The sequence below is a fragment of the Kribbella polygonati genome (assembly GCF_050320105.1).
Taxonomy (GTDB): domain Bacteria; phylum Actinomycetota; class Actinomycetes; order Propionibacteriales; family Kribbellaceae; genus Kribbella.
Map to the genome: position 1 here is coordinate 7147996 of NZ_CP190129.1, position 897628 is coordinate 8045623.

897 protein-coding genes, 7 tRNA genes, 3 rRNA genes and 6 pseudogenes (2 of these 913 running past the window's edge) are annotated in these 897628 nt (G+C 69.3%); 538 read left to right on the plus strand and 375 right to left on the minus strand.

Going from position 1 to position 897628, the window contains the following annotated elements; all coding sequences use genetic code 11:
- From ACQHIV_RS34145 to ACQHIV_RS34155, 3 genes are all read left to right on the plus strand, one after another.
- On the plus strand, window positions 1-190 hold the end of the coding sequence (locus ACQHIV_RS34145) for a kinetoplast-associated-like protein (protein ID WP_427888290.1). Its footprint begins 2090 nt before the window's first position; only the last 190 of its 2280 coding nucleotides appear in the window; the start codon falls outside the window, past its left edge; it ends in the stop codon at window positions 188-190.
- Between the two features lie 72 nt (window positions 191-262).
- Window positions 263-1213, plus strand: a complete 951-nt coding sequence (locus ACQHIV_RS34150) for a DivIVA domain-containing protein (RefSeq protein ID WP_427888292.1) — start codon at window positions 263-265, stop codon at window positions 1211-1213.
- A 53-nt stretch (window positions 1214-1266) separates the two neighbouring features.
- Window positions 1267-2016, plus strand: a complete 750-nt coding sequence (locus tag ACQHIV_RS34155) for a GNAT family N-acetyltransferase (protein ID WP_427888294.1) — start codon at window positions 1267-1269, stop codon at window positions 2014-2016.
- Here the strand turns inward: ACQHIV_RS34155 and ACQHIV_RS34160 are convergent.
- The gene (locus ACQHIV_RS34160; RefSeq protein ID WP_427888296.1) at window positions 1998-2888 is read right to left on the minus strand and encodes an A/G-specific adenine glycosylase; all 891 of its coding nucleotides are present in this window, start codon (window positions 2886-2888) and stop codon (window positions 1998-2000) included. The genes ACQHIV_RS34155 and ACQHIV_RS34160 overlap by 19 nt on opposite strands.
- 24 nt (window positions 2889-2912) lie before the next feature.
- Between ACQHIV_RS34160 and ACQHIV_RS34165 the strand changes: the two genes are divergently transcribed.
- Complete coding sequence (locus ACQHIV_RS34165) at window positions 2913-3581, plus strand: hypothetical protein (RefSeq protein WP_427888298.1); 669 nt, start codon at window positions 2913-2915, stop codon at window positions 3579-3581.
- Here ACQHIV_RS34165 and ACQHIV_RS34170 read toward each other — a convergent pair whose 3' ends face one another.
- The 11 genes from ACQHIV_RS34170 to ACQHIV_RS34220 form a co-directional block, all read right to left on the minus strand.
- On the minus strand, window positions 3582-5087 hold the full coding sequence (locus ACQHIV_RS34170) for a DHA2 family efflux MFS transporter permease subunit (protein ID WP_427888300.1): 1506 nt from the start codon (window positions 5085-5087) through the stop codon (window positions 3582-3584). It lies immediately after the preceding gene.
- Entirely contained in the window at window positions 5063-5635 is a 573-nt protein-coding gene (locus tag ACQHIV_RS34175) for a PadR family transcriptional regulator (protein WP_427888302.1), read from the minus strand. Before ACQHIV_RS34175 ends, ACQHIV_RS34170 begins: the two co-directional genes overlap by 25 nt.
- 107 nt (window positions 5636-5742) lie before the next feature.
- A complete protein-coding gene (disA, locus tag ACQHIV_RS34180; RefSeq protein ID WP_427888304.1) occupies window positions 5743-6837 on the minus strand; it encodes a DNA integrity scanning diadenylate cyclase DisA in 1095 nt (364 codons plus the stop codon).
- 169 nt (window positions 6838-7006) lie between these two features.
- Window positions 7007-7948: a beta-ketoacyl-ACP synthase III gene (locus ACQHIV_RS34185; RefSeq protein ID WP_427888306.1), complete on the minus strand. Its 942-nt coding sequence runs from the start codon at window positions 7946-7948 to the stop codon at window positions 7007-7009.
- A 109-nt stretch (window positions 7949-8057) separates the two neighbouring features.
- Complete coding sequence (radA, locus tag ACQHIV_RS34190; RefSeq protein ID WP_427888308.1) at window positions 8058-9458, minus strand: DNA repair protein RadA; 1401 nt, start codon at window positions 9456-9458, stop codon at window positions 8058-8060.
- Between the two features lie 10 nt (window positions 9459-9468).
- Window positions 9469-10740 (minus strand): hypothetical protein, encoded by a 1272-nt coding sequence (locus ACQHIV_RS34195; RefSeq protein ID WP_427888310.1) that lies wholly within the window; start codon window positions 10738-10740, stop codon window positions 9469-9471.
- Window positions 10737-12509 carry an ABC transporter permease subunit gene (locus ACQHIV_RS34200; RefSeq protein WP_427888311.1) on the minus strand — a complete coding sequence of 591 codons (1773 nt, stop codon included), beginning with the start codon at window positions 12507-12509 and terminating at the stop codon, window positions 10737-10739. Before ACQHIV_RS34200 ends, ACQHIV_RS34195 begins: the two co-directional genes overlap by 4 nt.
- Window positions 12509-13759: an extracellular solute-binding protein gene (locus ACQHIV_RS34205; protein ID WP_427888312.1), complete on the minus strand. Its 1251-nt coding sequence runs from the start codon at window positions 13757-13759 to the stop codon at window positions 12509-12511. The genes ACQHIV_RS34200 and ACQHIV_RS34205 overlap by 1 nt, the downstream gene beginning before the upstream one ends.
- The gene (locus ACQHIV_RS34210; RefSeq protein ID WP_427888313.1) at window positions 13749-14300 is read right to left on the minus strand and encodes a hypothetical protein; all 552 of its coding nucleotides are present in this window, start codon (window positions 14298-14300) and stop codon (window positions 13749-13751) included. The genes ACQHIV_RS34205 and ACQHIV_RS34210 overlap by 11 nt, the downstream gene beginning before the upstream one ends.
- A 90-nt stretch (window positions 14301-14390) precedes the next feature.
- Window positions 14391-15086 carry a class I SAM-dependent methyltransferase gene (locus ACQHIV_RS34215; protein ID WP_427888314.1) on the minus strand — a complete coding sequence of 232 codons (696 nt, stop codon included), beginning with the start codon at window positions 15084-15086 and terminating at the stop codon, window positions 14391-14393.
- A 3-nt stretch (window positions 15087-15089) separates the two neighbouring features.
- Window positions 15090-16289: an MFS transporter gene (locus tag ACQHIV_RS34220; RefSeq protein ID WP_427888315.1), complete on the minus strand. Its 1200-nt coding sequence runs from the start codon at window positions 16287-16289 to the stop codon at window positions 15090-15092.
- Between the two features lie 81 nt (window positions 16290-16370).
- Between ACQHIV_RS34220 and ACQHIV_RS34225 the strand changes: the two genes are divergently transcribed.
- Both ACQHIV_RS34225 and ACQHIV_RS34230 read left to right on the plus strand, forming a co-directional pair.
- Complete coding sequence (locus ACQHIV_RS34225) at window positions 16371-17798, plus strand: beta-N-acetylhexosaminidase (protein ID WP_427888316.1); 1428 nt, start codon at window positions 16371-16373, stop codon at window positions 17796-17798.
- Window positions 17799-17899: 101 nt separating this feature from the next.
- Complete coding sequence (locus ACQHIV_RS34230) at window positions 17900-19345, plus strand: WS/DGAT/MGAT family O-acyltransferase (protein ID WP_427888317.1); 1446 nt, start codon at window positions 17900-17902, stop codon at window positions 19343-19345.
- Here the strand turns inward: ACQHIV_RS34230 and ACQHIV_RS34235 are convergent.
- Window positions 19342-19974 (minus strand): VOC family protein, encoded by a 633-nt coding sequence (locus tag ACQHIV_RS34235; protein ID WP_427888318.1) that lies wholly within the window; start codon window positions 19972-19974, stop codon window positions 19342-19344. The genes ACQHIV_RS34230 and ACQHIV_RS34235 overlap by 4 nt on opposite strands.
- A gap of 55 nt (window positions 19975-20029) precedes the next feature.
- Complete coding sequence (locus ACQHIV_RS34240; protein WP_427888320.1) at window positions 20030-20770, minus strand: hypothetical protein; 741 nt, start codon at window positions 20768-20770, stop codon at window positions 20030-20032.
- 62 nt (window positions 20771-20832) lie between these two features.
- On the opposite strand from ACQHIV_RS34240, the gene ACQHIV_RS34245 reads away from it, so the two are divergent.
- From ACQHIV_RS34245 to ACQHIV_RS34270, 6 genes are read left to right on the plus strand one after another with little or no spacing between them, the layout of a single operon-like run.
- Complete coding sequence (locus ACQHIV_RS34245) at window positions 20833-21765, plus strand: Ppx/GppA family phosphatase (protein WP_427888322.1); 933 nt, start codon at window positions 20833-20835, stop codon at window positions 21763-21765.
- Complete coding sequence (locus tag ACQHIV_RS34250; protein ID WP_427888324.1) at window positions 21762-22610, plus strand: sugar phosphate isomerase/epimerase family protein; 849 nt, start codon at window positions 21762-21764, stop codon at window positions 22608-22610. Before ACQHIV_RS34245 ends, ACQHIV_RS34250 begins: the two co-directional genes overlap by 4 nt.
- The gene (locus ACQHIV_RS34255) at window positions 22607-23197 is read left to right on the plus strand and encodes a TetR family transcriptional regulator (RefSeq protein ID WP_427888325.1); all 591 of its coding nucleotides are present in this window, start codon (window positions 22607-22609) and stop codon (window positions 23195-23197) included. Before ACQHIV_RS34250 ends, ACQHIV_RS34255 begins: the two co-directional genes overlap by 4 nt.
- Complete coding sequence (locus ACQHIV_RS34260) at window positions 23197-23766, plus strand: HD domain-containing protein (protein WP_427888327.1); 570 nt, start codon at window positions 23197-23199, stop codon at window positions 23764-23766. The genes ACQHIV_RS34255 and ACQHIV_RS34260 overlap by 1 nt, the downstream gene beginning before the upstream one ends.
- Before the next feature lie 39 nt (window positions 23767-23805).
- The gene (locus ACQHIV_RS34265; RefSeq protein ID WP_427888328.1) at window positions 23806-24528 is read left to right on the plus strand and encodes an ABC transporter ATP-binding protein; all 723 of its coding nucleotides are present in this window, start codon (window positions 23806-23808) and stop codon (window positions 24526-24528) included.
- Entirely contained in the window at window positions 24525-25262 is a 738-nt protein-coding gene (locus ACQHIV_RS34270; protein ID WP_380195218.1) for an ABC transporter permease, read from the plus strand. The genes ACQHIV_RS34265 and ACQHIV_RS34270 overlap by 4 nt, the downstream gene beginning before the upstream one ends.
- A 10-nt stretch (window positions 25263-25272) precedes the next feature.
- Here ACQHIV_RS34270 and ACQHIV_RS34275 read toward each other — a convergent pair whose 3' ends face one another.
- From ACQHIV_RS34275 to ACQHIV_RS34290, 4 genes are all read right to left on the minus strand, one after another.
- Window positions 25273-26316, minus strand: a complete 1044-nt coding sequence (locus ACQHIV_RS34275; RefSeq protein WP_427888331.1) for a hypothetical protein — start codon at window positions 26314-26316, stop codon at window positions 25273-25275.
- A gap of 11 nt (window positions 26317-26327) precedes the next feature.
- Window positions 26328-26834 carry a SigE family RNA polymerase sigma factor gene (locus tag ACQHIV_RS34280; protein WP_427888332.1) on the minus strand — a complete coding sequence of 169 codons (507 nt, stop codon included), beginning with the start codon at window positions 26832-26834 and terminating at the stop codon, window positions 26328-26330.
- A gap of 69 nt (window positions 26835-26903) precedes the next feature.
- Window positions 26904-27200, minus strand: a complete 297-nt coding sequence (locus ACQHIV_RS34285; protein ID WP_427888334.1) for a hypothetical protein — start codon at window positions 27198-27200, stop codon at window positions 26904-26906.
- A 359-nt stretch (window positions 27201-27559) separates the two neighbouring features.
- The gene (locus tag ACQHIV_RS34290; protein WP_427888335.1) at window positions 27560-28594 is read right to left on the minus strand and encodes a DUF695 domain-containing protein; all 1035 of its coding nucleotides are present in this window, start codon (window positions 28592-28594) and stop codon (window positions 27560-27562) included.
- Between the two features lie 161 nt (window positions 28595-28755).
- Between ACQHIV_RS34290 and ACQHIV_RS34295 the strand changes: the two genes are divergently transcribed.
- The 3 genes from ACQHIV_RS34295 to ACQHIV_RS34305 all read left to right on the plus strand — a co-directional run bounded on the left by ACQHIV_RS34295 (window position 28756) and on the right by ACQHIV_RS34305 (window position 31165).
- A complete protein-coding gene (locus ACQHIV_RS34295) occupies window positions 28756-29685 on the plus strand; it encodes a proline dehydrogenase family protein (RefSeq protein ID WP_427888337.1) in 930 nt (309 codons plus the stop codon).
- A gap of 28 nt (window positions 29686-29713) precedes the next feature.
- Window positions 29714-30517, plus strand: a complete 804-nt coding sequence (gene proC, locus ACQHIV_RS34300; protein WP_427888339.1) for a pyrroline-5-carboxylate reductase — start codon at window positions 29714-29716, stop codon at window positions 30515-30517.
- A 72-nt stretch (window positions 30518-30589) separates the two neighbouring features.
- Entirely contained in the window at window positions 30590-31165 is a 576-nt protein-coding gene (locus tag ACQHIV_RS34305) for a hypothetical protein (protein WP_427888341.1), read from the plus strand.
- On the opposite strand, the gene ACQHIV_RS34310 is transcribed toward ACQHIV_RS34305, so the two are convergent.
- A complete protein-coding gene (locus ACQHIV_RS34310; RefSeq protein ID WP_427888343.1) occupies window positions 31158-31583 on the minus strand; it encodes a PPOX class F420-dependent oxidoreductase in 426 nt (141 codons plus the stop codon). The two genes, ACQHIV_RS34305 and ACQHIV_RS34310, sit on opposite strands and share 8 nt — an antisense overlap.
- A 50-nt stretch (window positions 31584-31633) precedes the next feature.
- Here ACQHIV_RS34310 and ACQHIV_RS34315 point away from each other — a divergent pair, with 50 nt between their 5' ends.
- Window positions 31634-31990, plus strand: coding sequence for a winged helix-turn-helix transcriptional regulator (locus ACQHIV_RS34315; protein WP_427888345.1), 357 nt, complete (start codon window positions 31634-31636; stop codon window positions 31988-31990).
- Between the two features lie 4 nt (window positions 31991-31994).
- Window positions 31995-32897: a TIGR03560 family F420-dependent LLM class oxidoreductase gene (locus ACQHIV_RS34320; RefSeq protein WP_427888347.1), complete on the plus strand. Its 903-nt coding sequence runs from the start codon at window positions 31995-31997 to the stop codon at window positions 32895-32897.
- Here ACQHIV_RS34320 and ACQHIV_RS34325 read toward each other — a convergent pair.
- The 5 genes from ACQHIV_RS34325 to ACQHIV_RS34345 all read right to left on the minus strand — a co-directional run bounded on the left by ACQHIV_RS34325 (window position 32883) and on the right by ACQHIV_RS34345 (window position 37436).
- Entirely contained in the window at window positions 32883-33629 is a 747-nt protein-coding gene (locus ACQHIV_RS34325) for an endonuclease/exonuclease/phosphatase family protein (protein ID WP_427888349.1), read from the minus strand. The two genes, ACQHIV_RS34320 and ACQHIV_RS34325, sit on opposite strands and share 15 nt — an antisense overlap.
- Entirely contained in the window at window positions 33626-34594 is a 969-nt protein-coding gene (trpS, locus tag ACQHIV_RS34330; RefSeq protein ID WP_427888351.1) for a tryptophan--tRNA ligase, read from the minus strand. Before trpS ends, ACQHIV_RS34325 begins: the two co-directional genes overlap by 4 nt.
- Window positions 34595-34745: 151 nt before the next feature.
- Window positions 34746-35504: a hypothetical protein gene (locus tag ACQHIV_RS34335; RefSeq protein ID WP_427888353.1), complete on the minus strand. Its 759-nt coding sequence runs from the start codon at window positions 35502-35504 to the stop codon at window positions 34746-34748.
- Window positions 35505-35724: 220 nt separating this feature from the next.
- Window positions 35725-36819 carry a GDSL-type esterase/lipase family protein gene (locus ACQHIV_RS34340; protein ID WP_427888354.1) on the minus strand — a complete coding sequence of 365 codons (1095 nt, stop codon included), beginning with the start codon at window positions 36817-36819 and terminating at the stop codon, window positions 35725-35727.
- 59 nt (window positions 36820-36878) lie between these two features.
- Window positions 36879-37436 carry a TetR family transcriptional regulator gene (locus tag ACQHIV_RS34345; protein ID WP_427888356.1) on the minus strand — a complete coding sequence of 186 codons (558 nt, stop codon included), beginning with the start codon at window positions 37434-37436 and terminating at the stop codon, window positions 36879-36881.
- A gap of 76 nt (window positions 37437-37512) precedes the next feature.
- On the opposite strand from ACQHIV_RS34345, the gene ACQHIV_RS34350 reads away from it, so the two are divergent.
- From ACQHIV_RS34350 to ACQHIV_RS34360, 3 genes are all read left to right on the plus strand, one after another.
- A complete protein-coding gene (locus ACQHIV_RS34350) occupies window positions 37513-37824 on the plus strand; it encodes a hypothetical protein (RefSeq protein ID WP_427888358.1) in 312 nt (103 codons plus the stop codon).
- A gap of 17 nt (window positions 37825-37841) precedes the next feature.
- On the plus strand, window positions 37842-39017 hold the full coding sequence (locus tag ACQHIV_RS34355) for an acetoin utilization protein AcuC (RefSeq protein WP_427888360.1): 1176 nt from the start codon (window positions 37842-37844) through the stop codon (window positions 39015-39017).
- Between the two features lie 164 nt (window positions 39018-39181).
- The gene (locus ACQHIV_RS34360; RefSeq protein ID WP_012923942.1) at window positions 39182-39397 is read left to right on the plus strand and encodes a helix-turn-helix domain-containing protein; all 216 of its coding nucleotides are present in this window, start codon (window positions 39182-39184) and stop codon (window positions 39395-39397) included.
- Window positions 39398-39451: 54 nt separating this feature from the next.
- Here the strand turns inward: ACQHIV_RS34360 and ACQHIV_RS34365 are convergent, their stop codons facing one another.
- Window positions 39452-40312, minus strand: coding sequence for an alpha/beta fold hydrolase (locus ACQHIV_RS34365; protein WP_427888363.1), 861 nt, complete (start codon window positions 40310-40312; stop codon window positions 39452-39454).
- A 54-nt stretch (window positions 40313-40366) separates the two neighbouring features.
- On the opposite strand from ACQHIV_RS34365, the gene ACQHIV_RS34370 reads away from it, so the two are divergent.
- Window positions 40367-42235 (plus strand): AfsR/SARP family transcriptional regulator, encoded by a 1869-nt coding sequence (locus ACQHIV_RS34370; protein ID WP_427888365.1) that lies wholly within the window; start codon window positions 40367-40369, stop codon window positions 42233-42235.
- Here the strand turns inward: ACQHIV_RS34370 and ACQHIV_RS34375 are convergent.
- Window positions 42232-42447, minus strand: a complete 216-nt coding sequence (locus ACQHIV_RS34375; protein WP_427888367.1) for a hypothetical protein — start codon at window positions 42445-42447, stop codon at window positions 42232-42234. The genes ACQHIV_RS34370 and ACQHIV_RS34375 overlap by 4 nt on opposite strands.
- A gap of 104 nt (window positions 42448-42551) precedes the next feature.
- Here ACQHIV_RS34375 and ACQHIV_RS34380 point away from each other — a divergent pair, with 104 nt between their 5' ends.
- A complete protein-coding gene (locus tag ACQHIV_RS34380; protein ID WP_427888369.1) occupies window positions 42552-42716 on the plus strand; it encodes a hypothetical protein in 165 nt (54 codons plus the stop codon).
- Here ACQHIV_RS34380 and ACQHIV_RS34385 read toward each other — a convergent pair.
- Window positions 42713-43372, minus strand: coding sequence for a class I SAM-dependent methyltransferase (locus ACQHIV_RS34385; RefSeq protein WP_427888370.1), 660 nt, complete (start codon window positions 43370-43372; stop codon window positions 42713-42715). The genes ACQHIV_RS34380 and ACQHIV_RS34385 overlap by 4 nt on opposite strands.
- A 110-nt stretch (window positions 43373-43482) precedes the next feature.
- Between ACQHIV_RS34385 and ACQHIV_RS34390 the strand changes: the two genes are divergently transcribed.
- The 3 genes from ACQHIV_RS34390 to ACQHIV_RS34400 are packed head-to-tail and all read left to right on the plus strand — an operon-like array spanning window position 43483 to window position 45725.
- Entirely contained in the window at window positions 43483-43584 is a 102-nt protein-coding gene (locus ACQHIV_RS34390; RefSeq protein WP_008356322.1) for a 30S ribosomal protein bS22, read from the plus strand.
- Between the two features lie 37 nt (window positions 43585-43621).
- Window positions 43622-44629, plus strand: coding sequence for an NAD-dependent epimerase/dehydratase family protein (locus ACQHIV_RS34395; RefSeq protein WP_427888373.1), 1008 nt, complete (start codon window positions 43622-43624; stop codon window positions 44627-44629).
- The gene (locus tag ACQHIV_RS34400; RefSeq protein ID WP_427888374.1) at window positions 44622-45725 is read left to right on the plus strand and encodes a lysophospholipid acyltransferase family protein; all 1104 of its coding nucleotides are present in this window, start codon (window positions 44622-44624) and stop codon (window positions 45723-45725) included. Before ACQHIV_RS34395 ends, ACQHIV_RS34400 begins: the two co-directional genes overlap by 8 nt.
- Before the next feature lie 1053 nt (window positions 45726-46778).
- On the opposite strand, the gene ACQHIV_RS34405 is transcribed toward ACQHIV_RS34400, so the two are convergent.
- Entirely contained in the window at window positions 46779-47906 is a 1128-nt protein-coding gene (locus tag ACQHIV_RS34405) for a DUF5667 domain-containing protein (protein ID WP_427888376.1), read from the minus strand.
- A 205-nt stretch (window positions 47907-48111) separates the two neighbouring features.
- Entirely contained in the window at window positions 48112-48654 is a 543-nt protein-coding gene (locus ACQHIV_RS34410) for a sigma-70 family RNA polymerase sigma factor (protein ID WP_130384882.1), read from the minus strand.
- A gap of 394 nt (window positions 48655-49048) precedes the next feature.
- On the opposite strand from ACQHIV_RS34410, the gene ACQHIV_RS34415 reads away from it, so the two are divergent.
- The 7 genes from ACQHIV_RS34415 to hemB all read left to right on the plus strand — a co-directional run bounded on the left by ACQHIV_RS34415 (window position 49049) and on the right by hemB (window position 56461).
- Entirely contained in the window at window positions 49049-50491 is a 1443-nt protein-coding gene (locus ACQHIV_RS34415) for a class I adenylate-forming enzyme family protein (protein ID WP_427888378.1), read from the plus strand.
- A complete protein-coding gene (locus tag ACQHIV_RS34420; RefSeq protein WP_427888379.1) occupies window positions 50488-50724 on the plus strand; it encodes a glutaredoxin family protein in 237 nt (78 codons plus the stop codon). The genes ACQHIV_RS34415 and ACQHIV_RS34420 overlap by 4 nt, the downstream gene beginning before the upstream one ends.
- A 100-nt stretch (window positions 50725-50824) precedes the next feature.
- Window positions 50825-51580 (plus strand): redox-sensing transcriptional repressor Rex, encoded by a 756-nt coding sequence (locus ACQHIV_RS34425; RefSeq protein ID WP_427888381.1) that lies wholly within the window; start codon window positions 50825-50827, stop codon window positions 51578-51580.
- A complete protein-coding gene (locus ACQHIV_RS34430; protein WP_427888382.1) occupies window positions 51577-52848 on the plus strand; it encodes a glutamyl-tRNA reductase in 1272 nt (423 codons plus the stop codon). Before ACQHIV_RS34425 ends, ACQHIV_RS34430 begins: the two co-directional genes overlap by 4 nt.
- A complete protein-coding gene (hemC, locus tag ACQHIV_RS34435) occupies window positions 52845-53738 on the plus strand; it encodes a hydroxymethylbilane synthase (protein ID WP_427888384.1) in 894 nt (297 codons plus the stop codon). The genes ACQHIV_RS34430 and hemC overlap by 4 nt, the downstream gene beginning before the upstream one ends.
- Window positions 53735-55471, plus strand: a complete 1737-nt coding sequence (locus ACQHIV_RS34440) for a uroporphyrinogen-III synthase (protein WP_427888386.1) — start codon at window positions 53735-53737, stop codon at window positions 55469-55471. Before hemC ends, ACQHIV_RS34440 begins: the two co-directional genes overlap by 4 nt.
- Before the next feature lie 6 nt (window positions 55472-55477).
- Window positions 55478-56461, plus strand: a complete 984-nt coding sequence (gene hemB / locus ACQHIV_RS34445; RefSeq protein WP_427888388.1) for a porphobilinogen synthase — start codon at window positions 55478-55480, stop codon at window positions 56459-56461.
- On the opposite strand, the gene ACQHIV_RS34450 is transcribed toward hemB, so the two are convergent.
- From ACQHIV_RS34450 to ACQHIV_RS34470, 5 genes are read right to left on the minus strand one after another with little or no spacing between them, the layout of a single operon-like run.
- The gene (locus tag ACQHIV_RS34450; protein WP_427888391.1) at window positions 56458-57282 is read right to left on the minus strand and encodes a carbohydrate ABC transporter permease; all 825 of its coding nucleotides are present in this window, start codon (window positions 57280-57282) and stop codon (window positions 56458-56460) included. The two genes, hemB and ACQHIV_RS34450, sit on opposite strands and share 4 nt — an antisense overlap.
- Window positions 57272-58210: a carbohydrate ABC transporter permease gene (locus tag ACQHIV_RS34455; RefSeq protein ID WP_427888393.1), complete on the minus strand. Its 939-nt coding sequence runs from the start codon at window positions 58208-58210 to the stop codon at window positions 57272-57274. The genes ACQHIV_RS34450 and ACQHIV_RS34455 overlap by 11 nt, the downstream gene beginning before the upstream one ends.
- Window positions 58207-59457, minus strand: a complete 1251-nt coding sequence (locus tag ACQHIV_RS34460; RefSeq protein ID WP_427888395.1) for an ABC transporter substrate-binding protein — start codon at window positions 59455-59457, stop codon at window positions 58207-58209. Before ACQHIV_RS34460 ends, ACQHIV_RS34455 begins: the two co-directional genes overlap by 4 nt.
- Before the next feature lie 13 nt (window positions 59458-59470).
- Window positions 59471-61066, minus strand: coding sequence for an FAD-dependent oxidoreductase (locus ACQHIV_RS34465; protein WP_427888397.1), 1596 nt, complete (start codon window positions 61064-61066; stop codon window positions 59471-59473).
- Window positions 61067-62092, minus strand: a complete 1026-nt coding sequence (locus ACQHIV_RS34470) for a LacI family DNA-binding transcriptional regulator (RefSeq protein ID WP_427888399.1) — start codon at window positions 62090-62092, stop codon at window positions 61067-61069. It abuts the gene before it with no gap.
- 172 nt (window positions 62093-62264) lie between these two features.
- Here ACQHIV_RS34470 and ACQHIV_RS34475 point away from each other — a divergent pair, with 172 nt between their 5' ends.
- On the plus strand, window positions 62265-64109 hold the full coding sequence (locus tag ACQHIV_RS34475; RefSeq protein ID WP_427888401.1) for a hypothetical protein: 1845 nt from the start codon (window positions 62265-62267) through the stop codon (window positions 64107-64109).
- Here the strand turns inward: ACQHIV_RS34475 and ACQHIV_RS34480 are convergent.
- Window positions 64106-65755: a hypothetical protein gene (locus ACQHIV_RS34480; RefSeq protein ID WP_427888403.1), complete on the minus strand. Its 1650-nt coding sequence runs from the start codon at window positions 65753-65755 to the stop codon at window positions 64106-64108. The two genes, ACQHIV_RS34475 and ACQHIV_RS34480, sit on opposite strands and share 4 nt — an antisense overlap.
- Window positions 65756-65894: 139 nt before the next feature.
- Between ACQHIV_RS34480 and ACQHIV_RS34485 the strand changes: the two genes are divergently transcribed.
- From ACQHIV_RS34485 to ACQHIV_RS34500, 4 genes are read left to right on the plus strand one after another with little or no spacing between them, the layout of a single operon-like run.
- Window positions 65895-66818 (plus strand): carbohydrate ABC transporter permease, encoded by a 924-nt coding sequence (locus ACQHIV_RS34485; RefSeq protein ID WP_427888405.1) that lies wholly within the window; start codon window positions 65895-65897, stop codon window positions 66816-66818.
- A complete protein-coding gene (locus ACQHIV_RS34490; RefSeq protein WP_427888407.1) occupies window positions 66808-67692 on the plus strand; it encodes a carbohydrate ABC transporter permease in 885 nt (294 codons plus the stop codon). The genes ACQHIV_RS34485 and ACQHIV_RS34490 overlap by 11 nt, the downstream gene beginning before the upstream one ends.
- Window positions 67693-67711: 19 nt before the next feature.
- A complete protein-coding gene (locus ACQHIV_RS34495) occupies window positions 67712-69013 on the plus strand; it encodes an ABC transporter substrate-binding protein (protein WP_427888408.1) in 1302 nt (433 codons plus the stop codon).
- Between the two features lie 40 nt (window positions 69014-69053).
- Complete coding sequence (locus ACQHIV_RS34500; RefSeq protein ID WP_427888409.1) at window positions 69054-70127, plus strand: Gfo/Idh/MocA family protein; 1074 nt, start codon at window positions 69054-69056, stop codon at window positions 70125-70127.
- Here the strand turns inward: ACQHIV_RS34500 and ACQHIV_RS34505 are convergent.
- Window positions 70116-71513 (minus strand): sensor histidine kinase, encoded by a 1398-nt coding sequence (locus ACQHIV_RS34505; RefSeq protein WP_427888411.1) that lies wholly within the window; start codon window positions 71511-71513, stop codon window positions 70116-70118. The genes ACQHIV_RS34500 and ACQHIV_RS34505 overlap by 12 nt on opposite strands.
- Before the next feature lie 24 nt (window positions 71514-71537).
- Window positions 71538-72467, minus strand: coding sequence for a phosphotransferase enzyme family protein (locus tag ACQHIV_RS34510; RefSeq protein ID WP_427888413.1), 930 nt, complete (start codon window positions 72465-72467; stop codon window positions 71538-71540).
- Window positions 72468-72660: 193 nt separating this feature from the next.
- On the opposite strand from ACQHIV_RS34510, the gene ACQHIV_RS34515 reads away from it, so the two are divergent.
- Window positions 72661-74052, plus strand: a complete 1392-nt coding sequence (locus ACQHIV_RS34515) for a hypothetical protein (RefSeq protein WP_427888415.1) — start codon at window positions 72661-72663, stop codon at window positions 74050-74052.
- Here ACQHIV_RS34515 and ACQHIV_RS34520 read toward each other — a convergent pair whose 3' ends face one another.
- Genes ACQHIV_RS34520 through ACQHIV_RS34530 form a run of 3 tightly spaced genes read right to left on the minus strand, consistent with a single transcriptional unit; the run spans window position 74053 to window position 77101 of the window.
- On the minus strand, window positions 74053-75261 hold the full coding sequence (locus ACQHIV_RS34520) for a cytochrome P450 (protein WP_427888417.1): 1209 nt from the start codon (window positions 75259-75261) through the stop codon (window positions 74053-74055).
- Between the two features lie 54 nt (window positions 75262-75315).
- Window positions 75316-75837, minus strand: a complete 522-nt coding sequence (locus ACQHIV_RS34525; protein WP_427888419.1) for a GrpB family protein — start codon at window positions 75835-75837, stop codon at window positions 75316-75318.
- Between the two features lie 19 nt (window positions 75838-75856).
- A complete protein-coding gene (locus ACQHIV_RS34530; RefSeq protein ID WP_427888421.1) occupies window positions 75857-77101 on the minus strand; it encodes an aldose epimerase family protein in 1245 nt (414 codons plus the stop codon).
- Window positions 77102-77278: 177 nt separating this feature from the next.
- On the opposite strand from ACQHIV_RS34530, the gene ACQHIV_RS34535 reads away from it, so the two are divergent.
- From ACQHIV_RS34535 to ACQHIV_RS34545, 3 genes are all read left to right on the plus strand, one after another.
- Window positions 77279-77878, plus strand: coding sequence for a cysteine hydrolase family protein (locus ACQHIV_RS34535; protein ID WP_427888423.1), 600 nt, complete (start codon window positions 77279-77281; stop codon window positions 77876-77878).
- 4 nt (window positions 77879-77882) lie between these two features.
- Window positions 77883-78800: a GlxA family transcriptional regulator gene (locus ACQHIV_RS34540; protein WP_427888425.1), complete on the plus strand. Its 918-nt coding sequence runs from the start codon at window positions 77883-77885 to the stop codon at window positions 78798-78800.
- Between the two features lie 69 nt (window positions 78801-78869).
- On the plus strand, window positions 78870-79529 hold the full coding sequence (locus ACQHIV_RS34545; RefSeq protein WP_427888427.1) for a hypothetical protein: 660 nt from the start codon (window positions 78870-78872) through the stop codon (window positions 79527-79529).
- Here the strand turns inward: ACQHIV_RS34545 and ACQHIV_RS34550 are convergent.
- Window positions 79519-80154 (minus strand): hypothetical protein, encoded by a 636-nt coding sequence (locus ACQHIV_RS34550; RefSeq protein ID WP_427888429.1) that lies wholly within the window; start codon window positions 80152-80154, stop codon window positions 79519-79521. The genes ACQHIV_RS34545 and ACQHIV_RS34550 overlap by 11 nt on opposite strands.
- 182 nt (window positions 80155-80336) lie before the next feature.
- Between ACQHIV_RS34550 and ACQHIV_RS34555 the strand changes: the two genes are divergently transcribed.
- The 3 genes from ACQHIV_RS34555 to ACQHIV_RS34565 all read left to right on the plus strand — a co-directional run bounded on the left by ACQHIV_RS34555 (window position 80337) and on the right by ACQHIV_RS34565 (window position 86946).
- Window positions 80337-82166: a S8 family serine peptidase gene (locus ACQHIV_RS34555; protein ID WP_427888431.1), complete on the plus strand. Its 1830-nt coding sequence runs from the start codon at window positions 80337-80339 to the stop codon at window positions 82164-82166.
- Between the two features lie 82 nt (window positions 82167-82248).
- The gene (locus tag ACQHIV_RS34560; protein WP_427888433.1) at window positions 82249-83211 is read left to right on the plus strand and encodes an LLM class F420-dependent oxidoreductase; all 963 of its coding nucleotides are present in this window, start codon (window positions 82249-82251) and stop codon (window positions 83209-83211) included.
- Window positions 83212-83340: 129 nt separating this feature from the next.
- Window positions 83341-86946 carry a S8 family peptidase gene (locus tag ACQHIV_RS34565; protein ID WP_427888435.1) on the plus strand — a complete coding sequence of 1202 codons (3606 nt, stop codon included), beginning with the start codon at window positions 83341-83343 and terminating at the stop codon, window positions 86944-86946.
- Window positions 86947-87058: 112 nt separating this feature from the next.
- Here the strand turns inward: ACQHIV_RS34565 and ACQHIV_RS34570 are convergent, their stop codons facing one another.
- Window positions 87059-88432, minus strand: a complete 1374-nt coding sequence (locus ACQHIV_RS34570; protein ID WP_427888437.1) for a lytic transglycosylase domain-containing protein — start codon at window positions 88430-88432, stop codon at window positions 87059-87061.
- Between the two features lie 259 nt (window positions 88433-88691).
- Here ACQHIV_RS34570 and hemL point away from each other — a divergent pair, with 259 nt between their 5' ends.
- From hemL to ACQHIV_RS34615, 9 genes are all read left to right on the plus strand, one after another.
- Window positions 88692-90014 carry a glutamate-1-semialdehyde 2,1-aminomutase gene (gene hemL, locus ACQHIV_RS34575; protein WP_427888439.1) on the plus strand — a complete coding sequence of 441 codons (1323 nt, stop codon included), beginning with the start codon at window positions 88692-88694 and terminating at the stop codon, window positions 90012-90014.
- Between the two features lie 37 nt (window positions 90015-90051).
- Complete coding sequence (locus ACQHIV_RS34580; RefSeq protein ID WP_427896624.1) at window positions 90052-90675, plus strand: histidine phosphatase family protein; 624 nt, start codon at window positions 90052-90054, stop codon at window positions 90673-90675.
- Window positions 90675-91235, plus strand: a complete 561-nt coding sequence (locus ACQHIV_RS34585; protein ID WP_427888441.1) for a TlpA family protein disulfide reductase — start codon at window positions 90675-90677, stop codon at window positions 91233-91235. The genes ACQHIV_RS34580 and ACQHIV_RS34585 overlap by 1 nt, the downstream gene beginning before the upstream one ends.
- Before the next feature lie 3 nt (window positions 91236-91238).
- A complete protein-coding gene (locus ACQHIV_RS34590; protein ID WP_427888443.1) occupies window positions 91239-91982 on the plus strand; it encodes a cytochrome c biogenesis CcdA family protein in 744 nt (247 codons plus the stop codon).
- Between the two features lies 1 nt (window position 91983).
- Complete coding sequence (gene resB, locus ACQHIV_RS34595; protein ID WP_427888445.1) at window positions 91984-93582, plus strand: cytochrome c biogenesis protein ResB; 1599 nt, start codon at window positions 91984-91986, stop codon at window positions 93580-93582.
- Window positions 93579-94694: a c-type cytochrome biogenesis protein CcsB gene (gene ccsB, locus ACQHIV_RS34600; RefSeq protein WP_427888447.1), complete on the plus strand. Its 1116-nt coding sequence runs from the start codon at window positions 93579-93581 to the stop codon at window positions 94692-94694. Before resB ends, ccsB begins: the two co-directional genes overlap by 4 nt.
- A gap of 1 nt (window position 94695) precedes the next feature.
- Window positions 94696-94947, plus strand: a complete 252-nt coding sequence (locus ACQHIV_RS34605; RefSeq protein ID WP_427888449.1) for a DUF4229 domain-containing protein — start codon at window positions 94696-94698, stop codon at window positions 94945-94947.
- A 179-nt stretch (window positions 94948-95126) separates the two neighbouring features.
- Window positions 95127-95723, plus strand: coding sequence for a TetR-like C-terminal domain-containing protein (locus ACQHIV_RS34610; protein WP_427888451.1), 597 nt, complete (start codon window positions 95127-95129; stop codon window positions 95721-95723).
- Window positions 95724-95780: 57 nt separating this feature from the next.
- Window positions 95781-97343 (plus strand): MFS transporter, encoded by a 1563-nt coding sequence (locus ACQHIV_RS34615; RefSeq protein ID WP_427888452.1) that lies wholly within the window; start codon window positions 95781-95783, stop codon window positions 97341-97343.
- A 57-nt stretch (window positions 97344-97400) separates the two neighbouring features.
- On the opposite strand, the gene ACQHIV_RS34620 is transcribed toward ACQHIV_RS34615, so the two are convergent.
- From ACQHIV_RS34620 to ACQHIV_RS34630, 3 genes are read right to left on the minus strand one after another with little or no spacing between them, the layout of a single operon-like run.
- The gene (locus ACQHIV_RS34620; RefSeq protein WP_427888453.1) at window positions 97401-97877 is read right to left on the minus strand and encodes a GNAT family N-acetyltransferase; all 477 of its coding nucleotides are present in this window, start codon (window positions 97875-97877) and stop codon (window positions 97401-97403) included.
- Window positions 97878-97915: 38 nt separating this feature from the next.
- Window positions 97916-98935 (minus strand): M48 family metallopeptidase, encoded by a 1020-nt coding sequence (locus tag ACQHIV_RS34625; RefSeq protein ID WP_427888454.1) that lies wholly within the window; start codon window positions 98933-98935, stop codon window positions 97916-97918.
- Between the two features lie 19 nt (window positions 98936-98954).
- On the minus strand, window positions 98955-99269 hold the full coding sequence (locus ACQHIV_RS34630) for a hypothetical protein (RefSeq protein ID WP_427888455.1): 315 nt from the start codon (window positions 99267-99269) through the stop codon (window positions 98955-98957).
- 81 nt (window positions 99270-99350) lie between these two features.
- On the opposite strand from ACQHIV_RS34630, the gene ACQHIV_RS34635 reads away from it, so the two are divergent.
- Complete coding sequence (locus tag ACQHIV_RS34635) at window positions 99351-100469, plus strand: PLP-dependent cysteine synthase family protein (RefSeq protein ID WP_427888456.1); 1119 nt, start codon at window positions 99351-99353, stop codon at window positions 100467-100469.
- A gap of 139 nt (window positions 100470-100608) precedes the next feature.
- Here ACQHIV_RS34635 and ACQHIV_RS34640 read toward each other — a convergent pair whose 3' ends face one another.
- Entirely contained in the window at window positions 100609-101592 is a 984-nt protein-coding gene (locus ACQHIV_RS34640; RefSeq protein ID WP_427888457.1) for a zinc-binding dehydrogenase, read from the minus strand.
- Between the two features lie 104 nt (window positions 101593-101696).
- Between ACQHIV_RS34640 and ACQHIV_RS34645 the strand changes: the two genes are divergently transcribed.
- Window positions 101697-102275: a TetR/AcrR family transcriptional regulator gene (locus ACQHIV_RS34645; RefSeq protein ID WP_427888458.1), complete on the plus strand. Its 579-nt coding sequence runs from the start codon at window positions 101697-101699 to the stop codon at window positions 102273-102275.
- Window positions 102272-102712, plus strand: coding sequence for an AAA family ATPase (locus tag ACQHIV_RS34650; protein WP_427888459.1), 441 nt, complete (start codon window positions 102272-102274; stop codon window positions 102710-102712). Before ACQHIV_RS34645 ends, ACQHIV_RS34650 begins: the two co-directional genes overlap by 4 nt.
- Here ACQHIV_RS34650 and ACQHIV_RS34655 read toward each other — a convergent pair.
- Both ACQHIV_RS34655 and ACQHIV_RS34660 read right to left on the minus strand, forming a co-directional pair.
- Window positions 102709-103461, minus strand: a complete 753-nt coding sequence (locus ACQHIV_RS34655) for a hypothetical protein (protein ID WP_427888460.1) — start codon at window positions 103459-103461, stop codon at window positions 102709-102711. The two genes, ACQHIV_RS34650 and ACQHIV_RS34655, sit on opposite strands and share 4 nt — an antisense overlap.
- Window positions 103462-103463: 2 nt before the next feature.
- A complete protein-coding gene (locus ACQHIV_RS34660) occupies window positions 103464-104336 on the minus strand; it encodes a 1,4-dihydroxy-2-naphthoate polyprenyltransferase (RefSeq protein ID WP_427888461.1) in 873 nt (290 codons plus the stop codon).
- Window positions 104337-104424: 88 nt separating this feature from the next.
- Here ACQHIV_RS34660 and menE point away from each other — a divergent pair, with 88 nt between their 5' ends.
- The 3 genes from menE to menD are packed head-to-tail and all read left to right on the plus strand — an operon-like array spanning window position 104425 to window position 108076.
- Window positions 104425-105516 carry an o-succinylbenzoate--CoA ligase gene (gene menE / locus ACQHIV_RS34665; protein WP_427888462.1) on the plus strand — a complete coding sequence of 364 codons (1092 nt, stop codon included), beginning with the start codon at window positions 104425-104427 and terminating at the stop codon, window positions 105514-105516.
- Window positions 105513-106439, plus strand: coding sequence for an o-succinylbenzoate synthase (locus ACQHIV_RS34670; protein ID WP_427888463.1), 927 nt, complete (start codon window positions 105513-105515; stop codon window positions 106437-106439). Before menE ends, ACQHIV_RS34670 begins: the two co-directional genes overlap by 4 nt.
- A complete protein-coding gene (gene menD / locus ACQHIV_RS34675) occupies window positions 106436-108076 on the plus strand; it encodes a 2-succinyl-5-enolpyruvyl-6-hydroxy-3-cyclohexene-1-carboxylic-acid synthase (protein ID WP_427888464.1) in 1641 nt (546 codons plus the stop codon). The genes ACQHIV_RS34670 and menD overlap by 4 nt, the downstream gene beginning before the upstream one ends.
- Here menD and mptB read toward each other — a convergent pair.
- Genes mptB through ACQHIV_RS34695 form a run of 4 tightly spaced genes read right to left on the minus strand, consistent with a single transcriptional unit; the run spans window position 108063 to window position 111925 of the window.
- Window positions 108063-109466: a polyprenol phosphomannose-dependent alpha 1,6 mannosyltransferase MptB gene (gene mptB / locus ACQHIV_RS34680; protein ID WP_427888465.1), complete on the minus strand. Its 1404-nt coding sequence runs from the start codon at window positions 109464-109466 to the stop codon at window positions 108063-108065. The genes menD and mptB overlap by 14 nt on opposite strands.
- 40 nt (window positions 109467-109506) lie before the next feature.
- On the minus strand, window positions 109507-110271 hold the full coding sequence (locus ACQHIV_RS34685; protein ID WP_427888466.1) for an ABC transporter permease: 765 nt from the start codon (window positions 110269-110271) through the stop codon (window positions 109507-109509).
- Entirely contained in the window at window positions 110268-111248 is a 981-nt protein-coding gene (locus tag ACQHIV_RS34690; RefSeq protein ID WP_427888467.1) for an ATP-binding cassette domain-containing protein, read from the minus strand. Before ACQHIV_RS34690 ends, ACQHIV_RS34685 begins: the two co-directional genes overlap by 4 nt.
- A gap of 32 nt (window positions 111249-111280) precedes the next feature.
- Window positions 111281-111925 (minus strand): PadR family transcriptional regulator, encoded by a 645-nt coding sequence (locus ACQHIV_RS34695; RefSeq protein WP_427888469.1) that lies wholly within the window; start codon window positions 111923-111925, stop codon window positions 111281-111283.
- A gap of 56 nt (window positions 111926-111981) precedes the next feature.
- On the opposite strand from ACQHIV_RS34695, the gene ACQHIV_RS34700 reads away from it, so the two are divergent.
- Both ACQHIV_RS34700 and ACQHIV_RS34705 read left to right on the plus strand, forming a co-directional pair.
- Entirely contained in the window at window positions 111982-112815 is an 834-nt protein-coding gene (locus ACQHIV_RS34700; RefSeq protein WP_427888470.1) for a GNAT family N-acetyltransferase, read from the plus strand.
- Complete coding sequence (locus ACQHIV_RS34705) at window positions 112812-113648, plus strand: GNAT family N-acetyltransferase (protein WP_427888471.1); 837 nt, start codon at window positions 112812-112814, stop codon at window positions 113646-113648. Before ACQHIV_RS34700 ends, ACQHIV_RS34705 begins: the two co-directional genes overlap by 4 nt.
- Here the strand turns inward: ACQHIV_RS34705 and ACQHIV_RS34710 are convergent.
- Entirely contained in the window at window positions 113641-114258 is a 618-nt protein-coding gene (locus ACQHIV_RS34710) for an MBL fold metallo-hydrolase (protein WP_427888472.1), read from the minus strand. The two genes, ACQHIV_RS34705 and ACQHIV_RS34710, sit on opposite strands and share 8 nt — an antisense overlap.
- Window positions 114255-115538 carry an isochorismate synthase gene (locus ACQHIV_RS34715; RefSeq protein WP_427888473.1) on the minus strand — a complete coding sequence of 428 codons (1284 nt, stop codon included), beginning with the start codon at window positions 115536-115538 and terminating at the stop codon, window positions 114255-114257. The genes ACQHIV_RS34710 and ACQHIV_RS34715 overlap by 4 nt, the downstream gene beginning before the upstream one ends.
- A gap of 59 nt (window positions 115539-115597) precedes the next feature.
- On the opposite strand from ACQHIV_RS34715, the gene ACQHIV_RS34720 reads away from it, so the two are divergent.
- The 17 genes from ACQHIV_RS34720 to ACQHIV_RS34800 all read left to right on the plus strand — a co-directional run bounded on the left by ACQHIV_RS34720 (window position 115598) and on the right by ACQHIV_RS34800 (window position 134209).
- Window positions 115598-116296, plus strand: coding sequence for a demethylmenaquinone methyltransferase (locus ACQHIV_RS34720; protein ID WP_427888474.1), 699 nt, complete (start codon window positions 115598-115600; stop codon window positions 116294-116296).
- A gap of 153 nt (window positions 116297-116449) precedes the next feature.
- On the plus strand, window positions 116450-117763 hold the full coding sequence (locus tag ACQHIV_RS34725; protein ID WP_427896626.1) for a geranylgeranyl reductase family protein: 1314 nt from the start codon (window positions 116450-116452) through the stop codon (window positions 117761-117763).
- Window positions 117764-117865: 102 nt separating this feature from the next.
- Window positions 117866-118225, plus strand: a complete 360-nt coding sequence (locus tag ACQHIV_RS34730; RefSeq protein ID WP_380195354.1) for an NADH-quinone oxidoreductase subunit A — start codon at window positions 117866-117868, stop codon at window positions 118223-118225.
- Window position 118226: 1 nt separating this feature from the next.
- Window positions 118227-118781 (plus strand): NuoB/complex I 20 kDa subunit family protein, encoded by a 555-nt coding sequence (locus ACQHIV_RS34735; RefSeq protein WP_131286677.1) that lies wholly within the window; start codon window positions 118227-118229, stop codon window positions 118779-118781.
- Entirely contained in the window at window positions 118778-119464 is a 687-nt protein-coding gene (locus ACQHIV_RS34740; protein WP_427888475.1) for an NADH-quinone oxidoreductase subunit C, read from the plus strand. The genes ACQHIV_RS34735 and ACQHIV_RS34740 overlap by 4 nt, the downstream gene beginning before the upstream one ends.
- Window positions 119464-120801 carry an NADH-quinone oxidoreductase subunit D gene (locus ACQHIV_RS34745; RefSeq protein ID WP_427888476.1) on the plus strand — a complete coding sequence of 446 codons (1338 nt, stop codon included), beginning with the start codon at window positions 119464-119466 and terminating at the stop codon, window positions 120799-120801. The genes ACQHIV_RS34740 and ACQHIV_RS34745 overlap by 1 nt, the downstream gene beginning before the upstream one ends.
- Complete coding sequence (nuoE, locus tag ACQHIV_RS34750) at window positions 120802-121521, plus strand: NADH-quinone oxidoreductase subunit NuoE (RefSeq protein ID WP_427888478.1); 720 nt, start codon at window positions 120802-120804, stop codon at window positions 121519-121521.
- Window positions 121522-121523: 2 nt separating this feature from the next.
- Window positions 121524-122831, plus strand: coding sequence for an NADH-quinone oxidoreductase subunit NuoF (nuoF, locus tag ACQHIV_RS34755; protein ID WP_427888480.1), 1308 nt, complete (start codon window positions 121524-121526; stop codon window positions 122829-122831).
- Complete coding sequence (locus ACQHIV_RS34760; RefSeq protein ID WP_427888482.1) at window positions 122828-125266, plus strand: NADH-quinone oxidoreductase subunit G; 2439 nt, start codon at window positions 122828-122830, stop codon at window positions 125264-125266. The genes nuoF and ACQHIV_RS34760 overlap by 4 nt, the downstream gene beginning before the upstream one ends.
- Window positions 125263-126567, plus strand: a complete 1305-nt coding sequence (nuoH, locus tag ACQHIV_RS34765; RefSeq protein ID WP_427888484.1) for an NADH-quinone oxidoreductase subunit NuoH — start codon at window positions 125263-125265, stop codon at window positions 126565-126567. Before ACQHIV_RS34760 ends, nuoH begins: the two co-directional genes overlap by 4 nt.
- A complete protein-coding gene (gene nuoI / locus ACQHIV_RS34770) occupies window positions 126560-127108 on the plus strand; it encodes an NADH-quinone oxidoreductase subunit NuoI (RefSeq protein ID WP_427888486.1) in 549 nt (182 codons plus the stop codon). Before nuoH ends, nuoI begins: the two co-directional genes overlap by 8 nt.
- Complete coding sequence (locus tag ACQHIV_RS34775; protein ID WP_427888488.1) at window positions 127105-127908, plus strand: NADH-quinone oxidoreductase subunit J; 804 nt, start codon at window positions 127105-127107, stop codon at window positions 127906-127908. Before nuoI ends, ACQHIV_RS34775 begins: the two co-directional genes overlap by 4 nt.
- The gene (gene nuoK / locus ACQHIV_RS34780) at window positions 127905-128204 is read left to right on the plus strand and encodes an NADH-quinone oxidoreductase subunit NuoK (protein ID WP_130441814.1); all 300 of its coding nucleotides are present in this window, start codon (window positions 127905-127907) and stop codon (window positions 128202-128204) included. The genes ACQHIV_RS34775 and nuoK (ACQHIV_RS34780) overlap by 4 nt, the downstream gene beginning before the upstream one ends.
- An 11-nt stretch (window positions 128205-128215) precedes the next feature.
- Complete coding sequence (nuoL, locus tag ACQHIV_RS34785; RefSeq protein WP_427888490.1) at window positions 128216-130084, plus strand: NADH-quinone oxidoreductase subunit L; 1869 nt, start codon at window positions 128216-128218, stop codon at window positions 130082-130084.
- Complete coding sequence (locus ACQHIV_RS34790; protein WP_427888492.1) at window positions 130081-131604, plus strand: NADH-quinone oxidoreductase subunit M; 1524 nt, start codon at window positions 130081-130083, stop codon at window positions 131602-131604. The genes nuoL and ACQHIV_RS34790 overlap by 4 nt, the downstream gene beginning before the upstream one ends.
- A gap of 5 nt (window positions 131605-131609) precedes the next feature.
- On the plus strand, window positions 131610-133190 hold the full coding sequence (gene nuoN / locus ACQHIV_RS34795; protein ID WP_427896628.1) for an NADH-quinone oxidoreductase subunit NuoN: 1581 nt from the start codon (window positions 131610-131612) through the stop codon (window positions 133188-133190).
- Window positions 133187-134209 carry a polyprenyl synthetase family protein gene (locus ACQHIV_RS34800; protein WP_427888494.1) on the plus strand — a complete coding sequence of 341 codons (1023 nt, stop codon included), beginning with the start codon at window positions 133187-133189 and terminating at the stop codon, window positions 134207-134209. The genes nuoN and ACQHIV_RS34800 overlap by 4 nt, the downstream gene beginning before the upstream one ends.
- Before the next feature lie 214 nt (window positions 134210-134423).
- Here the strand turns inward: ACQHIV_RS34800 and tgmC are convergent, their stop codons facing one another.
- The 5 genes from tgmC to ACQHIV_RS34825 form a co-directional block, all read right to left on the minus strand.
- The gene (gene tgmC / locus ACQHIV_RS34805; RefSeq protein WP_427888496.1) at window positions 134424-135644 is read right to left on the minus strand and encodes an ATP-grasp peptide maturase system methyltransferase; all 1221 of its coding nucleotides are present in this window, start codon (window positions 135642-135644) and stop codon (window positions 134424-134426) included.
- Window positions 135641-136606, minus strand: a complete 966-nt coding sequence (tgmB, locus tag ACQHIV_RS34810; protein ID WP_427888498.1) for an ATP-grasp ribosomal peptide maturase — start codon at window positions 136604-136606, stop codon at window positions 135641-135643. Before tgmB ends, tgmC begins: the two co-directional genes overlap by 4 nt.
- Window positions 136606-136917: a putative ATP-grasp-modified RiPP gene (gene tgmA, locus ACQHIV_RS34815; RefSeq protein WP_427888500.1), complete on the minus strand. Its 312-nt coding sequence runs from the start codon at window positions 136915-136917 to the stop codon at window positions 136606-136608. The genes tgmB and tgmA overlap by 1 nt, the downstream gene beginning before the upstream one ends.
- Before the next feature lie 193 nt (window positions 136918-137110).
- Window positions 137111-137416: a hypothetical protein gene (locus ACQHIV_RS34820; protein WP_427888502.1), complete on the minus strand. Its 306-nt coding sequence runs from the start codon at window positions 137414-137416 to the stop codon at window positions 137111-137113.
- On the minus strand, window positions 137413-137670 hold the full coding sequence (locus tag ACQHIV_RS34825; protein ID WP_427888503.1) for a hypothetical protein: 258 nt from the start codon (window positions 137668-137670) through the stop codon (window positions 137413-137415). Before ACQHIV_RS34825 ends, ACQHIV_RS34820 begins: the two co-directional genes overlap by 4 nt.
- A 170-nt stretch (window positions 137671-137840) precedes the next feature.
- Here ACQHIV_RS34825 and ACQHIV_RS34830 point away from each other — a divergent pair, with 170 nt between their 5' ends.
- From ACQHIV_RS34830 to ACQHIV_RS34860, 7 genes are all read left to right on the plus strand, one after another.
- Entirely contained in the window at window positions 137841-138608 is a 768-nt protein-coding gene (locus ACQHIV_RS34830; RefSeq protein ID WP_427888505.1) for a GntR family transcriptional regulator, read from the plus strand.
- An 8-nt stretch (window positions 138609-138616) separates the two neighbouring features.
- A complete protein-coding gene (locus ACQHIV_RS34835) occupies window positions 138617-139453 on the plus strand; it encodes a hypothetical protein (protein WP_427888506.1) in 837 nt (278 codons plus the stop codon).
- Window positions 139450-139902, plus strand: a complete 453-nt coding sequence (locus ACQHIV_RS34840) for an NUDIX hydrolase (RefSeq protein WP_427888508.1) — start codon at window positions 139450-139452, stop codon at window positions 139900-139902. The genes ACQHIV_RS34835 and ACQHIV_RS34840 overlap by 4 nt, the downstream gene beginning before the upstream one ends.
- 162 nt (window positions 139903-140064) lie before the next feature.
- Window positions 140065-141252 carry a PucR family transcriptional regulator gene (locus ACQHIV_RS34845; RefSeq protein WP_427888510.1) on the plus strand — a complete coding sequence of 396 codons (1188 nt, stop codon included), beginning with the start codon at window positions 140065-140067 and terminating at the stop codon, window positions 141250-141252.
- Window positions 141253-141431: 179 nt separating this feature from the next.
- Window positions 141432-143714, plus strand: coding sequence for a molybdopterin cofactor-binding domain-containing protein (locus ACQHIV_RS34850; RefSeq protein WP_427888511.1), 2283 nt, complete (start codon window positions 141432-141434; stop codon window positions 143712-143714).
- A gap of 7 nt (window positions 143715-143721) precedes the next feature.
- Complete coding sequence (locus ACQHIV_RS34855) at window positions 143722-144204, plus strand: (2Fe-2S)-binding protein (protein WP_427888512.1); 483 nt, start codon at window positions 143722-143724, stop codon at window positions 144202-144204.
- Entirely contained in the window at window positions 144197-145372 is a 1176-nt protein-coding gene (locus ACQHIV_RS34860) for an XdhC family protein (RefSeq protein WP_427888513.1), read from the plus strand. Before ACQHIV_RS34855 ends, ACQHIV_RS34860 begins: the two co-directional genes overlap by 8 nt.
- Here ACQHIV_RS34860 and ACQHIV_RS34865 read toward each other — a convergent pair.
- The 3 genes from ACQHIV_RS34865 to rarD all read right to left on the minus strand — a co-directional run bounded on the left by ACQHIV_RS34865 (window position 145350) and on the right by rarD (window position 149840).
- Complete coding sequence (locus tag ACQHIV_RS34865) at window positions 145350-146597, minus strand: cytochrome b (protein WP_427888515.1); 1248 nt, start codon at window positions 146595-146597, stop codon at window positions 145350-145352. The two genes, ACQHIV_RS34860 and ACQHIV_RS34865, sit on opposite strands and share 23 nt — an antisense overlap.
- A gap of 135 nt (window positions 146598-146732) precedes the next feature.
- Window positions 146733-148799 (minus strand): hypothetical protein, encoded by a 2067-nt coding sequence (locus tag ACQHIV_RS34870; protein WP_427888517.1) that lies wholly within the window; start codon window positions 148797-148799, stop codon window positions 146733-146735.
- A 123-nt stretch (window positions 148800-148922) separates the two neighbouring features.
- Complete coding sequence (gene rarD, locus ACQHIV_RS34875) at window positions 148923-149840, minus strand: EamA family transporter RarD (RefSeq protein ID WP_427888518.1); 918 nt, start codon at window positions 149838-149840, stop codon at window positions 148923-148925.
- Between the two features lie 109 nt (window positions 149841-149949).
- Between rarD and ACQHIV_RS34880 the strand changes: the two genes are divergently transcribed.
- On the plus strand, window positions 149950-150702 hold the full coding sequence (locus ACQHIV_RS34880) for a sugar phosphate isomerase/epimerase family protein (protein WP_427888520.1): 753 nt from the start codon (window positions 149950-149952) through the stop codon (window positions 150700-150702).
- On the opposite strand, the gene ACQHIV_RS34885 is transcribed toward ACQHIV_RS34880, so the two are convergent.
- The 4 genes from ACQHIV_RS34885 to ACQHIV_RS34900 all read right to left on the minus strand — a co-directional run bounded on the left by ACQHIV_RS34885 (window position 150699) and on the right by ACQHIV_RS34900 (window position 155255).
- A complete protein-coding gene (locus tag ACQHIV_RS34885) occupies window positions 150699-152087 on the minus strand; it encodes a hypothetical protein (RefSeq protein ID WP_427888521.1) in 1389 nt (462 codons plus the stop codon). The two genes, ACQHIV_RS34880 and ACQHIV_RS34885, sit on opposite strands and share 4 nt — an antisense overlap.
- The gene (locus tag ACQHIV_RS34890; RefSeq protein WP_427888523.1) at window positions 152084-152587 is read right to left on the minus strand and encodes a SigE family RNA polymerase sigma factor; all 504 of its coding nucleotides are present in this window, start codon (window positions 152585-152587) and stop codon (window positions 152084-152086) included. The genes ACQHIV_RS34885 and ACQHIV_RS34890 overlap by 4 nt, the downstream gene beginning before the upstream one ends.
- Window positions 152588-152716: 129 nt before the next feature.
- A complete protein-coding gene (locus ACQHIV_RS34895) occupies window positions 152717-154603 on the minus strand; it encodes an HAD family hydrolase (RefSeq protein WP_427888524.1) in 1887 nt (628 codons plus the stop codon).
- A 1-nt stretch (window position 154604) separates the two neighbouring features.
- The gene (locus tag ACQHIV_RS34900) at window positions 154605-155255 is read right to left on the minus strand and encodes a hypothetical protein (RefSeq protein WP_427888526.1); all 651 of its coding nucleotides are present in this window, start codon (window positions 155253-155255) and stop codon (window positions 154605-154607) included.
- A 173-nt stretch (window positions 155256-155428) separates the two neighbouring features.
- Here ACQHIV_RS34900 and ACQHIV_RS34905 point away from each other — a divergent pair, with 173 nt between their 5' ends.
- Complete coding sequence (locus ACQHIV_RS34905) at window positions 155429-156175, plus strand: D-Ala-D-Ala carboxypeptidase family metallohydrolase (protein WP_427888528.1); 747 nt, start codon at window positions 155429-155431, stop codon at window positions 156173-156175.
- On the opposite strand, the gene ACQHIV_RS34910 is transcribed toward ACQHIV_RS34905, so the two are convergent.
- From ACQHIV_RS34910 to ACQHIV_RS34920, 3 genes are read right to left on the minus strand one after another with little or no spacing between them, the layout of a single operon-like run.
- Window positions 156172-157419, minus strand: coding sequence for a DUF445 domain-containing protein (locus ACQHIV_RS34910; RefSeq protein ID WP_427888530.1), 1248 nt, complete (start codon window positions 157417-157419; stop codon window positions 156172-156174). The two genes, ACQHIV_RS34905 and ACQHIV_RS34910, sit on opposite strands and share 4 nt — an antisense overlap.
- 35 nt (window positions 157420-157454) lie before the next feature.
- Complete coding sequence (locus ACQHIV_RS34915) at window positions 157455-158660, minus strand: MFS transporter (RefSeq protein ID WP_427888531.1); 1206 nt, start codon at window positions 158658-158660, stop codon at window positions 157455-157457.
- Window positions 158638-159636: a hypothetical protein gene (locus ACQHIV_RS34920; protein ID WP_427888533.1), complete on the minus strand. Its 999-nt coding sequence runs from the start codon at window positions 159634-159636 to the stop codon at window positions 158638-158640. Before ACQHIV_RS34920 ends, ACQHIV_RS34915 begins: the two co-directional genes overlap by 23 nt.
- A 118-nt stretch (window positions 159637-159754) precedes the next feature.
- Between ACQHIV_RS34920 and ACQHIV_RS34925 the strand changes: the two genes are divergently transcribed.
- Both ACQHIV_RS34925 and ACQHIV_RS34930 read left to right on the plus strand, forming a co-directional pair.
- A complete protein-coding gene (locus tag ACQHIV_RS34925; protein ID WP_427888535.1) occupies window positions 159755-160918 on the plus strand; it encodes an alpha-hydroxy-acid oxidizing protein in 1164 nt (387 codons plus the stop codon).
- Between the two features lie 103 nt (window positions 160919-161021).
- Window positions 161022-161666 (plus strand): HAD family hydrolase, encoded by a 645-nt coding sequence (locus ACQHIV_RS34930; RefSeq protein ID WP_427888537.1) that lies wholly within the window; start codon window positions 161022-161024, stop codon window positions 161664-161666.
- Between the two features lie 43 nt (window positions 161667-161709).
- On the opposite strand, the gene ACQHIV_RS34935 is transcribed toward ACQHIV_RS34930, so the two are convergent.
- Both ACQHIV_RS34935 and ACQHIV_RS34940 read right to left on the minus strand, forming a co-directional pair.
- A complete protein-coding gene (locus ACQHIV_RS34935) occupies window positions 161710-162789 on the minus strand; it encodes a 2-oxoacid:ferredoxin oxidoreductase subunit beta (protein ID WP_427888539.1) in 1080 nt (359 codons plus the stop codon).
- Window positions 162786-164753, minus strand: a complete 1968-nt coding sequence (locus ACQHIV_RS34940; protein WP_427888540.1) for a 2-oxoacid:acceptor oxidoreductase subunit alpha — start codon at window positions 164751-164753, stop codon at window positions 162786-162788. Before ACQHIV_RS34940 ends, ACQHIV_RS34935 begins: the two co-directional genes overlap by 4 nt.
- Before the next feature lie 258 nt (window positions 164754-165011).
- Here ACQHIV_RS34940 and ACQHIV_RS34945 point away from each other — a divergent pair, with 258 nt between their 5' ends.
- Complete coding sequence (locus ACQHIV_RS34945; protein WP_427888542.1) at window positions 165012-165767, plus strand: hypothetical protein; 756 nt, start codon at window positions 165012-165014, stop codon at window positions 165765-165767.
- A 10-nt stretch (window positions 165768-165777) separates the two neighbouring features.
- On the plus strand, window positions 165778-166134 hold the full coding sequence (locus tag ACQHIV_RS34950) for an NADH-quinone oxidoreductase subunit A (protein WP_141855095.1): 357 nt from the start codon (window positions 165778-165780) through the stop codon (window positions 166132-166134).
- Between the two features lie 300 nt (window positions 166135-166434).
- Here ACQHIV_RS34950 and ACQHIV_RS34955 read toward each other — a convergent pair whose 3' ends face one another.
- On the minus strand, window positions 166435-167340 hold the full coding sequence (locus ACQHIV_RS34955) for an ornithine cyclodeaminase family protein (RefSeq protein ID WP_427888544.1): 906 nt from the start codon (window positions 167338-167340) through the stop codon (window positions 166435-166437).
- 46 nt (window positions 167341-167386) lie between these two features.
- Between ACQHIV_RS34955 and ACQHIV_RS34960 the strand changes: the two genes are divergently transcribed.
- Window positions 167387-168736, plus strand: coding sequence for a serine hydrolase domain-containing protein (locus tag ACQHIV_RS34960; protein ID WP_427888546.1), 1350 nt, complete (start codon window positions 167387-167389; stop codon window positions 168734-168736).
- A gap of 169 nt (window positions 168737-168905) precedes the next feature.
- Window positions 168906-169115, plus strand: a complete 210-nt coding sequence (locus ACQHIV_RS34965; protein ID WP_427888547.1) for a hypothetical protein — start codon at window positions 168906-168908, stop codon at window positions 169113-169115.
- Between the two features lie 204 nt (window positions 169116-169319).
- On the opposite strand, the gene ACQHIV_RS34970 is transcribed toward ACQHIV_RS34965, so the two are convergent.
- From ACQHIV_RS34970 to ACQHIV_RS34995, 6 genes are all read right to left on the minus strand, one after another.
- Window positions 169320-172241 carry a helix-turn-helix transcriptional regulator gene (locus ACQHIV_RS34970; protein WP_427888549.1) on the minus strand — a complete coding sequence of 974 codons (2922 nt, stop codon included), beginning with the start codon at window positions 172239-172241 and terminating at the stop codon, window positions 169320-169322.
- 325 nt (window positions 172242-172566) lie between these two features.
- On the minus strand, window positions 172567-172698 hold the full coding sequence (locus ACQHIV_RS34975; RefSeq protein ID WP_427888551.1) for a hypothetical protein: 132 nt from the start codon (window positions 172696-172698) through the stop codon (window positions 172567-172569).
- 215 nt (window positions 172699-172913) lie between these two features.
- On the minus strand, window positions 172914-173069 hold the full coding sequence (locus ACQHIV_RS34980) for a hypothetical protein (protein ID WP_427888553.1): 156 nt from the start codon (window positions 173067-173069) through the stop codon (window positions 172914-172916).
- Window positions 173070-173334: 265 nt separating this feature from the next.
- Window positions 173335-174036 (minus strand): GntR family transcriptional regulator, encoded by a 702-nt coding sequence (locus ACQHIV_RS34985; protein ID WP_427888555.1) that lies wholly within the window; start codon window positions 174034-174036, stop codon window positions 173335-173337.
- The gene (locus ACQHIV_RS34990; RefSeq protein WP_427888557.1) at window positions 174033-174545 is read right to left on the minus strand and encodes a cysteine hydrolase family protein; all 513 of its coding nucleotides are present in this window, start codon (window positions 174543-174545) and stop codon (window positions 174033-174035) included. The genes ACQHIV_RS34985 and ACQHIV_RS34990 overlap by 4 nt, the downstream gene beginning before the upstream one ends.
- Before the next feature lie 4 nt (window positions 174546-174549).
- A complete protein-coding gene (locus tag ACQHIV_RS34995; RefSeq protein WP_427888558.1) occupies window positions 174550-176001 on the minus strand; it encodes a purine-cytosine permease family protein in 1452 nt (483 codons plus the stop codon).
- 81 nt (window positions 176002-176082) lie between these two features.
- Here ACQHIV_RS34995 and ACQHIV_RS35000 point away from each other — a divergent pair, with 81 nt between their 5' ends.
- The 4 genes from ACQHIV_RS35000 to ACQHIV_RS35015 are packed head-to-tail and all read left to right on the plus strand — an operon-like array spanning window position 176083 to window position 179573.
- Window positions 176083-176931 (plus strand): alpha/beta fold hydrolase, encoded by an 849-nt coding sequence (locus ACQHIV_RS35000; protein WP_427888560.1) that lies wholly within the window; start codon window positions 176083-176085, stop codon window positions 176929-176931.
- A gap of 4 nt (window positions 176932-176935) precedes the next feature.
- Complete coding sequence (locus ACQHIV_RS35005; RefSeq protein WP_380195431.1) at window positions 176936-177493, plus strand: NADH-quinone oxidoreductase subunit B; 558 nt, start codon at window positions 176936-176938, stop codon at window positions 177491-177493.
- Window positions 177490-178638 (plus strand): NADH-quinone oxidoreductase subunit C, encoded by a 1149-nt coding sequence (locus tag ACQHIV_RS35010; RefSeq protein ID WP_427888563.1) that lies wholly within the window; start codon window positions 177490-177492, stop codon window positions 178636-178638. The genes ACQHIV_RS35005 and ACQHIV_RS35010 overlap by 4 nt, the downstream gene beginning before the upstream one ends.
- Window positions 178639-178649: 11 nt before the next feature.
- On the plus strand, window positions 178650-179573 hold the full coding sequence (locus ACQHIV_RS35015) for a GNAT family N-acetyltransferase (RefSeq protein ID WP_427888565.1): 924 nt from the start codon (window positions 178650-178652) through the stop codon (window positions 179571-179573).
- On the opposite strand, the gene ACQHIV_RS35020 is transcribed toward ACQHIV_RS35015, so the two are convergent.
- The 3 genes from ACQHIV_RS35020 to ACQHIV_RS35030 are packed head-to-tail and all read right to left on the minus strand — an operon-like array spanning window position 179558 to window position 181399.
- Entirely contained in the window at window positions 179558-179989 is a 432-nt protein-coding gene (locus ACQHIV_RS35020; protein WP_427888567.1) for a PIN domain nuclease, read from the minus strand. The genes ACQHIV_RS35015 and ACQHIV_RS35020 overlap by 16 nt on opposite strands.
- Window positions 179986-180207, minus strand: a complete 222-nt coding sequence (locus ACQHIV_RS35025) for a FitA-like ribbon-helix-helix domain-containing protein (protein WP_427888569.1) — start codon at window positions 180205-180207, stop codon at window positions 179986-179988. Before ACQHIV_RS35025 ends, ACQHIV_RS35020 begins: the two co-directional genes overlap by 4 nt.
- 31 nt (window positions 180208-180238) lie before the next feature.
- Window positions 180239-181399 carry an NAD(P)H-binding protein gene (locus tag ACQHIV_RS35030; RefSeq protein WP_427888571.1) on the minus strand — a complete coding sequence of 387 codons (1161 nt, stop codon included), beginning with the start codon at window positions 181397-181399 and terminating at the stop codon, window positions 180239-180241.
- A gap of 62 nt (window positions 181400-181461) precedes the next feature.
- On the opposite strand from ACQHIV_RS35030, the gene ACQHIV_RS35035 reads away from it, so the two are divergent.
- On the plus strand, window positions 181462-182409 hold the full coding sequence (locus tag ACQHIV_RS35035; RefSeq protein ID WP_427888573.1) for a complex I subunit 1/NuoH family protein: 948 nt from the start codon (window positions 181462-181464) through the stop codon (window positions 182407-182409).
- Window positions 182410-182514: 105 nt separating this feature from the next.
- On the opposite strand, the gene ACQHIV_RS35040 is transcribed toward ACQHIV_RS35035, so the two are convergent.
- The 4 genes from ACQHIV_RS35040 to ACQHIV_RS35055 form a co-directional block, all read right to left on the minus strand.
- On the minus strand, window positions 182515-183756 hold the full coding sequence (locus ACQHIV_RS35040; RefSeq protein ID WP_427888575.1) for an ABC transporter permease: 1242 nt from the start codon (window positions 183754-183756) through the stop codon (window positions 182515-182517).
- A gap of 353 nt (window positions 183757-184109) precedes the next feature.
- Entirely contained in the window at window positions 184110-184775 is a 666-nt protein-coding gene (locus tag ACQHIV_RS35045) for an ABC transporter ATP-binding protein (RefSeq protein WP_427888577.1), read from the minus strand.
- Window positions 184772-185851 (minus strand): peptidoglycan-binding protein, encoded by a 1080-nt coding sequence (locus tag ACQHIV_RS35050; protein ID WP_427888579.1) that lies wholly within the window; start codon window positions 185849-185851, stop codon window positions 184772-184774. Before ACQHIV_RS35050 ends, ACQHIV_RS35045 begins: the two co-directional genes overlap by 4 nt.
- Window positions 185824-186330, minus strand: a complete 507-nt coding sequence (locus tag ACQHIV_RS35055) for a hypothetical protein (RefSeq protein WP_427888580.1) — start codon at window positions 186328-186330, stop codon at window positions 185824-185826. Before ACQHIV_RS35055 ends, ACQHIV_RS35050 begins: the two co-directional genes overlap by 28 nt.
- Window positions 186331-186436: 106 nt before the next feature.
- On the opposite strand from ACQHIV_RS35055, the gene ACQHIV_RS35060 reads away from it, so the two are divergent.
- The 11 genes and pseudogenes from ACQHIV_RS35060 (at window position 186437) to ACQHIV_RS35110 (ending at window position 196622) form a co-directional block, all read left to right on the plus strand.
- Window positions 186437-187093: a response regulator transcription factor gene (locus ACQHIV_RS35060; protein ID WP_427888582.1), complete on the plus strand. Its 657-nt coding sequence runs from the start codon at window positions 186437-186439 to the stop codon at window positions 187091-187093.
- 128 nt (window positions 187094-187221) lie between these two features.
- Window positions 187222-188379: a sensor histidine kinase gene (locus tag ACQHIV_RS35065; RefSeq protein WP_427888584.1), complete on the plus strand. Its 1158-nt coding sequence runs from the start codon at window positions 187222-187224 to the stop codon at window positions 188377-188379.
- A 34-nt stretch (window positions 188380-188413) separates the two neighbouring features.
- Window positions 188414-188755 carry a YciI family protein gene (locus ACQHIV_RS35070; protein WP_427888586.1) on the plus strand — a complete coding sequence of 114 codons (342 nt, stop codon included), beginning with the start codon at window positions 188414-188416 and terminating at the stop codon, window positions 188753-188755.
- On the plus strand, window positions 188752-189951 hold the full coding sequence (locus ACQHIV_RS35075) for an RNA polymerase sigma factor (RefSeq protein WP_427888587.1): 1200 nt from the start codon (window positions 188752-188754) through the stop codon (window positions 189949-189951). The genes ACQHIV_RS35070 and ACQHIV_RS35075 overlap by 4 nt, the downstream gene beginning before the upstream one ends.
- A 163-nt stretch (window positions 189952-190114) precedes the next feature.
- Window positions 190115-190330, plus strand: a pseudogene (locus ACQHIV_RS35080) (4Fe-4S binding protein); the annotation flags it as partial.
- A 146-nt stretch (window positions 190331-190476) separates the two neighbouring features.
- Window positions 190477-190971 (plus strand): NADH-quinone oxidoreductase subunit J family protein, encoded by a 495-nt coding sequence (locus ACQHIV_RS35085; RefSeq protein WP_427888589.1) that lies wholly within the window; start codon window positions 190477-190479, stop codon window positions 190969-190971.
- Between the two features lies 1 nt (window position 190972).
- On the plus strand, window positions 190973-191281 hold the full coding sequence (nuoK, locus tag ACQHIV_RS35090) for an NADH-quinone oxidoreductase subunit NuoK (RefSeq protein WP_427888591.1): 309 nt from the start codon (window positions 190973-190975) through the stop codon (window positions 191279-191281).
- Window positions 191278-193044: an NADH-quinone oxidoreductase subunit L gene (locus tag ACQHIV_RS35095; RefSeq protein WP_427888593.1), complete on the plus strand. Its 1767-nt coding sequence runs from the start codon at window positions 191278-191280 to the stop codon at window positions 193042-193044. The genes nuoK (ACQHIV_RS35090) and ACQHIV_RS35095 overlap by 4 nt, the downstream gene beginning before the upstream one ends.
- Window positions 193041-194597: a complex I subunit 4 family protein gene (locus tag ACQHIV_RS35100; protein WP_427888595.1), complete on the plus strand. Its 1557-nt coding sequence runs from the start codon at window positions 193041-193043 to the stop codon at window positions 194595-194597. The genes ACQHIV_RS35095 and ACQHIV_RS35100 overlap by 4 nt, the downstream gene beginning before the upstream one ends.
- Window positions 194594-196045, plus strand: coding sequence for an NADH-quinone oxidoreductase subunit N (locus tag ACQHIV_RS35105; protein WP_427888598.1), 1452 nt, complete (start codon window positions 194594-194596; stop codon window positions 196043-196045). Before ACQHIV_RS35100 ends, ACQHIV_RS35105 begins: the two co-directional genes overlap by 4 nt.
- Before the next feature lie 226 nt (window positions 196046-196271).
- Window positions 196272-196622, plus strand: coding sequence for a hypothetical protein (locus ACQHIV_RS35110; RefSeq protein WP_427888600.1), 351 nt, complete (start codon window positions 196272-196274; stop codon window positions 196620-196622).
- Here ACQHIV_RS35110 and ACQHIV_RS35115 read toward each other — a convergent pair.
- A complete protein-coding gene (locus ACQHIV_RS35115) occupies window positions 196609-197460 on the minus strand; it encodes an arylamine N-acetyltransferase family protein (protein WP_427888601.1) in 852 nt (283 codons plus the stop codon). The two genes, ACQHIV_RS35110 and ACQHIV_RS35115, sit on opposite strands and share 14 nt — an antisense overlap.
- 19 nt (window positions 197461-197479) lie before the next feature.
- Here ACQHIV_RS35115 and ACQHIV_RS35120 point away from each other — a divergent pair, with 19 nt between their 5' ends.
- On the plus strand, window positions 197480-197998 hold the full coding sequence (locus ACQHIV_RS35120) for an N-acetyltransferase family protein (protein ID WP_427888602.1): 519 nt from the start codon (window positions 197480-197482) through the stop codon (window positions 197996-197998).
- 18 nt (window positions 197999-198016) lie between these two features.
- Window positions 198017-199030 carry a lactonase family protein gene (locus tag ACQHIV_RS35125; protein ID WP_427888604.1) on the plus strand — a complete coding sequence of 338 codons (1014 nt, stop codon included), beginning with the start codon at window positions 198017-198019 and terminating at the stop codon, window positions 199028-199030.
- On the opposite strand, the gene ACQHIV_RS35130 is transcribed toward ACQHIV_RS35125, so the two are convergent.
- Together ACQHIV_RS35130 and ACQHIV_RS35135 are read right to left on the minus strand one after the other, a co-directional pair.
- Entirely contained in the window at window positions 199027-199323 is a 297-nt protein-coding gene (locus ACQHIV_RS35130) for a hypothetical protein (RefSeq protein ID WP_380195468.1), read from the minus strand. The genes ACQHIV_RS35125 and ACQHIV_RS35130 overlap by 4 nt on opposite strands.
- Window positions 199320-200186, minus strand: coding sequence for a phytanoyl-CoA dioxygenase family protein (locus ACQHIV_RS35135; RefSeq protein ID WP_427888605.1), 867 nt, complete (start codon window positions 200184-200186; stop codon window positions 199320-199322). The genes ACQHIV_RS35130 and ACQHIV_RS35135 overlap by 4 nt, the downstream gene beginning before the upstream one ends.
- 102 nt (window positions 200187-200288) lie before the next feature.
- Between ACQHIV_RS35135 and ACQHIV_RS35140 the strand changes: the two genes are divergently transcribed.
- Window positions 200289-201068 carry a helix-turn-helix domain-containing protein gene (locus ACQHIV_RS35140; RefSeq protein WP_427888607.1) on the plus strand — a complete coding sequence of 260 codons (780 nt, stop codon included), beginning with the start codon at window positions 200289-200291 and terminating at the stop codon, window positions 201066-201068.
- Window positions 201069-201079: 11 nt separating this feature from the next.
- The gene (locus tag ACQHIV_RS35145; protein ID WP_427888608.1) at window positions 201080-201811 is read left to right on the plus strand and encodes a hypothetical protein; all 732 of its coding nucleotides are present in this window, start codon (window positions 201080-201082) and stop codon (window positions 201809-201811) included.
- On the opposite strand, the gene ACQHIV_RS35150 is transcribed toward ACQHIV_RS35145, so the two are convergent.
- Genes ACQHIV_RS35150 through ACQHIV_RS35160 form a run of 3 tightly spaced genes read right to left on the minus strand, consistent with a single transcriptional unit; the run spans window position 201775 to window position 203895 of the window.
- Window positions 201775-202416, minus strand: coding sequence for a hypothetical protein (locus ACQHIV_RS35150; protein WP_427888610.1), 642 nt, complete (start codon window positions 202414-202416; stop codon window positions 201775-201777). The two genes, ACQHIV_RS35145 and ACQHIV_RS35150, sit on opposite strands and share 37 nt — an antisense overlap.
- The gene (locus tag ACQHIV_RS35155; RefSeq protein ID WP_427888612.1) at window positions 202417-203346 is read right to left on the minus strand and encodes a phosphotransferase enzyme family protein; all 930 of its coding nucleotides are present in this window, start codon (window positions 203344-203346) and stop codon (window positions 202417-202419) included.
- A 57-nt stretch (window positions 203347-203403) separates the two neighbouring features.
- Entirely contained in the window at window positions 203404-203895 is a 492-nt protein-coding gene (locus ACQHIV_RS35160; RefSeq protein WP_427888613.1) for a YajQ family cyclic di-GMP-binding protein, read from the minus strand.
- Between the two features lie 85 nt (window positions 203896-203980).
- Here ACQHIV_RS35160 and ACQHIV_RS35165 point away from each other — a divergent pair.
- Window positions 203981-204063: transfer RNA gene (locus ACQHIV_RS35165), tRNA-Tyr, on the plus strand.
- A gap of 125 nt (window positions 204064-204188) precedes the next feature.
- On the opposite strand, the gene ACQHIV_RS35170 is transcribed toward ACQHIV_RS35165, so the two are convergent.
- The 14 genes from ACQHIV_RS35170 to ACQHIV_RS35235 all read right to left on the minus strand — a co-directional run bounded on the left by ACQHIV_RS35170 (window position 204189) and on the right by ACQHIV_RS35235 (window position 215225).
- On the minus strand, window positions 204189-205616 hold the full coding sequence (locus ACQHIV_RS35170) for a tyrosine-type recombinase/integrase (protein ID WP_427888614.1): 1428 nt from the start codon (window positions 205614-205616) through the stop codon (window positions 204189-204191).
- Window positions 205613-205813 carry a helix-turn-helix transcriptional regulator gene (locus tag ACQHIV_RS35175; protein ID WP_427888616.1) on the minus strand — a complete coding sequence of 67 codons (201 nt, stop codon included), beginning with the start codon at window positions 205811-205813 and terminating at the stop codon, window positions 205613-205615. The genes ACQHIV_RS35170 and ACQHIV_RS35175 overlap by 4 nt, the downstream gene beginning before the upstream one ends.
- Before the next feature lie 60 nt (window positions 205814-205873).
- Window positions 205874-207367, minus strand: coding sequence for a YfjI family protein (locus tag ACQHIV_RS35180; RefSeq protein WP_427888618.1), 1494 nt, complete (start codon window positions 207365-207367; stop codon window positions 205874-205876).
- Window positions 207368-207528: 161 nt separating this feature from the next.
- Window positions 207529-208020, minus strand: coding sequence for a DUF2742 domain-containing protein (locus tag ACQHIV_RS35185; RefSeq protein ID WP_427888620.1), 492 nt, complete (start codon window positions 208018-208020; stop codon window positions 207529-207531).
- 190 nt (window positions 208021-208210) lie between these two features.
- Window positions 208211-208498, minus strand: a complete 288-nt coding sequence (locus ACQHIV_RS35190; RefSeq protein WP_427888622.1) for a hypothetical protein — start codon at window positions 208496-208498, stop codon at window positions 208211-208213.
- Window positions 208495-208857 carry a hypothetical protein gene (locus ACQHIV_RS35195; RefSeq protein WP_427888624.1) on the minus strand — a complete coding sequence of 121 codons (363 nt, stop codon included), beginning with the start codon at window positions 208855-208857 and terminating at the stop codon, window positions 208495-208497. The genes ACQHIV_RS35190 and ACQHIV_RS35195 overlap by 4 nt, the downstream gene beginning before the upstream one ends.
- Window positions 208854-209063 carry a hypothetical protein gene (locus ACQHIV_RS35200; protein ID WP_427888626.1) on the minus strand — a complete coding sequence of 70 codons (210 nt, stop codon included), beginning with the start codon at window positions 209061-209063 and terminating at the stop codon, window positions 208854-208856. Before ACQHIV_RS35200 ends, ACQHIV_RS35195 begins: the two co-directional genes overlap by 4 nt.
- A gap of 34 nt (window positions 209064-209097) precedes the next feature.
- Entirely contained in the window at window positions 209098-209451 is a 354-nt protein-coding gene (locus tag ACQHIV_RS35205) for a hypothetical protein (protein WP_427888627.1), read from the minus strand.
- A gap of 259 nt (window positions 209452-209710) precedes the next feature.
- Window positions 209711-212026: a cell division protein FtsK gene (locus ACQHIV_RS35210; protein WP_427888628.1), complete on the minus strand. Its 2316-nt coding sequence runs from the start codon at window positions 212024-212026 to the stop codon at window positions 209711-209713.
- Window positions 212023-212211 (minus strand): hypothetical protein, encoded by a 189-nt coding sequence (locus ACQHIV_RS35215; RefSeq protein WP_427888630.1) that lies wholly within the window; start codon window positions 212209-212211, stop codon window positions 212023-212025. The genes ACQHIV_RS35210 and ACQHIV_RS35215 overlap by 4 nt, the downstream gene beginning before the upstream one ends.
- A complete protein-coding gene (locus ACQHIV_RS35220) occupies window positions 212208-213797 on the minus strand; it encodes a DNA cytosine methyltransferase (protein ID WP_427888632.1) in 1590 nt (529 codons plus the stop codon). Before ACQHIV_RS35220 ends, ACQHIV_RS35215 begins: the two co-directional genes overlap by 4 nt.
- Window positions 213797-214756 (minus strand): hypothetical protein, encoded by a 960-nt coding sequence (locus ACQHIV_RS35225; RefSeq protein WP_427888634.1) that lies wholly within the window; start codon window positions 214754-214756, stop codon window positions 213797-213799. The genes ACQHIV_RS35220 and ACQHIV_RS35225 overlap by 1 nt, the downstream gene beginning before the upstream one ends.
- Window positions 214753-214980: a hypothetical protein gene (locus ACQHIV_RS35230; RefSeq protein ID WP_427888636.1), complete on the minus strand. Its 228-nt coding sequence runs from the start codon at window positions 214978-214980 to the stop codon at window positions 214753-214755. The genes ACQHIV_RS35225 and ACQHIV_RS35230 overlap by 4 nt, the downstream gene beginning before the upstream one ends.
- Window positions 214977-215225 carry a DUF6284 family protein gene (locus ACQHIV_RS35235; protein WP_427888637.1) on the minus strand — a complete coding sequence of 83 codons (249 nt, stop codon included), beginning with the start codon at window positions 215223-215225 and terminating at the stop codon, window positions 214977-214979. Before ACQHIV_RS35235 ends, ACQHIV_RS35230 begins: the two co-directional genes overlap by 4 nt.
- A gap of 159 nt (window positions 215226-215384) precedes the next feature.
- Here ACQHIV_RS35235 and ACQHIV_RS35240 point away from each other — a divergent pair, with 159 nt between their 5' ends.
- From ACQHIV_RS35240 to ACQHIV_RS35275, 8 genes are all read left to right on the plus strand, one after another.
- Window positions 215385-215621, plus strand: coding sequence for a hypothetical protein (locus ACQHIV_RS35240; protein ID WP_427888639.1), 237 nt, complete (start codon window positions 215385-215387; stop codon window positions 215619-215621).
- Between the two features lie 138 nt (window positions 215622-215759).
- On the plus strand, window positions 215760-216953 hold the full coding sequence (locus ACQHIV_RS35245) for a helix-turn-helix domain-containing protein (RefSeq protein WP_427896630.1): 1194 nt from the start codon (window positions 215760-215762) through the stop codon (window positions 216951-216953).
- Window positions 216950-217477, plus strand: coding sequence for a flavoprotein (locus ACQHIV_RS35250; RefSeq protein WP_427888640.1), 528 nt, complete (start codon window positions 216950-216952; stop codon window positions 217475-217477). Before ACQHIV_RS35245 ends, ACQHIV_RS35250 begins: the two co-directional genes overlap by 4 nt.
- A gap of 85 nt (window positions 217478-217562) precedes the next feature.
- Window positions 217563-219530 carry an ATP-binding protein gene (locus ACQHIV_RS35255; RefSeq protein WP_427888642.1) on the plus strand — a complete coding sequence of 656 codons (1968 nt, stop codon included), beginning with the start codon at window positions 217563-217565 and terminating at the stop codon, window positions 219528-219530.
- A 1539-nt stretch (window positions 219531-221069) separates the two neighbouring features.
- The gene (locus ACQHIV_RS35260; protein ID WP_427888643.1) at window positions 221070-221321 is read left to right on the plus strand and encodes a hypothetical protein; all 252 of its coding nucleotides are present in this window, start codon (window positions 221070-221072) and stop codon (window positions 221319-221321) included.
- A gap of 462 nt (window positions 221322-221783) precedes the next feature.
- Window positions 221784-222092 (plus strand): HNH endonuclease, encoded by a 309-nt coding sequence (locus ACQHIV_RS35265; protein ID WP_427888645.1) that lies wholly within the window; start codon window positions 221784-221786, stop codon window positions 222090-222092.
- A 493-nt stretch (window positions 222093-222585) separates the two neighbouring features.
- Window positions 222586-224601, plus strand: coding sequence for a hypothetical protein (locus ACQHIV_RS35270; protein ID WP_427888647.1), 2016 nt, complete (start codon window positions 222586-222588; stop codon window positions 224599-224601).
- Between the two features lie 284 nt (window positions 224602-224885).
- Complete coding sequence (locus ACQHIV_RS35275; protein WP_427888648.1) at window positions 224886-225326, plus strand: WhiB family transcriptional regulator; 441 nt, start codon at window positions 224886-224888, stop codon at window positions 225324-225326.
- A gap of 313 nt (window positions 225327-225639) precedes the next feature.
- Here ACQHIV_RS35275 and ACQHIV_RS35280 read toward each other — a convergent pair whose 3' ends face one another.
- Together ACQHIV_RS35280 and ACQHIV_RS35285 are read right to left on the minus strand one after the other, a co-directional pair.
- Window positions 225640-226311, minus strand: a complete 672-nt coding sequence (locus tag ACQHIV_RS35280) for a response regulator transcription factor (RefSeq protein WP_427888650.1) — start codon at window positions 226309-226311, stop codon at window positions 225640-225642.
- Window positions 226308-228344: an ATP-binding protein gene (locus ACQHIV_RS35285; protein WP_427888652.1), complete on the minus strand. Its 2037-nt coding sequence runs from the start codon at window positions 228342-228344 to the stop codon at window positions 226308-226310. The genes ACQHIV_RS35280 and ACQHIV_RS35285 overlap by 4 nt, the downstream gene beginning before the upstream one ends.
- 184 nt (window positions 228345-228528) lie before the next feature.
- On the opposite strand from ACQHIV_RS35285, the gene ACQHIV_RS35290 reads away from it, so the two are divergent.
- From ACQHIV_RS35290 to ACQHIV_RS35305, 4 genes are all read left to right on the plus strand, one after another.
- Window positions 228529-229230: a DUF4386 family protein gene (locus ACQHIV_RS35290; RefSeq protein WP_427888653.1), complete on the plus strand. Its 702-nt coding sequence runs from the start codon at window positions 228529-228531 to the stop codon at window positions 229228-229230.
- Window positions 229231-229292: 62 nt separating this feature from the next.
- Window positions 229293-230243: a cytochrome c oxidase assembly protein gene (locus ACQHIV_RS35295; RefSeq protein WP_427888655.1), complete on the plus strand. Its 951-nt coding sequence runs from the start codon at window positions 229293-229295 to the stop codon at window positions 230241-230243.
- A 189-nt stretch (window positions 230244-230432) separates the two neighbouring features.
- Entirely contained in the window at window positions 230433-233825 is a 3393-nt protein-coding gene (locus ACQHIV_RS35300) for a phosphodiester glycosidase family protein (protein ID WP_427888657.1), read from the plus strand.
- A gap of 68 nt (window positions 233826-233893) precedes the next feature.
- Window positions 233894-236071, plus strand: a complete 2178-nt coding sequence (locus ACQHIV_RS35305; protein ID WP_427888658.1) for a PQQ-binding-like beta-propeller repeat protein — start codon at window positions 233894-233896, stop codon at window positions 236069-236071.
- On the opposite strand, the gene ACQHIV_RS35310 is transcribed toward ACQHIV_RS35305, so the two are convergent.
- Entirely contained in the window at window positions 236037-236726 is a 690-nt protein-coding gene (locus tag ACQHIV_RS35310) for an endonuclease/exonuclease/phosphatase family protein (protein WP_427888660.1), read from the minus strand. The two genes, ACQHIV_RS35305 and ACQHIV_RS35310, sit on opposite strands and share 35 nt — an antisense overlap.
- Before the next feature lie 101 nt (window positions 236727-236827).
- On the opposite strand from ACQHIV_RS35310, the gene ACQHIV_RS35315 reads away from it, so the two are divergent.
- From ACQHIV_RS35315 to rrf, 8 genes are all read left to right on the plus strand, one after another.
- Window positions 236828-237910 (plus strand): hypothetical protein, encoded by a 1083-nt coding sequence (locus ACQHIV_RS35315; RefSeq protein ID WP_427888662.1) that lies wholly within the window; start codon window positions 236828-236830, stop codon window positions 237908-237910.
- Window positions 237907-238422: a YciI family protein gene (locus ACQHIV_RS35320; protein WP_427888664.1), complete on the plus strand. Its 516-nt coding sequence runs from the start codon at window positions 237907-237909 to the stop codon at window positions 238420-238422. Before ACQHIV_RS35315 ends, ACQHIV_RS35320 begins: the two co-directional genes overlap by 4 nt.
- A gap of 42 nt (window positions 238423-238464) precedes the next feature.
- Entirely contained in the window at window positions 238465-240084 is a 1620-nt protein-coding gene (locus ACQHIV_RS35325) for a purple acid phosphatase family protein (protein ID WP_427888666.1), read from the plus strand.
- 87 nt (window positions 240085-240171) lie between these two features.
- Entirely contained in the window at window positions 240172-240375 is a 204-nt protein-coding gene (locus ACQHIV_RS35330; protein WP_427888668.1) for a KTSC domain-containing protein, read from the plus strand.
- A 21-nt stretch (window positions 240376-240396) separates the two neighbouring features.
- Complete coding sequence (locus tag ACQHIV_RS35335; protein WP_427888670.1) at window positions 240397-241716, plus strand: serine hydrolase domain-containing protein; 1320 nt, start codon at window positions 240397-240399, stop codon at window positions 241714-241716.
- 784 nt (window positions 241717-242500) lie between these two features.
- A 16S ribosomal RNA gene (locus tag ACQHIV_RS35340) occupies window positions 242501-244025 on the plus strand.
- Between the two features lie 461 nt (window positions 244026-244486).
- Window positions 244487-247602, plus strand: a 23S ribosomal RNA gene (locus tag ACQHIV_RS35345).
- Between the two features lie 121 nt (window positions 247603-247723).
- Window positions 247724-247841 (plus strand): 5S ribosomal RNA (rrf, locus tag ACQHIV_RS35350).
- The 16S, 23S and 5S rRNA genes sit together here, the layout of an rRNA operon.
- 10 nt (window positions 247842-247851) lie before the next feature.
- Here rrf and ACQHIV_RS35355 read toward each other — a convergent pair.
- Together ACQHIV_RS35355 and ACQHIV_RS35360 are read right to left on the minus strand one after the other, a co-directional pair.
- Entirely contained in the window at window positions 247852-248547 is a 696-nt protein-coding gene (locus ACQHIV_RS35355; RefSeq protein WP_427888672.1) for an alpha/beta fold hydrolase, read from the minus strand.
- A complete protein-coding gene (locus tag ACQHIV_RS35360) occupies window positions 248544-248966 on the minus strand; it encodes a MarR family winged helix-turn-helix transcriptional regulator (RefSeq protein WP_427888674.1) in 423 nt (140 codons plus the stop codon). Before ACQHIV_RS35360 ends, ACQHIV_RS35355 begins: the two co-directional genes overlap by 4 nt.
- 92 nt (window positions 248967-249058) lie before the next feature.
- Between ACQHIV_RS35360 and ACQHIV_RS35365 the strand changes: the two genes are divergently transcribed.
- Window positions 249059-249949: an LLM class flavin-dependent oxidoreductase gene (locus ACQHIV_RS35365; RefSeq protein WP_427888675.1), complete on the plus strand. Its 891-nt coding sequence runs from the start codon at window positions 249059-249061 to the stop codon at window positions 249947-249949.
- 9 nt (window positions 249950-249958) lie between these two features.
- Here ACQHIV_RS35365 and ACQHIV_RS35370 read toward each other — a convergent pair whose 3' ends face one another.
- From ACQHIV_RS35370 to ACQHIV_RS35380, 3 genes are read right to left on the minus strand one after another with little or no spacing between them, the layout of a single operon-like run.
- Window positions 249959-250762 (minus strand): aldo/keto reductase, encoded by an 804-nt coding sequence (locus tag ACQHIV_RS35370; RefSeq protein ID WP_427888677.1) that lies wholly within the window; start codon window positions 250760-250762, stop codon window positions 249959-249961.
- Complete coding sequence (locus ACQHIV_RS35375; RefSeq protein WP_427888679.1) at window positions 250759-251439, minus strand: RraA family protein; 681 nt, start codon at window positions 251437-251439, stop codon at window positions 250759-250761. Before ACQHIV_RS35375 ends, ACQHIV_RS35370 begins: the two co-directional genes overlap by 4 nt.
- Before the next feature lie 25 nt (window positions 251440-251464).
- Window positions 251465-252004, minus strand: a complete 540-nt coding sequence (locus tag ACQHIV_RS35380; RefSeq protein ID WP_427888681.1) for an AAA family ATPase — start codon at window positions 252002-252004, stop codon at window positions 251465-251467.
- A gap of 84 nt (window positions 252005-252088) precedes the next feature.
- Between ACQHIV_RS35380 and ACQHIV_RS35385 the strand changes: the two genes are divergently transcribed.
- Window positions 252089-253537: a helix-turn-helix domain-containing protein gene (locus ACQHIV_RS35385; RefSeq protein ID WP_427888683.1), complete on the plus strand. Its 1449-nt coding sequence runs from the start codon at window positions 252089-252091 to the stop codon at window positions 253535-253537.
- Here ACQHIV_RS35385 and ACQHIV_RS35390 read toward each other — a convergent pair.
- Window positions 253499-254221, minus strand: coding sequence for an isocitrate lyase/PEP mutase family protein (locus ACQHIV_RS35390; protein WP_427888685.1), 723 nt, complete (start codon window positions 254219-254221; stop codon window positions 253499-253501). The genes ACQHIV_RS35385 and ACQHIV_RS35390 overlap by 39 nt on opposite strands.
- On the minus strand, window positions 254218-254514 hold the full coding sequence (locus ACQHIV_RS35395; protein WP_427888687.1) for a putative quinol monooxygenase: 297 nt from the start codon (window positions 254512-254514) through the stop codon (window positions 254218-254220). The genes ACQHIV_RS35390 and ACQHIV_RS35395 overlap by 4 nt, the downstream gene beginning before the upstream one ends.
- Before the next feature lie 161 nt (window positions 254515-254675).
- Between ACQHIV_RS35395 and ACQHIV_RS35400 the strand changes: the two genes are divergently transcribed.
- Window positions 254676-255470 (plus strand): class I SAM-dependent methyltransferase, encoded by a 795-nt coding sequence (locus ACQHIV_RS35400; protein WP_427888689.1) that lies wholly within the window; start codon window positions 254676-254678, stop codon window positions 255468-255470.
- Here ACQHIV_RS35400 and ACQHIV_RS35405 read toward each other — a convergent pair.
- Window positions 255453-256253, minus strand: a complete 801-nt coding sequence (locus tag ACQHIV_RS35405; protein WP_427888690.1) for a TrmH family RNA methyltransferase — start codon at window positions 256251-256253, stop codon at window positions 255453-255455. The two genes, ACQHIV_RS35400 and ACQHIV_RS35405, sit on opposite strands and share 18 nt — an antisense overlap.
- A 30-nt stretch (window positions 256254-256283) precedes the next feature.
- Window positions 256284-257525 (minus strand): hypothetical protein, encoded by a 1242-nt coding sequence (locus tag ACQHIV_RS35410; protein WP_427888692.1) that lies wholly within the window; start codon window positions 257523-257525, stop codon window positions 256284-256286.
- Window positions 257526-257660: 135 nt separating this feature from the next.
- Between ACQHIV_RS35410 and ACQHIV_RS35415 the strand changes: the two genes are divergently transcribed.
- The gene (locus tag ACQHIV_RS35415) at window positions 257661-259493 is read left to right on the plus strand and encodes a glycoside hydrolase family 127 protein (RefSeq protein ID WP_427888694.1); all 1833 of its coding nucleotides are present in this window, start codon (window positions 257661-257663) and stop codon (window positions 259491-259493) included.
- Window positions 259494-259497: 4 nt separating this feature from the next.
- Here the strand turns inward: ACQHIV_RS35415 and ACQHIV_RS35420 are convergent, their stop codons facing one another.
- Window positions 259498-260694, minus strand: coding sequence for a TerC family protein (locus ACQHIV_RS35420; protein ID WP_427888696.1), 1197 nt, complete (start codon window positions 260692-260694; stop codon window positions 259498-259500).
- A 101-nt stretch (window positions 260695-260795) separates the two neighbouring features.
- On the opposite strand from ACQHIV_RS35420, the gene ACQHIV_RS35425 reads away from it, so the two are divergent.
- Together ACQHIV_RS35425 and ACQHIV_RS35430 are read left to right on the plus strand one after the other, a co-directional pair.
- Window positions 260796-261404, plus strand: a complete 609-nt coding sequence (locus ACQHIV_RS35425) for a TetR/AcrR family transcriptional regulator (RefSeq protein WP_427888698.1) — start codon at window positions 260796-260798, stop codon at window positions 261402-261404.
- Between the two features lie 66 nt (window positions 261405-261470).
- Window positions 261471-262985: an FAD-dependent monooxygenase gene (locus ACQHIV_RS35430; protein WP_427888700.1), complete on the plus strand. Its 1515-nt coding sequence runs from the start codon at window positions 261471-261473 to the stop codon at window positions 262983-262985.
- Here the strand turns inward: ACQHIV_RS35430 and ACQHIV_RS35435 are convergent.
- Window positions 262952-263515, minus strand: a complete 564-nt coding sequence (locus ACQHIV_RS35435) for a helix-turn-helix domain-containing protein (protein ID WP_427888702.1) — start codon at window positions 263513-263515, stop codon at window positions 262952-262954. The two genes, ACQHIV_RS35430 and ACQHIV_RS35435, sit on opposite strands and share 34 nt — an antisense overlap.
- A 38-nt stretch (window positions 263516-263553) precedes the next feature.
- On the opposite strand from ACQHIV_RS35435, the gene ACQHIV_RS35440 reads away from it, so the two are divergent.
- Complete coding sequence (locus ACQHIV_RS35440; RefSeq protein ID WP_427888704.1) at window positions 263554-264075, plus strand: N-acetyltransferase family protein; 522 nt, start codon at window positions 263554-263556, stop codon at window positions 264073-264075.
- A gap of 2 nt (window positions 264076-264077) precedes the next feature.
- Here ACQHIV_RS35440 and ACQHIV_RS35445 read toward each other — a convergent pair whose 3' ends face one another.
- The gene (locus ACQHIV_RS35445) at window positions 264078-264683 is read right to left on the minus strand and encodes a M15 family metallopeptidase (protein ID WP_427888706.1); all 606 of its coding nucleotides are present in this window, start codon (window positions 264681-264683) and stop codon (window positions 264078-264080) included.
- Window positions 264684-264770: 87 nt separating this feature from the next.
- Between ACQHIV_RS35445 and ACQHIV_RS35450 the strand changes: the two genes are divergently transcribed.
- Genes ACQHIV_RS35450 through ACQHIV_RS35460 form a run of 3 tightly spaced genes read left to right on the plus strand, consistent with a single transcriptional unit; the run spans window position 264771 to window position 267070 of the window.
- Window positions 264771-265433: a response regulator transcription factor gene (locus ACQHIV_RS35450; RefSeq protein ID WP_427888708.1), complete on the plus strand. Its 663-nt coding sequence runs from the start codon at window positions 264771-264773 to the stop codon at window positions 265431-265433.
- A complete protein-coding gene (locus ACQHIV_RS35455; RefSeq protein WP_427888710.1) occupies window positions 265430-266518 on the plus strand; it encodes a sensor histidine kinase in 1089 nt (362 codons plus the stop codon). Before ACQHIV_RS35450 ends, ACQHIV_RS35455 begins: the two co-directional genes overlap by 4 nt.
- A 42-nt stretch (window positions 266519-266560) precedes the next feature.
- Window positions 266561-267070: an N-acetyltransferase family protein gene (locus tag ACQHIV_RS35460; protein WP_427888712.1), complete on the plus strand. Its 510-nt coding sequence runs from the start codon at window positions 266561-266563 to the stop codon at window positions 267068-267070.
- Here ACQHIV_RS35460 and ACQHIV_RS35465 read toward each other — a convergent pair.
- Together ACQHIV_RS35465 and ACQHIV_RS35470 are read right to left on the minus strand one after the other, a co-directional pair.
- Window positions 267067-267759, minus strand: a complete 693-nt coding sequence (locus tag ACQHIV_RS35465) for a hypothetical protein (RefSeq protein WP_427888714.1) — start codon at window positions 267757-267759, stop codon at window positions 267067-267069. The genes ACQHIV_RS35460 and ACQHIV_RS35465 overlap by 4 nt on opposite strands.
- A gap of 40 nt (window positions 267760-267799) precedes the next feature.
- Window positions 267800-268702 (minus strand): M23 family metallopeptidase, encoded by a 903-nt coding sequence (locus tag ACQHIV_RS35470; RefSeq protein WP_427888716.1) that lies wholly within the window; start codon window positions 268700-268702, stop codon window positions 267800-267802.
- A gap of 409 nt (window positions 268703-269111) precedes the next feature.
- On the opposite strand from ACQHIV_RS35470, the gene ACQHIV_RS35475 reads away from it, so the two are divergent.
- The 12 genes from ACQHIV_RS35475 (at window position 269112) to ACQHIV_RS35530 (ending at window position 281026) form a co-directional block, all read left to right on the plus strand.
- Window positions 269112-269186 (plus strand): putative leader peptide, encoded by a 75-nt coding sequence (locus ACQHIV_RS35475; protein WP_420488556.1) that lies wholly within the window; start codon window positions 269112-269114, stop codon window positions 269184-269186.
- A 75-nt stretch (window positions 269187-269261) separates the two neighbouring features.
- The gene (locus tag ACQHIV_RS35480; protein ID WP_427888718.1) at window positions 269262-270149 is read left to right on the plus strand and encodes an amino acid ABC transporter permease; all 888 of its coding nucleotides are present in this window, start codon (window positions 269262-269264) and stop codon (window positions 270147-270149) included.
- A complete protein-coding gene (locus ACQHIV_RS35485; protein ID WP_427888720.1) occupies window positions 270146-270898 on the plus strand; it encodes an amino acid ABC transporter ATP-binding protein in 753 nt (250 codons plus the stop codon). The genes ACQHIV_RS35480 and ACQHIV_RS35485 overlap by 4 nt, the downstream gene beginning before the upstream one ends.
- Entirely contained in the window at window positions 270898-271836 is a 939-nt protein-coding gene (locus ACQHIV_RS35490; protein WP_427888721.1) for an ABC transporter substrate-binding protein, read from the plus strand. The genes ACQHIV_RS35485 and ACQHIV_RS35490 overlap by 1 nt, the downstream gene beginning before the upstream one ends.
- A 9-nt stretch (window positions 271837-271845) precedes the next feature.
- Entirely contained in the window at window positions 271846-272790 is a 945-nt protein-coding gene (locus ACQHIV_RS35495; RefSeq protein ID WP_427888722.1) for an ABC transporter substrate-binding protein, read from the plus strand.
- 9 nt (window positions 272791-272799) lie between these two features.
- A complete protein-coding gene (gene ssuE / locus ACQHIV_RS35500) occupies window positions 272800-273855 on the plus strand; it encodes an NADPH-dependent FMN reductase (protein ID WP_427888723.1) in 1056 nt (351 codons plus the stop codon).
- The gene (locus ACQHIV_RS35505) at window positions 273852-274931 is read left to right on the plus strand and encodes an LLM class flavin-dependent oxidoreductase (RefSeq protein ID WP_427888724.1); all 1080 of its coding nucleotides are present in this window, start codon (window positions 273852-273854) and stop codon (window positions 274929-274931) included. The genes ssuE and ACQHIV_RS35505 overlap by 4 nt, the downstream gene beginning before the upstream one ends.
- On the plus strand, window positions 274928-276244 hold the full coding sequence (locus tag ACQHIV_RS35510) for an NtaA/DmoA family FMN-dependent monooxygenase (RefSeq protein ID WP_427888725.1): 1317 nt from the start codon (window positions 274928-274930) through the stop codon (window positions 276242-276244). The genes ACQHIV_RS35505 and ACQHIV_RS35510 overlap by 4 nt, the downstream gene beginning before the upstream one ends.
- Window positions 276245-276255: 11 nt before the next feature.
- Window positions 276256-278124: an FAD/NAD(P)-binding protein gene (locus tag ACQHIV_RS35515; RefSeq protein WP_427888726.1), complete on the plus strand. Its 1869-nt coding sequence runs from the start codon at window positions 276256-276258 to the stop codon at window positions 278122-278124.
- Complete coding sequence (locus ACQHIV_RS35520; RefSeq protein ID WP_427888727.1) at window positions 278114-279214, plus strand: LLM class flavin-dependent oxidoreductase; 1101 nt, start codon at window positions 278114-278116, stop codon at window positions 279212-279214. The genes ACQHIV_RS35515 and ACQHIV_RS35520 overlap by 11 nt, the downstream gene beginning before the upstream one ends.
- Entirely contained in the window at window positions 279211-279960 is a 750-nt protein-coding gene (locus ACQHIV_RS35525) for a DUF1684 domain-containing protein (protein WP_427888728.1), read from the plus strand. The genes ACQHIV_RS35520 and ACQHIV_RS35525 overlap by 4 nt, the downstream gene beginning before the upstream one ends.
- A 22-nt stretch (window positions 279961-279982) precedes the next feature.
- Window positions 279983-281026, plus strand: coding sequence for an LLM class flavin-dependent oxidoreductase (locus ACQHIV_RS35530; protein WP_427888729.1), 1044 nt, complete (start codon window positions 279983-279985; stop codon window positions 281024-281026).
- Here ACQHIV_RS35530 and ACQHIV_RS35535 read toward each other — a convergent pair.
- Window positions 281023-281655 carry a DUF899 family protein gene (locus ACQHIV_RS35535; RefSeq protein ID WP_427888730.1) on the minus strand — a complete coding sequence of 211 codons (633 nt, stop codon included), beginning with the start codon at window positions 281653-281655 and terminating at the stop codon, window positions 281023-281025. The genes ACQHIV_RS35530 and ACQHIV_RS35535 overlap by 4 nt on opposite strands.
- A gap of 190 nt (window positions 281656-281845) precedes the next feature.
- On the opposite strand from ACQHIV_RS35535, the gene ACQHIV_RS35540 reads away from it, so the two are divergent.
- The 3 genes from ACQHIV_RS35540 to rpmG all read left to right on the plus strand — a co-directional run bounded on the left by ACQHIV_RS35540 (window position 281846) and on the right by rpmG (window position 282267).
- Window positions 281846-281918 (plus strand) — tRNA-Thr (locus ACQHIV_RS35540).
- Window positions 281919-281962: 44 nt separating this feature from the next.
- A tRNA-Met gene (locus ACQHIV_RS35545) sits at window positions 281963-282036 on the plus strand.
- 63 nt (window positions 282037-282099) lie between these two features.
- The gene (gene rpmG / locus ACQHIV_RS35550; protein ID WP_344191538.1) at window positions 282100-282267 is read left to right on the plus strand and encodes a 50S ribosomal protein L33; all 168 of its coding nucleotides are present in this window, start codon (window positions 282100-282102) and stop codon (window positions 282265-282267) included.
- 51 nt (window positions 282268-282318) lie between these two features.
- On the opposite strand, the gene ACQHIV_RS35555 is transcribed toward rpmG, so the two are convergent.
- A complete protein-coding gene (locus tag ACQHIV_RS35555) occupies window positions 282319-283065 on the minus strand; it encodes a hypothetical protein (RefSeq protein WP_427888731.1) in 747 nt (248 codons plus the stop codon).
- A gap of 81 nt (window positions 283066-283146) precedes the next feature.
- On the opposite strand from ACQHIV_RS35555, the gene ACQHIV_RS35560 reads away from it, so the two are divergent.
- From ACQHIV_RS35560 to ACQHIV_RS35600, 9 genes are all read left to right on the plus strand, one after another.
- A complete protein-coding gene (locus tag ACQHIV_RS35560) occupies window positions 283147-283569 on the plus strand; it encodes an FAS1-like dehydratase domain-containing protein (RefSeq protein WP_427888732.1) in 423 nt (140 codons plus the stop codon).
- On the plus strand, window positions 283566-283970 hold the full coding sequence (locus ACQHIV_RS35565) for a MaoC family dehydratase (RefSeq protein ID WP_427888733.1): 405 nt from the start codon (window positions 283566-283568) through the stop codon (window positions 283968-283970). The genes ACQHIV_RS35560 and ACQHIV_RS35565 overlap by 4 nt, the downstream gene beginning before the upstream one ends.
- Complete coding sequence (locus tag ACQHIV_RS35570) at window positions 283967-284992, plus strand: UDP-N-acetylmuramate dehydrogenase (protein WP_427888734.1); 1026 nt, start codon at window positions 283967-283969, stop codon at window positions 284990-284992. Before ACQHIV_RS35565 ends, ACQHIV_RS35570 begins: the two co-directional genes overlap by 4 nt.
- A gap of 129 nt (window positions 284993-285121) precedes the next feature.
- On the plus strand, window positions 285122-286381 hold the full coding sequence (locus tag ACQHIV_RS35575; RefSeq protein WP_427888735.1) for an ABC transporter substrate-binding protein: 1260 nt from the start codon (window positions 285122-285124) through the stop codon (window positions 286379-286381).
- Window positions 286381-287313: a carbohydrate ABC transporter permease gene (locus tag ACQHIV_RS35580; RefSeq protein WP_427888736.1), complete on the plus strand. Its 933-nt coding sequence runs from the start codon at window positions 286381-286383 to the stop codon at window positions 287311-287313. Before ACQHIV_RS35575 ends, ACQHIV_RS35580 begins: the two co-directional genes overlap by 1 nt.
- Entirely contained in the window at window positions 287306-288121 is an 816-nt protein-coding gene (locus tag ACQHIV_RS35585) for a carbohydrate ABC transporter permease (RefSeq protein WP_427888737.1), read from the plus strand. The genes ACQHIV_RS35580 and ACQHIV_RS35585 overlap by 8 nt, the downstream gene beginning before the upstream one ends.
- Window positions 288118-289491 (plus strand): hypothetical protein, encoded by a 1374-nt coding sequence (locus tag ACQHIV_RS35590; RefSeq protein WP_427888738.1) that lies wholly within the window; start codon window positions 288118-288120, stop codon window positions 289489-289491. Before ACQHIV_RS35585 ends, ACQHIV_RS35590 begins: the two co-directional genes overlap by 4 nt.
- Before the next feature lie 10 nt (window positions 289492-289501).
- Complete coding sequence (locus tag ACQHIV_RS35595; protein WP_427888739.1) at window positions 289502-290422, plus strand: MurR/RpiR family transcriptional regulator; 921 nt, start codon at window positions 289502-289504, stop codon at window positions 290420-290422.
- 11 nt (window positions 290423-290433) lie between these two features.
- Window positions 290434-292644, plus strand: a complete 2211-nt coding sequence (locus tag ACQHIV_RS35600) for an FAD-dependent oxidoreductase (RefSeq protein WP_427888740.1) — start codon at window positions 290434-290436, stop codon at window positions 292642-292644.
- Here ACQHIV_RS35600 and ACQHIV_RS35605 read toward each other — a convergent pair.
- The 3 genes from ACQHIV_RS35605 to ACQHIV_RS35615 are packed head-to-tail and all read right to left on the minus strand — an operon-like array spanning window position 292641 to window position 295293.
- On the minus strand, window positions 292641-293291 hold the full coding sequence (locus ACQHIV_RS35605) for a hypothetical protein (RefSeq protein WP_427888741.1): 651 nt from the start codon (window positions 293289-293291) through the stop codon (window positions 292641-292643). The genes ACQHIV_RS35600 and ACQHIV_RS35605 overlap by 4 nt on opposite strands.
- The gene (locus ACQHIV_RS35610) at window positions 293288-293941 is read right to left on the minus strand and encodes a 2'-5' RNA ligase family protein (RefSeq protein WP_427888742.1); all 654 of its coding nucleotides are present in this window, start codon (window positions 293939-293941) and stop codon (window positions 293288-293290) included. The genes ACQHIV_RS35605 and ACQHIV_RS35610 overlap by 4 nt, the downstream gene beginning before the upstream one ends.
- Window positions 293938-295293, minus strand: coding sequence for a hypothetical protein (locus ACQHIV_RS35615; protein ID WP_427888743.1), 1356 nt, complete (start codon window positions 295291-295293; stop codon window positions 293938-293940). The genes ACQHIV_RS35610 and ACQHIV_RS35615 overlap by 4 nt, the downstream gene beginning before the upstream one ends.
- Before the next feature lie 265 nt (window positions 295294-295558).
- On the opposite strand from ACQHIV_RS35615, the gene ACQHIV_RS35620 reads away from it, so the two are divergent.
- The gene (locus ACQHIV_RS35620; RefSeq protein WP_427888744.1) at window positions 295559-296068 is read left to right on the plus strand and encodes a hypothetical protein; all 510 of its coding nucleotides are present in this window, start codon (window positions 295559-295561) and stop codon (window positions 296066-296068) included.
- Here the strand turns inward: ACQHIV_RS35620 and ACQHIV_RS35625 are convergent.
- From ACQHIV_RS35625 to ACQHIV_RS35640, 4 genes are all read right to left on the minus strand, one after another.
- Window positions 296065-297435 (minus strand): TrpB-like pyridoxal phosphate-dependent enzyme, encoded by a 1371-nt coding sequence (locus ACQHIV_RS35625; protein ID WP_427888745.1) that lies wholly within the window; start codon window positions 297433-297435, stop codon window positions 296065-296067. The two genes, ACQHIV_RS35620 and ACQHIV_RS35625, sit on opposite strands and share 4 nt — an antisense overlap.
- 63 nt (window positions 297436-297498) lie before the next feature.
- Window positions 297499-298101: a histidine phosphatase family protein gene (locus ACQHIV_RS35630; RefSeq protein ID WP_427888746.1), complete on the minus strand. Its 603-nt coding sequence runs from the start codon at window positions 298099-298101 to the stop codon at window positions 297499-297501.
- Window positions 298068-299102 (minus strand): adenosine deaminase, encoded by a 1035-nt coding sequence (locus ACQHIV_RS35635; RefSeq protein WP_427888747.1) that lies wholly within the window; start codon window positions 299100-299102, stop codon window positions 298068-298070. The genes ACQHIV_RS35630 and ACQHIV_RS35635 overlap by 34 nt, the downstream gene beginning before the upstream one ends.
- Before the next feature lie 147 nt (window positions 299103-299249).
- Window positions 299250-300443 (minus strand): pyridoxal phosphate-dependent aminotransferase, encoded by a 1194-nt coding sequence (locus ACQHIV_RS35640; protein ID WP_427888748.1) that lies wholly within the window; start codon window positions 300441-300443, stop codon window positions 299250-299252.
- Window positions 300444-300810: 367 nt separating this feature from the next.
- On the opposite strand from ACQHIV_RS35640, the gene ACQHIV_RS35645 reads away from it, so the two are divergent.
- The 5 genes from ACQHIV_RS35645 to rplA all read left to right on the plus strand — a co-directional run bounded on the left by ACQHIV_RS35645 (window position 300811) and on the right by rplA (window position 303673).
- A tRNA-Trp gene (locus ACQHIV_RS35645) sits at window positions 300811-300883 on the plus strand.
- A 55-nt stretch (window positions 300884-300938) separates the two neighbouring features.
- The gene (gene secE, locus ACQHIV_RS35650; RefSeq protein WP_344191576.1) at window positions 300939-301181 is read left to right on the plus strand and encodes a preprotein translocase subunit SecE; all 243 of its coding nucleotides are present in this window, start codon (window positions 300939-300941) and stop codon (window positions 301179-301181) included.
- Between the two features lie 202 nt (window positions 301182-301383).
- The gene (gene nusG / locus ACQHIV_RS35655; RefSeq protein ID WP_427896632.1) at window positions 301384-302430 is read left to right on the plus strand and encodes a transcription termination/antitermination protein NusG; all 1047 of its coding nucleotides are present in this window, start codon (window positions 301384-301386) and stop codon (window positions 302428-302430) included.
- A 12-nt stretch (window positions 302431-302442) separates the two neighbouring features.
- Complete coding sequence (gene rplK, locus ACQHIV_RS35660) at window positions 302443-302874, plus strand: 50S ribosomal protein L11 (protein WP_427888749.1); 432 nt, start codon at window positions 302443-302445, stop codon at window positions 302872-302874.
- A gap of 76 nt (window positions 302875-302950) precedes the next feature.
- Entirely contained in the window at window positions 302951-303673 is a 723-nt protein-coding gene (rplA, locus tag ACQHIV_RS35665; protein ID WP_427888750.1) for a 50S ribosomal protein L1, read from the plus strand.
- Window positions 303674-303854: 181 nt separating this feature from the next.
- Here rplA and ACQHIV_RS35670 read toward each other — a convergent pair whose 3' ends face one another.
- On the minus strand, window positions 303855-304892 hold the full coding sequence (locus ACQHIV_RS35670; protein WP_427888751.1) for an alpha-hydroxy acid oxidase: 1038 nt from the start codon (window positions 304890-304892) through the stop codon (window positions 303855-303857).
- Window positions 304893-305105: 213 nt separating this feature from the next.
- On the opposite strand from ACQHIV_RS35670, the gene ACQHIV_RS35675 reads away from it, so the two are divergent.
- A complete protein-coding gene (locus ACQHIV_RS35675) occupies window positions 305106-306227 on the plus strand; it encodes a hypothetical protein (protein ID WP_427888752.1) in 1122 nt (373 codons plus the stop codon).
- Here ACQHIV_RS35675 and ACQHIV_RS35680 read toward each other — a convergent pair.
- A complete protein-coding gene (locus ACQHIV_RS35680; protein WP_427888753.1) occupies window positions 306217-306729 on the minus strand; it encodes a hypothetical protein in 513 nt (170 codons plus the stop codon). The genes ACQHIV_RS35675 and ACQHIV_RS35680 overlap by 11 nt on opposite strands.
- A 166-nt stretch (window positions 306730-306895) precedes the next feature.
- On the opposite strand from ACQHIV_RS35680, the gene ACQHIV_RS35685 reads away from it, so the two are divergent.
- From ACQHIV_RS35685 to ACQHIV_RS35695, 3 genes are read left to right on the plus strand one after another with little or no spacing between them, the layout of a single operon-like run.
- Complete coding sequence (locus ACQHIV_RS35685; protein ID WP_427888754.1) at window positions 306896-308173, plus strand: sensor histidine kinase; 1278 nt, start codon at window positions 306896-306898, stop codon at window positions 308171-308173.
- A gap of 13 nt (window positions 308174-308186) precedes the next feature.
- Complete coding sequence (locus ACQHIV_RS35690) at window positions 308187-308834, plus strand: response regulator (protein WP_427896634.1); 648 nt, start codon at window positions 308187-308189, stop codon at window positions 308832-308834.
- Window positions 308831-309523, plus strand: a complete 693-nt coding sequence (locus ACQHIV_RS35695) for a DUF4097 family beta strand repeat-containing protein (RefSeq protein ID WP_427888755.1) — start codon at window positions 308831-308833, stop codon at window positions 309521-309523. Before ACQHIV_RS35690 ends, ACQHIV_RS35695 begins: the two co-directional genes overlap by 4 nt.
- Here ACQHIV_RS35695 and ACQHIV_RS35700 read toward each other — a convergent pair.
- The 3 genes from ACQHIV_RS35700 to ACQHIV_RS35710 are packed head-to-tail and all read right to left on the minus strand — an operon-like array spanning window position 309510 to window position 313046.
- Window positions 309510-310148, minus strand: coding sequence for a bifunctional 4-hydroxy-2-oxoglutarate aldolase/2-dehydro-3-deoxy-phosphogluconate aldolase (locus tag ACQHIV_RS35700; RefSeq protein ID WP_427888756.1), 639 nt, complete (start codon window positions 310146-310148; stop codon window positions 309510-309512). The two genes, ACQHIV_RS35695 and ACQHIV_RS35700, sit on opposite strands and share 14 nt — an antisense overlap.
- Before the next feature lie 14 nt (window positions 310149-310162).
- Window positions 310163-311743, minus strand: coding sequence for an N-acyl-D-amino-acid deacylase family protein (locus tag ACQHIV_RS35705; RefSeq protein ID WP_427888757.1), 1581 nt, complete (start codon window positions 311741-311743; stop codon window positions 310163-310165).
- Between the two features lies 1 nt (window position 311744).
- On the minus strand, window positions 311745-313046 hold the full coding sequence (locus tag ACQHIV_RS35710; RefSeq protein ID WP_427888758.1) for an amino acid deaminase: 1302 nt from the start codon (window positions 313044-313046) through the stop codon (window positions 311745-311747).
- Between the two features lie 132 nt (window positions 313047-313178).
- Here ACQHIV_RS35710 and ACQHIV_RS35715 point away from each other — a divergent pair, with 132 nt between their 5' ends.
- From ACQHIV_RS35715 to ACQHIV_RS35970, 52 genes and pseudogenes are all read left to right on the plus strand, one after another.
- Window positions 313179-314141, plus strand: coding sequence for a sugar kinase (locus tag ACQHIV_RS35715; RefSeq protein WP_427888759.1), 963 nt, complete (start codon window positions 313179-313181; stop codon window positions 314139-314141).
- Window positions 314138-314872, plus strand: coding sequence for an IclR family transcriptional regulator (locus tag ACQHIV_RS35720; RefSeq protein WP_427888760.1), 735 nt, complete (start codon window positions 314138-314140; stop codon window positions 314870-314872). Before ACQHIV_RS35715 ends, ACQHIV_RS35720 begins: the two co-directional genes overlap by 4 nt.
- Before the next feature lie 8 nt (window positions 314873-314880).
- Complete coding sequence (locus ACQHIV_RS35725; protein ID WP_427888761.1) at window positions 314881-315285, plus strand: RidA family protein; 405 nt, start codon at window positions 314881-314883, stop codon at window positions 315283-315285.
- Window positions 315286-315364: 79 nt separating this feature from the next.
- Window positions 315365-316174 carry an IclR family transcriptional regulator gene (locus ACQHIV_RS35730; RefSeq protein WP_427888762.1) on the plus strand — a complete coding sequence of 270 codons (810 nt, stop codon included), beginning with the start codon at window positions 315365-315367 and terminating at the stop codon, window positions 316172-316174.
- Window positions 316174-317349 carry an MFS transporter gene (locus ACQHIV_RS35735; RefSeq protein ID WP_427888763.1) on the plus strand — a complete coding sequence of 392 codons (1176 nt, stop codon included), beginning with the start codon at window positions 316174-316176 and terminating at the stop codon, window positions 317347-317349. The genes ACQHIV_RS35730 and ACQHIV_RS35735 overlap by 1 nt, the downstream gene beginning before the upstream one ends.
- 205 nt (window positions 317350-317554) lie before the next feature.
- Window positions 317555-318163 (plus strand): 50S ribosomal protein L10, encoded by a 609-nt coding sequence (gene rplJ / locus ACQHIV_RS35740; RefSeq protein ID WP_427888764.1) that lies wholly within the window; start codon window positions 317555-317557, stop codon window positions 318161-318163.
- A gap of 63 nt (window positions 318164-318226) precedes the next feature.
- Window positions 318227-318616 carry a 50S ribosomal protein L7/L12 gene (gene rplL / locus ACQHIV_RS35745; RefSeq protein WP_131465657.1) on the plus strand — a complete coding sequence of 130 codons (390 nt, stop codon included), beginning with the start codon at window positions 318227-318229 and terminating at the stop codon, window positions 318614-318616.
- A 201-nt stretch (window positions 318617-318817) separates the two neighbouring features.
- Entirely contained in the window at window positions 318818-319765 is a 948-nt protein-coding gene (locus ACQHIV_RS35750; RefSeq protein WP_344191614.1) for an ABC transporter ATP-binding protein, read from the plus strand.
- On the plus strand, window positions 319762-320535 hold the full coding sequence (locus tag ACQHIV_RS35755) for an MlaE family ABC transporter permease (protein ID WP_380197810.1): 774 nt from the start codon (window positions 319762-319764) through the stop codon (window positions 320533-320535). Before ACQHIV_RS35750 ends, ACQHIV_RS35755 begins: the two co-directional genes overlap by 4 nt.
- A 1-nt stretch (window position 320536) precedes the next feature.
- On the plus strand, window positions 320537-321364 hold the full coding sequence (locus ACQHIV_RS35760) for an MlaE family ABC transporter permease (protein WP_427888765.1): 828 nt from the start codon (window positions 320537-320539) through the stop codon (window positions 321362-321364).
- Window positions 321361-322689 carry an MCE family protein gene (locus ACQHIV_RS35765; RefSeq protein ID WP_427888766.1) on the plus strand — a complete coding sequence of 443 codons (1329 nt, stop codon included), beginning with the start codon at window positions 321361-321363 and terminating at the stop codon, window positions 322687-322689. The genes ACQHIV_RS35760 and ACQHIV_RS35765 overlap by 4 nt, the downstream gene beginning before the upstream one ends.
- Window positions 322686-323717 (plus strand): MCE family protein, encoded by a 1032-nt coding sequence (locus ACQHIV_RS35770; RefSeq protein WP_427888767.1) that lies wholly within the window; start codon window positions 322686-322688, stop codon window positions 323715-323717. Before ACQHIV_RS35765 ends, ACQHIV_RS35770 begins: the two co-directional genes overlap by 4 nt.
- Window positions 323714-324727, plus strand: coding sequence for an MCE family protein (locus ACQHIV_RS35775; RefSeq protein WP_427888768.1), 1014 nt, complete (start codon window positions 323714-323716; stop codon window positions 324725-324727). Before ACQHIV_RS35770 ends, ACQHIV_RS35775 begins: the two co-directional genes overlap by 4 nt.
- Window positions 324727-325914: an MCE family protein gene (locus ACQHIV_RS35780; protein WP_427888769.1), complete on the plus strand. Its 1188-nt coding sequence runs from the start codon at window positions 324727-324729 to the stop codon at window positions 325912-325914. Before ACQHIV_RS35775 ends, ACQHIV_RS35780 begins: the two co-directional genes overlap by 1 nt.
- The gene (locus ACQHIV_RS35785) at window positions 325911-327134 is read left to right on the plus strand and encodes an MCE family protein (RefSeq protein WP_427888770.1); all 1224 of its coding nucleotides are present in this window, start codon (window positions 325911-325913) and stop codon (window positions 327132-327134) included. The genes ACQHIV_RS35780 and ACQHIV_RS35785 overlap by 4 nt, the downstream gene beginning before the upstream one ends.
- Window positions 327131-328420: an MCE family protein gene (locus ACQHIV_RS35790; RefSeq protein ID WP_427888771.1), complete on the plus strand. Its 1290-nt coding sequence runs from the start codon at window positions 327131-327133 to the stop codon at window positions 328418-328420. Before ACQHIV_RS35785 ends, ACQHIV_RS35790 begins: the two co-directional genes overlap by 4 nt.
- Window positions 328417-328908, plus strand: coding sequence for a hypothetical protein (locus tag ACQHIV_RS35795; protein ID WP_380197827.1), 492 nt, complete (start codon window positions 328417-328419; stop codon window positions 328906-328908). Before ACQHIV_RS35790 ends, ACQHIV_RS35795 begins: the two co-directional genes overlap by 4 nt.
- On the plus strand, window positions 328908-329552 hold the full coding sequence (locus ACQHIV_RS35800; protein WP_427888772.1) for a hypothetical protein: 645 nt from the start codon (window positions 328908-328910) through the stop codon (window positions 329550-329552). Before ACQHIV_RS35795 ends, ACQHIV_RS35800 begins: the two co-directional genes overlap by 1 nt.
- Window positions 329553-329813: 261 nt before the next feature.
- Window positions 329814-333296: a DNA-directed RNA polymerase subunit beta gene (gene rpoB / locus ACQHIV_RS35805; RefSeq protein WP_427888773.1), complete on the plus strand. Its 3483-nt coding sequence runs from the start codon at window positions 329814-329816 to the stop codon at window positions 333294-333296.
- Between the two features lie 68 nt (window positions 333297-333364).
- Window positions 333365-337225 carry a DNA-directed RNA polymerase subunit beta' gene (locus ACQHIV_RS35810; RefSeq protein WP_427888774.1) on the plus strand — a complete coding sequence of 1287 codons (3861 nt, stop codon included), beginning with the start codon at window positions 333365-333367 and terminating at the stop codon, window positions 337223-337225.
- Between the two features lie 132 nt (window positions 337226-337357).
- A complete protein-coding gene (locus tag ACQHIV_RS35815; RefSeq protein WP_427888775.1) occupies window positions 337358-338620 on the plus strand; it encodes a nuclear transport factor 2 family protein in 1263 nt (420 codons plus the stop codon).
- A complete protein-coding gene (locus ACQHIV_RS35820) occupies window positions 338613-339203 on the plus strand; it encodes a maleylpyruvate isomerase N-terminal domain-containing protein (protein WP_427888776.1) in 591 nt (196 codons plus the stop codon). The genes ACQHIV_RS35815 and ACQHIV_RS35820 overlap by 8 nt, the downstream gene beginning before the upstream one ends.
- Before the next feature lie 278 nt (window positions 339204-339481).
- Entirely contained in the window at window positions 339482-339856 is a 375-nt protein-coding gene (gene rpsL, locus ACQHIV_RS35825) for a 30S ribosomal protein S12 (RefSeq protein ID WP_130384649.1), read from the plus strand.
- Entirely contained in the window at window positions 339856-340326 is a 471-nt protein-coding gene (rpsG, locus tag ACQHIV_RS35830; protein ID WP_131286359.1) for a 30S ribosomal protein S7, read from the plus strand. Before rpsL ends, rpsG begins: the two co-directional genes overlap by 1 nt.
- Before the next feature lie 71 nt (window positions 340327-340397).
- On the plus strand, window positions 340398-342509 hold the full coding sequence (fusA, locus tag ACQHIV_RS35835; protein ID WP_427888777.1) for an elongation factor G: 2112 nt from the start codon (window positions 340398-340400) through the stop codon (window positions 342507-342509).
- A 74-nt stretch (window positions 342510-342583) separates the two neighbouring features.
- A complete protein-coding gene (tuf, locus tag ACQHIV_RS35840; RefSeq protein WP_427888778.1) occupies window positions 342584-343777 on the plus strand; it encodes an elongation factor Tu in 1194 nt (397 codons plus the stop codon).
- A gap of 359 nt (window positions 343778-344136) precedes the next feature.
- Window positions 344137-344445 (plus strand): 30S ribosomal protein S10, encoded by a 309-nt coding sequence (gene rpsJ, locus ACQHIV_RS35845; protein WP_012923688.1) that lies wholly within the window; start codon window positions 344137-344139, stop codon window positions 344443-344445.
- 17 nt (window positions 344446-344462) lie between these two features.
- Window positions 344463-345119 carry a 50S ribosomal protein L3 gene (rplC, locus tag ACQHIV_RS35850; RefSeq protein WP_427888779.1) on the plus strand — a complete coding sequence of 219 codons (657 nt, stop codon included), beginning with the start codon at window positions 344463-344465 and terminating at the stop codon, window positions 345117-345119.
- Window positions 345116-345808, plus strand: a complete 693-nt coding sequence (rplD, locus tag ACQHIV_RS35855; protein WP_427888780.1) for a 50S ribosomal protein L4 — start codon at window positions 345116-345118, stop codon at window positions 345806-345808. Before rplC ends, rplD begins: the two co-directional genes overlap by 4 nt.
- Window positions 345805-346110 carry a 50S ribosomal protein L23 gene (gene rplW, locus ACQHIV_RS35860; protein WP_184840563.1) on the plus strand — a complete coding sequence of 102 codons (306 nt, stop codon included), beginning with the start codon at window positions 345805-345807 and terminating at the stop codon, window positions 346108-346110. The genes rplD and rplW overlap by 4 nt, the downstream gene beginning before the upstream one ends.
- Window positions 346110-346943 (plus strand): 50S ribosomal protein L2, encoded by an 834-nt coding sequence (gene rplB / locus ACQHIV_RS35865; protein ID WP_209692840.1) that lies wholly within the window; start codon window positions 346110-346112, stop codon window positions 346941-346943. Before rplW ends, rplB begins: the two co-directional genes overlap by 1 nt.
- A gap of 15 nt (window positions 346944-346958) precedes the next feature.
- On the plus strand, window positions 346959-347240 hold the full coding sequence (rpsS, locus tag ACQHIV_RS35870) for a 30S ribosomal protein S19 (protein WP_427888781.1): 282 nt from the start codon (window positions 346959-346961) through the stop codon (window positions 347238-347240).
- 54 nt (window positions 347241-347294) lie between these two features.
- Window positions 347295-347753, plus strand: a pseudogene (gene rplV, locus ACQHIV_RS35875) (50S ribosomal protein L22); the annotation flags it as partial.
- Window positions 347754-347901: 148 nt separating this feature from the next.
- Window positions 347902-348771: a 30S ribosomal protein S3 gene (gene rpsC / locus ACQHIV_RS35880; RefSeq protein WP_427888782.1), complete on the plus strand. Its 870-nt coding sequence runs from the start codon at window positions 347902-347904 to the stop codon at window positions 348769-348771.
- A gap of 3 nt (window positions 348772-348774) precedes the next feature.
- Entirely contained in the window at window positions 348775-349194 is a 420-nt protein-coding gene (rplP, locus tag ACQHIV_RS35885; RefSeq protein WP_427888783.1) for a 50S ribosomal protein L16, read from the plus strand.
- Entirely contained in the window at window positions 349194-349472 is a 279-nt protein-coding gene (rpmC, locus tag ACQHIV_RS35890; protein ID WP_325037743.1) for a 50S ribosomal protein L29, read from the plus strand. Before rplP ends, rpmC begins: the two co-directional genes overlap by 1 nt.
- Window positions 349469-349765, plus strand: a complete 297-nt coding sequence (gene rpsQ / locus ACQHIV_RS35895) for a 30S ribosomal protein S17 (RefSeq protein WP_427888784.1) — start codon at window positions 349469-349471, stop codon at window positions 349763-349765. The genes rpmC and rpsQ overlap by 4 nt, the downstream gene beginning before the upstream one ends.
- A 97-nt stretch (window positions 349766-349862) precedes the next feature.
- A complete protein-coding gene (gene rplN / locus ACQHIV_RS35900) occupies window positions 349863-350231 on the plus strand; it encodes a 50S ribosomal protein L14 (protein ID WP_012923677.1) in 369 nt (122 codons plus the stop codon).
- Window position 350232: 1 nt separating this feature from the next.
- Window positions 350233-350622, plus strand: a complete 390-nt coding sequence (gene rplX / locus ACQHIV_RS35905; protein ID WP_380197854.1) for a 50S ribosomal protein L24 — start codon at window positions 350233-350235, stop codon at window positions 350620-350622.
- Window positions 350622-351194 (plus strand): 50S ribosomal protein L5, encoded by a 573-nt coding sequence (gene rplE, locus ACQHIV_RS35910; RefSeq protein WP_427888785.1) that lies wholly within the window; start codon window positions 350622-350624, stop codon window positions 351192-351194. Before rplX ends, rplE begins: the two co-directional genes overlap by 1 nt.
- Window position 351195: 1 nt before the next feature.
- Window positions 351196-351381 carry a type Z 30S ribosomal protein S14 gene (locus ACQHIV_RS35915; protein ID WP_012923674.1) on the plus strand — a complete coding sequence of 62 codons (186 nt, stop codon included), beginning with the start codon at window positions 351196-351198 and terminating at the stop codon, window positions 351379-351381.
- A 94-nt stretch (window positions 351382-351475) separates the two neighbouring features.
- A complete protein-coding gene (rpsH, locus tag ACQHIV_RS35920) occupies window positions 351476-351883 on the plus strand; it encodes a 30S ribosomal protein S8 (protein ID WP_141854799.1) in 408 nt (135 codons plus the stop codon).
- Between the two features lie 27 nt (window positions 351884-351910).
- Window positions 351911-352453, plus strand: a complete 543-nt coding sequence (gene rplF, locus ACQHIV_RS35925; protein WP_427888786.1) for a 50S ribosomal protein L6 — start codon at window positions 351911-351913, stop codon at window positions 352451-352453.
- Window positions 352454-352455: 2 nt separating this feature from the next.
- Window positions 352456-352839, plus strand: a complete 384-nt coding sequence (gene rplR, locus ACQHIV_RS35930; RefSeq protein ID WP_344191669.1) for a 50S ribosomal protein L18 — start codon at window positions 352456-352458, stop codon at window positions 352837-352839.
- Between the two features lie 30 nt (window positions 352840-352869).
- Window positions 352870-353469, plus strand: a complete 600-nt coding sequence (gene rpsE / locus ACQHIV_RS35935; RefSeq protein WP_141854793.1) for a 30S ribosomal protein S5 — start codon at window positions 352870-352872, stop codon at window positions 353467-353469.
- Window positions 353469-353651, plus strand: a complete 183-nt coding sequence (rpmD, locus tag ACQHIV_RS35940; RefSeq protein ID WP_141854791.1) for a 50S ribosomal protein L30 — start codon at window positions 353469-353471, stop codon at window positions 353649-353651. The genes rpsE and rpmD overlap by 1 nt, the downstream gene beginning before the upstream one ends.
- 1 nt (window position 353652) lies before the next feature.
- Window positions 353653-354093 (plus strand): 50S ribosomal protein L15, encoded by a 441-nt coding sequence (gene rplO, locus ACQHIV_RS35945; RefSeq protein ID WP_130441472.1) that lies wholly within the window; start codon window positions 353653-353655, stop codon window positions 354091-354093.
- A gap of 135 nt (window positions 354094-354228) precedes the next feature.
- Complete coding sequence (gene secY / locus ACQHIV_RS35950) at window positions 354229-355530, plus strand: preprotein translocase subunit SecY (RefSeq protein WP_427888787.1); 1302 nt, start codon at window positions 354229-354231, stop codon at window positions 355528-355530.
- Complete coding sequence (locus ACQHIV_RS35955) at window positions 355530-356102, plus strand: adenylate kinase (protein WP_427888788.1); 573 nt, start codon at window positions 355530-355532, stop codon at window positions 356100-356102. Before secY ends, ACQHIV_RS35955 begins: the two co-directional genes overlap by 1 nt.
- 9 nt (window positions 356103-356111) lie before the next feature.
- Window positions 356112-356945 carry a type I methionyl aminopeptidase gene (gene map, locus ACQHIV_RS35960; RefSeq protein ID WP_427888789.1) on the plus strand — a complete coding sequence of 278 codons (834 nt, stop codon included), beginning with the start codon at window positions 356112-356114 and terminating at the stop codon, window positions 356943-356945.
- Between the two features lie 64 nt (window positions 356946-357009).
- The gene (locus ACQHIV_RS35965; protein ID WP_427888790.1) at window positions 357010-357459 is read left to right on the plus strand and encodes a DUF1707 SHOCT-like domain-containing protein; all 450 of its coding nucleotides are present in this window, start codon (window positions 357010-357012) and stop codon (window positions 357457-357459) included.
- Between the two features lie 47 nt (window positions 357460-357506).
- Window positions 357507-358268, plus strand: coding sequence for a hypothetical protein (locus tag ACQHIV_RS35970; RefSeq protein WP_427888791.1), 762 nt, complete (start codon window positions 357507-357509; stop codon window positions 358266-358268).
- Here ACQHIV_RS35970 and ACQHIV_RS35975 read toward each other — a convergent pair.
- On the minus strand, window positions 358252-359148 hold the full coding sequence (locus tag ACQHIV_RS35975) for an NAD(P)-dependent oxidoreductase (protein WP_427888792.1): 897 nt from the start codon (window positions 359146-359148) through the stop codon (window positions 358252-358254). The two genes, ACQHIV_RS35970 and ACQHIV_RS35975, sit on opposite strands and share 17 nt — an antisense overlap.
- A 76-nt stretch (window positions 359149-359224) precedes the next feature.
- On the opposite strand from ACQHIV_RS35975, the gene ACQHIV_RS35980 reads away from it, so the two are divergent.
- From ACQHIV_RS35980 to ACQHIV_RS36035, 12 genes are all read left to right on the plus strand, one after another.
- A complete protein-coding gene (locus ACQHIV_RS35980; protein WP_427888793.1) occupies window positions 359225-359548 on the plus strand; it encodes a winged helix-turn-helix transcriptional regulator in 324 nt (107 codons plus the stop codon).
- A gap of 92 nt (window positions 359549-359640) precedes the next feature.
- Window positions 359641-359862 (plus strand): translation initiation factor IF-1, encoded by a 222-nt coding sequence (gene infA / locus ACQHIV_RS35985; protein WP_012923661.1) that lies wholly within the window; start codon window positions 359641-359643, stop codon window positions 359860-359862.
- 32 nt (window positions 359863-359894) lie between these two features.
- Entirely contained in the window at window positions 359895-360008 is a 114-nt protein-coding gene (gene rpmJ / locus ACQHIV_RS35990) for a 50S ribosomal protein L36 (RefSeq protein WP_008361054.1), read from the plus strand.
- Between the two features lie 174 nt (window positions 360009-360182).
- The gene (gene rpsM, locus ACQHIV_RS35995) at window positions 360183-360554 is read left to right on the plus strand and encodes a 30S ribosomal protein S13 (protein ID WP_141854777.1); all 372 of its coding nucleotides are present in this window, start codon (window positions 360183-360185) and stop codon (window positions 360552-360554) included.
- A gap of 35 nt (window positions 360555-360589) precedes the next feature.
- Complete coding sequence (gene rpsK, locus ACQHIV_RS36000; RefSeq protein ID WP_131286332.1) at window positions 360590-360997, plus strand: 30S ribosomal protein S11; 408 nt, start codon at window positions 360590-360592, stop codon at window positions 360995-360997.
- Between the two features lie 25 nt (window positions 360998-361022).
- A complete protein-coding gene (gene rpsD / locus ACQHIV_RS36005) occupies window positions 361023-361631 on the plus strand; it encodes a 30S ribosomal protein S4 (protein WP_344191691.1) in 609 nt (202 codons plus the stop codon).
- 100 nt (window positions 361632-361731) lie between these two features.
- Window positions 361732-362757, plus strand: a complete 1026-nt coding sequence (locus ACQHIV_RS36010) for a DNA-directed RNA polymerase subunit alpha (RefSeq protein ID WP_427888794.1) — start codon at window positions 361732-361734, stop codon at window positions 362755-362757.
- Between the two features lie 68 nt (window positions 362758-362825).
- Window positions 362826-363524 (plus strand): 50S ribosomal protein L17, encoded by a 699-nt coding sequence (rplQ, locus tag ACQHIV_RS36015; protein ID WP_427888795.1) that lies wholly within the window; start codon window positions 362826-362828, stop codon window positions 363522-363524.
- Window positions 363525-363584: 60 nt separating this feature from the next.
- Window positions 363585-364397, plus strand: coding sequence for a tRNA pseudouridine(38-40) synthase TruA (gene truA, locus ACQHIV_RS36020; RefSeq protein WP_427888796.1), 813 nt, complete (start codon window positions 363585-363587; stop codon window positions 364395-364397).
- A complete protein-coding gene (locus ACQHIV_RS36025) occupies window positions 364390-364998 on the plus strand; it encodes a class I SAM-dependent methyltransferase (RefSeq protein ID WP_427888797.1) in 609 nt (202 codons plus the stop codon). The genes truA and ACQHIV_RS36025 overlap by 8 nt, the downstream gene beginning before the upstream one ends.
- 16 nt (window positions 364999-365014) lie before the next feature.
- Entirely contained in the window at window positions 365015-365548 is a 534-nt protein-coding gene (locus tag ACQHIV_RS36030; protein WP_427888798.1) for a SigE family RNA polymerase sigma factor, read from the plus strand.
- On the plus strand, window positions 365541-366293 hold the full coding sequence (locus tag ACQHIV_RS36035; protein WP_427888799.1) for a hypothetical protein: 753 nt from the start codon (window positions 365541-365543) through the stop codon (window positions 366291-366293). The genes ACQHIV_RS36030 and ACQHIV_RS36035 overlap by 8 nt, the downstream gene beginning before the upstream one ends.
- On the opposite strand, the gene ACQHIV_RS36040 is transcribed toward ACQHIV_RS36035, so the two are convergent.
- The gene (locus tag ACQHIV_RS36040; RefSeq protein WP_427888800.1) at window positions 366294-366485 is read right to left on the minus strand and encodes a hypothetical protein; all 192 of its coding nucleotides are present in this window, start codon (window positions 366483-366485) and stop codon (window positions 366294-366296) included.
- A 103-nt stretch (window positions 366486-366588) separates the two neighbouring features.
- On the opposite strand from ACQHIV_RS36040, the gene ACQHIV_RS36045 reads away from it, so the two are divergent.
- Window positions 366589-368271: an ABC-F family ATP-binding cassette domain-containing protein gene (locus ACQHIV_RS36045; protein WP_427888801.1), complete on the plus strand. Its 1683-nt coding sequence runs from the start codon at window positions 366589-366591 to the stop codon at window positions 368269-368271.
- Window positions 368272-368278: 7 nt separating this feature from the next.
- On the opposite strand, the gene ACQHIV_RS36050 is transcribed toward ACQHIV_RS36045, so the two are convergent.
- Together ACQHIV_RS36050 and ACQHIV_RS36055 are read right to left on the minus strand one after the other, a co-directional pair.
- The gene (locus ACQHIV_RS36050) at window positions 368279-369286 is read right to left on the minus strand and encodes a hypothetical protein (RefSeq protein ID WP_427888802.1); all 1008 of its coding nucleotides are present in this window, start codon (window positions 369284-369286) and stop codon (window positions 368279-368281) included.
- Entirely contained in the window at window positions 369283-369831 is a 549-nt protein-coding gene (locus ACQHIV_RS36055) for a TetR/AcrR family transcriptional regulator (RefSeq protein ID WP_427888803.1), read from the minus strand. The genes ACQHIV_RS36050 and ACQHIV_RS36055 overlap by 4 nt, the downstream gene beginning before the upstream one ends.
- Before the next feature lie 122 nt (window positions 369832-369953).
- On the opposite strand from ACQHIV_RS36055, the gene ACQHIV_RS36060 reads away from it, so the two are divergent.
- The 3 genes from ACQHIV_RS36060 to ACQHIV_RS36070 all read left to right on the plus strand — a co-directional run bounded on the left by ACQHIV_RS36060 (window position 369954) and on the right by ACQHIV_RS36070 (window position 372209).
- Complete coding sequence (locus ACQHIV_RS36060) at window positions 369954-370409, plus strand: nuclear transport factor 2 family protein (protein ID WP_427888804.1); 456 nt, start codon at window positions 369954-369956, stop codon at window positions 370407-370409.
- 766 nt (window positions 370410-371175) lie between these two features.
- Window positions 371176-371673: a SigE family RNA polymerase sigma factor gene (locus ACQHIV_RS36065; RefSeq protein ID WP_427888805.1), complete on the plus strand. Its 498-nt coding sequence runs from the start codon at window positions 371176-371178 to the stop codon at window positions 371671-371673.
- Window positions 371670-372209 (plus strand): hypothetical protein, encoded by a 540-nt coding sequence (locus ACQHIV_RS36070; RefSeq protein WP_427888806.1) that lies wholly within the window; start codon window positions 371670-371672, stop codon window positions 372207-372209. Before ACQHIV_RS36065 ends, ACQHIV_RS36070 begins: the two co-directional genes overlap by 4 nt.
- A gap of 65 nt (window positions 372210-372274) precedes the next feature.
- Here ACQHIV_RS36070 and ACQHIV_RS36075 read toward each other — a convergent pair whose 3' ends face one another.
- Complete coding sequence (locus tag ACQHIV_RS36075; RefSeq protein WP_380197907.1) at window positions 372275-373561, minus strand: citrate synthase; 1287 nt, start codon at window positions 373559-373561, stop codon at window positions 372275-372277.
- Window positions 373562-373850: 289 nt separating this feature from the next.
- Between ACQHIV_RS36075 and rplM the strand changes: the two genes are divergently transcribed.
- The 3 genes from rplM to glmM are packed head-to-tail and all read left to right on the plus strand — an operon-like array spanning window position 373851 to window position 376205.
- Window positions 373851-374294: a 50S ribosomal protein L13 gene (rplM, locus tag ACQHIV_RS36080; protein ID WP_131286311.1), complete on the plus strand. Its 444-nt coding sequence runs from the start codon at window positions 373851-373853 to the stop codon at window positions 374292-374294.
- A gap of 35 nt (window positions 374295-374329) precedes the next feature.
- Window positions 374330-374851, plus strand: a complete 522-nt coding sequence (gene rpsI, locus ACQHIV_RS36085; protein WP_141854750.1) for a 30S ribosomal protein S9 — start codon at window positions 374330-374332, stop codon at window positions 374849-374851.
- Between the two features lie 7 nt (window positions 374852-374858).
- Entirely contained in the window at window positions 374859-376205 is a 1347-nt protein-coding gene (glmM, locus tag ACQHIV_RS36090) for a phosphoglucosamine mutase (RefSeq protein ID WP_427888807.1), read from the plus strand.
- Window positions 376206-376239: 34 nt separating this feature from the next.
- On the opposite strand, the gene ACQHIV_RS36095 is transcribed toward glmM, so the two are convergent.
- The 10 genes from ACQHIV_RS36095 to ACQHIV_RS36140 form a co-directional block, all read right to left on the minus strand.
- On the minus strand, window positions 376240-377154 hold the full coding sequence (locus tag ACQHIV_RS36095; protein WP_427888808.1) for a helix-turn-helix domain-containing protein: 915 nt from the start codon (window positions 377152-377154) through the stop codon (window positions 376240-376242).
- Complete coding sequence (locus ACQHIV_RS36100; protein ID WP_427888809.1) at window positions 377105-377644, minus strand: DUF6879 family protein; 540 nt, start codon at window positions 377642-377644, stop codon at window positions 377105-377107. Before ACQHIV_RS36100 ends, ACQHIV_RS36095 begins: the two co-directional genes overlap by 50 nt.
- A complete protein-coding gene (locus ACQHIV_RS36105; RefSeq protein WP_427888810.1) occupies window positions 377641-377799 on the minus strand; it encodes a hypothetical protein in 159 nt (52 codons plus the stop codon). Before ACQHIV_RS36105 ends, ACQHIV_RS36100 begins: the two co-directional genes overlap by 4 nt.
- A 202-nt stretch (window positions 377800-378001) precedes the next feature.
- The gene (locus ACQHIV_RS36110; RefSeq protein ID WP_427888811.1) at window positions 378002-378472 is read right to left on the minus strand and encodes a hypothetical protein; all 471 of its coding nucleotides are present in this window, start codon (window positions 378470-378472) and stop codon (window positions 378002-378004) included.
- A gap of 96 nt (window positions 378473-378568) precedes the next feature.
- Window positions 378569-379369: an ABC transporter ATP-binding protein gene (locus ACQHIV_RS36115; RefSeq protein WP_427888812.1), complete on the minus strand. Its 801-nt coding sequence runs from the start codon at window positions 379367-379369 to the stop codon at window positions 378569-378571.
- Window positions 379366-380205, minus strand: a complete 840-nt coding sequence (locus tag ACQHIV_RS36120) for an ABC transporter ATP-binding protein (RefSeq protein WP_427888813.1) — start codon at window positions 380203-380205, stop codon at window positions 379366-379368. Before ACQHIV_RS36120 ends, ACQHIV_RS36115 begins: the two co-directional genes overlap by 4 nt.
- Window positions 380202-381134: an ABC transporter permease gene (locus ACQHIV_RS36125; protein ID WP_427888814.1), complete on the minus strand. Its 933-nt coding sequence runs from the start codon at window positions 381132-381134 to the stop codon at window positions 380202-380204. The genes ACQHIV_RS36120 and ACQHIV_RS36125 overlap by 4 nt, the downstream gene beginning before the upstream one ends.
- A 9-nt stretch (window positions 381135-381143) precedes the next feature.
- Window positions 381144-382133, minus strand: coding sequence for an ABC transporter permease (locus ACQHIV_RS36130; protein WP_427888815.1), 990 nt, complete (start codon window positions 382131-382133; stop codon window positions 381144-381146).
- Window positions 382133-383785, minus strand: a complete 1653-nt coding sequence (locus ACQHIV_RS36135) for an ABC transporter substrate-binding protein (RefSeq protein ID WP_427888816.1) — start codon at window positions 383783-383785, stop codon at window positions 382133-382135. The genes ACQHIV_RS36130 and ACQHIV_RS36135 overlap by 1 nt, the downstream gene beginning before the upstream one ends.
- A 200-nt stretch (window positions 383786-383985) precedes the next feature.
- A complete protein-coding gene (locus ACQHIV_RS36140) occupies window positions 383986-385209 on the minus strand; it encodes an ROK family transcriptional regulator (RefSeq protein WP_427888817.1) in 1224 nt (407 codons plus the stop codon).
- Window positions 385210-385266: 57 nt separating this feature from the next.
- Here ACQHIV_RS36140 and ACQHIV_RS36145 point away from each other — a divergent pair, with 57 nt between their 5' ends.
- Window positions 385267-386127, plus strand: a complete 861-nt coding sequence (locus tag ACQHIV_RS36145; RefSeq protein WP_427888818.1) for a LacI family DNA-binding transcriptional regulator — start codon at window positions 385267-385269, stop codon at window positions 386125-386127.
- Between the two features lie 180 nt (window positions 386128-386307).
- Here the strand turns inward: ACQHIV_RS36145 and ACQHIV_RS36150 are convergent, their stop codons facing one another.
- Genes ACQHIV_RS36150 through ACQHIV_RS36170 form a run of 5 tightly spaced genes read right to left on the minus strand, consistent with a single transcriptional unit; the run spans window position 386308 to window position 391155 of the window.
- Window positions 386308-387384: a Gfo/Idh/MocA family protein gene (locus ACQHIV_RS36150; protein WP_427888819.1), complete on the minus strand. Its 1077-nt coding sequence runs from the start codon at window positions 387382-387384 to the stop codon at window positions 386308-386310.
- A complete protein-coding gene (locus ACQHIV_RS36155) occupies window positions 387377-388144 on the minus strand; it encodes a ThuA domain-containing protein (protein WP_427888820.1) in 768 nt (255 codons plus the stop codon). The genes ACQHIV_RS36150 and ACQHIV_RS36155 overlap by 8 nt, the downstream gene beginning before the upstream one ends.
- Before the next feature lie 15 nt (window positions 388145-388159).
- On the minus strand, window positions 388160-388960 hold the full coding sequence (locus ACQHIV_RS36160) for a carbohydrate ABC transporter permease (protein WP_427888821.1): 801 nt from the start codon (window positions 388958-388960) through the stop codon (window positions 388160-388162).
- Between the two features lie 10 nt (window positions 388961-388970).
- Entirely contained in the window at window positions 388971-389909 is a 939-nt protein-coding gene (locus ACQHIV_RS36165; RefSeq protein WP_427888822.1) for a carbohydrate ABC transporter permease, read from the minus strand.
- Window positions 389910-389925: 16 nt separating this feature from the next.
- Complete coding sequence (locus tag ACQHIV_RS36170; protein WP_427888823.1) at window positions 389926-391155, minus strand: ABC transporter substrate-binding protein; 1230 nt, start codon at window positions 391153-391155, stop codon at window positions 389926-389928.
- Between the two features lie 149 nt (window positions 391156-391304).
- Here ACQHIV_RS36170 and ACQHIV_RS36175 point away from each other — a divergent pair, with 149 nt between their 5' ends.
- Window positions 391305-392369 (plus strand): LacI family DNA-binding transcriptional regulator, encoded by a 1065-nt coding sequence (locus tag ACQHIV_RS36175; protein ID WP_427888824.1) that lies wholly within the window; start codon window positions 391305-391307, stop codon window positions 392367-392369.
- Here the strand turns inward: ACQHIV_RS36175 and ACQHIV_RS36180 are convergent.
- Complete coding sequence (locus ACQHIV_RS36180) at window positions 392293-393387, minus strand: LysR substrate-binding domain-containing protein (RefSeq protein WP_427888825.1); 1095 nt, start codon at window positions 393385-393387, stop codon at window positions 392293-392295. The genes ACQHIV_RS36175 and ACQHIV_RS36180 overlap by 77 nt on opposite strands.
- Before the next feature lie 206 nt (window positions 393388-393593).
- Between ACQHIV_RS36180 and ACQHIV_RS36185 the strand changes: the two genes are divergently transcribed.
- A complete protein-coding gene (locus tag ACQHIV_RS36185; protein WP_427888826.1) occupies window positions 393594-395039 on the plus strand; it encodes a ketol-acid reductoisomerase in 1446 nt (481 codons plus the stop codon).
- A 10-nt stretch (window positions 395040-395049) separates the two neighbouring features.
- The gene (locus ACQHIV_RS36190; protein ID WP_427888827.1) at window positions 395050-396222 is read left to right on the plus strand and encodes a low temperature requirement protein A; all 1173 of its coding nucleotides are present in this window, start codon (window positions 395050-395052) and stop codon (window positions 396220-396222) included.
- Here the strand turns inward: ACQHIV_RS36190 and murQ are convergent.
- The 6 genes from murQ to ACQHIV_RS36220 all read right to left on the minus strand — a co-directional run bounded on the left by murQ (window position 396205) and on the right by ACQHIV_RS36220 (window position 404240).
- Window positions 396205-397089 (minus strand): N-acetylmuramic acid 6-phosphate etherase, encoded by an 885-nt coding sequence (gene murQ, locus ACQHIV_RS36195; protein ID WP_427888828.1) that lies wholly within the window; start codon window positions 397087-397089, stop codon window positions 396205-396207. The two genes, ACQHIV_RS36190 and murQ, sit on opposite strands and share 18 nt — an antisense overlap.
- Window positions 397090-397148: 59 nt before the next feature.
- The gene (locus tag ACQHIV_RS36200) at window positions 397149-398036 is read right to left on the minus strand and encodes a MurR/RpiR family transcriptional regulator (protein WP_344191770.1); all 888 of its coding nucleotides are present in this window, start codon (window positions 398034-398036) and stop codon (window positions 397149-397151) included.
- Window positions 398037-398072: 36 nt separating this feature from the next.
- Window positions 398073-399797, minus strand: coding sequence for a serine hydrolase (locus tag ACQHIV_RS36205; RefSeq protein WP_427888829.1), 1725 nt, complete (start codon window positions 399795-399797; stop codon window positions 398073-398075).
- Window positions 399794-401068 (minus strand): exo-beta-N-acetylmuramidase NamZ family protein, encoded by a 1275-nt coding sequence (locus ACQHIV_RS36210; protein ID WP_427888830.1) that lies wholly within the window; start codon window positions 401066-401068, stop codon window positions 399794-399796. Before ACQHIV_RS36210 ends, ACQHIV_RS36205 begins: the two co-directional genes overlap by 4 nt.
- 11 nt (window positions 401069-401079) lie before the next feature.
- Entirely contained in the window at window positions 401080-403635 is a 2556-nt protein-coding gene (locus ACQHIV_RS36215) for a glycoside hydrolase family 3 N-terminal domain-containing protein (RefSeq protein WP_427888831.1), read from the minus strand.
- A 110-nt stretch (window positions 403636-403745) separates the two neighbouring features.
- Window positions 403746-404240 (minus strand): 4'-phosphopantetheinyl transferase family protein, encoded by a 495-nt coding sequence (locus tag ACQHIV_RS36220; RefSeq protein WP_427888832.1) that lies wholly within the window; start codon window positions 404238-404240, stop codon window positions 403746-403748.
- 104 nt (window positions 404241-404344) lie between these two features.
- On the opposite strand from ACQHIV_RS36220, the gene ACQHIV_RS36225 reads away from it, so the two are divergent.
- Complete coding sequence (locus ACQHIV_RS36225; RefSeq protein WP_427888833.1) at window positions 404345-405499, plus strand: MFS transporter; 1155 nt, start codon at window positions 404345-404347, stop codon at window positions 405497-405499.
- Here ACQHIV_RS36225 and coaA read toward each other — a convergent pair.
- Window positions 405480-406433, minus strand: a complete 954-nt coding sequence (coaA, locus tag ACQHIV_RS36230; RefSeq protein WP_427888834.1) for a type I pantothenate kinase — start codon at window positions 406431-406433, stop codon at window positions 405480-405482. The two genes, ACQHIV_RS36225 and coaA, sit on opposite strands and share 20 nt — an antisense overlap.
- A 131-nt stretch (window positions 406434-406564) precedes the next feature.
- Here coaA and ACQHIV_RS36235 point away from each other — a divergent pair, with 131 nt between their 5' ends.
- The 4 genes from ACQHIV_RS36235 to ACQHIV_RS36250 are packed head-to-tail and all read left to right on the plus strand — an operon-like array spanning window position 406565 to window position 411239.
- A complete protein-coding gene (locus tag ACQHIV_RS36235; protein WP_427888835.1) occupies window positions 406565-408400 on the plus strand; it encodes an alpha-glucuronidase in 1836 nt (611 codons plus the stop codon).
- 31 nt (window positions 408401-408431) lie between these two features.
- Window positions 408432-409442 carry a LacI family DNA-binding transcriptional regulator gene (locus ACQHIV_RS36240; RefSeq protein WP_427888836.1) on the plus strand — a complete coding sequence of 337 codons (1011 nt, stop codon included), beginning with the start codon at window positions 408432-408434 and terminating at the stop codon, window positions 409440-409442.
- Window positions 409443-409446: 4 nt separating this feature from the next.
- Window positions 409447-409797, plus strand: coding sequence for a holo-ACP synthase (locus tag ACQHIV_RS36245; RefSeq protein WP_427888837.1), 351 nt, complete (start codon window positions 409447-409449; stop codon window positions 409795-409797).
- Between the two features lie 23 nt (window positions 409798-409820).
- Window positions 409821-411239: an NAD(P)H-hydrate dehydratase gene (locus ACQHIV_RS36250; RefSeq protein ID WP_427888838.1), complete on the plus strand. Its 1419-nt coding sequence runs from the start codon at window positions 409821-409823 to the stop codon at window positions 411237-411239.
- Between the two features lie 15 nt (window positions 411240-411254).
- Here the strand turns inward: ACQHIV_RS36250 and ACQHIV_RS36255 are convergent, their stop codons facing one another.
- Both ACQHIV_RS36255 and ACQHIV_RS36260 read right to left on the minus strand, forming a co-directional pair.
- Window positions 411255-411731: a hypothetical protein gene (locus ACQHIV_RS36255; RefSeq protein WP_427888839.1), complete on the minus strand. Its 477-nt coding sequence runs from the start codon at window positions 411729-411731 to the stop codon at window positions 411255-411257.
- A gap of 5 nt (window positions 411732-411736) precedes the next feature.
- Window positions 411737-412498, minus strand: a complete 762-nt coding sequence (locus ACQHIV_RS36260) for an META domain-containing protein (RefSeq protein WP_427888840.1) — start codon at window positions 412496-412498, stop codon at window positions 411737-411739.
- 165 nt (window positions 412499-412663) lie between these two features.
- Here ACQHIV_RS36260 and ACQHIV_RS36265 point away from each other — a divergent pair, with 165 nt between their 5' ends.
- The 10 genes from ACQHIV_RS36265 to ACQHIV_RS36310 are packed head-to-tail and all read left to right on the plus strand — an operon-like array spanning window position 412664 to window position 421179.
- Window positions 412664-413842, plus strand: a complete 1179-nt coding sequence (locus ACQHIV_RS36265; RefSeq protein WP_427888841.1) for a GH12 family glycosyl hydrolase domain-containing protein — start codon at window positions 412664-412666, stop codon at window positions 413840-413842.
- A 30-nt stretch (window positions 413843-413872) separates the two neighbouring features.
- Window positions 413873-414514, plus strand: a complete 642-nt coding sequence (locus ACQHIV_RS36270) for an HAD family hydrolase (RefSeq protein WP_427888842.1) — start codon at window positions 413873-413875, stop codon at window positions 414512-414514.
- A gap of 15 nt (window positions 414515-414529) precedes the next feature.
- On the plus strand, window positions 414530-415675 hold the full coding sequence (gene alr / locus ACQHIV_RS36275; RefSeq protein ID WP_427888843.1) for an alanine racemase: 1146 nt from the start codon (window positions 414530-414532) through the stop codon (window positions 415673-415675).
- 6 nt (window positions 415676-415681) lie between these two features.
- On the plus strand, window positions 415682-416836 hold the full coding sequence (locus tag ACQHIV_RS36280) for an alpha/beta fold hydrolase (RefSeq protein ID WP_427888844.1): 1155 nt from the start codon (window positions 415682-415684) through the stop codon (window positions 416834-416836).
- A 20-nt stretch (window positions 416837-416856) separates the two neighbouring features.
- Complete coding sequence (gene tsaE, locus ACQHIV_RS36285) at window positions 416857-417783, plus strand: tRNA (adenosine(37)-N6)-threonylcarbamoyltransferase complex ATPase subunit type 1 TsaE (protein ID WP_427888845.1); 927 nt, start codon at window positions 416857-416859, stop codon at window positions 417781-417783.
- A 1-nt stretch (window position 417784) separates the two neighbouring features.
- Window positions 417785-418534: a tRNA (adenosine(37)-N6)-threonylcarbamoyltransferase complex dimerization subunit type 1 TsaB gene (gene tsaB / locus ACQHIV_RS36290; RefSeq protein WP_427888846.1), complete on the plus strand. Its 750-nt coding sequence runs from the start codon at window positions 417785-417787 to the stop codon at window positions 418532-418534.
- On the plus strand, window positions 418531-418980 hold the full coding sequence (locus tag ACQHIV_RS36295; protein WP_427888847.1) for a GNAT family N-acetyltransferase: 450 nt from the start codon (window positions 418531-418533) through the stop codon (window positions 418978-418980). The genes tsaB and ACQHIV_RS36295 overlap by 4 nt, the downstream gene beginning before the upstream one ends.
- A complete protein-coding gene (gene tsaD / locus ACQHIV_RS36300; RefSeq protein ID WP_427888848.1) occupies window positions 418977-420026 on the plus strand; it encodes a tRNA (adenosine(37)-N6)-threonylcarbamoyltransferase complex transferase subunit TsaD in 1050 nt (349 codons plus the stop codon). The genes ACQHIV_RS36295 and tsaD overlap by 4 nt, the downstream gene beginning before the upstream one ends.
- Complete coding sequence (locus ACQHIV_RS36305; RefSeq protein ID WP_427888849.1) at window positions 420023-420469, plus strand: GNAT family N-acetyltransferase; 447 nt, start codon at window positions 420023-420025, stop codon at window positions 420467-420469. The genes tsaD and ACQHIV_RS36305 overlap by 4 nt, the downstream gene beginning before the upstream one ends.
- Window positions 420466-421179 carry an alpha/beta hydrolase gene (locus ACQHIV_RS36310; RefSeq protein ID WP_427888850.1) on the plus strand — a complete coding sequence of 238 codons (714 nt, stop codon included), beginning with the start codon at window positions 420466-420468 and terminating at the stop codon, window positions 421177-421179. Before ACQHIV_RS36305 ends, ACQHIV_RS36310 begins: the two co-directional genes overlap by 4 nt.
- Window positions 421180-421402: 223 nt before the next feature.
- On the opposite strand, the gene ACQHIV_RS36315 is transcribed toward ACQHIV_RS36310, so the two are convergent.
- A complete protein-coding gene (locus ACQHIV_RS36315) occupies window positions 421403-422572 on the minus strand; it encodes a class I SAM-dependent methyltransferase (RefSeq protein ID WP_427888851.1) in 1170 nt (389 codons plus the stop codon).
- A gap of 10 nt (window positions 422573-422582) precedes the next feature.
- Window positions 422583-423137, minus strand: coding sequence for a peptidoglycan-binding domain-containing protein (locus ACQHIV_RS36320; protein WP_427888852.1), 555 nt, complete (start codon window positions 423135-423137; stop codon window positions 422583-422585).
- 214 nt (window positions 423138-423351) lie between these two features.
- Here ACQHIV_RS36320 and groES point away from each other — a divergent pair, with 214 nt between their 5' ends.
- The 12 genes from groES to ACQHIV_RS36380 all read left to right on the plus strand — a co-directional run bounded on the left by groES (window position 423352) and on the right by ACQHIV_RS36380 (window position 434682).
- Window positions 423352-423648 (plus strand): co-chaperone GroES, encoded by a 297-nt coding sequence (gene groES / locus ACQHIV_RS36325; protein WP_130384566.1) that lies wholly within the window; start codon window positions 423352-423354, stop codon window positions 423646-423648.
- 117 nt (window positions 423649-423765) lie between these two features.
- A complete protein-coding gene (gene groL / locus ACQHIV_RS36330; protein WP_427888853.1) occupies window positions 423766-425385 on the plus strand; it encodes a chaperonin GroEL in 1620 nt (539 codons plus the stop codon).
- A 243-nt stretch (window positions 425386-425628) separates the two neighbouring features.
- Window positions 425629-426084, plus strand: coding sequence for an N-acetyltransferase family protein (locus ACQHIV_RS36335; protein ID WP_427888854.1), 456 nt, complete (start codon window positions 425629-425631; stop codon window positions 426082-426084).
- Between the two features lie 37 nt (window positions 426085-426121).
- Complete coding sequence (locus ACQHIV_RS36340; protein WP_427888855.1) at window positions 426122-426724, plus strand: RNA polymerase sigma factor; 603 nt, start codon at window positions 426122-426124, stop codon at window positions 426722-426724.
- A complete protein-coding gene (locus ACQHIV_RS36345) occupies window positions 426721-427767 on the plus strand; it encodes a CU044_5270 family protein (protein WP_427888856.1) in 1047 nt (348 codons plus the stop codon). Before ACQHIV_RS36340 ends, ACQHIV_RS36345 begins: the two co-directional genes overlap by 4 nt.
- A gap of 129 nt (window positions 427768-427896) precedes the next feature.
- On the plus strand, window positions 427897-428520 hold the full coding sequence (gene shbA / locus ACQHIV_RS36350; protein ID WP_427888857.1) for an RNA polymerase sigma factor ShbA: 624 nt from the start codon (window positions 427897-427899) through the stop codon (window positions 428518-428520).
- Window positions 428513-430189: a hypothetical protein gene (locus ACQHIV_RS36355; protein ID WP_427888858.1), complete on the plus strand. Its 1677-nt coding sequence runs from the start codon at window positions 428513-428515 to the stop codon at window positions 430187-430189. Before shbA ends, ACQHIV_RS36355 begins: the two co-directional genes overlap by 8 nt.
- A gap of 136 nt (window positions 430190-430325) precedes the next feature.
- Window positions 430326-431840: an IMP dehydrogenase gene (gene guaB, locus ACQHIV_RS36360; protein ID WP_427888859.1), complete on the plus strand. Its 1515-nt coding sequence runs from the start codon at window positions 430326-430328 to the stop codon at window positions 431838-431840.
- A gap of 24 nt (window positions 431841-431864) precedes the next feature.
- Complete coding sequence (locus ACQHIV_RS36365) at window positions 431865-432971, plus strand: GuaB3 family IMP dehydrogenase-related protein (protein ID WP_380198022.1); 1107 nt, start codon at window positions 431865-431867, stop codon at window positions 432969-432971.
- Window positions 432968-433684 (plus strand): acyl-CoA thioester hydrolase/BAAT C-terminal domain-containing protein, encoded by a 717-nt coding sequence (locus tag ACQHIV_RS36370; protein ID WP_427888860.1) that lies wholly within the window; start codon window positions 432968-432970, stop codon window positions 433682-433684. The genes ACQHIV_RS36365 and ACQHIV_RS36370 overlap by 4 nt, the downstream gene beginning before the upstream one ends.
- A gap of 74 nt (window positions 433685-433758) precedes the next feature.
- Entirely contained in the window at window positions 433759-434205 is a 447-nt protein-coding gene (locus tag ACQHIV_RS36375) for a hypothetical protein (protein WP_427888861.1), read from the plus strand.
- 69 nt (window positions 434206-434274) lie between these two features.
- Window positions 434275-434682 carry a hypothetical protein gene (locus tag ACQHIV_RS36380; RefSeq protein ID WP_427888862.1) on the plus strand — a complete coding sequence of 136 codons (408 nt, stop codon included), beginning with the start codon at window positions 434275-434277 and terminating at the stop codon, window positions 434680-434682.
- Here ACQHIV_RS36380 and ACQHIV_RS36385 read toward each other — a convergent pair.
- Complete coding sequence (locus ACQHIV_RS36385; protein WP_427888863.1) at window positions 434679-435569, minus strand: TIGR03086 family metal-binding protein; 891 nt, start codon at window positions 435567-435569, stop codon at window positions 434679-434681. The genes ACQHIV_RS36380 and ACQHIV_RS36385 overlap by 4 nt on opposite strands.
- 45 nt (window positions 435570-435614) lie before the next feature.
- Window positions 435615-437063, minus strand: coding sequence for a hypothetical protein (locus ACQHIV_RS36390; protein WP_427888864.1), 1449 nt, complete (start codon window positions 437061-437063; stop codon window positions 435615-435617).
- Between the two features lie 92 nt (window positions 437064-437155).
- On the opposite strand from ACQHIV_RS36390, the gene ACQHIV_RS36395 reads away from it, so the two are divergent.
- From ACQHIV_RS36395 to bioB, 3 genes are all read left to right on the plus strand, one after another.
- Window positions 437156-438748 carry a succinic semialdehyde dehydrogenase gene (locus ACQHIV_RS36395; RefSeq protein WP_427888865.1) on the plus strand — a complete coding sequence of 531 codons (1593 nt, stop codon included), beginning with the start codon at window positions 437156-437158 and terminating at the stop codon, window positions 438746-438748.
- Window positions 438745-440448, plus strand: a complete 1704-nt coding sequence (locus ACQHIV_RS36400) for a GMC oxidoreductase (protein ID WP_427888866.1) — start codon at window positions 438745-438747, stop codon at window positions 440446-440448. The genes ACQHIV_RS36395 and ACQHIV_RS36400 overlap by 4 nt, the downstream gene beginning before the upstream one ends.
- Window positions 440449-440954: 506 nt before the next feature.
- Window positions 440955-441947 carry a biotin synthase BioB gene (gene bioB / locus ACQHIV_RS36405; protein ID WP_427888867.1) on the plus strand — a complete coding sequence of 331 codons (993 nt, stop codon included), beginning with the start codon at window positions 440955-440957 and terminating at the stop codon, window positions 441945-441947.
- A gap of 164 nt (window positions 441948-442111) precedes the next feature.
- On the opposite strand, the gene ACQHIV_RS36410 is transcribed toward bioB, so the two are convergent.
- The gene (locus tag ACQHIV_RS36410) at window positions 442112-443560 is read right to left on the minus strand and encodes a S8 family serine peptidase (protein WP_427888868.1); all 1449 of its coding nucleotides are present in this window, start codon (window positions 443558-443560) and stop codon (window positions 442112-442114) included.
- Window positions 443561-443706: 146 nt separating this feature from the next.
- Between ACQHIV_RS36410 and ACQHIV_RS36415 the strand changes: the two genes are divergently transcribed.
- Window positions 443707-444978: a tRNA (adenosine(37)-N6)-dimethylallyltransferase gene (locus ACQHIV_RS36415; protein ID WP_427888869.1), complete on the plus strand. Its 1272-nt coding sequence runs from the start codon at window positions 443707-443709 to the stop codon at window positions 444976-444978.
- A 62-nt stretch (window positions 444979-445040) separates the two neighbouring features.
- Here the strand turns inward: ACQHIV_RS36415 and ACQHIV_RS36420 are convergent, their stop codons facing one another.
- Complete coding sequence (locus ACQHIV_RS36420) at window positions 445041-445256, minus strand: hypothetical protein (protein WP_427888870.1); 216 nt, start codon at window positions 445254-445256, stop codon at window positions 445041-445043.
- Window positions 445257-445503: 247 nt separating this feature from the next.
- Between ACQHIV_RS36420 and ACQHIV_RS36425 the strand changes: the two genes are divergently transcribed.
- From ACQHIV_RS36425 to ACQHIV_RS36465, 9 genes are all read left to right on the plus strand, one after another.
- Window positions 445504-445890 (plus strand): hypothetical protein, encoded by a 387-nt coding sequence (locus tag ACQHIV_RS36425; protein ID WP_427888871.1) that lies wholly within the window; start codon window positions 445504-445506, stop codon window positions 445888-445890.
- Window positions 445887-446828 carry a zeta toxin family protein gene (locus ACQHIV_RS36430; protein ID WP_427888872.1) on the plus strand — a complete coding sequence of 314 codons (942 nt, stop codon included), beginning with the start codon at window positions 445887-445889 and terminating at the stop codon, window positions 446826-446828. The genes ACQHIV_RS36425 and ACQHIV_RS36430 overlap by 4 nt, the downstream gene beginning before the upstream one ends.
- A 129-nt stretch (window positions 446829-446957) precedes the next feature.
- Complete coding sequence (locus tag ACQHIV_RS36435) at window positions 446958-448229, plus strand: adenosylmethionine--8-amino-7-oxononanoate transaminase (RefSeq protein WP_427896636.1); 1272 nt, start codon at window positions 446958-446960, stop codon at window positions 448227-448229.
- Window positions 448229-449350, plus strand: coding sequence for an 8-amino-7-oxononanoate synthase (locus tag ACQHIV_RS36440; RefSeq protein ID WP_427888873.1), 1122 nt, complete (start codon window positions 448229-448231; stop codon window positions 449348-449350). The genes ACQHIV_RS36435 and ACQHIV_RS36440 overlap by 1 nt, the downstream gene beginning before the upstream one ends.
- On the plus strand, window positions 449347-450003 hold the full coding sequence (gene bioD, locus ACQHIV_RS36445) for a dethiobiotin synthase (protein ID WP_427888874.1): 657 nt from the start codon (window positions 449347-449349) through the stop codon (window positions 450001-450003). The genes ACQHIV_RS36440 and bioD overlap by 4 nt, the downstream gene beginning before the upstream one ends.
- Window positions 450000-451070 (plus strand): hypothetical protein, encoded by a 1071-nt coding sequence (locus ACQHIV_RS36450; RefSeq protein WP_427888875.1) that lies wholly within the window; start codon window positions 450000-450002, stop codon window positions 451068-451070. Before bioD ends, ACQHIV_RS36450 begins: the two co-directional genes overlap by 4 nt.
- Before the next feature lie 11 nt (window positions 451071-451081).
- Window positions 451082-451279 carry a hypothetical protein gene (locus ACQHIV_RS36455; protein ID WP_427888876.1) on the plus strand — a complete coding sequence of 66 codons (198 nt, stop codon included), beginning with the start codon at window positions 451082-451084 and terminating at the stop codon, window positions 451277-451279.
- A 9-nt stretch (window positions 451280-451288) separates the two neighbouring features.
- Window positions 451289-452839, plus strand: coding sequence for a glutamine-hydrolyzing GMP synthase (gene guaA / locus ACQHIV_RS36460; protein WP_427888877.1), 1551 nt, complete (start codon window positions 451289-451291; stop codon window positions 452837-452839).
- A gap of 88 nt (window positions 452840-452927) precedes the next feature.
- The gene (locus ACQHIV_RS36465; protein ID WP_427888878.1) at window positions 452928-453911 is read left to right on the plus strand and encodes an ArsR/SmtB family transcription factor; all 984 of its coding nucleotides are present in this window, start codon (window positions 452928-452930) and stop codon (window positions 453909-453911) included.
- Here the strand turns inward: ACQHIV_RS36465 and ACQHIV_RS36470 are convergent.
- Window positions 453897-454673, minus strand: a complete 777-nt coding sequence (locus tag ACQHIV_RS36470; protein WP_427888879.1) for a TetR/AcrR family transcriptional regulator — start codon at window positions 454671-454673, stop codon at window positions 453897-453899. The genes ACQHIV_RS36465 and ACQHIV_RS36470 overlap by 15 nt on opposite strands.
- Before the next feature lie 72 nt (window positions 454674-454745).
- On the opposite strand from ACQHIV_RS36470, the gene ACQHIV_RS36475 reads away from it, so the two are divergent.
- The 3 genes from ACQHIV_RS36475 to ACQHIV_RS36485 are packed head-to-tail and all read left to right on the plus strand — an operon-like array spanning window position 454746 to window position 457210.
- Window positions 454746-455579: an SDR family oxidoreductase gene (locus ACQHIV_RS36475; protein WP_427888880.1), complete on the plus strand. Its 834-nt coding sequence runs from the start codon at window positions 454746-454748 to the stop codon at window positions 455577-455579.
- A gap of 17 nt (window positions 455580-455596) precedes the next feature.
- On the plus strand, window positions 455597-456160 hold the full coding sequence (locus ACQHIV_RS36480; protein ID WP_427888881.1) for a DinB family protein: 564 nt from the start codon (window positions 455597-455599) through the stop codon (window positions 456158-456160).
- 33 nt (window positions 456161-456193) lie between these two features.
- Window positions 456194-457210, plus strand: coding sequence for an Rv2578c family radical SAM protein (locus ACQHIV_RS36485; RefSeq protein ID WP_427888882.1), 1017 nt, complete (start codon window positions 456194-456196; stop codon window positions 457208-457210).
- Window positions 457211-457218: 8 nt separating this feature from the next.
- Here ACQHIV_RS36485 and ACQHIV_RS36490 read toward each other — a convergent pair whose 3' ends face one another.
- The 3 genes from ACQHIV_RS36490 to map (ACQHIV_RS36500) form a co-directional block, all read right to left on the minus strand.
- The gene (locus ACQHIV_RS36490; RefSeq protein ID WP_427888883.1) at window positions 457219-458457 is read right to left on the minus strand and encodes a type II toxin-antitoxin system HipA family toxin; all 1239 of its coding nucleotides are present in this window, start codon (window positions 458455-458457) and stop codon (window positions 457219-457221) included.
- Window positions 458454-458756 (minus strand): helix-turn-helix domain-containing protein, encoded by a 303-nt coding sequence (locus tag ACQHIV_RS36495; protein ID WP_427888884.1) that lies wholly within the window; start codon window positions 458754-458756, stop codon window positions 458454-458456. The genes ACQHIV_RS36490 and ACQHIV_RS36495 overlap by 4 nt, the downstream gene beginning before the upstream one ends.
- Window positions 458757-458878: 122 nt before the next feature.
- On the minus strand, window positions 458879-459646 hold the full coding sequence (map, locus tag ACQHIV_RS36500; RefSeq protein WP_427888885.1) for a type I methionyl aminopeptidase: 768 nt from the start codon (window positions 459644-459646) through the stop codon (window positions 458879-458881).
- Window positions 459647-459747: 101 nt separating this feature from the next.
- Between map (ACQHIV_RS36500) and ACQHIV_RS36505 the strand changes: the two genes are divergently transcribed.
- A complete protein-coding gene (locus ACQHIV_RS36505) occupies window positions 459748-460878 on the plus strand; it encodes a CapA family protein (protein ID WP_427888886.1) in 1131 nt (376 codons plus the stop codon).
- Window positions 460879-460939: 61 nt separating this feature from the next.
- Window positions 460940-461482, plus strand: a complete 543-nt coding sequence (locus tag ACQHIV_RS36510; protein ID WP_427888887.1) for an rRNA adenine N-6-methyltransferase family protein — start codon at window positions 460940-460942, stop codon at window positions 461480-461482.
- A 430-nt stretch (window positions 461483-461912) separates the two neighbouring features.
- On the opposite strand, the gene ACQHIV_RS36515 is transcribed toward ACQHIV_RS36510, so the two are convergent.
- Window positions 461913-463649, minus strand: coding sequence for an ABC transporter ATP-binding protein (locus ACQHIV_RS36515; protein WP_427888888.1), 1737 nt, complete (start codon window positions 463647-463649; stop codon window positions 461913-461915).
- On the minus strand, window positions 463646-465367 hold the full coding sequence (locus ACQHIV_RS36520) for an ABC transporter ATP-binding protein (protein ID WP_427888889.1): 1722 nt from the start codon (window positions 465365-465367) through the stop codon (window positions 463646-463648). Before ACQHIV_RS36520 ends, ACQHIV_RS36515 begins: the two co-directional genes overlap by 4 nt.
- Before the next feature lie 87 nt (window positions 465368-465454).
- Between ACQHIV_RS36520 and ACQHIV_RS36525 the strand changes: the two genes are divergently transcribed.
- Entirely contained in the window at window positions 465455-466057 is a 603-nt protein-coding gene (locus ACQHIV_RS36525) for a lysoplasmalogenase (RefSeq protein ID WP_427888890.1), read from the plus strand.
- Between the two features lie 63 nt (window positions 466058-466120).
- On the plus strand, window positions 466121-467086 hold the full coding sequence (locus ACQHIV_RS36530; RefSeq protein WP_427888891.1) for a glycerophosphodiester phosphodiesterase: 966 nt from the start codon (window positions 466121-466123) through the stop codon (window positions 467084-467086).
- Window positions 467087-467154: 68 nt separating this feature from the next.
- On the opposite strand, the gene ACQHIV_RS36535 is transcribed toward ACQHIV_RS36530, so the two are convergent.
- Window positions 467155-467490, minus strand: a complete 336-nt coding sequence (locus ACQHIV_RS36535) for a PspC domain-containing protein (RefSeq protein WP_427888892.1) — start codon at window positions 467488-467490, stop codon at window positions 467155-467157.
- Between the two features lie 131 nt (window positions 467491-467621).
- Between ACQHIV_RS36535 and ACQHIV_RS36540 the strand changes: the two genes are divergently transcribed.
- The 4 genes from ACQHIV_RS36540 to groL (ACQHIV_RS36555) all read left to right on the plus strand — a co-directional run bounded on the left by ACQHIV_RS36540 (window position 467622) and on the right by groL (ACQHIV_RS36555) (window position 471147).
- Window positions 467622-468113, plus strand: a complete 492-nt coding sequence (locus ACQHIV_RS36540; protein ID WP_427888893.1) for a SigE family RNA polymerase sigma factor — start codon at window positions 467622-467624, stop codon at window positions 468111-468113.
- The gene (locus ACQHIV_RS36545) at window positions 468110-468940 is read left to right on the plus strand and encodes a PASTA domain-containing protein (protein WP_427888894.1); all 831 of its coding nucleotides are present in this window, start codon (window positions 468110-468112) and stop codon (window positions 468938-468940) included. The genes ACQHIV_RS36540 and ACQHIV_RS36545 overlap by 4 nt, the downstream gene beginning before the upstream one ends.
- Before the next feature lie 36 nt (window positions 468941-468976).
- Window positions 468977-469303, plus strand: a complete 327-nt coding sequence (locus ACQHIV_RS36550; RefSeq protein WP_427888895.1) for an MmcQ/YjbR family DNA-binding protein — start codon at window positions 468977-468979, stop codon at window positions 469301-469303.
- 218 nt (window positions 469304-469521) lie between these two features.
- The gene (groL, locus tag ACQHIV_RS36555) at window positions 469522-471147 is read left to right on the plus strand and encodes a chaperonin GroEL (protein ID WP_131465901.1); all 1626 of its coding nucleotides are present in this window, start codon (window positions 469522-469524) and stop codon (window positions 471145-471147) included.
- A 155-nt stretch (window positions 471148-471302) separates the two neighbouring features.
- On the opposite strand, the gene ACQHIV_RS36560 is transcribed toward groL (ACQHIV_RS36555), so the two are convergent.
- Window positions 471303-472253: a glycoside hydrolase family 6 protein gene (locus ACQHIV_RS36560; RefSeq protein ID WP_427888896.1), complete on the minus strand. Its 951-nt coding sequence runs from the start codon at window positions 472251-472253 to the stop codon at window positions 471303-471305.
- Window positions 472254-472298: 45 nt separating this feature from the next.
- Window positions 472299-472691, minus strand: a complete 393-nt coding sequence (locus ACQHIV_RS36565) for a ribonuclease domain-containing protein (protein WP_427888897.1) — start codon at window positions 472689-472691, stop codon at window positions 472299-472301.
- A 211-nt stretch (window positions 472692-472902) separates the two neighbouring features.
- Between ACQHIV_RS36565 and ACQHIV_RS36570 the strand changes: the two genes are divergently transcribed.
- Complete coding sequence (locus ACQHIV_RS36570) at window positions 472903-473832, plus strand: GNAT family N-acetyltransferase (protein ID WP_427888898.1); 930 nt, start codon at window positions 472903-472905, stop codon at window positions 473830-473832.
- A 74-nt stretch (window positions 473833-473906) separates the two neighbouring features.
- On the plus strand, window positions 473907-474362 hold the full coding sequence (locus ACQHIV_RS36575; protein WP_427888899.1) for a hypothetical protein: 456 nt from the start codon (window positions 473907-473909) through the stop codon (window positions 474360-474362).
- Here the strand turns inward: ACQHIV_RS36575 and ACQHIV_RS36580 are convergent.
- The 12 genes from ACQHIV_RS36580 to ACQHIV_RS36635 form a co-directional block, all read right to left on the minus strand.
- The gene (locus tag ACQHIV_RS36580; protein WP_427888900.1) at window positions 474359-474847 is read right to left on the minus strand and encodes an FHA domain-containing protein; all 489 of its coding nucleotides are present in this window, start codon (window positions 474845-474847) and stop codon (window positions 474359-474361) included. The genes ACQHIV_RS36575 and ACQHIV_RS36580 overlap by 4 nt on opposite strands.
- A gap of 218 nt (window positions 474848-475065) precedes the next feature.
- Window positions 475066-476343, minus strand: coding sequence for a VWA domain-containing protein (locus ACQHIV_RS36585; RefSeq protein WP_427888901.1), 1278 nt, complete (start codon window positions 476341-476343; stop codon window positions 475066-475068).
- Between the two features lie 14 nt (window positions 476344-476357).
- Window positions 476358-477434 (minus strand): protein phosphatase 2C domain-containing protein, encoded by a 1077-nt coding sequence (locus ACQHIV_RS36590; protein ID WP_427888902.1) that lies wholly within the window; start codon window positions 477432-477434, stop codon window positions 476358-476360.
- On the minus strand, window positions 477419-479758 hold the full coding sequence (locus tag ACQHIV_RS36595) for a tetratricopeptide repeat protein (protein ID WP_427888903.1): 2340 nt from the start codon (window positions 479756-479758) through the stop codon (window positions 477419-477421). Before ACQHIV_RS36595 ends, ACQHIV_RS36590 begins: the two co-directional genes overlap by 16 nt.
- Window positions 479755-480870, minus strand: coding sequence for a hypothetical protein (locus ACQHIV_RS36600; protein WP_427888904.1), 1116 nt, complete (start codon window positions 480868-480870; stop codon window positions 479755-479757). The genes ACQHIV_RS36595 and ACQHIV_RS36600 overlap by 4 nt, the downstream gene beginning before the upstream one ends.
- A complete protein-coding gene (locus ACQHIV_RS36605) occupies window positions 480867-481865 on the minus strand; it encodes a glutamate ABC transporter substrate-binding protein (RefSeq protein WP_427888905.1) in 999 nt (332 codons plus the stop codon). The genes ACQHIV_RS36600 and ACQHIV_RS36605 overlap by 4 nt, the downstream gene beginning before the upstream one ends.
- Entirely contained in the window at window positions 481862-483190 is a 1329-nt protein-coding gene (locus ACQHIV_RS36610; RefSeq protein WP_427888906.1) for a hypothetical protein, read from the minus strand. The genes ACQHIV_RS36605 and ACQHIV_RS36610 overlap by 4 nt, the downstream gene beginning before the upstream one ends.
- Window positions 483187-484515, minus strand: a complete 1329-nt coding sequence (locus tag ACQHIV_RS36615) for an AAA family ATPase (RefSeq protein WP_427888907.1) — start codon at window positions 484513-484515, stop codon at window positions 483187-483189. Before ACQHIV_RS36615 ends, ACQHIV_RS36610 begins: the two co-directional genes overlap by 4 nt.
- Window positions 484512-485090, minus strand: a complete 579-nt coding sequence (locus tag ACQHIV_RS36620; protein WP_380198105.1) for a hypothetical protein — start codon at window positions 485088-485090, stop codon at window positions 484512-484514. The genes ACQHIV_RS36615 and ACQHIV_RS36620 overlap by 4 nt, the downstream gene beginning before the upstream one ends.
- Window positions 485091-485114: 24 nt before the next feature.
- Window positions 485115-486368, minus strand: coding sequence for a toxic anion resistance protein (locus tag ACQHIV_RS36625; protein ID WP_427888908.1), 1254 nt, complete (start codon window positions 486366-486368; stop codon window positions 485115-485117).
- Between the two features lie 97 nt (window positions 486369-486465).
- Window positions 486466-486921 carry a dihydrofolate reductase gene (locus tag ACQHIV_RS36630; protein WP_427888909.1) on the minus strand — a complete coding sequence of 152 codons (456 nt, stop codon included), beginning with the start codon at window positions 486919-486921 and terminating at the stop codon, window positions 486466-486468.
- Window positions 486918-487709, minus strand: coding sequence for a thymidylate synthase (locus tag ACQHIV_RS36635; protein WP_427888910.1), 792 nt, complete (start codon window positions 487707-487709; stop codon window positions 486918-486920). The genes ACQHIV_RS36630 and ACQHIV_RS36635 overlap by 4 nt, the downstream gene beginning before the upstream one ends.
- A gap of 33 nt (window positions 487710-487742) precedes the next feature.
- On the opposite strand from ACQHIV_RS36635, the gene ACQHIV_RS36640 reads away from it, so the two are divergent.
- A complete protein-coding gene (locus tag ACQHIV_RS36640; RefSeq protein WP_427888911.1) occupies window positions 487743-488411 on the plus strand; it encodes an aminoacyl-tRNA hydrolase in 669 nt (222 codons plus the stop codon).
- On the opposite strand, the gene ACQHIV_RS36645 is transcribed toward ACQHIV_RS36640, so the two are convergent.
- From ACQHIV_RS36645 to ACQHIV_RS36690, 10 genes are all read right to left on the minus strand, one after another.
- Window positions 488396-488980 (minus strand): dihydrofolate reductase family protein, encoded by a 585-nt coding sequence (locus tag ACQHIV_RS36645; RefSeq protein ID WP_427888912.1) that lies wholly within the window; start codon window positions 488978-488980, stop codon window positions 488396-488398. The two genes, ACQHIV_RS36640 and ACQHIV_RS36645, sit on opposite strands and share 16 nt — an antisense overlap.
- A 2-nt stretch (window positions 488981-488982) precedes the next feature.
- Window positions 488983-489582, minus strand: coding sequence for a dihydrofolate reductase family protein (locus ACQHIV_RS36650; RefSeq protein WP_427888913.1), 600 nt, complete (start codon window positions 489580-489582; stop codon window positions 488983-488985).
- A gap of 2 nt (window positions 489583-489584) precedes the next feature.
- The gene (locus ACQHIV_RS36655) at window positions 489585-490055 is read right to left on the minus strand and encodes an SRPBCC domain-containing protein (protein WP_427888914.1); all 471 of its coding nucleotides are present in this window, start codon (window positions 490053-490055) and stop codon (window positions 489585-489587) included.
- Window positions 490052-490381, minus strand: a complete 330-nt coding sequence (locus ACQHIV_RS36660; RefSeq protein ID WP_427888915.1) for an ArsR/SmtB family transcription factor — start codon at window positions 490379-490381, stop codon at window positions 490052-490054. The genes ACQHIV_RS36655 and ACQHIV_RS36660 overlap by 4 nt, the downstream gene beginning before the upstream one ends.
- Before the next feature lie 73 nt (window positions 490382-490454).
- The gene (locus tag ACQHIV_RS36665) at window positions 490455-491975 is read right to left on the minus strand and encodes a multicopper oxidase domain-containing protein (RefSeq protein ID WP_427888916.1); all 1521 of its coding nucleotides are present in this window, start codon (window positions 491973-491975) and stop codon (window positions 490455-490457) included.
- On the minus strand, window positions 491972-492406 hold the full coding sequence (locus ACQHIV_RS36670) for a hypothetical protein (RefSeq protein ID WP_427888917.1): 435 nt from the start codon (window positions 492404-492406) through the stop codon (window positions 491972-491974). The genes ACQHIV_RS36665 and ACQHIV_RS36670 overlap by 4 nt, the downstream gene beginning before the upstream one ends.
- Complete coding sequence (locus tag ACQHIV_RS36675) at window positions 492403-492759, minus strand: hypothetical protein (RefSeq protein WP_427888918.1); 357 nt, start codon at window positions 492757-492759, stop codon at window positions 492403-492405. The genes ACQHIV_RS36670 and ACQHIV_RS36675 overlap by 4 nt, the downstream gene beginning before the upstream one ends.
- Window positions 492760-492816: 57 nt before the next feature.
- On the minus strand, window positions 492817-493161 hold the full coding sequence (locus ACQHIV_RS36680; protein ID WP_427888919.1) for a hypothetical protein: 345 nt from the start codon (window positions 493159-493161) through the stop codon (window positions 492817-492819).
- Between the two features lie 47 nt (window positions 493162-493208).
- Window positions 493209-493409 carry a hypothetical protein gene (locus tag ACQHIV_RS36685; RefSeq protein ID WP_427888920.1) on the minus strand — a complete coding sequence of 67 codons (201 nt, stop codon included), beginning with the start codon at window positions 493407-493409 and terminating at the stop codon, window positions 493209-493211.
- 73 nt (window positions 493410-493482) lie between these two features.
- Window positions 493483-494520: a LacI family DNA-binding transcriptional regulator gene (locus ACQHIV_RS36690; RefSeq protein ID WP_427888921.1), complete on the minus strand. Its 1038-nt coding sequence runs from the start codon at window positions 494518-494520 to the stop codon at window positions 493483-493485.
- Window positions 494521-494620: 100 nt separating this feature from the next.
- On the opposite strand from ACQHIV_RS36690, the gene ACQHIV_RS36695 reads away from it, so the two are divergent.
- Together ACQHIV_RS36695 and ACQHIV_RS36700 are read left to right on the plus strand one after the other, a co-directional pair.
- On the plus strand, window positions 494621-495325 hold the full coding sequence (locus tag ACQHIV_RS36695) for a copper homeostasis protein CutC (protein WP_427888922.1): 705 nt from the start codon (window positions 494621-494623) through the stop codon (window positions 495323-495325).
- Window positions 495322-495588, plus strand: a complete 267-nt coding sequence (locus tag ACQHIV_RS36700; RefSeq protein ID WP_427888923.1) for a DUF4031 domain-containing protein — start codon at window positions 495322-495324, stop codon at window positions 495586-495588. The genes ACQHIV_RS36695 and ACQHIV_RS36700 overlap by 4 nt, the downstream gene beginning before the upstream one ends.
- Window positions 495589-495601: 13 nt before the next feature.
- Here ACQHIV_RS36700 and tuf (ACQHIV_RS36705) read toward each other — a convergent pair whose 3' ends face one another.
- From tuf (ACQHIV_RS36705) to ACQHIV_RS36720, 4 genes are all read right to left on the minus strand, one after another.
- Entirely contained in the window at window positions 495602-496789 is a 1188-nt protein-coding gene (gene tuf, locus ACQHIV_RS36705; RefSeq protein ID WP_427888924.1) for an elongation factor Tu, read from the minus strand.
- A 286-nt stretch (window positions 496790-497075) separates the two neighbouring features.
- Window positions 497076-499451 carry a hypothetical protein gene (locus ACQHIV_RS36710; protein WP_427888925.1) on the minus strand — a complete coding sequence of 792 codons (2376 nt, stop codon included), beginning with the start codon at window positions 499449-499451 and terminating at the stop codon, window positions 497076-497078.
- A 172-nt stretch (window positions 499452-499623) separates the two neighbouring features.
- The gene (locus ACQHIV_RS36715) at window positions 499624-501873 is read right to left on the minus strand and encodes a PQQ-binding-like beta-propeller repeat protein (RefSeq protein ID WP_427888926.1); all 2250 of its coding nucleotides are present in this window, start codon (window positions 501871-501873) and stop codon (window positions 499624-499626) included.
- Between the two features lie 67 nt (window positions 501874-501940).
- Window positions 501941-502252, minus strand: coding sequence for an ArsR/SmtB family transcription factor (locus ACQHIV_RS36720; protein ID WP_380198142.1), 312 nt, complete (start codon window positions 502250-502252; stop codon window positions 501941-501943).
- 88 nt (window positions 502253-502340) lie between these two features.
- Here ACQHIV_RS36720 and ACQHIV_RS36725 point away from each other — a divergent pair, with 88 nt between their 5' ends.
- Window positions 502341-503531, plus strand: a complete 1191-nt coding sequence (locus tag ACQHIV_RS36725; protein ID WP_427888927.1) for an MFS transporter — start codon at window positions 502341-502343, stop codon at window positions 503529-503531.
- Here the strand turns inward: ACQHIV_RS36725 and ACQHIV_RS36730 are convergent.
- From ACQHIV_RS36730 to ACQHIV_RS36745, 4 genes are all read right to left on the minus strand, one after another.
- Window positions 503520-505526, minus strand: coding sequence for a HelD family protein (locus ACQHIV_RS36730; protein WP_427888928.1), 2007 nt, complete (start codon window positions 505524-505526; stop codon window positions 503520-503522). The two genes, ACQHIV_RS36725 and ACQHIV_RS36730, sit on opposite strands and share 12 nt — an antisense overlap.
- 70 nt (window positions 505527-505596) lie before the next feature.
- On the minus strand, window positions 505597-506484 hold the full coding sequence (locus tag ACQHIV_RS36735; RefSeq protein WP_427888929.1) for a carbohydrate ABC transporter permease: 888 nt from the start codon (window positions 506482-506484) through the stop codon (window positions 505597-505599).
- On the minus strand, window positions 506481-507425 hold the full coding sequence (locus tag ACQHIV_RS36740) for an ABC transporter permease subunit (protein ID WP_427888930.1): 945 nt from the start codon (window positions 507423-507425) through the stop codon (window positions 506481-506483). The genes ACQHIV_RS36735 and ACQHIV_RS36740 overlap by 4 nt, the downstream gene beginning before the upstream one ends.
- Window positions 507425-509047: an extracellular solute-binding protein gene (locus ACQHIV_RS36745; protein WP_427888931.1), complete on the minus strand. Its 1623-nt coding sequence runs from the start codon at window positions 509045-509047 to the stop codon at window positions 507425-507427. Before ACQHIV_RS36745 ends, ACQHIV_RS36740 begins: the two co-directional genes overlap by 1 nt.
- Window positions 509048-509094: 47 nt before the next feature.
- Here ACQHIV_RS36745 and ACQHIV_RS36750 point away from each other — a divergent pair, with 47 nt between their 5' ends.
- The 4 genes from ACQHIV_RS36750 to ACQHIV_RS36765 all read left to right on the plus strand — a co-directional run bounded on the left by ACQHIV_RS36750 (window position 509095) and on the right by ACQHIV_RS36765 (window position 512848).
- On the plus strand, window positions 509095-510138 hold the full coding sequence (locus tag ACQHIV_RS36750) for a sialidase family protein (protein WP_427888932.1): 1044 nt from the start codon (window positions 509095-509097) through the stop codon (window positions 510136-510138).
- Between the two features lie 15 nt (window positions 510139-510153).
- Complete coding sequence (locus ACQHIV_RS36755) at window positions 510154-511089, plus strand: dihydrodipicolinate synthase family protein (protein ID WP_427888933.1); 936 nt, start codon at window positions 510154-510156, stop codon at window positions 511087-511089.
- Window positions 511090-511120: 31 nt separating this feature from the next.
- Window positions 511121-511831: a FadR/GntR family transcriptional regulator gene (locus ACQHIV_RS36760; RefSeq protein WP_427888934.1), complete on the plus strand. Its 711-nt coding sequence runs from the start codon at window positions 511121-511123 to the stop codon at window positions 511829-511831.
- Window positions 511832-511987: 156 nt separating this feature from the next.
- Window positions 511988-512848, plus strand: coding sequence for a type IV toxin-antitoxin system AbiEi family antitoxin domain-containing protein (locus ACQHIV_RS36765; protein WP_427888935.1), 861 nt, complete (start codon window positions 511988-511990; stop codon window positions 512846-512848).
- A gap of 104 nt (window positions 512849-512952) precedes the next feature.
- On the opposite strand, the gene ACQHIV_RS36770 is transcribed toward ACQHIV_RS36765, so the two are convergent.
- From ACQHIV_RS36770 to ACQHIV_RS36785, 4 genes are read right to left on the minus strand one after another with little or no spacing between them, the layout of a single operon-like run.
- Window positions 512953-514605: a DNA repair helicase XPB gene (locus ACQHIV_RS36770; RefSeq protein ID WP_427888936.1), complete on the minus strand. Its 1653-nt coding sequence runs from the start codon at window positions 514603-514605 to the stop codon at window positions 512953-512955.
- A gap of 59 nt (window positions 514606-514664) precedes the next feature.
- The gene (locus tag ACQHIV_RS36775; protein ID WP_427888937.1) at window positions 514665-516947 is read right to left on the minus strand and encodes a helicase-associated domain-containing protein; all 2283 of its coding nucleotides are present in this window, start codon (window positions 516945-516947) and stop codon (window positions 514665-514667) included.
- Window positions 516944-517474, minus strand: a complete 531-nt coding sequence (locus ACQHIV_RS36780; RefSeq protein ID WP_427888938.1) for a kinase — start codon at window positions 517472-517474, stop codon at window positions 516944-516946. The genes ACQHIV_RS36775 and ACQHIV_RS36780 overlap by 4 nt, the downstream gene beginning before the upstream one ends.
- Window positions 517471-518253, minus strand: a complete 783-nt coding sequence (locus ACQHIV_RS36785; RefSeq protein WP_427888939.1) for a GNAT family N-acetyltransferase — start codon at window positions 518251-518253, stop codon at window positions 517471-517473. The genes ACQHIV_RS36780 and ACQHIV_RS36785 overlap by 4 nt, the downstream gene beginning before the upstream one ends.
- A 102-nt stretch (window positions 518254-518355) precedes the next feature.
- Here ACQHIV_RS36785 and ACQHIV_RS36790 point away from each other — a divergent pair, with 102 nt between their 5' ends.
- Window positions 518356-519123 (plus strand): alpha/beta fold hydrolase, encoded by a 768-nt coding sequence (locus ACQHIV_RS36790; protein WP_427888940.1) that lies wholly within the window; start codon window positions 518356-518358, stop codon window positions 519121-519123.
- Here the strand turns inward: ACQHIV_RS36790 and ACQHIV_RS36795 are convergent.
- Window positions 519113-519475: a DUF427 domain-containing protein gene (locus ACQHIV_RS36795; protein ID WP_427888941.1), complete on the minus strand. Its 363-nt coding sequence runs from the start codon at window positions 519473-519475 to the stop codon at window positions 519113-519115. The two genes, ACQHIV_RS36790 and ACQHIV_RS36795, sit on opposite strands and share 11 nt — an antisense overlap.
- A gap of 42 nt (window positions 519476-519517) precedes the next feature.
- Window positions 519518-520567: a hypothetical protein gene (locus tag ACQHIV_RS36800; RefSeq protein WP_427888942.1), complete on the minus strand. Its 1050-nt coding sequence runs from the start codon at window positions 520565-520567 to the stop codon at window positions 519518-519520.
- A gap of 75 nt (window positions 520568-520642) precedes the next feature.
- Here ACQHIV_RS36800 and ACQHIV_RS36805 point away from each other — a divergent pair, with 75 nt between their 5' ends.
- Complete coding sequence (locus tag ACQHIV_RS36805; protein WP_427888943.1) at window positions 520643-521206, plus strand: TetR/AcrR family transcriptional regulator; 564 nt, start codon at window positions 520643-520645, stop codon at window positions 521204-521206.
- On the opposite strand, the gene ACQHIV_RS36810 is transcribed toward ACQHIV_RS36805, so the two are convergent.
- Genes ACQHIV_RS36810 through ACQHIV_RS36835 form a run of 6 tightly spaced genes read right to left on the minus strand, consistent with a single transcriptional unit; the run spans window position 521180 to window position 526433 of the window.
- Complete coding sequence (locus ACQHIV_RS36810) at window positions 521180-521947, minus strand: metallophosphoesterase (RefSeq protein WP_427888944.1); 768 nt, start codon at window positions 521945-521947, stop codon at window positions 521180-521182. The genes ACQHIV_RS36805 and ACQHIV_RS36810 overlap by 27 nt on opposite strands.
- A 19-nt stretch (window positions 521948-521966) precedes the next feature.
- A complete protein-coding gene (locus ACQHIV_RS36815) occupies window positions 521967-523202 on the minus strand; it encodes an Nramp family divalent metal transporter (RefSeq protein ID WP_427888945.1) in 1236 nt (411 codons plus the stop codon).
- 60 nt (window positions 523203-523262) lie between these two features.
- Window positions 523263-523871, minus strand: coding sequence for an SIMPL domain-containing protein (locus tag ACQHIV_RS36820; RefSeq protein WP_427888946.1), 609 nt, complete (start codon window positions 523869-523871; stop codon window positions 523263-523265).
- Between the two features lie 33 nt (window positions 523872-523904).
- Window positions 523905-524282, minus strand: coding sequence for a HEPN domain-containing protein (locus ACQHIV_RS36825; protein WP_427888947.1), 378 nt, complete (start codon window positions 524280-524282; stop codon window positions 523905-523907).
- On the minus strand, window positions 524282-524947 hold the full coding sequence (locus ACQHIV_RS36830; protein WP_427888948.1) for a nucleotidyltransferase family protein: 666 nt from the start codon (window positions 524945-524947) through the stop codon (window positions 524282-524284). Before ACQHIV_RS36830 ends, ACQHIV_RS36825 begins: the two co-directional genes overlap by 1 nt.
- Window positions 524948-524969: 22 nt before the next feature.
- On the minus strand, window positions 524970-526433 hold the full coding sequence (locus ACQHIV_RS36835) for a restriction endonuclease (RefSeq protein ID WP_427888949.1): 1464 nt from the start codon (window positions 526431-526433) through the stop codon (window positions 524970-524972).
- Window positions 526434-526587: 154 nt separating this feature from the next.
- On the opposite strand from ACQHIV_RS36835, the gene ACQHIV_RS36840 reads away from it, so the two are divergent.
- Window positions 526588-528210 (plus strand): AMP-binding protein, encoded by a 1623-nt coding sequence (locus tag ACQHIV_RS36840; RefSeq protein ID WP_427888950.1) that lies wholly within the window; start codon window positions 526588-526590, stop codon window positions 528208-528210.
- Here the strand turns inward: ACQHIV_RS36840 and ACQHIV_RS36845 are convergent.
- Complete coding sequence (locus ACQHIV_RS36845) at window positions 528146-529312, minus strand: MFS transporter (RefSeq protein WP_427888951.1); 1167 nt, start codon at window positions 529310-529312, stop codon at window positions 528146-528148. The two genes, ACQHIV_RS36840 and ACQHIV_RS36845, sit on opposite strands and share 65 nt — an antisense overlap.
- A gap of 50 nt (window positions 529313-529362) precedes the next feature.
- On the opposite strand from ACQHIV_RS36845, the gene ACQHIV_RS36850 reads away from it, so the two are divergent.
- From ACQHIV_RS36850 to ACQHIV_RS36895, 10 genes and pseudogenes are all read left to right on the plus strand, one after another.
- Window positions 529363-529788, plus strand: a complete 426-nt coding sequence (locus tag ACQHIV_RS36850; RefSeq protein WP_427888952.1) for a winged helix-turn-helix transcriptional regulator — start codon at window positions 529363-529365, stop codon at window positions 529786-529788.
- 131 nt (window positions 529789-529919) lie between these two features.
- Window positions 529920-531176, plus strand: a complete 1257-nt coding sequence (locus tag ACQHIV_RS36855; RefSeq protein ID WP_427888953.1) for an MSMEG_0569 family flavin-dependent oxidoreductase — start codon at window positions 529920-529922, stop codon at window positions 531174-531176.
- A 1-nt stretch (window position 531177) separates the two neighbouring features.
- Window positions 531178-531996: an amidohydrolase family protein gene (locus tag ACQHIV_RS36860; RefSeq protein ID WP_427888954.1), complete on the plus strand. Its 819-nt coding sequence runs from the start codon at window positions 531178-531180 to the stop codon at window positions 531994-531996.
- Between the two features lie 17 nt (window positions 531997-532013).
- On the plus strand, window positions 532014-532535 hold the full coding sequence (locus ACQHIV_RS36865) for an MSMEG_0572/Sll0783 family nitrogen starvation response protein (RefSeq protein WP_360379116.1): 522 nt from the start codon (window positions 532014-532016) through the stop codon (window positions 532533-532535).
- 11 nt (window positions 532536-532546) lie between these two features.
- Complete coding sequence (locus ACQHIV_RS36870) at window positions 532547-533617, plus strand: MSMEG_0568 family radical SAM protein (RefSeq protein WP_427888955.1); 1071 nt, start codon at window positions 532547-532549, stop codon at window positions 533615-533617.
- A gap of 44 nt (window positions 533618-533661) precedes the next feature.
- A pseudogene (locus ACQHIV_RS36875) lies at window positions 533662-534072 on the plus strand (GNAT family N-acetyltransferase); the annotation flags it as partial.
- 24 nt (window positions 534073-534096) lie between these two features.
- Entirely contained in the window at window positions 534097-535017 is a 921-nt protein-coding gene (locus ACQHIV_RS36880; protein WP_427896638.1) for an MSMEG_0567/sll0787 family protein, read from the plus strand.
- Window positions 535014-535841, plus strand: coding sequence for a carbon-nitrogen hydrolase family protein (locus ACQHIV_RS36885; RefSeq protein ID WP_427888956.1), 828 nt, complete (start codon window positions 535014-535016; stop codon window positions 535839-535841). Before ACQHIV_RS36880 ends, ACQHIV_RS36885 begins: the two co-directional genes overlap by 4 nt.
- Complete coding sequence (locus ACQHIV_RS36890) at window positions 535832-536650, plus strand: carbon-nitrogen hydrolase family protein (protein ID WP_427888957.1); 819 nt, start codon at window positions 535832-535834, stop codon at window positions 536648-536650. Before ACQHIV_RS36885 ends, ACQHIV_RS36890 begins: the two co-directional genes overlap by 10 nt.
- Window positions 536650-537711, plus strand: a complete 1062-nt coding sequence (locus tag ACQHIV_RS36895; RefSeq protein ID WP_427888958.1) for an MSMEG_0565 family glycosyltransferase — start codon at window positions 536650-536652, stop codon at window positions 537709-537711. Before ACQHIV_RS36890 ends, ACQHIV_RS36895 begins: the two co-directional genes overlap by 1 nt.
- Here ACQHIV_RS36895 and ACQHIV_RS36900 read toward each other — a convergent pair.
- Window positions 537704-538585, minus strand: a complete 882-nt coding sequence (locus tag ACQHIV_RS36900; protein ID WP_427888959.1) for a LysR family transcriptional regulator — start codon at window positions 538583-538585, stop codon at window positions 537704-537706. The genes ACQHIV_RS36895 and ACQHIV_RS36900 overlap by 8 nt on opposite strands.
- Window positions 538586-538722: 137 nt before the next feature.
- Here ACQHIV_RS36900 and ACQHIV_RS36905 point away from each other — a divergent pair, with 137 nt between their 5' ends.
- Window positions 538723-539823, plus strand: coding sequence for an MFS transporter (locus ACQHIV_RS36905; protein ID WP_427888960.1), 1101 nt, complete (start codon window positions 538723-538725; stop codon window positions 539821-539823).
- Between the two features lie 7 nt (window positions 539824-539830).
- Complete coding sequence (locus ACQHIV_RS36910) at window positions 539831-540487, plus strand: hypothetical protein (RefSeq protein WP_427888961.1); 657 nt, start codon at window positions 539831-539833, stop codon at window positions 540485-540487.
- Here the strand turns inward: ACQHIV_RS36910 and ACQHIV_RS36915 are convergent.
- From ACQHIV_RS36915 to ACQHIV_RS36925, 3 genes are read right to left on the minus strand one after another with little or no spacing between them, the layout of a single operon-like run.
- The gene (locus ACQHIV_RS36915; RefSeq protein ID WP_427888962.1) at window positions 540458-541411 is read right to left on the minus strand and encodes a R2-like ligand-binding oxidase; all 954 of its coding nucleotides are present in this window, start codon (window positions 541409-541411) and stop codon (window positions 540458-540460) included. The genes ACQHIV_RS36910 and ACQHIV_RS36915 overlap by 30 nt on opposite strands.
- Complete coding sequence (locus ACQHIV_RS36920) at window positions 541408-542001, minus strand: TetR family transcriptional regulator (RefSeq protein ID WP_427888963.1); 594 nt, start codon at window positions 541999-542001, stop codon at window positions 541408-541410. Before ACQHIV_RS36920 ends, ACQHIV_RS36915 begins: the two co-directional genes overlap by 4 nt.
- Window positions 542002-542056: 55 nt before the next feature.
- A complete protein-coding gene (locus tag ACQHIV_RS36925) occupies window positions 542057-542986 on the minus strand; it encodes a TauD/TfdA dioxygenase family protein (protein WP_427888964.1) in 930 nt (309 codons plus the stop codon).
- A gap of 111 nt (window positions 542987-543097) precedes the next feature.
- Here ACQHIV_RS36925 and larE point away from each other — a divergent pair, with 111 nt between their 5' ends.
- Both larE and ACQHIV_RS36935 read left to right on the plus strand, forming a co-directional pair.
- Window positions 543098-544573 carry an ATP-dependent sacrificial sulfur transferase LarE gene (larE, locus tag ACQHIV_RS36930; protein WP_427888965.1) on the plus strand — a complete coding sequence of 492 codons (1476 nt, stop codon included), beginning with the start codon at window positions 543098-543100 and terminating at the stop codon, window positions 544571-544573.
- A gap of 106 nt (window positions 544574-544679) precedes the next feature.
- Window positions 544680-545063, plus strand: a complete 384-nt coding sequence (locus tag ACQHIV_RS36935) for a cold-shock protein (protein WP_427888966.1) — start codon at window positions 544680-544682, stop codon at window positions 545061-545063.
- A 2-nt stretch (window positions 545064-545065) separates the two neighbouring features.
- On the opposite strand, the gene ACQHIV_RS36940 is transcribed toward ACQHIV_RS36935, so the two are convergent.
- On the minus strand, window positions 545066-545794 hold the full coding sequence (locus tag ACQHIV_RS36940; RefSeq protein WP_427888967.1) for a TetR/AcrR family transcriptional regulator: 729 nt from the start codon (window positions 545792-545794) through the stop codon (window positions 545066-545068).
- A gap of 100 nt (window positions 545795-545894) precedes the next feature.
- Between ACQHIV_RS36940 and ACQHIV_RS36945 the strand changes: the two genes are divergently transcribed.
- Window positions 545895-547424, plus strand: a complete 1530-nt coding sequence (locus tag ACQHIV_RS36945; protein ID WP_427888968.1) for an MFS transporter — start codon at window positions 545895-545897, stop codon at window positions 547422-547424.
- Between the two features lie 6 nt (window positions 547425-547430).
- Here ACQHIV_RS36945 and ACQHIV_RS36950 read toward each other — a convergent pair whose 3' ends face one another.
- Complete coding sequence (locus tag ACQHIV_RS36950; RefSeq protein WP_427888969.1) at window positions 547431-549302, minus strand: MFS transporter; 1872 nt, start codon at window positions 549300-549302, stop codon at window positions 547431-547433.
- A gap of 107 nt (window positions 549303-549409) precedes the next feature.
- Between ACQHIV_RS36950 and ACQHIV_RS36955 the strand changes: the two genes are divergently transcribed.
- A complete protein-coding gene (locus ACQHIV_RS36955) occupies window positions 549410-550192 on the plus strand; it encodes a DUF3027 domain-containing protein (RefSeq protein ID WP_427888970.1) in 783 nt (260 codons plus the stop codon).
- Window positions 550193-550195: 3 nt separating this feature from the next.
- Here the strand turns inward: ACQHIV_RS36955 and ACQHIV_RS36960 are convergent, their stop codons facing one another.
- Complete coding sequence (locus ACQHIV_RS36960; protein WP_427888971.1) at window positions 550196-550504, minus strand: DUF2530 domain-containing protein; 309 nt, start codon at window positions 550502-550504, stop codon at window positions 550196-550198.
- A gap of 73 nt (window positions 550505-550577) precedes the next feature.
- Between ACQHIV_RS36960 and ACQHIV_RS36965 the strand changes: the two genes are divergently transcribed.
- Together ACQHIV_RS36965 and ACQHIV_RS36970 are read left to right on the plus strand one after the other, a co-directional pair.
- Window positions 550578-552050: an NCS2 family permease gene (locus ACQHIV_RS36965; protein ID WP_427888972.1), complete on the plus strand. Its 1473-nt coding sequence runs from the start codon at window positions 550578-550580 to the stop codon at window positions 552048-552050.
- A 5-nt stretch (window positions 552051-552055) separates the two neighbouring features.
- Window positions 552056-554131: a prolyl oligopeptidase family serine peptidase gene (locus ACQHIV_RS36970; RefSeq protein ID WP_427888973.1), complete on the plus strand. Its 2076-nt coding sequence runs from the start codon at window positions 552056-552058 to the stop codon at window positions 554129-554131.
- Here ACQHIV_RS36970 and ACQHIV_RS36975 read toward each other — a convergent pair.
- Complete coding sequence (locus ACQHIV_RS36975; protein ID WP_427888974.1) at window positions 554058-555155, minus strand: hypothetical protein; 1098 nt, start codon at window positions 555153-555155, stop codon at window positions 554058-554060. The genes ACQHIV_RS36970 and ACQHIV_RS36975 overlap by 74 nt on opposite strands.
- A gap of 81 nt (window positions 555156-555236) precedes the next feature.
- On the opposite strand from ACQHIV_RS36975, the gene ACQHIV_RS36980 reads away from it, so the two are divergent.
- Window positions 555237-555686: a MarR family winged helix-turn-helix transcriptional regulator gene (locus ACQHIV_RS36980; RefSeq protein WP_427888975.1), complete on the plus strand. Its 450-nt coding sequence runs from the start codon at window positions 555237-555239 to the stop codon at window positions 555684-555686.
- On the plus strand, window positions 555683-556996 hold the full coding sequence (locus ACQHIV_RS36985; protein WP_427888976.1) for an MFS transporter: 1314 nt from the start codon (window positions 555683-555685) through the stop codon (window positions 556994-556996). Before ACQHIV_RS36980 ends, ACQHIV_RS36985 begins: the two co-directional genes overlap by 4 nt.
- Here ACQHIV_RS36985 and ACQHIV_RS36990 read toward each other — a convergent pair.
- Complete coding sequence (locus tag ACQHIV_RS36990) at window positions 556993-557694, minus strand: DUF4429 domain-containing protein (RefSeq protein WP_427888977.1); 702 nt, start codon at window positions 557692-557694, stop codon at window positions 556993-556995. The genes ACQHIV_RS36985 and ACQHIV_RS36990 overlap by 4 nt on opposite strands.
- Window positions 557695-557748: 54 nt before the next feature.
- On the opposite strand from ACQHIV_RS36990, the gene ACQHIV_RS36995 reads away from it, so the two are divergent.
- On the plus strand, window positions 557749-559146 hold the full coding sequence (locus ACQHIV_RS36995; protein WP_427888978.1) for a mycothione reductase: 1398 nt from the start codon (window positions 557749-557751) through the stop codon (window positions 559144-559146).
- Here the strand turns inward: ACQHIV_RS36995 and ACQHIV_RS37000 are convergent.
- Window positions 559143-559886 carry an AraC family transcriptional regulator gene (locus ACQHIV_RS37000; protein WP_427888979.1) on the minus strand — a complete coding sequence of 248 codons (744 nt, stop codon included), beginning with the start codon at window positions 559884-559886 and terminating at the stop codon, window positions 559143-559145. The two genes, ACQHIV_RS36995 and ACQHIV_RS37000, sit on opposite strands and share 4 nt — an antisense overlap.
- A 64-nt stretch (window positions 559887-559950) precedes the next feature.
- On the opposite strand from ACQHIV_RS37000, the gene ACQHIV_RS37005 reads away from it, so the two are divergent.
- On the plus strand, window positions 559951-560532 hold the full coding sequence (locus tag ACQHIV_RS37005; protein WP_427888980.1) for a TIGR03086 family metal-binding protein: 582 nt from the start codon (window positions 559951-559953) through the stop codon (window positions 560530-560532).
- Here ACQHIV_RS37005 and ACQHIV_RS37010 read toward each other — a convergent pair.
- Window positions 560515-561951, minus strand: a complete 1437-nt coding sequence (locus ACQHIV_RS37010) for an LLM class flavin-dependent oxidoreductase (protein ID WP_427888981.1) — start codon at window positions 561949-561951, stop codon at window positions 560515-560517. The two genes, ACQHIV_RS37005 and ACQHIV_RS37010, sit on opposite strands and share 18 nt — an antisense overlap.
- A 34-nt stretch (window positions 561952-561985) precedes the next feature.
- Here ACQHIV_RS37010 and thpR point away from each other — a divergent pair, with 34 nt between their 5' ends.
- Genes thpR through efeB (ACQHIV_RS37030) form a run of 4 tightly spaced genes read left to right on the plus strand, consistent with a single transcriptional unit; the run spans window position 561986 to window position 565979 of the window.
- On the plus strand, window positions 561986-562549 hold the full coding sequence (gene thpR / locus ACQHIV_RS37015) for an RNA 2',3'-cyclic phosphodiesterase (RefSeq protein WP_427888982.1): 564 nt from the start codon (window positions 561986-561988) through the stop codon (window positions 562547-562549).
- Window positions 562550-562594: 45 nt separating this feature from the next.
- Entirely contained in the window at window positions 562595-563443 is an 849-nt protein-coding gene (gene efeU, locus ACQHIV_RS37020; protein ID WP_427888983.1) for an iron uptake transporter permease EfeU, read from the plus strand.
- Between the two features lie 14 nt (window positions 563444-563457).
- Window positions 563458-564597: an iron uptake system protein EfeO gene (gene efeO, locus ACQHIV_RS37025; protein WP_427888984.1), complete on the plus strand. Its 1140-nt coding sequence runs from the start codon at window positions 563458-563460 to the stop codon at window positions 564595-564597.
- Window positions 564594-565979 carry an iron uptake transporter deferrochelatase/peroxidase subunit gene (gene efeB, locus ACQHIV_RS37030; RefSeq protein WP_427888985.1) on the plus strand — a complete coding sequence of 462 codons (1386 nt, stop codon included), beginning with the start codon at window positions 564594-564596 and terminating at the stop codon, window positions 565977-565979. Before efeO ends, efeB (ACQHIV_RS37030) begins: the two co-directional genes overlap by 4 nt.
- Here efeB (ACQHIV_RS37030) and ACQHIV_RS37035 read toward each other — a convergent pair.
- The 4 genes from ACQHIV_RS37035 to ACQHIV_RS37050 form a co-directional block, all read right to left on the minus strand.
- The gene (locus ACQHIV_RS37035) at window positions 565972-566811 is read right to left on the minus strand and encodes a carbohydrate ABC transporter permease (RefSeq protein ID WP_380198257.1); all 840 of its coding nucleotides are present in this window, start codon (window positions 566809-566811) and stop codon (window positions 565972-565974) included. The two genes, efeB (ACQHIV_RS37030) and ACQHIV_RS37035, sit on opposite strands and share 8 nt — an antisense overlap.
- Entirely contained in the window at window positions 566804-567769 is a 966-nt protein-coding gene (locus ACQHIV_RS37040; RefSeq protein WP_427888986.1) for a carbohydrate ABC transporter permease, read from the minus strand. Before ACQHIV_RS37040 ends, ACQHIV_RS37035 begins: the two co-directional genes overlap by 8 nt.
- 2 nt (window positions 567770-567771) lie before the next feature.
- The gene (locus ACQHIV_RS37045) at window positions 567772-569085 is read right to left on the minus strand and encodes an ABC transporter substrate-binding protein (RefSeq protein ID WP_427888987.1); all 1314 of its coding nucleotides are present in this window, start codon (window positions 569083-569085) and stop codon (window positions 567772-567774) included.
- 116 nt (window positions 569086-569201) lie between these two features.
- Complete coding sequence (locus ACQHIV_RS37050; RefSeq protein WP_427888988.1) at window positions 569202-570293, minus strand: LacI family DNA-binding transcriptional regulator; 1092 nt, start codon at window positions 570291-570293, stop codon at window positions 569202-569204.
- A 107-nt stretch (window positions 570294-570400) separates the two neighbouring features.
- Between ACQHIV_RS37050 and ACQHIV_RS37055 the strand changes: the two genes are divergently transcribed.
- The 3 genes from ACQHIV_RS37055 to ACQHIV_RS37065 all read left to right on the plus strand — a co-directional run bounded on the left by ACQHIV_RS37055 (window position 570401) and on the right by ACQHIV_RS37065 (window position 574435).
- Window positions 570401-571948 (plus strand): acyltransferase, encoded by a 1548-nt coding sequence (locus tag ACQHIV_RS37055; protein WP_427888989.1) that lies wholly within the window; start codon window positions 570401-570403, stop codon window positions 571946-571948.
- Window positions 571949-571962: 14 nt separating this feature from the next.
- The gene (locus tag ACQHIV_RS37060; RefSeq protein WP_427888990.1) at window positions 571963-573228 is read left to right on the plus strand and encodes an FAD-binding oxidoreductase; all 1266 of its coding nucleotides are present in this window, start codon (window positions 571963-571965) and stop codon (window positions 573226-573228) included.
- 100 nt (window positions 573229-573328) lie between these two features.
- Window positions 573329-574435 (plus strand): hypothetical protein, encoded by a 1107-nt coding sequence (locus ACQHIV_RS37065; RefSeq protein ID WP_427888991.1) that lies wholly within the window; start codon window positions 573329-573331, stop codon window positions 574433-574435.
- Here ACQHIV_RS37065 and ACQHIV_RS37070 read toward each other — a convergent pair.
- On the minus strand, window positions 574365-575633 hold the full coding sequence (locus ACQHIV_RS37070; RefSeq protein ID WP_427888992.1) for an MFS transporter: 1269 nt from the start codon (window positions 575631-575633) through the stop codon (window positions 574365-574367). The two genes, ACQHIV_RS37065 and ACQHIV_RS37070, sit on opposite strands and share 71 nt — an antisense overlap.
- Window positions 575634-575644: 11 nt before the next feature.
- Window positions 575645-576232 (minus strand): helix-turn-helix domain-containing protein, encoded by a 588-nt coding sequence (locus ACQHIV_RS37075; protein WP_427888993.1) that lies wholly within the window; start codon window positions 576230-576232, stop codon window positions 575645-575647.
- Between the two features lie 165 nt (window positions 576233-576397).
- Here ACQHIV_RS37075 and ACQHIV_RS37080 point away from each other — a divergent pair, with 165 nt between their 5' ends.
- Window positions 576398-576775, plus strand: coding sequence for a hypothetical protein (locus ACQHIV_RS37080; RefSeq protein ID WP_427888994.1), 378 nt, complete (start codon window positions 576398-576400; stop codon window positions 576773-576775).
- 2320 nt (window positions 576776-579095) lie between these two features.
- Here the strand turns inward: ACQHIV_RS37080 and ACQHIV_RS37085 are convergent.
- Entirely contained in the window at window positions 579096-581573 is a 2478-nt protein-coding gene (locus ACQHIV_RS37085) for a DUF222 domain-containing protein (protein WP_427888995.1), read from the minus strand.
- Between the two features lie 341 nt (window positions 581574-581914).
- Here ACQHIV_RS37085 and ACQHIV_RS37090 point away from each other — a divergent pair, with 341 nt between their 5' ends.
- Together ACQHIV_RS37090 and ACQHIV_RS37095 are read left to right on the plus strand one after the other, a co-directional pair.
- Window positions 581915-583150: a class I SAM-dependent methyltransferase gene (locus tag ACQHIV_RS37090; RefSeq protein ID WP_427888996.1), complete on the plus strand. Its 1236-nt coding sequence runs from the start codon at window positions 581915-581917 to the stop codon at window positions 583148-583150.
- On the plus strand, window positions 583147-584250 hold the full coding sequence (locus ACQHIV_RS37095) for a hypothetical protein (protein WP_427888997.1): 1104 nt from the start codon (window positions 583147-583149) through the stop codon (window positions 584248-584250). Before ACQHIV_RS37090 ends, ACQHIV_RS37095 begins: the two co-directional genes overlap by 4 nt.
- 50 nt (window positions 584251-584300) lie before the next feature.
- On the opposite strand, the gene serC is transcribed toward ACQHIV_RS37095, so the two are convergent.
- Together serC and ACQHIV_RS37105 are read right to left on the minus strand one after the other, a co-directional pair.
- Window positions 584301-585425 (minus strand): phosphoserine transaminase, encoded by a 1125-nt coding sequence (gene serC / locus ACQHIV_RS37100; RefSeq protein WP_427888998.1) that lies wholly within the window; start codon window positions 585423-585425, stop codon window positions 584301-584303.
- 97 nt (window positions 585426-585522) lie between these two features.
- On the minus strand, window positions 585523-586371 hold the full coding sequence (locus tag ACQHIV_RS37105) for a phytanoyl-CoA dioxygenase family protein (RefSeq protein ID WP_427888999.1): 849 nt from the start codon (window positions 586369-586371) through the stop codon (window positions 585523-585525).
- A gap of 92 nt (window positions 586372-586463) precedes the next feature.
- On the opposite strand from ACQHIV_RS37105, the gene ACQHIV_RS37110 reads away from it, so the two are divergent.
- Window positions 586464-587216, plus strand: coding sequence for a helix-turn-helix domain-containing protein (locus ACQHIV_RS37110; RefSeq protein ID WP_427889000.1), 753 nt, complete (start codon window positions 586464-586466; stop codon window positions 587214-587216).
- On the opposite strand, the gene ACQHIV_RS37115 is transcribed toward ACQHIV_RS37110, so the two are convergent.
- Window positions 587213-588325: a citrate synthase 2 gene (locus tag ACQHIV_RS37115; RefSeq protein ID WP_427889001.1), complete on the minus strand. Its 1113-nt coding sequence runs from the start codon at window positions 588323-588325 to the stop codon at window positions 587213-587215. The genes ACQHIV_RS37110 and ACQHIV_RS37115 overlap by 4 nt on opposite strands.
- 160 nt (window positions 588326-588485) lie before the next feature.
- Between ACQHIV_RS37115 and ACQHIV_RS37120 the strand changes: the two genes are divergently transcribed.
- Both ACQHIV_RS37120 and pdxH read left to right on the plus strand, forming a co-directional pair.
- Window positions 588486-589034 (plus strand): hypothetical protein, encoded by a 549-nt coding sequence (locus ACQHIV_RS37120; RefSeq protein WP_427889002.1) that lies wholly within the window; start codon window positions 588486-588488, stop codon window positions 589032-589034.
- Between the two features lie 9 nt (window positions 589035-589043).
- Entirely contained in the window at window positions 589044-589682 is a 639-nt protein-coding gene (gene pdxH / locus ACQHIV_RS37125; protein ID WP_427889003.1) for a pyridoxamine 5'-phosphate oxidase, read from the plus strand.
- Here pdxH and ACQHIV_RS37130 read toward each other — a convergent pair.
- On the minus strand, window positions 589634-591805 hold the full coding sequence (locus ACQHIV_RS37130; RefSeq protein ID WP_427889004.1) for an MMPL family transporter: 2172 nt from the start codon (window positions 591803-591805) through the stop codon (window positions 589634-589636). The two genes, pdxH and ACQHIV_RS37130, sit on opposite strands and share 49 nt — an antisense overlap.
- A 113-nt stretch (window positions 591806-591918) precedes the next feature.
- Between ACQHIV_RS37130 and ACQHIV_RS37135 the strand changes: the two genes are divergently transcribed.
- Window positions 591919-592620, plus strand: coding sequence for a TetR/AcrR family transcriptional regulator (locus tag ACQHIV_RS37135; RefSeq protein WP_427889005.1), 702 nt, complete (start codon window positions 591919-591921; stop codon window positions 592618-592620).
- 211 nt (window positions 592621-592831) lie between these two features.
- Here ACQHIV_RS37135 and ACQHIV_RS37140 read toward each other — a convergent pair whose 3' ends face one another.
- Window positions 592832-593575, minus strand: a complete 744-nt coding sequence (locus ACQHIV_RS37140) for a hypothetical protein (protein WP_427889006.1) — start codon at window positions 593573-593575, stop codon at window positions 592832-592834.
- A gap of 199 nt (window positions 593576-593774) precedes the next feature.
- Here ACQHIV_RS37140 and ACQHIV_RS37145 point away from each other — a divergent pair, with 199 nt between their 5' ends.
- The 5 genes from ACQHIV_RS37145 to ACQHIV_RS37165 all read left to right on the plus strand — a co-directional run bounded on the left by ACQHIV_RS37145 (window position 593775) and on the right by ACQHIV_RS37165 (window position 598296).
- Window positions 593775-594392 carry a TetR/AcrR family transcriptional regulator gene (locus tag ACQHIV_RS37145; protein ID WP_427889007.1) on the plus strand — a complete coding sequence of 206 codons (618 nt, stop codon included), beginning with the start codon at window positions 593775-593777 and terminating at the stop codon, window positions 594390-594392.
- Window positions 594393-594470: 78 nt separating this feature from the next.
- The gene (locus tag ACQHIV_RS37150; RefSeq protein WP_427889008.1) at window positions 594471-595421 is read left to right on the plus strand and encodes an ROK family protein; all 951 of its coding nucleotides are present in this window, start codon (window positions 594471-594473) and stop codon (window positions 595419-595421) included.
- Window positions 595418-596548 carry an N-acetylglucosamine-6-phosphate deacetylase gene (gene nagA, locus ACQHIV_RS37155; RefSeq protein ID WP_427889009.1) on the plus strand — a complete coding sequence of 377 codons (1131 nt, stop codon included), beginning with the start codon at window positions 595418-595420 and terminating at the stop codon, window positions 596546-596548. Before ACQHIV_RS37150 ends, nagA begins: the two co-directional genes overlap by 4 nt.
- Complete coding sequence (locus ACQHIV_RS37160) at window positions 596536-597450, plus strand: 1-phosphofructokinase family hexose kinase (RefSeq protein ID WP_427889010.1); 915 nt, start codon at window positions 596536-596538, stop codon at window positions 597448-597450. Before nagA ends, ACQHIV_RS37160 begins: the two co-directional genes overlap by 13 nt.
- A 9-nt stretch (window positions 597451-597459) precedes the next feature.
- On the plus strand, window positions 597460-598296 hold the full coding sequence (locus tag ACQHIV_RS37165; RefSeq protein ID WP_427889011.1) for a class II fructose-bisphosphate aldolase: 837 nt from the start codon (window positions 597460-597462) through the stop codon (window positions 598294-598296).
- Here ACQHIV_RS37165 and ACQHIV_RS37170 read toward each other — a convergent pair.
- A complete protein-coding gene (locus tag ACQHIV_RS37170) occupies window positions 598293-598577 on the minus strand; it encodes a hypothetical protein (protein ID WP_427889012.1) in 285 nt (94 codons plus the stop codon). The two genes, ACQHIV_RS37165 and ACQHIV_RS37170, sit on opposite strands and share 4 nt — an antisense overlap.
- Window positions 598578-598622: 45 nt before the next feature.
- On the opposite strand from ACQHIV_RS37170, the gene ACQHIV_RS37175 reads away from it, so the two are divergent.
- The 3 genes from ACQHIV_RS37175 (at window position 598623) to ACQHIV_RS37185 (ending at window position 601011) form a co-directional block, all read left to right on the plus strand.
- Complete coding sequence (locus tag ACQHIV_RS37175; protein ID WP_427889013.1) at window positions 598623-599168, plus strand: TetR/AcrR family transcriptional regulator; 546 nt, start codon at window positions 598623-598625, stop codon at window positions 599166-599168.
- Window positions 599169-599243: 75 nt separating this feature from the next.
- The gene (locus ACQHIV_RS37180) at window positions 599244-599768 is read left to right on the plus strand and encodes a hypothetical protein (RefSeq protein WP_427889014.1); all 525 of its coding nucleotides are present in this window, start codon (window positions 599244-599246) and stop codon (window positions 599766-599768) included.
- Between the two features lies 1 nt (window position 599769).
- Window positions 599770-601011, plus strand: a complete 1242-nt coding sequence (locus ACQHIV_RS37185) for an APC family permease (protein WP_427889015.1) — start codon at window positions 599770-599772, stop codon at window positions 601009-601011.
- On the opposite strand, the gene ACQHIV_RS37190 is transcribed toward ACQHIV_RS37185, so the two are convergent.
- The 5 genes and pseudogenes from ACQHIV_RS37190 to ACQHIV_RS37210 form a co-directional block, all read right to left on the minus strand.
- Complete coding sequence (locus tag ACQHIV_RS37190) at window positions 600977-602032, minus strand: ABC transporter permease (RefSeq protein WP_427889016.1); 1056 nt, start codon at window positions 602030-602032, stop codon at window positions 600977-600979. The two genes, ACQHIV_RS37185 and ACQHIV_RS37190, sit on opposite strands and share 35 nt — an antisense overlap.
- Complete coding sequence (locus tag ACQHIV_RS37195) at window positions 602029-602904, minus strand: ABC transporter ATP-binding protein (RefSeq protein WP_427889017.1); 876 nt, start codon at window positions 602902-602904, stop codon at window positions 602029-602031. Before ACQHIV_RS37195 ends, ACQHIV_RS37190 begins: the two co-directional genes overlap by 4 nt.
- Window positions 602901-603293: a GntR family transcriptional regulator gene (locus ACQHIV_RS37200; protein WP_427889018.1), complete on the minus strand. Its 393-nt coding sequence runs from the start codon at window positions 603291-603293 to the stop codon at window positions 602901-602903. The genes ACQHIV_RS37195 and ACQHIV_RS37200 overlap by 4 nt, the downstream gene beginning before the upstream one ends.
- 58 nt (window positions 603294-603351) lie before the next feature.
- Entirely contained in the window at window positions 603352-603990 is a 639-nt protein-coding gene (locus ACQHIV_RS37205; protein ID WP_427889019.1) for a cryptochrome/photolyase family protein, read from the minus strand.
- A 94-nt stretch (window positions 603991-604084) separates the two neighbouring features.
- Window positions 604085-604558: pseudogene (locus ACQHIV_RS37210) on the minus strand (deoxyribodipyrimidine photo-lyase); the annotation flags it as partial.
- Between ACQHIV_RS37210 and ACQHIV_RS37215 the strand changes: the two are divergent.
- The 10 genes from ACQHIV_RS37215 (at window position 604445) to ACQHIV_RS37260 (ending at window position 612076) form a co-directional block, all read left to right on the plus strand.
- On the plus strand, window positions 604445-605158 hold the full coding sequence (locus ACQHIV_RS37215; protein ID WP_427896640.1) for a metal-dependent transcriptional regulator: 714 nt from the start codon (window positions 604445-604447) through the stop codon (window positions 605156-605158). The pseudogene ACQHIV_RS37210 and the gene ACQHIV_RS37215 sit on opposite strands and share 114 nt — an antisense overlap.
- Window positions 605159-605229: 71 nt before the next feature.
- Window positions 605230-606006, plus strand: coding sequence for a class I SAM-dependent methyltransferase (locus ACQHIV_RS37220; RefSeq protein WP_427889020.1), 777 nt, complete (start codon window positions 605230-605232; stop codon window positions 606004-606006).
- Window positions 606007-606034: 28 nt separating this feature from the next.
- Complete coding sequence (gene pabB / locus ACQHIV_RS37225; protein WP_427889021.1) at window positions 606035-607384, plus strand: aminodeoxychorismate synthase component I; 1350 nt, start codon at window positions 606035-606037, stop codon at window positions 607382-607384.
- Window positions 607377-608075, plus strand: a complete 699-nt coding sequence (locus ACQHIV_RS37230) for an aminotransferase class IV (protein ID WP_427889022.1) — start codon at window positions 607377-607379, stop codon at window positions 608073-608075. The genes pabB and ACQHIV_RS37230 overlap by 8 nt, the downstream gene beginning before the upstream one ends.
- 84 nt (window positions 608076-608159) lie before the next feature.
- Complete coding sequence (locus tag ACQHIV_RS37235) at window positions 608160-609059, plus strand: SPFH domain-containing protein (protein ID WP_427889023.1); 900 nt, start codon at window positions 608160-608162, stop codon at window positions 609057-609059.
- A gap of 9 nt (window positions 609060-609068) precedes the next feature.
- The gene (locus ACQHIV_RS37240) at window positions 609069-609278 is read left to right on the plus strand and encodes a hypothetical protein (protein ID WP_380200945.1); all 210 of its coding nucleotides are present in this window, start codon (window positions 609069-609071) and stop codon (window positions 609276-609278) included.
- Complete coding sequence (locus tag ACQHIV_RS37245) at window positions 609271-610023, plus strand: GOLPH3/VPS74 family protein (protein ID WP_427889024.1); 753 nt, start codon at window positions 609271-609273, stop codon at window positions 610021-610023. Before ACQHIV_RS37240 ends, ACQHIV_RS37245 begins: the two co-directional genes overlap by 8 nt.
- 54 nt (window positions 610024-610077) lie before the next feature.
- Window positions 610078-610431 carry a GntR family transcriptional regulator gene (locus ACQHIV_RS37250; protein WP_427889025.1) on the plus strand — a complete coding sequence of 118 codons (354 nt, stop codon included), beginning with the start codon at window positions 610078-610080 and terminating at the stop codon, window positions 610429-610431.
- Window positions 610431-611327 carry an ATP-binding cassette domain-containing protein gene (locus tag ACQHIV_RS37255; RefSeq protein ID WP_427889026.1) on the plus strand — a complete coding sequence of 299 codons (897 nt, stop codon included), beginning with the start codon at window positions 610431-610433 and terminating at the stop codon, window positions 611325-611327. Before ACQHIV_RS37250 ends, ACQHIV_RS37255 begins: the two co-directional genes overlap by 1 nt.
- Complete coding sequence (locus ACQHIV_RS37260; RefSeq protein ID WP_427889027.1) at window positions 611324-612076, plus strand: hypothetical protein; 753 nt, start codon at window positions 611324-611326, stop codon at window positions 612074-612076. The genes ACQHIV_RS37255 and ACQHIV_RS37260 overlap by 4 nt, the downstream gene beginning before the upstream one ends.
- Before the next feature lie 326 nt (window positions 612077-612402).
- On the opposite strand, the gene ACQHIV_RS37265 is transcribed toward ACQHIV_RS37260, so the two are convergent.
- The 4 genes from ACQHIV_RS37265 to ACQHIV_RS37280 form a co-directional block, all read right to left on the minus strand.
- A complete protein-coding gene (locus ACQHIV_RS37265) occupies window positions 612403-615144 on the minus strand; it encodes a glycogen debranching protein (RefSeq protein ID WP_427889028.1) in 2742 nt (913 codons plus the stop codon).
- 39 nt (window positions 615145-615183) lie between these two features.
- Window positions 615184-616182, minus strand: coding sequence for a LacI family DNA-binding transcriptional regulator (locus ACQHIV_RS37270; RefSeq protein ID WP_427889029.1), 999 nt, complete (start codon window positions 616180-616182; stop codon window positions 615184-615186).
- A 71-nt stretch (window positions 616183-616253) separates the two neighbouring features.
- The gene (locus ACQHIV_RS37275; RefSeq protein WP_427889030.1) at window positions 616254-617027 is read right to left on the minus strand and encodes an LLM class flavin-dependent oxidoreductase; all 774 of its coding nucleotides are present in this window, start codon (window positions 617025-617027) and stop codon (window positions 616254-616256) included.
- A gap of 131 nt (window positions 617028-617158) precedes the next feature.
- Window positions 617159-617899, minus strand: coding sequence for an SDR family NAD(P)-dependent oxidoreductase (locus tag ACQHIV_RS37280; protein WP_427889031.1), 741 nt, complete (start codon window positions 617897-617899; stop codon window positions 617159-617161).
- A gap of 110 nt (window positions 617900-618009) precedes the next feature.
- Here ACQHIV_RS37280 and ACQHIV_RS37285 point away from each other — a divergent pair, with 110 nt between their 5' ends.
- The 4 genes from ACQHIV_RS37285 to ACQHIV_RS37300 are packed head-to-tail and all read left to right on the plus strand — an operon-like array spanning window position 618010 to window position 621104.
- The gene (locus ACQHIV_RS37285; protein WP_427889032.1) at window positions 618010-619482 is read left to right on the plus strand and encodes an AlkA N-terminal domain-containing protein; all 1473 of its coding nucleotides are present in this window, start codon (window positions 618010-618012) and stop codon (window positions 619480-619482) included.
- Between the two features lies 1 nt (window position 619483).
- Window positions 619484-620038, plus strand: a complete 555-nt coding sequence (locus ACQHIV_RS37290) for a GNAT family N-acetyltransferase (protein ID WP_427889033.1) — start codon at window positions 619484-619486, stop codon at window positions 620036-620038.
- Window positions 620035-620526 (plus strand): methylated-DNA--[protein]-cysteine S-methyltransferase, encoded by a 492-nt coding sequence (locus ACQHIV_RS37295; RefSeq protein ID WP_427889034.1) that lies wholly within the window; start codon window positions 620035-620037, stop codon window positions 620524-620526. The genes ACQHIV_RS37290 and ACQHIV_RS37295 overlap by 4 nt, the downstream gene beginning before the upstream one ends.
- Before the next feature lie 26 nt (window positions 620527-620552).
- On the plus strand, window positions 620553-621104 hold the full coding sequence (locus tag ACQHIV_RS37300) for a YdeI/OmpD-associated family protein (RefSeq protein ID WP_427889035.1): 552 nt from the start codon (window positions 620553-620555) through the stop codon (window positions 621102-621104).
- A gap of 144 nt (window positions 621105-621248) precedes the next feature.
- Here ACQHIV_RS37300 and ACQHIV_RS37305 read toward each other — a convergent pair whose 3' ends face one another.
- Both ACQHIV_RS37305 and ACQHIV_RS37310 read right to left on the minus strand, forming a co-directional pair.
- Entirely contained in the window at window positions 621249-622466 is a 1218-nt protein-coding gene (locus ACQHIV_RS37305; protein ID WP_427889036.1) for a cation:proton antiporter, read from the minus strand.
- Window positions 622467-622468: 2 nt separating this feature from the next.
- Window positions 622469-622972 carry a cation:proton antiporter regulatory subunit gene (locus ACQHIV_RS37310; RefSeq protein ID WP_427889037.1) on the minus strand — a complete coding sequence of 168 codons (504 nt, stop codon included), beginning with the start codon at window positions 622970-622972 and terminating at the stop codon, window positions 622469-622471.
- Window positions 622973-623096: 124 nt separating this feature from the next.
- Between ACQHIV_RS37310 and ACQHIV_RS37315 the strand changes: the two genes are divergently transcribed.
- From ACQHIV_RS37315 to ACQHIV_RS37325, 3 genes are all read left to right on the plus strand, one after another.
- Window positions 623097-623639 carry a PadR family transcriptional regulator gene (locus ACQHIV_RS37315; protein WP_427889038.1) on the plus strand — a complete coding sequence of 181 codons (543 nt, stop codon included), beginning with the start codon at window positions 623097-623099 and terminating at the stop codon, window positions 623637-623639.
- Window positions 623636-625642 (plus strand): FAD-dependent oxidoreductase, encoded by a 2007-nt coding sequence (locus tag ACQHIV_RS37320; protein ID WP_427889039.1) that lies wholly within the window; start codon window positions 623636-623638, stop codon window positions 625640-625642. Before ACQHIV_RS37315 ends, ACQHIV_RS37320 begins: the two co-directional genes overlap by 4 nt.
- A gap of 297 nt (window positions 625643-625939) precedes the next feature.
- Window positions 625940-627172: an FAD-dependent monooxygenase gene (locus ACQHIV_RS37325; RefSeq protein ID WP_427889040.1), complete on the plus strand. Its 1233-nt coding sequence runs from the start codon at window positions 625940-625942 to the stop codon at window positions 627170-627172.
- Here ACQHIV_RS37325 and ACQHIV_RS37330 read toward each other — a convergent pair.
- The gene (locus ACQHIV_RS37330) at window positions 627122-627712 is read right to left on the minus strand and encodes a TIGR03086 family metal-binding protein (RefSeq protein ID WP_427889041.1); all 591 of its coding nucleotides are present in this window, start codon (window positions 627710-627712) and stop codon (window positions 627122-627124) included. The two genes, ACQHIV_RS37325 and ACQHIV_RS37330, sit on opposite strands and share 51 nt — an antisense overlap.
- 69 nt (window positions 627713-627781) lie before the next feature.
- Window positions 627782-628360, minus strand: coding sequence for an HhH-GPD-type base excision DNA repair protein (locus ACQHIV_RS37335; protein WP_380200985.1), 579 nt, complete (start codon window positions 628358-628360; stop codon window positions 627782-627784).
- Between the two features lie 79 nt (window positions 628361-628439).
- Between ACQHIV_RS37335 and ACQHIV_RS37340 the strand changes: the two genes are divergently transcribed.
- Genes ACQHIV_RS37340 through ACQHIV_RS37350 form a run of 3 tightly spaced genes read left to right on the plus strand, consistent with a single transcriptional unit; the run spans window position 628440 to window position 630481 of the window.
- Window positions 628440-629333, plus strand: coding sequence for a GntR family transcriptional regulator (locus ACQHIV_RS37340; RefSeq protein ID WP_427889042.1), 894 nt, complete (start codon window positions 628440-628442; stop codon window positions 629331-629333).
- A gap of 51 nt (window positions 629334-629384) precedes the next feature.
- Complete coding sequence (locus ACQHIV_RS37345) at window positions 629385-629522, plus strand: hypothetical protein (RefSeq protein ID WP_427889043.1); 138 nt, start codon at window positions 629385-629387, stop codon at window positions 629520-629522.
- A gap of 59 nt (window positions 629523-629581) precedes the next feature.
- Window positions 629582-630481, plus strand: a complete 900-nt coding sequence (locus ACQHIV_RS37350) for a hypothetical protein (RefSeq protein WP_427889044.1) — start codon at window positions 629582-629584, stop codon at window positions 630479-630481.
- On the opposite strand, the gene ACQHIV_RS37355 is transcribed toward ACQHIV_RS37350, so the two are convergent.
- Window positions 630470-631411 carry an NAD-dependent epimerase/dehydratase family protein gene (locus ACQHIV_RS37355; protein ID WP_427889045.1) on the minus strand — a complete coding sequence of 314 codons (942 nt, stop codon included), beginning with the start codon at window positions 631409-631411 and terminating at the stop codon, window positions 630470-630472. The two genes, ACQHIV_RS37350 and ACQHIV_RS37355, sit on opposite strands and share 12 nt — an antisense overlap.
- A 183-nt stretch (window positions 631412-631594) precedes the next feature.
- On the opposite strand from ACQHIV_RS37355, the gene ACQHIV_RS37360 reads away from it, so the two are divergent.
- The 4 genes from ACQHIV_RS37360 (at window position 631595) to ACQHIV_RS37375 (ending at window position 635218) form a co-directional block, all read left to right on the plus strand.
- On the plus strand, window positions 631595-633067 hold the full coding sequence (locus ACQHIV_RS37360; RefSeq protein WP_427889046.1) for an LCP family protein: 1473 nt from the start codon (window positions 631595-631597) through the stop codon (window positions 633065-633067).
- A gap of 92 nt (window positions 633068-633159) precedes the next feature.
- Window positions 633160-633537: a YciI family protein gene (locus ACQHIV_RS37365; RefSeq protein ID WP_427889047.1), complete on the plus strand. Its 378-nt coding sequence runs from the start codon at window positions 633160-633162 to the stop codon at window positions 633535-633537.
- 35 nt (window positions 633538-633572) lie between these two features.
- Entirely contained in the window at window positions 633573-634385 is an 813-nt protein-coding gene (locus ACQHIV_RS37370) for an alpha/beta fold hydrolase (protein WP_427889048.1), read from the plus strand.
- A gap of 206 nt (window positions 634386-634591) precedes the next feature.
- Window positions 634592-635218, plus strand: a complete 627-nt coding sequence (locus ACQHIV_RS37375; RefSeq protein ID WP_344235548.1) for a superoxide dismutase — start codon at window positions 634592-634594, stop codon at window positions 635216-635218.
- Window positions 635219-635274: 56 nt separating this feature from the next.
- Here ACQHIV_RS37375 and ACQHIV_RS37380 read toward each other — a convergent pair whose 3' ends face one another.
- From ACQHIV_RS37380 to ACQHIV_RS37395, 4 genes are all read right to left on the minus strand, one after another.
- On the minus strand, window positions 635275-636057 hold the full coding sequence (locus tag ACQHIV_RS37380; protein ID WP_427889049.1) for an alpha/beta fold hydrolase: 783 nt from the start codon (window positions 636055-636057) through the stop codon (window positions 635275-635277).
- A gap of 83 nt (window positions 636058-636140) precedes the next feature.
- Window positions 636141-637397: an RNA polymerase sigma factor gene (locus ACQHIV_RS37385; protein WP_427889050.1), complete on the minus strand. Its 1257-nt coding sequence runs from the start codon at window positions 637395-637397 to the stop codon at window positions 636141-636143.
- Window positions 637394-638917 carry a N,N-dimethylformamidase beta subunit family domain-containing protein gene (locus tag ACQHIV_RS37390; RefSeq protein WP_427889051.1) on the minus strand — a complete coding sequence of 508 codons (1524 nt, stop codon included), beginning with the start codon at window positions 638915-638917 and terminating at the stop codon, window positions 637394-637396. The genes ACQHIV_RS37385 and ACQHIV_RS37390 overlap by 4 nt, the downstream gene beginning before the upstream one ends.
- A 126-nt stretch (window positions 638918-639043) precedes the next feature.
- The gene (locus ACQHIV_RS37395) at window positions 639044-639937 is read right to left on the minus strand and encodes a TIGR03564 family F420-dependent LLM class oxidoreductase (RefSeq protein ID WP_427889052.1); all 894 of its coding nucleotides are present in this window, start codon (window positions 639935-639937) and stop codon (window positions 639044-639046) included.
- Between the two features lie 86 nt (window positions 639938-640023).
- Between ACQHIV_RS37395 and ACQHIV_RS37400 the strand changes: the two genes are divergently transcribed.
- Both ACQHIV_RS37400 and ACQHIV_RS37405 read left to right on the plus strand, forming a co-directional pair.
- Window positions 640024-640560: a TetR/AcrR family transcriptional regulator gene (locus tag ACQHIV_RS37400; protein ID WP_427889053.1), complete on the plus strand. Its 537-nt coding sequence runs from the start codon at window positions 640024-640026 to the stop codon at window positions 640558-640560.
- Between the two features lie 31 nt (window positions 640561-640591).
- Window positions 640592-643603: a glycine--tRNA ligase gene (locus tag ACQHIV_RS37405; RefSeq protein ID WP_427889054.1), complete on the plus strand. Its 3012-nt coding sequence runs from the start codon at window positions 640592-640594 to the stop codon at window positions 643601-643603.
- A 4-nt stretch (window positions 643604-643607) separates the two neighbouring features.
- On the opposite strand, the gene ACQHIV_RS37410 is transcribed toward ACQHIV_RS37405, so the two are convergent.
- Both ACQHIV_RS37410 and ACQHIV_RS37415 read right to left on the minus strand, forming a co-directional pair.
- Entirely contained in the window at window positions 643608-644606 is a 999-nt protein-coding gene (locus tag ACQHIV_RS37410; protein ID WP_427889055.1) for a GDSL-type esterase/lipase family protein, read from the minus strand.
- Entirely contained in the window at window positions 644603-645298 is a 696-nt protein-coding gene (locus ACQHIV_RS37415; protein WP_427889056.1) for a GntR family transcriptional regulator, read from the minus strand. The genes ACQHIV_RS37410 and ACQHIV_RS37415 overlap by 4 nt, the downstream gene beginning before the upstream one ends.
- Window positions 645299-645406: 108 nt before the next feature.
- Between ACQHIV_RS37415 and ACQHIV_RS37420 the strand changes: the two genes are divergently transcribed.
- From ACQHIV_RS37420 to ACQHIV_RS37435, 4 genes are all read left to right on the plus strand, one after another.
- Window positions 645407-646447, plus strand: a complete 1041-nt coding sequence (locus ACQHIV_RS37420) for an isocitrate/isopropylmalate dehydrogenase family protein (RefSeq protein ID WP_427889057.1) — start codon at window positions 645407-645409, stop codon at window positions 646445-646447.
- Window positions 646444-648894, plus strand: a complete 2451-nt coding sequence (gene acnA / locus ACQHIV_RS37425; RefSeq protein ID WP_427889058.1) for an aconitate hydratase AcnA — start codon at window positions 646444-646446, stop codon at window positions 648892-648894. The genes ACQHIV_RS37420 and acnA overlap by 4 nt, the downstream gene beginning before the upstream one ends.
- The gene (locus ACQHIV_RS37430) at window positions 648891-650663 is read left to right on the plus strand and encodes an aldehyde dehydrogenase family protein (protein WP_427889059.1); all 1773 of its coding nucleotides are present in this window, start codon (window positions 648891-648893) and stop codon (window positions 650661-650663) included. The genes acnA and ACQHIV_RS37430 overlap by 4 nt, the downstream gene beginning before the upstream one ends.
- Window positions 650664-650733: 70 nt before the next feature.
- A complete protein-coding gene (locus ACQHIV_RS37435) occupies window positions 650734-652533 on the plus strand; it encodes an FAD-binding protein (RefSeq protein WP_427889060.1) in 1800 nt (599 codons plus the stop codon).
- Here ACQHIV_RS37435 and ACQHIV_RS37440 read toward each other — a convergent pair.
- The gene (locus ACQHIV_RS37440) at window positions 652530-653453 is read right to left on the minus strand and encodes a MurR/RpiR family transcriptional regulator (RefSeq protein ID WP_427889061.1); all 924 of its coding nucleotides are present in this window, start codon (window positions 653451-653453) and stop codon (window positions 652530-652532) included. The genes ACQHIV_RS37435 and ACQHIV_RS37440 overlap by 4 nt on opposite strands.
- Before the next feature lie 120 nt (window positions 653454-653573).
- Here ACQHIV_RS37440 and ACQHIV_RS37445 point away from each other — a divergent pair, with 120 nt between their 5' ends.
- The 12 genes from ACQHIV_RS37445 to ACQHIV_RS37500 all read left to right on the plus strand — a co-directional run bounded on the left by ACQHIV_RS37445 (window position 653574) and on the right by ACQHIV_RS37500 (window position 667532).
- Entirely contained in the window at window positions 653574-654749 is a 1176-nt protein-coding gene (locus ACQHIV_RS37445; protein WP_427889062.1) for a C45 family autoproteolytic acyltransferase/hydolase, read from the plus strand.
- 37 nt (window positions 654750-654786) lie between these two features.
- A complete protein-coding gene (locus ACQHIV_RS37450) occupies window positions 654787-655821 on the plus strand; it encodes an ABC transporter substrate-binding protein (protein WP_427889063.1) in 1035 nt (344 codons plus the stop codon).
- 7 nt (window positions 655822-655828) lie between these two features.
- The gene (locus tag ACQHIV_RS37455) at window positions 655829-656881 is read left to right on the plus strand and encodes a FecCD family ABC transporter permease (protein WP_427889064.1); all 1053 of its coding nucleotides are present in this window, start codon (window positions 655829-655831) and stop codon (window positions 656879-656881) included.
- On the plus strand, window positions 656878-657900 hold the full coding sequence (locus ACQHIV_RS37460; RefSeq protein ID WP_427889065.1) for a FecCD family ABC transporter permease: 1023 nt from the start codon (window positions 656878-656880) through the stop codon (window positions 657898-657900). The genes ACQHIV_RS37455 and ACQHIV_RS37460 overlap by 4 nt, the downstream gene beginning before the upstream one ends.
- Before the next feature lie 8 nt (window positions 657901-657908).
- Entirely contained in the window at window positions 657909-658715 is an 807-nt protein-coding gene (locus ACQHIV_RS37465; RefSeq protein WP_427889066.1) for an ABC transporter ATP-binding protein, read from the plus strand.
- 15 nt (window positions 658716-658730) lie between these two features.
- Window positions 658731-659705, plus strand: coding sequence for a threonine/serine dehydratase (locus tag ACQHIV_RS37470; protein ID WP_427889067.1), 975 nt, complete (start codon window positions 658731-658733; stop codon window positions 659703-659705).
- Between the two features lie 26 nt (window positions 659706-659731).
- Window positions 659732-661192, plus strand: coding sequence for a TldD/PmbA family protein (locus ACQHIV_RS37475; RefSeq protein WP_427889068.1), 1461 nt, complete (start codon window positions 659732-659734; stop codon window positions 661190-661192).
- The gene (locus tag ACQHIV_RS37480; RefSeq protein ID WP_427889069.1) at window positions 661189-662514 is read left to right on the plus strand and encodes a metallopeptidase TldD-related protein; all 1326 of its coding nucleotides are present in this window, start codon (window positions 661189-661191) and stop codon (window positions 662512-662514) included. The genes ACQHIV_RS37475 and ACQHIV_RS37480 overlap by 4 nt, the downstream gene beginning before the upstream one ends.
- Before the next feature lie 20 nt (window positions 662515-662534).
- Window positions 662535-663443, plus strand: a complete 909-nt coding sequence (locus ACQHIV_RS37485; protein ID WP_427889070.1) for a ribonuclease Z — start codon at window positions 662535-662537, stop codon at window positions 663441-663443.
- Between the two features lie 111 nt (window positions 663444-663554).
- A complete protein-coding gene (locus tag ACQHIV_RS37490) occupies window positions 663555-664679 on the plus strand; it encodes an EfeM/EfeO family lipoprotein (protein ID WP_427889071.1) in 1125 nt (374 codons plus the stop codon).
- Window positions 664676-665869 carry an iron uptake transporter deferrochelatase/peroxidase subunit gene (gene efeB / locus ACQHIV_RS37495; RefSeq protein ID WP_427889072.1) on the plus strand — a complete coding sequence of 398 codons (1194 nt, stop codon included), beginning with the start codon at window positions 664676-664678 and terminating at the stop codon, window positions 665867-665869. Before ACQHIV_RS37490 ends, efeB (ACQHIV_RS37495) begins: the two co-directional genes overlap by 4 nt.
- Window positions 665870-665903: 34 nt before the next feature.
- Complete coding sequence (locus ACQHIV_RS37500; RefSeq protein WP_427889073.1) at window positions 665904-667532, plus strand: phospholipase C; 1629 nt, start codon at window positions 665904-665906, stop codon at window positions 667530-667532.
- Here the strand turns inward: ACQHIV_RS37500 and ACQHIV_RS37505 are convergent.
- Complete coding sequence (locus ACQHIV_RS37505) at window positions 667529-668350, minus strand: alpha/beta fold hydrolase (RefSeq protein ID WP_427889074.1); 822 nt, start codon at window positions 668348-668350, stop codon at window positions 667529-667531. The genes ACQHIV_RS37500 and ACQHIV_RS37505 overlap by 4 nt on opposite strands.
- A 16-nt stretch (window positions 668351-668366) precedes the next feature.
- On the minus strand, window positions 668367-669311 hold the full coding sequence (locus tag ACQHIV_RS37510; RefSeq protein WP_427889075.1) for a helix-turn-helix transcriptional regulator: 945 nt from the start codon (window positions 669309-669311) through the stop codon (window positions 668367-668369).
- Between the two features lie 62 nt (window positions 669312-669373).
- Between ACQHIV_RS37510 and ACQHIV_RS37515 the strand changes: the two genes are divergently transcribed.
- Entirely contained in the window at window positions 669374-670519 is a 1146-nt protein-coding gene (locus ACQHIV_RS37515; RefSeq protein WP_427889076.1) for an epoxide hydrolase family protein, read from the plus strand.
- On the opposite strand, the gene ACQHIV_RS37520 is transcribed toward ACQHIV_RS37515, so the two are convergent.
- Entirely contained in the window at window positions 670512-671342 is an 831-nt protein-coding gene (locus ACQHIV_RS37520; RefSeq protein ID WP_427889077.1) for an oxidoreductase, read from the minus strand. The two genes, ACQHIV_RS37515 and ACQHIV_RS37520, sit on opposite strands and share 8 nt — an antisense overlap.
- 97 nt (window positions 671343-671439) lie before the next feature.
- On the opposite strand from ACQHIV_RS37520, the gene ACQHIV_RS37525 reads away from it, so the two are divergent.
- The gene (locus tag ACQHIV_RS37525; RefSeq protein ID WP_427889078.1) at window positions 671440-671994 is read left to right on the plus strand and encodes a TetR/AcrR family transcriptional regulator; all 555 of its coding nucleotides are present in this window, start codon (window positions 671440-671442) and stop codon (window positions 671992-671994) included.
- A gap of 81 nt (window positions 671995-672075) precedes the next feature.
- Entirely contained in the window at window positions 672076-673572 is a 1497-nt protein-coding gene (locus ACQHIV_RS37530) for a S1C family serine protease (protein WP_427889079.1), read from the plus strand.
- Between the two features lie 176 nt (window positions 673573-673748).
- On the opposite strand, the gene ACQHIV_RS37535 is transcribed toward ACQHIV_RS37530, so the two are convergent.
- Window positions 673749-674735, minus strand: coding sequence for an NAD-dependent epimerase/dehydratase family protein (locus ACQHIV_RS37535; RefSeq protein WP_427889080.1), 987 nt, complete (start codon window positions 674733-674735; stop codon window positions 673749-673751).
- 133 nt (window positions 674736-674868) lie between these two features.
- Here ACQHIV_RS37535 and ACQHIV_RS37540 point away from each other — a divergent pair, with 133 nt between their 5' ends.
- The 3 genes from ACQHIV_RS37540 to metH all read left to right on the plus strand — a co-directional run bounded on the left by ACQHIV_RS37540 (window position 674869) and on the right by metH (window position 680580).
- The gene (locus ACQHIV_RS37540) at window positions 674869-676266 is read left to right on the plus strand and encodes an MFS transporter (RefSeq protein WP_427889081.1); all 1398 of its coding nucleotides are present in this window, start codon (window positions 674869-674871) and stop codon (window positions 676264-676266) included.
- Entirely contained in the window at window positions 676263-676796 is a 534-nt protein-coding gene (locus ACQHIV_RS37545; RefSeq protein WP_427889082.1) for a TetR family transcriptional regulator, read from the plus strand. The genes ACQHIV_RS37540 and ACQHIV_RS37545 overlap by 4 nt, the downstream gene beginning before the upstream one ends.
- Before the next feature lie 169 nt (window positions 676797-676965).
- Window positions 676966-680580 carry a methionine synthase gene (gene metH / locus ACQHIV_RS37550; protein ID WP_427889083.1) on the plus strand — a complete coding sequence of 1205 codons (3615 nt, stop codon included), beginning with the start codon at window positions 676966-676968 and terminating at the stop codon, window positions 680578-680580.
- On the opposite strand, the gene ACQHIV_RS37555 is transcribed toward metH, so the two are convergent.
- Window positions 680465-681436: a hypothetical protein gene (locus ACQHIV_RS37555; RefSeq protein ID WP_427889084.1), complete on the minus strand. Its 972-nt coding sequence runs from the start codon at window positions 681434-681436 to the stop codon at window positions 680465-680467. The two genes, metH and ACQHIV_RS37555, sit on opposite strands and share 116 nt — an antisense overlap.
- A 71-nt stretch (window positions 681437-681507) precedes the next feature.
- On the opposite strand from ACQHIV_RS37555, the gene ACQHIV_RS37560 reads away from it, so the two are divergent.
- Together ACQHIV_RS37560 and ACQHIV_RS37565 are read left to right on the plus strand one after the other, a co-directional pair.
- Window positions 681508-681978 carry a GNAT family N-acetyltransferase gene (locus ACQHIV_RS37560; RefSeq protein ID WP_427889085.1) on the plus strand — a complete coding sequence of 157 codons (471 nt, stop codon included), beginning with the start codon at window positions 681508-681510 and terminating at the stop codon, window positions 681976-681978.
- Between the two features lie 89 nt (window positions 681979-682067).
- Window positions 682068-682919: an HAD family acid phosphatase gene (locus tag ACQHIV_RS37565; protein ID WP_427889086.1), complete on the plus strand. Its 852-nt coding sequence runs from the start codon at window positions 682068-682070 to the stop codon at window positions 682917-682919.
- On the opposite strand, the gene ACQHIV_RS37570 is transcribed toward ACQHIV_RS37565, so the two are convergent.
- A complete protein-coding gene (locus ACQHIV_RS37570; RefSeq protein WP_427889087.1) occupies window positions 682907-683578 on the minus strand; it encodes a TetR family transcriptional regulator in 672 nt (223 codons plus the stop codon). The genes ACQHIV_RS37565 and ACQHIV_RS37570 overlap by 13 nt on opposite strands.
- Window positions 683579-683676: 98 nt before the next feature.
- On the opposite strand from ACQHIV_RS37570, the gene ACQHIV_RS37575 reads away from it, so the two are divergent.
- Entirely contained in the window at window positions 683677-684612 is a 936-nt protein-coding gene (locus ACQHIV_RS37575; protein WP_427889088.1) for an SDR family oxidoreductase, read from the plus strand.
- Window positions 684609-685370, plus strand: coding sequence for a class I SAM-dependent methyltransferase (locus ACQHIV_RS37580; protein WP_427889089.1), 762 nt, complete (start codon window positions 684609-684611; stop codon window positions 685368-685370). The genes ACQHIV_RS37575 and ACQHIV_RS37580 overlap by 4 nt, the downstream gene beginning before the upstream one ends.
- Before the next feature lie 29 nt (window positions 685371-685399).
- Here the strand turns inward: ACQHIV_RS37580 and ACQHIV_RS37585 are convergent.
- Window positions 685400-685663 (minus strand): annotated as a pseudogene (locus tag ACQHIV_RS37585) (GNAT family N-acetyltransferase); the annotation flags it as partial.
- A gap of 71 nt (window positions 685664-685734) precedes the next feature.
- On the opposite strand from ACQHIV_RS37585, the gene ACQHIV_RS37590 reads away from it, so the two are divergent.
- Window positions 685735-686028, plus strand: coding sequence for a YciI family protein (locus tag ACQHIV_RS37590; RefSeq protein ID WP_427889090.1), 294 nt, complete (start codon window positions 685735-685737; stop codon window positions 686026-686028).
- On the opposite strand, the gene ACQHIV_RS37595 is transcribed toward ACQHIV_RS37590, so the two are convergent.
- Window positions 686025-686561 carry a dihydrofolate reductase family protein gene (locus ACQHIV_RS37595; protein WP_427889091.1) on the minus strand — a complete coding sequence of 179 codons (537 nt, stop codon included), beginning with the start codon at window positions 686559-686561 and terminating at the stop codon, window positions 686025-686027. The two genes, ACQHIV_RS37590 and ACQHIV_RS37595, sit on opposite strands and share 4 nt — an antisense overlap.
- A gap of 97 nt (window positions 686562-686658) precedes the next feature.
- Between ACQHIV_RS37595 and ACQHIV_RS37600 the strand changes: the two genes are divergently transcribed.
- The gene (locus ACQHIV_RS37600) at window positions 686659-687552 is read left to right on the plus strand and encodes a DUF3800 domain-containing protein (protein ID WP_427889092.1); all 894 of its coding nucleotides are present in this window, start codon (window positions 686659-686661) and stop codon (window positions 687550-687552) included.
- Here ACQHIV_RS37600 and ACQHIV_RS37605 read toward each other — a convergent pair.
- Window positions 687504-688271, minus strand: coding sequence for an SDR family oxidoreductase (locus tag ACQHIV_RS37605; RefSeq protein WP_427889093.1), 768 nt, complete (start codon window positions 688269-688271; stop codon window positions 687504-687506). The genes ACQHIV_RS37600 and ACQHIV_RS37605 overlap by 49 nt on opposite strands.
- Before the next feature lie 156 nt (window positions 688272-688427).
- On the opposite strand from ACQHIV_RS37605, the gene ACQHIV_RS37610 reads away from it, so the two are divergent.
- The 3 genes from ACQHIV_RS37610 (at window position 688428) to ACQHIV_RS37620 (ending at window position 690596) form a co-directional block, all read left to right on the plus strand.
- The gene (locus ACQHIV_RS37610) at window positions 688428-688805 is read left to right on the plus strand and encodes a YciI family protein (protein ID WP_427889094.1); all 378 of its coding nucleotides are present in this window, start codon (window positions 688428-688430) and stop codon (window positions 688803-688805) included.
- A gap of 124 nt (window positions 688806-688929) precedes the next feature.
- Window positions 688930-689511: an adenylate kinase gene (locus tag ACQHIV_RS37615; RefSeq protein ID WP_427889095.1), complete on the plus strand. Its 582-nt coding sequence runs from the start codon at window positions 688930-688932 to the stop codon at window positions 689509-689511.
- 35 nt (window positions 689512-689546) lie between these two features.
- Window positions 689547-690596: a lipoyl protein ligase domain-containing protein gene (locus ACQHIV_RS37620; RefSeq protein WP_427889096.1), complete on the plus strand. Its 1050-nt coding sequence runs from the start codon at window positions 689547-689549 to the stop codon at window positions 690594-690596.
- Here the strand turns inward: ACQHIV_RS37620 and ACQHIV_RS37625 are convergent.
- From ACQHIV_RS37625 to ACQHIV_RS37655, 7 genes are all read right to left on the minus strand, one after another.
- Window positions 690580-691401, minus strand: a complete 822-nt coding sequence (locus ACQHIV_RS37625; protein WP_427889097.1) for a PhzF family phenazine biosynthesis protein — start codon at window positions 691399-691401, stop codon at window positions 690580-690582. The genes ACQHIV_RS37620 and ACQHIV_RS37625 overlap by 17 nt on opposite strands.
- A gap of 12 nt (window positions 691402-691413) precedes the next feature.
- The gene (locus ACQHIV_RS37630; protein ID WP_427889098.1) at window positions 691414-691773 is read right to left on the minus strand and encodes a hypothetical protein; all 360 of its coding nucleotides are present in this window, start codon (window positions 691771-691773) and stop codon (window positions 691414-691416) included.
- A 33-nt stretch (window positions 691774-691806) separates the two neighbouring features.
- Window positions 691807-692505, minus strand: coding sequence for a DUF1707 SHOCT-like domain-containing protein (locus ACQHIV_RS37635; RefSeq protein ID WP_427889099.1), 699 nt, complete (start codon window positions 692503-692505; stop codon window positions 691807-691809).
- Complete coding sequence (locus tag ACQHIV_RS37640; RefSeq protein WP_427889100.1) at window positions 692502-693224, minus strand: PadR family transcriptional regulator; 723 nt, start codon at window positions 693222-693224, stop codon at window positions 692502-692504. The genes ACQHIV_RS37635 and ACQHIV_RS37640 overlap by 4 nt, the downstream gene beginning before the upstream one ends.
- 77 nt (window positions 693225-693301) lie before the next feature.
- Complete coding sequence (locus ACQHIV_RS37645; RefSeq protein ID WP_427889101.1) at window positions 693302-694006, minus strand: LmeA family phospholipid-binding protein; 705 nt, start codon at window positions 694004-694006, stop codon at window positions 693302-693304.
- Window positions 693996-694904 carry an NAD-dependent epimerase/dehydratase family protein gene (locus ACQHIV_RS37650; RefSeq protein WP_427889102.1) on the minus strand — a complete coding sequence of 303 codons (909 nt, stop codon included), beginning with the start codon at window positions 694902-694904 and terminating at the stop codon, window positions 693996-693998. The genes ACQHIV_RS37645 and ACQHIV_RS37650 overlap by 11 nt, the downstream gene beginning before the upstream one ends.
- Window positions 694905-695001: 97 nt before the next feature.
- A complete protein-coding gene (locus ACQHIV_RS37655; RefSeq protein ID WP_427889103.1) occupies window positions 695002-696093 on the minus strand; it encodes an AAA family ATPase in 1092 nt (363 codons plus the stop codon).
- Between the two features lie 57 nt (window positions 696094-696150).
- On the opposite strand from ACQHIV_RS37655, the gene ACQHIV_RS37660 reads away from it, so the two are divergent.
- The 3 genes from ACQHIV_RS37660 (at window position 696151) to ACQHIV_RS37670 (ending at window position 698226) form a co-directional block, all read left to right on the plus strand.
- Entirely contained in the window at window positions 696151-696909 is a 759-nt protein-coding gene (locus ACQHIV_RS37660) for an SDR family oxidoreductase (RefSeq protein ID WP_427889104.1), read from the plus strand.
- Between the two features lie 27 nt (window positions 696910-696936).
- The gene (locus ACQHIV_RS37665; protein ID WP_427889105.1) at window positions 696937-697743 is read left to right on the plus strand and encodes a MerR family transcriptional regulator; all 807 of its coding nucleotides are present in this window, start codon (window positions 696937-696939) and stop codon (window positions 697741-697743) included.
- A 195-nt stretch (window positions 697744-697938) separates the two neighbouring features.
- Window positions 697939-698226 carry a hypothetical protein gene (locus ACQHIV_RS37670; RefSeq protein WP_427889106.1) on the plus strand — a complete coding sequence of 96 codons (288 nt, stop codon included), beginning with the start codon at window positions 697939-697941 and terminating at the stop codon, window positions 698224-698226.
- A 118-nt stretch (window positions 698227-698344) separates the two neighbouring features.
- Here ACQHIV_RS37670 and ACQHIV_RS37675 read toward each other — a convergent pair whose 3' ends face one another.
- The 15 genes from ACQHIV_RS37675 to ACQHIV_RS37745 form a co-directional block, all read right to left on the minus strand.
- The gene (locus ACQHIV_RS37675; protein WP_427896642.1) at window positions 698345-698905 is read right to left on the minus strand and encodes a lytic transglycosylase domain-containing protein; all 561 of its coding nucleotides are present in this window, start codon (window positions 698903-698905) and stop codon (window positions 698345-698347) included.
- A gap of 154 nt (window positions 698906-699059) precedes the next feature.
- Window positions 699060-699899, minus strand: a complete 840-nt coding sequence (locus ACQHIV_RS37680) for a phosphate ABC transporter ATP-binding protein (protein WP_427889107.1) — start codon at window positions 699897-699899, stop codon at window positions 699060-699062.
- A gap of 8 nt (window positions 699900-699907) precedes the next feature.
- Window positions 699908-700231 carry a hypothetical protein gene (locus tag ACQHIV_RS37685; RefSeq protein ID WP_427889108.1) on the minus strand — a complete coding sequence of 108 codons (324 nt, stop codon included), beginning with the start codon at window positions 700229-700231 and terminating at the stop codon, window positions 699908-699910.
- A 26-nt stretch (window positions 700232-700257) separates the two neighbouring features.
- Window positions 700258-700767, minus strand: coding sequence for a sortase (locus ACQHIV_RS37690; protein ID WP_427889109.1), 510 nt, complete (start codon window positions 700765-700767; stop codon window positions 700258-700260).
- Window positions 700764-701912 (minus strand): WxL protein peptidoglycan domain-containing protein, encoded by a 1149-nt coding sequence (locus ACQHIV_RS37695; protein ID WP_427889110.1) that lies wholly within the window; start codon window positions 701910-701912, stop codon window positions 700764-700766. The genes ACQHIV_RS37690 and ACQHIV_RS37695 overlap by 4 nt, the downstream gene beginning before the upstream one ends.
- Window positions 701913-702013: 101 nt before the next feature.
- A complete protein-coding gene (locus ACQHIV_RS37700; RefSeq protein ID WP_427889111.1) occupies window positions 702014-703003 on the minus strand; it encodes a hypothetical protein in 990 nt (329 codons plus the stop codon).
- A gap of 26 nt (window positions 703004-703029) precedes the next feature.
- Window positions 703030-704148: a hypothetical protein gene (locus ACQHIV_RS37705; protein WP_427889112.1), complete on the minus strand. Its 1119-nt coding sequence runs from the start codon at window positions 704146-704148 to the stop codon at window positions 703030-703032.
- Between the two features lie 154 nt (window positions 704149-704302).
- The gene (locus ACQHIV_RS37710; RefSeq protein ID WP_427889113.1) at window positions 704303-706864 is read right to left on the minus strand and encodes a hypothetical protein; all 2562 of its coding nucleotides are present in this window, start codon (window positions 706862-706864) and stop codon (window positions 704303-704305) included.
- Window positions 706861-708585: a phosphate ABC transporter substrate-binding protein PstS gene (locus ACQHIV_RS37715; RefSeq protein WP_427889114.1), complete on the minus strand. Its 1725-nt coding sequence runs from the start codon at window positions 708583-708585 to the stop codon at window positions 706861-706863. The genes ACQHIV_RS37710 and ACQHIV_RS37715 overlap by 4 nt, the downstream gene beginning before the upstream one ends.
- A 7-nt stretch (window positions 708586-708592) precedes the next feature.
- Window positions 708593-709627, minus strand: a complete 1035-nt coding sequence (gene pstA, locus ACQHIV_RS37720; RefSeq protein ID WP_427889115.1) for a phosphate ABC transporter permease PstA — start codon at window positions 709625-709627, stop codon at window positions 708593-708595.
- Window positions 709627-710610 carry a phosphate ABC transporter permease subunit PstC gene (pstC, locus tag ACQHIV_RS37725; protein WP_427889116.1) on the minus strand — a complete coding sequence of 328 codons (984 nt, stop codon included), beginning with the start codon at window positions 710608-710610 and terminating at the stop codon, window positions 709627-709629. Before pstC ends, pstA begins: the two co-directional genes overlap by 1 nt.
- Window positions 710607-711029: a hypothetical protein gene (locus ACQHIV_RS37730; RefSeq protein ID WP_427889117.1), complete on the minus strand. Its 423-nt coding sequence runs from the start codon at window positions 711027-711029 to the stop codon at window positions 710607-710609. The genes pstC and ACQHIV_RS37730 overlap by 4 nt, the downstream gene beginning before the upstream one ends.
- A 426-nt stretch (window positions 711030-711455) precedes the next feature.
- Window positions 711456-712346: a hydroxymethylglutaryl-CoA lyase gene (locus ACQHIV_RS37735; protein ID WP_427889118.1), complete on the minus strand. Its 891-nt coding sequence runs from the start codon at window positions 712344-712346 to the stop codon at window positions 711456-711458.
- Window positions 712343-713617, minus strand: a complete 1275-nt coding sequence (locus ACQHIV_RS37740) for a hydroxymethylglutaryl-CoA reductase, degradative (RefSeq protein ID WP_427889119.1) — start codon at window positions 713615-713617, stop codon at window positions 712343-712345. Before ACQHIV_RS37740 ends, ACQHIV_RS37735 begins: the two co-directional genes overlap by 4 nt.
- 96 nt (window positions 713618-713713) lie before the next feature.
- Entirely contained in the window at window positions 713714-715540 is a 1827-nt protein-coding gene (locus ACQHIV_RS37745; protein ID WP_427889120.1) for a helix-turn-helix domain-containing protein, read from the minus strand.
- Between the two features lie 126 nt (window positions 715541-715666).
- Here ACQHIV_RS37745 and ACQHIV_RS37750 point away from each other — a divergent pair, with 126 nt between their 5' ends.
- The 4 genes from ACQHIV_RS37750 to ACQHIV_RS37765 are packed head-to-tail and all read left to right on the plus strand — an operon-like array spanning window position 715667 to window position 721859.
- Window positions 715667-717706, plus strand: a complete 2040-nt coding sequence (locus ACQHIV_RS37750; protein ID WP_427889121.1) for a hydantoinase/oxoprolinase family protein — start codon at window positions 715667-715669, stop codon at window positions 717704-717706.
- Window positions 717707-717724: 18 nt separating this feature from the next.
- Window positions 717725-719845 (plus strand): hydantoinase B/oxoprolinase family protein, encoded by a 2121-nt coding sequence (locus tag ACQHIV_RS37755; RefSeq protein WP_427889122.1) that lies wholly within the window; start codon window positions 717725-717727, stop codon window positions 719843-719845.
- Entirely contained in the window at window positions 719838-721070 is a 1233-nt protein-coding gene (locus tag ACQHIV_RS37760; protein ID WP_427889123.1) for a CaiB/BaiF CoA transferase family protein, read from the plus strand. The genes ACQHIV_RS37755 and ACQHIV_RS37760 overlap by 8 nt, the downstream gene beginning before the upstream one ends.
- Window positions 721071-721859 carry an enoyl-CoA hydratase/isomerase family protein gene (locus ACQHIV_RS37765; protein WP_427889124.1) on the plus strand — a complete coding sequence of 263 codons (789 nt, stop codon included), beginning with the start codon at window positions 721071-721073 and terminating at the stop codon, window positions 721857-721859.
- 330 nt (window positions 721860-722189) lie between these two features.
- Here ACQHIV_RS37765 and ACQHIV_RS37770 read toward each other — a convergent pair whose 3' ends face one another.
- Window positions 722190-723392, minus strand: a complete 1203-nt coding sequence (locus tag ACQHIV_RS37770) for an epoxide hydrolase family protein (protein WP_427889125.1) — start codon at window positions 723390-723392, stop codon at window positions 722190-722192.
- Between the two features lie 80 nt (window positions 723393-723472).
- On the opposite strand from ACQHIV_RS37770, the gene ACQHIV_RS37775 reads away from it, so the two are divergent.
- Window positions 723473-724069, plus strand: a complete 597-nt coding sequence (locus tag ACQHIV_RS37775) for a TetR/AcrR family transcriptional regulator (protein WP_427889126.1) — start codon at window positions 723473-723475, stop codon at window positions 724067-724069.
- Here ACQHIV_RS37775 and ACQHIV_RS37780 read toward each other — a convergent pair.
- The gene (locus tag ACQHIV_RS37780; protein WP_427889127.1) at window positions 724066-724302 is read right to left on the minus strand and encodes a hypothetical protein; all 237 of its coding nucleotides are present in this window, start codon (window positions 724300-724302) and stop codon (window positions 724066-724068) included. The two genes, ACQHIV_RS37775 and ACQHIV_RS37780, sit on opposite strands and share 4 nt — an antisense overlap.
- Window positions 724303-724955: 653 nt before the next feature.
- Here ACQHIV_RS37780 and ACQHIV_RS37785 point away from each other — a divergent pair.
- The 4 genes from ACQHIV_RS37785 to ACQHIV_RS37800 are packed head-to-tail and all read left to right on the plus strand — an operon-like array spanning window position 724956 to window position 727217.
- A complete protein-coding gene (locus tag ACQHIV_RS37785; RefSeq protein WP_427889128.1) occupies window positions 724956-725618 on the plus strand; it encodes a hypothetical protein in 663 nt (220 codons plus the stop codon).
- 46 nt (window positions 725619-725664) lie between these two features.
- Window positions 725665-726276 (plus strand): RNA polymerase sigma factor, encoded by a 612-nt coding sequence (locus tag ACQHIV_RS37790; protein WP_427889129.1) that lies wholly within the window; start codon window positions 725665-725667, stop codon window positions 726274-726276.
- Window positions 726273-726980, plus strand: a complete 708-nt coding sequence (locus ACQHIV_RS37795; RefSeq protein WP_427889130.1) for a hypothetical protein — start codon at window positions 726273-726275, stop codon at window positions 726978-726980. The genes ACQHIV_RS37790 and ACQHIV_RS37795 overlap by 4 nt, the downstream gene beginning before the upstream one ends.
- Window positions 726981-726995: 15 nt before the next feature.
- Window positions 726996-727217 carry a hypothetical protein gene (locus ACQHIV_RS37800; protein ID WP_427889131.1) on the plus strand — a complete coding sequence of 74 codons (222 nt, stop codon included), beginning with the start codon at window positions 726996-726998 and terminating at the stop codon, window positions 727215-727217.
- Window positions 727218-727244: 27 nt separating this feature from the next.
- Here the strand turns inward: ACQHIV_RS37800 and ACQHIV_RS37805 are convergent, their stop codons facing one another.
- Window positions 727245-728246 carry an ArsR/SmtB family transcription factor gene (locus ACQHIV_RS37805; protein WP_427889132.1) on the minus strand — a complete coding sequence of 334 codons (1002 nt, stop codon included), beginning with the start codon at window positions 728244-728246 and terminating at the stop codon, window positions 727245-727247.
- A gap of 405 nt (window positions 728247-728651) precedes the next feature.
- On the opposite strand from ACQHIV_RS37805, the gene ACQHIV_RS37810 reads away from it, so the two are divergent.
- From ACQHIV_RS37810 to ACQHIV_RS37820, 3 genes are all read left to right on the plus strand, one after another.
- Complete coding sequence (locus ACQHIV_RS37810) at window positions 728652-729398, plus strand: hypothetical protein (protein ID WP_427889133.1); 747 nt, start codon at window positions 728652-728654, stop codon at window positions 729396-729398.
- Window positions 729399-729573: 175 nt separating this feature from the next.
- Complete coding sequence (locus tag ACQHIV_RS37815; RefSeq protein ID WP_427889134.1) at window positions 729574-731127, plus strand: hypothetical protein; 1554 nt, start codon at window positions 729574-729576, stop codon at window positions 731125-731127.
- Window positions 731124-731558 carry a hypothetical protein gene (locus tag ACQHIV_RS37820; protein ID WP_427889135.1) on the plus strand — a complete coding sequence of 145 codons (435 nt, stop codon included), beginning with the start codon at window positions 731124-731126 and terminating at the stop codon, window positions 731556-731558. The genes ACQHIV_RS37815 and ACQHIV_RS37820 overlap by 4 nt, the downstream gene beginning before the upstream one ends.
- A gap of 129 nt (window positions 731559-731687) precedes the next feature.
- Here the strand turns inward: ACQHIV_RS37820 and ACQHIV_RS37825 are convergent, their stop codons facing one another.
- Both ACQHIV_RS37825 and sigJ read right to left on the minus strand, forming a co-directional pair.
- Window positions 731688-732659, minus strand: a complete 972-nt coding sequence (locus tag ACQHIV_RS37825; RefSeq protein ID WP_427889136.1) for a GNAT family N-acetyltransferase — start codon at window positions 732657-732659, stop codon at window positions 731688-731690.
- Window positions 732649-733518: an RNA polymerase sigma factor SigJ gene (gene sigJ, locus ACQHIV_RS37830; protein ID WP_427889137.1), complete on the minus strand. Its 870-nt coding sequence runs from the start codon at window positions 733516-733518 to the stop codon at window positions 732649-732651. Before sigJ ends, ACQHIV_RS37825 begins: the two co-directional genes overlap by 11 nt.
- Window positions 733519-733638: 120 nt before the next feature.
- Here sigJ and ACQHIV_RS37835 point away from each other — a divergent pair, with 120 nt between their 5' ends.
- Window positions 733639-734037 (plus strand): nuclear transport factor 2 family protein, encoded by a 399-nt coding sequence (locus tag ACQHIV_RS37835; protein ID WP_427889138.1) that lies wholly within the window; start codon window positions 733639-733641, stop codon window positions 734035-734037.
- Window positions 734038-734093: 56 nt separating this feature from the next.
- Here ACQHIV_RS37835 and ACQHIV_RS37840 read toward each other — a convergent pair whose 3' ends face one another.
- Together ACQHIV_RS37840 and ACQHIV_RS37845 are read right to left on the minus strand one after the other, a co-directional pair.
- Entirely contained in the window at window positions 734094-734771 is a 678-nt protein-coding gene (locus ACQHIV_RS37840) for a hypothetical protein (RefSeq protein WP_427889139.1), read from the minus strand.
- 254 nt (window positions 734772-735025) lie between these two features.
- A complete protein-coding gene (locus tag ACQHIV_RS37845; RefSeq protein WP_427889140.1) occupies window positions 735026-736345 on the minus strand; it encodes an ABC transporter ATP-binding protein in 1320 nt (439 codons plus the stop codon).
- Between the two features lie 225 nt (window positions 736346-736570).
- On the opposite strand from ACQHIV_RS37845, the gene ACQHIV_RS37850 reads away from it, so the two are divergent.
- Complete coding sequence (locus ACQHIV_RS37850) at window positions 736571-737179, plus strand: FMN-binding negative transcriptional regulator (protein ID WP_427889141.1); 609 nt, start codon at window positions 736571-736573, stop codon at window positions 737177-737179.
- Here ACQHIV_RS37850 and ACQHIV_RS37855 read toward each other — a convergent pair.
- Window positions 737172-738746: an amidohydrolase gene (locus tag ACQHIV_RS37855; protein WP_427889142.1), complete on the minus strand. Its 1575-nt coding sequence runs from the start codon at window positions 738744-738746 to the stop codon at window positions 737172-737174. The genes ACQHIV_RS37850 and ACQHIV_RS37855 overlap by 8 nt on opposite strands.
- Window positions 738747-738878: 132 nt before the next feature.
- Here ACQHIV_RS37855 and ACQHIV_RS37860 point away from each other — a divergent pair, with 132 nt between their 5' ends.
- The 4 genes from ACQHIV_RS37860 (at window position 738879) to ACQHIV_RS37875 (ending at window position 742880) form a co-directional block, all read left to right on the plus strand.
- Complete coding sequence (locus ACQHIV_RS37860; protein WP_427889143.1) at window positions 738879-739946, plus strand: ABC transporter substrate-binding protein; 1068 nt, start codon at window positions 738879-738881, stop codon at window positions 739944-739946.
- Complete coding sequence (locus ACQHIV_RS37865; RefSeq protein ID WP_427889144.1) at window positions 739906-740955, plus strand: FecCD family ABC transporter permease; 1050 nt, start codon at window positions 739906-739908, stop codon at window positions 740953-740955. Before ACQHIV_RS37860 ends, ACQHIV_RS37865 begins: the two co-directional genes overlap by 41 nt.
- A 90-nt stretch (window positions 740956-741045) precedes the next feature.
- Window positions 741046-742041, plus strand: coding sequence for a FecCD family ABC transporter permease (locus tag ACQHIV_RS37870; protein WP_427889145.1), 996 nt, complete (start codon window positions 741046-741048; stop codon window positions 742039-742041).
- 5 nt (window positions 742042-742046) lie between these two features.
- Window positions 742047-742880, plus strand: coding sequence for an ABC transporter ATP-binding protein (locus tag ACQHIV_RS37875; RefSeq protein ID WP_427889146.1), 834 nt, complete (start codon window positions 742047-742049; stop codon window positions 742878-742880).
- On the opposite strand, the gene ACQHIV_RS37880 is transcribed toward ACQHIV_RS37875, so the two are convergent.
- Both ACQHIV_RS37880 and ACQHIV_RS37885 read right to left on the minus strand, forming a co-directional pair.
- Entirely contained in the window at window positions 742877-744232 is a 1356-nt protein-coding gene (locus tag ACQHIV_RS37880) for a TldD/PmbA family protein (protein ID WP_427889147.1), read from the minus strand. The two genes, ACQHIV_RS37875 and ACQHIV_RS37880, sit on opposite strands and share 4 nt — an antisense overlap.
- Window positions 744229-745680: a TldD/PmbA family protein gene (locus tag ACQHIV_RS37885; RefSeq protein ID WP_427889148.1), complete on the minus strand. Its 1452-nt coding sequence runs from the start codon at window positions 745678-745680 to the stop codon at window positions 744229-744231. The genes ACQHIV_RS37880 and ACQHIV_RS37885 overlap by 4 nt, the downstream gene beginning before the upstream one ends.
- A 33-nt stretch (window positions 745681-745713) precedes the next feature.
- Here ACQHIV_RS37885 and ACQHIV_RS37890 point away from each other — a divergent pair, with 33 nt between their 5' ends.
- From ACQHIV_RS37890 to ACQHIV_RS37915, 6 genes are all read left to right on the plus strand, one after another.
- Window positions 745714-747414, plus strand: a complete 1701-nt coding sequence (locus ACQHIV_RS37890; protein ID WP_427889149.1) for an amidohydrolase — start codon at window positions 745714-745716, stop codon at window positions 747412-747414.
- Window positions 747411-748820, plus strand: coding sequence for an amidohydrolase family protein (locus ACQHIV_RS37895; RefSeq protein WP_427889150.1), 1410 nt, complete (start codon window positions 747411-747413; stop codon window positions 748818-748820). The genes ACQHIV_RS37890 and ACQHIV_RS37895 overlap by 4 nt, the downstream gene beginning before the upstream one ends.
- Window positions 748817-750085, plus strand: a complete 1269-nt coding sequence (locus ACQHIV_RS37900; RefSeq protein ID WP_427889151.1) for a serine hydrolase domain-containing protein — start codon at window positions 748817-748819, stop codon at window positions 750083-750085. Before ACQHIV_RS37895 ends, ACQHIV_RS37900 begins: the two co-directional genes overlap by 4 nt.
- Window positions 750082-751149 carry an alanine racemase gene (locus ACQHIV_RS37905; RefSeq protein WP_427889152.1) on the plus strand — a complete coding sequence of 356 codons (1068 nt, stop codon included), beginning with the start codon at window positions 750082-750084 and terminating at the stop codon, window positions 751147-751149. Before ACQHIV_RS37900 ends, ACQHIV_RS37905 begins: the two co-directional genes overlap by 4 nt.
- A 608-nt stretch (window positions 751150-751757) precedes the next feature.
- Window positions 751758-751928 (plus strand): hypothetical protein, encoded by a 171-nt coding sequence (locus ACQHIV_RS37910; RefSeq protein ID WP_427889153.1) that lies wholly within the window; start codon window positions 751758-751760, stop codon window positions 751926-751928.
- Window positions 751929-752021: 93 nt separating this feature from the next.
- Window positions 752022-752165 carry a hypothetical protein gene (locus tag ACQHIV_RS37915; protein ID WP_427889154.1) on the plus strand — a complete coding sequence of 48 codons (144 nt, stop codon included), beginning with the start codon at window positions 752022-752024 and terminating at the stop codon, window positions 752163-752165.
- Between the two features lie 85 nt (window positions 752166-752250).
- On the opposite strand, the gene ACQHIV_RS37920 is transcribed toward ACQHIV_RS37915, so the two are convergent.
- From ACQHIV_RS37920 to ACQHIV_RS37930, 3 genes are all read right to left on the minus strand, one after another.
- Window positions 752251-753960, minus strand: a complete 1710-nt coding sequence (locus ACQHIV_RS37920) for a hypothetical protein (protein WP_427889155.1) — start codon at window positions 753958-753960, stop codon at window positions 752251-752253.
- Window positions 753957-754178, minus strand: coding sequence for a hypothetical protein (locus ACQHIV_RS37925; RefSeq protein ID WP_427889156.1), 222 nt, complete (start codon window positions 754176-754178; stop codon window positions 753957-753959). The genes ACQHIV_RS37920 and ACQHIV_RS37925 overlap by 4 nt, the downstream gene beginning before the upstream one ends.
- Window positions 754179-754274: 96 nt before the next feature.
- Window positions 754275-754709: a MarR family winged helix-turn-helix transcriptional regulator gene (locus tag ACQHIV_RS37930; protein WP_427889157.1), complete on the minus strand. Its 435-nt coding sequence runs from the start codon at window positions 754707-754709 to the stop codon at window positions 754275-754277.
- A gap of 68 nt (window positions 754710-754777) precedes the next feature.
- Between ACQHIV_RS37930 and ACQHIV_RS37935 the strand changes: the two genes are divergently transcribed.
- The gene (locus tag ACQHIV_RS37935) at window positions 754778-755197 is read left to right on the plus strand and encodes a hypothetical protein (RefSeq protein WP_427889158.1); all 420 of its coding nucleotides are present in this window, start codon (window positions 754778-754780) and stop codon (window positions 755195-755197) included.
- Window positions 755194-756003 (plus strand): SDR family NAD(P)-dependent oxidoreductase, encoded by an 810-nt coding sequence (locus ACQHIV_RS37940; protein ID WP_427889159.1) that lies wholly within the window; start codon window positions 755194-755196, stop codon window positions 756001-756003. Before ACQHIV_RS37935 ends, ACQHIV_RS37940 begins: the two co-directional genes overlap by 4 nt.
- Here ACQHIV_RS37940 and ACQHIV_RS37945 read toward each other — a convergent pair.
- Window positions 755992-756975 carry an ornithine cyclodeaminase family protein gene (locus tag ACQHIV_RS37945; RefSeq protein WP_427889160.1) on the minus strand — a complete coding sequence of 328 codons (984 nt, stop codon included), beginning with the start codon at window positions 756973-756975 and terminating at the stop codon, window positions 755992-755994. The two genes, ACQHIV_RS37940 and ACQHIV_RS37945, sit on opposite strands and share 12 nt — an antisense overlap.
- A 127-nt stretch (window positions 756976-757102) precedes the next feature.
- On the opposite strand from ACQHIV_RS37945, the gene ACQHIV_RS37950 reads away from it, so the two are divergent.
- On the plus strand, window positions 757103-757807 hold the full coding sequence (locus ACQHIV_RS37950; RefSeq protein ID WP_427889161.1) for a helix-turn-helix transcriptional regulator: 705 nt from the start codon (window positions 757103-757105) through the stop codon (window positions 757805-757807).
- On the opposite strand, the gene ACQHIV_RS37955 is transcribed toward ACQHIV_RS37950, so the two are convergent.
- On the minus strand, window positions 757767-758429 hold the full coding sequence (locus tag ACQHIV_RS37955; RefSeq protein ID WP_427889162.1) for a TetR/AcrR family transcriptional regulator: 663 nt from the start codon (window positions 758427-758429) through the stop codon (window positions 757767-757769). The two genes, ACQHIV_RS37950 and ACQHIV_RS37955, sit on opposite strands and share 41 nt — an antisense overlap.
- Before the next feature lie 42 nt (window positions 758430-758471).
- Here ACQHIV_RS37955 and ACQHIV_RS37960 point away from each other — a divergent pair, with 42 nt between their 5' ends.
- Window positions 758472-759830, plus strand: coding sequence for an aspartate aminotransferase family protein (locus ACQHIV_RS37960; RefSeq protein WP_427889163.1), 1359 nt, complete (start codon window positions 758472-758474; stop codon window positions 759828-759830).
- The gene (locus ACQHIV_RS37965) at window positions 759830-761251 is read left to right on the plus strand and encodes a gamma-aminobutyraldehyde dehydrogenase (protein WP_427889164.1); all 1422 of its coding nucleotides are present in this window, start codon (window positions 759830-759832) and stop codon (window positions 761249-761251) included. The genes ACQHIV_RS37960 and ACQHIV_RS37965 overlap by 1 nt, the downstream gene beginning before the upstream one ends.
- Before the next feature lie 15 nt (window positions 761252-761266).
- Here the strand turns inward: ACQHIV_RS37965 and ACQHIV_RS37970 are convergent, their stop codons facing one another.
- Complete coding sequence (locus ACQHIV_RS37970) at window positions 761267-761893, minus strand: TetR/AcrR family transcriptional regulator (RefSeq protein ID WP_427889165.1); 627 nt, start codon at window positions 761891-761893, stop codon at window positions 761267-761269.
- Window positions 761894-761971: 78 nt separating this feature from the next.
- On the opposite strand from ACQHIV_RS37970, the gene ACQHIV_RS37975 reads away from it, so the two are divergent.
- The 5 genes from ACQHIV_RS37975 to ACQHIV_RS37995 all read left to right on the plus strand — a co-directional run bounded on the left by ACQHIV_RS37975 (window position 761972) and on the right by ACQHIV_RS37995 (window position 769472).
- On the plus strand, window positions 761972-764617 hold the full coding sequence (locus ACQHIV_RS37975) for an alpha-L-rhamnosidase N-terminal domain-containing protein (RefSeq protein WP_427889166.1): 2646 nt from the start codon (window positions 761972-761974) through the stop codon (window positions 764615-764617).
- A 12-nt stretch (window positions 764618-764629) separates the two neighbouring features.
- The gene (locus ACQHIV_RS37980; RefSeq protein ID WP_427889167.1) at window positions 764630-765889 is read left to right on the plus strand and encodes a DUF3089 domain-containing protein; all 1260 of its coding nucleotides are present in this window, start codon (window positions 764630-764632) and stop codon (window positions 765887-765889) included.
- Window positions 765886-767115 carry an MFS transporter gene (locus ACQHIV_RS37985; protein WP_427889168.1) on the plus strand — a complete coding sequence of 410 codons (1230 nt, stop codon included), beginning with the start codon at window positions 765886-765888 and terminating at the stop codon, window positions 767113-767115. Before ACQHIV_RS37980 ends, ACQHIV_RS37985 begins: the two co-directional genes overlap by 4 nt.
- Before the next feature lie 126 nt (window positions 767116-767241).
- A complete protein-coding gene (locus ACQHIV_RS37990) occupies window positions 767242-768822 on the plus strand; it encodes a flavin monoamine oxidase family protein (protein WP_427889169.1) in 1581 nt (526 codons plus the stop codon).
- Complete coding sequence (locus ACQHIV_RS37995) at window positions 768819-769472, plus strand: Rid family hydrolase (RefSeq protein ID WP_427889170.1); 654 nt, start codon at window positions 768819-768821, stop codon at window positions 769470-769472. Before ACQHIV_RS37990 ends, ACQHIV_RS37995 begins: the two co-directional genes overlap by 4 nt.
- Here ACQHIV_RS37995 and ACQHIV_RS38000 read toward each other — a convergent pair.
- From ACQHIV_RS38000 to ACQHIV_RS38015, 4 genes are all read right to left on the minus strand, one after another.
- Entirely contained in the window at window positions 769369-769827 is a 459-nt protein-coding gene (locus ACQHIV_RS38000) for an SDR family NAD(P)-dependent oxidoreductase (protein WP_427896644.1), read from the minus strand. The genes ACQHIV_RS37995 and ACQHIV_RS38000 overlap by 104 nt on opposite strands.
- 215 nt (window positions 769828-770042) lie before the next feature.
- Window positions 770043-770921, minus strand: a complete 879-nt coding sequence (locus ACQHIV_RS38005) for an aminoglycoside phosphotransferase family protein (RefSeq protein WP_427896646.1) — start codon at window positions 770919-770921, stop codon at window positions 770043-770045.
- Entirely contained in the window at window positions 770819-771142 is a 324-nt protein-coding gene (locus ACQHIV_RS38010; protein WP_427896678.1) for a hypothetical protein, read from the minus strand. The genes ACQHIV_RS38005 and ACQHIV_RS38010 overlap by 103 nt, the downstream gene beginning before the upstream one ends.
- Entirely contained in the window at window positions 771139-771312 is a 174-nt protein-coding gene (locus ACQHIV_RS38015) for a hypothetical protein (RefSeq protein WP_427889171.1), read from the minus strand. The genes ACQHIV_RS38010 and ACQHIV_RS38015 overlap by 4 nt, the downstream gene beginning before the upstream one ends.
- Before the next feature lie 145 nt (window positions 771313-771457).
- Here ACQHIV_RS38015 and ACQHIV_RS38020 point away from each other — a divergent pair, with 145 nt between their 5' ends.
- The 8 genes from ACQHIV_RS38020 to ACQHIV_RS38055 are packed head-to-tail and all read left to right on the plus strand — an operon-like array spanning window position 771458 to window position 779643.
- Complete coding sequence (locus ACQHIV_RS38020; RefSeq protein ID WP_427889172.1) at window positions 771458-772156, plus strand: GAF and ANTAR domain-containing protein; 699 nt, start codon at window positions 771458-771460, stop codon at window positions 772154-772156.
- 6 nt (window positions 772157-772162) lie between these two features.
- Entirely contained in the window at window positions 772163-772531 is a 369-nt protein-coding gene (locus tag ACQHIV_RS38025; protein WP_427889173.1) for an ArsR/SmtB family transcription factor, read from the plus strand.
- Window positions 772528-773007 carry an NADH-quinone oxidoreductase subunit B family protein gene (locus ACQHIV_RS38030; protein WP_427889174.1) on the plus strand — a complete coding sequence of 160 codons (480 nt, stop codon included), beginning with the start codon at window positions 772528-772530 and terminating at the stop codon, window positions 773005-773007. The genes ACQHIV_RS38025 and ACQHIV_RS38030 overlap by 4 nt, the downstream gene beginning before the upstream one ends.
- Window positions 773004-775043, plus strand: coding sequence for a proton-conducting transporter membrane subunit (locus ACQHIV_RS38035; protein WP_427889175.1), 2040 nt, complete (start codon window positions 773004-773006; stop codon window positions 775041-775043). The genes ACQHIV_RS38030 and ACQHIV_RS38035 overlap by 4 nt, the downstream gene beginning before the upstream one ends.
- A complete protein-coding gene (locus ACQHIV_RS38040) occupies window positions 775040-775969 on the plus strand; it encodes a respiratory chain complex I subunit 1 family protein (protein ID WP_427889176.1) in 930 nt (309 codons plus the stop codon). Before ACQHIV_RS38035 ends, ACQHIV_RS38040 begins: the two co-directional genes overlap by 4 nt.
- Window positions 775970-775971: 2 nt before the next feature.
- Window positions 775972-776619 (plus strand): hypothetical protein, encoded by a 648-nt coding sequence (locus ACQHIV_RS38045; protein WP_427889177.1) that lies wholly within the window; start codon window positions 775972-775974, stop codon window positions 776617-776619.
- Between the two features lie 13 nt (window positions 776620-776632).
- A complete protein-coding gene (locus ACQHIV_RS38050; protein ID WP_427889178.1) occupies window positions 776633-778129 on the plus strand; it encodes a proton-conducting transporter membrane subunit in 1497 nt (498 codons plus the stop codon).
- Window positions 778126-779643, plus strand: coding sequence for an NADH-quinone oxidoreductase subunit C (locus tag ACQHIV_RS38055; protein WP_427889179.1), 1518 nt, complete (start codon window positions 778126-778128; stop codon window positions 779641-779643). Before ACQHIV_RS38050 ends, ACQHIV_RS38055 begins: the two co-directional genes overlap by 4 nt.
- A 41-nt stretch (window positions 779644-779684) precedes the next feature.
- On the opposite strand, the gene ACQHIV_RS38060 is transcribed toward ACQHIV_RS38055, so the two are convergent.
- From ACQHIV_RS38060 to ACQHIV_RS38070, 3 genes are all read right to left on the minus strand, one after another.
- A complete protein-coding gene (locus ACQHIV_RS38060; protein ID WP_427889180.1) occupies window positions 779685-780080 on the minus strand; it encodes a hypothetical protein in 396 nt (131 codons plus the stop codon).
- A 146-nt stretch (window positions 780081-780226) separates the two neighbouring features.
- On the minus strand, window positions 780227-780814 hold the full coding sequence (locus tag ACQHIV_RS38065) for a hypothetical protein (RefSeq protein WP_427889181.1): 588 nt from the start codon (window positions 780812-780814) through the stop codon (window positions 780227-780229).
- A gap of 134 nt (window positions 780815-780948) precedes the next feature.
- Window positions 780949-781770, minus strand: a complete 822-nt coding sequence (locus ACQHIV_RS38070; RefSeq protein WP_427889182.1) for an SAM-dependent methyltransferase — start codon at window positions 781768-781770, stop codon at window positions 780949-780951.
- Between the two features lie 217 nt (window positions 781771-781987).
- Here ACQHIV_RS38070 and ACQHIV_RS38075 point away from each other — a divergent pair, with 217 nt between their 5' ends.
- Both ACQHIV_RS38075 and ACQHIV_RS38080 read left to right on the plus strand, forming a co-directional pair.
- Entirely contained in the window at window positions 781988-782179 is a 192-nt protein-coding gene (locus tag ACQHIV_RS38075) for a hypothetical protein (RefSeq protein ID WP_427889183.1), read from the plus strand.
- A gap of 520 nt (window positions 782180-782699) precedes the next feature.
- Window positions 782700-784373 carry a SulP family inorganic anion transporter gene (locus ACQHIV_RS38080; RefSeq protein WP_427889184.1) on the plus strand — a complete coding sequence of 558 codons (1674 nt, stop codon included), beginning with the start codon at window positions 782700-782702 and terminating at the stop codon, window positions 784371-784373.
- Window positions 784374-784601: 228 nt separating this feature from the next.
- On the opposite strand, the gene ACQHIV_RS38085 is transcribed toward ACQHIV_RS38080, so the two are convergent.
- Window positions 784602-784814 carry a hypothetical protein gene (locus tag ACQHIV_RS38085; RefSeq protein WP_427889185.1) on the minus strand — a complete coding sequence of 71 codons (213 nt, stop codon included), beginning with the start codon at window positions 784812-784814 and terminating at the stop codon, window positions 784602-784604.
- A gap of 103 nt (window positions 784815-784917) precedes the next feature.
- Between ACQHIV_RS38085 and ACQHIV_RS38090 the strand changes: the two genes are divergently transcribed.
- The 6 genes from ACQHIV_RS38090 to ACQHIV_RS38115 all read left to right on the plus strand — a co-directional run bounded on the left by ACQHIV_RS38090 (window position 784918) and on the right by ACQHIV_RS38115 (window position 788786).
- Complete coding sequence (locus ACQHIV_RS38090; RefSeq protein WP_427889186.1) at window positions 784918-785349, plus strand: hypothetical protein; 432 nt, start codon at window positions 784918-784920, stop codon at window positions 785347-785349.
- Window positions 785342-785833 carry a hypothetical protein gene (locus ACQHIV_RS38095; RefSeq protein ID WP_427889187.1) on the plus strand — a complete coding sequence of 164 codons (492 nt, stop codon included), beginning with the start codon at window positions 785342-785344 and terminating at the stop codon, window positions 785831-785833. The genes ACQHIV_RS38090 and ACQHIV_RS38095 overlap by 8 nt, the downstream gene beginning before the upstream one ends.
- Window positions 785830-786978 carry an MAB_1171c family putative transporter gene (locus ACQHIV_RS38100; RefSeq protein ID WP_427889188.1) on the plus strand — a complete coding sequence of 383 codons (1149 nt, stop codon included), beginning with the start codon at window positions 785830-785832 and terminating at the stop codon, window positions 786976-786978. The genes ACQHIV_RS38095 and ACQHIV_RS38100 overlap by 4 nt, the downstream gene beginning before the upstream one ends.
- A gap of 183 nt (window positions 786979-787161) precedes the next feature.
- The gene (locus ACQHIV_RS38105; protein ID WP_427889189.1) at window positions 787162-787803 is read left to right on the plus strand and encodes a hypothetical protein; all 642 of its coding nucleotides are present in this window, start codon (window positions 787162-787164) and stop codon (window positions 787801-787803) included.
- Between the two features lie 6 nt (window positions 787804-787809).
- Window positions 787810-788229 (plus strand): hypothetical protein, encoded by a 420-nt coding sequence (locus ACQHIV_RS38110; RefSeq protein WP_427889190.1) that lies wholly within the window; start codon window positions 787810-787812, stop codon window positions 788227-788229.
- A complete protein-coding gene (locus ACQHIV_RS38115) occupies window positions 788226-788786 on the plus strand; it encodes a hypothetical protein (RefSeq protein WP_427889191.1) in 561 nt (186 codons plus the stop codon). The genes ACQHIV_RS38110 and ACQHIV_RS38115 overlap by 4 nt, the downstream gene beginning before the upstream one ends.
- Here the strand turns inward: ACQHIV_RS38115 and ACQHIV_RS38120 are convergent.
- The 3 genes from ACQHIV_RS38120 to ACQHIV_RS38130 all read right to left on the minus strand — a co-directional run bounded on the left by ACQHIV_RS38120 (window position 788700) and on the right by ACQHIV_RS38130 (window position 792585).
- Window positions 788700-789689, minus strand: coding sequence for a WxL protein peptidoglycan domain-containing protein (locus ACQHIV_RS38120; protein WP_427889192.1), 990 nt, complete (start codon window positions 789687-789689; stop codon window positions 788700-788702). The two genes, ACQHIV_RS38115 and ACQHIV_RS38120, sit on opposite strands and share 87 nt — an antisense overlap.
- A 57-nt stretch (window positions 789690-789746) precedes the next feature.
- The gene (locus tag ACQHIV_RS38125; protein ID WP_427889193.1) at window positions 789747-791294 is read right to left on the minus strand and encodes a fibronectin type III domain-containing protein; all 1548 of its coding nucleotides are present in this window, start codon (window positions 791292-791294) and stop codon (window positions 789747-789749) included.
- Between the two features lie 100 nt (window positions 791295-791394).
- On the minus strand, window positions 791395-792585 hold the full coding sequence (locus ACQHIV_RS38130; RefSeq protein ID WP_427889194.1) for a HupE/UreJ family protein: 1191 nt from the start codon (window positions 792583-792585) through the stop codon (window positions 791395-791397).
- Window positions 792586-792697: 112 nt separating this feature from the next.
- Here ACQHIV_RS38130 and ACQHIV_RS38135 point away from each other — a divergent pair, with 112 nt between their 5' ends.
- Window positions 792698-793363: a hypothetical protein gene (locus tag ACQHIV_RS38135; protein ID WP_427889195.1), complete on the plus strand. Its 666-nt coding sequence runs from the start codon at window positions 792698-792700 to the stop codon at window positions 793361-793363.
- A 519-nt stretch (window positions 793364-793882) separates the two neighbouring features.
- On the opposite strand, the gene ACQHIV_RS38140 is transcribed toward ACQHIV_RS38135, so the two are convergent.
- The 7 genes from ACQHIV_RS38140 to ACQHIV_RS38170 form a co-directional block, all read right to left on the minus strand.
- A tRNA-Arg gene (locus ACQHIV_RS38140) sits at window positions 793883-793955 on the minus strand.
- 33 nt (window positions 793956-793988) lie between these two features.
- A complete protein-coding gene (locus ACQHIV_RS38145) occupies window positions 793989-795278 on the minus strand; it encodes a hypothetical protein (RefSeq protein ID WP_427889196.1) in 1290 nt (429 codons plus the stop codon).
- Window positions 795279-795370: 92 nt separating this feature from the next.
- Entirely contained in the window at window positions 795371-795967 is a 597-nt protein-coding gene (locus ACQHIV_RS38150; RefSeq protein WP_427889197.1) for an META domain-containing protein, read from the minus strand.
- A complete protein-coding gene (locus tag ACQHIV_RS38155) occupies window positions 795964-796458 on the minus strand; it encodes a SigE family RNA polymerase sigma factor (protein WP_427889198.1) in 495 nt (164 codons plus the stop codon). The genes ACQHIV_RS38150 and ACQHIV_RS38155 overlap by 4 nt, the downstream gene beginning before the upstream one ends.
- 92 nt (window positions 796459-796550) lie before the next feature.
- Entirely contained in the window at window positions 796551-797837 is a 1287-nt protein-coding gene (locus tag ACQHIV_RS38160; protein WP_427889199.1) for an alpha/beta hydrolase, read from the minus strand.
- A gap of 13 nt (window positions 797838-797850) precedes the next feature.
- Window positions 797851-798108 carry a hypothetical protein gene (locus ACQHIV_RS38165; RefSeq protein ID WP_427889200.1) on the minus strand — a complete coding sequence of 86 codons (258 nt, stop codon included), beginning with the start codon at window positions 798106-798108 and terminating at the stop codon, window positions 797851-797853.
- A gap of 127 nt (window positions 798109-798235) precedes the next feature.
- Entirely contained in the window at window positions 798236-798835 is a 600-nt protein-coding gene (locus tag ACQHIV_RS38170) for a hypothetical protein (protein WP_427889201.1), read from the minus strand.
- A gap of 196 nt (window positions 798836-799031) precedes the next feature.
- Here ACQHIV_RS38170 and ACQHIV_RS38175 point away from each other — a divergent pair, with 196 nt between their 5' ends.
- The 4 genes from ACQHIV_RS38175 to ACQHIV_RS38190 are packed head-to-tail and all read left to right on the plus strand — an operon-like array spanning window position 799032 to window position 801115.
- Entirely contained in the window at window positions 799032-799799 is a 768-nt protein-coding gene (locus ACQHIV_RS38175) for a hypothetical protein (RefSeq protein ID WP_427889202.1), read from the plus strand.
- A 17-nt stretch (window positions 799800-799816) separates the two neighbouring features.
- Window positions 799817-799957: a hypothetical protein gene (locus ACQHIV_RS38180; RefSeq protein ID WP_427889203.1), complete on the plus strand. Its 141-nt coding sequence runs from the start codon at window positions 799817-799819 to the stop codon at window positions 799955-799957.
- A complete protein-coding gene (locus ACQHIV_RS38185; RefSeq protein ID WP_427889204.1) occupies window positions 799954-800598 on the plus strand; it encodes an alpha/beta fold hydrolase in 645 nt (214 codons plus the stop codon). The genes ACQHIV_RS38180 and ACQHIV_RS38185 overlap by 4 nt, the downstream gene beginning before the upstream one ends.
- Window positions 800599-800608: 10 nt before the next feature.
- Window positions 800609-801115 (plus strand): GNAT family N-acetyltransferase, encoded by a 507-nt coding sequence (locus ACQHIV_RS38190; RefSeq protein WP_427889205.1) that lies wholly within the window; start codon window positions 800609-800611, stop codon window positions 801113-801115.
- Window positions 801116-801146: 31 nt separating this feature from the next.
- On the opposite strand, the gene mscL is transcribed toward ACQHIV_RS38190, so the two are convergent.
- The 4 genes from mscL to ACQHIV_RS38210 form a co-directional block, all read right to left on the minus strand.
- Window positions 801147-801548, minus strand: coding sequence for a large conductance mechanosensitive channel protein MscL (gene mscL / locus ACQHIV_RS38195; RefSeq protein WP_427889206.1), 402 nt, complete (start codon window positions 801546-801548; stop codon window positions 801147-801149).
- Between the two features lie 117 nt (window positions 801549-801665).
- Entirely contained in the window at window positions 801666-802283 is a 618-nt protein-coding gene (locus ACQHIV_RS38200) for an SAF domain-containing protein (RefSeq protein ID WP_427889207.1), read from the minus strand.
- A gap of 57 nt (window positions 802284-802340) precedes the next feature.
- Window positions 802341-802694, minus strand: coding sequence for an FmdB family zinc ribbon protein (locus tag ACQHIV_RS38205; protein WP_427889208.1), 354 nt, complete (start codon window positions 802692-802694; stop codon window positions 802341-802343).
- Window positions 802695-802771: 77 nt separating this feature from the next.
- Window positions 802772-803233 (minus strand): DUF1203 domain-containing protein, encoded by a 462-nt coding sequence (locus tag ACQHIV_RS38210; protein ID WP_427889209.1) that lies wholly within the window; start codon window positions 803231-803233, stop codon window positions 802772-802774.
- Window positions 803234-803311: 78 nt separating this feature from the next.
- Between ACQHIV_RS38210 and ACQHIV_RS38215 the strand changes: the two genes are divergently transcribed.
- The gene (locus ACQHIV_RS38215) at window positions 803312-805852 is read left to right on the plus strand and encodes a penicillin acylase family protein (protein WP_427889210.1); all 2541 of its coding nucleotides are present in this window, start codon (window positions 803312-803314) and stop codon (window positions 805850-805852) included.
- Window positions 805853-805855: 3 nt separating this feature from the next.
- Here ACQHIV_RS38215 and ACQHIV_RS38220 read toward each other — a convergent pair.
- Both ACQHIV_RS38220 and ACQHIV_RS38225 read right to left on the minus strand, forming a co-directional pair.
- A pseudogene (locus tag ACQHIV_RS38220) lies at window positions 805856-806735 on the minus strand (serine hydrolase domain-containing protein).
- 51 nt (window positions 806736-806786) lie between these two features.
- Window positions 806787-807353: a 5-formyltetrahydrofolate cyclo-ligase gene (locus ACQHIV_RS38225; protein WP_427889211.1), complete on the minus strand. Its 567-nt coding sequence runs from the start codon at window positions 807351-807353 to the stop codon at window positions 806787-806789.
- A gap of 65 nt (window positions 807354-807418) precedes the next feature.
- Between ACQHIV_RS38225 and ACQHIV_RS38230 the strand changes: the two genes are divergently transcribed.
- From ACQHIV_RS38230 to ACQHIV_RS38265, 8 genes are all read left to right on the plus strand, one after another.
- Window positions 807419-808804: a UTP--glucose-1-phosphate uridylyltransferase gene (locus ACQHIV_RS38230; RefSeq protein WP_427889212.1), complete on the plus strand. Its 1386-nt coding sequence runs from the start codon at window positions 807419-807421 to the stop codon at window positions 808802-808804.
- Window positions 808801-809286, plus strand: a complete 486-nt coding sequence (locus tag ACQHIV_RS38235) for an N-acetyltransferase family protein (RefSeq protein ID WP_427889213.1) — start codon at window positions 808801-808803, stop codon at window positions 809284-809286. Before ACQHIV_RS38230 ends, ACQHIV_RS38235 begins: the two co-directional genes overlap by 4 nt.
- Window positions 809287-809343: 57 nt before the next feature.
- The gene (gene glp / locus ACQHIV_RS38240; protein ID WP_427889214.1) at window positions 809344-810561 is read left to right on the plus strand and encodes a gephyrin-like molybdotransferase Glp; all 1218 of its coding nucleotides are present in this window, start codon (window positions 809344-809346) and stop codon (window positions 810559-810561) included.
- 22 nt (window positions 810562-810583) lie between these two features.
- On the plus strand, window positions 810584-811102 hold the full coding sequence (moaC, locus tag ACQHIV_RS38245) for a cyclic pyranopterin monophosphate synthase MoaC (RefSeq protein WP_427889215.1): 519 nt from the start codon (window positions 810584-810586) through the stop codon (window positions 811100-811102).
- On the plus strand, window positions 811099-811587 hold the full coding sequence (locus ACQHIV_RS38250; protein WP_427889216.1) for a MogA/MoaB family molybdenum cofactor biosynthesis protein: 489 nt from the start codon (window positions 811099-811101) through the stop codon (window positions 811585-811587). The genes moaC and ACQHIV_RS38250 overlap by 4 nt, the downstream gene beginning before the upstream one ends.
- Window positions 811587-812204, plus strand: coding sequence for a GNAT family N-acetyltransferase (locus ACQHIV_RS38255; RefSeq protein WP_380201125.1), 618 nt, complete (start codon window positions 811587-811589; stop codon window positions 812202-812204). Before ACQHIV_RS38250 ends, ACQHIV_RS38255 begins: the two co-directional genes overlap by 1 nt.
- Before the next feature lie 97 nt (window positions 812205-812301).
- Window positions 812302-813099, plus strand: a complete 798-nt coding sequence (gene sepX / locus ACQHIV_RS38260) for a divisome protein SepX/GlpR (RefSeq protein ID WP_427889217.1) — start codon at window positions 812302-812304, stop codon at window positions 813097-813099.
- A gap of 73 nt (window positions 813100-813172) precedes the next feature.
- Window positions 813173-813245, plus strand: a tRNA-Ala gene (locus tag ACQHIV_RS38265).
- Window positions 813246-813725: 480 nt separating this feature from the next.
- Here the strand turns inward: ACQHIV_RS38265 and ACQHIV_RS38270 are convergent.
- From ACQHIV_RS38270 to ACQHIV_RS38280, 3 genes are all read right to left on the minus strand, one after another.
- The gene (locus tag ACQHIV_RS38270) at window positions 813726-814856 is read right to left on the minus strand and encodes an alkaline phosphatase family protein (RefSeq protein ID WP_427889218.1); all 1131 of its coding nucleotides are present in this window, start codon (window positions 814854-814856) and stop codon (window positions 813726-813728) included.
- A gap of 14 nt (window positions 814857-814870) precedes the next feature.
- Window positions 814871-816418, minus strand: a complete 1548-nt coding sequence (locus ACQHIV_RS38275) for a S53 family peptidase (protein WP_427889219.1) — start codon at window positions 816416-816418, stop codon at window positions 814871-814873.
- 73 nt (window positions 816419-816491) lie between these two features.
- Entirely contained in the window at window positions 816492-817064 is a 573-nt protein-coding gene (locus ACQHIV_RS38280) for a TetR/AcrR family transcriptional regulator (RefSeq protein ID WP_427889220.1), read from the minus strand.
- An 81-nt stretch (window positions 817065-817145) separates the two neighbouring features.
- On the opposite strand from ACQHIV_RS38280, the gene ACQHIV_RS38285 reads away from it, so the two are divergent.
- The 5 genes from ACQHIV_RS38285 to ACQHIV_RS38305 all read left to right on the plus strand — a co-directional run bounded on the left by ACQHIV_RS38285 (window position 817146) and on the right by ACQHIV_RS38305 (window position 823583).
- Window positions 817146-818027 carry an SDR family oxidoreductase gene (locus ACQHIV_RS38285; RefSeq protein ID WP_427889221.1) on the plus strand — a complete coding sequence of 294 codons (882 nt, stop codon included), beginning with the start codon at window positions 817146-817148 and terminating at the stop codon, window positions 818025-818027.
- A 70-nt stretch (window positions 818028-818097) separates the two neighbouring features.
- Complete coding sequence (locus ACQHIV_RS38290; protein WP_427889222.1) at window positions 818098-818523, plus strand: Fur family transcriptional regulator; 426 nt, start codon at window positions 818098-818100, stop codon at window positions 818521-818523.
- Window positions 818524-818559: 36 nt separating this feature from the next.
- Window positions 818560-820737: a catalase/peroxidase HPI gene (katG, locus tag ACQHIV_RS38295; RefSeq protein ID WP_427889223.1), complete on the plus strand. Its 2178-nt coding sequence runs from the start codon at window positions 818560-818562 to the stop codon at window positions 820735-820737.
- Window positions 820738-820848: 111 nt separating this feature from the next.
- On the plus strand, window positions 820849-822288 hold the full coding sequence (locus ACQHIV_RS38300) for a GuaB1 family IMP dehydrogenase-related protein (RefSeq protein ID WP_427889224.1): 1440 nt from the start codon (window positions 820849-820851) through the stop codon (window positions 822286-822288).
- 311 nt (window positions 822289-822599) lie between these two features.
- On the plus strand, window positions 822600-823583 hold the full coding sequence (locus ACQHIV_RS38305) for a helix-turn-helix transcriptional regulator (protein WP_427889225.1): 984 nt from the start codon (window positions 822600-822602) through the stop codon (window positions 823581-823583).
- Here the strand turns inward: ACQHIV_RS38305 and proS are convergent.
- Window positions 823580-824989: a proline--tRNA ligase gene (proS, locus tag ACQHIV_RS38310; protein ID WP_427889226.1), complete on the minus strand. Its 1410-nt coding sequence runs from the start codon at window positions 824987-824989 to the stop codon at window positions 823580-823582. The genes ACQHIV_RS38305 and proS overlap by 4 nt on opposite strands.
- Window positions 824990-825137: 148 nt before the next feature.
- On the opposite strand from proS, the gene ACQHIV_RS38315 reads away from it, so the two are divergent.
- The gene (locus tag ACQHIV_RS38315; protein WP_427889227.1) at window positions 825138-826133 is read left to right on the plus strand and encodes a metallophosphoesterase; all 996 of its coding nucleotides are present in this window, start codon (window positions 825138-825140) and stop codon (window positions 826131-826133) included.
- 42 nt (window positions 826134-826175) lie between these two features.
- On the opposite strand, the gene ACQHIV_RS38320 is transcribed toward ACQHIV_RS38315, so the two are convergent.
- From ACQHIV_RS38320 to ACQHIV_RS38340, 5 genes are all read right to left on the minus strand, one after another.
- Window positions 826176-828392 carry an NADP-dependent isocitrate dehydrogenase gene (locus ACQHIV_RS38320; RefSeq protein ID WP_427889228.1) on the minus strand — a complete coding sequence of 739 codons (2217 nt, stop codon included), beginning with the start codon at window positions 828390-828392 and terminating at the stop codon, window positions 826176-826178.
- A gap of 85 nt (window positions 828393-828477) precedes the next feature.
- Entirely contained in the window at window positions 828478-829140 is a 663-nt protein-coding gene (locus ACQHIV_RS38325; protein ID WP_427889229.1) for a pentapeptide repeat-containing protein, read from the minus strand.
- A gap of 20 nt (window positions 829141-829160) precedes the next feature.
- Entirely contained in the window at window positions 829161-830000 is an 840-nt protein-coding gene (locus ACQHIV_RS38330; protein WP_427889230.1) for an ROK family protein, read from the minus strand.
- A gap of 20 nt (window positions 830001-830020) precedes the next feature.
- On the minus strand, window positions 830021-830791 hold the full coding sequence (locus ACQHIV_RS38335) for a hypothetical protein (RefSeq protein WP_427889231.1): 771 nt from the start codon (window positions 830789-830791) through the stop codon (window positions 830021-830023).
- Window positions 830788-831312 (minus strand): SigE family RNA polymerase sigma factor, encoded by a 525-nt coding sequence (locus ACQHIV_RS38340; protein ID WP_427889232.1) that lies wholly within the window; start codon window positions 831310-831312, stop codon window positions 830788-830790. Before ACQHIV_RS38340 ends, ACQHIV_RS38335 begins: the two co-directional genes overlap by 4 nt.
- 119 nt (window positions 831313-831431) lie before the next feature.
- Here ACQHIV_RS38340 and ACQHIV_RS38345 point away from each other — a divergent pair, with 119 nt between their 5' ends.
- The 14 genes from ACQHIV_RS38345 to ACQHIV_RS38410 all read left to right on the plus strand — a co-directional run bounded on the left by ACQHIV_RS38345 (window position 831432) and on the right by ACQHIV_RS38410 (window position 844178).
- Window positions 831432-831950, plus strand: coding sequence for a hypothetical protein (locus ACQHIV_RS38345; RefSeq protein ID WP_427889233.1), 519 nt, complete (start codon window positions 831432-831434; stop codon window positions 831948-831950).
- A 46-nt stretch (window positions 831951-831996) separates the two neighbouring features.
- The gene (locus tag ACQHIV_RS38350) at window positions 831997-832680 is read left to right on the plus strand and encodes a YcnI family protein (protein ID WP_427889234.1); all 684 of its coding nucleotides are present in this window, start codon (window positions 831997-831999) and stop codon (window positions 832678-832680) included.
- 2 nt (window positions 832681-832682) lie between these two features.
- Complete coding sequence (locus ACQHIV_RS38355; protein WP_427889235.1) at window positions 832683-833195, plus strand: copper resistance CopC family protein; 513 nt, start codon at window positions 832683-832685, stop codon at window positions 833193-833195.
- Entirely contained in the window at window positions 833192-834178 is a 987-nt protein-coding gene (locus tag ACQHIV_RS38360; protein ID WP_427889236.1) for a copper resistance D family protein, read from the plus strand. Before ACQHIV_RS38355 ends, ACQHIV_RS38360 begins: the two co-directional genes overlap by 4 nt.
- A gap of 30 nt (window positions 834179-834208) precedes the next feature.
- A complete protein-coding gene (locus tag ACQHIV_RS38365; protein ID WP_427889237.1) occupies window positions 834209-834679 on the plus strand; it encodes a MarR family winged helix-turn-helix transcriptional regulator in 471 nt (156 codons plus the stop codon).
- A 211-nt stretch (window positions 834680-834890) separates the two neighbouring features.
- Window positions 834891-836411, plus strand: a complete 1521-nt coding sequence (locus ACQHIV_RS38370) for an ABC transporter substrate-binding protein (protein WP_427889238.1) — start codon at window positions 834891-834893, stop codon at window positions 836409-836411.
- Window positions 836412-837347, plus strand: coding sequence for an ABC transporter permease (locus tag ACQHIV_RS38375; protein WP_427889239.1), 936 nt, complete (start codon window positions 836412-836414; stop codon window positions 837345-837347).
- 209 nt (window positions 837348-837556) lie between these two features.
- Window positions 837557-838291, plus strand: coding sequence for an ABC transporter permease (locus tag ACQHIV_RS38380; protein ID WP_427889240.1), 735 nt, complete (start codon window positions 837557-837559; stop codon window positions 838289-838291).
- On the plus strand, window positions 838288-839784 hold the full coding sequence (locus ACQHIV_RS38385) for an ABC transporter ATP-binding protein (RefSeq protein ID WP_427889241.1): 1497 nt from the start codon (window positions 838288-838290) through the stop codon (window positions 839782-839784). Before ACQHIV_RS38380 ends, ACQHIV_RS38385 begins: the two co-directional genes overlap by 4 nt.
- Window positions 839781-840824, plus strand: coding sequence for a pyridoxal-phosphate dependent enzyme (locus tag ACQHIV_RS38390; RefSeq protein WP_427889242.1), 1044 nt, complete (start codon window positions 839781-839783; stop codon window positions 840822-840824). The genes ACQHIV_RS38385 and ACQHIV_RS38390 overlap by 4 nt, the downstream gene beginning before the upstream one ends.
- A 32-nt stretch (window positions 840825-840856) precedes the next feature.
- Window positions 840857-841654: a Rossmann-like domain-containing protein gene (locus ACQHIV_RS38395; protein ID WP_427889243.1), complete on the plus strand. Its 798-nt coding sequence runs from the start codon at window positions 840857-840859 to the stop codon at window positions 841652-841654.
- The gene (locus ACQHIV_RS38400; RefSeq protein WP_427889244.1) at window positions 841651-842844 is read left to right on the plus strand and encodes an MFS transporter; all 1194 of its coding nucleotides are present in this window, start codon (window positions 841651-841653) and stop codon (window positions 842842-842844) included. The genes ACQHIV_RS38395 and ACQHIV_RS38400 overlap by 4 nt, the downstream gene beginning before the upstream one ends.
- 125 nt (window positions 842845-842969) lie before the next feature.
- Window positions 842970-843650 carry a DUF1707 SHOCT-like domain-containing protein gene (locus tag ACQHIV_RS38405; protein WP_427889245.1) on the plus strand — a complete coding sequence of 227 codons (681 nt, stop codon included), beginning with the start codon at window positions 842970-842972 and terminating at the stop codon, window positions 843648-843650.
- 78 nt (window positions 843651-843728) lie between these two features.
- Window positions 843729-844178, plus strand: a complete 450-nt coding sequence (locus tag ACQHIV_RS38410) for a hypothetical protein (protein ID WP_427889246.1) — start codon at window positions 843729-843731, stop codon at window positions 844176-844178.
- Here the strand turns inward: ACQHIV_RS38410 and ACQHIV_RS38415 are convergent.
- Window positions 844162-845712, minus strand: a complete 1551-nt coding sequence (locus tag ACQHIV_RS38415; protein ID WP_427896648.1) for a dolichyl-phosphate-mannose--protein mannosyltransferase — start codon at window positions 845710-845712, stop codon at window positions 844162-844164. The two genes, ACQHIV_RS38410 and ACQHIV_RS38415, sit on opposite strands and share 17 nt — an antisense overlap.
- Window positions 845713-845907: 195 nt before the next feature.
- On the opposite strand from ACQHIV_RS38415, the gene rsmI reads away from it, so the two are divergent.
- The 3 genes from rsmI (at window position 845908) to ACQHIV_RS38430 (ending at window position 849325) form a co-directional block, all read left to right on the plus strand.
- Window positions 845908-846747, plus strand: coding sequence for a 16S rRNA (cytidine(1402)-2'-O)-methyltransferase (rsmI, locus tag ACQHIV_RS38420; protein ID WP_427889247.1), 840 nt, complete (start codon window positions 845908-845910; stop codon window positions 846745-846747).
- Between the two features lie 22 nt (window positions 846748-846769).
- Window positions 846770-848335, plus strand: a complete 1566-nt coding sequence (gene metG / locus ACQHIV_RS38425) for a methionine--tRNA ligase (protein WP_427889248.1) — start codon at window positions 846770-846772, stop codon at window positions 848333-848335.
- Window positions 848336-848413: 78 nt separating this feature from the next.
- Complete coding sequence (locus ACQHIV_RS38430; RefSeq protein WP_427889249.1) at window positions 848414-849325, plus strand: NADP-dependent oxidoreductase; 912 nt, start codon at window positions 848414-848416, stop codon at window positions 849323-849325.
- Window positions 849326-849432: 107 nt separating this feature from the next.
- On the opposite strand, the gene ACQHIV_RS38435 is transcribed toward ACQHIV_RS38430, so the two are convergent.
- Genes ACQHIV_RS38435 through ACQHIV_RS38455 form a run of 5 tightly spaced genes read right to left on the minus strand, consistent with a single transcriptional unit; the run spans window position 849433 to window position 854640 of the window.
- The gene (locus tag ACQHIV_RS38435; RefSeq protein ID WP_427889250.1) at window positions 849433-850344 is read right to left on the minus strand and encodes a phytanoyl-CoA dioxygenase family protein; all 912 of its coding nucleotides are present in this window, start codon (window positions 850342-850344) and stop codon (window positions 849433-849435) included.
- Window positions 850341-851612 carry an ABC transporter substrate-binding protein gene (locus tag ACQHIV_RS38440; RefSeq protein ID WP_427889251.1) on the minus strand — a complete coding sequence of 424 codons (1272 nt, stop codon included), beginning with the start codon at window positions 851610-851612 and terminating at the stop codon, window positions 850341-850343. The genes ACQHIV_RS38435 and ACQHIV_RS38440 overlap by 4 nt, the downstream gene beginning before the upstream one ends.
- 13 nt (window positions 851613-851625) lie before the next feature.
- Window positions 851626-852435, minus strand: a complete 810-nt coding sequence (locus ACQHIV_RS38445; protein ID WP_427889252.1) for a carbohydrate ABC transporter permease — start codon at window positions 852433-852435, stop codon at window positions 851626-851628.
- Window positions 852432-853331, minus strand: coding sequence for a carbohydrate ABC transporter permease (locus ACQHIV_RS38450; RefSeq protein ID WP_427889253.1), 900 nt, complete (start codon window positions 853329-853331; stop codon window positions 852432-852434). The genes ACQHIV_RS38445 and ACQHIV_RS38450 overlap by 4 nt, the downstream gene beginning before the upstream one ends.
- Window positions 853324-854640, minus strand: a complete 1317-nt coding sequence (locus ACQHIV_RS38455; RefSeq protein WP_427889254.1) for a glycoside hydrolase family 36 protein — start codon at window positions 854638-854640, stop codon at window positions 853324-853326. Before ACQHIV_RS38455 ends, ACQHIV_RS38450 begins: the two co-directional genes overlap by 8 nt.
- A gap of 77 nt (window positions 854641-854717) precedes the next feature.
- Between ACQHIV_RS38455 and ACQHIV_RS38460 the strand changes: the two genes are divergently transcribed.
- Window positions 854718-855635 (plus strand): helix-turn-helix domain-containing protein, encoded by a 918-nt coding sequence (locus ACQHIV_RS38460; protein WP_427889255.1) that lies wholly within the window; start codon window positions 854718-854720, stop codon window positions 855633-855635.
- Here ACQHIV_RS38460 and ACQHIV_RS38465 read toward each other — a convergent pair.
- Window positions 855607-855939 (minus strand): discoidin domain-containing protein, encoded by a 333-nt coding sequence (locus ACQHIV_RS38465; protein WP_427889256.1) that lies wholly within the window; start codon window positions 855937-855939, stop codon window positions 855607-855609. The two genes, ACQHIV_RS38460 and ACQHIV_RS38465, sit on opposite strands and share 29 nt — an antisense overlap.
- Window positions 855940-855996: 57 nt before the next feature.
- Between ACQHIV_RS38465 and ACQHIV_RS38470 the strand changes: the two genes are divergently transcribed.
- The 11 genes from ACQHIV_RS38470 (at window position 855997) to ACQHIV_RS38520 (ending at window position 866087) form a co-directional block, all read left to right on the plus strand.
- Complete coding sequence (locus ACQHIV_RS38470; protein WP_427889257.1) at window positions 855997-856410, plus strand: SRPBCC domain-containing protein; 414 nt, start codon at window positions 855997-855999, stop codon at window positions 856408-856410.
- Between the two features lie 10 nt (window positions 856411-856420).
- Window positions 856421-857332, plus strand: coding sequence for a TatD family hydrolase (locus ACQHIV_RS38475; RefSeq protein ID WP_427889258.1), 912 nt, complete (start codon window positions 856421-856423; stop codon window positions 857330-857332).
- 24 nt (window positions 857333-857356) lie between these two features.
- The gene (locus tag ACQHIV_RS38480) at window positions 857357-857785 is read left to right on the plus strand and encodes a hypothetical protein (protein WP_427889259.1); all 429 of its coding nucleotides are present in this window, start codon (window positions 857357-857359) and stop codon (window positions 857783-857785) included.
- A 41-nt stretch (window positions 857786-857826) separates the two neighbouring features.
- Window positions 857827-858876 (plus strand): hypothetical protein, encoded by a 1050-nt coding sequence (locus tag ACQHIV_RS38485; protein ID WP_427889260.1) that lies wholly within the window; start codon window positions 857827-857829, stop codon window positions 858874-858876.
- Window positions 858877-858932: 56 nt separating this feature from the next.
- A complete protein-coding gene (locus ACQHIV_RS38490) occupies window positions 858933-859823 on the plus strand; it encodes a hypothetical protein (protein WP_427889261.1) in 891 nt (296 codons plus the stop codon).
- 111 nt (window positions 859824-859934) lie between these two features.
- Entirely contained in the window at window positions 859935-860243 is a 309-nt protein-coding gene (locus ACQHIV_RS38495) for a hypothetical protein (protein WP_427889262.1), read from the plus strand.
- Between the two features lie 21 nt (window positions 860244-860264).
- A complete protein-coding gene (locus tag ACQHIV_RS38500; RefSeq protein WP_427889263.1) occupies window positions 860265-860879 on the plus strand; it encodes a nitroreductase family protein in 615 nt (204 codons plus the stop codon).
- Window positions 860880-861096: 217 nt separating this feature from the next.
- The gene (locus ACQHIV_RS38505) at window positions 861097-862227 is read left to right on the plus strand and encodes a transglycosylase family protein (RefSeq protein ID WP_427889264.1); all 1131 of its coding nucleotides are present in this window, start codon (window positions 861097-861099) and stop codon (window positions 862225-862227) included.
- 18 nt (window positions 862228-862245) lie between these two features.
- Window positions 862246-863121, plus strand: coding sequence for a 16S rRNA (adenine(1518)-N(6)/adenine(1519)-N(6))-dimethyltransferase RsmA (gene rsmA / locus ACQHIV_RS38510; protein ID WP_427889265.1), 876 nt, complete (start codon window positions 862246-862248; stop codon window positions 863119-863121).
- Window positions 863122-863131: 10 nt separating this feature from the next.
- On the plus strand, window positions 863132-864064 hold the full coding sequence (locus tag ACQHIV_RS38515; protein ID WP_427889266.1) for a 4-(cytidine 5'-diphospho)-2-C-methyl-D-erythritol kinase: 933 nt from the start codon (window positions 863132-863134) through the stop codon (window positions 864062-864064).
- A gap of 148 nt (window positions 864065-864212) precedes the next feature.
- A complete protein-coding gene (locus ACQHIV_RS38520; protein ID WP_427889267.1) occupies window positions 864213-866087 on the plus strand; it encodes a GTP-binding protein in 1875 nt (624 codons plus the stop codon).
- Here ACQHIV_RS38520 and ACQHIV_RS38525 read toward each other — a convergent pair.
- Window positions 866071-866919 (minus strand): fructosamine kinase family protein, encoded by an 849-nt coding sequence (locus ACQHIV_RS38525; protein ID WP_427889268.1) that lies wholly within the window; start codon window positions 866917-866919, stop codon window positions 866071-866073. The two genes, ACQHIV_RS38520 and ACQHIV_RS38525, sit on opposite strands and share 17 nt — an antisense overlap.
- Window positions 866920-866968: 49 nt before the next feature.
- Here ACQHIV_RS38525 and ACQHIV_RS38530 point away from each other — a divergent pair, with 49 nt between their 5' ends.
- A complete protein-coding gene (locus tag ACQHIV_RS38530; protein WP_427889269.1) occupies window positions 866969-868789 on the plus strand; it encodes an ABC-F family ATP-binding cassette domain-containing protein in 1821 nt (606 codons plus the stop codon).
- 350 nt (window positions 868790-869139) lie between these two features.
- Here ACQHIV_RS38530 and ACQHIV_RS38535 read toward each other — a convergent pair whose 3' ends face one another.
- Entirely contained in the window at window positions 869140-869625 is a 486-nt protein-coding gene (locus ACQHIV_RS38535) for a MarR family winged helix-turn-helix transcriptional regulator (RefSeq protein WP_380201248.1), read from the minus strand.
- A gap of 97 nt (window positions 869626-869722) precedes the next feature.
- Here ACQHIV_RS38535 and ACQHIV_RS38540 point away from each other — a divergent pair, with 97 nt between their 5' ends.
- Both ACQHIV_RS38540 and ACQHIV_RS38545 read left to right on the plus strand, forming a co-directional pair.
- Window positions 869723-870502 carry a methyltransferase domain-containing protein gene (locus ACQHIV_RS38540; RefSeq protein WP_427889270.1) on the plus strand — a complete coding sequence of 260 codons (780 nt, stop codon included), beginning with the start codon at window positions 869723-869725 and terminating at the stop codon, window positions 870500-870502.
- Window positions 870503-870506: 4 nt separating this feature from the next.
- Complete coding sequence (locus ACQHIV_RS38545) at window positions 870507-870854, plus strand: VOC family protein (protein ID WP_427889271.1); 348 nt, start codon at window positions 870507-870509, stop codon at window positions 870852-870854.
- Between the two features lie 39 nt (window positions 870855-870893).
- Here ACQHIV_RS38545 and ACQHIV_RS38550 read toward each other — a convergent pair whose 3' ends face one another.
- From ACQHIV_RS38550 to ACQHIV_RS38575, 6 genes are all read right to left on the minus strand, one after another.
- A complete protein-coding gene (locus tag ACQHIV_RS38550; protein ID WP_427889272.1) occupies window positions 870894-873356 on the minus strand; it encodes an ABC transporter permease in 2463 nt (820 codons plus the stop codon).
- A gap of 1 nt (window position 873357) precedes the next feature.
- On the minus strand, window positions 873358-874137 hold the full coding sequence (locus tag ACQHIV_RS38555; protein WP_380201256.1) for an ABC transporter ATP-binding protein: 780 nt from the start codon (window positions 874135-874137) through the stop codon (window positions 873358-873360).
- Between the two features lie 98 nt (window positions 874138-874235).
- Entirely contained in the window at window positions 874236-874904 is a 669-nt protein-coding gene (locus ACQHIV_RS38560; protein WP_427889273.1) for a response regulator transcription factor, read from the minus strand.
- Window positions 874905-876083, minus strand: coding sequence for a sensor histidine kinase (locus tag ACQHIV_RS38565; protein WP_427889274.1), 1179 nt, complete (start codon window positions 876081-876083; stop codon window positions 874905-874907). It abuts the gene before it with no gap.
- 71 nt (window positions 876084-876154) lie between these two features.
- Complete coding sequence (locus ACQHIV_RS38570) at window positions 876155-876796, minus strand: TetR/AcrR family transcriptional regulator (RefSeq protein WP_325036431.1); 642 nt, start codon at window positions 876794-876796, stop codon at window positions 876155-876157.
- Window positions 876797-876855: 59 nt separating this feature from the next.
- Window positions 876856-877851 carry an acyl-CoA desaturase gene (locus ACQHIV_RS38575; protein ID WP_427889275.1) on the minus strand — a complete coding sequence of 332 codons (996 nt, stop codon included), beginning with the start codon at window positions 877849-877851 and terminating at the stop codon, window positions 876856-876858.
- 124 nt (window positions 877852-877975) lie between these two features.
- Here ACQHIV_RS38575 and ACQHIV_RS38580 point away from each other — a divergent pair.
- Window positions 877976-878047 (plus strand) — tRNA-Gln (locus tag ACQHIV_RS38580).
- Between the two features lie 56 nt (window positions 878048-878103).
- Here the strand turns inward: ACQHIV_RS38580 and ACQHIV_RS38585 are convergent.
- Window positions 878104-878637, minus strand: a complete 534-nt coding sequence (locus ACQHIV_RS38585) for a phosphotransferase (protein WP_427889276.1) — start codon at window positions 878635-878637, stop codon at window positions 878104-878106.
- A 93-nt stretch (window positions 878638-878730) separates the two neighbouring features.
- Between ACQHIV_RS38585 and ACQHIV_RS38590 the strand changes: the two genes are divergently transcribed.
- From ACQHIV_RS38590 to ACQHIV_RS38605, 4 genes are read left to right on the plus strand one after another with little or no spacing between them, the layout of a single operon-like run.
- Window positions 878731-879249, plus strand: coding sequence for an RNA polymerase sigma factor (locus ACQHIV_RS38590; RefSeq protein WP_427889277.1), 519 nt, complete (start codon window positions 878731-878733; stop codon window positions 879247-879249).
- Window positions 879242-880402, plus strand: a complete 1161-nt coding sequence (locus ACQHIV_RS38595) for a hypothetical protein (RefSeq protein WP_427889278.1) — start codon at window positions 879242-879244, stop codon at window positions 880400-880402. The genes ACQHIV_RS38590 and ACQHIV_RS38595 overlap by 8 nt, the downstream gene beginning before the upstream one ends.
- 11 nt (window positions 880403-880413) lie before the next feature.
- Window positions 880414-881052, plus strand: coding sequence for a 2'-5' RNA ligase family protein (locus ACQHIV_RS38600; RefSeq protein WP_427889279.1), 639 nt, complete (start codon window positions 880414-880416; stop codon window positions 881050-881052).
- 18 nt (window positions 881053-881070) lie between these two features.
- A complete protein-coding gene (locus tag ACQHIV_RS38605) occupies window positions 881071-881595 on the plus strand; it encodes a hypothetical protein (protein WP_427889280.1) in 525 nt (174 codons plus the stop codon).
- A 298-nt stretch (window positions 881596-881893) separates the two neighbouring features.
- Here ACQHIV_RS38605 and ACQHIV_RS38610 read toward each other — a convergent pair whose 3' ends face one another.
- Together ACQHIV_RS38610 and ACQHIV_RS38615 are read right to left on the minus strand one after the other, a co-directional pair.
- Window positions 881894-882199 (minus strand): hypothetical protein, encoded by a 306-nt coding sequence (locus tag ACQHIV_RS38610; protein ID WP_427889281.1) that lies wholly within the window; start codon window positions 882197-882199, stop codon window positions 881894-881896.
- Entirely contained in the window at window positions 882200-882643 is a 444-nt protein-coding gene (locus ACQHIV_RS38615; RefSeq protein WP_427889282.1) for a GNAT family N-acetyltransferase, read from the minus strand.
- Window positions 882644-882713: 70 nt separating this feature from the next.
- Between ACQHIV_RS38615 and ACQHIV_RS38620 the strand changes: the two genes are divergently transcribed.
- Together ACQHIV_RS38620 and ACQHIV_RS38625 are read left to right on the plus strand one after the other, a co-directional pair.
- Entirely contained in the window at window positions 882714-883250 is a 537-nt protein-coding gene (locus ACQHIV_RS38620; RefSeq protein WP_427889283.1) for a GNAT family N-acetyltransferase, read from the plus strand.
- Window positions 883247-883732, plus strand: coding sequence for a GNAT family N-acetyltransferase (locus ACQHIV_RS38625; RefSeq protein ID WP_427889284.1), 486 nt, complete (start codon window positions 883247-883249; stop codon window positions 883730-883732). Before ACQHIV_RS38620 ends, ACQHIV_RS38625 begins: the two co-directional genes overlap by 4 nt.
- On the opposite strand, the gene ACQHIV_RS38630 is transcribed toward ACQHIV_RS38625, so the two are convergent.
- The 4 genes from ACQHIV_RS38630 to ACQHIV_RS38645 form a co-directional block, all read right to left on the minus strand.
- On the minus strand, window positions 883694-884134 hold the full coding sequence (locus ACQHIV_RS38630) for an NUDIX hydrolase (RefSeq protein WP_427889285.1): 441 nt from the start codon (window positions 884132-884134) through the stop codon (window positions 883694-883696). The genes ACQHIV_RS38625 and ACQHIV_RS38630 overlap by 39 nt on opposite strands.
- Window positions 884135-885169, minus strand: coding sequence for a threonine ammonia-lyase (locus ACQHIV_RS38635; protein WP_427889286.1), 1035 nt, complete (start codon window positions 885167-885169; stop codon window positions 884135-884137). It lies immediately after the preceding gene.
- A gap of 53 nt (window positions 885170-885222) precedes the next feature.
- A complete protein-coding gene (locus ACQHIV_RS38640; protein ID WP_427889287.1) occupies window positions 885223-885579 on the minus strand; it encodes a hypothetical protein in 357 nt (118 codons plus the stop codon).
- 178 nt (window positions 885580-885757) lie between these two features.
- Window positions 885758-886549 carry an alpha/beta fold hydrolase gene (locus tag ACQHIV_RS38645; RefSeq protein ID WP_427889288.1) on the minus strand — a complete coding sequence of 264 codons (792 nt, stop codon included), beginning with the start codon at window positions 886547-886549 and terminating at the stop codon, window positions 885758-885760.
- Window positions 886550-886590: 41 nt separating this feature from the next.
- On the opposite strand from ACQHIV_RS38645, the gene ACQHIV_RS38650 reads away from it, so the two are divergent.
- Complete coding sequence (locus ACQHIV_RS38650; protein ID WP_427889289.1) at window positions 886591-887484, plus strand: phosphotransferase family protein; 894 nt, start codon at window positions 886591-886593, stop codon at window positions 887482-887484.
- On the opposite strand, the gene ACQHIV_RS38655 is transcribed toward ACQHIV_RS38650, so the two are convergent.
- On the minus strand, window positions 887474-887800 hold the full coding sequence (locus ACQHIV_RS38655) for a VOC family protein (RefSeq protein ID WP_427889290.1): 327 nt from the start codon (window positions 887798-887800) through the stop codon (window positions 887474-887476). The two genes, ACQHIV_RS38650 and ACQHIV_RS38655, sit on opposite strands and share 11 nt — an antisense overlap.
- A gap of 92 nt (window positions 887801-887892) precedes the next feature.
- Between ACQHIV_RS38655 and ACQHIV_RS38660 the strand changes: the two genes are divergently transcribed.
- The 3 genes from ACQHIV_RS38660 to ACQHIV_RS38670 all read left to right on the plus strand — a co-directional run bounded on the left by ACQHIV_RS38660 (window position 887893) and on the right by ACQHIV_RS38670 (window position 891552).
- Window positions 887893-888948, plus strand: a complete 1056-nt coding sequence (locus tag ACQHIV_RS38660; RefSeq protein ID WP_427889291.1) for a hypothetical protein — start codon at window positions 887893-887895, stop codon at window positions 888946-888948.
- 145 nt (window positions 888949-889093) lie between these two features.
- Window positions 889094-890545, plus strand: coding sequence for a bifunctional UDP-N-acetylglucosamine diphosphorylase/glucosamine-1-phosphate N-acetyltransferase GlmU (gene glmU, locus ACQHIV_RS38665; RefSeq protein WP_427889292.1), 1452 nt, complete (start codon window positions 889094-889096; stop codon window positions 890543-890545).
- A gap of 26 nt (window positions 890546-890571) precedes the next feature.
- Window positions 890572-891552: a ribose-phosphate diphosphokinase gene (locus ACQHIV_RS38670; RefSeq protein WP_427889293.1), complete on the plus strand. Its 981-nt coding sequence runs from the start codon at window positions 890572-890574 to the stop codon at window positions 891550-891552.
- 51 nt (window positions 891553-891603) lie between these two features.
- Here the strand turns inward: ACQHIV_RS38670 and ACQHIV_RS38675 are convergent, their stop codons facing one another.
- The gene (locus ACQHIV_RS38675; protein ID WP_427889294.1) at window positions 891604-892089 is read right to left on the minus strand and encodes a hypothetical protein; all 486 of its coding nucleotides are present in this window, start codon (window positions 892087-892089) and stop codon (window positions 891604-891606) included.
- A gap of 132 nt (window positions 892090-892221) precedes the next feature.
- Between ACQHIV_RS38675 and ACQHIV_RS38680 the strand changes: the two genes are divergently transcribed.
- Entirely contained in the window at window positions 892222-892983 is a 762-nt protein-coding gene (locus ACQHIV_RS38680) for an NAD(P)-binding domain-containing protein (RefSeq protein ID WP_427889295.1), read from the plus strand.
- Here the strand turns inward: ACQHIV_RS38680 and ACQHIV_RS38685 are convergent.
- A complete protein-coding gene (locus ACQHIV_RS38685; protein WP_427889296.1) occupies window positions 892976-893593 on the minus strand; it encodes a hypothetical protein in 618 nt (205 codons plus the stop codon). The genes ACQHIV_RS38680 and ACQHIV_RS38685 overlap by 8 nt on opposite strands.
- Window positions 893593-894267 carry a hypothetical protein gene (locus ACQHIV_RS38690; RefSeq protein WP_427889297.1) on the minus strand — a complete coding sequence of 225 codons (675 nt, stop codon included), beginning with the start codon at window positions 894265-894267 and terminating at the stop codon, window positions 893593-893595. Before ACQHIV_RS38690 ends, ACQHIV_RS38685 begins: the two co-directional genes overlap by 1 nt.
- Window positions 894268-894554: 287 nt before the next feature.
- Between ACQHIV_RS38690 and ACQHIV_RS38695 the strand changes: the two genes are divergently transcribed.
- The 3 genes in view from ACQHIV_RS38695 to mfd are tightly spaced (at most 49 nt apart) and all read left to right on the plus strand, a layout consistent with a single transcriptional unit that may run on beyond the window.
- A complete protein-coding gene (locus ACQHIV_RS38695; RefSeq protein ID WP_427889298.1) occupies window positions 894555-895178 on the plus strand; it encodes a 50S ribosomal protein L25/general stress protein Ctc in 624 nt (207 codons plus the stop codon).
- 49 nt (window positions 895179-895227) lie between these two features.
- On the plus strand, window positions 895228-895803 hold the full coding sequence (gene pth, locus ACQHIV_RS38700) for an aminoacyl-tRNA hydrolase (protein ID WP_427889299.1): 576 nt from the start codon (window positions 895228-895230) through the stop codon (window positions 895801-895803).
- 13 nt (window positions 895804-895816) lie between these two features.
- Window positions 895817-897628, plus strand: partial view of a transcription-repair coupling factor gene (gene mfd / locus ACQHIV_RS38705; RefSeq protein ID WP_427889300.1) — the start only. Its footprint extends 1818 nt past the window's final position; the window shows 1812 of its 3630 coding nt (coding positions 1-1812); its start codon is at window positions 895817-895819; its stop codon lies beyond the right edge, outside the window.

An 897628-nucleotide genomic window follows, 5' to 3' on the forward strand; every position in this document is an offset into this window, starting at 1 on the left:
CCTGCGTGCGCAGGCCCGCAAACTTCTCGCCGACGCCGAGGCGAGGGTCGCGGCGCTGAACCAGCGCCGTGATGAGATCACCAAGGAGCTCACCCAGCTTTCGGGTGTGATCGAGGCACTCGCTGTACCGGGGTTCCGCCCAGGTGGTGGAATGTCCTCCAGTGAGGGTTCCACGGGGGAATCAGGATGAGGACGTGACAGTCAGATCCTTGTCAGTGACAATGTGTGATCCACCCACCCATCGAAGTGAGCATCGGAAAACATGAGCAGTGAAAGCCCAACCCCGTTCCGTACCGTTCTGCGTGGCTACGAGCCTGCCCAGGTGGACCAGCACATCCGTGAGCTGACCACCTCCCTGACCGCGTTGCAGCAGCAGTCCGAGCAGCTGCAGCGGCACGTTCAGGAGCTGCAGTCCCGCACGGACGCTGCGGAGGCGGCTGTTATCTCCGCCCAGGAGGACTCGAAGGACCGCGCGCCGACGTTCACCGAGTTCGGTGAGCGGGTGGCGAAGATCCTGTCGCTGGCCGACGACGAGGCCCGTGACCTGGTGACCCGCGCCCGCACCGACGCGGAGGCGATCGTCGCCGACGGCGAGGCGCACGCGAAGAAGGTCCGCAAGGAAGCCGAGCAGTACTCGCTGGACTGGAAGAGCGAGGTCGACGCCGAGGCCGCCCGGATCCTCGAGGAGGCCCGGACCCAGGCCGACGACATGCGTGACGAGGCCGAGCGCGACGCCACCGCGCGGCGCAGCGAGGCGCAGGCGCTGTACGAGCAGGAGCGGGCCAAGTCCGCGCAGGCCGCGGCCGCCTTCGAGACCACCCTGGCCGAGCGCCGGGGCAAGGTCGAGCAGGAGTTCGCTGCCCGTACCGCGCTGGCCGAGCAGCAGCTGGCCGCCGTCACCGACCGCGCTGCTCAGGTGCAGCGTGAGGCCGACCGGTCCCGGTCCGAGGCCGAGCGGTTGTCCCAGCAGCAGCTGGCCGACGCGAACCGGCAGGCCCAGGAGATCGTCGCCGCCGCGAAGGACAAGTCCGAGCGGATCCGTGCCGAGTCCGAGCGCGAGCTCGCGGCCGCGACGCAGCGCCGGGACAGCATCAACGCGCAGCTGACCAACGTCCGCCAGATGCTGGCGACGCTGTCCGGCCAGCCCGCGATGCCGCTCGACCTGCTGGCCGACGACGAGGCGGACGCCACCACCGGCAGCAAGAAGAACTGAAACACCAACCCCGTGAGAAGCCGGCTCGACCCCTCGAGCCGGCTTCTTGGGTGATGGACGTCTACGAGGCCGCCGACACGAACGTCGCCGCGGCCTTCAGCCTTTTCGGCCGGTACGGCGCCGGTGCGACGCTCGACGGACGCCCAGGACTGCTGCTGGTCGCGGCGGCGTCCGAGTACGCCGGTGCCTTCCACAACGCGGCGTTGAGAACCGACCCGGCAGCGGATCCCCACCGGGTTGTCGAGGACATGCTGTCCTTCGGGCGGGCGCAGCGCCGGGACATGGTGCTGTGGGCATCGACCCATCGGGACCGGGATCTCGCTGACGCGGCTGAGGCGCGGGGGCTGCAGGTTCGGTCGACCGCGGTGGGGATGGCGCTGCGTTCGGCGCCGGCGCTTGAGGTGCCCGGTGAGGTTGAGTTGGTTGCCGGTGATGTCGCCGGGTTTGCGGCGGTGCATCGGGAGGTTGTTGCCGAGGTTGGTGCCGTTCCGCAGTTCGCGAGTGCCGACGTGTTGCGTGCGACGTCGACGGTGGTCGCTTATGTGGACGGTACGGCGGTGGCGTGTGCGATGGGTGCGCGCAGTGGGCGTACGGCGGGGGTCTACTGGGTTGCGACTCGTCCTGGGCTGCGGCGGCGGGGGTACGGGCGGCTGGTGACGGCTGCGGTGGCGCGCGCCGGGTTCGAGGACGGGGCCGAGGTCGTCGTGCTGCAGGCGACGGCGATGGGGGTGCCGGTCTACGAGCGGCTCGGGTTCGAGAGGTTCACGGAGTATCGGCGGTTCGGTCAGGCCGGGAGCCGGTAGTGGGCGTTGGGGAGGGGCTCGACGAGGCCGTCGGCGACCAGGCCGTCGAGGGCGCGTTCGCGTTGGGGGGCGTGCGGCCAGGCGGCGTCGAGGGTCGGTTTGGGCACGGGCGTCGACGCGGCGCGGAGTACGGCGAGGAGGCGGCCGCGCGCCTGGCGGTCGGTGCCTTCGTAGGTTTGGCCGCGGCGGGGCGGGCCGTCGTACGGCGGGCTGCCGGCCAGGATCCAGGCGCACTGCGACCGGATCGGGCAGTCCGTGCAGTTCGGCGTACGGGCGGTGCAGATCAGGGCGCCGAGCTCCATCGACGCGACGGCCCACTTGGCGGCGGTCGGTTCGTCGGCGGGGAGGGCGCTGACGGCGAGGCGCTGGTCGGCGGCGGTGGGGGAGACGGTCGGTTGCGCGACACCCGTCAGCGAGCGGGCGAGGACGCGCCGTACGTTCGTGTCGACGACCGCGTGCCGCCGGCCGAAGGCGAACGACGCGATCGCGGCCGCCGTGTACGTCCCGACCCCGGGAAGCGCGAGCAGTGCCTCGTGGTCGTCGGGTACGGCGCCACCGTGATGCTCCACGATCGCCTGAGCCGCCGCGTGCAGCCGTAGGGCGCGCCTGGGGTACCCGAGCCGGTCCCAGGCCCGCACAGCCTCACCAGGAGCCTCTGCGGCCAGGTCTGCCGGTGCAGGCCACCGCTCCAGCCAGCGTTGGTACGCCGGGAGCACCCGGTTGACCGGTGTCTGCTGCAGCATGAACTCGCTGACCATCACCGCCCACGCCCCGGCCCCGGGTTCCCGCCACGGCAGCACCCGCTTGTTGGCGTCGTACCACCGCAACACCGGGTCATGGAGGGCTAACGGCGAGCCTGAGTGGTCCAGCACAGTGCCGATATTAGAGTGCGCTTCATGAGCAGTCTGCTCCGTCCGGTCGGGCACCTGCCCGCGAGCGTGTACTGGTTCCGGCGGGGACTCGTGCTCGCGGTCGTTGTGGTGCTGATCATCTTGATCTCGAATCTGTTCGGCGGCGGCGGTGACGCCCGGAACGCGGCCGCGTCGGACCCGCAGCCGAACCCGACGACCGCGCCGCCGGCCTCGGCCCCCAGCACGACGCCGACGGCAACCAAGAAGCCGACCTCGACTCCGACCAAGACGCACACGCCGACGCCGACGCCGACCAGGACGACCCCGCCCACGGACCTCCCGTGCAAGGGGACGGACCTGAACGTCGCCGCCCTCCCGGCGAACCGGAAGATCGTCTCCGGCTCGATGCTGAACTTCGTCGTCCAGCTGACCCCGGCCGGCGACGGCTGCAAGGCGACCACCGACAACCTCACGATCACCGTGACGTCCGGCACCGACCTGATCTGGAGCACCTCGCAGTGCGAGAAGGCGATCCAGAACGCCACCCTCGTCGTTGCCAAGGGCAAGCAGTCCGCGGTGACCGTGCCGTGGGACGGACACCGGTCCAGGCCTGGCTGTCTTCCGGGTCAACCGGTGGCCAAGCCTGGCACCTATGTCGTCAAGGCCGAGTACGACGGCCGCCTGTCGGGCGCCCAGGCCTTCCAGGTCGTCTGATCAGCCGGCTTCGGCGGCGGCGGTCTCCGGCTTCTTCTGCAGGTGGCTCGGCGCCGTGAACAGCAGCGCCGCGACCAGCCCGATCAGCAGCACCAGCGCGGGCAGTACGAGCGACTGCGCCATCGAGTCGCTGAACCCCTGCCGCACCACCGCCGGCAGCTTCCCGCTGGAGAAGCCTTCCGCGGACGCGCCACCGCTCATCCCGGGCAGGTTGTGCGCCAGCCGCGACTCCATCAGTACGGCGATGCTCGCGCTGCCCAGCACCGCGCCGACCTGCCGCGTCGTGTTGTAGACGCCGGCGCCCGCACCCGCCTGGTGCATCGGGAGGTTCCGGGTGGCCGTCGTACCGAGTGGCGCCCACATGAAGCCGTTCGCGACCCCGAGCAGCGCGATCGGCAGCAGCAGGTGCCAGATCGGTACGTCGGGTTCGATCACCTGGCTCATCCAGAACATCGACACCGCGCAGCACGCCAGCCCGAACCCGGCGATGAACCGCGGCGGCGTCCGGTCCACCAGCCGGCCGACGAACGGCGCCAGCGCCCCCGAGATGACCGCCATCGGGACCAGCAGCAGCGCCGACCGGGTCGGCGACAGTCCACGGACGGCCTGTGCCCAGAGCATCAGCGGGAACGCCATCGCGGTGATCGCGAACCCGACGGTGGTGATCGCGACGTTCGCGAGCGAGAAGTTCCGGTCCTTGAACAACCCGAGCGGCAGCAGCGGCTCGCCCTTGTTCCGGGACTGCCAGATCACGAAGCCCGCGAGGACGACGACACCGGCGATGATCAGGCCCCACACCGAGATCGGGCCGGTGATCGTGCCCCAGTTGTACTTCTGCCCCTCCTGGATCCCGAACACCAGCAGGAACAGCCCGGCCGCGCTCAGCACCACGCCGACCAGGTCGAACTTGTGCTCGTGGGTCGGCAGGTCCGGCACCAGCCGCAGCGCGAGGAAGAAGCCGACCACGCCGACCGGCGCGTTGATGAAGAAGATCCACTGCCAGCCGAGCCCGTCGACCAGTACGCCGCCGAGGATCGGGCCGACCAGCGTCGCCACGCCGGCGGTCGCGCCCCACAGGCTCATCGCCCGGCCGCGCTGGTTCGGCGGGAAGATCCGGGTGATGACGGCCATTGTCTGCGGCGTCATCATCGAGGCGCCGAGGCCCTGGAACACCCGGGCCACGATCAGCAGCTCGATCGTGTTCGTCAGGCCGCACCACACCGACGCGAGCGTGAACAGCGCGAGCCCGGTCAGGTACAGCTTCTTCGGGCCGATCCGGTCGCCGAGGCGCCCGGTGATCAGCAGCGGTACGGCGTACGCGAGCAGGTACGCGCTGGTCACCCAGACGACCGTGCCGACGTCCGACCCGAGGTCCTCGAGGATCGCCGGGGTGGCGACCGAGACGATGGTCGAGTCGACCAGGATCATGAAGAAGCCGAGCACCAGCGCCCACAACGCCGGCCACGGCCGGATCTCCGGCCTCACTGTGTCTTGCGGGGCAGCCATTCCAGTTCCTTGCTCTCGATACGTTCGATGGTGTCGGCGAGCCACCCGCGCTCGGCCGCGATCTGGCCCCGGACGTAGTCCGCGGCCATCCAGTACCGCTCGGGTACGCCGGACGCCCGCGCGAGGCCGATGGCCTCGTCGACGTCGGCCAGCCAGCTGTCCAGGTCGTCGACCCGGCGGCGGAGCCGCAGTACCGCGTCGTCGGCCTCGAGGTTGTGTGCCTCGCTCAGGACGACGGGGAACAGCGGGTACTCGTAGACGAAGTTCTCCAGCCCGCTCTCCACCCGGCGGGTCAGCGCGTCGTTCCCTTCCGCGGTGATCTCGTACGTCGTGCGCTCCGGGCGGTTGCCGGCACGGTCGGTGCCGATCGCGCGGACGTACTGCTGGCCGGCCAGCCGCTCGACCGTGTGGTAGAGCGAGCCGGGCCGGGTCTTCACGATCCGGTTGTTGTGGCGGCTGAGCAGCAGTTGGTACATCTCGTACGCGTGCATCGGCCGCTCGTTCAGCAACGCCAGCACCGAGATCGCCAGCGGGGTGAGCTCAGCCATGATCCTCCAGACGGAATGTTCCATGTGGAGTATTCGCCTGCTCAGGAGGAAATGCAAGACGCCTCCGGTTCTTTGACGAACCGGAGGCGCCCTGTGACTCTCAGTGCTTAGACGTAGCGTTCCAGGATGCTGGACTCGGCCAGCCGGGACAGGCCCTCGCGGACCGTGCGGGCCCGGTTCTCGCCGACGCCCTCGACCGTCTGCAGGTCGTCGATGCTTGCCGCGAGCAACTTCTGCAGGTGGCCGAAGTGGTCGATCAGCCGGTCGATCACGGCGCCCGGCAGTCGCGGCACCTTGGCCAGCAGCCGGTACCCGCGCGGGGTGACGGCCGCGTCCAGCTGCTCGGCGCCGCCGATCTGCAGCGCGCGGGCGACCTGGCCGATGTCCAGCAGGTCGGTCGCGCTGACCGCGTCCAGCTCGAGCAGTACGTCGTCGGCGGTCTTGGCGCGCTTCCCGGTGGCCGGCGGGAGGTAGTCGCGGACGACCAGTTCGCGTTCGCCGGCGACACCCGCGACGAGCTCGTTCAGCTGCAGGGTGAGGAGCCGGCCGTCGGTGCCGAGCTCGACGACGTACCCGTCGATCTCGGTGGCGATCCGGCGGACCATCTCCAGCCGCTGCGCGACCGCCGCGACGTCGCGGACCGTGACCAGGTCCTCGATCTCCAGCGCGGACAGCGTGCCGGACACCTCGTCCAGCCGGAGCTTGTAGCGCTCCAGCGTGGCGAGCGCCTGGTTCGCCCGGGACAGGATCGCGCCGGAGTCCTCGAGCACGTAACGCTGGTCGTCGACGTACAGCGCGATGATGTGCATCGACTGCGACACCGAGATCACCGGGAAGCCGGTCTGCCGGTGCACGCGGTCGGCGGTGCGGTGCCGGGTGCCGGTCTCCTGGGTCGCGATCGCCGGGTCCGGCATCAGGTGCACGGCCGCCCGGATCAGCCGGGTGGCATCCCGGTCGAGGACGATCGCGCCGTCCATCTTGCTGAGCTCCCGCAGTCCGGTCGCGGTGAACTCGACGTCGATCTCGAAGCCGCCGGTGGAGATCGCGTCCACGGCCTTGTCGTGACCGAGCACGATCAGGGCGCCGGTCCGGCCCCGCAGAATTCGTTCCAGGCCTTCGCGCAGTTCGGTACCGGGAGCCACTGCCGCGAGCGTCGCGCGCAGCCGGGCGCCGGTGCTGTTCTTGTCCGTGTTCGCCGCCACGGAACCTGAGTCTATGCGGTTCGGCGCACGCAGTTGTGCGGATATCCGCCGCCTCGCCGCGAACCGCGGTCGCGGTCGCGCCTCCGCGGGCGGATGCGCGTGCACCCGCCCGTGCATTCGGACTGTGCAGTACTCGATTCCGGCGTACGGCGGTACGACGGTTGCGGCGTCAGGGGCAGCGGATGACCTGGCCGGCGTACGACAGGCCGCCGCCGAATCCGAACAGCAGCACCGGCGCGCCGGACGGGATCTCGCGCTTCTCGACCAGCTTCGACAGCGCGATCGGGATGCTCGCGGCCGAGGTGTTGCCGGACTCCACGACGTCCTTGGCGACCACCGCGTTGGTGGCGCCGAGGCGCTTCGCGAGCGGCTCGATGATCCGCAGGTTGGCCTGGTGCAGGACGACGCCGCCGAGCTCCTCGGGCTTCAGGCCGGCCTTCTCGCAGACCTGCTGGGCGATCTTCGGCAGCTGCGTGGTGGCCCAGCGGAAGACGCTCAGACCCTCCTGCTGGAACGGGCCTTCGCGGCCCTCGATCCGGACCGCATCGGACATCTCCGGCACCGAGCCCCACACCACCGGGCCGACACCGGCCTGGTCGTCGTCGGCGACCAGAACGGCCGCGCCGGCGCCGTCGCCGATCAGCACGCAGGTGGTGCGGTCGGTCCAGTCCGTCCAGTCGCTGAGCTTCTCGACGCCGATCACGACCGCCTTCGTCGCGGCACCGGCGCGGATCGCCTGGTCGGCGGTCGCCAGCGCGTACGCGAACCCGGAGCAGGCGGTGTTCAGGTCGATGGCGGCCGGGTTGCCGAGGCCGAGCCGGGCGGCGACCCGGGCCGCGATGTTCGGCGACCGGTCGATCGCGGTGCAGGTGGCGACGATCACGTAGTCGATCTCGGTGACGTCCAGGCCGGCGTTCGCGATCGCCTTGTCGGCGGCCCGCCAGGCCATCTCGTCGACGGACTCGTCCGGGGCGGCGATCCGGCGTTCGCGGATCCCGACCCGGCTCTGGATCCACTCGTCGTTGGTCTCGACCATGGTGGCGAGCTCGGCGTTGGTGAGCACCCGCTCGGGCTGGTAGTGGCCGAGCGCGACAACTCTGGATCCGGTCATCTACCTGCTCCTGCGGGTTCGTCGGGCCTGGGGGCGAACCCAGAGTACGTTCCCGGCCCGGGTGCTGTTGATCCCCTGTCTCACACCTGTGGCAGGGAACACAGGCCTGCTAGGCCAACCCGGCGGCGCTCAGCGCCGAGCGCAGGTCGGGGGCGGCGAAGGTGCGGAGGCCGTACTTCTTCTGGATGTCCATTGGCTTCGCCTCGCGGCTGCGGTTCGGGACGTCGGCCGGGATGATCGCCTTGGTGAACCCGAGCCGGGCCGCCTCCGCGAGCCGTTTCTCCAGGCCGCCGACCCGGCGCACCTCACCGGCCAGCCCGACCTCGCCGATCGCGATCAGGCCGGGATGGATCGGCTTGTCCATCACCGACGACGCGACCGCGATCGCCACCGACAGGTCCGCGACCGGCTCGGTGATCTTCACCCCGCCGACGGTCGCGACATACACCTCCTGGTCGGTCAGCTTCAGCCCGGCCCGGTTGCCCAGCACGGCGAGCACCATCGCGACCCGGGACGACTCCAGCCCGGACGTCGTCCGCCGGGGTTGCGGCGCGGCCGACGGGCCGACCAGCGCCTGGACTTCGGCCAGCAACGGCCGGCGGCCCTCCATCATCACGGTCACGCACGTCCCCGCGACCGGCTCGGCGTGCTCGGAGACGAACAGCCCGGTCGGGTCGGTGACCTCGACGATGCCGGTGTCGACCATGTCGAAGCAGCCGACCTCGTCGGACGGGCCGAACCGGTTCTTGGTCGCGCGCACCATCCGGAACCCGGAGTGCCGGTCGCCGTCGAACGCCAGCACGACGTCCACCAGGTGCTCGAGCATCCGCGGCCCGGCGATCGCGCCGTCCTTGGTGACGTGCCCGACCAGGACCACCGCGATGTGCCGCTCCTTGGCCAGCCGGACCAGCGCGCCGGTCACCTCGCGGACCTGGGTCACGCCGCCGGGCGCACCGTCGACCTCGGGATGCGCCATCGTCTGCACGGAGTCGATCACCAGGAACGTCGGCTCGACCGCGTCGACCTGGCCGACGACCGCGCCCAGGTCGGTCTCGGCGGCCAGATACAGGTCGTCGACGAGCGCGTCGGTCCGTCCGGCGCGCAGCCGCACCTGGGCGGCCGACTCCTCGCCGGACACGTACAGCGTCCGCTCGCCGCCGCGGGCGGACTGCGCCGCGACCTCGAGCAGCAGCGTGGACTTGCCGACGCCGGGCTCGCCGGCGAGCAGGATCACCGCGCCCGGCACCACCCCGCCGCCGAGCACCCGGTCCAGCTCGCCGATCCCGGTCGGCCGGGACTCGGCCTCGATCGCGGACACCTTGGCGATCGGCATCGCCGGCGAGGACACCGGCCCGGCGGTGATCCGGGCGGCCTTCGGCGCACCCACCTCGGCGACCGTGCCCCACGCCTGGCACTCGCCGCACCGCCCGATCCAGCGCGCCGACGTCCACCCGCACTCCGAGCACGCGTACGCCGATTTGCCCTTCGCCTGAGTCGCCGCCTTCGCCATGGACCCCAACCTATTTGAGGCCGCCGACAAAACGCCTGAAGGCACGTTTCAGCCAGGTCCCGGCCTTGCGGTGCGGCGGGTCGTCGTCGACCTCCGGTACGTCGGCGATCCGCTGCGCCGCGTCGAGGTACCGGGTGAGGATCTCGCTCTCAGAGGTCCGCAGCTCGCGGCTCTGTTCGAGCAGCAGCAGGGCGGTCTCGCGGTTGCCGGCGGCGACCTCCGCGGAGCCCAGGTGCTGCAGGCAGCGGGCGTGGCCTTCGCGTTCGTCGATCTCGGCGTACAGGTCGGCGGCATGTTCCCAGCGGCTCACTGCCTCGTGCCGGTTGCGTTGCATCCAGGCGGCGACACCGATGAGCTCCAGGGCATGGGCTTCCCCGCTGACGTCGCCTGCCGCTGTCGCGTGGGCGTGTGCGGGCCGGAGGTGTTCGAGAGCGCCTTCGCTGTCGTACTGGTACAGGTGTACGACGGCCAGGTTGATGGAGATCGCTACGTCAGCAGCCAGGTCCGGGCCGGGCCGACGGAGCCGGGCCTCGTCCAGACGGTCCCGTGCGTTCAGTACGGCCTCGTCGCGGTCGTTGCCGGCCGGTGCTCGATCCGCGATGGCCAGGTTCACCAGGGCTCGCTCCACCTGCCGCCGTGTCTTCAACGCGAACGCCGTACGGCCGTTGGTGCCGATGTTGTCCGAGACGCTCAGCCGCGCGTTGGCCGTGTCCAGATCACCCAGCATGCGGTACGCCGTTGCCGCGCGGGCTGCTGCGAGTTCGGAGAGGCTCCGGTGGCCGGCCGCTTCGGCTGCCGCGGTCAGCAGCTCGCTGAGCTGGAGCAGCGCCTCCGGGTGCGGACGGCGTACGTACCAGGCCTCCAGTGCGTCGCAGATGCGGGCAAAGTCGTCGATGGCGTCGTTGTGCGGGGTCTCGGCTGCCAGCAGCTGCCAGAGGCGGTCCTCGTTCAGCGTGAACCACTCGGCCGCGGCCATGCCGCCGGCGTTGGAGCCGAGCGCGACCATCCACTGCTCTGCTTCCTCGGCTGCCGTGTGGAGGTCGCTCGTCCCCTGTTGCCGTCGCCTGCGTACCCGCTTTGCCCGGGCACGCAGCCGGATGATGATGGCGACCACGAGCAGGAGGGTGACGGAGCCCCCGACCCACGGCACGATGCCGCCCTGGGTGAAGCTCTGGCCGAGCAGTTGCGATGTGAGGTCGGTAAGTAGCGGAGATGCGACCGCGCCGATGGTCAGTAGCACCACTTGGGTCCGCGACGGCTCTTCTTGCTCCTCGTCGCTCATGGCCGGCTCCCTGTGGTGAGCCCACGCACCACGGTGCGCCAGAAGGACAGCAACAGCACCACGGGTACGACGGACGCGACAACAGCCGCGGCTGCGACGGGCCCGCTCGACGTGGAGAACTGCCGAGCCTCACCCCACAACACCAACGAGAGCGGCGTCGTACCCGGCCCACTGATCAAGAACCCAACGATGAAGTCGTTCCACACCAGGGCGAACTCCAACACCGCAACAGCGATCAGTGCTGGTCGATACGTCCGCTGCACGGTCGCAAGTACTGCGCTTTGCCGCACCGGTCCCTGCAGCACCTCCGACACCACAGCAGGCGGCGCCGACGCGAAGGCCGACCGCAACAGCAGTACTGCGAACGGCAGGCCGGCCGCCGCGTGTACCAATGCCAGCGCAACCCGTGATCCAGCGAGCCCGGTCGCGTCGATCGCGTCGCGCAAGGGGGCGGCGTACATCTGCACAGGCGTCACCGCGAGTACGACGAACACGCCCATCGCGATCCGCCCGAGCCGCGGCGGCAGACCGCCCCACGCGACCAAGTACGCCGTAGGCACTGCAATCACCAGCAGTACGGCGGTTGCGGCCGTGGCTATGACCAGTGTGGACAGCAACGCCCGGAACAACCCGACGTTGGCCGCATCCGCGAACGACGAGAACCCAAGACCCGACGGAGACCACCAGCCACGCAGGCCCGCCTGCCGTGGCGAGTGGAGCGCCGTTGCGACGAGCACTACCGCCGGAAACACCCACACCAGCGCCACAGCCGACCCGATGAACCAGCCGAGCCGCCGTACCACCCGCCGTGGCCGAGGCTTCCGCAACGCGGGCTCCTGCGGTACGACGGACACCGGCATCGCCCAACGCCGACGCCGCAGCCCCCGTAGGCCGATCAGCCCGACAGCCGCGACGATCGCGAACAGCACGACACCCAACGCCGCCGTACGGCCGGAGTCCACGTTGGACGTGGACGCCCGCCACCAGTTCAGCCCCAGTACGTCGGCAGACCGCTGCATGGACCCCGGTACGACGATCAGCACCAGGTCGAACACCCGTACGGCGGCAATGACCAGCGTCAGCGTGACCACACCCGTGATCGGGCGCAGCAGCGGGATCTCCAACGCCCACAGGCGTTTCCAGCCGCGTACGCCCTCGGCCGCGAGTGTCCGCGACATGTCGTCGGGGATGGCGTCCAGCCCGGCGCGGAACAGCGACACGACGTACCCGAGCCACGTCCAGCCGAACGCGGACATCAGAACGATCCAGAACAGACCAGGACCAAGCCACACCGGGCTGGAGCCGAACAGGCGGGTCGTGACCGCCGTGATCGTGCCGCGTTCCGGTGTCGGGTCGAAGATCATCCGGAAGGTCGCACCGGACACCAGCACCGAGACCGCGAACGGAATGACCAGCGCGGGCTGCAGCAACGTCGTCACCGCGGGCAGCCGATAACTCAACAGCGCAAGGGAAAACCCAACGGCCACCGTGCCGAAGGCGATCAGCACCCACAACAGGCTGTTGACCACAGCATGCAATGCGCCCGGGTCGCCGATCACCGCGAAGTTCCCGAGCCCGAAGTGGTTGTTCGTGACGAACGCCTTCACGACGGTGACGCCGATCGGCACCAGCAGTACGCAGCTGAGCAGCAAGGCCGGCAAGCCGAGCAGGAACGGTCCGGCCGGTCGCCGCGGCTTGCCCTGCACCGGGCGCCCGGTGATCTCGCGGCCGACCACCTCGAGCGACAGGCCGTTCGTGTGCAGCCCCATCAGCTCGCCTCCGCCTTCCGCATCGTGCGCAGCGCCGCGTCGACCGCGTCCGGTACGGCGTCGACGCCCTCGCCGACCGCGATCAGGAAGTCCGTCAGCACCCGCCACAGGCCGTTGATGCCGCCGAGCGCACCGAGCAGGTCGGACAGGTCGAACTGCAGCTGCTCGCCCGGCATCGTGAGCTGCTCCGCGAGCCGGGTGAGCTCGGGGGAGTACCCGGTGGTGCGTCCGTCGACCAGGAAGCCGCCCTCGGCGATCCACGGATCCACCGCCTTGGGATCGGTCAGCCGCCGGACCAGGTCGCGCGAGTCGTCCGAGCTCGGTGCCGTCAGCACCATCACGTCACCGCCCACGACCACCGGCGCGGCAGCCCCCGCGGACATCCGCGGGAACGTGAAGAGGTCGATGTCGCCCGGATCCGCCGCGAACGAGCGGACCACCGGCTCCGCGAAGTCGGACGCGAGCACCATCGCGGCCCGGCGATGCCCGAACACCTCCACCAGCGCGTCCGGGAACTGCTGGACCAGCGACTGCTTCACCCCGCCGGCCAGCGCACCGGGCGCCGACCACATCGTGCCCAGCAGCCGCAGCGCGGCCCCGAACTGCGGCTGCTGTGACGGGCGCGGGTGCTCCGCCATCGCAAGACCGACGTACACCGAAGGCGCTATGCCCAGCAGGATGTTCTCCAGGAAGTCCGTGAGCACCCAGCCGTCTCCCGCGCCCAGGGCCAACGGTGTGACGCCTGCTTTCGTCAGGGTCCGGTTCAGCTCCAGCCACTCCGACCATTGCTGCGGTGGTTGTACGCCGACCTGCTGGAACACCGACGGGCGGTACCAGACCGCGGACTTGTGCGCTGTTTTGAACGGAACGCCGTACGTCTGCCCTCTCTGCACCAGGAGGTCCCGCCAGAGCCTCGTCTGGCCGTGTGGGGCGAGGTCGTCGGGCATCGGCGCCAGCTCCTGCCAGTGCTCCCGTACGAGGCCGGGCTGCGGCAGCATCACTACGTCCGGCCTCCTGGCCGCGGGAGCGTCGAAAGCAGTGGAGATGTCGTCGCCGAGCGGTACGACCTCTACGGGGTAGCTCAGCGAGCCAAGGCCGCTCAGCACCTTGTGGAACGCGCGTAGCTCCTCACCACTCCAGCTGACAGCCACCCGGACCGCACGGCGCAGTCCTAGCACGTCGCTTGAGCACCCGGTCAGCAAGAGCGTCGTTGCGGCGGCTCCGAGGAACGCCCTGCGGCTACTCGGCATCGTCAAATCCAGCAGTACGGGTCGTGCTGGTCGTGATGAGCAGCAGGGCGACCGAGGCAAGGTCAGGATTGGGCCGGATCGACAGGAGCGAGCCCCAGGTCGGCAGGCCGTTCGCGTCCTCCAAAACGATCACCCGCGGGTAGGCGCCGAGTGCCCGGGCCACACCGGTCAGTCTGCGGCGCCCTGGCGTGATCTCGTGCGGGTAGCGGTCCAGTACATCCTCGAGCCCACAGCCGAAAGCCTGCACCCGGCTCTGCTCGCGGGCAGCCTGCTTGGTGATCGAGTGCGTCGTCAGATGCCCGTGTACGACGTTGCCGAGCACGGTGAGGTGGGGGAGCAGTCCGCCCTCGGCCGGCACCAGCCGGACCGCGCCACCGGCCAGGACGATCGCGTTGGGCGGTGGATCGTCCAGCCCGGTCAGGAGGTCCGCCAGCCTGCGACGGTCGGCCGCATGGGGCACCACCACCGCACGCTGCTCACCTACGTCGATCCGGAGTCGCTCCGGCAACCCCGGCACGCGTTCGAGCAGCAGTCCGTCCATCTGTGCCCGGCGCCTCCCAAGACTGCCCCGTCGAATCGGTTCGTCAACCCTATGGGGAGTGAGGGCCCGTCGCAGGCCACAGGGTGTCGCTCAGTAACCGCGGCTCCACAGGTTGATCGCGTAGTCGACCTCGACACCGGTGTGTGAGGCCAGGATCCGGCGGGCGTCCTTGGGGGTGAACTCGATCTTCACCACCGCCTCCAGGTCGGCTCTGCTCTCGAACCGCCAGCCCATGTCCAGCCGGGTCCGGTGCCAGCCGCGGTCCGCCCAGAACCGTTCGACGACCGGCGCCTTGATCATCGGGTACGACGTACTGAACCACCGCCCGAACGTCGACCGGCTGCCGTCGTTGTCGATCACGAACGCGGTCCCGCCGCGGCGCATCACCCGGTCCAGCTCGGTCAGCCCGGGCTCGCACCCCGGCCCGAAGAAGTACGCCCAGCGCGCGTGCATCACGTCCACCGACGCGTCCGGCACCGGCAACCGCTGCGCCGAACCCTGCCGTACGTCGACGTTCGCCAACGCCTGGGTACGCCGCCGGGCCGCCTCCGCGAGGCCACCGTGCGGCTCGACGCCGATGACGTGGGAAGCCGTCCGCGCGAACATCGGCAGGTAGAACCCGGTACCACAGCCGATGTCGAGCACGTTCCCGCCGGCCCAGTCCCGGATCGCGCGCATCGCCGGCTCGATCACGCCGTTCGGGTCGACCGCCCGGTTCTCGATCTCGTACACCTTCGGGTGCTGCCAGATGTTCGGGCTCGGGATCCCGCCTTCCGCGATGCTCACCCGTCAGACCCTAGCCATCGCCTGCTTGGTCGTAGCGGCCAGCAGTGCCGCCGGGACGAGCAGGATGCCGCAGAAGACCGCCAGCCAGTGGAAGCCGAGGTGAGCCAGCACCGGCCCGGCAGCTGTGCCCGAAAGGGAAGCCAGGATGCCCATTGTGAGATCGGAGAGGCCCTGTGCCGACGTACGGATCTCGTCCGGGACCGACCGGGACAGCAAGGTGGAGCCCGCGACCAGGCAGGCCGACCAGCCGAGGCCTAGCGTGAACAACGCGAGCCCGGTGAGCGCGTGCGCGTTGTCGGGAGCAACGGCGGCCAGTGTCATCGCGACAGCCAGGATGCCGAGGCCGATGCCGATCGTGGGGGTGCGGCCGAGCCGGTCCGCGAGCCAGCCGGTCACCGGGGACAGCGCGTACATGCCGGCCACGTGGCCGCTGATGACGAAGCCGACGATGGTCAGCGAAGCACCGTGGTGCCGCAGGTGGACCGAGGTCATCGACATCACCCCGACCATCACGGCGTGCGCCGTGGCGATCGCCAGCAGGCCCAGCCGTGCGTGCGGGATGCTCACGACCTGGCGGAACGTCTCTGCCAGCGGCTGGCGCTCCACCTTGCCAGGACGCACCTGGCTGCGCATGCCTGTCCAGACGGTGAGCGCACTGAGCCCGAAGGCGACCACGGAGAACACGTAGGGACCGGCCAGCGCCAAGATGCCCAGCTTGCTGCCGACCGAGCCGCCGACGCCGGTCAGGTTCGGGCCGATGATCACGCCGATCGTGGTGGCCCACACGACCAGCCCGAGCGAACGGGCGATCTTGCTGGGCTCGGCGTTGTCGGTGGCGGCGTACCGCGACTGGAGGTTCGAGGCCGAGCCGCTGCCGAACAGGCAACCCGCGGCCAGAAGCAGGGCGAGGGAGCCCAGTTGCGCCGCGACGATGGTCAGCGCGGCACCCACGAATGCGATCAGATAGCCGAGGGTCAGCGAGACCCTACGACCGTGGGATCTGGCCAGGCCCGCGAGGGGAACGGCGAGGACGGCGGCGCCCAGGGTGGTGGAGGTGGCTACCAGGCCTGCCAGTGACGTGGAGCCGGAGACGTTCTCGGCGAGCAGCGCGGCGACCGCGAACCCGCTGGCTGTCGCGACGCCGCCGAGGGCGTTGCTGGCCACCAGAACCCGGAGAGTTGTCCGCTGCCGCTCGCTCGTCACGAGCGAACCCTCTCATGAACCTGACAGGGAAGCCGCTTATAGGATTGTCCTGACGTAACTCGACCCCGTTGGAGAGTCCCGATGCCAGAGATCGCGATCGTTCCCGCACCGCGTGAGCTCACTGTCCACGAAGGCCGGTGGTTCACCGCCGATCCGATCGGGGAGGCCGTCCGGGACGTGGTCGAGAACCTCGGCGAGACCGAGTACCGCATCGAGGTGACCGTTGACGGTGCCCGGTTGACGGCCGGTTCCGAGGAGGCGCTGCGGCACGCGGAGACGACGTACGCGCAGCTGGTCGAGGCGGCCGAGCCGGCCGCGGACGGGCAGGTCGCCGTACCGCTCGTGCACGTCGCGGACGCGCCGCGGTTCGGGTGGCGGGGGATGATGCTGGACGTCGCGCGGCACTTCATGCCGAAGGAGTTCGTGCTCAAGGTCATCGACGTCCTCGCCCTGCACCGGCTGAACGTGCTGCACTTCCACCTCACCGACGACCAGGGCTGGCGGGTCGAGATCGCGGCGTACCCGAAGCTCACCGAGGTCGGCGCGTGGCGCGAGCACACGATGGTCGGGAAGATGTCGCACGGCCAGACCGAGTTCGAGTACGACGGCACCCGGCACGGCGGGTTCTACACCAAGGACGAGCTCCGCGAGATCGTCGCGTACGCCGCGGAGCGGGGCATCACGGTCGTCCCCGAGATCGACCTGCCGGGGCACATGCAGGCGGCGATCACGGCGTACCCGGAGCTCGGGAACCACCCGGACCGGCAGCTGAGCGTTCGGCCGTACTGGGGGATCAGCGAGGACGTGCTGAACGTGAACGACGCGACGGTCGAGTTCGTGAAGACCGTGCTGCGGGAGGTGCTGGAGATCTTCCCGTCGCCGTACGTGCACCTCGGCGGTGACGAGTGCCCGTCGGTGCAGTGGGCCTCGTCCGAGGAGGCTGGGAAGAGGCAGGCTGACCTCGGGCTGGACGAGCCCGGGCAGTTGCAGGGGTGGTTCACCGCGCAGGTCGCGGAGGTGCTGGCCGAGCAGGGGCGGCGGCTCGTCGGCTGGGACGAGATGGTCGAGACCGACTGCCCGAAGGACGCGGTCATCATGGCGTGGCGCAGCGCCGAGCGCGGCGAGGTGGCGGCCAAGGCGGGGCACGAGGTCGTGATGGCGCCGTGCGAGTCGGTGTACTTCGACTACTACCAGGGCGACCCGGCGACCGAGCCGCTGGCGATCGGCGGCGACATCCCGCTGCGGAAGGTCTACGACTTCGAGGTGATCCCGGCGGGGCTGTCGGCGCAGGAGCAGGCGCTGATCGTGGGGACCCAGTGCCAGATCTGGACCGAGTACATGGAGGGCCCGGAGCAGGTCGGGTACATGCTGCTACCCCGGCTGTCCGCCTTCGCCGAGCGCGCCTGGGGCTCGCCGAGAACGTCGTACGACGAGTTCCTGGATCGGCTGCGGCCGCACCTGAAGCGGATCGAGAAGCTCGGCGTGAACTACCGCCCACTGGATAGCTGAGGGGATAACAAAATCTCCGTTAGCCCTGTTAGAAGGGGTAGACGACCCGGCCGGGCCTGGCAAAGGATAGGAGGCCGGGTCGGGAGCGGAGGCGCGCGCACATGACCGCTGTAGGGCCGCTGGATGCCATGTTCCTGGGCGGGGAGTCGCGGGAGCAGCCGATGCATGTCGGCGGGCTGATGTTGTTCGAGCTGCCCGAGGGTGCCGGGCGGGATCATGTGTTCCCGGAGAGTTCGCGGGACTTCGTGTCGCGGCTGTACCACGAGTTGGTGGCGGCGCCGGAGGTCAACCCGCTGTTCGCCCGACGGGTGCGGAACCGGGCGGTGGATCTCGGGTACTGGTCGTGGGAACAGGACGACGAGATCGACCTCGAGTACCACGTCCGGCTGTCCGCACTGCCGCGCCCGGGGCGCTTCCGCGAACTGTTCGAACTCACCAGCCGCCTCCACGGCACCCTCCTCGACCGCCATCGCCCACTGTGGGAGATTCACCTGATCGAGGGCGTCGAGGGCCGGCGCTTCGCCGTCTACAGCAAGATCCACCACTCGATGATCGACGGCGTCACAGCCCTCCGCCTGATGCAGCAAACCCTCACCACCGACCCCACCCAAACCCACATGCCCGCCACCTACGCCCTACCGAGCGAGACGACCGACGGCGCCGAAGCGGGGGTGGGCGGGGCGCCTGGGCCGGCGGAGTTGTTGGCGGCTGTTGGGCGGATCCCGGGGCGGGCCTTGGGGTCGGCGGTGCAGGGGGTTGGTGGGGCTGGGCGGTTGCTGGCGGATCTTGCCGGGTTGCCGGTGGCGGGGTTGCAGAGCATGGTGCATTCGACGATGCCGTTCCAGGCGCCGCGGACCGTGTTCAACCAGGGGGTGACCGGAGCGCGGCGGTTTGCGGCGCAGTCTTGGCCGTTGGAGCGGTTGGAGAAGGTACGGGCGATCACCGGGGCGACGCTCAACGACGTACTGCTCGCGATGTGTGCAGGTGCCCTGCGCAACTATCTGCTCGACCTGAACGCGCTCCCGGACAAGGCGCTGACCGCGATGGTCCCGGTCAACCTCCGGACGAAGGACAGCGGCCCCGGCGGCGGCAACTCGCTCGCCACGCTGATCGCCGACCTGGCCACCGACCTGGCCGACCCGGAGCAGCGGATCCGCCGGATCATGGCGTCGACCGCGCAGGCGAAGCGCGTGCTGTCCGGTCTCACCCCGCTGCAGAACCTGATCGTCGGCGCGCTCGGCTTCGCGGTCGCCGGCCCCGGCGCGGTCCTCCCGGGCGTCGCCGGCCGTACGACGCCGCCGTACAACATCGTCATCTCGAACGTCCCCGGCCCGACGGAGAGCCCGCTGTACTGGAACGGCTCCCGCCTGCTCGGCCTCTACCCGGCGAGCATCGTGATGAACGGCCAGGCGCTGAACATCAGCGTCACCAGCTACGCCCACCAACTCCACTTCGGCCTGATCGGCTGCCGCCGCACGGTCCCGCACCTGCAACGCATGCTCACCCACCTCGAAACCTCACTGGCCGAGCTGGAGAACATCCACTAGATCCGGACGACCCCGTTGGGCGTCTGGAAGATCGCGGCCACCAGACCGGGTTGGCCGTTCGGGCCGACCCAGCCGACGTCGAGGTCGTCGAGGAGGTGGTCGGCCGGGTGGCCGATCCAGTCGGTGACGCGGCCGGGGTCGCCGGCGATCTCCAGGCCGGTCAGCTTGACGTCCTTGCCGCCGATCGACGGGTGCTCGCCGAGGTCGTCCCAGTGGATGAAGAACGGCAGCTGCGGGTCCGCGATCAGCCCCTTGACGCCGATCTGCCGCCAGGTGAGGTTCACCCCGTCGGGCCGGTGCCGGTTGCCGGGCACCGCCTGCCGGCCGAGCCGCTGCTCCATCGCCGCCATGTCGGTGACCTCGACGACCCAGCCGAGCCAGCCGCCGCCGAGCTCCTTGCGGGCCCGGACCGCCTGACCGAACGGCGCCTTGTCCGACGCCGGGTGGTCGAGCACGTCGACTACCTCGATGTACCGGTCGTTCTCCAGCGGGAGGATGTGGTTCACGGTCCCGAACCGCGGGTGCACCCCGCCGTCCACGAACTCGGCACCGAGCAGCCCCGAGAGCCGCTCGATCGTGGCCGCGCAACCGTCCGGCCCGCACGCGTACGACAGATGATCCAGACGCATGTCAGTCATTGTTGCGTCCCGCACCGACAGTTCGTCGCCCAGGGTGTGTCGCGACCTACTTCGACGCGGGATGCGGGAGCAGCGGACGGGCCGCCGACAGGTGCTGCCGGCACAGCTCGGCGAGTACGTCGTACGCCTTGTCGCCCATCAGCGTCTGCAGCTCGACCTTGCTGGACTCGAACACCGGCTCGACCGCGATGTGCGCCTCGGTGTTCCCGGTGCAGTACCAGTCCAGGTCGTGCCCGCCGGGGCCCCAGCCGCGCCGGTCGTACTCCCCGATCCCGACCTCGGTGTACGTCGTACCGTCCGGCCGCTCGACCTCGCGGAACGTCCGCCGGATCGGCAGCTGCCAGCACACGTCGGGCTTGGTCTCGACGAAGTGCACGCCGCGCTTCAGCGCCAGCCCGTGCAGCGCGCAGCCGGCGCCGCCTTCGAAGCCCGGGCGGTTCAGGAAGATGCAGGCACCGTCCCAGACCCGGGTCTTCCGGTCGCCCTCGTCGTCGGTCTCGACCCAGCCGTTGGCGCGACCCTCCTTGCGGAACTGCCAGTCGTCCTTGCCGAGCTCCTTGACGTACTTCTTCACCCGCTTCTCGTCGTCCGCGTCGGAGAAGTGCGCGCCGAGCGTGCAGCAGCCGTCGTTGGGACGGCCCTTGTAGATCCCCTGGCAGCCGCCACCGAAGATGCAGGACCAGTTGGACGTCAGCCAGGTCAGGTCGCAACGGAAGACCTGGTCGGGGTCGTCGGGGTCGATGAACTCGACCCAGGCGCGGGGGAAGTCGAGAGAAACCTCAGGCACCTGGAAAGCCTACGCGCAACCGGGAACACACCGGTACTCCGGTTGTCCAGTAGCGTGAGGGTATGCGGCTCGGCGTACTCGACGTGGGATCAAACACCGTCCATCTGCTCGTGGTGGACGCGCATCGTGGTGCCGCGCCGTTGCCGGCGTACTCGCACAAGACCGAGCTCCGGCTGGCCGAGCACCTCGACGAGGACGGCAAGATCGACGGCTCCGGCGCCGACGGGCTGATCGCGTTCACCAAGGAGGCCGTGGAGCTGGCCGAGGACAAGGGCTGCGAGTCGGTGCTCGCGTTCGCCACCTCCGCGCTCCGCGAGGCGCCGAACGGCGAGAAGGTGCTGGAGCGCGTCCGCACCGAGACCGGCGTGGACCTGGAGGTGCTCAGCGGCGAGGACGAGGCCCGGCTGACGTTCCTCGCCGTACGCCGGTGGTTCGGCTGGTCCTCGGGTCGCCTCGCGGTCTTCGACATCGGAGGCGGCTCGCTGGAGATCGCCGCCGGGTCGGACGAGCAGCCGACCGTGGCGGAGTCGGTCCAGCTCGGTGCCGGGCGGCTGACCCGGGAAGGGCTGACCGCGGACCCGCCGGACAAGGACGAGGTACGGGCGTTGCGCCGCCGGATCCGGATGGAGCTGGCCGCCGTGGCCGGTCCGGTACTGCGGGCCGGCCGGCCGCAGCGCTCCGTCGCCACCAGCAAGACGTTCCGCTCGCTCGCCCGGATCACCGGCGCGGCACCGTCCGCTGACGGGCCGTACGTCCCGCGCACGCTGAACCGCGACGAGCTGAACGAGTGGATCCCGAAGCTGACCACGATGACCGCCGCCGAGCGGGCCGCGCTGCCCGGTGTCTCGGCCGGCCGCGCGTCCCAGCTGACCGCCGGCGCACTGGTCGCCGACGCCGTGATGGACCTCTTCGACCTGCCCGCGCTGGAGGTCTGCCCGTGGGCGCTGCGCGAGGGCGTCATCCTGTCCCGGCTCGACCAGCTGCAACCCCGATGAGCTCTCGTCCGGCCGCGAAGATCGGTCTGTCCACCGCCTCCGTCTACCCCGAGTCCACCGCCAGCGGTTTCGAGCTGGCCGCCCGGCTCGGGTACGACGGGGTCGAGGTGATGATCGGGATCGACCCGCTGAGCACCCAGATCGACGCGATCCAGCGGCTGATCGACTACCACCAGTTGCCGGTGCTGGCGATCCACGCACCGACGCTGCTGATCATGCAGCGGGTCTGGGGGACCGACCCGTGGAGCAAGCTCGAGCGCAGCGCGGAGGCGGCGAAGGAGCTTGGCGCGGACGTGGTCGTCGTACACCCGCCGTTCCGCTGGCAGCGTGACTACGCGCGCGGGTTCGTCGAGGGGATCGCCCGGCTGGAGGCGGAGACCGGCGTGACGCTGGCGGTGGAGAACATGTACCCGTGGCGCGCGCCCGGGCGGGACCTGCAGGCGTACGCGCCGAGCTGGGACCCGACCGAGCAGACGTACGCGCACACCACGCTCGACCTGTCGCACGCGTCCACCGCCGAGCAGGACTGTGTCGAGCTGGCCGCGACGATGGGCAGGAGCCTCACGCACGTCCACCTCACCGACGGCACCGGCTCCGCGAAGGACGAGCACCTGGTCCCCGGCCGCGGTACGCAGCGCGCCGCCGACCTGCTCACCGAGCTGGCCAAGCAGGACTTCGGCGGGCACATCATCATCGAGATCAACACCCGGCGCGCGACCAGCCGCTCCGAGCGCGAGGTCGACCTGGTCGAGTCTCTAGAGTTCACGCGCCGGCACTTCGTCAAGACCCGGCGGACGCCGTTCGCGGTCACCTCGGACGGTGAGATCTCGGAGCTCACTCCGTGACAGCTTCCCGCCGTACGCCGGGACGCCGCCCAGGGGGACCCGACACCCGGGGGGAGATCCTCGACGCCGCCCGCGAATCCTTTGCGGACAAGGGGTTCGCGGCCACCTCGATGCGCGCCGTCGCCCGGCAGGCCGGGGTGGACGCGGCGCTCGTGCACCACTACTTCGACAGCAAGGACGAGCTGTTCGTCGAGGCGATGGCGATCCCGGTCGACCCGCGGGTGATCGCGGCCCGGATCCTCGACGGGCCGCCCGAACAGATGGGCCGGCGGATCGCGACCGCGTTCCTCGGCGTCTGGGAGACACCGGACGGGCAGCAGCGGATGCAGGCGCTGTTCGGGAGCATCGCGAGCAGCGACCAGGTGGCCCGGATGATGCGCGAGGGCATCGGGCAGATGATCATCCAGCCGGTGTCGCAGTCGCTCGACGTACCCGATGCCGCGCTCCGGGTCGGCCTGGTCGGCAGTCAGCTGATCGGCGCCGCGATCATGCGGTACGTCGTCCGGCTGGAGCCGGTCGCGTCGGTGGACCTGGAGACGTTGGTCGACCGGCTGGCGCCGGTCCTGCAGCAGCACCTGACCGGCTGATGGAGATCCCGCGCGACGCCGAGATCCGTGCGTTGCATCGCGCGTACGCGCCGAACCGGGAGGCGTTCGAGGTGGTGTGGGAGCACTGCCGGCTGGTGTGCTCGGTGGCGTCGCAGTTCTTCGCCGGCCTGGACGTCGACACCGATCTGGTCCGGGCGGGCGCGTTGCTGCACGACGTCGGGGTGTACCGGTTGGACTCGTCGGCGTACGTCCGGCACGGCGTACTCGGGCATGAGCTGCTCGACTCGCTCGGGTTCCCGGTAGAGATCTGCCGGTTCTGCTCGTGCCATACGGGCGTCGGGATCACCCGGGACGACGTCGTACGGCAGGGGTTGCCGATCCCGGTCGCGGACTACCTGCCGCGGACGCCGGAGGAGGAGTTGGTGATGTACGCGGACAAGTTCCACAGCAAGCGGACGCCGCCGGTGTTCCTCTCGGGGAATACGTATACATCCGAGGTCGCGCGGTTCGGGGCGGCGAAGGTGCGGCGGTTCGGCGAGTTGCGGGAGCGGTACGGCGACCCGTCGCTGGACGCGTTGAGCGAAGCGACGGGCTACGCGGTCATCTGACCCTTGCACGGGTGCGGCGGCGCGCGCTAAATTCATCATATGATGAAAAACTCGGTGAGCTGCCGCGACGTGGTCGTGGTGCGCGGCGAGCAGGAGGTCTTGCACGGGATCGGCTTCGATCTCCGGACCGGGACGGTGACCGGCCTGCTCGGGCCGTCCGGTTGCGGGAAGACCACGCTGATCCGCGCGATCGTCGGCCTGCAGGCGCAGGTCACCGGCGAGGTCACGGTGCTCGGGCTGCCGGCCGGTGCGCCGAAGCTGCGCGGCCGGGTCGGGTACGTGACCCAGGAGCCCAGCGTGTACGGCGACCTGACCGTCACCGAGAACCTGCGCTTCTTCGCCGCGGTGCTCGGTGTGCCGGTGCCGGACGTGGCGCGGGTGATCGAGACCGTCGACCTCGGGTCGCATGCCGACGTACGCGTCGATCGGCTGTCCGGCGGGCAGCGCTCGCGGGTGTCGCTGGCGGTCGCGCTGCTCGGCAGCCCCGAGCTGCTGGTGTTGGACGAACCAACGGTCGGGCTGGATCCGGTGCTGCGGCGGGATCTCTGGCAGCTGTTCCACCGGCTGGCCGACGACGGGGCGGCGCTACTGGTGTCCAGTCACGTGATGGACGAGGCCTCGCGGTGCGACCGGTTGTTGCTGATGCGCGAGGGCGAACTGCTCGCCGACGAGACGCCCGACGCGTTGCTCACCGCGGCCGGTACGACCGACATCGAGCAGGCGTTCCTGACGTTGATCGAGGAGAAGGAGGCGGCCCGATGACTCCGCGAGTGACGCTGGCCGTCGCCGCCCGGGTGCTCACCCAGCTGCGACGGGACCCGCGGACGGTGGCGCTGCTGATCGCGCTGCCGACCGTGTTCGTCACCCTGATGTGGTGGATGTTCCACGACAATCCGGTGGTGTTCGACCAGATCGGCGGACCGCTGCTGGCGATCTTCCCGTCGATCGTGATGTTCGTCGTCACCGCGGTGACCACGTTGCGCGAACGGTCCGGCGGGACGCTGTCGCGGTTGTTCACGATGCCGATGGCGAAGCTGGACTTCCTGCTGGGCTATGCGCTCGCGTTCGCGCTGGTCGCCGTCGTACAGGCGGTCGTGCTGGTCTCTATCGCCTTGTATCTCTTGGGTTTGAACATCCAGGGCGCCGCCTGGCAGTTGGGCGTCGTCGGCGTCCTGGACGGCGTCCTCGGCGCCGCGCTCGGGCTGTTGTCCAGCGCGTTCGCGGCCACCGAGTTCCAGGCCGTGCAGATGATGCCGGCGATCATGATCCCGCAGATCCTGCTCTGCGGCCTGTTCGTCCCGCGCGACCAGCTGCCGTCGGTCCTGCACGCCCTCAGCGACGTACTCCCCTTGTCCTACGCGGTCGACGCCGTCCTGGGAGTTGCCAAGGGCAACGGCTTCACCACGTCCACCGGCACCGACACCCTGGTTGTCCTCGCCTTCATCCTCGGCGCACTGGCCCTGGGCGCTGCCACCCTCAAACGCCGCACCGCCTAGGAGGCAGCGATTATTGGAAGACCTTGACGATCTTTCCGTTGGCGTCGTAGGCGGCGACCCGGGGGTTGGGCTTCTTGAGGTCGTAGGTTGACGAGGTCAGCCAGGTGAACGCGAACCAGCCGCCGCGGCTGACCGGGACCTGGTAGACCGGGCCGGTGCCGATGCGCAGGCGGACCGTGGTTGCCGCCTTCGAGGCGACGCGGCCCCAGCCGGTCATGTTCCAGCTGTGGCAGGTTCCGGCGACGCATTCGCCGCCACCGCCGCCGGCGACGTACATGTCGGTCCGGCCGGACCTGACCTCCGGGTCGAGCGTCGGGTCGTTGCTGTCGAGGTTGGTCAGGGTGGCGAAAGAGGTGGAACCGGCCGGGTCGCCGAGTGGCGACTTCCGGGAGGTCAGTTCGCAGTCGACGACCTTACGGCCGCTGGGGGAGATCGCGACCAGGGCGGCCGACCCGAGCGCCTTCGACTGGTCCGAGGCCACCACCTGCCAGTTGGTCAGGTCGACCCAGGCGATCACGGAGCAGTTCCGGAGCTTGTCCGCCGCCGATTGCGGGAGGAGATCCTTCGCGGCCGCGGCGACCAGTTCCGCCGACGGCTTGTCGCCGCCGGGGATGATGCAGTAGCTGCCGTTGGTGACCCGTGTGCCGTTCTTGAGGTCGTACATCTGAGCATGCCCGGACCGTGCCGTACCGGTGCCACGGAGCTTCTGCGTGACGCCCGGGGTGCGCAGGTTGCAGCGGCGTTCCGCCTCCTCGTGGGTGATCCGCTGATCCGCGGCCGCTTCGCCCCGCGGAACGCCCGGGACCGGGCCGAAGTCGGAGTTCTGCGGCGCTGCGACGGCCGGCTGTTTGTTCGCGGTGGCCAGGTTCGGCAGCAGGCTCGCGGCGACCGCAACCACCGCGACACCGGCGACCGCACCGCCGAGGCCGAGGAGCTTCCGGCGGCGCCGGCCGCGCCGGCCGCGGGCCAGCAACGCGGCGGTGTCGAAGTCGTCCATCGGCTCCGACCCGGCGATCCGCTGGAGCTCGGCGCTGATCTCTCGTACGTCGTCCATCTCGTTCTCCTTCACAGTGACTGGCTCGCCCGCCGCTGGTCGATGGTTCGCCGGAGAGTGTCGAGACCGCGTGCCGCCTGGCTCTTCACGGTGCCGGTCGAACAGCCGAGGATTTCCGCGGTCTGCTCGACGGACAGGTCTTCGTAGTACCGCAGGACCACGCACGCGCGTTGCCGCGGGCCCAGGGAACGCAGGGCTTCCAGTACTTCGTCCCGTTCGGCGTGGCCGGCGGTGAAGTCGTCGGGCTCGGCGCGGTCCGGCAGGTCGGCGATCGCCACTTCCCGCCGCCACGGCCGGCGGCCGCCGTCGTACGCCGCGTTGACCACGACGCGACGCGCGTACGCGAACGGATTACCTACCCGCCGTACCTTCGGCCACGCCAGGTACAGCTTGTACAACGCGTCCTGGACGATGTCGTCGGCCCGGTGGCGATCCCCCACCACCAGAAACGCGGTCCGCCGCAACGCCGTCGAGGTCTCCTCGACGAACTCGGCGAACTCCCGGTCCCGCTCCACCATCCGCGCCTCCACTCCCCATCTCCACCCCAAGACGGAAAGTCCCACGCACCAGGTTGCACCGCGGAAGGGTTACGGCCGTGTCCGGTACAACCCGTACGAAGCGCCGCCGGTGATCGCGACGCCGATCAGGCCCAGCCACACGGCCCGTTCGCGGCCGCCGGGCTTGTTCTTCATCTCGTCGTACGACTCGGTGTAGGTGCCGGTGCTGCCGTGCACGACGCACAGGTCGCCCTGGCTCATCGGCCGGTGGTTGCAGGTCGGCGTCGCGTTCGGATCCGGCGGCGCGATCAGGAAGTAGATCCCCATCCCGATCCCCAGCACCCCGAGCGCCAGCCCGAACCAGATGAACTCCCGCAGAGTCTTCACCGACCACCCGTCTGTAGTTGCCTCACCCCGAGCTGGGGAACAGTACCTCGCCGGCAGCGGTAGGCGAACTTGCGACAGCTCGCGGGGGCTGGAGACATTGCATTGCTTGTCGCGAGTCCCCACGGCTTGTTCTCGGGTCATCACGAGCAGGCCGGCAGTCAGCGGTGCTGCTTTGCCGGTCGGGGGAGTCGAGCGTTCGCGGTGGCCCGGTGGTACGTGTCGGTCACAGGCGGCGGCAGCCGCAAGAATGAGCGGCGCCAGCCGCGCGCAACCGGGTGGGCGGGAGCGGCGCGTAGCACGGCGACGAAGGGGTCGCGCGTAGCACCGCGTGGGGGATGACCTTCTCCACTACACCAGCCTCAGCCGGCGAGGTGGGCGACGTTTTCCCAGGCGGGGTCGGGGGTGGTGGTGAGGGTGACTTTGCCGTGGGGCCAGCCGGTGGTGGCGGCTTGGAGTTGGGCGTCGGCGGGGGTGGTGCCGTCGACGTAGTAGTGCAGGATGCGGACGCCGGCGGAGGTTTCGTGGGCGAGGAGGTTGCCGGAGCCGCCGAGGCGGTCGGTGAGGTGGTCCTCGAACGCGCGCAGTTCGTCCAGCATCTCGGACTCGGGCAGGCCGTCCTCGCGTACGACGGGGTACCGGATCGACACCGCGACGTGCGTGTCGAGGTGCGGCCGCCGGATCGAGCGCAGCGGGTACTCCGCGGTCGCGATCACCCGCTGCCCGTCCCGGGTCCCCTCGAGCATCTTCCAGGCGGGGCTGCCGTCGTCCAGCGTGTGCTCGGCCGCGAACCCGGCCACGGCCGGCAGCAGTTGCATCACCGGTACGGCGTCCACCGGGGCGTCGGCCAACGGGTCGATCGCGCCGACCCAGGTCTCCACCATCTCCTCGCCCAGCACCAGGTCCAGGATCAGAAACGTCACCCGCCGCTGCGTGTCCACCGACAGCGACGCGAACGCCGGGTGGTGGACGCCGACGTGGACGGACGCCGAGTCCGGCTCGATCGACACCAGCGACTCGTCGATCGCGACCGGCGGCAGTCCCTCGAACTGGATCGTCACCGCGGGACCGGGCCGGCGCAGGTCGGCGTACTCCCAGACGCGGTCCGACGGCGGGGCCGCGCGCAGCCAGCGGCGGGCGACCGCGCGCTGGGCGGGGTTGCCCGCGGCGGTCACGATCAGGACGTGCTCGGCGTGCAGCCCGGGCCCGAGCTCCCATTCCAGGTCGGGGTGGATCCGGCCGATCCGGTCGGTCAGGTCGGCGTTCGCCGCGGTCGGCTCGCGCCGGGCGACGGCGTCCGCGACCAGTCCGGCGCCGGCCGTCGTCCACCAGGACCAGAACGCGCCGATCGGGTCGGCCTCCACGGCGTTCCGGCGGCGACGCTTGAAGATGGGCATGACCGCATCCTCTAACAGCCAGGGGTGCGACCATCGAACCAGTCACCGTGCTGGTGTGGTCCCGGACACACCAGCGCCGGACGATTCCGCAAAGCCTGGTTCAGGCGCGTAACCTGCATTCACCACTGGCAAATGGGTGGGTTGATGAGGAGGAACACGTAGTGCTTCGGCGAGTCCTGCTGGGCATGTCCCGCAGCCCCCAGATCAAGAAGGCCGTGTCGTCGCTGCCGGTGTCCAGCGGCATCGTCGCGCGGTTCGTCGCCGGTGAGACCGCTCCGGAGGCCGTGCTGGCCACCGAGAAGCTGGTCAGCAACGGCCTCCGCGTCACCCTCGACCACCTCGGTGAGGACGTCACCGACCTGGCCGCCGCGACCGCGACCGCCGACGCGTACCTCGACCTGCTGAAGAAGCTGGCCGCGGCCGGCCTGACCGCGAACGCCGAGGTCTCGGTGAAGCTGTCCGCGGTCGGCCAGGCGCTCCCCGGCGACGGCGAGAAGATCGCGCTGGAGAACGCCCGCACGATCTGCCTCGCGGCCCGCAACGCCGGTACGACGGTCACCCTCGACATGGAGGACCACACCACCACCGACTCCACGCTGGGCATCCTCCGCGAGCTGCGCCAGGACTTCCCGGAGACCGGCGCGGTCCTGCAGGCGTACCTGCGGCGTACCGAGGGCGACTGCCGCGACCTCGCGCACTCGGGCTCCCGGGTCCGGTTGTGCAAGGGCGCGTACAAGGAGCCGGAATCGGTCGCGTACCAGGACAAGCGCCAGGTCGACAAGGCGTACGTCCGCGCGATGAAGGTGCTGATGAACGGCGAGGGCTACCCGATGATCGCCTCGCACGACCCGCGGCTGATCTCGATCGCGGGCGCGCTGGCCGATCGCGCCGGCCGCAAGCCGGGCAGCTTCGAGTACCAGATGCTGTACGGCATCCGTCCCGAGGAGCAGCTCCGGCTGGCCGGCCTCGGGCACACCATGCGGATCTACATCCCGTACGGCGAGGACTGGTACGGCTACCTGGTCCGCCGGCTGGCCGAGCGCCCCGCGAACCTGCAGTTCTTCGCCCGCTCCTTGATCAGCAAGAAGTAGCCCGCGCGCCGACGGCTAACCTGTGGGCATGAGTGCACAGGTGGCCGTCCTCGGGGCCGGCGTGATGGGGGAGACGTTGCTGTCCGGGCTGATTCGGGCCGGTCGGCGACCGGAGGACCTCCTGATCACCGAGCGCCGCCCGGAGCGTGCCGCCGAGCTGCGGGAGCGGTACGGCGTCGACGTGGTCTCGAACCTGGAGGCGGCGAAGCGGGCGGACACGCTGGTCCTGGTGGTGAAGCCGCAGGACATGCCGGACCTGCTCGCGGAGATCGCCCCGGCGGTCGAGCCGACGCAGACGATCGTGTCGCTGGCGGCCGGTATCAGCACGGGTTTCGTCGAGTCGCGGCTGCCCGAGGGCGTCGCCGTCGTACGGGTCATGCCGAACACGCCTGCCCTGGTGGACGAGGGGATGGCGGCGATCTCCCGGGGCGCGCACTGCGACGAGAGCCACCTCGAGCTGGCCGAGAGCCTGCTCGCGGCGACCGGCCGGGTGGTGCGGGTGCCGGAGAAGCAGCAGGACGCGGTGACCGCGATCTCCGGTTCCGGTCCGGCGTACATCTTCTTCGTGGTCGAGTCGATGATCGAGGCCGGCGTGCACATGGGGCTGCCGCGCAACACCGCGACCGAACTCGTCGTCCAGACGGTGGTCGGGTCCGCGAAGCTGCTGCGCGAGACCGGTGAGCATCCGACCGTACTGCGGGAGCGCGTGACGTCACCCGGTGGTACGACGGCCGCCGCGGTGCGGGAGCTCGAGGACCACAAGGTTCGTGCGGCGTTCCTTTCCGCGATCGAGGCGGCCCGGAACCGCTCTCGGGATCTTGCTGCCGAGTAACACCTGTCCCTCAGGTGGCGTTAAGGTATCCGCGCCGAGGTTTGCTGCCGTGTTCGAGGGATGAGTCCGCCCATGGGTAATGGTTCGGTCGAGCCGGTCACCGCGCCTGCACAGGTTCAGCAGGAGCGTGAGGTTCCGCCGCTGCCGTGGCGTGTGCCGCTGGACCCGGCGCCCTGGTGGGCCTGGGCCCTGTTCCTGCTGCCGTTCGTCGCCGTGCCGGCGTTGAACTCGTGGTTGTGGATGGGTGCCCGCGACATGCTCGCGGTCGGCCTGCTGACGATCATCGGCGCGTCGGTGGTGCGGGTCGCCGGCGGCGTCGTGCTGTACCGGGTCGAGCTGTTCCCGACGGGCCTGAAGGCGCGGACCAGCATGCTGATCCGCAGCCTAGCCTGGCAGGACGTCGGCAAGATCGAGATCGGCGAGGACAGCGTCGTACTCACCCGCGGCCCCGACGAGCACGAGATCAACGGCATCCCGGCCGACCGCACCGCCGAGGTCGCCGCGGTGATGGAGGTACTGCGGGAGCGGTCCCTCACCACCCCGGTCCGCCGGCACCGCCCGCGCCCCGGCATCGGCACTGCCCTGGTGCTGCTCTACGTCGTGCTCTCGATCGGCGCCTTCATGCTCCGCTGGCACCTGGTCATCTGACCACCCAGGGTCCTTCGCCCAGCACCTGATCGACACCAACGCGTACGACGGTGGCGCCGGCGGCCACGTCGTCGTTCCAGAACGGGAACTCGTCGCGGTCGAGGTACTTCTTGCTCAGCCGGTCCATCAACTCCTTGTACCGCAGCGGATCCCGCTCGAGTTTCGCCGTACCCCGCACGACGAGGTACTGCGTGAGCCCGCGCGGGCTGATCCGGTCGTCCTGCACGACCAGGGTGATCCGCGGGTCGCGGCGCAGGTTCCGGGTCTTGCGGTGCTTCTCCTCGACGCCGATCAGCAGGTCGTCGCCGTCCCGCCCGACCCACACCAACGCGGCCTGCGGCGACCCGTTCGGGTCGATCGTGATCATGGTGACGTCCTTCGGCTCGTCGAAGAGGCGGTAGGCGCTTTCGGGAATCATGCAACAGACGCTAGACACCGCCGTGGGAACCTGTGGGTACCCTGACCGCTGTGCACGGAGCAGAACCTGGCGACGTCTTCCTGGCCGACTGTCCGGCCCGCCTCGCGGTCGAGGTGATCGCCGACAAGTGGGCCGTGGTGGTGCTGTGGGGCCTGAACGACCACGCCCGCCGGCATTCCGAGCTGGTCGAGCTGATCGGCGGCATCTCGAAGAAGGTGCTCACGCAGACGCTCCGCCGGCTGCAGACGAACGGGCTCGTCGACCGGACCGATCACGGCGGAGTGCCGCCGCGGGTCGAGTACGAGCTGACGCCGCTCGGCCGCACGCTGATGGGTCCGGTGCGGATGCTCACGGAGTGGGCGGAAGAGAACGGGGACGCCGTACTCGCTGCGCAAGAGGCAGGATGAGCGCATGGACTTCTCTTTGTGGCCTGCGGCATCACGGACCTGGCAGAGCGTGCTCGACGGCGCGGAGTACGCCGAGCGGACCGGCTGGCACGGGGTGTGGGTTGCCGACCATTTCCTGCAGAACGGGGACGACCTGAGCGTCCCGGTCAACGAGTGTCTTGCACTGATCGCCGGGATCGTCGCGCGCACCGAGCGGGTGCGGGTCGGGTCGATGGTGCTGGGGAACACGTACCGGCATCCGGCCGTGGTGGCGAACGCGGCGGCGACCATCGACCAGATGTCGGGCGGGCGGTTCGTGCTCGGGATCGGGGCGGGGTGGCAGGTGAACGAGCACGAGGCGTACGGGATCGAGCTGCCGGCGATCGGGCCGCGGCTCAAGCGGTTCGAGGAAGCGTGTCAGGTGATCACCGGGTTGCTGACCCGGGAGCGGACGACGTTCGACGGCAAGTACTACCAGCTGCACGATGCCCCCTGCGAACCCAAGCCCTCCCGGCTGCCCGTCCTCATCGGTGCTTCGGGTGAAAAGGTTGCCCTGGGCATCGTTGCTCGGTATGCGGACGAGTGGAACCACTGGGGGCGGCCGGAGCTGGCGGCTCAGAAGGCTGTGGTGTTTGCCCAGCACTGTGAGCGAGTGGGGCGGGATCCGCAGAGCGTGCGGCGGTCGGCGCAGACGTTCCTGGAGGTTGTCGTACCGGGGGATGCCGAGGCTGCCGAGCGGAAGGAGCGGTTCGAGAGTCGGGGGATGCACGTGATCATGGGGTCGGCGCAGGAGGTGCTCGACGAGGTGGCGCGGTACCCGGAGGCGGGGATCGACGAGTTGCTGGTGCCGGATGCGTTCCTGGGGGAGGGGAACCGGCGGTTCGACGCGTTGGAGCTGCTGCGCGAAGAGGTGCTAGCGAAGATCTAGGGTCGCGACGACCGGCCAGTGGTCGCTCGGGAGGCGGCCCTCGGGGCGGACGTGCGAGACGGTCGCGTCGGTCACGGAGAACCCCGGGGTGACGAGGATGTGGTCGATCCGGTCGCCGTCCTCGGCGCCGGTGAAGTCGTGCCAGCTGCCGCCGGCCTCGGGCGGGACCGCGAGCGCCAGGCCGGAGGCGGCCAGCGCCTTCAACGGCGGTGAGTCCGGGGTCGCGTTCAGGTCGCCCATCACGATCCAGGGCAGCGATCCGGTGATCCAGCGGGCGATCAGCCGGGACGACTGCAGTTGCGCGACCTCGCCCGCGTGGTCGTAGTGCGTGTTGACGACGCCGACCGTCGTACCGTTGCGGTGCCGCAGCCAGACCAGGGTGGCGATCCGGGTCAGGTCGGCGTCCCACCCGATCGAGCCCGGCGTCCCCGGGTCGTCGGACAGCCAGCGGGTCTCGTACCGCTCGATCCGCCAGTCGCCGGGCCGGACCAGGACGGGGGAGTGCTCACCGGCACTCATCCCGTCGTCCCGTCCGGCGCCGACGATCTCGTACTTCGGGAACCGCCAGCGCAGGTACTCGAGCTGGTCGGGCAGCACCTCCTGCAGCCCGACCACGTCGGCGTCCAGCTGTTCGATCGCCGCCACCGCCGCCTTCCGCCGGACCGGCCAGGCGTTGTCGCCGTCCGGCGCGGACGAGTTGCGGAGGTTGAACGAAGCGGCGCGGATCTTCATGGAGCAGATCCTGCCAAACCCATCGCCCGGGTCGCAGCCTGGAGCCGCGGCGTGCTCGCCTCGAGCGCCCGGTCGCGGCCCTGTGCGAGCAGGTGGTCGATCGCGCCTGGGTCGGTCGCCAACCGCGCGTACTCCTTCTGCAGCGGCTCGATCACCGCCAGTACGGCGTCCGCGACGTCCTGCTTCAGCGCGCCGTACGACGTGTACGCCGCGGCCAGCTCGACCGGGTCGCCCGCGGTACAGGCGGCCAGGATCTCCAGCAGGTTGGTGACGCCGGGCTTGGCCTGCTCGTCGTGCCGGACAACGTTCTCGGAGTCGGTGACGGCGCGCATGATCTGCCGGCGGATCACGTCCGGCGGGTCCAGCAGCCGGATCGTGCCGACCGCGTCGTCCGCGTCCGACTTGCTCATCTTCGCGGTCGGGTTCTGCAGGTCCTTGACCCGCGTCGCCAGCGCCGCCTTGTTCAGCCGCGGCACGACGAACGTCTCGCCGTACTCGCGGTTGAACCGGATCGCCACGTCCCGGGCCAGTTCGACGTGCTGGTCCTGGTCACCGCCGACCGGTACCCGCTCCGCGCCGTACAGCAGGATGTCCGCGGCCATCAGGCACGGGTACGTGAACAGCGAGGCCCGCGTCATCGGGCGGCCCTTGCCCTTCTCCTTGTACTGGATCATCCGGGACAGCTCGCCGACGTACGACGTGCACTCGAGCAGGTACGCGAGCTGCGCGTGCGTGGGGACGTCGGACTGCACGAACACCGTGCCCTCCGGGACGCCGGCCGCGAGCATCAGCGTCGCGAACTCGCGGGTGAGCGTGGCGAGTCTTCGGGGATCGTGCTTGGTCGTCATCGCGTGCAGGTTCGCGACGAAGTAGAAGCCGTCCGGGTCGGTGAACCGGCGCAGCGCGCCGAGGTGGTTGCCGAGCGTGAGCCGGCCGGACGGGGTGATGCCGGAAAGCGAGGTCATGATCTTTCTCCTTCGGTTTCTGGAGCCTCACCGAAAGAGGGCAAACAAAAAGGCCGCCTCGGTGAGGCGGCCGTGGTGGCTGCGTGCGAACACGCGCTGGGATGGACCGCCCTAGGCGGCCCACCACAGCTGCAAGTTCGTGTTCACGGCATCAGCTTAACAGCGACTGGACGATCAGCTCGTTGCGGGCGTCCTGGCCCAGCGGCACCGACGGGTGGACGCCGTCGCGCAGGTAGTTCGCCAGCCGGTACGGCTTCACCCAGAGCCACTCGGCCCAGCGGATGATCCGCAGGTTCGGGTACTTCTGCTGGGCGTCGTACAGCTGCATGTTCAGCCACGAGCTGTTCCGCTGGTCGGCCAGCTGGACCGGGGCGGTGACGGAGCGGCGGACGACCTGGAGGTTCACCCAGAACAGGGTCCGGTTCTGGCCGACGATGCCGATCGCACGGTCGACCTGGGCGCGGAACTTCGGCGGGTCGAAGATGTCGTTCGAGCCGCTGGCCATCAGCACCCGGCGCGGCAGCCCGTACGCCGACGCGGCCGCCTGCAGCGCGTCGACCGCGCCCGAGCTCGGCCGGCTGGACCAGTTGTTGACGGCGAGCTGGGTGCCGTTGCGGTTCAGCAGCCGGACCGCCAGCGCCTTGCCGTCCTGCACGGAGATGCTGTCGCCGAACATGAAGACGCCGTTGGTCTGCCGGGTCTTCTCGAACTGCGCGGCCGTGGAGATGGCGCGGGTGGAGTTGGTCCACGACCCCGCGACGCCGGAGCCGTACGGCCCGGTGGACACGGAGGTGGTGGCGGCGAACTCGGCGGCTTCCGGCGCGGCGGCCGCGGTCTGGGTCGAGGCGGCGACCGTCGCGGCGGCCGCGGCTGCGCCCACCGTGAAGATCTGCCGACGGTTGGGTTTCATTTGCCTCACGGAAGAACCTTGGGCCCCTCTGGGGTGTACTCGCAAGTCCGGATCTCACTGTCCGCAGTCGGACCGCCGCGGATTCGACGTACATTTTCCGGTTTCTCTGCAGGGAAGTGCAAAACCTGTAACGCTTTGCAGTCCGCCGCCGATGAATCGACTGTTGGACCACTGACGGTCGGCGCGGCCAGGGAGGGGTGTCGCGCCGCCCGTCCGTTTGTCAGGCCGTCGGTACCGGACTGACGTCGATGGCATCCAGTTCGGTGTAGCAGTCGCCCTTGGTGAACTTCACCGTGTTCCACCGCGCGTTCAGCGGCAGGTCGACCGCCGACTCCCCGAGCAGGTCCCAGCTGTACGACGGGTAGCTGACCGTTGCCGGCGGACCGCCGTTCGCCGAGACGTGATGGCTACAGACGGCACCCATCCCGTTGGCGCCCCGGGCCCGGATCCGGTACGTCCCGGCGCTGCCGACCTGGAACCGGAAGGTCACCGAGCTGTCCGGGTAGTCGATGTACCCGATCTTCGCGCCACCCGAGGCCGAGGCGATCGACACCTTCCGGGCGTTCGTGATCGTCGCGTTCGCGGTCTGCTCCGCCTCGAACCGGGTGATCGGTACGCCGGTCAGCGCGCCGTACCAGCGGATCGCGGCCTTCGACGCGGCGCCGTAGTTCGGGTGCCACATGTCGACGAAGTCGTACGGCTGGAACAGGCCGGAGTTCGCGTCGACGTAGTGCACGTGCGCGCCGGCCGCGGCGACGATGCCCGGGATCGTGGAGTTGAACGCGGCGACCCGGGCGTAGTGGTTCGGGTCGGCGAGTTGCGGGAGGTTCGCGACGAACAGCTGGACGTCGGGGAGAGTGCTGGTGACGGTGGCGATCAGCGTGGCCAACTTGCCGGGCGCGGCGCCCGCGGAGGCGTCGTCGTACATGTCGTTGGTGCCGATCTGCAGCGTGATCACGTCCGGCCGGTAGGTTGTCAGCCAGCCGGTGACGTTGTCCTGGATCTGGCCGATCGTCCAGCCGCCGTGGCCTTCGTGGTCCCGGTCGCCGAGGACGCCGGCCGGGCCGCTGGTCACCGACCCGACGAAGTCCACCGGGCGCCCGTCGGCGCGGAGCAGCTGCCACAGATCGGCCCGGTACGCCGCTCCGACGGCATCGCCGCCCGCGGTGTTGGAGTCGCCGAGCGGCATGATCCTGGTCGGTGTCGCACGGTTGATCGGTACCGCCGGTTCGTCGGCGGTCGGTGCCGGGCCGAGGGTGAAGGCCAGGGCACCGAGACTGGCAAGGGCAGGCAGAGCACGAACGATCCCACGCATGGGCGTCTCCTTCGGGGCGGATGGCCCCGATCATCAGCACCCGTGGGCGGCGCGGCAATCTATTCGATCGGCCTGGAACCCGTGACCAGCTGGTCGATCAGCGGGCCGGCGATCGCCATCAGCCGCTCCGGCGGTACGTCGAGGCCGTCGAGTTCCACCAGGTGCCGGGAGACGACCAGGCCGAGGGTGAGCGCGCCGATCACGCCGGACCGGACCAGTGCGTCGTCGCCGGGGAGCTGCTCGGCGATCTGCCGCTGGTGCGCGGTCATCGCCTTGCGGACCTCGCCGGCCGCCTCCGGGTGGCTGAACATCGCGCGTAACGCGGCCAGCGCCGCCACCGGCTCCGCCGCCAGCTTCTCCGCCAGCGCCGCGGCCAGCTGCGCCGCGATCTCGTCCGGCGTGCCCTCGATCGCGCCGTCGGCCGGGATCGCCGCGGCCTGCGCGAACAGTTGCTCCTTCGAACCGAAGTACCGCATCACCAGGCCGGGATCGCTGCCGGCCCGGGCGGCGATCATCCGGACCGTGGTGCGGTCGAACCCGTGTTCGCCGAACAGCTCCCGGGCCGCGGTGAGAATCCGGTCCTCGGTCTGCCGGCGCGCCGCCACCCTGGTGTTCACGAACTTCAGTCTACGCATGTTGACTCATCGGTGTTACGCTTTCAGTCAACAACCGTAGACTGAAAGGGGATGGGCGATGGTTCAGGCGATCGTGCTGGCCTTCCTGGCCGGGCTGATGGGACTCAACGGGGTCCCGCACTTCGTCACCGGCATCACCGGCCGCGAGTTCCCGAACCTGACCGGCAACTCCGCCACCAACAACGCCGTCGGCGGCCTCGCGGCGTTCGCGATCGCTGCCGTCCTGCTCACCTTCGCCCACGTCTCGACCCATCCGTGGGCCGCGCTCGTCGCCGGCGCGTTCGGCGCCGTCCTGATGACCGTCTTCCACGCCCGCCGGGGCGCCTACTGGATGAGCCGCCGCTTCGGCAGACCACTTCCGGATGTCTGACGGTTAAGGTCAGGTGCATGAGTGGTGAGGCGTTGCTGGTGTTCGACGACGGGTTGACGGCGTACGACTTCGGCCGTGGGCACCCGATGAGTCCGATCCGGGTCGAGCTGACGATCAAGCTCGCCCGGGAGTTCGGCGTCCTCGATCAGCTCAAGATCGTCCCCGCGCCGACCGCGGACGACGCGTTGCTCGAGACCGTGCACACCGCGGAGTACGTCGCCGCCGTGAAGCACGCCGGCGAGCACCCGGACGACGCCGACCCGGAGCACGGACTCGGTACGTCGGACACCTACTGCTTCCCGCGGATGCACGAGGTCTCCGCGCAGATCGCCGGCGCGTCCGTCGAGGCGGCCCGCGCGGTCTGGGAGGGCGACGTACTGCACGCCGCGAACATCGCCGGCGGCCTGCACCACGCGATGCCCAACCTGGCCAGCGGATTCTGCGTGTACAACGACCCGGCGATCGCGATCCAGTGGCTGCTCGACCACGGCGCCGAGCGGGTCGCGTACGTCGACGTGGACGTGCACCACGGGGACGGCGTACAGACGGTGTTCTACAACGATCCGCGCGTACTCACGGTCAGCCTGCACGAGTCGCCCACCACGCTCTTCCCGGGGACGGGGAGCGCCGGCGAGACGGGCGGGCCGGACGCGGAAGGTACGGCGGTCAACGTCGCGCTGCCGCCCGGGACGGGGGACGCGGGCTGGTTGCGCGCGTTCCACGCCGTCGTACCGGATGTGGTGAAGGCGTTCCGGCCGCAGGTGCTCGTCACGCAGCACGGGTGCGACTCGCACGCCGAGGATCCGCTGGCGCATCTGACGAAGACCGTCGACGGGCAGCGAGCGGCGTACCTGGCTCTGCACGAGCTGGCGCATGAGCTGACCGGCGGGAAGTGGATCGCGACCGGTGGCGGCGGGTACGCGATCATCGACGTGGTGCCGCGGGCGTGGACGCACCTGCTCGCGATCGTGGCGGGGAATCCGATCGACCCCGCGACGCCGGTGCCGGAGGCGTGGCGCGAGGAGGTGCAGCTCCGGTTCGGCCGGGTGGCCCCGCCGCGGATGACCGACGGGCGGGACCCGTCGTACGCCGACTGGTCCACGGGGTACAACCCGGATACGTGGCTCGACCGGGCGATCAAGGCGACCCGCGATGCGAGCTTCCCGTTACTCGGCATTGATCCTTCCTATTAGTTCCCCGCCCCTCCGCTTCGCTCCGGGGCGGGAGGGGTTGGAGTGAGTCACAGGAGTCCCCCTCTTTCCCATTCGTACCAACAGCCACTACGCTCGTTGCATGCACGGACGGAGGTGCCGGAGGGGAAGCCGGCGCACGATCCGTGCTGGAAGTGCGGTGCGCAATGGCATCAAAGAAATCCGGTGGTGAGCAGCCGCTCGCCGAGGTGAAGTTCCTGACCGTGGCGGAGGTCGCCACGGCCATGCGCGTGTCCAAGATGACCGTGTACCGACTGGTGCACTCCGGTGAGCTGCCCGCGGTGCGGGTGGGTCGTTCGTTCCGGGTCTCCGAGGATGCCGTGCACGACTACCTCAAGGGCGCCTTCTTCCAGGCCGGATAACAACGAACCGAAGGGGCCGGATCCACGGATCCGGCCCCTTCGTCATGCGCCCGGCTAGCGGTTGAGGAGGGTGCGGAGGGCGGTGGCCACTTCCTCGGGGGACTCCTCGGCCATGAAGTGGCCGGCGGTGGTGGTTTGGTGGTGGAGGTCGGTGGCCCAGGTCTTCCAGCGGGCGGCGGCGTCGAAGCCGAGCGCCGTGCCCCAGTCCTGCTGGATCACCGTCACCGGCATCCGGAGTTTGTTGCCCGCGGCAAGATCCTGCTCGTCGTGCTGTACGTCGACGGTCGCCGAAGCCCGGTAGTCCGCGACGATCGACGGTACGGCGTTCCGCGACGCCTCCAGGTACTCCGCCCGTACCTCGGCCGGGATCGCCCGCGGATCGTTCGCCCACGCGTCCAGGAAGTACCCGAAGAACTCGTCCGCCGACGCCGCGATCATCCGCTCCGGCAGCCCGGGCGGCTGGGCCATCAGGTACAGGTGGAACCCGACCGCCGCACTCGCCCCGTGCATCACGTCCCACATGTCGAGCGTCGGCAGGACGTCGAGACTCATCAGGTGTGTGACCGCGTCCGGATGGTCCAGCCCCGCCCGGAACGCCACCAGCGCACCCCGGTCGTGCCCGACGAGCGCGAACCGCGAATGCCCCAGCGCCGCCGCCACCGCGACCACGTCCGCGGCCATCTCCCGCTTCGAGTACCCGTCCGCCGGCTTGTCGCTCTCGCCGTACCCGCGCAGATCCGGGCAGATCACCGTGTGGTCCGCCGCCAGGTCCCGCGCGACCTGCCGCCACATCAGATGCGTCTGCGGAAACCCGTGCAGCAACACCACCGGCGTACCCGATCCGCCGACCGCGGCGTTCAGTTCGACTCCGTCGACGCCGGGCAGCCGGTGGTACTCAAAACCTTCGATCTTCATGCCCTCCAGCATCGCGCCACCCGATGAGCATTCGATGAGCGCTACCGTGGGCGGGTGGAGTTCGGGGTGCTCGGTCCGGTGACGGCGTGGGACCGGGAGCCGGTCGAGCTGAAAGGCCCGCGGCACCGGGCCGTGCTCGCCCGGCTGATCGTCGCCCGCGGCCGGGTCGTGCCGGCGAACGTACTGGTCGACGACCTGTGGACCGACCCGCCGGACGGCGCGCTCAGTGCGCTGCGGACGTTCGTGGCAGCGCTGCGGCGGGCGATCGAGCCGGACCGCAGGCCACGTGAGCCCGCTCGGCTGCTGGTCACCGAAGGCCCGGGGTACGCGCTGCGTACCGACGCCGTCGACGCCTGGAAGTTCGAGGCGTCCGTCAAGGCCACCGCGCTGCCGGAGCTCTTGGCGGGGCTGCGGTTGTGGCGCGGTCCGGCGTACGCCGAGTTCGCCGACGAGCCGTGGGCGCTGGCCGAGCGTGCCCGCCTGACCGAGCTCCGGCTGCAGGCGGTCGAACGGGTCGCGGCCACCCGGCTGGAGCTGGGCCATGCGGCCGAGGCGATACCGGACCTCGACGCACATGTCACCGAGCACCCGTGGCGCGAGGACGCGTGGCGGCTGCTCGCGCTGGCGCTCTACCGGAGCGATCGGCAGGGCGACGCGCTCGCCGTACTGCGGCGTGCCCGAGACATGCTGGTGGGACAGCTCGGACTGGACCCCGGCCCGGCGCTGACCCGGCTGGAGTACGACATCCTGAACCAGGCAACCCACCTCGCGCCGGTGGGTGAGGTGTCGGCGGGGGTCGCGCCGGTAGGTGACGTGGGGGCGGTGGCGGGTGCGGCGGGTGACGTGTGGGAGGAGACGGCGGCGGCGTACGACCGGGCTGTTGGTGGCCGGCGGGCGCGGATCGAGTCGACGGTCGGCCTGCTCCGCAATCTCGCGGTGACCGGGGGCGGCGGACTCGAGGCGGCCCGCCGGCACCGGCTCGCCGCGGTCGAGGCCGCGGCGGAACTCGCCGACCCCGACCTCACCGCGCGCATCATCGGCGCGTACGACGTACCCGCGATCTGGACCCGCTCGGACGACGAGGCGCAGGCCGCCGCGATCGTGACGGCCGCGGAACGCGTACTCCCGACGCAGGATCACCCGAGCATCCGGGCGCGGCTGCTGGCCACGATCGCCCTCGAATCGCGGGGATCCACCAAAGCCCGTCCGCGTGAGGCCGCACTCGAGGCCGAGCAGTTGGCGCGTGGTCTCGACGATCCCGCGCTGCTGGCGTTCGCGTTGAACGGGGTGTTCATGCAGACCTGCTACCGCCCCGGTCTCGCAGCTGAGCGGGACGCGATCGGCGCGGAGCTCGTCACGTTGTCGCAGCGCCACAACCTCTTTACCTATGAGGTTCTCGGCCATCTGATCCGCCTGCAGTCGGCCTGCGCGCGGGCCGACCACACCGCCGCCGACGACCACGCCGCAGCCGCCGACGCCCTCGCCGTACGGCACGAACTCCCCCTCGTCGAGGTCTTCACCCGCTGGTACGACGCTCTCCGCGCCGACACCCCCGAGGCGTACCGCGCGGCGGCCACCCTCCTGCCCGCAGCAGGCATGCCCGGCCTCACCGACGGCCTACTCCCGCTGGCCCTGGCCACCCACGCCATCCGCCACAACCAACCGATCGCCCCGGCCGACTACGGCCCCCACACCCCGTGGATCTACGCCGCGAAGGCCCCGAGCCGCGGCGGCGGAGCGCTGGTGCCGCCGCCCGGGCTGTTGCTCGAGGTGCACTGGGCATTGACCGCGCATGCGGCGCGGCAGGTCGGTGATGACGAGCTGTTGGCTGCGGCCCGGCAGGCGTTGGAGCCGGCAGCCGGCGAACACGCGGCAGGCAGCGGTCTACTCACGCTCGGCCCGGTCGCCGGCTACCTGAACTAGAGGTCTTCGGGCGACCCGGTCTCCGACTTGCGGTCCGCCTGCAGCCGCAGCTCGTGGTACGACCGGTGGGCCGTCCCTCGGTACGCGTCCTCGTACGCCGCGAGCGCGCCGGCCACCCCGGAGCCTCGCCCGGTGCGCCGCGCCCACGCGGCGAACGAGGTCAGCCCTGCCAGCACCACGATCAGACTCGCCAGGAACACGACGTACGCCATGACGTCCACGCTACCTCGCACTCCCAGCCCGCTCCCAGGAATCTTCCAGGGCCGTCGCAGTCCGGGCGCCCAGGATGGAATCACCAACCTGAAGGAGGCTCCCGATGCCGATCCGAATCGTCAGAACCGTTGCCGTAGGCACCATCGCGACCCTGGGCCTGGCCGCCGTCGCCTTCACCCCCGCCGCCTACGCGAGCACCACCAAGCAGACCGCCACTCCCCACCTGGCCGTCCTCACCGACCCGGTCACCACCCGCAAGGGGACCTAGGGCTTCCGCGCCCGCAATGCCAGCGCGTGGGGGATGTCCTGCCCGGCGGGCTCTTCGAAGTACTCGACCCTCAAGCCCGACCTGATGACGGCGTTCAGGTAATCGGCCAGCGTCAGATGCGACATCCCGATCCGCCGGCGGATCCCGTCCTCTGCCCACCACGGCAGGTCCGTGTGCCAGCCCGTCTGGCGGTACGTCGGATGCACCGTCCGCCGGCCGTCCTCCTCGTAGACGACATGCGGCCCGTTGAAGCAGGGATGTACGCCGTACGTCACAAACACCCCGCCCGGCCGCAGCACCCGCGCCGCCTCCCGGAGCACGGCACCGAAGTCGTCCACGTCGGTGGAGATCCACATCGTGATCGCCGTGTCGAACGACGCGTCCGCGAACGGCAGCGCGGCCGCGTCGCCGTGCAGCAGCGACCCGTCCGTCCGCAATCGGGCACGCCCGAGCTGATCGATCGAGAAGTCCAGCCCGACGACGGAACGCCCGCTCGCGCGGATGCTGTCGAAGTTCCGCCCGGTGCCGCAGCCGATGTCCAGACACGGTCCTGAACCAGGGCCGAGGAGCTCCAGCAAACCGGGCTGATGCGGCGGTGCGTCGGCCACGAAACGTTCGTCGTACCACTCGGCCAAACCGTCGTACCGTGCCCGCATCGAGCCTCCCCAGGTAAGGTGCCAGTCTAGTAGAGGAGCCTGCTTTAGGTCGGGGAAGCGACCTACGGGTAAGCTTTGCCGACGTTCTCTTTGAGTTTGGATGGTCAGACGTGGGTTCCGTTATCAAGAAGCGCCGTAAGCGTATGGCGAAGAAGAAGCACCGCAAGCTGCTGAAGAAGACGCGGGTGCAGCGCCGCAAGCTCGGCAAGTAAGCAGTTCTGCCGCGCCCGGTCCGGCTGGGGGTAGCTCGTGGCACACGTGGTGATGGTGACCGGCGTCTCGAGGGACGCCGGTGCTCGCTGTGCCCGGAGACTGGCCGAGGACCCGTCGATCGGCACCGTGATCGGTGTCGACGTGGTCCCGCCGCGCGCGGAGCTCGGTCGGGTCCGGTTCGTCCGGGCCGACATCCGCAACCCGGTGATCGCCAAGGTGATCGCCGCGGAGGACGTGGACACGGTCGTCCACACCGGCGTCGTGGCCACCCCCGGCAGCGCCGGTGGCCGGTCGTCGATGAAGGAGATCAACGTCATCGGCACCATGCAGCTGCTCGCCGCGTGCCAGAAGGCGCCCGGCGTCGCGAAGCTGGTGGTGAAGTCGTCGACCACGGTGTACGGCGCGGGTCCGCGGGATCCGGCCATGTTCACCGAGGAGATGGCGCCGCGGGCGATCCATCACCACGGGCTGAGCAAGGACGCGGTCGAGGTCGAGGGGTACGTGCGGGGTTTCGCCCGGCGCCGCCCCGACGTCTGCGTCTCCACGCTGCGGATGGCGAACTGGATCGGTCCCAAGACCGACTCCCCGATCACCCGGTACTTCGGGCTGCCCGTCGTACCGACGGTGTTCGGGTACGACGCGCGCCTGCAGTTCCTGCACGAGGACGACGGGGTCGAGGCGATCCGGCATGCCACCGTGCACGAGCTGCCGGGGACGTTCAACCTGGCCGGTGACGGCGTACTGTCGCTGTCCCAGGCGATCCGCCGGCTCGGGCGGCCGACGTTGCGGTTGCCGTCGTTCACCGCTTCGAGTACGGCGGCTGTCGTCCGGCGGGCGCGACTGGCGGACTTCTCGCCGGATCAGATCACGTTCCTGACGTACGGGCGGGGTGTGGACACGACGCGGATGCGCAGCGACTTCGGGTTCGAGCCGGCGTACACGACCGCGGCGGCGTTCGACGACTTCCGCCGGTCGCTCGGCACCGGCGCGATGACCCGCGCCTCCGGCCTCCTGAACGCCGGCCTGGGAGCCCTCCGTGGCTGACGCCGACATCATCCCCATCGGCACCGCCGGCCACCCCGGCCGCGGCACCCCCCGCCGAACCACCCCCTCCGCCGCCGCCCGCGCGCTCGCGGGCGAGCAGGCGCGCCCGAAGAAGAACAACCGGAAGCCGTCCAAGACCCAGGAGACGGCTGCGGAGACGGAAGAGCCGGCCGTCGAGTCGCAGGCGTACACCGAGGAGCGACCCACAGAGCCCGGGCTGGACTTCGGGCGGCTCGAGAGCGGGGTGCGGGAGCTGTTCGGGGCCGATGGGGAGCGGCGGGTTGCGGAGTGGCTGGCGTTTTTGCGGCGGCGGGTGACGGGGGAGTACGAGCTCGACGAGTTCGGGTACGACGCGGACCTGACCGACCAGGTGCTGTTGCCGATGTTGCGGCCGATGGTGGAGAAGTGGTTCCGGGTCGAGGTGCGCGGGATCGAGAACATCCCGGCCGACGGCAGCGCGCTGATCGTCGCGAACCACTCCGGCACGATGCCGCTCGACGGCCTCGTCAGCCAGGTCGTCGTCGCGGACCACACCGGCCGCCCGCTGCGTACGCTCGCCGCGGACCTGGTGTTCCAGACGCCGTTCGTCGGTGAACTGTCCCGCAAGGGCGGCGCCACGCTGGCGAACAACGACGACGCCGAGCGCCTGCTCCGCCAGGGCAACCTGGTCGGCGTCTGGCCGGAGGGCTTCAAGGGCCTCGGCAAACCGTTCGCCGAGCGGTACAAGCTGCAGCGGTTCGGCCGCGGCGGGTTCGTCAGCGCCGCGATGCGGACCGGCGTACCGATCGTGCCGTGCTCGATCGTCGGCGCCGAGGAGATCTACCCGCTGGTCGGCAACATCGCCTCGCTGGCCCGCCTGCTGGGCGTCCCGTACATCCCGGTGACCCCGTTCTTCCCGCTGCTCGGCCCGCTCGGCCTGATCCCGCTACCGTCCAAGTGGCTGATCGAGTTCGGCGAACCGATCCGCACCGACGAGTTCCCCGACGGCGCCGCCGACGACCCGATGCTGGTCTTCAACGTCACCGACCAGGTCCGCGAAACCATCCAGCAAACCCTCTACACCCTCCTAATGCAACGCCGCAGCGTCTTCTTCTAACCCCACCCCGCGCAGACCCGTCCAACCGCGCACCCGCCCCACCCGAGCCCCGGCTGACCGCGCCTGTCCGCTCGGCCCGGCACCCGCCGCCCCCGCGCCCGCCCCCCCGCGTGGCTGCCCGACCCGTACCCGTCCCACCTGCGCCCGCCCCACCTGCGCCCGCCCGGCTCGCGCCTGTCCGCTCGGCCCGGGACCTGCCGCGCCCGCGCCCGCCCACCCCCGCGTGCCTGCGCGACCCGTGCCCGTCCTACCTGCACCCCCAGTTGCACCCCCACCTGCGGCCCCACCTGCGGCCCCGGCCCCCACCTGCGCCTGCCCGGCTCGCGCCTGTCCGCTCGTCCGGCACCCGCCGCGCCCGCCACCCCCGCGTGCCTGCGCGACCGACCCGTACCCGTCCTACTTCCCGTCCCACCTGCGCCCGCCCGGCTCGCGCCCGTCCTCTCGGCCCGGTACCCGCCGGGACCCGCCCTACGCGCGCCGGCGCATGCCGCGCCGGCCCCACCCCTGCGCCGGCCTATCCACGCATGCCCGCCCAACCCGCGCCTGCCCCACGCGGGACCGCGTTACCCGCGGACCTCGCGCCCCCGGCTCCACCTCGCGAGGGGATATCCGCTCGCGTTGCCGGTTCTCAGCTTTTGTAACCAGAGGAGAACCGGCAACACCAACGGATATCCCCTCGCGTGGGAGGAAGCCGTGCGGGAGGTCGGAGCGGCGGTGCGGGTGGGGCGCCGGTGTGGGTGGGCGGTGGTGAGGTGAGGCCGTGATGCCTGCGGGTGGGGCGGTGGTGAGGGCGGTGGTGAGGGCGGTGCCGGTGGTGCGTGTGGCGGGCCGTGGTGTGGGTGGAGCGGTGGAGCGGTGGAGCGGTGGTGTGGTGGGGCGGATGGAGGTGAGGCGGTGGTGAGGTGGCGCCGGTGACGCGTGTGGGTGGGGCGGTGGTGTGGGTGGGGCGGTGGTGTGGGTGGGGCGGTGGTGTGGTGGTGAGGTACGGCGGGGGTGTGGGTGGGGACGACGCAGCCCCCGGCTTGTGGTGCGGGCCGGGGGCTGCGGGGTGGGTTACTTCCAGGGTGGGAGCAGGGTTTGGATCAGGCCTGGAAGGTTGATCAGTGGTGTGGTCGGGAACGGCCATGGCCACGACGGTGTGGCCGGGGTCAGGGGGGAAGGCAGCACCGTGGGCGTCGCAATCGGCGAGTTTGACGGCGACGGTTTGGGTGGAGTCTTCAGGACGGTCGGCGGGGGAGCGGTGGACTCCTCGACGATCGTCGTGTTCGGCACCTTGGTCGGCGTGGTGCCTGGCTGCTGCGAGGTCGAGTCCACCGGGGTCGGGATCGTCGACGATGCCTTCGGGTTGGTCGACGAGGCCTTGACCGGGTCGCTCGGCTCGTTCACGCCGGGGGTGGTGCGGTTCGGATGGTTGGTGTTCGAACCGGTGCTGGGTGCTCCGGCGGCCGGCAGCGGCGCATCGCACTTCGGGCACGCGGCCGTGGTGAGCTGTGCCAGCTGCTCGATCGTGGCGAGCGCCTCGACACCGGACTTCAACGACTCCGGCGGGAGGTTCGGCGTCGCGCCCACCAAAGCCTGGCGGGCGCCGGTGATGAACGACGTGATCGCGCTGATCGAGCTCTTGTCGCTGTTCTGCTGGTACGACGCGAGCAGCCGGGACACGCCCTTGCGGGCCTGCGCCGAGAAGTCGTCCAGGGTCGCGTTGATGGTGCCCGCCGAACCGCCGTTGTCGGTCAGCTCACGGACTTCGGACAGCCGGGTCATCGCATGCTCGAGATCGCGCCGGCCGCGGGAGTCGTCGCCGACGCCCACGTTGGTCGCCACGTTCTCGATACTGCGCTTCATCCCGTACAAGGTGTCGCCGGGCATCGCCTGCTGGGCGGCGGCGGCAGAACCGATGCCACCTCCCAGCAGCACCAGCGCGGCAGTCGAGGCCACCAACCGGAGCTTCCGGCCCTGGCGGCGGCGGATATCTGTCACGGACGCGCCAACGTCCTCGCTACCCGGCGGGTCGTCCGAGTCGTCTGGTGCGGTGTGCACCGTCAGTTGAGTCGCAGTGGTCGCCGCCCGCGCCGCCGCCTGCTCCATCAGGCGGTGCCGCAGCTCGGCACTGAACTCGGGTCGCGGTGCAACTGCGCCGGCGGTCCTCAGCCGTCCGACCAGTTCCACAGCTTCCAGCAACTCTGGATCGTCGCCCAGTCGCGCGGAGTGACGGGGCCCGTGATCGACGGCGTGCGCGAATGCCTCCGCGCGCGCTCGAGCCCTGTGTAGGTCACTCATGAGTTCTCGTTCTCCTCAATGGCCAGTCGGGGTCACCGACAGGTCCTCATCAGGCAAACGAGGTAACTCCCTGACGGGTTACGAAAGACGTTCGTTGTCATCCGCCTCATCTCAAGTCCTTGGGGATAACCTTCGCCAGGTGCCGGACGGCCCGCAGCTGGAGTTGCTTGACGGCGCCTTCGGACTTCTCCAGCGCCTTGGCCGTCTCGGCGATCGACAGGCCGGCGAAGAACCGCATCGTCAAGCAGTCGCGTTGCTCGTCGGGCAGGCCGGCGACCGCGTCCCGGAGTACCTCCGCGGTGGCCGCGGCCAGTACGTCGATCTCCGGGCCCTCGGTCTGCCGGTCGTGGGTCTCGATCTCGTCGGTGACCACTTCGAGCCGGACCCGGCCGGACTTGTAGTGGTCGGTGATCAGGTTCCGGGCGATCGTCACCAGCCAGGCGCCGAAGTCCCGGCCCTGCCAGCGGAACGAGTCGAGCGCGCGCAGCGCCCGGACGAACGTCTCGCTGGTCAGGTCCTCGGCGAGTGCCGATGACGACACCCGGGCGTAGATGTAGCGATAGACGGTGAGCGAGTACTCGTCGTACAGCTCACCGAAGGCACCGACGTCCCCGGCCTGGGCGCGATCGACGAGCTCTGCCCGTCGCATCCCGTCCGGACTTGGTTCCGGCGTGGTCAAGTTGTCTCCCCGTTCGACTGACACGTCGTTCGACACATCCGCGAATGGCCTCAGTGACTGCTTCAGCACAGAGCGTTACCGCACAGGCACGTGCTGTCAACAGGCTGGGGCGTGCCGCCTTCCGTCCGGTCCGATGGTCACGAATGCGCCAGCGGACTGCGTCCGCTGTGTACGGAGCAGCCTGCTGTCGGGGAGTTGGTACATCGCGCATGAGGATCCCCGCGCGGACGGGTTTCTGCAGTGTGAGGTTCTGAAGAAGCTCGGCCGCGAAGTCACCTGTATATCGGTGGTCACGCTCCGCTGCAACCGTTCTGGCCAAGCTGGTTGCTCCCGGCCCGGATCCCGGGCGTGACAGACTCGCCTGGTGAACGTGAATTTCGCGGACATCCTTCGTGACACAGCGCAACGTCATGGCGGGCGTCCCGCGCTGGTCGACGGGGATCGGCGGCTGACCTGGAGCGAGCTCGACCAGGCCGTCGACCGGACCGCGCAGGGGCTCGCCGCGGCCGGCCTGGTGCCGGGGTACCGGGTGCTGCTCCTGGTTGCCAACAGCATCGAGTTCGTCACGTCCTACCTGGGCGTTCTTCGCGCCGGACTGGTCGCAGTACCGCTCAACACCGGCCTCACCAAGCCCGAGCTGGCGACCGTCGCGGAGCACTCCGGGGCGCGCCTGGCGATCGTCGACGCGGTCCTCGCGGACCGGGTCGAGGGGGTCCGGACGGTGGCCCCCGACGAGCTCCAGGGTGACGCTCCGTTACCGCCGCCGATCGATCCCGAGTCGCTCGCGGTGCTGCTCTACACCTCCGGAACCAGTGGAGATCCGCGGGCCGCGATGCTCACCCATCGGGCACTTTCGGCGAATGTGCACAACCTCACGCAGCTCGGTGAGGACCGGATGGGCCCCGAGGACGTGGTGCTCGGGGTGCTGCCGATGTTCCACGCGTTCGGCCTGAACGCGGTCCTCGGCTGGGCGGTCGCCACCGGCGCCGCGCTGATCGTCCAACGCCGCTTCGACCCCGAGCAGACCCTCGAGCTGATCGGCCGGTACGGCGTGACCCGGCTGCCGCTCGCCCCGCCGGCCCTGCACGCGCTGCTCTCCCGCCCGGACCTCCGTACCGGGCTGAAGACCGTCAAGGTCGTACTGACCGGGGCGTCCACGCTCGAGCGCGGGCTGGCGGACCGGTTCGAACAGGCCGCCGGCCTGCACGTCCACCAGGGCTACGGGCTGACCGAGGCGTCGCCGGGCGTCACCACGACGCTCGGCGAGGCCGCCCCGAAGCCGGGCTCGGTCGGCCGCCCGCTGCCGAACGTCGAGGTCCGGATCGCCGACGAGCAGGGCGAGGACGTCGAGGGCGACGACCCGGGCGAGATCCTGATCCGCGGCGGCAACCTGTTCTCCGGCTACTGGCCGGACGGCGACGGCGGCCCGGACGCGGACGGCTGGTACCGCACCGGTGACGTCGGGTTCCTGGACGCCGACGGCGACCTGTTCCTGGTCGACCGGCTGCGCGAGCTGATCATCGTGTCCGGCTTCAACGTCTTCCCGAGCGAGGTCGAGGACGTCCTGGTCGGTGCCCCGGGCGTCCGCGAGGCCGCGGTGATCGGCGTACCGTCCGAAGAGACCGGCGAGGCGGTGAAGGCGTTCGTGGTGCCGTTGCCGGACGCATCGGTCGACCTCGCAACGGTTCGCGAGTACGCCGAGGCCCGGCTGGCCCGGTTCAAGTGCCCGGTCGAGATCGAGGTGGTGGACCAGTTGCCGCACTCGGTCACCGGCAAGGTCGCGAAGGGACGGTTGCGGGACCGATGAGCAGGGTTGTGATGTACGGGAAGCCCGGCTGTCATCTGTGCGACGACGCCCGGGAGATCATCCGGGCGGTCTGTGCCGAGGCGGGCGTGGAGTGGTCCGAGGTCGACATCACGCAGGACGACCGGTTGTTCACGCAGTACGGCGAACAGATCCCGGTCACGTTCGTGGACGGCAAGCAGCACGACTTCTGGCGGGTCGACCCCGCCCGACTGCGAAAAGCGCTGATGAGGTAGGGGTCACTTTCGCCGATTTTGTTCTCACGTTCACAAGCTCCTAGAGTAAGAGAGCCGCCGGCCGTCAGACCGCGGTGAACCAACCGCTCCCAGGAGAATTGTGACGCGTGCCAGCAGCCGTCGCCCCGGCCCGCCGACGAGAACCGAACGCGGCATCCCCGAGGCGACTGTCGCGCGCTTGCCGGTCTACCTGCGGGCTCTGACCGCGCTCTCCGACGGTGGGATCGCCACCGCGTCGAGCGAGGACCTGGCGACCGCCGCGGGCGTGAACTCGGCCAAGCTCCGCAAGGACCTCTCCTACCTGGGCTCGTACGGCACCCGCGGCGTCGGGTACGACGTCGAGTACCTGCGCTACCAGATCGCCCGCGAGATCGGCGTCACCCAGGACTGGGCCGTGGTCATCGTCGGGATCGGAAACCTGGGCCACGCGCTGGCGAACTACTCCGGCTTCGGTACCCGCGGCTTCCGGATCGTCGCGCTGCTGGACGCCGACCCGACCCTGATCGGCGAGCGGATCGGCGACATGGAGGTCCGCGACTTCGCCGAGCTCGAGGACATCGTGAAGGCCGACCGGGTCTCGATCGGCGTCATCACCACCCCGGCCGGCCCGGCGCAGGAGGTGTGCGACCGGCTGGTCGCCGCCGGCGTCACCAGCATCCTGAACTTCGCGCCCGTGGTGCTGTCCGTGCCCGACGGCGTCGACATCCGCAAGGTGGACCTCTCGATCGAGTTGCAGATCCTGGCGTACCACGAACAACGAAAGTCCGGAGAGGCGGCGCTCCCCCAGGTGCCCGAACTACCAGCGCTGAACGGTCTGACGGATCTCCCGAGTGTGGGCGGGGGTGTCGGGGCATGAGCTACCTGGTCGTCGGCATCAGTCACCGGTCCGCCGCCATCGACGTGCTGGAGCGGGTCGCGCTGGACGCGGACGCCGCGACCAAGCTCGGCCTCGCGGTCCGGAACTCGGCCGCCGTCGCGGAGTCCGCGGTGGTTGCCACCTGCAACCGCACCGAGGTCTACGCGACCGTCGACCGGTTCCACGCCGGCATGGACGAGGTCACCGCGATCCTGTCCGACATCACCGGCGTACCGCTGCTGGACCTCGCCGAGCACCTGTACGTGCACTTCGAGGAGGGCGCGGTCGCGCACCTGTTCCAGGTCGCCGTCGGGCTCGACTCGATGATCGTCGGCGAGAGCCAGATCCTCGGCCAGCTGAAGGAGACGCTGCGCGCCGGGCAGGACAACGAGACGATCGCCACCGACCTGAACGCGCTGTTCCAGCACGCGCTGCGGGTCGGCAAGCGGGCCCGTACCGAGACCGGGATCGACTCGGCCGGCCGTTCGGTGGTCTCGGCTGGGCTGGAGGCCGTCGGCGGGACCGAGGGCCGCCGGGCGCTGATCGTCGGCGCCGGCTCGATGGCCTCGCTGGCCGCGCAGACCCTGATGAACAACGGCGCGCAGAGCGTGACCGTTGCCAACCGCAACTACGACCGGGCGGTCGCGCTGACCGATCGGATCGGCGGTACGGCGATCAAGCTCGCCGACGTACCGGAAGCCCTGAAGGACGCCGACCTGCTGGTGTCCTGCACCGGCGCCCGCGGCGTGGTGATCACCGAGGAGATGATCCGGAACGCCGGCCACCCGCTCGGTGTCCTGGACGTGGCGCTGCCGCGGGACGTCGCGCCGGAAGCGGCCCGGATCCCCGGCGTCACGCTGATCACGCTGGCCGACCTGGTCGGTACGGCGGGCGGCAGCGAGGCCGACATCGACGAGGTACGCCGGATCGTCGGCGAGGAGACCGGGGCGTTCGAGGCCACCCGGCGGGCCGCGTCGGTGGCGCCGACCGTGGTCGCGCTGCGGGCGATGGCGAGCTCGCTCGTCGACCAGGAGCTGGCCCGGCTGGAGCGCCGGCTGCCGGACCTGGACGAGCACGAGCGGCACGAGGTCGAGCGGACCATCCACCGGGTCGTCGACAAGGTGCTGCACAACCCGACGGTCCGGGTGAAGGAGCTCGGCGGCGATCCGGGCGGACCGACGTACGCCGACGCGCTCCGGCAACTGTTCGCACTCGACCAGGCGGCCGTCGACGCGGTCACCACCCCGAAGGGCGGTGAGCAGGCATGATCCGCCCGATTCGGCTTGGAACCCGCCGCTCCCAGCTGGCCACCGCGCAGGCGACCCTGGTCGCGGACGCGCTCCGGAACCTCGGCCACGAGGTCGAGCTGATCCCGATCTCCACCACCGGCGACGCGGACAAGGTGTCGCCGGTCGAGCAGATCGGCGGCACCGGCATCTACGTCAGCGCGCTCCGGGACGCGCTGCTGGCCGGCGACATCGACATCGCCGTGCACTCGCTCAAGGATCTGCCGACCGCGCCGGTCGACGGACTGGTGATCGGCGCGATCCCGGTCCGCGAGGACCCGCGCGACGTGCTCGTCGCCCGGGACGGGCTGACGCTCGGCGAGCTGCCGCGCGGCGCGGTGATCGGTACCGGGGCGCCGCGAAGGTCGGCGCAGCTCGACGCGCTCGGCCTCGGCATCGAGTGCACCGGGGTCCGCGGCAACGTGGACACCCGGATCGGCCTGGTCGCCGACGGCAAGGTCGACGCGGTCGTGCTGGCCCGGGCCGGGCTGGCCCGGCTGGGGCGGCTCGACGAGGCGACGGAGACGCTGGACCCGATCCAGATGCTCCCCTCGCCGGGACAGGGCGCGCTGGCGGTCGAGTGCCGCTCGGACGACACCGCCGTACTGGCCGCGCTGGCACCGCTGGAGGACGCGGCCACCCGCGCCTCGGTGACCGCGGAACGGCAACTGCTGGCCACCCTCGAGGCAGGGTGCACGGCGCCGGTCGGGGCACTGGCCGAGGTGGTCGAGGGCGAGGACGGCCCGGAGCTGTGGCTGCGCGGCGCGCTCGGCCAGGAGGACGGCGTACGGCGGCTGTCCGCGAACGGGCCGGTGGACGACCCGGTGGCGCTCGGCAGGGCGCTGGCGAACGAGTTGCTGGAGCGGACATGACAGCGGCACAGGGCACGAGCACGGCCCACAAGAAGGCCCAGAAGACGGCCCACAGGACGAGCACGAATACGACGAGGGCGAAGGCAGACGTGAGCGCGAAGACAGCCGCCACCGCGGCACCGCAGAAGGCCGCGACCAGTACCGTCAAGCAGACCAAACCGCTCGGCCATGTCACGTTCGTCGGGGTCGGGCCTGGTGACCCGGCGCTCCTGACGCTGGCCGGGCGGGACGTGCTCGCGGGCGCCGACGCGGTGGTTGTCGAAGGCCCCGAACACGACGCGTTCCTGAGCTACTGCAAGGCCGGCGTCGAGGTCGTGGACGGCTCCGGCGCTGAGGGCAGCCGGGCGCTCCGGGTGGCCGCCCGCGCACGGCTCGTGGTGAAGACCGCCAAGACCGCGGCGAACGTGGTGCGGCTGCTCAGCGGCGACCCGTTCACCTTCTCCAGCGGCGCCGAGGAGGCCGCCGCCTGCAAGAAGGCCGGCATCGCGTTCAACGTGGTCCCGGGTGTCAGCGAGCTGAGCGCGGTCCCGACGTACGCCGGGATCCCGCTGACGATGAAGGGCGACCGCGAGGTCACCGTCGTCGACCTCGCCGAGAACAAGCTCGACCTGACCCGCCTGCAGCCGAAGCAGACGCTCGTCCTGCTGAACGCCGTGGAGACGTTGAAGGAGACCGTCGCCGCGCTGGTCGAGGGCGGTTTCGACGCCGCCACCCCGGTCGCCGTGACGGTCGGCGGTACGACGACCTCGCAGACCAGCGTGGTCGGCACGCTGGAGACGATCGTCACCGACCTGCGGACGTCCAAGGTCACCGGCGAGGCCGTGATCGTGGTCGGCGCGGTGGTCGAGCAGCGCGAGGCGCTGTCCTGGTTCGAGACCAAGCCGCTGTTCGGCTGGCGGATCCTGGTCCCGCGGACCAAGGACCAGGCCGGCCCGCTGATGGACCGGCTGCGCCGGTACGGCGCGATGCCGGAAGAGGTGCCGACGATCTCCGTCGAGCCGCCGCGGAACCCGCAGCAGATGGACAAGGCGATCCGTGGGCTGGTCGAGGGCCGCTACGAATGGGTCGCGTTCACCTCGGTCAACGCGGTGAAGGCGGTCCGGGAGAAGTTCGACGAGTACGGGCTGGACGCGCGGGCGTTCTCCGGGCTGAAGATCGCCGCGGTCGGCGACAAGACCGCCGAGGCGATCGGTGCCTGGGGCATCCGCCCGGACCTGGTGCCGTCCGGTGAGCAGTCCGCGGCCGGGCTGGTCGAGGACTGGCCGCCGTACGATGAGCTGCTGGACCCGATCAACCGGGTCTTCCTGCCGCGCGCGGACATCGCCACCGAGACCCTGGTCGCGGGCCTGACCGATCTCGGCTGGGAGGTCGACGACGTGACGGCGTACCGGACCGTCCGGGCCGCCCCGCCGCCGGCGCCGACCCGCGAGGCGATCAAGTCCGGCAAGTTCGACGCGGTGGTGTTCACCTCGTCGTCCACGGTCCGGAACCTGGTCGGCATCGCGGGCAAGCCGCACGCGTCCACGGTGATCGCGGTGATCGGCCCGGCGACGCTGAAGACCGCCGAGGAGCACGGCCTGCGCGTCGACGCGATGGCCGAGTCGCCGTCCGTCGAGGAGCTGGCCGACGCCCTGGCCCGGTTCGGTGCGGACCGCCGTGACACCATGGTGGAGGCCGGTGAGCCGGTCACCCGTCCGTCCGAACGTCGCCCGGGTTCACGTCGTAAGAGCTGAGGCATTGTGTCTGGATTCCCGGAGGTCAGGCCGCGGCGGCTTCGGTCGTCGGCGGCGGTGCGTCGACTGGTCGCGGAGACCAGCATCGAACCCCGGCAGCTGATCCTGCCGATGTTCGTCCGGGAGGACGCGCGCGAGCCGATCCCGATCCGGTCGATGCCGGGCGTCGTCCAGCACACCCGGGACACCGCGCGGAAGGCGGTCGCGGAGGCGGCTCAGCTGGGGCTGGGCGGTGTGATGCTGTTCGGCGTACCGACTTCGAAGGATCCGGTCGGGTCCGGCGCGCTGGACCCTGACGGCATCCTCAACGTGGCGATCGCGGACGCGGTGTCCGAGGTCGGCAACGCGCTGCTGGTGATGTCGGACCTCTGCCTGGACGAGTTCACCTCCCACGGGCACTGCGGCGTGCTCGACTCCGAGGGCCGCGTCGACAACGACGCGACGCTGAAGATCTACGCCGAGATGGGCGTCGCGCAGGCGTCCGCCGGCGCGCACGTCGTCGGCCCGTCCGGGATGATGGACGGCCAGGTCGGCGTCGTACGGAAGGCCCTCGATGCGGCCGGCTTCGTCGACACCGTGATCCTCGCATACGCCGTGAAGTACGCGTCGGCGTTCTTCGGCCCGTTCCGCGAGGCCGTCGACTCGTCGCTGACCGGGGACCGCAAGACGTACCAGCAGGACAACGCCAACTCCCGCGACGCCATCCGCGAGGTCGACCTCGACATCGCCGAAGGCGCCGACCTCGTGATGGTGAAGCCCGCCCTGGCGTACCTCGACATCATCCGCCAGGTCCGCGACCACGTGAACGTCCCGGTCGCGGCGTACAACATCTCCGGCGAGTACGCGATGGTCGAGGCCGCCGCCGCCAACGGCTGGATCAACCGCGAAGCAGCCATCCTCGAAACCCTCACCGCCATCCGCCGAGCCGGCGCCGACACCATCCTCACCTACTGGGCAACAGAAGCCGCCGCCCACCTCCTCAACCGCTAGCCCTTCAGCCCCGTTTGGGCTAGGCCTTCGACGAAGTGGCGTTGGGCGAGGACGAAGATGATGAGGACGGGGAGGGCGGAGAGGGTTGCGGCGGCGAGTTGGGTGTTCCACATGGGGCCGCCGTAGGCGTCTACGTACTGGGTGAGGGCTTGGGGGATGGTGAACTTCTGTTTGGAGGAGAGGAAGACGATCGGTTCCAGGTAGAGGTTCCAGCTGTGCAGGAACGTGAAGATGGCTACCGCGCCGATCGCCGGCCGCGCCAACGGTAGGCAGATGCGGTAGAAGAGGCCGAAGCGGCCGAGGCCGTCGACGCGGCCGGCTTCCTCGAGTTCGGCGGGGAGCGTGATGAAGAACTGGCGCATGATGAACGTCGCCAGCACGCTGGGGGCGCCGAGCATCGGGATCAGGATGAGCGGCCAGTGCGTGTCCACCAGGCCGAACGCGTCGAACATCTTGTACAGCGGGATGATCGTCACCTCGTTCGGCACCAGCAGGCCGGTGAGGACGATCAGGAAGACGACTCCGGAGCCGCGGAACTTCACTCGCGCGAACGCGTAGCCCGCGAGTGACGAGACCGCCAGCGTGCCCAGAGTCACCACCAGCGCGATGTAGAGGCTGTTCACATACTGCCGCCCGAACGGCTGCAGCGCGAACACCTGCTTGTACGCATCCAGCGTCGGCGACCCGGGCAGCAGCGACGGCGGGAACGCGAAGATCTCCGACACCGGCTTGAGTGACGTCGTCGCCATCCACCAGATCGGGAACACGAACGGCACACAACACACCAGCAGTACGCCGTACACCAGCAGCTTAAGCCTCATGAAACACCCACTTCTTCCGCATCTGCCACTGGATCACCGTCAGCACCAGCACGATCAGGAACAGCACCAGCGACAGCGTCGCGCCGTACCCGAAGTGGTGGAACTGGAACGCCTGCTGATACAGGTAGTAGACAAGGACCGTCGTCGACGTCCCCGGACCACCCTGCGTCAGTACGGCGATCTGCGCGAACACCTGCAGCGACCCGACGATCGTCAGGATCATCGTCAGCAGGATCGTTGGACTGATCAACGGTACGGTCACCCGCCGGAACCGCGCCCACGCCGACGCCCCGTCGATCCGGGCCGCCTCGTACAGCTCCGCGGGCACGCCCTGCAGCGCGGCCAGGAACAGCACCATGTTCAACCCGACGTTCTTGAACAGCTGTACGACGATCACCGACACCATCGCCGTACCGCCGGAGCGCAGCCAGTTCGGGCCGTTGATGCCGAAGACGTGCAGGAACGCGTTCACGCCGCCGTTGTCCTGCAGGAGAAACCCCCACACGATCGTCCACGCGACAAGCGTGACCACGACCGGCGAGAAGAACAGCGTCCGGAACACCACGGTCCCGCGCAGCTTCTGGTTCAGCAGTACGGCGAGGAACAACGCGAGGCTGAGGTTCAGCACCACCAGCCCGACCGAGAACAAGCCTGTTGCCCGCAGCACCGGCCCGAGGCGCTGGTCGTCCGCGAGCGCCTGATAGTTGTCACCACCAACGAACTCGAACGTGCCACCCAGCACGTTCCACTCGTGCAGGCTGTACCAGACCACCAGGCCGAGCGGTACCAGTACGAACGTGACGATGCCGGCCAGTTGCGGCGCGACCATCAGCCAGCCGGCCACGGTGTCCCGCCGCCGCATCGTCCAGTACGGCGCCCGCGCGGCCGGGGCGTCCGACCGTGCGGGCTTCTCCAGCGTCAGGGTCATTTCGCCAGCAGAGGGTTGATCTTCGAGCAGACGTCGGACAGTACCGTCTTGACGTCCGCGTCCGGCTTCCACAACGGGTCGAGGGCGGCGCGGACCGTCTGCTGCAGCTCGGCGTACCCGGTGTGGCTGGGCTTGATCGTGCCGTTTTCGATGCCCTTGACAACAACACTGTCGAGTTGGGCCGGCTTGAGCAGCGGGTTCGCCTTCGCCAGGGTGGCGGCGTTCAGCTCGGACTTGCGCGGCGGCGGGAAGTACTCCGCCAGCTTGGCCGAGTTCTGCGCGTTGCTGAAGTACGTCAGGAACTGCTTCGCCGCGTCCGCGTGCTTGCCGCGCTTGAACACGCCGATCCCGGCCTGCCCGACGACCGAGTAGTCACCGGCCGGTCCCTTCGGCAGCGGCACCAGATCCCAATGGAACTTGGCCTTCTCGAGCAACGCCGCCCGGCTGATCTGGGTCAGCACCATCGACGAGTCGCCGGCGAAGAAGTCCTTCGTGACACCCGGCCCCGGCATCCCCTTGTCGGTGAAGATCAGTTTGTGGACGAACGTCATCGCGTCCACCATCTGCGGCTGGTCGAACTGGCAGCTCTTGCCGTCCTCGCTCCACGGCCGCGCGCCCCACCCGGACCAGATCGCGTTCAGCGTGTCCCAGCCCTTGTAGTCGAAGTCACCGACCACCAGGCCGCCCTTGCCGGTCTTGGCCTGTACGGCGGCAGCGGTCTTCGCGGCCTCGTCCCAGGTCCACGTCCCGGACGCGATCTGCTGCGCGGGCGACGGCCGCCCCGCCGCCTTCACCAGGTCGGTGTTGACGAAGACACCCAGCGGCGAGGTGGACAACGGGTACGCGTACAGTTTGCCGTCCTTCTCCCAGTTGGCCGTCGTACTCGGCACCAGGTCCGCGTCCTTGTCGATCGGCTCGAGCGCGCCGGAGCTGACGAAGTCCGGGGCGTTGGTCTCGAAGATCCAGGCCAGGTCCGGGACGTTGCCGCCGCCGATCTGGGTGGTGAGCGTGGTCGTGTAGCTGTCGAACGGGATCGACTCGAAGGTGATCTTGCCGATCTCCGGGTGGTCCTTCTTGTAGTCCGCGGCGATCTGGTCGAACAGCGCGAGGTGCTTGGCGTTCGCGCTCCAGATCGTCATCCGCAGGTCGATCGGCCCACTGGCACTCGCGCCGGACCCGGAGCCGCCGCCGCATCCGGCGGCAGCCAGCAGGGCGGCCGCGGACAACGCCGCTGTCAGTCTCTTCATCAGGGGACCTCCATCAGTAGCCGGACACGTCCGGCCAGGCGAGTTCGATGCCCTGGGCAACCAGCAGGTCCTGGAACTCGCCGAGCAGGGCAGGGGTGGCGTGGACCGCGCGTGGACTCACACCGCGGTCCAGGCAGAAGCCGGCGAGCAGGCCCGCGGCCTCGCCGATGTTCCACTCGACCGGGTGCAACCGGTAGCAGCCGTTGGTGATGTGCGTGGTGCCGAGGTTCTTGCTCGCGGGCAGCAGGTTCTGCACCCGCTCCGGGACCAGCGCCCCGAGCGGGATCCGGAACGGGCTGCTCGCCACGTCGATGTAGTTGTCGCCGCCGGTCGACGGGTGCAGGTCGATCCGGTACATGCCGATGCCGACGCTGTCGCCGTACGGCACCGCCCCGCGGTCACCGCGGACCGCGACCGACAGGTCCTGCTCGACGATCGTGTACGCCGCCTTGATCCGCCGCGACTCCCGGATGTACGGCGCCTGCGCGAGCCCGTCGGCCGATCCGACCAGGTCGCCGCGCAGCCGCAGGCCGCGGAACCCGGTGCCGCCGTCGGGCCGGGGCGCCTCGGTCTGCAGCCAGTAGAACACCGCCTGGGACAGCTCCTTGGCACCCGCGAGGTGCTTCGCCGCGTCCGGTACGTCGATCACCGGGCCTTCGAAGTAGTCGATCATCGGCCAGTTCACCAGGCAGATGTCGCTCTCGTACGCCCCTGGGACGAAGTGCCGGCGGGCGGCGATCCGGCGGAACGTCCACAGGTTCGTGTCGCCGCCGCCGCGCCGCTGGTCCGCGACCACGGCCAGCGGGTCGTCGTCGGGGTTGGGGGTGAAGGACCGTTGTGAGCTCTCCAGGGTCCGCGGGTTCGGCGCGGTCCAGGACAGCAGGCGGTCGCCCCAGAAGGCCGGCTGGTAGTTCCGCCAGAACGCGTAGTTCGCTGGTTTGTCGCCGACCTGGTCGCCGTCCACGTGGTCGACCGCGAAGCAGTACGACACCGCCTGCATGTTCAACGGCTGCGCCTCCGCCGGCGCGCTCGGCTCCCCGGTCTCGCGCTGCGCCTCGAACCCGGTGACGTACTCCGTCCCCGTCAGCGGCAGCAGTTCGCCGGTCTCGGTCGCGTCCAGGATGTACGGCGCCGTGAGCGTCAGCCGCTCGTCGGTGTCCCGGTGCTGCACGGTGACCGCGGTGACCCGGTCGCCGTCGGTGTCCGCGGCCACCGGCCGGTACGGCTGCAGCACCTGCAACCGGCGACTGGCGCGGTACGGCGCGAGCATCTCCTCCAGCACGGCGACCGCGACGCGCGGTTCGTGGCAGAGCTTCGACACGTACCCGGCGCCGGGGTTGAGGTGCGGGTCCGCCCGGGACGCGACGGTCAGCGGGTAGTGCCGGCGGTAGTACTCGCGGATCCCGTCGCGCAGCGCGCGGTACGACGCGGTGATGCCGAACTGCTCGACCCAGGAGTGCTCGTCCGGTGGGACGGCCTGGCTGGTCAGCTGACCGCCGAGCCAGTCGAACTCCTCGGTCAGGATCACCGAGCGACCGGTCCGGAGCGCGGCCAGGGCCGCGGCGACCCCGCCGAGCCCACCGCCGACCACGAGAACATCTGTCTGCATCTAGGCACCTTTGCTGGGCGTGAGCGTGATTCCGTCGGTCAGGTCGCAGGGCAGGAGCAGTTGCTGCTCGTCGGCGGTCCCGCTGAGGATCGCTTCGAGCAGCTCGACCGCACGCAGCCCCATCGCCCGCCGCGGAACGTGGAAACCGGAGAAGTCCAGGTCGCTGGCCGCGGGCCGGGTGGCATCGCCGAGCGTGACCACGGACAGGTCCCCGGGGACGTCGACGCCGCGCTCGGCGGCGGCGGCGTACAGCGCGATCGCGTCGGCGCGGTCCTCGACGAAGACCGCGGTGATCTTGCGTTCGCGCAGGTCGTCGAGGACCTCGCCGGGGGAGCGGTCGGTCGTCGGTACGTGCGGTGCGCGGGCACCGGCGGCCTCCCGGAAGCCGCGCATCCGGTCCGCGGACGACTCCGCGCCGGCGCCGAGTCCGGCGTACGCGATCCGGCGGTGGCCGAGCGCGCGGGCCTGCTCGACGACGGTGCGGGTGGCGCTGGTGTAGTCGGCGCCGACGTACGGCACCGGGCCGCCGGCGTCGTCGCGGCGGCCGACCGAGACGAACGGGTACTCCTCGGCGATCAGCCGGGCCAGCTCCTCCCTCGGGATCTCGCGACCGAGCAGCAGGCAGCCGTCCGCGATCCGGAGCCGGTTGTTCTCGTGGAAGATCCGCCGCCGGCCCTCGGCGACCGGCGCGCTGGTGAACAGCAGCAGGTCCCAGCCGAGCCGCTCGGCGCAGTCCTCGATGCCGGCCAGGAACGGGTGGTAGAAGTCGCCGCTCGCGCTCGGGAACACCGATTCGTACGTGAACACGCCGAGGATCTGGTTGCGCTGCTGCGTCATCCGGCGGGCCAGCGGATCGGCCTGGTAGCCGGTCTCGCGGATCACCTTGAGCACCCGGTCCCGGGTCTCGGCGGGGATCCGCGCGGTGGCGTCGCTGCGGTTGTTCAGCACCAGCGACACCGTCGTCTGACTGACCTTGGCCAGCCGCGCGATGTCGCGCTGGGTGAGCCGGGTCGCCTTGTCTGCCATTCGCCGATCCTTCGCGGTAATACGGATTGCCGGGAACCGTAGAACAGCCCGCCGACGCCCGTCAAGAGGTCGATTCCATTGCTAATCCGAATTATCACTGCGCAAGGTCTTGACCCGCCACCGTGACCCGCAGAAAACTCGCGGCAGTCCGATCGCAGCGAGGAGATCCGCTATGTCTCTGAAACGTCGCACCGTCCTGCTCGGTGCTGTTGCCGCCTCTACGATGACGTCGATGTCGCTACCCGCCCGCGCCGCCGGACTCCCGCCGCTGGCCCCGTTGCCGGCCGGGGCGCCGGACCGGCGGTTGTTCGCGCCGGGGGAGCAGCGGTTCGCGCCGTACCTGGTGATCCTGGCGCCGATGGTGAACGACATCGTCGACACGGATCCGTACGGGTTCATGGGCGGCGGTTGGTGGCGGACGCCGGCCCAGCCGTACAACTCGCGCGTCCAGGAACACGTCTTCACGCTGAGCTGGTTCCACGCGAACAAGCGCGCCTGGAACCCGTACTACCGGGACAACGCGCTGCTCGGCCGGCTCGACGCCGCGTTGCAGCACTACCTCGGGCTGCAGAACCCGGACGGGTCCTGGCCCGAGTACCACCCGGGCGAACAAGGAAAGGCATCCAGCGGTTTCGGGATCGGCTATCTGGCGAAGACGCTCGCCAACCTGCGGCAGGCGAACGCGCTGCCGAGCCGCCAGGCACAGCTGGAAGTTGCCTTGCGCAAGGGAGTCGACTGGTACCTCGACCCCGGGAACGCCGTCGTCTGGGACGACCCGTTCGAGTACACCAACCAGGCGACCGCCGGGGTGGCGGGTTCGGCGCTGACGCTGAAGCTGCTGCCCGACCACGACCGGTCGCTGAAGCTGCAGGAGCGGATCCGGTTCATCGCCAAGTGGGCACAGAGCCCGGCCGGGTTCTTCTACGACCCGCGCGGGATGGACATCAACTACAACTTCGAGGTGATGCTGCCGGAGATGGCCGAGCTGTACCTGCTCACCCGGAACCCGCAGCTCGCGACCATGGCGCGGCGGTTCGCCGACTGGTTCGGGTACAACCTGCTCCGGGAGCCCGACGGCTCCGGCTGGCTGACGTACTACGCCGTGTCGGACCGGACCGCGGCGGCCTCCTACGACGACGTGATCCCCGACCCGGACCGGACCATCCTCGGCTCGCACTTCGTCCCGGTCGCGCCGGACCTCGGCGCGTTCTTCACCTCCCGCGAGGACCAGACCGCGTCCCGGCAGGCGTGGGCCGCGGACCCGGCGCCGGTGCCCGCGCTCGCGAAGCAGGACACCTCGCCGCGGATCATCGCGCACGCGCCGTACGGCGAGACGATGCCGAGCCGCGCCGCGAAACAGGCCGCGATCGCGCGCCTCCCGTACCTGCGCGGCGACCACTTCACCGAACGCCGGCACGACGACTACGGCAACCAGGACTACCTCTACGTACGCCGTCCCGGCCTGTACCTCGGCGCGTTCTTCGGGGACCGGCAGGGGAGTGGCGTCAAGGCCGGCACCGGATTCCTCTGGCACCCGGTCGCGGGCACGGTGATCCACGCGCAGCAGACGGCGACCGGCGCCTGGGGCACGGTCATCGGCGGAAAGACCGATGCCGAGAGCAACCTTGTCGCAGCGTACCCGTCGAAGGACCTGGTCCGCTACCACACGCCCGACGGCTCGGTGGCGACCGAGCTGCTGGTCGGACCGAACTCGGTCAGCCGCCGGGTGACGGCGACCGGTGCGGCGACCGAGCAGATCCCGCTGGTCCTGCAGCCCGGCGACGAGGTCGCGTTCTCCGACGGGACCGCCGTCCCCTACAACCAGACCCGGACCGCGACGGCAGACGGCCTGGTGATCCGCCGCGGCAAGGCCACGATCACGATCACCTGGTCGGCCCGCCGTACGGCGACCATCAGCGCGTCGACCCGGACGTACCTCCGCGACGCCCGCCGCCGGATCCACGTCCTCCGGATCCCGCACGACGGAACGCTGGAAACCGTCGTACGAACGTCCTAGCCGGCTCGCAACCTCAGTACCTGGCTGCCCGGCGTGCGGCCGGTCAGGTACACGCGCAGGCCGTCCGGCGTGAGGCTTCCGCCCAGATAGGTGTACAGCTCGCCCGGGTCCATCGCGACCCGGGCGGGCCCGTTCCCCGGCCCGAACTCGATCCGGTCGCCGCCGACCGTGTAGCTGCCGGTCCCCGACACCAGCTGGTAGTTGCCATCAGCATCCAGTTCGGAAACCCCGGAAAGCGTGCCACCCGGCCGGAAACACAGCTCGATCGCGTACGCCGTCTCCTCGCCGTCGAAGCCGAACGCGAGGTCGAACCCGTCCGCCACCTCCTCGACCCGGACGCTGGTCCGCAGCGACCGGTAGCTCCGCGGCCGGTGCTCGAAGTCCATCGACGAGTAGAACCGCCCCTCCGGCGTGAGCGCGTACTGCCCGCTCGTCCGGTGCTCGGGCGGCAGCGGCAAGTGGTACGGCGCCCGTACCTCCTGCTGGAGCTTGAACGTGCACGGCCCGGTGCGATGCAGACCGTCCGCGCGGAAGTGACCGGTGCCGAAGAACTGCGGGGACAGTCGCACGGAGTCGAGGATCGCCGCGCCCTGGCGGAACTTGAAGAACGTCGGGTTCGTGGACAGCCCCGACGCGATCACCGGGATCCGGTGGAAGTCCGTGCCGCCGAAGACCGTCGCCGTCCGCACGCCCCGCCGTACCCGGGCCGACGCCTGCGACGGGAAGTGCTGGACGAAGTCGTTGGGTACCGGCGCCAACGCCGGCAGGTCCGCGGCCAGCGACGGCTGCTCGAGGACCTCGGCCAAGAAGTCGCCGAGCTCGCCGCCCCCGCGCGCCTCGATGCCCTTGGCGACGGCCGCGAACCGTCCGTCGCCGGTGTGCAGCGCGAGCTCGCGGAACTGGGTCAGGTACCACCAGACCTCACGGACGCCCTTCTGGTCCTGGCGGCGGGACGCGGTCGTGTCCACCTCGCCGTTCGGCTCGAGCAGGTAGAGCGTGAGTTCGAGGTTGCGGCGTACGTACTCCACCAGTTCCGGCTTGTCGTACAGGCGTGCGATCGTCAGCAGTGACGGATTCGTCACCTCGGCGGCGTACGTCGAACTCCGCTCGCTGTAGATCCCGTCCGAGGTTGCGTCGACGCCCTCGGCCAGCCACTCGTCGATCCGCGCGGCGTACCGCGAGTCCGGGAACAGGTGGTTCGCCCGCGCCAGCGCCGCGCAGACCTCCCACCGGTGGTTCGGCGTGTGCACGCCGCCCGTCGCGAGCGCCGGCGCTGCCTTCCGAACGATCTCCGACAACGTCCTCCGGAACGGCGAGTCCGCGTCAAGCAGGCTGTGTACCAGGCACACGTCCTGGAGAACGAATGCGGTGTCCGGCGGCGAGTGCAGGTTGCCGACGTCGTACAGCCCGTCCTCGTGCTGCCGCACCGCGAGCTGCTCCACCAGCCTGCCGATCGGCCCGAGCAGGAGCGGGTCCCGGTAGTACGCCGACCGGTCGCAGCCATACCCGGACACCAGTCGGCGCGCCTTCCGGGCGACCGTCCTGGGGTTGTCGCCCGGGTCCTCGTAGCTCGCCAGTACGAGCGGGATCTGCGCCTCGTTGGCCGTCGTCAGCAGCGTCAGGAAGTCCTCGTCCACAGCCGTCACCCCATCACAGTCAAGCGCCGGAAGCGACCGGATCCGGACAGCCCGGCGAGCCTGCGAACCCTTGCATAAACCGGTTTCTCGTACTAGTTTCACCGGCCAAAGCAAACGCTTTCCGATTGCTCCCGGAGGTAACGACGCGATGAGTGCGCTGGGTGAACTCGGCAGCCTCCGGGGGAAGAAACTCGCAGGTCAGAAGAAGGACAACCTGGCCGGGTACCTGTTCCTGGCCCCCTGGTTGCTCGGGCTGTTCCTGATCACGATCGGCCCGATGCTGGCCTCGCTGTACCTGTCCTTCACCGACTACAACCTGATCCAGGCGCCGAAGTGGATCGGGCTGGAGAACTTCACCCGGATGCTGTCCGACCAGCGGCTGCACAACTCGCTGAAGGTGACGTTCACCTACGTGTTCGTGTCGGTCCCGCTGCAGCTGATGATCGCGCTGCTGCTGGCCGTCGTGCTGGACCGGGGCGTGCGCGGGATGGCGTTTTATCGATCCATCTTCTACCTCCCGTCGCTGCTCGGCTCGAGCGTCGCGATCGCGATCCTCTGGCGCCAGGTGTTCGGCACCACCGGCCTGCTGAACCAGCTGCTGGACCTGTTCGGAATCCACGGGAAAGGCTGGATCTCCGACCCGAGTACGGCGCTCGGCACGCTGGTCGTGCTGAACGTCTGGACGTTCGGCTCGCCGATGGTGATCTTCCTGGCCGGACTCAGACAGATCCCCTCGATGTACTACGAGGCCGCCGCGGTGGACGGCGCCGGGACGCTGCGCCGGTTCGTCAGCATCACGCTGCCGCTGCTGACGCCGATCGTGTTCTTCAACCTGGTGCTGCAGATCATCCACGCGTTCCAGTCGTTCACCCAGGCGTTCGTCGTCTCCGGGGGCAGCGGCGGGCCGTCGGACTCGACGATGTTCTTCACGCTGTACCTCTACGACCGGGGCTTCGGGAACTTCGACATGGGCTACGCCTCCGCGATGGCGTGGTTCCTGCTCGTGATCATCGGGGTCTTCACCGCCGCGAACTTCTTCGCCTCGAAGTACTGGGTGTTCTATGACGACTGAGACGCTGTCCCGTACCGTCGCCACCCGCCGGACCGCGGGCATCACCTGGGCCCGGATCCGGCCGCTGGTGATCCACGTGCTGCTGGCCGGCTCGGCGCTGGTGATGCTCTACCCGGTGATCTGGATGGTGGTCAGCTCGCTGCGGCCGGGCAACGAGATCTTCCGCGACCCCGGGATCCTGATCAAGGACCTGCGGATCGAGAACTACCGGGTCGGCTGGAACGCGCTGACCGAGCCGTTCACCCGGTACCTGCTGAACTCCGCGCTGGTCGTGCTCGGCTCGATCCTCGGCAACCTGGTGTCCTGCTCGATGGCGGCGTACGCGTTCGCCCGGCTGGAGTTCACCGCGAAGAAGCTCTGGTTCGGGATCATGCTGCTCAGCATCATGCTGCCGATCCACGTGGTGATCGTGCCGCAGTACATCCTGTTCTCGAAGCTGGGCTGGATCAACACGGTGCTGCCGCTGATCGTGCCGAAGCTGCTCGCCACCGACGCGTTCTTCGTCTTCCTGATGGTGCAGTTCATCCGCGGCATCCCGCGCGAGCTGGACGAGGCCGCCCGGATCGACGGCTGCGGCAAGGCGTCGATCTTCCTCCGGATCATCCTGCCCCTGATGGTGCCGGCGCTGGCCACCACGACGATCTTCACGTTCATCTGGACCTGGAACGACTTCTTCAGCCAGCTGATCTACCTGACCGACCCGCACATGTACACCGTGCCGATCGCGCTCCGGTCGTTCGTCGACTCGACCTCCAGTTCGTCCTGGGGATCGATGTTCGCGATGTCGGTGGTGTCGCTGGTGCCGGTTTTCCTCGCCTTCCTGCTCGGCCAGCGGTTCCTGATCAAGGGCATCGCGACCACCGGCATCAAGTAACCCCTGAAAGGTGCATCACATGAGGCACATCCCCCGGGCCCTGACGGCCCTGGCGCTGGCCGGCACGCTGCTGGCGGCCAGTGCCTGCGGCGGCGACTCCGGCGGCGGCTCGTCGTCGGCGGACGGCGGCAAGGTCACGCTCCGATTCACCTGGTGGGGGTCGGACACCCGGACCAAGCTCACCCAGCAGGTGATCGACGCGTACCAGAAGGACCATCCGAACGTCACGATCAAGGGCGAGTTCGGCGACTGGTCCGGCTACTGGGACAAGCTCGCCACCACGGTCGCGGCGAACGACGCGCCGGACATCATCCAGATGGACGAGAAGTACCTGCGCGAGTACGCCGACCGCGGCGCGCTGCTCGACCTGAAGAAGGCGCAGGGCCTGGACACCGGCAAGTTCGAGCCGGACACACTCGGCGCCGGCGAGTTCGACGGCGGGCTGTACGGGCTGAACGCCGGCATCAACTCGTTCGCGGTGGTGGTCAACCCGGCCGCGTTCAAGACCGCCGGCGTACCGGTCCCGGACGACAAGACCTGGACCTGGGACGACTACGCGAAGACCGCCGCGGAGATCACCGCCAAGACCGGCGGCAAGATCACCGGGTCCGGGACGCTCGGCGGCAACGAGGCCGGCCTGAACCTGTGGGCGCGGCAGCACGGCGAGTCGCTGTGGACCAAGGACGGCAAGCTCGGCGTCTCGCCGGAGCAGACCACCGACTTCTTCAAGTACATCCTGAAGCTCCGCGACGACAAGGCGATCCCGTCCGCCGAGGCCGTCTCGCAGGACATGAACGCGTCCCTGGACCAGTCCGCGTTCGCGACCGGGAAGCTCGCGATGACGTTCATCTGGAGCAACCAGCTGGTGGCGTACAGCAAGGCGGCCGGGCAGGAGCTGAAGCTGCTGCGGATCCCGAGCGCCGACGGCAAGTCCGCCGACAACGGCTCGTACTACAAGGGCTCGATGTTCTGGTCGATCTCGTCGCGGTCCAAGCACCAGAAGGAGGCCGCGGAGTTCGTCAACTACCTGGCGAACAGCGCGGCGGCCGGGAACGTGCTGCTGGCCGAGCGGGGCGTGCCGCCGAACACCGAGATCCGTACCGAGGTGACGCCGAAGCTGCAGCCGGCCGACGCCGCGACCGCGAAGTTCATCCAGGACATCAAGGCCGACCTCGGCGACCCGTCGCCGGCACCGCCGGTGGGCGGCGGTCAGGTGGAGAAGATCATCCAGCGGTACACGACCGAGGTACTGTTCGGGCGGCAGGCGCCGGACGCGGCCGCCAAGGCATTCCTGGACGAGGTCAAGGGTGGGCTCAAATAGTGTTGCTGATCGCAACTGATTACCGATGACGGTGGCCCGCGTGGCCGTGGTGGGAATCCACGGCCACGGAGCCTCCCATGTCCGTAACGTCACCCGGCTGCCGGGCGCCGAGCTGGTCGCCGTGGCCGACCCGCAGGGCGGTGGCGACCTGCCGGACGGCGTCCAGGTGTACGCCGGACTCGACGAGCTGCTGGCCGCCACCGAGGTCGACGTCGTGGTGATCTGTACGCCGATCCAGACGCACGTCCCGCTGGCGGAGCTGGCGATGCGGGCGGGTGCCGACGTACTGCTGGAGAAGCCGCCGACGGCGTCGCTGGAGGAGTTCGAGCAGCTCACCGCGGTGGTCGAGGAGACCGGGCGGGCGCTGCAGGTCGGCTTCCAGGCGCAGGCCTCGGAGGCGACGCTGAAGCTGGCTCGGATGATCGCCGACGGAGACTTCGGCGAGCTCCGCGGGATCAGCGCGACCGGCAAGTGGGTCCGCACGGCCCGCTACTTCCAGCGCGCCCGCTGGTCCGGCCGCCGCCGGCTGGACGGGATCGACGTGGTCGACGGCGCGGTGACCAACCCGCTCGCGCACGCGACCGCCGCCGCGCTGCTGCTCGACGGGTCGACCGGCGTCGACGACATCGGTTCGATCGAGACCGAGCTGTACCGGGCGAACCCGATCGAGTCCGACGACACCTCGTCGGTCCGGATCACGACCAGCCGCGGTACGCCGATCCTGATCGCGGTCACGCTCTGCGCCACCGAACACCTCGAGGCGTCGGTGATCGTCCACGGATCGAAGCGGCGCGCGGTACTCACGTACCAGGCCGACCTGATCGACGGTACGAAGTACGGCCGCGCGGACCTGCTGGAGAACCTGCTCGCCCATCGGGCGGATCCCGCCGTACCGCTCTACGTCCCGCTGCACGCGACCGGCGGCTTCACCCGGGTCGTCGAGGCGGTCCGGACGGCACCGGACCCGGCCGTGATCCCGCCCGAACTCGTCCAGTGGGAGGGCGAAGGCCTCGACCGCCGCCCGATCCTGAAGGACGTCGAAAAGTGGATCGACCGCGCCTCCGACGAACTCTCCCTGTTCTCCGAGATCGGGGCTCCCTGGTCACGCCGGTAGGGCGAGGCTGAACGTCGTACTGCCCGGCCTGGACGCGAGCGTCAAGGTGCCGGCATGGGCGTGGGTGATGGACTCCGCGAGGGAGAGGCCGAGGCCGGTGCCGCCGGTGGAACGGGTGCGGGCGGTGTCGGCGCGGGTGAAGCGCTGGAAGACGTTCGGGAGCAGGTCGGCGGGGATGCCGGGGCCGTCGTCGTGCACCGTGAGTACGGCGGTGTGGTCGAGCCGCCGGACCGCCACGGTGACCGTCGTACCGGCGGGCGTGTGCCGTCTGGCGTTCGTGAGCAGGTTGGTGACGACCTGGTGCAGACGTTGCTCGTCGCCGATCACCGTTACCGGCTCCACCGGTACGGCGAGGTCCCAATGGTGGCTTGGGGCAACTATCTCGGCGTCGGCGACCGAGTCCCGGGCCAGCCGGGACAGGTCGACCGGCCGCCGGTCCAGCGGCCGGCCCGCGTCCAGCCGGGCGAGCAGCAGCAGGTCCTCGACCAGCGACGCCATCCGCGTGGTCTCGACCATCACCTTGCCCATCGCGTGCGTGTACAGCTCCGGATCCCGCTGGCGCAGGCTCAGCTGGGCGTAGCCGTGAATCGTGGTGAGCGGCGTCCGCAGCTCGTGCGACGCGTCCGCGACGAACTGCCGGACCTGCTGCTCACTGCGATGCCGGGCGTCGAGCGCCCCCTCCATGTGCCCGAGCAACGTGTTCAGCGCGACCGCGACCTGACCGACCTCGGTCCGCTCGTCGGTGAGCTGGTCCGGCACCCGCGCGGTGACCCCGATCTCGCCGGTGTCCAACGGTAGCGCGGCCACCTCCCGCGCGGTCTGCGCGACCTGGCGCAGCGGCCGGAGTTGGCACCGTACGACGAAGATCGCGACACCGCCGGCGGCGACCACGCCGATGCCGCCGAACAGCGCCTCCCAGCCGATCAGGCTGGTGACGGTGTTCTGGATGTCCTTCGTGGGCAGGCCCGCGATGACGGTGATCGAGCCGACGGCCGACGCGCGGACGCGGTACGTGCCGAGCTCCGGGACGTCGACCGTACTGTTCTGGTCGGTCGCGGACCGGTCGAGGACGTTGACCGCCTCGTCCGACAGCGCGGTGAGCTGCCCGTCCGCGGTGATGACGGTGCCGACGGCCGTGGACGACTGCACGTAGACGGTCACGGTGCCCGCGTCCTGCCCGTGCGGGGCGTCCGGCGGCGGTCCGCCGTTCCGCAGGGCGCCGGCGGCGCGGCCCTGGGCGGCGTTCACCTTGCCGTCGAGCTGGTTGGTCAGGTACGAGCTGATCGCGGCGGTCGTCAGTGCGCCGATCGCGAGACTCACCACCGCCACCAGCACCACCATCGCCGCCGCGACCCGGACACTCAACGATCGCGCCGCAACCCTCATGCGTTCAGCATGAACAGCCAGCCCTCAGGTGTGCTCCACGTTTCCTGGCAGCTTCCTGTGAAGTGCGCGCAGACCGTCGTACTCCGCGGCCGCCCAGCCCTCGCCGCGCGACTCGGTGCCGCGGTAGCGCGGCTTGTCGACGACGTGGAACCGCAGGTTGAGGATCCGCCCGACGATCTGCAGGGACGGGATCGCGGCCTCGTCCTCGGCGGTGAGTTCGCGGCGCGTGCGGTACCCGGCCTTGAACGCCGCCCAGTGCGGCGTCGTCGCGACGCCGCAGAAATCGGCCGCCACCGGGCCGGTCGCCGCGAGGTCGAAATCCAGCAACAGAAGTCCCTGTGGCGTCAACAAGACATTGTCCATCGAGACGTCGCCGTGGCAGGTTCCTGCCTTTGAGTACTGCGCGAGGTTGTTCCGTACTCCGGCCGCCAGGGTCCGGAGCAGGTTTTCCTCCGTGTCGTCGACGGCGAGGATTTGTTCGAGCGCTTGCTCGACATCTTCCGCGGGCGGCCGGAAGTACGGCGACGTGTAGTTCTCCGCGGCCTCGTGAAATGCCGCCACCTGCCGGCCGAACGCGTCGTACAGCTCGTCGGTGAAGGGCGGTTTCGGCGTACTGCCTTCGACGTACCCGAGCAGGGTGAACGGGCGGCGGCCTTCAGGTGACTCCAGCAGGCCGACCGTGTCGCCGTCGAGCAGCTCGACGACGCGCGGAGTGCGCAGCCCGGCCGCTGCCAGATGTGCCGAAAGCCCTGTCTCCCAACGGATCTCGTCCGCCGTACGCCGGCCGTACTGGTAGAGCTTGAGCATGTAGCGCGCGTCGTCCGTGGCGAGCTCGTACACGTCGTTGACCAGTGTCCGACGCAGTTCGCAGTGCACGAACGTGAGGCCGTACCGCGGACCGAGGTCGGCGGCCAGTGCGGACGGGTCGGGCAGCGAGCGGAAGGTCCGGATCATCACCCGAGCCTAGAGGGCCCGCGAATTCGCAGGTTAGAACCCGGACAAGACCGGGGATGGTTCGAGACGTTTCCGGATTCGCCTCCCCTTTCGGGGCCGGAAACCGGTAGCCTCTTGCAGCGCGCTATGGGGGCCGCCGTACCACCCAACCGACGAACTGCCGGAGAGCCCAAACCGGTCAGGAGTGCACGTCTTGCAGGAGAACACCAGCAGCACCAGTACTGGCGAACTGGTCAACGTACCCCTCACCGGTGCGGACAAAGTCGCCTACGCTTTCTACGCGACCGCGGCTGCCGCGGCGCTGGTCGGCCAGGTCTGGGCCGGCGTGACCCACATCCCCTGGCCGAGCGACGGCTTCTCGCCGTTGCTCAAGATCATCCTCGTCACGCCCGCGGTCGCGGTGCTCGAGCTCGGCGGTGTCGCCACCGCGGCGCTCGCCGACCTGCGCCGGCGCAAGGGCGAGCAGGCGTACGCGTACCGCGCGATGTCGTTCTTCGCGGCACTGGTCGCGGTCGTGTTCAACGTGGTCGGGCACTGGCGCCCGGAGGAGCGGTTCCTCGCCTTCGGCTTCGGCGGCCTGTCCGCGTTCGCGTACGTGCTCTGGCTGATCCACAGCTCGGCCCGGCGCCGCGACGCACTGCGCCGTGCCGGGCAGATGCGCGACACCGGCCCGGTGTACGGCGTCGTCCAGTGGGCCCGCGAGCCGCGGGTCACCTGGCTGGCGCGGTCGCTGGCGATCGAGCACGGCTACACGTTGTACGAAAGCCTGCGGGCGGCGCACCACCAGATCCGGAACCGGAGCCGTCGCGAGGCGATCGCCGGGACCGTCGCGGAGTACATCCGGTCCGAGCATCAGGACGAGCGGCTGGCGAAGATCGCCGAGACGACGTACGACCCGGACCGGCTGGCCGGGATGCTCGAGGAGCGGATCAACTACGAGGTCATCACCAGCAAGCTGACCAAGGCGATCTCGCCGCCGCCGGAGCCCGAGGAGCGGCCCGCCGTACCGGCCGCGGTCTGGGTGCTCGAAGGTGGTCAGCCGCGTCGTGCGGACAGCACCGGCGTCGGCCTGCGGGACGACGACGCCTGGACCGGTGAGCTGATGGCGATCGTCGACCCGGACCCGGCCGACAGCGGGAACGTGTCCGAGGCGGTCGTCGTCGAGGACGAGAGCGAACCGCAGCACGTGGTGAACGGTACGGCGAGCAGCCTGAAGCCGTTCGCCCCGCAGCCGAAGGCCGAACCCCTGGTGGAGAAGCCCAAGCCCCCGTCCCCCTTCGCCGGCCCGACCGACCCGCAGCCGCCGGCACTGATCACCACCCCGAAGGTCGAGCCGGTCCTGCCGGACCCGGCGCCTGTCGTCGTGCCGGCCGAGCCGGCCGCGGAGGACGAGAAGCCGGAGCCGACCGTCCTGGAGAAGAAGCGGATGCGCGCGTTCGCGTTGCTGTCCGACTGGTCGCCCGCGCGCGGTGAACTCACCGCGAAGAAGATCGCCGATGCGATCGCCTGCAGCGAGCCGATGGCGAGCAGGTACATCGAGCAATACGAAGCCGAGCACGGGGCTGTGTTCGCGTCGCAGAACTGATCACCGAGCTGCCGGTGGACCGCCCAGGTTCACCGGCAGTTCTGCGAGGCCGCTCACCAGCACGCGACGCCACTCGAGCTCTTCGGCCGGCTTCGCGAGGCTCATTCCCGGGAACCGCCGCACCAGCGCCAGCAGCGACTCCTGCAGCTCGATCCGCGCCAGTTGCGCCCCCAGGCAGAAGTGCGGCCCGAAGCCGAACGACAGGTGCTTGTTGTCCGCGCGATCCAGCCGCAGCTCGTCGGGTGCGTCGTACGCGCGCGGATCCCGGTTCGCCGAGTTCAGCGCGGCCATCACACCCTCACCGGCCTTGATCCGTACGCCGTGCAGCTCGACGTCCTCCAGCGCCACCCGCAGCTGACCGACCTCGCTGAACCGGTTGAACCGCAGCAACTCCTCGATCGCGGCCGGGACCAGGCTCTCGTCCGCCACCAGCCGCGCCCAGTTCTCCGGCCAGCGCAACAGGGTCGCGACGCAACTCGAGATCTGGTTCGCCGACGTCTCGTGCCCCGCGACCAGCAGGTTGACGCCGAAGGCAATCAGTTCTTCCTGGCTGAGCCGGTCGCCCTCCTCGCGGGCACGCACCAACTCGTCCAGCAGGTCCTCGGCCGGTCCGTCGGTGTTCGCGAGCTTCTTCGTGACGAGGTCCTCGATGTAGGCCGTCAGGTTGGTCATCGCGTCCTCGACCAGGTCCTTCTCCGCCATCTTCATGCTGTACCCGAGCTCGGTCCACTCCCGGAACCGCGCGCGGTCGGCGTACGGTACGCCGAGCAGCTGGCAGATCACCTGGATCGGCAGCGGCAGCGCGACCAGTTGCCGGAGGTCCGCGCCGTCGCCGGCCCGCGCGACGTCCTCCGCGAGCTGGGCGGACAGCTCCGCGACCCACGGCCGGGTGCGCTCGATCTTCCGGTGCGCAAACGTTGGTACGACCAACCGTCGGAGCCGGGTGTGCTCCGGCGGGTCGGTGGTGGTCAGGCTGTTCGGCATCGGCTTGGCCAGCGCGACCCGCGGCGCCCCCTGCCGCACCACCGCCGCCCGCGAGAACCTCGGGTCGGCCAGCACCAGCTTCACGTCGTCGTACCGAGTCACCAGCCAAACCTCGGCGCCGGCCAGCGTACGCACCCGGGCCACCGGCCGCCCTTCCCGCAACTCCGCGAACGTCGGCGACGGCTCGAACCGAAACGCATCCTCGAACGGAATCTGCAGCACCATGGCTCGACCCTACGAAAGTTAGGCAACCCTTGCCTGCGCCTCCGGCGCGTCGGCCTAGCTTTCCCAGACCGGTACCGAGGGGAGGCCGCGGCGGGTGCGGGCCTCGTCGGTCAACTGCTGCACGAGGTCCGTCTTCGCGACGGTGTAGTCGAAGCCGCGCAGACCGCTGGCGGCCAGCTCGCGTTTGAGAGCGGCGTACCGTTCCACGGCTGACGGGGTCTCGCGCAGGTAGTCGCGGAGGATCCGCTGGTTGAGCGTGTCCCAGACCTCCGCCGGGAAGACGTGCAGATTGTGGGTGAGTACGTCGTCCACCACGCGCGTGTACGTACGCCGGCCCGGCGGGCCGTCCGGGTGGTACTCGAAGCCGAGCGGGCTCAGGTCCTTCCCGGCGACCTCGTCCAGGCTGACGGAGCGTGCCGCGATGTCGATGACGGGCTTCGCGAGCAGTCCCGGCACCGCCGTACTGCCGATGTGTTCGATCTCGGTGACGCTCGCGCCGAGGAGCGGGCGCAGGCGGTCGGCCATGGCGGTGAACAGGCCGGGCCAGCGCTCGTCGTACTCCGTGAGGACGGTCATGAGGCTGGCCCGGACCCGGTTACTTCGTACCGAAGGTGTAGATGGTGGTGGATTTGTAGGTCTCGCCGGGGCGGAGGGTGGTGGATGGGAAGTTGGGGTGGTTCGGGGAGTCGGGGAAGTGCTGGGTCTCGAAGGCGAACGCGTCGCCCTGGCGGTAGGCCTTCTTGCCGATGCCGAGGAACGTGCCGTCGAGGAAGTTGCCGCTGTAGAACTGCACGCCGGGCTGGTCGGTGTGGACCTCGAGGGTGCGGCCGTGCTCGGGCTCCCAGAACCGGCCGGCGAGGCGCAGGCCGTCCTTGCCGGGCTGGCCGCCGAGCACGAAGTTGTGGTCGTAGCCGCGGCCGAACACCAGTTGCTGGTGGTCGCCGCGGAGCCGGGCGCCGATCGCGGTCGGCCGGCCGAAGTCGAACGGCGTACCGGCGACCGGGGCGATCTCGCCGGTCGGGATCAGGGTCGCGTCGACCGGGGTGTACTTCGGCGCGTTCAGTTCGAGGACGTGGTCGTAGATCGTGCCGTTGCCCTCGCCGAGCAGGTTGAAGTAGCAGTGGTTGGTGAGGTTCACGATCGTCGGCTTGCCGGCGACCGTCGCGTGGTAGTCGATCCGCAGGTTGTCGTCGGTGTCGAGCGTGTACGTGACGGTGCTGGTGAGCTCACCGGGAAAGCCCATCTCGCCGTCCGGGCTGACGTAGGTGAATGCGACGCCGACGGACGAGTCGTCCTGGACGACCTTTGCCTTCCAGACCTTCTTGTCGAAGCCGATGGTGCCGCCGTGCAGCGCGTTCTCGCCGTTGTTGACCGGGATCTGGTACGACGTCCCGTCGAGGGTGAACCTGCCCTTGGCGATCCGGTTGCCGTACCGGCCGATGGTGGCGCCGAAGTACGGACTGAGCTTCGCGTAGTCCGGCAGGTTGTCGAAGCCGAGGCTGATGTTCTCGGTCCGGCCGCGGCGGTCCGGGGTCTCGATCCGCTGCAGGGTCGCGCCCCAGGTCAGCATCGAGATCGTCACGCGGCCGTTGGTGAACGTGTACACGTCCACACCCTGGCCGTCCGGGGTGGTGCCGAACGGGTCCTTGCGGATCTCGAGCTTGCCGTGGTGTGCGCCCATACCGTGCAACTTATCCGGCGTACCAGTGCCCGGACTGGCTTGGGTGGCGGTTCGGGTGGCCGCTTCCGCGGTGCTGCTGAGAGCGCCCGCGGCGGCGGCACCGAGGCCCAGGGCGCCGGCGGTCCGGAGGACCTGGCGGCGGGGCAGGTGATCGGGCATCGCAATCCCCTCAATCGTTGTAGAAACTGACCTCGGCACGATAAGTCGGCGTTGGATTGTTTGGAACAGTTCGTAACGGTTCGAATTCGTCCGATCTCTCCGCCGTGACCAGATCCGTCCGCCACTCGCCCCGATAGAGCCTTCAGCCGCACGCCGTTCCGCGCGCATCCTGGTGGCATGAGCCGAACCGCACTGATCGTGATCGACGTCCAGGAATCGTTCCGGGTCCGCCCGAACTGGCAGCTGGTGAACCACCCCGACATCGCCGACCGGGTGCAACGCCTGGTGGATGCGGCCCGCGCCCGCGACGAGCTGGTGGTGTGGGTGCTGCACACCGAGCCCGGCACCGGCGGCGCGTTCGACCCGGCTGAGGGACACGTCCGCCTGATCGACGGACTCGAGCCGTTGCCGGGCGAGCCGATGATCCGGAAAACGTCGCACAACGCCTTCACCACAACGAATCTGCAGCAGTTGCTGACCCAGGAAGGTGTTTCCGAAATCGTGGTCTGCGGGATCCGGACCGAGCAGTGCTGTGAGACCACCGCCCGGGTCGGCTCGGACCTCGGGTACGACGTCGTGTTCGTCGCCGAGGCGACCGCGACGATGGCGCTCGCGCACTGGTCGATCCGCGAGCAGGCGTCGGTCGAGGAGATCCTCGCCGACCCGCGGACGCTGACCGCGGACCAGGTCACCAAGCGCACCGAGTACGCCCTGGCCGGCCGGTTCGCCACCGTCCGGACCCTCGACGAGCTCACCGGCGTACCCGTGGCATCCTGACCGGATGCGCCCTACCCGCGTGGTCTTCGTACTGGTGCCGCGACTCCACTTACTGGATCTGGCCGGCCCGGCGCAGGTGTTCACGACCGCGAACGACTTCGGCTACTCGTACAACGTGTCGTACGTGGCGGAGTCCGACGAGGTCGCGACCGCGCAGGGGGTGCCGTTGCGGGCGCGGTCCGAGTGGCCGGAGCTCGACGCCCGCGACCTGATCGTCGTACCCGGGTGGCGGTCGCCGCGGCTGTCGCCGGAGCCGCCGATCGGGCCGGAGTTCCGGCGCCGGCTGCGGGCGCACCACGCGGCCGGCGGATCGGTCGCGAGCGTCTGCTCGGGCGCCGACGCGCTCGGCTGGGCCGGGCTGCTCGACGGGCGCCGGTTCACCACCCACCACGACCTGACCGACGAGCTGGCCGCCCGGTACCCGCGGGCCACCATCGTCCGGGACGTGCTGTACGTCGAGGACGATCGCGTGATCACGTCTGCCGGCATCGCCAGCGGCATCGACCTCGCGCTGCACCTGGTCGCCGTCGGCCGCGGCGCCGAGGCGGCCGCCCGGGTGGCGCGGGAGATGGTCGTGTACGCGCGGCGGAACGGCGACGATCCGCAGGAGTCCGCGATGCTCCGGCACCGCGACCACCTGAACGACCTCGCGCACCGCGTCCAGGACGTCATCGACGCGCGGTACGCCGACCGGCTCCCGCTCGCCGAGCTGGCCGGCGACTTCGGCGTCAGCGAACGCACGCTGACCCGGATCTTCACCACCGCGACCGGGCTCACGCCGCTGCGCTACCAGCAGCTGCTGCGGGTCGAGCGCGCCGAGCATCTGATCGGCCACGGCAGCACGGTCGAGTCGGCGGCCCGGTCGGTCGGGTTCGAGGACCCGCGGATGCTCCGCCGGTTACGGTCCCGTACCTCTGTCTAGACCGGAACAACTTTTCCTTCGGAGCGGTCGTCTACCAGGGACAGCCGATCGAAACGAGGGGGACGAACCATGAAGGTTGCTCGGGGCATCCGTCGAGGAGTGGTGGCGACCGGTGCGGCGACCGCGACGCTGGCGGTGGGGCTGAGCATGCTGGCAGCGCCGGGCGCCGGTGCGGCGCCGGCGACCGGGACGGCGCTCAGCCGCTCGCAGCTGCTGACCGTCGGGCAGGTGAAGCAGGCGGACGCGCGCCGCGACTGGATCCGGCAGGTTGACAGGGGAATCCTGCCGCGGACCTACTGCGGACCGGCGTCGACCGAGGGCAAGCACGTCGCGGCGCGGATGGCGCGCGGGTTCACCGACGAGCTGGACGCGTACGGCGCGCAGTACGTGAGCCGGTACGGGAGCACGGCGAGCGCGCGGGCGGCGTACAACTCGGTGATCGCGACGCTGAAGACCTGCACGTACAGCAAGCCGGCGCCGACGCACGCGCGGAAGATCACCGAGAACCGGGTGGTGAAGCGGGCTTCCGGTGACCTCACCCAGGTGATCCGCTGGTACGACTACCCGAAGCCGAACGACCCGGGCAGCGAGGCGGGTGGCTTCCCGTACGCCGTCACGCTGAAGGGGCGGACGGTGTCGGTGCTGGCCTTCGGCGAGATGGGGCCCGGCGTGCCCGCGCCGAACTTCGACAAGCTGGCCCGCGCGGCGGCGGCGAAGATCACCCGCTGACGCACTCGACCAGCCGCATGTGCGGCCGGTGCCCGGTGGTGAGCTCGGCGCGGACCAGTTCGGGGTTGCTGATGGCAACAGTCCCGTACGGCGTCGCGCGCCTGCTCGCCACCCAGTCGATCAGCTCGCCGGGGCGGGCGATGTCGCCGGTGAAGTGCAGCAGGTTGAGGTACCAGATGTCGCGCCGCGCGGTCTCGTACCAGGCGTCTGCCCCGAGCTCGGTGGTCAGCCGATCGCTGAAGGTGTCGGCGGCGGGGTCGAGGGGCTCGGCACACGCCATGACAGTCCCTGGGGTGAGGGTGAGGCCGGTGACCCGAAAGGTCGCCGGCCAGCCGGCTGGCTCGCCGGAGGGGCGGGTGTCGCCCCCGCCATGGCGACTGGTTGCCCGGGTGAGGGCGGACCGGTACCGGGCAGCGGTCGGGTCGTTGGTGGGGATGTGTTCGCGGCGGGGTTCGAGGGCGCGGACGGTGAGGTGGGCGGAACCCAGTTGCCCGGTCTGCCAGTGGTCCGGGCCTGCGAGGGCGGCCGCCTCCTGGGTGAGTACGTCGAGTGATCGCGCGAGCGCCGTACCGGGATCAGGTCGCAGCACGACCGACAGCGGCCAGCGGCCGCCCTCGCGGGGCACGGACTCGCGGTGGTGGGTCCCGGCGGCGATCCGTGGGGCCGCGAGGGTGAACAGCTGGTCGAACTTCGTGGTCGCGATGATGAAGCCTCCTTCGGAGAGGTACGACGCAAGGACTGGACAGCTGGTTGGTGGGTAGATGACTGTGGGTCGCGACCGCTCAGGAGGGGGAGAGGACTCACCGAATGAAGCTCCGCTACGTGTTCAGCAGCATCATGTTGATGGTTCCGTTGGCGATGGTTGCCCCGGCGACCGCCGCACCACAGCCCGCCGCACCGCAGGCCCAGGCACCCGACTCGGCCGCCGCCAAGGTGCCGTCGATGCTCCGGGACGCCGCCAAGGCCGCCGCGGCCAAGAAGGCCGGGGTCGCCGCGCGCTCGATGGGTGTCGAGAGCAACGGCCGGATCGGCGTCCAGGTGTACGCCGCCGCGCCGATCACTGCCGCGCAGCAGGCCCAGTTGACCGCGCTCGGCGTCTCCGTCGAGAAGAACGCGGCCGATTTCAAGAGCAAGATCGCGCTGCCGACCACCGGCCTGGTCTCGGCGTCCGTCCCGTACGACAAGCTCGACGCCGTCGCCGCGCTCGACTGGGTCAGCGCCCTGCGCCCGGCCCTGCGTCCCGCGGTCGACGTCGGCCCGGTCACCGCCGAGGGCGTCCAGTTGCACCAGGCCGACAAGGCCCAGGCCCGCGGCCTGACCGGCCGCGGCCAGAAGATCGGCGTGATCTCCGGCGACGCCGACCACGTCGCGCAGGCGATCGCCGCGGGTGAGCTGCCGCCGGACACACAGATCCTGCAGAGTGCGTCGTACAACAACGACGAGGGCACCGCGATGATGGAGATCATCCACGACCTCGCGCCGGACGCGAAGCTGGCGTTCGCGAGCACGCTCGACACCAATGCCGACTACTTCCAGGCGTTCCACGTCCTGGCGAACGCGGGCGTCACGATGATCGCGGAGGACATCGCGCTCGACGACGAACCGGTGTTCCAGCAGGGGCTGGGCGCCGCGACCGCCGAGGCGCTCGCCAAGCACGGCATCTGGGTCAGCTCGTCGTCCGGCAACCTCGGCAACCGGCACGCCCCGCGGGTCACCGCGGTCGGTACCGGCCAAGGCCCCGACGGCGTCACCGGTCCGTACACGGGCTGCCCGAAGGACCCGGACAACGTGGTGAAGCTGCGCGGCGACGACACGACGTACGACCTGAACCTGCTGCCCGGCGCGGGGGTCATGCCGACCCTGCAGTGGAGCGAGCCGCGGGCGATCTACCCGACCGCCGGCCAGGGCGGGTTCACCGACCTGAACCTGTACGTGATGGACAGCACTGGGACGAAGTGCCTCGCGTCGAGCACGAACGTCCAGGCGAACGGCGTCGGCGACACCATCGAGCAGCTCCAGTACTTCAACACCACGTCCGCGGCGCAGCCGGTGAAGCTGGTGGTGAGCGTCGCCGGTACGTCGACCGCGCGGAAGGCGCCGATCCTCGACCTGCGCTGGCGGGCCCTGTCGGCCGGTGTCCAGACGCTCGACCCGACCGACGCGGCCGGGTCGCTGAACCCGGACTCGAACTACACGATCTTCGCCACCAGCGCGGGGGCCGTGAACGCGAGCGTGTCGACCGACCCGAAGACGTCGCCGGTGGAGCCGTACAGCGCCGCCGGTCCGGTGCAGCTCGTCACCACGACCCGCTGCCCGGGCAACCGCCCGGGTCCGTGCACGGGCATCCCGGGCGCCAGCGCGCTGAGCTTCCCGGCGCCGAACTGGGTGGCCGGCGATGGTGAGTCGGTCAGCGGCGCGGGCGGTTTCGGCTCCGGCAGCTGCCCGACGACGACTGAAGGTGCCTGCCGCTTCTTCGGTACGTCGGCGTCCGCGCCGACCGCCGCGGGTGTCGCCGCCCTGACCCGGCAGCAGTTCGGCGGCCGGCTCGCCCCGGTGGCGCTGAACGCGCTGCTCGCGGCGAACGCCGTACACCGTGGTGAACCGGGCTCGGGAGCCGGGGTGCTGAACGCGAATTAAGAAGTCGTAGTGGTCCGATTGAGAACGAATTCAGTACTCGTATTCATGGACCGCTGCCGCCATCCCCGGAAAGGATGGCGGCATGACTACACGTTTCGGGGTATTCGTACCGCAGGGCTGGAAGATGGATCTGGCGGAGATCGCGGATCCGATCGAGCAGTGGGAGGCGATGACCGCGGTCGCGAAGCGGGCCGACGAGCAGTCCTGGGACTCGATCTGGCTGTTCGACCACTTCCACACCGTGCCGGAGCCGAGTGACAACACCACGTTCGAGTGCTGGAGCGCGACCGCCGCGCTGGCCCGCGACACCAAGCGGGTGAACATCGGCCAGATGGTCGGCTGCAACGGGTACCGCAACCCGGCGCTGTACGCGAAGATCGCGTCCACCGTGGACGTCGCCAGCCACGGCCGGCTGTACGCCGGGATCGGCGCGGGCTGGTACGAGCACGAGTGGAAGGCGTACGGCTACGAGTGGACCGACATCCCGACCCGGATGGCGGCGTTCCGCGAGGCGACCGAGATCATCTACAAGATGTGGACCGAGGACAAGCCGGTCTACAACGGCAAGCACTACTCGATCGACGCCCCGATCAACGAGCCGAAGGGCGTCCGCAAGCCGCACCCGAGCTTCTGGATCGGCGGCGGCGGCCCGAAGGTCACGCTGAGGCTGGTCGCGCAGTACGCCGACGCCGCGAACATCGGCGGCGGCAACCCGGAGACCTTCAAGGAGAAGGCGGACATCCTCCGCGGCCACTGCCAGAAGGTCGGCCGGGACTACGAGGAGATCATCAAGTCGACGAACTTCAACATCTTCCCGATCGACAAGGGTGACGACCCGCAGCAGGCGACCGCGAAGGCGCTCGGGCCGATGAACCGGGAGAAGTTCGACCGGGACAACCTGATCGCCACCGAGGACGAGATCGCGGACAAGGTCGAGGCGGTCCTGGAGGCCGGCGCCGACTACGTGATCTTCTACGTCCCCGGCGTCGCCTACGACCTGGATCTGCTGGAGCGCGCCGAGCGGATCGCGAAGCGCTTCGCCTGACCGGTACCGGTCATGGCGGATGTAGGTCAGAACTAACGGTAGACCGGAACTGACGGCAACTGTCAGGGTGCCTGACGATGGCCTCGCGTGGGTCGGGTCATCGGGAGGTGTCCGCCTATGTTTTCCCGAATGTTCCGGACCGCGACGGGTCTGCTGGCCGCGGCGGTCGTCGGCTCCCTGCTGTCGCCGACCGCCGCGCAGGCCGGCGCCGCACCGGGCGTCGTCCGACCGACGCCCGGTGCGACCAGCAAGCGCATCACGCTGGTCACCGGCGACGTCGCCGAGCTGACCACGAACTCGGCCGGCCAGGTCTCGGCCCGGCTGCTCGACGACGAGCCGTACTACTTCGGCACGTTCGACGGCGAGGTCACGCTGATCCCCGCCGAGGCGTACCCGCTGCTGTCCGCGGGCCGCCTCGACAAGCGCCTGTTCAACTTGACCGAGCTGGCCGCGCAGGGGTACGACGACGCGAGCAGCGACAAGCTCCCGCTCCTCGTCACCGGCTCGGCCGGCACGTTGCGCAGTACGGCGGCCACGGTCCGCCGTACCCTTCCCAGCGTCGGGAGCACCGCGGTCTCCGTGCAGAAGTCCGACGCGAAGGCGTTCTGGGACGGCGTCAGCGGTCCGGCCACGTTCAAGTCGAGCGAGCTCAGCAAGATCTGGCTGGACGGCCGTACGCACGCCACCGACGAACAGTCGATGCCGCAGATCGGCGCGCCGACGGCCTGGAAGCAGGGGTACGACGGCCACGGCGTGAAGGTCGCCGTACTGGACACCGGGTACGACGCCGGTCACCCCGACCTCGCCAAGCAGGTCGTCGCGTCGGAGAGCTTCGTCCCGGACGAGGCGGTGCAGGACCTGCACGGCCACGGCACGCACACCGCGTCGATCGTCGCCGGCCTCGGTACGGTGTCCGACGGCAAGCGGAAGGGCGTCGCGCCCGGCGCCGAGCTGCTGATCGGCAAGGTGCTCGACAACGGCGGCGGCGGGTACGACTCCGAGGCGATCGCCGGCATGGAGTGGGCCGTCCAGCAGGGGGCCAAGGTGATCAGCATGAGCCTCGGTGGGCTGCCGTCGGACGGCACCGACCCGATGAGCGAGGCGGTCGACCGGCTGGCCAAGTCCAGCGGCGCACTGTTCGTGATCGCGGCCGGCAACTCCGGCGCCGAGCAGACCGTCGGCTCGCCGGGCGCGGCGTCCGAGGCGCTGACCGTCGGCGCCGTCGACCAGAACGACAAGCTGGCGAACTTCTCCAGCCGCGGCCCGCGCCTCGGCGACGGCGCGCTCAAGCCCGAGGTCACCGCTCCGGGCGTCGAGATCGCCGCCGCCCGGGCGGCCGGTACCGAGCAGGGCCACGTGCTCGGCCAGTACTACACCGCGATGAGCGGTACGTCGATGGCGACGCCGCACGTCGCCGGTGCCGCCGCGATCCTCGCGCAACGGCACCCGGACTGGACCGGCCCGCAGCTGAAGGCCGCGCTCGCGTCCACCGCCGTACCGTCCGCGGGGGCCCGCACCGACCAGCAGGGCCTGGGCCGGATCGACATCCCGAACGCGCTCGACCCGAATGTGCTGCCGGACACCGCGAACCTGTTCTTCGGCGACCTGTCCTGGACCGGCCCGGCCGCCCCCGCGCCGGTCGACCGTACGGTTGCCTACCGCAACAACTCGAACCACCCGGTGACCCTGACGCTGTCCGTCGGCGCGCAGTCCCCGGCCGGCGTACCTGCTGGGCTCACCGTGAGCCCGACCCGGTTGACGATCCCGGCCGGCGGTACGGCGTCCGCGACCGTCACGCTCGACCTGTCGAAGACCCAGGCCGGCAACTACGCCGGCGTACTGACCGCCAAGGCGGGCGGTACGGCGTACCGGACCGGGCTCGGGTTCGCGGCCGGTGGGCGGCTGAACCAGGTGACCGTGAGGGCGATCGGCCGCGACGGGCAGCCCGCCACCACGAAGGCGGGCGCGAGCGGTGTCCAGCTGTGGAACCAGGACACCGGTGACGTCACCGCGATCGCGTTCGACCAGACCGGCAGCCGGACCCTCGACGTACCGACCGGGCGCTACAGCGTGATGGCGTACGCGGTCGGCGGCGACGAGGCCAACTGGGCGAACTCGCTGACGCTGCTCGGCGACCCGGACGCGTGGATCGACGGCGACCGGACGTTCACGTTCGACGCCCGGACCGCGCACAAGGTGACGATCAAGACGCCGAAGCCCGCCGACGCACAGAGCATCGGCGTCGCCTGGCACCGCAAGGTCGGCGACCGGGACGCGGTGTCCGGATGGGCGTTCAACGGCAAGATCGCGAACGGCGTCTACGTCCAGGACTTCGGAAAGGTTGCCAACGGCACCTTCCAGGTCGTGCAGCGCTGGGACCTGGCGCAGCCGCAGCTGACCGTGAAACTGCCGGACGGCAGCACGCTGCCGACGCCGGGACCCGGCTCCTCGAGGACCGTGTACGTCGGGAACGAGACGCTCCCGCTCTACAACGCCGGTGACGGCACAGCGGCCGAGCTGACCGGGGCGAGCGGCAAGATCGCGCTGATCCGGTGGGGCGGGTTCAACAAGACGACCGCGCAAGTACAGGCCGCGAAGGCCGCCGGAGCCAAGGTCGTCTTCCTCTACAACGAGGCGCCCGGCTACTGGTCTACCGGCACCGAACAAGGCATCCCCGTCTACACACTGAACTCGAACCAAGGAAAGCTCCTGTTGAACGGCCCGGCCTCGCTGCAGCTGAGCGGCGTCCGCGACAGCACCTACCGGTACGACGTGGCGCTCGGCCCGTCGGTCGTGAAGGGCGGCCTGACGTACGACGTCGCCAAGATGAACCCGGCCGCGGTGACGACCGACTTCCAGCAGAACGACGCGTTCTGGCTGCACAGCGACAAGCGGGTCGCGCACCTTCCGGGGATCGCGACAGGGCTGACGGCGTCCCGGTCGATCGCGGCCGCGGTACGGCGGACCGACTACCTGGTCAGCGACGTGAAGGGTGTGACGTGGGACGAGCAGACGTCCGCGGGGGAGTGGAACGAGACCGGGTTCGAGTCGACGATCCCGCGCTCGTACAAGCCGGGTGAGAAGGTCACGCGCGGCTGGTGGGAGCCGCTGACGCGTCCCGCCGTACCGGGGCTGTCCGACGCGCCGGGTGACGTGGCGCAGGGGTGGCCGCCGGCGCGGTTCGAGAACGCGTTGCGGATCGCGATCCCGCAGTACGTCAGTGGGGACCGGAGTGTGTTCGGCTGGGGCGATCGCGGCGACGTGACGGCGATGACGCTGAGCAGCGACGGGGTCCAGTTGGGCAGCAAGAACTGGTCGGTCGCGCAGTTCGCGGTCCCGGCGAAGGCGGCCTGGTACGACCTGACCCTCGACCAGCGGCGCGGTCCGAACAGCTGGGCGAAGACCTCGACGTCGACGCACACGCAGTGGCACTTCCTGTCGGCACCGGCGAAGAACACCGCCGCCCTGCCGCTGGTGCAGGTCGACTACAAGCACACGAACGGGACGCTGGAGCTCACCCCGAGCTACCAGCCGGGTGTGCGCGGGATCGGCCTGTTCCGCACGACGGCGGAGATCTCCTTCGACGGGAAGACCTGGCAGAAGCTCCCGCTGGCCGGTTTCGGAACCTTCCGGACAGCCGCTCCCGCCGGTTCCTACCCGAGCCTCCGGGTGACGGCCACGGATCTGATCGGGAACAGCATCACGCAGACGATCGACCGCGCCTGGGTGAGCTGAACGTTAAAAAGGCGACGCCACGAAGCTGGGGGGAGATGCTCCGTGGCGTCGCCAGGGGCGCGCCAAGGGAGGGGTGGGGGCTGGCGCGCCGGTCTTCGGTTGGATGGGAGGGTCAGCTCCCGAGGACGCCTCCGCCGAGGACGCCCAGCAGGCCGAGCAGCGAGAGCAGGTTACGGATCACCTGGTCCACGGCCTTGGTGCCGCCGGTCTGGTAGGCGGTCACGCACTTCTGCAGCTGATCCTGGGTCGGCTTGGTGATCGTCACCTTCGCCATCTGGGTCTGGCAGTACGTGGTGGCCGTCTGCAGCTCCTGCAGCGTGCTTCCGACGGTACCGACGATCAGGCCGGCCGCCGTCTTCAGGGTCGCGAGCCCGGCCGCCGGCGGTGTGGTCTTCGTCGGCGTCGTGGGCCGGGCGGTCGGCTTGGTCGGGTCGGGCGTCGGGATCACCGGCGGCGGGGTCGACGTCGGCCGGTCGGTGGGCCGGTCCGTCGGCCGCTCGGTCGTCGGCGGCGGGGTCGACGGGTCGGTCGGCCGGGTGCCGCCGCGCTCGTCGGTGATGATCGGCGTCGGGGTCGGCAGGTCGATCGCCTTCGGCAGGTCCTTGTCCGACGGCGGGTCGATCGTCTGGTCGCCGATCTGGTCGCCGGCCTTCAGGTCCCCGTCACCCGTCGTACCGTTGCCGACCGCCATCCAGCTGCCGCCCGCGTAGGCCTTGGCGATGCTGATCACCAGGTCCGCGTACTGCTGCGAGTGGTTGTAGCGCAGCACCGCCGCGTTCAGGTCGCTCGGGTTGGACAGGTCGGCCTTGCCGGAGCACAGGTACACCGCGGTCGACATCGCCGCGTCGTTGATGTCCTGCGGGTCCTTGACGCCGTCCCCGTCGCCGTCCACTCCCACGGCTCGCCAGGTGCCGGGGATGAACTGCATCGGACCGACCGCGCGGTCGTAGACGCTGTCGCCGTCGAGTACGCCGCCGTCGGTGTCGAGGATCTTCGCCGTACCGCCGGCGCCGTCGAGGCGCGGTCCGTAGATCCCGGGAACGGCCTTGCCCGCGACGGTCAGGTGGTTGCCGCCGAACCGGCCGTGGTTGGACTCGACCCGGCCGATCGCGGCCACCAGCGTCCACGGCAGGTGACAGCCGGGGTCCGCCTGCGCCAGCACCTGCTGGGCGCGCGAGTAGGCCTTCAGTGCGGCGTTCGGAATGCCGTTGCCGGACAGTCCGGAGACCACCTGGTTCGGCTGCTCGCCGGGGTCGACTCCCGGCCCGACGGTGCCCGGCACCGGAACGTTCGCCGGCTGCGCGATCGGCAGCTTCGGCACGACGACCCGGGTGTTCCCGGACAGTCCGCTCTCCAGCGACGCGGTGGCGATCGCCGGATTGTCCGTGGCACTGACGGTGAACGCGCTCGCGAACAACGCCACCGGGATCAGCGGCGCCACCTGACGCCAGCCGCTACCCGTGGCGCGGCGCTTGCCCTTCGCCATCGATGAATCCCCTCCGTGACTCAACGACTCGTCCGGCCCCACGCCGCGGACGGTCTTTGTGTCAATGTCGGTTGCCCGTCGTAATAGGTCTAACGTCCGCCCCGTTGCGTGGGTTACGCGCCGGACCCAGACCGTGTACGTGCGGTCACCGGGTACCCATACTGGCGCGTAACAAAGCCTGTGTGAACCCCTTGGGAACGATCGGGGCCGGAAATCTGCCCTGCCCCTGGTGATCGGCCCGCGTGACCGCGGGGGGAGAATGGCCGGCGTGCCCGATCACACAGAACAGTCCGCCAAGCTCTTCGACAGGGCCTCCACTGTCACCCCGGGCGGGGTCAACTCTCCGGTCCGGGCGTTCCGCGCCGTCGGTGGCGTCCCGCGTTTCATGGCCTCCGGTGACGGATGTCACATGACCGATGTCGACGGCAACCGCTACCTCGACCTGGTCAGTTCCTGGGGTCCGCTGCTGCTCGGCCACGCGCACCCCGAGGTGATCGCCGCCGTCCAGGCCGCGGTCGGCCGCGGTACGTCGTACGGGACGCCGACCGAGACCGAGGTGCTGCTCGGCGAGGAGATCGTCGCGCGGACGCCGGTGGACAAGGTCCGGCTGGTGTCCTCCGGGACCGAGGCGACGATGTCCGCGCTGCGGCTGGCCCGCGGGTTCACCGGCCGCGCCAAGATCGTGAAGTTCGCCGGCTGCTACCACGGCCACGTGGACGCGCTGCTCGCGCAGGCCGGTTCCGGCGTACTGACGCTGGGCATCCCGGGGACGCCGGGCGTCACCGAGGCGACCACGGCGGACACGATCGTGCTGCCGTACAACGACCAGCCGGCCGTCACCGCGGCGTTCGCGGAGTACGGCGACCAGATCGCGGCCGTGATCACCGAGGCGGCGGCCGGCAACATGGGCGTCGTACCGCCGCGGGACAACTTCAACGGCTTCCTCGCCGACATCTGCCACCGGAACGGGGCGCTGTTCATCTCCGACGAGGTGATGACCGGGTTCCGGATCACCAGGTCCGGCTGGTACGGCGTGGACGGCGTCCGGCCGGACCTGATGACGTTCGGCAAGGTGATGGGCGGCGGCTTCCCGGCCGCGGCGTTCGGCGGCCGCGCCGACGTGATGGGGCACCTGGCGCCCGAGGGCTCGGTCTACCAGGCGGGCACGCTGTCCGGGAACCCGATCGCGACCACCGCCGGCCTGACCACGCTCCGGCTGGCCACCGACGAGGTGTACGCGAAGCTCGACGAGACCTCGCTCACCATCCAGCGGCTGGTGTCGACCGCGCTGGACAAGGAAGGTGTGCCGCACGTCATCTCCGCGGCCGGGAACCTCTTCAGCGTCTTCTTCGTGGAGTCCTCGGAGGGACCTGCCGAGATCCGGGACTTCGCCGGGGCCGACGCCCAGGTGCTGCCCCGGTTCACGGCGTTCTTCCATGCCATGCTGGACGCCGGGGTCTACCTGCCGCCGAGCGCGTTCGAGGCCTGGTTCGTGAGCGCGGCGATCGACGACGACGCGCTCGCGGAGCTCGAGTCCGCCCTGGCACCTGCGGCCCGCGCGGCGGCCGCAGTACGGAACTGAAGGGACAGCGGTGACCGAAACGACGGTCGTGCACCTGATGCGTCACGGCGAGGTGTACAACCCCACCGGTGTGCTGTACGGACGGATCCCCGGATACCACCTGTCCGAGCTCGGCCGGCAGATGGCCGAGCGGGTCGCCGAGCACGTCACGGGCCGCGACATCGTGCACCTGGTCTGCTCGCCGCTGGAGCGCGCGCAGGAGACGATGGAGCCGATCGCCAAGGTGTTCGGGATCACCCCGGACATCGACGAGCGGGTGATCGAGGCCGCGAACCTGTTCGAGGGCAAGAAGTTCGGCGTCGGTGACGGCGCGCTGAAGAACCCGAGCGCCTGGTGGCTGCTGCGGAACCCGTTCAAGCCGTCCTGGGGCGAGCCGTACACGCAGCTCGTCCGGCGGATGCGGGACGCGGTCGAGACCGCCCGGGAGAAGGCCGCCGGGCACGAGGCGCTGATCGTCTCGCACCAGCTGCCGATCTGGATCGTGCGGTCGGCGGTCGAGGGCCGGCGGATGTTCCACGACCCGCGCAAACGCCAGTGCAGCCTCGCGAGCCTGACGTCGTTCACGTTCCACGGCGACCAGATCGTCTCGGTCGGGTACTCCGAGCCGGCGAAGGACCTGCTGCCGGTGAAGAACCCGAAGAAGTTCGTCGGAGGCGCGTGATGCGACGCGCAGGGTTGGTGATCGCCGGACTGCTCCTGATCACCGGCTGCAGCTCCGGCCAGCAGGCAGCCCAGAACCGCCAGGGCCAGGCAGGTTTCGTGAGCGGCAACGGCAACGTGTCGATGTTCGCGGCCGCCGACCGCAAGGTCGCGCCGGAACTGACCGGCAAGACCCTGGACGGCAAGACCTGGACCCTGTCCGACCATCGCGGTCAAGTGGTGGTGCTCAACGTGTGGGGCTCCTGGTGCCCGCCCTGCCGGAAGGAAGCACCTGACCTGGTCGCAGCTTCCAAGGAGCTGGGGCCATCGGTGCAGTTCGTCGGGTTGAACACTCGTGACCTCGATCCGGCACCGGCCAAGAAGTTCGTCCAGGAGTTCGGCGTTCCGTACCCGAACGTCTACGACCCGAACGGCCGGGCGTTGCTGCGGTTCCGCGGCCAGATCTCGCCGGCCGCGATCCCGACCACGCTGGTGATCGACAAGACCGGCAAGGTCGCCGGCAGGGTCGTCGGTGAAGTGACGAAGCAAACCCTTCTGGGAATGGTGAAAGACGCAGGCTGACTGATGGGACAGTGGTTCGCCTCGTCGATGACGGGCTCGATGCTGGTCGCGCTGCCGATCGCGGTGCTGGCCGGAGCGATCTCGTTCTTCTCGCCGTGCGTCGTACCGCTGCTGCCTGGCTATCTGTCGTACGTCACCGGCCTGTCCGCCGCGGAGCTCGGCTCCGAGAAGCGCGGCCGGATGCTCGCCGGTACGGCGTTGTTCGTGGCCGGGTTCTCCGCCGTGTTCATCCTCACCGGGGTGCTGTTCGGCAAGGCCGGTGACCTGCTGATCGACCACCAGACCGCGATCACCCGGGTGCTCGGCGGGCTCACCGTCGTCCTCGGCGTGGTGTTCCTCGGCGGGTTCGGGTTCCTGCAGCGCGACGTCCGCGTGCACCGGGTGCCGGCGGTCGGGATCGCGGCCGCGCCGCTGCTCGGCGTACTGTTCGGATTCGGCTGGACGCCGTGTATCGGTCCGACACTCGGGACCGTGATGACGCTGGCCACCACCCAGGGCAGCACCGGGCGCGGCGCGGTACTCGCGCTGGTGTTCAGCCTCGGGCTCGGGATCCCGTTCATCGTGGCGGCGCTGGCGTTCCGGCGGATGCTGGCCGCGGTGGCCTGGGTCCGCAAGCACCAGCTGCTGGTGATCCGGATCGGCGGCGTACTGATGATCGCGGTGGGACTGCTGCTGCTGACGGGAGTGTGGGACTCGATGACCGCGGACCTTCGGCAGTGGGTCGCCAACTTCGGATCGGCGGTCTGACGTGACTGGTGTCGATCAGGGGGTCAAGGACTCCATCACCGCACCGACCGGCAACTCCGGCAACGAGCCGCCGCCCGCGCTCGGCCTGGTCGGCTGGCTGCGCTGGACCTGGCGGCAGCTGACGTCGATGAAGACCGCGCTGGTGCTGCTGTTCCTGCTGGCGCTCGGCGCGGTGCCCGGGTCGCTGATCCCGCAGACCCCGATCGACCCGATCAAGGTGTCGGACTTCCTCGCGGCCCACAAGACGCTCGGCCCGCTGTACGACAAGCTCGGGCTCTTCGACGTCTACAAGTCCGCCTGGTTCTCGGCGATCTACCTGCTGCTGTTCATCTCGCTGATCGGCTGCGTCGTACCGCGGCTGTCCGTGTACTTCAAGGCGTTGCGGTCCCGGCCGCCGAAGCCGCCGCGGAACCTGAACCGGCTGCCCGGCTACCAGAGCTTCGAGGTCGACGACGCCGGTGACGTGCTGGCGCAGGCGACCCGCGAGCTGAAGCGCCGCCGGTTCCGCGTCCAGTCGTACGACGGGGCCGTCGGGGCGGAGCGCGGATACCTGCGCGAGGCCGGCAACCTGCTCTTCCACTTCTCGCTGATCCTGGCGCTGATCGGCGTCGCCTGGGGCTCGCTGTTCGGGTACCGCGGCACCGTGCTCGTTGTCGTCGGCAACGGTTTCTCCAACTCGGTGGCGCAGTACGACGACTTCACCCCCGGCCGCGCGTTCAGCGGCGACGACGACCTGCCGCCGTTCTCGCTGACCGTCAAGGACTTCCAGGTGAAGTTCCAGCAGGACGGTCCGCAGAAGGGTGCGGCGCGCGAGTTCAAGGCGCAGCTGTCGTACCAGGAGACACCGGACGCGGCCGAGAAGTCGTACCTGCTCGAGGTGAACCACCCGCTGAAGCTGGACGGCAGCAGCGTCTACCTGATCGGCCACGGGTACGCGCCGCGGGTGACGGTCCGCGACGGCCAGGGCAACGTGGCGTTCTCCGGGCCGGCGCCGTTCCTGCCGCAGGACGGCAACTTCTCGTCGTTCGGCGTGGTCAAGGCGCCGGACGCGCGGCCGCTGACCCTCGGGTTCGAGGGGTTCTTCCTGCCGACCGCGGTGATCGGGCCGAACGGCCCGGTGTCGGTCTTCCCCGACTCGCTGAACCCGCAGCTGGTGATGACCGGGTACTACGGCCGTCCGCAGCCGGAGACCGGGAAACCCGAGTCCGTGTACCAGCTGGACAAGTCGAAGCTCACGCAGTTCACCAAGGACGGCGACAAGTGGCGCTTCCAGCTCGCGCCCGGTCAGAGCGTCGCGCTGCCCGACAAGGCCGGGTCGATCACGTTCGACGGGTACAGCCGCTGGGTGAAGCTGCAGGTCAGCCACACGCCCGGGACCGGGCTGGCGCTGGCCGGCGTACTGCTGGCGATCCTCGGGCTGATGGGCTCGCTGTTCGTGCATCCCCGCCGTACCTGGGTGCGGGTCCGCGAGCAGGACGGGCGTACGGTGGTCGAAGTCGCCGGTCTGGACCGCGGCCCCGAGCGGGGGCTCGGTGAGGAGATCCAGGCCGTCACCAACCGATTGAAGCCCGCCAGCTCGAGCAACCAGGAGCAGCCATGAGCCCGGAGACCTACGCACACGTCTCCAACCTGCTGATCCCCACCGCCACGGTGATCTACACCCTCGCGATGGTCTCCCACGCCATGGAATGGGCCCTCGGCCGCACCGCCGTCGCCCGCAAGGCGACGCCCGCGGAGCAGGAACAGGCCGCCGCCGGCAAGCAGTCACAGGTCCTGGTCGGCGCCGCAGGTGCCGCCGTCTCGAGCACCACCCCCGCCAGCACCTCCGCCGCCTCGAGCACTTCCGCTGACTCCGGCACCGTCGGCGCGCGGAGCGCGACTTCCGCCTCCGGGGCGGGCAGCTCCACCGGCGGGCCGGGCTCCGGCGCCGGAGGCGCCGGTTCGACCGAGCGGTTGGATGCGGCCAGCCGGATTGGGTTGTTGCTGACCTGGATGGGGTTCGTGTTCCACCTGGGTGGGGTGGTGACCCGCGGGCTGGCGGCCGGGCGGGTGCCGTGGGGGAACATGTACGAGTTCTCCATCACCGCCTCCCTCGCGGTGGCGATCGTCTACCTGATCTTCGTCCAGCGCTACAAGCTGCAGTGGCTCGGCCTCGGCGTGACCCTCGTGGTCGCCAGCGTCCTCGGCCTCGCCACGCTCGCGCTCTACACCCCGGCCGGCCCGCTCGTCCCGGCCCTGCACTCGTACTGGCTGGTCCTGCACGTGTCCGCGGCCGCGACCTCCGGCGGCGGCTTCACCGTCGGCGGGCTGATCTCGGTCCTGTACCTGCTGAAGTCCCGCGCCGAACGCCGCGTCCTCGAAGGCGGCACGATGTCCGCGGCGCTGCGCCGCCTCCCGAGCGCCGAGTCGATGGACGGTACGGCGTACAAGGTGCTGGCGTTCTCGTTCCCGCTGTGGACCTTCGCGGTGCTGGTGGCCGGCCCGATCTGGGCGGAGTACGCCTGGGGCCGCTACTGGGGCTGGGACCCCAAGGAGGTCTGGTCGCTGGTGACCTGGGTGGTGTACGCCGCCTACCTGCACGCCCGCGCGACCGCCGGCTGGCGTGGCCGCCGGGCCGCGACGATCGCGATCGTCGGCTGGTTCGTGTTCCTCTTCAACTTCGTCGGTGTGAACCTCCTGGTCTCCGGCCTGCACTCGTACGCCGGGGTGTGACATGAAGGAGTTCGGTATCTACACCGGCCTGCGGACCGGGCTGTTCGCGGTCTGCCTCGGGGTCATGTGGCTCGTACTGCACAGCTGGCTGTCGATCTGGCCGATCGCGCTGCTCGCGCTGGTGATGTCCGCGATCCTGTCGATCTTCGTGCTCCGGGCCGCCCGGGACCGGCTGGCCGGCAAGATCGACACCCGCGCCGCGAAGATCTCCTCCCGCCTCGAGCAGGCCCGCTCCGCCGAGGACGACGACTAAGCCCCAGCGCCTGCGCGCCAACGCCGTACCAGTGGTCGACTGGTACGGAGAGTGACCTATGCCACTCGTGAATTCCGGGCAAATTCGTTTGTGCATTCCTTCACATGGGTCGTAACGTAGTGGATGAAACGAAACGGTTTCGTTCCATCGTGATGATGTAACTACGCAGGGTGATGGATGTGGAGACAGTGCGGCAGCGGCCCCGGGTCGAAGGCGGGCGCGAGGAGGAGATCCTCGACGCGACCGTCGCGGTGGTGGCCGAGCTCGGTTACGACCGGTTGACGATGGACGCGGTGGCGACCGCGGCGAAGGCCAGCAAGGCGACGCTGTACCGGCGCTGGTCCACCAAGGCCGAGCTGGTCGTGGACGCGATCAGCCGAGCCAAGGGCTGCCCGATGCCGGAGGACGTCGACACCGGCAGCCTGCGTGGCGACCTGATCTCGATGGCGTGTGGGGACGGCGGGTTCACCGACGAGCTGCCGATGTCGGTGGTGGCCGGCCTGCTGACCGCGCTGCACCGCGACGACGACCTGCAGACGGCCTTCCGGGAGCGCTTCCTGGCGCCGCGGAACGCGCTGACCAGCAAGGTGTACGAGCGTGCCGTCGCGCGCGGCGAGATCGCGCCGGGCGTGGACGTGGAGCTGCTGTCGGTGACGCTGCCCGCGGTGATCATCCACCACGCCTACATCCTCGGCGTCGAGCCGACCGACGAACTGATCCTCCGAGTGATCGACAACGTGATCATGCCTGCGGCGCGGGGGTCGCAGGCGAGCTGACCGGTGAGGGGCCGGTCCGGCAACCAAGACAGTCTGCCCAAGAGGGGAAATATTCTTATGTCCGAAGGAACCATCAACGCCGATCCGCCGGAAGGACGGCCGGTCGACACCGTGGCCGGGGCCCCGGCGCACGGCCACCGCAACCTCGGCATCGCGCTCGCACTGATCTGCATGGCGCAGCTGATGGTGGTGCTGGACGGCACGATCGTGAACATCGCGCTGCCGCACATCAAGGACGCGCTCGGCTTCAGCGACGCCTCGCTGCCGTGGGTGGTGAACGCGTACGCGCTGGCGTTCGGCGGTCTGCTGCTGCTCGGCGGCCGGATCGGCGACATCCTCGGCCGCCGCAAGGTGTTCGTGGTCGGCGTCGTGCTGTTCGGCCTGGCGTCGTTCGTCGGCGGTATCGCGCAGAGCGAAGGCGTCCTGCTGACCAGCCGGATCCTGCAGGGTGTGGCGGCCGCCATGGCCTCGCCGAACGCGCTGGCCCTCATCACCACGACCTTCCCGGCCGGCAAGGAGCGGAACCGCGCGATGGGCGTGTACGCCGCGATGTCCGGTGCCGGTGCGGCCGTCGGCCTGATCCTCGGCGGTGCGCTGACCGAGGCGTCCTGGCGCTGGACGTTCTTCATCAACACGCCGATCGGCCTGCTGGTCGCCGTACTGGCCTTCCGCTTCCTCGGTGAGTCGGAGCGGCAGAGCGGCAAGTTCGACCTGCCCGGCGCGATCACCGGTACGGCGGGTCTCACCTCGCTGGTCTACGGCCTGACGCACGCGGCCACGAACGGCTGGGGCGACACCTGGACGCTGATCTTCATCTTCGCCGGCCTGGCGCTGATCGGTGCCTTCCTGGCGATCGAGGCCCGCTCGCGGCACGCGCTGATGCCGTTCCGGATCCTCGCCAACAAGACCCGCGGCGTGAGCTTCTTCGTGATGCTGATCGTCGGTGCGGCGATGTTCTCGATGTTCTACTTCCTGGGCATCTTCGTGCAGTCGATCATGGGTTACAGCGCGCTGAAGACCGGTGTCTCGTTCCTGCCGTTCAGCGTCGGCATCGTGGTCGCGGCGCAGGTCGCGTCGGCACTGGTGGCGCGGATCGACCCGCGCTGGATCGCCGGTGCGGGCGGCGTGTTCGTGGCGGCCGGGATGTTCGGGTTCAGCCGGCTCCAGGTGGACTCGACGTACCTGACGCACCTGCTGCCGTACATCCTGGTGCTGTCGTTCGGGATGGGCCTGATCTTCGTGCCGTTGACGCTGACCGCGGTCAGTGGCGTGGCGGCGGAGGACTCGGGTGTCGGGTCCGCCGTACTGAACACCGTGCAGCAGATCGGTGGTGCGGTCGGCCTGGCGCTGCTCGGGACGATCTCCACGAGCGCGATCAAGGACAAGTTCGCCGAGCTGGCCCCGGGCCTGCAGAAGGCGGCGGAGTCCGGGCAGTCGCCGGAGCAGATCAAGCAGCTGCAGGGTCAGTTCACGGCGCTGGCCACGACGCACGGGTTCACCCGGGCGTTCCTGTGGTCGTCGTTCCTGGCGCTCGGTGCGGGTCTGATCACGCTGATCGGCCTGTCCATCAAGCACAAGGACCTGGCCAACGACGGCCAGAGCCCGGTCCACATGGGCTGACGAATCTCGAAGGGCCCTGCTTCCCGGGAGGGGGGAAGCAGGGCCCTTCGGCTGTTCTTAGAGCGGTTTGCGCATCACGAGCTCGCGGCGTACGCCGTCGGCCATCAGCTCGCCGGGCTCGTCGGTGTCGACATACCCGTGCCGCAGGTAGAGGTTGTGTGCCGGGTCGTTGCCGGGGACAACGGACAGCTCGAGCGTGGTGGCCCCGGTGCCGCGGGCCCAGTCCTCGACGGCCTGCATCAGCGCGTTGCCGACGCCTTTGCCGCGGCCTTCCGGTGCGACCCACATCGAGACCAGCTCGGCGGTGTCCCCGTCGGGGAACCCGCCCGCCATTCCGGCCGGCGTACCGTCGATGCTCGCGATCACCTGGTAGGCGCCCGGCGCGCTGAGCCGCTCGCGCCACCGGTCCTCGGGCGCGTCGGCCCAGTCCGCGTACCGCGAGCCGAACGCGAACGCGGCCTCCTGCAGCGCGGCCAGGCGCAGGTCACGCCAGGCCTTCCAGTCGTCCGGGCCGATTGCTTGTACGTCGATCACGTCGTACAGGATGCAACCCGGCCCGGGCCGGATACCAATCAGTTTCGGGGCGGGAACTTCGAGGAGACCCAGTCGCGGACGCCGCCGAGGCCCTCGCCGAAGTCGCGGAGGAGCTTGGCCAGCGGGTCCTGCGAGCGGTTGAAGGCTTCGGAGTACGACTTCGCCGCGTTCTTCGCCTCCTGCGAGATCGACGCGTCGCCGTCGTCCTGGCGCTTCGGGTAGTCGCCGGAGACGATCGTCGTGTACTCGCCCTCGTCCACCCAGCGGCGCAGCTCGTGCGCCCGGATCACGGCCAGCGGGTGCGACTGCGCCTCGAGCAGCAGCAGCTTCAGCACGCTGTCGCGCAGGTCGCCGGCGCTCTCGTACTCCGTGCCCTGGGCAAGGAACGCGGTGGTGTCGAGTTCCTGCAGCTGGCCGCCGCTGGCGAGCTTCATCTGGACCCGGAGTGCGACCGCCGGGTCCTGCGTCGCGAGCAGCCCGGCCCGGTCGCCGGACAGCTCCGCCTTGCGGGACCACTCGTGCAGCGCGGCGATGATCGCCCGCAGCCCGAGGGCGCCGATCGGCATCCAGTTGAACGCGCCGGTGAGCCGCATCAGCCACATCAGCAGCGACTGGTACAGCGCGTGGCCGCTCTGCGCGTGGCCGAGCTCGTGCCCGAGGACGAACCGCAACTCCTCCTCGTCGAGGCCCTGCAGGAGCGCGCTGTTCACGACGATGAACGGCTTGTCCATGCCGATCGTGACCGCGTTCCAGATCGGGCTGTTGGTGACGAACAGCTCCGGCAGGTCCCGTACGTCGAGCGTGCTCGCCGCCTCGGTGTACAGCCGGTTCACGGTCGGGAACTGCCGCTCGTCGACCCGGATCGCCGACCCCAGGTACTGCAGCCGGAAGGCGCGCTCGTTGATCAGCCCGGACATCTTCCGCAGTACGTAGTCGAACCCCTTCAGCTGCCGCAGCGCCACCAGCGCGCCCCGGTCCGCGGGGTGCTCCCACGCCCGCGAGCTGATATCGGTCAACGTCACCCGCTGCCGCGTCGGCCGATCACTGTTCTCGGTCATCGTTCCCCCTGCCCGGTCGTCATGGGTTCCGACAGTAGCTCGCTTTCGGGGTCCTGCGGGGATTGAGCAGCCACGCGACCAGCACGGTCGGCAGCCACCCCAGCGGTACCGCCCACCAGCTGAGGTGCGTCGCGGTCGCGAACGTCGTACCGACCGACAACCCCGTACCGCAGAACCAGTACCAGACCGCCCGCCACCGGCCGCCCCGCCGGTACCCGACCCACCCGAGCGTGAGTGTCGCCGGCAGCGCCAGCGCCACCGCCCCGAAGGCCAGGACGGCGAGGATCAGCGCGACGTCGGCGGGGGAGAACTCGATCGGTCCGAGGGGGATCATGGTTTCGATCCTCCCGGCGCCCGGGCCGGTCACCGAGCGTAGGAATACTCAAATCCGGTATTACGTCCTAGCCTGGCCCGCATGAGTGAGGTTGACGGGGTGTGCCGCGAGGTCGATCGCCGCGACGAGAAGGCCCGCGCCTGGGTGTCCGAGGCGATCCGGATCGTCGACGCCGACGCGAACCGGAGCGCGGACACGCATCTGCACGTGTTCCCGATGCCGGACGGTACCGGCGTGGACCTGTACCTCAAGGACGAGTCCGTGCACCCGACCGGCTCGCTCAAGCACCGCCTGGCCCGGTCGCTGTTCCTGTACGCCCTCTGCAACGGCTGGATCCACGAGGGCACCACGGTGATCGAGGCGTCCAGCGGCTCCACCGCGGTCAGCGAGGCGTACTTCGCCCGGCTGCTCGGCCTGCCGTTCGTCGCCGTGATGCCGCGCTCGACCAGCCCCGAGAAGGTCGAGCTGATCGAGTTCTACGGCGGCCGCTGCCACTTCGTCGAACGCTCCGGCCAGATCTACGGCGAGGCCAAGCGGCTCGCCGAGGAGACCGGCGGGCACTACATGGACCAGTTCACCTACGCCGAACGCGCCACCGACTGGCGCGGCAACAACAACATCGCCGAGTCGATCTTCGGGCAGCTCTCCCTGGAGCAGCACCCGATCCCGACCTGGATCGTCGTCGGCGCCGGCACCGGCGGTACGTCGGCCACCATCGGCCGCTACGTCCGCTACCAGCGCCACGAGACCTCCGTCGCGGTCGTCGACCCCGAGAACTCCGCGTTCTTCCCGGCCTTCGAAGCCGGCGACCACGAGTTCTCCACCGGCCGCCCGTCCCGGATCGAAGGCATCGGCCGCCCCCGCGTCGAGCCCTCCTTCGTCCTCGGCGTCGTCGACCGGATGATCTCCGTCCCCGACGCCGCCTCGATCGCCGCCATGCGCTTCTGCTCCCGCGTCACCGGCCGCCTGGTCGGCGGCTCCACCGGCACCAACCTCTGGGGCGCACTCAGGCTGGCCGCCGAGATGCGCCGTACCGGTGCCCGCGGCAGCATCGTCACCCTCCTGTGCGACAGCGGCGAACGCTACGGCAACACCTACTACGACGACACCTGGCTCCGCACCGCCGGCATCGACATCACCCCCTACACCACCACCCTGGAAACCTTTGCCACCACCGGCCACTGGACCGAACCCAAGTAACCCACCCACCTCGCGCCCGCGTGTGGAGGGATGTACCGAAGAACGGGTAGTAGTGGGCTTTGGCGGTGCTTGTTGTGGGTGGGTGCGCTTGGCGGTTGGTCGGGAGGGGGAGTACTACCCGTTCTTCGGTACAGGGTGGTTAGGGGATCAGGGCGAGTTTGCCGATGGTGGTGCGGGATTCGAGAGATGTGAGGGCTTGGGGGCCGTCTGTCAGGGGGTAGGTGGTTGGAGTTGTGGGGGTTAGGACTCCGGCGGCGATCAGGGTGAAGAGTTCGGTGAGGACTTCGCCGTAGAGGTGGGGTGTGTGTTGGATGAGGGCGCCCAGGTTCAGGCCGATGAGGTGGAGTTGGTGTTTGTAGACCAGGTCCCAGCTGGTGACGGGTGAGGTGCCGGCGGACAGGCCGTAGACGACTACTCGGCCGGTGACCGGTTTGGTTACCTCGAGGCTGGTGGTGAGGGTGGTGGACTCGAGGGCCAGGTCGACCCCGCCGGTGAGGGCGAGGATTTCGGTGGTCAGGTTGGTGGATCGGGAGTCCAGAACATGGTCGGCGCCCAGGGCACGGACCACGTCGTGCTTCTCGGGGGAGGCCGTGGCGATGACCGTGGCGCCGTAGTGCTTGGCTATGCGTACGGCGGCTTGGCCGGTGGCGCCGGCGGCGGCTTGGATGAGGACGGTTTCGCCGGGAGCGAGGCGGCCCAGCGTACGCAGGGCGGCGAGGGCGGTCGGCCAGTTGACGACCAGCCCGAGCGCCTGCACGTCGTCCCACCCGGGCGGCACAGGGAGCACCGCAACCGCGGGCAGTACGACGTACTCCGCGAACGCCCCGCCCCCGACACACACCCCGATCACATGCATGCCCACCGCCAACTCAACGCCCCCGCCGGCCCCGACACTTGCGGTCTTGCCGATGGCGATGATTTCGCCGGTGGCTTCGATGCCGGCGGTGTAGGGCGGGTGGGGGCCGGCGGCGAAGGTGCCGTGGGACTGGGAGATGTCGACGAAGTTCAGGCCGGCGGCGGTGACCCGGACGAGGACTTCGCCGGGGCCGGGGTGGGGGATCGGCTCGTCGGTCAGTTTCAGGTCTTGCGGTCCGTCCAGCGACGTCTGTACCAGTGCTCGCATCCCACACCCCTTTTGTTGGTCGATCGACCAACAAAGATTGGCACTCTGCGGCCGAACCCGTCAAGATAAACTTGGTCGATCGACCAACAAAGCTGGAGGAGCGGATGGCGACCCGCGGCAGACCGCGTACGTTCGACCCGGACGTCGCCCTGCGCCAGGCCCTCGACGTGTTCTGGGAGCGCGGCTACGAAGGCACCTCGCTGAGCGACCTCGCCGACGCCATGGGCATCCGGTCCGCGAGCATCTACGCGTACTTCGGCAGCAAGGAGAACCTCTTCCGCCAGGTCATGACCCTGTACGGCGCCACCGCCGGCGAGCCGCCCCGCCGGGCGCTGCGCGAAGGTGCGACCGCCCGCGCGGCGGTGCACGCGATGCTGCGGGCGACCGCGGACCAGATCACGCACCCCGAGCACCCGCACTACTGCATGCTGATCCTCGCCGCCCCGACCGGCGCCGTCGAGAACCACGCCGTACGCCAGCTCCTCGCCGACGGCCGCCACGGGATGTACGAGGAGATCCGCGAGCGCCTGGCGACCGACGTACCGCCGGACCACGTCGACGCGATCGCCCGCTACTACACGACCGTCGTACAGGGCCTGTCCGTCCAGGCCCGCGACGGCGCCACCCGCGCCGAGCTGGAGACCGTCATCACCTGCGCGATGGCCGCCTGGGACGCGTTGTGACGCGCATCCTCATCACCGGCATGTCCGGCGCGGGCAAGACCACGGTGCTCGACGAACTCGCCCGCCGCGGCCACGACACCGTCGACACCGACTACGACGGCTGGACCCGCCCCGACGGCACCTGGGACGAGCCCCGCATGCACCAGCTGCTGACGCGGCCCGACGTGATCGTCTCCGGCACCGCCGAGAACCAGGGCACCTTCTACGACCGCTTCCACCACGTCGTCCTGTTCACCGCGCCGCTCGAGATCCTGATCGACCGGGTACGCCGCCGCACCAACAACCCGTACGGCCGAACCCCAGCAGAACAAGCCGAAATCGCCCGGTACGTCGAAACCGTCGAGCCCCTGCTCCGCCGTGGCGCGACCCTTGAACTCGACACCCGGCAACCCGTCCCGGCCCTCGCCGACGCGGTCGAGCGACTCCTGATGAGCTAGTTGCGAAGAATCCACGCCAGCAGGTCGCGGACGTCTTCGGCTCGTTCGGTGGGGGTGTTGTACGTCGTGGGCGTGCCGGGGGTTTCGCGGATCGCGAGGGCTTCGCGGGCGAGCTGGTGCCAGCGGGGGTCGAGGGAGTCGAGGACGTACCGGCCGGCGCCGCTCTTCGAGGTGAGGGTGCGGGTGGTGAGGAGGTGGTGGAGGCGGGGTGCGCCGAGAGCGACCCAGGCGACGGCGGCGTCGTTCCGGCCGGCCGTGGCCAGGTCGGCGGTCGCGATCCGGTCGGCGATGCCGCGCCAGTACGTGTCGAGGTTCGTCCGGGTGTAGGCGATCAGGTCGTCGAGGTTCGTGTAGACCGGCGGGAGTTCGCCGCGGACCACGACCGCGCGCTCGGCCAGTTCGTGCCAGGTGACGAGGTTGACGTCGGTGCTGCCCGCAGGATCGAACGCGCCCTGGAAGACCACCGGGCGCGTCCCGAGCGTCGAGGGATCCGCGGCCAGATCGGCCGCCGTGCAGTGGAAGCCGTCGAAGGTCAGCTCCGCCTTGGCGGCCTCGTGTACTTCCCGAAGGACGGCATCCTCCGGTACGTCGTCCCACACCGCGACGAAGTCGACGTCACTCCCGGGGAAGAACTCGCCCCAGCAGATCGACCCGTGCAGGAACAACCCCGTCAACCGGCCCGGAATCCGGCTGTCCACCTCGGCCAGAAAGCGATCGGTCAGGTCCACCACAGCAGCCGGCAACGTCATGCTTAGCCACCTATTGCTAGTCCGACGCCGAGGCCGACGGCGTACAGGAGCTCGGTAAGGCCGGTGTTCTTCAGTACGGGGATCAAGGCCGGGCCGACAGCGTCGCTCAGGATCACCCGGGTCGACGTGATAGCCAACGGCACCGCGATGAAGGCCAGCAGCGACCACGGGGTCGCGACAGCCGACACAGCAGCCAGTACGAAGGCCAGCGCCACAAGAGCGGCGTACAGGCGGCGGGACTTGGCCGCACCCAGGACCACGGCCAGCGTGCGCTTGCCGGTCACCGAGTCGGTCGGGATGTCCCGGAGGTTGTTCGCGACCAGCAGCGCACAGGCGATCGAGCCGACCGAAACCGCGCCAGCCACGGCCGTCCAGTGCAGGGCCTCGGCCTGGACGTACGTCGTACCCAGTACGGCGACCAGGCCGAAGAACAGGAACACGCTGACCTCGCCGAGCGCGCGGTAGCCGTAAGGCTTCTTGCCGCCCGTGTAGAACCACGCCCCGAGCAGCGACGCGGCCCCGGCGACCAGCAGCCACCACGTGGTCGTCGCACACAGCACGATGCCGAGTACGGCGCCCACGCCGAAGCAGGTGAACGCGGCCGTCTTCACTGCGCCCGGTGTGGCGACCTTGGAGCCCACCAGGCGCAACGGGCCGACACGGTTCTCGTCGGTGCCGCGGATGCCGTCGCTGTAGTCGTTGGCGTAGTTGACGCCGATCTGCAGCGCCAGGGCGACGCCGAGAGCCAGTAGCGCCTTCCACCAGACAAAGCCGTCCAGGAACGCGGCCGCGCCGGTTCCTACGAGCACGGGCGAGATCGCGGCTGGCAAGGTGCGGGGGCGGGCGCCTTCGATCCACTGGGCAGGGGTAGCCATGATCGTCGATTCTGTCAGCCACACGGGCGGCCGGACGCGGCGGGCCGGTCGGTGTGGGCCTGACCGCGGGCCGTACGCTCAAGGTGACATGTCTACCTTGCGGCTGATTCCCGGTACGCCGGATGCGGTGCTGGCGGCGTTGAGCGACGTACTCGACGGGAGCGGTACGCCGTTCGCGCCGGTCCCGGACGATGCGGCCGGGGCCGCCCGGGTACAGCAGGCCGCGGCGCCGGACGAGCCGCTCGAGGACGACTGCGCTGTGGTCCTGACCACATCCGGCTCCTCCGGCGAGCCCAAGGGCGTGCTGCTGTCGCGGGACGCGCTGGTCGCCTCGGCCGTCGCCACCCACGACCGGCTCGGCGGCCCCGGGCAGTGGCTGCTGCCGATGAAGCCGTACTTCGTCGGCGGCCTGCAGATCCTCACCCGCTCGCTGGTCGCCGGTACGACGCCGGTCCTGGTCGGCGACAGCTTCACCCGGGCGGCCGCCCGGCTGACCGGGGACCGTCGGTACACCGCGATGGTCCCGACGCAGCTGGCGCGCTACCTCGACACGGACCTGGAGGCGCTGCGCTCGTTCGACGCGATCGTCATCGGCGGGGCGTCGACGCCGGAGCCGCTCAAACAGCGTGCGCGGGAGGCGGGCGTGACCGCGATCCCGGCGTACGGGATGACCGAGACGGGCAGTGGCTGCGTGTACGCCGGGGTGCCGCTGGACGGTACGTCGATCGACCTGGACGACGGGCGGATCCTGATCAAGGGCAGCACGCTCTTCTCCGGGTACCGGCTCCGCCCGGAGCTCACCGCCGACGTACTGCGGGACGGCTGGTTCCGTACGCAGGACCGCGGCGAACTCGTGGACGGACGGCTGCGGGTGGTCGGCCGGGTCGACGACGTGGTGATCTCCGGCGGCGTCAACGTCACGCTGACCACCGTGCAGGCGCGGCTGCTCGAACACCCTCGCGTGAAGGACGCCGTCGTACTGGGAGCTCCTGATCCGGAGTGGGGGACCCGGGTGGTCGCTTTCGTCGTCGGCGAGCCTGCACGCGAGGAGGTCCGCGACTGGGTCAGCGAGACGCTGCCGCGGACCTGGGCGCCGCAGGACGTCGTACAGCTGGAGGCGTTGCCGATGCTTGCCTCGGGCAAGGTCGACAGGCAACGGCTGCTGGAGGACGTGCGGTGATCACGTACTCCATCGGCCTGAAGAACAAGTTCCGCGGTATTACTGTCCGCGAGGGCATGCTGTTCGAAGGCCCTGCCGGCTGGGCGGAGTGGAGCCCCTTCCTGGACTATGACGACGCCACGTGCGTCTCCTGGCTACGTGCGGCGCGTGAAGCGGCCGAGGACGGGTGGCCGGCGCCAGTACGCGACCGGGTCCCGGTCAACTGCACTGTTCCAGCCGTAGGTCCCGAGAAGGCCGCCGCGATCGTCAGAGCGTCAGGGTGCAGTACGGCGAAGGTGAAGGTGGCTGAGCCGGGTCAGACGCTGGCTGACGACCTCGAGCGTGTGGAAGCGGTACGGGACGCCATAGGCAACGGGAACGTCCGCGTCGACGCTAACGGGCTGTGGTCCGTCGACCAGGCACTGCGGAGCCTTAAAGAGCTGCACCGGTTCGACCTTGAGTACGTCGAGCAGCCCTGCGCGACTGTGGAGGAGTTGGCGGAGGTCAGGCGCCGTACGGACGTTCCTGTGGCGGCTGACGAGTCTATTCGCCGGGCGGAGGACCCGCTGCGGGTGAAGAAGCTCGACGCGGCCGACATCGCCGTACTGAAGGTGCAGCCGATCGGTGGTGTCCGTGCGTGCCTGGACATCGCAGAACAGATCGGACTGCCAGTAGTGGTGTCGTCGGCGCTGGAGACCTCAGTGGGGATCGCGGCCGGCGTCGCACTCGCCGCTGCGCTTCCTGAGCTGCCCTACGCGTGCGGCCTGGCCACGGTCTCGATGTTTACCCAAGAGGTTGTCGCAGAGCCCTTGCTGCCCACCAACGGGTTCTTGCCGGTCAAGCGCGTCGCCCCGGATCCCCAACTGCTAAAGGCTTCCCGTGCTGACGCTGAGCGGACCAGGGTGTGGGAAGAGCGCCTGTCCCGAGTAAGGAGTGCCGGATGAACCCGTCCACGGCGTTCGCCACTGTGGTGGTCGACGAGCTGATCCGCTGTGGTGTCCGCGAGGCCGTGGTGTCACCGGGCTCCCGGAGCGCCCCACTGGCGCTGGCCTTGGCAGCTGCGGACCGCGATGGGCGGCTGCGGCTGCACGTGCGCATCGACGAACGTACTGCGGGCTTCCTGGCGATCGGGTTGATGCGCGGCACGGGTCTACCGGTGCCCGTTGTGACAACCTCGGGTACTGCGGTGGCCAACCTGCACCCTGCTGTGCTGGAGGCGTCGCACAGCGGGCTGCCGCTGATCGTGCTGAGCGCCGACCGGCCGCCTGCGTTAAGAGGCAGCGGGGCGAACCAGACGACGGATCAGTTGAAGGTGTTCGGGTCCGCGGTCCGGCTGTTCCACGAGATGGGTACGCCGGTCCGAGAGGTCGGGCAGGTCGCGTACTGGCGGTCGCAGGTCGCCCGGGCCGTGGCTGTCGCTACGGGAGCGCGTTCTGCTGATCCTGGGCCTGTGCAGTTGAACTGTCCGTTCAGTGAGCCTTTGGTGCCTACCGAGGGGCCTGAGTGGCCTGAGCCGTTGACGGGGCGCAGTACGGGGCCCTGGACGGCTGTGCATGCTGCGAATGCGCAACCTGCGGCAGTGTCTCCAGGTCCCAGGACGGTGGTGGTTGCGGGGGACGGGGCTTCGCAGGCGGCTCGGTTGGTGGCTGAGGCTGGACGGTGGCCGTTGTTTGCCGAGCCCTCCAGCCGGGCGCGGACCGGGCCGGCGGTCGTCTCGCTGTACCGGCTGTTGCTGCAGGCAAGTGAGTTGGCCGGCGAGATCGAGCGGGTGCTGGTGTTCGGGCACCCAACACTGTCGCGGCCGATCTCGCAGCTGCTGGCGCGGGCCGACGTCGAGGTGGTCGTGGTGTCGCCGACCGGGCACTGGCCGGACCCGGCGCGCCGGGCGGCGTCCGTGGTGACCGGGCTGCAGGTCACCGGGCCCGACCCGACCGACTGGCTCGCACGCTGGCAGGCCGCGGACCAGGCGGCCCGGCCGGAGGTCGACAAGCTGCTCGCGGACGGCTTGAGCGGGCCCCTGATCGCCCAGCTCGTCGGCGAGGCGGTCGGCGCCGACGGCATGCTCGTGGTCGCCTCCTCGAACCCGGTCCGCGACCTCGACCTCGCCCCGGTCGTGCCGATCCGGACCGTCGCGAACCGCGGCCTGGCCGGGATCGACGGCACGATCTCGACCGCCGTCGGCGCCGCGCTCGCGAACGCGGGCCCGACGTACGCGCTGATCGGCGACCTGGCGTTCCTGCACGACAGCAACGGCCTGGTGATCGGGCCGGACGAGGCCCGCCCGGACCTGCGGATCGTGGTCGTGAACGACAACGGCGGCGGCATCTTCTCCACCCTTGAGCAGGGCGACCCGAACCACGCCACACACTTCGAGCGCGTCTTCGGTACGCCGCACAACGTGGACCTGGCCGCACTGTGCGCCGCCAGCGGTACGCCGTACACCCTGGTCCGAACAGCCGACGAGCTACGGGCCGCTCTTGTGCGAACGGTGGCCGGGCTGGACGCGGTTGAGGTACGCATCGACCGGGACAGCCACCGGCCGTTGAGCCGGTCGCTGGTGGAGACCCTCAAGCAGCTGTAACCGGGACCTTCCGCGACGGCTGCAGCGTGCGGAGGTGGTTGAGCAGCGGCAGGGCGATCGCGATCACCAGCGCGGTCGTGGTCAGGATCGGGATGGTCGCACCGCGCAGCGACGAGTTGAGCGGCGCGGCGATCGTGAAGATCAGGCTGACCGCGGTGATGATCGTGGTCAGTCGCCGGCCAGGCCGAGCGACGGCCAGGAACGGCAGGCACCACAGGAAGTACCAGTCGTGCGCACTCGGGCCCAGCACGACAACCGCGAGCAGGGCGACGCCAACGGCGCGTGCTGCGTAGTGGATGGACGACCTGAGGCTCAGCCACGCGATCAGGCTCAGTGCGGCGAGCATGCCGATCAGCCTGACGATCTGTAGCGCCTGTGCGGCGGCAGTGTCCTCGCCCAGCCAGCCCAGTACGCCGGACGCCGCCATACCGACCAGGTTGGCGATGGAGAACGGTGAACGGACCAGTCCGGGTACGTCGAGCGCACCGAGCCAGCCGGAGCCCACGCCGGTCAGCGCACCGATCGTGACCAGGGTGACCACCGACACGAACCCGGCGATCACCAGGCTGGCGAAGCGGTGCAGCCGGTCGGCCAACGGGCTCATGACGGCCGCAATGGCTATCGCGACCAGCCCGCCCGGGAGCTTCACCGCGGCAGCAGCACCGGCCACTACGGCCGCCGTACCCCAACGGCCTGTCAGGGCCAGTGCGAAGGCGCTGCAGGCGAGTCCCAGCATCAGGATGTCGTTGTGGGCGGCGCCGATGCCGTGGGTGATCAGCATGGGGTTCAGTACGACGAGCCAGGTGGCAAAGGCCGGGTCTACACGGCAGGCGGTCGCAAGGCGCGGCACGGCCCAGGCGATGAGGACTATGCCGAGTACGGCGAGCAGGCGGTGCGCCAGCATCAGCAGGTACGGGTTCATGGTCAAGTGGGCGACCAGGCCGCCGTACGCGAGCGGCAGGGGACCGTACGGCGCAGGGGTCTGCATCCACATCGGGTCGACCGCCTCGACGATGTGGCCGGACAGTACGCCGGGTCCTACGTCGTACGGGTTGTAGCCTTCCGCCACCAGCGCGCCCTGGGCCGCGTAGCTCCAGGCGTCGCGGCTGAACAACGGCGGCGCCAGCAGCAGCGGGATACTCCAGTACGCCGTCATCCGGAGCAGCGGGAGCCGCTCGCCGGCCATCACCCGCCGGCCCGCGGTCAACCAGGCCCAGGCCATCAGCCCCAGCCCGGCCACCATGAACGTCAGCCCGACCATCCGCCCGGCCAGCGAGTCCCGCAGCGGGAACGAGGCGACCCAGGACGACTCAGGCACCACCGACGTCACCAGGCTCGCAAGAGCGACCACAACAGCCCCGACGACCCCACGGACCATCGGCGAGCGCATGAGCGGACCGTAGCCCGCCCATGCAACACGTCGATGAACTCTAGGCAGATTCCTTCCGGAACGTTCTTGCGCCGACAGCCAGTCCGATGATCGTCAGCAGGACGACCCAGAAGAGGCCCCACAGGGAGGCCGAGCTGCTGATGTCGCCGCGGAACAGGGCGCGGACGCCGTTGACGACGTGCTTCAGCGGGCTGATGTCGGACAGCCGCTGCAGCCACTTGGGGCCGATCTGCATCGGCAGCAGGATGCCCGACAGCAGCAGGAGCGGCATGGCGATGCCGTTCAGCAGCGGGGCGAGCGCGTCCTCGCTCTTGGTGATGAGCGCGACCGAGTACGACAGCGAGGCGAACGTGGCGCCGAGCAACGCGACGATCACCAGCGACAGCAGTACGCCGCCCCACGGCGCGCGCAGGCCGAGGGGGAGTGCGGCGAGCAGCAGCAGGATCGACTGCGCGACCAGCACCACGACGTCCCGCAGCACCCGGCCGGCCATCAGCGCGATCCGGGACGCCGGGGTGACCCGGTCCGCCTCGATCACGCCGGCCCGGTACTCCGCGATCAGGCCGAAGCCGACGAACATCGCACCGAACATGCCGAGCTGCACGATCAGGCCCGGAATGAACACCTGGTACGCGTTCGTCGCGTGCCCCTGGCTGATCTGCGCGGTGATCGGCTTCAGCAGCGGGCCGAACAGGAACAGGTACATCAGCGGCTGGCTGAGCATCAGGATCGACCACATCGGGTTCCGCAGCGACAGCCGCATCGCCCGGTGGAACACGATCCAGGTCTCTCGCAGGACGGTCATGCCGCGGTCTCCTTACTGGGTGCCGCGTCCTCGTCCCGCAGGGAGCGGCCGGTCATCGTCAGGAACACGTCGTCGAGCGTCGGCCGGTGCACCTCGACGCCGTGCAGTTCGATGCCTTGGGCATCGATCGAGCGGAGCAGCCCGGGCAGTACCGAGCCGCCGCGCGGGATCCGGAAGCCGACCACCTCGTCCTCGGCCTCCACCTCTGTCGCACCGTCCAGTTGCTCGACGATCTTGGTCACCGCGGGCGCCTGCGCGGGCTCGGCCAGGCTCAGCCGGACCGCGTCGCCGGAGACCTGCTGCTTGAGGTTCTCCGGCGTACCGGCTGCCACGATCTTGCCGTGGTCGATGACCAGGATCCGGTCGCAGAGCGCGTCCGCCTCGTCGAGGTAGTGCGTGGTCAGGAAGATCGTCGCGCCGCGGTCGCGGAGGCCGCGGATGTGCTCCCACAGGTTCGCCCGCGCCTGCGGGTCGAGGCCGGTGGTCGGCTCGTCCAGGAAGATCAGCTTCGGGTCGTGGATCAGCCCCATCACGATGTCCAGCCGGCGCCGCTGGCCGCCGGACAGCGTCTTGCACTGCCGCCGCCACAGGCCCGGCAGGTCCAGTTCCTCGAACAGCCGCTGCCCGTCCGCGGCCGCCTTCGCCTTCGGTACGCCGTACAGCCGGGCGTGGTCGACCACCTCGTCGCCGGCCACCGCCTCGGGCAGCGTGGACCCGCTCTGTGGGACGTACCCGATGCCCCGCCGTACCCCGACCGGGTCCTTCGCGAGGTCGCACCCGGCGACCGTCGCGGTTCCGCTGGTCGGCTTGATCAGCGTCGCCAGCATCCGCATCGTCGTGGTCTTGCCGGCCCCGTTGGGACCGAGGAACCCGACGATCTCGCCGTCGGCCACATCCAGGTCAACCCCTTGGACGGCCTGGACCGCCCCCCGCTTCGTCTTGAACGTCCGCACCAGCCCGCGCGCTTCGATCATCATGCGAGCCAGTGTCGGTGATCAACTTTGACTAGTCAATCTTGAATAGAGGCATTCGGGGGTGGATCAGGGATCTCCCCCCAGTGCGTCACCATCCCCGGGTACGGCGCCCAGTCGGCGGGTTCGCCGGCGAACGCGTACGCCCCGTCCCGGATGCGGTGCAGGAAGTCCCGGGTCCACAGCAGCTCGCCGTTGTCGCGCGCCGTCGTGATCCGGAACATCTCGACGACGTGGTTCGGCGTCGCCGGGTCCTCGAGGATCGCGCGTTCCGAGAACGGCTCCGACTTCAGCCACGACTCCAGCTGACTGATCCGCGCCTCCAGTGCGGCGATCACCTCGTCGCGGCGCAGCGACCAGATGAAGCTGATCGTGGCCTGCATCTTGTCCGGGTGGAACCCGTCGACGGTCCACAGCATCCCGCGCAGCAGCGAGAAATACTCCGTCTCGCCGTCCGCGGTCAGCTTGTACGACGTCCGCCCCGGCCGGTGCGCGCCGTCCTGCTCCAGCTCCTGCAGGTACCCGTGCTTGGCCAGCGTCCGCAGGCCGGTATAGATCGAGCCGGGGTTGATGTTCGCCCACGCCTGCACGTTCCAGGTCAGCAGCTCACGGCGCAGCTGGTACCCGTACGCGGGCTGGAAGATCCGCACGACGCCGAGCAGCAACAACCGGGTGGTGGACATAGCCGCAGTGTAAATCCGGGCGACCGGAAGGGCCCGGGAGGCGTACGCTCCGCTGCATGGACGTCCGCGTGACGAGCGACCCGCAGGCTTTCGAGCAGACCGTTTTCCCTTTCCTGCAACAGGATCCGGTGCTGCACACGATCATCATGAGCAACGTCCACGAGCGCGCGAACGGTACGGCGCGGTCCGAGGACGAGCCGTCGTACTTCGTGTCCGTGCACGCCCCGGACGTCGTCGGCGCCGCGATGCGCACGCCCGGGCGCGGGGTGTACGTCGGCGCGCTGCGCGAGGACCTCGCGGAGCCGATCGCCGAGGCGTATGCGGACGTACTGCCGGACCTCACGGGGGTCGCGGGCGACCGGCCGGCGGCGCTGCGCTTCGGGCGGCGCTGGTGCGAGCTGCGCGGTGGTACGGCGACCGAGACGCGCGGCACCCGGCTGCACAAGCTGATCGAGCTGACGCCGCTCGCGGCGGAAGGCGATCCGCGCCCGATGCGGGCGGACGACGTCGAGGTGGTCTCCGCCTGGGCCGACGGCTTCGCCGCCGAGGCCACCGACGCGATCGCCACCGACAACCACGAGTGGGCCCGGCAACGCCTCGCGGAGGGGACCTTGTGGATCTGGGAGGCCGGAGGCGAACCGGTCAGCATGGTCGGCCACCACCTGGCCTTGTACGGCGTCAGCCGGGTCGGCCCGGTCTACACCCCGCCGGAGCACCGCCGCCACGGCTACGCCGGCGCCCTGACCAGCCACGTCAGCGCCATGATCCTTGCCGACGGCAACCAGGCCTGCCTCTACACGGACCTCGCCAACCCCACCTCCAACAAGCTCTACCACCAGGCCGGCTACCGCCCGGTGGCCGACTTCGTCGACGTGGAGTTCACCGCGTGATCGCCCGCACCGTCGACGGCCCGGCGGCGTTCCGCGACCTGGTTTTCCCTTTCCTGCAAGGCGATCCGGTGCTCAACTCCACGCTGCTGACGAACATCGCCGACCGGGCGAGCGGGATCATGAACGATCCCGAGCCGCCGGTGTTCGTCGCCGTCCACGAGGGCGAGCGGGTCGTCGGCGCGGTGCTGGCGACGGCGTTGCGCGGGGTCCTGCTGGCGGGGATGCCGGTCGAGCTGGTGACGCCGGTCGCCGACGTACTGGCGGCCGCCGCGCCGCGGGCGCTCGGCGTGAACGGGACGGCCGACGCGGCGTTGCGGTTCGCCGAGGAGTACGGCGTACGGACGGGGCGTGGCTATCGCGAGGTGGAACGGACCCGGCTGCACCGGCTGGGGGAGGTGGTCGCGCAGACGGCCGACGGGACGGCCCGGCTCGCGACCGACGCGGACGTGGAGCTGCTGGCGCCGCGGCTCGGGGCGTTCCGGGCCGAGGTGGGACATGTCGGGGAAGGCGCGGCGGCGGACCGGGTGTGGGTGCGGCAGCGGATCGAGCGGCGGCGGTTCTGGGTGTGGGAGGACGGCGGCCGCGTCGTCAGCTTCGTCGGGCATCAGACGCCGGTGTTCGGTACGGTGCGGGTCGGGCCGGTCTACACGCCGCCGGAGTACCGCGGGCACGGGTACGCCAGTGCGCTGACGGCGGAGGTCAGCCGGCGGCTGAGCGAGACCGGTGACCAGGTGTGCCTGTTCACCGACCTCGCCAACCCGACGTCCAACAAGATCTACGCCGCGATCGGCTACCGCCCGGTCCGCGACTTCGTGGGGTACAGCTTCAGCTGATCTCGGTCGACTCGCCGGGGGCGAGGCCGAGGTACGGGCGTTCGTCGGTGGTGAAGAAGCGGGCGAACATGCTCAGGCCGATCGGGCTGAGCAGACCGTCGTGGATGCCGACCATCTGGTCGGACTTGATCGCCCGGGCGTACTCGACGGCCGGCGGCAGCGAGAACCACGGGCCGGAGATCGGCACCAGGGTCGTGTGGACGGCGCGGTCGGGCTGGGTGAACGAGTCGCCCGGGTGGTAGACCGCGTCGTCGATCAGGAAGCCGACGTTCTCGCAGGGCACGCCCCACTCGGGCAGGATCACCGCGTGGTCCTTGCCGTAGGCACTGACCGAGAAGCCGGCCGCCTCGAACGACTGGCCGCCCTCGACCACGTGCACCCGGTCGCCCAGCGCGGTCAGCTGCGCCGCGACGCCGGCGTTCGTGTAGACCGGTACGTCGAGCGCGGCGACCCGGTCGACGTCGAGGTGGTCCTGGTGCTCGTGGGTGACCAGGATCGCGTCCGCCTGCTCGAAGGCGGCGTCCTCGCTGAACGACCCGGGGTCGACCAGCAGCGTCTTTCCGTCCTTCTCGAGCCGGACACACGCATGGGCGAACTTCGTCAGCTTCATAGCTCTCCTAGAGCGTCTCGCATCGGTACCAGCTTGGCGTTCGTCTCGGCCAGTTCGGCGTCCGGGTTGGAGCCCGCGACGATGCCGGCGCCGGCGAACAGCCGCATCCGGCGGGGCTCGTCGGGGTCGGCCTGTCCGCAGCGCAGCGCGATGCACCACTCGCCGTCACCGGCGGCGTCCATCCAGCCGACCGGTCCGCTGAACCGGCCGCGCCGCATGCCCTCGATCTCGCCGATCAGGTCCCGCGCGACCGGGGTCGGCGTACCGCAGACCGCCGCGGACGGGTGCAGCGCGGCGGCCAGGCCGAGCGCGGAGGCGCCGTTGTTCGCGACGCCCGCGACGTCGGTGGCCAGGTGCATCACGTTCGGCAGGTGCAGCACGAACGGGGTCTCCGGGACGTTCATCGACGAGCAGTGCGGCTCGAGCGCGTCGGCGACCGAGCGGACCGCGAACTCGTGCTCCTCGAGGTCCTTCGACGACCGCGCCAGCGACGCGGCCAGCGCCAGGTCGTGCGCGTCGTCGCCGGTACGGCGGATCGTGCCGGCCAGCACCCGGGACGTGATCAGGCCCTTCTCCCGGCGGACCAGCAGCTCGGGGGTCGCGCCGATCAGGCCGTCCACGGAGAACGTCCAGCAGTTCGGGTACGCCGTGGCGAGCCGGTGCAGCGGCCAGCGCAGGTCGATCGGCTGCTCGGCGATCGCGATCAGGTCGCGGGCCAGCACCACCTTGTCGAGGTCGCCCGCGGTGATCCGGCGGACCGCGTCGGCGACGATGCTCGACCAGTCCGTCCCGGTCCGGGCACCGTCGGCGAACGTCACGTCGTACACCGGCGACGGCTCGTGCACCACCAGCTCCGGCGGCGCGGCCAGCGAACTGGCCGGCGAGACCGTCGTCACCCAGGTGGTGCCGCCGCGGCGGCCGACGATCACCTCGGGCACGACCAGCTCGCCCGGGTCCTGGTCGGTGAAGCCGAAGGACCCGAAACAGATCAGCCCGGAGCCCGGTACGCCGACCTCGTCGCGGACCACGGCGGACCCGACGAGTTCCTGCCACCAGCGCGCCGCCTGCTCGAAGCGGTTGCTCCCGGCAACGTCGAGCCGGGCGGCGACGCCCCAGCCGACGTGGCCGTCGCCCCGCCGTACCCACGCGAGTCCGCCCTCGGCCGGCAAATGGTCGAGCAGGTGCGCCGACACGCCGTCCACCGGTTGACTGCGAACCACCAACTGCGGTGCGGGGCCTCGGGTCGCGAGGGCCGCACGGCTACCTGGAGATGCACTCACGAAAGGCAAGAGTATGCCTGCCGTCCGGCCGGACCGTGCCCGCGTGATGAACTAGACAGGTGACGCGCGCAGATCTGAGCAAGGAACCGCAGGCCGTGGCGGCCATGTTCGACAACGTGGCCGAGGGGTACGACCGGACCAACGCGGTCGCGACGATGGGGCTGGAGAAGCTGTACTGGCGGCCCGCGACGCTGGCCGAGATCGCGCCCCGGAAGGGGCTGAAGATCCTCGACCTGGCGGCCGGCACCGGCGCGTCCAGCATCAACCTGCGCGAGTCCGGCGCCGAGGTGGTGTCCTGCGACTTCTCGGTCGGCATGCTGACCGTCGGCAAGCGCCGGCACCCGGAGCTGGACCTGATCGCCGGCGACGCGCTCCGGCTGCCGTTCGCGGACGAGTCCTTCGACGTGGTGACGATCTCCTGGGCGCTGCGGAACGTGAACGACGTGCCGCTGGCGCTCCGCGAGATGCTCCGGGTCACCCGCCCCGGCGGGCGGCTCGTCGTACTGGAGCAGTCGCACCCGACCTGGAAGCCGTTCCGGGTGGTGTACCTGGAGTACATGATGCGCGCGGTGCCCGCGGTCGCGAAGGTGGTGTCGACGAACCCGGAGGCGTACGAGTACCTGGCCGAGTCGACCCGCGCCTGGCTGCCGCAGGAGCCGCTGGCCCGGGCGATCGAGGACGCCGGCTGGACCAGGGTGCAATGGCGCAACCTGACCGGTGGCCTGGTCGCGATCCACCGGGCCGTCAAGCCCAGTTAATTACGCAACGGAAATTATGCGAAATTGGCTTGCCCGCAAGGCGGTTGGGGCGAGTTTCGTGTCCACGTCAGGCAGTCCTAGACTGTCGAGTGAAGAGTGCTCGTGAAGTCGTTCACGAGCGCACACGCCCCCAAGAACATCCAGGCCGGAGAGATGAGCCAGAGCGTGCCGAGCGGGCAGCAGGCGGAGACCGCCGATGTGATCGTCGTCGGTGCCGGACCCGCCGGATCGGCAGCCGCGTACCACCTGGCGAACGCCGGTCTCGACGTCCTGCTGCTGGAGAAGACCGCGTTCCCGCGGGAGAAGGTGTGCGGCGACGGGCTGACCCCGCGCGGCACCAAGCAGCTGATCAACATGGGCATCGACATCTCCGAACAAGCCGGCTGGATCCGTAACTACGGCCTCCGGATCCAGGGCGCCGGGCACCAGCTGCAGCTCGACTGGCCGGATCTGGCCAGCCACCCGAACTACGGGCTGACCCGGAACCGGATGGACTTCGACGACATGCTCGCCCGGCAGGCCGTGAAGGCCGGGGCGCGGCTGCGCGAGCGGACCAACGTCAGCGGGCCGATCCTGGACGACCGCGGCCACATCGTCGGCGTCACCGCGAAGCCGGTCGACGACAACGGCCGGCGGGCCGGCGACGACCTCGAGTTCCGGGCGCCACTGGTGATGGCGGCCGACGGCAACTCGTCCCGGCTGAGCATCGCGATGGGCCTGCACAAGCGCGACGACCGGCCGATGGGCGTCGCCGTCCGGACGTACTTCACCAGCCCGCGGACCGACGACGACTACCTCGAGTCCTGGCTGGAGCTGTGGGCCGACGACCCGAAGCAGCCGGGCGGCAAGGTGCTGCTGCCGGGGTACGGCTGGATCTTCGGGATGGGCGACGGCACCGTGAACGTCGGGCTCGGCATCCTGAACACGTCCGACGCGTTCGGCAAGGTCGACTACGCCGACCTGCTGAAGGCGTGGCTGAAGAACACTCCCGAGGAGTGGCAGTTCCGCGACGAGTTCCAGACCATCCCGATCCGCGGGGCGGCGCTGCCGATGGGCTTCAACCGGCAGCCGCACTACACCCGCGGCCTGATGCTGCTCGGCGACGCCGGCGGCATGGTCAACCCGTTCAACGGCGAGGGCATCCCGTACGCGATGGAGTCCGGGGCGTTCGCCGCCGAGGTCGCCGCCCAGGCGCTGCGCCGGCAGCCGAACCAGCGCGAGCGCGCGCTCTCGGCGTACCCGAAGGCCCTCAAGCAGGAGTACGGCGGCTACTACACGCTCGGCCGGATCTTCGTGAAGCTGATCGGAAATCCGGAGGTGATGCGGCTCTGCACGAAGTACGGTCTGCCGCGCACCACCCTGATGAAGTTCACCCTGAAGTTGCTTGCCAACCTCACCGACCCGCGCGACGGCGACGTGATGGACAAGATCATCAACGGGCTCACCAAGCTGGCTCCCGCCGCCTGAGCGGCGGGGCGAGTGAGCTGAGCCACAGCGGTACTGATAACAACAGACACAGACAGACCAAGACACAGACAGACCACCGGCTGAAGGAGGGAGCACGCAGCGATGCACCCCTACACACCGATTCTTGCTCTTGGTGTGCTCGCGCTGCTCTTCGTGGCGGGCAGCATCACCGTGAGTGCGCTGGTCGGCCCGAAGCGGTACAACCGGGCCAGGCTCGACTCGTACGAGTGCGGCATCGAACCGACCCCGCAGCCGGTCGGCGGCGGCCGCTTCCCGGTGAAGTACTACATCACCGCGATGCTGTTCATCGTGTTCGACATCGAGATCATCTTCCTCTACCCGTGGGCGGTCGCCTTCGACCAGATGGCGCTCTTCGGGCTGGTCGAGATGGTCATCTTCATCGTGACCGTCTTCATCGCGTACACCTACGTGTGGCGGCGCGGCGGACTGGAGTGGGACTGACATGGGTCTTGAGGAACAGCTTCCGGCAGGCGTCCTGCTGAGCACGGTCGAAGGACTGCTCGGCTACATGCGCAAGGCCTCGTTGTGGCCGGCAACCTTCGGGCTGGCCTGCTGCGCGATCGAGATGATGACCACCGGCGCACCGCGCTACGACGCGGCCCGGTTCGGCATGGAGGTCTTCCGGGCGTCGCCGCGGCAGGCCGACCTGATGATCGTGGCCGGCCGGGTGAGCCAGAAGATGGCCCCGGTACTGCGCCAGATCTACGACCAGATGCCCGGCCCGAAGTGGGTGCTGGCGATGGGCGTCTGCGCGTCCTCGGGCGGCATGTTCAACAACTACGCGATCGTGCAGGGCGTGGACCACGTCGTACCCGTCGACATGTACCTGCCCGGCTGCCCGCCGCGGCCGGAGATGCTGCTGGACGCGTTCCTGAAGATCCACGACCAGATCCAGCACATGAAGCTCGGCGCGCACAAGAAGGCGCTGCAGACCGAGCAGGAGGCCGCGGCCCTGACCGCCGCGCCGACGATCGAGATGAAGGGTCTGCTGCGGTGAGCGACTCCGAGAACCTCCCGGCGACACCGGAGGCTTCGGCACCCGAGGTCATCGAAGAGCGCGAGGGCATGTTCGGTGTCACCGGCACCGGTGACACCTCCGGGTTCGGCGGCCTGAAGCGCAACGTCGTACTGCCCGGGGCCACCCCGAAGCCGTACGGCTCCTGGTTCGACGGCGCGGTGGACCGGCTGGAAGGGCTGACCGCCGACGGCTCGATCGAGAAGGTCGTCGTCGACCGCGGCGAGCTGACCCTGCACATCAAGCGCGAGAACATCGTCGAGGTGTGCAAGCACCTGCGTGACGACGAGGCGCTGCGGTTCGAGTTCTGCTCCGGCGTCAGCGGGGTCAACTACCCGAACGAGACCGGCCGCGAACTGCACGCCGTCTACCACTTCCTCTCGATCACCCACAACCGCCGGATCCGGCTGGAGGTGGCGGCGCCCGACGGCGACCCGCACATCCCGTCGATCGTCTCGGTCTACCCGGCCAACGACTGGCACGAGCGGGAGACCTGGGACATGTTCGGCATCATCTTCGACGGGCACCCGGCGCTGACCCGGGTCCTGATGCCCGACGACTGGCCGGGGCACCCGCAGCGCAAGGACTACCCGCTCGGCGGCATCGACGTCGAGTACAAGGGCGCTGTCATCCCGCCGCCCGACACGCGGAGGTCTTACAACTGATGACCACTACAGACCCCTACGCGACCACCCGCGACACGACCGAGGGCAAGGTCTTCACCGTCACCGGCCAGGACTGGGACTCGGTGGTCTCCGGCCTCGGCGAGGAGCCGGAAGAGCGCGTCGTCGTCAACATGGGCCCGCAGCACCCGTCGACGCACGGCGTACTGCGGCTGATCCTCGAGCTCGACGGTGAGAACGTGACCGAGGCCCGCTGCGGCATCGGCTACCTGCACACCGGCATCGAGAAGAACATGGAGTTCCGCTCCTGGACGCAGGGCGTCACGTTCGTCACCCGGATGGACTACCTGTCGCCGTTCTACAACGAGGCGGCGTACTGCCTGTCGGTCGAGCGGCTGCTCGGGATCGAGGACCAGATCCCGGAGAAGGCCAACGTCATGCGGGTGCTGCTGATGGAGCTCAACCGGATCAGCAGCCACCTGGTCTGTATCGCCACCGGCGGTATGGAGATCGGCGCGCTGACCGTGATGACGATCGGCTTCCGCGAGCGCGAGAAGACCCTCGACCTGTTCGAGCTGATCACCGGGCTGCGGATGAACCACGCGTTCATCCGGCCGGGCGGCGTCGCCCAGGACCTGCCGCCGGGTGCGCTGGACCACATCCGCGAGTACATCACCTGGATGAACCGGCACCTGCCGGAGTACGCCGAGCTCTGCAACGCGAACCCGATCTTCAAGGCCCGGCTGCAGAACGTCGGCTACCTCGACCTGGCCGGCTGCATGGCGCTGGGGATCTCCGGCCCGACGGTACGGTCCACCGGGTACGCGATGGACCTGCGCAAGACCCAGCCGTACTGCGGGTACGAGACGTACGACTTCGACGTACCGACCTGGGACTCCTCCGACGCCTACGGCCGCTTCCGGGTCCGGCTGCAGGAGATGCACGAGTCGCTGAAGATCGTCGAGCAGTGCGCGGACCGGCTGGAGAAGATGGACGGCCGGCCGGTGATGGTCGCCGACAAGAAGATCGGCTGGCCGAGCCAGCTGGCGGTCGGCGCCGACGGGATGGGCAACTCGCTCGACCACATCAAGCACATCATGGGCGAGTCGATGGAAGCCCTGATCCACCACTTCAAGCTGGTCACCGAGGGCTTCCGGGTCCCGGCCGGCCAGGCCTACGTGGCGATCGAGTCGCCGCGTGGCGAGATGGGTGCGCACGTCGTCTCCGACGGCGGCACCAAGCCGTTCCGGGTGCACTTCCGTGACCCGTCCTTCGCAAACCTGCAGGCGATGCCGATCATGTGCGAGGGCGGCCAGGTCGCCGACGTGATCGTCGCCGTCGCCAGCCTTGACCCGGTGATGGGTGGAGTGGACCGCTAAATGGCCGAGAACCACACGACTTCTACCGACAAGACCGTGCCCTACAGCACGGGCGACTCGAAGATCACCGAGACCACGATCGCGGAGATGCGCGAGATCGCGGCCCGGTACCCCGAGGCCCGCTCGGCGCTGCTGCCGATGCTGCACCTGGTGCAGTCGGTCGAGGGCCGGGTCACCCCGGAGGGCATCGAGGCCTGCGCCGACGTGCTCGGGCTGACCGGCGCCGAGGTCTCCGCGGTGGCGACGTTCTACACGATGTACAAGCGCCGCCCGGTCGGCGACTACCACGTCGGCGTCTGCACGAACACGCTGTGCGCGGTGATGGGCGGCGACCTGATCTTCGAGCGGCTCAAGCAGCACCTCGACGTCGGCAACGACGAGACCACCGAGGACGGCAAGGTCACCCTCGAGCACCTCGAGTGCAACGCGGCCTGCGACTACGCGCCGGTGATGATGGTCAACTGGGAGTTCTTCGACGACATGACGCCGGAGACGGCCACCCAGCTGGTCGACGACCTGCGTTCCGGCACCGAGGTGAAGTCGCCGCGCGGCGCCACCGTCTGCACCTGGCGCGAGGCCGAGCGGGTGCTGGCCGGCTTCCCGGACGGGCGCGCCGACGAGGGCCCGACCGGCGGCAAGGCCACGCTGGCCGGCCTCCGGCTGGCCCGGGAGCGCAACTGGTCGGCCCCGAACGGCGCCGAGACCCCGAAGGAGGGCTGACCATGACCACGCTGACCCCGGTCCTGTCCGACAACTGGGACCAGATCAACGCCTGGCAGCTGGCGTCGTACCAGCGCACCGGCGGGTACGACGCCCTCCGCAAGGCGCTCGCGATGCAGCCGGCCGACGTCGTCGCCACGGTCAAGGACTCCGGTCTGCGCGGCCGCGGCGGCGCGGGCTTCCCGACCGGGATGAAGTGGTCGTTCATCCCGCAGGACAACCCGAAGCCGAAGTACCTGGTGGTGAACGCGGACGAGTCCGAGCCGGGCACCTGCAAGGACATCCCGCTGATGATGGCCTCGCCGCACACGCTGGTCGAGGGCGTCATCATCGCGTCCTACGCGATCCGCGCGAGCGCCGCGTTCATCTACGTGCGCGGTGAGGTGCTGCACGTGATCCGCCGGCTGCAGCAGGCCGTGCAGGAGGCCAAGGACGCCGGCTACATCGGCAAGAACATCCTCGGCACCGGCTACGACCTGGACGTCGTCGTGCACGCCGGCGCCGGCGCGTACATCTGCGGCGAGGAGACGGCGCTGCTGGACTCGCTGGAAGGACGTCGCGGTCAACCTCGGCTGCGTCCTCCCTTCCCGGCCGTCGCCGGTCTGTACGGGTGCCCCACTGTCATCAACAACGTCGAGTCGATCGCATCCGTTCCCGTGATCATCAAGAACGGCGCGGACTGGTTCGGCTCGATGGGCACCGAGAAGTCCAAGGGCATGACGCTGTACTCGCTGTCCGGGCACGTCACCCGTCCCGGCCAGTACGAGGCGCCGCTCGGCATCACGCTGCGCGAGCTGCTCGACATGGCCGGCGGGATCCGTGAGGGCCACCAGCTGAAGTTCTGGACGCCGGGCGGGTCGTCGACGCCGCTGCTGACGACCGAACACCTCGACATCCCGCTGGACTACGAGGGCGTCGGCTCGGTCGGGTCGATGCTCGGCACCAAGGCGCTGCAGATGTTCGACGAGACCACCTGCGTGGTGCGCGCCGTACTGCGCTGGACCGAGTTCTACAAGCACGAGTCCTGCGGCAAGTGCACGCCGTGCCGCGAGGGCACCTGGTGGCTGGTGCAGATCCTCGAGCGGCTGGAGGCGGGCAAGGGGTCCGAGGAGGACCTCGACACCCTTCTCGACCTGTCCGAGAACATCCTCGGCCGGGCGTTCTGTGCGCTCGGTGACGGTGCCACGGCGCCGATCACCAGCTCGATCCAGCACTTCAAGGACGAGTACCTGGCGCACTTCGAGCACGGCGGCTGCCCGCTCGACCCGATGGCAAGCACTGTCTTCGCGACTGCTGGAGCTAGCGCATGACGATCCAAGCGAACCCACCGTCCGGTGCCGAGGTGGAGCGGACCGACCTGGTCACCGTCACCATCGACGACATCGAGGTCAAGGTTCCGAAGAACAGCCTGGCGATCCGGGCCGCCGAGCAGATCGGCATCCAGATCCCGCGGTTCTGCGACCACCCGCTGCTGGACCCGGTCGGCGCCTGCCGGCAGTGCCTGGTCGAGGTCCCCGACGCCGGCAACGGCCGCGGGATGCCGAAGCCGCAGGCGTCCTGCACGCTGACGGTCGCCGACGGCATGGTGATCCGGACCCAGGTGAGCTCGCCGGTGGCCGACAAGGCCCAGCACGGGAACATGGAGTTCCTGCTCATCAACCACCCGCTGGACTGCCCGGTCTGCGACAAGGGCGGCGAGTGCCCGCTGCAGAACCAGGCGATGAGCAACGGCGGCGGCGAGTCCCGGTTCCACACCAGCCACGGGGTCAAGCGGACCTACCCGAAGCCGATCAACATCTCGGCCGAGGTGCTGCTGGACCGCGAGCGCTGCATCCTGTGCGCGCGCTGCACCCGGTTCTCCGAGCAGATCGCCGGTGACCCGTTCATCGCGCTGATCGAGCGCGGCGCGCTGCAGCAGGTCGGCATCTACGAGAAGGAGCCCTTCGAGAGCTACTTCTCCGGTAACACGATCCAGATCTGCCCGGTCGGTGCGCTGACGAGTGCGGCGTACCGCTTCCGCTCCCGGCCGTTCGACCTGGTGTCGGTGCCGTCGGTGGCCGAGCACGACTCGTCCGGCGCGGCGATCCGGATCGACTACCGGCGCGGCAAGGTGATGCGCCGGCTGTCCGGGGACGACCCGCAGGTCAACGAGGAGTGGATCTCGGACAAGGACCGGTTCGCGTTCCAGTACGCGACCACCGGCGACCGGCTGACCCACCCGCTGATCCGCGAGGACGGCGAGCTGCGGCCGGCGTCCTGGCCGGAGGCGCTGACCTTCGCGGCGGCGAAGCTGACCGCGGCGCACGGCAGCGCGGCGGTGCTGACCGGCGGCCGGCTGACCGTCGAGGACGCCTACGCGTACTCGAAGTTCGCCCGGGTCGCGCTGGGCACCAACGACATCGACTTCCGGGCCCGCCCGCACTCCGCCGAGGAGGCCGACTTCCTGGCCGCCGCGGTGGCCGGCACCGGTCTCGGTACGACGTTCGCGGACCTGGAGAAGGCCGACACCGTGCTGTTCGCCGGGATCGAGCCGGAAGAGGAAGCGCCGTCGGTGTTCCTGCGCGTCCGCAAGGGCGTGAAGACGCACGGCACCAAGGTGTTCACGCTCGCGGCGTACGCGTCGCGCGGGGTGGAGAAGCTCGACGGGGTCGTCGTGCACACCTCGCCCGGCACCGAGGCCGCCGTACTCGGGGACCTCGGTAACGCGGGTGCGGCCGGGGCGGCTGCCCGGGCCGCGCTCGGTGCGGACTCGATCATCGTCGTCGGCGAGCGGCTGGCCGGTGTGCCCGGTGGGTACTCGGCCGCGCTGCGGCTGGCGCTCGACACCGGTGCGCAACTGGCCTGGATCCCGCGTCGTGCGGGTGACCGGTCCGCGCTCGAGGCCGGCTGCCTGCCGGGGCTGCTGCCCGGCGGCCGGCTGGTCGCCGACCCGCAGGCACGGGTCGACATGCAGGCCGCGTGGGGCGTCGAGAACTTGCCGGCGGAGAACGGCAAGGACCTGACCGAGATCATCGCGAACGCGGGATCCCTGCAGGCGCTGGTCGTCGCGGGTGTCGAGATCGACGACCTGCCCGACCCGGCCGCGGCGCTCGCCGCGCTCGAGGCGGCGCCGTTCGTGGTCAGCTTCGAGGTCCGCAACTCGCAGGTCACCGAGTACGCCGACGTGGTGTTCCCGGTCGTACCGACGGTCGAGAAGTCCGGCACCTTCGTGAACTGGGAGGGCCGCGAGCGGCCGTTCCCCGTCGTACTCAAGGTGCCGGCCGCGATGCCGGACACCCGGGCGCTGGCCGCGCTGGCGCAGGAGATGGGTACGCCGCTCGGCTTCAGCACCCCCGAGGGCGCGAAGCGGGAGTTCGACGAGCTCGGCCGCTGGGACGGCGACCGCGCGCAGGAGCCTACCTACCACGCCGGCCCGGCGCTCGGCGCGTTCGACTCCACCCGGCTGGCGACCTGGCGGATGCTGATCGACGACAGCCGGGCCTGCGACGGCGAGCCGCACCTGACCGCGACCGCGCGCAAGCCGGTCGCCCGGATCTCGGTGACCACCGCACGCCGGATCGGCGTCGCCGACTCCGACGAGCTGGTGGTGAGCACCGACGCCGGGAGCATCCGGCTGCCGGTGGTGATCACCCCGATGACCGACAACGTGGTCTGGCTGCCGACGAACTCGGCCGACTCCCACGTCCGCCGTTCATTGCACGCTGACCATGGCTCGATCGTGACGATCGCCGGAGGGAACGCATGATGTCGCTCGCGGTACCTGACGCAGGCGTCGGGCATGACCCGTGGTGGGTCATTCTCATCAAGGTGCTGTTCATCTTCGTCTTCCTGGTGGTGCTGACGCTCTTCAACATCTGGTGGGAACGCCGGGTCGTTGCGCGGATGCAGCACCGGATCGGCCCGAACGTGCACGGACCCGCGGGTCTGCTGCAGTCACTGGCCGACGGCGTCAAGCTGATGCTGAAGGAAGACCTGATGCCCAAGGGCGTCGACAAGGTGGTCTTCATCCTGGCACCGGCCATCGTCGCCATCCCGGCCTTCCTCACCTTCGCGGTGATCCCGTTCGGGCCGACGGTGCGGATCCCCTGGACCGACACCTACACCCGGCTGCAGCTCACCGACCTGCCGGTCTCGGTGCTGTACGTGATGGCGGTCGCCTCGATCGGCATCTACGGCATCGTGCTCGGCGGCTGGTCGTCGAACTCGACGTACTCGCTGCTCGGTGGTCTGCGCTCCAGCGCCCAGATGATCTCGTACGAGGTCGCGATGGGCCTCGCGCTGGTCACGGTGTTCCTGTTCGCCGGCTCGCTGTCCACCTCGGAGATCGTGGCCGCGCAGGGGCATCAGACCGTGCACTGGTTCGGCGCGTCGATCCCGCTGCCCGGGTGGTACGGGTTCCTGCTGTTCCCGTCGTTCGTGATCTACGTGATCTCGATGGTCGGCGAGACGAACCGGGCGCCGTTCGACCTTCCGGAGGCCGAGGGCGAGCTGGTCGCGGGCTTCCTGACCGAGTACTCCTCGATCAAGTACGCGATGTTCTTCCTGGCCGAGTACATCAACATGGCGACCGTGTCGGCGCTGGCCACCACGCTGTTCCTCGGCGGCTGGCGGGCCCCGTGGCCGATCTCGATCTGGGACGGCGCGAACTCGGGCTACTGGCCGGTGCTGTGGTTCATGGGCAAGCTGATGTGCTTCATCTTCTTCTACATCTGGCTGCGCGGGACGCTGCCGCGACTGCGGTACGACCAGTTCATGAAGCTCGGCTGGAAGATCCTGATCCCGGTCTCGCTGGTCTGGATCCTGCTGGTCGCCACCGTCCGCGCGGTCGGCCGGGAGACGAACTTCAGCCGGACCACGCTGCTGGTCGCGGCCGCGATCGTGCTGGTGATCGCGATCGTCAGCATGTTCGTCCCGGCCAAGCCCAAGCCCGAGAAGGCGGAGGTTGCCGACGGCAAGGACTTCGACGCCTTCGCCGGCGGCTTCCCGGTGCCACCACCGATGGCCGTCAACACTCCGAGCCAGAGCAAGGAAGGCAGCCGTGGCTAGTGTCAAGGAGTCCCTCTGGGACCCGGTAGCCGGATTCGGCGTCACCTTCCGGACGATGTTCCGGAAGGTGTTCACCGAGCAGTACCCGTTCGAGAAGAAGCCGACCGCCCCCCGGTTCCACGGCCGGCACCAGCTGAACCGCTGGCCGGACGGGCTGGAGAAGTGCGTCGGCTGCGAGCTGTGCGCCTGGGCCTGCCCCGCGGACGCGATCTACGTCGAGGGCGCCTCGAACACCGAGGGCGACCGGTTCTCGCCGGGCGAGCGGTACGGCCGGGTGTACCAGATCAACTACCTGCGCTGCATCCTCTGCGGGCTCTGCATCGAGGCGTGCCCGACCCGGGCGCTCACGATGACCAACGAGTACGAGCTGGCCGACACCAGCCGCGCGTCCCTCATCTACGAGAAGAAGGACCTGCTGGCGCCGCTGCTCCCGGGCATGCAGGAGCCGCCGCACGAGATGCAGCTCGGCAAGACCGAGAAGGACTACTACCTCGGTCTCACCGGCGCCGCGACCAAGGCCGAGGGGAGTGACGCGAAGTGATCGGCCTCGTCACCGGCCCCCAGGTCGCGTTCTGGCTGCTGGCCCCGGTCATGATCCTGGCCGCGATCGGGATGATCCTGGTCCGCAAGGCGGTGCACTCCGCGCTGCTGCTCGCGACCGTGATGATCTGCCTCGCGGTGCAGTACGCCGCCCAGGACGCCCCGTTCCTGTTCGCCGTCCAGATCATCGTCTACACCGGCGCGATCCTGATGCTGTTCCTGTTCGTGCTGATGCTGGTCGGCGTCGACGCGTCCGACTCGCTGGTCGAGACCATCCGCGGTCAGCGGCTGCTGGCCGGGATCGCGTTCCTGGGCTTCGGCATCCTGCTGGTCGCCGCGGTCGGCAACGCGATCTACGGGCACCCGACCGGCCTCGCCGAGGCGCAGCCGGACGGCAACCCGAAGGGCATCGCGCAGCTGCTGTTCGGCAAGTACGTGTTCGCCTTCGAGGTCACCTCGGCGCTGCTGATCACCGCGGCGATGGGCGCGATGATGCTGGCACACCGCGAGCGGCTGACCAAGAAGAAGACGCAGCGCGACCACGCCGAGGAGCGGATCCGCAAGTACGCCGAGCAGGGGATCCACCCCGGCCCGCTGCCGACCCCCGGCGTACTGGCCCGGCACAACGCCGTCGACACCCCGGCGCTGCTGCCGGACGGGTCGATCGCACCGACCTCGGTTTCGCGTGTGCTCCAGGCACGTGGCACCGTGTTCCCCGAAGCGGACGAGCGCGCGGACGTCGACGAGGTCCGCGAGCTGACCAACGAGGGCGAGTTCCCGGTAGAGGAGGAGAGCAAGTGAGCACCGAACCGTACATCGTGCTCGCGGCGATTCTGTTCAGCATCGGCGCGCTCGGCGTGCTGGTCCGCCGGAACGCGATCGTCGTCTTCATGTGCGTCGAGCTGATGCTGAACGCGACCAACCTGGCGTTCGTCAGCTTCGCCCGCCAGCACGGCAACCTCGACGGCCAGATCGCCGCCTTCTTCGTGATGGTGGTGGCCGCGGCCGAGGTGGTTATCGGGCTGGCCATCATCATGGCCATCTTCCGCACCCGTCGCTCGGCCTCGGTCGACGACGCCAACCTGCTCAAGTACTGAGGTAGCAACCGATGAGTCATGAGCTGACGTGGCTGCTGGTCGCGGTACCGGCGCTGTCCGCGGCGATCCTGCTGCTCGGTGGCAAGGCCACCAACGCGTGGGGTCACCTGCTGGGCACGCTGGCGCCGGTGATCTCCTTCGCCTTCGGCGTCGTGCTGTTCTTCCAGATGCAGGGCAAACCGGACGGTGAGCGGTCGGCGACGGTCCGGCTGTTCGAGTGGTTCTCGGTCGGCCACATCAAGGTCGACTTCACGCTGCTGATCGACCCGCTGTCGATCCTGTTCGTGCTGCTGATCACCGGTGTGGGCTCGCTGATCCACATCTACTCGATCGGCTACATGGAGCACGACCCGCGGCGGCGCCGGTTCTTCGGGTACCTGAACCTGTTCATCGCCTCGATGCTGCTGCTGGTGCTGGCCGCCGACTACCTGCTGGTCTTCGTCGGCTGGGAGGGCGTCGGTCTGGCGTCGTACCTGCTGATCGGCTTCTGGCAGCACAAGAACTCGGCAGCGGTCGCCGCGAAGAAGGCGTTCGTGGTGAACCGGGTCGGTGACATCGGCCTCTCGCTCGCGGTGATGAGCATGTGGGCGCTGTTCGGCTCGTCGGCCTTCTCCTCGGTGAACGCCGGTGCCGAGCACCTGTCGAAGACCTGGGCCACGCTGCTCGGCCTGATGCTGCTGCTGGCCGCCTGCGGTAAGTCCGCGCAGGTGCCGCTGCAGTCCTGGCTGCTGGACGCGATGGAAGGCCCGACCCCGGTGTCGGCGCTGATCCACGCGGCGACCATGGTCACCGCGGGCGTCTACCTGGTGACCCGCTCGCACGCGGTCTTCGAGCAGTCCAGCGCGGCCTCCACGGCGGTCGTGATCGTCGGTACGGTCACCGCGCTCGCCGGTGCGATCATCGGTTGCGCCAAGGACGACATCAAGAAGGCGCTGGCCGGTTCGACGATGAGCCAGATCGGCTACATGATGCTCGCCGCGGGCCTCGGCCCGGCCGGGTACGTGTTCGCGATCTTCCACCTGCTCACGCACGGCTTCTTCAAGGCGAACATGTTCCTCGGCGCCGGATCCGTCATGCACGGCATGAACGACGACGTGAACATGCGGCACTACGGCGCGCTGCGGTCGGCGATGAAGGTCACCTTCGTGACCTTCGGCTTCGGCTACCTCGCGATCCTCGGCATCCCGCCGTTCGCCGGCTTCTTCAGCAAGGACAAGATCATCGAGGCGGCGTTCGCGCACAACATCGTGATCGGTCTCTGCGCGCTGCTCGGCGCCGGCATCACCGCGTTCTACATGACCCGGGTGATGCTGATGACGTTCTTCGGCAAGAAGCGCTGGGCCGAGGACGTGCACCCGCACGAGTCGCCGAAGGTGATGACCTGGCCGCTGATCATCCTGGCGGCGCTGTCGCTGGGCGGCGGCGCGCTGTACTTCGCCGGCAACTGGATCGTGAAGTGGCTGACCCCGGTGGTCGGGCACGAGGAGGAGCACGCCCCGCTGAACGCGGTCGTGATGACGATCATCACCCTCGCGGTGGTTGCCGTCGGCATCGCGATCTCGGTGGTCATGTACCGCCGGGACATCCCGCGCGAGGCCCCGGCCGGCTCGCCGATCACCACGCTCGCACGGCGTGACCTGTACGGCGACGCGCTCAACGAGGCGCTCTTCATGCGGCCCGGTCAGTACCTGACCCGGACGCTGGTCTGGCTCGACAACCGGGGCGTCGACGGCCTGGTCAACGGGCTGGCCGCACTCTTCGGCGGACTGTCCGGCCGGCTCCGCCGGTTCCAGACGGGCTTCGTCCGTTCGTACGCACTCAGCATGGTCTTCGGCGCCGCATTCGTGGTCGTCGCCCTCCTCGCGGTGAGGTTGTCGTGAACATCGGTTGGCTGACCCTGTTACTGCTCCTGCCGTTCGTCGGAGCCATCGCGACGATGCTGGTGCCGAAGGCGAAGGCGCTGACGGCCAAGCAGGTCGCGCTCGGGTTCTCGCTCGTGACGCTGGTACTGACCGTGATCGTCGCGATCGGGTACCACCGCAACGGCGCCGCGGACTACGCCGAGACGCACACCTGGATCAAGGCGTTCGGCGCGCACTACGCGCTCGGCCTCGACGGTCTCGGCATCGTGATGGTGGTGCTGACCGCGCTGCTCTCGCCGGTCGTGATCATCGCGTCCTGGAACGACGCCGCGCACGGCCGCTGGTCGGAGAAGTCGTTCTTCGCCTGGATCCTCGGCCTGGAGGCACTGTCGATCGGCGTCTTCTCCGCCACCGACGTGTTCCTCTTCTACGTGCTGTTCGAGGCCACGCTGATCCCGATGTACTTCCTGATCGGCGGCTTCGGCGGCCCGCAGCGTTCGTACGCCGCGGTCAAGTTCCTGCTCTACTCGCTGCTCGGCGGTCTGCTGATGCTGGCGTCGGTCGTCGGCCTGTACGTCGTCTCGGCCAAGCACGGCCAGCCGTCGTACCTGCTCGCCGACATGGTCAAGCTGGACATGAGCCAGAACACCGAGCGCTGGCTGTTCCTCGGGTTCTTCTTCGCGTTCGCGGTGAAGGCGCCGATGGTGCCGTTCCACACCTGGCTGCCGGACGCGGCCGGTGAGGCGACGCCGGGCACCTCGGTGCTGCTGGTCGGCATCCTGGACAAGATCGGCACCTTCGGGATGATCCGGTTCTGCCTGGGCCTGTTCCCGAACGCCTCCCAGTGGGCCACCCCGGTGGTCCTGGTGCTCGCGCTGATCTCGGTCCTGTACGGCGCGCTGCTGGCGATCGGGCAGACCGACATCAAGCGGCTGATCGCGTACACGTCGATCTCGCACTTCGGCTTCATCGTGATGGGCATCTTCGCGCTGACGTCGCAGGGCCTGACCGGGTCGACGCTGTACATGTTCAACCACGGTCTCTCGACCGCGGCGCTGTTCCTGGTCGCCGGGTACCTGATCTCCCGGCGCGGGTCCGCCCGGATCGCCGACTTCGGCGGCGTCGAGAAGGTCGCACCGGTGCTCGCCGGGACGTTCCTGTTCGCCGGCCTGTCCAGCCTCGCGCTGCCCGGCCTGTCGCCGTTCATCTCCGAGTTCATGGTGCTGGCCGGGACCTTCAGCCGGCACAAGGTGATCGCGGTGATCGCGGTGCTCGGGATCGTGCTGGCCGCGCTGTACATCCTGCTGATGTACCAACGCACGATGACCGGCCCGGTCCGGGAAGGCATCGAGAAGCTGAAGGACCTGAACCCGCGTGAGGTGCTGGCGATCGCACCGCTCGTGATCCTGATCATCGGGCTGGGCATCTTCCCGAAGCCGATCGTCGACATCATCAAGCCCGCGGTCGACTCGACCATGCAGCGGGTGGGCGTGACCGACAAGGCACCGCAGATCCCCGTGACGGAGGGACAGAAGTGACCGCGATGTTGCTGCCGCTGGCGGACTTCACGAAGCCCAGCATCGAGTACGGCGAACTGGCTCCGCTGTTCGTCGTCTTCGGTGCGGCTGCCGTCGGCGTCCTGGTCGAGGCGTTCCTGCCGCGGCCGCTGCGGCACCTGGTGCAGCTGGCGATCACGGTGGTCGCCGTGGTCGGGGCCGGCGTACTGACCGGCCTCGAGATGCACAAAGGCAAGGAACTGGTCGCCGCCCAGGGCGCGATCGCGATCGACGGCCCGGCGCTGTTCACCTGGATCATCCTGCTGGCGCTGACGCTGATCAGCGTGCTGCTGTTCGCCGAGCGGTCGATCGACGGCGGGCTGTCGGCGTTCGCCGGCCAGGCCGCCGCGGTGCCGGGCTCGGAGGCCGAGCGGGAGGGTACGGCGGCCCGCATCGAGCACACCGAGATCTTCCCGCTGACGATGTTCGCGGTCGGCGGCATGATGCTGTTCGCGGCGTCGAACGACCTGCTGATCCTGTTCGTCGCGCTCGAGGTCTTCTCGCTGCCGCTGTACCTGCTCTGCGGCCTGGCGCGCCGTCGCCGGCTGATCTCGCAGGAAGCCGCGATGAAGTACTTCCTGCTCGGCGCGTTCTCGTCGGCGTTCCTGCTGTTCGGGATCGCGCTGCTCTACGGGTACGCCGGCACCATGTCGCTCGGCGGCATCGCGGACGCGCTCGGCACCCAGACCGGCGGCGACACGATCCTGCTCGCCGGTACCGGCCTGCTCGGCGTCGGCATGCTGTTCAAGGTCGGCGCCGTACCGTTCCACTCCTGGACCCCGGACGTGTACCAGGGCGCCCCGACGCCGGTCACCGGCTTCATGGCGGCCTGCACCAAGATCGCCGCGTTCGTCGGCCTGATGCGGGTCTTCTACGTCGCGCTCGGCGGCTCGCGCTGGGACTGGGCGCCGATGATGTGGATCATCGCGATCCTCACCATGGTGGTCGGTTCGATCGTCGCGATCACCCAGACCGACGTGAAGCGGATGCTGGCGTACTCGTCGATCGCGCACGCGGGCTTCCTGCTGACCGCGTTCGTCGGCCTCGCGCAGGCGGGCAACGGCGTACACAACGGGATCACCTCGACCCAGGCGGTGCTGTTCTACCTGGTGTCGTACGGGTTCCCGACGATCGGTGCGTTCGCGGTCGTCACGCTGGTCCGTGACGCGGGCGGCGAGGCGACGCACCTGTCCCGCTGGGCGGGCCTGGGCAAGAAGTCGCCGCTGCTGGCCGGCATCTTCGCGTTCTTCCTGCTGTCCTTCGCCGGTATCCCGCTGACCGCGGGCTTCACCGGCAAGTGGGCGGTCTTCAGCGCGGCCTGGACCGGTGGCGCGTGGCCGCTGGTCGTGGTCGCGGTACTGTCGAGCCTGGTGGCCGCGTTCTTCTACATCCGGGTGATCGTGCTGATGTTCTTCTCCGACCTGCCGGCCGACGCGCCGGACGTGGCGCTGCCGGGCTGGCAGACCACGTCGGCGGTGGCGCTGGGTCTCGCCGCCACGGTGGTGCTCGGTCTGGTTCCCGGACCGGTGCTCGACCTGGCGGCCCGAGCTGGTGAGTTCATCCGTTGAGTCCGACTCCGCTGCCGGCCGAGAGCCTGGGACTCGAGTTCGCCGACGCGGCGCTCGAGGCGCGGGTGCGTGCCGGGCTGGAGGCCGTCGAGCAGGTACTGCGTGACGCGAGCCAGTCCGAGGCGCCGTTCGTCACCGCCGCCGCCCAGAACGTCATGTTCGTCGGCGGCAAGCGGTTCCGGCCGCTGCTGGTGCTGATGGCGGCCGAGTTCGGCCCGGACCCGGCGGCGGTCGAGGTGGTGAAGGCGGCGGCGGTCGTCGAGCTGACGCACGTCGCGACGCTGCACCACGACGACGTGATGGACGAGGCGGCGCTGCGCCGCGGCTCGGCGACGGCGAACGCCCGCTGGGACAACTCGATCGCGATCCTGTCCGGCGACTGGCTGTTCGCCCGCGCCTCGGACCTGGTCGCGGACCTCGGCCCGGAGGCGGTCCGGATCCAGGCCCGCACCTTCGGCCGGCTGGTCGAGGGGCAGATCCGCGAGACGCTCGGGGTCGGCGAGGGCCAGGACCCGCTCAAGCACTACCTGTCGGTGATCTCCGACAAGACCGGCTCGCTGTTCGCGACGTCGGTGCTGTTCGGCGCCCGCTTCGCCGGCGCCTCGGTGGAGATCCAGGAGGCACTGCAGACCTTCGCCGAGGAGATCGGCATGGCCTTCCAGCTCGCCGACGACATCCTCGACATCGCCTCGGAGTCCGACCAGTCCGGCAAGACCCCCGGCACGGACCTGCGCGAGGGCGTACCGACCCTCCCGGTGCTGATCTTCCGCGCCCAGGCAGACCCGGACAACCCGACCGACGCCCGCCTCCTCGAGCTGCTCGACTCGGACCTGTCCGACGACGCCCGCCTCACCGAAACCCTCGACCTCCTCCGCGCCCACCCGTCCTTCCGCCAGGCCGAGGACGACGTCCGCCGCCGAGCCACCGACGCCCGCAAACTCCTCACCACCCTCCCCGAAGGCCCCGCCCGCAACGCCCTCGACGCCCTCTGCGATTTGGTGGTAACCCGCTCCGTCTGATCTTGAATAACAAGAAGATCAGAGAAGAAGACACAAAATGGAGAGGGAGTTGGGTACCGGGCTGGGCTCGGCAGGCCGCTGACGGTCGGCCGGACAAGAGGACAGAGAAAACCAGAAAAGACAGAAGATAGAGCGGGAGTTGGGTGCGTGGCCGGGCCCGGCGGGCCTGTGACTGTCGGCAACGACTTCCCGAGTGCAGGATTGCGCTGCTGCTTCACGCGCTCGTTCGTAGTTTCCAGGACAGTGGACCCGCCGGGTCACCGAACCAGACCGTTTGCGAGTCCGGCGACACGCTGATTCGGAACTGATCCAGTGCGGGGGATCCGGCCGCCCGCCACTCTGTGATGGCCCTCTCAACCGGCTTCCATAGATCTACCGGGCCTGCTCGGCGGACAGCAGCGGACTCGTCCGGAGTCCTGTACGGGATGGCGACGGACTGCTGGCTCGTGTCAACGATGTGATCGAGCACGGGACCGTCGTCTATTCCGTAGGTGAGTAGTTGTGCATCAGGGATGGCGAGTTGGGCAATGAAGAGGGAGGTCCACCCGTCCCAAGGGTCCAGAATCTCGGGACCGACAACGGTTCTACGATCTGTGGTTCCTACTTCTTCGATCCAGCTGTAGACGCTGTCGTCGAGTTTCGGAGCAGCGTGAGGCCGGGCGGGCATGAACGAGTCTGTGCCCCCTAGGAACGTACCTTCGGCACTGCCGTTTCCGATGACTTCGAGACGGACCAGGCCAGAAGAGGCGCCAAGCCAACCCAACATGGTGGTCAGGATCAGGCCTCCCGGCCGGGACTGGGCCAGCCACGCCGACGGAATGTGCCGAACGGCGCAGGTCGCGATCACTCGATCGTAGGGCGCGCCCGGCTGATGACCGAGAAGGCCGTCATCGGCGACGAGAACCGGTGCATATCCGGCCGCAGAAAGGCTTCGTACGGCGTGGTCTGCGACCCTTCTGTCCACCTCGACCGACGTGACGAGCTCTGATCCGAGGCGCGCAGACAGGAGCCCTGTGGAATACCCGGTTCCGGTCCCGATCTCGAGTACTCGATTGCCGTCCTCGACCTGAAGCTCCTCCAACATCCGAACCACCAGGCCTGGCAAGGTTGATGAGGACGTGGGCACACCGGGAATCGGTACGTCTGTGTCGAACGCGGTGATGCCTTGGTTGAGCTGTGTTACCCAGGTCTCGTCCGTGTACGTCAGTTCCAGCCGTTCCTCCGCACCGACCAGTTCGGGCGTGACTGGCCGCCACATCGTCTCGCGAGGGCCGTCAACCCGCTCGAAGAAGCCTGGGATGAACACTTCTCGAGGGACGGTCTCGACGGCGGACCGCCATGGGGTTGTACGGAGGTCTCCGGACATCGTTAGCACGTCGGCTAGGTGCAGCCGCAACGCCGTTGCCGAGCCGGGATCCGGTTCGACTGCCGTCATGGTGTACCTCTTTCCAGTAAGTCGGCGAGAGCAGCAGCCATCGGTAGACCGGTCTCGTCTTGCAGCCAGCCCCACTGGCCGTTCGGATTGCATTCGAGGAAGATCGGCGTTCCATTCCGGGGTACTGCGAAGTCGAAGCAGCCGAAGACGAGGTCGAACCGCTTCAGGTAGGACCGCATCGCGTCAACGAGCCCTGACGGTAGCTCGATGACCGAATAGGACAGGTGTTCGTAGTCATACCGCCAGTCCAGGAGCTCGGCATCCTGGGGCACGATCTTTACGCAGAACACCTTGTCACCGATCACTGTGACACGAAGATCCGCGACCTTGTCACAACGCGCCTGGAACAGGTGCATGGTGCCGGCGATCGAGCTATCCAGCTCTTCTGCGCCAACCTCCTTCACCCAAATGCTTGCGGGCTGGTCGTCGAGGTCGTGCGCGCCGATGTAGAGCGGTTTGTAGATGATCCTTCCAACGCCACGAGCAAAGGCCTGCGCTTCTGCCGGGTCGTTGGTGATGATCGTGGGCGGCACCCTCAGGCCGGCCGCGGCCGCCGTGGACAGCTGGATGGGTTTGTACTCCGCGTCGGCGATGGAATTCGGATGGTTGACGTACCGGCAACCTGGCAGATCTGCCAGGAGCCCGCCGAGTCCGAAACGGGCTTGAGCCGTAGCAAAGCGAGCCGCCTGCGGCTCGAGGTGCGAGAAGTCGAAGTCGTTCGGGCGGCGAAAGTACAGCGATCGAATGGCCGCAAGCTCCACTTCTCGCGTAGGCGTCCGCAACCAGCCTCGCCAGCCGCGTAGACCGTTGATGTCTGCTGCGACTCCGAGGCTGGTCGGGAAGTCAGAAGAGTCGAACCTTACGATCGGCACGTCGCGGTCGTTGAGTTCCTCGATCACCATGTCCGCGGTGGGATCGTCCATCTCGGTCATCACCAGGACCGGCCGGGCGTCCTTGGTCATCAGTCGAGCTTCGTGTCTTGCGTGTGATCGGTATCGGGCCTCGGACCAGACCCGTCCGACTTGTTGCTGGTCTTTGTGCCCTTCTCCGTGCCCTGGCGAGACCGGCTGTGCCTACCCGGCGACATGACGATCGTGCCGTTGGGCAGCGTGTAGAGGCCCCGTTGAGTGGCTGGGTCGACTCCGACAGGGTCCTCGTCAACGACATCGAACGAGCCATACGCCTCCAACCGTGACATCCCCCAGGGAACCGGAGAGGTCGTACCGGCGTGGACTGACGGGCCGAGGGGAATGCGATCTGCAAACCTGTACATCTTTCGTACCTCCTGGAGATTTCAGGGGCGGATGGAATGGCGATAGGCATGGCTACCGGGTTGGTGCCCCGGATGCCCTCTCAGCAGAGGTGAGGAGAACGTGAGGATCGTTCTGGCTGAGAGAGGATCCGGGCGGAAGGCGCGACCGTCGCCGTCGCAGGGAACAGACGACGGCCTCGCCGAACATGGCCTGCTAATCGCAGGATCTGTAGGTGGTGCTCGGCGGTCGGGACGCACTGGCAGCGTCGAGCCACCGAACGATGGTCTTGCCGTTGTGACCGTGTACTGCGATCAGAGCGTCGAGGCCGTAGTCCCATACGACGGTCGTCGCCCATTTGCCGCGCCACCGCAGCGCCACAGTTCCGTCAGACCATTCGATGCCTTCGGCAACGTCGCCGGTGCCGCTGATTCCACTGACATCGATGTCGCAGCGCAGTACGAATCTGCGCGGATTCGCCTGCTCAGCAGGTGAGTCGGCGCCGGTCGAATCCGCGCTCATCGAGGTGTCACCTCCCACCAATGCTCGGCGGGCGATGGTCCACCGCCCCGTGTCCGCTGGTCGATGGTGACCCGCAAGCCGAGGAATCGTCTCCGCATGGCGTCGGCATAACGCAGCGCGAGTTCGGGTTCGGCGGTGTAGTCGGCAATTGCGTGCTCGCCGAACCACACTCTGACCCTGCACGGGCCGCCGTCGAGCAACACCGGTGCTGTCGCGTCGGCTTGCTCTGCCTGATTATCGGGGTCCACTTCCATGGGCGATCCTTTTTCGAGCATCACTGATGAGCAGTGAGTGGCGACACTGAGTAACTTGCAGGATGTAATACATCCTGCAAGTCTATTGATTCCCTGTCAATGCCTGTAGGACATCCGACGTGAGGTATCGCGTGGGTACGATGTCCCGAACGGTGAAGGGAGCGTGCGGTGTGAGTCAGGTCGAGGCGCCGCGACCACGGTTCGCGCAGATCGCCGACATCCTGCGGGACCGGATTCGCCGCGGAGTACATGCGCCCGGGTCGGCGCTGCCCAGCGAGCCGGAACTCTCGCGCGAGTTCGACGTCTCGCGCATCACGATCAACCGTGCGGTAGGCCTCCTGCGCAGCGAAGGACTCGTCCGCGTCCAGCGAGGGCGTGGCGCCTTTGTGCGGTCGGTGCCGATCATCACCCGGTCCGCGACCCGACGCCACGGCGACCGGGACAAGGGACGCGGAGCATTCGACGTCGAGCTGCGCCGACTCGGACTGGAGCCGACCTGGACAGCTGCAATCGATCGGGTTCCTGCCTCTCAGCAGACCGCTGAGCTCCTCGGCGTAGACGTCGGAGCCGAACTGGTCGCTCGCCGACGCAGATACTTCGCCAACGATATTCCGGTCCAGATTGCCGACACCTACCTGGTGGCCGAACTGGCCGAGAAGGCGGGTGTCACCGAAGCCAATACCGGACCGGGAGGAACTTACTCCCGGCTCGCGGACATCGGTCGTGGACCCATTCACTTCAGTGAGGAGGTGACATGCCGCGGTGCCTCACCGAGCGAAGCGGCGTTCCTCGAGATCGAGCCGAACCAGCCCGTCTTCGAGATCCTCTTCGTCGCCGCCGACCGCGACCACCGGCCGGTCGCAGTGACCCGTCATGTCATGGCCGGCCATCAATGGCGACTGCGCTACGACTGGACCGACGAACCAGAGAGTGACTGATCTTCTCAATGACTCACATCCGTGCGGCCTCATGGTCCGGTTCCGCAGCCAAGCCGAACGAGGACGCGTACATCACACTGCCCGGTCTCGTCGCCGTAGCTGACGGCGCAACCGCACCGCCCACTTTGGGAACCGGCTGCATCCACGACCCACGCTGGTATTCGCGGCAATTGGTCGGCAACCTCGCGTGTGCTTACCTGGCTGGTCCTGCGGATGATCTGGTCGGGTTGCTCGCCGATGCGATCAAAAGCACGGCGCTGTCACACGCCGGCAGTTGCGACCCGGCGCATCCCGGCACGCCGAGCGCGACCGTTGCAATCCTTCGGTACGACGACGCATCGCTCGACTGGCTGGTGCTGAGTGACGCCACCATAGTGCTGCAGTCAGGTGCCGCGCTACGCGTTGAATGTGACGATCGTCTGTTCAACTCCAGCGTCGAAGCGCGCAACGCCGTACTGGCTACTGACCTTCGCGACGACGGCCGTGCGGCTAAGGTTGCCCTCCTCGTCGATCAGCAACGCGGCTACCGAAACACTGCCGGTGGCTTCTGGGTTGCCGCCTCCGACCCGACAGCCGCCTCGCATGCGCTGCGCGGATCTGAACGCGTCATTGCCGGGTCGCCCTGGCGGGCGGCCCTCCTGACCGATGGTGCATCGGCGGCCGTCGATACCTACAACCTGTCGGACTGGCAAGGTCTCCTTGACGATCTCGAGTCGAGCGGACCGTCGGACTTGCTTCGAGTCATCCGCAGGGTTGAGGCTGACGATCCAGGCGCAGTCACCTACCCCCGCATCAAGCGCTCCGACGACGCAACCGCCGTCTTCGTCTCGGGAGAAGGTCAGTGAGCGAGATTCCTCTGCACCGAATCGGTGTCTCGGCCGTCACGATCGACGAACAGGGCCGCGCGCTGCTCATTCAGCGACGTGACAACGGTCGCTGGGAAGCACCCGGCGGATTCCTCGAACTGAACGAAACGATCGAGGCCGGCGCCCGACGCGAGGTTCTCGAGGAAACCGGCGTGGTCGTCGAACTCGAACAGCTCACCGGGATCTACAAGAACATGGCGCTGGGCGTCATCAACTTCGTCTTCCGCGCGCGCCCGCTCAGCGGTGCACCACAGACCGGACCGGAAACCGCCGACACTCGCTGGACCGCCCGCGAGGAGATCGATCGGCTGATCCCCCGAGAGGCCGTCGCCATCCGAACCCTCGATGCCTTGGATAACCCACCCCATCCCCGAATTAGACACCACGACGGCACCAATCTTCTGCCGTCCAAGCCTGAAGAGCTTTGACGCGACGACCGCTACCGGACCGCCGAACCCGGCCAAACGCCCAACTCCCACTCTGTCTTCTTTGTCTTTCCCTTGCCTTTTCCCTCCTTCTGGTGGCGGCTCGACGGCCGAGGGGCCCGAGCTCTGGGCGGTACGGCGACTGTGTGCGATGCTGTGCCGACTATGGGTAAGGCTGTGGAAGAGGCTGGGCTGACGGTGGAGTCGTTGGCGCGGCGGGTGCTGGGGCGGTTGCCGGCGTTGACGGATGAGTTGGTGGGGATCATCTACGCGCAGAATCCGGCGTACCTGGAGTTGGACTCGGTGCCGCGGCAGGATCTGTGGCGGTCGTGTCATGACAATGTGGCGCGGGTCGTGGAGATGATTGCCCGTGGCGACGACCGGTTCGACGCGGCGCAGGCTACCGGGCGGCGGCGGGCGGAGCAGCGGATGCCGTTGGACGACGTACTGAAGTCGTTCCGGCTCGGTGGGCGGTTGGTGTGGGAGGCGCTGATCGACGAGGCCCGGGCGCAGGGGACCGCCGAGTCCGAGGTGCTGCTGGACGTGGCCGGCAAGGTCTGGGAAGTGGTCGACCGTACGTCGTCCCAGGTCGCCACCGCGTACCACGCCGCCGAACGGTACCTGGTCCGCGCCGACGAGCAGCGCCGCTCGACACTCTGGGAAGGCCTCCTCCAAGGGAGGGCGAACCGCGCGTTCGTACAGGACGCGGCCAGCGTTCTCGATCTACCGGTGAACGGCCCGTACGTCGTGGTCGCGATCGACAACCTCGTCGACGACGACTGTACGACGACGTCGTTCGCCCGCCGGCTCGCCGGGATCCGGGTGCCGTCCGCCTGGCAGGTACGCCCGCAGACCGTCGTCGGATTGCTTGCCCTCGGCACCGAATCCGCAGATGCGGTACTGCGCCTGCTGCGGCAACTCGTAGATGCGCCTGCCGGACTGTCCGGCGTAGTCGCGGGCCTGGCCGAGGTGGATGTCGCGTACCGGCAGGCGATGCTGGCCCGCCGTACTCTCACGCCCGGCCGGATCGACGTCGCCGCCCTGCCCGAACACCTTCCTGAGGCGCTGCTGCTCAGCGCGCCGGAGCTCGCGGACCAGCTGATCCGCTCGTGGCTGATGCCGTTGACAACGACGTCCGCCCCGGAACGCGAACTGTTACTGGACACTCTGGACAAGTGGGTCCTGTCCGCCGGCTCGGTCCGTCGTACGGCGGAACTCGCACACTGTCACCGGAACACCGTCCTCAACCGCCTGCACCGGGTCGAACAGATCACCGGCCGTGACATCACCGAGGACGGCTATCAGTTGGAGCTCGGCCTTGCCCTGAAGGCTTTCCGGCTCTTCCCCGCGTGACCGAACGCCTTGCTGTGCGTTGTGCACAGTGAAGGCGCCGAAAACCTAGGCATTGCGGCCATCCCGCAGTCCGTTCGTCGGTGCCAGACTGCGTTCCCAGCATTGCTAGAGCTCGGAGGTCCAGCATGGCCGAACACCGTCGATCGTTGGCGTCACCAAGCGAAGGGAAGCCTGGGCTGTTGGGGCGCAGACGCGTGCTCGGGTACCTGATCGCCGCGCCGACGCTCGCGGTCGGGGTGAGCTGGCTGGTCAACGACTCCGACCCGCGCCCGGCCGACGCCGCCGTACCGTCGCTGCCGCAGCCGGAGGACATCTTCGACCTCGGCGACCTGCAGAACCTGGCGGCCGCGCCGACGTCCGGTCTGATCACGGTCGAGATGCGCAGCGACGGTACGGCGCACTTCGCGGTCCCGCGGGCCGAGGTCGGGCAGGGCATCACGACCGCGTTCGCGATGATCGTGGCCGAGGAGCTGGACCTGCCGATCGGCAAGGTGAAGATCACCCTCGCCGACGCCCGCCCCGAGCTGCTGATGAACCAGCTCACCGGCGGCTCGAACTCGATGCGCAGCATGTTCGTCCCCGTCCGTACGGCGGCGGCGATCACCCGCCAGCGTCTGGTCGAGGTGGCCGCCCTGCAATGGAACGTCGCGGTCGACAAGGTCACCGCGGCCGCCGGTGTGCTGACCGGGCCGAACGGCGTGACGGCGACGTACGGCGCGCTCGCCCAGGCGGCTGCTGTCACGAAGACAGTCAAGGTGGCCGCCCAGCTGAAGGCCAAGGCCGACTTCAAGGTGCTTGGCAAGCCCCACAACCGGGTCGACGCGCACGACATCGTCACCGGCCGCAAGCAGTTCGCGATGGACATGCACGTGCCGGGCGCGAAGCCGACGATGGTGGCCCGGCCGCCGACGATCAACGGCACGCTGCGCAGCATCAACAACCTGAAGGCGCTGCGGGCGCTCCCGGGCGTGACGGACGTCGTTGGGATCGCCCACGGTGTGGCGATCCGCGCGGACACGTTCGGCCAGTGCATCGACGCGATCCAGAAGGTCGACGCGACCTGGGGCCCGGGCACCGTGGACGGCGAGTCGGACGCCACCGTGCTGAAGAAGCTCCGCGCCGCGCAGCTGCCGATGACCGTGCCGCCGCTGCTGACGCAGTCGATCGACGCCGAGTTCGTGTTCGCGTTCGCCAGCAACAGCCCGCTGGAGCCGGACTGCGCGATCGCGGACGTCGGCCCGGACCGCGCCGAGATCTGGTCCAGCCTGAAGGTGCCGATCGTCGCCCAGGAGGACATCGCGAAGCAGCTCGGACTGCCGATCGACGCGGTCAAGGTGCACGTCGTGCAGGGCGGCGGCTCGTTCGGCCGGCACCTGTTCCACGACGTCGCGGCCGAGGCGGCGGAGATCTCGCAGAAGATGGGCAAGCCGGTCAAGCTGTCCTGGTCGCGGACCGACAACTTCCGGCAGGGCCGCACGCACCCGATGAGTACGTCGCGGGTCCGGGTGAACTACGCCGCCGGCAACGTGATCAGCTACGAGCAGCGGCACACCAGCGTGCAGACGGACTTCGGGCACGGCCTCGGCGAGATGCTGACCGCGTTCGCGGCCGACCTGCCGATCGCCGGCAACCTGTCGTTCGCGGAGTCGATCTTCGAGCTCAGCCAGTCCTCGCCGTACAACTTCGGCGTCACGACCCAGCTGCTGAACGAGGTGCCGCTGAAGTTCAACACCGGCAGCATGCGGAACATCTACTCGCCGAACGTGGTCTGCGCCGAGGAACTGATGGTCGACCAGCTGGCCGCGAAGATGGGCCAGGACCCGGTCCGGTTCCGGCGCAACTTCCTCAAGGACCAGCGGTTGCTCGCCGTCCTGGACAAGGCGGCCGAGGTCGGCAACTGGGGCAGGACGATGCCGAAGGGTACGGCGCAGGGCATCGGCGTGCACTCGGAGTACCGGGCCGCGGTCGCGACGCTGGTCGAGATCGACTGCCGGCCGGCGACGGTGAACCGGCCGCTGCCCGGCGAGGGGGTGACCGGGCCGCGGGTGACCAAGGCGCTGATCGTCGTCGACCCCGGGTTCTGCATCAACCCGAAGGGCCTGGAGGCGCAGATGTTCGGCGGCCTGCAGGACGCCATCGCGCTGGCGCTGACGTCCAGCCTGCACATCAAGGACGGCATCCCGCTCGAGGGCAGCTGGGACAACTACTTCTACACCCGGGAGTGGAACTCGCCGCTCGACGTCCAGGTGCTGATCATGCCGAACACCAGCGACAGCCCGAGCGGTGCCGGCGAGCTGGCGGTGGCGCCGGCGTTCGCCGCGGTCGCGTGTGCGTACGCGCGGGCGACCGGCACGCTGCCGACGTACTTCCCGATCAACCACGGCACGCTCGGGTTCGAGCCGTTGCCGGTCCAGCCGTCCACCCCGCAGTCGCCGACCGACGGCCTCGACCACACGTTCTGAGGAACCCATGCCAACTCACACCTTCACGCTCAACGGCAAGCAGATCAGCGTCGACGCCGAGGACTCGGTGCGGCTGCTGTGGGTGCTGCGCGACCTGCTCGGCGTCACCGGGCCGAAGTACGGCTGCGCGCTGAACGTGTGCAAGTCCTGTACGTCGCACATCAACGGCAAGGCGTTCAACCCGTGCTCGGTGCCGGTGAAGGAGATCGCGCCGACCGACGAGATCACCACGATCGAAGGGCTGCCGGACACGGTCGGCAAGGACCTGCACCCGATGCAGGAGGCCTGGCTGGAGTACGACGTGGCGCAGTGCGGGTACTGCCAGCCCGGGCAGATCATGGCGGCGGTCGCGAAGGTGAAGCAGGTCCGCGCCGAGGGCCGCGAGATCACCGACGCGGACCTCGACGAGCTGCGCAACATCTGCCGCTGCGGGACGTACACGCGGATCCGCGAGGCGGTCAAGGCCGGCGCGGAGCACATGGGTGCGTGACGTCCTCGGGACCGTCCGCGAGTGGTACGCGTCCGGCGAACGGTTCGCGCTGGCGACGGTGATCGACACGTTCCGGTCGGCGCCGCGGCAGCCCGGGGCGACGATGGCGGTGTCCGCGGACGGCGTGGTCGTCGGCAGCGTGTCGGGCGGCTGCGTCGAGGGTGACGTGTACGCGGTCGCGCAGGAGGTGATCCGGTCGGGCGTCGCGGTGGTCCGCCGGTACGGGATCTCCGACGACGACGTGTTCGCGGTCGGGCTGACCTGCGGCGGCGTACTCGACGTACTGGTGGAGCCGGTGGACCGGGCGTCGTTCGCGGAGTTCGGCGCGGTCGCGGAGGCGGCCGGGTCGGGCCGGCCGGTGGCGGTGGCGACCGTGGTCACGGCGGGCGAGCGCCTTGGCCGGCGCCTCGTCATCGGCCAATCAAACGTGGGCAGTCTGGGCGATCCCGGACTGGACAGTGCGGTGGTGGACGATGCGCTCGGGATGCTCGGCAGCGGGTCGACCGGTATCCGCTCGTACGGTGTGCACGGGGAGTGTGAGCGTACGGACCTCGCCGTGTTCGTGCAGGCGTTGGCGCCGCCGCAGCGGATGGTGGTGTTCGGGGCGATCGACTTCGCGGCGGCGGTCGCGCGGGTCGGGAAGTTCCTCGGGTACCACGTGACCGTGTGCGACGCGCGCGGCGTGTTCGCGACCCGGGCGCGGTTCCCGGAGGCGGACGAGGTCGTGGTCGACTGGCCGCACCGGTACCTGGCGCGCGTGCTGGACACGATCGACAACCGTACGGCGTTGTGCGTGCTGACGCATGACCCGAAGTTCGACGTACCGCTGCTGGAGCTGGCGTTGCGGACCGACGCCGGGTACATCGGGGCGATGGGATCGCGGCGTGCCCACGAGGACCGGGTCGTCCGGTTGCGCGCCGCCGGGGTGACCGAGGCCGAGCTGGCGCGGATGTCGTCGCCGACCGGGCTGGACCTGGGCGCCCGGACGCCGGAGGAGACGGCGATCTCGATCGCGGCGGAGATCATCGCGAGCCGCTCCGCCGCGAGCGCCCGTCCGTTGTCGACCACGACCGGCCGGATCCACGGCGCGACCCGGCCGGGGGCCGCTCCCCGTACGACGCCCTCGGGGATGCCGGCCGCCGCGCTCAGTGGGACGTCAGCTCGGTAGGACGGCGCCGCGCCGGCCGGTGTACCTCGACGTACCCGCCGTCGGGCCGCCGGATGATCCGGCCGGTCTCGACGCCGTGTTCCGCGACCTCGGTGGCGCTCTGCTGCAGGCCGAGGCAGATGCGGCGGGCGAGGAACAGCGCCGCGGGCGGCCCGATGACCAGCAGCACCTGGAACATGTGCAGCAGCAGGTTCATCGAGAGGTGGAACTGGACCGCGATCGTGTCCGCGCCCGCGGCCGCCCACAGCACGCCGTAGAACGTCATCCCGGCGACGCCGATCCCCGTCCGGATCGGGTTGTCCCGCGGCCGCTCGAGGACGTGATGCTCCGCCTTGTCCCCGGTCAGCCGTGCCTCGATGAACGGCCAGCCCGCGACGAGCGCCAGGAACAGCGTGCAGACGCCGACCGGCAGCAGTACGGCGAGGCTGATCGTCTTCCCCCACAGCACGACCTCCCACCCCGGCGCGAGTCGCAGCGAGCCGTCCAGGAACGCGAGGTACCAGGCCGGTCCGACTCCGGCCGAGACCGCCGCGGGATCGGCCGGCCCGTAGAGCCAGACCGGGTTGATCGTCGCGGTCGCACCCATCACGATCGCGACCCCGGCCACGAACGCGAACAGGCCGGCGCCCTGCACCGCCGCCACCTTGGCCGTCTTCGTCCGTCCGTCGGCGAACTGCGCGGGCTTCTGCTTCAGCGAGAGATATCCACCGGCGGCGAAGAGCAGCAGCAGTACGGCGGGGAGCACGATGACGTGCAGCGGATAGAACCGTGAGATCACGTCACCGGGGAACTCGCCGCCGAACAGCACGTACGACACGGCAGATCCGACGAACGGGGTCGCCTGCAGGACACCGTCCAGTACGGCGAGACTCGTACCGGAGGCCACGTCGTCCGGGAGCGACGTACCGGTGAGAGACGCGCCGAGTGTGATGACCAGCAGGCCGAAGACGACCAGCCAACCCAATCGCCGCGGCCGCCGGAAGCCGGCCGTGAAGAACAGCCGCAACAGGTGCAGCGTGATCGCCGCGACCATCAGCAGCGTCGACCAATGGTGGACCTGCCGCACCAGCAGCCCGCCCCGAACGTCGAACGACAGCCGCAACGTCGAATCCAGCGCCCGCGACATCGGCAGCCCACGCAACGGAGCGTACGTCCCGTCGTACACGACCTGACTGACGGACGGCTCGTAGTACACCGTCAGCACCACGCCACTGACGATGAGCATGAGGAAGCTGTAAAACGCAATCTGGCCGAACAGCAACGACCAGTGATCCGGAAACACTCGCGCTCGAAGGTGCCTCATACCCCTACGACACCGCAGCGCCCACGAGTGTGACGTGCCGTGGTGCACCTCACGTCGTCAAGTGCGCCGAACCGCCAGGCCGTCGATCTGGTAGACCTTCCCCGCGATGCTCGTCCGCAACAGCACCGAACCGGTCAGGAACGTCGCCGGTGCCGGCAGCGGAACGATCGCCTGGTAGATGGTCCTGGGATGGGTGAGGTCGACCTTGCCGACCGACTTCCCGTTGTAGTAGACGGTCAGCGTGCCGCACGTGGTGCACACGGTCGCGACGACCCACAGCCGCTTCGCCTGCACGCTGCTGCGTGCGACGTCGATGTTGGTGGCCTTCGTGACGGTCGCCGTACCCAGGTAGTAGAGGCGGTTGCTCGCCCGGGTCCAGCCGCGCGACATGCTCATCGCCCGGTCGTCCGACGGCCGCGAGAAGCAGCGATCGGCGGTCCACCCGGACAGGTTGCCGACCGCGTCGCGGGCGCGCACGGAGACGCAGTACTCGTACCCCGGAACCAGTCCGATCTGGACGGAGGTGGCCGGCGTACCGGACTTGAGGGTCGCGTAGGCGCCGAAGTTGCCCGCGGCCGGCGCGATCCGCCAGCGAGCGTCGTACGAGCTCACGGCGACGCCGCTGTTGTCGGTGGCGGCGTACGTGACGGCGGCTGTCGCGGCGGTCGTCACGTCGAAGACCGGGGCGGTGATCCGCACACTCGGCGCGGTCGCGTCGACCATCACCGCGTGGTAGGCAACGCTGGCGTGCCCGTCGGCGTCGACCGCCTTGACCCTGAAGTGGTGTGATCCGGTCGGGACGCCGGCCTTGACGTACGGCGAGGCGCAGGGCTCGTACGGCCCGTTGTCGAGCTGGCAGGTGGTGGTCGCCGGTCCGGGGAGGCCGCTCGCGTCGAACGGTACGCGCACTGTCTGACCCATCACCGCCGACAGCGCCGGGATGACGACCCGCGGTCCCTGGTACTCGGCCGACGCGATCCAGCCTGTGTCCTCACTGCGGTACACGGTCTCGTCCGCCCCGACCGTACCGTCGGCCCCGACCGATGCCGAGACGATGATGCCGCCGCCGTACGTGATCGGGCGGGTCACCAGCAGGCTGCTGCCGTCCGGTGACCAGCTGAGATGGTTGATGCTCAACCCGGAGGCTGCGCCGAGCTTCGGCGTGCCGCCGCCGATCGGCAGCACGGCAGGCGCGTTGCCCGCGGCGTAGCCGATCCATCGGCCGTCCGGTGAAACCGACGGCTGGGTGCCGCTCTGGGTTCCGGCGAAGGTCTGGCGGACCGCACCGGCGGCCTTGGCCTCGATCCGTTCCAGCACACCGGAGAACTGTTCCTTCACGATGAGTTCCGCGCCGTCGGGCGTCCAGGTCGGCATCGCGAGGTGACAGCCCACCTGGACAGGAGTCCCGCCGGTGGCCGCGACGATCTCCACACAGGAGTACGAGTCCGGCTGCAGCCGCTCGTAGGCGATCTTCGAGCCGTCCGGCGACCAGGCCAGCCGGACGATTCCGGTAGAACCGTCGAGGATCTTGACCGGCGTCGCCCCGGGGACGTCGGCGCGGACCCGCCAGATCGCGGCCTGCCCCTTCGGGAAGGCGACCTCACGCCCGTCCGGCGACGCCGCCACGTAGCCGTCGACCGGGTACTGGGTCGGGCCGTCGGACGCGAGTGGAACCACCAGTTGAGGGTTCGGCATCGGGAGTTGGCCGATGTAGGTACGGCTTGAGGTCGGGCCCGTCCAGACCCCATGGGCCACGGTGATCGACTGATGGGTGATCGGCAGCGCGACCGGCGTACTCGCGGCGCCCTCGCCCTCGGCATTGGTCGCGGCAACAGAGTAGGTCGCACCGGGGACGTGCTCCCACGCGTACCACTTGTAGCCGATGCTGCTGTTCCACGGCTCGGTCCAGGGCAGCGCCGTATCGACGCCGTCGGCGAGGCGGTGGATCACATAGCCGGTGATGGCGTCGTCGTTGGCATCGGCCGCGGGCGTCCAGGCCAGGCCGACACCGGTCAGAGTCGAAGTCACCTTCAGATCGAGCGGGGCGGACGGAAGCTTGCCGGCGACGGCGGAGGCGGGAAGGGCGGTGGTCAGGCAGGCGATGGCCAGCACGATCGGCGCCACGGCTCGGAAGGTCGTGCGCAAGGGAACCTCGAATCTGTACGGCGACAGCCGGAAGGCTCTCGTTCGCCGGTATATCGAGGTGCCCGGCCTGCCGTTACGGCGATTGCACCAAGGTGCGAGCTGTCAGAGCGCTGAGGCGGTGACCGCGGCTCGTTCGAGGGCGAGGGTGCGGCGGCGGGTGTGCATGCTGTCGAAGGTGAACAGGGCGAGGGCCACCCAGACCAGGCCGAAGCCGGCCCAGCGCATGGTGGTCATCTGTTCGTGGAAGATCACCAGGCCGCAGATGAACTGCATGATCGGGGCGATGTAGTTCAGCAGGCCGAGGGTCGTCATCGAGACGCGGGTCGCGGCGGCGCCGAAGAGCAGGAGTGGTACGGCGGTGATCGGGCCGGTCAGGAGGACCAGGACGAGGTACGCCGTGCCGTGGTGCGTCACCGTGCTGTCGCCCTGGAGGCCGAGGACCAGGATCGCGATGGCGGCGAGCGGAGCGACCGTGCCGGACTCGATCGCCATGCCCTCGATCGCGCCGGCGCCGGCCTGCTTCTTCGCGAGGCCGTAGAACCCGAACGAGAAGGTCAGGATGATCGCCACCCACGGCGGCCGGCCGTTCTCGATGGTCAGGCCGACGACCGCGACGAAGGCGATCCCGAGGGCGGTCCACTGCACCGGGCGGAGCCGTTCCTTCAGGACGAAGACGCCGAGCAGGACGGTGAACAGCGGGGTGATGAAGTACCCGAGCGACGTCTCGACGACATGCCCGTGGCCGACACCCCAGATGTACGTGCCCCAGTTCGCCGAGATCAGGAACGCCGCCGCGATCAACGGCCAACGCCGGCGCGGTTCCGCGAGCAGGGCCTTCACCTGCCCGAACTTCCGCAGTACCGAGACCAGGATCACGATCGTGACCAGCGACCAGAGGATGCGGTGGGCCAGCAGTTCGACCGCGCCGGAGTGGTCGAGGAGCTTCCAGTACAGCGGGAACAGGCCCCAGATCAGGTACGCCGTGAATCCGTAGGTGAAGCCTTTTCGCTGTTCGGGCACGGCGTTCAGCGTAAGCCCGCGCGACAGTCGCATCCAACTGCTTTGCTCATGACGTGAGACACGCTGGCCCGATGCGGTTGGATAGAGGGGTGCAGACGAGGAGGCGCGCGTGGGTGTGAGGACCGGTCTGGTCTCGGTGACGTTCCGCCAGTTGGCTGTCGACCAGGTGGTCGAGGTGGCGGCGGCGTCCGGGCTCTCGGCGATCGAATGGGGCGGTGACATCCATGTCCCGCTCGGAAATCTGGTGAACGCGAAGCGGGTCCGGAACCTCACCGAGGTGCACGGCCTGCAGGTGGCGGCGTACGGCTCGTACCTGCGAGCGGGCAGCGTGGACCGCGAGGAGATGCGGTCGGCGGTGGCCACCGCGGAGGCGCTCGGCGCGCCCCGGATCCGGGTCTGGGCCGGCAACGTCGGTACGGCGGACGCCGGCGTCGGCGACCGGATGGCGGTCACCCGCGGGCTCGGCGAGCTCGCGGACATGGCCGCCGGGGCCGGGATCGAGATCGCGATGGAGTTCCACCGGAACACGCTCACCGACGAGGTGGACTCGACGATCACGCTGCTGCTCGACGTCGGCGCGCCGAACCTCACGACGTACTGGCAGCCGCCCGTCGACCTGGACGACGCGGAGTGCCTGCAGCAACTCGAGTCGTTGATGCCCTGGCTGAGCACGGTGCACGTGTTCTCCTGGTGGCCGTCCAACAACCGGCTGCCGCTCGCGGCCCGCGAGTCCCTGTGGCGCCCGGTCCTCGAACGCCTCGCCGCGGAACCCCGGGAGATCAACGCCCTGCTCGAGTTCGTCGCCGACGACTCGACCGAGCAGCTCACCCGCGACGCCGCGGACCTGCACAGCTGGGTCTAGCGGATCGGCTCGTACAGCCCGATGTACAGCGTGCCGCCGGTCGGTTTGCCCGCGTTGACGTAGAAGTCGACCTTCTTCGGCTCGGTCTGTGCCTCCTCGGTGGTCCAGTGCATGCCGCCGGCGCGCGGGCCGTCCTGGTGCGCGGTCAGGCCGTCCCAGCGAGTCCAGACCGTCGGGCCGACGCCCACGCTGCCGAACGTCCACAGGAACGGCGTACCGACCGGGGTGGTCAGCTGGACCCTCCCGTCCTTCCCGGGAGCCACAACCGCGCGGACGAAGCGGTACTTGACGCCCTCGGACTCCATCTCGCGGTTGAAATCGATGCCGTACTGCGTGGTCTGCGGACCGGCGTCGTACACCGCGACCCCGATCCGCGCCCTCGGCGACATCGGCACCTCGCGGCCGTCCTTGTCGACCAGCCGGGCCGTCACCGCGACCGGGGAGCCAGGTGGTGCGGTCAGTTGCAGCGGCTCGCTGAGGTTCTGCTGCAGGTCGTCGCCGTACCCGGTGTCGCAGTTCACGACGGTGCCGTCGCTGAACCGCACCTGCACCCGGTACTCCGGCCGGAGCGCCTGCCACCCCATCACGTAGTCGTCCTGAGTGCCGATCACCTGGACGACCACCGACCGGCTCCTCGGGACGAAGCTGGTCGCGACCTGGCGCTGACCGCGATCGCCGATCACCGCACCCAGCCGGGTCTGCCGGCCGACCTGCTGCCGGAACCGCAGACCGTTGCTCGCGTAGTCGTCCGGCCGCGCCGCTGCGGACCGTGTGCCGGTTCCGGCGGACGGGTCCTGGTAGATCCCGATCCCCAGCTGCTGCTTCCCGTCCGTCAGCGGCCGTCCGTCCAGGTCGACCAGATCCAGCGTGACCTTGGCCGGTTTGCCGATCGGTGCGTCGGCCCAGAGGCCGGTCCCGGCGGGCAGGCTGTCGCTGATCGGGATGCCGTTGTCCGTGCAGTCGTTGTGGTGTACGTCGAAGCCGTTGACCCGGATCCAGACCGTCGCCTCGGCGTCCTGCTTGCAGTAGGCAACGAACTTGACGTCCTTCGCCGTCGGCGTCCAGGTGAACTCGACGTGGCTCTCGCCGGCCTTGCCCGTCCAGCCCTTCACCAGCGGTTGTCCGTCCTTGTCGCCAGGCAGCGTGAAGCCGTTCTGCGTGTACGGCGGGGTCCGGGCCGGGTCCGGAGTCGAGTTGCTGAGCACACCGGGCACGACGGTGACCGCGAGCGCGACCGCGGCGGCCGCGGCGCCTGCGGTGGTGACGATCCGGCGGCGCTTCGTCCGGCGGATCTTCTGGTGTACGCCGGGGAGCAGGTCGGACTGCTGCGGGTCGGAGTCGGCGGCGCGGGCGTGCAGTTCGTCGCGGAGGTCTTGGAGGTTCATCGCGGGCTCTCCTGGTCTGCCGGCGTACTCAAGGCCGGATCGAGGCGGAGTTTCGCCAGCGCCTTGGCGGTCTGGCTCTTGACGGTGCCGACGCTGCTGCCCATCAGGCGCGCGGTCTCGGCCTCGGTGAGGTCTTCGTAGAAGCGCAGGACGACGACCGCGCGTTGCCGGCGGGGGAGGCGGCCGATCGCGTCCCACAGGTCCAGGCCGTCCTCGGCGCGCGGGGCGGGGGCGTCCGGGAGGTCCGCGGTCGGGATCTCGCCGTTCCAGCGGCGTCGCCACCAGGAGGAGTACGTCGTGACCAGGATCCGCCGGACGTACGGCTCCGGGTTGTCGTCGCGGATCCTCGCCCAGTGGAACCAGGCCTTCGCGAGTGCCGTCTGGACGAGGTCCTCGGCGAGCGCGTGGTCACGGGTCAGCAGGTACGCCGTACGCACCAGCGCCTGTGACCGCGCCGCCACGAACGCGTCGAACCCCGCGGCCCGCTTTTCGACGGCCACCGTCGGCACCCCCGCATCGATACTCACACCCCACACGACCGCCCACGCCCACCAAATGGTTGCCCCGCCACCAAAAACCAACCTCACCCGGCGCACGAGACGGGCACGCCGGGGGAGGCCGCCGGCGGGTCAGGTGGTGCGGGCGGTGGCTTGGCGGCGGGGTGGGGTGGTGAGGCGGGCCGGGGTCGGGGCGGCGGGGAAGCCGGCCGGGGACGGGCGGGGGGCGGTCGTGGTGGGGCGGTCGGGGGCCGGGAGGTGGAGGATTCGTTTGATCTGGTTCATGTCGCCGTGGACGATCGTGTGGGCGACGGCGGCCGCGGCCGCGCCGGGTTCGTAGGCGACGCCGGTGCCGACGTTGGACAGCAGCGGCACGTCGTTGGACCCGTCGCCGACGCCGAGGCGGCGTTCGCGCGGGATCCCGAGTTCGTGTCCGATCCGGTCGGTGAACTCGACCTTCCCGTCCGCGTCGACCAGGTTGCTCACCTCGCCGGTCAGTACCCCGTCCACGATCTCCAGATGGCCCGCCGCGTACCGCTCGACGCCCAGCCGGTCGGCCAACGGTCCGACGATCGCGTCGAACCCGCCGCTGGCGATCGCGACCTCGTGCCCGGCCGCCTGCAGATCGCGGATCAGCTCCTCGACGCCCTCGTTCAGCACGATCGTGTCCGCGACCTCCCGGACCAGCGCCGCGTCCACCCCGCGCAGTTGCGCGACCTTCGCCCGGATCGACGTCTCGTAGTCCGGGTGCCGGCAGGCGTCGACCTCCGCCAGCCGGCCCGCGCGGTCGGCCAGCGTGTGCAGTGTGTCGTACTTGCTGATCGTCTGATCCACATCGAAGACGATCAGATGCTTCTGCATCGGCACCATCGGCTGCTCCGCGCGCTCCGCCGTACGAACGGGCGCGAGCGCATGGCCCAGCGCCGACGCGACCTCGCCGCGCGCGTTCTGCTGCCACTGCCCGCGCACCGGGTCCCACTTCCCGTTCGACGGATCCGCGGCCCCGTCCAGGAACGTGTCGATGGTCTCCACGATCTGCGCGAACTCCGGGTACTCCCGCAGCTGCGGGATCCGTTCGCGAAGCTGCGCGAAGCCGTGTTCCCACAGGATTTCGGTCTCGTGCGAAGGAGCCGGCGGCTGCCCGTAGAAGCGGTACGGACGCGGCGGCCCGCTGAGCCCCGCTTCCTTCCAGTGCCAGTTCTCCGACAACGCCTTCCGGAGCGCGTCGCCTTCCACCGGGCAGGTCCGCGCGATGTAGTACAGGTCCGCGATGTCCTTGAACCGCGGCGCGGCGATGCCGTCCCCGACCCCCGGCTGCAGAGCGAGCGCGGCCATCTTGTCCGCGGCCAGGTCCGCCACCGGCCGCATCAGCGGCGTGATCGGCCGCAGACCGTCGAGCTGTGCGCCGACGATCGACCGCCGGGCACGTTCGGACGCGCTCGACCGCTGGATCATCGTCGGCATCTTCACGTCGACCTCGATCGAGAACAGGTCCCCGTCGGCCCGCACCCCGAGCGGTCCGCGGCTGTCGTCGACCGGCTGTACGTCGATCGTGAAGACGGCATGCCCGGTCCCGGCGATCTGGACGTTCCGCGTCGTGTACCGCACCAGCCCGCCGAGACCGGGAGCGCCGTCGACCGGGTTCTGCCGCGCCGGCGCGACCGCGAGGATGTCCGCGCGGATCCGGTCCAGGTACTGCTCGTCGGTCAGGTCGCCGAGCGCGCCGTTGTAGATGTCGAGGTCGTTGGCCGTGCGCGCCATCTCGTACACCGGGTCGATGCCGGATCCCGGCGTACCGGACCAGGCCTCGGCGTAGCCGGGAAGGGCGTCCGAGCCGGTCTTCTCGTACGCGTCGGTGCCGTGGTTCAGCTGGCTGAGGAAGTCGGCGCCGGCGAGCTGGCGGATGCCGCGGTCGGCGGTGAACCGCGGGGTACCGATCTCCCGTAGCCGCGCCGTCAGCCGGGACCACGTCGGGTAGGAGCCGCGGAAGGCCTTCAGGTCGAGGTGGCCGGTGTACACGTCAGCCCCTCCCGGCCGCGGCGAGCGCGGACTCGAGCCAGGCCGGGCCGTCGTACGCCGGATCGCGGTCGGCGAACTGCTCCGTCAGCTCCGGGCCGAGCTGTTCGGCGGTCGTCCAGCCCTGGCTGATGAACGAGCGGGCCAGCCGGCCGAGGTCGGACAGGTCGAACCCTTGTCCGTCGGCGAGGTCCGCGAGAGTCCGGGCCGGGCCGGTCACCGGGAGGCCTTCCACCACGTTGCACTGCTCTTCCGGAACCGACCGCGGAAACACCGTCACGGTGTCCGGCAACGTGTTCCTGGCGCGGCCCGAGAACTCGATGCGGGAGCCGCTCGCGGTGCCGGCGCCGTACAGCTGGGCCGCCGTCTGGTGCGAGACGACCAGTGTGGTCAGCGATCGCTCCCAGGCGGGCGCGGCCTCGGCGAGCAGCCAGGTCGCGTAGACCGTCTGGTGCGGATGCGTGGCGCCGGCGCGGACCCGGAGTACGCCGTCGACGACGGGCTCCACGATTCCGGCGTCCTGCAGCTGGGCGAGGACCTGGTCGGTCACCTCGCCGCGGAGCTGGGCGATCGCGAACAGTCCGTGCTGGCCGTCGGCCAGGGTGCAGATCCGTGTGAACGCATCCAGCAGGTTCGGGCGCGTGAAGCCCTTCATCGTCAACCCCGCAGCCGGTCGTCGGTGGACAGTGCCGCCATCATCCAGCGCCCGGGGCTCACGAAGGTGAACAGCCGGTGACGGAAAGTTTCCGCGACTACTGGCCAAAGGGCGGAAAGTGCCGGGATGCTGGTGCGGGACAGGTTCCCTTCACCGCCCCGGAGGTTGTTCCGATGTCCATCACCCGACCCTTGCCGCGGCTGCTCGCCGTACTGCTGCTGTTCGCGGCGACCCTCACCACCTCACAGGTCCTGGCCACCACGGTCGCGCACGCCGACGGCTGCTACACGTGGGGGCGCACGCTCAGCCAGGGTGCGTCCGGCGAGGACGTGCGCCAGCTCCAGATCCGCGTGGCCGGCTGGCCCGGGTACGGCGCTCACCTCGCGATCGACGGCTCGTTCGGGCCCGCGACGAAGGCCGCCGTACAGCGGTTCCAGTCGGCGTACGGGCTGGTGTCCGACGGGATCGCCGGGCCGGCGACGTACGGCAAGATCTACGCGCTGCAGGACGACGACTGCACCCCGATCCACTTCACGTACGCCGAACTCGACGACGGGTGCGGCGGGTCAGGGTTCGACGGCGGAACGCTGTCCGAGGCGGCGACCAGGGCGAACGCGCTGCGGACGATGTGGCAGTTGGAGGCGCTCCGGCACGCGCTGGGCGACCAGCCGCTCAACATTTCCAGCGGTTTCCGGAGCATCCCGTGCAACCGTTCCGTCGGCGGCGCGAGCAACAGCGAACACCTGACCGGCCGCGCCGCGGACCTCACCGGCGTCCACTCCTTCTGCACCATGGCCAAAGAAGCCCGCAGCCACGGCTTCGGCGGAATCTTCGGCCCCGGCTACCCCGACCACAACGACCACACGCATGTCGACATCCGTACGACGAACACCTGGTCCGCCCCGAACTGCGGGATCTAGATCAGCTGGCTGACGGTGTGGATGAGGAGGCCGACGAGGGCTCCTACGACGGTGCCGTTGATGCGGATGAACTGGAGGTCGCGGCCTACGTGGAGTTCGATGCGGGCCGCGGCCTCGCGGCCGTCCCAGCGTTCGATGGTGTCGGAGATGACGGAGACGATCTCCGTTCCGTACGTGCGGACGACGTACCCGACGGCCTCGGCGGCGCGGGTGTCGACCTTGGTGCGGAGGGTCTCGTCGTTCTGCAGGCGGTCGCCGAGGTCGTGCAGGACCTTGATGCCGCGGATGCGGAGCGTGCTGTTCGGGTCGTTGATCGAGTCGATCAGCGCGGTCCGCATCGCGTCCCACACCGCGGTCAGGCTGTTGCCCATGTCCGGGTGCGTGAGCATCCGCGCCTTCCACGCCTCGAAGCGTTCCATCGTCGCCGGGTCGTGCTGCAGGTCGTCGGCCAGTTGCCCGAGCAGCCGGTCGACCGCCCGGCGGGCGGGGTGGTTCTGGTTGTCGCGTACGTCGGCCAGCCACGCCAGCGCCTCGCGGTGGATCCGGTCCACCACCAGCCGGTCCACCCACTGCGGCGACCACCGCGGCGCGCGCGGCCCGACCACGTCGGCGAGCAGGTCCCGGTTGTCGGCCAGCCAGTCGTACGCCTCCACCATCAGCAGGTCGAACAGCGCGTGATGCGCCCCGTCCTCGACCACCGACTGCACGAAATGCCCGGCGATCGGGCTGAGCGGTTCCTGCACGAACCGCGGCAGCAGCGACCCGCGGACGAACGCCGCGACGTCGTCGTCACCGAGCTTCGGCAGCGCCGCGCCGACCGTCCGCGCACCCTCCGCGACGATCCGCTCGGCATGGTTGCCGTCGGCAAGCCACTCGCCGACCCGGCGGCTGATCTCGGCGGTCCGCATCTTCTCCGCGACGACCTCCTCGGACAGGAAGTTCTCGGTCACGAACTGCTCGAGGCTCTCCGCCAGGCTGTCCTTGCGGGTCGGCACGATCGCCGTGTGCGGGATCGGCAGCCCGAGCGGACGCCGGAACAGCGCGGTGACCGCGAACCAGTCCGCCAGCGCACCCACCATCGCCGCCTCGGACGCCGCGTTCAGGTACGCCCAGCCGCCGGTCCGGTGCAGCGTCGCCAGGTAGATCGCCGCGGCCAGCACCAGCAGGGCCAGTGCCACCGAGCGCATCCGCCGCAGCCCGCGCCGCCGTACCAGATCGGCCGCGCCCAACGTCAAGGTCGCCATACCCCGATCTAACCAAGTCCGTGGTCAGGAAACCCTCAGGCAAGTACCTGAGTCGACCCTCGGCGTTCCATCAGGCCCGAGACGACGGCCAGGACCAGGCCGGCCAGTGCGAGGCCCGCGCCGAGGCGGCTGGGCCATTCGTACCCGTAGCCGGCGGCCAGTACGACGCCGCCGAGCCACGCCCCGAGCGCGTTCGCGACGTTCAGCGTGGAGTGGTTCAGCGACGCCGCCAGCGACTGGCCCTCGTGGGCGACGTCCATCAGGCGGGTCTGCAGCGCCGGCACCAGGATGCTCGCGGAGCAGCCCATCGCGAACACCGCGACCAGCGCGCCGGGCCGGGTCTGCGCGAGCCAGCCGAACGTTCCCAGTACGACGGCGACCGCGACCAGGCCGCCGTACACGCTGCCCATCAGCGACCGGTCCGCCAGCCGCCCGCCGAGGACCGTGCCGACCGTCATGCCGACGCCGTACACGGCCAGCACGATCGTCACCGCGGACGCCGAGAAGCCGGCCAGTTCCGTCATCGTCGGGGTGATGTAGGAGTACGTCGCGAACATCCCGCCGAAGCCGACCATCCCGACCAGCAGCGCCATCCACACCTGCGGCCGGCGCAGCGCGCTGAGCTCGCTGCGGACGTTCACGTCGCTCCCGACCGGCTGCGGCGGCACCCAGAACCAGACCGCGACGAGTGTCAGCAGCCCGAGTACGCCGACCGCGAGGAACGGCACCTGCCAGCCGAGCTGCTGCCCGAGCAGCGTGGTCACCGGTACGCCGATGATGTTCGCGACCGGGAGTCCCACCATCGTCATCGACACCGCCCGGGCCCGCCGTTCGGGCGCCACCATCGAGGAGCCGACGACCGCGCCGATCCCGAAGAACGCGCCGTGCGGCAGCCCGGACAGGAACCGCGCGGCCAGCAGGAACTCGTAGCTGGAGGCAACCGACGAGAGCACGTTGCCGACCACGAACACCGCCATCAGGCCGAGCAGCAAGCGTTTTCGTCCCGTTCGCGCGCCGAGTGCCGCGATCACGGGAGCGCCGACCACGACGCCCAGCGCGTACGCCGAGACGACATGGCCGGCGGTCGGGATCGAGATCCGTACTCCGTCCGCGATCTGCGGGAGCAGCCCCATCGTGACGAACTCGGTGGTCCCGATCGCGAAACCACCGGTCGCCAGCGCGAACAACGCCAGGTTGACGCGCCGCGCGGTACGGCTGTCAGGAGCGAACGAACTTGTCACACCTGATTGTCGCAGAGATCAGCAGGACCACCGCAATCGCGGCGAAGACGCCGTTCCCGATCAGGTCGACGGTCATCGAGGTCCCGAAGACCGGGCTCTCCGGGAAAGCGTGCCACGCGTAGGTGAGCATCGCGCCACCCGCGGCGGCCAGCGTGTGCATCCTGGTCCAGCCGGCCCGCCGGGACCAGGTGACGAACAGCACGATCGCGAGTACGTCGATCGCGAGCGACACCGCCGCGCAGACCCAGCCGTTCTTGATCTGGTCGTTCACGAGCATCCAGCCGCTACTGACCACGAGCCCGACGACGCCGACGATCCACGCGGCCGGGACGGACCCGGCGGTACGGCGGGGCGCGCGGCGGCCGACCAGGACCGCGAGGGCGATCAGTACGACGACCGCGACCGCGACGCCGATGTTCTGCCCGGCTGAGGCGCGGAACGCGTCCTTGGTGTAGCCGAACGCGGTGGTCGCAACGACGCCGACGACGAAGAGTACGCCGTACACGCTGAGGCCGAGCTTGCCGAGCCACGGTTCGCGCGGGCGGCTGGACAGCGACTCCATCACGACGATCGGGACCGTGATGCTCCACAGGGTGTGCAGGCCGAGGACCATCACGGTCCACGGTGCGCCCATGCCGAGGAACGAGATGTGGCCCGGGTCGAGGAGCCGGAGGCCGGCGTAGTTCGGGTTGAACAGCGACTGGGTGGTGATGCCCTCCTCGATCACGCCGTACGCGAGCGCCAGGACCAGGATCGCCGGGTAGCCCCAGCCGCGGCGGCGGGCGACCTCGCGGATCAGGACCGCGCCGCCGCCGTACAGCGGAGCGAGGACGAACAGGGCGAAGAGGCCGCTGATCGGGATGTTCCCGAGCAGGAACTCGGCGACCATCGGGGACAGGAAGAACAGGCCGAGAGCCGGCAGGCCGCGCTTCACGCCGCTACGTCGGGGAGCGGTCACCACGTTCGTGTTCGTCATGGTCATCACTCTGGTTGCTGCGGCCGTCCGGAGCGGATGCGATCCGTCCCGATCCGGGGCTGACGTCCGGTCCGGTCCGGTGCCTGACGGATGTCATGCCGTTGTGGGAGCATCCGGCATGGGCAACTTCGGGGACTACCAGTTGCAGATCTACCTGCAGGGGATGCTGCAGGGGGTGACGCCGGAGATCACCACGGACCTGGCGCGGCTGGAGTCGCAGGCGGCCGGGAAACTGCCGGTCGAGGCGATGGGGTACATCGTGCCGAGCGCGGGCGGCGGCGCGACGGCGCGCGCGAACCAGGCGGCGTTCGACCGCTGGCGCCTGGCCCCGCGGATGCTTCGCGGCAGCACGGACCGTGACCTGTCGTGCACGATCCTCGGTACGTCGATGCCCGCGCCGGTGCTGGTCGCGCCGATCGGAGTGCAGACTCTCGCGCACCCGGACGGCGAGCTCGCGACGTCCCGGGCCGCGGACGCGCTCGGGCTCACGTACACGCACTCGACCCAGGCCAGCCACGCGATCGAGCAGATCGAGGCGGCGAACAAGTGGTTCCAGCTGTACTACCCGACCGACCGCGACGTCTGCCTCAGCTTCCTGCGGCGCGCGAAGGCCGCCGGGTACGCCGTACTCGTGGTCACGCTCGACACCGGGACGATCGGCTGGCGGCCGGCCGATCTGGATCGCGGGTTCCTGCCGTTCCTGAAGGGGGAGGGGCTGGCGAACTACTTCAGCGACCCCGCGTTCCAGGCGAAGCTGGCCAAGCCGGTCGCGGAGGACCCGGGGACGGCGGTGATGCAGTGGGCGCAGCTGTTCCCGAACGTCGGGCTGGCGTGGGACGACCTGTCCTTCCTGCGCGACAACTGGGACGGGCCGATCGTGCTGAAGGGCATCACGCACGTCGAGGACGCCAAGCTCGCGGCCGAGCACGGCGTCGACGGCATCGTCGTCTCGAACCACGGCGGCCGCCAGGTCGACGGCGCGGTCGCCGCCCTCGACGCGCTGCCGGCGATCGCGGACGCGGTCGGCGAGCAGCTCACGATCCTGTTCGACTCGGGCGTCCGCACGGGCTCCGACGCGGCGAAGGCGCTGGCCCTCGGCGCGAAGGCCGTCCTCCTCGGCCGCCCGCTTCTCTACGGCCTCGCGCTCGCGGGCCAAGCCGGCGTCGAGCACGTCCTCCGCTGCTTCCTCGCCGAACTGGACCTCACCCTGGCCCTGTCCGGCTACGCCAACCACCGCGAACTGAACCGCGACTCGGTGGTGACTGTACCGATGAACGGGTAGTGGTGGGTGTTCCGGCGCCATCGGCAGGCTGGCCGAGGCTGCGTGTGGTGGCGCTGACCACACCACTACCCGTTCTTCGGTACGCCAAGGGAGGATGGCGCACATGAAGGCTGTGGTTTTCGATCTGGACAACACGTTGTTCGACCACAGTGGGTCTGCTGAGCGGGCGCTTCGGGGGTGGGTCGGGGAGCTCGGTGTGCGGCCGACCGACGAGCTGATCTCGCGGTGGTTCGCGATCGAGGACCGGGTGTACGACGCGTATCTGCGGCGTGAGCTCACGCATCAGGGGCAGCGGCGGGCGCGGCTTCGGGAGTTTCTGCCGGTGCTGGGGCGGGAGGTCCCGTCGACCGATGCCGAGCTGGACGTGGTGTTCGAGGGGTATCTGAAGCAGTACCGCGGCAGCTGGGTCGCGTTCCCGGACGCGCGGCCGGCGTTGGAGGTTGCCCGGGGCAACGGGTGGCGGGTCGGGGTGCTGACCAACGGGAACACCGCACAGCAGAACGCGAAACTCGAGGCGATCGGGCTCGCCGAGTACGTCGACGTGGTGTGCGCGTCCGAATCACTCGGAGTCAGCAAGCCCGATCCGTTGGCCTACCAACGTGTTTGTGATGAGCTGGGTGTCGCGCCGGCCGATGCGCTGATGATCGGGGACAACCTGGAGCTCGATGTGCTGGCGGCACGCGCGGCCGGGATGACCGCTCGGCACCTCGACCGGTCGACCGGTCACGGCCTGCTCGACCTGCTGTAGCTGCTGGATCTGCGCGTCGCGCGCAGATCCAGCAGTCGTGCTACTAGTTGATCGTCCAGGTGTCCGCGCCGGTGACCAGGGACTGCAGGTCGCCGGGGCCCTGGGTTTCCTGGGCGGTGATGATCTGCTGGCGGACCTGGTCGTCGTACGCGGGGCGGTCGACGTTGCGGAAGACGCCGACCGGAGCGCGGTGCAGGACGCCGCCGTCGGTGAGGCGGGAGAGAGCGAAGGCGTACGCCGGGTCGTCCACGTGGGCGTCGTGCACCACCAGGTCGGTCTCGCCGCCGGGCAGGGACGCGACCTCGCGGACCGCCAGCGAGGCGAACCCGTCGCGGACCACGCCGAGCCGGCCGTCCGTGCCGAAGCGGATCGGTTCGCCGTGGACGAGCGGGATGATCGCGTCGTCCCGGGTCTCCGGGTCCTTGAACGCCTCGAACGCGTTGTCGTTGAAGATCGGGCAGTTCTGGTAGATCTCCACGAACGCCGTACCGCGGTGCTCGGCCGCGGCCCGCAGTACCGACGTGAGGTGCTTGCGGTCGGAGTCGATCGTCCGGGCCACGAACGTCGCTTCCGCGCCGAGTGCCAGCGAGACCGGGTTGAACGGGTTGTCCACCGAGCCCATCGGCGTCGACTTCGTCACCTTGCCCGGCTCCGACGTCGGCGAGTACTGGCCCTTGGTGAGCCCGTAGATCCGGTTGTTGAACAGCAGGATCTTCAGGTTCACGTTCCGCCGGAGCGTGTGGATCAGGTGGTTGCCGCCGATCGACAGCGCGTCGCCGTCACCGGTCACCACCCAGACGCTCAGGTCCGGCCGCGCGGTCGCGAGACCGGTCGCGATCGCCGGCGCGCGGCCGTGGATCGAGTGCATGCCGTACGTCGACAGGTAGTACGGGAACCGGGACGAGCAGCCGATGCCGGACACGATCGCGACGTTCTCGCGCTTGATCCCCAGCTCGGGCAGGAAGCCCTGGAAGGCCGCGAGTACGGCGTAGTCGCCGCAGCCGGGGCACCAGCGGACCTCCTGGTCCGACACGTACTCCTTGCGGTTCTGCGGCTCGGTCGCGGGCGGGACGTTCCGCAGGCCGTCGGGCAGGCTCGGCATGCCGAGCTCTACGGCGCTCATCGTGCTCCCTCCTTGAGGTGGCCGTTCTGGTCCGCGAGGGCCTCGCCGTGCTTCAGCGCGGCCGCCGCGGTGCCGAGGTGCCGGGCGTCGTCGTCGATGCCCGCGGTCTCCTCGACCAGGTTGCCGATCACCTCGGCCAGTTCCGCGGCGCCCAGCGGCATGCCGCGGACCTGCGCGTACGAGACGACGTCGACCAGGTACTTCGACCGCAGCAGCATCGCCAGCTGGCCGAGGTTCATCTCCGGCACGAGCACCTTCTCGTACGAGCGCAGCACGTCGCCGAGGTTCGACGGGAACGGGTTCAGGTGCCGCAGGTGCGCCTGCGCGATCTTGCCGCCGACCGTACGGACCCGGCGGACGCCGGCGCCGATCGGGCCGTACGTCGAGCCCCACCCGAGCACCAGGACCTTCGCCGTACCGTCCGGGTCGTCGACCTCGATCGGCGGGATCGTCCGCGCGACCGCGTCCACCTTGGCCTGCCGGGTGCGGATCATCAGGTCGTGGTTGGCCGGGTCGTAGGAGATGTTCCCGGTCTTGTCCTCCTTCTCCAGACCACCGATCCGGTGGTCCAGGCCCGGCGTACCCGGGACGGCCCAGGCGCGGGCCAGGGTCTCCGGGTCACGCTCGTACGGCAGGTACTTGCCGTCGGGCGTGTTCGGCGCGGTGGTGAAGTTCGGGTCGATCGTCGGCAGGTCCTCGATCACCGGGATCTGCCACGGCTCCGACCCGTTCGCCAGGTAGCCGTCGGACAGCACGATCACCGGCGTCCGGTAGGTGACCGCGATCCGGGCCGCCTCGATCGCGATCGCGAAGCAGTCCGCGGGGGACTGCGCGGCCAGCACCGGCAGCGGCGCCTCGCCGTTCCGCCCGAACATCACCTGCAGCAGGTCGGCCTGCTCGGTCTTGGTCGGCATCCCGGTCGACGGACCGGCCCGCTGGATGTCGCAGACCACCAGCGGCAGCTCGAGCATCACGCCGAGGCCGATCGTCTCGGACTTCAGGCTGATGCCCGGGCCGGACGAGGTGGTGACGCCGAGCGCTCCGCCGAACGACGCGCCCAGGGCGGCGCCGACACCGGCGATCTCGTCCTCGGCCTGGATCGTGGTGACGTTGAACCGCTTGAGCTTGGACAGCTCGTGCAGTACGTCGGACGCCGGCGTGATCGGGTACGCGCCGAGCACCAGCGGTAGGCCGGCTCGCTGCGCGCCGGCCACCAGACCGTACGCCAGCGCCAGGTTGCCGGAGATGTTCCGGTACGTCCCGGTCGCCATCTTGGCCGGCTTCACCTCGTACCGGACCGAGAACTCCTCGGCGGTCTCGCCGAAGTTGTAGCCGGCCCGGAAGGCGGCGATGTTCGCGTCCCGGATGTCCGGCTTCTTCGCGAACTTCGCCTCGAGGAACGTGATCGTCGACTCGACGGGCCGCTGGAACAGCCAGGACACCAGGCCGAGCGCGTACATGTTCTTCGCCCGGGACGCGTCCTTGCGGGACAGGCCGAACTCCTTGACCGACTCCACCGTCATGCCGGTCAGGTTCAGCGGTACGACGTGGTAGCCGTCCAGCTCGCCGGTCTCCAGCGGGTTCTCGTCGTACCCGATCCGCTTCAGGTTCCGCGCGGTGAAGTCGGCGGTGTCGACGATCAGCGTCGCGCCCCGCGGCACGTCCTTCAGGTTCGCCTTCAGGGCGGCCGGGTTCATCGCGATCAGCACGTCGGGCGCGTCGCCCGGCGTGAGGATGTCGTGATCGGCGAAATGCAACTGGAAGGAGCTGACCCCGGGCAGGGTTCCGGCTGGTGCGCGGATCTCCGCCGGGAAGTTGGGCAACGTCGACAGGTCATTGCCGAACGACGCCGTTTCCGCTGTGAACCGGTCCCCCGTGAGCTGCATCCCGTCACCGGAGTCGCCGGCGAACCGGATCACCACGCGGTCGAGCTGCTTGACCTCGATGGTCACTGTTCTGTTCATCTCCAAGTCGAAGCTTGGGTCGGCCTGCGCCTTGTGAGCGGCACGTCGATCCCCCCGTCAGGGCGATAACCCCAATATTAGTTCGCCCTTAGAACGGAACCATGCGGAAGCCCCGGTGGTCCACAGCCTGGGACGGGGTGTTAGAAGCGTCTCCGATCCGGTAGAGGGCGGTCTCACCGTCCGCGAACGTTCGGTTGCGATCCGGAGTGAGAACCGGCAGGGTGGCGTCAACCGACTGCGACTTCAGGGAGTTGTTCGATGCGGCGACTGCTTGCCGGACTGCTGATGGTGCTGCTGCTCGGCAGCGTGGTCCCGAGCGCGTCCGCGGTCCCGTCGCCGGTGCGCACCGTGACGATTTCCAGCATCCGTACGACGGACGCGACGAAGGGCGTGATCACGGTTGTCGGCACGCTGTCTCCGGCGCCCGCGAACGGGACCCGGATCCCGCTGCACCAGTGGATCCCGTCGCAGAAGCGCTGGCAGGAGATCGCGCACGGCTACTCGACGGGCGGCAGCGTGACGATCGCCACGGTCCAGCCCGGCTCGATCCGCACGTACCGGCTCGCCGTCGGGGCACAGGCGCCGTACGCCGCGGCGCTGTCGCCGATGATCTCGTTCAAGCACTACGTGTGGCGGGGGATCTTCAAGAAGGGCGTGCTCGCGGTCGGCGGGGCAGGGCAGCCGCAGTTCAACGTCGTACCGCCGAAGGAAGGCCCGCGGCGGGCGGAGGCTGACCTGCTGGCGGACCAGGGCGGGTACGTGTGGGGCGAGGTCGACTCGACCGGCTGCCGGTACTCGCGGAACTGGCTCGGCAACCTGACCGACGGCCTGGTCCGGGTGTCACTGCACGACGGGACCACGGCGGTCACCTCGCTCCGCATGCAGCAGGAGACCGAGACCTGGCTGAACTACGACATCTCCGGCATCACCCGCCTGCGCCTCCAGGTCACCGACGTCCGCTCCGGCTATGGCCCGTACGTCTCGATCGACTCACTCCTGCTCTGCACGAACTAGACTCTTGCCCGTGTCGGACAGCTATGGCGTCGTCGCTGCGGTAGTCGCGCTCGGCCTGGTCGGGCTGATCGGCGCGTTCGCGCTGAACAAGGCGCTGACGGTCACCTATCCGACCGAAGGCAAGCTGAAGACGTACGAGTCCGGCGTCGACCCGGTCGGCGAGGGCTGGGCCCAGGTCCACATCCGGTACTACCTGTTCGCGTACCTGTACGTGATCTTCGCCGTCGACGCGATCTACCTCTTCCCCTGGGCCACCATCTTCAACACCCTCGGCTTCGCCACCCTGATCGAAATGTTCGTCTTCCTCGCCTTCGTAGCAGTAGGCCTCCTCTACGCCTACCGCAAGGGCGTCCTCCGCTGGACCTGACGTGCCGACCTCGACGCCGTCTTCGCCGACATCCACCGCAAGTACGCCGACCCGCAGCGCCGTGACCGGCCGGCGTCTCTCAGGTTCGCCGGCTGTACGGAGTCCGAGATCGAGGAGATCCGGAAGGACCAGCAGGTCGCCTTCGTACCGGAACCGTTCCGGAGGTTCCTCGCCCACTTCGGCCGCGAAGCAGGCGGCTTCCTGGCCGGCACCGACGCCTGATCGAGCCCCCGAGGTCTACTCCTACCGCGAAGGCCGGGGGATTGTTGGTCAGCAGGCGGACTTGGTGGGGTATCTGCGTCAGCTGGTCTGAGCGTGGGCGAGTGCTGCGGCGATTGACCAGTCCTGGCAGCCGACGCCTACTGATTTGAAGACGGTGCGGCCGTGTGGGTGGGGCGGGTTGGTGAGGGCTGGGCCGAGTTCGATCAGGTCGGGTTCGGTGAGGGTGCCGGAGGTGACGGCGTCGATGATTTCGCCGGATTCCTCGAGGGCGGCTTCGCGTTGGTCGACGACGACCGTGCTGTTGGTGAAGAGGTCGCGGGGGAGTTCGCGCATGGTGGGGCGGAAGGCGCCGATCGCGTTCACGTGGACTCGCTCGGGGAGGGCGTCCGCGGTGAAGAGCGGGGTGCTCGAGGAGGTCGCGCAGCAGATGATGTCCGGGGTGGCGATCGAGGCGTCGAGGTCCGTCGTCGGGGTGAAGCCGACGTCGGGGAACTCCGCCGCCAGGGTCTGAGCCAGCGCGGCGGCGCGGTCGGCGGAGCGGCCGGTCACGGTGACCTCGGTGATCGGACGTACGGCGAGAACCGCGCGGACCTGGTCAGCGGACTGCGCGCCCGTCCCGATCACGGTCAGCCGGGCCGCGTCCGCGGCCGCGAGCAGGTCGGTCGCGACGCCGACCACCGCGCCGGTCCGGAGCGTGGTGATCGAGCTGCCCTCGGCGACCAGCTGCTCGCCGTCGCCCGTCCAGACCACGGTCGCGCGGATCGCCGGCACCTGGTCGAGCGCGATCCCGATCTTCTTCACCACCGCGGTCCCGGTCGGGGAATGGTACGCCGACATCACCAGCACCGCGCCGTCGCCGAAGATCTGCCGCGGCGGGAGCACGAAGTTCCCGGCCGCGAGCTCCCGGAACCCGTCCCGGACGGCGTCGATCGCCGCCCTCATCGGCACGGCCCGGCGGACATCTTCGGCGGAGAGCACGATCACCCGCCCGAGCATATTCTGAAGCCCCGCCTACCGAGGAGCGACAACCGTGCAGAGCTGGCTCGACGAGAACCTGACGAACCTGATCACCAAGCACGGCGTGCCGGCGGCCTCGGTCGCGGTGCTGGCCGGCGGCGAGGTGAGTACGGCGGCCGCGGGCATCCTGAACCTGAACACCGGCGTCGAGGCCACCACCGACTCGGTCTTCCAGATCGGGTCGATCACCAAGCTCTGGACGACCACGCTGATCATGCAGCTGGTTGCCGACGGCAAGCTGGACCTGGACCGGCCGGTCCGCGAGTACCTGCCCGAGTTCCGGCTCTCCGACGAGGCCGCGGCCGCGACGATCACCCCGCGGCAGCTGCTCACGCATGCCAGCGGGTTCTCCGGCGACGCGTTCACGCCGACGTCCCGCGGGGACGACGCGGTCGAGCTGTTTGTGCACGACGTACTGCCCGAGCTGCCGCAGGAGGTCCCGCCGGGCGCCGGGTTCTCGTACAACAACTCCGGCTTCGTGGTGCTCGGCCGGATCGCCGAGGTACTGCGGGGCAAGCCGTACCACCAGCTGATCCGCGAGCACATCGCCGTACCGCTGGAGCTGGAGCACGTCGCGACGCTCCCGGACGAGGCGCTGCTGTACCGGGCCGCGCTCGGGCACATCGCGCCGCAGCCGGGGGACCCGCTGCGGGCGGCGCCGATGTGGAGCCTGGTGCACGCGATGGCGCCGGCCGGGTCGCTGCTGGCGATGAGCGCGGGGGACCTGCTGACGTTCGGGCGCGCGTACCTGGACGCGACGCTGCTTGACCGGGAGACGGTCGAGCGGTTGTGGGAGCCGCAGATCGACGTACCGGCGATCGGCGGGTTCGCGAACCACTGGGGGCTCGGCTGGATGATCTTCGACCTCGACGGCGGCCGGCTGTACGGGCACGACGGCGGCACGATCGGCCAGTCGGCGTTCTTCCGGCTCGCCCCGGAGCACGGCGTCGGGGTCGTGCTGCTCACGAACGGCGGGGACACGGGCGCGCTGTACGACGAACTCGTCGGGCACGTGCTCCGCGAGACGACCGGGATCGAACTGGCGGTCCGGCCGACGCCGCCGGAGGAGCCTGTGCGGGTGCCGGCGGAGCTGGTGACCGGGCGGTACACCGGCGTACTGCAGCAGTCGACGGTCAGCGTCGAGGACGGGGAGTTCTGGGTGCTCGACGAGCCGGTCAGCGACGAGGCGCGGGCGCTGATGCCGGAGTCGCGGCGGACCCGGCTGGTCGGGCTGGACGCGACCCGGCTGATCGCGGCCGAGCCGGAGGGCGGGGTGCACGCGGTGCTGGCGTTCCGGGAGCCGGTGGACGGTCGCGCGGCGTATCTGTTCCGGGGCGGCCGGCTGACGCCGCGGAGTAACTGAGAGTTGTTGCAGTTTCGGTTGCCTGCTCACCGTTTGTGCTTGCGCTGGGCAACCAGCGTGAGAATCAAGCGTTCTGTTCAACGGAATGCGTACACGTGGTCGCCAAGCGCAGGGTTCGGGGCTATGGTGATTACTCGGGGGAACGGGGCGAGTACGTGGTGGTGAGGCTATGTCGTGGCAACTGTGGGTAGTGATCACCCTGGCTGCGGCCGGGCTGGTGCTCCTGGCCGCGGCACGAATGCGGCACGCCCGCCAGGTCTTCGACCACATCACCGAACCCGAACGCCACCCCGAGACCCAAGAGCCCGCGCCCGACGAACTCGCCCGAGCCCGAGCCCGCCACCAACCCCAACCCACCCGCAACCGCCGCCACGGCTAACCCCCACCCACAGCTGAGCCTCCGCCGAGGCAACCTTCCCCCGGCGAACGTTCCCCCGGCGAACCTCCCCGGCGACAGCTAACCGCCGTCGCGGAGAACCTCCGCCGAGGTAACCCCCCCCCGCCGGGCGATCCCCGCCAGCGGCGGGCTCCCGCTCCGCCCGCCCCTCCCCTCCCGCTCGCGCGGCGCGGAGCGCCGTGCGAGCTAGTTCTCTTCGAGGAGGCCGTCGCGGCGGGCTACGGCGGCGGCTTCGGTGCGGGAGCGGACGCCCAACTTGGCGAGGATGTTCGAGACGTGCACGCTGACCGTCTTCTCGCTGATGTACAGCTCGCGCGCCAGCTGCCGGTTCGTCCGGCCCTCGGCGAGCAGGCGCAGTACTTCGGTCTCCCGCGACGTCAGCGCACTCGCGCCGTGCGAGTCCCCGCCACCCGCCTCCTCCACCAACGGCCGCGCACTCAGCTCGCGCCCGGTCTCGGCCGCCAGCGCCGCCTGCTCGTTCGCCTCCGCGACCCGCCCGGCCGCCCGCAGCGCCGCCGACAGCCGCACCCGCGACCATGCCTGCTCGAACACGTACCCGTACCCGAACGCGTCCGTGGTCCGCTGCCACGCCGCCACATGCTCCTCCGGCGTCGGCGCGTCGACCCCGGCCAGCCACCGCAGCCGATCCCACTCCGACTCCAGCCGCGCCAGCCACGCGAGCCCCTCGACCCCCATCAACCGCCCCGGCGGCAACCCCTTCTCAGCGGTCGCCTGCCCCATCCCCACCAGCTCCGCCCCGCGCGCAACCAGCTCCGCCGCCGCCGAAGGCTCACCCACGGCCCGGTGACACAGCAGCTGCAACCCCAACGTCGCGAACCGGATCCGCCCCAGGAACCACTCGGTCTGGAACACGTCCGCACACAGCGTGGTCACGTCCCCGATCAGCTTCTCCGCCGCGGCCGGCTTGTCGAGCGCCCGGTACGCGTCGACGGCCGGCTGCAGCCCGATGATCGGCAGCATGATGTCGAGGTCCCACCACTTGCGGGACATCTCGAACTCCTCCGCGACCGCGGTGTCCCCCCGCCCGCCACGCACCGAGAACTCCACCGCCCGCAGGGCCGCCCCGGCCGCCGCCGGCGTCATCGCATCGGTCCGCGCGGTCGCCGACGCGTCGTCCCACTCGCCGAGCATGAACTGGGTCAGCGCTAGCATCCGCCGCGCGTCGAATCCGTACGCCGCCCACTGCCGCCCGAGCTCGCCGGCCCTCTTGGTCGCGAACGACAGCGCCGACTTGGCGTTCAGCAGGTCGCCCTGCTCGTACCGCGTCGACCCGAGCAGGAACCGGCTCCGCACCTCCGCGGCCGGATCGCCGGTGAGCTGCGCCCGTACGGCGGCCTCTTCGAGCTGCTTGGCCGCCGTCTCCGGGTCGCCGGCCCGGCGGCGCAGCTGGGCGAGCGTGATCCCGGCGTCGCTGGCGGCGGACTCCTGCCCGGCCTCGCGGGCGATCTCCAGCGCCTTGTGTGCCCAGCGCTCGGCCTCCATCGGGCGGCCGAGCGCGTCCGAGACCCGTGCGTACAGCGACGCGACCTGCGCCTTGAACACGCTGGCCGGCTCGTCGTTGACCAGCTTCAGTGCCTGCGAGACGGCCTCGTTGGACTCCTGGTCGTTGTCGATGATCAGCGCGATGTCGGCGAGCGGCAGCAGCAGCTCGGCGCGCTGCCGCTTCGGTGCGTCCTCCGGCAGCTCGGCCAGCGCCTTCCGGAGCAGCTTCAGCGCGCGCAGGTGCTGCGAGGACAGCGTCGCGGCGGTCGCGGTGTCGACGATCAGCCAGGTCTTGTCGACGGTGGTCGTCGGAGCCGCGTTCGGGAACAGCTCAAGCGCCATCTCGTAGTGCTTCAGCGCCTCCTGCGGCGCCGCGACCGACAGCGCCTCCTGCCCGGCCCGGACCCGCGCCTCGAACGCCGTCGCCAGGTCGTGCGACCGGGTGGCGTGCCCGGCCAGCTCGGCGGCGGTGCCCGCGACGGTCTGGTTCTCCAGGGCCTGCACGTACGCCGCGTGCTCGCGGACGCGCTCGCCCGGCAGCAGGTCGTCGTACACGGCCTCGGCGAGCAGCGCGTGCCGGAAGTAGTACCGGTCGCTGGTCGGTACGTCGATGATGTGGGCGTCGATCAGCTCCCGCAGGGCGTCGTCGAGCTCGCGGTCCGGGAGCTTGGCGACCGCGGTGAGCAGCGTGTGCGGGACACGGCGCCCGGCGACCGCGATCACCCGGGCCACCAGGCGGGCGTTGTCGGACAGCGGGTCGAGCCGGACCAGCAGCAGGTCGGCGAGATCCGGCGGTACGCCGTCGTTGTCGCCCATCGAGGCGGCCGCGGCCAGCTCCTCGGTGAAGAACGCGTTGCCGCCGGCACGCTCCAAGATCCGCTGCTCCTCTTCGGCGGGCAGCGGATCGGTCAGCAGCGAGTGCAGCAGCGTCCGGGCCTCGTCGGCGTCCAATGGCGGCAGGTTGACCCGGCGTACGCGCGGGTTCCGGGACCACTCGGCGATCGGGCGGCGGAGCGGGTGCCGGCGGTGCAGGTCGTCGCTGCGGTACGAGACCACCAGGGCGAGCCGCTGCGAGGTCAGCCGGGTGATGAGGAAACCGATCAGGTCCCGGGTCGAGTCGTCGGCCCAGTGCGCGTCCTCGATGATCACCAGCAGCGGCTCGCTGGTGGACAGCGCGGTGAACGCGCCGAGGACCGCGTCGAACAGCGCGGCCCGGTCCAGCTGGCCCTCCTGCTGCGGCGCGGGCTGGGCGCCGAGCAGCCGGTGCGCGGGCAGCAGCCGGCCGATCGCCGGGAAGTTCGTCAGCACGCCCTCGACCAGGTCGGGGCGGTCACCGGCCAGCCGGCCGAAGATCTCCGAGAACGGCTGGTACGGCAGGCCGGCGTCGCCGAAGTCGGTGCAGTGCCCGACGAGTACGCCGAAGCCGCGCTCGTGTGCCCCGGTCGCGACCTCGTCCAGCATCCGGGTCTTGCCGACGCCGGCGTCGCCGGACAGCAGCACGGCACCGGCGCGGCGCGTTTTCGCGTCGTCCACGGCGCTGAGCAGGGCGGCCATCTCGGACGAGCGGCCGACGAGGGGTGTCGAGTTCCAGGGCACGTCGTCCATCTTCGCCCCTGGCGCCGACACAAATCGACGGCATCCCGTTCCATGGGTTCTCCCGGCCACAGAAATCGATACAGAAAGTTGCCTGGGAGCAGGTACAGAAACGCCGTCCCTGATCGGTGTTTCTCGATCAGGGACGGCGGTCCCGGCGGTCATGCGACCGGACGGGGACGAAGGGCCGGCCGCGGCTTGGGCTCGGAAGCCTTCACCGTGCGCTCCCGGCGGTTCGCCGCTCGGTAGTCACGCTTGGCGCGCTCCAGGCGGTAGGCCGCCTCCGCTCGCATCGAATCGGGGGTCAGTGGCACTGAGATCATGGTGTTTCCTCCCTTCAGGCTTTCCGGCCGAACAGGTGGCTGATGGTCCGCCGGCTCCCGGAGGTCTTCCGGTGCTGACGGAAGTCGCGGCTGAGGCGCTCCCTGCGGTACTCGACCTCTGCCTTGACGCTTGCGTTGGTGAACATGTGTTCCTCCGTTGTGTGGTGCCGGCTCCTTGCCGACACCCTTAATCTGCTCGTCTGAGGTGACCCCGCACATCGGAACTCCTCCCTATCCCCGCCGTAGTGGGAGTCCTAGGTGCTCTTAGGGGGTCTTAGGACCCCTGAAAAGACGGTGGCGCGGCCGGCTCTCGGGGAGCCGGCCGCGCCGGGGGAAAGGGTCCAGGGCGGTGAACGTGCGGTCACATCGCGGGCCGGGCCCGCAACTCGGGCGCGCAGGGCTGGGGCGGCCGCGGTGCGCGCTTGCGGAACCAGATGGGGCGCTGGAAGTCGCGGCGGATCCGCTCCTGGCGGTACTTCATCTCCGCCTGAACCGCGGCGGTCGAGTAAACGAACATGATCTCCTCCGGCTGCTCTCGCTGCTGAGAAAACAGTCCGTCTCTGAGGAGACCCCCCACATCAGCACTACTCCCTATGCCTGCGGCAACTACCCCTTAGGTCGTGTCTGGCAACTCCCCGCCTACTGCGGGGCACCCGGCACGGCACCTCGCCGCACGGGTGCAAAGGCCACGATGCTCCGCATCGAGACCTTCGCCCCCGCGCGCCGAGCTACCGCACCGGGCACCTCCTCGCTACGGCGCGGAGTTGCCAGACACGACCTGGTCAGCTGTTGTAGGTGAGGTTGAGCTCGTAGTGGGTGGGGTCGAGGAGTTCGTCGGCGTGTTCGGCGAACTCGTCGGTGGCGGTCCAGCTGGTGCGGGTGGTGTGCAGGAACCAGGTGTCGGCGGGGCGGTCCAGATGGCCGGCTTCGACCGGGGTGAGGACGCGGCCGCGGAGGCGTTGTTCGCAGTGGTCGAGGTAGAGGCCGGCGCGGTTCAGGGTCACGCTGATAGAGCCGTTGTCGAGCCCGCGCTCGGGTAGGTCGTGGAGCTTGTCGTTCGCCGGGACCTGGCTGCGCTCGAGCGAGATCGCCGTACCGTCCGTCAGCTGCCGGACGCGTTCGATCACCACGAACGACGACGAGCCGAGCCCGAGGCGTTCGGCGAGTGCCGGGTCCTTCGCGAGCTCGATCCGTACTGTCCGCATCCGGGTCTCGACGCCCTGTTCGGACAGCGCGTGGGTCCAGCCGAGCCGCCCGTCCAACGGCCGCCCGTCGAACAGCACGTACGAGCCCTTCCCGGTGCGGGTGGCGATCAGCTCGTCCTCCGCCAGTACGGCGAGGGCGGCGCGGACCGTGTTCCGGCTGACCGCGAAACGCCGCGCCAGCTCCACCTCGCCCGGGAGCTGGGTCCCCGCCTGTACGACGCCGGACCTGATCTCCCGCGCCAGCACCCGGGCGACCCGCTCGTGCTTGAGCCGGATCATCGCAACTGCTCCACGGTGACGATCTCCAGCATCGGCGCGTACAGCCGCATCAGGTCGATCGCCTTCGCGTGGTTCTCCGCGGTGGACCCGGCGCACGCCTCCGCCACCACCTGGACCTGTACGCCGGCGTCGACCGCGGCCAGCGCCGTACTGATCACGCAGCAGTCGGTCGCCACTCCGGCCAGCACGAGCCGCCCGTCGACCCGGGCCGCCAGTTCGGGGCCCCAGGCACCGAACGTCGTCTTGTCCAGAGTTGGAGCACCCTTGAACTCGTCGACCAACTGGTAGTCCGCCGCGTCGGCCGGCTGCAGCGCGAACGGGAACGCTTCGTAGTACCCCACCCACGCCCCGTCAGGCTTTTCCGGCGCGACGAACCGCGTGAACACGACGTCCGGCGAGAACAGCGTGACCAGTTCGCGGACCGGCTCGATCACCCGCCGGAAGTCCGGCGTTGCCCACCCCGACGAAGGGTCCGCGAAGATCCGCTGCAGATCGATCAGCGCCAGCACGTCGTCACGCCTCCTGACGCCGTACGGCGGACCGCCCGCCGAACCACTGCGCGACGAACCCGACCACGAGCGCCGCCAGTACGCCGAGGTTCGCGTACGCCCATGCGCCCTGCTTGCCGCCGAGCCCGAACGCCCCGAGCAGGTAGCCCTGCCAGGAAAGCCAGGACGCGTACGTGTTCGTGACCAGGCCCCAACCGATGCCGGTGGCAACGATCATCGTCGCGACCGGCAGCCACCGGACGTCGCCGTACCGCCCGGTCGACCGGTAGAGGTCGTCCTCGGCGTAGTCGCGCCGGCGGCCCGCGATGTCGGCGAGCATGATCCCGCACCAGGCCGCGATCGGTACGCCGAGCGTGATCAGGAACCCCTGGAACTGGCCGAGGAACTTCCCGCCGTAGAACACCACGTAGATCGTCCCGGCGATCATCACCACGCCGTCGACGAACGCCGCGACGTACCGCTTCACCGGCAGCCCGAGGGACAGCAGCGCGAGGCCGGACGAGTAGATGTCGAGCACCGCCCCGCCGACCAGGCCGAGGACGGCCACGATCACGAACGGCACCAGGAACCAGGTCGGCAGCGTCGCCGCCAGCGCACCGATCGGGTCCGCGCCGATCGCCGTACTCAGGTCCTTCGACGACCCGGCGAGCAGCAGCCCGAACACCAGCAGTACGACGGGAGCGACCGAGCCGCCGAACGTCGTCCAGCCGACCACGCCGCGGCTCGACGCCCGGCGCGGGAGGTATCGCGAGTAGTCCGCGGCCGCGTTCACCCAGCCGAGGCCGAAGCCCGTCATCAGGAACACCAGCGCGCCGATCACCGCCTGGGTGGACCCGTTCGGAACGGCCGACACCGTCTTCCAGTGGATCTGGTCGGCGACCAGGATCATGTAGACGACGGTCAGTACGCCGGTCACGACCGTGATCACGGTCTGCGCCCGCATGATCAGGTCGAACCCGAGCACGCCGCAGGCCACCGTCAGCAACCCGACCACGACCAGCGCGATCACCTTGGTCAGCGCGCCGCCGCCCCAGCCGAGCCGGTCGAACACGGTCGCGGTCGCCAGCGTCGCGAGGATCGTCAGTACCGTCTCCCAGCCGACCGTCAGCAACCAGGAGACCAGCGACGGAAGCTTGTTGCCGCGGACCCCGAACGCGGCCCGGCCGAGCACCATCGTCGGCGCCGAACCACGTTTCCCGGCCAGCGCGATCAGCCCGCAGAGCAGGAACGAGAACACCACCCCGACCAGCCCCGCGACCACCGCCTGCCAGAACGAGATCCCGAACCCGAGCGCGAACGCGCCGTAGCTCAGCCCCAGCACCGAGACATTGGCCCCGAACCACGGCCAGAACAACTGGCTCGGGCGGCCCTTCCGGTCCGCGTCCGCGATCACGTTCAGCCCGTTGCTCTCGACGGAGAGCGCGCGGGTCTGCTGCACCTCGACCTGGTCGGTCATCTCGGCTCCTTCTGAGGACCTGTTCAGTCCTGTTCAAAACGACGGTAGGACCCGGCCTGGCGATGGTCAACAATGAATGGCATGCAGCTCAGCGCCGCGGTGGACGGATTCAGACTGGCCTACGACCGGTACGGCGAAGGACCGGCCGTCGTGCTGCTGCACGGCTGGCCCGGGGACCGCACCGACTACCGGCTGCTCGCGCCGATGCTCGTGGAGCGGGGATGCGAGGTGGTGGTGCCCGACCTACGCGGGTTCGGTGCGTCGGACCGCTCCGACCCGGATCCCCTGCAGTACGGCGCCGCCGCGCAGGCAAGGAGCGTCCTCGCGCTGGTCGCCGAGCTCGGGCTCGACCGGCCGGTGCTCGCCGGGTACGACATCGGCAGCCGGATCGCCCAGCAGATCGCGCGGACCAGTCCGGAGTCGGTCGAGGGGCTGGTGATCGCGCCGCCGCTGCCGGGCATCGGGAAGCGGGTGTTCTCCGAGCAGGCGCAGACCGAGTTCTGGTACCAGGCGTTCCACCGGCTGCCGATGGTCGAGGAGCTGATCGACGGGCAGCCGGACGCGGTCCGCGCGTACCTCAGGCACTTCTGGACGCACTGGTCCGGGCCGGGCTTCGAGCCGGAGCTCGAGCACCTCGTCGAGGTCTACTCGGCGCCGGGCGCCTTTACCGCGTCGATCAACTGGTACCGGGCGGGTGCCGGCGCGGTCGCGGTGTCCGCGGCCGAGACAGCGCCGCCGTCGTACGACCGGATCGCCGTACCGACCGTGGTGCTCTGGCCGGAGTTCGACCCGCTGTTCCCGCGTGCCTGGTCGGACCGGGTGGACGACTTCTACAGCGACGTCCGGGTCCGGCCGGTCGACGGTGTGGGGCACTACGCGCCACTGGAGTACCCGGAGATCCTCGCGGAGGAGATTGTCGGACTAGGCTGACTCCATGGCCGAGACCGAGCTGGGGATGCCGACCGTACGGCCGGCCGTGGGTGCGCTGGCGCGACTCGCGCCGGAGCCCGTGCGGTACCTGCTGAACTGGGGCCGGAAGTACTCGCTCTGGGTGTTCAACTTCGGCCTCGCCTGCTGCGCGATCGAGTTCATCGCCGCGTCGATGGGCCGGCACGACTTCATCCGGCTCGGCGTGATCCCGTTCGCGCCCGGGCCGCGGCAGGCCGACCTGATGGTGGTGTCCGGCACGGTCACGGACAAGATGGCGCCCGCGATCAAGCGGCTGTACGACCAGATGCCCGAGCCGAAGTACGTGATCAGCTTCGGCTCCTGCTCGAACTCCGGCGGCCCGTACTGGGACTCGTACTGCGTGACCAAGGGCGTCGACCAGATCATCCCGGTGGACGTGTACGTGCCCGGCTGCCCGCCGCGGCCGGAGGCGCTGCTGCAGGGCATCCTCAAACTGCAGGAGAAGATCGCCGGCGAGACGGTCGCGAGCCGGTACGAGGAGCCGTCGGCGGCCGCCCTGACGCGGGGCCTGGTGCAGCCTTGACGTCCGACGTTGTCGAGGCGCTGACCGGCGCCGGGATCGCCGCGACGTCCGCGAGTACCTTCGGGCCGGTCGCGGTCGACGTACCGGCCTCGGCGTGGGTCGCTGCGCACGAGGTACTGCGGGACGCGGTGGGGTTCACGTTCTTCGACTTCCTGAGTGCGTCGGACGAGCTCAAGGACGGGTTCCGGGTGGTGTCGCACCTCGCGGACTTCTGGGGCGGGGCGCACGTCGACCACGTGCTGGTGCGGACGCTGGTGCCGCGCGACAACGCCGTACTGGCGACGCTGACCGAGGTGTACGCCGGGGCGAACTGGCACGAGCGGGAGACGCACGAGATGTTCGGGATCGACTTCACCGGGCATCCGAACCTGACCACACTGCTGCTCCCCGACGAGTTCGAGGGCCACCCGCTCCGCAAGGAGTTCGTCCTGGCCTCCCGCGTCGCCAAACCCTGGCCCGGCGCCAAGGAACCCGGCGAATCCGACCACGCCCCAGCCGGCGCCCCCAGCCGCCGCCGAACCCTCCCCCCCGGCGTCCCCGACCCCGAAACCTGGGGCCCCCGCCCACCCGGCTCCCCAACCCCCGACCCCCTAGCCCCCGCCGAAGCCGCCGCCACCCCCGCCCGCCCCCGCCGCACCGCCACCCCCGGCGAACGCCGCCCCCGCCGCCAAACCCAGCCAGCTACCGCCCCCACGCCACCCGAGGCCGTGGCCTCCACCCGACCCGAGGCTGCGGCCCCCGCCCGACCCGAGGCTGCGGCCCCCGCCCGACCCGAGGCTGCGGCCCCCATCCCGCCCGAGGCTGCGGCCCCCACGCCACCCGCGTCCGCGCCCCCTGCGCGTACGCCTGCCGACGCGGCGCCCCCCACCTCCCCACCGCCCGCCTCCGCACCCGCGGACGCCGCGCCTCCCGCCTCCGCACCGGCGGACGCCGCGCCTCCCGCCTCCGCACCGGCGGACGCCGCGCCTCCCGCCTCCGCACCCGCGGACGCCGCGCTTCCCGCCTCCGCACCCGCGGACGCCGCGCCTCCGGCGGGCGCGGGGGACGAGGCCGCGCCACCTGCATCCGATGGGGGGACCACCGGGCAGGCGCCCTCCATCCCCCCGCCGGACGGGTCTGCGGAGGGGCGTGACGGGGAGTCGTAGGGTGGGCGGTTGTGATTCCTACTGCTGATGAGCTGGCTGGGTGGACGTTGGAGCGGCAGCATCCGCTCACGCGGGGGTGGGTGGACGACGCGCGCCGACTGGCGATTCTCGCCGAGGAGCATGCGGCGCTGGACATCCTGCTGGCCGAGGACCTCGACATCGCCGCCGCGCGGGCTCAGCGCCTGGCCCCGGGTAAACCGGCCGAGTCGATGCTCAACCGCTGGGTTGCCGTCGGCAACGACCTCCACGTGATGCTCAGCATGCGCTTCGAGAACATGAACCTGGCGAGGCCGTTCGTCGACGCCACCCCGATGACCCGCGCCCCGGAGCCGTCCGACCTCCCCGCGCTCGCCGCCGCGGCCCGCGAGTACTACGGCGTCCACAACCCGCTCTACGTCCGCCTCTGGACCGCCGAACCCGGCATCGACGGCACCACCCCCGACCGGCGGTTCCTCGGCGCACCGATCAGCGAGCTGCGGCCGTACGACGTACCGGAAGGCCTCGCGCTCCGCCCGGCGAAGACCGTCGACCACTACGACGACGCCCGCCGCGCGTACGCCGCGGTCGACGCCGAACACTCGCACCACGCGGACGAGGCGACCCTCCAGGACCTCGAAGACCTGCAGGAATCCGCCGACGACGGCCTGCTGTACGACGTCACCGTGAACGACGAGTGGGCCGGGTACGCCGCCGCGATCATCAAGCCCGACGACGCCCTCGGCCTGCCCGCGTACGTGGTCCGCGAACTGGTCCTCGCCCCCACCCACCGCGGCCACGGCTACGGCCGCCACCTGAGCGCCCTCCTCGCCCAGTCCCTCCCCGACCCCACCCGCATCCTGATCGGCACCATCCACGCCGCCAACCACGGCGCCCGCACCGCCGCCCTAACCTCCGGCCGCCACGACGTAGGCGGCTGGGTTCAGCTCCCGCTCTGACTCAACCGCTCCGTCGGCTGACCGGTCAGGTTGGCGATCAGCTCGAAGTCCTTGTCGAGGTGCAGAAGGACGAGGCCGGAGAGCTCGGCAGTGGCCGCGATCAACAGGTCCTCCGCCGATGGCGCCAGATGCTGCCCTGTCGACGCGAGGTGCGACTGCACGACGACAGCGCGACGCTCGGCTGCGGGCGTAACGTTCTCGACCGGCATCGCAGCAACGGGCGGTTGCTGCAGGACCGAGCGGTGCTCCTCACCTGATCGAGCTGAGATGCCGACCTCGAGCAAGGTCACGGTGCTGACGTGTACGAGCCCGCGGTTGATCCGGTTTGCCCAGTCCTCCCAGTCCGGGGCCCTGGTCAGGCGTACCAGAGCCGACTTGTCGATGAGCCAGCGCCGCTTGTCGAGGGTCGGTGTCACTGCGAGGCCTTGCCCAAGACCTCAGGATCCTCCGGATCGCGAGCCAGGTCCGATAATCTTTGGAGGTCCGCGAAGGTGACGGTGGCCTGGAAGCGGGCGGCTTCCTGGCTGAGCTGCCGACGCAGATATTCATTTCTGGACAAGCCTTGAATGGCCGCTCGCTGGTCGATCACGGCGAGTACGTCGTCGGGTACGTCGCGAATCAGCACGTCACTCATGAGCGCCTCCTTCATTCGATATCCGATGATATCAAGCGCGTGGCGGCGTGTAGTAGAAGACCTCTTCGCGGACTATGCGGCCGGATTCGACTGTGCAGAGGGAGAGTTTGGTGGTGTGGGGGAAGGTGAAGCGGACGGCGAAGTGGTTGTCGGTGATGAGGGGCCCGAGGACTTCGATGGTGTCGTGGTCGATGGCGGCGGACTGTTGGTGGGCGTGGGCGAGGATGGCGTCGGTGCCTTTGAGCTCGACTTCTTCGCCGTCGGTTTCGAGGGGTGCGACGCGGACCATGTCGGGGGCGGTGAGGGCGAGCGCTTCGGTGAGGCGGCCGGCGGACAGGGCGGCGGTGTACTGGCGGGCGACCTCGGCCGTCGTTGGTACGCGGAACTCGGCGGCGTGGTCCGCGGCCCATTCGGCGAACGTGCGGGCCGGCCGGCCGGTCAGTTCGGCGACGGTGGTGGTGACCGGTTCGGGGTTGTCGACGAGTGAGGCCCAGTAGTTGACCGAGCTTTCCGCGAGGATCGGGTCGGCGCCGAGGTCGAGCATCGCCTGCCGGGCCGCGGCGTCGTCGAGCGCCTCGATCCGCATCGGCTTGCCGACGGTCCGCGCGATGGTGCGGATCTGCTCGGCCTGGGACACCGCCTCGGGGCCGGTGATCTCGTACGCCCGGCCGATGTGCTGGTCGCCGAGCAGCGCGAGTACGGCGACCGCGGCGATGTCGCGCTCGTGGATCATCGAGCGCGCCGCCTCGGGCGACGGGACACGGACCACGTCGGCGGTGCGGAAGTCGTCCGCCCAGTTCTGCGCGTTGACGGCGAACCCGCTCGGGCGGACGAACGTCCAGTCCCGGTCCGTGGCCCGCAGCAGCTGTTCGACGTCACCCCAGACGCCGCCGGACTCGGCGTTGAGCGACGACAGGTACACGACCCGCCGCGGGAGTTCGGCGATCACCGCGGCGGCGCCGTCGGCGCTGAACGACGGCCAGAGCAGGAACGCCGCGTCCGCACCGTCGGCGGCCCGTCGTACGGCGGCCGGGTCGGTGATGTCGCCCTGGACCAGCTCGACGTCGGACGGGAGGGCGGCGCGTTCCGGCGTACGGACGAGGGCGCGGACGGAGGCGTCGGCCGCGCGCAGTCCGTCGACGACGTGCCGGCCGACGCGGCCGGTGGCTCCGGTGACAAGGATTGTTCTCATGACCCCAACCCTCGGACCTGAACGTTGGTTGAGGTCAAGCCACAACCACTAGGCTGAGCGTCATGCTGGAGTTCGTGGTGCGAGTGGTGGGCGTTCTGGTCGCCTTCCTGGTGGCGCCCTTGCTGGTCGGGCAGGCCGAGCACAAGGTGATGGCGCACATGCAGTCACGGCTCGGCCCGATGTACGCCGGCGGGTTCCACGGCTGGGCGCAGCTGGTCGCGGACGGGGTGAAGTTCGTCCAGAAGGAGAGCGTGGTCCCGGCCGCCGCGGACAAGCGGGTGTTCGAGTGGGCGCCGATCGTCGCGATCCTGCCGTACCTGGCCGCGCTGGCCGCGATTCCGCTGGCGCCGGGGATCGTCGGCGCGGACCTCGACTCCGGGCTGTTCTTCGTCCTCGCGGTGATGAGCATCGGCGTACTGGGTTCGCTGATGGCGGGCTGGGGGAGCGGGAACAAGTACAGCCTGCTCGGCGGGCTCCGGGTGGCGGCGCAGCTGATGAGCTACGAGCTGCCGTTCGTACTGTCGGCGGCGAGCGTCGCGGTCGCGGCCGGGTCGCTGAGCCTGACCTCGATCGCGCACGCCTGGAACCCGTGGTGGTTGCTGTGGCAGCTGCCCGGCATGGTGGTGTTCTTCATCGCCGGGCTGGCCGAGTTGCAGCGGCCGCCGTTCGACATGCCGGTCGCGGACTCCGAGGTGATCTTCGGGCCGTACACGGAGTACACCGGGCTCCGGTTCGCGATGTTCCTGCTCGCCGAGTACGCCGGGATCGTCGTACTCGCGGCCCTCACCACGGTGCTGTTCCTCGGCGGCTGGAGCGGTCCCGGGCCGGAGTCGATCGGGTGGATCTGGACGATCGTGAAGGTCGCGCTGGTCTCGGTCGTGGTGATCTGGGTCCGGGTGTCGTTCCCCCGGATGCGCGCCGACCAGCTGCAGAAGCTCGCCTGGCAGGGCCTGGTCCCCGTCGCGTTGGCGCAGCTGGCGCTGACCGGTGTCGGCGTCGTGCTGTTCTGAGCGCGGACCTGCAGCACTCACCAACCGCGTTGTCGACCGGCCCTGGGCGGTCGGCTGAGCCTGGCCGTCGGTGAGGCGCGGCGGTTGGTGAGTGTCTGGGGTCCGCTAAGGCGTCGCGAGTGCCTCGGTCGGGGACAGCCGCGAGGCGCGGACGGCCGGGTACAGGCCCGCCAGTGCGCCGATCACCAGGGTGGCGACGACGCCGCCGGCGAGGGCCCAGAGCGGGATGACGGTGCGCCAGTTCTGGTACGACGCGTACGCGGCGGTGACGGCTGATCCGAGGAGTGCGCCGCCGAGGCCGCCCAGTGCGGACAGCAGGAGCGATTCGGTGAGGAACTGGGTACGGATCTGGGCGCGGGTGGCGCCGAGGGAACGGCGGAGGCCGATCTCGGCGCGGCGTTCGAGGACCGAGATCACCATGATGTTCGCGACGCCGACCCCGCCGACCAGCAGCGCGACGGCGCCGAGGCCGAGCAGCAGGCCGGTGAACGCCTGCCCGGCGGCCTGCTTCGCGGCGAGCGCGTCGGACGGGCGGGAGACCTCGACCTCGTTCGGGGCCTCCGGGTTGGCCGTTGCCCCGAGCACCGATCGGACCGCCTGGACCTGGACGTCGTCCGAGCGGGTGTAGATCGTGGTCGGGTGGCCGTCGAAGGACAGCTTCCGGCCGGCCGCGGGCCAGCCCATCAGCGCGGCGCTGTCGAGTTCCGGGGCGAGCGCGGCCGGTTCGAGGATGCCGAGCACGGTGAACCAGGTGTTGCCGATCAGTACCTGGGTGTCCGGGCCGGCCTTGGTGATGCCGAGCCGGTCCGCGGCGGTCGCGCCGAGAACGGTGGCCGGAAAGTTGCCGGTCGCGGTGTCCAGCCATTTCCCGCTGCGGACTGTGGCGCCGATGGTGTCGAGCAGGTTGGGGCGGGCGGCGTACGCGATGATCCCGTTCGTTTCCACGTCCGGGATCTTGTTGGTCCGGTACACGGAGGCGTCGTCCACCTTGCCGATCGCCGACTCGGCCCGCACCGGGGCGATCCGCGCGACCATTCCCTCCGCGGTCAACGGCAACTGCGCCTGGCCGCCGGTCAGGCGCGTTCCCGGCGTGACAGTCAGCAGATTGGTCCCCAACGCATCCAGTTGCCCGTCGAGCTGCGCCCGCGAGGACGACGAGATCCCTACGACGGCAACCATCGCCGCGATCCCGATCGCAATCCCCAACGCCGACAGCAACGCCCGCGTAGGTCGGGTCCGCAACCCCACCGCCCCCACCCGCACCACATCCCACAACCCAAGGCCGGCAGGCCGCAGCTCGCCGCTCCGCGTCGCGCTGTTGGCGCGCGGCAGCCGGCCACTGCGCATAGCACGAGAGGCCGCCGACCCGTCCCCGTGCGGGGTGGGTGGTGAGGTGTCCGCGCCGGGCGCGGGCGGCGGGGTGCGAGCGCCTAGTGCGCTCGTTGGTGGAGTGCGTGGTGGTGTGCCTGCGGGCCTAGTGGGTGGTGGGGTGCTGCTGTCTGGGCTGGTTGGTGGGGTGTGGGTGTGTGTTGCGCTCGTTGGTGGATGATCCGCTGGCGTGGGTGGCGGTGGGTTCTCGCGTGGGGTGGGTGGTGTGGTGCTTGCGGGCATGGTGAGGGGTGGGGTGCTGCCGTCTGGAGTGGGCGGCGGGGTGCTTGAGGTGGGGAGCGGCGGCTGGTTGTGGTGAGGGAGCTCGTCGGTCATGGGTGGTGCTCCTCGGATAGGTGGCCGTCTCGCAGGTGGAGTTGGTGGGGGAAGGTGGCGGCTATGTCGCGGTCGTGGGTGATGACTATGACGGTGGTGCCGGTGGTGTTGAGGTCGCGGAGGAGTTGCATGACGCCGGCGCCGGAGGCGGAGTCGAGGGCTCCGGTGGGTTCGTCGGCGAGGAGTACGGCGGGTTCGCCGACGACCGCTCGGGCTACCGCGACGCGTTGACGCTCGCCGCCGGACAGCTCGTGCGGCTCGTGGCGCAGCCGATGGCCGAGGCCGACCCGCTCCAGCGCGGCCGCCGCATGCTGACGACGCGCCGACAGGCGCAGACCGGAGTACAGCAACCCGTCCGCGACGTTGTCGATCGCCCGTACGCCGGCCGCGAGGTGGAACTGCTGGAACACGAACCCGATCCGGCTCGCCCGCAACGCCGACAACCCCGCGTCGGACAGCCGCGCCACGTCGTACCGGTCGATCCGGACCGTCCCGGACGTCGGCCGGTCGAGGGTCCCGAGCACGTTCAGCATCGTCGACTTCCCGGAGCCCGACGGCCCGACGATCGCGACCAGCTCGCCGGGTTCGATCCGCAGGCTGACCCCGCCGAGCGCCCGCACCCCGCCCGCGTACACCTTCGTCACGTCCCGCAGCTCGATCATTTCGGCATCCCTACCGTCGTCCCGGCGGTGATCCCGGCGCCGCTGATCTCGACCTGCCCGCTCGCGAACAGCCCGGTCTTCACCGGCACGTACCGCGACGTCGTACCGTCCGTGACCTCCACCCCGAACCCGCCCTCGCGGAGCGCGACCAGCGCCGCGACCGGCACCGTCAGCACGTTCGTGCGTTCCGACGCGGTGAACGTGACGTCGGTGGCCGCGGACGTCCACGCCGCCACCGCCTTCTGATTGGCGATCCCAACGATCACCTGGACCTTCGTCTCCGGGTCCTTGTCCGGACTCTCGGCCGGAATCACCACCGTGGAGACCTTCTGGATCCTCCCGGCAACGTTTTCCCCGTTCGGCAACGCGACCGACACCGCCGCGCCCATCACCGCGAGCCGCTGATCCGCCGCGTCCAGCTGCACGGTGACCGCGCGCGTCGTCCCGGTGAAGTTGAGCACCGGCTGGTTCGGCCCGAGCGGCGAACCTTCCTGCGCCGGCACGCTGTCCACCCGGATGTGCCCGGGCGCGAACAGCACACTGCCCAGCTCGACCACGCCCGTCTCGTCGAGCCCGAGGTCGTCCTGCCACGCCTTCACCGCGGTCGCCGTACCGTCCGTGTACGAGTCGTCGACGGTGAATCCGGTGTACCCCATCGCCCGCAGGTTCTGCTCGAGCTGCACGACATCGGTCCCCTCGGTCCCGACCGCGAGCCTCCGGTACGCCGGCAACGCGCCGTACAGCAACGTCGTCGGCTTGTTGTCGATGCTGTAGACGGTGTTCCCGCGCCGCAGCTCCTGCCCGCTGTCCGGTACGGCGGTGACGGTGCCGGCGACCCGATTGACCGCCGCGGACGTGGTGCCGAACCCGAGCGTGCCGTTCTGCGTCTCGGTGTCCTTCAGCGTCTGCTGCGTGACCTTGGTGGTGTTGACCGGGAGCGGCTGCGCTGCCTGGCTCGCGGCCTGCCCGGCGTCGCCCCGGTTCACCAAGAAGACGCTTGCGGCGCCGCCGGCCGCGAGTACTACGACGGCGGTGATCGCCTTTCGCATCAGCGCGCCGCCAGGATGCTCTGGCACGCGTCCTGTGCCTTCTTGAAGTCCGGGTCGTCCGCGACGCCCGGGCCGATCATGATCCCGCGCTGGTCCGGCTTCGGGTCCGGGAACTTCTCGACACCGTTCTTCCGCATGCACTCCGCGTACTTCCGGCCGTTCTCCTGCTGCTGCGGATTGGCACTCCCGGAAGCCTGCGGGTCGTACTGCCGGCACGCCTCCATCGCCTTCTGGACCTGCTCCTGGGTGACCCCCGAGTTCTTGTCGAACTTCAGCATCGGTCCCTTGCCGGGCTCCGGGTCCGGCACGTTCAGGCCGTGTTCCCGCAGGCATTGGGTGAACTTGACCGCCATCTCGTCCTGGCTGAGGCTCGCCGGCGCACTGCTCGCCGCGGCGGACTGCGGTTCCCCGCCGGACGCGACCTGGGCGTCGGGTTTGTCGGCTCCGCAACCGGTCAGGATCAGGCCGGCCGCCAGTACGGACACGGCCAGAATGGTGTTGCGCATCGCTGCTCCTCTCGTTTCCGGGAAACCCTGCTCGGACCGTCGTTTCCGGACCGTTTCCGAGGACGGAAACACGGGGGAAACGGCGCCGTCGGGCACCATGGGGTGCGTGCGGGTACTGGTGGTCGAGGACGAACCGTTGCTGGCGGCAGCGATCGCGGAGTGGTTGCGCGACGACTCGCACGCCGTCGACGTGGCCGCTGACGGCGGCGCCGCCCTGGAGCGGCTGTCCGTGAACGGGTACGACGTACTCGTCCTGGACCGCGACCTCCCGGTGGTGCACGGCGACGAGGTGTGCCGGCAACTGGTGGCGTCCGGCTCGGCCACCCGGGTGCTGATGCTGACCGCGGCGGCCGCGGTGACGGACCGGGTGGAGGGCCTCGGGCTCGGGGCGGACGACTACCTGACGAAGCCGTTCGCGTTCGCCGAGCTGGCGGCCCGGGTACTCGCGCTCGGCCGCCGCAGCCGCCCGGCCGACCCGCCCGTACTGCGCCGTGCCGGGGTCGCGCTGGACCCGGCGCGGCACGAGGTGTTCCGCGACGGCCGGTACGTGCCGTTGTCGAAGAAGGAGTTCGCCGTACTCGCGGAGCTGCTGCGGGCCGACGGCGCGACGGTGTCGGCCGAACAACTACTGGAGAAGGCATGGGACGAGCACGTGGACCCGTTCACGGGGGCGGTACGACTGACGATCCTGAAGCTGCGCCGGAAACTGGGCGAGCCGGGACTGGTCGAGACCGTCACCGGCGTCGGCTACCGCATCCGCTGAGGAGGCTCTCCCTACGAGGTCGCCTGACCCTGCTGTACGGCGGCCTGTTCCTGGTCGCCGGCGTACTGCTGCTCGGCGTCACCTATGCCCTGTTCAGCGCGAACCTCGGCCAGCAGTACCGGGTCGTGATGAAGGGGACGTACCTGAGCCCGGAGTCCGGCCGGACCGCCCCGCCGCCCCCGGTGAACGACGTGTACGTGATGAACAAGGACGGTGCTGTGCTCACCGGCTCCGACGCCGAGCGGGTGATGCAGCAGCAGCGCGAGCAGGTCCGGCAGGCCGCGATCAAGTCGATGCTGACGCAGGGGAGCATCGCGCTCGTGGCTGTCGGCGCGCTGGCCGCCGGGTTCGGCTGGCTGGTCGCGGGGCGGGTGCTGGCGCCGTTGCATCGGGTGACCGATACGGCCCGGCGGATCGCGGCGTCGCCCGCCGCGTTGCACGAGCGGATCGGGCTGAACGGGCCCGACGACGAGGTGAAGAACCTGGCGGACGCGTTCGACACGATGGTCGAGCGGCTGGACCATTCGTTCGACGGTCAGCGCCGGTTCGTCGCGAACGCGTCCCACGAGCTGCGTACGCCGTTGACGCTCGGCCGCGCGCTCGTCGAGGTCGCGATGCACCGGCGTACGGCGTCCGCGGACGTGAAGGAACTGGGCGAGAGTCTGCTGACGATCAACGCCCGGCACGAGCAGCTGATCGAGGGGCTGCTGATTCTCGCGGACTCCGAGAAGCAGCTGACGGCTACCTATCCGCTGAACCTGAGCGATGTCGTCACGCACGTCGCGGGCCAGCTGTCGAGCGAGGCCGCCGCGGCCGGCGTCGAGCTCATCCGCGGCCCCGGCGACGCCCCGGCCAAGGGCGACGCCCTGCTGCTGGAACGCCTGGTCCACAACCTGGTCGAGAACGGCATCCGCCACAACACGGACCGCCAGGCCATCACAATCGACGAGCATGCGAGCGCGCAGGCGGGGCAGCCCGGCGAGACGGCGAATGTGATGGCCTGGCGGTCCGGGCGTTGGGTGCGCGTGGTCAGCAAGCGCGTCGGGGACGAGGTGCAGGTCGTGGTCACGAACACCGGGCCGGAGATTCCGCCGTACGAGGTGGAGAGCCTGTTCAAGCCGTTCTACCGGCTCGGGGCAGAGCGGCTCGTCGGTGGGAAGGGGGCCGGGCTCGGGTTGTCGATCGTACGGTCGGTGGCGGAGGCACACGGCGGCACGGTGAACGCCGCACCGCGCGCCGGAGGTGGTCTGGAAATTACTGTGGTGCTGCCTGTCGATCCAGGGTGAGGCCGTTCGTGTAGGTGACGAGAAGGAGGACACCATGAATCAGTACGTGCTCAGCATCTACCAGCCCGACGGCCCGCCGCCCGCGCCCGAGATCCTCGACCCGATCATGCGCGACCTCGAGGTCCTGAACACCGACCTCAGGAAGGCCGGGGTCTGGGTGTTCGACGCCGGCATGCACCCGCCCGAGACGGCCACCGTGCTCCGGGCGAAGGGCGACGAGGTCCTGGTCACCGACGGCCCGTTCACCGAGGGCAAGGAACACCTCGGCGGCTTCATCGTGATCCGCGTCGAGGACCTCGACGCCGCGCTGCACTGGGGACGCCGCCTCACCACCGTGCTCGGTCTTCCGGTAGAGGTCCGGCCGTCGCAGTCGTGACACCGGACCTCGCAGCGATCTTCCGGGCCGAGCACGGGCGCGCGGTCGCCGTACTGACGCGCGTGTTCGGCGACCTGGAGATCGCCGAGGACGCCGTCCAGGACGCGTTCGCGGCGGCGCTGGAGAAGTGGCCGGAGGCCGGCGTACCGCCGAGTCCGGCCGGCTGGATCATCACGACCGCGCGGAACCGTGCGATCGACCGCCTGCGCCGTGAGTCGGCGCGGGCGGACAAACACGCCCAGGCGGCGCTGCTGCACGCCGAGGCCGAGCCGGTGGAGGAGGGTGCCGTGCAGGACGACCGCTTGCGGCTCATCTTCACCTGCTGCCACCCCGCCCTCGCGCTGAACGTCCGGGTCGCGCTCACGCTGCGGATGCTGGGCGGGCTGAGTACGACGGAGATCGCCCGCGCCTTCCTGGTCCCGGAAGCGACGATGGCGCAGCGCCTGGTCCGCGCGAAGGCGAAGATCAAGGTCGCGGGCATCCCGTACCGGGTGCCGTACGAGGCCGACCTGCCCGACCGCGTCCGCGGCGTACTGGCGGTCGTGTACCTGATCTTCAACGAGGGGTACGCCGCCTCGTCCGGCGAGACCCTGGTCCGCGACGAGCTCGCGGTCGAGGCGATCCGGCTCGGCCGGCTGATCGTCGACCTGATGCCGGACGAACCCGAGGCGGTCGGCCTGCTCGCGCTGATGCTCCTCCAGCACTCCCGCCGCCCCGCGCGGGTCGCGCCCGACGGCTCGCTGATCCGCCTCCGCGACCAGGATCGCGCCGTCTGGGACCAGGCGCTCATCACCGAAGGGCACGAGCTGGTACGGCGCTGCCTCCGCCGCAACCACCCCGGTCCGTATCAGCTCCAGGCCGCGATCAACGCCGTACACGCCGACGCCGCCACCGCCGGCGCGACCGACTGGCCACAGATCCTCCAGCTCTACGACCACCTCCTGGCGCTCGATCCGACCCCGGTCGTCGCCCTCAACCGGGCTGTCGTGGTGGCCGAGGTGGACGGTCCCGCCGCCGCGCTCGCCCTGGTCGACGACCTCTCCCTCGACACCTACTACCTCTTCCACGCCATCCGCGCCGACCTGCTGACCCGGCTGGGCCGCACGGCGGAGGCGCAGGCGGCGTACGAGACCGCGCTCACGCACAACACCAACCAGGCCGAACGGGCGTTCCTGCTACGGAGCATGGGACGCTAGTGTCCTGTTAACCGACGGGAGGTGGAGTGTGGGGCTGCCTGGCAAGGGGCTGGTCGAGGGGTTGAAGGTCACTGCGCGGACGCTGGCCCGGCGGTCGGTCACCGAGCAGTATCCGGACGTCCAGCCGGAGCTGCCGCCGCGCAGCCGGGGCGTGATCGCGCTGATGGAGGAGAACTGCACCTCCTGCATGCTGTGCGCCCGCGAGTGCCCGAGCTGGTGCATCTACATCGACTCGCACACCGAGACCGCGCCGTCGGTCGGTGAGCAGGCCCGCGAGCGCAGCCGGAACGTGCTGGACCGCTTCGCGATCGACTTCAGCCTCTGCATGTACTGCGGGATCTGCATCGAGGCCTGCCCGTTCGACGCGCTGTTCTGGTCGCCGGAGTTCGAGTACGCCGAGACCGACATCCGCAACCTGACCCACGAGAAGGACCGGCTCCGCGACTGGATGTGGACCGTCCCGGCCCCGCAACCCATCGACCCCGGCCCGACCGCCGAGGACCCCGATGACGCAGGGGACGCCGAGTGACAACGGTTCTGTTCTCCGTCGCCGGTGTGGTGGCGGTCGTCGCCGCCGTGCTGGTCGTCACGTCCCGCCGGATCGTGCACGCCGCGCTCTGGCTGGTGGTCGCGCTCGGTGCCGTGGCCGGCTGCTTCGGCGCCCTGCACGCGGAGTTCGTCGCGCTGGTCCAGATCCTCGTGTACGTCGGCGCGATCGTCGTACTCGTGCTGTTCGCGCTGATGCTGACCAAGGCCCCGACGAACCCGCTGCCCGAGCTGACCACCGGCCGCAGCCCGTTCGCGGCCGTGGTCGCCGGTGTCCTCGCGGTGCTCCTCGGCACCGGCGTCGTCCTTGCCTTCGGCAACGAGAAGGTCAAGCCGGTGGCCGACGGCTCGGCGACCGCGGTCGGGACCCAGGTGTTCAAGCACTGGGTCCTCCCGTTCGAAGTGCTGTCCGTTCTGCTGCTCGCCGCGCTGATCGGCGCGATCGCCCTCTCCCAGCGGAAGAAGGAGGACTGACATGCCGTTGGTCCTCCCGCTGCTGCTGGCAGTGGTGCTGTTCTGCGTCGGCGTGTACGGCGTCCTCGCCCGCCGGAACGTGATCACGCTGCTGATGTCGTTCGAGCTGATGCTGAACGCCGTCAACCTGAACCTGGTCGCGTTCGACGCCTGGCGGGTGACCGAGGCGACCGGGCAGACGCTCGCGGTCTTCGTGATCACGCTGGCAGCGGCCGAGATCGGCCTCGGGCTGGCGATCGTCCTGCTGCTGTTCCGCGGGCACGGCCACGTCGACGCGGACGCCGCCCGGGACCTGGAGGAGGCGTCGTGATCGGCACCGCCTGGCGGGTCGTCGGCGTCGGCTTCTCGCTCCTCGTCGTCCTGGCCTCGGCCCTGCTGTACGGCGTGACGCCGCAGCACACCACGGCCGGCGGCGCGATGATCGGCGAGGACTTCTGGTTCTCGTACGAGTTCCGCACCGACGGGCTGACCGTGCTGATGCTGGCCGTGGTCGGGGTGGTGTCGGCGTGCGTGCAGGTGTACTCGATCGGGTACGTCCGCGAGCGGGTCGCGTCGTACACGGCGCTCGTCACGCTCTTCACGGCGGCGATGGTGACCGTGGTCGTGTCGGACAACCTGTTCCTGCTGCTGATCGGCTGGGAGGTGATGGGCGCCTGCTCGTACCTGCTGATCGGCCACTACTGGGAGCGGCGGGACGCCCGCGCCGGCGCGATGAAGGCGTTCCTGATGACCAGGTTCGCCGACGTCGGCTTCCTGTTCGGGATCTTCGTGCTCGGCGTCGGGTACCACACGTTCCGGATCTCCGAGCTCGGTCACAGCCCGATCGCGCCGCACACGCTGACGATCGGGACACTGCTGCTGCTCGTCGGCGTGGTCGGCAAGTCGGCGCAGGTCCCGCTGCAGACCTGGCTCCCGGACGCGATGCCCGGCCCGAGCCCGGTCAGCGCGCTGATCCACGCGGCCACGATGGTTGCCGCGGGCGTCTTCCTGATCGCGCGGCTGTTCGACCTGTTCGTCGAGGCCGAGACCACGTTGACGGTGCTGGCCGTGGTCGCCTGCGTGACGATGCTGTTCGCGGCGTCCTGCGCGATGGCGGCCGTCGAGGTGAAGCGGGTGCTCGCCTGGTCGACGGTCAGCCAGCTCGCGATCATGTTCTCCGGGCTCGCTCTCGGCTCCCGCGACGGGCGGCACGCGGCGCTCTTCCACCTGTTGACGCACGCGGCGTTCAAGGGCCTGCTGTTCCTCTGCGCGGGCGTGCTGCTGCATCAGGTCGGCAGCGCGGCGTTCGTCGTACTGCGGAAGTACTCGCGGCGCGGCGCGCTGCGGAAGCGGCTGCCGGTGACGTTCGTGACGATGACGATAGGGCTGGCGGCGCTGGCCGGCGTACCGGGACTGGCCGGGTTCTTCTCCAAGGACTCCGTGGTCGAGGCGGCCTGGGAGACGGCTCGGGACGGTTCGGTCGTGGGCTGGATCGTGCTCGTGTCGGTGTGCGTGACCGCGATGATGACCGCGTTCTACTGCGTGCGCCTGTGGTTGTGGGTGTTCTTCCGTACGCCGGCCGTCGTCGGCGCGATCGGTGCGTTCGAGGACGACGACGCGATGGCGGACCTGGACGAGCCGGACGTGCGCAAACTGCACGAGGGGTCGTGGCTGATGCTCGCCCCGATGGTCCTGCTGACGCTCGGTGCCATCGGCCTCGGGTACGCCGACGGTGTCCACGTGAACTGGGCGATCGCGGGAATCACGACCGTGCTCGCGGTGCTCGGCGCGCTGCCGGCGTACTCGCTGTGGCGGCGCGGGGCGGACCCGCGGCCGGTGCTGCTGGAACGTGAGTACGGCGTGGATCCGGCGTACCAGCGGTTGGTCGTCGTGCCGGTGCGGTGGCTGGCCCGGCTGACGGTCGGCGGGGACCAGGACGTGATCGGGGCGTACGTACGGGCGACCGGGCGGGCGGGTGTGCTCGCGTCGGCCGGGTTCCGGAAGTTGCAGACGGGGAACGTGCAGACGTACCTGACGGCGGCGGTGATCGGGGTGGTCGCGCTCGCGATCCTGGCGGGGGTGATCGGGTCGTGAGCCAGTGGTTGCTGATCGCGCTGGTGGCCGTTCCGGCGGTGACCGGTGGAGTGCTGTGGGCGCTGCCGGTGCTGATCGGTGAACGGGTGGCGGCGATCGTCGGGTCGGTGGTGTCGGGGCTGGTGCTGGTCGGTTCGGTGGTCCTGTGGTGGGACATGAGACGTCCGCACTGTCCGTGCACCGTGACCTCGACCTTCGTGGGCTTTGAATCCCCGCCGCGGAACTTGCCCGGCAAGTTGTTGCCGTACGCCCAGACCGACGTGTCCTGGATCCCGCAGCTCGACGTCCGGTTCCACATGGCGGTCGACGGCATCTCGATGCCGCTCATCACGCTCACCGCGCTGCTCGTCCTGCTCAGCAGCCTGTACTCGCTGAAGATCACCCCGAAGATCGGCCGGATGCGCTCGCTGATCGCGCTCCTGCTGCTGATCGAGACCGGCGTGATCGGCACCTTCGCGGCCGCCGACCTGGTGCTGTTCTTCGTGTTCTTCGAGATCGTGCTGATCCCGATGTGGCTCGTGATCGACATCTGGGGCGACCACCACGACCGGGCCGGGCGGCGCCGGGCGGCGAACACGTTCATCCTGATGACCGTGCTCGGCTCCGCGCTGATGCTGCTCGGGTTCCTGCTGGTCCACCGGCAGACCGGGACGTTCGACGTGGCGTTCCTCGGCGAGCACCCGCTGCGCGGCGGGCACGGGATCCCGCTCGCCGCGGCGGTCCTGATCGCGCTCGGGCTCGCGGTGAAGCTGCCGCTCTGGCCGCTGCACATCTGGCTGCCGGACGCGCACGCGAAGGCGCCGACGGTCGGCTCGGTGCTGCTGGCCGGCGTCCTGCTGAAGCTCGGCAGCTACGGCATGATCCGGATCCTGCTGCCGATCCTGCCCGGCGCGACCGCCACGATCGCGCCGTACCTGGCCGGCTTCTCGGTGGTCGCGATCGTCGCCGGATCGCTGGCCTGCCTGGCGCAGACCGACGTGAAGCGGCTGATCGCGTACTCCAGCGTCGGGCACATGGGCTTCATCGGCCTCGGCATCGCGACGATGTCGCCGGAGGGGCTGAACGGCGCGCTGTATGCGAACATCGCGCACGGCGTCATCACCGGGCTGCTGTTCTTCCTGGCCGGGGCGATCAAGGACCGGCACGACACCGGCGACCTGCGGGCGATCGGCCGCGCGCTGTACGCCCGGCTGCCGCGGATCGGCGGGCTGCTCACGTACGCGTGCCTGGCGTCCCTCGGGCTGCCGGGGCTGGCCGGGTTCTGGGGCGAGATGCTGGTCCTGCTCGGCGCGTACCACCCGGCCGACGAGTTGCCGCGGGCAACGTTCCTGGTGCTGATGGTGATCGCCGGGCTGGGCGCCGTACTGACCGCCGCGTACTTCCTCCGGCTGATCCGGAACCTCTGCCAGGGCGACCCGGCCGAGTACCCGGCGGCGCCGTTCGCCGTCGACCTCAGCCGGATCGAGTTCGCCACCTTCGCGCCACTCGCTGTACTCACGATGGCGCTGGGCCTCTGGCCGTTCACGCTGCTCAACGAGTGGATCGTCCTATGACGCTGACGTGGACCGACTGGCAGGCTGTCGCCGTGCCGCTGGTGCTGGCGATCGGGGCGATCGCCGTACTGCTCGTCGACAGCTTCTGGAAGAGCGCGCCGGCCGAGCTGCGGCACCTCGTCGTCACGGTGCTGACCAGCGTGGTGATCCTGTTCGGGCTCGTGTTCGTCTGGGCGCAGCACGGCGACTTCAAGCCCGCGTTCTGCCGGCCGGCGGTCGAAGGGCCGGCCGAGTGCAGCCTGGTGTTCGAGCCGTTGACGGCCGGGTTGTGGGCGGTGCTGCTGATCGGCGGGCTCGGCGTTGCCGGGTTGTCGACGTACCGGCTGCTCGCCAAGGACGTGCCGATCGGGGAGTACCACTTCCTGCTGCTGAGCGCACTGACCGGCGCGACCGTGCTCGCAGGCGCGCGGGACCTCGCGACGCTCGTGATCGCGCTCGAGGTGGTGTCGCTGCCGACGTTCGCGATGGTCGGGCTGCGCCGCGACCGGCGCGGGTCCGAGGGCGCGCTGAAGGCGTTCCTGGTCTCGGTGCTGTCGACGGCGGTGATGCTGTTCGGCGTCTCCTACCTGTACGGCGTGACCGGCTCGCTGTACCTGACCACGATCGCGAACCGGCTGAGCGGGCTCGACCCGAACCTCGCCCGGGTCGCCTTCGCGGCGGGGCTGTTCGTGATCGTCGGGTTCGCGTTCAAGATCGGGGCCGTACCGTTCCACGCGTGGCTTCCGGACACGTACGTCGGGGCGCCGGTCGAGGTCACGACGTTCCTCGCTGTGGTGTCGAAGTCGGCCGGAGTCGCCGGGCTGCTGGTGATCGTGACGTCCGGGATCGCACCGGCCGGTTCGGAACTGCGGACCGTGGTCGCGATCCTGGCCGCGGTCACGATGACGGTCGGGAACCTCGCGGCCCTGCGCCAGGTCGAGGCGGTCCGGCTGCTCGCCTGGTCGTCGATCGGCCAGGTCGGTTTCCTGCTCGCACCGCTCGCGGTCGGTGACGCGCGGGCCGTCGTCGGCTACCTGGCGGCGTACGTCGTGGTGACGCTCGGCGCCTTCGGAGCAGTGGCCGTGGTGCAGCGGCACCGGGCCGGCGGGCTGCTCACCGACTACCGCGGGATGGTTCGGTCGGAGCCGGGGCTCGCGGCGGCGCTGATCTTCTTCCTGGTGGTGCTTGCCGGGTTGCCGCCGGGTCTTGCGGGGCTGTTCACGAAGTTCGCCGCGTTCCAGGCGGTGATCGACGCGCACCTCGGCTGGCTGGCGATCGTGATGGCGATCAACGTGATGATCGGCCTGGCCGTGTACCTGCGCTGGATCGCGGAACTGTTCCGGCTGCCCGCCGACGACCCGTTCTCGGTCGACATCGAAACCCCGGCTGTTGCGATGCTCACCTTCTGCGCCGCGCTCACCGCGGTCCTCTCGGTGCTGCCGAGCATCATGTTCGCGCTGGTCACCTGACAGGTTCCGGCCATGGGTGGCTCGATGGACTGCCGGGGTGGGTAACTTGCGGTGGGTGAAAGCATTCGGAGTTGCCGGAGTCGTTCTGCTGTTCACACTCGCCGCCTGCGGCGGCTCGACCAAGGGTGGGACGTCCACTCCGACGAGCGCACCAAGCTCGGGGACCTCGACCGCCGCGCCCTCGACCACGCCCTCCTCGACCGCGCCGTCTTCGAGCACGCCGTCTTTGAGCACGCCGACGCCGGTGGTTCCGGCGGCGAAGGACGAGCAGAACTACAAGGCGTGCACGGACGGCACCTGTGAAGTGCTGGTCCGGGCGAAGGCGGTCATCAACCTCAACGGGGACAAGTTCACCGCGACCGTTGCGAAAGGCACCCTCAAGCTCACCGACTCACGCGGGTACATCTCGTTGAGCCGGACCGGCACGTCCTCCAGCCGCAGCGGCAGCGGCAGCGTCGGCGGCGTGGCCGGCGGCCTCGCGGCGGTCCAGTGGAACGACGACGGCGGACCGGTTCACATCGCGACGCTGACGTACGCCGCGGGTGACACCGTCGTCGTGCTGTTCAGGAAGGGGTAGTCCGCGCCAGGAAGTCCTCGTACTGCGACCACACCCGCCGCCACAGCACGTCGCGATCCGCCGCGGTGTAGTGCGGGAGCGGGAGGTGGAAGACGTCCGCGAGGGCGGTGAAGTAGTCGGCGCGGTCGTCGAGCAGGCGGTTGTCGACGCGGTCGGCGTACGTCTCGCTCAGGCCGATGGAGCGCAGTACGACCACGGATTCCGGCGTACGGCGGAACGCGGAGGCTACCCGGACGAACCGTGAGCCGGGGTCGGCGGACAGCTCCGCGTGCTTCGCGGTGAAGGACTCGAGGGACACCGGGGATGCCTCGAAGTCCATGCCGATCAGGTTCGCGCGCGGGTCGTGGTCGAGGCGCCAGCCGTCGGCGATCTCGGACGGGCGCAGCCGCAAGGTGAACGGGTACTGCTTGGACTCGCCCGTCTCCAGCGGCATCGGGTGGCGCAGGCCGTCGCCGAGGCCGGCGTCCACGAGCCACTCGCGCTCCGGGTCCTCGGTCAGGCCGCTGACCGTGAGCACCAGGTGGCTGCCGTCGATGCCGCTCGGGCGGTTGACCGTTTCCACCCCGCCGCGGTGCAGCTGCACGCGGTAGCCGAGTTCGGTCAGCAGTAGCGCGAACGTGCCGTTCAGCTGGAAGCAGTACCCGCCGGTCTCGCGCGCGACGATCCGCTTCGCGACCTCCTCCGGGTCGAGCGGACCGCCCGGCGTGACCTGGTACTGCACGGTTTCGTACGGGACCTGGTCCACGAAGGCCTCGTGCAGCCGCGTCAACCCCTCAAGCCGCGGCGGGCCGTCGTACTCGTCGATCCCGATCCGCTGCAGGAACGCCCTGGTGTCCATGCGCCTTAGGCTAGGCGAGGTGATCGACGTTCTCGACGGACCTGCAGCTATTGCCATCACCGACGAGCTCGGCCCGCTGTACGCCGCCTCCTTCGGCCCCGAGGAGGACACCGACCGTTTCACCACCGAAACCCTCCCCAAACACGCGGCCCGCGCCGACTTCCGATTGGTCGCGGTTCGTCAGGACGGTCGGCTCGTCGGGTTCGCGTACGGGTATACGGGGGAGCGGGGGCAGTGGTGGCCTGAGCGGGTGGTGGAGGCGGTCGGGGCGGAGCTTGCCGCGGAGTGGGTCGGTGGGCACTTCGAGGTGGTCGAACTCGCCGTACATCCGGACGCCCAGCGCCAGGGCCTCGGCGCCGCGCTGATGACCGAGCTGCTGCGCGACCTCCCGCACCGCCGGGCGCTGCTCGGCACGGACGTCGACGACGGTCCGGCGCCGCGCCTGTACCGACGGTTGGGCTGGCAACTGCTCTACCCCGACCTCGGCTGGGGCAGTGCGCTCTACGGTCTGGACAGAGGAGTGCCTGAAACCTCCTGACCTGGCAGGGTAGGCGTCATGACTGCTGAGCGGATCTATGTCGGGAGCTACACCACTCAGGCCGGCGGTGGGGACGGGATCGCGGTCGGCCCGCTGGACGGGCTCGCCGTGGCGGCGACGATCGCCGACCCGTCGTTCCTGGTCAGGTCCGCGGACGGGCGGTTCCTCTACGCCACGAACGAGGAGCAGGACGGCAAGGTCGCGGCGTTCGCGATCGGCGCGGACGGCGGGCTCGAGCTGCTCAACCAGCAGCCCACCAACGGCGCGCACCCGTGCCACCTCGACATCGACCCGTCCGGGCGGTACCTGCTGTCCGCCAACTACACCTCGGGCTCGGTCGCGATCCACCCGATCGCCGCGGACGGTTCGCTCGGCGAGGCCACGCAGTACCTGCAGCGCGAAGGATCCGGGCCGAACGCGGACCGGCAGGAGGGCCCGCACGCGCACCAGATCGCGTTCGACATCGAGGGTGCCTACGTGTTCGACGTCGACCTCGGCTCGGACACCGTCTACTCGTCGACGCTCACCGCGGACGGCCGGCTGGAGGAGGTCGACCGGCTGCACATCCACCCGGGCGCCGGCCCGCGGCACCTGGTGTTCCACCCGGCGGGCGCCGCGGCGTACGTGATCAACGAGCTGGACTCGACGCTCACGGTCTGCAGCTACGCGAACGGCAAGCTGCAGACCGTGCAGACCACGTCGACCCGGCCGGCCGACTCGCCGGGCGAGAACTACCCGGCCGAGCTGCTGATCTCGTCCGACGGCCGCTTCCTGTACGGCTCGAACCGCGGCGACAACACCGTCGCGGTCTTCGCGGTGGCCGGCGACGGCCTCAGCGTCGAGCTGGTGCAGACCATCTCGTCGGGCGGGAACTGGCCGCGACACCTTGCCTTCAGCAACGACGGCACGGTGCTGTACGCCGCCAACGAGCAGTCGGACCAGATCGCCACGTTCACCATCGGCAACGGCCGGCTGACTGCTCAGGGAGAGCCTGTCAGCTGGCCGCGGCCGGTGTGCGTCCTGCCGATCTAGACGAGCTTCTCGAAGAAGAACTCGTGCTTGAGGAAGGACACGTCGTACTCGTGACCCGGGTACGGCGGGTTCAGCTGCGCCGCCTGGAACAGCCGCCAGCCGTCCTTCAGCGCGTCCAGCCCGGTCTCGTACGGCGGTACGTCGCTGTCACCCGTCGTCGGGTGCGTCTCGCCCGTGCCGTCGTACGTCGACCAGCCGACCACGCGGGCGTCCAGCGCCGACGAGGCCAGGTACAGCACCAGCACCTGCTGGCGAAGGCCGGTGCGCTGCGGGTTCTCGGCCGTGGCGGTCATGCCATCTCCTTCTTGTTGGCGGCGTGCGGGTTGTTGACGCGGTCGGCCACCACCCGCTGCGGGCGGTTCGTGACGCGCGTGACCCAGTAGTTCGGGTCGTACGTGTCGTCGCCGCTGATCGCGCGCCACATCATGATCCGGTTGTACCGTTCGAGCCGGCCGGTGGCGTTCTCGTACCACGGGAAGTTCTGCTCGAGCTCGGCCGCGACCGCCTCGTCGTACAGGTCGTCGGTGTTCCAGAGCCGCACCTGACGGACCGTCGGGTTGAAGCGGATCTTGAACATGTACCGGTCGACGTTGCTGTCGTTCTTGCGGCCGCCGTGCCAGATGCCGTGGTGCAGGAACACGACGGTGCCGGCCGGGCAGACCAGGCGGGTCTGGCCGAGCAGGTTCTGGTACCGGCCGGTGTCGGACTCGTTGGTCCGCCGCAGGTGGCTGCCCGGGACGCTGAGCGTGCCGCCCATCTCGAGCGTGACGTCCTGCGGGTAGTACATCAGCTGCACGTCGAAGGCGTCCGTACGGACGTCGATGATCGCGTCGCCGTGCAGGTTCTGCGCCTCGCCCTCGTTCGCCCGGCGGATGTGCACCGCGTGGTGGTCGACGGTCGGCTCGGGCCCGACCAGGCTGTGGATCGCGCCCGCCACCTCCGGCAGTTGCACCAGCCGCTGGACGAACTCGCTGTCCACGAACGCCTCCGACAGCGGGGTGCCGTACGGAACGCCCGGGATGCCGTTGTTCAGCACCTCGATCGCCTGCTGGTTCATGTCGTCCGGTACGACGGCGTCCATCCGGAGGGCGCCGGTGGCGACGAAGTGCGCCATCTGCACCGAGCTGAGCAGATGCTTGCGATGCGGTTGGGGCATGAAGACTCCCTGTTCGCGCTAGTGGTCACTACTCCTCCATTCTGCGATCGACCGCCGTTGTCTCGCGTGGGTTGTGATCACTACTGGTGGTAAATTCTCACCGTGATCGAGTTGCATCTGGCGCAACCGCCGGAGGTCGTGAGCGCCGGCGCGGGCATCCACGGGACCCGTGCGCTGCGGGACGTCTTCCGGCTGCCGGACCTGTGGCAGCTGCACCTGTACAACTACTCGGCCGAGCTGACGCTGCTGGGCGAAACGTTCTCGGTCGCGCCCGGGTACGTCTCCCTGACCCCGGCCGGGACCCAGGTGCGGTTCGACTACCGCGGCCGGTCCGAGCACCTGTACGCGCATTTCCGGCCGGTTCCGGTCGGCGAACCGTCGTACGTCCCGGTCGTCCAGGACGCGGGCGAGGCGGCGCCGCTGCTGTCCGGGCTGCTGCGGTCGGCGGTCGAGTCGTCGCCGTCGGGGTCGTCGCGGATGACGGCGGAGGTGTGGACCGCGCTGTGGCGGATCGCCGAGCTGACACCGGCACCGGTCGAGGCTGGGCACCCGGCCGTCGCGGCGGCGATCGCGCACATCGAGGCGAACCTCGCGCAACCGCTCACCGTTCCGGAACTCGCCAGGCTGGCCGGCGTCTCCCACAACCACCTGACCCGCCTGATCCAGGCCGAGACCGGCTCCACGGTCATCGCCTACGTCCGCCGGCGGCGGATGATGCGGGCCCGGCACCTGCTCGTGTCCTCGACGCTGTCGATCCCCGCGATCGCCGCGTCGGTCGGCATCCCGGACCTGCAGGCCTTCAACAAGACGTGCCGGCGCGAGCTGGGCGCCTCGCCACGCGCCGTACGTTATGCGGTAGCCGGAGCCGGGCCGGGGGTCTAGCGTTTCCGGACATGTACGAGTTGATCCCCGCCGGTGACGCCCCGCAGTACGACGCCGAGGCCGAGGTACGGTTCGCCGAGGACTGGCCGGAGTTCATCTTCCACGACGCCGAGGTACCGAAGTACCGCGAGCGACGGGTGTCGTACTTCCCGCAGTGGGAGTTCTACTTCGTCTCCGGCGACCACCTGATCGCCGGCTGCTGGGGCGTACCGCTCGCCTGGGACGGCACGGTCGAGGACCTGCCCGGCGGCTTCACGGACGCGCTGGCGCGGTCGGTGACGTCGTACGAACAAGGCGTCGTACCGAACACCTTCGTGCTGATGGCCGCCGCCGTACGCTCCGACGAACAGGGCCAAGGCCACGCCGGCCGCGTCATCACCGCCGTCCGCGACCACGCTGTGGCGCACGGCCTCCCGCAGGTCATCGCCCCCGTCCGCCCCACCCTGAAGTCGAGCTACCCGCTCACCCCCATCGAAACCTTCATGACCTGGACCCGCCCCGACGGCCTACCGCTCGACCCCTGGCTCCGCACCCACGTCCGCCTCGGCGCCACCCTCCTCGCCCCGGCCCCCGCTTCCCAAACCATGACCGGCTCAGTAGCCGACTGGGAATCCTGGACGAAGATGCCCTTCCCCACCACCGGCACCTACACCATCCCCGCCGGCCTCACCACCCTCGCCATAGACCGCGAAGCCGACACCGGCCGCTACGTCGAACCCAACATCTGGCTCCGCCACACCTGACCCTCGGGTGTGAAGACGAACGATTCCTTGAACGGCGCAAGCCCGCACCGTCCGGCCAGCAGGACCGGCTCCTCGTACAACGGCCAGCTGTCCGGCTCGTCGGGTTTGCTCCCGTTCCACAGGTAGAACCACACGATCGGCCCATCCGCAGCCACGTAGCCGAGGACGCTCGGGTACCGCGGATTGCTCCCACCGATCCGCACCGACGGCTCCCCGAAGGATCCGAGCACGTCGGCCTCCAGGTGATCCGTCGCGCAATACCCGGCGAGCCGCCCGCGCAGGTCGGCGTAGTCGCGCCCATCGAGCGTCCGGTCGATCCTCAGCCAGCCTTGCTGGTGGGCGTAGTCCGCGTAGGCAGACGCCATCGCCTCCGCTCCGTCGCCCGGCATCAGACGACGCACCACGCCGGCAACCCCGATCGACGACCAGGCGCCGGCAGCCTCCAGCGCCTCCTGCCAGGTCCGGCCGGCGCCTGTCTCGGTGACATAGACGACCTCGTCGAACTTGTAGAACAGCCCGAGCTCGCCGCCGTACATCCCCGGCCGGCGCACCGCGCCGTTCAGCCCCTCGATGAAGTGTTGCTGGATCTGTTCGACCGTCAGCATCTACTGCACCACCAGGGCGGCCAGGCCGGTGGTGAGGATGTTTTTGGTTACCTGGAGGGCGTAGGGCTCGTCGGGGCCGGTGAGGGACTGGTGGGACCAGCTGATGACGTCTTCGTAGGCGCGGACGTGGCGGTAGTAGTGGATCGCGTCCTCGTCGAGGGTGTGCGGGCCGTAGCCGGTGAGGAACGCCTCGCGCTGGGCGGTTGTCGTGGGGCCGACGTCGCCCATGCCGCCGAGCATGAACATCAGGTCCTGTTCGCGCGGTGCGTGGATCACGTCGTCCCAGTCGATCAGGTGCAGCCCGCCGTCGACCAGCACGTTGCCGATGTGCGGATCGCCGTGGCACACCACCCGCGGCCCGGTCGGCGCGGGCGGGCGGTTCGTCAGCAGGTCCGCGATGATGCCGTCGTACGTCGCCCACACCGCCGCGAGCTCCTCCGCGACGTCCCCCTCCGGCGCTTCGAGCCGCCGCCGTACGTCGTCCACCACCGCCGGCATCCGCGCGTCGATGTGGCTGTGCCTCGGCAGCGCGTCGCGCAGCCGCGGCGGCGGTTCTGCGTCGTGCACGCGGCGGAGCAGTACGCCGTACTCCGACCACTGCTCGTCCGTCAGCCCCGTCTCCGCCGCCCGCGGACCGTCGATCCACGGCGTCACCGTCAGCCGCTTCTTCGCGTGCACGCTCCACAGCCCGCCCTCGGACGTCCGGATCATTTCCGGTACGCCGGGCAGCCCGCTGTCGGCGAGGAACGCCGCGACCTGATGCCCGGTGTTCGTCCCCGCGCCGCTCCACTTCACGGCGTACGCGTTCGTGGCCGTCGTCGCCCGCCACACCTGCGCCGCCACGTCCGCGCCGTACGCCACCGGTGTGAGCCGCGCCACGTCGAGCCCGAAGTCCGCCAGCAACCACTTCCGCAGCAACGTGTCACCCACACCCGCCAGCATGCCCGGCAACCGCCCCGCGAGCGAGCCGATTACCGGGCGCAGCGGTCAGCGGTAGTTCACGAACTGGACCGCGAAGTCGTAGTCCTGGCCCTTGATCAGCGACTGCACCGCCTGCAGGTCGTCCCGGCTCTTGCTGGACACCCGCAGTTCGTCGCCCTGGATCTGCGCCTTCACGCCCTTCGGGCCCTCGTCGCGGATCAGCTTCGAGATCTTCTTCGCGTTCTCCTGCGTGATGCCGGCGTCGATCGTCGCCACGATCTTGTAGATCTTCCCCGACAGCTTCGGGTCCTCCGCCTCCAGCCCCTTCAGCGAGATCTGCCGCTTCACCAGCTTGTCCTTGAACACGTCGAGTACGGCGCTCACCCGCTCCTCGGTGTTCGCCTGCATCTCGACCGACTCCCCGGACCACTTGATCCCGGCATCCACGTTCTTGAAGTCGAACCGCTGGCTGATCTCCTTCGCCGCCTGGTTGACGGCGTTGTCCACCTCCTGGTGATCCACCTTGTTCACGATGTCGAAGGAGGACTCCGAAGCCATGGGCACAACCTTTCCGATTTGCTGTCAGGGGCACTGTCTGTCGTATAGTCTCTCCCGCTGGTCCTCGGACCAGCACCACCCCCCTGGCGGGTTGCCCGAGCGGCCAAAGGGAGCAGACTGTAAATCTGTCGGCTTATGCCTACGCAGGTTCGAACCCTGCACCCGCCACGCGCTGAAAAAGGCCCCTGACCTGCGGAAACGCAGTCAGGGGCCTTCTTCGTGTTGTCCGGTTGTATCCGGCTGTCACCGGCCGTCTACGGCTGTCCGTGCGGAATACGTGAGGAAGTTCGGAGCTAGGCGGCTCGCGGAGGGAGGGTCTCGTTGAGGGCGGCTTCGACCCTTCGCCTCGCGACCTCGTCCTGTCCGTCGAGGCACTTGGCGTAGACCTTCAGCAGGACGTTGACGCTGTGCCCGGCCCACTCGGCAACCTGCGTCGCAGGCACCCCCGCGTTGAGCCACAGGGATACCGCAGCGTGACGGAGGTCGTACGGTCGCCTCGCGAGCGGCGAGGCCACCTGTGCGTTGCTCAGCGCCTTCTCCCGCGCCTTGTTCCACACGCGGGCGTACGTGTTCGAGGAGACCGGGTTGCTGTACGGCGGCGGGAGTGGGACGCCGGCCTTACCCGTGCGGCTGACGAAGAGTCGCCCACCTGGTCCCGGCCGGAAGTCGGTGATGTGCCGGCGTAGGAGTTCGACCAGCTCGGGGCAGGCAGGCACCGGACGGGTCGCCTTGTCGGCCCGGTGCTTCAGGCTCCGATCCTCGCTCGCTTCGCCGTTGTCAGTCCACTCAGCGCCAGCGTGCTGCGTCGAGCCGGTCAGGAGCAATTGACCCCAGCCTTCCTCGGGAAGGTGGCAGTCCGCGACACGGAGGTGTTTCGCCTCAGACGGTCTCAGCCCTGCGAAGTACAGGCATCCGAAGAATGCCTCCAGCGCCGGATGGATTTCCCGTACGGCGTGCAGCAGCGTCCGCGCCTGTTGGGGGTTCGCGACGACGCGACGGTCCACAACATCGGTGTTTTCGGGCTTCGTCCACTGCACTTTGTCGATCGGATTGGCCTCGAAAAGCTCCAGTTCTACGGCGTACTCCATAGCGCTGTAGAACGCGGAGCGCTTCCGACTGACCGTCGCGGCTGCCGCCGCTTTGCCGTCGAGCTTCACAGCTAGGGCATCAAGAGCACGTCGCATCATCGGAGCCTCCCGCAGCTTCGAGAGATCCGGCGAGTTCTCCGCGATCCATCTCAACAGGCCGGCGTCTTTCTCCGGTGGTGTCGCTACCGTCGCCGACTCGCCGCCGCGGGCGGCCTTGTTGAAGGACCAATTCCGGAGCACCGAACGAATCCGCTGCATCTCTTCAGCGCTTCGCTTCGGTAGCAGCGCAACGGTCACGGTGGTAAGGGCTTCAGCGATGTTCTTGCGATGCCGGGGCGACGCGTGTGGCCACTTCACATCGACGAATTCCGTCGCATGCTCGTACCAGGTGCGTCGACTCAATTCGCGCAGCATCGTTTGTGGGAGCCCAGTTGCGATGTCGAAGGGAACGCCTTCCCGAGCCGCCGTCATGAGGTCGGATCGGAAGCTGTCCGCGAGTTTGCTGTGAGTGAACGTCTTCTGCTTGCGCTGGCCTGCAACCTCCCACCGCGGCGTGTAGGTCTTGCGACGTTTCCCGGTGTACGTGCTGATACCGAAAATCCGCACGTCGTAGGAGAAGTTTTCTCTGCTCACGCGGCGTCCTCCAGACTCTGAAGCCAATTGTCGAAGTCGGTACGGCGGATGCGCAGGTCGCCGTTCGGGAGCTTGATGCAGCGGGGAGCCTTCTTGGCCGCCCGCCAGTCGTAGAAGGTAGACCGGGCGATGCCGAGTTCGGCGCACACGTCAGAGATGGTCAGGTGCAGTTGCGTGGGCCGGGTTGCCGTGCTCACTCAGGTGTCTCCTCGGAGTGGTCGTGATGCCAGGACAGAACGGACAAAACCTGCGGATGGTCAGCGGTCATCGAGGGCGCTGGGGTGGACTTCGTAGGTGTCGCTGGGTCGGCCTCCCTTGCTGCTGACGGTGGTCGGTTGAGGGCGGATGTGCCCGTGGTCAGTGAGGAGTTCGAGCGCGGGTTTGATGTCCTTCACGCTGGCGAATCGGCCTCGGTTTCCTCGGAGGGCGTCGCGGCGGCTGAAGGTGTCGAGGTGGTGTTTGCGGATCCAGTCGAGGACGGCGCGGGCGTCGTCCAGCTCGGGATCGGAGCGGCCCATGAGGTCGTAGACGGCCAGGGCGTGGTCGAGGTAGTAACGGCCGATTTGCTCGGCGGCGCGGATGGTGTCGGCGGTGATCGGGGTGGCGTAGCCAGTGACGAATGTGTGGGCGACGTGGAGGAGTCCGGCGATGCGGACGACGGCACCGGCGAGCTTGGACGCCCAGTCGGTGATCTGCGCGAGCTGTCCGGCGCGGGGGTGTAGCCGGGGTTCGATCCAGTCCTGGAACTCGAGCAGCACTTGACGGGCCTCGGCGGTCAGTGCGAGCTCGTGGGGCGTCTCGTGGTCGGCCAGCAGCAGGACGAGGGTGGTGAGGGCGTCGGTGTAGGTGGTCTCGGTCTCCTCCGGTACCGGCTCGGCTTGGTTGTCGCGTTGACCAACGGTGTTGACGGGAAGGCTGTAGAGGATGCGCGCGAGGACGCCCCGGTCGCGGAAGCCGGGCTGTGCGGCCAGGCCGGCGAGGGTGCCGGGTTGGGTGGTGACGCCCAGGGTGAGCGCGGGGCGTTCGACGGTCTCGGAGGGGCGGCCCTTGCGATCGACCTGGAGCTTGTCGCCGGCGTGGCCCTTGAGGAACACGCCCAGGTTGGGAGCGGCTGAGTAGCGGGTGCCGGTGAGGGTGGCGAACACGTCACCTTCGGCCGACAGGACGGCGATCCGGCCGCCGTGGGTGGCGAGCAGGGAGATGCACGACTCCGGGGTTACGTCGTCGGTCATGAGCCTTGGCAGCTCGGGTACGACGATGCTGGCGGCTTCCTTGGCGGCGGCGGTGGCGTCGGCCAGTGCGGTCTGGGGTTCGGCTTGCGCGGTTTCGGCCTTCTTGGCGAGCTGTTCGGCCTTGGCCCACGCGACCCTCGATGCCAGCTCGGCTTCCACTCGCCGCTCGGCCGCCAGCTCGCGCAGCGCATCCTCGGCCAGCGACAACGGTCCGGTCATCGCCCGGAACACCGGCGACTTGCGCGACCCCGGCGGCAGCGCCGTGACCGTGTAGAGGTTGACCTGCTCCACCCAGGACCGATCGACCCGTACCAGCACCTTCCCACCGGCGGCGGTGGACAGGCAGGCGAGCGCCACGGACGCGGCCAGATCGATCGGCGTCTGGGTCGCCTCAGCCACCGCGGTCACCTGATCGGCCAGCCACTCCGGGAACACCTCGACGGGGAACGGCCGGACCAGACGGTCGGTCTTCAACGGCACAGGTTCGCCGTCCCACGCCAGCGCCGTCGAATCGGTCACGGCAGCGACAGGGGTGGCCGGCGGGGCCATTCGATCGTGATGCCTTGGTGTGATCTGAGTTCCTGGCGTCGGCGTGATCGGTTCGGTTGCCCATGGGTCGTCGTCTGGCGGCTCGGTGATCGGGGGCAGAGGTGGGAGCCAGTCGGGGACTCGTTCGGCGCTCATGCGGCCTCTCCGTCCTGTACGGCGTCCGGGTGCGGGTTGGGGTGGCGGTCGGGCTGGTTGGGGTTTTGGCCGGGGTAGTCGCCGGGGCGGGGTCGGCGGGCGTCTGCGATCCGTTCGGTTTGGGTCTTGGCGTAGTGGGCGCGCAAGGCGAACGCGGCCGGACTGGCTTGCGCGTGGGCGATCTGGCGTGCCTGCTCGAACGCCTCTGCCCAGCGGGCGTCTTCGGCGGCTTCGTGCGCGGCGCGGGCGGCATCGAGGTCGCGGCGTACCCGGTCGGGCAGTTCGTCCAGGTCGGTCGCCCAGCACTCGGCGGCGATGACGGCGGCGGCCAGCTTGCGCGGGTCGTCGTCGGCCAGCGCTGCCCAGTGCGGGGTGCCGTACGTCGGCGATCGGGTCGGGTCGGTGATGGTGGCAACCATCGCTTTGGCCCAGGTGCGGCGCGCGGTGATCGCGGCCGGGTCGGCGGGTGTCCAGCGCGGGACCTTCATCAGCTCGGTTCCTTCCACAGCTCGGCGTCCAGATCGGGTGTCGGGTCGGCGTGTAGATCGGGGTCGGGAGGGCCGGACAAAACGGACAAAACGGACAGAACTAGGGGTTTTGTCGGTTTTGTCCGTTCTGTCACGGGGCGTCCGGTCCTCTCGGTGGGGTTCTGTCAGTTCTGTCCGTTTTGTCCGGGGATCACGGCGTCCAGGTCGCGGCCTGTAGGCAGCGGTTCGCGGTGCGAAGAACGCGGGCGGCGTCGGTGAGTGCGGCCTGTGCGTCGTCGCCTTCGGTGGTCTGGGTCCACTGCGGGGCATCCAGCTCGATCAGCTCGCGCAGTGCGCTGGTCGCGGCGTGCACGGCGCTCGCGGCGGCGGTCAGCGCCGCCGACAGCTCGGACTCTTGCGCGGCGACGTAGGCGATGTAGTCGGCCTCGGGGTCGTCGTGGGTCAGTGACGGGTCGGTGCTGTAGTCGTGGATGGTCATGCGGCGCGGTCTCCTGTCAGGTCGAACAGCTCGGGTTGGGCGTGGTCGGCGGTGGTGGAATGGGCGTGGTTGGCGGCGCGCCGGCGGCCGGTGTCGCAGCTCTCGCACAGCGCGAGCCGTTCGGTGGAGGTGACGGCTTCGGCCAGGGTGGCGAGCGGATCGGCGGCGACGACAGTGAGGCGGTGTGCGGTGCCGTGGACGGTTCCGCAGCGCCCGTTGGTCTTGGCGTGGGGCCGTCCGCACTGACCGGTGCACTCGCAGCACCATGCGGCGGCGGTCATGGTTTCCTCCCAGACACGCGCCCCGATCATCGGCGGCCGGAACGGGTCGAACCCGACCGGTTGTCCCGCGCCGGTCACGACCGGTGTCCGGTCAGGGTCTGGTGGGTGATGGACAGCAGCTCACCGGCGAGGTCGGTGGCGTGGCGGCGAGCGCCGGCGGCGGTGAAGTATCCGCCGGCGAGCAGAACCTGACGCATGTACTGCTCGAACGCAGAGTGAAGCTCGTTCCAGTGCTCGCCTTCGAGCGGAATCGTCGCCGGCGTCGGGGTGGTGGGGGTGGTCATGGTGCGTGGGTCTCCTTGCTGTGTGGGGTGGTGGTCAGCGGTTGGTGGCGCGGTGGTCGAGGAGGCGTCGGCCGATGCGTTTGCGGCGGCCGGTGCCTTTGCAGCGGGGGCAGTTGCGGAACTTCTTGCCGGACGGGGAGCGGGACTTGCCTTGCCCGTTGCAGCGTCCGCAGTTGGCGTAGGGCCAGATCGCGCAGGCGAGCAGGTACAGCCCGCCCAGGACGAGAGCGGCGACGAGCAGGACGGCGACCTGGACGGCGACCTGTTGCAGGTGCGTCAGGTTTCCGGCGGCGTCGGTTGCTGCCTCGGTTGCGTGGTTGAGTCCGGCGGTTGCGGCGAGGATGAGTCCTGAGCCTGCGACCAGCACGGCGTGGACGGGATCGGTCACGATCGTCACTTTCTGTAGCGGCTAGTGGGTGTGTTCGGCCAGGGCGGGCACCGGTCGGCGGCCGTCCTGTCGGGATGGTTGAGCTGGACGCGGAGGTTGGTTAGCTGGCGGTGATCGGGTTAGGTCTGTAACCCGGAGCGTCGTGGAGGGCTAATCCGGGCGTGACCTGCGGAAAGTTAGCGAGTGAGCCGAGTTGACCGGGGCCGGAAACACCCTGGTCAGAGCCGATTTCGAGCGGTCTCCGACCCCGGTGGGCGGGCTAACTCGCCAGCTCGGGAGCCTGGTCCTCGTCGGTGTCGGGGTGGCCGGCGTCGCGCTCGCGGCGCACGATCGCGTCACGGACCGTAGCCGGATCGAGGGGGTAGCGGTTGCCGGTAGAGGCGACCTTGATGCCGTAGTCGGCGGCGAGCTGCTCGCGCAGCGCCTTGCCGGTCAGCGACTGGTACGGGCTCCAGGTCGGCGCGAGCCGCTTCAGCAGCGCGGGCACGTCCGCGATCCGCACCGGCACGTCGTCCAGCACCTCGTCCAGGTCCGCGAGCAGGTCCCGCGACTCGATCTCCGGTCGCCGGGAGTCGCCCGGCGCGGGCAGCTCGCGCTTCTTGATCGCGGCCAGCGCGCGGTCGATGATCGGCGTGATCTGGTCGTTGCCCTCGGCACCGTCGAGGAAGTACCACTGCAACGTCTCGTACTTCGCGGCGGTGAAGCCCTTCACGATCGCCGTACCGCGGTTCTCACCCGGGATCAGGTCGGTCGCCCGTACACCCTGCTTGAACGCGCCCTGACCCAACAGGCCGTCGTTGGCGACGTAGTCCTGGACGTAGAACGCGACGTTGTTGGTGCAGTTGCGGGTGACGTCCTTGGGCAGCGACGTCGCGGTCGGGGCCTGTGTGGACACCCGGAAGTGCATGCCGCGCTTGCGGCCGAGTTTCACCAGCGCGACGGCGTACTTGGAGATCTCCTCGCCGTACTCCTCGTGCTGGAAGGCCACGTGCGCCTCTTCGAGCAGACCCACGAGCGGGTGCAGCCCGACGTTGCGGTCCGCCAGTTCGCGGGTGACCTGCTCGACTTCGTAGACCTTCAGCAGGTCGCCGCGCCGGCCCATCTCCTCGTACATCTCTTTGAGGTCGTCGCGGATCTGGCGGATCGACTCATCGTCGGCACCCATGACGTAGCGCGAGCAGCGGCGCTTGAACCGCTCGAAGTCGAAGTTCTGGTCCGGCACCCAGATCCGCATCTCCACGGCCGGGTCCAGCGCGCACCCGGCCATGAACGTCTTCGACGCCGACGACTTGCCCTGACCCGGCGCGCCACCCACGATCGAGTTGCGGCCCATCACCGGCTCGCGCAGCTCGTCACCGCGCAGCGTCTTGCCGGCCGGGACGCCCTTGAACACGTCCACCAGACCCTCGGTCAGCAGCGGGTACGCGCCGGGGCCACCGGTCAGCGCGCCCTTGTCCGCGACCCACAGGTCCAGGATTCCCGCCTCGTCGCCGGTCGTCGGCCACACCTCGGAACCGGCGCGGTGCAGGCTCGTGGCCAGGTCCACCCGGCGCTTGGAGATCAGCTCGGCGGGCACACCACCGGGAAGCCGGATCACCGCGTGCGTGCCCCGCCCCTGCTGACGTGCCGGGGTGATGAACTGCAACTTGTAGCCCTGCTTCAGGTAGCGGGTGATGTTCGGGATCCGCAGCGAGTCCAGCGCCTGAGCGATCGTGGACTCATCGATCGCCGAATCCCACCCGGCATCGGCCGTGGTCACCATCCACGCCGGCGGCTCAGCGGCCCGCTTGCCTTCACGGAACAGCGCGATCACGAACAGCACCGGCAGCGCGAACGTGAGGAGCGTCCACAGCACCCCGCCGAGTGCGATCACGAACCCGATCAGCGCGAAGAACCCGCCCCACACGCCCGTGAACGAACCGTGCCCGGTGAGCTTGGCGAACACCGCGATCACGAACACGATCACCGGCGTCGCCAGTGTCGCGCCGACCGCGACCTTCAGCACGCCCCACGCGAGCTTCGGCAGATCCATCAACCGGCGGTGACGGCGCTCGGTCGCGGCCTCCTTCGCGGCCGTCCACTCCTTCAGTGCCTCGCGGTCACCGGACGCCTCGGCGGCCTTGATCTGGCGGCGGTAGACGCCCATCGTCCCGGCGTCCCACGCCCGCTTGGCGAACGACTCGCCGCCCTTCACCACGGTGTAGGCGGTCCGCACGGCAGCCTTGCCGCTCGTCTTGGTCCGGTCGTGCGTGCCGACCCGCACCGCGACCCGCCGGGCGACCTGCCCCGTTGTCACCGCGCGGCGTACGAGCGCGCCCCGGTTCGCCAGCCGCTGATCCAGCGCGGCCGACTCCTCCTCGGTCAGGATCTCGCCCTCGATCACCTCGGCGTCGATCACCTCACCGTCGTGAACGGCGTCGTGAACCGAGTCCTGAACGTCGCTCGGGTCGATCCGCTCGGCGGTTTCATGAACGATCCCCGAGTCCAGGTCGTGAACGTCGTCGTGAGTGTCCTCGTGAACCTGATCGTGAATGCCGTCGTGAAGGCGGCGTACGTTGTCGTGGTTGGTGCTCATGACTTCCTCCCGGTGGTCCCGGTGATGTTCGAGGTGGGGCGGATTTCGAGGTAGACGCGAACGCCGAACGCTCCGCGGTTGGGGTAGGCGCGGTCACCGCCCGCGGTCTCGAACGTCTCCCGTAGGACGGCGATGACGGCGGTGATGTGCTCGGGTTCGCCGGACAGCCGGACCTTGACCGTCATGCCGCCACCCCCTCGGTCAGCGGGGTGGTGGTGGTGTGGTCGGGGATCTCGTGACCGAGCGATTCCGCGACGGCCGCGATCAGGTCGCGGGCGGCCGGTGGGGTGACGGCGTTGCCGAGCTGGCGGACCTTCTCGCGCTTGTTGCCGAGCACGACGTACCCGGTGGTGAAGGCCATGCCGGCGGCCACCTCGTGCGGCTCCAGCATCCGGAACAGGCAGTCCTCCACCTCGACCGGAACCGGCACCGGTACGCCGTACTCGAGGACCGATTGGTGCCCGGCCGTGGTGAGCGTGCGCAGCGGTTCACCGGCCGGTGTGCACATCTCGCCGCCGTCACCGCGTGAGCTGTTGTTCCGCATGACCAGCGCGTACCGGTCGCGGGTCGTGAAGGTGCCGTGCGGTTCGCTGGTCCGGCGGGTGGTGGCGTTGCCGTAGTACGGCATCAGCAGCGCGTGGTGGTTGCCGTTCGCGGCGAACGTATCGAACGGCTCAGCCGACGCGCGCTTGGTCGTGTTGTTGTTGCGCAGCGGCACCACCAGCGCCTCGGACTCGGTGGTCGTCCGGGTCCGCATCACCTCGTGCGTGTGGGTCGCGGTCTCGTTCCACGTCCCGCCCGCCGGCACCAGCAGCCCGGTCTCGTTGCGGGTGGTCATGGTCCGCAACGCGTCCCACGCCGACGCGGCCGATTTGCCGTCGCGGCCTTCGACCGGCACCAGCAGTTCCGGGCGGGCGTAGCGGGCCAGTCCTGCGCGGATGCGCTGCATGGTCTTGTCGGCCAGCGGCCGGGCACGATCCCCGATCCGCTCACCGGTCAGACTCCAGTCGATCGCAGCAGCGGCCGGAAGCCAGCCCGGCTCGACCACCTGATTGCGGCAGGCAACGTTCGGGCAGCGCCAGACGTACTGAGCCCGGTAGCGGCCCCACTGCGTCCCGGCGTTCTTCCACGCCTGCATCGCCCGCACCACCCGGTCACAGCCCGCGCAGTACGCCAGCGGCCGGGTCCACCGGTCCAGGTCCGGGCACGATGCCGTGCGCAGGTGGGCGACCACGTACAGCCGGTCGCGTGACTGCGGTGCGGGCAGCCCGCCGGCCTGGGCGTGCATCGAGTTCAGGTAGACCACGTGCGAGCAGTAGCCCAGCGCATCGAGGGAGTTTCGCCACGCGCCCCACAGCACCCACTTGGCGGCGTCCACGACGTTCTCCACCACGATCGCGACGTAGCGGTGGTGCTCGGCGAAACGCACCACGTCCCACATCGTTGCCCGCGACCGCTCCGCGGCCTCGTCCGGCAGCGTCTCCCCGAACAGGTCCGGCGTCGCGTCGATGTTGCGCTTGCGGCCCTTGGCCTGGGAGTGGTTCGTGCACTCAGGCGAAGCCCACAGAATGTCCGTGCGCGGGTACTTGCGCGGATCGACCTGCGACAGGTCCGCGCAGTCGTGATCGGTCGTCGGGTGGTTGGTGTTGTGCGTCTCCACCGCGAGCTTCCAGTGGTTCGCGGCCAGCCGCACCACCACACCCGGCACCTGGAGCGCGCCGGTGCTCGAACCACCCGCACCGCAGAACAGGTCAGTGACAGTCAGCGTCATCAGGCAGCCTTCCGCTCGAACTCGCCGGTGATCTCGTCGTTGCTGGCTAGGGACTCGCGGACCGCGGTCGCGACCTTCGCGGACAGCCCGGCAGAGCAGCCCGTCGCCTGCCGCGCCCACGCCGGGGTCACGTCGGCGGGTGCCATACCCGGCTCGACGGCCGCGAGGGCATCGGCCACGTAGTCAGCCAGCAGCTTGCGGCCGGTCTTGGCGGCGGGCTTCTTGCGCGGCTTCGCGGCCGTCTTGCGCGGAACCTTCACAACGTCCGGCAGCGTGGTCGCCGTGGCGGCCAGCTCGGGCGGCTGTGCGGCGTTCTGAGCGACTGGAGTCGGCTCGGGAGCCGCCGGTGCCTCGGCCGGGCCGTCGAGCCGTTCAGCGGCCTTCTGCGGGTCCGCCAGGGCCGCCGCCCGCTCGGCACGAAGTACCGCCTCGGTCAGCCGGTCTCGCAGAACCGGTGCGGTCTCGGCAGCGCAGAACACCAGCACCGGCGGCACCGAGTGCAGCACGACGCCGGCCACATCGCCGTGACCGAAGGACGCCCACGTGTTCATCGCGTACGTCGCGGCGAACGCGAACCGCTTCGTGCGGCCGATCCACTTGGTGTGGTCGCTGACCTGGTACCGGGCGGTGATCTGCTCAGCCCGAAGAACCGCGATCAGCACCAGCGACACCATCGGGTCCAGCAGCCACGCGGCGACCCACGGAAGCGAACCCATCGCAGCGCCCTGCGCGGCGAACGCCTGAACGTTGACCATCGTGAACGCAAGACCGAGCACAATGCCGACCCACATGCACCGATCGACCTGGGTACGCACCGACTCCACCCGCAGCGCCACCACGTCCGGGTGCGTGGACAGCGCCCGCACCTGCGACGCCTCGACAGCTTGCGTGCGCAGCCTGTCCACACCGGAGGTCTTGCCGACCTGCTCGACGTTGCTCGGAGCAACGATGTGCGTCATCGCGGCGCACCTCCCGTGAGCTGAGTGGCAACCCACTCACCGGCGGCAGGCAGCGTGTCGGTGGTGTGCAGCACGTGGTCACCGCGCCACACCACCCAGGCGGTTCCCAGCGCCGTGCGGGGAGAGACGACCTGGACGACGTCGTAGCCGGCCACCTTCCACCAGCCCAGATCGACCTGGACGAGGCTCGGTAGTACCGTCGCGGCCACAAGTTGTGTGGTCATGCCGCGTCCTCCGTCTCGGGGTCGCGGTTGGCGAGCTTGCGGGTCACGTTCAGCAGCCGCCGCTCCGCCCGACGCATTCGGCGGGTGACCAGCGCTGACGCCTCCGGGCCTGCGCTGATCACCGCGATCTGCGCGTTCAGCAGGTCCAGCTCGGCCTCGATCAACGGCCACTCGGCCTCGATCGCCGCCAGCTCGGCCGCGGTGGGCTCGTCGCCCCCGACCGGGGAAAGGTGGATGATCGTCATCAGGGTTGTGCTCCTTCTAGCGATGGATTCGTGCGACCCAGACGCCTCGGCGGCTCCACCCGCCGGGGCGTCCCTTCGGTCAGTGAATCGAACCTAAGGTGCGCACCACGGTATCTGTTCATCCAGTGTTGCGCAAGTGAGGTGCGGTACACTGATGCGGTGAGTGACTTGAGAGAAGACCTGTCAGCGGCGACCCGCCGATATCGGCGAACCGAGTCCGCCCATGAGGAGGCTCGGCAGGAACTCATCGCGGCCGTGCTTGCAGCCCTGCGGGGAGGTGTGCCGCCGACGGAGGTAGAGCGCCTATCGCCGTTCACGGCCGCGTACATCCGCCGTACGGCCCGCGCTGAGGGCATCCCGCCGGCGTCGCCCGGCCCGAAGCGGGCGACTTCCTGACTGGTTGGCTCGTTCATGCGTCCAGCGTCGAGTCGAAACGAGCGATTGAAGTGCACTCGGGAAGCTGCGCACTTTTGTGCGCATTAGCCGTGCTCGAAGGCGGTTCACTAGAGGGACCAACAACGAGGGGAAGTGCAGATGCACGTAGGTGAGCGCATCGGGGCGTACCGCAAGCGGCGTGGCATGTCGCAAGAGGCCTTGGCCGGCCTCGTCGGAATGTCGCGCTCGTGGCTGTCTCAGGTTGAGCGGGGCATTCGCGGTGTCGATCGCCTGTCCACCTTGAACGACCTCGCAACCGTCCTCCGCATCGACGTGGCCGACCTCATCGGGCGGGACTGGGTCCTTGCGCCAGATGCGCCCGAACACGTGACTGCCGTGGATGCCGTTCGCAGTCAGCTCGCCAGCTACCACCACCTACTCGGCGAACCCGCAACGCCTTGGCCGCTGCCTCAGCTCCGCAATGGGGCTGTCCAGGTCAACCAGGCGTACCAAGCGGCCAGGTACAAGCAGGCGACCGGAATGCTGCCGGCGCTCATCGAGGCTGCTGACGCGTACGACGGGTATCAGGGACGCGACGGGCGAGAGACGCACCTTGCGCGCTGCTCGGTCTACACCGCGGCCGCGAAGCTCCTCACGAAGGTCGGCGAAAACCAGCTCGGTTGGCTCGCCGCTGACCGCGCGACGCACGCCGCCCTGGCCGCTGAATCGAAGGCGGCTCAGGGAATGGCTGCGTACCAGGTCGTCATCGCGTTGCTCCGCAGTCAGCGAACCGACGATGCCGAGCGGGTAGCCGTCCGCTCCGCCGAAGGTCTCATGTCGCTCACCGGCTCGGATGCGCCAGACGCGGTCTCCCTGGCGGGGTCGCTGTGGCTCATCTCTTCCGTCATCGCTGCTCGCCGTTCGGACCGAGCGACGGCTTCTGAGCGTCTCGCGACAGCCGCCCAGCTCGGCGACCTCCTAGCGCACGATGACAACCACTGGTGGACCGCCTTCGGCCCGACCAACGTGTTGATTCATCGTGCGTCGGTTGCTGCCGAGTTCGGCGATCCCACCGGAGTTTTGCGCGTTGCAACGGAGATCGACACCGAGTCCATGCCGGCGGGGCTCCAAGGCCGCCGGTCGCGTCTGCACCTCGATCTCGCGTGGGCACAAACCCAAGCCAAGAACGACATGGAAGCGATCTTCCACTTGCAGCAGGCCGAACGCGTAGCGCCTGAGTCCATCCGCTACCACACCATCGCCCGCGAGCTGGTCCGCGAGCTCCTCAAGCGCTCCCGCCGGCCCGCCCCAGCTCTGACCAACATCGCAACCCGCGCAGGAGTCCTCGCGTGACCGACAGAACCCTCTACATCGTCGTCTGTGGCGCTCCGCTCGCCTCACGCGTCGGCGACGGCGTGCGACAAGCGCGTGACCGTGGATGGAGCCCGTACGTGATTCCGACGGACGCGGCGCTGCCGTGGCTTGAGGACCAGGACCTCGGCGGCGCTCCGGTCATCACGGGTAACAGGAAGCTTGGAGAGTCGCGGCGGACACCGAAGGCGGACGCCGTGGTCGTGGCGCCACTGACATTCAACTCGCTCAATGCCTGGGCCAACGGCAATGCCACCACCTACCCGCTCACGACGCTGTGTGCGGCCCTCGGGTCCCGAACTCCGACTGTCGCGGTGCCGTTCGCGAAGCACGATCTGGCCGCTCATCCTGCTTGGCTCGCCTCGCTCGCGGTCCTTCGGTACGCCGGCGTGGCAGTAGTTGATCCGCATGACGGATCTGCCGTGTCGCTGGAGCCAATCACCTCGGGAACCGGCGATGCGGTCACCCAAGCGTTCGAGTGGGATTGGGCTCTGGATCGGCTGTAGGCCGAGGCTGAGCTTGGTGATCCACAATTGCTCTGCGAACTCGCCGTTCTGAAGACAGAGCTGCGCAGGCGCGTTAGGATTTACCATGCCTGATCTCATGCTCGAAGCAAGCAATGATCTGGTCCAGCGGCTTGCCAAAGAATCCGATGCCGTTCGAGCCATCGTTGAATTGGTTTGGAACTCCATTGATGCCGAGTCGACGACAGTGACTGTTGATCTTGAGCGGGGTGATGCGGGTGCAATCACCTCAGTCGTCATCAAGGACGATGGGCATGGAATCAGCGTTGAGGAGGTGCAAAGTGCCTTCGGACGGATCGGCGATTCGTGGAAGCGGAGGACCCGCCGCTCAAAGAATGATAAGCGTGGTGTGCATGGAAGTTCTGGGCAGGGTCGGCTCCGTGCTTTCGCGTTAGGCAGCCGAATTCGCTGGCAGAGCACGTCGGTAGGAGTCTCGGGCTCAATGCAGACGTTGGCAATCGATGGAGCCCGCGGACAACGGAACGTATTCCATTGGGACCTCATAACGCCGCCCGATGAACGTCTCGGAACAACTTTCCGCGCTCACAATGACGATCAGAGGCCGCTTGGTGCGCTGGAGCCAGAGCGGGCCATCTCGCACATTGCATCGAGCTTTGCACCCCTGCTGCTGAATGAGAGAGATGTTCGCATCACCTACGACGGCGTCGCTATAGATCCACAGTCGGAGATCCGTGAGGATGTCTCTCTGTCCGCAGCCGTCCATTCGTCGGGTGAAGATCTTGAAGTCGTGGTGCGGGTAATTGAGTGGCGCTCGGGAACGCATCGCCGGCTGTACTTCGGTGGCGATGATCAACACTTTACTTTTGAGCTGGATGGCTCAGACGTAGAGAGCCAATTTGCATTCTCCGCTTACGTGACCTGCGCCGCGCTGCAGGATCAGGCTGAAGCGGTCCAGCTTGCAGACTTGGCACCCGAGCCGATAAATGAAATCCGGAGAGCTGCAAGACGTCTTCTGCGGGAACATTTCGCTCTCAGACGTCGGCAGCGCCGTCGGGAGCAGATTGTTAGTTGGCAGGAAAGAGGAATCTACCCGTACCGCGGTGATCCGGCTTCGGAGGCTGAAGCTGCGGAGCGCGCGGTATTCGATGTTGTGTCAGGAACGCTGAGTCCGCATATTGCTAAGCAGCGCACTGATGCGCAATTGACTCTAGCGCTGCTGCGCGACGTCGTTCGTCATGAGCCGGAGAAGTTGACTGCGATTCTGCACGAACTGGTCGCACTAAGAGAAGAAGATAGGGACATGCTTCTCGGGCTTCTAAGTGAGACTTCGCTACCGGCAATCATCAAATCGGCTAGCTCTGTGTCGGATCGGAGCAAATTCCTCGCGGCGCTGGAGCATATGCTGTTTCATCCAGTAGACGCAAAGCTCGTGAACGAGCGGGATCATCTCCACAAGATCCTTGAGAAGGAACTCTGGGTCTTCGGTGAGGAATACCAGATGATGAGCAGCGAGAGAGGGCTGACTGAAGTGCTGCGGACGCATCTGAGGTTAAGCGGGTTGCCTGAACGCGACGCGCGAGCGGTGCGAAGGTGGGACGGTAAGACAGGTCGCGTCGATCTGCATCTGGCTACCGTTAAGCGGGAGCACGACCGGACTCGGCATCTCGTGGTCGAACTCAAGGCTCCCAGTGTGATGGTGGGTCGCAAAGAGTTGGATCAAGTTGAGGACTATTGCAATGTGCTGGTAGAAAACCCGCAGTTTCATAGTGACTCTGCTGAGTGGGACATAATTCTCGTATGCACTGACATGCAGGCAATCGCGGCACGTCGCATTCATCCTGACGGCCTCGCAACTGGGAAGTTCTGGGCTCAGGCGGAGCGGCCCGCTGGAACGCCAAAGGTAACGGCGCACGTTCGTCGGTGGCGAGATCTGATTGATGAGAATCGTCGCAGGCTGGAGTTCTTCACGTCCGCGCTGACTCTGGATTCATCCTTAGGTGAGGGCATGGCGTACGTTCGCGGGCGGTATGCGGAGCTGCTGCCTCCGCAGATCCTGGAGGAGGACTCAGCCTGAGTTCGCGTGCGTCGCTCGTGAGCGGAACGCAGATTCGAACGTGTCGCATCCAGAACAGTAGGTGCGAGGGGCTCGCTCTGCCCTCGGACCTTTCCTTGACGCCGGCGCTAGCCGGGGCTTCATCCGGAATGCGTGCGGAAGTTGTCGCAGAAGTGCGCTCGACCGCAGGTCAGGGGGGTGGGTTCACCCCTCTGTAAATCTGTCGGCTTATGCCTACGCAGGTTCGAACCCTGCACCCGCCACGCGCTGAGAAACCGCCCCTGACCTGCGGAAACGTCGGTCAGGGGCGGTTTCTCATGTGTCCGGCTAGCTACGGCGACCTACGGGTTGCAGTGTCAAATACCTGTCGAAGCCAGCCCAAGCCTCGGACTCCTGGTGAGCGGTGCCTCGTTCGGCCACTTGGCTTCTTCGTGCTGGCCGTCGATGCACGTGGCGTAGACCCGCAGCAGCACGTTGAGGCTGTGCTCAGCCCACTCGGCGACCTGTGTGGCTGGGACCCTCACGTTCAACTACAGACTCACGCAGCGTGCCGAAGGTCGTGCGGCCGGCGGGCGAGCGGCGAGAGCTGCGGACCTTCAGCCGGAGCATTCACTGCCTCACGGCTCAGCACGCGACGCGAGGGGGGGTGACTTGTCCATCGCATTTCGAGCTGCGCTTCGGCCTGATTGGATTCCAAACTGATGGTAGGGCGGACGAGGCCGGTAGACCTGGCGGGCAGGATTCAGGCCACTCTCGGCGGGGACTCGCGCTCCGCCCCCGGGTGGAAGCGGACGTAGCCGCAGAAGCCAGCGACGACACTGACCTGGAATCAGTTCACGACCACGCTGGCTGATGACGCCTGAACTGAGAAGTGGGTACGCGGAGGCGCGTGGAAGTCATGTTCCACAGAGCGCACATGGCATCCATCGCGGGGCACAGCGTAGGTTTCGTCCGAATCGGGCGGCTACGGGATGCGTACGGGTGACAGTGACTCAGATAGCACCGTACAACTGGTCAGTCGTGGACAACGGCCTCGATTTCCTCGCTCAGGCAGTGGAGGATCTCGCGACGGAGGATCCGTCCCGTCACAAGTATGTGGCCATGCACCTTTCGCGAGCATCGAGGTGCTCATCAAAGCCAGGCTCGGTCGCGAGCATTGGTCACTCGTCATGTCTAAGGTAGATTCCGTGTCGATTCAAGATTATCAGCCAGGCAACTTTCAGAGTATTGGAGCGGCGCTGGTCCTCGAACGTCTCAAGAAGATGGCAGGCGTCGAAATATCGCAATCGCATCTGGCTAGCGTGAAGGCAGTTGAGAGGCTGCGGAATCGGGTCGCCCACTTCGCCCTAGCCGGATAACCTTCGCAGGCTGTGGCCGTGCAGCTCGGCAGAGGCTTGGACTTCCAGCTGTGGTTCCTCGCCGCGCAGCCTCGCCCTGGCGCCCCGGAAAATGATCCTTCCGCAATTGACGAACTGCTTGGCTCGATCTGGGAGCAGTTGGGCGCGATCACTGAATTGGGCGACGCTGTCGAGCATCCGAGTCGTGTAGACGAGGCGGATCGTGCTGATCGCATTGCAGGACCTGCGGACAGACCACATCAACATCCTGAGGTTGCTCGCGTCCCAGCGGCCGGACTCGGACAAGGCTGGCAGTCGGGGTTGGTATCCGTTCGCCATCCCTGAGCGCTCAGGGATGGACCGCGATCTGACTTACTTGTGCATCGCTGGCCTCAGGGAGTTCTGGAAGGCATTGATCTACAACACCTCGTCGAGTATTGCCGACGCGCACCTGCTATTGAATGCCAAGTCGTAGGCAGATAGAGATGTGGAGGATATCCGCGCTGACCTCTAGGCTCGACGACATGACGTTTCTGAGGCCACACCCGCAGTTCTTGAGACGGTCGCGGGGTTCGACCGGCTCGGGCGTGACCTGTTTCTGCAGATACACGGGTTTGGTCTGGCGAGGTCCTATTTCCTCGAGTACAACGGCTACAGGTACGACTCGAGGGCGATCTTCGGCGTGGCGCGCGGACTTGGCGGAGATCGACCATTGGCGATCGGATGACTTCAGCGGCCGAGACAAGACGGTCGCCGACCGACTTCGCGGGCTCGGCGTCACCGTCACCTTCGTCCGGAACCCGGTCTGGACCCGAGACGAGATCGTCCTCGTCTGTGCTGCGGTCGAGGCCAACGGCTGGCGGACGATTGGCGGAGTCCATCCAGGAGACACTGGTCGCCTGGGACGACGACCCACACGAGATCTCCGAATTGGACGTTGACGATCTCGGCGTCGAAGAAGGCGGAGTCCTTCTCAAGCAGCACTTGCGGCGAGAACGCGATCCGAAACTCAAGGGCAAGAAGCTCGACGACGCCAAGCAGCGGGGCATCGCACTGGTCTGCGGGGTGTGGCTTCGACTTCAACGCGACCTACGGAACCTGCGGCTCCGGCTACATCGAGTGCCATCACCGGACACCGCTGGGCGTCACTGGCCAGACACACACACTCTTGGCCGACCTAGCCCTGATCTGCTCCAACTGCCACCGCATGATCCATCCCACACGTATTTCGCTGACAGTCGAGTAACCTGCGTCGCTTGTTGAGGCTATTCGTGCGGCGTCGACGATCGCGGACCGTTCTTAGCCGCTACGCAGCTGCGCTGCGCGAGGCGCCTATGAGCTTGGCATCTGGCCAGGCGTGGCTGCCGGACGAAGGAAGATTCTTGAGTTCGGTCTGCGAAGTTGCGGGTTTTGCGTGGTTGGTGTGGTGAACTAGGTGTACGAGGCCGGTACCACGGTCGACCGACGCCCTTCGGGGTGGCAGGCACGCAGCGCGAGGCGAGAGTTTCGCGACTGATGCCCTTTGTGGTCGTCTTCCAATGCTGGCACGTCGTGACGAACGCCCGCGTATGCGGGACCCGTCTCGACGGTGGCGTGGCGCGTGGGCCAGCCGCCGAACTTCCGAGCAACCGCTCAGGAGTAAGCGGCGGGAGCCCCGCCACAGCCACAGGAGTACAGAGATGACTCAGCAAGACATCGCTCACCTCGCCAGCGACCCGGACGTCGCGGTCGACGAGGAAGTGGACACCCTCGACACCGAGCTGGGGGACGCGGCGGACACAGCGGCTTGGAGTCGGTGGAACAGCGAGCCGATGCCAGCGCTACCGAAGATGGCGGCGATCCGGCGGGCCTACGACGCCTGCGTGAGCGAGGGGCTCCCAGAGACGTTCGCCTGGGCGCTGGCGGCTGGAGTCACTGACCCGGCCAAGCTGCGCGGAGCACTGAGCGCGAAACGAACGATGCCGGTGGTCGGCGGGGTTTTCGAGATCGTCGAGGTGGACCTCTGGACGCCTGCGGTCACCCCGATGGCCACAAATCACCGGGCCTTCGCGGAGCGGGTATATCCGGCCTCCGGCGCGCGCGGTGTGGAAGGGCCGCTGCGCGGGCCGGCATCTGATCCAGGCGCCACGTCGACGCTGCGCACCGAGGCGCACAGCGTCTCGCATGTCCTCGCTGAGGCAGAGCGTGCGCGGACCTTCATCTTGTCCGACAACAAGCTGGCGGCCTCGATTGGCGAGCGGGGGATCATCATGCCCGTCGACGTTGTGTTCAACGAGATCCATCACGACGACGGCGAGCCGCCGGCCGCGCTGCTCGCGACCGCTGAGGGGTCGAGTCGGATCACCAACGCCCATCAGGTGTTGGGCATCGCTGACGCCCGGACGGTGATGTATGAGATGCCGGCCGACGAGGACCGGTTGCGTCGGTTCATCAACTCGGTTCTCGCTGAGGACCCGGAAGAGCCGGGTCTGACCGGTCGGGGCGCGACCAAGCGTCGCAGCCGCCGCAACGCGATGATCGTGCGGGCACGGGTGATCCTGCGGTTCTTGCCGGCGGCGGGGTCGAACTACGACTACGCCCAGGCGATCGGCGGCTATCTCGGCATGCTGCACGTCGACGGGCCGCGGCCGTGGCCGACCACGGGACGAAATGAGGCGATGGCCGAGTCCGTGATCCGCGCCCTGCGTCTGGAGGACGCCGTCACCGCTGACGAGCACGACTACATCGCGGGACTGATGGAGCCGGGCGTCGCCAAAGAGTCCGGCTTTCCTGAACACCCCGACGCGCAGGCGGCATACGTCGTCGCAACAATGCTTAACCCCGAGCTGCGACCGATTGTTGCGCGAGCGATCCGGGATGTCACGGCCGCCGCTCGTGCGTCCGCGAACGCCAAGGCCGAGGCGGCGGCGGAACTCGCGCTGCGACCGATCCGGAGCCTTGCCATGAGCCTGCCGGCGGACGACCCGTCCCGACGGCAGATCGACGTGATGCAGTCCGTGTATCGGCGGGCCTGCAGGCTGAAGCGCTACGCGTCAGGTGGATGGGAAGTCACCGACCGGTCCCCGGACGAACTCTTGGCGGAAGCACTGGCCGAGCTGAAGGCATCTACTGACGCGCCGACCGGGTCCGGTGACTACGCGGCCCGAACTGAGTTGGCCGCGCTTGCGCAGTTCCACCTCACCCGGTGGGGCGCCCTGCGCCGCGAGCCCTTCGGCAGCGGCGGAACGACTGCGGACAAGCGCGGACCTCAAGACATCCTGAGCGCGATGATGGACACCATCCAGGGCGTACACCTGCTGCACCGGGCAGTGGTTGACGGTCGGGCCGGCCACGCGCCGCGGATTGTGGACGAGAGCGGCGAGCCCGTGCGTGGTCACCTGAGCGACAGCGGGGCCCTCGTCGTCGAATCCACGGGCACGGAGGTGGCGATCAGCGACCGGTGGCTGCGTGACGATGCGTTCCCGCGGTCGGGTGTCAGCCGGCCGATGCCGACGCCGCCGCCGTCCGAGACACCTGAGATGGCCCTGGCCCGGATCAAGCACGCCATCGCGGTCACGCTGGAGAGTCTCGAGGGAGAGATCGAGCACCTGGAGGAGAAGACCGGCGACGACGGTACCCCGCTCATCGAGATCCAGGGCTGGGCAACTGAGGGCCTTCTGCAGCGGCTCGACGACCTCCGGACCCGGCTCTCGTTCTGGAACGGCCTGGCCAGCCGGCGGGCCCGGCGCGAGCAAGTGGAGGAGGAGGACGCGTAAGACGTAGGACTGGTGGGGTGCGGGCGCAGGTCCGATGCCGCCCGCACCCCACCTGGCCGATCTTGCGGTACGGCGCCACCGGCCCGGGTACAGTTGAACAGCACGAACCCCGTCAGGGGCCACTCCGATGGAACAGCGGGTGCCGAACACGGCACAGCCACGCGGCGGAACTGCTCTACCGAGCAAGACCGACCGATCCGCGATCCTGAGACCCGACGGCAAGTTCACAGAAGAGTAAGAGCGCGGGCGGTGGCCCCCACGCTCCGGAAACCCCGGAGAGTGGGATGCAAGCCCAAAGCACTGCCCTGGACACCCTCTACCCGCCCCTCACTGCGGTCGGCACTCCGCCGCCCAGCGGGTCGTGCGCTCGACTCGCCGGTGACTTCACGGACCAGGCGACGCAACAAGCGGTCTTCGACGGCGACGTTGATGCGCCGGCACTCGTCGCCGCTGCGCGCCGCGTGTGTGCGACGTGCCCAGTCCTCCGCGAGTGCCGGACCTACGCCGAAGACAGCCTCGACCAGTTCACCTTTCTCGCTGGACGGAGCGCCGAGGAGCGAGCAACCGGCCGCCGGCGGGCGACCACGACGCAGCACCGCCGGACCATCGTCGGCCGCATGAGGGCGGCGGGCATCAGCTCCAAGGAGATCAGCTTCTACACGAGCTACCCGCTCCGCAGCGTCGAGGGGGACGCGGCACATCTGGCCACTGCCAAGGCGGGGTAGCAGCACGGTCGGCGCGGCGCAGACTCTCAGGGCGCCGACTCGCTGGTCGGCAGGTTTCGAGCCCGTCGCGCGCTTCGGGAGGGTGTCAGTACGCTTCTCCCGTCGATGGCTTGTCAATCGGGCCGGCATTGCCACTGACCCCGCAGGTCAGGGCAGGTCTTGGCCCAATCTGTAAATCTGTCGGCTTATGCCTACGCAGGTTCGAACCCTGCACCCGCCACATGTGGTAGTTGAGTCCAGAGATGGCCTCTGATCTGCGGAAACGCAGGTCGGAGGCCAATTTCTGATGTTGGGCGCCCTGCAGATTGGCCGGTCAGCCAGGTGGGTCGCGGAGGTACGTCAGTACGGCTGCTACCCGGCGGCTGACTCCCGGCGCGGTGCCGAGGTCGAGTTTGGTGAAGATCGCGTTGACGTACTTCTCGATGGCTGACTCGGACAGGTGCAGCCGGGTGCCGATCGCGGCGTTGGTTCGGCCCTCGGCCATTTCGCGCAGCACCTCCCGTTCCCGTGGGGAAAGGGCGTTGAGGGGTGAGCTGCCCTGGCGGACTCGATGCTGGACGAGACGCTCGACCACCCCGGGGTCGACGACCGACCGGCCGGCGACGACCGACTTCAACGCCGCGAGGAGCTCGTCCAGGTCGCCGATGCTCACCTTGAGCAGGTAGCCGAGGCCCTCGGTGCCGTCGCGGAACAGTTCGGTCGCGTAGGCCGCGTCGGAGTACTGCGAGAGCACGATGACCCCGACACCCGGGTGGGTCCGCCGCAGTCTGCGGGCCGCGTCGATGCCTTCCGTACTGTGGCCGGGTGGCATCCGGATATCGGTGATCACGGCGTCCGGGGTCAGGCGGTCGACGGCCATGAGCAGCTCCGCGGCATCGCCGACCGCGGCGACGACGTCGACCTCGCCGGAGTCCTCGAGGAGCCGGCGGGTGCCCTCACGGACCAGGAAGTTGTCGTCCGCGACAACCACGCGCAGCGGGCTCATGTGCGTGGACCCTCCGGGACGGTGAACGACAGCGTCGAGCCACGACCCGGCGCACTGCGTACGGTGATCTGCCCGCCGAGCGCGTCGATCCGGTCGGCGAGCCCCAGGAGGCCGCGCCTGGGTGTGTTCGCTACGTCGAAACCGCATCCGTCGTCGCTGACGTCGACAACGAGGTCGTCCTCCACCATGCCGATCGTAACCACCGCGCGAGAAGCGCTCGCGTGCTTGGCGATGTTGGTCATCGCCTCCGAGATGGCGAAGTACGCCGCGTGCTCGACATCCCGGGAGAACCTCGCGCGCCCGTTGAGGTTGCTGCGTACGTCGACCGGGATGGGCATCCGGGCGGCCCGCTCGCTGACGGCCTCGACGAGCCCCCGATCCGACAGCAAGGGTGGATGCAGGCCACGTGACACCTCCTGCACGGCAAGCAACGCCCGCTGCCCGTCCAGGGCCACCTCCTTCAAACTTGCGTCGGCGAGGAGTGGGTCGCGTCGAAGCTGGTTGCGTGCCAGTCCGATGCGCGCCAGCAACGCGACGAGGTCCTGCTGGACCCCGTCGTGCAGGTCTCGCTCCAGGCGGCGCCGGCTCGCATCCTCCGCCGCGACGAGCCGAGCGCGTGATGCGTCGAGGTCGACGACCCGGGCTTCGACCTGCCGGGCGAGCCAGTCGTTGTGAACTGCCAGTGCGGCCTGCCGGCCGAGGGAGGCGAGCAGTTGTCGGTCGGCGTCGCGGTAGCGGCCGTCCCGCTTCGGACCGCACTCGATGGACCCGACGACCACCCCGGCCTGGACGAGCGGTACGGCGATCGCCGGCCCGGCCGAATCCGGGACCTGACCGGCCGAGCCGAGCACCGTCCCGCCGGCTTGGTTGTCCACGACGACGCGAACCCAGGTCGCGCCGACACCGGCCCGGACAGCGGCCGCCACCTCCGGCGCGACGGCGTCCTGAGCCGGCGTCGCCTCGAGCCGGGCACCGAGCTGGGCGATGAGTTCGTAGCCGGACAACCGGCGGCCGTGGACGAGCCGATCGGCCAGCCGTTCGAGACGGGTGCGCAGCGGGGCGAGCAGCAGGGTCGCCGCGACGGTCAGACCGATTGCCATCGGCAACGGCAGCGAGGCTCCCGCGGCAAGCCCGAGCCCGAGCGCGGCACCGACGCAGATCCCGCCGGCGAGGACCCATAGCACTGCATAGGCCACAGATCGCCGGATGACAGCGTCCACATCAAGTACGTTGTCCCGCACCATCCCGAGTCCGATCGCCAATGGCAGCGCAAACGCAGCGGGCGAATAGAGGACGTAGACGAGCCACGTAGGCAAGGTATGGACCCAACCGCCCGCCGCACCCAAGGTCACTCCGACGATCAGCGTCACCAGGGCGCCCATGACGAGCCACCTGATCTTGCGGCGCTCGGCCGGCTCGGCACTGCGGAAGCGCAGGACCAGACCGGTGCCGACGCACACCGGGAAGGCCGCGCCGTACCCGCCTGCGGCCACGCGACCGAGCCAGGCCAGCGCGGGCGGGACCGTCGGGTTGGGCGCCGTGACGTGGTCGCCCCAGATGAGCGACCCCGGATAGGTGACTGTCGCCGAGCCGATCCGTGCCGCCAGGACGACCGCGGCGCCGAGGACGGCCGCGGTTCGGACGACGACACGATCCCGCGCCATCCGGTACCGGCCGTCGGGGAACACCGCGAGCAGCGCCAGGAGGGCGAGCGCTTGGCCGATCTCGAGGGCCTGGAGCAGGAGCACCACCTGCCACGACGCAGATCCACCGCCGGCAAGGTGGCCCGAGTAGGCCGAGCCGACGACGTATCCCACCGCCATGACGACGCCCACGGCGAGCAGCCGCCGCGCCCCGCGGTGCCGCGGCGACGTGAGCAGCGCCAGGGTCCCGGAGAGGAGGAAGGCCGCCGTCTGGGGCAGGCCGCGGGCGGCCTCGGCGAGGTGCCCGAAGCGCGCACCGATGAGCAGCGGCGCGATCAGGACAGCGAGGCAGGCCGCCGTTATCACGATGCTGCGCGCCCGGACCGTCACAGCGCCAGTGTCGCGTAGCGGTGGACTGCTTGTCTCGACTGTTCGCCGTATCGCTCGGTGCGGTTTTCCGCAGCCGGCACGGTGGTCCGCCGTGCGGCCGGCACCCTGCCGCCGGACAGCTCGGGAGTTCCACGCTGGAGGTGCCGCTGGGCCAACGGGGCGCCGGCCACAGAAGGGAAGCCCAATGTCCATCCGCAACGACGACATCACTTTGGCAGTTCCGTCAGGACCGTCCGCCCCCACCAGTAAGTTCCGGCGCAAGGCGGCCGGTGTCTGCCTCGTCCTGGCGCCGATCGCGTTCAGCGCCGCCGAGTTGCTCGCGCCCGAGGGCGGGAACGACGGGCCCTCGACGTACGCCGCGTGGTCGGCGCACCGGGGCACGGGCCTGGCGGGCGCCCTGGTGGGCCTCGTGGCGACCATGCTGTTCCTGCCGGCCTTCTTCGGGCTCGTCGCGGCCATCGCATCCCGCGGGCGACGGGTGGCCAACATCGCGCTCGGGGCCTTGGTCTACGGACTCGTGACGGCGCACGCTGCGTTGGTCGGGGTCAACCTCGTCTTCTACGCCGCCACCTCGCCAACGGTCGACCGGGCGGCTGCGGTGCACGTCATCGATGCACTCATGCACGAGGTCGCGGTCGCAGCCCCGCTCCTGCTCGGGCACTACGTATTCACGATCGGCGTACTGCTCCTCGCGGTTGCCGCCGTGCGATCCGCAAGGTTCCCTCGATGGGCGGGCTGGGCGGTGATCGCCGGCGTCCTCAGCGACGTTGTGCTCGGATCCCTCCCGCTGGACGGTCTGGTGGGCGACGTCGTCAGCGAAGGCCTGCTCATCGTCGGCTTCGGCTACATCGGATTGCGGCTCCTCAGTTCGAGGGTTGCTCGCTGAGGGGTGGCTGAGATTGGTGGGGTCGCGGAGCGGGGGCGGGGTGGGGTGGCTAGCTTGGGGTTGTGGGTCGTGAAGTGGTGTCTCCGTTGACGGTGGGGGATGCGCTGCGGGCGTGGACGGTGGATGGTCCGGTGCTCGTGGGTGTGCTGGTGGTTGGGGCTGTGTACCTGGCTGGGGTTTGGCGGGTACGGCGGTCCGGTGGGGTCTGGCCCGTGTGGCGGACGCTGGTGTTCTTCGGGGCGGGGCTCGGGAGCGTGGTCGTGCTGACCATGTCCTTCCTGGGGACGTACGACCGGGTGCTGTTCTGGCCGTACGCCGTGCAGAACGTGCTCCTGCTGGCGTTGACGCCGGTGCTGCTCGCGTTCGGTGGGCCTGTGCAGTTGATCGGGCTGAACTTTCCGTCCCTGGGGGCGGGGCGATTGGTGCGGGTGCTGACGTTCCCCGCGGTGAGCTCCTTGCTGGGGGCTGCCCTGCTGCCGTTGGTCTACTTCACGCCGTACTACGACGCCGTCCTCCAGAACGACGTGCTCCACCAATTGCTCCGGCTGCAGCTCATCGTCGTCGGGTGCTTGTTCTTCTGGCCGATGCTCGGTGGGGAGTCGTTGCCGGCCTGGTGTACGCCGCCGGTCCGGGTGGCGATCGGGTTCCTCGACGGGCTGCTCGACGCGCTGCCGGGGATCCTGATCATGACCAGCCCGGGGACGCTGGCCGCGACGTACTACCTGTCCGTCCGGCACGGGTGGGGGCCGGCGCCGCATGAGGATCAGCGGTTCGGGGGTGGGCTGATGCTCACCTTGGCGGAGATGGTCGGGCTGCCGTTCCTCGCCGGGCAGCTGGTGGCGTGGATCCGTGCGGACAAGGCCGAGGCGGCGGCGGTGGACCGGCGGCTCGACCGGGTGGTCGCCGAGCGGGCCGCCGCGGGGGAGGACGAGCCGGAGCTGATGCGGCCCTGGTGGGAGACCGACCCGGGACAGCTCGCCGACCGGTTCCGATCGCAACGCGACGACGACTGAGCGCCTACCGGTGGTGTACGCCGGGTTGCCGGCGCGGTAAGACGTCTACCGGTTGATGGTGGTATGTCGTCAGCGGTTTACCCCGATGTTGTCGGCTCAGGGAACGGTCGGTGGTTGCGCCGCCTCTGGATGCGGCGCGGCTGGGGGTGAGTGCCCGGCCTGGGATCGTGCAGAAAGTACAGGTCGACGATGAAGGCTCATCGCTTGACGGCGGGGATCGCGGTGGTGGCGGCCGCCGGTGTTCTGTGGTCGTTGCCGGCTGTCGGGTACGCCGACGACCATCCGGTTGCCGGGCTCGCGCTGGTGGATACGAACGAGACGGTTGGGCCGGGGATCGCGCTCAACCACGTGAAGAGTGTGGATCAGCGCGGCTGGGTGGACGCGCAGTACCTCACCATCGATCTGGGCAACAAGGCGGTGAGTACGGACCTGCTGACGTCAGGCGCGGTGGCGTCCGGTGGGCCGTTGAGTACGGCGGCCAACAAGGCCGGCGCGGTCGCGGGCGTCAACGGCGAGTTCTTCGACATCGGGAACAGCAACGCCGCGCTGGGCGGTGAGGTCCAGAACGGCCAGCTGCTGAAGTCGGCCGACGCGTCCGGACGCCAGCACGTCGGCGTGAGCAAGGACGGGATCGCCCAGTTGGTCGACCTGGCGGTGGATTCGACCGCGACGTTCTCCGGCAGCGACCACAAGGTGCTGACGATCAACGCGGCCAACGGTGGCGGCGTACCCGCGAACGGGCTGGTCGCGTACACCCCGGTGTGGGGCGAGTACAGCCGCGCCCGCGGGTTCGCGAACGCCGACGTCGCCGAGGTACTCGTCGAGCAGGGCAAGGTCGTCTCGGTCAACCCGAGCGCCGCGGGTGCCGGCGCCATCCCGGCGGACGGGTTCTACCTGGTCGGGCGGGACACGGCCGCGACCGCGCTCCGGGCCCTGCAGCCGGGCGACGCCGTCACGCTGCACTACGAGCTCGCGAACGACCTGGCGAAGTCGATGAAGTTCGCGCTCGGTCAGGGCGGGACGATCGTCAAGGACGGCAAGGCGGTACCGGGGCTGGACAAGTCGATCGCGCCGCGGACCGCGCTCGGGTTCAAGGACGGCGGCCGGACCCTCGTACTCGCGACCTGGGACGGCCCGGGCGGTACCGGCAAGGGCGGTGTGGGCATCGACCGCGAGGCACAGGACCTGGCCGACCGCGGGATCCAGACCGCCGTCAACCTGGACGGCGGCGGCTCGACCACGATGGTCGCCCGCGGTCTCGGCGAGGACGGTACGACGGTCCGCAACAACCCGTCGGACGGCCAGGAGCGCAACGACCCGAACGGCGTCGGCGTCTTCGTCAGCAAGGGTGACGGCAAGGTGCACCAGCTGGCGATCAAGCCCGCGGCCGGACAGGCGGCCGCGGACGGCGGGACCAAGGTCTTCCCGGGCATGCACCGCACGCTGACGGCCAAGGCGGTCGACGACCACCTGACGCCGGTCGCCCCGAAACGCCTTGTCTGGAAGGCGAAGGGCGGCACCATCAAGGACGGTGTTCTGACTGCCGGAAACCGCTCGACCACGGTTACCTCACAAGCCGGGAACGTGCGCACGACCCAGCGCGTCGACGTACTCGGCCCGCTGAAGAGCCTCGAGTCCTCGACCGAACGGCTGTCGATCCCGGAGGCGACGGCCGCCAACGCGGTCAGCGTCGCGATCACCGGCCGCGACGGCCAGGGGTACACCGCCCCGATCGACCCGCGGGACCTGAAGCTCGACTACGACCACGCCGTCGTCGACGTGCAGGCCGTGGACGGCAAGCTGAAGATCGTCCCGCTCACCAACGCCGGCACGATCCTCACGGTCGCGGCCGCCGGGCAGACGGTGAAGCTCCCGATCACGGTCGGCGTCGAGACGAAGGTCGTGTACGACTTCGACGACGACGTCCTCGCCCGCTGGAACAACAACAGCACCGCGGCCACCACCCGCTCGGTCGACCCCGACGGCCTGCGCATCGACTTCCCCGCGATGCGGAACGTCGGGATCTCCGCGAACGGCGCCGCGAACCGGATCCAGGTCCCGGGCCAGCCGCTCCGGCTGCGGCTGCGGATCAAGTCGAGCATCGACGTACCGAGCGGTCTCGACTACGTCGGCCTGTACGACGGCAACGGGAAGGCGCTCGGGCTGTACGGGACCGGGCTGAAGGCGTCCGCGGACTACCAGAACGTCACCTGGACACTGCCCGCGAACACGGTGTACCCGGTGTCGATCTCGTCGTACCAGGGCATCAACACCGCGGTCGCGCAGCAGAAGGCGGGGACGTTCGTGCTCGACCGGTTCGAGGCCGACGTACCGACCTCGATCGACCTGCCGAAGCAGCCGGACCTGGTCGCCGACCCGCTGGTCTCGGCCGACGGGACGCTGAACACGGGCACGTTCAAGTTCGCGACGCTGTCGGACGTGCAGTTCACCGCCGACAACCCGGCGCTCTCGCAGGTCGCGACCGCGGCGCTCGCCCGGATCCGCAAGACGCGTCCCGACCTCGTGGTGCTGAACGGCGACATCACCGACCGCGGGCTGCCGCAGGACCTGTCGCTCGCGCGCAAGGTACTGACCGACGCGGGCTGCGACCTGATCCCGGTCGGGAAGGAGCCGGCGCCGAACAGCACGCCGACGGGCAACACGGTCCCGTGCTACTACGTGCCGGGCAACCACGAGTCGTACGGCTTGAACAACACGCAGTCGGACCTGACCAACTTCACCAACGAGTTCGGTCAGCCGTACCGGACGTTCGACCACAAGGGCACGCGCTTCATCCTGCTGGCGAGCGCTCTCGGCACGCTGCGTACGTCCGCCTGGGATCAGCTGCCGATGCTCAAGCAGGCCCTCGACGGCGCCGCGAAGGATCGCTCGATCCGCAACGTGATGGTGTTCGCGCATCACCCGGTCGACGACCCGGAGGAGACGAAGTCGAGCCAGCTCGGCGACCGGGACGAGGTCGCGCTGATCGAGAAGCTGCTGACGAACTTCCGCGACAGCACAGACAAGGGCGCCGCGATGGTCGGCTCGCACGCCCAGGTCGCGAACGTGCACCGGGTCGAGGGCGTCCCGTACACGGTGCTCCCGTCGTCCGGCAAGGACCCGTACGGCACGCCGGACCGCGGCGGCTTCACCGGCTGGGTCGACTGGTCCGTCGACGCCCGCCGTACTGCTGACCAGCAGTGGCTCGAGGCCGACGTACGGGCGTTCGCGCAGACCGTCAACCTCGACGTTCCGACAACGCTGGCCGCGGGCAAGGCCGCCGTACTGAACGGCAGCATCGTGCAGCCGGAGGGCGTCGGCGCCGGGACCCGGGTCGTGCCATTGCGCTACCCGATGTCGGTGCACTGGTCCGGCTCGCCGAACCTCGCGATCGGCGGCACGCTCGACCAGGCCCGGCGTACGGGCAAGGTCGCGCTGCTCGACCCGGTCACGCGAACGCTGACCGCGATCCGCCCCGGTACCGTGACGATCTCGGTGACGAACGACTCGATGCGCGCCTACACCGGCGACGCCTCGCTCGCCCCGATCACCGCCTCGGCCACCGTCGCCGTCGGCCGCTAGCTGCCCACGCCTCGCGCCCGGACCTGCGGAAACGCGGGTCCGGGCCGAGCGTCTGCCACCATCAGCGCATGCCTGGACTACGGGAGCTGTGGGGCGACGTGATTCCCGACGCGGGGCCGCTCGCCGACACGCTGGTACGGCGGTACACCGGAAAGCGCCGCGCGTACCGCGACGACTACCTGCGCCACGTCCTCGGGGCACTGGACTCGCTGGAACAGCTGGCCACCGACCCGGTCGCGGTCCGGCTCGCGGCCTGGTTCCACCGGGCGGTGCACAGCGCGGAGAACACCGCGCAGGACGATGCCGAGGCGTCGGCGCAGTTGGCGGGGGAGCTGCTCCCGACGTACGGCGTCACCGACGTACGGACCGCGGAAGTCGCGCGCCTGATCCGCCTTACGGGAGGCGGAGGCGCCAACGGAGACGTTCTGCAGGACGCGGTGAACGCCGTGCTCGCGGACCCGCAGTACGCGAAACACGCCTCCGAGGTACGCCGGGACAGCCGCTTCGACGCCGGCGTACGACGTGCGCAGCTCCAGGTGCTGCTGGCTTCGGACCGGATCTACCGCACCGACCTGGCCCACGACCGCTACGAACAGCCCGCCCGCACCAACCTCGCCGCCGAACTGGAGCAACTCGACGGCATCGCGCCGAGCCCGTGGCGCGGCTGGCGGCACAGCCTGTTGTCGATGCTGGCGTTCATGTCCGCAGGGTCCACGATCGCCGGCCTCGGCGCGGCGTTGGGTTCGCCGTGGCGGTACCCGGCGTTCCACGACGACTCGCGCTGGCAGCCGATTCTGATGACGGCGCTGGCCGTGGTCTCGCTCTTCGCAGTGGCGTGGACGGCGCGCCGTACCGATCGGATGGCCCGTTTCGTCGCGGTCGCACCGGCCGCGGTCGGTCTCGTCGGAGTCTTCGTCATCCTCGCCAACATCCCGCCGACGACCGGCGGCTCGGGTCCCGGGCCGCGGGTCCCGACGATGATGCTCGCGTCGGTCTCGCTGGTCCTCTGCGGTGCGGCGGCCTTCGCCGCCACCTGGTTCGCCCAGAGCGTCGTCAGGAGTCGCGGGTGGTGGCTGGGCACGCTGGGTGCTGGCGTCGTGGTGATTCTTCTGGGTTTCCTCTTCGATTCGATCCAGAACGCCTACCTGTACAGCGCCGACGAGCATCTCGACAACCGGCACGTGCCGGCGGACGTCGGTGTCGCGTCGGTCGTGGACGGCGGGACGCTCTGGTCGACGCCGGGCAACCCGGATACGTTGCGATCCCTCGTCGGCACCGCACACGGGATCGCCGTCGCGAACGGCCGCGGCGCCGTCGAGATGATCGACCCCAAGACCGGCAAGGTCCGGTGGCGGTACACCCGCGCCGACACCCACCGCGAGGTCAAGCTGTACCCGCTCGACGGCGGCCAGCAGCTGCTCGCGATGTTCGACCAGGTCGGGTACGCCGTGCTCGACACCGACACCGGCAAACGGACGGCGGCCTGGCCGGACGGGTCGATCGACGACGAGGTCGAGGACAGCGATCCGCTGGTCACGTCGAAGCAGTACACGGTCGGGTCGGACAAGGTCTACGGCACGGATCTGGACGGCTCGCACCGCTGGACGTACGAGCCCGGCCGTTGTACGAGCACGGTCGCGACCGCGGTGGCGGACCTCGCGATCCTCGACGTCGGCACGAGCTGCCGGCAGGAGCCCGCGCACCTGATCGGGCTCGACCTGAAGAGCGGCAAGCAGCGCTGGCGCGCCGACGGCGACCTGAGCGCTCTGACCGCGGCCGGTGACCTGCTCGTCGGCATCCGTGCCGAGTCCGCCGGAAAGGTCCGCCGGCTGGTCGCGATCGACGCGCACACCGGCGCCGGCAAGTGGACCGTCGACCTGCCGAAGGAATGGGCCTGCCCGCCGCGGCTCCTGTGGTCCGGCAGGCGCCTCGTCGTCACCTCCTGCCCGAACCTCGCGAAACGCGACACCGAAACCGTTGTCCGATTCGTTGACCCGAGCAACGGTCAGGCGACGGCGACCGCGGTGGTCGCGGCGCCGGCCGGCAGCCGGATCGCGGTGACGGCGGACAGCCGCGTGTTCATGATGAGCCCCCAGGGCGACGCCAAGTGCCGCATCATGAGGCTGACCGAGGGCGCCGCCCCCGCCTACGTCCCCCTGGACGGCGTCGGCTGCGGCTGGGGTGTCGCCGCCGCGGGCAACCTGGTCCTCGTCAGCACCCGAGACTCCCTGGTCGCGCTGCGATGACAGCCCTCAGCCCGAGGTGGTCCGAGACATGCCCAGTCCCGCTGGGCATCGCCACCTTGTCGCTGAACAGCACGGTGGCGCCACTGACCTCGGCAGGCTCGGTGACGAAGATGAAGTCGATGCAGTGCGCGCTACTCCCCGGCGCCAGGTACTCGGCATGGAACGTCGGCGGACAGTCCCCGTCGAACGCGTCCCGCACCCCGGCCCCGACCCGGAACTCGTCGTAGAGCACGCTGTCGCGCGACACGTTGAAGTCCCCGCACACCACAGCCGGAGCCTTCACAGCCGCTGCGAGCGCTCGCAGCTGGTCGCCCTGAGACCGGTGGAAGCGGTTCTGCACGGACCAGTCGCCGTCCGTGTTCGCCATCGGATGGACGTTGAGTACCCGCGGCCCGCCGCACTGGAGCCTCGACAGTGTGACCAGCCCGCCGGCCGGTCCGGCGAGACCGCGTCGGTACATCACGTACGGAAACGACCTGAACCCGCGCCGCAGCCGGCTCAGCTGCCGGTACGTGTTGACCTCCTGCAGGCAGATCACGTCCACGTCGGCCGGGTCGAGCGCGGCCGCGACGGCGGCGTACCGCTCCGAGATCCGGGTGCCGGGCAGCGGGAGGCCGCGGGTGTTCAGCGTGACCAGGGTGAGTCGCGGCGGCATGGTGCGGGACATCGTACGGTGTGATCGTCGCCGGTCCCGCGGGAATAGGCCGCGTACGGCGGGGGTTGCGTGCTGTGTCGGAGCGTCGAGAAAGGGCGAGGATGAAACCCACCGAGTTCGTGAAGGTGAACGGCCAGTTCTGGGGGGAGCACCTGAAGGGGGTGGCCGGGCATCTGCCGGTGAGCCACCGCACGGAGCTGCCGGGGCCGATGCTGTTCCCGCGGATGATGGTGCTGACCGAGACGCCGGACTGGAACATCCTCGAGCTGGTCGGGCTGAGCCGGGAGTACCGGACGCTCGAGGTCCGCCGGCAGAAGCTGGCGAGCGTCGAGGAGTACTTCGGCGTCCGCGACGGTTCCGACGCGGTGATGTCGCTGCCGGGCGAGAACTTGTTCAAGGACGCGACGATCGCGACCACGGCCGGGCGGCAGGCGCTCGAGGACCGGTTCCCGGCCGCCGCGAACCTGCTCGGCGAGGTGTACGCCGGCCCCGGCGACGAGCTGCTGCGGTTCGAGCCGGGCAACTACTCGACGTTCGACCGGACGCTGCTCGTGCACACCGCGGGCGACTCGCTGCGGGTGCACTGGGTGAACTTCGCGATCGCGATCCACCGCTCGGAGCCGGCCGGCAAGTACCTCGACTTCCTGCAGACGTACTCGAACGCCCGCCCGCACCTCGACCCGATCGGAACGCTCAGCCTCCCGGTCGATCCCGCCGTACTGAAGGCCGACGCGTTCGAGAGCACGTACCTCGCGCACGGTCTGCAGGACAGCACGGTCGACGAGTTCCTCGACAAGCACGAGGAGATCCTGCTGTCGGTGTTCGGCGCGACGAAGCTGGTCCGCGAGCCCGCGCTCGGCGACCTGCACCCGGACTTCATCCTGGAACGCGCGGACGGCAGCCACGTCGTCGGGCGGCTCGAGCTCCCGGTCGTTGACACGACCAACGGTAAGAAGCGCCGCCGGGTGTTCCGGACGCCGGTGCAGGACAGCGCGGCAGAGCTGGCGAAGTACGCTGAGTACTTCGCGACCGCGGACAACCGGGCCCAGGTGAAGTCGAAGTACGACGTCGAGGTCACCGACCCGCGGCAGCTGCTGATCGTGCCGTCGCAGGAGACGGTCACGCCGGCGGCCGGTGTCGAGGTCGTCGACTACGACACGATCCTGCGCCTGCACCTGTCGTGACGCAGTACTTCGTCTACGGCCGCGACCGGGCCGGCGCCGACGTCAAGGCCGCGCTGACCGAGGACCACTGGACCTTCATGGACGGGTACGCCGCGGAGCTGATCGCCCGCGGCCCGACCCTCACCGAGGACCGGGAGGGCTCGACCGGCAGCCTGCACATCGTCGACCTCCCGTCCGCGGCGGCGCTGCACACGTTCGTGTACGACGAGCCGTACTACCTCGGCGGGGCGTTCGAGACCGTCGAGGTGTACCGCTTCGAGAACCACACCGGCCGCACGATGTGGGAGTTCGCGAACGCGGTCGACGAGTACCAGCGGTACCTCGTGCTCACGAAGGACGCCGCGCGACCGCTGACGTCCGACCACCTGATCGTGTACGGCGACCTGCTCGACGGCGACGTACACGCCGGGCGGGCCGCGCTGCTGGAGGCGCCGTCGGTGGACGCCGCGCGGGAGCTGGTCCAGGCGGCGGATGCCGAAGTACATCCCTGGGAGTTCGGCGGCAGGCGGTAGCGAGTTGGCTTGGGCGTCACCTCCGGCGCCCAGCGTGGAGTGGTGATCGATGACGAAGAGCTGTTCGAGTCGCACTTCTCACGGCGTGGGTTCCTCGCGTCTGCAACGGTCGTCACGGGCGGGTCGCTGCTCGCCACCGCCGGCTCCGCCCAAGCTGCCCCGGCCGCCGGTTCCGTCCAGGCGACCCCGGTCCGGCAGCCGTCGCCGGTCGCCGATCCGGTAACCACTCCCCAGGTCGGCGGGCTGCACCTGCAGTTCGGCGCGGACGCGGCGACCGAGGTCGTGGTCTCCTGGCACACCCGCCAGCCGGTCCGCCGCGCCCGCGTCCTGCTCGGTACGCCGGACGGCGAGTTCGAGCGCACCGTGACCGCGACCGGTACGAGCTACACCGACGCCAAGTCCGGGCAGGTCGTGTACGTCCAGCACGCTCGGATCAGCCGGCTGCGCCCGGCCGGCGAGTACGTCTACGCGGCGGTCCACGACGGCGCGGAAACCGTGTTCGGCAATTTCCGGACGGCGCCGAAGGGACGGGCGGCGTTCACGTTCTCGAGCTTCGGGGACCAGGGCACGCCGACGCTGGGCAAGCGGTACGTGCCGCCGGCCGGCGTGACGATCCCGAACCCGCCGTACGTCAACGACAACCTCGGCTCGCCGGCCGCGGGTGACGTGACGGCCGGGGTGGAGCGGGTGCGCCCGCTGTTCCACCTGTTCAACGGCGACCTCTGCTACGCGAACCTGGCCCAGGACCGCGTCCGTACCTGGAACGACTTCTGGGAGAACAACTCCCGCAGCGCGCGGAACCGCCCGTGGATGCCGTCGGCCGGCAACCACGAGAACGAGCTCGGCAACGGCCCGATCGGGTACGAGGCGTACCAGACGTACTTCGCACTGCCCCGGCAGGACGGGCAGACCGAGGTGACGCGCGGCCTGTGGTACGCGTTCACCGTCGGCTCGGTGCGGGTGATCAGCCTGGCGAACGACGACGTCTGCTACCAGGACGGCGGCAACAGCTACGTCCGCGGGTACTCCGGTGGCGCGCAGAAGGCGTGGCTGGAGCAGGAGCTGAAGGCGACCCGCGCGGACCGGGACATCGACTGGATCGTGGTCTGCATGCACCAGGTCGTGGTGAGCAGCGCCGACCAGGCGAACGGCGCCGACCTCGGCATCCGGCAGGAGTGGGTGCCGCTGTTCGACGAGTACGGCGTGGACCTGGTGGTCTGCGGTCACGAGCACCACTACGAGCGCTCGCACCCGATCCGCGGCCAGCAGCCGAACCCGACGCTGACGCCGATCCCCACCGCGACCCGCACCGACCTGGTCGACACCTCCAAGGGCACCGTCCACATGGTGATCGGCGGCGGTGGTACGTCGGTCGGCTCCAACGGCGTCCTGTTCAACCCGCCGAAGTGCCGGGTGATCACGTCGGTCGGCGCGCCCGACCCGACGACCGGCAAGCGCCCGCCGGTGTACGTGACGGAGCCCGCCCCGTGGTCGGCGACTCGCAACGCGGCCCACCCGTACGGGTTCGCCGCCTTCACCGTGGACCCCGGTCACCCCGGCGGCACGACGACGATGCAGGTCAGGTACTACGACGTACTCGGGCCGGGCGGCGACCTGCGCGAATTCGAGTCGTTCACGCTGCAGCGCCCGCGCCGCGGCTGACGTCGACGGGTGGCGCGCCGTCCGGTGCGCCACCCGACCCCGCCGCGCGGCACACTGGGCCGACGTGGACGCGGAAGGAGCCGGCGGATGAGGCGACGCCCGGTGAACTCGACCAGCGTGCGATCGGTCGGCTGGTCCGACGGCACGCTGGAACTCGAGTACGTGAACGGGTACGTCTACCGGTACTTCGACGTCCCGCAGCCGACATACGCCGCTCTCCTGGCCGCCCCGAGCATCGGCTCCTACGTCAACAAACACATCAAGCCGTACTACGAGTTCCGCGAACTCTGACCCACTGCCCCAGGAGGCCCGATGACGACGGCGCGGGACGGGATCGAGTCCGACCTCGACGAGTTCGACGTACCCGGTGCGAGCTGGGTGGTGTTCGACGACGGCACCGTGACCGAGGTCGGTACGGCGGGACTCGCCGAGGCGGGGAGCGCCCGCGCCGTGACGCCGGGCACGCTGTTCCAGGCGGCGTCGATCAGCAAACCGGTGACCGTACTGGCGATGCTCAGGCTGGTGGACCGCGGTCTGCTCGACCTCGACGAGGACGTGAACCGCAAACTGAAGTCCTGGCAGGTGCCCCCGACCGGTCGCTGGCAGCCGACGGTCACCCTCCGCCAACTCGCCAGCCATAGCGCCGGCCTGACCGTCTCCGGCTTCCCCGGCTACCCGCGTGATGTCGCGTTGCCGACAACCGCGCAGATCCTGGACGGCACCCGGCCTGCCACGAACATCGGCGTACGCGTAGATCTCGTCCCAGGCACGCAGTTCCGCTACTCCGGTGGCGGTACGACGGTGATCCAGCAACTACTCGAAGACGTCACCGGCACGCCGTTCCGCGACCTCATGCAGGAACTGGTGCTGCAGCCGCTCGGCATGTCCGACAGCGCCTACGCACAACCGCTTCCACCGAACCTGCAGGCGAACGCGGCCAGTGGACACAACGAGCTAGGCCAACCGCTGAACGGCAAATGGGACGTGTACCCCCAGCTGGCCGCCGCGGGATTGTGGACAACCCCAACGGATCTCGCGAAGTTCGCCATCGGGCTGGAACGCGCGTACGCCGGCGCAGCAGGCGCACTGCTCCCGCCCGGGCTCGCGACACAGATGCTGACGCCGCAGATCGCCGCCACCGAGCGCATCGGCGGGCTGAACCACCTCGGCCTCGGCGTCTTCCTGGACGAATCGGGTCGGCGCTACGGCCACAGCGGGGGCAACAAGGGCTTCTGCTGTCACCTGATGGCGTACCGCGACACCCGGCAGGGCGCAGTGGTGATGACCAACGGTGACTCCGGCATGTGGGTCGTACTGCGCGCCTTCGCCGCCATCGCGTCCGCGCGCGGGTGGCCGTCGTACCCCGAGGAGCTGGAGCAGCCTGACCTGCCGACGACCGAGTCGCTGGACGCGCTGACGGGTACCTATCGGCTGACCCATGGGTTACGTCTCGCGGTGAGGGCGTGGGACGGAGGGCTGGGGGTCCAGTTCGAGGGGCAGGAGCCGCTGGAGTTCCGAGCGCTGTCGGCGGACCGGTTCGCGGCGTCCGGCGTGGGTGCGCAGCTCGAGGTACGCGGTGGGGAGCTGGTGTTCCTGCAGGGCGGCGCGGATTTCGGGTGCGTCCGGGAATAGGTCCCGGGGGAGTGCGGTTACAGCTCATGCCGTTCCGTTCATGACCCCGGGCCTCAACCTCAGCCGCTTCGAGCGGCCACTCGCCGAGAGGCGTCTGCTGGACGGTGCTGTACGTGACGAGGTGGGAGCCGGCATGAGCGGTTCCCACCTCGCCGTCACACCCGCCGCGAAAACCACTTGTACGGGTGCGGCATCATGGAAGTGTCGCTCGTGGAGACGCCTGGCGTTGCCCGAGTGAGTGATGTGACCAGAGGGACGAGCACTGCTTCCCTCGACGCCGGGACACCGGTGGCGAGGACGGGTGCCGGGAGCCTCGGACCGCGGTCCAGGACCCCGATTTGCATCCGCACCATGAAAGTCAGTAATGTTCTTCTTGTTGGACGGAAGCGCAGGACGCGAAAGCGGCCGGCCCGCCGACAAACTCCCTGAAGGTCTCGGAAGCCGAAACACGCCTCGGCGGGTTTCGGACACTGAGGTACGCAGGGAGACTGGATCGAAAAAGGCCGATTTGACCGGCCGGAAGCGAAACAGTAAAGTAAGTCGAGTTGCCCCGGAGCTTCAAACGATAGTGCGAAGCGCGGTGTGCGCCCGATTCTTGAGAACTCAACAGCGTGCCGAAAGTCAATGCCGAAAGATGCATTAACCCCGTCTACAGGCATTCAATGTCTGTGGCGGATTCCTTTGAAATATAACGGATGACAAGCCAGTAATGGTTTTGTTTCTGATTCAAAGGATCAACTGAAGTTGTTGACTCTCTGGGTTTTGCCCGGTTTGTCTATATTTTTCAACGGAGAGTTTGATCCTGGCTCAGGACGAACGCTGGCGGCGTGCTTAACACATGCAAGTCGAGCGGTAAGGCCCCTTCGGGGGTACACGAGCGGCGAACGGGTGAGTAACACGTGAGCAACCTACCCTCAACTTTGGGATAAGCCTCGGAAACGGGGTCTAATACCGGATAATACTTCACTTCTCATGGGGTGGGGTTGAAAGTTCTGGCGGTTGGGGATGGGCTCGCGGCCTATCAGCTTGTTGGTGGGGTAATGGCCTACCAAGGCGTCGACGGGTAGCCGGCCTGAGAGGGCGACCGGCCACACTGGGACTGAGACACGGCCCAGACTCCTACGGGAGGCAGCAGTGGGGAATATTGCGCAATGGACGAAAGTCTGACGCAGCAACGCCGCGTGAGGGATGACGGCCTTCGGGTTGTAAACCTCTTTCAGCAGGGACGAAGCGAGAGTGACGGTACCTGCAGAAGAAGGACCGGCCAACTACGTGCCAGCAGCCGCGGTAATACGTAGGGTCCGAGCGTTGTCCGGAATTATTGGGCGTAAAGGGCTCGTAGGCGGTTCGTCACGTCGGGAGTGAAAACTCGGGGCTTAACCCCGAGCCTGCTTCCGATACGGGCAGACTAGAGGTAGGCAGGGGAGAGCGGAACTCCTGGTGTAGCGGTGGAATGCGCAGATATCAGGAAGAACACCGGTGGCGAAGGCGGCTCTCTGGGCCTTACCTGACGCTGAGGAGCGAAAGCGTGGGTAGCGAACAGGATTAGATACCCTGGTAGTCCACGCCGTAAACGTTGGGCGCTAGGTGTGGGGGACATTCCACGTCCTCCGTGCCGCAGCTAACGCATTAAGCGCCCCGCCTGGGGAGTACGGCCGCAAGGCTAAAACTCAAAGGAATTGACGGGGGCCCGCACAAGCGGCGGAGCATGCGGATTAATTCGATGCAACGCGAAGAACCTTACCTGGGTTTGACATATAGGGAAATCCTCCAGAGATGGGGGGTCCGTAAGGGTCCTATACAGGTGGTGCATGGCTGTCGTCAGCTCGTGTCGTGAGATGTTGGGTTAAGTCCCGCAACGAGCGCAACCCTCGTCCTATGTTGCCAGCACGCCCTTCGGGGTGGTGGGGACTCATAGGAGACTGCCGGGGTCAACTCGGAGGAAGGTGGGGATGACGTCAAGTCATCATGCCCCTTATGTCCAGGGCTTCACGCATGCTACAATGGCCGGTACAAAGGGCTGCGAAACTGTAAGGTGGAGCGAATCCCAAAAAGCCGGTCTCAGTTCGGATTGGGGTCTGCAACTCGACCCCATGAAGTCGGAGTCGCTAGTAATCGCAGATCAGCAACGCTGCGGTGAATACGTTCCCGGGCCTTGTACACACCGCCCGTCACGTCATGAAAGTCGGCAACACCCGAAGCCGGTGGCCTAACCCTTGTGGAGGGAGCCGTCGAAGGTGGGGCTGGCGATTAGGACGAAGTCGTAACAAGGTAGCCGTACCGGAAGGTGCGGCTGGATCACCTCCTTTCTAAGGAGCACTTGGCACTCCGCTTAGTGAGTGTCCATGTCATCGCTTTCCAGGACGAGTGTTTCTGGGGTGATGGTGCTTCGGAATGTGGAACATTGACCATTAGGCGGGATGCGGAGTTTCTGCTGCTAGTACTGCTCACTTGTGGGCGTGGAACGTGGACGGGGACCGAGTTGATCGCCGAGGCGCGCTGTTGGGTCCTGAGGAATCGGGCCGGAACCCGTAAGGGTTGTGGACTGTTTCTTCTTGGGTCACGGATCAACTGGTGACAGTTGGTTGGGTGGCTGGGGCCGGCTTCTGTACAGACTGTTGATGGTCTGCTGGATGGGGTGTGTTGTTTCCCTCTGATGGTGGGTTTGTCTTCAAGTGTCAGGTGTGAGCTGGTGTTCCTGCCCGTATTTTGAGAACTGTATAGTGGACGCGAGCATCTCTTTGTAGCGTAATTTTTGCTTTTAGTTTTGTGACAAGCTACTAAGGGCAATCGGTGGATGTCTTGGTACCAAGAGCCGATGAAGGACGTTGGAGCCTGCGATAAGCCCCGGGGAGTTGGCAACCGAGCTGTGATCCGGGGGTGTCCGAATGGGGAAACCCAGCTGGCATTCTAAAGCCAGTTACCAGTGCCTGAACACATAGGGTTCTGGAGGGAACGCGGGGAAGTGAAACATCTCAGTACCCGCAGGAAGAGAAAACAATAGTGATTCCGTGAGTAGTGGCGAGCGAAAGCGGATGAGGCTAAACCGTGTGCGTGTGATAGCCGGCGTGCGTTGCGTATTCGGGGTTGTGGGAGCATTCAGACACTAATGCCGTGGTGTCGGAGAGTTATCAATCGTTGTTGAAGTCGAATCTTCTGGAATGTTGAGCCGTAGTGGGTTATAGCCCTGTAGGCGTAAGACAGCGACTCTCGAGTGTTTTCCCAAGTAGCACGGGACTCTTGAAATTCCGTGTGAATCTGGCGGGACCACCCGCTAAGCCTAAATACTTCTTGGTGACCGATAGCGGACTAGTACCGTGAGGGAAAGATGAAAAGTACCCCGGGAGGGGAGTGAAATAGTACCTGAAACCGGTTGCCTACAATCCGTCGGAGCACTTTCGGGTGTGACGGCGTGCCTTTTGAAGAATGAGCCTGCGAGTTAGTGGTGTGTGGCGAGGTTAACCCGTGTGGGGTAGCCGTAGCGAAAGCGAGTCTGAATAGGGCGAAATAGTCGCATGCTCTAGACCCGAAGCGGAGTGATCTATCCATGGGCAGGTTGAAGCGTGGGTAAGACCGCGTGGAGGACCGAACCCACCAGGGTTGAAAACCTGGGGGATGACCTGTGGATAGGGGTGAAAGGCCAATCAAACTCCGTGATAGCTGGTTCTCCCCGAAATGCATATAGGTGCAGCGTCGTGTGTTTCTTACCGGAGGTAGAGCACTGGATGGTCTAGGGGGCTTACCGGCTTACCGAAATCAGCCAAACTCCGAATGCCGGTAAGTGAGAGCGCGGCAGTGAGACTGCGGGGGATAAGCTCCGTAGTCGAGAGGGAAACAGCCCAGATCACCAGCTAAGGCCCCTAAGCGATTGCTAAGTGGAAAAGGATGTGGAGTTGCCCAGACAACCAGGAGGTTGGCTTAGAAGCAGCCACCCTTGAAAGAGTGCGTAATAGCTCACTGGTCAAGTGATTCCGCGCCGACAATGTAGCGGGGCTCAAGCAATCCGCCGAAGCTGTGGCACTCACACAAGTACTCGGCCAACTTTGTTGGTCCAGGTGTGTGGGTGGGTAGGGGAGCGTCGTGCAGCGTGTGAAGCAGCCTAGTGATGGAGTTGTGGATGCTGCACGAGTGAGAATGCAGGCATGAGTAGCGAATGACGGGTGAGAAACCCGTCCGCCGGATGATCAAGGGTTCCAGGGTCAAGCTAATCTGCCCTGGGTAAGTCGGGACCTAAGGCGAGGCCGACAGGCGTAGTCGATGGACAACGGGTTGATATTCCCGTACCGGCATTAACACGACCCGACCGAACCCGCTGATGCTAAGAGTTGGAAGCCGCAAGACCTTCGGGTTGCGTGGTGGACATCTTGACCCGAGGTGGTAGTAGGTGCATTGAGGAGTGACGCAGGAGGGTAGTCCAACCGCGGCGATGGTAGGCGTAAGCTGATCCGCGGGCAAGGTGGTAGGGCGAGGCATAGGCAAATCCGTGTCTCACATAGCCTGAGAGCCGAGGCGGACCCGTTTAGGGGAAGTGGATGATCCCATGCTGCCGAGAAAAACTTCGCAGTGAGTGTTAGAGCCGCCCGTACCCCAAACCGACACAGGTGATCAGGTAGAGAATACCGAGGCGATCGAGTGAACCATGGTTAAGGAACTCGGCAAAATGCCCCCGTAACTTCGGGAGAAGGGGGACCGGATCCGTGACGCCACTTGCTGGTGGAAGCGGTGATGGTCGCAGAGACCAGGCCCAAGCGACTGTTTACTAAAAACACAGGTCCGTGCGAAGAAGTAATTCGATGTATACGGACTGACGCCTGCCCGGTGCTGGAACGTTAAGGGGACAGGTTAGCTGGTTTTGGCCGGCGAAGCTTTGAACTTAAGCGCCAGTAAACGGCGGTGGTAACTATAACCATCCTAAGGTAGCGAAATTCCTTGTCGGGTAAGTTCCGACCTGCACGAATGGCGTAACGACTTGGGCGCTGTCTCAACCGTGGACTCGGCGAAATTGCATTACGAGTAAAGATGCTCGTTACGCGCAGCAGGACGGAAAGACCCCGGGACCTTTACTACAACTTGGTATTGGTGGTCGGTACAATTTGTGTAGGATAGGTGGGAGACTGTGAAGCTCGGACGCCAGTTCGGGTGGAGTCATCGTTGAAATACCACTCTGATTGTTCTGGCTGTCTAACTTTGGTCCGTTATCCGGATCAGGGACAGTGCCTGGTGGGTAGTTTGACTGGGGCGGTCGCCTCCTAAAAGGTAACGGAGGCGCTCAAAGGTTCCCTCAGCCTGGTTGGCAATCAGGTGTTGAGTGTAAGTGCACAAGGGAGCTTGACTGTGAGACAGACATGTCGAGCAGGGACGAAAGTCGGAACTAGTGATCCGGCGGTGGCATGTGGGAGCACCGTCGCTCAACGGATAAAAGGTACCCCGGGGATAACAGGCTGATCTTCCCCAAGAGTCCATATCGACGGGATGGTTTGGCACCTCGATGTCGGCTCGTCGCATCCTGGGGCTGGAGTAGGTCCCAAGGGTTGGGCTGTTCGCCCATTAAAGCGGCACGCGAGCTGGGTTTAGAACGTCGTGAGACAGTTCGGTCCCTATCCGCTGCGCGCGCAGGAGACTTGAGAAGGGCTGCCCCTAGTACGAGAGGACCGGGGTGGACGAACCTCTGGTGTGCCAGTTGTTCCGCCAGGAGCACGGCTGGTTGGCTACGTTCGGGAGTGATAACCGCTGAAAGCATCTAAGCGGGAAGCACGCTTCAAGATGAGGTCTCCCACCGGGTTAACCGGGTAAGGCCCCCAGTAGACCACTGGGTTGATAGGCCAGAGGTGGAAGCGCCGTAAGGTGTGGAGCTGACTGGTACTAATAGGCCGAGGGCTTGTCTCATACTTCAACTACGAGCCTTGATGCGCTATGTAACGATGTTCGCGTTCACTGTACGGTTCCCAGGATACGGTCAACCCCAGCCCGTGTGGCTTGTGTTGGTTGATATGTGTTCTCATAGAGTTTCGGTGGCCATAGCGTCGGGGAAACACCCAGTCTCCATTCCGAACCTGGAAGTTAAGCCCTTCAGCGCCGATGGTACTGCGACCGGGAGGTCGTGGGAGAGTAGGACGCCGCCGGACATTCACACTGTTAAGGGCCACCCCCCGGGGTGGCCCTTAACATTTGTGTGGTTACGCGGTCGGCAACCCGCCGGCCATCGGCGGAGGCGTCACCCAGACCGCAGGTGGTGTGGTTCAGCCCCTCGAACTCCAGGTACGTAACGCCGATCCCTTCGAGCACCGGCCGCAACTTGCGGAAGCGCCGGAACGCCGGATCAGCTGTTCCCATGTACGTCACTCGGCGGCCCGGGTAGCACCGGAGTTCGTGGTGCCAGTCGTACGACCGATAGGCCCGCCAGAACTCCAACGCCGGCCGCGGTAGCCGTGGTTCCCGTTCCAGCCGTCGCATTTCCGCGTCGGTCACCATCCCGATCGGTACGACGCCACCCATGACGAGGGCGTGGGCCCGTGAGGTCGACCGCGCCGCCATTGCCGCCATGCAGGCAGTCTGTGAGAACCCCCAGACGCAGAACCGCTCGACGCCTTCATGATCGAGTACGGCGAGCACCTGGTCGCCGATGCTGCCGAAGTCGTACACCTCCGGCCGGTCACTCGCCCCGAACCCGACCGGGTGGACCTGGAAGACCCGGAATCGCTCCGCCAGGTACGCGCTGATCGCGTGGTCCAGTGGCCGGCGGTTGTTCTTCAGCAGTACGAGCGCCGGCCCGGACCCGCTGACCCGATAGGCGATCCGCGCGCCGGCCAGTTCGACGTACCGGTAGGTCATCGGAGGATGGACCGCAGGGCAGTGGTCACGGTGCTGCGGGTCGCCGCGGGGAGCCCGGCGGTCAGCGTGTTGATGCGGTCGACCACCGCGTTGTGGACCTCGTGGGCCAGCTTCAGGCCGTCAGGGGTGAGCTCGATGCGGAAGGCGCGGCGGTCGCCGGGGATCGGCGTACGGGCGACCAGAGTGCGACGTTCGAGGCGGTCGACCATGCTGGTGAGGCTCGAGCGTTCGATGCTCAGGATATGGCTGAGGTCGGTCATCCCCTGCGGGCCGGCGATCAGCACACAGAGCAGCCGGGCCTGCTGCGACGTAAGGCCGAGCGGCCGGCTGGTTTCGGCGTGCAGGTCCTGCAGCAGGTGCATCGTCTGCACCAGCGCACTCGCCAGATCGGTGTCCTGAGCCGCCGTCGTCGTCACCATGGCTCCCATGGTAGTCCGCTGGACTAATAGTTTGCTGTTCTAAGTATCCGTGCTACAACTAGTTCGAACAGCAAACTATCTGAGGAGTCGATATGAACGTGCGGTTCGGATACGGATCGCCGGACTCGGTACGGGACGTGGCCGCGATCGTGCGGCTCGCCCAGCAGGCGGACGCCGACGGGCTCGACCACGTCAGCCTCGCCGACCACCCGTACGTCCCGGACATGCTCGACGGGTACGCCGCGGTCGGGTTCCTGCTCGGACGTACGGAGCGGCTGTCCGCGTTCGTCAACGTGACCAACCTGCCGCTCCGCCCGGCGCCGGTGCTCGCCCGTACGGCGACGTCGCTGGCCGCGCTGTCCGGCGGACGGTTCGTCCTCGGGCTGGGCGCCGGCGGTGCGTGGGACCGGATCACCACGATGGGCGTCCCCGAACTCCGTCCGGCCGAGGCGGTCGAGGCGTTCGAGGAGGCGATGCAGCTCGTCCACGGGATGTCCGACGGTGGTACGCCGACGCCCACGAAGCACTACCCGATCGGCGCGCTCCGGCCGGCCGCCGTACCGGCACCGCTGATCTGGACCGGCTCGAACGGCCCGAAGTCCCTCGCCGCGACCGGCCGGCAGGCCGACGGGTGGATCCCGGGCCACGCCGCTGACTGGCTGAGCGATCGCTACGCCTGGTCCCGGCCGATCATCGACGAGGCGGCGTTGGCCGTCGGGCGGAAGCCGTCGGACATCGGCACCATCTACAACTTCCCGGGCACGATCACCGCGGCCCCGTTGCGTGAGACACGTGACGCCGAGGGACGCTGGATCGGCGGCTCGCCGGCGCAGTGGATCGAGGAGCTGACCGGCGCGGTCCTGAACCACGACGCCACCGGCTTCACCCTCTTCCCTCGAGGGAGCGAGCCGTACGACGTCCAACTCGCACGCTGGTCACAGGAGGTCGTCCCCGGCATCCGCGCGGAGCTCAGCCGGCAATGACCCAGCAGGTCAACCCAAGGCGGCCAGATCGTCCGGGGTGAGGTGGATGTCGGCGGCGGCGAGGTTCTCCTCGAGGTGACGAACGGTACCGGTGCCGGGGATGGCGAGGATGTTGGCGGAGTGGTGCAGAGTCCAGGCGAGGCGGATCTGTACGGGGGTGGCGTCGTGGGCGGCCGCGATCGTGGTGACGGCCGGGGAATCGACCGCGCCGGTGATCGAGCCGAAGGGGACGTAGGCGATGGCGCGGTCGGCGCAGTACCGGATGATCGCGTCCTCGGCGCCGCGGCGGTCGACGGCGTAGCTGTTCTGGACGCAGACCACCGGCGCCACCGCGAGCGCCTCCTCGACGTGGTCGAGTCGCACGTTCGAGACACCGAGCTGCTTGATCAGCCCTTCCGAACGGAGCTCGGCGAGCCACCCGAACCGTTCCGCGAGCGACCCGTCGCCGGTGATCCGGAGGTTCACCACATCCAGACTGTCCACCCCGAGCTGCCGCAGGTTCGTCTCCACCTGTGCGCGCAGCTCGCCGGCCGTGGTCGCGTTGTAGAACCCGCGCTCCGGATCGGTCCCCGGCCCGACCTTCGTGGTGATCGTCAGCCCCTCCGGGTACGGCGCCAGCGCCTCGCGGATCAGCTCGTTCGCGTACCGCGGCCCGCTCGCGTAGAAGGCCGCCGTGTCGAGGTGATCCACCCCGAGCTCGACGGCACGACGCAGTACGGCGATCGCGACCGAGCGGTCCGGGTTCGCGGTGATCCGCATCGCGCCGAACCCGAGCCGGTTCACCGTGACGTCGCCCAGCCGCCAGGTATTCATTCCTCGATCGCCCCGCGCACCGCCCGCAGATGCTGCCGGAACGTCAACGACGGATCCGCCGCCCGCTTCTCCAGGTACGCCGCGAAACCGACCTGTGTCCGCAGCGACCGCCCGCCGCGGATCTCCGCCGCCTGGCGGTGCTCGGTGTCCCGGATCGACGCCGCCAGTGCCTGCAGCTCGTCCACGCGGTCCGCCGGTACGAAGATCGCCCCGTCCTGATCCGCGAGTACGACGTCGTCGCGGGTCACCGTCCACTCGCCGATCGTTGCCGTGGACAACGCGTCGGCCGGTTGCGGGTCGAGCCGCAACGGACCGGTCGGCAATGCGCCGAGGCTGAACACCGGCAGCCCGATCGCGGTGATGTCGACCGTGTCGCGGTGCAGCCCCCAGATCACGATCCCCGCGACGCCGGCCGCCGCGGCCTCCAGCGCGACCAGGTCGCCGACGCAGGCCTCGTCCCGGCGTCCACCGTTGTCCACCACGAGTACGTCGCCCTCGGCCGCGGACTCGAACGCCTCCAGGAACACGTCCACGCTGCCCACGTGCTGCGCCGGGAGCACCCGCCCCGCGACCCGCTCGCCGACGACCGCCGTCACCGCCACCGTTCGTACCGGCACGCCCGCCCGGACACACGCGTCCGCCAGGTGCGCCGTCGTCAGCCCCTCCAGAATGCCCATGCCGCTAGTCCACCACGGCCGCCCGTCAGCGGGACAGGAAGGCCATGATCTGGTCGAGCGACGGCTCGGCGCTGGTGTCGACGGTGATCGACGGGACCGGGAGATCCACCGACTGGAAGGCGTTGTGGGTACGAACCCGGGCGTCCGGGCTGATCTTCGCGTCCTCGTGCGCCGCCCGCCGCGGATCCGCCGCGGTCCGTGCGGTGATCCGTTCGAGCGCGACCTCGGCGGTCGTCGTGCAGTGCACGATCCGGAGGTCCGCGCGGCCGAGCAGCGGGCTCAGGCCCGGGTTCCACAGCCGGTCCTGGAAGGCCGCCTCCGCGACCACCGTCGTACCGCGGCCGATCAGCAGGCCGACCACGTCGAAGAACGTTGACAAGGTCCGCATCGTCAGCGGGTCGCCGGGGCCCGGCACGAACCCGGGGGTCGCGTGCGCCATGCCCTCCTTGATCTCGTCCCGGCAGATCGCCGGGCAGCCGATCGCGGCCGCGATCCGGTGCGCCAGCGTCGTTTTCCCCGTCCCGGGCGGACCACTGACCACGATCAGCATCGGTTTCGAATGCACTCGCCGTACCTTAGTCGCGACCGCGGGTGCAGGGTGTAAAGCGCGTGTCAGGAACTGTCGGTGCGGGTGCCTACCGTGGTTTCTGTGACGACCTATTCGGCGGTCCGGACGACCGGGATCTACTGCCGGCCGGGCTGTGGCGCGAAGCCGCTCGCGGAGAACGTCCGCACGTTCGAGCACCCGGCCGCGGCCGAGGCGGCCGGGTATCGCGCGTGCCTGCGGTGCCGTCCGTACCGGATCGCCGGCACGGTGCCGGACGAGGCGCCCGAGTTGGTGTGCCGGGCGGTGCAGCTGATCATCGCCGGGCTGCTGGACGAGGCCGGCGAGGCGGCGCTCGGTGCGCGGCTCGGGCTGTCGGTGCGGCAGTTGCGGCGGCTGTTCCACGAGCATCTCGGCGCGACGCCGGACCAGTTCGCGCGGTCCCGGCGAGCGCATTTCGCGCGCCGGCTGCTGGACGACTCCGAGCTGGGCATCGCGGAGGTCGCGTTCGCGTCCGGGTTCGGGAGCCTGCGGCAGTTCAACCGGGCGATGCGGGAGGTCTTCCGGGCGTCCCCGCGGGAGCTCCGCGATCGCCGGCGTCGCGGCGATCGGCTCGCGGCGGACGGCGGTCTGGTGCTGCGGTTGCCGTTCACGCCGCCGTACGACTGGGCGGCGATGTGCGCGTTCTTCGCCGAGCGGGCGATTCCGGGGGTGGAGTCGGTCGAGGACGGGGTGTACCGACGGGTCGTCTCGCTGGACGGGGAGCCCGGGATGCTGGAGGTCGGCCCAGGCGGTGACGATCACCTCCTGCTGCGGGCCCACCTCCCGTTCTGGGAGGGCGTCATCCACGTCGTCGACCGCGCCGCCCGACTACTCGGCGTCGACCAACCACCCCTCTCCCTCCAAGAACAGACGGTGCTCGACCCACTGATTCCCACTCTGGTAGCCGCCGGTGCTGCGGCAGTCGCCGGAGCCCAGGCGCCGGGTGCGGCAGCCGCAGGTACTGCGGGAGCCGGTGGAGCTGGGGTGCCGGGTGCGCGGGGGCAGGCCGGTGCTGGGGCAGCCGTCGGAGTGCGGGTGCCGGATGCGTGGGTGCCAGCTGGTGCAGCGGTAGCCGCTGGAGCCCGGGTGTCGGCTGGTGCTGCAGCAGCCGCCGGAGTGTGGGTGCCGGGTGGGTGGGTGCCGGCCGGTGCTGGGGTGGGTGCTGGGGTGCGGGTGCCGGGGGCGTGGGCGCCGTTTGAGATTGCTGTTCAGGCGGTGCTTCGGGATCAGCTGTCGCCGGGGGAGGCGACCGACGCGCTGCACAAGCTCGTCGAGGTGCACGGCGTACCGGTTCCGGGGCTTACCCACGGACTGACCCATGCCTTCCCCGCCGCCGAGGCGCTGGTTTCCGCGCACCTCGTCGGTCCGCTCGCGACCGCGGTTGCCGAGGGCAACATAATCCTCGACCCGGCGCCCGGGCTCGTCCGGTCCCTCGAGACCGTGACGAGCCCGGCCGCCGCCCACGAGATCGCCCTACGCCTGGAGGGATTCGTACGTCCCTCGCGTGAGTAGCTCCGTCGCCGCAGCCGTCGCCAGCGCGTACGCCGCGCTGGTGATCGCCGGCCCGACGCTGATCCGCACCACGCCGGCCTCCGAGAGTTCGCGGACCGACGGCGCCCCCGGCCCGACCATCACGTTGAGCGGGAGCGGCGACTCCTTCACCAGTTCGGCGATCGTCGGCAGATCGACCACCCCGGGCACGAACAGTACGTCGGCACCCGCGTCGGCGTAGATCTTCGCCCGCTCGATCGTCCCGGTCCGGTCCCCGTACAGATAGGTGTCCGTCCGCGCGTTGATCACCAGCTCGGCGTCCACGGCCCGCGCCGCGCGGATCCGCTCGGCGTGCACCAGCGGATCGTCGAGCACCCGGGCCGTACTGTCCTCCAGGTTCACCCCGCCCGCGCCCGCCTCGACGATCTCCCGCACCGTCCGCGCGACATCGCCGTACCCGGCCTCGATGTCCGCCGTCACCGGTACGTCGACGGCGGCACAGACGGCTCGTACCGTCGCGAGCGCGGTCGCCAGATCCAGCCCGCCGGCGTCATCGACCCCGTGCGCCCAGGCGACCCCGGCGCTCGTCGTCGCGATCGCCTGCGCCCCGGCCGCCGCGATCGCGCGCGCCGAACCCGCGTCCCACGCGTTCGGCAGTACGAGCGGCGGCCGCGCGTGCAGCTCCCGCAACCGCCGCGCGCTCACAGGCTGACCACCAGTTCGTGGTCGACCTCGACGAACTCCACGATCAGGTCCGCGAACCGCCCCGCGATCAACTCGCGGTACGCCGCCGACCCGGTGTGCGCGTCGTACGCCGCCTGGTCCGCGAAGTGCTCGACGAACAGCAGGTAGTCGGGCGTCGCCGGGTCCCGGTACACCCGGAACGACAGCGTCCCCTCCTCCGCACCGGGCCCGCGCGGCCCGAACTCCTCGACGATCGCCTCGGCCGCGGCCTGGTTGCCGTCCTTCAGCCTGATCGGAAACACCTTCGCCAGCATCACTGTCCTCCTTGGTGGTTTCCTCAAGGTTCGCCTGCCCGCGACGGTTCGTCCGGCCATATTCGGTCATGACGGTTGGCTCATATAGCGAGACAATATGTCTCATTTACCAAGACTCTGCGCTAGCGTGAGCACCGTTGGCGAAGGCAAAGGAGCCTGGGATGAACAACGTGTACACACACGGACATCACGAGTCGGTACTGCGCTCGCACCGCTGGCGGACCGCGGAGAACTCCGCCGGCCACCTGCTGCCGCACCTGCGCCCTGGGATGACGCTGCTCGACGTCGGCGCCGGCCCCGGCACGATCACCGCCGACCTCGCCCGCCTGGTCGAGCCCGGCCGGACGACCGCGCTCGAGGCGAACGCCGCGGCGCTGGACATCACCCGGAGGGCGTTCGAAACCGTCGACGTCGACGTGGAGTTCGTGGTCGGCGACGTGCACGCGCTCGACCTGCCCGACGACACGTACGACGTGGTCCACGCGCACCAGGTGCTGCAGCACGTGGCCGATCCGGTGCAGGCGCTGCGTGAGATGCGGCGGGTGTGCAAGCCGGGCGGGATCGTCGCGGTCCGCGACTCCGACTACCACGGCTTCGTCTGGCATCCGGCGCTACCGGAGCTGGACGAGTGGATGGAGCTGTATCAGCGGATGGCCCGTGCCAACAAGGGCGAGCCCGACGCCGGTCGCCGCCTGCTCGCATGGGCGCACGCCGCCGGGTTCGAACAGGTGGAGGCAACCACGTCCACCTGGGCGTTCACCAACCCGGAGGACCGGGCGTTCTGGGGCGGGATGTGGGCGGACCGCATCCTCGGGTCCGCGCTCGCCGACCAGGCGCGCGCGGCCGGCGTACCGGAGAAGACGCTGACCGCGATCTCAGCAGCCTGGCAGCAGTGGACGGCCGACCCCGACGGCTGGATCTCCATCCTGCACGGCGAACTACTCTGTACGGCGTGAACGCTGCCGGGAAATCTCGTACAGCACCGCGGTTGCGGCGTTGGCGGCGTTGAGGGAGCTGGCCGAGCCGGTGATCGGGATCCGGACCAGGTGGTCGGCCGCCTCCCGCCACGCCGTACTGAGGCCGGCCGTCTCGTTGCCGATCAGGAGCAGGACGGGCTGGGTGAAGTCGAAGTCGTAGACGTCGGTCGTGCCGTGTTCGTCGGTGCCGACCACCACGACCGGCGACCGGCGTACCCACTCGAGCACCTCACGATGGGACGGCACGCGGACGGCGGGGACCGCGAACAGCGAGCCCGTCGTCGCGCGCACCGCCTTCGGGTCGTACACGTCCGCCGCATGTCCGGTGACGATCACCCCGTCGGCGCCGAACGCGTCGGCGGACCGGATCACCGACCCGATGTTGCCGGGCCCGGTCGGCCGGTCGAACACCACCCCGAGAAAGTCCGGCCCGACCGGGATCCTCGCCAGATCGTCAGCAGGCAGCCGCAGTACGGCGATCAGCTCCGGATCGTCCTTCTCGCCGAGCTCGGCCAGCAACTCCGGCGCCATCGCGACCCGCTCGACGTGCGGCAGCCGCTGCAGCAGGTCCGACGCCCACCGCGACAACGGCCGGGACGCGTCGTGGATGATCGCGTTGACCGGCCAACCGTTGTCCACGGCAACCGAAATCGGCCGCACCCCCTGGACCAGGAACTCACCGGACCGCTGCCGCTTGGTCCGGTTGGTCAGTGACGCCTGCCAAACCTGAAACCTGGCATTCCGCGTCGAAATCCGCTGCACAGGCTCCACCTTAGGCCGCCGAGTGCGAGCTCAGTGCGTTCGCTTCCGTCTTCGGCCGCGGTGTCTGAGGCGGAGGGCGCCCCATAGCAGCAACGCGGGTAGCCAAAGCAGGACCAACCACGGAAGCCGCCACCAGCCGGACGAGCCCTTGAGGGCCGGCTGGGCGGTGGCGACCAGTGGGCGGGCGGACGTTGACCAGGCCAGGAACGCGTCGCCGATCGGTAGCGCGCCGAAGAGGTACCGCTTCGTTTTCAGGCCGCTGAACGGCAGTCCGGCCAACTCGCCCGTCCGCGACAGCCGCTCGGCCAGCGGGTCGTGATGGATCCGCGCCGCGCCCATTCCGACCACGGTGGCCGAAAGACTGAGGCCGAGGACGAGCGGCCCCGAGTCCACGTCCCCCTGCCCAGCGGTCCCCTTCGGGTACTCGCGAATCCCCAGCCCGGTGACGAACTTGTCCTTGAACAGCTGGTACTGCGCCCGCGCGAACGCCGGATCGATGTCGACCAGGAAACGCTGGATCATCGCCTGCGACGAACCGCGTGCACCGGTCACCTGCGGCACCACCTGATGCGGCAGCAGCCCGGTCGCCGGATCCAGTTTGGCCTTCACGGTCGTCACCCAGTTCCGCGCGAACTGCCCGAAGCGCGGCGCGAGCACGGCGTCGTACAGCCGGAGGGAAGCGATCGCGACGACCGAGTCGACCGGCCAGGCCTGCCCCGGATACGCAGGAAGAAAGGGCGTTTCCGCCGTTCGGAAAGCACTGGCGATGTCGACCGAGTCGCTGGTGAACCGGGAGCGCTCCGCCGCGTCCGACTGGCCGAGGGCGACCAGCCCGCCGCGCAGCCAGTTGGTCCAGCCGGCGTAGAAGATCCCGTACCGCGGCTGCAGCGACCTGTCGAACGGCGCCGTCGCGTCCGCGGAATCGAGCCGGTCGAGTGCCCACCGCACCTCGATGGACGCGTCGGCGGCGCGCGCCGGATCGCTGACGCCGACCTGCACCCAGCTCAGCCCGTACAGCACGTTCAGGAAGAAGTACCCTTCCGGAAACTGCTTCTGGGCGTTCCGGTCCGCGCCGTTCTCGATCTCGGCACGCAGGTACGTCAGCTGTTTCGGCACGCCATGGGTGGGATCGGTCCACGGAAGAACCAGCCGTGCGGTGCCCACCCCCGCCACCAGTGTGGCGATCACCGCCACGCCGATCACGAGCTTGCGCAGCACCCGGATCAATCTAGACGACCTTGGGCAACCAGCGGCGGACGAACGGATGACCATCCGGGGACCGGACCGACTCCCGCGGCCGAAACTCCTTTCCTAAGTTTCCGGCCGAGGTTGACCTTACGCCCAGGGATGCCTACCTTCGTCAAGGAAAACGTGTTCCGCAGTTTCCTAACTCAGGAGATACACGCTATGACCTCTCGCAGCCCGGCCGCCACCAGCAAGGGCCGCAGGCAGCCCCTCGGACTCGGCCAGGTCAGCATCACCGGCGGCTTCTGGGCGCCGCGCCAGGCGCGGAACGGCGCCGACGCGATCCCCAGCGGCCAGGACCAGTTGGAGAAGGCCGGCAACCTGCAGAACCTCCGGCTCGCCGCCGGTATCGGCGAGGGCGAGGCGATCGGCCCGGTGTTCGCCGACTCCGACGTCTACAAGTGGCTCGAAGCGGCCGCCTGGGAGTACGGGCGCAACCCCGACGAGGAACTGCTCGGACGGATCCGCGACCTCACCGCGGTGGTTGCCGCCGCGCAACGCCCGGACGGGTACCTCGACTCGGTCGTCCAGCTCCGGTACGGCGACGAGGGCCGCTACCAGCAACTCGTCTGGAGCCACGAGCACTACTGCGCCGGCCATCTCATCCAGGCCGCCGTCGCGACGGTCCGCTGCACCGGTGAGCGCGAGCTGCTCGACGTGGCGATCAAGCTCGCCGACCACCTGCACGCGACGTTCGGCGACGGCAAGACGGTCGACGTCGACGGCCACCCGGTGATCGAGATGGCGCTCGTCGAGCTGTACCGGGAGACCGGTACGGCGACGTACCTGGAGCTCGCGAAGTGGTTCGTGGACGCCCGCGGCCACGGGATCATCGAGCGGCACGGGCACTCGCCGGCGTACTTCTCCGACCGGGTCCCGGTCCGCGAGGCGACCACGGTCGAGGGGCACTCGGTACGCGCGGTGTACCTGGCGGCGGGCGCTGCCGACGTCGCGCTGGAGACCGGCGACGCCGAGCTGCTCGAGGCGCTGAAGGTGCAGTTCGAGCACATGTGGTCGACCAAGACGTACGTGACCGGCGGGCTCGGCGCGCGCTGGGACGGCGAAGCCTTCGGCGACGAGTACGAGCTGCCGGCCGACCGTGCGTACGCCGAGACGTGCGCCGCGATCGGTGGCATCCAGTGGGCCTGGCGGATGCTGCTCGCGACCGGCGAGGCGGCGTACGGCGACGCGGTCGAGAGGATGCTGTACAACGGCTTCCTTGCTGGGGTTTCACTTTCCGGAACCGAGTACTTCTACGTGAACCCGCTGCAGCTGCGCGGGGCGGCGTACCCGGACAACGGGCGCAGCCCGGCGCACGGGCGGCGCGGCTGGTTCGACTGCGCGTGCTGCCCGCCGAACATCATGCGCACCCTCGCGAGCCTCGACGGCTATCTGGCGACCACGACGGACGACGCGATCCAGCTGCACCAGTACGCGGCGGGCGTGATCAAGTCTGGCGAGATCGAACTGCAGGTCGAAACGAACTACCCCTGGGACGGCACCGTCCGCATCACGAGTGCAACGCCGGCCACCGTTGATCTCCGCATTCCCGGGTGGGCGGAGGGGGCGACTCTCAACGGACATTCGGTCGACGCAGGTGGCTACGCGCGGGCAGAAGGCACCGAGATCGAACTCGTACTCCCGCTCGAACCGCGCGTGGTGGGTGCGGATCCGCGGATCGACGCCGTGCGGGGTTGCGTCGCGCTTGAACGCGGGCCGCTCGTGTACGCGGTCGAGCAGGAGGACAACGCGGCCAACGTCGACGACCTGCACCTCGTATCTGGGACTCCTGTCGCGGAGGCGACGGATCTTCTGGACGGGGTGACCGTGCTGAGGGCCCAGGGACGTGTTGGGGTAGGGCACAAGCCGGGGTGGTCGTTCGTGCCTGCGGTGTCGGACTCCGTGGGTGAGGAGGTCGAGGTGGTCGCGGTTCCGTACTACGCGTGGGCGAACCGGGAGATCGGTGCGATGCGCGTCTGGCTGCCGCTGGGGTGAGGGCCTAAAGGCTGGGGCGGATCACGTGGTCGGCGTGGGCGGCGGCGTGCGCCTCGCCGACCTGGCGGCACAGCGCCATCAGGTCGTCTTCGTTCAGCACGTGCTGCTTCGCCTTCGGGCCGAGGTCGGTGATGTGGTCGCGGGCCCGCAGCAACCGCTGGAACACCCGCTCCCGCTCCGCCGGGTCGTCGGTGTACTCGGGATCGAGGTACGCCGTCGCGTCCCGGCGGATGTGGGCCATCGCGGTCTGCGTCCGCCCGCGGGTGCTGAACAGCGAGGCGAAGATCGTGATCAGCAGCACGACCAGGATCACCGCCAGCGACAGGCCGGTGCTGATCTCGCCGACCTCGACGTGTTCGCCGTCGTTCACGAACGGCAGGTTGTTCTCGTGCAGCGCGTGCAGGATCAGCTTCGCGCCGATGAACACCAGGATCGCGGCGAGCCCGAACGACAGGTAGATCAGCCGGTCCAGCAGTCCGTCCAGCAGGAAGAACAGTTGCCGCAGGCCGAGCAGGCTGAACGCGGTCGCGGTGAACACGACGTACACGTTCTGGGTCAGGCCGAAGATCGCCGGGATCGAGTCCAGCGCGAACATCAGGTCGGTGGCGCCGATCGCCACCATCACCAGCAGCATCGGGGTCAGCATCCGGCGGCCGTCGACGCGGGTGGTCAGCCGGTCGCCGTCGTACTCCTCGGTGGTCCGGAACAGCCGGCGGGCCAGCCGGACGACCAGGTTCTGCGCCTGGTGGGACTCCTCGGTCTCCGGTTTGAGCATGTTCCCGGCGGTCAGCAGCAGCGCGGCCCCGAACAGGTAGAAGACCCAGGAAAACGTGTGCAGCAAGGCGGATCCGACGAAGATGAACGCGGACCGGGCGATCAGGCTGACCGCGATCCCGACCAGCAGCACCTTCTGCTGGTTCTCCCGGGGCACCCGGAAGCCGGTCATGATGATCAGGAAGACGAAGAGGTTGTCGACCGACAGCGCCTTCTCGGTGATGTACCCGGCGAAGTACTCCGAACCCATCCCGCTGCCGCCGACCACCAGCGTCCCGAGTCCGAACAGGACCGCGATCCCGACGTACAGCGCGGACCAGACGGCCGCCTCGCGGAGCGTCGGCACGTGTGCGGACCGGACATGGAAGAAGTAGTCGAACAGCAGCAGGCCGGCGATCGCCAGCAGCGTCAGCACCCAGACCAGCATGTCCTAACCCAACCACGGGCAGCCGTCGGGTCTGCCCACCTCGGATAAAATTGCCTAAAAGGCATCTTTGCTCTTTAGGCAACTTCTGCTACGGTCGAGACATGGCCGACGGGTTGCGGGAGCGGAAGAAGCAGGAGACGCGGATCGCGTTGAGCTGGGCGGCGGTCCGGCTCACGGTCGAGCGCGGGTACGGCAACGTGCGGATCGAGGACATCGCCGCCGAGGCCGGCGTCTCGCTGCGGACCTTCCGGAACTACTTCGACAGCAAGGCCGACGCGATCGCCGCCCGCGAGGTCGACCGCAGCCTGCGGATCGCCGAGGAGCTGCGCGCGCGGCCCGCCGACGAGCCGTTGTGGGTGGCGATCCGGACGGCGATCGAGCGGCACTTCGCGCTCGGCGAGGAGGGCCACGGCGGGCAGCGGCCGCCCGACGAGAAGTGGCTCGCCGGGATCCGGTCGATGATGACCGAGCCCGCGCTGCAGGGCGCGATCCTGCGCGCGTACGCCCAGGTCGGCGAGGAACTCGCGGCCGCGGTCGCCGACCGCACCGGTACGTCGGGGCTGTACCCGCGGCTTGTCGCCGAGGTGATCGGCGCCGCCCGGTCGGTCGTGATGGCGGAGTGGATGCGGGCCGATCCGCCGCGGTCGATCGGCGACCTGCTGGGGTCGGCGCTCGACCAGATCGAAGCCGGCCTGCCCGTCCCCGAATAACCAACGCAACTACTTGACCCTGGCGACCCGCCGGGGTGGTCAGTCATGCCTGAATGGAGGGGTCTCATGGACACGGATGTGGTGATCGCCGGAGCCGGACCGAACGGCCTGATGCTGGCGAGCGAACTGCGGTTGGCCGGTGTCCGGCCGATCGTGCTGGAGAAACTGCCGGAACGCAGCACGGTTCCGCGCGCGAACGGGCTGGTCGGCCAGGTCGTCCGGATGCTCGACCGCCGCGGACTCTACGAGCGGTTGAGCAGTACGCCGGGGGCGCCGGAGCCGACGCCCGGCTTCGTGTTCGGCGCGATGCCGCTGCACCTGGAGATGCTGGCGGACAACCCCATGTACCTGCTGCAAGTGCCGCAGGTACGGATCGAGGAGGTGCTCCAGGAGCGCGCGCTCGAACTCGGGGCGGAGATCCGGCGCGGGCACGAACTGCTCGGCTTCACCCAGGACGCGGACGGCGTGACGGTGTCGCTGTCCGGGCCGGACGGCGAGTACGAACTGCGCACCCGGTACCTGGTCGGCGCCGACGGCGCGCACAGCCGGACCCGGAAACTCGCCGGAATCGACTTTCCCGGCGTGACGAACGACTCGATGGTGTCCCGGACCGGCAGCGCCGCGGTGCCGCCGGAATGGGTCGAGGACGGACTGCTGAAGATTCCCGGGTACGGCGCTGTCCCGCCGTTCCTGCACCAGCGGACCGAGCGCGGGCTGTTCGTCTGGGCGCCGTTCCCGGGGCGGCTGCCGGGGATCAGTACGGGGGAGTGGGACGCGCCGCCGGAGGGTGAGATGACCTTCGAGGAGTTGCAGGCGAGTGCCGACCGGGTGCTGGGGGCTCACCTGCCGCTGACCGTGCCAACGGGTGACGGCGTACGGCAGCTTCGGCGGGTGGTCGGTGGGAACAGCCGGCTGGCGTCGCATTTCCGTTCCGGACGGGTGTTGCTGCTGGGTGATGCCGCGCACGTGCATTCCGCGATGGGTGGTCCGGGGTTGAACCTCGGCCTGCAGGATGCGGTGAATCTCGGGTGGAAGCTCGCCGCCGACGTCCAGGGCTGGGCGCCGCCCGGGCTGCTGGACACGTACGAGTCCGAGCGGCGGCCGGTCGGCGAGCGGGTCGTGATGCAGACTCAGGCACAGTCCGCACTGATTGCCCCAGGCAACGAGGTGACCGCGCTGCGGAAGCTCTTCGGCGAGTTCCTGACGGATCCGGGCACCGTGCAGCGGATCGCGGACCTGATGTCCGGCGCGGACATCCGGTACGGCGGCGGCGCGCATCCGCTGGTCGGGCGGTGGGCTCCCGATCTGCGGGTGGGCGAGGTGCGGCTGGCCGAGCTGATGCACTCGGGCCGCCCGTTGCTCGTCGACCTGACACCGTCCGGAACGTTCTCCGGGACACGTGTCCCGGAACAGGTCGAGGTGCACGCCGCGCCGGGTGAGCGGGCGATCGCGCTGCTGATCAGGCCGGACGGGTACGTCGCCTGGGCCGCCGAGCAGGACGGCGACGCCGAGCGGGACGGGCTGCGGGACGCGCTCGAGCAGTGGTTTCAGCCGCGGCCCTTGACCAGCGCGACCAGGTAGCGGCAGGTCGCCGTACCCGGGTTGTGGAACGTCGTCGGGAGTGGTGCGCCGAGCTGCAGGCAGTCGCCGGTCTGCAGCTCGTGCACCTGCGAACCCTCGTGGAACCGCAGGTTTCCGTCCAGGATCCAGAGTTGCTGGTACTTGAAGATGTACGCGTCGGCCGGGTACGAGACCGCGGCGCCGGGCGGCAGTTCGACCTCCACGAGTTCCAGCGGGCCGTCGGTCAGCGGCGACACCGCCCGCCGGCGGTACCCGGTGGCCGGATCCGTCCAGACCGGCTGATCGGCGGCCCGGCGGAGCAGTTCGTCGGTGTTCTCCGCCCGGGCGACCAGTTCGGACAACGTCATCCCGAGCGCGCCGGAGAGCTTGCCGAGCAGTACGGCGGTGGGCTGCGCCTCGCCGCGCTCGATCTTCCCGATCATCGCGCGGGACACCCCGGACCGCTCCGCCAAGGCGTTCACGGACAGGTCCTGCCCGACCCGCGCCTGGTGGACTGTCGCGGCCAGCGAACGAGACAGATCGTCAATCACGTTGCCACTATAGCGGCAGTTGTGGCTACTATCGTGTCATGGTTCAGGTCAGAGACGCTTCGGCCGCGGACGCCGAGGCCTGCGCGGCGATCTACGCGCCCTATGTCACCGGCACCTCGATCACGTTCGAACTCGAGCCGCCGACGGTCGCCGAGATGGCCGAGCGGATCACCAAGTCGGTCGCCACCCACGCCTGGCTGGTCCTCGAGGACGACGGCCAGGTCGTCGGCTACGCGTACGGCGGCCCGATGAAGCCGCGCCCGGCGTACCGCTGGTCCTGTGAGGTCAGCGTCTATCTGAGCCCCACGCACCACGGCAGAGGCGCCGGCCGCAAGCTCTACGAGGCACTCTTCGATCGCCTGATCGCGCGGGGCTACCGGACCGCCGTCGCGGGTGTGACCTTGCCGAACCCCGCGAGCGAGGCGCTGCACAAGTCGCTCGGCTTCGAGCCGATCGGCGTCTACCGGAACATCGGCTGGAAACACGACGCCTGGCACGACGTCGCCTGGTCCCAGCGACCACTGTCCGAGCTCCCGGACCCACCCGAAGAACCCCGCTAGCGCTACTTCGTGGGGTCGGTCATCGGCGGGCAGGAGTCGCCTGGCTTGGTGACGAGCTCGAAGTGCCAGATCTCGTTGGAGAGGGTCTGGCACAGGCCGTAGCGGTTGCCTTTGCGGTTCAGCCAGTCGTCGGCGTCGGTCGGGCCGATGTCGACGGCGTGGCCGGTGACGTGATGCGACTCGTCCGGGTCGGCGACGTACTCGAGGGCCTTCTTCTTGCTGCCGTACTTGCGGATCGCCTTCTCCAGCAGCTCTTCCTGGTACTTCTTGCTGCGCCAGCCGGTGGTCACCTGCATCCGGATCCCGTCTGCCTTCATCGCGGTCTCGGCCTCCTGGACCGCCTTGCGGAGCGCCGGATCGAGCTTGGTGATCCCGGGCAGGTCGGTGTCGTACGCCGACGTGTGGTCGGGCAGTACGCCGTCCTCCGCGTTCGGCGGACCCTTGTGTGTGGGGGCCGATCGGGTGGCTTTTCCGCCGGAGGTATGCGGTTCGTTCTGGGCGGAAACCGTAGTACAGGCGGCGACGGTGAGACTGATGACCGCGGCAACGATCGCGAACCCGGCCAGCACGCTCAGCCGGCGGTCACGAGCAATTCGATCGGTGAGCATGCCAACAGTTCATCCGGGCGGATGTTGCCAGAACGTCTGGTGTTTCCGATACGTTTTCGATACCCCGGACCTGGTTCAATGGACAGCATGCGGGTGCTGGTCGTGGAGGACGAGGTCTATCTCGCCGAGGCGATCCAGGCGGGGCTGCGGCTGGAGGCGATCGCGGCCGACCTCACCTTCGACGGGAACGCCGCCCTGTCGGCGCTGACCGTGAACGACTACGACGTGGTGGTCCTCGACCGGGACCTGCCCGGCATCAGCGGCGACCAGGTCTGCCGCGAGATCGTTGCGCAGGGCATCGGCTGCCGGGTGCTGATGCTGACCGCGGCGGGCGACCTGGACGACAAGGTCACCGGGTTCGAGCTCGGCGCCGACGACTACCTGACGAAACCGTTCGAACTGCGCGAACTCGTCGTCCGGCTGCGGGCGCTGGTCCGCCGGCCGGTGGTCGCGACGCCGACGGTGATCGAGTACGCCGGGGTCCGGCTGGACCCGTTCCGCCGGGAGGTGCACCGGTTCGGGCGGTACGTGAAACTCACCCGGAAACAGTTCGCCGTACTGGAGGTGCTGATGACCGCGCGCGGTGGTGTGATCAGTGCGGAAACCCTGCTGGAGAAGGCCTGGGACGAGAACGCGGATCCGTTCAGCAACGCCGTACGGATCACGATCTCCGTGCTTCGGAAACGGCTCGGTGATCCGTGGGTGATCCACACGGTGCCGGGCGTCGGCTACCGCGTCGGGGAGAGATGAGCGGCGAACGGCTGCTGACCTGGCGGCCGCGACTGACCGTCCGGCTGCGGCTCACCCTGAGCTACGCCGGGCTGCTGGTCGTCTCCGGCCTTGTCGTCTCGTGCATCATCTGGCTGGTCTTCCGGATCGTCCCGAACTACCCGTTGACCGCCGCCAACCCGCGCGACCTGCGGGGCGGCCCGCCGCCGACGCGCGGCGAGATCCTCGACCTGGTGGTGAAGCTTTCCGGCTGGTCGCTCGGTTTCCTGGCGATCGTCGGGCTCGCGGGCGGCTGGCTGCTCGCCGGGCGGATGCTGCGGCCGTTGCAGGAGATCACCGCCGCGGCCCGCCGGGCGGCGAGCGGATCGCTCGACCATCGGGTCGGGCTGACCGGGATCCGGGACGAGTTCACCGACCTTTCGGACACGTTCGACGAGATGCTCGACCGGTTGCAGGTGTCGTTCGAGCAGTACCGCCGGTTCGCAGCGAACGCCTCGCACGAATTGCGGACGCCGCACGCGGTGATGAAGACGATGCTCGAAGTGGCGCAGGCCGATCCGGAGCACCAGGACGTACCGGAGCTCGTGAAACGGCTGGCCGAGACCAACCAGCGCGGGATCGACATCGTGGAGACGCTGCTCAGCCTCACCGCGCTGAACAACCGCGAGATCGAGACCGACCCGGTCGACCTGGCCGCCGTCCTGCGGTCCGCCTGGCCGGCGCTGTCCGCGGAGGCCGCCGGGGCCGGCGTCGCGCTGACCGCCGAGGTCGCCGAATCAGTTGTCGAAGGCAATGAGATCCTGCTGCACCAGCTGGTCACGAACCTGGTGCAGAACGCGATCCGGCACGGCGGCAGAACGGTTTCCGCACACGTGCTCCCGGGCCGGCTGGAAGTCCGCAACGACGGCGACGTACTGACCGCCGAGCAGGTGCGGACCTTCGTCGAGCCGTTCGCGAAACGCCGGTACGGCGCCGGGCACGGGCTCGGGCTGGCGCTCGCCGACCGGATCGTCGAGGTCCACCACGGCGGGCTCGAGCTCACCCCGAACCCGGCCGGCGGCCTGACCGCGACCGTTGTCCTCCCGCCGGCGAACCTCGACGGCTGACCCGGCAGGCAGTTGGCCCGGTCCAGGGGCGAGGATGGTCCGGTGAGTGACGAGCGCCGTGCGGACGACCAGCGGGTGACGGTACGACAGGCTGTCGAGGAGGACGACGCCGCGCTGCTCGCGATCGAGCGCGTCGCGTGGGACGCGTCGTCCGGGTTCCCGTCGTACAGCGAGACCCTGCAGGACACGTTCTTCACCCGCAGCGGTCCAGAGGCCCACCTCGTCGCGGAGTACGACGGCAAGGTGGTCGGGTACCTCCGGCTACAGGACAAGTACCCGTTCCCCGAGGGTGCCGGCGTCCTCGCGATCAACGGCATCGCTGTCGCACCCGAGGCCCGCCGGCTCGGTGTCGGCAACGCCCTGATGACCGCCACCACCGCCGAGGCCCGCAGCCGCGGCGCCCGCAAGATCACCCTGCACGTCCACGGCGTCAACACCCCGGCGAGGCAACTGTACGAACGCCACGGCTACGTCGTAGAAGGCATCCACCCCGCCGAATTCCTCATCGAGGGCACCCCGGTGGACGCCCTCGACATGGCGAAGACGCTTTAACGACTGATCACCGGCGAGAAGATGTTCCAGATGCTGCCCGTCCCCGGAACGTACACGCGGTACCGCCGGGTGCGGTTCGGATAGTAGTTGTACGGCACCTGGCCGACGCTGTTGGTGGTCACGTACGCCAGCCCCTTCCAGGTCGTCGTACCGATGTCCTGGTACTGGATCAGCACCTGCTTGCTGGCCCAGCGGACCGAGCGTCCGGTAGTGGTACGCCAGTAGGAGACCGTGGTGAGCAGCGCCGTACGGCTGCCCTTGCGGCCCCCGGTCAGCGCCGCCACGGAGGCCGCCTTCGACACCGAGGTCGCGCCGGACAGATCGGCAACCTTGACGCCGTTGAAGTCGGTCGCGCCGCCGGCGGGCTTCCACGTGATGGTGCCGATCGGCGCCCCGGCGCCGGAAACGGTGAAGCTGACCTCGCGGGCGTGGTTGAGGAACTGCAGCCGTCCCTCGGGGTACATGGTCGCCGCAGGCGTGCTCTTCCACACGGCGGTGTTGATGGTCAACGGGCAGTTCGCGCCCAGCTTGGCGACGAAGTTGTTGTTCGCCGCGCCGATGGACAGCCGCGACGGAACGACGAGTGAGCAGGTCGCGGTCGCCTGTTGCGGGGCGGCCTGGGCGGGTTGGGTGACGAACAGACCGGCCGCCACGAGTGCGGCGGCCGGTCCGATGGTTCGGAGCTTCAAGAGTTCCCCCTCTTCGAAGTGTTGGGGGAACGTTAGCGGGTTACGGGTTGAGGCCGTGGTCGCGGAGCCAGGGTTCGGGGTCGATGGGGGAGCCGCCGCCGGGGAGGACCTCGAAGTGGACGTGGGGGCCGGTGGTGTTGCCGGTCATGCCGATGCGGCCGACCATGGAGCCGGCCTGGACCGAGTCGCCGACCGAGACGTCGAACTCGGACATGTGGCTGTACGACGTGACCGTGCCGTCGGCGTGCCGGACCTTCACCTGGCGGCCGTACGCGCCTTCCCAGTCGGCCTGGATGACCTGGCCGGCCATGACCGAAAGGACCGGCGTACCCATCGGGGCCGCGAAGTCGAGGCCGGTGTGCTTGTGCGCCCAACGCCCGCCGGCCTGGTTGAACCGGGCGGTGAGGTGGTAGCCGGTGGTCGGGAGCACGATCTTCGGTGCGGCGGCGACGATCGCCGCCTGCTTGGCGGCCTCCGCCTGCTTCGCGACGGCGGCCTGCTTGGCGATCGCCGCGGCCTTGGCGGCCGCTTCCGCCTTCGCAGCCTCGAGGGCCTTGGCGCTGTCCGCGGCCTTCTTCGCGGCGGCGGCCTTGGCGGCGGCCAGCGCGAGCGCCCGGCGCTCCGTCAGGGTCGCGGCGGCGGCCAGTTTGTCGGTGCGCTGCTTGGCCGCGTTCGACACGGCGGCCTTCTGCGCCGCGGCCAGTGACAGGTCGATCCGGGACATGTCCCGCGAGCTGAGGTCGCGCCGGTCGATCCGGGCCGCGGTCAGCGCGTCGGCCTGTGCGGCACTCAGCTGGGGTACGTCGTTCGCGGCGGCCGGGCCGGTGGCGGACGACGCGAGGGCGACGGTCGTCGTCCCGGCGGCGGCCGCGAGGGCGGCGGTCAGACCGATCAGGTTGTTACGGCGAGTGAAACCGCGACGGGAGAACCGGTGCTTGGCCACCCGGCGCAGGGCAGCCGGACGACTGGACGTCTGCCGATCTGCGTTCGGCGCGTCTTGGTGAGTGGGCACGAGAAGCCTTCCAGGGGAGGGGAATCCGTCGATGAGGGGGTTCGACGGCTCAACGACCATAACGACGAGATCACGGGCCGCCCAAACACAGGTTGCGAAAAGTTGAACGAAATCGGCCACGTTCCGTGAGGGCTTCCTGCCGCCTGGTGGATGCTCAGGCGTGCGCGCGGCAGGCAACAAAGGCGCCGGAAGCGTGACGCGGATCACCCGAACTTTGGCGCGGAGCAGCCCCCGTGGACCGGTATAAGCCGTCCATATATTGAGAGCTTTGTCGACCCACTTACTATTCTTTCAAGCGCGTCCCATACTGAAATGACACGAGCGACGAGAGGGGACGGGCATGACGCGCAAACCGCCGTACTACCGCCTCCACATCGACCTGCTCCGGGTCTCCAGCGCCCTCTGTCCGCGCTGACCCGCGCCGCCCTTCCCATTCCTGCCCTTCGCCGCCGAAGGGTCCGCGAAGCCTGCCCACCGCCAGGGAGCGATCGTGTCCACCACTTCAGTCACGCCTGCGTCCGGTACCACCGGACCGCCGGCCCTGTCCCTTGAAACCGACCTGCCTGTGGTCGCCCGCCGGCACCCGTGGCGCTGGGTCGGCGTCGGGGTCGTCCTGGTCCTGCTCGCGATGTTCGCGCACGGCCTGGCCACGAACCCCGGGTGGGACTGGCCGACGTTCTTCCAGTTCTTCGCCACCCGGACGATCTTCTCCGCGCTCTGGGTGACCGTGCAGCTGACCGTCTACGGAACCGTGCTCGGGTTCGTGCTCGGCGCCGTACTCGCCTCGATGCGGCTGTCCAGCAGCCCGTTCCTGCAATTGGTTGCCTGGGGCTACATCTGGGCGTTCCGCTCGATCCCGCTCATCGTGCAGCTGCTGTTCTGGTTCAACATCGCCTATCTGTACAAGGAGCTCAGCCTGGGCATCCCGTTCGGGCCGGAGTTCGTGCACTTCAGTACGAACGACCTGTTCGGTCCGCTCGGGGCCGCCGTACTCGGGCTGGCGCTGCACCAGGCGGCGTACGCCGCGGAGATCATCCGGGGCGGGATCATCTCGGTCGACGCCGGCCAGACCGAGGCGGCCGCGGCCCTCGGGATCCCGAAACTGCGGCAGTTCTTCCGGATCGTGCTGCCGCAGGCGATGCGCTCGATCCTGCCGAACGGCGCGAACGAGGTGATCAGCCTGTTCAAGGGCACCTCGATCGTCTCGGTGATGGCGATCCCGGAGCTCTTCTACCAGGTGCAGGTGATCTACGGCCGGAACAGCCGGGTCGTCCCGCTGCTGATGGTCGCGACGGTCTGGTACATCGTGCTCACCACGCTGCTGTCGATCGTGCAGTACTACGTGGAACGCCGGTTCGCGCGAGGCACGACGCGATGATCGACATCCGCGGGGTACACAAGAGCTTCGGCGATCTCGAAGTACTGAAGGGCATCGACCTGGAGGTACCGGCCGGTGACGTGACCGTGATCCTCGGGCCGTCGGGTTCGGGGAAGTCCACGCTGCTGCGGTCGATCAACCATCTGGAGAAGGTGGACCGCGGTCTGATCCGGATCGACGGCGAGCTGATCGGGTACCGGCGGCGCGGCGACAAGCTGCACGAACTGCGCGAGCGGGAGATCCTCCGGCAGCGGTCGCAGGTCGGGTTCGTGTTCCAGACGTTCAACCTGTTCGCGCATCTGACCGTGCTGGAGAACGTCGTCGAGGCACCGGTCTCGGCGCAGCGGCGCAAGCGCAGCGAGGTCGTGCCGTATGCGCGCGAACTGCTCGAGCGGGTCGGCGTCGGCGACAAGGCCGACGTGTATCCGCGGCAGCTGTCCGGCGGGCAGCAGCAGCGGGTCGCGATCGCGCGGGCGCTCGCCCTGAAACCGAAGGTGCTGTTGTTCGACGAGCCGACCAGCGCGCTCGACCCGGAACTCGTCGGCGAGGTCCTCGACGTGATCAAGGAACTCGCCCGGGACGGCGCCACGATGGTCGTCGTCACGCACGAGATCGGTTTCGCCCGGGAGATCGCCGACACGGTGGTCTTCATCGACGGCGGCCGGATCGTCGAGTCGGGTCCGCCGCGCGAGGTGCTCGACAACCCTGTCCACGAACGCACCCGTGCGTTCATCTCGAAGGTGCTCTGATGAAACGGCTTCTTGTCCTTTCCCTCGCGTTGCTGACCCTCGCCGGCTGCGGCGCGCAGGCGACCGCCTCCTCCGAATCCGACACCGGTGTGAACACCTCGGCGTCGCAGGATCGGGTGACCACCACGAAGAACGACGCCGCGGCCGCCCTGCTGCCGGCCCGGGTCCGCGACCGGGGGACGTTGGTCGTCGGCGCCGGGTTCGGCAGCGGCAGCGTGCCGCTCGGCTTCTACGCCGACGACAACAAGACCCCGATCGGGCTCGAGGTGGACATCGCGTACCTGGTCGCCGGCGCGCTCGGCCTGAAACCGGAGATCGAGGTGACGAGCTGGGAGAACCTGTTCGTCGGGCTCGACTCGGCGAAGTACGACGTCGGGTTCTCGAACATCACGGTGACCGAGAAGCGCAAGCAGAAGTACGACTTCGCGACGTACCGCAAGGACGACATCGCGTTCGAGGCGAAGAAGGGCGGTAGCTGGCGGGTCACCAGCGGCAAGGACATCGCGGGGAAGACGATCGCGGTCGGTTCCGGTACGAACCAGGAGAAGATCCTGGTCGACTGGAACGAGGCGAACGTGAAGGCCGGGTTGCCGGCGGCAACGATCAGGTACTTCCAGAAGAACACCGACACGTACCTGGCCCTCAGCTCCGGGCGGATCGACGCGTACTTCGGCCCGAACCCGTCGATCGCGTACCACGTCAAGACGTCCGGCGAGACCGAGACGATCGGGAAGTTCTCCGGCGCCGGGCCGACGCTGCAGGGGCTGATCGCGGCCACCACCAAGAAGGACGACGGACTGGTGAAGGCGTACCAGGCGGCGCTGAACGCGGTGATCGCGGACGGCAGCTACGCCAAGGTGCTGGCGCGCTGGAACGTGTCCACTGAGGCGGTCGCGAAGTCCGAGATCAACCCGCCCGGCCTCCCGATCACGAGCTGAGGACAACTGATGAGAAAACGTTTGATACTGGCTTCTGCGGTGGTCCTGCTGCTGGGTGCCTGCGCCGATCCGCAGACCAGTACGACGTCGAAGGCGTCCGAGGTCGCGTTCGACACGTCGGCGAAGCAGTCGCACATCACCTCCGCGAAGGTGGACTCGATCGCGGCCGAACTGCCGGCGGCGGTGCGCGAGTCCGGAAAGCTGGTGATCGGCAACGGATCGGCCGGCGGCGGGCAGCCGCCGCTCGGGTTCACCGCGGACGACAACAAGACACCGATCGGTGTCGAGATCGACATCGCCTACCTGGTCGCGAGTGTGCTCGGGCTGCAGCCCGACATCCAGACGACGAGCTGGGAGAACCTGTTCCTCGGGCTGGACTCAGGGAAGTACCAGGTCGGCATCTCGAACATCGGGGTCTCCGAGCTGCGCAAGGAGAAGTACGACTTCGCGTCGTACCGGCTCGGGCTGCACGCGTTCGAGGCCAAGAAGGGCTCCGGGCTGAAGATCTCCGGTCCGGCCGACATCGCGGGCAAGACCGTCGCCGTCGGTTCCGGGACGCTCCAGGAGGCGATCCTCGTCGACTGGAACAAGCAGAACGTCGCGGCCGGCCGCAAGCCGGCGACCATCAAGTACTACCAGCAGTCCGCCGACACCTACCTCGCGCTGCAGTCCGGCCGGATCGACCTGTATCTGGGCCCGAACCCGAACGCGTCGTACCACGTCGCCACTCAGCACCAGACCGAGATCGTCGGCACCGTCTCGTCCAGCTACCCGGTGCAGGGCCTGGTCGCGGTCGCGACGAAGAAGGACGACGGCCTGGTGAAACCGCTGGCCGACGCGCTGAACGCGGCGATCGCCGACGGCAGCTACGCCAAGGTGCTGGCCAAGTGGGGCCTGCAGGGCGAGGCCGTGCCGAAGTCGCTGATCAACCCGCCCGGCCTGCCGAAGAAATAGGAGAGCACCATGGCGACCATTGCAACGATCTCCAGCAGTCCGTCGTTGTCCTCGCGCACCGACGCGGTGCTCGACCACGTCACCAAACGCCTGATCAGCCACGGCCACACGGTCACCCCGATCGTGCTGCGGGACCTCCCGGCCGAGCCGCTGCTGCGCGGTCAGGCCGACGATCCGGCGATCGCCGCCGCGGCCGCGGTACTCGAGGCCGCCGACGCCGTCGTGGTCACGACACCGGTGTACAAGGCGGCGTACTCGGGCTTGCTGAAGGTGTTCCTCGATCTGCTGCCGCAGTACGCGTTGAAGGGCAAGACAGTGTTGCCGTTGGCAACGGGCGGTACGCCGGCGCACGTGCTGGTGATCGACTACGCGCTCCGGCCGGTGCTCACGAGCCTTGGTGCGGGGGCGATCGGGCAGGGGTGGTTCGTACTGTCGTCGCACATCCGGTTGTACGACGGCGGTGGGCTGCTGCTCGATCCGGCGGCGTCCGTACCGCTCTATCAGGTGACCGAGGCGTTCCTCGCGACCGTGGCGGGCGAGGCAGTGGTGGAGGGTGCGCCGCTGCAGCTGGGCGCGGTCGAGGCGGTCCGGGTCCGGCCGGACGATCCGGAGGCGGCGCCGTTGCTGGCGGATCTCGTCGTCGAGTACAGCACGCGGTACGGGCGGACCAACGAGAACACGCAGCTGACCGAAGTACCGCCGTCGGACTTTCACGCCGAGCACGGCGGGGCGTTCGTGCTGTTGCGGTACGGCGGGACAACGGTGGCCGGCGGGGCGATCCGGAGGTACGACGACGAGACCGCCGAGGTGAAGCGGATGTGGACGTCGCAGCTGCACCGGCGGCAGGGGCTCGGACGGCGGGTGCTTTCCGAACTGGAGACGGCGGCGGCCGATCTCGGGTATCGGCGGCTGTACCTGACCACGGGTCCGCGACAGCCGGAGGCGGCGGGGTTGTACGTCGCGGCCGGGTTCGATCCGCAGTTCGACACGGCGGCGGACCCGGAGGAGATCGGGCCGCTCGCGTTCGTGAAGGAGATTCCGGTGGCGTTGAAGGTGGCCTCATGATCGTCGGGCTGGAGATCGACGGGGCGGGTGCGGACCCGGCGGCGTGGCGTGGGGCGGAGGTCGATCCGCGGGCGATCCTGACCGGTGCGCTGGCGGTACGCGCGGCGCAGCGGGCGGAGGCGGCCGGGGTGGATCTCGTGACGTTCGCGGATGCGTTGGAGGCGCCGGCGGACGTACCGGGGCGGGTGAGCGTGCGGCTGGACGCGCTCGGGCTGGCGGCGCGGGTGGCACCGGCGACGGAGCGGATCGGGTTGCTGCCGACGATCACGGTGACGCACACCGAGCCGTTCCATCTGCAGGCGTCGGTGGCGACGCTCGACCACATCTCGGGCGGGCGCGCGGGGTGGGTCGCGGACGTGTCCACGTCTGCTGAGGCGGCCGCGGTGGTCGGCCGGCGGGAGCCGGTCGCTGCCGCGGAGACGTGGCGGGAGGCGCGGTACGTCGTCGACGTGAGCCGGCGGTTGTGGGACTCGTGGGAGGACGACGCGATCATCCGGGACGCCGCGAGCGGACGGTACGTCGACCGGGACAGGTTGCACTACGTCGACTTCACCGCGCCGACGTTCTCCGTCAAAGGCCCGTCGATCGTTCCGCGCCCGCCGCAGGGTCATCCGGTGACGGCGATGCGCGTGAACACACCCGAGGCGCTGGAGGCGGCGCGCGACGCGGAGCTGGTTCTCCTGCCGGACTCGGACGACCTGGCAGACCAGCTCCGAACACTCCGCCCCGGCGGGAGCCGCAGCGTTGGTGTCACGGCGGACGCTGCGGGCCGAACGGTTGCCGTCACACCGGACGGCACGACTGGGCCGGTGGTGTTGGTTTCGGTGGGGGTGCGGCCTCATGTGGATGGGGTTGAGGGGTTGGTTGCGGCGATTGAGGGGTGGGTGCGGGCCGGGGTTGACGGCGTGCATCTGCGGCCGGCTTCGCTCGAGTTGGATGTGCCGGTGATTGCGGACGAGCTGTTGCCGCGGTTGCGGGAGCTTGGGCTGGTCGGGGGTGTGGAACGCGGTGGGAGTTTGCGCGGGCGGCTCGGGCTGAAGCGGCCGCGGAACACGTTCTCGGGGAGTGGACGATGACCAAGCAGATCCATCTGGCGGCACACTTTCCGGGCGTCAACAACACCACCGTGTGGTCGGACCCGGCGTCGGGCTCGCAGATCGACTTCGCGTCGTTCCGGAAACTCGCGGAAACAGCGGAGCGCGGAACCTTCGACTTCTTCTTCCTCGCCGAAGGCCTGCGGCTGCGCGAGGTGAAGGGCAAGATCCACGACCTCGACGTCGTCGGCCGTCCGGAGTCCCTCACCGTGCTCAGCGCCCTCGCTGCCGTCACCACCCACCTCGGCCTGGCCGCCACGGTGAACTCGACCTTCAACGAGCCGTACGAACTCGCCAAGCGCCTGGCCACCCTCGACCACGTCTCCGGCGGCCGCGCCGCGTGGAACGTCGTCACCTCCTGGGACGCCTTCACCGGCGAGAACTTCCGCCGCGGCGGCTACCTCGACAAGTCCGACCGGTACGTCCGCGCCCAGGAATCGCTGCGAATCGTCAGGAAACTCTGGGATTCCTGGACCGCCGACGACCTCGTCCTCGACCAGGCAGCGGGCAGCTTCGCCCGCGAGGGCGCTGGGGCCTTCGCGGACAGCGGCCCGCACTTCGACATCCACGGACGGTTCGGGCTGCCGCCGTCGCCGCAGGGCCGGCCGGTGATCATCCAGGCCGGTGACAGCGACGAAGGACGGGAGTTCGCCGCGGCGAGCGCCGACGTGATCTTCAGCCGGCACGGGACGTTCGCGGCCGGGCAGACCTTCTACAAGGACGTGAAGGCCCGGCTGGCGAAGTACGGCCGGAGCGACGAGTCGCTGAAGATCATGCCGGCGGTCACGGTGGTGGTCGCGGACACGGACGCCGAGGCGATCGAGAAGGCGGCGTACATCCGGGAACAGCAGGTGTCCGGGCCGACCGCGCTCGTGCTCGCGGAGCTGCTGTGGGGGCGCGACCTGTCGGCGTACGACCCGGACGGTCCGCTGCCGGCCGAGGACCCGGTCGTCGGGTCGGCGGTGACGCAGGGCCGGGTCGGGTACAACGACCCGTTCCCGATCGTCGCGGAATGGCGCGCGCAGGCCGCGGCACACGGGTGGTCGCTGCGGCAGACCGTCATCAACCAGCAGAACCGGCAGACGTTCGTCGGTTCGCCGACCACGGTCGCGAAGGCGGTCAACCGGCACGTCCAGGAGAACGCGGCCGACGGTTTCGTACTCGTCCCGCATCTCACCCCGGGCGGCCTCGACGACTTCGTCGACCGGGTCGTCCCGCTGCTCCGCGAGTACGGCGTGTTCCGTCCGGAGTACACCGGTACGACGTTGCGCGACCACCTCGGGCTGTCGCGATGACGGTGTCGGAGATGCGTCCACGGAAGGCTCCGCCGGCGACCGTGGTGTTCGTCGGCGGCGGGCCGCGGACGGTGGGACTGCTGGAGCGGTTCGCGGCCAACGCGGACGAGCTGCTCGGCGGTCGCGATGTCCACATCCACGTCGTCGACCCGTACCCGGCCGGCGGCGGGCGGATCTGGCGGCGGGAGCAGTCCCGGTTGCTGTGGATGAACTCGATGACGTCCGACGTCACGATCTTCACCGACGAGTCGGTCGAGTGCGAGGGGCCGGTCGTGCCGGGGCCGGACCTCGCGACCTGGGTCGCCGGCGAGGGTGCGGTGATCCTCGAGAAGGCCGGGCTGGAACCGCCCGGGCCGATGGACTTCCCACCGCGGCTGGTGCAGGCGGAGTACCTGGCGTGGGTGTGGGAGCGCGTCGTCCGCGAGCTCCCCGCGACCGTCAGCACGCATCGGGAGCGGGCCGTCGAGGTGACCGCGGACCGGCGGGTGATCCTCGAGTCCGGCACGGAGCTCGCGGCCGACGCGGTGGTGCTTGCCCTCGGCTACCTCGATCGGTTGCCGACGGCATCGGAATCGGCGTGGGCGGCACAGGCCGCGGACGCCGGGCTGACCTACGTTCCGCCCGGGTACACCGCCGACGTCGACCTGGACGGGCTGTGGCCGCGGGCGCCGGTGATCGTGCGCGGCTTCGGCCAGGCGTTCGTCGACCTGATGGTGCTGCTCACCGAGGGCCGAGGCGGCTGGTACGACGAGTGCGACGGGCTGCTCACGTACCGCCCGTCCGGCGACGAGCCGATCCTGTACGTCGGCTCGCGGCGGGGCGTCCCGTACCACGCGAAACTCGGCTACACGGTCGCGGGCACCAAGCCCGTGCCGACGCGGTACCTGACAAAGGAAGCGCTGGGGGACGGGCCGCTCGACTTCGATCGCGACGTGCTGCCGCTGATCGAGAAGGAGCTGGCGTACGCCCACTACAAACAGTTGTTCGCCGCTCACCCTGAACGCGTCCGCATGCCCTGGGAAGAGTTTGCGAAGGGTTTCGATCCGGGGGACACCGCAGGTGGTTGGGCTGGGCAGGTTGGCTCGGCGGTGCCGGATCCGGGGGATCGGTTTGTTCGGGGGGCGGTGGATCGGCCATTGGGCGGGTTGTTCTTCGAGGGGCCGGAGGGGTTTGAGCGGTACCTGGTCGAGCTGATCGAGGACGATCTGCTGCGCCGGTCGGATCCTTCGTACTCGGCGGACCTGGCCGTCTTCAACGCGCTGCTCAGCATCTACAGCGTGCTGTCGCGGGCGATCACCGACGGGCAACTGTCCGACGAGGACCGGGTGCGGAAGGTGGAGAGCGAGTGGCACGGGTTCTTCTCGTTCGTGGCCAGCGGGCCGCCGCCGCGGCGGCTGGAGGAGCTGCTCGCGCTGCATCGCGCCGGGATCGTCCGGTTCGCCGGACCGGAGCTGGACGTTGCCATCGACAACGACGAGTTCGTTGCCCGGAGCCCCGGTGTTGCGGGTGAGATCCGGGCCAGCGCGTTCGTGGAGGCCCGGCTGCCGCGTCCCGACGTACTCGCGGCCTCCGATCCGTTGCTGCGCGGCCTGCTGGACTCCGGCGCACTGGCTGCCGACGAGTTGTTCGCCTCCGACGGTTCGAGCCTCGGCGGCGGGCAGCTCAAGGCGGACTCGCGGTCGCGCGCGATCCGCGCCGACGGATCCGTGGATCCCGCGCTGTTCCTGCTCGGCCCCTCGGTGTCCGGCTCGGCCGGATCGTCCGGCTTCTCCCGCCCGCATTTCAACGGTCCCGGCTTCCGGCAGAACGACGCCGTCGCGCGGGACCTCCTCACACTGCTCGCCCCTACCGTACGGAAGGAAGAACGCCATGCCAGTTGAGTTCCTGGGCATCGCCGGCACCAACCCGGCCAGCGAGGTGACGCCGCGGACCGGCGGCCCGCTGGACCTGGAGTACACGTCCAAGCTTGCCCGCGCCCACGAGGACAACGGGTGGGACCGGATCCTGTTCGCGTACCACTCCGGCGCTCCCGACCCGTCCCAGGTCGCGGCGTACGTCGCCGGCCGGACCGAGCGGATCAACCTGGTGGTCGCGCACCGGCCGAACGTCGCCTACCCGACACTGACCGCGAAGACGTTCGCGACCCTGGACCACATCAGCAACGGCCGGTTCGAGGTGCACGTGATCACCGGCGGCTCGACCGCGGACCAGGCCGCCGAGGGCGACTACCTCGCGAAGGACGACCGGTACGGGCGGACCCGCGAGTTCATCCAGATCCTCAAGCAGGCGTGGACCTCGGACGAACGCTTCGACTTCGACGGAAAGCACTACCGGTTCGAGAACTTCCTGGCCGACATCAAGCCGCTGCAGCAGCCGCGACCGCGGGTCTCCTTCGGCGGATCGTCCCCGGCCGCGTACGCCGTCGGCGCCGCCGAGGCGGACATCTTCGCGCTCTGGGGCGAACCGCTGGCCGGCACCCGCGAACAGCTCGCGACCATCGACGCGGCGGCCGCCGCCGCGGGCCGGACGGACCGGCCGGCGATCCAGATCGCGTTCCGGCCGATCATCGCGCCGACCGAGGAACTCGCCTGGGAGAAGGCGGAAAACGTACTGGGGCGGATCAAGCAGGCCCAGGCCGGCGGCGTTCCGGCGAGTGCCCGGCTACGCTCGAAGACGCCGGAGAACGCCGGATCGCAGCGGCTGCTGAAGGCCGTCGCGGCCGGCGAACGGCACGACCGGGCGCTCTGGACCGCGCCGACCGGCCTGACCGGTGGCGGCGGAAACTCCACCGCGCTCGTCGGAACGCCGGAAACAGTCGCGGCCGCGTTGCTCGACTACTACGACCTCGGGATCCGGATCTTCTCCGCCCGCGGCTACGACATCTACGACGACGCGATCGACTTCGGGCGGCACGTGATCCCGCTGGTCCGGTCCGAGGTCGCCCACCGCGAGCAGAGGAAAGCGTCATGACCGTTGTTTCCGACCTCGAGCAGGACTGGCACACCTGGCACGCCGCCCGTGAGCGCGACCTGGACACCGACTACGGCTGGCTGTCGATCGTCGCCTTCGACTGGCTCCCGCCGGCACCGACCGTGCTCGACGGCCTGCCCGGAAAGTGGTGGGCCGCCGGGCAGGCGTACGCCGCAGCCTCCGGCGAGCTCACCCTCGCGGGCGAACCGGTCCACGGAACGGTGTCCGCGACCGTTCCGGAAGCCGGTTCGCTCAGCTGGCTGCAGTACGGCGATCGGCTCGCGGAACTCGTCCTCCGAGGCGGCCGGTACGCCGTCCGCCAACGGGACCCGCGCGCTGCCACGCGACAGGGCTTCAGCGGCGTACCGACGTACGAGCTGGACGACGCGTGGGTCGTCACCGGGTACTTCAGCCCGTACCCGAAGGCGCAGCGGGTGGAGGTGTCGACCGCGCGGGACGACCTGCGGCAGCACATCACCGCGGTCGGCACGGTGCACGTCGCGCTCGGCGGTACGGCGTACGAGCTGGTCGCGACGTCGGCGGGCGACGACCGGCTGAACGTGTCGTTCCACGACAAGACGAACGGCGAGGAGACCGCGCCGTGGCGGTTCGTCACGACCGGGCCGGTGCGGCCGGACGGGTCGGTGCGGATCGACTTCAACCGGACGATCAACCTGCCGTTCGCGTTCACGGCGTACGGGACCTGCCCGGCGCCGGTGCCGGGGAACCGGCTCGCGCTTCGGTGACCGCCGGTGAGAAGAAGGTCAGATGAAGTTCTGTACCTACACGCTGATCGACAACTCGCCCGACCCGATCAGCGGCGTCCAGCTCTCGCCGGCCGAGCGGTTCCGGCACGTGGTCCGGCAGGCGCAGTGGGCCGAGGAGCTGGGCTTCGACGGGTACGGCGTGGGGGAGCGGCACGCGCAGCGGTTCATCTCCTCGTCGCCGCCGGTCGTACTGTCCTACATCGCGGCCGTCACGTCGCGGATCCGGCTGCTGACCACGGTGACCGTGCTGTCGCTGCTGGACCCGGTGCGGGTGGCGGAGGACTACGCGACCCTCGACCAGCTGTCCGGCGGGCGGCTCGACATCATCATCGGGAAGGGCAACGACCCGGACCAGAACGCGCTGTTCGGGTACGAGCTCGACGGGCAGTGGGACCGCAACCGGGAGAAGTACGAGCTGCTCCGGCGGCTGCTGCGGGAGACCGGCGTCACATGGTCAGGGCAGTACCGGCCGGCGTTGACGGACGCGACCACGCAGCCGCGGCCGTACCGGGCGGACGGGATTCCGTTGTGGCACGGGTCCGCGTCGTCCACCGAGTCGACCGAGCTGGCCGCGCGCTGGGGTGATCCGCTGTTCTCCGCCAACGGTTTCCATCCGCTGGCGAAGTACGCCGGGCTGATCCGGCACTACCGGGAACGCTGGGAGGCGTACGGGCGGGACCCGGCGGACGCGGTGGTCGGCGCCGGGTTCAACGGGCTGTATGTGAAGAAGACGTCGCAGCAGGCCGTCGACGGGTACCGGCCGATCTTCGACGCGTTCATGGACTCGCCGGGCGCCCGGCACAACCAACTGCCGTTCCGGACGCTGGAGGAGTTCCTCGAGGGCGGATCGGTGCTGGTCGGGTCGCCGGACCAGGTGATCGACAAGTTCAGCAGGTACCAGGAAAGCTTCGGGCACGAGCTCTCCGGGATCTCCTTGGAGGTCCCCGGACTCCCGGCGGACGAGAACCGGGAGTCCGTTGAGACCTTCGTCACGGAGGTGCTGCCGACACTGCGTTCGGCGTACCCCAGTCGCGTCTGGGGTTAGCCGTACGTCGGCTCCTGCGGCCAGCCTTCGGGGGAGTCCTCCCAGTCCTCCTGGCGGCCGTACGGAGCCAGGTCGCTGACGAGCGTGCTGAACAGCAGCCGGTCGACGCCGCGCTGACCGGTCGAGTACGTCCGGTAGACGGTGTCGCCGTCGCGGAAGAACATGTTCAGCAGGAACCCGCCGCCCGCGCCGCAGTCCGCGGCGAACGTCGTACCGGCCGAGGACGCGAACGGGATGTGCTCCCAGCCCATCTGCTTCCAGTACCCGGCCATCTGGTCGAGCGGCATGTCGGACACCGTCGCCCACGCGATGTCGTTGCGGGCCAGGCCGGCGAGGTTGGTGACGTTCTTGGTGAAGTACGTGCACCCCGGGCAGAAGTGGTCCGGGCCGGAGTGCATGAACTGGTAGAGCGCGAGCTGCCGGCGGTCGCCGAAGAGCTCGCGGAGCGTGACCGGGCCGTCCGGTCCGGCGAAGGTGTACTCGCCGAACTCCACCATCGGCAGCCGCCGGCGCTGCGCCGCCAGGCGGTCCTCGGCGCGGGTGGCCTCCTTCTCGGCGACCAGGAGCTCGGCGCGGGCCCGCTCCCACTCCGCGGCCGGCACCACCGGGGGCATCGCTGTCTCGGACATCGTTGTTCCTTTCGTAGGTCCTGCCCTGATGACGAAGCGGGTCCCGGGTTCTCGACATCGGATCCGAAAATGGTCAGAAGCACTCCTGCGGACCCGGTATGCTTTCCGGGACGGACTGAGGGGCCTGCAAGGCGCTCCTGACCCGATTTCACATCGGGCCGGGGGACCGTGTAATCTCTCTCCTCGGCCCGCCCCTTTAGCTCAGTCGGCAGAGCGTCTCCATGGTAAGGAGAAGGTCTACGGTTCGATTCCGTAAAGGGGCTCTGAGAACGGCATCCCACCTTCGGGTGGGACGTTCGTCTCACCCGGCGGGGTAGCTCAGGTGGTTAGAGCACACGGCTCATAATCGTGGTGTCGCGGGTTCGACTCCCGCCCCCGCTACCGAATCAGTATTTCGAGAGTGCGATCACCCAAGTTGCGTACTCATGACATGAAGAGGTAGCAGTGGCCAAGTCGACCGACATTCGCCCGAAGATCACGCTGGCGTGCACGGTGTGCAAGGAGCGGAACTACATCACCAAGAAGAACCGGCGCAACGACCCGGATCGTCTTGAGCTGAAGAAGTACTGCCCGCGCTGCAACGACCACACGGACCACCGCGAGACCCGCTGATCCCAGCTCTCCACAAAGCCGCTCCGCACGTCGGAGCGGCTTTGTGCTGTTTCAGACGCTCAGGATCGGGCGCCCGGCTTCGTAGGCGGTGCGGCGTTCTGGTCTAGGGGTGAGGCAGCAGGAGCCGCAGAGGGTGCCGTTGCCGGACTCGCTCGTGTAGTAGAGGCAGCAGGTGTTGCGGAGGTAGACGAGCTTTCCGGCCGCCACCTCCACGTCACCCAGGTGCGCCAGCCCACCGGGCGCCTTCGCCGCGAACGTCTGCCAGCGCTCCAGCAGGTACGCCGGTTCCACCGTCACCTCCTCCCGCGTCGCCGCGCAGAACCCCATCGCGCACCCGGCCGCGACCCCGCCGTGCACCTGCCGCAACCCGGCCCGCGTCCGCCGGTGCAGCTCCTCCGAGAGCGGGAGCAGGTGCTGCCGGAGTACGACGTCGTACAGCGTCTCCAGCCCGCCCGGCAGGAAGTCCGCCGACCGGATCGCGACGGCGGCGATCCCGTGCCCGTCGTGCGGCCGGACCCACAGGTTCTGCGGGCGGATGTCGAGGACGTGCCCTTCCAGTGCCCAGAGCAGCAGCGCGGCCGCCGGTGCCCGCCCGGCGTAGAACGACATCATGCTGAGTGCGTTCGCATGCGCCGTACGGTGGCAACTCGCCTCGTCGTCGCGCTTGAGCAGTTCGGTCAGCTCCGGGCTGCCCGGCTCCAGGATCCGGTCCACCCGCAGCCACTCGGAGCCCGCCGGCTCGCCGATCTCCACCCGGTACCGAGGCGCGTACTCCGCCAGCGCCGCCACAGCCGTCACGATCAACCTTCCGTCCGGAATCGTGGGCGGCGGAAACCCTCTGTAAACCATACGGGCCTGAGGCCAGTAAAGTTTCCGGATATGACGATCGACGCCACGATGGTCGGCCGGAGCTACGCGGCCGCCGAGTCCTACCAGGTCGGCCGGGAGAAGATCCGGGAGTTCGCCGACGCGATCGGTGACGGTAACCCGGCGTACCGGGGTGCTGACGCGGTCGCGCCGCCGACGTTCGCGTTCGTGATCGGCAGCCGCGCGCTCGAGGCGCTGCTGGACGACGAGGAGCTCGGCCTCCGGCTGGACCGGATCGTGCACGGCGCGCAGAAGTTCAGCTACACCCGCCCGATCAAGGCCGGCGACGAGATCGCCGCGACCGCCACCATCACCACCGTCCGCAAGGCCGGTCCCGTCGAGGTGATCATGTACGAGACCGCGCTGACCACCGTCGACGGCGAGCCGATCGCCACGTCGACGTCGACCCTCTCGCACAACCGGGCGGACGCATGACGATCGAGGTCGGTACGGAACTGCCCCCGCTGACCGTCACGCTGCGGCGCGAGGACCTCGTCCGGTACGCCGGGGCCAGCGGCGACTTCAACCCGATCCACTGGAACGACCGGATGGCGGCCGCGCTCGGCCTGCCCGGCGTGATCGCGCACGGGATGCTCACGATGGCGTCGGCAATCCGCGTGGTCACGGACTGGATCGCGGACCCGGCCGACCTGGTCGAGTACGGCGTACGGTTCACGAAGCCGGTCGTCGTACCGGACGACGACAAGGGCGCGACCGTGACGTTCGCCGCGAAGGTGGACAAGGTCGCGGACGGTCTCGCCGAGATCGACATCACGGCGCTCGCCGGCGAGGAGAAGGTGCTCGGGCGCGCCAGGGCGGTCGTGCGGGTCCGGTGAACACACACGTGCCGCTGGCCGGTTACACCACGCTGCGGATCGGCGGGCCGGCCGACAAGTTCGTCGAGGTCACGACCGAGGAGGACCTGATCACCGCGGTCCGGGACGCGGACGCGGCCGGAGAGCCGGTGCTGCTGCTGTCCGGCGGGAGCAACGTGCTGATCGGGGACGACGGGTTCCGCGGGACCGTGGTGAAGGTCGCGACGGCCGGGATCCGGGTCGACGCGGACGCCTGCTCCGGCGCGATGGTGCACGTCGCGGCCGGCGAGGACTGGGACGGCGTGGTCCAGCGGGCGATCGCGGAGGAGTGGAGCGGGCTCGAGTCGATGTCCGGGATTCCCGGGCTGGCCGGGTCGACGCCGGTGCAGAACGTCGGCGCGTACGGGCACGAGGTCGCCGAGACGGTCGCGTCGGTGCGGGTCTGGGACCGGGTCGACGGCAAGGTACGGACGATCTTCGCGGCGGACTGCGGGTTCGCTTACCGGAACTCGCGGTTCAAGGCGGACCCTTCGCGGTACGTCGTACTCGAGGTCGCGTTCCAGTTGAAGCTGGGCGACCTGTCGGCACCGGTCGGGTACGCCGAGCTGGCCCGGGTGCTCGACGTGGAGCCGGGGTCGCGGGCGCCGATGACCGAGGTCCGCGAGGCCGTCCTCGGCCTGCGCCGCAGCAAGGGCATGGTGCTGGACCCGGCCGACCACGACACCTGGAGCGCGGGCTCGTTCTTCACCAACCCGATCCTGGACACCCCCGCCGAGGTCCCCGCGGGCGCGCCGCAGTGGCCGCAGCCCGACGGCAGGGTGAAGACCAGCGCCGCCTGGCTGATCGAACACGCCGGCGTCTCGAAGGGCTTCACCATCGGCAACGCGGCGGTCTCGAGCAAACACACGCTCGCCCTCACCAACCGGGGCCGAGCCACCGCCAAGGAACTGCTCACCCTGGCCACCCACGTCCGCACCCAGGTCCAGCAGTCCTTCAACATCACCCTGGTCAACGAGCCGGTTCTGGTGAACTGCTCCCTCTGAGCAGGCTCTGAAAAACTTTTGCACGGACCTCTTCCCAAGCTCGGATGTGCTCGCTAATCTTTTGCGCAATCTGGGTGGAGGTGAGTTGTGAGGCGCAAAAGATTTTCTCGGCGGGAGGTTCTGGCCGGGGTGGGTGCGGGGCTGGCGGCCGCGGTGGTGCCGGGGTGTTCCGGTGGCGACGGCGGCCGGTCGGGGGCGTTGCAGGTGTGGGGCGGCGTACCGGCCGCGTCGGGGCCGGCTGATGTGGTGAAGGCGTTCCAGCAGAAGTTTCCGCAGTACAAGGTGGAGTACACGCGGTTCGTGAACGACGACCGCGGCAACCTGAAGCTCGACACCGCACTCCAGGGTGGTGTCGACATCGACGTCTACTTCACCTACTCGCAGGGCGCGATGGCGCTGCGGGCCGGGTCCGGGCTGGCGGCGGACCTGACCGACCGGGTCACGGCGGACCCGGAGCTCAAGGTGTTCCTGGACACCGAGAAGCCGCGCTCGTACATCGACAACGGCCGGGTGAAGGCGCTCGCTACCGCGCGCGAGCCGTTCTTCGTCCTGTTCAACGAGAAGCTCCGTCAGCAGGCGGGCGTCGAGCTGCCGCACGCGTGGACGATCGACGAGTTCCGCGCGACCGCCCGCAAGCTGACGACGGACAAGACAGTCGGCGTCTACACGGTGCCGGACGTCGCCCGGATCGCCCTCGGCCCGAACTACTGGTACGACGGCGACCGCTCGAACTTCGGCGACCCGCATTTCGAGCAGGGCTTCCGGCTCGGCCGCGAGATGATCGCCGACGGTACGGCGTTCCCGTGGACCGAGGTGCTGTCCCGGCATCTCGACGCGTACCAGCAGAACGCGTTCCTCGGCGAGGAGTTCCACCTCTGGTCGACCGCGCCGTTCAACCTGCGGTACCTGTACGACGCGAAGAAGTACCCGCACGACTTCAAGGTCGCGTTCGCGCCGTCGCCGACGGTGGACGGCAAGGACTGGAACGGCGGCTCGTTCAGCAACTTCATCATGATCAACCCGAAGTCGCCGAAGTTCGAGGCGGCCTGGGCGTTCGTGAAGTTCTGGCTGACCGAGGGCGCGACGCCGATGCTCAAGGGCGGCAAGATGCCGGCGCTCGGCAACGTCACCGATGACCAGATCGTGTCCGGGATGCTGGGCAAGGAGCCGGAGAAGTACTTCGACCTCGACTCCTTCCGCCGGGTCGTGCTGACGTCGGACCCGAAGCTCGCCACCGACACCCGGCTGACCGGGTTCCCGGAGATCACGCTCGCGGTCAAGCAGCAGCGCGACCTGTGCTGGATCGGCGAGAAGGAGCCGGGCGCCGCGATCCGTGAGGTACGGCGGCTCGCCGACGCCGCGATCGCCCGGAACGAGAGGAGGCCCTGATGGCCACCGCCACGCTCGTCAGGACCGGCACGAAAACGTTGTCGGAGAAAGGCCACGGGATCCGTCCGTCCGGCTGGACCGGGTTCCTGTTCATCGCCCCGAACCTGCTCGGCGTCGTCGCGTTCACACTGATCCCGCTGATCAGCGTCGTCGTCCTGGCGTTCACCGACTGGAACCTGGTCTCCGGACTCGGCGGCATCACGTTCAACGGCCTCGACAACTTCGTCGCGATCGCCCGGGACCCCGGGTTCTGGCACGCGATCGGGCTGACCTTGGTGTACGTCGTGGTGTCCGTCCCGCTGACGGTGATCCTCGGCCTCGGTCTCGGGATCGCGCTGAACCGGCCGCTTCCGGGTCGCGCCGTACTGCGGGCGATCTTCTTCCTGCCGTACATCGTGAACGTGGTCGCGGTCGGCATGACGTGGCTGATGCTGATGAACCCGAAGGCCGGCCTGGTCAACCAGGTGCTGGACGTGTTCGGGATCCGGCCGGGCTGGTTCGCGTCCTCGCACTGGGCGCTGCCCGCGCTGATCGTGATGGCCATCTGGGGCGGCGTCGGGTACTGCTCGCTGATCTACCTGTCCGCGCTGCAGGACGCGCCGCGGCAGCTGTACGAGGCGGCCGACATCGACGGCGCGTCGGCGTGGGCCAAGTTCCGCGTGATCACCTGGCCGTCGTTGCTTCCGACAACGATCTTCCTGCTGGTCACGCTGATCATCGGGGCGTCCCAGGGGTTCGGCCTGATCGCGCTGATCACCGCCGGCGGTCCGGGCGACGCGACCACCACGATCTCGTACTACATGTACCAGACCGGCTTCCAGTTCTACCGGTTCGGCTACGCGTCGGCGATCGGCCTGGTGACCTTCGTCGGCGTACTCGTACTGACGCTGCTGACCTGGCGCGCGCAGCGAGGAAGGGCCCTCAATGAGTAAGAAGTGGCTGTGGGGGATCCCGCTGTGGATCCTGGCGCTGGCGTTCCTGGCGCCGTTCGCGTGGATGATCTCGACCGCGCTGAAACCGGACGTGGACGCCTACAAGATCCCGATGCAGTGGATCCCGCACCCGTTCCAGTGGGACAACTTCACGACCGTGCTGAGCGGTGCGACCTCGGTGCTGCCGGCGTTCGGCCGCTCGGTTCTTGTCGCTGTCCTGCGGGTCGCCGGGGAGTTGATCACCGCGACGATGGCCGGCTACGCGTTCGCGCGGATGTCGTTCAAGGGGCGGGACAAGCTGTTCCTGCTGTACCTGGCGACCGCGATCATCCCGGCGCAGCTGCTGCTGGTACCGCGGTTCATCTACTTCCAGAAGCTCGGGTTGTACGACACGTTGTGGGCGCTGATCCTGCCGGGAATGTTCACCGTGCTCGGTACCTTCCTGATGCGGCAGTTCTTCGTCAGCCAGCCGGCCGAGTTCGCCGAGGCGGCCCGGATGGACGGCGCGAACGAGTGGCGGGTATTCACCCGGATCTACTTGCCGTTGGCAACACCGGTGATGAGCGCGCTCGGCATCCTCGCGTTCGTCTGGTCCTGGAACGACTACGAGACGCCGCTGGTGCTGATCAGCAACCCGGACCGGTACACGCTGCCGCTCAGCCTGACCAACTTCGTCGACGAGCAGGGCCAGATCGCGCCGGGACTGACGATGGCCGCCTCGGTGATCTCGATCGTGCCGGTACTGCTCGTGTTCATCGTCCTGCAACGGCGGTTCATCGCCGCCATGACCCATACAGGAATCAAATGAATGTCTCCGGCGTCTTTCCGCATCTTGCCCAGGTGGGCGACTTCGGCCCGCCGCGCAGCGAGCTCGGCATCGGTTCGCTGATGCCGTGGAACGGGAAGCTCTACGTCCAGAACTACAACTCCCACAAGGCGTCGTCGGGCGCCGGCGTCAGCCTGCGCCGGATCGACGCGGACCTGTCGATGGAAGTCGTCGCGGAGACGCTCGGCGTGGACGGGACGTACACGAACCGGTTCGTGCACTTCCCGACCTCGCGGCTGGTGCTCGGGCCGCACGTGATCACCGCGGACCACAAGATCGTCACGATCCCGGAGCTGCGGCCGCTCCGGGTCTGCGGTACGTCGCGGCACCTGACGAAGCCGGACACCCACGTCTACGTACTCGCGATGGAGGGCGAGCTGTTCGAGCTCGACGTCACGACGTACGAGTGCACGCAGCTCTTCGACCTGAACGACGAGCTCGGTACCGACGGTGAGATGAAGGTCCACTACAAGGACTGCTACACGTCGTTCGGCCGGCTCGTCGTCTGCTCGAACGAGTACTCCGAGCCCGAGTGGGCCGGCGTCCGGTCGCGCGGCCGGCTGGCGGAGTACGACGGTACGGCGTGGAAGGTCCTGCGGGAGGACCCGTACACCGCGATCGGCGGGCGGCACGAGTTCGGCGGGACGATCTTCGCGACCGGGTGGGACCGGGCGTCGGCGATCCTCGAGGTGTTCACCGAGTCCGACCGGCAGTGGACCCGGTACCGGTTGCCGAAGGCGTCGCACTGCTTCGACCACAAGTGGCAGACCGAGTGGCCGCGGATCCGCGAGGTCGAGCACGAGCGGCTGCTGATGGACCACCACGGCATGTTCTACGAGCTGTCGCCGTGGGCGTACGGCGGCCGGATCTGGGGTGTGCGGCCGATCTCGACGCACCTGTGGGTGCTCGGCGACTTCTGTTCGTGGCGCGGCATGCTCGTCGCCGGTGCGGACAACGCCTCGCCGAGCCACGGGCTGAACCCGACGACGGCCGAACCGCAGTCCGGGTTGTGGTTCGGGAAGACCGACGACCTGTGGAGTTTCGGCAAGCCGGCCGGCTGGGGCGGGCCGTGGTGGGAGACCCCCGTTTCCGCCGGCGTGCCGTCCGATCCGTACCTGATGACCGGCTTCGAGGGGAAATGCCTGCACCTGGAGAACTTCGGCTCTGAGCCTTTGCGGGTCACGGTGGAGATCGACTTCCACGGGCACGGGCGGTTCGGTGCGGTGGAGACGCTGACGGTCGAACCGGGGCAGGTCCGGACGCATGTGTTCCCGCCGGGATTCAGCGCGCACTGGGTGCGGGTGGTCAGCGACACCGACGGTGTGGCGAGTGCCCAGTTCGTCTATACGTGACGATTACGGGATGGCAGACATGGAGAGAGCCGGTAGTCCGAGTCCGTTGCAGCTGGTCAAGCGGGCCCTGCCCGAGCTGCACGGTGCGATGCAGCGGGTCGCCGAGTACATTCTGGCGAACCCGGACGACGTCGCGCGCGGCTCGATCACCAAGCTGGCCGAGGCCGCGCAGACCTCGGCCGCGACCGTGACCCGGCTGTCCACCCACCTCGGGTACGCCGGTTATCCGGCGCTCCGGGCCGCGCTCGCCATGGAGGTCGGGCGCGGCCTGGAGGCGGGGTGGGCGAGCGACATCGGGCTCGCGATCGGCCCGGCCGACCCGCCGGAGCAGGTGCTCAACGTGCTGGCGTCCACCCAGGCGAACGCGCTCCGGAACGCGCTGGCCGCGATCGACCTGGCCGCCGCGACCCGGGTCGCGGACGCGATCGCGGGCGCTCGCCGTACCCACATCTACGGGGAGTGGGGCGACGCGATCCCGGCCCGCGAGCTGTACATCCGGCTGCTCCGGATCGGCATCCCGGTGTGGTTCTTCGACGGCCCGAGCTCGTCGCAGATCGGCGCCGGGCTGCTCGGCGAGGGCGACGTCGCGCTGACCGTGAGCCGCTCCGGCCTGGACCCGACCACGCTGGCGTTCGTCCAGCGGGCGAAGGCCGAGGGCGCGCTGACGGTCGCGATCACCGGCGTCGTCGACTCGCCGGTCGGGCGGGTCACCGACGTCGTGCTGGACACCGGGACGCTGAACGGCACCGCGTGGACAGAGTTCTTCGCCGGGCGGGCGAGCGACGTACTGACCGCCGGGCTGCTGTTCGTGCTGGTGGCACAGCGGGTGCCGGACCACCTCACCGCCAACCACCCGAACGGCCTGGGACAACCGGTCGTGCACCCGGACTCCGTCATCCGGCCGGACATCTTCGGCCAACCAGACTCCTGAAAGGTTTGTGCATGCAGCAGCTCGAGGTCCAGTCCGATCTGACCGTCGTCGGCGGCGGGCTCGCCGGGATCTGCGCGGCGATCGGCGCCGCGCGGCAGGGCAGCACCGTGGCGCTGGTGCAGAACCGGCCGGTGCTCGGCGGCAACTCGTCCAGCGAGGTGCGGGTCTGGGTGTGCGGGGCGACCGCCCACGGCACCCAGAGCTTCGCGCGGGAGACCGGCATCATGGGCGAGCTGTTCGTCGAGAACCAGTTCCGCAACCCGCTCGGGAACCCGTACTACTGGGACCTCGTCCTGCTGGAAGCGGTTCGCGCGGAACCGCGGATCACACTCTTCCTCAACACCGACGTCCGCTCCGTCGAGGCCGCGGACGCCGAGATCCGGTCCGTGACGGGCTGGCAGATGGGGTCGGAGAAGGAGATCCGGTTCGTCAGCCCGGTGTTCGTGGACTGCTCGGGCGACGGGCTGGTCGGCGTACTCGCCGGCGCCGAGTACCGCACCGGGCGCGAGCCGCGATCGGAGTACGACGAGTCGTGGGCGCCCGACGTACCGGACTCGAACACGCTGGGCAGCACGATCCTGTTCTACTCCAAGGATGCGGGGGAGCCGGTCCGGTTCGTGCCGCCGGCGTTCGCGCGGGACGTCACGGAAACCGCGATTCCGGAACGCCGGGTGATCCGGACCGACCTGAACGGCTGCGCGTTCTGGTGGATCGAGTGGGGCGGCGAACTGGACGTCGTCGACGACAACGAGGCGATCCGAGACGAGCTGCAGGCCGTGGTCTACGGGATCTGGGACTACATCAAGAACAGCGGCAACTTCGACGCCGGCAACCTGACCCTGGAGTGGATCGGGTCGGTGCCGGGAAAACGTGAGTACCGGCGCTTCCTCGGCGATCACGTACTGACCCAGCACGACGTCCTCGAGCAGCGCGAGTTCGACGACCGCGTCGCGTTCGGCGGCTGGTCGATCGACCTGCACCCGCCCGGCGGCGTGTACGCGTCCGAGCGCGGCTCGAAGCACTGGTTCTCCGACGGCGCGTACCACATTCCGTTGCGGTCGCTGTACTCGCGGAACGTGCGGAACCTGTGGATGGCCGGGCGGAACATCAGCGCGAGCCACGTCGCGTTCGGGACCACCCGGGTGATGGCGACCTGCGCCGTACTCGGTGAGGCCGCCGGGATCGGCGCGGCTGTTGCCCTGCGCAACGGTCTGACACCGCGGGAGTTGGCGCACGACCGGTTCGGCCTGATGCGGACCGCGCTGACCCGGGCCGACGCGTCGGTCCTCGGCGTCGCCGACGACGACCCGGCGAACCTCGCGCTGTCCGCGACCGTCACCGCGTCGTCCACCCTCACCAGGCCGGCGCTCGAGGTGTCGTCCGGCACGCTGCCGCTGACCACCGACCTCGGCATGGTGATCCCGGTCGACCCGGCCCTCGACGGTTTCGAGGTGCTCGTCGACTCGAACGGCGGGCCGCTCACCGTCGAACTGCACGACCCGGTGAAACCGCAGAACTATCTGCCCGCCCAGCTCGTCGACTCCTGCACCGTCGACCTCCCGGCCGGCGAGAAACGCTGGATCCGGATCCCGCTGGCGTGGCGTCCGGACCGGCCGTCGAACGCGTTCGTGGTGTTCCGGAAAACGCCGGACGTTTCCGTCCACACAGCAGCGACGGCCCTCCCCGGCACCGTGCACTTCGCGCACCGCGACCCCGCCCCGGACGAGCAGTGGACCGAACAGTTCCGCGCCTGGAAACACATCCTGCCGCGCGCCGGCCTGTGCCTCCGCCTCGGCGAGACCACGGCGTACGCGCCCGAAAAAGTCCTGGGCGGTTACGCCCGCCCGTACGGCGGCCCGAACCTCTGGTCCTCCGAAGACCTGGCCTGGGACCCCAACCCGTGGCTGGAACTCACCTGGCCCGAACCGGTCGAACTCTCCGAGCTGGTGGTGATCCTCGACGCCGACGTCCAGGAGGACCTGATCAACCTCCACCACCACCGCACGCCCTTCGAGTCCCTCCCCACCGTCCTCGCCGACTACACCCTCGAATCCCGCAACGGACCCGGCCCCTACCAACCGATAGCCCACGTCACCGACAACCACCACCGCACCCAACACCACCGCTTGGCAACCCCCACCCAAGCCACCCACCTCCGCCTAACCACCCACAAAACCAACGGCTCCCCCCGAGCCCACGTGGTCTCACTCCGCGCCTACTAGTACCGCCAGTCGAGCTCGTGCTCGAGCATCCAGCGGGTCAAGGGCTCCGCGGCGCTCCGGGCCCTGGCAGCCCCGGTCAGCAGGTCGGCGAGGACCTGCGACGGTGCCGCAAGCCGGAGCCCCGTCCCGGTCTTGCGGGTGCGGGTGTAGACGACGTCGGAAGCCGGCTCGGCGAGGACGATGGTTCTGTTCTTGGCGGGGACGAGTCCCCACCTGTCAGCGGCCGCCTCGGCGTCCGGGGTGTAGATCACCGTGGGGCCGTTCGGGGTTTCCGGTTCCCAGTGTTGTGCTGCCTGGGTTCCGCTGAGTGCGTGGCGTACCGGGTCGGCGGCGATGCGGTTGAGGAGAGGCGGAGCTCCGGGTCTGCTGCGCCAGCAGGAGAGGTTGGCGTCGCGGCTGAAACGGACATCCTTGTTCCAGCGATGGACCAATGCGAGCCAGCTTGGGACGGCGACTACCCCGGGGGCTTGGCGTTCGACGAGTTCCTCTTGTTCCAGTTGGGTGATGACTGGGCGGATCGCGGAGGCCCGTACGCCGGTGGTTGAGACGAGGTCGTGGGTTGTCCAGAGGCTGCGGAAGTCGAGGAGGGCGCGGATGACCAGCGCTGCGCTGTCTCCGGACAACGGTGCGGGGGACGTCGGGCTCATGACCAGGCTCCGGCGTCGCCGGTTGCTCGGGCTTTGAGGCCGAGCGGGAGAGTGGCTCGGACGGTCCAGACGTACTGCCGGTCTTCTTGACGGAGCTCGAGCAGGCTGATGTCGGTCAGCTGCGTCGTGGCAACCTTGCCGGCGACCGAGTCAACGTGCCGTCGGAGCGGCCCGGCGGGAGCTGTCTCGGTCCAGTAGCCCAACGAGATGTGGGGCTGCAGCTCAGGCAGTTGCGGAACCGAGTCGGTTCCCCAGATGTCGTTGATCGCGGAGCGAAGATGAGCCTGGAGCCGGCGCAGCCGATTCACCGGCGTGACCGGCAGCTGCAGGCTCTCGGCATCGACGACGGCCGGCTCGATGCCGATCTCGAAAGGCTGGACGTGGTCGAGCCGCCGGCTCGTGGCGGTGACGATCAGCTCGAGGTCGGACTCCGGGACACGATCGGCGAAACCGACACCTTGCATCGTCAGGTGCAGGAGCTCTGCGGGGACCAGTGAGATTCCGGCGAGCGATCGGAGCGGCTGCTGGTACGTGGCGTGCAGTTCGAGCAGCGCCGGGTCGTCGGGGAAGATGACGTGCCAGGTGTAGAAGGACCGCCCGGGACGCCAGTTCGGGTGCGAGCTCCAGTGATCCCGTACGTCGTCGCTCATCTCGGGTTCCCTCTCGTCCGTAGTTCGAGGTCGTCTCGCCGAGCGGTCGCCGGGCGGCCCAGAAGTCCCGGCTGCTGGGTGAACTCGACGATCCGGTCCCGCAGCAGGCGCCCCTTCGGACTGCGCGCGTACGGTCCGGTGAGGACCGCGACCTCCGCGAGCCGCTGGAGCAGCGGCCGGACCCGGTACTCCGGCGGCAGTTGCAGGACCGGCTCGGTTGCCTCCAACGCGCCGTCGAGTTCGCCCAGGAGGAGACGGGCCTTCGCCTGCTGGAGACGGGCCATGCGTTCGGAGCCGAGGTTGCGCAGCGCGTACGGCGCCATTTCGAACTGGGCGACGCTGTGATCGGCATGGTTCGCGGTGCGCTGCGGGTCCCCGAGGGCGAGGTAGGTGTCCGCCCAGAAACCCTCGGCACGTTCCGGTGTACACAGCAGGACACCGCCGGGCTCGGACTCCGCCGTACGGACGTTCATCGTCTGGGCGATGTTGAGCAGCTCGCGGGCCTTGTCCGGGCGGTCCGCGCGCGCGAGGTCGACGGACGCCGCGCTGGCCAGGAAGAGCCGCGCCGAGCCGGCCGCGTAGCGCAGGCCGTCCTGCGCGTACTCGGCGGCGCGGGCGAAATCGTCCTGCCAGAACGCCGCAGTGTGTTGGGTCGCGCGGATCCAGCCCCGGAGTACGTCGTGGTCGGCCGCCTCGGCGCACGCCCACGCCGTACGGGTGTGGCTCTCGGCGATGTCGGGCCGCCCGAGATCGACCGACATCCAGGCGAGCAAGGTGATCGCCCAGCCGGCGGCCGAGTAGAGGTCGCGGGACTGACGGGGCGACTGGTTGCCGGCCAGCAGGGTGAACGTGCGGTCCCTGATCGCCCGGCTCTTCGCGAACAGGTGCCGGGTCGGCGTGCGGAGGTACGACTGGGCGATCCGCTCGATGTCGGCCTGGAGCTGCTCGACGGTGAGCTCGCCGACGTTGGACTCCTCGGCGTACGACAGCAGGGCGATCGACTCGTCGCCCGCGTTGACCACCTCGTCGTCGTGCCCGAGCATCGACGGCGGCGTCTGCTCGGGCTCGAACGTCGACGTCCCGGCCGGCGGGAAGAATCCCAGTTCGTTGTCGGCGGCAACCCGAAGGACGTGCCGGAGGCCGGAACGGTACGCGGCGCCCGGCCAGCGAACGGCGCCGCGTTCGAGCTTGGCGATGTAGTGGCCGTCGAGTTCGTACTTGACGTCGGTCGTCTCCCACAGCCAGGTGCAGATGGCGTCGGCGAGCTCGCCGCGGGACATGTGTTCGCCCGGCGCGCGGAGTGACGGAGTGTGCTCGCGCGCCTCCCGTAACAAGTCGTTGGGCTCTGGCATGGCGGTAACTGTAGGGCGCCGAACACCCTCTGCAACCAGGAAAACGGGCGTTGTGGATGATCTGCCCCGGTATGCCCCGAGATGCCCCGAATCCCTGGGGAAAAAGGGGTTTCCGGGCGGTCTGCTGCGGAGATCGTGGTCGCGTTCGTCGGTTCGGCGGTCGGTCGCGGTCGGGTTGACGCTTGCTGAGCGTGTTCGGGCCGGGGCATCGCGGGGCAGATAGGGGAAGCCCCTCGGGCCGCGGGGCGGTGGCTAGAGTTGGCGGGTGCCTGAGGAAGCGGTCACCACCTTGCACGCCGAGCTGGCGCGGTTCGGCCGGGTGGAAGAAGGGTTCGCGCTGCTCGAGGTGTTCCTCGAGGTCGCGCGGGAGCGGTTGGGGGCCGTGGTGCTGGATCCGGTGGGGCTGCGGATGCCGGCGGAGTTGACCGCTGACCGGGCGGTCGTGCAGCAGTTGATCGACGAGATCGAGCGCGAACCGGTGCGGAAGGGTCGCGTGGTCGAGCGTGGGTACGACATGGAGGACGAGCAGGCGCGGTGGGACTTCGTCCGGCTCGCGTACAGCTCGCAGCAGGCGACGGTATGGAGTCGCCGGGAGCGGACGACGTACTTCGAGGTGATCGGGCGGGAGCGGGCGACGTACTGGCTTCCGGACAGTCTGAAGGCGGACTACTTCGACGCGGTGCGTGGGCGTGGGTGGGCGATCCCCGAGGACTGGCTCGGGGCCGCTGCCAAGCGGCCCAAGCCTTGGTGGAAACGCGGTGGGTGGTCCGGCTAGCCGAGGGCAGGCAGTTTTGTGAGGGCTGCGGCTACGGCGGACTGGATGTCGGCGTCTTCCCAGGTGCGGTCGACGATGGCGTTGGAGAGGTAGGCGTCGTACGCGGCGAGGTCCAGGTGGCCGTGGCCGCAGAGGGCGGTGAGGATGACCTTTTCCTCGCCGGACTCCTTGCAGCGCAGGGCTTCCTCGACGGCGGCGGCCAGCGCGTGGGTGGGTTCGGGGGCCGGGACGATCCCTTCGGTACGGGCGAACTGGACGCCGGCGGCGAAGCACTCCGACTGCGGCTTCGCGACCGCCTCGATCTCACCGGTCTCGTACAGGTGGCTGATCAGCGGGCTCATGCCGTGGTACCGCAGGCCGCCGGCGTGGATCGGGTCCGGGACGAAGTCGTGGCCGAGCGTGTGCATCTTCATCAGCGGCGTCATCCCGATCGTGTCGCCGAAGTCGTACGCGTAGGTGCCCTGGGTCAATGAGGGGCAGGCGGCCGGCTCGACCGCGCGCACCACCGGTGACATCCGGCCGGCCCACTTCTCCCGCAGGAACGGGAACGCCAGGCCACCGAAGTTCGACCCGCCGCCGGTGCAGCCGACGATCAGGTCCGGGGTCTCGCCGACCATCGCGAGCTGGATCAGGGCCTCCTCGCCGATCACGGTCTGGTGCAGGAGGACGTGGTTCAGCACGGAGCCGAGCGCGTAGTGCACCTCGGGGTCCTGGACGGCGGCCTCGACCGCCTCGCTGATCGCGATCCCGAGCGATCCGGGGGACTCCGGGTCGGCGGCGAGGATCTTCCGCCCGGCCTCGGTCAGCTCGGACGGGCTCGCGTGCACGGTCGCGCCGAAGACCTGCATCATCGTCCGCCGGTACGGCTTCTGGTCGTACGACGCGCGGACCTGCCAGACCTCGCAGTCCAGCCCGAACTGCGCGCAGGCGAACGCGAGCGCCGTACCCCACTGGCCCGCGCCGGTCTCGGTGGTGAGCTTCCGGACGCCGGACTTGGCGTTGTAGTACGCCTGCGGGACCGCCGTGTTCGGCTTGTGCGATCCGGCGGGTGAGACGCCTTCGTACTTGTAGTAGATGTGCGCCGGGGTGTCGAGCGCCTTCTCCAGCCGGTGCGCCCGGTACAGCGGGCTGGGCCGCCACAGCCGGTAGACGTCGAGCACCTCGCCGGGAATGTCGACGTACTGCTCCTGCGAGACCTCCTGCAGGATCAGGTCCATCGGGAAGAGCGGCGCCAGGTCGTCGGGCCCGATCGGCTGCCCGGTCCCCGGGTGCAGCACCGGCGGCGGAGGCGTGGGCAGGTCGTGAAGCACGTTGTACCAACGCGTCGGCAGCTCGTCCTCTGGCAACAGAATCTTCGTCGGCGTCATGTACGCAAAGTTATGCCCGACCCAAGCCCCTCACAATGACCTGAACCGGAACTCCCCCAGCACTCAACCGGAACACGTCAGCCGCTCGGCCACACCGCCCGGCTGGACGCGGTAAACCACGTCCGACGGTTGCCGGGTGCCTAGGGCATCGGGTACGCCGAGCTGTCGCAGCAGCATCCGCCCGATCATCTCGTGCGAGACGAGCAACGGTCGCCGTACGCCGATCTCCTCGATCTCAGCGAGCGCCCGCTCGGCGCGGGTCTCGCCGTCGGCGTAGCTCTCGCCGTCGGGGAACCGGAACGCGTACTTGTTCTCCTCACGGGCACTTCGTTGCCCCGGCCACCTTGCGTCGATCTCGGCAGACCCGAGGCCCGACCACAGCCCGTGGTCGATCTCGGCCAGGTCGTCGACGACCCGCGCGGTCAGACCGAGCTCCGAGGCGATGATCGTGGCCGTTCGATGCGCGCGACCAAGCGGGCTCGTGAAGACGGCGTCGATGTTCTCGCGGCTCAGGAGCCGGCCGTTTCGACGGGCCTGTTCGAGACCGACGGCGGTCAGTGGCGAGTCGAGGCGGCCCTGCCGGCGGCCGGCGACGTTCCATTCGGTCTGGCCGTGTCGCGCCAGGTAGGTCGTCAGGCCGGCACCGCGGCCGGGGCGCCCAGCCATTCGTCTATTTCGGTGAGGAGGGCGGTTTGGGTTTCGGGTGGGGCGGTGGAGGCGAGGACGGAGGAGCGGGCCAGGTCGGCCAGTTCGGGGTCGGTGAAGGCGTGGACGGTGCGGGCGGTTTCGTACTGTTCGGCGAGGCGGGAGCCGAAGAGGAGGGGGTCGTCGGCGCCGAGGGCGATGCGGGCGCCGGCCTCGTAGAGGTGGCGGAGGGGGACGTCTTCGGGGCGGCGGTAGACGCCGAGGGAGACGTTGGAGGCGGGGCAGACCTCCAGGGCGATCTGGGCGTCGACCAGGCGTTTGAGCAGGTCGGGGTCCTCGACCGAGCGGACGCCGTGGCCGATCCGGCCGGCGCCCAGTTCGTCGACGCAGGTGCGGACGGTGGCCGGGCCGCACAGTTCGCCGCCGTGCGGGGCGGCCAGCAGGCCGGCGTTGCGGGCGATCCGGAAGGCCGGCTCGAACTCGGACGTCGTACCGCGGCGCTCGTCGTTCGACAGGCCGAAGCCGACCACGCCGCGGCCGACGTACTGCGTGGCGAGGCGGGCCAGCGTACGGGCGTCCAGCGGGTGCCGGGTGCGATTCGCGGCGATGATCACCTGGACGTCGATCCCGGTCGAGGCCGACGCGTCCCGGGCGGCGTCCAGGACCAGGTCGGTGAACTCGGTGATCCCGTGGAAGCGGTTCGCGTACCCGGACGGGTCGACCTGGATCTCCAGCCAGCGCGAGCCGTCGGCCCGGTCGTCCTCGGCGGCCTCGCGGACCAGCCGGCGTACGTCGTCCTCGGTCCGCAGCACCGAGCGCGCGATGTCGTACAGCCGCTGGAACCGGAACCAGCCGCGCTCGTCGGCCGCCGACAGCTCCGGCGGCCAGTCGGTGCGCAGCGCGTCCGGCAGCCGGACACCGTGCGTGTCCGCCAGCTCGACCAGCGTCAGATGCCGCATCGAGCCGGAGAAGTGCAGATGCAGGTGCGTCTTGGGCAGCACCCGCAGATCCCGCTGCGTCATCACAGAAGGTTACCGACGCACAGCGCCGAGAGAGAAATCGGCGGCGGACCGCCACCACTCACCAAGTCCCGTGCGGCGGCGGAGCCGCGGCGCGCTGAGCGCGGGCGCGGCGCCGGCCGCGGGGTTGGTGAGTGGTGGCGGTCCATCTCAGCCCAGGAGCTTGGCGATCCGAGTGAGGCCTTCGGCGAGGTCGTCGTCGCCGAGGGCGTAGGACAGCCGCAGGTAGCCCGGTGCGCCGAACGCCTCGCCCGGGACGACCGCGACCTCCACCTCGTCCAGGATCAGGTCCGCGAGTTCCGCGGACGACGTGGGCGTCCGGCCGGCGATCTCCTTGCCGAGCACGCCCTTGACCGACGGGTACGCGTAGAACGCGCCGGTCGGCTCCGGGCACTCGATCCCGGGGATCTCGTTCAGCATCCGGACCATCGTGCGGCGCCGCCGGTCGAACGCGACCTTCATCTCGTCGACCGCGGTCAGGTCCCCGGACACCGCCGCGAGCGCGGCCCGCTGCGCCACGTTGCAGACGTTCGAGGTCTGGTGCGACTGCAGGTTGGTCGCGGCCTTGACGACGTCCTTCGGCCCGATCAGCCACCCGACCCGCCAGCCGGTCATCGCGTACGTCTTCGCGACCCCGTTCAGTACGACGGTCTTGTCGGCCAGCTCCGGTACGGCGACCGGGATCGACGTCGCGCGGGTGTCGCCGTACGTCAGGTGCTCGTAGATCTCGTCGGTGACCACCCACAGGTCGTGCTCGAGCGCCCAGCGGCCGATCGCATCGACGGCCTCCGGGCTGTCGACGGCGCCGGTCGGGTTCGACGGCGAGCAGAACAGCAGCGCCTTGGTCCGCGGGGTGCGGGCCGCCTCGAGCTGCTCGACCGTGACGCAGTAGTTCTGCGACTCGTCCGCGAGCACCTCGACCGGTACGCCGCCGGCCAGCCGGATCGCCTCCGGGTACGTCGTCCAGTACGGCGCGGGCAGCAGCACCTCGTCGCCCGGGTCGAGCAGGGTCGCGAACGCGTTGTAGACCGCGTGCTTGCCGCCGTTCGTGACCAGGACCTGGGAGGGCTCGATCTCGTACCCGGAGTCGCGCTTGGTCTTGTCGGCGATCGCCTGCTTGAGCTCCGGCAGGCCGCCGGCCGGGCTGTACCGGTGGTTCTTCGGATCCCGGGCGGCCGCGACCGCGGCCTCGACGATGTAGTCCGGCGTCGGGAAGTCCGGCTCGCCGGCGCCGAACCCGATCACCGGGCGGCCGGCCGCCTTGAGCGCCTTCGCCTTGCTGTCCACCGCCAGCGTCGCCGATTCACTGATGGCGCCGATCCGCGCCGAGATCCTGGAACCCATACACCCATCCTGGCACCCGCCCGCGGCGGCCGGGACCACGTTTCACTGGCTGGCGCGGACCGCCAGGCCATCACAATCGGCACCATCGCGCCGGCCTGAGCGTGGGAACCGGCCGACCGGCCCGGTTGTGATGGCCTGGGCGTCCGGGAACACCCGGGGGGTGTGGTCCGTTGGCAGGACGTGGAGGCTGTATGGTTCTCATCGCGGTGCGGCGCCCGGGCCGATAATCGGTACAGGGGTCGTGCGGGTAAGAGCCTCGGTTAGACCACGTGGCTTGGACCCCGTACACTTCTCTAGTCCGGGCGTTGATGGCCCTGATCCGGCATGCCCGAGATCAGGTCCCACGCGGCGTCCGGATGGATTGCAGAGGGCACTAGCTCAACTGGCAGAGCATCGGTCTCCAAAACCGAAGGTTGGGGGTTCAAGTCCCTCGTGCCCTGCAAATCCTGACCGGCGCAGGGCCGGTCAGGCCGCCGCTAGCGAAAGAGGTAGGTCGTGACGGAGACGCGCACCCCGGCACCGTCCGGCGCCGGCAAGCCCGCGGAGGGCAAGCAGGGCAGGGGCCTGCTGCGCTTCTACCGGCAGGTGGTCGCCGAGCTCCGCAAGGTGGTCTGGCCCACTCGCAAGCAGCTGTCCACCTACTTCGTGGTCGTCCTGACCTTCGTGGTGTTCGTCATCGCGATCGTCTCGGTCCTCGACCTCGCCTTCGGCTGGGCGATGTTCAAGGTCTTCGGCTGAGGAACGCCGGCCACGACCAACTGTAGGTTCCGGGCGACCGGCCCGGCCTGAAACAGACAAGACCCCCGATGCACAGATGACGGAGTACGACGTGTCCGAGCGCGACGACGAGGTCCTCGACTACGAGGACGAGTTCGACGTATCCGACTCCGACGACAACCTCGATCTCGACTTCGACGAGAACGCCACCGACGACGACGACCTGTTCGGCGACGACGACGATGACGACGACCCGTTCGCGGACCTCGACGACGAGGACGAAGGCGACGACGAGGACGACGACGAGACCGACGACGACGAGTACTCCGCCGACGACGAGGCCGAGACCCCGAAGCCGGACGCGGACACGTCCGACGACGAGCCGGTCGTGGTGGTCCCGGCGGCCGACGAGTCCGAGGTCACCGAGGTGGTGACCGCGGCGGACGTCGACGACGCCGAGGAGGAGCTGGCCGAGGAGACGGCGGAGACCGCGCCGCTGACCACCGCCGAGCCGGCCGCCGCGCCGGACGAGGTGGTCTTCTCGAGCGCCGGCGCCACGGACGAGGACGACGACGCGGACGAGGACGACGACGCGACCGAAGGCGCCGACGACGCGACCGAGGTCGCGGAGGCGGAGCCGGAGGAGCCGGGCGACCCGCTCGAGGAGCTGCGCAGCCGGCTGCGGTCGCAGTTCGGCGACTGGTACGTCGTGCACACGTACTCAGGGATGGAGAACCGGGTCAAGGGCAACCTGGAGAACCGGATCAACTCCCTGAACATGGAGGACTACATCTTCGAGATCATCGTGCCGACCGAAGAGGTCGCCGAGATCAAGAACGGGCAGCGCCGGATGGTGAAGCGTACGGTGCTGCCGGGCTACGTGCTGGTCCGGATGGACCTGACCGACGAGTCCTGGTCGACCGTGCGGCACACGCCGTCGGTGACCGGCTTCGTCGGGAACAGCCAGAAGCCGGTCCCGCTCAGCCTCGAAGAGGTGGAGAAGATGCTCGCTCCGGCCGTCGTGGCGGCGGCCGAGGCGGCGGCAGCCGAAGCCGGTGCCGCACCTGCCAAGACCGCGGCCAAGAAGAAGGTCGAGGTCGCCGACTTCGGTGTCGGTGACTCGGTCATGGTGGTCGACGGGCCGTTCGCGACCCTGCACGCCACAGTCACGGAGATCAACGCCGAGGCCCAGCGGATCAAGGCCCTGGTTGAGATCTTCGGCCGGGAGACCCCGGTGGAACTCAGCTTCAACCAGATCCAGAAAGTCTAAGGACCCGACAGAATGCCTCCCAAGAAGAAGATCGCTGCCCTGGTCAAGGTGCAGCTCCAGGCCGGTGCCGCGACGCCGGCACCGCCGGTCGGTACCGCGCTCGGTCCGCACGGCGTCAACATCATGGAGTTCTGCAAGGCGTACAACGCCCAGACGGAGTCCATGCGCGGCAACGTCGTACCGGTCGAGATCACGATCTACGAAGACCGCTCCTTCTCCTTCGTCACCAAGACGCCGCCGGCGCCGGAGATGATCAAGAAGGCCGCCGGTCTGCAGAAGGGCTCGGCCGTCCCGCAGCGGGACAAGGTCGGCAAGATCAGCAAGGACCAGGTGCGCGAGATCGCCACCACGAAGATGCCGGACCTGAACGCCCGGGACATCGACGCCGCGATGAAGATCATCGAGGGTACGGCGCGCTCCATGGGCGTCGTCGTCGACGGCTGACCGTACCTAATCCAGAAGAAGTAGTGGCAGGGCGAAGCGCCGCCCGGAGACCACACCCCAGAGAGGAACAGCAGTAATGGCACAGCGCAGTAAGGCTTACCGCGCCGCGGCGGAGAAGATCGACTTCGATCACCTCTACACGCCGCTGGAGGCGATCCGGCTGGCCAAGGACGCCGCCGGCAGCAAGAAGTTCAACTCCACCGTGGACGTCGCGATGCGTCTCGGGGTCGACCCCCGCAAGGCCGACCAGATGGTGCGTGGCACCGTCAACCTTCCGCACGGTACCGGCAAGACGGCACGGGTCCTCGTCTTCGCCACCGGTGACAAGGCCGAGCAGGCAAAGGCGGCGGGCGCCGACTTCGTCGGCGACGACGACATGATCAAGAAGGTGACCGACGGCTGGCTGGACTTCGACGCCGTCGTCGCCACCCCTGACCTGATGGGCAAGGTCGGCCGCCTCGGTCGCGTCCTCGGCCCGCGTGGTCTGATGCCGAACCCGAAGACCGGTACGGTCACGCCGGACGTGACCAAGGCTGTGTCCGACATCAAGGGCGGCAAGATCGAGTTCCGGGTCGACCGGCACGCGAACCTGCACTTCATCATCGGCAAGGCGTCGTTCGACGAGGCCCAGCTGGTGGAGAACTACAGCGCCGCGCTCGAGGAGATCCTCCGGCTGAAGCCGGCCAGCTCCAAGGGCCGCTACATCAAGAAGACGGTCTTCTCGACCACGATGGGTCCGGGTGTCCAGGTTGACCCCAACCTGACCCGCAACCTCGCCGAGGACCAGGTCGAGGCCTGATCTCTCACTTCAGCACCAGAACGCCCCCGCCTTCCGGCGGGGGCGTTGTGCTGTCCGCCGCCGAATCGCCGAGTCGTGGCGAATGGCACCCGACAGGATCGCCGAGTCGTGGATCCGGGTCCCCGCGGACGACCATTTCTCACGACTCGGCGGCGGGGATCGGTGGGCGGCGGGGTGGGGATCAGGGGTAGGTGGTGATGAGGTCGGGGGTCAGCGCCGAGGGGGTCGGGGCGCCGATGAGGCGGAGGGTGTGGTCGAGTTCATCGGCCAGGTCGGTGAGGAGGCGGGTGACGCCTTCGGAGGAGCCGACCGTGAGAGCCCAGAGGGCGGGGCGGCCGACGAAGACCGCGCGGGCGCCGAGGGCGAGGGCGGTGAGGATGTGTTCGCCGCGCCGGATGCCGCCGTCGACGTACACCTCGACGTTGCTGCCGGCAACGGCTTCGGCGACCTCGGGCAGCGCCCGCGCCGTCGGGATCGAGCCGTCGAGCTGACGGCCGCCGTGGTTCGAGACGATGATGCCGGCGGCGCCCGCATCCGCGCAGCGCTTCGCGTCGTCGCCGCGCAGGACACCCTTGACGACGACCGGGAGTCCGGTGCGTTCGGCGAGCCAGCCGATGATGTCCGGGTTCAGGTCGTCGGCCTTGCCGAGGTCGTCCTCGGTCCAGTCGCCGGCGGGCAGGTTGGCGAGCAGCTGGCCGGGTTTCACCAGGTCCCAGACGGTCTCGCCCTCGTCCTCCTTGCGGCCGACGACCGGCGTGTCGACGGTCAGTACGACGGCCCGCGCGCCCCCTGCGACCGCCGCGTCGAGCATCCGGCGGGTGATGTCGCGGTTCCGGACGACGTAGATCTGCAGCCACCACGGCACCCCGGTCCCGCCGAGCTCGGCGAACGTGGAGCCGGCGTTGCTGGACACACCGAGCACGGACCGGGCCGCGCCGACGCCGCGGGCCATCGCGAGCTCGCCGTCCGGGTCGGCCATCCGCTGCATCGTCGACGGCGCCACCAGCACCGGTGCGTCGACCGGCGTACCGAGCACCGTCGTACGGAGGTCGATGCCGGAGACGTCGTTCAGCACGCGGGGCCGGAAGCGGTACGCCGACCAGGCCGCGGTGGCCTCGCCGACGCTGACGCCGCCGGCGGAACCCTGCCGGAAGTAGCGGTGCACGGCCTCGGGCAGCTTCCCGGCGGCCGCGCTCTCCAGAGTGTCGATCCAGCGCATGCGGCCCATGGTCGCACCCCGGCCTCGGCCGCGGGAGAGTATTTCCGGGCGACCAGCTAGAATCGACCGCATGACGCAGTACGGGCGGCGATTTCCGCGCCCCGGCCGGCACGACGGTGCCGACGGGGTGAGCTGCTGCTGCGCTCTCTCCTGAGGTGACCGCGGCCGACCGGGGTGGACCCCCGTCGAGACCGTCATCCCTGGAGAGTTCCCATGTCTGTCCTCACTGTTGAAGAACTGCACGCTGCCCTCGCGCTCCGCGACCTCAGCGACCCCGCCCTTGGGCCGCACGCCGTCCAGCTTGTCGTCGACTCGATCCGGACCGCGCTCGAAAAAGCCTGGCCGTACACCGAGATCTGGACCCGCCGCGACCGTCCCGTCGTACCGCTGGCGGACAACTACGACAACCTCGGCTACGCGGCCGATGCCGTCACCCGGGAGGCCCGCTACACGCGGTACGTCTCGGACGACGAGGTACTGCGCAGCCACACGTCGGCGATGATCCCGCCGGCGCTCCGCGAGCTGGCCGGCTCGGCGGCGTCCGACGTACTGATGGTCTGCGCGGGCATCTGTTACCGCCGGGACTCGGTCGACTGGCAGCACACCGGTACGCCGCATCAGCTCGACCTGTGGCGGGTCAGCCGGAACGTCACGCTCGGCGAGCCGGAGCTGGAGGACATGATCGCCCGCCTGGTCGACACGGTCCTGCCCGGGCAGACCTACCGCACCGTGCCGGCGGTCCACCCGTACACGATCCACGGCCGGCAGATCGACGTACTGCTGGACGACCAGTGGATCGAGATCGGCGAGTGCGGGGTCGCGGCGCCGCACGTACTGCGGCTGACCGGGCTGGACGAGAGCTGGACCGGGCTCGCGATGGGTCCGGGGCTCGACCGGCTGATGATGCTCCGCAAGGGGATCCGCGACATCCGGCTGCTCCGGTCCACCGACCCGCGGGTGGCGGCGCAGATGCTGGACCTGATGCCGTACAAGCCGGTCTCGTCGATGCCGCCGGTACGCCGGGACCTGTCGGTCGTGGTGGGCGAGTCGGCGGACGTGTCGGACGAGGTGCTCGGCGACACGGTCCGGGCCGCGCTGGGCCCGGACGCGGATGCCGCGGAGTCGCTGGAGGTGCTGGGCGAAACGTCGTACGACGACTTGCCGACGAGTGCCCGGGAGCGTCTCGGGATGACGCCCGGCCAGCGGAATCTGCTGGTCAGGCTGGTCCTGCGACCGGTGGACCGGACGCTCACCGACGCGGAGGCGAACGTCCTGCGGGACAAGGTCTACCGGGCCTTGCACGAGGGGCCGGTGCTGGAGCTGATCAGCGCCTGAGCTCGCGGGCCGCCAGTACGAACGCGCACACCGCGAGCGGGAGCTCGAGCAGCAGCGCCTCGGTCAGCGAGAGCGTCCGGTCGAACCCGGCGGCCGACGTACTCACGTCGAACCAGGCGTCGGCGATCAGCAGCGTGCCGGCGGCCACCGCGGTCAGCACGGCGTGCCTGTTGCGTTTGTGCAGCAGGTACGCCGTGAGACCGGCGGCGATCGCGGTCGCGCAGTCGAGGCCGATCCAGGTCAGCTTCCAGTGGCCGGCCTCGTAGGTGCTCGGCAGGGTGGCCGCGAGGATCAGGCACCACGGCAGCAGTACGGCCGCGACGCCGGCGGCGACCATCGCGGCCAGTCCGCCCGGCGATCGGCGCGCGCGGATCCGGCCGTCCAGCCGGCCCTCGGCGATGTACTCCTCCAGCGCGTCGGCCACGCGGTCGTCGATCGCGTCACCGAGTTTCCCGTCCATGGCATGCCCGATGTCCCTGGGGCTGATCGCTGTCGTCGTCATACCGTCAAGCCTTCCGGGGAACGCCGTCCGGCACAGTCCGGCCAGCCCACGAACCGGGGTGGGGATAACCCCCGGCGCGTTCCGTGGGCTGTCCTGATGCCTTCCGGCGGCACCGACCACGTAAGTTGTGACCGCGAGCAGGCGCTGACACGGGGAGGTGATCCGGATGACGGCTGCGGCGAGTCCGGTTCCCCGGACGCCCTGGGGACTCTGGCGGTCGCCGTACTTGTGGTTGGCAACTATCCACCTGCTCGGCGACGCGGTCGTCGTGCTGACGTCCGGTCTGCTCGTGCTCGGATCGACCATCGTGGTCGTGGTGGGCTTCCTGCTGGCGCCGATCGGGATCCCGCTGAGCCGGTGGGCGAACCACTGGGTCTACGGCATCGCCGGCTGGGAACGGGCCCGGGCCCGGATCACCCGCGGGCAGGACGTGACCGCGCTGGTGCCGCCGCCGCGCACCGGGTCGACCGTCGACGACGCCGTCCTGGCGGTGAAGGACCCGGGGCTTTGGCGGCAGTTGATCTACTACGTCATCCTGTTCTGGCTGGCGATCGGCTGGCTGTTCCTGGTGCCGTTCGCGTGGTCGGTGCCGCTGGTCCTGATCCCGCTGCCGGCGTACTACACGCACTTCGCGGCGGCACAGGCCCAGCTCGGGCCGTTCGTCATCAACTCGACCATGCGCGCGTCGGTGGTGGCGGTGATCGCGGTGCTGTTCCTGGCCTTCGTGTCGCCGCTGGTGATCCGGGCCGCCTCGTGGTTCGACGGGTGGCTGGTGAAGGAGCTGCTCGGGCCGTCGGAGACCGGCGTACTGGCCGAGCGGGTCCATCAGCTGGTGCAAAGCCGGCAGCAGGTGGTCGACTCGGTCGAGGCGGAGCGGCGCCGGATGGAGCGCGACCTGCACGACGGCGCCCAGCAGCGGCTGGTGTCGCTGGCGATGACCCTCGGCCGGGCGAAGAACCGGCTGGGGGACAAGGAGCCGGCGGTCCGGGCGCTGATCGAGGAGGCGCACACCGAGGCGATGCAGGCGATCGCGGAGATCCGTGACCTGACCCGTGGACTGCATCCGCCGGTGCTCACCGACCGCGGCCTGGACGCGGCGCTGTCGGCGGTCGCGGCGCGCTCGCCGGTGCCGGTCCGGCTCAGCGTCGACGTACAGCCACGACCGAAGCTGACGATCGAGTCGATCGCGTACTTCGTGGTCACCGAGGCGCTGGCGAACGTCGCCAAGCACGCCGACGCCGCGGAGGTGGACGTGCTGGTGGTCCGGGAGGACGACGTACTGCGGGTCGTGGTGCGGGACAACGGCCGCGGCGGCGCTGATCCGGCGGGCGGCAGCGGGTTGCGGGGGCTGGCCGACCGGGTGGCCGGCGTGGACGGACGGCTGTCGGTGGACAGTCCGCCGGGTGGCGGCACGACCCTGATCGCGGAGGTGCCCTGTGGCTGAGGAGGACGGACGGATGCGGGTCGTGATCGCCGAGGACTCGGTGCTGCTGCGGGAGGGCATCGTCCGGCTGCTCGAGGAGCAGGACTGCGTGGTGGTCGCGGCGGTCGGGGACGGCAACCAGTTGCTGACCGCGGTCGAGCAGCACCGGCCGGACGTGTGCGTGGTGGACGTGCGGATGCCGCCGACGTTCACCGACGAAGGCCTCCGGGCCGCGCTGGTGATCCGCGACCAGTACGCGGAGGTCGGTGTGCTGGTGCTCTCGCAGTACGTCGAGGAGCGCTACGCGAGCGAGCTGATCGGCGGGAACCCGGGCGGTGTCGGGTACCTGCTGAAGGACCGGGTGGCGGACGTCGACCAGTTCATCGACGGGTTGCGCCGGGTTGCCGGCGGCGGCGCGGCGCTCGACCCGGAGGTGATCGCGCAGCTGCTGGTGCGGTCCCGGAAGGCGGATCCGCTGGCCGTGCTGAGCCCCCGGGAACAGGACGTTCTCCGGGCGATGGCCGAGGGTAAGTCGAACGCCGGGATCGCGCAGGCGCTGGTCGTCGGCGAGGGCGCGGTCGAGAAGCACATCAGCAACATCTTCCTGAAGCTCCAACTGTCCCCGACCGACGGCGAGCACCGCCGGGTGCTGGCGGTGCTGAGATATCTGGGGACCTCGTGACCAGGGCACAGCGGACCATGCTGCTGGTCGGGGCGCTGCCGTTGCTGCTGGTGCTGGTCGGCGGTGGTGCGTTGACGGTGAGCCAGATCCGGGGCAAATTGCCGTACAACTACTCGGCCTCGTTCGCGCCGGCGACGTCCGGTGTGGAGGTCACGTCCGACCTGCCGACGCAGATCGAGGCGAGCTTCGACGGGCAGGTGCACGTCACGGTCGACGGGACGTACGCCGCGAGCCGGCCGGACGTCCGGGTGGTGACCGAGGGGGGTCTGGTCAAGGTCGACACGATGTGCCCGGACTCGCACTGCCAGGTCGCGCTGACGGTGGACGTCCCGGCGAACGCCGCCGTCCGGGCGAAGGTCCAGGAGGCCTCGCTGAACGTCGACGCGGTGGCCGCGCCGTTGACGGTGGACGTCAGCGACGGCTCGGTGGACATGGCTCAGATCCGCAGCCCACGCGTCTCGGTGGATGCCCGCAGCGGCTCGATCTCGCTCCTCTTCGACAAGGCACCGGACCAGGTGTCGGCCACCTCCAGCGAGGGCTCAATCACCGTGCAGCTGCCGCGTTCGACGACGTACGCGATCGATGCGGTCGCTGCGCAGGGCTCGACCAACCTGAGCGTGCCGAACGACGCGTCCGCCAAGCACAAGCTGTTCCTGCGCAGCAGCTACGGCAGCATCACGGTGCGATAGCCGCGCAGAACGCCTTCGCCTTCTCGGTGATCGACTGCCAGTTGCCGGCGGCCACCTCCGCGGGCGCGACGACGTCCGTACCGGCGCTGACGGCGAGCGCACCGGCGGCCAGGAAGTCCTTGGCGTTGCCGGCGTTGACCCCGCCGGACGGGATCAGCGGTACGCCGGGGAACGGGCCGTTCAGGTCCTTGAAGTACTTCGGTCCGAGCTGGTGCGCCGGGAAGATCTTCACCGCGGCCGAGCCCAGTGCCAGCGCGGTCATCACCTCCGACGGGGTGAACGCGCCGAGAACGACCGGTACGCCGGCCGACCGTGCCGCGTCGGCGACCGCGGCGGCCTCGGGGCCCTGGCCCGGGGTGACCAGGAACTGCGCGCCCGCGTTGATCGCCTGCGTGGCCTGGTCTCCGGTCTGCACGGTGCCCGCACCGACGACCGCGCCGGTCTCGGCCGCGGTGGCGGCGGCACGCTCCAGGTGCCGGGGGAGGTCCGGCGTGGTGTAGGTGAGCTCGACGACGTGGATGCCCCCGGCAACCAGTGCGGCGCACAGGTCGCGGGCGTCGGAGATCTCCGGGGCGCGGACGACGGTCAGCACCCGGTCGGCGCGGAGCAGGTCCAGGGTGTTCACAAGCAGGGTTCCTTTCAGGAGGTCCGGCGGACGGCGCGACCGGGGAGGGCGTCGGTACGTCGGCCGTCGTCGATGACGGGTACGCCGTTGACGAACACGTACGGGATGCCTTCGGCCGGTTGCCGGGGTTCGGGGAAGGTGGCGGCGTCGCGGACCGTGTCCGGGTCGAACAGCACCAGGTCCGCGGCGTACCCGGGCCGGACCAGCCCGCGGTCGGTGAGCCGCAGCCGGCGGGCCGGGCGGCCGGTGAGGTGGTGGACGCAGTCGGCGAGGTCGAGGACGCCGAGCTCGCGGACGTACCGGGCGAGGTACCGCGGGAACGTGCCCCAGGAGCGCGGATGCGGTTTGCCGCCGACCAGGATCCCGTCCGAGCCGCCGGTGTGCGACCGGTGCCGCATGATCGTCCGCACGTTCTCCTCGTGGCCGACGTGCTGCAGGATCGAGGTGGCGAGGTCGTCGGCGAGCAGGATCTCGTAGAACACGTCGGCGGCCGGCTTGCCGGTCCGGGCGGCGAGCGCCGCGACCGTGCTGCCGACCGCGGACGACAGCGCCGGGTTGCGGACGCCGCCGATCTCGATCGTGTCCCACTCGACGACGCAGCCGTGGCAGCCGTCGGTGCCGACCTGCTCGAGTTCGTAGGTGATCTTCTCCCGCGCGGCCGGGTCGCGGAGCCGGGCGAGCAGCGCGTCCGGCCCGCCCTCGGCGGTCCAGCTCGGCAGCACCGCGGACAGGGTGGTTGCCCCGGGCAAGTACGGGTAGGTGTCGGTGGTGACGTCGACGCCGGAGTCCAGCGCGGCGTCGATCATCGCCACCAGGTCGGCGCCGCGGCCCGCGTTCGGCGCGAAGTTCATCACCGCGTGGGTCAGGTGCAGCGGGCAGTCCGAGCGGCGCGCGACCTCGACCATCTCGGCGTACGCCTCGAGCGCGCCGCGGCCGTACGAGCGCTGGTGCGGCGCGTAGTACCCGCCGTACGAGGCGACGACCTCGCACAGCTCGACCAGCTCGCCGGTCGTGGCGAACATGCCCGGCGTGTACGTCAGCCCGCTGCTCATCCCGACCGCGCCGTCCCGCAGCCCGGCGGCCAGCAACTCCTTCATCCGGGCCAGCTCGGCCTCGGTCGCCGGACGGTTGGACGTACCAACGACCATCATCCGCAACGTGCCCTGCGGGACCAGGTACGCCGCGTTGCACGCGATGCCCTGGTCGAGCCGGCCGAGGTACCCGGCGACGGTGGACCAGGAGAAGTCGAAGTCGTCCGGCTCGCCGTTCCAGCCGGCGATCTGGCGCCGGACGACGGCCCGCGTCGGATCGTCGATCGGGGCGAACGACAGCCCGTCCTGGCCGAGCACCTCCAGCGTGACGCCCTGGCTGACCTTCGCGGTGTGGTCCGGGTTCACCAGGATCTGCAGGTCCGAGTGCGAGTGCATGTCGATGAACCCGGGCGACAGCACCAGTCCGTCCGCGGCGATCGTCCGGTCCGCGCCGGGCAGATCGTTGCCGATCGCCACGATCCGCCCGTCGTCGACGGCGACGTCGGCGTGGTACCCCGGCGTACCCGAACCGTCGACGACCAGTGCGCCCGTGATGGTGAGCATCTCAGAAGAACGTCCGCACCAGGTCCACCACGACCGGGTCGGCCGCGTCGGCGTCGTCGATCACCGGGATCAGGCCCCACTTGTCGAACGCCGTACACGGGTGCGACAGGCCGACCCGCAGCTCGTCGCCGACCACCACCGGGACGTCGCCGAAGTGCAGGAACCCGTGCTGGTCGTTGAGGTTCGTGACCTTCATGTCCGTTGCCGGCAGCACCTGACCGTCGGCCGAGCGCGGGCGGATCAGCTGCGGCTCCGGCCAGTCCTGGTCGAACGGGAAGTCGCGGCGGCCCGCGTCGAAGATCGCCAGCCCCGGCTCGGGCTGCGAGGTGATCCGGATCCACCCGTGCATCGCGGCCACGAGCTGCTCGCCGTCCGTCCGCGGGTGCTCGCCGAGCGGCGACACCCGCCGGTACAGCCCGTCGTCGTGGGAGATGTACGCGCCGGACCGCAGCACCACCCGGGCGCCCTCGCCGGCCTCGGCCGCGAGGACCTTCGCGACCTGCTCGAAGTACTGGCTGCCGCCGGCGCTGACCACCGGTACGACGCCGGCGTCGTACAGCGGGCGCAGCCGGTGGTGGACGGACGCCAGGTCACGCAGGTACGCCCGGACCTCCTCGAGGTTCGCCTCGTCGACGCCGTGCCCGATCGCGCCCTCGTACCCAGCGACCCCGGCCAGCCGCAGCGTCGACGCGTCGGCGATCGCCTGGCCGACCGCGAGCGCGGTCTCCGCGTCGCGGGCACCGGTCCGGCCGCCGGTCCCGCCGACCTCGACCAGCACGTCGAGCGGGCGGGCGTCCGGGCCGACGTACGCCGAGCGCGCCGCCTCCATGATCTCGACGGTGCGCACCGAGTCCGCCCAGACCGACACCTCGAACGACGGGTCGGCGGCGAGCTCGTCGGCGATCCAGCGCAGCTGCAGCGGCGAGATCACCGCGTTCGCGATCAGCACCCGCTGGACGCCGTACGCCCGGGCGACGCCGAGCTGGAACGCGTTCGCGAGCGTGATCGCCCAGGCGCCGGCGTCGAGCTGCATCGCCCAGAGCGCGGGCGCCATCGTGGTCTTGCCGTGCGGCGCCAGCTCCACGCCGTGCCGGGTGCACCAGGTGGCGAGGGTGTCGACGTTGTGCCGCAGGCCGGGAGCCGAGAGCGTCATCAGCGGTGTCGGCAGCTGGGACAGCCGGGGGCTGTCGGCCAGCACGTCCTTGACGGTCCGGCCCCAGAAACCTGGTGGCAGCGCCTTGTCCCGCCAGCTCACCTGCTGATCGGCGAGAGCGGCGACGGCGTCGGCATCGTAAGCAGGCATCAGACCCCCTGGAGTTGGGATTGCAGAATACGCAACGCTCATTGCGTATTCTGACTCATCGGTTGTAGCATCGCGCCCGAAGTCGCGTCAACGCACGTCCCTATCCCATCACTTCTCCCGCAAGGAGTGCCGATGCCCGAGACGGCCGCGATCTGCCTGGGTGAGGCGATGATCATGCTGGCGGGTGGTTCCGGACCGCTGGCGGACGTCGAGGTGTTCCGGCGCTCGGTCGGCGGGGCGGAGTGCAACGTGGCCGGCGGGCTGGCCGCGCTGGGCGTGCCGACGAGCTGGATCTCGCGGCTCGGCGACGACGGGTTCGGTCAGCACGTACTGCGGGACCTCGAGGCGCGCGGCGTCGACGTCGGGGGAGTGGAACTGGACCCGGTCCGGCCGACGGCCCTCTACGTGAAGGAGTCGGACGGCGGGCAGTCCCGGATGCACTACTACCGGACCGGCTCGGCCGCGGCGGCGCTCGCACCTGCGTTCTTGGACCGGCCGGAGGTGCGTCAGCGGCTGGCCCAGGCGAGGCTCGTGCACACGACGGGTATTACTGCCGCGATCTCTGCCAGCAGCTCGGACATGCTCGAGCGGTTGGCGACGGAGCCGCGGGAGTTCCTGTTGAGCGTTGACCTCAACTGGCGGCCCGTGTTGTGGCGGGAGCGGGACCCGGAGCCGTTGTGGCGGTTGCTGCGAGCTGCAGACATCGTGCTGATCGGGGCGGATGAGGCTGAGGTCTTCGCCGGCACTGGGGATGCCGAGGAGTTGTACGAGCGGTTTGGCGCGAAGACGCTGGTTGTGAAGGACGATTCGAACGCTGCGATCCTTCTTGAGCCGAGCGGTCGCACTGAGGTCCCAGCACTGTCCGTGGAGGTTGTTGAGACTGTGGGGGCAGGGGATGCGTTTGCGGCTGGGTTCTTGGCGGGGACGTTGCAGGGGTTGCCTGCGGTGCAGCGGTTGCGGTTGGGGCATCTGACGGCGGCTGCTGTGCTGACGAGGCCTGAGGACCATGCGCCGCCGGCGAGCCCGGCTGAGCGGGAGCGGCTGCTCAACGCGACAGACGCGGAGTGGGCAGCCACGAAGATCGGTGCAGTATGAGTCAGAGCCTGGCCAGAGCGCTGCAGATCCTCACCAGCCTCGGTGAGGGCGAGCGGTCGCTGGACCAGCTCGCCGCTGAGCTCGGCGTGCACAAGACGACCGTGCTGCGGCTGCTGCGCACCATGGAGGCCGATCGGTTCGTACGACGGGACTCCGCGCACAGGTACCGCCTGGGCTCGCGGTTGTTCGCTCTCGCTGACGTCGCGCGCGAGCAGTACGTCGTACGGCAGGTTGCCGCACCGCATCTGCGTGAGTTGAACCAGAAGACCGGGCAGACGGTCCACCTGGCGGCCTGGGAGAACGGTGAGGTCATCTACGTCGACAAGCTGGACAGTGTGCGGTCGGTACGCATGTACTCACAGGTCGGCGTACCGGCGGCTCTGCACTGCACCGCGGTCGGGAAAGTGCTGCTCGCCGCACAGCCCAAGCGGCAACGGGAAGCGGTCCTGGCCACGTTGGACTACAAGGCTTACACGCCGAACACGATCACCGACCCGGAACAGCTGCGGGAGGAGCTGGTGGCCACCAAGGAGCGTGGCTGGGCGCAGGACCGGGCGGAACACGAGTCGTTCATCAACTGCATCGGTGCACCGCTCAAGGACGCCACCGGGCGCGTCGTCGGGGCCGTGTCGTTGTCCGTGCCCGACGTACTGCTGAACTATGAACAGGTGCTCGAGCTGCTCCCCGAGCTGCTCGCCACCGCCGAGGCGATCACTGCCGACTACAACTGAGAGGTGTCATGACCGACAAGAGCGCAGTCTCCACTTCCGACGCGCCGCCCCCGATGCCGGTGTTCTCGCAGGGCGTCCGCAAGGGCAACATCCTGCAGGTGTCCGGCCAGGGCTCGGTCGACCCGGCCAGCGGCGACTTCGTGTTCGCCGGTGACGTGAAGGGCCAGACCACCCGGGTGCTGCAGAACATCGAGGCGATCCTGAAGGCCGGCGGCGCGAGCATCGACGACGTGGTGATGCTGCGCGTCTACCTCACCGAGCGCGACAACTTCGGTGCGATGAACGAGGCGTACGCCGAGTTCGTGTCGACCCGGACCCCGAGCGGGGTGCTGCCGTCGCGGACCACCGTGTTCACCGGGCTGCCGCTCCCGGACATGCTGGTCGAGATCGACGCGCTCGCCGTTCTCAGCTGAACCCTCCCAAGCCCGGGCCAGGTGGTCCGGGCTTTGGACTGCCTGGAGCATTTCCCGTATCGCGGGATATGGTTTCACCATGCAGGAAACTCGCGGTTCGGTTCAGTCGATCGACCGGGCCGTGGCGATCCTGCGCTGCTTCGACGCCCGTACGCCGGACCTCGGGATCAGCGATCTGGCCCGGGCGACCGGCTTGTCGACGAGCACCGTGCACCGGTTGCTGCTGGCGATGCAGGAGAACGGGCTCGTTCGTCAGACGGCGCACCGGCGGTACGCGATCGGCCCGCTGGTCGTGCAGTTGGCGCACAGCGGCGGGATTCCGGCCGGTCTGCGGGACGCTGCACTGCCGGTGCTCCGGGTACTCCGTGATGACACCGGGGAGACCGCGGCCGTGCACGAGCTGTTGCCGTCGGGGCAGCGGGTGGTCCTGGATCAGGTCGAGAGCTTCCACCAGTTGCGCCGTACGTACACGGAGTTCGGTCAGCCGGTCGCGTTGCCGCAGGGTGCGCCCGGGAAGGCCTTGCTCGCGTTCCTGCCGTTCGAGCGGCAGCAGGAGGTGCTGAAGGGCCCGCTGGAACAGGTGCAGCCGGCAACGATCACGGACCCCGAGGTGCTCGCGGAGCAGTTCGCGGAGATCCGCCGGCGCGGGTTCGCGATGTCGCGGACCGAGCGGACCGCGGGCATCTGCAGCGTGGCTGCACCGGTGTACGGCTACTCCGGTGCGGTCGCGGGCTGTCTGAGTGTGTCCGGCCCCGAGATGCGGATGCCGGTCGAGCGGATGGAGGAGTTCGGGATGAGGGTCGCCGCGGGTGCCTGGTCGGTGTCGGAGTTGCTGGGAGCCACCCCGGCCGCCCGGGACCGCAGTACGGCGCTGGCCGGCGGCCGGTGATGTCACAGGCCCGGACTCTCTGGAAGATCGCACCCGCTGTCTATCTGCCCGCCCTGCTGTACGGGATCGGGCAGGGCGCCATCGCGCCGGTCGTCGCGCTGTCGGCCACTCACCTAGGCGCGTCCGTTGCTGTTGCCGGTCTGGTCGTTGCTGCGGCTGGGCTGGGCCAGGTCATCGGTGACATCCCAGCTGGTGCGCTGACGAACCGCATAGGTGAACGCAAGGCGATGCTGGGCGCCACGGTGTTCGTGGCGTTCGCTCTTGCAGCCTGTCTGGTCGTCCCGAACGTGTGGGGTCTGGCCATCGCCATCGGCTGCACCGGGCTCGCTGGTGCGGTCTGGGGCCTTGCCAGGCAGGCGTATCTGAGCGAAGCGGTCCCCATCGAGCTCCGGGCGCGGGCACTCTCCACACTGGGCGGCGTACAGCGCATCGGCTCCTTCATCGGCCCGTTCCTCGGTGCGGGCGCGATGAAGTTCCTGGGTACGGACGGTGCGTACTGGGTGCACCTGGTGGCCGCCGTACTCGCCTGTGGTGTGCTGTTGAGCCTGCCGGACGTAGAACACCGGCGTGGGCGAGGCCCTGTCGCCGCCCAGTCCACCTGGGTCGTCATCCGCGACCACTTCCCGGTACTGCGAACCCTTGGCGTCGGGGCGCTCCTGGTGGGCGCCGTACGCGCGTCACGCCAGGTCGTGATTCCCCTGTGGGCGTTGCACATCGGGCTGGATCCGCAGACGACCAGTGTGATCTTCGGGCTGTCCGGGGCGGTGGACATGCTGCTGTTCTACCCGGCCGGCTCGGTGATGGACCGGCTCGGGCGGAAGTGGGTCGCCGTACCGTCGATGCTCGTGCTGGGGCTGGCGCATCTGTTGCTGCCGTTGACGCATACGACCGCGACGCTGACGGCGGTCGCGTTGCTGATGGGGATCGGGAACGGTCTGGGTGCCGGGGTGATCATGACGCTCGGAGCGGACGCGTCACCACCGGTCGGCAGGGCGCAGTTCCTGGGAGCGTTCCGGTTGTTCGCCGACACCGGGAACGGTGCCGGACCGTTGCTGCTGGCGGGGGCGACGGCGGTGCTGGGGCTGGGTCCGGCGATCGTGATCATGGCAGGGACGGGCTGGGCCGCGGCCACGGCGATGCACCGCTGGATCCCCCCGCATCCGAAGCCGATTTGATTAAGGGGGTGTACGCAAGGCAGACTATCTATTGCCGAAGACCGCTGGTTGCTGCCCTAGGTAGCTGAAGGTCCCATCGAGAGGTGGGCGGCCCGCGCAGGTGACTTGGACAGTGACACAGTATGTTTCACACCCTTGCGCCTGCGCAGGGGTGTTTCTTCTTTTCAGGGGTCCGAGGCGTGGAAGCCGATAGAAGGAGACCCCCATGGCGAGGCCGGACAAGGCAGCCGCTGTCGCGGAGCTGACGGACGAGTTCCGTAGTTCCAACGGCGCCGTGCTGACCGAGTACCGCGGTCTCACCGTTGCGCAGCTCAAGCAGCTTCGAGTTTCGCTCGGTGACGACGTGAACTACGCCGTGGTGAAGAACACGCTGACCAAGATCGCGGCCAAGGACGCGGGTGTCGAGTCGTTCGACTCGCTGCTCGAGGGTCCGTCGGCCATCGCCTTCATCAAGGGCGATGCGGTGGTTGCGGCCAAGGGTCTGCGTGACTTCGCCAAGGCGAATCCCCTTCTCGTCATCAAGGGCGGCGTGCTCGACGGCAAGCCGCTCAGCTCTGACGAGATCAGCAAGCTCGCTGACCTGGAGTCGCGTGAGGTCCTCCTCGCGAAGCTCGCAGGTGCGATGAAGGCGGCCCCGCAGAACGCGGTGTCGCTGTTCGCTGCTCCGCTGTCGCAGGCCGCGCGCCTGTTCGCGGCGCTGCAGGACAAGCTGCCGGCCGCGGCCGAGACCCCTGCCCCCGCGGCAGAGGTTCAGGACGAGGTCGAGGCACCTGCCGAGGCGAGCACCGAGGAGACCGCCGCAGCGGACAGCTGAGGCACTCCCGCAACACCCCATCAGTGATCACCAAGCAACATTTTGTCAGGAAGGACCGCCATCATGGCGAAGCTCAGCACCGAAGAGCTCCTCGGCCAGTTCAAGGAACTGACCCTGCTGGAGCTGTCGGAGTTCGTTAAGGCGTTCGAGGAGGAGTTCGGCGTCACCGCCGCCGCCCCGGTCGCCGTTGCCGCCGCCGGTGCCCCGGGCGCCCCGGCTGCCGCCGAAGAGGCCGCGGAGCAGGACGAGTTCGACGTCGTCCTGGAGTCGGCCGGCGACAAGAAGATCCAGGTCATCAAGGAGGTGCGCGGTCTCACGAGCCTCGGCCTGAAGGAGGCCAAGGACCTCGTCGAGTCGGCCCCGAAGGCGATCCTGGAGAAGGTCGACAAGGCTGCCGCGGAGAAGGCCAAGGAGGCCCTCGAGGGCGCCGGCGCCACCGTCACGCTGAAGTGATGTCGGTTACGTTCCGCTGCGGGACGTAACGAATGTGTTGAGAAGGGCGGCCCCCCAAGGGGGGTCGCCCTTCCTGCATTTCCGGATGGTTACTATCGCAATCGCTTGACTTCCAGGGGTTACGCAAAACCGTACTCGTGCGTAACCTAGGCCACTGCCCCGTCGTTGGGGAGCAGCAGACATCCCGTGTGAGGAGGGCCGGTGGGCGTAGAAGTCCGCGTCGAAGGTCTCACCAAGTCCTTCGGCAGCCAGCTGATCTGGGGCGACGTGTCCCTGACGCTGCCGGCCGGTGAGATCTGCGTGATGCTCGGCCCTTCCGGCACCGGCAAGTCCGTGTTCCTGAAGACGCTGATCGGCCTGCTGAAGCCCGACAAGGGCCACGTGTACATCGAGGGCACCGACATCGCGACCTGCAGCGAGCGCGAGCTGTACGACGTCCGCCGGCTGTTCGGCGTGCTGTTCCAGGACGGCGCGATGTTCGGCTCGATGAACCTGTACGACAACGTCGCGTTCCCGCTCCGCGAGCACACCAAGAAGTCCGAGTCCGACATCCGCTCCATCGTGATGGAGAAGATGGAGATGGTCGGCCTGGTCGGCGCGGAGAAGAAGCTGCCCGGCGAGATCTCCGGCGGCATGCGGAAGCGGGCCGGCCTGGCCCGCGCGCTGGTGCTGGACCCGCAGATCCTGCTCGTCGACGAGCCCGACTCGGGCCTGGACCCGGTCCGTACGTCGTTCCTGAACCAGGTGATGATCGACCTGAACGAGGCGTTCAGCCCGACGTTCCTGATCGTCACGCACGACGTGAACACGGCCCGGACGGTGCCGGACAACATCGGCATGCTGTATCACCGGCACCTGGCGATGTTCGGCCCGCGGGAGATGCTGCTGTCCAGCGAGGAGCCGGTCGTCCGGCAGTTCCTGAACGCGCAGATGGTCGGCCCGATCGGGATGTCCGAGGAGAAGGACGCCGAGGAGCTCGCGGCCGAGGCCGGCCAGGAGTTGCCGCCGCTGCCGCCGATCCCGATCCAGCAGCTGCCCAGCAGCGGCATGCTCCGTCCGACCCAGCGCCCGCCGGGCGAATGGTGCCGGGAGAACGGCGTCACTCCGCCCCCGGGCTCGTTCGCCACCTCGACCGTGGGGGCTCGGTGACCGTATCTGCCACCGCCCCGCTGAAGCACGCGGGGTCGCTGTTCGCTTTCGCGCTCGACACGTTCCGGGCGATGTTCCGGCGGCCGTTCCAGCTGAAGGAGTTCCTCCAGCAGGCCTGGTTCGTGGCCAGCGTGACGATCATCCCGACCGCGCTGGTCGCGATCCCGTTCGGCGCGGTGATCGCGCTGCAGGTCGGTGGCCTGATCAAGCAGTTCGGCGCGCAGGCCTTCACCGGTTCGGCCGCCGTCCTGGCGGTGGTCCGGGAGGCGTCGCCGATCGCGACCGCGCTGCTGATCGCGGGCGCCGGCGGCTCGGCGATCTGCGCGGACCTCGGCTCCCGGAAGATCCGCGAGGAGCTGGACGCGATGATGGTGCTGGGGATCGACCCGATCCAGCGTCTCGTCGTACCGCGGGTGCTGGCCACGATGCTGGTCGCGTTCTTCCTGAACGGTTTCGTCAGCGTCGTCGGCGTGATGGGCGGCTACATCTTCAACGTCGTCCTGCAGGACGGTACGCCGGGCAGCTACATCGCGTCCTTCACCGCGCTGGCGCACCTCCCCGACCTGTGGCAGGGCCAGGCGAAGGCGCTCGTCTTCGGCGCGATCGCCGCGGTCGTGGCGGCGTACAAGGGTGTGAACGCGGGCGGCGGCCCGAAGGGCGTCGGCGACGCGGTGAACCAGTCCGTGGTGATCACGTTCATGCTGCTGTTCGTCGCGAACTTCTCGATGACCGCGATCTACTTCCAGCTCGTTCCGCCGAAGGGGGCCTGACGTGTCGGCCCTGGACACCCTGGTGAAGAAGCCGCTGAACTCGCTCGACAAGCTCGGCGAGCAGCTGGCGTTCTACATCAAGGCGCTGGCCTGGTCCGGCAAGTCCGTCACCCGGTACCGCAAGGAGATCCTGCGGCTGCTCGCCGAGGTGACGCTCGGCACCGGAGCGCTCGCGGTGATCGGCGGCACCGTCGGCGTGATCACGTTCCTGGCGTTCTTCACCGGTACCGAGGTCGGCCTGCAGGGCTACTCGGCGCTGAACCAGATCGGTACGTCGGCGTTCGCCGGCTTCGTGTCGGCGTACATCAACACCCGCGAGATCGGCCCGCTGATCGCCGGGATCGCGCTCGCCGCGACCGTCGGCTGCGGGTTCACCGCGCAGCTCGGCGCGATGCGGATCAGCGAGGAGATCGACGCCCTCGAGGTGATGGCGATCCCGTCGCTGCCGTTCCTGGTCACCACCCGGATCATCGCCGGCCTGGTTGCCGTGATCCCGCTGTACGTCGTCGGCCTGCTCTCGTCGTACTTCGCGACCCGGCTGACCGTGACCACGTTCTACGGGCAGAGCACCGGTACGTACGACCACTACTTCCACCTGTTCCTGCCGCCCGGGGACGTGCTCTGGTCGTTCGGCAAGGTGCTGGTGTTCTCGGTGCTGGTGATCCTGGTGCACTGCTACCACGGGTACCACGCCACCGGCGGCCCTGCCGGCGTCGGCGTCGCCGTCGGGCGGGCCGTGCGTACGTCGATCGTCGTGATCAACGTCGTCGACCTGCTGCTCTCGATGGCCATCTGGGGTACGACGACCACTGTGAGGCTGGCCGGATGACCCGACTTATCTCGCACAAGGTGCTGGGCGTGCTGTTCATCGGCGTCCTGGTGTTCCTGCTCTGGCTGACGTACGCGTTCTACGCCAAGGTCTTCGTCAAGACCGTGAACGTCGAGCTGAAGACGAGCCACATCGGTCTGCAGCTGAACGAGCACGCGGACGTGAAGCTGCGCGGCATCATCGTCGGCGAGGTCCGCAAGGTCTCCACGAACGGCGACGAGGCGACCGTCGACCTGGCGCTGAAGCCGGACCAGGTGGACGAGATCTCCGCCGCGGTCAGCGCCCGGATCCTGCCGAAGACGCTGTTCGGCGAGAAGTACGTCGCACTCGTGCCGCCGAACGGCCCGGAGGGCGCGCACATCAAGGCCGGCGACGTGATCCAGCGGGACAAGACCGCGGTCGGTATCGAGATCGAGAAGGTGCTGAACGACGCGCTGCCGCTGCTCCAGGCGGTCGACCCGGCCGACCTGAACGCGACGCTGAACACGCTGGCGACCGCGCTCGAGGGCCGCGGTACCGAGATCGCCGGCACGCTGACCCAGCTGGACGCGTACCTGAAGAAGCTGAACCCGAGCGTCCCGAAGCTGATGGACGCGCTCGCCAAGCTCAGCCAGGTCTCGGACATCTACGGCGACGCGACCCCGGACCTCGTCCGCGCGCTGCGCAACCTGACCATCACCGGCAACACGGTGGTCGAGAAGCAGAAGCAGCTGCAGTCGTTCTTCGTCGACGTCCAGCAGCTGTCCACGACCGGCAACACGTTCCTGAAGGCGAACGAGGACCGGGTGATCCGGCTCGGCCAGGTCAGCCGCCCGGTGCTGGACCTGCTGGAGAAGTACGCCCCCGAGGTGCCGTGCTTCCTGCAGGTGATGACCGACACCACGCCGATCCTGAACGACACGTTCCGCAACGGCCAGCTGAACATCAACCTCGAGCTGATCACCAACCAGCCGACGCCGTACGCGCCGAACGAGAAGCCGGTGTACGCCGACCACCGCGGCCCGACCTGTGTCGGCAAGAACTACAGCGTCCCCGGTGAGAAGCCCGGCCCGTACACGCAGCAGAACCCGGCGCCGTACGTGACCGGCGACGACGGCGTGATCGGCGACCACAACAAGAACCAGCGCTTCCCGGTGAACCTGAAGCTGAACAGCGTGATGCCTGGCGCCGCGATGGACACCCAGGGCGTCGGTACGCCGGCCGAGCAGCAGGTGATCGACTCGGTCGTCGGCCCCGCGATGGGCGTGCCCGCGAACGACGTACCGGATCTGACCACGCTGATCGTCGGACCGCTCCTCCGCGGCGGGCAGGTGAACCTCCGATGAGCTTCTTCGACAAGAAGACCACCTTCGACACGGTCCGGCTCGGGATCTTCGTGGTCGTGACGACGATCGCGACCGCGCTGCTCGCGGTGACGATCGGGAACATCAGCTTCAACCCGACGACGAAGTACCGCGCGGTCTTCACCGACGCGGTCGGGCTGAACCAGGGCGACGACATCCGGATCGCGGGCGTCAAGGTCGGGCAGGTCGACAAGATCGCGCTCTACCAGGACAAGCTCGCGATGGTGACGTTCAGCGTCGACTCCGACCAGGTGCTGGACTCCTCGACGCACGCGACGCTGCGCTACCGGAACCTGGTCGGCAACCGGTACATCGCGCTCACCGACGGTGTCGGCGGCGGCCCGCGGCTGAAGCAGAACGGCATCATCCCGAAGGAGCGGACGACGCCGGCGCTGGACCTGTCGGTGCTGTTCAACGGGTTCAAGCCGCTGTTCACCGCGCTCACGCCGGCGGACGTGAACCAGTTCGCGTTCGAGGTGATCAAGGTGCTGCAGGGCGAGGGCGGCACGATCGAGTCGCTGCTGGCCAAGACCGCGTCGCTGACCACCACGCTGGCGAACGCCGACCAGGTGATCGGCGACCTGATCACGAACCTGACCTCGACGCTGCAGATCGTCTCGCAGCGGCAGCAGAACTTCTCCCAGCTGCTGGTCAACCTGCAGCAGTTCATCACCGGCCTGAGCCAGGACATCAACCCGATCCTCAGCTCGCTGACCTCGATCAACTCGCTGAACACCAAGACCGCCGGCCTGTTGCAGCAGACCCGGGTGCCGATCAAGGCCGACCTGGACAAGCTCCGCACGGTCGCGAGCACCCTCGACGACACCCAGTCGATCTGGGTGAAGACGCTGCAGTTCATGCCGCAGAAGCTGAACACGATGACCCGGACCGCGTCGTACGGCTCCTGGTTCAACTTCTACCTGTGCAACTTCGACGGCAACGTCACGCTGCCGATCGGCACCCGGATCCCGGTGGCCTACGACAACAACTCGGCGAGGTGCAAGAAGTGAAGCCCTTCCGGGAACAGAACCAGGTGACGATCGGCGTGATCGGGCTGACCGTGATCGGCCTGATCATGCTGGCCGCGTTCAAGGCCCAGGACCTGCCGCTGATCGGCGGCGGCACGAAGTACTCCGCGCAGTTCTCCGAGGCCGGCGGGCTGAAGGCGAACGACGAGATCCGGGTGGCCGGCGTGCGCGTCGGCAAGGTCCGCGACGTGGTCCTCGAAGGCACCCACGTGCGGGTCGACTTCGTGGTCGACAAGGGCGTGAAGCTCGGCGACGAGACCGGCGCCGAGATGAAGATCAAGACCCTGCTCGGGCAGAAGTACCTGAAGCTCGACCCGGCCGGTTCGGGTCAGCTCAAGCCGGGTTCGGAGATCCCGCTGGACCGGACGATCTCGGCGTACGACGTGGTCGACGCGTTCACGGACCTCGCCAACACCACCGAGCGGATCAACACCGCGCAGCTGGCGAAGGCCCTGGACACGCTGTCGGCGACGTTCCAGAACACGCCCGAAGAAGTGCAGGCCTCGCTGACCGGCCTGTCCAGGCTGTCCGAGAACGTCGCCAAGCGCGACGCCCAGCTGAAGCTCCTGCTGCAGCACTCGAACGTGGTCACCAAGGTGCTTGCCGACCGCAACCAGCAGCTGATCAAGCTGATGAAGGACGGCAACAAGGTCTTCCAGGCGGTGCAGGCCCGGCGGGCGCTGATCCACCAGCTGCTGGTGTCGACGCAGGCGCTGTCCGCGCAGATCACCGCGCTGGTCCGGGAGAACCGCAAGGACCTCGCGCCGACCCTGCAGAAGGTGAACGCGGTGCTCGCGGTGCTGCTGCAGAACCAGAACTCGCTGGACGCCAGCCTGAAGGGGCTCGCGCCGTTCGTCCGGGTCTTCACGAACACGCTCGGCACCGGGCCGTGGTTCGACACGTACCTGCAGAACCTCGCGCCGGTCCCGGAGATCCCGTTGCCCAAGGTGCTGCCCACCGGGCTGCCCCCGATCCTGGGAGGTGGCGGGTGATGAAGGTCAACGGGCTGTCCCGGCTGATCGCGCTGGCGGTGATCCTGGTGATCGTCGCGGTCAGCGCCGTCACGCTGTGGCCGAAGCCCAAGCGGGTGACCGCGACGGCGTACTTCCCGCGGGCGGTGTCGATCTACCCGGGCTCCGACGTCCGGATCCTCGGCATCAAGGTCGGCGAGGTGGAGAGCATCACGCCGGCCGGGCGCTCGGTCCGGGTGAAGTTCTGGTGGGACGCGAAGAACAAGGTGCCCGCGTCGGCGAAGGCGGTGATCGCGTCGCCGTCGATCGTCGCGGACCGGTACCTGCAGCTCACGCCGGCGTACTCCAAGGGCGACGTGATGGCCGACGGCGCCGAGATCCCGCTGGACCGGACCGCCGTACCGCTGGAGCTCGACCAGATCTACCAGAGCCTCAACGACCTGTCGGTGGCGCTCGGCCCGAAGGGTGCGAACGACCAGGGCGCGCTGGCCCGGTTGCTGGACGTCTCGGCGAAGAACCTGAACGGCCAGGGCGCGAAGATCAACCAGACCATCACCGACGTGTCGAAGCTGACCAGCACGCTGTCGGGGAACTCGTCGGCACTGTTCAACACGATCCGGCAGCTGCAGACGTTCGTGTCGGCGCTGGCGGCGAACGACGCGCTGGTGAAGCAGTTCAACACGAACTTCGCCCAGACCACGACCACGCTGGCCGGTGAGCGGAAGGACCTCGGTACGGCGCTGGCGCTGCTGGCGACCGCACTCGGCGAGGTCGCGACGTTCGTGAAGGACAATCGGGGGCTGGTGAAGACGACGGTCTCCAGCGCCACCCAGCTGTCGCAGATCCTGGTGAAGGAGAAGGCCGCGATCGCGGAGGTGCTGGACACCGCGCCGCTCGGCCTCGGCAACCTGGCCCGGATCTACAACCCGCAGTTCGGCACGCTGGACCAGCGCATCAACCCCGGCCAGCTCGACGACCCGGCGACGTTCATCTGCTCGATCCTGATCCAGGCGGGACAGGGGATGTCGTCCTGCTCGGCGCTGAAGCCGGTGCTGGACGCGCTCAACAAGCTGACCAAGATCACCGGACTCGCCGGCGGCGCTCCCGCCAGCGGCGGCCCGGCCGGTACGCCGTGGGCGCCCGCGCCGCAGGCCCCGCTGAACCGCCCGGACCCGGTCGACCCGACGCTCGGGGGGCTGGTCAAGTGAAGCGCCGTTTGTCGTTCGTCGCCGGAGTGGCCGCGCTCGCGATGCTGCTCACCGGGTGCGACTTCTCCGTGTACTCGCTGCCGCTCCCGGGCGGCGCGAAGATCAAGGGTCCGTCGTACTCGGTCACCGTCGAGTTCGCGGACGTCCTGGACCTGGTGCCGAAGTCGTCGGTGAAGGTCGACGACGTCACGGTCGGCACGGTCGAGAAGGTCTGGCTGGACGGGTACGTCGCGAAGGTGCGGATCCGGCTGCCGAAGAGCCTCGACCTGCCGGACAACACGCATGCCACGATCCGCCAGACCAGCCTGCTCGGCGAGAAGTTCGTGTCGCTGTCCCGGCCGACCGGGTCCGAGCAGCCGCACGGCAAGCTCGAGAACGGCGAGCTGATCCCGCTGTCCCGGACGACCAGCAACGTCGAGGTCGAGGAAGTCCTGTCGGCGCTGTCGCTGCTGCTGAACGGCGGCGGCGTGGCCCAGCTGCAGATCATCACCCAGGAGCTGAACAAGGCCCTGACCGGCAACGAGCCGGCCATCCGGAGCGTGCTGACGCAGCTGAACATCTTCGTCGGCACCCTGGACCAGAACAAGGCCAAGATCATTACCGCGATCAAGTCGGTGGACGCGCTCGCGAAGAAGCTGAACGCGCAGAAGGCGACGCTGGCGACCGCGATCGACTCGCTGCCGAACTCGATCAAGGTGCTGGACCAGCAGCGGGCCGCACTGGTGAAGACGCTGCAGGCGCTGGCCACGCTCGGCAACACGGCGACCCGGGTGATCACGTCCGCGCAGCAGGACCTGGTGGCGAACCTCAAGTCGCTGTTCCCGATCCTGACCAAGCTGGCCGAGGCGGGGGAGAACCTGCCGAAGTCGCTGCAGCTGCTGTTCACGTACCCGTTCCCGGACCAGGCCGCCAACGCCGCGAAGGGCGACTACACGAACCTCGGCATCACCGTGGACGTGGACACCCAGAAGGCGCTGAAGAGCCTGATCGGGATCGACCTGCCGACGGTCGGCCCGACCGCCATCCCGACCGGCCGGATCAGCCTCCCGATCCACCTGCCGACCAGCGCGGCCACCTCGCTGCCGAACCTGCCGGTGCCGACCGGGACCGCGACGACCTGCATCACGCTGCTCGGGCAGCCGATCTGCACACCGAAGCTCAACCGGTCCGGGTTCGACCCCGACCTGGCCCGGGCCCTGATGCCGGGAGCGGTCTCATGATCACCAGAGCGGTCCGGATCCAGCTGATGGTGTTCCTGCTGATCACCGTCGTCGGCGTCGCGTTCGTCGGCGCCCGGTACGCGCAGGTCGACCAGTTGGTGGTGAACAAGAACTACACGGTCAGCGCCAGCTTCGCCGAGTCCGGCGGGATCTTCTCCGGCGCCGAGGTGACGTACCGCGGACAGCCGGTCGGCCGGGTCGGCGAGCTCAAGCTGCTGCCCGACGGCGTCGACGTGAACCTCGAGATCGACAAGAAGTACAAGATCCCGAACGACCTGGTCGCGGTGGTCGCGGACCGGTCCGCGATCGGCGAGCAGTACGTCGACCTGCAGCCGCGCCGCGACGGGGCGCCGTACCTGCAGGACAACTCGAAGATCGCCCGCCAGGACACCGCGATCCCGATCGACACCACCGAGCTGCTGCTGAACCTCGACCAGCTGGTGAACTCGGTCGACAAGGAGAGCCTGCGGACCACGGTCCGTGAGCTCGGCGCCGCGCTCAAGGGCAAGGGCACCGACCTGCAGAAGATCATCGACAGCTCCGGCAAGCTGATCGACGACGCGGACGCGAACGTGCTGCAGACCATCAAGCTGATCAACGACGGCGACACCGTGCTGGCCACCCAGGTGGCGAGCGGCGACGCGATCAAGACCTGGGCGAAGAACCTCGCGCTGCTGTCCGACACCCTGGTCGCCTCGGACACGAACCTGCGGACCGTGATCGACCAGGGCTCGCTGGCCTCCACCCAGATCACCGGGCTGATCCAGGACAACAGCGCGGACGTCGCGGTGCTGCTGGGTAACCTGCTGACGGTGAGCCAACTGACCGCGGTCCGGCTGGATGCCGTCGAACAGCTGATGGTGGTGTATCCGGCGGTGGCGATGGGCGGGTACGTCGTACCGGCCAAGGACCCGGGCACCGGGCACTACGACGCGCACTTCGGCCTCGTCGTCGGGCTCAGCCCGCACGCGTGCACGACCGGGTACGGCGGCACCGACAAGCGAGTCCCGCAGGACGTCGCGAACACGCCCGCGAACACCGGTGCCGCGTGTACGGCGAACCCGTCGACCGGCGTGAACGTCCGCGGCTCGCAGAACAAGCCGGCCCCGTCGTCGCGGTACCTGAACCGGACCGGGTACGGCGTCGGGTACGACCCGGCGACCGGTCAGGCGGGCGGTACCGGCGGGATGCCGGACATCGTGCTCGGCTCGACCGGCGGACAGCAGGAGCTGCTCGGCAGCGACTCCTGGAAGGCACTCATCCTCGGACCGGTGACGGGCAAGTGATCGCACGGAACGGCCGGCTGGTGCTGGCCTGGGCGCTGAGCGTGCTGCTGATCGTGGCACTCGTCGGGCTGACCCTCTCGGTGGTGGCGCTGAGCAAGCAGCGCGCCGCGGCCGAGCAGCGCAGCGGCGCGATGAAGGCGGCGCGGCAGCTCGCGCTGGACTTCACGACGTACAACTACGAGACCTGGGACGCGGACTCGAAGCGGGTCATCGACGACTCCACCGGGCAGTTCAAGCAGGAGTTCCAGGCCGGGATCGACGCGGTGAAGACCGACGTGGTGTCGAACAAGGCGACCTCGAAGGGGGACGTGAAGGAGGCGGGTGTGGTGTCCAGCGACAAGGACTCCGCGCAGGTGCTGGTGATCGTGAACGCGGTCGTGACCAACACCGCCTCGACCACCGGGACCGAGCGCCGGTACCGGATCAAGCTGGACATGGTCCGCGAGAAGGGCCACTGGCTGACCGCCGACCTGCAGGTGGTGGGCTGATGCCGTCGCCACGCAACCGCCCCCGGATCGCCGGCCAGCGCCGCCCCGCGAAGCCGGAGGAGAGCGTCCAGGACGTTGTGACACCAGTCACAGCGGAGCCTGAGAAGGAAGTGGTTCCGGAGCCGGTCGAGCCCGAGACTTCTACGGAGAGTGACCGCCCGCGCGGTTTGGGGAACGTACTGACCGCCGCGCTCGGCGTGGTCGTCGTACTGACCCTGGCCGTCGCCGCCGTGCTCGGCATCAAGGCCTGGCACGGCCAGCAGGCCGAGGACGCCCGGGACCAGGCCGCCGCGGCCGGCCGGAAGGCCGCTGAGACCGCTCTCAGCTACGACTACCAGCACCTGGACCAGAGTTTCGCCGCCGCTCGGGCGACGATGACGCCGGACTTCGCCGCGAAGTTCGACGAGACCGCGAAGGTGGCCGGCGAGCTCGCCACCAAGACCAAGGCCACCGTGAAGGCCGACGTCCGCGAGGTCGCGGTCCGCGACGGCGACGCCGACCGGGTCACGCTGATCATCTTCGTGAACCAGACGACGACCAGCACGATCACGAAGGGTAGTCCCCGGGTGGACCTGAACCGGACCCGGTTCACCATGGTCCGAAACGGCGACCGATGGCTGGTCCAGGAGATCGCCGGACTGTAATCTCTACCTAACTCCGCACCGAGGGGCGCCGGAGGTCTCGTGGGTGATCTGCTCACTGGAGATCCCGGGTCGGTCCTTGACGGAGAGGGTGGTCCGACGGCAAAATATTGGACCCCATTGGACAGGCTTGCCTGGATCATGTAGCCTATTGCTTTGCGCTGCCTTTCTCTCGCCCTCGCTCGGGTCTCCGACTTGACTGGGGCGGCTTGGCGTGCGCACCCAGCACCGATGTGATTTTGCGAGCCCGTGGAAGGACGCCCCTTGGTCGCCTCGCGCAACCCCCAGTCCGACAGCATTTCCAACGTCACCGGCCCCCGCCGCATCTCCTTCGCAAAGATCTCCGAGCCGCTCCAGGTTCCGGATCTGCTTGCGCTGCAGGTGGACAGTTTCGACTGGCTGGTCGGCAACGAAACGTGGCAGGCCCGCGTGGCCGCCGCCGAGGCCGAGGGGCGGTCGGACCTGTCCGGCCCCAGCGGCCTGGAAGAGATTTTCGAGGAGATCTCCCCGATCGAGGACTTCAGCGGCACCATGTCGCTGTCGTTCCGCGACCACCGCTTCGAGCCGCCGAAGAACACGGTCGACGAGTGCAAGGAACGGGACGTCACGTACTCCGCTCCGCTGTTCGTCACCGCCGAGTTCATGAACAACGAGACCGGCGAGATCAAGAGCCAGACCGTGTTCATGGGCGACTTCCCGCTGATGACCCGCAAGGGCACGTTCGTGATCAACGGCACCGAGCGGGTCGTCGTGTCCCAGCTCGTCCGTTCGCCCGGTGTGTACTTCGAGCGCACCCCGGACAAGACGTCCGACAAGGACATCTTCACCGCCAAGATCATCCCGTCGCGCGGCGCGTGGCTGGAGTTCGAGGTGGACAAGCGCGACATGGTCGGCGTCCGCCTCGACCGCAAGCGCAAGCAGAACGTCACCGTCCTGCTGAAGGCGCTCGGCTGGACCGACGCGCAGATCCTCGAGGAGTTCGGCGACTACGAGTCGATCCGCCTCACCCTGGAGAAGGACCACACCTCCGGGCAGGACGACGCGCTGCTGGACATCTACCGCAAGCTGCGTCCGGGTGAGCCGCCGACCCGCGAGGCCGCGCAGGCGCTGCTGGAGAACTACTACTTCAACGGCAAGCGCTACGACCTGGCCAAGGTCGGCCGCTACAAGATCAACAAGAAGCTCGGCCGGGACGAGGCGCACGACCAGGCGGTGCTGACCGTCGACGACATCGTCGCCACGATCAAGTACCTGGTCGCGCTGCACGAGGGCAAGACCGAGCTGCCGGCTCCGCGCGGCGAGATCGTGGTCGAAGAGGACGACATCGACCACTTCGGCAACCGCCGGCTGCGCACCGTCGGTGAGCTGATCCAGAACCAGCTGCGCACCGGCCTGGCCCGGATGGAGCGCGTGGTCCGGGAGCGGATGACGACCCAGGACGTCGAGGCGATCACGCCGCAGACCCTGATCAACATCCGCCCGGTGGTCGCGGCGCTGAAGGAGTTCTTCGGTACGTCGCAGCTGTCCCAGTTCATGGACCAGACCAACCCGGTCGCGGGCCTGACCCACAAGCGCCGGCTGAACGCGCTCGGCCCGGGTGGTCTGAGCCGTGAGCGGGCCGGCTTCGAGGTCCGCGACGTCCACCCGTCGCACTACGGCCGGATGTGCCCGATCGAGACCCCGGAAGGCCCGAACATCGGCCTGATCGGCTCGCTCGCGTCGTACGGCCGGGTGAACGCGTTCGGCTTCGTCGAGACGCCGTACCGCAAGGTCGCCGACGGCGCCGTCACCGACCAGGTGGACTACCTGACCGCCGACGAGGAGGACCGGTTCGTCATCGCGCAGGCGAACGCCGCGCTGACCGACGACAACCGGTTCGCCGAGGAGCGCGTACTGGTCCGCCGCCGGCACGGCGAGGTCGAGCTCGTCCCGGTCGAGGACGTGGACTACATGGACGTCTCGCCGCGCCAGATGGTGTCGGTGGCGACGGCGCTGATCCCGTTCCTCGAGCACGACGACGCGAACCGCGCGCTGATGGGTTCGAACATGCAGCGCCAGGCGGTGCCGCTGATCACCTCGGACGCCCCGCTGGTCGGTACCGGCATGGAGTTCCGCGGTGCGGTCGACGCGGGTGACGTGGTCACCTCCGACAAGGCCGGTGTGGTCAAGGAGGTCTCGGCCGACCTGATCGAGATCGCCGCCGACGACGGCACGTACCAGACCTACCGGATGGCGAAGTTCCGCCGCTCGAACCAGGGCACCTGCATCAACCAGCGCCCGCTGGTGGACGCCGGGCAGCGGGTCGAGATCGGTACGCCGCTGGCCGACGGTCCGTGCACCGACGAGGGCGAGATGGCCCTCGGCCGGAACATGCTGGTCGCGTTCATGACGTGGGAGGGCTACAACTACGAGGACGCGATCATCCTCAGCCAGCGCGTCGTGCAGCAGGACCTGCTGACCTCGATCCACATCGAGGAGCACGAGGTCGACGCCCGGGACACCAAGCTGGGCCCGGAGGAGATCACCCGGGACATCCCGAACGTCTCCGACGAGATGCTGTCCGACCTGGACGAGCGCGGCATCATCCGGATCGGCGCCGAGGTCACCACCGGTGACATCCTGGTCGGCAAGGTCACCCCGAAGGGCGAGACCGAGCTGACCCCGGAGGAGCGGCTGCTGCGCGCGATCTTCGGTGAGAAGGCGCGCGAGGTCCGCGACACGTCGCTGAAGGTGCCGCACGGCGAGGAGGGCACCGTCATCGGTGTCCGGGTCTTCGACCGCGACAACGGCGACGAGCTGCCGCCGGGCGTCAACCAGCTGGTCCGGGTCTACGTCGCCCAGAAGCGGAAGATCTCGGTCGGCGACAAGCTGGCCGGCCGGCACGGCAACAAGGGCGTCATCTCCAAGATCCTGCCGGTCGAGGACATGCCGTTCCTCGAGGACGGCACCCACGTCGACGTGATCCTGAACCCGCTGGGCGTGCCCGGCCGGATGAACGTCGGCCAGGTGCTGGAGACCCACCTCGGGTGGATCGCCAGCCGCGGCTGGGAGGTCGACCCGGAGAACGAGGAAGAGTGGGCACAGCGGCTGATCAAGCTCGGTGCCGGCTCGGCCGAGCCGATGACCAACGTCGCCACCCCGGTCTTCGACGGCGCCACCGAGGAAGAGGTCACCGGCCTGCTGTCCTCGACGCTGCCGAACCGCGACGGCGTCCGGATGGTCAACGGCCAGGGCAAGGCGCGGCTGTTCGACGGCCGTTCGGGTGAGCCGTTCCCGGACCCGATCGGTGTCGGCTACATGTACATCCTGAAGCTGCACCACCTGGTCGACGACAAGATCCACGCGCGGTCGACCGGTCCGTACTCGATGATCACCCAGCAGCCGCTGGGCGGTAAGGCCCAGTTCGGTGGCCAGCGGTTCGGCGAGATGGAGGTGTGGGCCCTGGAGGCCTACGGTGCCGCCTTCGCGCTGCAGGAACTGCTGACCATCAAGTCCGACGACGTCGTCGGGCGGGTCAAGGTGTACGAGGCGATCGTCAAGGGCGAGAACATCCCGGAGCCGGGTATCCCGGAGTCGTTCAAGGTTCTGGTCAAGGAAATGCAGTCCCTCTGCCTCAACGTCGAGGTGCTCTCGTCCGACGGAAGCCGGGTCGAGATGCGCGACAGCGAGGAGGACGTCTTCCGGGCGGCGGAGGAACTGGGCATCGACCTGTCCCGGCGCGAGCCGAACAGTGTCGAGGAGGTCTGAGCGGGTTGCCGCTTGACATCAACAACCAACTCACTCAGACCACTTTTAGCAACGGGAGATAACACATCGTGCTCGACGTGAACTTCTTCGACGAGCTTCGGATCGGCCTGGCCACCGCGGACGAGATCCGCCAGTGGTCTCACGGCGAGGTCAAGAAGCCGGAGACGATCAACTACCGGACCCTCAAGCCCGAGCGTGACGGTCTGTTCTGCGAGAAGATCTTCGGTCCCACCCGGGACTGGGAGTGCTACTGCGGCAAGTACAAGCGCGTTCGCTTCAAGGGCATCATCTGCGAGCGGTGTGGCGTCGAGGTCACCCGCTCCAAGGTGCGCCGCGAGCGGATGGGCCACATCGAGCTGGCCGCGCCGGTCACCCACATCTGGTACTTCAAGGGTGTCCCGTCGCGGCTCGGCTACCTGCTCGACCTCGCCCCGAAGGACCTCGAGAAGGTCATCTACTTCGCGGCGTACATGATCACCGACGTCGACGACGAGGCGCGGCACCGCGACCTGTCCTCGCTCGAGGGCCGTGTCGACGTCGAGCGCAAGCAGCTCGAGAACCGTCGTGACAACGACATCGAGACGCGGATGAAGAAGCTCGAGGAGGACCTGGCGCAGCTCGAGGCCGAGGGCGCCAAGGCCGACGTCCGCCGCAAGGTCAAGGAAGGCGCCGAGCGCGAGGTCAAGCAGCTGCGCGACCGTGCGCAGCGCGAGATCGACCGCCTCGACGAGGTGTGGAGCCGGTTCAAGAACCTCAAGGTCCAGGACCTCGAGGGTGACGAGATCCTGTACCGCGCCATGAACGAGCGGTTCGGCAAGTACTTCAAGGGCGCCATGGGTGCCGCCGCGATCCAGCGCCGGCTGGAGACCTTCGACCTGAAGGCCGAGGCGGACAACCTGCGCGAGACGATCAAGACCGGCAAGGGCCAGCGCAAGACCCGCGCCCTGAAGCGGCTCAAGGTCGTCACCGCGTTCCTGGCCACCAACAACAGCCCGATGGGCATGGTGCTGGACTGCGTCCCGGTCATCCCGCCGGACCTGCGTCCGATGGTCCAGCTCGACGGTGGCCGGTTCGCCACCTCGGACCTGAACGACCTGTACCGCCGGGTGATCAACCGGAACAACCGGCTCAAGCGGCTGCTCGACCTGGGCGCGCCGGAGATCATCGTCAACAACGAGAAGCGGATGCTGCAGGAGGCCGTCGACGCGCTGTTCGACAACGGCCGCCGCGGCCGTCCGGTCACCGGCCCGGGCAACCGGCCGCTGAAGTCGCTGTCCGACATGCTCAAGGGCAAGCAGGGTCGTTTCCGTCAGAACCTGCTCGGCAAGCGCGTCGACTACTCGGGCCGTTCGGTCATCGTGGTCGGCCCGCAGCTGAAGCTGCACCAGTGCGGTCTGCCGAAGGCGATGGCGCTGGAGCTGTTCAAGCCGTTCGTGATGAAGCGGCTGGTCGACCTCAACCACGCGCAGAACATCAAGTCCGCCAAGCGGATGGTCGAGCGTCAGCGCGCCCAGGTCTGGGACGTGCTGGAAGAGGTCATCACCGAGCACCCGGTCCTGCTGAACCGTGCACCAACCCTGCACCGGCTCGGCATCCAGGCGTTCGAACCGCAGCTGATCGAGGGTAAGGCGATCCAGATCCACCCGCTCGTCTGCTCCGCGTTCAACGCGGACTTCGACGGCGACCAGATGGCGGTGCACCTGCCGCTGTCGGCCGAGGCGCAGGCCGAGGCCCGGATCCTGATGCTGTCGACGAACAACATCCTGAAGCCCGCTGACGGCCGTCCGGTCACGATGCCGACCCAGGACATGATCATCGGCATCTACTTCCTGACCATGCTGAAGGACGGCGCGACCGGCGAAGGCCGGGCGTTCGGCTCGGTGGCCGAGGCGATCATGGCCTTCGACCGTCAGGAGCTGTCGCTGCAGGCCAAGGTCACGCTCCGGCTGAGCGGTTCCGGCGCTCCGGCGGACGCGGTCGCGCTGCCGGACGGCGGGTTCAGCCTGGAGACCACGCTGGGCCGCGCGCTGTTCAACGAGGCGCTGCCGGCGGACTACCCGTTCGTCGACCACGAGGTGGGCAAGAAGCAGCTCGGCGGGATCGTCAACGACCTCGCGGAGCGGTACACCAAGGTCGAGGTGGCGCACGCGCTGGACGCGCTCAAGGACCTCGGTTACTACTGGTCCACCCGGTCCGGTGTCACGGTGTCGATCGACGACTTCAGCACGCCGCCGAGCAAGCCCGAGATCATGGCCCGGTACGAGGCCCAGGCCGAGAAGGTCCAGAAGCAGTTCGAGCGGGGTCTGATCACCTCGTCCGAGCGGCGCCAGGAGCTGATCGAGATCTGGACCGGCGCCAACGCCGAGGTCGGCAAGGCGATGGAGGAGAACTTCGCCAAGGACAACCCGATCTGGATGATGGTGCACTCCGGTGCCCGAGGCAACATGATGCAGATCCGGCAGATCTCCGGTATGCGTGGTCTGGTGGCCAACCCGAAGGGCGAGATCATCGCCCGGCCGATCAAGTCCAACTTCCGCGAGGGCCTGTCGGTGGTCGAGTACTTCATCGCCACCCACGGTGCCCGGAAGGGCCTGGCCGACACCGCGCTGCGGACCGCCGACTCGGGGTACCTGACCCGTCGTCTGGTGGACGTCTCGCAGGACGTGATCATCCGCGAGGAGGACTGCGGCACCGAGCGGGGCCTGCCGAAGCAGATCGGCGAGAAGGACCCGTCCGGCAAGGTCGTGCACGCCGAGAACGTGGAGACCAGCGCGTACGCGCGGACCCTGGCCACCGACGCCTTCGACCCGGACGGCAACCTCGTCCTGGCCGGCGGCGCCGACCTGGGCGACGTGTCGATCGCGAAGCTGGTCGCGGCCGGGATCGAGCAGGTCAAGGTCCGGTCGGTGCTCACCTGTGACGCCAAGACCGGTACCTGCGCGAAGTGCTACGGGCGTTCGCTGGCGACCGGCAAGCCGGTCGACATCGGCGAGGCGGTCGGCATCATCGCGGCCCAGTCCATCGGTGAGCCGGGGACGCAGCTGACGATGCGGACCTTCCACACCGGTGGTGTCGCGGGTGATGACATCACCCACGGTCTGCCGCGTGTGGTCGAGCTCTTCGAGGCCCGCCAGCCCAAGGGCAAGGCGCCGATCGGCGAGGCGGCCGGCCGGATCGCGATCGAGGACACCGACAAGACCCGGAAGCTGGTGCTCACCCCGGACGACGGTTCCGAGGAGGTCGCCTACCCGGTGTCGAAGCGGGCCCGGCTGCTGATCGAGGACGGTCAGCACGTCGAGGTCGGTCAGCAGCTGACGCAGGGTACGCCGGACCCGCAGGAGGTTCTGCGGATCCTGGGTGTCCGCAAGGCGCAGGAGCACCTGGTGGACGAGGTCCAGGAGGTGTACCGGTCGCAGGGTGTGGCCATCCACGACAAGCACATCGAGATCATCGTCCGGCAGATGCTGCGCCGGGTCACGGTGATCGAGTCCGGCGAGGCGAACCTGCTGCCGGGTGAGCTCGCGGACCGGATCATGTTCGAGGCGGAGAACCGCCGCGTCGTGGCCGAGGGCGGTACGCCGGCCTCGGGCCGTCCGGTGCTGATGGGTATCACCAAGGCCTCGCTGGCCACCGAGTCGTGGCTGTCGGCCGCCTCCTTCCAGGAGACGACCCGGGTCCTGACCGAGGCCGCGATCCACGGCAAGTCCGACTCCCTGGTCGGTCTGAAGGAGAACGTCATCATCGGAAAGCTGATCCCGGCGGGTACCGGCATGGACCGTTACCGCAACATCCGGGTGGAGCCGACCGAGGAGGCGAAGGCCGCGATGTACTCGATGGTCGGCTACGAGTCGTACGACTACGACTTCGGCCCGTCCAGCGGTCAGTCGGTCCCGCTCGACGACTTCGACCTCGGTTCGTACCAGAACTGAGCCGAATCACACTGCCGAGGGCGGCACTTCCCCACCGGGGAGGTGCCGCCCTCGCGGCGTTTACGGACCGGCCTGGAGAAGACACTCGGGGTGGCGGCTGAAAGTGTGCCCGGGATGCGCCAAGATTGGTGCATGACGGATCTGCCGGCCTACCTGCGGCCTTTCGTCTTGGGGGTTCTGGAAGGTTCTGACGTACGCGTCGATCGCCTGGGGGAGATCGACCTGTACCGCCCGCCCGGTACCGCCCGAGGCGGCGCAATTCTCTTCGTGCACGGGGGACCAGGGCCGGACGGCCTCGAGGTGATGCCTCGGGACTGGCCGGTCTACAAGGGCTACGCGACCGCTGCCGCCAGGCGAGGCCTGGTGGCCGCAGTCGTCGACCACAGCCTGATCCACGGACTCGACCGCCTGGTCGTGGCCGCGGACGAGGTGGAGGCCGCGGTCGCCGTACTGCGTTCCGATCCGCGCGTCGACCCCGATCGGGTCGGCCTGTGGTTCTTCTCGGGCGCCGGCCTGCTGGCCGGGGAGTGGCTGGACAGCCGCCCCGACTGGCTGCGCTTCGTATCCCTGACCTACCCGCTGCTCGCCACCCCGCCCGGTGTCGACGATCTGGTAACTGCTGCTGAAGTCATCGGCAAACACAAGGACCTGCCGGTGCTGCTGACAAGAGTCGGACTCGAGCGTGAGGAGCTCGCCGGTCCGGTAGCGGAGTTCGTCTCCGCGGGTGGCACCGCGCTGGACATCATCGACGTACCGAAAGGGCACCACGGGTTCGACATGCTCGACCACACCGAAGAATCACGCGCCGCCGTGACCAAGGCTCTCGACTGGGCGATCGCCCACCTCGGCGAGCAGCCCGGGGACGACGGCAAGCTCCTCGTCCCACCACCTCCGGCCCGCAAGCGGGCCACCACACCACGCCGCCGTACGCCGGCCGCCGCCAAGGCCGGTGTCGCCGTGCAGGAGACGCCGGTGGCTGCTGAACCCGCCATTCAGCAGGCACCCAAGGCCGCTCCGGCACCGGTCGTCCAGGCCCCGCTCGTGGATCTCGGTACGGCGCCGGTCGCCGCCGAGACCCCGGCAGCGCGGGCGATCGGTCGCGAGCACGCGGCGTACGCCGCCCACGATCTCGAGGCGTTCCTGGCGATGTACTCGCCGACCGCCCGGATCCAGCTCGCGGACGGCTCCGAACTGAAGGGCCGCCGGTTCCTGCGCGAGTACTACCGCCCCCGCTTCGACGCCGGGCGCTGCAAGTCCGAGGTCGTCCAGAAGATCACCCTGGGGGAGTGGGTGGTCGAACACGTCACCAGCTACGACGACGCCGGATCCACCCCCCAACTGGCCCTCTACCGGGTCGTCGACGGCCTCATCACCGACGTCGAGTTCCGTGCCTGACCAGCTCGACCACCTGACCGAGTTCGAACGCGCGGCCGCGGACTTCGCGGCCGCCCTCGGATGGGTCGATCCCACCGCCGCGGTCCCGGCCTGCCCGGGCTGGACGGTCGCCGACCTGACCCTGCACCTGGGGTCAGGCCAGCCCTGGGCGGCGTCGATCCTCCGCCGGCGTCTGCATGAGACGGTCATCCATCTGGTGGACCTGGTCCAGGCCGGGGCGGCCGCCGGCGAGCAGGTCGACCCGGGTCTGGCCCGGCCGCTCGCGGCGGTTGCGGCCGACGGGGTGGACGAGGTTTTCGGGGTGTTCCTGCCCCGGCTGCGGGCCCGCGGATTCGCGCCGGCGGTGACCCGGCAGGTCGGCGTACGCGCCACCGACACCGGGCATGAATGGACGCTGACGCCTGTGTCAGAAGGGAATCCGCCGACCGTAGAGCGTGGCAAGGCGGTCGGTGAGGCGGTCCTGTCGGGGACTGCGGCCGACCTCGACCTGTGCTTGTGGAAGCGCTTGCCGCCGACCGTCCTGACGGTCGACGGAGACCCCGCCGTCGGCAGAGATTTTCTGTCCGGGAAGGCGACTGCGTAGGCCCTGTACACTGAAACAGCGGAGGGCTCTCGACTGCGGCCGGTTAGTCATTTTGACCGTGCTTGAGGCACCCGCTAGTCTTAACGATCGTGCCCGGGGTCTTTCCTGGGCCGTCATGCGTGCCCCTCGTCCAACGGATCGGGCCGCGTGGCACGGGACTCCTGCCGACAGTCTGGAAGATTACGGCGTCGGTGTGCTCGTGCGCACGCGACACACCCGACCGCGGGGGTCAGGCAAGAGCAACAAACCCAGCCGGACGACAGAAAGAGACCCACGCGGTGCCCACCATTAACCAGCTGGTCCGCAAGGGCCGCCAGGACAAGGTGTCCAAGAACAAGACGCCGGCCCTGAAGGGTTCCCCTCAGCGTCGTGGTGTGTGCACGCGCGTCTACACGACCACGCCGAAGAAGCCGAACTCGGCGCTTCGCAAGGTTGCGCGTGTTCGCCTGACCAGCGGTATCGAGGTCACCGCGTACATCCCCGGCGTCGGCCACAACCTGCAGGAGCACTCGATCGTGCTCGTCCGCGGCGGCCGCGTGAAGGACCTCCCCGGTGTCCGGTACAAGATCATCCGCGGTTCGCTCGACACCCAGGGTGTGAAGAACCGGAAGCAGGCTCGCAGCCTCTACGGCGCGAAGAAGGAGAAGAGCTAATGCCGCGCAAGGGCCCCGCCCCGAAGCGCCCGGTCATCATCGACCCGGTCTACAGTTCGCCGCTCGTCACCCAGTTGATCTCGAAGATCCTGGTCGACGGCAAGAAGCAGATCGCGCAGAGCATCGTGTACAGCGCGCTCGAGGGCACTCGCACCAAGACCGGTACCGACCCGGTGATCACGCTGAAGCGTGCGCTGGACAACGTGAAGCCGAGCATCGAGGTGAAGAGCCGCCGCGTCGGTGGTGCCACCTACCAGGTGCCGATCGAGGTGAAGCCGGGCCGGTCGACGACCCTGGCGCTGCGCTGGCTGACGACGTACTCCCGCGCCCGTCGCGAGAAGACCATGTCCGAGCGGCTGATGAACGAGATCCTGGACGCGTCCAACGGTCTCGGCGCGTCCGTGAAGCGCCGCGAGGACACGCACAAGATGGCCGAAGCCAACAAGGCTTTCGCCCACTACCGCTGGTGATCCGGGGTCCGATCCGGACCCCAGCGCTCACCCTTTGACTGCACCACAGAAGCGAGAGGTAGACCACCGAGGTGGCCGTACAAATCACCACCGACCTGGCCAAGGTCCGCAACATCGGGATCATGGCCCACATCGACGCCGGCAAGACGACGACGACCGAGCGGATCCTCTTCTACACCGGTATCACCTACAAGATCGGTGAGGTCCACGACGGCGCCGCCACGATGGACTGGATGGAGCAGGAGCAGGAGCGCGGCATCACGATCACGTCCGCCGCGACGACCTGCACCTGGAAAGACCACACCATCAACATCATCGACACCCCGGGTCACGTCGACTTCACCGTCGAGGTGGAGCGTTCGCTGCGCGTGCTCGACGGCGCGGTGGCGGTGTTCGACGGTGTCGCCGGTGTGGAGCCGCAGTCCGAGACCGTGTGGCGCCAGGCCGACCGGTACGGCGTACCGCGGATCTGCTTCGTCAACAAGCTCGACCGGACCGGCGCGGAGTTCATGCGCTGCGTCGACATGATCGTCGACCGGCTGGCCGCGGTGCCGCTGGTGCTGCAGCTGCCGATCGGGGCCGAGGCCGACTTCATCGGCGTCGTCGACCTGATCGGGATGCGCGCGCTGACCTGGCGCGGCGAGACCACGATGGGTGAGGACTACACCGTCGAGGAGATCCCCGCGTCGCACACCGAGATCGCGGCCGAGTGGCGCGACAAGCTGATCGAGACGCTGGCCGAGGCCGACGACGAGATCATGGAGCAGTACCTCGAGGGCGAGGAGCCGACCCAGGAGCAGCTCGTGGCGGGCATCCGTCGCGCGACCCTGGCCAGCAAGCTCACCCCGGTGCTGACCGGTACGGCGTTCAAGAACAAGGGCGTCCAGCCGCTGCTCGACGCGATCAACGCGTACCTGCCGAGCCCGATCGACGTCCCGGCCATCGAGGGCCACGACGTCAAGGACCCGGAGCAGGTCGTGCTGCGCAAGCCGGCCGACGACGAGCCGTTCTCGGCGCTGGCGTTCAAGATCGCGGCCGACCCGCACCTGGGCAAGCTGACCTTCATCCGGGTGTACTCGGGCAAGCTCGAGACCGGCACCCAGGTGCTGAACCCGACCAAGGGCCGCAAGGAGCGGATCGGCAAGATCTACCGGATGCACGCGAACAAGCGTGAGGAGATCGCGTCGATCGGCGCCGGCCACATCGTCGCCGTGATGGGCCTGAAGGACACCACCACCGGTGAGACCCTGTGCGACCCGGCCAAGCCGGTGGTGCTGGAGTCGATGCAGTTTCCGGCCCCGGTGATCTCGGTCGCCATCGAGCCGAAGTCGAAGGCCGACCAGGAGAAGCTGGGCGTCGCGATCCAGCGGCTCGCCGAGGAGGACCCGACCTTCCAGGTCCGGACCGACGAGGACACCGGCCAGACCATCATCGCCGGCATGGGCGAGCTGCACCTCGAGGTGCTGGTCGACCGGATGAAGCGTGAGTTCCGGGTCGAGGCGAACGTCGGCAAGCCGCAGGTCGCCTACCGCGAGACCATCAAGAAGAAGGTCGAGAAGGTCGACTACACGCACAAGAAGCAGACCGGTGGTTCGGGTCAGTTCGCGCGCGTGATCATCGACATCGAGCCGACCTCGGTCGAGGCCGGCGGCGAGGGTGGCTACGAGTTCGTCAACGCCGTCACCGGTGGCCGCATCCCCCGGGAGTACATCCCGTCGGTGGACGAGGGCGCCCAGGAGGCGATGGAGTTCGGCGTACTGGCCGGCTACCCGATGGTGGACGTCAAGGTGACGCTGCAGGACGGCGCCTACCACGACGTCGACTCCTCGGAGCTCGCGTTCAAGATCGCCGGTTCGATGGCCTTCAAGGACGCCGCCCGGCGCGCCGACCCGGTCATCCTGGAGCCGATGTTCGCGGTCGAGGTCACCACCCCCGAGGACTACATGGGTGAAGTGATCGGCGACCTCAACTCACGCCGTGGCCAGATCCAGTCGATGGACGAAGGCCCCGGTGGCAGCCGGGTCGTCAAGGCCCTGGTGCCGCTGTCGGAGATGTTCGGGTATGTCGGTGACCTGCGGTCGAAGACCCAGGGCCGCGCGTCCTACTCGATGCAGTTCGATTCCTACGCCGAGGTTCCGAAGAACGTGGCGGAAGAGATCATCAAGAAGGCCCGGGGCGAGTAACAACTCGTTCCTGGCCACCACACCCAAAGCGCGTCGGCGTACGGCGTAGTCAACATTTATCTAGGAGGGCCCCAGTGGCGAAGGCGAAGTTCGAGCGGACTAAGCCGCACGTCAACATCGGCACCATCGGTCACATCGACCACGGTAAGACCACTCTTACCGCGGCGATCACCAAGGTGCTGCACGACAAGTACCCGGATCTGAACGAGGCTTCGGCCTTCGATCAGATCGACAAGGCGCCGGAAGAGCGCCAGCGCGGTATCACCATTTCGATCGCGCACGTCGAGTACCAGACCGAGGCCCGGCACTACGCCCACGTCGACTGCCCGGGTCACGCGGACTACATCAAGAACATGATCACCGGTGCGGCCCAGATGGACGGTGCGATCCTGGTCGTCGCCGCCACCGACGGCCCGATGCCGCAGACGCGTGAGCACGTGCTGCTCGCCCGTCAGGTCGGCGTGCCGGCGATGGTCGTCGCGCTGAACAAGTGCGACATGGTCGACGACGAGGAGATCCTGGAGCTCGTCGAGCTCGAGGTCCGCGAGCTGCTCTCGGAGCAGGAGTTCGACGGCGACAACGCGCCGATCGTCCGCGTGGCCGCTCACCCGGCGCTGCAGGGCGACGCCAAGTGGGGCGAGTCGATCCTCGAGCTGATGAACGCTGTGGACTCCTACATTCCGCAGCCGGAGCGCGAGATCGACAAGCCGTTCCTGATGCCGGTGGAGGACGTCTTCACGATCACCGGTCGCGGTACGGTCGTCACCGGCCGGATCGAGCGCGGTGTGGTCAAGGTCAACGAGACTGTCGACATCGTCGGCATCCACGCGACCAAGCAGACCACCACGGTCACCGGTATCGAGATGTTCCGCAAGCTGCTCGACGAGGGCCAGGCCGGTGAGAACGTCGGTCTGCTGCTCCGTGGTACGAAGCGCGAGGACGTCGAGCGCGGCATGGTTGTCATCAAGCCGGGCACCACGACCCCGCACACGAACTTCGAGGCGTCGGTCTACATCCTTTCCAAGGAGGAGGGCGGCCGTCACACGCCGTTCTTCCAGAACTACCGCCCGCAGTTCTACTTCCGCACCACCGACGTCACCGGTGTCGTCACGCTGCCCGAGGGCACCGAGATGGTCATGCCGGGCGACAACACCGACATGACGGTCGAGCTGATCCAGCCGATCGCCATGGAGGACGGTCTGAAGTTCGCGATCCGTGAAGGTGGCCGCACCGTCGGCGCCGGCCGGGTCACCAAGATCATCAAGTGATCTCATGAGGTCCGCGAGGGCTCGGAACTGAGCCCCCGCGGACCTCTGCTTTGCGCCCGATCCGGCGCTCAGGTGGTACCGGATCAGGCGTGAGGCCACTCGATTGGCGTTCCGGCGCCGATCTCTGGCACAATATTCAGGTTGCTCAGGCGAGGCCGCCGGGGTGCGCCCCAGATCTTCTTGATCTGGCTGGTGCGCCGGACCGGAGACCATGCCGAGGTTCCGGTCCGAGACCGGGCCCCGATCTCCAACCAGGTCGAAGAAGCGGTGGGTCACGCGCGTTCCGCGCACGCGACACACCCGACCGCGGGGGTCGGAGCAACGCAACGGTAGACGATAGAGAAGGACGAAGCGAAGCGATGGCGGGACAGAAGATCCGCATCCGGCTGAAGGCCTACGACCACGAGGTCATCGACAGCTCGGCACGCAAGATTGTCGACACGGTGACGCGTACTGGTGCGAAGGTTGCTGGCCCGGTGCCGTTGCCGACGGAAAAGAACGTGTTCTGCGTCATCCGCTCGCCGCACAAGTACAAGGACAGCCGCGAGCACTTCGAGATGCGCACCCACAAGCGGCTCATCGACATCATCGACCCCACGCCGAAGACCGTCGACTCGCTGATGCGTCTCGACCTGCCGGCCGGTGTCGACATCGAGATCAAGCTCTGAGGGACGCGGAAAGACCAATGAGCCACGTGAAGAACACGCGCGGTCTGCTGGGCACCAAGCTCGGCATGACCCAGACCTGGGACGAGAACAACCGCGTCGTCCCCGTCACCGTCGTCCAGGCCGGACCCTGTGTCGTCACCGGAGTCCGTACGTCGGACCGGGACGGCTACGACGGCGTCCAGATCGCCTTCGGCGACATCGACCCCCGCAAGGTGACCAAGCCGATGCGCGGTCACTTCGACAAGGCCGGCGTGACGCCGCGGCGCCACCTGCTGGAGCTGCGCACCGCCGACGCCAGTGAGTACACCCTGGGCCAGGAGATCAACGCCGAGACCTTTGCGGCCGGCGAGCGGGTCGACGTCTCCGCGACCAGCAAGGGCAAGGGCTTCGCAGGTGTGATGAAGCGGCACGGCTTCCACGGTCTGCGCGCCACGCACGGTGTGCACAAGAAGCACCGCTCGCCGGGTTCCATCGGCGGCTGCGCCACCCCGGGCCGGGTCTTCAAGGGCCTGCGGATGGCAGGCCGGATGGGCTACGAGCAGGTCACCACGCAGAACGTCTCCGTGCACGCGGTGGACACCGAGCGCGGCCTGATCCTGCTGAAGGGTGCGGTTCCCGGCCCCAAGGGCGGCCTGGTGCTGATCCGCAACGCCGCGAAGGGAGCTGCCAAGTGAGCACCGTCGACGTAGTCGTCGTCAAGGGCGACAAGGTCAGCAAGAAGGGCTCCGCCGAGCTTCCGGCCGAGCTGTTCGACGTCCAGATCAACGTTCCGCTGATCCACCAGGTCGTGGTGGCCCAGCTGGCCGCGGCCCGCCAGGGCACGCACAAGGCGAAGACCCGGGGCGAGGTGTCCGGCGGTGGCGCCAAGCCGTACCGCCAGAAGGGCACCGGTCGCGCCCGCCAGGGTTCGACCCGGGCGCCGCAGTTCACCGGCGGTGGCGTGGTCCACGGCCCGGTGCCGCGGGACTACAGCCAGCGGACGCCGAAGAAGATGATCGCCGCCGCGCTCCGCGGCTCGCTGTCGGACCGGGCCCGTGACGGCCGCGTGTTCGTCGTCGAGAGCTTCGTGGACGGCGACAAGCCCTCCACCAAGTCGGCGCTCAAGGTGCTCGGCGAGGTCACCGAGCCGGGCAAGGCACTGGTCGTGGTCGACCGCGCCGACGAGCTCACCTGGCTGAGCCTGCGCAACGTGCAGCACGTGCACCTGATCGCGGCCGACCAGCTGAACGCGTACGACGTGCTGTGCAGCGACGCGGTCGTGTTCACCAAGAGTGCACTCGACGCGTTCGTCGCCGGCGCGCCCAAGGGCAAGTCCGTCAAGGCCGTCGCCACGTCGACTGAGGCCGAGGAGGTAGAAGCATGAGCCACGGAATCAACAAGGACCCGCGGGACGTGCTGCTCCGGCCGGTCGTCAGCGAGAAGAGCTACGGCCTGCTGGACGAGCAGAAGTACACGTTCGAGGTCGCGCCGGACGCCAACAAGACCGAGATCAAGCTCGCGGTCGAGAAGGTGTTCAAGGTCAAGGTCAGCGACGTCAACACCCTGAACCGCAAGGGCAAGCGGCGCCGGACCCGGTCCGGCTTCGGTAAGCGCCCGGACACCAAGCGGGCGATCGTGACCCTCAAGGGCGACGACCGCATCGATATCTTCGGAGGCCAGTCGTAATGGGAATCCGCAAGTACAAGCCGACGACGCCGGGCCGCCGTGGCTCGAGCGTGGCCGACTTCGTCGAGCTCACCCGTTCGACCCCTGAGAAGTCGCTGCTGCGTCCGCTGCCGAAGAAGGGCGGCCGGAACAGCTCGGGCAAGATCACCACCCGGCACCACGGTGGCGGTCACAAGCGGGCGTACCGGCTGATCGACTTCAAGCGCTACGACAAGGACGGCGTGCCGGCCAAGGTCGCGCACATCGAGTACGACCCGAACCGCACCGCGCGGATCGCGTTGCTGCACTACGTGGACGGCGAGAAGCGCTACATCCTCGCCCCGTCCAACCTGCAGCAGGGCACGATCGTCGAGAACGGCCCGGCCGCCGACATCAAGGTGGGCAACAACCTGCCGCTGCGCAACATCCCGGTCGGTTCGACCGTGCACGCAGTGGAGCTGCGCCCGGGCGGCGGCGCCAAGATGGCCCGCTCCGCCGGTTCCAGCATCCAGCTGGTCGCGAAGGAAGGCCGGATGGCCACCCTGCGGATGCCGTCCGGCGAGGTCCGGATGGTCGACGTGCGCTGCCGCGCCACCCTCGGTGAGGTCGGCAACGGCGAGCAGTCGAACATCAACTGGGGCAAGGCGGGCCGGATGCGCTGGAAGGGCAAGCGCCCGACCGTCCGCGGTGTCGCGATGAACCCGGTCGACCACCCGCACGGTGGTGGTGAGGGTAAGACCTCGGGTGGTCGCCACCCGGTGTCCCCGTGGGGCCAGCCCGAGGGCCGGACCCGCACCCGCAAGGAAAGCGACCGCATGATCGTCCGGCGCCGCAAGGCCGGCAAGAAGCGCTGATAGGGAGCCGGCCAGATGCCACGCAGCCTCAAGAAGGGCCCGTTCGTCGACCACCACCTGATGAAGAAGGTGGAGGTGCAGAACGAGAAGGGCACCAAGAACGTCATCAAGACCTGGTCCCGCCGATCGATGATCGTGCCGGACATGATCGGCCACACGCTCGCGGTGCACGACGGCCGCAAGCACGTGCCGGTGTTCGTCACGGACTCGATGGTCGGGCACAAGCTCGGCGAGTTCGCGCCGACCCGGACGTTCAAGGGTCACGAGAAGGACGACCGGAAAGCACGGCGTCGCTGATCCCGCAGGGACAGTGACTCCAGCGATAGCAATCTACGGAGAGATTCGAACATCATGAGCGTTCAAGAGCGTAGGGCGATCAGCGCCCGTCGCGAGAGCCTGCTGGGCGAGCAGCCCGGGGCCTTCGCGGTCGCGCGCTTCGTCCGCGTGACGCCGATGAAGGCGCGCCGCGTGGTCGACCTGGTGCGCGGTCTGGGCGTCGACGACGCACTCGCCACTCTGAAGTTCGCCCCGCAGGCTGCTGCCGCGACCGTGTACAAGGTCGTCGACAGCGCCGCGGCGAACGCCGAGGGCACCGAGCACCTGAGCCGGGGCGACCTGATCGTCGTCAAGGCCTTCGTGGACGAGGGACCGACGCTGAAGCGTCACCGCCCGCGTGCGCAGGGCCGGGCCACCCGGATCGACAAGCGGACCAGCCACATCACCGTGGTCGTCGGCCCGCGCGAGACCGACGAGCCCGTCGAGAAGGCGCCGGCCAAGAAGGCGGCCGCCAAGAAGACGGCGGACGCGGACACGGCCACCAAGGCTCCGGCGAAGAAGGCCGCCAAGAAGGCTGCCGACGCGCCCGCCAAGGACGACGCCGCCGAGAAGCCGGCCAAGAAGGCGACCGCCAAGAAGACGGCTGCCAAGAAGGCCACCGCTGAGAAGAAGGAGTCCTGACGTGGGACAGAAGGTAAACCCGCACGGGTTCCGTCTCGGCATCAGCACCGACCACAAGAGCCGTTGGTACGCCGACAAGCTGTACAAGGACTACGTGGGCGAGGACGTCAAGATCCGCCGCCTGCTGAGCAAGGGCATGGAGCGCGCCGGCATCTCCCGCGTGGAGATCGAGCGCACCCGTGACCGGGTCCGGGTCGACATCCACACCGCCCGTCCGGGCATCGTGATCGGTCGCCGCGGCGCCGAGGCGGACCGGATCCGGGGCAGCCTGGAGGAGCTCACCGGCAAGCAGGTGCAGCTGAACATCCTCGAGGTGAAGAACTCCGAGGTCGACGCCCAGCTGGTCGCACAGGGTGTGGCCGAGCAGCTGTCCGGCCGCGTGGCGTTCCGCCGCGCGATGCGCAAGGCGATGCAGACCACCATGCGTGGCGGCGCCCTGGGCATCCGGATCCAGTGCTCCGGCCGGCTCGGTGGCGCGGAAATGTCGCGGTCGGAGTTCTACCGCGAGGGCCGCGTCCCGCTGCACACGCTGCGGGCCGACATCGACTACGGCTTCTACGAGGCCCGGACGACCTTCGGCCGGATCGGCGTGAAGGTCTGGATCTACAAGGGCGACGTCGCCGGCACCCGCGCGGAGCGCGAGGCGCAGGCCGCGGCCCGGGCCGCTACCCAGCAGCGTGGCCGTCCGGCCCGCCGCGACGGTGGCGACCGCGGTGACCGTGGCGGTCGCGGTGGCGACCGTGGTGGCCGTGGTGGTCGCGGTGGCGACCGCCGGGACGCGCGCAACGACAACAACGCGGCTCCCGCTGCCGAGGCGTCGAACGCGCCGGCTGCCGACAAGGCCGCCGAGACGACCGGAACGGAGAGCTGAACCGTGCTCATCCCCCGCAAGGTCAAGCACCGCAAGCAGCACCACCCGGGGCGCTCCGGCGCCGCGAAGGGCGGTACCACGCTGGCGTTCGGTGAGTTCGGCATCCAGGCCCTGGAGAGCCACTACGTCACCAACCGGCAGATCGAGGCCGCGCGTATCGCGATGACCCGGCACATCAAGCGTGGCGGCAAGGTCTGGATCAACATCTACCCGGACCGCCCGCTGACCAAGAAGCCGGCCGAGACCCGGATGGGTTCCGGTAAGGGTTCGCCGGAGTGGTGGATCGCCAACGTCAAGTCCGGACGTGTGCTGTTCGAGCTGTCCGGCGTACCGGAGGACATCGCTCGCGAGGCCATGCGCCGCGCGATCCACAAGTTGCCGATGAAGTGCCGGTTCATTTCCCGAGAGGCAGGTGAGAACTGATGGCTACCCTGACCGCCGCCGAGCTGCGGAACCTGGGCCGGGACGAGCTGATGACCAAGCTCGGTGAAGCCAAGGAGGAGCTGTTCAACCTCCGGTTCCAGGCTGCCACGGGCCAGCTGGAGTCCCACGGCCGGCTCCGCGCCGTCCGCAAGGACATCGCCCGCATCTACACGGTGCTGTCCGAGCGTGCGCTCGGCATCACCGAAGAGGTCGACGCCCCGGCCGAGGAGGCCGCGGCTGAGGACACTGCGGACGACAGTGAGAAGGCCAACGCATGACCGAGAACGTGAAGGACGAGACCGTGACCACGACCGCCGAGGCGCGAGGCCGCCGGAAGACCCGTGAGGGTCTGGTGCTGAGCGACAAGATGGACAAGACCGTCGTGGTCGAGGTCGAGGACCGGGTGAAGCACCACCTGTACGGCAAGGTCATCCGGCGTACCAGCAAGCTCAAGGCGCACGACGAGCAGAACGCCGCCGGCATCGGCGACCGCGTCCTCCTGATGGAGACCCGGCCGCTGTCGGCGACCAAGCGCTGGCGCGTCGTCGAGATCCTCGAGAAGGCCAAGTAGTTCCCGCGCCCCTCGGGGTTCGGCAACCAACCGAAATTTATTCGTTCCGCAAGGCTCACCACGGTGAGAACCAGCGAGACAACCAGGAGATCAACAGATGATCCAGCAGGAGTCGCGACTGAAGGTCGCCGACAACACGGGTGCGAAGGAGATCCTTTGCATCCGCGTTCTCGGTGGCTCCGGTCGGCGCTACGCCGGTGTCGGTGACACGATCGTCGCCACCGTCAAGGACGCGATCCCCGGCGGTGGTGTGAAGAAGGGTGACGTCGTCAAGGCGGTCGTCGTGCGGACCGTGAAGGAGCGCCGGCGTCCGGACGGCTCCTACATCCGCTTCGACGAGAACGCCGCGGTGATCCTGAAGGCCGACGGCGAGCCGCGCGGTACCCGTATCTTCGGCCCGGTCGGCCGGGAACTGCGTGAGAAGCGCTTCATGAAGATCATCTCGCTCGCACCGGAGGTGCTCTGAGATGGCTCAGCAGAAGAAGCTGCACGTGAAGAAGGGTGACCAGGTCCGCGTGATCTCGGGTCGCTCGAAGGGCCTCGAGGGCAAGATCATCCAGGTCTTCCCGAACGACGAGAAGGTCATCGTCGAGGGCGTCAACCGGGTGAAGAAGCACACCAAGGTGCAGCAGGCCCAGCGCGGCGGCACCACCGGTGGCATCGTCACCCAGGAAGCCCCGATCCACGTCTCGAACGTGATGCTCGTCGTCGAGGTCGAGAAGGACGGCAAGAAGCAGAAGGTGACCACCCGCGTCGGCTACAACCGCGTCGAGGTGCAGAAGCGCCGTCCGGACGGTTCGACGTACACCGGTTACCGGAGCGTCCGGATCGCCCGGCGTACCGGCGAGGAGATCTGATGAGCACGGCAGTTACCGAGACCAAGGTCCAGCCGCGGCTGAAGACGAAGTACCGCGAGGAGATCGTCGGCAAGCTGCAGGAGCAGTTCCAGTACGCCAACGTCATGCAGGTGCCCGGGCTCACCAAGATCGTGGTGAACATGGGCGTCGGCGAGGCGGCCCGGGACGCGAAGCTGATCGAGGGCGCGGTGAAGGACCTGGCCGCGATCACCGGCCAGAAGGCCCAGGTCACCAAGGCCCGCAAGTCGATCGCGCAGTTCAAGCTGCGCGAGGGGATGCCGATCGGCGCCCACGTGACGCTGCGCGGCGACCGGATGTGGGAGTTCCTGGACCGGCTGCTGGCGCTCGCGCTGCCCCGGATCCGTGACTTCCGCGGCCTGTCCGCCAAGCAGTTCGACGGCACCGGGAACTACACCTTCGGTCTGACCGAGCAGGTGATGTTCCACGAGATCAACCAGGACCGCATCGACCGGGTCCGGGGCATGGACATCACCGTGGTGACCACCGCGAAGAACGACGACGAGGGTCGGGCCCTGCTGCGGGCGCTCGGCTTCCCGTTCAAGGAGAACTGACGTGGCGAAGACAGCACTCAAGGTCAAGCAGGCCCGGAAGCCGAAGTTCGCGGTGCGTGGCTACACGCGCTGCCAGCGCTGCGGCCGGCCGAAGGCGGTCTTCCGCAAGTTCGGCCTCTGCCGGATCTGCCTGCGGGAGATGGCGCACCGGGGCGAGCTGCCCGGTGTCACCAAGTCCAGCTGGTGACCGTCTCCACCCCCGAACTTCTCCCCATTCACCACCATCTAGTCACCGTAGGTCGCCGAACGGCGAAACCACGGCGGGAAAGAGGCCCCAGGCCATGACGATGACCGACCCGATCGCAGACATGTTGACGCGTCTGCGGAACGCCAACCAGGCGTACCACGAGTCGACCACGATGCCGTACAGCAAGATCAAGCAGGGCATCGCCGACATTCTCCAGCAGGAGGGCTACATCGCCTCCTACAAGGTCGAGGAGCCCAAGGAGGGCGCCGTCGGCAAGACCCTGATCGTCGACCTCAAGTTCGGCCCGAGCCGGGAGCGCTCCATCGCGGGTGTTCGCCGGATCTCGAAGCCGGGCCTGCGGGTCTACGCGAAGTCGACCAACCTGCCCAAGGTTCTCGGTGGCCTGGGCGTCGCGATCATCTCGACGTCCCAGGGTCTCCTGACCGACAAGCAGGCCAAGAACAAGGGCGTCGGCGGGGAAGTCCTCGCCTACGTCTGGTGACGAAGAACCGGAAGGAGGACCACAGAAATGTCTCGCATCGGTAAGCTCCCGGTCACGGTCCCGTCCGGCGTCGACGTCACGATCGACGGCCAGACGGTCACCGTGAAGGGTCCGAAGGGTCAGCTGTCGCACGTCGTCGCTGAGCCGATCGCGGTCGGTCGCGACGATGACGGCGCGATCGCCGTCACGCGTCCGGACGACCAGCGCAAGAGCAAGGAACTGCACGGGCTGTCCCGCACCCTGATCGCCAACCTGGTGACCGGCGTGACGGACGGGTACGAGAAGAAGCTCGAGATCGTCGGCGTTGGTTACCGGGTGATCTCCAAGGGCCCGACCCAGCTGGAGTTCTCGCTCGGCTACAGCCACACCATCACGGTGGACGCGCCGGAAGGCATCACGTTCAACGTCGAGGCGCCGACCCGGTTCTCGGTGATCGGTATCGACAAGCAGTCGGTCGGCGAGGTCGCCGCCAACATCCGCAAGCTGCGCAAGCCCGAGCCGTACAAGGGCAAGGGTGTCCGGTACGCCGGCGAGCAGGTGCGTCGCAAGGTCGGAAAGGCTGGTAAGTAACCATGGCGATCGGACTGCGGCACAACAAGCACTCCGCCAAGAAGACGGCCTCGCGTACGCGGCGCCAGATTCGCGTCCGGAAGAAGATCAACGGCACGGCCGACCGGCCGCGCCTGGTGGTCACCAAGTCGTCGCGGCACCTGTTCGTTCAGGTGATCGACGACGTGGCCGGCAAGACGCTGGTCTCCGCCTCCACGATGGAGGCCGACCTGCGCGGTGCGGCGGACAACAAGACCGACAAGGCCAAGACCGTCGGCGGCCTGATCGCCGACCGCGCCAAGGCAGCCGGCATCGACGCGGTCGTCTTCGACCGGGCCGGGAACAAGTACCACGGCCGGATCGCGGCCCTGGCCGACGCCGCCCGTGAGGGCGGGCTCGGGTTCTGATATGGCGTACACAGAGGAAGGTAGTTCGAAATGAGCGGAGGCCAGCAGCGTCGCGGAGGCGGCGCCGGTGGTGAGCGCCGTGGCCGCGACGGTGGTCGCGGTCAGCAGGCGGACAAGACCGCCTACATCGAGCGCGTGGTAGCCATCAACCGGGTCGCCAAGGTCGTGAAGGGTGGTCGGCGCTTCAGCTTCACCGCCCTTGTGGTCGTCGGTGACGGTGAAGGCACCGTCGGTGTGGGTTACGGCAAGGCCAAGGAGGTGCCCGCGGCGATCGCCAAGGGTGTCGAGGAGGCCAAGAAGGCGTTCTTCAAGGTGCCGAGGATCCAGGGCACCATCCCGCACCCGGTCCAGGGCGAGAAGGCCGCCGGCGTGGTCATGCTGCGTCCGGCCGCGCCCGGTACCGGTGTGATCGCGGGCGGCTCGGCGCGCGCCGTACTGGAGTGCGCCGGGATCCACGACATCCTCAGCAAGTCGCTGGGCTCGTCCAACTCCATCAACGTGGTGCACGCCACCGTTGAGGCGCTGCGCAGCCTGGAGACCCCGGAGGCCGTGGCCGCGCGCCGTGGCCTGCCGGTCGAGGACGTCGCTCCGGCAGCGCTGCTGAAGGCGCGGGCGGAGGTGGCTTCCTGATGGCACGCCTGAAGGTGACCCAGGTCCGTTCGGGCATCGGTGGCAAGCAGAACCAGCGCGACACGTTGCGCACCCTGGGCGTCAAGCGGATCGGCGACAGCGCGGTCCACGAGGACAAGCCCGAGGTCCGGGGCATGGTTCGTGCGGTTCGCCACCTCATCACCGTCGAGGAGGTCGACTGACATGGCGCTCAAGGTTCACCACCTGCGTCCGGCGCCCGGCGCCAAGACCGCCAAGACCCGCGTGGGTCGTGGTGAGGGCAGCAAGGGCAAGACCGCCGGCCGCGGTACCAAGGGCAGCAAGGCGCGGAACAACATCCCCGAGTGGTTCGAGGGTGGCCAGATGCCGCTGCACATGCGGCTCCCGAAGCTGAAGGGCTTCAAGAGCAGGAACCGAGTGGAGTTCCAGGTCGTTAACCTGGACAAGCTCGGACAACTGTTCCCCGAGGGTGGCGAGGTCGGCGTTGCCGAACTGGTCGCCAAGGGCGCGGTACGTCGTGGTCAGCCGGTGAAGGTGCTGGGTGACGGCGAACTGACCGTGGCACTGCAGGTCTCGGCACACAAGTTCTCCAAGTCCGCCACGGACAAGATCCAGGCGGCCGGGGGAACCACGACCGAGGTGTGACACGAGGTCCAGGGCTCGTAACGATCGGTGCTTGATATCCTGCGCCGGTCGGACGGGCCCTGGCTCGTCTCTTGCCCAGAGGCTTAGCTAGGCCCCTGCCGTGCCCGCGGCCAGGGAAACTTGTGGGAGGACAGGGTGTTAAGCGCCTTCGCCAACGCGTTCAAGACGCCGGACCTGCGCCGGAAGATCTTGTTCGTGCTCTTCATCGTCGTGATCTTCCGGATCGGCTCCGTGGTGCCGGCCCCGGGTGTGAACGTTCAGTCGCTGCACACTTGTATCAAGATCTCCCAGGGCGGCCAGAACGCCAACCTGTACAACCTGATCAACCTGTTCTCCGGTGGGGCACTGCTGCAGCTCGCGATCTTCGCGCTCGGCATCATGCCGTACATCACCGCGAGCATCATCCTGCAGCTGCTCACCGTGGTGATCCCGCGGCTGGAGTCGCTGAAGAAGGAAGGTCAGGCGGGGCAGGCCAAGATCACCCAGTACACCCGGTTCCTGACCGTCGGGCTGGCGATCCTGCAGTCCACCGCGTTCGTGGCGCTCGCCCGGACCCCGGGACGGCTGTTCCAGGGCTGCACCGAGCCGCTGCTCTACAAGGACGACTGGTTCACGGTCTCCGTGATGGTGCTGACCATGACCGCCGGTACCGGCGTGATCATGTGGCTGGGTGAGCTGATCACCGACCGTGGTGTCGGCAACGGCATGTCGATCCTCATCTTCACCCAGATCGTCGCCACCTTCCCGACCCAGCTGTGGAGCATCCGCAAGCAGAAGGGCGTCACCACCTTCGTCGTGGTGATCGCGATCGGTCTGGTCATCATGGCCGCGGTCATCTTCATCGAGCAGGCGCAGCGCCGGATCCCGGTGCAGTACGCCAAGCGGATGGTCGGCCGGAAGATGTTCGGCGGTACGTCGACCTACATTCCACTGAAGGTGAACCAGGCCGGGGTCATCCCGGTCATCTTCGCCTCCAGCCTGCTGTATCTCCCCGTCCTGGTCAGTCAGTTCCAGCAGGGCAAGAGCTGGTCCAACTGGATCCAGGGCAACTTGGTCAAGGGCGACCACCCGATCTACATGGTGACGTACGTCGCCCTGATCATCTTCTTCACGTACTTCTACGTCTCGATCACCTTCAACCCGAAGGAGGTCGCGGACAACATGAAGAAGTACGGCGGCTTCATCCCGGGCATCCGGGCGGGTCGGCCGACCGAGGAATACCTGAAGTACGTGTTGGACCGCATCACGCTGCCGGGCGCGATCTACCTCGCGGCGATCTCGATGATCCCGCTGGTGGCTCTCGTCCTGCTGAACGCGAGCCAGAACTTCCCGTTCGGTGGTACGTCGATCCTGATCATGGTCGGCGTCGGACTCGACACGGTGAAGCAGATCGAGAGTCAGCTGCAGCAGCGTAACTACGAAGGGTTCCTGCGCTGATGAGAATGTTGCTGATGGGTCCGCCCGGGGCGGGCAAGGGCACGCAGGCAAAGGTGCTTGCGGATCGCCTCAATATCCCGGCCGTGTCCACCGGCGACATCTTCCGTGCGAACGTGAAGGACGAGACGCCGCTCGGTGTCGAGGCGAAGCGCTACATGGACGCCGGCGACTACGTCCCGGACGAGGTCACCAACGCGATGGTGCGGGACCGGCTGTCCGAGGCCGACGCCGGCGACGGCTTCCTCCTCGACGGGTACCCGCGGACCCTGGCCCAGGTCGGCACGCTGGACGAGATCATCGCCGACCACGGCCACAAGCTGGACGCCGTGGTGGCGCTGGTCGCGGACACCGACGTACTGGTCGGCCGGATGCTCAAGCGGGCGCAGTCCGAGGGCCGCTCGGACGACTCCGAAGAGGTCATCCGGCACCGGCAGGACGTGTACGCCGCGGAGACCAAGCCGCTGCTCGCGGTGTACGGCGAGCGCGGCCTGCTGGTCGAGGTGGACGGCGTCGGCGAGATCGACGAGGTCAGCGAGCGCGTGCTCGCCGCCCTCAAGTCCATTACGGAGTAACGAACGCACGTGATCTTCAGGGACCGCGGTATCGAGATCAAGACCCGCGAGCAGATTCTGGCGATGCGCAAGGCCGGCCTGGTGGTCGGCCGCACGCTGGAGCTGCTCCGCGGGGCGGTGCAGGCCGGTATCACCACCGGCGAGCTGGACGCGATGGCGGAGGACAACATCCGGTCCTCCGGCGCGACGCCGTCGTTCAAGGGGTACCACGGGTTCACCGGGTCGATCTGCGCGTCGGTGAACGACGAGATCGTGCACGGCATCCCGGGTGACCGGGTGCTCGCCGACGGCGACCTGATCTCGATCGACTGCGGCGCGATCGTCGACGGCTGGCACGGCGACGCCGCGATCACGGTCCCGGTCGGCGGTCCGGAGGCGGTCGCGGACGAGCTGCTCGAGCTGGCCAGGGTCTGCGAGGAGTCGATGTGGCGCGGGTTCGCCGCGGCGCGGCTCGGCGGTCGGCTGTCCGACATCTCGGCGGCGGTCGAGGCGCATGTCCGCGCGAACTCGTCCTACGGGATCGTCGAGGACTTCGTCGGGCACGGGATCGGCTCGGCCATGCACCAGCCGCCGAACGTGCCGAACTTCGGCCGTCCGGGCAAGGGCCCGAAGCTGGTCGAGGGGATGGCGCTCGCCGTCGAGCCGATGCTCACCCTCGGCCAGCAGGAGAACCACACGCTCGACGACGACTGGACCGTGGTCACCGACGACGGCCAGGCCGCCGCACACACCGAGCACACGTTCACTCTCACTCCGCAAGGCCCGTGGGTGCTGACCGCCATCGACGGCGGCGAAGCCAAGCTCGCCGAGCTCGGCGTGAAGTTCGGCCCCCTCGCCGACTGACGGACCCTTTGGGTCAACCCGTTGGGGGACGCGGAGGGGACCGGAGCTGAGGCACACTTGAGACATGCCTCAGTACCAGCCGCACCAGCGATTCACCGAAGCCGACCGCGACAAGATCGCCGGGCGGTTGCGGGACGCGTTCGCGGACGGGCGGCTGGACCAGCCGGAGTTCTCGTCGCGGCTCGACCGGCTTTACACGGTCCAGACGTACGGCGAACTCGAGCCGCTGGTGCGTGACCTGCCGGCTGTCCGGACGTACGAGACGCCCGCGGCGGTACAGGACTCGAAGCCGGCGCCGGAGCCGGGCAGCTTCCCGGAGCGGCAGCGGGACCGGCGTCCCGACCGCCGCCGGGGTGGCGCGATCGGCGGGTTCACCGGTGTGGTGGCGATCAACGTCGTGATCTGGTTCGTGATCGGGCTCGGCAACGGCGGGCACTGGCCGCACTTCTGGCCGGTCTGGCTGCTGATCCCGTGGGCGATCATCGCCCTGGGCGGTCTCGGCAGGCGCCGTTGACCTCGGCCCCGGTCGGTCGCCGAGTAGGTGGTCCGCGGCTGCGGCCGGTGTGGGCGTGGCAGCTGCACCAAGGGGCCGCCGTCGTCTACGTGCTCTGGTTCGTGGTCGCCGTACCGCTGGCGATCGTCGGGCTGTTGCTGGAGCCGCGCTGGGTCGGGTGGTTCGTGCTGGTCTGGTTCCTCGCGCTGGTCGGGCTGACCCTCGGCCTGCGGCTGGGGGAGAACCGCCGTCGCCGCGAGTGGGCCGATGCCGCGGGGCAGCTCGGCTGGCGGCTCAGTGCGTCCGCGGACGAGTTGCTGGATCGTTGGCCGTTCCCACCGTTCGACGCGGACCCGGACGCCGAGGTCACGGACGTGACGTCCGGGCGGCATCGCGGGCGGGAGTTCTGGACCGGACGGTTCCGGCACAAGGTACGGCGGCGTGAGCTCGGCTTCGACTTCCTCGACCTGCAGGTGGATCGGCCGCTGCCGCCGTTGCAGGTGCTGCCCGCGCGGCTGGCCCCGGTCGCGGCGGCGAGCCTGCTGCCGTTGCCGATCACGGTCGACGGGCTGTCCACGCGGTACCAGTTGTTCAACGGGCGCGAGGACCACGCGCTCGCGGTCCTGCATCCGCGGGCGGCCGAGGCGCTGGCCGACGTACCGGAGTTCGGGTTCAGCTGCGAGGGGCGGCGGTTCGTCGCGATCCTGCCGGCGTACCGCGATTCCGGTACGGCGCTCGCGCAGCTGGACGCGGCGTGCGATCTGCTCGACCTGATGCCCGAGCAGATCTGGCGCGCCGGCGAACAATGGGCCGCTAGCCAGCAGCCCTGAGCAGCCCCACCAGCGCCGACAGCCCGCTTTCCCCATGCCCGGTCGCCACCGCCCGCCGTAGCAGCTCGCCCATCGGGGTGAGCAGGCTCGGGTCGACACCTTGCTTCTGTGCTGTCGTGACCAGGTTCTCGTAGGCAGCTGCTTGCATCGCGAGATTCGAATCAGCCGTATCCACAGGACCGTTGTCGAGTTGCCTAGCCATGTTCGGGATGCTCGTGAGCATGGCTGTCAGCCAGGGGACCAGGAACTGCTGCGTGAAGTCGGCGGCCGGGATGTGGGCGCTGGTGATGAGGGCGAGGGCGTGCTGGGCGCCGCCGAACAGGCCGTACATCCCGCTCAGCAAGGCGATGTCGTACAGCGCGGCGAGCCCGGGGTCCGTGCCGACGTACGCCGGTCGTGCCAGCACCTCGAGCGCCGTACGGTGCTCCTCGAAGACCTCTTGCGGGCCGCTGTAGAAGATGAAGGCGCCGGGCGTGCCGATCATCGGGGGCACGGCCATGATGCCGCCGTCGAGGTACGAAGCACCCGCTGAGGCGAGGCGTTCCGCGGTGGCCCTGGACTGCTCCGGGGTGCTGTTGGTCAGGTTGACGATCGTGTGGCCGGTGAGGTCGAGGCCGTCGAGCGTGCTGCGCACCGTGTCGTCGACGAGCAGGCACACGACGACCAGGCCACCACCCGCTCCCGCCGTCGCCGTCGTGCGCGCGCTCGCGGCGATTGCTTCCGCGGCGGTCGCGGCGCGGGTGGCGCCGAGGGTGTCGAGTTCGGGGGAGCGGCCGGGGGTCCGGTTCCAGACGGTGGTCGGGTGGCCGGCGGCCAGGAGGGCGCGGGCGAGGGCGGTTCCCATCGCGCCGAGCCCCAGGACGGTGACAGGTGTCTTCATGCCGTCCACCCTGACGGCGACGCTTTAGGATGGACAAGTACCCACTAAATAGTGCGGTACTGACGGAAAGGTAAGTATGCGCCCGTACACCTGTGGTCTGGACGCGGCGGCCGACGTGATCGGCGGGAAGTGGAAGCCACGGATCCTGTGGGCGCTGCACCACGGGCCGACGCGGTTCGGGGAGCTGCGCCGGGAGATCTCCGGGGTGACCGAGAAGATGCTGATCCAGCAGTTGCGCGAGCTGGAGTCGCGGGACATCGTGCACCGCGAGGTCTTCCAGCAGGTGCCGCCGAGGGTCGAGTACTCACTCACCGAACTCGGAATGTCACTCAACGTCGCCTTGATGCCGCTGGACGACTGGGGCGCCGAGCACATGGCGGAGCTGGAGAGTACCCGCTGAGGGCTCAATTGGGCTGATCGCAGCGCGTGGCGTACACTTTTTCCTTGGCTCTTTGTAGCCATAGCCAGTCACGTCTACAGAAGTGCGAGGACATGCCCAAAAAAGAGGGAGTAATCGAACTCGAGGGCACCATCGTCGAGGCCCTGCCGAACGCGATGTTCCGTGTTGAGCTGTCCAACGGGCACAAGGTGCTCGCGCACATCAGCGGCAAGATGAGGCAGCACTACATCCGGATCCTCCCCGAGGACCGGGTCGTCGTGGAGCTGTCGCCGTACGACCTCACCAGGGGTCGGATCGTCTATCGGTACAAGTAACACCACCAACACCTGTCGAAGAAAGTAGCTCGATGAAGGTCAACCCGAGCGTCAAGAAGATCTGCGACAAGTGCAAGGTGATCCGCCGGCACGGCCGGGTCATGGTGATCTGCGAGAACCCGCGGCACAAGCAGCGGCAGGGCTGACAAGCCTTCACGCAGTAACACGGCACTTTCGCACCACAGCGCGCATGCTCGTCCAGGATCCGTTCTGGACGTTGCCCCTGGAACAGAGGCCAGGGCCCTGCCGGTGAATCTCACCGAGGCGGGCAGGGACGCAGCGCGCCACCACACCTCTGCCGACGAAAGGAACACCGCCACATGGCACGCCTCGTAGGAGTCGACCTGCCGCGCGACAAGCGCATCGAGGTCGCTCTCACGTACATCTTCGGTGTGGGCCGTACGCGCGCCCAGGAAACGCTGAAGAACACCGGGGTCTCCCCGGACAAGCGCGTCCACGAGCTGGGCGACGACGAGCTGGTCAAGCTCCGGGACTGGATCGAAGGCAACTACAAGATCGAAGGTGACCTCCGTCGCGAGGTGACCGCGGACATCCGCCGCAAGATCGAGATCGGGTCGTACCAGGGTCGCCGGCACCGCAGCGGGCTTCCGGTGCGCGGTCAGCGCACGCGGACCAACGCCCGTAGCCGCAAGGGTCGTCGTAAGGCGATCGCCGGCAAGAAGAAGAAGTGACCCGGATGACCGTCAACCCCAGGAGCAACTGACCTATGCCTCCCAAGAGCCGCACCGCGGCCGGCGCGAAGAAGGTGCGCCGCAAGGAGAAGAAGAACGTGGCCGCCGGCCACGCGCACATCAAGAGCACGTTCAACAACACGATCGTGACGATCACCGACCCGACCGGCGCGGTCATCTCGTGGGCCTCCGCGGGCACCGTCGGTTTCAAGGGCTCGCGCAAGTCGACCCCGTTCGCCGCGCAGATGGCCGCCGAGGCCGCCGGGCGCCGGGCGATGGAGCACGGCATGCGCAAGATCGACGTGTTCGTGAAGGGTCCCGGCTCCGGCCGTGAGACCGCGATCCGTTCGCTGGGTGCGGTCGGCCTCGAGGTCGGCACCATCCAGGACGTCACCCCTGTCGCCCACAACGGCTGCCGGCCGCCCAAGCGGCGCCGGGTCTGACCCAGAGAGAGGAAGGTAGCGAACCATGGCCCGTTACACCGGACCTATGACCAAGAAGTCGCGCCGTCTCGGGGTCGACCTCGTCGGTGGCGACAAGGCGTTCGAGCGTCGTCCGTACCCGCCGGGTATGCACGGCCGCGGCCGCCCGAAGGAGAGCGAGTACCTGCTCCAGCTGCGTGAGAAGCAGAAGGCGCGTTACTCGTACGGCGTTCTCGAGAAGCAGTTCCGCCGGTACTACGAGGAGGCCTCGCGGCGCTCCGGCAAGACCGGTGACAACCTGCTGCAGATCCTGGAGTCCCGGCTGGACAACGTGGTGTACCGCTCCGGTCTCGCCCGTACCCGCCGCCAGGCCCGCCAGCTCGTCGTGCACGGTCACTTCACCGTGAACGGCGTCAAGGTGAACATCCCGTCGTACCGCGTCTCCGCCCACGACATCATCGATGTCAAGGCGAAGTCGGCCGAGACGACGCCGTTCATCATCGCCCGCGAGACGCACGCCGAGCGTGTCGTCCCGGCGTGGCTCGAGGTGATGCCCGAGCGGCTGCGGATCCTCGTCCACCAGCTGCCGACCCGGCAGCAGATCGACACCCAGGTCGCCGAGCACCTGATCGTCGAGCTCTACTCGAAGAACTGACCCGGTTCCGGCCGGCGGCCCCGCCGCCGGCCGGACCGGTGGTTCTTCATCCATCGCGGCCTCAAATAGTGGTCGTCGCGAGTCACGAAGGAACAAGAAGTTGCTTATCGCACAGCGCCCAACCCTGACCGAAGAGGTCGTCGACGAGTACCGCTCGCGGTTCATGATCGAGCCGCTGGAGCCGGGCTTCGGCTACACCCTCGGGAACTCGATCCGCCGGACCCTGCTGTCCTCCATCCCGGGGGCGGCCGTGACCAGCATCAAGATCGACGGTGTCCTGCACGAGTTCTCGACCGTGGCCGGGGTGAAGGAAGACGCCACCCAGCTGATCCTGAACCTGAAGGACCTGGTCGTCTCCTCCGAGCACGACGAGCCGGTCACCATGTACCTGCGCAAGCAGGGCCCCGGTGACGTCACCGCCGCCGACATCGCGCCGCCGGCCGGTGTCGAGGTGCACAACCCGGACCTGAAGATCGCCACCCTGAACGAGAAGGGCCGGCTCGAGATGGAGCTGGTCGTCGAGCGGGGCCGCGGCTACGTGTCCGCCGTTCAGAACAAGTCCGCGGACGCCGAGATCGGCCGGATGCCGGTCGACTCGATCTACTCCCCGGTCCTCAAGGTCACCTACAAGGTCGAGGCGACCCGGGTCGAGCAGCGCACCGACTTCGACCGCCTGGTGGTCGACGTCGAGACCAAGCCGTCGATGCTGCCCCGCGACGCCGTCGCGTCGGCCGGTAAGACCCTGGTCGAGCTGTTCGGGCTGGCCCGCGAGCTGAACGTCGAGGCCGAGGGCATCGACATCGGCCCGTCGCCGGTCGACGAGCAGATGGCCGCCGACCTGGCGCTGCCGGTCGAGGACCTGCAGCTGACCGTCCGGTCGTACAACTGCCTGAAGCGCGAGGGCATCCACACCGTGGGTGAGCTGATCTCGCGCAGCGAGCAGGACCTGCTGGACATCCGGAACTTCGGCTCCAAGTCCATCGACGAGGTCAAGCTGAAGCTGGCCGAGATGAGCCTGTCGCTGAAGGACTCCCCGCCCGGGTTCGACCTCCGCGCCGCGTCCGGTGCCTACGGCAACGAGGCGGACGACGAGGACGAGAGCTTCGCCGAGACCGAGCAGTACTGAGCTGACCAAGGCCCGTCGGGCCCTACATCCCTTCGGCCCGACGGGCCTTAGATTCCTGGAGTTACGAGATGCCAACCCCCACCAAGGGTGCCCGCCTGGGCGGCAGCCCGGCGCACGAGAAGCTGATCCTCAGCAACCTCGCGACGTCGCTGTTCGAGCACGGCGCCATCACCACCACCGCGGCCAAGGCCAAGCGCCTGCAGCCGCTGGCGGAGCAGATGATCACCAAGGCCAAGCGCGGTGACCTGAACTCGCGCCGCCAGGTGATGAAGCGGATCAAGGACAAGAGCGTCGTGCACGTGCTCTTCACCGAGATCGGCGAGCGGTACGCCGACCGTCCGGGCGGCTACACCCGGATCACCAAGCTCGGCCCGCGCAAGGGCGACAACGCCCCGATGGTGAAGATCGAGCTGGTCGAGGCGCTGTCCGACTCGCCGAAGGCCAAGAAGGCCCCGGCGAAGAAGGCTGCCGCGGCCGAGACCAAGGTCGAGGACAAGGTCCAGGACAAGGTCGAGGACGCGCCGGCCGAGGACGCCAAGGTCCAGGACGTCGTGGCCGGCAAGTACGAGAACTCCGCCGCCCCGAACGCCGACGGCTCCGCGCCCGAGGGATACACGGTCAAGGGCAACGAGGACTCGATGAAGTACCACACCACCGAGTCGCCGTGGTACGACAAGACCGTCGCCGAGGTCTGGTTCAAGACCGCCGAGGACGCCGAGGCGGCTGGTTTCGCCAAGGCCGGCGGTTCGGACGCCGACGACAAGTAAGTCTGCTGACGAGGCCCCCGCACCGGACGGTGCGGGGGCCTCGTTGCGTTAGATTGGCGTGTGCGCTGGCGGATTGATCTTCGGTACGACGGAGCGGCCTTTCACGGCTGGGCCCGTCAGGAGGGTCTCCGGACCGTGCAGGGGTCGCTCGAGGAGGCCCTGCGCGTCGTACTGCGCCTGCCGGAGCCGTTGACCGTGACATGTGCCGGGCGGACGGACACCGGCGTACATGCTCGTGGGCAGGTGACCCATGTGGACGTGGACGACGCTGTGGATCCGCTACGGCTCCTCAGAGGGCTGAACGGCGTACTCCCCGCGGACGTGGCTGTTACGGCCGTGACGGCGGCTCCAGACGGCTTTGACGCCCGGTTCTCGGCCCTGGCCCGGCGGTACGTGTACCGGCTGTGCGACGACCCGGCCGGCTGGGATCCGCTGACCCGGGGCCATGTGCTCCGCGTCGGGCGGCCGATGGATGTGGAGCGCATGAACGACGCCGCGGCCAGGCTGCGCGGGGAGCACGACTTTGCTGCTTTCTGCAAGAAGCGGGAGGGTGCCAGCACCGTACGGGCGTTGCTGGAGTTCTCGTGGCAACGGACGGGTCCTGGGCTGCTGGAGGGCACTGTGATCGCGGATGCGTTCTGCCACTCGATGGTGCGCGCTCTGGTCGGTTCCATGCTCCCGGTGGGCGACGGGCGGCGGGACGTGGCGTGGCCGGGCGCAGTACTCGCCGGAAAGGTGCGGGACTCGGCTGTGTCGGTGCTGCCGGCGCACGGGCTCACGTTGGAGGAAGTGCGGTACCCGGCGGACGACGAGCTGGCCGCACGGGCGTTGCAGGCACGGCAGGTGCGAGGAGAGGTACATCAGCGTGGGTGACCACTTCTTTTCGGCGGAGCCTGCGTCGGCGGACGTACGGCGTACCGTCGAGGCGCGGATCTGGGACAAGCCGTATGTGTTCACAACGGCTACCGGGGTGTTCTCCCGGGACCGGTTGGACATCGGTACGTCGGTCCTGCTGCGCTCGGTGGAGCCGCCTGTGGGGTCGGGCACGTTCCTGGACCTCGGCTGCGGGTACGGGCCGATCGCTTGTGCCCTGGCGGTCGAGGCGCCGGACGCGACCGTGTGGGCGGTCGACGTGAACAACCGGGCGCTGGAGCTCGCCCAGCTGAACGCGGAGGCCGCGGGGGTCGCGGTGCACGTCGCGTTGCCGGACGACGTACCCGAAGGCCTGCTGTTCGACCAGATCTGGTCGAATCCGGCGATCCACATCGGCAAGGCCGAGCTGCACAAGATGCTGCTGCACTGGCTCGGCCGGCTTGCCCCCGGCGGCGTGGGATGGTTCGTCGTCGGCAAGAACCTGGGCGGCGACTCCCTGCAGCGCTGGATGACCGAGCAGGGCTACCCCTGCACCCGGGTCGCCAGCGCGAAGGGTTTCCGGGTGCTGCGTGCAACGAACGCGGGTACAGCGCCGTCCTGAGGACATGGAGGCAGCCTTGGCGGCAGCGGAGGTGCGGGTCGAGCCCGTCGACTTCGAGGCGTGGGTCACCGAGAAGGCCGACGCCTTGCTGCGGTTCGCCTATGTGCTGACCGGGGACTCCAACCTGGCCGAGGACGCCGTACAGGACGCCCTGACGACCGCCTGCGCGCGGTGGGGGCGGGTGAGCCGTGCCGACGACCCCGAGGCGTACGTGAAGCGGATGGTGGTGAACGCGCACATCTCGTGGTGGCGCCGGTTCCGGCGGCGGGAGGCTCCTGTTGACGACCCCGTGCGTACGGCGCGTGCGGTTGGTGACGGTACGGCGCAGCGGGCGGAGGCGGACGCCATCTGGGACCTGTGCGCGACGTTGCCCGACAAGCAGCGTGCTGCCGTCGTACTGCGGTTCTACGAGGAGCTGTCGTACGCCGAGATCGCCCAGCTGCTCCACTGCGCGGAAGCGACGGCACGGTCGCACGTACACCGAGCCCTGGCGGCGTTGAAGACCACATTGAGCGATCAAGAGAGCACGGAAGGAGCCGAGGATGCCTGAGTACGACCCTGAGCAGGAGCTCGGCCCCAAGATCACCTCGGCGTTCCAGGACCACGCTGGTGCCACAGGCATGCAGAAGAGTGGGCTGGCGCGGGAGGCCCGTCGCCGGGTACACCGGCGGCGACAGGCGTGGTCAGTCGCCGCTGGTGCGGTGCTGGTCGCTGTGGTCGGCGGCGGCGTGTGGGGTCTCGCGGGGAGCGAGTCGCCGGTCGCTTCCAGCCACAGCGACACGGGGGCGGCTCCAGCTGCCGGCACGGCCAAAAGCAATGGGATCGTCGCGCCGAAGGCAGAAAGCACGTGCCCGAGCGGTCCTGCGATCCAACGGGCCGATGGACCGAACGCACTGCCTGCCGGGACGGGTCTTGAGCTCAGTACGCCGGTGACAGGCCTGACGGCTTGCCGCTACCGCATGTCCGACGGCACCGTGCTCGGTCAGCAGGCGTTCGACGCGTCCGTGGCACAGCAGGTGGTCAACGCGATCAAGATCCTCCCGGAGCGCAACCCGGCGCTCCCGGTCTTCAAGTGCGCGCCGCAGACGGCGAAGCCGGCCGAGGCGATCGTGTTGCGCTTCAGCACGGCAGACGGCGTACGGGAGATCTGGGTGGAGTACGACGGGTGCGAGTCGCCCGGCTTCTTCACCGGGACCCACACATACGGCCTGTTTGCCGCGCCGTTGAAGCTGTTCATGGTCGGCACGGTCCGCCCGACCGGCAGCTCCTACCTGAACGCGCTGCAGGGCTGGTAGTCAGTCGATCTCGCGCTTGGGCGTGGGCTTCTCCAGCCGCCGCACGTTGTCGGGCCGCTCACCGGTGTTCTTGTACACACCATGACTGCCGGGGCCCGTGGCGCGCCCGACGAACTTCTTGAGCCAGTCGACCTCGTCCTTGTCCGGCGGCTTCGCCTGTCCCGCCGGGCGGTCCGGTTCCTGCCCGTCCATCCGCACCTCTTCCTCACCTGGCTCCGTCCCGATCATAGGGACGACCGGGGCCGCCCGGCGATAACCGGTCGCCCGGTCCACCGACTGTTGACAGACTGGGGGAATGGGTCACGTGGATGTCGCCGGGATCGGGTACGAGTTGCCGGACGGGCGGGTGCTGCTGGACGACATCACGTTTCGGGTGGGGGACGGGGCGAAGGTCGCGCTGGTCGGAGCGAACGGGTCGGGGAAGACCACGCTCACGCGGATCATCGCCGGCGACCTGAAACCGCACAGCGGGAGCATCTCGCGGTCCGGCGGGCTCGGCGTGATGCGGCAGTTCGTCGGGTCGGTGCGAGACGAGTCGACGGTCCGGGACCTGCTGCTCGGGGTCGCGCCGGACGCGATCCGGGAGGCGGCGGCCAAGCTCGACAAGGCCGAGCTGGCGATGATGGAGGCCGACGACGAGAAGACCCAGCTCAAGTACGCGCAGGCCGTGGCGGACTGGGGCGAGGTCGGCGGGTACGACGCCGAGGTGCTCTGGGACGTCTGTACGACGGCAGCGTTGGGCATCCCGTTCGACCGGTGCCGCTGGCGTGAGGTGAAGACGCTGTCCGGCGGTGAGCAGAAGCGCCTGGTGCTGGAGGCGTTGCTGCGCGGGCCGGAGCAGGTGCTGATGCTGGACGAGCCGGACAACTACCTCGACGTACCGGGGAAGCGGTGGCTCGAGGAGCAGCTCCGTACGTCGGACAAGACCGTGCTGTACATCAGCCACGACCGGGAGCTGCTGGCCAACACGGCCACCCGTATCGTGACGGTGGAGCTCGGCGCGGCAGGCAACAACGCGTGGACGCACGGCGGGGGTTTCGCGACGTACCACGCGGCTCGGGAGCACCGGTTCGAACGCTTCGAGGAGCTACGGAAGCGTTGGGACGAGGAACACGCGAAGCTGCGCGCACAGATGCTGATGTACAAGCAGAAGGCGGCGTACAACTCCGACATGGCGTCGCGGTACCGCGCCTCGCAGACACGGCTGCGTAAGTTCGAGGAAGCCGGCCCGCCGCAGGCGCTGCCGCGCGAGCAGAAGGTCAGCATGCGCCTGACCGGCGGCCGTACCGGTAAGCGGGCCGTTGTGTGCACAGGGCTCGAGCTGACCGGTCTGATGAAGCCCTTCGACGTGGAGGTCTGGTACGGCGAGCGCGTGGCCGTGCTGGGGTCCAACGGCTCCGGGAAGTCGCACTTCCTCCGGCTGCTCGCTACTGGCGGCTCTGACCCGGACGTCGAGCACCAGCCGATCGGTGACGTGCAGATCGCACCTGTCGCCCACACGGGCAAGGCGAAGCTCGGTGCGCGCGTACGGCCTGGCTGGTTCGCGCAGACGCACGAGCACCCGGAGCTGGTCGGCAGGACGCTGCTGGAGATCCTGCACCGCGGTGACGACCACCGGGAGGGCATGGGGCGCGAGCTGGCGTCACGGAAGCTGGACAGGTACGAGCTGGCGCATGCGGCCGAGCAGACCTTCGACAGCCTGTCCGGCGGTCAGCAGGCCCGTTTCCAGATCCTCCTGCTCGAGCTGTCCGGTGCGACGCTGCTCCTCCTCGACGAGCCCACCGACAACCTGGACGTCGAGTCCGCGGAGGCTCTGGAGGAGGGCCTGGACTCCTTCGATGGCACGGTCCTCGCCGTCACCCACGACCGCTGGTTCGCCCGCGGCTTCGACCGCTACCTCGTCTTCGGCGCCGACGGCTCCGTCTACGAACCAGACGAGCCCGTTTGGGACGAGGGCCGCGTAGACCGCGCCCGCTAGGGCCTGGCTAGGGCTGGAGGCACCAGCCGTCGCGGTAGGCGGTCCATTGGTCGTTGGTGGCGGCGAAGTCGACGTAGAGGGCCAGGCCGAAGTTCTTGCGGGAAGAGTTGCCAAGGCCGAGCCGGGCGCCGCGTACGGCGGCGCTTACGGTCTCGGCGTGGCCCCAGTGGGCTGCGTTGTTCTCCCAGTACGCAGGGAGCCCGATCAGCAGGTCGGTGGTCGGGGGAGTGACCTCCAGCGCCAGCTCGGTCTGCTTGGCGACGTACCCGCCGTACAGGGATTCCAGCGGCATCGCGGTGTCGTACGTCATCACGGCGATCTGGTCGACCCGCTCGGCGACCTGGCGGAAGTAGTCCTGCGACCACCACTTCTCGACCGGGATCGCGTGCAGGTACCAGAGCGGGTCGATCTGCGCCGCCGCGACCGACAGCGTCGTACCGAGCGCGCGTGTCTCGTCGAGTACGGCGAGGTAGCCCTTCGACCCGGACCGGACCGGCTCGAAGTCGTAATGGATGCCCTGGAAACCCTGCTGCAGAACGGCTTTCGCAGACGCGACGACCCGCCGGCGGACCGCCGCGTCGTCGAGGTTCATCCCGTGCTCCTCGCCCGGCTGTACGACGTCGCCGAGCCAGGCCTGCACCCGTACGCCCGGCATCGCCGCGTGCACCGCGTCGACGAACCAGCGCGCCTTCGGCGATACCTTTGCCAGCGGCAACGATCCGTCGTGCTCCAGCGGGCCGGTGTGTACGTACAGGTCGTGGATGCCGGTGCCCTGCAGGCGTTCCGCGAGAGCGGTGACGTCGGCGGTGGTCTTCCGTCCGTCGACCCAGGCGTGGCCGAGCCACAACGCGTCCTGGCCCCTGGTCCGGGCGTCCGCGGACGGGTCGCCGGCGTACTGGATCCGGAGCGAGATCGCGTACGTGCCGAGCGGGGCGACCACCAGCAGGACGATCGCCAGTACGACCGCGACCGTGATGCGGCGCGGGCGCGACCAGGATCGCCGGCGGCGAATCACGTACGCGGCTTCAGACCGTCGTACACGATCCCCAGCATCCGGTCCCGTACGTCGGGCTGCAGGCCGGCCGCGGTGGCGCCGCGGGAGGCGCCGATCAGCAGCGCGTACACCTCGGGGAAGTGCGCGTCCGGGCGCACCGCACCGACCTTCTGCGCGGCGGTGAGCAGGCCGTCGAACGCCTCCCGCATCCCGCGCCCGGCCGCCCGCGCCTCCTCGCCGGCGGCCGCGCCGGACGCGGTCAGCGCCTCGGCGATCGCCAGCTTGGACGCCGATTCCGACACCACCTGGGTGAAGAACTCGTAGAACGCCGCCCCCGGATCCGCACTGCCCGCCAACTCCAGCGCCCGGTCCCGCAGGCGTTCCAGGCGCAGTGTCAGGACCGCCTCGAGCAGCTCGGTCTTGGTCGCGAAGTGCCGGAACACCGTCGCGATCCCGACCCCGGCCAGCTTCGCCACATCGTCGGTCGACGCCCCCGGCGACCGTCCGAAGACGTCGTCCGCCGCCGTCATGATCCTGGCCCGGTTGTCCCGCGCGTCTGCCCGCACGCCAGCTCCCCTCCGTCGCCCTCAGCCTAGAAGACGCCGGGAACCCTTATCCGGTTGTAAACGAAGTTACGACTCCATATATTCGATAGTCGTCACTCCGTTTATCTCGTGTGAGGATTCCGATGACTCCTGAAGAGGTCTTCCTGAAGCTGGTGCACGGCGTCGCCGACCGCGACTTCGCCGTACTGCCGCAGCTGTACGCCGAGCAGACCGACGTACGGCACCCGATGCACCCGTACGGCGACCACCCGCTGCTCACCCGGGACGCACTCCGCGAACACTTCGGCGGCGTCGGCCCCCGGGTGACCGAGGTGGTCCGCTTCCAGCCGGACAACATCCGCGTCCACCGGACCGACGACCCGGAGGTGATCGTCGCCGAGTTCGAGTACGCCGGCACGATCCTCGCCACCGGCGAACCGTTCCGGGTACCCGCGATCTTCGTCCTCCGGGTCCGCGACGGGCTGATCGTCGAGTCCCGCGACTACCTCGACCACCTCGCGATGATCCGCGCCCGCGGCCAGGTCGACGAACTCATCACCCACCTCCGGGAACCAGCCACGACCCCGACCACGTCCTAACCCCCAGAAGCACCAGACGGCCCCGGACCGAGGCACCACAGCCCGCCCGGGGCCATCTCCATTCCAAAAGGACACCGCTTCGCGGCGGCTGCTTGTTGGCCGCCTTCGGCGGCGTGCGCGGAGGGTGGTGACGTGCGGAGGTGGTCGGCGCCGTGTGCCTGTGCGCCGGGGTCCCGGGAGCGTGCCGCCCGGGACTCTCCCCGGTAGGTGCCGGTGGGTGCGGGTGGGTCGCTGCGGGTGTTTGTTGGCCGCCTTTGGCGGCGTGCGCGGAGGGTGTGGCGAGCGGAGGTGATCGTCGCCGGATGCTGCCGCATCGGGGTGCTGGGGGGTGCTGCCCGGGGTTCCGTTTGCCGACTGCGGGTGGGGCGCGCCTTCGCGGCGGATGCTTGCTGGCCGGACTCGGCGGCGTGCCCGGGCGGAGGTGGCGCGCGGAGGTCGTTGGTGTGGGCGGGATGCGCCGCCTGCGGGTAGGCGCCGCTTGGCCGATTCTGTTGTCGGGCGTCGGGCGTCGGGCGTCGGGCGTCCGGAGTCGGGGCGACGGTGATGGTGACGGGCGGGGTGGTGGCGCCGGGTGCTGCCTCACCTGGCCTTGGCGGAAGGGGGACCGCCCGCCGGGTGTGCGTTTTGCCTGGGGGCAGCGGGACGCCCGGGTGGGGATTCGGGTCGAGGTGGGCGCTTGGTCGACGTGGGTTCTGAGAATTGTTCTGGTGTGCCCCAACGTGGTGGGTTGGTTGTTCGTCTGGGGTGGGGAGAGGACGGTGGTGGGATGGCCGACTGGGAGGGGGCGTTTCGGGGGCTGGTGGCTGCTCGGGGTGGGGCGTTGCGTGGTTATGCGCTCCTGTTGACCGGTGATCCCGTGGCGGCCGGCGATCTGGTGCAGGAGGCGCTCACGCGGGTGTTCGGCCGGCGCCGGGTTGGTGAGGACATCGACGAGCTCGAGGCGTACGTCCGGCGCGCGATGCTGAACCAGTACGTCGACAGCCGGCGGCGGCTCAAGCGGTGGCATGCGAAACGGCACCTGCTGATCGATCTGCCGCACCACGACGACGACCGGATCGTGGTGGCGGATGAGGTCCGGAGAGCGCTCGCGACGCTGTCACCGAAGCAGCGGGCGTGCGTAGTCCTGCGCTATTACGAGGATCTGAGCGTCGCCGAGGTCGCGGACGAGCTCGGTTGTGCCGAGGGCACGGTGAAGCGCCATCTGGCCGACGCGCGGGCCAAGCTCGCCGTACAGCTCGCTGTCAACGAGGAGAGTGCGCGATGAACGACCTACGAGACCTGCTCCGCCTCGCGGCCGCCGAGGGCAATGACGCCGTTGACCTCGCCGAGGACGCCGTTGCGGAGCGCATCCGGCGCAGGCGGATCCGGAGGCGGCGCTTCGCGGCCGGGGGTGTGGCGATCGCCTCGGTGGCCACCATCGCGGGTACGGCGTGGGCCGTCCTCCCCACCGGTGCTCCAAGCGGACCGGCGGCGGTCGCGGATACCCCGCGGATCGTCACGTCTGATTCGGACGGTCTCAGCGGAATGGAGGCCGCCATGCCCACCACGCTGACCGTCGACGCGAACGGCTGCGTTCGGCCGGGCCCGGGCAAGCCGTCGGTGACGCTCGTCTGGCCCCGCGGCTACACCGTCAGGGGCGACGCGAAGTCCTTCGAGATCCTCGACTCCGGCGGCCACGTGGTCACGCGGTCCGGCGTACCCATCACCATCGGCGGGGGCGGCGCCGACCACTTCCAGGCCACCTGGACAGGGCGGGACTGCCTCGCCGGCCATCTCTGGATGGTCGGCAACATCAGCTAGCCGACCAGATACAAAGACCAGCCGCCGCGAAACGGTGGTTTCGCGGCGGCTGGGGTGGGGGTTGGTCAGCGGTCGCCCATCGGGACGTACTGGACGCCGCGTGCTCCGGTGTAGATCTGCTTCGGGCGGGCGATCTTCTGGTCGCTGTCGCCGAGCATCTCCAGCCACTGGGCCAGCCAGCCGGACGTCCGCGGGATCGCGAACAGCACGGTGAACATCTCCGGCGGGAACTGCAACGCCTCGTAGATCAGGCCCGAGTAGAAGTCGACGTTCGGGTAGAGCTTGCGGGAGACGAAGTACTCGTCCTCGAGTGCGATCTTCTCCAGCTCGACGGCGATCTTGAGCAGCGGGTTGATCCCGGTGACCTCGAAGACGTCGTCGGCGGCCTTCTTGATGATCTTCGCGCGCGGGTCGTAGTTCTTGTAGACCCGGTGGCCGAAGCCCATCAGCCGCTCTTCGCCGTTCTTGACGCCCTCGATGAACGCCGGCACGTTGTCGACGGTGCCGATCCGGCGGAGCATCTTCAGTACGGCCTCGTTGGCGCCGCCGTGCAGCGGGCCGTAGAGCGCCGCGATGCCGCCGGTGACCGCGCTGTACGGGTCGACCTGGGTGGAGCCGATCGCCCGGACCGCGTTGGTGGAGGCGTTCTGCTCGTGGTCGGCGTGCAGGATGAACAGGATCTCGAGCGCCCGCACCAGCCGGTCGTCGGCGGCGTACTTCGGCTCGCTCATCTTGAACAGCATCGACAGGAAGTTCGCGGCGTAGCTGAGCTCGTTGTCCGGGTAGACGTACGGCTTGCCCTGGGCGTGCCGGAACGCGAACGCGCCCAGCGTCGGCATCTTCGCGATCAGCCGGCGGATCTGCAGCGCCCGCGACTCCTCGTTGAAGATCTCCCGCGACTCCGGGTAGAACGTGGACAGCGCGCCCACCGAGGCGAGCAGCATGCCCATCGGGTGCGCGTCGTACCGGAAGCCCTGCATGAAGGTCTTCAGGTTCTCGTGCACGAACGTGTGATACGTCACGTCGTGCGCCCACGCCTCGTACTCCGCCTTGTTCGGCAGCGCGCCGTTCACCAGCAGGTACGCGACCTCGAGGTAGTTGGACTGCTCGGCGAGCTGCTCGATCGGGTACCCGCGGTACTCGAGGATGCCCTTGTCGCCGTCGATGAAGGTGACGGACGACCGGGTCGAGGCGGTGTTGACGAAGCCCGGGTCGTAGGTGGCCAGGCCACCGTCGCCGTCGGTTGCACTGATCTGCTTGAGATCTGCGGCACGGATGGTGCCATCGGTGATGGCAAGGTCGAAGTCCTTGCCGGTCCGGTTGTCCCGGACGGTGAGCGACTGTTCGGTCACGATGCCCTCTTCGGAAGCTGGCGTCATCGCCTGGATGAATGAGGGTAGATCAGCCGGCGGGACGCGGGTCTGGACTGCAATCTTCACCGCTAAACTAGTGCGGTCCTCAGCTCGTTCCAAGCCGGGGTCGGTTCGGCGGGTCAGCTCACTTTGACCCGCGTGGGCCGTCGCCGGTATTCTGGGCTGCTGTTGTGCGTATCAGGTCCAGTACAGACGTCTTCGTCTCGTCGGCTGACCGCTCGCCGACGTCCAGTTCTAGTCAATCTCTGAGAAACGAAGGTCAACGACCGTGCGCACGTACAGCCCGAAGCCTGCTGACGTCACTCGCGAGTGGCACGTGATCGACGCCACCGACGTCACGCTCGGTCGGCTCGCCGTCCAGATTGCAACCCTGCTGCGCGGCAAGCACAAGCCGACGTTCGCCCCGCACGTTGACGGTGGCGACTTCGTCGTTGTCGTCAACGCCTCCAAGGTGGCCCTGTCCGGCACGAAGCGGACCGACAAGCTGGCCTACCGCCACTCGGGTCACCCGGGTGGTCTGACCGCCACGCCGATCGGCGAGATCCTCGACAAGGACCCGCGCAAGGCCGTGGAGAAGGCCGTCTGGGGCATGCTCCCGAAGAACCGCCTGAGCCGGAAGCTGCTCACCAAGCTGAAGGTGTACGCCGGTCCGGAGCACCCGCACACGGCCCAGCAGCCGAAGCCGTTCGAGATCACCCAGATCGCCCAGTAAGCGATCGACGAACCAGGTAAACGAGGATTCACAGCGTGAGCGACATCACCACCGAGACCGAAGAGTTCGACCCCGAGGTCCCCATCGACAGCGAGGGCCCGGTCGCCTACACCTCCGAGACCAACCCGGCCCCGGAGCAGCGCGCCGAGACGGGTCGGGTCGCGGTCATCAACCCGGCCGGCGCCACTGGTCGCCGCAAGGAGGCCGTCGCCCGCGTGCGGATCGTCCCGGGCACCGGCAAGTGGAAGATCAACGGCAAGGACCTTGACGTCTACTTCCCGAACAAGGTGCACCAGCAGCACGTGAACGAGCCGTTCGTCGTCGCGGGCCTCGAGGGCTCGTACGACGTGATCGCCCGGATCAACGGCGGCGGCATCACCGGCCAGGCCGGTGCGCTGCAGCTCGGTGTGGCCCGCTGCCTGAACGCGGCGGACCTCGAGGCGAACCGCCCGGGTCTGAAGAAGGCCGGTCTGCTCACCCGCGACGCGCGGATCAAGGAGCGCAAGAAGGCCGGTCTCAAGAAGGCCCGTAAGGCGCCTCAGTACAGCAAGCGCTGATCATCTGATGGGGCGTTTGTTCGGTACGGACGGAGTCCGTGGCCTGGCGAACGTGGACCTGACCGCGGAGCTGGCGCTCGACCTCTCGGTCGCGGCAGCTCACGTACTCGGCGAGGCCGGTGCCTTCGAAGGGCACCGGCCACGCGCCGTTGTAGGGCGGGATCCGCGTGCCAGTGGTGAGTTCCTGGAAGCCGCCGTGGTGGCCGGTCTGGCCAGCGCAGGCGTCGACGTCGTCCGGCTCGGCGTACTGCCGACCCCGGCCGTCGCGTACCTGACCGGTTCGACCGGTGCCGACCTCGGTGTGATGCTGTCCGCCAGCCACAACCCGATGCCCGACAACGGCATCAAGTTCCTGGCCCGCGGCGGGATCAAGCTCGACGACGTGATCGAGGACGCCATCGAGGCCCGGATGGGCGAGGAATGGCAGCGTCCGACCGGTGCCGACGTCGGTCGGGTGACCGACGACGGCCAGGGCTTCGAGACGTACGTCGCGCACCTGGTCCGCTCGGCGCCGAACCGGTTCGACGGGCTGAAGGTCGTCATCGACTGCGCGAACGGCGCCGCTTCGGAGACCGCCCCGGAGGCGCTCCGCCGGCTGGGTGCCGAGGTGATCACGGTCGGCGCCGCGCCGGACGGGCTGAACATCAACCTGAACTGCGGATCCACCCACATCGAGGGCCTGCAGCGTGAGGTCGTCGGGCACCGTGCGGACGTCGGCATCGCGCTCGACGGCGACGCGGACCGCTGCCTGGCGGTGGACGCGAACGGCGAACTCGTCGACGGCGACCAGATCCTCGCCGTACTGGCGCTGGCGATGCGGGACAGCGGCCGGCTGTCGAACGACACCGTGGTCGCGACCGTGATGAGCAACCTCGGGTTCGTCCAGGCGATGGTCCGGGAGCGGATCGCGGTCGAGCAGACCAAGGTCGGCGACCGGTACGTCCTGGAGGCGATGAAGGCGGGCGGCCACAAGCTCGGCGGCGAACAGTCCGGGCACGTGATCCTCTCCGACCACGCCACCACCGGCGACGGCACCCTGACCGCGGTCAACCTGCTCGCCCGGGTCGCCCAGACCGGCAAGTCCCTCGCCGACCTGGCCGGCGCGATGACCCGCCTCCCGCAGGTCCTCGTCAACGTCAAGAACGTCGACAAGACCCGCGCCGGCACCGACCCGGCCGTCCAAACCGCCGTCACCGAGGCCACCACCCGCCTCGGCGACACCGGCCGAGTCCTCCTCCGCCCCTCAGGCACGGAACCCCTCGTCAGAGTGATGGTCGAAGCCGAGTCCTCCGACACGGCCCACGAAATAGCCCACGCACTGGCCGACGTCGTCGCCACCTCCCTGAAGCTCTGAAAGGTGCGCCGGAGAAATCCGGCGCACTTTTCGTTTACGCCTGAATTTCGGCGCGGAGCGTGCCCAGGAAGTCCGCGAGCTGCTGCCCGACGAGCGCCGAGTCCCGCAGTACGGCGTACTGCCGTCGGTAGACGTCCACGTCCTCCGGCCGTTCGACCGTCAGGTAGGCGTGCATCGTCTCGACCTGGACGAACGGCTCACCGTCGTCGACGTCCTCGTTCAGAGTGAACCCGTGCCAGGGAATCGCGCGCGCTTCGACGTCCAGCGGAACGACGCCGATGGTCACGTTGCTGAGCGTCGCCACGCTGGCGATGCGGTCCAGCTGCGCAACCATCAGCTCGCGTGGTCCGGGCCGCCATCTGAGGGCCGCCTCGGTGAGGATGAACTCGAACCTGTGCGACTGGTCGTACAGAATCTGCTGCCGATCAAGCCGCCGCTGTACAGCCGCCGCACAGTCCTGCTCGCCGGTCAGATCCGACGCGACGAAGACGAGCCGCGCGTACTCGGCCGTCTGCAGCAGCCCAGGAACCAGCGACGACAGGAACGACAGCTGGGTGCGTGCTGTTTCCTCGCGGTGCCGAACCTGTTCCTGCATCTCGGCGAAGCTGACTTCCTGCGCGAACTCGTGCCACGCGTCGGTCTGGTTCAGTGCTGCCTCGGTCGCCGCGATCATCTGCTCGAGGCGTTCGGACGCGCGGGACTGCTCCAGCCACATCGTCAGCTCGGGAACCGACGCGAGTGCGTCGCCGCGCTCGATCCGGCTCACCCGCGACTGGCTGAGACCGGTCCGTTGGGCCAGCTGGCGTCCGCTCACGCCGGCCATCGTCCGCAGCCGTCGGAGCTCCGCGCCGATGTGCTGGCGCGGAGTTCGTGGAGTTTGATCCGGAGTACGCACGCAGTTACAGCTCTGCCTTCCGTTCGGCCAGGTAGGTGTTGAGGTCGATCGCATGACGTCGTACCAGCTCGCGTTCCTTCCGGCAGCGCTCCAGTACGGCGGGATCCGTGGTGTGGTCGAAGCCTACGAAATGCCCGTCGTCGTCGTAGTGCATCAGCACGACGTACGCACCCGGCGAGTCGGCATCGAACAACCAGAAGTCCTCCCCGAGTTCAGTGAGGGCCTCGTCGACCGTGCGGTCCACGATCCAGACCTGCTCGCCTGCCGCCTGCGATTCGACGTACCGCGCCAACTCGTACCGCAGGTAGTCCGACAGCGGATGGTCGACGACATGCACGCGCTGCCAGCTTTTACCCGCAACCGTTGTCACCGCGATCCGTGCCAGCCAGGGCGACGTACGGACGGACCGCTCGGGTGCTGGATCTCCCCTCAGATGGGCCGCGACCTCGTCCCCCTCGCCGACGGTGTACGTCTGGAGATTTTCGAGCCGGAAGACATCCGCGTTGAAGCGATCGAAGTACGCGTCGAATTCCTCGAAGTTCACGAATCGCTCTCCACCTGTGCGCTCCGCGCGTACTCCATCAGCAACTCCCGTGGTACGAGCACGACCGTCTCGTGCGTAGGCGTCCGACTCAGCTGCGCACGCGCCTCGGCGTCGACCAACTCCGCGCACGGTCCTGCACAGTGGATGAGTCGCATTTCGCCTTCTTGATTCGAAATGAGTCGGTCACTCAACCGTGGCAGGCAAATGATCCTTGGTCAACCCAAGCTGCTCCGGCTTGACAGCTGGACCGCCGTCGCGGCCGGAGCCGAATGGCTCGATGTCGAGTAGTACCCCGAGCGCAGAGGTGTGCGTGCCGAGCCCTGACCTCCACGCGCGTCTCTGCATCCAGTCGGGTAGTCAGGACAGGACTCCGTGCTGGGTGTTCCAGCGCTGCGCGGCGTTGTAGGCCTCGACGGCGGACCAGATGTAGACGGCGGGCAGAAGCAGGAAGCCGATCACCCAGAGCAGGCTGAACCAGGCAATACCGGCCACGACGAACATGCCGATGCCGAGCCCGATGTCGCCGTTGAGGAACTGTCCGAGGCCAGGGACCAGGATGCTGAGAACGCACGCCAACCCGGGATTCTTCGCCTTGATCTGCTGCATGGGCATCATCGGCGGGAACGGCTGGTAGGGCGCGGGCTGGTAGAACTGCTGGGGCTGGGGCTGGGGCTGGGGTATCGGCGGGGTGGCGTGGGTCGGCTGTGCTGCGGACGGAGGCGTCGGATGAGGCGGGTCCGGCTGCCTGTAGCGCGGGATCCCGGGGCCCGTGCCAGGCAGGTACGGCTGAGCCGGGATCTGTTCTGAGTTGTCGAGCTGTTCGGGCATCATTCCCCCTCGGGAACACAGTGGAGCCAATACCTAGAGACCCGGCTCCACTGCCCGCTGATACAGCTCAGGTGCATGGCCCTGCCGTCGTCCTCCTCATTCCTTCAGTTGGGTGAGGCGGCGTTCGGGGGCGGGGGCGGCTTCGGCCAGTAGTTGGGTGTATTCGTGTTGGGGGTTGAGGATTACGTCGTCGGCGGGGCCTTGTTCTACTAGCTGGCCTTGGTAGAGGACCAGGATTTCGTCGCTGAAGTGGCGGGCGGTGGCGAGGTCGTGGGTGATGTAGAGGACGCCTAGGTTTTCCTCGCGTTGGAGGGTGGCTAGGAGGTTGAGGACGCCCAGGCGGATGGAGACGTCGAGCATCGAGACCGGCTCGTCGGCTACCAGGATGGCTGGTTCGGGGGCGAGGGCTCTGGCGATGGCTACGCGTTGGCGTTGGCCGCCGGAGAGTTCGTGGGGTTTGCGGTGGGCGTAGGTTTCGTCGAGGCGGACTCGGTGGAGGAGTTCGAGGACGCGTTCGTCGACCTGGGCGCGGGTGAACGTGGGGTGGTGGAGTTTCACCGGGCGGGCCAGGTGGTGGGCGATCGAGTGGTACGGGTTGAGCGACGCGAACGGGTCCTGGAAGACCATCTGGACGGCCTTGCGGTACGTCGCCGCCGCCGCGCCGCGGTACTGCATCGGTTTGCCGTCGACGAGGATCTCGCCGGAGGTCGGCCGTTCCAGTTGCAGGAGCAGCTTCGCGATCGTGGACTTTCCCGAGCCGGACTGGCCGACGAGCGCGATGGTCCGGCCGGGCTGTAGTTCGAAGCTGACCTGGTCGACCGCGCGCAGCCGGGTGCTCCGCAGGCCGTTGCGCAGCCGGTATTCCTTCACCACGTCGCGCAGTTCGAGCGCACTCATAGGGCCTCCTCGGCGCCGGTGCGGACAAAGGCGCCGCGTTCACCGGTCAGGCTCGGGAACGACGACAGCAACCGCTTCGTGTACGGGTGCTGAGGCTTGGTGTACAGCGTCAGCGCATCGTCCAGTTCGACGATCACGCCCTCCCGCATCACCGCGATCCGGTCGCTGATCTCCAGCAGCAGCGGCAGATCGTGGGTGATGAAGACGACCGCGAACCCGAGCTCGGCGCGCAGCCGGGTGATCTCCCGGAGGATCTCCCGCTGTACGACGACATCGAGCGCGGTCGTCGGTTCGTCCATGATCAGGACCTGTGGTTCGAGCGCGAGCGCCATCGCGATCATCACGCGCTGCCGCATCCCGCCGGACAGTTCGTGCGGGTACGCGCGCAGCCGGTCGCGGTCGACGCCGACCCGTTCGAGGAGTTCGCCGCAGCGCTCGCGCCGTTCCGTCCGGCCGAGCTCGGGCCGGTGCGTGACGAAGACGTCCTCGAGCTGCTCGGAGATCCGCAGTACCGGGTTGAGCGAGTTCATCGCGCCCTGGAAGACCATCGCGATCTTGTCCCAGCGGAACGCGCGCAGGTCGTTGCCGGTCAGCGCCGACAGGTCGATGTCGTACCCCTCGCGGGACGAGAACACCACCCGCCCGCCGGTGATTCGGGCCGGCGGCTTCAGCAGCCGGGTGATCGCGTACGCCAGCGTGGACTTTCCGCAGCCGCTTTCTCCCGCGAGGCCGAGGATCTCGCCGCGCTCCAACGTCAGCGACACGTCCCGGACGGCGTGCACCGTGGTCTCGGCCAGGTAGTCGATGCTCAGGTTCTCGATGCTCAGTACGGTCATGCCTGCACGCTCCATTTGTTGCGTTCGGCACGCGTCTGCGAGCGCAGCTTCGGGTTGATGATCTCGTCGATCGAGAAGTTGATCAGCGACAGCGCCGCGCCGAACAGCGCGATCGCGAGCCCCGGCGGTGCGAACCACCACCAGGCGCCGAGCCGCAGCGCCAGCCCGTTCTGGGCGTAGAACAGCATCGTGCCCCAGGTGAACGACCCGGAGGCGCCGAGCCCGAGGAACGACAGCCCGGCCTCGCCGAGGATCGCGAAGATCACCGCGAACACCACCTGCGAGGCGAGCAGCGGGATCAGGTTCGGCAGGATCTCCACGGTCAGGATCCGCCAGCGTTTCTCGCCGCCGATCCTTGCCGCGAGCACGTAGTCCCGGCTCCGTACGCTGAGCGTGAACCCGCGCAGTACCCGGGCCGACCCGGCCCAGCTGGTGATCGCGAGTACGGCGGCCACCAGCCAGATCGACTTGTTCGGTACGTAGCTGGAGATCACGATCACCAACGGCAGCCCCGGGATCACCAGCATGATGTTGGTGAACAGCGAGAACGCCTCGTCCGCCCAGCCGCCGACGAACGCGCCGACGACCCCGAAGAACGACGACAGCAGCAGCGTGATCGCCCCGACCACGACGCCGATGATCAGCGAACCGCGGGTGGCGTACGCGAGTTGTGCGAAGACGTCCTGCCCGCTCTGGGTGGTGCCTAAAATGAACCCGTGACCCGGGCCGGCCAGCCCGACGTCGCGGACCGTCGACGGATTGCCGACCAGGAACGGACCGAGCACGCCGAACAGGACGATCACGCCGGCGATCGTCAGGCCGACGCCAAGTTTGAGCGTCATGGGCAGGAGCCGGCGCCGGGTGGGCGCGACCGGCGACGGCCCGTCCGCGGTGGCGGCCTGCACCGCCCCTTCAGTTGTCAGAGCCATGGAGCCTCCTCAGGACCGCGCACGCGTGCGGGGGTCGATGACGCCGTACAGGAGGTCGACGAGCAGGTTCGCGCCGAGGACGGCGAGCGTGATGATCAGGAAGACGCCCTGCATCAGCGCGTAGTCGTTGTTGCCGACGGCAAGCAGCAGCGCGGACCCGATGCCCGGGTACCCGAACACCGCCTCGGTGACGATCGAGCCGGCGACCACGAAGCCGAGCGAGATCGCGAAGCCGGAAACCGAGGGCAGGACGGCGTTCCGGGCCACATACCGGGACCGGATCCGCCGTGGGGTCAGGCCTTTCGCCTCGGCGGTCACGACGAAGTCCTCGGACAGCGTCGAGACCATCATGTTCCGCATCCCGAGCATCCAGCCGCCGATCGACGAGATCACGATCGTCAGCGCGGGCAGCGCGCCGTGGTACAGCACCGACCGCAGGAACGGCAGGCTCCAGCTCGGCGTCACGGAGTACACGTCGTACCCGCCGCTCAGTGGGAACGCCGGCCAGCTGCTGGCCAGCAGGAAGAGCAGCAGCAGGGCGAGCCAGAAGTACGGCACCGACTGCAGCATCGTGGTGAACGGGATCAGGTTGTCGATCCACGATCCGCGCCGCCAGCCGGCCGCGCGGCCGAGCAGGATCCCGACCGCGAACGAGATCACGGTCGCGATCCCGATCAGCCCGACCGTCCACGGCAGCGTCTGCCCGATCACCTGCGAGACCGGCGCCGGGAAGTACGCGATCGACGTACCGAGGTCGCCGGTCACCAGGTGGTGCAGATACCGCCAGTACTGCGTCCAGAGCGAGGAGCTGGTGTCCGTGCCGAGCAGTGCCTGGATCGCGGTCCGGGTGGTCGGCGTGACCGGGCCTTTCGTCGCGAGCTTCGACAGCATCAGGTCGACCGGGTTCCCCGGCATCAGCCGGGGAATCAGGAAGTTCAGCGTCAGCGCCGCCCAGAGCGCCACCACGTAGAAGGCGAGTTTCCGGAGCAGGTAGCGCATCAGCTGGCGGGCTTGATCGTCTTGAGGACGATGCCGGCGTCCCACGCCTTCCAGGCCGCGGGCAGCACGTAGAGGTTGTCCTTGGTCGGCCAGCCGGTCGCGCGCGAGGTGTTGAACTCGGTCAGCATCGAGTTCACGTAGACCGGGATGTAGGGCAGCTGGTCCTCGATGATGCCCTGGATCTTCGCGTACGCCGCCTTCTGCGCGGCCTGGTCCGTCGTACCGGCGGCCGCCGTCAGCGCGGCGTCGACGGCGGGGTTCGAGAAGCGGGACTGGTTACCGGCGGAGGCGCTCTTGCCGACCGGGGCGGTGTTCGTGGTGGCGAGCTTGCTGTCGTAGGTGAAGTACGGGTTCGTGGACGCGCCGAGGCCGACCGAGTCCAGCGACAGCTGGAACTTGCCGTTGGTCTGCGCGGCGTTCCACTCGTTCCACGACACCTGGCTCGGCTTCAGCTCGATGCCGACCGCGGCGAGCTGCTGCTTGAGGGTGTCGTTGATCAGGATGTAGTCGCTCCACCCGGTGACGGTCTGCACGGTCAGCGACAGCCGCTTGCCGTCCTTCGTCCGGACGCCGTCGCTGCCCTTCGTCCAGCCGGCCGCGTCGAGGGCCTTGTTCGCCGCGTCGGTGTCGGCGCTCTGCGGGAGCTTCGCTGTACCGGCGTCCGCGATCCACTGGTCGTCGCGGCCCGGGAGCAGCATGGTCGGCGAGCCGACGCCCGCGACACCGCCGCCGGCGAGCTTCGCCAGCTGCTCGCGGTTCATCGCCAGGTAGATCGCCTTGCGGACGGCGGGATCGGTCTGCGGGCCGGTGCAGCCGAGGGCGGAGTTCGAGCAGGTCACGATGACGGTCGTCATCACCGGGGTGTTCACGTAGGTGAGGTTCTTGCCGGACTTCATGATGTTGTCGATCCCCGGCAGGTAGGCGCTCGCCCAGTCGACCTTGCCCGCGACGAGTGCGGCGCTCGCGGCGTCCGCGGACGTGACCGGGAGGTACCGGACCTCCTTGATCGTGGGCTTGCCCGCCTCCCAGTACTGGTCGTTCTTGGTCAGTACGAAGCTCTGCGGCGTGTACGACTTCACCTTGAACGGGCCGGTGCCGACGGGATCCTTGTTCAGGTTCGTCGTCGGGTCCTTGATGTCCTTCCAGATGTGCTCGGGCACGATCGCCTGGTTGGCGAGGACGGCGGGCTCCTGCATCAGCGACTTGGACTTGAACGTCAGTACGGCGGTGTCGTCGGAGGTCGCCTTCGCGGTCGCGGCGAGGCCGGACGGGTTCAGCGCGGGCGTCTTCGCGACCAGGTTGAACGTGAAAGCCACGTCCTTCGCGGTGAACGGCTGGCCGTCGTTCCACTTCACGTCATGGCGGGTCTTGATCGTCAGCTCGGTACCGGCGGCGTTCCAGGAGAAGCTCGACGCGAGGACGGGCGTGGGCTCGGACTGCTTCGCGAAGTTGTACCAGTACAGCGGCTCGTAGATGACGCCGAGCGTCGGCTGCAGCGCCGTACTGCTGAACGGGTTGAAGTTCTCGGTGGTGATGTCGCCGGCCGCGACCGTGATCGAGGCGTCCTTGGTGGTGCCCTGGTTGCCGGTGGCGGCGCTGTTGCAGGCGGCGAGCAGTACGGCGGTGACGGTCGCGACGGCTGCGGCGCTCACCAGGCGCCGTACGCGGGTCCTTCTCGTCGGGTTCCGGAGCATTGATCGATTCCTTTCCAACGCGGTCTTCGAACGCGTCACCCGGCACCCGCCAGGGAAGCTGGCCGTAACTTAGTTCGCCTAACAAAGAAGGCGCAAGAGGTCAGCGCGGTAACGATTTCGACACCGGGAGTGCCTGGAAAGGGTTTGCTGGGCTCGACTCAGGCGGAGATCGCGCGCTCGGAGCGCAGCATCATCAGCGCGGCGCCGATCGCCGCCGCGTCGTGGCCGCGCTCGTCCAGCACGACCTCGGTGTTCACGGCCCGGCCGAAGGCGGAGCTCATGATCCGGTCCTGGATGATCGGCAGGTAGATCGTCCCGGCCACCGCGAACGCGGGACCGGTCAGCACCAGCAGTTGGACGTCGTACATGTTGGTGATCGCCTGCGCGCCGAGCGCCAGCCAGGACGCCGAGTCCTTGAGGATCGCCTCGGCCCGCGAGTCCCCGGTCAGCGCGAGCCTGGCGATGGCGGCGAACGCCGCGACCCCGGTACGCCGCTGGGACCCGAGGTCGAGGCCCGCGGCCCGGGCCTTCGCGACCACCGTCGCGGGACCGGCGATCGCCTCCAGGCAGCCGGTGCTCCCGCACCAGCACCGCGGGCCGCCGATCTGCACGCAGATGTGGCCGACCTCGCCGGCGTTGCCGTGTGCGCCCTGGTACACGTGGCCGTTCAGCCGCAGGCCGGAGCCGATGCCCTCGCTCATGAACAGCCCGGCCATCACCGACACGTCATGGCTGGTCGTGAGCCTGGTCCCCGCGGCGGCCGCGGTCGCGTCGTTCTCCAGCAACGCCGGCAGGCCGAGCCGCTCCTCCAGGCGCTGGTGGATCGGAAAGCCGACCCAGCTCGCCATGCTCGGCGGCGCCGAGGTGACACCCAGGTTGCGGATCAGCGGGCCGGGGCAGACGAACCCGAGCCCGAGGATCAGCCCCGGGTCGACGCCCGCCCGCTCGATCAGTTCGGTGGTCTCGGCGGCGATCCGCTCGACCACCTGCTCCGGGTCGCTCTCGTCGCCCGGCCCGGCCCGCCGCCAGCGCGCGAGCACCCCGCCCGCGTAGTCGACCAGCACGTACGTCAGGCTGTCGGGGCTCAGGTGGACGCCGACGACGTACCGGGCGGCGGCGCGGATCCGGAGCAGCGTGCGAGGCTTGCCGCCGGTGGACGAGCCGCGGCCGGCCTCGTCGACCAGACCGTCGTCGATCAGCCGCCGGACCAGGGTGGTGACCGAAGGGGCGGTGAGGCCGGTGATCTGGGTGAGTTCGACCCGGCTGACCGTGCCCGCGGAGCGGATGCTGTCCACAATGACGGCACGGCTGTTCGTCGGTGCCGGGTCGTACCCCGGGGCGTACGACGCGTCGCCGGCCTGCTGCATGGGAACATCCGCCATCTGTCGGGTTTGTTAGGTCTGTGAATATAGTGGCTCGGTGGCCTTGGAGGGCAGTGTATGCATGAGCGGATCGCGGGGCTGGTCCTGGCGCGTCCCGGGCGGTTGCTCGGGATGGAGCCGTTCATGGCCGACGTCGTCCAGGGGATCGAGGAGGTCTTCGCCGGGCGCGGCTGCAGTCTGCTGATCGAGTTCGCCGCGGACATTACCGCCGAGATCGAGATCTGGCGGCGCTGGGTGCCCAACCGGCACGTCGACGGGATCGTGATGGTGGACCTGCGGGCGACCGATCCGCGGCTCGACGAGCTGCAGCGGCTCGGCGTACCGGCGGTGCTGCTCGGCGGGCCGGAGCTGAAGGCGCCGATCACGAACGTGCTGGTCGACAACGCCGAAGGTGCGCGGGCGGCGGTCCGGGCGCTGGCGGATCTCGGGCATGCCGACATCGCCCGGGTGAGCGGGCCGCGGGACATGCTGCACTGCCAGGCGCGGGACGCCGCGTTCATGGCGACGTGCGCGGAGCGGGACGTGCGGGCGCGGGTGATCGAGGGGGACTACTCGGAGGAGTCCGGGCGGGACGCGATGCAGCAGCTGCTGACCGGGAGCCGGGTGCCGACGGCGGTTGTCTACGACAACGACCTGATGGCGATCGGTGGGTTGGCGGCGGCGAAGGAGCTGGGGGTGGCGGTCCCCGAACAGCTGTCGGTGATCGCCTGGGACGACACCGCGGTGGCGCGGTTGGCCACACCACCGCTCAGCGTCGTCACCGTGGACGTCCACGGCCTGGGGACCATCGTCGGCGAAGCAATCCTCAACGTCATCCAGGGCGCCGCCCCCACCACCTACCAGGTCCCCAAACCCACAATCCGCCTGGACCGCTCCACCGCACCGCCGTCGCCGGCGGCCCCGTCACGGTCGCGGTAGAGCTCGCCCCAACTTCACCGCACGACGGCGCTGCTAACTTCACCGCACCACGGCGCTACTAAGTTCACCGCGCCGCGGAGCGGCTACTTCCCTCGCGCCGCGGAGCGGCTACCTTCCTCGCGCCGCGCCGCGGCGCGGCGCTGCTACCTGCACCGCTCAGCGCCGCGAGCGGTGCAGGGGTTAGGCGTGGCCGACTGCCTCCAGTGGGTCGGGCCAGGACTTGAGGGCTGCTAGTAGGTCGGGGTTTTGGGTTGAGGCCAGCGCTTCGGTGTACGCGTCGGTGATGATGTCGGTGATGCGGACGGGTACGCCGGTGTTCGCGGAGCGTACGGCGGCTTCGACCATGGCGAGGCTGATGACGTTCGAGTGGACCTCGGACTGGGGTGTGGTCGACGTACGGATCGCGTGGACGAACTCCGCTAGGGAGCCGGCGATCTCCTCGGGCTCGTCGCCGAGGGGGGCCGGTACGGCGGGTTCTGCGACGGGGGCGTTGTCGCCGTCCCAGGTCGCCGTACCGCCGGGGGTGCTCGCGCGCCACAGCCCGTTCCACGATGTCTCGAGGCCCGGGGCGCACCAGCTGCCGACGAACGTGAAGCGGGTGCCGTCGGCGTACGTGAAGATCGCGGACGCCGCCGCGTTGCCGTCGAACCAGCTCCAGGACGGGTTGTACGAGTCGCAGTACACCGACACCGGCTCCGACCCGATCAGCTTGCGGGACAGGTCGAACTGGTGGATCGCCATGTCGACGAGCAGCGGCTCCGCCATCCGCTCGCGGAAACCGCTGAAGTGCGGCGCCTTGTAGAACTCGCACGACAGCGTCCCGATCGGCCCGAGCTCGGCGAGCTGCTTCTGGAAGGCGTTGACTGCGCGGAAGTACCGCCGGGACTGCGACACCATCAGCAACTTCCCGCTGACTTCAGACGCCGCGGCCATGACAAGGCATTCACGGACCGTTTCGGCCAGCGGTTTCTCACACAGTACTGGGACTCCGCGGAGGAGTGCTTCTACGCTGACTTTCGGATGCGCTACCGGCACAGTCACGTCGATGAGTGCCTCGAAATCAACAGCGAGTTCATCGATCGAGCCGGCGACGGGTACGTCGGGGTGGCCGTTCTCGTCGGCTGCGGCGCGGGCGACGTTCACGTCGAGGTCGATCAGGCCGACCAACTGTACGGAAGGGTTGGCGGCGATGGTGCGCAGCCAGGCGCGGCCCATGCCGCCGGCTCCGACCTGCAGCAGGCGTAGGGGTTCAGGCATCGGCAGGCTCCTCGATGGGTCCGGTGTACCCGTGTCCGTTGAAGAAATCGTCGGTCTCGTACCGCAGCAGCGTCGGCAGTTCCCGCTTCGGCAGGTCGGTCCGGGCCCAGGCGGCGCCGTTCGCGATCACCCTACGGACGTCCTTGTGGTGGTAAACCGGGTAGTCCTGGTCGCCGGGGGAGAAGTAGAAGATCTTCCCGTGCCCGCGGCGGAACGTGCAGCCGGAGCGGAACACCTCGCCGCCGGAGAACGAGGACACGAAGATCAGCTCGTCCGGCACCGGGATGTCGAAGTACTCGCCGTACATCTCCTGCTGCTCGATCTCGATCGGGTGCGGCACGCCCTGCGCGATCGGGTGCGTGGGGTTGACCGTCCAGACCAGTTCCCGGTCCCGCTCGCTGCGCCAGCGGAGCGTGCACGTCGTACCCATCAGCTTGCCGAAGATCTTCGACCAGTGACCGGAGTGCAGCACGACCAGCCCCATACCCGACAGCACGTGCTGGTACACCCGGTCGACCACCTTGTCGTCGACCTCACCGTGCGCGGCATGCCCCCACCACACGAGTACGTCGGTCTCGGCGAGAACGTCCTCGGTCAGACCGTGTTCGGGTTCGTCCAGCGTCGTGGTGGAGACCTGCGCGTCGGGCAGGTTCTCGGCGATGCCGGCCGCGATGGTGGCGTGCATGCCGTCGGGGTAGATCTCGCGGACGTGCGGCTCGACCTGCTCGTGCCGGTTCTCGCCCCAGACCAGTATCTTCATCGTTGTCCTTAAGGGTTATTTGACGGCTCCGCCGATGGCACCGGCGGCGATGTACTTCTGTGCGGCGACCAGCAGTACGACGGCCGGGACCGCCGAGAGCACCGCGGTCGCCATCACCGCGTTCCAGTTCTGCACCTGGGTGCCGAGGTACTGGTAGATCCCGAGCGTCACCGGCCGGACGCCGCCCTTGGTGGTGAGCGTCAGCGCGAACAGGAAATCGCTCCAGGAGAACAGGAAACTGAACAGTCCGGCGGTGATCAGCGAGTTCTTGCTGATCGGCAGCACGATCGCCACGAACGCCCGGAACAGCCCGGCGCCGTCCACCCGGGCGGCCTCCACCAGAGACGGCGGCAGCGAGAGCATGAACGACCGCAGGATCAGGATCGCGAACGGGATCCCGCTGGCGCAGTTCGCGATGATCAGCCCCGGGATCGAGTTCAGCAGCCCGATCCGTTCGTAGGCCGTGTAGAGCGCGTTCGCGATCACGATGCCGGGGATCATCTGCGAGATCAGGATCGCGAGCAGCCCGATCGACACCCAGCGGGACCGGAACTGCGAGAGCGCGTACGCACACGGCGTCGCGATCGCGAGGCTCAGGACGACGGTTCCGGCCGCGATGATCAGGCTGGTGACGAGGTTCCCGCCCTGCTCGTCGAGCGCCCGTTGGTACCCGGAGAACGTCGGATGCAACGGCAGGAAGCCGGCCGTCAGCGTGTTCCCGGACGGCTGCAGCGAGGCGTTCAGCATCCAGTAGACCGGGAACAGCATCACGCACAGGATCAGCACCCCGATGACGGTGTACGCCGTACGTCGCATCGCACCTCCCTTACTCATCGACGGCCTTGCGCGTGCCGCGCAGGTAGAAGATCGCGAACACGAACGAGATCGCGATCAGGATGTTGGACAGTGCCGCGCCCTGGCCGAACCGGAAGTCCACGAACGACTTCTCGTACGACTGGGTGGCCAGCGTCTGCGTCGCGTTCGCGGGACCGCCGCCGGTCAGGCCGAGGATGATGTCCAGGACCTTGATCGTGTAGACCACGCCGAGCATCAGCAGCACGCTCGCCACCGAGCGCAGGTTCGGCCAGGTGATGTACCAGAACGAGCGCCACCCGGTCGCGCCGTCCAGCTGGCCGGCCTCGTACAACTCGTCCGGGATCTCCGCCAGGCCGGAGTACAGCAGCGTCACGTTGAACGGGATGCCGATCCAGATGTTCACGCCGATCACCGCGATCAGCGCGACCGACGGCGAGTTCAGCCACGGCACCGGATCGCCGATCAGGTGCAGCCCCAAGAGCGTTCTGTTGAGAATTCCGCTGTCCTGCTCGAGTATCGAGCGCCAGGTCGCGCTCGACACGATCAGCGGCAGCAGCCACGGCAGCAGCAGCAACGACCGCAGTACGCCGCTGAGCGGGAAACGGTTCCGGAAGAAGAGTGCCAGCCCGAGCCCGATCGCGAACTGGAACGCGATCGACCCGATCGTGAACAGTGCCGTGTTCAGCATCGCGTCGGAGAACAGCTTGTCGGTCACGACCGTCTGGTAGTTCTGCAGCCCGACCCAGGGCGCGACGCCGGTGAAGAACGTCTTCAGCCCGTAGTCCTGCAGGCTCATCAGCAGGTTCTTCACCACCGGGTAGCCGAACAGCGCGAGCATCGCGACCGCCGCCGGCAGAACGAACAGCACCTTGGTCAGGCTCTCGCCCCGGTGGTGCCGGCCGCGCACCTTCGCGCGGCCGGCCACTCTGGTCCGTGTGAGCGTCACCATATTGTCATCCCGCCGATCAGCCGCCGGACGCCTGCTTGAACGCGTCCTGCGCGGTGGCCTTGCCGGTCAGCGCCAGCTGGATCGCCTGGTAGATCACCTTGGCGGCGTCCGGCCACTTGTCGCCGAGCTTGCCGGTCCGCGCCCGGGCGGTCTTCACCTGCTCGGCGAAGGCCTTCATCGACGGCACGTCCTTGGCGTACTGGTCGAGCAGCGCGAGCTTGGTCGGGAGAGTGAACCGGGCCTTCGCCCAGGCGAGCTCATTCTCGTCCGAGTTCAGGCACTTCACGAAGTCGGCGGCCTTCTGCTGCTTGGCCTGGTCCTTGTTCAGCGGGACCGTCCAGGCTTCACCACCGAGCGGCGCGACCGGGGTCTGGTCCGGCTTGTTCAGCGGGAACGTGACCACGTCCCACTTGATCTTGGGGTTCTTGTTCAGCGCCGGAATCTGCCACGGGCCGTTGACCATCATCGCGGCCTTGCCGGCGATGAACTGGTCGTTGACGTCGCCCTGGGTCCAGTTGATCACGCTCTTCGACGCCGAGCCGTCCTTCACCAGATCCACCCACAATTGCAGGGCTTCTGCCACCGCGGGGCTGGTCAGGTCGGTCTCGTCGCCGCCGTTGGTCCACATCGCCGGCAGGAACTGCCAGGACCCTTCGTACGTCGCGTTCGCGTTGAAGGCCATCCCGTACCGGCCTGGCTTGGTGAGCTTCTTGGCCGCGGCCTTCAGTTCGTCCCAGGTCTTCGGCGGCTGCACGCCCGCCTCGGCGAGCATGTCCTTGTTGTAGAACAACGCGATCGTGTTCGTCACCGGCGCCAGCCCGTAGAGCTTGCCCTGGTACGACGTCGCGTCGACCATGCCCTTGATGACGCCGTCGCCGTTCAGGCCCATGTCGTTCAGGGGAGCGAGCGCACCGGTCGCGGCGATCTGCTGTACGTCGGGGTTGTCGAGCATCAGTACGTCCGGCAGCGTCTTCGACGACGCCTGCTGCAGCACCTTCTGGATCAAGGTGTCACCAGGCACCGTCTCCCGCTGGATCGTGATGCCGAGCTGCGTCGCGCAGCCGTCGAGTCCCTTCTGGACCAGGGATTTGTCCGGATCGTTGTTGTAGTAGTCCAGGATCGTGAGGCTCTTGACGCTGTCGCCGGAGCCGGCCGCCTGGCCGCCGCCGTTGTTGCCGCAGGCGCCGAGCAGGAGCGACACCGTCGTCGCACCCGCCAGCGCGGCGGCGATCCGCTTGCTGATCATGACATCGGACTCCTTCAAAGCGTTTAACCGATGGACGAGGGGCGGTGGGTAGTTGCTTGTGGATTTGGCGGTAAACCGCTTAACTGAGGTGTTGAAGGACTATGTTCCCTACGTCACACACCTGTCAAGAGCTCAGCGGGGGTCGATCGATGGTCACGATGAAGGACGTCGCTCAGCGCGCCGGTGTCTCGATCGCGACCGTCTCGTTCCTGCTCAACGACACCAAGCCGGTGACCGCCGCCACCCGGGCCCGGATCGAGCAGGCGATGCTCGACCTCGGGTACCGCCGGAACATGGTCGCCCGCGCGCTGGCGTCCCGGCGTACGCACATCATCGCGATGGCGTACCCGGCGCTCGAGCACAAGTTCGGGATGTCGACCGCGGAGTTCTTCACCAGCGCGGCCGAGGCGGCGCGCAAGGAGGACTACCACCTGGTGCTGTGGCCGGTCGGCAACGACGGCGTCGAGCTCCGGGAACTGCTCGGGCAGGGGCTCGTCGACGGCGTCGTGCTGATGGAGGTGCAGCTCGACGACCCGCGGATCGACGTACTGCGGAAGTCCGCGACGCCGTTCGCGCTGATCGGGCGGACGACCGAGCCGGCCGGGTTGCCGCACGTGGACATCGACTTCGACACGACCGTGGAGGAGGCGGTCCGGTACCTGTACGAGCACGGGCATCGGCAGCTCGCCTTGATCTCGGGGGATCTGGACGATCCGCGGTTCCACGAGTACGGGCCGTGGGTGCGGATCGACGCGGCGTACCGGCGGGTGGCGGCGGAGTACGGGCTGCCGGTGGTGGTGTTGCCGTGCTCGGACACGACGTCGGCCGGGAAGGCAGCGGTGGAGGGGGTGCTGGCGGAGTACCCGGAGACGACGGCGGTGCTGGTGCTGAACGAGTACGCGGCGCTGGGGGTGGTGTCGGGGTTGAAGCGGGCGGGGTACGACGTACCCGGGGATGTGTCGGTGCTGTCGCTGCTGATGGTGCCGGAGACGGCGGCGATGACGGATCCGGAGCTGACGATGATGCGTACGCCGGGGCCGGAGCTGGGGCAGCTCGGTACGCAGGCACTGATCCGGCAGCTCGAGGGCGACGATCCGCTGCCGCCGCAGTTGGTGCCCGCCAAGCTGATGCCGGGAGCTACGGTCGCAGCGCCCAGAGCGCCGCGACCAAAGGCCGGTGCAGGTCGGCGCGGCGCGCGCAAAGCCCGATCGTGAGCGGCTCGAGCTCGGCCGGCAGCTCCTCCAGCTGATCGCGGACCGCGGACGACTCGAGCACCAGCCGCGGTACGACACCGACGCCACACCCCAACGCCACCAGCGCAAGCAACGCCTCATGCCCGTCGGGCTCCGCCGCGATCGTCGGCTTCACCCCCACCCTCCGAAACCACCGAAACGCCGCCTCCCGAACCAACCCCCGCCCCGGCACCACAAACGGCCCCTCCGGCGGTAGCGCAAACGGTGCACCCGCCGGCCCGAACGGCCCGGGCGGTGGAGCGGACGGTGTAGCCCGTGGAGCGGGCGGGTCGGACGGGCCGGGCGGACTGGGTGGTGGAGCGGACCATGTATCCGCCGGACCGGGCGGATCGGGTCGACCGTGCGCCGGACCGGGTGGAGCGGGTGGAGCGGACGGTGTAGCCCGTGGAGCGGGGGGAGTGGTTGGGGAGTTGTTGTCGGCGTGGGTCTGTTCGTGGGTGGGGGTGGGGTGTGGGGGGTCGGGTGGGGTGTTGCGGGACTTGACGAGGACCAGGGCGGTGGTGGCGACGGGGCGGGTGATGAGGGTTTGGGGGAGGCGGTGGGGGATGCCGGCTACGGCGGCGTCTACTTCGCCCTCGTCGAGGCGGGCGAGGGCGGCGGCTGCGTCGCCGGTGCGGAGGGTGAGGCGGATCTGTGGGTGCTGGTCGCGGAGGGGGCGGAGGAGGTCGGGGAGGAGGGTTTGGCAGGCGGTGACGGTTGCGAAGATCCGCAGCTCGCCGGTCAGGTCCTCCTCGACGGCATCGTGGTAGCCGGCCCAGAGCTCCAGCGCCTTCTCCGCGTACGCCGTGAACCGCCGCCCCTCCGCCGTCAGCATCACGCCCCGCGGGCCCCGGTCCAGCAGCCGCGCCCCGACCCGCGCCTCCAGCCGCTGGATCGTCCGCGTCAACGTCGCCGCACTCACATGACACTCCAGGCTCGTCCGCCCGTAGTTCAGCGACTGCCCCAGGTGCAGAAACAGTTCCAGTTCGCGGTGTTCCAACTGCCGGCCTCCTGTTGTCGCGTACCGAAGAACGGGTAGTGGTCGGGCTTTCGTCCGCCCGGCCGGGGTCGCCACGCCTGCCGAGGTGCCGGTCCGGCGACCACTACCCGTTCTTCGGTACGCGACCGAGTGTTCCACATTCTGCAACGGTGCGGTGCGAAGGTTGCGCTTGCTGCAATGCGGCGGCGGCGGATTGACTGGTGGGCATGGAGAGTTCGGTGTTTCGGGTGGAGTCGATGGGGGTCCCGGGTGGGACCGAGGCGATTGTGCGGGGTGGGCGGGACCTGTTTGCGCTGCTGCCGGATGCGTTGCACGGGGTGGAGCGCATCGGGGTGCTCGGGTGGGGGCCGCAGGGGCGGGCGCAGGCGTTGAACCTGCGGGACTCGCTCGCCGGCACCGAGATCAGTGTCGCGGTCGGCCTGCGCCCGGGGTCCCGCTCCGCGGACGATGCCCGGCGTAACGGGTTCAGCGCGGACGACGGGACGCTGGGGGACTGGCTCGAGGTGGCGGCGAGTGCCGATCTGGTGATCCTGCTGATCGCGGACGCGGCGCTGGCGGCGCACCACGAGGAGATCTTCGCGGTCCTCAAGCCCGGCGCGACCATTGGCCTGTCCCACGGTTTCCTGCTCGGCCACCTGCGCGAACGCGGCAGCGACTTCCCGGCCGGCCACCCGGTGATCGCGGTCTGCCCGAAGGGGATGGGGGATTCGGTACGCCGCCTGTACCAGCAGGGCGCCACCGTCAACGGCGCCGGCATCAACGCGAGCATCGCGGTGCACGCCGACCCGGACGGGCACGCGTGGGACCGGGCGCTGGCGTGGTCGGTCGCGCTCGGGTCGCCGTACACGTTCGCGACCACGCTGTCTGCCGAGTACCACTCCGACATCGTCGGCGAGCGGGCGATCCTGCTCGGCGCGGTGCACGGCCTGGTCGAGGCGCTCTACCGGTACTTCCGGATCGACGGCGCCGAGCCGGTCACGGCGTACGAGCGGTCCACCGAGGCGATCACCGGCCCGATCGCGCGGACCATCTCGAACGACGGCATCGCGGCGGTGCGGTCGGCGTCCGGGGACGAGGAGCTGTTCGACCGGGCGTACTCGGCGGCGTACGGGCCGGCCCGGGACCTGGTCGCGGAGATCTACGACGAGGTTGCCGACGGCACCGAACTGCGCAGCGTGATCCTCGCCGAGCAGCGGCTCGCGGACCGGCCGATGACCGAGATCGGCGGCAGCCCGATGTGGTCGCACAGCGCCGCGGTGCACGCCCGGCGGGGCCCGGCGGCGACCGCGGTCGATCCGGTGACGGCCGGTCTGTTCGTGGCCACGATGATGGCGCAGGTGGACGAGTTCGCGGCCCGCGGGCACGCCTGGTCGGAGATCGTGAACGAGTCGGTGATCGAGGCGGTCGACTCGCTGCTGCCGTACATGCATGCCCGCGACGTGGCCTACATGGTCGACAACTGCTCCCGTACGGCGCGCCTCGGCACCCGGCGCTGGGGCCCGCGCTTCCAGGCGGCGTACGAGCAGATCGCCCTGCCGCACCTGGGCCGGGCCGCGGACCCCGCCCGGATCAAGGACTTCCTGGACAACCCGGCCCACGAGGCCCTCGCCGCAGCCGCCAAGCTCCGCCCATCGGTGGACATCTCCGTTTAGCCTATGGGGCATGACGCCCGAGACGACGCGATCCCGGCTGGTTCCGATGCGGCCGCGGGATCCGCACGAGCCCGGGCGGGTGGCGTCGTCGCTGGAGTTGTTCTTCGATCTGGTGTTCGTGATCGCGGTCAGCGTCGCGGGTTCGCAGCTGCACCACGCGCTGTCCGAGAAGCACATCGGCAACGGCGTGCTGTCGTACCTGGTCGTGTTCTTCGGGATCTGGTGGGCGTGGATGAACTTCACCTGGTTCGCCACCTCGTTCGCCACCGACGACTGGCTGTACCGGCTGCTCACGATCGTGCAGATGAGCGGCGTGCTCGTCCTCGCCGCCGGGATCGAACGGGTCTTCACCGACCACGATTTCCGGCTCGTGGTGCTGGCGTACGTCGTGATGCGCGTCGCGATGGTGGCGCAGTGGTTGCGGGCCTCGCACTCGGCCGGGTCCAGCCGGCGCGCGACGCTGTTCTACGCCGGCGGGATCGCGATCGTCCAGGTGCTCTGGCTGATCATGCTGGTGCTGCCGGCGCCGGTCCAGCCGGTCGTCCTGGTGGTACTGGTGGCGGCCGAGATCTCGGTGCCGGTGGTCGCCGAGCGGCGCGGGATGACGCCGTGGCACCCGCACCACATCACCGAGCGGTACAGCCTGTTCACGTTGATCCTGCTCGGTGAGAGCCTGCTCGCGTCCGCGAACGCGATCATCGAGGCGGTGCACGACCACGAGGCGCTCGGCCCGCTGATCGCGCTGTCGGTGCTGACGCTGGTGGTCACCGCGTCGCTGTGGTGGATCTACTTCTGGCCGCCGCACCACACCGCGATCACGTCGTTGTGGCGGTCGCTGCGGTACGGCTACGTGCACTACTTCGTGTTCGCGGCCGCCGGTGCGTTCTCGGCGGGTATCGAGGTGGAGATCGACAGCATCACCCACCACACCGAGCTGAGCGAGGTGGCCGCGTCCTACACGGTGACGATCCCGATCGCGATCTTCGTGCTCGGCATCTGGTGGATCGCGCTCCGCGACAACGCCGACCGGGTGGTCAACGTCGTCGTACCGCTGGGTGCGGTGCTGGTGCTGCTGGATCCGCTGATCCCGGTGCCGTTCGCGCTGACCGCGGTGTTCATGGCGCTGGTCGTCGCGACGCTGGTGCTCAGGCCGCCGGTACGGCGGTCAGCCGAGCTCGGCTAGCGCGGTCGCGACCCGCCCGTGGGCGGCCTCCAGGGCAGCCTTGGCGGCCGGGATCGGGGTGCCGGTCAGCAGGTGCACGAGGGCCGGCTTGAGCTCGCCGTCGGCCGCGGCCAGCGCGGTCTCGCAGGCGGCCTCGTCGGCGCCGGTGGCCTCGCCGAGGATCCGGATCATCCGGCCGCGGAGCTTCTTGTTGGTGGCGACCAGGTCGACCATCAGGTTCGACCAGGTGCGGCCGAGCTTGATCATCAGCGTGGTGGAGAACGCGTTCAGAATCATCTTCTGCGCGGTTCCGGCCTTCAGCCGGGTCGAGCCGGCGATCACCTCGGGCCCGGTGTCCGCGGCGACCACGATGTCGGCCAGTGGCGCCAGCGGGGCGTCCGGGTTCGACGTCACCAGCACGGTGGTCGCCCCGGCGGCGCGGGCGGCCTTCAGCGCGCCGGCGACGTACGGCGTACTCCCGGAAGCGGCGAGGCCGACGACGAGGTCCTGGCCGGTGACGGCGGCCGCGTCGGAGGCGCCGCCCTCCTCGGAGTCCTCGACGTTCTCGACCGCGCGGAGCAGCGCCTGCATGCCGCCGGCGTGGTGGGCGACCACCAGCCCGTCGGGGACGTGGAAGGTGGGCAGCAGTTCGGCAGCGTCCAGGACCGCCAGGCGTCCCGACGTACCGGCGCCGAAGTAGTGCACCCGGCCGCCGCCACGGATCGCCTCGACCGCGGCGTCCACGGCCTTGGTCAGCTCCGGGATCACAGCGCCGACGGCCCCGGCGACCAGGCCGTCCTCGTTGTTCACCAGCTGGAGGATCTCGGACGTGCCCACCGCGTCGATGGCCAGCGTCCGGGGGTTGCGCTGCTCGGTCGGTGAGGTCACGGAATCGATGTTAGTTTTCTACTGAAGATATTTCAATTCGGTGGAATCTTGACAGGTCGCTACTCGGATCCCTTCAACCGGTGACCGCGGACCGAGGTGGCGGTCTCCTCGAGCGCCTTGCGGGCGTCCGGCAGCACCTGCTGTGCGACCCCGATGAACAGGCAGTCGATCACCGTCAGCTGCGCGATCCGGCTCGACATCGCGCCCGAGCGGTACGTCGTCTCGCGCGCGGCCGTGGTCAGCACCAGGTCGGCCGTCTTCGCCAGCGGGGACCGCGGGAAGTTGGTCACCGCGACGGTGGTGGCGCCGTGCTTGGCGGCCTCCTCGAGCGCCTCGACGACCTCGACCGTCGTACCGGTGTGCGAGATCCCGATCGCCACGTCGCCGTCGCCGAGCAGGGCCGCACTGGGCAGCGCCACGTGCACGTCGTTCCAGGCGAAGGCCACCCGCCGGATCCGGTGCAGCTTCTGCTGCAGGTCCATCGCCACGAACGCGCTGGCGCCGAACCCGTACAGATCGACCCGCGGCGCCTTCGCCACCGCGTCCACGACCTTCGCCAGCGCGTCCACGTCGACCTGCTGGGCGGTCTCCCGGACCGCGCGCTCGTCCGCGAACGACACCTTGCTGACCACGTCGGCCAGCGAGTCGCCGGGCTCGATGTCCCCGCCGACCTCGGGACGGACACTCTCCTGCGCCGACTGGGCCGCCAGCTGCAGGCGGAGCTGCGGATAGCCGGGGACGCCGATCTGCTTGCAGAACCGGATGACCGTGGTCTCCGAGGTGGAGGCCACCTCGGCCAGTTCGGAGATCGTCATCGCCGCCACTCCGCCCGGGTCCGCGAGGACCGCGTTCGCCACCCGCTGCTCGGCCGGCGCCAGCGCGGGCATCACCGCGCGGACCCGGACCAGCAGCGGCCCCGTGGGTTCTGGAGAGGTTGTCGAGTTCATGACAGCCACGGTACGGCGCCCATGCACGTGATGGGGTCACCGACGCGAAAGTCTCCAACCTGTTGCGGTAAATGATTCAGGCGTTCGTTCGCCGTCGAGAAGTTGACCACTCTCGCTCGTGATCTTCACACCGTCGACGTACACCCCGCGGCCCTGGTACAGCGGGTCGCTCGTGTAGCGCCAGCGAACGGTCTGCCTGCCGGTGCTCAGCTCCGCGGTCACCTGATGCCAGTGCCGGTCGCCGGACCCGCTGATCGAGCCGTCGGTCTCGGTCACCGACCCGCGGTCCCGGACCGCGAACGGCACCTTGGTCCAGGTCGTCCCGTCCGCGGACGTCTCCAGGTACAGCAGATCCGAGTCCTCGGTGTCCACGAACAGGTCGAACGCGAGCTTCGCTCCGCCCGCCGGTACGTCGACCGTGGTCGCGAGCGTGGTCGTCGCGTTGTCCGTCGTACCGGAGAACCAGGCGTCCTTGCCGTGCCGCGGGCCGACGCCGAGCGCCAGCGCGAGGCCTTGCACGACAGCGCGCCGGGCCGGGTTGTTGCTGCCCCAGTCGCGGCTCGGGTGCACGCGGTTGGTGAGCAGGATCGCGAACGAGCGGGAGTCGAAGTCGATCACGATCGACGTTCCGGTGTAGCCGGTGTGGCCGGCCGTGCGCGGGCCGGACAGACCGCCCATGTACCAACGCTGGTCGAGCTCGAAGCCGAGGCCGTGGTCGTTACCGGGGAACGCCTGGTTGAAGTTCGTGATCATCGCGGTGACTGAGGATTCTTTCAGGATCCGCGCACCGCGGTAGCTGCCGCCGTTCAGGAACGTCTGCGCCAGTACTGCCATGTCGTCCGCAGTACTGAAAACGCCCGCGTGGCCGGCGACGCCGCCGAGCGACCACGCGTTCTCGTCGTGCACCTCGCCCCAGACCATCCCGCGCGGCGGGGAGGACTGGTACTCGGTGGCGGCGATCCGCGGCTTCTTCTTCGGGTCCGGGTTGTAGCCGGTGTCCCGCATCTGCAGCGGTTTCGTGATCCCGTCCGCGACCAGCTTGTCCAGGGTCTTGCCGGTGACGCGGTGCGCGAGCTCGCCGAGCGCGATCAGGTTCAGGTCGCTGTACAGGTACTTCGTGCCCGGCGGGTCCTGAAGCTTCGCGGTGAGTGCCATATGCAGGCGTGACGCCGGGTCGGGCTGTGAGCTCCACAGCGGCAACCAGGACGGAAAGCCGCTGGTGTGCGTCAACGCCTGGCGGACGGTGACGCTTTCCTTGCCGTTCTCCGCGAACTCCGGCGCGTACGTCGCGATCGGCGCGTCGAGGTCGACCTTGCCCTTCTCGACCAGCTGCATCACCACGATCGACGTGAACAGCTTGGACACCGACGCCATGTCGAAGATCGTGTCGGTGCGCATCGGGATCTGCTGGTCCGCGGGCAGCTCCGTGCCCTTGCCGTCGGCGTACTTGAGGGCCATGCCGGTGGCGGTCCGGGTGACGATCTTGCCGTCGTGGCCGAGCAGCGTGACGGCGCCGGCGTACAACGGTTTCGCCGTACCGTTCGGCTTCGTCCAACCGGCCACCTGGGCCAGCGCGGCGTCGATCGGCGCCGGGTCCAGGCCCGCCTTCGCCGGGGTCTCGTCGCGCAGCAGCGTGGACTTCGGCGCGTACCCGGAGTACGGGTGGTCGAACCGGCCGGAGTTGTTGCCGCTGGCAACTGCAGGGGTGGCCATCGTGAGTATCACCGCAGAGATCGTCGTGATTGCGGCCCACCGCTTCATCGGTGGGCTCCCTTGTAGAGCAGGTACTTCGCGCGCCGGGCCGTCCAGGCGTCCGTCTCGGACCTCCAGGCTGCCACGATCTCCTCGGCCGACGCATCGGCCGAAAGCATGGTCCGGAACCGATCGGATCCGGTCAGCAGGTCGATCCACCGGCCGGGTGGGGTCTCCGCCCGCCAGGTGAAGTCGGGGTAGAGCTTACGGGCCTCGACGATCATGTGCGTCGCCGCGGTGATCGCCTCGACCCGGTGCGGGTCGGTGATCTGCACCTGGACGCCGCCGCAGAGCACGTTCGCGTTCTTGCTGATCGAGGGCGTGAAGTACGCCTCGCGGAACGCGACGCCCGGGATGTCCTTGGTCTGCAGCGCCTGCGCCCAGCGGTAGTCGACGTACGGCGCGCCGATCAGCTCGAACGGGCGCGTCGTACCGCGGCCCTCGGACATGTTGGTCGCCTCGAACAGGCACAGGCCCGGGTAGAGCAGGGCCGTGTCCGGGGTCGGCATGTTCGGGCTCGGCATCACCCAGGTCAGGTCGGTGTCGGCGTACAACTGGTCGCGTTTCCAGTTGGACATCTCGATCACCTGGAGGCTCTTGAGGCGGCCGCCGTTCGGTTCCAGCGGGAGGTACTCCGCGTCGAACATCCGGGCCAGCTCGCCGACCGTCATGCCGTGCTGCTGGAGGATCTCCTTCTTGCCGACGCCGGACGTGTAGCCGGGCTTCAGCATCGGGCCGCGCGCGTACCCGCCGACCGGGTTCGGGCGGTCCAGTACGACGAACTTCGCGCCGGTCCGGACCGCTGCCAGCATCGCCTCGAACATCGTCCAGATGTAGGTGTAGAACCGGGCGCCGACGTCCTGGATGTCGAACACCACGGTCTCCACGCCGGGCTTCGCGTAGAGCGTCGCGAGCTTGTCCGCGTTCGCGCCGTACGCGTCGTACACCATGATCCCGGTCCGTGGGTCGACGTGGTCGCCCTCGGAGCCGCCGGCCTGGGCCGTGCCGCGGAAACCGTGTTCGGGTCCGAACACCGCGACCACGTCGACCGCGCCGGAGGCGTGCATGGTGTCGACGATGTGCTGCAGGTCGGGCAGGATCCCGGTCGGGTTGCTGATCACGCCGACCTTCTGCCCCGCGAGTGCCTGCCAGCCGTCGTGCGCCAGTACCTCGGCGCCGGTCAGCACCTTGCGGTTGGTCACGGCACTCGCGGCCGGTCCGTCGATCAGCGGGGCGGCGGCCAGTGCGCCGGCCCCGGCGAGCAAACTGCGTCGCTTCATGTCGGTCTCCTTCAGGAACGGAACGAGAGGTCGGCAATCATCGGCCGGTGGTCACTGGCAGCCTCGGCGATCGGCACCTCGGCCGGTACTTCGGCGCGCCGGACAGTCAGGCCCGCGCCGACGGTGACGAAGTCGATCCGCTTGTTCGCCGCCACCGCCGGGTAGGTGAACGGCCCGCCGGTGGTGGCTGCGGCCGCGGTCCACGAATCGGTCAACCGGGTCCACAATCCACCGAGTTCCGCTGCCCCAGCTTCAGCATTGAAGTCACCCACCAGGATCTGCAGGTCTGCTGGTGGGTCCTGGGCGAGTATGGCGAGCGTGTCCGCTACCTGCATTCGGCGCACCGTCGGGTCGCCGCGGTAGTCGAGGTGCGTGCAGTACACGTGCAGCCGCCGGCCCCGGACCTCGACCTCCACCTCGAGGAACCCGGGCGCCGGTGCGGGCACCGGGTTCGGGTCCTGCGTGGACAGCCGCGTGATCGGGTGGTTCTCGCTGCGCACGATCGGGAACCGCGACAGCAGCCCGACGCCGTACTGCCGCCGGGGCTGTCCCGCCGCCGGTGGGTCGAAGTCGTAGATCGGCGCGAACGCCGGGTACATGCCCAGCTTCGCGGCAAGCTCCGCGATCGTGTCCAGCCAGTTGCTGCGCTTGTCCCAGTGGACGTCGACCTCCTGCAGCCCGATGATGTCCGCGTCCAGCGCCTTGAGCGCCTGCGCGGTCCGGTCCAGGTCGAAGACGTTGTCCTCGCCGGCGCCCGCATGGATGTTGTACGAGGCAACGGTCAGCCGGGTGTGCCGCGGATCGAAGGTCAGTCCGTGGCCGAAGGGGTACAGGATTTGGCTGCCGTCGGGGATCGAGACCGGGAGCTTGCCGGTGGGCGCGATCTCGCCGTACAGGACCTTGGCGAGCGCCTCCATCGACACCACGGTGCTGCCGTAGGTGACGAGCGCGGTCTGCGGGGCGTTGAAGTACGCGACGTCGTACGGGTCACGCACGGGGACGACGATGACCGGGCTCCCGGTCGCGAGCAGGCCGTTGACGAGCTTCTGCTGCTTGGCGAGCTTGTCGGTGACCGCGGTGTCCCACGCTTTGTTGGTCAGCACAACGGTCAGGTCGACGGTCTTGGCGGCGGCTAGTGCGTCGGTGATCTTCGCGTCGGTCGGCGTGGTGCCGGTGTCCTTCACGACCGTCGTCGCGCCGCGGCTCTGCAGCGCGGTCGCCAGCGCGGCCGGGCCGTATCCGGTGACGAGGATTCTGCGCGGCGCGGGGGAGAGCGGCAGCAGGTCGGCGTCGTTACGGAGCAGCGTCGTACTGCGGTCCGCGATCCGCTGGGCCTCCGCGTAGTTGGTCGGCGTACCGACGATGTTCGCGATCCGGGACACGTCGACGTACGGGCGCTCGACCAGGCCGGTGTCGTACTTCAGCTTCAGGATGCGTCCGACGCTCTCGTCGATCCGCGCCTCGCTGATCCGGCCGCCGCGGACGGCGTTCAGTACCGAGTTGTACGCCAGGCCCGGGTCGACCGGCATCAGCAGTTGGTCCACGCCCGCCTCGAGCGCGCGCAGCGGGATCTCCGCGTCGCCGTACTTGTCCCGCACGCCCTGCATGCCGAGCGAGTCGGTGATCACCACGCCGTCGAACCCGAGCTGCTGCCGGAGTACGCCGGTCAGGATCGGCCGGCTGAGCGTGGCCGGGTCGCCGGACGGGTCCAGCGCCGGGACCACGATGTGCGCGGTCATGATCGACCGGATCCCGGTCCGGATCGCGGCCTCGAACGGCGGCATGTCGATCCGGGTCCACTCCTCACGGGTGTGGTCGATGACCGGGATGCCGGTGTGGCTGTCGGTCGCGGTGTCGCCGTGCCCGGGGAAGTGCTTCGCGGTCGAGACGATCCCGCCGTCGCGCTGGTAGCCCTTGACCTGGGCGCTGACCAGCTGCGCGACCAGGGCCGGGTCCGAGGAGACCGAGCGGACGCCGATCACCGGGTTCAGCGGGTTCACGTTGACGTCCGCGTCCGGCGCGAAGTCGGTGGTGATGCCGAGCGCCTTCAGCTCGCGGCCGGCGATCGCGCCCGCGGAACGCGCGAACGCGGGGGAGCGGGTCGCGCCGAGCGCCATCCCGCCGGGGAACTGGGTCGCCGGCGGTCCGACCCGGACCACCGAGCCGTACTCCTGGTCGGTGCCGATCTGCAGCGGTACGCCGGTGTTCGCCAGCGAAGCGGCCTGCAGGCCGTTGGACAGCCCGGCGATCTGCTCGGGGTTGCGGACCGAATCGGTCCAGGTGAAGTAGATGACGCCGCCGAGGTGGTACTTCGCGACCACCTCGGCCGGCGTGGCGACGCCGTACAGGCTGGTGTTGCGGGCGTCGGCGGTGGCGGCCGTCGGGCCGTAGGCGTAGCAGACGAACAGCTGGCCGACCTTCTGTTCGAGGGTCATCCGGCGCAGCGTGTCGCGGACCCAGCGATCAGGGTGCGCGGCTGCGGCCGTGGCGGCGGGAGAAGCGGCGACCGTCGTACTTGCGACGGCGGCCGCCGCAAGTCCGAGAGTCTGGCGTCGGGTCAGTTCCATCGGTGTCACCAACTCAGTCCGGGCGGGCAGGGGCGAACGCCAAAGTAATTGAATTACTCATACTCCCCCGAAACGCGAAAGTTACCCACACGCGCACGGTGGGTCAAGAGTCAGTGACGCGCCGCGGGACTGGGGAGCGCGACGGCGAGTACGGCGGGCTCATTCGTCGGCAGGTGCACCACTGTCAAACCGGCGGGTGTCGGGCGTCGCAGGCCGCCGTTTCCCACACCCGTTCCGAGCGCTTTTCCTACTGCTTCCTTGGCGGTCCACAGCCGCAGGAACGCTCGCAGCCGGTCCGGCTGTCGTTCCAGCCATTCCAGGTCTTGTGGGGCGAACCAACGGTTGACGATCGGGTCCACGTCGCGCGGGCGGACCTCCTCGAGGTCGATGCCGAGCGGGCCGTCGTACGACGCGGCGACGGCGACGAGCTGGTGGCTGTAACTGATGCTCACCGCGAGGCCGGCGATCCGCGGGCGGCCGGTGCCGTCGTGGGTGAGGACCGGGTCGTCGACGAGGGTGCTCGCGAGGTCCAGCAGGAGTGCGTGGGCGGCCGGACGGGGCTCGGCGCCGGTCGGTGCGAGTCGGAGGTGCACCGGGCTGGCCACGGCTAGAAGATAACTTGTCGACAAATACCCCTGCCGAACTGGTCCTCTGCAGTGGTCCGCGACTGGACCTGTGGTGCGTACCGGTTGCGCTCTAACTTCGAGCTATGACCGCCGTATGCGAGCTCCCCACCGTCCGCCTCGTCGACCCGTCGTTCGCCAAACTGCTGGCGATGGTGTTCGGCTCGGGGCTCAGCATGTACCTGCTGACCTCCGTCGTCCCGCTGTACCTCGCGGCCAACGGTGCCGGCGGGATCGGCGCCGGGCTGTCCACCGCGGCGATGATGTTCTCCGCCGTCGCGGTCGAGTTGCTCGTACCGCGGATACTCGCCCGCTGGGGCTACCGGGTCGTCCTCGGCCTCGGGCTGGTCCTGCTCGGCGCGCCGGCGCTCGTACTGCTGGCCACCGCGTCGCTCCCGGTCGTCCTGGCGGTCTGCGTCGTGCGCGGCGCCGGGCTCGCGATCCTGGTCGTCGGCGCGGTCGCGCTGGTCGCGGACCTCACCCCGGCCGCCCGCCGCGGCGAGGCGCTCGGGGTGTACGGCGTGGCGGTCGGCGTTCCCGCGGTGATTGGGCTGCCGCTCGGCGTGTACCTGACCCACGTGATCGGGTTCGCGGCGCTGTTCGTCCTCGCCGCGGTGGCCTCGCTCGCGGGACTGGCCGCCTTGGTCGGGCTGCCGGCGAAGGCCGGCGCGGAAGAGCAGCATGTGCAGGTGCTGGGCGGCGTACGGCGGAGTGGGCTGTTGATGCCGTCGCTGGTGTTCGCGGCGGTCACGGTCGCGGCCGGGATCAGCGTCACGTTCCTGCCGTTGGCGGTTGCTGCCGGCAAGCAGTCGATGGTCGCGACAGCCCTTCTGCTGCAGGCGATCGCGGCGCCCCTGGCCCGGTGGGTGGCCGGTCGGTACGCCGATCGCATCGGCCCGGCGAAGCTCCTCGCGCCGGCACTGTTGTTCGCGGCCGTCGGCGCCGGGTCGCTGGTGTTCCTGCCGAGTCCGGTGGCGGTCCTGGTCGGCTCGACCTGCTTCGGGATCGGGTTCGGCGCCGCGCAGAACCTGACGCTGACGCTGATGTACAGCCGCGTGGACCGCGCCCGCTACGGGCAGGTCAGCGCGCTCTGGAACCTCGCGTACGACGGCGGCTGGGGACTCGGCGCCATCGTTTTCGGGATGGTTGTCTCCGGGGTCGGGTATCCGATGGGGTTCGCGCTGACGGCGGGCGTGGTGGCGCTGGCCGTCGTACCGGCGGTCAGAGCTTCCGCAGCCTGACCCAGCGGACGGCGTGGTCGGGGCCTTTGCGGAGGACCAGGGTGGCGCGGGGGCGGGTGGGGAGGATGTTCTCGCGCAGGTTCGGGCCGTTGATGCCGTCCCAGAGAGACTCCGCCTTCTTGATCGCCTCGTCCCGGCTCAGCTCGCCGTACCGGACGAAGTACGACTCCGGGTTGCGGAACGCCGTCTCCCACAGCTTCAGGAAACGTGCGACGTACCAGGAGCGGATGTCGTCGGCGGCCGCGTCGACGTACACCGAGAAGTCGAAGAAGTCGCTGACCGCGAGCCCGCTCTTGCCGTCCGCGTGCCGGGGTGCCGGCTGCAGCACGTTGAGGCCCTCGAGCAGCAGGATGTCGGGCTGCTCGACGGTGGTCCGGACGCCGGACATCCGGTCGTAGTGCAGGTGCGAGTAGACCGGCGCCTCGACCGTGTCCATCCCGGACTTCACCTCGACCACGAAGCGCAGCAGCCCCTTGCGGTCGTACGACTCCGGGAAGCCCTTGCGCTGCATCAGGTTGCGGCGTTCGAGTTCGGCGTTCGGCCAGAGGAAGCCGTCGGTGGTCACCAGCGCGACCCGCGGGTGCTCGGGCCAGCGGGCCAGCAGTTCGCGGAGCAGGCGGGCGGTGGTGGACTTGCCGACGGCAACGGATCCGCCGATGCCGATCACGAACGGGGTACGGGTGGCGACCGGCTTGCCGAGGAAGCTCTCGGTGTCGGAGTGCAGGGCCCGGGCGTGCCGGACGTACAGCGACAGGATCCGGGACAGCGGCAGGTACACCTCGCGGACCTCGTCCATGTCGATCTCGTCGCCGAGGCCGCGCAGCCGTTCCACCTCTTCGGCGGTCAGCGGGGAGATCGTGGTCTCGGCCAGCTGGGCCCAGGTGGACCGGTCGAGCTCGGTATAGGGAGTCACCTCCCGCGACGGCTGCAGCATGTGGCCCATTGTTCCCATCGGCGCGCGATGCACCCACATCGGGCGGGCGTGGCCTTGGTCTCAGCTACGGTACGGTCTCGAAACTTTCGGTCACGGTTCCGTGACCGACCGATATGTCAGCATCACCTCCGATGAACGATCTGGCCTGGCTGGCGACCCAGCGGCTGCCCGAGGTCACGGTGCACGCCTCGGGCGCGTTGGCCCAGACGATCCGGGCCGAGCTACGGCAGATCCGGCGCTTCCGGACCGACGTCCGGGTGGCGATCTGCACGCTGAGCCGGATCCGCGAGACCGCCCTCTGGCAGCAGGTCGAGGCGGCGCTGCCCGAGCACGGGCTCGGCGTCGAGGGATTCGTGGTGCTGCGACGAGGCAACGACCTGGTCGTCGCGGCCGAGGGCGGGCACGGACTGCTGTACGGGTACTTCTACCTGCTGAGGTACTTCGAGTGGATGAGCGACGACTTCACCGTCGTCGAGCGGCCCGCCGTACCGATCCGGATGCTGGACCACTGGGACGAGCTGTCCGGTGTGGTCCGCCGCGGGTACTCGGGCGGGTCGATCTTCTTCCGCGACGGCGCGGTGGTCCAGGACCTGAGCCGGGTGCGGTCGTACGCGCGGCTGCTCGCGTCGATCGGGATCAACGCGGTCGCGCTCGCCAACGCGGAACTGCCCGACGTCGCGCGGCTGGCCGGCGTGTTCCGGGAGTACGGGATCGCGGTCAGCCTGGCGATCGACTTCATCGACGACCCGCGCGACGAACGAGTCGCGCGCTGGTGGTCGACCGCGATCTCCCGCGTGTACGACGTGGTGCCCGACCTGGGCGGCCTGGTGGTCCGGTCGGGGCGGGACGTGGCGGGCGCGAACCTGCTCGCCCGGGCGGTCGCGCCGTACGGCGGCACCGTTTTCTGGCGGATTTCCGGCGCGGATCCGGACCGCGACTGGCGGGACCGGCGGGCCGACCGGGCGCGGGCGGCGTACGACGAGTTCGTCCCGCTGGACGGGCGGTTCGAGGACAACGTGGTGCTGCAGGTCCGGCACGGACCGCTCGACTTCCAGGTCCGGGAGCCGGTCGCGCCGCTGCTCGGGGAACTCCAGGAAACCGTCTTCGGGATCGAGTTGCAGGTCACGCAGGAGTTCTCGGGGCAGCAGCGCGACCTCTGCTACCTCGGGCCATGGTGGCGGGAGATCCTGCAGTTCGACACCAGCGGAGGCGGCGGGACGACCGTTGCCGACCGCATCGGTGCGATCGTTGCCGTCTCGAACGTCGGCGACGACCCGAACTGGACCGGGCACAAGCTTGCGCAGAGCAACCTCTACGCGTTCGGGCGGCTGGCCTGGGACCCCGCGGCGGATCCGGTCAGCCTGCTGCACGAGTGGGCGGCCGCGACGTTCGCGATGGACGACCGTACCCGCACCGAGCTGGTCACGATCATGGCCGGCTCGTGGCAGACGTACGAGCGGTACACGGCACCGCTCGGGGTCGGGTACATGGTCAACCCGCAGACGCACTACGGGCCGAACGTCAACGGGTACGAGTACTCCGGGCGCGGGACGTACCACTACGCGGACCGGTACGGCGTCGGCGCGGACCGGACCGTGAAGAGCGGCTCCGGATTCACCGGGCAGTACCCGGAGCCGCTCGCGAGTGTGTACGAGGACGTGCACACGTGTCCGGACGAGCTGCTGCTGTTCTTCCACCACGTCCCGTACGACCACGTGCTGCAGAGCGGGAGCACCGTGCTGCAGCACATCTACGACACACACTTCCAGGGGTACGCCGAGGTGCAGGCGATGGTCGCGCGCTGGCGGGTGATCGCCGAGCGGTTCGCGCCCGCCGTACGGGAGAACGTGAGCGCGCGGTTCGAGGTACAGCTGGCGACCGCGCGGGAGTGGCGCGACCAGGTGAACACGTACTTCTACCGGCTCAGCGGCGTACCGGACGCCCACGGCAGGACGATCCACCGGTAGGCTGGCCGAAAGTTTCGGGCTGGGAGGTGTGGTGAGCGAGCGGCCGACGATTGCGAAAATTGCGGAGCAGGCCGGGGTGTCCGTGCCGACCGTGTCCAAGGTGCTGAACGGGCGGTCCGACGTGGCCGCGGCCACCCGGGCGCGGATCGAGAGCCTGATCCAGGAACACGGGTACCGGCGGCGGAGCGCGAGTACGGCGGCCGGGCCGATGATCGACCTGGTGTTCAACCAGCTCGGCGGCGAATGGGCGATGGAGCTGATCCGCGGCGTCGAGGAGGTGGCCCGGTCCGAGGGCGTCGAGCTGGTGCTGTCCGAGTGCGGCGGCGCGCTGCGGCCCCGGCAGGAGTGGATCGAGTCCGTGCTGAACCGGCGGCCGGTCGGCGTGATCATGGTGTTCTCGGACCTGGACGCCGACCAGCGCGCGCAGCTGGAGACGCGGCGGATCCCGTTCGTGGTGGTGGATCCGGTCGGTGACGTCGGGGACGACGTACCGTCGATCGGCTCGGCGAACTGGAACGGCGGGCGGATGGCGACCACGCATCTGCGGACCCTCGGGCACGAGCGGATCGGGATGATCGGCGGCCCGATCGACACGCTCTGCTCACGGCAGCGCGTGGACGGGTACACCGACGCGCTGCGCTCGACCGGGGTGGAGGTCGCGCCGGAACTGATCCGCTGGGCCGACTTCGAGGTCGGCGGCGGTTATCGCGAGGCCTTGGAACTGCTCCGCCTGCCCGACCGGCCGACCGCGATCTTCGCGGGCAGCGACATGCAGGCGCTGGGCGTGTACCAGGCGGCCCGCGAGCTCGGCCTCGACATTCCTCGCGACCTGTCGGTCGTCGGCTACGACGACCTTCCCGTCGCCCAGTGGGTCACGCCGGCGCTCACCACCGTCCACCAGCCCCTCCACCAGATGGCGGAACTGGCTGCGCGAGTGGTCCTGGACCTTTCCAAGGGCAAGACCCCCACGGCCTTGCGCCTCGACCTGGCGGTGGACATGCGCGTGCGGCAGTCCACCGGGAAAGCCGGACGGTTAGGGTGAGGACATGATCGTCGGCGTGGGTATCGATGTGGTCGACGTGGATCGGTTCATGCGGACGCTGGAGCGGACGCCGGGGTTGCGGGACCGGGTGTTCACCGAGCTGGAGGCGGTGAAGCCTCCTGCTTCGCTGGCGGCTCGGTTCGCGGCCAAGGAGGCGTTGGCGAAGGCGTTGGGGGCGCCGGCGGGGATGCACTGGCACGACGCCGAGGTGCAGACCGACGAGACCGGGCGGCCCTGGCTGGAGATCACCGGGACCGTTGCGGCGCAGGCTGCCAAGCTCGGGGTGCAGAGTCTGCACCTGTCGCTCAGCCACGACGCGGGGATCGCCTCGGCGGTCGTCGTCCTGGAAGGCTGATCCGTCGTCGTGGAGGGTTGAGCATGCGCGAGGCGCACACCGTCGAGCAGGTCCGTGCGGCCGAGGCGGAGCTGATGAGACGGCTCCCCGAGGGCACGTTGATGCAGCGGGCGGCGGCCGGCCTTGCGGTTGCTGTTGGCAACTTTCTGGGGGGTACGTACGGCGCCCGCGTGGTGCTGCTGATCGGCTCCGGGGACAACGGCGGCGACGCGCTGTACGCCGGCGCCCGGCTCGCGCGGCGCGGCGCGCAGGTCACCGCCGTACTCCTCTCCTCCAAGGCCCACCAACCCGGCCTCGCCGCCCTCCGGGCGGCCGGCGGCCGCGCGGACGTCGGGGGTGTTGGGCGGGAGGTTGAGGCTGCGATTGCCGCCGCCGATGTGGTGTTGGACGGGATTGTCGGGATTGGTGGGCGGCCGGGGCTTCGGCCGGACGCCCTCGCGGCGGTGCGGCTGGCCGAGCAGTACGGCGTACCGATCGTGGCCGTCGACACCCCGTCGGGCGTGGACGTCGACACCGGTGAGACGCCTGAGCCGCATGTCCGGGCCGCGCTGACCGTCACGTTCGGGACGCACAAGGTGTGTCATCTGGTCGATCCGGCCGCCTCCGCGTGCGGTCCGGTGCACCTGGTCGACATCGGTCTCGAGGCCCCGGCGGCCGACGTGCGGTCCCTCCAGGCCGCGGACGTCCGCGCCCTGTACCCCGTCCCGCACGGGGAGTCGGACAAGTACTCGCGCGGCGTACTCGGACTGATGGTCGGCTCGACGCAGTACCCGGGTGCCGCGGTGATCGCCGCCTCCGGCGCGCTCGCCGGTCCGGTCGGCATGGTGCGGTACGTCGGCCCCGACCCGGTCGCGCACGCCGTACTCGCCCTGCACCCGGAGATCGTCGTCGGCGAAGGCCGCGTCCAGGCGTGGGCCGTCGGATCCGGTACGTCGACCGGCAACGTCGACCTGGAACGGTTCCACCGGATCACCCAGCAGCAGGACGTCCCGGTGATCGTCGACGCCGGCGCGATCGCGGCCCTCGACCACGACCGGGCCGGACGGGTCGTCATCACCCCACACGCCGGCGAGCTGTCCCAGCTGCTCGGCGTACCGCGGGCCGAGATCGAGGCGCGCCGCCTGCACTACGCGCGGCAGGTCGCCGCGGACCGGCAACTCGTCGTACTCCTCAAGGGCGCCACGACGATCGTCGCGGCACCCGACGGGGCCGTCCTCGTCAACCCGCTCGCGAGTCCGTGGCTCGCCACCGCCGGGTCCGGCGACGTACTGGCGGGCATCTGCGGTGCGCTGCTCGCGGGCGGGCTCCCGGAGTTCGAGGCCGCGGCGGTCGCGGCGTACCTGCACGCCGCCGCCGGCACCCTCGCCGTGTCGGCCGGCCCGATCACCGCGATGTCCGTCGCGCGTGCACTCCCCGAGGCCACGCGGCTACTCCTCGGCTGATCCAGCAGGCGCTTCCTACGAGACGACGAACAACGAGGTCCAGGCCTTCGACATCCGGATCGCGTAACCGGCCGCCTCGCGGACCTCTGCGTCCGGGTGCTCCTCGGCCCGGCGCAGCAGCTCGGCGGTGGCCGGCTGGGGCGGCGCGCCGCCTGTTGCCATCAGCAACGGAACCAGGCCGTACGGATTCGTCTCGAGATCCAGCTGGTTGCGCAGCATCGGCTCGGTCCAGGTCAGCGTGTGCCGGCCGATGCTCTCGATGATCGCGGCACTGCGCGCGCGGCTGCTCGTCCGGAGGAAGAGCGCCTTGGCGCCGTGGCACTCGACCTCGATGATCTGCTCGGTCCCGGCGGCGAACACCAGGCCGAGCTCGGACCGGCCGATCCGCTCGAAGGTACTGCCGGTCGCCAGCGCGATCGCGGCCAGTAAGTCGTTGTCCAACCAGTCGTCCGGCCGAAGGACCAGACCCGTCCAGTGGCGCTCCTCACTCACTCGCGTCAGCGTAGCGCGGTGAAGTCCAACCCGCCGCCGGAGTTCCGCAGGCTGAGAACCGAGCCGTCGATCCGGTAGGTCAGCTCGCCCTTCAATCCGTTCAGGAGCAGGGATTCCAGCTTCGCGGCGTCGCCCTTGCAGGCGCGCCGGGTGGTCGCCAGTTCGCCGAACGTCAGCTTGCCGGGGGCGTTCGCGACCACGCCCTGGAACTCGTTGCACCCGGTCGAGCCGGTGACCCGGTCGCCGTTCAGCGTCAGCCACGCCTTCTCGGACCCGGCCGGATGCGACGCGGTCTGGCCGGCGACGATCGTGGACAGTGCCCACTTGGTGCCGTCCAGCGCCGCGGCGGGCTCGGCGGTCTGCTTGTCGACGAGCGAGATCGTCGTACTGTCCGTGCTGACCACGAGCTTGTCGCCGTCGAGCTTCCAGGCCGGCTTCGCACCGAGGACGCCGCCGATCCACTTGTCCGCACCGGCCGCCGGGCCGAGGCATCCCATCGCCGTGGACGTGATCTCGCTGCCGAGGGTCAAACGATTGTCCGCGGTCGACACCGAGGTCTCGGAGGAGTTGCAGCCGGCGTCCCAGGACATCCGGCCGTCAGTGGTGAACTGCAGCCGGACCTTGGTCGCCGGCGTCCGCGGCTTCCCGTTCTCCAGCACGGATGTGGACAGGAACGTGCGTCCGCTCAGGGCGGAACCGGGCGCGGGCGTGGCGTCGTTGCCGCAGGCTGTCAGCGCGAGCAGGCCGGTCGCGGCGAGAGCGATCATCCGTTTGTTCACACCCCGAGGACGCCGGTGAAGGCCTTTCCGTTGCAGGTGAATGCTTTGTAAAATTGCCGTCCGGGGTTGACATGACATGATCACGGTTCGATAACGTCAGGCGCCGTACAGAAATCTTCCTGGGGGATCGCCAGTAACAGAGGAAGGTTTGGTATGCCCACCATCCGAAGCACTCGGAGCCGATTGCTGGTCCCGGCAGTCCTGCTCGCCGTCGGCGGCCTGGTCGCAGTCCCGATCGCCGTCCACGCGTCGAAGAACTCGCCGGTCGCGACCGCGAACGCGGCGGACAGTTCGGTGACGGCGCTGCCGGGCGTCGGACGCGTCGAAACCTGTGTCCTGGACGCCGCTTCCGGTTGCACGGTCCTGCACGGCTTCGGCCAGAAGCCGGTCGCGATCACCGCGACCGCCGCCGGACCCGCGATCGTGTCGATCGACCCGAGCCGGACCACTGACAAGAGCTACCGCTTGCGCGCACTGCGCTACGACGGCACGCCGTACCGCACCGGCACCAAGCTGACCTTCACGGTCCACTACGACTTCGCCGCCGTCGCCGGTCAACCCACGACACCGGCACCGACGCCGACCACGACACCGACGAAGCCGCCGACCTCCACGCCACCGGCCTCCACGCCACCGGCTTCCACCCCGCCCAGCTCGCCCGCGACGACGCCGACGTCGACCGGGAGCCCGAGTACGACGTGTACGAACCCGTCGTTCGTGACCACGTCGACGAACAACCAGGGCGACGGCCGGGACTTCGGTGCGTACTACGTGCACAACAACATGTGGAACAACAGCAACGGCACCTACACGCTCAGCGCCTGCAACTACAACAACTGGTTCCTCGACGCGACCCAGCCGCTGCCGGGCGACCGCGGCGTGCAGGCGTACCCGAACGTCCACAAGGACTACAGCGACGTGCCGCTGACCAAAATCCAGTCCGCGCAGTTCGCGGCGACCACGCCGGCGAACTGCGGCGGCTGCATCTACGACGTCGCGTTCGACATCTGGATCGGCGACGGGCTGAACAACGAGCTGATGATCTGGACCGACAACAAGGGCCAGGAGCCGGCGGGCAAGAAGGTCGGCACCGTCACCTTCGGCGGCTTCACGTACGACGTCTGGCACGAGGACGGCTACACCGCGTACGTCTCGCAGGTCACGCAGAAGTCCGGGACGATGCCGCTGGCCGACTTCTTCAAGGACATGACCGGCCGCGGCTGGGCGCCGAAGGCGACCACCTGGCAGGTCGACTACGGCGTCGAGGTCGTGTCCACCGGGAACACCAAGCAGCGCTTCTCCTTCAACGACTTCTCGATCCAGGAGGACTGACCACACCAGGAGCCGCTTAGGGTTTCCGGTGTGACCGGACTGGTGATCTTCGACAACGACGGCGTGCTGGTGGATTCCGAGCGGCTCGCCAACACGATTCTCTCCGAGCTGCTGACCGAGGCAGGGCTGCCGTACACGTTCGAGGAGACGGTGCGGGACTTCATGGGCGGCTCGATGGAGTCCATGCGGCAGAAGACCGAGGCGCAGCTCGGGCGACCGTTGCCGGCGGACCTGGAGGACCGGTACCACCAGCGGCTGTTCGACGGGTTCGCGCACCTGCAGGCCGTACCGGGCGTCGAGGCGGTCCTCGACCACCTCGACGCCCAGGGCCTCCCGTACTGCCTGGCGTCCTCGGGCACCCATCGACGGATCCGTACGGCGCTGACCGCGGTCGGTTTCCTGGACCGGTTCGAGGGGCGGATCTTCAGCGCCGAGGACGTCGCGCACGGCAAGCCCGCGCCGGACCTGTTCCTGCACGCGGCCGCGACGCTGGAGGTGAAGCCGGCCGACTGCCTGGTGGTCGAGGACAGCCCGCTCGGCGTCGCCGCCGCGGTCGCTGCCGGGATGAAGGTCTTCGGGTACGCCGGCATGACCGACCCGGCGAAACTTGTCGATGCGGACACGGTTTTCCACAACATGACCGCCCTGCCCGGCCTGATCGACGGAGCCTGAGACACTGGGTTGACCATGTCTACTCTTCAGTCACCCCCGGTCCGCGCTGAGGCGGTCGTCGATCTGGCCGCGATCCGCCACAACGTGCGCACGCTGCGTCAGCGTGCGGCGGGCGCGCAGGTGATGTCCGTGGTGAAGGCCGACGGGTACGGGCACGGGATGGTGCCGGTCGCCCGGGCCGCTCGCGAGGCCGGAGCGGCCTGGATCGGGGCCGCGGTGCTCGAGGAAGCGCTCGGGTTGCGGGCCGCGGGTGACACCGGGCCGATCTTCTGCTGGCTGACCACCCCGGGCGAGCCGCTCGCCGACGCGATCGACGCCGGCATCGACCTGTCCGCGGGTGCTCCGTGGGAGATCGACGAGCTGGCCGCCGCGGTGCAGGACCGGCCCGCGCGGGTGCACCTGAAGATCGACACCGGGATGTCGCGCGGCGGCGCCGTACCGGAGGAGTGGCCGGCGTTGATCCGGGCCGCGCTCCGCGAGCAGGCCGCCGGGCGGATCGAGATCAAGGGCATCTGGTCGCACCTGGCGTCCTCGGACGAGCCGAAGAGCGCGGTCAACGAGACCCAGCTGGCCACGTTCACCGAGGCGATCGAGGTGGCGGAGTCGTTCGGGATCGACGCCGAGTTCAAGCACCTCGCGAACTCGGGCGCCACGCTCGCGCTGCCCGAGACGCACTTCGACCTGGTCCGGCCCGGCGTCGCGACGTACGGGCTCTCGCCGTTCGGGCACGCGCTGCCGTCGGCCGAGCTCGGGCTGCGGCCCGCGATGACGCTGCGGGCCCGGCTCGCGATGGTCAAGCGGGTGCCGGCCGGCGCGGGGGTTTCGTACGGGCTGACCTGGACCGCGCCGCGGCCGTCGACGCTCGGCCTGGTCCCGCTCGGGTACGGCGACGGGCTGCCGCGGCACGCCTCGAACGGCGGACCGGTCCAGGCCCGCGGCCACCGCCGTACGATCGTGGGCCGGATCTGCATGGACCAGTGCGTGGTGAACCTGGAGGACGACGAGGCCGAGGCGGGCGACGAGGTCGTGCTGTTCGGCCCGGGTACGTCGGGCGAGCCGACCGCGGACGACTGGGCCGACGCGGCCGGCACCATCAACTACGAGATCGTCACCCGCCTGGGCGCACGCATCCCACGCCGGTACGTCGATAGCGAAAGGTAGATCAGCATGTCCAGAGCGGGGCGGACTGCTGGTCTGATCGGGGCCGCGGTCGGAGTGCTGGCCGCGGGCGCCGCGGCCGGGGTCGCGGTCGAGCGCCAGGTGATCGGGAGACGGTCGGGCCTGCGCAAGCAGCTGGAGGCGGAGCCGTTCGGCACCCAGCGCGGGACGCCGTACATCTTCACCGCCGACGACGGCGTCGAGCTGTACGTCGAGGTCGACGAACTGAAGCGCTCCCGCCGTCCGGCCCCGCCTCCGAAGCGGAAACTCGACCTGACCGGGGCGGTGGGGCGGGGAAAGAATGTGCACAGCAAGCTGCCGGTGCCGCCGGAGGACCTGACCCTGATCTTCATCCACGGCTACGGGCTGAACCTCGACCTCTGGCACTTCGAACGCCGCGACATGGCCGGCATCGGCACGATGGTGTTCTACGACCAGCGCTCGCACGGCCGGTCGGGGAGGTCGCCGAAGGAAGGCGTCAGCATCGACCAGCTCGGCAAGGACCTGTACGGCATCGTCGAGCGGTTCGCGCCGACCGGGCCGGTGATCCTGATCGGGCACTCGATGGGCGGCATGACGATCATGGCGCTCGCCGAGCAGCACCCGGAGCTGTTCGGCGACCGGGTGATCGGCGTCGGGCTGTGCTCGACCAGCGCGGGCCGGCTGGACGAAGTGCCGATCGTGTTCCCGGGCAAGGCCGGCATGCTGGCGCGTTCGCTGGCGAACCCGACGGTGGCCGCGCTGGCCCGGATCCCGGAGATCGTCGAGCGCAGCCGGAAGGCCGGCTCGGACCTGATCTACCTGCTGACCCGCAAGTACGCGTTCGGTTCCGAGGTGCCGCCGGCGTTCACCGAGTTCGCGAACGAGATGATCGCGGCGACGCCGATCGAGGTGATCGCGGACTTCTACCCGATCTTCGCGCTGCACGACAAGTACGACGCCCTGGAGCCGCTGCAGAAGGTCGAGTGCGTGGTGATCGGCGGCGACAAGGACCAGCTGACGCCGTTCGACCACGCCGAGGAGATCGTCCGCCGGGTCCCGGGCGCGGAGCTGGTCGAGGTGAAGAACTGCGGGCACCTCGGCCTGATCGAGCACCACCGTGAGTTCACAGCGGCGCTGCTTGGGATGATCGAGCGAGCCGAACAGTCCCTGGCACCTTCCTGACCCTGCGAGATGACCCCGAGATGACCGATCTGCGCGTCCTGGACGCGACTCCCGAGCACGCCGAGGCGATCGTCGCGGTGATCCACCACGCGTTCGCCGCGCGCCGGGTGCTCGACCCGCCGTCGACCCAGCTGTCCGAGAACGTCGCCTCGGTGACCGCGGCGATCGAGCAGCACGGCGGGCTGCTGGTGCTCACCGACGGGGTGCCGGCCGGGGCGATGCTGTTCGAGCAGGTCGGCGACGTCCTGAACCTGCGCCGGGTCTCGGTCGACCCGAGGAACCAGTCCCGCGGGGTCGCGTCGGCGATGGTCGGCTGCGCCGAGGAGGTCGCCGTACGGCGTGGTCTGAGCCGGGTGAACCTGATCGCGCGGGTCGAACTGCCGGACACCGTGGAGTTCTGGCGGCGCCGCGGGTACACGGTCGTCGACCGGCAGGCGCACAACCTGATCTACGCGAAGGCCATGCCGGTCGAGTTGACGGTGCCGACCGCCGACGACATGCAGGCGATCGGCGAGGAGCTGGCCGGGCAGCTGCGCGCGGGCGACGTACTCGTGCTGTCCGGCGACCTCGGGGCCGGGAAGACCACGTTCACCCAGGGGCTCGGCGCGGGGCTGAAGGTACGGGGTGCGATCACCTCGCCGACGTTCGTGATCTCGCGGGTACATCCGTCGCTGGCCGGCGGACCGGCGCTGGTGCACGTCGACGCGTACCGGGTCGGCGGGTTCGCGGAGCTGGACGACCTCGACCTGGACGCGAGCCTGGAGGACGCGGTCACCGTGGTCGAGTGGGGCCACGGGCTGGCCGAAGGGCTCGCGCCGGACCGGCTCGACGTCGTGGTGACCCGCGGCGACGACGACACCGACGAGACCCGCTCGCTCCGGATCACGCCGGTCGGCCCGCGGTGGGCGGCGTCCGGCGTACGGGTCTCTGCACTGGAGAAGAACTGACATGTTGCTTGCCTTCGATACCTCGAGTGCCGCGGTGACCGTTGCGCTGGCGACGCCGGACGGGGAGATCGTCGCGTCGTCGACGACCGTGGACGCGTTGCGGCACGGCGAGCTGCTGGCGCCGGCGATCGCGGCCGCGCTCGAGGGTGCGGGCGTGACGCCGCGCGACCTGACCGGGATCGCGGTCGGCGTCGGGCCAGGTCCGTTCACGGGGCTGCGGGTCGGGCTGGTGACCGCGCGGACGATGGGCGAGGTCCTCGGGATCGAGGTCGCCGGCGTGTGCAGCCTCGACGTACTCGCCCGGCAGTCGGCGTTGACGTCGCCGGTCGCGGTCGCCACGGACGCGCGCCGCAAGGAGATCTACTGGGCGCTGTACGACGGTCCCGCCGCGGACGGAAGCCGCCGCCGACTGGAAGGCCCGGCCGTGGGCAAGCCGGCCGAGGTCGCACACGTCCTATCCGGCCTGCCGGTGATCGGCCGCGGCGCGGCGCTGTACGCCGAGGCGCTGGGCATCGAGCCCTCCGGCGGAGCAGGCGGCGCACCCGCCGCCGACGGCGCGGGCGGCGGTGGCGCGGGCGCGGCCGGTGGCGGGGGCCTTGCGACCACGGTCGGTGGCGTCGCCGAGTATCCGTCGGCGGAGGTGTTGGCGATCGGGGTCGTGACGCGGACGCTGGAGGTTGTGGCGCCGGAGCCGCTGTACCTGCGACGGCCCGACGTGACCATGTCCAGCGGGCCGAAGAGTGTGCTGTGAGACCTGTGATCCGGGCGGCTGTCGCCGCCGACCTGCCTGCGCTTGTGGCGCTGGACGAGGTGTGCTTCGGGGCGACCGCGTGGAGCGAGGTGGCGTGGGCGGACGAGTTCGAACGGCTGACCGAGGACCGGGTGGTGCTGGTCGCGGACAGCGGGTCGGTCGTCGGGTACGTCGTACTGCTGCTGCCGCCGGTGGTTGAGGATGTGGTCGAGGTGCTGCGGATCGCGGTGGCGCCCGGCGAGCGGCGGACGGGCATCGGCGGGCAGCTGCTGACGATCGCCCTGGAACGCTGTACGGGAAGGACCGTTCTGCTGGAAGTTGCTGCGGGCAACGAGTCGGCGATCGGGTTGTACGCCGGGTTCGGGTTCGCGCAGATCAGCCGGCGGCGCGGGTACTACCCGGGCGGCGAGGACGCGGTGATCATGCGGTGGCGGGAGGAAGCATGAAGGAAGAGCCCCTGATCCTGGGGATCGAGACGTCGTGCGACGAGACCGGGGTCGGGATCGTGCGCGGGCAGACGTTGCTCGCGGACGCGGTCGCGTCGAGCGTCGAGGAGCACGCCCGGTTCGGTGGCGTCGTACCCGAGGTGGCCAGCCGGGCGCATCTCGAGGCGATGGTGCCGACGATCCGGCGCGCGTGCGAGACCGCGGGTATCGAGCCGACCGACGTGGACGCGGTCGCGGTGACCAGCGGACCCGGTCTGGCCGGTGCGCTGCTGGTCGGCGTCGCCGCCGCGAAAGGCCTCGCGGTCTCGCTGGACAAGCCGATCTACGGCGTCAACCACCTGGCCGCGCACGTCGCCGTCGACACCTTGGAGCACGGTGACCTGCCGAAGGGTTGCGTCGCGATGCTGGTGTCGGGCGGGCATTCGTCGCTGCTCGCGGTGGAGGACATCACCGACGGCGTCGTACCGATGGGCAGCACGATCGACGACGCGGCCGGCGAGGCGTTCGACAAGGTCGCGCGGGTGCTCGGGCTGCCGTTCCCGGGCGGTCCGTGGATCGACAAGGCCGCGCGGGACGGCGACCGGCTGTACGTGACCTTCCCGCGCGGGCTGACCTCGCAGCGGGACCTCGAGCGGCACCGGTTCGACTTCTCGTTCTCCGGGTTGAAGACCGCGGTCGCGCGCTGGGTCGAGGCGAAGCGCCGCGACGGTGCGGACGTGCCGGTGAACGACGTCGCGGCGGCCTTCCAGGAGGCGGTCTGCGACGTACTGACCCGGAAGGCGATCGACGCCTGCAAGGACCGCGGGTTCGAGCACCTGCTGATCGGCGGCGGCGTCGCGGCGAACTCGCGGCTGCGGGCGATGGCGTCGGAGCGTGCCGCGGCGGCCGGGATCGCCGTCCGGGTGCCGCGCCCCGGCCTGTGCACGGACAACGGCGCGATGGTCGCCGCCCTCGGTTCCGAGCTCGTGCGTGCCGGCCGTACGCCGTCACCGCTGGACCTTCCCGCCGACTCCTCGATGCCGATCACGGAGGTACTGAACAGATGAAGTGGACCGGGCCGGACGGCTTCGAGGCCGACGACAACGCCGAGCGCATCGACCCCGCGGTCGTGCAGGGGTTCCTGAGTACGTCGTACTGGGCGACCGGGATCCCGCACGAGGTGGTGCAGCGTGCGATCGCGGGGTCGCTGAACCTCGGGGTGTACGACGCGAACGGCGCGATGGTCGGGTACGCGCGGATGGTGACGGACCGGGCCACGTTCGCGTGGCTGGCCGACGTGTTCGTGCTGGAGTCGCACCGCGGGCACGGGCTGGGGCGGTTCGTGGTGTCCACGTTGCTGGAGCATCCGGAGCTGAAGGGGCTGCGGCAGGTCCTGCTGGCGACCGCCGACGCACACGAGCTCTACCGCTCGTACGGCTTCACCGAGACGCCGGCCGGGCGGATGATGGCGATCCGCAAGGACCCGGCCGAGCTGTACGCACGGCCGTGAGACGCCCGGGTGTCGACCTCGTCCGGCACCCGGCGGGGGCGACCGAACTGGTGCTCCTGGCGCATGGTGGCGAGGAGCACTCGAAGGCCGACCCACACCTGTGGCGACCGGCGTTGCTACGGATGTGGCCGTTCACCGCGGCGGCGCGCGCAGCCGCACCGGACGCCGCGATCGGGTTCGCCCGCTACCGCTTCCGCGGCTGGAACGAGCACGGCGACCCGGCCGCCGACCTGCGCACGGTGCTCGACCAACTCCCGTTCGACCGCGTGCTGCTGATCGGCCACTCGATGGGCGGCCGCGCGGTCGTTGCCGTCGGCCACCATCCGCGGGTGGGCGGGGTGCTGGCGCTGGCGCCGTGGTTGCCGTCCGGTGAGCCGCTCGTGGCGGTCCGGCCGCCGGTCACCTTCGTGCACGGCACAGACGACACGATCACGGATCCGGCGGGTACGGCGGCGTACGCGGGACGGCTGCGGGCGGCCGGGGCGGCGGTGACGACGTACGCGCTGGCCGGCGAGGGACACGCGATGCTGAAGCGCCCGAAGGACTGGAACCGGCTGGTGGCCGAGTTCGTCCGCGGAGGAGCGACCGGCGGCGGCGACAACCACCTCCCGGCGACGGGTGCGCAGGTCGTGCCGGCGGTGGTGGGGATCGGGGTGGCACGGGTGCGGTGGCCGGTGAAGGAAAGGTTTCGGGCAGAGGCCTGGGGGTGATGCGCACCGCTTGCTCCCAGGCGAACGGTCAGCGGCCAACCGGTTCCGGTTGTCAGCCTGACCACCCCAGATGAACACCCGGTGACGGATTAGTGGCGGGTCTCCGGGGAGCGCAGCAACGGACGCAGCACCTCGCCCGCCGGCAAGTCACCCGGAGACCCGCACGCGAGATCGATCATATGTTCGAATACGGGTCGAGCGCAACCCGTACCTGGAAGGACGATCAGGCGACCGGCAGGGTGGTCGTCACCCGCCGGCAGGAGTAGGCGACCGCGTCCCGGCCGATCCGCGTGACGATCAGCGTCGCGCTCGCGGATCCCTTCGGCGCGAGCTTCTTCCGCAGCTGGGCCGGGTCCAGGTCGACGCCGCGCTTCTTGATCTCCAGCGTCCCGATGCCCTGACCGCGGACCCACGCGCGAAGCGCCTTCTCCTTGTAGGGCAGCTCTTCCAGGACTTCGTACGCCGATGCCAGCGGAGTCGGGACGTACTTCGCTGCCGTCACATAAGCGATGCGCGGATCCAGCAGCCACCCGTCGACCGCCCCGGCGACGGCGGTGACGAGACCGGCCCGGACGACCGCGCCGTCCGGCTCGTAGATGTACCGCCCGACCGGACCCGCGTCCACCTCGGGTGCGTTCGTGACGGTCGCACCGCCTGGGAGGAGAGTGGCGCGGCGCCGGACACCTGTCGACAGGCGTCCGGACCAGAGGGCGGCCTCCTTCACCTCGCCGGCGTCGCTGATCCACTCGGCCTCCACGCCGTCCGGGATCGCGTCGTGCGGGATGCCGGGAGCGACCTTCACGCACGCGGTCCGTTCCAGCAGCGCGGTCACGAACGACCAGGGCGGCGCGTAGGCGTTGTGGTCGAACACCCGCCGTCCGTCCGCGCGACGAGCCGGGTCCGCGAATACCACGTCGTACGGCGTGAGGTCGGTGGACTCGGCGTCTCCCACCAGTACGTCGCCCGCCAGGTCCAGGGCGGCCAGGTTCGCACGGGCGGTGGCGGCTGTCTCCGGGTCGCGTTCTACGCCGGTGACCCGGAGTCCGGCGCGGGCGGCGGTGATGAGGTCGCCGCCGATGCCGCAGCCCAGGTCGACCAGGCTGGCGTTGGGTACGGCGGTTGCCAGGCGTTCGGCGCGGTGGGTGGCGACGGTGGTGCGGGTGGCTTGTTCCAGGCCGTCCGGGGTGAAGTACATGCGGCCGGCGTCAGGGCCGAACTTGGCGACGGCGCGGTGGCGCAGCGCGGCTTGGGTGACGGCGCTTGTGACCAGCGTGGCGTCGTACCGGCGTCTGAGCTTTTCCACCAGCTGCAGCTCGCTGCCAGGGCGGAAGTCGGCGCACGCGGCAGCCAGTACCTCGGCGCCCGGTCCGTCGAGCAACGCAGTGACAGTCACCCCGGCAACTCTAGAGGGGGCTGGAACAGGTCCTGCTCCAGCTGTGGGTCGCCATCGAGTAGAGCCGCCACTTCATGGCAGAACGCGTCTTTGGGCCGTAGACGCCGTCCGCCGTCAGGTGGTGCTTGGTCTGGACGGTTTTGACCGCGGCCCGGGTCTTGCTGCCGTAGATGCCGTCGACGGCGAGCTTGGTGCCGTAGCAGAAGTTCAGGTTGCGCTGGAGGATCAAGATCGCGGTCTCCGGATCACCTGTCCGATTCGCGCCGCGGTGCGGGTTGTCGCCGTACATGAGGGTGCAGTCGGTGCTGGTGCTGTCCAGCAGCGACGGCATGGGGATGCCCCAACCGCGGTTGACCGGCGCCAGTCGGGCGGACGTGCACTGCGGCAACGCGGCTGCCGCGCCCGGCTCGGCGGTGGGCTGCTGGGTCCGGGGAGCGGGGGTGGGCGCGCCGGACGCCGCGGGGGAGTGGTGCTTCGAGGCGTTGGCCGCGACGGCTCCGACGGCGACCGCACCGACCGCTGCCAGCAGGGCGACGGTCTTGCCGGACAGCTTGGGGAGCCGCATAGCAACATTCTGTACTGGGGCGGTCACGCGGGCCAGTACGTCTCAGGGTGAGATTCCTTTGGCACTCGAGTTGACCGAGTGCTAATCGCGGCCTAGATTCGGTGTTGGCACTCTCCGTGGGAGGGTGCCAGCGGTCCGGCCTCTGACCCCCGCGACGGCAGGGGAGCGCGACCACATGCCACAGACAAGCGAAATCGACCGTGGAGGTCAGCAAGTGTCGGTCACGATCAAGCCGCTCGAGGACCGTGTCCTCGTCGCGCCGCTCGAAGCCGAGCAGACCACGAAGTCCGGCCTGGTGATCCCGGACACCGCCAAGGAGAAGCCGCAGGAGGGCGAGATCCTCGCCGTCGGCCCGGGCCGGATCGACGACAACGGCAACCGCGTCCCGCTGGACGTCGCCGTCGGCGACAAGGTCATCTACTCCAAGTACGGCGGCACCGAGGTCAAGTACGACGGCCAGGACTACCTGATCCTGGGCGCCCGCGACATCCTCGCAGTCGTCAGCAAGTGACGACCGCCCGCTGTTCCTGACTGACACCGCCCCGGCTACCTCTGGTACCCGGGGCGGAGTGGGTCAGGGCAGCGGGAATCGCCGTACGGACATTTCAGAAAAGGACTGGTTTTCTTCATGCCGAAGATCCTCGAGTTCGACGAGAATGCCCGGCGCGCGCTGGAGCGCGGCGTCGACAAGCTCGCGAACACGGTCAAGGTGACGCTGGGGCCGAAGGGCCGCTACGTCGTCCTGGACAAGAAGTGGGGCGCCCCGACCATCACCAACGACGGTGTCACCGTCGCCCGTGAGGTCGAGCTGGACGACCCGTTCGAGAACCTTGGTGCGCAGCTCACCAAGGAGGTCGCCACCAAGACCAACGACATCGCCGGTGACGGCACCACCACCGCGACGGTGCTGGCGCAGGCGCTGGTGCACGAGGGCCTCCGGGCGGTCGCCGCGGGCGCCAACCCGATGGGTCTGAAGCGCGGTATCGAGGCGGCCGTCGAGGCCATCTCCGCCAAGCTGGTGGACACCGCGAAGCCGGTCGACGACAAGGGTGACATGGCCCACGTCGCGACCATCTCCGCCCGCGACGCCGAGATCGGCGCGCTGATCGCGGACGCGTTCGACAAGGTCGGCAAGGACGGTGTGATCACCGTCGAGGAGTCGAACACCTTCGGGACCGAGCTCGAGTTCACCGAGGGCATGCAGTTCGACAAGGGCTACATCTCGCCGTACTTCATCACCGACGCCGAGGCCGGCGAAGCGGTGCTGGAGGACCCGTACATCCTGATCCACCAGGGCAAGATCTCCGCGATCGCGGACCTGCTGCCGCTGCTGGAGAAGGTCGTGCAGTCCGGCAAGACGCTGCTGATCATCGCCGAGGACGTCGAGGCCGAGGCGCTGTCGACCCTGGTGGTCAACAAGATCCGCGGCAACTTCACCTCGGTCGCCGTCAAGGCGCCGGGCTTCGGTGACCGCCGCAAGGCGATGCTGGAGGACCTGGCCGCGCTCACCGGCGCGCAGGTCGTCGCCCCGGAGGTCGGGCTGAAGCTCGACCAGGTCGGCCTCGAGGTGCTCGGTTCGGCGCGCCGGATCGTGGTCTCGAAGGACAACACGACCGTTGTCGAGGGTTCCGGCAAGGCCGAGGACATCGAGGGCCGGGTCAGCCAGATCAAGTCCGAGATCGAGCGCACCGACTCCGACTGGGACCGCGAGAAGCTGCAGGAGCGGCTGGCCAAGCTGGCCGGCGGCGTCTGCGTGATCAAGGTCGGCGCGGCCACCGAGGTCGAGCTGAAGGAGAAGAAGCACCGGATCGAGGACGCGGTGTCCGCGACCCGGGCCGCGATCGAGGAGGGCATCGTCGCCGGCGGCGGCTCCGCTCTCGTGCACGCGTCCACCGTGCTGGACAAGGACCTCGAGCTCGACGGTGACGAGGCCACCGGCGTCCGGATCGTCCGCAAGGCGGTCGTCGAGCCGCTGCGCTGGATCGCCGAGAACGGCGGCTACGAGGGCTACGTGGTGACCTCCAAGGTCGCGGAGCTCGACTCCGGCAGCGGCTTCAACGCCGCCACCGGCGAGTACGGCGACCTGCTGGCGCAGGGCGTCCTGGACCCGGTCAAGGTGACCCGGTCCGCGCTCGCCAACGCCGGCTCGATCGCCGCGCTCCTGCTGACCACCGAGACCCTGGTGGTCGACAAGCCCGAGGAAGAGGAAGCCCCCGCGGCCGGTCACGGCCACGGTCACGGCCACTGATCCTCAGGTCGTAGTTCGACAGCACAGCACACACAGCACCGCCCGGCAGCCTCGGTTGCCGGGCGGTGCTGCCGTGTCCGGCCCCCGCCCGCCCCGTCCCGCCGGTCGCCCGTCCCGTCCCGCCTCTGGGGTCGGGCGACAAGCGGTGGTGGCTGAAGACAGGGAATAGCTTGTCGCGCGACACCGGGACCTGTCGTCACTCCCGGTTTCGGGGTGCGCACCGGGGTCTGGTGGGATGGGCGGGTGTTGATTCGGGAGCGGCGTGACGAGGATCTGCCGGTGTGTGTTGGGTTGTTGCGGGCTGTGCACGAGCGCGCTGGGTACCCGGTCAACTGGCCGGCCGATCCGGCAGGCTGGTTGACGCCGGAGGCGGCGCTCGGGGTCTGGGTGGCCGTCGACGACGGGCGGGTCGTGGGGCATGTGGCGCTGACGGCAGTGGGAGAGCGGGCCGAGGTGGAGCGGCTGTTCGTGGATCCGGGAGTGACCCGCCGGGGCATCGGGCGGCAACTACTGGACCACTGCGTCCAGGCGGCCGCCGAGCTCGGCCGGGAGCTGTCGCTGGAGGTCGTGGACAACCGCGGCGCCGCCGAACGCCTGTACCGCCGGGCCGGCTGGACCGAGACCGGCCGGACCCCGATCGACTGGGGCGGCGACCACGCCACCGAACTGATCCGCTTCCGCGCACCCGTCCTCGACTGACCGGGAACCGGATCGCGGGCATCGGGCAGAAGCAGGTATGCAGCCACCGCGAGCCACCACCCACCCGCCGCCGGACCTCGCGCCCGGCCCACCGGCCGATGCCGAACTCGTCCGGGCCGCCCGGCCCGAGGAGTTCGCCCACCTGTTCGACCGGTACGCCGTCACCATCCACCGCTACATCGCCCGCCGGCTCGGCCGGACCGAGGCCGACGACCTGCTCGGGCAGACCTTCCTGATCGCGTTCGAGCGCCGGCACCGGTACGCCGGTACCGCGGACGGCGCGCTGCCCTGGCTGTACGGCATCGCGACCAACCTGATCCGGCGCCGCCGGCGGGACGAGGTACGCCAGTACCGGGCGTACTCGCGGGCCGGCGACGACCGGCACCCGGACCTGCTCGCCACCGACGTGGCGGCCCGGGTGGACGCGGCGTCAGCGTCCCGCCTGCTGACCGGCGTACTCGCCCGGCTGCGGCCGGCCGAACGCGACGTACTGCTGCTCTACGCCTGGGAAGACCTGTCCTACGCCGAGATCGCGCTGGCGCTGGACCTGCCGATCGGCACCGTCCGCTCCCGCCTGCACCGAGCCCGTCGAGCCCTTCGCTCCGCGCTCGGACCCGACTTCGAGGAGAACCCGTCATGACCGAGATCGACCTGCTGAAACGCGTCCGCGACGACGTCCCGGACCCCGACCCGTACGTCCTGGCCCGCACCCGCCGCCTGCTCACCGCGCCCGAACCGGCCAAGCCTCGCCGGGCCGTACCGCCGCGGGTCCTGGTCGCCAGTGGGCTGGCGCTCACGCTGGCCGGCGGTTTCCTGATCGCCGACGTGGTCACCCGCAACCACGCCGCACCGCTCGGCGCCACCGCCGACGCCGGCACCTTCCTGAGCGACGCGGCCGCCCGGATCGGCTCGAACCCGGACACGCCGATCCCGCCCGGGCACTTCCGCCAGATCACCGTGCAGTCCTCGACGATCGACACCTTCACCGCGAACCCAGACCTCCGGGCGACGGTCTTCAGCCGCGGTGACAAGTGGATCCCGGCCACGCCCACGGCGCGGTACGTGCAGCAGGGCACGAAGCTCGTCCGGGTCGAGTTCCCGAGCGCGGCCGCCCGTACAGCGGCGCGGAAGCTGGCGCCCGAACTGTTCGCCACGCCCGGCCGGACGACGACCGGCTACGCGATCTGCAGCGACCCGGTCGGGGCGTTGAACCAGTCCAGCACCCGGTGCGCGGCCAGTTGGACGACGCCGACACCGGACTTCCTGGCCAAGCTCCCGCGTGATCCCGACGCGCTGCTCGCCGCGCTCCGCGCGGACACCACCGGGGTCGGCCACCCGTCGCCGCCGGATTTCCGGGCCTTCCTGCACCTGTCCACGGTCCTGGGCTCCGGGCTGGTGCCGGCCGACCTGCGGGCCGCGCTGTACCGGGCCGGCGCCAAGATCCCCGGCGTGCAACTGCTGGACGACGTGGTCACGCTGGACGGCCGGCACGGCCGCGCGATCGGCTTCACCGACCAGGACATCCGCAAGGAGCTGATCATCTCCCCGGCGAACGGAGCGTTCCTCGGTGGACAGGATGTGATCGTCCCCGGCCACCACGCTCCCGGGCTCCGGACCGGCGACGTGCTCTCGGCGTACGCCGTCAGCACCCGCATTACCGCGACGCAGCCCGCGGTGAGGTAGCTAACCGGCCAGTAGTGACAGATTGTGATCAAAACAAGGGCTTGACCTTGACTTGACACTAGGCAACCGGAGACGAGGGCCGTACCATCTTTCAGGCTGACCGGTCTGGAAATCACGAGGGGGCGAGGGGTGACAGAGGTCAAAGTGCCTGACACCCACGACCGGGTCGAGCTCAGGGATCTTGCCGCGCTGGCCGGCGACGGGGACCGTACAGCTCTCAATGACCTGCTCACCAGGGTGCGCGCTGTGGCGCACCGTTACGTACGGTCCCGCCTGTGGACCTATCCGGGCGGCGCCGACATGGTCGACGACGTCGCTCAAGAGGTATGTGTCGCGGTGTTCGGCGCGCTGAGCCGGTACCGCGACGAGGGGAGGCCTTTCGAGGCTTTCGTCTACGGGATCGCGGCCCGCAAGGTCGCCGATGCCCAGCGTGCGTTCGCGGTCGCCGACGTCTCGACGCCGGACCTGCCGGACGGCGCGGACGAGTCACCGACGCCGGAGGAGCGTGCGGTTCGGCAGTCCGAGGTCCAGCATGCCTGGGGGCTGATGGAGAAGCTGCCGGAGAAGCTGCGCGAGATTCTGCGCCTGCGCGTCGTTGCGGGGATGTCAGCCGAGGAGACCGGCCGGGCACTGGGGATGACACCGGGGGCGGTGAGGGTCGCACAGCATCGGGCGTTGATCACGCTCAGGGGGTTCGTGGGGCATGAAGCACAGTTGGAACGAGCAGCAGCAGGGGAGGGGCATCATGGCTGACCGTTTCGATCTCGACGCGATTGAGGCCGATGACGCACTGCTCGATCTGCTGGCTGCCGGTGGGGAGTCCGCCCGTCTGGCGGGTGAGCACGACCCGGCCGTCGCCTTGCTGGCCGAGCTGCGGCTGGCGGTGGAGGTCGAGGACGAGCTCCCGGTGGAGACCATCGACGATCCGGAGACCTTCCTGGCGCGTTGCGCCGCGCTGAACCCGATCACCGACCCGTTCGCCCGCAAGGTGGCGACCCGCGGTCTGGCGTTCGGCGTCGCCGCGGTCGCCGCGCTCTCGGTGTCCGGGGTGGCCGCCGCGGTCACCGGGGACCCGTTGTCGCCGTACGAGAAGGTCATCGAGAAGATGGTCGACGCGGTCCGCCCGCAGACCAGCTTCCCGAAGCAGGACCTGAACGGTCTGCCGGTGATGGACCGGCAGAAGATCGTCAAGGTCGGCAAGGACTACCAGATCCAGGCGAAGGCCGAGCACGCCGGCTCGAACCGGAGCGGCGACGACTCCGGCACCGACCAGCCGCAGGCGCGGACCGACGTCAACACGCCGCCGTCGGTGCCGCCGCAGCTCCCCGACAACAAGGTCGAGGTCAAGCCGCTGCCGCCGCAGGACCTGGTCACCGACCAGAACGGCATCAAGACCACGCCGGAGCCGTCCGGGACCAAGACGACGCTGCCGTCGGACAACAAGACCGACACGCCGACCAGCGAGCCGACCGGTACGCCGACGGACACCACGACCGACCAGCCGACCGATCCGTCCACGCCGCCGCCGACCGACACCACCGGTACGCCGACGCCGACCCCGACGGACACCACCACGACACCGCCGGCGAACGTGGACAACGGATCCACCGGAACCGGGACCGGGACCGGCGGCACCGGGACGACCGACGGCGGTTCGTCGGCCGACCCGACCACCGCGCCGACCGGCGACCCCGGCACGGGCCAGCCCGCCGCCGGCACCGGCGACACCGGCACCTCCACGCCACCGGCAGGTGACACCGGCGGGACCGGCAGCACCGGAAGCACCGGAACCGGCTCCACCGGCACGGGTTCGACCGGAACTGGCTCGACCGAGACGGGTTCGACTGGAACCGGTTCGACCGGGACGGGTTCGACTGGCTCCGGCTCGACCGGGACTGGTTCGACCGGGACGGGCGGGACCGGGACGACTACGCCGGGTGACGGTGCCGGCGTGATCCCGAACGCGATCCAGGACCTGCTCGACCTGACGCTCGGCGCGGTGCCCGTCGACGTACTGCCGATGCCGGCCGGCCTGACGCCGGCAGACCCCACGACGGCCGCCACCAAGCCCGCGGCAACGCCCGCGAAGCCGACGGCGTCCACCGCGAAGCCCGCAACCCCCACCGCGAAGCCGACGGCGACCACGGCGAAACCCACGACGAGCACCACGACGGCCAGGTCCGGCACGTCGGGGAAGTCGGCGCGGTCCGAGCACGGTAAGGCCGCGAAGCACTCCAGTGGCAAGGTGAACACCGGTTCGGTGAAGAAGGCGTACGCCAAGGGCAAGCACTCCACTGGCCACTACCCGGAGGGCAAGCACGCCGCGATCTCCCGCACCCACGGTGCGACCGACGACTCGAGCCTGCTGCAGATCCTCGGCATCATCAACGTGCCGACCGAGCGGCCGGACAAGCACAAGTAAGGACAAGCGACACCTGGTCACCGCCCGCCGCGCCTCCGTGGCGGGCGGTCGCCTGTGGACGGCGGATTCGGGGCCTGCCGACGGCGCGGATAGGATGGGGTTCCGTTCTCGCCGTACAAAGGTGCACGTTTTCCCCATGGACATCACCCCCGCTGGAGTTCCCGACAAGTTCGCCGTCCTCGGCCTCACCTTCGACGACGTACTGCTGCAGCCGAACGAGTCCGACGTCATCCCGTCCGAGGCGGTCACCCGGTCCCGGGTCAGCCGCAACGTCTGGGTGAACATCCCGCTGGTGTCCAGCGCGATGGACACCGTCACCGAGGCCCGGATGGCGATCGCCATGGCCCGGCAGGGCGGCCTCGGCGTCCTGCACCGCAACCTCTCGATCGAGGACCAGGCCCAGCAGGTCGACCTGGTCAAGCGCTCCGAGTCCGGGATGATCGCGCAGCCGATCACGATCGGCCCGGAGGCGAGCATCGGCGAGGCCGACGCGCTCTGCGCGCAGTACCGGATCTCCGGCGTCCCGGTGGTGGACGACGCGGGCGTCCTGGTCGGCATCGTCACCAACCGCGACATGCGCTTCGAGACCGACCTGTCCCGGCCGGTCCGCGAGGTGATGACCAGGCAGCCGCTGATCACCGGCCGGCAGGGGATCGCCGCCGACGACGCGATGGCGCTGCTCAGCAAGCACAAGGTGGAGAAGCTGCCGCTGGTGGACGACGCCGGCAAGCTCACCGGCCTGATCACGCTGAAGGACTTCGTCAAGCGCGACAAGTTCCCGCTGTCCACCAAGGACGCCTCCGGCCGGCTGATGGTCGGCGCCGCGATCGGCTTCTTCGGTGAGGCGTACAAGCGCGCCATGACGCTGGTCGAGGCCGGCGTCGACGTGCTGGTCGTGGACACCGCGCACGGGCACTCGAAGGCGCAGATCGAGATCATCCGCAAGCTCAAGGCCGACCCGGCGACCCGCGGCGTGGACGTCGTCGGCGGCAACGTCGGCACCCGGCAGGGCGCGCAGGCGCTGGTCGACGCGGGCGCGGACGGCGTCAAGGTCGGCGTCGGGCCGGGCTCGATCTGTACCACCCGGGTCGTCTCCGGTGTCGGCGTGCCGCAGGTGACCGCGATCTACGAGGCGTCGCTGGCCTGCAAGCCGGCCGATGTCCCGGTGATCGGCGACGGCGGCCTGCAGTACTCCGGCGACATCGCGAAGGCGCTCGTCGCGGGTGCGGACACGGTCATGCTGGGTTCGCTGCTGGCCGGTTGCGAGGAGTCGCCGGGCGACCTGGTGTTCATCAACGGCAAGCAGTTCAAGGCGTACCGCGGGATGGGTTCGCTCGGCGCGATGTCGTCGTCCGGCGGCCTCCGCAAGTCGTACTCGAAGGACCGCTACTTCCAGCACGACGGCTCCTCCGACGAGAAGCTGATCGCCGAGGGCGTCGAGGGCCAGGTGCCGTACCGGGGCCCGCTGTCCGCGGTCGCGCACCAGCTGATCGGCGGCCTCCGCCAGTCGATGTGGTACACCGGCGCCCGGACGGTCCCGGAGCTGCAGGAGAACGGCCGCTTCGTCCGGATCACCTCGGCCGGCCTGCAGGAGTCCCACCCGCACGACATCCAGATGACAGTCGAGGCCCCGAACTACTCCGGCCGCTGACCGCCTGACGTAAGGAAACCCCAGATGACCGAGATCGAGATCGGTCGCGCCAAGCGCGGCCGGCAGGCGTACGCGTTCGACGACATCGCGATCGTGCCGTCGCGGCGGACGCGGGATCCCGAGGAGGTCTCGGTCGCCTGGCAGATCGACGCGTACCGGTTCGAGCTGCCGATCCTGGCGGCGCCGATGGACTCGGTGATGTCGCCGCGGACGGCGATCGCGATCGGGAAGGCCGGCGGGCTCGGCGTCCTCAACCTCGAGGGGCTGTGGACGCGGTACGAGGACCCGTCGAACCTGCTCGCCGAGATCACCGAGCTGGACGCGCAGCAGGCGACGCACCGGCTGCAGGAGATCTACGCGGCGCCGATCAAGCCCGAGCTGATCTCGCAGCGGGTGCAGGAGATCCGCGCCTCCGGCGTGACCGTGGCCGGGGCGCTGTCGCCGCAGCGCACCAAGCAGTTCGCGAAGCACGTCGTGGATGCGGGCGTCGACCTGTTCGTCATCCGCGGTACGACGGTGTCCGCCGAGCACGTGTCCGGCCAGGCGGAGCCGCTGAACCTCAAGCAGTTCATCTACGACCTCGACGTCCCGGTGATCGTCGGTGGCTGCGCGACCCACCAGGCGGCCCTGCACCTGATGCGTACCGGCGCGGCCGGCGTGCTGGTCGGCTTCGGCGGCGGCGCCGCGCACACCACCCGCAAGGTGCTCGGTGTCGCGGTGCCGATGGCGTCCGCGGTGGCCGACGTGGCGGCGGCCCGGCGGGACTACATGGACGAGTCCGGCGGGCGGTACGTGCACGTCATCGCGGACGGTTCGGTCGGCCGGTCCGGCGACGTCGCGAAGGCGATCGCCTGCGGCGCGGACGCGGTGATGGTCGGTTCGCCGCTGGCCCGCGCGAGCGACGCGCCTGGCGGCGGGTACCACTGGGGCGCCGAGGCCTGGCACCAGGACCTGCCCCGCGGCGAACGCGTCGAGGTCGGCGTCACCGGCACCATGGAGCAGATCCTGTTCGGCCCGTCCTGGGTCCCGGACGGCACGATGAACCTCGTCGGCGCCCTGAAGCGCGCCATGGCCACCACGGGTTACACGGAGCTGAAGGAGTTCCAGCGGGTCGAGGTCGTCGTCGGTTGAGCACCGGCGTCCTCCTCCTGCACGGTTCAAGCGGTACGCCGGACCTCGACCGCGCCCGGTTGCTCGAGGCCGAGGGGTACGACGTCCTCGCGCCGACGTGGGCGGTGACATACGAGGTGCCGCTGGAGTCGTTCCCGCTGGACGAGCTGGCGCACCACGACCGGCTGGTCGTGATCGGCAGCTCGTGGGGTGCGGAGGCGGCGCTGCTGCTCGGTGCGCTCGACGCGCGGGTGGAGTCGGTGGTCGCGTTCGCCCCGAGCTCGTACGTCTGGGGCCGGAACCTGGAGGACGGCAGCCAGCGGTCCGGGTGGACGTGGCGGGGCGAGCCGCTGCCGTTCGTACCGTACGACCGGGACTGGCAGCCGGAGACCGATCCGCCGAGTTTCACCGGGCTGTACCGGCAGAGCCTGCGGGCGGCGACCGACCGGATGCGGATCCCGGTGGAGCGGATCCGCGGGGAGGTTCTGCTGGTCGCGGGCGGTGACGACCAGGTGTGGCCGGCGGCCGAGTTCGCGGACGAGATCGTCCGGCGGCGCGGCGAGCGTCCGACCCGCGTCGTCGCGGTCGGCACGGCCGGGCACCGCGCCGTACTTCCGGGGGAACAGCCGAAGACTGCCGGGCAGCGGATGGCGCGCGGCGGGACGGACGCGGCGGACCGGGAGCTGGGCGCGCTGGCCTGGCCCGAGGTACTCGGGGTGCTCGCCGGAGGCTGAGCAGCCGGACGTCGCGCCCGGCTACGATCCTCGGGACCTGCGACCGGGTCGGGCCTACTCGGTGAGGAGAGATCGTGTACCACTACGTCGATGCCGAGGTACCGGGCGGGTTGGGGCCTGAGTGCTGCCGCGACAAGAACCAGCGGGTCGCGGACTCCGGGCCGTTGCATCTTGTCTTCGACGGCTGGATGGGCGACGACCTCGTCACCACGGTCCCGTTCTGGTTCGTGACGGAGCGTCTTGCCGCCGCGCTGCGTGCCTCTGGTCTCACCGGTTACGAACTCGAGCCGGCCAGCGCCTCGCAGGGCGAGCAGTACGCGCTCGCGTCCGATCGCGAGGTGCCGCGCGACTGGTTCCGCCTCGTCCCGGCCGGCACGCCGGGGCAGGATGATTTCGCCGTCGACGACGGCACTGAGCTGGTGGTGAGTGACGCCGCGCTCCGGTTGCTGGAGTCGTTCGACCTCGCGAACGCGTATGTCGCGGACTACGAGGATGTTCCAGCCGGCGGCGCCGCGAGCTGACAGGTGACCGCATGCTGGGCGACCTGCTGATGGCACTCGCGGTTTGCCGGGTTCTGGAAGGATTGCGGCATGGGATGGTTCAGCCGACGAAGCAGCCAGGACACGGACAACGTTGCCCTTGCCGTAGGGCGGGCGCTGCTGTCCCCGGACGATGTCGATCAGGTGCGGTTCCTGATCACCACGAAGAAGGTCGTGAACGCGGTCAAGCTGGTCCGTGAGCGCACCGGTCTCGGACTGGTGCACGCGAAGGAGCTCGTGGACGAGATCCGGCTCGGCCGGTACGTGCCACCGACCACCGAGACCCCCGTCGTACGCAGGCCGAACACCAACCTCGCCGAACGCACCCGCGCGCTGAAGGCCGCCGGCGAACTCCACCAGGCCACCGCCCTGGTGGTCTCCGAGACCGGCATGACCGAAGCCGAAGCCGGCCTCTTCGTCGGCGCCCTCCGCACCGACAGCACCGAGCCGACCGACTAACCCTTCACATACGCGAGGTTCTCGGCGATCTTCCCGTCCCGGAGGCGGAAGAGGTCGACGCCGCGCACATGACCGGAGGACCACGAGTACCGCCACCGCACCACCGCCCGGTCGCCGAGCACCACGGTCTCCTCGACCTCGAACCCCAGGTCGGTGGTCTCCGCGAACACCTTCGCCCACTCCGCGCGGACGGCGTCCGCGCCCTCGAAGCGCCCGCCGTCCGGTGGCGCCGTGGACTCGAACACGATGTCGTCGGTGACCAGCGACATCAGCGTGTCCAGGTCCCCGGCGCCGAACGCGTTCCCGAACCTCTCGAGGAGCGCCGACACCGGTGTCCACCGCGGGTCACGCCCGAACGCCGCCAGCAGCGCCTCGGCCGGATCGGTGAAGCCCGCGAGCGGCGCGCCGACCATCCCGGCGGACCGGTAGATCTCCTCCCGGTCCGCGAACCACGTCCCGACCTCGGCCACCAGTTCCACGTCCAGCCGCGGCGGTACGCCGATCGCGACGGCGAGGTCCCACCCGTGGATCAGGTGGTCGGCCGCGAGCTGCCGCAGGTACTCGGGCGGATCCTCGTCGCCGTACGACAGGTGGACCTTCTCGACCGGCCAGGTCGCCGCGAGCTCCGCCTCCCGGGCCGCGGCCGCCGCGGCGCCGGCCGGATCGTCGCCGAGCAGATCGCCGTCGAGGGTGTCCCCGACCTCGGCGATCGTCCGGCCCTGCATCAGCGGCGCCGTCCAGCGTTCCTCGCCGACGACGTGGTTCACCAGCGCCCGGACGTCCCAGTCCGTGCACGGCGTCGGCCCGGACCACTGATCCGGCGCCACCCCGGAGACAAGTTCCGCGAAGTTCGCGACCGCGCGGTTGTGCAGCTCCACGACATCCATGTCGGCCACCCCCAGCGCCAGCGTCCGCCCGGGGACGGCCGGGCGTCAACGGCCGAGCTGGAGTTGTTCCGCGGCCTCGTGGGCGTGGTGCGAGGCGGTGACGTCACCGGTCGCGGCGAGCAGGTTGCCGTGGTGCCGGTAGCAGGCGCCGGCCAGGTCCTTCATCTTCTCGTCGTCGTCGGCGTACGGGATCAGCGCGGTCGCGACCTCCGCGCACCAGCCGCCGAGGTCGAGCGCGATCTCGGTGCGGCCGGCCTGGAAGTACGCCGCGGAGATGTCGAGCAGCAGTTGCGCCCAGATCGGTACGTACGTCGCGGTCTGGAACCGCATCCGGTGGGACTCGCGCTCGGACGAGATCGCGAACAGGTAGTGCGCCTCCAGCCCGAGCGTGAGCGCGGCGTCCCCGTCCTGGGACAGCAGCGGCCGCACCAGCTCGGCCAGCTCGACCGCGCGCAGCGCCGCCGACTCGGGGTCCGTCCGGCCGGACACGGTCGCCAGCGTCATCCCGGGCGCGGGCTCGCTCAGCGCGACCAGCCGGTGATACTGCTCGAACGGCCCGAGCTTGATCTCCGCGTTCTCCAGCGCGGCGACCAGCGTCAGCGGCAGCCCGCGGTCCAGCTCCTCGACCACCCGGGTCGCCGTCTCCGCGTCGGTGTCGTACGCCGTCTGCAGGCACGTCTCGCCTTCGAGGCGGCCGACGCTGCCGAGGTGCTTGCCCTTGCGGACCAGGGCAGCGACCAGCGTGCGCATGTCGGTCGTCGAGTCCGAGTCGGCGAGCGTGTCGGCCGTGGTGAGCCCGATCTCGTCGGCCTCCAGCGCGAGGTCCATCCGCCCCTCGGCAGCGTGCACGTCGGCGGACACCGCGGTCGCCGTACACAGGTAGCGGGCGTACGACAGCGACTGGGGGCTCTCGTTGATCTGGTCCGCGAGCTGCAGGAACAGCTGCGTCGCGGCGTCCGCGGACGCGACCGCCAGCGCGGGGTCGCCGTACCGGCGGAGGATGAGCGCGTTCATCGCCAGCACCCGGGCGAAGTCCGGCTGGTGCTTCAGCCCGTCCTCACCGCCGACGAGCTGGCCGTACGCGATCACCGCGCCGTCCATCTCCAGTACGGCGGTGGCGCCGTGGCCGCGGTGTGCCTGCGTCATCGCGCGCCGGGCGCGGACGTCGGCGAGGAAGCAGGTGGCGTCGAGGACGCCGGCGTCCTGGAGCTCGGTGTAGCCGAGTTGCGCCTCGTGCAGTGCGGTGAGCGCCTCCTCGTGCCGGCCGGACGCGTTCAGCGAGCCGGCCAGCTCGTACTGCGTCGCGGCCATCAGGTGCTTGGCCTCGTAGTGGTTCGGGCGCGCCTCGGCGCGTTCCCTGGCCAGCTCGATGACCCGCTGCTGGTACGGCCCGGCCTCGTCGGCGCGGCCTTCCTCGATCAGCACCTGGGCTGTCTGCAGCGCCTCACTGAGCTCGTCCTCAGGAGGCGTCCAGAGCCCCCCGCTGTCCACCATCTTGACGTTCCACCCCTTCACCGGTTTCAGCGGATCAGCTTAACCATCCTCTGATACTGACAGCCGCTATTACCGGCAGGTAGCCTTCAGCTATGAGCGAGCAGACGTCGATTCCAGCGGATCCCGAGCTCGATCCGACCGCGTCGTACGCCACGGATCAGTCCGTGATCCGGCGGTTGTCGGGGCTGCTGCGGGCGACGGCCGGCACCAGGACGTCGTACGCGCCGGCCACCGGGCAGCCGATCGCGGACCTGCCGACGTCGAGTGCGGACGACGTGACCGCGGCGGTTCGTGCCGCCCGGAAGACCCAGCAGAGCTGGAGTCGGGTGCCGCTCGCCGAGCGCGCCGCGATCCTGCTGCGGTACCACGACCTGGTGCTCGACCACCGGCACGAGCTGGTCGACCTGATCATCCGCGAGTCCGGCAAGGCGCGGAAGCAGGCGTTCGAGGAGCTCGCGCACGTCGCGCTGACCGCGCGGTACTACGGCCGCAAGGCGTTCGAGCTGCTCGAGCCGCAGCGCAAGCTCGGGATCTTCCCGGTGCTCACCCGGGCCGAGGAACGCTTCGTCCCGAAGGGCGTCGTCGGCATCATCTCGCCGTGGAACTACCCGCTGACGATGGCGATCTCCGACGGCCTGCCGGCGATCCTGGCCGGCAACACGATCGTCCACAAACCCGACAGCCAGACCCCGCTGACCGCGCTGCGCGGCATCGAGCTGCTGTACGAGGCCGGCCTGCCGCGCGAGGCTTGGCTGGCGGTGAACGGCGACGGCCCGACGGTCGGCGGCGCGCTGATCCAGAACGCCGACTACATCTGCTTCACCGGCTCGACGAAGACCGGCCGGCTGGTCGCGCAGCAGTGCGGCGAGCGGCTGATCGGCTGCAGCCTCGAGCTCGGCGGCAAGAACCCGATGCTGGTACTGCGGGACGCCGACCTCAACCGCGCCGCCGAGGGCGCCGTCCGCGCGTGCTTCGCGAACGCCGGCCAGCTGTGCGTCTCGATGGAACGCCTGTACGTCGCCGACCAGGTGTACGACGCGTTCGTGACCGCGTTCGTGGACCGGGTGAAGAAGCTACGGCTCTCCGCCGGCACCGGGTGGGACGTCGACATGGGCTCGCTGATCTCGAAGGCGCAGCTCGAGACGGTCAGCCGGCACGTGGAGGACGCCCGCGAGAAGGGCGCCACCGTACTGGCCGGCGGGAAGCCGCGCCCGGACATCGGCGAGCTGTTCTACGAGCCGACCGTCCTGTCAGGCGTGACGCCCGCGATGGAGTGCTTCGACAAGGAGACCTTCGGCCCGGTCGTCTCGATCTACCGGTTCTCCGACGAGTCCGAGGCGATCCAGCGCGCGAACGAGGGCGAGTACGGCCTGAACGCGAGCGTCTGGACCCGGGACGGCCGTCGCGGCCGCGCGGTCGCCGCGCAGTTGACGGCCGGCACCGTGAACGTCAACGAGGGGTACGGCGCGACGTTCGGCTCGATCGACACCCCGATGGGCGGCATGCGCTCGTCCGGCCTCGGCCGCCGGCAGGGCGTCGAGGGCATCCGCCGGTACGTCGAACCGCAGGCGATCGCCACCCAGCGGCTGATCCCGATCGCGGCGTCGCACGGCATCTCCGACGAGAAGTTCGCCGAGCTGATGACCGGCGCACTGCGGGTGCTGAAGAAGATCGGCCGCCCATGACGAGCTTCGACTACGACGTCCTGGTCATCGGGTCCGGCTTCGGTGGGTCGGTGTCGGCGCTGCGGTTGACCGAGAAGGGGTACCGGGTCGCCGTCCTGGAGGCGGGCGCCCGGTTCGACGACGCGTCGTACGCGAAGAACTCGTGGGACACCAAACGGTTTCTCTTCGCGCCTCGGTTGGGGATGTACGGCATTCAGCGGATCAGCGCGCTGCGGGACGTGATCATCCTGTCCGGCGCGGGCGTCGGCGGCGGCAGCCTGGTGTACGCGAACACGCTGTACGAACCGCTGCCCGCGTTCTACACCGACCGCGCGTGGTCGCACATCACCGACTGGAAGGCCGAGCTCGCGCCGTACTACGACCAGGCGAAGCGGATGCTCGGCGTCACGACGTACCCGGGGTTCACGCCCGCGGACAAGGTGATGAAGCAGGTCGCCGAGGACATGGGCGTGGGGGAGACGTTCCACCCGACGCCCGTCGGCGTGTTCTTCGGCGAGCCCGGCGTCGAGGTCGACGACCCGTACTTCGGCGGCGCCGGACCGCGGCGTACCGGCTGCATCGACTGCGGCGAGTGCATGACCGGCTGCCGGCACAACGCGAAGAACACGCTCACCAAGAACTACCTCTACCTGGCCGAGAAGGCCGGCGCGGAGGTCTACTCGCTGACCACGGTCACGTCGGTCGAGCCGCTGCCGGACGGTGGGTACGCCGTCGACACCCGCCGTACGTCTCATCGCAAGATGACCCGCCGATTCACCGCCCAGCAGGTGGTGTTCGCCGCGTCGGCGCTCGGTACGGCGAAGCTCCTGCACCGGCTGCGCGACGAGGGCAAGCTGCCGCGGCTCTCGGACCGGCTCGGAGTGCTGACCCGGACCAACTCCGAGTCGTTGCTCGGGGCAATCTCCCGGGACACCGGCGTCGACTACACCCGCGGCGTCGCGATCACGTCGTCGTTCCACCCGGACGACATCACCCACATCGAGCCGGTCCGGTACGGGAAGGGCAGCAACGTGATGTCGCTGCTGCAGACCGTGCTGACCGACGGCGACGGGGACAAGCCGCGCTGGCGGACCTGGCTGCGCGAGCTCGGGGTGCAGCGGAAGAACATCCGCCGGCTGTACGACCTGAAGCACTGGTCGGAGCGGACCGTGATCGCGCTGGTGATGCAGACCGCGGACAACTCGATCACGACGTACGGCAAGCGGGACCGGCTCGGCCGCTGGAAGCTGACCTCGAAGCAGGGCCACGGCGCGCCGAACCCGTCCTGGATCCCGGTCGCGAACCAGGTCGTCCGGCGGATGGCCACGCTGATGAACGGCACGCCGGGCGGCACGATCGGCGAGCCGTTCAACGTGCCGATGACCGCGCACTTCATCGGCGGCTGCGCGATCGGCGACTCGGCCGCGACCGGCGTGGTGGACCCGTACCACCGCGTCTACGGGTACGACGGCCTGCACATCGTCGACGGGTCCACGATCTCGGCGAACCTCGGCGTCAACCCGTCGCTGACGATCACCGCCCAGGCCGAGCGCGCGCTGTCGTTCTGGCCGAACAAGGGCGCGGACGACCCGCGTCCGGCGGTCGGGGCGGAGTACCGCCGGATCCAGCCGGTGAAGCCCGGGCATCCCGTCGTACCGGACGACGCACCGGGTGCGCTGCGGCTGCCGATCTTTCCGAAGCAGGCTGTGACGGAGCCGTAACACAACAAGGCAAATGAAAAAGCCTCAGCAGTAAGTTGCTGAGGCTTTTCGAAAAGGTCCGGAAAGGGAGCAGGTCCCTCGGGAACGTTTCCGCCCAAATCGTTTCCCGAGGGACCCACTCAAGCCGGGGTGAGGCGCCCGGCGCTTTGGGATCGGGTCACCAACCACAGCTGGCGACCCGAGCTCTTGGTCACTACCTTACCTCCGATTTCCGCGAGCTCCAGGCCTTGTGACCACTCTGCGTGCTGACTGTAATGATCAGCTTCAGTCGCTCTTGGTAATCGGGTGGCGGTCTTCCTTGCGGTAACCGCCTCTGCACACATCAACGAGCCCATCTACGGGGGGTTACGAGGTTCCGGAGAAAAAACCAAAAACTTTTCCGGGAAGTGCGGAGAGTGGTCGCTGAGGCACTTCGGTCCGAGGTGTTCCACGTGACGCCCGCCGCAGTACCGGCGTACTCCTCTCGCTTACTGTGAGCCCGACCGTTCTGATGAGGCAGGAGAAGCATGGACATCCTGGACGTGGCACGTGCGCAGGTTCTGGAGCAGGGCACCGGTCTGCGCCAGGAGCAACTGGTCGAGGTGCTCCGGACGCCGGACGACCGGCTGCCCGAACTGCTCGCGCTCGCGCACGACGTCCGGGTGAAGTGGTGCGGTGAGGAGGTCGAGGTCGAGGGGATCATCTCGCTGAAGACCGGCGGCTGCCCCGAGGACTGCCACTTCTGCTCGCAGTCCGGTCAGTTCACCTCGCCGGTGCGCGCGGTCTGGCTGAACATCCCGGAGCTGGTCGAGGCCGCCAAGGAGACCGCGAAGACCGGCGCCACCGAGTTCTGCATCGTGGCCGCCGTCCGCGGGCCGGACGAGCGGCTGATGTCCCAGGTGAAGGCCGGCATCGACGCGATCAACGCCGAGGTCGACATCAACATCGCCTGCTCGCTCGGCATGCTCACGCAGGCGCAGGTCGACGAGCTGAAGTCGTGGGGCGTGCACCGGTACAACCACAACCTCGAGTCGGCCCGGTCGTACTTTGGCGACGTCGTCACCACCCACTCCTTCGAGGAGCGCTGGGAGACCTGCCTGATGGTGCGCGACTCCGGCATGGAGCTGTGCTGCGGCGGCCTGGTCGGGATGGGCGAGACCCTCGAGCAGCGCGCCGAACTGGCCGCGCAGCTCGCCGAGCTCGACCCGCACGAGGTCCCGCTCAACTTCCTGAACCCGCGCCCCGGCACGCCGTTCGGCGACCTCGACGTGATGGACGGCAAGGACGCGCTGCGCACGATCGCCGCGTTCCGGCTGGCGATGCCGCGGACGGTCCTGCGGTACGCCGGCGGCCGCGAGCTGACCCTCGGCGACCTGGGCACCCGCGACGGCCTGCTCGGCGGCATCAACGCGGTCATCGTCGGCAACTACCTGACCACCCTCGGCCGCCCCGCCACCGCTGACCTCGACCTCCTCGCCGAGCTGAAGATGCCGGTGAAGGAACTCCAGAAGTCGCTGTGACGTACTGCGGACGCTGCGGGCGCGAGCTGACCGACGGCAGCCACGAGGACTGCCGCCGGGCGCTCGAACTCGAACCGCCGAGATACTGCGCCGAGTGCCGCCGCCGGATGATCGTCCAGGTCCACCCGATGGGCTGGTCAGCCCGTTGCTCTGTCCACGGCGCCCTATCTGACCGCGTCTGACGCCGCGACGACGTCGACGAGGCCGTGCCCCTTGTCGTACGACGTACTCCCGCCGCGCGGATCCGCCTGGTACGGCGCTCCGTCGGTGTAGCGGTGGGCGGTCGAGATCAGCGCGGTCTCGACCTGTGCCGGAGTCGCGGACGGGTTCGCCTGGAACAGTTGGGCGACGATCCCGGCGATGTGCGGCGCCGCCATCGACGTACCGCTGATGGTGTTGTAATTGCCGCCGTCCACGGGTTTCAGGCCGGTGGAGCAGATCGGCAGGTAGACGCGGCAGGACGAGGTGATGTTCTCACCCGGTGCCGAGAGGTCCGGGTACGTGGAGAGCGTTCCGTTCTTGCCGCGGGACGAGTACGACGAGATCTTGCCGTCGCGGGTGCCGGTGTCCAGGTCGTTGTACGACGCCACCGACAGGATGCCGCCGGTCGGGTCCTGGCCGGGCGGGTTGGTCAGCGACGTACTGCCGTCCCCGCCGTCGTTGCCGGCGGCCCAGACCGTGACCACACCTTCGGCGGCCAGGGCGCGCTGCAGTTTGACGGTGGCCGAGTTCGGGTCGAACGCGCCGCCGCCGGACGGGCCGTAGGAGTTGTTCGTGACCTTGATCGGCGGGCATTTGCTCGCCGGTACGGCGGTGCCGCACGGGTGCGCGTGGTTCTCCAGGACCCAGTTCAGGGCAGCGTCGGCGCCGACGATCACCAGCGCGGCCCCGACCGAGAGGTCGACCAGTGACGCGCCTGGCGCGGCGCCGTGCATCTTCGTTCCGTCGGGCAGCGTGACCGGTCGTCCGGCGACGATGCCGTTGACATGGGTGCCGTGACCGCCGAGCGACAGCAGGTCGGTGTCGGCCGAGCCCGCGTCGACCGGTGCGCAGAGCGTCTCGGTCACCGGGTCGCAGACGATCTTGAGGTTCTTCACGACGGCCGACGTTCCGTCCGCGTTCTGGAGGAACGGATGCGTCGGGTCCACCCCGCTGTCGATCACGGCGACGCTCACGCCGCGACCGTCGAGCGGCTTGCCGTCCGCGCCGGTCCGGGTCGCGACGGCCTCCGAGCCGCGGGTGGCGATGTTCGACGTCGAGAGGCTGATCCGCAGCGGCTGGTTGCCCTCGAGATAGGTGACGCCCGGCCGGCCGCGCGCGGCGAGGATCTGCGAGCGGGTGCCTTCGGCAACCACCACGCCGATCTTGTCGTACGACGTCAGCTGCCGCAGGCCACTGGCCTGCACCGCGCGCCGTGCCGCGGCGAGGTCGGTTCCGTGGACGAGCACTGTCGTGGTCTGCAACGGAAGGGCGCCGAGGCGGTCGAGTTGGCGTCCGAGGAACGCCTGGATCGGTGCTTGCGGGGACGCGGCCTGCTGCGCGTGGACGGGCGTACCGACTGTCAGTGCCAGCAGGCCTGCGGTGGCGGTGGCGATCAGGGATCGGGCGTGCATGTTGTCTCCTCACTGGGCGCCGGCTCGGGGATGCTACGGGCCAGTAATAAATGCAGGTGCCCAATGTAGGGTCGAGAACAGTCGTTTGAGAAGGGCTCGCGATCGTCGACGGCGATCGGACGGGCCGCCCAGGCTAGGGTTGAGGCATGTCCGATGCCGTGCCGCGCCTGCTGGTCGCCCTGTACGGGCCAACGTCGGCGGGGAAGACCGCGGTGTCGGTCGATCTCTGTCTGCGGATCCGGGACGAGCTCGGGATGCCGCCGATGGTGGTGTCCGCGGACTCGCGGCAGGTGTACCGGTACATGGACATCGGTACCAGCAAGACCACGCCGGATGAGATGCGCGGCATCCCGCACACGATGATCGACGTCACCGAGCCGGTCCGGAAGCTCGAGCTGGAGACGTTCGTCACCGAGGCGCGCCGGCACATGGCGGACTGCTGGACGGCCGGCGGCGTGCCGGTGATCGTCGGCGGTACCAGCGTGTACGTCCGCTCGCTGCTCGAGGGCTGGGAGGTGGATGCGGTCGCCGAGGCGCGGAACGCGATCCGCCGCGACTTCCCGCGGAGCATGGCCGAGGACGCGTACGCCGTACTCGCCCGCCTGGACCCGAAGGCCGCCTGGAAGATCCACGAGAACAACTACGACGCGATCGTGAACGCGCTGGCGCGGGCCATGGGCAACGATCCCGAGCGCGCCGTCGCCCCGGCCACCCGGCAGGTGGTGTTCGCCGTCGACCGCTCGCCCACGGACATCGACGCCCGCGTCGCCGCGACGTACGACCACCAGGTCGCCCGCGGCCTGCGCGACGAGGTGCTCGGGCTGGAGGAGCGGTACGACGTCCTCGCGCAGTACCGCCGGCTCGCCCAGAAGTCGCCGAACCAGGTCGTCCACACGCACGGGTACACCGAATGGTTCGACGTCGCGCTGGACCGCGGCCGCTCCGTCGAGAACCTCGACGAGTCCGACCGGGCCGAGGTCCGCTCCCGCGTCGTCGAACGCATCCAGACCCACACCCGCCGGCAACGCGCCGCCATCCCCAAACTCACCGGCGTCCGCCCGATCCGCAACGCCGACGACGCCTTCACCCAGGTCAAGAAAACCCTCGAAGCCCCCGAACCACCCCGCAGCCCCCAACGCTCCAAACCGCGCCCAGGCAGCGGTCCGGGCGCGACGACCGGCACAACCGGCCGCAGCTCCGGCGGCAGTTCCCCGGCCAAGCGGACTGGCGGCACCTCGGGCCGCAACCCCACCTCCGCGTCCGACCGCCGTTCCGGCGGCAACTCGGGCCGCGGTTCCAGCTCGTCGTCCGACCGCGGCGCCGGCGGCTCGCCGGGCAAGAGTGGCGGCGGCGGCAGGGGCCGCGGGGCACGCGGCTCGGGTGGGGCGTCCGGTGGCGGGCGTCGCGGGCGGCGGTAGACATGACAACGGCCGGGTCCCACCAATCGATGGTGGTCCCGGCCGCGACGGCGCGGGCCTGACTACTTGCCCTTGCCCTTCTTCTCGGCCTTCTTCGCGGCAGCGTTCTCGCGTCCGCGCCGGGTGTTGGGGTTCGTGGACCGCCCCTGGTCGGCGTTCTTCCGGGAAGCACCCTTCTCGTGCCGGTTCCGGTTGCTCTCGCGCTGGTTGCTGTCGTGCTGCTGCGAGTCGCCCTTCTTGCTCTTGGGCGTGTCGTCCTTCTTCTTGCCGAAGGCCATGGCGAGTCCTCTCGTCGAAGCCGCGAACCGCGGCGCGTTGTCGTCGGTGTGTTCAGAGACCCGGGGTCTGTCCGTCGCGACGGCGAGCCCCCGTCGCTGACGTCCTCAAGCAGACGCTGTCCCCCGTCGTTCGGTTCCCCGTTGGTTCAAGGCATTGGAAGGCTAACCACGGCAAGGGTTCATCTGCTGTTCGCACGGGGGTGCGGCCACCGGACCGCTGACCTGTGGAGTCGGATATCGTTCGTGCGTGGTTAACGTCGCCGCCCTGAACGTGCTCCCGCAGCTCGATAAGGCGAGTTGGTCGGCACCTGAGGCGATCGCATACGAGATCGCGCAGGAAGGTGTCCGGCAGGCGATCGGCTTCTGCGCCCGCCCGATCACCGAGGCCGAGCTGGAGGCCGATCCCGAGGTCGTCGCGACCCGGCGCGCCGAGCAGCAGGACTGGGCCGCGCGCGGCCAGGAGCTCACTCCGCAGGACACACGCGCGATCAAGCGGATCCGCAAGGACGCCGACGACCTGCTGAGCGTCGAGGACGAGGACGATGACGACCTCGACGACGAAGACGACGACGAAGACGAAGACCTCGACGACGAAGAAGACGTGGACGACGACGGGACGCTGGAGCAGTCGTGACGAGTCCGTGGGGGACCGAGCCGGCGAGTGCCGGCCGCGAGGTGCTGGACGCGGCGGAGAGCGAGCAGATCTTCCGCGAGCGGATCGTTCCGGACCAACTCGCCGGCACCACGCAGGAGCAGCCGGTGGTGGCGTTCGTCGGCGGTCAGCCGGGTGACGGGAAGGCCGCGATCACCGCGTTGGTGGCCGCGATCCTGCGCCGCCGGAGCCGGCCGGTCGTCCTGAACCCGGGCGCGTACGAGCCGTATCACCCGCACTTCTACCAGCCGATCGCCGACGCGCCGCCGGCCCCGAGCCCGGACGTCGAGGCCGACGGCCTGCGCTGGTACGCGATGGCCGAGGCGCACGTGATCGAGCAGCGGTACGACGCCGTCGTCGAGACCGAGTTCCTCGACGTCGACGCGTTCGCCGCGTCGGCGGAGCGGTTCAAGGCGGCCGGCTACCAGGTGGAGATCGCGCTGCTCGCGGTGACCGAGGTCTTCAGCCGGCTCGGCGTCCTCGAGCGGCACCTGCGTGGCCTCGAGGCCTACGGCTTCGCGCGGCTCGTGCCGCCGAGCGCCCACGACGACGGCTACGCCGGAGTACTACGGGCCGCCGAGCTGATCGACGCGAACACCTGGGCCGACCGGGTCGCCGTACTGCGTCCTGACGGGCAACTGCTGTACGGCAACCAGCGCGCCGCGGGTGGCTCGTGGGAGCGGCCGGTACGGACCGCCGAGGCGATCACGTACGAGCGGGACCGGCCGTGGACGGTCGTGGAGTCGCGGTACTTCCTGGAGACCGTCTCCCAGGTCGCGCGGATCGGGCTGGCGGCGCCGGTGCAGTGGATCCGGGACGAGTCGGTCGAGGGCGGCAAGGCGGTGACCGCGATGGCGCGGCCGCGGCTGCATCCCGACGCGGTGACGTTACACATCGCGACGGCCGGCACGCTGCCGTAGGAGACGTCGCCCACATCCTGGCCACCCGTGCCTGTGTCGGCGGCGCCCAGCGATTACCGTGGTGGGCCTCAGGACGGAAGGCGGACGGTGTCACGGTCGGGCAGTGCTTGGGAGCAGCGGGACGCGGAGTTGCTCTGGCATCCGTACTCGTCGCTGAGTGCGCCGTCGCCGGTGCGGATGGTGCGCGGGGCTGCCGGGGTACGGCTGCGGCTGGACGACGGAGCCGGCGGGACCGTCGAGGCGATCGACGCGATGGCGTCCTGGTGGTGCATGATCCACGGCTACCGGAATCCGGTGCTGGATGCGGCGCTGAAGGCGCAGGTGGACGAGTTCAGCCATGTGATGTTCGGTGGGCTGACCCACGAACCGGCGATCCGGCTGGCGGAGCGGCTGGTGGAGATCACGCCGGATCCGCTGCGGCACGTGTTCTTCTGCGACTCGGGGTCGGTCTCGGTCGAGGTGGCGATGAAGCTCGCGCTGCAGTACCAGGTTGCCCGCGGCAACACCGGGCGGACCCGGATGCTGACGGTGCGCGGCGGGTACCACGGCGACACGTTCGCGCCGATGAGCGTCTGCGACCCGGTCAACGGCATGCACTCGCTGTTCACGGGCGCCCTCCAGGACCAGGTCTTCGGCCCCCAACCCCCAGCCGACTTCGCCCGCCCACTGGATGACCCGGAACTACAGTCCTGGGCGGACGCAATGTCCGCGCTGGCCGCGAAGCATTCGAACGAGATCGCCGCCATCATCGTCGAACCCATCCTGCAAGGCGCCGGCGGCATGTACCCGTACAGCCCCGCATGCCTCCAAGTACTCCGCGAACTCGCCGACCGGCACGGTTTCCTGCTGATCTTCGACGAGATCGCGACCGGCTTCGGCCGGACCGGCACCCTCTTCGCCTCGGAGCACGCCGGCGTCGACCCGGACATCCTGTGCGTCGGCAAGGCCCTGACCGGCGGCTACCTGACCCTGGCGGCGATGCTGTGTACGCCGACCGTCGCACAAACGGTCTCGAACGGACCAGGTGGCGCCCTCATGCACGGCCCCACCTTCATGGCCAACCCCCTAGCATGCGCGGTCGCCCTGGCATCCCTCGACCTCCTGCTCTCCCAGGACTGGGCTTCTCGGGTGGCTTCCATCTCCGCGGGGCTTTCGTCGGGCTTGAGCGGAGCGCGGGATCTCCCGGCAGTGAAGGACGTCCGCGTGATCGGCGCGGTGGGCGTCGTACAGCTCAGCGGCCCGGTCGACCTCCCCCGGATGACCGAGGCGGCATTGCGGCGCGGCGTCTGGGTACGCCCGTTCCGCGACCTCGTCTACACGATGCCGCCGTACGTCTGCACCGACGACGAGATCGCGACCATCGCCGCGGCGATCACCGGCGCGGTCGAGGAGGCCGGCTGATGCTCGACGACTGGCTCGCTCCGAAGGCCGCCGCGCTGGAGGCGCGCGGGCTGACCCGGCGGCTGCGGGCGCGGGCCGCGGGCGAGGACCTGATCGACCTGGCGGGCAACGACTACCTCGGCCTGGCCCGGGACCCGCGCGTCGTCGGGGCGGCGGCTGCCGCGGTCGAGACCTGGGGGACCGGTTCGACCGCGTCCCGCCTGGTCACCGGTACGACGGAACTCCACGAGCAGCTCGAGTCCGCGCTGGCGGCGTACGCCGGGCACGAGTCCGCGCTTGCCTTCTCGTCCGGGTACCTGGCGAACCTCGGTGTCGTCACCGCGCTCGGCGGACCGGGCACGCTGCTGGTGTCGGACGAGCACGTGCACGCGTCGCTGGTGGACGCCTGCCGGCTCGCGCGGTCGCGGGTCGAGGTGGTGCCGCACAACGACGTCGACGCCGTCGAGAAAGTACTTGCCGAGCGCAACGAGCCGCACGCGCTGGTGCTGACCGAGTCGGTGTTCAGCGTGCTCAGCGACGAGGCCCCGCTGACCGAACTCGCCGCGCTCGCGCTGGCGCACAACGCCGTACTGCTGGTCGACGAGGCGCACGGGCTGGGCGTCACGGGAGGGGGCCACGGCTCGGTGCACGGGTTGGGTCTCGCCGGCCTCGACCACGTCGTCGTGACCATGACCTTGTCCAAGTCGATGGCGTCCCAGGGCGGCGTGGTGCTGGGGCCGGCCGTCCTGCGCGACCACCTGGTCAACCGTTCCCGCCCGTTCATCTACGACACCGGCCTGAACCCGGCCGCCTGCGCCGCCGCGCTCGCCGCGCTCCAGATCCTCCGGGCCGAACCGGATCGCCCGGCCGCCATCCACGCCGCGACGGCGCGGCTGGCGGCCGCCTGCGACGTACCGCCCGCGTCCGGTCCGGTTGTCTCGGTGCCGATGCCGGGGCCGCGGGAGGCCGTCCGGGCGGCCGAGTTGTGTCTGGAGAACGGCGTACGGGTCGGGAGCTTCCGGCCGCCGTCGGTCCCGGACGGGATCTCCCGGGTGCGGCTCACCGCGCACGCCGGACTGTCAGCAACGGACCTCGATCGCGCGTGCGCCGTGATCGCCGACGCGATCGGGCACTGCTCATGATCACCTTTGTCACCGGTACCGACACCGATATCGGCAAGACGATCGTCACGGCCGCGCTCGCGGTGTGCGCGGGGGAGTCGGTCGCGGTGGTGAAGCCGGCCCAGACCGGGGTCGCGCCGGACGAACCGGGCGACCTCGCGGAGGTCGGGCGGCTCAGCGGCGTGACCGCGCTGCACGAGGGCGTCCGGCTGCCGGAGCCGCTCGCGCCGACCACGGCCGCGCGCCGGGCCGGGATCGTGCTGCCGTCGGTCGAGGAGTACGCCGCGTCGATCGACGACCTGGCCCGGACGTACGACACCGTGCTGGTCGAGGGCGCCGGCGGCCTGCTCGTCGGACTCGATGCCGACGGCAACAACCTGGCGGATCTCGCGGAGCACCTGACGTCGCCGTTCCGGTTCGTGGTGGTGACCCGCGCCGGGCTCGGCACGCTCAACCACACCGCGTTGACGGTCGAGGCGCTGCGGACCCGCGAGCTGCCGGTCGAGGGCCTGGTGGTCGGGTCCTGGCCGGACGACCCGGACCTCGCCGAACGCTGCAACGTGGACGACCTGCCGGCCACGGCCGGCGTACCGCTGATCGGCCGGATCCCGTCCGGTGTCGGCACCTGGCCGCGGGACAAGTTCCGCGCCACGGCGCCGAGCTGGTTCGAGTGAGCGGTTGTCCGGCCCGGTACGACGAGGCGCTCGGGTACTGGGTGGTCGACGATCCGGGGCTGGCGCGGGAGGTGCTGCTCGATCCGGAGACGTTCCGCCCCGACAACGCCGTACTGGCGCACACCCCGCTGTCCGTGAAGGCGCTCCGCGTCCTGTCGGCCGTCGGGTTCGCGCTCCCGCCGACGCTGGCGAACAACGCCGGCGCCTCGCACCGCCCCATCCGCGCCGCGGTAGCCCGCTTCTTCAGCCCGGCCCGCGTCGCTGCCGTCGAACCGCTCGCGCGTGCACTCAACACCTCCCGCGTGGCGACCACCTCGGCCCGCCTGGCCGCCGGCGAAGAGGTCGACCTCGTCCAGTCGATCGCGGCCGAGCCGCCCGCCCTCGTCATACTCCACCTGCTCGGCCTGGAGGACGTCGACATACCTTCCCTGAAGGCCTGGAGCCTCGACTCGCTCGAACTCTTCTGGGGCACCCCGGACGAGGACCGCCAGCTGGAGCTCGCCCACACCGCGGCCGAGTTCTACGCCTGGCTGCGCGACCGGACGGCGGCCGCTCGGGGAACCGATCTGTTCGGCGTACTCGCGGGTCTCGGCCTCACCGACGAGGAGATCTGCGCCACCGCGTACTTCCTGCTGATCGCCGGCCAGGAGACCACCACCCAACTCATCTCCACCGCCTTCCACCGCGCCCTCACCCGCCCACTCGACCCACCCGAAGCCGTCGAGGACGTCCTCCGCAACGCCTCCTCCGTCCCCACCTGGCGCCGCGTCACCGCCACCTCAACCACCCTCGGCGACCTCCAACTCCCGCCCAACTCCCCCCTCCTCCTCACCCTCACCGCCAACAACGGCCCCGCCGACCAAGCCTTCGGCCTAGGCCTCCACCGCTGCCTCGGCGCCGCCCTGGCCCGCCTCGAAACCCGCGTCGCCCTCGAATGCGCCCAGGACCTGTTGACCCGCGTCCGCCTGACCGAAAACCCACCGATGATCAACCTGCTGTCATTCCGAGCACCGAAGCGTCTCCTCGTTGTAACGGACGGTAACACCGGTGACAACTGGCGCCACTAGCGTCGGCGTTCGTGAGCACAACCTGCCGACACCGGGTGCGGCTGTGGTTCGGTCCGCACCGGATCTCCGAGTACATCGGCGAGAACGCGGCCGCGGCGCGGTACGAGGCGAAGATGCGGCGGCGGTTTCCGGGCCTCGAGGTGACCAACGAACCGTTGCCGGTGAGCGCCGATGCGGTGGATTACAGCCCGGCTGACCTGCACCGATAGGCTTTGGGCGTGGCGGAGCATGAGTTGGTTCTGGTTGTTGACTTCGGGGCGCAGTATGCGCAGCTGATCGCGCGGCGGGTGCGGGAGGCGAAGGTGTACTCCGAGATCGTGCCGCACTCGATGCCGGTCGAGGAGATGCTGGCGAAGGGGCCGAAGGCGATCATCCTGTCGGGTGGGCCGCAGTCGGTGTACGCCGAGGGGGCGCCGCGGGTCGAGGCGGGGCTGTTCGAGGCGGGGGTGCCGGCGTTCGGGATCTGCTACGGCTTCCAGGCGATGGCGCAGACGCTCGGCGGCGAGGTCCGGCGTACCGGGCTGCGGGAGTTCGGGCGTACGCCGGTCACCGTGAGCGCGGCGGGGACGCTGCTCGCGGGCGTCCCGGCGGACCTGAACGTGTGGATGTCGCACGGTGACGCGGTGCACGCGCCGCCGGCCGGGTTCGCCGTACTGGCCGGATCCGAGGGCGCGCCGGTGGCGGCGTTCGAGGACCTGGACCGCCGGCTCGCCGGTGTGCAGTGGCACCCGGAGGTGCTGCACTCGCAGGCCGGGCAGACCGTGCTGGAGCACTTCCTGTACGAGATCGCCGGCTGCAAGGGCGACTGGACCACGACCAACGTGGTCGAGGAGCAGGTCGCGCTGATCCGCGAGCAGGTCGGCGACAAGCAGGTGCTGTGCGCGCTGTCCGGCGGCGTCGACTCCGCGGTCGCGGCGGCCCTGGTGCACAAGGCGATCGGCGACCAGTTGACCTGCGTGTACGTCGACCACGGCCTGCAGCGGGCCGGTGAGTCCGAGCAGATCGAGAAGGACTTCGCCGCCGCGATCGGGATCCGGCTGGAGGCGATCGACGCCGAGGACCAGTTCCTGGGCGCGCTGGCCGGCGTCACCGACCCGGAGCAGAAGCGGAAGATCATCGGCCGCGAGTTCATCCGGACGTTCGAGGCGACCGCGCGGAAGGTGGACGCGGAGCGGCACATCGAGTTCCTGGTCCAGGGCACGCTGTACCCGGACGTGGTCGAGTCCGGCGGCGGCGCGGGCGCGGCGAACATCAAGTCCCACCACAACGTCGGCGGGCTCCCGGACGACCTCGAGTTCAGCCTGATCGAGCCGCTGCGGACGCTGTTCAAGGACGAGGTCCGCGAGCTCGGGCTGGCCCTCGGCCTGCCCGAGACGATGGTCTACCGGCACCCGTTCCCGGGCCCCGGCCTGGCGATCCGGATCATCGGCGAGGTGACCCGCGAGCGGCTGGACATCCTGCGCGCCGCGGACCTGATCGCCCGCACCGAGCTGACCGCGGCCGGGCTGGACCGCGACATCTGGCAGTTCCCGGTGGTGCTGCTCGCCGACGTTCGCTCGGTCGGCGTCCAGGGCGACGGCCGGACGTACGGCCACCCCGTCGTACTACGCCCGGTGACCAGCGAGGACGCGATGACGGCCGACTGGGCACGGCTGCCGTACGACGTGATCGAGCGCATCTCGACCCGGATCACCAACGAGGTCGACGAGATCAACCGGGTCACGCTCGACGTCACCAGCAAGCCGCCGGGCACCATCGAGTGGGAGTGATCCATCACAGCGAGTGACCCCCGCGACTGTTACCGTCACGGGAGTCGCTCGTAAAACCACCGCGGGCGATTTCCTCGGGGGAGGGCTCGTGGTGTTTCGCGTTCATTTCGAATGTGCGGATCTGGCCAGGACGACGATCGCGCAGCAGCCGGATCCGTTGTGGGAGGTCCTGCTGGGCCTCCATGTCCTGCAGCTCGACGACGAACCGGAGACGTTCGGTCCCTGGCGGGAGCGGGCCCGCGCGCGGTTGAGCGCGCTGGAGCAGGAGTTGCTCGCGCTCACGCCGCCGGTCGGGTACTCACCGGACTTCCTCACGCCGCGGGCCGGGGGTGACGGGCTCGAGGCGGGGCTGGCGGCGGTCGCCGCGACCCCACCGGCCCAGCTCACGGCCGAGCTTCGGCGGCTGTCGGACGGCGTACGGCTGCCGGGCTGGACGCGGCGGCTCGCGGCGGGGGACACGAACGTGATGACCCGGATCGTGCACGGGCTGCGGGCGTTCCACCGGACCAAGATCGCGCCGCAGATGCCGATGATCACGACCGCGATCGAGCCGGCCGTGGCGAAGCACAACGACACGGTCGCGCATGCCGGGTTCGAGTCGTTGCTCCCGCAGCTGCACCCGTCGCTGAGCTGGTCGGCGCCGGTGCTGACGGTCGCGCTGCCGCACGTCGACCGCGAGCTGCGCCTGCACGGCCGCGGGCTCCGGCTGGTGCCGTCGTTCTTTTGCCGGAAGTACCCGATGATGCTGCTCGACCCGGCGCTGCCGCCGGTCCTGGTGTACCCGGTGCGGCACGACCCGGCCCGCTCCCAGGTCGTCGTACGCCGCCCGAACCGCGAGGGCGCGGTCGCCGACCTGATCGGGAAGACCCGGGCGAAGGTACTCACCGTGATCTCGGCCGGTGCCTGCTCGACCAGCGAGCTCGCGGCCCGGGCGGGGATCTCGCCGGCGTCGGCCAGCGAACACGCCCGTGTCCTGCACGACACCGGACTGGTCACCACTCACCGCGTCGGCAGTTCGGTCCGCCACACGCTCAACCCGGTCGGCGCCAACGTGTTGTCAGGCACCCGCTGACGGTTCGATGCCGTCGAGCAGGCGGACGAGCCCGTAGCGGTAGGCGTCGTCGGCGGTGGACTTGTAGCCGTCGGCGTGCCAGATGGCCGTCATCGCCGGGTGCCGGTCGACGTCGAAGTACGTCTCCCACAGGTCGTTGCGTTCGGACCACCAGGCGATATTGGTCTGCCCGGTCGTCTGCTCCACGAGCAGGCTCTCCGCCTCCAGGCTGGCGGCCGAGTCGACGTACGTCGTGATCGCGAGCGCGGCCGTGTTCGTCTCGGTCGGCGTGAGGCCCAGGTCGAGCAGCACCGACAGCAGGTACTCCCGTCCCGCGAGCATGCCGGGGCCGACCGGCGGGCGGATCGTGGAGACCTGCGACAGCCACAGGTGCCGCTGGAACATCTCCCGGGTCTGGACGGAGTAGATCTCGATCTGCTCTCGCCAGTCCGCCGGCCGCGGTTCGCCCGGGCCGGGCAGGCGGCGCTCGCCGAGCACCTGGTCGACCATCAGGTCGAGCAGCTCCTCCTTGGACGGTACGTACGTGTAGAGCGTCATCGTGCCGACGCCGAGCTCCTTCGCCAGCCCGCCCATCGACGCGGCCGCCAGCCCTTGTTCGTCGGCGAGCCGGATGCCTGCCTCGACGACGTCGTCGACGGTCAGCGACGGCCGCCTGCCGGCGCCTCGCTTCTGCTGTGGGTCCGAGGGCAGCTGACGGTGGTTGCGCCACAGCAGAGCCAGCGTCCGGTCCGGCTGTCCCTCACCACTTCGCCGCTCACTCACCCGGCCTACGATAGGCGCTCGGTTGAATTCTCGTATACCCTACGGGAATTCATTGTGCGAGAGGAGACGGACATGACGATCCTGGTGACGGGCGCGACCGGGAGCGTGGGGCGGTTGCTGGTCGACGAGTTGGTCGCGGCGGGTGCGCCGGTGCGGGCGCTGACCGCGAACCCGAAGCGTGCGGCGCTGCCTTCCGGTGTGCAGGTTGCGGAGGGATACCTCGGGAGGCCGCGGACCTTGCCCGCGGCGCTTGCCGGCGTCGACACGGTGTACCTGGCGCCGCTGCCGGCGTACGTCGACGACTTCGTCCGGTGCGCGCGGGACGCCGGCGTGCGGCGGGTCGTCGTACTGTCGGGAGAGCCGGCGGAGTATGAGGCGCAGGGGGATCCGGCGAGCTGGCACTACTACCGGCTGGAACGGGCGATCGAGGCGGGCGGGTTCACCTGGACGTTCCTGCGGCCGGGGCAGTTCATGACCAACACGCTCGGCTGGGCGCCGTCGATCAAGGCCGAGGGTGTCGTGCGGGCGCCGTACGGGAACGCCGTGCAGACGCCGATCGACCTCGCGGACATCGCGGCGGTGGCACGGGTGGTGCTGCTCTCGGATCGGTACGACGGCGCGAAGATCACGATGAGCGGGCCCGAAGGGATCACCCCGCCGGAGCAGGTCGCGCAGATCGCGGCCGCGATCGGCAAGGAGGTCCGCTTCGAGGAGCAGACGCCGGACGAGTACCTCGCGGCGCTGGCGCCGGCGATCGGCCTGGAAACCGCTCAGTGGCTGCTCGACGGCTTCCGGATGATGGCCGAGTGGCCGATGAAACCCGAGCCCGCGGTGCTCGAACTGACGGGGCGGCCTGCTTTGAGCTATGGCGAATGGGCCCGCGCGAACGCCGATGCCTTCCGCTGACTGGCATGATCGCGGACGTGAAAGATCTCATGCACGGATACCTCCGTAAGGCGCGCGAGGCGATGGTCTGGAAGCTCGACGGACTCAGTGAGTACGACGTACGCCGGCCGCTGACGCCGACCGGGACGAACCTGCTCGGGATGATCAAGCACCTGTCGAGCGTGGAGGCCTGGTACTTCGGGAAGACGTTCGAGCGGCCGTTCCCCGAGGAAATGTCCTGGTGGGACGACGACGCGGACCCGAACGCCGACTCGTGGGTGACCCCGGAGGAGACGCGCGAGGACATCGTCGGGTTGTACCGGCGGGTGTGGGCGCATGCCGACGCCACGATCGACGCGCTGGCGCTGGACGCACCGGGGCACGTGCCGTGGTGGCGGACGCCGGACATGACGCTGCACGCGATCCTCGTGCACATGATCGCCGAGACCAACCGGCACGCCGGGCATGCGGACATCCTGCGTGAGCAACTCGACGGGGCTGTCGGGATGAGTCCGAACAACTCCAACCTGCCGGAGGGGGACGCGGCCTGGTGGGCGGCGCACCGGCAGCGCGTCGAGGAGGCTGCGCGGGCGGTGAATTGACGCTGATGTCGAACATGTGTTCGACTATAGCGCATGAGGTGGGCGGGACAACGCATCGACGCCGAGACCCCGGGGACGTTGCCGGGGCTCGGGGCGATCGCGGGCCTGGTGCGGTCGGTGACGACGCCGGAGTTCCAGGGGATCACGTTCCATGAGGTGCTGGCGCGGTCCGCGCTGAACTCCGTCCCCGGTTCGGCGCTGCCGTTCAACTGGACCGTGAACCCGTACCGCGGCTGCACCCACGCCTGCCGGTACTGCTTCGCCCGCCCGACCCACGCCTACCTGGAGCTCGACACCGGGCAGGACTTCGACCGGCAGATCGTGGTGAAGACCAACGTCGCCGAGGTCCTGCGCCGCGAGCTCGCCCGCCCGTCCTGGTCCCGCGAACCGGTTGCCCTAGGCACCAATACCGACCCGTACCAGCGCGCCGAGGGCCGGTACCGGCTGATGCCGGGCATCATCGACGCGCTCGCCTCCTCCGGTACACCGCTGTCCATCCTCACCAAGGGCACGCTGCTCCGCCGTGACCTGCCGCTGCTGACGGCGGCGTCCGCGGACGTTCCGGTCGGCGTCGCGGTCTCCCTGGCGCTGGGCGACGAGGTGCTACGCCGCCGCCTCGAGCCCGGCGTACCGTCGGTCCGCGGCCGCCTCGACTTCATCCGCGCGATCCGCGACGCCGGCCTGCCGTGCGGTGTGATGGTCGCGCCCGTCCTGCCCTGGCTGACGGACTCCACCGACCAACTGGACCACCTACTCGGCTCCCTGTCCGAGGCCGGCGCCACCGGCGTCACCCCGCTGGTGCTGCACCTGCGCCCCGGGGTGAAGGAGTGGTTCATGAAGTGGCTCGCGTACGACCATCCCGCGCTGGTCGGCCGCTACGAGTCCCTGTATGCCCACGGCGCCTACGCAGCACCCAGCTACCAACGCGCCTTCGACGCCAAGGTCCGCCCCCTGCTGTCGAAACACGGCTTCGGCGGCCGCTCCTCCCACCGCTCCGACCCCATCCGCGGCATGCACAAACCATCCCCACCCCAAGACCCCCTGTTCTGAGTGTGAGCTCAACCCACCACCTTCCGCATCGGCCCGCGCATGCCGTCCAGTGCGTTCTCGAATCGCGGCAGCTCGTCTTCGGAGACACCGTTGCCACGAGCAACATCCCTCCAGGCGGCCGTCCCGTCCAGAACCTCCTGGAGGATCCGACGTGCTTCGTCGGTGCCGATCCGGAACGAGGCGGCGTACGACATCAGGCCGGTCAACTCGTCGTCGCGGTGGTATGCACCGCCGATGCCCGTCACACGTTGACTGCCGACATCCGGATTCGGGTTGACGTCGAAGGCCGGGGACAGCCGCCATCCGGAGCGGCCGTCCCGAAGGAAACCGTGATTGCGCAGATGGTCGTCGGTATTGTGAACCGCGATCGAGAACGCCACCCGCCGCCAGAGCTGCCGCAGGTCGGCGCCAACCCGCGAGCCGTACTCCGTCAGAGTCTCGGCAATCTCGAGGTAGTCGCTCGGCGTGCCGTCCTTACCCTGCACCATCGTCATCGCACTCATGTATCCGACCCGCCCCACACGGTCCCGATCGAAGCGCTCGAGGACGAGAACAGGTCGACCGCCGACGGTGACAAGCCGTCTGGTGGGAACCGCGATGCCGGAACGGTGAGCCAGATCGAGAGCTGTCTTCTCCCAGCCGATGACGTCCCAATCGTCGCCATGATGCGGGAACTTGGCGATCAGCAGCCGGTCTCCGTCGCGAACGGACGCTTTCGGCCGGGCGCCGCCCAGCGAGCCGGAGCCCGCGTCAAGCAGGTCCTTCACCGCTGACAGGTCGTCAGGGTCTCGAGCCACTGCGTCGGCCGCCTGCAACAGCCTGGGAAGCTCTACGAGCTTGGGAACCGTGAGATCCGGATCAAGGTAGGGGCCGGCCGGCGAGGTGCGGAATCGGAGGGATCCTTGGCGAGTCAGGTCGCTCACCCCCAACAGATAGTCCACGTCGCTCACGGACGGGCTCGTTCTGCCCTCTCGCAGCGCCCGGAGTCGCACTTGCTTGCCGATCAGGTTCTTCCCCCAGCGATCCGGAGAGCAGTCGGCCAAGGCGCCTGGCATTCCGGCGATGGTGTGACTTCCCTGGGTCAGCGGCATCGCGGGGTCGATGGCGTAGGCGCCCGTTCGAGCCAGGTAGGTCTCGTCGTACCGGAAGGTCGTCGACAGAATGTTCCGACGCCGGCTGAAGTACGCCGTCCCCACCTTGACGGTGTCCCCGTCGAGATCGACGGAGACAAGGGCGGGCTCGCTCATCGACGGACCCGCTTCGGCAGCGCGTCGTCAGCGCGGGCGCGACCCAGATCGCTCTCGTACGGGTCGAGTGCCTCGACGACCCGATCCAGTGTTCCCAGCACCCGTGCGACGTTGAGGAAGACATCCAGGCCGACGGTGGTCTCCCCGTGCTCCAGTTTGCGCAGAGTGTCCCGAGAGATACCTGCCCGATCGGCGACCTGGGCGGCGGTGAGGCTCTGCAACTTGCGCCAGGCGGTCACGTGCGCACCGATCCGCTCGGCCGCGAGCCGCGTTCGCACTGGTACGGGAGACCGGACCATGCGACACTCCTCTCATTCAATGACGACTCCAATCGTCATTATAGAAGATAATGACGACCATTCTAGTCATTATCTGAATGAGCTTTGATTCCCCGCGGATCGGTCGGGGGAGGCCCGCGGGATCACGGGAGGGTGAGGATTCGGGGGCCTTCGGGGGTGATGGCTACGGTGTGTTCGGCGTGGGCGCCGCGGGTTTGGTCGGCGGAGCGGAGGGTCCAGCCGTCGGGGTCGATGCGGTAGGCGGAGCCGGGGCCGGACCAGAACCACGGTTCGATCGCGAAGACGTGGCCGGCGTGGAGTTTGAGGCCGCGGCCCGGGCGGCCGTCGTTCGGGATGTGCGGGTCCTGGTGCATCCGGCGGCCGATGCCGTGGCCGCCGAAGTCGAGGTTGGTGCCGACGCCGGCGCGTCGGCCGACCCGGCCGATCGCGGCGCCGATGTCGCCGATCCGGTGGCCCGGTACAGCGGCAGCGATCCCGGCCGCCAGCGCCTCCTCGGTGGTCGCGATCAGCTCCAGGTCCGCGGCGCGCGGCGTACCGACGCAGAAGCTGATCGCCGAGTCGGCGCACCAGCCGTCGACCGAGGCGCCGCAGTCCACGTTCAGCAGGTCGCCGTCCTGCAGTCGCAGGTCGTTGGGCAGACCATGCAGTACGGCGTCGTTCACCGACGCGCAGATCACGCCGCTGAACGGCGTCGTCGCGAACCCGGGCTGGTACCCGTCGAACAGCGACACCGCCCCGGCGGACCGCAGTACGTCCCGCGCGACCTCGTCGAGCTCGAGCAGCGAGACGCCGGCCGTGGCGTGCTTCTTCACGCTCTGCAACGCGTTCGCGACCACTCGCCCGGCCGCGCGCATCTGCTCGATCTCCGCCGGCGTCCTCAGCTCGACCATGGTTCCACTTACTACCACACCGCGTCGGACACGATCAGGTCTCCGTCCCAACCAACCACCCGGACCCGGCGTCTCCACCCACAACACAAAGGGGGCTGGGGATGGCGGTACGACGACGCGCGGTACTCGGGGGAATGCTCGCCGGAGCGGCCGCGCTGGCGACCACCGGTTGTCTGGCGGACACGTACGCCGACACGGCGAGCCCTCGGCCGACGACGCCCTCGCCGGGAAAGGAGCCGCAGCGCCTCACAGTCGTCGCGACCGGCGACGTACTGCTGCACGAGCGCCTCTGGACCACCGCGAAACGCGACGGCGCCGACGGCCAGTGGGACTTCGCCCCGCTGATGAGCAGCGTGAAACCCCTTGTGCAGCAGGCGGATCTCGCCGTCGCACACCTGGAGACACCGCTCGCGAAACCTGGTGGGCCGTACCACGGCTACCCGCTCTTCCAAGGACCGCCGCAGATCGCGACCGCGCTCAAGCAGACCGGGTACGACCTGTGCACGACCGCCAGCAACCACAGCTTCGACGGTGGTGCGGCGGGGGTCGACCGGACGCTCGACACGCTCGACAAGGCCGGACTGAGGCATGCCGGTACGGCGCGGTCGCGGGCCGAGGCAGAGCGGGTCACGATCGTCGACGTACACGGGGTGAAGGTCGCGTCGCTGAGCTTCACGTTCGGGTTCAACGGGTTGCCGTACCCGGACGGGGAGACGTGGCGGGCCGCGAAGATCAGCACGAAGTCGATCCGGCTGCGGGCGCAGGAGGCGCGTGATCAGGGCGCGGAGCTGGTGATCGTCAGCTGTCACTGGGGGACCGAGTACTCGAGCAAGCTGGACGAACTGCAGCGCGAGACCGGCCCGCAACTGCTTGCCGACAGCAACATCGACCTGGTGATCGGGCATCATGCGCACGTCGTACAGCCGATGCAGGAGATCGACGGGAAGTGGATCGCGTACGGGCACGGGAACCTGGTCGCCGCGCACCGGGAGCCGGAGAGCCGGAAGGCGGAGGGGCTGCTGACGCGATTCACGTTCACGCGTGGTGTGAGTGGGTGGTCGACGGCGGGGGAGTACGCGCCGCTGTTGATGACGGACGACCTGCCAGTGCGGGTGCTCGACGTACGGCGGGAGCTTGCCCGGGACACTGCTCGACGGAAGCGGCTCGAGCTGGCGGAGCGGCGTACGACGGAGACCGTGACGGCGTTGGGGGCGGCGCCGAAAATGCTTTGAGTTGTGGGGGATGCGGCGTTTAGGGTCGGCGGCATGATTACGTACTTCGTGATGGTCCGTCGTGCCCGCCTCCGGGCAGGCGAGGGGTGCCTGGGGATGGCATCCGCTCGATAGTCGTTGGGCCCAACGGGTTGTGGACGCGGCCGGGATCGTCCCCGGCGAACTCGTCCTCGACGTCGGAGCCGGTCTCGGTGCGCTGACCGCACCGCTGGTCCGTGCCGGCGCCCGCGTGATCGCGGTCGAACTCCATCCGGGCCGCGCCGACAGGTTGCGGCGGCGGTTCGTGGACGCACCGGTGACGGTGGTTCGGGCGGACGCCGGTGATCTCCGGTTGCCGTCGAGACCGTTCCGGGTGGTGTCGAGCCCGCCGTACAACATCTCCACACTGCTGCTGAAACGCCTGCTGTCACAGGGTTCTCGCCTGGTGTCGGCCGATCTGGTGTTGCAGAGGCAGGTGGCGAACAGGTGGGTCCGCGGCGAAGCTCCCGGAGCCAACAGGTGGCTGCGGCACTACAACCCGTCCATCGGCCTGCACCTACCCCGCCGAGCCTTCACCCCACCACCCCACGTCGACTCCTCAGTCCTACTACTACGCAAACGCTGAAACACCCCGCCCCCTCGCTTCGCGCGGGGGCGGGGTAGGAACAAACCCCACGCGGACGGTCCAGCAGCCGACCTAGCTCGTCCAACCGGTCCGCGCGGTGGTTCGATCGCCCGGCACCAGCGGTTGCCCGCCCCTCGCTCCGCTCGGGATTGGGTGTGAGCAAGCAAGCCCCACCGGTGGTCTAGTGGCCGACGTAGCTCGTCCGGCCGGTCGGCCCGGTGGTTCGATCGCCCGGCGCCGGTGGTTGCCCGCCCCTCGCTCCGCTCGGGGCGGGGTTATGAACCAAGCCCACGCCAGTGGTCGCGTTCACCCGTGCCGGTGGTCTGCTGCCGCCCCTCGCTTCGCTCGGTGTGGGAGTGGGAGGTAGGCCCACGCCGGTGGTCCCGTAGTCCGCGTGGGTGGTGCGGTTTGTATGGCGGTACACCAACTGTTAGCCGTGCCAGGAGTTCCAGAGGGCGGCGTAGGAGCCTTGGTGGGCTACTAGGTCGTCGTGGCTGCCTAGTTCGGTGATGCGGCCGTCTTCTACTACGGCTACTCGGTCGGCGTCGTGGGCTGTGTAGAGGCGGTGGGCGATGGCGATGACTGTGCGGCCTTCCAGTACGGCGGCCAGGGAGCGTTCCATGTGGCGGGCTGCTCTTGGGTCGATTAGGGAGGTTGCTTCGTCCAGGACGAGGGTGTGGGGGTCGGCCAGGACCAAGCGGGCGAGCGCCAACTGTTGCGCCTGCGCCGGGGTGAGTGTGAGTTGGCCGGAGCCGACTCGCGTGTCCAACCCGGCAGGCAAGCCCTCGGCCCACTCGCGCGCGTCAACCGCGCCCAGTGCGTCCAGCAGTTCGGCATCGGTCGCCGATGGACGCGCCATCGACAGGTTGTCCCGCAGCGTCCCCACGAAGACGTGGTGTTCCTGCGTCACCAGCGCGACCTGCTTGCGCAGCTCGTCCAACGGCAGGTCCGTCATCCCGACCCCGCCGACCGTCACCGACCCGGTCCGCGGCGGATGAATCCCCGCGACCAACCGCCCCAACGTCGACTTGCCGGCCCCGGACGGGCCGACCATCGCGATCCGTTCGCCCGGCTGGATCGTCAGATCCACCCCGTGCAACACGTCCCGCCCGTCGACGTACGAGAATCGCACGTCCCGCGCCTCGACCAGCTCCCCGTCGGGCAGCTCACCGGACGGCGTCCGATCGTCCGGTACGTCGCTGATCCCGAGCAGCCGCGCGAACGCCGCCCCGCCCGACTGCAGCTCGTCCAGCCACGACAGCAACCGGTCCACCGGATCGATCAACTGGTTCACGTACAGCACCGCCGCCGTCACGGCCCCCAGCGAGACGTGCCCGTTGAGATGCAGCCACCCGCCGAACAGCAGCGTCCCGACCACCGGCACCAGATACCCCAGCTCGGCCGCCGGGAAGTACACCGTCCGCAGGAACAACGTGTACCGCTCAGCGTTGTACGACCCGCGGATGTCCTCGTCCCCGCGCCGCACCCGGTCGTCGTACCGCCGCAGCGCCTCGACCGTCCGCGCGCCCTCGACCGTCTCCGCGAGCGAGCTGGTCATCTGCGCGTACGCCGCGTTCTCGCGAAGGTACCCGTCCTTCGCCCGCCGCAGGTACCACTTCGTACTCAGCCACAGCAACGGCACCATCGCGACCAACGGCACCAGCACCCACACCCCGACGAGCACCGTCGCAACCGCCGTGAACAGCACCGTCACGAACGCGATGATCGTCTCCGGAACGGCGAACCGCACCGTCCGCGACAGCGTGTCGACGTCCCGCGACGTCCGCGACAGCAGATCCCCGGTGCCGGCCCGCTCGACCGTACCGATCGGCAGCGCGAGCGCGTTGTCGACGAACTCCTCGCGCAGCTCGGCCAGCACCTGCTCGCCGAGCGCGAACGACTTGTACCGCGCCCACCGGGTGAGCAGCGACTGCGCGACGATGAACCCGGCGATCACGACGATTACCAGGTTCACCTTGGCCGCGGTCGTACCGTGCTGGACGTCCTGGACCAGGTCACCGATCAAGCGCGGCGCCGCCAGTCCGGAAACCGCCGCGAGCGCGTGCAGGAACAGCGCGGCGAGCAACGTCCGCGGATGCCGGCGGGCCAGCCGGCGTGCGTGCTGCCGGATCTCGGCCGACCCGGCCACGGGCAGGATCTGCCTCATCGCAGGGCCTCCTCTGCTTCGGTCTGACGGGTGACGGTGCGGCGGTACTGCGGGGTGGACGCGAGCAGCTCGCGGTGCTTGCCGGTGGCAACGACCCGCCCGGCGGCGACGAAGATCACCTCGTCGACGCGGTCCAGCAGCAGCGGGCTCGCGGTCAGCACGACGGTGCTCCGGCCGGCCCGGTACTCCTGCAGCCGGTCCGCGATACGGGCCTCGGTGTGCGCGTCGACCGCCGACGTGGGCTCGACCAGCACCAGCACGGACGGGTCGGCGAGCAACGCCCGCACCAGGACCAGTCGCTGACGTTGACCGCCGGAGAACGAGCGGCCCTTCTCCTCCACCTCGGAGTCGAGCCCGTCCGGCAGCGCCACCAGCACGTCCTCGGCGGACGCCGTACGCATCGCGTCCAGCAGTTCGTCGTCGGTACGCCGGCCTGTCGGGTCCAGCTCGGCCCGCAGTACGCCGGTGAACAGTTGGGAGCCGGTGTCGCTCACCAGGATCCGCTCGCGGATGTCCGCCCGGGTAGCGCTCGCGAGGGTGACACCGCCGTACCGCACCTCGCTGGTGTCGTCGTACCGCCCGAGGCGGTCGGCGAGCGTGCCGTAGCTGTCCGGCTCGGCGGACACGATCGCGGTCAGCAGCCCGTCGCGGGCGCGGATGCCGGAGACCGGGTCGACCAGGTCGCCGTGCTCGGGCAGCCGCACCGGGGTGTCCGGCTCGACGATGTCCGGCTGCAACTCGAGCACCCGGTTCACCCGGCCGGCGGCGACGAGGCCCCGCATCAGCTGGTTCGCGAACTCGGTCGCCGTCCGCAGTGGCAGCACGAGGAACGTCGCATACCCGTAGAAGGCGACCAGCGAGCCCGCGCTCAGCTGACCGCGGAGCGCGAAGTGTGCGCCGAGGCCGACGACCAGTACGACGAAGATGCCGGGCAGCAGCACCTGCGCCGCGTCGAGCACCGACTGGATCCCGGCCACCCGCACGCCGGCCTTGCGCACCTGCTGGGACTCGCTCCGGTAGCGCTTGGAGAACGACTCCTCTCCGCCGATGCCGCGCAGCACCCGCAGCCCGGCGACGATGTCGGAACCCAGCGAGTTGAGCTCGCCGACCGCCTCGCGCTGCGCGGACTGCCGCTTGTGCAGCGGCCGCAGCATCGGCCCGAGCGCGAACAGCATCACCGGTACGCCGATCAGCACGACCAGCCCGAGCACCGTCGACGACGAGAGCAGGATCACCGCGACCACGAAGAACGCCACGATCGCGCCCGCGAACCGGGCCGAGATCTCCATCAGGTTCCCGATGTACGACAGGTCGCCGGCGCCGATGCTGACGACCTCGCCGGTGGCGAGCTGCTTCGGCAGCGTGGCGCCGAGGTCGGCCGACTTCCGGGTCACCACCTGGACCGTCCGGTACGCCGCGGTCAACCAGTTCGTGACCGCGAACCGGTGCCGCATGATCCCGGCCGTCGCCTGCACGACCCCGACCGCGAACAGCAGCGCCGTCCAGCGCAGCAGCCGCTCGCCGTCGCGCGCCGCGATGCCCTCGTCGATCGCCCGGCCGAGGATGGCCGGGATGAATGCCTGCGCTGCCATCCAGGCGATGCCGAAGCCCATCCCGCCGGCGAGCGTGCGGGACTGACCGCGGGCGACCCACCACAGGTAGCGGGCCGGCGAGCGATGGTTCGGGAGGCCGGGGTCGGCGAGGGGAAGTTGTTTCATGGCCCGTTCAGGCTAGGTCCCGGCTCCGACAGTTTGCATGCGAATTAATCGCAGCTGTGGACCCCTCGAACCGGCACCATCGAGGACATGACGAGGGGACGGGGCTGGCTGCTGGCGTACGGCGTACTCACGGCGGCGCAGCTGGTGACGATCGCGGTCGGCGAGACGTGGTCGCAGCTGATCACCAAGGCGCTGCTGATGCCGACGCTGGCCGTCTGGGTGCGGGTCAACCGCGGGCCGGGGACGCTGCTGGTCGCCCTGGTCGCGTCACTGGCCGGGGACGTCCTGCTGCAGGTGGATCAGCTCATACCGGGCATGCTGGCGTTCGGTGTCGCACATGTCTGCTACGTGGTGCTGTTCGCTCGCCGCGCCCGTAAGAAGTCGCTTGTGCTCGTAACGGCCTACGGGATGGTCTGGCTGGCCGCGCTGGTGCTCCTTTGGCCCGGTCTTGGCGACAACCGGATCCCTGTGGCGGTCTACTCGTTGCTGGTCACGGCTACCGCTGTCACGAGCGGCTGGAACGGCTGGCGTGCCGGTGTGGGCGGTGCGCTGTTCCTGATCTCGGACGGGCTCATCGGCGTGGGTTTGGCAGGACATGACTTCACAGCGCGCGACTATCTGGTGATGGCGACGTACTGCGTCGCGCAGTACCTGCTGTCCAGCGGGGTGCTGCGTGGTGACAGTCGGTAGACCTTCACCTTGCGTTGGGCAACGGGTTCCCGTCGGGCAATGTCGGGCCCCTGTCCTAGATCCATGTTGGTGATCGCGCATCGGGGAGCGAGCGGGTACCGCCCGGAACACACGCCGGCGGCCTACCGGCTGGCCGCGGCACAGGGAGCCGACTACCTGGAACCGGACCTGGTCGCCACTCTCGACGGCGTCCTGGTCTGCCGGCACGAGAACGAGATCTCCGGTACCACGGACGTCGCGGAGCACCCGGTCTTCGCGGACCGGAAGATCACCAAGATCGTCGACGGTACCGCGGTCACCGGGTGGTTCGTCGAAGACTTCACGTACGCCGAGCTCCGCACGCTGCGGGCCCGTGAGCGGATGCCCGCGCTCCGGGCGAACAACACGGCGTACGACGGGCTCGAAGAGATCCCCACCTTCGACGACGTGGTCGCGCTGGCGCGGCGGGAGTCGGCGCGGCTGGGACGGCCGATCGGGGTGATCCCGGAGATCAAGCACCCGGCGTACTTCCGGCGGCTCGGACTGCCGCTCGAGGAGCTGCTCACCGAGCGGATCCTGGCGCTCCGGCTGCGGCCGGAGGAGATCATGGTGCAGTCGTTCGAGCCGACGAGCCTGCGCCGGCTGTCGGTGATGGCCCACGTGCCACTGGTGCAGCTGATCGACGCCGAGAGCGCGCCCAACGACTTCCTGCGGACGGGCGACGGGCGGACGTACGCCGACCTGATCGAGCCCCGGGGGCTGCGGGAGGTGGCGACGTACGCACAGGTGCTCGCGCCGCACAAGGACCTCGTCGTACCGCGTACCGCGGACGGCTGCCTCGGGGAGCCGACACGGCTGGTCGACCACGCGCACCGGGCCGGCCTGGCGGTCCAGGTCTGGACGTTCCGCGCCGAGCGGCGCTTCCTACCGACGGCCACCGACTTCCCGACCGAACTGACCCGCTTCGCCGCACTGGGCCTGCAGGGCGTCTTCTCCGACCACCCGGACCAGGCGGTCGCGGCACTGCGCAAACCAGCTCTGAACGTGTAGCAGCGGGGTAACCGCTGCCTGCGGTCACCCCGCCTGGGGTACTGCGCCTCCGGCGGGCGCAGCTGTCATCACGCCGCCGGGGGCTTGTTGTTGGTGTCGTCGTAGATGCGGGAGGCGATGTCCTGCTCGGTGGTGTCCTGGTGGTGGTTCACCGACTGCTGGACGTTCTGCCAGACGGCCTTGCCGTCGGACTCGGGGATCACGATCCAGGCGACCGCGTAGCCGATCATCGCGGCGCCGCCGGTGATCAACGTCAGGCCGACCCAGCCGAGGCGGACCAGGGTCACGTCGACGTTCAGGTACTCGGCGATGCCGCCGGAGACGCCGGAGAGCATCCGCTGGTTCGCGGAGCGCCGGAGGACCTTGCCGGAGAGGTTCTGGAACGGTGCGTTGGAGTTCGTCATGGCTCTACTGTCCCGTTCCGGCACCCCCGCGCACATCAGGATCGGTACCGACCGACCCCTGACCCGACCCCGACGACTTTCGTGGAACCCGGGTCGCCCGTCAGCCTGTCTCTAAGGGTGAGGGGGTGCGGATGGACGAGTTCACCGAGTACGTGACCGCCCGCTGGCCGACGCTGGTCCGGTCGGCGGTGCTGCTCGGCTGTACGCCGTCCGAAGCGGAAGATCTCGTCCAGTCCGCCCTGGAACGCTGCCTGCTCAAGTGGAACCGGGTGCGCGTGGCGGAGGACCGGGACGCGTACGTGCACCGCGTACTGGTCAACTGCTTCCGCTCCTCCCGCAGACGCCGTTGGCACGGGGAGCTGCCGTCGGAGACGCTCCCCGAGACCACAGGCACAGACCAGACCACAACCGTCGACGACACCGACGCCGTGATGCGCGCACTGGCCCGGCTGCCCGGTGACCAGCGCACAGCCGTCGTACTGCGGTACTACGCGCACCTGAGCGAACAACAGATGGCCTCCGTACTAGGAGTAGCCGCCGGCACCGTCAAAAGCCGCCTGTCCCGCGCCGTGAAGGCCCTGTCCCAGGACCCGCACCTGGCAGAACTGCGAGAACCCCGATGACCGACCTACCCGACCTCCTGGAACGCGCCGCAGCCCAGACGCCCGTAGGCCCACCTCCGCTGGAAGCCCTCCGCACCGGCGCCAAACGCCGCCGCCACCGCCGTACGGCGACCACCGTCGGAGCCGCCGCCGCAACCGTCGGCGCCGTCATCACCGCGACCACCCTCCTCACCCCATCCCCCCAACCCACCCCAGCCGCCCCACCCCCGACCCGCCTCGTCGGCCTCGGCCACGCCGCCATCGCCGTCCCGGCCGACTGGCCGACCAACAAGGCGAGTTGCGGCACACCACGGCAGGACACAGTTCTGATCGACGACCCGAGCGCCGTGCATCTGTGCGCCTCATCACGCCCAACCGGGGTCGACAGCGTCGGTCTGTACTACGGACAGCCGCCGCGCGGGTTCCACGCCGACGAGACGTTCGAGATCGACGGAGTACGTGCGGAGCGTCAGCAGACCACCTGCGTCTTCTACGACGGCCTCAAGCGCTCGCTCATGACCTGTACCGGGACCGTTTTCCTGCCCTCGCTGCGGGTCTGGTTCCGGGCGGAGTCGTCCACGGAGGTGCTTGCGGTCGACCGGATGCTCAGCCGGATCCAGATCGTGCGGGACCGGGCCGGCGTACCCAGCTACTCGTCGTTGGGCGGAGCGCCGACCGGGCCGCGGATCGGGAGTTACCTGCCGCTCCTGACGGCTGCGGACCTGAAGGTGGCGACCAAGCGGGTGAAATCGCCCAGCTATCCGTCCGGGACGATCCTCGGGGTTTCGCCGCCGGTGGGGACGATGTTGCCGGTGGGGGCGACCGTGACGGTGACGGTTGCGGAGTAAGGAAACTGTCGGTGGGGGTGGCTAGCGTTCGAAGGTATGGATGCGGCGGCGGTGGTGAAGGTGATGGCGGGGTTGCCGGGGGCCGAGGAGCAGGAGGGGTGGGCGGGGCAGCCGGTGTTCAAGGTGCGGAACAAGAGCTTCGCGTACCTGTCCGAGGACCAGACCCACATGCACCTGAAGGTGGCGCGTGAGGAGCTGGAGGCGCTGGTGGCCGAGGACCCGGCGGTGTTCACCGAGTCCTGGGGTGGCAGCTGGGTGCTCGTCGAGCTCGGGCCGGCCGACGAGGAGGAGATCGGCGAGCTGATCACGGAGGCGTGGCGGCTGACCGCCCCGAAGTACCTTGTCGCGCAGCTCGGCAGCTGAGGGCCCGGCTTGCACTCGTTTGGGGCGAGTGCTAATACTTGGTTAGCACTCCAAGGGCGAGAGTGATAAGTGCTCGTGCCCGGCGGGTGAGTACGAAAGACGGCCTCGATGAGGTGCCGGGCAGCGGCGGGACATGAGCGTCGCGGTCGGGTGCCGTCCGTCGCGGGCATCGGAGCCGGCTGAACACCAAAGACTCGACGCGGGAGGACTCGCGGAGAATGCCCAAGCTGATTGCTTTCGATGAAGAGGCGCGCCGCGGCCTCGAGCGAGGGATGAACACCCTCGCCGATGCCGTCAAGGTGACGCTCGGCCCGAAGGGCCGCAACGTCGTGCTGGAGAAGAAGTGGGGCGCCCCCACGATCACCAACGACGGTGTCTCCATCGCCAAGGAGATCGAGCTCGAGGACCCGTACGAGAAGATCGGGGCCGAGCTCGTCAAGGAAGTTGCCAAGAAGACCGACGACGTCGCGGGTGACGGCACCACCACCGCGACCGTGCTGGCTCAGGCCCTCGTCCGCGAGGGGCTGCGCAACGTCGCCGCCGGCGCCAACCCGATGGGCCTGAAGAAGGGCATCGAGAAGGCCACCGAGGCGGTCAGCGAGCAGCTGCTGGCGCTGGCCAAGCCGGTCGAGACCCGTGAGCAGATCGCGGCGACGGCGTCCATCTCGGCCGCCGACACCCAGGTCGGCTCGATCATCGCCGAGGCGATGGACAAGGTCGGCAAGGAAGGTGTCATCACCGTCGAGGAGAGCAACACCTTCGGCCTCGAGCTCGAGCTCACCGAGGGTATGCGCTTCGACAAGGGCTACATCTCGCCGTACTTCGTGACCGACACCGACCGGATGGAGGCCGTCCTCGACGACCCGTACATCCTGGTGGTGAACAGCAAGATCGGCAGCATCAAGGACCTGGTTCCGGTGCTGGAGAAGGTCATGCAGACCGGCAAGCCGCTGGCGATCATCGCCGAGGACGTCGAGGGCGAGGCCCTGGCCACCCTGGTCGTCAACAAGATCAAGGGCACCTTCAAGGCCGTCGCCGTCAAGGCGCCGGGCTTCGGTGACCGCCGCAAGGCCATGCTGGTCGACATCGCGGTGCTGACCGGCGGCGAGGTGATCTCCGAGGAGGTCGGCCTCAAGCTCGACACCGTCGACCTGGAGCTGCTCGGCCAGGCCCGCAAGATCGTCGTCACCAAGGACGAGACGACCATCGTCGAGGGCTCGGGCGACGCCGACCAGATCACCGGCCGGGTGAACCAGATCCGCGCCGAGATCGAGAAGTCGGACTCCGACTACGACCGCGAGAAGCTGCAGGAGCGGCTGGCCAAGCTGGCCGGCGGCGTTGCGGTCATCAAGGTCGGCGCGGCCACCGAGGTCGAGCTGAAGGAGCGCAAGCACCGCATCGAGGACGCCGTTCGGAACGCGAAGGCGGCCGTCGAGGAGGGCATCGTCGCCGGTGGCGGCGTGGCGCTGCTGCAGGCGTCCGTGGTCGCGTTCGAGAAGCTGGAGCTCGAGGGTGACGAGGCGACCGGTGCGGAGATCGTGCGCAAGGCCGTCGAGGCGCCGCTGAAGCAGATCGCCGTGAACGCCGGCCTCGAGGGTGGCGTCGTGGTGGAGAAGGTCCGCAACCTCGAGCCGGGTCACGGTCTGAACGCCGCGACCGGTGAGTACGTCGACCTGATCAAGACCGGCATCATCGACCCGGCCAAGGTGACGCGCTCGGCGCTGCAGAACGCGGCGTCCATCGCGGCCCTGTTCCTCACCACCGAGGCCGTCATCGCCGACAAGCCGGAGAAGGCCGCGGCCGCTCCGGGTGGGGCGCCTGACATGGGTGGCATGGACTTCTGATCCAGTAGTCCGACAGCACAAAAGCAACAAACACAAACGGTCCCGGGCTGACGCCCGGGACCGTTTGCGTTTGTGGTGACAGAGCGGGGCGTCAGTGGGTGAGGCGGGGCTGTCCGAGCTGGTGGGTCGGTCGACGGGTCTGACCAGGCAGGTGGTTAGGTGCCGGTGAGGAGGTGGTGGGCTAGGAGGGGGGAGAAGGTGCCGGGGGGGAGGGTGGGGGTGAGGCCGCAGGGGCCGTCGGACTGGCCGGGGGTGCGGAGCCAGAGGTGGAGGTCTACGGGGGTGGGGGCGGGGGACGGTGGGGTGCCGAGTTTGCGGGCGGGTGGGTTGCAGGAGCTGCCGTCGGAGCCGTTGCCGTTGCGGCTGGTGTCGATGACGTAGTGGGAGCCGCCGCCGAGCGCGGCGAGGATCTCGGTGCCGCGGGCGACCGACTGGTCGGTGGTGAAGTAGTTCGCGGTGTTGAGCGCGAAGCCGCGGATCTTCCCGACGTCCGCGAGCCGCAGCCGGCGGGCGATCTCCTTGGCGTCGCCCGACGTCACGTTCCCGGCGTCGAGGTACGTCCAGGTGTTCGGGTTCTTCGCCGCCAGCACGCCGACGGCGTACTTCAGCAGCGCGATCCGCGCGTTCCACTCCGACGTCGGGTAGCAGTCGAGCCGCGCGAGCGCGTCCGGCTCCAGCACCACGACCGCGGGCCGCGTCCCGATCCCGTCCGACACCGCCGAGATCCAGCGCCGGTACGCCGCGTCCGACGCGGCCCCGCCACCGATCCCGCACTGCCGCCCCGGGAGGTCGTCGGTCACCAGCACCGGCAGCTTGTCCGCCTTCGCGGCGGCCGTCGTGTACGCCGTGACGCCCGCCTTCACGTCCCCGCTCGACGCCCCGATCCACCGCGCCGACGGCTGGTCGGCGATCTTCGACGCGAGCTCGGTGTCCTCGGGGTGCCGCCGTACGTACGCCGCGGCGTCCGACGAGGGGTCGACGTACAGGCCGTTCGTCAGCTTCAGTGGGTCGCCGGTCGCTTCGGCCAGCCCGGACTCGGGCCGGCCGAAGACGAGCAGCGCGGCGGTCAGCACCAGGCCGGCGGCCACGGGACGCAGTGTCGGCATCGCGAACAATCCTCCTGATCACTCAACGTGCCGACCACACTACCGTCAGCTGTTCTCGTCGACCTCGCAGAACGAGGAGTAGTGGTCGCTCGTGTAGTAGACGTGCGCCGGCGTGGTCTTCGCGCCGCCGCCGATCAGCCGGCGGGCACCGCGGTCGGGGGAGCCGGGGGTGATCACGGTGTACTCGTGGTAGTAGCCGGAGGACTCGGACGGGAGGATGCCTTCCCGGTTGGAGAAGACGGTGCCGTCCTGCTTGTACGGGAACGGCCCGCCAGAGTGGATCAGCTGGAGCGTGTCGTCGGCCTGCGACGGCAACGAGCTGAGCGCGCAGGTGTCGATCGCATTGGTGCTGTAGGGGGCGGATGTTGGGGCGGCGTACGCCGTGGACCCGAGGACAGCGGTGGATGCCAGGGTCACGGCAGCGATGAGGGTTCTCATGCCCGGTTCTTTCCCCGCCCGAACCACGCCGGTACATCCCAGCTGTGAATAACAGGTGGACTATGACCCCGGCGTACCCCTAGAGTCTGGCGCGGCGAGTAGGTCCCGGAGCGGAAGGAGCGACCGATGAACACACTGACTTGTTTCCCGGCGCGTCCTGACCGCTCGCACAGCTCGCACTGAGCGGAGCGCGCCTCCTGCTGGAGGATTCGTGAACATCCGCACCACCGTCGAGGCCGACCTCGGCACCATCCTTGCTCTGATCGAGCAGAAGTCCGTGAACACCGTCACCACCGAGCGGTACCGCGAGTACGTTGCCGCCGGCTACTACAAGCACGACTGGACCTGGGTCGCCGAGGAGAACGGCGCGATCCGGGCGCTGGCGATCTGGTGGGGCGTCCCGGACGAGCAGCACCCGTACAGCATCGACGGCCTGTACTACGACGGCGCCGGCGACCCGGTCCCGGTCTGGACCGAGCTGCTGAAGCACGCGGTCGCGTCCCGCCCGGACGGCCAGGAACCGCCGGAGTACCACTTCTTCCTGGACAGCGACTGGGAGGACAATCCGGACGTGGTCGCGGCGCTCGAGCCGCGGTCCCAGGCGGCGGCCGCGGTCGGGATGACCAGCGTCACCGACCGGCTGCGGTACGAGTGGAAGCCGGCGTACGGGCTGCCGCCGCGGTCGACCCGGCTGCGGTTCGAGCCGGCCGGCGACGAGGCGTTCGTCGACGTGTTCATGCGGGTCAGCCAGGGCAGCCTGGACGCCGCGACCGCGCGGGAGATCGCCCGGCTGGGCGTCGAACAGGCGGCCCGCGAGGAGCTCGCGATGTACAAGTCGATGCCGGGCGACCGCGACCTGTGGCGGGTCGCCTACGACGGCGACGAGCTGGTCGGGTTCGCGATGCCGTCGGCGAACGCGGGCGGGCCGGTCGTCGGGTACCTGGGCGTCGTACCGGAGCACCGCGGGCGCGGGCTGAGCGACGACCTGCTGGCCGAGATCACCCACCTGCTCGCGGAGACCGGCGCCGAGCAGATCCGCGCCGACACGGACTTCGGGAACGTGCCGATGGCGAACAGTTTCGAGCGCCTCGGGTACCGGAAGTTCGCCGTCCGCCGAGTGCTGTCGTTCCCGGACAACTGACCGGCCCGAGCTAGAGACGTGCCGGGCGGAGATCCCTATGCTCCCTGACATGTCAGGAGGGTTGGGGAGCCGCGATGCGTGACATCGCGTTGATCCTGCATGTCTTCGCCGGTGTCGTGGCCGTCCCGTTCGGCCCGGCGGCGATCGCACTCACGTTGCGTCGCCGCGGGCTGAACTGGGCGAGCGAGGTCTACCACTGGGCGATCGCGCTGGTCTGCCTGACCGCGCTGGTGATGGTGCCGTACGACTGGGGCCGGCTCTGGTACTTCTGGCCGATCACGGTCGCGTCGTACCTGTTCGTGTACTTCGGCCAACGCGCGGCCGAGGCGCCCGGCGGACTCTGGTACCGCGGGGTGCTGCGTGGGTACGGCGGCGGCTGGATCGCGCTGTGGACGGCGATCGCGATCGTGGGGCTGCCGGAGCGCCCGTGGGCGTGGGTGATCCCGATCGTGGCCGGATCGGCGCTGATCGAGTGGCTGTGCGTACACCCGGCGAAGGGCTGGACCCGGGAGGTCCAGCCCGACGCCTAGGCCTGTCCGGCGAGCTCCTCCGGGGTGGCCTTGCGGACGACGAGACGGGTCCAGGCGCCGACGTAGATCCGGTCGTCCGGGTTCAGCTCCTGGCGCTGGCCGGGGACGATCGGCGTTTCCGGGAGTGGGCCGGCGGCAGAGGCGACATACGTGCCGTTGGAGGACTGCAGGTCTTCCACCCACCAGCGCTGGCCGTCGGTGGTCAGCTGGGCCTGGCGGCGGCTGACACCGGTGTCGTCGCCGCAGTCGACCTCGGGGGAGATGCCGCGGCTCCGGGACGGCCGGCCGATCAGCAGGCTCTTCTCTACCAGCGGGATGACAGCGGGCAGGCCTGGTGACGGGCAGGGGTCGTCGCTTTGCTGTACGGCGTACCAGTCCGGGTCGACCCACCGCTCGACGACCCACTCGGCCGTCGCTGCCGGAGCGGGAGGCGTCGTGGGCGCCGGGGCGGCCGGCAGGTCGAGGGAGGAGGCCGGACGCGGCATGGTGCCGGTGGTGAAGTCGTAGCCGCAGTTCTCACAGAACAGGGCGTCCGCCGACGCGGGCTCCGAACAGCTGGGACAGCTCTGACCAGCTGGTGCTGGTGCCGGCGCTTCCGGAGCAGCAGGTGTCGACGCTGCGGCCTCCGGTGCGGCCATGGGCAGGCCGCAGACGTCGCAGTAGTCGGTGGAGGTGCTGGGGTGTCCGCTGGGACAGTTCACGGTCATTTGCGTACCCGGGTCGTCTTGGTGGAGGCCGTGTCGAGGGCCATCTCGTCGGCTTTCTCGACGGTGCGCTTGAGCCGCACCGTACCCGTTTCCTGGTCGTCGATGTCGACAACCTTCCGCAACCGGGTGGTCGCCTCCTCGTTGCCGGTCGCGGCGGCGAGCTGGACCGCGCGGCCGAGCTTGGTGGTCGCGGTCGCCGTGTCGCCGGCCGCCTTCGCGGCCAGGCCGTCCTGGATCGCCTGCGCCAGCTCGGTCTGCCCGGTGTAGTGCGCGACCTCCGGGCTGATCCGTGTGGTGAGCGCGTCGTCCGCTGACCACAGCGCCTTCACCAGGCCCTGCGCGACCGTCTGGTCACCCAGCACGAGCTGTACGCGCGCCGCGAGCTGCTCCTGCCCGACCGCCTTCGCGGCCAGCCGGATCGCCACGTGGTAGTCCCGGGACTCGTCGCCCCACGACCCGGTCGGGTACGACCCGGTCAGCGGGTTGACCGCCGTACGCCGCGCCGTCAGGTCGTCGACCGTCGGCGCGACCTGGCGGACGAAAAGCACCTCTGCACCCTGCGGCGCCCACACCCGCAGGTCGGCCTGCGCGACACCGCGGCTCATCGCGTTCTGGATGATCTTCGCGAACTCGGCGGCCAGCTGGTCCGGCGCCGGGATGATGTCGACGGTGCCGAGCAGCGCCTGCGAGATCCGCCGTACCTCGTCCACCTGCCACGCGACGCCGACGCCGCGGGCGTCGCACTGGAACTGGCCGGTGACCGACTCGATCGCCTGGGTCAGCGCTTCCGGCGTCTCGTGCTGGTTCTCGCCGTCGGTCAGCAGCAGGGCGTGCTTCTGCGACAGCGACGGCACGGTCGCGAACACCCGCGATGCCAGCCGCAGCCAGGTCCCCATCGCCGTACCGCCGTCGGCGTAGAAGCGGGACACCGCGTCCTTGGCGGCCTGCCGGGTGTACGGGTCCATCCGGACCATCACCGGCTCCGCGGACGGCGGGAACGCCAGCTGCGCGCGGTCGTTGCCGGAGATCACCGCGAACCAGACCCCGTCGAGGATCTGGTCGAGCGCGGTCTGCGCGGCGTACGCCGCCGCCTGGACGCCGTCGCGGCCCATCGAGCCGGAGGTGTCGACGATGATGATCTCGCCCGCGTCGCCGCTCCCGGACTGCCCGGCGGCACCGGCCCCGGCGCAGGTCACGGTGACGATCGCATGGACGTCGGTCCCGCCGTCCGGCAGGAACTCGTTCTGGTAGACGGTGGCGGTGAAGTCGGCCATCTCGGGTTCCTCCCTCAAACGCGCGCGAGCGCGACGGTGATGTTGTCCTGGCCGCCCTGGGCGTTGGCCCAGTCGACCAGGGCGGACGCGGTGGCCTTCGGCTCGCCGTTGTGGTCCGCAGCTGTCTGACGTACGAGGTCGGCCAGCGGTGCCGCCTCGGAGCAGTAGTTCCACAGGCCGTCCGAGCAGACCAGCAGCCAGCCGGCACCCTCGATCTCCAGGGTCGTGGTGCGCGGCGTGTGGTCCGGGGCGTCCTTGCCGAGCCACCGGGTGATCGCGTGCGCGTGCGGTCCGGACTCGGCCTCCTCGCGGGAGATGCCGCTGGCGATCAGCTCGGCCGCCCACGAGTCGTCGGTGGTCAGCGAGACCGGCTCGGCACCGTCCGGGAACCAGTACGCCCGGCTGTCACCGACGTTGCCGGCAACCAGCAGCCCGTCCTCGATGACCGCGGCCACGAACGTGCAGGACGCCGGGTTCGGGCTGTCGGGACTGGTGCTGTCGAGTACGGCGTCACTCGCCGCGTCGGCCGCCGCCTTGAGCCGGGCCCCGATCGCCGAGGCCCGTGAGGTCTCGGTACCGATCCCGTGCGCGTGGTCGGCGACCAGTACCTCGAGCGCCGCCCGGGCCGCCGCCAGCGAGGCGACGTCGGAGTCGAGCGAGGAGCTGACGCCGTCGCAGACCACAAGCAGCGCGCGGCTGCCCGGTTCGGCGTCCGCGCCCAGCGCCATCGCGTCCTCGTTCCGGCTGTGCCGGATGCCGCGGTCGCAGACGCCGGCCACCCACGGGGCGGGCTGCTCGGCGAAGTGGTCCCGCGGCTTCGCGGCCTTGGTCCCGCAGGTCTCGCAGTACCCGTCGGCGCCGACCGTGCCGCCGCAGGACGCGCACGGCCCGACCGGACCGCCCTCCAGGCTGCCGACCGCGGTGATCTCCACGGTCGGCTCGGTGTCGGTGTCCAGGGCCGGCGTGCCCGGGGCCGGCGTACCCGGCTTGAGCTCGGCGCCGCAGGCCTCGCAGAACAGGTCGGCCTGGGCCACCGGTCCGCCGCAGCTGGGGCAGGCCGTGTCGGTCGTACTCGTCATCGCAGCGTCCATCCTCGAACCTCGTTGGCCTGGTCGACCAGGGCGATCCGTTCCGTCCGGGTCTGTGCCTGGCCGGCCAGCAGCCGGTAGGTGGCCTCGAGCCCGTCCCGTAGGGACGCCTCGGTGGCTACCCGCCCGTCGATCCGCAGGGCTTCCTGCGGACCGGTCTGCTGGACCTCGGTCAGCGCGGTCCGGAACACGTTCGCGGCCAGGTTGGCCCGGTCCGCCGGGTCGATGGTCAGCGTCGCGATGCTGTCCATCGCCTCGGCGAGCGCGGGAAGGCCACGCCCCGATCCTGCCAGGAGTCCGGCTCGCTGGCGACGAGCACGCACGTACTCGCCGCTGGTCCGCGGCACCAGGTCGACTGCGGTGAGGGCTCCGTCGAGGTCGTTGCGCTGGGTCCTGATGTTGGCCAGACCGAACGCGGACGGTGCGATGTAGTTGGCGTCGGTCCGGGCGCACGACAGGTAGAGGCCCTCGGCAACGTTGAATTCGCCGCTGTGTTCACAGGCGATGGCCAGCGCGAGTTTCGGCGCCAGCTCGCCCGGGACCTGGCCGTACACGGCGTTGAACGCGGACTGCGCGCCCTTGAAGTCACCACGCGCCATGGCGACCAGGCCGGACATCCAGACCGCGCGCCACTCCCAAGGGTCCGCCGTGAGCAGGTCGTTCACCGCGGTGTCGACCATGTCGTACCGCTCCGGCCCGACCTCCAGCGCGGCTTGGGCCACCTCCAGCAGTGTCTGCGCCGACTGCTCGGGCGCGTCGACCAGCAACTCCAGCCGCTTGGCCGGATCCGGCACGCTGACGGTCTTGAGCCAACCGGCCATCTTGTCGCCCTCATCCGGCGCCAGCGACGGCAGCTGCTGCCACGGCGCTGCCGCGTCGCCCAGCCCGGCAGCCTTGTCGCCAGGAGACCCGAAGAGCAGCGAGGACGCCGAGTGCTGGGCCGCCTTCACGCCCTGCTTCTCCGCAACGACCTCACGCAGTACGCCGAGCAGCTGCACGCGGAACTCGTCCGCCGACTGGAAACGGTCCGCCGGGGACGGCGCGCACGCCTTCGCCAGCAGCCGGTACACCGAGTCGTACTCCTGGAACAGCGGGACCTCGTCGACCGGCGGCAGCGACGCGACGTACCGGCTCTGGTACCCGCGGAACTCCATCGCGAGCACGCACAGCGTCCGGCCGAGCGTGTAGATGTCGGACGCGACCGACGGGCCGACCTCGGCCACCTCGGGCGCCTGGAAACCGACCGTTCCGTAGATCGCCGAGTCCAGGTCGTCGATCCGCCGGACACCGCCGAGGTCGATCAGCTTCACCGCGTCGCCGACCTGGATGATGTTGTCCGGCTTGAAGTCGCAGTACACCAGGCCCAGGTCGTGCAGGTACGAGAACGCCGGCAGGATCTCCAGCATGTACGCGATCGCCTGGTCGATCGGGAGCGCGTTGTACTGGCCGTTGTTCGCGGCCATCCGCTCCTTGAGCAGGGTCTTCAGCGACGTGCCGCCGACGTACTCCATCACGATGTAACCGGCGCCGTCGTGGGTGACGAAGTTGTAGATCTCGACGATCAGCGGGTGCTCGACGCGGGCCAGGAACTGCTGCTCGGCGATCGCCGCGGCCACCGCGTCCGGGTCCTCGGAGTTCAGCAGGCCCTTCAGGACGACCCAGCGGTTCGACACGTTCTGGTCCTGGGCCAGGTAGATCCAGCCGAACCCGCCGTGCGCGAGGCAGCCGCGGACCAGGTACTGCCCGCCGACCAGGTCGCCGTCCTGCAGCTTGGGCGCGAACGAGAACCGGCTGCGGCACTTCGGGCAGAAGCCTTCGGTCCGGCCCGGCTGCCCGTTGCGGGACCGGCCGACCTCGTTGCCGCAGCTCGGGCAGTTCCGCCGGTCCTCCGGGACCATCGGGTTCGCCAGGATCGCCTTGCTCGCGTCGATCGCCGGGATCGACGGGACGCTCGTCAGGCCGGCGCCGAGGCGGGCGCCGCGCAGCCGGGTGGACGACGTACCGAGTTTGCGGGTCAGTTTCGAACCGGCCTGCGCGGCGCGGGCCGAGCCGAGCGGCGTGGACGCCAGCCGGTTGGACGCGCGGGAGACGGTCGACACCGAGCTGATCGGGTCCGGGTCCGGTACGGCGGTACCGGCGCCGGGCGCGGGGGATCCGCAGACGTCGCAGTAGCCGTCCGCGTACGTGCCTGTGCAGCCTGGTTGGGTGCACTTGCCGGTCGCGGGTGCCGCGGCGGCCGGGGTGCTTGTGGCGGCGGGGGAGCCGCAGACGTCGCAGTACCCGTCCACGATCGAGCCGGTACAGCCCGGCTGGGTGCAGGTCGTCATTTCGTTCCCTCCAGGTAGGCCTGGTAGGCCGCTACCAACGCACCGAGCCGCTGTGTGTCCACCGGCTCGGTGTCGAGCACGGCACGGCCGCGCCGGTACAGCTCGGCGAGATCTTCGTTGCCCGCGGCAACACTTGCCGCCTTCACCTGATAGGCGTCCAGCAGTTGGCTCAGCTCGTCCCGGCGCCCCAGGGCAGCGCCGTACGCCGCCTGCGCCTGCCCGAGGGCCCGCCGTACCGCGTCCAGCCGGGTCAGGTACCGCGCGAGCTCGGCCGGCGTGTTCGGCACCGGGCCGAGCGCGGTCACATCCGGTACGGCGAGCCGCGGGGCCGGGGTGACCGCCGCGACCGCCTTGTCCGCGAGCGCGCGGACCGCCGTACCCTGCGCTTCGAGCTCACCGCGCACCGTGCGCGCCCGGGCCACGTCGGCGGCCCGCTCCTTGCGGGTGGCGGCGCCGACGATCAGGTCCCGCTCGGTCTTCGCGGTGTCGAGCTCCAGCGGGCCGATCATGCCGCCGATGTCCGCGCCGCGTTTGTTGCGGTCGGCAAGATCCGTGAGCCGGCGGTCGAGATCGTGGTGCTTGGCGAGCGCCTCGTTGCGGACGTTCGCCGGCTCCTGTCTGACCAGGTCGTTGATCCGCTCCACCTGCGCCCGCAGCTCGCGCAGCCGCGCGGCCAGGTCGGCGTCGGCGGGGTCGAGCGCCAGCTTCGCCCGCAGGCTCGAGGCGAGCGCGTCCGACAGTTTGCATGCCTCAGGCAACGAAACCGCGAGCGAACCGCCTGCCGCGCCGGCGTCCAGCCCACCCCAGATCAGCGACGAGATCCGCTCGATCTCCTGCTGCCCGACGCGACCCGAGTCCCAGGTCACCAGGATCAGCTCGTACCGGTCCGAAACCGCCTTCCACACCGTCATGCTGAGCACGACGTCCGCGCTCAGCGCATCACCGTCCGGCGAATGCAGCGCGGCCTGATCCAACTCGTCCAGCTCCGCCTTCCGCCGATCCCGCCACTCCCCGAGCGCCCCGAGAAAGCCGAGCAACTCCGCCGCCGGAACACTGCTCCCCATCTTCCCCGGCGGCGCGGGCGCCGACACCGTCGGCGTACGAACCGTCATTGGCCCGGACCTGGGATGCGGCCGTAGATCGCGACCGGCGGCACCGGCGCCTTCCCCAGCGCGGCCGCGAACCACTTGTTGTACGAGGTTTTCCACGCGCCGCTGTCCTTCATCTGCTGCAGGACGACGTTCACGAACTTCACGAAGTCGGAGTGCGTCAGCGAGATGCCCAGCCCGTACGGCTCGTCACTGAACCGCTGCGGCAGCACCTTCGCATACGGATCCTGGGCGACGTCGCCGGCCAGCACCGTGTCGTCACCACTGATCCCCTGGGCCTTGCCCTGCTGGAACATCACCAGGCAGCCGGTGTCCGTGTCGGCGGTGACCGCCTTGACCGCCGGGTTCTCCTTCTTCAGGTTGTCGTAGCTGGTGGAACCGGCCGGTGCGCAGATCGTCTGGCCGGACAGGTCCTTCGTGCTCTTCGCGGTCGAGTCGCTCTGCACCAGGGTCTTCTGGCCGGAGCGGTAGTACTCGGCGGAGAACGCGATGTCGTTCCAGCGGTCGCAGTTGATCGTCATGTTCCTCGCGACGATGTCGACCGGGTTCTTGGTGTCGCGCAGCGACGGGATTCGTGCCGGGCTGGAGATCACCCGCAGCTCGACCCGGTTCGGGTTCGTGTCCGCGTCCGGGAAGATGGCCTTGGCCACCGCCTGGATCATGTCGATGTCGAAGCCCTGGATCTTCCCGCTGATCGGGTCCCGGTAGCCCAGGTTGTAACTGTCCGCGGACACGCCCGCGATCAGCCGGCCGCGCTGCTGGATCTTCGCCATGAACGAGTCGGCCGGCATCACCCCACCCGGTGCTGGGGTGGAGGCGTCCGGTGCGTACGACGCCAGCGGGTTCTTGCCGTCCGGGCAGGCCCGGCCCGCGGCGACCGCGGCCGGGGTGGTCGGCGTGGTTTCCGGCGCCGGGATCTGGGTGGCCGCGTAGGTGCCGGAGCTGCAGGCGGTGAGGAGGAGGGTGGCTGCGGCGGCGAGTGGGATCAGTTTCTTCATCGGTACTCCTCCAGACGCTGCGACATGCCCCAGGCGACGAGCAGTGCGGCCGCGATGCCGATCGGTACGCCGAGCCAGCCGATGGGTGGGAGGCCGTTGCGGGCGTCCTTCAGTTTGGTCTGCACCGCCGTACTGGTCTTGGTCAGCTGGTCGTTCGACGAGGTGTCGAACGCGGTGAAGGTGTCGACCGAGTTGTTGGTCTTGTCCTTGCCGACCGCCATCGCGACGGCGCCGTCCCAGTTGCCCTTGCTGGCGTCCGCGTCGCGCACCTGCTTGTGGACGTTCTTGTAACTGGTCCAGGCGTTCTGCAGCCCGGTGCCGTTGCTGCCGAGCTTGCCGAGCTGGTTGTCGACCTCCGCCGCCGCGGCGTTGTACGCCTTGTCGAAGTCGTCGCCGGAGCCGCGGGCGATCAGGGTCAGGCTTTCGTTGGAGCGGGCGTCGTACGCGGCGATCCGGGCGCGGGACAGGGCCAGCGTCCGTTCGTACTCCGAGTTCCTCGTGTCCTTCGCGGAGCTGGAGGCGCCGGCCAGCGCGATGCCGCCGACCGCGGTGGTGAGCAGGACGAGCGCGGCGCCGGCGGCGATCGGGACGTTCAGGTAGCGGTGCGTACGGCGGGCCAGCCAGCGGAGCGTGACGCCGAGGACCACCAGCGCGATCAGGCCGCCGACGACGACCCAGATCGTGCCGTAGCTGATCCCGTCGAACTCGGTGTCGACGCGTTTCTCGTTCGCCTCCACGAGCGCCTTCACCAGCGGCAGCGAGTCGTCCTGGAGGACAGAGTTCGCGTCCTTCAGGTACTGCGAACCGATCGGCAGGCCCTGGCGGTTGTTGGCGCGGGCCTGCTCGATCAGGCCTTCGTACGTGATCAGGGTCTTGTTCAGCTCGCCGAGTACGTCGCGGTCGGCGGGCTGGGCGGTCGCGGCCTCGGCGATCAGCCCCGCGGCCGCGGCCAGCGAGTCGACGAAGTGCTGGCGCTGGGCCGGCGGCTCGAGACCGCCGACCAGGAAGGCGTTGGTGGCGTCGGCGTTCGCGCTGACCAGGTTGGTGTGGATCGCCTGGATCCGGACCAGTTGGGCAGCGTTCGCCTGCGCGCGGCCGAGCGCGCCGTCGGACTGGCTGAAGCCCTGCGCGGCGGCGAGCCCGAACACCACGCTCATCGCCGCGGCCAGCAGGAGGAACGCGCGCATCCGGCCCGGCGTACCGTCGAACCACTTCGCCACCGCCCCACGCCTACTCGGGGCCGAGGCCGCCGGCGCCTGCTGCGGCACCCCACCCACCGTCCCGGGCGCCCAGGTCGCGGGCGGCGCACTCTGCGTCTGTGTCACGCCTGTTCTCCTCGCTCGTTCCGGTCCTCGTCAGGCACCTCGGTGAGGTCTGTGGCGAGGATCTGACGCAGTTCGTCCTTGGTCGGTGCCGTGGTGTCGCGGAGGCGCCAGGCCTGGCGGCCGATCGCGGCCTCCAGTACGTTGCGCGCGAACCGCCCGTTCCCGAACGAGCTGTCCCGCGCCGTACCCGCGAGAATCCCCTGGAACTCCTCGACCGCCGCCGGCACCAGCTCGTAGTCCGCCGCGTCGGCGAGCCCGGTGAGGATGTCCGTCAGCTCCTCGTCGCTGTAGTTCTCGAACTCGATGGTGGTCCGGAACCTGCTCGCCAGCCCCGGGTTCGCGGCGATGAACGCCTGCATCGGCTCCGGATACCCGGCGACGATCACGACCAGGTCGTCGCGCCGGTCCTCCATCTCCTTCACCAGCGTGTCGACGGCTTCCCGCCCGTACTGGTCGGCGCCGTTGTCACCGGCCGTCAGGCTGTACGCCTCGTCGATGAAGAGCACGCCACCGGCCGCGGACTCGACGACCTCGGCGGTCTTCGTCGCGGTCTGCCCGAGGTACCCGGCGACCAGCTCCGACCGGTCCACCTCGACCAGCTGCCCCTTGGACAGCAGCCCGAGCGCCTTGTAGATCCCACTCACCAGCCGCGCCACGGTCGTCTTCCCGGTCCCCGGATTCCCCACGAACACCAGGTGCCGGGTGATCGTCGCGTTCTTCAACCCAGCCTCGGCCCGCAACTTCTCCACCCGCAACACCGCAACCTGCCGATGCACTTCCTGCTTGACCCGACCCAACCCGGTCAGCCCATCAAGCTCCCCCAACAACTCCTCCACCGACTTCTCGGGTTCAGGAGCGGGTTCTTCTTCGACTGGCTCAGGTTGTGGAGGCGTGCTGGGTTGAGCGCCTACCTGCACTTGGCGTGCTCCGGCGGCTTGTAGTTGGGCGGCGGCTGCTACTGAGGCGTTTCCTACTACCCGCATCGTGGGCTCGCCGAGGGTGCAGGCGGCGGAGGCGATCTCTGCGAGGGCTTCGGCGTACGCCGCCTTCTCCGGCGACCCGCTCGCGATCAGCTCGGTGAGTACGGCGGTCGGCGCGCCCCGCCAACGGCGGCCGCGGACGGCCGCGTCGAAGAAGTCCTGTGTTGTTCCGCCCGGGACAGCTTTGCCCCAGTCCGCGGCCGCGCCGGGTGCCGACTCGGCCAGTGCGGCCGCGAGCGCGAGCGCCTCCCCGCGGGCGGCCGATTCCGCGACGCCCGCGCGAGCGGCGACTGCGAGCAGTTCGGACAACGCCTGCTGCAAGGAGCTTCCCCCCGTGCCGCTCATGACCCTCCTCGTCCTGGTGGTGGCGAAAGTGGTCCCGCTCCGGGATCCGGCGGCGGGGTCGACGTGGTCGGGCCGAGGGCCAAGCCTCCGCCGGTGGAGCCGGTGCCGAACTTCTCCTGCAGGAACCTGCCGTGCGTGATCAACGCCGCCGCGTCGGCCCGGTTCACCGCGTCGAACACCTTGTCCATCGTCGCCGCCAAGAGGTCCAACTGGTCGATCAGCAGCATCAGCGACGTCTTGCCACGATCCACCGGCCGCGTGTCCGCCCACTGCCGCGGCAACCGCAGATACCCGCCGATGGCATCCGGCAGGTAGTCCGTGCAGGTCGCCATCACGGAGTACGCCTGCGCACTCCCGCCGAGGTTCCCGAGCCGCGGGATCGTCTCCCGTACGACGCGAACCACCCGCCCGACCCGCGACGCCACGACCGCCGGTACGGCGCCCCCGGCCACCAGCTGCTCGACCCTGACAAGCGCCGCCAACAGGTCGTCCGTGGTCGGCGGCGCGTCCACCGGGGCAGGCTCGGGCTCCTCTTTGCGACCGGTCAGCCGCGCAAAGAAGTCACCGAGCGCCATACGTCCCCCGTCCCCAGGCGTCGATCAGCGACCGAGGTTGAGGTCGAGGCTGCCGTGCACGACCTGCTGGTTCTGCTGCGCGACCCGGTCCAGGTACGAACGCGACTTGGTCACCTCGTTCTCCAGCGTGCCGATCGTCGCGGCCATGTTGTCCAGCGCCTCGCCCTTGAACGTGTCGATCGCGTCCATGGTCGCGTAGATGTTCGCGAACGCGGCCTGCAGTTGCGGCAGCCCGATGGTCGCGGACGCGGCCTGCTGCTGGATCGCCACCGAGTTGTCCTTGAGCATCTGCGAGGTGCGCTCGATCATCCCGCTGGTGGTGCTGTTCAGCGCGGTGATCTGGTCGAGGACGAGCTTCTGGTTGCCGAGCGCCTGCGCGACGATGACCGCCGTACGCAACGCCGACACCGTGGTGGTGGACGCCCGGTCGACGCCCTTGATCAGCTCGATGTTGTTCTTGATCACGATGTCGATGGCCAGGTAGTTCTGGATCGACACGGCCAGCTGGGTGAGCAGGTCCTGGTGCTTCTGCCGGACGTAGAACAGCACGTCCTCGCGGAACGCCTTCGCCTTCTCCGGGTTCGTCGCGTCGAGTTCCGCGATCGCCGCGGACAGTCGCGCGTCGAGGCGCTCGGCGACGTACACGTACTGGTTCAGCCGGGTCATCGCGTCCCAGAGCTGCTGCTTCTCCAGGTTCAGCGCGGCGTTGTCCTTGCCGAGCTCGTCCTGGCCGTTGCGCAGGCTGTGCAGGATGCCTTCGAGGTGACTCTGCGCGCTCTGGTACTTGCGGAAGTAGTCCTCGATCTTGTCGCCGAACGGGATCATCCCGAGCAGCTTCTTCGGCCCGCTGGCTTCCTTCGGATCCAGGTCCTCGACGGTACGGCGCAGTTCGAGCAGCGTCTTGCCGACCGTCGAGCCCTCCGACAGGCCACCGCTCTGCAGCGCCCGCACCGGCGACTGCAGCAGCCGGTTCGAACTCTCGGCGGCGGACCGGATGTCGACGTCGCCCATGCTGCGCACGTCACTCGCCTTGGTGGCGAACTCCGGCGACCGCGGCTCGGCCGCCATCAACCCGGTCAGGAACGCGTCCACCTTGCTGTCCAGCCCCGGCAACGCGGCCGGGTCGACAGCCGGCGCCATACTCGGCGCGGCGGTCTCGGCCACCGGCTGTGACGGCGGCGGTGCGGTCAGTATCAGTCCCGGCGCGGTGGCCGTCGGCGGCTGCAACGGCGCCGCGGCAGCAGGCTGAGCGGCAGCGGTGTTGTCGGCTTCAGTCATCGTGTTCCCCTCCGGAAGACGCCCCTGGTACTCCCGTGACGCGCGCCCAATCTAGTCGGTTCCAGGTCCCCGCGGTGGGCCTGTTGCCTACTCGTTGTTAGCTGCGGCGATAACTAACGAAGGAGAACCCCTCGTGGGGCTCACGGGCCGTCTCGGTCCAGTCGTCGCCGGTGACCTCTGGAAACGTGACGTCGCCGGTGGGGGACTGGTCGACCTCGGTGAGTTCGAGGGTGTCGGCGTACGGGAGGGCCTGGCGGTAGATGTCGCCGCCGCCGGCGACGTACAGGGAGCCGTCGTACTTGAAGGCGTCCTCGAGGGTGTGGACGACCTCGACGCCGGCCGCGGACCAGTCGGGTTGGCGGGTGACGACGATCGTACGGCGGCCCGGGAGCGGGCGGCCGATCGAGTCGTAGGTCTTGCGGCCCATGATCAGCGTGTGACCGAGCGTCAGCGCCTTGAAGTGCTGCAGATCCGCGCGGATCCGCCACGGCAGGTCGTTGTCCCGCCCGATCACGCCGTTCCGGCCGACCGCGGCGATCAGGATGATCGTCATACCGCGATGGGCGCCTTGATCCCCGGGTGCGGGTCGTAACCGACCAGCTCCACGTCGGCGATCTCGTAGCCGTCGATCGAGTCGCGCTTCGCGAGCTGCAGGGTCGGCAGCGGTCGCGGCTCGCGGGTGAGCTGCAGGCGGGCCTGGTCCAGGTGGTTCAGGTACAGGTGCGCGTCGCCGAGCGTGTGCACGAAGTCGCCGGCCTCGAGCCCGGTCTGCTGCGCGACCATGTGGGTGAGCAGCGCGTACGACGCGATGTTGAACGGCACGCCCAGGAAGATGTCGGCGGACCGCTGGTACAGCTGGCAGGACAGCCGCCCGTCCGCGACGTAGAACTGGAACATCGTGTGACACGGCGGCAGCGCCATGTCGTCGACGTCCGCGACGTTCCAGGCGCTGACGATGTGCCGCCGGGAGTCCGGGTTCTGCTTGATCGTGTCGATCAGCTTCGCGATCTGGTCCACGTGCCGGCCGTCCGGCGTCGGCCAGGACCGCCACTGGTACCCGTACACCGGCCCGAGCTCGCCGTCGGCGTCGGCCCACTCGTCCCAGATCGAGATGTTGTTCTCGTGCAGCCACTTGATGTTCGTCGAGCCGCTGAGGAACCAGATCAGCTCCCCGATCACCGACCGCAGATGCAGCTTCTTGGTCGTCACCGCGGGGAAACCCTGGGAGAGGTCGTACCGCGCCTGGTACCCGAACACACTGAGCGTGCCCGTCCCCGTGCGGTCGCCCTTCTCAGCCCCGTTGTCCAGCACATGCCTCAGAAGATCCAGGTACTGCTGCATGAGGCCAACCTACAGCCCTGGCAGACTCTCGGCGTGGAACAGGTGCTGACGCTTGTCGTGCGCGTCGAGAAGAATGCGCGGCCGTCGCAGACCGACGCGCTGGAGACGGCGGCGCGGGCGGTGCTGGCGATCCTGGCCGACGAGCGCTCGTACGGCGAGGGGGAGTGGGCGGACGCGATGACCGCCTGGCAGGACCACCGCATCCGCAAGATCGCCAAACGCGCCCGCGGAATCGAGTGGCGCCGAGCCGAGGCTCTCCCGGGAATCACCGTCACTGGTCATGGGACTGGAGGTGAGGCACCGGCCGAGGTGCGGGTGTTTCCGCCGTCAGGGGTGGAGGACGTGCCGGTGGAGTTGTTCAAGTTGCAGGTGAGCGGGACGGACTTCGAGGACACCGCGGAGCTTCCGGCGGTGGCGGCCGGCGTACCTGTGCTGTGGATCAACCCGGCACTGGAGATGTCCAGCGGCAAGGCGATGGCGCAGTGTGGTCACGCGGCGCAGTTGGCCTGGTGGGCGCTTCCGGACAGCGCCCGCAAGGAATGGCAGGCCGCCGACTTCACCCTCGCCGTCCGGACAGCCACCCCCGCCCAGTGGACCGACCTGCTGGCCACCAACCTCCCGGTGGTCCAGGACGCCGGCTTCACCGAGATCGCCCCCGGCTCGAAAACCGTGATCGCCGACCACCCTCAGCTCACGCGGTAGTGCAGGTGGGTGACGCGGTCGCCCTCGACGACCCGGGGGTTGTCGAGGAGGACTTCCGGCCCGACGTAGTCGCCGAAGAACCTCTTGCCGGTGCCCAGGAGGGCTGGGACCACGCTGTAGGCGATCTCGTCGACGAGGCCGGCCGCGATCGCCTGGCCGGTGAGGTTGCCGCCGGTGATGCTGACGTCGCGGTCACCGGCGTACGCCCGCGCCTGCGCGACGGCTTCCTCGATGCCGTTGACGAACGTGTACGGCGCGTCGGGGAACGGCCAGTCCGTGGGCGCCCGGTGCGTGACGACGAACACGTGCTCGCTCGCGGGTGGTACGCCGTTCCACCCGTTGGTCAGGTCGAAGAGTCGGCGGCCGACGATCGAGGCGGCGAAGTTCGGCCAGGTCGACCGCATGTACTCCGCGCTCGCCGGGCTGACGTGGAACGCGCGGTCCGGGTCCGTCCCGTAGATCTCGACCGGGCCGTTGTTGTACCAGTCGAACAACGGCCCGACCCGGTCCTCGAGATCGGCGACGAATCCATCCAGCGACACCACCGCGGTCGCGACAACGTTGCCCATGGCTACTTCACCACCCGGTACGTCAGGTGCTGCGCCGACGGCGTCGACACAGCCTCGATCAGCTCCACCCCGAACCCGGCGGACGGCCCCGCCGGCCACAACGGCGTACCGCCTCCCAGTACGACGGACGCGACGTGCAACCGCAGTACGTCGGCGAGCCCTTCGGCAAGCACCGCGTGGCAGATCTGGCCGCCGCCCATCACGTACACGTCCTTGCCGCCGGCAACTTCCTGTGCCTGGGCGACCGCCGCACCGGGACTGCCGGCGAAGTGGAATCGATCGCCGAGCCGGGTCTGCGCGGGCGGGTTGTGCGTGACGACGAAGATCGGCGGGTTGACCTCGCCCGTCGGTTTCGCGCCGTACCCCATCTCGTCGCTCCACCCGTCCGGCGCGTCGATCACGTCGAAGAGGTTGCGACCCTGGACGACCGCTCCGGTCGCGTTGAAGGCCGAATCGAGGACGGCGCGGTCCGCGTCCGTACCGTTGAAGACCCAGTCGTGCACCGCCATGCCGCCGTCACCGAGCCCGTTGCCGGGGCCGGCGTTCGGCCCGGTGACGTACCCGTCCAGCGACACCGAGATGTCGACGATCACCTGGCTCATGATCAGCCCGCCTTCGCCAGCAGCTCGGCGAGCCGGTCCATCGAGTCGTTGATGCCGTCCGACATGCCGTACTCGATCGACTGGTCGCGGGCCTCGACCGACGGGAACACCGACCGCTGGTGCAGCCGGACGCCCTTCTCGGTCGGCTCGAGCGTCATCTTCTCGATGCAGACCTCGCCGGGAGCGCCTTCCCATTCGAAGGTCTGGATGACCAGCTTGTCCGGTTCCACGGTGTGGAAGACGCCGCGGAAGGCGTACTCGCCGTTCGCGTCGCGGTGGATGTAGCGGTACTTGCCGCCGGCCCGTACGTCGTACTCCTCGACCGTCGCGTCGAGGTCGCGCGGCCCGAGCCACTGGGCGATCAGGTCGCGGTCGGTCATCACCCGGAACAGCTGCGCCGGGGTGGCCTCGAACTCCCGGGTGACCTCCACGAACGGGGTACCCGCGGGGGTGTTGATGGTGGTGCCGGTCATGACTGGTTCTCCTTGAGTAGTGCTTCCATCCGGCGGAAGCGGCGTTCGGTCTCGAGCCGGTACTCGTCGATCCAGCTCGTCAGTGCCTCGAGGGCGGCCGGCACCAGGTGGCACGGGCGGCGCTGGCCGTCCCGGGTCCGGGTGATCAGCCCGGCGGCCTCGAGCACCTGGATGTGCCGCGACACCGCCTGCTTGGTGATCGGGAACGGTTCGGCCAGCTCGTTCACCGTCGCCGGGCCGCGGGACAGCCGCGCGATCATCGCCCGCCGGACCGGGTCGGCCAGTGCCGCGAAGGACCGGTCGAGCTGATCATCGTCAACCGCCATCTTTATCAACCACTCCCTTGATCAACCGATGCGTTGACTATAGGAGTGGGTCGGCGCCCTCGTCAAGGAGTGGTCAGATCGTTTCGAAGCCCGCCATCATCGCCATGTCCTCGTGCTCGAGGTTGTGGCAGTGGATCAGGTACTTGCCCTTGTGCGCGCTGAAGCGGACCAGCACCTCGACCACCTCGGCCGGCCGGATGTCCACGGTGTCCTTCCAGCCGTGGTCGTACTCCGAGAGCTTGCTCTTCCCGCCCCGCGTCAGCACCTGGAACGGCGCGAGATGGACGTGCACGGGATGGTGTACGTCGGTCACGAACGTCCAGATCTCGTACTGGTCGAGCTTGACCTGCGCCTGCATCACCTTCGGGTCGAAGGCCTTCCCGTTGATCGTCCAGCCGCGGTGGTCCCCGGCGTCACCGCGCCGGAACCGCCACTCCCGCCGGACCACGCCGCTCGGCCGGGGCGTCACGGCGTACGACGAGAGCGTCGCCGGGATGCTGGTGTCGTCGGCGGCCTTGCGGGCGACCTTGAACCGCAGGACGTTCGCGTTGCCGTCGAGCTTGTTGACGACCGTGACCTCGTCGCCCGGGCTGTAGTGCGAGAAGTCCACGACCACGTCGAACCGCTCGGCCGGCGCGATCACCAGCGTGGTGTGCTCGACCGGCTTGGCCAGCAGGCCGCCGTCGCTGCCGATCTGCACGAACTTCGCGGGGCCCTTGTCGAAGGCGAGCTCGTACCGGCGGGCGTTCGCGGCGTTCAGGATACGGAAGCGGTACCGGACCGCGTCGACCTCGTGCACCGGCCAGGGTGCGCCGTTCACCAGCGTGACGTCCGCGACGACGCCTTCCATGTATGCCGGTTCGACGCCGGGGCCGTCCTTCAGCGCCGGGTACAGAAAGGAGCCGTCGGCATCGAACGCGCGGTCCGCGATCACCAGCGGGATCTCCCGATCGCCCTTCGGCAGCGGGAGGTTCTCCTCCTCGGCGTCGCGGATGATGTGCAGTCCGAACAGGCCGTGGTAGACCCGCGGAGCGGTGTAGTCCATCGTGTGGTCGTGGTACCAGAGGGTCGCGGCGCGCTGGGCGTTCGGGTACGTGTAGGTGCGCTTGCCCATGGTCATGTCGCCGCCGCCCATCATGTGATGGTCGCCGTGCTCGCCGTTCGCGGGCATGATCAGGTCGAGCGGCCAGCCGTCGCTCGGCGCGGGCGTATGGCCGCCGTGCAGGTGGACGACGGTGGATACGTCGAGCTGGTTGACCTGCTCGATCACGGTGGTGCGGCCGCTGCGTACGTCGAAGGTCGGTCCTGGTAGGAGACCGTCGTACCCCATGATCTCGGTCTTCAGACCGGGCAGGATCTCCACGCTCGCTTTGCGTTGGACGACCTGGTAGTGGTCGGCCTTCGCGTCGGAGCGGAGCGGCTTCTTGACCGGTGGGATGGGGAGCGGGACCTGGAACGGCGCGGGGAGTTTCGCCTTGCTGCGCAGGAGTTCTCCGGACTGCGCCGGGTTGGCTTCCTGGCCGCAGCTGGTCAGGGTGAGCGCGGCGCCGGCGCCGCCGGTGACGGCCAGGAAGCCGCGGCGGGACAGAGTCATTTCTTCGCCTCCTGGCGGTTCTGGTGGGCGGATTTGCGGAAGGACCAGACGGTCATCCACAGCACGGTGCCGACGATCGCCGTACCGAGGGGGATGTGGACGGCGAAGTTCTGCAGGTAGCCGAAGGTGAGTTGGACGAACTCGGCGACCACCAGCACCGGCGACAGGATCGCGGGCCAGATCCGGCCGCGGCCGACGATCGTGTAGAGCGTAGCGACGATCGTCTGCAGGAACGCGATCATCCAGACCGAGCCGCCGATGGTGGCGTGGAAGGTGGTCATCGCATCGACGTTGCCGGACAGGAAGTAGCCCGCGGCGATCGGCTGCGCGACGATCAGGATCGCGTGCAGGACGAGGACGACGCGCAGCGCGTACAGGCTGACGCGCGGGCGCCGTACGGCGGTCTGCGGCTGCTGCTCGAGTGTGGTCATGCCGGCCTCCGGTTGATCCAGAAGGCGAACGCCACGATGCTCGCGACCAGCGCGACGCCGAGCGGGATGTGGATCGCGAGCTGCCGGCTGTACCCCATCGCCGTCTGCACGACCTCGCCGGCGACGATCAGCAGACTCACCGCGGGCGCCACCCAGCGGCCGCCGGCCCGCCACCAGAACGTTGCTGCCAGCAACTGTATGAGCCCGGCGCCGACCAGCACCTCGGCGGTGTGCTCGTGCATCCGGATGCCGAGCGGCGTGCCGTTCAGGTACACCCCCGCGAACACCGGCTGCAGGCAGACCAGCACCGCGTGCAACCCAGCCGCACCCCGAAGTGCGTAGAGAACCTTCATGTAGGCAGACAATAGTAGTCTGCCTACATGTAGATCAATCAGGTATCTCCCGGAGGGTCAGGTAAGGCCTCCCAGGGGCGCGACGCTGATCCCCGCTCGCTCGCAGACCCAGTGCGGATCGGGGCCGAGCTCGGGTTCGATGCGGAGTTCGTGGTCGTGGAGGTCGTCGCAGGCGGTGCAGCGGGGCCAGCGGATTCGGTTGTCCACCAGGCGGTCCTGGACGTCCTGGGCCACCAGGCCGGCGATGTGTTCGGCGCCGTCGGGCCACTGGTCGAGCCACCATTGGCGTTCCGCGATGGCGTCCTCCAGCAAGGACACCATCGCGGCGTCGTTGAAGCCGCGCGCGGCTAGGTCGTGGAGCACCATCGCCCGTGCGGTCAGTAACACCCCTGGCTCAGTCATCGCCCTTCAGAGTGCCAGACCCCGCCGACAAAACAAGCCTTGTGTGTTCAGCCGGCGGAGCAGACGGGGTCGATGCGGTTCGCGAGGCGGACCTCGCGTTCGGCGGCGGCGCGCAGTACGGCGCCGACGCGGGCGCGGATCGGTGTGCGGGGTGCGTCGTACGGCTGCTGGGGAGCGTTCGGGAGTGCCGACTGGCTCAGGGTGCGGGCGTTCTCGACCGCGGTGTTGCCGGCGATGAAGTAGGTCATGGTGCTGCTCCCTCCTGAGAGCGTGGTTGATCGGCCCGGGAACCGAGTGGTTCCGGGTGGGAATGTGGGGTTGTCAGTGCCGCGGAGCCGGGCCGCTGGTGGAGCGGACGATCAGCTGGGTCGGCATCAGTTGCTGCCGTTCGGTGGTTGCCGGGTCGAGCAGGATCCGGCCGACCGCGCGGCCCTTGTCCTTGATCGGCTGCCGGACCGTCGTCAGCCCGGCGGCCGCAGCGGCCGGGATGTCGTCGAACCCGGCCAGCGAGAGATCGCGACCCGGGGTCAGCCCCCGGACCTTCATCGCCTCCAGCGCACCGAGCGCCTGGACGTCGCTCAGCCCGACGATCGCGGTCGGCCGGTCCTGCGAGTCCAGGACGTACTCCGCGCCACGCAGCCCGGAGGCGATCGCGTTGTGCCCGCCGGAGACGATCCGCAGCCGGGCGTCCGGCATCGCCTTCTGCAGGCCCTGGATCCGCAGCTCGCAGTCGGTGTACCCGACCTCGTCGACGGTCAGCTCCATCGGCCGTCCGCCGGCCGCCTGCGCGTTGTCGACCAGTACGACGACGTCGCGGTGCCCGAGCCGGGCCAGGTGCTCGCCCAGTTGTGCGGCCGCCTCGACCTCGTCGATCGCGACCCAGGACAGGTCCGGGTGGTCGCCGCGGTCGGTCGACACCGCGGGGATGCCGCGGTTCGCCAGGATCTCCAGTGCCGGGTGGCCGCCCGGTACGCAGAAGATCGCGGCCGCGTCGATGGCCGCCTGCTGTACGGCGTTGCTGCCGCCGGCGATGTCGGTGGAGCTGAGCGGCATCAGCAGCAGGCTGGTCGAGAACTCCTCGGCTACCTCGGCCAGCCCGGCCAGGAAGCCGACCGCGTACGGGTCCGAGAACGCGTACGCGAGCTTGTCGGTGAACAGCACCCCGACCGCGCCGGCCTTCCCGCTCCGCAGGGCGCGGGCGGACGCGTCCGGTCCGGCGTACCCGAGCTCGTGGGCCGCGGCGAGGATCCGTTCGCGCAGCGCCACCGAGAGCTGGTCGGGTTTGTTGTAGGCGTTGGAGACCGTCGACGGCGACACGCCCACGGCCTTCGCCACGGTCTTCAGCGTCACCCCGGCCATCTCGCGCACCCCTTCTGTATCGTTCTTCTAAATCGTTCTAGAAAAACGATACAGACGACGCTGCGAGAGTGCAACACGAATATGGGAGATGATGGCGCGCATGGGTTCGTTGCTGGAGATCATCGCCTTGCACCCGGCGGACGCCGAGGCGGCGCAGGAGGGTGGGGCGGACCGGCTGGAGCTGTGCGCCTCGATGGAGGCGGACGGGTTGTGCCCGTCGGTGTCGACGGTGAGCGCGATCCGCCGCGTCACCGACCTGCCGTTGCGGGTCATGCTGCGGCTGGAGAACTCCTTCACCACGAACGGCGCCGACCTGAACCGGCTGGCCGCGACGGCGCAGTCGTTCCTGTCCGCGGGCGCCGACGGGTTCGTGCTGGGGTTCCTGACCCCGGACAACCAGGTGGACGTCGAGTCGGTCAGCCAGCTGGTCAGCACGTTCGCCGGTACGCCGTGGACGTTCCACCGCGCGATCGACGCCGTACTCGAGCAGCAGCCCGCCTGGCGCGCGCTCCGCGGCCTGCCCGGGCTGGACTGCGTACTGACCGCGGGCTCGTCCATCGGCGTCAGCCACGGGCTGGACGACCTGTGCCGGCTCGCGAAGGAGGACCCGGCCGTGGCCGGCGTGATGATGGCGGGCGGCGGCCTGCAGCCGGAACACGTCCCGTGGCTGTACCAGAGCGGCGTACGCCGGTTCCACGTCGGTACGTCGGTCCGCCAGGACGGTTCGTGGACGAAGGCGTACGTGAACTCCCGATTCGTCCGCTCCTGGCGCAACCTGCTCGACGCCCAGGACGCCCGCGAATGATCCTGATCGACCCGCCCGCCTGGCCGGCCTGGAACCGGATCTGGTCGCACCTGGTCAGCGACGAGTCGTACGCGGAACTGCACACGTTCGCGCAGGCCGCGGGCATCCCCGCGCGCGGCTTCGACCGCGACCACTACGACGTACCCAGCGACCGGTACGACGACCTCGTGGCTGCCGGCGCCGTACCCGTCTCCAGCCGCGAGCTGGTGGAGCGGCTGATCGCGGCCGGGCTCAGACACAGGAAACGGCCCTCAACGAATTGAGGGCCGTTCCTTACTAGTCGAGCAGTTCGGTCACGGTGCCGGCGGCGACGGTGTGGCCGCCCTCGCGGACCGCGAAGCCGAGGCCGACGTCCATCGCGACCGCCTTCGCCAGTTCCACGCCGAGCTCGATCGTGTCGCCGGGCATCACCAGGGCGATCTCACCCAGGTCGATCCCGCCGGACACGTCCGTGGTCCGGAAGTAGAACTGCGGCCGGTAGTCCGCGGCGAACGGCGTGTGCCGGCCGCCCTCGGCGGTGGACAGCGCGTGCAGGTTCGCCCGGAACTTCCGGTGCGGCCGCACGCTGCCCGGCAGCGCCACCACCTGGCCGCGACGGACCTCGTCGCGCTTCACGCCACGCAGCAGCACGGCCGCGTTGTCGCCCGCGTCCGCGGACGCCAGCGACTTGCCGAACGTCTCCAGACCGATCGCCGTACTGGTCACCGTCGGGCCGAGGCCGACCACCTCGACCGGGTCGCCGACCTTCAGCGAACCGCGCTCGACCGCACCCGTGACCACCGTGCCGCGGCCGCTGATCGTGAGCACGCCCTCGATCGGCATCAGGAACGGCTCACCGAGCTCGCGGTCCGGCACCGGCACGTAGCCGTCGATCGCGTCCAGCAGCTCGCCGATCGCGGCGGTCCACCGCGGGTCGCCCTCGAGCGCCTTCAGCCCGGACACCCGTACGACGGGTACCTCGTCGCCCGGGAAGCCGTACTCCGACAGGAGCTCGCGGACCTCCAGCTCGACCAGGTCGAGCAGCTCCGGGTCGTCGACGGTGTCGGCCTTGTTCAGCGCGACCACCAGGTACGGCACGCCGACGCGGCGTGCGAGCAGTACGTGCTCGCGCGTCTGCGGCATCGCGCCGTCCTGCGCGGAGACGACCAGGATCGCGGCGTCCACCTGGGCGGCGCCGGTGATCATGTTCTTCACATAGTCGGCGTGCCCGGGCATGTCAACGTGCGCGTAGTGCCGGGTCGCGGTCTCGTACTCGACGTGCGAGATGTTGATCGTGATCCCGCGCTGCAGCTCCTCCGGGGCCCGGTCGATGCCGTCGAAGGCGACGAAGCGGTTCACGTTCGGGTCGCGCTCGGCGAGCACCTTGGTGATGGCGGCGGTCAGGGTGGTCTTGCCGTGGTCGACGTGACCCATCGTGCCGATGTTGAGGTGCGGCTTGGTCCGCACGAACTGGCTCTTGGCCATGAGTTTTCCTTTGCCTGTCAGAAGATTCGGTACGAGCCAGGACCCTCCGGCAAGCCCTCGCGACGCTGTCACCGCGCAGAGGGGGCCGGTTCGGGCCACCCTCCTCCGCGGGTCCTGCGAGGCAGGAGGAGGGTCAGCTTCGAGTGCCGGTGCAATCGACTGACGGTGCCCACGTGGGAGCGCCCGTCAGGCCGGTGCCTGACAGGTCGTGCTCGGAGAAAACCACGCGGAACATGCGAATCACGGTAAATAGGAACTGCGCCCGGAGCAACATAATTCCCGGGGATCAGTTGAGCGCGAAGAGCCGCGCTCCGTCGGAGAAGATCGGGCGGGCGGCGGCCACCGTGACGGCCGGCTTGTCGCAGGTGACGACCTCGGACCTGGCGACCGGCTGGGTGTTGGAGCCGGCCAGGATCGGCCGGGCCTGGATGCCGTTGGAGCCGATCAGCACCGGCGAGCAGCTGCCGTTGGCCTGTGGCATCAGCGTGACGACCCGTCCGTCCGGCAGCAGCCCGAACCCGTCCCGCGGGTACTCCGGGTGCTGCAGCTTCGGCGGTACCTGCAGCAGGTGGTGCCACTGCGGCGTACCGTCGGCGGGGCTCGACGCGGACACGTCGTACGTCTGCGGCTGGCCTGAGTCGTTGCCGGTGCGGCAGGTGATCAGTACGAGGGACGCGTGCGTGGCGGCGAGCTGTGCGTCGCAGGACGACGAGCCGAGCCGCGGGCGTGGTGTTCCTGGTACGGGCGACGTCCAGAGCAGGTTGCCCGAGCTGGTGTCCACCGACCACTGGTAGAGCGTGCCGCCCGCGGCGCCGGTCCAGATCAGGCCGGAGACCTCACGGGTGTCCGGTACGGAGACCAGCTCGCCTACCCACGTCGACGGGTCCAGCTCGGCGCTCAGGTCGATCCTGGCGCCAAGGCTGACCTCCCACTTCTGGGCACCGGTCTTGAGGTCCAGCCCGCGTACGACGGCGCCGTTGCCGGCACAGGCGTCGACCACGACCGCCTGGTCGCCGACCAGCGCGCCCTGGGTCACGTTGCAGCGCACCTGGGCCCGCCAGTGCGTGGGGCTGCTCACGCCGTGCGAGACGACGAAGTTGCCCTCAGCCACGAGCAGCTGGTCCGAGTCGACGGCCAGCGCCGTACCGTCGGAGTCGACCTCGGTCAGCACCTTGCCGCTCACGGCGTCCAGTACGGCGTACGTCGGCAGCTTGACACCCGCGGGCTCCTGCGCCCGGGGCAGGTGTGCGGCGATGACCTGCCCGTCCGCCGACACCACTAGGCCCCGGGAGCCGCTGGACGCCGCGTCCTGTACGTCGGCCCGCGAATAGCGCCACCGGATCTGGCCCGTGGCCGCGTCGGACATCACGACGCCGTCAGAGCGCAGCTCCGCGACACCGCCCGCCGTACCGGTGATGGCACCCGTAGCCGGGACCTCACGGCTCCAGGCGAGTGTTCCGTCGAGCTGTACCGGCTGCTGGGTCGGCTGGATCGTGGTGGTCGTGCTGACCGTGTTAGCGGTCTCCAGCCGAGCCTGTACGAAAGGCTCGCCGGCCGAGACCACGACCCACGCCAGCAGCGCCCCACAAACAGCCGTGGCACCAACGCCCACCCAACGCGGTGGTGCTTGCGCGTACGCCGGTGCCAGCCGCAGCCGGAGCGCCAACGCCAGCAATGCCCCCGCAAGAACCAATGCCGCGGACGCGATCAGCAGGTACGGCCAGCGCTCTGACATGGCTGCACCGGGCTGAGCCGCCGGCCAGCGCCACCAGCACACGCCGATCGCGATCAGCCCGACAGCCGCGAAGACGATCGCCGGAACGGTCACCAGTCGCCGCTGCGTACGGCGGAACCACGCACACGTCAGGGCGGCCGCTACCGCCGTACCGGCGATGGGAGCCCAGACCGGGAAGCCGCTGACGTCGGACGGATCGGCCGGCCATTTGGCCGCCGCGCCGAGGCCGCGGCCGAGCAGCACCGAGGAGGCGACCACCGCGCCGAGGGCCGCGCCGAAGTAGATGACCGGGATCAGCCCGCCGATCGGCCGGGCGGCCCTAGGGCCCAGAGCTTCGACCTCCCGCGTGAGGTTCTCGCGGGCGGGTCTCTCCCATTCCTCGTGACCCCGGGGGGTCGCGTACAGCCGGGTCTCGCTCAGCGCCTGCAGGAACGACATCCGCCCGCGCGCGAAGTCCCGGTCGGTGACGTGCCCGTACTCCTGCCGGATCCCGGCCGCGTACTCGTCGTACCGCGGCTTCGGCAGGCTCAGGATCCGCAGGTCGGCGTCGCACAGCACGGCGCCGTTGCGGTCGTCCGCGGCGCAGTCGTGCTTGGCGGTCAGCCGAACCAGCCGCCCGATCTCCGCGACCCGGTCGGCGTCCACGCCGTACGCCGCCAGCTCGAGCTCGGCCAGTTGCGCCGAGACCTCCTCGTTCTCGCCGGGGTCGGCCTGCGGGTCGTAGATCGCGTCGTGGAACCAGGCCGCCAGCCGGACGGTGTCGGCGTCGTCGGCGTACTCGGCCAGGTCGTCGACCGTGGTCAGCACCTCGGACAGGTGCTGCTGGTCGTGATAATGGCGATGTTGCTCTGCGTAACGAGCCAGCAGGTCGTCGCCCAACGGCTGCGCGTGCGGCAGCAGGCGATTCCACTGGTCGCGCAGGTCCATGGCTATGGAGTCTGGCACCCGTTGGGAGTCCGGACGGACCGATCCGGGATTCCCGAATCGGTCCGTGGCCAAAGGGTTATCGGCTTGTCACCTGACCCCCAGGAACTGCGGTGCAGGTCACACTCCGCCGTCAACTCCGGGACCGTTGCCAGCGGTCGACTACGTGGAGTCACTAACGCAGGGCGATCACGGTGTTCGGGCCGGAGGTGAGCACGAGATTGCCGACCGCCCGCGGGTCGCGGCCGCAGACGATGCCGGTGGGCAGCCGGACCTGGCGGAAGCCGGCCCTGTCGATCACGTTCGCGACACAGCCGGTGCCCGCCCGGCTCAGCGAGACCACGCGGCCGTCGGCGGTCACCGTGACCTTCGCCCGCGGGCTGACCGGTGCCACGGTCTGCCAGGCGGTCAGGCCGGTGTTGGCGTCGATGGCGGTGACCACGGTGTGGCGGCTCTCCACCGTGCTCGGCCCGGGGCAGTCCACGACGATCAGGTACTTCCCGGCGGCGTTCAGCAGCGTCCGGCAGGCCCAGCCCTTGGGTACGTCCCAGCGCCACCGGATGTCGCCCGTACTCGGCTCGATCGCGGTCAGCGCCACCGGTACGTCGGTGTCGCCGCCAGGCTCGGCCACGACGACCAGGCCGGCCACGACGACCGGCCGTCGGTAGCTGTCGGGCGCGGTCTTCGTCCACAGCGTCTTGCCGGTCTGCACGTCCAGCGCGGTCATCTCGTCCGGCTGGTCGTCGCAGGTGTGACTGACGAACGCGAGCACCGTCTCGGCTGTTGCGATCGCACCGAGGTCCGTGCAGCTGCCGGACTCGTACGTCCACCGCTCGTGCCCGCTGGGATCGACACCGTGCAGCTTGCCGCTGCGCTCGCCGGTCAGGAGCGGCTGGGGCTGCTGGATGAACCTGTCCCGCATCCGGCCAGGCCAGGCGGCCTCACGGCGGCCCGTGTCCGCGTTGAGCAGCAGGTAGCCGACGTCGGCGAACAGGGCGAGCACGTACTCGCCGTTGCCGGTGGCCGTGATCACAGGCTTCTCGTCGGAGTCAGAACGGCTGTAGCGCCAGCGCACTGCCCCGGTGGCCGCGTCCAGCATCTCGACCACACCGTCCGGGCGGGGGATGGCCACGCCGAAGCGGGTGCCGATCGCTTCCTCGGCACCGGTACCAGCGACGGACTCGCTGACCCACGCGACGCCTCCGTCGAGTACGGACGGGCTGGCCCGGCCGGCCTCCTGCGGGGAGCCTTCGAGTCGTTCGTTGGACGAGAGCACGTAGTTGCGTGAGAGCGGCTGGACGATCAACAAGAGCACAAGAGCGACAACGGCCGGTACGACGAGCCAGGCGAGCTGCTGGCCCAGGTTGCGCGCCGGGAGGTAGCGGGCGGTCCGGGTACGGAGCAGGGACGCGACCAACGCGGCTGCGCTTGCTACGAGCAGCAGGAGCAGTGCGGAGATCAGCAGCGGCACACGAAGGCCTACGCCGGTGGCTGCGTTGGTTCTTGGGATCTCGGCCCAGGCAACGAGCAATCCTGTGACAGCGATGGCCAGCACTGCGCCTGCGATCAGGCGGGCGCGTTGACTCGCGCTACGGGCACAACGGAACAGCACTGGTGCGCTGAAGAACGAAAGTGCGGCCAGGACGACCGTAGGCCAGCCGACTTCGTCGTCAGCGGCGGGGACCTGCCAGGAAGCACCAGACGCGGCAATCGCGACCACGGCGGCCGCAACTGCGCCGAACGTGGCCGTAGCGGTGAGCCCGGCCTGCTGCCAACCGCGCCACGGTGCGGGCAGCTCGCTGTCCAGTCCGGCGAGCTCTGACTCCAGGTTGAGCCGTGCGACCTGGCCGAGCCGTTGACGAGCCAGTTGCGTGCGGTACAGGTGTCCGTCGAGCAGGTCGCCTACGTCGTCGTACCGGTGCTCGAGCGCGGCCTTCCGCTCGCCGGCGTCACGGCGTACCTCGGCCGTGTGCACGGCGTACCGGGTGGGATCCGAGGCGAGGATCGAGTTCACGGCGTCGAGCAGTACGTCGCCGTTCGCGTCGCGGCGGGGTGGTGCGTACGAGTCCGGCGGCGGCGCGGCCAGGTCCCCGGTCAGGCGGATCAGCCGCGCGACCTCGGCGATCCGGATCGACGGTACGCCGTACCGCGGGAGCAGGTCTTCGGCCAGCCGGGCGGAGGCCTCGGCGTCCTCGGACGGAGTGCCGCCGGGTTCGTGCACCGCCCGGTGGAACCAGGCGGCCAGTCGGACGCTGGTGGGGTCCGTGGAAAGCTGGATCAGCGAGTCCAGGGCGGTCAGCACGATGTTCAGGTACTGGTCGCGGTAGGCGCGGCGGGTGCGGTCGACGTACCGCGCGACCAGGTCGTCCGCCAGCGCGGCAGAGCCGGGCAGCAGGTCGTCCCAGCGCGCCCGGAGTTCCACCACCGCTTCAGTCTGCCAAACGCACTACTGCAACCAGCCCACGATCACCCCACCGCCACCTTGCGGTTGCCTACTGCTTGGCTGACAGCACGCCCGTCAGCAGACCCGGGTACAGGTCCTCCAGGTCGCCGCGGCGGAGCAGGCTGACCCGGCGGGTGCCGTCGGTGTGGGTCGAGATCACCCCGGCCTCGCGGAGGATCTTCAGGTGGTGGGCCCGGGTGGAGGCGGTGACCGGGAGCTCGATCTCGCCGCAGCAGACGCCGGCCGGGTGGTCGGCGAGCGCCCGGACGATGGTCAGCCGGACCGGCTCGCCCAACGCCTGCAGAACCGCCTCGACGCGGATCTCGCCCCGCTCCGGCTGCGGGAGGACTTTGGTGGCCATGCGTTCATAGTACGACGCCTGTCGAACTTCGATGAACTTCGTAGTACGATGACCGTCGAACTAATGAACCTCTCCGGAAGGTCCTCAGATGTCCGCACGGATCTACCTGCTCGGCGCCGGCGCCTTCGCGGTCGGCACCAGCGCGTACGTCGTGTCCGGGGTGCTGCCCGACGTCAGCTCGGAGCTGCACGTCTCGCTGACCGCCGCGGGCCAGCTGGCCACCGCGTTCTCGCTGTCGTACGCGATCGGTGCACCGATCCTGTCCACGCTGACCGGCCGGTGGGAGCGCCGTACCCTCCTGATCGCCGCACTGGTCCTGGCCGCGCTCGGCAACCTGATCGCCGCCGTGGCAGACACCTACCCGCTCCTGATTGCCGGCCGCGTCGTGGCCGCGTTCGGCGCCGCCGTGTACACCCCGGCCGCCACCCTCTTCGCCACCAGTCTCCTACCGCCCGAGGAGCGCGGCAGGGCGGTGGCCATCGTCTTCGGCGGCCTCACGTTCGCCCTGGTGCTCGGCGTACCGGCAGGCACGTTGCTGGGTCCGACGCTCGGTTACAAGGGTGTCTTCGCGCTGATCACCGCAGTCGCAGTACTGGTCGCCATAGTCGAACGAGCCGCGCTGCCGAAGGTCGAGGCAGCACCTGTGGTCAGCCTGCGTGAACGCTTCGCCGGGGTGACCGACCGACGCGTACAGGTCGTGCTGGCGATGACCGTGCTTGCTGTGCTGGCTGCATTCAGCGTGTACATCTACATCGTCCCGCTGCTCAAGCACAGCGCCGGCCTGACCGGCAGCGTCACCGGTCTGCTGCTCCTGCTGTACGGCGTGGGCGCGGTCGTCGGCAACTTCGTCGGCGGCCGGATCACCGACCGCTTCGGCAGCCTGCCCACGCTGGTGGTCCTGATGCTGGGTATTACCGCCGTCCTGGCGACCCTGGACGTCACGCTGACAACAGCGGCCGGTGCCGGCATCGCACTGGTCGTCTGGGGCATGCTGACGTGGGCATTCAACCCGCCGATCCAGAACCTGTTGCTGGAGCTGGGCGGCGGCCTATTGATCTCGCTCAACGCCTCGGCGATCTACCTGGGCGCCGGGCTGTCCGCTGTGGTGGGCGGATTGGTTATCCAGACGCTCGGTGTCGCTTACCTACCGATGTTGGCGTCAGTGCTGTCGCTTGTCGTTCTGGGGCTGGTCTACCTGCTCTGGCGCGACCCGTCGCTGCGCCGGGTGGAGCGGTTGGAGCGCGAGGAGGACGTGTACATCACGGCCTCAGCTGACTAGTACCTCGGGCAGGTCCTCACTGTGTACGACGACCAGTGAGGTGACGGCACGCGTAAGACAGACGTACAGGCGCCGGAGGCCGGTCCGCTCATCGGCCTCACCGGCGACGATGCCGGCCGGCTCCACCAGCACCACATGGTCGAACTCAAGACCCTTGGCGAGCGACGCCGGTACGACGTCCAGGTGTGCGTCGACGTCGTCCTCGTCGCCCAGCACCGAGAAAGCCACGCCCTGCAAGGCTTTCCGGGTCGCCGGGACCAGGGTGTCCGGAACGATCAACCCGATCGACCCCAGCCGCTCGGACGCCTCCTGTACGGCGGTGACGGCAGCAGCGAGGCTGTCCGGTACGCGGGTGATGGTCAGCTCACCCCGTGCCCGCCGTACCGCGGTCGGCGGTTTGAGGTGCGGGGCGATCGTCGGGAGCAGCTGTGCGGCGTACTCGATCACCTGACCCGGTACGCGGAAGCCGGCGGTCAGCTCCTCCGTGTGGGCGCTGGTCTTGCCAAGATGCGTCAGGGCCTCGTCCCAGGACGGCGTTGCCCATGGTGTGGTGCCCTGTGCGATGTCCCCGAGGACCGTCATCGACCCTGTCGAGCAACGGCGGCCGACAGCGCGCAGCTGCATCGCGGACAGGTCCTGAGCCTCGTCCAGCACGACATGGCCGAGGGACGGCGTACGGTCGACCAGGTCGGCGATCTCGTCGATCAGGGTGGCATCGGCAACGGACCACTTGGCTGCACCGGGGGAGCGCGGCACCTTCTCCCAGAGCAGTAGCGCCTGCTCTTCCGCTGTGAGGATGCCTTCCGCGTGCTGGGCCAGTAGGTCCGGCTCGGTGAACAGGCGGAACAGGAGCTTGGCCGGATCCACAGCCGGCCACAGGGCCTCGGCGTACTGCTTCACCGGACGGCTCCTGGCGACGGAGTCCTGCACGCGGTCGTCCGGCGAGTCACCGGCCGCCTCCATCCTCAGCAGCACCGCATGCGCCAGCCGTTGCGGCAACATCGCCCGGCCTGCGCCGTACCGGATGCCCCGCGTGCGGAGCTCGTCGACCAGCTCTTCGGCCTGGTACGTCGCCACCCGCCAGCGGTGCGCGCCCCGCGGTACGACGAGCGCGTCCTCGGGCCGCCGTACGTGCGCCCAGACCGCGCGGTGCAGGACCTCCGCCATCCGGGCGTCGCCCTTGAGGACGTCGACGAGCGCGGGACCCGGACCGGCGATCTTGACCCGGGCAACCATCTCCTCGACCGTCGTCTGCTTCGCCTCGATCTCGCCGAGAGCCGGCAGGACGTCGCCGATGTAGCGCAGGAAGCTCGCGTTCGGCCCGACCACGAGGACACCGGCGCGGCTGAGCTGGTCCCGGTACGCATAGAGCAGGTATGCCGCACGGTGCAGCCCGACCGCGGTCTTCCCGGTACCGGGCGCGCCCTGGACGCAGATGGTCTCGTCGACGCCGGCCCGGACGATCACGTCCTGCTCCGGCTGGATCGTGGCGACGATGTCGCGCATCGGGCCCGAGCGCGGGCGCTCGATTTCCGCGTCAAGGATGTCGCTGTGCTGTTCGGCGGCGCCGCTCGCGGTCAGGTCCTCGTCCTCGAACGCGGTCATCTCGCCGTGCGTGAACCCGAACCGCCGGCGGATCCCGACACCCATCGGCTCGGTCTTGCTGGCCCGGTAGAACGGCACCGAGATGTCCGCCCGCCAGTCCACCACCAGCGGCTCGCCGAGCGCGTCGTTCACGTGCCGGCGGCCGATGTGGAACGTCTCCTCGGCCGGCTCCAGATAGTCCAGCCGGCCGAAGAACAGCGGTACGTCGGGGTCGTCCTCCAGCTCCTTCATCCGCTGGAAGATCGCGGCCTGCAGGAACTCCTGGTTGACCCGGTCCGCGCTGTGGATCTCCAGCGAGCCGGTCTTCTCCCGCATCTGCGCCAGCGCGGCCCGGGAGGTCTTCAGGTAGTCCTGCTCCACCTGGAGGGTGTCGGACGTGTCTGCGGGCATGCTGGAACCTCCGGCGAGTGTGGGGAGCCCAGCCACGTTACTTGACCACTCTGCGCCACGGAACCGAATTTCATCCCTTCACCGCGCCGGTCAGGACTCCCTTCGCGAAGTGCCGCTGCAGGAACGGGTAGATGATCAGGATCGGCACGATCGACACCACCAGGATCGCCATCTGGATCGATGCCTGCGGCGGCAGCAACTCGGTGCCGAGCTCCGCGCTGCCGAGCTGCGTGTCGTTGATGACGTACGTCCGCAGCACCAGCTGCAACGGCCACAGCTTGGAGTCGTTCAGGTACAGCAGCGCGGAGAAGAACGCGTTCCAGTACGCCACCGCGTAGAACAGCCCGATCACCGACAGTACGGCCTTCGACAGCGGCAGCACGATGTACGAGAACGTCATCAGCTCACCCGCCCCGTCGATCCGGGCGCTCTCGGTGATCTCGCTCGGCAGGTTCATGAAGAACGCCCGCAGTACGACGACGTTGAACGCGCTGATCATCGTCGGCACGATCAGCGCCCAGATGCTGTCCAGCAGCCCGGCACCCTTGACCATCAGGTACAGCGGGATGATGCCGGGCGAGAACAGCATGCTGAACAGCACGATCAGCAGGATCGGCCGGCCCGCCGTGAACCCCGGCCGGGACAGTGCGTAGGCGAGCAGGCACGACACGACCAGGCTGAGCAGCGTGCCGACGATCGTGACGAAGATGCTGACGAACAGCGCCCGGGTCACCACGCCGCCGGCGAACAACGACTCGTACGCGCGGAAGTTCACCGACTTCGGCAGCAGCACGAGACCGCCGGACTCGTTGATCTGCTTGTTCGGCGCGACGCTGGTCGTGATCACCCCGACGAACGGGACGATCACGACCGCGCAGAAGACCAGCAGGACCAGGCCCTTGAAGACCCGCATCGGCCAGCCGGGCATCGGTACGCCCTGAACGATCTTGCGGCTCATCGCTGGTAAACCCCTTGCTCGCCGAAAATGTGGGCGACCTTGTTCGCGGTCAGCACGAGGATCACGCCGACGACGCCCTTCACCAGGCCGACCGCCGCCGCGACGCCCCACGCGCCGCCGAGCACACCGTTGTTGTAGACGTACGTGTCCAGAACCTCGCTGACGTCCCGCCCGACCGCCTGCTGCTGCAGGACGATCTGCTCGAACCCGACCGTGAGCGAGTCACCCAGCCGCAGGATGAACAGCAGGATGATGATCCCGCGCAGCCCCGGCAGCGTGACGTGCCACAGCTGCCGCAGCCGGGTCGCGCCGTCCACGCTCGCCGCCTCGTACAGCTGCGAGTCGATCTGGGACAGTGCCGCCAGGAACAGGATCGTCGCCCACCCGGTGTCCTTCCAGATGATCTGCGACGTCAGCAGCACGTGGAACAGCTCGGAGTTCCCGATGATGTCGATCGTCGACAGGTCGTGCGAGCGCAGGTAGTTGTTCAGCAGCCCGCTGCCGCCGAGCATCTGCTGGAACAGCGCGACCACGATCACCCAGGACATGAAGTGCGGCAGGTACAGGATGCTCTGCGCGATCCGCTTGATCCGCTCGGAGAACAGCGAGTTCAGCAGCAGCGCCAGCAGGATCGGCGCCGGGAACACGAACACCGACTGCAGGCTGGTCAGGATCAGCGTGTTCTTCAACGCCCGCAGGAACGCCGGGTCCCCGTTGAAGATCACGCTGAAGTTCGCCCAGCCCGACCAGTCGCTGCCGCCGATCCCGAGGAACGGCTGGTAGTCCTTGAATGCGATCACATTGCCCAGCAACGGCACGTAGTGGAACGCGATGATCAGCGCCACACCGGGCAGCGCGAACAGCAGCAGCACCCGGTCCCGCAGCAGCCGCCGCCCGAGACTCAACCGCTGCCGCGGCCGCTTGGAAGTTCTGAGGAGCATTACTTCCCGCCCGCCGTGGCGAACGCGTCCTGCAACTCCCCGCGAATCTTCTCACCGCCGGACGACAGAAACGTCTTGACTCCCGCGGACCAGTCCGACACAGGCTTCTTCCCCTGAACGATCTGGTTCTCCAGGTCGTTCATCGCCTTGACCAGCTGAGCGGACTTCTTCGAGGACGTGTCGGAATAGAGGCCGTACGATGCGTCGTACACCAGCCGGTCCGCGACCTTCTCCTGGATCGCGTGCTGCTTCTGCGGGACGTCGGGCTTGCCTGCCCAGTACAGCGCCAGTGCGGAGTCGCTGATGTACTGCAGGCCGATGCCGGTCTCGACCGTACCGACCTTCGTCGGGACCGGGTCCGTGCCGTGCAGGGTGTAGTGCCGGCCAGCCACACCGTACTTGCGGAACAGGTACTCCTCGGTGCCGAACGGCGCCGCCATCCAGTTCGCGACCTTCAGCAGTGTCTCCGCGGAGTGTTTGCTGTCCTTGTTGAACGAAGTCACGTTGTTCAACGCCGCACCCATCCACGGTTTGCCCTCACCGCTGGAGAACCCGGGCACGTCGAGCATGTTCACTCCGAATGCCGGCCCGGCCGTATTGTCGCTGTAGTACTGGTTCCAGGCGACGAAGCTGTCGTAGTCGAAGGCCGCGATCCCACCGTTGAACCACTGCTTGCGGGCGCTCGCCTTGTCGTTGAACGCATCCGGGTTGACGACACCGGCGGCAACCATCTTGCGAGCGGCCTCGAGAGCCTCGGTGTTGGCGTCAGCCTCGTACATCGAGGTGAACTTGCCGCCGTCCTGCGTCCAGTTGTTGGGCAGACCAAGCATCATCCGGAGGTACGACAGCGGGACCCGGGTCCACGCCCAGCGGTTGTCCTTCGCCGAGGTCATCTCCTTGCACAGGTCGAAGAACTCCTGGAAGTTCTTCGGAGCCGGGTCGTTGATGCCCTTCGCGGCCAGCAGGTCCGTGCGGTAGAGCGGCAGCGATGTCCGGGACATGCCGCGCGGCACCGGGACACCGTAGATCGCGCCGTTGAAGACGCAGCCCTTCCAGTACTCGGTCGGGATGTTGGCGAGGAAGGGGTACTTCTTCGCGGCGTCGCCGGACAGATGCTCGGTCAGGTCCATGCACTTGGACTTCACCAACCCGGGAATCTGTGGTGTGTCAGTCGGTATGTTCAGGATGTCCGGCAGGTCCCCACCCGCGATTCTCGTCGCGAATTTGTCCTTGTACTCGTCGTTCGACGCCATGCTGATCTGCAGCTCGGAGCCGAGGCGTTTGTTGACTTCCTGCCAGAACTGGTTCTGGTCGGCGGCCGGCGGGATCGCGCCGGGGATGTTCGTCATGAACGTGATCGGCTTGCCGTCGCCGGGGGCGTCGGCGATCGCCTTCACCGGGTTCGCCGGGTACTTCAGGAACCCGTCCAGTACGACGTCGGTGCCGGGCAGGTCCGGCTTCACCTCGCCGTACTTCACGTACGTCGGCAGCTTCACGGCCGCGTTCGCGGCGGCGGTGTTCTTCTTGTCGGACGCGCACCCCGCCAGCAGCGGCGTACCCGTGACCGCGACAGCGGCGGCGGCCAGACCGCCACCGAGGAAACTTCTTCTGCTGACCGGCATGAGGCCTCACTTCCATCGGAGGGCCACACCATGACATAGTACGTCCTATGTCTTCAAGAGTCGGCGCTTCGGAAATCTTCGATCCGGCGGGCAGCGGCTACCACACCTTCCGCATCCCGGCGGTGCTGGCGCGTGGCTCGACGGTGCTCGCGTTCTGCGAGGGACGCCTGCACGGGTCCGGCGACGCGGGGGAGATCGAGGTCGTACTGCGACGCTCGCTCGACGGCGGCCGGACCTGGCTGCCGCTGCAGGTGGTGTCCGCGGCGCCCGGCAAGACCTGCGGGAACCCGGTGCCGCTGCTCGATCCGGGGACCGGCGACCTCGTGCTCGTGACCGTGCAGAACGGCGCGGACGCGGTCGAGATGTCGCTTGCCCGCGGCACCGATCCGGTCGACGGCCGGCGGGTCTTCGTGCAGCGGTCGTCGGACGACGGCGCTTCGTGGTCGCCTGTCGTGGAGATCACCGCGCAGGTGAAGCCGGACGACTGGGGCTGGTACGCGACCGGTCCGTGTCACGGGATCACCGTGCGGACCGGGCGGCTCGTCGTACCGGCCAATCATTCCTTTGTGCCGGCGGAGGGTCTCAATGGTGGGCACTGCATCTACAGCGACGACGGCGGCGTCACCTGGTCGGTCGGGTTCGTCGACCGCAACGACGGCGCCGAGATCAACGCGAACGAGACCGCCGTCGCCGAACTTCCGGACGGGCGGCTGTACTTCAACGCCCGCAACCACCAAGGCACCGGTCCCGCCCGGGTGCACGCCTGGTCGTCGGACGGCGGCCGGACCCTGGACGCGCCGTACGCCGGGATCCCCGAGATCACCGCACCCGGGATCCAGGGCAGCGTGCTCTGCCTGCCCGACGGGCGGTTGCTGCTGTCCACGCCGGTGAACCCGGCATCGCGCCGGGAACTGACCGTTTTCGTCAGCGCGGACGCCGGAGTCTCGTGGAAGCCGGAGCTGGTCGTGCACGAGGGCATGGCCGGGTACTCCGATCTGGTGCTGCTCCCGGACGGCTCCGTCGGAATCTTCTACGAGGCCGGTGTGACCTCCTCGTTCGCGACCTTGCGCTTCGCCACATTCGCCCTTTAGAGGTTGGAGTTTCTCTTGACCGAGTCCGCCCACTTGACCGGCGTCGTACCGCCGCTCGTCACCCCGCTCACCCCGACGTACGACGTCGACACCGCATCGCTGACGCGGCTGATCGAGTACCAGCTGGCCGGGGGTGTGGACGGGGTGTTCGTGCTCGGTACCTCCGGCGAGGGAACGTTCCTGACGGACGAGCAGCGCCAGGTCGTACTGGAGACGACAGTCGCGACGGTCGCCGGTCAGGTTCCGGTGCTGGCCGGTGTCATCGACACCTCCACCAACCGCGTCGCCGCCCACGTCGCGGCCGCCCTGAAGGCCGGCGTGGACGGCCTCGTCGCCACGGCCCCCTTCTACGCCGCCACGCATCCCGCGGAGATCGAACGCCACTTCAAACGCCTTGCAGCTCAGGCCGAGGACACGCCCCTCTACGCCTACGACATCCCCCCGCGCGCCGGCACCAAGCTCCCCGCATCCCTCATCACCTCCCTGGGCGAACAGGGCGTGATCGCCGGAGTAAAAGATTCGTCCGGCCAGGAAACCTCCCTCCGCGAACTCGTCATCTCCCGCCGCGAGAAGCAGCTGGACAACTTCACGATCATGACCGGCTCCGAGGTGACGGTCGACTCGTCGCTGGCCTTCGGCGTCGACGGCGTCGTACCAGGCCTGGGCAACGTCGACCCCGCCGGCTACGTACGGCTCTTCACGTCAGCCGTCGCCGGGGAGGCCGCGGCGGCGCGGGCGGAGCAGGACCGGCTGTTCCGGCTGTTCGACATCATCAAGGTCCCGGACCGGTCCCGGATGGGCGCGAGTTCGTCGGCGCTGGGCGCGTTCAAGGCAGGCCTCTACCTGTTGGGCGTGATCGACTGCCCGGTCACGGCGTACCCCTGTGTTCCGTTGAGCGACACGGAGATCGAGGCGATCCGGCCACTGCTGGACCGCGCCGGATTACACTGAACGGTCCAACGGGGTCCAAGGGAGGCCGGCAGTGACAACGGGTGGACTCAGCCGGGCACGCGGCGCGGCCGGGAACCAGTCCTTCATCCGGGACGCGATGAAGTCGTACATCCTGGAGCGCGGGCTGAAGGCCGGTGATCCGCTGCCGAACGAGCAGGAGCTGATGGCCCAGCTCGGCGTCGGCCGGCACCCGCTGCGCGAGGCGATGAAGGCGCTGCAGGCCGTCGGGATCATCGAGATCCGGCACGGGTACGGCACGTACGTCGGCGAGGTCAACCTCCAGTCGCTGGAGGACGGCCTGGCCTTCCGCATGTCGCAGTCGATGGCCGGCGACCTCCGCGACGTACAGAACGTCCTGGAGGTCCGCCAGGCCATCGAGGTCGGCCTCGCCGACGACGTGGTCGACCACTTCAAGCAGTACGGGTACGAGACCCTCGAGCCCATCGTCGAACGGATGGAAGCCCAGGCCGCCGAGGGCAACTACTTCCCCGACGAGGACTGGGCCTTCCACCAGGCCCTCTACGAGCCCCTCGGCAACGCCCTGGTCATCGACCTACTGTCCGTCTTCTGGCGAACCTTCGCCCAGGTCGACGCCCGCCTCCCCGGCGCCCGCTACACCCCCGCCGACGCCGCCGCCTGGCACCGAGACCTCCTCAGAGCCCTCGAATCCGGCAACCCCACCACCTACGCCACCTCCATGAAGTCCCACTTCAACGGCATCCACACCCGCCTCGGCGAGTAGCCGCGGTACACACCGACAGGACATGTAGCCAACTGCGGCCGGAAAGAGCGCCCGGCTGAGCGGAGATGTCCTGATCAGTGAAGGACATCTCCTGTCGCTCTGTCCCCTGTGGACAACCAAAGCCGCGAGTCGGCCCGGATCAGGCACCATCCACCGATGGAATCGCTCGCGGAGATCCTCGGACGGCAGGGCGGTTGGGCCACCTTCTCCGACCTGACCGCTCTTGTGTCGCGGAAGACAGTCAGCGCTGCCCTCGCGCGCGGAGACGTGCAGCGGGTCGGGCGTGGGATCTACGCTCTGCCTGAGCTTCCGGCCGGCATTGCGGCTGCGCTCTCGTACGACGGTGTCGTCTCGCACTCGAGCGCGGCAGCCGCCATGGGCTTTCCGTTGCTGGTGGCACCGGAGAAGCCGCACGTCATCGTCCCGCCGAACCGCCACTCCCGCCCCGGACCACCTGCTGTTCTGCACTGGGCCGACACAGACACCGACGAGCGCCGGAACCGGATCACGTCTCCACTGCGGACCGTGGTCGACGCCGCTCGCATCCTCCCGTTCGGTGAAGGTCTCGCCGTCGCGGACGCAGCTCTTGCCACCGGCCGGATCAGTCAGGACGAACTGCTGGCGGCGACCGTGGTGATGCGTGGATACGGCTGCCCCAACGCGCGCGCGGTGGCTGAGGCCGCCAGCGGCTTGTCCGGCAGTTTCCTCGAATCCATGCTCCGGGCGCTTCTGATCAGCGCAGGCATCGAGGGATTCGAGCCGCAGGTCCTGGTGTGCGGCGGGTCGTTCCGCGCCCGGGTCGACCTCGGTCATCGGCGTGCTCGGTTGGCCCTGGAGGCGGACAGCTTCGAGTTCCACGGATCCCGTCGGCACTTCACCGCTGACTGCCTGCGGTACGACGAGCTCGTGGCGGCGGGCTGGCTGGTGTTGCGGCTCACGTACGAGCAGGTGATCGGCGACCCCGACTGGGTGGTCGCGATGGTTCGCTCGGTGTTGGCTCAGCGTCTGGCGGGCTGAGGTACACAGCGACAGGAGATGTCGTGCCTGGTCGGGCGACCACGACCGCCGTGGAGCGTGCCGCGGGTCGGGGTGATCCGATATCTCCTGTCGTTCTGTACCTCTCAGGCGAACAGGTTCTCCGCGTCCACGATGGTGTAGGCGTAGCCCTGTTCGGCGAGGAAGCGTTGGCGGTGGGCGGCGAATTCGGCGTCGATGGTGTCTCGGGCGACGATGGAGTAGAAGCGGGCGGTGCGGCCGTCGCCCTTGGGGCGGAGGACTCGGCCCAGGCGTTGGGCTTCTTCCTGGCGGGAGCCGAAGGTGCCGGAGACCTGGATGGCGACCGATGCCTCGGGGAGGTCGATGGAGAAGTTCGCGACCTTGCTGACCACCAGGCGGGTGATCTCGCCGTGCCGGAACGCGTCGAACAGCCGCTGGCGTTCGCGGACCGTGGTTTCGCCCTTGATCACGGGGCATTCGAGGCGCTCGCCCAGCTCGTCCAGCTGGTCGATGTACTGGCCGATGACCAGCAGCGGTTCGTCCGCGTGGTGTTCGGCGATCCGGCGTACCAGCTTGGACTTCGCGGGCGTGGATGCCGCCAGGCGGTACCGGTCCTCGGGCTCCGCGGTCGCGTACACGAACCGCTCGGTCTGCTCCAGGTCCACCCGGACCTCGACGCAGTCCGCCGGCGCGATCCAGCCCTGCGCCTCGATGTCCTTCCACGGGGCGTCGTACCGCTTCGGCCCGATCAGCGAGAAGACGTCCCCCTCGCGCCCGTCCTCGCGGACCAGCGTCGCGGTCAGCCCGAGCCGCCGCCGCGTCTGCAGGTCCGCGGTCATCCGGAAGATCGGCGCCGGCAGCAGGTGCACCTCGTCGTACACGATCAGGCCCCAGTCTCGCGCGTCGAACAGCTCCAGATGCGTGTAGACGCCCTTCCGCCGCGTCGTCATCACCTGGTACGTCGCGATCGTGACCGGCCGGATCTCCTTGCGTGCCCCGGAGTACTCGCCGATCTCGTCCTCGGTGAGCGTCGTACGGCGGAGCAGCTCGTCCTTCCACTGCCGCGCGGACACCGTGTTCGTGACCAGGATCAGCGTGGTCGCGGACGCCTGCGCCATCGCGGCCGCGCCGACGATCGTCTTGCCGGCGCCACAGGGGAGTACGACGACACCGGAGCCGCCGTGCCAGAACGAGTCGGTGGCCTGCTCCTGGTACGGGCGGAGGTCCCACCCGTCCTTGACGAGGTCGATCTGGTGCGCCTCACCGTCGACGTACCCGGCCAGGTCCTCCGCGGGCCAGCCCAGCTTCAGCAGGGTCTGCTTGAGGTGACCGCGTTCAGACGGGTGCACAAGCACGGTGTCGTCGTCCAGCCGCGCGCCCAGCATCGGCTTGACCTTGTTGCTGCGCAGTACCTCCTCCAGCACCGGGCGGTCGGTGGTTACGAGCACCAGCCCGTGCTGCGGGTGCTTCTCCAGCCGCAGGCGCCCGTAGCGGTCCAGGGTCTCGGCGATGTCGACAAGCAACGAGTGGGGGACCGGGTAGCGGCTGTAGCGCAGCAGTACGTCGATCACCTGCTCCGCGTCATGCCCCGCGGCCCGCGCGTTCCACAGGCCGAGCGGGGTCAGCCGGTACGTGTGCACGTGCTCCGGCGCCCGCTCCAACTCGGCGAACGGCGCAATAGCCTTCCGGCACTCGTTGGCGTCCGCATGCGCCGTCTCCAACAACAAGGTCTTGTCCGACTGCACGATCAAAGGACCGTCCGTCACCACAGCTCCCATCCACGACACCCGACCCTCCATTGTGCCTGCTCCCCCCAAACACCCGCCCTCAGGCCGAGTCACTCCACGGGGCGGGCGGCGGAGATTCGGTGTAGGGCGTAGGTGCGGGGGGCTTCGGTGGTGTCGTCGTAGGCCGTCAGCCAGCCGTCGGCGACACGGGCCGGTTCGACGATGCGTTCGGAGGCGTGGCCGTTGTGGTCGACGTACGAGATCCACGTGCGGGTGTGGGCCTCGGCGGCGTTCGTGAGGATCGCGATGGTCTCGGCGGGAGCGGCCGGTTCGACCAGGCCTTCGTCGCCGGGGCGTTCGGCGGCGATGCGGTCGCCGGTGCGGACCTTTTCGATCACGGCCTTCACCTGGTCGTCGGTGAGGTCGAACGCGCTCTCGTTGAAGTCCCGGCTGGTACGGCGACGTGGCGCCTCGCCCCGCCGCGGCGTACCCGTCACATGCAGCGCACCGTCGAACGTCTCTGCCAGCGGAGCCAGCCCGGCGTCCCGCAGCCGGCTGAGCACCACGTCGGGCGGTGACGGCGACACCACGACCGTCGGCGCCAACCGGCGGAAACGCACCCCAGGCAGGTTCGAACTGAGCAGCTGCGTCAGCACGTCCTCGTCGTCACACCGCAGGTACGTCGAAGCCGTGCCCAGCCGCAGTACGCCGTGCCGTCGCGCCACGTCGTCGACGAGGTACGCCAGCGGCTGTGGCACCGGAGTACGCGAGTGTTCCGCCAGCCACGCGTGCAACTGCTCAGCCGTACGCCCTAGGTCGAAAGCACGCCGCACAGAGCTCTCACTGAACCGGTAGACGCCAGCACCACCGTCCGACTCGACATCGGCCATGGCTGACAGCTCGTCCTGCACGGACCGCACCAACGGACCAGGAGCAACAGCCGTGAGGTCTGCCTGCAACAGCACCTCAGAAACCGGCTCCGGCATCAGCGGGCTGATCGCTTCGGCCAGCTCGTCAGCCGTCGGCTCAGCACCGAGCAAGGGCTGGGCGTGCTTCGCCAACGATCCCAACCCGGTCAGCCCGAGCAGGGCCGCCTCGGTGACGCTCCACTCGACCAGATCGTCCCGGAACTGCCCACCACGCCGAGGCCGATGCCACGCCACCCAGGTCACCACGGTCTCGGGAGCAGGCGCCGTACCCGTGCCGGCTTCGGCCAGCGCCTGCAGCGCCAGCAACCGGATCTCCGGTGCCAGCAACCGCTCGAGGTCAGGGGCCAACGCGTTGATGAGCCGCTCGCGCGCAGCCGCAGTACTGCCCGTGCTGTCGCGTCTTCCGATCAGACCGATCGCCCTGAGCCCGGAGAACCACGCAACCACCAGTTGCGCCCACCGATGCGCCAGGTCCAGCTCCAGCCAGTCGTCGTACGCACTGGTGGGCAGCCAGAGCTCACTGGTGCCGACTTCGACCGCAGCGACCAGCCCGGCCGCATAGGCCATTTCCAGCACAGCCGCAGCCGTATGCTCCTCGGCACCGATCTTCCCGGCCAGACTGCGCACTTCCCGGACCCCAACGCCGCCGGTACGCAACACAGGCGGCGGCTCCGTCCCCAGTTGCTCCAACGCACGATCCACCAGCCGGATCACGTCCAGCGCGGCACCAGCCGCAGCCCGGTCCGCGACCATCGCCGAGACCTTCTTGCCGGCCAGCGGCGGCGGCACCGGACGCGTCGACGCCAGCACCCGCCCGCCCCGCAGATGCAGCCCGATCTGCCGCGGCAGTACGACGGTGTTCGGATCCTTCGGTACGACGAGCCCGCGCGCCAGCAACCGCTCCACCGGCGTACGGGCGGACGCGATCGTCACCGGCCGGTCCGCCTTTTCCACCGAACCGGTCGGCGGACCCCACGTCAGCTTCTCCAGTACGGCGCGCGCGTCCGGCCCCGCGTCGTCGATCAGCTTGTCCAGGTCGCCGAAGTGCCGCGTCGTACTCGGACCGAGCCCGGCCGGCGTCGGCCCGAGCAGCTCGTGCACCGCCCGGATCGGCCGCAGATCGTCCTCGGTGCCCCACACCAGCGCCAGCTCGAGCAGCTCGGCGACCCGCGGCCGGACCACCTCGGTCGGCTGCCCGACGCCCTGCGCCAGCGCGTCCAGGTCGACCGGTTCGGGCAGCGCGGACAGCGCCTCCAGCAGGTCCACACCGAACTCGTCGAGCCGGTTGATCGCGCGAGCCGCGGACGCGTTGCTGGTCGCCCGCGCGGCCAGTTGCCCGGTGTCGGCGGGGATCGGCAGCGCGAGATCGGGCCGCCGGCGGAGCAGCTCGCCGAGCGCGGCGTCGTCCCAGCCCCGCAGCGCCTCGGCGAGGGTACGGGGGCGGGTCGGCTCGGTCGTGCTCATCCCTCCAACGGTACGGGATCGTGCCCGAGGTCGGTCAGGATCCGGGCCACGGTCTCGTCCAGCGTGCTGTCCGGCCCGATCACGCTCTGCTCGACACCGTCCAGCAGGTCGCGCTCGCGATACCACTCCCGCATCGCGTCCGGCCCGAACTCGTGGCGGTTGTCCCGGGTTCCATGTCGGACGACTGTCTCTGCGAACGGGATGTCGAAGTAGTAGTGCCAAGTGGTCCCGCGGTGCTCGGCCGTCAATCGCCGGAGCATGTCGCCGTAATGGCCGGTGGTCAGGATGCCCTCGAGCACCACGTCGTACCCGTGGTCGAGGGCGTACCTGACGTTCAGGTCGATCAGCCCGATGTTCAGCCCACCCGGTACGTCGTGCTCGCGGAGCAGGATGCGGCGCAGGTGGTCCTGCTCGACCCACGCCGTACCGCGGCCGAGCCGCTCCCGGAGCATACGGGCGGTGGTGGTCTTGCCGGAGCCCGAGTTGCCTCGCAGTACGACGAGGCGGGTGCTCGGGCTCCCTGTCACTCGGCTGCTCCGGTGTGGCCGATCCGGTGGAAGCCGACGCGCTCGTAGACCGCAGCCACCGCGTCGTCCTCGGCAGAGAGCAGTACCAGGTCCACACCGTTGTCCAACGCGTGCTGAACGAGCGTTGACGTCACGGCTGCGGCCAGGCCGCGTCGCCGGAGCGCGGGCAGCGTGCCAACGCCAACGATCTCGGTAGCTTCGCCAACAGGCTGGTGAGTGCCAGCCGCGACCAGGCCGTCCTCGGTGAAAGCTCCTGCGCCAACGGACACGCCACGGCTGACCCGGTCGCGTAGCGTCGCCACCATCTCGTCTGTGAGCTGGGCGGCCGCAGTGTCGCGCTCAGCAGGCCCTGCGTTCCCTACGGCCGTACCGGACTCGCCAAACGCCAGGTTGACGACAGCCCGTGCCTGGCGGACTACGTCCTCGTCGGCAGACAGGACTTCACAGCGCGCATCAGCCACGGCAGGACGGAAGTCGGCGCGCTCCAGCACCAGCAACGGGTGCTGGACGACCTCGAGCCCGGCAGCCGCCGCGGCGTCGCCCAGCGACGGGCAGGTCTCCACGACCCACTCGAAGCTCAACGGGATGTCCAGCTCGGTACAGCGCTTCCGTACGAGCTCGACATCGCTAGGCTCGATCGTGACCCCGGAACCGGGCACAGGGCGCGCGTAGTACGGCCAGATCGTCGTACTGCGGAACAAGGTGAAGGGACCGACCTGCTCAGCCTCCGCCCCGGACAGCGGGACGGCGTGGAGGTAGTCGTCGACTCTGGTAATCATCGCGAAGCAGTGAACCACCCGGACCGGTCACTCGCCAACGGTTATGTCGAAATCCCGCGGCCGTCTCCGACGTACCGTCCGACAGCTGCCAAGGAGGAACACATGGAGAAAGTGACGTCCGCGGACGGTACGACGATCGCGTACGACCGCGTGGGCACCGGGAGCCCGGTCATCCTGGTCGGTGGCGCCCTGTGCGACCGGAACTCGCACCGCCCGCTGGCCGAAGCGCTGGCGGACGAGTACGACGTCATCACGTACGACCGCCGCGGCCGCGGTGACTCCGGGGACACGGCGCCGTACGACGTCCGGCGTGAGGTGGAGGACATCGCCGCGCTGCTGACGGTGACCGGCGACCCGACCGCCATCTACGGGCACTCGTCAGGCGCGGGGCTGGCCGCGATCGCCGCGGTCACGCTGCCGTTCAGCAAGATCGTGATGCATGAGCCGCCGTACGGCCCGGACGACGCGGACACCGACGACGACGGCGGGCAGGTGATCGAGGCGCTCCGCGAGGGCCGGAACCAGGACGCGGTCGAGCAGTTCCTGCTGATGACGGGCCTCCCTATGGAGGTCGCGCAGCAGGTCGCGGCCACGCCCGGCCTGGCCGACGTCGCGCCGACGTTGCCCTACGACTTCGCGGTCATGGGACACGCCCTCGACCAGGGCGGCACCCCGGTCGCGCTGCTGCGGCAGGTCACTCCGCAGACGCTCGTCCTCGCCGGCACCGCGACCGCGCCGTTCATGATCGACGCCGCGCACCGCGTCGCCGGGATCCTGCCGAACGCGACGTACGCCGACCTGCCCGGCCAGCAGCACGCGGTACCGCCGGAGGCGCTGGCTCCGGTCCTGAAGGAGTTCCTCAGGCGATGATCTCGATCGTCACCTTGTCCGGGTAGAACGCGACGTGCTCCCGGATGTCGGCGACCGCGGCGTACGGCTGCTCGTACGTCCAGACCGCGTTCTCCGCGTCCGGGAGGCTGTAGTAGGAGGCATCGCCCTTGTAGGGGCAGTACGTCTGGTGGTCGGTGCGCTCGAGCTGCGTGAAGTCGACGTCCGCCCGCGGGATGTACTGCACCGCGGGGTAGTTCGCCTCCTGCAGCGACAGCGCGTCCCGGGTGTCCGCGACGACCCGGTCACCGACCTTCACGACGACACGGTCCGGGTTCTTCACCACGGTGATCGGGTGGTCCGGCCCGGGAATCTTCACAGTCTTCTCCGCCATAGACACCCACAACCCCGCGCACCCGCCGGCCATTCCCTGTACTCACGGCTGCGAGATGGTCGCCCCCGCGGCTTCGGCGAGGTCCGGCCCGAGCGCACAGGCCGGCGTGTAGGCACCACGCCGGCCCTCGCCGCGGGCCAGCCGTACGGCGGTCTCGGCGGCCGCGCCCGAGGTGAAGTCCATCGCGTCCTCGGCCCGCAGCCACGCCTCCCGCGTCGTACCGTCCGCCCACGTCACGACCGCGTGACCCCACGAGTGCTCGCGCGGCCGCGGTGCGGGCGTGAACTCCATCGCCGCCATCCGCCGTACGGCGAACCGCTCGAGCGCGGGGATCTTCAGCAGCGCACCGGCCGCGGGCAGGACCGCCCGGACCAGCGGCGCTGTCGGCACCAGACCGCTCGTCGCGACGACGTCCGGCGCCCCGCTGGCCAGGTGCGCCGCCAGCAACTCGCCGGTCGGCGCGCCCGCGGACTTCGCCGTCTGGCCGTCCGGCAACGCGTGCGTCCGCGGCTCGGCAGCCAGTCGCGCCGGAACCAGGACGCCGCCCTGATACCGCCGGCCGCCCGTCGTCAGCCCTGACACGATCGACCGCGCCAGCGCCTCGCCCAGCTGACCCGCCGTGATCGCGACCGACGGCAGCGCGTCCACCCGGACCCGAACCGGCGCCGGCTGATCCGCGCACAGCCACGCGACCACCGCCTCGGTCCCCAGTACGCCGAACCCGGCGCCGGTCACGAACGTACTGCCGCCCGCTATCGCCTCCTCGTGCAGCGCCAGCAGCCGCGGCATCGCGACCAGATCGTTGGCCAGGTCAACGTAATGTCCGCCGGGCAGGCAGGCGCGCGCGATCGGTACGGCGGTGTCGGCGTACCCGCCGATCGTGTTCACCACCACCGCCGGCCGCGCGGCGGCGATCGCGGCGGCCGGATCGGTGGTCGCGACCACCTCGGAGTCGCCGAGCCCAAGGTCCGCAGCCGTCTTCCGGAGTCGCTCCGCACTGCGCCCGACCAGCACCGGCGTACCACCACGGGCCGCCACCTCCCGCGCGATCTCCCGCCCGGTGCGGCCGGTCGCGCCCAGAATCCAGATCATCCCAAACTCCTTATGACTCACAGTGTCATCACTCACGATAACACCCTGAGACATCACGCTTGCTAGACTCCGGGCATGGCGCGATGGGACCCGGGTGCGGAGCAGCGGCTGCGCAAGGCCGCGCTCGAGCTGTACGCCGCGCACGGGTACGACGCGGTCACCGTCAACCAGATCGCCGAGCACGCCGGCCTGACCCGGCGCTCGTACTTCCGCTACTTCCCGGACAAGCGCGAGGTCCTGTTCGCCGGCTCCGAACGGCTGCCGGCCGCGGTGCTCGACGCGCTCCGGGCCGTCGACGCCGACGTCCGCCCGTGGCCCGCCGTACTGCGGGCGGCCGCGACCGTCGGGGAGCTACTGGCCGAACTGGCCGAGGACACCGACGTACGCCGGGCCGTGATCGCCGCCAGCCCCGAACTGCAGGAGCGCGAGCGGACCAAGCTCGCCTCGGTCACCGCGGCGCTGCGCGACGGGCTCGCGGAGCGCGGGCTGTCCGCCGAGGACGCGGCCCTGCTGGCGCAGATCGGGTCGGCGGTGTTCCAGAACGCGTTCAGCCGCTGGATCGACGGCCGCGGGCAGCAGAGCTTCCGGTCCTGCCTGGACGCCGTCGTCGCGTCACTCGGCCGAGAGCTCGACGACTAGGCACGGACCGCCGTCGAAGGCGCCGCCGTCGATACCCAGCACCAGGCCGTCGGCGTACAGGTGCGGGCCGGTGAGGAACTCCGGGTCGATGTGCAGCTGATCGGCGATGATGCTGTGGCCATGCACGATCCGCTTCCCGCCGAGGTGCTGGAGCATGATCCGCGCGACCTCCGGGCCGCTCTCGCCGCGGAACGCGTACCGCGAGGTCATCCGGCGCCAGATCTCCCACCACACCTCGATGTCGTCGGAGTGCAGCTCGGCGCGGGCCTTGGCGTTGATCTGGTCGAGCGTGTCGCCCCACTCGACGTACTCCGCGGTGTCCGAATGCATCAGAAGCTGGTCCGCGTCCAGGCCGAGGAACGGCTGGTCGAGCAGCCAGGCCACCTCGTCGTCGGCGAGCAGTTCTTGGTCGCGGTCCTGGCCGCCGTTCAGCGCCCACGACCGCTCGAAGCTGCGCAGCGTGATGCCGTCGTGCGGGACGAACGTGTCGCCGAACTTGTGCATCCCGAGCGCGAGGATCTCGTGGTTCCCGAGCAGCATCCGCACCGCGCCGTCCGGGGCCTGGCCGATCAGTTCGCGGACATAACGCAGTACGCCGATGCCGTCCGGGCCGCGGTCGAAGAAGTCGCCGAGGAACCACAGCCGGGTGTCCTTGGCGGTCCAGTTGCCGTCGGCATCGGTGAGGCCGGCCGCGTGCAGCGCGGGCTTGAGCTTCTCCAGGTGGCCGTGGATGTCGCTCACGGCGAACACCCGGGTCACGTCAGCCTCGCACGGTCAGCACGATCAGTACGACGTTGAGGGCCGTGACGGCGGTGGCTACCAGGCATGCGGTGAGAGTAGTCGCCCGGCGGTTGACAAGGTCACCCATGACGCGCCGGGATGCGGTCAATCTCACCAGCGGCCAGAGCGCGCACGGGATGCCGAAGCTCAGCACCACCTGCGAGATCACCAGCGCGCGGCTCGGGTCGATGCCGATCGCAAGCACCAGCAGCGCGGGCGCCAGCGTCACCAGCCGGCGTACGGCGAGCGGCACGCGGCGCTGCCAGAAACCGTCCAGGATGACGGATCCGGCGTACGTCCCGACCGAGGACGACGCGAAACCGCTGGCCAGCAGGGCGAGTGCGAACAGCAGCGCCGGGAGGTGGCCGATCCGGTCCCCGATCGCGACGTGGGCCGCGTTGAGCGAGTCGGCACCTGTGCCCTTCAGGGCAGCCGCGGCGAGTACGACCATGGCCAGGTTGACCGCGCCGGCGAGCGCCATCGCCACCGCGACGTCGAGCCGGGTGGCGCGCAGTACCCGCGATTTCCCGTCTTCGGAGCGGATCGCCTTCCAGTGCCGGTCGGTGACCAGCGCTCCGTGCAGCCAGATCGCGTGCGGCATCACGGTGGCGCCGAGCATGCCGGCCGCGAGGACGAGCGACTGGGTACCGTCCAGCCGCGGGACGAGCCCGCCGGCCACGCCGCTCGCCGACGGCCCGGCCTGCGCGGTGGACACGACGAAGCCGAGCAGTACGACGGCGAGCAGGCCGATGATCGCCGCCTCGAACCGACGCTGCCCGCGCTTCGACTGGTAGATCAGCAGCCCGAACGACACCGCGCCGGTGATCACGCCGCCGAGCAGCAGCGGGACGTGGAACAGCAGGTTCAGCGCGATCGCGCCGCCGACCACCTCGGCCAGGTCGGTCGCCAGCGCGACGATCTCGGCCTGCGCCCACAGCCCCGTCGAGGTCGAGCGTTTGAAGTGGTCACGACAGAGCTGCGGCAGCGTCCGCCCGGTCGCGATACTGGCCTTGGCCGCCAGGTACTGCACCAGCACGGCCATCAGGTTCGCGCCGACGACCACCCAGCACAGCAGATACCCGTACGTCGCACCGGCGGCGATGTTGGTGGCGAAGTTGCCCGGATCGACGTACGCAACGGCCGCGACGAACGCCGGCCCGAGCAGCAACAGCCCGGACCGACTCAGTTGCCGCCGCAGCGGGGCCGGTGCGTACATGAGAGAAGTCTGTCTGACGGAACCCACCGCGCAACCCCTGTGCGCGATTTGAGACGCCCGTTACGCCCAGGCGAACGTCACGTGCAGCGAAACCTCGACCGTGTGCTCACCTGGCGTGATGTTCAGGCTTGACTCGTACGGCTTCGAGGCCATCATCCGGACCACGGGGACGTCGTCCGGACGGTGTGTCTCCGACACCGTTGTCACCCCACCGAGCGAGTACCCGGCCAGCCCGGCCAGATGCGCCGCCTTCTCCCGCGCCTGCTCGAACGCCAGCTCGCGGGCCCGCACCAGCAGCGCCGACTTGTCCTCGATGTCGAACTGCATCCCGTGCAGCCCGAGATCGTTGCCCGCAGCACCGACAGCCGCGTTCAGCAACGCCCCGAACCCGGTCAGGTCCTTCGTCTCCACCTGAATCGTGTGCGCCGCCCGGTACGCCGGCGGCGCACCCGGCTCCCGGTAGTCCTGGTACACGTTCACCGCACTGGTCCCCAACTGCTCAACACCCTGCGCGCGGAGTGCCGCCGTCACCGCATCCGTACGCTCACCCACCTTCGCAAGCGCAGCAGCAACATCAGCCTCCGAGTGCTCCACAGAAAACGTCACCCGCAACACATCCGGCGTACCACTGACCTGCCCTGACCCGACAACACTCACCCCTGTGTCCATGCCCGCCAGTCTTGCATCGCCACCAAGCTCGAGTCAGTTAGGTGTGACAGCCACTGCTGTTTCGAGCAGGCGGGCTGCCCACTCGATGCTCTTGGTTGCGTCCGCGGCGGAGACCGACGCGGTCTGGTACTGCGACTTGGACTTGAGCCTCAGCAGCCGGGACAGGGTCGTACTGCAGTCCCGGCCGGTGGCGCCGGCACTCTTCAGTTCTGCGATCGCCTCGGCGTGGTTTTCGGACTTCTTGCTCCGGCCGGTGAGCGCGAGGCAGATCGCGTCCTTGGAATTGATGCCTGACGTGACAGCGTTGGACGCTGCTGCGTTGTAGAGCTGGAGGTCGTTGGTCAGCTCAGCTGCTTCGAGGAACTCGCGGGCCTTTGCCAGGTGGGCTCGGGCTTCGTCGAGTGCTGGCACTAGCCGGCCTTTCGCTTGAGGGCTTGTTGTGGGGAGGTGCCGGCGATGGGCACAGCGTCCCGTCTGAGTTCCGTCACCAGGCGCGCTCGATGACCGATCATGTCCTGGATCTCTCCGGCGCTGTACTCGACGACCTCGCACGAGTTGCCGGACCACAGGCTTGCGTGCGCCGCGAGTGATTCGACCTGTTCGAGCCAGGTCGGGTCCGAATCGTCGACGGAGTCCGGCCGGACGACCAGGAGGTCCAGGTCGCTGTCGGCGTCGCCCTGTCCGCGAGCTGTCGAACCGAACAGCCAGACCGCTGTCGCAGGTATCGTCCAGGAGTCGGCCTCCGCCTTGATTCGTTGGAGAAGTACGTCGCGGAGCCGCGCCAGCTGATCGATTGCCTCAGCTGCTACGTGATCCCGGTTGAGCGTGTACAGCCGAGCACGCCCGGCCGGCTCCGCCAGGACGACGCCGTTGCTGACCAGGTCGTCCAGCACTTTCTGTACACCGCTCGGGCTTGCGGGCGAATGCAGCAGTCCCGCCACCGCGCGTCCGGTCAGTGCACGATCGGTGCGCGCGAGGACGCCGAGAATCCGGCCGTGGAGTCCCGGGACGACACTGGAAACCGGCTCTGAGAAACGCATGCAAATCACCCCTCCATTGCCCACTATATCAGGCATATGGCCACTTTTTAGAACATAGTTAACTCGCCCTACGAACGATTCGGGCGGGGATGTCGTGTAGGTGGCAGAGGGAGAGGAGGGCGGTGCCGTCGATGAGTTGGAGGGGTTTGCCGTTGGCGAACTGGTAGCTGGTGGGGCCGAAGCCTGAGGTGGTGATCAGGATGCCCTTGGTGGCGCCTGCGTCGACGACGGTGCCGAAGAGGTCGCGGACGGCGGATGGTGGGACTGTGCGGGTCCAGAGCTTGGCCTGTACGACGAACTTGCCGCCGGTGATCGGGCGTGGGTCGTACGCGACGCAGTCGGTGCCGCCGTCGGTGCCGCGGCGGAACAGTCTGGTTTCCAGGCCCATCCGGGTCAGCAGGTTGTGCACGAGGTGCTCGAACGACTCGGGGCTGAGGTCCAGCAGGTTCGGGCGGGCGTCGATCTCACTGATCACGTCCACCGCCTCCACGATGCGCGGGTCGGTCAGGTCGAACTCCAGCACCGGTTCCACGGGCTGCAGTTCCTCCGGGTGCCGGGAGACCTCAGCAGCGAAGTAGTGCCGTACGCACGCCACCGGGTCGAGCTGGTCGAGTACCAGCGCCTGGTACTGCTCCCGGGTCGCCCGCAGCGTGATGAGGCACGGCCGTACGGTCTGACCCGTCGTGAGGTCTACCGACTCCACCATGCCGTTGAACACGACCGTCTCGACCACGCCGTACCGGTCACTGCCAAAAACGAGGTGGAGCGCGCGCAACGCGAGCTGGGCGACCAGTTGTTGGTAGAGCCGTCGTAGCTCGACAGGGTCTCGTGGCACCGCCAGTACGGCGTCCAAGGAGCGGTCATAGCGGTACGACGCCTCAGCAGGTACGACGCTGACGTCCGGGAGGTCCCACTCGACCGCGAGCAGCGTCGACTCGGGCACGTACCCGATCTTGTGGCGCCGCGGGAAGTCCAGCGGCTCGGGGTGACTGTCCAGCGCCTTCGTGAAGTACCGCGTCACGGCCGCACGGTCCCGGCCTTCCACGGCCCGTTCGTACGCGTCGATCCGCGCATGCTGTTCCGCGGTCGTCTCGTCGAGCCGGCGCTGTCGCTCGACCTGCTCCCGCAGTGCCTTGGCCACTCGCCCGCGGCGGGTCTCTTCGGCGGCCCGGTGCCGTTCGATCGCCTCCGCGAACCGGTCCTCCGCGTCGGCGAGCCGGCGCGCGAACCTGCGCTCGGCGCCCCACCACCGGAACCGGCCCGGCGGGTGGGGCACGAACGCATCCCAGACAGGTCCGGGATGCGCCTCGAGATCGGCCGGCGACACGGTCGGCGGTGCCCGGCGTGGTGCCCGTTTCAGGGTCTGCAGATCGGTACCGTGGACAGCGACCGCGAGTGCACCGGCGAGGACGTTCTCCAGCGCCTGGACGTGTTCCCGCACCGCAGCGGTACGTTGCGCCGCCTCGGCTGTGCGGCCGGGCGGACGGTCGCTGCGGGCATGACCTTCGGCAGATCGGCCCATCGCCTCACACCTCTCTCCTCCAATGTAACGGTCCAACCACGCTGCGCGACCGAATGTGACGGAGAGTTGGTAAGGACATTGCTTGCCGTCCACCCCCTGTTTCCTGCCGCACGTGCACTTGCAGGGGCTTGGAAGTCAGGTGACGATGACAAACATGAGCCTTCCGTCGTACGCGTCCGGGGTGTCCGAGGTTCCGTTGCTGGGTGAGACGATCGGCGCGAACCTGAGACGGACGATCGCGGCGTACGGCGACCACGAAGCGCTGGTGGAGGTCCAGACCGGAAGACGCTGGACGTACGACGAGTTCGGTGCGGAGGTCGAACTCGTGGCCCGCGGCCTGATGGCGCGCGGGATCGCGAAGGGCGATCGGGTCGGCATCTGGGCGCCGAACCAGGCCGAGTGGACGATCACGCAGTACGCCACCGCGCTGATGGGCGCGATCCTGGTGAACATCAACCCGGCGTACCGCACCCACGAGCTCGCCTACGCGCTGAACCAGTCCGGTGTCCGATTGCTCGTCTCGGCGACCGAGTTCAAGACCAGCAACTACCGCGCGATGGTCGACGAGGTCCGCCCGAACTGCCCGTCGCTCGAGGAGACCGTCTACCTCGGCACCGGCGACTGGGACTCGCTCCGCGACGACGCCGACCGGATCACTGTCGGCGAGCTGAACGCTCGCGAGGCCGAGCTGGCCTTCGACGACCCGATCAACATCCAGTACACCAGCGGTACGACGGGCTTCCCGAAGGGCGCGACGCTCAGCCACCACAACATCCTGAACAACGGCTTCTTCGTCACCGAGACGATCGCGTTCACCGCCGACGACCGGCTCTGCATCCCGGTGCCGTTCTACCACTGCTTCGGGATGGTGATGGGCAACCTCGGCTGCACCACGCACGGCGCCTGCATGGTGATCCCGGGGCCGGCGTTCGACCCGGCCGCGACGCTGCAGGCCGTGCAGGACGAGCGGTGCACCGGGCTGTACGGCGTACCGACGATGTTCATCGCCGAGCTCGGCCTGCCGAACTTCGACGAGTACGACCTGAGCAGTCTGCGGACCGGAGTGATGGCCGGGTCGCCGTGCCCGGTCGAGGTGATGAAGCGTTGCGTCGCGGACATGCACATGGCCGAGGTCGCGATCTGCTACGGGATGACCGAGACGTCGCCGGTGTCCACGCAGACCCGCCGCGACGACGACCTGGACCGCCGTACGTCGACCGTCGGCCGGGTGATGCCGCACGTCGAGGTGAAGCTGGTCGACCCGGCCACCGGCCTGGTCGTCGAACGGGGTGAGCCGGGGGAGCTGTGCACCCGCGGGTACTCGGTGATGCTCGGGTACTGGGACGAGCCGGACAAGACCGCGGAGGCGATCGACCAGGCGCGCTGGATGCACACCGGCGACCTGGCGACGATGCGCGACGACGGGTACGTGAACATCGTCGGCCGGATCAAGGACATGGTGATCCGCGGCGGCGAGAACGTGTACCCGCGGGAGATCGAGGAGTTCCTGTACACGCATCCGTCGATTGCGGACGTCCAGGTCGTTGGGGTCCCCGACGAGAAGTACGGCGAGGAGCTGTGTGCCTGGATCAAGCTGAGGCCTGGGGTCGAGCCGCTGGACGCCGACGCCGTACGGGCGTTCGCGACCGGGAAGCTGGCGCACTTCAAGATCCCGCGGTACGTCGTGCTGGTGGACGACTTCCCGATGACGGTCACGGGCAAGATTCGCAAGGTCGAGATGCGGGAGAAGTCCGTCGAACTGCTCGGACTGAGCTGACCAGCGCACCGAGGCCGAACGCCGCGCCGAGCAGGCAGACGGCGGTCCATCCGGCGCGTTCGTACAGCGCCGTCGACGCGATCGCCCCGACGGCGCTGCCGAGCGAGTAGAAGACCATGTACGCCCCGATCAGCCGGCCGCCGGAGTGCGGGCGGTAGATCATGCTCTGGTTGGTGACGTGGATCGCCTGGACGGCGAGGTCGAGGAGGACGGCACCGATCGCCAGCCCTACCAGGGAATGCGCCGTCACCAGCCAACTCGTTGCCAACAGCACCGAAGCTCCCACGGTGACCGCGGGCCCCCACCCCCGATCGGCCAACCGCCCCGCCGGCGCGGCCGCCAACGCCCCCGCTGCCCCGATCAACCCGAACGCCCCGATCTCGGTATGCGACAACCCGCGCTCGCTCAACGGCAACGCGATCGAAGTCCACAGGGTGCTGAACGAAGCGAAGCTGAAGAACGCCCGACCAGCACTCTCCCGAAACAGTCGCTCCCGCCAAAGCCCAACAGTAGAACGCAATAGCTCGCCATAACCCAACCTCGGCTGGTGGTGCGGGGTGCGGCGGCTGAAGAGCATGGTGATTGCCAGGCAGGCGGCGCAAGCGGTCAGGTAGGCGGCTCGCCAGTTGAGCAGGTCGGTGAGGAGGCCGGAGGTGGTGCGGGCCAGGAGGATGCCCAGGACAACTCCGGTGGTGATGGTGCCGACCGTACGGCCACGCTGGGCAGGGTCGCTCAGCGCGGCGCCGTACGCGACCAGCGACTGGGTGACGACCGCGAGCGCGCCGACGAAAGCCAGCCCGATGAACAGCATGAGCGCGTTCTGCGCGAGCCCTGTCACCAGCAGCGCGATCGCCAGCAGCGCGAACTGCAGCCGGATCAGTCGCCGCCGGTCGAGGAGATCGCCCAACGGGACCAGGAAGAACAGCCCGAGCGCGTACCCCGCCTGCGTGACCGTCACGAAGCTGCCGACCGTACCGGCGGCGATCCCGAGGTCCTGCCCGATCGTCACCAGCAGCGGCTGCGCGAAGTACACCGTCGCCACCGCGACACCGGCGGCGACCGCGAGCAGCGCCCGCTCACCCACTCCAAGATTCGGTTGCATCTTGCCACCGTAAGAGATGTTGGTAGCATGTTGCAACCAGGAGGTGTGGAATGGTCAAACGCACCAGACTCGACGACGAGAGCTGCCCGGTCGCCCGCTCGGTGGACGCGGTCGGCGACTGGTGGTCACTGCTGATCGTCCGCGACGCGTTCGACGGCAGCCGCCGCTTCGGCGACTTCCAGCGCAGCCTCGGCGTCGCGAAGAACATCCTCACCGCCCGCCTCAGATCCCTGGTGGACAACGGAATCCTCGACCACACCGACCGCGACTACACCCTCACCACCAAGGGCGAGGCACTCTTCCCGGTGATCGTCGCACTCCGCCAGTGGGGCGAGACCTTCGCCTTCGAGCCCGGCGAACCGCACTCGCAGTTGCTGGACCGCCGGCAACACCGGCCGTTGCGGCCCCTCGAGGTGCGCGCCGCCGACGGCCGTCGCGTCACTCCCGACGACACCGAGGTACGCAAACTGCCCTGATGCGTGGTTACCCACGCGAAACACCGGCGGCCGATTCGGAAACCTGAGTTTGTTCCGGGGGCAACAGCGGGGCAATCGGACGGTTCTTCACTGGAACACATCCAGGACGGACCGAAACCCCGGGAGCCGGCATGCAACTCATCGACGGTGCGCACCATCCCGTCGTCGTGATCGGCGGCGGCCAGGCGGGCCTCGCGACCAGCTGGCAACTGCGACAGCACGGCGTGGATCACCTTGTCCTGGAGGCGGATCGGGTCGGCAGCGAGTGGCGGAACCGCCGCTGGGACTCGTTCTGCCTGGTCACACCGAACTGGCAATGCCGGCTGCCGGGCTTCCCGTACGACGGCCCGGATCCGGACGGCTTCATGATCCGCGACGAGATCGTCGGCTACCTGGAGAACTACCGCCGGGCGTTCGACGTACCGATCGTCGAGGGCGTCCGGGCGACGCGGCTCGAGGCCGGGTTCCGGATCGGCACCACCGCCGGCACGATCACGACCGGCCAGGTGGTGGTCGCGACCGGTCCGTACCAGTCGCCCCGGATCCCGCGGCTGGCCGAGCGGATCCAGGTCGTGCAGCTGCATTCCTCGCAGTACAAGCGTCCTGAGCAATTGCCGCCCGGTGACGTCGTCGTGGTCGGCACCGGCCAGTCCGGGTGCCAGATCGCCGAGGATCTGCACCTGGCCGGGCGGACCGTCCACCTCGCGACCGGTACGGCGCCGCGGGTGGCGAGGCGCTACCGCGGTCTCGACGTGGTGACCTGGCTGGATCGGATGGGCTACTACCGCAAGGGGATCGACGAGTTCGACGACGCCGACGCGGTGCGCCTGCGGGCGAACCACTACGTCACCGGCCGCGACGGTGGACGGGACATCGACCTGCGGAAGTTCGCCCGGGAAGGGATGCGCCTGTACGGCCGCCTGCTCGACGCGGACCGCGACACGCTGCACTTCGCCGACGATCTGCAGCAGAACCTCGATCACGCGGACGCCGTCTCGGAAGGAATCAAGGACGCGATCGACGCGTACGTCGCCGCCGAGGCGATCGACGCGCCCGAGGAGGCCCGGTACGAGCCGGTCTGGCAACCGGAGAACACGCCGGAATCGGTGTCCCTGCAAGGGATCGCGGCGATCGTCTGGAGTACCGGCTTCACGCGGGAGGACAGCTGGATCCGGCTGCCGGTGTTCGACGGCCGGGGACATCCCGGCCATCGGCGTGGAGTGACGAACGTACCGGGCCTGTACTTCATCGGACTGCCGTGGCAGCACACCTGGGGATCAGGCCGCTTCGGTGGTGTCGCGGACGATGCCGAGTACCTGGCCGAACGGATCGTCGAGCAGCGGGCCGGTGTGCACTGGATCGCGGGCGTCCATCGGACGGTGGCCTGAGATGCGGGTCTGCGACGCCCACCGCCATCTCGGCGTACTCCCGGCGTACCCCTTCTACGGCGGCCCTCCGGTCAACCCCGACATCACCGCGCGGGCGACGGTCGACGAGCTGATCGCGGACCTGGACGCCGAGCGGACCGACCGGGCGCTGGTGATCCCGAACTACGGCGTCCCCGACGTCGCGGTCTCGTTCGGCTTCAACGAGCTCGTCGTCGAGGCGGCCGCCCGGGACGACCGGATCCGCGCCGGCCTGTGGGTCTCGCCCCGGCCGCAGGACGCGGAGCTGACCGCGAAGGCGCTGACCCTGGCGGCCGAACCCGGCGTACGGGCGCTGAAACTGAGCTTCCTGCTCGGCGGTCACCCGACCGACGACGCCGTCCGCCCGCAACTGGACGAGATCTTCGCGACCGCGCGCGCCCACGGTCTCGTCGTGCACGTCCACACCTCACCCGGCGCCGCGTCCGACATCGACCACATCGGTCACCTGGTCGAGACGTACGCCGATCACGTGCCGCTGCACCTCGTCCACTTCGGTGGCGGGATGAGCGGCCACATCAAACTGATCGGCTCCCGGTTCTTCGACTGGATCGAGGCCGGCAAGCGGATCTTCACCGACCTGTCCTGGGCGATCGGTTTCGCCCCGGGTTGGCTGGCCGCCGAGATCGAACGCCGCGGCACCGGGCACGACCGGGTGCTGTTCGCCAGCGACCAGCCGTGGGGCGACCACGCCGGCGAACTCGCCCGGCTGCGTGCCGCGATGGGCGACGGCGAACTCGCCGACCACGTTTTCCACCGCACCTTCTCCCACCTGTACGACTGATCCAAGGAGCGAACGACATGCCCGAAACCGCCGAACTGACCGACCTCGAGACCAAGAGCCTGGAGGAGATCCCGCATCCGTCGCTGCCGCAGGGCTCCAGCATCTACGGCGGCACCAAAGTGTTCCCGGACTACCAGGCCGAGGACGGCGAGACGTACTTCACGCTGGTGCACGGCATCGCGCACGAGTCCTCGGTGAGCTTCGTCGCGATCCTGCAGGCGACCCGGGCGCAGCGGAAGGGGTTCGAGTCCGCGATCTACTTCTACGGCCCGGGTTCGCTGAACTGCCTGGCCACCCGCGGCTTCCCGACCACCGGGAACTCGGCCTTCCCCGGTGAGCACAACATCAACGAGTCGCTGAAGACGTTCATCGCCGAGGGCGGCAAGGTGTACTGCTGCCGGTTCGGGCTCTCGCTGCACGGTGCGCGCGAGGAGGACCTGATCGAAGGGGTCATCCCGACCCACCCGCTGGACGTGCAGGACGCGCTGATCCATTACGCCCGCAAGGGCGCCATCATCAACTCGACCTACATGTTCTGAGGCGATCCATCATGAGCGTAGGCGCCGAAGAGGCCCTGGCGGTCCGGTCCGAGATGGCCGTGTACGGCGTTCAGGTGGACGCACCCGTCCGGCGCAGCAAGGGCGCGGGGCCGAGCGGCGACGGGCACCTGGTCATCGACGGCGCCAACGCGACCCTCCCGATCGTTGCTGAGAGCCCCTATCAGGTTCGCGACGGTGCGGTGTTCCGCAACGGGCTGGAGCTCGGGTTGTCGGTCGAGCCGGTCCGCCGGCCGCGGTTCTACGACCTGACCACGGCCGACGGGATCCCGTACCGCCAGATCGCCTTGCTGCACGGCAAGGATGTGCTGGCGACCACGGTGGTCCAGACCTGCATTCGGTACGACGAGTCGACGCGCTGCCGGTTCTGTTCGATCGAGGAGTCGTTGCGCGCCGGGGCGACGATCGCCGCGAAGACGCCCGCCCAGCTGGCCGAGGTCGCCGAGGCGGCGGTCCGGCTCGACGGCGTCACGCAGATGGTGATGACAACCGGTACGACGACCGGCCGGGACCGTGGCGCCCGGAACCTGGTCCGGTCGGTGCAGGCGGTCCTGGCCGCCGTACCCGGGCTGCCGATCCAGGTGCAGATCGAGCCGCCCGGGGACCTGTCCGTACTGACCGAGCTTCGCGACGCCGGTGCGACGGCGATCGGTATCCATGTCGAGTCGCTGGACGACGCGGTCCGGCGGAAGTGGATGCCGGGGAAGTCGACCGTGACGCTGCAGGAGTACGAGGCGGCGTGGGACGAGGCCGTGCGGGTGTTCGGGCGGAACCGGGTGTCGACGTACCTGCTGATCGGTCTCGGGGAGGATCCGGACGAGTTGGTCGCGGGAGCGGGCCGGTTGATCGAGCGCGGGGTGTACCCGTTCGTCGTACCGCTCCGCCCGATGCTCGGCACCCTCGCCCGGGCTGATGGAGTGACGGCCCCGGATCCCGCCGTGGTCCGTGATGTGACGGCCCGGGTTGCCGCGCTGCTCGCGAAGGCGGACATGCGGGGCGCGGACCAATCCGCCGGGTGTGCGGCCTGTGGTGCGTGCAGCCTGTTGTCGGCGGCCGGCGCATGAGTACGACGGCCGGCCCCGCGGCGCTGGTACAGACGGCTGGTGTGATGCATGCGGCCGACGTCCACGCTCTCCTCGGCGACCCGTCACCACCGTTCCTGATCGAGGAAGCAGACGTCGCGGCCCGTCGTACCTACCACCATCTGAGGCACCAGGCCTTCGTCGAACACCAAGGCCTCTTCGGCCACACCGACCTCGACCACCGCGACGACGACCCTCGAACGGTCGTTCTGACAGCGAGGGATCACACCGGGACCGTCATAGGTGGTGTTCGGCTGGGTCCGGCAACGCCAGGGCCCGACATCGGTTGGTGGCAAGGCGGCCGCCTGGTAGCGGCTCCATCGAGTAGGGGAGTGGGAGCTGCATTGGTGCGGGCTGCGTGTGCCCGGGCCGAGGCGGCTGGTGCTCTGCGGTTTGACGCGACCGTGCAGCTTGGGACTCAGCGGTTCTTTCAGCGGCTTGGTTGGGACACCGTCAGGCCGGTGACGGTTGCGGAGACACCGCATGTGTTGATGCGGTGGCCGATCGACCGGATCGCCCGGCTGGCCGCGGCGACCAAGAGTGCGCTCGGGCCTTTGCTGCACGGGATCGGGCCGGCCGGGTACGTCGGCGACGACGGGGCACCCGTGCCGGGCAGTGACCTGGTTGCGGCCTGTGACGCGATTCTGCCCGCGATGGTCGAGCGCGATCCCGAGTGGGCCGGCTGGTGCTCGGTGCTCGTGAACGTCAACGATCTCGCCGCGATGGGCGCCGTACCGGTCGGTCTGCTCGATGCCCTGGGTGCCCGCGACGCCGCGAGCGCCGAACGTGTGCTCCGTGGCCTGAAAGCGGCGTCGGCCGCGTACGGCGTACCGATCCTCGGCGGCCACACACAGCTCGGTGTACCGGCGGCGTTGAGCGTCACCGCACTCGGCCGGACCGCACAGCCGGTGGCCGGCGGCGGTGGACGACCGGGCGACCAGGTCCGGTTGACCGCCGACCTCGGTGGCGGCTGGCGACCCGGGTACGCCGGCCGGCAGTGGGACTCGACCAGCCACCGCCGCCCGGACGAACTCCGGCAGCTGATCGCGGCGGTCGGACGCGCGCAGCCGACGGCGGCGAAGGACGTGTCGATGGCAGGCGTCGCCGGAACACTCGGGATGCTCGCGGAGGCCTCGGGCTGCGCGGCGGTCCTGGACGTGGCCGCGGTACCGAAGCCGGAGGCGGCGTCGATGGGGGACTGGCTGACCTGTTTCCCCGGCTTCGCGATGCTCACCACCGGACCGCGGGAACTGGACGCCGGACCGGCCGCAGGGGCCGCGTGCGGCGAGCTGACCACAGGGCAGGGAGTGGTACTGCGCTGGCCGGACGGCGACGTGACCACCGCATTGACCGCCGGCGTGACCGGGATGGGAGCAGCATGACGCTCAGGATGGCGGCCGTGGCCGCGAACTTCGACCGCGACCTGGAGGCGGACTTCGCCCGGGTGGAGCGGCTGATCGGGCAGGCCCGCGAGGCCGGCGTACGCCTGCTCGCACTGCCGGAAGGCACTCTCGGCGGGTACCTGCTCAGCCTTGACGGCACGGCGGAACCGCCGCCCGCCTTCACCGCGGACAGCCCCGAGATCCAGCGGCTCGCCCGACTTGCCGGCGACCTGGTCGTCACCGCCGGGTACGCCGAAGCGGCCGGCGGACTGATCTACAACAGCGCGGTCTGCGTGACGGGTGACGGCGTACTCGGGCAGCACCGAAAGGTGCACCAGCCGCTGCGGGAGGACGAGCACTACGCGGCGGGGGACCGGTTCGAGGCGTTCGACACACCGGTCGGCCGGCTCGGTCTGATGATCTGTTACGACAAGGCGTTCCCGGAGGCGGCCCGTGCGCTCGCCCTGGACGGCGCGCAGATCATCGTCTGCATGTCGGCCTGGCCCGGCGCGCGAACGAACCCGGACCCCGATCTGGCGAAGGACCGGTGGAAGCGGCGATTCGATCTGTTCGATCGGGCCAGGGCGCTGGAGAACCAGGTGGTCTGGCTGTCGGCGAACCAGTCCGGCACGTTCGGTTCGCTGCGGTTCGTGGCGAGTGCCAAGGTCGTCGACCCGGGCGGCGAGATCCTCGCGGACACCGGTGTCACCGAAGGGATGGCGATCGCCGAGCTGGACATCGAGCAGGCGCTGGATTTGGCCCGGCGGTCGATGGGGCATCTGCGCGACCGACGGCCGGAGGCGTACGAGCCGGCATGGGCCTGAAGATCGGAGCGGTGGCCGCCGGGTTCACCCGGGATCTCGAGTTCGACCTGTCCCGGGTCGAGGCGCTGATCCGGCACGGCCGCCGCGAGGAGGTGCAGCTGCTCGTGCTGCCGGACGCGGTGCTCGGCGGGTACCTCGACGACCTGAGCAGCCCGGCACTCGACGACCTGCCGCCCGCGCTCACCCTCGACGATCCGCTGATCGCCAAGGTGATCGCGATGGCGGGCGAGATGGTGGTCTGCTTCGGCTTCTGCGAGGCGGACGATTCCAAGCGGTACAACACCGCGCTGTGCGTCACCGGTGACGGTATCCTCGGCCGGCACCGCAAGGTGCACCAGCCGCCGGGCGAGCGCACGATCTTTGCCGCGGGCAACGAGTTCGCCGGGTTCGACACACCGGCCGGCCGGATCGGCATGATGATCGACTATGACAAGACGTTCCCGGAGGCGGCCCGCGCACTGGCGGTGGACGGCGCGGACCTGATCGCCTGCCTGTGTGCGTGGCCGACGAGTATCACCAACCGGGCGGCGCGGATGAACGAGGACCGCCAGTCGCGGCTGTTCGATCTCTACGACCGGTCGCGTGCCGCCGAGAACCAGGTCGTGCTGGTCTCGTCCAACCTGACCGGTTCGATCGGCGGCCTCCGGTTCCTCGGGCAGTCCAAGGTGGTCGGCCCGGGCGGTGACATCGTCGCCCGGACCTGGTCGAAGGCCGGGATCGCGATCGCGGAGGTCGACGTACGTGCCGAGATCGACACCGCGCGGCGGGTGCTGCACCACCTCGACGAGCGCCGGCCGGAGGTCTACTGATGCGGGTCGCGCTGCTCAGCTATTCGACCAAGCCCCGGGGCGGTGTCGTGCACACGCTCTACCTCGCCGAGGCACTCGCAGCGGCGGGCGCCGACGTCACCGTCTGGTCGCTCGCGCGGGGTGGCGACGAAGGCTTCTTCCGGCCGGTGGACCCGCGGGTGCGGTTGTCGCTGGTCCCGTTCCCGGACCGGCCGGGTGAGGATGTCGGCGCGCGCATCCTCCGGTCCATCGCCGTACTGCGGGACGCCTTCGACGGATCGCCGTACGACGTCGTGCACGCCCAGGACTGCATCAGCGCGAACGCGGCCGGCCGCTGCATCCGGACCGTGCATCACCTGGACCGCTTCACCACCCCCGAGCTGGCCGCTTGTCACGAGCGCGCGATCGTCGACCCGTACGCACACGTCTGCGTGTCCACCGCGGTCGCCGGCGAACTGCACGCCGGTTGGGGGTTCGAGGCAACAGTCATCCCGAACGGTGTGGATGCCGCGCGGTTCGCGGCCGCCGCGTCGGACGCGGCGGCCGTCGACAGGTGGCGCCGGCGACTCGGCCGGTACGTACTCACCGTCGGCGGCATCGAGCCGCGCAAGGGCTCCCTCGATCTGCTCGAGGCCTACGCCCGGTTGCGGCCGACGGAGTTGAGATTGGTGGTCGCGGGTGGGGAGACGTTGTTCGACTACCGCACCTACCGGACCACATGGGACGAGCGGGTGGCGGACCTCGGGGTCGAGCCGGTCGTGCTCGGCACGGTCGACGACGCGCGGCTCCCGAGCCTGGTCGCCGGCGCCGAGGTGTTCGCGTTCCCGTCGGCCAAGGAAGGTTTCGGCCTCGCGCCCCTGGAGGCGCTGGCGGCCGGCGTGCCGCTGGTGGTGTCCGATCTCCCGGTGTTCCACGAGATCTTCGGTGACGCGGCGACGTACGCAACCGGTCCGGCCGCCCTGGCCGACGCTCTGCGTACCGCGGACCATTCTCGCGCGGAGCTGGGACGCAAGGTCGCCGAGAGCTACAGGTGGTCGGCTGCGGCCGAAGCCCACCTGCAGCTCTACGCACGCCTCAGCTGATCGAAAGGTGCTCGGCGAAGGCTGCTATTGAGGGGGTTTGCTCGCCGCGACGCCAGATCAGTGCGAGCGCGGAGTCGGGGATGCCGGTTACCGGGATCGTGGTGATGTCCGCGCGTTGGTTGGTGGCGGCGGTCGAGCTGCAGATGAGCATCGCGCCGCGGCCGGCGGCGATCAGTGACAGGCCTTCCTGCACCGTGGCGACCTCCGGGCCGCGGTGGATCAGGGCGCCGCTCGGGGTCTGGGCCGGCGCCTGGGCCTGGCGCCAGTACCCGGGTGCCGGGCCGGAGTATGCGATCAGGGTCTCGCCCGCCAGCTGCTCCGCGTCGATCGAGGTGTGTTCCGCCAGCCGGTGGCGCTTCGGCACGGCCAGCGTCTGCGGATGCCGCGAGAACACCGGCCCTACGACGACATCGTCCTCGGCGACCGGCAGCAGTACGACGGCCGCGTCGACCATGCGCCGCCGGAGCCCGCCGAACGGGTCGTTCAACGGCAGCTCGCACACGGTCAGCCGGCAGTTCGGGTTCCGTTCCTGGAATGCCGACACCGCCCGCAGGATCTCGTCGCTCGCCGCGCCCTGGAACCCGATCCGCAGCGTCCCGTGCGCGGCAGCGGCGTACTCGCGAGCGTTCTCGACCACCCGCTCCAAGGCGGCGTACGCCGGTCGCAGCGAGGTCAGGAACTCCTTCCCCAGCGGAGTCAGCGCCACCCGCCGGCTGGTCCGCTCGAACAGCTGCCCGCCGATCCGCCGCTCCAGCGACTGCAGCAGCTGGCTGACCCGGCTCTGCGACAGGTAGAGCCGTTCCGCGGTGCGCCCGAAGTGCAACTCGTCCGCCAGGATGAGGAAGCACTCCAGTTCGCGTACGTCGAGCGCCATGCGCCGGCCTCCGATCGATTAGCCCCACTAATACAAGCATCATCAGATCGCCGTTGTTCCGCACCGGTGGCAGGCCGCTCACTGGTGACATGACAACAATCTGCGTCGAGGTCCGTGGGTGGGCCGGCGCTGTGACGATGGCTGCGACGGTTTTCACCGTGGTGACGGCCGAGATGCTGCCGGTCGGGCTGCTGACGCCGATGAGCGAATCTCTCCACGTAACGGACGGCGCCGCGGGCCTGGCACTGACAGCTACGGGGGTTACCTCAGCAGTTGCCGCGCCAGTGCTGCCTTTGGTGCTGGGCCGACTTGACCGCAAGGCAGTGCTGGGCGGACTGATGGTTCTGCTGGCCGCGTCGGCCTTCGCCGCCGCCATCACGTCGAGCTTCCTCGTGCTGATACTGACGAGAATCCTGATGGGCATCTCGATCGGTGGCGTCTGGCTCCTCACGGTCAGCCTCGCCCGCCGCGTCGTACCGCCGCACGCGGCCGGCCTGGCGACCAGCCTGATCTTCTCCGGTATCGGCATCGCCTCGGTGCTGGGGATCCCGGCCGGCGCGTACGTCGGCGAGCTGGCCGGCTGGCGCTGGGCGTTCGCCGGCGTCGGCGTCCTCGCACTCGCGCTGTCCGTTGCCCTGAGCATCTACCTCCCGAGTCTCCCGCCGGAGCGAGCCGTCCGGCTGTGCGACGTACGGGAAGTCCTGCGCCTCCACCAGGTCCGCGTCGGCCTCGTCCTGGTCGCGCTGATCGTGACCGGCCACTTCGCGGCGTACACCTACGTCCGCCCGCTCCTCGAACCGCACATCGCCCCGGCGCTGATCGGCGCGTTCCTGCTCGCGTACGGCGTGGCCGGCGTACTCGGCAACTTCCTCACCGGCACCCTCCGCCCGACCCGCGCCCTGACCCTCATCGCCACCGGCATCGCCCTCACAGCGTTGGCCATGCCAATAGTCGGCACCACAGCAATCGGAGCGCTGGGACTGCTGGTGATCTGGGGTCTCGCATACGGCGGTACGACGGTCAGCACGCAGGCGTGGGCACACGCCGCGGCGCCCAGTGCCCCCGAATCATCGTCCGCTGTCCTGGTGGGGATGTTCAACGGATCGATCGCACTGGGCGCCTTCACCGGCGGCCAGGTCGCCGACCACTTCGGCACGCCGACGGTCACCTGGCTTCCGGCCGTACTCGCGACTGTCGCACTCGTCGTGCTGTACGTGACGCGCGTCCGCGCTGAATAATCCGGCCATGGGTTTTTGGGGCACCTTCTTGGTTGCGCGCAGCGACAAGCCGCTGACAGAACTCGACGACGTCCGGGAGTTGGCCGGCAACGTCCTCTGGCACGGCGAGGGTGATGACGGCTGGCAGGTGCTTCAGCTGCATCGGGCTCCGGAAGGCTGGGGCCCGCCGATGACCGGCGGGGACGATCGGGAAGACCTGCTGACCTCGGTGATGGCGCAGACCGCAAGCCCGGTGCTCGCCGCGATCGTGCTGGACAGCGACGGCGCCCAGTTGATCGGTTACAGCCCGCGGGCGGGCCGGTGGAGCGGATGGCTGAAGCTCGAGGTGCTCATCGACTACCTCGAGTGGCAGTACCGGGAGCACCTCGAGGTGGATGACGACGAGGAGTTGCCGGACGACCTCGACACGTTCTGGGAGGAGCGTTACCGCGAGGCGTGCAGGCCGTTGTACGAACTGGTGCCGCCTGCCGACGTCGCCGCGCCGCATGCCGTCGCGTGGGCGGTCGAGGCCGGTTACGCGCCGGCGGTGGACGAGGTCGAGGCGGTGCTGGCCGGGGGTGAAGCCTTCGCCGAGGACCAGTTCCTCAAGCTCCTGCTCGCTCTCGGCCTGCCGACGCCCGCGCCGACCGGCGACCTACTCGCGGACAGCGGCGAGGGCGGCTGAGTCCTCGTCGCCGAAGGTGTCCTCGAGCTTCTCGGGCGAGTAGTCCAGGTCGATGCCGGCGACGTCCGCGCCGACGGCCGACTCGATCGCGCCGAGGCGGCGGGTGGCGCGGTCGCCGGCGTACGTCATCAGCGCGGTCGGGTTGATCTCCGGCGGGAGCTCGGGGGAGTTGTCCATCGCCCACTGGATCTGCGTCAGCGCGTGCGGGAGGAGCTCCTCCATCGTGTCGGTGACGACCTTCCAGTTCGACGCGTCGGCCGCGACGTGCCGACGACAGGTGAACGTGCCCCAGGCCATGTGCCGGCGCTCGTCGTCACCGATCCGCCGGATCAGCTCCTGCATGCCGGGCAGTACGCCGCGGGCCGTGCAGAGCAGGTTCCAGGCGTGGTACCCGGTGAGGGCGAGCGTTCCTTCGACGACGTGGTTGTAGGTCACCGACGCGCGCACCTGGTTGGACGGCGACGGGTCGTCGGCCAGCGACTTCAGCGCGACCGGCAGCGCCTCGTAGAAGATCGCGCGGTATCCGGGGTTGTTCTCGACGTACCGGTGCAGGTCCTCGGTGACGCCGACCGCGTCCAGCCAGAGCCGGAAGACCGCGGTGTGCTTCGCCTCCTCGAAACAGAACTGCGTCAGGTACATCTCGTCGCCGAACCGTCCCTCGGCCGACATCGCCTGCAGGAACGGCTGCAGGTCCTCGGTGACCGCCTCCTCGCCCGCGATGAACTGCGAGCAGAGCATCAGGGCGTTGTCCTTGTCGTTGTCGTCCAGCTCCTGCCAGTCCTTCGCGTCCTGGCTGAAGTCGATGTCCCGCGGGTTCCAGAACTTGCGGTTGCCCTTGTCGAAGAGCCTGAGCGGCAGGGCGTCCCAGTTGAAGCCACCAGACTTCAAGGAACTGAAACCCTGCCGGTGCAGTGGATTCGTCATACGTGCAACCTCCGAGACTCGGCCAAGAAGGGGGAGAGGACGCGGGCCAGCTGCGCCGCCACCACCGCGGGGGGAGGGCCCGGGGTGACGATGTGGCTGATGACGACGCGCAGCGCGACGTCGACGCAGCTGGTCGCGTCCTCGGCGGGTACCTCCGGCCAGTGCTCCCTGACATGGGCATCCAGCCGGAGGTGTGCCAGTTCCAGCACCTGCTGTCCCCGTGTCGTCAGCAGCTGACTGGCCTGGTCCGATCCCGGCCGGCTCAGCGCCGCCTTCACCAGCGGGTTCGCCCCGGCCAGTGTGAGGGCCCGCTCGACCGCGGCCCGGAGGCCGTCGATCGGATCGGACTCCTCGGCGAGCGCTGCGTTCACATCCAGCAGGAACCGCTCGGTCTCGCGCGCCGCGACGGCCTCCAGCACACCCCACTTGTCCCCGAACTCGTTGTAGACGGTCTGCCGGGACACCCCGGTCCGACGAGCTACCTCCGCCATCCGGAGCCCGTCGTACCCACCTGTTTCGATGGCGTCCTGTGCAGCGTCCAGCAACTCGTCACGAAGGCGGCGTTTGGTCCGATCGGCAAACGAGTCCATGCGGACGAGGGTTTACAAAAATGCTCCAGATGTCAAGAGCACGGACAGCGTGTTGTTAGTTGTCAAGTGTGGAGTAGTGCGAGGCGTCGCCGGTGCGCGGCGTACTGCGGACCCCGTCGACGCTCACCGGCACCTCGCCGGCGAGCGTGATCCGGTGCAGCCGGCGCGGCAGATCGTCGTAGTCGGCGACTCCGAAGTGCTGGGTCGCACGGTTGTCCCAGATCGCCAGGTCGCCGGGCTGCCAGTGCCAGCGGACGGTGTTGTCGTTGTTCGTCACCCGGTTCTGCAACAGGTGGAACAGCGCGGTGGTCTCCGCCGAGCTGAGGCCGACGAAGCGCCGTACGAAATGGCCGAGGATCAGCGAGCGCTCGCCGGTCTCGGGATGGACGCGGACCACCGGATGCTCGGTCTCGAACAGCTTCGACTCGAACTGCTTGTGGTGCTCCTCGTACTTCACGTCCACCCCGCCGATCCGCCCCTCGTCGGCGTGCCCCGCGTAGTCGTACACGTTGCTGTGCACCGCCCACAGTCGATCCACCAGCGCCTGCAGGGCGCGCGGGAGACTCGCGTACGCCGTCACGGTGTTCGCCCAGGTGGTGTCGCCGCCGTACGCCGGCAGTGTGACCGCCCGGAGCAGGCTGATCGCGGGGATCCGGTCGACGAACGTGACGTCGGTGTGCCAGCTGTTCGCCTTGCTGTAGTCGGAGTCGATCGGCAGCACGTTCGCCGCCCCGTCGAGGCTCCGCGACGTCGGGTGCGCGAGCGTCGGCGTACCGAGCAGCTTCGCGAACGCGAGCTGACCGGCGTCGTCGAGCTGCTGTTGCTTCCGGAAGAAGATCACCTTGTGCTCGAGCAGTGCGGCCCGGATCGCCGCCACGGTCTCCGGCGCCAGGTCCCCGCCCAGCTCGACGTTCCCGATCACCGCCCCGAGTGCTCCGCCCACCTTGCTGACGGTGATCTCCGGTGCCTGCAGTTGTACGGTCATGGTTCGCTCCCTCACGATCGGTTAAATTCCATAATCCAATCGAATTAGTAGACTTTGGGGTTGTTTCGGGATGCGAGACCGGGTGCGTGACGGGTCACGTAGTGTGGGGGTGTGTCGACCGCCGCGCTTGAACCCGCCCCTGATACCGCCGATGTGCCGGAGTTGGTTGTCGGGTTCGACCTGGACATGACGTTGATCGACTCGCGGCCGGGGATCCAGGCCGTCTGGGACCTGCTGGCCGCGGAGACCGGGGTGCCGATCGACTCGGAGCTCGTCGTCAGCCGGCTCGGGCCGCCGCTGACCTGGGAGATGGCGAACTGGTTCCCGCCGGAGCAGGTCGACGCGATGGTCGCGCGGTACCGCGAGCACTACCCGTCGCACGCGATCTCGGGCAGCCTGCCGCTGCCGGGCGTGGCCGAGTCGCTGGCCGCGATCCGGGCGCTCCGCGGCCGCACGATGGTGGTGTCCGCGAAGTACACGCCGTCGGTCCGGCTGCACCTGGAGCACCTCGGCCTGGACGTCGACGAGCCGGTCGGCGACCTGCACGGGGCCGAGAAGGGTACGGCGCTGCGCGAGCACAGCGCGACGGTCTTCGTCGGCGACCACACCGCGGACATCGACGGCGCGCACGCCGCCGGTGCGATCGCGGTGTCGGTGGCGACCGGACCGTTCACCGCGGACGAGTTGCGCGCGTACGGCGCCGACGTCGTCCTGAACGACCTGACCGAGTTCCCGGCGTGGCTCGAGGAGTACGTGCTGGAGCAGCGGCTCGAGGCGTTGATGCGGCGGCTGTCGTCGTACGACACGATGGTCGTCGCGTTCAGCGGCGGCGCCGACTCGGCGTTCCTGCTGGCGGCCGCCGCGCGGGCGATCGGCCCGGCGAACGTGATCGCCGCGACCGCCGTCTCGCCGTCGCTGCCGGCCGCCGAGCTGGAGCCGGCGGCCCGGTTCGCGGACGGTCTCGGCGTACGGCACGTCACCCCGCACACGCACGAGATGGAGCGCGAGGGGTACCAGGCGAACTCGGGTGCCCGGTGCTACTTCTGCAAGGCCGAGCTGATCGAGACGCTGCAGCCGATCGCCGACGAGTTCGGCATCACCGCGATCGCCACCGGGACCAACGCCGACGACGCGATCGCGGGCTTCCGGCCGGGCATCCGGGCCGCGTTCGAACGCGGCGCGCTGACCCCGCTGCGGGACGCCCGGCTGACCAAGGCGCAGATCCGTGCCGCCTCGCGCAGTTGGGGACTGGACACGTCCGACAAGCCGGCCGCGGCCTGCCTGTCGAGCCGGATCGCGTACGGCATCCGGATCACCCCGAACCTGCTCGCCCGGGTCGACCGCGCCGAGCAGGCGGTCCGGACGAGGTTGTCGTCGTACGGCGTCGAGAACGTCCGCGTCCGCGACCTCGGGGACAGCGCCTCGATCGAGATCGACGCCGTACTGCTCGATCGCGTCGACCAGCGGGAACTGGTGGACGCGGTGGTCGCGGAAGGGTTCGCGACCGCGCAGGTCGACCCGCGCGGATTCCGCTCCGGGTCGATGAACGAGCGGCTGCCGGAACCCGAAAAGTACCGAAACCTTTGAGGGGTGCGGGACGCTGCCGGATCAGGTAGTTTCCCGGAGGCGCGGTTGCGCCGGTTCACGTACGCTTGGTTTTCGATCACCGACATTGACGACTGAAGAGGTTCCCGTGCCCGTTGGCAAGGTGAAGTGGTATGACTCCGAGAAGGGGTTCGGATTCCTCAGCAAGGAGGAGGGCGGGGACGTGTACGTCCGCGCCGAGGCCTTGCCGTCGGGTGTGACCAACCTGAAGCCGGGCCAGAAGGTCGAGTTCGGCGTCGTCGAGGGCCGCAAGGGCGAACAGGCCCTGCAGGTCCGGCTGATCGACCCGCCGCCGTCGGTGGCCAAGGCGATGCGGCCGAAGCCTGAGGAGATGCAGGTCGTCATCGAGGACCTGATCAAGCTCCTCGACCGGATCGGCGAGGGCTACCGGCACGGCCGGCAGCCCGACAACAAGTCCGCCCGTCAGGTCGCGACCGTGCTGCGCGGGGTCGCGGACAAGCTCGACATCTGAGCTCAGGCGGTCAACCGATCGATCCGGGACTGGATGCCGTCCAGCACGGTGTCCAGCCCGAAGCCGAACTCCGCCGCGTCGAAGTCGCCCGCGTACACGTCGTCCTCGGGTTGCTCGAGCGTGGCCGCGATACCGGGGAAGCGGTCCGGGGTGGCCAGCATCGTGAGGCGCTGGGTGTACAGCTGATCTGCCTCGCGGACCTCGTCCGGTTCCGTGCGCATGTTCGCGGTGAGTTGCGCCGTACCGCGGATGTAGATGTTCACGAGCAGCATCGCGGACAGTTTGTCCTGCGGGCTCAGCGGCGTGCCGTCGAACGCTGCCAGCCCGGCCTCCATCCACGCCAGCTGGTTCGGTGACAGCGGCGGGTCGACGATCGGGATCTGCAGTATCCATGGGTGTTCGCGGAGCCCGTCACGGAACGCCGTCGCCCAGGCGGTGACCTGGTCGCGCCAGCCCCGCTCCGGGTCGAGCGGCGGTGGTTCGGCGAAGGCGTGTTCGAGCATGACGACGTACAGGTCGTCCTTGGCGTCGACGTACCGGTAGAGCGACATCGTGGTGAAGCCGAGCTCGGCGGCCACCTTGCTCATCGAGACCGCCGCCAGCCCACCCGCGTCCGCGAGCTTGATCGCGGCCCGCGCGATGTCACTGATGTGAAACGCCGGCTTGGGGCCGGGCCTGCTGCGCGCCTCGAAACCCCAGAGCTGCTGCAGGACCCTCGGTAGCTCTTCCATGTTTCGCATCCTATCTGTTTACAGCATAGACAGTCATGTGTATGGTCTGTGTACGGCACACACAGTGTGCGGCGTAGACAGATAAACCGGAGGGGTCGTCATGGGTACGAACGAACGGGCGGGACGCAAGGAGTGGATCGCGCTCGGCGTGCTCGCACTGCCGCTGCTGCTGGTCTCGATGGACGTCTCGGTGCTCTATTTCGCCGTGCCGTTCATCTCGGCCGACCTCGGCGTGAGTGCGACCGAGCAGCTGTGGATCTTCGACATCTACGGCTTCGTCCTCGCCGGCCTGCTGATCACGATGGGCTCGCTCGGCGACCGGATCGGCCGCCGCAAACTGCTGCTGTTCGGCGCGCTCGGGTTCGGCCTCGCCTCCGTCGCCGCGGCGTACGCGCAGAACCCGGAGCAGCTGATCGCCGCCCGCGCCGTGCTCGGCATCGGCGGTGCGACCCTGATGCCGTCGACGCTGGCGCTGATCCGGAACATGTTCCACGACGCCAAGCAGCGGCAGAAGGCGATCGCGTTCTGGAGCGCGGTGATGATGGGCGGGATCACCCTCGGGCCGGTGCTCGGCGGGTTCCTGCTGGAGCACTTCTGGTGGGGTTCGGTGTTCCTGATCAACACCCCGGCGATGGTTCTGCTGCTCGTACTCGCGCCGATGCTGCTGCCGGAGTTCAAGGCTCCGGTGCGCGGGCGGTTCGACCTGCTGGGCTCGGTGCTGTCGCTGGCCGCCGTACTGCCTGTCATCTGGGGTGTGAAAGAGATGGCCGCGCATGGTGTGTCGGTGCGGCCCGTCGTCGCGATCGTCGCCGGCGTGGTGTTCGGCGTGCTGTTCGTACGGCGACAGCGGACCGCCGAGCACCCGATGGTGGACCTGTCGATGTTCCGGAACCGGGCGTTCAGCGGGTCGCTGGCGGCGAACACGATCGGGACCTTGGCGCTGGTCGGCAACGCGGTGTTCCTCACGCAGTACCTGCAGCTGGTGCACGGGCTGTCGCCGCTGAAGGCCGCGCTGTGGTCGCTGGCGCCGTCGGTCCTCGTCGGCGGGGCTGCTCCGCTGGCGACCGCGCTGGCGGGGAAGTTCGACCGGGCCTACGTGATCGGTGGGGCCTTCGTACTCGCGGCTTCCGGGTACGGCGTACTCACCCAGGTGCGGGTCGACTCGTCGCTGGCCGTGCCGCTGGTCGGGGCCGGTCTGCTCGCCGCGGGCCTGGTGATGGTGATGACGCTGGTGACCGAGGCCGTCGTCGGTTCGGTCGCCCCGGAACGGGCCGGGTCGGCGTCCGCGGTGATGGAGACCTGCTCGGAGTTCGGCGGCGCGCTCGGCATCGCGATCCTCGGCTCGATCGGCACCGCCGTCTACCGCTCCGACCTACCCGCCGGCGCCACGGGCCCTGTCCGCGAGGGCCTCCCCGCAGCCACCGCCGCAGCCGCCCACCTCCCCGCTCAGCTCGCCGACTCGCTCCTCACCACCGCCCGCCACGCCTTCACCCACAGCATGAACGCCGTAGCCCTGGTAGGCGCCATCCTCCTCCTGACCACCGCGGTCGCCACCACCCTCACCCTCCGCGGCACCAAGCCCACGGCCCAGCCAACAACCGAGCAGCCGGACCTGGTCCCCACCGCCTGAACTCGGTCAGCGGGGTGGGCGGCGGGGGGTGTTGGGGCGGCGTTTGAAGGGTGGGGGGTTGCGTTCTTCGGTGGGTTCTTCGGACCAGGGGGCCGGTTCTTCGGTGGTGTTGTCGTCTTCTTCCGGTTGGCCGCTCCACCAGCGGCCGACCGGTTGTTCGGGGGGCTGGGTGCCGGTGCGCCACTCCACCGTCGGTTCGTCCTCGGTGGTGGAGCGGCGGGCGCGGTTGGCGCGTTCCTCGGCGACGCTGAGGATGGTGCGGGACGTGCTCTCCGGGTGCTCGTCGTACGCCGGTTGCCGGTGCGGATGATGCGGGCCGTCCGTCCGCGGACCGCCGAGCCCGCCGGGGCGCAGCGGCCCTTCGGTGGGACGTGGCGCCGGGCGCATCCGCAGTACCAGGAAGACCACGATCAGCAGCACGCCGGCGAGGAACCCGAACCCGAGCCGCGGGATCAGCGGCAGCACGATCCCGCACCCGCCGCCGATCACCCACGCGAGCTGCAGGACGGTCTCCGACCGCGCGAACACCGACGTACGCACGGACTCCGGGACGTCGCGCTGGATCATCGCGTCCAGCGACAGCTTCCCGAGCGAGCTGCACAACCCGGCGACCAGGCCGAGCGCCACCAGGATCGGCAGCCCGTACAGCACCGCGACCGCGATCGCGACGGCCGCGTCCGCGAGCAGTACGACGAGGACGACGCCCTCCGGTTTACGGGCCCTGAGCAACGATCCGAGCAGGGTGCCGAGGCTGTTGCCGATCCCGGCCGCGGCGATCACCGCGCCGGCCGCGACCGCGCCCTTCACGCCGCTGATCGGCTGGTCGCGGAGCAGGAACGCCAGGTACATGGTCAGGAACCCGGACACGAACCGCAGCCCGAGGTTGCAGCGGATCCCGCGCGCCACCGCGGCGGTGATCGCGCGCCGGCGGGCGTCCCGCCCCGCCGTACCGGTGACCTCCGCGTCGGCGGGGGAGTCGACCGCGCCCGGCAGCCGGATCGCGAGGACCAGACCGACGATGTACACCAGCGCCGCCCAGCGCAGCGACCACTGCGGGCCGATCGCGGCGAACGCGCCCGCGAGCCCGGCGCCGATCGCGCCGCCGGCCACACCAGCGAGCGAGATCCGGGAGTTCGCCGTCACCAGCGTGATCTGTTTCGGCAGCAATCGCGGTACGGCGGACGCGCGGGTGACGCCGTACGCCTTGGAGGCCACCAGGCAGCCGAGCGCCGCCGGGTACAGCCACACCGAGTTCTGGCTGGTGATCGAGGACGCCAGCGCCCAGACCAGGAACGCGCGGGCGCCGAGCGTCGCGCCGATCGCCCACCGGCGGCCGTGCCGGAACCGGTCGAGGATCGGGCCGATCAGCGGCGCCATCAACGCGAACGGCGCCATCGTCAGCAGCAGGAACAACGCGACCCGGTCCCGCGCCTGGTCGCTCGGCACGGTGAAGAACACGGTCCCGGCCAGCGAGACGGCGAACGCGGTGTCACCGGCGGCGTTCACCGCCCCGAGCTCGATCAGCCTGGACAGGCCGGACTCGCCCGCACCCTGCGCGCCGGTCAGCCCGCGGATCCGCCGCCCGGTCGCCCGGCCGAACCTCCCGCCGACGGTCGCCGCCTTCCGGGACGCCGAGGCGACCCCTTCGGCGCCGACCTTCGAGGCGTGCCCGACCTTCTTACTGGCGCTGCCCACCTTCTTACCGGCGCTGCCGACCTTCTTACCGGCGCTACCCACCCGCCCCCGGGCATCCCCCAACCGCTCGCCGGCCGACTTGCCACCACCCCGCGGACCAGAACCCCCACCCCGCGCGCCGGCAGCCGAAGGTCCGCCGCGGTCCTCGCGGGCGTTCGGGTCGGACGGGTCGGGGGAGTGCATGGAACCATCCTGCCTCTTCCCGGGGACAGACCGCAGGCACCGCGCGTACGGACCGAGTCGTGCGGGCGGTTCGGCGTACGGCGGGAGGCGTGCGAGAATGGGCGATTGTGACTCCCGTCAAAGCACCGGATGCGGTACGTGCCAAGCCCGACGCCGTCTGCGTCGCCGCGGTCGAACCGGCCCGGGAGGCCGCGATCGCCGAAGCCGGCGCCGCCCAGGTCGGGGAACACCTCGGTCATCTGGTCGAGGGTGAGCGCCTCGTCACGCACTACTTCGCCTCCGCGCACCCCGGGTACCGCGGTTGGCGCTGGGCCGTCACGCTGACCCGCGCGTCCCGGGCGAAGACCGTCACGGTCAACGAGGTGGTGATGCTGCCCGGCGGCGACGCGGTGGTCGCGCCGGAGTGGGTCCCGTGGTCGGAGCGCGTCCAGCCCGGCGACCTGCGTCCCGGCGACCTGTTCCCGACGCTCCCCGACGACCCGCGGCTGGAGCCCGGCTTCACCGACACCACGGACGCCCCCGAGGACGTACTCACGGTCGTCGAGGAGCTCGGCCTGGGACGCGAGCGGGTGTTGTCGCCGTTCGGCCGCGAGGAGGCGGCGGAACGCTGGTACGCCGGCGACTTCGGCCCGACGGCCCCGATCGCCCAGGCGGTCCCGTACAAGTGCCACTCCTGCGGCTACTGGATCCGCCTCGCCGACAGCCTCGGCCAGGCCTTCGGCGTCTGCGCCAACGAAATGGCCCCCGGCGAGGCCCGCGTCGTCGCCTACGACTACGGCTGCGGCGCCCACTCCGACGCCACCGTCGAGTCCCCCGACCACCCCACCACCGAACACGCCTTCGACACCACCGGCTACGACACCCTCGAACTGGCGCCGTCCGAGGACTGACCTTTAGTCCTCGGTGGCGGGGCGGTGGCCGGCTTGGATGGCGGTCCAGCGGCGTTTGCAGTACCAGAGGCCGATGAGGCCGAGGACGAAGCCGGCGACGGGGACCCAGAGCCACCAGTCGAGGCCGTTGTCCTTCAGTTGGCCGCGGAAGATCAGCAGTACGACGAACGCGACCACCCAGAGCGCGATCCCGGTGATCACGCTCGGGATGCCGGACAGGTCGAGCGGCTTGACCTCGGCATGCACCAGCTCCCCGCGCGCCAACTGGCTCGTCGGGTCGGTGCGCTTCTTGGATCCAGCCTCCTCGGTCACGCCCCCAGCTTAACCGCAACGGTTTGACGTAAGTGCTCGCAACTGCCCGGTAGGAACTGGCACTATGCGGGTCATGAGCTCGCCCCAGGCCACGACGTCCCGCTCCCTGTACGGTCCACTCGACTCGTTCTTCAAGATCAGTGACCGCGGATCCACGCTCGGGCGCGAGATCCGTGGCGGGCTGGTCACGTTCTTCACGATGGCGTACATCGTCGTGCTGAACCCGTTGATCATCGGCACGGTCAAGGACGGCTCCGGCCAGTTCGTCGGCGGTGGGACCGACCCGGCGGCCGCGATCGCGAAGATCGCCGTGGCCACCGCGCTGGTCGCCGGTGTGGTCACGATCCTGATGGGCGTGGTCGCGAACTTCCCGCTCGCGCTCGCCACCGGCCTCGGCCTGAACGCGTTCCTGGCGTTCTCGGTCGCGACCAAGATGACCTGGGCCGACGCGATGGGCCTGGTGGTCCTCGAGGGCCTGATCATCCTGATCCTGGTCCTCACCGGCTTCCGCAGAGCCGTCTTCGAGGCCGTACCGCTGCAGCTGAAGGTGGCGATCAGTGTCGGCATCGGCCTGTTCATCGCGTTCATCGGGGTGATCGACGCCGGGTTCGTACGCCGTCCCGCCGCGCTGTCCGGCCCGCCCGTCGAACTCGGTGTCGGCGGCAACCTGCGCGGCTGGCCGGTGCTGGTGTTCGTGTTCGGCCTGATCCTGATCGCGATCCTGTACGCGCGGAAGGTGAAGGGCGCGATCCTGATCGGCATCCTGGCCGCGACCGTGCTGGCGATCGTCGTCGAGGCGATCGGCAACATCGGCGCCCGCACCGACAAGAACCCGGGCGGCTGGGGCCTGAGCGTGCCGAAGCTGCCGGACCAGTGGTTCACGAAACCGAACCTGGACACGATCGGCGAGTTCAACCTGTTCGGCTCGTTCGGGAAGATCGGCGTGGTGTCGGCGATCCTGCTGATCTTCACGCTGATGCTCGCGGACTTCTTCGACACGATGGGCACGATGACCGCGATCGGCGCCGAGGCGGGTCTGAACGACGCGGACGGCATCCCGCCGAAGTCGCAGGCGATCCTGATCGTGGACAGCCTCGCGGCCGCGGCCGGTGGTGCCGCCTCGGTGTCCAGCAACACGTCGTACATCGAATCGGCGTCGGGTGTCGGCGAGGGGGCCCGGACCGGGCTGGCGAGCGTGGTCACCGGGATCTGCTTCCTGATCTCGATGGTGGTCGCGCCGCTGGTGACGCTGGTGCCGTACGAGGCGGCGACGCCGGCGCTGATCCTGGTCGGGTTCCTGATGATGACGCAGGTGAAGGGGATCGACTTCGACGACGTCGAGGTCGCGTTCCCGGCGTTCCTGACGATCGTGCTGATGCCGTTCACGTACTCGATCTCGGCCGGCATCGGCGCCGGCTTCGTCTCGTACGTGATCCTGAAGCTGGTCCGCGGCAAGGCCCGCCAGGTGCACCCGCTGATGTGGGTGGTCTCGGCGCTGTTCGTGGTGTACTTCGCGATCGGCCCGCTGACCGACTGGCTAACCTGAGCAGAGTGGACCCGCTCGAGGACTTCCCCGCCCAATCCGCACGCACCGGCCGTTTCACCCACGGCCTGCCCAAGTCCTTCACCCTCGGTGACGAGCACGTGCTGTTCCTCCGGACCGCCGGCCCGGAGGACCGCACCAGTTGCCTGTGGCAACTCACCGCGAACGGCGAGGAACAACTCGTGGTCGCGCCCGAGGACCTGCACGCCGGCGGAGCGCTCCCGGACGCGGAGCGGGTACGGCGGGAACGCACCCGCGAACGTACGTCCGGCATCGTCGCGTACTCCGCCGACCGCACCGCCCGGCAGATCGTCTTCGCGCTCCAGGGCGTCCTGTACCACCTCGACGGCCTGGACGCGCTGCCCCGCGAGATCTGGACCGCGGGCCGGGTGGTGGACCCGCGGATCGACCCGGCCGGCCGCCGGGTCGCGTACGTCACCGGCCGCGAGTTGCATGTCGTGGATCTTGCCGACGGCAACGACGTGGCGGTGGCCGCGGACGACGACCCCGAGGTCGGCTGGGGCCTCGCCGAGCACGAGGCCGCGGAGTCGATGGGCCGGACCCGCGGGCACTGGTGGTCGCCGGACGGCACCCGGTTGCTCGCGGCCCGCGTCGACCTGACGCCGGTGCAGCGCTGGTGGATCGCCGACCCGGCGAACCCGGACCGCCCGCCGCGCGAGGTCGCGTACCCGGCCGCCGGTACGCCGAACGCGATCGTCACGCTGCATGCGTTCGACCTCACCGGCGGGTCTGTCGAGCTGCGCTGGGACCGGGCGGCGTACGAGTACCTTGCCGCGGTGACGTGGGACGCGCACGGGCCGCTGCTCGCCGTACAGTCCCGTGACCAACAGACGCTCCAGGTCCTCGCGGGCGATCCCGACACCGGCGTGACGAAGCTCCTGCACGAGCAGCGGGACCCGGCGTGGGTCGAGCTGATCTACGGAACCCCCGCCCGTACGGCGTCCGGGAAGCTGGTGCACCCCGTCGACGACGGCGAGACCCGGCGGCTGACGATCGACGGCGTACCGGTCACGCCGGACGGGCTGCAGCTCCGCGGCGTCCTCGATGTCACCGGGGAGGAGGTGCTGTTCGAGGCGAGCGACGAGCCGACCGAGAGCCACCTCTGGCGGTACGACGGCACGCTCCACCGACTCACCGACGTACCGGGAACGCACACCGCGAGCCGCGCCGGCGACACCCTCCTCGTCGAGTCGAACACCGAGACCCACCGATCCTTCGTTGTCCGCCGCAACGGTCAGCAGCGGACGATCGAGTCCCGCGCCGCCGAGCCGGTCGTCCAACCGCGGATCACCTGGCTGCGCGCGGGCGAGCGCGAACTGCGGACCGCCGTACTCCTCCCGTCCTGGTACGAGGGCGGTACGCTCCCGGTGCTGATGGCGCCGTACGGCGGTCCCGCGATGCAGCTGGTGATGCGCCGGGCGAGCGGGGCGTTCGCGACCGCGCAGTGGTTCGCGGAGCACGGGTACGCGGTGGTGATCGTGGACGGCCGCGGTACGCCGGGACGCGGGCCGGCGTGGGAGAAGACGGTGTACCTCGACAACCTGACGGCCCCGCTCGAGGACCAGGTCGTCGCGCTGCACGCCGCCGCCGAACAGACGGGCGCCCTGGACCTCAGCCGGGTCGGCATCCGCGGCTGGAGCTACGGCGGCCTGCTCGCGGCAGCCGCCGTACTGCTCCGTCCGGGCGACTTCCACGCCGCGGTGGCGGGCGCCGCACCCGCTGACCAGCGGCTGTACGGCACGCACTGGCGCGAGCGGTTCCTCGGGCACCCGGACGAGAACCCCGAGGTTTACGACCGCCTGTCGCTGATGACGTACGCCGCCGATCTCCGCCGGCCGCTGCTCCTGGTGCACGGTCTCGCCGACGACAACGTGTTCGTGGCACACACGCTGCGGCTGTCCGCGGCGCTCATGGCGGCCGGCCGCCCGCACCAGGTCCTGCCGCTGTCGAACGTCACCCACATGGCCTCCGACGCGGCCGCCGTCGGCCTCATGCGCTCGGAGTTGGCGTTCCTTTCAGCCCACTTGACTCCCGCAGCGCCAGGTACTCCGTCCGCGCCGTGAAGAGGTCGCGGAGTTCCGCGCTGACGTTGTCGAGGAAGTCGGTGCGGAACGTCGAGTCGGTGAGCAGCGCGATCGAGTAGTACAGGCCGGTGAAGTTCGCGATCCCGACCGCGACCTTCACCAGCGACGCGCTGACCAGCAGCGGGTGGTGCATCAGCGTGATGTCGTACGACCAGGAGCCGGGCGTGACGCCCCACTGGTCGTACACGTGCTTGCTGATCGCAAGCATCCCGAACCCGATGAAGAACAGGCCGACGCCGGCGCTGACGACCAGGACCTGCATCCACTGGCGGATCACCAGGTTGATGCTCAGGTTCATCCGCTGGCTCCGGCGCAGCGGCGGCCCGGAGCCGGCGTCGCGCTCGATCGCGTCGACCTCGTGCGGCAGCCGGATCAGCAGGAAGAGCGTGCTCAGCGCGGTGAACGCGACCATCAGCAGCACGATGAACGCGGTCGGCATGCCGCCGAAGACCTGCCACATGTCCGCGGTCACGAACAGGACGAGCGAGAAGACCAGCAGCAGCGGGAGGGCGCGGACCAGGCTGGCCACCGAGTTCCCCAGCTCGCTCGCGAGCCGCCGCAGCCCCCAGTACGTCGTCGCGATCAGGCCGTAGCCGATCACTACGTACACGATGCCGACGAGCGCCAGGTTGGCGAGCGCGATGCCGAAGAACTGCCGGACCTGTTCCTGGGTGACCACCGGCAGCAGCGCCGGGAGGAACACGAAGACCGCCAGCTCGGGGATGCCGAAGCGGGTCGGCAGCGACCAGAACGGGCGGCCGCGGAACCCGTTCAGCAGGCCGAACCCGACGACCAGCGCGACCAGCCCGCCGAGCGCGGCCAGCAGGTTCTGCCACCAGTGCCAGTCCAGCGACGTCGCGCCGAGCATCTCGACCAGGAACACCACCACGAGCAGCGGCGCCGCCCGCGTGAAGATGTCGTGCGTCGGCGAGAAGTCCTCGATGAACAGCGGCAGCCCCGCGCGCCGGAACCGCTGCTCGTACCGCTCCAGCTGGGCATTCATGCCCGGAACTCTAGCGGTCCGGGAATACCGGCCCGCGGTCGCGGGTTTTAGTTAGCAAAGGTAATGAGTTAAGGTAAAGACATGCCCGAGGTCGTAGCGCAGCAGGTGAAGAGTGACGTCGGACTGGCGAGCGCCCTGCGGTCGTCGACGCTGCGGCTGTCCCGGCAGATCCGCCGGCAGCGCGAGCCCGGTCACGACCTGACCGCGAACCAGCTCAGCGTGCTCGGTGCGCTGTCCAAGCACGACGCGATGACGATCGGCGAGCTGGCCGCCCACGAGCAGGTCAAGCCGCCGTCGATGACGCGGATCGTGACCAACATGGAGGAGGCGGGCCTGGTGGTCCGCCGCCCGCACCCGACCGACAAGCGGCAGATCGTCGTCGAGCTGACCGACCGCGCCGACGAGCTGATCCTGGCGAACCGCCGGCGCCGCGACGAGTGGCTGCAGACCAAACTGAAGCAACTGACCCCCGAGGAGCGCGACATCCTGCGCAAGGCAGCACCTGTTCTCGAACGACTGGCGGCTCGATGAGCCCCACGTTCGCCGCCTTCAAAGTACGCAACTTCCGGCTCTACGCCTCCGGCGCGATCGTCTCGAACGTCGGCACCTGGATGCAGCGTGTCGCCCAGGACTGGCTGGTCCTGGAGCTGACCCACTCCGGTGCCGCGCTCGGCATCGTCACCGGCCTGCAGTTCCTGCCCGCCCTCATCCTCGGTCCGTACGCCGGTGTGCTGGCCGACCGGATGCCCAAGCGGCAGCTGCTGACCTACACCCAGATCGCGATGGGTTTCGTCGCGCTGATCCTCGGCGGTCTGACCGTCCTCGGCGTGGTCCAGCCGTGGCACGTGTTCCTGCTCGCGCTGCTGTTCGGCGTCGGTACGGCGTTCGACGCGCCGGCCCGGCAGGCGTTCGTGGTCGAGATGGTCGGCCGGGACGAGCTGGCCAACGCGGTCGGGCTGAACTCGGCCTCGTTCAACGCGGCCCGGCTGTTCGGCCCGGCGCTGGCCGGTGTGCTGATCAGCTGGATCGGCACCGGGCCGGTGATCATGGTCAACGCGTTCACCTACATCGCGGTGATCATGTCGCTGCGGATGATGCGCGTCGCCGAGCTGTACACGCCGAAGCCCGCGGCCCGCGAGAAGGGCATGATCCGGGACGGCATGCGGTACCTGTGGCGGCGGCCGGAGCTGATGATGGTGCTGGTCACGGTGTTCTTCGCCGGGACCTTCGGGCTGAACTTCCAGATGACGTCGGCGCTGATGGCGACCGAGGCGTTCCACAAGGGCGCGGGGGAGTACGGCCTGCTTGGGTCGGTGCTCGCGATCGGGTCGCTGTCCGGTGCGTTGCTGGCCGCGCGGCGGGTGCGGATCCGGGCCCGGCTGGTGATCGGCGCGGCGGTGCTGTTCGGGCTCTTCGAGATCGTCAGCGCGCTGATGCCGACGTACCTGACGTTCGCGCTGGTGCTGCCGCTGGTCGGGCTGACCTCGCTGACCATGCTGACCTCGGCGAACGCGACCATGCAGCTGAGCATCGAGCCGACCATGCGCGGCCGGGTGATGGCGCTGTACATGACGCTGCTGATGGGCGGTACGCCGATCGGCGGCCCGTTCATCGGGTGGGTCGGCCAGGCGATGGGCGCCCGCTGGTCGCTGATCGTCGGCGGCGGGCTGACCGTGGTCGGCGCGATCGGGTCGGTGCTGTACTTCTCCCGCAAGCGCGGCCTCTCGATCCGCCCGCGGCTGCTTCCCCGCCCGCACCTCGAAGTACTCCCGCAGACCGAACTGCTCGGTGACAAGGCGGCCGTCGACGCGGCCCCGACGAGCCCTCGCGTGGTCGCCTAGGGTCGGATCCGGGTCAGCAGGCGGGCGGCGAAGAACAGTACGTCGAGGTCGGTGCCCCGCTCGCTGACCATCGCGGCCGGGTCGTGCCGCGGCTTCGGGCGGTCGAGCGGCGTCCGGCCGGTGCCGATCCGCAGGTAGCCGCGGCCGCCGAGCCCGCCCTGCTCCGGGCGCCACTGCACGTCGAGGATCGTGTCCAGCCGGACCGACCACGGGTTGCCGTGCGCCTTCTTCCGGCGCCCGGCGCGGCGCTCGTACGTGAACGTGAGCTGCCCGTTCGCCACCGACAGCGTCGCGTCCCGCCCGCCGATCCGGTCCGGCGCGGGCGGCGGCGCGACCAGCCAGCGCGCGGCGGCCGCCGGTACGTCGCGGCGGGCGAGCGTACGGCGGATCTCGCCTGCGACCTGCTCCGCGAGCGCGGGATCGGCGCCCGGGAAGTCGTACAGGTCGCCCAGGACCTCCACGCCACTGACCGCCTGCAACGGGTCGGCCCCGTCGCGGAGCACGAACCGCAGCCCGTCCCCGGCCACCTCGACCGACTGCAGCGCCTCCACCGGCAGCACCCGTTCGCCCAGGCGCGCGAACAACGAGCCGGCCATCGGTTCGAGCCCGGTCGGCGTCCGGTCGTACCGGATCCGTAGGGTCCCGACGCCGTCCCAGACGACCGTGCCGTTCGTGCTCACCAGCTCACCACCTGCCACCCACCCATCCTCCCTGGTGGCCGGGTCCTTTGCAGGTAACGCGCACAATGGGGTGTGACCAATTACGACCTCGTCGTCATCGGGACCGGATCCGGGAACACGATCGTGAACCGGCGGTTCGCGGACCGGAAGGTGGCGATCGTCGAGCGCGGGACGTTCGGCGGCACCTGCCTGAACTTCGGCTGCATCCCGACCAAGATGTTCGTGCACGCCGCCGACGTCGCCGCCACCCCGTCGGTGAGCTCGCGGTACGGCGTCGACGAGCAACTGCTGGACGTCCGCTGGACCGACGTGCGGGACCGGATCTTCGGCCGGATCGACCCGATCTCCGCGGGCGGCTCCGAGTACCGGCACCACAACGCGGACAACGCCAACGTGCACATGTACGACGGCACCGGGCGGTTCACCGGGTTCAAGGAGCTGACCGTCGACAACAAGGACGGCTCGACCAGCGTGTTCGGCGGCGAGCAGTTCGTGATCGCCACCGGCAGCCGGCCGGTCGTGCCGCCGATCCCGGGACTCGAGGAAACCGGGTACCACACCTCGAACACGATCATGCGGCTCGACGAGCTGCCGCGCCGGATCGCGATCATCGGCAGCGGGTTCGTCGCGGCCGAGTTCGCGCACGTGTTCGGGGCGTTCGGCGTCGAGGTGACGATCGTCGCCCGGTCCGCGGAGCTGCTCCGGTCCGAGGACGCGGAGGTGGCCGCGCGGTACACGGAGATCGCGCGGCAGAAGTACGACGTACGGCTGAACCACGAGACTGTGCACGTCTCCCGGCAGGACGACGGGACGGTGCGGGTCACGATGCTGCACCCGGACGGCACCGACGTACTGGTCGTCGACGAGCTGCTGATCGCGGTCGGCCGCGAACCGAGCTCGGACCTGCTGAACCTCGCCGCGACCGGCGTCGACGTCGACAGCTCGGGCCGCGTGGTGGTCGACAAGTACCAGGAGACGAACGTCGAGGGCATCTACGCGCTCGGCGACGTGACGAACCCGCACCAGCTGAAGCACGTCGCGAACCACGAGGCGCGAGTGGTGAAGCACAACCTGCTGAACCCCACCGACCGGATCGAGTCCGACCACCGCTTCGTCCCGCACGCCGTCTTCAGCTCGCCCCAGATCGCCTCCGTCGGCCTCACCGAGGAGCAGGCCCAGGAACGCGGAATCCCTTATGTGACAGCGATCCAGCGGTACGCCGACATCGCCTACGGCTGGGCGATGGAGGACACCACCGGCTTCGCCAAGGTCATCGCCGACCGCGAGACCGGGCAGATCGTCGGCTGCCACATCATCGGCCCGCAGGCGCCGACCGTGATCCAGCCGGTCATCCAGGCGATGAGCTTCGGCCTGGACGCCTACGCGATGGCCCGCGGCCAGTACTGGATCCACCCCGCGATGCCGGAGCTGATCGAGAACGCGTTGCTGAAGCTGGATCTGCCCGGTTAGTACCGCTGCGCGTACCAGGCCGGCGGCTCGCCGAACATACTCCTGAAGTCGCGGATGAAGTGGCCTTGGTCGGCGTAGCCGAGGTCGGCCGCCAGCGCGGCCCAGTCGATCGTCCCGCCGGCCGCCATCCGTACGGTCACCTCGTGCAGGCGGTACCGGCGGATCACCCACTTCGGCCCGATGCCGACGTACTCCGCGAACAGCCGTTGCAGCCCGCGCACGCTCAGTCCCAGCTCACCGGCGAGACGTTCGACCCTGGTCACGGCCTTGTCCTCGGCGATCAGCTCCACCGCGGCCGCCGCCAATCGCGTCTGGGGGTCGTCGTTCGGCAGGTGCTTCAGCAGGAACGCATCCATGGCGGGTACGTCGAGAGTCGTGGGCAGGTCCGGTCCGAACACCTCGGCCGCCGAGACGACGCGATCGGTGATCGTCGAGACGGAGGCACCGAGGAACGGGCGGAAGCAGCCCGGCCGGAACGCGACGCCGAAGACGTGACCGCGGCCCTCGAGGACCTTGATCTGGTGGCCGCCGCACACGCCGTTGACCTCCGCACGGCCGCCGCCGAACGACAGGTGCACATTCGGGTACGGCACGATCTTCTGCCGGTAGGGCTCGCCATAGTCCCAGCGAGCCTCCCAGTACCGCTCCACCCACGGCGCGAGCGCCGGCGCCGGGCTGTGGAACGCGTGGCGCTGATACCTGCTCCACGCACTCGCAAGCTCACGAACGTCCCGCCCCACTCGGCCGAGTCTATGTCGTCTTTGTTCAATACCTGGCCGGTCGGCGCTGCCTAGCATCGCCGGCATGTCATACGTTTCCAACGCGGCCGAGGCCATGGCCGCAGTTGCCCGCGGTATCACCGACGACCAGCTCGCCAACCAGACTCCGTGCGCGAAGTACGACGTACGGGCACTCGTCAACCACTTGTTGTTTTGGGGCCCGTCACTTGCCGGCGCGGGCCGTAAGGAGTCCGTTCCGCAGCCGGCGGCCGCCGAGGCCGAGGTGGATCTGACGGCCGGCGACTGGCGCGGCGACCTGCTGGGTTTGCTGGACGATGTGGCCTCGTCGTGGGCGCCGCCGAGCGCCTGGGACGGCGAGACGAGCATGGGTACGCCGCAGTTGCTGCCCGCGCCCGTCATGGGCGACATGATCGTCGGCGAGCTGGCCGTACACGGCTGGGACCTGGCGGCCGCAACCGGGCAGCGGCTCGAACTGCCCGCCGACCTGCTGGCCCATCTGCACGACGCCGTACTTGCCGGCGTGGAGCAGGGGCGGGAGCTGGGGATGTACGGACCGGAGATCGCGGTACCGGCAGACGCGCCCACCCTCGACCGCGTCCTCGGCCTGACCGGGCGTGATCCCGCCTGGCTAAGGGCGGAACGCTGAGATCACCTGGCCCACCGTCTCCAGCGTGTCGAGGTCGGGGAGGCTGATCATCACCTCGGCCACCCCGGCCTCGGACAGTTCCCGGAACCGTCCGATCTGGTCGTCGACCGTTCCCGCGTTGACGGTTGCGGCGTACTTCTCCGGGTTGACGTTGCGCGGGCGGAGGGTGCGGATCAACTGGTCGAGTTGATCGCGGTCCTTTCCTACCAGGGTCGTCGAGAGGTGCGTGAGTTCGATCGGTTTCGTCAGGTGCTTTGCTCGTTCCCGTACTGCGGCGACGTCGCCGAAGACGTTCACCGCATCCGCGTAGCGGCTCGCCAGCCGGAGGGTCCTGGGCCCGCTCCCACCAACCAGCAAAGGCAAATGCTCTTGCAGAGGACGCGGATAACAAGTGGTGTCCGGTACATCGAGGACCTTGCCGTGGAACGGTTTGTTGCCTGGTCCCCATAAAACGGGCAGCAACCGCAACGCGTCCTCCAGCAGCGCATACCGCTCACTCACCGACGGAAACGGCCACCCGTACGCCTTGTGCTCGGCCTCGAACCACGCCAGCCCGACCCCACACACGGCCCTTCCACCACTCAACACATCAAGCGTCGCCGCGATCTTCCCCAGATGCGCCACATTCCGGTACGTGATCCCCGAAACCAGCGTCCCCAGCCGAGCCCGCGTCGTACACGCAGCGAGATACCCAAGCGTCGTCCAGCTCTCCAGAAAGTCCTCCCACGCGCGCCCCACCTGCGGGATCTGCCGGAAATGATCCATCACGTAGATCGCGTCGAACCCGGCCGCCTCGGCCCGCTCCGCCACCTCCCGGATCCACGCTGCCTTCGGGCCCTTGTGCGTGTACGAGCTCAACTGCAACCCGAACCGCAACCCGACCGGCGCCTCCGCCTGCCGCGCCTGCGCCGCGGTCGACTCCACGAACGCCGTCGGCACCACCCGCGCCGCGGCCGGCTCGAGGACGTCGTCGTACCCCTCCGCGGCCAGCTCCTCCTTCACCCGCCGCCACGCCCTGAGCTGAGCCGTCAACGCATCCGCCGGAATCCGCTTCGACGCCCGCTCCCGATTCCGCCGCCGGCACTCGTCGGCCGGCGTGTCGAACGCCACCGCGACACACGCCATCCCCGCATCCCGCGCCGCCGCCAACCAGCGCACCCGCCGTTCCCGATCGAGTCCCAGGGTGTCGATCACAGTCGTCAGCCGACGGCCGATTCGTTGCTCCACCACCACCTCCAGCAACGCGAACGCGTCCGTACTGGCCGCGATGTCGTCCTCACCGGACCCCACCAACGCCCGCAACCGGTCACTGGAAACGACCAGCTCCGGCGCGAAGTGCTCGGCCGCCCACGTCGACTTCCCCGACGCCCCAGGACCGACCAGGACCACCACGCACGGTGAGGGCAGCTTGAGCTCCATGAAATGCAGTTTCCACCACCGCTAGCATTTTCGGATGCGATTGTTCGTGGCCGTGGTGCCACCAACCGAGGTTGTGGAGGATCTGGGCAAGTTCGTCGAGCCGCGCCGGGAGCATCCGGACGACGACATCCGGTGGGCGTCGGACGAGCACTGGCACATCACGTTGGCGTTCCTCGGCGACGTGCCGGACTGGAAGACCGAGGAACTGGAGGAGCGGCTCGAGCGGGCCGCGGGACGGCAGCGGCCGTTCGAGTTGCAGATCGCCGGGGCGGGCGCGTTCCCCGGCGTACCGGACGCACGGGTGCTGTACGCCGGGGTCCGCGACGAGACCGAATCACTCAAGCACCTGTCGACGACCACCCGGGCCGCGGCCAACCGGGCCGGGATCGAGGTCGAGGGGCGGAAGTTCACGCCGCACCTGACGCTCGCGCGGCTGCGCCGGCAACTGGACGTCACCAAGTGGGTGCGGATCTTCGAGAACTACGAGAGCCCGGCGTGGACGGCGGGCAGCCTGCAGCTGATCGAGTCCCGGCTGGGCGAGGGCCCGGGCCACAGTGCGGCGTACGTCACGGTAGGCGAATGGGACTTCTTAGGCTAACCTCATCAAGGTTAGCCGTACCTAAGAAGACGAAGGTCTCCCGCCATGCTCGCGAACTATCTGATCGGACTCCGTGAAGGACTCGAGGCCTCGCTGGTGGTCAGCATCCTCGCGACGTTCCTGGTCAAGTCGGGGCATCGGGACCGGCTCAAACTGGTCTGGATCGGTGTCGCCACGGCCCTCGCCGTGGCGGCCGCCGCCTGGGGCCTGCTGCAGTTCGTCACCGCGCTGACCGCGAAGTCCTTCACCACCCAGGAGACCGTCGGCGGGGTGATGTCGATCCTCGCGGTCGGGTTCGTCACCTGGATGATCTTCTGGATGCGCAAGGCGTCCCGGAGCATCGCCAAGGAGCTCCGCGACCGGATGGGCCAGGCGCTCGAGGTCGGTTCCCGCGCGGTCGTCATCCTGGCCTTCCTGGCGGTCTTCCGGGAGAGCATCGAGACGGCGTTCATCGTGTACGCGTCGGCCGCCACCGCGACCACCGCCGTACCGCTGATCGGCGTACTGCTCGGCCTCGCCACCTCGGTGCTGCTCGGGATCGCGATCTACAAGGGCGCGGTGAAGATCAACCTCGCGGTGTTCTTCAAGTGGACCGGGGCGATCCTGGTCCTGGTCGCGGCCGGGATCTTCGCGTACGGCTTCCACGACCTGCAGGAGGCCGGGATCCTGCCCGGGATCGGCCACCTCGCGTTCGACATCTCGCACGTGATCCCGCCGGCCAGCTGGTACGGCGTACTGCTGAAGGGCATCTTCAACTTCAACCCGGCACCGACCGTGCTGGAGGCGGCCGCCTGGGTCGTCTATCTCGTACCGGTGCTGTTCCTCTACTTCCGCCCGGTGAAGAGCTCCACCCCGCCTGCCGTGCCGGCGACGACCGCTCACAAAGCGGCCTGAACCTCAGGAGAAACATGTCTGCGTCATTCGGCCGCAAGGCCTCGATCATTGGTGCCGTCATCGGTCTCGCCGCGCTGTCCGCGTGTGCGAAGAACGATCCGGCCGCGAAGGACGACGGCACCGGTCCGGTGTCGGTGAAGGCGTCCGACTCGGCGTGTGACCTCAGCCGCCGGGACGTGAAGTCCGGGACGAGTACGTTCTCGATCTCGAACGGCGGCAGCAAGATCACCGAGTTCTACGTGTACGCCGACGGCGACCGGGTGATGGGCGAGGTCGAGAACATCGGCCCCGGGCTGAAGCGGGACCTGATCGTCGAGCTGCCGACCGGGAAGTACCAGGCGGTCTGCAAGCCGGGGATGGTCGGCGACGGCATCCGCGGCGACCTGACCGTCACCGGTGACGCGCCCGCGCAGACGTCCGAGGACGCAGCGCTCAAGCAGGCGACCGAGAGCTACCAGCGGTACGTGAACTCGCAGGCGGTCGCGCTGGAGCAGAAGACCACCGAGTTCACCGCCGCGGTGAAGGCCGGCGACGTGGCGAAGGCGAAGGCGCTGTACCCGGTGTCGCGGACGTACTGGGAGCGGATCGAGCCGGTCGCGGAGTCGTTCGGCAACCTCGACCCGAAGATCGACGCCCGGGTGAACGACGTCGAGCCCGGCACCGAGTGGACCGGGTACCACCGGATCGAGCAGGCGCTCTGGGTCTCCAACAGCACCAAGGGGATGGAGAAGTACGCCGACCAGCTGCTGACCGACGTGAAGACGGTCGTGGCGAAGGCGAAGGTCGTGAAGCTCACGCCGCTGCAGCTCGCGAACGGCGCGAAGGAACTCCTCGACGAGGTCGCCACCGGCAAGGTCACCGGCGAGGAGGACCGCTACTCGCACACCGACCTGTGGGACTTCCAGGCGAACGTCGAAGGCTCCCAGGCGGCGATCCAGGCCCTCCGGCCCGCACTCCAGACCCGCGACGCGGCCCTGGTCACCCAGCTCGACACGAACTTCAAGGCAGTCTTCACCGCCCTCGACAAGTACCGCTCCGGCGACGGCTTCAAGACCTACACCGCCTCCGAGCCCGAAAAGAAGGCCCTGGCCGCCGTAGTAGACGGCCTGGCCGAACCCGTAAGCCAGGTAGCCGGAGTAATCGCAAAGAAATGACCGACAAGACAAACCCGGAACCCACGCAGCCCGACGACTCACCCGCTTCCCCCGCCGCGGCGGGGGAAGCCGGCGACCCGACCCCGGGAACCGGCTCGGCTCCTGCTTCTCCCGCCGCCGCCCCGGCGCAGCCGGGGCGGCGGCGGGGGTTTTCTCGCAGGGGATTGTTCGGGGCAGCAGGTGCTGCGGTGGCGACCGGGGTGGCCGGCTACGCCGTACGCTCGGCCGTTTCCACCCAGCCCTCGCAGGCGGCGGACAACAACGGTCCCGTGGAGTTTCATGGGCCGCACCAGGCGGGGATCACCACGCCGGTGCAGGACCGGCTGCACTTCGCGGCGTTCGACGTGACGACGACCAAGCGCGAAGAGCTCGTCGCCCTGCTCAAGGAATGGACCGCCGCGGCCGCGCTCCTCACCGCCGGCCGTGACATCGGCCAGTACGGCGCCGTGAACGGCCCCGACGAAGCACCCCCGGAGGACACCGGCGAAGCGGTCGGCCTACCCCCGGCGCACCTGACCATCACCGTCGGCTTCGGCCCGTCCCTCTTCGACAACCGCTTCGGCCTCGCCGCGAACCGCCCGAAGGCCCTCGTCGACCTCCCGCACTTCATCGGCGACGACCTCGAGGAAGCCCGCTCGTACGGCGACATCGCCGTACAGGCCTGCTCCGACGACCCCCAGGTAGCGGTGCACGCGATCCGCAACCTCGCCCGCATCGGCTTCGGCCGTACGGTCGTCCGCTACTCCCAGCTCGGCTTCGGCCGTACGTCGTCCACGTCCCGCGCGCAGGCCACCCCGCGGAACCTGTTCGGCTTCAAGGACGGCACCAACAACCTCAAGCTCGAGGACGCCGCCAAGCTGGAGCAGCAGCTCTGGGTGCAGCCCGAGGACGGCCCCGACTGGATGGTCGGCGGCTCGTACCTGGTGTCCCGCCGGATCCGGATGAACATCGAGATCTGGGACCGTACGTCGCTCGGCGAGCAGGAGGCCGTCGTCGGCCGCGGCAAGGGCACCGGCGCCCCGCTCGGCAAGGCGGACGAGTTCGACGCGATCGACTTCGCCGCGAAGAACTCCGACGGCGAACCGAAGGTCCCGGCCGACTCGCACGTCCGGCTCGCCCACCCGGACTTCAACAACGGCGCCGAACTCCTCCGCCGCGGCTACAACTTCGTCGACGGCTCCGACGGCCTGGGCCGCCTCGACGCCGGCCTGTTCTTCCTCGCCTACCAGCGCGACCCCCGCAAACAGTTCATCCCGATCCAGAACCGCCTGGCCAGGAACGACAAGATGAACGAGTACATCCACCACGTCGGCTCCGCCATCTTCGCCTGCCCACCCGGCGTGCAGCCGGGTGGGTTCTGGGGCGACAAGCTGTTTACTTGACCGCGCCCGCGGTGACTCCGGCGACGAAGTGGCGTTGTGCGAGGAGGAAGCCGATGACGACGGGGACGCTGACCACCAGGGCAGCGGCCATGATCTGGTTCCAGTAGATGTTGGTCTGCGTCGAGTACTGCCGCAGCCCGACCGACAGGGTGCGGTTCGCCTCGGTGGTCATCACCGACGCGAACAGGACCTCGCCCCACGCGGTCATGAACGAGTAGATCGCCACCGCGATCACCCCGGGCCGCGCGGCCGGCAGGACGACCCGCCAGAGCGCGCCCATCGGACCGCACCCGTCCACGAGTGCGGCCTCGTCGAGCTCGCGCGGGATGCTGTCGAAGTACCCGGCCAGCATCCAGATCGAGAACGGCAGGCTGAACGTCAGGTACGTGATGATCAGCCCGAGCCGCGTCCCGACCAGTTGCAGCCCGAACGAGTTGTTGATGTTCACGAAGATCAGGAACAACGGCAGCAGGAACAGCACGCCCGGGAACATCTGCGTGGACAGCACCGTCGTGGTGAACACCGTCCGCCCGCGGAACTTGAACCGCGACACCGCGAACGCAGCCAGGATCGCGATCGCCACCGAGAACACCGTCGCGGACACCGACACGATCGTCGAGTTCACGAAGTACTTCGCCAGCGGCACCGTCTTCCACATGTCCACGAACGGCGCCAGCGTCAGGTTCGACGGCCACCAGGTGAACGCGCCCTGCACGTCCTTCAGCGGTTTCAGCGACGACGTGACCATCACGTACAGCGGGACGAGTACGAACAGCCCGAGCACGGTCAGCGTGACGCCGCGGTAGATCTTGAAGCCTCTGGTCTCACGCACGACGCGTCCTCCTGCCGGTGACGAGCAGATACGCGCCGGTGACGATCATCAGGAAGATCAGCAGCAGTACGGACATCGCCGCACCGGTGCCGAAGTTCCAGGTCAGGAACGACGCGTTGTAGATGTGGAACGTGATCAGGTCACCGGCCGGCGGCTGCGCCGTACCGAACAGCACGTACGGCGTGTTGAAGTCGCTGAACGTCCACAGGAACAGCACGAGCACCAGCACCAGGTTGACCGGGCGCAGCGACGGCAGCGTGATGTTGCGCCACTGCCGGATGTTGCCGGCGCCGTCCACCGACGCGGCCTCGTACAGGTCCCGCGGGATGCTCTGCATACCGGCCATCAGCGTGAGGAACGCGAACGTCCACAGCTTCCACCCGGCCACCGTGATCAGCGCGACCAGCGCGTTGCCGCCGATCAGCCAGAACGTCTTGCCGTCGCTCAGGTGCAGCTGGTGCAGGACGTGGTTCACGGCGCCGGTGTCGCGCTGGAGCATGAAGTTCCAGGTCAGGATTCCGGCGTACGCCGGGAGCGCGTACGGCACCAGGAACAGCGTCCGTACGACGCCCCGCCCGCGGAACTCGGGCTGCAGCGCGACCGCGGCCGCCATCCCGAGCACCCACGAGAACGCGACCGTGACCAGCGAGAACACGACCGTGACGCCGAAGGACTTCAGCAGGCCCTGCCCGACCGCGTTGTTGAAGTCGAGCGCGACCTTGTAGTTGTTCAGTCCGGCGCCGGGCGCGGAGGACCAGTTCGCGATGAAGAACTTGGTCAGCTTCACGAAGCTCATCCAGATCCCGACCAGCATCGGGATGATGTGGATGAACAGTTCCAGCAGCACTGCCGGGGCGAGCAGTGCGTACGGGAGCCACCGGTTCAGCCCTGGACGGTGCTCGGGGCGGCCCCGGCGCTTGGTCTGCGCCGGAGCCGCGGTCTCGGTTGCGACGGCCATCGTCAGCTGCTCGCCGCCACCTGGTCCTCAGCGGTCTTGAGCGCCGCCTTCACGTCGTCGGCGGTCACCGTCCCGCCGGTCGCGATCTTCGCGAACATCGAGTTCATCGCCTTGCCGACGGTGCTCTCGAACTGGTCCTCGGCCGGCACCAGCGGCAGCGGCTTGGACTTGGTGTTGTAGATGTCCTGGAAGGTCGCGGCCTCGGTGGCGTCGGTGGTGAAGTTCGGCTTCGCGTCCTTCAGCACCGGCAGCGCGGAGAACGGCTTGTCCAGCGTGCTCTGCGTGGTCGCGTCGGTCATGTACTTGACGAACTTCAGCGCCGCGTCCTTGTGCTTGGTGTTCTTGAACACCGACAGGTTGATCCCCGCGACGTGGCTGGCGACCTGCTCGCCACCGGACGGCGCCGGGAACGGCACGACGCCGTACTCGCCGGCCTTCATGCCGTTGGCAACGATCGAGGAGTCCGCGTTGTTCTGGTTGATCACCATCGCGACCTTCTTCGTCGCGAAGTCGTTCACGGACTTGGTGCCGTTGTCGTACTGCGCGTTCGACGGGTTCGCGACCTTGTCCTTCTGCATCAGGTCGAGGTACCGCAGTACGCCCTGGACGTTGCCGTCACCGGTGAAGGTCGGCTTGCCGTCGCTGCCGAACCAGTCGGCCTTGTTCTGCGCGGCGTTGATGAACGCGAAGTGCACGTTCTCGGTGTAGCTGCCGGCCGCCAGCGCCATACCCCACTGCTTGCCCGGGATGGTCAGCTTCTTGGCGTCGGTGACCATGTCCTCCCAGGTCTTCGGCGGCTGCAGGCCGGCCGCGGCGAACATCGCCTTGTTGTAGTACAAGCCGTAGGCCAGACCGTAGAGCGGGACCGAGGTCGGGTCGGTGCCTTCCTTGCCGCCGGTCGCCAGAGCCGTCGGCACGAACTTGTCCTTGCCGCCGATCGCGGTCATCGCGTCGCCGTCGAACGGCAAGAACGCGTCGGTGGCCTGCAGCGAGGCAGCCCAGGTGTTGCCGATGTTGACCACGTCCGGCGCCTGGCCGGAGGTGATCGCGGTCTGGATCCGGGTCTGCAGGTCGTTCCAGCCGATCACCTCGAGGTTGACCTTGATACCGGTGTCCTGGGTGAACTTCTGCAGGACCGGGGTCAGCACCTCCTTGTCGTTGTCCAGGCTGGTGCCCTGGTTGCTGGCCCAGTAGGTCAGCGTCTGGTCCCCGGAACTGCCGCCGGAGGAGTCGTTCTTGCCGCCGCCACCACAGGCGGCGAGGCTGACTCCCATGGCGGTCGCAGCCACCGCGGCTACAAGCGAACGCAGTCTCACGTCGGACTCCCTCGTCCCGTCTCGTGCCCCCGCGGACCTGCGGGGGCGGATCGGCCCCATACTGACCTAACCGGTTAAGTTTCGAAACCCTAACCGGTTCAGTAGAAGCGTGTTCGTTACGACCTCGTGACCTGGGAGGGGCCGGAGGACTCCCGTACCCGCAGCTCGCCCGCCGGCGCCTCTTCGTGCAGCGCGGAGTTCGCGGTGACGATCCGGAGCAGCAGATCCGCGGCGGCCCGCCCGCGCTCCATCGTCTTCTGGTCGACCGCGGTGATCCCCGGCCGGGCCAGCTCGCACAGCGGCGAGTCGTCCCATGCCACCACCGACACCTGCTCCGGCACCGCCGTACCGAGATCCATCGCGACCCGCAGCGCCGCGACCGCCATCAGGTCGTTGCCCAGCACGATCGCCGTCGGCGGGTTCGGCCCGGTCAGCAACTGCCGGGTGAGCTCGGCGCCGTCGTCGTACCGGTAGCTGCCCTCGATGTGCCGCACGGTGATCCCGCGCCGTACGCCGCCCTCGTGCAGCGTCTGCACCCGCGACCGCTCGTGGATGAACGTGAACGGCCCGCTGATGTGCGCGATGTCCGTGTGCCCGAGCCCGACCAGGTGGTCCAGGATCAGGTCGACGGTCTCCGACGACGAGCTGATCAGCCGCCCGACCGAGTCGTCCGGCTCGTTCGAGCTGACGACGACGCACGGTACGCCGAGCTCCTTCAGCAGCGGGATCCGCTGGTCGTCCTCGAGTTCGTCGAACAGGATGAACCCGTCGACGCGGCCTTGGCGCGACCAGCGCCGCAGTACGTCGAGGTCCTCGCCGTGCTCGCCGGTGAGCCGGAGCAGCAGCGACGAGTCGACCTCGTTCAGGTACTGCTCGATGCCGACCAGCGTGCGCATGTAGAACGCCTCGGTGGAGATCAGCGTGGGGTCCCGCGCGATCACGATCCCGATCGTCCGGGTCCGGCTCGCGGACAGGGCGACCGCGGCCGAGTTCGGGTGGAAGCCGAGCTCCTCGGCCAGGTCGAGGACCCGTTGCCGGGTCTCCTCGCTGACGCCGGCGCGGCCGTTCAGTGCGTACGAGACCGACGCCTTGGAGATGTGCAGGCGGCGGGCGAGGTCGCTGATCGTGACGCGATGACTGCGGCGCGTGCCGTTCGGCGGGCCGTCGGTCCCGGCGTCGCCGTCCGCGGCGGATCCGCTCGTCGTCATCGCCCGGCCACCCCTCGCGCAGACGGAAAAGTGCTCATGTCAGACCGGAGATTAGCAGCGGCCTCCCCGGCCTAGCGTTCACCCGGAGATTTGGATAGCGTTTTCCCATGCTGCCGAACGAGCCGTTGCGCCTCGATTTCCTGCCCTGGGAGTACGCCCGGAAGGCCTCCGCCGCCGAGCGCGACCGGCAGTCCGAACGGCAGGCGCGGCTCGGCGGGTCGGTCGATCTGGCCACCGACGTGTACGTCGCCGAGTCGGCCGCGGTGTACTGCGACGAGCTCCGGCTGGGGCAGCGGTCGTACATCGCCGCGCACGCCTACGTCACCGGGCGGATCACGCTCGGCGCGGACTCCACGATCAACCCGTTCGCGGCCGTCCGCGGCGTGGTGACGATCGGCGACGGCGTCCGGATCGGCGCGCACACGTCGCTGCTCGCGTTCAACCACGGCACCGCGCCGGGCGAGCCGATCTTCAAGCAGCCGCACACCGCGCTCGGCATCACGATCGGCGACGACGTCTGGATCGGGTCGAACGTGACCATCCTGGACGGCGTCACGGTCGGCCCGCACAGCATCGTCGGCGCCGGCGCGGTCGTCACCAGGGACATCCCGGCCAACTCGGTCGCGGCCGGCAACCCGGCCCGCGTCCTCCGCTCGCGGACAGGAGCATCCATGTCTGGTGATCTGCCCACTCTGCTGACCGCGTTCGCCGCCAAGGCCCGCGCGCAGACCGACGACGTACTCGCGCGCTGCTGGGACGGCACGCGCTTCGTCGACCGTCCCGGCCTCGACCGCGCGCCGGAGATCCGCCCGTGGTGCGACGCCGTCGAGATCGCGGACCTGCTGGTACGCCGTACGCCGGCCGGCCACACCCGCGACGAACTGGTCGACGTCCTCCGCTCGTCGACGTCCGAAATCACTGTCCTGGAAGGCCCGACGAACTATCACATCCTGTGTGTCGGCTACGCGCTCCGGCTCCTCGGCAGCGACTTCGAGGAGCCGATCGACACGAGCTTCGACGTCGCCGAGCTCGACAAGTTGCCCTGGGCAAGAAGAGCCTGGACGGCGGGTTCCGGCATCGACGCGCTCGGTACGGCGCTGGCGCTGCAGAACGGCGGCGTACCCGGCCATCTCGAGCTGCTGATGGGCTGGCTGCACACCCGCGTCGACCCGTCGACCGGCCTGTGGGGCTCACCGCATCCGGACGACGGATTGCTCCAGGTGGTGAACGGTTTCTACCGCCTGACCCGCGGTACGTACGCGCAGTTCGGCCTGCCGCTTCCGTACCCCGAGCAGGCGATCGCCACGGTGCTTGCGCACAGCAACGATCAGCGGATGTTCACCGGCGACAACTACAACGCCTGCAACGTGCTCGACGTCATCCACCCGCTCTGGCTGGCGCGCAAGCAGACGTCGTACGGCGAGGCCGAGGGGCGTCGCTGGGCCGAGCAGCAGCTGCGGGCGATCCTGCCCCGGTGGGTCGACGGCGCCGGGTTCGCGTTCGCGCCGGACGGGACCGACGACCGGGCCATCCCGGGCTTGCAGGGGACCGAGATGTGGCTGGCGATCATCTGGCTGCTGTCCGACTACCTCGGCGTGTCGGACGCCCTCGGCTACCGCCCACGCGGCGTCCACCGGCCGGAGCCCCTCGTCTGAGTCATGCTGGGACGGTGATCACACCGGAAAGCCCGGACTGGGAGCAGATGCGGCGCGGCTGGAACCTGTCGGTCGACCAGCAGCCGGCCGCGGTCGTCGAGGCCGCCGGACCGGATCAGGTCGCGGAGGCCGTCAAGTACGCCGCTACGCAGGGCTTACAGGTCTCTGCACAGGCAGGCGGGCACGGCGCGACCTATGCGCTCGACGGCATGTTGGTTGTGCGTACTTCCGCACTGGACTCGCTGTCCGTTGACGTTACCGCCCGTACTGCGCGGGTAGGCGCTGGTGTGCGGTGGGGAGACTTACAGGCCGCTCTTGACGGCACCGGCCTCACCGGGCTGCCCGGTTCGTCGGCCAACGTGTCAGTGGTCGGGTACTGCTTGAACGGTGGCTTCTCCTGGTTCTCCCGCCCGTACGGGAGCGGTGCTGGAAGCCTGCGGGCTGTGGAGCTGGTTGATGCGGCCGGGGAACGCCGGTGGATCGACGACGCGAGTGAACCGGACCTGATGTGGGCGCTGCGCGGTGGCGGCGGCAACTTCGGGGTGGTCACGGCGGTCGAGCTGGACCTGCATCGCGCTCCCGCCATCACAGGTGGTCGGCTGATCTTCCCGATAGAGCAGGCGGGCGCGGTGCTCACGGCGTACGGCCAGGCGACTCGTGAGGCGCCGGATAACGTCACGTTGTGGGCCTACCTCGCTCAGTACCCGACACCGGCCTGCATGGTCGACGTGATCACCCCGGACGCTTCTTCTGCCGAGCTTGAGCAGGCGCTGTCGCTCGTGCGCGCCGCTGGTACTCCGGTCTCCGAGGTCATCCGCCCGCTGCAGCCCAGCGAGGTGGCTGACTTCAACTCGGTGCCTGCCCCGCCGCAGGCGCTGTCCTTGATCACCAGCCCCTTCCAAGAGGTCACTCCCGAGCTGATCGGCACCCTGCAGGAGTACGGCAAGCCCCCGCTCTTCCAGGTGGTAATCCGGCACCTACGCTCGGGCCAGGACGGTACCTACCCCGGCGTGGCGGCTGCTGACCCACAGGCGCCGTACCTGGTCCTGGCTGTCTCCATCGCACGCACACCCGACCAGCAGGAGCCCGGTGTGCGAGCCCTACGCGCCCTCCAGGAGGCCCTGTCGCCGTGGTCGGTCGGCCAGAAGACACCGACCGGGCTGTCCTCCTGGAACACCCTGGACGAGTGCTACGGCCCGAACGACCTGGCCCGGCTCCGGGAGATCAAGCAGCGGGTCGACCCCGGTGACAGGTTCGTGGGGAACTTCCGCCTACTCTGAGGCCGTGGACCCCCGCACGCGCCGACTGGTGACCTCCCTCGTTCTGGCGGCCTTGGTCGCCATCGTCGTGGTGGCAGCCTTCCTCCGGTAACGTCCCGGTATGACCACCACCTCCGCCGGTGAACGTTCGTCGTACCTGATGCGGGCCGGGATGGTCCGGAACGTGCGGTCGGGGGAGCACCTGACGACGTTCGTGGTGTCCGGGGTCGCGACGGTGCTGATCACCCGGCTGCTGCTCAGCCTGAGCGGGTACCCGCAGATCGGCGGCAAGGGCCTGCACATCGCGCACGTGTTGCCCGGCGGGCTGCTGATGTTCGTCGCGATCTCGCTGCTGCTCGGGTACGTCGGCCCGGTGGTCCGGCCGGCCGCGGCGACGATCGGCGGGATCGGGTTCGGGCTGTTCATCGACGAGGTGGGGAAGTTCGTCACCTCGGACAACAACTACTTCTACAAGCCGACCGCGGCGATCGTGTACATCGTCTTCGTGCTGATCGTGCTCGGCTTCCGCTTCCTCACCACCCGGCGGCCGATCGACCCGCGGGAGGAGCTGGCGAACGTCATCGACCACGCCGTCGAGGGCGTCGCGGGCGGTCTGTCCCGCCGGCGCCGCGCGGAGGCGGCCGAGCTGCTGGGCCAGGTGCCGCGGGAGATCGGCGGCCGGCGGGAGACCGCTGACCTGCTGGCGGCCTGCCCGCCGGACGAGGTCGAGCTGGCCGCCCCGGTCGACGCGGCGTGGCAAGCGATACAGCGCGGCTTCGAGCGGCTGGCCACGCACCCGAACGCGCCGACGGTCGCGGTAGCCGTACTGGCGATCCAGGTGGTCGGTGAGCTCGTCATCGCCGCCGTACTGGGGAACGGGCTCAACACCCTGCCGGTGCTGGGGGTAACGGCCGGGAGCTTGCTGTCAGCAACCTTCACGGTGCGTGGCGCGCTGGCGTTGCGGAAGGCCAACCGGGCGCGGGCGGTCCGGCTGTTCGAGCTGGCGGTGCTGGTGTCGTTGCTGATGACACAGGTCTTCCAGTTCGCCGCTACGCAGTTCGCGGCCGCCGGGGGCATGCTGCTGGACCTGGTGATGCTGGGGCTGCTGCGGGCGGAGCGGGACCGCATGCGCCGGGCGGTGGACGACCGTACGAAGGCTAAGACGCACCGGCTGCCACCCGAGCCAGATCTGCCGCCGTTTCCGGAAGACCCGTCGGATCCGGTGTAGCCTTCCAGCTCTCGCGGCGGCCGATCAGCACCGGTGACATGGTGGCGATCAGGTAGATCGCACCACCCGCCAGCAGCGCGGGCGCCAGACCGATCCCAGCGATCGCGGCACCGGCCGCGACACCTCCCAGCGGTACGCCGGTCCAGCAGACCGCGATGGACAGCGAGTTGACCCGCCCGAGCAAGTGACCGGGGATCCGTTCGACCCGGATCGCGCCTAGTACCGGGTTGATGAAGCCGGCCCCGATGCCGCCCACGGCGTACACCGCCATCAACGCCCACACCGGTGCATCGGTCGCCATTGCCACGAAGCGCGGAGCCCCAGCGATCAGGAAAGCCAGTGTGAACACAAGCTTGCGCGGGATCCGGTCGCCGATCGCCGACGCAAGCAGTGCGAACGCGGTTGCGGTCACGCCGAACGAGGTGAGGATCAGACTGGTGTGCCCGGGCCCATAGCCGTGCTCTCTGATCCAGACCGGCAGTAATACCGTGCTGGTCGCGGCATCGAGCAGGTTGGTGACGGCGATCATCACCACCAGCGGCAGCAGCAACCGGTCGCTGCGGAGGAACTGCCAGCCTTCCAGCAGGCGACGCCCGTACGCCTCCTCGTTGCTGACCGGCTGCCTGTCCTGCTTGGGGATCCAGCGGGCGATGAGTACGGCGCAGATGCCGAACGACGCGGCGTCGATCCACAGCGCGTTGACCGCTCCGACCAGTGTGATCAGTCCGCCGGCCAGTGCGTACGCGAAGAAGCCGGCCAGGCGTTCCGTCGTACTCTCCAGGCCTGTCACCCGCTCGAGCGGGACCTTGGCGGCCCGGGCGATGTCCGGGATCAGGGTCTCCTTGGCGGAATCCCCTGGCCCGCGGAGCGCTCCGGCGACCGCGACCAGCGCCAGCAGCGTCGGGAAGTGCAGCAGACCGAGGGTGTGCAGCAGCGGTACCAGGGCGACTACCCCGGTACTGGCGGTGTCGGCCAGGACGCTGATCCGACGGGCGCCGACCTTGTCGATCATCGGGCCGCCCACGGCCTTCACGACGACCAGTGGCGCCATCTCGGCCAGGGCGACGAGGCCGGTCTTGACGGGCGAACCTGTGGTGATCAGTACGAACCAGGGGATCGCGATCGCGCTCACGCGGGTCCCGCAGATCGACACCACATTCGCCACCAGGAACGCGATCAACGGCTTCGATTGCCTCACTGCTGGTCCTCCTACCGCGTCTCGCGAGGGAACGCCTGGATCTGGACGGTGACCTGCTCGGCGCCGTCCGGCAGGGGAGCGGTCAGGTCGGGCGTCTTGTACTTCTCGAGGACAGCCAGGACCTCGTGCATCATCGCGTCCAGCTGGTCGGCACGGAGGTGGAAGAAGTAGTCCGACAGCACGCTCGCGTCCCGCCAGTCCGCCGGCATCGTCTGCATCGCGTCGATGAAGCTGAACATGTTCTCGGCGTACGTCTGCCCGACACCGTGCAGGAAGCCCAGCGCCAGCTCCGGCTCCTGGTCCAGCAGCTCGGCCTTGTCGAACTCTGTCCCCTGATGCGCCGCCTTCCACCACCGGTCGCGCGCGTTGCCCCGGCTGTCGTCCTCCGCCACCAGCCCGGCCTCCGCGAGCTGCCGCAGGTGATAGCTGGTCGCCCCGGTGTTCACGCCGAGCCGCCCCGCCAGGGTGGTCGCGGTCTGCGGCCCGTACACGCGGAGCAACCCCAGAATCCGGTTCCGCATCGGATGCGCCAGCGCCCGCACCAACTCCCGATCCAGCCGGACCGTCCGCGGCGCCTCGTTGCTGCTCTCGTCGCTCATGACACCGACTCTACGACTGCACAGACTCTTTGCAAAGAGTTTTTGCAAACCGATTGTGCGATCGGTTGTCCACAGCTTCCGGATCGATGCGCCGAGGTACCGCGGATCCGGGCATCTTCTCTGCCGACCAGATCCCTCAGGACCGACCGAAAGAGGAACCCACAGATGATGCGCGTGATGCTCGACGAGGCCGACTACTGCGACGTCCCCGCCGACCTGATGACCTTCGACAACGGAGCAGTGATCTTCTGGCAGAAAGGCGAGGAGGTGGGCCGCCACCGCCAGTCCCGGATCCGCTCCCTGGAGCCCATCAACCCCAACTCCATGACCCGCAAGATCCAGAAGGCCCGCCAGACCGCCCCGAACGCCTTCCGCCAGTGGACCCCCGAAGACACCGAAACCCTCACCGAGATGTACAACAACGGCGCCTCCCTCGAAGACCTCACCGAAGCCCTCGGCCGCCAGGAAGGCGGCATCATCACCCGCCTGAGAACCATCGGCATCCTCGAAGAAGACCCCACCCCAACCACCCCACCCGCGTGACCCCACCACCCACGCGCGGAATCGCCGCCGCCCAACTGCCGGATCTTCCGCAGACGTGCGGTGCTTGCGGGGGAGCGAAGCGGCGACTGTCCTTCCAGCCGCCTTCGGCGCCGCGCAGGAGGCGCTGTCGGGTGCAGGCTCTCGGCGAAGCAGGATGTCGCTCGCGGGGCGTGCGTGGAAACACCGCCGCCTCAGCTGGTTGTTGCTCCGCAGACGTGCGTGCTCGCGAGGTGAGGGGAGTGGCGACTGTTCTTTGGCCGCCTTCCGCGGGCGCGGAGGGTGCCGCCGGGCGCAGGCCTTCGGCGAAGCATGACGTGGTTCCGTGCGTGAGAATGCCGCCGCCTCGGCTGCTACCTTCCCGCGCACGAGGAGTGCGTGCGGGCGAGGTGTACGGCGCGTCCACGCCGCCTGCCCGACGAGCTCGCAGACGAACTCCGTCCGCGCACCAGCGTGCACGTCGACGGCCTCACCGGCGGCCGGCCTGTCGCGAGGCTCCAGGAGCGTGGGCTGCTGGGGGCGAGTACGACGTTCGTGCACGCCACGGGACAGGCGGCGACTGCCAACTCCAGCCGCCCTGGGAGGTGCGCATGAGGTGCCACCGGCGCATGCGTTCGGCGAAGCATGATGTGGGTCGGGGCGTGCGTGGGAAATGCCGCCACCTCCTCGGCTGCTGACTTCCCGCAGCCGAGGGATGCTTGCGGGACGACCGACCGGTTGTGAGGTACGGGTGCCTCTGGCTGCCTTCGGCGGTGCAAGTGTCGCCGGGCGAATGCCGGCGCGGAGGACGACATGGTTCATTTGTGCGAGGAATGCCGCCGTCTCGGCGGCTGGTGTGCCCGGGGAGTTTGCTGGGTCAGGGGGACCGACGGCTGTCGCCCGGGGCGCCATCGGCCGGGGCAGGTGTTGTTGGGCGTGGCCTTCGGTGAGATCCAGGACAGGCGGACCTGGGCCGGCACAGAGCCTGGCTGGGCAACAACTGCATCGATTCCAGCGACAAGCCGGGCAGGCGCACCACTCCAATGAACGGCCCAATGGCCCGCCGTTGCGGCCTCTCAGGCATCGACCATCACCATCACATCTCCATGTACAACGAGTATTTGGGAAGTCCGTGGCCTCGATTGGCGCCGACTTGGTGGCGGCCAGCCGCCGCTCTTCGAACAGATGCCGTCTGGAGCAATCAACCGACAGTTTTGGCGACGGCTTTGACGGCCGAGTCGGGTCTAACGCTCATATGCGTAGAGCCGTGGCGCTCCATGCGGCCGTGACGCTGTGCGCCCTGCTAATCGGCTACTCGGTGGCGCGACAGATCAAGCCTGACCGCGGCAGTCTCTCTACATCGACGGCGACGCCGCACACCTCGACTGATGGCTACTCGTTTATCCCTCCGGCCGGCTGGAAACAGTCTCCCGAGGGCGGCGCGTCTCAGGGGTCCGTGCTGTTCCTCGCACCTTCCATCGATCCGGCCGAGAAGGTCGTGGACAACATCATCGTCGGCATCCATGCGCCCGAGAATGATCTCCGGACGACGATCGCGGACACCAAGCGCGGCGATCGGACCCTGGCGTCGAGCTATCGCGTGGTGATCGACCAACCTGCTACCGCGAAACGGCCAGGATGCCTGGCTACTCGGCGGCACGGTCGACTACGAGAGGGCCATACGCCTCCAGAATCTGCAGCTCCTCCTCATCGCCAACGGCCAGCAATACATAGTCACCTTCACCGGCGCCGCCGCGAGCTTCGCAGGGCTTGAAGGTGTCGCGCGCGTCGTTGCTGTCGTTCCAGCTGGTTTGATCACGAACTCACGTCGAGGAGTTGGTTCTAACATCCGTCTCGCGGGACGGCGCCGGCGATGCCGCGGCTGTTTGCTTCGCGTGATTGCGGGCGTGCTAGAGAAGCTGGCCGGGTCTGTCGCTGCTGCGAAGTAACCGCTGACTTATGAGAAGGTCGTGGGGCTGATCGGCGTCGTACGAGGTTCCTCGGTGATGGCTCCTCTTGAGCCCCGCGATTGGACCGAGCCGTGTGACAGTTCGTCGCGGACGTACCCGCCAGTCCTGCTCTGATGCGGTGTTGCTCTGAGCAAGAATTTCTCGCACCTGTCGGGTTCGCAAGAGCGGCGGACAACAGGAATCCGGCGCATCGGACGAACGACTCTGTGTGAGGCTGTAGGGCGCCGTCTGCCCCCGCATACCGCGTGGCGTGCGACCGATGCTGTCGAGTACGGGACCGCTTACAACGGTGCCTTCACGGCATACGCGTCGCGACTGGTGATCCAGAACAAGCGGCTCGGTCAATCGTCAGCCGCCGGGGATACCTGGAGTCATCAGTCCGTAGCGTGATGATCTACGGGATCGTCGAGATGACTTGCTGCGGGCAGACCGAGTGACAGCGGGTGGGTGCCGGTGTGGTCGACCAAGAAGGTGAATCCATGCGGGCTGGTCCACTCGATTCCTCCGCCGGGCAGGCGTCGGTTACGCCAGCCGCCGAAGGTCTTGGCGCGGTGGTGGAGTCGTCCTTGCGGTATGAGGTTGTCGACGTTGGTCTGCCCGGGTGGCCGGAGCTGTCCTGCCCGCCCGGGTGGTCCGGTGGCTTCGGAGAGACCTGTCCACCCACGCTGTCGCGTCGTGTGGGAATGCACGACGCATCCCGATCTGTCGCTGCTGTCCCGGTCATTGGACTGATCGGTGCTGGTGTCTGTCTGGCGGCTGGGATCCTCGCCCGTGTGGTTCTGGGTAGTGCGGTCCGGGGTGAGGGCGTGCTTGTACGGCGTGATGTGGTCGAGGTCCATCCTGGGTGTTGCTTCGGCTGTGCCGTAAGGGAACATGTCGACGGGGTGGCGGAGTCGTACGCGTTCGCGGATGCGGTCGGGGATTTCGTAGCTGTCGACGCTGACTTGGTCGTGCAGGTCGATGACGGGTTTGACGATGATCTGGTTGTGGCCGAGTAGTTCGCTGAGTTGGCTGGCGAGGAGTGGGCCGAGTTCTTCGGTTCGGAGTATGCCGGTGCCGGTGGCGAGGGTTTTGTCGGTGAGGTGCACGTAGAGCGTGTGCCGGTTCCGTCGGCCGGTGCCTGTGCCGGGGTTGTTGTTGTGGGCATCGTTCTTGATGGCGGCGAGCCGCGCCCCGAGCGTGACGGCGAGTGCCCGCCGTGTGAACTCCTGCGCGGCGCCTGCGTCGGCTGATGCTGTATGCGGTGATGCGGGCCGGTCGTCCGGTTCGCCGTCATGAAGGGGGTGGGCGGCGGCGCCTTCGTCGGCCACGTCCGCCACGTCGGCCACGTCGGCCACGTCGGCTGGGCCGGCGGGGTCGGGCAGGACGGCGGGGTCGGGCAGGACGGCGGGGTCGGGCAGGACGGCGGGGTCGGGCAGGACGGCGGGGTCGGGCAGGACGGCGGGGTCGGGCAGGACGGCGGGGTCGGGCAGGACGGCGGGGTCGGGCAGGACGGCGGGGTCGGGCAGGACGGCGGGGTCGGGCAGGACCGCGGGGTCGGGTAGGACGGTCGCGCCGGTCAGGTCTGCCGTGCCGTCCGCGCCGGTCAGATCGGTCAGGCTGGCCGTGCCGTCCATGTTGCCGGCCTCGTCCGCGGCGGTCATGTTGTCGGGGTTGGTGATGTCGTGTTCGGTGTCTGCGTCGCGAGTGTCGTGGGTACCGTGCTCGCCGGCGTCTTGGGGCGTGACGTCCGTGGTGCGCGGGCTGCCTGTGGCGCTCGCGTCGGCGGTCGGGTCGTGCCGCTCGTCCCGGGCCTCCTGCTCGCCCCAGCTGTCCCACTCGCCGGGGTTGTCCCGCTCGCCCTGGTCGTGCCACTCGCCTGGGTTGTGCCACTCGTCGCGGTCGTCCCACTCGTGGTGGCCGGGTGCGGGTGGGTTGGCGGTGGCGGTGGCGTGACGGGGCCAGGGCTCGGGCTCCTCATACGGCTCGGGCTGCTCATACGGCTCAGGTGGCTCGGGGGTTTCGGCGGCGGGGGCGGTGTCTTCGTCGGGGGTGGGCTCGCTGTGGTCGCGGTGTGTGGTGCGGGCGAGGTGGCGGGCTAGCTGGAGGAGGTGGTCGGCTGCGGCGGGGTCGGCGAGCCAGTCGATGGCCTTCGCGCGGCGTTCGTCGAGGGTGTCGGTGTCGCCGAGAGCCTTGAGTGCTTGGGCGAGTTCGTCGACGGTGGCGTCGAAGCGGATGACGGCGCCGGTGGCGGCGCGGATGAAGATGCGTTTGGTGCCGTGGTCGTCGTCGGGGTCGGACTGGGCGACGAACACGCCCCGGGTTTTCGCGGCGGACTCGGCGGCAGCCTGGGCCTGTTCGGGGTCGGCCTGCCACATGGCCGCGGTGACGATCTTGCGTAGCCGGCCGGGGGTGACCGTGTTGACGATGCCGGCGACGCGGCGGTCGACGAGGGCGGCGGCCTCCATGGACAGGTTGAGGCAGGCGTGGGCGATCTTGCGGGCGCGCCAGGTGAGGGCGTTGCCGGACAGGACGGCGGCCCACACGCGGGGGAGGCGGTGCCGCAACGCGAGCGCCTCACCGAGGAGGGAGGCGGCGGCGCCGGAGGACATGCCGAGGACGGCGCCGAGTTCGATGGGGGCGAATTCGGCGACCGCGGGGCAGCCGGGGCCGCCGTAGACGCGGAGGCGTTCATAGCCGGGGAGTGGGTCGTGGTCGGGTCGGCCGGGTTGGCTGGTGGTGGTGTTGCGGTCGGCGAAGGCGAGGGTGGTGCGGAGGATGCCGAGGGCGGCGTGTTCTTGATCGTGGGCGTACTCGGCGGCCGCGGTGAGGAGGTCCGCGGTGGTGAGGTCGTCCAGATCGGGATCGAACATGTGTTCTATTGTAGGTCACGGAATGGTCACGAGCAAATCCAGGATCGGCCGGGATTCCTTATGTGTAAGGAGAATCAGCCTGCTCGGGGTGCGGGGCGGGAGGTGGGTGCCAGGCGGTGAGCGCGGGTGCTCAGGCGATCGAGGGGTGTCGAAGGATGCGTGCCGTCGCCGTGGGGTGGACGCGACGGGATCGGCCGGATTTCGGACGGCCTCGGGGTGTGGTGGCTCGGGGTCTGGTGGGTGGTGTGAGGCGGGCGGGGGCGGATCGGGTTATCGGGGGATGACGGTGGGTGGGCGAGATCATTTTGTGATCGGGGGTGGGGGTCGGGGACAATGGCGCGGTGCAGCCAGAGGTGTGGTCGGGTGAGGTGCCGGTGGGGGCCGGGGCGTTGGGGGTGGTGCGGGCTGCGCTGCTGGAGCGGGACGGGCTGGTTCGGGGGGTGGGGTCGGGGCGGCGGCGGGGGGCTGTGGCGCCGGGGTTCGTGCGGGTCGAGGTGCGGTACGTCGACCTGAAGGGGGAGCGGTTCCTGCAGGTCACCGAGTTCGACGAGCGGCAGGCGCATACCCGGAACGTGCCGGCGGGCGAGCTGGAGAAGATGGTCGACGAACTGCTGAGCGCCGGCTACGGGTCGTGGCATGTCGAGATGACCACCGAGACGCTGCGGTTGCGGTACACCAAGAAGGGCAAGGAGTTGCTGCACCGGCAGGAGGACAGCCGGGAGCAGCAGACGGGTCATGACCGGGTGAAGCGGCGGGTGCTGGATCCGGCGGCGCCGTTCCTGATCGAGTTGGGGATCAGCGACCACCAGGGGCGGGTGAAGCCGTCGCGGCAGGCGAAGTACAAGCAGATCGAGGAGTTCTGCAAGCTGTTGCAGCCGGCGCTCGACGAGGCGGTCGCTGCCGGGCGGATCGAGGACGATCGGCCGCTGCAGGTGGTGGACCTCGGCTGCGGGAACGCGTACCTCACGCTGGCGGCGTACCACCTGCTGACGGCCACCGGGCGCGACGTACGGATGACTGGTATCGACCACAATCCGGCGGCGCGGAAGCGGAACACGCGGGTGGTCGAGGCGCTCGGGTGGGAGCGGCACCTGCGGTTCCTGGATGCGACGATCGAGGGCGCGGAGCTGGACGTGCGGCCTGACGTCGTACTGGCGTTGCACGCGTGCGACACGGCCACCGACGACGCGCTGGCGCGGGCGGTCCGCTGGGAGGCCGCGCTGGTACTTGCGGCCCCATGTTGCCATCACGACATCCAAAAGCAGCTCAAGAGCGTCACACCACCGGCGCCTTATGCGCTGATGACGAGATATGGCATCGTTCGTGAGCGGTTCGCCGACGTCCTGACGGATACCTTGCGGGCCGCGGTGCTCCGACAGGTCGGCTACCGGGTGGAGGTCGTGCAGTTCGTGGACAGTCAGCACACGCCGCGCAATCTGCTGCTCCGCGCCGCGCGGACCGGGGCCGAACCGGCCGCGGACCTGCGGGCCGAGTACCAGGCAATGGTCACCGAATGGCAGGTGACGCCGCGCCTGGCGCAGCTGTTGCTCCCGGCAGGTGCTGAGGTGGTCTCGTGAGACAGTTCCGGATCGCCCTCGCGCTGCTGGGCGCGACGCTCTGCGCCTTCGCGGGTGTCGCGCTACCGACCGCCTCGGCGACCGGGACCGGGACCGCCGCGGACCCGGCGGCGAAGAAGCTGTTCTCGATCAAGGACGACCGGATCAAGCATCCGACCGGTCTGGTCCGGAGTACCAAACACCAGGGCACGTACTGGGCGGTGAGCAGCTCCGGCGCCACCGGGCGGGTGTTCGCGCTCGACACGACCGGCAAGGTGCAGGCGGTGTTCCGGTTCGGCGCGAACGTCGCCGACGTCGAGGCGCTCGGTATGGACCGGAACGGCACGCTCTACATCGCCGACATCGGCGACAGCAAACTGAGCCGGAACCAGATCGAGATCTACACGATCCCGGAGCCGGACAGCCTGCAGGACGCCAACGTCAAGTACCACCAGTACGACTTCAAGTACCCCGACGGCGCCCACGACGCCGAGACGCTGCTGATCGATCCGGAGACCAGCCAGCTGTACGTCGTGACGAAGTCGTCGAACGGCGCCGGCACGATCTACTCCGCGCCCGCCTCACCGACCCGCCAGGGCACCAACGACCTGACCAAGGTCGCGGCCGCGCCGACCGGCGTGATCACGGACGGTACGTTCCTTCCGGACGGCCAGCGAGTCGTACTGCGGACCTCGACCGACCTCGCGACCGTGGCCTGGGGCGACAACCCGAACGCGATCGCCCGCAGCGCCGCGCTGCCCGGCGAGGGCGGCAGCCTCGCGCTCGGCGCCACCGACGGCACCGTGGTGTTCGCGGCCGACGGTGCGAGCCCGGGCGTCTACGAGCTGGCGGTGCCCGCGAAGGCGGCGACCGGCGGTACGAAGACGCCGGCGGCGAGTGCCACGCCGAAGCCCGCGACGTCGACCGACAGCAACAGCTCGGACAGCTCCGGAAAGAGCCACAACCTGATGTGGATCATCATCGGCGCGGCCGTGTTCGCGCTGATCATCACGGTCTTCACGTTCCCGCCCGGTCGCCGCGAACGCCGCGACCGCCAGGCCGAGAACGACCGCCTGACCGGGCAGGGCCCGCCCACCGCGCACCGCCGCCAGACCCACTGAAGCAAAGAGCCGCCGGCCCCACCACGGGACCGGCGGCTGAGTTCAAGCGACTACTTGAGGTTCTCGACCACGTAGTCGATGGCCTGGGTGAGCTTCTCGACGTCGTCGGGGTCGACCGCCGGGAACATGGCTACCCGGAGCTGGTTGCGGCCCAGCTTGCGGTACGGCTCGGTGTCGACGATGCCGTTGGCGCGCAGGGTCTTGGCGACCGCGGCGGCGTCGATCGAGTCGTCCAGGTCGATGGTGCCGATCACCAGCGAGCGGGCGTCGGGGTCGGTGACGTACGGCGTCGCGTACTCCGACTTCTCCGCCCACGTGTACAGCCGGGTGCTGGAGTCCGTCGTACGGCCGACGCTCCACTTCAGGCCGCCCTGGCTGTTGATCCAGTCGGTCTGCTCCGCCATCAGGAACAGCGTGGCCAGCGACGGCGTGTTGTACGTCTGGTTCTTGCTCGAGTTGTCGATCGCGGTCGCCAGGTCCAGGAACGCCGGGGTCCAGCGGCCGGACGCGGTGATCTCCTCGACCCGGGCGAGCGCGGCCGGGCTCAGGACCGCGATCCACAGGCCGCCGTCCGAGGCGAAGCACTTCTGCGGGGCGAAGTAGTACGCGTCGACCTCGTTGATGTCGACCGGCAGGCCGCCGGCGCCGGAGGTGGCGTCGATCGCGACCAGCGCGCCCTCGTCGGCGCCCTCGACCCGCCGCACCGGCGCCATCACACCGGTGGAGGTCTCGTTGTGCGGCCACGCGTACAGGTCGACGCCGGCCTCCGCGACCGCGACCGGGCGGGTGCCGGGGTCGGCCTTCACGATCGTCGGCTCACCGAGGTGCGGCGCCTGCTGGGCGGCCTTCGCGAACTTCGAGGAGAACTCGCCGAAGCTCAGGTGCTGGCTCTTCTCCCGGATCAGCCCGAATGTCGCGACGTCCCAGAACGCGGTCGAGCCGCCGTTGCCGAGCACGACCTGGTACCCGTCGGGCAGCTGGAACAGCTCCGCGACGCCCTCCTGGACCCGCTTCACCAGGTTCTTCACCGGCGCCTGCCGGTGGGAGGTGCCGAGCAGCTTCGCGCCCTCGGTCGCCAGCGCGGCGACGGCTTCCGGGCGGACCTTCGACGGACCCGCACCGAAGCGGCCGTCGTTGGGCTTGAGCTCTGCAGGAATCTCGATTTCGCTGGTCACCAGCGCGTTCCCTTCGTCGTCTGCATTCAGAAAGCCGACGACGCTGTCAGCGCGCTCTATCCTCGCACACCCCGCCGAACCGACACGCCGGGGTGTCTCATTCGTGCTTGCGGCTCACCGTCTCGGTCCCGGTCAGTACGGCGACCGGCCCGTCCGGGGTGTCCGTCCACTCGCCGCACGCACCGCCACCCTCGGCAACGTCCAGCACGAGCTCGGTGCCGTCCATCCGCAGCGCCGGGTGGTAGTACTGCGCGACCCGTTCCGCCTCGCCCTGGATGTAGTGCCCGATCAGCGCCCGCCGGAACCGGTCGGTGGTGACGTTCGGGTTGCTCCCGTGTACCAGCGCCCCGTGGAAGAACAGCACGTCGCCCGGCTCCATCTCGACCGGTACGGCGGCCTCGGCCGGCGGCAGCGGGACCGTCACGTCGGTGAAGCTGACGGTGGTGTCCGCCTTCTCGGTGCAGAGGATCGGCCACCGGTGCGAGCCCGGTACGACCTCGAGGCACCCGTTCGCGACGTCGACGGTGTCGAGCGCCATCCAGGCCGCGATGCACGTCCCCGGGTCGGCCTTCAGGTAGAAGTTGTCCTGGTGCAGCGCCTGCCCTCGCGAACCGGCGGGCTTGAAGTAGACCATTGTCTGGACCGCGTACGGCGACCTGCCGAGCAGCTCGGTCATCACCGCGTCGATCCGCGGGTCGATCATCCACTGCAGCGACGCCTCGTCCCACCGGTGCATCTGCGCCATCCGCGGGTACCGCTTGAGCGGGTCCCGGTCGGTCGAGGTGTGGCCGGCGAAGTCGTGGTCGCGCGGGCCGCGCGTACGGACCTGCATGTAGTGGTCTCGGAGCCGCTCGGCCTCCGCGGGGGAGAACAGCCCGCGCACCAGTGTGTAACCGGTCTGCTCGAACTCTTCGCGGAGGGTGGAGGTGTTGTATGAAACGCTCATGCATAGCTCCTCTAGGCTTCGGACGGGTTCTATTTTCCGGCCCATGCATGACTGAAAACCACGGAGGATTCACGCGAGGAGTTGGACTTTTGGTGCAGCGCATTCACCTCGAGAAGATGTCCGAGCCGACCTTCTGGCGGTGTGAGCCGAGCTGGTCCTGGACGTCACGGCCGCTCGGCGATCATCTGCTCTGGTGTGTGCTCGACGGCCGCGGCGAGCTCGAGCTCGACGGTCAGAGACAGGAGTTGCACCCGGGCGTCTGCGCTGTCTTTCAACCGGGGGACGAGCCGCGCGCGACCCACGACCCGCACCGGCGGCTGCTGGTGTTCGGTATGCACTTCGAGACGCGCGACGCCGCCGCGCCGGATCCGCGCTGGGGCGAGGTGCCGGACCGCGAGTTCCTCGGCGTACTCGCCCGGACCAGCGACGCGTCGTACCGCCGGGGCGATCCGCTCGGCAGGCACCAGGCCGAGCTGTGTCTCGAACAGCTGGTCGCGCTGATCTGGGACGCCGTCCATCGCCCAGGCAGGACCGCCGCGGATGCGGCCGTCGACGAGATCGCCAGGCAGCTCCGGCAGGATCCGGGCCGGGACTGGACCGTCAGCGAGATGGCCGGTCGCGCCGCGCTCAGCAGGGCGCAGTTCACCCGCAGGTTCGTGAAACAGCTGGGGATGTCACCGGCGCAGTACCTGATCCAGGCGCGGATCGACCGCGCGCACCAACTGCTCACCGAGAGCGGCATGACCGTCACCGCGACGGCCAGCGCCCTCGGCTACACCGACGTCCCGTACTTCAGCCGCCAGTACAAACAACGCACGGGCCGGAGCCCGAGCCAGGAGCACTAGGCCCAGGAAGGGTTCCAGCCCTCGATCGAGTCGGCCGGGCGGGAGGCCGGGCCGGAGTAGATCGCGGAGGGCCGGATCAGTCGGCCGGTGCGCTTCTGCTCCAGGACGTGCGCGCTCCAGCCCGCGGTCCGGGCGCAGGTGAACATCGATGTGAACATCGGCGGCGGCACCTCCGCGAAGTCCAGCACGATCGCCGCCCAGAACTCGACGTTGGTCTCCAGCACGCGGTCCGGCCGCCGTTCGCGCAGCTCCGCCAGTGCGGCCTGCTCGAGCGCCTCGGCCACCTCGTACCGCGGGGCGGCCAGCTCACGGGCGGTACGCCGGAGCACCCGGGCGCGCGGGTCCTCGGCCCGGTACACGCGGTGCCCGAAGCCCATCAGCCGCTCGCCCGCGTCCAGCAGGCCCTTCACGTACGCACGGGCGTCGCCGGACCGCTCGACGCCCTCGATCATCGTCAGGACTCGCGCCGGCGCACCGCCGTGCAGCGGGCCCGACATCGCCCCGACCGCACCCGACAGCGCCGCGGCGACGTCCGCGCCCGTGGACGCGATCACCCGCGCGGTGAACGTCGACGCGTTCATGCCGTGCTCGGCCGCCGACGTCCAGTACGCGTCGACCGCCTGCACGTGCTTGGGATCCGGCTCGCCGCGCCAGCGGATCATGAACCGCTCGGTGATCGTGGTCGCCTTGTCCACCTCGCGCTGCGGGACCATCGGATGCCCGATCCCGCGGGCCGCCTGCGCGACGTACGACAGCGCCATCACCGCCGCGCGGGACAGGTCCTCGCGGGCCTGGACGTCGTCGATGTCGTACAACGGCCGCAGACCCCAGGCGGGTGCGAGCATCGCCAGCGCGGACTGTACGTCGACCCGGATGTCGCCGGTGTGCACCGGCAGCGGGAACGGCTCGGCCGGCGGCAGGCCGGGGGTGAACGCGCCGTCGACCAGCAGGCCCCAGACGTTCTCGAACGGCACCCGGCCGACCAGGTCCTCGATGTCCACACCGCGGTAGCGGAGCGCCGAACCTTCCTTGTCCGGCTCGGCGATCTGCGTGTCGAACGCGATCACGCCCTCCAGCCCGTGCTGCACCTCGGTCCTCGGATCAGACATACGACTCCCTCGTCCTCGTGGTCAGGGCGCGGGCTCACCAGGAGAGCCTGCGCACCTGGGCGCTCAGGCAGCATAGTTCTCCGCGCCGACGCCCGGACAGCTTTGTGACCGGTTCGGCCGGTCGGGCCGGGTGGACCGCTCAGAGGTCTAGTCTCGATTCATGTCAAAGCCCCTCCCCGCCCTCGGGCTCGTGATCGGCGTCATCGCCTGCTATGTGGCGATCCTCTGCGCGCAGTACTCCACGACCAAGCTGCTGCTCCGGATGCAGATGTACCGGACGGACCCCGATCAGCTGCTGCCCGGGCTCGGGATCCTGCTGGTCGTGGCGGTGGTGCTCGGCGTGCTGATGATGGTGCCGTCGATCGGCGCTGGGGTGACCACCGGGGCCGGCGCGCTGCTGGCTGTTGTCGGCTTGGCCGCCTTGGTGCTGCCGATGCGTCAGGCGTTCGACTTCGGGCGGCTGTTCCAGTTCCCGGGTTCCCGGTACGGCGGCTATCTGTTGTTCGACGGTTCGTTCCTGCTGTTCGGCATACCGTTGCTGCTGGTGGGGATCCGGCGGTGGGCGCAGGAAGCCAAGATGTTCAAGCTGTTGCAAGGGCCGCAACAGCCGCAGCAGTGGGGCGGCTACCCGGGTCAGCAGCCGTTGCCGCCGCAACCGCAGTACCCGCAGCAGCCACCGCAGTACCCGGGCCAGCCACCGCGTCAGTAACCTCAAGCCGTGGACCTAGGGGAGATGCGGGAGACGTACGGCCTCGGTGAGCTGCTCGAGAGTCAGGTTGACGCTGACCCCGTCGTGCAGTTCCAGACCTGGCTGGAGCAAGCCCGCCAAGCAGGTCTGGCCGAGCCCAACGCGATGGTGCTGGCAACCGCAGACGACAACGGACGCCCGTCTGCCCGCACGGTGCTGCTTAAGCGCCTGGACGAGCGTGGCTTCGTGTTTTACACCAACCAGCAGTCCCGCAAGGCTGAAGACCTGGCCGCGAACCCGCACTGCGCACTGGTGTTCCCGTGGCACGCCATGGAGCGCCAGGTGCGTGTCGAAGGCACCGTGACCAAGCTCCCCACCGACGAGGTCGACGAGTACTTCGCCAGCCGCCCACGCGGGTCGCAGCTCGGCGCCTGGGCGTCCCAGCAGAGCCAGCCGGTGGAGTCACGCGAGGAGCTTGACCTGCAGTACGCGTCGTACGAACGGCAGTGGCCGGAGGGCACCGAGATCGCGACGCCGTACTTCTGGGGCGGCTACCTGGTCGCCCCGGAGGCGTTCGAGTTCTGGCAGGGCCGCACCGGCCGGCTGCACGACCGGCTCGCCTACCGGCGCACCAACTCCTCCTGGGTGCTGTCGAGGCTCCAGCCCTGAGGCTCTTCGCGGAATCCGTGCCGCGACCACCAGCGCGCCAACGGTGCGGGCGCCCACCAGTTCGCGCGGCCGAGCAGCCGCATGGTCGCGGGGACCAGCAACGCCCGCACGATGGTCGCGTCCAGTGCGATCGCGATGACCAGCCCGACGCCGATCATCTTCACGAACACGATGCCCGACGTGGAGAACGCCGCCACCACGATGATCAGCAGTAGCGCCGCGCTGGTGATGATCCCGCCGGTCCGCTGCAGCCCGAGCGCGACGGCCTGGGTGTTGTCGCCGGTACGGTCGTACTCCTCGCGGATCCGGCTGAGCAGGAACACCTCGTAGTCCATCGACAGCCCGAACAGTACGGCGAACAGCAGCACCGGGTTGGTCGCGTCCAGGAACCCGGCCGGCGTGAACTGCAGGAACCCCGACAGGTGCCCCTCCTGGAAGATCCACACCATCGCCCCGAACGCCGCGGACAGCGACAACACGTTCATCACCAGGGCCTTCGCCGGCAGCACGAAGGAGCCGAAGGCAACGAACAGCAGGATGAACGTGACGATCACGATGAACCCGGCCATGTACGGCGCCCGCTCCTTCAAGACGTGCAGGAGATCGATCACGGCCGCCGTCTCGCCACCCACCTGCACGGAGGTCCCGCTCGGCGCGGGCACCGCGCGTACGCCGTGGACGACGTCCCGCGCCGGCAACTCCTGCCCGGTGTAGTGCGTGTGGACGACGACCGACGCGACGCCGTGCGCGTACCCGCCGACCCGAACATCCTCGACCGCCGGGATCTGCTGCAATCGGGCGATGTACGGCGCCAACGCCGGCCTGGGATCGCCGGGAGGAGACGAGAACCGCACGGCCGCGTAGATGTCCGATCCGCCCGCGCCCGGGAAGTCCCGCTGCAGCGTCTCGGTCACGGTTCGGGAGGTCGCGCCGGCCGGCAGGGACCGGTGGTCGACGCCGCCGAGCTGTGCGCTCAGGAACGGGATGCCCAGCACGAGCAGCACCGGGACGAGGATCACGACGTACCGCACCGGCCGCCGCATCACGCTGTGCGCGAGCCGGTACCAGGCGCCGTGCTCGGCGGACGCCTTGCGGGGCTTGAGGATCCGCAGGCTGTTCACCCGGTGCCCGAGCACCGCGAGCAGTGCCGGGAGTGCGGTCAGGGCCGCGATCATCGCGATCGCGACGGCGGCCGCACCGCCGTACGCCATCGACTTCAGGAACATCACCGGGAACAGCACCAGGCTGCTGATCGCGACACCGACCGTGATCCCGGAGAACGCGACGGTCCGCCCGGCGGTCGCCATCGTCGCGGTCAGCGCGGTCTCGACATCGTTGCCGTGCGCAAGCTCTTCGCGGAACCGGGTGACGATGAACAACGCGTAGTCGATCGCCAGCCCGAGCCCGATCATCGTCACGATGTTGATCGAGAAGATCGACACGTCCGTGACCGCGGACAGCCCGCGGAGCAGCACGAACGCGCCGAGGATCGCGAGCGCGCCGACGAACAGCGGCAGCGACGCGGCGACCAGACCACCGAAGACCAGCACCAGCAGCACCAGCACGACCGGCGTCGAGATCGACTCGGCCTTCACGATGTCGTGCTCGGTCTGCGTGTTCACCTCGTCGAAGACCGCGACCTCGCCGCCGACCTTCGTGTCCAGGCCGCGGGCCTGCGACCGCACCTGGTCGGCAATCTTGTGGAACGTGTCGAGCCGGTTCTCCTGCGTGGAACCGGCCAGCGTGAGTACGGCGTACGTGCTGTGCCGGTCCTTCGACACGAACGCCGGCGACTTGGTGCTCCAGTACGTCGCGACGCCGGTCACCTCGGCCGACGGCAGCGCGGACAGGTGCTGCTCGACCGCCTGCCGGAACGCCGGATCGGCGACCGTCGCGGACGGGCTGCGGTAGAGCACGACCACGTCGGTGCCGGTGCGGCCGACGTTCTGCTCGATGGTCTTGACGGCGTTCGCGGCCTCGGTGTTCGGCGCGTCGAAGCCGCCGTTCGCCAGCGAGCCGAACACGCCGGTGCCCCAGGCGAGCCCGAGCACCACGAAAACCCCGGTCAGGGCGAGCACCAGACGGCGCCGCCGGTAGGTGAAGTGGCCGAGCGTCTCGAACACGAAACTCTCCCGAAGGCGTAGATTGAGCGGAAGGCGTCTGGTGAACAGTGTTAACTGTTAACGGTGTTCACTGTAGGCGTCCGACCCCTGTCGATGTCAAGGAGTGTTTTCGAGTGGTGAGCCGGGACCGGCGGCGCGCGGCGACGCTGGCGGAGATCAAGGCGGCCGCCCGCCGGCTGCTGGTCTCCGGCGGTACGCCGGCGGTCGGCCTGCGCGCGGTCGCCCGCGAACTCGGCCTCACCCCGCCCGCGCTGTACCGGTACTTCCCGAGCCACGAGGCGCTGATCAGTGCGTTGATCGCCGACCTGTACGACGAGCTGACGACCGCGCTGATGAGCCTCCAGGTGGGCGACATCGACCTCGGCAACCGGCTCTACCTGCTCGCGAACGGGCTGCGGGACTGGGCGCTCGCGCATCCGGCGGAGTTCGGGCTGGTGTTCGGGACCGCCGTACCGAATCCGGACGACGACGAGCACGACGTGACGCCCGGGCATCAGGCGGCGATGCGGTTCGGCGGGTTGTTCAAGGAGCTGGTGGCGCAGATCTGGCACCAGAAGCCGTTCCCGCATCCGGCCGACGAGGACCTCGGAACCGTGCTGGTCGAGCAACTGACGGCCGAGTCGGAGCACTTCCACGGGATGCCGGCCGGCGCGATCTACCTGTCGCTGAACTACTGGACCCGGCTGTACGGCCTGATCTGCATGGAGGTCTTCGGCCAGCTGCACTGGGTGCTGCCGGACGCCGCGGCGTACTTCGAGGCGCAGCTCTACGAGATCGGCCAGGCGCTGGGGTTGGACTGCCCGGAACCACAATAGAAAGAAGCCCGCGGGCGCTTCCAAAACGCGACCGGGTGGTCGACGCTCAGGGTCAGGCGGACTGTCCTGACTGCCCGCGGGCCCGGTGGCTGGCATTGTATTGGCCGACCACTTGCCCACTAACTTGTGGTTGGCGGTTAGCCCGCCGCCACCTCACGAGTCCGATAGCAATTCATGCGTTGGACCACCTCCCTTCGCGTGTACTCAGAACTTACTGCCGAGACGTTCGCCCTTCAACCGGATTTCGCCCTCGGATGAAGGCGGCCGGGTCGACCGTGATCCAGGTGTGCTTGGCGCGGGCCAGGACCCGGCCGTCGGCGTCGTACAGGGTGCTGGCGGTGAACGTCTTGCGGCCGTCCTCGCCGAGGTAGCGGCCGAGCGCGACGCATTCCTCGCCGATCTGCGGGCGGGCGTCGATGCAGGCGGTCAGCTGGCCGAGGACGGACGGGCGTCCCTCGAGGTCGATCGTCCACCCGCCCGGGCAGTCCAGGGCCGCCCACAGGAACACCTCGTCGACGAGTCCGTCGGTCCCGAGGTCGGCCGCCGGCTGCCACGTGCACGCCGTCCGGCCGCCGCCGATCGGGCCCGGTCGGAGCTGCAGACCGCGCCGGTTCGCCGGTCCGCAGACGAAGCAGGCCGGGAACGGGTGGTCGTGCAGCCCGCGGTACGACGCCTCGGCCGCGCGGGCCTCGTCCGGCGCCACCGGGTCGATCGTCGCGTCGGCGAGGAACTCGCTCGCGACCGGTTCCGTCTCCGCGACCAGTGCCTCGCCGTCGGTCAGCCGGCCGTCCGACAGGTCGAGATCGGTCTCCAGCGGCGGCGGCATCCGCAGCGTGACCTTCGGCACCCGCGACCCGTCCAGCTGCGCCGCGGTCCCGACCAGACCGGCGACGTACCCGCCGTTCCCCGACCGCTCCGGCCCCTGGAAACGCCGCTCGACCCGCACCAAAGTCATGGCTCGCGAGCCTAACCCAGGTGTGAAGGGAGTGGGTGCCGGGAAGGAAAGGGGTTCGGGGAAATCTGAGGATTTTTCGCAGACAACTGAGCTGAGACCTCCAGTTCAAACGACCGTTTGAACTATGCTGACTGCAGGCTACTGCGCGTGAGCAGGTGGGGTGCCTGCGCGGGTGGTGGCCGGGGGGAAGGAGAACTCTGTGGAAACACCGGTCGAAACGACCAGGGAGAGGTTGCTCAACGTCGCCGAGCAACGGTTCGGCGAGGGGGGCTACGAGGGGACGTCGCTGCGCGCCATCACGGTCGCGGCGGCCGCGAACATCGCGGCGGTGAACTACCACTTCGGGTCCAAGGAAGCGCTGCTGCGCGCGGCCGTGTCCCGGGCGATGGCGCCGGTGAACGCCGAACGGCGGCGCCGGCTGGACCAGTTGGAGACGGCCGGCGAGCCGACGGCCGAGCAGCTCATCCGGGCCTTCGTCGAGCCGGGTCTGGACCTGGTACTGCGGCGCGGCGAGCGCGGCGCGGTGGTGGCCCGGTTCATCGGGCGGATCGCGTTCGACCCGAGCCGGCGGATCCGGGAGTTGTACGCGGCCGAGTCGGACCCGGTCGAGAGCAGATACCTGGCGGCACTGCAACGGGCGCTCCCGCAGGCGACCCCGGACGCGGTCGCCTTCGGCTACCTGAACATGCAGGGCCTGCTGGCGCTGCACCAGTCCCAGGCCCTGTCGCCGGCGCCCGGCGCGGAGCCCTCGGGCAACCTGGCCGAGAGGCTGGTGACGTTCCTGGTGGCCGCCTTCCACCACGGGCTCGGCTCCTAGCGAGTGGTCCGGGGCAGTTTGTCCATGATTTGCTCATGGATGTTCGATTCAGGGAAGAACGCTGCATAATGGCGCTCTGTGGACCCCTGTGAAGTCGTGGTTGCCGTCGACCTCGGTGGAACCCGGATGAAGTGCGGCCTGGTCGCCGCCGACGGTGCGGTGCTGCACCGCGAGACCAGGCCGACGCCCCGGGCCGATGCCCGCGACGGCGGCCGCGCCGTGCTCGACGCGTTGCTGGAGACCGTCGTCGAGCTCGGCCAGAAGGCGACCGCCGAGGGGCACCGGGTGCGCGCGATCGGCGTCGTCGTACCGGGCGTGATCGACGCCGAGCACGGCACCGTCGGCGCCGAGAACCTCGAATGGGTCGGTACGCCGGTCCTCGCCGAGTTGCAGGCGGCCGTGGCCGCGGACGTCCCGATCGTGCTGGCCCACGACGTCCGTGCCGGCGGGTACGCCGAGTTCCGCCAGGGCGCCCTGTCCGGCACCACGAACTCGATGTTCCTCCCGCTCGGCACCGGGATAGCGGCCGCGATGATCGTCGACGGACGGCTGGTCAGCGGCGACGGGTACGCCGGCGAGCTCGGGCACTCGAAGTTCATCCACGGCGACGCCGCCGAGCTGTGCGCCTGCGGTCAGTACGGCTGCCTGGAGACCGTAGCGTCCGCGGCGGCCCTGGCCCGGCGGTACGCCGCCCGCACCGGGCGGACCGTGGACGGCGCCCGCGAGGTGATGGAACTGCTGGCCGCCGGCGACCCCGACGCGGCGCGGGTCTGGCAGGACGCGCTGGCCGCGCTGATCGACGCCTTGGTGCTCTACACGACACTGGTCGCACCGACCCGGATCGCGATCGGCGGCGGTCTGATCGGTGCCGGTGAAACGCTGCTGCAGCCGTTGCGCGAAGGTGTGCACGCGCGGCTGACGTTCCAGCGCGAGCCGGAGATCGTGGCGGCGGTGCTGGGCGAGGAGGCCGGCATGCTCGGCGCCGCGCAGATGGCCTGGGACCGCGCCAACGAGGAGGCAGCAGCATGACGACGTACCGGGTGGGCCGGGTGGTGACTCCGGACGACGTTCTGGAGAACGCCTGGATCCAGGTGGACGGCGAGGACATCCGGTCGTTCGGCCGGCGGTCCGAGGGGATGCCGGCCGACGGCAAGCGGCCCGAGGACCTCGGCGACGTGACGGTCGTCCCGGGGTTCGTGGACATCCACACGCACGGCGGCGGCGGGTCGTCGTACTCGACGACCGACCCGGAGGAGGCGCGCAAGGTCGCGGCCTTCCACGCCGGGCACGGTACGACGACCACGATGGCGAGCCTGGTGACCGCGTCGCTCGACGACCTGGTCGCGCAGACCGCGTGTCTCGCGGAGCTGATGGCGGACGGCGTCGTCGCGGGTGTCCACCTCGAAGGGCCGTTCCTGTCCACCGCGCGCTGCGGTGCGCACGAGCCGTCGCTGCTGCGGCCGCCGCTCAAGGACGACGTCGCGCAGGTGCTGAGCGACGCGGTCAAGATGGTGACGATCGCGCCGGAGCTGGAGAACGGGCTGGACGCGATCCGTCAGGTCGTCGACGCGGGCGCGGTCGCGGCGCTCGGGCACACGGACGCGACGTACGAGCAGATGGTCGCCGGTGCGGACGCCGGGGCGACCGTGGCGACGCACCTGTTCAACGGGATGCGGCCGTTCCACCACCGCGACCCGGGTCCGGTCGGCGCGGCGCTGAACGACGAGCGGCTGCTGCTCGAGGTGATCAACGACGGCATGCACCTGGACCCGCAGGTCGTCCGGGTCGCGCTCGCGGCCGCCGGGGTGAACCGGATCGCGCTGATCACGGACGCGATGATGGCGACCGGCATGCCGAACGGGCGGTACCACATCGGCAGCCTCGAGGTGGACGTCGAGGACGGCCTGGCGACGCTCGCGCACGGCAGCCACTCGATCGCCGGTTCCACGCTGACCATGGACGTCGCGTTCCGGAACGCGGTGAAGTCCGGCGTCTCGCTGGTGGACGCGTCGCGGATGGCGTCGACGACCCCGGCGCAGACCTTCGGCTGGTACGACGTCGGCTCGATCGAGACCGGGAAGCGGGCGGACCTGGTGCTGCTCGACGCCGAGTACGCCGTCCAGAAGGTGATGCGGGCGGGGTCGTGGCTGGACTGATCGGGACCGTCACGCTCAACCTCGCGCTGGACGTGACGTACGAGGTCGACGAACTGCACGTCGGCGGCAGTCACCGGGTGGACCGGATCCGGCGGCGCGCGGGTGGCAAGGGCGTGAACGTCGCCCGGGTCGCCGCGACGCTCGGGCATCAGGCGCTGGTGCTGGGCTTCGTCGGTGGGGTGACGGGGGAGCTGGTCGCGGAGGAGCTGTTCGACGCGGGGCTGACCGCGCTGCTCACCCCGATCGCCGGCGAGACCCGGCGTACCGTTGCCGTGGTCAACGATGTCGACGGGGACGCGACGATCTTCAACGAGGCCGGGCCGGTGGTTTCGCCGGACGAGTGGCGGGCGTTCGGGGACCGGATGCCGTGGGGGCGGCTCGGCGTGCTTGCCTGTTCGGGGAGTCTGCCGCCGGCGATTCCGGCCGATGCCTATGCGGAGCTGGCCGTCCGGGCGCGGCATCACGACGTACTGTCGGTGATCGATGCCGGGGGCTCCGCGTTGACGGCCGCTGCTCAAGTCGGTGCTGTGGTGCGGGCGAATGCCGCTGAACTGCGTGCTGCTGTCGGGGATGTCGGGGTCGAGGAAGGCGCGTCCGATCTGGTCGCGCTGGGTGCCTCGGCCGCGGTGATCACCGACGGGCCGCGGGGAATGGTTGCCGCTAGCAAGAAAGGTGTCTGGCGGGCGTTGCCGGTCGAGACCGTGCGCGGGAACCCCACGGGGGCGGGGGACGCGTGTACGGCGGTGGTCGCGGCCGCTGTTACGGAAGCGCCGGAGCCTGACTGGTCCGTCGTACTCAAGTCCGCTGTTGCCGCGTCCGCCGCGGCCGTGCTGACGCCGGTTGCCGGAGACATCGATCTGGCTGCCTATCGGCGTTGGCAGCCCCAAGTAACTGTGAATTGAGGAGTTCTCATGCCGTTGGTTTCCGGTGCCGAGGTTGTCCTGAGTGCGGCCAAGGCCGGGCGTGGGGTCGGTGCGTTCAACGTGATCCAGTTGGAGCACGCGACCGCGCTGATCGCCGGTGCCGAGCAGGCTGGTGCGCCGGTGATCCTGCAGATCAGTGAGAACGCGGTGAAGTACCACGGTTCGCTCAAGCCGATCGGGGTCGCGACGCTGGCGGCCGCCGCCGATGCGAAGGTGCCGGTCGTCGTACACCTGGACCACGCGATGGACCGCGACCTGGTGACCGAGGCGGTGACGCTCGGGTTCACGTCGGTGATGTACGACGCGTCCAAGCTGGAGTACGCCGACAACGTGGCCGCGACGACCGAGGTGACCGCGTTCTGCCACGATCACGGCGTGTTCGTCGAGGCCGAGATCGGCGAGGTCGGCGGCAAGGACGGCGTCCACGCGCCCGGCGCCCGCACCCGCCCGGAAGAAGCGCTGGCCTTCGCCGAGGCCACCGGCGTGGACGCGCTGGCCGTCGCGGTGGGCTCCTCGCACGCCATGACCGAACGAACCGCCACCCTGGACTTCGAACTCATCACACAGTTGAAGGAAATCGTCCCGGTTCCGCTGGTGCTCCATGGTTCGTCCGGCGTAGCCGATGCCGATCTGACCAGAGCAGTGGAAGCCGGCATGACCAAGGTCAACATCGCCACCCACCTCAACAACGTCTTCACCGGCGTGGTCCGCGAGGTACTGGCGGACAACCCGAAGCTGGTCGACACCCGGAAGTACCTCGGCCCCGCGCGTGACGCGGTAGCTGTCGAGGTCGCGCGGCTGCTCGGCGTACTGAAGGCCGTTTAGAGGGTCGCGGCGCCGCGGATCCAGTGGGTGCGGAGGTCGTCGCGGGCTCGCTGGACCTCCGCGCGGGCGGTCGGATCCGGTACCTCGAAGTCGTCGATCAGCCGGGTCAACGCGTGTTCGAGCGCCGCGACCAGGGCGTCCTCCTCGGTGAGGTCGGCCTCGGCCACCCCGCGCAGCCCGGCGGCGAGCGCGCTCAGCCCGGCGAGCTCGTGGTCGGTGAACTGCATGCGGAGTTCGGTCCTGGTGTCCACACGTACCTCCTCGGCGGTTGGTACAGTCATCGTGCAATGCAACGACCATGTTGCACAAGGGTAAAGGGGCCGCCGGTGGACGAGACGCTGCGTACGGCGACCATTGCCGTACTGTCGGAGCACGGCTGGGGCGGCGTGACGCTGGAGCGGGTGGCCGAGAAGGTCGGCCGGTCCCGGGTCACGCTCTGGCGGCAGGGCCTGACCGTCGAGGCGCTGCTGAACTCGTTACTGGACGCGCTGGCCGAGGACTACCGCGACACCATGTGGCCGGTGCTGGCCGGGTCGGGGACCGGGCGGGAGGGCCTGATCCGCTCGGTCGAGGGACTGTTCGACGTGATCGACCGACATCTCCCGCTGATGTTGTCCTCGGACCTCGTGTTCCACCAGGAGTCGGCGCGGAACGGGCCGGTGTCGTTCCTCGACCCGTTCGAACGCTTCCTGCGCGAGGGCGAGGCGGACGGCACGCTGCATCCGCACGGGCGGATCAGCGACGTGGCCGAGGTCTTCATGGTCTCCGCGGCGCTCACCTACGTGCACATGCGCGGCCGGCACCACTGGTCGCGGTCCCGCTCCCGGCGGTTGACTCTCGATCTGGTGCTCCGCGGCGTCCTCGAGGCATGAAACATGCCTGTTGCATTTTCTGCAACGAGCATGTTTCACTGGCGTTCTCATCACCTTCTCGGGCTGGAGACCGCCATGACTCTTCCGTACGCCGAACCGCTGGTCCGCCGCGAGCCGCAGCCGCGGGTGATCCCCGAACCGCTCCGCGTCGGTGAACCCGGCGGCCCGCACTGCGGGCTGTGCGACTGGCTCGCCGACTTCGAGCACTCCGAGCACCGGCCGCCGCTCTGGTACGACGACAACTGGGTACTGTGCCGCGCCACCGGCGTCACCATCCCCGGGCTGGTCTGGCTCACCAGCCGCACCCACCACGACTCGTTCGCCGACCTCCCCGACGAGGTGGCCCAGAGCTACGGCCCGGTCGTGGCCCGCGTCGAACGCGCCATCCTGGCCCTCGGTGACATCGCCCGGGTCCACGTCTACCGCTGGGGCGACGGCTCCGCTCACTTCCACGTGTGGTTCTACCCGCGCCCGCTGGGCATGCTGGAAGCGCGCCGTGAAATGCTCCCGCTGTGGGCTGAACTGATGCCTGAAGCACCCCAGGAGGCAGTCGCCGATGCCGAAGCCAAGATCGCGGCCGCCATGGCGGAAACAGCCTGAGATGACACCTGCGACTTCCCTGGCCCGGAGGCTGGGCGTGGGGGACGCGGTCCTGATCGGGCTCGGCTCGATGGTTGGGGCCGGGGTGTTCGCCGTCTGGGCACCCGCGGCACGGGCCGCGGGGTCCGGGCTCTTGATCGGGCTGGTGATTGCGGCGGTGGTTGCCTACTGCAACGCCGTGTCGTCGGCACAGCTCGCCGCGGTCTACCCGGTGTCGGGTGGGACGTATGTCTACGGACGCGAGCGCCTCGGCGAATGGTGGGGCTTCGCCGCCGGCTGGTGTTTCGTCATCGGGAAGACCGCCTCGTGCGCGGCGATGGCGCTGACGTTCGCGACGTACGTCGTACCCGGCCACTGGCTCCAACGGGTGGTCGCGTTGGTGGCGGTCGCGGCGTTGGCGGGAGTCAACTACCGGGGTGTCACCAGGACAGCCCGTCTGACCAGGGTGCTTGTTGCCTGCACATTGGTAGTGCTCGCGGTGGTGATGGTGGTGCTGTACTCGAGCCACCCGACCCACCACAGCACGACAAGCACCTCGCCGTACGGCGTGCTGCAGTCGGCCGGGCTGTTGTTCTTCGCGTTCGCCGGCTACGCGCGGATCGCCACCATGGGCGAGGAGGTCCGTGACCCCGCCCGGACCATCCCGCGGGCGATCGGCATCGCGCTGGTGATTGCCATCGGCATCTATCTCGCGGTCGCCTTCGCGCTGCTGCGGACCGGCGACCCCGCATCGACCGCGGCGCCCCTCGCGGCCGCGGTCGACGGGGCCGGTGCGGCCTGGGCGGCACCGGTCGTCCGGATCGGTGCCGCGCTGGCCAGTCTCGGCGCCCTGCTTGCGCTGATCGCCGGCATCGGCCGCACCGCGCTCGCGATGGCCCGCAACGGGGACCTGCCGCGCCGGCTGGCCGCCGTACATCCGCGCTACCAGGTCCCGCACCGTGCCGAGGTCACACTCGCCGTGGTGGTCGGGGTCCTGGTCCTCACGACGGATCTTCGCGGCGTGATCGGCTTCTCGTCGTTCGGTGTCCTGCTGTACTACGCGATCGCGAACGCCTCCGCGTTCACCCAACCACCCGACCAGCGCCGCTGGCCCCGCGCCGTCAACGTGGTCGGACTGACCGGCTGCGTCGTACTCGCCGTCACCCTGCCCTGGACTTCCGCGGTCGTCGCCGCGGCCGTCCTGGCAGCCGGCTTGCTGGTACGCCGGTTCACGACAGGTCGCGCCGGATCCGCCAGAAACTGAACCCGGCGAGCGCCAACGCCAGCACCAGGAAGAACCCGAACTCGAGCCACTGCAGATCCCAGAACCTGTTCGCCGAGAAGTACTTGACGTGCTGGCGATACCCCTCGTCGGCGAGCCGCTGGAAACAGGCGGCGGCCTTGGCCGACACGGTGCCCGCGGTCGAGACGGTGCCGTTCCCCGGCGGCGGCGCCTCCGGTGCGCAGTTGATCGTCCAGTCCGGCAGCGAGCTCACGGTATTGCCGGCCTTGTCGACGGTCCGGTCGTAGAACTTCCAGGCGCCGGCCGACCCGGCCGCCACCTCGATCTGCAAGACCTTGCCGCCCGGGCCGCTCGTCCCGAAGCCGCGGATGTTGTCCTGGGTCACGGTCAGGTACGACTCCGTCGGCGCCAGCAGGTGCGGCCGGATCAGCGACGGCGTCAGCACCTCCACCAGGATGACCACGGTCAGTGTGACGGCGAGGGCGACCACGGTACGGCGTACGACGAGCCCCATCGCGACACCGAAGGCGAACGCGAACGCGACGTACCCGACCGGCACCAGGCCGCGGGCGCCGAACAGCAGCGGGAACATCCGCGGCAGGAACGTGTTGGAGTTCTGCCCCGCGTCGATCGCGTCGTCGATCGGCGCCGACCATTTGGTGACCGCGAAGCTGAGCAGCGCCGCGATGCCTACCGCGGCCAGGCCGGTGAGGCCGAGCTTGGTGGCCAGCCAGCGCCACCGCGAGATGCTCTGGCTCCAGACCAGCCGGTGCGTGCCGGTCTCCAGTTCGCGGGCGATCAGCGGCGCGCCCCAGAACGCGCCGATCACCGGCGGTACGGCGTACAGCAGCACGATCCCGACCTCGTACAGCACGGGGTTCAGCCGCTGGTAGCCGAGGTTCTGGATGAAGGCCGTGGTCCACCTGTGGTAGTCGTCGGCCAGACCAGGACCGGTCGCGGCGAGGACGATCGCGGCCGCGACGATCACTGTCGCGACCACCAGGAACTGAACGCGGAACTGCCGCCAGGTCAGCCAGATCATCGCTGCACCTCCAGAACCGGGCGCTCAGGCTGGACGTCGCGGCCCATGTAGGCCAGTACGAGGTCCTCGAGCGTGAGTTGGGAGACCGTCCAGGCGGGATCGTGGATCGGCCGGTCGGTGCGGATCAGATACGTCGACTGCCGGTCGGTGTGGCTCGCGGTGACGACGTGCTGGTCGCGCGGCAGGTCCTTCTGGTCGCGCCGCGGCCCGGTGATCCGGAAGTGCGTCGCGAGGAGCGTGTCGATCTCGCCGCTGACCTGCACCCGCGAGTCGACCAGCACGATCAGGTAGTCACACGCCCGTTCCACGTCGGAGACGAGATGCGAGGACAGTACGACGCTGAGTTCCTGCTCGGCGACCGCCTCCATCAGGTCCTGCAGGAACTCCCGCCGCGCCAGCGGATCCAGCGCCGCCACCGGCTCGTCGAGAATCAGCAACTCCGGCCGCTTCGCCAGCCCCAACGTGAGCGCGAGCTGCGCCCGCTGCCCACCGGACAACCGCCCCGCCCGCTGCTTCAGATCGAACTGCAGATGCCGGACCCGCTGCTGCGCAAGCGATTCGTCCCACGCCGGATTGAGCCGCGCCCCCAGCCGCAAATGATCCGCGACACTCAACCGCCCGTACGTAGGCGTGTCCTGAGCGACATACCCCACCTTCGCCTGCTGCCGCCCCGCCGGCGCCCCCAGCACCTCGACGGACCCCGCACTGGGCGACAACATGCCCACAGCAAGATTCAGAAACGTACTCTTGCCGGCCCCGTTCGGCCCGACCAGCCCAACCACATGCCCAGCCGGCACCTCGAGCTCACAATCAGCCAGCGCCCACCGCCGGCCGTACTTCTTCCCCAACCCATGAGCTTGCAGAACGGTCATGCTATGTCCTCCTGAGCGGCGGACCGAAAGGTTGTCAGGAACAGGGCCTCGATGCTCTCGTCGTCGAGGCCTGCTTTGCGGGCCTTCGTGAGCCAGCGGCGGAGGTCCTGGCGGAGCGGGCCGTGGGCGGCGAGGGAGTTGTCGGTGAGGGTGCGGGTGACGAAGGTGCCGCGGCCGGGGCGGGCCTGGACCAGGCCTTCGTGCTCCAGTTCGCGGTACGCCTTGAGCACGGTGTTCGGGTTGATCGCCAGCGCCGCGACGACGTCCTTCACCGTCGGCAACTGGTCGCCCTCGCGCAGCAGTCCGAGCCGCAGCGCGTTCCGGACCTGCTGGACGATCTGCTGGTACGGCGAAACCCCGGACCGGCCGTCCAGGTGGAACTCGATCATGCTGGTTACCTCATTCATCTAGGTAACTAGCACTATAGAGCTATGGTCCAACCGATCGTCAAGAGCGGATCGCGTCGTACCGGCGCAGTGCCTCCCGCCTGGCCTCCGCATGATCGGCGATCGGGGCCGGGTAGACGCCGGCGTCGTGCTTCCACGGCTCGTGCGCCTGCTTGCCAGCGAGGTGCCGCAGCTCCGGGATCCACCGCCGGACGTAGTCGCCGTGCGGGTCGAACTTCAGGCCCTGGGCGACGGGGTTGAAGATGCGGAAGTACGGCGCGGCGTCCGCGCCGCAGCCGGCCACCCACTGCCAGTTCAGCGCGTTCGAGGCGAGGTCGCCGTCGGTCAGTGACCGCATGAACCAGCGCGCTCCGTACTTCCAGTGCACATGCAGGTCCTTCACCAGGAACGACGCGACCACCATCCGTACCCGGTTGTGCATGAACCCGGTCGCCGCCAGTTGCCGCATTCCCGCATCCACGAACGGGAACCCGGTACGCCCGGAGCGCCAGGCCTCGTACCCCGCGCCCGGCTCGTCGTACCGCATCTTCTCGAACTCGGGGCGGAGTGGTTTCCACGCGGCACGCGGGTAGCGCGCGAGCAGGTCGGCGCAGAACTCCCGCCAGGCGAGTTCCCGCCGGTATGCCTCGCTCTCCAGGCCGGCGAGCATCGTCCGCGGGTGGATCTCGCCGTACTTCAACGGGATCGACCACTTCGACCCAGGTCACCTCACGCGGCGCGGCAACCGGTTGCCGCCACCCGTGCGCGAGCCACGCCTTGAAGTACGGCGTGAACACCTGGTACGGCCGCCCTTGCCGGTTGCGGATCCGCCCCGGCGCCACGGCGTACGGCGACCCGGTCCGCACCAGCGGGCACTTCAACGCCGCTTCAACTTCTCCATCCCGTTGCTGTCCGTACGGCGCGTAGTCCGCGCAGATGTGCACACTCGACGCCGCGACCTCGTCCGCGACGGCGGGTACGACGACCGCCGGATCGCCCCGCCGTACCACCAATCGGCCGCCCATCGACACCGACAGGCTGTGCAGCGACGCGGCCAGGTGTTCGCGCCGTGGATCACCGGATCGCCCCCACAGCAACGGATCCAGCACGAACGGGCCCTTGCGATTGGGTGAGGCTTGCCTGCATAGGTGAGAATGGTTGTCGTGAGCGACCTGATCGATACCACCGAGATGTACCTGCGGACCGTCTACGAGCTCGAAGAAGAAGGCATCGTGCCGCTGCGGGCGCGGATCGCCGAGCGGTTGCACCAGTCCGGTCCGACGGTCAGTCAGACGGTCGCCCGGATGGAGCGGGACGGTCTGATCAAGGTGGAGGGCGACCGCCACCTGGAGCTCACCGACGTCGGCCGCAAGCAGGCCGTCCGGGTGATGCGCAAGCACCGGCTGGCCGAGCGGCTGCTGGTCGACGTGATCGGGCTCGAGTGGGAGGACGTGCACGCCGAGGCCTGCCGCTGGGAGCACGTGATGAGCGACGCGGTCGAGCTGCGGCTGCTGCAGCTGCTCGGCAACCCGACCGAGTCGCCGTACGGGAACCCGATCCCGGGCCTGGAGGAGCTGCAGACCACCAGCGCGGCGAGCGGGACCGAGGACTTCCGGATCGGCGTCGAGCCGCTCGACCAGGTGCTCGACACCGCCACCGGGGAGAGCGTGCGGGTGCTGGTCCGCCGGATCGCCGAGCCGGTGCAGACCGACGACGGCGCGATGGCGGTGCTGCGGAAGGCCGGGGCGCTGCCCGGTCGCGAGGTGGACTCGACACTGGACGCCGAGGGCGTGCTGGTCGGCAGCCGGGAAGCCGGCGGCGTGATCAGCGACGAGACCGCGGGCCACATCTTCGTCAGCCGGGTCTGACCTCAACTCTCGGTTAACGCACTGCACCCGATGCGGTACGTCGGGTGTTCTGCCGGTAGCGTCGGGCCGCGATGTCTGAGAATCCTGTCGATTGGCCGCAGTACCTGCGGGAGTTCCATACCGCCACCCCCGGGAGCACGGAGGCGTTGCTGTCGCGTGCGGTGGCGGGCGACCACACGCCGTACCGCTGGCTGGTCCGGGCGGTGTCCGGCGAGGCCCGGCGGATCCTCGACCTGGCCTGCGGGAACGGTCCGGTCGCGCGGGAGCTGTACGGGCGCTGGGTGGTCGGCGTCGACAACAACGCCGCCCAGCTCGAGGGCGCGCCGGGCCCGAAGGTGCGGGCGGATGCGGTGCACCTGCCGTTCGCGAACGAGGTCTTCGACGTCGTGACCTGCTCGATGGGGCTGATGGTGCTGCAGCCGCTCCCGGACGTGCTGCACGAGGCGGCCCGGGTGCTGCGGCGCGGCGGCGTACTGGCCGCGATCGTGCCCGCCGTACGGCCGCTTCGGCGCGGGGACATCCGGACGCTGAGCGGGCTGACCACGCGGCTGCGGTCGACGCCGCAGTTCCCGGCCGGCGGCGAGATCACCGAGCTGAAGGACCAGCTGAAGCACGCCGGGTTCGACGTGATGGAGAGTCAGCGCGAGCGGTACGTGTACATGATCCACACCCGCGACGACGCGCTCCGCCTGGTCAACGCCCTCTACCTGCCCGGGACGCCCGACGTACGGCGGGACGCCGCGGCCGACTGGCTCGCCGACCGGGCCGAGTCGAAGGACGGTCTCGAGGTCGCGGTCCCGATCCGCCGGATCACCGCGATGCGGACGAAGCTGGCACTGACTGTCTGAGGTCCGCCGGTGTCGGTACGGTGTGCCTGTGAGTGCGCTGCGCTGGTCGGTCCGGACGCTCGACCGGGCGCTCGACGGTGAGACGGTCTACCGCGAGCTCCTGGCTGCCGAGCCGGTCGCGTACTGGCTCGACGGCAGCCTGACCGACCGGACACCGCGGCACGTGTCGATCCTCGGTACGACGACCGCGGACGTGCTGTCGCGGAACGTTGTCGACGGCGATGTGTTCGTTGAGCTGAACGGGTTGCTTGCGGAGCGTTCTGCCGAGCCGCCGGCCGAGCTTGCGGGCCTGTTCTGCGGCGGTTACGTCGGCTACTTCGGGTACGAGCTGAAGGCGCTCACCGGGGGAGTCGTCGCGCACGAGGCGATGACGCCGGACGCCCTGTGGATCTGGGCGGACCGGTTCGTCGTCATCGACCACGACCGTGACCGGACCCACCTGGTCGCGCTCGACGGCGGTGAGGACTGGCTGGACCGGGCCGAGGAGGCCGCGGCCGACTGGTGGATGGGAGGGGTCGACGCGCCCGCGATCGCCCGGCTCGACCTGGAGTCGCACCTGGAGCAGGACCGTACGACGTACCTGGCCGGCATCGCGCGGGTGCTGGCCGAGCTCGAAGCGGGGGAGACGTACGAGGTCAACCTGACGAACCGGGTCCGGCTGCCCGCGGTACCGGATCCGTTCGAGTTCTTCTGCTGGCAGCGCTCCGCGAACCCGGCGCCGTACGCCGCCTTCCTGCGGTACGGCGATCTCGCGGTGGCGAGCTCCTCGCCCGAACGCTTCCTGACCGTGGACGGCGACGGCTGGGCCGAGTGCCGCCCGATCAAGGGCACCGCGCCGCGCGCCGACGACCCGCTGACCGACCGGCTCGCCGCGAAGGCGCTGGCCGAGGACGACAAGACCCGCGCCGAGAACCTGATGATCGTCGACCTGATCCGCAACGACCTCGGCCGGGTGAGCGTCCCGGGGACCGTGAACGTGCCGCAACTGATGCAGGTCGAGAGCTACCGCACGGTGCACCAGCTGGTGACGACGGTCCGCGGCCGGCTGCGCGACGGCGTCAGCGCGGTGGACGCCGTACGGGCGTGTTTCCCGCCGGGGTCGATGACCGGGGCGCCGAAGATCCGGACCATGCGGATCATCGACGAGCTGGAGTCGAGTGCGCGTGGGGTGTACTCCGGGGCGCTCGGCTACCTGACCGTCGACGGGCGGGCGGACCTGAGCGTGGTGATCCGGACGGCGGTGCTGACACCGGACGCGACCGTGATCGGGGCGGGGGGTGCGATCGTGCTCGACTCGGACCCGGTCGCGGAGTACGACGAAATGGTGCTGAAGGCAACGGCTGCCGTCGGCGGATCTGTTGGGGGCGTCAATGAGTGATCTGTTGGTGGCGGACTCGTTCCTGGTTGCCAATGGCAAGGTTCGGGGGCTGGAGCTGCACCGGGACCGGTTCGTCCGATCCTGCGCGGCGGCCGGCGTCTCGGCCGACCGTTTCTGGGACGAGCAAACCGCACGGCTTCCCAGCTTCGGGCGGTGGTTCCCGCGGTTCGAGCTGCACGCGTCGGGGGAGTTGGCGGTGCAGTTGCGGCCGGCGCCGCCGACCGGCGGGCGGGTGCGGGTCGCCGTGCACGAAGGTCCCGATCCGCGGACCGCGCCGCGGGTGAAGGGGCCGGATCTGGAACTGCTCGGGAAGCTCCGGGAGAGCGCGCCGGACCGCGCCGACGAGATCCTGTTGCTGGATGCCGACGGGACCGTGCTCGAGGCGGCGTACTCCGCCGTCGCCTGGTGGGAGGACGACACCCTCTGCTTCCCGCCGTCCGGCCGCCCGCTCCTCCCGTCGGTGACCGCGGCCCTGCTCCGCCGGATCGCCGCAAACCAGGGCATCGAGGTCTCCGAACACCCGATCACCCCGTCGGCCCTCGCCGACAGCACCGAAGCCTGGCTGCTCAACGCCCTGCACGGCATCCGCCCCATCCACGCCTGGGGTCCGTCCGCCATCGACCCCCTCCCCAACTCGAACTCCACCACCTGGCAGTCCCACCTCGAGTCCCTCGCCACCCGCCTCCCCTGATCCTGCCTGCCCCACCTCTCCGGCCCTGTCTTGCTAAAAGTGATATCACTTTGCTACCTTGAAGCTATTCGAGAGGAGCTTGTGATGACGGATGTGGTGGTGGAGATGCCGGCGCCGAAGGTGACCGAGCGGGCCGGCTGGGAGCGGAACGGGTGGCCGTTCGCCGGGTTGGTGCTGGTGCTGGCGGTGCTCGCCGTGCTGGCGTTCGTGCTCAGCGGCGGCAACGGGTGGATCGTCGGCCTCGGTGTTGCCATCGTCGTGGCCGCGGTGATCATCGCCGCCGGGCTGACCGCGGTGTCACCCGGTCGGGCGCGGGTCCTGCAGCTCCTCGGGCAGTACGCCGGAACCGTCCGGACCACCGGCCTGCGCTGGGTGGTTCCGATCGCGACGCGGCGCGAGGTGTCGACCCGGATCCGCAACCACGAGACCGCGGTCGCCAAGGTCAACGACGCCGACGGCAACCCGATCGAGATCGCCGCCGTGGTGGTCTGGCAGGTCGAGGACACCGCGCAGGCGATGTTCGAGGTGGACGACTTCGTCGAGTTCGTCGCGATCCAGACCGAGACCGCCGTTCGGCACATCGCCAACAGCTACCCGTACGACGTACACCCCGAGGAGGCGGTGCTGTCGCTGCGGGACAGCACCGACGAGATCACCGAGAAGCTGTCGGCGGAGATCGGCGCCCGGGTGCAGGCCGCCGGGGTGCGGGTGATCGAGTCCCGGATCACCCACCTGGCGTACGCGCCGGAGATCGCCCAGGCGATGCTGCGCCGCCAGCAGGCGGGCGCGGTGGTCGCGGCCCGGACCCGGATCGTCGAGGGCGCGGTCGGCATGGTCGAGCTGGCGCTGGACCGGCTCTCCGAGCACCAGGTGGTCGAGCTGGACGAGGAGCGCAAGGCGACCATGGTCAGCAACCTGATGGTGGTGCTGTGCGGCGACCGGGACGCACAACCGGTCGTCAACACCGGCTCGCTCTACCAGTAGCAGATCGCCGTGGCTGTCGAACGGAAGAAGATCCTGCTCCGGCTGGATCCCGCGGTGCACGACGCCCTCGCCCGCTGGGCGAACGACGACCTGCGCAGCACCAACGCCCAGATCGAGTACCTGCTTCGTCGCGCCCTGGCCGAAGCCGGCCGGCTACCGGCCGGTGTGACCAAGCAACGCCGGCCGGGCCGCCCGTCCAAGGAGGAAGACGATGAGTAGAAGGACAATGGCGCCGCCCGAACGGGGCCCGCGTCTTCCCGCCGGCCCGGCCGGCGCCGGCCGGGGTGTGGGAGTCCGGCGGACGCGGGACCCGGTGGTTGCTCTTGGCAACACTCGGCTGCCGGAGTCCTTGGCGGCAAGGCTTTTCATTCTCGCGTACGACCCGGCGCGCGGTCGGCTGACGGCGCGGTCGAAGCTCGGGAAGGTGTTGCGGGCCGCCGTACTGGTGGACCTGCAGCTGAGCGGGAACGTCGACGACGACAGCGGGCGGGCCCGGGTGACGACGGGTCGGGCGCCGGCGGATCCGGTGGCGCTCGGGGTGCTCGAGGAGCTTCGGGCCGTCGGGCCACGACGGTGGCGGCACTGGATCGATCGCCGGGGCGGTGCGACCGTACGGCAGGTCCGCGACGAGCTCGCCCGCGCGCATCTGATCAAGGTGGAGCCGCATCGCGTGCTCGGCATCATCCCGGCGGACCGGATTACGCTCCGGCATCCACTGGTACGGCGCGACGTACTGCGGACCGCGCAGGACACGCTGCGGCCGTCGCGGCTGGTGTCGCGGGTGGACCTACGCGACGCGTCGATCGTCGTACTGGCGGCGACCGCCGACCTGCGGACGGTGGTGACGAAGGATCAGCGCACGCGGCACAAGGACCGGCTGGCGCAGCTCGCCGTCCGGGTGGGTCCCGTCGTACCGGCGTTGAAGAAGTCGCTGCAGCAGTCGCAGTACTCCGCGGCCGGCTGACCCCGGCGCGGTGCTACGGTCCATCACTCAACCGAAGAACCAAAGGGGGGTCGGGTGTTCGACGACCGGAGCCCGATCTATCTGCAGATCGCGGAGCAGATCAAGAACGACATCGTCAGCGGGGTGCTGGCCGAGGACGAGCAGGTGATGTCGACCAACCAGTACGCGGCCTTCTACCGGATCAACCCGGCGACCGCGGCGAAGGGGTTCGCGCAGCTGGTCGACGACGGGATCCTCTACAAGAAGCGCGGGATCGGGATGTTCGTCGCACCGAACGCCCGCGACCTGCTCCGGACCGGCCGGCGGGACTCGTTCTTCGCCGAGGTGGTCGACCCGATGATCCAGGAGGCGAAGGCGATCGGGATCCCGTTGACCGACATCGTCCAGCACATCGGGGGTGCGAGCTGATGACCACCGCGTTGACTGTGCGCACCGAGGAGTTGTCGGTCAGGTTCTCCGGGGTGCCCGCGCTGGATCGGCTCGACCTGCGGCTGGCGCCCGGCAAGATCCACGGGCTCCTCGGCCGGAACGGCTCCGGCAAGAGCACGCTGGCCGCCACGCTCGCCGGGTTCCGCCGGCCGGACGCCGGGCGGGTGCTGATCGAGGGCGGCGACCTCGGCCCGGCCCAGCAGCCGTACGAGAACGCCGTCGTCACCAGCCGGGTGTGCCTGATCCGCGAGTCCGGCGACGTACCGGACGCCGTACCGGTGAAGCACGCGGTCCGGCTGGCCGCGGCGCTGCGCCCGTACTGGGACGCCGACCTGGCCGCCGACCTGCTGGACCGCTTCGAGATCCCGCAGAACAAGAAGATCCAGAAGCTCTCCCGCGGTCAGAAGTCCGCGCTCGGCGTCGTGCTCGGTCTCGCCAGCCGCGCGCCGGTGACGATCTTCGACGAGAGCTACCTCGGGATGGACGTCCCGTCCCGGAACCTGTTCTACGACATGCTGCTCGCCGACTACGCCGAGGTGCCGCGCACGATCGTGCTCTCGACCCATCTGGTCAGCGAGGTGAGCACGATGCTGGAGGAGGTCGTGATCCTCGACAAGGGCCGGCTCGTCACCCAGTCGCCGGTGGACGCGCTCCGCGGCCGCGGCGCCTCGATCGTCGGCCCGGCCGCGGCGGTCGACGAGTTCACCGCCGGGTTCACGGTGCTCGCGGAGGAGCGGCTGGGCGGTACGAAGTCCACCACCGTGCTCGGCGACCTCGACCCGGCGCTCCTCGCCCAGGCAGCCGCGGCCGGCCTGGAAGTCGGCCCGGTCGGGCTGCAGGACCTGTTCGTCCACCTCACGGGAGCCCAGTCATGAGTACGGCGGTACTGCCGCGGGCCGCCACCGACAGCCACCGGCTGCGGCAGTCCGTACTGTCGATGGTGATCGGGCTCCGGCCGATGCTGACCGGCTACTGGGCCGTGATGGTGTTCGCGCTGTTCTTCGTCGGGCTGCTGATCCAGCTGCTGTCCGGCGGCGTCACCGCGAGTGCCTGGGACTACGGGACGCAGTCGCCGAAGTACTTCTCGATGGCGATCGGCATCACGATCACCCCGGCGTACTTCTCGCTGCTGGTCTCGCAGGGCATCACCCGGCGGATGTTTTCGGTTGCTGCCGGCATCTACCTGACCGGCGCAGCGGTCGCGACCTCGGTGCTCTGGGTCCTGGTCTACCAGCTGGAACGCGGGCTGTACGCGTGGCAGGGCTGGCCGGACAAGCTGACCAACGCGCACCTGTTCGACCACCCGTCGCAGGTGGGGCTGATCTTCGCGGAGTACTTCCTGATGATCCTGGCCCACGAGGCGACCGGCTGGCTGCTCGGGATCACGTTCGTCCGGCTCGGGGTCTGGCGCGGGATCCTGATGCTCCCGCTGGCGCTGCTCCCGGCCGTGGCGGCTGAGCTGCTCCTGGTCGCCCAGTGGCTCGCGGGCATCCTGAACAACGTCGGCTACCACCGCCCGCCGCTCGTGGTCGCCGTACCGTCGGTGCTCGTCGTCAGCGCCCTCGGGCTGTACGCCGGGTACCGGCTCCTGGAGCCGATGGCGGTCAAACCCCCTAAGGGCTAAGACACGTTATGCACAGGGGGTGTGCATAACTCGGGCTGTTCCTGTGGATGATTGCGCGATCACTGTGGACGACCGAATCTGTCCTCCGGAAAGGCTTGTGCCGACCTCGCCGACGGGCGTAGAAATGTCGATACGTTGCTTCGGATCGGGGCAGCGGGTCGAACGGAAACCGAGGGCCCTCGCGGTGGGGATCCCCACCGAGGTAGACCGGTGACGGGGTCTGCCGGCCTCCACGGACCCGGATCGGGAAGCTGGAGACGTCACTTTCCTTCAGCTGTGCGGGCCCCTCCGACTCATACGCGGAGGGGCCCCACCTTTGTCCTTGACTACTGCAGCGTGATCACCAGGGTCGTGTGCGCACCGTGTGCCGGCACGTGGACCTCGGTTCCGCGACTGGTCGAGACGAGCTGGTACGCCGCCGGGTGACCGTTCACCATCACGCTCCGGACCTTCGCCCCGGACGGAAGCACCGCACCCGCGGTCAGCGCCGCGCCGACACCCTTCGCGGTGACGTCGGTCGTCAACGCCTTGCCGGCAAGGCTCGCGGACACGTCCACGGACCCACTGCCGACCCGGATGTTGCTCCCGGCCACCTTCGGCTGTCCCTGCGGGAGCTGCGGTACGACGGAGATCCGCCCGTGGCCGAGATCCGGGTCGACGCCGAGCTGCTGGTGCACGACCGGCCACAGGATGCCGTACGTACCCCACGCCTGCAGCGCCATCGAACGGTCGTAGAAGGCCCGGCCGATGTTCGCGGGGGAGTCGGGCGACGGCGCGATCTCGGGCATCGCACCCGGCGTCTCCCACACCTTCGGGTCGAGCTGGATCCGCGCGTTGCCGGTGGTGTACACCTGCTGCTGCTTCGTGCCCAGGCGTCCGAAGTTGCCCTCGGCAACCGCCATGATCGAGGTGTTCAGGCCGAAGATGCTGCGCTCGCTCGGCACCTGCGACACGATGCCGTCACAGGACGCGCCCGGGTTGCCCTTCGGGTCCGAGGTCGGGCCGGTGCCGGTGTGGAACAGGCCGAACTCCCCGGTGTAGCAGGGCGTCTCGCGCTGGTCGAGGGCGACGTTCGCGTGCTCGGTCGAGGCCAGCGGCGACGTACCGCCCGGGCGGGTCAGCTCCGCCTCCATCGGGGTCACGCCGATCCAGTGCCGCTGGAAGATCGGGGTGTTGTCGTTCGCCGGGTTGGCCGGGTCGTCGATCGAGTCGGCGTACCCCATCGCCTTCGGCACCCACCACTGCGCCTCGAAACGGGACTCCAGGTCGTTCGCCTTCGCGGTCGCCCACTGCTCGGTCTTCGTGTCGTGCTTGGACGCGGCGAGGTCGGCCAGGTCGCGCAGCCCGCGGGCGAGGTACACGGTGCTGTCGAGCTTCTCCACGCCCATACCTGCGCGTTCGACGTTGGCGAGACCCTCGGGCCAGCCGTCGCCGTCCTTGTCGAGGTTCTTGTAGACGTACTGCAGGTTCCGGACGGAGAAGTCGTACATCTCGTCGCGGAACTTGTTGTCGCCCGTCCACCGCCACAGCAGCGCGACCGTACTCGGGAACTTCACCGTCTCATCGGTGTTGCCCGCGCTCTGGTTCGAGCCGAAGTACACGTCACCGGTCGGCGTCACCTCGTGCGCGACCTTGCCGCTGCGGTTGTTCAGGATGTCGCTGACGTCGCGGAGCGCTTCGAGATGCTCCTTGACGGTGTCGAACTGACCGGCCGCCACGGCAGCGAACGCGGTGTACTCACCGTCGGTCGCGAACAGCCACGGGTAGTCCGGGAAGCCGGCGCCGAACCATCTCGCGGTCGGCACCGTTCCGAGCGACGCCGGGTAGTCCTTGCCCTCGTTGACGTCGCGGATCTGCAGGTTGTCCGCCTGCTGCACCGAGTCGGCGAGGTTCTGCTTGCTCCACTCGACGCTCTGCTGCAGCAGCCGGTCACCAGGCAGGTCCACTGCGGACTGTGCGTCGATCTGTGCCCGGGCCGCGGTCTTTGCCCGCAGCAACATGTCCGGGTTGCTCAGCGCCTTGCGGTACTCGCCCTCGGCGGCCTTGCTGCCCTGGTCCGACCCGGCCACGGCGAACCAGATCGTCTTCTGCTCGCCGGCCTTCAGCGGTACGTCGTACGTGAGGCCGCCGCCGGTGCCCTTGCCGACGAGCGAGTCGTCGCAACGCGCGGGCGTCGTACCGTCCTTCGGGCAGATCACCGCCGGGCTCTGCGGGCCGCGGTGGTCCGCGCCGAGGGTGTGGTCCGCCGGACGCAGGGACGATCCGACGAACGCGGCGAAGTCGTGCGGCTTCGCGTTCGGGTACGACGGGGTGCCCTGCTCACGGAACCGGAGCGCGCCGTCGACGAAGTCGCCGGTGTCCGGGAGGTTCGCGGCGTCGGCGGTCGGGGCGGTCCAGTCCCACGGGTACGGTTGCATCAGCTCGGAGTGCGCGTCGACGTTCAGTTTGACCGTCTTCGCCGTACTCGAGGTCAGCGTCAGGCCGACCAGCGTGGCGCGGATGCCGTCCGGGACGAAGTCGGTACGGCGGACGTTCACGGCGCCGGAGTAGTCGATCCGGCTGTAGCCGTGGCCGCTGGTGTACTTCGCGGCCGGCACCTGCTTGCCGAGCCAGTTCCCGTCGAGGCCGAACCAGATGCCGTCCAGGAGCTTGATCGGCTGCGTCCAGAAGCCGCCCATCTCACCACGGACGTGCCAGCCCGCGGCGGGGTAGAGGCCGGACTCGTCGCCCATCGCGTACGCGCGGTCGCCGACCACCAGCGAACGGCGGTCCGCGAGCCGGGTGGTCTCCGACAGCTCGGACGAGCCCGTCGCCGCCTGGGCGGCGCTCGCGCCGGCCGCGCCTTCCGCGGCCGCGCCTTCCGCGGCGGCGGTGTTGCTGGACGGGCCCGCGAGTGCGGAAGCGGAGCCTGCGAGGATGGTTGCGGTGGCGAGCAGCGCGACGCCGACGGCGCGCCGGACCGGCCCACGGCGGACCGACCCGCGCTGGACCGGCCCGCGCAGGGCTCGCCCGCGCTGGAGCGGCGGCGAGCTCGCTCGGCTACTTCGGTTGGTGGGATCGGGAGTCATGGCGGTTCCTCCTTCTCGCGGCGCCGGGGGAGCGCCGGGTCAGCCAGGGGCGGAGCTGCCCCTGATCACCAGCTCGGGCAGCAGCAGCCGTTCGGCCGGCCGCTGGTCGCCGGTGAGGATCGTGATCAGCTCCTCGGCAATCCGGTCCATCGGTTGCCGGAGGCTGGTCAGGCCGGGGGAGACGACCTCCGCGAGCGGCGAGTCGTCGTACCCGACGACGCCGATGCCGGCGCCGGGGGTGAGTCCGCGGGCGGTCAGTTCGCGGAGCGCGCCGAGCGCGAGAACGTCGCTCAGGGCAACGATCCCGTCGAACTCGCGGCCCGATTCGAGCAGCCGCGCGGTACCGCGGGCGCCCTCCTCGATGCTGTCGTCGCGGCACCGGACGGCCAGGCCGGCGGTCGGTACGCCGAGGTCCTTGCAGGCGGTGCGCCAGCCGGCCAGGCGGTCCTCGGCGAGCCCGGACGACTTCGGCCAGCCCAGGAAGGCGATCCGGCGGCGGCCGGTGTCGTACAGGTGCCGGACCGCGATCGCGGAACCGGTCGCGCCGTCGACGTCCACCCACGGGCCTGGTTGCGTGGTCTGTTTCCACACCCGGCCGAAGCTCACGAACGGAATGCCCTGCTGCTTCAGCCAGCCGTGCCGCGGGTCGTGCGTCTCGGTCTGCGACAGCACGAACCCGTCGACCATCCGGCGGGCGTGCAGATCCTCGTACGTCGGCATGCCGTCGACACCCGGTGGCGCCGTGAACAGCAGGATGTGCCGGCCGGTGCGTTCGGCGGCGGCGCAGAGGGCGTGCAGGAACTGGTCCATCACCAGGTGCGTCTGGTTCGGCCAGCTGGGCACGCAGTACCCGATCAGCTCGACCGCACTGGTGCGCAGGCTGCGGGCGTTACGATTGGGCCGGTAGTTGAGGAGTTCGATCGAGCGGTTGACTCGTTCGAGCGTGTCGGCGCGGAGCCGGTGCGGGGCGTTCAGAGCGTTCGAGACCGTCTGTACGGACACCTCGGCGTGGGCAGCCACCTGCTTCAACGTCGCCAAGGTGACCTCCCGGGGTTTGAACGTTCAAATCACCCGCAGTCTCTCCCTGCCCCCGCCCCGCTGTCAACGGTTCAGATCCGGGGCGGTCCCTGCCGCACGATCGCCACCGTGTCCTCGGCCGGTCCCGGCGCGATCCACCGTCCCCACCAGTCGGCCCCGGCCTCGGCGAACGCCGCCGGATCCCCGCCGCTCACCTTCACCTCGACCGCCCCACCGGCCCGCAACTCCCGCACATCGGCCGGCGTGATCTCCTGCGGCGCGTCCGTACTCCCTTTGTACGCACACGATCCACCCCAGCGTCGAATCCTTCGTCGCACCGCGGGCACCGACATGTTGCCCCCGACCCAGACCGGCACCCGCTCCTGCACCGGCCGCGCGGTCAGTTGCACGTTGTCGAGTGCGTAGTCCTTCCCGTGGAAGCTGACCGGCTCGCCGGTCCACAGTCGCCCGATGATCTCCAGCCCTTCGTCGAGCATCTCCGCCAGCACTCGCGGGCTCCGCCGTTCCAGGAACGGATCCCCGGGGTCGCCGCTGCCGACCCCGAGGATCATTCGCCCGCCGGACAGGTGGTCCAGCGCGACCACCTCGGCCGCCACCTTCCACGGATGCCTGCGCGGCAGCGGTGTCACCGTCGTACCGATCCGGATCCGCTCGGTCGCGGTGGCGATCGCCGCCAGGCAGATCCACGGGTCGTACGTCGGCAGGCTCGCATCCCCTTGGTAGACGAGGTAGTCCTCCAGGAACAGCCCGTCCCACCCGGCCCCCTCCACCACCCGCGCCAACTCCGCCAACCCGCGCGGATCCCGCCCCACCCCAGCAGCCCCTACCGTCACCGAGAACTTCATGTCCCGCACGCTACGACGCACCGCCGACAAGCCGCAGCGGATCTCCAGGCCATCACAACAGCGGCGCTCGCCTGTTCCTCCCGCGGGACGACCGCGTAGCGGCCCGATTGCGATGGCCTGGGGATCCGCAATCAGGCGGTGTGGCCGCCGGCGATGGTGAGTTCGGTGCCGGTGATGTAGGCCGCGTGCGGGCCTGCCAGGTAGGTGATGGCGGCGGCTACCTCTTCGGGGGTGGCGAAGCGGGGGAGGGCCAGGTCGGCGAGTTGGGGTTCGGCGAAGGGGCCGGTGGCTGGGTTCATGTCGGTGTCGGTGGGGCCGGGCTGGACGACGTTCGAAGTGATGTTGCGAGGGCCGAGCTCGCGGGCGAGGGCCTTGCTGAGGCCGGTCAACGCGGACTTGCTCATCGCGTAGAGCGTCATCCCGGGAGACGTGACCCGCTCGGCGGCGCAACTGCCGAGGTGGATCAGGCGCGCACCGTCGGACAGCAGCGGTACGGCGGCCTGCGTCGTCGCGTACACGCCCCGCACATTGACGGCCAGCACCCGCTCGAGGTCCTCCAGGGAGATGTCTCCGATCGGCGCGATCGCCCCGACCCCCGCGTTGTTGACCAGAATGTCCAACCCACCAAGGCTTTCCGCGGCCCGCCGTACGCCGTCCGCCGCCGCCACCGCGTCACCCGCGTCGACCGCGAACGCGTACCCACGCCGCCCCAACCCCTCGATCTCCTTCACCACGGTCGCCGCCGCGTCCGCGGACGTGCTGTACGTGATCGCCACCTCGGCCCCACGCTCCGCCAGCGCGACAGCGGCCGCCGCGCCGATCCCACGGCTGCCGCCGGTCACCAGTGCCTTCTTGCCCTGTAGTTCGTTCATGTTTCAATCTCACCTCCCCGCCCTCCCCGAAGCTGGCGAGAATCCGCCACCGGATCCTGGTGTCGCAAATCCGCTAGTTCTTGTCGGTGGCGGCAGGGATGCTGGAGGGCGTGTACGAGTGCAGGGAGCGATGTGTACGCGCGGTCCAGTCGAAGGACGCGCGGTTCGACGGGTGGTTCTTCACGGCGGTGCTGACCACGAAGATCTACTGCCGGCCGAGTTGCCCGGTGGTGCCGCCGAAGGTCGAGAACATGCGGTTCTACCCGAGCGCGGCCGCGGCCCAGCAGGCCGGGTTCCGTGCCTGCAAGCGGTGCCGGCCGGACGCCAGCCCGGGGTCGCCGGAGTGGAACGACCGGGCCGACCTGGTCGCCCGGGCGATGCGGCTGATCGCGGACGGCGTCGTCGACCGTGACGGTGTACCGGGCCTGGCCACCCGGCTCGGGTACAGCGTGCGGCAGGTGCAGCGGCAGTTGCTGGCCGAGCTCGGCGCCGGGCCGCTCGCGCTTGCCCGGGCGCAACGTGCACAGACCGCCCGGCTGCTGATCGAGACGAGCGAGCTGCAGATGGCGGACGTCGCGTTCGCCGCCGGGTTCTCGAGCGTACGGACGTTCAACGAGACGGTGCAGGAAGTCTTCGCACTCGCCCCGACCGAGCTCCGCCGCCGCGCCCGCCGCGGTACGTCGTCCACCGCGCCCGGCACGATCTCGCTGCGGCTGCCGTTCCGCGCGCCGTTGACGCCCGACAACCTGTTCGGCCACCTGATCGCGACCGGCGTACCCGGGGTGGAGGAGTGGCGCGACGGCCACTACCGCCGTACGCTCCGGCTGCCGCACGGGCACGGGGTCGTCGCGCTGAAGCCGATGCCGGACCACATCGCCTGTCAGCTCTCGCTCACCGACCAGCGCGACCTCGCGATCGCGATCAGCCGCTGCCGCCGGATGCTCGACCTGGACGCGGACCCGGTCGCCGTCGACGACCTGCTCGGCACCGATCCCGTGCTCGCGCCGCTGATCGCGAAGGCCCCGGGTCGCCGCGTTCCACACACGGTCGACGGTGAAGAGTTCGCCGTCCGGGCGGTGCTCGGTCAGCAGGTGTCCACTGCGGCGGCGAAGACGCACGCACATCGCCTGGTCCTGCAGCACGGCGAGCCGATCGAGGACCCGGGTGGTGGGCTGACGCACCTGTTCCCGACGATGCAGGCACTGGCGGGGCTGGATCCGGAGACGCTGGCGTTCCCGAAGACCCGGCGTACGACGCTCACCACGCTGATCGGCACGCTCGCGAACGGCGACATCGACCTGGGCGCGGGCGCCGACTGGGACAAGGCCCGCGAGCAGCTGGCCGCGCTGCCCGGGATCGGGCCGTGGACGGTCGAGTCGATCGCGATGCGGGCGCTCGGCGACCCGGACGCCTTCGTGGCCAGCGATCTCGGGATCCGGTACGCCGCGCGTGACCTAGGCTTGCCCGAGGCCCCCAAACCACTGACCGACCACGCCCGCGCGTGGCGGCCCTGGCGTGCGTACGCGGTGCAGTACCTGTGGGCCACCGGTGACCATGCGATCAACAAGATCCCTGTGGAGTGACATGACCGAGCTGACCACCGATCGCCTGCTGCTGCGGAACTGGCGCGACTCCGACCGCGATCCGTACGCCGAACTGAACGCCGATCCGGCCGTGATGGAACACTTCCCGGCGCCGCAGACGCGCGCGCAGAGCGACGGGCTGATCGACCGGAACCGCCCGTTGATCGAGGAACGCGGCTGGGGGCTGTGGGCGCTCGAGGTGAAGGAAACCGGTGAGTTCATCGGGTTCACCGGGCTGTCGGTGCCCAGCTTCGACGCGCACTTCATGCCGGCCGTCGAGATCGGCTGGCGGCTGTCGAAAGGGGCCTGGGGCAACGGGTACGCGAGCGAGGCGGCGCGGGCGGCGCTGGCGCACGGGTTCGGGCCGGGTGGACTGGACGAGATCGTGTCGTTCACCGCGACCACGAACGTGCCGTCGCAACGGGTGATGCAGCGGATCGGCATGGTGCACGACGAGGCCGGCGACTTCGACCACCCGCGGATCGAGGACGGGCACCGGCTGAAGCGGCACGTGTTCTACCGGATCGACCGCGCGCGCTGGGAGTCCATCCGGTGACGTACGCCGTCGTCGACAGCCCGCTCGGTCCGCTCACGCTGGTGGGGACCGAGGCGGGCGAGCTGACCGGGGTGTACATGGACCGGCAGCGGTACCGGCCGGACGAGAGCGGGTTCGGCGACCGGGACGACGCGGCGCTGCCGGCGGTGGCGGAGCAGTTGGACGAGTACTTCCACCACGGGCGGACGACGTTCGACGTAGCGCTGCGGCTGGCCGGAACGGAGTTCCAGCGGCGGATCTGGGTGGCGTTGCAGGACATCCCGTACGGCGAGACCTCGACGTACGGCGGGCTCGCGGCCGCGCTCGGGCTGAAACCGCAGTCGGCGCGGGCGGTCGGGCTCGCGAACGGGAAGAACCCGGTCAGCATCATCGTGCCGTGCCATCGGCTGGTGGGGTCGACCGGGAGCCTGACCGGGTACGGCGGGGGGATCGAGCGGAAGCGGGCGCTGCTGGATCACGAGGCCGGTGGAAAACTGCTCAGTTGGTGAGCACTTATCGGGCGCATGCTGGTTCCATGATCGAGGAGCTGAACTGCGCGGGGGTCGACGAGTGGCGCGACTGGCTGGAGGCGAACGGCCGGCGCGAGCGTTCGGTGTGGCTGGTGGTGCATCGGTCCGCGGACGGGCTGGATCTCGCGACGGCGGTCGAGCATGCGTTGTGCTTCGGGTGGATCGACAGCAAGACGATGCGCCGGGACGAGCTGACGACGTACCAGTGCTTCACGCCGCGGAATCCGCGGAGTACCTGGAGCAAGGTGAACCGCGAGCGGGTGGAGCGGTTGACCGCGGCCGGGCTGATGCGCCCGCCGGGGGAGGAGTTGGTAGCGGAGGCCCGCCGCACCGGGACGTGGGACCTGCTGGCGGACGCGCAGAACCTGATCGTCCCGGACGACCTGCGGCTCGCACTGGAGAACGAGCCACAGGCAGCCGAGAACTTCCACGCCTTCTCACCCTCCGCGCGCCGCACGATCCTCGAATGGATCACCCTCGCCAAACGCCCGGAGACGAGAGCGCGCCGGATCGCCGACACGGTCGGCCGAGCCGCAGCCGGCGAGCGCGCCCGCTAGGCGCCCACGGACCAGGTGGGCGCGGCGCCCGCGCCGTGCAGGCGGACGCCCGCCACTCAGCAACCCGCGCGTCGCGCGCGCCGTCGCGCTCACGAGCGGCGCGGACACCTGCCTGCAGGCGAGATGGTGAGTGGTGGCGGTCCGTCAGCTCGGGGTGCCGGCGGTGTCGTCCAGGCGTTCGGCTGCGGGGGCCTCGGCTGGGGTCGGGGGTTTGCGGGTGAGGCGGCGGGCCAATGGTTCGGTGTAGCGGGCGGCGACCGGGCCGAGGATTACCAGGATGAGGACGTAGGCGGTGGCGAGCGGGCCCAGCTTGGGTTCGACGCCGACTGCCAGGCCGGCGATGACGATCGAGAACTCGCCGCGGGCGACCAGTGTCCCGCCGGCGCGCCAGCGGCCCGCCTTCGAGATGCCGGCGCGGCGGGCGGCGAACCAACCCGTGGCCACCTTCGTGAGCGCCGTCAGCACAGCCAGCCCGAACGCGACCGCCAGCACCGGCGGGATCTTCCGCGGATCCGTGCTCAACCCGAAGAACACGAAGAACACCGCCGCGAACAGATCCCGCAACGGACTCAGCAGGTTCCGCGCACCGTGCGCGACCTCGCCCGACAACGCGATCCCGACCAGGAACGCCCCCACCGCCGCCGACACCTGCAACTGCTGCGCGATCCCCGCGACCAGCAGCGTCAACCCGAGTACGACGAGCAGCAGCATCTCCGGGTTGTCCGACGACACCGCCCGGCTGATCACCCGCCCGTACCGCAGCGCGATGAACAGTACGACGCTCACCGTCCCCAGCGAGATCAGCAACGTCATACTCCCGCCGGCCAGCCCCACGCCGGCGAGCAGCGCGGTCAGAATCGGCAGGTAGACCGCCATCGACAGGTCCTCGAGGACCAGGATCCCCAGCACCACAGGCGTTTCGCGGTTACCGAGCCGCCCGAGGTCGCCGACCACCTTCGCGATCACCCCGGACGACGAGATCCACGTGACCCCGGCCAGCGCGACCGCCGCCACCGGGCCCCACCCGAGCAGCAACGCGACAGCCGCACCGGGCAACGCGTTCAGCAGGAAGTCGACCGCCCCCGACACGTACTGCGTCTTCAGCGTCCCGACCAGATCGGACGCCGTGTACTCGAGCCCGAGCAGCAACAGCAACAGGATGACGCCGATCTCGGCGCCGGTGGCAACGAACTCCTCGCTCGCGGCCAGCGGCAGCAGCCCGCCGTGCCCGAACGCCAGCCCGGCCAGGAGATAGAGGGGAATCGGGGAGAAGCCGAGCCGCCCGGCGATCCGCCCGAGCACGCCCAGGGCAAGGATGACCGCGCCAAGCTCGATCAGCAGCGCGGTGATGTTCTCGTGCATGCTCAGCCCCCCGCGATCAGATCGGCCACGGCGTCCACGCCCTCACGGGTGCCGACGACGACCAGCGTGTCGCCGATCGCGAACCGGAAGTCCGGCGTCGGCGAAGGCGTCGCCCCGGTGCGCCGCAGTACGGCCACGATCGACGCCCCGGTACGGCTGCGGGCCTGGGTGTCGCCGAGCGTCCGCCCGGAGTACGGCGACTTCGCGGTCACCGGGATGTGCTCGGTGACCAGGTCGATCTCGATCTCGCCGCGGACCGGGTCGATCCGCTCGGGGACCAGCAACTGCGCGAGCGCGGCCGCCTCGCCCTGGCCTAAGGGGACCGATGCCTGGCATTCGTCGTCGTCATCGGGTTTGTGGAACCCGAGGAACCGGCGGCCGTCGTTGTGCGCCACCACCGAGACGTGTTTCCCGGACTCGGTGACCAGGTCGTACCGGATGCCGATGCCGGGCAGCGTCGTCTTCGTCGGGTGGGCCTGGGCGTCCATGAGGTACTCCGAATTCATCGGTCGTCAATATAAGGCGTCTGCAATCAATTCTCTCAAACCGGACAAGTCAGGTACGGGCCGTCGGTGTGACATGAGATGCAATCAGGTGCAGTGCAACGGGTTGCATAGGTAGGCTCCGGTCATGGCGCTGGAGCACGCGATCCTGGTCGCACTGACCGAGCGGGCCGGTTCCGGGTACGAGTTGGCCCGCCGGTTCGACCGCTCGATCGGGTACTTCTGGCCGGCCACCCATCAGCAGATCTACCGGGTGCTGCGGCGGATGGACGAGGCCGGCTGGGTGAAGCACACCGAGATCGCGCAGGACGGCCGCCCGGACAAGAAGGTGTACCGGATCGCCGCGGCCGGCAAGGCGGAGCTGACCCGGTGGCTGGCCGAGCCCGAGGATCCCGCCGTACTGCGGGACGGCCTGGGCGTGAAGCTCCGCGGCGCGTCGGCCGGCTCGCCGGAGGTCGTGCTGCGGGAGGTCGAGCGGCACCGGGCCGAGCACGCGACGAGGCTCGAGGTGTACCGCGGGATCCAGAAGCGCGACTTCCCGAAGCCGTCCACCCTGCGCGGCCGCGAACTGCACCAGTACCTCGTGCTCCGCGGCGGCATCCGCGCCGAGGAGTCCTTCACGGCCTGGTGCGACGAAGTGATCGAAGCCCTCCGGAAGGACAACCGATGACGGCCTACCCGAACCTGCTGGAACCGCTCGACCTCGGCCATGTCGTACTGCCGAACCGGGTGATCATGGGCTCGATGCACACCGGGCTCGAGGACCGGTTGAGCGACCTGCCGAAGCTGACGGCGTACTTCGCCGAACGGGCGCGCGGTGGTGTCGGGCTGATGGTGACCGGCGGCTACGCGCCCAACTGGCAGGGCTGGCTGACGCCGTTCGGTTCCAAGCTGACCAGCCGTCGGCAGGCCCGCGCGCATCGTCAGTTGACCGACGCGGTACACGCCGAGGGTGGCCGGATCGCGCTCCAGATCCTGCATGCCGGGCGCTACTCGTACCACCCGTTCAGCGTCTCCGCCTCCGCGTTGAAGGCCCCGATCAATCCGTTCAAACCCCGTGCACTGTCGGACCGTGGTGTGCTCCGGCAGATCACGGCGTACGTCGACTGCGCGGCGCTCGCGCGCGAGGCCGGGTACGACGGGGTCGAGATCATGGGCTCCGAGGGGTACTTCATCAACCAGTTCCTGTCCGAGCGGACGAACCAGCGGACCGACCGCTGGGGCGGCAGCCCGGAGAACCGGCGCCGGATCGCGGTCGAGATCGTCCGCCGGACCCGGGAGCGGGTCGGCCCGGACTTCCTGATCATCTACCGGTTGTCGATGGCCGACCTGGTCGAGGGCGGGCAGAGCTGGGACGACGTAGTTGCGCTCGGCAAGGAGATCGAGGCGGCCGGGGCGTCGATCATCAACACCGGGATCGGCTGGCACGAGGCGCGAGTGCCGACCATCGTGACGTCCGTACCGCGCGCCGCCTTCACCGGCGTTACCGCCGCGTTCAAGCCGCACGTGACCATCCCGGTCGTCACCTCGAACCGGATCAACCTGCCGCAGGTCGCCGAGGAGGTACTGGCGCGCGGCGACGCGGACCTGGTGAGCATGGCCCGGCCGTTCCTGGCCGATCCGGAATGGGTGCTGAAGGCAACCACCGACCGGGCGGACGAGATCAACGTCTGCATCGCCTGTAACCAGGCGTGTCTGGATCATGTGTTCGCGAAGAAGAAGGCGAGCTGCATGGTCAACCCGCGGGCCGCCCGCGAGACGGAGCTGCAGCTGCTGCCGACCCGCCGTACGAAGAAGGTCGCGGTGATCGGGGCCGGGCCGGCCGGATTGGCCGCCGCGGTGACGGCGGCGGAGCGTGGGCACCGGGTGGAACTGTTCGAGGCGGCGGCGGAGATCGGCGGGCAGTTCGGGATCGCGCAACGGATCCCGGGCAAGGAGGAGTTCGGCGAGACGATCCGGTACTACCGGCGGCGGCTCGACCTCACCGGCGTGAAGCTGCACCTCGGGCGCCGGGCGGGCGCCGGCGACCTGGCCGGGTTCGACGAGATCGTGCTCGCGACCGGCGTCGTACCGCGGGTGCCCGCCATTCCTGGGATCGACCACCCGAAGGTGCTCTCGTACGTCGACGTGGTGCGTGACGGCCGGCCGGTCGGGGATTCGGTCGCGGTGATCGGGGCGGGTGGGATCGGGGTGGACGTCAGCGAGTTCCTGACCACCACGTCGCCGGATCTCCAAGCGTGGAAGGCGGAATGGGGTGTCGGCGATCCGACCGTGCTGCCGGGCGCGCTCGCCGTTCCGCGGCCGGAGCCGTCGCCGCGGAAGGTGTATCTGCTGCAGCGCAAGACCGGGAAGATCGGCGCCGGCCTCGGCAAGACGACGGGCTGGGTGCACCGCGCGGCGCTGAAGAACAAGCAGGTCGAGCAGTTGCGCGGCGTGAACTACGAACGCATCGACGACGAAGGCCTGCACATCACCTTCGGCCCGAAACACGAGAAACCGCAGGTCCTGAACGTCGACAACGTGGTGATCTGCGCCGGCCAGGAACCCGTCCGCGACCTGGCCGACGCCCTCGCCGGCCGCCCGGTACACCTCATCGGCGGCGCCGACGTAGCCGCCGAACTCGACGCCAAGCGAGCCATCGAACAGGCGACGCGGCTCGCCCTGACGCTCTGAGACGGACCCGAGGCACTCACCAAGCGGCGCGGCGCAGCTCGCACCACGCTCGGTGCCGCGCGTCCGGCGTCCGGGCGCCGGGTTGGTGAGTGCTGGGCGTCCGGATCTCCAGGCCATCACAATCGGCTGCTCGCTGACGCCGCGAGCGTGGATCGCGGTCGGAGGGTGTGATTGTGATGGCCTGGGGATCCGCACCCGGGTAGTGCACTCACCCCCGCGCACTAGTGCGCGCTGGCGCTCCACCCTCGATCTAGTGCACCGTGTACGGCGTACGCGCACTAGTTGAAGGGTGGAGAGATGAAGACTGTGCTGATTTCCGGTGGCGGGATTGCCGGCCCGGCGCTGGCGTTCTGGTTGCGGCGGTTCGGGTTCGCGCCGACGATCGTGGAGGTCGCGCCGGGGCCGCGGCCGGGTGGGCAGACCGTGGACCTGCGGGGCGTGTCCCGGGTGGTGGCCGAGCGGATGGGGCTGCTGCCGGCGGTGGCCGAGCGGCAGGTGCACGAGCGGGGACTCGTGTATGTGAAGGCCGACGGGCGGACGTCCGCGACCATGCACATGGAGGCGCTCGACGGCGCCGGACCGGTCGCCGAGATCGAGATCCTCCGCGGCGACCTGGCCGAGCTCTTGACGGCGGCGGCGAGCGACGTGGAGTTCCGGTACGGCGACTCGATCGCCGCGCTGGAGCAGGACGCCGACGGGATCGAGGTCACCTTCGCGAGCGGGATCCGACAGCGGTTCGACCTGGTGGTCGGCGCGGACGGCGTGCACTCGCGGGTCCGGCGGCTCGCGTTCGGGCCGGAGGAGGAGTTCGTCCAGCACCTCGGCGGCTACACGTCGTACTTCACGATCGAGTCGCCGGAGGACCTGGACGACTTCATGAAGATCTACACCGCGCCCGGCGGCCGCTGGGTGGCGCTGCGGCCGGACCGCGACCCGCGGTACGCGAAGGTGCTGCTGAGCTTCCGGTCGCCGATCCTCAGCTACGACCGGCGCGACGTCGACGCGCAGAAACGGCTCGTCCGCGAGCGCTTCGAGGGCCTCGGCTGGCACACCCCGCGGGTCCTGAAGGGCCTCGACGCGGCCGACGACTTCTACCTCGACACCACCAGCAAGGTCGTCGTACCGGACTGGTCGCGCGGGCGGGTCGCGCTGGTCGGCGACGCCGGGTACTGCGGTTCGCCGATGGCCGGCCACGGTACGGCGCTGGCGCTCGTCGGCGCGTACGTCCTGGCGGGGGAGCTGGCCGCGGCCGCGGGTGATCACACCCGGGCGTTCCCGGCGTACCAGCAGCGGATGCAGGCGTACGTCGCGCAGCGGATGGAGCTGCCGCCGGGCGGGCTGAAGATGGCGATGCCGATGTCGGCGTTCGGGATCGCGTACCGCGACTTCGTCCTCCGGGTGATGACGTCGAAGGTGATGTCCGGCGCGCTGAAGAAGATGGCGGGCGGTACGCCGGACGCGATCGACCTGCCGGACTACTCAGTCCAGCGGGGAGACCCACTCCGGGTTGCGGCCGAGGAGGCCGAGTAGCTGGTCGAGATCGGGGGCCGTGCCGGAGACCTTGACACTGCGCTCGAACGCGTAGCCGGGGCCGCGGTTCGCGTCGGTGTCGGGGATCCGGCGGGCCAGCGTGAGGGCCTGCTCGACCATGTCCGGCGGCGGCGTGTACGGGACGTCGATCGCGCGGGCCAGGTCCCAGGCGTGCACGATGCAGTCGAGCTGGTGGAAGGTCAGCGCGATCCGGCGCGGGAACGAGCCGAACTCGCGGACCTCCACCAGCCGGTCCAGCGCGCCGCCGTCGGCGAACGCGTCGGCGACCCGGACGTTCGAGCGGCGGTACGCGCCGGCGGGGTTGTCGGCGAGCCGGCCGCCGTGCCAGGTGTGCACGGAGGCGGAGCCGTTCAGCGCGGCGGCGGCGAGGCCCTCGTTCTGGCTGACCAGGTGCCGCATCAGGCCACGCACGGTCCAGTCCGGGCACGGCGTGGGGAACCACAGCTGCTCGGGCCGTACCTGCATGACGACTTCCCCGAGTACCGCACCGGCCCGGCGATCCAGATCCCGGATGTCCATCCGCGCTCCTCCCGTTGCCTTAGTAACGATAAGGCTGGAAGGCTGACTTCGCAGGGAATCGCGCGCGGATCAGGCCTTGGCGGCGGCCTTCGCGGCCTTCTTGAAGTTGCGGACCTCCAGCAGCGACGTGGCGTCGGTGACGTCCGCGATCGACCGCCGCGAGCCGCGGTCGCCGTAGTTGCCGGCGGCCTCGCGCCAGCCCTTCGGCGCCACGCCGCGCTGCTTGCCGAGCAGCGCGAGGAAGATCTTCGCCTTCTGCTCGCCGAACCCGGGCAGGGCCTTGAGCCGTTTCAGCACCTCGGCGCCGTCCGGCTTCGGGCGGCCGGCGAGCCAGATGTTCGCGGCGTCCCCGTCGTACTTCTCGATGATCTCCTGGGCCAGCGCGTGCACCCTGCGGGCCATCGAGCCGCCGTACCGGTGGATGGCCGGCGGCGTGACGCAGAGCTCGACGAACGTCTCCAGGTCGGTCGCGGCGATCTTGTGCAGGTCGAAGCCGTCCATCCGGTTCGCGATCTTCAGCGGGCCGGAGAAGGCGTGCTCCATCGGGTACTGCTGGTCCAGCAGCATGCCGACCAGCAGGGCGAACGGGTCGTCGTTGAGCAGTTTGTCGGCGTCCGGATTGCCGGTGAGTTGCAGTTCGCGCAGCATGGCGCCCATCTTGGCACGCGCCCGGCGCGTCGGCCGATGGGATAGTGCGCGTACGTCGTATGCGCACTAGGATGGGTGGATGACTGAAGCGCCGTACCAGGTCATCGCCGGGGAGTTGCGCCGCCGGATCGAGGCGGGGGAGTTGCTGCCGGGGGACCGGGTGCCGTCGACGCGGGCGTTGACGCGGGACTTCGGTGTGGCGATGGCGACCGCGACGAAGGCGCTGCAGGTGCTGCAGGCCGAGCGGCTCGTGCACGCGTCGCCCGGGGTCGGGACCGTGGTCGGTGCGCCGTCGCGGGCTCGGCGTACCGCTGCCGCCGACGGTACGCCGGACCTGAACCGGGACGAGGTCGTCCGGATGGGCGTCGCGATCGCGGACACCGAGGGGCTGGCGGCGCTGTCGATGCGGCGGATCGCGGCCGAGCTCGGGGTGTCGACGATGGCGCTGTACCGGTACGTCGGCGGCAAGGACGCGCTCGTCGTACAGATGGTGAACGAGGTGATCGGGGAGTTCCCGCTCGGCGAGATCCCGGCGTACTGGCGGGACGCGGTGGCGATGGTGGCGCGCGTGCACTGGGCGGCGTACCGGCGGCATCTGTGGCTGGCGAGTGCGATCAGTCTGAGCCGGCCGCAGCTGGTGCCGCGGTTGTTGCCGCACACGAACGCGGTGCTCGGGGCGTTGCGCGGGTTCGAGAAGCATGCGGCGATGTCGACGATGATCAGCCTGTTCGCGTACGTCCGCGGGATCGCGTTGGTGATGGAGGCGGAGGCGCAGGCCGAGCAGGACACCGGCGAGACGGCGGACGAATGGGTGACACATCAGAGCGACCAACTGGCGGCGATGATCGCGGCCGGGAACCTGGGGGCGTTCCAGGAGTTGCTGGCGGACGGGTTCGACTACGACTACGACCTTGATCAGTTGTTCGAGTTCGGTCTGGGTGTGTTTCTGGACGGGTTGGAGGCGCGGCGGTGACCAACCCGGGTTGACGCGTTGCTGGCGATCGTTCTCGATCGGGGTGGGTATGTGCACGACGACGATGACGTGGCGTCCGCGGAGAAGGTCGCGAAGCGAGTCGGGGCGCTGATGACACCGCGCGCGTACCTGGTTGCGCGGCACAAGCTGCCGCCGTTGCCGGTGTGTTCGGTTCGGTGTTCGGGGTGATCGTGCTGGTGGCGGTTGTCGTCGTACTCGTACGGCGTTAGCACCCACTACGCTGAGTGGTGACGACTTCTCCGGAGGTGCCGATGGAGCCTGTGTTCGCGCCGGACGTGCCGGCGGGCGTACGCCGGTTGTACGAGCGCAGGCCGGAGCTGTTCGTGCCGGCCGACGCGCCGCGGCCGAAGCGCGAGACGTCGTGGTCGGCGGCGCCCGGGAACACGTTCGGCCAGTTGCTGGTGTGGATCGGGGTGTGCGTCGGCGGGTGGATCCTCGCGCTGATCGTGATGGCGGCGACGCTGCCGACCGCGGTCGCGGCGTGGGGAGCGGTCGCGCTGGCCGGGGTCGCCGTACTCGCCACCGGCGGGATCCTGGCGAAGTCGATGGTCGAGGACCGCGGGCACAAGGCGGTGCGGAAACAGCACCGGAAGTACCTGCTGCCGGAGGACTTCGACAGCGAGGCCGGGTGGTTGCTCGGGCGGGCGCAGCGCGCGGTGAGAACGGTGCTTGAGGCAACTGTCACGCGGCGCGGGTTGCTGGACGACGTGAAGAACGAGTTGGTGCTGCCGGAACAGCTGTGGGACATCGCGCAGGTGCTGCGGGAGCAGACTGTCCTGCGCGCGCGGCAGAAGGACATCGCGGGTGGTGCGAGAACGGCGGAGCTGGACGCCGTACTGGGTCCCCAGCGGCGCGCGCTCGCGCTGTCCGCGGAGGCGATCAAACGCAAGGTCGACCTCCTCGACCAGTACGCCGACCGAGTCCGCTCCGCCGACGCCGCCCTCCGCGCCGAAGCCGCCCTGGAGGACGGCGACCGCTACATAGAACTCCTCGCCCGCACAGAACCCGCCGGCGACACCGCGGTAGTAGAAGGCTTCACCGACGAAGCCACCGCCCTGAAAGACACCCTCACCCGCTCCATCAACGCGGCCCGAGACGCCGGCCGAACCCTCGCCCTACCCGAGTAGCTCAGCCTCTTGCTCGGCGGTCAGGCCGATGGTGAGGGGTGGCGTGCCTCGGTGGTGGTCCCAGGTGAGGACGTCCTGGACCGTGGTGCGGAGCGGCGTGACGGGCATGCCGGCTTCCCGGGACTTGGTGGGGTTTCGGCGGCGTTCGCCCCACTCGGACTCGGGGTCGATCAGGGGGAACCGGGGCGGGACCGCGTCGCGGGGGACGGGGACGATGTCGACGGTGCTGCCGGCGAGGTCGGCGGCGGTGTGGATGAGTTCGGCGATCGTGGAGTCGGGGCCGACCGCGTTGTAGGCGCCGGGCCGGGCATCCGCGATCAGCTGGGTGACGAGCCGCGCGACGTCGCGGCTGTCCACCAGTTGCAGGGGCGCCTCGGGCTTGGTGGGTAGCGCGACCCGGCCGCCGCGAGCACCCCGGCGGATCCAGTACAGCGCCGTACCGGACGAGTCCCCGGGCCCGGTCACCCGGCCCGGGCGGATGATCGTCGCGCGATCGCCGTACCGCTCCACGACGTCGTCCTCGCACGCGACCTTGCACGGCCCGTACGTGTCGTTCGTCAGTACGTCGGCATCCCGCAACGGCTCCCGCCGCGGCGCGGTCTCGTCCGTACCGGCAGGCAGGTCCCGCACGTACACCGCATGGCTCGACACGAACACGTACCGCCCGACCCGGTCCCCGAGTACGTCCATCGCCTGGTCGACGTCGCGGGCCCGGAACCCGCTCAGGTCCACGACCGCGTCCCACTCACCGGTCGTCAGCGCCGAGTAGTCCCCGCTCGCCCGGTCCCCGACGTACTGCGTGACGCCGGCCGGCAGCGGCGTACCGCTCACCCCGCGGCTGAACGATGCGACCTCGGCGCCCTGTTCGAGTGCGTCGTCCACGACCGCACGCCCGACAAATCCGTTCCCGCCCAGAATCAGAATCCGCACAACCGCCCAACCTATCCCCGCGCCCCGGCGGCCGCGACCGGATTGATCGACAACCGAATGACCCTGTAACACGTCTGAACAGGTGAAGCTGCGGTCTGTACCGCACACTGGGAGTGAGGTGTGGGTACGGGGACAGGGGAGCCGATGGGGAGTGCGCGCGCGACGGCGAGGCGGCCGCGGTCGATGCCGAAGTTGCTGGGGTTCACCCTGCTGGGCGCACTGCTTCCAGGACTCGGGCTGATCGTCGGCGGGCGCCGGAAGCTGGGCGCGTTCGTGCTCACGGTGTTCCTCGCGCTGGTCGGCGTCGCGGCGTACGTCGCCCTGACCCGGCGCGACGAGGTGATCGCGGCGGCCGTCGTACCGAGCCGGCTGCTGATCACGTCGGTGCTGATCGCGGCGCTCGCGCTCCTCTGGATCGTCGTGGTCGTCGGCTCGCACCGGTCGTTGCGTCCGGCAACGGGCGGCGCCGGTGGGCGGGTGGCCGGCGCGCTGTTCGTCGGCGTGCTGTGCTTCGCGATCGCGGCGCCGGCGGCGGTCGGCGTACAGACCGTGCTCGCGCAGCGGACGCTGGTGCAGGACGTGTTCCAGTCGCAGGGCGAGAGCAAGAGCGCGACCCGGCCGACGACCGTCAACGTGAAGGACCCGTGGGAGGACCGGCCGCGGCTGAACCTGCTGCTGCTCGGCGGTGACGACGCGCCGAGCCGCGAGGGCGTCCGGACCGACACCGTGATCGTGGCGAGCATCGACACCAAGACCGGGAACACCTCGCTGATCTCGATGCCGCGGAACCTGACGTTCATGCCGTTCCCGGCGGACTCGCCGCTGCACAAGTTCTACCCGGACGGGTTCGGCAAGGAAGGGCTGAGCCTGGACGGGCGGCTGGAGTGGATGCTGACCGCGATGTACCAGAACATCCCGGACGCGCATCCCGGCATCCTCGGCCCGTCGGACAACGAGGGCGCGGACGTGGTGAAGCAGTCCGTCGGCGAGGCGACCGGGCTGAAGATCGACTACTACCTGCAGGTCAACCTGCAGAGCTTCCCGGAGATCGTGGACGCGCTCGGCGGGATCACGGTGAACGTCAACGAGCGGGTCGCGATGGGCGGGATCAGCAGCTCGCACATCCCGCCGAAGGAGTGGATCGAGCCGGGTCCGCGGCAGCACCTGGACGGGCGGCACGCGCTGTGGTTCGCGCGCGGCCGGTACGGCGCCGACGACGACCAGCGGCAGGTGCGGCAGCGGTGCGTGATCAAGGCGATCGTGGACGCGGCGGACCCGCAGACGCTGGTCACGAAGTACAAGGCGATCGCGAGGGCCGGCCAGCACCTGCTCCGCACGGACATCCCGCAGGAACTGCTGCCGGCGATGGTCGAGCTGGCGCTGAAGGTGAAGTCGGCAACGGTCTCGAACGTCACGCTGGACTCCGAAAAGCTCCGCCTCAAGTACCTGCACCCCGACTACCAGGCCCTCCGCGACACCGTCCAGGCCGCCATCGACTCCGACCCGGCCCCCGCCACCACCACCCCGGTCACGCCGACCGCCCCGACCACCACCCGCAAGCCAACCACCACCACAAGCACCACCCCGCCCCCGGGCCCGACCCAGAACCTCGCCGACGCCTGCGCCTACAACCCCTCCGGCGACCAGCCGAACTGAGGCGAAGAAAAAGTTCTGGGGCCGGGTGTCGATCCGCCGGTGGCCCGCTCGACGTGAGAGTAAGTGATCGACCCACACGACGAGGAGCAGCGATGCGTTTCATGATCATCAACAAGGCGGACGCGGACAGCGAGGCCGGGAAGTTCCCGCCGGCGGAGGTGGCCGAGGGGGTCGGGAAGGTGGTCGAGGACCTGTCCAAGGCCGGCGTACTGCTGTTCGCCGAAGGGGTGCACCGGAGTTCGCTCGGCGCCCGGGTCAAGGTCGACGGCGGCAAGCGGACCGTGACCGACGGGCCGTTCGCGGAGACCAAGGAACTGGTCGGCGGCGTGATCGTGGTCGAGGTCCGCAACCGCGACGAGGCGATCGAGTGGGCGGCCCGGCTGGCCGAGGCGCTGCGGGACGAGGTCGAGGTACGGCGGGTCGTCGAGGAGGCCGACTTCGGCCCGGATTCGGACGTGTTCGCGGGCTGATGTCCATTTCTGCCCCTCCCATCCGTGGGAGGGGCATGAGCATCTACGAGGTATCCGACGCGAAGCTGTACTACGAAGTCCGCGGCAGCGGCCCGCTGGTGGTCCTGGCCGGCGCACCGATGGACGCGGACGCGTTCGCCCCGCTGGCCGACCTGCTGGCGACCGACCGCACCGTCCTGACCCTGGATCCGCGCGGCGTGAAGCGCAGCACGCTGGCCCCGGGCGGTACGTCGCGCCCGGAGCAGCGCGCCGACGACCTCGCGCGGCTGATCCGGTACGTCGACGCGGGCCCGGCCGACGTACTGGGATCGAGCGGCGGCGCGGTCAGTGCGCTGGCGCTGGCGCAGTACCACCCGGACGTCGTACGGACAGTGATCGCGCACGAGCCGCCGCTGGACCGGCTGCTGCCGGACGCGGACGAGCTGCTCGCGCGGTCCGAGAAGCTGATGGCCGACTACCTGGCCGGCGACGTGGTCGGCGCCTGGAAGCAGTTCTTCCGGCTGGCGAACATCTTCCTGCCCGACGAGGTCGCCGAGGCGATGTTCGGCGGCGACGACCGGGACCCGGAGCAGGTGGCGGCCGAGCGGTTCTGGTTCGCCCACGAGATGCGCGAGACGATCACCTGGCTGCCGGACCTCGACCGGCTCCGGAAGGCCGACGTCGTGGTCGGCGTCGGCGCGGACTCGGCCGGCCAGCTCTGCGACCGTACGTCGACCGCGCTGGCCGGCCTGCTGGGCGTCGAGCCGGCCCGGTTCCCCGGCGGTCACACCGGGTTCGTGGACGCCCCGGAGCCGTTCGCGGCGGCGCTTCGTGCGGAGCTGGGTGCCCGAGGTGAGACTCGCCCGTAGGCTGCTGGGGAGAGTATGTGAAGCTGGTGGTGTCCGGTGGGTACGCAGGGGTGTGATCGCGGTCGTACCGGGCACCGGTCCGAGTGCCGCGTCGCCTCACGTCACGCCACTTGACCTCAACCGTGGTTGAAGTTTCAAGCTGGTGTCGCTGAGTCAGGACATCGGAGAGATACCGGCCCCCGCTGGGCCCCGACGAAGGAGCAGAGTTGACCACGTACACGCTTCCCGACCTCCCCTACGATTACAGCGCGTTGGCGCCGAGCATCGCCGGCGAGATCATGGAGCTGCACCACGACAAGCACCACGCGACCTACGTGAAGGGTCTGAACGACACCCTCGACAAGCTGGCCGAGGCCCGCGACAAGGGTGACTTCGGCGCGATCGTCGGGCTGGAGAAGACGCTCGCCTTCAACCTCGGCGGGCACGTCAACCACTCCATCTTCTGGAAGAACCTGTCCCCGGACGGCGGCGACAAGCCGGACGGCGAGCTCGGCGCGGCGATCGACGAGTTCTTCGGCTCGTTCGACTCGTTCCAGGCGAACTTCACCGCGAGCGCGACCACCATCCAGGGCTCCGGCTGGGCCATCCTCGGCTGGGACGCGCTGGGCGGCAAGCTGCTCATCCACCAGCTGTACGACCAGCAGGGCAACCTGCCGGCCGGCCAGATCCCGATCGCCATGCTGGACATGTGGGAGCACGCGTTCTACCTGCAGTACAAGAACGTGAAGCCCGACTACGTCAAGGCGTGGTGGAACGTCGTGAACTGGGCCGACGCGCAGGCCCGCTTCGACGCGGCCCGCTCCGGCGCCGCGGCGCTGATCACCGGCGCCTGACACAAACGCGGTACGACGAAGGGCGCCTGGCTCCGGCCGGGCGCCCTTCGTGTCCGTCAGCCACAGAAGTCCGCGATCACCGGAGCGATCGCCGCGGTCTTGATCACGTGGTTCTGACCCGGTACTTCGGTGTGCGCGGCGCCCGGTACGGCGTTCGCCAGCGCGCTCGTCGACGCCTTCATCCAGCCGGGGCTCTTGCCGCCGCTGACGACCAGCACCGGCTGGTCGATCGCCGCCCACTGGCCCGCGTCCATCGGCTCGCCGAAGCAGTTCTCGCCGACCACCTGCGCGTCGTACGGCAGCGTGTGCGCGACCGCCCGCATGCCCTTCCAGGCCGGCATCAGCTTCATCACGGTGACCAGGATCCCGGGCAGCCCGATGCCCTTGGTGAAGAAGTACCTGATCGCGTCGTCCGGGCCGAGCGCGCTCAGGTCCGCGACCCACGAGCGTGGGATCTGCTTGCGGCTGCCGTCGACGACGTACGGCGGCTCGAACGCGACCAGCTTCTCGACCGGCAGCCCGGCCGCGGTGGCCCGGAGCGCGAGCGCCGCGCCGGACGACGAGCCGTAGACGTACGCCGACCCGCCGGCCGCCTCGATGACCGCGGCCAGGTCCTCGATCTCGCGGTCCACGGCGTACTCGCCGGAGTCCCCGGAGTCGCCGCGTCCGCGCCGGTCGTAGTTGTAGACCGTGAACCGGTCGGCCAGCGCCTCGGCCAGCTCGGGCATCGGGCCCTGCGCCCGCGAGCAGAGCGCGCCGTCGACGAGCACCAGCGCGGGGCCGTCGCCACGCCGGTCGTAGGTGATGGTTGTGCCGTCCTTCGAGAGCACGGTGTTCATGGTGTCCTCCTGGGTGAGTCGATCATTCACCCGTGCGTCGAGGACTCCGGACGCGGATCGACAGCATGTGACCTAGATCACTTTCAGCAGGCGGCGGCGCGTTCGAGGAGGAGCTTGCGTTCGCGTTCGTTCCGGGTCAGGGCGGCGGCCTTCTCGAACTCGGCGCGGGCCTCGTCGAGGCGGCCGAGCTTGAACAGCAGGTCGCCGCGGACGCTCGGCAGCAGGTGGTAGTCCTTCAGCGACGGGTCGTCGGCGAGCAGGTCGACCGCCTGCAGCCCGCGTTCGGGGCCGAACGCCATCGAGATCGCGACGGCCTGGTTGAGCTCGATCACGGGCGACGGCGTGACCTGCGCGAGGACGGCGTACAGGCCGGCGATCCGGGCCCAGTCGGTGTCCTCCGGGTCGGCCGCGCGGGCGTGGCAGGCGGCGATCGCGGCCTGCAGGAGGTACGGGCCGGGCGGCTTCTCCAGGGCCCAGGCGCGGTCGATGCCCGCCAGGCCGCGGCGGATCAGCAGGCGGTCCCAGCGGCGGCGGTCCTGGTCGAGCAGCAGCACCGGCTCGCCGTCCTTGCCGGTACGGGCGTTCGCGCGGGAGGACTGGAGTTCCATCAGGGCGAGCAGGCCGAGTACTTCGGGTTCGGTCGGCATCAGCTCGACGAGCAGGCGGCCCAGGCGCATCGCCTCGTTGCACAACGCCGGGCGCATCCAGTCGTCGCCGGCGGTCGCGGAGTACCCCTCGTTGTAGATCAGGTACACGACCTCCAGGACGGACTGCAGGCGGTCGAGCAACTCGGGTCCGGACGGGACCTCGAACTCGACGCCGGCCTTCGCCAGGTTGCGCTTGGCGCGGACGATCCGCTGGGCGATCGTCGGCTCCGGGGCGAGGAACGCGCGGGCGATCTCGTCGGTCTTCAGGCCACCGAGGAGCTTCAGCGTCAGCGTGACGCGGGCGTCCATCGTGAGCACCGGGTGGCAGGCGGTGAAGACCAGCCGGAGCAGGTCGTCCTCGATGTGGTCCTCGAGGATCGCCTCCACGTCGTCCTCGACCGAGTCGCCGTCGATCTCGAGTTCGTGGCCCATCTCGGCGAGCTTGCGCTGGTAGGTCTCCTTGCGCCGGATCAGGTCGATCGCCCGGCGTTTCGCGATCGCCATCAGCCAGGCGCCCGGATTCTGCGGTACGCCGGACTGCGGCCACTGCTCGAGCGCCGCCACCAGCGCGTCCTGCGCCAGTTCCTCGGCCAGCCCGACGTCCCGGACGATCCGCGCGACACCCGCGACAATCCGCGCCGACTCGATCCGCCAGACCGCGTCGACCGCCCCACCCGCGTCAGTAACCGTCACCCGCCGATAGTAGACAGGTCCGGTGCCTGGGGTGCGTGCCCTGCCCTGGTGAACGCGGACAGGTTGCCGACGGCCGGATGGTTCCGGCCGAGGGGGCCCGCCGACAGGGCGCGGAGGAGATTCAGGGTGACCGTCCGGGCGAACGCCGCAGCGGGCGACGCCCGGTCGCCGAGCGTCGAGATCCAGCTCATCGACCCGGTGTTGAAGACGCCGGCGCCCGAGCGCACGGTGTAGTACGTGGCGTCGGCGAAGACGTGCTTCGGTCCACAGTTCGCCGGCGAATGGGCAACCACTTCGAGGTTCGGCGGCGTACCTGGGAGCGGATAGGCCCGGTCGACCTCGGTGTCGGCCAGCCCCGGGTACGCCGTACCGGCGACCGCGCCCGTCCCGGCGAAGAGGAAGAACCCCGGCTCCCGGACGACGAACGAGGCCCGGCGGGCGAAGCACACGTACAGCATGCCGTTCAGCGAGTTCTCCGGATTCGGGTACGGCTTGCTGATCCACCGGACCGTGGTGTCCGGCCGGTTGTGCACCGGATCGAGGGTCGCGTCCTTGTAGCCGATCATGACGCGTTCCGGACCGAGCCGGCTGGAGGCGTAGCGCACCCGCCAGTACACCGAGTTCCCGCCGAGGAAGGCGAGATTCGTCCCGGTGTCCCGGGCGCGCGTGACGGCGGCGCGCATCGGCAGGCTCCAGTACTCGTCGTGGCCGAGCGACAAGATGCCGCGGGCACCGGTCAGCGCGGTTCGATCGGCGTCCAGGTCGACACTGGTCAGATAGGCCAGGTGTACGCCGCTGCGGTCGGCCAGTTCGAGCAGCGGCAACTCGAACCTGAACAGCAGCGGTGCGCCGTTGCCGTCGTACGGGCGGTCGAAGCTGACCCGGTAGGAACGGGTCCGGTAGGACGAGTCCGGGCCGTGGTACAGCGAATACCCGCCCCAGGCGTTGTAGGCCTGGTAGGTGTTGACGGCGTTCACGATGACCACCGCTCCGCGGGCCGAGTCCGAACGGATCGTGATCGGGACGTACTTCTGCCGGCCGTTCGCCGCGGTCAGCAGCAACAGGTAGGTGCCGGGCGGCCAGCCCGTGGTCTGCACGGTCAGGGAAGGCTTCCAGTTCGTCGTGACCATGCGGTCCGCCGCGATCACCGGCGCCGGTTGCGGCACCCCGGGAATCGGCGCCGAAGTCCAGACCAGCCGGCCGCCGGTTCCGCCGTACCAGCCGATGCGGAAGGCCTGGACGGTGAACGCGCCCGCGGTGGAGGTGACGTACAGCCGGAACGGCCGGCCGCTGCGGACGCTCGCCCGGTCGGTGAAACCGGCGAGCTCCGACGGCCCGGCGAGGTGGCCAGGAGCGATCTCCCATTGTTTGGAGGCCCGCACCGTGACCATCCTCGGGCGGGTCGTACCGGGCGCAGGCGCCGGCGTTCGGCCCGTGCCTTGCATGGCGCGAACGGGCGTGCCGGAGCAGCCCGCGACCACGAGCAACGCCGCCGCGCCCCAGACCATCCAACGGTGCATCGAGTCCCCCCTCACCGGAGCAAACCACACCCCGGCTTGGAGAAGGCTGAGACGGTTGGGACACTGCTGGCGAGCGCCCGCGGATTGTTGTCCGTGGCAACCACCCGAGCTCGGCGTACTCCGACCTCACCGCATCACTGTGGACAGGAACGCGGTCGTCCGCTCCTGCTCGGTCGCGGTGCCGATCGGGGCCAGCATCGCGTCGGTTGCTCCCGCGTCGCGGATCCGCTCCAGTTGTCTGGTGATCGTTGCCTCGTCCCCGGCCAGCAGGAGGTCGGCCGGCCCGTCGACGCCTTCTCGTTCGAGCATCGCCCGGTACTCCGGCACCTGCCCCGCCAGTGCGAACTCCTCCGCGAACCGTGCCCGTACGGCGTCCTCCGCGGACGTCAGACACACAGCAAACCCCGCCACCACCCGCGGCGTACGACTCCCGGCCGCCCGCGTAATCGTCGGCACGACATGGTTACCGAGTGCCCGAGGTCCGGTCATCCACGTGACCGTCCCGTCCGCGAGCTCACCAGCCACCTCGAGCATCACCGGCCCCAGCGCTGCTACCAGAACCGATGGGTGGTTGTCCGATGGAGGGGTCAGTTGGGCAACGGCTGTGTAGTGGTCGCCGTGGTGCTCGACCGGGGATCCGTCGAGGAGGGGGCGGAGTACCTGCAGGTACTCGCGGAGGCGGGTGGCGGGGCGGTCGGTGGGGAGGCCGTACATGGCGGTGACCATTCGGGTGATGCCTGCGCCGATGCCGAGGGTGAGGGGGCCGGCGACGGCGGCCTGGGTGGTGAGGGCCTGGCGGGCGAGGAGCAGCGGGTGGCGTTGGGGGAACGGGACCACCGCGGTGCCAAGCTCCGTCCCGACCTGGCCGACGGCGGCGAGGGCGGTCAGGGCGTCCCAGCCGATGCCGTCCGAGATCCAGGCCGACGACGCACCGGCCGCGGCGGCCGCGCGGATCTGACGGGTGATTTCGGGAAGTGGGGTCGGTCCTCGGACGTCACCGAAGGCCATGCCGATCTGCATAAGAAGCTCCTAGAAAGTGGGGTACCACCCCGTTTATAGTCGGGTACGATATGGGGGCCCACCCCAGTTACGCAAGGACGACCGAGATGCGAGCCGACGCCCAACGCAACCGCGACCGCCTGGTGGCCGTCGCGGCCGAGGTTGTCGGGGAGTACGGCGCGGACGCCTCGCTGGAGGAGATCGCCCGCCGGGCCGGTGTCGGCTCGGCGACCCTGCACCGGCACTTCGGCGGCCGGATCGCGCTGCTGGAGGCGGTCTTCCGGAGCAGCATCGACGCGGTCTGCGCGCAGGCGACCGAGCTGCTCGACGACCCGGATCCCCTGCGGGCGTTGACGACCTGGCTGCACGCGATGGTCGCGCACGCCACCGGCAGCCGCGGCCTGGCGACCGCGCTCGTGATGAGTGGAGACTGCGGCTCCGACGCCCACGCCCGCCTGCTGACCGCCGGCCGAAAGCTCGTCGACCGCGCCCGGACCGCCGGCGTCGTACCCGAGGGAACCCGCGTCGAGGACCTGCTCAAACTGGTCAACGGCATCTCGCTGGCCAGCGGCGACGACCCCGATCAGGCGGCCCGGTTGCTCGCTCTGGCAATCCGGGGGATCGCACCGGCACGCACCGAATAGACTTCGTGACCGGAAACCCCCAGACGATGGCATGAGGTTTGTTGTGCTCACCATGCAGGACGCGCTGCTCGCGCTGACGAAGTACTGGACCGACCGGGGCTGCATGGTCGTGCAGCCGTTCAACACCGAGGTCGGCGCCGGGACGCTGAACCCGGCCACGATCCTGCGGGTGCTCGGTCCCGAGCCGTGGCGGGTGGCGTACGTCGAGCCGAGTGTGCGGCCGGACGACAGCCGGTACGGCGAGAACCCGAACCGGCTGCAGACCCACACCCAGTTCCAGGTGGTGCTGAAGCCGGACCCGGGCAACCCGCAGGAGCTGTTCCTGGACAGCCTCGAGGCGCTCGGGATCGACATCGACGCGCACGACGTACGGTTCGTCGAGGACAACTGGGCGAACCCGGCGACGGGGTCCTGGGGCCTCGGCTGGGAGGTCTGGCTGGACGGCCTGGAGATCACCCAGTTCACGTACTTCCAGCAAGCCGGCGGCATGACGCTGGACCCGGTGTCGGTGGAGATCACCTACGGCATCGAGCGGATCATGATGGCGCTGCAGGGCGTCTCGCACTTCAAGGACATCGCCTACGCGCCGGGCATCTCGTACGGCGAGGCCTTCGGCCAGGCGGAGTACGAGATGAGCCGCTACTACCTCGACGACGCCGACGTGGAGTCGCAGAAGCGGCTGTTCGAGGAGTACGCGAACGAGGCCCGCCGGATGATCGACGACCGGCTCCCGGTGCCGGCGCACATCCAGGTGCTGCGGTGTTCGCACACGTTCAACGTCCTCGACGCCCGCGGTGCCGTCAGTACGACGGAACGCGCGAAGGCGTTCGGCCGGATGCGGACGCTGGCGCGCGAGGTCTCGCGGCTGTGGGCGGAGCGCCGCGAGGAACTGGAGCACCCGCTGGGGCTCGCCGAACTCCCGCCGGCCGCGCCGGAGCCGACCGAGTTCCCGGCGGTCACCGGCACCCGGCAGCTGACGTTCGAGATCGGCACCGAGGAGATGCCGCCGTCGGAGGTCACCAAGACCGCCGCCGCGGTGCAGGCCGCGCTGGAGGAGAAGCTGGCCGCGACCCGGCTCGAGCACGGCAGGATCACGACGTACGCGACCCCGCGCCGGGTCGTCGCGTTCGTGGCCTCGGTGCATGCGGGCGAGCCGGACGCGGAGCGGGTCGTGCGTGGCCCGAAGAAGGCGGCCGCGTACGACGCCGACGGCAACCTGACGAAGGCCGCCGCCGGGTTCGCCCGCGGGCAGAAGGTCGACGAGAGCGAGCTGCACGTCCTGGACGTCGACGGCGTCGAGTACGTCGCGGTGACGAAGCCGGACCCGGGCCGTGGCGCCGCCGAGGTGCTGAGCGGCGTACTCAGCGAGATCGTCGCGGGCCTGCGCTCCGACAAGAACATGCGCTGGAACGACGCGAAGCTGTCCTTCACCCGCCCGATCCGCTGGCTCGTGGCACTCCTGGGCGACCAGATCGTTCCGGTCTCGGTATCGACGCTCGCCGCCGGCCGCGTCACCCGCGTGCACCGAACCGCTGCGCAGCCGAAGGTCGAGATCGCGGCCGCGGAGGGGTACCTGGACCTGCTGCGGATCCACGGCATCGAGGCCGACCCGGCGCGCCGCCGGGCGACCGTCGTCGAGGCGGCCGCCGACCTGTCCGCGAAGGTGCAGGGCACGGTCGACGTCGAGGGCGAGGCCGCGCTGGTCGACCAGATCGTCAACCTGATCGAGGAGCCGACGCCGATCCTGGGCGGGTTCGCCGCGGAGTACCTGGACCTGCCGAGCGAGATCCTCACCACCGTCATGCGCAAGCACCAGCGGTACCTGCCGGTGCGCGACCACGACGGCAAGCTGCTCCCGCACTTCGTTGCCGTGGCCAACGGTTCGGTGGACGAGGACCTCGTCCGCGCCGGCAACGAGGCGGTGCTGCGAGCGCGCTACGAGGACGCCGCGTTCTTCTGGCGGGCCGACCTGGAGACGCCGCTGGAGCAGATGAAGGGCGAGCTGGAGAAGCTGGCGTTCGAGGAGCGGCTCGGCTCGATGGGCGACCGCGCCGGGCGGATCGGCCGGATCGCGTCGAAGCTGGCCGCGACCGTCGACCTGGGCGGGGCCGACCTGGAGACGTTGCAGCGGGCGGCCGAGCTGGCGAAGTTCGACCTCGGCTCGCAGATGGTGGTCGAGCTGACCAGCCTGGCCGGCACGATGGCCCGCGAGTACGCCAAGCGGGCGGGTGAGACCGAGGCGGTCGCGCAGGCGCTGTACGACATGGAGCTGCCGCGGTCGGCCGGTGACCCGGTCCCGTCGACGACTCCGGGCGCGCTGCTGGCGCTGGCGGACCGCTTCGACCTGCTGGCCGGCCTGTTCGGGATCGGCGCGAAGCCGACCGGCAGCTCGGACCCGTTCGCGCTCCGGCGGGCCGCGGCCGGTGTGGTCGCGATCCTGCGCGAGCACCCCGAGCTGCGGGCGATCACGCTTCCGGTCGGCCTGCGGGCGGCGGCGGACGAGATCGGTGCCCAGGGCATCGACGTACCGGCGGAGTCGCTGGACGAGGTCGCCGAGTTCACCGTACGGCGGTACGAGCAGCAGCTGATCGACCGCGGCGACGACCACCTCCAGGTGGCCTCGGTGTTGCCGCTGGCAACTGCTCCGGCGGCGGCGGACGAGACGCTGAAGTCCCTGCAGGAGCTGGTCGGCGACAGCAACTTCGCCGGCCTGGTCGCGGTCCTGCAGCGGGTCCGGCGGATCGTCCCCGACGGCACCGACGCGGAGTACGACCCGGCCAAGCTCACCGAGCCGGCCGAGGTCGCCCTGCACGAGGCCGTCCAGAAGATCGGCCAGGCGCCGACCGGCCTGTCCGACTTCGTCACCGCGACGTCCGTGCTGGTCGACCCGGTGAACCGCTTCTTCGACGACATCCTCGTGATGGCGAAGGAGCCCGACCTCCGCGCCGCCCGCCTCGGCCTACTGGCAACGATCAGCAAACTGGCCGCCCCGGTCCTCGACTGGCAGGCCCTCGGTACCAGCCTGAGCCCCGCGGCGGAGTAGCACGCTAGCTCGCGGGGGTCCTCGGGATCCCCGCGAGTACGTCGCCCAGCCGCTCGCCGATCAGGCGATACCCCTCCGGGCCGGGGTGCAGGTCGTCGGCGTACAACTGCTTCGCCTCGTCCATGGTGAGTACGTCGCGGCCGTCGATCAGCTGGACGTCCGGGTCCTGGCGGGCGCCGAGCTCGACCAGTTCCCGGATGCTGTCCAGCGTGAGGCCGACCGGGTTCGGCCTGCCCTCGACGTTCGGGGCGAACAGCGGGGTGATGACGGCGATCGGGGTCCGCGGATGCCCGGCGCGGATGGTTGCGACGAACGACTCGACCTGGCCCGGTAGCGTGCGGCCGTTGTACGTCCAGCCGCCGTACACGTTGATGCCGAGGCAGAGCGAGATCAGGCCTGCCGGGGTGTCCCGGATCGTCCGGGCGGCGATCGCGTCGAGGTGGCACTCGCCGGCGAACCCCAGCGCGACCAGATCCCAGCCGTACCGCCGCGCGACCAGTGCGGGCCAGGTCTCCGAGGGGCCGTACGCGCCGCTGCACTGGGTGATCGAGCTGCCGTAGGTGATCCACCGCGGTCCGCTCGGCGCGACCGGCTCGGCGGCCGCGCCGAACACCGGCTCGCGGATCGCGATCACGCCGGACTGCGGCAGCCAGATCTCCACCTCGACCGCCCGGCCGGGCAACTCCACCTCCAGCTTGTGAATGCCTGCTTCCAGCGGGCAGCGCTTGTGCAGTTGGCCGTCGACGAGGACGTCCACCGGTGCGATCCTGCTGTAGATGCCGAGGCTCGCGCGGATCTCCAGCGCGACGGCCGCTGCCGACGTACGCCAACGGCCGTGCACTCCTGCCGGTGTCGCGGCGCGTTCCCAGAGCCGGTGGCCGGGGCGGTCCGGTCGACCCGCCCAGTCGGCGAGCCGGAAGTCCTGGCCACGCGGGTCGAGCCGCCAGTACGTCGTCCAGCCGTCCGCGTCGGTGTCGCGGTACCGGTAACCCGTCCAGGTCATTGGCGCGCCCCACGGATCCCGCGCGGTGAGGGCGGCGTGGGCTCGGCCGCCGCCGCGGTGAGGCGGGCGACCGCGCGGGCGCCGAGGCTCGCGTCCACGTGGGCGAGCATGACGGCGGCGGCGCGGTCGCTGTCGCCGGCCGCGATCGCGTCGACGAGTTCAAGGTGTTCGGCGTGCGTCCGGTCCAGGTCCTCGTCGGTGCGGCCGTCGGCGAGCGCGAGCCGGCGGTACCGGTCGGCCGTGTCCCAGAGGCTGTCGAGATGCTTCACGAGCATCTGGTTGTGCGAGGCCGAGTAGATCGCGACGTGGAACCGGCGGTGCGTCAGCAGGTCGGCCGGTCCGGGATCCGTGCGCAGCGGCCGCAGCTCGACCGCGGCCTCCCGGATCCGCGCGAGGTCCTCGCGGGTACGCCGTTCCGCGGCCAGCCCGGCCGCCAGCGGATCCAGCGAGCGGCGGATCTCGACCAGGTCGCGGGCCTCCTCGACGGTCAGCCGGGTGACGCGGGCGTCGCGGTGCGCGTCGAGCTCGACCAGTCCCTCGGTCATCAGCCGGCGCAGCGCCTCCCGCAACGGCGTCGTACTCACCCCGAGCTCACGGGCCAGCGCGGCCTGCGGGATCACGGCGCCCGGGTCCAGGTCGCCGCGCAGCACGCGCTCCCGGACGAGCTCGTACGCGACCTCCGCCTTTGTCACGCGAACTCCTCTCGGTAGTTATAACACCGAGCCGCAGCATATCAAGGGCTGAGACGGCCTGCAGTGAATGGTTGACGAGAGTCGTTATAACGACTGATGGTGGTCGGTATGACCAGACTCGGAGTACTCGACGGTGACGGCATCGGCCCGGAGATCGTTCCGGCCGCGGTCCGGGTCCTCGACGCCGCGCTGGCCGCGACCGGCGCCGCGCCTGTCGAGTGGGTACCGCTCCCGGTCGGCGCGACGGCGATCGAGACCCACGGCAGTGCGCTGCCGGACGTCACGGTCGAGACGCTGACGGGCCTCGACGGCTGGCTGCTCGGTCCGCACGACTCCGCGTCGTACCCGCCGGAACACCGCGCGGTGCTGAACCCGAGCGGCTCCCTGCGCAAGCACTTCGACCTGTTCGCGAACATCCGCCCGGCGCGGGCGTTCGCCGGTACGCCGGCCCTGGTGCCCGGGCTGGACCTCGTCGTGGTGCGCGAGAACACCGAGGGCTTCTACGCGGACCGCAGCACGTACCGGGGGACCGGCGAGTTCATGCCGACCGCGGACGTGGCGATCGCGATGGGGATCTTCACTCGCCCGGCGATCGAGCGGATCGCCCGGCAGGCCTGCGAGCTGGCGCTTCGCCGGCGCCGGCACCTGACGATCGTGCACAAGGCCAACGTGCTGCGGACCACGACCGGGTTCTTCCTCGACATCTGCCGCGAGGTCGCGGCGGACTACCCGCAACTGGAGGTGGACGACTTCCACATCGACGCGATGACCGTGCACCTGGTCCGGCGCGGCGCCGACTTCGACGTCCTGGTCACCGAGAACATGTTCGGCGACATCCTCTCCGACCTGACCGGCGAGCTGGCCGGCTCGCTCGGTACGGCACCGTCGATCAACGCGTCGTACGACCGGGCGATGGCGCAGGCCGCGCACGGGTCGGCGCCGGACATCGCCGGGCGGGGCGTCGCGAACCCGACGGCGATGATCGCGTCCGGGGCGATGCTGCTCGACTGGCTCGGGGCCGCCGAGGCCGCGGAGCGCGTCACCCGCGCGTTGCGGGCCGTGGTCGGGGACGGCGTACGGACCGTCGATCTTGGCGGCACGGCCGGTACGGCGGAGTTCACGGCGGCCGTTGTACGGGCGTTGGCGTGAAACGTGTTGCGCTTCGGGGGATCGCGCCCGACCACCTGCCGCGGACGCTCCGGATCCTGCTGGAGAACGCGCTGCGACACGGCACCGCCGCGGAGGCCTTGCGCTCGTGGACACCCGGTACGACCGGTGAGCTCGAGGTGTACCCGTCGCGGATCTTCCTGCACGACACGAACGGCGTACCGGTGCTGGCCGATCTGGCCGCGCTCCGGGACGAGCTGGTTGCTTTGGGCAAGGATCCGGCGTTGGTGGATCCCGTGGTCCCGGCGGAGCTGGTGGTGGACCACTCGGTGATCGCGGACGTCTACGGGCGGCCGGACGCGGCCCGGCGGAACGTCGCCCGGGAGTACGAGCGGAACGCCGAGCGGTACCGGTTCCTGCGCTGGGGGCAGCAGACGTTCCGGCAGCTGAAGGTGGTGCCGCCGGGGGCCGGGATCATGCACCAGATCAACCTCGAACACCTGGCCCGGGTCGTCGAGGAACGCGACGGCTGGGTGTTCCCGGACCTCTGTCTGGGGACCGATTCGCACACCACGATGGTGAACGGGCTCGGCGTACTGGGCTGGGGGATCGGCGGGATCGAGGCCGAGGCGGCGCTGCTCGGGCAGTCGGTGGCGATGCCGCTGCCCGCGGTGGTCGGCGTCCGGCTGACCGGGGCGTTGCCGGCCGGGACGACCGCGACCGACCTGGTGCTGACGATCACCGAGCGGCTGCGGGCGCACGGCGTGGTCGGGAAGCTGGTCGAGTTCACTGGTCCGGCGCTGGCCGGGTTGCCGGTGCCGGACCGGGCGACGATCGCGAACATGAGCCCGGAGTTCGGCTCGACCGCGGCGTACTTCCCGATCGACGACCGCACCCTCGACTACCTCCACTTCACCGGGCGGCCGCCCGCGAAGGTCGCGTTGGTCGCGTCGTACGCGCGCGAGCAGGGGCTCTGGTACGACCCGGCCGCGGTGCTGCGGTACGACGAGTACGTCGACATCGATCTCGGCGCCGTCGTCCCGTCGATCGCCGGACCGCGCCGGCCCAACCAGCGGATCGCGCTGACGGATGCTCTCCGGTCGGTCGCGGACGAGCTGCCGGACGGTCCGCGGACTTCGGGCGCGGTCGGTCACGGGGCCGTGGTGGTCGCCGCGATCACCTCGTGCACGAACACGTCGAATCCCGCGGTGATGGTCGCGGCCGGGCTGCTGGCGAAGAAGGCGGTTGAGCGCGGGCTGGCGAGCAAGCCGTGGGTGAAGACGACGTTGTCGCCAGGGTCGCGGGTCGTGATGGACTACCTGGCCGCGGCCGGGCTCACGCCGTACCTGGAGAAGCTCGGGTTCCACTTGACCGGGTTCGGCTGTATGACGTGTATCGGTGCGTCGGGCGAACTCGACGCGGACGTCGCGGCCGCGGTCCGTGGGCAGGACTTGACCGTCGCGGCAGTGCTGTCCGGGAACCGCAACTTCGAGGGCCGGATCCAGTCCGACGTGAAGCTCAACTACCTGGCCTCGCCGCCGCTCGTGGTCGCGTACGCGCTGGCCGGGCGCGTCGACCTCGACCTGCTCACCGAGCCGTTGGCGTCCGGCGTCCGGCTCCGGGACATCTGGCCGAGCCAGGAGGAGATCGACACGGTGCTGGGCGATGTGCTCGCGCCGAGGTTGTTCGAGCACGCGTACGACGACCTGTTCGCCGGGGACGACCGGTGGCAGGCGCTCGACGTGGCGGCGGGCGAGACCTTTGCCTGGGGCAACTCGACGTACCTGCGGCGGCCGACGTACTTCGGTACTCCCCCGAAGGGGCTGACCGGTGCGCGTGCGCTGATCCGGCTCGGCGACGCGGTCAGCACCGACCACATCTCGCCGGCCGGCGAGATCCCGGTGGACAGCGTGGCCGGGCGTTATCTGGCAGGTTTGGGTGTGACGGCGATGAATACGTATGCATCGCGACGCGGCAACCACGAGGTGATGGTGCGCGGTGCCTTCGGGAACGTCCGGTTGCGCAATCAGTTGGCCGGCGTCGACGGGCCGGTAACCCGGGGGCCTGACGGTGCGATCACCTCGATCTACGACGCGGCGATGGCCTACCGGGCCGCCGGCGTACCGATTGTCGTTGTCGCGGGCAACGAGTACGGCACCGGATCGTCGCGGGACTGGGCGGCGAAAGGTCCGGCGCTGCTCGGCGTACGCGCGGTTCTGGCCGAGTCGTTCGAACGCATCCACCGGGCGAACCTGGTCGGTCTCGGCATCCTCCCGCTGGAGTTCCTGCCCGGCGAGGGTTCCGGACTGACCGGTGAGCATCCGATCGACATCGAGCTCGACGGCGACGGGTTCGGCACCGCCCGGTCCGCGGGCCGCGACCACCGGGTGCGGGTCCGTCTCGATACGCCGCGCGAGCACGACTACTACCGGTACGGCGGCGTGCTGCCGTACGTCCTGCACCGCCTGAGCGAGGGGCTGCCGCTGTGATCACCTCCACCAATCCGCTGACCGGCGAGGTCCTGGCGACCTTCGAGGCGTACGACGCCGACCAGATCGATCGGCTGCTCGACGAGGCCGTCGCTGCGCAGGGCGAGTGGCGGATGACCGATGCCGAACGGCGCAGCGGGCTGCTGCTGTCGATCGCCGTACGGCTGCGGGAGCGACGGCCGGAGCTCGCCGTGCTGATCGCGACCGAGATGGGGAAACCGCTGGCCGAGGCCGAGGCGGAGCTCGAGAAGTGCGCGATCACCTGCGAGTACTACGCGGCGAACGCGAGCAGCTTCCTCGCTTCGGAGCAGGTGACCGCGGAGGGCCGGATCGAGTACGAGCCGCTCGGCGTGGTGCTCGCGGTGATGCCGTGGAACTTCCCGTTCTGGCAGTTCTTCCGGTTCGCCGCACCGGTCCTTGCCGCGGGCAACGGTGCGGTACTGAAGCATGCCGGCAACGTGCCGCGGTGTGCGCTCGCGATCTCCTCCGTGCTGGAGGACGCCGGAACGCCGCCGGGTCTCGTCGCCGTCGTACTGGCCGAGAACGACCAAGTGGCCCGCTTGATCGCCGACGACCGGATTGCGGCGGTGACCTTCACTGGTTCGACGGAGGTCGGGCGGATCATTGCGGCGCAGGCCGGGCAGGCCTTGAAGGAGCAGGTGCTCGAACTCGGCGGGTCGGATCCGTTCGTCGTGCTCGCCGACGCCGACCTGGAGGTTGCGGCGACGACGGCGGTGAAGGCGCGGTTCCTCAACACCGGGCAGAGCTGTGTGAACGCCAAGCGGCTGATCGTGGAGGACTCCGTCGCAGACGAGTTCGTCGTACGGTTCTGTGCCGCGGTGGACGAGTTGGTGCTCGGCGATCCGCTCGACCGCGGGACCACCCTCGGTCCGCTGGCGCGGGCCGGATTGCGCGACACGTTGCACGATCAGGTACGGCGTACCGTCAAGGCCGGGGCTGTGCTGGTGCGGGGCGGGGCTGCCGTGGGGCCGGGGTTCGGGTATCTGCCGACCGTGCTCGATCACGTGCGGCCGGGAATGGCGGCGTTCGACGAGGAGACGTTCGGGCCGGTCGCGGCGATCGTACGGGCAGGGGACGCCGACGAGGCGATCCGGCTGGCGAATCTGACCGAGTTCGGGCTTGGTGCGTCGCTGTGGACGGCGCCCGAGCGGTCGGCGGAGTTGGTGCGGCGGATCGACGCCGGTGCGGTGTTCGTGAACGCGATGGTGGCCTCGGACCCGCGGCTGCCGTTCGGCGGGATCAAGCACAGCGGGTACGGGCGTGAGCTGGGGGTCGCCGGGATGCGCGAGTTCATGAACGCGAAGACCGTGTGGTCGGCGGATCCGGCGCCCCGGCTGGTGATTCGGCCGGCCGCGGTCGAGGTGTTCGACCGGGGCAGCGGCGTCCGGACCGTGCCGTACGTCGGCGCGTGGAACTGCGTGGCCAACCGGATCACCACCGGTACGACGACGTTCGCGCCCGGGACGGAGATCCCGCTGCACTCACACAACGTGGAGGAGTCGGTCCTGGTCTTCGCCGGACAGGCGACCGCGGTGATCGACGGGGAGCGCGTCGACCTGGAGGCGGGGGACGCGACCTGGGTGCCGGCCGGCGTACCGCATCAGTTCGTGAACCGGGGCGTGGGGGAGCTGACGATCTACTGGGTGTACGGCGGGCGGGCGGTGACGCGGACGATGACGGCGACCGGGGTGACCGTCGCGCATCTGTCGGCGGCGGACCGCGGCGCCGTTGCCGGAGTATCAGTGTAGCGAGTAAGCTGCTGTAACAGATGCTTCATTTCTTGTGAGGTTATGCAAACCTCCGGACGGTTGGACTGTCATGAGGCTACGAGTCACGGCCCTGGTGAAGCAGGTTCCGAAGGGCGATCACAGCGGGCGGCTGGACGCCGACGGCCGGCTCGACCGGACCGGCGCGGTCGCCGAGATGAATCCGTGGTGCCGGCGCGCGGTGGCGCAGGCGGTTCGGCTGGCGGCGGTGACCGGAGGTCGCAGTACGGCGATCACGATGGGGCCGCCGGCGAGCGTCGACGTACTGCGGGAGGCGCTCGCGTGGGGTGTCGGAGATGCGTTGCTGCTGAGCGATCCGGTGCTGGCCGGGTCCGACTGTCTGATGACTGCTCGTGCGTTGGCGTCGGCGATCGCGTTGCAGGACGAGCCGCCGGACTTGGTGCTGGTCGGCGCGAGTTCCGTCGACGGCAGCACGGGCGCCGTCGGTGCGATGCTGGCCGAGCTCCTCGGCCTGCCGTTCACCGGCCCGGTGCTCGCGCTGAACCCCGACGGCCACCGCATCCGCGCCACCGTCCAGCACGACTCCGGCACCGAGTCGGTAGTCGTCCACCTCCCCGCGGTAGTAGCCGTCGCCGAACGCTCGTGCGCCCCCGCCAAAGCCCCCGCCACCAGCTGGCCCCCACCCACCGCCGTACGCCAAGTCACCACCTCCAACCTCCCACCCACCCCCTGGGGCCTCCCCGGCAGCCCAACGAGGGTCGCCAAGGTCCACCCCGCCCCCCTCACCCGCAACCCCGTCATCTTCCGCGGCAACCCGGAGCGCCAAGCCACACGAGCCGTCGCAGAACTCGTCACCCGCGGCTGCTTCGATCCACCTCCGACCCAGCAGCCCGCTTCCGTCGAGTTGCGTGCCGCCGACGGATTCCCCACACCCAACGAGCCGCGCGTCTCCGGTGGGGCTGGGGATGTGGTGGTGCTGGTGGGGGACGGGGTGGGGGTGGAGGCTCGGGCTTTGTTGGGGGTGGGGGCTGGGTTGGTAGCGGATGTTGGTGGGCGGGTTGTTGCTGTGCGGGTGGGTGGTGGGCGGGAGGATCTTGCGCGGTGGGGTGCGGATGAGGTGGTGACGCTTGGTGGGAGTGAGCCGCGGAGTGTGGCGGCTGCGTTGGGGGAGTGGATTGGTGGGCGGGAGGTTTGGGCTGTGTTGGGGGCGGCGTTGCCTTGGGACCGGGAGGTGCTTGCCCGGCTGGCGGTTGTGTTTGGGGCTGGGTTGATGTCGGATCTGGTGAGTTTGGCTGTCGGCCCGGGGGTGCGGTTGGCGGGGTTGAAGCCGTCGGGTGGTGGGATGTTGGCGGAGATTGTCAGCCAGGGGTCGCCGCAGATCGCGACGTTGCGGACCGGCCTGCTGCCGTTGCGTACGCCGCGACCCGGTCGCCCGCTCACCGAGCACTACCTGCACGTCCCACCCGACCCCGCGATCGAGCGCACCGACCGGCGGACCGGGAGTGACGGGGACGCGCTGGACCGGGCCGAGTATGTGATCGGTGTCGGTCGTGGTGTGGCGCCGGAGAAGTACCCGGAGCTCGAGCCGATCCGGCTGCTGCTCGGCGCGGAGTTCGCGGCGACCCGGAAGGTGACCGACGAGGGGTGGCTGCCGCACGGCCGGCAGGTCGGCATCACCGGGCGGAGTGTGGCGCCTCGCGTGTACGTCGCGGTCGGCGTCTCCGGCAACCTGAACCACCTCGCCGGCACCAGCCGCGCCGGCACCGTACTGGCGATCAACTCCGACCCGGCAGCCGAGATCTTCGCCCACTGCGACGTAGGCCTGGTCGCCGACTGGCAGGAGGTGATGCCGCACCTGGTAGATGCCCTACGCAACCAACTCCGGCACTAGCTCCGGCGCTTCTCCCGGGAGAAGCCGAGGACGGTTTCGTCGGCGAGGGGATAGCCGTTCAGTTGTTCGCGGAGCTGGTTCATGCGTTCGGTGTTGACCAAGGCCCGGTCGCGGTCCTGGGCAGCGACCGCGATGGTGAGCGCCTCGAGCAGGATCAGCACCATCGCCTGGCTGGTGAACGTCCCGGGCCGGCTCATCCGCGCCGAGATGACCACCTCGACCTCGTCCCGCAGCGCTTCCCCAAGCGTGTCAGTGACGAGGATGACCGGTACGCCGGCCTCCCGGCAGTGGTCGACGATGGTCCGCGTCTCGCGGATCAGCCGGTTGTGCGCCACCACGATGACGACGTCCTCCGGCCCGAGCAGCAGGATCCGGTCGGCCAGCCGGTACCCGGTGTCGGTCGCCGTCCGGGCCCGATGCCCGATCCGGGTCAGGTGCGTCGCGATGTACTCCGACACTCCGTCCAGCCCGGCGAACCCGCACACGACGGTCTCCCGCGCCTGGTCGACGAGCTCCACCGCGCGTCCGAACTCCTCGACGTCCAGCGACTGCTCGGCCATCGTCAGATGCTCGATGTGGTCCCGCAACGTGGCCCGCAGTACCGTCTCCGGCCCGTCCTGGCCGAGTGACTCCAGGCTCGCGCTGAGCCGGTTCGCCGGGCTGAGCAGGGTCTGCAGATGTCCTTGCAGCAACCGCTTCAGCCCGGGCAGCCCGTCGTACCCGAGTGCCTTCGCCGTACGGACGACGCTCGCGTCGCTGGTGCCGGTCGCCCGGCCGAGCTCCTCCGCGGACGAGAACGCGGCCTCCTGCGGATGCGCCGCGAGGTACTCGGCGACCTTGCGTTCGGTGGCCGTGAGGTCGTCCAGCCGCGCCGCGACGCGCTCCTGCAGGGTCGGCTGTTTCGCCTCCGCTGTGGTCACGACGTCCTCCCTGGTTTCGGAACAGCAATCATTTCACCCGCGAACCGGGCGAACCCGTTGACAGGCATTGTAGTGATCACTACCGTCATCTGAATATCCGTAGCAAATACAACGGAACAGGTGGGAGAATCCGTGATCGCGACGATCGACATCTCGGCGCCCGGCCCGCGCGACCGCGGCCGCCAGTACGGCGAGGCGGCGCGTGCCCAGATCACCGCCTCGGTCGAGTTCTACGCCGAGTCCGTGGCGCACCGGACCGGGCTGCGCTGGCCCGAGGCCCAGGACCGCGCCCAGGCCTGGGTCCCGCTGATCGAGGCCTACGCGCCGGAGCTGCTGCCCGAACTGCACGGCATCGCCGACGGCTCCGGCCGGAGCTTCACCGAGATCCTCGCCCTGAACACCCGCGGCGAACTCACCGCCAAGAACCCCTTCCACAACGACGACGAGGGCTGTACGTCGTTCGCCGTGCTACCTACAGCGAACGCCCTCGGCCACACCCTCGCCGGGCAGAACTGGGACCTCGGCGAACGCACCGCCGAGACCGTCGTCGCGCTCCGGATCACCCAGCCGGGCAAGCCGACGATCATCTGCCAGGTCGAGGCGGGCCAGCTCGCCCGGCACGGCGCGAACTCGGTCGGCATCGCGCTGAACGCGAACGGCCTCGGCGCCGGTTTCGGCCGTGAGCTGGGCGTCCCCGGTGCCGTCGTACGCCGCAAGGTCCTGGAGAGCTGGGACTTCCACGACGCGTTGCGGGCCGTGTTCGACGCCCGCCAGAGCCTGTCCAGCAACCTGCTGCTGACCCACCGGGACGGTTTCGCCATCGACGTCGAGACCACGCCCGGCCGGCACGGCTGGCTGTACCCGACCGACGGGTTGCTTGTCCATGGCAACCACTTTCAGGCGTTCGTCCCGCCGCAGATCGAGAACAGCTACCGGCCGTTCTCGGTCGACTCGCTGTACCGGGTGCCCCGGGTCGAGGCGGGCCTGCAACGGCTCCGCCGCGCCGGCGGCACCGACGAAGCGGTGCGGGAGATCGTGCGCGCCACGATGTCCGACCACTTCGGCCACCCCGACGCCGTCTGCCAGCACGCCGATCCGCGCCGGCACGCGCTCGACCGTTGCATCACCGTCGTGTCCAGCCTGGTCGACCTGACCGCCGGCACGTATCGCCTCACCCAGGGCGAGCCCTGCGCGAACAGCTACCAGGAGCTGCCCTGGAACCTGTACGACGGTCCCGGCCCCGCCGACCGTCCCGACGTACCCGCGCCGGCGTCCTCGCTCGCCGGCGTCCGCTGAGCCTCCCCTGTCTCGAGAGCCTCGAGGAGCACATGCCATGTCCTTCTCCGCCTTCCCTGCCACGAAGGTACGGCGCCTGGCCGCCGTCCTCACCCTGACCTTCGCCGCGGCCGCGCTGACCGCCTGCGGCACCGCCGAGTCCTCGTCACCCGCCGCGGGGGCGGCGCCGAACGCGGACCGGGCCGCTGCGGCACCGGGCGTCGGCCCCGGCGTCAACCTCGACCAGTGCGGCAAGCCGACCCGGACGATCAAGCACGACCTCGGCACCACGACCGTCACCGGCGACCCGAAGCGGGTGGTCGCGCTGGAGTACTCGTTCGTCGACGCGCTGGTGGCGGTCGGGATGTCGCCGGTCGGTGTTGCCGACGACAACGATCCGAAGCGGATCATCCCGGCGCTCCGCCAGCACGTCGGGGAGTACAAGTCGGTCGGCCTGCGGACCTCCCCGAACGTCCAGGTGATCACCGCGCTGAAGCCGGACCTGATCATCGCCGACAGCGGCCGGCACAAGGCGATCTACGCCCAGTTGTCGAAGATCGCGCCGACGATCGCGTACGCCAGCCTGAACGGCAACTACCAGCAGGTGCTCGACAGCGAGATGTCGACCGCGATCGCGCTGAACAAGTGCGACGCGATGAAGCAGCGGCTCGCCGAGCACGCGAAGACGATGGCGGACCTGAAGGCCGAGGTGCCGTCCGGCGAGAGCCGCAAGGCGCTGTTCGTACGGGCGTCGGAGAAGGGCTTCACCGGCTACCCGGCGAAGGGCTACGCGCCCGGCGTACTGGCCACCCTCGGGATCAAGTCGCCGCTGCCCGACGACACCGCCGACGCGTCCGTGTCGCTGACGCTCGAGACGCTGATCGCGACCAAGCCCGACATCATGTTCATCGCCGCGAACCCCGGGCCGACGTTGCGCGACACCTGGGCGAAGAACCCGCTCTGGAAGCAGATCCCCGCCGTACAGAACAACGCGACGTACGACGTGGACGCGGACGAGTGGTCGCGGTCCCGGGGACTGATCGCGTCCGAGGTGGTCGCCCAGAACGCCGTCAAGCTCCTCTACGGGAAGTGACCTCGCAGTGTCTGCCTCCGTGGGCACCGTGCCGGTGCAGGAATCCACCCAGCGGCGGGTGGTCACGAACAAGCAGCGGGTGACCTGGGTGACGCTCGCCCTCGTCGTGCTGCTGGTGGCCGGCGCCGCGTGGGCCCTGTCGATCGGGAGCCAGCACATCTCGCTGACCCGGTTGCCGGGTGCGATCTTCAAGGCCGACCAGCCCGACGAGCTGATCCTGCAGTCGATCCGGCTGCCGCGGGTGGTGCTGGCGCTCTGCGTCGGCGCCGCCCTGGCGGTCGCCGGCGCGCTGATGCAGGCGGTCGCCGCGAACCCGCTGGCCGCGCCGGAGATCATGGGCGTCAACGCCGGAGCGGTGTTCGTCGTCGTGCTGGCGATCACGATCGTGCCGAAACTGTCGGGCGCGCCAACGATCCTGCTCGCGCTCGGCGGCGCCGGCGTGGCCGGTGTGTCGGTGATGCTGCTGGCCGGTTCGGGCCGCGGGCGGGTCAGCCCGGTCCGGCTGGCGCTGGCCGGGGTGACGGCGAGCAGCCTGCTGATCTCGCTCACCCAGGTGCTGATCATCTTCAATGAGAACTCGACCGACAGCGTGCTGTTCTGGCTGGTCGGCGGTGTCAACTACGCGGGCTGGACGGACATCCGGAATCTGCTGCCCTGGCTGGTGGTTGGGCTGATCGGCGCGTTCGCGATGGCCCGCCCGCTGAACCTGCTCGCGCTCGGCGACGACATGGCCCGCGGCCTCGGCCAGAACGTCGAACGAACCCGGATCATCGGCTCCGCGCTGGTGATCGTGCTGTCCGGTGCGGCCGTGTCGGTGGCCGGTCCGGTCGCGTTCATCGGCCTCATCGTCCCGCACATCCTCCGTCGGCTGATCGGCTCCAGCTACGCGGTATTGCTGCCGCTGTCCGCGGTGACCGGCGCGGTCCTCGTGCTGTACGCCGACATCGTGTCCCGCTACGTCAAGCCGCCGTACGAGGTGCCCGCCGGGGTCGTCACGGCGCTTCTCGGCGCGCCGATCTTCGTCTACCTCGCCCGCCGGCAGAAGGTGACCGCCTCATGACCGCGATCGTGGCCCAGCAGGTACGTCGTACGTCGCTCGCGCAGCGGCATCCCGCGGCGTTGATGGGTAGTCTCGGTGTACTGGCCGTGGTGCTGTCGTTCTACAGCCTGTCGGTCGGCGCGACCGAGGTGTCGATGACCGACGTGTTCCACGCGATCGTTGGTCAGACCAGTGATCAGGCGGCGCAGATCGTCGTACAGTTCCAGCTGCCGCGGGTGCTGCTCGCCTGGCTGGTCGGGATCGCGCTCGCGGTCTCCGGCGGCGTGATGCAGGGCGTGATCCGGAACCCGCTCGCGGCCCCGGACGTGGTCGGCGTGACGAAGGGCGCCGGGTTCGCGGGGATGCTGTTGCTGCTCGCGATCCCGGGGCTGCCGGTGGTGGCCGTCGTACCGGCGGCGTTCGTGGGCGGTCTCGCCGCGGCGGCGCTGGTGTACCTGCTCGCCTACCGCCGGGGCGCGACGCCGGTGCGGATCGCGCTGGTCGGGATCGCGGTGAGTGCGGCGTTCGAGGCCGGGATCCGGTTCCTGCTGGTCCGGAACCCGCTGGACGTGTCGGCCGCACTGATCTGGCTGACCGGCAGCCTGTTCGGACGGTCGATGGGTTCGGTGCTCGAGATCCTGCCGTGGGTCGCGGTGCTGGTGCCGCTCATCGTCGTGTGGTCGCGCAAGCTCGACGTACTCGGACTGGGCGACGACCTGGCCGCGGGACTCGGCGAGCCGGTCGAGAAGACCCGCCGGCTGCTGTTGCTGTTCGCGGTCGCGCTCGCCGCGGCGGCCGTCGCGGTGTCCGGAACCATCGGGTTCGTCGGCCTGATCGCGCCGCACATGGCGCGCCGCGTGTTCGGCGGCCGGCACCTGGCGTCGCTGCCCGCATCCGGGTTGTTCGGCGTACTGCTGATGGTGCTGGCCGACATGCTCGGGCGCGGGATCGCGCCGCCGCTGGAGATTCCCGCCGGCCTGATCACCGCGGTGGTCGGCGGACCGTACTTCCTCTACCTGCTCGTGAAGACCGGAAAGTAGGCACCCTCATGCGTCTGCAGGCACAAGGCGTCCAGCTCGCCTATGACCAGCGCGTCATCGCCGAGGACCTGACCCTGACGATCCCGGATGGGAAGGTCAGCGTCCTGATCGGTCCGAACGGCTCCGGCAAGAGCACCGCGCTGCGCGCGCTCGCCCGGCTGCTGCCGCCGTCGAAGGGCTCGGTGATCCTGGACGGCCGATCGATCCAGGAGACCCCGACCAAGGAGGTGGCCCGGCTGCTGGCGATCCTGCCGCAGGTGCTGGTGACGCCGGAGTCGATCTCGGTCGAGGACCTGGTCTGGTTCGGCCGGCACCCGCACCGGGCCTCGCTGAAGGTTCCGAGCGCCGCCGACAAGGAGGCGGTCGAGTGGGCGATGGACGTGACCAGTACGGCGGAACTGCGCCATCAGCACGTCGATCAGCTCTCGGGCGGTCAGCGGCAGCGCGTGTGGATCGCGCTGTGCCTGGCGCAGGGCACGGACCTGATCCTGCTGGACGAGCCCACGACGTACCTCGACGTCGCCTATCAGCTGGAGGTGCTGGACCTGCTGCACCAGCTCAACCAGGAGCAGGGTAAGACGGTGGCGATGGTGCTGCACGACTTCAACATGGCGGCGGAGTACGCCGATCACGTGTTCGTGATGAAGTCCGGCAGCCTGGTCACGCAGGGTCCACCCGAAGAGGTGTTCACCTGCGACGTGATCCGGGACGTGTTCGGCGTCGAGTCGCGCGTCGTACCGCACCCGGTGAGCGGCAAACCGATGTGTATCCCGCTGCGGGCCGGACTCCGGTCCAAGCTCGCGGTCGCCACCTGACAGGAGACCAGCCCGATGACGTTGAGCCCAGCCGACGCCGCCCGCCGCGCCGAGGCGGTCGCACCACGACTGCGCGAACACCTCCCGCCGACACCGTTCGTCCGGTACGGCGCCTTCAGCGAAGAGCTGGAGTGCGACGTGCTGGTGAAGTGTGAGCACCAGCAGCGCACCGCCTCGTTCAAGGCCCGCGGTGCGATGGCGAAGATCCTCACACTGACCGACGCCGAACGGCAGGCGGGCGTGGTGACCGCGTCGACCGGCAACCACGGACTGGGCGTCGGCAACGCGCTGGCCACGCTCGGTGGCCACGGCATCGTGTACCTGCCGGAGAACGCGTCGCCGAGCAAGGTCGGGGCGCTCCGCCGGCTCGGTCTCGAACTGCGCGCCGAGGGGACCGACACCGGCGTCCTCGAAACGAAGGCCAGGGCGTACGCCGCGGAGCACGGCCTCACGTACGTCCCGCCGTACAACGACCCCGATGTGGTCGCCGGGCAGGGAACGGTCGCGGTGGAGATCCTTGAACAGCTGAACGGCGCGCCCCTCGACGCGGTGGTGGTCGCGGTGGGCGGCGGCGGGCTGATCAGCGGGATCGCGGCCGTACTCAAGGCGCACCTCCCGGACGTCCGCGTGTACGGCGCGCAGCCGGTCAACGACGACGCGATGGCGGCGTCCGTCCGGGCCGGCCAGATCACGATGGTCGACGCCGGGCCGACGCTCTCGGACGGTACGGCGGGCAGCGTCGAGCCGGGCAGCATCACGTTCGGCCTGTGCCGCGAACTGGTGGACGACTGGGTGCTGGTCGAGGAGGACGCGATCCGGGCGGCGCTGCGGACCGTGATCGACACCGAGCACCAGCTGATCGAGGGCTCCGCGGCGCTGGCCTTCGCGGCCGCGCGGCAGCGCCGTACCGAACTCACCGGCCGCCGCGTCGCGGTCGTGTCCTGCGGCGGCAACATCTCGTCGACGACGCTGGCCGCCGCACTGTCCTGATACCGCACAGAAACCGGAGATCTGTCGTGACTGCTTCCCGTGATCTCGCCGAGGTGGTGCTCGGCCTGTTGCCCCACGATGTCCAGTACGGCGACCTCCGGGTGGTCCGGCGTACCCACGAGCAGGTGCTCGTCGAGCTGGACGGGCCGGGCGAGGTGAACTACGACGACTCGCTCGGCCTCGGACTGCGGGTGCTGATCGGCGGGCAGTGGGGCTTCGCCGCCACGCATCGGCTCGACCCGCGCGGCCTGGACGCGGTCGTCGCGCAGGCGGTCGGCCAGGCCCGCGCGACCGGCGGTGGTGGCCGGGTCGTCCTCGGTACGCCGGTGACCACCCGCGACACCTGGTGCTCGCCGATGGCGGTGGACCCGTTCACGGTCTCGCTGGCGGCCAAGCTCGACCTGCTGTCCGCGACCGTGAAGGAGGCGTCGACGGCCGGCCCGCTGGTCCGCCAGATCGAGGCGTCGATGGACTTCTACCGGGACGAGAAGGTGTTCGCGAACACCGAGGGCGCGCTGATCGAGCAGACGCTGACCGAGAGCGGCGGCGGGCTGATGGTGAACGCTGCCGACGGCAACGACGTCCAGCGCCGCTCGTTCCCGCAGGGTGTGCCGCGGCAGATCCGCGGGCAGCGCGGCGACTTCGCGACCGCGGGGTACGAGCACGTGGAGGCACTCGGCCTGGTCGAGAACGCCGCCCGGGTGGCCGCCGAGGCGGTCGCGCTGCTGACCGCGCCGCAGTGTCCCGACGAGGTCACCACGCTCGTTGCTGGCGGCAACCAGCTGGCGATGGTGCTGCACGAGTGCGCCGGGCACCCGATGGAGGCCGACCGGGCGCTCGGTACCGAGGCCAGCCTGGCGGGCGGCACCTACGCGACCCCCGAACGGCGCGGCACCTTCCGCTGGGGCACGCCGATCGTCTCGGCGTACGCCGACGCGACGATCCCGGGCGGTCTCGGCTCCTTCAAGTACGACGACGAGGGCGTCGCCGCGCAGCGCACCCAACTGGTCAAGGACGGCGTCTTCACCGGCTACATGTCGAGCCGCGAGTACGCCGGTGCGCTCGGGCTGGAGTCGACCGGACAGGCCCGCGCCGACGGCTGGCAGCGGCTGCCGCTGGTCCGGATGACCAACATCTGCCTGGAGCCGGGGGAGTCCTCGCTCGAGGAGATGATCGCCGGAACGAAGCGCGGCATCCTGGTCGAGACCAACCGCGGGTTCTCGATCGACGACCAGCGGATGAACTTCCGCTTCCAGACCGAGCTGGGCTGGGAGATCCGGGACGGCAAGCTCGGCCGGATGCTGAAGAACTGCACGTACCAGAGCGACACCCCGACCTTCTGGGGCAGCCTCGACGCGCTCGGCGGACCGGACGAGTGGCGGGTGCACGGCGTCCCGTCCTGCAACAAGGGCGAACCGTTGCAGGTCGCCCATGTCGGCCACGGCACGGTCCCCGGCCGCTTCCAGAACGTGCAGGTGGGCCGATGAGCATCCAGGAGACGCAGGTCCGGCAGGCTCTGGAGATCCTCGGCGCCGGCACCCGGCTCGACATCCTCGGCGAGAACGCCGACCTGCTGCGGTACGCCGAGTCCGAGATCACCGCACAGCACAGCGAACGCCGGCTGCGGGTCCGGGCCCGGATCGACCGGGACGGCCGCTCGGTCGCCGGTTCGCTGGAGACCCTGGACGCGGACGCCGTCCGCGGGCTCGCCGACCGGCTGAACGCCGCTCTCGCCGAACTGCCGGCCGGTGCGGAGCAGGAGACAGCACCAGCCGTCGACCAGTCCGGCCCGACGCCGGAGATCGCGGTCGCCGAATCGGTGCTCGAGTCCGATCCCGCGGTCCGGCACCGCTGGTTCGCGACCGTCCGCGACGGGCTGGAGGCGGGCGCCAAGCTCGGCGGGGCGATCCGGTACGACGTCCTGGACCGCGTGGTCGCCGACTCGACCGGGGTGTTCCGGGCCGAGACGTTGACGAAGGCATCGATCCAGGCGATCGCCCGGCAGGACGGCCGGTCCGCGAGCGTGAAGCTGATGCACCGCGACGCCGACCGGATCCCGGTCGACGAGATCCCGGGCCGGCTGCGCTCCGCGCTCCGCCCGCTGCCGATGGTCGACGCTCGCCGCGGTACCTGCCGCGTGCTGCTGAAGCCGCAGGCCGCGAACGCGCTGATCGCGACGTACGGCTACGCGGTGCTCGGGGCGAACGCCTACGCGACCGGCCGGTCCGCGGTGTCCGGGCGTCTCGGTGAGCGGGTGGCGAGCGAGTTGGTCAGCCTGGTCGACGACGGGTGCGACCCGGACGGGCTGCCCAGCGGGTTCGATGCCGAGGGCAACGTACGACGCCGGACGCCGTTGCTCGCCGACGGTGTCCTGGTCGGGGTCGTGTCGGACCGTCGGCGGGCCGGCCTGACGGGTGGTGTGCCGACCGGTCACGCCGTACCGGACGGCTGGCGGTTCGGCGGGGATCCAGTGCCGTCGCATCTGCTGCTGGACGCCGGTACGTCGACCGACGACGAGCTGCTGGCCGACTGCGGCAGCGGTCTGGTGGTCAACCGCCTCGACTATCTGCGGGTGCTGCATCCGAAGGAGACGCTGGTCACCGGCACCACCCGGGACGCGACGTACTGGGCCGAGGACGGCGAACTGGTCGGCTGGCATCCGCAGGTGCGGTTCACGTTCCGGCTGGCGGACGTGATGGACGCGGTGATCGGGGTCGGCGCGGCGCGGGAGCGTTGCGACCAGACGTTCATGGAGAGCGTCGTCGTACCGTCGCTGCTGATCGAGGCCGGGCCGCTCGTGCTGCCCTGACCGGCAACTATGGTGAGCGGGTGCGTGAACTCGTTGTGCTGGGCACCGGCAGTCAGGTGCCGTCGCGGGAACGGACGCAGAACGGGTACTTCCTGCGGTGGGACGACGAGGGGTTCCTGTTCGATCCGGGCGAGGGCACGCAGCGGCAGATGATCTTCGCGGGGGTCTCCGCCGGGGCGATCACGCGGCTGTGCGTGACGCACTTCCACGGGGACCACTGCCTCGGCGTACCGGGGGTGGTGCAGCGGTTGTCGCTGGACGGCGTACCGCATCCGGTGCACGCGCACTACCCGGCGTCGGGGCAGACGTACTTCGACCGGCTGCGGTACGCCGCGTCGTTCTTCGAGCGGGCCGAGCTGCTCGAGGAGCCGGTGGCGGAGGACGGGCTGCTGTCGGTCGGGTCGTTCGGGCAGTTGTGGGCGCGCCGGCTGGAGCACCCGATCGAGTCGTACGGGTACCAGTTGGTCGAGCCGGACGGGCGGCGGATGCTGCCGGGACGGCTCGCGGAGTACGGCGTGACCGGGCCGGACGTCGGGAGGCTGCAGCGGGCGGGATCGATCGAGGTGGGCGGGCGGACCGTGCGGATCGAGGACGTCAGCGAGGTACGGCGCGGGCAGCGGTTCGCGTTCGTGATGGACACCCGGCTGTGCGCGAACGTGCTGCGGCTGGCCGAGGACGCCGACCTGCTGGTGATCGAGTCGACGTACCTGTCGGCGGAGGCTGAGCTGGCCCGTCGGTTCGGGCATCTGACCGCGCGGCAGGCGGCCCGGGTCGCGGCCGAGTGTGGCGTACGGAAGCTGGTCCTGACGCACTTCTCCCAGCGGTACCTGGAGCCGGAACGGTTCTCCGAGGAGGCGGCCGGGGAGTTCTCCGGAGAGGTCGTGGTGGCCTCGGATCTCAGCAGAATCTCAGTTCCAACCCGTCGCTAGCGAACAGTTCGTTACGGCCCGGCGAACACGCCTGAACCGGGAAGACGGCATCATCGGCCGGGATTAGCATTGCCCGCGAATGTACCGGCCGATCCCCCAGGAGCAGACCTCGTGCGCACGCCCCGTCCAGTTCCGGCGGTTGTCGCGCTGGTTGTTCTGGCAGCGGCCGCGGGCGTGTCGGTGTGGCGGCCCTGGGAAGGAGCGGCCGGCGCGACCGCCGGATCGAGCGGGATCAGCGTGTCCCGGAGCCAGTGCGGTCAAGGTTGGACCGACCCACGGACCGGGCGGCAGGTGCTGACCGTGCACAACACGGGCGACGCATCGGCCGAGGTCGACGTGGTCGAGGTCGGCAGTCAGAAGGTGTACGGCGAGATCGAGGGGCTCGGGCCGAACACGAGCGCGCAGCTCGAGGTCCAGCTCGGCGCCGGGAAGTACGCGATCCGCTGCCTGATCGAGGACACCGACGCGATCACCGGCCCGACCGTCACGGTGAGTGGCGACGGGCAGGGCGGACCGGCCGTGGTGCCGGTGACCAAGAACGACATGCTGCCGCTGGTGAAGAAGTACGAGGCCGAGGTGGCCCGCGGGGTCGCGGACCTGGTGACGAAGACCGACAAGCTGCGCACCGACGTGGACGCCGGAAACCTGGGCGCCGCTCGGACCGACTGGCTGGCCGCACATCTGGCGTACAACTCGCTCGGCGCGGCGTACGGCGCGTTCGGGGACTTCGCCGACAAGATCGACGGCTCCGACGCCGGGTTCCACCCGTTGGAGAAAGGCCTGTGGCACAACGAGTCCGCCGCCGCGCTGAAGCCGATCGCGAACCAGCTGGCCGCCGCCGTCCACGGCCTGCAGAAGGACCTGCCGAACGAGCAGGTCGATCCGAACGACCTCGGCCTGCGCGCCCACGAGATCATGGAGAACGCGCTGCAGTTCGAGCTCACCGGCGAGAACGACCAGGGCAGCGGTACGTCGCTGAACACCGCGCTGGCGAACCTGGACGGCACGGCGACCGTGCTGGCCGTCCTCGACCCGGTCCTCAAACCCCGGTACGCCGACCTGCCGCAGGTGCAGAAGTGGGAGACCCGCGTCCGTACGCTCCTGACCGCGCACCAGAACACGCCCGTCGGCAAGCTCGACCACACGACGCGCCAACAGCTGAACGGCGCGGTCGGCGAACTCCTCGAGAAGCTGGCTCCCGTGGCCGCGATCTGCGACGTGCGGAGGACCGGATGAGCGGGTTCGACCGGCGGTCCTTCCTGCGCGGGACGCTGGCCGGGGCCGGTGCGGCCGCGGTGGCCGGGGTGACGTTGAACGCAGACGCGGCGGCGCCGACGTCGGTGCCGTTCCACGGCCTACATCAGGCCGGCATCGTGACACCCCAGCAGAAGCAGGCGATCTTCGCGTCGTTCGACGTGATCGCGGCGGACAAGGGCGAGCTGACCGACCTGTTCACGACGCTGACCGAGCGGGCGCGGCTGCTCACCATGGGCGGCGCGCTGCCGCCGCTCGGGATCACCGCGCCGCCGGCCGATTCCGGCGTCCTCGGACCTGACATGCCGGGCGGCGATCTGACGGTCACCGTCGGCGTGGGTGCCTCGCTGTTCGACGCGCGGTACGGGCTGGCCAAGCTGAAGCCCGCGAAGCTCACGCCGATGAAGACGTTCCCGAACGACAGCCTCGACGAGGCCTTGTGCCACGGGGATCTGAGCCTGCAGCTGTGCGCGTCGGACACCGACATCGTGTTGCACGCGCTGCGTGACATCGCCCGGCACACCCGCGGTGCGATGCAGCTGCGCTGGCGGGTCGACGGGTTCCAGAGCCCGCCGCGGCCCGCCGGTGCGCCGCGCAACCTGATGGGCTTCAAGGACGGCATCGTCAAGCCGGCCGCCGCCGACCACGACAAGCTCGTGTGGGTCGGTCAGGGCAACGGCGAGCCCGCCTGGACCGCGGGCGGCAGCTACCAGGTGCTGCGCCAGATCCGGATGCTGGTCGAGTTCTGGGACCGGGTGTCGCTCGGCGAGCAGGAGAACATGTTCGGCCGCCGCCGGAGCACCGGTGCGCCGCTGGACGGCAACAGCGAGACCGACGTACCGAACTACGGGGCCGACCCGACCGGTGGCGCGATCCCGCTGACCAGCCACATCCGCAAGGCGAACCCGCGGACCCCGGAGACGGCGGCCAGCCAGTTCCTGCGGCGCGGCTACAACTACGACAAGGGCACCGACGCGGTCGGTGACCTGGACATGGGGCTGCTGTTCTGCGCCTACCAGCAGGACATCGCCCGGCAGTTCGAGGCTGTCCAGACCAGGCTGACCGACGAGCCGCTCGTCGACTACATCCGGCCGGTCGGTGGCGGCTATTTCTTCACGCTTCCCGGTGTACGGGACGGCAACGACCACTTCGGGCGGTCGTTGCTCGCATGAGGTATTCAGCATGAGTCATCCAGGAGGAGAAGGCATGCGCGCAAGACTCCCTGTCGCCGCCACGGCCGTTGCGGCCGCGACGGGCTTGTTGCTGGCCGCCTGTGGCGCGCCCGGCGCCGCCCAGCAGGTGACCAACGCCGGCGCGGCGTTCACGGCGGCCGACGCCGCTTCGTACCACCCGGCGGGGACCACCACGCCGATCAAGCACGTGGTGGTGATCTTCGGCGAGAACATCTCGTTCGACCACTACTTCGGCACCTACCCGAAGGCGGCCAACACCGACGGCACGCCGTTCACGGCCGCTCGGCACACGCCGAAGATCAACGGGCTGACCAACCAGCTGCTGACGAACAACCCGAACGCGTACAACCCGAAGCGGCTGTCGTCGTCGCAGGCGCTGACCTGCGACCAGAACCACGGGTACTCCGCCGAGCAGAAGGCGGTCAACGGCGGCAAGGACGACAAGTACGTCGAGTTCACCGAGACGTCCAAGTGCACCGGGCAGCCCGTCCTGTTCGGCGAGCCGGGCCTGGTGATGGACTACTACGACGGCAACACCGTCACCGCGCTGTGGAACTACGCCCAGCACTACACGCTGAGCGACAACTCGTACAGCTCGGTGTACGGGCCGTCCACCCCGGGCGCGCTGAACCTGATCTCCGGGCAGACCCACGGCGGCCAGGCGTACAACCCGGTGACGGGGCAGCCGACCAGCGACGCGTACGCCGTCCAGTCGCCGGACGCGAACGGCATCGGGACCATCACCAACGACCCCGACCCGATCTACGACGACTGCTCGAACGGCAACGGCAAGTCCTCGAACAACCTGGCCGGTATGCACGGGCAGAACATCGGCGACCTGCTGAACAAGCAGAACGTCACCTGGGGCTGGTTCCAGGGCGGCTTCAAGCCGACCTCCACGGCCAACGGCAAGGCTGTCTGCGGTGCGTCGCACGCCAACATCGGCGGCAACACGGCGAACGACTACAGCCCGCACCACGAGCCCTTCCAGTACTACAAGTCGACCGCGAACCCGAAGCACCTGCCGCCGTCGTCGGTGGCCGCGATCGGTCACACCGACCAGGCCAACCACCAGTACGACACGTCGGACTTCGACGCGGCGCTGGCGGCGAACAACCTGCCGGCGGTCAGCTTCCTGAAGGCCGGCGAGTACCAGGACGGCCACGCCGGGTACTCCGACCCGCTGGACGAGCAGGCGTTCATCGTCAAGGAGATCAACGCGCTGCAGAAGTCGCCGGAGTGGAAGTCCACCGCGATCGTGCTGGCCTACGACGACTCCGACGGCTGGTACGACCACGTCACGCCGCCGAGCGTGAACGGCTCGAACGACGCCGCGCTCGACCAGGCCGCGCTGTGCGGTCAGAAGCACGTCGCCGGCGGGTACGCCGACCGTTGCGGCTACGGCCCGCGGCAGCCGCTGCTGGTCGTCTCGCCGTACGCGAAGACCAACCACGTCGACCACGCGCTGACCGACCAGACCTCGATCCTGAAGTTCATCGAGGACAACTGGCGGACCGGGCGGATCGGTGACCACTCGTTCGACGAGCGGGCCGGCAGCCTGAACAGCATGTTCAGCTGGTGGGAGCACCCGAACACCAAGCAGCTGATCCTGGACCCGAAGACCGGGGCCGTCGTCAGCTAAGCGCTTCCCCGGATGCCCTGATCGGCGAGGAAATCGTCGATCAGGGCATTCACCTGTTCCGGGGATTCCAGCGCCGCGAGATGCGCGGACTGTTCGAGGACGACGAAGCGGGCGCCCGGGATCGAGTCGGCCATCTCCTCGGTCTCGGCGACCGGGAACGTCGTGTCCTCGGCGCCTGCGACGATCAGCACCGGCGTCCGGATCTTCCCGAACAGTGCACGCTGGTCCGGACGGTTCGGGACCACGCTGGTGACCGCGTGCATCCCGGAACGGACGTTCACCTTGCCTGCCAGTTCGTTGACCGTGGCAACGACTTCGGGCTTCTCGCGTTTCGCTGTCGGGCCGAGGAATGCGTCGCGGACCGGGCCTCTCAGCGGTCCGCGGATCCCGCCGAGCAGGCGCGCGGCTCGGACCAGGGCGCCGTACTCGACGCGTTGGCGTCGGCCGGCCGGCGAGGCGGTGGCGTTCATCAGGACGGCGATGCCGATCCGGTCCGGGTGCAGCGCGGCGAACGTGCCGCCGATCATGCCGCCCCAGCTGTTGCCGATCAGGTGGATCTTGCCGACGTTCAGATCGTCTATCAGCTGGAGGATGGTGTCGGCGCACTGCTCGAAGGTGAACGGTTTGGTCAGCGGTTCGCTGCCGCCGTGCCCGGGCGGGTCGACCAGCACCACCTGGAAGCGGTCCTTGAAGTGCGCGGCCTGCGCCGCCCAGAGCGTGCCGTCCATCAGCAGGCTCGGCCAGAACAGCATCGCGGGACCGTCCCCGTCGACGCGCAGGCGGATCCGTCCCAGCACGGTCTCGACGTACCGATCCATTCCTGAACGGTAGCGGTCAGTACGCCGGAATCGCGGCTGCCAGGCGCGTCGTCAGGGCGCGGATCGCGTCGATCAGCTCCGGCGGGTCCTGCACCTCGAACGGCAGGCCGAGGAGCCCGAGGTGCGCCGCGATCTGGTCGAGTTCATGGGCTCCGGTCTCGACCAGGGTGGTGGTCTCGTCGATCGCGGTCACCGAGGCGACGTTCGGGCCGTAGCGGTCGGCGACCTCGGCGGCGGACGCATGCACCAGGATCCGGGCCTGGTAGCGGTAGCCGCCGTACGCGACGCCGCGGTTGGTGGTGGCGAGCTCCGGGACCTCGCGGGGGGTGAATCGCGGGCCGGTCGGGATCCGCGGCGCCAGCCGGTCGACGCGGAACGTGCGCCAGTCGTCGCGGTCGAGGTCCCACGCGACCAGGTACCACCGGCGCCCGGTGTGCACCAGGCGGTGCGGCTCGGTCGTGCGCGTGGTCGCCGTACCGTCGTGGTTGCGGTAGTCGAAGCGCAGCCGGTAGTGGTCGCGGCAGGCGGCGGCGACGGCGAGCAGTACGTCGGGTTGTACGGACGGGCCGCCCGCGGGCGTGACGGCGACCTGCTGGAGCAGCTCGATCCGGTAGCGGAGGCGGGACGGCAGGACCTGCTCGAGCTTGGTGAGCGCCCGTACGGACGCCTCTTCGGTGCCCGCGACCGTCCCGTTGGCGGCGGCGCGGAGGCCGACCGCGACGGCGACCGCCTCCTCGTCGTCGAGCAGCAACGGCGGAAGCGCGGCGCCCGCGCCGAGGCGGTAGCCGGCCACACCCGGTACGGCGTCGACCGGGTAGCCGAGGTTGCGCAGCTTGTCGACGTCCCGCCGTACCGTCCGGACCCCGACGCCGAGCTCGCCGGCCAGGGCCGCGCCGCTCCACTCCTTGGGTTGCTGCAGGAGGCTGAGAAGCTTCAGCAGTCGCGCGGACGTTTCGATCATGTCTTTCAGTCTGCCAGCCGGCTAGGACCGAAGCTGTCCTAACTGGATGTGAGAGTAGAGCCATGATCAAGGAATTCAGCATCGACATCCCGCAGAGCACGCTCGACGACCTCGCCGCCAAGCTGGCGAGTGCCCGGTTCCCCGCACCGCTGCCCGGCGACGACTGGACCACCGGCGTGCCGGTGTCCTGGCTGTCCTCGCTGGTCGACTACTGGCGGACGTCGTACGACTGGCGGGCGGCGGAGAAGGAGCTGAACTCGTACCCACAGTTCACCGCCGAGATCGACGGGCAGCAGATCCACTTCATCCACGTCCGCTCGGCCGAGCCGGACGCACTGCCGCTGCTGCTGACGCACGGCTGGCCCGGGTCGATCGTCGAGTTCCTCGACCTGATCGGGCCGCTGACCGATCCGGTCGCTCACGGTGGGGACGCGGCGGACGCGTTCCATGTGGTGATTCCGTCGCTGCCCGGGTTCGGGTTCTCCGGGCCGACCGCCGACGACAACTGGACCTTCGAGCGGATCGGGCGGGCGTGGGCCGCGTTGATGGCGGAGCTCGGGTACGAGCGGTACGGCGTACAGGGTGGTGACCTCGGCGGGTCGGTGTCGCCGGAGGTCGGGCGGGTCGCGCCTGCCCAGGTCGTCGGCGTACACACGAACGGCGGCACGAACCTGCCGCCGCTGCAGATCTCCGCGGAGGAGCTGCGGACGCTGACGCCGCTGGAGCAGGACAAGATGGCGCGGATCGCGCAGTTCATGAAGGACGAGTTCGGCTACATCTCGATCCAGTCGACCCGGCCGCAGACGCTCGCGTACGGGCTGGTGGACTCGCCGGTGGCGCAGCTGGCCTGGATCATGGACAAGTTCAAGGCGTGGACCTGGCCGGGGGAGTCCTTGCCGGAGGCAATCATCAGCAGGGACCGGCTGCTCACCAACGTGATGATGTACTGGCTGACCGGGACCGGCGGGACCGCGGCGTACATCGGGTACGCCCAGCCGCGCTCGTGGGCGCCGCGGCCGAGCTCCGGCGTACCGACGGCCGTGCTCGCGACCGCGCACGACGTGGCGATCCGCCGGTACTGCGAGACCTCGAACAACATCACCCGCTGGACCGACCTCGACCACGGCGGCCACTTCGCCGCCCTCGAGGTCCCGGCGGAACTGGTCGCGGACGTCCGGGAGTTCTTCCGCGAGCTGCGGGTCAGCTGAAGTCGGTCGAGCGGGTGAGCTCCGCCCAGGCGGCAGCCTCGTCCGCGCGCGAGCGCGACGAACTCTCCGCGAGCGCGAGCGCGTCGCTGCCGAGCAGCAGGCGGAGCGGCGGTTCCTCAAGGTCGACGATCTCGAGGACCGCCCGCGCGGCCTTCACCGGGTCACCCGGCTGTCTGCCGTCCATCTCCAGCCGGCGGCGGTGCATCTCGCCGACCGTCGACTGGTAGTCCGGGTGTACGTCGTGCAGCCGCATCGACGAGCCGCCCCAGTCGGTCCGGAAACCACCCGGCTCGATGATCGTCACCTTCACCCCGAACGGCCGCACCTCGTTGTGCAACACCTCCGAGAACCCCTCCACGGCGAACTTCGCGGTCTGGTACGCCCCCATCCCCGGCGTCCCGCCGACCCGCCCGCCGATCGACGAGAACTGCAGGAAATGCCCACCGCGCTGCTCGCGGAACACCGGCAACGCCGCCTTCGTCACGTTCACGACCCCGAACAGGTTGGTCTCGACCTGCGCCCGGAAGTCCGCGTCCGCCATCTCCTCGATCGAGGAACTGTTGGCGTACCCCGCGTTGTTCACCTCCACGTCCAGTCCGCCGAACTCCTCGACCGCCGTCCGTACGGCGGCCCGCGCAGCCTCGGCATCCGTGACGTCCAGCGCGACCGCCCGGACCTGCTCGCCGTACTTCGTCATCAGGTCCTCGAGCTGCTCGGGCCTCCGCGCCGTCGCAACCACCCGGTCACCCGCCGCCAGCACCGCCTCGGTCAACGCCCGCCCGAGCCCACGCGAACTCCCGGTGATCAACCAGCTCTTGCTCATTCTCAGTCCTAACTAACCGTTTGGTTGGTTCTACTCTCCATCTAACCGACCGGTTGGCTAGAAATCAACCAACCGGTTGGTTGGTAGGCTCCAGACCATGGAACGGAACGCAGACCGGACCCGCGCGCGCATCCTGGAGGCCGCCACCGAGGAGTTCGCCGCCCGCGGGATCGGTGGTGCGCGGGTGAGCCGGATCGCCGACGAGGCCGGCTGCAACAAGGCGATGCTGTACGCGTACTTCGGCAACAAGGACGAGCTGTTCGACGCGGTCTTCAGCGCGTCGCTGGAGAAGTACCTCGACGAGGTCGGGTTCGACGTCGACGATCTCCCGGCGTACGCGGGGAAGGTGTTCGACTACTTCGAGGCGCACCCGGACCGGCTGCGGCTCTCGGTCTGGTACCGGCTGGAGCGGCCCGACGGGCAGCCGCTGGAGGCGATCATCGCGGTCAACCAGCGGCGGCTGGAGGAACTGCAGCGGGGGATGCGGCGACGGACCGTGTCGCGGCGGTTCACGCCGGTGAGCCTGCTGTCGCTGATCCAGGCGATCCCGACCAGCTGGTCGTCGATGAATCCGGAGTACGGCGCGGAGCTCCCGGACGCCAAAGTGCGCCGGGCGGCGGTGGTGGCGGCCGTGGAGCGGATTCTCAGCTGATTCATTGGTTGACCGGATGGAGTTCTCAGTCTGGCGCGCTCTACTCGTAGGCAGAGGGAACTGGCCGAGGAGGGCGACGGGATGAACGAGAGCGCTGGAGCGGGACCGAACAACGGTGACCAGGCGCCGCAGCAGGGTGCGCAGCACCAGCAGGCTTCGCAGTACGAGCAGGTGGCCGCGGGTCCGCAGTACCAGCAGGGGCAGTTCCAGCAGCAGTACCAGCCGGGGCTGTACGGGCCGCAGTACCCCTATGGGCCGCAGTACCCGTTCGGGACGCAGCAGCCGCCGAAGAAGCACCGGCGCCGGCTGTTCGGTGCGGGAGTGCTCGGGCTGGCTGCCGTCCTGGTCGCCGGATCGGTTGCCTGGGGCATCGACCAGCGCAGCGACGGGCACAACTCGACGCTGTCCCAGACCGCGTTCGACGCGTCCTCGGTGGCGGCGAAGGTGTCGCCCGGGCTGGTCGACGTGAACACCGTCCTCGGGTACGAGAACGCGCGGGCGGCAGGCACCGGGATCGTGCTCACGTCCGACGGCGAGGTGCTCACCAACCACCACGTGATCGAGGGCGCGACGTCGATCACCGTGACCGACATCGGCAACGGGAAGACGTACACGGCGAGCGTCGTCGGGTACGACGAGGCGCACGACATCGCCGTACTGAAGCTGAAGGACGCGTCCGGGCTGCAGACCGCCAAGACCGGGAACTCCGACCAGGTGAAGCTCGGCGACCAGGTCGTCGGCGTCGGGAACGCGGGCGGTACCGGCGGTACGCCGAGCTACGCGGCCGGCCAGGTGACCGGGCTGAACCAGGCGATCACCGCGACCGACCAGAACGGGCAGGACCCGGAGAACCTGACGAACCTGATCGAGACCGACGCGAACATCCAGGCCGGCGACTCAGGCGGGCCGCTGGTCAATGCGAACGGCGACGTGGTCGGCGTGGACGTGGCCGGGAACGGCGGCAGCAACGGCGGGCGGGGGATTCCGGGGCAGAGCTCGGTGTCCACGGCGCACGCCGCGACCGCGACGCTGGCCGCGTGGGGCGGCGGCAACGGGTACGGGAACGGGTATGGCAACGGCGACGGCACCGGCTTCCCGTTCGGCAACGGCAACGGCGACGGGAACGGCTACGGCAGCGGGAACGGGTACGGCGACGGTTCCGGGAACGGGTCGGGTAACGGTTCCGGGAACGGCAACGGGACCGGGGCGACGACCGAGGGGTACGCGATCCCGATCAACCAGGCGCTCGACATCGCCCAGCAGATCGAGAACGGCAAGTCCTCGGCGTCGGTACACATCGGCGACTCGGCGATGCTCGGTGTGTCGGTCGTGACCAGCACCGGAACCAGCGGCGCGGTCGTCGGCGACGTACTCGCCAACGGCCACGCGGACGAGGCCGGCATCACCGCCGGCGACGTCATCACCTCGTTCGCCGGTCACACGGTGGAGTCGCCGGACGCCCTCTCCACGCTGCTCAACCAGCAGCACCCGGGCGACAAGGTGGAGGTCGGCTGGACCGACCAGTCCGGCCAGACCCACAAGGCCACCATCCAGCTCATCGAAGGCCCGGTCCGCTAGGTCCAGCGCACCCCCTCGCTCCCAGCGGACCGCCGATCGGACCCGCGCTCCCCCTCCCCCTCGGAGCGCCGGGTCCGATCACTTGTGTCCGGCGAGTCGTGGAGAACGGTCGCGAAATCCGGCCGAGATCCACGACTCGGCGAAGGTGGTCGGAGCCGTTCGCCACGACTCGGCGCTCAGGGGAGGGCCCCGAGGAAGGTGGGGTGGCTGGGCGCCCAGCCGAGAGCACGGGCGCGGGCGTTGGTCGCACCCCGCGCCCACCCGGTCCGGGCCTCGGCGGTGCGGGCTCCCTCGGTCCGGGTCCCCTCGGTCCGGGCTCCCTCGGTCCGGGTCCCCTCGGTCCGGGCTCCCTCGGTCCGGGTCCCCTCGGTCCGGGTCCCCTCGGTCCGGGTCCCCTCGGTCCGGGTCCCCTCGGTCGGGGTGGGGGTGGTTCGGGCGGGCTCGCGTGGGGCGGGGGCGGGTGGTGTGGCGGGGGGAGTGGCGACCGACTGTGCGAAGGCGGGGGCCCAGGCTGAGGCGGGGAGGGGGTTGTCGTCGACGATGTTGACCGGGCCGGAGGGCCAGGTGAGGGCCGACGCGGCGGCTTCGGCGGCGTCTTCGATGTGGAGGAAGCTGGTGAGGTCGGGGCCGGTGGGGAGTTGGGCGGTCGCCATCAGGCCGCCTTTGGTGTACCAGGTGCCTGGGCCGTAGAGCATCCCGTACCTCAGCACCACCCACTCGGGCGCCTCCGCCGTGATCGACTCCAGCGTGGCGACCGCCTCGACGGTCGTACGCCGGGACTCGTCGGGCGACCGTACGTCGAGCGGCGTGGACTCGTCCGCCGGGGTGGAGCCGGGCTCGTACGCCCACGCGATGCTCTGCGAGATCACCCGCCGTACCCCGGCTGTGAGCGCGGCGTCCACCAGGTTGCGCGTCCCCTCCCGCCGGATCCGGCTGTTCGCCGCGAAGTCCCGGGTCCCGAGGTCCGTCAGTTGGTGCATCACCACGTCCGGCCGCGCCGCGGCCACCAGTTCGTGCAGGCGGTCCCGGTCGAACACGTCCCCGGTCACCGACGACGAACTCGCCCGTCGGCTGAGGGTGGTCACTTCGTGGCCTTGGGCAACCAGCAGCGGGACGAGGTGGCGGCCGATCACGCCGGACCCGCCGGCGACGAAGATCCTCATGACACCACCGTAGGAAATCCGCCGCCCACGCTCCTGGTCCAATCGGTGAGCGGTTTCCCGGTCCATTTCCGGTCCGGTGAACGAGCGTTTACGATTCCTGAGTAAACAGCAGTTCACCCCTGTGAGGATCCGCTTGCCTGCCCGTCCCCGCCTGATCCTGTCCGCACTCGCATTCTGCGGCGTCCTGGTCTCCGTCAGTCAGACCATCGTCGTACCGCTGCTCCCCGCACTCCCCGGCATCACCCACAGCCCGGCGTCCGACGTCAGCTGGCTGATCACCGTGACGCTGCTGACCGGCGCGGTCTTCACTCCGCTGCTCGGCCGCGCCGGCGACATGTACGGCAAGCGCCGCGTCCTGCTGATCGCGTTGTCGTCGATGATCATCGGCTCGCTGCTCTGCGCGACCAGCTCCGACCTGACCGTGCTGATCACCGGCCGCGCGTTCCAGGGCGCCGCGGTGGCCGTCGTACCGCTCGGCATCAGCATCCTCCGCGACGAGCTCCCGCCGCGCCGGGTGATCCCGGCGATCGCGATCATGAGCTCGACCCTCGGCATCGGTGCCGCGTTCGGCATCCCGGCCGCGACGCTGGTGGTCGAGTACGCGAACTGGCACACGATGTTCTGGATCAACCTCGGCCTCGGCCTGCTGGACATCGTCCTGGTCCTGCTGATCGTCCCGGAGTCAGCCGTCCGCAGCAGCGGCCGCTTCGACGTACTCGGCGCGCTCGGCCTGAGTGCGTTCCTGGTGTGTCTGCTGCTCGCGGTGTCGAAGAGCAGCACCTGGAGTACGCCGACCCTCGTCGGGCTGTACGCCGTCGCGCTACTGCTGGTCCCGCTGTGGGGCTGGTACGAGCTGCGCACTGTCGGCCCGCTCGTCGACCTCCGGGTGTCCGCGCGGCCCGCCGTACTGTTCACCAACCTCAGCGCTCTGCTGATCGGCTTCGCGTTCTACGCCAACTCCTTGTCCACCGCGCAGTTGGTGCAGGAGCCCACGTGGACGGGGTACGGGCTGGGCGAATCGATCGTGGTCAGCGGACTGTGTCTCCTGCCGGGCGGTGTCGCGATGGTGCTGCTGTCGCCGGTGTCGGCGAAGATCTCCACCGCGAAAGGCCCGCGGTTCACGCTCGGGATCGCGTCGGTGATCATGGCGGCGGGGTATGTCGTTCGCCTGTTCACCAGCGGCAGCGTCGCGGGGATCGTGGTCGGCGCGACCGTGGTCAGTGCCGGAACGGCCGTGGCGTACTCGGCGCTTCCGGCCCTGATCATGCATGCTGTGCCCGTGACCGAAACGGCCGCGGCGAACGGCCTCAACACGCTGATGCGCACGATCGGGCAGGCGATCTGCAGCACGATCGTCGCGACCGTGCTGGCCAGCCTGACGATCTCCCAGGCCGGAAAGGTCGCGCCGGCGTTGTCGGCGTACCTGATCGTGTTCGTGATCGCGGGCATCGCGGCCGCGGTCGCCGCCGGGCTGGTGCTGCTGATCCCGGTACGCCGCCCCGAGCCGGCCTACGAGGTGACGGCGCCATGACCGATCCCGGGCGTCCGTCGATCCTCCGGGCCGCCCGGAAGGCGTTCGCACGGGAGCCGTACGACGCGGTGACTCTGCGCGGGGTGGCCGCGGACGCGGGCGTCAGCGCTGCCCTGATCGTGAAGCACTTCGGCAGCAAGGAAGCGCTCTTCGAGCAGGTCGCCGACTTCAGCGAGGCGGCCGAACTGCTGCTCCAGGCGCCGAACGAGCGACTCGGCGAACACGCTGTCCGGGCCCTGGTCGAGTACCGCCGCGCGAACGACCAGGACCTGCTCGTCCGGGTCGTGTTCGCGGCCGGCAAGGGCGACGAGCGCGCGCTGATCCGGGAACACTTCCGCGACCAGGTCACCCGCGCCTTCGCCGCCCGGCTGACCGGCCCGGACGCCGACCTCCGGGCCGCCCTGATCACCGCCCATCTCCTCGGCCTCGGTGCGCTGCTGGCGATCGACAAGACCGGCCCACTGGCCGCCGCGGCTCCGGAAACGATCGCCGCGCTCTATGCTCCGTCGATCCAGGATCTCATCCACTGATTGAACACCCGTCCTACTATGTGGACGGAGGACTTGGCGCACGATGTGACGCCACTAACATGGAGCATCCAGGCCGAGAGGCGCTGCAACGGGCTCAGGTCCGCCACGCTCGACCTGGAGCTTCGACTGCAAGGGCGCCTCCGGAGAGTTCTTCTGGAGGGGTTGGCCGATGAGTGAAGCCGCGTTGCGCGAGCTGCTGGACCAGCGGATCGTCGTGCTCGACGGTGCCTGGGGCACGATGCTGCAGAACGCGAAGCTGACGCCCGCGGACTACCAGCCCGAGCGGTACGCCGACGCGACGCACGACGTCACCGGCGACCCGGACCTGGTGAACCTGACCCGGCCGGACGTGATCCTCGACGTCCACCGGCAGTACCTGGCGGCTGGCGCGGACATCACCACCACCAACACCTTCACCGCGTCCCGGATCGGCCAGGCCGACTACGGCCTGCAGGAGCACGTCCGCGACATGAACCTCGCCGGTGCCCGGCTGGCCCGGCAGGCGGCCGACGAGTTCGCCACCCCGGACCGCCCGCGGTTCGTCGCGGGATCGATCGGCCCGCTGAACGTCACGCTCTCGCTGAGCCCGCGGGTCGAGGACCCGGCGTACCGCGCGGTGACCTTCGAACAGGTCAAGCAGACGTACGCCGACCAGATCGCGGCGCTCGCCGAGGGCGGCGTCGACCTGCTGCTGATCGAGACGATCTTCGACACGATGAACGCGAAGGCGGCCGTCGCCGCGGCCCGCGAGGTCGCGCCCCAGTTGCCGCTGTGGATCTCGGTGACGATCGTCGACCTGAGCGGCCGCACGCTGTCCGGGCAGACCGTCGAGGCGTTCTGGAGCTCGGTCGAGCACGCGGATCCGCTGGTGGTCGGCGTGAACTGTTCGCTCGGCGCCGCGGAGATGCGCCCGCACGTCGCCGACCTGGCCCGGTTCGCCGGCACGTACGTGGCCTCGCACCCGAACGCCGGCCTCCCGAACGCCTTCGGCGGGTACGACGAGACGCCCGCCGAGACCGCCGGCATGCTCGAGGAGTTCGCGCGGTCCGGGCTGGTGAACATCGTCGGCGGCTGCTGCGGCACGACGCCCGCGCACATCGCCAAGATCGCCGAAGCAGTGCGGGAGTTGCCGCCGCGGACCGTCGTACCGACCGACCACACCACCCGGTTCTCCGGGCTGGAGCCGTTCAAGATCGGTGCGGACACCGGGTTCGTGATGATCGGCGAGCGGACCAACGTGACCGGGTCGGCGAGGTTCCGCCGGCTGATCGAGGGCGACGACCACCAGGCCGCGGTGGACGTGGCGCTGGAGCAGGTGCGTGGCGGCGCCAACCTGCTGGACGTGAACATGGACGCCGACCTGCTGGACAGCGAGCAGGCGATGACCACGTTCCTGAACCTGATCGCGACCGAGCCCGAGGTGGCCCGGATCCCGATCATGATCGACAGCTCGAAGTGGTCGGTGCTGGAGACCGGGCTGAAACACGTGCAGGGCAAGGGCGTGGTCAACTCGATCAGCCTGAAGGAAGGCGAGGAGCAGTTCCTCGAGCACGCCCGGAAGATCCGCGACTACGGCGCCGGCGCGGTGGTGATGGCGTTCGACGAGCAGGGCCAGGCGGACACCGTCGACCGCAAGGTGGAGATCTGCGCCCGCGCGTACGACCTGCTGACCGGGATCGGCTTCCCGGCCGAGGACATCATCTTCGACCCGAACGTACTGGCCGTCGCGACCGGCATGTCCGAGCACAACGGCTACGCGAAGAACTTCATCGAGGCGCTGCCGCGGATCAAGGCCCGCTGCCCGGGCGTGCACATCAGCGGCGGCATCTCGAACCTGTCGTTCTCGTTCCGCGGCAACGACATCGTCCGTGAGGCGATGCACTCCGCGTTCCTGTACCACGCCGGCAAGGCCGGCCTGGACATGGGGATCGTGAACGCCGGCCAGCTCGCGGTCTACGAGGACATCCCGAAGGACCTGCTGGAGCTGGTCGAGGACGTGATCTTCGACCGCCGCGACGACGCCACCGACCGGCTGGTCGAGTTCGCCGAAACCGTGAAGGGCAAGGGCAAACAGCGCGAGGTCGACCTGACCTGGCGCGAGGGCTCGGTGCAGGAACGGCTGTCGCACGCGCTCGTGCACGGCATCGTCGACTACATCGAGGCCGACACCGAGGAGGCCCGGCAGCAGCTGCCACGGCCGCTCGAGGTGATCGAGGGCCCGTTGATGGACGGCATGAAGATCGTCGGTGACCTGTTCGGCGCCGGGAAGATGTTCCTCCCGCAGGTGGTGAAGAGCGCGCGGGTGATGAAGCGGTCGGTCGCGTACCTCGAGCCGTTCATGGAGGAGGAGAAGGAGCAGGCCCGCCGCGAAGGCCGCGCGGAGATGGTCCGCGGCCAGGGCAAGGTGGTGCTCGCGACCGTGAAGGGCGACGTCCACGACATCGGCAAGAACATCGTCGGCGTGGTGCTCGGCTGCAACAACTACGAGGTGATCGACCTCGGCGTGATGGTGCCGGCAGCAAGGATCCTCGACACCGCGGTGGCCGAGGGCGCGGACGCGGTCGGGCTGTCCGGGCTGATCACGCCGTCGCTGGACGAGATGGTGTCGGTGGCGACCGAGATGCAGCGCCGCGGGCTGAAGCTGCCGTTGCTGATCGGGGGCGCGACCACGTCCAAGCAGCACACCGCGGTCCGGATCGCCCCGGCGTACGAGAACACCACCGTGCACGTGCTGGACGCGTCCCGGGTGGTCGGCGTGGTGTCCGACCTGCTCGACGACGACCGCGCCGAACAGCTTGCCAAGAGCAACAGTATCGAGCAAGAGCGGCTCCGCGAGCAGCACGCGAACAAGCAGCGCGCGCCGATGCTCACCCTCGACCAGGCGCGCGCGAACCGCGAGCCGGTGGAGTACGGCGAGCTGCCGGTGCCGGCCTTCACCGGACTCAAGCGCGTGTCTCCGAGCATCGAGACGCTGCGCGAGATGGTGGACTGGCAGTTCCTGTTCCTGGCCTGGGAACTGAAGGGGAAGTACCCGGCGATCCTCGAGCAGCCGGTCGCGCGCGAGTTGTTCGACGACGCGAACGCCTTGCTGGACGAGATCATCGCGAACGGGTCCTTCACCGCCGAGGGTGCGTACGGGTTCTGGCCCGCGCACAGCGACGGTGACGACATCGTCCTGGACGGACTCGAGCGGTCGTTCCCGATGCTGCGGCAGCAGACCGAGAAGCCCGCGGGCCGGCACAACCGATGTCTGGCCGACTACATCGCGCCGTCGGGCGACCACCTCGGCGGGTTCGGGGTGGCGATCCACGGGGCCGAGGCGCTCGCGAAGTCGTACGAGGCACGCAACGACGACTACAAGGCGATCATGGTGAAGGCGCTCGCCGACCGGTTGGCGGAGGCGTTCGCGGAGTGGATCCACCTGGAGGCGCGGAAGGCCTGGTTCGAGCCCGGCGTCCAGCCGGTGCTGGAGGACCTGCACGCGGAGCGGTTCCGCGGCATCCGGCCGGCCCTCGGGTACCCGGCGAGCCCGGACCACACCGAGAAGAAGGACCTGTTCGAGCTGCTGGAGGCGGAGCAGATCGGCCTGGGGCTGACGGAGTCGTACGCGATGACGCCGGCCGCGGCGGTGAGCGGCCTGATCTTCGCGCACCCGGCGTCGCGCTACTTCAGTGTCGGCCGCCTGAACCGCGACCAGGTCGAAGACTACGCAGTACGGCGCGGACTCCCGACGGCCGAGGTTGAGCGCTGGCTCCGCCCGAATCTGGCGTACGACCCGGAGTAGGGGACCGCAGCGCCGGGTCCTTGGCCAGGTCGGCCGCCCGGTCGCCGGCCGGACCGGGTCGTCCTTCGGTCGTCAGCCGGACGGCCGCGGCCAGCTTCCGGGTCGCGACGGTGGCCGGCGACTCCGGCGTACCGCTGCCGGGGTTGCGGGCGTCGACCGCGGACTTGAACTGGGTGCGGAGCCGGTCGCCGAGGACCACCCGCTCGTCGCGGGTCAGTTTGTCGCCGCCGGGCAGCTTGCCGACCAGAGTGGCCCAGCGGTAGTCGGGCTTCATCCGGATCAGGTCCTCGCAGGTGTCGACGTACGTCGGCTCCGCGTCGTTCTGGCGGGCGATCTCGGTGAGGACGTCGCGGGTGGCGTCGGCGGCCGGGCCGCGGCCGTGGTAGTCGAAGTGTGGCTGCGGGACGTCCGCGGGCGACATCAGCCCGGCGGAGTCGCTGCTCTGCCAGACGTGCTGCAGCCGCTCCTGGGTCCAGACGTCGGCGAGGCCGCCGTTGAGATCGGCGTCCGCCTGGACGACCGGGTGGAAGTCGGCCAGCGGGGTCAGCAGGCCGGTCGCCTGGGACGCCACGTAGCCGGTCGCCTCGACCAGCGTGTCCCAGCGCTCCTGCCGCTGCTCGGCGGTCAGCTGCGCCGCGTCCTGCTGGATCGCGTCGAGGTGCTCGCGGAGCACGAACAGGTAGTACTGCGCGCCGTTCATCCCGGACTCGGACGTCGTCACGCTCGGCATCCGGTCGCCGTCGCGGACCATCACCTCGCCGTCCCAGCGGGTGTCCACGCCGTTCGGCCCGGCGACGCCGGCGATCGACTCCGCCCAGGCGCTCGCCGGGGAGTCGTAGGGGAGCAACTCGGCCATGGTTCTCCTGCCAGATCTCGACGGCACCCGGAGCAAGCCTAGGTTGCCGCGAGGGCCACTACGCTGTGGAAATGAGTGTCAGGCCTGCGACCGCTGCGGACGCCGCGGCGATCGCCGCGATCTGGTACGCCGGCTGGCGGGACGGGCATCTCGGGCACGTGCCGGACGCGCTGGTCGCCGTACGCACCGAGGAGTCGTTCGGGATCCGAGCCGCCGAACGGATCGCGGACACCACGGTCGCCGTCGCGGGGGACGTGGTCGCCGGGTTCGTGATGGTGGTGGGCGACGAGGTCGAGCAGGTGTACGTCGGCGGCGCGCACCGCGGGTCCGGGATCGCCGGGACCCTGCTCGCCGAGGCGGAACGGCAGGTCCGGGCGAACGGGTACGCCGAGGCCTGGCTGGCCGTCGCCACCGGGAACGCGCGCGCCCGCCGGTTCTACCAGCGCCAGGGCTGGATCGACCGCGGCCCGTTCGACTACCCGGCAGCGGTCGACGGCGGAACGCTGCCGGTGCCGTGTCACCGGTACGTGAAAGCGGTCTGATCCGGAGGATTCCCCTTGTCCCGCGCACGACCGGGCCGGAACGGGGTTAGCGTGCCCTGGCAAGCATTCCCGTTCTGAAGAGGTCTCCCATGGCATTCCGTTCCTGGCGCCGGCCGTCCCGGCGGATGGTCCTCACCGGCGTCGCCGCGGTCGCGATGACGTCGGTCGTCGGCGGCGTCGCGTACTCGGCCGGTGCGGCCACGCAGCAGCCCGCCATCCAGACGTCGACGCCGCGCAGCGAGAACCAGGTCACCAACCTCGACGTACTGCGGCAGCAGTTGCGCAACTACTACGGCGACCCGCTCGGCACCGGGACGTTCGGTGCGGACAGCAACTACGCCAAGGAGGCCCGCTCGGTGGCGGCCGCCGGGACCCGCTGGATCTCCGTCCCGCACCACACCGGCAAGACCAAGGCGATCCTGCTGGACGTCGACGACACCGCGCTCGCCACCTGGAACTACGAGCTGGCCAGCAACTGGGCGTACAACCCGGCCACCAACGCGGACTACGTGCTGAACCAGAAGTTCCCGGCCGTGCCCGGCATGGTGGACCTGGTGAAGACGGCCGAGCGCGAGGGTTACGCGATCTTCTTCCTGACCGGTCGCGGCGCCGCGCAGGAGCAGGCCACGCTGGGCAACCTGACCGCGGACGGCGTCGGCGTGGACGCGGGCTTCCCGAAGCCGACGGCGCTGAGCAACGGCGAGGACGGCCTGTTCACCAAGCCGGCCGTGGCCGACTACCCGGACTACCTGAAGCAGGCCTGCGCGAACGACCCGGACGGCAAGTGCACGACGATCCACTACAAGTCGGCGACCCGCGCGCACATCGAGTCCCTCGGCTACGAGATCGTCGCGAACTTCGGCGACCAGTTCTCCGACCTCAAGGGCGGGTACGCCGACCGTACGTTCAAGCTGCCGAACCCGAACTACTACCTGCCCTGACGCGGCAGGACGCCGTACAGCAGGGTCCGTAGTCCGGCCGCGAGCGACGGCTCGAAGGCCATCCGGATCGCCTCCAGCGACGGGTCGGCCTCGTAGGCGGCGAGGATGGCGGGGACGGGGTGGGAGTGGCTCCAGATCGCACCGGCGAGCAGGCTGCCGGTGGCGATGAAGTGGCCCGCCCCGTCCGCGCCCAGCTCCGGCACGACCGCGGCCACCGCGGCGATCATCCGCTCGTAACTGATCGCGGCCGCGCGCTTGAACGCCAGCGCCGTCTCCGTGCTGATGTTCCGCTCCAGCACTGCCGCCTGGGCGCTGATCAGGTCGCAGAGCACCGGCCGCTTCGTCAGCGTGCCGACGACCGCGGTGATCAGCTGCTCGGTGCGCTCGCCGACCGGCAGCTCGGGTGACACGTCCCCGAGCGCCGTGGCCAGCTCCTCCACCCAGGCGGTCAGCTCGCTGCTCGACAGCTCGAGCAGGACGGCCTCGCGGGAGTCGAAGTAGTTCAGTACGTTCGACTTCGCCAGGCCGACGCGCCGGCTCAGCTCGTTCAGGCTGAGGTCGGCGACCGGCATCTCGGTCAGCATCGTGGCCGCGGTCGCGAGGATCGCCCGCCGCCGCTCCGCCCGCTGCTCCGCGCTCCGGGCGCGCTTGAAGTTCATCTCAGAGATTCTACAGACCGACGGTCTGTTGTTATCGGACCGGCGGTCTGATAACGTCGAGCCATAACAGACCATCAGTCTTTTATGGAGCGTGCAGCATGTACGAGGTCCCCGACCAGACCGGCAAACTCGTCGTCGTGACCGGTGCCAACAGCGGCACCGGCAAGGAGGCCACCAAGCGCCTCGCCGCCGCCGGCGCCCGCGTGGTGATGGCGGTCCGCACCCCGGCCAAGGGCGAGGCGGCGCGGGCCGAGATCCTCGCCGAGCACCCGGACGCCCAGCTCGAGATCCGCCGGGTCGACCTCGCCGATCTGGACTCGGTGCGGGCGTTCGCCGACGGACTGGCCGCCGACGAGCAGCACCTGGACGTGCTGGTGAACAACGCCGGCGTGATGACCCCGCCGGCCCGGATCGGTACCAAGGACGGGTTCGAGCTGCAGTTCGGGTCGAACTACCTCGGCCCGTTCGCGCTGACGGTCCAGCTGCTGCCGTTGCTCCTGGCCGCCCCGGCGCCGCGGATCGCCACCATGTCGAGCGGGGCGGCGTACCTCGGGAAGATCGACTTCGACGACCTGCAGTGGCAGACGCGGCGGTACCGCCGGACGGCGTCGTACGCGCAGTCGAAGCTCGCTGACCTGATGCTCAGCAACCACCTCGCGAAGCTGTCGGCCGAGCGTGGGTGGGGTCTCGTGAGCGTTGCGGCGCACCCTGGGTACACGCGTACCAACCTGCAGACGGCCGGTGCCGCGCTCGGACGTGAACGCCCGTCGACGCTGAACCGGCTGATGATGAGCTACAACCCGCTGCCCAAGCAGGACGTGGAAACGGGCACGGAGCCGCTGCTGTTCGCAGCCGTCGATTCCGCCGCCAAGTCGGGGGAGTACTACGGGCCTGACGGCTTCTTCGGGTTGGTCGGAAAGACGACCCTGGTCCGCAACCCGAAGACCGCCACCGACCCGGCCACCAACGCCCGTCTGTGGGACGTCTCCGAGACCCTGACGGGAGTCGCATTGCCCTCTATGCTGCGAAAGTGAGCGAGTGGTCCAGTGGGGGAATCTACGAGTCGTACGTCGGCCGGTGGAGCCGTCTCGTCGCAGTCGAGTTCATTGACTGGCTGAAGCAGCCGCCGGGTCAGCGCTGGCTGGACGTAGGCTGCGGTACGGGCGCGCTGACCAGCACGATCCTCGGTACGGCGGACCCGGCGTCGGTGCTCGGCGTCGACCCGTCCGAGGGGTTCGTCGAGTACGCCCGGCAAACGGTCGACGATCCGCGCGCCGCGTTCGAGGTGCGGTCCGCGGCGGAGCTGCCGGACGGCCCGTACGACACGGTAGTCGCCGGGCTGGTGCTGAACTTCGTCCCGAAACGGGTCGAGGCGCTGCGCCGGATGCGCGAGATCGGTACGACGACCGCCGTGTACGTGTGGGACTACGCGGGCGGGATGCAGCTGATGCGGTACTTCTTCGACGCGATGCTCGAGGTCCGGCCGCAGGACCGCGAGGCCGACGAAGGCCGCCGCTTCCCGTTCTGCACCGAGGAGGGTCTCGAGCGCCTGTTCGGCGAGGCCGGCTTCACGGACGTGCACACCCGGGAGATCGTCGTACCGACGGTCTTCGAGTCCTTCGACGACTACTGGCAACCGTTCCTCGGCGGCCAGGGCGTCGCCCCGGCCTACCTACGCAGCCTGGAGGTCGCAGACCAGGAGGCGTTGCGCGACGTCGTCCACGACCGCTTGCCGATCGGCACAGACGGCTCGATCAGACTCACCGCACGAGCGTGGGCCGCCGCGGGTTGAGATACCCGTACAGCAGGTCGTCGGTCCACTCACCCTTGAACCACGTATGGGTGCTGCGGCATCCCGCGGACCGCCTCGGACGCATACCCCTGACCCTGGTAGTCCGTCGCGAACGTGAACCCGATGTCGGCCTGCATCCGGTTCTCGTGCAGGTTCACCCCGACGTCCCCGATCAGTACGTCGTCGAGCGCGACGGCGTACTGCATCCACCCGGCCGCCTCCGGATCGCCGTGCGCGAACCGGTCCACCAGCTCCTCGGCGTCCGCGAGCGGCGGATGGTCAGTCGCTCGGTGTGCACGAACATCTGGTCATCATGTCAAAGCGTGGTGCTCGGCTCCGTCTTGTCGGTGAGAGGAGAGCGCCGATGAAGTTCTTGCTGATTCTGCAGGGGGTTGGTGATCCGCGGTTGCCGCGGGCGGAGTTCGAGCGGGTGGCGGGGGACGCGGGGGAGCTGCTGTACGGCGAGTTGCTCGCGGATCCGCAGTTGTCGGTGCAACTGCCGGCCGGTGAACCCTCCCGCATCGACGGGTACTACGTGGTCGACGTCGAGGATCGCGATCGCGCCGTCGAGCTCGCGCGGCTGCTGCCGGACGCACGGGCGAGCGGTCGCTCCGTCGAGGTCCGCGCGCTGATGCGTCCGGCAGCCGCGGACCTTTAGACCACGTCGAACCAGAGGCTCGTGGCCAACGGGGTCTCGGTGACGCTCCGGCGTCGCAGGCGGACCGTGCGACCACCTGGGTGCTCGAACAGCCGCGTGCCGTCGCCGAGCAGCACCGGGGCGAACAGCACCAGAACCTCGTCCAGCTCACCCGCCTCGATGCACTGCTTGGCGATGCTCGCCCCCATCACGTTGACGTACCTGTCCCCGGCCGACTCCTTCGCCTGCGCGAGCGCCTTCGCGAAGTCGTCGACGTACGTCACGCCGGCGCGCGGCGCGGCCGGGCGGTGCGTCACGACGTACTCCGGTCCGTCGAAGCCGCCGCCGAACGCCTCGCCCTCGTTCGGCTCGCCCTTGTACGGGTCGTCGCCGTCGTGGGTCCGGCGGCCGACCAGGATCGCGCCGATCCGCGGCACCAGCTCGTCGACCTCCGGGTTCGGGCCGAGGTACGGGCGCATCCACTGCATGTCGCCGCCCGGTCCGGTGATGAAGCCGTCCACCGACAGCGTCACGGAGTACAGCACCTTCGCCATGGTCGTTCCTCTCGCGTTGGGGGATGTGCTGTTGAGACGAGCGGCGGGCGGAAAACTCATCGCAATCCGGTGCGGACCGGTCCATCATGGCGGGTACATGACATCTCCGACGGACTGCATCGACATCGCGTGTGACGAGTCGGGGTTCTCCGGAACCAACCTGCTCGATCCCGCCTCGCCGGTCATCACCCACGCCGGCGTCGACCTCGACCTGTCCGCGGCCGCCGACGTGATCGCGGTCCTGCGGACCAGCCTGCGGCGGAGTTCGGAGTACAAGTCCAACCAGCTGCTGCGCCCCGAGCAGCGGCCCGCGCTCGAGTGGTTGCTGACCACGCTCCGCGGGCGCGCGCACGTGCACGTGATCGACAAGACGGCGTACGTCGCCGCGCGGGTCTTCGAGCTGTTCACCGAGGAACCGACGTACGGCGCGGGCACCAGCCTCGGATCGGACCACGCGGAGGCGGCCGCGGCGCTCCGGCACCGGACCGGGTTCCTGGCGGCGTTCGTCGACCTGACCCGGACGAAGCGGGTGCGGCTGATGGACCACGTGGCGGTCGACCGGTTCTTCGCGACGATGCCGGCCGACGTCCCCGCGTTGCGGGCACTGACCCGGGCCCGGGTCGAGACGGTGATGCAGCGGCTGATCGACGAGGACCCGGAGCTCCCGCCGCCGCTGGAGCCGCTGGTCCCGGCGCTCGCCGAGACGGTGCTGTACTGGAGTTCCGGCGGTCGCTCGGTCGCCGTGGCGCACGACGAGCAGAGCGCGCTGACGCCCGGGCGGGTCGATCGCCTGGGGCAGTTCCTGGCCGAGCAGGTCGATCCGCCGCCGTTGCGGTCGTTCGTGCAGGTCGATTCGCGCGAGGACCCGCGGGTTCAGGTCGCCGACTTCCTGGCTGGGATCGTACGGCGCGGTCGTCCCGACCTGGAGGAGCTGCTGGAGCCTTACACCAGCGCGGCTTCCTGGGCTGCGACGAAGTCCTCCCAGGTGTGAGTTCCGACCGTGGCCCCGGTCAGTGTGAGGTTGGCGCCCGCGCGGTACACCTTGCCCGCCTTGCCGGGGAGCCTGATCGGCAGCGACAGCCGGTGCTTGCCGGTCGCGCGCAGGTAGTCGTGGGCCAGCTCAGGCAGCGTGTAGACCTTCGGCCCGACCAGATCCGCGACCAGGCCCTGCGGTTCAGCCAGTACGAGTTCCGCGAGCCGTGCGGCCACGTCGCGGCCGTCGACCGGCTGGAACCGGATCCCGCCCGGCATCGGCATCACCGGCAGCTTCGCCATCGCCCGCACCGTCGTCCAGGCGAACTCGTGCAGCTGCGCGACCCGCAGTACGGTCGACGGGATTTTCGCGTTGCGGACGGCCTGCTCGGCGCCGAGCTTCGACTTGAAGTAGCCGAACGGCAACTGGTCGACCGCGGTCACCGAGATGTGCACGAGGTGGCCGACCTTGGCCCGCTCGGCCGCCGCGACCAGGTTCGCCGTGGTGAGTTCGTCGCCCTTCGGCGCGCCGGCCAGGTGGAGTACGACGTCGACGCCGTCCAGGGCCGCGTCCAGGCCGTCGCCGGTCCGCAGGTCGACGGCCAGGTACTCGACGCCGTCGCCACGGTCGGTCGCATGCCGGCTGAGGACCTTGACCTTGCAGCCGGCCGCCTGCAGCAGCGGTACGACCTGTTGGCCGATCCGTCCGGTTCCGCCGGTCACCAGCACTGTGCTCATGATCTCTGCTCCGTTCTCGGGGTTCTGTAGCGCTGACGGAGCCCGGCCGGGTGAGTGTGACCGAATGTGAGCTGGAATACATCCAGGCAAAATGTCGAGGGCCTGCCGGCGCCTCCGACGTCCGGGGTGAATCGGCACACAACAGGAGGTTCTGAGATGAAGTACGTGGTTCTGATCCACTCCAACCCGCAGCCGTGGGGACACCCGACGATCGACTTCACCGAGGTCGGGCGGGCGATCCCGGCCGACGAGCGGGCGGCGATGGGCAAGGAGTTCGACGAGCTGCTCACCGAGCTGTCCCAGTCCGGCGAGCTGGTCAGCGGGCTGGCGTTGGACGCACCCTCGACCTCGCGGACGTACCGCTGGGAGGGCCGGAAGCCGGTCAGCACCGACGGCCCGTACGCCGAGTCGAAGGAGCAGCTCGCCGGGTTCTTCGTACTGAACTGCGCCACCCGGGAGCGCGCGGAGGAGCTGGCCGCGAAGTTCGCCGGACCGGGCGACGTGATCGAGCTGCGTCCGGAGATGGAGTTCTGAGCGCGCTCGCGGACAGTTCCGCGCGGATGTGACGTACGACGGATTTTTCGAGTGACGTACGCCGTACCGCGGGCGCGGCCGATCCCATTAATCTGGGGGACTTACCGAGAGTCAGGGGTGCGCCGTGACGACTGTCTTGCTGATGGGACCGCCCGGAGCGGGTAAGGGCACGCATGCGGGCCATCTGGCCGAGCATCTCGGCGTACCCGTGATCTCCACCGGCGACCTGTTCCGTCGCAACATCGCGGAGGGGACGGAGCTCGGCCGCACCGCGCAGCGCTACCTCGACGCCGGGGAGTACGTGCCCGACGAGGTCACCAACGACATGGTCCGCGACCGGCTCGCGGCGCCCGACGCCCGTCCGGGATTCGTCCTGGACGGGTACCCGCGCACCCTCGACCAGGCCGGCGTACTCGACGGCATCCTCGACGCTCAGGGCCGTTCACTGGACGCGGCCGTCGTCCTGAAGGTCCCGGTCGACGCCCTGGTCGGCCGGCTCCTCAAGCGCGCCGAGATCGAGCACCGCTCGGACGACACCGAGGACGTCATCCGCCGCCGCTTCGAGATCTACCACGAGCAGACCGCACCCCTCCTCCAGTTCTACTCCGCCCGCGGCATCGACCACGAGGTCGACGCCTCCCCGGACATCGACACAGTCCGCCTCCACGTCCGCCAGGTCGCCGTACAACTCAAGCTTGCTGCGTAGGGAACAAGCGCTCTCCGGAGCAGGTTGTTCTGAACATGCATGGTGAGTACAAAGTCCCGGGTGGGAAGCTTGTTGTCGCGGATCTGGATGTGGTGGACGGGCGGGTGCGGTCGGCGCAGATCTCCGGGGACTTCTTTCTCGAGCCGGACGACGCGCTGGAGCGGATCAACGGGGCACTCGCGGGGCTTCCGGTCGACACGGCCGCCGCGCAGCTCGCGGCGCGGGTGCGTGGTGCTCTCGGGGACGGCGTCGAGATGCTCGGGTTCTCGCCCGAGGCCGTCGCGGTCGCCGTACGGCGGGCGTTGACCGGCGCGACCGGCTGGCAGGACCACGACTGGCAGTTCGTGCACGACGTACCGCGGGAGCCCGCGCTGCAGATGGCGCTCGACGAGGTGCTGACCGAGCAGGTCGGCGCGGGGGAGCGGCCGCCGACGCTGCGGGTCTGGGAGTGGGCGTCGAACGCGGTCATCATCGGCAGCTTCCAGTCCGTCCGCAACGAGGTCGACCTGGACGGCGCGGCCCGGCACGACGTCACGGTGGTACGCCGGATCAGCGGCGGCGGCGCGATGTTCGTGGAGCCGGGGAACACCATCACGTACTCGCTGTACGTCCCGGAGTCCCTGGTCTCCGGCCTGTCGTTCGTCGAGTCGTACGCGTTCCTGGACGACTGGGTCATTGGTGCGCTCAACGATCTCGGGATCGCCGCGACGTACCAGCCGATCAACGACATCACCTCCCCGGCCGGGAAGATCGCCGGCGCCGCGCAGAAGCGGTTCGCCGGCGGCGCGGTGCTGCACCACGTGACGATGGCGTACGACATGGACGCGTCGAAGATGCTCGACGTACTGCGGATCGGCCGCGAGAAGCTGTCCGACAAGGGCACGACCAGCGCGAACAAGCGCGTCGACCCGCTCCGCAGCCAGACCGGTCTGGAACGCGCGGAGGTGATCTCGCGGATGGTCGGCACCTTCCGGAACCGCTACGGGCTCGCGGACGGCACGATCTCCGCCGGCACGGTCGCGCTCGCCGAGGAGCGGGTAGCGGCGAAGTTCGGCACCGCGGAGTGGCTTACCCGGGTGCCGTGATCGGTACGGCGTTCCCGCTCACTCGCACGCGCCGGTCGTCCGGGCGCAGCTCGACCGTGATCAGGCTCGGTCGCCCGAGGTCGTCGCCCTGGTGGAGCGTGATCGTGGGCCGGTCGCGGCCGAGCTCGCGCAGGTACGCGCCGAACGCGGCCGCGGCGGCACCGGTCGCCGGGTCCTCGACGACGCCCCCGACCGGGAACGGGTCGCGGACGTGGAACACGGTCGGCGACTCCTGCCAGACGAGCTGCAGCGTGGTCAGGTCGCGGTCGAGCATGTACTGGCGCAGACCGTCGAAGTCGTAGTCGAGGTCGGCCAGGCGCTCGCGGGTGTTGGTACTCAGCACCAGGTGGCGGGCGCCGGCGTACGCGATCTTCGGTGGTAGGTCCGGGTTGAGGTCGTCGGCTGACCAGTCGAGCAGGGAGAGCGCGCCGGGTACGTCGTCCGCGTCCTCGACGGAGGGCTCGACGCTGGTGAGAGTCGCGCGGAGGTCCGCGTCGACGGTGACCGGGACGAGCCCGGCCCGGGTCGAGAAGACAACCTCGCCGGGGCCGTCGCGCTCCGCCAGGGCGACAGCGGTCGCGACGGTCGCATGCCCGCAGAAGGGGACCTCGGCCTGGGGCGAGAAGTAACGCACCGGCTGTACGTCGGTCGCCCGCGTGAGAAAGGCAGTCTCGGAATACCCGACCTCAGCGGCAATCGCCTGCATCGCACCGTCGTCGAGCCCGTCCGCGTCGAGAACCACCCCCGCAGGATTGCCACCAGCCGGGTCAGAGGTGAAGGCCGCATACCGCAGCACCGTCGTCATAGGGCTATCCAATCACCGGGTCCAGTCCAGCTGCGCATCCGGAATGCGGAGGGTTCGCCCGTACTCCTTCGCAGTCTCCCGCACCGCGTCGTCGCCGCGGTCGTAGCGGAACACCTTGCCGGGGAACACGACGAAGATCTCCTGCGCGTTGTGGAAGTCGGCGTACCAGCCGGGCTCGTCCAGGGCGTCCGCGAGTACGTCGGCAAGGTCCTCGCCGCGGTCCACGGAGAACTCCAGGAGGGACCACAGGCGTGGCTGGTCCGCCGACGTACCTTCAACCGCTATCCGGCTGAGCTTCTGGACCGTCAGGGGGATGCCGGTGAGGACGGTCCCGGGCTTGAGACTTTCCAGGATCAACACGCCGTTGTACATGCGCCGGACCTTACGGCCCGGCGCCGACAGGTTTCAGTGTTGCCAGCGGCGGCGGGAGATGCCGCTGAGCATCACGATCCAGAACACGCCCCAGAGCAGCCACGGGGCGGTGAGCGCCACCGAGCTGATCACGAGACCGATCATCAGGAACGGCGCAATCATCAGGAACACCGGCGGCGGCCCGGGACGGCGTACCGGCGGACCGGCCTGGACCGGCTGCAGCGCGGCCGCCCGCGGGAGCTCGTCGAAGAGCGCTTCGAACTCGTCGGCGTACCGCGCCTTGGTCGCCCGCTCGCTCCGCTCCTCGAACTCCTCCTGCGTCAAGCGCCCGGCCACGAAGTGCTCACTGAGCACCGCCACCGCCTGATCCCGCTCCGCATCCCCAACCCGCACCCGCTTAGAAGGCACGCTGCGTTGGGGAGAACCCCCGCCCGGCACCCCGCTCACCAGGCCGTCCCACGAATCGGCGCTGTTCGGCGCCCCGCTCATCGGGCCGGTCCACGAGCCGTCCGTCGGCTGGGTGTCCTGCGGGTTGTTGCTCCACGCGGTGGCTCGCCAGTCGCCGGACCAGCCGCGGGCGTGCCAGTCGCCGCCCCAGTTGTGCCGGCGGGTGCGGGCGTCGTCGAACCAGCCGTTCCAGGCCTCGTCCCAGTTCGGGCCGCCCTGCCAGTCGCGCCGGCGGCGGCCGGCGGGACCGCCTCGGCGCCGGCGGTCCCGGTCGGCGGGGCTCATGACGGGTCCTGCTCGCTGTCGTCGCCGGACTCCGCGAGGATCCCGTACAGCTTCCGCCGCAGCTCGACGACCGCCTCGCGGGCCTTCGCCTGCTGCTCCGGCGTACCGCTCGCCAGCACCTGCCACATCGCCGTCGCGACCTGCCCGAACAGCGGCTTGAACCCGTTCTCGTCGTCGCCGGACGGCGCGCTCATCGTCTCCCACGGCGCGGACACCTCGTCCTGGTGCTCAGCGACGTACGTGCGTCCCTCGTCGGTCAGCCGGAACGTCCGCCGCCCGACCTCCGCGTCCGCCGTCACCAGCCCCTCGTCCTCGAGCTGCTGCAGCGTCGGGTAGATCGACCCGGGGCTCGGCTTCCACACCCCACCGGACCGCTCGGCGATCTCCTGGATGATCCCGTACCCGTTCATCGGCTGCTCGGCGAGTACGGCGAGAATCGCCGCCCGCACGTCCCCGCGCCGCGCCTTCGGCCCACGCCAGCGCGGCGGCGGCGGACCCCACGGCGGCGCGAACATCTGCCCGCCGCCGAACATCCCCCACTGCGGCCCGAAGCCCTGGTGACCGCCGCGGTGTGCCTGCTGCCCGCGGCGGCCGGTCATCGCCGCGCGGAGCTCGTCCTTGATGTCGTCGAAGGCAGCACAGTTCTTCCCGAACTGCCGCTCGAACTGCCGTACGAAGTCCTGCCACGGGAATCCCGCGGCGTACGCCGATCCGGTCATCTCGACCACCCGTCCCTCACGAATGTGATTGCGATAGTTCGACGATATATCGCGAACCATCGCAACCCAAGGGAGAGTCAGCGGGTGAACTGAAGGTTCTGCACCGTCGCCGCGAGCACCACCGCGTTGTCCTGGACGGAGACCTGCGTGAGCTGTGCGTTGTACGGCAGCTTCGGGAGCTCGATCCCGCCGGCCAGGCTCTTCAGGGCGGCCGGCAGCGAACCGGACTGGTCCGCGAGCTGGAGTGAGATCTTGCCGTCCTGGAGCTGCGGCGTCACCGGCACGTCGAGGTTGAGCCCGTTACCGGTGTACTTCAGGTGCAGCTTGCTGCCGACCGACTCCATGGACAGCCCCTGGATGTTCGTGGTCTTCACGGCCAGCCGGCCGAGCTCCCGCGGCGACAGTCGCACCTGCATGTCGGTGGTGCCGACCGTGACCGTGCCGCTCTGGCCGAACAGCAGCGACCGCGGTACGTGCACGTTCTTCATGTCGACGGTCAGGTTCTCGCCCGGGATCTTCGCGAACGCCGGCTTCCCCATCGTCAACGTGACCTTGGAGAAGTCCTGCTTGATCAGCTGCGGAAGGAACCCGAACCCGCCGATCTTCGCGGAGACGTCGGCGGAGCGCACCTGGTACTTCGCCGCCTCCTTCTGCGCCATCGACGCGAGCTGGTTCTGCGCGACCACCGCCGCGACCCGGTCGACCACGACCAGTAGCACCACCAGCACCACCAGCGTCACGACGAGCCGGCGCAAACCCCGGCCCTGCCTGCTAGGACTCATTACTGCCCTTTCCGATCATTTCCCGGAGCGCGTCGTCGGTCGGCGCAGCTTCGATGCCGAAGGCAACCGTAGCCGCGGTCGAGTCGACCACGAACGGCCGCTGCCACTGGTACTGCATCTCCACCATCTCCCGCGCGGCCGGATCGACCAACCCGGCCAGCCGGAGTACCGCCGCCGGCATCGCGGCCACCCGCGCCGGCGGTGCACCCGCCAGTACGGCGGCCCGGGTCGCGAGCTGGTTCACCGACAGCGGCTCCGGTGTCGGTACGTGCCAGGCGCGGCCCCACGCGGTCTCGTCGTCGGCGACGGCGATCAACGTCCGCGCCACGTCGCCGACGTACGTCCAGCTGTGCGGCGCGTCGAGGTCGCCCGGCAGCATCCCGCGCTTGCCGCGCACCACTTTCGGCAGCACGGTCACGCTGAACGGCGACACCGCGCCGGCGCCCAGGTAGTCGGACCCGCGCACCTCGGCGGTCCGGATCCGTCCAGCCTCGTGTGCCGTCAGCTGGTCGTTCCACAGCTGCGCGCGGACCCGGCCCTTCACGGTGTTCGGACGCAGCGGGAGATCCTCGGTCATCGGGCCGTCGACTGGCCCGTACCCGTACAGGTTCCCGGTGGTGACCAGCACCGCCCCGGACGCCTCCGCGGCCGCGATCAGCGCCGCACCGAGCGGCGGCCACTCCGTCGTCCACTTGTTGTACGCCGGTCCCGCGCACGAGTAGATCGCCGTGGCGCCGTCGACGTACTGCGTCAACCCGGCCTTGGCGTCCGCCGCGACCAGCTCGGCCCCGTCCGGGCCCGCGCCCGACCGGGTGATCACCCGAACCTGCTCGCCGCGCGCCAGCAGGAGCCGCGCAACGACGCTCCCGACCGCACCAGCACCCACTACGACCCGCACACGCTTCCCTTCCAGGCGACCAGCCCACACAGTACCGATCAAACAGCCTGCGTATTCACGGCAGCTGAAGGTCTTCTCAGGTTGAGCGTCTCCCCACTCAGCTCGGGCGTTTCCCGACTGCCGGCGGCCACCGGTCCGCGATCCACTCCGGCCAGCCGGCGAAGCCGTCCGGCGGATCACCCACCGGATCACTCCCGTCCAACTCACCCGCCGTCGGTACGTCGAACCGCGCCGCCCACGAGGCCAGCTCCGCGTCCGAGATCGGCCAGGTGTCCTCCGGCCGCGCCGCCAGCCGCTCGTCCAGCCGCCGCCGCTGCTCGCCCGGCGCCACCTCGAAGTACCGCACCTCGGCCCGCGCCCCCACCCGCGCCGCCGCATCCCGCAACGCGTCCCGCTCCGCCCGACTCCACAACCCGAAGTCGATCACCACATCCACCCCGAGCTCCAGCCCCCGCAACCCGATCCCGATCAACCGCCCCTCGATGACCGTCGACGCGACCTCCGGGTTCCCGTCCCCGTAGAGCGCCTTCACCCACTCGTCCTTCGTCAACCGAAGCGCCCCCACCTCACCCGCCACCCGACGAGCCCAAGTCGTCTTCCCGGTCCCCGGCAACCCCACCGTCAAATACAACGTCGGCCGCTTCGCAATCGCGCCCGCGTCAGCGGTGGTTCCGGCCGCCACCGAGCCGGCGGCGGAGCGGCGTTCGCGGCGCACCTCGTCGAGCATCTGCTGGGTGAACGGATCGCCTTCGGCCCACTCGTCAAGGCTGAACGGCTTGCTCTGCGGCGTCGGCATCGAGTCGTAGACACGTACGGTCGGATCGTCGATCACCCCCGGCGGCGGCTCGTCGTCGCCGCGCATCGTCCGGTACTGCTGGGTCGACATCACCACCAGCACAGGTTCGCCGTCGCCGACCAGGACCGGGTACTCGAACGTGCCACCACGCATCGCCTCGACCATCGCGGCCAACTGTCGGCCGAGCACGTCAGGAGCAACCACGTCCGGCCGCCGACCGAGGCTCGTATCGCCGCCGAGGTCGTCGTACTGGTCGTAGCTCGCGATGACGGCCTCGGGTACACCGTCGTCGCCGAACGCGAACGCCTGTGTCTCGCCGTGCGTCATCCGCCGGACCACACCGGCGATGTCGGCCGCGACGTCGGCGACGGACGGCAGATCGGGCGTGGACATGCCTCAGATCGTAGGTGGCTTGAGTCTCTCCCCGCGGGAGGGTCGAGGGTCGTGGGCATGAGCGGAAATGGTGATCTCGAAGGGCGGCTGGCTGTTGTGGCCGGTGGGAGTAGAGGAGTCGGGCTGGCCACGGCGCGCCGGCTTTCTGAGGCAGGTGCGCGGGTCTTGACGATCGCACGTACGGCGGCTGCCTCGGTGCGGGCCGACCTGAGCACACCCGACGGCGTCGCCGCGGCGGTCGCGGTGATTGCCGAGGTCGGCGTACCGGATGTGCTGGTTCACGTTGTCGGCGGATCGCACACTCCGGCGGGCGGGTTCGCGGTGATCGGCGACGAGTTGTGGGAGGCCGAGTTGGCGCTGAACCTGCTGCCGGCGGTGCGCCTGGATCGGGCGCTGGTGCCGCAGATGGTTGCGCGTGGCTCGGGAGCGGTTGTCCATGTGACCTCGATCCAGCGGCGGTTGCCGTTGCACGAGTCGACGCTCGGGTACGCGGCGGCGAAGGCGGCGCTGACGACGTACAGCAAGGGTCTTGCCAACGAGGTGGCGCCCGCCGGGGTGCGGGTCAACGCCGTCGCGCCGGGCTGGATCCGGACCGACGGGGCCGAGCAGTTGATCGGCCGGCGGATGAGCGAGGACGGGCTGTCGCGCGAGCAGGCCGTAGCGGGCCTGATGCAGTCGCTCGGCGGCGTACCGCTGGGCCGGCCTGCCGAACCGGAGGAGGTCGCCGAGCTGATCGCCTTCCTCGCCTCCAACCGCGCCGGAGCGGTCGTCGGCGCCGAGTACGTCGTCGACGGCGGCACCGTCCCGACCGTCTGAGTCCCCGCGCGGGGCAGAATCACGAGCATGGGGAAACGGCTGACGATCGGGGAGTTCTCCCGGATCACCCATCTGAGCATCCGCGCGCTGCGGCGGTACCACGAGCAGGACCTCCTCGTCCCGGCCGAGGTCGATCCGGCCAGCGGCTACCGCTACTACTCGCTCGAGCAGGTACGCCCGGCGCTCACCATCCGCCGGTTCCGCGAACTCGACGTCCCGCTCGCCGACCTCCGCACCTTCCTGCGCGCCGACTCGTCGGCCACCGACGTGGAGCAGCACCAGATCCTCACGGCCCACCTACGCCGCCTGGAGGACCGCCTCGGCCGTACCCAGCGTGCGGTCGAGGCACTACGCGAACTCCTGGACCCAGCCGTCGAGCGCACTGTCACCCTGGAGACGCTCCCAGCCCAGCGCGTCCTCGCCGTCACCCTCGACGTACGACCCGGCGCAGACCTGACCTGGTACGACGCCGCCATGCGCGACCTCGACACCGCCGTCGTGAACCGCCCGGTCCTACCACCCGGCGGCCGCTACGCCCACGACCTGTTCACCGAAGGCCACGGCCGAGCCACCGTCTACCTCCCAACCGACGCCAAGCCACCGTCAGCCACACCCAACGTCCGCGAACTCGACCTCCCGGAACGCCGCGCGGCCGTAGCAACCCACACCGGCTCCCACGACGACCTGGACCTCACCTACGGCGCCGTAGGCTCCTACGCGGCCCACCACAACCTGCAGGCCCAAGACCTCGTCGAAGAGCTCTACCTGGTAGGCCCCCGCGACACCGACCAACCACCCCGCTGGCGAACCCTCGTCGCCTGGCTCGTCGACTGAACTTGCCCCCGGCAGCGTCAGATCGTGAAGTGGGGTTCAGGGGTTGAACATGCGTTTGCTCGTGTGCTACTCCGGGAACTGGTGGTTCAGGAGCCATCTTGTGGGCGCGCACGTCGGCGTGGTTGGGGCACGTTGACAACGTAGTTCTTCGTTCTCGCGGGGCCGGGGTTGCCGGCTTGGTGGGAGGGATGCCCTGTGACAACGCATGTTGAGTACACGGTCGAGCGGGGGTCTGGGCTGCTCGCCGACGTGGAGACGTACTTCGAGAACCGGGCCTGGCACACACGTCGCAGCGACTGCCCGAAGCCGTTCGCGTCCGGGGTGAGCCGGGATCGGTTGATCGCCATCGGGGTCGAGGTGGCTCGCTGGAACGGGCTACGGCACATCATCCGCGACACCGAGGGCGCGGTCGTCGAGATCAACGTCTACGTGACGGGCCCGTACCCATCCAGGTCGCCGATCAGGCGAGAGCGGTACTCCTAGCGCTGGAGACCGGGGTGAGGGGCGCGAGTCTCCAGCGGACGATGCCGTGCAGCTGTGACATCGCCGGCCGCACGGCATCCCGTCCCGGGCCGGATCACGATCGAGCAGACTGAGTGAGCTACGGGCGGCTTGCCTGGGCGTAGGTGTTGGCTTTGTTGAGGACCAGGTCGGCGTACGTCGAGGACGCGTTGTAGCGCAGGATCGCGCGGCGCCAGCTCGCGGCTTGGGAGAGGTCTTCGCCGGTGTCGCACAGGAGACGGGCCGCGGTGAGGGCGGCGTCGTCGATCTGTTGGGGGTCGGCGATGCCGTCGCCGTTCGCGTCGGTGCCCCACTTGGCCCAGGTCGACGGGATGAACTGCAGGGGGCCGACGGCGCGGTCCCAGATCGGGTCGCCGTCGAGGTGGCCGTGGTCGGTGTCGCGGATCGCCCGGACGCCTTCGGAGCCGTCGAGCGGGATTCCGATGATGGGGGAGCTGGGGCGGCCGTCGGCGCGGAGGGTCCGGCCGGCGAAATGGCCGTGGACGGATTCGGCGAAGCCGAGGCCGGCGAGGGTCGGCCAGCCGAGGTGGCAGCCGGGTTGTTGCTTGTTGATCAGTACGTCGGCTGTCGCGTACCCCTGGAGGGCGCGTTCAGGGATGCCGGTACGGCGTGCCACGTCGGCGACCCAACTGCTCGCCACCAAGGCATGTGTTCCCTTGGACGGCGTGGTCCGTGGAGCCGATTGAACGAGCAGGTCTGGTGGTGGCGTCCTCGGGGTTTGCCCTGGCACGGTTGCGAACAGGCCTGCCGCGACTGTTGCCGCGAGAGCCAGCGCCACCGCTGCGAGGCCCCGGTCAGCCGAAGCGGCCGTTGACATAGTCGTTGGTTCGCTGGTCCTGGGGGTTGCCGAACATCAGGTTGGTCGGGCCGTGCTCGACGATGGCGCCGGGGGTTCCTTGTTCGGCGAGGAAGAAGGCGCAGTACTGCGAGACGCGCGCTGCCTGCTGCATGTTGTGGGTGACGATCACGATCGTGACCTCGTCGGACAGCTCCGCGATCGTCTCCTCGATCCGCCGGGTCGAGGTCGGGTCGAGGGCGGAGCACGGTTCGTCCATCAGCAGCACGCGCGGCTCGATCGACAGCGACCGCGCGATGCACAACCGCTGCTGTTGCCCGCCGGACAGTCGGCCGCCGGGTTGTTTGAGCCGATCGCGGACTTCCTTCCACAGGCCGGCCTTGGTGAGGCATTCCTCGACCAGGTCGTCGCGGGCGGATCCACCGACCCGGCGGCCGGTGAGCTTCAGGCCGGCGACCACGTTGTCGTAGATCGACATCGCGGGAAACGGGTTGGGCTTCTGGAAGACCATGCCGATCTCGCGGCGTACGTCGGTGATGCGGCGCGCGACGTCGTAGATGTCCCGGTCGGCGAGCAGCACCTCGCCGGACAGCTTGGCGCCGGGGACCAGTTCGTGCATCCGGTTCAGGATCCGCAGGAACGTGGACTTGCCGCAGCCGGACGGTCCGATCAGCGCGGTGACCCGCCCGGCCGCCATCGTCAGCGACACCTGTTCGAGCACCTTGTGGGTACCGAACCAGGCGGAAACGTTCCGCGCCTCCAAGCCGGTCAGATCGCTCTCGGGCACCTGCGTCGGCTCGCTCACAGCGGGCAGGACCGTGGTCGTGGCGTCAGTCATCGATGTCCTCACATCAGATTGGGGAGCAGCAGTGCGACTTGATCGGTGACCGTGAGCCCGAGGACCGTGACGACGGGTACGCCGGCGAGCCAGGCCTGGGCCCTGCCCCACGTCGAGGCTGCCCATGCTGTTGCCGCTGCGGCGAGAGCGAGCGCCTGCGACCACAGCACCACGCCGATCCAGGCGGACAGATCGTTGCCCATCGCCTCTTCGGACGCCTCGAGTCCCGCCGAGTGCAGCGGCCGCGACGGCGTGGCTACGGGCTTGCTGACGAGTTGCGCGTCGACCCGCAGTACGCCGCTCGGCCGGAACGGCGCGCCGTCGGCGGTCACCAGCGTCAGGCGTCCTTCGCCGGACTTCAGGGGGAGCGGCGCCTGGTCGCCGGCCCGTCGTACGCCGAGGACCTGGTACGTGTGCTCGCCCTGCCCGGTCGTACGGTGAACCGGTCGCCGGGCTGCAGCAGGCCGATCCGTCCGAACGGGCCGCCGTACGCCGAGCGCCGTCCGAGCAGCACGCACGTGCCTTCCTGACCGGGGAACGCGGTGTCGCGGCGATGGCCTGGTCCGGAGCGGAGTACCTCGGGGGTGGTGCCTTCGAAGACGACCTCGTGGATTCGTGCGGCGGGGATGTCGAGGACGGCGATCGCGGTGCCGAACGGGTACAGCAGGCCGTCGGGGTTCAGTTGGCTGACGGGCGCGGTTCCGTTCGCGAGTTCGAAGCGGAAGTTCGAGTACGCGACCTGCTGCGTGCGCAGGTGTGTGACCGATGACAGCGGACCGAGCTGGGCGAGGGCGCCGAACAGGACGACGGCGATCAGGGTCAGCGTGCTGCCGATCAGCTGCAGCGGCCCGGCCTGTTGAGGGGTCATGCCTGGCCGGCCCGGGCTTCCGCGAGGGCGTCGGCGCGGGCCTTCGCGACGGCGGTGCCGAGCTCGTCCGCGGCGCGTTGCCTGCGGGTACGTCGTACTCGGAGGAGCGCGGCGATTGCCAGCAGCAACAATGCGAGGACGGCGAGCTCCGGGAGTGGGATCGCCCAGGTGGCGGCGGCGCCGGTGACCGACGGTGGTTCGGGGTCGTTCGCGACGGCGTGCGGCACGGTGGGGTCGAGCTTGGCCTGGACGTTGATCCGGCCGGCTCGTTGGACGTGGGTGGCCGTGGTGGTCACGGTGTACGACTGGCCGGGCAGGAGTTCGGGCAGGTTGGCCAGGCCGATCGTCGTGAGTCCTACGCCGAGTGGTCCTTGTACGTCGACGTGTTGACCGCCGGCGACGCGCATGTTTCCGGTGTTCTTGATCGTGTACGTCGTACTCAGGCTGCCGCCCGCGAAGGGGATCCAGCCCTGGTGGAAGGTCGCGGACATGCCGGTGACCGCGACGGCCGGTTGGAGGTCGCCGTGCACGCGGAGGTAGATGCGGGCGCCGACGCGGTTCTCGACCAGGACCTTGCTGCCGTTCTTCTCGGTCTTCACATCGGTCAGCGACGCGACGATGCCGCCGGCGTGGTCGCCAGGAGTGGCGTGCTTCGGGATGCGCAGTACGAACGGGAGGTCGACGTGGCCGCCGGCGGGGATCTGGACGCGGCGGTTGTTCAGAGCGACCCAGGCGCCTACTTCGGTGGGCTTCTGGTCGCCGGGGAGGAGGGAGAACTTGCCGTCTGGGGTGTTGAATGCGTCGCCGGAGTAGACGCGGAAGAGGAGGGGCTTCTTGCTGAGGTTGTTGACCCGCACGGTGTCGCGCACTGTCGCACCTGGGTCGAGTTCGTAGACGAACGTACTGCGGCCGTCCGGTCCCTTCGCCGACGACGGTTGCACGGACCAGCTTGCGGGGCTCGGTACGACGACCGCCGGTGCGCCGGTCTGCTGCGCCTGCGCCGCCGGTGCGAGGCCGAGCGCCGCCAGGACCGTGACGACGGCGACGACGGGGCGGATGGCGCGGGGAGCACGGATGTGAGCCGCCGGCGTGCGGGTACGGTTCGCGCCGACGGGTCGGCGAGGTGCGGGGACTGGGCTGGTCATCGTCGGGCTCCCTGGCGGTGCTGTGGGACGGAGCGGTAGAAGGGGGCGGGGTGGTGGAGGGGTGGGCCGGGCCGGTAGTGGAGACCGGTCCGGCCCACGTTTCAGAGGGTGGTCAGGGTGAGGGTGGCGACGTACGTGCCCGCCGGGGTGGTGGTCGGGAGCTCGAGGGAGAGCCCGGCACCGAGGACGGCGGAACCGATGCCGCTGCCGGCCGGAGCGCTGCCCAGCGGGCGCGCCTCGGACAGACCCGTGCCGGCGCTGAAGCCCGGTGCCACCGCGGCACCGGCGACGACGCCCTGGCCGGATGACTGCGACACGACCGACGGCGTCCAACCGAGGTACTTGCCGTCAAAGGTGTTTGCGCCGGAGGAGAACGCGCTCACCTGGGCCGTGGTGTTCCAGCCCGGCTTGGCGGAGCGGTTGTCGGTGACGGTCACCGGGTCGAGTTGGCCCGACGAGGACAGCCGGTCACCGGCGAGGGCCGGGGTCGGCAGGGTCACCTGGCCGTCGTCGCCGACGGTCATCGTGAGCTGCTCGGCCGGGGCCTGGACGGTGGTGGTGATCTTCTCCTCGCCCTTCACGCCACCGGTGGGCGGCGGCGTGCTGTCCTTCAGCCGCCAGGTGTCGCCCTCGACGACGATCTTGGTCGAGTAGTAGTCGGGCGCCGGCTCGAACTGCATCGACAGGCAGGTGATCCGCAGCTCGAACTCACCCTTGCGCCCCTGCAGCCGGGTCTCCAGCGTCCGGGCGGTACCCGCGACACCCTTGACCTCGACGAACGGGACCTTGTCGTAGCCGCCCTCGTTCAGCGTCGGGCCGAGCGAGAACCGCTCCGACACCGGGTCGAGGGTGCCGTCGCCGTTGGTGTCGACCATGACGTCGAGCGACGCGCCCTGGGAGTACGCGGCCGGGCACGGGCCGGACGACTTGGCCGACGTCACGAACGGGCCGGCGTTGATGCTGCCGGTCGTCTCCGACAGCGTCACGGTGCCGATGCTCGCGGCGTTCGCGGGCGCGGCGACCAGGCCGGTCACGACCAGGCCGAGGGCGACGGCGCCACCGAGTGCAGCCGCCCGGAAGGACTTGTGCATGTTGTTCCTTTCGAAGGTCTTGCGCATTAGCTGTTCGCTCGCAGTCCGGTCGCGCCACAGGCCTGCTTGAGCAGGTCACCGGGCACGGAGGTGGTGCGGAAGCCGAAGCCGAAGGCCTGGATCACGGCGCTCTGCTGACAGACCGCCGAGTTCGCGCCGACGAAGGTGTTCACGATCGTCGAGTCGGGGGCAGCGCCCTCGATGTCGTGCGTCGGGACCACGTTGTAGACGTCGCGGATGATCGGGAACGAGGTGTTCAGCTTCGGGTCGGTCCCGGTGGTCGGTGCGACACCGTTGATCCGGCCGAGCACCGCGCTGCCGCGCCGGTCCTCGGTGTTGACCGTGACGCCGCCGATGGTCTTGCCGTGGTTGGTCTGGGCGATGTACTGCGCCACCGAGAACGGCACGATGTCCGCCTTGTTCTGGGCGAAGTCGTACGTCAGCACCCGGCCGTCGTGTTCCTGGATGGTGTTGTTGCGCTGCTGGATGCACGGGTACGCCGGAAGCTCGTCCTCCAGGATGTCCACCTTGGACAGCCAGAACGCCCGCGTGCCCGAGCCCGACTGCGGCAGCAGCGGCGTGACGGCGATGCCGTTGACGCTGCGGATGACGCACTTGTAGATGCCTTCCAGCTGCTGTGCGGTCAGCGTGGTCGGGAAGCCGAGGTCGCTGACGGCGTTGCTGTGCACGGCGTACGTGACGGCGTCGACACCGAACGGGATGTAGGTGTAGTTGCCGGTCGCGGTCGGGGTCGACGGCGAGCTGGACGACCGGGCGAAGTCGACGCAGTTCGTGATCGTCTTGCCGTTCCACTGACCTTCGCCCTCCGAGGCCCGCAGCGCGCTGCGGCCCTGGCCCGAGCCGTCGGGACGGACGATGCCGGTGCAGTTGGCGTTGGTGGCCGGGTCCTTGGTGGTGATGGTCGACGTGCCACGGGCGTCCCAGGACGCGATCGTGGCGCCGCCGTTCACGGTCAGGCCCACGCCGTTCATCACGTCCTGGGTCGTGTCCGAGCCGACGCCGGCGAGCTGCCGGTAGTCGGTGACCGGGTTCGGGTCGGCCGACGCGGTCGGCGCGGCCAGACCCAGGACCAGTACGGCGGCGGCCGCGGCCGCGCCGTACCGGGCGTAACGATGGAGCTTCACTGCATTACTCCCCTTTTCTTCGACGCATTCCCCGAGCAATTCAGATCCTTTCGATCGACGGAATGTGCCCACCACCGGAATCGGGCGAACGTTTGGCGCCGCCACGCCTCGCCAACGTTGTGGCCAGATGAACGACCGGATTGCAGCACCTGAATCACGTCTTCCGGCGTTTTGCGCGCTGTGTGGCGACGACGCGCAGTCCGATGCCGCCGAGGCCGGCGATCGCGCCGACCGCGAGTACGAGCGTGAGGATCCAGCCGGCCATTCCGACGAGCGTCGGCGGTGTGCTGGTCCGGGCGGCGCGGGGGATCGGGGAGAGCGTGACCGGTGGCGGTGAGGTGGAGACCGACGGCGACTGTCCGGCCACGACCGACGGGTTTGGCGAAACACCCCCAGGCGAGGTGGAAACGGTGCCGGGCGGTTGGGCTGTGTTCGTTCCGATCGGGCCGCCGCCGGGGTTGCCTGGATCGCCGGGCGACACGGGCGTACCGCTGGACGACGGTGTCGATGACGGGGGAGTCGGGGTGCGGGTCGGCGGCGGTGGTGGGGTCGGTTGTGCCTGGCGGAGCTGGGCGGCGACCGCGAGGGTCTTCTGCCGCATCTTGCCGGGCAGTGGCGCGTACCCGGCCGGCAGCCGGCCTCGTTCCACGCCGGGCTCCTGGCCGGTCGTCGCGGCGTACTCGAGGAACTTCGCGTACTCGGTGCGCGCCTCCTGGTCCTGCTGGGTGTTCACGGCCGCGTACGTGACGATCGTCAACGGGTACGCCGTCGGCGCGTTCGCCGTCGGGTCGATCGAGAGCACACCGTCGACGCCGGAGTCCTTCATCGCGTCGACACCGGCGAGCAACGCCGAAGTGGTCGGAGCGACGAACTGGCCGGACGCGTTGCGCAGGCTGGCCATGCGTACGCCGTACCGCTCGGCGTCGGCGGTGTCGGTGACCCCTAGCGCCCAGCGCCGGCTGACCGGCAGCGGCGGCGAGTTGACGTACGCGGGCAGCGGCTGCTTGAGCGGATCCCAGACGCGCCGTTCGCCGGCGTCGGATCGCAGTACCCGCTGTGCGATGTTGGCGAAGCTGCCCAGGTACGGCCGCAGGTCCTGCGTGCAGTACTGCTCGGGCGCCGTGACGGGGTTCTTCGCGCAGGTCGGGTCGGCCTTCGGGAAGTTCTGCGGCGCGTCCTTGGTCAGGTTGTACTGGGCATAGTTCGGGTTGACGACCATCCCGTTCTCGTCCGGCTTCCCGCCGAGCCAGTCGCGGGCCTGGGCGTCGGCGATCACCCACCGCCAGACCTCCCGGATCGCCGCGGCGTTGCCGCCGACAACCATCAGGCCGCGCGGCCCGCTGGCGAAGTCGGGGAAGTGGTCGAACTCCGGATTGAGCTGCCGGAACTCCGGGTCGTAGGTGATGTAGTACGGGTTCTGCTTGAGCTGTGGATGCGGCGGATCGCCCGGGACGTCCTGCTGGTACGACTGCGTAAGGAGCTTCGCCACCAACCGCGGCGTGAGTTTGATGTCCTCGATCAGCCGGCCGCGCTTCTGCTGCGCGTCCTCGGGGGCGAACGTACCGGGGTCCTCGTCGACGAGGAACGCGATACCGATGCCGGAGATCGCGACCGGAGCGTGCACGACCTCCGGCTGCCCGGCCTTCGGTACCACCGGTGGGCCGGTGAACGCGAGACCTGGTGCGCCGTCGAAGCCACTGAGCAACTGCTGCGCGGCGGTGCCGTCGCCGAGCGGTGCATAGCCGTACGCCGCTCCGCCGCCCGCGCACAGTGCGGGCTGCCACGACACCATCGCGTCGGAGATCAGCTCCGAACCGACGGTCAGCCGCTCCTTCGCGCCGATCGAGCAGAAGCCCTGCACCGGATCGAACTGCAGTGGGACGGCGATCCGGTTCTCCCAGTTGGTCGCCGACAGCGGCGAGTTCGGGTCGAGTGACTGGTCGTTCAACGGCGAACCGTCGGCGGCGTGCTGGCCCTTCGGCACGATGACCAGCCAGCACGACCTGCCCGTGAGTTGCGTGCCGGACTTGATCGGTGCGCCGCACCCGAGATGCGGGGATTCCGTGACGGTTTGCAGCCAGAACACGGCCTCGCCGGTGCCGTCGGCGGCGATCGGTACCCACGGTTGCTCGTTCGTGCTGTTCGCGCTGAACAGGTCGACGACGAGGCCGGCGTACCCCGTCGGTGGTTTGCGGGGCGGGCTGGACGGCGTGTCCCGGCCGGCGTCGATGTAGGTGCCGCCGGCAGCCGACTTGAACGGCAGCGAGGGCGTCGTCTGTTGGGCCGTGACCGGGATCGGCTGGTGGGTCTCGCGTGGATCGAGCGACGGGAACACCGCCCGCGAGGCGTCGCCGGACCGGCTCGCGATCGGCGCGGGTAGCCCAGCTCCGAACTGACAGGTCTCCCGGAAGTCGGCGGCGTTCGGGTCGGGGCCCCAGCACTGCATCAGGCTGAGGTAGTTGTACGTGAACGACCGGCGGGGCGTCGGTGATCCGCCCGTCCAGTTCAGGTGGATTGCCTGCGCGGTGAGGTTCTTGGTCTGCGAGACGGTGATCTTCAGGTTGGAGAAGTCGTCGTACCGGCCGGGGTGCCCGCTGACGGTCACGGCCGAACTCGATCCGTCAGCGGATTCGGTCGGGGGCTCGGACAGGCCCGCGGCGGACGCGCTGACGACGACCAGCGCGAGGGCGCAGAGCCGGGCGATGTGGTGTCTCACTTGCTGCGTCCGGTGTAGCGCATGATGAGCGGCGGCGCGATCACTACGCTCAGCAGGAGCAGGCCGACCAGCAGCATGATCGAGTGCTGCTGCTGCCAGCCCTTCGGCTGGGCCATCGCGACGGGTTGGGCGACAGCTTGAACCTCGCCGCCGGCGACGACGTTCTGGCCGTTGCCTTGCTGTTCGCCTGTGTCGGGGTCGACCACGGGCTTGGTGCCTGGTGTCACGGCGCCACCCGGTCCTGGCTTGCCGGTGGTGTTCGTGCCAGTGGTCCCCTGGCCGGTCGGGTTCTGCGTACCGCCGCCCCCACCGCCACCGCCCCCGCCACCTCCACCGCCGTTCTTGTTGTTCGTGTTCGGGCCGCTGGTCTGGCCGCTGCCGGGAGTGTTCGATCCGCCGCCGTTGTTGCCGCCACCGCCGGACGGCGGCGTCGTCTGCTGCGCCCCGCCGGTCCCGGTACCGCACTGGGCGGTCGCCCCCTTGCGGTCACATTCCGGCGGGTACGGCGCGTTCTTCGCCAGCAGGTTCGTCCCGTCCGGAGAGAATGTGGGATTCCGGCAGGATTTGATGTCCGTGGTCTTCCGAACGGCACCGGGAATGCGCTGGACCTGCTTCAGCGCTGCCTGCACCAGGTTGATCGGCAACGGCGAATATCCTTGCGCGGGCGTACTGCGCTGCCCTTCACACAGGAAGTAGTACGCGAAATCCCCGAGCGTGTATCCCTTGTCCGCGGTGAATCCGTATTCCAGCGCCAGCGGCAGAATCATGTATGAGTACGACGACAACGGGTACGCGCGCTTGTCCGCGTTCCGGTAGACGCCGCTCAGGTCCTGCGTCAGGTACGCCGGCGAGCTCGGGTTCTCGTTGATCCGCGCCTGCAGCAACCCGACCGCGACATTGGACGGTGTCGGCTCGACGTAGTACCCGGACGAGTTCAGCACCTTGACGACCGGGAACTGGTTCTCCTGCGCGTACGAGTACTCGACGTACGTGATCGCGCCCTCGCCGTACTGCTGGGCGACGTACCCGGCGACGTTGTCCGACCCGGCCTGCGCCTGCCAGCCGGGCAGCGTCGGGTAGTACGACGTCTGACCGCACGGTGTCGACCGGCCGACGCGACGGCAGAAGGCGTTCCACAGCGCCGGGTACTGCAGCGACATCCACATCGAGAACTGCGCCGACGTACCGGATCCGTCCGAGCGCACCACCGGCACGATCTTGCGGGCGGGCAGCGCGAGGCTCGGGTTGTCGGCGCGGATCGCGGCGTCGTTCCAGGTCGTGATCACCCCGGTGAAGATCTTCGTCAGGGTGTCGCCGGACAGCCGCAGGTTGGTCACCCGCTGACCGTTGATCTTGAGGTTGTACATGAACGACGTGCCGCCGGCGACGATCGGCATGTAGGCGTACTTGCGGATCGGCGCCGGGTCCGCCGAGTTCGTCCCGGTGTCCTTCAGGCCGTACGGGATCTCCGACACGGCGTAGTCGACCGTGCCCTCCTTGAACTGCGCGCGGCCGGTCGACGAACCCTGGTCCGCGTAGTTGACCCGCATCCCGTACTGGCCGACGTTCGTGATCCACTGCTGGATCGCGTTGGCGCTCCAGGTCGAGCCGGAACCGCTGATCGTGACATAGCTGGCCGCCGACGCGCCGGCGGCCGCCGACGTCAGCACCAGAACGATCGCCACCAGTGTGGCGGCGACTCTGGCGGCAATGGTCCTCATCTGTGCGTTATCCCTTCCTGCCAAGGGCTCGTCCGATCGCGAACAGGATCAGCACGAGGATCATCAGTACGGCCGCGGCGCCGAAGCCCCGGGCGACCATCTCGGGTTGCGGCGACTTGACGAAGGTCAGCGTCGCCAGCGGCAGCGAAACCATTGGTCCCTCCAATGGATTGAGATTCATCCGGGGCGTCAGCCCCGCGGTGAGCAGCACCGGTGAGGTCTCGCCGATGCCGCGAGCGGTGCCCAGGATGACCGCCGTGGTCAGCCCGGACCGCGCGGTCGGCAGCGTGACGTGCCAGACCGTGCGCCACTGACCGGCGCCGAGCGCGTACGACGCCTCCTTGAGCGTCCCGGGGACCAGCCGGAGGACGACGTCGGCGGACCGGATCACGATCGGCAGCATCATCACGCTGATCGCCAGTCCCGCCGCGATCCCGGAGAAGCCGACGCCGAGCAGGACGACGACCGTGACGTACACGAACAGCCCGGCCACGATCGACGGCAACGCGGTCATCGCCTCGACGATCGTCCGGACGAACCGGCTGAACGGCCCCGGGATCTCACTCAGGAACACCGCGCAGACGATGCCGAGCGGCACGGTGATCGCCAGCGCGATCGCGATCATGATCAGCGTACCGGCCATCGCGTGCAGCACACCGCCGACCGTCACCGGATCGACCGGACCGGCCTTGCTCATGTCCTGCGTGTAGAGATTGAGATGCGGCAGCGTCGTACGTGCACGCCAGAGTGTGTAGGTGACGACGGAGACGAGCGCACTGAGCACCAGCAGCGCGAGACTGTGGACGACGACCGCGGCCAGCCGGTCGCGCACCGCCAACCCGTTCTCGTCGAACGACACCAGCAAGGCGTAGAGGGCGAGGAACAGTACGTAGTCGACGACGACGAAACCGATGACCCCGTTGAACGGCGCCAACCGCGTGAAGATCAAGGCAGTCGTGGCCGTCGCTCCTGCGAGGGCGCCGACCAGCGCGAAGACGTCCGTACGCCGTACCGACGAGGTGTCCCGGAACTGCTCGTCCATCATGCCTCGCTGGCGGTGCCGGAGCGGGTCCGCGCGACGATCGTCGACGCGGCGAAGTTCACGATCAGCGTCATCAGGAACAGCGCGAGCCCGGCCGCCATCAGCGCCGACATCCCGAACTGCGTCGCCTCGCCGAACCGCAGCGCGATCAGCGCGGAGATCGAGTTCGCCCCGCTCTGCAGGATGTGCGGCTGGATCGTGAAGACCGGCGAGATGATCAGGTACACCGCGATCGTCTCGCCGAGCGCCCGGCCCAGCCCGAGCATCGTGCCGCCGATCATCCCGCCCGCCGCGAACGGCAGGACGACGGTCCGCACCATGCCCCAGCGGGTGGCGCCGAGCGCGTACGCTCCCTCGCGTTCACCGGCCGGCGCCTGCGAGAACACCTCACGCATGATCGAGCAGATGATCGGCGTGATCATCAGCGCGACCACGATCCCGGCGATGAACGTCGACGTGGTGAACACCGCCATCGGCGACAGCGGATCCGCCGCGTCGTACCCGTCGACCTTGAAGACCGGGATCCAGCCGAGCCAGGTCGCCAGCCACCGGGACAGCCCGATCACCTTGCCCTGCAGGAGATACGCGCCCCAGAGTCCGTACACGATGCTCGGCACGGCGGCCATCAGGTCGACCAGGCTGATCAGCGTCGGCCGGACCCGGCGGGGCGCGTACTCCGCGATGTACAGCGCCGTACCGGTGGCGAGCGGGACCGCGAGGGCCACCGCGACGACGGCGATCAGGACCGTACCGGTCAGCACTGCGGCGATGCCGAAGTTGTACGAGTCCGGTTCCCACGTCTCGGTGGTCAGGAACTTGAGTAAGCCCGCTTTGGCGAGCGCCTGCCGACCGCGATAGAGGAGGAACAGGCCGACCAGCAGCATGATCGCCAGGACCAGCAAGCCGGCCGTCCTGCTGAGACCACGGAACACGTGGTCGGCCGGGCCGATCCTGGTCTTCACCACCCGCGGCTGGTCGGTCACGACGCGGCTCCGGTCGAGAGTTCGTCGGTGGGTACCGCGCGCGGCTTGCCACCTCGGCGTGCCGGGTCGATCTGCCGTACGCCGTCCACCAGCGTCGCCGTCGGAACCGCCGTCAGGAACGCGTTGAGGCTGTACCGGCACTCGCGCTCTCGTTGGTAGTACCGCGCGGACCGCGCGACAACGATGTCGGCAAGACTGACCCGCCAGGTCCACTGCCCGATGATGGCGTCGGTCGCCATCGACGACTCGACCTGCCCGATGCCGCCCTGCACCCGGGTCACGTCGTCACGGCAGGCCTGATAGCTCGGCCAGCCGTTGGCGCCCCGTCCGAGCTCCCTGTTGTTCGGCGACGCGAGCAGCCACCGATAGGTGGACGTCTCACCCGAAACCGCCAGAAAAATGAACCGCGAAAGCCTCACCACGCCCGCCCTTCGACAGCAGCAAGTACCCTTCGCGACCGTCCGCTACGATGCTGTGGCGGACCGTGGCGGCCGCGCCCCCGGGTGCGACAAACTCTGAGTAGCGAACATGTCGGCACAGCCAGGCCATGGTTTACGCCGGACATGCCAAACGTGAACAGCACCGTGAACAAGCAGAGTCCAACGCTGGCCCGGCCAACGGCTCTGGTCCATGCCTGCGGACCAGTGGGGCAACCTCGAGGAAGCCGGTTCGGCAATCGTGGTGATCTCGGAGATGGTGATGGCATCTTCGGGCGGCGCATGGGCTTGGCGGCCGGCGCCGTTCGCGGTGACCGGAACACCGACTCCCACAGCGGGTAGTTCGCCGGCCTGAGTCCGTCGGGGGTTGATCTTCGAGAGGCAGAACGGTTGGTGGAAGCTTCAGCGTCACCTAGTCATCTGTTCGGCCAGCCAGGTGCTGGTGGCAATGAGTTTGGTGCGGTCGACGCCGGTGTGGATGCCGAGGCCTTCGAGTTGCCAGAGGAGGGGCTCGGTGGCGAGGTTGCCGGTGGCGCTCTTGGCGTACGGGCAGCCGCCGAGGCCGCCTGCTGAGGTGTCGACGGTGGTGACGCCGTTCTGGAGTGCGGCGAGCGTGTTGGCGAGGCCCTGGCCGTAGGTGTCGTGGAAATGTACGGCGATCGAGGCGATCGGGATGCCGGCGGCGGTGAGGGCTTCGAGCAGGGCGACGACGCGACCAGGGGTGGCGACACCGATCGTGTCGCCGAGGCTGAGTTCCGTGCAGCCCATGGACAGCAGCCGAGTGGCGACGTTGACAACCTGGCTGATTGGTACTGCGCCCTCCCACGGATCGCCCCAGCACATCGACAGGTAGCCGCGTACCGACATTCCGGCCGCGCGCGCCTGTACGACGACCGGTGCGAACATGTCGAGGGACTCCGCGACAGTGCGGTTGAGGTTGGCCTTGGCGAAGGACTCGGTGGTCGCCGCGAAGACCGCGATGTCGGTAACGCCGAGGTCGAGGGCGCGCCGGAGACCCCGCTCGTTGGGTACGAGGACCGGGTAGCGGACACCCGGTCGCCGGTCGAGGCGACGAAGGACCTCTTCCGCGTCGGCCAACTGCGGCACCCATCGTGGATGCACCAGGCTGGTCGCCTCGATGACGCTGTGGCCGGCGTCGGCGAGCCGGTCGATGAACTCGATCTTCACCTCGGTGGGAACCGGCGTGGACTCGTTCTGGAGCCCGTCACGGGGACCGACCTCGCAGATGGTGACGGCGTCGGGAAGGCCGGGGAGCGGGTGGGTTCCGTAGATGTTCATTGCCGGGATCGCAGTTCGGCGAGTACCTGTTCGGCGTAGTCGGCGCGGACTTTCCGGTCGGTGACCAGGCGGGCGACGACGGCGGGGACCTCGGCGGCGGTCGCGCCGACGGTGGAGGCGATGTTTCGGGCGTGCAATGACATGTGCCCGCGTTGGATGCCTTCGGTGGCGAGCGCGCGGACGGCGGCGAGGTTCTGCGCGAGGCCGACTGCCGTGATGACCTCCGCGAGTTCGGCGGCGGTGCGGACGCCGAGCAGAGCGATCGCGGCTTGTGCGGTCGGGTGGACCTTCGTGGCCCCGCCGACGAGACCGACCGGCATGGGCAGTTCGAGCGTGCCGGCCAGGTTGCCGTCGGCATCCTTCTCGAAGCGGGACAGTGAGGTGTAGAGGCCGGCTGGGGAGACGGCGTGCGAGTGGGCGCCGGCTTCGACGGCTCGCGTGTCGTTGCCGGTGGCAAGTACGACGGCGCTGATGCCGTTCATGATGCCCTTGTTGTGCGTGGCGGCGCGGTACGGGTCCGCTTCGGCCAGTGCGGCGGCATGGATGATGTTGGTGACGACCTCGGGGCCGCCGAGCGCGTCCGCGTCGAACACCGCGCGGGCGCGGGACAGCCGGAGGTCGGCCTTGTTGGTGAGGATCCGCAGCAGGCTGGTGCCGCCCGCGATCTCGGCCGCGCGGGCGGCGACCGCCTCGGCCATCGTGTTGACCGCGTTGGCGCCCATGGCGTCGCGTACGTCGACCTGCAGGTGAGCGACCACGTAGACGCCGGCGCGGGAGGAGACCAGCCGGACCGCGATGTCTCGTACGCCGCCGCCGAACTCGACGAGCTTGGGGTCCTGCTCGTTGGCCAAGGCGATCAGTTCGTCGCGCGCCTCGAGCAGCCGGACCCGGCCGGCTTCGGGATCGGCGACGCCGACGATCTGAACCTGGGCCTGCATCACGGGTGCGGTCGAGGACGTGGTGAAGCCTCCGTGCAGGCGAGCGATCTTGGCGGAGTTGCTCGCTGCCGCGACGACCGAGGCCTCCTCGGTTGCCATCGGCACCAGTACGTCGACGCCGTTGACGACGAAGTTCGTCGCGACTCCGAGCGGTACGCCCAGGACTCCGGCCGCGTTCTCGATCATGTGGTCCGCCAGGCCGATCCTGAGACCATGGGCTGGGTCGAACGCGGCGATCGAGCCGGGATCGATGCCGGCGGCTCGAGCGATCGACGTACGCCGGTCCTCGACGGAGAGATCGCGGAGACCCGGGATTCGGCTGGTGCGCGGCATGGCGGCCCTCCTCGGTGCGGCTGCGGTACGAGGGACGACGCTAGCCGTCGGTGTAGCCGCCGGGAACGGACCGACGGTCCACAAGAGGTGGCTGTGCTATGGACTTTTGGTCAGCTCCGCGAGGCGTACCGCGACCGTGATTCGGAACAGCCGGTCGGGTTCCTGCCAGTCGTCGCCGAGGAGCTCGCTGGCGCGTTCCAAGCGCTGGAGCACGGCGTTCTTGTGCAGGTGGAGCGCACGGGCCGTGGCGACCGGGCTCATCCGGTTGCTCAGGTAGGCGGCCAGGGTCGGCAGGAGCTTGCCGACGTGTTTGGCGTCCCAGTCCAGGATCGGGCCGATGACCCGCCGCACGTACGCCGCTACGCGCGCTTCCCCCGGTCCGAAAAGGGCGACGTACGGAAGGTACTCGTCCGTGGTCACGGCGACGTCGGTCAGGCCCAGCGACGGCAGTATCCGTACGCAGGACGCCGCGGCTTCGACCTGGGCGCGCAGGTCGTCGGAGAACGCAGCGCCAACCGTCAGCACAGGGGCTCGCACTGCGCGGCTCACTGTGGTGTGGACGAAGGTGCTTGCGGCGGACGGGTCCGCATGCGACGTGAGCACGACAGCCCGTTCGGCGTGTTCGCCGGCCGGCCCTCCGGTGCGACGCAGGGCGCGGATGGCGTCGCGGCGCAGTTCGGCCGGGACGGAGACCACGACCACCGACCGCAGTTCGTCGAGCCGGATGCCGCGGGCACGGGCGCGGGATGCGACCTCGCCGCGCCGGTCGGCGTCGTCGGACAGCAGGTCGGCGAGCAGATCGCTCCGGACCCGCTGCTCGGCCTCGATCATCGCGTCCTGCTTGAGGTTCAGCAGCGCCGTGATCTGGGCGGCGCGCTCCGCGGTGCGCAGCTCGACCGGCCCGAACTCCAGTTCGCCCTGCTCGAGCAGCAGTGCGCCGAGCAGCGCCGGCCCGGCGAGGACCGCGACCGCATAGGTGCCATCGGCAACCGGCGAGCAACGTCCGCTGCGGCGGCTCCGATCGACGGCGTCACCGACCGGACCGTCAAGGTGCTCGGGATCGAGCATCGTGACCTGGCAGCGCAGCGCGCGGCCCAGCGCGATCGCGACGTCGGACGCGGCGCCGCCTTGCAGAACGAGGCTGGTGAGATCGCTGTGCACCTCACTGGCCCGCTCCATCGCCTCGACGTGGCGGGACAGTTCGCCGTACGCGCGCCGGGTCTCGTCGGCCGACTCCTGGGTACGGGCGAGCAGCCGCGCGGTCTGCAGCACGATGGCCGCGTGGTCCGCGAAGGCCGAGAGCAGCGAGATCTCCTCGGGGGAGAACGCATGCTCGACCCGGTTGGCGGCGAACAGCGCGCCGATCACCTCGTCACCCGCCAGCAGCGGCACGCCGAGCAGCGACACCAAGCCTTCCGCGGACACCGCCGCATCGATCGCGGAGTCGTGCGGCGCCTCCGTCATCACGGCGTACTTCGACGTCCAGGAGGGCCGGCGTCCTTCGACGACCTGGCTCGCGAGGCCGACACCGGGCGGGACGCGCAGGCCGAGGAACGACGGTTCGACCGTGCCGAGCGTCGTGCGCACGCGGAGCTCGCGGCTGTCGGGGTCGAACTCGGACAGGTACGTGACGTCGGTGCCGACCAGGTCGTGGGCGCGCTCGACGAGCCGGCCGAGCAGTTCGTCGACGTCGCGCAGCTGGGCGAGCTCGCGGGCCGAGGAGAACAGCGCGGTGAGCTCCTGGTCGCGGCGTCGCCGGCGTTCCGAGGTGGCGGCCAGGCGGCGGATCTCGGCGCCGACGCGCAGGGCGTCCGGCCGGGACAGGTCCGCGTCTGCGAGCAGGTTGTCCACGTCGACCTCGTGCTCGGCGGAGGCAGCCTGGAGGAGGCTGACGACAACGTCGACCGGGAGTGTGTCCGTCACGGAGTGCTCCTGAGTGTACTGATGGTCCAGTAGACCTTAGTAGATCGTGGATAAACATCACATAGCTTGGTGGGGGTGGTGCTCGTACAGTCCTGGGATATCCGACCCGGCCAAAGGAGAGCGAGCATGGCGCTGCATGTGGGCATTGACGTCGGTGGGACGTTCACCGACGCCGTGGCGATCGTCGACGGGCGCGCGATCCGTGGCAAGGCGTTCTCGACCAAGGACGTGACCACCGGGATCCTCGACGCGATCGGCGTACTGCGGGAGCGCGCGGGGATGACCGAGGCCGACTTCCTCGGCGCGGTCGACCGGTTCGTCCTGGGCAACACGATCGTGACCAACGCGGTCGACGAGCAGAAGTACGCCGCTGTGGGCCTGCTGACCACCCAGGGCTTCCGCGACACGCTCCGGATCGCCCGGTCGGCCCGTACGGACGAGCGTGACCCGCACCGGATGGCGCCGCCGCCGGACATCGTGGACCGCCGGCGGATCGTCGAGGTCGCCGAACGGGTCGATGCGCACGGCAACGTTCTGGTCGCGCTCACCGAGGACGCGATCGCGGAAGCGGTCGACGCGGTGCTCGCGACCGGTGCCGAAGCGGTTGCCGTGTGCCTGCTGTGGTCGTTCCGCAACGCCGCGCACGAGAAGGCCGTCGGCGAGTACCTCGACAAGCACCATCCGGGAGTCCCGTACACGCTGTCCAACGCGTTGACCCCCGTGTACCGCGAGTACGAGCGGATGGTGACGACAGCGCTCGACGCCGCGGTGAAACCGCTCGTCGCGTCCCACTTCGATCAGCTCGCCGACGAGCTGTCGAGCAGAGGGCTGCGGGCCCGGGTACAGATCATGCAGGTGCACGGCGGGTTCCTGTCGGTGGAGGAGACCGGGAAGGCCCCGATCTCGATGTTCAACTCCGGGCCGGTCGGCGGCGTGACCGGTGCGCGCCTGCTGGGCAAGCAGCTCGGTCGCCGGCGGGTGCTGACCGCCGACATGGGCGGCACGAGTCTCGACGCCGCCGCGATCATCGACGACGAGTTCCGGCTGTTGCCGCGGGCCGAGATCGGCGGCCTGCCGACGAGCCTGACCGCGGTCGACATCGAGACCATCGGCGCCGGCGGCGGCAGTCTCGCCTGGGTGGACGGGCGGAACCTGCTGCGGGTCGGTCCGCACAGTGCGGGTTCCACCCCCGGACCGGCCTGCTACGGCAAGGGCGGAACGCAGCCCGCGGTGACGGACGCGGCGCTCGTACTCGGGCTGATCAACCCTGACTACTACCTCGGCGGCACGATCCCCCTGTACGAGGACCAGGCCCGCGCCGCACTCCGCAAACACGTGGCCGAGCCTCTCGGGATCACCGAGGAAGCGGCGGCGGAGGGCGTGTACCGGCTGGCGACCTCGCAGATGTCCAACGCGCTGCGCAAAGTCACCGTGAACCGCGGCCACGATCCACGGGAGTTCACACTCGTCGGCTTCGGTGGTGCCTGCGGGCTGTTCGCGGCAGGCATCGCGGCTGAGGCCGGGGTCGGCGAGGTCGTAATCCCGCGCAACGCGGCGGTGTTCTCGGCGCACGGCCTGATGCATGCGGACTCCGTGTTCTCGGCCGTACAGACGAGCCCGTGGACTCCGGCCCATCCGGCGGCCGCGCTCGACAAGGAGTTCGCGGCGCTGGAAGCGCGAGCGCACGCGTGGTTCGAGGCCGAGGGGATCCCCGAGGACAGGCGTGAGCTGTATCGGGAGGCGGACATGAAGTTCGTCGGACAGATCTTCGAGGTGACGACGCGGCTGCCCGCCGGCACCTTCCGCGAGGCGGACAAGGAGACGCTGCACGCACAGTTCGTCGCCGACTACGAGGAGGAGTTCGGGGCAGGCACTGCCTGGACCGAGGCCGGCATTCTGCTCGTCAACTCCCGCGTCCGGGCCATCGGCCGCAGTGAAGTGCAAACCGTGGAGCACGGCGTCGGCGAGGCGCGGCACGAGGTCACCCGCCGTACGGTCATCGAACCGGTGACCGGCGGCCGCGTGGAGCTCGACGTACACCGCGGCTTCGACGGCCAAGCGACCGGGCCGTGCCTGCTCGAAGAGCCCGACACCACCGTGTACGTACCCAGCGGGGCGACCGTCGAGCTGACCCCCGGCGGCGACTTCCTGCTCCGACTCGCCTGATCTCCGAAGGAGAAGACCATGACGTCGTACACACTCCCCGCAGGGTTCGACCCGGTGACGCTCGAGGTAATCCGGATGCGGCTCGACTCTATCGTCGAGGAGATGGGCATCGCGATGATCCGATCGTCCGGGTCACCGGTCATCACCGAGGCCGGCGACTTCAACACGGCCCTGTTCGACCCCACCGGCCGGATCTACGCGTACTCGGACTACGTGCAGTTCCACATCGGCTCAGGCAGCGTCGCTGTACAGAACCTGGTGAAGGCGATCGAAGGCGAGCCGCTGGCCCCGGGTGACGCGTTCATCTGCAACGACCCACATACCGCCGGGGCCAGCCACCCGCCGGACACCAACGTGATCTCGCCGATCTTCCACGGCGAGGAACTGATCGGCTGGGCCCAGTCGCAGGCGCACCTGGTGGACGTCGGCGGCATGACCCCGGGCGGCTTCGCCCCGGGCGCTCACGACTGCTACGCCGAGGCGCTGCGGCTGCCGCCCGGCGTGAAGATCTTCGAGCGCGGCGAGCCCGTGGAATGGGTACGCCGCATTCTGCTGAACAACGTCCGCGTGCCGGTGCTGTACTGGAACGACGTACGCAGCCTGGTCGCGAGCAACAACACCGGGATCCGGCGGCTGCTGAGCACGATCCAAGAGTTCGGTCTGGACAAGTTCCGCGAGTACTCGAAGCTGTCGTTCCAGCTGGCCGAGCAGGTCGTACGCGACCGGATCCGCGCGATTCCCGACGGCACCTACACCGCCGAGGAATGGACCGAGCACAACGGGCATGTCGACGAGCTGTACCGGGTCGCGTGCACGATGACCAAGCGCGACGACCAGATCACCTTCGACTTCAGCGGCTCCAGCGAACAGACCGACGGCTTCGTCAACTGCAGCTACGGCGCACTGGTCGGTAGTGTCGCCACCGCTGTCGTGCCGATCCTGGCCTGGGACGTCCCGTTCAACGAAGGCGTCATGACCGCCTTCGACATCGTCGCCGAGCCCGGGTCGATCGTGAATCCGCGCCCGCCCGCGCCGATCAGCAACGGACACCTCACCACCGGGGCACGGGTCAGCCGGGTCGTCACCAAACTGATGAACGACGCCTGCCGGGGCAGTGCCGACGACACCGTCCGCGACCGCACCCAAGGTGTCTGGGCCGACTCGTGGACGGGTGGCATCTCGGCCGGTACGACGGACGACGGCGACTACTTCGTCCTGTTCAACATGGACGGCGGCGGGATGGGCGCCGGCGCCCAGCCGGACCGCGACGGCCTCGACTGCGCGGGCATGATGACGCAGGTCAACAACATGCTGCCGGACGTCGAGATGAACGAGATGCTGTACCCGGTGCTGTACCTGTGGAAGCAGCTCGACACCTCGAGCGCCGGGCACGGTGCGCACCGCGGAGGGCTCGGCCTGCGGTTCGCCTGGACGCTGCACGGAGCGCAGGAGGTGACGCAGACCGTGTTCGCCCCGACGGCCCAGGTCGTTGCCGACGGCTACGGTGGCGGACTGCCCGGCGGTGGCAGCGGTCACGAGGTGTGGCGTGGTACCGACGTGGCTCGGCTGTTCGCGGATGGCGTCGTACCGACCCCGGACACGCTGGCTCCAGCTGATCGGGAGTTGCTGGCGATCAACCAGCAGTCGGTCAGTGTCCGGGCCGGGGATGTGTTCGTGCAGTGGATCGCAGGCGGAGGCGGGTACGGCGACCCGCTGCTGCGGAGGACCGAACTCGTGGCTGCGGACGTCCGCGACGGCTACGTGACCGTCGAGACCGCTGAGCGTGCGTACGGCGTGATCGTTGCCGATGGCATCGTTGATGAGGACGCTACTCGCCGGACGCGTGCTTCTCTGTACGAGCAGCGCCTCGGCGGCACCCCGGCTCGGCCGGTCTCAGACGGCTCCTCCGCGCCACGACGGGACAGCGAGGGCTGGTACGTGCCCGCCAGCGGTGCTCGCCTGGGGACGGCGGACGACTGGCGCGGTGCGGCGCGGAAAGCGACGTATGTTGCCGCGGAGCGGTTGGCCGACTACGGAGTCCGGGTGCGTCCGCGAGCGAATGTGCTGATCGACGAGTACTACAGTCCTTCGTGCGGGACACTTCTGGAGGCCTCGGTCCGAGTGGAGAGCCATGGATGAGATGCCCGGCGGCCCGTCCAGCGGCGCGCTGCGCGGCATCGTCGTACTCGACATCACCCGGGTCGTGGCCGGCCCGTTCTGCTCGATGCTGCTGGCGGATCTCGGCGCGACCGTGATCAAGATCGAGAACCCTCATGAGCCGGATTACGCCCGCGCGTTCCCGCCGACGCTCAAGGCGAGTTCGGGCGAGGAGTTCAGTGCCTTCTTCGCGCAGTACAACCGGAACAAGTTCGGTCTCACTCTCGACCTGGCCAGCCATGACGGCAAGCAGTTGCTCAAGGACCTGGTGCGGCGGGCCGACGTACTGGTCGAGAACTTCCGGCCGGGCACGATGGACAAGCTCGGCGTCGGGTACGACGTACTGCGTGCGGAGAACCCGCGCCTGGTGTACACAGCGATCTCCGGCTACGGCCAGACAGGGCCGTACCGGCGCCGGCCGGCGTACGACAACAGCGCACAGGCGACCGGCGGCCTGTGGTCGATGAACGGCTTCCCTGACCGCCCGCCGGCCCGCGTCGGCACGATCATCGGGGACCTGTCGGCGACCTTGTACGCCGTCATCGGCGTACTGGCCGCGCTGCGGCACGCGGAACAGAGCGGGGAGGGGCAGTTGGTCGACGTATCCCAACAGGACTCGGTGCTCAGCCTCACGGAGAACGCGGTGGTCTCGTACACGGTCGACGGCAAGGTCCCCGGTCCGCTGGGCAACGAGCACCCGTTCGTGAAGCCGTACGAGCTCTACCCGTGCAAGGACGGGTTCGTGTTCTTCGGCGGGTACACCGACAAGTTCTGGCGGCTGTCGTGCCATCTGTTCGGGCAGCCGGAACTCGCCGACGATCCCGAGATCGACACCATGGCCAAACGGTTCGAGCCGGAGGTCTACGAACGCCGCGTACGGCCTGTGCTGCACCGGTGGTTCCAGGACAGGACGAAGATCGAGCTGGAGGAGATCGTCGGCGACGCCGTACCGCTGAGTGCGATCAAGGACATCGGTGAGGTCGTCGAGGATCCACAGATCGCGGCCCGCGACATGGTCGTGGACGTGGAGTACCCGGACTTCGGCGAGCTGCGGATGTTCGGTTCGCCGATCAAGCTCGGCGGCACGCCCACGCAACCCCGGGGTCTCGCACCGAAGGTCGGCGAGCATTCGGCGACGATCCTGCGAGCCCTCGCGGGCCTCGACGACGAGCAGATCGCGCAGCTGCGCACCAAGGGGGTGATCTGAATGGGTGGCATCACGCTGGAGCGCGACGGTGCGGTCGCGATCATCCGCTTCGACCGTCCGGACAAGCTGAACGCGCTGACCCTCGCGATGTACGACGAGCTCGGCGCGGCGTTCGCCGAGGTCCGCGACGACGACTCGCTCGCGGTCGCGATCCTCACCGGCAGCGGCGACCGCGCGTTCTGCGTCGGCGCCGACCTGACCGAGTCCATCCCGGCGCTCGCCGAAGGCCAGTTCGACATCTCGGAGTGGGACGCCGCGCACCAGAAACACACCAGCCTGTTCAAGCCGGTTATTGCCGCGATCAACGGCCTGTGCCTCGGTGGCGGCTTCGAGATCATGCTCTCGACTGACCTGCGCATCGCCGCCGACACCGCCGAATTCGGGTTGCCGGAGAGCGGCGTCGGCGTCGTACCCGCCGGTGGAACGCTCACCCGGCTGGCCCGCCAGATCCCGTACGCCTGGGCGATGGAGCTGATGCTCCTGGGCGACCGCATCCCGGCCGCTCAGGCACTGCGCTACGGCTTACTGAACGACGTCGTACCGGGTGCAGACCTGCTCGACGTCGCGCTCGAGCGTGCCGATCGGCTCGTGCGCAAGAGCGGGACCGCCCTCGCGACGATCAAGGAAGCGGTCCTGCGCCTCGGCGACCTCCCGCAGGACCAGGCCTTCCACAGCGAAGCCCTCTACGGCCAGCGGGCCTTCACTGCCCCCGACGCCCACGAGGGCCTCACCGCCTTCACCGAACGCCGAGTGCCGGACTTCCCGTCTCGCCGAGCAATTTCCTCGTGACTCACCGGCAATGGAGACAGGCCGGATCGCCGGTCGGCGCCAGGCCGTACTCCATCTTGAAGGCGGCGGCGAACGCGTCTCCGATGTGTAGCCAACGCGCTCGGCCACCGAGCGTAGCGGGGCTTCCGAGTCGCGGAGGATCCGGGCCGCGATCATCATCCGCCACCAGCTCAGGTAACTCAACGGTGGGCGTCCGGCCAGGGTGCTGAATCTGTCTTCCATCACCAGTTGGAACCCGGCTCCCGCGAACGGCTCGTGTTGCGCCTCCAGGGCTCGGAAGGGCTGGTGAGCGCCGAATGCGGCGTACCGGTTCGTACAGCGGTGATCACGTCACTCAGCATGTCCATTGATCCTGCCTAGGTGGGATTCTTGAGCGCGAAGGGAGCGAAGACCAGCGCGGATTTCGCTGACCAGGATCTCGGGCTGTTCCAAAGCCGCGAAGTGCCCGCCCTTGTCAGCCTCGCCGTAGTGGATCAGATTGCTGTAGGTGTCTTCGATCCAGCTTCGGGGCAGGCGTGGGATGTCCCTCGGGAAGACAGTCACCGCGACCGGAAGCGTCAGCTTCGGGCCGGCGAAAGTGGCTGCCCTGTTCTCCCAGTAGATGCGGGCCGACGACGCTGCGCTGTTGGTGAACCAGTACAGCGAGATCGCGTCGAGCATGGCGTCCATGCTGAGGATGTCCTCGGCGAGTCCCTGGTTGTCGGTCTTCGACTGGAACTTCTCGTAGATCCAGGCTGCCTGACCAGCCGCAGAGTCCGCCAGGGCAAACCCGACGGTCTCCGGCTTCGTACCTTGCAGGTGATTCGACCCACCGAGCTCGCCGGTGTAGAGGGCGAGGGTGTCCACGGCGTAGCGCTGTTCGGGCGACAACGTGTCCGGGATCTGTGCGGGGAAGGCGTACTGGGTGTTCAGATGAATACCGAGCAGCCCCTCTGGCTGCATGGCCCCGAGGGCGGTGGTGACGACGGCACCCCAATCGCCTCCTTGCGCAGCCCACCTCGGGTAGCCCAGGCGCTTCATCAGCTCCACCCAAGCGCCGGCGATGCGCGATACATTCCACCCGGTCTCCGTGGGCTTCTGGGAGAACCCGAACCCGGGCAGCGACGGTATGACGACGTCGAACGAGTCTGCGGCGTCTCCGCCGAACGCGACCGGATCGGTCAGTGGGCCGATCAGCTTGAGGAACTCGACGATCGATCCCGGCCATCCATGCGTCAGGATCAGCGGCATCGCGTCAGGATTCTCCGACCTGACATGGATGAAGTGGATGTCCAGCCCGTCGATCTCGGTCAGAAACTGGGGAAACCGATTGAGCTCGGACTCGAAGCGCCGCCAGTCGTAGCCGCGCTCCCAGTACTCGACCAGCGCTCTGGCGTTCTCCACGCGAACCCCCTGCGACCAGTCGTCCACCGTCTCCGGGGCCGGCCATCGGGTCCTGGCCAGTCGCTGCTTCACATCGTCGATCTCCGAATCCGGGATCGAGACGGTGAACGGGCGGACGAGGGTCGCGGTCGGCGGCGTCGATGTGGTCATTGCCTTCTCCTCCTGGAGTTCCTCATTGCACACCAGTGTGCAATCTACTTCACTGCACACTGGTGTGCAAGAATGGTCTGGTGCCTGCCGAGTCCTCTCGTGCGCGCTCGACGAACGCGACGCGCGATCGCATCCTCGACGTCTCCCTCGAGGTGCTGGGAGACAATCCCGACGCCGGGATGGGCGACATCGCTGCCGCTGCCGGCGTCGTCCGTCGTACCGTTTACGGCCACTTCCCCTCGCGCCTCGACCTGATTCAGACACTCACCGACCGGGCCGTCACGGAGATGACGGCCGTGCTCGCCGAGGTGAACGCCTCAGCGGCGGAAGCGGACGCGGCGTGGGTCGAATTCATCGCTCGCGTCTGGCCGGTGGCCCATCGGTACCGGGTGCTGCTGGCGCTACGGCGCGGCGAGTACGGCGAGGCGATCCACAGCCTGCTCGGGCCTCTCGATGAGCTCCTCGCAGGCCTCGTGAAACGGGGCCAGGACAGCGACGTGTTCGCGCAGCACCTGCCAGCAGGCATGCTGAGCCAGCTTTCCTATGGGGCCGTGTTCACCATCGCGGACAGTGACCGGACGAACGGCTCCCTCGGCGCCCGAGCAGCAACGATCACGAGCCTGCTGATGCTGGGAGTTCCCGAGCCGCGCGCACTCGTTCTCGTGGACGGCCTCTAGCCGGCGACGATCGCGCATCGGCCCGAGCCGATCACACATTGGGCGTCCTCTGCGATCGCCATACCGTCGAAGTCATGACTTCCACGATTGCCGTGTACGGCGTCGGCGGATATACGGGCAAGCTCGTCGTCGCGGAACCGGCTCGCCGCGGTGTCTCCGCCGTACTGCTCGGCCGCAGCCTCGGCCGCCTCGCCGGAGGAGCCGACCGTCGCCAGGTGGGCAGCGACGATCACGATGCCCTCATCAGCGCCTTCGACGGGTGCGACGCGGCGATCAACTGTGGGGACCGTTCACGGTCGCTGGTTTCTCGATCGCCCGCGCGGCCATCGCGGCCGAGGCGCACTCCGCCTGGTTGTCGACGGCACCAAGTCCGGCGTCCTCGCTCCCGCCCAAGCCTTCGATGCCGCAGACTTCCTCGACCACTTGGGGCCACCCGGCGCGCGGTGTTCGACCGCCTCGTGGAGGCGGACGCGGAGGCGAAGAGAACGATGGGCCGGGTATACGTTGCCTCCAGCAACAGTGCGCGCGCGAGCCAAGGAAGGAAGGGTGCCGGAACCATGGCCCGACGCCCTCGGACAGCGGTCAACCGGTTGGAGGCGTCCACGTCCACCGCCGTGCACCTGCTTGGTGCGCGCCCTGTCCCACTTCGGCAAGAGCCGAGCTCGAGTGTTACCTCCGATCCATGCACCCATCACGAACCGTAATCAGTCGACAACCGACCGGCGGCACCGAGACATCGCAGCTGTCGTGATTCGTTCTCGGGCGAAAGGGACCCGCGTCATTCGGCGACGGCCGAAACCTCGCAGCGGGCCGATGGGCCCGAGTCGACGATGAACTCCTCCGCCACGGTCTCCGTCTGGGAGCTGGGCACTGAGAGGAGAGCAAGATGTCCGTGACTGCGATCAGTCGTCTCGTCAAGGCCGTCGCCATTGTGGTTGTCGCGGTTGCCGCTGCTGTCGCGCCGGCCGCGGCGGCGCCCACGTCCGGTGGATCTTCACCCGCGGAGATCACGGCCGCGGTGATGCACAGCCCGGACCCGCACGCGGCGTTCCACGCTCTGAGCGCCGCCGATCGGGCCACGTTCCTCACCGCGTTCGCCAATCAGACGTCGGTCACTGTGATCGACCGAGGCGGACCCTACGTGCCGACAGCGGCTGAACGGGCCGATATGCAGACCGGCCCGGTGCCTGCCCGGATCAAAGCTGACCTGACCGCGGTCTCCGGATGCTGGTACCGCTATTGGTACAAGTCCTGGTACGACCTCGGCATCCACGACGGTGACTCCTGGATGCAACTGAACTGGTGCAGCTCCAACAGCAGGATTACGTCCTGGAGCCAGAGTAACGTTGGGTGTGGCGGCCATTACGGCGCGACCTGCAAGGTCGGTGGGCGCGCCGATCTCAACGTGGGGTGGGAGGTCCGATCGACCCGCTACTACCAAGCTGACTTCTTCGGCTTCAACAACACCTTCTGCATGCAGATCCGCGGCGGAGCCACCGGCCTGTACTCGGAGAACAGTTCGGCGAAGGGCGGTTGTCCGCTCAGCTGACAGGCTGTGGGAACCGCGGGTACGCCGACGGGTATAGGGGAGTGTGGTGAGCGAACCGGCTGACGCGGTCTTGTGGGATCGGATGCGGTCAGGAGATCTTGACGCCTGGGGCGTGCTGTTCGACCGGCACGCGGCCCGGGTCTACCGCTTCTGCGTGCGTTTCCTCGGAGGTTCCCAAGACGCTGAGGACACGCTGTCCGACACCTATCTCGAGGTCTGGCGCTCGCGACGGTCGTTCACGGTCCGGCACGATTCGGCGCTTCCGATCCTGCTGGCGATCGCGCGCCGCGCCGGGCAGAAGCGGCTGCGATCCGCCCGGCGTCTGACCAAGCATGACGGCATGGCCATGGCCGGTTCACCAGAGGTGGACGACATCGCCGATCAAGTCGTGGCGGACGACGAGGCAGAGCGACGTCGAGCTTGGTTACGGAATCAGGTGGCGTCCTTGCCGCCGCAGTTCCGGGACGTGTATGAGCTCGTCGTGTACGCCGAGATGCCGTACGACGAGGTCTGTCGGGTCTTGGGGGTACCGCCCGGCACCGTCAAGTCCCGGATGGCACGCGTGCGCCAGATCCTGCAGGGGCGGGCTGACGCTGCCGGACCGAACGACCGCCAAACCAATGCAAACGCTCTCATCGGCGAAGGGGCGCAGTCATGACCGACATCGTTGACGATGGTGTCTGGGCCGTCGAAGACCTGTCCGCGTCGCGGCGCGTCGGGCTCAAGAACGATCTGCTGACGCGGATCAATCGCGAAGAGCGACGACATCGGCAGCGGGTTGCCGGGGGAGTAGCCGCCTCGGTCGTGGCTGTTGCCGGTGCGGCCGTCGCGGCGATGCTGACGTTCGTGCCGACTGCCAGCGCCTCGTGGACCGCCGTCCCGGCGCCGTTGGCCATTTCATTGGATGACCCCATGGTCCAGCAGTGCCTTGCCGACCTGCCGGATCGGCCGGTCGGGCTGGTGGGCAAGGCGCAGCTGGTGCCCGTTGCGGCCGAGAAGCGCGGTACGTCACGTGCTGCTCTGCTCGGGGGGAGCGACAGTCAGGCGATCTGCCTGGAGATCGGCAAGTCACGAGGTGGCGGGCGCACGCTGTCGCCGGCCCTCCCTCCGGGCCATGAGATCTCGGTGGCGGGGAACGGTGGAGCGATCGATGCCGGCTCGGGCGACCGTTATGTCTACGGTCGCGTTTCCCGGCGGGTCATGACGGTCTCGGTCGTGACGACGACGGGTCTTCACGTGACGGCTTCGGTTGCCCAAGGCGCGTATCTCGCTTGGTGGCCTGGCGGGTCGGCCCCGGCGACTCTTGTCGCCGAGGACGCAAACCACCAGGTGATCGCTACGATGAAAATGGCATCCCGCTAGATCGAGGGGTCTCGAATGTTCGGTGTCAGCTGGGTCGAGGGGCTGATCTTCCTCTGTCTACTGGCCGCGGCGGTGTTCTTGATTCGCCGTCTGCTTCGCCGGCTGCTGAAGCCTTGGCGTCGCTCGTCCGACGAGCCCGACGCTACCCCGGACAAGCCCGCGGACTCGCGCGACTGGACCACCGACGTACTTGACGAAGCCCGCGGAACCCAGCCCCGTGATCAAGACCGTGACTGACCACTTGTCCGTACGGGCGGCCTGGCCTCAGTCCACGTCGTGATGCTGTATGCCGCCGTTCAGCAACTCCTCGCCGATCGGTCTGATCGCGTGCCGGACCGCGTTGCCGAACCTGTAGGTCGTGACGAGTCCAGTTCGGTGTAGTACCCCCGCGTGTTCGCTCGCGGATGCCAGTGAGATCCCGGCCTGTTCCGCCAGTTGGCTGGTGGAGCAAGCGCCCCTCGAGATCTCACGCAGTACGACGGCTCGCGTTCGGCCGATGAGATCAGCGAGCGCGTGCTCCGGGTCCATCCGCCCGCCGGTTGGTTCGGGCCACACAGACGCATGTGTCACCGGATAGACGAGCTCCGGCGGCAGATCGGGGTCCTGGGGCATGGTGGGAGTGGTCGCGCAGAAGAAAGACGGCACAAGCCGCAAGCCGCTGCCGCGCAGATACAGGTCGCGATCGATCTGGTCGACCTGACAGCTGAGCACCGGCGCCTGCCAGTGAATCGCGGGGTGAAGGGTGTTGGCGAGCTTCTCGAATCCGCCACTTGTGACTGCGTCGCGGTGCCGTTTCACATCCGCCGCGATCGCCACGGAAATGGCGGGCGTCAGCGGCGCGATCTTCGTCCGGTGAAAGTGCCTCAGCCCGTAACACACTTTCGTCAGGATTGCGGAGTCTCCGGCCGCGAGTTGTCGTGTCCAGCGCGGCAATCGGACATCGTCCGAAAGCCTGCTCAACTCCGAGCGCAACCGCTGCGATGGTGTCGCCGCGATCGCAAACAGACCCGCCTCGAGACCGTCAATCGATTCCCACGGCGTCAAAAAGTCCGGTATGCGGCCGACCGGCGGAGTCAAGGTCAACAGCTCTCGCTCAGTTGTCGTGAGCCGGGGCTTCGTCCGACGTCGCCAGAGGCCGTATACGGCCGGCAACTCGTCTGTCTGGAGCACGCGCATTCCGAGGACGGCTTCGCGCAGCGGATCCGCCTCGTGGCCGATCGCCGTACGAGCAAGATCCGCGCAGCTGAAATGCACTCGGACGTACACGGTGCCTCCCCGAAGACCTGGCCGGCCCCGACATTGCCGGACCAAATCCCCCGGTCACCATAGCCACCGAGCGACCCTCCTGGAAGGGAACCTGGTTCTGGATTGCAGGTTGCTGCAATAGGGGTCGTCAGGCGGGCCGGGCTCGGCTATAGTCAGCCAATCTTGGGGTGGTGGGACATTTCTGGAGGGGGAACTCCTATGAAACTAAGGCGTTTGGTCATTGCCGCGGCTGGTTTGGGGATGATCGCCGCTTCGGCGTCGTCGATTTCGGCTGTCGCCGGAAAGCCCGAGCCGAAGCAGTGGTCTACGGAGACTGCCCGGGCGAACTCAGTGCGGGCCCAGGCTGTCGGTATGCCGTGCATCAGCACGGTGGGGTCGCCGACCGCTGCGGGGAACCTTGATTCTGTGGACGTGACGGCCGCCAAGCCGCCGCGGGCGCAGGTGTACGACCCGTTCAAGTTCGTCGCTACCCGTGCCAACGCGAGCTGGTATATCGCGTCGAACGCCACGGGGAGCCAGGTTTACGCGTACGGCCTGCTGTTGCAGGGCGGTAACCTCTACCGGCACACGACGTACCTGCCGGCGGACGAGGCCGGCGTACCGCGGCCGACGTTCAAGAAGGTCGGGTCGGGGTGGACCAACTTCACGTCGATCGCCACCTCGAACTACAGCATCGCGACGCCTCGGCACGCGTACCTGTACGGCCTGAACACAAATGGCAGCCTGTACCGCTACCAGATTGTCGGTGGTGGCTTCCGGGCGCTCGGTCCGCTGCCAGGGTTCCGTGGGTTCAAGGCGATGACCGTGATCAGTGAGACCGCGACGTACGACACCCTGCTGATGACGACGAAGGCGGGCGCGCTGTACACCGTGCACATCCCGATTGCGGCCGGGGCCAAGCCCGTCCTCAAGCTCGTTCGTTCGGGCGGCTGGGCTCCATACGAGTCGTTGGCCGCACAGGGTTGCGGTACTCGCGGCGGCTTCCTGATCGTCGCCGTCGACAAGGACACCAAGGTCGGCTATCAGTTCGCCTTCGGCCACGCGAACGGCGGAGCAACCGCGATGACGTCGTACGGCAAGATCCCCGCGACCTTCAACGGCGTCAACGAGGTGTCGATCACCTCCCACTACGACCAGTTGGACGGCGAGTAGCGGCACTGCGCGACAGGAACGCCACGTAGCCGCCGTGTGCCGCGGCGTGTGTGTTCCCCGGCTGACGCGATGCAACATGCGAACCTGTTTCTCCAGCGTTTCTCACCCAGCTTCTTGTGCACGGTCGGTCACCGGGTCTGCAATGGCGTGGGGGAATTCGCTGGAAGGGGGAACCATGAAGCTGAGCTCTCGCGCCAGGCGCCGTTCGACGGTGGGTCTGGCGGCAGGAGCACTGGTAGCCGGAGTGCTCAGTACGGTCGCTCCGTCCGCTTCCGGGACGGCGGCCGACAGCACTCGGGCGATTCCGAGCGCCGGGACGACGTCTATCCGGGCGGGGAGCGTCGGGCCGGACGGTTTGCAGCAGCCGGAGTTGCGGCCGGTAGGGCGTACCGAGGAGCAACAGAACGCGGCGCAGTTCAACCGGCCGCGGCCGGAGTTCGCGCACGGGGTGTTCCCGAAGCGACCGCTGGACGCTCCGCAGGTGCCGTCGAGCGCGATCGCGCCGACGAACCCGGACGTGCTGGCCAGTGTGGACGGACTCAGGCACCGCGACCAGCGGCTGGCCAACGGTGGCAATCAGTTCTCGCTCGAGCCACCCGACCAGGCGCTGTGCGTCGGGAACGGGTATGTCGTTGAAGCAGTCAACAGTGTCCTGCAGGTCCGCAGTACGGCGACCGCCGCCGCGCTCACCGGTGTGCAGGATCTGAACACGTTCTTCGGCTACCCGGCCGCGATCAACCGAGCGACCGGAGCAGTCGGGCCTGAGGTGATCGACCCGGTCTGCCTCTACGACCCGGATCACCAGCGGTTCATGGTCGTGATCACGACGCTGGACACCCTGCCGAGTGGTGACTTCACCGGAAAGAACACGATCGATCTCGCGGTCTCGAACACCGGCGACCCGACCGGAGCGTGGACGGTGTACCACGTGCCGGCGCAGAACGACGGTACGGACGGTACACCGAACCACGGCTGCACGCTCGATGGAGTACAGCCCGGACCGTGCTTCCAGGACTACCCGCACATCGGTGCCGACAGCAACGGTGTATACGTATCCACCAACGAGTACGACCTGTTCGGGCCGTCGTACAACGCGGCACAGATCTTCGCGTTCCCGAAGGCGCAGCTCGCGGCGCATCCGGCGAGTATCAACATGACGCTGGTCGAGAACCTGCACGTGGCCGGTACGCCGGGCTTCACGGTCTGGCCGGCCAACTCGCCGGCCGGCGAATACGCGCCGGAGGAGCACGGCACGGAGTTCATGCTGAGCACCATCGCCGGCGACGGAAGCGAAACCGGCAACCCGACCGGTACGGCCCGCAGGATCGGCATCTGGGGGATCACGAACACCGCGTCGCTCAACACTGCGACGCCCGCGCTCGGTGTCACGAGCCGACTGGTGAACAGCGAGACCTACGTGTTCCCGCCGAAGGCCGATCAGCAGGCCGGCGACATCCCGCTGGGTCAGTGCGTCAACGACACGACGCGGCCGACTCCGTTCGGTCCGGGCTGCTGGCAGGTGTTCTTCACGGCTGAACCGGCACACAACGAGGTCGAGTCGCACCCCGACTCGCTGGACTCCCGGATGCAGCAGACCTGGTACGTCAACGGCACCCTGTGGGGCTCCGCCGGCACCGCGGTCAGGGTCAACGGGGAGCTGAAGACCGGGATCGCCTGGTTCGCGGTGAGCCCGAAGATCAACGGCGCCGGCAAGATCGAGGCTCCGTGAAGGATCAGGGGTACGTCGCGCTCGCCGGGAACAACCTGACGATGCCGGCTATCGCGCTCACCCCGTCGGGCCAGGGCGCGATCGCGTTCTCGGTCCTGGGGGAGGACCACTTCCCGAGCGCCGGGTACGTTCGGATCACCGAGGACGGCTCGGTCGGACCGATCCACATCGCGGCCGCGGGGCTCGGGCCGCACGACGGATTCACGGCATACAAGGCGTTCGTCGGTGATCCGCCGCGGACCCGCTGGGGTGACTACGGCGCCACGGTCACGGACGGCGCGAACATCTGGCTGGCCTCGGAGTACATCGGCCAGACGTGCACGCTCGCGCAGTACTTCCCGTCCCCGACGCTCGCAGGCTTCGGCAGCTGCGGCGGTACCCGTACCAGCCTCGGCAACTGGTACACCAGACTGACCAAGCTCAGCCAGTAACCGGACGGCGGGTGCGGATCCGTATGCGTCTCCGGGTCCGCACCCGCGGTGTAGCCTCGCCGAGTGGAGCGATCTCGCAGGACTGTCCCGTCTCCTGGACATTGTCCAAGCAGCGAGCGATTCCGCCTTCTAGCTGCCGAGAGACTTGCGATAACGGACGAATTCGTTCTGCCGCCGGAATCCGACGCTCTCGTAGAGATCGTAGGAGCGGTGCGGATTTGCTGTGCCCGTGTAGAGCCGGGCGGTCGCGGCCCCGTGCTCGTGAAGGCTTCGCAGGCCGTCCAGTAGCAGGGCTCTGCCGAGTCCGAGGCGGCGGTGGTCGGTCCGGATACTCAGCTCTTCGACCTCGCCAACGGTCCGATCGTGAGGACGGATCGAGCAGAGAGCCACGCCGACCAGGTCCTGCCCGTTCCACGCAGCGCGCCAGCATGCCGGGTCGGCCGTGTCGAGGAATTCCTGGAAAGGCCATTTCTGAGTGAAGCCGGAACCGTCGTACGAATCGACGACCGTTCTCCACGCTGCTCGGTAGTCGCTTGACCCGATAGGCCCCGTTCGTAGCCCGGCAGGGAGACCATTCTGCTCGGGCAGTTGCCGCAGATCGTCGAGCTCCAGCTCGACCAGGCTGAAGACACGGCGGTAGCCAGCCGCGAGGAGCAGCGCCGTGGCGTCCTGTTCGGAGGCCATGGCATTCGCGCCGATCACCGCGGTCGGCGCCGTTCCATGGTCGTCGACGAGCCGGCGGATCCGCTCCTCGGCCCAGCTGAGCATGGCCGAGCCGACGCCCTGCCGGCGATGCTCGGGCAAGAGGTAACCGCGGTGCAGATAGACCCAGGTGTCGTCCCGCTCCTGCCACCGCCGGATGGTCGAATAGCCGACAACGCTTCCGTCGCACACGACCAGGATCTGGTCCTCCTCCTTGGCCGATTCCTCCGCGACCTCGGCCTCTCCGGGGAGCCCTTCGACGACCGAATGGGCGTCGACGCCGTCCCGATCGGCACACCCCAGCCGCACCGCGGCCATGGCGCTGTGATCTGCGACGCCGCGATACGGCCGAAACCCGAAGCCGGCCGGAAGATCATGTGTTAGCACGTCACCTGACATGACCAGATGATCCCACCCGGGTGAGTTTGTCCGGGTTGAGTACTGCGCTGATTTCCCGCAATCGGTGATCGGCCGGGTCGACGTCCAGCGCGAAGACGAGGAACGGCCGGCCTTCGGTGGTGATCACCGCGCCTGGTCCGCCGTTCACCCGAGCGACCTCGACGCCCAGCCCAGGCGGCCAGAACTCGACCATATCGACGAGGAAGCCGGCGACCTCGCGGACACCGTGCAGGGGCTGTCGTGGCGTCTCCGACGTACCGTCCGCGTCGGCGACCAGGACGACGTTGGGGGCGAGGATGTCGAGCAATGCGGAGAGGTCGCCGCCCAGAGCCGCGGCCAGGAATCGTTCGGTGACCTCGCGGTGCTCGACAGTCTCGGCTCGGCGTCGAGGCCGGCGGGCGTGGACATGCTGCCGCGCCCGGTACGCGAGCTGCTGGACGGCTCGCTCGGTGCGCCCCGTCATGTCCGCGACCTCGGCGTGGGAGAACCCGAAGGACTCGTGCAGTACGAATACCGCGCGCTCGACCGGCGTCAGGGTCTCCAGCACCACCAACAGACCCATGGACACCGACTCGGCCAGCTCGGCGTCCTGCTCCACTCCCGGCGCGGTGATGAGCGGTTCCGGCAGCCATGGACCGACGTACGCCTCGCGACGGGCCTTCACCCGGCGCAACTGATCCAGGGCGAGCCGGGTCACCAATCGGAACAGGTACGCGCGTGGCTCATCCACCCCGCGGTGGTCGACGCGATCCCACCGCAGCCAAGCCTCTTGCAGTACGTCCTCGGCATCGGCGCGGGTGCCGAGCATCCGGTACGCCGCCGCGAACAGCGGCTGCCGATGACGCTCGAAGTTCTCCACAGTCACCTCCGTCTGGTCCTGACACTACGACGCCGTACACCCGGCCGACGTCACGCGTGTGACGTCGCGGTCCCGCGATCCGTCGCGTCTCTCACAGCCATCACCACAGGAGGATCATTCATGACCCGCAGTGCCATCGACGCGAACCGGAACCTCGTGCTGGACCTGTTCGCGCGGTTCGACTCCGGCGACATCGACGCCGCGCTTGAGCTGTTGCATCCCGATTTCGTCTCGCACAACCCGAGGGTGCTCCACGATCCCGCGAGAACAAGCGGCGCCCAGGCGTTCGCCGACTTCTTCCGCAGTCCGGCGGGAACGGCATTGCTCGCGGCCGGCTCCGACATCCGGCGGGTCATCGCCGACGATGCCCTGGTCGCCGTACACAACCGGATCGGTATGCCCACCGGCGATCTCGCGGCGGTGGACGTCTTCCGTGTCCAGGACGGCCTGATCGCCGAGCACTGGGACGTCGTACAACCGGTACCCGAGCAGCCCGCCAACCCACACGGCATGTTCTGACCGCTGCCAGAGGAAGACGGCCCGGGGTTGGGCCGGGCCGTCGCTGTGCTGGTTGATCAGGTCAGTTCGGGAACGCGCAGGTGGGCGATCGCGAGCTCGAACTCGCCGACGTCGAGCACCTCCGCTCCGGCGTCCTTGGCAGTTGCGGACCGCATGGATGCGGCGGCTTCACGGTTGCTGTCCATCGCCTCCTGACTGTCGTACGTCACCGAGGAGACTGCGCGGCCGGACGCCCGGTCGACCAGCAGGCTGGCGCTGCAGAACCCGGCCAGGTCTTCGAGCCGTGGCAGCGACGCCAGCTTGTAGACGTCGATCGCCCGGTCCAGTCCCGCCGAATCGACTTGCACCCAGGTCGCTCGGACACAGGCGCCGACGGCTGAGCGGTGGTCACGATGCAGAACGGCGATCTCCCACTCGTGTACAGCTGGGCTGCCGCCGCCCATGGTCTCGGCGATCCGGTCCCGAATCGGCCGGAGCTCTTCGTCGGTGGCCCGCATCGCCTCCTCCGACTGCCAGGCGCTGGTGGCGATGCAGCGGCCGGAGTTCCGGTCCGTGATCATGGACAGGCCGATACAGCCGTCCATCGCCATCAGCCTCGGCAGTACGTCGTCGCGCACCTGCGCGACGCCGGCGTCGATCGACGCCGGTATGGCACTGATCGTGGTGGAGCGCGCGTACACGATCCACCCCCTTACGCTCAGGGGCAGCACCCCGGCGGCACTGCCGGTTGCCATCCACCCTCCTCGGATCAGGCCCAAGTGGCAATATCTGGACCACCCACCTGAGCCATCGGGCAGCGCTCGTCCGCCCGCGGTGCGGAGTTTCGGCAACTGCGGGCTTGCCGCGCTCGGCCGCCTCGTGGTGTGCACCGCGGCGCCGGGATTCCCGGCTCGGGAAGTGCTGGAGTTCCTGGCGAGCTGGGACATGCCCACCGCACCACATTCGACAGCCGATGGAGAGGTCGCGCCGTTCGATTCAATGCTCCCGGTCAGCGGGTGATGCGGTCGATGCGGTGGCCGGATTCGTCGAAGATGTGCAGGCGTTCGGTGTCCACGGTGAGGTGGACCTTGGTGCCGGGCCGCAGGCCTCTGGCGTCGTTGAGCTCGATGACGAGGTCGGCGCGGCGGTGCGATGCTGTGGTCGGGTGTGGGGTCGACGGGTGGGGGCGACGTCTCCGGAGCAGCTTGTCCTGTACTTGGCGTACTCCGGGGATCAGCGTGCTGAGACCGGAACCGCGCGCGGCCGCGTTTGCGTGCCGAGACCGTCCGCCGCCGTGCTCGGGAGTGGTTGTCCGGGTGGTTCGGCCGACGAGGTCCGGGTTGATCAGTTCGATGTCGGCCTGGACGAAGGCCATCCACTCGCTGCCGTGGAACTCCAGCGCTCTCAGGGCGCCCGTCAACTGGTTGGCCTCGCCGCTGGCTGCCGTGGTGAACGCGTGGGAGCGGGCACCGACGATCACCCGTTCGCCGTCGTGATCCACCAGGATCAGCGATCGGCGGTCGATGGGTGGGAGCGAGATGCTCTGGTTGCCGAAGTCGAGGCTGACCCGGTGATGGTCGGTGACTCGGACGGTCGCGGACATCAGGTTGATGCGCGGTACTCCCAGGAAGCCGGCCGTGAACGCGGTCGCCGGGTCGTGAAAGATCTGCTCAGAGGTGCCGACGTCCTCGATCCGGCCGTTGCGCATGATCGCGATCCGGTCGGCCAGCGTCAGCGCTTCGACCTGATCGTGGGTCACGTACACGGTGGTGACGTCGAGATCGCGGACCATCGCCCCGATCTCCTGCCGTAGTTCGGTGCGCATCGTCGCGTCGAGGTTGGACAGCGGCTCGTCCATCAGGAAAACACGAGGTTTTCTCACCAGTGCGCGGCCAATTGCTACTCGCTGACGCTCGCCGCCGGACAGCGTTTTCGGAAACCGGTCGAGAGTCTCGTCGATTCCCAGGATGTTCGCGACGCCGGTCACCTTCGCGTCCGCCTCCGCGGCGTCCTCGGCCGCCATGCGCAACGGGAACAGGATGTTCTCGCGCGCCGTGCGATGCGGGTACAGCGCGCCGTTCTGGAAGACCAGTGCGACACCGCGCTCCTTCGGGGGCAGGTCGGTGATCTCGGTGCGTCCGAACCAGAGCGTGCCCTCGGTGGGCACCTCCAGCCCGGCGATCATCCGCAAGAGTGTCGTCTTGCCGCAGCCGGACGGGCCGAGCAGGACCATGCACTCCCCGCGGGCGATGTCCAGCGAGACACCGTCGACGGCCAGGTGGCGGCCGTCGAAGACCTTGGACACGGAGTCGAGCCTGATTCCTGGCATGAGTCTCCCTCGCGCAGTACAGCCGAGTACACAGGCTGGCGAGACGCATGTCCAGAGTTCGGTACGGCCGAATGTTGCCGACAGCAAGCACTCAGGGTGACGAGGATGTCACGCAGCCACAGGGCTCGCGGTAGATGATGCGAGGGTCGAGGCCGATGGTCTTGGGGTGTCAGTGAGGTATCGTCTTGGGGATGGACAAAATGTCCAAGATGGGGAGTTGAGGACGTGCTGCATCATGCTGAGTTCGAGTTGTCCGACGTGGCGGTGTTGCGGGAGCTGATCCGGTCTCATGGGTGGGTGACGATGGTCAGCGCGGTGGCCGGGGAGCCGGTGATCTCGCATCTGCCGGTGGTACTTGAGGCGGAGCGCGACGGCATCAGTGTGGTCGGGCATCTCGGCCGGCCCGATGATCGTCAGCATCGGTTGGGGGAGATCGACACCACGCTGATCGTCTACGGCCCGCACGGGTACGTGTCGCCGACCTGGTACGGCGTCGGCGGGTATGTGCCGACGTGGAACTACGTGGTTGCGCATCTCAGCGGTCGGCCGGAGGTGCTCGGTGCGGAGGAGACGTTCGAGGTGTTGCGGCGTACCTGTGACCACTTCGAGACGGGGCGGCCGGTGCCGTGGCGGCTGGAGGGGGAGGAGGCGTACGCGCGCCGGATCGCCCCGGCGACGGCCGGGTTCCGGCTGGTGCCGGACCGGATCGTGGCCAAGGCGAAGCTGAGCCAGGACAAGCCGGCCGAGGTGGTTGCCCGGGTCATCGACGCCCTCGCCGACGACCCGGTCCACGCAAACCCTCAGCTGGCTGCCGCGATGCGCGCCGTCAGCTGACAACCTCCCCGGCGACGATCGTCTGCAGTACGACGATGTCGGCGATGCGGTCGGCCGGGACGGTGCGCGGGTCGTCGGCCAGTACGACGAGGTCGGCCTCGGCGCCGGAGCGGAGTACGCCGAGGCGGCCGGGCTTGCCGACCGCGCGGGCGGCCTCGACCGTATACGCGCGGAGTGCCTCGTCAACGGTCAGCTGTTCGCCGTGGCCGATCGTTGCGCCCTGCTCGTCCTCACGGGTGACCATGAACTGGATCGCGCGGAGCGGTGCACCGCCGACGACCGGGCGGTCCGAGCTGCCGACGACAGGTACGCCGGCGTCGAGCAGACTGCGGCCGCGGTACTGCCAGTGCGTCCGGATCGGCCCGAGCACCTCGGCGTACGCCGATCCGTGTGCCCACATGAACTCGGGCTGGATCACCGCCATCGCACCACACGCCGCGAGCCGGGCGAGCTGATCGGGGCGGACCAGGCCGCAGTGTTCGATGCGATGAACCGCGTCGGGACGGGGGAGCGCGGCCTGGCATGCCTCGAGTGCATCGATCGCCAGGTCGACCGCGCGGTCGCCGATCGCGTGCAGTGCGAGCTGCCAGCCGGACTCGTGCGCGGCAACGATCCGGTCGGTCAGTTCGGCCGGGTCACCCGCGAGTTCACCGGTGTTGGCTGTCCCCACGAACGGTTCGCTGAGGGCGGCCGTGCGGGCCTGGATGCCGCCGTCGAGCCAGATCTTGAGCGGTCCGATCCACAACCGGTCGTCGCCGAGTCCGGTGGCTACTCCGAGATCCAAGCCGAGTGAGATCCGGTCCTCCGGTGCTCCGCTGAGCGCTGGAAGGGCCTCATTGCCCACCAGCGCCTGTACGCGGATCGGCAGGCGGCCGTTCCGCAGTGCGTGCTGGTACGCCAGCAACTCCACGGGGCTGCTGCCGGCCATGCCGCCGCTGATGCCGGCCTCGGAGCAGGTCGTGACACCTTGCTCGACGCAAACTTTTGCGGCCGCCGCGATCGCGGTGCTGATCTCGTCGATGCTGTAGGGAAGCCTCACCTGCTGACGGAATGCTGTGTGCGCGTTCTCGAACAGGCGGCCGTTGGTCTGGTCGAGGGTTACGCCTCGTTCGGTGATCCGTTGCAGCGCGGCGCTGTTCACGACCGCGGCGTGACCCGAGCGGTCGACGACGTACGTCGGCCGCGCGCCGGTCACCGTGTCGAGGTCGGCGGCGCACAGGTCGAAGCCGGCGGTCGCGTCGTACCCGGCGATGTCGAGCCAGTCGGTGCCTGTCTCCTGGCCGGCGATGTGCCTGGCAACAGTCTCAAGCAGCTCTGCCTTGGTCCGTACGCCGGACAGGTCCAGGGATCGCTCCGCGCGGCCGGCCCAGGCCAGGTGCGTGTGCGCGTCGATGAAGCCGGGCAGGACGGTGGCGCCGTTCAGGCGGCGTACCTCGCGGGCCGGGAGATCGCGCACGGCATCGTCGACGCCGACGATCCGGCCGTTCCAGATCCCGATCGTGTGGGCGAGCGGGTGTTCGTCGTCCATCGTGATGACGACGGCGTCCTCGATACGTAGGTCGAGCATCGGCGTACTCCTTCGGAATGTGTTCCCCGTGCTACGGCGGCTTTACGAATTGTCCAAAGCATTGACGCGAAGTCTAGAGCGCTCGTACAGTCCACGGAACAGCCGGCAACGGATCGAGTGGTAGGAGAAGCGATGTCACGAAAAGCCTTGCGTCCGGTCGTGATCGCGGCAGTCGCGATCCTGACCGGCGCCCTGCTCGCGGCGTGTTCGTCGTCCGGGAAGACCTCGAACCAGGGCGGCAACGACGCCGCGGGCTCGTCCTTCCCGCTGACGATCACCGACGCGTCCGGTCAGAAACTGACGCTTCAGAAGAAGCCTGAGGCAATCGGTTGCTACTGGACGGGCTGTGACGAGATCCTCGCGGCACTCGGCGTCGTACCGCATGCCTCGCCGAACGCCGTCGACACCACCAAGGGCAAGCTGATCTATCCGAACGGCCTGCCGGAGCAGGACGTCAACAAGCTCGGCGGCGAGGACAACGCGGAGTCCTGGGCGAAGGCGGGTGTCGACCTGATCGTGACCCGCGGACCGGCGTCGCCTGAGGTGAAGGCGTTCGAGGCCGTTGCCCCGGTCCTCTATCTCTACGCGCCCGGTCTGGACGACTCCGGCAAACTCACCGGCTTGGAGGCGTACAAGAAGAACGTCGAGCTGATGGGTCAGGTCACCGGCAAGGTGGCCGAGGCGAAAGCGGCGAACGACGGCTTCGACACCTTCATGACCAAGCTGGCATCCAAGGCTCCGGCCGGGGCCGCGGACACCACGGTCGCCCCGATCTTCCAGACCGATGACGGCACCTATCAGCTGATCGCTCCGACGTCTGCGTTCTGTGTCGCGCTGAATCAGTACAAGCTGGGCAAGTGTGCGGAGTCGAGTGCACGGAACGCCACCAGTTGGGTCGTGAACAGCGAAGCGTTCCTGGCGCTGAACCCGGGCTGGATTCCGTACATGGGTGGCGCCAACGGTACCGCGCTCGACTGGAAACGGCGCGGTGATGCCGTCTGGAAGCAGTTGACCGCGGTGAAGGATCAGCACGTGTACAACGCGACCAGCCGGATCTTCTGCTGTTCACTCCGTACGCTCGCGCCGTCGCTGCAGGAGTACGCCTACAACGCCTGGGGTGCGAACTCGGGCATCGCCGATCCGGGAAAGGTCACCGACTATGTCTACGCAGACGACTACTCCCCGCTCTCGGCCAAGTAGGAGACTCCTCCTGCTGAGCGGGATCAGCCTCGCGCTGGTGGTCCTGGTCGGGTGCTGGTACCTGCTGAAAGGCGAGCCGGCGATCTCGCTCAGCACTCTGTGGCAGGCGCTCACCGGACACGCGGACGGAAACGGCGCGTACCTGGTCAATCACGTCCGGCTGCCCCGGCTGATCCTCGCGCTGGTCGCAGGGCTCGCGCTGGGCCTGGCGGGCGCTGTCCTGCAGTACACGTTGAAGAATCCGATCGCGGATCCGGGCATCCTCGGGCTGTCGCAGGCCTCGGCGTTCGTGGTCGCGCTCTCCGTGCTGTTTCCAGGCTTCCTGCCGCGGCTGATGCTCCCGGTGGTGTGCATCGTGGCTGGTCTGGCGACGAGCGCGATCCTGATCGTGCTGGCGCGGTCGATCCGGGACTCGGTACGGCTGCTGCTCGTCGGCGTGGTGATCGCGTCCCTGGGGGCGACGTTGACCTCGGCAACGATCGTGCTACTGCCGATCGACCGAGCGGTCGGTCTGGGCCAGTTCTTCGGGTTCACCGCCGGGAGCGTGGCCCCGGCCTCGTGGTCGCGGCTCGGGCTGGTGCTGCCTTGGCTGGTGGTTGCCGTGCCTGCTGCGTTGCTGAGCGGGCGCGCGCTCAACCTGCTCCAGTTGGGTGACGACATGGCGATCGGTCGCGGCATGCGCGTTACCCGCGCCCGTGCGCTGCTGCTCACCTGTGCGTGCCTGCTGGTCGCTCCGGTGGTGGCCGTCATCGGCCCGATCAGCTTCGTCGCGCTCCTCAGCCCGCATGTGGCCAAGGTCGTACTGCGGACCTCGAACGCGCACCTGGTGTTGCCGGCGTCGGCAATGGTCGGGGCCGTCGTACTGCTGCTCGCCGACACCGCGGGCCGGCTGCTGTTCTTCCCGACCGAGATCCCCGCCGGAATCTGGACGATCGTGGTGGTCGGCCCGCTCGCGGTCGTGCTGGCCCGCCGGTCCGTCCGCCATGCGCAGCCCCCGGTGGAGGTCTGAATGGCACAGCTCGTCACCTCGATTCCCGCATTGGCACCTCGTGCGGATGCTCGCTCCCGTCGTTGGAGATGGCTTGCGCCGCTCCTGGTCGTGGTGATCGTGACCCTCGTGGTCTGCTCGGTCCTGTACGGCGACAACTTCCGCATCTCGCCGGCCGATTTCGTCCGTTCGCTGACCGGATCGGCCGACGTGGAGCGGTTGACGCGCTTCGGGGTGACCACTCGTCTGCCGCGGGCGCTCCTCGCCGTACTGGTCGGCGCGGCGCTCGCGGTCGCCGGGGCGCTGCTGCAGGCCTTGACCAGGAACCCGCTCGCCAGCCCTGACATCATTGGCGTCTCCCAAGGAGTGGTCGCGGCTGTCCTGCTGCTCGGCGTCGTGGCGCCGAACCTGCCGTACCAGTACGTCGGCTGGATCCAGCCGGTGTGCGGCACGATCGGCGGGATCGGTACGGCGGCGGTGATCCACGTGGCGACCCGGCGGCTGGGCTCGGCGGAGTCGTCGCAGTTCATCCTGATCGGGATTCTGATCGGCGGGATCCTGACGTCGGTGTCGTCGCTGGCGTTGATCTTCCTGGGTTCGGACGCGAGCCGGGTGTTCGGGTTCATGTCCGGCTCGCTCAACCTCAAGGGGTGGGACGATCTCCGGCTGGCCGCGACGTACCTCGCGCCCGGTCTGATTCTGTTGCTGTTCGCGGTCCCGCGGGCGAACGCGCTGCAGCTCGGCGATGACGTCGCGCTCGGGCTCGGGCAGCGCCTCGGCCGCGATCGTCTCCTCGTACTCGCCGCGTCGGTCCTGCTGACGGCGGGTGCTGTGACTGTGGTGGGCGCGTTGTCGTTCGTCGGTCTGATGGCGCCGCACATGGTGCGCCGGTGGGTCGGCAGCGATCTGCGGAGGCTGATTCCGGCGTCGGCGCTGATGGGGGCGGTGATCGTGGTGGTCGGTGACTTCGCCGCGCGGAACATCCAGCCGCAGCGGTACCTGTCCGGCTTCGGCGAGAAGATCGGCTTCGACTACCTGCCGACCGGGCTGTACCTCGCCGTCTTCGGCGTACCGTTCATGATCTCGCTCATCTGGAGGCGAAGGTGACCACAGTGGCTACCCCCAAGACCGAGCAGACCGGCACGCACGCTCTGCACGCGCGGCAGGTCAGCGTCGGGTACGACGGCCGCACGGTCTGTGAGGGGATCGACCTCGAGATCGAACCGGGGACCGTGACGTGCCTGATCGGGCCGAACGGGTCGGGCAAGAGCACTCTGCTCAAGGGATGCGCCCGGCTGCTCGACCTCAAGGGTGGCGAGGTGTTCATCGAGGGTACGCCGATGAGCCGGCTGTCATCGGTCGAGGTCGCGCGGCGTCTCGCCGTACTGCCGCAGTCGCCGACCACCCCGCCCGACCTCACCGTCCGCGAGCTCGTGGAGCAGGGTAGGTACCCGCATGTGGGCGCGTTGCGGATGTTGCGCCGGCACGACGGCGAGGTAGTGGCGGCGGCGCTGGCGGCTACCGGGATGAGTGCGTTCGCCGATCGTGACGTCGACGCGCTGTCCGGTGGCGAACGGCAACGCGCGTGGATCGCGCTCGCGCTGGCCCAGGAGACGCCGACGCTCTTCCTGGACGAACCGACCACGTACCTCGACATCAGCTACCAGCTTGAGGTCATGCACCTCGTCCAGGAGCTGAACACGACCCGCGGCATCACCGTCGTCATGGTCCTCCACGACCTCAACCAGGCCGCGGCGTACTCCGACCGCATCGTCTGCCTCCGAAAAGGCACCATCGTCGCCGACGGCGCCCCGTCCGACGTACTCACCGTCGACCTCCTCCGCGACGTCTTCCGCATCGAAGCCACCGTCCTGAACGACCCCGTCACCGGCAAACCGGTCTTCCTCCCCCAACGCCCCCTCGGCGCCGAACCGAACCTGCCCTAGAGCCGGAGGGCGCTGACTCGCACGGGTGGGACGGTGACGTCACCGAGGATGTTGACGCCGCCGTACCAGCCGCTCACCGTGCGTGCGTCGGTGCCGACGGCGTCGACTGAGCGGAGCAGGTCGAGGTATGAGAGGCGGAAGCGGGCGGGGGCCAGGGCCTCGGCGAGCTCGCCGCCGCGGATGCGGAACAGGCCGTCGCGGACGTTGCCGGTCATGAGCATGCGGCGCGGGTCCAGGGCGTTGGTGTAGTAGAAGCGGCGGACCAGCAGGCCGTCGTCGATGCTGGCGATCAGCTCGTCCTCAGTTGCGTTGCCGGGCTGCAGGAACAGGTTGGTTGCCAGCGGCCCCACCTGGTCCGGGTAGCCGAGTGCGTGTCCGGTCGAGGTGGTGCCGGAGGCCGCAGCGGTCGTGCTGTCGTGGACCACGTCGACTGTTCTCCCGGCGTCGACGAGTTCGATCCGGCGGCGGCGTACGCCCTCGTCGTCGAAGGGATTCGGTACGCCGCTCGCGTCGTGACCGTCGTCGGTCAGCCGGATGAGCTCCGCCCCCAGCCGGAACCCAGGCCCGTACGGCGATGAGCCGTCCGCCACGCGGGCCGCGCTGCTGACCAGCCGGGCGGTCTTCGCGACCAGGTCGGCGGTGACGTACTCCGACAGCACCGCCGGCAGTTCCGCGTCAGGAGCGGGTGGGAGTTCCCTGCCGGATGCCAGCGCCGACGAGGTGCGCTGCGCGTCTCGGCAGGCAGCCTTCGCGAGTGCGGAGACGTCGATGGTGTCGAGTGACGCCGAGCGTTCTTCGGCGTACCCCGTCCCGCCGTCCGGCGCCATCGCCAGTACGACGACCCACACCGAGGGCCGCAGCGTGGTGGCGAAGAGCCCGGTCGTGCTGGCGATGGCGATTGCCTCATGGTCGATCTGCACCACGCCGTGCACCTCGACCAAGCCAACGCTCCGCGCCGGGCTGGGGTCTGATGCTGCGGCGACGATGGCGTCGACAGCGGCTGCTCGCTGGGCGGCTGTTGCAGGCCGGTCAGCTCCGAGGTCGACAAAGCCGGCGCCTTCGACCGGCAGCCCTGGCCAGAGCGGGTCCGGGCGGCTTTGCCGCGCGGTTGCGACCGCTCGGTCGAGCAGGTTGCTGAGTCCGCTGTCGTCCAGGCGGTTCGTGATCGCCTGGCCGACGGCGCCGTTCAGCACGACCCGCACTTGGACGACTTGTTCGGTCGACTGGATGTTCTGGTGGATCTGCGAGCGCGCGAAGCGGGTGAGCGCCGAGTCCTTCCGGCGTACGACGGCTTCGACGTGCTGAAGACCGCGGCTCCGCGCCTGGTCGACAACTGCTTGCGCGAGTTTCATGCGCCACGCACCTCCACGTTGCGGAACCGCGCGGCCGGGCTGCCGTGACCGACGTACCCGGCCTGCGGCGGCATCCCCTTCGCACAGTTGGGTGAGCCGTACATGACGTAACTGCCGGCATCACCCACGAGATCGCACGATCGCCAGAAATCCACGGTCGTCCCGGAGTACGTCGGATTGCGGTAGAGCCGGCCGAGTTCGCCGCCGCGGATCTCCCGCGCGACCTCGGTGCCGAACTGGAAGCCCCACCGCCGGTCGTCGATCGACCAGCTCTTGTTGGTGGACAGGTACAGGCCGTCGTCGGTCGCCGCGATCAGGTCGTCGAGGCTGTGCCCGGGCACCGGTTCGAGGTTGATGTTGGTCATCCGGATCATCGGCAACCGGTTCCAGCTCTCGGCGCGGACCTGACCGCCTGCCCGTACGCCAAGTTCGCCGGCGCTGGCGCGCGACGTGAGCAATCCGGTCACCCGGCCTGCCTCGACCAACGGGACGCGCTGGGCCGGCACGCCCTCGTCGTCCCATCCGAACGTACCCAAGCCGCCCGCCGCGGTGGCGTCGGCAACCAGCGTCACGAGATCGGAGCCGTACCGAAAACCGTCCGCTGCCATGGCCGGCGTGACGAAGCTCGTGCCGGCGTATGCCGCCTCGTCGCCGAGGATCCGGTCGCCCTCGAACGCGTGCCCGCACGACTCGTGGATCTGCAGGTGCAGCTGACTCGGATCGAGGATCACGGTGGTAGGACCGCTCGGGCAGACCGGCGCGGTGAGCAACTCGACCGCCTCTTCGGCCACTCGCCCCGCCTGACCCGGAAGGTCCAGCGCACGCACGAACTCGAAACCACCAGTGGCCCAGCGACCGCCGCGGGAGTCCGGACAGCTGCGCCGCTGTCGCTCGGAGTCGTTGCTCGCATACACCTCCAGCCCGGCGCCGATCGACCACAGATCCTGTTCGAGCGTGCTCCCCTCGGAGTCGGCGTACGCCTTCCGCTCGTGCCGCCAGCCGAGGTCGACCTGCGTCGCGGTGACACCGCGCACCTCCCGGGCGGCAGCGTCCGCGGCGAGGAGCAGGTCGACCTTCTCCGACGTACCGATCGACGCGGGATCTTCGGCGATCGGCGTCGCGTAGTAGCCGGTGGCAACGGGGCGATCCGCGAGGCGGACCCGCTGCACAGGTCCGCCCGCGCGGGCCAGTTCGACGGCGTGCTCGACCGTAGCCCGCAGGCCGTCGCGGCTCAGGTCACTGCCGGCGGCGAATCCGAGGACTCCATCGACCTGGACCCTGACACCGAGGCCCATGCTCTCGTCGGTGTGGGCCGCGGTCAGCCGCCCGGTCCCGACAGCGAAGCGCTCGGAGGTCGTGTGCACCGCTCTGGCGTCGGCATAGCCGGCCCCGGCAGCCAGTGCCGTCTCGATGGCTGCCCGGGTGATATCGATGTGCGCCGAGGGCATGCATTTTCTCCAAGAGTTGGATACTTTGTCCAAATGCAGCATAGACCGTCGGTTGCCGATCTTGTCGTCCACAATGCTGTTCTGTTGCCGCCACCTGGCGTCGAGTTCGGTCCGGAGGTCAGTGCGCTGGCGGTTTCCGGCGGCCGGATCGCGGCGATCGGCGGCGATGAGCTGATGGAGCTCGTCGGCCCGGACGCGATCGTGCTCGACGCCGGCGGCGGATTGCTGACCCCGGGTCTGGACGACGCACACACCCACGTTCTCGCGGGTGGCGCCTGGATGCAGCGCCTCCAGTTGTCGGGTGCGACCGATCTGGGTGAGCTCCAGCGGCTGATCCGCGAGTACGGGGCGGGTACGGAGGGCTGGGTCGTCGGCGGCGGGTGGAGCTACCCGATGATCCCCGGCGGCTTGCCGACCAAGGAGCAGTTGGACGCCGTCGTACCGGATCGCCCGGCGTTCATGGTGAACGCCGACGGTCACACCAGTTGGGTGAACTCGGCGGCGCTCCGGCTGGCGGGGATCGACCGGTACACGCCGGATCCGCCGGACGGCGAGATTCATCGGGACGCTGCCGGCGAACCGACCGGTGCGCTGCTCGAACGGGCCTCGCGACTGATCCATCGGGTCATGCCCGAGCGCGGTACCACGGATTACGAGAGCGATCTGCTCAGCGCGATGCCGGCGTTGCTTGCGGCCGGGTTCACCGCCGTACAGGATCCGCGGACCTATCCGTACGAGGTGCCCGGATGGACCCAGGTCCGTGATCGAGGTGACCTGAAGTTGCGGTCCCGGTTGGCGCTGATGCTGGAGCCGGGGCAGTCGTTCGCGGACTGGTACGCGACTCTGGACGATCACGAGGAGTTACTCGGCGGCTTCCGGGACGCGGACTGGATCGACGGTGGCATCCTGAAGTGTTTCGTCGACGGCGTGGTGGAGACCGGTACGGCGGCGATGCTGGAGCCGTACGCCGACGGCGGCACCGGACGGGCCGCCTTCGAGCCGGACGAACTGACCGCGTTCGTGGTCGAGGCGGACCGCCGGGGCTGGCAGGTCCAGGCGCACGCGATCGGCGACCGGGCCGTCCGGATGGCGCTGGACGCTTTCGAAGCTGCTGCCGAGCGCAACGGTCCGTGGTCGGGCCGTCAGATCAGGCCAGGGTCCGCTCGGGTACGGCGGCATCGGCTCGAGCACATCGAGGTGACCGGGCCCGATGACGTACGGCGGATCGCACAGCTCGGGGTGATCGCGAGCATCCAGCCGTTGCACGCCTGCCACGATCCGGGACGGGTGGAGTCGTGGGTCGAACTGCTCGGCGCGGAGCGGACCGCCTGGACCTGGCCGATGGCGCAGATCCTCGGCGCGGGCGGCACGATCGCGCTCGGCTCGGACTGGCCGGTCGTCGGGTACGACCCGATCGGCACGCTGACCGCGGCGCTGACGACCTCGAACTACGTCGGTCCCGCGGGGCCGAACGCGGTGACGGCCTCGAAGCAGGTCGGTCCCGCGGGGTCCAATGCGCTGACGGTCCGGCAGGCGCTGACGGCGTACACGTACGGCTCGGCGGTGGCGGCGTACGCCGAGGACCGGCGCGGGACGTTGGCGGTCGGCAAGGACGCGGACCTGACGCTGTTCGATCGTGATCTGTTGTCCGGTGAGATCGCCGCCGCGGAGGTACGCGCGACGATCGTTGCCGGCAGCATCTGTCATCTCAACGAGACGGAAGGTGTTCGATGACCTACGACATCCTGGTGCGCGGTGGTCGCGTGGTCGACCCCACCCATGGACGGGACGAGATCGCCGACCTGGCGATCGTCGACGGCCGGGTAGTCGCGGTCGGACCGGACTTGGACGGCGCAGCCGAGCAGGTGATCGAGGTGGCAGGCAGTCTGGTTCTTCCCGGCTTGGTCGACCTGCATGTGCACATCGCCTCCCACGTTGCACCGGGCGCGGCGCACGCCATGCTCGCCCGCGCCGGGGTAACCACGGCGCTCGACCTGTCCGGTACAGCGGCGAGCGTCGTCGAGGAAGGCGCCAGGTCCGGCGTGGGGCTGCAGGTCGCCGTCGTCGAGCAGGTCAAGCCCGACGTACACATGCCGCGCAACCCGACCCGCCCGCAGATCCGAGCCGCCTTCGACAAGATCCTCGCCGCCGGTGGTATCGGGGTGAAACTCCATGTGGACAAGGGCTGGGACGCCGACGCGACCGGAGCGATCATCGACGAGGCGAACCGGCATGGTGTGTGGGTCGCCAGCCACTGCGGTACGACGACCGCGGGCAGCGACATCGAAGGACTGCGGCAGACGCTGGAACTTGCCGGTGACAACCACATCCAGATCGCGCACGTGAACAGCTACTGCCGCGGCGACATCGAGACCGCCGACCAGGAAGCACAGATCGCGGTGGAGCTACTCAGGGCGTCGCCGCACGTCTTCGCCGAGTCCTATCTGGCGGAGATCAACGGGACCTCCGGAGTCTGCGCGGACGGCGTACCCACCAACAAGCGGGTCATCGGCTGGCTCGAGCGCGGCGGGTACGACGGTACGGAAGCAGGACTGCGGCGTGCGATCCACGAAGGTTTCGCGTCCGTACCGCGGCTGACCAGCGACGACATGATCCTGGAGGTCGGCGACGCGGGCGTGGAGATCTGGGAAGCAGCAGGGACCCGCACCGGCATCTGCCTGCCGATCAACCCGGGGATCTCCCGGCTGATGCTCGGTGCCTCGCGGAACGCCGACGGCCGGTTCGACGTCCACGCGTTCGCGACCGACGGCGGCGGGATCCCGCGCAACGTCACGCTCGAGATGGGTCTCTCGATGGTCGACTGGGGGTTGCTGGATCTGCGCGACCTGGTGACGAAGGCCTGCCGGGTCCCCGCGCTCGTGCTCGGTCTCCCCGCGAAGGGCCACCTCGGCATCGGCGCCGACGCCGACCTGGCTGTCGTCGACCGCCGCTCACGCAAACCGAGCACGGTGATCGCCGGTGGGCGCGTGGTTCTGCGGGACGGTGTCGCGGTGGGCACCGGGACGCGATTCGTCCACACCAGCCACGGCAGCGAGCATGTCGAACGAGTGGCGGGCCTGGGCACCGTCATCGATCCGGTGGGCACCGGGTTCTACACGGGCGAAGGGATTGCGGCATGAGAGCGGAACATCTGCTGACCTTGGTCCGTCAAGTGATCGACGCCGAGCGGGCGGGCTCTGGTACGCCTGGTGTCGGCTTCGGCGTGATCGCGGACGGCGAGCTGCTCACGAGCGGCGTCGGGGTCACCGGCGCGGACGGACAGCTGGTGACCGGAAGTACGACGTTCCGGCTGTGCTCGATCACGAAGCCGATGACGTCGACGCTCGTGATGTCGCTGGTCGACGAGGGGCTGCTCGATCTCGACGCACCGATCGAGCACTGGCTGCCGGCTCTCCCGCTCGGCGAAGGGCTCACGCTCCGGCATCTGTTGCTGCACACGTCCGGGTTGGAGGGCGAATGGCGCGGGGACCTGTCGGGCTACGGCACGCTCGAGGCTTTGATCGCCGACTACGGTTCGCTCGATCATTACGCCATGCCTGGTGCGTTCTGGGGCTACTGCAACACCGGCTACTGGCTGGCCGGTCGTCTGGTCGAGATCGCGACTGGTACGTCATACGAGCAGGCCTTGACCGAACGGGTGTTGCTGCCGCTGGGGATGGATGCGACCACGTTCTCCGATCCGATGGCCGCGCCGCATGCGGTGCGCGGGCGCAAGACCGTCCCAGTCGGTGCATACGTATTCCCTCGGGCTCGTGTCTCGTCCGGTGGGGTGGTCTCCTCAGCAGACGATCTGCTGCGATTTGCAGCCCTGCATCTGGGCGGAGCGGACCTCCTTCCGGCATCACGGATCGCCGAGCTACGGCAGCCCGTCGTGCCGGGGAGCCTGGGTGAGTGGCAGAGCCTCGGCTGGGCGACGACGCCTGACGCGCAGCTGATCGGGCACAGCGGTTCGTACGACGGCTACGCGACGCGGCTCATGCTGCTGCCGGAACACGGCGTCGCCGTCGCCGTACTGACGAACAGCGACGCCGGCGGCAAGGTCGCGACCGCCGTCCGCGAGGCAGTTCGCCGAGAGGTCCTTGGTGCTCTGACGCCACCACGGGAGGAGCTTGCCGTCACCGAGGCCGACCTGGAACGCGTGACCGGCGACTACGTGCACCCGAGCGTGGACCGCACCCGGATACGGGTCGAGGAAGGTCGGCTCGCGGTCGAGATGAAGGGCCCCAAGCGGGACGGGACCGGCTGGTGCAAGGCCTGGACGCCGACCGAGTTCACGATCACCGACGGCTCGTTCACCGGCACCGAGCTGCAGTTCCTGCCCGGCCCCGACGGCGTCGTACGAAACCTCCGCATCGGCCAGCGCCTCGGCAGGCGGCTGGCGTGATCGACCTCGCTCTCCTCCAGAACGAGCGCACACCCGCCTTCGTGATCGACGCGGATGCAGTACGTCGCAACATCGACGAGGTACTGCGCCGGGTCGGCGATCCTCGGGGCTGGCGCTGTCATGTGAAGACGGCTCGTTCCACCTGGGGGTACCGGTTGCTGCTGGAGCGGGGTCTCACCAGATTCAAGTGCTCGACCGTCGAGGAACTGCGGGCACTGGCAGAGGCCGGCGCTCCGGACGTACTCCTCGCATTCCCGGCGGTCGGCCCGACCCAGCACGCGGTCGCCGAGGTCGCTCGCCGACATCCTGAGGTGCGGGTGTCTGCGCTGGTCGACTCGATCGCAGCACTCGAGACATGGATCCCGCCCGTCGAGGTCTTCGTCGACGTGGACACCGGCATGCACCGCACCGGCGTACCGATCGAGGACACCGCAGCCGTTCTGCGGCTGGCGCGCGACGTCGTCGACCGCGGCTACCGCTTCCGTGGCCTCCACTCGTACGACGGCCACCTCGCCGACGCGCCACGAGAAGACCTACTGACCTGGGACCAGCGCCTACTCGCGGAAACCGCCGCAGCACTAGCCGACGCGGGCTGTCCGCCCGACGAAGTCGTAATGGGCAGCTCGCACACGTTCACCGACGTACTCGACGAACCATGGACCGGCCCAGGAGAACGCACCGTCGGCCCCGGGACCGTCCTCTACAACGACGGCCGCTCCCTACAACGCTTCGGCCAAAACTCCGGCTTCGCCCCCGCAGCCGGCGTACTCACCCGCGTGGTCAGCGTCGCAGGCGACCGAGTCACAACCGACGCAGGCCTAGCCTCCGCACAGGTCGACGCCGGCCGCCCCCACGTGCAGGTCGCGGACCGCCCCGACCTCGAGGTCGTATCCGTCGCCCAGGAACACCTCGTCCTCCGCCGAACCCGAGAACCGGTCACCGTCGGCGACCTGCTGCTCCTCGTCCCGATGCACGTCGACACCGCGATCATCCAGTTCGACCGCCTACTGATCGCCGACACCGACATCACCAGCGTCCCCGCGGTCGGCCGCTGGACTCGCTGAGCGGCTCCACTGGGCTGCAGGCTACGGTTCCGCAATCCCCTTGCGGGGTTGCGGAACTGCATCCAGTAGTCCGGTGGTGGCGATTGTTGCGCCGGCAGTGCCCAATCGGAGGTTGAGGCCGGATTTCGTGGGGCCCAGCTTCGCGGCAGATCCATCTGGCGGACTGCTTGCAGGGTTCGTATGACCCCCGGCTGTTCGAGTTTCGCGGTGACGACGTTCAGCAGGAGTGGCCAACCGCCAGGGGCGAGCTGCGGATCCCACGTGCGCGCGATGACCTGGCACGCGCTGATCATCTGGAAGATCGCGATCCGGCAGGCCTGACCGTCTGCGGTCGGCCGCATCCAGACCAGCCGAGTGCCGGCCGGCAGCCGTTCCCTTCCGACCAGTGTGCGGTTCGCGACCTCCCCAACCGGGTCCAGGAACGGAACAGGGTCGACGTCGCCGCCGGGATCATATGCGTAGTCCGTCATGCGAGATCCTCCCGGTTGGGTGCTGAGGTGAGGCTCATGTCCTCGGACCCTAGACAAAGCCAACGACAGTATGAATCGGCTCGCACCGCCCAGTCCGAAGTTACTCAGGGGTCACAGGCGCCCAAACGTTGAGCTTCTATGAACGATTTCGAGGGGCGCCCACACCGCCGGAACTGGCTGGTTCGGTACTACTTCGCCCAGTTCCGCTTCTACCTGCGCGTACAGGCTGCGCTCCGCATCCTCCCGGCGCCCATGGCGCGCGCACTCATCGCCCGGCTCCAGCCGGCGAAACCGCGAAGGGAACTCTGACACGCATCGATTCACCGACTCGAAGCTCGCCGCACCGTTCGTGCGCTGCCACCTGTCCGCTCTCCACTCAGCAGTTCGGGAGGCCTCCCGGAGTTGGCGCGGCCCGCGGAGTTCTTCCACCTCGCGGACAGTGCGGCCGCGATGGCCGGCCTGCTCGCGCTCCCGGAGCCGCCTGACGACGTCTTCTGCTACAACGACCTCCCCATTCCTCGAAGAACGGCGTACGGCTCCTCATGAACCGGATCGAGGCCGACCGCTCTGGCCCCCACCGAGCTCTCCGGCGACTACGCCCTCGAAGTCCGCGAGCGCACCGCCGGCTGACTCACCTGTCGCGGCCGGTGTCGCGTTCGGAGAATGGTGTACGAGGGCGCGCGTCCTGTTGGGCGTTACCCATCACCCGTTGGGCCGACGCGGGCGTGGGATTGAGCCCGACCCGTACAGTCTCCGCAAGCCCGCTGTTCGCCTGCGCCTTCTCGAACGCGGTGGTTGTCTTCAGCACCATCGTCATCCGCTTGACGAGGTTGGGATCTGGCGCAGGGCTCGCGACCAGTTGGTGCAGTGTCTCCCGGGCGTCGGTCTCCATCTGTTGCCTGACCGCCGGGTCGACGAGATGCATCCAGGCCGTCAGCGAGGGCGTTTCCTGCTTCAGGTTCAGCGGCGTCTGCTGCCAGGGTTGTGAACTGCCGGCCGCCATCACCACGCTCGTCATACACTCGGGCAGGCTGTGCTCGCCGCTGACCACCATGTCCGAGATGGCGAAGGCCATCAGGTCCTTCGCCTCGTCCTGCGAAAGCCGATCCTCTTCCATCAGCATGGTCGCGGCCGTCATGTACATTGCCGAGCTACTGGATCGGCCGCCGACGAAACGGTCCGGCATGGAGTTCGTCAGGTTGTAGTACCAATTCGGATCGTTGACATCGACGGACGCCGGCGTCGGCAGGTCCGGCTTGTACGGCTCGGGTTCCGGGTGCGCTGCCTCGTTGAACATGGCGTCGCCACCCAGCCTGCGGTACGGCGGTACGACGACGTCCCAGCCGGCTGCCTCGAAGTTCAGCCGGTTCCGCGTCGGGCCCAGCGTCCGGCCGTACCCCTGCTCGGGTGCGTGTTCATTCCGGTAGGTATCGCGGATGCTGTCGAACAACTTGTCGTCGACCGCCAGGCTCGGCCCCCGGTTACGTTTCTCAGGCGCGCCGGCTCCCGGCACATCCATTCCCACACCCTCGTTCACGCGGGTTCGCCCTTGGTGGTAGGCGTGCGTCTCGAAGGTTCCGGTCCACGTGCCGCTCATGAGCTGATCCTGGATCGTCAGCGCCCCGGTCGAAGCGGTGGTGCTGATCTGGACCTCAGACCCAACAGACAGGCCACGATTTCCTACCGGCCCCTCAAGTACCGACCCCCGGATTGTCACGCCCGCGGCATCACCGTCGACGCTGTTGATCCGGAGCCGCAGTTCGTCGCCATCCGCGTGCACCCGGACCACGTCATCGACCCAGGCGGCCGCCGTGTGGGCCGGGGTGCTTGCGTCGAACGCACCCACATGCCGTGAGATCGCGCTGTCGGTCCGGACCGAATACAACGTGTCGCGCTGATAGGTAAGACCCAGCAATTGCTGGGGATCGTCCAACGGCGGATTCTCCCGTGCCGCGGCGATGGCGTCCAGCTCCGCGCGATTCCGACCACTCACCATGTAGCCGTTGTCCTGCAGGAACCACACCTCTTCGGTGCGCTCGACCCCCTGCGTCACGCCGTCCATCTCCTGCTGAAACGCTTCCCATCCTTGACGGCGGGGCGCATTACCCGCCGCCCGGCTCTCCAGTTCTCTGCGCCAGTTGCGCTTCGTCGCCTGGAGAAAGCTCGCCACGACGGTGACCTCAACCTCTTCGTCGCTCTGCGGCCGCTGCCCGTAGGCGAACTCGGCCGACTCGCTCCGCTCAAGCGCCGCGACCCGCTCGGCGGCCGTTCCCGGTCGCGCGAGAATCTCCGCGACCGCATCCTCGGGTCCGATCTCGTGACGGTGCTGCACGGGGGTCATGCCTCGGCGATCGCCCGGCGAACCTCACGCTCGACGAAGTCCCAGGAATAGTTCGCCGCGACCTGATCGTCGTAGTACGCGGCGAGCGCCTCCTCGGTCAGCTTCCGCACCAGCGCCTCACCCTCAAGCCCGGCGAGATCCGGCCCGCCGGCCCTCAACCGTGACACCGCACCCGCGCGGATCGCAGCGTACCGCTCGCGATCATCGACGTACCGCATCCCCGTTCACTCCTCCCAGCACTACCGAATCTCGCGAGTCTAAGCGCCAACCGGTCCAGTCCAAGATGAACGCTGCTGGAGCAGAAGCAGACTTGGCTAGCTCGATCGGGCCGGTGCCAGAGTCGTCAGGATGTGGCCGAGGACCGTTGCCGCGACGCGGATGTCGGCATCGGAGATACCGGCGGTGGCGGTGGCTGCTGTCTGCTCGAAGGCGGGCTGGATGACGGGGAGCAGTTTGCGACCCGAGCGGGTGAGCTCGACGGTGATCGCGCGGCGGTCGGTCGGGTCGGGGTGGCGGGTGATGTGTCCCTTCTCGCCGAGGCGGTCGAGGAGCCTGGTCATGCCCGCGGTGTCGGTACCCAGTAACTCGGCGAGTTTCCGCGGACTCGTGGTGCCACCGGAAACGTGCAGCAGTACGCCGGCCTGCTGCGACGTCAGGCCGTGTTCGCCGAGTCGCTGATCGAGGACGGTGCGGATCTCGCGGGCCACCTGGGTGGTGAGCGCGGCGAGCTCGAGTCGTGGGCCGGGCATCTCTTCTCATCTACTGTCGCGACAGTTACTGTCTAGGCTGTAAGTTGATACTAGATGGAGGAGGCTGCATGTCCGACGCGCCACGTCCGGAAGTCGTCGACTTCTTCCGGCGCTACGAAGCCGTGGCAGCCGACGGGTCGAGGAGCGATGAACTGCTGACGATCTTCCATCCGACCTTTCTTGCGGTGGATCCGTCGACCGTGTCCACGGTTCCGGTTGAGCGGTTGATTGCGACGCTGCCGGCCCGGGAGCAACTGTTCGCCGCCCATGGCGTCACCGGGATGCGCCTGGAGTCGGTGCGGGAGTCGCCGATCGATGCCGTACATACCTTGGCGGACACGACGTGGAGTCTGCAGCCGGATGGTGGCGAGGTCGTCACCTCCACCTTCTTGCTGCGCCTGGAGGGCGGCGAGTGGCGAATTCTCGTGTACCTCAACCACCACAACATCCGTGACGTGCTGGAGGAGTGCAGTAGATTGCACTCATGAGTGCAACTTATGTCATCACTGGTGGGACCGACGGCATCGGGGCGGGGCTGGCTCGCGCTTTGGTCGAGCGGGGTGATCGGGTGGTGGTGATCGGGACCGATCCGCGGAAGGGGCGGCGGCTGGTCGAGGAGACGCGGGGGAGTGCTGTCTTCGTCAAGGCTGATCTGAGTCTGGTGTCGGAGAACCGTCGTGTCGTCGAGGAGTTGGTTGCGGACTGGCCGGTGATTGACGGGCTGGTGTTGTGTGCTCGGTTCATGCGGTCGCGGCGGGCGGTGACTGCTGAGGGGTTCGAGGACAACTTCGCGTTGTTCTATCTCAGTCGGCTGTTGATGAGTTACGGGCTGGTCGGGCCGTTGGAGAAGGCGGAGCGGCCGGTAATCGTGAATGTCGCCGGGCCGGGGCATGACACGCCGATTGCCTGGGATGACCTGCAGAGCGCGCGGCAGTACGACCTGGTGCAGGCGATGTTCATGACCGGTCGTTTGAACGATCTGCTCGGGGTGAGTTTCGCCGAGCGGCACAGTGCGGGGCCGGTGCGGTACGTGCTCTTCCATCCGGGGACCACGGCGACGAGCTATGCGGGAGAGTTCGATCCGCAGACTGCTGCGAACCTGCGGCGCCAGCGGTCGATGGCGAAACCCGTGTCGGACGTGGTGCCGTCGTTGCTGCGGTTGCTCGGCGACCCGCCCGCGGCACCGTTGAGTGCCTTCAACCTCTCCGCTGAGTTGAACGTGCACAGCGAGCTGTTCTCCGCGGACGACTCGGCGCGTCTGTCGCGGCTGACCGACGAGCTGCTAGGCACGTAGTTGAATGAGGGTGCCGAGGCCGCGTCTGTGGGCTTCGGTGCAGATCGTTCGGGCTGCTACGACGTCCTGCAGTGCGATGCCGGTGAGGTCGGCGACCACCGGCTGGTCGGGGTGACTGCGGGGATCGCGTCCGGCTCGGATGATGTCGGCCAGCTCCCCTGCGACATCGTCCGCGGTGATCAGCCCAGCAGCCACTGCTGAGCGCAGTTCTCCGTGGGTCAGGCACTGTTCGAGCGAGTCCACGACGACGGCGGACTCTGCGAGCAGGTGGGCCGGGAGCTCCTGTTTCGTCGGTGCGTCCGAGCCGACGGCGACAACCAACGTCCCCGGGGCCACGCGTTTCAGCACCGGAGCAGTCGCCGAGGTTGCGGTGACGATCACCCGGGCGGCCGGCGCGAGGTCGTGTGCGACGTGTACGTCGTCGAAGTCGGCGGCGACGCTCTTGGCCCGCAGCGGATCCCGGCCCCAGACGTCGATCCGCCGTACGTCGGTGGAGCTGCGTAAGGCGCGGATGATCGGCCTGGCCAGCCGTCCGGTCCCGATCAGCAAGGCGTGTGAGAGGGGTTGCGGTGCCAGGTGACGTACGGCGATGGCGGCCATCGCGGCGGTCCGTGCGGCGGTCAGCTCGGCGGAATCCATCAAGCCGGTCAGGGCGCCGGTCGAGGCGTCGACGAGCAGCATCGTGCCGCGCATCCGGCCGCTGTCGTAGCGGCCGTTGACCTTGAGCCCGAGGAGCTCCGCGCCGGACAGCTGCGCCGTACCCCCGACGATGTGGAACGCGCCGCTGTCCACGGCGACGAGCTGCCGGAAGCGACGGGCGTCGTCGGAAGGTGAAGTGATCAGAGCGTGCTCAAGCGCAGTCGTGAGATCCACTGACGCCAGTGCCTCGGTGACATCGGCCGCGGACAGGACCAGGCAGTTCGGTGTCCGCGACGGGGCCGGCTGAGCGACCTGCTGGGACACCTCGGGCACGGGTCAGGCCTTTCGATGGGTCGGACGGGCTCGGCAAATCTATCCGGATTTGGTCACTTTGTCGATCTTCTGTTCATTTTGTAAAGTAGTATGGTGTGACGATCGCCGATGATGGGAGTCCGGACGCATGCCTGAGGCAACCAAGCGCCGTACGGCGAAGCGGGCGAGTGAGGTCGAGGATCGGGCGGCCGACGCGGTCTTCGCCGCCGTGCTGCCGGTCGTGGACGGGATCGCGGCGACCTTCGGGCGCAAGTGTGAGGTCGTGCTGCACGACTACCGCAAAGAGGATCACTCCGTCATCGCTGTCTCCGGGAACGTCACCGGGCGCGAGGTCGGGTCGCCGATGAGCAGCATCGGGCTGGCCCTACGCCGCCAAGGTGACGCGGCGGAGTCCGACCTCAATTACGTCACCCGAACGCCGGACGGCCGGGTGATCAAGTCGTCGACGATCCTGTTGCGTACGCCGGATCAGCATGTCGTGGGTGCGCTGTGCATCAACTTCGAGGTGACCGAGCTACGGGCGCTCGGACGGCTCGTTGGCGAGTTGGCCGGCGAACTCGAGACGCCGGACGCTCCGACGACGACGTTCAGCAAGGACATCGAGTCCGTGATCGAGACGGTCATCACGGAGATCGAAGACGAGCTGGGTCATCCGGTGTCCAGGCTGACGATCAGCGAGCGTACCGAGGTGTTCAGGATGCTCGACGAGCGCGGCATCTTCCAGGTGCGCCGGGCGATTCCGTTGGTGGCTGAACGGTTGGGGCTGTCCAGGGCGACGGTCTACAACTACATCAGTCGCTCGCGTGAGGAGAGTGATCCGCAAGTCCCCTGATCATCGCGCTGAGGCCGACGGTGAAGGCGAGATCGGCCGCGCGGAGGCCCGAATCCGCGACGGCGTGTTCGTGGGCGGCCACCGCGGCGGCCAGGTGCGGTACCTGTTTGCCTGCGTCGCCGGGCGCGAGGAGATCCGGGGCAGCGATCGCGTCCAGGGCCGAGCCGAGGATGAACGATTCGAGCGCCACGATCGCCGGCAGGATCCGTTCGCTCGGCCACCCGGCCCGCTCGAACCCCTGGACGACCCGCTCGTACATCGCCACCGTACGGACCTGACCGGCGACCGGTGAGACGGCGAACAGCGGTATCGCGTGGGGGTGCCGCACGAAGGCGGCCCGATAGCTGTGTGCCCAGGCCGCGACGGCGTCGGCCCATGGGAGGCGCTCGAACATCGAGGCGTCGATCGCGTCGGTGATCACCTCCTGCACCCCGAACAAGATCTCGTCCTTGTTCGCGAAGTGGTTGTAGAGCGACGACGGCCGTACGACGAGGCGCGCCGCCAGCGCGTTCACCGAGAACGAGTCCCCGACCTCGTCGATCAGCGCGAGCGCCGCGGTCACGATCCGCTCGCGGTCCAGGACCGTTGTCCGGGGGCGTCCTGGGGTGCGTCGTACAGTCACGCCTCCATTGTGGATCACCACCTTAACGAATAGCATTCGTTTATGACTGAGTTGGTGCAGCAGGCTCGCGATCATCTGTGGATGCACTTCACGCGGCAGTCCGCGTACGCCGATACGCCGGTACCGATCATCGTCCGTGGCGAGGGCGTCCGGATCTACGACGCCGACGGCCGCTCGTACCTCGACGGTCTGGCAGGGCTCTTCACCGTGCAGGCCGGCCACGGCCGTCGGGAACTGGCCGAGGCCGCCGCGCGGCAGATGGAGCAGTTGCCGTACTTCCCGATCTGGTCGTACGCGCATCCGCCGGCGATCGAGCTGGCCGCCCGGCTCGCGTCGTACGCGCCCGGCGATCTGAACAAGGTCTTCTTCACCACCGGTGGTGGGGAGGCGATCGAGACGGCGTGGAAGCTGGCCAAGCAATACTTCAAGATCACCGGCAAGCCGTTGAAGCACAAGGTGATCAGCCGGGCGGTCGCGTACCACGGGACGCCGCAGGGCGCGCTGTCCATTACCGGCATCCCGGACGCGAAGAAGTACTTCGAGCCGCTGGTCCCGGGCGCGCACAAGGTGCCGAACACCAACTTCTACCGGGCGCTCGAGCACGGTGACGACCTGGACGCGTTCGGGCGCTGGGCCGCCGACCAGATCGAGCTCGCCATCGAGATGGAAGGCCCGGACACCGTCGCCGCGGTCTTCCTCGAGCCGGTGCAGAATGCGGGCGGTTGCTTCCCGCCGCCGCCCGGGTACTTCCGACGGGTCCGGGAGATCTGCGACCGGCACGACGTACTGCTGGTGTCCGACGAGACGATCTGCGCGTTCGGCCGGGTCGGGACCATGTTCGCGTGCGAGAAGTTCGGCTACGTGCCGGACATCATCACGTGTGCCAAGGGGATCACCAGCGGGTACGCGCCGTTGGGGGCGGCGATCATCAGCGACCGGCTGGCCGAGCCGTTCCAGCACGGGACCGAGTCGTTCTCGCACGGCTACACCTTCGGCGGTCACCCGGTCTCGACGGCGGTCGCGCTGGCCAACCTCGACGTCTTCGAACGCGAGCAGCTCAACCAGCGGGTGCTCGGCAACGAGAAGGCGTTCCGTACGACGCTCGAGCGCCTGACCGATCTGCCGATCGTCGGCGACGTCCGTGGTGACGGCTACTTCTACGGCTTGGAGCTGGTGAAGGACAAGGCCACGAAGGAGACGTTCGACGAGGAGGAGTCGGAGCGGTTGCTGCGTGGTTTCCTCTCCAAGGCGCTCTTCGAGAACGGCCTGTACTGCCGCGCGGACGACCGTGGTGACCCGGTGATCCAGTTGGCGCCGCCGCTGATCGCCGGGCAGGCCGAGTTCGACGAGATCGAGCAGATCCTGCGCGCTGTGCTCACCGAAGCGGAGGCGCTGCTCTGATGCACATCCAGAACTTCGTCGACGGCCGGCTCGTCGACGCCGCGGCCGGCTGCACCACTGAGCTCGAAGACCCCACCACGGGGGAGGTCTTCGCGACCGCCTCGCTGTCTTCGGGGACCGATGTCGAGGCGGCGTACGTCGCGGCCGCGCGAGCGTTCGAGGGTTGGCGCGAGACCACGCCGGCGGAACGGCAGCGTGCGCTGCTCAAGTTCGCTGATGCCGTCGAGCAGAACGCTGAGGAGCTGGTACAGCTCGAGTCGCGGAACACCGGCAAGCCGCTTGGGCTGACCCGGACCGAGGAGCTTCCGCCGGCTGTCGACCAGCTGCGCTTCTTCGCCGGTGCCGCGCGGTTGCTCGAAGGCCGCAGCGCGGGTGAGTACCTGGCCGGCCATACCAGCTATGTACGTCGTGAGCCGGTCGGCGTCATCGGCCAGGTAGCGCCGTGGAACTACCCGTTGATGATGGCGGTCTGGAAGATCGCGCCGGCGATCGCGGCCGGGAACACCGTCGTACTCAAGCCGGCCGACACGACGCCGGTGACCGCAGTGCGGCTGGCTGAACTGGCCGCGGAGCACCTGCCGGCGGGGGTGTTCAACGTAGTCTGCGGCGATCGTGACACGGGCCGTGCCGTGGTGGGACACCCGATCCCGGCGATGGTCTCGATCACGGGTTCCACGCGGGCCGGCTTCGAGGTCGCCAGTACCGCGGCGAAGGATCTGAAGCGCACACACCTCGAACTCGGCGGCAAGGCTCCGGTGATCGTCTTCGACGACGCCGACGTCGCTGCAGCCGCGGAGGGGATCGCGATGGCGGGCTTCTTCAACGCGGGCCAGGACTGCACGGCGGCTACCCGCGTCCTCGCGGCGCCCGGCGTTGCCGATGACCTCACGGCGGCGCTTGCCGAGCAGGCCCGACGTACGAAGACCGGTCGGCCGGACGATCCCGACGTACTGTATGGGCCGCTCAACAACGCGGGGCAGCTCGAGCGGGTCAGCGGATTCGTGGATCGGCTGCCCGATCACGCCACCGTGCTCGCTGGTGGTACGCGCGTGGGGGAGCGCGGCTTCTTCTACGCGCCCACTGTCATCGGCGGGCTACGTCAGGGCGACGAGATCACGCGCGAGGAGATCTTCGGACCGGTCATCACCGTGCAACAGTTCGCCACTGAGGACGACGCGGTTCGGCTCGCCAACGATGTGGAGTACGGCCTCGCCTCCAGCGTCTGGACCTGCGACCACGGCCGCGCGATACGCGTCGTACCGCGCCTCGACTTCGGCTGCGTGTGGGTGAATACCCATATCCCACTGGTCGCCGAAATGCCCCACGGCGGCTTCAAACGCTCAGGCCACGGTAAGGACCTCTCGACGTACAGCCTCGACGACTACACCCGCCTCAAACACGTCATGCACGCCCACACCTGAGGGCCAGCGCGCAGCTCAGTGGTGGGCGGTGAGGGAGCGGATCAGGTCCTTCGTGAAGGATTCGGTGGCGGCGACCAGGTCGATGGAGGCGGGGTCGAGAAGCCATTGGGTGTTCGCGCCTTCGATGAAGGCGAGGATCTCGAAGGCCTTGAGGTGTGCGTCGACCGTGGGGGTGAACTCGCCGGATTGCTGCCCGGCGGTGATCATCTGCTCGATCACCTCGCGCAGGTTGCGGTAACGCGTGACGAAGTGTTCGTGGGCGACGTCGTGGGGGTGCAGGTTCTCCGCGACCAGGACCGCGAAGAGGCGCGCGAGGCTTGGGTCGGCGACGTTTTGGTGGGCGTAGCGGGGAAGTTGTTCGATCGCCGCGACGCCGCCGAGGGCGGCGAGCTCCTCGGCGAACGCGAGGCTGGCGCCGTCGCGGTGGTCGATCACGGCGTGCAGCAGGCCGGTCTTGTTGCCGAAGTAGTAGAGGAGCGCCTGCTGCGTCACGCCGACCGCGGCGGCGACGTCGGCGATGCTCGTGCTCGCGTAGCCGCGCTCGGCGAAGAGAGTCGCGGCGGCCTGGAGAAACTCGTCGCGCCGGGACTCGCCGCGGGCCGAGGGCTTGCGGCCCTGGCGGGCGGTGCTGGATGACCTCATGAATCCTTCCTATCTCAGGGTCTTGAATTCTACCTAGTGGTAAGTAGAATTCTCGGCACCTTCGGAGGGAGTTCAGCCGTGACGTGGACGGGGCAGTGGATCTGGTCGGCCGGTACGGCGCTCGCCGGGCCGACACGGGCACAGCCGTACGGATCACTCGATCGCGACCGGTTCGATCAGCGGGTGCTGTTCCGCAAGGTGTTCGATTTGGTGGATGTACCGGACGCGTCGGTGCGGATCAGTGCGGACGCGCGGTACCTCCTGTATCTCAACGGTGTCGAGGTCGGCGCCGGGCCGGTGCGGCACGGTCCGCGGCGGCTGGAGTACGACGAGTACGACGTACGCGGACTGCTGCGGCCGGGGCGGAACGTGGTCGCGGTGCTCGGGCGGTTCTACGGGCATCCGGTGCCGTGGTGGGAGCCGTCGCCACCGAGCTTCACGATGGGCGGCGGCGGGCTGGTCACCGAGGTTCGGGTGGGTGACCGGGTGATCGGGACCGACGAGACCTGGCGGTGTACGCCGGCGAGTGCGTGGACGCCCGCGGAGCCGCCGAGCATGCTGCTGACACAGCTACCCGAGTCCCTCGACGCGAGGCTGCTCGACCCGCGCTGGACCGGGCCCGACTTCGATGACAGCGGATGGGAGCACGCGAACGTCCTCGCCGAGTACTCGGTCGTCGGCGCCCGCGGCGCAACCCACCCACCGACCGAGCCGTGGGGTGTCCTCGCCCGCCGCCCGATCCCACACCTGACCGGTGAGCTCCGCACCGCGACCGTGATCGAGCACCACAGTGCCGAGGATGGGGAGGCGCGCGGTGGGGAGGAACGCGGCGGGGACGCGAGTGGCGGGGAGGAGCGCGGCGGGGACGCGGTTGGCGGGGAGGCGCGTGGCGGCGAGGCCGGTGGTGGGGAGGAGCCTGGCGAGGAGGGGCGTGGCGGGAACGGGCGGCGTGGTGCGCGCCGGGTGGGCTCAGGGGGGCCTGAGAGGCTCGGGCTCGGTGACGCGCGGGCCGATCTGCGGGCTGCGCTTGAGGACCGCTCGGAGGGGGCGTGGGGGAGGCGCGTCGGCGAGGCGGGCGAGATGCCGGGGCGTGGCTCCGGGGTTGAGCGGTTGTCTCCGGGGGCAGGTGTTGACCGGGTGCTTGTGGTGGCTGACTTCGGGATGGTCGTCGCTGGGCGTCTGGAGCTGGAGTTCGAGGGGCCGGCGGGCGGTGTCGTCGTGGGCGCTTTGCTGGAGGTTCCCTCCGTCGCGGCGCTCGACAGTGCTCCGGTGTTCAGGTATGTCGCTCGGGGGCGAGACGACAAGTACGTGTCCGGTGATCCGGTCGGCGGGCGGTACGTCGTACTGCTCGTGGATGACCCGTCGGTCGTGGAGTCGATCCGGCTCCGGGAGGCGCTTCGGCCACGGCGGGCGGTGGCGCCGTTCGCGTGTAGCGACGAACGGTTGGACGAGATCTATCGGGTCGGGCTGCGGACCGTGGATCTCACAGCGCAGGACGCGTACGTCGACTGTCCGACGCGGGAGCAGCGGGCGTGGACCGGGGACGCGGTCGTGCATCAGTCGGTGGATCTGGTCGCGAACCAGGACTGGAGTCTCGCGCGCTGGAATCCGCAACTGCTGGCGCAACCGCGCGTCGACGGTCTCCTGCCGATGGTCGTCGCGGGTGACTTCGCGACCACGCAGATCCCGACCATCCCGGACTGGTCGCTGCACTGGATCCGCTCGGTCCACAACCTGTACCGCTACACCGGCGACCGTGATCTGGTCGCCTCGCTGGCCGGCACCGTCGAGGGGATCCTGCGCTGGTTCGAGCGGTACGTCGACGAACACGGCCTGGTGAGCGACGTACCGGGATGGGTGCTGATCGACTGGTCGCCGGTGCAGGTACGCGGAACGAGCGCGGCGCTGAATGCCTTGCTGGCAAGGGGTTTGCTGGACTTCGCGGAGATCGCTGACTGGCTGGGCGACGCGGGTCGCGGGGGCTGGGCACGAGGTTTGCACGCGCGTCTGCGCGCTGGTTTCGACGGCTTCTGGGATGCGGAGCGGGGTGCGTACCGGGACAACATCGTGGACGGCCGGCGCGAATGGTCGGTGAGTGAGCATGTGGCAGCGGCAGCGGTCTGCGGTGATCTGGTGCCGGCCGAGCGGCGTGCCGACGTACTGCGGCTGCTGCTCGACCGCGACGCGATGTTCACCACGAGCCCGTTGGCCGACCACGGCAGCGACGCCCGCGGGCCGATCGACGGGCAGCCGGTGTCGGCGCGGCCCGAGCCCGACTGGGACACCGAGCGGCTGGTCGTCGGAGCGCAGCCGTTCTTTCGGTACGTCGTCCACGACGCGCTGGCGTTGCTCGGCGCGGCCGACGAGATCGCGACGTTGTGCCTGGACTGGACGCGGCTGTTGAAGGACGCCCCCACCGCGTTCCGCGAATGCTGGGAGGGCGGATCGTACTGCCACGGTTGGTCGGCCACGCCCACGCGGGATCTGGTCCGGTACACGCTGGGCATCAGTCCCGCCGTACCTGGATTCGAGGTTGTCAGGATCGCCCCGCGATTGGGATGGCTCACCTTCGCGCGAGGTGAGGCGCCGACACCGTACGGCGTGGTCTCGGTGACCGTCGACGGGCGACGGCTCCGTGTCGAGTCGCCGGTCGAGGTGGAAGTCGTATCGCGGTCGGGCGAGACGTCGCGCCACCCGGCCGGCCTGGTGGAAGTCGAGCTGTGATCGGAGGACGAGATGAGGGCATTGCTTGCCGGGTTGCTTGTCGTGGCGGCGGCCGGTGCCGGTGCGCCGCCGGCCGCGGCGGCCGACCCGTTGGCCGAACCGGTCTGGCTCTGTAAACCAGGGATGCCGGCGAATCCGTGCAACCAGGACGCGGCCGGGAACCCGGTCGAGTCGCCAGGCATCGTGCGGTACCCGGACGGCAGCGTCGTCACGCTCGACTCGACAACTGTCGGGGGACAAGTCGAGCACTTCGCTGCCGAGCCGGATCCGCCGGTCGACTGCTTCTACGTGTACCCAACGGTCGACCTGGTGGCGAACCCGTTGCTGCAACTCGGCTCCATCCCACCGGCGGCCCGGCCGAACGAGGCGGCCGTCCTCTTCGCGCAGGCCGCTCAGTTCACCGGGCAGTGCCGGATGTTCGCGCCGCTCTACCGGCAGGCGACCCTGCCCGGACTCGCGGTCAGCACGATCCTCGGGGCAGACGCGTACCTCGGCCCTGGGTTCGCGGACGTGCAGCAGGCGTGGGACTACTACTGGCAGCACGACAACCTCGACCCGCGGACGGGGAAGCGCCGCGGCGTGATCCTGCTCGGCCACTCGCAGGGCAGCGTCGCGGTCGAGCGGTTGATCCAGTCGTCGATCGACGGCAATCCGGAGACTACGCGGCAGTTGGTGGCCGCCGTACTCCTCGGTGGAGCCGTACAGGTGCCGAGGGGAGGTATCGCCGGGGGAGGCGATGATCCGGACTCGACCTTCCAGCACCTGCCATTGTGCCAACGAGGCCGCGGCGGACGGCTCCCCGTCGGTTGCGTGATCGCCTATTCGTCGTACATGCCCGCTGACGGTACCGCACCTGGTGCGGGGACGCTTGCCTGGAGCAACAAGCCTGGGCATCAGATCGCCTGTGTCAATCCGGCAGCGCTCCTGCGCGGCGGTACGGCGACACCGTTGGACACGCTGATGCCGACCCGGAGTCTCGTACAGGGCAATGTACTGAATCCCAACGGTCACCTTGCGCTCGAGCTGCTCGGCTACAACCTGGCGACCTACGGCACTGGCTTCGCTCACTATCCGTCGGTGCTCACGGGCGAGTGCCGGTACGCTCCCGGCGACGGCGGCAGCTCCAGCTGGCTGAACATCAGCGGCGGGGACTTCCTGCCCGCATCAGCCGGCAGCTCAGCGCTCGGGCTGCACGTCGCCGACTACAACCTCGCGCTCGGCGATCTGAAGGAGCTCCTCGCAGCTCAGACCTCGGTTTGGGCGCATTCATGACCGACACGATCACACGCGCCGTTGTCGACAAACCGTGGCGGATGGCCGCGCTGGCCGGGATGGCGTCGTACCTCGATGCCGGCACGATCGTCGCTGTCTCGGCGTGCATCAGCCGCTGGCAGACGATGTTCGGCCTGACGTCGTGGCAGCTCGGGTTCCTGTCCGCGGCGCTGACCGTGTGCATCGGCATCGGCGCGATCGTCGGCGGCCGGATCGGTGACCGGTTCGGCCGCAAGAAGGTGTACGCGATCGACCTGCTCGTCTACATCTTCGGGCTGGCGTGGCTGGTGTTCGCGGTCGGTACGCCGATGCTGTTCGCCGGCATGATCATCGTCGGGCTCGCGATCGGCGCCGACGTACCCACCGCGCTGTCCCTCGTCGGCGAGAACTCGCCGACGGCGATGCGCGGCCGGTTGGTGACGTTCACCGGATTCCTGTGGGGTCTCGGCCCGCTCGTCGTCATCGTGCTCGTGCTGGCCGTGTCGGGCACCGGCGATCTGATGCCGCGGCTGATCTTCGGCCATCTGCTGGTCCTCGGCGCGATCACCTGGTTGCTGCGCCGCCGGATGAAGGAGTCGATCCGCTGGCGACGGACCGAGCAGGCTGGGGTGCGGCACCTGTTCAACCCGACGTTGCTGCGTACGACTCTGTTCACCGTCGCCTTCTACACCTTGGTCACGATCGGCACGAACTTCTACGGCTCCTTCGGCCTCTACGCGCTGGAGAAGGTCGGCGGCCTCAGCCAGAGCGACGCCCTGTCCGCCTCACTCATCGCCGTACCCGTCATCGTCCTGACCGTGGTCGCGATGATGCGCGCGATGGACACCCGGGCGCGGCAGCCGATCTTCTACGTCGGCGCCGTACTCCAGGTCCTCGCCTGGCTGGCTCTTCTCCTCGTACCGGTCAACGCGACGAGCCTGATCGCCGTGTTCGTCGCGTACGGCTTCGCGAACACGCTCGCCGGCGAGACGCATTACAAGGTCTGGTCACAGGAAAGCTTCCCGACCAGTGTGCGCAGTACGGCAGTCGGCCTGAGCTTCGGCGTCGCACGGATCACCTCGGCCATCTTCCTGATCTTCGTGCCAACCCTCCTACGGACCGGCTTCACCACGTTGGTCGTCCTCATGGCCGTCGTGACGAGCGCCTCCGGCATCGTCGGCATCGCCTTCCGCCCCCGCGGCCAGGGCGAGCCGATCGAGGCCATCGACGCCAGCCTCACGAACTGACAGGTTCGTCAATCTGTAACGTACCTGTTGGTACGAGTGTCTGGTCTTTACGGTGCTGACACGCGGTGAAAACATCATGTCCTTACTTTTCTGGTCAGCTATCCGTTGCCCAGTGAGGAGTAAGGCATGGCGCAGACCAGACGGCAGTTCCTGCAGCAGGTCGGTATCACCGGTGGGGCCGGTGTCCTGTACTCGACGATGTCGGCGCTCGGCCTCACGAGCGTGGCAGAGACACCCGCGTACGCCGCCCCGGCGCGGGTGGAGCTGAACGGCCGGAACAAGCACGTCGTCATTCTCGGCGCGGGCATTGCCGGGCTGACGTCGGCGTACGAGCTGCTGAAGGCCGGCTACAAGGTGACGCTACTGGAGGCCAGGAACCGTCCCGGTGGGCGCAACTGGACGGTGCGTGGCGGCACGGTGGAGACCGATCTCGCCGGCAACACGCAGCGCGCGACGTTCTCGCCGGGGCAGTACATGAACGCGGGTCCGGCGCGGCTGCCGCAGCATCACGTGACGCTCGAGTACTGCCGCGAGCTGGGGGTCGCGATCGAGCCGTTCGTCAATCAGAACGCCGACGCCTATCTGTACCGCGAGGGTTCCACGGCCCTGTCGAACAAGCCGATCCGGCATCGCACCGCGAAGGCGGACGCCTACGGGTACGTCGCCGAGCTGCTGGCGACGGCCACCGATCAGGGCGCTCTCGACGCGCTGCTGACGACGGCCGACAAGGAGGCGCTGATCGGCTTCCTCGGTAGTTTCGGCTCGATCGGGAACAAGGCGTCCGGTTTCGCCTATACCGGCGCCGACGGTCGGCGCGGTTACACGGTCGAGCCGGGTGCGGGTCTGGAGGCCGGTACGACGGCCGCGCCGTACGCGTTGAGTGATGTGTTCGCCAGCGGTGTCGGCAACTACTTCTCGTTCGAGTTCGGCTGGGACCAGGCGATGATGATGTTCCAGCCTGTCGGCGGGATGGACCGGATCCCGTACGCGTTCGAGAAGGCGATCGGCAAGGACAAGATCCGGTACGGCGCCGAGGTGACCGGACTGCGCAACACCATGACCGGTGTCGAGGTCACGTACAAGATCGGCAAGCGGACCCAGGTCATCACCGGGGACTACGCGATCTGCGCGCTGCCGCCGCACCTGGCGGCGAAGGTCCCGTCCAACCTGCCGGCGCCGATCACCGAGGCGCTGCGGTACGCGCGTCCGACGAACGCGGGCAAGATCGGCATCGAGTACGGGCGCCGCTGGTGGGAGGAGGACCACAAGATCTACGGCGGCATCACCAACAGCTCGCTCGACACCGTCAACACCTGGTACCCGTCGTACAACTTCCACGGCGAGCGCGGGACCGTGATCGGCTACTACAACACCGGAACCAACGCGAACACGTACGGCGCGTTGACGCCACCGGCCCGGCTGGCGCGCGCCTTGTCGCAGGGCGCGAAGATGCACGGTGACGTCTACACCAAGGACGTGAAAGCCTCGTTCTCGGTCAACTGGCTGGGCACGAAGTACTCCGAGGCGTCCTGGGTCAGCTGGCCGTCGCAGACCGACGGCATCTACGCGCGACTGCTCGATGCCACCGGCAACATCTACTTCGCCGGCGACCACCTGTCCCACGTGATCGCCTGGCAGCACGGCGCGATCACGTCCGCCCGCGCGACGGTGACCGCGCTGCACAGCCGAGTGGCGGCGGGCCGATGAGGACGCGCCTGATCGCCGGGGCTGTCGCGCTCGTCCTGTCCTTCGGGGCAGGCACCGCGACGGCGGCCGGATGGTGGGACAAGCCGAAGCCGCCGAAACCCGGCACGGTCGTGCCGGCGCTCCCGGCGGGCCAGTCCAACCCGATGATCGCTACCGGTGTCGGCATCGGCGCCAACACTCCCGTCTACAAGACGAGCGGCATCGGGCCGTCCGCGCTGAACACCGGCGCGCCGGCCGGCAGCGAGGCGTCGTACGTCGACACCGCCGTCTTCCCGGGCGGCGCGCTCCCTGCCGGCGTCACGATCACCGAGGCCCAAGGCATCAACGTCCTGCGCCGGATCGGCGAGAACCTGGCGGCGGCCGGACTCTCGTACGCCGACGTCTACACGATGCGCGTCTTCCTGCAGAACCCGGCCGGCGCCGCCACCGCCGACTTCGCCGGCTGGAACCGCGCGTACCGCCAGTACTTCGCCAACACCGACCTGACCACCGGCGCCTACGTCCCCGTTCCGCTGGGTACGGCGGCGCCCACCAAACCCTTCGTGGTCAACAAGTCCCGCCCGTCCCGCTTCGCCCTCGAGATAGAGAACCTCCCGGTCCCCGGCTGGCTCGTCGAAGTCGAGGTCGACGCCGCCTACCCGACCAAGTAGCGGCGGTCTGCTGGGCTAGGTTCATTTTGCGGGCGATCAGCGGGATCGCTCCGGCGGGCATCAGTCGGCTCAGACGGTCGAGCATTTGGGCGTCCTTGCCGATCCGTACCCGTGGCGCGCCGCGTTCGACTACGGCGACGATTTCGCGGCCGGCATCCTCGACTGTTGTGAGGCTGCCGGCCGCCTTGTCAGACTCCGCGGCGCCGGGCATGGCGACGCCCGAGTTGGCGAGGATGTCGGTCGCGATGCCGCCGGGGAACACGACGCTGACCTTCAGCGGACTGTCCTGGTGCTCGGCGATCAGTGCTTCGGTGAAGAGCTTGACGGCTGCCTTGCTGGCGCCGTACGCCCGCAGGCCGGCTCCCGGAGCTCAGCCGTCGGGATAGTTGCCAAGGCTGAAGACCAGCATGAATCCGATGACGCCGGCGCCGAGTCCAACTCCGAGGCTGACGGGCCAGGTCGGCCGGTGGTGCAGGTAGGCGTCGGCGTGCCGTCGTCACGCGGGCTGGACAGGTGATCGATGGTGCCCAATGCGGGCCGGCGCATGCCTCGAATGGCCGCTTGCTGCCGTCAAGTGCAGCCGGGGGAGCGTGTTCTGGACTTCCACTCGGCGGCGGAGAGGCGGCGGAGTTCGGTGTAGAACGGGACGAGGTGGGCGAAAGTCTCGCGCTCGTCCGCGGTAGCGTCGTAGCCGTCCAGTACGGCGGGGAGCAGGGCGGGATCGTCGAGGGTCAGGACGGCCAGGTCCATGGCCGCGTCGCCGGGGCCCAGGTCGTGAAGATCGATGAGGCCGACTCGGCTCCCGTCGACTCTGAAGTGTTCCGGGCGGCCATCGAACAGGATCAGGTCCCCACCGCGGTCCTCCAGTAGTGGACGCAGTTGGTGGTGCCACCGCAGGAACTGACTTACCTCATCCGGGTGAGCACCAGTCGTTCGCCACCAAGAGGTGATGCTTTCGACCCAGTCGGCGATCCACAGATCGACTGTCGGACGACCGCTGTACGGCGGTTCGCTGCCGAGCGAGTGGATCGTTCGAAGGAGCCGTCCGGCTTCCCGTTGGATGGGCGGAGGGCTGGCGGACGACAGTGCAACGCCGGGGGTCCAGCTGAGGATGAGCTCGTTGGGGCCGTGGCCAAGCACTTCCGGCACGGGCAGACCGGCTGCTGCGAGCCGCCGTACTGCCTCCACCTCCGGTACGAACGCCCCGGCCGCCAGGTCGGCTTTGAGGACGACCGGTCCGTGGCTGGTCTCGACGCGGGCGACGAGTCGGCCGTACCGCTGCGCGAGAACCTGCCAGCCACTGACCTCGAACCCGAACCGGCCGACGATGTCCGGCGGATCGGGGATCAGAGGGTGACGCCGTTCTCGCGGAGGGCGGCGGCCAGGTCCTGGTGGTGCGGTATGCCTGGGAGGTCGCCGTCGGGCGACGGGCCCGCGAGCTCGAGCGATTGACCGTAGGCGGCGAGGCGTTCGGACTCGGTCAGGATGGCTTCGCGTCCTTCTGGCGACCAGCCGTGGAGGTCGGTGATGTCGAGGATGACGGTGTCGGCGCGGGTGAGGACCCAGCCCATGGCGCCGTTGAAGCGGTGCAGGGCCGCCTTGCCGAGGTGACCGGTGATGGTCACGACGGCGACCGCGCCGACCTGCTGGTACTGCCACTGAATGGTCATGCGTCGGGCTGCGGTACCACGACGTCGTTCTCCATCGCGAGGCGGAGCAGGCTGTCGAGTTCGCCGGCGTACACGCGTTCGCCGTCGATGTCGCCCTCGTCCTGGGCGGTGCGCAGCGCGAGCCGCGTGTTGGTGATGCGCTGCACGAGTTCCTCCGCGAAGGTGCTCATGGTCTCCTCTTGATCGTCACCGTCGCCGGTCCCCTGAATGACTCAAGACTTGCAGGAAATTTCAATTCATGCTGCCATGCCTTGTGGCTGTTGTGAAGGTACGGCGATCCTCCGCGGACCGGCCGCCCGTGACCGGAGGATGCCGGTGAGCTCGGGCGACGCGGAAGAACTCTTCGCCCGCCTCGCCGTCGAGCTGCACGACGCGGCGACCGCCGGTGTCGACGAGACGGCGCGCACCCTCGTGGAGTTCGTCCAGCAGACGCTCAGCTGCCGCCACGTCTGCCTGTCGCTGAGCGAGCGCGGCCGTCTCGACGTGGTCGCTGCGAGCGATGGTTGGGTCGAGCAGCTCGACCGCGCCCAGCTGGAGCACGGCGAGGGTCCGCTGCCGACAGCGTTCGCGTACGACACCCTTGTCTGGGTTCGCGAGGCCCAGTCGGATCCCCGCTGGCCGGCGTGGTCGGATGCGGTCACGGACTCCGGCGCGCAGACCGTTCTCCAGATGCCGTTGCGAACGTCGGACAAGACCGTCGGCGTGCTCGGCCTGTACGGCACAGATGCCAACGCCTTCAGCGAAGACGATCGGGAGACGGCACAGGTGCTGGCCCATTACGTGGCCGAGGTCGCGGTCTCGACGGCACGACGTACGAAGAATCTCGCGGTCGCGATGGACGCGCGCAAGCTGGTCGGTCAGGCGCTGGCTGTGCTGATGCGGCGCTACGACATCGACGACGCCCGTGCGTTCAAGCTCGTTCGCCGACGGGCGCAGGCGGCCGACGACAAGCTCCGTGACGTCGTGCAGTGGCTCGTCGACAGTTCCCTGCACGCGGCACCTGGGGAGAGTTAGGAACAGATGACCACACCGTTGCATCAGCTGAAGGCTGAGTTCTTCAAGACACTGGGACATCCGGCGCGGATCCGGATCCTGGAGCTGCTCAGTGTGCGGGAGATGGCGGTCGGCGAGATCCTGACAGAGGTCGCGATCGAGCCGTCGAACCTGTCGCAGCAGCTCGCCGTACTGCGTCGCGCCGGGCTGGTCAGCACCCGCAAGGAAGGCTCGGTCGTCCACTACTCGCTGACGAGCCCTCAGGTTGCCGAGCTACTGCTGGTCGCCCGGAGCATACTCACACAGGTTCTGTCCGAGCAGACCGAGCTCCTCGACGGTCTCCGCGCCGACGCGAAGGCGAGCGGCCGCAGCCGGATCACGCGGGGCACCAGATGAGAAACCTCCTCCGCAAGATCCGCACGACCGGCAAGGTCGCCGAGCCGGCCCCGGAACGGCCGGACCGTGCCGACGTACCGAAAGTCCTGCGGGGTTCGGTGCAGGTCCGGCACGTCGACGCCGGCTCCTGCAACGGCTGCGAGATCGAGATCGGCGCGGCGTTCGGACCGGCGTACGACGGCGAGCGGTACGGCGCCCGTCTCGTCGCCTCACCGCGGCACGCCGACGCCCTGCTCGTGACCGGCCCCGTGACCCGCAACATGGCCGACCCGTTACGCAAGACGTACGACGCGACGCCGAATCCGAAGGTGGTCGTCGCGGTCGGGGACTGCGCGCGGAACTGCGGCGTGTTCGCCGGCGCGTACGGCGTCGAGGGCGCGGTGGCCGACGTGGTACCGGTTGATGTCGAGATCGCCGGCTGCCCGCCCGAACCGGAGGCGATCATCGCCGCGTTGCGAGGCCTGACCGGTCGATGAATCTGGTGGAGTCGGCGCTGCTGGCGAGCAGCGCGGTGGCTGCGGTTGGTGCTGTCGGCGCTGCCTTGTCGACGGGATGGTTACGTCGCTGGGCCGCAGGGGGAGCGGTCGCGCTCTGTGGCGTCGGCGGCGTAGTCGCCGGTCTCGCGCTGCTCCACGGTCGCACCCTCACTCTGAAGGTGCCGGGGCTACTGCCGCTGGGCTCTGTGGAGTTCGCCGGGGACGCGTTGTCGGGACTGTTCGCGGTGCTGATCGGTGCGGTTGCCGCAGTGGTGGGCGTCTACTCGATCGGCTACACCGCTGGACATCACAGTGGACCTGGCGAAGGCGCCGGGTCGCGCACGACACAGGCGATCCTGCCGCTCTTCGTCCTCGCGATGGTCTGGGTGCCGTTGGCCGGCAACGTGACGACGTTCCTGGTCCTCTGGGAATTGATGGCGCTGACGTCGCTGGTTCTCGTTCTGGCCGAGCACCGTGCCCGCGCCGAGGTCCGCACCGCGGGCGCGTGGTACGCGGCGATGACGCATGGGGGCTTCCTTGCGATCCTCCTGGCGCTGCTGTTGTTCGTCTCGCGCGCAGGAGACGAGTCGTTCACCGCGCTGCGCGCAGCCGCTGGTGGCATCCCGCCTGGAGTCCGAGCGGTGATCTTCATCCTCGTGCTGATCGGCTTCGGCTCGAAGGCGGGCGCCGTGCCGCTGCATGTCTGGTTGCCGCGCGCGCACCCGGAGGCGCCGAGCCATGTGTCGGCGCTGATGTCCGCTGCGATGGTGAAGCTAGGTCTGTACGGTTTGCTGCGAGTCGGGTTCGACCTGCTGGGTGGCGGGCCGCAATGGTGGTGGACGGTCGTGTTGATCGTCGGAGCGGGATCGGCGCTGTACGGCGTACTGCAGGCGAGCGTGGCGGTCGACCTGAAGCGGCTGCTCGGCTACTCGACCACGGAGAACCTGGGCATGATCCTGATGGCGGTCGGTGCCGCCGGGATCTTCGCCGCTCAAGGCAACCGGACGCTGGCGAGTGTCCTGCTGGCGGCGGCGCTCCTGCACGCGGTGAACCACGCCGGCTTCAAGACCTTGCTGTTCCTCGGTGCGGGATCGGTGCTGCGGGCAACAGGTTTACGTGATCTGGACCGGATGGGTGGGCTGGTGTCGAGGATGCCGTTCACCGCAGCGTTGTTCGGCGTAGGGGCGCTCGCGGCCGCGGCCTTGCCGCCGGGCAACGGCTTCGTGTCCGAATGGCTGTTGCTTCAGGGCCTGATCCACAGTCTGACCTCGGCGCCGAACGTCCTGATCGCCGTGGCGATGCCGCTCGCTGTCGGCGTGGTCGCGCTGACGGCCGGGCTCGGCGTCGCGACGTTCGTGAAGGCCTTCGGAGTCGGGTTCCTCGCCCGGCCGCGGTCGGAGCCGGCGGCTCGCGCGACCGAGAGTTCGTTGTCGATGATCTTCGCGATGGCGCTGACCGCGACCGGGTGCGCCGGGCTCGCGATCGCCCCGGCGGCGGTCGGCCCGTACCTGAACCGGGTGGTGACCGCATTCCCCGCGGTGAGCGACCGGGCGCCGTTGCAGGCCGGCGTGACCTTGCGGCTCGCGGGAATCGCCGGATCGATGTCACCGCTGCTGATCGCGGTCGGTCTGCTGGCCGGTTCGGCGGTGATCGTGACTGCTGCCCGGCTGTTCGGCCGGCCGCGTCGCCGCTCGCTGGCGTGGGGATGCGGCGGGACCCGGCTCGATCCGCGGATGGAGTACACCGCGACATCCTTCGCGGAGCCGTTGACGCGGGTGTTCGACGACGTACTGCGTCCTGAGTCCGACGTCGACGTGACGCATCACGACGAATCGGCGTACCTGATCGAGAGCGTGCGCTATCGCCAACGGGTCGCGGACCGGGTCGAGACGGCCCTCTATCCACCTGTCTTGAATGCGGCCGAGCGTTGGGGTCGCATCATGGGGCGGTTGCACAACGGCAGCGTGCACAGGTATCTGGCGGTCGGGCTCGTCGGGTTGATCACGGTCCTCGTGGTGGTGGGGGTGACGTCATGAGTGCGGTTCTCCAGGTGGTGCTGCTGATCGTCGTCGCGCCGTTCCTGGTCGGGCTGATGCGGCAGGTCCGCGCCAGGCTCGAAGGGCGCGCCGGCGCCGGGATCGGTCAGCCGTGGCGGGACCTCCGGAAACAGTTCGCGAAGGAGCCGATCAGCCTGGACGGTTCGAGTTGGATCTTCGTCGCCGCTCCGACCGTACTGCTCTCCTCGACCCTGGTGATCGCGGCCGCCGGACCGTTCGTCAGCACGGTGTCGCCGCTGGACCGCGTGGCGGACCTCTTCGCGATCGTCGCGCTGCTGTTGCTCGGTACGGTCGCCCTCGCGCTCGCCGGCCTGGATACGGGTACGGCGTTCGGCGGTATGGGCGCGAGCCGCGAGATCACGGTCGCGGCGTTGGCCGAGCCGACGATCCTGCTGGTCGGTTTCGCGTTGTCGACGCGGGTCAACACGTCCAATCTGGCGGCGATCGTCGGCCGGGTGCAGGAGTCGCCGGGGGAGGTGCTGACGCCCGGCAGCCTGCTGGCCGCGGTCGCGCTCGCGGTCGTGGTGATCGCGGAGGCCGGGCGGTTGCCGGTCGACAACCCGTCGACGCACCTCGAGCTCACGATGATCCACGAGGCGATGATCCTGGAGTACTCCGGTCGCGACCTCGCTTTGGTCGAGCTCGCCTCGGCGCTTCGGCTGACCGTGCTCCTGGGGTTGTGGGCGAATCTGTTCCTGCCCTGGGGCGTGGCGACGAGCGGGTCCGCGGTCGCCTTGCTGGTCGGAGCGGTCGTCTTCGTTGTCAAGCTGGGGATTCTCGCGGCCTTGCTCGCCGCGGCGGAGGTGTTCATGGCGAAACTGCGGCTGTTCCGGGTTCCGGAGTTGCTGGCGGGCTCGTTCCTGTTCGGTGTCCTGGCCGTCTCGTCGTCGTTCTTCCTGGCGTGACGATGAACGAGCAACTGTTGTACGTCGCCGCGGGAGGCCTGCTGCTCACTGCGGTACTGGTGCTCTGGCGCCGGGAACTGACCGCGATCGTCCGGCTGCTCGTCATCCAAGGCGCATTGCTGGCCGCCTTGGCCGGCGTGCTGGCCGCCGGGCACCGCAGCGTGGAGTTGTCGGTCGTTGCTGTCGGCATCTTCGTGCTCAAGGCGGTCGTCGTACCCTTGGTCCTGGGACGGGTGCTGCGTGATACCGGCGAGGCGCGGGAGACCAAGCCGGTCATCAACGTGACCGCCTCGATCCTGGTCGCGGCCATGCTCATCTTGATTGCCTATGGCATCAGTCGCCAACTGGTCCGGCTGTCGCCGTCGGCCGAAACCCATGCGGTGCCGGTCGGGCTGGCGATGGTGCTGATCGGGTTCTTCGTGCTGGTGACGCGGCGGCGGGCGTTGTCGCAGATCGTCGGGTTCCTGGTCCTGGACAACGGGATCGCGACGACCGCGTTCCTGGTCACGGGTGGTGTTCCCGGGGTGGTCGAGCTGGCCGTGTCCCTCGACGTACTGCTGCTGATGCTGGTGCTGCAGATCCTGACCGCCCGGGTCCGCACGGCGTTCGGAGGCACGGACATCGATGAACTCCGCGAGCTGCACGACTGAGATGAGTACTTTGATGACTGCGACTGCTCAGACCGGCGCGCTCGCCGTCGTGCTGATCGTCCTGCCTGTTGGCGCTCCACTTGTCTCGGCAGCGCTCGCCGCGCTGCTCGGCTGGCGCCGGGCGATCGGCGCCGGCCACGTCATCGCCGCCGCGCTCATCCTCGCTTCCGGCGTCGTCGCGGCCACGCGTACCGCGGGCGGCGCTTCCCTCGCCCTTGGAAGCTGGCTGCGGATCGACGCATTGTCGGCGGTGATGCTGATCGTGATCGGCGCCGTCGGCATCGTCGCGACCAGCGCCGGGCTCACCTACCCGACCGGATCCACCGAGCGCCGGGCCAAGGTGTACGGCGTACTCGTGCCGCTGTTCCTGGCGGCGATGGTGCTCGCGGTGGTCGCCAACAACCTCGGTCTGCTCTGGGCCGCGATCGAAGCGACCACGATCGTCACGGCGTTCCTGGTCGGTCATCGTCCGACGCGCAAGGCCATCGAGGCGACCTGGAAGTACGTCATCATCTGCTCGGTCGGAATCGCGCTCGCGTACCTCGGCACGGTCCTCGTCCACTACGCCGCCCGCCAGGCGGGCGTCGACGAGCACGCCAGCCTCGACTGGACCGCGCTGTCGACGCACGCGGCCGACCTCGACCCCGGCGTCATGCGCCTGGCGTTCGCCCTGGTGGTGCTCGGTTTCGGCGCCAAGGCCGGCATGGTCCCCCTCCACACCTGGCTCCCCGACGCCCACAGCCAGGCTCCCGCACCGGTCTCCGCACTCATGTCCGGCGTCCTTCTCCCGGTAGCGGTCTACGCCCTTCTCCGCTACCGAGTCATCGCCGTCGCCGCCATCAGCCCTGGGTTCGTACGAGCGCTCCTCCTGACGATCGCACTCGTTTCACTCGCAGTCGCCGCATCCCTGCTGCTGACCCAACGCGACTACAAGCGCCTCCTCGCGTACTCCAGCATCGAACACATGGCACTGGTTCTCGTCGGAGCCGCGATCGGTACGCCGCTCGCGATCGCGGCTGCCCTGCTGCACATCGTCGGGCACGGTCTCAGCAAAGCGGTGCTGTTCTGCGGTGCGGGGGAGATCCTCAACAAGACGGGTACGACAGCGATCAACGGCGTACGAGGCCTACTCGGCCGGGTGCCACTGCTGGCGGGTGCGTTCGGCGTAGGCCTGGTTGCGTTGCTCGGGCTGCCGCCATTCAGCCTGTTCGCCAGCGAGCTCGGCCTGGTCCGCGCCGGGCTCGCCGCCGGCCACGGCTGGATCATGGCCGTCACACTCGCCCTGCTCCTGGTGGTCTTCATCGCGATCGCCACCAAAGTCGCGCCGATGCTCTTCGGCGACGGCAGCGTGGTGGTCACCGACGCCGGGACCGGCAGCGTGTCGGCGATCCCGTGGACGACCGCCGTACCGCTCGTCGTCGCGCTGGTGGTTGTCGCCGTACTCGGTGTCGCCGATTGGCCGCTTGGCTCGCTTCTGCACACCGCCGGCCTGATTGTGGGGACCCCGTGAGCATCCAGGGCATCGACCGGCAGACGTACGCGTCCCGCCGCCAGGTGGCGGTGAGCCGCGGCACTCTCCGCGAGCGTGTACAACGGCTCCTGGACGACGGCTACCGGCTGGCATTGATCGCCGGTCACGACGATCGCGCCCGCTTCCGGGTGGTCTACCTGTTCACCGCCGGGCAGCCGGACCGTCGCGTCGAGCTGATCCTGACCGTTGATCGCGACCAGCCGAGAATCCCCAGCCTGGCAGGCATATCCTTCCCTGCCGGGCGTTTCGAGCGCGAGCTGCATGACCTCTTCGGGATCGAGCCGGAAGGCCATCCCCGACCACAGCGCCTCGTACTGCACCAGCACTGGCCGGTCGACTGGTACCCGATGCGCCACGACGCCACTCCCGACCCTGCATTCGGCTCACCGGACGAGCCGTACCCGTTCGTCACCGTCGAAGGCCCTGGTGTCTATGAGATCCCGGTCGGACCGGTGCACGCGGGCCTGATCGAACCGGGTCACTTCCGATTCTCGGTCGTCGGTGAGACCATCCTCAAGCTCAAGGCCCGGCTGTGGTTCGTGCACAAGGGCATCGAGAAGCTCGCCGAGGGTCGCCTGCTGGCCGACGTACTACCGCTCGCGGAGCGCATCTCGGGCGACACCGCCGTCGGCCACGCTCTCGCGTTCTGCCAAGCGGTCGAGGAAGCCCGCGACTGGCGCGTCCCACCACAGGCCACCCGGCTGCGCGCCGTACTGCTCGAACTCGAGCGGATGTACAACCTCGTCGGCGACATCGGTGCCCTGTGCAACGATGTCGGCTACGGCATCGTCAACGCCCACGCGCTCCGGATCCGCGAACAGCTGATGCGCCTGAACAAGCGGGTCACCGGCCATCGCCTGCTCCGTGGCGCGGTCGTCCCGGGCGGCGCCCGCGTTCGCGAACTGCCCGATCCCGCGGAGCTGTCCGCGATCGCGGCAGATGTCGCCGAGATCGTCGAGCTCGCACTCGCCAACAGCGTCGTCGTCGACCGGATGTCCGGCACCGCCGTACTCGGTCAGCAGCAGGCGCGTGACATCGGCACCCTCGGGTACGTCGCCAAGGCCAGCGGCCTGCAGTACGACGCCCGCCGCGACCACCCGTTCCTGGCGGAAACAGCCGACGTAGAACCGCCCCGTCATACCGACGGCGACGTACTGGCTCGCTTCCTGACCCGCGCCGACGAGATCCAGCACTCCGTCCAACTCATCACCCGCCTGCTGGACGGCAACCCGCCAACCTCCGCCGAAACCTCCAAGCCCACCTGGCTCGCCGCCCACCGCACCTCCGGCGTCGGCCTCGTCGAAGGCTGGCGCGGCACCATCGCCCACCGCCTCGAAATGTCCCCTGACGGCACCATCACCCGCTGGAAGATCGTCGACCCGTCCTTCTTCAACTGGCCGGCCCTCCCGGTAGCCCTCGCCGACACGATCGTCCCCGACTTCCCCCTCACCAACAAAAGCTTCAACCTCTCGTACGCCGGAAACGACCTCTAGCTGGACTGCACCGGCCCCTCGACGGTGCAGTCCGCGGGCGGTCAGTGTGCTGGCTTGAAGGAGATCTGGATCTGCATCGAGACTCCGGGCGGTGGCTTGATGCCGAAGATGTCGGTGCCCGACTGATGGCCCGTCACCAGGTTGAGCCCGGTGTCCATGCCGTTGAACGTCTCGTGCGAGCAGCCGGTGAACTGTGCGTCGCCGGTGTTCTTGTTGGTCGCCGGGTTGTGGTCGAGTTCGGCCCAGCCCCAGAATCCGCCCAGGTTGTCGGCGCCGCAGACGCTCTTGTTGTCGCAGTTGAACGAGAGACCGATCTGGTACACGTCCATGCTGCCGTCGCCGCCGTACGCCTGTGCGACGGACGTCGCGCTCACCAGCCCCCCAGCCGTGAGCGCCGCCACGGCGACGGCCGTGACGAACCTCTTGAATGCGCGCATTGGTTCCCTCCCCGCGCGATTGCCGGCACCCGAGAGTGCCGGGTGGACAACTCCGAGAGTGCGACGGTGGCAACCTGTCCGGCCTTGGTGAAACGACGGACCCCCGAGGGCGAGGCGCTCGGGGGTCCGGGGAGAAACCGTGCGGGTCAGTTCGCGGTGACGCAGGTGACGAAGGGCTGGACCGTGATCGTGCCCTTGGGGTCGTTGTTCGTCAGCGCGACTGTCCAGGAGGCGGCCGTCGAGACGCCGTTGGCCTCGGTGATGTCGCTCGGGTAGGAGCCGTTCAGGAACACGTCGGCGGCCGTGGTGCTGCCGGTGTCCCACTTGAGGCCGCCGCCGATCGCCTTCTTGCCGTCGGCGCAGGTGAGCGTCACGGTGCTGTAGCCCTTCGGCACCGTCTTCTGCGGGCCGTCCACCGAGAGGCCCGAGACGCCGTCCTTGCCGGCTGCACCGGCTGCGCCCTCGGGACCCGCGGGACCCTCGGGTCCGGCCGGGCCGGCCGCACCGCCGACCTTGTTGAGCTTGTCCTTGACGGCGGGGGCGAGGTCGACCTCGGCCACCGAGTTGTCCACGATCTGCACCGACGCGACCGAACGCGCGCAGAGCGGGTAGGTGAGAGTCGCGCACCCGGTTCCGCCCGCGGCGTTCGCGGCGATCGCACCCGCCCCGATGACACCGACCGCCGCGATCGACGCGGCGACGAGCTTCTTCTTCTTGGTGTTGAACAGCCTCACAACTGCAGTCCCTTCTTGGAACCCCGAGAAACCCAGACGACCCGGGCAGCGGCACAACGTATCAGGTCTGGACCGCACCGATCCTTTGATCGATCAAAAACTTCACGCGCTCTTGATCAGGTCGGCGTTGCGAGTCAGCGGCCGAGTACGCGGCCTACGCCGCCGATGATGCATCGGCGGATCGATGCTGCGCCTTCGCTCAGGTCGGGGTCGTCGGGACGCCAGTCGTCGCAGGGGACGAGGCCTGGCTCGAGGAGTTCCTGGTCCGGGAAGTACGTCGCGATCTCGTCGTACGAGCGGAACCAGCCGGTGCCGATCGGGCCGTCGACGAGGATGCGCTCGGCACTGTGGGCCATTTCGGCAAGCGACGGCTGATCGGGTACGGCGAAGTGCGAGATCACCGTGTACGAGCCGAGCGGAAGAGCGTCGACGTACCCGCGGAGCACTTCGAGCGGCCCGGAATCGTCCGGGCAGTGGGGCAGTGTCGCGGTGTGGATGAGGGCGATGGGCTCGGACCAGTCCAGAAAGGACTTGGTGACCTGGTCGTTGAGGACGGTCTTCGGGTCGAAGATGTCGGCGTCCAGGACCTGTACCCGGCGGTCGGTCTCGAGGAGCGCCCGCGTATGGGTCAGCACCATCGGGTCGTTGTCGACGTACAGGACACGGGCCTGCAGCCCGATCTGATGAACGACGGTCGACGCGCTCGCCGAGTTGGGCAGCCCTGGGCCGCACATGAGGAACTGTGCGATCTTGCCGGGCCCAGCGAGCCACTGCAGCGTGCGCCGGCGAAAGTCCGCGTTGGCGGCGACCAGCTCGCTGAAATGGCCGACCTTCTCGAGCTGTTCAGCCAGCAGACGGTCCGCGGCGAAGTTGTCCTTACCACCGCTCAACGCATCCCAGACCCGGGCCAGGCTCGGCGTCTCCCGGCCGCCCATGTCGTCGTTCTTGCTGCCCATTGGGTCACCATCCCATACGAGCGGCCCGCTCGCGCGGCCGCACCCTGTGTCGGGCTTGACATCCGGTGGTGCGGACACCACCCGTTACTTGACTGACGGGTGAGCGTGAAGTCCATGACGCGAATCCCGGCCGGCTTCACAGGACGCCGTACGCATGCGATGATGAATTGAAGAATCGTGCAAGTGTTCAGGCATGCAAGTAACAGGCTGGAGGGGTATGACTTCATTCACCCGCACTCAGGATGAACGGCCGCAACGGTTCGAGGTGGTCCGGCAGCTTCCCGGCGGAGTCAGTGAGACCACGGTTACCGACGGCGCCGGAGTCAGAGCGCTCGCCGAGCAGGCCGCCGCGAGCGGCGTGCGGCTGCGCATTCGCCCGCTGGCCGCAGACGATCCGGTACCGGACTGAGTGCTCACCTCGGGTGAATGTCCGCGCCCGCCTGGCGGCGCTGGATAGTTGTCGCGCTGGTCTGGGACCTGACGCAAATGCAATCCCGCCGCAGGATGTACCTCAGCTCTATTGCCGATTGTTCGCGGCGCGCGTCGAAGGCCGCGGTGGTGAACGAAGCCGCGGTCGAAGATCAGGGTCCGGTCGGTCACCGGCTCGCATCCGAGGCGTCAACCTCGGCCTCGATCTGGTCCGCAGGCGCCGGGCCTCGTCGGTCGGGACCCAGTCTGCCTTGGTGTTCTCGATGGTGGCGAGGTCGACCATGTCCAGAGCGCCTGGTAGTAGGCGAGCAGAGCGGGGGAGACGACCGTAGCGGACGCCTTGCTGCGATCGGTGATCAGGACCGGCTCCGCCTGTACCGAGCGTGTCCGGAGGGTGATCGCGAATTGCAGAAGTCTTCAATTACATAGATAGTAAAGCTTGTGATGGCGTCGGTGGGGTGTGGAGCGATGGTCAACGGCTTGCTGGATCCGGCGCTCTGATGGGTGTGGTGTGGGCGCGGATCGGCTCGTTGTTGCCGGCCCGGGACGATCTGGCCGCGATGGTGCGGCAGCCGCGGCGGGACCTCACCGCGGGGCTCACGGTCGCGATCGTCGCGTTGCCGCTGGCGCTCGGGTTCGGGATATCGTCGGGACTCGGTGCCGCTGCCGGGCTGGCCACTGCCGTGGTGGCCGGGGCGTTGGCGGCCGTGTTCGGCGGGTCCGGGCTGCAGGTGTCCGGACCCACCGGTGCGATGACGGTGGTGCTGGTGCCGATCGTGCATCAGTACGGCGCATCCGGCGTACTGACCGTCGGCCTGATGGCGGGCGTGATCCTGATCGGCCTGGCGGTCGCCCGCGCGGGACGGTACATGGCGTTCGTGCCGGCGTCGGTCGTCGAGGGATTCACCCTCGGGATCGCCTGTGTGATTGGGCTGCAGCAGATCCCCGCGGCGCTGGGCGTCGCGACGCCGGAAGGCGATCAGGTTGCCGTGGTCGCCGGTCGCGCGGTGGTGGATTTCGTCCGCGATCCGCACTGGGCTTCGATTGCGATCGCGGTCCTCGTCGCGGCGGCGATCCTCGTCGGCGGGCGGATCCGTCCCACGGTCCCGGTCTCGATTCTGGCGATCGTCGCCGTGACGCTCGGCGTCGAGCTCTCCGGGCTGGACGTCGTACGGATCGGTGCTCTGCCGGAAGGTCTGGCGGCTCCGTCGCTCGGTTTTCTTGAACTGTCCTCGATGTGGACGCTCGCCGGACCGGCGCTCGCGGTCGCGGCGCTGGCAGCGCTGGAGTCGTTGCTGTCGGCAGCGGTCGCCGACGGCATGGGCGTGAACCACAAGCACGATCCGGATCGTGAGCTGTTCGGGCAGGGGATCGCCAACCTGGTCGCTCCGCTGTTCGGCGGCGTGCCGGCCACGGGTGCGATCGCGCGTACGGCGGTGAACGTCCGATCCGGCGCCGGATCGCGGCTCGCCGCGCTGGTGCACGCCGTCGTACTCGCCGTCATCGTCTACACGGCCGCGCCGCTCGTCGCGCACATTCCGCTGGCGGCGCTGGCCGGCGTCCTACTGGCGACATCGGTCCGGATGGTGGAGGTCGGGTCGGTACGGGCGATGGCGCGGGCGACCCGGTCCGACGCCCTCGTCCTCGTACTGACGGCGATCGCGACGCTCGCGCTGGACCTCGTGAGGGCAGTCATCTTGGGGCTGATCGTGGCCGGTGCGCTCGCGCTGCGGGCAGTCGCGCGGAGCGCCCGGTTGCGGCAGATGCCACTGCACCCGGATCTGCCCGGCGACCACACCGCGGAAGAACGCGCGCTTCTCGACGAACACATCGTTGCCTACCGCATCGACGGTCCGCTGCTGTTCGCGGCCCACCGCTTCCTGCTCGAACTGTCCGAGGTCGCCGATGTCTCGGTCGTCGTACTGCGAATGTCAACGGTCAGCGCGATCGACGCGAGCGGCGCGCTCGTCCTGAAGGATGCCATCGGCAAGCTTCAGCACCGCGGCATCCTGGTGCTGGTCTCCGGCATCCGTCCGGGCCATCAGCGCCCTCTCGCCGCCCTCGACGTCATCACCGAACTCCGCGCCGCGGACCACGTCTTCGAACACACCTCGGAGGCGATCGCGGCGGCCCGCGCCCACCTCCACGACGCCGAGATCCTGCCCGTCAGCTGAGCAAAGTGGCCTGGCGTCAGTCTGTTCGGCGTCGGGTGCGTCTTGTCGCCAGCAGGCAGGCGGTGAGGGTCACAGCGGCGGTGAGACCGAAGGCCACGGCGATCGCGGTTCCACCCCTCAGACGGTAACCCGACCCATGGAGCCGGACCGATCAGGCTCGGCCCTGTCGAAAGGAACTCTGGCGAGAAGCGGCTCCCCCCGCCCAAGAGCCGCTTCTCCGAGTGGTTGTTACCAGCGGGACCAGTTGTCGGGGTAGTCCCAGTAGGCGCCGGAGCCGGGCCAGATCTGGCCGTACCTGTAGCAGGAGTCGGCCGAGCACATGAACGCCTCGTTGGTCGACGACCCGCTGTCCGAGCTGACGGCGACGACCGTCGCGCCGATCCCTGCCGCCAGGAGGCCGGCGGCGGCCACCGAGACGATCTTCGCCTTCGTCCTTCGCATATTTCCCGATTCCTCTCTCGAGTGTTGTCAGCGAGAGCGAGATTAGCTGAGGTGTTGACTAGCTGTACAGATTTTAGCTGAAATGAATTGATACAGTCTGGGCATGGCCCAGTCCGCCGCCGGCCGCACGCTTGCCGGGAAGATCGAGCAGCTGTTCGACGTGGTCCGCCGGCCGGACGGGGCCGCGTTCACCAACGAAGAGGTGGCACACGCGTGCCGTGAGGCGACCGGCGAGACGTTCTCCACGACGTACCTGTGGCAGCTGCGGACGGGTAAGCGCGACAACCCGACCAAACGGCATCTCGAGGCGCTCGCCCAGTTCTTCCAGGTGCCGCCGGCGTACTTCTTCGACGACGAGCAGAGCGAGAAGCTTGCCGAGGAACTCGCGTTGCTCGGCGCGCTGCGGGACGCCGGCGTACGGGCGATCGCCCTGCGTGCCGTCACCCTGTCCCCGGACGGGCAGGCCGTGATCAGGGACATGGTCGACGCGATCGCCCGCCGCGAAGGCGACCGGACTTCGGGCCGGAATGACTGAGCGCATCCGGGGACGGCAACGGCGGCGCTGCCGACGGCTGGCGGCAACGGTGCCGATGCCGGCCCCGTTCGACCAGGACCGTTTCCTGGCTGGGATCGCGGAGCTCCGCGGTCGGCCGATCGAGGTGCTGACGAGTGCGGTCGACGTTCCGTGCGGGCTGTTGGTGTCCACCGACGCCATCGACTACATCCTGGCGCCGTCGAACACGACCTCGCTGCATCGGCAGCACATCGTGTTCCACGAAGTCGCGCATCTTCTGTGCGAGCACGGTGAAGGTACGACGGTGCCCGCGCCCGTACTACCGGGCCTGTCCGCAGATCTGGTACGCCGGGTGCTCGGCCGAAGCGCTTACACCGATCCCCAGGAGCGTGAGGCGGAACTGGTGGCGACCTTCCTCACGCAGCGCCTCGCAGACCCGGCGCCCCGCGAGTACTCCGGTGAGCTCAAGGGGATCGGCAAGGCGTTCGGAGGCCCGGCGCGGTGATCGCCGCCTATCTGGCGGGGGCAGCGGCGTTCTGCCTGCTCATCTACCGGTTCGCCCGCTCGGGTTATCCCGGTGTTCGATACACCTGGTGTCTGAGCGCCTGCCTCGCCACGGGTATGGCGCTGACCACCCCTGGCGCGGTGGAGCTGCTTGACCGCGGGCATTCGGTACCGATGCTGACGACGCTCGCCAGCGACTGCTTGAAGATCTCGGCGCTCGGCTTCCTCGTCCTGTTTCTCGGCGCGCTCCGTGGGGCAACCCGCCGTCACGGTGCGGTCCTCGTGATGACGCTCGTGGTCGTCGTTGCCGAGGTTGTGCTGTTCCTGCTCGCGGCACCGCGTCCGGTCGGCGGCGACTTGGTGGTCGCGCCCGGGCGGACCGGGGTGTTCACCGCTTACCTGGCGGTCTTCGTGGCATCCGGGCTGGCGGGTCTCCTGGTTTTCACGGTGGCTATCGGCGCCACCGTACGGCGTGTCAGCGGGCCGCTGCGCGTGGGCCTGATCCTCACGACCGCGGGCGGTGTTACCGGGATCTGCTGGGTCGTTTGGACGGTCAGCGACATCGTGGCGCTGGTACGCGACGGCCGGATCGTGCTCGCGGAGGATGCGATCTCCGCGGTACTCGGGGTGACCGCGATCGGTCTGTCGGCAGTAGGCGCCACGGTGGGCCTGTGGCACAGCAGCCTCGCCGCGCTGGGACGTGCGCGTCGTGCGCGCCGCGAGTACGCACGGCTCGAACCGCTGTGGTTACTGGTATCCAGCGCCGCGCCGGGGGTGGTTCTCGAACCCGGGCTCCGCGTCCGGTTCCGGAACGCGGAGTTCGCGCTCTACCGCCGCATCATCGAAATCCGCGACGGCTACCTTGCCTTGCGCGACCACATCCCTCTGACGGTTGCAGACCCGACGCCGGCGGGAGAAGCGGGCATGCTGGTGGCGGCGGCCGAAGCAAGCCGTACGGGACGCCGCTACCGGCCGCCCGACCAACACTCGCCGTCCGACCACCGCCCGCCCCGGCGCTCTGACGCAACCGCAACAGCTGAAACCGCCTGGCTCGGCCAGGTCTCCGACGCGATCCGAATTCTTTCTCCGGCCAGGGCGTCACAACCGACGGCGCGCACTGGTAGTTCCCCGCATCAACAGGCTTGAGATCACGGACACACGCTGCAACACGATCCTCGAGAATGGCTCGTGAAGTCCGAGCCGGTGACGGGCGCGACGGGCCGCGGCCTGACGGTACGCCGAGTACCGTCGAATCGGCTCCGCTCAGGGTCGCGTTTGGCGGTCACTCCTCGTAACGTGGGGTGTGGACACGTTCAATGGGGGGACCAGATGTACGTGCATTCTGCCTGGCTGCGGACCAGCGCATCAGTCGACCAGCTCAACGCGTTCTCCAGCCGGCTCGGCGATGAGGTGGGGAAGCCGGATCTCACACACGGCCGCGGCCTGTGGGCGCGTGGGTTCGCTGACAAACAGGAGAGCGGGTGGGAGTCGTCGTCGAGGACGGGAACCTGGCGCGTGGGTATCGCCGTACTACCCGGGGTCGATTCCAGCCCCGACCGGCTGGTTGGAATCGTCGCAACAGGACCCGCGCTCCTTGCTGGACTGGTGTCGGATCTCGAGAGGTCCTTCGACATCGAGGGGATCAGCTCCGAACGCGTGCAGTTTCCGCTTCGCCCGTTGCTGGGTGGGGCGGCGCGCGATGTGGGCGTCGTACCGCGGTCCATCCGGCTGCGGAGCGAACGACTGCGGACACTGATCCAATCTGACGACGAGGCGGCGCTGCGCGAACAGGCGGCAGCGGTCGAGGGGGACGTCGTCGGCGTGACAGTCGAAGCAGGCCATCAGCGGGTGACCGTCCTCGACGACGGGTCGGTCGTCTTCGCCGAGTCGGCATCGCTGGACGACGTACTCGTCGCGATGCGATCGATTCAGCTGGCCGTCCAGGTTGCGGCGCCGGTCTGGTTGGAGTGACTTCTGATGGCGAAGAAGCAGAACTCGAGCATGTGCGGCGGACTGCAGCTCACAACGTCGTGCAAACCGCATCCGATCCGCGCGGCCGGCGCCACCCACGAGGTGCAGGTGGGCAACTTCGGTTACGCCACCTACATGGTCAGTCAGATCGTTGTCGCGATCAGCGGACCGGACAATGGCGCCAGCATCATCCTGAAGGACGGGACCACGATCAGTCCGACGTTGAGCTGGTCAGCCGGCACGTTCGGCCCCAGCACCCACGGCGACTGGTCGAAGGAGGTCAAGCGGCAACCAGCCGGCACCACCAAGGCGCACACCATCACGACTGCTGCCAGCTTCACCTCCGAGGCGGACGCCGATCCGCTGAACGACGAGCCGGTACCGACCCACGTCTGCCGGTGCAGGATCGATGTGATGGTCCCGTGAGCCCGGGAGTCGCACTTGCGTTGCTGTCCCTGATACAGCTCGGGCTGGTATGGCTCGCCGACCGAACGACGAAGAGCATCGATCATGTGATCTTCGTCCAGCAGCTCGACACCTACGGGACTGCGGGGATCAAGGACCTCCTCGTCACCCCTGGCGAAGGCGATACGAGGGGCAGCATCCGTACCGCCGAGGTCCTGCGACTGGCCGGGTTCGCTTCCGCTGCCCGGGCCACGATCACCGCGCTCGTTGTCACCTGCGCAAGCTTGATCGTCACGGCAGCCATCGTTGGGAGGGCAACGCCGGAGCCCAGGCTTGCCACGCTGCGCCTGTGGGCGAGCATTGTCGGCGCCATTGTGACGGGAGTCGCGGTGTTCTTGCTGTTGATAAAGCTCGTCAACAAGAAGCTGAAGGCTCAGGCACCGGGCGAGGTGCCTCAGGAATCGTGGTCCCTGAAGAACTATTGGGCGCGCCTACGATGTCGAGACGTCCTGACGCGCTACCTCACCATCGCGCTCCTCGGGAACGTCGTGGCCATCGTGGCGGTCGTCGGCATCTGAGCCTGGATCGGCAGCTCCACGCCGACGTACGACGATGACCGTGGCTCCGCACAGTGCGAGCACGAGGAGGGAGGCCAGCCAGGTGATCGACCACGTGTGTGTGGTGGCCGAGACGGTGTCGAGGGTGCCGGTGGATCCCGCTGCGTCCGTCAGTAACGGGAGCAGCGTGACCTTGCCTGTCAAGCGAGGCGAGGCTTTGACCTCGCGGACTGTTGTCGAGACCTTCCAGCTCTCGCCGGGCAACAGTTGGGGCGTGTCGCCGGCCTCGGCTTGCGCTGTACCGAACAGTCCGGCCACGGACACGGACGGGCGGGCCGACACGATGGCGTTGCCGGTGTTGCTGACCGTGTAGGTGACGATGACGTCGCTCTTGCTGCGACGCAACTTCAGGTCGTCAACGGCTGCGCTCGGCTTGAGCTCGCCGCTGACGCGTACCCGGATGCGGATGGCCAGCCGTCGATCCACGTCGCCGGCTTGTGCCAGCGAGGTGATGATGCCACCCAGGTGATCACCGGCTGTGGCATCGGCGGGAATCGTCAGCGTGAAGGGTACTTGGACCGATTTCCCCGGCAACACGGTTGCCTGAGACTGTGCAGCGTGGACCCAGGCGCCGAGGTCGGTCGACTTCGCGTCCTTGGCCCGGAGGTCGAGTTGACCGCGGTCGTTGGTGAATCCATCGGCAGCGTAGACCGCCAGCACGAGTGGCGTCGTACCACGGTTGGTGACGACGAGGGCGTCGTCGACCTGCCCGCCTGGATTGAGCGTATAGCTGTAGTTCGGGCGCTCGGCCCCGTAGCCGTTGTCTGCGGTGCCGACCGACCACGGTACGTCGTCCGCGGCCGCCGCAGGTACGCCGATGGCGACATTCAGCGCCACGAACAACATCACGAGTACTTTGCGCATCGCCAATCCTTCTGCACGGGACCGGGGTGGGCACGGAGCCCACCCCGGTCAAGGTGTTCAGCTCACGCTGGTGAGCGTTACAGCGCCTTCGGTGTTCTTGCTCTCGGTCCAATCCCGCGGCGCGGTGGCCCACGGGGTGTCCGCCTTGTACGGGCGGATCGTGACCTTGTCGACCAGGGAACCGACCGGCTCGGCGGGGCTGGCGCCGTTGTCCGGGCCGCACCACTTCACCTTGCCCAGCTCGACGGCCGCGTTCGGCGCGGCGCAGGTGCTGCTGCGGACGTTCTCGACGACGAGCTTGTTCTTGAGTACGTCGACCTTCACGTAGGTGCGGACGTGCTCCTGGTTCTCCACCGAGTTCGCCCAGTGGTTCTTCGGGTTCAGCGGATCAGGGCCGTAGTTCGGGTCCTGGGTGGTGTCCGGCGCGGTCAGGTCGTAGTACTTCGAACCCGAAGCCGAGTTGGCCGTGACGTAGATGACGCCGCCCGGCCCCTGCGCGACCTGAGCGGCACCGGGCTGCTCGGCCGGGTTGGCCTTCTTACCGTTCTTGATCACGTAGCTACGCGAGTAGCTGTGGTCGTGACCCTGCAGGACGAGGTCTACACCGAGCTTCGAGAACGCGGTGGGGAAGTCCTGACGACGTACCTTGTTGTCGGAGTCGTTGGCGTGGTCGGCCGGCGAGTAGATCGAGTGGTGGTAGACCAGCACGGTGTACTTCGCCTTGGCGCCCTGCTCCTTCACGACCTTGGTGACGTAGCCGATGTGCGCTTCGTCGGCGCCGTTGGCGTAGGCGTTGCTGTTCAGGTCGATGAACAGCACGTCCTTGTGCATGTACCAGTAGTCGCCACCGGACTGCACGTTCGGGTCGCCCTTGTAGAAGGACGCCGAGCGGTCAGTGTTCGGCGTCCAGAAGTGCTGCTCGTACGCCTTGCCGCCGACGTCGTGGTTGCCGATGGTCGCGGCCCACGGGTACTGCCGGAGCTTGTCGGAGGCGAGGAAGGCGTTCCACTGCGTCTCGGTGTTCGCGGTCTCGACCTGGTCGCCGCCGGACACCAGCAGCTCGGTGTTCGGGTTGGCGGTGAGCGCGACGTTCAGGGTGTCGGCCCAGCCGGCGCCGTCCTTGTCGATGTTGCCGGACGAGCCGATCTGCGGGTCGCCGAAGAACAGGAAACTGTAGTTTCCGTCGAACTTCTGCGTCTTGAAGGTGTACGTCGGCGACCAGTCGCTGCCGTTGCCGACGCGGTACGAGTACGACGTGTGCTCGCGCAACCCGTCGATGGTGGTGTGGCCGTTGTACCCGCCGTTGACGCTGTTCGCCGCGACGGAGGCCGGGAACGACGTCGCGTTCGCCGGGAACCGGCCGTGGACCAGCCGATTCGTGGGAGCAACCTGCACCACCTGAGCGGTGCCGGTCGGGGCGTACCAGCTGACGACGCGCTGCGACTCCTTCGCGCCGACGCCGAGGACGATGGCCGTCGGTGTGGAAGTTCCGTCGGTTTGGGCGGCCTGCGCGGCGCCCGCACCTCCGAACACGGTGGCGGTACCAACGACCGCCACGGTGAGGCACGCGGCCGTACGGGTCCGTGCCCAGTTGAAGAGCTTCATCGAGTGTCCGTCCGTAACAGGGATGACGATCGGGGCCTGCAGGCCCCTCGCTGAACCTTTCCTGAGACGGTGGAATCTTCGTGAACAGCGGGTTGCCGCCCTAGAGCCGCTGTACGAACCACACCAGGCCTGCCACGGAAACACCTGCCGCGATAGCTCCGGTCACCCAGAGCGCAACCGAGGGTGACGTTTTCCGAAAGGCGGAAAGCAGCGGGAACGTCAGCGCGATCAAGGCGAGCTGCACGCTCTCGATGCCCACGTTGAACACCAGGAGCGACCACAACAACGTCCATGACCACGCTTGCTGGATGCCGAGCGCGCCGGCGAAACCGATGCCGTGGACGAGCCCGAAACAGAACACCACCGCCAGCCGGGTCCAGCCGGCCCGGTCGAGACTCAGGTGACTACGGCTCGGCGTCTCCAGATCCGTGGCGAGACGGCCGCGCCGCCAGATCCGCCACAGGTACCAGAACGCGACCACCGCGATCGACAGCGCGATGACCGGCTCGATGAACGACGGCGCGACATGTACGACGCCGAGCGCCGCGAGGATGAAGGTGATCGAGTGGGCCAGAGTGAAGGTCGTTGCCGCGAGCACTATTTCGCGCAGGCGGCGGGACCCGGCGATCAACGCGATCAGGAACAGGATGTGGTCGAGCCCCGTGAGCAGGTGCTCGGCGCCGAGCCGGAAGAACTCCCAGAACCTCTCCAGCGTCGACTGATGCGTCGAGAACGACGGATGTGCCGAGTCGAGCGCGCTGCTGCCCTGCTGCAGATCGAGGTCGTACGTGATGATCGTCTTCGTGCCCTTGACATAGGTCTCGCTGTCGGGGAACAGGCCGCTGCGGACTTCGTGGGCGTTCGCCTCGGCGCATCGATAGTCCAGCACCATGAACGCGTACGGGACACCGTCGCGCTGCTGGACGGTGAAGTTGCTCTGCTGCGCGGGCGTACAGGCCTGCCCGTCGGCCGAGATCGTGAAGCGCTCCGCGACGTATTTGTTCACCGACGCCGCGTGAGCCGCGAGAGCTGCCGCCTGCCGCGTCGCGTCCCCGGAGTCGAAGGCCGCTGTACCGGACTCGAACAGCGGATCGTCCTTCTCGTAGTCGGCCGCCGACACGACGAGCAAGTCGTACTCCAGCCCCAGTTCGGCGCGTACATGATCCGGCGCCGGTGCGGTCAGGTCGGCGTACACCGTCGAGCTGAAGCCGTGGGCGCTTGCCGGTACGGCGCTCAGCAGGATCGCGGCGGCGATCAGGAGATACGCGCAGCGGCGTACGAGACCGGGCATGAGGCGCACGGTGTACCCGGTTGGTGAACGTACGTCGGCCCGCGGGCGAACGGTGGGGAACCGGTGGTCGTACCAACAATGTGCGCCTTGACGGATGAGGTATGAAAGGGCCGTGTACCTGCGACTTCGAGTGGTAGCCGCGGCGCTGGCGATCGCCGTACTGGCCGGCGGCTGCGGTTCCGCCGACGACTGGTCCCGCCCGCATCCTCAACCGACGCCCATCGGTGCACTCCGCGAAGGATTCGTCGACCCGGCGGCGCCGCCGAGCCCCGAAGCGACGATCACCCCGCGGTCCGGCTCGTGGGACGACGTACGCCCACCGGAGGGCTACCGCGTCGTACTTCTCACCGCCGGCGACAGCGCTGAGACGAAGACCCTCGCGACAGCAGTCCGAGAATGGGCAGCAGCCGAGAAGGTCAGCCTCAAGACGGTCACCGCCGACGCGCCGGCGCAGTACGTCCCACGGATCAGCGACGCCATCAAACTGTCACCGGACCTCATCGTCACGGCCGGCAACGCCCTCGTCGACCCGATGGCCCTCGTCACCGCGAGCCACCTCGACCAGCAGTTCCTCGTCCTCGGCGCCGAACTCGCCGAACCCACCGCCAACGTCACCGCGGCGACCTGGCCCGGCGCCTCTTACCGTGGCGAGGGCCTCGGCACCTCAACCGGCTACGACCCCAAGTCCTTCACCCCAGCCCGAGCCACCACCGCAATCCGCGCCGGAACAGCCGCTGTCCTCACCACCCACACGGGCATCGTCATCCAACTCCCGTGACGCGGAACGAGACCGGTCTCGTTGGCTGGTGCCCTGGGCGTGGCTGGTCGTACGGTGCTAGCCGTCCTCAAACAGATCCTCAATCACCGGACCCGGCCGCCTACGGCTGACCCTCGCAAAGGTGCCCGCGCCCGGGCGAGCGAGGATCACGGTTGGCGAATGCGGTCGCGCCTCGATCGGCGTACGGTCGAAACGCCACCGCGGGGGTCTGCCTGCGGAGGCGCGACCGGAGGTCGAGTGTGCCAGGCATACCGCTCGACCGGCCGGGGTGCGGGCACGCCGGTCTCGAACGCGCAGTCAGGTGGGAGACCGGCGGCCCGCACCAGGGCATCACCGCTGCCAGGTAACGGTGAGTTCAGCGATCGAGCTGTTTGCGAGTGGCTCGCATCCGTGTTGCTTGTGACTTATCCCACGCTGAGTGTTTGTCTCGGACCTGAGTCTGCTCGCCTTGAAGCTGCCACCGGGCCGCGGCTCGCTGTAGTCCCGGATCAACTGGTCGCGGCGAACCTGGCACGTCTGTGCCCCCGGCAGGATTCGAACCTGCGACGCACGGTTTAGGAAACCGACGCTCTATCCCCTGAGCTACGGGGGCGCACGCGGGAAAGCTTAGCGGAGGTGGGGGTGGTCAGCCGGTCAGGGCGGTGACGCCCAGGTGGCCGGCTATCGAGTTGTAGCGTTCGGCGTAGAGGGTGGTGCAGCGGGAGGCGGCGCAGCCGGCGCCGGCGAAGGCGATGCCGCGGATGGTGGCGGAGCTGCTGCCGCGGCGGGAGTAGACCGGGCCGCCGGAGTCGCCGCCGATGATCGCGACCAGGCCGCCGCGGGTCGCGCGGATCACGTACGTCGTGCAGCCGTCGGTGTCGCAGTAGCTCGCCGACGTGGAGCGGACCGTGAGGTTGCACACCGACGTACTGAAGCTCCCGGACTGGCAGACGACCGTGCCGACGCCCGGGTCGCCGCCGCCGGTGACCGTGCGGGTGGTGGCGGTGTCACCGGGCCCGTCCGTCCAGATCTTCGCGCCGTACGAGCTGCCGGTGACCAGGGACTGGTCGTAGTCCGGGTAGTTCGTGCGGACCGTGGTGGTGCCGTAGTAGTTCGTGCCGGACTTCCACACCGTCCCGGGCGCGCCGCAGTGCCCGGCGGTGACCGAGCCGCGCTGGCCGTTCGAGCGCCGTACGACGGAGAACCCGGCCGAGCAGTTCTTCAGCGCGGACGTGATCCGTGCGCCGCCCCAGTGCCCGCCCTTCGGGGTGTCGCTGAGTCGCGACGTACGGGCGAGCGACCCCGCCACCAGTTGTACGCCGGACACCGCGCGGAGGCCCGCGAGCGAGGCGGGGGAGGTGGTTGCCTGGTCGTACTCGACCACGACGTTCTCGCTGGACGGGTCGAGGTCGGCGGAGAACGTCGTACGGGCGGCGTCGTCGGACCAGGCGCGTTTCCCGACCGTCCGCCAGGTGTCGGCGATCGCCTGCGCCGAGCGGCAGCTGTGCTCGACCTTCACGAGCTGCTTGCCGGCCGTCGGGACGTTCCGGGCCATCGCGGACTGGTACTTCTTGGTGTCCACGTTCGCCGAGTCGACGACGACCTCGTACCCGGTGGCGGCGGACCCGACCACGCCGATGACGCCCTGGCTGAGCCCGTACGGCAGGCCGGACTTCGGGCGGCCGGTCGCGTCCAGCGGCTCCAGCGAGCGGATCGCGGCCGAGATGCCCTCGCCGAGCGACTCGCCGAGCGGGCGCGCGTCGGACGCGGACGTCGGCTGTGCGAGCCGGGTGGCCTCGGTCGAACTCGCGCTCGGCTGTGCGTGCGAGCATGCCGCGGCGCCCGCCACCGCACCCGAGGAGGGCGTGGCGAGGGCGACTGCGAAGAGTGAAATTGAGCCGAGTGTGACCAGCGGAACGGTAACGGAGAGTCGCACGAAGCTCCCAAGATCGGTGGACCAACCACTAGATGGTCCGTTCAGGAACTCCGTTCCGTCAAGAGCTGATCACCGTCCGCGAGCAGATTTGACTACCGTGCGCGAGCGTACGTCGCAAGTCGAGCCCCGTCGGCGCCGAAGAACTGCAGCGTGTCGCCGCTGACCGCGATCCGCTTGGCGGCCGTCAGTACGCCGGTGTGCGGGACGTTGTCGCAGCCGATCATGTGCTGCGGCCCGGTCGTCGCACTGAACGCACCGCGCTGACCGATGCTGTACGTCCCCTGCAGCCCGTTGCAGCCGTCGGAGCCGGTCCACGTGCCGTCAGCCTTGAAAACCAGCACTGGGTCGTCGGGCCGGGCCATCTTCAGGGACTTGAAGCCGGGCTTCTGCTGCATGCGCCAACTGCCGGACACGGTCTGCGCGGTCACCGGCTGCGTGGACGGCGTCGTCGCGGCAGACTGCTGGCCGCCCGCGACCGGCGGCTGGGCAGGTTTGTTCTGTGAGCCGGCCAGCCCGAAGGCCGTGACGGCAACCGCGGCCACCGCGACCGCGCCGGTGCCGATCCAGGTACGGCGCTGGGCGCGCCGGGCGCCGGTGGTGGCGCGCTCGGTCAGGTCCGCGCTCTGCGGCACGCTCGCCGCGGCGCGTTCGAAGGTACCTCGCAGGTCGTCCTCGAGATCGGTGCTCACTTCAGCCTCTCATCGACACGATGGGATTCTTGGGTCTTCCGCAGCGCCGCCAGCGCCCGGCTGGCGGTCGCACGGACGGACGACGGCTTGATGCCGAGCAGGTCGGCGATCGTCTGGTCGTCGAGGTCCTGGTAGTAGCGCAGGACCAGCACGACCCGTTCACGCGCGGACAGCGTCGCCAGCGCCTGCCAGAGGCCGTCGGAGTTCGCGATGCCGGTGGCGTGGTCGGGCACCGTGCGCCGCGGGTCCAGGTCGGCCGTCGGCGCCTCGCTGAACGAGCGCCGCCGGGTCATCGACAGGTACTCGTTCACCAGGATCCGGCGGACGTAGTGGTGCGGGTCGTCCGCGGTGCGCACCTTCCGCCACTTGCGGAACGCCTGCATCAACGCGATCTGCGCCAGGTCCTCCGCCCGTTGATAGTCGCCGGAGACGGTGAACCCGAGCCGCACCAGTTCCTGTCCGCGGGCGGACACGTACTCCTCGAACTCCACTCGCCACTCCCTGGCTGGGCGTACAACTCCTCACACCTATTAGACGCATCGAGTCGCACGGCTGCTGCAACCGTTCCCGCACAGTTCGATCTCTAGTGCAGCAGGAAGGTACGGACGGCCTGCCGGCCGCGGGGATCGCGTTGCACGCTGTGGCCGCTGCCCGGTATGACGACCAGCTGTGCCGCCTTGGCGTGCGCCTGCTCCCATCTGGACCAGTCCAGTGGACAGAACAGGTCGTTGCTTCCGTGCAGGATCAGTGTGCGCGGCAACAGTTCCTGCGCGGCCGGGTACGCCGAAACGCGGGCGGCCGGCCAGCGCAGGCAGCCCTGGATCATCAGCTGCGCCCGGGCAGTCGCCACGTCGTACGGGTACAGCCGCTTCGGGTCCAGGCGGCGTACGGCGTCATCGAGCGCCGCCTGGCGGTCGGGCTTGCCGGACCACGGGAAGCGGAGGTCGGAGCAGAGGGTGGCCATGTGGAGTCCCGCTGAGAGCTGGTCGTACGGCAGGCCCTTGCTGGTGGTCCGCTGGATCAGCTCCTTCAACGTGGAGTCGTCGCCGTTGCGTGCTGCGTGCATGGCGGCCGGGATCCCGTCGAGCGTCGGGTTGACCGAGTTGAGGCTCGATACGGACAGCAGCTCCATCAGGTCGGTGCCGCTGACCCCGTGCCGCACCAACCACGCCAGGTCCGCCACGGGATCCGTCGTACATGCCTTACAGGCCGACCGGAGTACCGCGCTCGTTGCTGCCATCAGGTCGACGCCCATGGGGTCGAAGCCCTTGTGCGGTACGACGGAGTCCAGCACGAGCGCCTGTACGCGGTCCGGGTACTTCAGGCCGTACTGCTCCGCGGTGAAGCTCCCGTACGACGTGCCGTCGAGCGTCAGCCGGTCCACCTTGAGGAACTGGCGCAGCTGCTCGATGTCGTCGACGGTGTCCGGTGTGCCGTAGTACCCGGCGTTGGCGCCGAGCTGCTTGGTGCACTGGTCGACGGCCTCGGCCGGTGGGGTGAGGAAGTCGGAACCGCCCACAGTGTCTTGTAATGCGGGACAATTGAGACCACCGGCTCCGGTACCGCGCTGGTCGAACATGACGAGCCGGTAGTCCCGCAGCACGTCCGGATCCACGTTGTGGCTGAGCGCGGGAATCGCCGGCTGGCCTGGGCCGCCGGTGAGTAGCAGGAGCACGCCGCGGGGAGCGTTGGCGTTGTCGGCCGCGATCACCGGCAGGTCGAGCGACGGCCCGTCAGGACGGCTACGGTCGAGCGGGACGTGCAGCGTCGTACACGTGAACCCCTCGGCGCAGGATGTGTCCGTCGGCTGGTGGCTCGAACAGGCTGTACAGGCCAGGACCACCGCACAGAGCAGACGGGAGAAACGCATTTGTCGGCGCCGATCAGCCGGATCGGCGGGCAGGTCGGGGCCGAGACGGACCGTGTTGTGCCAGCCGGGATCGGTCAGGGGTCTGCGACACCAGGTACTTGGGCATCCGGTTCATCGCGGCGATCGCCGGTTCGGTCGGGTCGGTCTGCTCCCAGTCGGCGACGAAGTTCCCGTACGTCCGGCGCCCGTCGTCGGTGTCCTCGTCCGCGCGCAGCGGTGCCTGCACGACGCCGTCGAGCGAGGTGAAGTTGATGACCACGACGCTGCTCACCTCGACCACGGTAGCGGCGAAAGGGGCGCCGCAGACCTGCCTCGCGGGTCGACCTCGGAAGGGACCCGCGAGGCAGGCGCGGCTCGACCCCACCCGGACGGCTTCGGGGTGCGCGTCCGGGACGGGGTCAGCGAAGACCGAGCGACTTGATCAGCTCGGCAGTCACCTGGCGCGGCGCCGGCAGTACGCCGGGCTTGCCCTGACCTTCCAGCGAGGTCGCCACCAGCCGGCGGCAGCCGAAGGCCTCGGCGGTGAACGACAGGACGCCGCGGTCGTTGTCGGTGAACCGCAGCACGTAGGTCGGCCCGAGCTCCTTCGTGCAGATGCTCGGCTTCTTCGCGACGGGTTTCGCCGCGTTCACCAGCGCGAACAGTTCGTCGGCCTGCTTGCCGGTGCGCTTCGTGGTGACGGTCGCGTAGTCCTGCCCGGTCGCCTGCGGCTCGTACTGGCAGATCGTCACGCTGACCGGGACGAACTTCGAGGCCGCGACGCCCTGGCCCCAGATCACCTTCTCGGTGGCGGTTCGGACGGCGGTGATGGTGCTCGGGCAGTCCATGCTCGGTTTGCCGCTGGGGGTAGGGGTGCTGCTCGGGGTCGGCGACGGGGTGTCCGTGGGCTGGGCGGCGGGCGGGGACGAGGCGTTCTCGGTGCCGCAGGCGGCGGCGATTCCGAGCACAGCCACGACGAGCGTCGCACCGATCAGGCCCCGTGTCCGTTGTGCACTCACGACTCGGTCCTTCCGGGTTGGCAGGGGCAACATGATGGTGGACGGGGGTCTCACCCGGCGTGCCGGAACATCACGGCGTGGCGTCTATCCGGTCACGTCGCCCGATCGATCCGCAACCGAGGCACAGCTGTAACCTGCGCGCACTGGCCACCCGTCGAGCTGCCGGTGTCCCCGTCCGCCCCTAGGATGCTGTGTCGTGGGCAGGAAGAAGGCGAACGCGGAGGCCGCCGCGCAGCGGGAGTGGGAGCTCGGGATCGACTGGGCGCGCTGGCTGCTGGACGGCAACGTCCCGCAACCGCTCCGGGTGTACGGCGTCATCCTGGAGCCGAACGAGTTCGCCTACCTGCAGACCACCGCGCAGTACTCCCGGCTGTACGGCGGGAGCGGGCGGTACACCACCAGCGGCGGGTTCTTCATCGGCAAGCCGGGGATGGTGCTCGGCATGATGGCCGCGAACGCCGCGGTGAACGCGGGCCGGAAGGCCGCCGCCAAGCGCGACATGCAGGCGTCCTGGCGGGACGTCCAGGAGCTCCCGGTGCTGGCCACCAACCTGCGGCTGATGTGCCACCTGCCGACCAAGGGCTGGATGAGCTTCTACTACAGCGCGGTCCAGGAGTTCTACCCCGATACGGAGAACTGGTCGATCACCTTCGGCTTCCAGAACGCCGTACCGCTGCGGATCGCCGGCCTGAGCACGCCCACGCTGGCCGTGCTGTCGGCGTGGTGCGTGCACGGGAACGGCCGCTGGCACGGCGAGCCCGGGATCGCGCCGCTGGTCCAGGCCGCGCTCGCCCCGCGCCCACCCAGTGCCGAGGTCCCGTACGACGCACCCGCCGAGGTGCCGTACGACGCCAACTCCGAGATCCTCGACGAGACTCCGGGCAACCCGCCCGGCGGCCGGACGACCGGCAACGCGTACGAGGACCTGCTGCGCTCGAAACTCAATCCCGAAGACCGCGGCTGACTCGGTAATCTGGACGCATGACGAGCCCGTACGAAGACGACGAGCCGCTGCTGCCCGAGCAGACCCGGGACGACGACCCGCGCAGCTGGGGCGACAACGACTTCGGCAGTGACGACGACGATCGCATCCTGAACGAGGTTCCGCCGCACCACGGATGACGACCTCGGTGCTCCTCGTCCACGGCGGCCTCTGGGACGCCATGGACGCGGCTGCCTTCTGGGGTACGCCGGGCATCACCGCCAAGCTGACCGCCGCGCTCGATCCGGACGGGTCCGGGCAGGTGGAACTGCTCGCGCCCGACCGGCCACCACGGGCCACCGGCTGGGACCTGGAGGTCGGCGCGCTCGGTGAACACCTGGCGAAACGTTCCGGTCCGGTAAGAATCGTTGGTGCCTCCAATGGATGTACGGCCGCTGTTCTGCTGGCGACGAGGTTTCCGGAACGGGTCGACCGGCTGCTGCTGGCCTGGCCGGCCACCGGTGACGACCCCGCCGGGAACGCGCGGGCCTGGGCCGGGATGGTGAACCGCGGTTGTCCGGCCGATGTCGCGGACGGACTGCTCGAGGGTGGAATTCTGCGCGGGGTCCCGGATGTGGAGCTGGCGTCGCTGGACCGTCTCCGGGTGGCGGTCCTGCCGTCGGTGCCGGAGAATCCGTCACATCAGCGGAAGACGGTCGAGAAGTTGCTGCGCTCGATCCGGGGGAGTCGCGAGCTGGCCGGGTGTCCCGAACCGCCGACGCCCGGATTCCCGCCGTTCCTGGATCAGCTGGTGCGAACGATCGTGGAGTTCGTCAACTGAGGGGAAGAGCGTGGAGCTTCGGGGGTTCGACGACGGGTACGGGGTCCAGGTCGCGGGCTGGGCCGTGGACGAGAAGGAAGTCGCACTGCTGTCCGGGCGGGTGGCCTACCCGTTCCCGGAGGAACTGCGGTCGAGCTGGCGGACGGGCGACGCGGACATCCACCCCTATCTGTTGTTCGACGGCGAGCAGCCGGTCGGGTACGGCGAGGTGTGGCTGGACGACGAGGAGGACGAGGTCGAGCTCGCCCGGATCATCGTGGACCCGGCGGTCCGCGGCCGTGGCTTCGGCGGCGAGCTCGTCCGGGCACTGCTCGGGCCGGCGCTGGACGCCGGGTATTCGGAGGTGTTCCTGCGGGTCCGCCCGGAGAACGCTCCGGCGATCCGCGCGTATCACCGCAGCGGCTTCGTGGACGTCCCCGCCGCCCTGATGGAGGAGTGGAACGACGGCCAGCCGGTCCCGTACCGCTGGATGCGGTACGCCGGCGAGCAGGTGGGCACTGGCGAGCTCAGGGGCTGAGGATGGTGCACCCACCTGCTTGCGGTGGTGGTTACCGGTCCGCCTGCCGCGCGCGCAGCAGGTCGCGGATCTCGGTCAGCAGCTCCTGGTCGGTGGTCAGCGCCTCGGCCTCCGCCTCCGGCTCGAGCCCGCGCTTGCGCCGCTCGTTCAGCTTGTTCAGCGGCATCACGATGAAGAAGTAGACCGCCGCGGCGATGAACAGGAAGTTCAGCGCCGCCTGCACGATGACGCCGATGTGGAACTCCGCACCGTTGATCTTGAAGAAGAACAGCTTGCTGGCGTCCGCCTTGCCGAAGATCGCCGCGACCAACGGGTTGATGAAGTTGTTCACGATGGCCGTGACGATCGTGCCGAACGCTGCGCCGATGACGACGGCGACCGCGAGGTCGACGACGTTGCCGCGCATGATGAATTCCTTGAAGCCCTTGAGCATTGTGGTGCCTCCACGAAGCGGGTGGTTGTACCCGGACAAGGTAGGGCCGCAGCGTCGCCCGCGCGAGGGACCGCGCCGCACGGCGACGCATCGTGCCGCAGCGAACTCACACCGTGATCACCCGGTGTCCGGCGCGAGCGCCACACTGATGCGGGAGTTCGTACTGGCCTGGGCCAGTCGGGTCGCGACGTCCGGCGCGGTCGCGACCACGACCAGCGCCCCCGACGCACCCGATCGTGGCGCGGGCAGGGCGACCACGACGACCGAACGGGCGAGCAGCGTCGCGGCGTCGGCGTTCGTACCGCCGGCGGCGTACAGGTTCACCCGGTCGCCGACGCGAAGTAGCGCCGTGATGTCGGCATCGTCGACGTGGAACGGATAGGCGACCGATCCCGACGGCACGGCCGGTGGCGCCAGGAAGCGGACGTCCGTGAGCGGCTCGCCGGCTCTGACCGGACCGCTGAGCACCCGGGTGGTCAGCTCACTGCCAGGTCTGAGCGCGCCGGCGGGCACGGCTCCCGGAGGGAGCTCGACGGTCCGTACGTCGGCCCGTGTCGGCGGAGCGCCCCCGGTGAGGTCGCGTGCGGCGGCGAGCACCTTGACCGTCGGCGGTGGCGCGGGGGAGAGGGCGAGGAGTCCGAAGTACACGGCGGCTGCCGCGGTGGCGCCGGCCAGTAGCCGACGGTGCCACCGGGCGGCGCGGAGCAGGTCTCGGAACAGCGAGGAGAAATTCATGCCCGAGAAGGTACGAGTTTCGCCGGCACCCGCCGTTCAGTTATCCACAGGCGGCGGTCAGGCCGCGCTGGTCCCCGAGGAGGACGAGCCGCTCGACGACGAGCCGGCGGACGAGGAGGACGTCGACGACCCCGACGTACCGGACGAGCTCGACGAGCCGGCGGACGACGAGTCGGACTTCGAGCTGCCCGAAGAGGACGAGTCGGACTTCGCCGGCACCGAGCCCTTGCCGGAGGACCGGCTGTCGGTGCGGTAGAACCCGGAGCCCTTGAACACCACGCCCACGGCGTTGAAGACCTTGCGCAGGTTTCCCTGGCAGTTCGGGCACACGGTCAGCGCGTCGTCCGTGAAGCTCTGGCGCACCTCGAGCGCTTCGCCACAGTCGGTGCACTGGTACTGGTACGTCGGCACGGTCGGTTCCCTTCAAGCCGCTGGCACTCCTACTACCCGACTGCTAATAATGCGCCAGCGGCCCGAAGTATTCCAACTCAGCCCTGTCGGCGCACCGTGAAGTTCCAGCAACCGGCCACCACGTTCCGCACCTGAACGGTGTCCACGGCCGGGTCCTCGAACAGTCGCGTGAGCTCCTTTTCGCTCGTCCCAGCCTCCGCGACGACACCGTCCAGCATCTGGCCATCGCCGTCGTACGGCCGCAGGACCGCGCGCCGCTCCCGGAAGTCGACCGGGAAGCCTGCACCAGGCGCTGGGCAGTCTGTCAGATGGACGAAGACCGGCCCGATCTCGGCGTACGGGCCGCCGGCCTCCATCGGCCGGTGCGCGACCAGTGCGATCCGCTCGCCCGCGCCTGCGATGGTCAGGCAGCAGCGGAGCGGCTCGCCGCCTTCGGAGGTCCGGGAAACGACGGCGTTTCCGAAGTCGTCGTGGCGGTTGCGGCGGATCCGGTCCAGGTAGGAACCCGGTACGCCCTCATACCTCAACTCTGCGTTCATGTCGAGGGAACGCAGAGCAACGCAAAGTTGTGAGGGACCCCATTTGGGGAGGGCGGCCGGATTCTCTACGGTTGGTCCGTGCGTCGCCTGCTTCGAGTCGTCATCATCAGCGGAATCGCCCTCGCCACGGTCCTCCTGGTGATCGCCGGTACCGCCGTCTACGTCGTCCGCCACTCGTTCCCGACGTACGAAGGAACGATCGACCTGGAGGGGCTCGACGGTGACGTGAACGTGGTCCGGGACGCCAACGGCATCCCGCAGATCTACGCCGACACCCCGGCGGACCTGTTCGCCGCACAGGGGTACGTCGCGGCGCAGGACCGGTTCTTCGAGATGGACTTCCGCCGGCACGTGACGGCGGGCCGGCTGAGCGAGCTGTTCGGCAAGACGGCGCTCGAGACCGACAAGTTCGTCCGGACCCTCGGCTGGCGGCGGACCGCGGAGAAGGAGCTGCCGCTGCTGAGCCCGAGCACCCGGCAGTACCTCGACGACTACGCGCGCGGCGTGAACGCCTACCTCTCCACGCACAGCGGCTCCGGCCTCAGCCTGGAGTACGGCGTCCTCTCGCTGCAGCCCGGCGGCCCGAAGAACTACCGGCCGGAGCCGTGGACCGCGGCCGACTCGCTCGCCTGGCTGAAGGCGATGGCCTGGGACCTCGGCGGCAACCTGGACGAGGAGATCACCCGCACCAAGCTGCTGGCGGCGTTCCCGGCGCGCAACATCGAGAGCCTGTACCCGCAGTACCCGTACGACCGGAATCAGCCGATCATGTCGGCCGGCTCGGTCGGCAAGGACGGGAAGTTCACCGCCAACCCGGTCAGCACCGAAGTGCGCCGGAGCATGCTCACCCAGGACCTGCTCAAGTCGCTGGACTCGGTGCAGAGCGTCGCCAAGGGCCTGCCGCAGTTGCTCGGCCAGGGCGATGGTGTCGGCTCGAACTCCTGGGTGGTGTCCGGCGACCACACCACCACCGGCAAGCCGTTGCTGGCGAACGACCCGCACCTGGGCGCCACCATGCCGGGCATCTGGACTCAGGTCGGCCTGCACTGCAACAACGTCGGTAAGGCCTGCCCGTTCGACGTGTCCGGCTTCAGCTTCTCCGGCCTGCCCGGTGTGGTGATCGGCCACAACAACGCGATCTCCTGGGGCTTCACCAACCTCGACCCCGACGTCCAGGACCTCTACCTGGAGCGCATCGACGGCAACAACGTCCTCTACAACAACAAGTGGCGCGCGATGGCCACCCGCGAGGAGACGTTCAAGGTCGCGGGCGAGGACAAGCCGGTGAAGATCACCGTCCGCGAGACCCGGCACGGCCCGTTGATCTCCGACGTCGGCGAGGACGAGCAGAAGGTCGGCGAGATCTCCGCGTCGCAGGTGAAGTACCCGAAGGCGTACGGCGTCGCCCTGCAGTGGACCGCGCTGAACCCGGGCAAGACCGCCGACGCGCTGTTCGCGATCAACACCGCGCAGAACTGGACCCAGTTCCGGGCCGCCGCGGCGCAGTTCCAGGTGCCCTCGCAGAACCTGGTGTACGCCGACACCGACGGCCACATCGGCTACCAGGCGCCCGGGCTGGTGCCGATCCGCTCGGTCGGCCGCGGCGACTGGCCGGTGCCCGGCTGGGACCCGAGGTACTACTGGAAGGGCTACATACCCTTCGACGCGATGCCGACCGAGCTCGATCCGCCCAGCGGGATCATCGTCACCGCCAATCAGGCCGTGGTGCCGAACACGTACCCGTACTACCTGACCAACACCTGGGACTACGGGTACCGCGCGCAGGAGATCCTGGACCGGATCAAGGCTGCCGGGAAGCTGGACGTGAACGCGATGGCGTCGATCCAGCTGGACACCAAGAACAAGGCCGCGGAGATGCTGGTGCCGTACCTGCTGCGGATCAGCATCAACGACGCGTTCGACCGGCAGGGCCAGGACACCCTGCGGAACTGGGACTTCACCCAGCCGCCGGACTCCGCGGCCGCGGCGTACTTCAACGTCGTCTGGCGCAACCTGCTCGCCCTGACCTTCCACGACCAGCTCCCCGAGGGCACTTGGCCGGACGGCGGCTCGCGTTGGTTCGAGGTGATCCACACGCTGCTCGGCCAGCCGAACAGTGGCTGGTGGGACGACATCAGGACGCCACAGCGCGAAAGCCGCGACGACATCCTCCGTGAGGCGCTGGTGAACGCCCGTACCGAGATCACTCAGAAGATGGCGCGTGAGCCCGCCAACTGGCAGTGGGGCCGGCTGCACAAGCTCACGCTGACCAACCAGGCGCTGGGCAAGTCCGGCATCGGTGTGGTGGAGAAGATCTTCAACCGCGGTCCGTATGAGCTCGGCGGCGGTACGTCGATCGTCGACGCCACCTCCTGGGACGCCTCCGAGGGGTACGACGTGACGTCGGCGCCGTCGATGCGGATGGTCGTCGACCTGTCGGACTTCGACAAGTCCCGCTGGATCAACCTGACCGGTATCTCAGGGCACGCGTACTCGTCCAACTACACGGACCAGACGGAGCTGTGGGTCAAGGGCGAGACCCTGCCGTGGGCTTACACGAAGGGCGCGGTCGAGGCGACCCGCAAGCACTCCCTGACCTTCACCAAGCCGGACAGCTAGCAGCTACCAGGCGGGCGCACTGGCCTCGGCGAACAGCTCCTCCGGCCAGGTCCAGAGCGCCCGCTGCGTCAGCAGGATCGAGATGGTCCCGTCAGCGGCGGTGGAGCAGAGCGTGCCGAGCCCACCGGCCCAGCCGTAGCGCCCGTCGTCGCCGACGGACACCCCGTAGCCCCAGCGGGTGTCCGGCCCGAGGAAGTCGCCCGCGCCGGCTCGCTGTTCCGGTGTGAGCTGGTCTGTGGTCATCTCGGCGACCGCCTCCCGCGACAACAGGTCGCCGCTCTGCAGGATCCGGGTGAACGCGTGGAAGTCGTCCACCGTCGAGATCAGCCCACCGGCCGCGTCCGGGAACGACGGCGGCGCCAGCCACTGGCTCTCAGCGGCCGTGTCGAGCACGTCCTCCCCGACGTACGCCGTGGGTGAGCCGAGCGGGGTCCGACGCGGTGAATCCGGTGTCGCGCATCCCCAGCGGCTCGAACAACCGCTCGCGCAGGAACTCCTCCAGCGGCTGCCCTGCGACCCGTGAGACGAGTACGCCGAGCAGATGCGAGCCCGTGGCGTACAGCCACCGCTCACCCGGCTGGTACTGCAACGGCAACGTCCCGAGCCGTCGCATCCACTCGTCCGGCTCCAGGCCCGTCCGTGGAATCGGCGGCCCGAAGGTCCGTACGCCGAGCTCCTCCTCCCGCTGCCGCAGCGACGGGTTGTCCGACTCACCCAGACCCAGCCGGAACGTCAGCAGGTCCTGCACCGTGATGGCACGCACGGCCAGAACAGTGTCGTCCACCTGCGCGTCCGGTGCCCGCAGTACGACGGGATCAGCAAGCTCAGGCAGTACGTCGGCGGCGGGCGCCTCCAGGGACAGCCGGGTGGGTCTGGTCGCCACGGCTCACCAGGCTGATCAGCCCGGGTATGACACCGTTGTCGACGTACGTGTTCAGCATGAGTCATCTACCGATCGGCGCAGCGGGATCAAGCGATTAGGTGTGAGTGCGGCGTCCACCGGGCGGTCGTGGGAGTCGGACGGGAGCGTGTCGACGACCTCGGTGTCGTACACGGCGGCCCAGACCGGCGTACCGGGACGGACACGAGCCAGGGCTCGGTCGTACGATCCGCCGCCGCGCCCCAGTCGTACGCCGTCGTACGCAACCGCCACGGCCGGGCAGATGACCAGGTCGGCGGTGGCGATCGCGTCGGAGCCCAGGTCGATCGGGGGCTCCGACAGACCGAGCCGGCCGGGCACCAGGTCGGCCGCACCGGGCGCAACGCCCCAGCCCAGGTCGTTGTCGGCGTACAGGATCGGCAGTAGCACCTCGTGGTCCGTTGCGAGCAGCCAGTCGATCAACGCACCGGTCTGCGGCTCGGGACCCATGGACACGTACAAAGCGACCCGGTACACGTCCGCCAGCACCTGTTGGGCGCTCGCCAGCAGTCCCTCCGCGTGGTGCCGGGCACCCCGCGCCTCCAGGAACTGCTGCCGCGCCACGGCCTTCGCCAAGTTCACCTTCTGATCGTAGGAGCGTGACGCGGGCAACACTGGGATTACCGGCCGTCCCCTAGGGTTGGTGCATGGGTGAGGTGGGTCTCAGACAAGCGCAGGCGAAGATGCGCGCGGCCGGTGCTGCCGACGTTGCAATACGCGTCTTCACGCACTATTACCGGCTGCTCGAATCCGGGCACCAGGGCAAGATCCCCGAGGACGACATCGAGCCGGTCGGCGACCTGCCGCACCTGGACCACCTGGACACCGACCCGGACGCGCTCCGCGCCGCGCTCGCCGAGACCGTGGTGATCAAACTCAACGGCGGCCTCGGTACGTCGATGGGCGTCACCGGCCCGAAGTCCGCGCTGCCGGTGAAGGACGGGCTGAGCTTCCTCGACATCATCGCCCGGCAGATCCTGGCGACCCGGCGCGCGTACGACGTACCGCTGCCGCTGGTGCTGATGAACTCGTTCCGCACCACGACCGAGTCCCGGCGGATCCTCGGCGAGTACGACGAGCTCGCGATCGACGGCCTGCCGCTCGACTTCCAGCAGAACATGGAACCGAAGCTGCTCGCCGACGACCTGACGCCGGCCGAGTGGGCCCCGGACCCGGAGCTCGCCTGGTGCCCGCCCGGCCACGGCGACCTGTTCACCGCGTTGGTTGCCTCCGGCACCCTCGACGCGCTCCGCGACCACGGCTTCCGGCACGCGTTCATCTCGAACGCCGACAACCTCGGCGCCACCCCGGACCCGCGGATCGCGGCCTGGATGGCCGAGCACGACGTACCGTTCGGGATGGAGGTCTGCCGGCGGACCCGGTCGGACCGCAAGGGCGGGCACGTCGCCGTGCGGAAGTCCGACGGGCGGCTGATCCTGCGGGACAGTGCGCAGGTCGCCGACGCGGACACGCGGTATTTCCAGGACATCGGCCGGCACAAGATGTTCAACACCAACAACCTGTGGATCGACCTGGACCGGCTGGCCGAGCTGATGGCCGGGCACGACGGCATCCTCGGGCTGCCGATCATGGTGAACCGCAAGACCGTCGACCCGGCCGACCCCACCTCGCCCAAGGTGATCCAGCTGGAGACCGGGATGGGCACCGCGATCGAGACCTTCGAGGGTTCGCAGGCGGTGATCGTGGACCGCAGCCGGTTCAAACCGGTGAAGACCACGAACGACCTGCTCGTGCTGCGCTCCGACGTCTACGAGCTGGACGAGGCCGGCGAGCTGACCACGAAGCACGAGGGCGACGAGCCGTACGTCGACCTGGACCCGGAGTACTACAAGATCCTCGCCGACTTCGAGGCCCGGTTCCCGGCCGGGGCGCCCTCGCTGGTCGCCGCCGACCGGCTGGCGGTCCGTGGTGATGTTGCCTTCGGCAAGGACGTGGCGGTGGTCGGGGACGTCGAGGTGACCGCGCCGGCCGGCGAGCGCCGGGTGATCCCGGACGGAACCGAGCTGCGTTGACCGACGACCTCCTGGTCCGTCCGCTGGAGCCGTCCGACACCGCCGAGGCCGCCGCGGTCTGGTGGCGGTCCCGGCACGCCGACGGTTCCCAGCTGCCACCGGCGATCCACACCGCGGAGCAGGTCGCGGGCTGGTTCGCCGACGTCCTGCTGCCGGATGGGGAGACCTGGGTGGCGCTCGACGCGGACCGGATCGTCGCGGTCCTCACCCTCGACGGCGACGATCTCGACCAGCTGTACGTCGCCCCGGAGGCGGCCGGGCGGGGGATCGGCTCGGTCCTGGTCGACCTGGCGAAGGACCTCCGGCCGGGCGGGCTGGCGCTGTGGACGTTCCAGACCAACCTGCGGGCCCAGGCCTTCTACCAGCGGCACGGCTTCCGCGAGGTACGCCGTACGGACGGCGCCGCGAACGAGGAACACGCCCCGGACGTGCGGATGACGTGGGGCGGACACCCCGAATCGGAACCCGACCGGACTTCTTGACGCACTCCTCCGGAACTATCGGCGGAAACCCGCGAGCCGTCGATTAAGGTCGGGCTCGTGAGACGAAGTGTGGATGAGCATCTAGAGGTCGTACTCGGACGGGTGACGGCCCTGCCGGCGTTCGACCAGCCGTTGATGGACGCGGTCGGGCTGATGCTCTGCGAGGACATCGTCTCGGGGGTGAGCCTGCCGGGGTTCGACAACTCGGCCATGGACGGGTATGCCGTGCTGGCCGCGGACCTGGCCGGTGCCTCGGACGAGAACCCGATCAGCCTGCCGGTCGTCGGCGAGTTCCGGGCCGGGCGCAGCGAGCCGATCGTGGTCACCCCCGGGACCTGTGTGCGGATCATGACCGGCGCGCCGATGCCGCGTGGCGCGGACAGCGTCGTGCCGGTCGAGTGGACCGACGGCGGGACCGTCACGGTCCGGATCACCCAGCAGCCGCCGGTCGGCGGGTCGGTGCGGTATGCCGGCGAGGACGTGACGGCCGGGGCGCAGGTGCTCGACCGGGACACGGTCCTCGGCCCGCGGCAGATCGCGGTGCTGGCGGCGGTCGGCCGGGCCCGGGTGAAGGCGCGACCGCGGCCGCGGGTGGTGGTGATCTCGACCGGGGCCGAGCTGCGCGAGCCGGGCGGCCGGCTGGGCGACGGGCAGATCTACGACTCGAACAGCTACACCCTGGCGGCGTGCGCGCGGGACGCCGGCGCGGTGGCGTACCGGGTCGGCATCGTCGACGACGACCCGAAGCGGATCATGGACACGCTCTCCGACCAGCTCGTGCGGGCCGACCTGGTGATCACCACCGGCGGCGTCAGCATGGGGGCGTACGACATCGTCAAGGAGGAGCTGTCCAAGCTCGGCACCGTGGACTTCCCACAGGTCGCGATGCAGCCCGGGAAGCCGCAGGGTTTCGGGGTGATCGGCGACGACGAGGTGCCGATCTTCACGCTGCCCGGCAACCCGGTCTCGGCGTACATCTCGTTCGAGGTCTTCGTCCGGCCCGCGCTGCGCAAGATGATGGGGCAGATGCCGTACCGGCGGACGCTGGTCCCGGGGGTCACGCTCGACGGGTTCAGCTCACCGGCGGGGCGGCGGCAGTTCGTCCGCGCCGCGGCCACCTCCGGCGACGAGGGCTGGATGGCCAGTACAGTCGGCGGGCACGGCTCCCACCTGCTGGGCGGGTTGAGCCGGGCGAACGCACTGATCGTCGTACCGGAGGACGTCACGTCCGTCCGGGCCGGCGACCAGGTCGAGCTGATGCTGCTGGACGAGTGACCGTGCTGGACGAGGAGACTGGATGACGCACGACCCGGGTGCGACCCCGGCTGGCTCAGGTACGCCGGGACCCGGCCGGCTGACCCACGTCGACGAGACCGGGGCGGCGCGGATGGTGGACGTGTCCGCGAAGGACGTTGGTGCCCGGCGGGCCGTTGCCAGCGGCAAGGTTTTCGTCTCCGCCGAGGTGGTGACGGCGCTGCGCGGTGACGGCGTGCCGAAGGGCGACGCGCTCGGCGTCGCCCGGATCGCCGGGATCATGGGCGCGAAGCGCACCCCGGACCTGGTGCCGTTGTGCCATCCGATCGCGATCACCGGCGCCAAGGTCGACCTGGAGGTCGCCGACGACGCCGTACTGATCCGGGCGCAGGTGAAGACCACCGACCGGACCGGCGTCGAGATGGAGGCGCTGACGGCGGTCGCGGTCGCGGGGCTCGCGGTCATCGACATGGTGAAGGCGCTCGACCCGGCGGCCGTGCTGTCCGACGTACGGGTGGAGTTGAAGGAAGGCGGCAAGACCGGGCATTGGGAGCGGCCGTGAGAGCTCTCGTCCTCAGCATCTCGAACCGCGCCGCGGCCGGCGTCTACACCGACACGACCGGTCCGCTGATCGCGGCACGCCTGGCTGACTGGGGTTTCGACGTCGCCGGTCCGGACGTGGTGCCGGACGGGTCGCCCGTCGGCGAGGCGCTGCGGGCCGCGGTCGAGGCGGCGTACGACGTGGTGCTGACGACTGGCGGTACGGGGATCTCGCCGACCGACGAGACACCCGAGCAGACGGCCGCCGTACTGACGAAGCTCGTGCCCGGGATCGCGGAAGCCATCAGGGCGTACGGGATCGCGAACGGCGTGCCGACGGCTGCACTGTCCCGCGGACTGGCCGGCGTCGCCGGGAGTACGGTCATCGTCAACCTGCCCGGATCACGGGGTGGTGTGAAGGACGGTCTCGCCGTGCTCGAACCGCTGCTGCGGCATGCGGTCGAGCAGGTGCACGGCGGCGACCACGTGCGGACGGACACCGACTGATGGCGATCGTGCAATGGCCCGTGGAGCTGAAACACGGGCAGGTCGGCCTACGACCGTTGCGGACCGGCGACGGCAGCGAATGGGCCGCCGCCCGCCAGCGCAACGTCAGCTGGCTGCGGCCGTGGGACGCGACCCAACCACCCGGCGCCGAGGACGGCGCGCGGACGTTCCGCGCGATGGCCCGCGACTGGAACCGGCAGGCCCGCTTCGGACGGATGCTCCCGTTCGTCATCACGTACGGCGGTGCCGCCGGCGCCGGCGCCCGTGCGAAATGGCCGCTGGTCGGACAGCTCACGGTGTCCGGAATCACCTACGGATCGGCGCGATGGGCGAACCTCGGCTACTGGGTCGACGAGCAGTACGCCGGCCGCGGCATCGTGCCGACCGCCGTCGCGATGGCCGCCGACCACTGCTGGTTCACCCTCGGCCTGCACAGGATCGAAGTGGCGATCCGCCCGGAGAACAAGGCAAGTCTGCGGGTGGTCGAGAAGCTCGGCTTCCGGTACGAAGGCGAGCGGCCGCGGTTCCTGCACATCGACGGCGACTGGCGCGACCACCGGATCTTTGCCCTCAACATCGAAGAGGTCGGACCCGGTCTCGTAGCGCGACTGACCTGACTACGCTGCGTGCTATTCACATCAGTCACACGAGTCTTCTTGCGACACACCGTGCCACGTACCCCATCTGGCCCCCGCCGCACCTTAGCGTCGTCGCATGGGGACGACAGGACTGATCTATGTGGCGATCGTCGCCGCGTGGGCCGCCTATCTCGTCCCGATGTGGCTGAAGCGCGGTGACGAAGCCCGGCGCAAGCCCGTCGTGCCGTCGTCCGACGAAGCCCGGGTGCTGTCCCGCGACCCGTCGCGACCCCGGTACGTCGTACGCCCCGCCGGATCCACCGCCGCCGACGACCCGTCGCCGCCGAAGAAGTACATCCCGAACCGAGCCCGCCGGGTGGCCGCGATGCGCCGCCGGCGGGTGCTGTCGATCCTGACGCTTTCGCTGCTGTCCGTCGTCGCCCTCGCCGGCCTGACGATCCTGCAGTGGTGGACAGTTGCGGTGCCCGGGGCAACGATCGCCGGATTCGTCGTACTCACCCGGGTGCAGCTGCGGCGGCAGGCCCGTGCCCGCGCCGCGGCCGCCGCGGAACGCCGTACCCGGGTCCGCGCCAAGCACGACCGCGGACCCGCCGGCAAGCCCGCCCCGACCCCCGACGAGGAGATGACCATCGAGGTCAAGCTCCCCGCCGAACCCACCCCTGCCCCGGCGCCCGCCGCCAAGGAAGACAAGCCGGCCGCGGAAGGCCTGTGGGACCCGGTGCCGGTGACGCTGCCGACGTACGTGATGAAGGAGAAGGCCCCCGACCGCACGGTCCGGACCATCTCCCTCACCGACGACGAGGTGTTCTCCAGCGCCCGCACCACCGACCCCGCGGACAAGCCCGCCGGCACCGAAACCCCGGCCCCCAAGCCGCACGTCGAGCCAGAGGTGAAGCGCGCCGTCGGCGACTGATATCCGGTTTTAGATCGCGGGCCTCTCCGTGTTAGAGTTTCGCGGTCGCCAGGGAAACCCGGCGGACAAGCCTGGGGCTGTGGCGCAGTTGGTAGCGCGCTTCGTTCGCAACGAAGAGGCCAGGGGTTCGAATCCCCTCAGCTCCACGAAGGCGATGGGCGAGGTGTGCCGACGGAAAGCGTCGGCTGCCTCGCCTTCGTCGTGTTGTGCGGCTGCGCTTCGCTTGCCGCGGGCGGGGGCTCCGCCACCCGCACCCCCTGCGCCTTCGCTTCGCTCGGCGGCCTTCGCTTCGCTCGGCTCCTGGGTTGGGTTGGGCGTTTAGGTCGCCTGCTGGGGTTGGGGCGGGCGCGCCGGTCACCTGCTGGGGTTGGGGCGGGCGCGCCGGTCACCTGCTGGGGTTGGGGTGAGCGTGTCGGTCACGTGCTCGGGTTGGGTCGAGTGCGGGTGGCCATCGCTGCGCTTCGCTTGCCGCGAGCGGAGGCTCCGCCACCCGCACCCCGTGCGCCTTCTCCTCGCTCGGCGGCTGGGTTGGTGGGTTACCTGCACTTGCTGGGTGGAGGGTCGTTCTTGGAGGGGCTGGAGCGGGCGCCGCCTTCGATGGCTACCAGTGGCCGAGCGGCTGGTTGTCAGGGGAGTGGGACGTCGTTGGGTGGGGGGAGCGTACTGCCGTCGCGGAGGAGGATCGGGCCGACCGGGGTGGGGGCGGGTACCGGTGGAGGAGGGGGTTGGGTCGGGGGCGGTGTGGGGGTGGGAGGGGTTGGCTGGACGATGGTGGTGCCGTGGTTCGGTGGGGGTGGGCTGAGGGTGGCACCGGGTGAAAGGTTGACCAGGTCGGCCAGGCCCTTGTCGTTGTCGACTCTGGGGACTCCTAGTGCGGGTAGGCCCAGTAGGTCCAGGGCGGTCTTCGGGATGCTGGGGTGCCAGGACCAGCGGTGGTCGATGCCTGGTTTGACCCGTCCGCCGAACATCAGTAGCGGCACCCGTGGACCGTAGGCCAGTTGGATGCCGTCCGGCGTCGTTTCGACGTTCGGGGTTTGTACGTGGTCGTCGTAGCCGCCCCAGTCGTCCCAGGTGAGCAGGAAGACCGTCGAGTCCCACGCGCCTGCCGCGCACACCGCGTCGACCACCTGCCAGACGGCGTCCATGCCCTGGGTCACGTTCGCCGGTGGGTGCTCGTCGAGCGGCGCGTCGTGCCACACCATCGACAGCGCCGGCAGCTTGCCCGCCTTCGCGTCGGTGATGATGTCGGCCGAGCGGACGATGTTCGGAGAACTCTTGAGTTGCTGGTAGAACTCGACCGGGTAGCCGCTGCTGCCGGTGTAGGCCTTCCAGGTCAGTCCGTGGTCGCCGGCATGCCCCGGCAGCGATGGCATGTCCCAGACCGGACTGGGCGCGCTGCGCGACGGGTTGCGCAGCGTTGGCGTCTGGCCGCCGACGATGAGCAGATGGTTCGGCGTCGAGTTGGTGCCGTAGCCGGCGCAGTGGTTCTCGATGAAGGCACCGTTCGCGGCGAGCCACGCGTAGAAGGGCAGGTCCTTGACGGTGTCGAACTGGACGTGGGCGCCGGTGCTCTTCTTCGTCAGCCAGCGGTAGTAGGCCTTGCGGTCGTGCGGCTGGTCGGACGCGGGTGGGTTGGGACTCGCCGGCCACCCGGTCGCGACGTTCGCACCGAACGCTGCCATCGAGGCGAAGTAGTTGTCGGTGGTGTGGTTCTCCTGGACCATCACGATGACGTGGTCGATCGTGGCGTCGGCCATGGAACGCCTTCCCGTTAGTGCGTCGGAGTCTGCAGTACCGTCAGAAGAGCTTCGCCGTCGGGCGTGCCCAGGCCCGTACACGCGTCCCAGCCCGGCGCTGCCCGGTAGGCACCGTTGTTGCCGCTGGTGATGTCGTGGAAGCCTGGCTGTACGGCGCCCGCGCGGACCCCCTGGTACAGCTGGGTGTGTACCAGGCCGAGGCTGCGCCCGGTGCCCTGGGCGAGGCGGGTCAGCAGCGCGGCCCACAGCGGGGCGACGGCGCTGGTTCCTCCGACCACGATGCGCTGCCCGTCGACGAGAACGTCGTAGCCGGTCGCCGGATCGGCGTTGCCCGCCACATCGGGCACACATCGGCCGGTACCGCCACCGGCCGACGTGGGTACGCCGGCACCGGATTGGAACGCCGGCACCGGGAACGTGTCGCTGACGCCCCCGCCGGTGGCGCCGCCGCCCGACGTGTTCCATACCGTTTCGGACGTGATCGTGGGCGGGACACCTTCGAGGTGGGTGCCGCCGCAGGCCAGAGCGTGGGGGCTCGAGGCGGGGAAGTCCACGTGCTGTGCGCCGTCGGTCTGGCCGTCCGTACTGCCGTTGTCGCCGCTGGCCGCGCACACGGTGACGCCGAGCGCCGCGGCGTCCGCGAACGCCTGGTCCATCGCCGTCCGTGCCTGCGCCGTCCACTGGTCCTCGGACTGTCCCCAGCTGATGCTGACCACGGTCGGCGTCGGGGTGGCGTGCACCGCGGTGGTGACCGCGTCGAGGAAGCCTTGATCGGTGTTGGGCGCGAAGTAGACCAGTTGCCGGGCGCCCGGGGCGAGCGCACCGGCGACCTCGATGTCGAGCAGCACCTCACCGTCGGCGGAGCCCGGATCGCCGGTCGGGGCGTTCTTGCCACCGTCGACCTCGACCGCGCTCACCTGCGGCGCGGGGATCTTCAAGCCGGCGAAGTACGTGCTGAGCTCGGCCGGCTGGAACCCACCGCCGAGCTCGATGATCGCGATGGTCTGTCCGGTCCCGTCGGTCTTGGCCGGGAAGTTGTAGAGGGACCCGAGCTGGTCCGGCGTGAAGGCGTGTGCGGCGGCCGGAGCCGCGTGCAGCCGGAACTGCGCGCGAGCCTGCGGGCGATCGTCGAGACCGAGCACCGCGATGACGATCCCGTCGAGTTCGGCGGGTACGGAGACCGCGCCGGACCGGACGCGGAGCTCCACGGCGCTGTCTCGGCTGCGTACGACTGACAGTTCGGTGCCGAACACCTCCGTCATTGCGGACGCGGGGCCGCGGACGGTCACCCGCCGGGCGCCGACATGCGTACCGGTGACGGTCAGCCCCGCTGCCGTGAGTACTTCCCCCACTCGGGCGAGGTCGTCGTCGCGGGCACCGAACCGTCGGGCGAACTCTTCCGCGGTCACGGTTTCGGGGCCGATGACGAGAGCTTCGTCCAGCTCGGTACGACGACGCAGTACGAGCGTGACCGTGATCGAACTGTCGGGAGAGACCGGGCCGACCGTCTCGGCATCGGTGTACGCGCTTCGGGAGCTTCCGGGAAGAAGGATGTTCGACACGCGATACATGATGAACCACAAAAGGGGCCGCTAAACCACCCAGTGTGCTGATCTCATTACGCTCAGCATTCTCTCAGCGAAGGTGAGCTGTTGCTGCCTTCAGGTCGTTGAGGGCTGCCAACGCGTGTGGGGCGAGGCCTGAGTCGTCATCTGTGGACGTCCAGGTGGCGTAGCCGTTCTTGAAGGCCAGTGCGCCCAACTCGGCTGCCAGGTGGGCTATTGAGGTGGAGAATCCGCGGGATTCCAATGCGTCTGACATTGCTTTTGCCATGCCTACGGATTTGAGGGCGTCGCGTTCTTGGAGTTCCGTGCTGGCGGCGATGGCTGCTTTGAGGCGGGGGGCCAGTTCTCGGTTCATGGGACCCATGAATCCCGAGGCTTTGGCGAGGCCCGCGGCTACTGCTTCCAGTGGGGTGGCGTCCGCAGGGGCTTCGGATATGCCCTCGGCCAGGAGGGTGCTGAGGGCGTCCTGGCCGGCGACCAGGAGTTCTCGTTTGTCGGGGAAGTGGCGGAAGAAGGTGCTCTTGGTAACGCCGGCCCGGTCGGCGATCTGGGCGACGGTGGTGGCGTCGTAGCCGTGTTCGGCGAACAGGTCCACCGCGGCGAGGACCAGTCGTTCGCGGGCTCCGGGTTGCCATCGTGCCATGCGGGCATTGTAGGTGATGGGACCTTTGTCCCGTCGGTGTTATCGTGATGGGACAAAGGTCCCATCGTGGAGGAGTGTCCTATGAAGGTGTTCGTCACCGGCGGTACCGGGCTGATCGGGTCCGCCGTGGTTCGGGAGTTGCTCGGGAACGGGCATGAGGTGGTCGGACTTGCGCGGTCCGAGGGTTCGGCGGCGGCGTTGCGCGAGGCCGGCGCCGAGGCGGTGCGTGGTGGGCTCGGCGATCTGGACGTCGTACGGGCCGGTGCCGCGAAGGCTGACGGCGTGATTCACCTTGCCTTCAGCAACGATTTCAGCAGTCCGGAGGCATTGGCCGCGGGTGTCGCCGAGGAGGGGGCGGCGTTGCAGGCGTTGGGGGAGGAGTTGGCCGGGAGCGGCCGGCCGTTGGTGACGGTGTCCGGTACGCCGTGGGCGCCGGGCCGGGCGGCTACCGAGGAGGATCCGCTGCCGCTCGAGGGGCCCGTTGGAGGTCGGGGGCGGTCGGTGATGGCGGTTCTGGGGTTGGCGTCCCGGGGCGTGCGGAGTGCCGCGGTGCGGATGCCGCGGACCGTTCACAACCAGGGCGATGGCGGGTTCGCGGGGTTGCTGACGCAGATCGCGCGGCAGTCGGGCGTGTCCGGCTATCCAGGGGACGGTACGCAGCGTTGGCCCGCCGTACATGCGCTGGATGCGGCCGTGCTGTTCCGGCTGGTGCTGGAGAACGCGGAGGCCGGTACGGCGTGGCACGCGGTGGACGACGAGGGTGACGCCGTACGCGACATCGCTGCCGTCATCGGCCGGCGTCTCGGTCTGCCGGTGCAGTCCGTGCCGGAGCAGACGTACGGAGCACTGGGCCCGATCTTCGCGGCCGATCAGCCGGCGTCCAGTGCGTACACGCGCAAGACTCTCGGCTGGCAGCCCGAGCACCCGAAACTGCTGGCGGACCTCGAGAACATCCAGCCCTGAGGTGCTTCCTGGGTAGGAAACGCCGCAGCTAATCTTGACTCATTCCAGAAAACGCGGAAGACTGCGGAGCATGCCGACGGCGGACGAGCTCCAGGGGTTGTTGCGTGGGGTCTCGCTGCGGGTGACGCGGCCGCGGGTGGCGGTGCTGGCGGCGGTGTACGGGAATCCGCATGCGGACACGGACTCGATTATCGGTGCCGTGCGCAACGAACTGCCGCAGACCTCGCACCAGGCGGTGTACGACTCGCTGCAGACCCTGACGGCGGCGGGTCTGGTCCGCCGGATCCAGCCGCTGGGGTCGGTGGCGCGGTACGAGTCGCGGGTCGGCGACAACCATCACCACATCGTCTGCCGGTCGTGCGGAGCGATCGCCGACGTCGACTGTGCGGTCGGGCATGCGCCCTGCCTGACCGCGTCCGAGGACCACGGGTTCGTCATCGACGAGGCCGAGGTCATCTATTGGGGCCGGTGCGCGGACTGCGCACGACATACCTGAGCTGAAGCCGAAACGTCCAGTCCTGGAAGGAATTCGATGTCCGAGAACCAAGAGCCCCAGAGCGGTGGCTGCCCGGTCGACCACGGTCAGGGCGTGCACCCGACCAGCGGGAACGCCAACCGTGAGTGGTGGCCGAACCAGCTGAACCTGAAGATCCTGGCCAAGAACCCGGCCGTCGCGAACCCGCTCGGCGGGGACTTCGACTACGCCGCCGAGTTCAAGACGCTGGACCTGGCCGCGGTCAAGGCCGACATCGCCGAGGTCCTGACCACCTCGCAGGACTGGTGGCCGGCCGACTTCGGCAACTACGGCCCGCTGATGATCCGGATGGCCTGGCACAGCGCCGGTACGTACCGGATCCACGACGGCCGCGGTGGCGCGGGCGCCGGTCAGCAGCGGTTCGCGCCGCTGAACAGCTGGCCGGACAACGGCAACCTGGACAAGGCCCGCCGGCTGCTCTGGCCGGTGAAGAAGAAGTACGGCCAGAAGCTGTCCTGGGCCGACCTGCTGATCCTCACCGGCAACGTCGCGCTGGAGACGATGGGCTTCAAGACCTTCGGGTACGCCGGCGGCCGCGAGGACGTGTGGGAGCCGGAGACCGACGTGTACTGGGGCCCGGAGACCACCTGGCTCGGCGACCAGCGGTACTCCGGTGACCGCGACCTGCAGCGCCCGCTCGGTGCGGTCCAGATGGGCCTCATCTACGTGAACCCGGAAGGCCCGAACGGCAACCCGGACCCGATCGCCGCGGCCCGCGACATCCGCGAGACCTTCGGCCGGATGGCGATGAACGACGAGGAGACCGTCGCGCTGATCGCCGGCGGCCACACGTTCGGCAAGACCCACGGTGCCGGCCCGGCGGAGAACGTCGGCGCGGAGCCGGAGGGCGCCCCGATCGAGCAGCAGGGCCTCGGCTGGAAGAGCACGTACAACACCGGCAAGGGCAAGGACGCGATCACCAGCGGCCTCGAGGTCACCTGGACCACGAAGCCGACGCAGTGGTCGACGGACTTCTTCGACATCCTGTTCGGCTACGAGTGGGAGCTGTCGCAGAGCCCGGCCGGCGCGAACCAATGGGTCGCGAAAGACGCCGAGGCGATCATCCCGGACGCGTACGACGGCCCGAAGAAGCTGCCGACGATGCTGACCACGGACCTGTCGCTGCGCTTCGACCCGATCTACGAGCCGATCTCGCGCCGCTTCAAGGAGAACCCCGACGAGTTCGCGGACGCGTTCGCGCGGGCTTGGTACAAGCTGACGCACCGCGACATGGGCCCGATCGAGCGGTACCTCGGCCCGGAGGTCCCGAGCGAGGTGCTGATCTGGCAGGACCCGGTCCCGGCCCTCGACCACGAACTGGTCTCCGACGCGGACGTGACCGCGCTCAAGGCTGCGATCGCCGCGTCCGGGCTGTCCGTCGCGCAACTGGTGTCGACCGCGTGGGCGTCGGCGTCGACGTTCCGCGGCAGCGACAAGCGCGGTGGCGCCAACGGTGCCCGGATCCGCCTGCAGCCGCAGAGCGGGTGGGAGGTCAACAACCCGGACGAGCTCGCCCAGGTACTGCGGACCCTCGAGGGCATCCAGCAGTCGTTCGGCAAGCCGGTGTCGCTGGCGGACCTGATCGTGCTGGCCGGTGGCGTCGGTGTCGAGATCGCGGCGAAGAACGCCGGCATCGACATCGTCGTACCGTTCACGCCCGGCCGGACGGACGCGACCGCCGAGCAGACGGACGCCGAGTCGTTCGCGGCGCTCGAGCCGGTGGCGGACGGGTTCCGCAACTACTACGGCAAGGGCAACAAGCTCCCGGCCGAGTACCTGCTGCTCGACCGCGCGAACCTGCTCACGCTGAGCGCCCCGGAGCTGACCGTGCTGGTCGGCGGTCTGCGCGTCCTCGGCGCGAACTACGACGGTTCGAAGTACGGCGTACTGACCGACAACCCCGGCACGCTGACGAACGACTTCTACGTCAACCTGCTCGACCTCGGCACCGAGTGGCACGCCGCGGACGACAGCCAGGAGACGTTCGAGGGCACCGTCGACGGCAAGGTCAAGTGGACCGGCACCCGCGCCGACCTGGTCTTCGGCTCGAACTCCGAACTCCGCGCCCTCGCCGAGGTCTACGCCGCCGACGACGCGAAGCAGAAGTTCGTCACCGAGTTCGTCGCGGCCTGGCACAAGGTCATGGAACTCGACCGCTTCGACCTCCACCGCTGACCCCCCGAAACCGGCTCTCCCACCCAAGGGAGAGCCGGTTTCATCTGCCCGGCCACGGTGCGTGACGAGGGTAGGCTGGCGGGGTTTGGACACCGGTGGAAGGGGTCTGGGATGCGGTTTCATCAGGATCGGGAGCCGGCGGGTGACCTGACGTTCAGTGATGTGTTTCTGGTGCCCAATCGGTCGGGGGTGGCGTCGCGGCTGGATGTGGATCTGTCGACGGCGGACGGGACCGGGGCTTCGATTCCGGTGGTGGCGGCGAACATGACCGCGGTGTCGGGGCGGCGGATGGCGGAGACGATCGCGCGGTGTGGTGGGCTGGCGGTGATTCCGCAGGACATTCCGGTGGACGTGGTGGCGGAGGTTGTTGCCTGGGTCAAGCAACGGGATCCGGTGCACGACACGGCGCTCACCCTGGCGCCGAGCGGGACCGTTGGTGAGGCGCTGAACCTGCTGCCCAAGCGGAACCACGGCGCGGTGGTCGTTGTGGACCACGGGCGGCCGGTCGGGGTGGTGACCGAGGCGGACTGTTCCGGGGTGGATCGGTTCACGCAGTTGGACGCGGTGATGTCCCGGGAGCTGCTGACGCTGCCGCAGGGTACGGACCCGGAGGCGGCGTTCAACCAGTTGCACGACGGGCGGCACCGGCTCGCGCCTGTTGTCGACGGCAACGGCCGGATCGTCGGCATCCTGACCCGCCAGCGCGCGCTCCGGGCGACCCTGTACGACCCGGCACTCGATGCCAACGGCAAGCTTCGGGTGGCTGCCGCGATCGGGATGAACGGCGACGCCGAGCAGAAGGCGAAAGCCCTGCTGGACGTGGGCATCGACGTACTCGTGCTGGACACCGCGCACGGTCACCAGGAGCGGATGCTCGAGGTTGTGGAGCGGGTCCGCGCACTCGGTCCGGACGTACCGATCGTGGCCGGCAACGTGGTGACCGCCGAGGGCGTCACCGACCTGGTGAACGCCGGTGCGGACATCGTCAAGGTCGGCGTCGGGCCGGGCGCGATGTGCACGACCCGGATGCAGACCGCGGTCGGCCGCCCGCAGTTCTCCGCCGTCCTCGAATGCGCGACCCGGGCCCGGGAGCTCGGCAAGCACGTCTGGGCGGACGGCGGCGTACGGCATCCCCGCGACGTCGCGCTGGCGCTCGCGGCCGGGGCGTCGAGCGTGATGATCGGCTCCTGGTTCGCCGGTACGTACGAATCGCCCGGCGACCCGCACCGGGACAGCCAGGGCCGGATCTACAAGGAGAGCTTCGGGATGGCGTCGGCCCGCGCCGTGAAGTCCCGTACCGCTGAGGATTCGCCGTTCCAGCGGGCCCGGAAGAGCATCTTCGAGGAAGGCATCTCGACCGCCCGGATGTACCTGGACGCCGAGCGCCCGAGCGTCGAGGATCTGCTCGACTCGATCGTGTCCGGCATCCGCAGCTCCTGCACGTACGTCGGTGCCGCGAACCTGACCGAGTTCCACGAGCGCGCCGTGGTCGGCCTGCAGACGGCCGCCGGGTACGCCGAGGGCAAACCGCTGGAGACCAGCTGGCTCTGATCTCATCCCGCGGATGAGGTGCGGGTCCGGCAAGTTCATGCGCCGGGCGATGGTCACGCACGGCGATCGGTGGCACTGTGTAGCCAACAGGGGGAGGAAGGGCACGGGCAACCGTCGGGGCCGGGGATCCGCCAGGGGGCGTGCGGATCCGGGCGGCGTGGGGGCGCAGAGTTGCGGTGTCCTGCTCGTGGGCGCGGGTGGCGGCGACACCACCCGCGCGCCACTGTGGCAAGCGAATGCTTGATCATCCGCGGGGTACAGCGGGATCATCGAGAGATCGACACCGCTATCGGTTGTGGGGAGCCGGCTCCGTGGATGGGGACAACACCGTCCCGCTGCGGGTTGATGCGGAGACCGCGATCATCCTGCGCGAGGCGTACCACAAGATCGAGACCATGTTCCGCTCGGACCACTACGGCCTGTACGACTACGTCCGGGTGGTGGCCGGGAAGGTGGCCCCGGTCGACGCGTTCTTCGTCGGCCTGCTGCAGGGCGCCCGCCGGGTGCGCTACCCGTACGGGTACCTCGACGGGGAGTACGTCGACCCGGCGACCCACAACTACGGCCCGACCGGGCAGACCGCGTGGCTGGTCGAGCACCGGCAGACGTACCGGTTCGCCGACGACGGCGGGGTCGCGCTGCGGGCCGGCGTACCGGTCGGGGATCCGCGGCACCGGCCGGCGGACGTCGTCACGGTGCCGATCTTCCGGCCGGCGAAGGACGGGCCGGACCAGCTGCTCGGCATGCTGTCGATGCAGAGCTTCACCGCCAGGTCGTACGACGAGAACGCGGTGCGCGCGTTCGAGTGGCTGTGCGAGGTGGTGCAGCGGGTGCTGACCCGCGAGGGCGAGGACCGGGACGCGTTGCGCCGGCTGCCCGCGGGCGATGACAGCCCCAACACGCTCACCTCGGACCACGTGATGGAGTACCTGACACACCGGGTCGCGTCGATCCGCGAGATCGCCGCCGAGGCGCTGGACGAGCCCGAGGTGAGTTCGGCCGTCCAGGCGCACCTGGAGCGGATCGTTGACGTCACCAAGCACATCCAGTCCGAGATGATCGAGATGCTGATGGACACCGACGAGGCCCCCGAACGCCGGTTCGCCAGCTTGACCAAGGCGCAGCAGGGCGTCGCACTGCTGCTCGCGGACGGCCTCGACAACGACCAGCTCGCCGCCGAACTCGGCGTCAGCCTCAACACCGTGAAGACCCACCTGAGCGCGATCCTCCGAAAGTACGGACTCCGGTACCGCGCCCAGGTGGCCGATGACGTCCGGCGTTACCTGGCCCGCTAGTACGAGCGGGCGACGTACGCCGTCAGGCCCGGCTCGTTGTCCTCCACCGGCAGCGAACCGTCCGGGCGTTGCAGGCAGCGGACCGTGACGCCGGATTCGCCGAGGCGGTCCTCGCCCTCCTCGCCGATCGCGTCGTACGGCATCCGCGCCCAACCGGACGCGGCCGCTTCGATGGCCTCGTCGACCGTGGCGACCTCGGTGATCCGGGACGCCTGCCGCTCGGTCGCCTGCGCGAGCAGGTGGGCCTGGTCGGCGTCGAGTGCTGCCACCACGGTCGGAGTCAGCTCGGTCAGAGCGACGGCAGACTTGGTGGAGCGCAACCGGCGTACGACGGTGGCGACGCCGGCGGCCAGGTCCCGCGGGCCGACCTCGACCCGGAGCGGGACGCCCTTCAGCTCCCAGTTCACCGCGCGCCGCCCGAACGGCTGATCGGTGCGGTCGTCGACCGACACCCGCACTCCGGCAGCGGTCAGCTCGTCCGCGATCGTGCGCGCGGCGCCGACCGCCTCGTCCTTGACCGCGAGTACGACGACCTGCACCGGAGCGACGGCGGGCGGGACCCGGAGGCCGTTGTCGTCGCCGTGCACCATGATCAGGCCGCCGACCAGCCGGGTGGTGCTGCCCCACGACGTCGTCCAGGCGAGCTCGCGACGACCCTCACGCGACAGGTAGCCGATGTCGAACGCACGGGCGAAGTTCTGCCCGAGCTCGTGCGACGTCCCCATCTGCAAGGCCTTCCCGTCGCCGGTCATCGCCTCGAGCGTCATCGTGTTCACCGCGCCGGCGAACCGCTCGCGGCGGGTCTTCCGGCCCGGCACGACCGGGATCGCGAGGACGTCGACCATCACCGCCCGGTAGACGTCGTGCAGGATCTTCGTCGCGTACGCGCGGGCGTCCGCGGCCGAGGCGTGCGCCGTATGGCCTTCCTGCCAAAGGAATTCGGTGGTCCGCAGGAACAGCCGGGGCCGGAGCTCCCAGCGGACGACGTTCGCCCACTGGTTCAGCAGCAGCGGCAGATCGCGGTAGCTCTGGATCCACTTCGCCATGTACTCGCCGATCACGGTCTCCGACGTCGGCCGGATCACCGCGGGCTCCTCGAGTTCCTTCCCGCCGGCGTGCGTCACCACCGCGAGCTCGGGGCTGAAACCCTCGACGTGCTCGGCCTCGCGCTGCAGGTAGCTCTCCGGGATCAGCAGCGGGAAGTACGCGTTCACCGCGCCGGTCGCCTTGATCCGCCGATTCATTGCCTCCTGCAACAGTTCCCAGATCGCGTACCCGTACGGTCGTACGACCATCGTCCCCCGCACCGGGCCGTTCTCGGCGAGCTCGGCCTTGGCGATCACATCCTGGAACCAACGGGGGAAGTCCGTGGCCTGCGCGGCAAGCACGGATCGGGTAGCTGTCATGACGGTCAGTGTAGGAACGTCCCACGACGTGCTGCCACGTATTTCCGGGGCGCCAATGTTCACGTGGGGGTGCCCGGGCGTTCACCACCGGGCCGAAAAGTTGGCCCGTACCCGCTCGGACTTGGAGGATTCAGTGAGAGTACGTCGTGTGCCCGTGATCACCGCGTGCCTGGCCCTGGCCGGCCTCGCGGTCGGCGTCCCGAACGCCGTCGCGGACCGGGGCCCGGACCCGTACACGTTCGCCGTGATCGGCGACATTCCCTACGGCCCCGCGCAGATCGCCCGGTTCCCGAAGGTGGTCGACCAGATCAACGCGGACAAACCGGTCAAGCTGGTCACCCACCTCGGTGACATCAAGGACGGCTCGTCGGTCTGCAGCGACGAGTACTTCGCCCAGGTGAAGACGCAGTTCGACCGGTTCGCCGACCCGCTGGTCTACACCGTCGGCGACAACGAGTGGACCGACTGCCACCGCGTCAACAACGGCGGCTACAACCCGCTGGAGCGGCTGGCGAAGATCCGTCAGGTGTTCTTCCCGCAGCCCGGCCGGACCCTCGGGCAGCACTCGGTGAAGGTCGAGAGCCAGGTCGCGCAGGGCATCCCGGAGGACGTCCGGTTCAGCCGTGGCGACGTCGCGTTCGCCGCCCTGCACATCGTTGGCAGCAACAACAGTATGGCGCCGTGGACCGGAAAGACCGCGCCGACCCCGGAGCAGACCGCCGAGGTGCTGAACCGGACGTCGGCCGTCATGCAGAGCATCCGGGACACGTTCGCGCAGGCGCGGGCCGATCACCACAAGGCCGTCGTACTGCTGACCCAGGCCGACATGTTCGACCCGACCGTGGCGAACCCGGCATACGCGGACTACTACGCGTTCCAGCCGATCGTGCAGGAGATCGCCCGCGAGTCGGCGAACTTCCGCGGGCCGGTGTACCTGTTCAACGGTGACAGCCACGTCTACAACAGCGACAAGCCGCTCGCGGCGAACTCGCCGTGGACCAAGTTCTACGGCGCGACGCCGGCCGGGAACCTGTCCCGGATCACCGTCGACGGCTCGACCGGCGACAACGACTACCTGCGGGTGACGATCGACCCGCGGAACCCCGCCGTACTGAGCTGGGTCCGGGTGCCGTTCACCTCCTGACGCACAAGGGCGCCCGGGACATCCCGGGCGCCCTTCGCACGGTCAGAGCGTGGCGAGTGCTTCGTTCCAGGTCTTGGACGGGCGCATGATCGCGGCCGCCTTCGCCGGGTCGGGCTGGTAGTACCCGCCGAGGTCGGCCGGGCTGCCCTGGACGGCGAGCAGTTCGTCGACGATGGCCTGCTCGTTCGCGGCCAGCGTCTCCGCCAGCGGCGCGAACACCGTCGCCAGCTCGGCGTCCTCGGTCTGCTTGGCCAGCTCCTGCGCCCAGTACAGCGACAGGTAGAAGTGGCTACCGCGGTTGTCGATGCCGCCGACGCGACGGGTCGGCGACTTGTCCTCGTTCAGGAACGTCGCGGTCGCCCGGTCCAGGGTGTCGGCGAGGATCTGCGCCCGCGCGTTGCCGGTGGACTGGGCGAGGTGCTCGAAGCTCGCGGCCAGCGCGAAGAACTCGCCCAGGCTGTCCCAGCGCAGGTAGTTCTCCTTGACCAGCTGCTGCACGTGCTTCGGCGCCGAACCGCCCGCGCCGGTCTCGAACAGGCCGCCGCCGGCCATCAGCGGGACCACCGACAGCATCTTCGCGCTGGTGCCCAGCTCGAGGATCGGGAACAGGTCGGTCAGGTAGTCGCGCAGCACGTTGCCGGTCACCGAGATCGTGTTCTCGCCGCGGCGGATCCGCTCCAGCGACAGCTTGATCGCGTCCACCGGCGCGAGGATCTTGAGGTCCAGGCCCTCGGTGTCGTGCTCGGGCAGGTACTCCTTGACCTTCGCGATGATCTGCGCGTCGTGGGCGCGGGTCTCGTCCAGCCAGAACACCGCCGGGTCGCCGGTCGCCCGGGCCCGGGTCACGGCCAGCTTCACCCAGTCGCGGATCGGCGCGTCCTTGGTCTGGCAGGCGCGGAAGATGTCACCCGGCTCCACGGGCTGCTCGAGAACCACGGTGCCGGTGGTGTCGACCAGCCGGACGGTGCCGGCGGCGCCGATCTCGAACGTCTTGTCGTGCGAGCCGTACTCCTCCGCCTTCTGCGCCATCAGACCGACGTTCGGCACCGAACCCATCGTGGCCGGATCGAATGCACCGTTGGCCCGGCAGTCATCCAGAACGACCTGATAGATCCCGGAGTAGCTGCTGTCCGGCAGTACGGCGAGCGTGTCGTGCTCGGCGCCGTCCGCGCCCCACATGTGGCCCGAGGTACGGATCATGGCCGGCATCGACGCGTCCACGATCACGTCCGACGGGACGTGCAGGTTCGTGATGCCCTTGTCCGAGTCGACCATCGCGAGCGCCGGTCCGTCGGCGAGCTCGGCGTCGAACGAGGCCTTGATCGCGGCGCCGTCCGGCAGGTCGGCCAGGCCGTTCAGGATCGAGCCGAGGCCGTTGTTCGGCGACAGGCCGGCCTTGGCGAGCGTCTCGCCGTACTGCTCGAAGGTCTTCGGGAAGAACGCGCGGACCGCGTGGCCGAAGATGATCGGGTCCGAGACCTTCATCATCGTGGCCTTCAGGTGCACCGAGAGCAGTACGTCGTCGGCCTTGGCCTGCGCGACCTGCGCGGTGAGGAACTCGCGGAGCGCGGCGACGTGCAGGACGGCCGCGTCGACGACCTCACCGGCCAGCACCGGGACCGACTCGCGCAGCACGGTCGTCGTACCGTCGGCGGCGGCCAGCTCGATCCGGAGCGAGCCGTCGGCCGCGATCACGGCGGACTTCTCGGTGGTCCGGAAGTCGTCCGCGGACATGGTGGCGACGTTGGTCTTCGAGTCGGCGGTCCAGGCGCCCATCCGGTGCGGGTGGGTCTTGGCGTAGTTCTTCACCGAGGCCGGCGCGCGGCGGTCCGAGTTGCCCTCGCGGAGCACCGGGTTCACCGCGGAGCCCTTGACCTTGTCGTAGCGGGCCTGGATCTCCCGCTCCTCGTCGGTCTTCGGCTCGTCCGGGTACTCCGGCAGCGCGAAGCCCTGGGACTGCAGCTCGGCGATCGCGGCCTTCAGCTGCGGGACCGAGGCCGACACGTTCGGCAGCTTGATGATGTTCGCCTCGGGCCGGTGGGTCAGCTCGCCGAGCTCGGTGAGCGCGTCCGCGACCCGCTGGTCGTCCTTGAGGTACTCCGGGAACACCGCCAGCAGCCGGCCCGCGAGTGAGATGTCCCGGGTCTCCACGCCGACACCGGCCTGGCCGGCGTACGCCTGGACGACAGGGAGGAACGAGTACGTGGCGAGCGCCGGAGCCTCGTCGGTGTGGGTGTAGATGATCGTCGAGTCAGTCACACGCCCACCTTAATGGGCCGTCCGGCCGAACCGACCCGGGCGTGGGCAGGCTCACCCCTGGGCAGGGCTGGGCTGCTGCGATCGATCAGTCGAGCTCGTCGGGGTGCGCGAGTGTGATACCGCTCGCCACGGTCACCGCGCTGGTGAAGGCGAGGGTGTCGATCGGGGAGGCGGCGGCGACCGTCGCGCCGGCCAACGAGGCGAGGCCCTTGGCACCGTCCCAGGTGCAGTCGACGAAGACCGCCTTGGCCGCCTTGACCTGGGAGAACTCGACGCCGGACAGGTCGCAGCCGCGGAACGTCGCGCCGGTCAGGTCCGCGGAGACGAAGTCGGCGCTCTGCAGCCGGCAGTCGGTGAACTCGGCCCGCTGGAACTTCGCGAACCGGAACGACGCGAAGTCCAGTACGGTGTCGCGGACCGTCACGTGCTGCAGGTTCGCCCCGGGGCCGGCGAAGCCGATCATCCGCGAGCCGGTGACCGCTACCCGGGTGAGCGACGCGTCCGCCCAGCGGGAGTTCGCGAGGTCACACTGGGTGAGCTCGGTGTCGACCAGGATCAGCTTCTCCAGCTCGGACCCGGCCAGCTTGGACCGCGTCAGCCGGCAGCCGCTGATCTCGACGTGCTCGGCCTCGGTGTCGCTCAGGTCCACGTCTTCCAGGTCGAGGTCGAGCAGGCGGTCCTCGTCGTCGATTCCGTCGGGAGTCGCGGAGTCGAGTTGGGCACGGAGGCGGGGCGCGGCGATCTTCACGCCACCGACCGTAGCGGGGGTCATGGACAGGTTCTGAGGTAGTGGGCCGCGGCGCCGATCAGGGCTGAGTGTTCGGTGTCCTTTGTGGCGGAGGCTTGGAAGGGGAGGGACGAATGGATGAGGTCGAAAGCTCCTGCTATCGAGCCGCCCAGAACTGTGTGGGTGACACCGAAGCGGTCTATCCAGGGGGTCAGGGCGTTGGCCAGGTCGGTGAAGCAGGCAGTTAGTACGTCGTGGGCCTTGGAATCGCCGGCGCGGGCCTGGTCGGCGATCTCCTTGACGCCGGGGGCTTCGTGGCCGGTCGCCTCGGTGTAGCGGCGGAGGATGGCGCGGGCGGAGATCGCGTCCTCGAGCGGCTTCCCGGCGTACGTCGTCTTGTAGAGCTCGCCGCCCGGCGGGACCGTGCCGCCCTCGCGGACGACCCGGCCGCCGGCGAGGAACGCCGTACCGATGCCGGTGCCGATCGTCACGCCGACACAGCGTTCGACGCCGCGGACCTCGCCGGCGGTCCACTCGCCGACCGCGAACGCCTCCGCGTCGTTCATGAACAGCAGCCGCTCGACACCCAGTTCGTTGCCCAGGGCAGCGCCGAGGTTGAACCCGTACAGCTGGTCGAACTTCCCCTGGTCGCGGTACCAGGCGACCCCGGTGGCGAAGTCGAACGGCCCGGGCAGCGCCACCGCGAGACCGTTTGCCAGCGGCAACTTCCGGGCCGCGTCCGCGAGCTGCCCGACCACCACCTCGGCCGCCTCCTGCGACGCGAGCTTCGCCCGGTCCACCTCGGTCACGTCCCACGTCCCCGGCGCCACCACGGCCGCCGTCACGTGACTTCCCCCGATCTCCAGCACCGCTACGTCCATCCGGCCATCATCGCAGCAGGTCAGTACTGGTCCCGGAACACCTGCTTGCCGGAGGCGTCGAACATGGTGATGTACACCGGGTCGGTGTTGCCGTTGCGGATGTCGTCCGTGTACACGCGATGCGCCCAGTACCCGTCCTTGATCGTGGCGTCCGCGTGCTGCCCGAGACCGGAGAACGCGATCCGGGTGACTCCCTCCGGCACCCGGCCCGCGTAGCTGTAGACGACGCCCCGGCAGTTGATCCCGTCGCTCCGGTCGACCTTCGCGGCACCGCACGCCATGCTCCAGTACCGCTGGATCTGGTACATCCGGTTGACGATGCCGGTGTTCAGCAGCGTCGCCCCGAAGCCACCCACCGGCTTCCCCTGGATCGGTACGCCGGCCACGCAGTAGGCGTACTGCGTTCCGTCCGGCGACCGGCGGACCGTCATCGCGCCGTCCGCGTCGGTGACCTCCACCACCTTGTCGGTCCAGTTCCGGACGACCGTCGCGCGCCAGGCGTCGTCGTTCGCGGTCCGGAAGAAGTCGTCGGACTTCGCGCACAGGTCCGTCACCGCGGCCGGCCGGCTGACGGTCGGCGTGATCGCGGGTTGCGGCTCGGTGCGGATGGTACGCAGCGGTCCGGCCAGCAGTACGGCGGCAACCGCGACGACGGCGACGGCGCCCGCGCCCAGCACGGTCCGGCGTACGCGGGCCCGGTGCTGCCCGGCGGCGACGAGTTCGCCGACGTCCGGCGTGAAGGTCTCGCGGCGGTCGGTGGCCTGGTCCAGCAGGGTCTTGAGGTCGGTCATGCCTTCGCCCCGATCAGGTCGGAGAGATCTGCCAGCGCCGGGTGTGCGCGGAGCTTCTCCAGCGCCCGCATCGTCTGGCTCTTCACGGTTCCGGGGCGGCAGTCGAGGGCGGCCGCGGTCTCCTCGACGGACAGCTCGTCGAAGTACCGCAGGACCACGCAGGCGCGCTGCCGGGGCGGGAGTTCGGCGAGGGCGGCGGTGATCACCATCCGGCTCTCGACCACGCCCAGGGCGTCGGCGCCGGGCTCGTTGACGAAGTACTCGTTGCCGGTGACGACTTCCTGGCTGGACTTGCGGCGGAGGCCGTCGAGGGTGGTCGAGACCACGACCTTCCGCGCGTACGCCGCGACCACGCCCTTGCGCTGGATCCGGCCCCAGACGCGGTACATCCGGATCAGCGCCTCCTGCGTGGCGTCCTCGGCCCGTCGCCAGTCCCCGCACAGCAGGTAAGCGGTACGGCACAGAGAGTTCGCATGATGGGTCACGAAGTCCACGTAGTCCTGCTCCGTCTCCGCTTTCACCCGTGCTGCTCCCTGGTCATGCCGAGTCCAACGTGGTGAGGCCCGCCGATGGTTGCACGGTGGACCGGGGGAACCCGAACCCGCCGTTGTCCGTAGAGTGACACGAGCGAGGGGATCGAATGCCGACCGAGAGCAGAAGCACGTCCGTGGTCGCGGCGCTGAGCGTCGTGGTGGCGGTGCTCGGTCATGTGCTGGTCGGGGGCGGCGGCGTACCGCTCGGCGTCCTTCCGCCGCTCGCGGCGCTGGCCGGGGTGTGCTGGCTGCTCGGCGAGTACCTCGCGGGGGAGCGGCTGCTGACCGGCCTGGTGCTGGCCGCCGTACAGCTCTTCGTGCACGTCACGCTGGACACGGCGTCGATGCACCACATGATGTCGATCACCGACAGCTTGACGATGACCGCCGCGCACCTGGGCGCCCTGCTCGCCGGCGTCCTCGCGATCGGCCACGCCCACCGCTGGGTCCATCGGGTACGGCGGGTCTTCGCGCGACTGCTCCCGGAGCTGCCGGTACTGCGTCCCGTCCGGCTCGTCCCCGCGACGCCCGGCGTTTTCGCGTCCTGGACCCCGGCCAGGTCCCGGCTCGGGACGAGCATCTCCGGGCGCGGGCCTCCCGGCGTACGAGTGATTCCTGCTGTCTGAACCGGCGTTCGCGCCGGACTACTCGTATGCCTTGAAAGGTTCTCTCATGCCCAAGAGATATATCCTGCGCGCCGCCGCGATCGCCGCGGCGTCCGCGTTGGTGGTGGTCGGCGCCGCGAGCTCGGCGTCGGCCCATGTCATCGTGTCGTCGCCGGACGCCAAGCCTGGCGGCTACGCCAAGCTGGTCTTCCGGGTGCCGACCGAGTCGGACAACACGAGTACGACGAAGGTCGTCGTCTCGCTGCCGAAGGACCACCCGTTCGCGTCGGTCGGGGCGCAGGTGATGCCCGGCTGGAAGGTGGAGAAGAAGGAGGAGAAGCTGCCCGCCGCGGTGAAGGTCGGCGACGTCACGCTGACCAAGGCGATCACCACGGTCACCTGGACCGCGACCGCGGGCGGGATCCCGCCGAACGACTTCGACGAGTTCGCGCTGTCGGTCGGGACGCTGCCGGAGGGTGTGGACTCGTTGAGCTTCCCGACCGAGCAGACGTACAGCGACGGCTCGGTGGTCAAGTGGGCCGATCCGATGAAGGACGGCGCGGCCGAGCCTGAGCACCCGGCTCCGACGCTGAAGCTCGCCGCCGCGGTCACACCGGTCGCGGCGACGACCTCGGAAGGTACGTCGGACACGCTGGCGCGCTGGCTCGGCGGTGGCGGCCTGCTGGTCGGGCTGCTCGGTCTGGCGTTCGGGCTGCGGCCGCGACGGACGGCCGCGGAGTCCGGGAAGTAGCCGTGCGCCGAGTGATCGCAGTACTGGTGGCGTCGCTGTTCATGCTAGCGGGTACCGCCGGCGTGGCGGCGGCGCACGCCAAACTCGAGTCGATGACGCCGGCCGACGGCTCGTCGATGGCCGCGCCGCCGACCAAGGTGGTGCTGACCTTCAACGAGCCGGTCGGCTCCGACGGCACCCAGGTCGAGGTGAAGTCGCCGAGCGGGAAGAACGTCGCGAACGGTGCCGTGCAGGTGATCGACAACACGGTCACCCAGCCGGTCGGCGCGATGGTCGAGGCCGGGAAGTACACGATCGAGGCCCGCGTGGTCTCGGCCGACGGCCACCCGGTCGAGGTCTCCGGCGCGTTCACCGTGACCCATGCCGGGCACCCCGCGACCGAACCGGCCGGGACGCCGGCGAGCTCGCCGTCCGAGGGCGGCTCGAACACGGTCACGATCGTCGCGATGTGCCTGGTGATGCTGGTCGTGGTCGCACTGGCCGTGGTGATCGTCCGGCGCCGTCCGGCCTCATGAGGCGCTCGCTCGCGCTCGGCGGACTGGTTGCCGTCGGCATCGTTGTGATGGTGCTCGCGCTGCTCGCCGGCGGCGGGGCACCGCAACGCGCCGCCGACGGCCTGCTGGGCGCGGGACTCGGCGTCTCGTGGGCGGTTCCGGTCCTGCGGATCCTCGCCGACGCGGCCACGGTGGCGACCGGCGGTGCCGTGCTCGCGGTCGTGCTGTTCCTGCCCGCCACCGACGGAAAGCTCGGCGGCAAGGCGCTGCGTGCCTGTCAGGACGCGGCGCTCGCCGCCGGGATCTGGGCGGTCGCCAGTATCGGCGGGCTGATCGCGACCGCGACCGTCATCCTCGGTATCCCGCTGTCCCACCTGGCGGAGCATGCCGAACCGGCCGGGCGGCTCAGCCAGGTGCGGGCGTTGGCGGTCGCCGTCGTACTCACCGCCGTACTGGCCGTGCTGTTGAGCGGTACGAAGACGCTGCGGGCCGCGCGGGTTGCCGCCGTACTGACGGTCGCGGCGCTGATCGGGCCGTTGCTCACCGGGCACGGCGCGATCGACCGCACCAACCTGTGGTCGGTGCTCGCGACAGTGTCGCTCGTCGTCCACGTGATCGCGGCGACCACATGGGTCGGCGGGCTGGGCGCCGTACTGCGGTACGCGCGGTCGCGGGAGTCGGTCGAGCTGTTCAGCACGGTCGCGTTCGTGTGCGCGGTGACGATGGGGATCACCGGGCTGCTCACCGCGGAGATCCACCTGGACGGGCGCCAGGGCGGGTGGGGGCTGATCACGCAGTGGGTGACGAGCGGGTACGGCGTACTGGTGCTGGGGAAGACGCTCGCGTTCGCGGTGCTGGTGTTCATCGGCTGGCAGCACCGCCGGAGCACCCTGCCCCGGCTGGCGACCGGCGACCCGGCGGCGTTCCGGCAGTTGGCGGTCCTCGAGCTGGCGGTGATGGCCGGCACGATCGGGCTCGCCGTGGCGCTTTCGCGTACTCCGTGACATGTCAACGTCCGTCCGTACAATGCAGGTATGTGGCTCGATGAGCGTGAGGCGCGGCTCTGGCAGACGTACCGCGACACGCATCGCGAGCTGATGCGCGCGCTCGAGGCGCGGATGATCGGCAACTCCGGGCTCTCCGGCGCCGACTACGCCCTGCTGCACCCGCTGTCCGAGGCCGACAACGGCGTACTCCGCACCCGCGACCTCGGCCGCTCCGTCGGCTGGGAACGCAGCCGGCTGTCGCACCAGGTCAGCCGGATGGAGAAGCGCGGCCTGGTCTGCCGCGAGGAGTGCACGTCGGACGCCCGCGGCTCGATGGTCCGCCTCACCGACCTCGGCCGGAAGGCGATCGACGCCGCCGCCCCGGACCACGTCGACGCGGTCCGCACCTACTTCTTCGACCGCCTTACCCCCGCCGAGCAGGTCCAACTCACTACCCTGCTGGACCGGATCGCCTCCCAACTCCCCAACACCTGCAACCCGGCCGACTGCGCGGAGTAGGACCCCGTACCGAAGAACGGGTAGTAGTCCGTCTTTTCGCCGGATCGGCGGGCGGGCTGAGCGTGCACGTCTGCCGACGAGGTGACCACTACCCGTTCTTCGGTACGCCCTGACACGCCGCTACGCAGAGCGACCGGTGCTGCCGGGCGGAAAGAATGAGAGCGATCCGGATGCGCGCTGGATTTGACAATCGTTTTCACTAAAGGTGAGGATGTGGCGCGTGTCCGAGGCTTTGGGTAGGCGTGGGTTCCTGGGGATGGTCGGGCTGGCCGCGTTGGCGGGGTGCGGGAAGGCGACGGAGCCGAAGCAGGGTGGGCGGTTGCGGGCGGTGTACGCCGGCGGCGGGGCGAAGGAGGTGCTGGATCCGCACGTGCAGAGCCTGTTCGTGGACATCGCGCGGCACAAGGCGATCTACGAGAAGCTGGTCGAGCTCGGCCCGGACCTGAAGCCGGTCCCGCGGCTCGCCGCCAGATGGGGGCACGACGGTACGGCGACCACCTGGCGGTTCACCCTCCGGGATGCGACGTTCCACGACGGATCCCGCCTGCAGCCGGACGACGTGCTGTACAGCCTGAGCCGGATCGCGGATCCCGCCGTACCGGACCGGGTCGCGCAGTCGTCGCTCGGGACGCTGGATCTCAAGCGCAGCAAGGCGATCGGCGCGTCGACCGTCGAGCTGGTGCTGACCGAGCCGAACGCCGAGTTCCCCGCGCTGCTCGCCGGCATCGGCACCCAGATCGTGCGGAACGGATTCAAGGATCCGTCGAAACCCCTGGGAACAGGCGCCTTCCGGTACGTGTCCTTCGAGGCCGGCCGGTCGATGGTCGCCGCGCGGTACGACGACTACTGGGACGGGCCGGCGCGGATCGAGGAGCTGCACATCCTGTCCGCGGACTCCGACGCCCGGGCGAACGCCGTACAGGGCGGGCAGGCGGAGTACGCGAACGACATGACCGCGACGTTCGCGCGGACCGCCGAGGCCGGGAAGGCCGTACGGATCGTGGCCGCGAAGGCGAGCACGATGCAGGCGTTCGTGATGAAGGTCGACCAGCCGCCGTTCGACAACCCCGACGTACGGCTCGCGTTCAAGCTGCTCGCGGATCGGCAGCGGCTCGTGGACGTCGTACTCGCCGGGCGCGGCGAGGTGGGGAACGACCTGTTCGGCAAGGGATATCAGTACTACCCGGCCGACCTGTCCGCGCGGGAGCGGGACGTGGACCGGGCGAAGGCGCTGCTGGCGAAGGCCGGCCTGGTGGGCAAGCAGGTGGAGATCTTCACGGCGGACGCGTCGGCCGGGTTCGTGGCGGCGGCGACCTTGTTCGCGGAGCAGGTGGCCGAGGCCGGGGTGCGGTTGAAGGTGACGACCGGCAGCCCGCAGACGTACGCGAAGGACCTGCTGACGAAGGGGGCTATCGGCAACCATCGGTCCGGGGCGATGCCGATCCCGCAGTACGTCACCGATCGGCTGCTGTCGCATTCGCCGTTCAACGTGACGCATTGGCGGCGGCCCGCCTTCGACGCTGCCTTCGCGGCGGCGCGTGCGGTGACCGACGAGGCCGAGCGGTCGCGGCGGTACGGCGTACTGCAGAAGACGTTGCGCGACGAGGGCGGGATCCTCGCGTGGGGGTTGCCGGACTACCTGGTGGCGGTGTCGGCGAAGGTGCAGGGGGTGCAGGCGGCGCCGCCGAACACGCTCGACCAGGGCCGGTTCGACAAGGTGTGGCTGGCCTGAATGCGGTACGCCGTCCAGCGGGCGCTGCTCGCGGTGGTGCAGTTGGCTGTGCTCTCGGTGCTGGTGTTCGCGCTGACGTCGCTGCTGCCGGGAGATGCGGCCGACCTTCGGTTCACCGAGACGTTGACGCCTGCTCAGGTGGTCGCGTTGCGGGCGGAGCTCGGGTTGGATCAGCCGCCGGTGGAGCGGTTCGCGCGGTGGGTGGGGGATGTGCTGACGGGTGACCTCGGTACGTCGCTGATCAGCGGGGGACCGGTCGCGGACATCGTGCGTGGGTCGATCGGGGCGACGCTCGTACTCACGGTGGCGACGCTCGCGGTCGTCGTACCACTGGCCGTTGCCTTGGGCATCGTGATGGGGACGCGGGAGGGCGGGCGGGTGGATCGGGTGCTGACGTCGGTGACGGTGGGGTTGTCGGCTGTTCCGGATTTTGTGATCGCGGTGTTGCTGGTGGCGGTGTTCGCGTTGAAGCTCGGGTGGCTGCCGGCTACGTGGGTCGGCGGGGATCTGCTGGCTTCGCCGGGGTTGTTGGTGCTGCCGGTTGCGGTGTTGCTGGGTCGTACGGTCTGCCTGTTGTCGCGGCAGGTGCGGGCGGGGACGGCCGCGGCGTTGCGGGCCGAGTACGTGGTGCAGGCCCGGCGGCTCGGGGTGCCGCGACGGCAGTTGCTGCTGCGGCACGTGCTGCCGAACGCGGCGGTTCCTGGGGTGCAGGAGTTGGCTCGTACGGGGGACACGTTGCTCGGTGGTGTGCTGGTGGTCGAGGCGATCTTCGCGATTCCTGGGTTCGCGACGGCGTTGGTCGACGGGGTGGAAACGCGGGATGTGCCTGTGGTGCAAGGCCTCACGCTCGTCTTGGCCGTCGCCGCCTTGCTGATCAACCTGTCAGCCGACCTCGTCTGCAACCGCCTGGTCCCCCGCACGGAGCTCCTCCGATGAGCCGGGGCGAAGCACGGCGCCCCGCTCGCCGAAGCGCGGCGATGTCCGACGCCGGCCGGGATGAGGCGGCGTCTGGTGTCGGCCGGGATGGGGCGGTGCCTCGCGGCGGACGGTGCTGGGTTTGGCGCCGCACTTCTCGGCGCGGGGGTTCGGCGTGCGGTCGGTGGGGTGTGGTTGGGGTTGCGGTGGGGTTGGTTTTGGTGCCGGTGGTGGTGGCTTTGGGTGGGCCGTTGGTGCCGTACGACGTGCCAGACGGGCTGCCGTACTCGTCTGCGGGGTTGTTGGGGACGGACGGGTTGGGGCGGGACGTGTTCGGGTTGTTGCTGGTCGGTGGGCGGTCGGCGCTCGGGATGGCGCTGGGGGCCGTCGTGTTGGCGTACGTCGTCGGCGGGGCGATCGGGTTGACGGCGGCGTCCACCCGGCATCGGTGGTTGGACGAGGGGCTGATGCGGCCCCTCGACGTACTGCTGCCGTTGCCCTCGCTGCTGGTGATCAGCGTGGTCGCGGTCGGGTGGCGGGCGTCCGCGGTGGCGATCACCGTGGCGGTCGCGATGATGAACGTACCGACCGTCGCGCGGCTGGTACGTGCAGCCGCGCTCGACGCCGCCAGCGGGCCGGTGGTCGAGGCGCTCCGGATGCAGCGCGAGTCGTGGGTGCGGATCCAGCTCGGGTACGTCGGCCGCTCGGTCCTCGGCCCGGTCGCCGCCGACCTCGGTACCCGGATCACGCTCGCGGTCTTCCTCGTTGCCTCGGTCAACTTCCTCGGCCTGGGCCTCAGCCCGACCGCCCCCGACTGGGCCGTCACCGTCTCCCGCAACCGCGAAGGCCTCCTCCTCCAACCGTGGTCGGTCCTCGCCCCCGCCCTCCTCCTCATCTCCTTCACCCTCGGCTTCAACCTCCTCACAGACCACCTCCTCCACCACTCCCGGAAGGCGACCACATGACCCTCGTCAGTGTCGACGGGTTGTCCGCTGCTGCTCGGGGTGGGGTGTTGGTGGAGGGGGTTTCGTTTGAGGTTTTGGTGGGGGAGGTGACGGCGTTGGTGGGGGCTTCGGGAGCGGGGAAGACTACGGCGGCGTTGGCGTTGCTGGGGGAGTCGGGGGAGGGGGTTCGGCTGGCGGGGCGGGTTGAGGTGGCGGGGGAAGTGGTTGTTGATGGTGGCGGGCTGACGGGGGTTGATGTCCGGGGACGGGTGGTGGCGTACATGCCGCAGCATCCGGGGAGTGCGCTCAACCCGGCGCGGCGGATCGGGGCGACGCTGCGGGAGTTGGCGAGGTTGCACGGGGGTGAGCCGGCGGCGGCGCTGGGGGCGGCGCAGTTACCGGCGGAACGGGCGACCCTCAAACGGTTTCCGCATCAGTTTTCGGGTGGGCAGCGGCAGCGGGTGGTGCTCGCGCAAGCCCTGACCTGCCGGCCGAAGGTGCTGATCCTCGACGAGCCGAGTACCGGGCTCGACTCGATCACCCGGCTGCGCCTCGTCCACGAACTGCGCGACTTGGCCGCCTCCGGCCTCGGCATCCTGCTCCTCAGCCACGACCTCGACCTGGTCCGCGCACTCGCGACCCGCGTCGTCGTCCTCCACGCCGGCCGCGTCGTCTCCGACGTACTCCCACAGCCCACCGACCCACCGCGCCTGGGAACCTCCACCCCCACCCAACCGTTGCTAAAGGCAATGAACCTGTCAGCCGCCGTACGTCGCGACCCCATCGTTCGCGAGGTGGACCTGACCCTCCACGCAGGCGGCTGTCTAGGCGTCGTCGGCCGCTCCGGCAGCGGCAAGACCACCCTTGCCCGCTGCCTGGCCGGCCTGCACGAACGCCACACGGGCACGATCCACCTCGACGGCAAACCACTCCCGGTCCTCCGCAAGCGCACCCGCGACCAGCACCGTCGCGTGCAGTACGTCTGGCAGGAGGTCCGCGGCTCCTTCGACGAGCGCCGCCCGGTCGTCCAGCAGGTCGCCCGTACGGCGGAACGCCTCCGCGGTCTCGCTCCGGACCAGGCCCACGCCGAGGCCGTCGCGACCCTCGCCCGACTGGGCGTCGCCGCGATCACCGCCGCCCGCCCACCCAGCCAACTGTCCGGCGGCGAACTCCAGCGTGCCGCCCTCGCCCGCGCCGTCCTCGCGCATCCCGACGTGCTGATCTGCGACGAGATCACCACCGCCCTCGACGACCGCGGTACGGCGCTCGTCCTCGACCTGCTCGGCGAGCTCAAGGACCGCGGTACGGCGCTGCTCTGGATCGGCCATGACCTCGGACTGATCGCCGCCGTCGCCGACGAGGTGCTGGTCCTCGACGCCGGCCGCGTGGTCGAGCAAGGCCCGCCGGCCACGCTGACGACCGCCCCGCGGCACGCCCTGACCCGGCAACTGGTTGCCGCGGCCCACATTTCTCCGCCCGCATCCATCGACAGAAGGAGCGAACCGCGCCGATGACGCGACTGCACGACCACCTGGCGGAGGCGATCAAGGATCCGGACCCGATCCGGGTGGACGACCTGATCTGCCTGCGGTTCGAGACGATGAAGGTGTACTCCGCCCTCGGCGCCGTCCGGCACCTGCTCGACACCGGGCAGGTCCGCCCGGGTGACACACTGATCGACAGTTCGAGCGGGATCTACGCGCACGCGCTCGCGCTGGCCTGCCACCGGTACGGGATGAAGTGTCACATCGTCGGCTCCACCACGGTCGACCGGACGCTGCGGATCCAGCTCGAGATCCTCGGCGCGACCGTCGAGCAGGTGCCGTCCTCGAACAACCTGCAGCTCGACCAGAACCTCCGGGTCCGCCGGATCGGCGAGATCCTCCGCGACAACCCGGCGTACCACTGGATGCGGCAGTACCACGACGACATCCACTACCTCGGGTACCGCGCGGTCGCGGACCTGGTCGCGTCGCTGGTGCCGACCGGGCCGCTGTGCCTGGTCGGCGGCGTCGGTACGGGCGCCTCCACCGGCGCGATCGCGGCGTACCTGCGAGACAGCGGGCGCGACGTGAATCTGGTCGGCGTGCAGCCGTTCGGGAGTGTGACGTTCGGGGCCGGGCACACGCAGGACCCGGAGATGATCATCGCGGGGATCGGCAGCTCGATCGAGTTCCGGAACGTGCGGCACGAGCTGTACGACCGGCTGCACTGGGTGTCGTTCGAGTATGCGATGTCCGCGGCGGTCGACCTGCTCCGGACGTCCGGCGTTTTCGCGGGGCTGTCCGCCGGGGCGGCGTACCTCTCGGCGGCCTGGGAACACAACTGCGACCGCGGCCGGAAACACGTCTTCCTGGCCGCGGACACCGGCACCCGGTACGTCGAGTCCGCGTTCGCCCGGCACGCCGAGGCGCGCCCGATGGCGTCGATGCGACCCCGCGAGATCGACTCCCTGGACGACCTCGCGGTCCCGTGGTCGGCCATGTCCTGGGACCGCCGGGAATCCGCGCAGTTGTCCCGCGCCACGTTTCCATCTGCGACGCCGTCGCATTAAGGTGTGTGCCGTACAACCCGAAAGGCTGACCCATGACCGTTGCCGAGCTCACCGCCGCTGTCCTTGCCGGTACGCCGTCGCCCGCGGACTTCGACATCACCAGCGCGTTCTGGCTGCACCACACGACCCGGCTCCCCGGCGCCGACGTCACCTATCGCAACTACTACGTGCTGCTGCGGGTGGGCGAGGTCTTCGGTGCCTGCTCGTTCGAGGCCGGCGAGCTCGACCCGGCGTACTGCGCGGACACCTCCGGCCGCACGCTGGCCGACGTACTCACCTCCGACGACCCGCTGCCCGTGCGGATCGCCGCGCTGGACGCGTACCTGGCCGCGGTCGAGCCGCATCACACCTCGCCGTACGCCGAGGAGGTCGTCCTTCCCGCGGGTACGCCGGACGTTCGGGCGAAGGCCCGTGATGCCGCCGTGGCGGGTCTGCTGGACGTTGCCGAAGGCACCAAGGTGGCGTTGATCGGCGTGGTGAACCCGCTCGTCGACGCGATCACCGACCGCGGCGGGAGCTGTCTGCCGTGCGACTTCAACCTCCGCGAGACCGCGTCCGGGCTGCCGGTCGCCCGCGACATGGCCGAGGTGGTCGACGCCGCCGACGCGGTCGTCGCCACCGGGATGACGCTGTCCAACGGCAGCTTCGACGTACTCCTGCAAAGTTGCCGCGAGCAAGCGAAACCGCTGGTGATCTACGCCCAGACCGGCAGCGCGGTCGCCCGGGCTTTCCTCGGCGCCGGCGTCACCGCGCTGTCGGCCGAGCCGTTTCCCTTCTCCCAGTTCAGCTCCCGCCCGAGCAGCCTCTACCGCTATCGGACGGACACATGACCACGCAGCAGCTCAGTACCGAAGTGCCCGGCGATCTCCGGATGGCCAAGTGGCTCTGGCCGTTCCTGCTCGCCTCGACCGTGAGCCTGATCCCGTTCACGGTCTTCGGGATGTACCTGGTGCCGATCTCGCAGGCCGCGGGCGGCAGCGTCGCCGAGATCGGCGGTCTGCGCGGCCTCGGCGGGCTCGCGGCGCTCGCGGTCGGCGTCACGCTCGCCCCGCTGATGGACCGGGCGCCGCGTGAACTGGTCGCCGCGGGCGGGCTCGCGCTGCTGGGCGTCTCGGCCGCGTTGGGTGCCGTGGGCAACGTGTTCGCGCTGGCCGCGTTCTGCCTGCTGATCGGTGCCTCGACCTCGATCCTCGCGCCGTCCATCGGCGCCGCGGCCGCGGACCGCTTCCGGTCCCCGGCCGCCGCGGGCCGGGCGGCGACGCTGGTGTCGGCGACGACGAGCGCGATGGCGATGCTCGCGGCGCCGGTACTCGCCGGACCGGGGCTGATCTGGGGCTGGCGCGGCAACCTGCTCGCCGCGTCGGCGATCGCGCTGACGCTGTCGGCCGCCTTCTTCGTCCGCGGACGTGGCCGGAAGGCGCCTGTCACCGGGAGAGAACGCGTCAGCTACCTGGCGACGTACCGCGAACTCGCCCGCATCCCCGGCGCCGTCCCGCTGCTGGCCGTGGCGATGCTCCGGACGGCCGCGTTCATGGGGTACCTCGCGTATCTGGCCGCGTTCTACGACGACAGGTTCGACCTGGCGCCGGGGTGGTTCGCGCTGGTGTGGTCGCTCAGCGGTCTCTCGTTCTTCCTCGGCAACCTGCTGGCCGGCCGGTACCTCGCCACCGGCCGCGCCGCCACCGAGCGGCTGCTGCTGATCGGGATCATCGTCGCGCTCGTCGCCGTCGCGGCGTTCTACTTCTCGCCGAGTCTCCCGCTGACGCTCGCGTTGACCGCGGTGATGGGCGCGAGCCACGCGACGGTCGCGGCCTGCGTCACCACGCTGCTCGTCCGGCGCAGCGGCGACCTCCGCGGTTCGGCGCTCAGCGTCAACGCGGCCGGGATGAGCCTCGGGACCTTCCTCGGCGCCGCGATCGGCGGCCTCGGCCTGGGCCTCGCCGGCTACCCCGGTACGGCGGTCACGTTCGCCGCGATCACCCTCGTGGCGACCGCTTGCGCGCTCCGCGTCCGCCGCTGAACCGCTTTCCGGAACTTTTCCGGCGCTGAGCGCGAAGTTGTTTCCGCAAACCCGCCGAACCAGGGGGTAGTTCAGGGTTGTCACGGGGGTTTCAGCGGACTGATCTCGATATATCGTTCAGGTTTATGGAGAACCTGCCCGACAACCCGCATCCGCACGCGCATCTGCGGGCGTCCGACATCGACCGCGACCAGGTCGTCGACGTACTGCGGGATGCCCTGATGTCGGGGCGGTTGACGCAGGACGAGCACGCCGACCGGCTCGAACAGGCGCTACAGGCGAAGACGCTCGGCGAGCTGGAACCGATCACCCGGGACCTGGTCGCCCCGGGGCAGGCCGCGCCGCTCGCTCCGATGACACCGCCGGCGGCGGCCGCGTCGACCAGCCTGGTCCCGATCGAGGAGCCCGCCGACCCGGCCGCCAGCGTCGACAACCTGGTGGCGATCTTCGGCGGCGGCGAGCGGAAGGGCCGCTGGCGGGTGAAGCGGCGGACGAACGCGCTCGCGATCTTCGGCGGGCACGACCTGGACATGACCGACGCGGTGTTCGAGGGCCGCGAGGTGACGATCTACGCGGTCGCGGTGTTCGGCGGGATCGACGTCACCGTGCCCGAGGGCGTGACCGTGCGGAACGAGGGGATCGGGATCTTCGGCGGATTCGCCGCGCAGGGCTCGGACGACCCGGACCCGAACGCGCCGACCGTCGTGATCAAGGGACTCGCGCTGTTCGGCGGGGTCGGCGGGCAGTCGTCGGCGAAGCGGCACGGCAAGAAGCTCCGGCACCGGAACCGGCACGAGCTGCACTGACGGACCGGCCGGACCGGCCGCTGTGGCGGCGTCCGAAATGCGGGTGCGGTGCGGCGGGCCGGCTCGTAGCCTGCCGTCATGGCCGACTTCGTACCCGCCGACTTCGACGTACCGCTCGAGCTGACCACGCCGCGGTTTCGGCTGGAGCCGCTCGGGCCGCAGCACAACGACGCGGACTACGCGGCGTGGACCGGCAGCATCGAGCACATCCGGTCGACGCCCGGGTTCGGCGGCAGCTGGCCGCCGGTCGACGGGATGTCGCCGGAGGCCAACCTCGGCGATCTCCAGCGGCACGCGGACGACTTCGCCGCGCGCCGCGGGTTCACGTACACGGTGATCGACACCGACGTGATCGGCTGCCTCTACATCTACCCGTCGCGCAAGGACCCCGCGGTCACCGACGTACGGTCGTGGGTGACCGCCGCGCGGGCCGAGCTGGACGTCGAGCTGTACGACGCGGTCAGCGACTGGCTGGCCACCCGCTGGCCGTTCGGGAACGTCGACTACGCGGTCAGATCCAGGACTTGAACCACATCCGGCTGAGCCAGTCCTGGTGCGGGAGCACCTTGTCGGTCAGGATCGGCCAGATGTAGGCGAAGTTCAGCACCACGAGGACGACGAACGCGCCGACGATCGCGCTGCCGATCAGCCTGCGCGGGGTCGCCGTACTGATCGCGGTCCGTGCCGGGCCGAGGACCTTGCCGAGGACCAGCGCCAGCGCCATCACGGTGAACGGGATCATCGTCACCGCGTAGAAGAAGAAGATCGGTCTCTGGTCGTACGCGAACCACGGCGCCCAACAGGTCACGAACCCGATCACAGGTATGCCGAACCGCCAGTCGCGGGTGCTGATCCACAGCACCAGCGCGGCGATCAGCGCGAGCGCACCGCCCCACCACAGCAGCGGCGTACCGAGGGCAGAGATCACCTGCAGACACGTCTGACCGGCCGGAACGTCGCAACCCGGCGTACCGGGCTTGATGTCGTTGACCGCGTCGAACCCGATCGGCCGGGCGATGATCGGCCAGCCCGCCGGGTTCGACTGGTACGGATGGGTGGCGTGCTTGATGTAGTCGCCGGTGTGGAACGCGTAGACCTCTTTGTGGTACTCGAGCAGTGACCGGAAGTCGTCCGGGACCACCTTCATGATGCCGTGCGCCGGGTTGCTCGCCGCCCAGTTATGGTCGTACGAGTTGTCGTGCAGCAGCCAGCCGGTCCACGTCGCGGTGTAGGTGATGCCGGCCACCAGGACCAGGCTGAGGAACGCCGGGATGCCGTCGACCAGGGCGGACTTCACGAACGCCAGCCGGACGCCGAGCGCGCGCCGGGCGCCGTAGTCCCAGGCGAACGCCAGGACGCCGAACGCGGCCAGCGTCCAGATCGCGGACCACTTGGTACCGCAGGCGAGACCGAAGCAGACGCCCGCCGCGAGCCGCCACGGCCGGACCAGCAGCCAGCGGCCGAGCGTACGGCGTTCGCCGCCGTCGACCGGCTCGGCCAGCGTCTCGGCGTGCCGGCGGCGGGTCCAGTCCCGGTCGCAGACCAGGCAGGAGGTGGCCGCGACCAGCCAGAACGCCAGGAAGATGTCGAGCAGCGCGACCCGGGACATCACGAAGGACAGCCCGTCGACCGCGAGCAGCAGGCCCGCGATCGCGCCGATCAGCGTGGAGCGGGTCATCCGCCGTACCGTCCGGATCAGCAGCAGCACCGTCAGCGTGCCGAACAGCGCCGGCATGAACCGCCAGCCGAACGTGTTCATCCCGAACAGCTGCTCACCGGCCGCGATCATCCACTTACCGACCTCGGGGTGCACGGTCAGGCTCGGGGTGTCCTTGAAGACGTCCAGGTTGCCGGCCAGGATCGCCTTGTCGGCGGCCCCCTCCGGCTGGTCGATGAACTGCCGCGCGTACCCGAACTTGAGCAGGCTGAAGGCGTCCTTGGCGTAGTACGTCTCGTCGAAGACGAACTTCACCGGCGTACTCAGGTGCCAGAACCGCAGGATGCCCGCCACCAGCGTGATCGCCAGCGTGGCGATCCAGCCGCCGTCGAAGTCCCGCGGCATCGCCGGATACAGCCGCTCCTTCAGCGGCGGCAGCCGTCTGCCGAGCACGTCCCGCCCCAGCATCTCGCGGTCGTCCTCAGCCTCGCCTCGCCGGACGGTCCCGTCCTCGATCACAGCAGCCACGCCCGCCATGCTACGGACCCCCCGGTCCGCCCGCCTCCCCGTGTCGCCCGGAACGGCTGGGATGATGGCCTGATGACCGGGCGATTGGTTCTTGCGGGGACTCCTATTGGGGATGTTTCGGATGGTTCGCCGCGGTTGGGGACGGTGCTGGCCGGGGCGGATGTGGTGGCGGCGGAGGATACGCGGCGGTTGCGGCGGTTGACCTCTGAGCTGGGGATTCAGTTGAGCGGGCGGGTGGTGTCGTACTTCGAGGGGAACGAGCGGGAGCGGACGCCGGAGCTGCTGCGGGCGCTGACCGAGGGGCAGACCGTGGTCGTGGTGACGGACGCGGGGATGCCGAGCGTGTCGGATCCGGGGTACCGGCTGGTCGCGGCGGCGATCGAGGCCGACGTGCCGGTGACCGCCGTACCGGGGCCGTCGGCGGTGCTGACCGCGCTCGCGCTGAGCGGGCTGCCGGTGGACCGGTTCACGTTCGAGGGGTTCCTGCCGCGGAAGCCGGGGGAGCGGGGGCGGCGGCTCGCGGAGCTGAAGGACGAGCCGCGGACGATGGTGTTCTTCGAGGCACCGCACCGGTTGACCGCGTCGCTGGAGGCGATGGCGGAGGCGTTCGGGGCGGATCGGCGTACGGCGGTGTGCCGGGAGCTCACCAAGACGTATGAAGAGGTTAAACGCGGGCCTCTTGATGACCTTGTGCTGTGGTCCAAGGACGGGGTTCGCGGCGAGATCACGATCGTGGTGGCGGGCGCGGACCCGGACCGGGTGATGACGGCGGAGGACCTGGCGCGGGAGGTCGCGGTCGACGAGGAGGCCGGTACGCCGCGTAAGCAGGCGATCGCCGACGTCGCGAAGCGCTTCAACGTGCCGAAACGGACCGTGTACGACGCCGTACTGGCCGCGCGAAACCCCACTTAACCGGGGCACTACTCTTTAAGGCATGTCCGAGAAGGCCTATTACGTCACCACCCCGATCTACTACGTCACGGCCGCGCCGCACATCGGCAGCGCCTACACGACGGTGGCCGGGGACGTCCTGACCCGTTGGCACGCCCAGCGCGGCGAGCGCAAGTGGTACCTGACCGGTACCGACGAGCACGGCGAGAAGGTGATGCGCAGCGCGCAGGCCCAGGGCATGACCCCGAAGGAGTGGACCGACAAGCTCGTCGAGGAGGCCTGGAAGCCGGCCTGGGTGGACGTCGACATCGCGTACGACGACTTCATCCGGACGACCGAGGAGCGGCACACCGAGCGGGTCCGCGAGTTCTGGCAGAAGCTGTACGACAAGGGCGACGTCTACAAGGGCGAGTACGAGGGCCTGTACTGCGTGGGCTGCGAGGAGTTCAAGCTTCCCGCCGACATCCGTACCGACGAGGACGGCACCCAGCGGTGCATGATCCACGGCACCGAGCTGGAGACGGTCTCGGAGACGAACTACTTCTTCCGGCTCTCGGCGTACGCCGACAAGCTGCTCGAGCTGTACGAATCCCAGCCGGACTTCGTGGCGCCGTCGAGCGCGCGCAACGAGGTGATCGCGTTCGTCAAGCAGGGGCTGCAGGACCTGTCGATCACCCGGTCGACGTTCGACTGGGGCATCCCGGTGCCGTGGGACGAGGACCACGTCCTGTACGTGTGGATCGACGCGCTGCTGAACTACGTGACGGCTGCGGGCTACGGGACGGACCCGGAGCGGTTCGAGGAGCTGTGGCCGGTCGACGTACACCTGGTGGGTAAGGACATCCTCCGGTTCCACGCGGTGATCTGGCCGGCGATGCTGATGGCCGCGGAGGTCGCCGTACCCAAGCAGGTGTTCGCGCACGGCTGGCTGCTGGTCGGCGGCGAGAAGATGAGCAAGTCCAAGCTGACCGCGATCGCGCCGCACGAGATCACCGACCACTTCGGCTCGGACGCGTTCCGGTACTACTTCCTGCGGACGATCCAGTTCGGGTCGGACGGGTCGTTCTCGTGGGAGCACCTGAGCGCGGTCTACACCTCCGAGCTCGCGAACGGCCTCGGCAACCTGGCCAGCCGGATCGCCGCGATGGTCGGGAAGTACTTCGACGGCGCGCTGCCCGAGCCGACCGACCACGGCCCGGCCGAGCAGGCGCTCGCCGACCGGCTCGCGCAGACCGTGGCGACGGCGGACAAGGCGCTGGACACGCTCGCGTTCCAGGACGCGCTGGCCGCGATCAACGAGCTGGTTGGTGCGGTCAACGGGTACGTCACCGAGCAGGAGCCGTGGAAGGTCGCCAAGGACGAGTCCCAGCGGGACCGGCTCGCGACGATCCTGTACTCGGCGGCCGAGGTACTGCGGGCCGTCGCCGTACTGCACAACCCGACGATGCCGAAGTCGTCCGCGAAGCTGTGGGAGCTCCTCGGCGCCGAGGAGAAGCTCGGCGCGCTGGCCGACCAGCGGGTTCAGGACGCCGGCACCTGGGGCCAGCTCCCGGCCGGGGCGACGCTGACCAAGGGCGACCCGCTGTTCCCGCGGCTCGAAGAGAACTGATCCGCCCCGCCGTCCGGGAATGCCGGGCGGCGGCGCGCGCTTTCTTGTAGCAACAACCATTTCTTGGAGGCGGGTTCGATGCGCGCGGTGGTGTTCGAGGAGTACGGCGGTCCCGAGGTGCTGAAGGTCGCGGAGCGGCCGGAGCCGCACGCGGGGCCGGGGCAGGTCCGGATCAAGGTGCACGCGGCGGGTGTGAATCCGTACGACACCAAGATCCGGCGTGGGTTCACGAAGGACTTCGCGCCGGCGAAGTTCCCAGCGGTTCCGGGGTTCGAGGTCGCCGGAGTGGTGGACGAAGCCGGTGACGGTGCCGCGTTCGCGGTCGGCGACGAGGTGGTCGGCTGGTCGGCCGGCGGTTCGTACGCCGAGTACGCGCTCGGCGGCAACGTGACGCGCAAGCCCGCGGGCCTCGGCTGGGAGCAGGCCGTCGGCGTACCGGTGGCCGGCGAGACCGCGCAGCGGGTGCTCGATCTGCTCGCCGTGAAACCCGGCGAGACGATCCTGATCCACGGCGCCGCGGGCGCTGTCGGCTCCGTCGCCGTACAGCTTGCCGTCGCCGCCGGGCTGACGGTGATCGGCACGGCGTCGGCGGCCAACCACGACTACCTTCGGACGATCGGTGCGATCCCCGTGCTGTACGGGGACGGCCTGCTCGAGCGGGTGCGCGAAGCCGCTCCCCAGGGCGTCGACGCGGTGTTCGACACCGCGGGCCAGGGCGGCCTGCAGGAGTCGATCGAACTCCGCGGCGGCACCGACCGGATCGTCACGATCGCCGACTTCGGCGCCGCGGAGCTCGGCATCCAGACCTCCTCCGGCGGCACCGGCACCCCCGACGAGGTCCGCGCCGCCCTCGACACCCAACTCCAGGCCGCCGCCGACGGCAAACTCACGATCCGCATCGCCGAAACCTTCCCCCTCGCCGACGCCGCCAAGGCCCAAGCCCTCAGCGAATCCGGCCACGCCCGCGGCAAGATCATCGTCCGCCCGTAGGCGGAGCTGCACCACTCATCAACCTCGCGCCGACGAGGGCCCGGCGTGGCGGCCGAGCGTACGCCGGGTCGCCGTCGGCTGGTTGCTGAGTGGTGCAGGTCCGGCGCTCAGGTGTACGCGAACCGGGACGGTGGGGTGGGTACGTCGTCGACGCGTGGGTCCCAGCGGTCGACGAAGTGGACGCCGGCGGGGAGTTCGACGCAGTCGGTGGAGGTCCAGCCTCGGGTGAGGGTGGGGAAGTCGGGGACGTCGGGGTGGTAGTGGGGTTTGCCGGTGCCGAGGAGGTCGCGGGCCATCGGGGCCGTGCGCGCCTGGTAGCGGAAGTCGGCCGACAGGCGCAGGTGGTTCGTCCGGTTGGGCATGGCGCCGTGGACGGTGAGGCTGCCGAAGAGCAGGACGTCGCCGGGGCGGTACGACGTGGTGCGCCACTCCGGGTGGTTCTCGTCCGCCTCGGCGCGCATCATTCCGGGGCCGTCGGACGCGCGCACCGGGAGTACGCCGAGTCGCGGCGAGCCGGCGTACACCCGCAGCCCGCCGATCTCCGGCGGCGCTTCGCTCAGCGGCAGCCAGGTGGTGAGGGTGTCCACGGAGCCCTGGATGAAGCGGTAGTCCTGGTGGATCGGGGTCGGGTTCGCGCCGGGCGAGGGCGGCGCGATCCGGCAGATGTGGGCCGGATGCGCGAACGCCTCCTCCCCGAGCAGTCTGCTACTGAGCTCGAGCAACTCGCGCCGTACGGCCAGCTGATGAAAAGCTTCCGTGCTCTGAATCGCCGTGTAGGCCCCGAAGAATCCCGCCGACCCTTCCTCCACAGCTCGCCCCGAAGCAACCAGCTCCCGCGGATCGGCATCCCGCGCCAACCAGTCGCTGTCGTACAGAATCCGCGCCAGCTGCTCGTGAACGTCCCCCACCACCTCGGTAGGCAACAGCCCGCGGAAGAACAGGTACCCGTCGGTCGCCAGCCGGTCCCGGAGCACCCCGGCGTCCAGGACGTCGCCGTACGAGTCGGTCAGTTCCTTCACTTGTCATTTCCGATCTTGTCCATGGACTTGGCGATGTCGGCGACCGGGACCTTGTTCAGATAGAGGTCGTTGACGGCCTTGTCGATTTCGGGGGACTTGGCGGTCCAGCCTTCGGCGATGGGGAGGTTGACGGTGGTGCCGGCCGCGGAGTCGATGAAGGGCTGGACGTCGATGTTCTTCTTCTTCCAGTACGCCTTGTATCCGGCGCCGGCGTCGTTCAGCGCCGGGATGATGTAGCCGGCGTCGCCCATCAGGCGCTGGGCCTTCTCGGAGCCGAGGAAGGTGACGAGCTTGCCCGCCTCGTTGGGGTGCTTGGTCTTCGCGAACATCGCCTCGGCGAGGCCGTTGATGACGACCGTCCGGCCGGCGGGTCCGGCCGGCATCGACGTGACGCCGATCGGGAACTTCACCTCGGGCAGCGCGAACGGCAGCAGTGCGTTGTTCGCCGGGAACATCGCGACCTCGCCGCGGTAGAACATCTCGGTGGCCTGTCCGGTCGGCGGGTTCGTCCGGGTGCCGTCCGGTGAGACCTTCCACTTGAACACCAGGTCGCGGGCGAACTGCAGCGCCTCGACGGACTTGTCGCCGGCGAAGTCGAAGGTGCCGTACGGCTTGTCCATCGCGTGGCCGCCGTTCGAGGCGATCCAGTTCAGCCATTGGGTCTGGCTGTGGTTCCAGGAGCAGAAGCCCCACTGCTTGTCGCCGGACGTCAGCTTGCGCGCGACCTCGAGGAAGCTGCCGGACCCGTCGGGCGCCCAGGTCAGCTCGGCGGGCATCGTGATGCCGGCCTTCTCGACCAGCGTCTTGTTGTAGAGCAGCCCGACGATGCCCATGTCCTTCGGCATCCCCAGTTGCTTGTCCTCGAACTTGTACGACTGCACGACGTTCGGGTGGTACGCGTCGAGCTTCAGCCCGGCCTTAGAGATCAGGTCGTCGAGCGGCGCCAGTACTCCCTTGCTCGCGAAGTCCGGGAAGTAGTCGACGGTCAGCCAGAACACGTCCGGCGCCTTGCCGCTGGCCAGCTCGGTGGTGAGCTTGGTCCAGTACTGGTCCCACGGCAGCACCTCCATCCGAACCGTGATGTTCGGATTCTCGGCCGTGAACGCGGCGAAGACCGTCTTGTAGCCGACCTCCTGCTGCTCGTCCCAGAGCCGGTACACGAGCTCGACCTTGCCGCCGCCGCCCGTCTTGTTGTCCGACGAGCCGCAGCCGGCGAGCGCGACCACACTGCCCGCGCCGATCAGGAATGTCCTTCTGGACAGAGACATCAGTACCTCCGGATTACTTGAGCCCGGTGACCGCGACCGAGCGGACGATGAAGCGCTGGAACACGACGAACAGCACGAGCAGCGGCGCCAGCGCGATCAGGCTGCCGGCCATCACGGCGTTGTAGTCGACGCCGATCTCCCCCTTGAACAAGGCGATCCCGACCGAGAGCAGCCGCTTGTCGTCGCTGCTGGTGATGATCAGCGGCCACAGGAAGCTGTTCCAGTTCGCCACCACGGCGAGGGTGGTGACGGTGACCAGGATCGGTTTCGACAACGGCAGCACGATCGAGACCAGGGTGCGGACGCGGCCGGCGCCGTCGATCCGGGCCGCGTCCTCCAGGTCCGCGGGGATGCTGCGGAAGAACTGGCGGAGCAGGAAGATCGCGTACGGCGTACCGAGCATCGTCGGCAGCATCAGGCCGGCCCACGTGTCGACCAGGCCGAGCTTCTGCATCATCAGGTACAGCGGGATCATCGTGACCACCGGCGGCACCATCAGTGTCGACAAATACACCCAGAACAGCGCGTCCCGGCCCGGGAACGTCAGCCGGGCGAAGGCGTACGCCGCGAGCACCGCGAACACCACCTGTCCGAGCGTGATGCCGGCGGTGACGAACGCCGTGTTCAGCAGGTACCCGCCGAACCCGGACGCGAACAGCCGGTGGAACGCCGCCGTACTCGGCGGGATCCCCGGCTCCCACGGCATCGTCTCGGACAGTTGCCCGGGGCCCTTGAACGCCGTCAGCAGGGTGAGGAAGTACGGGAAGATCGCGAACACGCAGCCGAGCACCAGGACCGCGTACGTGAACAGGCGCAGTTTCATCCGGACACCTCGTAGGTTGTACGGCGTTCGAAGTACACGAACTGGGAGATCGTCGCGATCAGCACCACCGCGAACAGCAGCACCGAGATCGCCGACGCGTAGCCGAAGTCGAACTTGTGGAACGCCTCGTCGTAGATCTGGTACGTCGTGACCTCGGTGCTGTGACCCGGCCCGCCCTCGGTCATCACGAAGATCGTGTCGAACGCCTGGAACGACCCGATCACGTTGGTGATCAGCACGAACAGCATCGTCGGCCGCAGCAATGGCAGTGTGATCGTGAAGAAGTGCCCGACCGGGGACGCGCCGTCCAGGGCCGAGGCCTCGCGCAGCGACGCCGGGATGTTCTGCAGGCCGGCCAGGAAGAACAGCATGTTGTACCCGGCGAACTGCCAGATGTGCACCGCCGCCACGCTCGGCATCGCCAGCACCGGCGACGACAGCCACGCCGGTCCATGGATCCCGAACAGCCCGAGGAACTGGTTCAGCGCGCCGCGTCCGGGGTCGAAGATCCAGCTCCAGACGAGACCGAGCGCGACCGGGGTCGCCATCCACGGGATCACCAGCAGGGCCCGGAAGTACCTCATCCCGCGGAGCTTGCGGTCCACCAGCAGGGCGAGCAGCAGCGAGAGGATCGTCGTACCGGGAACGCAGATCAGGACGTAGTACAGCGTGACCAGCAGCGAGTGCCAGACGTCGGAGTCGCCGAACAGCTTGCGGTAGTTGGCCAGCCCGACGAATTCCGGTGTCGAGAGCAACTTCCAGTCGAACAGGCTGAGCGTCAGCACGATCAGGACCGGTGCGAGCAGGAAACCGAGGACGCCGATCAGGCTCGGGGCCAGGAGTGCGTAGGCCGCTGCCGCCTCGGTGGTGCGGCGTCTTTGCGCCGGCCTAGGCATCGGGATCCTTCAGCGGATGTGGTCGCGGCGAGCTCGGGACGAGCAGCTCGCGGGTACGGTCGAGTGCCCACCGGTCGAGAATGCCGATCGGGTCGCTCGACATCCGCAGCCCGGGGCCGTCCGCGATGTGCTGCGCCCACCGCTCGCGTTCCTGGACGTCGGGGCGGACGATCAGGCAGTCGGAGTCGTTCGCCCACCACCGGCCGTGCAGGAACTCGCGCGCGACCGACGTGGACCGGGCGCCGTGCTGCCCGGGCTGGCTGATGTCGCCGGACGGTGGTTCGACCAACGGATCGGTGTCGGGGGAGATGCGCATGCAATCGACCAGCCCGAGGCTCGGCAGGATCGGCGCACCGCAGCCGTGCAGGATCCGGTTCGGCCCGACCGCTTCCCGGAGCAGGCGCAGGCCGTGCCGGTACGCCGCGATGCCGTCGATCTGCTCGTACCGCGGCCCGTCGATGGCACCGGCGTACACGAAGTCGAGCTTGAAGTGGTCGTACCCCTGCCGGCAGAGCTCGGTGAACACGTCGGTGAGGTGCCGCGCGGCGCCCGGGTGGGTGACGTCGAGGACCAGTTGCTCCTCGCCCCAATTCGTCCCGGCGCTGATCCCAGGGACCAGCCACTCCGGGTGTTTGCGGGCAGTGTCGCTGCCGGCCGCGACGAGGAACGGCGCCACCCAGATGCCCGCGCGGCGCCCGCTGGAGCGGATGTCCGCGGCCAGCGTGACGGTCGACCCGAAGTCGTCGCGTGGGGTCAGCCAGTCGCCGATCGCAGCCTGGTACCCCTCGTCGAGGAGGACCAGGTCGACGCTGAGCTCGTGCAGGTCGAACTGCCGTACGTCGGTCATCACGTCCCGCTCGGTGACCTTGCCCCAGTACGCGTACCAGCTGCACCAGGACGGGCCGAACACGCGCACCGGCGGCGCACCGGCGGCGAACGCGTCGGCCCAGTCGGCGAGCGCCTGGTTGGGGTTGGCCTGCGTACTGGTCGTGGTGGCGACCTCGCCGTCGGCGGTGATCACGAGCTTGTCGCCGTGAATCTCGGCGCGGATCGACGGTACGGCGTCCGGAGTGAGCGCGGACACCACGACGACCTCGCCGGCGTTGGCGACCGCCAGCAGACCTTCGCCCTGGAACCGGCCGGCGTCGACGCCGGGGCGGTACGCCATGACGTGGTGGTTGGGTGCCGTGGGCCGGGGCGGTCGCGCGTCGAGGCGGTACCAGCCGCTCGGGCTCCAGGACTGCCAGCCGTGCTCGAAGACCAGCGTGTTCGGGTCGTGGCCGAGCTCGGCGACCGGGCGGAAGGGCACGGATCCCTCGATTCAGTAGAGGTGCAGGATCTTGCTGCTGTGCCGCTAATCTTGGGGCGCCGACGAGGAGATAGACCATGACGGAGCCTGCTGACTTCGAGCACGATCTTGCTACCCAGGTGCTGATCGAGCTGTACAGCGAGATCCCGCCGCCGAGCAAACTGGTGACCGGGCACTTCCACAGCGGTGGCGACTACCGCGTCGTCCGCCCGGACGGTGTGGGCAGCTGGTACCTGCTCTACACGGCGTCCGGGACGGGCCGGTACCTGCTCGGCGACAACAAGCTGATGCTGCGCCACGGGGACGTCGTCCTCGTGAGTCCCGGGACGCCGCACGACTACGGGACCGTGGGGACGTACTGGGAGTCGTGGTGGGCGCACTTCCAGCCGCGGCGGGAGTGGCACGGGTGGCTTTCGTTGCCGCAGGCAATGCCTGGGCTGTCGTACGTCCGGCTCAGCAGGTCGTCGGAGACCGACCGGGTGGTGTCCGCGTTCGACCGCCTGCACCGGGACGCGCAGCGCGCCGGCCTGTCGCCGACCGGGGACACCGAGCTGCACCTGCTGGAGAAGAGCGTCGCGACCGAGCTGACGATGAACGGCATCGAGGAGGTGCTCCTCACCGCGGTCGCCAGCCTCCGCCGCGAGACGCAGCAACTGGACGCCCGGGTGCACCTGGTGCTCGAGGCAATCACCGCCGACCCGGCGCGACCGCACACGTTGATGTCGTTGGCGGGCCTCGCGCAGGTGTCGGTGTCCCGGCTCGCCCACCTGTTCAAGGAGCAGGTGGGCGACTCGATCATGAACGTCGTACTGGCGCTCCGGCTGCAGCGTGCGGCGGAGTTGCTCGGCGCCACCGACATGTCCGTCGCGCAGATCGCCGCGGCCGTCGGGTTCGACTCACCGCACTACCTGAGCCGCCAGTTCGGCCGCCGGTACGGCATGTCCCCGACGGCCCACCGGAAGGCGGTCAGGAACCCGGAGCTAGAGCTATATTGAGCTCGGTCGCCGCCGCGTAGTCCGCACCGCCCGCGAGTCCGACGAGCCGCACGTACCGGGCCGTCGTACCGGCCGGGAAGCGGGCGATCTTCGCGTCGACCGTGCCGTCCCACGAGCCCTGCACAGCCGACGTGAACGTGACACCGTCGCCGCTCGTCTGGACGTCGTACGACGAGATGCGCCCGTTCGGTACGTCGGCGTCTGGCGACGCCGCGCCACCGACCCGCTGGGTACCCGCCGGGCCGGCGATCGTCAGGTTCTCGGTCTCGGACCGGACATGGACCGGAGTGCTGACTTGCTGCACGATCCGGCTGACGCTTTTCTACAAGCCGGGGCGGGCCGGCGGTCGTACTGTCGGCATATGACTGGTTATGTGGCAGTTGCCGAGATCGACATCGCGGCCTCACCCGAGCGGGTGTGGGACGTGCTCACCAAGCCGGACGAGGTGCCGGAGCTGTGGTTCGGCGCCACGGTGGAGACGGACTGGCAGGTCGGCAGCCCGATTACCTGGAGCGGTGAGTGGCAGGGCAAGAAGTACCAGGACAAGGGCGAGATCCTGGAGCTCGACCCGGGCCGCTCACTGAAGCTGACCCATTTCAGTCCGCTGACCGGGCAGCCCGACGTACCGGAGAACTATCACACGCTCACGTACACGCTGACCGGCAGCACCCACCTCAAGCTCGAACAGGACAACAACGGCAGCGAGGAAGAAGCCAAGCACGCCCAGGGCATGTGGGAAACGCTCGTGGCGAAGGTAAAGGAAGTGGCTGAGTAACCTTGGCCCCATGTCTGATGGTGTTGAGGTGGACAGGCCGACGCGGGAGCGTGCGGCGGTCGGGGAGGACGGGCGGTCGCGGGACCGGAGTCGGCCGGCGGTGCCGGATCCGTTGCCGATCAGCGTGGTCGACGCGCACTGCCACCTCGACATCGCGGACGGCGAGGACGGCGCCTGGCTGAGCCCGGCCGAGGCGATCCGGCTCGCGGCCTCGGTCGGCGTGACCCGGATCGTGCAGGTCGGCTGCGACCTGCCCGGTGCCCAGTGGGCCGTCGAGGCGGCCACGCAGTACCCGAACCTGATCGCCGGCGTCGCCCTGCACCCGAACGAGGCCCCGAAGCTCAAGGAGACCGGCGAGCTCGACAGCGCCCTCGCCGAGATCGAACGGCTCGCGTCGAGCTCCGCCAAGGTCCGCGTGATCGGCGAGACCGGCCTCGACTACTTCCGCACCGGCGCCGACGGCCAAGCCGCCCAGCACGAGTCGTTCGCCGCCCACATCGACCTGGCGAAGCGCCTCGACAAGACGCTGATGATCCACGACCGGGACGCCCACGACGACGTACTCCGCATCCTCGACCGCGAAGGCGTACCGGACCGCCTCGTCATGCACTGCTTCTCCGGCGACACCGAATTCGCCCGCCAGTGCGTCAACCGCGGCGCATACCTGAGCTTCGCCGGCGTAGTCACCTTCAAGAACGCCCAATCCCTCCGCGACGCCCTCGCCGTCACCCCCCTCGACCACATCCTGGTGGAAACCGACGCCCCCTACCTCACCCCGTCCCCCTACCGAGGCAAACCCAACGCGTCCTACCTCATCCCCCACACCGTCCGCAAAATGGCCGACGTCCTCAACATCTCCGTCCCCGAACTCTGCGAAGCCCTCAACAACAACGCCAACAACGCCTTCGGAGGGCCGTGGTGACCGCTCCGCCGATACCCTGAGCTCATGGATCACGTGGACTTCGAGACCTTCGACGCGCAGCTCCTCGAGCTCGCCGACTCGTTGCAGGGGGCCGACGAGACTACCGTGGCGGCCGAGGCGGTGCGGATGAAGGCGCTGGCGGAACAGATCGAGGACGAGCAGTCCCGCCGGCTTGCGCTGATCCGGGCCGAGAAGCTGCCCGAGTTCGTCCGCGGTCCGCAGCCCGGCACGAGTCCGCAGTACTGGCGTGCGGCGAGCCTGGTCACGCAGGTGATCAACGACAAAGGCACACCGGCCGAGCAGATCGATCACGCCCAGCGTGCGGTCGCCGAAATCGGCACGCTGGCCAGGGCCGCCCCGGAGCGTGAGTTCCGGACGATCCTGCGGATGAACTCGACCCTCAAGCGGCTGATCGAGCGCCGCCGACGGGAGAACCCGGACCTCGGATCGTGACCGACGTCGAGATCTCGCCGGAGTCCTGGGAGTACCGGCTGGTGGCTGCGGTGGTGATCGCGGTCGATCAGCGATTCGGTGGAACGGCGGCCGCGCCCCGGACCCACTGGACCGGAGTGGTGCTCGAAGAGAGCAATCCGGATTACCTCGGGACCGCCGGTGACGACGGCAGCATGTCGGTGTCGGTCGTCAATGTACTCGAGCCGTTGCAGAAGGCACGGGACCTCGATCGGCCGCTGACCGGTGGTGAGGCCCTCGCGATCCGCGACGCCATCGGCACGCTGGCCCACGAAGCGGCGCATCTGGTCACCGAGTTCGGTGACCAGGCGGCCCCGGACGCCTACCCGTACGACTCCGCGGCGGAAGTCGACAACGAGGGCCGGACCGAGTACTGGACGCATGACAATCTGGACCGGATTGTCGAGGACGTGCTTCCGGACGTCGGCCTGGAACACGTGGTGCCGGACGTGCTGGCCCAGCAGAGCATGGATGCCTATCCGGCCTTCACATCCGCGGTCAGGGACATCGATCAGGCTCTGGCCGACCATGCCGGTCTGCCCAAGGAGCAGGTCACCCAGAAGTTGATGCTTGCCGACGACGCGCAACGCTGGAACGTCGCGGCCGACCTGGTGATCGACGCACGTCTTGCGCAGCCGGGCTTGATGCCTGAGGCCGATCGAACCGAGGTGCGGAGGCAAGTGGTTGCTCCGTTGCGCGAGGCACTGTCCGGTCTGGAGGTGGTCGACGCGGACGACTCGCTGGACCATGACCAGCAAAGCGAGATTGGTGCCGAAGCCGCTCAGAAGGCAATCGCCGAGTTGGACCGGGCGGTCAATCGGGTCGAACGGCAGCACCGGGTCGACGGTGCGGTGCGGGTTCGGCAGCGGGCGTGGGAGGTTGGGGGGCGGGCGGAAGGCCGGGAGTTGCCGCCGGAGCTCAGGCGGTTGCGGGCGTTGACGGGGGCGCAGGCTGGTGCGGCGGGGGCTACGGCGCAGCGTCGAGGACCGGACGGATCGGGCGACGGGGCTCGGGTCCGTGGGCAGCAGGTTGACCGGGCACGACCCGCCAAGCCGACGCCGGGCCGCGGCTGAGCACTGGCGACGGCGCGCGGGCTCAACGGGCAGGATGCCAGGGAGGTGCGTGGAGCGTGGTTGTCGTCCTCACTGATGTGGACATCCGGGAGCGGTTGCGGGCCGGGTTGGCTGTGGGGTGGATGCGGGAGGCGGTTCGGGACGCGCGTGCGGGGCGGTTGAGCTGTCCGCCTCGGGTGGCTGCTGGGGTGGGGGCGGGGCGGCTGGTGTTCACGGCGGGGGCGTTGGAGGGGGAGTGGTTCGGGTATCGGTCGTACGACTCGTTCGGGGGTGTGCCGGGGGAGCAGGTTGTGGTGGTGCAGGACTGGGGGACCGGGGTGGTGCGTGGGGTTGCTTTGGGCAACGAGTTGGGGCCTCGGCGGGTGGGAGCGATCGGGGCGGTGGCGGTGGACGCGCTGGCGGATCCGCGGGCGAGTACGCTCGGACTGGTCGGTGCCGGGACACAGGCTTTCGCTCAGTTGTGGGCTGTCAGTGCGGTACGGCGGTTGTCGGGTATTCGGGTGTTCTCCAGGGATCCCGAGCGGCGAATGTCCTTTGCCAGAAGGGTTTCTGAGGACCTAGGGCTGCGGATAACGGCAGTCGGTTCGGCGCGGGAGGCGGTGGAGGGGGCCGACCTCGTGGTGCTCGCGACGAGCAGTGCGACGAAGGTGATCGAGCCGGAGTGGATCAGTGACGGGGCGTTCGTGACGACGCTCGGGCCGAAGCAGGTGGGGCGGGCGGAGTTCGGGCCGGAGTTGATCGATCGGGCGGAGCTCGCGGTGACCGACTCGGTGGCGCAGACGCACGCGTACGACCCGCCGTACATCCTGGCCGGTACCCCGCAGCACGACCGCCTGGTCGGCCTCGGAGAGGTGCTGGACGAGCACCCGGCCGGGAAGACCGTCGTGTTCTGCTCGGCAGGCCTCGCGGGCACCGAGGCGTACCTGCTCGCGAAGCTCGTTTCGTGACCGGCCGGACGCTCCTGGTGAATCTTGGCGGAGACCGTTGCGGGGCGCGCCGCAACGGCGCAGTCTGAGGGTGCCGGCCTCGGCCGGGGCCGGTCGTCGAGGGGAGGGGCAATGAGCGTTCTGATGACGATGCGGGTGACTGGGGATCCGGCAGCGATCGAGAAGTTGGGCGCGGACAACGGCGCGCTCTTCCAGGGGGTGGTGGCGGACGCGACCAGTCGCGGACTGATCTCACATCATTTCTACGGCAGCAAGTCCGAGGTTCTGGTGGTCGACGAGTGGCCCGACGAAGAATCGTTCCAGGGGTTCTTCGAGCACTCCGGATCGCAGATCCAGGAGATCATGGCGAAGGCGGGCGTGACGGCTGAGCCGGAGCCTGAGTTCTGGCGGCACCTGGAGGTCGGCGACGACGTGGGCTGACGCCGCTGGTAGACACCTCTCATGGAGTTCAGTGAGGTGGTCCGCAGGCGGCGGATGGTCAGGAACTACGACCCGGACCGGGCGGTCCCTGGTGAGGTTCGGGAGCGGATTCTTGGGAACGGGTTGCGGGGGCCGTCCGGGGGGTTCAGTCAGGGGTGGGCGTTCCTGACGTTGGAGGGGGACGAGCGGGAGCGGTACTGGCGGATCGCGGCCGAGGATCCGGACGAGAAGTATGTTGAATGGATCACAGGGTTGCGCCGCGCGCCGCTGCTGATTCTGGCGTTCGCGCACAAGGACGCGTACCTCGATCGGTACACCGAACCGGACAAGGGCTGGACCGATCGCGACGAGGGTCGGTGGACCGCGCCGTACTGGTACGTCGACACCGGGATGGCGGTGCTGCTGATGCTGCAGACCGTGGTCGACGAAGGCCTCGGAGCCTGCTTTTTCGGGCCGCCCGCGGAGAAAACGAAGCGATTGCTCGACGAGTTCGGCGTACCCGCGGGGTTCGATCTGGTCGGTGTTCTGTCGGTCGGGTACCGGGCTCCGGACAAGCGGTCGCCGTCGCTGAAACGGGGCCGCCGGACGACCGCCGAAGTGGTGCATCGGGGGCACTGGGGCAATCACGCCGAGTAAGGGTGCCGTTACACCTTTTCGCGACACTCCGAACAGGGGATTGGCACTTCCGCTACTTCTTCGTTATGGTCCCGTGATGTTGGCCGGGATCGGGGAAGTTCCCGGACGAGCACAACCCCTCGGCGGGGTCACCAAGTCTGGACAGCCAGTCCAGGCGCGGCGGCCGGTGCCTGTGCTGTCCCACCCCGTGCCCGGGTAGCCCTACCTGGGAGCTTTAGTGCGTAAGTCCATCATCGTGGCCGTCGGTGCGGCGGCTGCGTTAGCCGTCGCGGGCGGCTCCGTGGCATATGCCTCGAAGAGCAAGACCGTGAGCATCTCCGTCGACGGCCAGGTGCGGAAGGTGCACACCTTCGGCTCCACCGTGGCAGACGCCTTGAAGGACGACAAAGTTCAGGTCGGTGACCACGACAACGTCGCGCCGGGCCTGGATTCGAAGCTGAAGGACGGCCAGGAGATCGCCGTCCAGTACGGCCGCCAGCTGACCGTGAACGCCGACGGCACCAAGAAGGCCTACTGGACCACCGCGGACAGCGTGAACGAGGCGCTCACGGACCTGGGCCTGCGGTACGACGGCGCCCAGCTGTCCACCAGCCGGAGCGCGCCGCTCGGCCGCCAGGGCCTGGAGCTGACCGTCACCACGCCGAAGACCGTGCAGATCGTGCACCTCGGCAAGACCGTGACGATCAAGTCGCTGGCGGACACCGTCGGCCAGGCCCTCACGCAGGCGAAGATCCGCTGGGACGCCGACGACCGGATCACCCCGGCCGCCGCCACCCTGCTGAAGCCCGGCGTGAACACCATCGGGTACGTGCAGGTCGTGCAGAAGACCGTCACGAAGACCGAGGCGATCGCGCACGGCACCCAGAAGACCGACTCGGCGACGCTGGTCGAGGGCACCACGAAGACCACGACCACGGGCACCGACGGCTCGAAGGCCGTCACGTACCTGTACACCTACCTGGACGGCAAGCTGTCGACCACGAAGGTCGTCGGGTCGAAGCTGGTGACCAAGGCCGTCGACGAGCAGGTCCTGGTCGGTACGAAGCCGAAGCCGGCCGAGCCGACCACCACGACCACCGACAACAAGCCGCCGGCGAGCACGGGTGGCACCGGGGCGTGGGACCGGATCGCCGCGTGCGAGTCCGGCGGCAACTGGGCCTCGAACACCGGCAACGGGTACTACGGCGGTCTGCAGTTCGACCACGGCACCTGGGCGGCCTACGGCGGCACGGCGTACGCCAACAACGCGAACGGTGCGTCCAAGGCGCAGCAGATCGCGATCGCGGAGAAGGTCAAGGCCGACCGCGGCGGGTACGGCGCCTGGCCGGTGTGCGGCAAGAAGGCTTGAGCCTGACACACTGACGGCGTGAGCTCGTCTGATTCATCCACATCAGCCGGACCGAGACTGCTCGGTCCGGCTGATGTGCGTTCGCTGGCCGCGGCGCTCGGGGTCCGCCCGACCAAGCAGCGCGGCCAGAACTTCGTCATCGACCCGAACACGGTCCGCCGGATCGTCCGCGCCGCCGACCTGACCGCGGGCGAGCACGTGCTGGAGATCGGCCCGGGGCTCGGCTCGCTGACGCTGGCGCTGCTCGCCGAGGGGCATCCGGTCACCGCGGTCGAGATCGACCCGCTGCTCGCGCGGGCGCTGCCGTCCACGGTCGCGACGTACGCGCCGGCCCAAGCGGAACAACTGACCGTGGTCGAGGCAGACGCGATGGAGGTGGGTCCGGAGCAGATCGGTACGCCGACCGCCTGCGTGGCGAACCTGCCGTACAACGTCGCCGTACCGGTGCTCCTGCACCTGCTGCGGGTGTCGGACGACCTGCGGCACGGGCTCGTGATGGTGCAGGCCGAGGTCGCGGACCGGCTGGCGGCGGCGCCCGGCTCCCGGACGTACGGCGTACCGTCCGCGAAGGCCGCCTGGTACGCCGACGTGCGCCGGGCCGGCCCGATCGGGCGGAACGTGTTCTGGCCGGCGCCGAACGTGGACTCCGGGCTGGTGGCGTTCGAGCGCCGCGACCCGCCGGTGACCGAGGCGACCCGGGAGGAGACGTTCGCGGTGATCGAGGCGGCGTTCTCGCAGCGCCGCAAGACGGTCCGATCCGCGCTGGCCCGCTGGATGCCGGACCGCGACCGCCTCGACGAGGTGTTCCGGACGACCGGGATCGACCCGCGGCTGCGCGGCGAGATGCTCGGGATCACAGAGTTCGCCGCCCTAGCTGGTGCAGGTAGGCACTAGCCTGTCCGACGTGCCACCTTCTGCTGAGGTCACGGTGCGGGCGCCGGCCAAGATCAATCTCGGTCTGTCGGTCGGTCCGCCGCGCCCGGACGGGTTCCACCCGGTCGCCACGGTGTACCAGGCCGTTGCCCTGTACGACGATGTGACCGCGGTACTACGGGACGACGACGGCGAGGTCTCGGTGGAGATCTCCGGCGACTTCGCGGACGACGTACCGACCGACGAGACGAACCTCGCGGTCCGGGCGGCGCAGCTGCTGCAGGCCGAGTACGACGTGGACGAGGGCGTCGACCTGACGATCCGGAAGACGATCCCGGTCGCCGGCGGGATGGCCGGCGGGTCGACGGACGCGGCGGCGACACTGGTGGCGTGCAACCGGCTGTGGGGCCTCCAGCTGACGCAGACCGAGCTGCAGCACCACGCGGCCGAGCTCGGCAGCGACGTACCGTTCTGCCTGGTCGGGCACACCGCGCTCGGCCAGGGCCGCGGCGAGCAGGTCACCGAGGTGATGTCCCGCGGGACGTTCCACTGGGTGTTCGCGATCGCGGACGGCGGGCTGTCGACGCCGGAGGTGTACAAGCAGCTCGACCGGATGCGCCCGCTGCGCCGGGTCGAGGCGCCGCAGGTCCGCCCGGAGCTGCTCTCCGCGCTGCTGTCCGGTCAGCCCGCGGCGCTCGCGGTCGCACTCGGCAACGACCTGCAGGCCGCCGCGCTGGCGCTCCGCCCGGAGCTCGGCGACACCCTCCAGTTCGGCCTCGAGCACGGCGCGCTGGCCGCCCAGATCTCCGGCTCCGGCCCGACCTGCCTGTTCCTGGCCGCCGACAGCCGCAGCGCCGTCGACCTCGCCGTCGACCTCGCCGAGTCAGGCCTGTGCCGGATGGTCCGCCAGGCCGAGGGCCCGGTCCCCGGCGCCCGGATCCTGCCGGCCATCATCAGCCGCTAGAAAATCGCTCGTCGTCGGGCTCGGGTGGTGTTAGCGTCCGTGCAAGTTCTCATCGTCGGACAGGAGACCGGGATGCGCCGCGGATCGATCTACCGCATCGGTACTGATCGTTTCGACGCGTTCGCGAGGACTCTTGAAATCTCTGACGATGGGCATTGTCGCGCATGTCGACGCCGGTAAGACCAGCCTGACCGAGCGGCTGCTGTACGCCGCCGGGGTCGTCGACCGGGTCGGCCGGGTCGACGACGGGGACACCCGGACCGACTCGATGGACCTCGAGCGGAAACGGGGCATCACGATCCGGTCGGCGGTGGTGTCGTTCCGGCTCGGGGACCTGCCGGTGAACCTGATCGACACCCCGGGCCACTCGGACTTCATCGCCGAGGTGGAGCGGGCGCTGTCGGTGCTCGACGGCGCCGTGCTGGTGCTCTCCGCGGTCGAGGGCGTGCAGCCGCAGACGCGGTTGCTGATGCGTACCCTCGGCCGGCTGCGGATCCCGACGCTGCTGTTCGTGAACAAGGTCGACCGGGTCGGAGCCCGATACGACGACCTGCTCGCCGACATCCGCCGCCTCCTGACGCCGGGCGCCGTACCGATGCAGACGGTGCCGGACCTGGGTACGCGGGCGGCTTCCGTCGTACCGCTCGACGTCCGGCGCACCGAGCTCGGCGAGATCCTTGCCGAGCGCAACGACGGCTTCCTGGAGCGGTACCTGCAAGGACCGGTGGACCAGTCGGCGGAGCTCCGGCGGCAGGTCGCGGCGGCCGGCGTCCATCCGGTGTACTTCGGGTCCGCGATGACCGGCACCGGCATCGACGAGCTGATCGACGGCATCCGGAGCTGGTTGCCACGGGCAACAGGATCGGCGCGGGACGAGCTGCGGGCGCGGGTGTTCAAGGTCGAGCGGGTCGAGGCCGGCCAGAAGATCGCGTCCGCGCGGATCGTCAGCGGCACGCTCGCCGCCCGCGCGCAGGTCGCCGTACATCCCGGCGACGGGCCGGCGTACCAGGCCCGCCCGAGCGGGATCGAGCTGTACGCCGACGGCGCCCGGCGGCCGGTCGACCGCGTCGAAGCCGGGCAGATCGTGGCGCTGCGGGGCCTGAAGAGCATCCGGATCGGCGACCAGCTCGGCGTACCGTCGACGTACGCGCACCGGCTGTTCGCGCCGCCGACGCTGGAGACCGTGGTGAGCGCGCGGGACCGGGTGCGGCTGTTCCAGGGTCTCACCCAGCTCGCCGAACAGGACCCGCTGATCCGGGTCCGGAAGGCCGGCGACATCACGGTCAGCCTGTACGGCGAGGTGCAGAAGGAGGTGATCGCGTCCCTGCTCGCGTCCGAGTACGGCGTCGACGTCACGTTCAGCGAGACGACGCCGATCCACGTCGAGCGGCTGAACGGCACCGGCGCGGCGACCCGGACGATGTCCGAGAGCCAGTGGTCGTCGGGCGTCGGGTTCCGCGTCTCACCGGTTGCCGAAGGCATCGAGTACCACCTGGAGGTGGAGCTCGGCGCGCTCACCCGGGCCTTCCACACCGCGATCGAGGAGACGGTCCGCCAGACCCTGCACCAAGGCCTGTACGGCTGGGAGATCCGGGACGTCCGGGTCGATCTCACCCACACCGAGTTCGACAACGCGACCAGCACCGCCGCCGACTTCCGCCGGCTGGTGCCGCTCGTCCTGATGCAGGCGATCGCCGAGGCCGGTACGACGGTCCTGGAACCGGTGAACCACGTCGAGCTGGACGTCCCGCCGGACGCCGTCGCCCGAATCATGGCGCACCTCGCCGAGCACCGCGGCGTCGTCACCCAGGCCACCCGGACACACCTCGAAGGCACGATCCCGGCCGCCGCCACGCACTCGTTCGAGTCCCAGCTCCCGACCCTCACCCGCGGCGAAGGCCTGCTCACCACGACATTCGACAGCTACCACCCGGTCCCGTCCACCCCACCGCACCGCCCCCGCACCGACGGCAACCCCCTGAACGAGAAGCAGTACCTCCTGCACCTCAGTCGAAGCTCTTGAGGATCGTGTGGATCTCGTTGACGGTGTCGGGTACGTCGGGGGTGTGGGCGGTGATGCAGAGGAGCTCGCGGAGGTGTAGCAGGGGGAGGCGTTCGCGCCAGCCGGGGGTCAGCGGGTGGAGTTCCTCGTAGGCGGTGAAGAGGGCCTCGGAGAGGTGGTTGTAGATCAGTAGGGTCGCCAGCTCCGCCTCCGGCCAGCCGTAGTAGACCGCCGGGTCGATGAGGGCGGGCGCGCCGGTGGGTGCGGGCAGGAGGTTGCCGTGCCACAGGTCGCCGTGCAGGAGGGCGGGTGCTTGGGGCGGGATCAGCTCGCCGAGCCGGCCGGCCACCCGTTCCAGGCGCCGGCGGTCCTCCGATGGGAGCTGCTGGTGGCAGTTCGGCTCCTCGAGGTACCGGAGCAGCCGGTGCTCCGCGAAGAACGCGTGACCGTCCGTGGTCCACGGATTCCGCTGCGGCAGTACGCCGAGGTAGTTGTCCCGGTCGTACCCGAACTTGCCGGCCGTACGCCGGTGCTGCCGCGCGAGCGCCCGTCCGGCGTCCTCCCAGTACGTCGGCGACGGTTCCGGCGTACCGAGGTCGGCGAGCACGATGAAGTGCGGCGTGACCCGCAACACCTCCGGTACGGCGAACCCGCCGGGGGAGCGCAACGCGTCGAGACCGTCCGCCTCCAGCGCGTACAGGTCCGGCGGGAGGTTGTCCTGGGTCTTCACGACCACCGAGCGGCCCAGCGTCGTCCGGACGCGGAAGGTCTTGCTCGCGTACCCGCCTTCGAGCGGATCGGCGGAGATCGGGTCGCCCAGGGACAGTCCCTCGAGCCAGGCAGGAGTCAGCACTCGGACGATCCTGGCATGCGCGTCCGCGTCAGCTACCCTTGGACGCGTTATGGCGGCACCTAACTTGGTCAATCTGGAAGCTGTTTCGAAGGGCTTCGGGACCCGCACACTGCTCGACTCGGTCAGTCTCGGCGTAGGCCGTGGTGAGCGGATCGGCGTGGTCGGGCGCAACGGCGACGGCAAGTCGACGCTCCTGCAGGTCCTGGCCCGGCGCGAGCCGCCCGACAGCGGACGGATCACACACAACCGCGACCTGCGGCTCGGGTACCTCGGGCAGAGCGACGACCTCGACCCGGGGCAGACCGTGCTGCACGCGGTCCTCGGCGACGTCGAGACCTACACCTGGGCGGCGGACCCGAGGGCTCGCTCGGTGATGGAGCATCTGCTCGGCGAGGTCGACCACGAGGCACTGGTCGGCAGCCTGAGCGGCGGTGAGCGGCGACGCGCGTCGCTCGCCCGGCTCCTGCTCACTGAGGTCGACCTGCTGATCCTCGACGAGCCCACCAACCACCTGGACATCGAGGCGGTCAGCTGGCTGGCCGAGCACGTCGTCGACCGGGCCGGCGCGCTGATCGTGGTCACCCACGACCGCTGGTTCCTGGACGCGGTCTGCACGGACACGTGGGAGGTCCAGGGCGGCCGCGTCACGTCGTACGACGGTGGGTACGCCGCCTACGTGCTGGCGAAGGCGGAGCGGGCCCGCACCGCGCAGGTCAGCGAGGAGAAGCGGCAGAACCTGCTCCGCAAGGAGCTGGCCTGGCTGCGCCGCGGCGCCCCGGCCCGGTCCACCAAGCCCAAGTTCCGGATCGACGCGGCGAACGCCCTGATCGAGAACGAGCCGCCGCCGCGGGACAAGCTTGCGCTGTCGCAACTGGCGACGTCCCGGCTCGGCAAGGACGTGTTCGACGCCGAGGACGTCAGCCTGAGCTTCGGCGACCGGAAGATGCTCGACCACGTCACGTTCCGGCTCGGCCCGGCCGACCGGATCGGGCTGCTCGGCCCGAACGGCGCCGGCAAGACCACGTTCCTCCGGGTGCTCACGGGGCAGCTGCCGCCGGACCACGGCCTGGTCAAGCAGGGCAAGACGGTCCGGGTCGCGAACCTCTCGCAGAACCTCGAGGAGATCGACGGCACGATCACGGTCCTCGACCACATCACCTCGATCCGCCGTACGGCGGCACTCGCGGGCCGCGGCGGCGAGCTGACGTCGTCGCAGCTGCTCGAGCGGTTCGGGTTCACCGGCGACAAGCTGACCACCCGGATCTCGGACCTGTCCGGTGGCGAGCGCCGCCGGCTGCAGCTGCTGCGGATCCTGCTGGACGAGCCGAACGTGCTGATCCTCGACGAGCCGACCAACGACCTGGACGTCGAGACGCTGACCGTGCTGGAGGACTTCCTGGACGGCTGGCCGGGCGTGGTCGTCACGGTCACCCACGACCGGTACTTCCTGGAGCGGGTCAGCGACATGGTTTACGCGATCATGGGCGACGGCCGGGTCCGGCATCTGCCGCGCGGCGTCGAGCAGTATCTCGACGAACTCGCGGCCGGAATTCCACGGCGGGCGACGTCTAATGTGTTGACACCGGCGGCGGCGGTGTCCACGGATTTGCCGGCCGGCGGCAATTCCGAGGTGGTTGAGCGTCCGACCGCTGACGCGGCAGCGGCCCGGGCGGCGAAGAAGGAGCTGAACCGGATCGAGCGGCAGCTCGCGAAGCTCACCGAGACCGAGGCGAAACTGCACGACCAGCTGGCCGCGAGCGCCAGCGACTACGAGCGGCTGGCCGAGCTGGACGCCGAGCTGCGCAAGCTCGCGGACGAGCGCGGTGAGTTGGAAACCCTCTGGTTCGAAGCGGCGGAACGCGCCGAATAGCAGGAGTTTCGAGCCGCGGCGTCCCCTCCGATCCCCTGTGATTCGGAGGGGTACGCCGAGCTTGCGGGTGAGCGGGCCCCGTGCCGGCCGGCGTTGTTCGGGCCCCGAGCCCCGGACACCGCGCAGCCGCTTTCGGCGGACCACCTCTTGCCGCCGAAGTCACCTGGTAGTTCAATGGCTACTGACTGTGATGACCATAGTGTTGGTGATCAGTTGTATCGCTCACAGCAGTCTCTCGATCCTGTTGCAACTAGCAACGATCGAAACAGGCTACAAGTGACGCTTCGTCTTTTCGGATAATTCCGGCACAATTCCAGATGGGTTTTGTTGGGCCGGACAAGTCCCTTTGTTTATTCGAACGGGCGGACGAGTTCCCGCAACACGCGCGCGATCTTCTGCTGGTCGCGCTCCCCGATGGCACCGAGCAGGGTGCGCTCGTGGGCGAGCAGATCCGCCATCGCGGCGTCGACCTTGTCCCGCCCGGCGGGCGTCAGCTGGACGAGCACGCCGCGCCGGTCGTTCGGGTCCGGCAGCCGCTCGACCAGGCCGCGGGCGGCCAGCCGGTCGACCCGGTTGGTCATCGTGCCGGAGGTGACGAGGGTTTCCTTGAGGAGTCGCCCGGGCGACAGCTGGTACGGCGTACCGGCGCGCCGGAGGGCGGCGAGGACGTCGAACTCCCAGGACTCCAGGTCGTGCGTGTCGAAGGCCTGGCCGCGGGCGCGGTCCAGGTGCCGGGCGAGCCGGCTGACCCGGGACAGCACCTCCATCGGTGCCACGTCGAGGTCGGGGCGTTCCCGCCGCCAGGCCTCGATCAGCCGATCGACCTCGTCCTCCATGGATCCGAGCGTACCGATCAAGACTCTTGACATCAAGACAACTGGAGTGGTTAAAGTATCTCGACATCAAGATAAAACCGAGAGAAGGTGCAGGCTGATGCGCAGGTCACCGGTGTGGAGTCCGGAGCAGTACGGCACGTACGCCGACGAGCGGGCGCGGCCGTTCCGGGACCTGGTGGAGCGGGTCCGGGCGGACGACGTCCGGACCGTGGTCGACCTCGGCTGCGGGCCGGGCGCGCTGACCGCGACGCTGCGGGACGTCTGGCCGGAGGCGACGATCCGCGGCATCGACAGCTCGCCGCAGATGCTCGAGGCGGCCGCGCCGTACGCCGACGAGCGGCTGAGCTTCGAGCTCGGCGACGTCCGGGAGTGGTCCGGGTCGGACCTCGACGTGATCGTCACGAACGCGACGCTGCAGTGGGTCCCGGAGCAGCTCGACCTGCTGCCTGGGTTCGTCCGGGCGCTGCGGCCGGGCGGTTGGCTGGCGATCCAGATCCCCGGCAACGGGGACGCGCCGTCGCACGCGATCCTCCGCGAGCTGGCGAACACCCCGCCGTACGCCGAGTACGCGAAGGACGCGTCGTTGCGCCCCGACGTACCGGGGCCGGCCGAGTACGTCGACGCGCTCAGTGCGCTGGGGTGCGTGGTGGACGCGTGGGAGACGACGTACTTCCACGTGCTGGCCGGGGACAACGCCGTACTGGAATGGGTGAAGGGGACCGGTGCGCGGCCGGTGCTGCAGTCCCTGCCGGACGACGTACGGGCGGACTTCGAGGCGGAGTACGGCGCACGGCTGGCGGAGGCTTATCCGCGGAAGGAGTACGGGACGTTGCTGCCGTTCCGGCGGATCTTTGCTGTGGCGCAGAAGAAGGGGTGAGGTTATGCGACTCGATCATGTGCAGGTGTCGTGTCCGCCGGGTGGGGAAGAGGTGGCGCGGGCGTTCTACCGGGACGCGCTCGGGATGACCGAGGTGGAGAAGCCGGAACTGCTGAAGCCGCGCGGCGGCTGCTGGTTCAAGGCGGACGCCGCTGAGATCCATGTGGGTGTCGAGCAGGATTTCAGGCCGGCCAAGAAGGCACATCCGGCGCTCGCGGTGGACGATCTGGACGCTCTGGCCGCGCGGCTGGAAAGCCTTGGTTTCCCGGTGACTTGGGACAACGAGACGATTCCCGGCCGTCGGCGCTTTCATACAGCCGACGGACACGGGAATCGCATCGAATTGGTGTAGCGGCTCGTCCGGCCCCCTCAAGCCGGACGAGCCGCCGGCTCATTCGGTGGCGAGGGCGCCGGCGGGGGCGACCTTGGCGGCGCGGCGGGCGGGCAGTACCGAGGCGAGCAGTCCCGCGACCGCGGCGACGGCGGCGATCGCGATCAGCAGCGTCCCGGGTACGGCGTACTCGACCGCGCCGGTGGTGGTCTGGCCGCCCATCAGCGCGCTCGTCCCGGTCCACCCGTAGATCAGGCCGAGGACGATCCCGAGCCCCGCCGCGACCACCGCCATCAGCAGCGACTCGACGGCGAGCATCCGGCGCAGCTGACCGCGGGACAGCCCCATCGCCCGGAGCAGCGCGTTCTCCCGGGTCCGCTCCAGCACCGACAGGCTGAGCGTGTTGCCGACGCCGACCAGCGCGATCAGCACCGACACCCCGAGCAGCCCGATCCCGACGATCAGCAGCACGTCGAAGATCTGCGTGTACGTCGCCCGCTTGGCCAGACCGCCCTCGACGGTCAGGTCCTTCACGCTCGGGATCGACTGCTGCACCGAGTCGATCACGTCCCGCGCGTTCGCGTTCGGGTCCGACGCCAGCCAGTACCCGGTCACCGACGCGTTCGGCGCGAGCTTCGCGAGGTCGGTCGAGGTGAGCGTGATCGGGTCCAGCCCGATCGACAGCTGCACGGTCAGCGTGAGCTTGTGCTGCCCCGCCACGATCGTGATCGGCTTCCCCTCGGTGACGTTCAGCCCGCGCATCGTCGGGTACGTCAACAGCGCCGTACCGGCCTTGAGCTTCCCGGCCAGTTCCTGGTCGTGGATCACCGAGCCTGCCTTGGCCTGGTCGATGCCGGTGACCGACATCTCCTGCCCGGCCGCCTTCACGTCCGCCGTACTGACCGGCACCACCTGGGTGATGCCCTTGATGTCGCGGAGCTGCTGCTCGGCGCTGGCCGGCATCTTCTCCTTCCACGCCGTCACCGTCAGGTCGACCGGGTACTGCCCGTTCATCGTCACGTCGAACGTCTTCTGCACCGAGGCGATCCCGACACAGGTCAGGCTGATCAGCGTGACCCCGATGAGCAGCGCGGACGTGGTCGCCGCGGTCCGCTTCGGGTTCCGGACGGCGTTCGCGACCGCGATCCGGGCCGGTACGCCGCCACCGCGGGCGGGCAGTGCGCCGATCAGCCGGATCAGCGCCGGTACCAGCAGCGAGCCGACCGCGAGGACCCCGAGGAACGAGATCACGCCGCCCGCGACGCCGATCAGCACCTGATGCATCGCGGCACCCGCCGCCAGCAGTGCGCCGCCACCCGCGAGGAGCAGGAAGCCAGCGAGCAACCGCAGTACGCCGGCCCTGGACCCGGCCGCCGGGGCCGCCTCCGGGCGAAGGGCGGCCAGCGGCGCCACCTTGGTCGCGCGGCGCGCCGGTACGACGGCCGCGATCAGCGTGGCCAGCGTGCCGAGCAGCAGCGGCACGAACACCGACGCCAGGTCGAGGTGCAGCGGCACCTTCGGGATACCCCAGTCGAACTCGCGGGACAGTGTCAGCGCCAGCGCCGACAGTGCGACACCGAACACCACGCCGACCGCGGACGCGACCACGCCGACCACGCTCGCCTCCGCGAGTACCGACGTGAACACCTGCCGCCGGGAGGCTCCGACACAGCGCAGCAACGCCATCTCGCGGGTCCGCTGCGCGATCACGATCGTGAACGTGTTGCCGATCACCAGGCACGCGACGAACAGCGCGATCAGCGCGAACATCCCGAACACGCCGCCGAGTACGTCGATGCCATGCGTGTAGCCCTCGACCTCGTGCTGGACGAACTCCTTGCCGGTGTACACCGTCAGCTCACCCGCGACCACCGCACGGGTCGCGTCGGCGAGCTGCACCTGCGAGACACCGGGCTTGGCGGCCAGCGCGATCGCCCGGACGAACGCTTCCGGCGCGATCGCCTTCATCCCGGCCGGCGTGATCACCGCGGGCGCCGTACCGACGGACTTCTCGTCGTCGATCAGACCGACCACCCGCAGCGTCCAGGACCTGCCCTCGTAGCCGCTGATCCGCAGCTGGTCGCCGACGCCGACCTTGTGCTTGGCCGCCTGCCGGGCCGGGAGCGCGATCTCGTTCGTTGCGGTCGGCAACCGTCCGGAGGAGGTGCCGGGGCCGGCGATCACGGTGCTGTCGTGCAGCGCGTCGATCTCGATGCCGGTCGGCCGGACCAGGTCCGGATACGCGGCGTTCAGGTACGTCGTGGTGAGCGTGACGACCGCCCGCGCCTGGGACACCTGCTGTGCCTTCGTGATGTCGGCCGGGGAGATCGTCGCGCGCGACGGGTACACGACCGCGTCGACGCCCTTGTACTGCGCGCCGATCGTCTCGTCGATCCCGTGCGAGGCCGACGAGTGCACGATCATCGCGAGCGAGCCGAACCCGACCCCCAGGACGATCGCCAGGCACGCGGCGACCAGCCGGCCCAGGTGGGCGCGCAGCGAGGAGAGGAGTGAACGTCGCACGTCACGCCCCCAGCTGCCGCAGCGCGTCCAGGACGCTCTCCGGAGTGGGCTGCTGCAGTTCGCCGGCCAGCTTGCCGTCGGCGAGCATCACCACGCGGTCGGCGTACGACGCGGCCAGCGGGTCGTGGGTCACCATCACCACGGTCTGCCCGAACTCGCGCACCGACCGGCGCAGGAACCCGAGCACCTCCGCCCCGGACCGGGAGTCCAGGTTGCCGGTCGGCTCGTCGGCGAACACCGCCTCCGGCCGGCCGACCAGCGCCCGGGCCACCGCGACCCGCTGCTGCTGACCGCCGGACAGCTCCGCCGGGCGGTGCGTCAGCCGGTCCGCCAGCCCGAGTACGTCGATCAGCGTGTCCAGCCACTGCTGGTCCGGCTTGCGGTTGCCGAGCTCCAGCGGCAGCAGGATGTTGTCCTTCGCGGTCAGCATCGGCAGCAGGTTGAACGACTGGAACACGAACCCGATCCGGTCCCGGCGGATCTTGGTCAGCTCCGCGTCGGCCAGCCGGGTCAGCTCGGTCTCGCCGAGCAGCACCTGGCCGCTGGTCGGGGTGTCGAGCCCGGCCAGGCAGTGCATCAGCGTCGACTTCCCGGACCCGGACGGGCCCATGATCGCGGTGAACCGGCCGACCCCGAAGTCCACCGAGACGCCGTCGAGGGCGGCCACCGCGGTGTCGCCCTGCCCGTACACCTTGCGCAGCTCGTGGGCGCGGATCGCGGTCCGCGGCGTACCGTCCTGCGGCAACCGGCCGACCGCGGGCTGCGGTGTCTGCAAGCTCATGTCACTCCTCGACTCAACTGAACGTTGGTGAAGAAGTTACTGAGCGGAGCCGCCCATCTCGTCGGACCGCAGACTGGAATCCGCGTACGACCTGGGTATTACTTGGTGGGTTTGACCAGGCCGGTCTCGTACCCCAGGACTACCAGGGCGACCCGGTCGCGGAGGCCGGTCTTGGCCAGGATCCGGCCGATGTGCGTCTTGACCGTTGCCTCGGACAACGTGAAGAGCTTGGCGATCTCGGTGTTCGACAGGCCGCGGGCGACCTCGATCAGCACCTCGCGTTCGCGGGCCGTCAGGTCCTTGAGGTCCGGCCGCTCGGTGTCCGCGTCGGGCAGCGCCCCGGCGAAGTGCTCCAGCAGGCGTTTCGTCGTACTGGGGGAGACGACCGCGTCCCCGGAGTGCACCTGGCGGATCGCGCTCAGCAGGTCGGCGGGCGGGGTGTTCTTGAGCAGGAAGCCGGCCGCGCCGGCCTTGATCGCGGCGAACGCGTACTCGTCCAGGTCGAACGTGGTCAGCACGATCACCCTGGGGGCCTGCGGCAACGAGTTCAGCTGCCGGGTCGCCTCGACACCGTCCAGCCGCGGCATCCGGACGTCCATCAGTACGACGTCGCACGCGGTCACCTGGATCTTCTCCACCGCCTCGCCGCCGTCACCCGCCTGGCCGACCACCCGCATGTCGGCCTGCGAATCCACCAGCATCGTGAACCCGGCCCGGACCAGCTCCTGGTCGTCGACAAGGAAGACCCGGATCACTTCGTCGGTCACTTACCCTCCGTTGGGCAGGTTGTACGGCAGCCTGGCGACCACCTCGTACCCGCCGCCGGCCTTCGGTCCGGCGCTCACCGTACCGCCCGAGACCGAGACACGCTGCCGCATCCCGACCAGGCCGTGTCCCGGATCCGCGCTCGGCGCGACCCCGGCCCCGCGGCCGTCGTCGGTGACCACCACGGTCAGCATCTCGCGCCCGAAGTCCAGCGCGACGGAGGTGCGCGCTCCCGGCCCGGCGTGTTTCAGCGTGTTGGTCAGGCCTTCCTGCACGATCCGGTACGCCGTCAGCCCGAGCAGCGCGGGCAGCTCGCGGGGCTGACCGGTGACCGTGTACTCGACGGCCAGGCCCGCCTCGCGGACGTTGTCGATCAGCTCCGGGAGACTGGAAACACCCGGCTGCGGGCGCGGCTGGTGCGGGCCGAGGTCGGACTGCTCGTCCTGTTTCAGCAGACCGAGCATCTTCCGCATCTCGGTCAGGCTCGCGCGGCCGGTGTCGCCGATCGTGGCGAGCGCCTTCTTCGCCGCCTCCGGCGACTGGTCCGCGGCGTACAGCCCGCCGTCGGCCTGCACGATCATGATCGACAGGCCGTGCGCGACCACGTCGTGGATCTCGCGCGCGATCCGGGTCCGTTCGTTGCTGACGGCGAGTTTCGACTCGCGGTCGCGGTCCCGTTCGAGCTGGGCGGCCCGCTCCTCGAGCTGGGCGACGTACAGGCCGCGGGTCCGGCGGCGTTCGCCGAACGCCCAGACCCCGAAGACGAGCGCGGCGAGCCCGCCCATCGTCGTGACCTGCTGCTTCCAGTCCGAGTTGGCCCAGTACCGCGACGTCGCCATCAGTACGCCGAGGCCGCCGATGCCCAGCGCGATCCGGCTCAGGCGTACGTCGCCGTACACGGTGATCGCGTAGAGGGCGATCAGCAGGCCGACGTTGCCGGGCTGCAGTTCGACACCGGCCAGCCATTGCAGCGTGGCGACCGAGCAGACGGCGAAGAAGACCAGCTCGGGATGGGTCCGGCGCCAGATCAGCGGCACCAGCATGCCGAACGCGAGCAGCCCGCCGAAGTGCGCCTGGGCGAGCGACAGGAAGCCGAAGACCATGCAGAGGCTGCCCGCGAGGAGCAGGTCGAACGCCTTGCTCCGGGCAGGCAACGGCCGCGCGGTGAAGATCCCCGTCATGGTCGCCAGAGTACGGGCTGGGGCCTTTTCGGGGGTCATGCCGCGGGCTGATGTCGGCGTACGACCGGGGTCTATTTGTGCGGACGGGTCGAGAGGGTGGGCTTCGCCTCGAGGCCGCTGAGGCCGTTCCAGGCGAGGTTGACCAGGTGTGCGGCGACGTCCGGCTTTTTCGGTTTGCGGGCGTCCAGCCACCACTGACCGGTCAGCGCGACCATCCCGACCAGCATCTGCGCGTACATCGGCGCGTTCTTCGGGTCCAGGCCGCGGCGCTTGAACTCCTCGGCCAGGATGTGCTCGACCCGGGTCGCGACATCGCTCAGGATCGAGATGAACGAGCCGGTCGACGACCCGACCGGCGAGTCCCGGACCAGGATCCGGAAACCGTCCGCGTTGTTCTCGATGTAGTCGAGCAGCGCCAGCGCGGCCTGCTCGACCAGTTCGTGCGCCCGGCCCGCCGTCAGCGACTGCGTGACGCCGTCGAGCAGCGCTCGTACCTCGCGGTCCACGACCACGGCGTACAGGCCTTCCTTGCCGCCGAAGTGTTCGTACACGACCGGCTTGGAGACCTCGGCGCGGGCCGCGATCTCCTCGACCGAGGTGCCCTCGTAGCCCTTCTGCGCGAACAGGCCGCGGGCGATCGTGATGAGTTGCTCGCGACGCTCGGCACTGGTCATCCGGATCCGGCCGGACCGCCGCGGTTTGGGTTCCGTCACGTCGTGATCACGTCAGCATCATGCCGTACTTCCGGTGCTGCAGGGGTAGGTTTTCGCTCTCAGGCGGCTTTCAGAGTACGCCTCGAAGCGTCCACCCGGCGGGCTTCCAGCCGCTCCTTGACCGGCCACCGGACATCCGACACCCAGCCGCGCTTCTCGAAGAACCAGATGCACCGCGCCGACGTGTCCAGTTGGCCCTTGAGTACGCCGTGCCGCGCGCAGGTCGGGTCCGAGTGGTGCAGGTTGTGCCACGACTCGCCCTGGCTGAGGATCGCCAGCCACCACACGTTGCCGGACTTGTCCCGGCTCTTGAACGGCCGGTCGCCGATCGTGTGGCAGATCGAGTTGATCGACCAGGTGACGTGGTGCAGCAGCGCGATCCGGACCAGGCTGGCCCAGAAGAACGCCGTCAGCGCGCCGGTCCACGACCAGGACCAGAGGCCGCCGATGACCGCCGGCGCGAGCAGGCTCACGGCGACCAGCAGCGGGAACATGCGGGACACCTTGACCACGTCCTTGTCCCGCAGCAGATCCGGCGCGTACTGCCGCTGCGGAGTCTGCTCGGTGTCGAACAGCCAGCCGACATGCGCGTGGAAGAAGCCCTTGGTCAGCGCGCCCATCGTGTGCCCGTACTTCCACGGGCTGTGCGGGTCGCCGTCGCGGTCGGAGAACTTGTGGTGCTTGCGGTGGTCCGCCACCCAGCGGATCACCGGCCCCTCGATCGCCAGCGAACCGGCGATCGCGAGCGCGTACTTCAGCGGCCGGTTCGGCTTGAACGACTTGTGGGTGAACAGCCGGTGGAAACCGATCGAGATCCCGTGGCCGGCGACCGTGTAGAACACCACCGCGAGGACGATGTCGCGCCACCCGAGGAACCCGCCCCACGCGATCGGCACCGCCGCCAGCACCGCCAGGAACGGGATGCCGATGAACAACGCCAGCGCCACCTGCTCCCAGAGCTTCTTCTGCTCACCACCGAGAGTCCCGGTGTGAACCTCGTCGACGGACGCGGTACGAGTGGGCGCGTCCGGCACGGTCGCAGTGGGTGGAGTCATGACGTGTTCTTCCCTCGCCTCCGGGGGTCGTTACCTACGCCACCGTAACCTACGGAGCCGTAGGTAAGGAACCCCTCAGCGTGTCATCCACGCCACTCGTGGCAAACTGTCCCGGCAACCACGATCCCCCGTGGGGTAATCGGCAGCCCGCGAGACTTTGAATCTCGAAGACCAGGATCGAAACCTGGCGGGGGAGCAACCCAAACCCCGGCTCGGAGGTCTCTGAGCCGGGGTTTTGCCAATACGCCGGCTTCAGAAGCTGGCGGAGTCGTCGAGAGCGATGTAGTACGCGATTCGTGGGTCGTCCGGATCGCCGCCGTACTGTTTCACGAAGGACCGTGCGGCAGGGGTGAGGCCGTACTGCGGATTCCGTCCGTGGGCGAGGCTCTTGTACATCAGGGCGAGGTCGACGTACGGGTCGCCCATGCCGAGCCTGCCGACGTCGAGCATGCCGCTGAACTGCAGGGTCTCGGGATCGATGAAGACGTTCGGCGCTGCGTAATCTCCGTGCGTGACGACCTCGGGTGTGCCCGGAAACGGTGAGGGGAACGGCGAGCTGGGTAGGGCGTGGAGTTCGCGGAGCCCGGTTGCGATCGCGGTGAGTACGGCGGGGCGGTCGGCCGCCGGCCAGTCGTCGGTGGCGTCCAGGCCGCTGAGCTTCGTGGTCAGCATCCAGGTGTTGCCTCGGTCGACGACTTGTGGGCAGGGGAATCCGGTCGTGGCGAGCCACTCCAGTCGGTCTGCCTCGTCGGCGCTGAACTGGGCCAGCAGGTTCTGGAGGTCCACGCAGCGGAGGTTACGGTGAACTCTCTTTTGTGATGCAACCGGAGCGGCGTGTCGGGACTCGTGTGGGCAAAGGGTCCGATCTGGGGAGCGGTGATGGGTGACGGCGACACGGCCGGCATGGTGCGGGAGCTGTACGAGGGGTGTTATCGGCGGCTCGTAGGGCAGTTGTTCGCGGTCTGCGGGAACCTCGGTGAGGCCGAGGACGCCGTACAGGAGGCGTTCGTCCGGGCCGTGGAGAAGCCGCGGCGGTTCGCTCAGCTCGGCAACCCGGAGGCGTGGCTGCGGACGGTCGCGCTGAACGCCGTACGGCGGCGGTACCGGCGCGCGAACCGGTTCCACGGGTTGCTGTCGCGGACCGGTGTCCCCGAGACGACGACTGCCGGGATGTCGGCGGACCGGGTCGCGCTGGTCGAGGCCCTGCGACAGCTCCCGTACGAGCAGCGCGAGGCGATCGTGCTGCACCACATCGTCGACCTGCCGGTGCGCGAGATCGCCGTACAGCTGGGTGTTGCGGAGGGCACGGTGAAGGCGCGCCTTTCCAGGGGCCGGGCCGCGCTGGCCCCGCTGGTCCACGAGTTCGCCGACGACGCGGAGGAGGTCAACCATGTCTGAGCTGAAGGAACTGTCCTGGGAGATCCAGCAGACCGTCGAGCCGGTGCCCTTCGAGGCGCTCGAACGTCGTGGCGTACGCCGCCGGCACCGTCGGCAGGCGTTGACCGGCGCGGGCGTCGTACTCGCCGTGACGGTCGCGGTGCTGGCCGCCGTACTGCCGTTCCGGAACGTCACTGGGACCGAGCGACCGCCGGCGTCGATGCCGGTCGACCAGACCGCGGAGAAGCTGATCGCGGACAAGAAGTCGGGCGCGGTCGATATCGCGTTCGCCACGCCGACGCGGTGGGTGTCGGTGTGGTCGTCGCCGCAGCCGGGATATACGTACGCCTCCGCTGCCGTGCTGTTCCGGGACGGGGTGCGGACGACCGCGCCGGTGCGGAAGAACGGGTACGCCGCGGTGCGGGACGGCTCCGACGTACTCGCGGTGTCGATGCCGACGAGCATGAAGGGGACCGACCCGACCTGGGCCCAGGCCGTGATGGTGCGCCTGACGGATCAGGGGCGGGTGCAGAAGAAGCTGCGGTGGGCGGCGCCGACGACCGAGTTCACCGACCGAGCGATTCTGCTGTCGTACGGCACGCTCCGGGCGCTGGACCCGGACACCGGCGTACTGCGGGAGGTGAAGATCCCCGGCGTCGACAACGCCCTCGAGCCGCAACGCGACAGCACCGGCCGATGGTGGCTGGTCGGCGCCAAGAACAGTGGCGTCGGCAGCATCTACTGGACCGACGACCTCGGCAAAACCTGGGGCCACTCCGTCATCAGCCCCGGCCGAGGCAACGGCAGCCTGGGCGTCAGCCCGAACGGCCGGACCCTCGTGGTGATCCCCGCCAGTAAACCCGGCGTGCGCAGCGAACAGTTGCCGCTCCGGCTGTCCACCGACCGCGGCGAGCATTGGACAACAGTCGCCACCCGCAACGCGCCGTACCTCCAGTCACCCGTTGCCTTCGACAACGGAACCGGCCTCGCCCTCTACCAGGGCAAACACCGCGAACTGCTCCGCCCCGGCGCCGGCACACCCTTCACCCCACCCGCCGACCTCGGCGCCCTCACCGCCACCGGCGACTTCGTCTACACCATCCAGTACCTCGGCAGCCAAGCCATCACCAGCACCGACCACGGCAAAACCTGGAAGTACTTCACGCCCCGCTGAGGGTGTATGAGATGAAGGTGACTTCTGGCGCGGGACATGCGGACGAGTTGGTCAACCATTGGTGGTGGCGGCCGGGGTGGGGAGTCGGCAAGCGGTTCTACGCGTGGCATGTGAACACGTTCGCGGACCCGGCACCGCTGCATCGGCTCGCGTCGCAGTACCAGGAAGAGCTCGCGGCAGTGCCCGGGCTGGACCTGATCCCGCGGGAGTGGCTGCATCTGACGATGCAGGGCGTCGGTTTCGTCGAGGACGTGCCGGTCGAGCGGGTGGATGCGGTGCTGGCGGCGGCGCGGGTGCGGTTGGGGACGCTGGAGCCGGTGACGGTGCGGTTCCAGCGGCCGGTGGTGCACAGCGAGGCGATCCTGCTGCCGGCCGATCCGGCGGAACCGCTGCGGACGATCCGGTACGCCGTACGCGACGCGATCACCGAGGCCGTCGGCGCCGTACGCGACGAGCCGGACGGGTACACCCCGCACATCAGCCTCGCGTACTCGAACACCACCCAACCCGCCGCGCCCGCCATAACCGCGCTCGACCGCATCACCCCGCGCCCGGCCGACCTCACCGTCACCACGGTCTCCCTCATCGAACTCCACCGCGACAACCGCCAGTACGAGTGGCGCACCATCGAACGCGTCTCCCTCGGCTGACTCCGTACGATGCGCCAGGTGGAACGTGTACTCCTGGACCAGACGATCCGAACGGACTACGGGCAGTTCGATCTCGTCTGGGGCGACGGCATCGGCTTCGACGGCGACGCGGACCGGTTCTTCGCGGGGCAGGTCAACGGCCTCGCGGGTGCCGCCCACGGCGCCGGGGTCTACCTGCATTTCGCGCGGCGTTCCGGTGGGTCACCGCTGCGGATCGTGCTGCTGGATCAGGCGCCGCCGGACTCCTCGTCCTGGGAGGACGTCGTCGAGGTGTCGGTCGACGTACCGCCCGGAGAAGGCGTCGGCTGGTCCTCGTGGGCCGGTGAGTCCGGCGGCCGCATCGAGGGACTGGCCGGCAGCCACCGTCTCCGGCTGAGCGCCCGCGGCCGCGACGCCGCCCGGAACGGCGAGTTCGAGGACGGGCCCGTCGACGAGTACCTCATCCAGCTGTGGCCGGCCCGTCCTGAGCCCGACGCCATCCTCCGCGTGGGGAGCGCCGACGCCGCGTACTGGCACGACGCCTGGGGAAACCGCCGTACGTGACTACGAGTCGGCTTCGGGAACCCAGCAGAGGCAGAACGGATGGCCGGCCGGGTCGGCGTACACCTGCACTCCGCGGGCGGCGGTGCGGTCCTCGGCGGTTTGAGGAGGCGGGCGCCGAGGTTGACGGCCCGCTCGTGGGCGGCGTCGTGCGCTGCGAGGCCCTCGAAGTACAGGTCGAGGTGGATCTGCTGTGCCGGCGTGCCGTCGGGCCAGTCCGGGGGTACGTGATTGGGGGCGAGTTGCACACCGAGCGCCCCTCACCATCAACCCAAACCGCCCACCATGCAGCCAGCCGCCGTTACCGGTGGCGGGGTGGGGGTTGGGGGCGGCGGTGGGCGTGGATTACTGCGGTGGTCCAGGCGGCCAGGGCTAGGAGTAGGGCGATTGTTGCACCGGTGGTGGGGGAGTTGAAGAGGCTGCCGACGGTGGCGCCGGCTGTGGTGAGGGGGAGGGCGGTGGCTAGCAGGAGGCCGAAGGAGTCGCCTGTGGTGCCTAGGTCTCGGAGGCGTTTGGTGAGGGGGCGGCGGGGGTGTGTGGTCAGGAGGAGTTGGGCGGACACGATGATCGCGACCGCCAGCGCTAGGAGGTACGGCACGGTGCGCATCTAGCTGCCTGACAGGGTTTTCTTGAAGAAGGTGGCGGAGTCTTTGTAGGAGAGGGCTTGGTAGAACGGGCCGGCTCGGCGGCTTGCCAGGGCGAGGTAGGCGGCGTTTTGGGTGCGGGCCCATTGTTCGGCGTGGGTCATGAGCAGGCGGCCGATGCCGGCGCCGCGGCGGGACTCGTCGACCATCAGTTCTTCGACCCAGGCGACGGGGCCGTTGGCCAGGAAGGTCAGGTGGGTGTTGCCGAGGAGGTAGCCGACGATGCGGCCGCCGGTGTTTTCGGCGACCAGCAGGAGAGTGCCCGGTACGTCGACGAGCCGCGGCCAGGTGGTGTCGAACGCGGCCCGTTCCGGCGTGAACGACGTGGCGAAGGCGCGGGCGAGCGGCCAGACCTGGTCGGCGTCGTCGAGGCGGGCCGGGCGGGTGCTGATCTGCTGGTCGGGCATGGGCCCAAGTCTCACAGGCAGCCCGCCAAATCCGGTGCGAGGTGTCGGATCCGTCTCTATTCTCCCGGGCATGGAGCTTCGGGAAGAGCGGGCCGGGGATCGGCAGGCTGTGCGGGACGTTCAGGTGCGGGCGTTCGGTGATCACGGGGTTGTCGTGGCCGAGCTTGTCGACAGCTTGCGGGACATCGCCGGGCTGTCGCTGGTGGCGGTGCAGGACGGGCAGGTCGTCGGGCATGTCATGTTCACCCGGAGTCTGCTCGATGCGCCGCGGCGGCTGGTCGACGTACAGGTCCTGAGTCCGCTCGGCGTGCTGCCCGACTTCCAGCGGGACGGCGTCGGTTCGGCGCTGGTGCGGCAGGGGCTGGAGACTCTGGCGCAGCGATCCGTACCGGTTGTGTTCCTGGAGGGCGACCCGGACTACTACTCGCGCTTTGGTTTCGTGCCTGGTGCCGAGCTCGGGTTCCGGAAGCCGTCGCTGCGGATCCCGGACGGCGCGTTTCAGGCCTTCAGGCTGCCGGCGTACGAGCCGTGGATGACCGGAACGCTGGTCTACGCGGAGCAGTTCTGGCGGCACGACGCGGTCGGCCTCCGCACTCCCGGCGCATGATCATCCGCCGAGTCCGTACGGCGGACATCGCGAGCCTGCACGCGAATCGCCTGTGTGGATTGACGATCGACGAGACGACGGAGCTGGTGCGATCGGCCGTGGAGCAGGAGACGGGGGAGGAGTTCTGCTTCCTGGTCGCTGCCGACGAACAGGGCGTGGCGGGGATGACGACCGTACGGCGGTTGGAGCACCGCATGCGGCGCCATCGGGCGGAGCTCGGCGGGTTCGTGATCGTGCCGGCTGCGCGGGGGACCGGGCTGGCGCGGCGGATCGTCGGGGCTGCGGGGGACGTGGTTGCTCGGTGGGGTTGCTCCGTGCTGGAGGTCAGTTGCCGGGGTGGGACCGAGGCGGAGCGGGCGTATCGCGGGCTCGGGTTCGAGGAGTGGGGGCGGTTGCCGGACGGGCTGCGTGATCGGGGCGGGCTCGTGTACGACGAGGTGCGGTTATGGACGGCGGCCGTCGGTCAGCAGGGTGGTGAGTAGGCGGCTGAGGTTCGGTGGGTAGACGGTGTCGCGGGTGGTTTCGAGGTCGGCGGTGGACCACCAGCGGAAGCCGAGGATCGTGCGGGCCTCGTACGGGCTCAGCTCGGCAGGTGTCGGGTCGAAGTGGTCGACGCGGTGCAGCAGCCACTCTTCGTGTACGTCGTACCGCTGGTCCTCGTACTCGTACGTGTGATCGCGACACCAGACCTGCGTGCCGACCGCCAGATCGCGGAGGCCCGTCTCCTCGTAGGCCTCACGGGCGGCCGCCTGCTGGAGGGATTCGCCGGGCTCGACGCCACCGCCGACCGGGTACCAGTAGCTGCCGTCGGCGTTGCGCGAGTGGATCAGGAGGAGCCGGTCGTCGGGGTCGAGGAGGAGGAGTTTGACTGCCTGGCGCACCATTCAGATCCACTCCCGGTACTTGGTCCGGTCGACGTTGCTGCCGCAGATGATCGTCGTCACCGGGCGGCCGGCGAAGCGGGCCGGGTCCTCGAAGATCGCGGCGACGCCGAGCGCGGCGGACGGTTCGACGATCAGGCCGGCGTGGTCGTGGAGCAGGCGGATCGCGGTGACGATGGAGGACTCCTGCACGAGTACGGCGTCGTCCGCGACCTGCAGGAGGTCGTCGAGTACTTCGGGGATCGGGTGCCGGCCGGCGACGCCGTCGGCGATCGTGACGGCGGTGTCGGTGGAGATGACGCGGCGCGCGTGCCAGGAACGGGTCAGCGCCGGGGCGCCGTGCGGCTGCACGCAGACGAGTTCGACGTACGGCGTGAGCGTCTTCAGCACGTACCCGATCCCGGTTGCCATCGCACCACCGCCGAGCGCAACCAGTACGACGGGCCGGTCGGCCGCCGCCCGCCCGGTGGAGCTGTCGTACGGCGCGACCGATCGCGGCGGCAGGTCGTCGTACGGCACGTCGTCGTACTGCGTGAAAGAGGCAGCCAGTTCGAGGGCGATGGTGGCGGCGCCTTCGCAGGTTTCCAGGTCGAGGCTGTCCTCGAGGAGGCGGATGCCGTCGTACCGCGCGATCGCGGCGGCGCGTTCGCGGGCGAGTTCGTGGTCGCCGTCGACGAGTTCGAGGGTGGCGCCGAGGGCGCGGATCCGGTCGAGTTTCGCGGGGGTGGCGAAGCGGGACGCGACGACGGTGACGTCGAGGTCGCGGCGCCGGCCGGACCACGCGAGCGCCTGCCCGAGGTTGCCCGCGCTGGCACACACCACCGCGCGGGAATCGCTGCGCGCCAGCTGATCCGCAACCACCTCGGTGCCGCGGCCTTTGAAGCTGCGCACCGGGTTCGCGGTCTCGAGTTTGATGCTCAGCCAGCATCCGAGGAGCGGCTCCAGCGCCTCACACCGATACAACGGACTGTCCAGAAACACCGGATCGATCACCCGCCGCGCCGCCCGGATCCGCCTGATGTCGAGCCGCGTCCGCATGCCCGCAGCCTAGGCGGTGGCGTCCGCGAACTCCGGGCGCCACCGCGGGTTTCCTACCGCGTCAGCTCAGGCAGCCACGCATGCTCCGGGTAGCGCGGGACGATGTGGTCGTGGAGCCAGGTACGGCGTGATCGGTCGAGGAGGGCGGCGACGTCGTGGAAGTCGGTGGTGTCCTTGGCGCGGTCGGAGCGGGACTTGAACAGGAGGGCGATCTCCGGCGCCAGGTACGGGACGCCGTCCCGGGTGAGGGTGATGTCGTCGAGCGGTTTGCGGATGGTGCCGCGGCCGCGGTGGTAGACCCAGTCGTCGCCGGCGGAGGCCGCGAGGATGATGCGGACGGCGACGGGAACAGGTCGTCGGGGAACGCGAGTACGTCGGGACCGGGGGTGAGCGTCTCGCCCGGAACCCACGGTCGCTGGGCTCCGCTGTTCGGGTTCTCGACGGCGGGGCGCGGATCGGTGAAGGTGGCGGCGACCAGGTCGAGGTCGCGGACCAGGACGAGTACGTCGACGTCGGTGTGCTCGCGACGTACCCGATCCGCGAACAGGTCGAGCGCCCACCTCGCACGAGGTCGGATGCGGTGAGCTTTTAGTCGCCGAGGAAGGTGCGGATGTGGTTGGACCAGGTTTGGGGTTGTTCGAAGTGGCACATGTGGGCGGTGTTGGGGATCAGCTGGAGTTGGGTGGGGACTGCCTGGTGGAGGCGGTGGGCGAGTTGGACGGGGAAGCCCATGTCTTTTTCGCCGTGGAGGATGAGGATCGGGTGGGCGAAGTCGCGGAGGATCTGTTCCGGGTCGCGGGTGGTCCATTCCTTGGTGTGTTCCTCGGACCAGTCGCCTTGGTCGGGGCCGAGTAGTCGCAGGAACTCCGGGGCCCGGTCGAGGTCCCAGACGAAGACCGTGGAGTTGCGGAGTGCCCCGTTTGCCTCGTCCTCGACGCGTTGGCGGCGCTGGTACTCGGGCCAGTCCGCCAAGTACGGCGACGCGTCTTTCAGCGCGTACGCCGAAGTCGACGCCAGCACGAGCCGCCGTACCTGCTCCGGATGTACGTCGACGAACTGCATCGCGGCCCGTCCGCCCGTCGAGAACCCGACCAGGTCCACCACGCCGAGCCCGAGCCGCTCGATCAGCCGGGACGTGTCGCGGACGACGTACTCCGGCTGCAACTCCTCCACCGGCAACCCCCGACTGCTCCGGCCGCACCCGCGGAAGTCGAACATCACCACATGGTGGTCCCGCGCCAACGGCTCGAACCCGGGCACCAGATACCCGTGCCCGACATCCGGCCCACCGTGCAGCGCCACCACCGAAGGCCGATCGCTCCGGCGGCCGAGCTCCCGCACGTACAACGTCACATCCCCGAGATCCACCAATTCGCCCATCCACCAACCCTCCCAGCCCCCACCGACATAAGGTCGCCTGCATGTCGTACGTCGAACAGTTGCAAGGGCTCGGGGCACCCGAAGAGCTCGCGATCGGGATGCAGGGCGCCGTCTATCGGCTCGGGAGCGGGAAGGTGGCGAAGGTCTGGTTTCACGCCCAGGAGCAGAAGCTTCGGACGCTCAAGGAGTTGTACGACGCGATCGACGGGCAGCTGCCGTACCGCACCCCGCGCATGCTCGAGCTCCACCGGCGAGGCCCTAACTGGGTGACGGTGGAGGAGGAGCTGCCCGGCGCACCGCTGTACACACTCGGCAGCGAGGAGCAGACCCGGGACTGCGTCCTAGAGGTGGTGGAGGCCCTGGCACAGGTCAAAGCGCCCGACGTGCTGAGGCGTACGGCGGTGCTGGACGAGACTGAGCCGTTCCGGCCCGACGGGATGTCGTGGCGGGACGCGTTGGCGGGCCTCCTGAGCAGGCGGGTCGCGCGGTTCGGGGATCAGCTCGCGGACGCGATCGACGATTTCGAGGCGAAGTTCGACGCCCTCCTGTACAAACTGCCGGACGAACCCGAGACAAGACTCGTCCACGGCGACGTCACCGCCGGCAACATCCTGGTCGACGAGGACCTCCGCCCCGTCACGCTCCTCGACTTCGGGCTGTTGACGATGCCTGGCGACCCCGCGTTCGAGGCGGCCGCGGCGGCGAGCGTCATCGACCTGTGGTCCCCGCGGGTCCGCGAGATCGAGGCGGCGTACGACGCGGAGTTGGTCCACCGCCTCGGGTACGACGCCACCCAGCTCCTCGTCTACCGCTGCGCCTACTTGCTCATCATCGCGAACGCCCACGACGACGACCCGTACGACCGCGACAGCCACCTCCCGCTGACCGCGAAGCTCTTCAACAGCCCCGAGATCACCGCGCTGCTCACGAGATGACGCAGAACACCGTCCCGTCAGGCGCCTTCAGTACGACGAAGTCGGCGTCCGGCGGGTAGGTCCACTCGACACGCTCGGCCCCGAGCCCGATCAGCCGCTCCACCTCGGCGTCCTGCGTCGTCCCGTCGACCCACAGATCCAGGTGCGTACGGTCGGTCTCGTCGAGATGGAGCCGGGTCGGCCGCGCGGTCGCGGGCGGGAGCAGGAAGTCGGGGTTGCCGGCCTGCCCGGTGAAGCCGAGGGCCTCGCGCCAGAACTCGGCCGCCGGGCCGGTGGAAGGGACGTTCAGGACGATCGCTCCGATGGTGAGTGCCATGGTCCCAGGCTGGCAGAGATCCGGGTGTAACGCGGCTCGGGCGTCAAGGCGTCGGGAGGGGTGTACGCACCGCTGACTCGGAGGGGATCTCAGTGAAACTGCTCGTGGCGACAACAACCCTGCTCGCGCTCACGGCCGCACCCGCGGCCGCCGGACCGTTGCAGTGGGCAACGACACCGACACATCGGCAGCCCGCGACCTTCAACGACGTGGCCACCGGCACCGGCGGGACCTGGGCCGTCGGCGGCGACCAGGTGCAGGACTTCCAGGACCAGCGCCCGCTGGCGATGCGCTGGGACGGCAAGACCTGGAAGCCGACCGCGCAGCCGGTGAAGACGAACGCCGTCCTGGAAAGCGTCGCGGTCGGTACGGCGAAGAACGTCTGGACGGTCGGCGAGGACCGGGCGAACCCGGACCAGCCGAAGCCGCTCGCGATGCACTGGAACGGTACGAACTGGCAGGTCGTGAAGCCGCCCGCCGTACCGACCGGCTCGTTCGACGACGTCGTACTCGCCCCGGACGCGTCGGCGTGGGTGACCGGCTGGGCGAACGTCGGCGGGAAGGAACGGGCCGTCGTCTACCGGTACGCCGCAGGCAAGTGGCAGGCGCTCAACACCGGGCTCGACACGTCCATCAACGGCAACGTGCTGTCCGTCCTGCCCGCGAAGAACGCCTGGCTCGGCCTGAACGCCGGGCTCGCGCACTTCGACGGCAAGCGCTGGACGCTGGTGAAGGACCTGCCGACCGACGGCTCCCAGATCCCGACCGGCATCGCCGCCGCCGGCCCGAAGAACATCTGGCTCGTCGGCGTCCGGTACCAGTCCGGCATCAAGCCGCTGGCGATGCACTACAACGGCACGAAGTGGACCCAGGTCGCCGCGCCGACCGGCATGGCCCAGCTGTACGGCGTGGCGCTCCGCAACAACGGCCCGGTCGCGGTCGGTGAGCGCTTCGAGGGCCCGAACCAGACCGCGAAGCCGTACGTCCTGCAGCTGAGCGGCCCGAAGTTCGTCCCGGCGCCCGCCCCGAAGGCCGCCACCGGGACCCTGACGGCCGTCACCGTCGCGAAGGACCGCACCTGGGCGGTGGGGATGACGGCCACCGCCACGACCGCGCCGTTCGCCGCCTTGGCCGCCTACACCCGGTAGCTGAGTGTTCGGGGCGTGAGATCGCTCTCGTCCGGGGCGGGGGAAGGCAGTTCTGGAGAGCAAGTAGGCTTGCGCGGGCGCTGTTTCGGGTGCCCGTGCTGATACTGGTTGAAAGAACTCGCAGGGAACTCGAGGAGAAGACCGCGTGACTTCCCATCGCCCCGCGGCGGTCGTCATCATGGCCGCCGGGCTCGGAACCCGGATGAAATCGGCGACCCCGAAGGTGTTGCACGAGATCGGCGGGCGCAGTCTCGTCGGTCATGCCGTGCTGACCGCCCGGGCGCTCACCCCCGAACACCTCGTCGTCGTGGTCGGCAACGGCCGCGAACTCGTCGAGGAACACCTGAAGAGCGTCGACCCGGAGGCGCGGACCGCCGTCCAGGAGCAGCAGCTGGGGACGGGCGACGCCGTACGGGCCGGTCTGACCGCCGTACCGGAGAGCTTCGACGGCTCCGTGATCGTCACGTCGGGTGACGTCCCGCTGCTGGAGGCGGAGACGCTGCACGAGCTGGTCGCGGCGCACGACAAGGACGGGAACGCCGTCACCGTGCTGACCGCGCGCGTCCCGGACCCGACCGGGTACGGGCGGATCGTGCTCGCCGCGGACGGTACCGTCGCCGCGATCGTCGAGCACAAGGACGCGACCCCGGAGCAGCGGGCGATCGACGAGATCAACGCCGGCATCTACGTCTTCGACGCGGCTACACTGCGTGACGGTCTGAGCCGGTTGACCACGGACAACGCGCAGGGCGAGCTGTACCTGACCGACGTTCTCGGCATCGCCCGGAACGACGGCAAGCGGGTCGGCTCGCACGTCACCGACGACGCGATGCAGACCGAGGGCGTGAACGACCGCGTCCAGCTCGCCACGCTCCGCGCCGAGCTGAACCGCCGTACGCTCCTGAAGCACATGCGCGAAGGCGTCACGATCGTCGATCCGAACACCACCTGGGTCGACCAGACCGTCGACCTGGCCCGCGACGTCACGCTGCTGCCGAACACCCAGCTGCACGGCGCGACCGTGGTCGGCAGCGGTACGACGATCGGCCCGGACACCACGCTCACCGACGTCGAGATCGGCGAGAACGCCACGATCATCCGGACCCACGGGTCACTCGCGGTGATCGGCGACGGCGCGTCCGTCGGCCCGTTCGCGTACCTGCGGCCGGGCACGAAGCTCGGCGTGAAGGGCAAGATCGGCACGTTCGTGGAGACCAAGAACTCCACCATCGGCGACGGCGCCAAGGTCCCGCACCTGACGTACGCCGGGGACGCGACCATCGGCGAGGGCGCGAACATCGGCGCCGGCACGATCTTCGCGAACTACGACGGGGTCGCGAAGCACCCCACGCACGTCGGCAAGTACTCGTTCATCGGCAGCAACTCGGTCCTGGTCGCGCCGCGGACGATCGCGGACGGCGCGTACCTGGCGGCCGGTACGGCGCTCACCGAGGACGTCGGCCCGGGGGAGATCGCGGTCGCCCGCGGGCGGCAGCGCAACATCCAGGGCTGGGTCGCGCGGAAGCGGGCCGGGACCAAGACCGCGGCGGCTGCCGAGGCGGCGCTGGCCGAACAGTCCGGCGACGAGCAGTCCTGAACAGCAGAACAACGGGAGGCGCGGCGATGAGCGGGATGAAACGAACCACCGAGAAGAACCTGATGGTCTTCTCCGGCCGGGCGCATCCCGCGCTCGCCGAGCAGGTCGCCGAGGAGCTCGGCAGCGGCCTGGTCCCGACCCAGGCGTACGACTTCGCCAACGGTGAGATCTACGTCCGGTTCGAGGAGTCGGTCCGGGGCAGCGACGCGTTCGTGATCCAGAGCCACACCTCGCCGATCAACGAGTGGATCATGGAGCAGCTGATCATGGTCGACGCGCTGAAGCGGGCGTCGGCCAAGCGGATCACGGTCGTGCTGCCGTTCTACGGGTACGCCCGGCAGGACAAGAAGCACCGCGGCCGGGAGCCGATCTCGGCCCGGCTGATGGCCGACCTGTTCAAGACCGCGGGCGCGAACCGGCTGATCTGCGTGGACCTGCACACCTCGCAGATCCAGGGCTTCTTCGACGGCCCGGTCGACCACCTGATGGCGCTGCCGATCCTGAGCTCCTACGTCGCGGAGAAGTACGGCGACCAGCAGCTCGCGGTCGTGTCGCCGGACGCCGGCCGGATCAAGGTCGCCGAGCAGTGGTCCGCGCGGCTGAACAACGCCCCGCTGGCGTTCATCCACAAGACCCGCGACATCGACCGCCCGAACGAGACCGTCGCGAACCGGGTCGTCGGCGAGGTCAAGGGCCGGGTCTGCATCCTGGTCGACGACATGATCGACACCGCGGGCACGATCACCAAGGCCGCCGACGCGCTGTACGCCGAGGGCGCCGCCGGCGTGGTGATCGCGGCCACGCACGCGATCCTGTCCGGCCCCGCGGTCGACCGGCTGAAGAACTGCCAGGCCAGCGAGGTGATCGTCACGAACACCCTGCCGATCGCCGAGGAACGCCGCTTCGACAAGCTCACCGAGCTGTCGATCGCCCCGCTGATCAGCCGCGCGATCCGCGAGGTCTTCGAGGACGGCTCGGTCACCAGCCTCTTCGACGGTCGCGCCTGAGCCGCGCACCCGGCGCCGTACCAGGCAGGTACGGCGCCGGACACGCCGAGGTCACGCGGTGATGCGGCGGCCGGTGACCGTCCCGGTTCCGGAGTCCACGACCTGGGTGTCACTCATCGGCGCGTAGACGGTGACCTGGTACTTCGCCGTCAGCGTCCCGTGCGACACCGAACCCCACGCCCGCACCCGGATCGTCGGCCCGACCGAGTCCGGGCCCTGGTCACCCGCCTGCCCGGTCCACATCGTCAGCCGGAACGATTTTCCCTCGGACGACCACGTGCCGGTGAACGGCGGGCCGGCCGGGCTGATGTCGTGGGACAGCACGACGCCGCCTCCGCTGAAACTCAGCACCAGCCGGATCTTGTCGGGCGATCCGGTGTCCTGGCGCACGCACATCCAGCTACCCAGCAAGCCGTTGCTGTTCCCGCTGTCCGCCAGCGCCGGCGTCGCGGTGGCCAGGCCTGCGACCGCCACCCCGCCTGCCGCGATCCCCGCACCCCTCAGCGCCTGACGGCGCCCGATTGCGTTCTCACTCATCAAACCCTCCCCCTGAGAGCCGCTGTTTCTTCAACGCTGCGCGCGGATCCGGCGCGTTGGCAACGGTTCGGCGTGGACGATCACTGACATAGATTTGGCGGTGACAGAACGGATCGACGATCGGACGCCCGCATGCGGATCGCTGTGTTCCACCCCGGCGCGATGGGTTCCCAACTCGCCGCTCAACTGGTTGCGGGCGGCCACGAGGTGCACTGGGTTCCGGACGGGCGGAGTGCGGCCTCGAAGGCGCGGGCCGACGAGGCGGGGCTGATCGGTACGCCGTTCGCCGAGGCGGTCGGGCAGGCCGACGTCGTGCTGTGTTCGTGTGCTCCGCAAGGTGCCGTCGACATCGCCGAGCAGGTCGGCCGCGCGGGATTCGCCGGCCTGTACGTCGAGGCGAACCCGCTGTCGCCGCGGTCGCTCCGCGCGGCGCGGGACGCCGTACCCGGGGCGACGTTCGTCGACGCCGGCGTGGTCGGACCGCCGCCGGCCGGTGGACCCAGCCCGACCAACCTGATGCTGTCCGGTACGGCGGCCGACCAGGTCGCGGCGTTGTGGACCGGTACCGCCGTGACCCCGATGGTGGTCGGCGCGGAACCGGGTGCGGCCAGCGCGGCGAAGTCGTCGTACGCGCTCTACAACAAAGGCAAGGCGGCGCTTGCCGTGCTGGCGTTCCAGCTGGCCGAGAAGCACGGCGTGACCGACGCTCTCGTCGCCCAGCAGACCCGCGCCGACGGCGGCTCCCTGAAGGACCCGAACCTCCCCGACCAGCTCCGCGCCGTCGCCTGGCGCTGGGGCCCCGAGTTCGACGAACTCGCCGAAACCCTCGACAACGCAGGCCTCGACGGCGACGCCGCCCGCGCACTGCGCCAGGTCTGGACCGGCCTCACCTGATCCCGTAGTCGTCGACCACGAACGGCGGGATCAGCTCGACGATCCGCCCGAACAGGTGCGTCGCCTCGGACACCATCGGCGTGGTCCAGTACCCGAGACCCCACGTGACGAGCGTCCGCCCCTCGATCCGCCAGGGCAGGTGTTCGTAGTCGTCCACCAGCATCGCCATCATCCGCGGGTTCAGCACGGCGCTCGCGTACCGCCGATCGCCCGACTCGACCGTGAACAGCTGGTTGAACCGCGCGCTCTCGAACTCCTGGCTCGCCACCAGCGGGTTCCTCGGCCCCACGGACAGCGGCGGCAGCTCGTACGGCAGGTCGTACGCGATCACGTGGCATCTCGCGGCCGTCGACGTACTGCTCGCCGAATAGGTGAAGTCGAGCGCCCGCACCCCGGCCCCGGCGACCATCCGCTCGGCGGTGCCCTGCGGGGAGTACAACCGCGCGGCGACCCCGGCCAGCCACGGATCCGTGGGCGCGGGGTACCAGCCGAGCTCGGCGGCCGCACGGACCCGGCGGTCGAAGAAGGTACGGCGGCGCCGTACGGACCGCACGTACAGCAGCATCAGCCCGATCGCGAGGAGGCCGAGGACGACGAGTGTCGTGATCATCAGGAGACCGGGCCGCCGTAGTCGCGGAGGACGAACGGGGGGATCAGGTCGATCAGTTGGGTCATAGCCTGGAGACGGGCGAAGACATCGGGGACGCTGAAGCCCCCGTCGCTCCAGGAGATGAAGGCGTTGCCGGCTAGCTGCCACTCCAGGCCCGGGTTCGCGAGGACGCATTCCATCATCCGTGGGTGCATGACCGCGGACCCGTACCGGTCGTCGGTGACCTCCACCCGGAAGCGTTCGTTGAACTGCTGGTTCTCCAGTTGGAGATGGTGGCCGCGGAACATCCGGCGCAGGCCGGTCTCGCGCATCACGGTGACCGGCGGCAGCGCGACCGGGAGGGTCAGCGCGACCAGGTTCGCGGTGTGCGTCGACTGGGTCTTTCCGTTGCTGACCACGTAGTTGTAGTCGAGTACGCACAGACCGCGACCGTTGAACTCCCCGGCGTACGTCTCGCCGGGATCGCCGGGCGAGCCCTGCGGGAACAGGCCCTCCGCCAGCTGCGACAGCCACTGGTTCGGCGGCACCGGATACCAGCCGGCCGCCGCGACCTGGCCGGCACGCTGCAGCTGGAACGCCCGCCGCCGGCGGTTCGTCCACACGACGAGCCAGATCACCCCCGCGACCAGTACCAGCGGGAGCAGCAGCATCAGGACGGCGAACGGCGCGATCACCCCGGCAAGGTACCGAAGTCGCGGTCCGGAAACCGGTCACGCGGACGGGAGCTGAACACGGAGCAAAGTGCCGTGGTCGGACGGATTTCCCGTCTGGCCGCGCTCGTGGGTAGACTGTTTTGGTTGCCTCGGCGAGGGACGCCCCCCGAGAACTGTTGGGCGCGGCTCCGTGATCGACGCGGTGGTTCGTTGCCTGACGCCTTCTCCGGGGTCAGCAGGCGCCCGCTGAGGCCGCAGCCGAGTTATCCAGACAACAGATCACCGCAACGCTTTTGAGGAGTTCAGTCGTGGCCGAGGTCAAGATCCAAGCCGAATCGCGTACGGAGTTCGGCAAGGGTGCTGCCCGCCGAATCCGCCGGGACAACAAGGTTCCCGCCGTCCTCTACGGCCACGGCAGTGACCCGGTGCACATCACGCTGCCCGGTCACGACACCATGCTGGCCCTGAAGACCGCCAACGCCCTGCTGCTGATCGAGGTCGAGGGCGGCGAGTCGCACCTGGCGCTGCCGAAGCAGGTTCAGCGCGACCCGATCAAGGGCTTCATCGAGCACGTCGACCTGGTCATCGTCAAGCGCGGCGAGAAGGTCCAGGTCGAGGTCGCCGTGCACCTCGAGGGCGAGGCCGTCTCGGACGCGCTGGTCGTCACCGAGCACGCGTCGATCCTGGTCGAGGCCGAGGCCACCCACATCCCGACCCACATCGTGGTCTCCATCGAGGGCCTGGAGATCGGCGCGCAGATCCACGCGTCCGACCTGACCCTGCCGACCGGCGCCACGCTGGCGATCGAGCCGGACACCCTGATCGTGAACGTCACCGCGCAGCCGACCGCCGAGCAGCTCGAGGGCGAGACCGAGGGCGACGCCGCCGAGGGTGCCGCGGCCGAGGAGCCGGTGGCCGCCGCCGCCGAGTAGTCTGCAGCTCGGTAGCAGTACAGCCGAACTTTCTGGAGGGCCGGGATCCGTGGCGGACGACGTGTGGTTGGTCGTCGGACTGGGGAATCCCGGCCCTTCGTATGCCCGCACCCGGCACAACATCGGGCACCTGGTCGCCGACGAGCTGGCCGCCCGCACCGGTGCGAAGTGGAAGCAGAGCAAGCAGGTCAAGGCCGAGGTGATCGAAACCCGGATCAGCGGCCTGCGGACGGTGCTGGCCAAGCCCCGTTCGTACATGAACGAGTCCGGCGGCCCGGTGTCCGGGCTGCTGAAGTTCTTCAAGCTCGACCCGGCGAACCTGGTCGTCGTCCACGACGAGCTGGACATCGACTTCGGCGTCCTGCGCTGCAAGTTCGGCGGCGGCGACAACGGCCACAACGGGCTGAAATCGGTGCGCAAATCGCTTGGCACCGGTGAGTACTATCGAGTCCGGTTCGGGGTGGGTCGTCCGCCGGGCCGGCAGGCGCCCGCCGACTTCGTCCTCAACGAGTTCTCCGCGGCCGAACGCAAGGACCTCCCGTTCGCCGTCGACCGGACCGCGGACGCCGTCGAATCCCTGCTCACCGACGGCCTGGAGACAACCCAAGGGCGGTACAACTCTTGAGGCGGGACAACTCGTGAAGCTGCACGGTCTGGTCGACACCCTGATCACCGATCCGGTGGTGTCCGAGGCCGTCCGGGACGCCCGCGCCGAGGGCGCCACGACCCTCGACCTGAGCGCGCCCGGCCCGGTGCGCCCGGTTCTGCTGGCCGCCCTCGCCGCGGCCCGCAACGGCGCCGACCGCCCGGTGCTCGCCGTTACCGCCACGTTCCGCGAGGCCGAGGAGCTCACCGAGTCCCTCCAGTGCCTCGTCGAGGAGCCCGGCACGGTGGCGTACTACCCGGCCTGGGAGACCCTCCCGCACGAGCGCCTCAGCCCGCGGTCGGACACGGTCGGCCGGCGGCTCGCCGTGCTGCGCCGGCTCGTGCACCCGGATCCGTCCGACGAGACGACCGGCCCGATCAAGATCCTGGTCGCGCCGGTGCGGTCCGTGCTGCAGCCGCAGGTCGCGGGCCTCGCGGACCTGAAGCCGGTGCAGTTGCACGTCGGCGACACGGCCGAGCTCGAGGACGTCGTCACGCGGCTGGCCGGGGCGGCGTACCACCGGGTCGACCTGGTCGAGCGGCGCGGCGAGTTCGCGGTCCGCGGCGGCATCATCGACGTGTTCCCGCCGACCGAGGAGCACCCGCTGCGGGTCGACTTCTTCGGCGACGACGTCGAGGAGATCCGGTACTTCGCGGTCGCCGACCAGCGGTCCCTGGAGATCGCCGAGCACGGCCTGTGGGCCCCGCCCTGCCGGGAGTTGCTGCTCACCGACGAGGTCCGCGCGCGGGCCGGCGTACTCGCGAAGGAACACCCCGAGCTGGCCGAGCTGTTCGAGAAGCTTGCCGAGGGCCACGCGGTCGAGGGGATGGAGTCGCTGGCGCCGGTGCTGGTGGACCACATGGAGTTGCTGGTCGACCTGATGCCGGCCGGTACGCACGTGGTCGTCAGCGACCCCGAGCGGGTCCGGGCCCGGGCGCACGACCTGGTCGCGACCAGCCAGGAGTTCCTGGAGGCGTCGTGGGCCGCGGCCGCGGGTGGCGGCGAGGCCCCGATCGACCTGGGCGCGGCGGCGTACATGTCGCTCGGCGACGTCCGGGCGCAGGCGCTGAGCAGGGGGCTGGCGTGGTGGAGCCTGTCGCCGTTCGCGGCGGCGCCGGTCGACGGGCCGGAGCTGCGGGACTCGATGGGCGAGCGGGTCGCGTTCGACATCGACACCGAGTCCGGCGCGGTGACCAGCAAGATCCTCGCCGCCCGCGAGGTCGACCCGTACCGCGGTGAGACCGGCGCGGCCGCCGAGGACATCCGCGGCTGGCTGCGGGACGGCTGGCGGGTCGTCTGCGTCACCGAAGGACACGGTCCCGCGCAGCGGCTGGCCGAGGTGTTCTCCGAGGCGGAGCTGCCGGCCCGGGCGGTCGAGGGGATCGAGGAGATCCCGGAGCCGGGCGTCGTCCTGATCTCGCAGGGGCAGCTCGAGCACGGGTTCATTGCCGAGGGCATCAAGTTCGCCGTACTCACCGAGAACGACCTGGCCGGGCAGCGGTCGGCGGCCGAACGGCGTTCCCAGCAACGGATGCCGTCGCGCCGGAAGAAGACGATCGACCCGCTGGAGCTGCAGCCCGGCGACTTCGTCGTGCACGAGCAGCACGGCGTCGGCCGGTACGTCGAGATGATGCAGCGCACCGTCGGCACCGGGAACCAGAAGGCCACCCGCGAGTACGTCGTGATCGAGTTCGCGGCGAGCAAACGCGGCCAGCCCGGCGACCGGCTGTACGTGCCGACCGACCAGCTCGACCAGGTCACGCGGTACGTCGGCGGCGAGCAGCCGACCCTGGACAAGATGGGC

Bases quoted from the DNA above. Each gene is read 5' to 3' on its own strand.
- ACQHIV_RS34205 (WP_427888312.1), bottom strand. From the start codon at position 13,759: ATGCCGAGTAGCCGCAGGGCGTTCCTCGGAGCCGCCGCAACGACGCTC.
- ACQHIV_RS37840 (WP_427889139.1), bottom strand. From the start codon at position 734,771: ATGGCAACCGGCAGTGCCGCCGGGGTGCTGCCCCTGAGCGTAAGGGGG.
- ACQHIV_RS36615 (WP_427888907.1), bottom strand. From the start codon at position 484,515: ATGAGCGGCACGGGGGGAAGCTCCTTGCAGCAGGCGTTGTCCGAACTG.
- ACQHIV_RS38050 (WP_427889178.1), top strand. From the start codon at position 776,633: ATGACTGCGACTGCTCAGACCGGCGCGCTCGCCGTCGTGCTGATCGTC.
- ACQHIV_RS35400 (WP_427888689.1), top strand. From the start codon at position 254,676: ATGAACAACGTGTACACACACGGACATCACGAGTCGGTACTGCGCTCG.
- ACQHIV_RS38060 (WP_427889180.1), bottom strand. From the start codon at position 780,080: ATGCGCGCATTCAAGAGGTTCGTCACGGCCGTCGCCGTGGCGGCGCTC.
- ACQHIV_RS37265 (WP_427889028.1), bottom strand. From the start codon at position 615,144: ATGACTCCCGATCCCACCAACCGAAGTAGCCGAGCGAGCTCGCCGCCG.
- ACQHIV_RS34335 (WP_427888353.1), bottom strand. From the start codon at position 35,504: ATGAAACCCAACCGTCGGCAGATCTTCACGGTGGGCGCAGCCGCGGCC.
- ACQHIV_RS35365 (WP_427888675.1), top strand. From the start codon at position 249,059: ATGAACGTGCGGTTCGGATACGGATCGCCGGACTCGGTACGGGACGTG.
- ACQHIV_RS38595 (WP_427889278.1), top strand. From the start codon at position 879,242: ATGTCTGAGCTGAAGGAACTGTCCTGGGAGATCCAGCAGACCGTCGAG.
- ACQHIV_RS38405 (WP_427889245.1), top strand. From the start codon at position 842,970: ATGGAGAACCTGCCCGACAACCCGCATCCGCACGCGCATCTGCGGGCG.
- ACQHIV_RS35425 (WP_427888698.1), top strand. From the start codon at position 260,796: ATGGCCGACGGGTTGCGGGAGCGGAAGAAGCAGGAGACGCGGATCGCG.
- ACQHIV_RS37590 (WP_427889090.1), top strand. From the start codon at position 685,735: ATGAAGTTCTTGCTGATTCTGCAGGGGGTTGGTGATCCGCGGTTGCCG.
- ACQHIV_RS35445 (WP_427888706.1), bottom strand. From the start codon at position 264,683: ATGCTCACCGATCGAATTGCTCGTGACCGCCGGCTGAGCGTGCTGGCC.
- ACQHIV_RS37320 (WP_427889039.1), top strand. From the start codon at position 623,636: ATGACGGCCTACCCGAACCTGCTGGAACCGCTCGACCTCGGCCATGTC.
- ACQHIV_RS38200 (WP_427889207.1), bottom strand. From the start codon at position 802,283: ATGAATTTCTCCTCGCTGTTCCGAGACCTGCTCCGCGCCGCCCGGTGG.
- ACQHIV_RS34490 (WP_427888407.1), top strand. From the start codon at position 66,808: ATGACGACTGAGACGCTGTCCCGTACCGTCGCCACCCGCCGGACCGCG.
- ACQHIV_RS36535 (WP_427888892.1), bottom strand. From the start codon at position 467,490: ATGACGAACTCCAACGCACCGTTCCAGAACCTCTCCGGCAAGGTCCTC.
- rpsH (WP_141854799.1), top strand. From the start codon at position 351,476: ATGACGATGACCGACCCGATCGCAGACATGTTGACGCGTCTGCGGAAC.
- ACQHIV_RS35685 (WP_427888754.1), top strand. From the start codon at position 306,896: ATGACGGCTGCGGCGAGTCCGGTTCCCCGGACGCCCTGGGGACTCTGG.
- ACQHIV_RS35440 (WP_427888704.1), top strand. From the start codon at position 263,554: ATGGTTCAGGTCAGAGACGCTTCGGCCGCGGACGCCGAGGCCTGCGCG.
- ACQHIV_RS38090 (WP_427889186.1), top strand. From the start codon at position 784,918: ATGGCCCAGTCCGCCGCCGGCCGCACGCTTGCCGGGAAGATCGAGCAG.
- ACQHIV_RS36800 (WP_427888942.1), bottom strand. From the start codon at position 520,567: ATGATCTGGATTCTGGGCGCGACCGGCCGCACCGGGCGGGAGATCGCG.
- ACQHIV_RS35505 (WP_427888724.1), top strand. From the start codon at position 273,852: ATGATCGTCGGGCTGGAGATCGACGGGGCGGGTGCGGACCCGGCGGCG.
- ACQHIV_RS36505 (WP_427888886.1), top strand. From the start codon at position 459,748: ATGGCGGTACGACGACGCGCGGTACTCGGGGGAATGCTCGCCGGAGCG.
- ACQHIV_RS38685 (WP_427889296.1), bottom strand. From the start codon at position 893,593: ATGATCACGACACTCGTCGTCCTCGGCCTCCTCGCGATCGGGCTGATG.
- menE (WP_427888462.1), top strand. From the start codon at position 104,425: ATGTCTACCTTGCGGCTGATTCCCGGTACGCCGGATGCGGTGCTGGCG.
- ACQHIV_RS38025 (WP_427889173.1), top strand. From the start codon at position 772,163: ATGACCACACCGTTGCATCAGCTGAAGGCTGAGTTCTTCAAGACACTG.
- ACQHIV_RS36115 (WP_427888812.1), bottom strand. From the start codon at position 379,369: ATGAGTGCGCTCGAACTGCGCGACGTGGTGAAGGAATACCGGCTGCGC.
- ACQHIV_RS35770 (WP_427888767.1), top strand. From the start codon at position 322,686: ATGAGCTTCTTCGACAAGAAGACCACCTTCGACACGGTCCGGCTCGGG.
- ACQHIV_RS34945 (WP_427888542.1), top strand. From the start codon at position 165,012: ATGCGGCGACTGCTTGCCGGACTGCTGATGGTGCTGCTGCTCGGCAGC.
- ACQHIV_RS35025 (WP_427888569.1), bottom strand. From the start codon at position 180,207: ATGAGTGACGTGCTGATTCGCGACGTACCCGACGACGTACTCGCCGTG.
- ACQHIV_RS38360 (WP_427889236.1), top strand. From the start codon at position 833,192: ATGAGGCGCTCGCTCGCGCTCGGCGGACTGGTTGCCGTCGGCATCGTT.
- efeB (WP_427888985.1), top strand. From the start codon at position 564,594: ATGACCGACAAGACAAACCCGGAACCCACGCAGCCCGACGACTCACCC.
- ACQHIV_RS34690 (WP_427888467.1), bottom strand. From the start codon at position 111,248: ATGATGATCGAAGCGCGCGGGCTGGTGCGGACGTTCAAGACGAAGCGG.
- ACQHIV_RS38615 (WP_427889282.1), bottom strand. From the start codon at position 882,643: ATGCCCGACCAGCAGATCAGCACCCGCCCGGCCCGCCTCGACGACGCC.
- ACQHIV_RS34170 (WP_427888300.1), bottom strand. From the start codon at position 5,087: ATGGCTGCCCCGCAAGACACAGTGAGGCCGGAGATCCGGCCGTGGCCG.
- groL (WP_131465901.1), top strand. From the start codon at position 469,522: ATGCCCAAGCTGATTGCTTTCGATGAAGAGGCGCGCCGCGGCCTCGAG.
- ACQHIV_RS38120 (WP_427889192.1), bottom strand. From the start codon at position 789,689: ATGCGCAAAGTACTCGTGATGTTGTTCGTGGCGCTGAATGTCGCCATC.
- ACQHIV_RS36885 (WP_427888956.1), top strand. From the start codon at position 535,014: ATGACGCTCAGGATGGCGGCCGTGGCCGCGAACTTCGACCGCGACCTG.
- ACQHIV_RS38125 (WP_427889193.1), bottom strand. From the start codon at position 791,294: ATGAAGCTCTTCAACTGGGCACGGACCCGTACGGCCGCGTGCCTCACC.
- ACQHIV_RS34210 (WP_427888313.1), bottom strand. From the start codon at position 14,300: ATGGACGGACTGCTGCTCGAACGCGTGCCGGGGTTGCCGGAGCGACTC.
- ACQHIV_RS35000 (WP_427888560.1), top strand. From the start codon at position 176,083: ATGCAGCTCAGCGCCGCGGTGGACGGATTCAGACTGGCCTACGACCGG.
- ACQHIV_RS38015 (WP_427889171.1), bottom strand. From the start codon at position 771,312: ATGAGCACCTTCGCGGAGGAACTCGTGCAGCGCATCACCAACACGCGG.
- ACQHIV_RS34900 (WP_427888526.1), bottom strand. From the start codon at position 155,255: ATGAAGGGCTTCACGCGCCCGAACCTGCTGGATGCGTTCACACGGATC.
- ACQHIV_RS36340 (WP_427888855.1), top strand. From the start codon at position 426,122: ATGCAGCCACCGCGAGCCACCACCCACCCGCCGCCGGACCTCGCGCCC.
- ACQHIV_RS36745 (WP_427888931.1), bottom strand. From the start codon at position 509,047: ATGCCGGTCAGCAGAAGAAGTTTCCTCGGTGGCGGTCTGGCCGCCGCC.
- ACQHIV_RS37680 (WP_427889107.1), bottom strand. From the start codon at position 699,899: ATGACTGACGCCACGACCACGGTCCTGCCCGCTGTGAGCGAGCCGACG.
- ACQHIV_RS38370 (WP_427889238.1), top strand. From the start codon at position 834,891: ATGTGGCGCGTGTCCGAGGCTTTGGGTAGGCGTGGGTTCCTGGGGATG.
- ACQHIV_RS37075 (WP_427888993.1), bottom strand. From the start codon at position 576,232: ATGAGCGACGAGAGCAGCAACGAGGCGCCGCGGACGGTCCGGCTGGAT.
- ACQHIV_RS36750 (WP_427888932.1), top strand. From the start codon at position 509,095: ATGTCTTCAAGAGTCGGCGCTTCGGAAATCTTCGATCCGGCGGGCAGC.
- ACQHIV_RS35980 (WP_427888793.1), top strand. From the start codon at position 359,225: ATGCGCCCGTACACCTGTGGTCTGGACGCGGCGGCCGACGTGATCGGC.
- ACQHIV_RS35275 (WP_427888648.1), top strand. From the start codon at position 224,886: ATGCAAGCCCAAAGCACTGCCCTGGACACCCTCTACCCGCCCCTCACT.
- ACQHIV_RS35720 (WP_427888760.1), top strand. From the start codon at position 314,138: ATGAGTCAGAGCCTGGCCAGAGCGCTGCAGATCCTCACCAGCCTCGGT.
- ACQHIV_RS37480 (WP_427889069.1), top strand. From the start codon at position 661,189: ATGAGCATCCAGGAGACGCAGGTCCGGCAGGCTCTGGAGATCCTCGGC.
- rpmC (WP_325037743.1), top strand. From the start codon at position 349,194: ATGGCTACCCTGACCGCCGCCGAGCTGCGGAACCTGGGCCGGGACGAG.
- ACQHIV_RS37005 (WP_427888980.1), top strand. From the start codon at position 559,951: ATGTCATACGTTTCCAACGCGGCCGAGGCCATGGCCGCAGTTGCCCGC.
- ACQHIV_RS36665 (WP_427888916.1), bottom strand. From the start codon at position 491,975: ATGACTCTGTCCCGCCGCGGCTTCCTGGCCGTCACCGGCGGCGCCGGC.
- ACQHIV_RS37200 (WP_427889018.1), bottom strand. From the start codon at position 603,293: ATGATCGAGTTCCACCTGGACGGCCGGTCCGGGGTTTCGCCGTACCAG.
- ACQHIV_RS34440 (WP_427888386.1), top strand. From the start codon at position 53,735: ATGACAGCGGCACAGGGCACGAGCACGGCCCACAAGAAGGCCCAGAAG.
- ACQHIV_RS36625 (WP_427888908.1), bottom strand. From the start codon at position 486,368: ATGACTGAAGCCGACAACACCGCTGCCGCTCAGCCTGCTGCCGCGGCG.
- ACQHIV_RS34340 (WP_427888354.1), bottom strand. From the start codon at position 36,819: ATGCGTGGGATCGTTCGTGCTCTGCCTGCCCTTGCCAGTCTCGGTGCC.
- ACQHIV_RS37405 (WP_427889054.1), top strand. From the start codon at position 640,592: ATGAGGTTTGTTGTGCTCACCATGCAGGACGCGCTGCTCGCGCTGACG.
- ACQHIV_RS37910 (WP_427889153.1), top strand. From the start codon at position 751,758: ATGAACGATTTCGAGGGGCGCCCACACCGCCGGAACTGGCTGGTTCGG.
- ACQHIV_RS37450 (WP_427889063.1), top strand. From the start codon at position 654,787: ATGTCCTTCTCCGCCTTCCCTGCCACGAAGGTACGGCGCCTGGCCGCC.
- ACQHIV_RS38285 (WP_427889221.1), top strand. From the start codon at position 817,146: ATGAAGGTGTTCGTCACCGGCGGTACCGGGCTGATCGGGTCCGCCGTG.
- ACQHIV_RS37220 (WP_427889020.1), top strand. From the start codon at position 605,230: ATGTCTGAGAATCCTGTCGATTGGCCGCAGTACCTGCGGGAGTTCCAT.
- ACQHIV_RS36345 (WP_427888856.1), top strand. From the start codon at position 426,721: ATGACCGAGATCGACCTGCTGAAACGCGTCCGCGACGACGTCCCGGAC.
- ACQHIV_RS35290 (WP_427888653.1), top strand. From the start codon at position 228,529: ATGTCCATCCGCAACGACGACATCACTTTGGCAGTTCCGTCAGGACCG.
- ACQHIV_RS37865 (WP_427889144.1), top strand. From the start codon at position 739,906: ATGTCTACGCAGACGACTACTCCCCGCTCTCGGCCAAGTAGGAGACTC.
- ACQHIV_RS36125 (WP_427888814.1), bottom strand. From the start codon at position 381,134: ATGGCTCTGACAACTGAAGGGGCGGTGCAGGCCGCCACCGCGGACGGG.
- ACQHIV_RS36940 (WP_427888967.1), bottom strand. From the start codon at position 545,794: ATGGAAGAGCTACCGAGGGTCCTGCAGCAGCTCTGGGGTTTCGAGGCG.
- ACQHIV_RS36175 (WP_427888824.1), top strand. From the start codon at position 391,305: ATGGTCACGATGAAGGACGTCGCTCAGCGCGCCGGTGTCTCGATCGCG.
- ACQHIV_RS34155 (WP_427888294.1), top strand. From the start codon at position 1,267: ATGGACGTCTACGAGGCCGCCGACACGAACGTCGCCGCGGCCTTCAGC.
- ACQHIV_RS36205 (WP_427888829.1), bottom strand. From the start codon at position 399,797: ATGAAGCGGTGGGCCGCAATCACGACGATCTCTGCGGTGATACTCACG.
- rplX (WP_380197854.1), top strand. From the start codon at position 350,233: ATGGCTCAGCAGAAGAAGCTGCACGTGAAGAAGGGTGACCAGGTCCGC.
- nuoH (WP_427888484.1), top strand. From the start codon at position 125,263: ATGATGTCGCTCGCGGTACCTGACGCAGGCGTCGGGCATGACCCGTGG.
- ACQHIV_RS35710 (WP_427888758.1), bottom strand. From the start codon at position 313,046: ATGCCTGCTTACGATGCCGACGCCGTCGCCGCTCTCGCCGATCAGCAG.
- ACQHIV_RS38110 (WP_427889190.1), top strand. From the start codon at position 787,810: ATGGCGAAGAAGCAGAACTCGAGCATGTGCGGCGGACTGCAGCTCACA.
- ACQHIV_RS35605 (WP_427888741.1), bottom strand. From the start codon at position 293,291: ATGAGCCCGACGTCCCCCGCACCGTTGTCCGGAGACAGCGCAGCGCTG.
- ACQHIV_RS37880 (WP_427889147.1), bottom strand. From the start codon at position 744,232: ATGAAACTCGCGCAAGCAGTTGTCGACCAGGCGCGGAGCCGCGGTCTT.
- ACQHIV_RS37435 (WP_427889060.1), top strand. From the start codon at position 650,734: ATGAGGCTACGAGTCACGGCCCTGGTGAAGCAGGTTCCGAAGGGCGAT.
- ACQHIV_RS34520 (WP_427888417.1), bottom strand. From the start codon at position 75,261: ATGGTGCTGCAGATTCCGTTCGAGGATGCGTTTCGGTTCGAGCCGTCG.
- ACQHIV_RS37465 (WP_427889066.1), top strand. From the start codon at position 657,909: ATGCGTCTGCAGGCACAAGGCGTCCAGCTCGCCTATGACCAGCGCGTC.
- ACQHIV_RS34380 (WP_427888369.1), top strand. From the start codon at position 42,552: ATGCCGATCCGAATCGTCAGAACCGTTGCCGTAGGCACCATCGCGACC.
- ACQHIV_RS37520 (WP_427889077.1), bottom strand. From the start codon at position 671,342: ATGAGCAAGAGCTGGTTGATCACCGGGAGTTCGCGTGGGCTCGGGCGG.
- ACQHIV_RS38230 (WP_427889212.1), top strand. From the start codon at position 807,419: ATGGGTGAGGTGGGTCTCAGACAAGCGCAGGCGAAGATGCGCGCGGCC.
- ACQHIV_RS34580 (WP_427896624.1), top strand. From the start codon at position 90,052: ATGCGTCACGGCGAGGTGTACAACCCCACCGGTGTGCTGTACGGACGG.
- ACQHIV_RS37920 (WP_427889155.1), bottom strand. From the start codon at position 753,960: ATGACCCCCGTGCAGCACCGTCACGAGATCGGACCCGAGGATGCGGTC.
- moaC (WP_427889215.1), top strand. From the start codon at position 810,584: ATGACGCACGACCCGGGTGCGACCCCGGCTGGCTCAGGTACGCCGGGA.
- ACQHIV_RS36590 (WP_427888902.1), bottom strand. From the start codon at position 477,434: ATGGACGCTGCGATGACGAGTACGACCGACACGGCCTGCCCCAGCTGC.
- ACQHIV_RS36925 (WP_427888964.1), bottom strand. From the start codon at position 542,986: ATGACCGTACAACTGCAGGCACCGGAGATCACCGTCAGCAAGGTGGGC.
- rplJ (WP_427888764.1), top strand. From the start codon at position 317,555: ATGGCGAGGCCGGACAAGGCAGCCGCTGTCGCGGAGCTGACGGACGAG.
- ACQHIV_RS35190 (WP_427888622.1), bottom strand. From the start codon at position 208,498: ATGACCATCCACGACTACAGCACCGACCCGTCACTGACCCACGACGAC.
- ACQHIV_RS38500 (WP_427889263.1), top strand. From the start codon at position 860,265: ATGGAGTTCAGTGAGGTGGTCCGCAGGCGGCGGATGGTCAGGAACTAC.
- ACQHIV_RS34165 (WP_427888298.1), top strand. From the start codon at position 2,913: ATGAGCAGTCTGCTCCGTCCGGTCGGGCACCTGCCCGCGAGCGTGTAC.
- ACQHIV_RS36785 (WP_427888939.1), bottom strand. From the start codon at position 518,253: ATGATTACCAGAGTCGACGACTACCTCCACGCCGTCCCGCTGTCCGGG.
- ACQHIV_RS34290 (WP_427888335.1), bottom strand. From the start codon at position 28,594: ATGCCCATCTTCAAGCGTCGCCGCCGGAACGCCGTGGAGGCCGACCCG.
- ACQHIV_RS38345 (WP_427889233.1), top strand. From the start codon at position 831,432: ATGCCGACCGAGAGCAGAAGCACGTCCGTGGTCGCGGCGCTGAGCGTC.
- ACQHIV_RS38030 (WP_427889174.1), top strand. From the start codon at position 772,528: ATGAGAAACCTCCTCCGCAAGATCCGCACGACCGGCAAGGTCGCCGAG.
- ACQHIV_RS37275 (WP_427889030.1), bottom strand. From the start codon at position 617,027: ATGAAGTTCTCGGTGACGGTAGGGGCTGCTGGGGTGGGGCGGGATCCG.
- ACQHIV_RS35615 (WP_427888743.1), bottom strand. From the start codon at position 295,293: ATGCCAGAGCCCAACGACTTGTTACGGGAGGCGCGCGAGCACACTCCG.
- ACQHIV_RS37010 (WP_427888981.1), bottom strand. From the start codon at position 561,951: ATGGAGCTCAAGCTGCCCTCACCGTGCGTGGTGGTCCTGGTCGGTCCT.
- ACQHIV_RS36620 (WP_380198105.1), bottom strand. From the start codon at position 485,090: ATGGCGCTCGGTGACTTCTTTGCGCGGCTGACCGGTCGCAAAGAGGAG.
- ACQHIV_RS34195 (WP_427888310.1), bottom strand. From the start codon at position 10,740: ATGAGCGACGAGGAGCAAGAAGAGCCGTCGCGGACCCAAGTGGTGCTA.
- ACQHIV_RS36690 (WP_427888921.1), bottom strand. From the start codon at position 494,520: ATGGCCGGGGTGACGCTGAAGACCGTGGCGAAGGCCGTGGGCGTGTCG.
- ACQHIV_RS36890 (WP_427888957.1), top strand. From the start codon at position 535,832: ATGGGCCTGAAGATCGGAGCGGTGGCCGCCGGGTTCACCCGGGATCTC.
- ACQHIV_RS38520 (WP_427889267.1), top strand. From the start codon at position 864,213: ATGGGCATTGTCGCGCATGTCGACGCCGGTAAGACCAGCCTGACCGAG.
- ACQHIV_RS34685 (WP_427888466.1), bottom strand. From the start codon at position 110,271: ATGACCGTCCTGCGAGAGACCTGGATCGTGTTCCACCGGGCGATGCGG.
- ACQHIV_RS37940 (WP_427889159.1), top strand. From the start codon at position 755,194: ATGAGTGCAACTTATGTCATCACTGGTGGGACCGACGGCATCGGGGCG.
- ACQHIV_RS35705 (WP_427888757.1), bottom strand. From the start codon at position 311,743: ATGCTCACCATCACGGGCGCACTGGTCGTCGACGGTTCGGGTACGCCG.
- rplK (WP_427888749.1), top strand. From the start codon at position 302,443: ATGCCTCCCAAGAAGAAGATCGCTGCCCTGGTCAAGGTGCAGCTCCAG.
- ACQHIV_RS35130 (WP_380195468.1), bottom strand. From the start codon at position 199,323: ATGACCGCCACGGCCGAGAACCCGCAGCGCACCGGCCTTCGCCAGCAG.
- ACQHIV_RS34905 (WP_427888528.1), top strand. From the start codon at position 155,429: ATGTCCATCACCCGACCCTTGCCGCGGCTGCTCGCCGTACTGCTGCTG.
- ACQHIV_RS37505 (WP_427889074.1), bottom strand. From the start codon at position 668,350: ATGGATCGGTACGTCGAGACCGTGCTGGGACGGATCCGCCTGCGCGTC.
- ACQHIV_RS36630 (WP_427888909.1), bottom strand. From the start codon at position 486,921: ATGACGATCATCCTGATCGCCGCGGTCGGCCGGAACGGCGTGATCGGG.
- ACQHIV_RS37370 (WP_427889048.1), top strand. From the start codon at position 633,573: ATGAGCATCTACGAGGTATCCGACGCGAAGCTGTACTACGAAGTCCGC.
- ACQHIV_RS37055 (WP_427888989.1), top strand. From the start codon at position 570,401: ATGCTGCCGAACGAGCCGTTGCGCCTCGATTTCCTGCCCTGGGAGTAC.
- ACQHIV_RS36245 (WP_427888837.1), top strand. From the start codon at position 409,447: ATGATCGTCGGCGTGGGTATCGATGTGGTCGACGTGGATCGGTTCATG.
- ACQHIV_RS37740 (WP_427889119.1), bottom strand. From the start codon at position 713,617: ATGCCGCGCACCAGCCGAATCCCGGGTCTCCGCGATCTCTCCGTCGAG.
- ACQHIV_RS36850 (WP_427888952.1), top strand. From the start codon at position 529,363: ATGGTCAAACGCACCAGACTCGACGACGAGAGCTGCCCGGTCGCCCGC.
- ACQHIV_RS34230 (WP_427888317.1), top strand. From the start codon at position 17,900: ATGACCGCTGTAGGGCCGCTGGATGCCATGTTCCTGGGCGGGGAGTCG.
- ACQHIV_RS34970 (WP_427888549.1), bottom strand. From the start codon at position 172,241: ATGGACGACGTGCCCTGGAACTCGACACCCCTCGTCGGCCGCTCGTCC.
- ACQHIV_RS36900 (WP_427888959.1), bottom strand. From the start codon at position 538,585: ATGGCGCTCGACGTACGCGAACTGGAGTGCTTCCTCATCCTGGCGGAC.
- ACQHIV_RS36515 (WP_427888888.1), bottom strand. From the start codon at position 463,649: ATGAGGCAGATCCTGCCCGTGGCCGGGTCGGCCGAGATCCGGCAGCAC.
- ACQHIV_RS34530 (WP_427888421.1), bottom strand. From the start codon at position 77,101: ATGCCCGATCACCTGCCCCGCCGCCAGGTCCTCCGGACCGCCGGCGCC.
- ACQHIV_RS34995 (WP_427888558.1), bottom strand. From the start codon at position 176,001: ATGACCGACCAGGTCGAGGTGCAGCAGACCCGCGCGCTCTCCGTCGAG.
- ACQHIV_RS34925 (WP_427888535.1), top strand. From the start codon at position 159,755: ATGGGCAACTTCGGGGACTACCAGTTGCAGATCTACCTGCAGGGGATG.
- ACQHIV_RS37190 (WP_427889016.1), bottom strand. From the start codon at position 602,032: ATGATCTGGCTGACCTGGCGGCAGTTCCGCGTTCAGTTCCTGGTGGTC.
- ACQHIV_RS38535 (WP_380201248.1), bottom strand. From the start codon at position 869,625: ATGGAGGACGAGGTCGATCGGCTGATCGAGGCCTGGCGGCGGGAACGC.
- ACQHIV_RS38395 (WP_427889243.1), top strand. From the start codon at position 840,857: ATGACCGTTGCCGAGCTCACCGCCGCTGTCCTTGCCGGTACGCCGTCG.
- bioB (WP_427888867.1), top strand. From the start codon at position 440,955: ATGGACATCCTGGACGTGGCACGTGCGCAGGTTCTGGAGCAGGGCACC.
- ACQHIV_RS36070 (WP_427888806.1), top strand. From the start codon at position 371,670: ATGAACGACCTACGAGACCTGCTCCGCCTCGCGGCCGCCGAGGGCAAT.
- ACQHIV_RS36035 (WP_427888799.1), top strand. From the start codon at position 365,541: ATGCCTGAGTACGACCCTGAGCAGGAGCTCGGCCCCAAGATCACCTCG.
- ACQHIV_RS37795 (WP_427889130.1), top strand. From the start codon at position 726,273: ATGACCGACATCGTTGACGATGGTGTCTGGGCCGTCGAAGACCTGTCC.
- ACQHIV_RS36790 (WP_427888940.1), top strand. From the start codon at position 518,356: ATGGAGAAAGTGACGTCCGCGGACGGTACGACGATCGCGTACGACCGC.
- ACQHIV_RS36775 (WP_427888937.1), bottom strand. From the start codon at position 516,947: ATGAGCACGACCGAGCCGACCCGCCCCCGTACCCTCGCCGAGGCGCTG.
- ACQHIV_RS34260 (WP_427888327.1), top strand. From the start codon at position 23,197: ATGGAGATCCCGCGCGACGCCGAGATCCGTGCGTTGCATCGCGCGTAC.
- ACQHIV_RS38495 (WP_427889262.1), top strand. From the start codon at position 859,935: ATGAGCGTTCTGATGACGATGCGGGTGACTGGGGATCCGGCAGCGATC.
- ACQHIV_RS36870 (WP_427888955.1), top strand. From the start codon at position 532,547: ATGAGCGTAGGCGCCGAAGAGGCCCTGGCGGTCCGGTCCGAGATGGCC.
- ACQHIV_RS34505 (WP_427888411.1), bottom strand. From the start codon at position 71,513: ATGAGGGTTGCGGCGCGATCGTTGAGTGTCCGGGTCGCGGCGGCGATG.
- ACQHIV_RS37500 (WP_427889073.1), top strand. From the start codon at position 665,904: ATGCGCGCAAGACTCCCTGTCGCCGCCACGGCCGTTGCGGCCGCGACG.
- ACQHIV_RS36095 (WP_427888808.1), bottom strand. From the start codon at position 377,154: ATGCGATCGACCTCAACACCTACCTGGCCGAACGGAAGGCAGAGCTGT.
- rplC (WP_427888779.1), top strand. From the start codon at position 344,463: ATGAGCCACGTGAAGAACACGCGCGGTCTGCTGGGCACCAAGCTCGGC.
- ACQHIV_RS36605 (WP_427888905.1), bottom strand. From the start codon at position 481,865: ATGAAGAAACTGATCCCACTCGCCGCCGCAGCCACCCTCCTCCTCACC.
- ACQHIV_RS36975 (WP_427888974.1), bottom strand. From the start codon at position 555,155: ATGAATGCCCAGCTGGAGCGGTACGAGCAGCGGTTCCGGCGCGCGGGG.
- ACQHIV_RS34640 (WP_427888457.1), bottom strand. From the start codon at position 101,592: ATGCGAGCACTGGTACAGACGTCGCTGGACGGACCGCAAGACCTGAAA.
- ACQHIV_RS36830 (WP_427888948.1), bottom strand. From the start codon at position 524,947: ATGCCTGATATAGTGGGCAATGGAGGGGTGATTTGCATGCGTTTCTCA.
- ACQHIV_RS36835 (WP_427888949.1), bottom strand. From the start codon at position 526,433: ATGGGCCGATCTGCCGAAGGTCATGCCCGCAGCGACCGTCCGCCCGGC.
- ACQHIV_RS38480 (WP_427889259.1), top strand. From the start codon at position 857,357: ATGGATCACGTGGACTTCGAGACCTTCGACGCGCAGCTCCTCGAGCTC.
- ACQHIV_RS34645 (WP_427888458.1), top strand. From the start codon at position 101,697: ATGGCGACCCGCGGCAGACCGCGTACGTTCGACCCGGACGTCGCCCTG.
- ACQHIV_RS37715 (WP_427889114.1), bottom strand. From the start codon at position 708,585: ATGAGGACCATTGCCGCCAGAGTCGCCGCCACACTGGTGGCGATCGTT.
- rpsS (WP_427888781.1), top strand. From the start codon at position 346,959: ATGCCACGCAGCCTCAAGAAGGGCCCGTTCGTCGACCACCACCTGATG.
- ACQHIV_RS34590 (WP_427888443.1), top strand. From the start codon at position 91,239: ATGGGACAGTGGTTCGCCTCGTCGATGACGGGCTCGATGCTGGTCGCG.
- rpmD (WP_141854791.1), top strand. From the start codon at position 353,469: ATGGCACGCCTGAAGGTGACCCAGGTCCGTTCGGGCATCGGTGGCAAG.
- ACQHIV_RS38075 (WP_427889183.1), top strand. From the start codon at position 781,988: ATGACTTCATTCACCCGCACTCAGGATGAACGGCCGCAACGGTTCGAG.
- ACQHIV_RS38375 (WP_427889239.1), top strand. From the start codon at position 836,412: ATGCGGTACGCCGTCCAGCGGGCGCTGCTCGCGGTGGTGCAGTTGGCT.
- ACQHIV_RS36380 (WP_427888862.1), top strand. From the start codon at position 434,275: ATGGGATGGTTCAGCCGACGAAGCAGCCAGGACACGGACAACGTTGCC.
- ACQHIV_RS38630 (WP_427889285.1), bottom strand. From the start codon at position 884,134: ATGGTGCGCCAGGCAGTCAAACTCCTCCTCCTCGACCCCGACGACCGG.
- alr (WP_427888843.1), top strand. From the start codon at position 414,530: ATGTCTACTCTTCAGTCACCCCCGGTCCGCGCTGAGGCGGTCGTCGAT.
- ACQHIV_RS34855 (WP_427888512.1), top strand. From the start codon at position 143,722: ATGCCAACTCACACCTTCACGCTCAACGGCAAGCAGATCAGCGTCGAC.
- ACQHIV_RS36670 (WP_427888917.1), bottom strand. From the start codon at position 492,406: ATGACCACACTCGAGCAGCAGCCGCAGACCGCCGTACGGCGCCCGCGC.
- tgmB (WP_427888498.1), bottom strand. From the start codon at position 136,606: ATGACCAAGGACGCCCGGCCGGTCCTGGTGATGACCGAGATGGACGAT.
- ACQHIV_RS37380 (WP_427889049.1), bottom strand. From the start codon at position 636,057: ATGAACACCGTGCTCTCGAAGGACGGCACAACCATCACCTACGACCGG.
- ACQHIV_RS37040 (WP_427888986.1), bottom strand. From the start codon at position 567,769: ATGGCCGTCGCAACCGAGACCGCGGCTCCGGCGCAGACCAAGCGCCGG.
- ACQHIV_RS37700 (WP_427889111.1), bottom strand. From the start codon at position 703,003: ATGCACAAGTCCTTCCGGGCGGCTGCACTCGGTGGCGCCGTCGCCCTC.
- ACQHIV_RS35565 (WP_427888733.1), top strand. From the start codon at position 283,566: ATGACGATCGAGGTCGGTACGGAACTGCCCCCGCTGACCGTCACGCTG.
- ACQHIV_RS38600 (WP_427889279.1), top strand. From the start codon at position 880,414: ATGAAGGTGACTTCTGGCGCGGGACATGCGGACGAGTTGGTCAACCAT.
- ACQHIV_RS35160 (WP_427888613.1), bottom strand. From the start codon at position 203,895: ATGGCTTCGGAGTCCTCCTTCGACATCGTGAACAAGGTGGATCACCAG.
- ACQHIV_RS35315 (WP_427888662.1), top strand. From the start codon at position 236,828: ATGAAACCCACCGAGTTCGTGAAGGTGAACGGCCAGTTCTGGGGGGAG.
- ACQHIV_RS37545 (WP_427889082.1), top strand. From the start codon at position 676,263: ATGACCGATCCCGGGCGTCCGTCGATCCTCCGGGCCGCCCGGAAGGCG.
- ACQHIV_RS37140 (WP_427889006.1), bottom strand. From the start codon at position 593,575: ATGACTTTGGTGCGGGTCGAGCGGCGTTTCCAGGGGCCGGAGCGGTCG.
- ACQHIV_RS35450 (WP_427888708.1), top strand. From the start codon at position 264,771: ATGCGGGTGCTGGTCGTGGAGGACGAGGTCTATCTCGCCGAGGCGATC.
- ACQHIV_RS36420 (WP_427888870.1), bottom strand. From the start codon at position 445,256: ATGGCCTTCGGCAAGAAGAAGGACGACACGCCCAAGAGCAAGAAGGGC.
- ACQHIV_RS37960 (WP_427889163.1), top strand. From the start codon at position 758,472: ATGACTGAGTTGGTGCAGCAGGCTCGCGATCATCTGTGGATGCACTTC.
- nuoN (WP_427896628.1), top strand. From the start codon at position 131,610: ATGTTGCTGCCGCTGGCGGACTTCACGAAGCCCAGCATCGAGTACGGC.
- ACQHIV_RS34980 (WP_427888553.1), bottom strand. From the start codon at position 173,069: ATGTTCGTTTACTCGACCGCCGCGGTTCAGGCGGAGATGAAGTACCGC.
- ACQHIV_RS34450 (WP_427888391.1), bottom strand. From the start codon at position 57,282: ATGAGGCTTAAGCTGCTGGTGTACGGCGTACTGCTGGTGTGTTGTGTG.
- nuoK (WP_427888591.1), top strand. From the start codon at position 190,973: ATGCCGTTGGTCCTCCCGCTGCTGCTGGCAGTGGTGCTGTTCTGCGTC.
- hemC (WP_427888384.1), top strand. From the start codon at position 52,845: ATGATCCGCCCGATTCGGCTTGGAACCCGCCGCTCCCAGCTGGCCACC.
- ACQHIV_RS37845 (WP_427889140.1), bottom strand. From the start codon at position 736,345: ATGCCAGGAATCAGGCTCGACTCCGTGTCCAAGGTCTTCGACGGCCGC.
- ACQHIV_RS35135 (WP_427888605.1), bottom strand. From the start codon at position 200,186: ATGCCCCAACCGCATCGCAAGCATCTGCTCAGCTCGGTGCAGATGGCG.
- ACQHIV_RS37690 (WP_427889109.1), bottom strand. From the start codon at position 700,767: ATGACCCCTCAACAGGCCGGGCCGCTGCAGCTGATCGGCAGCACGCTG.
- rplW (WP_184840563.1), top strand. From the start codon at position 345,805: ATGAGCCACGGAATCAACAAGGACCCGCGGGACGTGCTGCTCCGGCCG.
- ACQHIV_RS35610 (WP_427888742.1), bottom strand. From the start codon at position 293,941: ATGAGCGACGACGTACGGGATCACTGGAGCTCGCACCCGAACTGGCGT.
- ACQHIV_RS37245 (WP_427889024.1), top strand. From the start codon at position 609,271: ATGAGTAGAAGGACAATGGCGCCGCCCGAACGGGGCCCGCGTCTTCCC.
- rplE (WP_427888785.1), top strand. From the start codon at position 350,622: ATGAGCACGGCAGTTACCGAGACCAAGGTCCAGCCGCGGCTGAAGACG.
- katG (WP_427889223.1), top strand. From the start codon at position 818,560: ATGTCCGAGAACCAAGAGCCCCAGAGCGGTGGCTGCCCGGTCGACCAC.
- ACQHIV_RS34355 (WP_427888360.1), top strand. From the start codon at position 37,842: ATGAGTGGTGAGGCGTTGCTGGTGTTCGACGACGGGTTGACGGCGTAC.
- ACQHIV_RS37420 (WP_427889057.1), top strand. From the start codon at position 645,407: ATGACCAGACTCGGAGTACTCGACGGTGACGGCATCGGCCCGGAGATC.
- coaA (WP_427888834.1), bottom strand. From the start codon at position 406,433: ATGCTGCAGCCGTCGCGGGAGGTGACTCCCTATACCGAGCTCGACCGG.
- ACQHIV_RS36695 (WP_427888922.1), top strand. From the start codon at position 494,621: ATGGGTTCGTTGCTGGAGATCATCGCCTTGCACCCGGCGGACGCCGAG.
- ACQHIV_RS34350 (WP_427888358.1), top strand. From the start codon at position 37,513: ATGGTTCAGGCGATCGTGCTGGCCTTCCTGGCCGGGCTGATGGGACTC.
- ACQHIV_RS36675 (WP_427888918.1), bottom strand. From the start codon at position 492,759: ATGAAGGTTCTCTACGCACTTCGGGGTGCGGCTGGGTTGCACGCGGTG.
- ACQHIV_RS37530 (WP_427889079.1), top strand. From the start codon at position 672,076: ATGAACGAGAGCGCTGGAGCGGGACCGAACAACGGTGACCAGGCGCCG.
- ACQHIV_RS38650 (WP_427889289.1), top strand. From the start codon at position 886,591: ATGTCGTACGTCGAACAGTTGCAAGGGCTCGGGGCACCCGAAGAGCTC.
- ACQHIV_RS36520 (WP_427888889.1), bottom strand. From the start codon at position 465,367: ATGAAACAACTTCCCCTCGCCGACCCCGGCCTCCCGAACCATCGCTCG.
- ACQHIV_RS35595 (WP_427888739.1), top strand. From the start codon at position 289,502: ATGGCAGACATGGAGAGAGCCGGTAGTCCGAGTCCGTTGCAGCTGGTC.
- ACQHIV_RS34605 (WP_427888449.1), top strand. From the start codon at position 94,696: ATGAAGGAGTTCGGTATCTACACCGGCCTGCGGACCGGGCTGTTCGCG.
- ACQHIV_RS36685 (WP_427888920.1), bottom strand. From the start codon at position 493,409: ATGACCTACTTCATCGCCGGCAACACCGCGGTCGAGAACGCCCGCACC.
- ACQHIV_RS34730 (WP_380195354.1), top strand. From the start codon at position 117,866: ATGCACCCCTACACACCGATTCTTGCTCTTGGTGTGCTCGCGCTGCTC.
- ACQHIV_RS37800 (WP_427889131.1), top strand. From the start codon at position 726,996: ATGTTCGGTGTCAGCTGGGTCGAGGGGCTGATCTTCCTCTGTCTACTG.
- tgmC (WP_427888496.1), bottom strand. From the start codon at position 135,644: ATGACGGCAGTCGAACCGGATCCCGGCTCGGCAACGGCGTTGCGGCTG.
- glmM (WP_427888807.1), top strand. From the start codon at position 374,859: ATGGGGCGTTTGTTCGGTACGGACGGAGTCCGTGGCCTGGCGAACGTG.
- ACQHIV_RS34305 (WP_427888341.1), top strand. From the start codon at position 30,590: ATGGGTAATGGTTCGGTCGAGCCGGTCACCGCGCCTGCACAGGTTCAG.
- ACQHIV_RS34420 (WP_427888379.1), top strand. From the start codon at position 50,488: ATGAGCAGGGTTGTGATGTACGGGAAGCCCGGCTGTCATCTGTGCGAC.
- ACQHIV_RS36655 (WP_427888914.1), bottom strand. From the start codon at position 490,055: ATGACCGGCACCACCATCAACACCCCCGCGGGTACCCCGTTCGTGGAG.
- ACQHIV_RS38610 (WP_427889281.1), bottom strand. From the start codon at position 882,199: ATGCGCACCGTGCCGTACCTCCTAGCGCTGGCGGTCGCGATCATCGTG.
- ACQHIV_RS37950 (WP_427889161.1), top strand. From the start codon at position 757,103: ATGCCTGAGGCAACCAAGCGCCGTACGGCGAAGCGGGCGAGTGAGGTC.
- ACQHIV_RS35585 (WP_427888737.1), top strand. From the start codon at position 287,306: ATGAGTAAGAAGTGGCTGTGGGGGATCCCGCTGTGGATCCTGGCGCTG.
- rplA (WP_427888750.1), top strand. From the start codon at position 302,951: ATGGCACAGCGCAGTAAGGCTTACCGCGCCGCGGCGGAGAAGATCGAC.
- ACQHIV_RS34975 (WP_427888551.1), bottom strand. From the start codon at position 172,698: ATGTTCACCAACGCAAGCGTCAAGGCAGAGGTCGAGTACCGCAGGGAG.
- rplR (WP_344191669.1), top strand. From the start codon at position 352,456: ATGGCGATCGGACTGCGGCACAACAAGCACTCCGCCAAGAAGACGGCC.
- ACQHIV_RS38410 (WP_427889246.1), top strand. From the start codon at position 843,729: ATGGCCGACTTCGTACCCGCCGACTTCGACGTACCGCTCGAGCTGACC.
- ACQHIV_RS38185 (WP_427889204.1), top strand. From the start codon at position 799,954: ATGACGACCTCGGTGCTCCTCGTCCACGGCGGCCTCTGGGACGCCATG.
- rpsG (WP_131286359.1), top strand. From the start codon at position 339,856: ATGCCGCGCAAGGGCCCCGCCCCGAAGCGCCCGGTCATCATCGACCCG.
- ACQHIV_RS35730 (WP_427888762.1), top strand. From the start codon at position 315,365: ATGCAGGAAACTCGCGGTTCGGTTCAGTCGATCGACCGGGCCGTGGCG.
- ACQHIV_RS36130 (WP_427888815.1), bottom strand. From the start codon at position 382,133: ATGCGCTACCTGCTCCGGAAACTCGCCTTCTACGTGGTGGCGCTCTGG.
- ACQHIV_RS35335 (WP_427888670.1), top strand. From the start codon at position 240,397: ATGACGACGGCGCGGGACGGGATCGAGTCCGACCTCGACGAGTTCGAC.
- pstA (WP_427889115.1), bottom strand. From the start codon at position 709,627: ATGGACGAGCAGTTCCGGGACACCTCGTCGGTACGGCGTACGGACGTC.
- ACQHIV_RS36795 (WP_427888941.1), bottom strand. From the start codon at position 519,475: ATGGCGGAGAAGACTGTGAAGATTCCCGGGCCGGACCACCCGATCACC.
- ACQHIV_RS38045 (WP_427889177.1), top strand. From the start codon at position 775,972: ATGAACGAGCAACTGTTGTACGTCGCCGCGGGAGGCCTGCTGCTCACT.
- rpsQ (WP_427888784.1), top strand. From the start codon at position 349,469: ATGACCGAGAACGTGAAGGACGAGACCGTGACCACGACCGCCGAGGCG.
- ACQHIV_RS38440 (WP_427889251.1), bottom strand. From the start codon at position 851,612: ATGTCTCTGTCCAGAAGGACATTCCTGATCGGCGCGGGCAGTGTGGTC.
- ACQHIV_RS35735 (WP_427888763.1), top strand. From the start codon at position 316,174: ATGTCACAGGCCCGGACTCTCTGGAAGATCGCACCCGCTGTCTATCTG.
- ACQHIV_RS35625 (WP_427888745.1), bottom strand. From the start codon at position 297,435: ATGACGCCGACGAAGATTCTGTTGCCAGAGGACGAGCTGCCGACGCGT.
- ACQHIV_RS37280 (WP_427889031.1), bottom strand. From the start codon at position 617,899: ATGAACGAACTACAGGGCAAGAAGGCACTGGTGACCGGCGGCAGCCGT.
- ACQHIV_RS36820 (WP_427888946.1), bottom strand. From the start codon at position 523,871: ATGGACACAGGGGTGAGTGTTGTCGGGTCAGGGCAGGTCAGTGGTACG.
- ACQHIV_RS34845 (WP_427888510.1), top strand. From the start codon at position 140,065: ATGGGTAAGGCTGTGGAAGAGGCTGGGCTGACGGTGGAGTCGTTGGCG.
- ACQHIV_RS36945 (WP_427888968.1), top strand. From the start codon at position 545,895: ATGGGTACGAACGAACGGGCGGGACGCAAGGAGTGGATCGCGCTCGGC.
- ACQHIV_RS37300 (WP_427889035.1), top strand. From the start codon at position 620,553: ATGATCGAGGAGCTGAACTGCGCGGGGGTCGACGAGTGGCGCGACTGG.
- ACQHIV_RS34820 (WP_427888502.1), bottom strand. From the start codon at position 137,416: ATGAGCGCGGATTCGACCGGCGCCGACTCACCTGCTGAGCAGGCGAAT.
- ACQHIV_RS36260 (WP_427888840.1), bottom strand. From the start codon at position 412,498: ATGATCGCTCTCGCCGCGACCGGCCTGCTCGCGCTGACAGCCTGCGGC.
- rplQ (WP_427888795.1), top strand. From the start codon at position 362,826: ATGCCAACCCCCACCAAGGGTGCCCGCCTGGGCGGCAGCCCGGCGCAC.
- ACQHIV_RS37750 (WP_427889121.1), top strand. From the start codon at position 715,667: ATGGCGCTGCATGTGGGCATTGACGTCGGTGGGACGTTCACCGACGCC.
- ACQHIV_RS35145 (WP_427888608.1), top strand. From the start codon at position 201,080: ATGTACGAGTTGATCCCCGCCGGTGACGCCCCGCAGTACGACGCCGAG.
- ACQHIV_RS38415 (WP_427896648.1), bottom strand. From the start codon at position 845,712: ATGCCGCGGGACTTCGACGGCGGCTGGATCGCCACGCTGGCGATCACG.
- ACQHIV_RS38530 (WP_427889269.1), top strand. From the start codon at position 866,969: ATGGCGGCACCTAACTTGGTCAATCTGGAAGCTGTTTCGAAGGGCTTC.
- ACQHIV_RS38450 (WP_427889253.1), bottom strand. From the start codon at position 853,331: ATGCCTAGGCCGGCGCAAAGACGCCGCACCACCGAGGCGGCAGCGGCC.
- ACQHIV_RS38270 (WP_427889218.1), bottom strand. From the start codon at position 814,856: ATGGCCGACGCCACGATCGACCACGTCATCGTGATGGTCCAGGAGAAC.
- ACQHIV_RS35410 (WP_427888692.1), bottom strand. From the start codon at position 257,525: ATGGTCATCCGTTCGTCCGCCGCTGGTTGCCCAAGGTCGTCTAGATTG.
- ACQHIV_RS35975 (WP_427888792.1), bottom strand. From the start codon at position 359,148: ATGAAGACACCTGTCACCGTCCTGGGGCTCGGCGCGATGGGAACCGCC.
- ACQHIV_RS34660 (WP_427888461.1), bottom strand. From the start codon at position 104,336: ATGGCTACCCCTGCCCAGTGGATCGAAGGCGCCCGCCCCCGCACCTTG.
- ACQHIV_RS34865 (WP_427888515.1), bottom strand. From the start codon at position 146,597: ATGCTCATCGTCAGTGGCGTGGTGCTGACGGTGTACTACGAGCCGTCC.
- ACQHIV_RS36965 (WP_427888972.1), top strand. From the start codon at position 550,578: ATGAGCTCGCCCCAGGCCACGACGTCCCGCTCCCTGTACGGTCCACTC.
- proS (WP_427889226.1), bottom strand. From the start codon at position 824,989: ATGACAGCTACCCGATCCGTGCTTGCCGCGCAGGCCACGGACTTCCCC.
- ACQHIV_RS36575 (WP_427888899.1), top strand. From the start codon at position 473,907: ATGCGTGACATCGCGTTGATCCTGCATGTCTTCGCCGGTGTCGTGGCC.
- ACQHIV_RS35330 (WP_427888668.1), top strand. From the start codon at position 240,172: ATGAGGCGACGCCCGGTGAACTCGACCAGCGTGCGATCGGTCGGCTGG.
- ACQHIV_RS34540 (WP_427888425.1), top strand. From the start codon at position 77,883: ATGCGCCCTACCCGCGTGGTCTTCGTACTGGTGCCGCGACTCCACTTA.
- ACQHIV_RS35715 (WP_427888759.1), top strand. From the start codon at position 313,179: ATGCCCGAGACGGCCGCGATCTGCCTGGGTGAGGCGATGATCATGCTG.
- ACQHIV_RS34485 (WP_427888405.1), top strand. From the start codon at position 65,895: ATGAGTGCGCTGGGTGAACTCGGCAGCCTCCGGGGGAAGAAACTCGCA.
- ACQHIV_RS36815 (WP_427888945.1), bottom strand. From the start codon at position 523,202: ATGTACGCACCGGCCCCGCTGCGGCGGCAACTGAGTCGGTCCGGGCTG.
- ACQHIV_RS34930 (WP_427888537.1), top strand. From the start codon at position 161,022: ATGAAGGCTGTGGTTTTCGATCTGGACAACACGTTGTTCGACCACAGT.
- ACQHIV_RS36680 (WP_427888919.1), bottom strand. From the start codon at position 493,161: ATGACTGAGCCAGGGGTGTTACTGACCGCACGGGCGATGGTGCTCCAC.
- ACQHIV_RS37115 (WP_427889001.1), bottom strand. From the start codon at position 588,325: ATGTCTGATCCGAGGACCGAGGTGCAGCACGGGCTGGAGGGCGTGATC.
- thpR (WP_427888982.1), top strand. From the start codon at position 561,986: ATGCGATTGTTCGTGGCCGTGGTGCCACCAACCGAGGTTGTGGAGGAT.
- ACQHIV_RS35220 (WP_427888632.1), bottom strand. From the start codon at position 213,797: ATGACGCTGACTGTCACTGACCTGTTCTGCGGTGCGGGTGGTTCGAGC.
- ACQHIV_RS37260 (WP_427889027.1), top strand. From the start codon at position 611,324: ATGAGTACGGCGGTACTGCCGCGGGCCGCCACCGACAGCCACCGGCTG.
- ACQHIV_RS36305 (WP_427888849.1), top strand. From the start codon at position 420,023: ATGAAGTGGACCGGGCCGGACGGCTTCGAGGCCGACGACAACGCCGAG.
- ACQHIV_RS37365 (WP_427889047.1), top strand. From the start codon at position 633,160: ATGCGTTTCATGATCATCAACAAGGCGGACGCGGACAGCGAGGCCGGG.
- ACQHIV_RS37890 (WP_427889149.1), top strand. From the start codon at position 745,714: ATGCAGCATAGACCGTCGGTTGCCGATCTTGTCGTCCACAATGCTGTT.
- ACQHIV_RS37770 (WP_427889125.1), bottom strand. From the start codon at position 723,392: ATGACCACATCGACGCCGCCGACCGCGACCCTCGTCCGCCCGTTCACC.
- ACQHIV_RS37695 (WP_427889110.1), bottom strand. From the start codon at position 701,912: ATGACCAGCCCAGTCCCCGCACCTCGCCGACCCGTCGGCGCGAACCGT.
- tsaE (WP_427888845.1), top strand. From the start codon at position 416,857: ATGACCGATCTGCGCGTCCTGGACGCGACTCCCGAGCACGCCGAGGCG.
- rplO (WP_130441472.1), top strand. From the start codon at position 353,653: ATGGCGCTCAAGGTTCACCACCTGCGTCCGGCGCCCGGCGCCAAGACC.
- ACQHIV_RS36320 (WP_427888852.1), bottom strand. From the start codon at position 423,137: ATGCGGCTCCCCAAGCTGTCCGGCAAGACCGTCGCCCTGCTGGCAGCG.
- ACQHIV_RS35200 (WP_427888626.1), bottom strand. From the start codon at position 209,063: ATGACCACCCCCACCACCCCGACGCCGGCGACGATTCCGCTCGAAGGC.
- ACQHIV_RS34325 (WP_427888349.1), bottom strand. From the start codon at position 33,629: ATGAAGATCCGCGCCGCTTCGTTCAACCTCCGCAACTCGTCCGCGCCG.
- ACQHIV_RS35955 (WP_427888788.1), top strand. From the start codon at position 355,530: ATGAGAATGTTGCTGATGGGTCCGCCCGGGGCGGGCAAGGGCACGCAG.
- ACQHIV_RS34825 (WP_427888503.1), bottom strand. From the start codon at position 137,670: ATGGAAGTGGACCCCGATAATCAGGCAGAGCAAGCCGACGCGACAGCA.
- ACQHIV_RS34965 (WP_427888547.1), top strand. From the start codon at position 168,906: ATGTCGTGGCAACTGTGGGTAGTGATCACCCTGGCTGCGGCCGGGCTG.
- efeB (WP_427889072.1), top strand. From the start codon at position 664,676: ATGAGCGGGTTCGACCGGCGGTCCTTCCTGCGCGGGACGCTGGCCGGG.
- ACQHIV_RS35305 (WP_427888658.1), top strand. From the start codon at position 233,894: ATGCCTGGACTACGGGAGCTGTGGGGCGACGTGATTCCCGACGCGGGG.
- ACQHIV_RS34935 (WP_427888539.1), bottom strand. From the start codon at position 162,789: ATGAGCGCCGTAGAGCTCGGCATGCCGAGCCTGCCCGACGGCCTGCGG.
- metH (WP_427889083.1), top strand. From the start codon at position 676,966: ATGAGTGAAGCCGCGTTGCGCGAGCTGCTGGACCAGCGGATCGTCGTG.
- ACQHIV_RS38625 (WP_427889284.1), top strand. From the start codon at position 883,247: ATGATCATCCGCCGAGTCCGTACGGCGGACATCGCGAGCCTGCACGCG.
- rplL (WP_131465657.1), top strand. From the start codon at position 318,227: ATGGCGAAGCTCAGCACCGAAGAGCTCCTCGGCCAGTTCAAGGAACTG.
- guaB (WP_427888859.1), top strand. From the start codon at position 430,326: ATGGACATCACCCCCGCTGGAGTTCCCGACAAGTTCGCCGTCCTCGGC.
- menD (WP_427888464.1), top strand. From the start codon at position 106,436: ATGAACCCGTCCACGGCGTTCGCCACTGTGGTGGTCGACGAGCTGATC.
- ACQHIV_RS35230 (WP_427888636.1), bottom strand. From the start codon at position 214,980: ATGACCACACAACTTGTGGCCGCGACGGTACTACCGAGCCTCGTCCAG.
- ACQHIV_RS35510 (WP_427888725.1), top strand. From the start codon at position 274,928: ATGACCAAGCAGATCCATCTGGCGGCACACTTTCCGGGCGTCAACAAC.
- ACQHIV_RS38460 (WP_427889255.1), top strand. From the start codon at position 854,718: ATGACGGAGCCTGCTGACTTCGAGCACGATCTTGCTACCCAGGTGCTG.
- ACQHIV_RS36910 (WP_427888961.1), top strand. From the start codon at position 539,831: ATGGGTTTTTGGGGCACCTTCTTGGTTGCGCGCAGCGACAAGCCGCTG.
- ACQHIV_RS35035 (WP_427888573.1), top strand. From the start codon at position 181,462: ATGCTGGAGTTCGTGGTGCGAGTGGTGGGCGTTCTGGTCGCCTTCCTG.
- ACQHIV_RS36265 (WP_427888841.1), top strand. From the start codon at position 412,664: ATGCCCACCATCCGAAGCACTCGGAGCCGATTGCTGGTCCCGGCAGTC.
- ACQHIV_RS34910 (WP_427888530.1), bottom strand. From the start codon at position 157,419: ATGGCGACCTTGACGTTGGGCGCGGCCGATCTGGTACGGCGGCGCGGG.
- ACQHIV_RS34410 (WP_130384882.1), bottom strand. From the start codon at position 48,654: ATGCGACGGGCAGAGCTCGTCGATCGCGCCCAGGCCGGGGACGTCGGT.
- ACQHIV_RS36185 (WP_427888826.1), top strand. From the start codon at position 393,594: ATGGAGAGTTCGGTGTTTCGGGTGGAGTCGATGGGGGTCCCGGGTGGG.
- ACQHIV_RS36720 (WP_380198142.1), bottom strand. From the start codon at position 502,252: ATGGCCACCAAAGTCCTCCCGCAGCCGGAGCGGGGCGAGATCCGCGTC.
- ACQHIV_RS34545 (WP_427888427.1), top strand. From the start codon at position 78,870: ATGAAGGTTGCTCGGGGCATCCGTCGAGGAGTGGTGGCGACCGGTGCG.
- ACQHIV_RS34360 (WP_012923942.1), top strand. From the start codon at position 39,182: ATGGCATCAAAGAAATCCGGTGGTGAGCAGCCGCTCGCCGAGGTGAAG.
- ACQHIV_RS37620 (WP_427889096.1), top strand. From the start codon at position 689,547: ATGCATGGTGAGTACAAAGTCCCGGGTGGGAAGCTTGTTGTCGCGGAT.
- ACQHIV_RS36390 (WP_427888864.1), bottom strand. From the start codon at position 437,063: ATGGTGGACAGCGGGGGGCTCTGGACGCCTCCTGAGGACGAGCTCAGT.
- ACQHIV_RS38085 (WP_427889185.1), bottom strand. From the start codon at position 784,814: ATGCGAAGGACGAAGGCGAAGATCGTCTCGGTGGCCGCCGCCGGCCTC.
- ACQHIV_RS38210 (WP_427889209.1), bottom strand. From the start codon at position 803,233: ATGAACGCAGAGTTGAGGTATGAGGGCGTACCGGGTTCCTACCTGGAC.
- ACQHIV_RS34835 (WP_427888506.1), top strand. From the start codon at position 138,617: ATGACTCACATCCGTGCGGCCTCATGGTCCGGTTCCGCAGCCAAGCCG.
- ACQHIV_RS38335 (WP_427889231.1), bottom strand. From the start codon at position 830,791: ATGACCGACCTCAAGACCCTGCTGGACCAGGCCACCGACCGCCGCGAG.
- ACQHIV_RS36440 (WP_427888873.1), top strand. From the start codon at position 448,229: ATGCTCGACGACTGGCTCGCTCCGAAGGCCGCCGCGCTGGAGGCGCGC.
- ACQHIV_RS36530 (WP_427888891.1), top strand. From the start codon at position 466,121: ATGTTGGTGATCGCGCATCGGGGAGCGAGCGGGTACCGCCCGGAACAC.
- ACQHIV_RS36860 (WP_427888954.1), top strand. From the start codon at position 531,178: ATGCGGGTCTGCGACGCCCACCGCCATCTCGGCGTACTCCCGGCGTAC.
- ACQHIV_RS38590 (WP_427889277.1), top strand. From the start codon at position 878,731: ATGGGTGACGGCGACACGGCCGGCATGGTGCGGGAGCTGTACGAGGGG.
- ACQHIV_RS38365 (WP_427889237.1), top strand. From the start codon at position 834,209: ATGTGGCTCGATGAGCGTGAGGCGCGGCTCTGGCAGACGTACCGCGAC.
- ACQHIV_RS38350 (WP_427889234.1), top strand. From the start codon at position 831,997: ATGCCCAAGAGATATATCCTGCGCGCCGCCGCGATCGCCGCGGCGTCC.
- ACQHIV_RS37525 (WP_427889078.1), top strand. From the start codon at position 671,440: ATGGAACGGAACGCAGACCGGACCCGCGCGCGCATCCTGGAGGCCGCC.
- ACQHIV_RS38475 (WP_427889258.1), top strand. From the start codon at position 856,421: ATGTCTGATGGTGTTGAGGTGGACAGGCCGACGCGGGAGCGTGCGGCG.
- ACQHIV_RS38160 (WP_427889199.1), bottom strand. From the start codon at position 797,837: ATGCGTTTCTCCCGTCTGCTCTGTGCGGTGGTCCTGGCCTGTACAGCC.
- rpsD (WP_344191691.1), top strand. From the start codon at position 361,023: ATGGCCCGTTACACCGGACCTATGACCAAGAAGTCGCGCCGTCTCGGG.
- rplF (WP_427888786.1), top strand. From the start codon at position 351,911: ATGTCTCGCATCGGTAAGCTCCCGGTCACGGTCCCGTCCGGCGTCGAC.
- ACQHIV_RS36915 (WP_427888962.1), bottom strand. From the start codon at position 541,411: ATGACGAATCCACTGCACCGGCAGGGTTTCAGTTCCTTGAAGTCTGGT.
- ACQHIV_RS37640 (WP_427889100.1), bottom strand. From the start codon at position 693,224: ATGACCGGATCGGCGTACGCCGCGGGATTCCCGTGGCAGGACTTCGTA.
- ACQHIV_RS34735 (WP_131286677.1), top strand. From the start codon at position 118,227: ATGGGTCTTGAGGAACAGCTTCCGGCAGGCGTCCTGCTGAGCACGGTC.
- ACQHIV_RS37390 (WP_427889051.1), bottom strand. From the start codon at position 638,917: ATGCACCGTTGGATGGTCTGGGGCGCGGCGGCGTTGCTCGTGGTCGCG.
- ACQHIV_RS36730 (WP_427888928.1), bottom strand. From the start codon at position 505,526: ATGCCCGCAGACACGTCCGACACCCTCCAGGTGGAGCAGGACTACCTG.
- ACQHIV_RS37785 (WP_427889128.1), top strand. From the start codon at position 724,956: ATGTCCGTGACTGCGATCAGTCGTCTCGTCAAGGCCGTCGCCATTGTG.
- ACQHIV_RS37925 (WP_427889156.1), bottom strand. From the start codon at position 754,178: ATGCGGTACGTCGATGATCGCGAGCGGTACGCTGCGATCCGCGCGGGT.
- ACQHIV_RS35520 (WP_427888727.1), top strand. From the start codon at position 278,114: ATGCCAGTTGAGTTCCTGGGCATCGCCGGCACCAACCCGGCCAGCGAG.
- ACQHIV_RS36765 (WP_427888935.1), top strand. From the start codon at position 511,988: ATGGAATCGCTCGCGGAGATCCTCGGACGGCAGGGCGGTTGGGCCACC.
- ACQHIV_RS38300 (WP_427889224.1), top strand. From the start codon at position 820,849: ATGCGGTTTCATCAGGATCGGGAGCCGGCGGGTGACCTGACGTTCAGT.
- rplB (WP_209692840.1), top strand. From the start codon at position 346,110: ATGGGAATCCGCAAGTACAAGCCGACGACGCCGGGCCGCCGTGGCTCG.
- rpsJ (WP_012923688.1), top strand. From the start codon at position 344,137: ATGGCGGGACAGAAGATCCGCATCCGGCTGAAGGCCTACGACCACGAG.
- ACQHIV_RS35370 (WP_427888677.1), bottom strand. From the start codon at position 250,762: ATGAATACCTGGCGGCTGGGCGACGTCACGGTGAACCGGCTCGGGTTC.
- ACQHIV_RS36160 (WP_427888821.1), bottom strand. From the start codon at position 388,960: ATGCGACGTACGGCGTACACCGTCATCGGGGTGCTGATCCTGTGCGTG.
- ACQHIV_RS37360 (WP_427889046.1), top strand. From the start codon at position 631,595: ATGCCGAAGTTGCTGGGGTTCACCCTGCTGGGCGCACTGCTTCCAGGA.
- tsaB (WP_427888846.1), top strand. From the start codon at position 417,785: ATGTTGCTTGCCTTCGATACCTCGAGTGCCGCGGTGACCGTTGCGCTG.
- ACQHIV_RS36710 (WP_427888925.1), bottom strand. From the start codon at position 499,451: ATGGACCTGCGCGACCAGTGGAATCGCCTGCTGCCGCACGCGCAGCCG.
- ACQHIV_RS36905 (WP_427888960.1), top strand. From the start codon at position 538,723: ATGGCTGCGACGGTTTTCACCGTGGTGACGGCCGAGATGCTGCCGGTC.
- tsaD (WP_427888848.1), top strand. From the start codon at position 418,977: ATGAAGGAAGAGCCCCTGATCCTGGGGATCGAGACGTCGTGCGACGAG.
- ACQHIV_RS37120 (WP_427889002.1), top strand. From the start codon at position 588,486: ATGTCAAAGCCCCTCCCCGCCCTCGGGCTCGTGATCGGCGTCATCGCC.
- ACQHIV_RS35725 (WP_427888761.1), top strand. From the start codon at position 314,881: ATGACCGACAAGAGCGCAGTCTCCACTTCCGACGCGCCGCCCCCGATG.
- ACQHIV_RS36895 (WP_427888958.1), top strand. From the start codon at position 536,650: ATGCGGGTCGCGCTGCTCAGCTATTCGACCAAGCCCCGGGGCGGTGTC.
- ACQHIV_RS34920 (WP_427888533.1), bottom strand. From the start codon at position 159,636: ATGACGAACACGAACGTGGTGACCGCTCCCCGACGTAGCGGCGTGAAG.
- ACQHIV_RS34280 (WP_427888332.1), bottom strand. From the start codon at position 26,834: ATGGTGGAGCGGGACCGGGAGTTCGCCGAGTTCGTCGAGGAGACCTCG.
- ACQHIV_RS34470 (WP_427888399.1), bottom strand. From the start codon at position 62,092: ATGGCAGACAAGGCGACCCGGCTCACCCAGCGCGACATCGCGCGGCTG.
- ACQHIV_RS37050 (WP_427888988.1), bottom strand. From the start codon at position 570,293: ATGACGACGAGCGGATCCGCCGCGGACGGCGACGCCGGGACCGACGGC.
- ACQHIV_RS37815 (WP_427889134.1), top strand. From the start codon at position 729,574: ATGAAGCTGAGCTCTCGCGCCAGGCGCCGTTCGACGGTGGGTCTGGCG.
- ACQHIV_RS36645 (WP_427888912.1), bottom strand. From the start codon at position 488,980: ATGGGCAACGTTGTCGCGACCGCGGTGGTGTCGCTGGATGGATTCGTC.
- ACQHIV_RS37235 (WP_427889023.1), top strand. From the start codon at position 608,160: ATGACGGATGTGGTGGTGGAGATGCCGGCGCCGAAGGTGACCGAGCGG.
- mptB (WP_427888465.1), bottom strand. From the start codon at position 109,466: ATGCGCTCGCCGATGGTCCGTGGGGTCGTCGGGGCTGTTGTGGTCGCT.
- ACQHIV_RS37105 (WP_427888999.1), bottom strand. From the start codon at position 586,371: ATGAGCGTTTCATACAACACCTCCACCCTCCGCGAAGAGTTCGAGCAG.
- ACQHIV_RS36525 (WP_427888890.1), top strand. From the start codon at position 465,455: ATGACGAGGGGACGGGGCTGGCTGCTGGCGTACGGCGTACTCACGGCG.
- ACQHIV_RS36200 (WP_344191770.1), bottom strand. From the start codon at position 398,036: ATGAACTCGACAACCTCTCCAGAACCCACGGGGCCGCTGCTGGTCCGG.
- ACQHIV_RS35670 (WP_427888751.1), bottom strand. From the start codon at position 304,892: ATGCGCTGGATCGACACTCTGGAGAGCGCGGCCGCCGGGAAGCTGCCC.
- ACQHIV_RS38545 (WP_427889271.1), top strand. From the start codon at position 870,507: ATGCGACTCGATCATGTGCAGGTGTCGTGTCCGCCGGGTGGGGAAGAG.
- ACQHIV_RS36725 (WP_427888927.1), top strand. From the start codon at position 502,341: ATGTCCGCACGGATCTACCTGCTCGGCGCCGGCGCCTTCGCGGTCGGC.
- ACQHIV_RS37655 (WP_427889103.1), bottom strand. From the start codon at position 696,093: ATGTCCACGCCCGATCTGCCGTCCGTCGCCGACGTCGCGGCCGACATC.
- ACQHIV_RS37635 (WP_427889099.1), bottom strand. From the start codon at position 692,505: ATGAGCCCCGCCGACCGGGACCGCCGGCGCCGAGGCGGTCCCGCCGGC.
- ACQHIV_RS34585 (WP_427888441.1), top strand. From the start codon at position 90,675: ATGCGACGCGCAGGGTTGGTGATCGCCGGACTGCTCCTGATCACCGGC.
- ACQHIV_RS38255 (WP_380201125.1), top strand. From the start codon at position 811,587: ATGGCGATCGTGCAATGGCCCGTGGAGCTGAAACACGGGCAGGTCGGC.
- ACQHIV_RS37325 (WP_427889040.1), top strand. From the start codon at position 625,940: ATGAAGACTGTGCTGATTTCCGGTGGCGGGATTGCCGGCCCGGCGCTG.
- ACQHIV_RS37510 (WP_427889075.1), bottom strand. From the start codon at position 669,311: ATGATCGAAACGTCCGCGCGACTGCTGAAGCTTCTCAGCCTCCTGCAG.
- ACQHIV_RS35280 (WP_427888650.1), bottom strand. From the start codon at position 226,311: ATGAGCCCGCTGCGCGTGGTTGTCGCGGACGACAACTTCCTGGTCCGT.
- ACQHIV_RS35815 (WP_427888775.1), top strand. From the start codon at position 337,358: ATGACGGATCTGCCGGCCTACCTGCGGCCTTTCGTCTTGGGGGTTCTG.
- ACQHIV_RS36700 (WP_427888923.1), top strand. From the start codon at position 495,322: ATGATCCTGATCGACCCGCCCGCCTGGCCGGCCTGGAACCGGATCTGG.
- ACQHIV_RS35455 (WP_427888710.1), top strand. From the start codon at position 265,430: ATGAGCGGCGAACGGCTGCTGACCTGGCGGCCGCGACTGACCGTCCGG.
- ACQHIV_RS38080 (WP_427889184.1), top strand. From the start codon at position 782,700: ATGGGTGTGGTGTGGGCGCGGATCGGCTCGTTGTTGCCGGCCCGGGAC.
- sepX (WP_427889217.1), top strand. From the start codon at position 812,302: ATGGGGACGACAGGACTGATCTATGTGGCGATCGTCGCCGCGTGGGCC.
- ACQHIV_RS36855 (WP_427888953.1), top strand. From the start codon at position 529,920: ATGCAACTCATCGACGGTGCGCACCATCCCGTCGTCGTGATCGGCGGC.
- ACQHIV_RS34365 (WP_427888363.1), bottom strand. From the start codon at position 40,312: ATGAAGATCGAAGGTTTTGAGTACCACCGGCTGCCCGGCGTCGACGGA.
- ACQHIV_RS34385 (WP_427888370.1), bottom strand. From the start codon at position 43,372: ATGCGGGCACGGTACGACGGTTTGGCCGAGTGGTACGACGAACGTTTC.
- hemL (WP_427888439.1), top strand. From the start codon at position 88,692: ATGGCCGGCGTGCCCGATCACACAGAACAGTCCGCCAAGCTCTTCGAC.
- trpS (WP_427888351.1), bottom strand. From the start codon at position 34,594: ATGACCTCGCTTTCCGGCATCACCCCGTCCGGCCGGCTCACGCTCGGC.
- ACQHIV_RS35525 (WP_427888728.1), top strand. From the start codon at position 279,211: ATGACCGTTGTTTCCGACCTCGAGCAGGACTGGCACACCTGGCACGCC.
- ACQHIV_RS34310 (WP_427888343.1), bottom strand. From the start codon at position 31,583: ATGATTCCCGAAAGCGCCTACCGCCTCTTCGACGAGCCGAAGGACGTC.
- ACQHIV_RS37755 (WP_427889122.1), top strand. From the start codon at position 717,725: ATGACGTCGTACACACTCCCCGCAGGGTTCGACCCGGTGACGCTCGAG.
- ACQHIV_RS36980 (WP_427888975.1), top strand. From the start codon at position 555,237: ATGCCCGAGGTCGTAGCGCAGCAGGTGAAGAGTGACGTCGGACTGGCG.
- groL (WP_427888853.1), top strand. From the start codon at position 423,766: ATGCCGAAGATCCTCGAGTTCGACGAGAATGCCCGGCGCGCGCTGGAG.
- ACQHIV_RS34150 (WP_427888292.1), top strand. From the start codon at position 263: ATGAGCAGTGAAAGCCCAACCCCGTTCCGTACCGTTCTGCGTGGCTAC.
- ACQHIV_RS38565 (WP_427889274.1), bottom strand. From the start codon at position 876,083: ATGACGGGGATCTTCACCGCGCGGCCGTTGCCTGCCCGGAGCAAGGCG.
- ACQHIV_RS37965 (WP_427889164.1), top strand. From the start codon at position 759,830: ATGCACATCCAGAACTTCGTCGACGGCCGGCTCGTCGACGCCGCGGCC.
- rpsE (WP_141854793.1), top strand. From the start codon at position 352,870: ATGAGCGGAGGCCAGCAGCGTCGCGGAGGCGGCGCCGGTGGTGAGCGC.
- ACQHIV_RS36250 (WP_427888838.1), top strand. From the start codon at position 409,821: ATGCGCGAGGCGCACACCGTCGAGCAGGTCCGTGCGGCCGAGGCGGAG.
- ACQHIV_RS34455 (WP_427888393.1), bottom strand. From the start codon at position 58,210: ATGACCCTGACGCTGGAGAAGCCCGCACGGTCGGACGCCCCGGCCGCG.
- ACQHIV_RS34565 (WP_427888435.1), top strand. From the start codon at position 83,341: ATGTTCCGGACCGCGACGGGTCTGCTGGCCGCGGCGGTCGTCGGCTCC.
- ACQHIV_RS37340 (WP_427889042.1), top strand. From the start codon at position 628,440: ATGACTGAAGCGCCGTACCAGGTCATCGCCGGGGAGTTGCGCCGCCGG.
- ACQHIV_RS36740 (WP_427888930.1), bottom strand. From the start codon at position 507,425: ATGCTCCTCAGAACTTCCAAGCGGCCGCGGCAGCGGTTGAGTCTCGGG.
- ACQHIV_RS38675 (WP_427889294.1), bottom strand. From the start codon at position 892,089: ATGAGTGAGAACGCAATCGGGCGCCGTCAGGCGCTGAGGGGTGCGGGG.
- ACQHIV_RS37085 (WP_427888995.1), bottom strand. From the start codon at position 581,573: ATGTTCGATCCCGATCTGGACGACCTCACCACCGCGGACCTCCTCACC.
- ACQHIV_RS36110 (WP_427888811.1), bottom strand. From the start codon at position 378,472: ATGCCCGAACAGCTCGACAACTCAGAACAGATCCCGGCTCAGCCGTAC.
- ACQHIV_RS34375 (WP_427888367.1), bottom strand. From the start codon at position 42,447: ATGGCGTACGTCGTGTTCCTGGCGAGTCTGATCGTGGTGCTGGCAGGG.
- ACQHIV_RS35430 (WP_427888700.1), top strand. From the start codon at position 261,471: ATGGACACGGATGTGGTGATCGCCGGAGCCGGACCGAACGGCCTGATG.
- ACQHIV_RS34625 (WP_427888454.1), bottom strand. From the start codon at position 98,935: ATGACCGAGAACAGTGATCGGCCGACGCGGCAGCGGGTGACGTTGACC.
- ACQHIV_RS37600 (WP_427889092.1), top strand. From the start codon at position 686,659: ATGACATCTCCGACGGACTGCATCGACATCGCGTGTGACGAGTCGGGG.
- ACQHIV_RS36540 (WP_427888893.1), top strand. From the start codon at position 467,622: ATGGACGAGTTCACCGAGTACGTGACCGCCCGCTGGCCGACGCTGGTC.
- ACQHIV_RS36190 (WP_427888827.1), top strand. From the start codon at position 395,050: ATGACGCCCGAGACGACGCGATCCCGGCTGGTTCCGATGCGGCCGCGG.
- ACQHIV_RS35055 (WP_427888580.1), bottom strand. From the start codon at position 186,330: ATGCGCAACACCATTCTGGCCGTGTCCGTACTGGCGGCCGGCCTGATC.
- ACQHIV_RS37080 (WP_427888994.1), top strand. From the start codon at position 576,398: ATGATGCGCGTGATGCTCGACGAGGCCGACTACTGCGACGTCCCCGCC.
- ACQHIV_RS37305 (WP_427889036.1), bottom strand. From the start codon at position 622,466: ATGCACGAGAACATCACCGCGCTGCTGATCGAGCTTGGCGCGGTCATC.
- ACQHIV_RS35045 (WP_427888577.1), bottom strand. From the start codon at position 184,775: ATGATCGAGCTGCGGGACGTGACGAAGGTGTACGCGGGCGGGGTGCGG.
- ACQHIV_RS36735 (WP_427888929.1), bottom strand. From the start codon at position 506,484: ATGAGCCGCAAGATCGTTCAGGGCGTACCGATGCCCGGCTGGCCGATG.
- ACQHIV_RS35225 (WP_427888634.1), bottom strand. From the start codon at position 214,756: ATGACGCACATCGTTGCTCCGAGCAACGTCGAGCAGGTCGGCAAGACC.
- ACQHIV_RS36400 (WP_427888866.1), top strand. From the start codon at position 438,745: ATGACGAGCTTCGACTACGACGTCCTGGTCATCGGGTCCGGCTTCGGT.
- ACQHIV_RS37470 (WP_427889067.1), top strand. From the start codon at position 658,731: ATGACGTTGAGCCCAGCCGACGCCGCCCGCCGCGCCGAGGCGGTCGCA.
- ACQHIV_RS38670 (WP_427889293.1), top strand. From the start codon at position 890,572: ATGAGCGGGATGAAACGAACCACCGAGAAGAACCTGATGGTCTTCTCC.
- ACQHIV_RS36105 (WP_427888810.1), bottom strand. From the start codon at position 377,799: ATGCGACTCATCCACTGTGCAGGACCGTGCGCGGAGTTGGTCGACGCC.
- ACQHIV_RS37605 (WP_427889093.1), bottom strand. From the start codon at position 688,271: ATGAGCACAGTGCTGGTGACCGGCGGAACCGGACGGATCGGCCAACAG.
- ACQHIV_RS36580 (WP_427888900.1), bottom strand. From the start codon at position 474,847: ATGCCGCGTCCGGCCTCCTCCCTCGACCTGCCGGCCGCCCCGGCGCCC.
- ACQHIV_RS35495 (WP_427888722.1), top strand. From the start codon at position 271,846: ATGAGAAAACGTTTGATACTGGCTTCTGCGGTGGTCCTGCTGCTGGGT.
- ACQHIV_RS36805 (WP_427888943.1), top strand. From the start codon at position 520,643: ATGGCGCGATGGGACCCGGGTGCGGAGCAGCGGCTGCGCAAGGCCGCG.
- ACQHIV_RS37180 (WP_427889014.1), top strand. From the start codon at position 599,244: ATGACTCTTCCGTACGCCGAACCGCTGGTCCGCCGCGAGCCGCAGCCG.
- ACQHIV_RS35255 (WP_427888642.1), top strand. From the start codon at position 217,563: ATGCCTGATCTCATGCTCGAAGCAAGCAATGATCTGGTCCAGCGGCTT.
- nagA (WP_427889009.1), top strand. From the start codon at position 595,418: ATGACGACGTACCGGGTGGGCCGGGTGGTGACTCCGGACGACGTTCTG.
- ACQHIV_RS35600 (WP_427888740.1), top strand. From the start codon at position 290,434: ATGCAGCAGCTCGAGGTCCAGTCCGATCTGACCGTCGTCGGCGGCGGG.
- ACQHIV_RS38555 (WP_380201256.1), bottom strand. From the start codon at position 874,137: ATGAGCTTGCAGACACCGCAGCCCGCGGTCGGCCGGTTGCCGCAGGAC.
- ACQHIV_RS37900 (WP_427889151.1), top strand. From the start codon at position 748,817: ATGAGAGCGGAACATCTGCTGACCTTGGTCCGTCAAGTGATCGACGCC.
- ACQHIV_RS36550 (WP_427888895.1), top strand. From the start codon at position 468,977: ATGGATGCGGCGGCGGTGGTGAAGGTGATGGCGGGGTTGCCGGGGGCC.
- ACQHIV_RS37460 (WP_427889065.1), top strand. From the start codon at position 656,878: ATGACCGCGATCGTGGCCCAGCAGGTACGTCGTACGTCGCTCGCGCAG.
- ACQHIV_RS38105 (WP_427889189.1), top strand. From the start codon at position 787,162: ATGTACGTGCATTCTGCCTGGCTGCGGACCAGCGCATCAGTCGACCAG.
- ACQHIV_RS38445 (WP_427889252.1), bottom strand. From the start codon at position 852,435: ATGAAACTGCGCCTGTTCACGTACGCGGTCCTGGTGCTCGGCTGCGTG.
- ACQHIV_RS34745 (WP_427888476.1), top strand. From the start codon at position 119,464: ATGACCACTACAGACCCCTACGCGACCACCCGCGACACGACCGAGGGC.
- ACQHIV_RS37195 (WP_427889017.1), bottom strand. From the start codon at position 602,904: ATGACCGTTCTGCAAGCTCATGGGTTGGGGAAGAAGTACGGCCGGCGG.
- ACQHIV_RS35210 (WP_427888628.1), bottom strand. From the start codon at position 212,026: ATGAGCACCAACCACGACAACGTACGCCGCCTTCACGACGGCATTCAC.
- ACQHIV_RS38035 (WP_427889175.1), top strand. From the start codon at position 773,004: ATGAATCTGGTGGAGTCGGCGCTGCTGGCGAGCAGCGCGGTGGCTGCG.
- ACQHIV_RS36485 (WP_427888882.1), top strand. From the start codon at position 456,194: ATGAGGTGGGCGGGACAACGCATCGACGCCGAGACCCCGGGGACGTTG.
- ACQHIV_RS37660 (WP_427889104.1), top strand. From the start codon at position 696,151: ATGAGCGGAAATGGTGATCTCGAAGGGCGGCTGGCTGTTGTGGCCGGT.
- map (WP_427888885.1), bottom strand. From the start codon at position 459,646: ATGGTCGAGCTGAGGACGCCGGCGGAGATCGAGCAGATGCGCGCGGCC.
- ccsB (WP_427888447.1), top strand. From the start codon at position 93,579: ATGAGCCCGGAGACCTACGCACACGTCTCCAACCTGCTGATCCCCACC.
- ACQHIV_RS37310 (WP_427889037.1), bottom strand. From the start codon at position 622,972: ATGAATTCGGAGTACCTCATGGACGCCCAGGCCCACCCGACGAAGACG.
- ACQHIV_RS35105 (WP_427888598.1), top strand. From the start codon at position 194,594: ATGACGCTGACGTGGACCGACTGGCAGGCTGTCGCCGTGCCGCTGGTG.
- ACQHIV_RS34475 (WP_427888401.1), top strand. From the start codon at position 62,265: ATGTCTCTGAAACGTCGCACCGTCCTGCTCGGTGCTGTTGCCGCCTCT.
- ACQHIV_RS37885 (WP_427889148.1), bottom strand. From the start codon at position 745,680: ATGCCCTCGGCGCACATCGATATCACCCGGGCAGCCATCGAGACGGCA.
- ACQHIV_RS38330 (WP_427889230.1), bottom strand. From the start codon at position 830,000: ATGGACGTAGCGGTGCTGGAGATCGGGGGAAGTCACGTGACGGCGGCC.
- ACQHIV_RS35490 (WP_427888721.1), top strand. From the start codon at position 270,898: ATGAAACGGCTTCTTGTCCTTTCCCTCGCGTTGCTGACCCTCGCCGGC.
- ACQHIV_RS35690 (WP_427896634.1), top strand. From the start codon at position 308,187: ATGCGGGTCGTGATCGCCGAGGACTCGGTGCTGCTGCGGGAGGGCATC.
- ACQHIV_RS36410 (WP_427888868.1), bottom strand. From the start codon at position 443,560: ATGCACGCCCGATCCCTGATCGCCACCGCCACCGCAGGCCTGCTGGCA.
- ACQHIV_RS35375 (WP_427888679.1), bottom strand. From the start codon at position 251,439: ATGGGCATTCTGGAGGGGCTGACGACGGCGCACCTGGCGGACGCGTGT.
- efeU (WP_427888983.1), top strand. From the start codon at position 562,595: ATGCTCGCGAACTATCTGATCGGACTCCGTGAAGGACTCGAGGCCTCG.
- ACQHIV_RS38385 (WP_427889241.1), top strand. From the start codon at position 838,288: ATGACCCTCGTCAGTGTCGACGGGTTGTCCGCTGCTGCTCGGGGTGGG.
- ACQHIV_RS34460 (WP_427888395.1), bottom strand. From the start codon at position 59,457: ATGAAGAGACTGACAGCGGCGTTGTCCGCGGCCGCCCTGCTGGCTGCC.
- ACQHIV_RS36660 (WP_427888915.1), bottom strand. From the start codon at position 490,381: ATGGCGGTTGACGATGATCAGCTCGACCGGTCCTTCGCGGCACTGGCC.
- ACQHIV_RS38390 (WP_427889242.1), top strand. From the start codon at position 839,781: ATGACGCGACTGCACGACCACCTGGCGGAGGCGATCAAGGATCCGGAC.
- ACQHIV_RS35590 (WP_427888738.1), top strand. From the start codon at position 288,118: ATGAATGTCTCCGGCGTCTTTCCGCATCTTGCCCAGGTGGGCGACTTC.
- ACQHIV_RS38430 (WP_427889249.1), top strand. From the start codon at position 848,414: ATGCGCGCGGTGGTGTTCGAGGAGTACGGCGGTCCCGAGGTGCTGAAG.
- ACQHIV_RS35765 (WP_427888766.1), top strand. From the start codon at position 321,361: ATGACCCGACTTATCTCGCACAAGGTGCTGGGCGTGCTGTTCATCGGC.
- ACQHIV_RS36545 (WP_427888894.1), top strand. From the start codon at position 468,110: ATGACCGACCTACCCGACCTCCTGGAACGCGCCGCAGCCCAGACGCCC.
- ACQHIV_RS37535 (WP_427889080.1), bottom strand. From the start codon at position 674,735: ATGAGGATCTTCGTCGCCGGCGGGTCCGGCGTGATCGGCCGCCACCTC.
- ACQHIV_RS36395 (WP_427888865.1), top strand. From the start codon at position 437,156: ATGAGCGAGCAGACGTCGATTCCAGCGGATCCCGAGCTCGATCCGACC.
- ACQHIV_RS35485 (WP_427888720.1), top strand. From the start codon at position 270,146: ATGATCGACATCCGCGGGGTACACAAGAGCTTCGGCGATCTCGAAGTA.
- ACQHIV_RS37735 (WP_427889118.1), bottom strand. From the start codon at position 712,346: ATGAACATCTACGGAACCCACCCGCTCCCCGGCCTTCCCGACGCCGTC.
- ACQHIV_RS37565 (WP_427889086.1), top strand. From the start codon at position 682,068: ATGGCATTCCGTTCCTGGCGCCGGCCGTCCCGGCGGATGGTCCTCACC.
- ACQHIV_RS36650 (WP_427888913.1), bottom strand. From the start codon at position 489,582: ATGAGCCAGGTGATCGTCGACATCTCGGTGTCGCTGGACGGGTACGTC.
- radA (WP_427888308.1), bottom strand. From the start codon at position 9,458: ATGGCGAAGGCGGCGACTCAGGCGAAGGGCAAATCGGCGTACGCGTGC.
- ACQHIV_RS37230 (WP_427889022.1), top strand. From the start codon at position 607,377: ATGAGTGATCTGTTGGTGGCGGACTCGTTCCTGGTTGCCAATGGCAAG.
- ACQHIV_RS37835 (WP_427889138.1), top strand. From the start codon at position 733,639: ATGACCCGCAGTGCCATCGACGCGAACCGGAACCTCGTGCTGGACCTG.
- ACQHIV_RS38645 (WP_427889288.1), bottom strand. From the start codon at position 886,549: ATGGGCGAATTGGTGGATCTCGGGGATGTGACGTTGTACGTGCGGGAG.
- ACQHIV_RS37185 (WP_427889015.1), top strand. From the start codon at position 599,770: ATGACACCTGCGACTTCCCTGGCCCGGAGGCTGGGCGTGGGGGACGCG.
- ACQHIV_RS35800 (WP_427888772.1), top strand. From the start codon at position 328,908: ATGCCGTCGCCACGCAACCGCCCCCGGATCGCCGGCCAGCGCCGCCCC.
- ACQHIV_RS35070 (WP_427888586.1), top strand. From the start codon at position 188,414: ATGAATCAGTACGTGCTCAGCATCTACCAGCCCGACGGCCCGCCGCCC.
- ACQHIV_RS36355 (WP_427888858.1), top strand. From the start codon at position 428,513: ATGGCTGACCGTTTCGATCTCGACGCGATTGAGGCCGATGACGCACTG.
- ACQHIV_RS36585 (WP_427888901.1), bottom strand. From the start codon at position 476,343: ATGGCCGACTTCACCGCCACCGTCTACCAGAACGAGTTCCTGCCGGAC.
- ACQHIV_RS36595 (WP_427888903.1), bottom strand. From the start codon at position 479,758: ATGACGACCTGCACCCAGCCGGGCTGTACCGGCTCGATCGTGGACGGG.
- ACQHIV_RS34265 (WP_427888328.1), top strand. From the start codon at position 23,806: ATGATGAAAAACTCGGTGAGCTGCCGCGACGTGGTCGTGGTGCGCGGC.
- ACQHIV_RS35065 (WP_427888584.1), top strand. From the start codon at position 187,222: ATGAAGGGGACGTACCTGAGCCCGGAGTCCGGCCGGACCGCCCCGCCG.
- ACQHIV_RS37895 (WP_427889150.1), top strand. From the start codon at position 747,411: ATGACCTACGACATCCTGGTGCGCGGTGGTCGCGTGGTCGACCCCACC.
- ACQHIV_RS36840 (WP_427888950.1), top strand. From the start codon at position 526,588: ATGAGCCTTCCGTCGTACGCGTCCGGGGTGTCCGAGGTTCCGTTGCTG.
- ACQHIV_RS36600 (WP_427888904.1), bottom strand. From the start codon at position 480,870: ATGACGGTTCGTACGCCGACGGTGTCGGCGCCCGCGCCGCCGGGGAAG.
- ACQHIV_RS35030 (WP_427888571.1), bottom strand. From the start codon at position 181,399: ATGAGAACAATCCTTGTCACCGGAGCCACCGGCCGCGTCGGCCGGCAC.
- ACQHIV_RS37065 (WP_427888991.1), top strand. From the start codon at position 573,329: ATGACCACCACCTCCGCCGGTGAACGTTCGTCGTACCTGATGCGGGCC.
- ACQHIV_RS37995 (WP_427889170.1), top strand. From the start codon at position 768,819: ATGAGGACGCGCCTGATCGCCGGGGCTGTCGCGCTCGTCCTGTCCTTC.
- proC (WP_427888339.1), top strand. From the start codon at position 29,714: ATGAGTGCACAGGTGGCCGTCCTCGGGGCCGGCGTGATGGGGGAGACG.
- ACQHIV_RS38010 (WP_427896678.1), bottom strand. From the start codon at position 771,142: ATGACCATTCAGTGGCAGTACCAGCAGGTCGGCGCGGTCGCCGTCGTG.
- ACQHIV_RS36215 (WP_427888831.1), bottom strand. From the start codon at position 403,635: ATGGAACTGACCCGACGCCAGACTCTCGGACTTGCGGCGGCCGCCGTC.
- ACQHIV_RS38095 (WP_427889187.1), top strand. From the start codon at position 785,342: ATGACTGAGCGCATCCGGGGACGGCAACGGCGGCGCTGCCGACGGCTG.
- ACQHIV_RS34635 (WP_427888456.1), top strand. From the start codon at position 99,351: ATGAGTGAGGTTGACGGGGTGTGCCGCGAGGTCGATCGCCGCGACGAG.
- ACQHIV_RS36145 (WP_427888818.1), top strand. From the start codon at position 385,267: ATGCATGAGCGGATCGCGGGGCTGGTCCTGGCGCGTCCCGGGCGGTTG.
- ACQHIV_RS34760 (WP_427888482.1), top strand. From the start codon at position 122,828: ATGACGATCCAAGCGAACCCACCGTCCGGTGCCGAGGTGGAGCGGACC.
- ACQHIV_RS35515 (WP_427888726.1), top strand. From the start codon at position 276,256: ATGCGTCCACGGAAGGCTCCGCCGGCGACCGTGGTGTTCGTCGGCGGC.
- ACQHIV_RS37575 (WP_427889088.1), top strand. From the start codon at position 683,677: ATGTACGAGGTCCCCGACCAGACCGGCAAACTCGTCGTCGTGACCGGT.
- ACQHIV_RS35535 (WP_427888730.1), bottom strand. From the start codon at position 281,655: ATGTCCGAGACAGCGATGCCCCCGGTGGTGCCGGCCGCGGAGTGGGAG.
- ACQHIV_RS36950 (WP_427888969.1), bottom strand. From the start codon at position 549,302: ATGCACTCCCCCGACCCGTCCGACCCGAACGCCCGCGAGGACCGCGGC.
- ACQHIV_RS35680 (WP_427888753.1), bottom strand. From the start codon at position 306,729: ATGACGACGACAGCGATCAGCCCCAGGGACATCGGGCATGCCATGGAC.
- ACQHIV_RS35560 (WP_427888732.1), top strand. From the start codon at position 283,147: ATGACGATCGACGCCACGATGGTCGGCCGGAGCTACGCGGCCGCCGAG.
- ACQHIV_RS37990 (WP_427889169.1), top strand. From the start codon at position 767,242: ATGGCGCAGACCAGACGGCAGTTCCTGCAGCAGGTCGGTATCACCGGT.
- ACQHIV_RS37970 (WP_427889165.1), bottom strand. From the start codon at position 761,893: ATGAGGTCATCCAGCACCGCCCGCCAGGGCCGCAAGCCCTCGGCCCGC.
- ACQHIV_RS37410 (WP_427889055.1), bottom strand. From the start codon at position 644,606: ATGACCTGGACGGGTTACCGGTACCGCGACACCGACGCGGACGGCTGG.
- ACQHIV_RS38180 (WP_427889203.1), top strand. From the start codon at position 799,817: ATGACGAGCCCGTACGAAGACGACGAGCCGCTGCTGCCCGAGCAGACC.
- ACQHIV_RS37165 (WP_427889011.1), top strand. From the start codon at position 597,460: ATGCCGTTGGTTTCCGGTGCCGAGGTTGTCCTGAGTGCGGCCAAGGCC.
- ACQHIV_RS37980 (WP_427889167.1), top strand. From the start codon at position 764,630: ATGAGGGCATTGCTTGCCGGGTTGCTTGTCGTGGCGGCGGCCGGTGCC.
- ACQHIV_RS37930 (WP_427889157.1), bottom strand. From the start codon at position 754,709: ATGCCCGGCCCACGACTCGAGCTCGCCGCGCTCACCACCCAGGTGGCC.
- ACQHIV_RS35780 (WP_427888769.1), top strand. From the start codon at position 324,727: ATGAAGGTCAACGGGCTGTCCCGGCTGATCGCGCTGGCGGTGATCCTG.
- ACQHIV_RS34225 (WP_427888316.1), top strand. From the start codon at position 16,371: ATGCCAGAGATCGCGATCGTTCCCGCACCGCGTGAGCTCACTGTCCAC.
- ACQHIV_RS38575 (WP_427889275.1), bottom strand. From the start codon at position 877,851: ATGACTCCACCCACTGCGACCGTGCCGGACGCGCCCACTCGTACCGCG.
- ACQHIV_RS34710 (WP_427888472.1), bottom strand. From the start codon at position 114,258: ATGAAGCTGACGAAGTTCGCCCATGCGTGTGTCCGGCTCGAGAAGGAC.
- ACQHIV_RS37855 (WP_427889142.1), bottom strand. From the start codon at position 738,746: ATGCTCGACCTACGTATCGAGGACGCCGTCGTCATCACGATGGACGAC.
- ACQHIV_RS36155 (WP_427888820.1), bottom strand. From the start codon at position 388,144: ATGAAGATACTGGTCTGGGGCGAGAACCGGCACGAGCAGGTCGAGCCG.
- ACQHIV_RS38040 (WP_427889176.1), top strand. From the start codon at position 775,040: ATGAGTGCGGTTCTCCAGGTGGTGCTGCTGATCGTCGTCGCGCCGTTC.
- ACQHIV_RS36365 (WP_380198022.1), top strand. From the start codon at position 431,865: ATGACCGAGATCGAGATCGGTCGCGCCAAGCGCGGCCGGCAGGCGTAC.
- ACQHIV_RS37315 (WP_427889038.1), top strand. From the start codon at position 623,097: ATGGCGCTGGAGCACGCGATCCTGGTCGCACTGACCGAGCGGGCCGGT.
- ACQHIV_RS36225 (WP_427888833.1), top strand. From the start codon at position 404,345: ATGACCGCCGTATGCGAGCTCCCCACCGTCCGCCTCGTCGACCCGTCG.
- ACQHIV_RS36560 (WP_427888896.1), bottom strand. From the start codon at position 472,253: ATGCCGACACTGCGTCCCGTGGCCGCCGGCCTGGTGCTGACCGCCGCG.
- ACQHIV_RS37560 (WP_427889085.1), top strand. From the start codon at position 681,508: ATGAGTGTCAGGCCTGCGACCGCTGCGGACGCCGCGGCGATCGCCGCG.
- ACQHIV_RS34570 (WP_427888437.1), bottom strand. From the start codon at position 88,432: ATGGCGAAGGGCAAGCGCCGCGCCACGGGTAGCGGCTGGCGTCAGGTG.
- ACQHIV_RS36065 (WP_427888805.1), top strand. From the start codon at position 371,176: ATGGCCGACTGGGAGGGGGCGTTTCGGGGGCTGGTGGCTGCTCGGGGT.
- ACQHIV_RS37665 (WP_427889105.1), top strand. From the start codon at position 696,937: ATGGGGAAACGGCTGACGATCGGGGAGTTCTCCCGGATCACCCATCTG.
- ACQHIV_RS34200 (WP_427888311.1), bottom strand. From the start codon at position 12,509: ATGGGGCTGCACACGAACGGCCTGTCGCTCGAGGTGGTCGGCCGCGAG.
- ACQHIV_RS35420 (WP_427888696.1), bottom strand. From the start codon at position 260,694: ATGCTGGTCTGGGTGCTGACGCTGCTGGCGATCGCCGGCCTGCTGCTG.
- ACQHIV_RS38540 (WP_427889270.1), top strand. From the start codon at position 869,723: ATGCGCAGGTCACCGGTGTGGAGTCCGGAGCAGTACGGCACGTACGCC.
- ACQHIV_RS34695 (WP_427888469.1), bottom strand. From the start codon at position 111,925: ATGTCCACCACCCGGTTGTTGCTGCTCGGCGTCGTGCGGATCTTCCAG.
- infA (WP_012923661.1), top strand. From the start codon at position 359,641: ATGCCCAAAAAAGAGGGAGTAATCGAACTCGAGGGCACCATCGTCGAG.
- ACQHIV_RS36490 (WP_427888883.1), bottom strand. From the start codon at position 458,457: ATGAGCGAGCCCGCCCTTGTCTCCGTCGATCTCGACGGGGACACCGTC.
- ACQHIV_RS37255 (WP_427889026.1), top strand. From the start codon at position 610,431: ATGACCACCGCGTTGACTGTGCGCACCGAGGAGTTGTCGGTCAGGTTC.
- ACQHIV_RS37215 (WP_427896640.1), top strand. From the start codon at position 604,445: ATGGTTGTCGTGAGCGACCTGATCGATACCACCGAGATGTACCTGCGG.
- ACQHIV_RS34655 (WP_427888460.1), bottom strand. From the start codon at position 103,461: ATGACGTTGCCGGCTGCTGTGGTGGACCTGACCGATCGCTTTCTGGCC.
- ACQHIV_RS36635 (WP_427888910.1), bottom strand. From the start codon at position 487,709: ATGCAGCAGTACCTGGATCTTCTGAGGCATGTGCTGGACAACGGGGCT.
- ACQHIV_RS37515 (WP_427889076.1), top strand. From the start codon at position 669,374: ATGATCAAGGAATTCAGCATCGACATCCCGCAGAGCACGCTCGACGAC.
- ACQHIV_RS36415 (WP_427888869.1), top strand. From the start codon at position 443,707: ATGTCCGATGCCGTGCCGCGCCTGCTGGTCGCCCTGTACGGGCCAACG.
- ACQHIV_RS34320 (WP_427888347.1), top strand. From the start codon at position 31,995: ATGGACTTCTCTTTGTGGCCTGCGGCATCACGGACCTGGCAGAGCGTG.
- ACQHIV_RS37630 (WP_427889098.1), bottom strand. From the start codon at position 691,773: ATGTACAACGGCGTGTTGATCCTGGAAAGTCTCAAGCCCGGGACCGTC.
- ACQHIV_RS36235 (WP_427888835.1), top strand. From the start codon at position 406,565: ATGAACGATCTGGCCTGGCTGGCGACCCAGCGGCTGCCCGAGGTCACG.
- ACQHIV_RS37570 (WP_427889087.1), bottom strand. From the start codon at position 683,578: ATGAACTTCAAGCGCGCCCGGAGCGCGGAGCAGCGGGCGGAGCGGCGG.
- tuf (WP_427888924.1), bottom strand. From the start codon at position 496,789: ATGGCCAAGAGCCAGTTCGTGCGGACCAAGCCGCACCTCAACATCGGC.
- ACQHIV_RS36140 (WP_427888817.1), bottom strand. From the start codon at position 385,209: ATGGCGGATGTTCCCATGCAGCAGGCCGGCGACGCGTCGTACGCCCCG.
- ACQHIV_RS35635 (WP_427888747.1), bottom strand. From the start codon at position 299,102: ATGACGCAGCGGGATCTGCGGGTGCTGCCCAAGACGCACCTGCATCTG.
- ACQHIV_RS37645 (WP_427889101.1), bottom strand. From the start codon at position 694,006: ATGAGTCCTAGCAGGCAGGGCCGGGGTTTGCGCCGGCTCGTCGTGACG.
- ACQHIV_RS38470 (WP_427889257.1), top strand. From the start codon at position 855,997: ATGACTGGTTATGTGGCAGTTGCCGAGATCGACATCGCGGCCTCACCC.
- ACQHIV_RS36385 (WP_427888863.1), bottom strand. From the start codon at position 435,569: ATGGATGTCGTGGAGCTGCACAACCGCGCGGTCGCGAACTTCGCGGAA.
- ACQHIV_RS37595 (WP_427889091.1), bottom strand. From the start codon at position 686,561: ATGGCGAAGGTGCTGTACTCCGTGACGCTGTCGGTGGACGGCTTCATC.
- ACQHIV_RS35640 (WP_427888748.1), bottom strand. From the start codon at position 300,443: ATGGGTTCCAGGATCTCGGCGCGGATCGGCGCCATCAGTGAATCGGCG.
- ACQHIV_RS37860 (WP_427889143.1), top strand. From the start codon at position 738,879: ATGTCACGAAAAGCCTTGCGTCCGGTCGTGATCGCGGCAGTCGCGATC.
- ACQHIV_RS38655 (WP_427889290.1), bottom strand. From the start codon at position 887,800: ATGGCACTCACCATCGGAGCGATCGTCCTGAACGTCCCTTCCACCGGC.
- mscL (WP_427889206.1), bottom strand. From the start codon at position 801,548: ATGCTCAAGGGCTTCAAGGAATTCATCATGCGCGGCAACGTCGTCGAC.
- ACQHIV_RS36985 (WP_427888976.1), top strand. From the start codon at position 555,683: ATGAGCCCCACGTTCGCCGCCTTCAAAGTACGCAACTTCCGGCTCTAC.
- ACQHIV_RS36845 (WP_427888951.1), bottom strand. From the start codon at position 529,312: ATGCAACCGAATCTTGGAGTGGGTGAGCGGGCGCTGCTCGCGGTCGCC.
- ACQHIV_RS34940 (WP_427888540.1), bottom strand. From the start codon at position 164,753: ATGAACAGAACAGTGACCATCGAGGTCAAGCAGCTCGACCGCGTGGTG.
- ACQHIV_RS35355 (WP_427888672.1), bottom strand. From the start codon at position 248,547: ATGACCTACCGGTACGTCGAACTGGCCGGCGCGCGGATCGCCTATCGG.
- ACQHIV_RS36565 (WP_427888897.1), bottom strand. From the start codon at position 472,691: ATGAGAACCCTCATCGCTGCCGTGACCCTGGCATCCACCGCTGTCCTC.
- metG (WP_427889248.1), top strand. From the start codon at position 846,770: ATGTCCGAGAAGGCCTATTACGTCACCACCCCGATCTACTACGTCACG.
- ACQHIV_RS37330 (WP_427889041.1), bottom strand. From the start codon at position 627,712: ATGGACATCCGGGATCTGGATCGCCGGGCCGGTGCGGTACTCGGGGAA.
- ACQHIV_RS35360 (WP_427888674.1), bottom strand. From the start codon at position 248,966: ATGGTGACGACGACGGCGGCTCAGGACACCGATCTGGCGAGTGCGCTG.
- rsmI (WP_427889247.1), top strand. From the start codon at position 845,908: ATGACCGGGCGATTGGTTCTTGCGGGGACTCCTATTGGGGATGTTTCG.
- ACQHIV_RS36210 (WP_427888830.1), bottom strand. From the start codon at position 401,068: ATGAAGCGACGCAGTTTGCTCGCCGGGGCCGGCGCACTGGCCGCCGCC.
- ACQHIV_RS37555 (WP_427889084.1), bottom strand. From the start codon at position 681,436: ATGGCCGAGTTGCTCCCCTACGACTCCCCGGCGAGCGCCTGGGCGGAG.
- ACQHIV_RS34185 (WP_427888306.1), bottom strand. From the start codon at position 7,948: ATGACCGGATCCAGAGTTGTCGCGCTCGGCCACTACCAGCCCGAGCGG.
- ACQHIV_RS34510 (WP_427888413.1), bottom strand. From the start codon at position 72,467: ATGATCCGGACCTTCCGCTCGCTGCCCGACCCGTCCGCACTGGCCGCC.
- ACQHIV_RS37985 (WP_427889168.1), top strand. From the start codon at position 765,886: ATGACCGACACGATCACACGCGCCGTTGTCGACAAACCGTGGCGGATG.
- ACQHIV_RS37170 (WP_427889012.1), bottom strand. From the start codon at position 598,577: ATGACTGTACCAACCGCCGAGGAGGTACGTGTGGACACCAGGACCGAA.
- ACQHIV_RS36770 (WP_427888936.1), bottom strand. From the start codon at position 514,605: ATGGGAGCTGTGGTGACGGACGGTCCTTTGATCGTGCAGTCGGACAAG.
- ACQHIV_RS36280 (WP_427888844.1), top strand. From the start codon at position 415,682: ATGTCCAGAGCGGGGCGGACTGCTGGTCTGATCGGGGCCGCGGTCGGA.
- bioD (WP_427888874.1), top strand. From the start codon at position 449,347: ATGATCACCTTTGTCACCGGTACCGACACCGATATCGGCAAGACGATC.
- nuoF (WP_427888480.1), top strand. From the start codon at position 121,524: ATGACCACGCTGACCCCGGTCCTGTCCGACAACTGGGACCAGATCAAC.
- ACQHIV_RS35300 (WP_427888657.1), top strand. From the start codon at position 230,433: ATGAAGGCTCATCGCTTGACGGCGGGGATCGCGGTGGTGGCGGCCGCC.
- ACQHIV_RS37765 (WP_427889124.1), top strand. From the start codon at position 721,071: ATGGGTGGCATCACGCTGGAGCGCGACGGTGCGGTCGCGATCATCCGC.
- ACQHIV_RS37935 (WP_427889158.1), top strand. From the start codon at position 754,778: ATGTCCGACGCGCCACGTCCGGAAGTCGTCGACTTCTTCCGGCGCTAC.
- ACQHIV_RS34245 (WP_427888322.1), top strand. From the start codon at position 20,833: ATGCGGCTCGGCGTACTCGACGTGGGATCAAACACCGTCCATCTGCTC.
- rplN (WP_012923677.1), top strand. From the start codon at position 349,863: ATGATCCAGCAGGAGTCGCGACTGAAGGTCGCCGACAACACGGGTGCG.
- ACQHIV_RS38130 (WP_427889194.1), bottom strand. From the start codon at position 792,585: ATGCCCGGTCTCGTACGCCGCTGCGCGTATCTCCTGATCGCCGCCGCG.
- ACQHIV_RS36475 (WP_427888880.1), top strand. From the start codon at position 454,746: ATGACGATCCTGGTGACGGGCGCGACCGGGAGCGTGGGGCGGTTGCTG.
- ACQHIV_RS34495 (WP_427888408.1), top strand. From the start codon at position 67,712: ATGAGGCACATCCCCCGGGCCCTGACGGCCCTGGCGCTGGCCGGCACG.
- ACQHIV_RS36040 (WP_427888800.1), bottom strand. From the start codon at position 366,485: ATGGACGGGCAGGAACCGGACCGCCCGGCGGGACAGGCGAAGCCGCCG.
- ACQHIV_RS34885 (WP_427888521.1), bottom strand. From the start codon at position 152,087: ATGAACCTCCAAGACCTCCGCGACGAACTGCACGCCCGCGCCGCCGAC.
- ACQHIV_RS35310 (WP_427888660.1), bottom strand. From the start codon at position 236,726: ATGCCGCCGCGACTCACCCTGGTCACGCTGAACACCCGCGGCCTCCCG.
- ACQHIV_RS36060 (WP_427888804.1), top strand. From the start codon at position 369,954: ATGACTCCTGAAGAGGTCTTCCTGAAGCTGGTGCACGGCGTCGCCGAC.
- efeO (WP_427888984.1), top strand. From the start codon at position 563,458: ATGTCTGCGTCATTCGGCCGCAAGGCCTCGATCATTGGTGCCGTCATC.
- ACQHIV_RS34535 (WP_427888423.1), top strand. From the start codon at position 77,279: ATGAGCCGAACCGCACTGATCGTGATCGACGTCCAGGAATCGTTCCGG.
- ACQHIV_RS34430 (WP_427888382.1), top strand. From the start codon at position 51,577: ATGAGCTACCTGGTCGTCGGCATCAGTCACCGGTCCGCCGCCATCGAC.
- ACQHIV_RS36045 (WP_427888801.1), top strand. From the start codon at position 366,589: ATGGGTCACGTGGATGTCGCCGGGATCGGGTACGAGTTGCCGGACGGG.
- ACQHIV_RS34560 (WP_427888433.1), top strand. From the start codon at position 82,249: ATGACTACACGTTTCGGGGTATTCGTACCGCAGGGCTGGAAGATGGAT.
- ACQHIV_RS38400 (WP_427889244.1), top strand. From the start codon at position 841,651: ATGACCACGCAGCAGCTCAGTACCGAAGTGCCCGGCGATCTCCGGATG.
- ACQHIV_RS35185 (WP_427888620.1), bottom strand. From the start codon at position 208,020: ATGAAGGTCCCGCGCTGGACACCCGCCGACCCGGCCGCGATCACCGCG.
- ACQHIV_RS35630 (WP_427888746.1), bottom strand. From the start codon at position 298,101: ATGGCTGGGCGCCCCGGCCGCGGTGCCGGCCTGACGACCTACCTGGCG.
- ACQHIV_RS35215 (WP_427888630.1), bottom strand. From the start codon at position 212,211: ATGACGGTCAAGGTCCGGCTGTCCGGCGAACCCGAGCACATCACCGCC.
- ACQHIV_RS36120 (WP_427888813.1), bottom strand. From the start codon at position 380,205: ATGACCGTACTGAGCATCGAGAACCTGAGCATCGACTACCTGGCCGAG.
- ACQHIV_RS34985 (WP_427888555.1), bottom strand. From the start codon at position 174,036: ATGATCCGGCTCAAGCACGAGCGGGTCGCCCGGGTGCTGGCGCGGGAG.
- ACQHIV_RS34525 (WP_427888419.1), bottom strand. From the start codon at position 75,837: ATGACCGTCCTCACGGAGTACGACGAGCGCTGGCCCGGCCTGTTCACC.
- ACQHIV_RS35790 (WP_427888771.1), top strand. From the start codon at position 327,131: ATGATCACCAGAGCGGTCCGGATCCAGCTGATGGTGTTCCTGCTGATC.
- ACQHIV_RS36150 (WP_427888819.1), bottom strand. From the start codon at position 387,384: ATGCCTGAACCCCTACGCCTGCTGCAGGTCGGAGCCGGCGGCATGGGC.
- ACQHIV_RS34235 (WP_427888318.1), bottom strand. From the start codon at position 19,974: ATGCGTCTGGATCATCTGTCGTACGCGTGCGGGCCGGACGGTTGCGCG.
- ACQHIV_RS37395 (WP_427889052.1), bottom strand. From the start codon at position 639,937: ATGCAGATCGGCATGGCCTTCGGTGACGTCCGAGGACCGACCCCACTT.
- tgmA (WP_427888500.1), bottom strand. From the start codon at position 136,917: ATGTACAGGTTTGCAGATCGCATTCCCCTCGGCCCGTCAGTCCACGCC.
- ssuE (WP_427888723.1), top strand. From the start codon at position 272,800: ATGGCGACCATTGCAACGATCTCCAGCAGTCCGTCGTTGTCCTCGCGC.
- ACQHIV_RS35005 (WP_380195431.1), top strand. From the start codon at position 176,936: ATGGCCGAGACCGAGCTGGGGATGCCGACCGTACGGCCGGCCGTGGGT.
- ACQHIV_RS37760 (WP_427889123.1), top strand. From the start codon at position 719,838: ATGGATGAGATGCCCGGCGGCCCGTCCAGCGGCGCGCTGCGCGGCATC.
- rpsK (WP_131286332.1), top strand. From the start codon at position 360,590: ATGCCTCCCAAGAGCCGCACCGCGGCCGGCGCGAAGAAGGTGCGCCGC.
- ACQHIV_RS37335 (WP_380200985.1), bottom strand. From the start codon at position 628,360: ATGCTGCGCGAACTGCAACTCACCGGCAATCCGGACGCCGACAAACTG.
- ACQHIV_RS34175 (WP_427888302.1), bottom strand. From the start codon at position 5,635: ATGGCTGAGCTCACCCCGCTGGCGATCTCGGTGCTGGCGTTGCTGAAC.
- ACQHIV_RS38280 (WP_427889220.1), bottom strand. From the start codon at position 817,064: ATGGCACGATGGCAACCCGGAGCCCGCGAACGACTGGTCCTCGCCGCG.
- ACQHIV_RS35235 (WP_427888637.1), bottom strand. From the start codon at position 215,225: ATGACGATCATCCACCTTTCCCCGGTCGGGGGCGACGAGCCCACCGCG.
- rpmJ (WP_008361054.1), top strand. From the start codon at position 359,895: ATGAAGGTCAACCCGAGCGTCAAGAAGATCTGCGACAAGTGCAAGGTG.
- ACQHIV_RS37625 (WP_427889097.1), bottom strand. From the start codon at position 691,401: ATGACGACGGTGCTGCGGTATGCGGCCTTCACCTCTGACCCGGCTGGT.
- ACQHIV_RS34555 (WP_427888431.1), top strand. From the start codon at position 80,337: ATGAAGCTCCGCTACGTGTTCAGCAGCATCATGTTGATGGTTCCGTTG.
- ACQHIV_RS34275 (WP_427888331.1), bottom strand. From the start codon at position 26,316: ATGGACGACGTACGAGAGATCAGCGCCGAGCTCCAGCGGATCGCCGGG.
- ACQHIV_RS35530 (WP_427888729.1), top strand. From the start codon at position 279,983: ATGAAGTTCTGTACCTACACGCTGATCGACAACTCGCCCGACCCGATC.
- ACQHIV_RS36170 (WP_427888823.1), bottom strand. From the start codon at position 391,155: ATGATCAGCAAGCGGATCGCCGCCGCGCTGGCGGGTGCGACGACGGTG.
- ACQHIV_RS36865 (WP_360379116.1), top strand. From the start codon at position 532,014: ATGCCCGAAACCGCCGAACTGACCGACCTCGAGACCAAGAGCCTGGAG.
- ACQHIV_RS38680 (WP_427889295.1), top strand. From the start codon at position 892,222: ATGCGGATCGCTGTGTTCCACCCCGGCGCGATGGGTTCCCAACTCGCC.
- ACQHIV_RS34270 (WP_380195218.1), top strand. From the start codon at position 24,525: ATGACTCCGCGAGTGACGCTGGCCGTCGCCGCCCGGGTGCTCACCCAG.
- ACQHIV_RS38635 (WP_427889286.1), bottom strand. From the start codon at position 885,169: ATGCGGACGCGGCTCGACATCAGGCGGATCCGGGCGGCGCGGCGGGTG.
- ACQHIV_RS37825 (WP_427889136.1), bottom strand. From the start codon at position 732,659: ATGTCAGGTGACGTGCTAACACATGATCTTCCGGCCGGCTTCGGGTTT.
- ACQHIV_RS35395 (WP_427888687.1), bottom strand. From the start codon at position 254,514: ATGCTGGCGAAGGTGTTTCCGATCAGGCTGAAGGACGGCAACCAGGCC.
- nuoE (WP_427888478.1), top strand. From the start codon at position 120,802: ATGGCCGAGAACCACACGACTTCTACCGACAAGACCGTGCCCTACAGC.
- ACQHIV_RS35115 (WP_427888601.1), bottom strand. From the start codon at position 197,460: ATGGACACCAGGGCGTTCCTGCAGCGGATCGGGATCGACGAGTACGAC.
- ACQHIV_RS35675 (WP_427888752.1), top strand. From the start codon at position 305,106: ATGTCTGTCCTCACTGTTGAAGAACTGCACGCTGCCCTCGCGCTCCGC.
- ACQHIV_RS37610 (WP_427889094.1), top strand. From the start codon at position 688,428: ATGAAGTACGTGGTTCTGATCCACTCCAACCCGCAGCCGTGGGGACAC.
- ACQHIV_RS38070 (WP_427889182.1), bottom strand. From the start codon at position 781,770: ATGGGCAGCAAGAACGACGACATGGGCGGCCGGGAGACGCCGAGCCTG.
- ACQHIV_RS35040 (WP_427888575.1), bottom strand. From the start codon at position 183,756: ATGCGCAGTGGCCGGCTGCCGCGCGCCAACAGCGCGACGCGGAGCGGC.
- ACQHIV_RS37400 (WP_427889053.1), top strand. From the start codon at position 640,024: ATGCGAGCCGACGCCCAACGCAACCGCGACCGCCTGGTGGCCGTCGCG.
- ACQHIV_RS37290 (WP_427889033.1), top strand. From the start codon at position 619,484: ATGACCGAGCTGACCACCGATCGCCTGCTGCTGCGGAACTGGCGCGAC.
- nuoL (WP_427888490.1), top strand. From the start codon at position 128,216: ATGAGTCATGAGCTGACGTGGCTGCTGGTCGCGGTACCGGCGCTGTCC.
- ACQHIV_RS34465 (WP_427888397.1), bottom strand. From the start codon at position 61,066: ATGCAGACAGATGTTCTCGTGGTCGGCGGTGGGCTCGGCGGGGTCGCC.
- ACQHIV_RS35580 (WP_427888736.1), top strand. From the start codon at position 286,381: ATGGCCACCGCCACGCTCGTCAGGACCGGCACGAAAACGTTGTCGGAG.
- ACQHIV_RS34700 (WP_427888470.1), top strand. From the start codon at position 111,982: ATGGACGTCCGCGTGACGAGCGACCCGCAGGCTTTCGAGCAGACCGTT.
- ACQHIV_RS36165 (WP_427888822.1), bottom strand. From the start codon at position 389,909: ATGGTGACGCTCACACGGACCAGAGTGGCCGGCCGCGCGAAGGTGCGC.
- ACQHIV_RS38290 (WP_427889222.1), top strand. From the start codon at position 818,098: ATGCCGACGGCGGACGAGCTCCAGGGGTTGTTGCGTGGGGTCTCGCTG.
- ACQHIV_RS36920 (WP_427888963.1), bottom strand. From the start codon at position 542,001: ATGGACTCGTTTGCCGATCGGACCAAACGCCGCCTTCGTGACGAGTTG.
- rpsM (WP_141854777.1), top strand. From the start codon at position 360,183: ATGGCACGCCTCGTAGGAGTCGACCTGCCGCGCGACAAGCGCATCGAG.
- ACQHIV_RS35245 (WP_427896630.1), top strand. From the start codon at position 215,760: ATGCACGTAGGTGAGCGCATCGGGGCGTACCGCAAGCGGCGTGGCATG.
- ACQHIV_RS34250 (WP_427888324.1), top strand. From the start codon at position 21,762: ATGAGCTCTCGTCCGGCCGCGAAGATCGGTCTGTCCACCGCCTCCGTC.
- ACQHIV_RS34615 (WP_427888452.1), top strand. From the start codon at position 95,781: ATGTCCGAAGGAACCATCAACGCCGATCCGCCGGAAGGACGGCCGGTC.
- ACQHIV_RS34630 (WP_427888455.1), bottom strand. From the start codon at position 99,269: ATGATCCCCCTCGGACCGATCGAGTTCTCCCCCGCCGACGTCGCGCTG.
- ACQHIV_RS38620 (WP_427889283.1), top strand. From the start codon at position 882,714: ATGGAGCTTCGGGAAGAGCGGGCCGGGGATCGGCAGGCTGTGCGGGAC.
- ACQHIV_RS36495 (WP_427888884.1), bottom strand. From the start codon at position 458,756: ATGGTCCGGTCTCCCGTACCAGTGCGAACGCGGCTCGCGGCCGAGCGG.
- ACQHIV_RS34725 (WP_427896626.1), top strand. From the start codon at position 116,450: ATGAGCCAGAGCGTGCCGAGCGGGCAGCAGGCGGAGACCGCCGATGTG.
- ACQHIV_RS35415 (WP_427888694.1), top strand. From the start codon at position 257,661: ATGACCTCTCGCAGCCCGGCCGCCACCAGCAAGGGCCGCAGGCAGCCC.
- ACQHIV_RS35150 (WP_427888610.1), bottom strand. From the start codon at position 202,416: ATGCTGACGGTCGAACAGATCCAGCAACACTTCATCGAGGGGCTGAAC.
- ACQHIV_RS35965 (WP_427888790.1), top strand. From the start codon at position 357,010: ATGCCTCAGTACCAGCCGCACCAGCGATTCACCGAAGCCGACCGCGAC.
- ACQHIV_RS35125 (WP_427888604.1), top strand. From the start codon at position 198,017: ATGACTGCTGAGCGGATCTATGTCGGGAGCTACACCACTCAGGCCGGC.